This window comes from Bradyrhizobium sp. PMVTL-01 (assembly GCF_051861855.1).
Classification (GTDB): domain Bacteria; phylum Pseudomonadota; class Alphaproteobacteria; order Rhizobiales; family Xanthobacteraceae; genus Bradyrhizobium.
On sequence record NZ_CP193982.1, the window covers coordinates 5,587,889 to 6,502,155 of the forward strand.

800 protein-coding genes, 25 pseudogenes and 3 riboswitches (2 of these 828 running past the window's edge) are annotated in these 914,267 nt (G+C 64.0%); of the genes and pseudogenes, 348 read left to right on the forward strand and 477 right to left on the reverse strand.

Annotation, left to right across the window (positions count from 1 at the left end):
* The 4 genes from ACRQ5Q_RS27280 to ACRQ5Q_RS27295 form a co-directional block, all read left to right on the forward strand.
* A protein-coding gene (locus tag ACRQ5Q_RS27280) for a hypothetical protein (RefSeq protein WP_439392973.1) crosses the window boundary here: on the forward strand, nt 1-584 show its 3' portion. 13 nt of this gene lie to the left of the window's left edge; the window shows 584 of its 597 coding nt (coding positions 14-597); the start codon falls outside the window, past its left edge; it ends in the stop codon at nt 582-584.
* A 94-nt stretch (nt 585-678) separates the two neighbouring features.
* Nucleotides 679-1,326, forward strand: a complete 648-nt coding sequence (locus tag ACRQ5Q_RS27285; protein WP_130371794.1) for a CoA transferase subunit A — start codon at nt 679-681, stop codon at nt 1,324-1,326.
* 4 nt (nt 1,327-1,330) lie between these two features.
* On the forward strand, nt 1,331-1,981 hold the full coding sequence (locus tag ACRQ5Q_RS27290; protein ID WP_439374607.1) for a 3-oxoacid CoA-transferase subunit B: 651 nt from the start codon (nt 1,331-1,333) through the stop codon (nt 1,979-1,981).
* A 10-nt stretch (nt 1,982-1,991) separates the two neighbouring features.
* Complete coding sequence (locus ACRQ5Q_RS27295) at nt 1,992-2,450, forward strand: MaoC family dehydratase (RefSeq protein WP_439374606.1); 459 nt, start codon at nt 1,992-1,994, stop codon at nt 2,448-2,450.
* Between the two features lie 177 nt (nt 2,451-2,627).
* On the opposite strand, the gene fabI is transcribed toward ACRQ5Q_RS27295, so the two are convergent.
* From fabI to ACRQ5Q_RS27315, 4 genes are read right to left on the reverse strand one after another with little or no spacing between them, the layout of a single operon-like run.
* On the reverse strand, nt 2,628-3,416 hold the full coding sequence (gene fabI, locus ACRQ5Q_RS27300; protein WP_439374605.1) for an enoyl-ACP reductase FabI: 789 nt from the start codon (nt 3,414-3,416) through the stop codon (nt 2,628-2,630).
* Nucleotides 3,413-4,627 carry an acetate/propionate family kinase gene (locus ACRQ5Q_RS27305; protein ID WP_439374604.1) on the reverse strand — a complete coding sequence of 405 codons (1,215 nt, stop codon included), beginning with the start codon at nt 4,625-4,627 and terminating at the stop codon, nt 3,413-3,415. Before ACRQ5Q_RS27305 ends, fabI begins: the two co-directional genes overlap by 4 nt.
* Before the next feature lie 4 nt (nt 4,628-4,631).
* The gene (locus ACRQ5Q_RS27310; RefSeq protein WP_439375555.1) at nt 4,632-5,594 is read right to left on the reverse strand and encodes a phosphate acetyltransferase; all 963 of its coding nucleotides are present in this window, start codon (nt 5,592-5,594) and stop codon (nt 4,632-4,634) included.
* A 29-nt stretch (nt 5,595-5,623) separates the two neighbouring features.
* Nucleotides 5,624-7,852 (reverse strand): DUF3141 domain-containing protein, encoded by a 2,229-nt coding sequence (locus tag ACRQ5Q_RS27315; RefSeq protein ID WP_439374603.1) that lies wholly within the window; start codon nt 7,850-7,852, stop codon nt 5,624-5,626.
* Between the two features lie 276 nt (nt 7,853-8,128).
* On the opposite strand from ACRQ5Q_RS27315, the gene ACRQ5Q_RS27320 reads away from it, so the two are divergent.
* Nucleotides 8,129-8,557, forward strand: coding sequence for a GNAT family N-acetyltransferase (locus ACRQ5Q_RS27320; protein ID WP_439374602.1), 429 nt, complete (start codon nt 8,129-8,131; stop codon nt 8,555-8,557).
* Between the two features lie 101 nt (nt 8,558-8,658).
* Entirely contained in the window at nt 8,659-8,934 is a 276-nt protein-coding gene (locus ACRQ5Q_RS27325; protein ID WP_439374601.1) for a hypothetical protein, read from the forward strand.
* Nucleotides 8,935-9,030: 96 nt separating this feature from the next.
* Here the strand turns inward: ACRQ5Q_RS27325 and ACRQ5Q_RS27330 are convergent, their stop codons facing one another.
* Nucleotides 9,031-9,294 (reverse strand): hypothetical protein, encoded by a 264-nt coding sequence (locus tag ACRQ5Q_RS27330; protein WP_439392975.1) that lies wholly within the window; start codon nt 9,292-9,294, stop codon nt 9,031-9,033.
* 3 nt (nt 9,295-9,297) lie between these two features.
* On the reverse strand, nt 9,298-9,717 hold the full coding sequence (locus ACRQ5Q_RS27335) for a hypothetical protein (RefSeq protein ID WP_439374599.1): 420 nt from the start codon (nt 9,715-9,717) through the stop codon (nt 9,298-9,300).
* Nucleotides 9,718-10,656: 939 nt separating this feature from the next.
* On the opposite strand from ACRQ5Q_RS27335, the gene ACRQ5Q_RS27340 reads away from it, so the two are divergent.
* Nucleotides 10,657-10,854 carry a hypothetical protein gene (locus tag ACRQ5Q_RS27340; RefSeq protein ID WP_439392977.1) on the forward strand — a complete coding sequence of 66 codons (198 nt, stop codon included), beginning with the start codon at nt 10,657-10,659 and terminating at the stop codon, nt 10,852-10,854.
* On the opposite strand, the gene ACRQ5Q_RS27345 is transcribed toward ACRQ5Q_RS27340, so the two are convergent.
* A complete protein-coding gene (locus ACRQ5Q_RS27345; protein WP_439374597.1) occupies nt 10,851-11,033 on the reverse strand; it encodes a hypothetical protein in 183 nt (60 codons plus the stop codon). The genes ACRQ5Q_RS27340 and ACRQ5Q_RS27345 overlap by 4 nt on opposite strands.
* A 650-nt stretch (nt 11,034-11,683) precedes the next feature.
* On the opposite strand from ACRQ5Q_RS27345, the gene ACRQ5Q_RS27350 reads away from it, so the two are divergent.
* From ACRQ5Q_RS27350 to ACRQ5Q_RS27365, 4 genes are all read left to right on the forward strand, one after another.
* Nucleotides 11,684-13,378, forward strand: coding sequence for a TolC family outer membrane protein (locus ACRQ5Q_RS27350; RefSeq protein ID WP_439374596.1), 1,695 nt, complete (start codon nt 11,684-11,686; stop codon nt 13,376-13,378).
* Between the two features lie 282 nt (nt 13,379-13,660).
* Nucleotides 13,661-15,880 (forward strand): type I secretion system permease/ATPase, encoded by a 2,220-nt coding sequence (locus ACRQ5Q_RS27355; protein ID WP_439392979.1) that lies wholly within the window; start codon nt 13,661-13,663, stop codon nt 15,878-15,880.
* The gene (locus ACRQ5Q_RS27360; RefSeq protein ID WP_439374594.1) at nt 15,870-17,117 is read left to right on the forward strand and encodes an HlyD family type I secretion periplasmic adaptor subunit; all 1,248 of its coding nucleotides are present in this window, start codon (nt 15,870-15,872) and stop codon (nt 17,115-17,117) included. Before ACRQ5Q_RS27355 ends, ACRQ5Q_RS27360 begins: the two co-directional genes overlap by 11 nt.
* A gap of 220 nt (nt 17,118-17,337) precedes the next feature.
* Nucleotides 17,338-18,354, forward strand: coding sequence for a transglutaminase-like cysteine peptidase (locus ACRQ5Q_RS27365; protein WP_439392981.1), 1,017 nt, complete (start codon nt 17,338-17,340; stop codon nt 18,352-18,354).
* 249 nt (nt 18,355-18,603) lie between these two features.
* On the opposite strand, the gene ACRQ5Q_RS27370 is transcribed toward ACRQ5Q_RS27365, so the two are convergent.
* Nucleotides 18,604-26,952, reverse strand: coding sequence for a DUF5801 repeats-in-toxin domain-containing protein (locus tag ACRQ5Q_RS27370; RefSeq protein ID WP_439392983.1), 8,349 nt, complete (start codon nt 26,950-26,952; stop codon nt 18,604-18,606).
* A gap of 327 nt (nt 26,953-27,279) precedes the next feature.
* On the opposite strand from ACRQ5Q_RS27370, the gene ACRQ5Q_RS27375 reads away from it, so the two are divergent.
* Nucleotides 27,280-27,618, forward strand: coding sequence for a hypothetical protein (locus ACRQ5Q_RS27375; protein WP_283026134.1), 339 nt, complete (start codon nt 27,280-27,282; stop codon nt 27,616-27,618).
* 90 nt (nt 27,619-27,708) lie between these two features.
* Nucleotides 27,709-28,657, forward strand: a protein-coding gene (locus ACRQ5Q_RS27380) for an IS630 family transposase (protein WP_439368321.1) whose coding sequence is annotated in 2 segments (ribosomal slippage) — nt 27,709-28,044 and nt 28,046-28,657 — 948 coding nt in all. Because the reading frame shifts where the segments join, the coding sequence is not laid out codon by codon here.
* A gap of 66 nt (nt 28,658-28,723) precedes the next feature.
* Here the strand turns inward: ACRQ5Q_RS27380 and ACRQ5Q_RS27385 are convergent.
* Both ACRQ5Q_RS27385 and ACRQ5Q_RS27390 read right to left on the reverse strand, forming a co-directional pair.
* The gene (locus ACRQ5Q_RS27385; RefSeq protein WP_439392985.1) at nt 28,724-29,098 is read right to left on the reverse strand and encodes a hypothetical protein; all 375 of its coding nucleotides are present in this window, start codon (nt 29,096-29,098) and stop codon (nt 28,724-28,726) included.
* 96 nt (nt 29,099-29,194) lie between these two features.
* Nucleotides 29,195-29,695, reverse strand: a complete 501-nt coding sequence (locus tag ACRQ5Q_RS27390; protein ID WP_439392987.1) for a hypothetical protein — start codon at nt 29,693-29,695, stop codon at nt 29,195-29,197.
* A 445-nt stretch (nt 29,696-30,140) separates the two neighbouring features.
* On the opposite strand from ACRQ5Q_RS27390, the gene ACRQ5Q_RS27395 reads away from it, so the two are divergent.
* Nucleotides 30,141-30,569 carry a hypothetical protein gene (locus ACRQ5Q_RS27395; protein ID WP_439374588.1) on the forward strand — a complete coding sequence of 143 codons (429 nt, stop codon included), beginning with the start codon at nt 30,141-30,143 and terminating at the stop codon, nt 30,567-30,569.
* A gap of 24 nt (nt 30,570-30,593) precedes the next feature.
* Here ACRQ5Q_RS27395 and ACRQ5Q_RS27400 read toward each other — a convergent pair whose 3' ends face one another.
* Complete coding sequence (locus ACRQ5Q_RS27400) at nt 30,594-30,866, reverse strand: hypothetical protein (RefSeq protein ID WP_439374587.1); 273 nt, start codon at nt 30,864-30,866, stop codon at nt 30,594-30,596.
* A gap of 6 nt (nt 30,867-30,872) precedes the next feature.
* On the opposite strand from ACRQ5Q_RS27400, the gene ACRQ5Q_RS27405 reads away from it, so the two are divergent.
* Nucleotides 30,873-32,030 carry a hypothetical protein gene (locus tag ACRQ5Q_RS27405; protein WP_439392989.1) on the forward strand — a complete coding sequence of 386 codons (1,158 nt, stop codon included), beginning with the start codon at nt 30,873-30,875 and terminating at the stop codon, nt 32,028-32,030.
* Between the two features lie 10 nt (nt 32,031-32,040).
* Here ACRQ5Q_RS27405 and ACRQ5Q_RS27410 read toward each other — a convergent pair whose 3' ends face one another.
* Nucleotides 32,041-32,256 (reverse strand): hypothetical protein, encoded by a 216-nt coding sequence (locus ACRQ5Q_RS27410; protein ID WP_439374585.1) that lies wholly within the window; start codon nt 32,254-32,256, stop codon nt 32,041-32,043.
* A 200-nt stretch (nt 32,257-32,456) separates the two neighbouring features.
* On the opposite strand from ACRQ5Q_RS27410, the gene ACRQ5Q_RS27415 reads away from it, so the two are divergent.
* Nucleotides 32,457-32,816: a hypothetical protein gene (locus tag ACRQ5Q_RS27415; RefSeq protein ID WP_439392990.1), complete on the forward strand. Its 360-nt coding sequence runs from the start codon at nt 32,457-32,459 to the stop codon at nt 32,814-32,816.
* Between the two features lie 57 nt (nt 32,817-32,873).
* On the opposite strand, the gene ACRQ5Q_RS27420 is transcribed toward ACRQ5Q_RS27415, so the two are convergent.
* The 10 genes and pseudogenes from ACRQ5Q_RS27420 to ACRQ5Q_RS27465 all read right to left on the reverse strand — a co-directional run.
* The gene (locus ACRQ5Q_RS27420) at nt 32,874-33,458 is read right to left on the reverse strand and encodes a hypothetical protein (RefSeq protein WP_439392991.1); all 585 of its coding nucleotides are present in this window, start codon (nt 33,456-33,458) and stop codon (nt 32,874-32,876) included.
* 6 nt (nt 33,459-33,464) lie between these two features.
* Nucleotides 33,465-33,707 (reverse strand): PilZ domain-containing protein, encoded by a 243-nt coding sequence (locus ACRQ5Q_RS27425; RefSeq protein ID WP_260384772.1) that lies wholly within the window; start codon nt 33,705-33,707, stop codon nt 33,465-33,467.
* A gap of 6 nt (nt 33,708-33,713) precedes the next feature.
* Nucleotides 33,714-33,980, reverse strand: a complete 267-nt coding sequence (locus ACRQ5Q_RS27430) for a PilZ domain-containing protein (protein WP_439392993.1) — start codon at nt 33,978-33,980, stop codon at nt 33,714-33,716.
* A 744-nt stretch (nt 33,981-34,724) separates the two neighbouring features.
* Entirely contained in the window at nt 34,725-35,711 is a 987-nt protein-coding gene (locus ACRQ5Q_RS27435) for a hypothetical protein (RefSeq protein ID WP_439392995.1), read from the reverse strand.
* Between the two features lie 735 nt (nt 35,712-36,446).
* A complete protein-coding gene (locus ACRQ5Q_RS27440) occupies nt 36,447-36,779 on the reverse strand; it encodes a hypothetical protein (RefSeq protein WP_439392996.1) in 333 nt (110 codons plus the stop codon).
* Nucleotides 36,780-37,329: 550 nt separating this feature from the next.
* On the reverse strand, nt 37,330-38,529 hold the full coding sequence (locus ACRQ5Q_RS27445) for an IS256 family transposase (protein ID WP_439392260.1): 1,200 nt from the start codon (nt 38,527-38,529) through the stop codon (nt 37,330-37,332).
* 320 nt (nt 38,530-38,849) lie between these two features.
* A protein-coding gene (locus ACRQ5Q_RS27450; protein WP_439392998.1) for an IS630 family transposase occupies nt 38,850-39,798 on the reverse strand; the annotation gives its coding sequence in 2 pieces (ribosomal slippage) (nt 38,850-39,461 and nt 39,463-39,798; 948 coding nt in all).
* A gap of 35 nt (nt 39,799-39,833) precedes the next feature.
* Nucleotides 39,834-40,283 (reverse strand): hypothetical protein, encoded by a 450-nt coding sequence (locus ACRQ5Q_RS27455; protein ID WP_439399884.1) that lies wholly within the window; start codon nt 40,281-40,283, stop codon nt 39,834-39,836.
* Nucleotides 40,268-40,486, reverse strand: coding sequence for a hypothetical protein (locus tag ACRQ5Q_RS27460; RefSeq protein ID WP_439399976.1), 219 nt, complete (start codon nt 40,484-40,486; stop codon nt 40,268-40,270). The genes ACRQ5Q_RS27455 and ACRQ5Q_RS27460 overlap by 16 nt, the downstream gene beginning before the upstream one ends.
* A 358-nt stretch (nt 40,487-40,844) precedes the next feature.
* Nucleotides 40,845-40,925: pseudogene (locus tag ACRQ5Q_RS27465) on the reverse strand (hypothetical protein); the annotation flags it as partial.
* Between the two features lie 689 nt (nt 40,926-41,614).
* On the opposite strand from ACRQ5Q_RS27465, the pseudogene ACRQ5Q_RS27470 reads away from it, so the two are divergent.
* Nucleotides 41,615-42,269, forward strand: a pseudogene (locus tag ACRQ5Q_RS27470) (IS91 family transposase); the annotation flags it as partial.
* A 458-nt stretch (nt 42,270-42,727) separates the two neighbouring features.
* Here the strand turns inward: ACRQ5Q_RS27470 and ACRQ5Q_RS27475 are convergent.
* Complete coding sequence (locus ACRQ5Q_RS27475; RefSeq protein WP_439392999.1) at nt 42,728-43,834, reverse strand: transglycosylase SLT domain-containing protein; 1,107 nt, start codon at nt 43,832-43,834, stop codon at nt 42,728-42,730.
* 440 nt (nt 43,835-44,274) lie between these two features.
* A pseudogene (locus tag ACRQ5Q_RS27480) lies at nt 44,275-44,661 on the reverse strand (transposase); the annotation flags it as partial.
* 29 nt (nt 44,662-44,690) lie between these two features.
* Between ACRQ5Q_RS27480 and ACRQ5Q_RS27485 the strand changes: the two are divergent.
* Together ACRQ5Q_RS27485 and ACRQ5Q_RS27490 are read left to right on the forward strand one after the other, a co-directional pair.
* Nucleotides 44,691-45,083 (forward strand): hypothetical protein, encoded by a 393-nt coding sequence (locus tag ACRQ5Q_RS27485; RefSeq protein WP_439393001.1) that lies wholly within the window; start codon nt 44,691-44,693, stop codon nt 45,081-45,083.
* A 577-nt stretch (nt 45,084-45,660) separates the two neighbouring features.
* Nucleotides 45,661-45,813, forward strand: coding sequence for a hypothetical protein (locus ACRQ5Q_RS27490; RefSeq protein WP_439393002.1), 153 nt, complete (start codon nt 45,661-45,663; stop codon nt 45,811-45,813).
* Nucleotides 45,814-46,246: 433 nt separating this feature from the next.
* Here the strand turns inward: ACRQ5Q_RS27490 and ACRQ5Q_RS27495 are convergent, their stop codons facing one another.
* The 4 genes from ACRQ5Q_RS27495 to ACRQ5Q_RS27510 form a co-directional block, all read right to left on the reverse strand.
* Nucleotides 46,247-46,762, reverse strand: coding sequence for a DUF1269 domain-containing protein (locus tag ACRQ5Q_RS27495; RefSeq protein ID WP_439393004.1), 516 nt, complete (start codon nt 46,760-46,762; stop codon nt 46,247-46,249).
* A gap of 241 nt (nt 46,763-47,003) precedes the next feature.
* Nucleotides 47,004-47,897 carry a KPN_02809 family neutral zinc metallopeptidase gene (gene ypfJ, locus ACRQ5Q_RS27500; protein ID WP_439393006.1) on the reverse strand — a complete coding sequence of 298 codons (894 nt, stop codon included), beginning with the start codon at nt 47,895-47,897 and terminating at the stop codon, nt 47,004-47,006.
* A gap of 31 nt (nt 47,898-47,928) precedes the next feature.
* A complete protein-coding gene (locus ACRQ5Q_RS27505) occupies nt 47,929-48,414 on the reverse strand; it encodes a hypothetical protein (protein WP_439393008.1) in 486 nt (161 codons plus the stop codon).
* Between the two features lie 206 nt (nt 48,415-48,620).
* Nucleotides 48,621-48,821 (reverse strand): hypothetical protein, encoded by a 201-nt coding sequence (locus ACRQ5Q_RS27510; RefSeq protein WP_439393010.1) that lies wholly within the window; start codon nt 48,819-48,821, stop codon nt 48,621-48,623.
* Between the two features lie 307 nt (nt 48,822-49,128).
* Between ACRQ5Q_RS27510 and ACRQ5Q_RS27515 the strand changes: the two genes are divergently transcribed.
* On the forward strand, nt 49,129-49,542 hold the full coding sequence (locus ACRQ5Q_RS27515; protein WP_439393012.1) for a hypothetical protein: 414 nt from the start codon (nt 49,129-49,131) through the stop codon (nt 49,540-49,542).
* 364 nt (nt 49,543-49,906) lie between these two features.
* Here ACRQ5Q_RS27515 and istB read toward each other — a convergent pair whose 3' ends face one another.
* Complete coding sequence (gene istB / locus ACRQ5Q_RS27520; RefSeq protein WP_439392912.1) at nt 49,907-50,650, reverse strand: IS21-like element helper ATPase IstB; 744 nt, start codon at nt 50,648-50,650, stop codon at nt 49,907-49,909.
* Nucleotides 50,651-50,665: 15 nt separating this feature from the next.
* Nucleotides 50,666-52,204, reverse strand: a complete 1,539-nt coding sequence (gene istA / locus ACRQ5Q_RS27525; RefSeq protein ID WP_439392910.1) for an IS21 family transposase — start codon at nt 52,202-52,204, stop codon at nt 50,666-50,668.
* A 1,017-nt stretch (nt 52,205-53,221) separates the two neighbouring features.
* On the opposite strand from istA, the gene ACRQ5Q_RS27530 reads away from it, so the two are divergent.
* From ACRQ5Q_RS27530 to ACRQ5Q_RS27540, 3 genes are all read left to right on the forward strand, one after another.
* Complete coding sequence (locus tag ACRQ5Q_RS27530; RefSeq protein WP_439393013.1) at nt 53,222-53,515, forward strand: DUF718 domain-containing protein; 294 nt, start codon at nt 53,222-53,224, stop codon at nt 53,513-53,515.
* 1,002 nt (nt 53,516-54,517) lie between these two features.
* The gene (locus tag ACRQ5Q_RS27535; protein ID WP_439393015.1) at nt 54,518-55,339 is read left to right on the forward strand and encodes a YqaJ viral recombinase family protein; all 822 of its coding nucleotides are present in this window, start codon (nt 54,518-54,520) and stop codon (nt 55,337-55,339) included.
* Nucleotides 55,323-56,453: an ERF family protein gene (locus tag ACRQ5Q_RS27540; RefSeq protein WP_439393017.1), complete on the forward strand. Its 1,131-nt coding sequence runs from the start codon at nt 55,323-55,325 to the stop codon at nt 56,451-56,453. Before ACRQ5Q_RS27535 ends, ACRQ5Q_RS27540 begins: the two co-directional genes overlap by 17 nt.
* 196 nt (nt 56,454-56,649) lie before the next feature.
* Here ACRQ5Q_RS27540 and ACRQ5Q_RS27545 read toward each other — a convergent pair whose 3' ends face one another.
* A complete protein-coding gene (locus tag ACRQ5Q_RS27545) occupies nt 56,650-72,108 on the reverse strand; it encodes a VCBS domain-containing protein (protein ID WP_439393019.1) in 15,459 nt (5,152 codons plus the stop codon).
* Nucleotides 72,109-72,167: 59 nt separating this feature from the next.
* Between ACRQ5Q_RS27545 and ACRQ5Q_RS27550 the strand changes: the two genes are divergently transcribed.
* Both ACRQ5Q_RS27550 and ACRQ5Q_RS27555 read left to right on the forward strand, forming a co-directional pair.
* Nucleotides 72,168-72,347: a hypothetical protein gene (locus ACRQ5Q_RS27550; RefSeq protein ID WP_439393021.1), complete on the forward strand. Its 180-nt coding sequence runs from the start codon at nt 72,168-72,170 to the stop codon at nt 72,345-72,347.
* A 947-nt stretch (nt 72,348-73,294) separates the two neighbouring features.
* Nucleotides 73,295-74,508: pseudogene (locus ACRQ5Q_RS27555) on the forward strand (IS3 family transposase).
* Nucleotides 74,509-74,956: 448 nt separating this feature from the next.
* Here ACRQ5Q_RS27555 and ACRQ5Q_RS27560 read toward each other — a convergent pair.
* Together ACRQ5Q_RS27560 and soxC are read right to left on the reverse strand one after the other, a co-directional pair.
* Nucleotides 74,957-75,358, reverse strand: a complete 402-nt coding sequence (locus ACRQ5Q_RS27560) for a c-type cytochrome (RefSeq protein ID WP_439393023.1) — start codon at nt 75,356-75,358, stop codon at nt 74,957-74,959.
* Between the two features lie 121 nt (nt 75,359-75,479).
* Entirely contained in the window at nt 75,480-76,793 is a 1,314-nt protein-coding gene (gene soxC, locus ACRQ5Q_RS27565) for a sulfite dehydrogenase (protein WP_439393025.1), read from the reverse strand.
* 543 nt (nt 76,794-77,336) lie between these two features.
* On the opposite strand from soxC, the gene ACRQ5Q_RS27570 reads away from it, so the two are divergent.
* The 3 genes from ACRQ5Q_RS27570 to ACRQ5Q_RS27580 all read left to right on the forward strand — a co-directional run bounded on the left by ACRQ5Q_RS27570 (nt 77,337) and on the right by ACRQ5Q_RS27580 (nt 79,079).
* Nucleotides 77,337-77,645, forward strand: coding sequence for a hypothetical protein (locus ACRQ5Q_RS27570; protein WP_439393027.1), 309 nt, complete (start codon nt 77,337-77,339; stop codon nt 77,643-77,645).
* 76 nt (nt 77,646-77,721) lie between these two features.
* Complete coding sequence (locus ACRQ5Q_RS27575; RefSeq protein ID WP_439393029.1) at nt 77,722-77,898, forward strand: hypothetical protein; 177 nt, start codon at nt 77,722-77,724, stop codon at nt 77,896-77,898.
* Nucleotides 77,899-78,581: 683 nt separating this feature from the next.
* A complete protein-coding gene (locus tag ACRQ5Q_RS27580) occupies nt 78,582-79,079 on the forward strand; it encodes a cupin domain-containing protein (RefSeq protein WP_439393031.1) in 498 nt (165 codons plus the stop codon).
* Between the two features lie 941 nt (nt 79,080-80,020).
* On the opposite strand, the gene ACRQ5Q_RS27585 is transcribed toward ACRQ5Q_RS27580, so the two are convergent.
* On the reverse strand, nt 80,021-80,260 hold the full coding sequence (locus tag ACRQ5Q_RS27585; protein ID WP_439393033.1) for a hypothetical protein: 240 nt from the start codon (nt 80,258-80,260) through the stop codon (nt 80,021-80,023).
* A 423-nt stretch (nt 80,261-80,683) separates the two neighbouring features.
* Here ACRQ5Q_RS27585 and ACRQ5Q_RS27590 point away from each other — a divergent pair, with 423 nt between their 5' ends.
* Nucleotides 80,684-81,169, forward strand: a complete 486-nt coding sequence (locus ACRQ5Q_RS27590; protein WP_439393034.1) for a hypothetical protein — start codon at nt 80,684-80,686, stop codon at nt 81,167-81,169.
* 552 nt (nt 81,170-81,721) lie between these two features.
* On the opposite strand, the gene ACRQ5Q_RS27595 is transcribed toward ACRQ5Q_RS27590, so the two are convergent.
* A complete protein-coding gene (locus tag ACRQ5Q_RS27595) occupies nt 81,722-81,937 on the reverse strand; it encodes a hypothetical protein (protein ID WP_439393036.1) in 216 nt (71 codons plus the stop codon).
* 1,453 nt (nt 81,938-83,390) lie between these two features.
* On the opposite strand from ACRQ5Q_RS27595, the gene ACRQ5Q_RS27600 reads away from it, so the two are divergent.
* On the forward strand, nt 83,391-83,699 hold the full coding sequence (locus ACRQ5Q_RS27600) for a hypothetical protein (protein WP_439393038.1): 309 nt from the start codon (nt 83,391-83,393) through the stop codon (nt 83,697-83,699).
* Between the two features lie 275 nt (nt 83,700-83,974).
* On the opposite strand, the gene ACRQ5Q_RS27605 is transcribed toward ACRQ5Q_RS27600, so the two are convergent.
* On the reverse strand, nt 83,975-84,130 hold the full coding sequence (locus tag ACRQ5Q_RS27605; RefSeq protein ID WP_439399885.1) for a DUF2933 domain-containing protein: 156 nt from the start codon (nt 84,128-84,130) through the stop codon (nt 83,975-83,977).
* Between ACRQ5Q_RS27605 and ACRQ5Q_RS27610 the strand changes: the two genes are divergently transcribed.
* Both ACRQ5Q_RS27610 and ACRQ5Q_RS27615 read left to right on the forward strand, forming a co-directional pair.
* Complete coding sequence (locus ACRQ5Q_RS27610) at nt 84,071-84,196, forward strand: hypothetical protein (protein ID WP_439399977.1); 126 nt, start codon at nt 84,071-84,073, stop codon at nt 84,194-84,196. The two genes, ACRQ5Q_RS27605 and ACRQ5Q_RS27610, sit on opposite strands and share 60 nt — an antisense overlap.
* 393 nt (nt 84,197-84,589) lie before the next feature.
* A complete protein-coding gene (locus ACRQ5Q_RS27615) occupies nt 84,590-84,748 on the forward strand; it encodes a hypothetical protein (RefSeq protein ID WP_439393039.1) in 159 nt (52 codons plus the stop codon).
* A gap of 54 nt (nt 84,749-84,802) precedes the next feature.
* Here the strand turns inward: ACRQ5Q_RS27615 and ACRQ5Q_RS27620 are convergent, their stop codons facing one another.
* The 22 genes from ACRQ5Q_RS27620 to ACRQ5Q_RS27725 all read right to left on the reverse strand — a co-directional run bounded on the left by ACRQ5Q_RS27620 (nt 84,803) and on the right by ACRQ5Q_RS27725 (nt 108,026).
* A complete protein-coding gene (locus ACRQ5Q_RS27620; RefSeq protein WP_439393041.1) occupies nt 84,803-85,336 on the reverse strand; it encodes a hypothetical protein in 534 nt (177 codons plus the stop codon).
* A gap of 658 nt (nt 85,337-85,994) precedes the next feature.
* Nucleotides 85,995-86,579 carry a hypothetical protein gene (locus ACRQ5Q_RS27625; RefSeq protein WP_439393043.1) on the reverse strand — a complete coding sequence of 195 codons (585 nt, stop codon included), beginning with the start codon at nt 86,577-86,579 and terminating at the stop codon, nt 85,995-85,997.
* A gap of 2 nt (nt 86,580-86,581) precedes the next feature.
* Entirely contained in the window at nt 86,582-87,124 is a 543-nt protein-coding gene (locus tag ACRQ5Q_RS27630) for a hypothetical protein (protein WP_439393045.1), read from the reverse strand.
* 107 nt (nt 87,125-87,231) lie between these two features.
* A complete protein-coding gene (locus ACRQ5Q_RS27635; protein WP_439393047.1) occupies nt 87,232-87,924 on the reverse strand; it encodes a hypothetical protein in 693 nt (230 codons plus the stop codon).
* Between the two features lie 241 nt (nt 87,925-88,165).
* Complete coding sequence (locus ACRQ5Q_RS27640; RefSeq protein WP_439393049.1) at nt 88,166-88,633, reverse strand: tetratricopeptide repeat protein; 468 nt, start codon at nt 88,631-88,633, stop codon at nt 88,166-88,168.
* Between the two features lie 613 nt (nt 88,634-89,246).
* Complete coding sequence (locus ACRQ5Q_RS27645; protein ID WP_439393051.1) at nt 89,247-90,821, reverse strand: type II and III secretion system protein family protein; 1,575 nt, start codon at nt 90,819-90,821, stop codon at nt 89,247-89,249.
* Nucleotides 90,822-91,557: 736 nt separating this feature from the next.
* A complete protein-coding gene (locus ACRQ5Q_RS27650; protein WP_439393053.1) occupies nt 91,558-92,001 on the reverse strand; it encodes a TadE family protein in 444 nt (147 codons plus the stop codon).
* On the reverse strand, nt 91,982-92,419 hold the full coding sequence (locus ACRQ5Q_RS27655; RefSeq protein WP_439393054.1) for a TadE/TadG family type IV pilus assembly protein: 438 nt from the start codon (nt 92,417-92,419) through the stop codon (nt 91,982-91,984). The genes ACRQ5Q_RS27650 and ACRQ5Q_RS27655 overlap by 20 nt, the downstream gene beginning before the upstream one ends.
* 9 nt (nt 92,420-92,428) lie before the next feature.
* Complete coding sequence (locus ACRQ5Q_RS27660; protein WP_439393056.1) at nt 92,429-93,862, reverse strand: pilus assembly protein TadG-related protein; 1,434 nt, start codon at nt 93,860-93,862, stop codon at nt 92,429-92,431.
* 3 nt (nt 93,863-93,865) lie between these two features.
* Complete coding sequence (locus ACRQ5Q_RS27665) at nt 93,866-94,774, reverse strand: type II secretion system F family protein (RefSeq protein WP_439393058.1); 909 nt, start codon at nt 94,772-94,774, stop codon at nt 93,866-93,868.
* Nucleotides 94,771-95,700 (reverse strand): type II secretion system F family protein, encoded by a 930-nt coding sequence (locus tag ACRQ5Q_RS27670; protein WP_439393060.1) that lies wholly within the window; start codon nt 95,698-95,700, stop codon nt 94,771-94,773. Before ACRQ5Q_RS27670 ends, ACRQ5Q_RS27665 begins: the two co-directional genes overlap by 4 nt.
* On the reverse strand, nt 95,700-97,082 hold the full coding sequence (locus ACRQ5Q_RS27675) for a CpaF family protein (RefSeq protein ID WP_439399886.1): 1,383 nt from the start codon (nt 97,080-97,082) through the stop codon (nt 95,700-95,702). Before ACRQ5Q_RS27675 ends, ACRQ5Q_RS27670 begins: the two co-directional genes overlap by 1 nt.
* Before the next feature lie 56 nt (nt 97,083-97,138).
* Entirely contained in the window at nt 97,139-98,338 is a 1,200-nt protein-coding gene (locus ACRQ5Q_RS27680) for an AAA family ATPase (RefSeq protein ID WP_439393062.1), read from the reverse strand.
* Nucleotides 98,335-99,270: a Flp pilus assembly protein CpaB gene (cpaB, locus tag ACRQ5Q_RS27685; protein ID WP_439393064.1), complete on the reverse strand. Its 936-nt coding sequence runs from the start codon at nt 99,268-99,270 to the stop codon at nt 98,335-98,337. Before cpaB ends, ACRQ5Q_RS27680 begins: the two co-directional genes overlap by 4 nt.
* A 32-nt stretch (nt 99,271-99,302) precedes the next feature.
* Entirely contained in the window at nt 99,303-99,806 is a 504-nt protein-coding gene (locus tag ACRQ5Q_RS27690) for an A24 family peptidase (RefSeq protein WP_439393066.1), read from the reverse strand.
* Between the two features lie 101 nt (nt 99,807-99,907).
* Nucleotides 99,908-100,117, reverse strand: a complete 210-nt coding sequence (locus ACRQ5Q_RS27695) for a Flp family type IVb pilin (RefSeq protein ID WP_439393068.1) — start codon at nt 100,115-100,117, stop codon at nt 99,908-99,910.
* Between the two features lie 66 nt (nt 100,118-100,183).
* On the reverse strand, nt 100,184-100,393 hold the full coding sequence (locus ACRQ5Q_RS27700) for a Flp family type IVb pilin (RefSeq protein WP_439393070.1): 210 nt from the start codon (nt 100,391-100,393) through the stop codon (nt 100,184-100,186).
* A gap of 853 nt (nt 100,394-101,246) precedes the next feature.
* Nucleotides 101,247-101,981, reverse strand: a complete 735-nt coding sequence (locus ACRQ5Q_RS27705; RefSeq protein WP_439393071.1) for a methyltransferase — start codon at nt 101,979-101,981, stop codon at nt 101,247-101,249.
* Between the two features lie 105 nt (nt 101,982-102,086).
* Nucleotides 102,087-102,947, reverse strand: coding sequence for a sterol desaturase family protein (locus tag ACRQ5Q_RS27710; RefSeq protein WP_439393073.1), 861 nt, complete (start codon nt 102,945-102,947; stop codon nt 102,087-102,089).
* A 305-nt stretch (nt 102,948-103,252) separates the two neighbouring features.
* Nucleotides 103,253-104,830, reverse strand: coding sequence for a hypothetical protein (locus ACRQ5Q_RS27715; protein WP_439393075.1), 1,578 nt, complete (start codon nt 104,828-104,830; stop codon nt 103,253-103,255).
* A 142-nt stretch (nt 104,831-104,972) separates the two neighbouring features.
* On the reverse strand, nt 104,973-106,520 hold the full coding sequence (locus tag ACRQ5Q_RS27720) for a hypothetical protein (RefSeq protein WP_439393077.1): 1,548 nt from the start codon (nt 106,518-106,520) through the stop codon (nt 104,973-104,975).
* Nucleotides 106,521-106,718: 198 nt separating this feature from the next.
* Entirely contained in the window at nt 106,719-108,026 is a 1,308-nt protein-coding gene (locus ACRQ5Q_RS27725) for a glycosyltransferase family 87 protein (protein WP_439393079.1), read from the reverse strand.
* A gap of 782 nt (nt 108,027-108,808) precedes the next feature.
* Between ACRQ5Q_RS27725 and ACRQ5Q_RS27730 the strand changes: the two genes are divergently transcribed.
* The 3 genes from ACRQ5Q_RS27730 to ACRQ5Q_RS27740 all read left to right on the forward strand — a co-directional run bounded on the left by ACRQ5Q_RS27730 (nt 108,809) and on the right by ACRQ5Q_RS27740 (nt 113,608).
* Nucleotides 108,809-110,191 (forward strand): hypothetical protein, encoded by a 1,383-nt coding sequence (locus tag ACRQ5Q_RS27730; RefSeq protein WP_439393080.1) that lies wholly within the window; start codon nt 108,809-108,811, stop codon nt 110,189-110,191.
* Nucleotides 110,192-110,266: 75 nt separating this feature from the next.
* The gene (locus tag ACRQ5Q_RS27735; protein ID WP_439393082.1) at nt 110,267-111,784 is read left to right on the forward strand and encodes a hypothetical protein; all 1,518 of its coding nucleotides are present in this window, start codon (nt 110,267-110,269) and stop codon (nt 111,782-111,784) included.
* A 384-nt stretch (nt 111,785-112,168) separates the two neighbouring features.
* Nucleotides 112,169-113,608, forward strand: coding sequence for a hypothetical protein (locus tag ACRQ5Q_RS27740; protein ID WP_439393084.1), 1,440 nt, complete (start codon nt 112,169-112,171; stop codon nt 113,606-113,608).
* A gap of 323 nt (nt 113,609-113,931) precedes the next feature.
* Here ACRQ5Q_RS27740 and ACRQ5Q_RS27745 read toward each other — a convergent pair whose 3' ends face one another.
* The 5 genes from ACRQ5Q_RS27745 to rfbF form a co-directional block, all read right to left on the reverse strand.
* Nucleotides 113,932-114,852 carry a transketolase family protein gene (locus tag ACRQ5Q_RS27745; RefSeq protein ID WP_439393086.1) on the reverse strand — a complete coding sequence of 307 codons (921 nt, stop codon included), beginning with the start codon at nt 114,850-114,852 and terminating at the stop codon, nt 113,932-113,934.
* Nucleotides 114,849-115,661, reverse strand: a complete 813-nt coding sequence (locus ACRQ5Q_RS27750; protein WP_439393088.1) for a transketolase — start codon at nt 115,659-115,661, stop codon at nt 114,849-114,851. The genes ACRQ5Q_RS27745 and ACRQ5Q_RS27750 overlap by 4 nt, the downstream gene beginning before the upstream one ends.
* On the reverse strand, nt 115,642-116,511 hold the full coding sequence (locus ACRQ5Q_RS27755) for an NAD-dependent epimerase/dehydratase family protein (RefSeq protein ID WP_439393090.1): 870 nt from the start codon (nt 116,509-116,511) through the stop codon (nt 115,642-115,644). The genes ACRQ5Q_RS27750 and ACRQ5Q_RS27755 overlap by 20 nt, the downstream gene beginning before the upstream one ends.
* 75 nt (nt 116,512-116,586) lie before the next feature.
* Nucleotides 116,587-117,666, reverse strand: coding sequence for a CDP-glucose 4,6-dehydratase (rfbG, locus tag ACRQ5Q_RS27760; protein ID WP_439393092.1), 1,080 nt, complete (start codon nt 117,664-117,666; stop codon nt 116,587-116,589).
* Nucleotides 117,663-118,433, reverse strand: a complete 771-nt coding sequence (gene rfbF, locus ACRQ5Q_RS27765) for a glucose-1-phosphate cytidylyltransferase (protein WP_439393094.1) — start codon at nt 118,431-118,433, stop codon at nt 117,663-117,665. Before rfbF ends, rfbG begins: the two co-directional genes overlap by 4 nt.
* Before the next feature lie 283 nt (nt 118,434-118,716).
* Between rfbF and ACRQ5Q_RS27770 the strand changes: the two genes are divergently transcribed.
* Genes ACRQ5Q_RS27770 through ACRQ5Q_RS27780 form a run of 3 tightly spaced genes read left to right on the forward strand, consistent with a single transcriptional unit; the run spans nt 118,717 to nt 121,172 of the window.
* Nucleotides 118,717-119,475 (forward strand): class I SAM-dependent methyltransferase, encoded by a 759-nt coding sequence (locus ACRQ5Q_RS27770; protein ID WP_439393096.1) that lies wholly within the window; start codon nt 118,717-118,719, stop codon nt 119,473-119,475.
* A 5-nt stretch (nt 119,476-119,480) separates the two neighbouring features.
* Nucleotides 119,481-120,194 carry a class I SAM-dependent methyltransferase gene (locus ACRQ5Q_RS27775; RefSeq protein ID WP_439393098.1) on the forward strand — a complete coding sequence of 238 codons (714 nt, stop codon included), beginning with the start codon at nt 119,481-119,483 and terminating at the stop codon, nt 120,192-120,194.
* A 3-nt stretch (nt 120,195-120,197) separates the two neighbouring features.
* The gene (locus tag ACRQ5Q_RS27780) at nt 120,198-121,172 is read left to right on the forward strand and encodes a glycosyltransferase family 2 protein (RefSeq protein WP_439393100.1); all 975 of its coding nucleotides are present in this window, start codon (nt 120,198-120,200) and stop codon (nt 121,170-121,172) included.
* 154 nt (nt 121,173-121,326) lie between these two features.
* Here ACRQ5Q_RS27780 and ACRQ5Q_RS27785 read toward each other — a convergent pair whose 3' ends face one another.
* On the reverse strand, nt 121,327-122,328 hold the full coding sequence (locus tag ACRQ5Q_RS27785) for an isoaspartyl peptidase/L-asparaginase (RefSeq protein WP_439393102.1): 1,002 nt from the start codon (nt 122,326-122,328) through the stop codon (nt 121,327-121,329).
* 367 nt (nt 122,329-122,695) lie between these two features.
* Here ACRQ5Q_RS27785 and ACRQ5Q_RS27790 point away from each other — a divergent pair, with 367 nt between their 5' ends.
* Together ACRQ5Q_RS27790 and ACRQ5Q_RS27795 are read left to right on the forward strand one after the other, a co-directional pair.
* Nucleotides 122,696-124,585, forward strand: coding sequence for a hypothetical protein (locus ACRQ5Q_RS27790; RefSeq protein ID WP_439393104.1), 1,890 nt, complete (start codon nt 122,696-122,698; stop codon nt 124,583-124,585).
* A 94-nt stretch (nt 124,586-124,679) separates the two neighbouring features.
* Entirely contained in the window at nt 124,680-125,351 is a 672-nt protein-coding gene (locus ACRQ5Q_RS27795; protein WP_439393106.1) for a hypothetical protein, read from the forward strand.
* Nucleotides 125,352-126,361: 1,010 nt separating this feature from the next.
* On the opposite strand, the gene ACRQ5Q_RS27800 is transcribed toward ACRQ5Q_RS27795, so the two are convergent.
* The 6 genes from ACRQ5Q_RS27800 to ACRQ5Q_RS27825 all read right to left on the reverse strand — a co-directional run bounded on the left by ACRQ5Q_RS27800 (nt 126,362) and on the right by ACRQ5Q_RS27825 (nt 130,446).
* Complete coding sequence (locus ACRQ5Q_RS27800) at nt 126,362-126,718, reverse strand: TadE/TadG family type IV pilus assembly protein (RefSeq protein WP_439393108.1); 357 nt, start codon at nt 126,716-126,718, stop codon at nt 126,362-126,364.
* A gap of 20 nt (nt 126,719-126,738) precedes the next feature.
* Entirely contained in the window at nt 126,739-127,305 is a 567-nt protein-coding gene (locus ACRQ5Q_RS27805; protein ID WP_439393110.1) for a TadE/TadG family type IV pilus assembly protein, read from the reverse strand.
* Entirely contained in the window at nt 127,302-128,666 is a 1,365-nt protein-coding gene (locus tag ACRQ5Q_RS27810) for a TadE/TadG family type IV pilus assembly protein (RefSeq protein WP_439393112.1), read from the reverse strand. Before ACRQ5Q_RS27810 ends, ACRQ5Q_RS27805 begins: the two co-directional genes overlap by 4 nt.
* 383 nt (nt 128,667-129,049) lie before the next feature.
* Nucleotides 129,050-129,337: a hypothetical protein gene (locus ACRQ5Q_RS27815; RefSeq protein ID WP_439393114.1), complete on the reverse strand. Its 288-nt coding sequence runs from the start codon at nt 129,335-129,337 to the stop codon at nt 129,050-129,052.
* A 101-nt stretch (nt 129,338-129,438) separates the two neighbouring features.
* Nucleotides 129,439-129,687, reverse strand: coding sequence for a hypothetical protein (locus ACRQ5Q_RS27820; protein WP_439393116.1), 249 nt, complete (start codon nt 129,685-129,687; stop codon nt 129,439-129,441).
* 471 nt (nt 129,688-130,158) lie between these two features.
* The gene (locus tag ACRQ5Q_RS27825; RefSeq protein ID WP_439393118.1) at nt 130,159-130,446 is read right to left on the reverse strand and encodes a helix-turn-helix domain-containing protein; all 288 of its coding nucleotides are present in this window, start codon (nt 130,444-130,446) and stop codon (nt 130,159-130,161) included.
* Between the two features lie 568 nt (nt 130,447-131,014).
* Here ACRQ5Q_RS27825 and ACRQ5Q_RS27830 point away from each other — a divergent pair.
* Nucleotides 131,015-131,659: a hypothetical protein gene (locus ACRQ5Q_RS27830; RefSeq protein ID WP_439393119.1), complete on the forward strand. Its 645-nt coding sequence runs from the start codon at nt 131,015-131,017 to the stop codon at nt 131,657-131,659.
* A gap of 191 nt (nt 131,660-131,850) precedes the next feature.
* On the opposite strand, the gene ACRQ5Q_RS27835 is transcribed toward ACRQ5Q_RS27830, so the two are convergent.
* The 3 genes from ACRQ5Q_RS27835 to ACRQ5Q_RS27845 form a co-directional block, all read right to left on the reverse strand.
* Nucleotides 131,851-133,209 carry an HlyD family type I secretion periplasmic adaptor subunit gene (locus tag ACRQ5Q_RS27835; RefSeq protein ID WP_439374507.1) on the reverse strand — a complete coding sequence of 453 codons (1,359 nt, stop codon included), beginning with the start codon at nt 133,207-133,209 and terminating at the stop codon, nt 131,851-131,853.
* Nucleotides 133,210-133,218: 9 nt separating this feature from the next.
* Nucleotides 133,219-134,931 (reverse strand): type I secretion system permease/ATPase, encoded by a 1,713-nt coding sequence (locus ACRQ5Q_RS27840; protein ID WP_439393121.1) that lies wholly within the window; start codon nt 134,929-134,931, stop codon nt 133,219-133,221.
* 392 nt (nt 134,932-135,323) lie between these two features.
* A complete protein-coding gene (locus ACRQ5Q_RS27845; protein WP_439374505.1) occupies nt 135,324-135,824 on the reverse strand; it encodes a hypothetical protein in 501 nt (166 codons plus the stop codon).
* 210 nt (nt 135,825-136,034) lie between these two features.
* Between ACRQ5Q_RS27845 and ACRQ5Q_RS27850 the strand changes: the two genes are divergently transcribed.
* On the forward strand, nt 136,035-136,481 hold the full coding sequence (locus tag ACRQ5Q_RS27850) for a hypothetical protein (RefSeq protein WP_439393123.1): 447 nt from the start codon (nt 136,035-136,037) through the stop codon (nt 136,479-136,481).
* A gap of 27 nt (nt 136,482-136,508) precedes the next feature.
* Here the strand turns inward: ACRQ5Q_RS27850 and ACRQ5Q_RS27855 are convergent, their stop codons facing one another.
* The 3 genes from ACRQ5Q_RS27855 to ACRQ5Q_RS27865 are packed head-to-tail and all read right to left on the reverse strand — an operon-like array spanning nt 136,509 to nt 138,051.
* Nucleotides 136,509-136,748 carry a hypothetical protein gene (locus ACRQ5Q_RS27855; RefSeq protein ID WP_439393125.1) on the reverse strand — a complete coding sequence of 80 codons (240 nt, stop codon included), beginning with the start codon at nt 136,746-136,748 and terminating at the stop codon, nt 136,509-136,511.
* A 31-nt stretch (nt 136,749-136,779) separates the two neighbouring features.
* A complete protein-coding gene (locus ACRQ5Q_RS27860) occupies nt 136,780-137,055 on the reverse strand; it encodes a hypothetical protein (RefSeq protein ID WP_439374502.1) in 276 nt (91 codons plus the stop codon).
* A 30-nt stretch (nt 137,056-137,085) separates the two neighbouring features.
* The gene (locus tag ACRQ5Q_RS27865) at nt 137,086-138,051 is read right to left on the reverse strand and encodes a FecR family protein (protein WP_439393127.1); all 966 of its coding nucleotides are present in this window, start codon (nt 138,049-138,051) and stop codon (nt 137,086-137,088) included.
* A 532-nt stretch (nt 138,052-138,583) separates the two neighbouring features.
* Between ACRQ5Q_RS27865 and ACRQ5Q_RS27870 the strand changes: the two genes are divergently transcribed.
* Nucleotides 138,584-139,099 carry a ParB N-terminal domain-containing protein gene (locus ACRQ5Q_RS27870; protein WP_439374500.1) on the forward strand — a complete coding sequence of 172 codons (516 nt, stop codon included), beginning with the start codon at nt 138,584-138,586 and terminating at the stop codon, nt 139,097-139,099.
* Between the two features lie 155 nt (nt 139,100-139,254).
* Here ACRQ5Q_RS27870 and ACRQ5Q_RS27875 read toward each other — a convergent pair whose 3' ends face one another.
* The 3 genes from ACRQ5Q_RS27875 to ACRQ5Q_RS27885 all read right to left on the reverse strand — a co-directional run bounded on the left by ACRQ5Q_RS27875 (nt 139,255) and on the right by ACRQ5Q_RS27885 (nt 142,304).
* Complete coding sequence (locus ACRQ5Q_RS27875) at nt 139,255-139,530, reverse strand: DUF3303 domain-containing protein (RefSeq protein WP_439374499.1); 276 nt, start codon at nt 139,528-139,530, stop codon at nt 139,255-139,257.
* Between the two features lie 446 nt (nt 139,531-139,976).
* The gene (locus ACRQ5Q_RS27880) at nt 139,977-140,999 is read right to left on the reverse strand and encodes a glycoside hydrolase family 5 protein (RefSeq protein WP_439374498.1); all 1,023 of its coding nucleotides are present in this window, start codon (nt 140,997-140,999) and stop codon (nt 139,977-139,979) included.
* An 18-nt stretch (nt 141,000-141,017) separates the two neighbouring features.
* Nucleotides 141,018-142,304: an O-antigen ligase family protein gene (locus tag ACRQ5Q_RS27885; protein WP_439374497.1), complete on the reverse strand. Its 1,287-nt coding sequence runs from the start codon at nt 142,302-142,304 to the stop codon at nt 141,018-141,020.
* 285 nt (nt 142,305-142,589) lie between these two features.
* Between ACRQ5Q_RS27885 and ACRQ5Q_RS27890 the strand changes: the two genes are divergently transcribed.
* On the forward strand, nt 142,590-143,936 hold the full coding sequence (locus tag ACRQ5Q_RS27890) for a lipopolysaccharide biosynthesis protein (protein ID WP_439393129.1): 1,347 nt from the start codon (nt 142,590-142,592) through the stop codon (nt 143,934-143,936).
* Between the two features lie 7 nt (nt 143,937-143,943).
* Here the strand turns inward: ACRQ5Q_RS27890 and ACRQ5Q_RS27895 are convergent, their stop codons facing one another.
* Nucleotides 143,944-146,040 (reverse strand): GumC family protein, encoded by a 2,097-nt coding sequence (locus ACRQ5Q_RS27895; protein WP_439393130.1) that lies wholly within the window; start codon nt 146,038-146,040, stop codon nt 143,944-143,946.
* A 276-nt stretch (nt 146,041-146,316) separates the two neighbouring features.
* Between ACRQ5Q_RS27895 and ACRQ5Q_RS27900 the strand changes: the two genes are divergently transcribed.
* Nucleotides 146,317-147,507 (forward strand): glycosyltransferase family 4 protein, encoded by a 1,191-nt coding sequence (locus ACRQ5Q_RS27900; protein WP_439393131.1) that lies wholly within the window; start codon nt 146,317-146,319, stop codon nt 147,505-147,507.
* A gap of 29 nt (nt 147,508-147,536) precedes the next feature.
* Nucleotides 147,537-149,087: a glucosamine inositolphosphorylceramide transferase family protein gene (locus ACRQ5Q_RS27905; protein WP_439393132.1), complete on the forward strand. Its 1,551-nt coding sequence runs from the start codon at nt 147,537-147,539 to the stop codon at nt 149,085-149,087.
* Here ACRQ5Q_RS27905 and ACRQ5Q_RS27910 read toward each other — a convergent pair.
* Nucleotides 149,088-149,207, reverse strand: a pseudogene (locus tag ACRQ5Q_RS27910) (ABC transporter ATP-binding protein); the annotation flags it as partial.
* A 253-nt stretch (nt 149,208-149,460) separates the two neighbouring features.
* On the opposite strand from ACRQ5Q_RS27910, the gene ACRQ5Q_RS27915 reads away from it, so the two are divergent.
* Nucleotides 149,461-149,832 carry an aminotransferase class III-fold pyridoxal phosphate-dependent enzyme gene (locus tag ACRQ5Q_RS27915; RefSeq protein ID WP_439399887.1) on the forward strand — a complete coding sequence of 124 codons (372 nt, stop codon included), beginning with the start codon at nt 149,461-149,463 and terminating at the stop codon, nt 149,830-149,832.
* Here ACRQ5Q_RS27915 and ACRQ5Q_RS27920 read toward each other — a convergent pair.
* The 13 genes from ACRQ5Q_RS27920 to hydA (ACRQ5Q_RS27980) all read right to left on the reverse strand — a co-directional run bounded on the left by ACRQ5Q_RS27920 (nt 149,805) and on the right by hydA (ACRQ5Q_RS27980) (nt 165,383).
* Nucleotides 149,805-150,788, reverse strand: a complete 984-nt coding sequence (locus tag ACRQ5Q_RS27920) for an ABC transporter ATP-binding protein (RefSeq protein WP_439393133.1) — start codon at nt 150,786-150,788, stop codon at nt 149,805-149,807. The genes ACRQ5Q_RS27915 and ACRQ5Q_RS27920 overlap by 28 nt on opposite strands.
* Entirely contained in the window at nt 150,785-151,774 is a 990-nt protein-coding gene (locus ACRQ5Q_RS27925) for an ABC transporter ATP-binding protein (RefSeq protein ID WP_439374491.1), read from the reverse strand. The genes ACRQ5Q_RS27920 and ACRQ5Q_RS27925 overlap by 4 nt, the downstream gene beginning before the upstream one ends.
* 19 nt (nt 151,775-151,793) lie before the next feature.
* Nucleotides 151,794-152,717, reverse strand: coding sequence for an ABC transporter permease (locus tag ACRQ5Q_RS27930; RefSeq protein WP_439393135.1), 924 nt, complete (start codon nt 152,715-152,717; stop codon nt 151,794-151,796).
* The gene (locus tag ACRQ5Q_RS27935) at nt 152,714-153,655 is read right to left on the reverse strand and encodes an ABC transporter permease (RefSeq protein ID WP_439374489.1); all 942 of its coding nucleotides are present in this window, start codon (nt 153,653-153,655) and stop codon (nt 152,714-152,716) included. Before ACRQ5Q_RS27935 ends, ACRQ5Q_RS27930 begins: the two co-directional genes overlap by 4 nt.
* Nucleotides 153,656-153,672: 17 nt before the next feature.
* Nucleotides 153,673-155,277, reverse strand: a complete 1,605-nt coding sequence (locus ACRQ5Q_RS27940) for an ABC transporter substrate-binding protein (RefSeq protein ID WP_439374488.1) — start codon at nt 155,275-155,277, stop codon at nt 153,673-153,675.
* Between the two features lie 147 nt (nt 155,278-155,424).
* Complete coding sequence (gene nikE / locus ACRQ5Q_RS27945; protein ID WP_439393137.1) at nt 155,425-157,095, reverse strand: nickel ABC transporter ATP-binding protein NikE; 1,671 nt, start codon at nt 157,093-157,095, stop codon at nt 155,425-155,427.
* Entirely contained in the window at nt 157,092-157,940 is an 849-nt protein-coding gene (locus tag ACRQ5Q_RS27950) for an ABC transporter permease (protein WP_439393138.1), read from the reverse strand. Before ACRQ5Q_RS27950 ends, nikE begins: the two co-directional genes overlap by 4 nt.
* Complete coding sequence (locus tag ACRQ5Q_RS27955; protein WP_439374486.1) at nt 157,937-158,971, reverse strand: ABC transporter permease; 1,035 nt, start codon at nt 158,969-158,971, stop codon at nt 157,937-157,939. The genes ACRQ5Q_RS27950 and ACRQ5Q_RS27955 overlap by 4 nt, the downstream gene beginning before the upstream one ends.
* A 28-nt stretch (nt 158,972-158,999) precedes the next feature.
* Nucleotides 159,000-160,619, reverse strand: a complete 1,620-nt coding sequence (locus ACRQ5Q_RS27960; RefSeq protein ID WP_439393140.1) for an ABC transporter substrate-binding protein — start codon at nt 160,617-160,619, stop codon at nt 159,000-159,002.
* 119 nt (nt 160,620-160,738) lie between these two features.
* On the reverse strand, nt 160,739-162,175 hold the full coding sequence (locus ACRQ5Q_RS27965) for an NAD(P)-binding domain-containing protein (protein WP_439393141.1): 1,437 nt from the start codon (nt 162,173-162,175) through the stop codon (nt 160,739-160,741).
* A complete protein-coding gene (locus tag ACRQ5Q_RS27970) occupies nt 162,172-162,921 on the reverse strand; it encodes an SDR family oxidoreductase (protein ID WP_439393143.1) in 750 nt (249 codons plus the stop codon). The genes ACRQ5Q_RS27965 and ACRQ5Q_RS27970 overlap by 4 nt, the downstream gene beginning before the upstream one ends.
* A gap of 1 nt (nt 162,922) precedes the next feature.
* Complete coding sequence (locus ACRQ5Q_RS27975) at nt 162,923-163,897, reverse strand: NAD-dependent epimerase/dehydratase family protein (protein WP_439393145.1); 975 nt, start codon at nt 163,895-163,897, stop codon at nt 162,923-162,925.
* Between the two features lie 16 nt (nt 163,898-163,913).
* Entirely contained in the window at nt 163,914-165,383 is a 1,470-nt protein-coding gene (gene hydA / locus ACRQ5Q_RS27980) for a dihydropyrimidinase (RefSeq protein WP_439374481.1), read from the reverse strand.
* A 56-nt stretch (nt 165,384-165,439) separates the two neighbouring features.
* Between hydA (ACRQ5Q_RS27980) and ACRQ5Q_RS27985 the strand changes: the two genes are divergently transcribed.
* Entirely contained in the window at nt 165,440-166,102 is a 663-nt protein-coding gene (locus ACRQ5Q_RS27985) for an aspartate/glutamate racemase family protein (RefSeq protein ID WP_439399888.1), read from the forward strand.
* Here ACRQ5Q_RS27985 and ACRQ5Q_RS27990 read toward each other — a convergent pair.
* The 16 genes from ACRQ5Q_RS27990 to dapA form a co-directional block, all read right to left on the reverse strand.
* Nucleotides 166,099-166,758, reverse strand: a complete 660-nt coding sequence (locus ACRQ5Q_RS27990; RefSeq protein WP_439374480.1) for a flavin reductase family protein — start codon at nt 166,756-166,758, stop codon at nt 166,099-166,101. The genes ACRQ5Q_RS27985 and ACRQ5Q_RS27990 overlap by 4 nt on opposite strands.
* Nucleotides 166,759-166,763: 5 nt before the next feature.
* On the reverse strand, nt 166,764-167,696 hold the full coding sequence (locus ACRQ5Q_RS27995; RefSeq protein WP_439393147.1) for an N-carbamoyl-D-amino-acid hydrolase: 933 nt from the start codon (nt 167,694-167,696) through the stop codon (nt 166,764-166,766).
* 148 nt (nt 167,697-167,844) lie between these two features.
* Nucleotides 167,845-169,140 carry an aminotransferase class III-fold pyridoxal phosphate-dependent enzyme gene (locus ACRQ5Q_RS28000; protein ID WP_439374478.1) on the reverse strand — a complete coding sequence of 432 codons (1,296 nt, stop codon included), beginning with the start codon at nt 169,138-169,140 and terminating at the stop codon, nt 167,845-167,847.
* Between the two features lie 11 nt (nt 169,141-169,151).
* Complete coding sequence (locus ACRQ5Q_RS28005; RefSeq protein WP_439393149.1) at nt 169,152-170,732, reverse strand: hydantoinase B/oxoprolinase family protein; 1,581 nt, start codon at nt 170,730-170,732, stop codon at nt 169,152-169,154.
* Nucleotides 170,729-172,738: a hydantoinase/oxoprolinase family protein gene (locus ACRQ5Q_RS28010; RefSeq protein WP_439393151.1), complete on the reverse strand. Its 2,010-nt coding sequence runs from the start codon at nt 172,736-172,738 to the stop codon at nt 170,729-170,731. Before ACRQ5Q_RS28010 ends, ACRQ5Q_RS28005 begins: the two co-directional genes overlap by 4 nt.
* A 476-nt stretch (nt 172,739-173,214) precedes the next feature.
* The gene (locus ACRQ5Q_RS28015; protein WP_439393153.1) at nt 173,215-174,144 is read right to left on the reverse strand and encodes a dihydrodipicolinate synthase family protein; all 930 of its coding nucleotides are present in this window, start codon (nt 174,142-174,144) and stop codon (nt 173,215-173,217) included.
* Between the two features lie 18 nt (nt 174,145-174,162).
* Nucleotides 174,163-174,951, reverse strand: a complete 789-nt coding sequence (locus tag ACRQ5Q_RS28020; protein WP_439374475.1) for an amino acid ABC transporter ATP-binding protein — start codon at nt 174,949-174,951, stop codon at nt 174,163-174,165.
* Complete coding sequence (locus tag ACRQ5Q_RS28025) at nt 174,948-175,679, reverse strand: amino acid ABC transporter permease (RefSeq protein ID WP_439374474.1); 732 nt, start codon at nt 175,677-175,679, stop codon at nt 174,948-174,950. The genes ACRQ5Q_RS28020 and ACRQ5Q_RS28025 overlap by 4 nt, the downstream gene beginning before the upstream one ends.
* A gap of 19 nt (nt 175,680-175,698) precedes the next feature.
* Nucleotides 175,699-176,535 (reverse strand): ABC transporter substrate-binding protein, encoded by an 837-nt coding sequence (locus ACRQ5Q_RS28030; RefSeq protein WP_439374473.1) that lies wholly within the window; start codon nt 176,533-176,535, stop codon nt 175,699-175,701.
* 122 nt (nt 176,536-176,657) lie between these two features.
* The gene (locus tag ACRQ5Q_RS28035; RefSeq protein WP_439393155.1) at nt 176,658-176,960 is read right to left on the reverse strand and encodes a hypothetical protein; all 303 of its coding nucleotides are present in this window, start codon (nt 176,958-176,960) and stop codon (nt 176,658-176,660) included.
* 11 nt (nt 176,961-176,971) lie between these two features.
* Nucleotides 176,972-177,925: a dihydrodipicolinate synthase family protein gene (locus tag ACRQ5Q_RS28040; RefSeq protein ID WP_439393157.1), complete on the reverse strand. Its 954-nt coding sequence runs from the start codon at nt 177,923-177,925 to the stop codon at nt 176,972-176,974.
* The gene (locus ACRQ5Q_RS28045) at nt 177,922-178,353 is read right to left on the reverse strand and encodes a MaoC/PaaZ C-terminal domain-containing protein (RefSeq protein ID WP_439374470.1); all 432 of its coding nucleotides are present in this window, start codon (nt 178,351-178,353) and stop codon (nt 177,922-177,924) included. The genes ACRQ5Q_RS28040 and ACRQ5Q_RS28045 overlap by 4 nt, the downstream gene beginning before the upstream one ends.
* Before the next feature lie 3 nt (nt 178,354-178,356).
* Entirely contained in the window at nt 178,357-178,764 is a 408-nt protein-coding gene (locus ACRQ5Q_RS28050; RefSeq protein ID WP_439374469.1) for a MaoC/PaaZ C-terminal domain-containing protein, read from the reverse strand.
* Nucleotides 178,765-178,775: 11 nt separating this feature from the next.
* The gene (locus ACRQ5Q_RS28055) at nt 178,776-179,939 is read right to left on the reverse strand and encodes an acyl-CoA dehydrogenase family protein (protein ID WP_439374468.1); all 1,164 of its coding nucleotides are present in this window, start codon (nt 179,937-179,939) and stop codon (nt 178,776-178,778) included.
* Nucleotides 179,936-181,126, reverse strand: coding sequence for a CaiB/BaiF CoA transferase family protein (locus tag ACRQ5Q_RS28060; protein WP_439374467.1), 1,191 nt, complete (start codon nt 181,124-181,126; stop codon nt 179,936-179,938). The genes ACRQ5Q_RS28055 and ACRQ5Q_RS28060 overlap by 4 nt, the downstream gene beginning before the upstream one ends.
* 14 nt (nt 181,127-181,140) lie before the next feature.
* Nucleotides 181,141-182,049, reverse strand: a complete 909-nt coding sequence (dapA, locus tag ACRQ5Q_RS28065; protein ID WP_439399889.1) for a 4-hydroxy-tetrahydrodipicolinate synthase — start codon at nt 182,047-182,049, stop codon at nt 181,141-181,143.
* Nucleotides 182,050-182,233: 184 nt separating this feature from the next.
* Here dapA and ACRQ5Q_RS28070 point away from each other — a divergent pair, with 184 nt between their 5' ends.
* The 6 genes from ACRQ5Q_RS28070 to ACRQ5Q_RS28095 all read left to right on the forward strand — a co-directional run bounded on the left by ACRQ5Q_RS28070 (nt 182,234) and on the right by ACRQ5Q_RS28095 (nt 187,845).
* Complete coding sequence (locus tag ACRQ5Q_RS28070; protein WP_439374466.1) at nt 182,234-183,331, forward strand: LacI family DNA-binding transcriptional regulator; 1,098 nt, start codon at nt 182,234-182,236, stop codon at nt 183,329-183,331.
* A gap of 3 nt (nt 183,332-183,334) precedes the next feature.
* Entirely contained in the window at nt 183,335-183,703 is a 369-nt protein-coding gene (locus tag ACRQ5Q_RS28075) for a tautomerase family protein (protein ID WP_439393159.1), read from the forward strand.
* Nucleotides 183,704-183,715: 12 nt separating this feature from the next.
* Nucleotides 183,716-184,858, forward strand: coding sequence for an acyl-CoA dehydrogenase family protein (locus ACRQ5Q_RS28080; protein ID WP_439374464.1), 1,143 nt, complete (start codon nt 183,716-183,718; stop codon nt 184,856-184,858).
* Nucleotides 184,859-184,862: 4 nt separating this feature from the next.
* Nucleotides 184,863-186,446 carry an acyl CoA:acetate/3-ketoacid CoA transferase gene (locus ACRQ5Q_RS28085; RefSeq protein ID WP_439393160.1) on the forward strand — a complete coding sequence of 528 codons (1,584 nt, stop codon included), beginning with the start codon at nt 184,863-184,865 and terminating at the stop codon, nt 186,444-186,446.
* A gap of 9 nt (nt 186,447-186,455) precedes the next feature.
* Nucleotides 186,456-186,938 carry a MaoC family dehydratase gene (locus ACRQ5Q_RS28090; protein WP_439374462.1) on the forward strand — a complete coding sequence of 161 codons (483 nt, stop codon included), beginning with the start codon at nt 186,456-186,458 and terminating at the stop codon, nt 186,936-186,938.
* A 70-nt stretch (nt 186,939-187,008) separates the two neighbouring features.
* Nucleotides 187,009-187,845: an ABC transporter substrate-binding protein gene (locus ACRQ5Q_RS28095; RefSeq protein ID WP_439393162.1), complete on the forward strand. Its 837-nt coding sequence runs from the start codon at nt 187,009-187,011 to the stop codon at nt 187,843-187,845.
* Nucleotides 187,846-188,104: 259 nt separating this feature from the next.
* On the opposite strand, the pseudogene ACRQ5Q_RS28100 reads toward ACRQ5Q_RS28095, so the two are convergent.
* The 6 genes and pseudogenes from ACRQ5Q_RS28100 to ACRQ5Q_RS28125 all read right to left on the reverse strand — a co-directional run.
* Nucleotides 188,105-188,264 (reverse strand): annotated as a pseudogene (locus ACRQ5Q_RS28100) (aldehyde dehydrogenase family protein); the annotation flags it as partial.
* 99 nt (nt 188,265-188,363) lie between these two features.
* Entirely contained in the window at nt 188,364-189,773 is a 1,410-nt protein-coding gene (gene hydA / locus ACRQ5Q_RS28105; protein ID WP_439374460.1) for a dihydropyrimidinase, read from the reverse strand.
* Nucleotides 189,774-189,784: 11 nt separating this feature from the next.
* Entirely contained in the window at nt 189,785-190,516 is a 732-nt protein-coding gene (locus tag ACRQ5Q_RS28110) for a maleate cis-trans isomerase family protein (RefSeq protein ID WP_439393164.1), read from the reverse strand.
* A 9-nt stretch (nt 190,517-190,525) separates the two neighbouring features.
* Nucleotides 190,526-191,302, reverse strand: a complete 777-nt coding sequence (locus ACRQ5Q_RS28115; protein WP_439393166.1) for an ABC transporter ATP-binding protein — start codon at nt 191,300-191,302, stop codon at nt 190,526-190,528.
* On the reverse strand, nt 191,302-192,153 hold the full coding sequence (locus ACRQ5Q_RS28120; RefSeq protein WP_439393168.1) for an ABC transporter permease: 852 nt from the start codon (nt 192,151-192,153) through the stop codon (nt 191,302-191,304). Before ACRQ5Q_RS28120 ends, ACRQ5Q_RS28115 begins: the two co-directional genes overlap by 1 nt.
* On the reverse strand, nt 192,137-193,141 hold the full coding sequence (locus ACRQ5Q_RS28125) for an ABC transporter substrate-binding protein (protein WP_439393169.1): 1,005 nt from the start codon (nt 193,139-193,141) through the stop codon (nt 192,137-192,139). The genes ACRQ5Q_RS28120 and ACRQ5Q_RS28125 overlap by 17 nt, the downstream gene beginning before the upstream one ends.
* A gap of 128 nt (nt 193,142-193,269) precedes the next feature.
* Here ACRQ5Q_RS28125 and ACRQ5Q_RS28130 point away from each other — a divergent pair, with 128 nt between their 5' ends.
* Entirely contained in the window at nt 193,270-194,049 is a 780-nt protein-coding gene (locus ACRQ5Q_RS28130; RefSeq protein WP_439399890.1) for a GntR family transcriptional regulator, read from the forward strand.
* Nucleotides 194,050-194,051: 2 nt separating this feature from the next.
* Nucleotides 194,052-194,801: an aspartate/glutamate racemase family protein gene (locus ACRQ5Q_RS28135; protein ID WP_439375546.1), complete on the forward strand. Its 750-nt coding sequence runs from the start codon at nt 194,052-194,054 to the stop codon at nt 194,799-194,801.
* Here ACRQ5Q_RS28135 and ACRQ5Q_RS28140 read toward each other — a convergent pair.
* Nucleotides 194,798-196,189: an amidase gene (locus ACRQ5Q_RS28140; protein WP_439393171.1), complete on the reverse strand. Its 1,392-nt coding sequence runs from the start codon at nt 196,187-196,189 to the stop codon at nt 194,798-194,800. The two genes, ACRQ5Q_RS28135 and ACRQ5Q_RS28140, sit on opposite strands and share 4 nt — an antisense overlap.
* An 88-nt stretch (nt 196,190-196,277) precedes the next feature.
* Between ACRQ5Q_RS28140 and ACRQ5Q_RS28145 the strand changes: the two genes are divergently transcribed.
* The 5 genes from ACRQ5Q_RS28145 to ACRQ5Q_RS28165 all read left to right on the forward strand — a co-directional run bounded on the left by ACRQ5Q_RS28145 (nt 196,278) and on the right by ACRQ5Q_RS28165 (nt 201,170).
* Nucleotides 196,278-197,372, forward strand: a complete 1,095-nt coding sequence (locus tag ACRQ5Q_RS28145; RefSeq protein ID WP_439393173.1) for an ABC transporter ATP-binding protein — start codon at nt 196,278-196,280, stop codon at nt 197,370-197,372.
* 30 nt (nt 197,373-197,402) lie between these two features.
* Nucleotides 197,403-198,449: an ABC transporter substrate-binding protein gene (locus tag ACRQ5Q_RS28150; RefSeq protein ID WP_439393174.1), complete on the forward strand. Its 1,047-nt coding sequence runs from the start codon at nt 197,403-197,405 to the stop codon at nt 198,447-198,449.
* 3 nt (nt 198,450-198,452) lie between these two features.
* Nucleotides 198,453-199,316 carry an ABC transporter permease gene (locus ACRQ5Q_RS28155; RefSeq protein ID WP_439374452.1) on the forward strand — a complete coding sequence of 288 codons (864 nt, stop codon included), beginning with the start codon at nt 198,453-198,455 and terminating at the stop codon, nt 199,314-199,316.
* Nucleotides 199,316-200,131 (forward strand): ABC transporter permease, encoded by an 816-nt coding sequence (locus ACRQ5Q_RS28160; protein ID WP_439374451.1) that lies wholly within the window; start codon nt 199,316-199,318, stop codon nt 200,129-200,131. The genes ACRQ5Q_RS28155 and ACRQ5Q_RS28160 overlap by 1 nt, the downstream gene beginning before the upstream one ends.
* Nucleotides 200,132-200,221: 90 nt before the next feature.
* A protein-coding gene (locus tag ACRQ5Q_RS28165) for an IS630 family transposase (RefSeq protein ID WP_439368321.1) occupies nt 200,222-201,170 on the forward strand; the annotation gives its coding sequence in 2 pieces (ribosomal slippage) (nt 200,222-200,557 and nt 200,559-201,170; 948 coding nt in all).
* Nucleotides 201,171-201,420: 250 nt separating this feature from the next.
* Here ACRQ5Q_RS28165 and ACRQ5Q_RS28170 read toward each other — a convergent pair.
* Complete coding sequence (locus ACRQ5Q_RS28170) at nt 201,421-201,756, reverse strand: hydroxyisourate hydrolase (RefSeq protein ID WP_439374450.1); 336 nt, start codon at nt 201,754-201,756, stop codon at nt 201,421-201,423.
* Between the two features lie 26 nt (nt 201,757-201,782).
* Here ACRQ5Q_RS28170 and ACRQ5Q_RS28175 point away from each other — a divergent pair, with 26 nt between their 5' ends.
* Together ACRQ5Q_RS28175 and ACRQ5Q_RS28180 are read left to right on the forward strand one after the other, a co-directional pair.
* The gene (locus ACRQ5Q_RS28175; RefSeq protein WP_439393176.1) at nt 201,783-202,991 is read left to right on the forward strand and encodes an MFS transporter; all 1,209 of its coding nucleotides are present in this window, start codon (nt 201,783-201,785) and stop codon (nt 202,989-202,991) included.
* Nucleotides 202,972-204,339 (forward strand): amidase, encoded by a 1,368-nt coding sequence (locus ACRQ5Q_RS28180; RefSeq protein ID WP_439393178.1) that lies wholly within the window; start codon nt 202,972-202,974, stop codon nt 204,337-204,339. Before ACRQ5Q_RS28175 ends, ACRQ5Q_RS28180 begins: the two co-directional genes overlap by 20 nt.
* 156 nt (nt 204,340-204,495) lie before the next feature.
* Here ACRQ5Q_RS28180 and ACRQ5Q_RS28185 read toward each other — a convergent pair whose 3' ends face one another.
* Nucleotides 204,496-205,914 carry a PepSY domain-containing protein gene (locus ACRQ5Q_RS28185; protein ID WP_439393180.1) on the reverse strand — a complete coding sequence of 473 codons (1,419 nt, stop codon included), beginning with the start codon at nt 205,912-205,914 and terminating at the stop codon, nt 204,496-204,498.
* Between the two features lie 11 nt (nt 205,915-205,925).
* Nucleotides 205,926-208,280 (reverse strand): TonB-dependent receptor domain-containing protein, encoded by a 2,355-nt coding sequence (locus tag ACRQ5Q_RS28190; RefSeq protein ID WP_439393182.1) that lies wholly within the window; start codon nt 208,278-208,280, stop codon nt 205,926-205,928.
* Between the two features lie 114 nt (nt 208,281-208,394).
* Nucleotides 208,395-208,596, reverse strand: a riboswitch (cobalamin riboswitch).
* Between the two features lie 72 nt (nt 208,597-208,668).
* Between ACRQ5Q_RS28190 and ACRQ5Q_RS28195 the strand changes: the two genes are divergently transcribed.
* Complete coding sequence (locus ACRQ5Q_RS28195) at nt 208,669-209,241, forward strand: histidine phosphatase family protein (RefSeq protein ID WP_439393184.1); 573 nt, start codon at nt 208,669-208,671, stop codon at nt 209,239-209,241.
* Here ACRQ5Q_RS28195 and cobT read toward each other — a convergent pair.
* From cobT to cbiE, 8 genes are all read right to left on the reverse strand, one after another.
* The gene (gene cobT, locus ACRQ5Q_RS28200) at nt 209,234-210,286 is read right to left on the reverse strand and encodes a nicotinate-nucleotide--dimethylbenzimidazole phosphoribosyltransferase (protein WP_439393186.1); all 1,053 of its coding nucleotides are present in this window, start codon (nt 210,284-210,286) and stop codon (nt 209,234-209,236) included. The genes ACRQ5Q_RS28195 and cobT overlap by 8 nt on opposite strands.
* A 10-nt stretch (nt 210,287-210,296) precedes the next feature.
* Nucleotides 210,297-211,046: a precorrin-6A synthase (deacetylating) gene (gene cobF, locus ACRQ5Q_RS28205; protein ID WP_439374443.1), complete on the reverse strand. Its 750-nt coding sequence runs from the start codon at nt 211,044-211,046 to the stop codon at nt 210,297-210,299.
* A gap of 39 nt (nt 211,047-211,085) precedes the next feature.
* On the reverse strand, nt 211,086-211,763 hold the full coding sequence (locus ACRQ5Q_RS28210) for an energy-coupling factor ABC transporter permease (protein ID WP_439393188.1): 678 nt from the start codon (nt 211,761-211,763) through the stop codon (nt 211,086-211,088).
* A 37-nt stretch (nt 211,764-211,800) separates the two neighbouring features.
* Nucleotides 211,801-212,020, reverse strand: a riboswitch (cobalamin riboswitch).
* A gap of 45 nt (nt 212,021-212,065) precedes the next feature.
* Nucleotides 212,066-212,797 (reverse strand): uroporphyrinogen-III C-methyltransferase, encoded by a 732-nt coding sequence (cobA, locus tag ACRQ5Q_RS28215; protein ID WP_439393190.1) that lies wholly within the window; start codon nt 212,795-212,797, stop codon nt 212,066-212,068.
* Nucleotides 212,794-214,104, reverse strand: coding sequence for a cobyrinate a,c-diamide synthase (locus tag ACRQ5Q_RS28220; RefSeq protein WP_439393191.1), 1,311 nt, complete (start codon nt 214,102-214,104; stop codon nt 212,794-212,796). Before ACRQ5Q_RS28220 ends, cobA begins: the two co-directional genes overlap by 4 nt.
* On the reverse strand, nt 214,104-214,886 hold the full coding sequence (cobM, locus tag ACRQ5Q_RS28225; protein WP_439393193.1) for a precorrin-4 C(11)-methyltransferase: 783 nt from the start codon (nt 214,884-214,886) through the stop codon (nt 214,104-214,106). Before cobM ends, ACRQ5Q_RS28220 begins: the two co-directional genes overlap by 1 nt.
* Complete coding sequence (locus ACRQ5Q_RS28230; RefSeq protein WP_439393195.1) at nt 214,883-215,251, reverse strand: cobalamin biosynthesis protein; 369 nt, start codon at nt 215,249-215,251, stop codon at nt 214,883-214,885. Before ACRQ5Q_RS28230 ends, cobM begins: the two co-directional genes overlap by 4 nt.
* Nucleotides 215,248-216,429 carry a precorrin-6y C5,15-methyltransferase (decarboxylating) subunit CbiE gene (gene cbiE / locus ACRQ5Q_RS28235; RefSeq protein ID WP_439375545.1) on the reverse strand — a complete coding sequence of 394 codons (1,182 nt, stop codon included), beginning with the start codon at nt 216,427-216,429 and terminating at the stop codon, nt 215,248-215,250. The genes ACRQ5Q_RS28230 and cbiE overlap by 4 nt, the downstream gene beginning before the upstream one ends.
* Before the next feature lie 10 nt (nt 216,430-216,439).
* Between cbiE and ACRQ5Q_RS28240 the strand changes: the two genes are divergently transcribed.
* A complete protein-coding gene (locus ACRQ5Q_RS28240; protein ID WP_439393196.1) occupies nt 216,440-217,186 on the forward strand; it encodes a cobalt-precorrin-6A reductase in 747 nt (248 codons plus the stop codon).
* Here ACRQ5Q_RS28240 and cobJ read toward each other — a convergent pair.
* From cobJ to ACRQ5Q_RS28275, 7 genes are read right to left on the reverse strand one after another with little or no spacing between them, the layout of a single operon-like run.
* Nucleotides 217,162-217,896 (reverse strand): precorrin-3B C(17)-methyltransferase, encoded by a 735-nt coding sequence (gene cobJ, locus ACRQ5Q_RS28245; RefSeq protein ID WP_439374436.1) that lies wholly within the window; start codon nt 217,894-217,896, stop codon nt 217,162-217,164. The genes ACRQ5Q_RS28240 and cobJ overlap by 25 nt on opposite strands.
* The gene (locus ACRQ5Q_RS28250) at nt 217,893-218,624 is read right to left on the reverse strand and encodes a precorrin-2 C(20)-methyltransferase (protein WP_439374435.1); all 732 of its coding nucleotides are present in this window, start codon (nt 218,622-218,624) and stop codon (nt 217,893-217,895) included. Before ACRQ5Q_RS28250 ends, cobJ begins: the two co-directional genes overlap by 4 nt.
* A 2-nt stretch (nt 218,625-218,626) precedes the next feature.
* Entirely contained in the window at nt 218,627-219,256 is a 630-nt protein-coding gene (locus tag ACRQ5Q_RS28255; RefSeq protein ID WP_439393198.1) for a precorrin-8X methylmutase, read from the reverse strand.
* Nucleotides 219,256-220,419, reverse strand: a complete 1,164-nt coding sequence (gene cobG / locus ACRQ5Q_RS28260) for a precorrin-3B synthase (protein WP_439393200.1) — start codon at nt 220,417-220,419, stop codon at nt 219,256-219,258. Before cobG ends, ACRQ5Q_RS28255 begins: the two co-directional genes overlap by 1 nt.
* Entirely contained in the window at nt 220,416-223,664 is a 3,249-nt protein-coding gene (cobN, locus tag ACRQ5Q_RS28265) for a cobaltochelatase subunit CobN (protein ID WP_439393202.1), read from the reverse strand. Before cobN ends, cobG begins: the two co-directional genes overlap by 4 nt.
* Complete coding sequence (gene cobW, locus ACRQ5Q_RS28270; RefSeq protein WP_439374431.1) at nt 223,664-224,698, reverse strand: cobalamin biosynthesis protein CobW; 1,035 nt, start codon at nt 224,696-224,698, stop codon at nt 223,664-223,666. The genes cobN and cobW overlap by 1 nt, the downstream gene beginning before the upstream one ends.
* A complete protein-coding gene (locus tag ACRQ5Q_RS28275; RefSeq protein ID WP_018647636.1) occupies nt 224,695-225,069 on the reverse strand; it encodes a DUF1636 family protein in 375 nt (124 codons plus the stop codon). Before ACRQ5Q_RS28275 ends, cobW begins: the two co-directional genes overlap by 4 nt.
* A 96-nt stretch (nt 225,070-225,165) precedes the next feature.
* Nucleotides 225,166-225,386, reverse strand: a riboswitch (cobalamin riboswitch).
* A gap of 40 nt (nt 225,387-225,426) precedes the next feature.
* Between ACRQ5Q_RS28275 and cobO the strand changes: the two genes are divergently transcribed.
* The gene (cobO, locus tag ACRQ5Q_RS28280) at nt 225,427-226,062 is read left to right on the forward strand and encodes a cob(I)yrinic acid a,c-diamide adenosyltransferase (protein WP_439374429.1); all 636 of its coding nucleotides are present in this window, start codon (nt 225,427-225,429) and stop codon (nt 226,060-226,062) included.
* A 5-nt stretch (nt 226,063-226,067) separates the two neighbouring features.
* A complete protein-coding gene (locus ACRQ5Q_RS28285; RefSeq protein WP_439393204.1) occupies nt 226,068-227,516 on the forward strand; it encodes a cobyric acid synthase in 1,449 nt (482 codons plus the stop codon).
* Here the strand turns inward: ACRQ5Q_RS28285 and cobD are convergent.
* Both cobD and cbiB read right to left on the reverse strand, forming a co-directional pair.
* Nucleotides 227,505-228,470, reverse strand: a complete 966-nt coding sequence (gene cobD / locus ACRQ5Q_RS28290) for a threonine-phosphate decarboxylase CobD (RefSeq protein WP_439393206.1) — start codon at nt 228,468-228,470, stop codon at nt 227,505-227,507. The genes ACRQ5Q_RS28285 and cobD overlap by 12 nt on opposite strands.
* An 11-nt stretch (nt 228,471-228,481) precedes the next feature.
* Nucleotides 228,482-229,423 carry an adenosylcobinamide-phosphate synthase CbiB gene (gene cbiB / locus ACRQ5Q_RS28295; protein WP_439393208.1) on the reverse strand — a complete coding sequence of 314 codons (942 nt, stop codon included), beginning with the start codon at nt 229,421-229,423 and terminating at the stop codon, nt 228,482-228,484.
* Nucleotides 229,424-229,544: 121 nt separating this feature from the next.
* Here cbiB and cobU point away from each other — a divergent pair, with 121 nt between their 5' ends.
* The 7 genes from cobU (at nt 229,545) to ACRQ5Q_RS28330 (ending at nt 236,498) form a co-directional block, all read left to right on the forward strand.
* Complete coding sequence (gene cobU, locus ACRQ5Q_RS28300; protein WP_439393210.1) at nt 229,545-230,048, forward strand: bifunctional adenosylcobinamide kinase/adenosylcobinamide-phosphate guanylyltransferase; 504 nt, start codon at nt 229,545-229,547, stop codon at nt 230,046-230,048.
* Nucleotides 230,045-230,827, forward strand: coding sequence for an adenosylcobinamide-GDP ribazoletransferase (gene cobS / locus ACRQ5Q_RS28305; RefSeq protein WP_439393212.1), 783 nt, complete (start codon nt 230,045-230,047; stop codon nt 230,825-230,827). Before cobU ends, cobS begins: the two co-directional genes overlap by 4 nt.
* Nucleotides 230,828-230,831: 4 nt before the next feature.
* Nucleotides 230,832-231,464, forward strand: coding sequence for a 5,6-dimethylbenzimidazole synthase (gene bluB / locus ACRQ5Q_RS28310; protein WP_439374423.1), 633 nt, complete (start codon nt 230,832-230,834; stop codon nt 231,462-231,464).
* Between the two features lie 170 nt (nt 231,465-231,634).
* Nucleotides 231,635-231,817, forward strand: a complete 183-nt coding sequence (locus tag ACRQ5Q_RS28315) for a hypothetical protein (protein ID WP_439374422.1) — start codon at nt 231,635-231,637, stop codon at nt 231,815-231,817.
* On the forward strand, nt 231,810-232,850 hold the full coding sequence (locus ACRQ5Q_RS28320; protein WP_439393214.1) for an ABC transporter substrate-binding protein: 1,041 nt from the start codon (nt 231,810-231,812) through the stop codon (nt 232,848-232,850). Before ACRQ5Q_RS28315 ends, ACRQ5Q_RS28320 begins: the two co-directional genes overlap by 8 nt.
* Nucleotides 232,847-235,552 carry an ATP-binding protein gene (locus ACRQ5Q_RS28325; RefSeq protein WP_439393215.1) on the forward strand — a complete coding sequence of 902 codons (2,706 nt, stop codon included), beginning with the start codon at nt 232,847-232,849 and terminating at the stop codon, nt 235,550-235,552. Before ACRQ5Q_RS28320 ends, ACRQ5Q_RS28325 begins: the two co-directional genes overlap by 4 nt.
* A gap of 85 nt (nt 235,553-235,637) precedes the next feature.
* A complete protein-coding gene (locus tag ACRQ5Q_RS28330) occupies nt 235,638-236,498 on the forward strand; it encodes a L,D-transpeptidase family protein (protein ID WP_439393217.1) in 861 nt (286 codons plus the stop codon).
* A 54-nt stretch (nt 236,499-236,552) separates the two neighbouring features.
* Here ACRQ5Q_RS28330 and ACRQ5Q_RS28335 read toward each other — a convergent pair whose 3' ends face one another.
* Nucleotides 236,553-237,461, reverse strand: coding sequence for a LysR substrate-binding domain-containing protein (locus tag ACRQ5Q_RS28335; RefSeq protein WP_439393219.1), 909 nt, complete (start codon nt 237,459-237,461; stop codon nt 236,553-236,555).
* A 129-nt stretch (nt 237,462-237,590) separates the two neighbouring features.
* Between ACRQ5Q_RS28335 and ACRQ5Q_RS28340 the strand changes: the two genes are divergently transcribed.
* From ACRQ5Q_RS28340 to ACRQ5Q_RS28350, 3 genes are all read left to right on the forward strand, one after another.
* Nucleotides 237,591-238,529, forward strand: coding sequence for a ring-cleaving dioxygenase (locus ACRQ5Q_RS28340; protein WP_439374417.1), 939 nt, complete (start codon nt 237,591-237,593; stop codon nt 238,527-238,529).
* Nucleotides 238,526-239,152 carry an alpha/beta hydrolase gene (locus ACRQ5Q_RS28345; protein ID WP_439393221.1) on the forward strand — a complete coding sequence of 209 codons (627 nt, stop codon included), beginning with the start codon at nt 238,526-238,528 and terminating at the stop codon, nt 239,150-239,152. Before ACRQ5Q_RS28340 ends, ACRQ5Q_RS28345 begins: the two co-directional genes overlap by 4 nt.
* A gap of 109 nt (nt 239,153-239,261) precedes the next feature.
* Nucleotides 239,262-239,966, forward strand: a complete 705-nt coding sequence (locus ACRQ5Q_RS28350) for a hypothetical protein (RefSeq protein WP_439393222.1) — start codon at nt 239,262-239,264, stop codon at nt 239,964-239,966.
* A 466-nt stretch (nt 239,967-240,432) separates the two neighbouring features.
* On the opposite strand, the gene ACRQ5Q_RS28355 is transcribed toward ACRQ5Q_RS28350, so the two are convergent.
* Nucleotides 240,433-240,663, reverse strand: a complete 231-nt coding sequence (locus ACRQ5Q_RS28355; RefSeq protein ID WP_439374414.1) for a hypothetical protein — start codon at nt 240,661-240,663, stop codon at nt 240,433-240,435.
* Between the two features lie 340 nt (nt 240,664-241,003).
* Between ACRQ5Q_RS28355 and ACRQ5Q_RS28360 the strand changes: the two genes are divergently transcribed.
* Nucleotides 241,004-241,438 carry a hypothetical protein gene (locus tag ACRQ5Q_RS28360; protein ID WP_439399891.1) on the forward strand — a complete coding sequence of 145 codons (435 nt, stop codon included), beginning with the start codon at nt 241,004-241,006 and terminating at the stop codon, nt 241,436-241,438.
* Between the two features lie 363 nt (nt 241,439-241,801).
* Here ACRQ5Q_RS28360 and ACRQ5Q_RS28365 read toward each other — a convergent pair whose 3' ends face one another.
* The 34 genes and pseudogenes from ACRQ5Q_RS28365 to ACRQ5Q_RS28530 form a co-directional block, all read right to left on the reverse strand.
* Nucleotides 241,802-242,032: a hypothetical protein gene (locus ACRQ5Q_RS28365; protein WP_439393224.1), complete on the reverse strand. Its 231-nt coding sequence runs from the start codon at nt 242,030-242,032 to the stop codon at nt 241,802-241,804.
* A 35-nt stretch (nt 242,033-242,067) separates the two neighbouring features.
* Nucleotides 242,068-242,304: a hypothetical protein gene (locus ACRQ5Q_RS28370; protein WP_439374412.1), complete on the reverse strand. Its 237-nt coding sequence runs from the start codon at nt 242,302-242,304 to the stop codon at nt 242,068-242,070.
* Nucleotides 242,305-242,702: 398 nt separating this feature from the next.
* Nucleotides 242,703-244,196 (reverse strand): ABC transporter substrate-binding protein, encoded by a 1,494-nt coding sequence (locus ACRQ5Q_RS28375; RefSeq protein ID WP_439374411.1) that lies wholly within the window; start codon nt 244,194-244,196, stop codon nt 242,703-242,705.
* A gap of 56 nt (nt 244,197-244,252) precedes the next feature.
* Nucleotides 244,253-245,257: an ABC transporter ATP-binding protein gene (locus tag ACRQ5Q_RS28380; RefSeq protein WP_439393226.1), complete on the reverse strand. Its 1,005-nt coding sequence runs from the start codon at nt 245,255-245,257 to the stop codon at nt 244,253-244,255.
* Nucleotides 245,254-246,267 carry an ABC transporter ATP-binding protein gene (locus tag ACRQ5Q_RS28385; RefSeq protein ID WP_439374409.1) on the reverse strand — a complete coding sequence of 338 codons (1,014 nt, stop codon included), beginning with the start codon at nt 246,265-246,267 and terminating at the stop codon, nt 245,254-245,256. Before ACRQ5Q_RS28385 ends, ACRQ5Q_RS28380 begins: the two co-directional genes overlap by 4 nt.
* Before the next feature lie 2 nt (nt 246,268-246,269).
* A complete protein-coding gene (locus tag ACRQ5Q_RS28390) occupies nt 246,270-247,163 on the reverse strand; it encodes an ABC transporter permease (protein WP_439393228.1) in 894 nt (297 codons plus the stop codon).
* On the reverse strand, nt 247,160-248,110 hold the full coding sequence (locus tag ACRQ5Q_RS28395; RefSeq protein WP_439393230.1) for an ABC transporter permease: 951 nt from the start codon (nt 248,108-248,110) through the stop codon (nt 247,160-247,162). Before ACRQ5Q_RS28395 ends, ACRQ5Q_RS28390 begins: the two co-directional genes overlap by 4 nt.
* A gap of 84 nt (nt 248,111-248,194) precedes the next feature.
* The gene (locus tag ACRQ5Q_RS28400; protein ID WP_439393231.1) at nt 248,195-249,616 is read right to left on the reverse strand and encodes an amidase; all 1,422 of its coding nucleotides are present in this window, start codon (nt 249,614-249,616) and stop codon (nt 248,195-248,197) included.
* A 109-nt stretch (nt 249,617-249,725) separates the two neighbouring features.
* Nucleotides 249,726-250,661, reverse strand: coding sequence for a carbohydrate kinase family protein (locus ACRQ5Q_RS28405; protein ID WP_439393233.1), 936 nt, complete (start codon nt 250,659-250,661; stop codon nt 249,726-249,728).
* Between the two features lie 5 nt (nt 250,662-250,666).
* The gene (locus ACRQ5Q_RS28410; RefSeq protein ID WP_439393235.1) at nt 250,667-252,313 is read right to left on the reverse strand and encodes an FGGY-family carbohydrate kinase; all 1,647 of its coding nucleotides are present in this window, start codon (nt 252,311-252,313) and stop codon (nt 250,667-250,669) included.
* Between the two features lie 40 nt (nt 252,314-252,353).
* Entirely contained in the window at nt 252,354-253,127 is a 774-nt protein-coding gene (locus ACRQ5Q_RS28415) for an SDR family NAD(P)-dependent oxidoreductase (protein WP_439374403.1), read from the reverse strand.
* A 41-nt stretch (nt 253,128-253,168) separates the two neighbouring features.
* Nucleotides 253,169-254,176, reverse strand: coding sequence for an ABC transporter ATP-binding protein (locus ACRQ5Q_RS28420; RefSeq protein WP_439374402.1), 1,008 nt, complete (start codon nt 254,174-254,176; stop codon nt 253,169-253,171).
* Nucleotides 254,177-254,187: 11 nt separating this feature from the next.
* Entirely contained in the window at nt 254,188-255,018 is an 831-nt protein-coding gene (locus tag ACRQ5Q_RS28425; RefSeq protein ID WP_439374401.1) for a carbohydrate ABC transporter permease, read from the reverse strand.
* 3 nt (nt 255,019-255,021) lie between these two features.
* A complete protein-coding gene (locus tag ACRQ5Q_RS28430) occupies nt 255,022-255,894 on the reverse strand; it encodes a carbohydrate ABC transporter permease (RefSeq protein WP_439393237.1) in 873 nt (290 codons plus the stop codon).
* Between the two features lie 92 nt (nt 255,895-255,986).
* Nucleotides 255,987-257,300 (reverse strand): ABC transporter substrate-binding protein, encoded by a 1,314-nt coding sequence (locus ACRQ5Q_RS28435; RefSeq protein ID WP_439374399.1) that lies wholly within the window; start codon nt 257,298-257,300, stop codon nt 255,987-255,989.
* A gap of 354 nt (nt 257,301-257,654) precedes the next feature.
* Nucleotides 257,655-258,605, reverse strand: a complete 951-nt coding sequence (locus ACRQ5Q_RS28440) for a sugar-binding transcriptional regulator (RefSeq protein WP_439374398.1) — start codon at nt 258,603-258,605, stop codon at nt 257,655-257,657.
* Nucleotides 258,606-258,611: 6 nt separating this feature from the next.
* Entirely contained in the window at nt 258,612-259,274 is a 663-nt protein-coding gene (locus ACRQ5Q_RS28445) for an HAD family hydrolase (RefSeq protein WP_439393239.1), read from the reverse strand.
* A 131-nt stretch (nt 259,275-259,405) separates the two neighbouring features.
* Nucleotides 259,406-260,596, reverse strand: coding sequence for a multiple monosaccharide ABC transporter permease (gene mmsB / locus ACRQ5Q_RS28450; RefSeq protein WP_439374396.1), 1,191 nt, complete (start codon nt 260,594-260,596; stop codon nt 259,406-259,408).
* Nucleotides 260,593-262,164: a multiple monosaccharide ABC transporter ATP-binding protein gene (mmsA, locus tag ACRQ5Q_RS28455; RefSeq protein ID WP_439393241.1), complete on the reverse strand. Its 1,572-nt coding sequence runs from the start codon at nt 262,162-262,164 to the stop codon at nt 260,593-260,595. Before mmsA ends, mmsB begins: the two co-directional genes overlap by 4 nt.
* A 245-nt stretch (nt 262,165-262,409) precedes the next feature.
* Entirely contained in the window at nt 262,410-263,483 is a 1,074-nt protein-coding gene (gene chvE / locus ACRQ5Q_RS28460) for a multiple monosaccharide ABC transporter substrate-binding protein (protein ID WP_439393243.1), read from the reverse strand.
* 73 nt (nt 263,484-263,556) lie between these two features.
* Nucleotides 263,557-264,438: an SMP-30/gluconolactonase/LRE family protein gene (locus tag ACRQ5Q_RS28465; protein WP_439393245.1), complete on the reverse strand. Its 882-nt coding sequence runs from the start codon at nt 264,436-264,438 to the stop codon at nt 263,557-263,559.
* Complete coding sequence (locus ACRQ5Q_RS28470) at nt 264,435-265,514, reverse strand: aldose epimerase family protein (protein ID WP_439393247.1); 1,080 nt, start codon at nt 265,512-265,514, stop codon at nt 264,435-264,437. The genes ACRQ5Q_RS28465 and ACRQ5Q_RS28470 overlap by 4 nt, the downstream gene beginning before the upstream one ends.
* Before the next feature lie 2 nt (nt 265,515-265,516).
* Nucleotides 265,517-266,443 (reverse strand): Gfo/Idh/MocA family protein, encoded by a 927-nt coding sequence (locus tag ACRQ5Q_RS28475; protein ID WP_439393248.1) that lies wholly within the window; start codon nt 266,441-266,443, stop codon nt 265,517-265,519.
* Nucleotides 266,440-267,216, reverse strand: coding sequence for a FadR/GntR family transcriptional regulator (locus ACRQ5Q_RS28480; RefSeq protein WP_439374390.1), 777 nt, complete (start codon nt 267,214-267,216; stop codon nt 266,440-266,442). The genes ACRQ5Q_RS28475 and ACRQ5Q_RS28480 overlap by 4 nt, the downstream gene beginning before the upstream one ends.
* A gap of 44 nt (nt 267,217-267,260) precedes the next feature.
* A pseudogene (locus ACRQ5Q_RS28485) lies at nt 267,261-267,452 on the reverse strand (sugar ABC transporter permease YjfF); the annotation flags it as partial.
* Nucleotides 267,453-267,454: 2 nt separating this feature from the next.
* Nucleotides 267,455-267,748: pseudogene (locus ACRQ5Q_RS28490) on the reverse strand (sugar ABC transporter substrate-binding protein); the annotation flags it as partial.
* 511 nt (nt 267,749-268,259) lie between these two features.
* The gene (locus tag ACRQ5Q_RS28495) at nt 268,260-269,432 is read right to left on the reverse strand and encodes a fumarylacetoacetate hydrolase family protein (RefSeq protein ID WP_439393250.1); all 1,173 of its coding nucleotides are present in this window, start codon (nt 269,430-269,432) and stop codon (nt 268,260-268,262) included.
* A gap of 94 nt (nt 269,433-269,526) precedes the next feature.
* Nucleotides 269,527-270,585, reverse strand: coding sequence for a YeiH family protein (locus ACRQ5Q_RS28500; RefSeq protein WP_439374388.1), 1,059 nt, complete (start codon nt 270,583-270,585; stop codon nt 269,527-269,529).
* Between the two features lie 107 nt (nt 270,586-270,692).
* Nucleotides 270,693-270,911, reverse strand: a complete 219-nt coding sequence (locus ACRQ5Q_RS28505) for a hypothetical protein (protein WP_018647704.1) — start codon at nt 270,909-270,911, stop codon at nt 270,693-270,695.
* Between the two features lie 165 nt (nt 270,912-271,076).
* On the reverse strand, nt 271,077-271,790 hold the full coding sequence (locus ACRQ5Q_RS28510; protein ID WP_439374387.1) for an ABC transporter ATP-binding protein: 714 nt from the start codon (nt 271,788-271,790) through the stop codon (nt 271,077-271,079).
* Entirely contained in the window at nt 271,787-272,542 is a 756-nt protein-coding gene (locus ACRQ5Q_RS28515; protein WP_439374386.1) for an ABC transporter ATP-binding protein, read from the reverse strand. Before ACRQ5Q_RS28515 ends, ACRQ5Q_RS28510 begins: the two co-directional genes overlap by 4 nt.
* A gap of 2 nt (nt 272,543-272,544) precedes the next feature.
* Entirely contained in the window at nt 272,545-273,564 is a 1,020-nt protein-coding gene (locus ACRQ5Q_RS28520) for a branched-chain amino acid ABC transporter permease (RefSeq protein WP_439374385.1), read from the reverse strand.
* Complete coding sequence (locus tag ACRQ5Q_RS28525) at nt 273,561-274,463, reverse strand: branched-chain amino acid ABC transporter permease (RefSeq protein ID WP_439374384.1); 903 nt, start codon at nt 274,461-274,463, stop codon at nt 273,561-273,563. Before ACRQ5Q_RS28525 ends, ACRQ5Q_RS28520 begins: the two co-directional genes overlap by 4 nt.
* A gap of 83 nt (nt 274,464-274,546) precedes the next feature.
* On the reverse strand, nt 274,547-275,806 hold the full coding sequence (locus ACRQ5Q_RS28530) for an ABC transporter substrate-binding protein (RefSeq protein ID WP_439393252.1): 1,260 nt from the start codon (nt 275,804-275,806) through the stop codon (nt 274,547-274,549).
* Nucleotides 275,807-275,979: 173 nt separating this feature from the next.
* Here ACRQ5Q_RS28530 and ACRQ5Q_RS28535 point away from each other — a divergent pair, with 173 nt between their 5' ends.
* Genes ACRQ5Q_RS28535 through ACRQ5Q_RS28545 form a run of 3 tightly spaced genes read left to right on the forward strand, consistent with a single transcriptional unit; the run spans nt 275,980 to nt 280,018 of the window.
* Nucleotides 275,980-277,473, forward strand: a complete 1,494-nt coding sequence (locus tag ACRQ5Q_RS28535; protein WP_439393254.1) for an AMP-binding protein — start codon at nt 275,980-275,982, stop codon at nt 277,471-277,473.
* Entirely contained in the window at nt 277,470-278,111 is a 642-nt protein-coding gene (locus ACRQ5Q_RS28540) for a TetR/AcrR family transcriptional regulator (protein WP_439374381.1), read from the forward strand. Before ACRQ5Q_RS28535 ends, ACRQ5Q_RS28540 begins: the two co-directional genes overlap by 4 nt.
* Complete coding sequence (locus tag ACRQ5Q_RS28545) at nt 278,108-280,018, forward strand: flavin-containing monooxygenase (protein WP_439393256.1); 1,911 nt, start codon at nt 278,108-278,110, stop codon at nt 280,016-280,018. Before ACRQ5Q_RS28540 ends, ACRQ5Q_RS28545 begins: the two co-directional genes overlap by 4 nt.
* 140 nt (nt 280,019-280,158) lie before the next feature.
* Here ACRQ5Q_RS28545 and ald read toward each other — a convergent pair whose 3' ends face one another.
* Nucleotides 280,159-281,274 (reverse strand): alanine dehydrogenase, encoded by a 1,116-nt coding sequence (gene ald, locus ACRQ5Q_RS28550; RefSeq protein WP_439393258.1) that lies wholly within the window; start codon nt 281,272-281,274, stop codon nt 280,159-280,161.
* 139 nt (nt 281,275-281,413) lie between these two features.
* On the opposite strand from ald, the gene ACRQ5Q_RS28555 reads away from it, so the two are divergent.
* From ACRQ5Q_RS28555 to ACRQ5Q_RS28575, 5 genes and pseudogenes are all read left to right on the forward strand, one after another.
* Entirely contained in the window at nt 281,414-281,893 is a 480-nt protein-coding gene (locus tag ACRQ5Q_RS28555; RefSeq protein WP_439374378.1) for an Lrp/AsnC family transcriptional regulator, read from the forward strand.
* A gap of 134 nt (nt 281,894-282,027) precedes the next feature.
* Nucleotides 282,028-282,519 (forward strand): (2Fe-2S)-binding protein, encoded by a 492-nt coding sequence (locus ACRQ5Q_RS28560; protein ID WP_439374377.1) that lies wholly within the window; start codon nt 282,028-282,030, stop codon nt 282,517-282,519.
* Nucleotides 282,516-283,532 carry an FAD binding domain-containing protein gene (locus tag ACRQ5Q_RS28565; protein ID WP_439393259.1) on the forward strand — a complete coding sequence of 339 codons (1,017 nt, stop codon included), beginning with the start codon at nt 282,516-282,518 and terminating at the stop codon, nt 283,530-283,532. The genes ACRQ5Q_RS28560 and ACRQ5Q_RS28565 overlap by 4 nt, the downstream gene beginning before the upstream one ends.
* A gap of 7 nt (nt 283,533-283,539) precedes the next feature.
* On the forward strand, nt 283,540-285,744 hold the full coding sequence (locus ACRQ5Q_RS28570; protein ID WP_439393261.1) for a xanthine dehydrogenase family protein molybdopterin-binding subunit: 2,205 nt from the start codon (nt 283,540-283,542) through the stop codon (nt 285,742-285,744).
* 3 nt (nt 285,745-285,747) lie between these two features.
* Nucleotides 285,748-285,921: pseudogene (locus ACRQ5Q_RS28575) on the forward strand (GNAT family N-acetyltransferase); the annotation flags it as partial.
* Nucleotides 285,922-285,923: 2 nt separating this feature from the next.
* Here ACRQ5Q_RS28575 and ACRQ5Q_RS28580 read toward each other — a convergent pair.
* A complete protein-coding gene (locus tag ACRQ5Q_RS28580) occupies nt 285,924-286,136 on the reverse strand; it encodes a hypothetical protein (RefSeq protein ID WP_270169416.1) in 213 nt (70 codons plus the stop codon).
* A gap of 208 nt (nt 286,137-286,344) precedes the next feature.
* Here ACRQ5Q_RS28580 and ACRQ5Q_RS28585 point away from each other — a divergent pair, with 208 nt between their 5' ends.
* Nucleotides 286,345-286,593 carry a hypothetical protein gene (locus tag ACRQ5Q_RS28585; RefSeq protein WP_439393263.1) on the forward strand — a complete coding sequence of 83 codons (249 nt, stop codon included), beginning with the start codon at nt 286,345-286,347 and terminating at the stop codon, nt 286,591-286,593.
* A 67-nt stretch (nt 286,594-286,660) separates the two neighbouring features.
* Here the strand turns inward: ACRQ5Q_RS28585 and ACRQ5Q_RS28590 are convergent, their stop codons facing one another.
* Together ACRQ5Q_RS28590 and ACRQ5Q_RS28595 are read right to left on the reverse strand one after the other, a co-directional pair.
* A complete protein-coding gene (locus ACRQ5Q_RS28590) occupies nt 286,661-287,101 on the reverse strand; it encodes a flagellar basal body rod protein FlgC (RefSeq protein WP_439393265.1) in 441 nt (146 codons plus the stop codon).
* Nucleotides 287,102-287,211: 110 nt separating this feature from the next.
* Nucleotides 287,212-288,261: a hydroxyacid dehydrogenase gene (locus ACRQ5Q_RS28595; RefSeq protein WP_439374373.1), complete on the reverse strand. Its 1,050-nt coding sequence runs from the start codon at nt 288,259-288,261 to the stop codon at nt 287,212-287,214.
* A gap of 241 nt (nt 288,262-288,502) precedes the next feature.
* On the opposite strand from ACRQ5Q_RS28595, the gene ACRQ5Q_RS28600 reads away from it, so the two are divergent.
* From ACRQ5Q_RS28600 to ACRQ5Q_RS28610, 3 genes are all read left to right on the forward strand, one after another.
* Entirely contained in the window at nt 288,503-289,054 is a 552-nt protein-coding gene (locus ACRQ5Q_RS28600; protein WP_439374372.1) for a thiamine pyrophosphate-binding protein, read from the forward strand.
* An 8-nt stretch (nt 289,055-289,062) separates the two neighbouring features.
* Nucleotides 289,063-289,659, forward strand: coding sequence for a thiamine pyrophosphate-dependent enzyme (locus ACRQ5Q_RS28605; RefSeq protein ID WP_439374371.1), 597 nt, complete (start codon nt 289,063-289,065; stop codon nt 289,657-289,659).
* A gap of 77 nt (nt 289,660-289,736) precedes the next feature.
* Complete coding sequence (locus tag ACRQ5Q_RS28610) at nt 289,737-290,099, forward strand: VanZ family protein (protein ID WP_439393267.1); 363 nt, start codon at nt 289,737-289,739, stop codon at nt 290,097-290,099.
* A 57-nt stretch (nt 290,100-290,156) separates the two neighbouring features.
* Here ACRQ5Q_RS28610 and ACRQ5Q_RS28615 read toward each other — a convergent pair whose 3' ends face one another.
* From ACRQ5Q_RS28615 to ACRQ5Q_RS28660, 10 genes are all read right to left on the reverse strand, one after another.
* On the reverse strand, nt 290,157-290,540 hold the full coding sequence (locus ACRQ5Q_RS28615) for a DUF1236 domain-containing protein (protein WP_220009682.1): 384 nt from the start codon (nt 290,538-290,540) through the stop codon (nt 290,157-290,159).
* A 117-nt stretch (nt 290,541-290,657) separates the two neighbouring features.
* Nucleotides 290,658-291,545 (reverse strand): 2-hydroxy-3-oxopropionate reductase, encoded by an 888-nt coding sequence (locus ACRQ5Q_RS28620; protein ID WP_439374369.1) that lies wholly within the window; start codon nt 291,543-291,545, stop codon nt 290,658-290,660.
* 217 nt (nt 291,546-291,762) lie between these two features.
* Complete coding sequence (hyi, locus tag ACRQ5Q_RS28625; RefSeq protein WP_439374368.1) at nt 291,763-292,548, reverse strand: hydroxypyruvate isomerase; 786 nt, start codon at nt 292,546-292,548, stop codon at nt 291,763-291,765.
* 11 nt (nt 292,549-292,559) lie between these two features.
* Nucleotides 292,560-294,344, reverse strand: a complete 1,785-nt coding sequence (gcl, locus tag ACRQ5Q_RS28630; RefSeq protein WP_439393268.1) for a glyoxylate carboligase — start codon at nt 294,342-294,344, stop codon at nt 292,560-292,562.
* A gap of 155 nt (nt 294,345-294,499) precedes the next feature.
* Nucleotides 294,500-296,302, reverse strand: a complete 1,803-nt coding sequence (locus ACRQ5Q_RS28635) for an adenine deaminase C-terminal domain-containing protein (protein WP_439393270.1) — start codon at nt 296,300-296,302, stop codon at nt 294,500-294,502.
* A gap of 122 nt (nt 296,303-296,424) precedes the next feature.
* The gene (locus ACRQ5Q_RS28640) at nt 296,425-297,924 is read right to left on the reverse strand and encodes a tripartite tricarboxylate transporter permease (protein WP_439393272.1); all 1,500 of its coding nucleotides are present in this window, start codon (nt 297,922-297,924) and stop codon (nt 296,425-296,427) included.
* Nucleotides 297,924-298,409: a tripartite tricarboxylate transporter TctB family protein gene (locus tag ACRQ5Q_RS28645; protein ID WP_439374365.1), complete on the reverse strand. Its 486-nt coding sequence runs from the start codon at nt 298,407-298,409 to the stop codon at nt 297,924-297,926. The genes ACRQ5Q_RS28640 and ACRQ5Q_RS28645 overlap by 1 nt, the downstream gene beginning before the upstream one ends.
* Nucleotides 298,406-299,374: a Bug family tripartite tricarboxylate transporter substrate binding protein gene (locus ACRQ5Q_RS28650; RefSeq protein WP_439393274.1), complete on the reverse strand. Its 969-nt coding sequence runs from the start codon at nt 299,372-299,374 to the stop codon at nt 298,406-298,408. Before ACRQ5Q_RS28650 ends, ACRQ5Q_RS28645 begins: the two co-directional genes overlap by 4 nt.
* Nucleotides 299,375-299,487: 113 nt before the next feature.
* Nucleotides 299,488-300,330 carry an IclR family transcriptional regulator gene (locus ACRQ5Q_RS28655; RefSeq protein ID WP_439393276.1) on the reverse strand — a complete coding sequence of 281 codons (843 nt, stop codon included), beginning with the start codon at nt 300,328-300,330 and terminating at the stop codon, nt 299,488-299,490.
* Between the two features lie 175 nt (nt 300,331-300,505).
* Entirely contained in the window at nt 300,506-302,635 is a 2,130-nt protein-coding gene (locus tag ACRQ5Q_RS28660) for an acetate--CoA ligase family protein (RefSeq protein WP_439374362.1), read from the reverse strand.
* Between the two features lie 328 nt (nt 302,636-302,963).
* Between ACRQ5Q_RS28660 and ACRQ5Q_RS28665 the strand changes: the two genes are divergently transcribed.
* From ACRQ5Q_RS28665 to ACRQ5Q_RS28685, 5 genes are all read left to right on the forward strand, one after another.
* A complete protein-coding gene (locus tag ACRQ5Q_RS28665) occupies nt 302,964-303,659 on the forward strand; it encodes a GntR family transcriptional regulator (RefSeq protein ID WP_167380903.1) in 696 nt (231 codons plus the stop codon).
* Between the two features lie 73 nt (nt 303,660-303,732).
* Nucleotides 303,733-305,466, forward strand: coding sequence for an oxalyl-CoA decarboxylase (gene oxc / locus ACRQ5Q_RS28670; protein WP_439374361.1), 1,734 nt, complete (start codon nt 303,733-303,735; stop codon nt 305,464-305,466).
* Between the two features lie 63 nt (nt 305,467-305,529).
* Nucleotides 305,530-306,807 carry a formyl-CoA transferase gene (frc, locus tag ACRQ5Q_RS28675; protein WP_439374360.1) on the forward strand — a complete coding sequence of 426 codons (1,278 nt, stop codon included), beginning with the start codon at nt 305,530-305,532 and terminating at the stop codon, nt 306,805-306,807.
* A gap of 473 nt (nt 306,808-307,280) precedes the next feature.
* Nucleotides 307,281-307,460: a hypothetical protein gene (locus ACRQ5Q_RS28680; protein ID WP_130367864.1), complete on the forward strand. Its 180-nt coding sequence runs from the start codon at nt 307,281-307,283 to the stop codon at nt 307,458-307,460.
* Between the two features lie 4 nt (nt 307,461-307,464).
* Nucleotides 307,465-307,707 (forward strand): DUF6894 family protein, encoded by a 243-nt coding sequence (locus ACRQ5Q_RS28685; protein WP_439374359.1) that lies wholly within the window; start codon nt 307,465-307,467, stop codon nt 307,705-307,707.
* 30 nt (nt 307,708-307,737) lie between these two features.
* Here ACRQ5Q_RS28685 and ACRQ5Q_RS28690 read toward each other — a convergent pair whose 3' ends face one another.
* The 7 genes from ACRQ5Q_RS28690 to ACRQ5Q_RS28720 form a co-directional block, all read right to left on the reverse strand.
* Nucleotides 307,738-307,962: a hypothetical protein gene (locus ACRQ5Q_RS28690; protein ID WP_439374358.1), complete on the reverse strand. Its 225-nt coding sequence runs from the start codon at nt 307,960-307,962 to the stop codon at nt 307,738-307,740.
* 54 nt (nt 307,963-308,016) lie between these two features.
* Nucleotides 308,017-308,271, reverse strand: a complete 255-nt coding sequence (locus tag ACRQ5Q_RS28695) for a transcriptional regulator (protein WP_439374357.1) — start codon at nt 308,269-308,271, stop codon at nt 308,017-308,019.
* 99 nt (nt 308,272-308,370) lie between these two features.
* A complete protein-coding gene (locus tag ACRQ5Q_RS28700; protein ID WP_100181166.1) occupies nt 308,371-308,580 on the reverse strand; it encodes a cold-shock protein in 210 nt (69 codons plus the stop codon).
* A gap of 275 nt (nt 308,581-308,855) precedes the next feature.
* Nucleotides 308,856-311,279, reverse strand: a complete 2,424-nt coding sequence (locus ACRQ5Q_RS28705; RefSeq protein ID WP_439393278.1) for a cytochrome c3 family protein — start codon at nt 311,277-311,279, stop codon at nt 308,856-308,858.
* 27 nt (nt 311,280-311,306) lie between these two features.
* Nucleotides 311,307-311,759 (reverse strand): DUF2721 domain-containing protein, encoded by a 453-nt coding sequence (locus tag ACRQ5Q_RS28710; protein WP_439374355.1) that lies wholly within the window; start codon nt 311,757-311,759, stop codon nt 311,307-311,309.
* 30 nt (nt 311,760-311,789) lie between these two features.
* Complete coding sequence (locus tag ACRQ5Q_RS28715; RefSeq protein WP_439393280.1) at nt 311,790-312,068, reverse strand: hypothetical protein; 279 nt, start codon at nt 312,066-312,068, stop codon at nt 311,790-311,792.
* A gap of 76 nt (nt 312,069-312,144) precedes the next feature.
* Complete coding sequence (locus ACRQ5Q_RS28720) at nt 312,145-314,829, reverse strand: arylsulfatase (protein WP_439393282.1); 2,685 nt, start codon at nt 314,827-314,829, stop codon at nt 312,145-312,147.
* Nucleotides 314,830-315,402: 573 nt separating this feature from the next.
* On the opposite strand from ACRQ5Q_RS28720, the gene ACRQ5Q_RS28725 reads away from it, so the two are divergent.
* The gene (locus tag ACRQ5Q_RS28725; protein ID WP_439374352.1) at nt 315,403-315,846 is read left to right on the forward strand and encodes an SRPBCC family protein; all 444 of its coding nucleotides are present in this window, start codon (nt 315,403-315,405) and stop codon (nt 315,844-315,846) included.
* 228 nt (nt 315,847-316,074) lie between these two features.
* Here the strand turns inward: ACRQ5Q_RS28725 and ACRQ5Q_RS28730 are convergent, their stop codons facing one another.
* On the reverse strand, nt 316,075-317,406 hold the full coding sequence (locus ACRQ5Q_RS28730; RefSeq protein WP_439374351.1) for an Hsp70 family protein: 1,332 nt from the start codon (nt 317,404-317,406) through the stop codon (nt 316,075-316,077).
* Nucleotides 317,407-317,752: 346 nt separating this feature from the next.
* On the opposite strand from ACRQ5Q_RS28730, the gene ACRQ5Q_RS28735 reads away from it, so the two are divergent.
* The 13 genes from ACRQ5Q_RS28735 to ACRQ5Q_RS28795 all read left to right on the forward strand — a co-directional run bounded on the left by ACRQ5Q_RS28735 (nt 317,753) and on the right by ACRQ5Q_RS28795 (nt 332,656).
* Nucleotides 317,753-317,890 carry a hypothetical protein gene (locus tag ACRQ5Q_RS28735; RefSeq protein ID WP_165425083.1) on the forward strand — a complete coding sequence of 46 codons (138 nt, stop codon included), beginning with the start codon at nt 317,753-317,755 and terminating at the stop codon, nt 317,888-317,890.
* Between the two features lie 246 nt (nt 317,891-318,136).
* Nucleotides 318,137-319,423, forward strand: a complete 1,287-nt coding sequence (oxlT, locus tag ACRQ5Q_RS28740) for an oxalate/formate MFS antiporter (protein ID WP_439393283.1) — start codon at nt 318,137-318,139, stop codon at nt 319,421-319,423.
* Nucleotides 319,424-319,683: 260 nt separating this feature from the next.
* Nucleotides 319,684-321,000, forward strand: coding sequence for an oxalate/formate MFS antiporter (gene oxlT, locus ACRQ5Q_RS28745; RefSeq protein ID WP_439393285.1), 1,317 nt, complete (start codon nt 319,684-319,686; stop codon nt 320,998-321,000).
* A gap of 178 nt (nt 321,001-321,178) precedes the next feature.
* Nucleotides 321,179-321,607: a CBS domain-containing protein gene (locus ACRQ5Q_RS28750; RefSeq protein WP_439374348.1), complete on the forward strand. Its 429-nt coding sequence runs from the start codon at nt 321,179-321,181 to the stop codon at nt 321,605-321,607.
* 204 nt (nt 321,608-321,811) lie between these two features.
* A complete protein-coding gene (locus tag ACRQ5Q_RS28755; protein WP_439374347.1) occupies nt 321,812-322,828 on the forward strand; it encodes a 2-dehydropantoate 2-reductase in 1,017 nt (338 codons plus the stop codon).
* A complete protein-coding gene (locus tag ACRQ5Q_RS28760) occupies nt 322,828-323,613 on the forward strand; it encodes a fumarylacetoacetate hydrolase family protein (RefSeq protein ID WP_439374346.1) in 786 nt (261 codons plus the stop codon). The genes ACRQ5Q_RS28755 and ACRQ5Q_RS28760 overlap by 1 nt, the downstream gene beginning before the upstream one ends.
* A 517-nt stretch (nt 323,614-324,130) precedes the next feature.
* Nucleotides 324,131-324,334, forward strand: coding sequence for a hypothetical protein (locus ACRQ5Q_RS28765; RefSeq protein WP_080135944.1), 204 nt, complete (start codon nt 324,131-324,133; stop codon nt 324,332-324,334).
* 44 nt (nt 324,335-324,378) lie between these two features.
* The gene (locus ACRQ5Q_RS28770) at nt 324,379-325,029 is read left to right on the forward strand and encodes a hypothetical protein (protein ID WP_439393287.1); all 651 of its coding nucleotides are present in this window, start codon (nt 324,379-324,381) and stop codon (nt 325,027-325,029) included.
* 322 nt (nt 325,030-325,351) lie between these two features.
* Entirely contained in the window at nt 325,352-326,347 is a 996-nt protein-coding gene (locus tag ACRQ5Q_RS28775; protein ID WP_439374344.1) for an NAD(P)H-dependent flavin oxidoreductase, read from the forward strand.
* 124 nt (nt 326,348-326,471) lie between these two features.
* A complete protein-coding gene (locus ACRQ5Q_RS28780) occupies nt 326,472-327,440 on the forward strand; it encodes a zinc-binding dehydrogenase (protein WP_439374343.1) in 969 nt (322 codons plus the stop codon).
* A gap of 247 nt (nt 327,441-327,687) precedes the next feature.
* Nucleotides 327,688-329,061 carry a cation-efflux pump gene (locus ACRQ5Q_RS28785; protein WP_439393289.1) on the forward strand — a complete coding sequence of 458 codons (1,374 nt, stop codon included), beginning with the start codon at nt 327,688-327,690 and terminating at the stop codon, nt 329,059-329,061.
* Between the two features lie 225 nt (nt 329,062-329,286).
* A complete protein-coding gene (locus tag ACRQ5Q_RS28790; protein ID WP_439393291.1) occupies nt 329,287-331,617 on the forward strand; it encodes a PAS domain-containing sensor histidine kinase in 2,331 nt (776 codons plus the stop codon).
* Between the two features lie 90 nt (nt 331,618-331,707).
* Nucleotides 331,708-332,656, forward strand: a protein-coding gene (locus tag ACRQ5Q_RS28795; protein WP_439368321.1) for an IS630 family transposase whose coding sequence is annotated in 2 segments (ribosomal slippage) — nt 331,708-332,043 and nt 332,045-332,656 — 948 coding nt in all. Because the reading frame shifts where the segments join, the coding sequence is not laid out codon by codon here.
* A 198-nt stretch (nt 332,657-332,854) separates the two neighbouring features.
* Here ACRQ5Q_RS28795 and ACRQ5Q_RS28800 read toward each other — a convergent pair.
* Nucleotides 332,855-333,748 (reverse strand): LysR family transcriptional regulator, encoded by an 894-nt coding sequence (locus tag ACRQ5Q_RS28800; protein ID WP_439393293.1) that lies wholly within the window; start codon nt 333,746-333,748, stop codon nt 332,855-332,857.
* A 111-nt stretch (nt 333,749-333,859) separates the two neighbouring features.
* Between ACRQ5Q_RS28800 and ACRQ5Q_RS28805 the strand changes: the two are divergent.
* Nucleotides 333,860-333,980: pseudogene (locus ACRQ5Q_RS28805) on the forward strand (formate dehydrogenase subunit delta); the annotation flags it as partial.
* On the opposite strand, the gene ACRQ5Q_RS28810 reads toward ACRQ5Q_RS28805, so the two are convergent.
* Both ACRQ5Q_RS28810 and ACRQ5Q_RS28815 read right to left on the reverse strand, forming a co-directional pair.
* Nucleotides 333,937-336,924 (reverse strand): bifunctional [glutamine synthetase] adenylyltransferase/[glutamine synthetase]-adenylyl-L-tyrosine phosphorylase, encoded by a 2,988-nt coding sequence (locus ACRQ5Q_RS28810; RefSeq protein WP_439393295.1) that lies wholly within the window; start codon nt 336,922-336,924, stop codon nt 333,937-333,939. The pseudogene ACRQ5Q_RS28805 and the gene ACRQ5Q_RS28810 sit on opposite strands and share 44 nt — an antisense overlap.
* The gene (locus tag ACRQ5Q_RS28815) at nt 336,921-338,381 is read right to left on the reverse strand and encodes an ATP-binding protein (RefSeq protein ID WP_439374338.1); all 1,461 of its coding nucleotides are present in this window, start codon (nt 338,379-338,381) and stop codon (nt 336,921-336,923) included. Before ACRQ5Q_RS28815 ends, ACRQ5Q_RS28810 begins: the two co-directional genes overlap by 4 nt.
* A 380-nt stretch (nt 338,382-338,761) precedes the next feature.
* Here ACRQ5Q_RS28815 and ACRQ5Q_RS28820 point away from each other — a divergent pair, with 380 nt between their 5' ends.
* On the forward strand, nt 338,762-340,192 hold the full coding sequence (locus ACRQ5Q_RS28820) for a DUF1254 domain-containing protein (RefSeq protein WP_439393296.1): 1,431 nt from the start codon (nt 338,762-338,764) through the stop codon (nt 340,190-340,192).
* 9 nt (nt 340,193-340,201) lie between these two features.
* On the opposite strand, the gene ACRQ5Q_RS28825 is transcribed toward ACRQ5Q_RS28820, so the two are convergent.
* The 11 genes from ACRQ5Q_RS28825 to ACRQ5Q_RS28875 form a co-directional block, all read right to left on the reverse strand.
* Nucleotides 340,202-340,882, reverse strand: coding sequence for a response regulator transcription factor (locus tag ACRQ5Q_RS28825; RefSeq protein WP_439374336.1), 681 nt, complete (start codon nt 340,880-340,882; stop codon nt 340,202-340,204).
* Nucleotides 340,883-341,152: 270 nt separating this feature from the next.
* Entirely contained in the window at nt 341,153-342,733 is a 1,581-nt protein-coding gene (locus tag ACRQ5Q_RS28830) for a Do family serine endopeptidase (RefSeq protein WP_439393298.1), read from the reverse strand.
* Between the two features lie 290 nt (nt 342,734-343,023).
* Nucleotides 343,024-343,506, reverse strand: a complete 483-nt coding sequence (locus ACRQ5Q_RS28835; protein WP_439374334.1) for a cytochrome c-type biogenesis protein — start codon at nt 343,504-343,506, stop codon at nt 343,024-343,026.
* A 5-nt stretch (nt 343,507-343,511) separates the two neighbouring features.
* Nucleotides 343,512-345,494: a heme lyase CcmF/NrfE family subunit gene (locus tag ACRQ5Q_RS28840; RefSeq protein WP_439393299.1), complete on the reverse strand. Its 1,983-nt coding sequence runs from the start codon at nt 345,492-345,494 to the stop codon at nt 343,512-343,514.
* A complete protein-coding gene (gene ccmE, locus ACRQ5Q_RS28845; protein WP_439374332.1) occupies nt 345,491-346,000 on the reverse strand; it encodes a cytochrome c maturation protein CcmE in 510 nt (169 codons plus the stop codon). The genes ACRQ5Q_RS28840 and ccmE overlap by 4 nt, the downstream gene beginning before the upstream one ends.
* Before the next feature lie 37 nt (nt 346,001-346,037).
* Entirely contained in the window at nt 346,038-347,177 is a 1,140-nt protein-coding gene (gene ccmI, locus ACRQ5Q_RS28850) for a c-type cytochrome biogenesis protein CcmI (RefSeq protein ID WP_439393301.1), read from the reverse strand.
* A gap of 132 nt (nt 347,178-347,309) precedes the next feature.
* The gene (locus ACRQ5Q_RS28855; protein WP_439374330.1) at nt 347,310-347,579 is read right to left on the reverse strand and encodes a hypothetical protein; all 270 of its coding nucleotides are present in this window, start codon (nt 347,577-347,579) and stop codon (nt 347,310-347,312) included.
* A gap of 99 nt (nt 347,580-347,678) precedes the next feature.
* Entirely contained in the window at nt 347,679-349,079 is a 1,401-nt protein-coding gene (locus ACRQ5Q_RS28860; protein ID WP_439374329.1) for a hypothetical protein, read from the reverse strand.
* A gap of 160 nt (nt 349,080-349,239) precedes the next feature.
* Complete coding sequence (locus tag ACRQ5Q_RS28865; RefSeq protein ID WP_439374328.1) at nt 349,240-350,616, reverse strand: ATP-binding protein; 1,377 nt, start codon at nt 350,614-350,616, stop codon at nt 349,240-349,242.
* Between the two features lie 88 nt (nt 350,617-350,704).
* A complete protein-coding gene (locus ACRQ5Q_RS28870; RefSeq protein WP_014496705.1) occupies nt 350,705-351,379 on the reverse strand; it encodes a response regulator transcription factor in 675 nt (224 codons plus the stop codon).
* Between the two features lie 228 nt (nt 351,380-351,607).
* Nucleotides 351,608-351,763 (reverse strand): hypothetical protein, encoded by a 156-nt coding sequence (locus ACRQ5Q_RS28875; protein WP_439374327.1) that lies wholly within the window; start codon nt 351,761-351,763, stop codon nt 351,608-351,610.
* 246 nt (nt 351,764-352,009) lie between these two features.
* Between ACRQ5Q_RS28875 and ACRQ5Q_RS28880 the strand changes: the two genes are divergently transcribed.
* Together ACRQ5Q_RS28880 and ACRQ5Q_RS28885 are read left to right on the forward strand one after the other, a co-directional pair.
* The gene (locus ACRQ5Q_RS28880) at nt 352,010-352,993 is read left to right on the forward strand and encodes a Ku protein (RefSeq protein ID WP_439374326.1); all 984 of its coding nucleotides are present in this window, start codon (nt 352,010-352,012) and stop codon (nt 352,991-352,993) included.
* A gap of 58 nt (nt 352,994-353,051) precedes the next feature.
* On the forward strand, nt 353,052-353,288 hold the full coding sequence (locus ACRQ5Q_RS28885) for a hypothetical protein (protein WP_439374325.1): 237 nt from the start codon (nt 353,052-353,054) through the stop codon (nt 353,286-353,288).
* Nucleotides 353,289-353,354: 66 nt separating this feature from the next.
* Here the strand turns inward: ACRQ5Q_RS28885 and ACRQ5Q_RS28890 are convergent, their stop codons facing one another.
* On the reverse strand, nt 353,355-353,615 hold the full coding sequence (locus ACRQ5Q_RS28890) for a hypothetical protein (protein ID WP_439393303.1): 261 nt from the start codon (nt 353,613-353,615) through the stop codon (nt 353,355-353,357).
* Nucleotides 353,616-353,796: 181 nt separating this feature from the next.
* Here ACRQ5Q_RS28890 and ACRQ5Q_RS28895 point away from each other — a divergent pair, with 181 nt between their 5' ends.
* From ACRQ5Q_RS28895 to ACRQ5Q_RS28905, 3 genes are all read left to right on the forward strand, one after another.
* Complete coding sequence (locus ACRQ5Q_RS28895) at nt 353,797-353,961, forward strand: Flp family type IVb pilin (protein WP_018647793.1); 165 nt, start codon at nt 353,797-353,799, stop codon at nt 353,959-353,961.
* 133 nt (nt 353,962-354,094) lie between these two features.
* Entirely contained in the window at nt 354,095-354,403 is a 309-nt protein-coding gene (locus ACRQ5Q_RS28900; protein ID WP_439374323.1) for a hypothetical protein, read from the forward strand.
* A 233-nt stretch (nt 354,404-354,636) separates the two neighbouring features.
* Nucleotides 354,637-354,837: a hypothetical protein gene (locus ACRQ5Q_RS28905; RefSeq protein ID WP_439374322.1), complete on the forward strand. Its 201-nt coding sequence runs from the start codon at nt 354,637-354,639 to the stop codon at nt 354,835-354,837.
* A gap of 113 nt (nt 354,838-354,950) precedes the next feature.
* Here the strand turns inward: ACRQ5Q_RS28905 and ACRQ5Q_RS28910 are convergent, their stop codons facing one another.
* Together ACRQ5Q_RS28910 and ACRQ5Q_RS28915 are read right to left on the reverse strand one after the other, a co-directional pair.
* Nucleotides 354,951-355,628, reverse strand: coding sequence for a type 1 glutamine amidotransferase domain-containing protein (locus ACRQ5Q_RS28910; protein ID WP_439393305.1), 678 nt, complete (start codon nt 355,626-355,628; stop codon nt 354,951-354,953).
* 256 nt (nt 355,629-355,884) lie between these two features.
* Nucleotides 355,885-356,820 (reverse strand): helix-turn-helix domain-containing protein, encoded by a 936-nt coding sequence (locus ACRQ5Q_RS28915; RefSeq protein WP_439399892.1) that lies wholly within the window; start codon nt 356,818-356,820, stop codon nt 355,885-355,887.
* 341 nt (nt 356,821-357,161) lie between these two features.
* Between ACRQ5Q_RS28915 and ACRQ5Q_RS28920 the strand changes: the two genes are divergently transcribed.
* The 6 genes from ACRQ5Q_RS28920 (at nt 357,162) to ACRQ5Q_RS28945 (ending at nt 367,709) form a co-directional block, all read left to right on the forward strand.
* Nucleotides 357,162-357,917: an alpha/beta hydrolase gene (locus ACRQ5Q_RS28920; protein WP_439393306.1), complete on the forward strand. Its 756-nt coding sequence runs from the start codon at nt 357,162-357,164 to the stop codon at nt 357,915-357,917.
* Between the two features lie 56 nt (nt 357,918-357,973).
* A complete protein-coding gene (locus tag ACRQ5Q_RS28925) occupies nt 357,974-358,987 on the forward strand; it encodes an aldo/keto reductase (protein WP_439393308.1) in 1,014 nt (337 codons plus the stop codon).
* A 333-nt stretch (nt 358,988-359,320) separates the two neighbouring features.
* A complete protein-coding gene (locus ACRQ5Q_RS28930) occupies nt 359,321-362,161 on the forward strand; it encodes an ATP-binding protein (RefSeq protein WP_439374319.1) in 2,841 nt (946 codons plus the stop codon).
* Between the two features lie 22 nt (nt 362,162-362,183).
* Entirely contained in the window at nt 362,184-363,848 is a 1,665-nt protein-coding gene (locus ACRQ5Q_RS28935) for a thiamine pyrophosphate-requiring protein (RefSeq protein WP_439399893.1), read from the forward strand.
* A 123-nt stretch (nt 363,849-363,971) separates the two neighbouring features.
* On the forward strand, nt 363,972-365,981 hold the full coding sequence (locus ACRQ5Q_RS28940) for a GAF domain-containing protein (protein WP_439393310.1): 2,010 nt from the start codon (nt 363,972-363,974) through the stop codon (nt 365,979-365,981).
* Nucleotides 365,982-366,002: 21 nt separating this feature from the next.
* Complete coding sequence (locus ACRQ5Q_RS28945) at nt 366,003-367,709, forward strand: alpha/beta hydrolase (RefSeq protein ID WP_439393312.1); 1,707 nt, start codon at nt 366,003-366,005, stop codon at nt 367,707-367,709.
* Nucleotides 367,710-367,711: 2 nt separating this feature from the next.
* On the opposite strand, the gene ACRQ5Q_RS28950 is transcribed toward ACRQ5Q_RS28945, so the two are convergent.
* The gene (locus ACRQ5Q_RS28950; RefSeq protein ID WP_439375541.1) at nt 367,712-369,298 is read right to left on the reverse strand and encodes an MDR family MFS transporter; all 1,587 of its coding nucleotides are present in this window, start codon (nt 369,296-369,298) and stop codon (nt 367,712-367,714) included.
* Nucleotides 369,299-369,459: 161 nt separating this feature from the next.
* Nucleotides 369,460-369,975 (reverse strand): YcgN family cysteine cluster protein, encoded by a 516-nt coding sequence (locus ACRQ5Q_RS28955; RefSeq protein ID WP_439393314.1) that lies wholly within the window; start codon nt 369,973-369,975, stop codon nt 369,460-369,462.
* Nucleotides 369,976-370,267: 292 nt separating this feature from the next.
* On the opposite strand from ACRQ5Q_RS28955, the gene ACRQ5Q_RS28960 reads away from it, so the two are divergent.
* The 4 genes from ACRQ5Q_RS28960 (at nt 370,268) to ACRQ5Q_RS28975 (ending at nt 374,263) form a co-directional block, all read left to right on the forward strand.
* Nucleotides 370,268-372,559, forward strand: coding sequence for a transglycosylase domain-containing protein (locus ACRQ5Q_RS28960; RefSeq protein WP_439393316.1), 2,292 nt, complete (start codon nt 370,268-370,270; stop codon nt 372,557-372,559).
* Nucleotides 372,560-372,568: 9 nt separating this feature from the next.
* Complete coding sequence (locus ACRQ5Q_RS28965) at nt 372,569-373,147, forward strand: DUF1214 domain-containing protein (RefSeq protein ID WP_439374313.1); 579 nt, start codon at nt 372,569-372,571, stop codon at nt 373,145-373,147.
* The gene (locus ACRQ5Q_RS28970) at nt 373,144-373,728 is read left to right on the forward strand and encodes a DUF1254 domain-containing protein (RefSeq protein WP_439393318.1); all 585 of its coding nucleotides are present in this window, start codon (nt 373,144-373,146) and stop codon (nt 373,726-373,728) included. The genes ACRQ5Q_RS28965 and ACRQ5Q_RS28970 overlap by 4 nt, the downstream gene beginning before the upstream one ends.
* A 286-nt stretch (nt 373,729-374,014) precedes the next feature.
* The gene (locus ACRQ5Q_RS28975; protein WP_439374311.1) at nt 374,015-374,263 is read left to right on the forward strand and encodes a hypothetical protein; all 249 of its coding nucleotides are present in this window, start codon (nt 374,015-374,017) and stop codon (nt 374,261-374,263) included.
* Nucleotides 374,264-374,492: 229 nt separating this feature from the next.
* On the opposite strand, the gene ACRQ5Q_RS28980 is transcribed toward ACRQ5Q_RS28975, so the two are convergent.
* The 3 genes from ACRQ5Q_RS28980 to ACRQ5Q_RS28990 all read right to left on the reverse strand — a co-directional run bounded on the left by ACRQ5Q_RS28980 (nt 374,493) and on the right by ACRQ5Q_RS28990 (nt 377,478).
* Nucleotides 374,493-375,659: an MFS transporter gene (locus tag ACRQ5Q_RS28980; RefSeq protein WP_439374310.1), complete on the reverse strand. Its 1,167-nt coding sequence runs from the start codon at nt 375,657-375,659 to the stop codon at nt 374,493-374,495.
* Nucleotides 375,660-375,743: 84 nt separating this feature from the next.
* Complete coding sequence (locus ACRQ5Q_RS28985) at nt 375,744-377,108, reverse strand: NAD(P)-binding domain-containing protein (protein ID WP_439393319.1); 1,365 nt, start codon at nt 377,106-377,108, stop codon at nt 375,744-375,746.
* 52 nt (nt 377,109-377,160) lie between these two features.
* Nucleotides 377,161-377,478, reverse strand: coding sequence for an ArsR/SmtB family transcription factor (locus ACRQ5Q_RS28990; RefSeq protein WP_439374308.1), 318 nt, complete (start codon nt 377,476-377,478; stop codon nt 377,161-377,163).
* Between the two features lie 122 nt (nt 377,479-377,600).
* On the opposite strand from ACRQ5Q_RS28990, the gene ACRQ5Q_RS28995 reads away from it, so the two are divergent.
* The 3 genes from ACRQ5Q_RS28995 to arsC are packed head-to-tail and all read left to right on the forward strand — an operon-like array spanning nt 377,601 to nt 379,059.
* Nucleotides 377,601-377,960, forward strand: coding sequence for an ArsR/SmtB family transcription factor (locus tag ACRQ5Q_RS28995; RefSeq protein WP_439393321.1), 360 nt, complete (start codon nt 377,601-377,603; stop codon nt 377,958-377,960).
* Nucleotides 377,960-378,661, forward strand: coding sequence for an aquaporin (locus ACRQ5Q_RS29000; protein WP_439393323.1), 702 nt, complete (start codon nt 377,960-377,962; stop codon nt 378,659-378,661). Before ACRQ5Q_RS28995 ends, ACRQ5Q_RS29000 begins: the two co-directional genes overlap by 1 nt.
* Nucleotides 378,658-379,059 carry an arsenate reductase (glutaredoxin) gene (arsC, locus tag ACRQ5Q_RS29005; RefSeq protein ID WP_439374307.1) on the forward strand — a complete coding sequence of 134 codons (402 nt, stop codon included), beginning with the start codon at nt 378,658-378,660 and terminating at the stop codon, nt 379,057-379,059. The genes ACRQ5Q_RS29000 and arsC overlap by 4 nt, the downstream gene beginning before the upstream one ends.
* Nucleotides 379,060-379,127: 68 nt before the next feature.
* Here arsC and ACRQ5Q_RS29010 read toward each other — a convergent pair whose 3' ends face one another.
* Both ACRQ5Q_RS29010 and ACRQ5Q_RS29015 read right to left on the reverse strand, forming a co-directional pair.
* Complete coding sequence (locus tag ACRQ5Q_RS29010; RefSeq protein ID WP_439393325.1) at nt 379,128-380,015, reverse strand: DUF1259 domain-containing protein; 888 nt, start codon at nt 380,013-380,015, stop codon at nt 379,128-379,130.
* A 42-nt stretch (nt 380,016-380,057) separates the two neighbouring features.
* Complete coding sequence (locus ACRQ5Q_RS29015) at nt 380,058-380,291, reverse strand: hypothetical protein (RefSeq protein WP_439374305.1); 234 nt, start codon at nt 380,289-380,291, stop codon at nt 380,058-380,060.
* Between the two features lie 419 nt (nt 380,292-380,710).
* On the opposite strand from ACRQ5Q_RS29015, the gene ACRQ5Q_RS29020 reads away from it, so the two are divergent.
* A complete protein-coding gene (locus ACRQ5Q_RS29020; RefSeq protein WP_439393326.1) occupies nt 380,711-381,793 on the forward strand; it encodes a Cj0069 family protein in 1,083 nt (360 codons plus the stop codon).
* A 48-nt stretch (nt 381,794-381,841) separates the two neighbouring features.
* Here the strand turns inward: ACRQ5Q_RS29020 and ACRQ5Q_RS29025 are convergent, their stop codons facing one another.
* Complete coding sequence (locus tag ACRQ5Q_RS29025; RefSeq protein ID WP_439374303.1) at nt 381,842-382,603, reverse strand: hypothetical protein; 762 nt, start codon at nt 382,601-382,603, stop codon at nt 381,842-381,844.
* A 16-nt stretch (nt 382,604-382,619) separates the two neighbouring features.
* Nucleotides 382,620-382,808: a hypothetical protein gene (locus tag ACRQ5Q_RS29030; RefSeq protein ID WP_439374302.1), complete on the reverse strand. Its 189-nt coding sequence runs from the start codon at nt 382,806-382,808 to the stop codon at nt 382,620-382,622.
* Between the two features lie 248 nt (nt 382,809-383,056).
* On the opposite strand from ACRQ5Q_RS29030, the gene ACRQ5Q_RS29035 reads away from it, so the two are divergent.
* Nucleotides 383,057-383,341, forward strand: coding sequence for a hypothetical protein (locus tag ACRQ5Q_RS29035; RefSeq protein WP_439393328.1), 285 nt, complete (start codon nt 383,057-383,059; stop codon nt 383,339-383,341).
* Nucleotides 383,342-383,588: 247 nt separating this feature from the next.
* On the opposite strand, the gene ACRQ5Q_RS29040 is transcribed toward ACRQ5Q_RS29035, so the two are convergent.
* Nucleotides 383,589-383,711 carry a hypothetical protein gene (locus ACRQ5Q_RS29040; protein ID WP_439399978.1) on the reverse strand — a complete coding sequence of 41 codons (123 nt, stop codon included), beginning with the start codon at nt 383,709-383,711 and terminating at the stop codon, nt 383,589-383,591.
* Between the two features lie 57 nt (nt 383,712-383,768).
* Between ACRQ5Q_RS29040 and ACRQ5Q_RS29045 the strand changes: the two genes are divergently transcribed.
* Together ACRQ5Q_RS29045 and ACRQ5Q_RS29050 are read left to right on the forward strand one after the other, a co-directional pair.
* Nucleotides 383,769-384,758, forward strand: coding sequence for an AAA family ATPase (locus ACRQ5Q_RS29045; protein WP_439399894.1), 990 nt, complete (start codon nt 383,769-383,771; stop codon nt 384,756-384,758).
* A gap of 277 nt (nt 384,759-385,035) precedes the next feature.
* On the forward strand, nt 385,036-385,182 hold the full coding sequence (locus tag ACRQ5Q_RS29050; protein WP_439393329.1) for a DUF6471 domain-containing protein: 147 nt from the start codon (nt 385,036-385,038) through the stop codon (nt 385,180-385,182).
* 1,481 nt (nt 385,183-386,663) lie between these two features.
* Here the strand turns inward: ACRQ5Q_RS29050 and ACRQ5Q_RS29055 are convergent.
* Nucleotides 386,664-386,933, reverse strand: a pseudogene (locus tag ACRQ5Q_RS29055) (cupin domain-containing protein); the annotation flags it as partial.
* A 192-nt stretch (nt 386,934-387,125) separates the two neighbouring features.
* Between ACRQ5Q_RS29055 and ACRQ5Q_RS29060 the strand changes: the two are divergent.
* On the forward strand, nt 387,126-390,260 hold the full coding sequence (locus ACRQ5Q_RS29060; RefSeq protein WP_439393331.1) for an acetoacetate--CoA ligase: 3,135 nt from the start codon (nt 387,126-387,128) through the stop codon (nt 390,258-390,260).
* A 107-nt stretch (nt 390,261-390,367) separates the two neighbouring features.
* Here the strand turns inward: ACRQ5Q_RS29060 and ACRQ5Q_RS29065 are convergent, their stop codons facing one another.
* Nucleotides 390,368-390,652 (reverse strand): DUF5681 domain-containing protein, encoded by a 285-nt coding sequence (locus ACRQ5Q_RS29065; RefSeq protein ID WP_439393333.1) that lies wholly within the window; start codon nt 390,650-390,652, stop codon nt 390,368-390,370.
* A gap of 1,071 nt (nt 390,653-391,723) precedes the next feature.
* Nucleotides 391,724-391,906, reverse strand: a complete 183-nt coding sequence (locus ACRQ5Q_RS29070; protein WP_439393335.1) for a hypothetical protein — start codon at nt 391,904-391,906, stop codon at nt 391,724-391,726.
* A gap of 1,118 nt (nt 391,907-393,024) precedes the next feature.
* On the opposite strand from ACRQ5Q_RS29070, the gene ACRQ5Q_RS29075 reads away from it, so the two are divergent.
* On the forward strand, nt 393,025-393,288 hold the full coding sequence (locus ACRQ5Q_RS29075) for a hypothetical protein (protein WP_439393337.1): 264 nt from the start codon (nt 393,025-393,027) through the stop codon (nt 393,286-393,288).
* 559 nt (nt 393,289-393,847) lie between these two features.
* Here the strand turns inward: ACRQ5Q_RS29075 and ACRQ5Q_RS29080 are convergent.
* Together ACRQ5Q_RS29080 and ACRQ5Q_RS29085 are read right to left on the reverse strand one after the other, a co-directional pair.
* The gene (locus ACRQ5Q_RS29080; RefSeq protein WP_439393338.1) at nt 393,848-394,075 is read right to left on the reverse strand and encodes a hypothetical protein; all 228 of its coding nucleotides are present in this window, start codon (nt 394,073-394,075) and stop codon (nt 393,848-393,850) included.
* Nucleotides 394,076-394,626: 551 nt separating this feature from the next.
* A complete protein-coding gene (locus tag ACRQ5Q_RS29085) occupies nt 394,627-396,723 on the reverse strand; it encodes an adenylate/guanylate cyclase domain-containing protein (RefSeq protein WP_439393340.1) in 2,097 nt (698 codons plus the stop codon).
* A 296-nt stretch (nt 396,724-397,019) separates the two neighbouring features.
* Here ACRQ5Q_RS29085 and ACRQ5Q_RS29090 point away from each other — a divergent pair, with 296 nt between their 5' ends.
* From ACRQ5Q_RS29090 to ACRQ5Q_RS29125, 8 genes are all read left to right on the forward strand, one after another.
* Nucleotides 397,020-397,325, forward strand: a complete 306-nt coding sequence (locus tag ACRQ5Q_RS29090) for a BufA1 family periplasmic bufferin-type metallophore (RefSeq protein ID WP_439393342.1) — start codon at nt 397,020-397,022, stop codon at nt 397,323-397,325.
* A 37-nt stretch (nt 397,326-397,362) separates the two neighbouring features.
* Complete coding sequence (gene bufB, locus ACRQ5Q_RS29095) at nt 397,363-398,271, forward strand: MNIO family bufferin maturase (RefSeq protein WP_439393344.1); 909 nt, start codon at nt 397,363-397,365, stop codon at nt 398,269-398,271.
* Nucleotides 398,261-399,043 carry an HvfC/BufC family peptide modification chaperone gene (locus ACRQ5Q_RS29100; RefSeq protein WP_439393346.1) on the forward strand — a complete coding sequence of 261 codons (783 nt, stop codon included), beginning with the start codon at nt 398,261-398,263 and terminating at the stop codon, nt 399,041-399,043. Before bufB ends, ACRQ5Q_RS29100 begins: the two co-directional genes overlap by 11 nt.
* Nucleotides 399,040-399,552 (forward strand): DoxX family protein, encoded by a 513-nt coding sequence (locus ACRQ5Q_RS29105; RefSeq protein ID WP_439393348.1) that lies wholly within the window; start codon nt 399,040-399,042, stop codon nt 399,550-399,552. Before ACRQ5Q_RS29100 ends, ACRQ5Q_RS29105 begins: the two co-directional genes overlap by 4 nt.
* 255 nt (nt 399,553-399,807) lie before the next feature.
* Nucleotides 399,808-400,968: an OpgC domain-containing protein gene (locus ACRQ5Q_RS29110; RefSeq protein WP_439393350.1), complete on the forward strand. Its 1,161-nt coding sequence runs from the start codon at nt 399,808-399,810 to the stop codon at nt 400,966-400,968.
* A 32-nt stretch (nt 400,969-401,000) separates the two neighbouring features.
* Nucleotides 401,001-402,212, forward strand: a complete 1,212-nt coding sequence (locus ACRQ5Q_RS29115; RefSeq protein WP_439393352.1) for an OpgC domain-containing protein — start codon at nt 401,001-401,003, stop codon at nt 402,210-402,212.
* 20 nt (nt 402,213-402,232) lie between these two features.
* Entirely contained in the window at nt 402,233-402,724 is a 492-nt protein-coding gene (locus ACRQ5Q_RS29120) for a DUF2059 domain-containing protein (protein WP_439393354.1), read from the forward strand.
* Nucleotides 402,725-402,949: 225 nt separating this feature from the next.
* A complete protein-coding gene (locus tag ACRQ5Q_RS29125; protein WP_439393355.1) occupies nt 402,950-404,575 on the forward strand; it encodes a hypothetical protein in 1,626 nt (541 codons plus the stop codon).
* Nucleotides 404,576-404,647: 72 nt separating this feature from the next.
* Here ACRQ5Q_RS29125 and ACRQ5Q_RS29130 read toward each other — a convergent pair.
* A pseudogene (locus ACRQ5Q_RS29130) lies at nt 404,648-404,737 on the reverse strand (IS5/IS1182 family transposase); the annotation flags it as partial.
* 223 nt (nt 404,738-404,960) lie between these two features.
* Between ACRQ5Q_RS29130 and ACRQ5Q_RS29135 the strand changes: the two are divergent.
* From ACRQ5Q_RS29135 to ACRQ5Q_RS29155, 5 genes and pseudogenes are all read left to right on the forward strand, one after another.
* Nucleotides 404,961-406,400 (forward strand): IS1182 family transposase, encoded by a 1,440-nt coding sequence (locus ACRQ5Q_RS29135; RefSeq protein ID WP_439393357.1) that lies wholly within the window; start codon nt 404,961-404,963, stop codon nt 406,398-406,400.
* Nucleotides 406,401-406,884: 484 nt separating this feature from the next.
* Nucleotides 406,885-407,058, forward strand: a pseudogene (locus ACRQ5Q_RS29140) (hypothetical protein); the annotation flags it as partial.
* 86 nt (nt 407,059-407,144) lie between these two features.
* Nucleotides 407,145-407,693, forward strand: coding sequence for an ABC transporter substrate binding protein (locus ACRQ5Q_RS29145; protein ID WP_439393359.1), 549 nt, complete (start codon nt 407,145-407,147; stop codon nt 407,691-407,693).
* A gap of 407 nt (nt 407,694-408,100) precedes the next feature.
* Nucleotides 408,101-409,324, forward strand: a complete 1,224-nt coding sequence (locus ACRQ5Q_RS29150) for a vanadium-dependent haloperoxidase (RefSeq protein ID WP_439393361.1) — start codon at nt 408,101-408,103, stop codon at nt 409,322-409,324.
* A 4-nt stretch (nt 409,325-409,328) separates the two neighbouring features.
* Nucleotides 409,329-410,354, forward strand: a complete 1,026-nt coding sequence (locus tag ACRQ5Q_RS29155) for a hypothetical protein (RefSeq protein WP_439393363.1) — start codon at nt 409,329-409,331, stop codon at nt 410,352-410,354.
* A gap of 303 nt (nt 410,355-410,657) precedes the next feature.
* Here the strand turns inward: ACRQ5Q_RS29155 and ACRQ5Q_RS29160 are convergent.
* The 4 genes and pseudogenes from ACRQ5Q_RS29160 to ACRQ5Q_RS29175 form a co-directional block, all read right to left on the reverse strand.
* A pseudogene (locus ACRQ5Q_RS29160) lies at nt 410,658-410,923 on the reverse strand (hypothetical protein).
* 27 nt (nt 410,924-410,950) lie between these two features.
* Nucleotides 410,951-411,959: pseudogene (locus ACRQ5Q_RS29165) on the reverse strand (IS110 family transposase).
* Nucleotides 411,960-412,077: 118 nt separating this feature from the next.
* The gene (locus ACRQ5Q_RS29170) at nt 412,078-412,908 is read right to left on the reverse strand and encodes an alpha/beta fold hydrolase (protein WP_439393364.1); all 831 of its coding nucleotides are present in this window, start codon (nt 412,906-412,908) and stop codon (nt 412,078-412,080) included.
* Between the two features lie 1,013 nt (nt 412,909-413,921).
* On the reverse strand, nt 413,922-414,692 hold the full coding sequence (locus ACRQ5Q_RS29175) for a YsnF/AvaK domain-containing protein (RefSeq protein ID WP_439393365.1): 771 nt from the start codon (nt 414,690-414,692) through the stop codon (nt 413,922-413,924).
* Between the two features lie 955 nt (nt 414,693-415,647).
* On the opposite strand from ACRQ5Q_RS29175, the gene ACRQ5Q_RS29180 reads away from it, so the two are divergent.
* Nucleotides 415,648-415,965 carry a helix-turn-helix domain-containing protein gene (locus tag ACRQ5Q_RS29180; RefSeq protein WP_439399895.1) on the forward strand — a complete coding sequence of 106 codons (318 nt, stop codon included), beginning with the start codon at nt 415,648-415,650 and terminating at the stop codon, nt 415,963-415,965.
* Nucleotides 415,966-416,084: 119 nt separating this feature from the next.
* Here the strand turns inward: ACRQ5Q_RS29180 and ACRQ5Q_RS29185 are convergent, their stop codons facing one another.
* The 4 genes from ACRQ5Q_RS29185 to ACRQ5Q_RS29200 form a co-directional block, all read right to left on the reverse strand.
* Complete coding sequence (locus ACRQ5Q_RS29185) at nt 416,085-417,539, reverse strand: adenylate/guanylate cyclase domain-containing protein (protein ID WP_439393367.1); 1,455 nt, start codon at nt 417,537-417,539, stop codon at nt 416,085-416,087.
* Between the two features lie 412 nt (nt 417,540-417,951).
* Nucleotides 417,952-418,191 (reverse strand): DUF2798 domain-containing protein, encoded by a 240-nt coding sequence (locus ACRQ5Q_RS29190; RefSeq protein ID WP_439399896.1) that lies wholly within the window; start codon nt 418,189-418,191, stop codon nt 417,952-417,954.
* Nucleotides 418,192-418,283: 92 nt separating this feature from the next.
* Nucleotides 418,284-419,438 carry a patatin-like phospholipase family protein gene (locus ACRQ5Q_RS29195; protein WP_439399897.1) on the reverse strand — a complete coding sequence of 385 codons (1,155 nt, stop codon included), beginning with the start codon at nt 419,436-419,438 and terminating at the stop codon, nt 418,284-418,286.
* A gap of 70 nt (nt 419,439-419,508) precedes the next feature.
* Nucleotides 419,509-420,333 (reverse strand): 3-hydroxybutyrate dehydrogenase, encoded by an 825-nt coding sequence (locus ACRQ5Q_RS29200; protein ID WP_439393369.1) that lies wholly within the window; start codon nt 420,331-420,333, stop codon nt 419,509-419,511.
* A 192-nt stretch (nt 420,334-420,525) separates the two neighbouring features.
* Between ACRQ5Q_RS29200 and ACRQ5Q_RS29205 the strand changes: the two genes are divergently transcribed.
* Nucleotides 420,526-421,413, forward strand: coding sequence for a LysR family transcriptional regulator (locus tag ACRQ5Q_RS29205; protein WP_439399898.1), 888 nt, complete (start codon nt 420,526-420,528; stop codon nt 421,411-421,413).
* A 149-nt stretch (nt 421,414-421,562) separates the two neighbouring features.
* Here ACRQ5Q_RS29205 and ACRQ5Q_RS29210 read toward each other — a convergent pair whose 3' ends face one another.
* The 4 genes from ACRQ5Q_RS29210 to ACRQ5Q_RS29225 form a co-directional block, all read right to left on the reverse strand.
* The gene (locus tag ACRQ5Q_RS29210) at nt 421,563-422,027 is read right to left on the reverse strand and encodes a glutathione binding-like protein (RefSeq protein ID WP_439393371.1); all 465 of its coding nucleotides are present in this window, start codon (nt 422,025-422,027) and stop codon (nt 421,563-421,565) included.
* A 23-nt stretch (nt 422,028-422,050) separates the two neighbouring features.
* Entirely contained in the window at nt 422,051-422,206 is a 156-nt protein-coding gene (locus ACRQ5Q_RS29215) for a glutathione S-transferase family protein (protein ID WP_439393372.1), read from the reverse strand.
* 381 nt (nt 422,207-422,587) lie between these two features.
* A complete protein-coding gene (locus ACRQ5Q_RS29220) occupies nt 422,588-423,622 on the reverse strand; it encodes an IS110 family transposase (protein ID WP_439393374.1) in 1,035 nt (344 codons plus the stop codon).
* Between the two features lie 129 nt (nt 423,623-423,751).
* A complete protein-coding gene (locus tag ACRQ5Q_RS29225; protein ID WP_439399899.1) occupies nt 423,752-424,468 on the reverse strand; it encodes a peroxiredoxin-like family protein in 717 nt (238 codons plus the stop codon).
* Nucleotides 424,469-424,716: 248 nt separating this feature from the next.
* Between ACRQ5Q_RS29225 and ACRQ5Q_RS29230 the strand changes: the two genes are divergently transcribed.
* The 4 genes from ACRQ5Q_RS29230 to ACRQ5Q_RS29245 all read left to right on the forward strand — a co-directional run bounded on the left by ACRQ5Q_RS29230 (nt 424,717) and on the right by ACRQ5Q_RS29245 (nt 428,567).
* Nucleotides 424,717-425,211, forward strand: a complete 495-nt coding sequence (locus ACRQ5Q_RS29230; RefSeq protein ID WP_439393376.1) for a DUF302 domain-containing protein — start codon at nt 424,717-424,719, stop codon at nt 425,209-425,211.
* A gap of 99 nt (nt 425,212-425,310) precedes the next feature.
* Nucleotides 425,311-426,651 carry a dihydrolipoyl dehydrogenase family protein gene (locus ACRQ5Q_RS29235; protein ID WP_439393378.1) on the forward strand — a complete coding sequence of 447 codons (1,341 nt, stop codon included), beginning with the start codon at nt 425,311-425,313 and terminating at the stop codon, nt 426,649-426,651.
* Nucleotides 426,652-426,765: 114 nt separating this feature from the next.
* Nucleotides 426,766-427,248: a cupin domain-containing protein gene (locus ACRQ5Q_RS29240; protein ID WP_439393379.1), complete on the forward strand. Its 483-nt coding sequence runs from the start codon at nt 426,766-426,768 to the stop codon at nt 427,246-427,248.
* Between the two features lie 110 nt (nt 427,249-427,358).
* Complete coding sequence (locus ACRQ5Q_RS29245; protein WP_439393380.1) at nt 427,359-428,567, forward strand: MFS transporter; 1,209 nt, start codon at nt 427,359-427,361, stop codon at nt 428,565-428,567.
* A 180-nt stretch (nt 428,568-428,747) separates the two neighbouring features.
* Here the strand turns inward: ACRQ5Q_RS29245 and ACRQ5Q_RS29250 are convergent, their stop codons facing one another.
* The 5 genes from ACRQ5Q_RS29250 to ACRQ5Q_RS29270 form a co-directional block, all read right to left on the reverse strand.
* Nucleotides 428,748-429,956, reverse strand: coding sequence for an ABC transporter substrate-binding protein (locus ACRQ5Q_RS29250; RefSeq protein WP_439393381.1), 1,209 nt, complete (start codon nt 429,954-429,956; stop codon nt 428,748-428,750).
* An 87-nt stretch (nt 429,957-430,043) separates the two neighbouring features.
* Complete coding sequence (locus tag ACRQ5Q_RS29255; RefSeq protein WP_439393382.1) at nt 430,044-430,742, reverse strand: ABC transporter ATP-binding protein; 699 nt, start codon at nt 430,740-430,742, stop codon at nt 430,044-430,046.
* On the reverse strand, nt 430,739-432,580 hold the full coding sequence (locus ACRQ5Q_RS29260) for a branched-chain amino acid ABC transporter ATP-binding protein/permease (protein ID WP_439393383.1): 1,842 nt from the start codon (nt 432,578-432,580) through the stop codon (nt 430,739-430,741). The genes ACRQ5Q_RS29255 and ACRQ5Q_RS29260 overlap by 4 nt, the downstream gene beginning before the upstream one ends.
* Before the next feature lie 11 nt (nt 432,581-432,591).
* A complete protein-coding gene (locus ACRQ5Q_RS29265; RefSeq protein WP_439393384.1) occupies nt 432,592-433,467 on the reverse strand; it encodes a branched-chain amino acid ABC transporter permease in 876 nt (291 codons plus the stop codon).
* Nucleotides 433,468-433,561: 94 nt separating this feature from the next.
* Nucleotides 433,562-434,893: a substrate-binding protein gene (locus ACRQ5Q_RS29270; RefSeq protein ID WP_439393385.1), complete on the reverse strand. Its 1,332-nt coding sequence runs from the start codon at nt 434,891-434,893 to the stop codon at nt 433,562-433,564.
* A 231-nt stretch (nt 434,894-435,124) separates the two neighbouring features.
* On the opposite strand from ACRQ5Q_RS29270, the gene ACRQ5Q_RS29275 reads away from it, so the two are divergent.
* From ACRQ5Q_RS29275 to ACRQ5Q_RS29285, 3 genes are all read left to right on the forward strand, one after another.
* Nucleotides 435,125-435,727, forward strand: a complete 603-nt coding sequence (locus tag ACRQ5Q_RS29275) for a hypothetical protein (RefSeq protein ID WP_439393386.1) — start codon at nt 435,125-435,127, stop codon at nt 435,725-435,727.
* 107 nt (nt 435,728-435,834) lie between these two features.
* Nucleotides 435,835-436,320, forward strand: coding sequence for a MarR family winged helix-turn-helix transcriptional regulator (locus ACRQ5Q_RS29280; RefSeq protein WP_439393387.1), 486 nt, complete (start codon nt 435,835-435,837; stop codon nt 436,318-436,320).
* 813 nt (nt 436,321-437,133) lie between these two features.
* A complete protein-coding gene (locus ACRQ5Q_RS29285) occupies nt 437,134-438,384 on the forward strand; it encodes a cation:proton antiporter (RefSeq protein WP_439393389.1) in 1,251 nt (416 codons plus the stop codon).
* A 49-nt stretch (nt 438,385-438,433) separates the two neighbouring features.
* Here ACRQ5Q_RS29285 and ACRQ5Q_RS29290 read toward each other — a convergent pair whose 3' ends face one another.
* Nucleotides 438,434-440,248 (reverse strand): chloride channel protein, encoded by a 1,815-nt coding sequence (locus ACRQ5Q_RS29290; protein WP_439393391.1) that lies wholly within the window; start codon nt 440,246-440,248, stop codon nt 438,434-438,436.
* Nucleotides 440,249-440,328: 80 nt separating this feature from the next.
* The gene (locus tag ACRQ5Q_RS29295; RefSeq protein ID WP_439393393.1) at nt 440,329-441,540 is read right to left on the reverse strand and encodes an FAD-binding domain; all 1,212 of its coding nucleotides are present in this window, start codon (nt 441,538-441,540) and stop codon (nt 440,329-440,331) included.
* Nucleotides 441,541-441,811: 271 nt separating this feature from the next.
* On the opposite strand from ACRQ5Q_RS29295, the gene ACRQ5Q_RS29300 reads away from it, so the two are divergent.
* A complete protein-coding gene (locus ACRQ5Q_RS29300) occupies nt 441,812-442,852 on the forward strand; it encodes an AI-2E family transporter (RefSeq protein WP_439393395.1) in 1,041 nt (346 codons plus the stop codon).
* A gap of 570 nt (nt 442,853-443,422) precedes the next feature.
* Here ACRQ5Q_RS29300 and ACRQ5Q_RS29305 read toward each other — a convergent pair.
* The 13 genes from ACRQ5Q_RS29305 to fdhD form a co-directional block, all read right to left on the reverse strand.
* On the reverse strand, nt 443,423-444,142 hold the full coding sequence (locus ACRQ5Q_RS29305) for a DUF4396 domain-containing protein (protein ID WP_439393396.1): 720 nt from the start codon (nt 444,140-444,142) through the stop codon (nt 443,423-443,425).
* Nucleotides 444,143-444,248: 106 nt separating this feature from the next.
* Entirely contained in the window at nt 444,249-444,902 is a 654-nt protein-coding gene (locus ACRQ5Q_RS29310; RefSeq protein WP_439399900.1) for a Crp/Fnr family transcriptional regulator, read from the reverse strand.
* A gap of 211 nt (nt 444,903-445,113) precedes the next feature.
* Complete coding sequence (locus ACRQ5Q_RS29315; protein WP_439393398.1) at nt 445,114-446,895, reverse strand: glycoside hydrolase family 15 protein; 1,782 nt, start codon at nt 446,893-446,895, stop codon at nt 445,114-445,116.
* Nucleotides 446,896-446,905: 10 nt separating this feature from the next.
* Nucleotides 446,906-447,979: an SDR family oxidoreductase gene (locus tag ACRQ5Q_RS29320; protein ID WP_439393400.1), complete on the reverse strand. Its 1,074-nt coding sequence runs from the start codon at nt 447,977-447,979 to the stop codon at nt 446,906-446,908.
* Between the two features lie 12 nt (nt 447,980-447,991).
* On the reverse strand, nt 447,992-448,372 hold the full coding sequence (locus ACRQ5Q_RS29325; RefSeq protein ID WP_439393402.1) for a sensory rhodopsin transducer: 381 nt from the start codon (nt 448,370-448,372) through the stop codon (nt 447,992-447,994).
* A gap of 2 nt (nt 448,373-448,374) precedes the next feature.
* Nucleotides 448,375-448,815 carry a PPC domain-containing DNA-binding protein gene (locus tag ACRQ5Q_RS29330; RefSeq protein ID WP_439393404.1) on the reverse strand — a complete coding sequence of 147 codons (441 nt, stop codon included), beginning with the start codon at nt 448,813-448,815 and terminating at the stop codon, nt 448,375-448,377.
* 10 nt (nt 448,816-448,825) lie between these two features.
* Nucleotides 448,826-450,481 (reverse strand): GMC family oxidoreductase, encoded by a 1,656-nt coding sequence (locus ACRQ5Q_RS29335; protein ID WP_439393406.1) that lies wholly within the window; start codon nt 450,479-450,481, stop codon nt 448,826-448,828.
* On the reverse strand, nt 450,471-451,139 hold the full coding sequence (locus ACRQ5Q_RS29340; RefSeq protein WP_439393408.1) for a gluconate 2-dehydrogenase subunit 3 family protein: 669 nt from the start codon (nt 451,137-451,139) through the stop codon (nt 450,471-450,473). Before ACRQ5Q_RS29340 ends, ACRQ5Q_RS29335 begins: the two co-directional genes overlap by 11 nt.
* Nucleotides 451,132-452,076, reverse strand: a complete 945-nt coding sequence (locus ACRQ5Q_RS29345) for a hypothetical protein (protein WP_439393410.1) — start codon at nt 452,074-452,076, stop codon at nt 451,132-451,134. The genes ACRQ5Q_RS29340 and ACRQ5Q_RS29345 overlap by 8 nt, the downstream gene beginning before the upstream one ends.
* Nucleotides 452,066-453,163 (reverse strand): enolase C-terminal domain-like protein, encoded by a 1,098-nt coding sequence (locus tag ACRQ5Q_RS29350; protein WP_439393412.1) that lies wholly within the window; start codon nt 453,161-453,163, stop codon nt 452,066-452,068. The genes ACRQ5Q_RS29345 and ACRQ5Q_RS29350 overlap by 11 nt, the downstream gene beginning before the upstream one ends.
* A complete protein-coding gene (locus ACRQ5Q_RS29355; protein WP_439393414.1) occupies nt 453,160-454,935 on the reverse strand; it encodes a thiamine pyrophosphate-requiring protein in 1,776 nt (591 codons plus the stop codon). The genes ACRQ5Q_RS29350 and ACRQ5Q_RS29355 overlap by 4 nt, the downstream gene beginning before the upstream one ends.
* 190 nt (nt 454,936-455,125) lie before the next feature.
* Nucleotides 455,126-455,509: a hypothetical protein gene (locus ACRQ5Q_RS29360; protein ID WP_439393416.1), complete on the reverse strand. Its 384-nt coding sequence runs from the start codon at nt 455,507-455,509 to the stop codon at nt 455,126-455,128.
* Nucleotides 455,510-455,646: 137 nt separating this feature from the next.
* Nucleotides 455,647-456,504, reverse strand: coding sequence for a formate dehydrogenase accessory sulfurtransferase FdhD (gene fdhD, locus ACRQ5Q_RS29365; RefSeq protein WP_439393418.1), 858 nt, complete (start codon nt 456,502-456,504; stop codon nt 455,647-455,649).
* A gap of 300 nt (nt 456,505-456,804) precedes the next feature.
* Here fdhD and ACRQ5Q_RS29370 point away from each other — a divergent pair, with 300 nt between their 5' ends.
* The 14 genes from ACRQ5Q_RS29370 to ACRQ5Q_RS29435 are packed head-to-tail and all read left to right on the forward strand — an operon-like array spanning nt 456,805 to nt 471,147.
* On the forward strand, nt 456,805-459,099 hold the full coding sequence (locus tag ACRQ5Q_RS29370) for an FdhF/YdeP family oxidoreductase (RefSeq protein WP_439393420.1): 2,295 nt from the start codon (nt 456,805-456,807) through the stop codon (nt 459,097-459,099).
* Between the two features lie 26 nt (nt 459,100-459,125).
* A complete protein-coding gene (locus tag ACRQ5Q_RS29375) occupies nt 459,126-459,779 on the forward strand; it encodes a cytochrome c3 family protein (RefSeq protein ID WP_439393422.1) in 654 nt (217 codons plus the stop codon).
* A complete protein-coding gene (locus ACRQ5Q_RS29380; protein WP_439393423.1) occupies nt 459,767-462,619 on the forward strand; it encodes a 4Fe-4S dicluster domain-containing protein in 2,853 nt (950 codons plus the stop codon). Before ACRQ5Q_RS29375 ends, ACRQ5Q_RS29380 begins: the two co-directional genes overlap by 13 nt.
* Nucleotides 462,616-463,983 (forward strand): NrfD/PsrC family molybdoenzyme membrane anchor subunit, encoded by a 1,368-nt coding sequence (gene nrfD, locus ACRQ5Q_RS29385; protein WP_439393425.1) that lies wholly within the window; start codon nt 462,616-462,618, stop codon nt 463,981-463,983. The genes ACRQ5Q_RS29380 and nrfD overlap by 4 nt, the downstream gene beginning before the upstream one ends.
* Nucleotides 463,980-464,498: a DUF3341 domain-containing protein gene (locus ACRQ5Q_RS29390; RefSeq protein WP_439393427.1), complete on the forward strand. Its 519-nt coding sequence runs from the start codon at nt 463,980-463,982 to the stop codon at nt 464,496-464,498. The genes nrfD and ACRQ5Q_RS29390 overlap by 4 nt, the downstream gene beginning before the upstream one ends.
* A gap of 2 nt (nt 464,499-464,500) precedes the next feature.
* Nucleotides 464,501-465,025, forward strand: coding sequence for a c-type cytochrome (locus tag ACRQ5Q_RS29395; protein ID WP_439399901.1), 525 nt, complete (start codon nt 464,501-464,503; stop codon nt 465,023-465,025).
* Nucleotides 465,022-466,092 carry a hypothetical protein gene (locus ACRQ5Q_RS29400; RefSeq protein ID WP_439393429.1) on the forward strand — a complete coding sequence of 357 codons (1,071 nt, stop codon included), beginning with the start codon at nt 465,022-465,024 and terminating at the stop codon, nt 466,090-466,092. The genes ACRQ5Q_RS29395 and ACRQ5Q_RS29400 overlap by 4 nt, the downstream gene beginning before the upstream one ends.
* The gene (locus ACRQ5Q_RS29405) at nt 466,082-466,486 is read left to right on the forward strand and encodes a hypothetical protein (protein WP_439393431.1); all 405 of its coding nucleotides are present in this window, start codon (nt 466,082-466,084) and stop codon (nt 466,484-466,486) included. Before ACRQ5Q_RS29400 ends, ACRQ5Q_RS29405 begins: the two co-directional genes overlap by 11 nt.
* Complete coding sequence (locus ACRQ5Q_RS29410) at nt 466,483-467,256, forward strand: SCO family protein (RefSeq protein ID WP_439393433.1); 774 nt, start codon at nt 466,483-466,485, stop codon at nt 467,254-467,256. Before ACRQ5Q_RS29405 ends, ACRQ5Q_RS29410 begins: the two co-directional genes overlap by 4 nt.
* The gene (gene coxB, locus ACRQ5Q_RS29415; RefSeq protein WP_439393434.1) at nt 467,253-468,194 is read left to right on the forward strand and encodes a cytochrome c oxidase subunit II; all 942 of its coding nucleotides are present in this window, start codon (nt 467,253-467,255) and stop codon (nt 468,192-468,194) included. The genes ACRQ5Q_RS29410 and coxB overlap by 4 nt, the downstream gene beginning before the upstream one ends.
* Nucleotides 468,187-469,860 (forward strand): cytochrome c oxidase subunit I, encoded by a 1,674-nt coding sequence (locus ACRQ5Q_RS29420; RefSeq protein WP_439393436.1) that lies wholly within the window; start codon nt 468,187-468,189, stop codon nt 469,858-469,860. Before coxB ends, ACRQ5Q_RS29420 begins: the two co-directional genes overlap by 8 nt.
* The gene (locus ACRQ5Q_RS29425) at nt 469,857-470,501 is read left to right on the forward strand and encodes a cytochrome c oxidase subunit 3 family protein (RefSeq protein WP_439393438.1); all 645 of its coding nucleotides are present in this window, start codon (nt 469,857-469,859) and stop codon (nt 470,499-470,501) included. The genes ACRQ5Q_RS29420 and ACRQ5Q_RS29425 overlap by 4 nt, the downstream gene beginning before the upstream one ends.
* On the forward strand, nt 470,498-470,794 hold the full coding sequence (locus tag ACRQ5Q_RS29430) for a cytochrome C oxidase subunit IV family protein (RefSeq protein WP_439393440.1): 297 nt from the start codon (nt 470,498-470,500) through the stop codon (nt 470,792-470,794). Before ACRQ5Q_RS29425 ends, ACRQ5Q_RS29430 begins: the two co-directional genes overlap by 4 nt.
* 53 nt (nt 470,795-470,847) lie before the next feature.
* Nucleotides 470,848-471,147: a hypothetical protein gene (locus ACRQ5Q_RS29435; RefSeq protein WP_439393442.1), complete on the forward strand. Its 300-nt coding sequence runs from the start codon at nt 470,848-470,850 to the stop codon at nt 471,145-471,147.
* A gap of 186 nt (nt 471,148-471,333) precedes the next feature.
* Here ACRQ5Q_RS29435 and ACRQ5Q_RS29440 read toward each other — a convergent pair whose 3' ends face one another.
* Together ACRQ5Q_RS29440 and ACRQ5Q_RS29445 are read right to left on the reverse strand one after the other, a co-directional pair.
* The gene (locus ACRQ5Q_RS29440; protein WP_439393444.1) at nt 471,334-471,777 is read right to left on the reverse strand and encodes a peptidoglycan-binding domain-containing protein; all 444 of its coding nucleotides are present in this window, start codon (nt 471,775-471,777) and stop codon (nt 471,334-471,336) included.
* Between the two features lie 186 nt (nt 471,778-471,963).
* Nucleotides 471,964-473,229 carry an ABC transporter substrate-binding protein gene (locus ACRQ5Q_RS29445; RefSeq protein ID WP_439393446.1) on the reverse strand — a complete coding sequence of 422 codons (1,266 nt, stop codon included), beginning with the start codon at nt 473,227-473,229 and terminating at the stop codon, nt 471,964-471,966.
* An 815-nt stretch (nt 473,230-474,044) separates the two neighbouring features.
* Here ACRQ5Q_RS29445 and ACRQ5Q_RS29450 point away from each other — a divergent pair.
* Nucleotides 474,045-476,666, forward strand: coding sequence for an MMPL family transporter (locus ACRQ5Q_RS29450; protein ID WP_439393448.1), 2,622 nt, complete (start codon nt 474,045-474,047; stop codon nt 476,664-476,666).
* A gap of 5 nt (nt 476,667-476,671) precedes the next feature.
* Here the strand turns inward: ACRQ5Q_RS29450 and ACRQ5Q_RS29455 are convergent, their stop codons facing one another.
* From ACRQ5Q_RS29455 to ACRQ5Q_RS29465, 3 genes are all read right to left on the reverse strand, one after another.
* Nucleotides 476,672-477,775 carry a S1C family serine protease gene (locus tag ACRQ5Q_RS29455; RefSeq protein ID WP_439393450.1) on the reverse strand — a complete coding sequence of 368 codons (1,104 nt, stop codon included), beginning with the start codon at nt 477,773-477,775 and terminating at the stop codon, nt 476,672-476,674.
* A 208-nt stretch (nt 477,776-477,983) separates the two neighbouring features.
* The gene (locus tag ACRQ5Q_RS29460; RefSeq protein ID WP_439393452.1) at nt 477,984-478,151 is read right to left on the reverse strand and encodes a hypothetical protein; all 168 of its coding nucleotides are present in this window, start codon (nt 478,149-478,151) and stop codon (nt 477,984-477,986) included.
* 3,230 nt (nt 478,152-481,381) lie between these two features.
* On the reverse strand, nt 481,382-481,705 hold the full coding sequence (locus ACRQ5Q_RS29465; protein WP_439393454.1) for a hypothetical protein: 324 nt from the start codon (nt 481,703-481,705) through the stop codon (nt 481,382-481,384).
* Between the two features lie 170 nt (nt 481,706-481,875).
* Between ACRQ5Q_RS29465 and ACRQ5Q_RS29470 the strand changes: the two genes are divergently transcribed.
* From ACRQ5Q_RS29470 to ACRQ5Q_RS29485, 4 genes are all read left to right on the forward strand, one after another.
* Nucleotides 481,876-482,118 carry a helix-turn-helix domain-containing protein gene (locus tag ACRQ5Q_RS29470; protein WP_439399902.1) on the forward strand — a complete coding sequence of 81 codons (243 nt, stop codon included), beginning with the start codon at nt 481,876-481,878 and terminating at the stop codon, nt 482,116-482,118.
* 1,073 nt (nt 482,119-483,191) lie between these two features.
* Nucleotides 483,192-483,482 (forward strand): hypothetical protein, encoded by a 291-nt coding sequence (locus tag ACRQ5Q_RS29475; RefSeq protein ID WP_439393456.1) that lies wholly within the window; start codon nt 483,192-483,194, stop codon nt 483,480-483,482.
* Nucleotides 483,443-484,651 (forward strand): integrase, encoded by a 1,209-nt coding sequence (locus ACRQ5Q_RS29480; protein ID WP_439393458.1) that lies wholly within the window; start codon nt 483,443-483,445, stop codon nt 484,649-484,651. Before ACRQ5Q_RS29475 ends, ACRQ5Q_RS29480 begins: the two co-directional genes overlap by 40 nt.
* Before the next feature lie 142 nt (nt 484,652-484,793).
* Entirely contained in the window at nt 484,794-485,771 is a 978-nt protein-coding gene (locus tag ACRQ5Q_RS29485; protein ID WP_439393460.1) for a DUF2336 domain-containing protein, read from the forward strand.
* Between the two features lie 179 nt (nt 485,772-485,950).
* Here ACRQ5Q_RS29485 and ACRQ5Q_RS29490 read toward each other — a convergent pair whose 3' ends face one another.
* The 3 genes from ACRQ5Q_RS29490 to ACRQ5Q_RS29500 are packed head-to-tail and all read right to left on the reverse strand — an operon-like array spanning nt 485,951 to nt 488,931.
* Nucleotides 485,951-486,295 carry a DUF1491 family protein gene (locus tag ACRQ5Q_RS29490; protein ID WP_439374301.1) on the reverse strand — a complete coding sequence of 115 codons (345 nt, stop codon included), beginning with the start codon at nt 486,293-486,295 and terminating at the stop codon, nt 485,951-485,953.
* 58 nt (nt 486,296-486,353) lie between these two features.
* Nucleotides 486,354-487,064 (reverse strand): peptidoglycan-binding protein, encoded by a 711-nt coding sequence (locus tag ACRQ5Q_RS29495; protein WP_439374300.1) that lies wholly within the window; start codon nt 487,062-487,064, stop codon nt 486,354-486,356.
* Nucleotides 487,057-488,931 carry an ATP-binding protein gene (locus tag ACRQ5Q_RS29500; RefSeq protein WP_439393462.1) on the reverse strand — a complete coding sequence of 625 codons (1,875 nt, stop codon included), beginning with the start codon at nt 488,929-488,931 and terminating at the stop codon, nt 487,057-487,059. Before ACRQ5Q_RS29500 ends, ACRQ5Q_RS29495 begins: the two co-directional genes overlap by 8 nt.
* A 412-nt stretch (nt 488,932-489,343) precedes the next feature.
* On the opposite strand from ACRQ5Q_RS29500, the gene ACRQ5Q_RS29505 reads away from it, so the two are divergent.
* A complete protein-coding gene (locus tag ACRQ5Q_RS29505; protein WP_439374298.1) occupies nt 489,344-489,787 on the forward strand; it encodes a DUF5330 domain-containing protein in 444 nt (147 codons plus the stop codon).
* Between the two features lie 68 nt (nt 489,788-489,855).
* Nucleotides 489,856-490,284 carry a SufE family protein gene (locus tag ACRQ5Q_RS29510; protein WP_439393464.1) on the forward strand — a complete coding sequence of 143 codons (429 nt, stop codon included), beginning with the start codon at nt 489,856-489,858 and terminating at the stop codon, nt 490,282-490,284.
* Nucleotides 490,285-490,443: 159 nt separating this feature from the next.
* On the opposite strand, the gene ACRQ5Q_RS29515 is transcribed toward ACRQ5Q_RS29510, so the two are convergent.
* Entirely contained in the window at nt 490,444-490,863 is a 420-nt protein-coding gene (locus ACRQ5Q_RS29515; protein ID WP_063690921.1) for a MucR family transcriptional regulator, read from the reverse strand.
* A 184-nt stretch (nt 490,864-491,047) separates the two neighbouring features.
* Nucleotides 491,048-491,914, reverse strand: a complete 867-nt coding sequence (locus tag ACRQ5Q_RS29520; protein WP_439393466.1) for a DUF308 domain-containing protein — start codon at nt 491,912-491,914, stop codon at nt 491,048-491,050.
* Nucleotides 491,915-492,225: 311 nt separating this feature from the next.
* Between ACRQ5Q_RS29520 and ACRQ5Q_RS29525 the strand changes: the two genes are divergently transcribed.
* Complete coding sequence (locus tag ACRQ5Q_RS29525) at nt 492,226-493,875, forward strand: glycosyltransferase family 39 protein (RefSeq protein WP_439374295.1); 1,650 nt, start codon at nt 492,226-492,228, stop codon at nt 493,873-493,875.
* 192 nt (nt 493,876-494,067) lie between these two features.
* A complete protein-coding gene (locus ACRQ5Q_RS29530; RefSeq protein ID WP_439374294.1) occupies nt 494,068-494,847 on the forward strand; it encodes a class II aldolase/adducin family protein in 780 nt (259 codons plus the stop codon).
* Between the two features lie 289 nt (nt 494,848-495,136).
* Here the strand turns inward: ACRQ5Q_RS29530 and ACRQ5Q_RS29535 are convergent, their stop codons facing one another.
* The 3 genes from ACRQ5Q_RS29535 to ACRQ5Q_RS29545 form a co-directional block, all read right to left on the reverse strand.
* Nucleotides 495,137-496,531: a M20/M25/M40 family metallo-hydrolase gene (locus ACRQ5Q_RS29535; RefSeq protein ID WP_439393468.1), complete on the reverse strand. Its 1,395-nt coding sequence runs from the start codon at nt 496,529-496,531 to the stop codon at nt 495,137-495,139.
* 35 nt (nt 496,532-496,566) lie between these two features.
* A complete protein-coding gene (locus ACRQ5Q_RS29540) occupies nt 496,567-497,907 on the reverse strand; it encodes a glycosyltransferase family 87 protein (RefSeq protein WP_439393470.1) in 1,341 nt (446 codons plus the stop codon).
* 132 nt (nt 497,908-498,039) lie between these two features.
* Nucleotides 498,040-499,662 carry a helicase HerA-like domain-containing protein gene (locus ACRQ5Q_RS29545; protein ID WP_439393472.1) on the reverse strand — a complete coding sequence of 541 codons (1,623 nt, stop codon included), beginning with the start codon at nt 499,660-499,662 and terminating at the stop codon, nt 498,040-498,042.
* A 336-nt stretch (nt 499,663-499,998) separates the two neighbouring features.
* Here ACRQ5Q_RS29545 and ACRQ5Q_RS29550 point away from each other — a divergent pair.
* Nucleotides 499,999-500,364 (forward strand): annotated as a pseudogene (locus ACRQ5Q_RS29550) (DUF2267 domain-containing protein).
* 24 nt (nt 500,365-500,388) lie between these two features.
* Nucleotides 500,389-500,796 carry a DUF4332 domain-containing protein gene (locus ACRQ5Q_RS29555; RefSeq protein ID WP_439374290.1) on the forward strand — a complete coding sequence of 136 codons (408 nt, stop codon included), beginning with the start codon at nt 500,389-500,391 and terminating at the stop codon, nt 500,794-500,796.
* Between the two features lie 79 nt (nt 500,797-500,875).
* On the opposite strand, the gene ltrA is transcribed toward ACRQ5Q_RS29555, so the two are convergent.
* Nucleotides 500,876-502,255 (reverse strand): group II intron reverse transcriptase/maturase, encoded by a 1,380-nt coding sequence (ltrA, locus tag ACRQ5Q_RS29560; protein WP_439368145.1) that lies wholly within the window; start codon nt 502,253-502,255, stop codon nt 500,876-500,878.
* A gap of 685 nt (nt 502,256-502,940) precedes the next feature.
* Between ltrA and folP the strand changes: the two genes are divergently transcribed.
* The 14 genes and pseudogenes from folP to ACRQ5Q_RS29630 all read left to right on the forward strand — a co-directional run bounded on the left by folP (nt 502,941) and on the right by ACRQ5Q_RS29630 (nt 516,387).
* A complete protein-coding gene (gene folP, locus ACRQ5Q_RS29565) occupies nt 502,941-503,801 on the forward strand; it encodes a dihydropteroate synthase (RefSeq protein ID WP_439393474.1) in 861 nt (286 codons plus the stop codon).
* Nucleotides 503,798-504,166 (forward strand): dihydroneopterin aldolase, encoded by a 369-nt coding sequence (gene folB / locus ACRQ5Q_RS29570; protein WP_008132622.1) that lies wholly within the window; start codon nt 503,798-503,800, stop codon nt 504,164-504,166. The genes folP and folB overlap by 4 nt, the downstream gene beginning before the upstream one ends.
* Nucleotide 504,167: 1 nt before the next feature.
* On the forward strand, nt 504,168-504,659 hold the full coding sequence (gene folK, locus ACRQ5Q_RS29575) for a 2-amino-4-hydroxy-6-hydroxymethyldihydropteridine diphosphokinase (RefSeq protein ID WP_439374288.1): 492 nt from the start codon (nt 504,168-504,170) through the stop codon (nt 504,657-504,659).
* Nucleotides 504,660-504,740: 81 nt separating this feature from the next.
* Nucleotides 504,741-506,612, forward strand: a complete 1,872-nt coding sequence (locus ACRQ5Q_RS29580; protein ID WP_439374287.1) for a methylmalonyl-CoA mutase family protein — start codon at nt 504,741-504,743, stop codon at nt 506,610-506,612.
* Entirely contained in the window at nt 506,609-507,073 is a 465-nt protein-coding gene (locus tag ACRQ5Q_RS29585) for a GFA family protein (RefSeq protein WP_439374286.1), read from the forward strand. Before ACRQ5Q_RS29580 ends, ACRQ5Q_RS29585 begins: the two co-directional genes overlap by 4 nt.
* Before the next feature lie 23 nt (nt 507,074-507,096).
* Nucleotides 507,097-509,253: a methylmalonyl-CoA mutase gene (gene scpA, locus ACRQ5Q_RS29590; RefSeq protein WP_439393476.1), complete on the forward strand. Its 2,157-nt coding sequence runs from the start codon at nt 507,097-507,099 to the stop codon at nt 509,251-509,253.
* Between the two features lie 36 nt (nt 509,254-509,289).
* Nucleotides 509,290-509,586, forward strand: a complete 297-nt coding sequence (locus ACRQ5Q_RS29595; RefSeq protein WP_439374284.1) for a nucleotidyltransferase family protein — start codon at nt 509,290-509,292, stop codon at nt 509,584-509,586.
* Nucleotides 509,587-509,617: 31 nt separating this feature from the next.
* Nucleotides 509,618-509,830, forward strand: a pseudogene (locus ACRQ5Q_RS29600) (hypothetical protein); the annotation flags it as partial.
* A gap of 118 nt (nt 509,831-509,948) precedes the next feature.
* Entirely contained in the window at nt 509,949-510,941 is a 993-nt protein-coding gene (locus tag ACRQ5Q_RS29605; protein WP_439374283.1) for a tripartite tricarboxylate transporter substrate binding protein, read from the forward strand.
* A 159-nt stretch (nt 510,942-511,100) separates the two neighbouring features.
* Nucleotides 511,101-511,592 carry a tripartite tricarboxylate transporter TctB family protein gene (locus tag ACRQ5Q_RS29610; protein ID WP_439393478.1) on the forward strand — a complete coding sequence of 164 codons (492 nt, stop codon included), beginning with the start codon at nt 511,101-511,103 and terminating at the stop codon, nt 511,590-511,592.
* Between the two features lie 4 nt (nt 511,593-511,596).
* A complete protein-coding gene (locus tag ACRQ5Q_RS29615) occupies nt 511,597-513,108 on the forward strand; it encodes a tripartite tricarboxylate transporter permease (RefSeq protein ID WP_439374282.1) in 1,512 nt (503 codons plus the stop codon).
* Nucleotides 513,109-513,158: 50 nt separating this feature from the next.
* Nucleotides 513,159-514,148 carry a methylmalonyl Co-A mutase-associated GTPase MeaB gene (gene meaB / locus ACRQ5Q_RS29620; RefSeq protein ID WP_439374281.1) on the forward strand — a complete coding sequence of 330 codons (990 nt, stop codon included), beginning with the start codon at nt 513,159-513,161 and terminating at the stop codon, nt 514,146-514,148.
* On the forward strand, nt 514,145-514,792 hold the full coding sequence (locus ACRQ5Q_RS29625) for a pyroglutamyl-peptidase I family protein (protein ID WP_439374280.1): 648 nt from the start codon (nt 514,145-514,147) through the stop codon (nt 514,790-514,792). Before meaB ends, ACRQ5Q_RS29625 begins: the two co-directional genes overlap by 4 nt.
* A gap of 224 nt (nt 514,793-515,016) precedes the next feature.
* The gene (locus ACRQ5Q_RS29630; protein ID WP_439393480.1) at nt 515,017-516,387 is read left to right on the forward strand and encodes a TIGR03808 family TAT-translocated repetitive protein; all 1,371 of its coding nucleotides are present in this window, start codon (nt 515,017-515,019) and stop codon (nt 516,385-516,387) included.
* 120 nt (nt 516,388-516,507) lie between these two features.
* Here ACRQ5Q_RS29630 and ACRQ5Q_RS29635 read toward each other — a convergent pair whose 3' ends face one another.
* From ACRQ5Q_RS29635 to ACRQ5Q_RS29650, 4 genes are all read right to left on the reverse strand, one after another.
* Nucleotides 516,508-517,245 (reverse strand): TIGR03809 family protein, encoded by a 738-nt coding sequence (locus tag ACRQ5Q_RS29635; protein WP_439393482.1) that lies wholly within the window; start codon nt 517,243-517,245, stop codon nt 516,508-516,510.
* Nucleotides 517,246-517,729: 484 nt separating this feature from the next.
* Complete coding sequence (locus ACRQ5Q_RS29640; RefSeq protein ID WP_439393484.1) at nt 517,730-519,424, reverse strand: S8 family serine peptidase; 1,695 nt, start codon at nt 519,422-519,424, stop codon at nt 517,730-517,732.
* A 15-nt stretch (nt 519,425-519,439) separates the two neighbouring features.
* Entirely contained in the window at nt 519,440-520,135 is a 696-nt protein-coding gene (locus tag ACRQ5Q_RS29645; protein ID WP_439374276.1) for a hypothetical protein, read from the reverse strand.
* Nucleotides 520,132-520,701, reverse strand: a complete 570-nt coding sequence (locus tag ACRQ5Q_RS29650) for a sigma-70 family RNA polymerase sigma factor (RefSeq protein WP_439374275.1) — start codon at nt 520,699-520,701, stop codon at nt 520,132-520,134. The genes ACRQ5Q_RS29645 and ACRQ5Q_RS29650 overlap by 4 nt, the downstream gene beginning before the upstream one ends.
* A 512-nt stretch (nt 520,702-521,213) precedes the next feature.
* Here ACRQ5Q_RS29650 and ACRQ5Q_RS29655 point away from each other — a divergent pair.
* A pseudogene (locus ACRQ5Q_RS29655) lies at nt 521,214-521,483 on the forward strand (GGDEF domain-containing protein); the annotation flags it as partial.
* A 64-nt stretch (nt 521,484-521,547) separates the two neighbouring features.
* Nucleotides 521,548-522,648: a DUF2336 domain-containing protein gene (locus ACRQ5Q_RS29660; protein WP_439374274.1), complete on the forward strand. Its 1,101-nt coding sequence runs from the start codon at nt 521,548-521,550 to the stop codon at nt 522,646-522,648.
* A gap of 11 nt (nt 522,649-522,659) precedes the next feature.
* Here the strand turns inward: ACRQ5Q_RS29660 and ACRQ5Q_RS29665 are convergent, their stop codons facing one another.
* Entirely contained in the window at nt 522,660-523,298 is a 639-nt protein-coding gene (locus ACRQ5Q_RS29665) for an NrsF family protein (RefSeq protein WP_439374273.1), read from the reverse strand.
* A gap of 2 nt (nt 523,299-523,300) precedes the next feature.
* Complete coding sequence (locus ACRQ5Q_RS29670) at nt 523,301-523,846, reverse strand: sigma-70 family RNA polymerase sigma factor (protein WP_439374272.1); 546 nt, start codon at nt 523,844-523,846, stop codon at nt 523,301-523,303.
* Between the two features lie 290 nt (nt 523,847-524,136).
* On the opposite strand from ACRQ5Q_RS29670, the gene ACRQ5Q_RS29675 reads away from it, so the two are divergent.
* The 5 genes from ACRQ5Q_RS29675 (at nt 524,137) to ACRQ5Q_RS29695 (ending at nt 528,892) form a co-directional block, all read left to right on the forward strand.
* Nucleotides 524,137-524,754 (forward strand): hypothetical protein, encoded by a 618-nt coding sequence (locus ACRQ5Q_RS29675; protein WP_439393486.1) that lies wholly within the window; start codon nt 524,137-524,139, stop codon nt 524,752-524,754.
* A 157-nt stretch (nt 524,755-524,911) separates the two neighbouring features.
* Entirely contained in the window at nt 524,912-525,691 is a 780-nt protein-coding gene (locus tag ACRQ5Q_RS29680) for an enoyl-CoA hydratase (RefSeq protein WP_439374270.1), read from the forward strand.
* Between the two features lie 185 nt (nt 525,692-525,876).
* On the forward strand, nt 525,877-527,307 hold the full coding sequence (locus ACRQ5Q_RS29685; RefSeq protein ID WP_439393488.1) for a TolC family outer membrane protein: 1,431 nt from the start codon (nt 525,877-525,879) through the stop codon (nt 527,305-527,307).
* Entirely contained in the window at nt 527,274-527,882 is a 609-nt protein-coding gene (locus ACRQ5Q_RS29690; protein WP_439399903.1) for a hypothetical protein, read from the forward strand. The genes ACRQ5Q_RS29685 and ACRQ5Q_RS29690 overlap by 34 nt, the downstream gene beginning before the upstream one ends.
* A gap of 47 nt (nt 527,883-527,929) precedes the next feature.
* Nucleotides 527,930-528,892 (forward strand): amidohydrolase family protein, encoded by a 963-nt coding sequence (locus ACRQ5Q_RS29695; protein ID WP_439393490.1) that lies wholly within the window; start codon nt 527,930-527,932, stop codon nt 528,890-528,892.
* 15 nt (nt 528,893-528,907) lie between these two features.
* Here ACRQ5Q_RS29695 and ACRQ5Q_RS29700 read toward each other — a convergent pair whose 3' ends face one another.
* The 3 genes from ACRQ5Q_RS29700 to ACRQ5Q_RS29710 form a co-directional block, all read right to left on the reverse strand.
* Nucleotides 528,908-532,024, reverse strand: coding sequence for an efflux RND transporter permease subunit (locus tag ACRQ5Q_RS29700; RefSeq protein WP_439393492.1), 3,117 nt, complete (start codon nt 532,022-532,024; stop codon nt 528,908-528,910).
* 28 nt (nt 532,025-532,052) lie between these two features.
* On the reverse strand, nt 532,053-533,297 hold the full coding sequence (locus tag ACRQ5Q_RS29705; RefSeq protein ID WP_439393494.1) for an efflux RND transporter periplasmic adaptor subunit: 1,245 nt from the start codon (nt 533,295-533,297) through the stop codon (nt 532,053-532,055).
* Nucleotides 533,298-533,442: 145 nt separating this feature from the next.
* On the reverse strand, nt 533,443-534,843 hold the full coding sequence (locus ACRQ5Q_RS29710) for a CoA transferase (RefSeq protein WP_439393495.1): 1,401 nt from the start codon (nt 534,841-534,843) through the stop codon (nt 533,443-533,445).
* 56 nt (nt 534,844-534,899) lie between these two features.
* Here ACRQ5Q_RS29710 and ACRQ5Q_RS29715 point away from each other — a divergent pair, with 56 nt between their 5' ends.
* Complete coding sequence (locus ACRQ5Q_RS29715) at nt 534,900-535,187, forward strand: hypothetical protein (RefSeq protein ID WP_100230195.1); 288 nt, start codon at nt 534,900-534,902, stop codon at nt 535,185-535,187.
* Between the two features lie 169 nt (nt 535,188-535,356).
* Nucleotides 535,357-536,127, forward strand: a complete 771-nt coding sequence (locus tag ACRQ5Q_RS29720) for an SDR family NAD(P)-dependent oxidoreductase (protein ID WP_439393497.1) — start codon at nt 535,357-535,359, stop codon at nt 536,125-536,127.
* 255 nt (nt 536,128-536,382) lie between these two features.
* On the opposite strand, the gene ACRQ5Q_RS29725 is transcribed toward ACRQ5Q_RS29720, so the two are convergent.
* From ACRQ5Q_RS29725 to ACRQ5Q_RS29735, 3 genes are read right to left on the reverse strand one after another with little or no spacing between them, the layout of a single operon-like run.
* Nucleotides 536,383-539,841 carry an error-prone DNA polymerase gene (locus ACRQ5Q_RS29725; protein WP_439393498.1) on the reverse strand — a complete coding sequence of 1,153 codons (3,459 nt, stop codon included), beginning with the start codon at nt 539,839-539,841 and terminating at the stop codon, nt 536,383-536,385.
* Nucleotides 539,838-541,433 carry a Y-family DNA polymerase gene (locus ACRQ5Q_RS29730; protein ID WP_439393500.1) on the reverse strand — a complete coding sequence of 532 codons (1,596 nt, stop codon included), beginning with the start codon at nt 541,431-541,433 and terminating at the stop codon, nt 539,838-539,840. Before ACRQ5Q_RS29730 ends, ACRQ5Q_RS29725 begins: the two co-directional genes overlap by 4 nt.
* A complete protein-coding gene (locus ACRQ5Q_RS29735; protein ID WP_439374261.1) occupies nt 541,330-542,136 on the reverse strand; it encodes an ImuA family protein in 807 nt (268 codons plus the stop codon). The genes ACRQ5Q_RS29730 and ACRQ5Q_RS29735 overlap by 104 nt, the downstream gene beginning before the upstream one ends.
* A gap of 161 nt (nt 542,137-542,297) precedes the next feature.
* Here ACRQ5Q_RS29735 and ACRQ5Q_RS29740 point away from each other — a divergent pair, with 161 nt between their 5' ends.
* The 3 genes from ACRQ5Q_RS29740 to ACRQ5Q_RS29750 all read left to right on the forward strand — a co-directional run bounded on the left by ACRQ5Q_RS29740 (nt 542,298) and on the right by ACRQ5Q_RS29750 (nt 546,702).
* On the forward strand, nt 542,298-543,533 hold the full coding sequence (locus ACRQ5Q_RS29740; RefSeq protein WP_439393502.1) for a putative DNA modification/repair radical SAM protein: 1,236 nt from the start codon (nt 542,298-542,300) through the stop codon (nt 543,531-543,533).
* Nucleotides 543,533-544,975 (forward strand): UdgX family uracil-DNA binding protein, encoded by a 1,443-nt coding sequence (locus ACRQ5Q_RS29745; protein WP_439393504.1) that lies wholly within the window; start codon nt 543,533-543,535, stop codon nt 544,973-544,975. Before ACRQ5Q_RS29740 ends, ACRQ5Q_RS29745 begins: the two co-directional genes overlap by 1 nt.
* A gap of 98 nt (nt 544,976-545,073) precedes the next feature.
* A complete protein-coding gene (locus tag ACRQ5Q_RS29750) occupies nt 545,074-546,702 on the forward strand; it encodes an inorganic phosphate transporter (protein WP_439393506.1) in 1,629 nt (542 codons plus the stop codon).
* 148 nt (nt 546,703-546,850) lie between these two features.
* Here ACRQ5Q_RS29750 and ACRQ5Q_RS29755 read toward each other — a convergent pair whose 3' ends face one another.
* On the reverse strand, nt 546,851-548,023 hold the full coding sequence (locus tag ACRQ5Q_RS29755; RefSeq protein WP_439374257.1) for a M20 aminoacylase family protein: 1,173 nt from the start codon (nt 548,021-548,023) through the stop codon (nt 546,851-546,853).
* A gap of 169 nt (nt 548,024-548,192) precedes the next feature.
* On the opposite strand from ACRQ5Q_RS29755, the gene ACRQ5Q_RS29760 reads away from it, so the two are divergent.
* The 5 genes from ACRQ5Q_RS29760 to ACRQ5Q_RS29780 all read left to right on the forward strand — a co-directional run bounded on the left by ACRQ5Q_RS29760 (nt 548,193) and on the right by ACRQ5Q_RS29780 (nt 552,716).
* Complete coding sequence (locus tag ACRQ5Q_RS29760; protein ID WP_439393508.1) at nt 548,193-549,812, forward strand: GMC family oxidoreductase; 1,620 nt, start codon at nt 548,193-548,195, stop codon at nt 549,810-549,812.
* 182 nt (nt 549,813-549,994) lie between these two features.
* The gene (locus ACRQ5Q_RS29765; protein WP_439393510.1) at nt 549,995-550,939 is read left to right on the forward strand and encodes a metallophosphoesterase family protein; all 945 of its coding nucleotides are present in this window, start codon (nt 549,995-549,997) and stop codon (nt 550,937-550,939) included.
* Between the two features lie 19 nt (nt 550,940-550,958).
* Nucleotides 550,959-551,294, forward strand: coding sequence for a cupredoxin domain-containing protein (locus tag ACRQ5Q_RS29770; protein WP_439374254.1), 336 nt, complete (start codon nt 550,959-550,961; stop codon nt 551,292-551,294).
* A gap of 109 nt (nt 551,295-551,403) precedes the next feature.
* A complete protein-coding gene (locus ACRQ5Q_RS29775; protein WP_211410311.1) occupies nt 551,404-551,952 on the forward strand; it encodes a sigma-70 family RNA polymerase sigma factor in 549 nt (182 codons plus the stop codon).
* Nucleotides 551,949-552,716: an anti-sigma factor family protein gene (locus ACRQ5Q_RS29780; RefSeq protein WP_439393512.1), complete on the forward strand. Its 768-nt coding sequence runs from the start codon at nt 551,949-551,951 to the stop codon at nt 552,714-552,716. The genes ACRQ5Q_RS29775 and ACRQ5Q_RS29780 overlap by 4 nt, the downstream gene beginning before the upstream one ends.
* A gap of 116 nt (nt 552,717-552,832) precedes the next feature.
* On the opposite strand, the gene hpnO is transcribed toward ACRQ5Q_RS29780, so the two are convergent.
* A complete protein-coding gene (hpnO, locus tag ACRQ5Q_RS29785) occupies nt 552,833-554,224 on the reverse strand; it encodes an aminobacteriohopanetriol synthase HpnO (RefSeq protein WP_439374252.1) in 1,392 nt (463 codons plus the stop codon).
* Between the two features lie 143 nt (nt 554,225-554,367).
* Here hpnO and ACRQ5Q_RS29790 point away from each other — a divergent pair, with 143 nt between their 5' ends.
* Nucleotides 554,368-555,039, forward strand: coding sequence for a DUF2147 domain-containing protein (locus ACRQ5Q_RS29790; protein WP_439393513.1), 672 nt, complete (start codon nt 554,368-554,370; stop codon nt 555,037-555,039).
* Here the strand turns inward: ACRQ5Q_RS29790 and ACRQ5Q_RS29795 are convergent.
* On the reverse strand, nt 555,007-557,595 hold the full coding sequence (locus ACRQ5Q_RS29795) for an MMPL family transporter (protein WP_439393515.1): 2,589 nt from the start codon (nt 557,593-557,595) through the stop codon (nt 555,007-555,009). The genes ACRQ5Q_RS29790 and ACRQ5Q_RS29795 overlap by 33 nt on opposite strands.
* A gap of 457 nt (nt 557,596-558,052) precedes the next feature.
* On the opposite strand from ACRQ5Q_RS29795, the gene ispH reads away from it, so the two are divergent.
* Together ispH and hpnH are read left to right on the forward strand one after the other, a co-directional pair.
* A complete protein-coding gene (gene ispH / locus ACRQ5Q_RS29800) occupies nt 558,053-558,979 on the forward strand; it encodes a 4-hydroxy-3-methylbut-2-enyl diphosphate reductase (RefSeq protein ID WP_439374249.1) in 927 nt (308 codons plus the stop codon).
* Between the two features lie 37 nt (nt 558,980-559,016).
* A complete protein-coding gene (gene hpnH, locus ACRQ5Q_RS29805; RefSeq protein WP_439374248.1) occupies nt 559,017-560,177 on the forward strand; it encodes an adenosyl-hopene transferase HpnH in 1,161 nt (386 codons plus the stop codon).
* Nucleotides 560,178-560,629: 452 nt separating this feature from the next.
* Here hpnH and ACRQ5Q_RS29810 read toward each other — a convergent pair whose 3' ends face one another.
* The 6 genes from ACRQ5Q_RS29810 to ACRQ5Q_RS29835 form a co-directional block, all read right to left on the reverse strand.
* Nucleotides 560,630-561,379: a phosphorylase gene (locus ACRQ5Q_RS29810; RefSeq protein WP_439374247.1), complete on the reverse strand. Its 750-nt coding sequence runs from the start codon at nt 561,377-561,379 to the stop codon at nt 560,630-560,632.
* Nucleotides 561,376-563,328 carry a squalene--hopene cyclase gene (gene shc, locus ACRQ5Q_RS29815; protein ID WP_439374246.1) on the reverse strand — a complete coding sequence of 651 codons (1,953 nt, stop codon included), beginning with the start codon at nt 563,326-563,328 and terminating at the stop codon, nt 561,376-561,378. The genes ACRQ5Q_RS29810 and shc overlap by 4 nt, the downstream gene beginning before the upstream one ends.
* Before the next feature lie 65 nt (nt 563,329-563,393).
* Nucleotides 563,394-564,650 carry a hydroxysqualene dehydroxylase HpnE gene (gene hpnE, locus ACRQ5Q_RS29820; protein ID WP_439393517.1) on the reverse strand — a complete coding sequence of 419 codons (1,257 nt, stop codon included), beginning with the start codon at nt 564,648-564,650 and terminating at the stop codon, nt 563,394-563,396.
* Nucleotides 564,650-565,489 carry a presqualene diphosphate synthase HpnD gene (hpnD, locus tag ACRQ5Q_RS29825; RefSeq protein WP_439374244.1) on the reverse strand — a complete coding sequence of 280 codons (840 nt, stop codon included), beginning with the start codon at nt 565,487-565,489 and terminating at the stop codon, nt 564,650-564,652. Before hpnD ends, hpnE begins: the two co-directional genes overlap by 1 nt.
* Nucleotides 565,479-566,363 (reverse strand): squalene synthase HpnC, encoded by an 885-nt coding sequence (gene hpnC, locus ACRQ5Q_RS29830; protein WP_439393518.1) that lies wholly within the window; start codon nt 566,361-566,363, stop codon nt 565,479-565,481. Before hpnC ends, hpnD begins: the two co-directional genes overlap by 11 nt.
* A 191-nt stretch (nt 566,364-566,554) precedes the next feature.
* Nucleotides 566,555-566,791 (reverse strand): hypothetical protein, encoded by a 237-nt coding sequence (locus ACRQ5Q_RS29835; protein ID WP_439374242.1) that lies wholly within the window; start codon nt 566,789-566,791, stop codon nt 566,555-566,557.
* A gap of 457 nt (nt 566,792-567,248) precedes the next feature.
* On the opposite strand from ACRQ5Q_RS29835, the gene ACRQ5Q_RS29840 reads away from it, so the two are divergent.
* Nucleotides 567,249-567,743, forward strand: a complete 495-nt coding sequence (locus ACRQ5Q_RS29840) for a hypothetical protein (protein ID WP_439393520.1) — start codon at nt 567,249-567,251, stop codon at nt 567,741-567,743.
* 465 nt (nt 567,744-568,208) lie between these two features.
* Here the strand turns inward: ACRQ5Q_RS29840 and ACRQ5Q_RS29845 are convergent, their stop codons facing one another.
* From ACRQ5Q_RS29845 to ACRQ5Q_RS29860, 4 genes are all read right to left on the reverse strand, one after another.
* A complete protein-coding gene (locus tag ACRQ5Q_RS29845) occupies nt 568,209-570,575 on the reverse strand; it encodes an efflux RND transporter permease subunit (RefSeq protein ID WP_439393522.1) in 2,367 nt (788 codons plus the stop codon).
* 206 nt (nt 570,576-570,781) lie between these two features.
* Nucleotides 570,782-571,567, reverse strand: a complete 786-nt coding sequence (gene eutC / locus ACRQ5Q_RS29850) for an ethanolamine ammonia-lyase subunit EutC (protein WP_439374240.1) — start codon at nt 571,565-571,567, stop codon at nt 570,782-570,784.
* Entirely contained in the window at nt 571,564-573,150 is a 1,587-nt protein-coding gene (locus ACRQ5Q_RS29855; protein WP_439374239.1) for a B12-binding domain-containing radical SAM protein, read from the reverse strand. The genes eutC and ACRQ5Q_RS29855 overlap by 4 nt, the downstream gene beginning before the upstream one ends.
* Nucleotides 573,151-573,296: 146 nt before the next feature.
* A complete protein-coding gene (locus ACRQ5Q_RS29860) occupies nt 573,297-574,679 on the reverse strand; it encodes an ethanolamine ammonia-lyase subunit EutB (RefSeq protein ID WP_439374238.1) in 1,383 nt (460 codons plus the stop codon).
* A gap of 223 nt (nt 574,680-574,902) precedes the next feature.
* Between ACRQ5Q_RS29860 and ACRQ5Q_RS29865 the strand changes: the two genes are divergently transcribed.
* Nucleotides 574,903-576,642, forward strand: a complete 1,740-nt coding sequence (locus ACRQ5Q_RS29865) for a methyl-accepting chemotaxis protein (protein WP_439393524.1) — start codon at nt 574,903-574,905, stop codon at nt 576,640-576,642.
* 320 nt (nt 576,643-576,962) lie between these two features.
* Nucleotides 576,963-577,418, forward strand: coding sequence for a DoxX family protein (locus tag ACRQ5Q_RS29870; RefSeq protein WP_439374236.1), 456 nt, complete (start codon nt 576,963-576,965; stop codon nt 577,416-577,418).
* A 492-nt stretch (nt 577,419-577,910) separates the two neighbouring features.
* Here the strand turns inward: ACRQ5Q_RS29870 and ACRQ5Q_RS29875 are convergent.
* Nucleotides 577,911-578,173: pseudogene (locus tag ACRQ5Q_RS29875) on the reverse strand (acyl-CoA dehydrogenase family protein); the annotation flags it as partial.
* 269 nt (nt 578,174-578,442) lie between these two features.
* A complete protein-coding gene (locus ACRQ5Q_RS29880; protein WP_439374235.1) occupies nt 578,443-579,654 on the reverse strand; it encodes an ABC transporter substrate-binding protein in 1,212 nt (403 codons plus the stop codon).
* A gap of 198 nt (nt 579,655-579,852) precedes the next feature.
* Between ACRQ5Q_RS29880 and ACRQ5Q_RS29885 the strand changes: the two genes are divergently transcribed.
* On the forward strand, nt 579,853-581,370 hold the full coding sequence (locus ACRQ5Q_RS29885; RefSeq protein ID WP_439374234.1) for a M81 family metallopeptidase: 1,518 nt from the start codon (nt 579,853-579,855) through the stop codon (nt 581,368-581,370).
* Nucleotides 581,371-581,502: 132 nt separating this feature from the next.
* Here ACRQ5Q_RS29885 and ACRQ5Q_RS29890 read toward each other — a convergent pair whose 3' ends face one another.
* The 12 genes from ACRQ5Q_RS29890 to hpaR all read right to left on the reverse strand — a co-directional run bounded on the left by ACRQ5Q_RS29890 (nt 581,503) and on the right by hpaR (nt 598,183).
* The gene (locus ACRQ5Q_RS29890) at nt 581,503-582,078 is read right to left on the reverse strand and encodes an HdeD family acid-resistance protein (protein WP_439374233.1); all 576 of its coding nucleotides are present in this window, start codon (nt 582,076-582,078) and stop codon (nt 581,503-581,505) included.
* A 129-nt stretch (nt 582,079-582,207) separates the two neighbouring features.
* The gene (locus tag ACRQ5Q_RS29895; protein WP_439393526.1) at nt 582,208-583,731 is read right to left on the reverse strand and encodes an FAD-dependent oxidoreductase; all 1,524 of its coding nucleotides are present in this window, start codon (nt 583,729-583,731) and stop codon (nt 582,208-582,210) included.
* A 78-nt stretch (nt 583,732-583,809) separates the two neighbouring features.
* On the reverse strand, nt 583,810-584,700 hold the full coding sequence (locus ACRQ5Q_RS29900) for an alpha/beta fold hydrolase (RefSeq protein ID WP_439393527.1): 891 nt from the start codon (nt 584,698-584,700) through the stop codon (nt 583,810-583,812).
* Between the two features lie 113 nt (nt 584,701-584,813).
* Complete coding sequence (locus ACRQ5Q_RS29905) at nt 584,814-585,641, reverse strand: metal-dependent phosphohydrolase (RefSeq protein ID WP_439374230.1); 828 nt, start codon at nt 585,639-585,641, stop codon at nt 584,814-584,816.
* Nucleotides 585,642-585,967: 326 nt separating this feature from the next.
* Nucleotides 585,968-586,846 carry a transglutaminase family protein gene (locus ACRQ5Q_RS29910; protein ID WP_439374229.1) on the reverse strand — a complete coding sequence of 293 codons (879 nt, stop codon included), beginning with the start codon at nt 586,844-586,846 and terminating at the stop codon, nt 585,968-585,970.
* Entirely contained in the window at nt 586,843-589,356 is a 2,514-nt protein-coding gene (locus ACRQ5Q_RS29915) for a circularly permuted type 2 ATP-grasp protein (protein WP_439374228.1), read from the reverse strand. The genes ACRQ5Q_RS29910 and ACRQ5Q_RS29915 overlap by 4 nt, the downstream gene beginning before the upstream one ends.
* A 27-nt stretch (nt 589,357-589,383) precedes the next feature.
* Nucleotides 589,384-592,653, reverse strand: coding sequence for a DUF2126 domain-containing protein (locus tag ACRQ5Q_RS29920; RefSeq protein WP_439393529.1), 3,270 nt, complete (start codon nt 592,651-592,653; stop codon nt 589,384-589,386).
* 310 nt (nt 592,654-592,963) lie between these two features.
* Nucleotides 592,964-594,268 carry a methyl-accepting chemotaxis protein gene (locus ACRQ5Q_RS29925; protein WP_439374226.1) on the reverse strand — a complete coding sequence of 435 codons (1,305 nt, stop codon included), beginning with the start codon at nt 594,266-594,268 and terminating at the stop codon, nt 592,964-592,966.
* Nucleotides 594,246-594,767, reverse strand: a complete 522-nt coding sequence (locus tag ACRQ5Q_RS29930) for a PAS domain-containing protein (RefSeq protein ID WP_439399904.1) — start codon at nt 594,765-594,767, stop codon at nt 594,246-594,248. The genes ACRQ5Q_RS29925 and ACRQ5Q_RS29930 overlap by 23 nt, the downstream gene beginning before the upstream one ends.
* A gap of 179 nt (nt 594,768-594,946) precedes the next feature.
* Nucleotides 594,947-596,470, reverse strand: coding sequence for a UxaA family hydrolase (locus ACRQ5Q_RS29935; protein ID WP_439374225.1), 1,524 nt, complete (start codon nt 596,468-596,470; stop codon nt 594,947-594,949).
* 176 nt (nt 596,471-596,646) lie between these two features.
* Nucleotides 596,647-597,423: an HpcH/HpaI aldolase family protein gene (locus ACRQ5Q_RS29940; protein WP_439374224.1), complete on the reverse strand. Its 777-nt coding sequence runs from the start codon at nt 597,421-597,423 to the stop codon at nt 596,647-596,649.
* Between the two features lie 241 nt (nt 597,424-597,664).
* Nucleotides 597,665-598,183 (reverse strand): homoprotocatechuate degradation operon regulator HpaR, encoded by a 519-nt coding sequence (gene hpaR, locus ACRQ5Q_RS29945; protein WP_439393531.1) that lies wholly within the window; start codon nt 598,181-598,183, stop codon nt 597,665-597,667.
* A gap of 111 nt (nt 598,184-598,294) precedes the next feature.
* Between hpaR and hpaH the strand changes: the two genes are divergently transcribed.
* The 6 genes from hpaH (at nt 598,295) to ACRQ5Q_RS29975 (ending at nt 604,687) form a co-directional block, all read left to right on the forward strand.
* Nucleotides 598,295-599,101, forward strand: a complete 807-nt coding sequence (gene hpaH, locus ACRQ5Q_RS29950; RefSeq protein WP_439393533.1) for a 2-oxo-hept-4-ene-1,7-dioate hydratase — start codon at nt 598,295-598,297, stop codon at nt 599,099-599,101.
* Nucleotides 599,102-599,131: 30 nt separating this feature from the next.
* On the forward strand, nt 599,132-599,530 hold the full coding sequence (locus tag ACRQ5Q_RS29955) for a 5-carboxymethyl-2-hydroxymuconate Delta-isomerase (protein WP_439374221.1): 399 nt from the start codon (nt 599,132-599,134) through the stop codon (nt 599,528-599,530).
* Entirely contained in the window at nt 599,523-601,061 is a 1,539-nt protein-coding gene (hpaE, locus tag ACRQ5Q_RS29960; protein WP_439393534.1) for a 5-carboxymethyl-2-hydroxymuconate semialdehyde dehydrogenase, read from the forward strand. Before ACRQ5Q_RS29955 ends, hpaE begins: the two co-directional genes overlap by 8 nt.
* Before the next feature lie 128 nt (nt 601,062-601,189).
* Nucleotides 601,190-602,173 (forward strand): 3,4-dihydroxyphenylacetate 2,3-dioxygenase, encoded by a 984-nt coding sequence (gene hpaD, locus ACRQ5Q_RS29965; RefSeq protein WP_439393535.1) that lies wholly within the window; start codon nt 601,190-601,192, stop codon nt 602,171-602,173.
* Nucleotides 602,173-603,042 (forward strand): fumarylacetoacetate hydrolase family protein, encoded by an 870-nt coding sequence (locus ACRQ5Q_RS29970; protein WP_439374218.1) that lies wholly within the window; start codon nt 602,173-602,175, stop codon nt 603,040-603,042. Before hpaD ends, ACRQ5Q_RS29970 begins: the two co-directional genes overlap by 1 nt.
* Before the next feature lie 19 nt (nt 603,043-603,061).
* Entirely contained in the window at nt 603,062-604,687 is a 1,626-nt protein-coding gene (locus ACRQ5Q_RS29975) for a thiamine pyrophosphate-dependent enzyme (RefSeq protein WP_439393537.1), read from the forward strand.
* 100 nt (nt 604,688-604,787) lie between these two features.
* On the opposite strand, the gene alkB is transcribed toward ACRQ5Q_RS29975, so the two are convergent.
* The 4 genes from alkB to ACRQ5Q_RS29995 all read right to left on the reverse strand — a co-directional run bounded on the left by alkB (nt 604,788) and on the right by ACRQ5Q_RS29995 (nt 608,405).
* A complete protein-coding gene (gene alkB, locus ACRQ5Q_RS29980; RefSeq protein WP_439374216.1) occupies nt 604,788-605,441 on the reverse strand; it encodes a DNA oxidative demethylase AlkB in 654 nt (217 codons plus the stop codon).
* An 8-nt stretch (nt 605,442-605,449) separates the two neighbouring features.
* Nucleotides 605,450-606,190, reverse strand: a complete 741-nt coding sequence (locus tag ACRQ5Q_RS29985; protein ID WP_439393539.1) for a 2OG-Fe(II) oxygenase — start codon at nt 606,188-606,190, stop codon at nt 605,450-605,452.
* Nucleotides 606,191-606,370: 180 nt separating this feature from the next.
* Nucleotides 606,371-607,057 (reverse strand): DUF2848 domain-containing protein, encoded by a 687-nt coding sequence (locus ACRQ5Q_RS29990; protein ID WP_439374214.1) that lies wholly within the window; start codon nt 607,055-607,057, stop codon nt 606,371-606,373.
* Nucleotides 607,050-608,405 (reverse strand): amidase, encoded by a 1,356-nt coding sequence (locus ACRQ5Q_RS29995; protein ID WP_439393541.1) that lies wholly within the window; start codon nt 608,403-608,405, stop codon nt 607,050-607,052. The genes ACRQ5Q_RS29990 and ACRQ5Q_RS29995 overlap by 8 nt, the downstream gene beginning before the upstream one ends.
* 191 nt (nt 608,406-608,596) lie before the next feature.
* On the opposite strand from ACRQ5Q_RS29995, the gene ACRQ5Q_RS30000 reads away from it, so the two are divergent.
* The 4 genes from ACRQ5Q_RS30000 (at nt 608,597) to ACRQ5Q_RS30015 (ending at nt 612,486) form a co-directional block, all read left to right on the forward strand.
* Nucleotides 608,597-609,010: a Zn-ribbon domain-containing OB-fold protein gene (locus ACRQ5Q_RS30000; protein ID WP_439393543.1), complete on the forward strand. Its 414-nt coding sequence runs from the start codon at nt 608,597-608,599 to the stop codon at nt 609,008-609,010.
* A 3-nt stretch (nt 609,011-609,013) separates the two neighbouring features.
* The gene (locus ACRQ5Q_RS30005; RefSeq protein ID WP_439374211.1) at nt 609,014-610,153 is read left to right on the forward strand and encodes a thiolase C-terminal domain-containing protein; all 1,140 of its coding nucleotides are present in this window, start codon (nt 609,014-609,016) and stop codon (nt 610,151-610,153) included.
* Nucleotides 610,154-610,291: 138 nt separating this feature from the next.
* Nucleotides 610,292-611,206 (forward strand): SDR family NAD(P)-dependent oxidoreductase, encoded by a 915-nt coding sequence (locus ACRQ5Q_RS30010; RefSeq protein WP_439393545.1) that lies wholly within the window; start codon nt 610,292-610,294, stop codon nt 611,204-611,206.
* Nucleotides 611,207-611,319: 113 nt separating this feature from the next.
* On the forward strand, nt 611,320-612,486 hold the full coding sequence (locus tag ACRQ5Q_RS30015) for an SMP-30/gluconolactonase/LRE family protein (protein WP_439393546.1): 1,167 nt from the start codon (nt 611,320-611,322) through the stop codon (nt 612,484-612,486).
* A gap of 56 nt (nt 612,487-612,542) precedes the next feature.
* Here ACRQ5Q_RS30015 and ppc read toward each other — a convergent pair whose 3' ends face one another.
* From ppc to ACRQ5Q_RS30040, 5 genes are all read right to left on the reverse strand, one after another.
* On the reverse strand, nt 612,543-615,341 hold the full coding sequence (gene ppc / locus ACRQ5Q_RS30020) for a phosphoenolpyruvate carboxylase (protein ID WP_439393548.1): 2,799 nt from the start codon (nt 615,339-615,341) through the stop codon (nt 612,543-612,545).
* A 107-nt stretch (nt 615,342-615,448) separates the two neighbouring features.
* Nucleotides 615,449-615,853: a YccF domain-containing protein gene (locus tag ACRQ5Q_RS30025; RefSeq protein ID WP_439393550.1), complete on the reverse strand. Its 405-nt coding sequence runs from the start codon at nt 615,851-615,853 to the stop codon at nt 615,449-615,451.
* 47 nt (nt 615,854-615,900) lie between these two features.
* The gene (locus tag ACRQ5Q_RS30030; RefSeq protein WP_439393552.1) at nt 615,901-616,992 is read right to left on the reverse strand and encodes a rhomboid family intramembrane serine protease; all 1,092 of its coding nucleotides are present in this window, start codon (nt 616,990-616,992) and stop codon (nt 615,901-615,903) included.
* Nucleotides 616,993-617,103: 111 nt separating this feature from the next.
* Complete coding sequence (locus ACRQ5Q_RS30035) at nt 617,104-618,648, reverse strand: acyl-CoA synthetase (RefSeq protein ID WP_439393554.1); 1,545 nt, start codon at nt 618,646-618,648, stop codon at nt 617,104-617,106.
* Nucleotides 618,649-618,776: 128 nt separating this feature from the next.
* Nucleotides 618,777-619,586 (reverse strand): crotonase/enoyl-CoA hydratase family protein, encoded by an 810-nt coding sequence (locus tag ACRQ5Q_RS30040; protein WP_439374205.1) that lies wholly within the window; start codon nt 619,584-619,586, stop codon nt 618,777-618,779.
* Between the two features lie 105 nt (nt 619,587-619,691).
* Here ACRQ5Q_RS30040 and ACRQ5Q_RS30045 point away from each other — a divergent pair, with 105 nt between their 5' ends.
* Together ACRQ5Q_RS30045 and ACRQ5Q_RS30050 are read left to right on the forward strand one after the other, a co-directional pair.
* Nucleotides 619,692-620,564 carry an SDR family oxidoreductase gene (locus ACRQ5Q_RS30045; protein ID WP_439393556.1) on the forward strand — a complete coding sequence of 291 codons (873 nt, stop codon included), beginning with the start codon at nt 619,692-619,694 and terminating at the stop codon, nt 620,562-620,564.
* Nucleotides 620,565-620,798: 234 nt separating this feature from the next.
* Nucleotides 620,799-622,376: a fatty acid--CoA ligase gene (locus ACRQ5Q_RS30050; RefSeq protein ID WP_439393558.1), complete on the forward strand. Its 1,578-nt coding sequence runs from the start codon at nt 620,799-620,801 to the stop codon at nt 622,374-622,376.
* Between the two features lie 213 nt (nt 622,377-622,589).
* Here the strand turns inward: ACRQ5Q_RS30050 and ACRQ5Q_RS30055 are convergent, their stop codons facing one another.
* Nucleotides 622,590-623,864, reverse strand: a complete 1,275-nt coding sequence (locus tag ACRQ5Q_RS30055; protein ID WP_439393560.1) for an acyl-CoA dehydrogenase family protein — start codon at nt 623,862-623,864, stop codon at nt 622,590-622,592.
* Nucleotides 623,865-624,076: 212 nt separating this feature from the next.
* Here ACRQ5Q_RS30055 and ACRQ5Q_RS30060 point away from each other — a divergent pair, with 212 nt between their 5' ends.
* Entirely contained in the window at nt 624,077-624,856 is a 780-nt protein-coding gene (locus ACRQ5Q_RS30060; RefSeq protein ID WP_439374201.1) for an enoyl-CoA hydratase-related protein, read from the forward strand.
* Nucleotides 624,857-624,973: 117 nt separating this feature from the next.
* On the opposite strand, the gene ACRQ5Q_RS30065 is transcribed toward ACRQ5Q_RS30060, so the two are convergent.
* The 3 genes from ACRQ5Q_RS30065 to ACRQ5Q_RS30075 are packed head-to-tail and all read right to left on the reverse strand — an operon-like array spanning nt 624,974 to nt 627,126.
* Nucleotides 624,974-625,351: a DUF6285 domain-containing protein gene (locus ACRQ5Q_RS30065; RefSeq protein ID WP_439374200.1), complete on the reverse strand. Its 378-nt coding sequence runs from the start codon at nt 625,349-625,351 to the stop codon at nt 624,974-624,976.
* 3 nt (nt 625,352-625,354) lie between these two features.
* Nucleotides 625,355-626,341 (reverse strand): phosphotransferase family protein, encoded by a 987-nt coding sequence (locus ACRQ5Q_RS30070; RefSeq protein ID WP_439393562.1) that lies wholly within the window; start codon nt 626,339-626,341, stop codon nt 625,355-625,357.
* Nucleotides 626,338-627,126 (reverse strand): enoyl-CoA hydratase/isomerase, encoded by a 789-nt coding sequence (locus tag ACRQ5Q_RS30075; protein ID WP_439374198.1) that lies wholly within the window; start codon nt 627,124-627,126, stop codon nt 626,338-626,340. The genes ACRQ5Q_RS30070 and ACRQ5Q_RS30075 overlap by 4 nt, the downstream gene beginning before the upstream one ends.
* 167 nt (nt 627,127-627,293) lie before the next feature.
* Here ACRQ5Q_RS30075 and ACRQ5Q_RS30080 point away from each other — a divergent pair, with 167 nt between their 5' ends.
* From ACRQ5Q_RS30080 to ACRQ5Q_RS30090, 3 genes are all read left to right on the forward strand, one after another.
* On the forward strand, nt 627,294-628,073 hold the full coding sequence (locus ACRQ5Q_RS30080) for an SDR family NAD(P)-dependent oxidoreductase (RefSeq protein WP_439393564.1): 780 nt from the start codon (nt 627,294-627,296) through the stop codon (nt 628,071-628,073).
* A 110-nt stretch (nt 628,074-628,183) separates the two neighbouring features.
* Complete coding sequence (locus ACRQ5Q_RS30085) at nt 628,184-628,564, forward strand: VOC family protein (protein WP_439393566.1); 381 nt, start codon at nt 628,184-628,186, stop codon at nt 628,562-628,564.
* 289 nt (nt 628,565-628,853) lie between these two features.
* On the forward strand, nt 628,854-630,131 hold the full coding sequence (locus tag ACRQ5Q_RS30090) for an acyl-CoA dehydrogenase family protein (protein WP_439374195.1): 1,278 nt from the start codon (nt 628,854-628,856) through the stop codon (nt 630,129-630,131).
* Between the two features lie 170 nt (nt 630,132-630,301).
* On the opposite strand, the gene yghU is transcribed toward ACRQ5Q_RS30090, so the two are convergent.
* On the reverse strand, nt 630,302-631,177 hold the full coding sequence (gene yghU, locus ACRQ5Q_RS30095) for a glutathione-dependent disulfide-bond oxidoreductase (RefSeq protein WP_439374194.1): 876 nt from the start codon (nt 631,175-631,177) through the stop codon (nt 630,302-630,304).
* Nucleotides 631,178-631,560: 383 nt separating this feature from the next.
* Between yghU and ACRQ5Q_RS30100 the strand changes: the two genes are divergently transcribed.
* Both ACRQ5Q_RS30100 and ACRQ5Q_RS30105 read left to right on the forward strand, forming a co-directional pair.
* Nucleotides 631,561-632,694: a nitronate monooxygenase gene (locus ACRQ5Q_RS30100; RefSeq protein ID WP_439374193.1), complete on the forward strand. Its 1,134-nt coding sequence runs from the start codon at nt 631,561-631,563 to the stop codon at nt 632,692-632,694.
* Between the two features lie 123 nt (nt 632,695-632,817).
* Nucleotides 632,818-634,320 (forward strand): acetyl-CoA acetyltransferase, encoded by a 1,503-nt coding sequence (locus ACRQ5Q_RS30105; protein ID WP_439393568.1) that lies wholly within the window; start codon nt 632,818-632,820, stop codon nt 634,318-634,320.
* Nucleotides 634,321-634,442: 122 nt separating this feature from the next.
* Here the strand turns inward: ACRQ5Q_RS30105 and ACRQ5Q_RS30110 are convergent, their stop codons facing one another.
* From ACRQ5Q_RS30110 to ltnD, 6 genes are all read right to left on the reverse strand, one after another.
* On the reverse strand, nt 634,443-635,645 hold the full coding sequence (locus tag ACRQ5Q_RS30110; RefSeq protein ID WP_439393570.1) for an efflux RND transporter periplasmic adaptor subunit: 1,203 nt from the start codon (nt 635,643-635,645) through the stop codon (nt 634,443-634,445).
* Entirely contained in the window at nt 635,632-638,811 is a 3,180-nt protein-coding gene (locus ACRQ5Q_RS30115; protein ID WP_439393572.1) for an efflux RND transporter permease subunit, read from the reverse strand. Before ACRQ5Q_RS30115 ends, ACRQ5Q_RS30110 begins: the two co-directional genes overlap by 14 nt.
* Nucleotides 638,812-639,091: 280 nt before the next feature.
* Nucleotides 639,092-640,783, reverse strand: a complete 1,692-nt coding sequence (locus ACRQ5Q_RS30120) for a methyl-accepting chemotaxis protein (RefSeq protein ID WP_439374189.1) — start codon at nt 640,781-640,783, stop codon at nt 639,092-639,094.
* A gap of 166 nt (nt 640,784-640,949) precedes the next feature.
* Complete coding sequence (otnK, locus tag ACRQ5Q_RS30125) at nt 640,950-642,224, reverse strand: 3-oxo-tetronate kinase (RefSeq protein WP_439393574.1); 1,275 nt, start codon at nt 642,222-642,224, stop codon at nt 640,950-640,952.
* Complete coding sequence (gene otnI / locus ACRQ5Q_RS30130; protein ID WP_439374187.1) at nt 642,221-643,003, reverse strand: 2-oxo-tetronate isomerase; 783 nt, start codon at nt 643,001-643,003, stop codon at nt 642,221-642,223. Before otnI ends, otnK begins: the two co-directional genes overlap by 4 nt.
* 15 nt (nt 643,004-643,018) lie before the next feature.
* Complete coding sequence (gene ltnD, locus ACRQ5Q_RS30135) at nt 643,019-643,936, reverse strand: L-threonate dehydrogenase (protein ID WP_439374186.1); 918 nt, start codon at nt 643,934-643,936, stop codon at nt 643,019-643,021.
* A 106-nt stretch (nt 643,937-644,042) separates the two neighbouring features.
* On the opposite strand from ltnD, the gene otnC reads away from it, so the two are divergent.
* Both otnC and ACRQ5Q_RS30145 read left to right on the forward strand, forming a co-directional pair.
* Nucleotides 644,043-644,729: a 3-oxo-tetronate 4-phosphate decarboxylase gene (gene otnC / locus ACRQ5Q_RS30140; RefSeq protein ID WP_439393576.1), complete on the forward strand. Its 687-nt coding sequence runs from the start codon at nt 644,043-644,045 to the stop codon at nt 644,727-644,729.
* 289 nt (nt 644,730-645,018) lie between these two features.
* On the forward strand, nt 645,019-645,420 hold the full coding sequence (locus ACRQ5Q_RS30145) for a hypothetical protein (RefSeq protein ID WP_439374184.1): 402 nt from the start codon (nt 645,019-645,021) through the stop codon (nt 645,418-645,420).
* 16 nt (nt 645,421-645,436) lie between these two features.
* On the opposite strand, the gene ACRQ5Q_RS30150 is transcribed toward ACRQ5Q_RS30145, so the two are convergent.
* The 6 genes from ACRQ5Q_RS30150 to ACRQ5Q_RS30175 form a co-directional block, all read right to left on the reverse strand.
* Entirely contained in the window at nt 645,437-646,141 is a 705-nt protein-coding gene (locus ACRQ5Q_RS30150; RefSeq protein ID WP_439393578.1) for an ABC transporter ATP-binding protein, read from the reverse strand.
* A complete protein-coding gene (locus ACRQ5Q_RS30155) occupies nt 646,125-646,856 on the reverse strand; it encodes an ABC transporter ATP-binding protein (protein WP_439374182.1) in 732 nt (243 codons plus the stop codon). The genes ACRQ5Q_RS30150 and ACRQ5Q_RS30155 overlap by 17 nt, the downstream gene beginning before the upstream one ends.
* Entirely contained in the window at nt 646,853-647,833 is a 981-nt protein-coding gene (locus ACRQ5Q_RS30160) for a branched-chain amino acid ABC transporter permease (protein ID WP_439374181.1), read from the reverse strand. Before ACRQ5Q_RS30160 ends, ACRQ5Q_RS30155 begins: the two co-directional genes overlap by 4 nt.
* Nucleotides 647,833-648,666 (reverse strand): branched-chain amino acid ABC transporter permease, encoded by an 834-nt coding sequence (locus ACRQ5Q_RS30165; RefSeq protein WP_246583944.1) that lies wholly within the window; start codon nt 648,664-648,666, stop codon nt 647,833-647,835. The genes ACRQ5Q_RS30160 and ACRQ5Q_RS30165 overlap by 1 nt, the downstream gene beginning before the upstream one ends.
* 77 nt (nt 648,667-648,743) lie before the next feature.
* Nucleotides 648,744-649,988 (reverse strand): ABC transporter substrate-binding protein, encoded by a 1,245-nt coding sequence (locus tag ACRQ5Q_RS30170; RefSeq protein ID WP_439393580.1) that lies wholly within the window; start codon nt 649,986-649,988, stop codon nt 648,744-648,746.
* A gap of 92 nt (nt 649,989-650,080) precedes the next feature.
* A complete protein-coding gene (locus ACRQ5Q_RS30175; RefSeq protein ID WP_439374179.1) occupies nt 650,081-650,896 on the reverse strand; it encodes a putative hydro-lyase in 816 nt (271 codons plus the stop codon).
* 120 nt (nt 650,897-651,016) lie between these two features.
* Here ACRQ5Q_RS30175 and ACRQ5Q_RS30180 point away from each other — a divergent pair, with 120 nt between their 5' ends.
* From ACRQ5Q_RS30180 to ACRQ5Q_RS30195, 4 genes are read left to right on the forward strand one after another with little or no spacing between them, the layout of a single operon-like run.
* Nucleotides 651,017-651,934 (forward strand): LysR family transcriptional regulator, encoded by a 918-nt coding sequence (locus ACRQ5Q_RS30180; RefSeq protein ID WP_439393581.1) that lies wholly within the window; start codon nt 651,017-651,019, stop codon nt 651,932-651,934.
* Between the two features lie 31 nt (nt 651,935-651,965).
* Nucleotides 651,966-653,216, forward strand: a complete 1,251-nt coding sequence (locus ACRQ5Q_RS30185) for a Zn-dependent hydrolase (RefSeq protein WP_439374177.1) — start codon at nt 651,966-651,968, stop codon at nt 653,214-653,216.
* A gap of 12 nt (nt 653,217-653,228) precedes the next feature.
* Nucleotides 653,229-654,140: an NAD(P)-dependent oxidoreductase gene (locus ACRQ5Q_RS30190; protein WP_439393583.1), complete on the forward strand. Its 912-nt coding sequence runs from the start codon at nt 653,229-653,231 to the stop codon at nt 654,138-654,140.
* A gap of 12 nt (nt 654,141-654,152) precedes the next feature.
* Nucleotides 654,153-655,226 (forward strand): malate/lactate/ureidoglycolate dehydrogenase, encoded by a 1,074-nt coding sequence (locus tag ACRQ5Q_RS30195; RefSeq protein ID WP_439393585.1) that lies wholly within the window; start codon nt 654,153-654,155, stop codon nt 655,224-655,226.
* 81 nt (nt 655,227-655,307) lie between these two features.
* Here ACRQ5Q_RS30195 and ACRQ5Q_RS30200 read toward each other — a convergent pair whose 3' ends face one another.
* Entirely contained in the window at nt 655,308-656,381 is a 1,074-nt protein-coding gene (locus tag ACRQ5Q_RS30200) for a tartrate dehydrogenase (protein ID WP_439374174.1), read from the reverse strand.
* A 158-nt stretch (nt 656,382-656,539) separates the two neighbouring features.
* Between ACRQ5Q_RS30200 and ACRQ5Q_RS30205 the strand changes: the two genes are divergently transcribed.
* Complete coding sequence (locus ACRQ5Q_RS30205; RefSeq protein WP_439393586.1) at nt 656,540-657,316, forward strand: SDR family oxidoreductase; 777 nt, start codon at nt 656,540-656,542, stop codon at nt 657,314-657,316.
* Between the two features lie 116 nt (nt 657,317-657,432).
* Nucleotides 657,433-658,851, forward strand: coding sequence for an amidase (locus ACRQ5Q_RS30210; protein ID WP_439393588.1), 1,419 nt, complete (start codon nt 657,433-657,435; stop codon nt 658,849-658,851).
* Nucleotides 658,852-658,919: 68 nt separating this feature from the next.
* On the opposite strand, the gene ACRQ5Q_RS30215 is transcribed toward ACRQ5Q_RS30210, so the two are convergent.
* Both ACRQ5Q_RS30215 and ACRQ5Q_RS30220 read right to left on the reverse strand, forming a co-directional pair.
* Complete coding sequence (locus ACRQ5Q_RS30215) at nt 658,920-660,026, reverse strand: amino acid ABC transporter permease (protein ID WP_439393590.1); 1,107 nt, start codon at nt 660,024-660,026, stop codon at nt 658,920-658,922.
* 2 nt (nt 660,027-660,028) lie between these two features.
* Nucleotides 660,029-661,213: an amino acid ABC transporter permease gene (locus ACRQ5Q_RS30220; protein ID WP_439393592.1), complete on the reverse strand. Its 1,185-nt coding sequence runs from the start codon at nt 661,211-661,213 to the stop codon at nt 660,029-660,031.
* 87 nt (nt 661,214-661,300) lie between these two features.
* On the opposite strand from ACRQ5Q_RS30220, the gene ACRQ5Q_RS30225 reads away from it, so the two are divergent.
* The 4 genes from ACRQ5Q_RS30225 (at nt 661,301) to ACRQ5Q_RS30240 (ending at nt 665,357) form a co-directional block, all read left to right on the forward strand.
* Nucleotides 661,301-662,170 (forward strand): MurR/RpiR family transcriptional regulator, encoded by an 870-nt coding sequence (locus ACRQ5Q_RS30225; protein ID WP_439374169.1) that lies wholly within the window; start codon nt 661,301-661,303, stop codon nt 662,168-662,170.
* Between the two features lie 3 nt (nt 662,171-662,173).
* On the forward strand, nt 662,174-663,523 hold the full coding sequence (locus ACRQ5Q_RS30230) for an aspartate aminotransferase family protein (protein WP_439393594.1): 1,350 nt from the start codon (nt 662,174-662,176) through the stop codon (nt 663,521-663,523).
* Between the two features lie 12 nt (nt 663,524-663,535).
* Nucleotides 663,536-664,546, forward strand: coding sequence for an amino acid ABC transporter substrate-binding protein (locus ACRQ5Q_RS30235; RefSeq protein WP_439374167.1), 1,011 nt, complete (start codon nt 663,536-663,538; stop codon nt 664,544-664,546).
* A gap of 172 nt (nt 664,547-664,718) precedes the next feature.
* On the forward strand, nt 664,719-665,357 hold the full coding sequence (locus ACRQ5Q_RS30240) for an aspartate/glutamate racemase family protein (RefSeq protein ID WP_439393595.1): 639 nt from the start codon (nt 664,719-664,721) through the stop codon (nt 665,355-665,357).
* Here ACRQ5Q_RS30240 and ACRQ5Q_RS30245 read toward each other — a convergent pair.
* Nucleotides 665,354-666,001: a TetR/AcrR family transcriptional regulator gene (locus ACRQ5Q_RS30245; protein ID WP_439393596.1), complete on the reverse strand. Its 648-nt coding sequence runs from the start codon at nt 665,999-666,001 to the stop codon at nt 665,354-665,356. The genes ACRQ5Q_RS30240 and ACRQ5Q_RS30245 overlap by 4 nt on opposite strands.
* Nucleotides 666,002-666,155: 154 nt before the next feature.
* On the opposite strand from ACRQ5Q_RS30245, the gene ACRQ5Q_RS30250 reads away from it, so the two are divergent.
* From ACRQ5Q_RS30250 to ACRQ5Q_RS30270, 5 genes are read left to right on the forward strand one after another with little or no spacing between them, the layout of a single operon-like run.
* Entirely contained in the window at nt 666,156-666,365 is a 210-nt protein-coding gene (locus ACRQ5Q_RS30250; protein WP_063691226.1) for a ferredoxin, read from the forward strand.
* Nucleotides 666,366-666,422: 57 nt separating this feature from the next.
* On the forward strand, nt 666,423-667,643 hold the full coding sequence (locus ACRQ5Q_RS30255; protein WP_439393598.1) for a cytochrome P450: 1,221 nt from the start codon (nt 666,423-666,425) through the stop codon (nt 667,641-667,643).
* A 34-nt stretch (nt 667,644-667,677) separates the two neighbouring features.
* Nucleotides 667,678-669,000 (forward strand): MFS transporter, encoded by a 1,323-nt coding sequence (locus ACRQ5Q_RS30260; protein WP_439374163.1) that lies wholly within the window; start codon nt 667,678-667,680, stop codon nt 668,998-669,000.
* A 3-nt stretch (nt 669,001-669,003) separates the two neighbouring features.
* Entirely contained in the window at nt 669,004-669,663 is a 660-nt protein-coding gene (locus tag ACRQ5Q_RS30265) for a sulfite oxidase-like oxidoreductase (RefSeq protein WP_439393599.1), read from the forward strand.
* A gap of 25 nt (nt 669,664-669,688) precedes the next feature.
* Nucleotides 669,689-670,912, forward strand: a complete 1,224-nt coding sequence (locus ACRQ5Q_RS30270; RefSeq protein ID WP_439393601.1) for a bifunctional alpha/beta hydrolase/OsmC family protein — start codon at nt 669,689-669,691, stop codon at nt 670,910-670,912.
* Nucleotides 670,913-670,921: 9 nt separating this feature from the next.
* Here the strand turns inward: ACRQ5Q_RS30270 and ACRQ5Q_RS30275 are convergent, their stop codons facing one another.
* Nucleotides 670,922-672,352 carry a PLP-dependent aminotransferase family protein gene (locus tag ACRQ5Q_RS30275; protein ID WP_439399905.1) on the reverse strand — a complete coding sequence of 477 codons (1,431 nt, stop codon included), beginning with the start codon at nt 672,350-672,352 and terminating at the stop codon, nt 670,922-670,924.
* A gap of 101 nt (nt 672,353-672,453) precedes the next feature.
* Here ACRQ5Q_RS30275 and ACRQ5Q_RS30280 point away from each other — a divergent pair, with 101 nt between their 5' ends.
* Nucleotides 672,454-673,368 (forward strand): DMT family transporter, encoded by a 915-nt coding sequence (locus tag ACRQ5Q_RS30280; protein WP_439393603.1) that lies wholly within the window; start codon nt 672,454-672,456, stop codon nt 673,366-673,368.
* Here ACRQ5Q_RS30280 and ACRQ5Q_RS30285 read toward each other — a convergent pair.
* The 16 genes from ACRQ5Q_RS30285 to ACRQ5Q_RS30360 form a co-directional block, all read right to left on the reverse strand.
* Nucleotides 673,347-674,402 carry a YeeE/YedE family protein gene (locus ACRQ5Q_RS30285; RefSeq protein ID WP_439374159.1) on the reverse strand — a complete coding sequence of 352 codons (1,056 nt, stop codon included), beginning with the start codon at nt 674,400-674,402 and terminating at the stop codon, nt 673,347-673,349. The two genes, ACRQ5Q_RS30280 and ACRQ5Q_RS30285, sit on opposite strands and share 22 nt — an antisense overlap.
* A 114-nt stretch (nt 674,403-674,516) precedes the next feature.
* Entirely contained in the window at nt 674,517-675,521 is a 1,005-nt protein-coding gene (locus tag ACRQ5Q_RS30290; RefSeq protein ID WP_439393605.1) for a quinone oxidoreductase family protein, read from the reverse strand.
* 179 nt (nt 675,522-675,700) lie between these two features.
* On the reverse strand, nt 675,701-677,032 hold the full coding sequence (gene paaK / locus ACRQ5Q_RS30295) for a phenylacetate--CoA ligase PaaK (RefSeq protein ID WP_439374157.1): 1,332 nt from the start codon (nt 677,030-677,032) through the stop codon (nt 675,701-675,703).
* A gap of 41 nt (nt 677,033-677,073) precedes the next feature.
* A complete protein-coding gene (gene paaI, locus ACRQ5Q_RS30300; protein WP_439374156.1) occupies nt 677,074-677,523 on the reverse strand; it encodes a hydroxyphenylacetyl-CoA thioesterase PaaI in 450 nt (149 codons plus the stop codon).
* Nucleotides 677,524-677,574: 51 nt separating this feature from the next.
* A complete protein-coding gene (paaE, locus tag ACRQ5Q_RS30305; RefSeq protein ID WP_439393607.1) occupies nt 677,575-678,657 on the reverse strand; it encodes a 1,2-phenylacetyl-CoA epoxidase subunit PaaE in 1,083 nt (360 codons plus the stop codon).
* A 138-nt stretch (nt 678,658-678,795) separates the two neighbouring features.
* A complete protein-coding gene (paaD, locus tag ACRQ5Q_RS30310; protein ID WP_439393609.1) occupies nt 678,796-679,299 on the reverse strand; it encodes a 1,2-phenylacetyl-CoA epoxidase subunit PaaD in 504 nt (167 codons plus the stop codon).
* On the reverse strand, nt 679,293-680,069 hold the full coding sequence (paaC, locus tag ACRQ5Q_RS30315; protein WP_439374153.1) for a 1,2-phenylacetyl-CoA epoxidase subunit PaaC: 777 nt from the start codon (nt 680,067-680,069) through the stop codon (nt 679,293-679,295). Before paaC ends, paaD begins: the two co-directional genes overlap by 7 nt.
* The gene (paaB, locus tag ACRQ5Q_RS30320) at nt 680,069-680,356 is read right to left on the reverse strand and encodes a 1,2-phenylacetyl-CoA epoxidase subunit PaaB (RefSeq protein WP_008136594.1); all 288 of its coding nucleotides are present in this window, start codon (nt 680,354-680,356) and stop codon (nt 680,069-680,071) included. The genes paaC and paaB overlap by 1 nt, the downstream gene beginning before the upstream one ends.
* 10 nt (nt 680,357-680,366) lie before the next feature.
* The gene (gene paaA / locus ACRQ5Q_RS30325; protein WP_439393610.1) at nt 680,367-681,362 is read right to left on the reverse strand and encodes a 1,2-phenylacetyl-CoA epoxidase subunit PaaA; all 996 of its coding nucleotides are present in this window, start codon (nt 681,360-681,362) and stop codon (nt 680,367-680,369) included.
* A gap of 76 nt (nt 681,363-681,438) precedes the next feature.
* Complete coding sequence (gene paaX, locus ACRQ5Q_RS30330) at nt 681,439-682,305, reverse strand: phenylacetic acid degradation operon negative regulatory protein PaaX (protein ID WP_439393612.1); 867 nt, start codon at nt 682,303-682,305, stop codon at nt 681,439-681,441.
* A gap of 229 nt (nt 682,306-682,534) precedes the next feature.
* Nucleotides 682,535-683,305 (reverse strand): lipase family alpha/beta hydrolase, encoded by a 771-nt coding sequence (locus ACRQ5Q_RS30335; protein WP_439393614.1) that lies wholly within the window; start codon nt 683,303-683,305, stop codon nt 682,535-682,537.
* A 187-nt stretch (nt 683,306-683,492) separates the two neighbouring features.
* Nucleotides 683,493-684,779, reverse strand: a complete 1,287-nt coding sequence (locus ACRQ5Q_RS30340) for a DUF445 domain-containing protein (RefSeq protein WP_439393616.1) — start codon at nt 684,777-684,779, stop codon at nt 683,493-683,495.
* 202 nt (nt 684,780-684,981) lie between these two features.
* Nucleotides 684,982-685,437 (reverse strand): phasin, encoded by a 456-nt coding sequence (locus ACRQ5Q_RS30345; RefSeq protein WP_439393618.1) that lies wholly within the window; start codon nt 685,435-685,437, stop codon nt 684,982-684,984.
* Nucleotides 685,438-685,654: 217 nt separating this feature from the next.
* The gene (locus ACRQ5Q_RS30350; protein ID WP_439374148.1) at nt 685,655-686,248 is read right to left on the reverse strand and encodes a GNAT family N-acetyltransferase; all 594 of its coding nucleotides are present in this window, start codon (nt 686,246-686,248) and stop codon (nt 685,655-685,657) included.
* Nucleotides 686,245-687,327, reverse strand: a complete 1,083-nt coding sequence (locus ACRQ5Q_RS30355) for a PHA/PHB synthase family protein (RefSeq protein ID WP_439393620.1) — start codon at nt 687,325-687,327, stop codon at nt 686,245-686,247. Before ACRQ5Q_RS30355 ends, ACRQ5Q_RS30350 begins: the two co-directional genes overlap by 4 nt.
* Nucleotides 687,324-687,707: a hypothetical protein gene (locus tag ACRQ5Q_RS30360; RefSeq protein WP_439374146.1), complete on the reverse strand. Its 384-nt coding sequence runs from the start codon at nt 687,705-687,707 to the stop codon at nt 687,324-687,326. The genes ACRQ5Q_RS30355 and ACRQ5Q_RS30360 overlap by 4 nt, the downstream gene beginning before the upstream one ends.
* A gap of 161 nt (nt 687,708-687,868) precedes the next feature.
* On the opposite strand from ACRQ5Q_RS30360, the gene ACRQ5Q_RS30365 reads away from it, so the two are divergent.
* On the forward strand, nt 687,869-688,783 hold the full coding sequence (locus ACRQ5Q_RS30365; RefSeq protein WP_439393622.1) for an alpha/beta fold hydrolase: 915 nt from the start codon (nt 687,869-687,871) through the stop codon (nt 688,781-688,783).
* A 9-nt stretch (nt 688,784-688,792) separates the two neighbouring features.
* Here the strand turns inward: ACRQ5Q_RS30365 and ACRQ5Q_RS30370 are convergent, their stop codons facing one another.
* From ACRQ5Q_RS30370 to ACRQ5Q_RS30395, 6 genes are all read right to left on the reverse strand, one after another.
* Nucleotides 688,793-689,467 (reverse strand): spermidine synthase, encoded by a 675-nt coding sequence (locus ACRQ5Q_RS30370; protein ID WP_439375537.1) that lies wholly within the window; start codon nt 689,465-689,467, stop codon nt 688,793-688,795.
* A gap of 30 nt (nt 689,468-689,497) precedes the next feature.
* Nucleotides 689,498-692,731, reverse strand: a complete 3,234-nt coding sequence (locus tag ACRQ5Q_RS30375; RefSeq protein ID WP_439393624.1) for a bifunctional cytochrome P450/NADPH--P450 reductase — start codon at nt 692,729-692,731, stop codon at nt 689,498-689,500.
* Between the two features lie 130 nt (nt 692,732-692,861).
* The gene (locus ACRQ5Q_RS30380) at nt 692,862-693,857 is read right to left on the reverse strand and encodes an alpha/beta fold hydrolase (RefSeq protein WP_439374143.1); all 996 of its coding nucleotides are present in this window, start codon (nt 693,855-693,857) and stop codon (nt 692,862-692,864) included.
* A gap of 10 nt (nt 693,858-693,867) precedes the next feature.
* A complete protein-coding gene (locus tag ACRQ5Q_RS30385) occupies nt 693,868-695,418 on the reverse strand; it encodes a WS/DGAT/MGAT family O-acyltransferase (RefSeq protein ID WP_439393626.1) in 1,551 nt (516 codons plus the stop codon).
* A 45-nt stretch (nt 695,419-695,463) separates the two neighbouring features.
* A complete protein-coding gene (locus tag ACRQ5Q_RS30390; RefSeq protein WP_439374141.1) occupies nt 695,464-696,264 on the reverse strand; it encodes an esterase/lipase family protein in 801 nt (266 codons plus the stop codon).
* Entirely contained in the window at nt 696,264-696,521 is a 258-nt protein-coding gene (locus ACRQ5Q_RS30395; protein WP_018648137.1) for a DUF6489 family protein, read from the reverse strand. Before ACRQ5Q_RS30395 ends, ACRQ5Q_RS30390 begins: the two co-directional genes overlap by 1 nt.
* A 396-nt stretch (nt 696,522-696,917) precedes the next feature.
* Between ACRQ5Q_RS30395 and ACRQ5Q_RS30400 the strand changes: the two genes are divergently transcribed.
* From ACRQ5Q_RS30400 to ACRQ5Q_RS30455, 12 genes are all read left to right on the forward strand, one after another.
* A complete protein-coding gene (locus ACRQ5Q_RS30400) occupies nt 696,918-698,516 on the forward strand; it encodes an ABC transporter substrate-binding protein (protein ID WP_439393628.1) in 1,599 nt (532 codons plus the stop codon).
* A 100-nt stretch (nt 698,517-698,616) separates the two neighbouring features.
* Nucleotides 698,617-699,597 carry an ABC transporter permease gene (locus ACRQ5Q_RS30405; RefSeq protein WP_439393630.1) on the forward strand — a complete coding sequence of 327 codons (981 nt, stop codon included), beginning with the start codon at nt 698,617-698,619 and terminating at the stop codon, nt 699,595-699,597.
* Between the two features lies 1 nt (nt 699,598).
* Nucleotides 699,599-700,561, forward strand: a complete 963-nt coding sequence (locus ACRQ5Q_RS30410) for an ABC transporter permease (RefSeq protein ID WP_439393632.1) — start codon at nt 699,599-699,601, stop codon at nt 700,559-700,561.
* Between the two features lie 13 nt (nt 700,562-700,574).
* Nucleotides 700,575-701,561, forward strand: a complete 987-nt coding sequence (locus ACRQ5Q_RS30415; RefSeq protein ID WP_439393634.1) for an ABC transporter ATP-binding protein — start codon at nt 700,575-700,577, stop codon at nt 701,559-701,561.
* Nucleotides 701,558-702,547, forward strand: a complete 990-nt coding sequence (locus ACRQ5Q_RS30420) for an ABC transporter ATP-binding protein (protein ID WP_439393635.1) — start codon at nt 701,558-701,560, stop codon at nt 702,545-702,547. The genes ACRQ5Q_RS30415 and ACRQ5Q_RS30420 overlap by 4 nt, the downstream gene beginning before the upstream one ends.
* An 86-nt stretch (nt 702,548-702,633) precedes the next feature.
* Entirely contained in the window at nt 702,634-704,439 is a 1,806-nt protein-coding gene (locus ACRQ5Q_RS30425; RefSeq protein ID WP_439393637.1) for a gamma-glutamyltransferase family protein, read from the forward strand.
* A 9-nt stretch (nt 704,440-704,448) separates the two neighbouring features.
* On the forward strand, nt 704,449-705,159 hold the full coding sequence (locus tag ACRQ5Q_RS30430; RefSeq protein ID WP_439374135.1) for a DUF1028 domain-containing protein: 711 nt from the start codon (nt 704,449-704,451) through the stop codon (nt 705,157-705,159).
* Nucleotides 705,156-706,145, forward strand: coding sequence for an ABC transporter ATP-binding protein (locus ACRQ5Q_RS30435; protein WP_439374134.1), 990 nt, complete (start codon nt 705,156-705,158; stop codon nt 706,143-706,145). Before ACRQ5Q_RS30430 ends, ACRQ5Q_RS30435 begins: the two co-directional genes overlap by 4 nt.
* The gene (locus tag ACRQ5Q_RS30440; protein ID WP_439393639.1) at nt 706,145-707,251 is read left to right on the forward strand and encodes an ABC transporter ATP-binding protein; all 1,107 of its coding nucleotides are present in this window, start codon (nt 706,145-706,147) and stop codon (nt 707,249-707,251) included. Before ACRQ5Q_RS30435 ends, ACRQ5Q_RS30440 begins: the two co-directional genes overlap by 1 nt.
* 22 nt (nt 707,252-707,273) lie before the next feature.
* Nucleotides 707,274-708,785 (forward strand): ABC transporter substrate-binding protein, encoded by a 1,512-nt coding sequence (locus tag ACRQ5Q_RS30445; RefSeq protein ID WP_439393641.1) that lies wholly within the window; start codon nt 707,274-707,276, stop codon nt 708,783-708,785.
* A gap of 10 nt (nt 708,786-708,795) precedes the next feature.
* Nucleotides 708,796-709,737, forward strand: a complete 942-nt coding sequence (locus ACRQ5Q_RS30450; RefSeq protein ID WP_439374131.1) for an ABC transporter permease — start codon at nt 708,796-708,798, stop codon at nt 709,735-709,737.
* A gap of 3 nt (nt 709,738-709,740) precedes the next feature.
* Nucleotides 709,741-710,628 (forward strand): ABC transporter permease, encoded by an 888-nt coding sequence (locus ACRQ5Q_RS30455; protein WP_439393643.1) that lies wholly within the window; start codon nt 709,741-709,743, stop codon nt 710,626-710,628.
* 65 nt (nt 710,629-710,693) lie between these two features.
* Here the strand turns inward: ACRQ5Q_RS30455 and cnbZ are convergent, their stop codons facing one another.
* The 9 genes from cnbZ to ACRQ5Q_RS30500 all read right to left on the reverse strand — a co-directional run bounded on the left by cnbZ (nt 710,694) and on the right by ACRQ5Q_RS30500 (nt 722,170).
* On the reverse strand, nt 710,694-711,440 hold the full coding sequence (cnbZ, locus tag ACRQ5Q_RS30460; protein WP_439374129.1) for a 2-amino-5-chloromuconate deaminase CnbZ: 747 nt from the start codon (nt 711,438-711,440) through the stop codon (nt 710,694-710,696).
* 10 nt (nt 711,441-711,450) lie between these two features.
* The gene (locus ACRQ5Q_RS30465) at nt 711,451-712,701 is read right to left on the reverse strand and encodes an adenylate/guanylate cyclase domain-containing protein (RefSeq protein WP_439374128.1); all 1,251 of its coding nucleotides are present in this window, start codon (nt 712,699-712,701) and stop codon (nt 711,451-711,453) included.
* A complete protein-coding gene (locus tag ACRQ5Q_RS30470) occupies nt 712,698-713,087 on the reverse strand; it encodes a response regulator (RefSeq protein ID WP_439374127.1) in 390 nt (129 codons plus the stop codon). Before ACRQ5Q_RS30470 ends, ACRQ5Q_RS30465 begins: the two co-directional genes overlap by 4 nt.
* The gene (locus ACRQ5Q_RS30475) at nt 713,084-715,684 is read right to left on the reverse strand and encodes an ATP-binding protein (RefSeq protein ID WP_439393645.1); all 2,601 of its coding nucleotides are present in this window, start codon (nt 715,682-715,684) and stop codon (nt 713,084-713,086) included. Before ACRQ5Q_RS30475 ends, ACRQ5Q_RS30470 begins: the two co-directional genes overlap by 4 nt.
* Before the next feature lie 162 nt (nt 715,685-715,846).
* A complete protein-coding gene (locus ACRQ5Q_RS30480) occupies nt 715,847-718,942 on the reverse strand; it encodes a MexW/MexI family multidrug efflux RND transporter permease subunit (RefSeq protein WP_439374125.1) in 3,096 nt (1,031 codons plus the stop codon).
* Between the two features lie 70 nt (nt 718,943-719,012).
* Complete coding sequence (locus ACRQ5Q_RS30485; protein WP_439374124.1) at nt 719,013-720,206, reverse strand: efflux RND transporter periplasmic adaptor subunit; 1,194 nt, start codon at nt 720,204-720,206, stop codon at nt 719,013-719,015.
* A gap of 1 nt (nt 720,207) precedes the next feature.
* Nucleotides 720,208-720,909 (reverse strand): TetR/AcrR family transcriptional regulator, encoded by a 702-nt coding sequence (locus ACRQ5Q_RS30490; RefSeq protein WP_439375536.1) that lies wholly within the window; start codon nt 720,907-720,909, stop codon nt 720,208-720,210.
* Nucleotides 720,910-721,040: 131 nt separating this feature from the next.
* Complete coding sequence (locus ACRQ5Q_RS30495; RefSeq protein WP_439374123.1) at nt 721,041-721,631, reverse strand: thiamine pyrophosphate-dependent enzyme; 591 nt, start codon at nt 721,629-721,631, stop codon at nt 721,041-721,043.
* Nucleotides 721,628-722,170 (reverse strand): phosphonopyruvate decarboxylase, encoded by a 543-nt coding sequence (locus ACRQ5Q_RS30500; RefSeq protein WP_439393647.1) that lies wholly within the window; start codon nt 722,168-722,170, stop codon nt 721,628-721,630. The genes ACRQ5Q_RS30495 and ACRQ5Q_RS30500 overlap by 4 nt, the downstream gene beginning before the upstream one ends.
* Nucleotides 722,171-722,275: 105 nt before the next feature.
* Between ACRQ5Q_RS30500 and ACRQ5Q_RS30505 the strand changes: the two genes are divergently transcribed.
* The 3 genes from ACRQ5Q_RS30505 to ACRQ5Q_RS30515 all read left to right on the forward strand — a co-directional run bounded on the left by ACRQ5Q_RS30505 (nt 722,276) and on the right by ACRQ5Q_RS30515 (nt 726,868).
* On the forward strand, nt 722,276-723,496 hold the full coding sequence (locus tag ACRQ5Q_RS30505; protein WP_439393649.1) for a cytochrome P450: 1,221 nt from the start codon (nt 722,276-722,278) through the stop codon (nt 723,494-723,496).
* A 230-nt stretch (nt 723,497-723,726) separates the two neighbouring features.
* Nucleotides 723,727-724,941, forward strand: a complete 1,215-nt coding sequence (gene rocD, locus ACRQ5Q_RS30510; RefSeq protein WP_439393651.1) for an ornithine--oxo-acid transaminase — start codon at nt 723,727-723,729, stop codon at nt 724,939-724,941.
* Between the two features lie 289 nt (nt 724,942-725,230).
* Nucleotides 725,231-726,868, forward strand: a complete 1,638-nt coding sequence (locus ACRQ5Q_RS30515) for a Spy/CpxP family protein refolding chaperone (protein ID WP_439393653.1) — start codon at nt 725,231-725,233, stop codon at nt 726,866-726,868.
* A gap of 36 nt (nt 726,869-726,904) precedes the next feature.
* Here the strand turns inward: ACRQ5Q_RS30515 and ACRQ5Q_RS30520 are convergent, their stop codons facing one another.
* Both ACRQ5Q_RS30520 and ACRQ5Q_RS30525 read right to left on the reverse strand, forming a co-directional pair.
* Complete coding sequence (locus ACRQ5Q_RS30520) at nt 726,905-727,123, reverse strand: hypothetical protein (protein WP_439393655.1); 219 nt, start codon at nt 727,121-727,123, stop codon at nt 726,905-726,907.
* 241 nt (nt 727,124-727,364) lie between these two features.
* Nucleotides 727,365-729,062 (reverse strand): putative bifunctional diguanylate cyclase/phosphodiesterase, encoded by a 1,698-nt coding sequence (locus ACRQ5Q_RS30525; protein WP_439393657.1) that lies wholly within the window; start codon nt 729,060-729,062, stop codon nt 727,365-727,367.
* 531 nt (nt 729,063-729,593) lie between these two features.
* Between ACRQ5Q_RS30525 and ACRQ5Q_RS30530 the strand changes: the two genes are divergently transcribed.
* A complete protein-coding gene (locus ACRQ5Q_RS30530; protein WP_439393659.1) occupies nt 729,594-731,003 on the forward strand; it encodes a GGDEF domain-containing protein in 1,410 nt (469 codons plus the stop codon).
* 325 nt (nt 731,004-731,328) lie between these two features.
* Here the strand turns inward: ACRQ5Q_RS30530 and ACRQ5Q_RS30535 are convergent, their stop codons facing one another.
* From ACRQ5Q_RS30535 to ACRQ5Q_RS30545, 3 genes are all read right to left on the reverse strand, one after another.
* The gene (locus tag ACRQ5Q_RS30535) at nt 731,329-731,514 is read right to left on the reverse strand and encodes a hypothetical protein (protein ID WP_439393661.1); all 186 of its coding nucleotides are present in this window, start codon (nt 731,512-731,514) and stop codon (nt 731,329-731,331) included.
* Nucleotides 731,515-731,636: 122 nt separating this feature from the next.
* Complete coding sequence (locus ACRQ5Q_RS30540) at nt 731,637-731,825, reverse strand: hypothetical protein (protein ID WP_439374112.1); 189 nt, start codon at nt 731,823-731,825, stop codon at nt 731,637-731,639.
* Between the two features lie 255 nt (nt 731,826-732,080).
* A complete protein-coding gene (locus ACRQ5Q_RS30545; protein ID WP_439374111.1) occupies nt 732,081-732,647 on the reverse strand; it encodes a hypothetical protein in 567 nt (188 codons plus the stop codon).
* 711 nt (nt 732,648-733,358) lie between these two features.
* Between ACRQ5Q_RS30545 and ACRQ5Q_RS30550 the strand changes: the two genes are divergently transcribed.
* Nucleotides 733,359-733,880, forward strand: a complete 522-nt coding sequence (locus ACRQ5Q_RS30550; protein ID WP_439374110.1) for a Cache 3/Cache 2 fusion domain-containing protein — start codon at nt 733,359-733,361, stop codon at nt 733,878-733,880.
* Between the two features lie 183 nt (nt 733,881-734,063).
* Here the strand turns inward: ACRQ5Q_RS30550 and ACRQ5Q_RS30555 are convergent, their stop codons facing one another.
* The gene (locus ACRQ5Q_RS30555) at nt 734,064-734,921 is read right to left on the reverse strand and encodes an HD domain-containing protein (protein WP_439374109.1); all 858 of its coding nucleotides are present in this window, start codon (nt 734,919-734,921) and stop codon (nt 734,064-734,066) included.
* Nucleotides 734,922-735,347: 426 nt separating this feature from the next.
* On the opposite strand from ACRQ5Q_RS30555, the gene ACRQ5Q_RS30560 reads away from it, so the two are divergent.
* Complete coding sequence (locus tag ACRQ5Q_RS30560; RefSeq protein ID WP_439393663.1) at nt 735,348-736,946, forward strand: hypothetical protein; 1,599 nt, start codon at nt 735,348-735,350, stop codon at nt 736,944-736,946.
* 46 nt (nt 736,947-736,992) lie between these two features.
* Nucleotides 736,993-737,574: a tetratricopeptide repeat protein gene (locus tag ACRQ5Q_RS30565; RefSeq protein ID WP_439393665.1), complete on the forward strand. Its 582-nt coding sequence runs from the start codon at nt 736,993-736,995 to the stop codon at nt 737,572-737,574.
* Nucleotides 737,575-737,616: 42 nt separating this feature from the next.
* Here ACRQ5Q_RS30565 and ACRQ5Q_RS30570 read toward each other — a convergent pair whose 3' ends face one another.
* The 10 genes from ACRQ5Q_RS30570 to ACRQ5Q_RS30615 all read right to left on the reverse strand — a co-directional run bounded on the left by ACRQ5Q_RS30570 (nt 737,617) and on the right by ACRQ5Q_RS30615 (nt 748,052).
* The gene (locus ACRQ5Q_RS30570) at nt 737,617-737,826 is read right to left on the reverse strand and encodes a hypothetical protein (RefSeq protein ID WP_439374106.1); all 210 of its coding nucleotides are present in this window, start codon (nt 737,824-737,826) and stop codon (nt 737,617-737,619) included.
* A 530-nt stretch (nt 737,827-738,356) separates the two neighbouring features.
* A complete protein-coding gene (locus ACRQ5Q_RS30575; RefSeq protein WP_439393667.1) occupies nt 738,357-739,220 on the reverse strand; it encodes a sugar phosphate isomerase/epimerase family protein in 864 nt (287 codons plus the stop codon).
* Nucleotides 739,220-740,410 carry a dihydrodipicolinate synthase family protein gene (locus tag ACRQ5Q_RS30580; RefSeq protein ID WP_439393669.1) on the reverse strand — a complete coding sequence of 397 codons (1,191 nt, stop codon included), beginning with the start codon at nt 740,408-740,410 and terminating at the stop codon, nt 739,220-739,222. The genes ACRQ5Q_RS30575 and ACRQ5Q_RS30580 overlap by 1 nt, the downstream gene beginning before the upstream one ends.
* Nucleotides 740,411-740,538: 128 nt before the next feature.
* Nucleotides 740,539-741,690, reverse strand: a complete 1,152-nt coding sequence (locus tag ACRQ5Q_RS30585; protein ID WP_439393671.1) for a Gfo/Idh/MocA family protein — start codon at nt 741,688-741,690, stop codon at nt 740,539-740,541.
* Nucleotides 741,687-743,084, reverse strand: a complete 1,398-nt coding sequence (locus tag ACRQ5Q_RS30590; protein ID WP_439393673.1) for a hypothetical protein — start codon at nt 743,082-743,084, stop codon at nt 741,687-741,689. The genes ACRQ5Q_RS30585 and ACRQ5Q_RS30590 overlap by 4 nt, the downstream gene beginning before the upstream one ends.
* Nucleotides 743,085-743,319: 235 nt before the next feature.
* Nucleotides 743,320-744,165: an ABC transporter ATP-binding protein gene (locus ACRQ5Q_RS30595; RefSeq protein ID WP_439374101.1), complete on the reverse strand. Its 846-nt coding sequence runs from the start codon at nt 744,163-744,165 to the stop codon at nt 743,320-743,322.
* Nucleotides 744,162-745,154, reverse strand: a complete 993-nt coding sequence (locus tag ACRQ5Q_RS30600) for an ABC transporter substrate-binding protein (protein ID WP_439374100.1) — start codon at nt 745,152-745,154, stop codon at nt 744,162-744,164. Before ACRQ5Q_RS30600 ends, ACRQ5Q_RS30595 begins: the two co-directional genes overlap by 4 nt.
* A 57-nt stretch (nt 745,155-745,211) precedes the next feature.
* Nucleotides 745,212-746,021: an ABC transporter permease gene (locus tag ACRQ5Q_RS30605; protein WP_439393675.1), complete on the reverse strand. Its 810-nt coding sequence runs from the start codon at nt 746,019-746,021 to the stop codon at nt 745,212-745,214.
* Between the two features lie 279 nt (nt 746,022-746,300).
* Nucleotides 746,301-747,008, reverse strand: coding sequence for a TetR family transcriptional regulator (locus tag ACRQ5Q_RS30610; RefSeq protein ID WP_439393679.1), 708 nt, complete (start codon nt 747,006-747,008; stop codon nt 746,301-746,303).
* A 195-nt stretch (nt 747,009-747,203) separates the two neighbouring features.
* Complete coding sequence (locus ACRQ5Q_RS30615) at nt 747,204-748,052, reverse strand: VOC family protein (RefSeq protein WP_439393681.1); 849 nt, start codon at nt 748,050-748,052, stop codon at nt 747,204-747,206.
* A gap of 204 nt (nt 748,053-748,256) precedes the next feature.
* Between ACRQ5Q_RS30615 and ACRQ5Q_RS30620 the strand changes: the two genes are divergently transcribed.
* Nucleotides 748,257-749,150, forward strand: a complete 894-nt coding sequence (locus ACRQ5Q_RS30620; RefSeq protein WP_283020814.1) for a sugar kinase — start codon at nt 748,257-748,259, stop codon at nt 749,148-749,150.
* Nucleotides 749,151-750,059 (forward strand): ribokinase, encoded by a 909-nt coding sequence (gene rbsK, locus ACRQ5Q_RS30625; protein WP_439393683.1) that lies wholly within the window; start codon nt 749,151-749,153, stop codon nt 750,057-750,059.
* A gap of 152 nt (nt 750,060-750,211) precedes the next feature.
* Here the strand turns inward: rbsK and ACRQ5Q_RS30630 are convergent, their stop codons facing one another.
* Entirely contained in the window at nt 750,212-751,432 is a 1,221-nt protein-coding gene (locus ACRQ5Q_RS30630; RefSeq protein ID WP_439393685.1) for an NAD(P)/FAD-dependent oxidoreductase, read from the reverse strand.
* Between the two features lie 228 nt (nt 751,433-751,660).
* Here ACRQ5Q_RS30630 and ACRQ5Q_RS30635 point away from each other — a divergent pair, with 228 nt between their 5' ends.
* Both ACRQ5Q_RS30635 and ACRQ5Q_RS30640 read left to right on the forward strand, forming a co-directional pair.
* Nucleotides 751,661-752,455: an enoyl-CoA hydratase/isomerase family protein gene (locus tag ACRQ5Q_RS30635; protein ID WP_439374094.1), complete on the forward strand. Its 795-nt coding sequence runs from the start codon at nt 751,661-751,663 to the stop codon at nt 752,453-752,455.
* Nucleotides 752,452-753,060 (forward strand): histidine phosphatase family protein, encoded by a 609-nt coding sequence (locus ACRQ5Q_RS30640; protein ID WP_439374093.1) that lies wholly within the window; start codon nt 752,452-752,454, stop codon nt 753,058-753,060. Before ACRQ5Q_RS30635 ends, ACRQ5Q_RS30640 begins: the two co-directional genes overlap by 4 nt.
* Here ACRQ5Q_RS30640 and ACRQ5Q_RS30645 read toward each other — a convergent pair.
* The 4 genes from ACRQ5Q_RS30645 to ACRQ5Q_RS30660 form a co-directional block, all read right to left on the reverse strand.
* Nucleotides 753,020-754,360, reverse strand: coding sequence for a TRAP transporter large permease (locus ACRQ5Q_RS30645; protein WP_439374092.1), 1,341 nt, complete (start codon nt 754,358-754,360; stop codon nt 753,020-753,022). The genes ACRQ5Q_RS30640 and ACRQ5Q_RS30645 overlap by 41 nt on opposite strands.
* On the reverse strand, nt 754,357-754,935 hold the full coding sequence (locus ACRQ5Q_RS30650; RefSeq protein ID WP_439393687.1) for a TRAP transporter small permease: 579 nt from the start codon (nt 754,933-754,935) through the stop codon (nt 754,357-754,359). Before ACRQ5Q_RS30650 ends, ACRQ5Q_RS30645 begins: the two co-directional genes overlap by 4 nt.
* 193 nt (nt 754,936-755,128) lie before the next feature.
* Nucleotides 755,129-756,136: a TRAP transporter substrate-binding protein gene (locus ACRQ5Q_RS30655; protein WP_439374090.1), complete on the reverse strand. Its 1,008-nt coding sequence runs from the start codon at nt 756,134-756,136 to the stop codon at nt 755,129-755,131.
* Between the two features lie 55 nt (nt 756,137-756,191).
* A complete protein-coding gene (locus ACRQ5Q_RS30660; protein WP_439393689.1) occupies nt 756,192-757,907 on the reverse strand; it encodes an IlvD/Edd family dehydratase in 1,716 nt (571 codons plus the stop codon).
* 174 nt (nt 757,908-758,081) lie between these two features.
* Here ACRQ5Q_RS30660 and ACRQ5Q_RS30665 point away from each other — a divergent pair, with 174 nt between their 5' ends.
* Nucleotides 758,082-758,759, forward strand: coding sequence for a GntR family transcriptional regulator (locus ACRQ5Q_RS30665; protein ID WP_439374088.1), 678 nt, complete (start codon nt 758,082-758,084; stop codon nt 758,757-758,759).
* 542 nt (nt 758,760-759,301) lie between these two features.
* Nucleotides 759,302-760,264, forward strand: coding sequence for a hypothetical protein (locus tag ACRQ5Q_RS30670; protein ID WP_439393691.1), 963 nt, complete (start codon nt 759,302-759,304; stop codon nt 760,262-760,264).
* Between the two features lie 16 nt (nt 760,265-760,280).
* Here the strand turns inward: ACRQ5Q_RS30670 and ACRQ5Q_RS30675 are convergent, their stop codons facing one another.
* Nucleotides 760,281-760,694, reverse strand: a complete 414-nt coding sequence (locus tag ACRQ5Q_RS30675) for a hypothetical protein (protein WP_439393693.1) — start codon at nt 760,692-760,694, stop codon at nt 760,281-760,283.
* A gap of 23 nt (nt 760,695-760,717) precedes the next feature.
* Complete coding sequence (locus ACRQ5Q_RS30680) at nt 760,718-760,981, reverse strand: GlsB/YeaQ/YmgE family stress response membrane protein (RefSeq protein ID WP_439374085.1); 264 nt, start codon at nt 760,979-760,981, stop codon at nt 760,718-760,720.
* Nucleotides 760,982-761,450: 469 nt separating this feature from the next.
* On the opposite strand from ACRQ5Q_RS30680, the gene ACRQ5Q_RS30685 reads away from it, so the two are divergent.
* Nucleotides 761,451-762,452: a TAXI family TRAP transporter solute-binding subunit gene (locus ACRQ5Q_RS30685; protein ID WP_439399906.1), complete on the forward strand. Its 1,002-nt coding sequence runs from the start codon at nt 761,451-761,453 to the stop codon at nt 762,450-762,452.
* Between the two features lie 42 nt (nt 762,453-762,494).
* Entirely contained in the window at nt 762,495-763,055 is a 561-nt protein-coding gene (locus ACRQ5Q_RS30690) for a hypothetical protein (RefSeq protein ID WP_439393695.1), read from the forward strand.
* Between the two features lie 173 nt (nt 763,056-763,228).
* Here ACRQ5Q_RS30690 and ACRQ5Q_RS30695 read toward each other — a convergent pair whose 3' ends face one another.
* From ACRQ5Q_RS30695 to ACRQ5Q_RS30705, 3 genes are all read right to left on the reverse strand, one after another.
* A complete protein-coding gene (locus tag ACRQ5Q_RS30695; RefSeq protein WP_439374083.1) occupies nt 763,229-763,846 on the reverse strand; it encodes a hypothetical protein in 618 nt (205 codons plus the stop codon).
* Between the two features lie 180 nt (nt 763,847-764,026).
* Nucleotides 764,027-764,323, reverse strand: coding sequence for a hypothetical protein (locus ACRQ5Q_RS30700; protein WP_439393697.1), 297 nt, complete (start codon nt 764,321-764,323; stop codon nt 764,027-764,029).
* Nucleotides 764,324-764,564: 241 nt separating this feature from the next.
* Nucleotides 764,565-765,389, reverse strand: a complete 825-nt coding sequence (locus ACRQ5Q_RS30705) for an NAD-dependent epimerase/dehydratase family protein (protein ID WP_439393699.1) — start codon at nt 765,387-765,389, stop codon at nt 764,565-764,567.
* A gap of 89 nt (nt 765,390-765,478) precedes the next feature.
* Between ACRQ5Q_RS30705 and ACRQ5Q_RS30710 the strand changes: the two genes are divergently transcribed.
* Nucleotides 765,479-766,456 (forward strand): SMP-30/gluconolactonase/LRE family protein, encoded by a 978-nt coding sequence (locus tag ACRQ5Q_RS30710; RefSeq protein WP_439374080.1) that lies wholly within the window; start codon nt 765,479-765,481, stop codon nt 766,454-766,456.
* A gap of 185 nt (nt 766,457-766,641) precedes the next feature.
* Here the strand turns inward: ACRQ5Q_RS30710 and ACRQ5Q_RS30715 are convergent, their stop codons facing one another.
* Both ACRQ5Q_RS30715 and ACRQ5Q_RS30720 read right to left on the reverse strand, forming a co-directional pair.
* The gene (locus ACRQ5Q_RS30715) at nt 766,642-768,072 is read right to left on the reverse strand and encodes an aldehyde dehydrogenase family protein (protein ID WP_439374079.1); all 1,431 of its coding nucleotides are present in this window, start codon (nt 768,070-768,072) and stop codon (nt 766,642-766,644) included.
* Nucleotides 768,073-768,334: 262 nt separating this feature from the next.
* Nucleotides 768,335-770,698: a transketolase gene (locus ACRQ5Q_RS30720; RefSeq protein WP_439393701.1), complete on the reverse strand. Its 2,364-nt coding sequence runs from the start codon at nt 770,696-770,698 to the stop codon at nt 768,335-768,337.
* Between the two features lie 136 nt (nt 770,699-770,834).
* Between ACRQ5Q_RS30720 and ACRQ5Q_RS30725 the strand changes: the two genes are divergently transcribed.
* Nucleotides 770,835-771,296: an Lrp/AsnC family transcriptional regulator gene (locus tag ACRQ5Q_RS30725; RefSeq protein WP_439393703.1), complete on the forward strand. Its 462-nt coding sequence runs from the start codon at nt 770,835-770,837 to the stop codon at nt 771,294-771,296.
* Between the two features lie 193 nt (nt 771,297-771,489).
* Here the strand turns inward: ACRQ5Q_RS30725 and ACRQ5Q_RS30730 are convergent, their stop codons facing one another.
* The 12 genes from ACRQ5Q_RS30730 to ACRQ5Q_RS30785 form a co-directional block, all read right to left on the reverse strand.
* Nucleotides 771,490-772,569, reverse strand: a complete 1,080-nt coding sequence (locus ACRQ5Q_RS30730) for a zinc-binding dehydrogenase (RefSeq protein WP_439393705.1) — start codon at nt 772,567-772,569, stop codon at nt 771,490-771,492.
* A 55-nt stretch (nt 772,570-772,624) separates the two neighbouring features.
* Nucleotides 772,625-773,566, reverse strand: coding sequence for a DMT family transporter (locus ACRQ5Q_RS30735; protein WP_439399907.1), 942 nt, complete (start codon nt 773,564-773,566; stop codon nt 772,625-772,627).
* Nucleotides 773,567-773,753: 187 nt separating this feature from the next.
* Nucleotides 773,754-774,593, reverse strand: coding sequence for an aldo/keto reductase (locus tag ACRQ5Q_RS30740; RefSeq protein WP_439393707.1), 840 nt, complete (start codon nt 774,591-774,593; stop codon nt 773,754-773,756).
* Nucleotides 774,594-774,656: 63 nt separating this feature from the next.
* Nucleotides 774,657-775,553, reverse strand: a complete 897-nt coding sequence (locus ACRQ5Q_RS30745) for an SMP-30/gluconolactonase/LRE family protein (RefSeq protein WP_439399908.1) — start codon at nt 775,551-775,553, stop codon at nt 774,657-774,659.
* Between the two features lie 209 nt (nt 775,554-775,762).
* Nucleotides 775,763-778,465, reverse strand: a complete 2,703-nt coding sequence (locus ACRQ5Q_RS30750) for a molybdopterin-dependent oxidoreductase (protein WP_439393709.1) — start codon at nt 778,463-778,465, stop codon at nt 775,763-775,765.
* Between the two features lies 1 nt (nt 778,466).
* Nucleotides 778,467-779,684 (reverse strand): NAD(P)/FAD-dependent oxidoreductase, encoded by a 1,218-nt coding sequence (locus tag ACRQ5Q_RS30755; protein WP_439393711.1) that lies wholly within the window; start codon nt 779,682-779,684, stop codon nt 778,467-778,469.
* Between the two features lie 22 nt (nt 779,685-779,706).
* Nucleotides 779,707-780,123, reverse strand: coding sequence for a globin family protein (locus tag ACRQ5Q_RS30760; RefSeq protein WP_439374072.1), 417 nt, complete (start codon nt 780,121-780,123; stop codon nt 779,707-779,709).
* 178 nt (nt 780,124-780,301) lie between these two features.
* Nucleotides 780,302-781,693 carry an MFS transporter gene (locus ACRQ5Q_RS30765; RefSeq protein ID WP_439393712.1) on the reverse strand — a complete coding sequence of 464 codons (1,392 nt, stop codon included), beginning with the start codon at nt 781,691-781,693 and terminating at the stop codon, nt 780,302-780,304.
* Between the two features lie 337 nt (nt 781,694-782,030).
* Entirely contained in the window at nt 782,031-782,825 is a 795-nt protein-coding gene (locus ACRQ5Q_RS30770; RefSeq protein WP_439374070.1) for an ABC transporter ATP-binding protein, read from the reverse strand.
* A 13-nt stretch (nt 782,826-782,838) separates the two neighbouring features.
* A complete protein-coding gene (gene ntrB / locus ACRQ5Q_RS30775; protein WP_439393714.1) occupies nt 782,839-783,735 on the reverse strand; it encodes a nitrate ABC transporter permease in 897 nt (298 codons plus the stop codon).
* Nucleotides 783,736-783,796: 61 nt separating this feature from the next.
* Entirely contained in the window at nt 783,797-785,113 is a 1,317-nt protein-coding gene (locus ACRQ5Q_RS30780) for a CmpA/NrtA family ABC transporter substrate-binding protein (RefSeq protein WP_439374068.1), read from the reverse strand.
* A 465-nt stretch (nt 785,114-785,578) separates the two neighbouring features.
* Nucleotides 785,579-786,496 (reverse strand): intradiol ring-cleavage dioxygenase, encoded by a 918-nt coding sequence (locus ACRQ5Q_RS30785; protein WP_439393716.1) that lies wholly within the window; start codon nt 786,494-786,496, stop codon nt 785,579-785,581.
* Nucleotides 786,497-786,659: 163 nt separating this feature from the next.
* Here ACRQ5Q_RS30785 and ACRQ5Q_RS30790 point away from each other — a divergent pair, with 163 nt between their 5' ends.
* Nucleotides 786,660-787,934, forward strand: a complete 1,275-nt coding sequence (locus ACRQ5Q_RS30790; protein WP_439374067.1) for a serine hydrolase domain-containing protein — start codon at nt 786,660-786,662, stop codon at nt 787,932-787,934.
* A gap of 148 nt (nt 787,935-788,082) precedes the next feature.
* Here the strand turns inward: ACRQ5Q_RS30790 and ACRQ5Q_RS30795 are convergent, their stop codons facing one another.
* Entirely contained in the window at nt 788,083-788,316 is a 234-nt protein-coding gene (locus ACRQ5Q_RS30795; protein WP_439374066.1) for a hypothetical protein, read from the reverse strand.
* Between the two features lie 137 nt (nt 788,317-788,453).
* Here ACRQ5Q_RS30795 and ACRQ5Q_RS30800 point away from each other — a divergent pair, with 137 nt between their 5' ends.
* From ACRQ5Q_RS30800 to ACRQ5Q_RS30820, 5 genes and pseudogenes are all read left to right on the forward strand, one after another.
* Nucleotides 788,454-788,792, forward strand: coding sequence for a DUF1236 domain-containing protein (locus ACRQ5Q_RS30800; protein ID WP_439374065.1), 339 nt, complete (start codon nt 788,454-788,456; stop codon nt 788,790-788,792).
* Nucleotides 788,793-789,081: 289 nt separating this feature from the next.
* Nucleotides 789,082-790,590 carry a sensor histidine kinase gene (locus ACRQ5Q_RS30805; protein WP_439374064.1) on the forward strand — a complete coding sequence of 503 codons (1,509 nt, stop codon included), beginning with the start codon at nt 789,082-789,084 and terminating at the stop codon, nt 790,588-790,590.
* Nucleotides 790,591-791,414: 824 nt separating this feature from the next.
* A pseudogene (locus ACRQ5Q_RS30810) lies at nt 791,415-791,651 on the forward strand (NAD(P)/FAD-dependent oxidoreductase); the annotation flags it as partial.
* A 92-nt stretch (nt 791,652-791,743) separates the two neighbouring features.
* Entirely contained in the window at nt 791,744-792,661 is a 918-nt protein-coding gene (locus ACRQ5Q_RS30815; protein ID WP_439393718.1) for an MBL fold metallo-hydrolase, read from the forward strand.
* Nucleotides 792,662-792,890: 229 nt separating this feature from the next.
* Nucleotides 792,891-793,547 (forward strand): HAD family hydrolase, encoded by a 657-nt coding sequence (locus tag ACRQ5Q_RS30820; RefSeq protein ID WP_439374062.1) that lies wholly within the window; start codon nt 792,891-792,893, stop codon nt 793,545-793,547.
* Nucleotides 793,548-793,575: 28 nt separating this feature from the next.
* On the opposite strand, the gene ACRQ5Q_RS30825 is transcribed toward ACRQ5Q_RS30820, so the two are convergent.
* Both ACRQ5Q_RS30825 and ACRQ5Q_RS30830 read right to left on the reverse strand, forming a co-directional pair.
* Entirely contained in the window at nt 793,576-794,307 is a 732-nt protein-coding gene (locus ACRQ5Q_RS30825; protein WP_439374061.1) for a cytochrome c biogenesis CcdA family protein, read from the reverse strand.
* Nucleotides 794,308-794,510: 203 nt separating this feature from the next.
* On the reverse strand, nt 794,511-794,777 hold the full coding sequence (locus tag ACRQ5Q_RS30830; RefSeq protein WP_439374060.1) for a hypothetical protein: 267 nt from the start codon (nt 794,775-794,777) through the stop codon (nt 794,511-794,513).
* A 485-nt stretch (nt 794,778-795,262) separates the two neighbouring features.
* On the opposite strand from ACRQ5Q_RS30830, the gene ACRQ5Q_RS30835 reads away from it, so the two are divergent.
* Together ACRQ5Q_RS30835 and ACRQ5Q_RS30840 are read left to right on the forward strand one after the other, a co-directional pair.
* Nucleotides 795,263-796,321 (forward strand): LysR family transcriptional regulator, encoded by a 1,059-nt coding sequence (locus ACRQ5Q_RS30835; RefSeq protein WP_439374059.1) that lies wholly within the window; start codon nt 795,263-795,265, stop codon nt 796,319-796,321.
* Nucleotides 796,322-796,338: 17 nt separating this feature from the next.
* Nucleotides 796,339-796,710 carry a helix-turn-helix domain-containing protein gene (locus tag ACRQ5Q_RS30840; protein ID WP_020608151.1) on the forward strand — a complete coding sequence of 124 codons (372 nt, stop codon included), beginning with the start codon at nt 796,339-796,341 and terminating at the stop codon, nt 796,708-796,710.
* Nucleotides 796,711-796,743: 33 nt separating this feature from the next.
* Here ACRQ5Q_RS30840 and ACRQ5Q_RS30845 read toward each other — a convergent pair whose 3' ends face one another.
* Nucleotides 796,744-796,935: a hypothetical protein gene (locus tag ACRQ5Q_RS30845; protein ID WP_439393720.1), complete on the reverse strand. Its 192-nt coding sequence runs from the start codon at nt 796,933-796,935 to the stop codon at nt 796,744-796,746.
* Nucleotides 796,936-797,111: 176 nt separating this feature from the next.
* Between ACRQ5Q_RS30845 and ACRQ5Q_RS30850 the strand changes: the two genes are divergently transcribed.
* The 3 genes from ACRQ5Q_RS30850 to ACRQ5Q_RS30860 all read left to right on the forward strand — a co-directional run bounded on the left by ACRQ5Q_RS30850 (nt 797,112) and on the right by ACRQ5Q_RS30860 (nt 799,786).
* Entirely contained in the window at nt 797,112-798,461 is a 1,350-nt protein-coding gene (locus tag ACRQ5Q_RS30850; protein WP_439393722.1) for a L,D-transpeptidase family protein, read from the forward strand.
* A gap of 121 nt (nt 798,462-798,582) precedes the next feature.
* Nucleotides 798,583-799,398, forward strand: a complete 816-nt coding sequence (locus ACRQ5Q_RS30855; RefSeq protein WP_439393724.1) for an enoyl-CoA hydratase — start codon at nt 798,583-798,585, stop codon at nt 799,396-799,398.
* Nucleotides 799,399-799,501: 103 nt separating this feature from the next.
* The gene (locus ACRQ5Q_RS30860) at nt 799,502-799,786 is read left to right on the forward strand and encodes a hypothetical protein (RefSeq protein ID WP_439393726.1); all 285 of its coding nucleotides are present in this window, start codon (nt 799,502-799,504) and stop codon (nt 799,784-799,786) included.
* A gap of 125 nt (nt 799,787-799,911) precedes the next feature.
* Here the strand turns inward: ACRQ5Q_RS30860 and ACRQ5Q_RS30865 are convergent, their stop codons facing one another.
* The 4 genes from ACRQ5Q_RS30865 to ACRQ5Q_RS30880 all read right to left on the reverse strand — a co-directional run bounded on the left by ACRQ5Q_RS30865 (nt 799,912) and on the right by ACRQ5Q_RS30880 (nt 803,995).
* Complete coding sequence (locus ACRQ5Q_RS30865) at nt 799,912-800,328, reverse strand: ASCH domain-containing protein (RefSeq protein ID WP_439393728.1); 417 nt, start codon at nt 800,326-800,328, stop codon at nt 799,912-799,914.
* Between the two features lie 10 nt (nt 800,329-800,338).
* A complete protein-coding gene (locus tag ACRQ5Q_RS30870) occupies nt 800,339-801,418 on the reverse strand; it encodes an isocitrate/isopropylmalate dehydrogenase family protein (protein ID WP_439374054.1) in 1,080 nt (359 codons plus the stop codon).
* A gap of 165 nt (nt 801,419-801,583) precedes the next feature.
* Nucleotides 801,584-802,651, reverse strand: a complete 1,068-nt coding sequence (locus ACRQ5Q_RS30875; RefSeq protein WP_439393730.1) for an alcohol dehydrogenase — start codon at nt 802,649-802,651, stop codon at nt 801,584-801,586.
* Between the two features lie 147 nt (nt 802,652-802,798).
* Nucleotides 802,799-803,995 carry a CaiB/BaiF CoA transferase family protein gene (locus ACRQ5Q_RS30880; protein ID WP_439374052.1) on the reverse strand — a complete coding sequence of 399 codons (1,197 nt, stop codon included), beginning with the start codon at nt 803,993-803,995 and terminating at the stop codon, nt 802,799-802,801.
* Nucleotides 803,996-804,191: 196 nt separating this feature from the next.
* Here ACRQ5Q_RS30880 and glgA point away from each other — a divergent pair, with 196 nt between their 5' ends.
* A complete protein-coding gene (glgA, locus tag ACRQ5Q_RS30885) occupies nt 804,192-805,607 on the forward strand; it encodes a glycogen synthase GlgA (RefSeq protein ID WP_439374051.1) in 1,416 nt (471 codons plus the stop codon).
* Between the two features lie 136 nt (nt 805,608-805,743).
* On the opposite strand, the gene ACRQ5Q_RS30890 is transcribed toward glgA, so the two are convergent.
* Nucleotides 805,744-806,730, reverse strand: a complete 987-nt coding sequence (locus ACRQ5Q_RS30890) for an oxygenase MpaB family protein (protein WP_439393732.1) — start codon at nt 806,728-806,730, stop codon at nt 805,744-805,746.
* Between the two features lie 91 nt (nt 806,731-806,821).
* Nucleotides 806,822-807,970: a DUF3734 domain-containing protein gene (locus ACRQ5Q_RS30895; RefSeq protein WP_439374049.1), complete on the reverse strand. Its 1,149-nt coding sequence runs from the start codon at nt 807,968-807,970 to the stop codon at nt 806,822-806,824.
* A 197-nt stretch (nt 807,971-808,167) separates the two neighbouring features.
* Here ACRQ5Q_RS30895 and ACRQ5Q_RS30900 point away from each other — a divergent pair, with 197 nt between their 5' ends.
* Entirely contained in the window at nt 808,168-809,055 is an 888-nt protein-coding gene (locus tag ACRQ5Q_RS30900) for a LysR family transcriptional regulator (RefSeq protein WP_439393734.1), read from the forward strand.
* A 199-nt stretch (nt 809,056-809,254) separates the two neighbouring features.
* Here the strand turns inward: ACRQ5Q_RS30900 and ACRQ5Q_RS30905 are convergent, their stop codons facing one another.
* From ACRQ5Q_RS30905 to ACRQ5Q_RS30915, 3 genes are all read right to left on the reverse strand, one after another.
* A complete protein-coding gene (locus tag ACRQ5Q_RS30905; RefSeq protein ID WP_439374047.1) occupies nt 809,255-809,971 on the reverse strand; it encodes a peroxiredoxin-like family protein in 717 nt (238 codons plus the stop codon).
* Between the two features lie 79 nt (nt 809,972-810,050).
* Nucleotides 810,051-810,335 (reverse strand): hypothetical protein, encoded by a 285-nt coding sequence (locus ACRQ5Q_RS30910; RefSeq protein WP_439393736.1) that lies wholly within the window; start codon nt 810,333-810,335, stop codon nt 810,051-810,053.
* A gap of 48 nt (nt 810,336-810,383) precedes the next feature.
* The gene (locus tag ACRQ5Q_RS30915; RefSeq protein ID WP_439374045.1) at nt 810,384-810,557 is read right to left on the reverse strand and encodes a hypothetical protein; all 174 of its coding nucleotides are present in this window, start codon (nt 810,555-810,557) and stop codon (nt 810,384-810,386) included.
* Between the two features lie 15 nt (nt 810,558-810,572).
* Between ACRQ5Q_RS30915 and ACRQ5Q_RS30920 the strand changes: the two genes are divergently transcribed.
* Entirely contained in the window at nt 810,573-811,052 is a 480-nt protein-coding gene (locus tag ACRQ5Q_RS30920; protein ID WP_439393738.1) for a cupin, read from the forward strand.
* 248 nt (nt 811,053-811,300) lie between these two features.
* Entirely contained in the window at nt 811,301-812,500 is a 1,200-nt protein-coding gene (locus ACRQ5Q_RS30925; protein ID WP_439393740.1) for an MFS transporter, read from the forward strand.
* Between the two features lie 97 nt (nt 812,501-812,597).
* Here ACRQ5Q_RS30925 and ccoS read toward each other — a convergent pair whose 3' ends face one another.
* The 10 genes from ccoS to ACRQ5Q_RS30975 all read right to left on the reverse strand — a co-directional run bounded on the left by ccoS (nt 812,598) and on the right by ACRQ5Q_RS30975 (nt 822,168).
* Entirely contained in the window at nt 812,598-812,765 is a 168-nt protein-coding gene (ccoS, locus tag ACRQ5Q_RS30930) for a cbb3-type cytochrome oxidase assembly protein CcoS (RefSeq protein ID WP_439374042.1), read from the reverse strand.
* Nucleotides 812,765-814,957 (reverse strand): cation-translocating P-type ATPase, encoded by a 2,193-nt coding sequence (locus ACRQ5Q_RS30935; protein ID WP_439393742.1) that lies wholly within the window; start codon nt 814,955-814,957, stop codon nt 812,765-812,767. Before ACRQ5Q_RS30935 ends, ccoS begins: the two co-directional genes overlap by 1 nt.
* Before the next feature lie 10 nt (nt 814,958-814,967).
* Nucleotides 814,968-815,453: a FixH family protein gene (locus ACRQ5Q_RS30940; RefSeq protein ID WP_439393744.1), complete on the reverse strand. Its 486-nt coding sequence runs from the start codon at nt 815,451-815,453 to the stop codon at nt 814,968-814,970.
* A 15-nt stretch (nt 815,454-815,468) separates the two neighbouring features.
* Nucleotides 815,469-816,935: a cytochrome c oxidase accessory protein CcoG gene (gene ccoG / locus ACRQ5Q_RS30945; protein WP_439393746.1), complete on the reverse strand. Its 1,467-nt coding sequence runs from the start codon at nt 816,933-816,935 to the stop codon at nt 815,469-815,471.
* Nucleotides 816,936-817,156: 221 nt separating this feature from the next.
* A complete protein-coding gene (gene ccoP, locus ACRQ5Q_RS30950) occupies nt 817,157-818,029 on the reverse strand; it encodes a cytochrome-c oxidase, cbb3-type subunit III (protein ID WP_439374038.1) in 873 nt (290 codons plus the stop codon).
* A 6-nt stretch (nt 818,030-818,035) separates the two neighbouring features.
* Nucleotides 818,036-818,200: a cbb3-type cytochrome oxidase subunit 3 gene (locus tag ACRQ5Q_RS30955; protein WP_018646866.1), complete on the reverse strand. Its 165-nt coding sequence runs from the start codon at nt 818,198-818,200 to the stop codon at nt 818,036-818,038.
* Between the two features lie 13 nt (nt 818,201-818,213).
* The gene (gene ccoO / locus ACRQ5Q_RS30960) at nt 818,214-818,948 is read right to left on the reverse strand and encodes a cytochrome-c oxidase, cbb3-type subunit II (RefSeq protein WP_439393748.1); all 735 of its coding nucleotides are present in this window, start codon (nt 818,946-818,948) and stop codon (nt 818,214-818,216) included.
* Nucleotides 818,949-818,960: 12 nt separating this feature from the next.
* A complete protein-coding gene (ccoN, locus tag ACRQ5Q_RS30965; RefSeq protein WP_439374036.1) occupies nt 818,961-820,610 on the reverse strand; it encodes a cytochrome-c oxidase, cbb3-type subunit I in 1,650 nt (549 codons plus the stop codon).
* A 261-nt stretch (nt 820,611-820,871) separates the two neighbouring features.
* Nucleotides 820,872-821,297 carry a CBS domain-containing protein gene (locus ACRQ5Q_RS30970; protein ID WP_439374035.1) on the reverse strand — a complete coding sequence of 142 codons (426 nt, stop codon included), beginning with the start codon at nt 821,295-821,297 and terminating at the stop codon, nt 820,872-820,874.
* 37 nt (nt 821,298-821,334) lie between these two features.
* The gene (locus ACRQ5Q_RS30975; RefSeq protein ID WP_439393750.1) at nt 821,335-822,168 is read right to left on the reverse strand and encodes a universal stress protein; all 834 of its coding nucleotides are present in this window, start codon (nt 822,166-822,168) and stop codon (nt 821,335-821,337) included.
* 206 nt (nt 822,169-822,374) lie between these two features.
* Between ACRQ5Q_RS30975 and fixL the strand changes: the two genes are divergently transcribed.
* The 4 genes from fixL (at nt 822,375) to ACRQ5Q_RS30995 (ending at nt 825,778) form a co-directional block, all read left to right on the forward strand.
* Nucleotides 822,375-823,889: a sensor protein FixL gene (gene fixL, locus ACRQ5Q_RS30980; protein WP_439393752.1), complete on the forward strand. Its 1,515-nt coding sequence runs from the start codon at nt 822,375-822,377 to the stop codon at nt 823,887-823,889.
* A gap of 3 nt (nt 823,890-823,892) precedes the next feature.
* On the forward strand, nt 823,893-824,510 hold the full coding sequence (gene fixJ / locus ACRQ5Q_RS30985; RefSeq protein ID WP_439393754.1) for a response regulator FixJ: 618 nt from the start codon (nt 823,893-823,895) through the stop codon (nt 824,508-824,510).
* A gap of 43 nt (nt 824,511-824,553) precedes the next feature.
* Nucleotides 824,554-824,976, forward strand: coding sequence for a response regulator (locus tag ACRQ5Q_RS30990; RefSeq protein ID WP_439374031.1), 423 nt, complete (start codon nt 824,554-824,556; stop codon nt 824,974-824,976).
* A gap of 103 nt (nt 824,977-825,079) precedes the next feature.
* On the forward strand, nt 825,080-825,778 hold the full coding sequence (locus ACRQ5Q_RS30995; protein WP_439374030.1) for a helix-turn-helix domain-containing protein: 699 nt from the start codon (nt 825,080-825,082) through the stop codon (nt 825,776-825,778).
* A gap of 38 nt (nt 825,779-825,816) precedes the next feature.
* Here the strand turns inward: ACRQ5Q_RS30995 and ACRQ5Q_RS31000 are convergent, their stop codons facing one another.
* Genes ACRQ5Q_RS31000 through ACRQ5Q_RS31015 form a run of 4 tightly spaced genes read right to left on the reverse strand, consistent with a single transcriptional unit; the run spans nt 825,817 to nt 831,737 of the window.
* Nucleotides 825,817-827,130, reverse strand: coding sequence for an MFS transporter (locus ACRQ5Q_RS31000; protein WP_439374029.1), 1,314 nt, complete (start codon nt 827,128-827,130; stop codon nt 825,817-825,819).
* 24 nt (nt 827,131-827,154) lie between these two features.
* A complete protein-coding gene (locus ACRQ5Q_RS31005) occupies nt 827,155-827,688 on the reverse strand; it encodes a PRC-barrel domain-containing protein (RefSeq protein WP_439374028.1) in 534 nt (177 codons plus the stop codon).
* A gap of 23 nt (nt 827,689-827,711) precedes the next feature.
* A complete protein-coding gene (locus ACRQ5Q_RS31010; RefSeq protein ID WP_439374027.1) occupies nt 827,712-829,916 on the reverse strand; it encodes an amylo-alpha-1,6-glucosidase in 2,205 nt (734 codons plus the stop codon).
* Nucleotides 829,917-829,973: 57 nt separating this feature from the next.
* Nucleotides 829,974-831,737 (reverse strand): ABC transporter ATP-binding protein, encoded by a 1,764-nt coding sequence (locus tag ACRQ5Q_RS31015; RefSeq protein ID WP_439393755.1) that lies wholly within the window; start codon nt 831,735-831,737, stop codon nt 829,974-829,976.
* Nucleotides 831,738-832,012: 275 nt separating this feature from the next.
* Between ACRQ5Q_RS31015 and ACRQ5Q_RS31020 the strand changes: the two genes are divergently transcribed.
* Nucleotides 832,013-833,083, forward strand: coding sequence for a glycosyltransferase family 4 protein (locus tag ACRQ5Q_RS31020; RefSeq protein WP_439374025.1), 1,071 nt, complete (start codon nt 832,013-832,015; stop codon nt 833,081-833,083).
* Nucleotides 833,084-833,307: 224 nt separating this feature from the next.
* On the opposite strand, the gene ACRQ5Q_RS31025 is transcribed toward ACRQ5Q_RS31020, so the two are convergent.
* From ACRQ5Q_RS31025 to ACRQ5Q_RS31045, 5 genes and pseudogenes are all read right to left on the reverse strand, one after another.
* Nucleotides 833,308-835,236 (reverse strand): alkyl/aryl-sulfatase, encoded by a 1,929-nt coding sequence (locus ACRQ5Q_RS31025; protein WP_439393757.1) that lies wholly within the window; start codon nt 835,234-835,236, stop codon nt 833,308-833,310.
* Nucleotides 835,237-835,503: 267 nt separating this feature from the next.
* Nucleotides 835,504-836,787, reverse strand: a complete 1,284-nt coding sequence (locus ACRQ5Q_RS31030; RefSeq protein WP_439375532.1) for a TRAP transporter large permease — start codon at nt 836,785-836,787, stop codon at nt 835,504-835,506.
* Between the two features lie 291 nt (nt 836,788-837,078).
* Nucleotides 837,079-837,543: pseudogene (locus ACRQ5Q_RS31035) on the reverse strand (TRAP transporter small permease); the annotation flags it as partial.
* Nucleotides 837,544-837,631: 88 nt separating this feature from the next.
* Nucleotides 837,632-838,633, reverse strand: a complete 1,002-nt coding sequence (locus tag ACRQ5Q_RS31040; RefSeq protein WP_439374023.1) for a DctP family TRAP transporter solute-binding subunit — start codon at nt 838,631-838,633, stop codon at nt 837,632-837,634.
* Between the two features lie 210 nt (nt 838,634-838,843).
* Nucleotides 838,844-839,614 (reverse strand): methyltransferase domain-containing protein, encoded by a 771-nt coding sequence (locus tag ACRQ5Q_RS31045; protein WP_439393759.1) that lies wholly within the window; start codon nt 839,612-839,614, stop codon nt 838,844-838,846.
* A gap of 147 nt (nt 839,615-839,761) precedes the next feature.
* Between ACRQ5Q_RS31045 and ACRQ5Q_RS31050 the strand changes: the two genes are divergently transcribed.
* Nucleotides 839,762-840,505, forward strand: coding sequence for an SDR family NAD(P)-dependent oxidoreductase (locus ACRQ5Q_RS31050; protein ID WP_439393761.1), 744 nt, complete (start codon nt 839,762-839,764; stop codon nt 840,503-840,505).
* Between the two features lie 348 nt (nt 840,506-840,853).
* Here ACRQ5Q_RS31050 and ACRQ5Q_RS31055 read toward each other — a convergent pair.
* Nucleotides 840,854-841,123 (reverse strand): annotated as a pseudogene (locus ACRQ5Q_RS31055) (winged helix-turn-helix domain-containing protein); the annotation flags it as partial.
* Nucleotides 841,124-841,283: 160 nt separating this feature from the next.
* Here ACRQ5Q_RS31055 and ACRQ5Q_RS31060 point away from each other — a divergent pair.
* The gene (locus ACRQ5Q_RS31060; protein WP_439374020.1) at nt 841,284-841,538 is read left to right on the forward strand and encodes a DUF1127 domain-containing protein; all 255 of its coding nucleotides are present in this window, start codon (nt 841,284-841,286) and stop codon (nt 841,536-841,538) included.
* Between the two features lie 9 nt (nt 841,539-841,547).
* Here ACRQ5Q_RS31060 and ACRQ5Q_RS31065 read toward each other — a convergent pair whose 3' ends face one another.
* Together ACRQ5Q_RS31065 and ACRQ5Q_RS31070 are read right to left on the reverse strand one after the other, a co-directional pair.
* On the reverse strand, nt 841,548-843,113 hold the full coding sequence (locus ACRQ5Q_RS31065) for a winged helix-turn-helix domain-containing tetratricopeptide repeat protein (protein ID WP_439393763.1): 1,566 nt from the start codon (nt 843,111-843,113) through the stop codon (nt 841,548-841,550).
* 219 nt (nt 843,114-843,332) lie between these two features.
* Complete coding sequence (locus ACRQ5Q_RS31070; RefSeq protein WP_439374018.1) at nt 843,333-843,644, reverse strand: hypothetical protein; 312 nt, start codon at nt 843,642-843,644, stop codon at nt 843,333-843,335.
* A gap of 176 nt (nt 843,645-843,820) precedes the next feature.
* Here ACRQ5Q_RS31070 and ACRQ5Q_RS31075 point away from each other — a divergent pair, with 176 nt between their 5' ends.
* From ACRQ5Q_RS31075 to ACRQ5Q_RS31090, 4 genes are all read left to right on the forward strand, one after another.
* Nucleotides 843,821-844,864 (forward strand): medium chain dehydrogenase/reductase family protein, encoded by a 1,044-nt coding sequence (locus tag ACRQ5Q_RS31075; protein WP_439374017.1) that lies wholly within the window; start codon nt 843,821-843,823, stop codon nt 844,862-844,864.
* A 326-nt stretch (nt 844,865-845,190) separates the two neighbouring features.
* Nucleotides 845,191-845,670 carry a DUF2269 family protein gene (locus ACRQ5Q_RS31080; protein ID WP_439393765.1) on the forward strand — a complete coding sequence of 160 codons (480 nt, stop codon included), beginning with the start codon at nt 845,191-845,193 and terminating at the stop codon, nt 845,668-845,670.
* Between the two features lie 146 nt (nt 845,671-845,816).
* On the forward strand, nt 845,817-846,272 hold the full coding sequence (locus ACRQ5Q_RS31085) for a YidB family protein (RefSeq protein ID WP_439393767.1): 456 nt from the start codon (nt 845,817-845,819) through the stop codon (nt 846,270-846,272).
* Between the two features lie 41 nt (nt 846,273-846,313).
* Nucleotides 846,314-846,577: a GlsB/YeaQ/YmgE family stress response membrane protein gene (locus ACRQ5Q_RS31090; RefSeq protein WP_439374015.1), complete on the forward strand. Its 264-nt coding sequence runs from the start codon at nt 846,314-846,316 to the stop codon at nt 846,575-846,577.
* A gap of 165 nt (nt 846,578-846,742) precedes the next feature.
* On the opposite strand, the gene ACRQ5Q_RS31095 is transcribed toward ACRQ5Q_RS31090, so the two are convergent.
* Complete coding sequence (locus ACRQ5Q_RS31095) at nt 846,743-847,744, reverse strand: ABC transporter substrate-binding protein (protein WP_439374014.1); 1,002 nt, start codon at nt 847,742-847,744, stop codon at nt 846,743-846,745.
* 422 nt (nt 847,745-848,166) lie between these two features.
* Between ACRQ5Q_RS31095 and ACRQ5Q_RS31100 the strand changes: the two are divergent.
* Nucleotides 848,167-848,266 (forward strand): annotated as a pseudogene (locus tag ACRQ5Q_RS31100) (tyrosine-type recombinase/integrase); the annotation flags it as partial.
* A gap of 104 nt (nt 848,267-848,370) precedes the next feature.
* Here ACRQ5Q_RS31100 and ACRQ5Q_RS31105 read toward each other — a convergent pair.
* Entirely contained in the window at nt 848,371-850,026 is a 1,656-nt protein-coding gene (locus ACRQ5Q_RS31105) for a winged helix-turn-helix domain-containing tetratricopeptide repeat protein (RefSeq protein ID WP_439393769.1), read from the reverse strand.
* Nucleotides 850,027-850,267: 241 nt separating this feature from the next.
* On the opposite strand from ACRQ5Q_RS31105, the gene ACRQ5Q_RS31110 reads away from it, so the two are divergent.
* The 3 genes from ACRQ5Q_RS31110 (at nt 850,268) to ACRQ5Q_RS31120 (ending at nt 852,229) form a co-directional block, all read left to right on the forward strand.
* Nucleotides 850,268-851,218: a helix-turn-helix domain-containing protein gene (locus ACRQ5Q_RS31110; RefSeq protein ID WP_439374012.1), complete on the forward strand. Its 951-nt coding sequence runs from the start codon at nt 850,268-850,270 to the stop codon at nt 851,216-851,218.
* A gap of 443 nt (nt 851,219-851,661) precedes the next feature.
* A complete protein-coding gene (locus ACRQ5Q_RS31115) occupies nt 851,662-851,871 on the forward strand; it encodes a hypothetical protein (RefSeq protein WP_439393771.1) in 210 nt (69 codons plus the stop codon).
* A gap of 13 nt (nt 851,872-851,884) precedes the next feature.
* Complete coding sequence (locus ACRQ5Q_RS31120) at nt 851,885-852,229, forward strand: response regulator (RefSeq protein ID WP_439393772.1); 345 nt, start codon at nt 851,885-851,887, stop codon at nt 852,227-852,229.
* Nucleotides 852,230-852,493: 264 nt separating this feature from the next.
* Here ACRQ5Q_RS31120 and ACRQ5Q_RS31125 read toward each other — a convergent pair whose 3' ends face one another.
* The 3 genes from ACRQ5Q_RS31125 to ACRQ5Q_RS31135 form a co-directional block, all read right to left on the reverse strand.
* On the reverse strand, nt 852,494-852,685 hold the full coding sequence (locus ACRQ5Q_RS31125) for a hypothetical protein (protein ID WP_439393774.1): 192 nt from the start codon (nt 852,683-852,685) through the stop codon (nt 852,494-852,496).
* Nucleotides 852,686-852,965: 280 nt separating this feature from the next.
* On the reverse strand, nt 852,966-854,081 hold the full coding sequence (locus ACRQ5Q_RS31130) for an HWE histidine kinase domain-containing protein (RefSeq protein ID WP_439393776.1): 1,116 nt from the start codon (nt 854,079-854,081) through the stop codon (nt 852,966-852,968).
* A 117-nt stretch (nt 854,082-854,198) separates the two neighbouring features.
* Complete coding sequence (locus ACRQ5Q_RS31135) at nt 854,199-854,639, reverse strand: hypothetical protein (RefSeq protein ID WP_439374007.1); 441 nt, start codon at nt 854,637-854,639, stop codon at nt 854,199-854,201.
* A 375-nt stretch (nt 854,640-855,014) separates the two neighbouring features.
* On the opposite strand from ACRQ5Q_RS31135, the gene ACRQ5Q_RS31140 reads away from it, so the two are divergent.
* On the forward strand, nt 855,015-855,461 hold the full coding sequence (locus tag ACRQ5Q_RS31140) for a hypothetical protein (protein ID WP_439393777.1): 447 nt from the start codon (nt 855,015-855,017) through the stop codon (nt 855,459-855,461).
* 87 nt (nt 855,462-855,548) lie between these two features.
* Here ACRQ5Q_RS31140 and cax read toward each other — a convergent pair whose 3' ends face one another.
* Nucleotides 855,549-856,649: a calcium/proton exchanger gene (gene cax / locus ACRQ5Q_RS31145; RefSeq protein ID WP_439374005.1), complete on the reverse strand. Its 1,101-nt coding sequence runs from the start codon at nt 856,647-856,649 to the stop codon at nt 855,549-855,551.
* 260 nt (nt 856,650-856,909) lie between these two features.
* On the reverse strand, nt 856,910-857,971 hold the full coding sequence (locus tag ACRQ5Q_RS31150; RefSeq protein WP_439393779.1) for an isocitrate/isopropylmalate dehydrogenase family protein: 1,062 nt from the start codon (nt 857,969-857,971) through the stop codon (nt 856,910-856,912).
* A gap of 171 nt (nt 857,972-858,142) precedes the next feature.
* Between ACRQ5Q_RS31150 and ACRQ5Q_RS31155 the strand changes: the two genes are divergently transcribed.
* The gene (locus ACRQ5Q_RS31155) at nt 858,143-859,531 is read left to right on the forward strand and encodes an MFS transporter (RefSeq protein WP_439393781.1); all 1,389 of its coding nucleotides are present in this window, start codon (nt 858,143-858,145) and stop codon (nt 859,529-859,531) included.
* Between the two features lie 4 nt (nt 859,532-859,535).
* Here ACRQ5Q_RS31155 and ACRQ5Q_RS31160 read toward each other — a convergent pair whose 3' ends face one another.
* A complete protein-coding gene (locus ACRQ5Q_RS31160) occupies nt 859,536-861,155 on the reverse strand; it encodes a B12-binding domain-containing radical SAM protein (RefSeq protein ID WP_439375530.1) in 1,620 nt (539 codons plus the stop codon).
* Nucleotides 861,156-861,469: 314 nt separating this feature from the next.
* Between ACRQ5Q_RS31160 and ACRQ5Q_RS31165 the strand changes: the two genes are divergently transcribed.
* The 10 genes from ACRQ5Q_RS31165 to ACRQ5Q_RS31210 all read left to right on the forward strand — a co-directional run bounded on the left by ACRQ5Q_RS31165 (nt 861,470) and on the right by ACRQ5Q_RS31210 (nt 870,801).
* Nucleotides 861,470-861,919, forward strand: a complete 450-nt coding sequence (locus ACRQ5Q_RS31165) for a (2Fe-2S)-binding protein (RefSeq protein ID WP_439374003.1) — start codon at nt 861,470-861,472, stop codon at nt 861,917-861,919.
* 12 nt (nt 861,920-861,931) lie between these two features.
* Complete coding sequence (locus tag ACRQ5Q_RS31170) at nt 861,932-864,118, forward strand: molybdopterin cofactor-binding domain-containing protein (RefSeq protein ID WP_439393782.1); 2,187 nt, start codon at nt 861,932-861,934, stop codon at nt 864,116-864,118.
* 48 nt (nt 864,119-864,166) lie between these two features.
* Nucleotides 864,167-865,450 (forward strand): FCSD flavin-binding domain-containing protein, encoded by a 1,284-nt coding sequence (locus tag ACRQ5Q_RS31175; RefSeq protein WP_439399909.1) that lies wholly within the window; start codon nt 864,167-864,169, stop codon nt 865,448-865,450.
* Between the two features lie 226 nt (nt 865,451-865,676).
* The gene (gene soxX / locus ACRQ5Q_RS31180) at nt 865,677-866,078 is read left to right on the forward strand and encodes a sulfur oxidation c-type cytochrome SoxX (protein ID WP_439374001.1); all 402 of its coding nucleotides are present in this window, start codon (nt 865,677-865,679) and stop codon (nt 866,076-866,078) included.
* Between the two features lie 4 nt (nt 866,079-866,082).
* Complete coding sequence (locus tag ACRQ5Q_RS31185; protein ID WP_439393784.1) at nt 866,083-866,550, forward strand: SoxY-related AACIE arm protein; 468 nt, start codon at nt 866,083-866,085, stop codon at nt 866,548-866,550.
* Entirely contained in the window at nt 866,550-866,867 is a 318-nt protein-coding gene (gene soxZ, locus ACRQ5Q_RS31190; RefSeq protein ID WP_439373999.1) for a thiosulfate oxidation carrier complex protein SoxZ, read from the forward strand. The genes ACRQ5Q_RS31185 and soxZ overlap by 1 nt, the downstream gene beginning before the upstream one ends.
* Complete coding sequence (soxA, locus tag ACRQ5Q_RS31195; protein ID WP_439373998.1) at nt 866,864-867,640, forward strand: sulfur oxidation c-type cytochrome SoxA; 777 nt, start codon at nt 866,864-866,866, stop codon at nt 867,638-867,640. The genes soxZ and soxA overlap by 4 nt, the downstream gene beginning before the upstream one ends.
* Nucleotides 867,641-867,719: 79 nt before the next feature.
* A complete protein-coding gene (locus ACRQ5Q_RS31200) occupies nt 867,720-869,045 on the forward strand; it encodes an ABC transporter substrate-binding protein (protein ID WP_439373997.1) in 1,326 nt (441 codons plus the stop codon).
* Nucleotides 869,042-869,980, forward strand: a complete 939-nt coding sequence (locus tag ACRQ5Q_RS31205; RefSeq protein ID WP_439393786.1) for a carbohydrate ABC transporter permease — start codon at nt 869,042-869,044, stop codon at nt 869,978-869,980. Before ACRQ5Q_RS31200 ends, ACRQ5Q_RS31205 begins: the two co-directional genes overlap by 4 nt.
* Nucleotides 869,977-870,801 (forward strand): carbohydrate ABC transporter permease, encoded by an 825-nt coding sequence (locus tag ACRQ5Q_RS31210; protein ID WP_439373995.1) that lies wholly within the window; start codon nt 869,977-869,979, stop codon nt 870,799-870,801. Before ACRQ5Q_RS31205 ends, ACRQ5Q_RS31210 begins: the two co-directional genes overlap by 4 nt.
* Nucleotides 870,802-870,856: 55 nt before the next feature.
* Here the strand turns inward: ACRQ5Q_RS31210 and ACRQ5Q_RS31215 are convergent, their stop codons facing one another.
* The 3 genes from ACRQ5Q_RS31215 to ACRQ5Q_RS31225 form a co-directional block, all read right to left on the reverse strand.
* Nucleotides 870,857-872,524 (reverse strand): regulator, encoded by a 1,668-nt coding sequence (locus ACRQ5Q_RS31215; RefSeq protein WP_439393787.1) that lies wholly within the window; start codon nt 872,522-872,524, stop codon nt 870,857-870,859.
* Nucleotides 872,525-872,534: 10 nt separating this feature from the next.
* Nucleotides 872,535-873,233 (reverse strand): cysteine hydrolase family protein, encoded by a 699-nt coding sequence (locus ACRQ5Q_RS31220; RefSeq protein WP_439373993.1) that lies wholly within the window; start codon nt 873,231-873,233, stop codon nt 872,535-872,537.
* A 391-nt stretch (nt 873,234-873,624) separates the two neighbouring features.
* Nucleotides 873,625-874,590 (reverse strand): hypothetical protein, encoded by a 966-nt coding sequence (locus ACRQ5Q_RS31225; protein ID WP_439373992.1) that lies wholly within the window; start codon nt 874,588-874,590, stop codon nt 873,625-873,627.
* 167 nt (nt 874,591-874,757) lie between these two features.
* Between ACRQ5Q_RS31225 and ACRQ5Q_RS31230 the strand changes: the two genes are divergently transcribed.
* A complete protein-coding gene (locus tag ACRQ5Q_RS31230; RefSeq protein WP_439393789.1) occupies nt 874,758-878,234 on the forward strand; it encodes an indolepyruvate ferredoxin oxidoreductase family protein in 3,477 nt (1,158 codons plus the stop codon).
* A gap of 161 nt (nt 878,235-878,395) precedes the next feature.
* Here the strand turns inward: ACRQ5Q_RS31230 and ACRQ5Q_RS31235 are convergent, their stop codons facing one another.
* From ACRQ5Q_RS31235 to ACRQ5Q_RS31250, 4 genes are all read right to left on the reverse strand, one after another.
* Nucleotides 878,396-880,120, reverse strand: a complete 1,725-nt coding sequence (locus tag ACRQ5Q_RS31235; protein WP_439393791.1) for an FAD-dependent oxidoreductase — start codon at nt 880,118-880,120, stop codon at nt 878,396-878,398.
* 58 nt (nt 880,121-880,178) lie between these two features.
* Entirely contained in the window at nt 880,179-881,198 is a 1,020-nt protein-coding gene (locus ACRQ5Q_RS31240) for a S1C family serine protease (RefSeq protein ID WP_439393793.1), read from the reverse strand.
* Between the two features lie 102 nt (nt 881,199-881,300).
* On the reverse strand, nt 881,301-881,750 hold the full coding sequence (locus tag ACRQ5Q_RS31245; RefSeq protein ID WP_439393795.1) for a hypothetical protein: 450 nt from the start codon (nt 881,748-881,750) through the stop codon (nt 881,301-881,303).
* A gap of 197 nt (nt 881,751-881,947) precedes the next feature.
* Entirely contained in the window at nt 881,948-883,546 is a 1,599-nt protein-coding gene (locus tag ACRQ5Q_RS31250) for a GMC family oxidoreductase (protein WP_439373987.1), read from the reverse strand.
* A gap of 196 nt (nt 883,547-883,742) precedes the next feature.
* Here ACRQ5Q_RS31250 and ACRQ5Q_RS31255 point away from each other — a divergent pair, with 196 nt between their 5' ends.
* Nucleotides 883,743-884,531: a thermonuclease family protein gene (locus ACRQ5Q_RS31255; protein WP_439393796.1), complete on the forward strand. Its 789-nt coding sequence runs from the start codon at nt 883,743-883,745 to the stop codon at nt 884,529-884,531.
* Nucleotides 884,532-884,745: 214 nt separating this feature from the next.
* On the opposite strand, the gene cyoD is transcribed toward ACRQ5Q_RS31255, so the two are convergent.
* Genes cyoD through ACRQ5Q_RS31275 form a run of 4 tightly spaced genes read right to left on the reverse strand, consistent with a single transcriptional unit; the run spans nt 884,746 to nt 888,596 of the window.
* The gene (gene cyoD, locus ACRQ5Q_RS31260; RefSeq protein ID WP_018646144.1) at nt 884,746-885,135 is read right to left on the reverse strand and encodes a cytochrome o ubiquinol oxidase subunit IV; all 390 of its coding nucleotides are present in this window, start codon (nt 885,133-885,135) and stop codon (nt 884,746-884,748) included.
* Nucleotides 885,132-885,773, reverse strand: coding sequence for a cytochrome (ubi)quinol oxidase subunit III (locus ACRQ5Q_RS31265; protein ID WP_439373985.1), 642 nt, complete (start codon nt 885,771-885,773; stop codon nt 885,132-885,134). Before ACRQ5Q_RS31265 ends, cyoD begins: the two co-directional genes overlap by 4 nt.
* The gene (cyoB, locus tag ACRQ5Q_RS31270) at nt 885,773-887,773 is read right to left on the reverse strand and encodes a cytochrome o ubiquinol oxidase subunit I (RefSeq protein WP_439373984.1); all 2,001 of its coding nucleotides are present in this window, start codon (nt 887,771-887,773) and stop codon (nt 885,773-885,775) included. Before cyoB ends, ACRQ5Q_RS31265 begins: the two co-directional genes overlap by 1 nt.
* Nucleotides 887,763-888,596, reverse strand: a complete 834-nt coding sequence (locus ACRQ5Q_RS31275) for a cytochrome ubiquinol oxidase subunit II (protein ID WP_439373983.1) — start codon at nt 888,594-888,596, stop codon at nt 887,763-887,765. The genes cyoB and ACRQ5Q_RS31275 overlap by 11 nt, the downstream gene beginning before the upstream one ends.
* A gap of 249 nt (nt 888,597-888,845) precedes the next feature.
* On the opposite strand from ACRQ5Q_RS31275, the gene ACRQ5Q_RS31280 reads away from it, so the two are divergent.
* Complete coding sequence (locus ACRQ5Q_RS31280) at nt 888,846-889,646, forward strand: SDR family NAD(P)-dependent oxidoreductase (RefSeq protein WP_439373982.1); 801 nt, start codon at nt 888,846-888,848, stop codon at nt 889,644-889,646.
* Nucleotides 889,647-889,803: 157 nt separating this feature from the next.
* Here ACRQ5Q_RS31280 and ACRQ5Q_RS31285 read toward each other — a convergent pair whose 3' ends face one another.
* Nucleotides 889,804-891,135, reverse strand: a complete 1,332-nt coding sequence (locus tag ACRQ5Q_RS31285) for a PQQ-dependent sugar dehydrogenase (protein WP_439393798.1) — start codon at nt 891,133-891,135, stop codon at nt 889,804-889,806.
* Between the two features lie 239 nt (nt 891,136-891,374).
* Between ACRQ5Q_RS31285 and ACRQ5Q_RS31290 the strand changes: the two genes are divergently transcribed.
* The 4 genes from ACRQ5Q_RS31290 to ACRQ5Q_RS31305 all read left to right on the forward strand — a co-directional run bounded on the left by ACRQ5Q_RS31290 (nt 891,375) and on the right by ACRQ5Q_RS31305 (nt 894,898).
* The gene (locus ACRQ5Q_RS31290; protein ID WP_439393800.1) at nt 891,375-892,565 is read left to right on the forward strand and encodes a urate hydroxylase PuuD; all 1,191 of its coding nucleotides are present in this window, start codon (nt 891,375-891,377) and stop codon (nt 892,563-892,565) included.
* A gap of 147 nt (nt 892,566-892,712) precedes the next feature.
* The gene (locus ACRQ5Q_RS31295; RefSeq protein WP_439393802.1) at nt 892,713-893,570 is read left to right on the forward strand and encodes a VOC family protein; all 858 of its coding nucleotides are present in this window, start codon (nt 892,713-892,715) and stop codon (nt 893,568-893,570) included.
* 22 nt (nt 893,571-893,592) lie between these two features.
* Nucleotides 893,593-893,730 (forward strand): hypothetical protein, encoded by a 138-nt coding sequence (locus ACRQ5Q_RS31300; protein ID WP_439373979.1) that lies wholly within the window; start codon nt 893,593-893,595, stop codon nt 893,728-893,730.
* A 205-nt stretch (nt 893,731-893,935) separates the two neighbouring features.
* Nucleotides 893,936-894,898, forward strand: coding sequence for a lytic transglycosylase domain-containing protein (locus tag ACRQ5Q_RS31305; protein ID WP_439393804.1), 963 nt, complete (start codon nt 893,936-893,938; stop codon nt 894,896-894,898).
* Between the two features lie 48 nt (nt 894,899-894,946).
* On the opposite strand, the gene ACRQ5Q_RS31310 is transcribed toward ACRQ5Q_RS31305, so the two are convergent.
* Entirely contained in the window at nt 894,947-896,047 is a 1,101-nt protein-coding gene (locus tag ACRQ5Q_RS31310; protein WP_439373977.1) for a DUF1236 domain-containing protein, read from the reverse strand.
* Nucleotides 896,048-896,143: 96 nt separating this feature from the next.
* On the opposite strand from ACRQ5Q_RS31310, the pseudogene ACRQ5Q_RS31315 reads away from it, so the two are divergent.
* A pseudogene (locus tag ACRQ5Q_RS31315) lies at nt 896,144-896,605 on the forward strand (NUDIX domain-containing protein).
* Between the two features lie 78 nt (nt 896,606-896,683).
* Here ACRQ5Q_RS31315 and ACRQ5Q_RS31320 read toward each other — a convergent pair.
* The gene (locus ACRQ5Q_RS31320) at nt 896,684-897,667 is read right to left on the reverse strand and encodes a Bug family tripartite tricarboxylate transporter substrate binding protein (protein WP_439373975.1); all 984 of its coding nucleotides are present in this window, start codon (nt 897,665-897,667) and stop codon (nt 896,684-896,686) included.
* Between the two features lie 408 nt (nt 897,668-898,075).
* On the opposite strand from ACRQ5Q_RS31320, the gene ACRQ5Q_RS31325 reads away from it, so the two are divergent.
* From ACRQ5Q_RS31325 to ACRQ5Q_RS31340, 4 genes are all read left to right on the forward strand, one after another.
* Nucleotides 898,076-898,681, forward strand: coding sequence for a hypothetical protein (locus ACRQ5Q_RS31325; protein WP_439393806.1), 606 nt, complete (start codon nt 898,076-898,078; stop codon nt 898,679-898,681).
* Nucleotides 898,682-898,710: 29 nt separating this feature from the next.
* Nucleotides 898,711-898,947, forward strand: a complete 237-nt coding sequence (locus ACRQ5Q_RS31330; protein ID WP_439399910.1) for an HGGxSTG domain-containing protein — start codon at nt 898,711-898,713, stop codon at nt 898,945-898,947.
* A gap of 269 nt (nt 898,948-899,216) precedes the next feature.
* Nucleotides 899,217-900,731: a CYTH and CHAD domain-containing protein gene (locus ACRQ5Q_RS31335; RefSeq protein WP_439393808.1), complete on the forward strand. Its 1,515-nt coding sequence runs from the start codon at nt 899,217-899,219 to the stop codon at nt 900,729-900,731.
* A 149-nt stretch (nt 900,732-900,880) separates the two neighbouring features.
* Nucleotides 900,881-901,432: a hypothetical protein gene (locus ACRQ5Q_RS31340; RefSeq protein ID WP_439373971.1), complete on the forward strand. Its 552-nt coding sequence runs from the start codon at nt 900,881-900,883 to the stop codon at nt 901,430-901,432.
* A 119-nt stretch (nt 901,433-901,551) separates the two neighbouring features.
* On the opposite strand, the gene ACRQ5Q_RS31345 is transcribed toward ACRQ5Q_RS31340, so the two are convergent.
* On the reverse strand, nt 901,552-902,970 hold the full coding sequence (locus tag ACRQ5Q_RS31345) for a TAXI family TRAP transporter solute-binding subunit (RefSeq protein WP_439393810.1): 1,419 nt from the start codon (nt 902,968-902,970) through the stop codon (nt 901,552-901,554).
* Nucleotides 902,971-903,225: 255 nt separating this feature from the next.
* Between ACRQ5Q_RS31345 and ACRQ5Q_RS31350 the strand changes: the two genes are divergently transcribed.
* The 4 genes from ACRQ5Q_RS31350 (at nt 903,226) to ACRQ5Q_RS31365 (ending at nt 908,221) form a co-directional block, all read left to right on the forward strand.
* The gene (locus ACRQ5Q_RS31350; protein WP_439373969.1) at nt 903,226-904,467 is read left to right on the forward strand and encodes an MFS transporter; all 1,242 of its coding nucleotides are present in this window, start codon (nt 903,226-903,228) and stop codon (nt 904,465-904,467) included.
* Nucleotides 904,468-904,534: 67 nt separating this feature from the next.
* Nucleotides 904,535-905,728: a M20/M25/M40 family metallo-hydrolase gene (locus ACRQ5Q_RS31355; protein ID WP_439373968.1), complete on the forward strand. Its 1,194-nt coding sequence runs from the start codon at nt 904,535-904,537 to the stop codon at nt 905,726-905,728.
* A 148-nt stretch (nt 905,729-905,876) separates the two neighbouring features.
* On the forward strand, nt 905,877-906,965 hold the full coding sequence (locus ACRQ5Q_RS31360) for a mandelate racemase/muconate lactonizing enzyme family protein (RefSeq protein WP_439393812.1): 1,089 nt from the start codon (nt 905,877-905,879) through the stop codon (nt 906,963-906,965).
* 107 nt (nt 906,966-907,072) lie between these two features.
* On the forward strand, nt 907,073-908,221 hold the full coding sequence (locus ACRQ5Q_RS31365; protein ID WP_439373966.1) for an amidohydrolase: 1,149 nt from the start codon (nt 907,073-907,075) through the stop codon (nt 908,219-908,221).
* 122 nt (nt 908,222-908,343) lie between these two features.
* On the opposite strand, the gene ACRQ5Q_RS31370 is transcribed toward ACRQ5Q_RS31365, so the two are convergent.
* The 4 genes and pseudogenes from ACRQ5Q_RS31370 to ACRQ5Q_RS31385 all read right to left on the reverse strand — a co-directional run.
* Nucleotides 908,344-908,559, reverse strand: a complete 216-nt coding sequence (locus ACRQ5Q_RS31370; protein ID WP_439373965.1) for a hypothetical protein — start codon at nt 908,557-908,559, stop codon at nt 908,344-908,346.
* A 150-nt stretch (nt 908,560-908,709) separates the two neighbouring features.
* Nucleotides 908,710-909,894, reverse strand: a complete 1,185-nt coding sequence (locus ACRQ5Q_RS31375) for an MFS transporter (protein WP_439373964.1) — start codon at nt 909,892-909,894, stop codon at nt 908,710-908,712.
* 24 nt (nt 909,895-909,918) lie between these two features.
* On the reverse strand, nt 909,919-910,119 hold the full coding sequence (locus ACRQ5Q_RS31380; RefSeq protein ID WP_439393814.1) for a BBE domain-containing protein: 201 nt from the start codon (nt 910,117-910,119) through the stop codon (nt 909,919-909,921).
* A 689-nt stretch (nt 910,120-910,808) separates the two neighbouring features.
* A pseudogene (locus tag ACRQ5Q_RS31385) lies at nt 910,809-911,339 on the reverse strand (FAD-binding oxidoreductase); the annotation flags it as partial.
* Nucleotides 911,340-911,423: 84 nt separating this feature from the next.
* Here ACRQ5Q_RS31385 and ACRQ5Q_RS31390 point away from each other — a divergent pair.
* The 3 genes from ACRQ5Q_RS31390 to ACRQ5Q_RS31400 all read left to right on the forward strand — a co-directional run.
* On the forward strand, nt 911,424-913,007 hold the full coding sequence (locus ACRQ5Q_RS31390) for a winged helix-turn-helix domain-containing tetratricopeptide repeat protein (RefSeq protein ID WP_439393816.1): 1,584 nt from the start codon (nt 911,424-911,426) through the stop codon (nt 913,005-913,007).
* Between the two features lie 936 nt (nt 913,008-913,943).
* Nucleotides 913,944-914,162: a DUF3551 domain-containing protein gene (locus ACRQ5Q_RS31395; RefSeq protein WP_439399911.1), complete on the forward strand. Its 219-nt coding sequence runs from the start codon at nt 913,944-913,946 to the stop codon at nt 914,160-914,162.
* On the forward strand, nt 914,159-914,267 hold the 5' end (the start) of the coding sequence (locus ACRQ5Q_RS31400) for a patatin-like phospholipase family protein (RefSeq protein WP_439373962.1). It continues 926 nt past the right edge of the window; the window shows 109 of its 1,035 coding nt (coding positions 1-109); it begins with the start codon at nt 914,159-914,161; its stop codon lies off the right edge, out of view. Before ACRQ5Q_RS31395 ends, ACRQ5Q_RS31400 begins: the two co-directional genes overlap by 4 nt.

Sequence of the window (914,267 nt, forward strand, 5' to 3'; positions counted from 1 at the left end):
TCGGACCCCTGGAAGCCGACGGCCGCGTCCCACCGCGTCAGCAGTCGCGGGTCTCCGCATTCCTGCTCTCCGCCCATGGCGCGCTGGCGCGGCAATTCGCACTCGCCCTTCCCGCGAAGTTCGACGCCGCCTGGCAGACCGAGCTGAACGCCCAGCTCTACCGCGAGAGCGAGATCGTTTCGCTGCTGATGCGTGCGACGGCCTGGGTCCCGGATCTCGCGCTGGGCCCCATGGCCGCGTCCTGGGAGATGGCCTGGCTCCCGGCACCGATCGAAGGCATCGCCGATCACGCCCGCGCGCAGGCGGTCCAGCTCGCCGTCCTGGCGCACGCCGTTCACGCCGGGATCCGGCCCGCGGCCCTGCTGCCGACGGACGCCAATGTCAACGATGCTTTCGTGACGGCACTGCGCCGCATCGAGTTCGAGAGCGGCCGGCTATTGCAGGCGCAGATCCTGTTCCTGAAGAAGCCGGATCTGCTTCCTTTCAGGGATGCGTTAAGCACAGCGCTTGACCGGCGGCATGCCGAGGTACGCAGGCTCTGGAACGAGACGCTGGAAAGCATCGGCGTCGTCCCGCAGCAATGAGCCGGCAGCCTTGACGCAGATCAAAGCCGCGAGACCGCCCGCCGCCAACATCGACCCGCACTTCACCTTGCACTTGCCGACCGGAGGTCCGACCATGAAGGCCGTTTCCGTCGAAGAAGCCGTCGCGATGATCCCGTCCGGCGCGAGCGTCATGGTCGGCGGGTTCATGGGCGTCGGGACACCGGAACGTCTGCTGGACGAACTCGTCCGGCAGAACAAGGCAGGCCTGTCCCTGATCTGCAACGACGCGGCTACGCCCGGCAAGGGCGTCGGCAAGCTGTTCGATGCGACCCTGGTCTCGAAGCTGACGGCGACGCATATCGGCCTCAATCCCAAGGCCCAGCAGCAGATGCTCGGCAACCAGATCTCGGTCGATCTGGTCCCGCAAGGCACGTTCGTCGAACGCATCAGGGCGGGCGGCTGCGGATTGGGCGGCGTGCTCACGCCGACCGGCGTCGGCACCCTCGTTGCGGAGGGCAAGCGCCAGATCGAGGTCGACGGCAAGCCGTTTCTGCTGGAGACGGCCATTCGCGCCCAGTTCGCGCTGATCCACGCCTTCCTCGCCGACTATCTCGGCAATCTCGCCTACGCGCTGACCGCGCGCAATTTCAATCCGATCATGGCCATGGCGGCCGACACGGTCATCGTCGCAGCCGAGCACATCGTGCCCGTCGGCGTCATCGCACCCGATCACGTCGTCACGCCGGCGCCGCTGGTCGACTACATCATTGCGAACGGGTGACCCCATGGATCCGCAGATCATCATTGCCCGGCGCGTCGCCAAGGAGCTCCGCCAAGGAAATCTCGTCAATCTCGGCATCGGCATCCCGACGCTGGTCGCGAACTACGTGCCATCCGATCTCAAGGTCTTCTTCCAGTCCGAGAACGGGCTGATCGGCACCGGGCCGATACCGGAGCAGGGCCTGGCGCATCCCCTGCTCACCGATGCCGGCGGCCGCCCGATCAGCGCGCTTCCGGGCGCCGCGACCTTCGACAGCGCGATGTCGTTCGGCCTGATCCGCGGCGGCCATGTCGACGTCACCGTGCTGGGCGGCCTTCAGGTCGATGCGCACGGCCTGCTCGCCAACTGGATGATTCCCGGCAAGATGGTCCCCGGCATGGGCGGCGCGATGGATCTCGTCAGCGGTGCCAAGCGCGTCATTGTCGCGATGCAGCACGCGGCCAAGGGCAAGTCGAAGATCGTTGCCAAATGCACGCTGCCCCTGACCTCGGCACGACCGGTGAACCTCGTCGTCACCGACATGGCCGTGATCGGCTTTCCCGATGGCAAGGCGACGCTGCTGGAAACGGCACCGGGCATCAGCATCGGCGAGGTCCTGGCGGTGACGGAGGCCGAGCTCGCCATTCCCGACACCGTCCCGGAAATGAAGATCTGACGGGGTGACCATGCGCGTCTTCAGCGATTTCAACGAGATCAAATCCGCCGTCGGTACCGAGATCGGCGTCAGCGACTGGGTCGAGGTGTCGCAAGAGCGCATCAACCAGTTTGCTGAGGCGACCTGCGACGAGCAATGGATCCATGTCGACCAGGAGCGCGCTGCCAGGGAGATGCCCGGCGGCACCACCATCGCCCACGGCCTGCTGTCGCTGGCGCTCGCGCCGCTCTTCATCCGCTCGGTGATCGGCCTGAAGGGCCTGCGCAACACGCTGAACTACGGCGCCGACCGGATCAGATATTTGGCACCGGTGCCGGCGGGCTCCAGGCTGCGCGGCCGCGTCACCGTCGCCGAAGCCGAGGACGTGCCGCCGGACGGGCTGCGCGTCAACTATCACCTCGTGATCGAGATCGAAGGGGGCAACAAGCCCGCCTGCGTCGCCGAGCTGATCGCCCTGCACTATCGCTGAATCAAACAGGTCGAAAACAACCCCATGCACAGTAGCGGGGGCATTGACGACATTGCGCTTTTTTCTTCCGGCTCTTTTCTGCCGGCGAAAGCCGTTTGACCCGTCGGGCAAAACACTGGCATGATGCCAAGATCAGCCCACAGCCCACCAAGGCGGCGTGACGACCCGCGGCCGGGGTCAGTCGATGATGTGATAGCCGCCGTCGATGTAGAGCACGCCGCCGGTGATCAGCTTGGCGCCGTCGAGCGCCAGAAAGGCCGTGGCGTTGCCGACGTCGTCGATGCTGACGAGGCTGCGCGACGGCGCCTTCGACTGCGCCTTGTCCATGAGCTCGTCGAATTCGGGAATGCCTGAGGCGGCGCGCGTCGCCAGCGGGCCCGGCGAGATCGCGTGAACGCGGATGCCCTTCGGACCGAGTTCGGCCGCGATGTAGCGGACCGACGCCTCGAGCGCGGCCTTGGCCACGCCCATGACGTTGTAGTTCTCCACCACCATCTGGCTGCCGTAATAGGTCATGGTGAACAGAGTGCCGCCGTTCTTCATCAGCGGCTCGGCGAGATGGGCCATGCGCATGAACGACCAGCACGAAACGTCCATGGTCTTGAGGAAGCCGTCGCGGCCGACGTCGACGACGCGGCCGTGCAACGCCTCCTTGGGCGAGAAGGCGATCGAATGAAGCAGGAAGTCGAGCTGGCCCCACTCGGCCGCAATGCGCTCGAACACCGCTTCGATCTGGCCTTCGACCATCACGTCCAGCGGCATGAAGATCGGCGCCTGCAGCTCCTGCGCCAGGGGCTCGACATGCTTCTTGGCGCGATCGTTCAGGTAGGTGACGGCGAGATCGGCGCCGAGTGCACGAAACGCCCGCGCACAGCCCCAGGCGATGGACTGGTCGTTGGCGATGCCGACGATCAGGCCCCTCTTTCCCTTCAGGGCCACCTTGCTGTCCGGGAATACTGGGATCATGACGCCCTCTCAGATCGTGTGTTTTGCGACGAGCCGTTGACCAGCATCGCCAGCGTGTGCTGCGCAATCATCAGCTCCTCGTCGGTCGGGACGACATAGACGGGGATGCGACTGCCGGAATGCGAGATCAGCCGCGAATGACGGGCATTTTCGTCGGCATCGAGGGTCACACCGAGCCAGGCGAGCTGCTCTGCCACGCGCGCCCGGATCGATGCCGAGTTCTCGCCGATGCCGGCGGTGAAGACGAAGGCGTCCAAACCCTGCAAGGCCGCGGCCAACATGCCGGCGCTGAGCCCGATCCGGTAGACGAAGTAGTCGATCGCGAGCCTTGCATGGGCATCGGTGCTCGCCTCGAGCTCGCGCATGTCATTGCTGACGCCGGACAGGCCCTTCAGTCCGCACTCACGGTAGAGAAAGTCCTGCACCCTCGGAGCCGACATGCCCTTCTCCGAGATGAGATAGAGCACGACGCCGGGATCGACCTGCCCCGGCCGCGTTCCCATCGGCAGGCCATCGAGCGCGGTGAATCCCATGGTGCTTTCGACGCTGCGCCCGTCCTTCAATGCGCACATCGAGGCGCCACTGCCGAGATGCGCGACGATCACGCGTCCGCTGCTGATCTCGGGCGCGACATGGGGCAGCGTCCGGGCGATGTATTCGTAGGACAGGCCGTGAAAGCCATAGCGCCGCACGCCCTCGGCATGCAGCTGGTGCGGAATGGCATAGTGGTCTGCGACCGCGTCATGCGTGCGGTGGAAAGCGGTGTCGAAGCAGGCCACCTGGAACAACGTCGGGAAGTCCGCGAGGAGCGAGCGGATCGGCGCCAAATTATGCGGCTGATGCAGAGGCGCCAGACTGACGAAGCGCTCAAGGCGGGACACGACGCCGTGGTCGATCACGACCGGCCGCGAATAGTCCGGACCGCCATGCACGACACGGTGGCCGACCGCGACCGGCGCGACCCGGAACTCGTTCCGCAACCAGTCGCCGGCGACAGCCATCGCCGCCGGCACATCCGGCACGGTCTCGATCGGATAGGCGCGATCGACCAAGGGGCCGTTGCCCGTGCCGCCGGCCCGCAGACGCGGCCGGCTGCCGATGCCGTCGATCTGTCCCTTGATCTGCCGCCGAAGGGTCCCCTCGCCTTCGATCGAAAAGACTTGAAACTTGACGCTGGAGGAGCCGGCATTGACGACGAGGATCGTATCCATGGCATCACGCGGCCACTGTTGGCGCCTTCTGGCGCCGAGCGCGAGCATAGAGCGCGGCAACCGCGCAGGATGCCATGCGCGCGCGCGGAGAATCCGCCCGCGAGGTGAGCACCACCGGCACGCGGGCGCCGAGCACGATGCCCGCGCCGTCGGCCTTGGCGAAATAGGCGAGGTTCTTGGCCAGCATGTTCCCGGCCTCGAGGTCCGGAACGACCAGGATCTGTGCGCGGCCGGCAACCTCGGAGGTGATGCCCTTGATCCGCGCGGCCTCCATGTCGATGGCATTGTCGAACGCCAGGGGGCCGTCGAGGATGCCGCCGGTGATCTGGCCGCGATCGGCCATCTTGCAGAGGGCGGCGGCCTCGATGGTCGAGGGGATTTTCGAGGTCACGGTCTCGACCGCCGACAGGATCGCAACCCGCGGGGTCTTGCCGAAGCCGGCCTGGTTGTAGAGGTCGATCGCGTTCTGGATGATGTCGCGCTTGGCGTCGAGATCGGGGAAGATGTTGATGGCCGCATCCGTCACGAAGATGGTCTCGGCGTAGGCCGGCACGTCCATGACGAAGACGTGGCTGATCCGCCGGTCGGTGCGCAGGCCGCCGACCTTGGCTGTGACGGCGCGCATCAATTCGTCGGTGTGCAGACTGCCTTTCATCAGCAGATCGCCCCTGGCGGCGTGGATGAGCTCGACGCCCTTGGCCGCGGCTTCGTCGCTATGCGCGGCATCGACAATCTCGAACCCGGACACGTCGAGGCCGAATTTCGCGGCCGTGTCCCTGATCTTCCGCTCGGGTCCGACAAGCATCGGCCGGATGATGCCCGCGCTCGCGCTGTCGACCGCACCGCGCAACGAGGTCTCGTCGCAGGGGTGGACGACGATGGTCGGCAGGGGCGCCCCCGCCTTTGCCGCCGCGATCAGGCGGTCGTATTTGGTGCCGGAATGTGCCCCCGTCGTGTCGGCCGACATCATGTCACTCCCGCTTCCGCCAATCCTGATTACGACGCTTTTGCTTCTGCTTTCGAGTCGAAAGGGGTGACCGTCGAGGTCAGCTCCCCTTCTCCGTCCAGACCAAAAAGCCCGGCGATCTGCTTCAGACGATGGGCGCGCTCACCCGTGATATCTTCGCTCGCCGACAACACCTCGCGCATCGCGGCGAAGACCTGGCGCCGCAGGCCCATGTCGTCGGGCAGCAATTTCGGGATCGCGGCCAGCGCATATTCGCGATCGAGCAGCAGCATGAAGAACTGCTCGCGGACCAGCATCTTGAACTCGGGCAGCGTCATCCGGGCGCCGGAATGGTCCCGCCGTATCTGCCGCAGTGCCTCGATGCTGCGCTCGTCCACCATGCCGCGGGCTGAGCCGACATAGAGCAGCGATCGGATCGCCGCTTCGCGAAGCCCGCCCTCGCCGATGCGCGATTTCAGCTCGGAGATGCGCCTCTCGAGCATCGCGCGATGCTCGGCCGACATCTCGCGACGCTGCGAGGGCACGGAATTCGGATCGACCCCTACGGCCGCCTGAAGCAAGGGCGAGCCATAGACATTGAGGAAGATGGTCTCGCTCAGAGCCTCCTGCGCGTCGCGCCAGCTATCGAGCGCATGGACGATCTGCTTCGACATCTGCTCCTGGATTGCCAGAAACGGATTGTCCTTCGAGACCGGCCTGCGGTTGTCCTCGACGCGATCGGCGGCCGCCTGGATGGTGGACATCCAGGGATTCTTGCTGCTGAAGGCCTCATATTGCATTCGCAGCGGATGCATGTTGCGCGCCCAGTCCGCCATTTGCGGGGTCACCATCTTCTTGACCCAGGGTTGGACGAACTTCTGATAAGCCGCCAGATTGAGTTCCGAGACGCGCTTGGCGGCGGCAAACCGCCGCTCGTCCTCGGGCGAATTGCCTCCCATCGCGCGGATATCGTCGAGCGTGCGCGCCTCACAGCGCATCACCCACTGCCCGGTCGCGAGATCGGCATTGAGCGTCTCCTCGCCCCTCGCCTCGAACGTCGCCTCATAGAGGCCCGGCGGGAGTACGTCGATCAAGTCGATGTTGCTCGAAAACTCGGCATGCTCCTTCTTGGCGACACCGCCCGACACGAAGATGCCGAGATGGCCGATGCTGTCGTGAACCGTGTAGACGATGGTCTGGCCATACGCCCTGATCTCGTCGACGTCCGCGTAGCAGTCCAGGATCCAGTCAAGCGCCTGCTGAGGCGGCGTGACGTTATCGCCTTTGGAGCAGAACACCACGATCGGCGAACGGATGTTGCGCAGGTCGACCTTTTGTCCGTCCGACAGCTCGATGCGGCCGGCGGCGAGATTGTTGCCGATGAACAGCTCGTCGACGATGAACTGGATCTCTTCGGCATTTAGGTTGACGTGCCCGCCCCACCAGCGCTCGAAATCCAGGTAGCGTTCGGCTTCGGTGTCGACCTTGGAATAGACGTTGTACTGCTTGGTCCAGAGCGTGTTGGACGGGTTCTGGTTCTCGAAGTTCTGCACCAGCCAGGCGCCGTCGAACTTGCCGGCGCCGAGATCGCTGGTCAGCGCCGTCAGCCAGCTTCCGCCGAGCAGGCCGCCGGAATAGCGCATCGGATACTGGCCGTGCACGCCGGCCCAATACGCCAGCGGCGCGCCGGCGATGATCAGGGGCCCGAACAACTCCGGCCGCAGCGACGCCAGGATCATGACGGCCCAGCCCGCCTGGCAATTGCCGATCACGCAGGGCTTGCCGTCGGCCTCGGGATGACGGCTGATGACGGTCTCGATGAACTTCGCTTCCGCGCGCGCGATGCGCTCGATGGTCTGGCCCGGCATCGGCTCGGGCAGGAAGCCGATGAAGTAGCAGGGATGCCCCGCCTTCATCGCGACGCCGATCTCGCTGTCGGCCTTGAAGCCGCCGATGCCCGGGCCGTGGCCGGCCCGCGGATCGACCACCACGAATGGCCGGCGGCTCATGTCGATTTCGACATCCTTGGGCGGAATGATGCGCACGAGCGCGTAGTTGACCGGCTCCTCCAGCGTGCGGCCGTCGACGATCAATTCGGCAGCATATTGCAGCACATGCGGCGCGACCTGCGCGACATGCTCGCGGTACTGGTCGCCGCGCTGGCGCATGATGTCCAGAAACAGCACACTACGTTGCCCCGCATCGACCATGTATTCGACGGCGGAGGCCACAAGCCCCGACATCGGGCCGTCAGGCAGTTTCAGATTTTCCATCGTCATGTTCGACCTCGCCGTCGCGTCCGCCCATTCAAGGAGCGCGCGGATTGCCGACGTTGATTTAGGTCAACGGTCGGCGACGGAGCGCGAGGTTCCCTGCGCAGGGCTGGCGACGTGCATTTCGCAGGCTCGATCCGGGCCAGGGGGCACGATCGGCGAAACGGCTGAACGGGGAAAGGACGCCCGATGGGGACTCCAGCGAGTTTCACTTGCCGGGCGACGCTACGTGACGGAACCCCGGTGGAGATCCGGGCACTCCGGCCGGAGGATGAGGTCGGGATGCTCGATGCGCTGGAGCAGACCAGCATGCAAACACGCCAGCGTCGTTTCTTTGCACCGAAGCGACATTTCTCGGATAGCGAGCGCGCCTATTTCATGGAGATCGACTTCCAGACTCACGTGGCGCTGGTTGCCTGCGCGGACGATGCGGGCCGCAACGTCATCATAGGCGGAGGCCGTTACGTCGTCGCGGCGCCCGGCTGCGCAGAAATGGCCTTTGTCGTTGTCGATGCCTGGCAGGGCCGTGGCGTCGGCACGCTGCTGGCACAACATCTCATCGCGCTCGCGCGCGAGGCCGGGCTGACTGCGCTGACCGCGGAGGTCCTGTCGGACAATACCGCGATGCGCCGCGTCTTCGAGAGGCTCGGCTTCGGCCCTGCGGCGAAGCGGGATCCTCAGACGATTCATCTGGCGTTGAAGCTGACCTGATGACCTCGGTGGATTTCGGACCGTTCCCTTGATCTTGATCAACGGTTCACCCGCCGGCCCGTGGGTCAGTCGACACCATTGCCGCAAAGACGGAGGTCGTCATGACGTGTGGTATGTTCGGTAAGCTGCTTGTTGCGACCATCCTGGTCGGTGCAGGCATGTCCGTCTCGATCGATGGATCATCCAGCCAGGGACCATCGCTGTCCTTCAGCCAGGCAGATGCGCGGGTCGGACGTCCCCTGACTCCCGTGTCAGTCGCCGGCGTGGCACGCCGGACCACCAGGCGCGCGGTGGTCGGGACCGCGGCCGTTGGCGCCGCCGCCGCAGGCACGGCATGCGTTCGCGTGCTGGTCAACGGGACATATGTCTGCCGCTGAGGATCGTCGAAAGGAATACGAGATGAAGGGATGATACGAGATGAATCCTGCGGATGATCTGCATCCGCAGGACGGGGCTGCGCGGCCCATCGCGCTTTAATGGATGGTCGGGTTTTCGAAACGCTTTTCCGCCTGTGCGGTCACGATCTCGATGTGTGCTGTATTGTGCCTTGCTGCCAGCTCGCGAGCAGCGGCGTGATCCCGGTTCCATCCCGGCTCACCGCGCGCACGCCGCTCGCGAAAGTCGATCAGCCAGACAGTTTCTCCGTAAGTGAGGCCCACGAAAACGTCGCGCCCCTCGGAATCCGGTCCCAATTCAGTCAAGTAGGTGACGTGACTACGCAGCTTCTCAGCCGTCATTGCTCATCTTCTCGCCTGGCCGTCTGCCGGGGAGCGCGGTCGCAGAGGAATGATTTGCGCCGAGCTCACCGGCTCTGGAAGCTCGGCTGATGTCGATTTCGCTGCCTTCCTGGCCCTGAATTTCGTCCAACGAAGCCCGGGCGTGTAGCCGTAGAGCACATTGAGCCAGGTTTCAGACAGGGTCGCGCTCGTGAAAGGCAATTCGGGCAAGTTCCAGTCGGCATCTCTCTCGATGCCCGGGTTCATAGGCACCCGAACCGCAGCCTCCCCCCATACCAGGCCGCCGGCTGGCAATTCTACATATTCGCAACGGTCCCGCTCCGTCCATTCCTGGACTGAATGGGCAAGACTTCTGGGATGATCGGCGGAGAAAAGGCCAACGATCTGATGACTGTCGATTAAGCGGACGAGATAAGCTGGCATACGTCAAAGTCCAAAAATTGAATATTGCCTATTTTTCCCGACCCTGCCAAGCCCCTCCTGCCATCGAAGCGTGCACGCAGTGATAAGCGCCCGATGATCTCGCCGGATATTGCTGTGTGGAATCTCGAAAGAAGGCTTCATCAACGTTCTGGCGAACGCTTTTCCTTTTTTCCCGCAATCTCAACCGGCCGGTTGATGCGCTGCGGGGCTGGTTCATACACTCTGCGTGATTCACCAAGGATGCGGATTTGCTTTGACCTAGATCAACGAAATCGCAGACTCGGCCAACCGGTTTTTGCATTTCCCTCCCGGTGCTCATGAAGGAGGATCGGGCGATGCGTCTTTGTGATGAAGTGCAGCCTTCATGCTCCGGAGCCTCGCTATTCTCCACATGATCTGCTCGAGCGGGCCGTCATCGAAATCGGACAGCTGAACGAAGAGTTCCTTGAATCTTTGAATCTTCCTGTCGAAGATCGCGCAACGATCACACATCGTCTGCAATTGCCTTGGCGAAATGGCTGCTGACCCGGGCAAAACAAATCAAAAAATAGCGAAATGAAATTAATGATCTTAACGCCGGCCGTAAAGAACCCGCCCGCGCGATGCACATCCTTCGACACGGCAGTCGAGCACCGAAACCAGCGCGATGCGTCGTCGCGGACGAATCGCGCCGTCCTGCCGTGTGCGCTCCTGCGGAGAGCAGGGATCGAGCGGTTTTTTCCGGCTGGCCATGGCGCCCTTCGGACGAAGAGCAAGAGACTTGTGCATCTGCGCCAACGAGACGACAACACTGCTTCCGGCAGATCCTCATCGTCCTAAGGTCGATGAAGACGATCTGTTCCGGTTCACCTAATGCTCTATGATAAACGCTTTAATCGAAACATTTAATCGACAGGTATTGCATTGCCATCATCCATAGAATTGATCGTTGCCTCTCATGTGGTGCTGCAGGACCGGCGTGGGCTCGAAGAACTGCGCGAGCATCGGCGCCAGTTGCTCGAGCAACTCCGGACCGTGTCAGGCATCGATCCGAGCCGGAGCATCGAGCGGATGGAAGAGGACATTCGGGCGATCGACGACGGGCTCGAGCAACTCAAGCCGCCGCCGGGAGCCCTGCCTGAGAATGAATGGCGCTAGGCTCGGATCCGCGCCTTCAAGAGCAGGTTCGTCTGCCGCTCCATTTGAAGCGCAAGCTGCTTGCGTTCAAATCCGAGGGTGGCCTGTTGGTCGAGCGTGATGTGCCCGTCCCGCTCGAGAATGTTGATGAGAAACACTTGGTCCTCAATGTGCCGTTGGCGCTTCTGGATATCTTGCATGAGGCTCTCCACCTCGGCTCGAAGATCTGAATTCATAATTCATGCCTTTCAACCTCTTCGCTGAAATGCATTCACTATGTGTCTGACACCTTAAGCAAAGTTTGCATCGGGATGGCTGCTGTCGCTGCCCGCCCTTAACTTGAATGCGCGTGCCGGTAATTCCCGGGGGCGTACTGCCCGGGCCATGAGGATGGAACCGGGGACATCGCCCTGCCGGCAACCTGCGCGGGCGGATCAGGGCAACCGGATCCGAATCGACGAAAGCGGATGGTGCGGCCACCCGGCGCTTTCCAACTGCGGCGTGGAGGCCGCATCCAGCCAGCGGCGCATAACGTCGTGGCCCGCCTGCAACACCCGGAACGGACCAATTGAACGACAGCCACATTGCAGCACAGCAGCAGCGCGATTGATCAGGGAAATCAGGTTGCTACGGCGCAGATTAGATGCGGAATTTGTGCGCCGCAGAAGGCCTTGTTTCCTCGCCTGAGGCAGTTAATTGGGCCGCCGGGGCTGGGGACTGTGTCGTTCACGCAAGAGACGTCGGATCGATTGCCACAAGCTGTGACTGAAATGTCATAGGTGCGGCCGTAGCATTTTGCTAATTGTTCCCACGCAATAATATTTGTTAAAAGCCTTTTCTGGTGGGGACCATGAAGCCGGCGCATTTAGCCTTCGCAACGATCATCCTGGCCGTCGCCCCCGCGAAAGCCGAGCAATTTTCAATCAACGACGCCTTGAAACAGGCGATGCAGACCAACCCGGGGGTGGGCGAGGCTTCAGCCAACCGCCGCGCAACCGAAAGCGAGCTCCGCCAGACCCAGAGTACGCTGTTACCGCAGATCCGCATCGACGCCAGCTACGGCCCGGAGAAGTTCGATCAATCGCCCGGCTTCGTAGCTCCGAGCATTGCCGTTCCAACGACGGGGTCCGGGCCGTGGCGGAACGGAAGCCAGGAAGCCGTCGTCGTCCGGCAGCTCCTTTTTGATGGTTTCACCTCGATCCACGAGGTGTGGCGTCAGAATGCGCGGGTGAACGCCGCCGCGGCACGCGTCAAGGAACGCACCGAGCTCATCGCCCTCGACGCCGCCGAAGCTTACATCGACGTCGTGCGCTATATGCGCCTGGTGAGCCTGGCCCAGCAGAACGTCGCCAATCACGAGAAGATCTTCTCGAATGTAAACTCGCGGTTTTCGGGCGGCCGGGCCGGCGAAGGCGACCTCGAGCAGTCGAGGGAACGCGTCGAAAGCGCTCGCGCGGCGCTCGCCGAATTTCGCCGCAGCCTCGAGGACGCACGGGCGAAGTACCGCAAGGTCGTCGGCATAGAGCCGTACAACGTGCGTTTCCCGGGCCCGCTGCGGGGGCTCCCGGCCAGCCGGGATGAAGCGCTGGCGGTGACGTTGCGGTTCAACTCGACGATCAACGCGGCCCAGTCCGATGTCGATGCCGCCAAGCACGCCTTCAAGTCCACGGACGGCCTGTTTGCCCCGAAATTCTATCTCGAGGGTCGGGCGACTCATTACGACAATTCCTTCCCCTACGTCGCGGCCCCGGGCTCGCCTGCCGTCACCCATGAGGACTACAGCGGCAAGGTGGTGATGTCCTGGGACATCTTCCGGGGCGGCCAGGACGCCTGGAATCGCTCGGAAAAGGCCGAACGGTTCACGGAAGCGACCGCACGGCACGCCCGCCTGCAGCGAGATGCGTATGAGTCGATCGACAAGGCCTGGAATGCCCGTACGGTCACCCAGACCCGAATTGCGGCGCTGACCAGCGAGCTGGAGGCCGCCCGAAAGACCATTGCCGCCTTCCAGAAGGAGTATGAGCTCGGCCAGCGCTCGCTCATCGACCTCCTGAACGCCCAGAACCAGTTCTTCAATGCGCAGGTTTCGCTGACCTCGGCGCGAGGGGTCGTGGTGTTCGCCGATTACCAGCTGCTCGCTGCGACGGGAACCTTGATCGAGTATCTGAAGGCGCCGCCGCCCGTCGACGCAGCCCCGACCGATCTCAACCTGTTCGGCCTGCCGGATTACAAGGCGCCGACGTTCCGCTGGACGCTGCCGCAGAGCGGTCCGGAGCCGCTGCGGACTGCCGTCCCCGCGCCGACGGCAGCCCCCGTCCGCCTGTCCTATGCTGCGACCGGGCCTGCCACGTCAGCTTTCGGCGATCGCTGGTCCGGTGAGCCGTCGTCAGCCAAGGTTGCCGGCGTGTCGGCCTGGTTTGTGCAGCAGCGGCAAGGCTCCGGCGGGCCGATCATGCTCGACAGCGCGGCCGACCAGCGCAGCTCATATGCCGCGGCCGAGCGGCCCCACTGGCTGCTGACCGCATTCTCGCCGATTACAAAATAGCAACGTCGGCCGAATCACCATTGAGCAAGCCCGCACATTTGTGCGGGCTTTTCTATTTCATGCGCCCCCGATAACGCACGGATAGCCTTCCGGGCGCGCGGTTGTTAATCGTTAATCCCGACCGCCCAAATAAGTAAATGAATTAACTCGCCATTCGTCGTAGTCTCGCGACGACTTTGCCAAGTTCGCGTCATCGCTTTTCATTTAAGGCATATCAGCTTGTTGTTTCGTCAAACAAAGACGGCTTCGGCCCCAGGTGCGCGCCCGGACAACATCGGCGAAGTGTCCGCAGCGTCGGCGCGCGCCGCGCAAGTCACAGCGAAACAAAGCGATCCCCTGCTGGACTCGCTCATCTTTCTGGCCGGACATCACGGCAGAGCCGTGACACGCGACGGCCTGCTCGGCGGCCTGCCGATCCTCGACGGGCGCCTGTCGGTCGCGCTCTACGAACGCGCCGCGCGCCGCGCAGGCCTTGAGACCGAGGCCACCAAACGCAAGCTGCTGGACATCCCGCCGCTCGTCCTTCCGGTCGTGCTGATCATGAAGAACGGAACGACGCTGGTCTTGCTTAGCATCGACGAGGCCAAGCGTGCCGCAAGGGTGATCGACCCCAGCAACCGGCCGTATGTGCCTGAGATGCTGACCCTCGACGCCATTGCTGCGGGATATACGGGCTACGCGTTTCTGGTGCGGGCAGCCGCCGAGTCGGACCCGCGAGCCGTTGCGGCCGGCAGCCTTCCCCGGCAGCACTGGTTCTGGTCCGTGGTAAAGGCCCATTGGCGCAATTACGGACACATCGCGCTGGCGGCGCTGCTGATCAACATTCTGGCGCTGGCCATGCCGCTCTTCACGATGAGCGTCTATGACCGGGTCATCCCGAACGGAGCGATCCCCTCGCTCATCGCGCTCTCGATCGGCATGGGTCTTGCGATCGTCTTTGATCTGATCCTGCGGATGGTCCGGAGCAAGATGATCGACGTTACGGGCAAGACGATCGATGTCGTCCTTGCTGCCAACATTTTCGAACACGTCATGGCCGTGAAGATGTCGCAGCGGCCGACATCCGTCGGCATCGTTGCCAACCAGCTTCGCGATTTCGATTCCGTTCGCGAGTTCTTCACCTCGGGCAGCGTCGTCTCGGCAACCGATCTGCTGTTTGCGATCCTGTTTGTCGCCGTTCTCTTCGTGGTCGCGGGGCCGCTGGCCTGGGTGCCGCTCCTGATGCTGCCCGTCATGATCGGGATTGGCCTCGTGCTGCAACGTCCGCTCAATCGGGCGATGAAGCGCCTGCAAGCCGAGTCGGCGGCCCGCCACGGCGTGCTGGTGGAATCGCTCGCGGGCCTCGAAACCGTGCGCGCCTCGGGCGGTGAAGCAAGGATGCAGACGGCCTGGGAGCGTTCGGTCGCAGCAACGGCCCGCTCCGGCGAGGCCGTGCACTTCTGGTCGTCCCTGGCGCTGACTGCAGCCAACTCGGCGCAGACGCTGACCAGCCTGCTCATGATCGTGATCGGCGTCTTTCTGATCCAGAACGGCACCCTGACGGTCGGCGCACTGGTCGCGGCGAACATGCTCGCCGGCCGGGTTCTGGCGCCGATCGCGGGCATAGCCTCCGTGATCACCCGTGGCACTCAAACTTTCTCGGCGCTCAAATCCATCGATCGGCTCATGACCCTGGAGCGGGAACGTTCGCCGGAACGGACCTATGTCGCCAGAAAGATCGACCAGGGCACCATCAGCTTCGAGAACGTCTCGTTCACCTATCCCAATGCGCCTGCAAAGGCGCTGGACAAGGTCACCTTCAAGATCCAGAGCGGCGAGCGCGTTGGAATTATCGGCCGCGTCGGTTCGGGAAAGACGACCGTCGGGCGCCTACTGCTCTCGTTCTACGAGGCGCAAGATGGCCGCATCCTGGTCGATGGCGTCGACTCGCGCCAGTATGATCCCGCCGACCTGCGCGCCGGTATCGGCTTTGCCATGCAGGACACCGATCTGTTCTTCGGCAAGCTGCGCGACAACATCACCTTGGGCTATCCGGCCGCGACCGACGAGGAAGTGCTCGCGGCCTCGCGCCTGGCCGGCGTCGAAAGCTTCATCGCAGGTCATCCCATGGGCTACGACATGCCCATTGCGGAGGGCGGACGCAGCCTCTCGGGCGGCCAGAAGCAAGCCATCGGCCTCGCGCGCGTCTTGATCCGCAAGCCCAAGGTCCTGTTCCTGGACGAGCCGACCGCCCATTTCGACGTCCGCAGCGAAAGCGAGTTCCTCGAGCGGCTGAAGAAGCTCGACGACGCGCAGATGACCATCATCATCTCCACGCACCGTCTTTCATTGCTGACCATGGTCGACCGGCTGCTGCTGTTCGACAACGGCCGCCTGGTCGCCGACGGGCCGCGCGATCACGTCTTGAGCCTGTTGCAAGGCAAGACTCCGTCGGCCGAGCCGGCGGTCAATCCCCGAGTGGTTCAACACGTCTCGCCGGCGCAGAAGTCCAATGTCAGCTGATTTCGCCTACGCCAACGATATCCGCGCGGCCGTTCAGTTGAGAACGCCGCGGACCTCCCGCATGCTGCTGTGGGCGTTCCTCGCCCTCCTCTCCACATTCCTGATCTGGGCTCATTTCGCCGTGCTTGAAGAGGTCAAGCGCGGCAATGGCAAGGTCGTGCCCTCGCGGCAGATCCAGGTCGTGCAATCCCTGGAAGGCGGGATCGTCGGCGACATCCTCGTCCAGGAGGGCGCGGTGGTTCAGCAGGGGCAGTCCCTGATGCGGATCGAGGACACCAAGTTCGCTTCCGAGTTCGGCGAGATACGGGAGCGCCGTGCCTCGATGGCGGCCCGCCTCGCGCGGCTCGACGCCGAAGCGAAGGGCCGTAACGAGATCGTCTTTCCCGACCAGATCGAGGGCGTTGTCCCCGCTGCCGTGACGACAGAACGGAGCGTATTCAAGACGCGCGCGCTCAAGGTGGCGCAGGACGTCGACGTTCTCAATCAGCAGATCACGAGGCTGACTCAGACATCCGGCCTGCTCGATCGAGAGCTCGCGTTGACGCGCAAGCTGTACGAGCAGAAGGTCGTTCCCGAAATCGAGATGCTCCGGCTGGAGCGCCAATCCGCAGAAGCGAAAGGGCAGATCGCCGAAGCCAAGGCGAAGATTGCGACCACGATCTCGACCTTCCGGGCGCAGGCGGACGAAGACCTCGCCAAGGCAAGGGCCGATCTCGCGGTCCTCGACGAGAACATCAAGTCCGCTCAGGACCGGGTGCGCAGGACCGATCTGCGTTCGCCGGTTCGCGGCATCGTCAACAAGCTGAACGTCACCACGATCGGCGCCGTCGTTCAGCCGGGCGCGAACCTCATGGACATCGTTCCCCTCGACGATACCTTGCTGGTCGAAGGCAAGATAAGGCCGCAGGACATCGCGTTCATCCGCCCGGGCCAGGATGCCGTGGTCAAGATCTCCGCCTACGACTCCTCCGTTTACGGCCATCTTGCCGGGAAGGTCGAGCGGATCAGCGCCGACACGATCCTCGACGACAAAGGAGAGGCGGCGCAACGGCCGGAGACCTACTATCGCGTCATGGTTCGCACCGAGAGGAACCATCTCGGCACGGAGGAAACTCCGCTTCCGATCATTCCGGGCATGATCACGACGGTCGAGATCCTGACCGGCAAGAAGAGCGTTCTCGACTACATCCTGAAGCCGGCCCGCACCTTGCGGGACGAGGCCCTGCGCGAGCACTAGATCCAATCGCCTTGTTTAATGCGTCCTTAACGCACGATCGCAAGCTTTAGCATCGCCGGTGGGGCGCGGTTCATCCCACCGGCTCATTCCCGGCTGCATCCTCCCAGGTCTTAACCCGACTTAAGCGCGCCTACGCGCACGCTGGCTCCCGATAAACAGGTCGGGATGATGACCAGGCGCGTAAAGACGCCGGCGACGTCCCGAAATACGGGGACGGTCAATGAAGTCGCGTTGTGGACGGCGACGGCAGGACATTCTGGCGTTTGCGGCGGCCATGCTGGTTTCGCTCGGCGGTACTGCGACCTCGGTCGCATTTGCAGCCGAGGTCGAGCCGGCCGAGCCGCGCGAGATCGCGTCATCCGGGGCGGAAACCATCCGGGCACCCGCGACGTTCTTCACGATCAACGCGGTGCTGGCAAAGCTCGACCGCGAGCGTGGCCGCGGGCCGAATGCCGTCCGTCTGGCGGCACTGACGCCGTCCTCCCCCACGGCGACGGATGCCGCGCCGGAGACCGACGCTCCGGCCGGCGCGCCGCCGGTCGGCAATGAACCCTTCGGCCTGTTCGCGTTCCGGGCACCTGACAACGCCATCTGGCGCAAATGGCGCGCGGTTGAAGCAGAGATCGCGAGCGAGCAGGCCCTGCTCGAGCGCTGCCGCTCCGATGCCGCGACCTGCCCGCCTAACGCTGCGCAGTTCCTCAGGCTCGTCGGTGCGGTCAAGGCGAAGTCGGGGCGTGCTCAGCTCGAGGAGGTCAATCTCGGCGTCAACAGCGCGATCCGCTATGTCAGCGATCTCGTCCAGCATCGGGAGCTCGATCGCTGGAGTTCGCCATTGGCGAGCTTTGCCACCGGCAAGGGCGATTGCGAAGATTATGCGATCGCCAAATACGCCGCACTGCGCGAAGCGGGCTACCCGGATACGGACATGCGCCTGCTCCTCGTCCGCGACCGTGCCGTCCGGCAGGACCACGCGGTGCTTGCGGCTCGTCTCGGCGGCCGCTGGATGATCCTGGACAACCGCTGGGCGGGCCTGCGGGAGGACAACGGCGACCTCAACTTCGCGCCGCTGTTCGCGATCAATCACGACGGCGTGCATCTGTTCGCCAAGCCTTACGCGAAGGCTGCGCCCCTCACGGCCGAAGCGGCGCCGGCGGCGGCCGGCCCGGATTGGGCAGGCTCGGACCCGGCGGATACGGCTGGCGGCGGATCACTGAGCACCCTGCCGGTCGCTATGTGACAGTCTGGCACACCATCGCCGGCTCGGTCTGTAACGCACTCCATCACGGCAACGCAGCCGGCGCAGCTACCCAGCGCAAGATGCGCAACGAACGGGCGATCAACGCCCCCGATCTCGATCTGCACCTGCGGATGTTGCGACTTGCCGAACGCAAGGCGCGAGCGCCGACAAGGCGAACCATCGCCTTGCCGCCGCATGTCGCCTTGCCATCGTCAATCAGCCGAGAGCATGTCCGCCACGGCCGTCGCGTTAGAAGGTATGAACGTTCGCTGCAGCAGGAACCCCGGTCGAGATATGCGCCAGGTCGACCTTATCCGTACCGGTGCCGTTTGCAGAGTACCAAAGTTCGTGCGTGGTGTTGTTGAAGAAGAAGCTGTTCGCCGCTCCGTTCCACGCTCCGGCGGATGCTTCGTTCGGTACCGCCGCGCTCGATGAGACGAATTGAGCGGCCGTGATCGACGCTGCTGTGCCAATCGTCAAGGCCTGGCTGGCAACGTCTACAAAGATGCCGTCGGTGCTCTGCAGATCCGCGATCGTATCGTGACCGTTGAGGGCGGCCGTGGCTTCCAGCACAAACTTGTCGTTGCCCGCACCGCCGATCAGGATGTCATCGCCTGCCATTCCGCGGAGGGTGTCATCGCCCGGACCGCCAGACAAGACGTTGGCGGCTGAATTACCGGTCAACGTATCGTTGAAGTTGGATCCCTTGATGTTGGCTTGCGGATCGAGCGGATCGCCGACCGTAGCCGTAACACCCGTTCCGGACGCGGAGTAATCGTTAAACAGCGTTCCGGGCGATACCAACGTCATGCCCAGGCTACTCGTTGAGCTGTCGCCGTCCGCGTCCGTCAATGCCACGTCGAACGACATGCCAACTGACGGGATGGTTGTCGCCGTCGACACATAAGAGAACGTGCCGATGTCAAATGCCTCGCCATTGAGTGCGGGATTATTGAAAGTCGGCGTCTGCAGCGCGTTCTCGATTTCGATCCGGTTGTAACCGGTGCCCGACGCGTGCACCAGAACCGTATCGTGAAGGTCCAGCCCTGTGACCAGGTACCCCCCATTGCCGTCCGTGGTCAGCGAGGCCAGATTGACGCTGACCCCGTTCACTTCGATTGCCGTGATCGTGCTGATCTGAGGATCATCGGCGAGATGCTGGGAATCCGTGGCCGTCGTGTTGCCCGACGTGTCATCATTGGCGTTGTAGATCCGCACCCAGACTTCGATCGAGTCGGCGGGCGGACTGCCGTTCACCTGAACGATACCGAACTGGAAGTCATTGATGTTGTAGTGCGTCGAATAATTGTACTGGTTGTTATTCCCGCTCGTGACCGTTGCGCTGTTGACGAAATCAATTCGCAGATTGTCGCCGTCATTCATCGAATTGTTGGCGACGCCAATGCCCGTTGTACTCGCAGACACGGAACTTCCGCTCGACGCATTGGACGTTCCGTTGGGTTGCTGCACATAACCCGAGAACAGCAGATCCTGAGTCGTATTGGCGACATCCAACGCCTTGAACTGCTGCGTGTTCTGACCGAGCGACGAGAAGTCGTTGACGGTTCGGGTCTCCGTCGCACCGATCTGAGCGAAGAGTTGCACGGTGTACAAATCATTGCTGGTGGCAAGGCTGCCATCCGGGTTCAAGGTAACGGCGAACACTTCCGTGCCGCCGCCGCCAGGCGCGCTCCCGATCCAGCCCTGCAGTTGATCAGGAGTGGTCGGGTTGGAGTCGTTATCCACCAGGTAAAGATGAATGTTCTGCCCGCCGGAGGTGAGAGTAGCGTTATTCCCATTTACGACGCCGACCGCCAATTCGCCGTTCGTTATGTTTGCGAACGAAATCTTTCCAAGCTGATCAGCCCCGACGTTGTTGTCGATGTTATGGTCGAAGTCGAGGTATCCGGTAAAGCTCGCGCCGACACTGTTGTTCAGAATGGCGTGGTCGGGCGAGATCGTTGTCGGGCCGTCGTCGTGGAAGCTCAGCGCCTGGCCGATGTTGATGCTGGACGAGCTGGTAGCGGAATCGCCGTCCCTGTCCGTGATGGTGTCGGCCCGTGTCAGCGTGATCAGGTCCGCCGCCGACAGCGTCACCGTGTCGTCCGGACTGGTCGCATCCGGATGCTGCAGCGCGCGCATCTGGTCCAGCGTCACGACGCCGGCACCGCTCACGCTGACCGTAAAGGCCAGCGTCGCCGTCGCCCCGACATGGCCCTCGACCGTATTGCCGTTCAGCACCAGCAGGACGTGCTGTCCGGTCGCAACGTCGATCAGGCCGGAATCCACGCCCGCGCTCTTGACGCCGAGCGTATAGGCCGACGCGATCGTGCCGGCACCGTCCGCACCGTAACTGCTGACCACCGTGAAGTTGTCGGCAAAGTTCGCCGACGCGTTGATCGCAAGGTTGGTCTCGTCGACCACCAGCGCATCCGCCGGCGCCGTCGTCGTCACCGTGATGCTCGGGCCGTCGTCGTGGAAGCTCAGCGCCTGGCCGATGTTGATGCTGGACGAGCTGGTGGCGGAATCGCCGTCCCTGTCCGTGATGGTGTCGGCCCGTGTCAGCGTGATCAGGTCCGCCGCCGACAGCGTCACCGTGTCGTCCGGACTGGTCGCATCCGGATGCTGCAGCGCGCGCATCTGGTCCAGCGTCACGACGCCGGCACCGCTCACGCTGACCGTAAAGGCCAGCGTCGCCGTCGCCCCGACATGGCCCTCGACCGTATTGCCGTTCAGCACCAGCAGGACGTGCTGTCCGGTCGCAACGTCGATCAGGCCGGAATCCACGCCCGCGCTCTTGACGCCGAGCGTATAGGCCGACGCGATCGTGCCGGCACCGTCCGCACCGTAACTGCTGACCACCGTGAAGTTGTCGGCAAAGTTCGCCGACGCGTTGATCGCAAGGTTGGTCTCGTCGACCACCAGCGCATCCGCCGGCGCCGTCGTCGTCACCGTGATGCTCGGGCCGTCGTCGTGGAAGCTCAGCGCCTGGCCGATGTTGATGCTGGACGAGCTGGTGGCGGAATCGCCGTCCCTGTCCGTGATGGTGTCGGCCCGTGTCAGCGTGATCAGGTCCGCCGCCGACAGCGTCACCGTGTCGTCCGGACTGGTCGCATCCGGATGCTGCAGCGCGCGCATCTGGTCCAGCGTCACGACGCCGGCACCGCTCACGCTGACCGTAAAGGCCAGCGTCGCCGTCGCCCCGACATGGCCCTCGACCGTATTGCCGTTCAGCACCAGCAGGACGTGCTGTCCGGTCGCAACGTCGATCAGGCCGGAATCCACGCCCGCGCTCTTGACGCCGAGCGTATAGGCCGACGCGATCGTGCCGGCACCGTCCGCACCGTAACTGCTGACCACCGTGAAGTTGTCGGCAAAGTTCGCCGACGCGTTGATCGCAAGGTTGGTCTCGTCGACCACCAGCGCATCCGCCGGCGCCGTCGTCGTCACCGTGATGCTCGGGCCGTCGTCGTGGAAGCTCAGCGCCTGGCCGATGTTGATGCTGGACGAGCTGGTGGCGGAATCGCCGTCCCTGTCCGTGATGGTGTCGGCCCGTGTCAGCGTGATCAGGTCCGCCGCCGACAGCGTCACCGTGTCGTCCGGACTGGTCGCATCCGGATGCTGCAGCGCGCGCATCTGGTCCAGCGTCACGACGCCGGCACCGCTCACGCTGACCGTAAAGGCCAGCGTCGCCGTCGCCCCGACATGGCCCTCGACCGTATTGCCGTTCAGCACCAGCAGGACGTGCTGTCCGGTCGCAACGTCGATCAGGCCGGAATCCACGCCCGCGCTCTTGACGCCGAGCGTATAGGCCGACGCGATCGTGCCGGCACCGTCCGCACCGTAACTGCTGACCACCGTGAAGTTGTCGGCAAAGTTCGCCGACGCGTTGATCGCAAGGTTGGTCTCGTCGACCACCAGCGCATCCGCCGGCGCCGTCGTCGTCACCGTGATGCTCGGGCCGTCGTCGTGGAAGCTCAGCGCCTGGCCGATGTTGATGCTGGACGAGCTGGTGGCGGAATCGCCGTCCCTGTCCGTGATGGTGTCGGCCCGTGTCAGCGTGATCAGGTCCGCCGCCGACAGCGTCACCGTGTCGTCCGGACTGGTCGCATCCGGATGCTGCAGCGCGCGCATCTGGTCCAGCGTCACGACGCCGGCACCGCTCACGCTGACCGTAAAGGCCAGCGTCGCCGTCGCCCCGACATGGCCCTCGACCGTATTGCCGTTCAGCACCAGCAGGACGTGCTGTCCGGTCGCAACGTCGATCAGGCCGGAATCCACGCCCGCGCTCTTGACGCCGAGCGTATAGGCCGACGCGATCGTGCCGGCACCGTCCGCACCGTAACTGCTGACCACCGTGAAGTTGTCGGCAAAGTTCGCCGACGCGTTGATCGCAAGGTTGGTCTCGTCGACCACCAGCGCATCCGCCGGCGCCGTCGTCGTCACCGTGATGCTCGGGCCGTCGTCGTGGAAGCTCAGCGCCTGGCCGATGTTGATGCTGGACGAGCTGGTGGCGGAATCGCCGTCCCTGTCCGTGATGGTGTCGGCCCGTGTCAGCGTGATCAGGTCCGCCGCCGACAGCGTCACCGTGTCGTCCGGACTGGTCGCATCCGGATGCTGCAGCGCGCGCATCTGGTCCAGCGTCACGACGCCGGCACCGCTCACGCTGACCGTAAAGGCCAGCGTCGCCGTCGCCCCGACATGGCCCTCGACCGTATTGCCGTTCAGCACCAGCAGGACGTGCTGTCCGGTCGCAACGTCGATCAGGCCGGAATCCACGCCCGCGCTCTTGACGCCGAGCGTATAGGCCGACGCGATCGTGCCGGCACCGTCCGCACCGTAACTGCTGACCACCGTGAAGTTGTCGGCAAAGTTCGCCGACGCGTTGATCGCAAGGTTGGTCTCGTCGACCACCAGCGCATCCGCCGGCGCCGTCGTCGTCACCGTGATGCTCGGGCCGTCGTCGTGGAAGCTCAGCGCCTGGCCGATGTTGATGCTGGACGAGCTGGTGGCGGAATCGCCGTCCCTGTCCGTGATGGTGTCGGCCCGTGTCAGCGTGATCAGGTCCGCCGCCGACAGCGTCACCGTGTCGTCCGGACTGGTCGCATCCGGATGCTGCAGCGCGCGCATCTGGTCCAGCGTCACGACGCCGGCACCGCTCACGCTGACCGTAAAGGCCAGCGTCGCCGTCGCCCCGACATGGCCCTCGACCGTATTGCCGTTCAGCACCAGCAGGACGTGCTGTCCGGTCGCAACGTCGATCAGGCCGGAATCCACGCCCGCGCTCTTGACGCCGAGCGTATAGGCCGACGCGATCGTGCCGGCACCGTCCGCACCGTAACTGCTGACCACCGTGAAGTTGTCGGCAAAGTTCGCCGACGCGTTGATCGCAAGGTTGGTCTCGTCGACCACCAGCGCATCCGCCGGCGCCGTCGTCGTCACCGTGATGCTCGGGCCGTCGTCGTGGAAGCTCAGCGCCTGGCCGATGTTGATGCTGGACGAGCTGGTGGCGGAATCGCCGTCCCTGTCCGTGATGGTGTCGGCCCGTGTCAGCGTGATCAGGTCCGCCGCCGACAGCGTCACCGTGTCGTCCGGACTGGTCGCATCCGGATGCTGCAGCGCGCGCATCTGGTCCAGCGTCACGACGCCGGCACCGCTCACGCTGACCGTAAAGGCCAGCGTCGCCGTCGCCCCGACATGGCCCTCGACCGTATTGCCGTTCAGCACCAGCAGGACGTGCTGTCCGGTCGCGACGTCGATCAGGCCGGAATCCACGCTCGCGCTCTTGACGCCGAGCGTATAGGCCGACGCGATCGTGCCGGCACCGTCCGCACCGTAACTGCTGACCACCGTGAAGTTGTCGGCAAAGTTCGCCGACGCGTTGATCGCAAGGTTGGTCTCGTCGACCACCAGCGCATCCGCCGGCGCCGTCGTCGTCACCGTGATGCTCGGGCCGTCGTCCAGGAAAGTCAGCGACTGGCCGATGTCCAGCGACGCCTGGTTGGTGTCGTGGTCACCGTCGGTCACCGTCGCCGTCAGCGTGATCAGATTCGCTGCCGCCAGCGTCGTGCTGTCGTCCGGATTGCTGGGATCGGGGTGAACCACCGCACGCAGCTGATCCAGCGTCACATTGCCCGCCGCGTCCACGGCAACCGTGAACACCAGATCGTTGCCCAGCGCCGTGCGGCCTTCCACCTGGCCGCCCGCCAGCGACAGGATCACATCCTGGCCGGTCAAGGTGTCGACCAGACCGGACGGACCCGCCACCACGCCAAGCGTGTAGGTCACCGCACCCGCGTCGGCCACACCGTCATGGTTCGCATCCAGCGGGCCGTCCGCGCCGAACAGCGGCGTGAACGCACCCGCGAAGCTCGCCGTGGCGTTGGTCGCCAGCACGGTCTCGTCGACCGTCAGCGTCGGCGCCTCTCCACTTACCGTGATGCTCGGGCCGTCGTCCAGGAAAGTCACCTGCTTGCCGAGGTCGATGCTCGTGGCTGCCGTATCGCCGTCATTGTCGGTGATCGTCGCCGTCAGCGTCACCACGCCGCTGGCCAGGCTGATGCCTTCATTGCCGTCCGGATTGGTTCCGTCGGCTTCCTTCACCGCGCGGTTATCCGTGAACGTCACATTGCCGTCGCTGTCGACCTGGAGCGTGAACACCAGCAGGTTGCTCGACGCGGTGTGGCCTTCCACGATCGTGCCGTTCATCACCAGCACGACGCCTTCATTGGTCTGCGCGTCCACCAGGCCCGTCGACTTGGAGGCATCGATCGACAGCGCATAGCTGATCGGATGCTGCGGATCCGCCACACCGTCCGCGCCGCTCACCGCGGCGAACACGCTGCCGAACGATGCGCTTGCCGTGTTGTTGCCATTGTGGATCGAGCCATCGATGCCGTTGGTCGCAGCCGTCAGGTTGCTCTCGTCGACGATCAGATTCGGAAGCGTTCGCTCCTCACCCTCCACGACGACGTGAATCGACGGACCATCGTCAAGGAACGTCAGCTGCGGGCCGAGATCGATGCCAGCGCTCGCCGTGTCGCCGTCATTGTCGGTGATCGTCCCCGTCAGCTTCACCGCACCGCTGGCAAGGCTGATGCCCTCGTTGAGATCCGGGCTGGTGCCGTCGGCCTCCTTCACCGCGCGATAATCCGTGAACGTCACCATGCCAATGCTGTCGACCGACAGCGTGAACACCAGCAGGTCGCTTGCCGCAGTGTGGCCTTCCACCGTCGTGCCGTTCATCACCAGCACGACAGCTTCGCCGCTCTGCGCGTCGACGAGGCCGCTCGACTTGGACGCATCGATCGACAGCGCGTAGCTGATCGGGTGCTCGGAATCCGGCACGCCGTCCGCGCCGCTCACCGACTGGAAAAAGCCGCCGAAAAACGCGCTCGCCGTGTTGTTGCCGTTGTGGATCGAGCCGTCGATGCCGTTGGTCGCAGCCGTCAGGTTGCTCTCGTCGACGATCAAATTCGGAAGCGTTCGCTCCTCACCCTCCAGCACGACCTGAATCGACGGACCATCGTCCTGCAACGTCAGATGCGGGCCGACGTCGATGCTCGCGCTTGCGCTCTGGTTGATGTTGTCGGTCACGGTGACCGTGAGCGAGACCAGACCGGCAGGCACATGCGTGCCCTCGCTTATGTCGCCGTGTTCGCCCGTGCCTTCATGCACCGAGCGCAGATCCGTCAGCGTCAGCTTGCCGGTGGCGTCGACGGACAGCGTGAAATCCCGCGGGCCATTGACCGCTGCAGCCGCATCCTTGCCTTCGCGGCCGACCACGACTCCGTTCTCAACGAACAGAAACACATGATTCCCGGTCTGCGAATCGATCAGTCCGGTGTCCACACCCGGCGCACTGATCGACAGCGCGAAGGTCAGCGACTGCTGGCCGCCCGGCACATTGAGCGTGACGGGCAACAGACCCGAAACCGTCGTGCTCGCGAGACCAGGCATGGTGCCGTTGATGCCGTTCGTCGCGGCCGTCAGGAAGCTCTCGTCCACTGTCAGGTTCGGCAGCGTACCGAGCGTGATGGTCGGAGACTCAGGCAGGGGCGTCTGCGGAATGAAGCCAGTCGGAAGCTGGATCTGAAGGCCCGGCAGGTCCTCCTGGGGGGCCAACACGTTGGTCGGCACCGGCGGCAGAGGGTCGACCGTGAACGGGCTGAAGTTCGCCCCGCTCGCCTGCGCATTGTTCTGACCCAGCGAATCGCCGGCCGCGGGGAGAACGGCGGAAGCAGCGGACGGATCATTGATGATCGGGAAGGCGCTGGCAAATTCAGCGACGGTCAGATCGCGCCCCGGCGCAACCTGGATTGTGAGATTGCCGAGTTGATCGTGGCGCGAGTCGAAGAACGGCTCGATCGTCACCGTGGCGTGATTGTCGAAAAGAATGATCAGCTTTTCGCCGATATGAACGAGCGTGATCTTCTCGTTCGCAATAGCCGAAAAGTCGACTTGAACCTTCTGGTCATAACCGAGATTCAAAACGACCGCCTGATCGGCGAATGGCTTGGTCAACTTGAAGATGCGTGGCGGCGAGGCGTTGTTCGAATTTCCAGCAGTAGCCTGGGCAACTCGAAATTGCTCATTCATGAAATCTCTCCGCCAAAAGGCCGTGAAGTGAAAAATTGCAGGCAAATTTACGTCGAAGTGTATCTTTAAGCTATTGTTAACCCCGTTGGGGGTCAAGAAAACTATTTGGTTAATCAATGCTTTCGATCAGGATGTGGTAAAGGGATCGCGCGGCCGCGACATGTCGCAAAACGGGTCGGATTAACGCCGCCTCTGCGCTTGTCGCTCCAAGCCGGAGGGCGGCAGCTGGAGCAAAGGATGAGGAAATTACTGGTAACGGCCGTGCTGGCAGGATCTTTCGGATTGCATGCCGCCGCCGCTCAAAACCAGCCGGCGCCTGAGACACAGATGGTCGAACGCACGGTCAAGGCCCAGCCGAACAAGGACACTCAAATCGGGCTTTACATCAACGTCAGGCCCGATTGCACCTCCGGCCCGCTGCCGACCATCCGGTTGGCAACCTCCCCGACCTCGGGGAAGGTCGTCGTCAAGCCCGGCAAGGTGAAGGCGACCAACTACAAGGCCTGCCTGGCGCTGGAAGTGCCGGCTTACGTGGCCTTCTACAAATCGCCGCCGGACTTTGTCGGCGACGATACGCTGACCATCGAGGTCAAGTATCCCGGCGGACGGACCGAGATTCAAAAGATTACGGTCAACGTCGCGGGCCCCGGCGGCCAGAAGATCTAGAGCGGTTCACGGATTTATTGAATCGGAGGGGATTCCGGGTCTGGGACGAATATGATTCAAGATGCTGGCTGGGCTGGAGGCCAGCATCCGATGGTCCGACCAATTTCCAACGATTTGCGTAAGCGTGCGGTATCCGCTGTTGCCAAAGGTGAGAGCTGCCGATCTGTGGCGGAACGGTTTGGCGTTGCTGTCTCGTCAGTTGTGAAGTGGTCACAGCGTTATCGAACGACCGGCTCGGTAGCGCCTGGCAAGATGGGTGGTCACCGCAAGCCTGTGCTTGATCCGCACCGCGCCTTCATCGTCGAGCGGATCACTCAGACGCCGCACCTGACGCTGCATGGTCTGAAGGCGGAACTGGCAGCCCGTGGGGTCAAGGTCTCACACAATGCGGTCTGGCTGTTCCTGCGCCGGGAAGGGCTGCGGTTCAAAAAAAACACTGTTCGCCCTCGAACAGGCTCGCGCCGACGTCTCTCGTAGGCGCTTGCGTTGGCGAGCCTGGCAGGCCGGGCTCGATCCGGGCCGGCTCGTCTTCATCGATGAGACCTGGATCAAGACCAACATGGCCCCTTTGCGAGGCTGGGGACCCAAAGGGGCGCGCCTGCGCGGCTTCGCTCCGCACGGTCACTGGCGTACCCTCACATTCCTCGGCGCGCTCCGCCATGACCAACTCACGGCACCCTGCGTCTTCGATGGCCCGATCAACGGTGAATGCTTCCGTGGTTACGTAAAGCACATTCTCCTGCCAACCCTGCGTGAAGGCGACATCGTCATTCTCGACAATCTCGGAAGCCATAAGTCGAAAGCCGTCAGGCAAATGATCAAGGCTGCTGGCGCCAGACTCTGGTACCTGCCGCCATACTCGCCCGACCTCAACCCAATCGAACAGGCCTTCTCCAAGATCAAACACTGGATGCGGCAAGCTCAGAAGCGCTCAATCGAGGAGACTTGGCGCCATATCGGTCACCTCGTCCAAGACATCCAGCCTCGCGAATGCGCCAACTACTTCGCCAGCGCCGGTTATGCTTCAATCAAAATGTGAAACGCTCTAGGGCAAAATATCATTGCGGGTTCGGCGCCAACATTGCGCCTTCGACCGGGCTCGAATTCAGTCCACCCGCGTGACCTCGCATTGGCTGCGCGAGTTCGGTCCGACCACGCCGATATTGACGTTCTTGAACTGGTAGCTCGCATGCGCGGGGACGGGCTGGTTGGCCCACACCAGAACTGTCGTGGCGCGGTCTCGATCGTCATCCATCCAGCAGGTCAGCTCGACACTGTCGATCTTCTTGTCGGTGCCGTTGGACAGCACAAAGCTGGCGATTCCGTAATTGTCGGCCCGCCGCGTCGTCTGGAATGACTCGATCTTGACCAGCTCGGCTAGGCCGGGTCGTGCGGCGGTCGGTCGCGTGTCTTGGGCTGCCGCCGCGTCAATCAGGGCGCACAGCGACATGGAGCAGACGATTCCAGTCAACGGCCTCATGACGCGCCTCATCCCCGAACGCGCCGATATTTCCGCGTCTGCGGGGTCGACGCAAGGGCCCGCGCTGTTGCGGCTCGGAAACCGGAGATGCAGCCGTCAGTGCGACAGCGTCTTTGCGCCCGAGCTCTGCTCAGCACCTGCGCCACAATCGCCGATCCGATGTGCCACGACCAGCTCGACCCTCGGCATCTGCCCGTCGCTCAGTTCGTTCTGCTCAGTGTAGGACTCCTCGCTGTGAACCGTGATCACCGTGCTGACGGGCCCCATGAAATCGCAACGGTTCGCGAAAGTGTATTGATTGTTCTTCTTTTCGGGTCTCGCGGAGACGCAGCTGCCGACCGAGGGAGAGGAGAACGTCGCCTTCATGGAGACGGTCGGATCGACACAGGCCGTCAGCTCCCGCTCGAGCAACCGGTGCTTCGGCTTGCGATGAGCGACCATATCGAGCGTACGAACGAAGTGCCAAAGACCTTTACGGAAGGTCGGCCCCTGGAATTCATCCGCCTTGGCCACGGCGGTGGTCGAGGTGATCAGAAGCGCCAGAGCAGCACAACGCACGAAAGAGGTCGCAAGGATTGAACGCCGGCCTGTGGTCATGGTCTCCATACCTGCTCGCTTGCTCCCCCAAGGAATAGCCGCACGGCCAAAAAGCACCGCCTCAGGTTCAGGCACCGCCGTAAAGCAAACATTAACATCGCGAGCGCTCCGTCAAATTACGGAAGACCCGCTTGCCGGACCTGCTGTTTCGAATCGCGCGCGACTACGCCTGCTCCCCACGCGACTTCTTGTCACGGTGTCGGACGGTCGGTCAACCACGCGCCATTACGGACCATCAATGGCAGGGCTTAAACGCCAGTTCACGCAGATTAATTCCGGCGAGCGCGGCATTTCGGTAACAGGGAGCAGGTCGGATCACGGGTGAGTTCATCTGCCGAAAGGCCGGCCGCGAGGCACGCCGATAGTTAAATCGAGTCGGGCAGGCGCTAGACGAGCCGCACGCGCGGCGAAGGGTTCTGCGCGCTTCAAAACAAGCCCGCGCTGATTGACCTTCGAGGCCATTTTTGCTCTTTTAGTCGAATATTTCTCGCTTTTGGGGGCTGCGATGCAGAGCAGATTCAGTGGATTTTTTTGGGCAGCGGCCTTTCTGGGTCTGGCCATCGGTGCGCCCCAGGCCAGCGCGGCCGATCTGGGCCTGATGGCCTCACCCGCAGCGGTCGGAAGCTGCAGCGAACTGGTGTTTGTCTGCGAGAATGGCAAGCAATACCCGCTCTGCCCGATCGCGGTCTCGGTTGCCGGTGAGGTTGTGACGGCATCCCTGCACACCGGGCGAGGCGGGGCGCATGTCCGGCTGATTCCAATGGGCGTCGGTTATCGCTACGCCGGACGGGGCATCTGGCTCGACGGCTTCCGCGAAAATGCCCTGCTGAACTTCGGCAAGCACGGCCAGATCGCCTGCACCCTCGCCCACTAGGGCGAGGAGCAAAAGGCGAGTCGATCAGCCCTTGCTACGCAGCACGGCCCCCTGCGGCCTCGGATGCATATAGGCCTTGGGCTGAACGTAGACCGGGCAGTAATTATTCCATTGATACTGCTGCCAGTTCCACTTCCAGCAGCCTGCGTCGATCTGCGGCGCGGGACCGAAATCCAGACGATACGGCTCGTCGCCGAAGGGATAGGGATCGCTGTGAGCGGCGCTTGAAACGAACATAACTGTCAGGGAAATGGCGGTTGCGGCCAGCAATTTCGGCATGTTGCCCTCGATCTTCATGCGCTAATGCGCGACAGTGCCAAAGCGGGAGTTTCCAATCAAGGCCTTCGCGGGCGAATAGTTGAGCGCCGACCGGGTTGCTCGCTTGTTTCGCCGGCTTCGGCCTCCTGCCTGATCAACGTGGTCGCCGTGCAAGCCAATCTCGCCATCCTTGCTGCACTTGCGAGTCGTCCGAACGGACGGATTGCGTTTGCCGAGCTCGAGCAGCAACTCCAGGCGCACGACGAGAATGGGGACATCGAGGACCGGATAGAGCAGCAGGTCTCCGCCGGAATCGAGCTGATCGAGGCCGGGCTTGCCGTCGTGAATGGCGACAGCCTGGAGATCACGCAAGCGGGCCGCTCGGTCATCGAGGCCCTGCCCGATCGGTCGTCGCCTCAGTCGAAGTCGCTTGAAAACACCGATCATCTGATTGGCCCCGAAGTGCGCTCGAGGATGCTCAATCCTGATCTCCGCGAGGAGACCGAACCCCACTCCGGCCAAGGCTCGGACGCTCCCGGGACAGACGCAACGGCCCGCCGCCTCCCCTCACGCGAACCAGATCCTGCACCGGACAATGGCGACTGGCGAGCGCGCACGTTCGAAGCAATTGCCCGGCTGCTGCATCGGCTAGCCGCGCTGTGGCGGCGGCACATCGAGGAGGATCTGCCGAAAGCGCGGACGGTCAGCCGAGGAACGAGCGTCAATGGAATCGTCGTTGCGCTCATCAGCCTGCTGGTCGTCATCATCTGCGCCGGCGCCGTAATTGCTCTGCGACAGATCAGGTCGCTGCAGACGGAGATCTCCTCCCTGCAGCGAGAGCTGTCGCCGATGAAGGAGCGGCTTTCGCGGTTCGAGGCAGAAAAAGCACGGCAGGCCGACGAGAAGGCGCGGGAAGAACGCAGCAAACGGGCAGCAGACAATCCGCTGCAGCAAGCGCCTCTCACTCTGTCGCGGGAGGAGATTCAACTCATTCGCGACTATATCAAACCGGCACCAGCCGCCGGATCCTCCGCGGCGCCGGCGGTTGGCGATCCGCTTCCCGGAGCGACGATCCCCTTCCCTTCGCCGGTCACCGAAAAAGTGCCCAAACTGCTCGGCGCGAGATTCGCGATCCGCAACGGAACCATCATCATCGTCAGAAGGGACAGCCGTCAGATCGACGCTGTCCTTGGGCCGAACTGAGCGCGGTCCATCAGAGCGCGAGCGAGTAAGGAAATTGCCTCGTCAGATCGAGATCGAGGTAACCGCTGCCGTCGATCCATTGATGCGGGCAATAAGCAAGCGTGGATGGATCGATCAGCAGACCGTCTCGCAGAATTGCCTCGCGCGTTCCTATCCTTCCGGTCGCTATCTGGCCTTCTTGTGGATCGAAGCGCAACGCATCAAACACAGCGGTATCGTTTGTCACCCGAAGCCCCTGCTGAAATGAACATCTTTAAAGTGACAAAGACTATCGATCCGATTAACCGAGGCAAGCGTTATCGTTTTTGCAACTGCTAACTCAGGGCCAGGCACGCGCCCCTAATCGCTACCGTTATCATTCGAGAGCGGATAGCCTCAGCTGTGTCTAATCCTGTTTCCAACACCCAATTCGAGAGGAGAAACGCGATGCGAGGCACTTCTTACATCCTGGCGGCTGCCGCGCTTCTTGGGATCGGCACCCTCATGACATCAGGACCGGCCGCTGCTGGCGGAACGCGGATGGGAACGGGCGGCCTTCCCACCGTCGAAAATGCGTGGGGGTCTGGATACGGCCAGGGCCCGTCCTTCTATGGGCAATATGCGCCCGTTGCGGACGACGGCTACCTCTTCAGTTATGAGTATCCCGTTTTCGTGGGCCACGACGTGCGAGCGATCGCCGTCGACCTCTCCAATTCGCGCTTCCGACACCGACCCGTCGCTGGACCCGGAATCATCTACTATCGCGGCCAGTATCCGCGGCCATATCGCATCAACCCCTATTGGTGAGCTGATCGACCGAGCTGCCGCGCGGCCCGCCAGCGCCGCGCAGGCAGAGAAGGCATGTCAGCCCTCTCCCGCTTGCGCGTCCCCATCGGGTCCACCCCGGCTCACTTTCGATCCGGGCAGGCGCTTGCCGACCAATCCCTTGACTGCATCGTAGGCTTCGAGCAGCGGCGGCGTTAACGAGAAGAACGCGCCAAGCGCAATGGCGATGACGACATGGCGCAGCGAAACGCTCTCGTCCTGAGTTTCGGCCGCGCCATAGTTCATCCCGGCTGCGACAGGGGTGGCCCCGTGCGATCTGCCGGCGACGTTCGCGGTCCGCGGCTTACGCGGCGGGATCATCACGAGGACGAAGAGAACGTTGATCAGCAACCAAATGCCGAGGATGATGAACAGCGTTCTCATTCGTAAAATCCAAAAAAAGATGCGCCTAAATTCTCTCGCCATCCGAAGGGTAAAATGTGCCCATGGATCAGTCACACTTGTCCAGGCCATCCCCCGATGCAAGCCTAAATCTTGGTCGTTAAAGATAAATCTGCCGTAAAAAAACGCGGTTTGAGCAAGGGCGGCCCGGCCCACCCGGCACCCGGCATTGGTTCCGATTTTCTCCTGAACGGTTTTGGGGAACCCAAAGGCACCGACCATGTGATCCTAGTCCAGGAATTCAACTCCGATACGATTTCCGCTGGACCAGACGACACGGCAATCCCGGATGATGCGATCCTTCTCCAGCATCAGCTTGATGCGGGGTCTGACGTAGACCTTGTCCGCCATCTCGATGGCGGCGCCGAGATCGGAAAGACTGACCACGCGGCATCGCATGCTGGATCCGTCGCCGGCGATGTATGCGACCTCGTCAACTGTCGCGCGCTGCTGCCTGCGACGTTCCTCCACGACAACTCACCGCTTGCTCAGGTTCTTGCCGCGCAGGAAGTGAACTCCGACCTGGTCGCCGTTGATCCAGGCCAGCTCGCAGCGGCGGAAGGCCGCCCCGGTCGTCGAAAGCAGCAGGAAGAACTCCTTCAGCGCAAGACCTTCGATCGATCCTTCGATCTTGAGCTTCGCTCCGGCTTCGGCCACGTCGGTCATCTGACATTGCCGGCTCCACGTTCCGTCGATGGCCACCATGTGCACCTCGACGCCGCGCGAGAACTCGACCCGTGCCATTGCGCGTTTTTCGGGTGGTAGTGAATGAGACATATCAGGACGAAACCCGGATTTGAAAATTCAATCGAGTCGCAGCCCGCCGCCTGCCGGACCAATCAGCCCCGCCGACGCGAGACGCCCTTGCGAAATCAGGCACTCCTCGGCCGCCGGCCGAAGCACACGGCGCTGAAATTGCCGCGTCGTCCTGATAGTGCCGGACAAAAATTCAGGAAAGACTAATGAGCCTGTCCGATTTCGGCAAATCGCAACCGCAAGCCCCGGCTTGCTGCGGTTCGGGACGAAGCCCCCGACGGGACCGCTCGCAGCGCCCCCCCCCTCTTCGCATCGGATTCATGATCGTCCGGCGTCAGCCATCCGTAAAAGTGCTTAACTCGGTTTTAGGCCTCGGTATTCCTGCGGATTTCGACGCGGGGTTCCATGGTGCTAGGGTTCCACTCGCGCGCGACGGAACCCTCGCCAGCCCCGGGTGGACCGGCGCCGCAAAACGGACGTGGCCCGCCTCCACCGCTTTTTGCCGGAGGCGGGCTTCCTTTCCATTGACCTGGCCAAACTGAAAGGGGCCGCTCAGAGAGCGGCCCCTTGCCGGTTGAAATGCTTGTCCGTACTGAAATGCCAGCCCCGGCATCAACACCCTACCGGTACTGAAGTGCCATGTGGATTCCGTTCTACTACGGTGAACCATACTGCCATATTTTAACGTCGCCCAGGCGCCAGGACGGCCCGGCCCGCCAGTGGAACCTCTGGTCAGCGCGCAGGCGGTGCGGGCACGGCCGCTGGCGGAGCCGCCCGCGTCGGCATCGGCTTTGGTTTTGCGGCCGCCGGCTGCGTTGCAGCCTGCGGCGACGAGGCCGTTGGCGCGGGGGCCGGCGCAGCGGGAGCTGCCACGCGCGGCTGCGGAGGCGTGAGCTTCTTGGGCGCCGCATTCTGCTCCAGACGGATCAGTTGATCCCTGACAGCCTTGATCTGCTCGGCTGCGTTCGCATTGTCGCGCTCCGCCAACTCCTGACCAGCCTTCACTTGATCGGAAAGCCTGGCGACGGAGCGGCCCAACTGATCCTGGCTGGCCCTGAACTGCTCGCCGAAGTCGGCGCTGTCGCGGGCCATCTGTTCGCGACCACGCTTGAGCTGCTCGATATCGCCTCTCAGACTTGCGAGATCGTGCGACATCGACTGCAGCAATGCCGCCAACTCTGGCGGTAGAGCCGCTGACACGGCCGCGATCGCAGGCGAGGTTTGCGAATTCGCCTTCGCGGCGTCTCCGGACGGCCCCAACCAGACAACAGCCGTGACACCAAGTCCGGTAGCCAGCATGATCGCCGCCAGGACGAACGCACCCCAGCGGCGCAGCGAAGTCCGACGGCCCGAGACCGCCGGCCTAACCACGTCGACGCCCGGTGCCCGAGGGTTCCGCCGGAGGCTTGCGGCTTCCAGCTTCGATGGTTGTCCCGGGCCCGCCGCAACATCGACGTGGTCCGAAGCTCTGCGCTGGCTCTCAATTTGCGCTTCAGGCGCCGGATGTCCTGAAATGCCGGCTTCGCGGGAGCTCAGCTTTCCGAAGCTTCCCTTCGGAGCGTCAATGCCATGCGCAAGGTCGTCAAAACCCTTTGCTGCGCGTTCGCCGGCCGAGGCCTCGTCATGGGGCTCGGGATCAAAATAAGTGACCGGTGATGGCGGCTCGTTGAGTATGCCGGCAATGGTATCGCTCAACGCCTGTAATTTATCGGTACTCATTTGCCACCTTCGGCACAAACCCGAAACAAGCGCGGTCCGTCTGAACGCGACGGGCCGATCGTTATTTCTGCTTTAATGGTTGTCAAGATCGGGCGCCGCATGCGAGCGCCGTCGATCTCGACCATCTCCTCCGGGACAAGGTCGTGATTTACGACCCGCAGCTTCGATCAATGCTCAACGCGAGACGCAAAATGCCGTCATGCCAAAGGGTTCTGCGATCAATTGACCGGGCTCGTAAACGATGCGAGCTCTTCGCAACGTGCGAACCAGATCTCCGATTTCCTGATGACCGGCACGGAAATAGAGCAGATGCGTGATGGCAAAGGACAACATGCAGGTGCCAAGAATGGTCGCCTCTTTTGAAGCCGATTAAAAAAGAACTGGCGTTCGGGAGCAGGAAGGTAGAAACTTCGTTCGACCAGCATCACGTCAGCCGTAAATTCGAAAGTCGCGATTTCGCCAACGCGGGAGTAGCGTCATGCGATACGTTTTTGGGCAGACAGTCTCTCCTCAAGACCAGCTTTCGAAAGTCACGCAGGAGAGCCGTGAGCGCGCGAAAACAAAGCCTGCCGGCGAGGACAGAGAGGAGCTTCAGAGGAAGGCCAACCAAGCCGACACGGCGGCCCACATAGATGAGTGGGTCAATTCTCCCGGGCTCCGGCCCCCGACCTAGTCAGATCAGATCGCATCATGTCTGCTCGGCGCTGACGCCTACAAGGCGCTCGGCATCGTCCATCACGCTGATGTTGTGATCGGGCCAATCGAAAAGCTAATCAAGGAAAGCAAAACTATCGTTTCCCTGCCAACAGGAAAGTTTACAGGGAAAATGCCCGTCGCGGGGCCGGCTTCGCAACGAGAACTGGCAAAAAACACCTGAAAATCCGCGGAAATTCCAAAACGACGCGGCGCGATGCGCCCCACCGGAACAGGGAATTCGTTGGCGACATGGAATCTGTTCTCCGGAAGCACGGAAAAAGGAAAACGTATGCGACGCCATCGGATCTCGCCTCGCTGGTAAGCTTGAGCGACAACTCCTCTGGCTTCCGGTTCGGTCGTATCGCTCAGCACGAGCTTGGGATCTGTGCGTTGGAATAGATTTGATCTAGGCAAAAGCCGAAAACGGTCAAGCCGGCCAATTAAGACGATCGAATCACACTCTCCAACCTAAGGTCAAATAGGGAGAGTAACTGGGGCAGAAGACAAGTTCCGGTATTGAAACACCGTGTTATCCCGGACTCCACCGGGTGACTTGGATCAGTTGGAATACGAGGGCCGGGGCTGGTATTTCATCCCGAACAATTATTGCAACCGGCAAGGGGCTGCCGAGAGGTGGCCCCTTTGGATTCCGACACCGCTCGAGGCGGATGGGAGACGACGTTTCTTAAATGAAAGAGGCCGCCACTGAGGCGGCCTCTGTACTAAATGGCGACGTTTGGGGGCTGGCTCAAACGGCGACCACGGACTCACTGTATGGCTAGGTCTGTCCGTCAAGTGCATTCTCATCAGCTGACCAAGCGCATGGCGCTTGAGTCGTCGCGGGATGTTGGGACGATCGTGCCCCGTGGCGTGGTGTAACTGACAGCAGGCCACCGCCAATTTTCCGGCGGGTCGGAAGGCATCAGCCTGCCACGGCGGGCAAGCCGACGATGGGATCATCGCTCAAGGGAGCGATGGTTTCCAGCGTCATGTAGCGGGCGCGCTGGACGGCCCATTCGTCGTTCTGTTCGAGCAGGATCGCACCGACGAGGCGGACAATGGCGTCCTCGTTTGGGAAGATGCCGACCACCTCGGTCCGCCGCTTGATCTCACCGTTGAGGCGCTCGATCGGATTGGTCGAATGCAGTTTGGCACGGTGCGGAGCCGGGAAGCTCATATAGGCCAGCACGTCGGGCTCGGCGTCATCCATGAAGGCGGCGAGCTTTGGCAGTTTGGGACGGAGCTGATCTGCGACCTTGCGCCATTGCGTCCTGGCCGCTTCGGCATCGTCCTGGGCGAAGGCGGTGGCGATGAAGGCGGAGACGACGCGCCGGCCGCTCTTGCCAGCATGTGCCAGGACGTTGCGCATGAAGTGGACGCGGCAGCGCTGCCAAGCGGTATTGAGCACCTTACTGACGGCGGCCTTGATGCCCTCATGCGCATCGGAGATCACGAGCTTGACGCCGCGCAGCCCGCGGCGGGCGAGCTTGCGCAAGAACGCGGTCCAGAACGTCTCGGCCTCGGAGGGGCCGATATCCATGCCCAGGATCTCGCGCCGGCCATCGCTGTTGACACCCACTGCGACGATCACCGCGACCGAGACGATGCGCCCCTGCTGGCGCACCTTCACGTAGGTGGCGTCGATCCACAGATACAGCCAGTCGCCCTCGATCGGGCGGGCGAGGAAGGCCTTCACTTTGTCGTCGATCTCACCGCACAGCCGGCTCACCTGGCTCTTGGAGATCCCGCTCATGCCCATCGCCTGCACGAGGTCGTCGACCGAGCGGGTCGAGACGCCCTGCACATAAGCTTCCTGGATCACGGCGGTCAGCGCCTTCTCGGCCATCCGGCGCGGCTCCAGGAAACCCGGGAAGTAGCTCCCCTTGCGCAGCTTGGGAATGCGCAGCTCGACGGCCCCGGCGCGCGTCTCCCAGCTCCGATCGCGGTAGCCGTTGCGCTGGGCCAGGCGCTCGGCGTTCTTCTCGCCGTAGGCCGCGCCGGTCAGCCCGGCGACCTCCAACTCCATCAGCCGCTGGGCGGCAAAGCCAATCATCTCGCGCAGCAGGTCGGCGTCGGGGGCCTTCTCCACAAGCGCGCGAAGGTTCATCATCTCGTCGGTCATCGGTGGTTCCTCGAATCAGGTTGGTGTCAGCAACCCGACCCTACCGGCGAATTGCCGGTGACCACCGCAAAGCCGTCCACCCGCTACGGCGCTATTTGAGGGCGCGCGGGCGGACGGCTTTGCTCTACCGAGCTACACCATCACTGGGGACACGACCTGTTGGGACACGAACGGCCTTCACGCAACAATCGGGCCAATGCCGGACTCATACACTCTGCCAACAGCGTCTTCATTCAATCAGGTCGTCGGCAATCAGCAGAAACTCGCGGCTGATCGTCAGTTGCTGCTCTGATCGCCTCGCGGCTATGAGCTAGAGCGTTTCACATTTTGATTGAAGCATAACCGGCGCTGGCGAAGTAGTTGGCGCATTCGCGAGGCTGGATGTCTTGGACGAGGTGACCGATATGGCGCCAAGTCTCCTCGATTGAGCGCTTCTGAGCTTGCCGCATCCAGTGTTTGATCTTGGAGAAGGCCTGTTCGATTGGGTTGAGGTCGGGCGAGTATGGCGGCAGGTACCAGAGTCTGGCGCCAGCAGCCTTAATCATTTGCCTGACGGCTTTCGACTTATGGCTTCCGAGATTGTCGAGAATGACGATGTCGCCTTCACGCAGGGTTGGCAGGAGAATGTGCTTTACGTAACCACGGAAGCATTCACCGTTGATCGGGCCATCGAAGACGCAGGGTGCCGTGAGTTGGTCATGGCGGAGCGCGCCGAGGAATGTGAGGGTACGCCAGTGACCGTGCGGAGCGAAGCCGCGCAGGCGCGCCCCTTTGGGTCCCCAGCCTCGCAAAGGGGCCATGTTGGTCTTGATCCAGGTCTCATCGATGAAGACGAGCCGGCCCGGATCGAGCCCGGCCTGCCAGGCTCGCCAACGCAAGCGCCTACGAGAGACGTCGGCGCGAGCCTGTTCGAGGGCGAACAGTGTTTTTTTTGAACCGCAGCCCTTCCCGGCGCAGGAACAGCCAGACCGCATTGTGTGAGACCTTGACCCCACGGGCTGCCAGTTCCGCCTTCAGACCATGCAGCGTCAGGTGCGGCGTCTGAGTGATCCGCTCGACGATGAAGGCGCGGTGCGGATCAAGCACAGGCTTGCGGTGACCACCCATCTTGCCAGGCGCTACCGAGCCGGTCGTTCGATAACGCTGTGACCACTTCACAACTGACGAGACAGCAACGCCAAACCGTTCCGCCACAGATCGGCAGCTCTCACCTTTGACAACAGCGGATACCGCACGCTTACGCAAATCGTTGGAAATTGGTCGGACCATCGGATGCTGGCCTCCAGCCCAGCCAGCATCTTGAATCATATTCGTCCCAGACCCGGAATCCCCTCCGATTCAATAAATCCGTGAACCGCTCTAAGCCGCACGGACCTCGCTGAGGAATTGCGCGACTTCGGCCTGAAGCCTGCTGCTCTCGGCGGCCAGCGACTTGGCGGAGGCCAGCACCTGCGATGACGCCGCGCCGGTCTGCTGCGCGCCGGCATTGACCTTGGTGATGCTGCCTGAGACCTCGCGGGTCCCGTCGGATGCCTTCTGCACATTGCGGGCGATCTCGGTGGTCGCCGCGCCCTTTTGCTCGATCGCGGCCGCGATCGTGGTGGCAATGCCGGATATCTGGGCGATGGTATCGCCGATTTGCTTGATGGCGACCACGGAATCGTTGGTCGCGCTCTGGATTGACGTAATCTGACCCCCGATCTCCCCGTTGCCTTCGCGGTCTGGGCCGCGAGTTCCTTCACTTCCTGCGCCACGACGGCGAAGCCGCGACCCGCATCTCCCGCCCGGGCGGCCTGGTGGCGTTGAGCGCCAGAAGATTGGTCTGCTCGGCGATCGTCGTGATCAGCTTGATCACGTCGCCGATCCGGTTCGCCGCATCGGACAACGTGTTGATCCGGTCGTCGGTGGCGCGGGCCTGCTCGACGGCGGCGGCTGCGATCCGGGTCGATTCCTGCATCTGGCGACTGATCTCGTGGATCGAGGCGGTGAGTTCGTCTGTCGCAGATGCCCCGACTGGACATTGGTGAGGCATTCTCCGAAGCACGGGTCACGACGCCCGCCAGCTGCTGGGTGTGGTTGGCCGTCTTGGTCAAAGAGCTGGCGGTCGATTCCAGCTCCGATGAGGCGGTGCTGACGCTGCCGACGATCTGATGCATCGCCTGTTCAAAACGCTTTACGAGGCTGTCGAGCAGATTGGCGCGGCGTTCTTTCGCGGTGCGTTCGGCCTCCTCCGCGGCCTGCAAGGTCCTGGCGCGCTTCAGCCCGTCGCGGAACTCCACCATCGACTGCGCGATGATGCCGATTTCATCGTGACGTTCGGTCTCCTCGATCTCGACGTCAAGATTGCCGGCCGCCAACGTCCGGGTCGTCGTCTCGATTTTCGACAGGCTCTCCAAAATCAGAAACTTGGTCTACAGCCTTTGGACGTCGAATTCGCTCCAGAGAGCGGACGTCGAATTGAATGCTAGTCGAAATCGTTCTCCCAAGCCGATCTCTGGCCTCGGACGGTCAAATGCACGCAAGTGGCCGACCAGTGTGCAGCCGAAGAACTGATGGCTTGCGTGATCGTATAAACTCAGGGCATTCCTGTCAGCGCCACATGGACGGTCTCCTCGTCGCAAATTCCGGCTGCCGAGCTGGCAAAGCCCCTGCACGTTGGGTGCTTACGAGGGCGCACTCATCGCACCTAAACAGCCGGGAGCCGCCGTGCTCTCCCAAAAACTTCATTGGCTCCAGGCAGAGTTCGCACGGGCAAAACGGCGTAGCCACAGCAGCTTTGAAATTGATTTTCATCCTAGTCTCCGACCATTTGCTCTTCGTACGGCCGAACCAGTGCAGCGGGCCTCGGTCCGCGAGCGGATCTGCGATGTCCGTAATGTCGCTTGCGCAATCTCGATAGTGCTTGAGAACGTCTTCGCTCAGTATTGAATCGATCTCACACTAGACAGCAGCCTAGAACCTGCAGGGGCAAGCGCCTGTACCCGCCAAGACACGCCGAGGGCTATTCGTCTGTTTTCCCCAGAGAGGCTGGATTTTCCACACGGACCGCTCCGCCAATCCGGTACTGCCGCACCCGGCAGGCCTTATCGGCCCTCGACCAGCTCTGGAGCTCGCGGACATTCTCCGCGATCACGACCTGCGTGGCGCGAGGCCAATCGCGGGCATGTCAGCCTCAATCAGTTGAAGGTGATGAGTGCCATCGAGCGCTGCCGCACGGCGGCGCTCGGCGGGCATGTCGCACGCTGCGAGAACGTAGCATGCGGCCATACGGAGATCGCCTACAATTCCTGCCGCCACCGGCCTTGCCCGAAGTGCCAGGCTGCGGCGTCACGCCAAGGGCTGGCCGACCGCGAAGCCGAGCTGTTGCCGGTGCCGTACTTCCATGTCGTGTACACGCTGCCGAGCGAGTTGCGCGACATCGCCTACCAGAACAAGCGCGTGATCTACGACCTGCTGATGAAGGCGGCGGCCGAGACAACGCTCGCCATCGCCGCTGACCCAAACGTCTCGGTGCACGGATCGTTATCACGGCCGTGCTCCACACCTGGGGCTCGGCGCTCACCCATCACCCACACGTACACATGATCGTGCCGCGCGGAGGACTCTCGTTCGACGTCGCACGATGGATCGCCTCGCGCGCCAACTTCCTCGTCCACGTCAACGTGTTGGCGCGCCTGTTCCGCGGCAAGATGCTGGCGATGCTCATGGATGCGCACGACGCCAAACAGCTGACGTTCTTCAAGCGATCCCTCTCGATCCGATCACGGCCATCACTGGGTCCAGCCCCCGTTGATGTGCTGCGAGCTCTCGCCCGGATCCCTCGGACGCTCGCGACCTCGCCTCCACGTCTATCTCCAGGTCGCATTCTGCCTGCGTCAGTGCAGCGCCGCTTCAACGCACGGCGGGCCGCTCGTGGGCTAGGGGCAATGTCCCGCTTCGGGTCAACCTTTGCCGCGTGCCGAACAGCAGCCCCGGGCCAAAAGCCGGCGAGATTGCTTGTGAATAATCTAGGAGGCCGGGCCTCGGAGCGGCACTGTTCGAGGTGCTTGGATCAACGCCGGCCGCCGGAGCCGAACAACCACCCAGTCTTTACGTGGAACGCAAACCTGCCCGGCGCCGAAAAGTAGATTGCCGACTGGCCTTCTCGATGAAACGAATGTGGGCCAGGACGTGTGCGTGGGGGCGGTCGCAAGCTGTTCTATTTTGAGCGTTCGGCCGCCGCAGTTAGCACCGGGTAGCGGGCATAGAGCGTGTCGACGCGGTCCCGCCACATCGCCACGAACGCGCCCGAGGTGAGGCTATCGACCGACTTCCATTCGCGTTTGACCGCCGGCAGCGTGTTGCCCCAGATGGCGCGCTTGCACCATCGCTCGCCTTTTTCCGAGCCCTCCCGGGTTGCGCACATCGACTTCCAGGCAATCCGCTGCGGATGGCTGATGTGTTGTGCGGCTCCTTCCCAACCCTGCTGGTGGATCAGGTAGAGATCGGAAAAGGTCGGCTTCTTGTGCGTCATTATTTCGAATAACGCGGCCTCGCTGAGGAACTTGTAGGCGGCACCCATGGCGTTGTCGCGAGGATTGAGGATGTCGCCCGATCCGTATCTGCTGAACTCAAACTTGCTAAGCTGGAAGAGACCGATATAGGAGCCGGTGCGTTGCTTGGGATTGAAATCGGATTCGATTTTGGCGACCGCCTTCATGAAATTGACATCGACATCGAACGCTTCGGCGGCACGTTCGATCTCCTGGACGGGCGTTCCAAGCGGAACGCCGCTCAACGCCGACAAGGCGATCTTGGCGGGTTTCTCCGGCGGCGGAATCTCCGAGTAGACGTAGTACTTCAGAAAGGACGGCTTGCCTTCGCCCGGATTGAGCGAAGCCGCCGGCGGACGGTCCTGCTGTGGCCTTGTGTCCTTTTCTGGCAGCGCCGCCTCGAGGCTGGCGACTTGCAACATTGGCCCTTGCGAACTGGCCACATCGGACGGCAGCACCGAGTCCGGCGCGGCGGCGCTGAAGCCCGCCGCAACGATCGCATTAGCCGATAATCCTGTATCGAATTTCGCCTCGATGACCGGGGTAGGAAACGCCGCGCTGGCATTTGTCAGGACCATCGTCACATTCAGCGGGATGCCGCTGAATGCATCAGCAACTCTCGCGTTCGGCGTTGCGATGCTCGGGCGCGATACCGCGACCTGACCAATGGCGGCAAGCGAAGTCGCCGTCAGCGCGCCAGCAATACAGCCTGCTTGCCAAATCTTCAACGTCGCCAGCCGCGCGGCCGCGGCCTCCCATTCAAATCTAGCCACAGATCCCCGTGTTCAACCGGGAGCCCCAATCCCGCAGCGACTTAACCTTTTGGATTTGCCACAACGAAGGCGTGAGGATGGACGGCTCGAAGTTCTCACGGGCTGTTGCCGCCAAGACACATTAGACAGGGAAGCTGACTAATCGTTTGCTTGTGTGCGAACGCCATGTCAATTGAGCTGCAAGCCGCAGCGCTGTACCACAGTACCGATCATCGCGACGGCGCGCTCCGCTGTATCGGCGGCGTCCTGAGAGTCTGCTCTGGGTCTTGGCCGCATGAAAACGTTTCAATGCGGGGTGGCGCTTTGAACAGCCCCATGAGGCCCGGATTGGCGCCGAAATGGCATAATGAGGCCCCGGAAACCGGCTCAATGGCTTGCCCGAGCCGAGCCGCTGTGATTGACGATGAGGTGGGTGGCACGCACGCGACAGCGATCTTGGCTCAGGCCTGAATCGCCGCGATCAGCGCACCAGCACCCATGATGTTCATCACGCGCGTGAGATTGTAGGCGAGCACGGGGAGCGCCATCTCAGTGGCGACCTTCGGCAAGCGCTTCGTCAGGAAGTGCGTCGCGCCCATGCGCATCTTCAGTGTGCCGAACGGGTGCACGACTGTCTCGCGACGGCGGCGCATCGCCTGAGGATCAGCGTCGAGCCGCTTCTGGACATTCTCCACGACGTGCTCATGCTCCCAACGAGAGATGACGCGGTTTTTGCCCGTGGTGCAGCGCGCCTTCAGTAGGCAACTCCCACAGGCTTTCGTGACGTAGCGCCGAATGGTGCGTTCGCCATCCACTGTTGTGAGCCAATATGCCAGCAACTCGCCAGCGGATCCGGCCAATGCCATCGTTGAGAGCAATGAGCAACGCTTCGAACGTCGTGCCGGTCATCCTAGGTACGAATGGCGCCAACACGCTGACCGGCCTTTGGCAATGTCGTGATCTTCGGCTTCGACGACACGATACGATCACCGGCGGCGCCGGTAATGACATTTTGAGCGGCGGCGCGAGCGCCAATCATTTCCGCTTCACGTCGAAATCCGATGGTGTCGACACTATTCTCGATTTCACGGCTGGGTTGGATGTCCTCGATTTCTCGCGTTCGTCCTTTGGCAATCGCCTTGCCATTGGCGGCAACACCGGAACGCTCGCACCGAGACGCTTTGCCGCCGATCCGACTGGCACCGCCACGGGGGCAACCGCGCAATTCGTCTACAATACTAGCGAGGGAACGTTGTGGTTCGACTGCTGAGGAACCTCGGCGGCCGGCGCATCTCACCCAAGCGACCCGTGACCCTTGGCCATTCTTTGTTCGCGCGGGGCTTGTCTATACTCCTTCAAGCCCGACACGGCTAGAGTGGGACTTGAGGTGACGGGGGATCCGGCCTATTGTACTGCGTTGCTTTTGGACCGTCGCCGATTGAGGTGGTTCAGATGAAGATGCTCTTCACATCTCTGGTCGCCGTTTCGCTCCTCGGATCTGCGATGACGGCTCAGGCGGACACGATTTACCCGACGAAGCGATGCCGTGTGTACGAAGACACTTCGTTCATTCAAATTCCCGGCCAGTGCGGAACCATTCTGCCGTATTATCCCCGAAGGCTATTTGTCCGTTCCTGGAGCAGACGGTCCGCTGTTGAGCGGTGGTATTGAGCATTGGCGACTGACAGACGACGTGAAGATCCGGCCGCCGCGGCTTCAGTCCCACGCTCATACCCCTGGCTTCAGTCACCGGGTGGTCACCAGCGGTGACCGGGCGGACAAGCGACCTGAGGGGCAATATCCTTGACACCGAAAAACCGCCACCGGCCGGGAATACCCTTGGGGACATGAGAACCTCGATCACTCTCGATCCGGCAATCAGGTCCTTCACGGTGCTGGAGAGAAGAATCTCGCGGGGCAGCGCGGGCGGCTACGCGCGCACCTATGTGCACAGCGACCCCGGTGACGTGGTCGCCTTCGATTATGCACTCGTAGTGTGAATACCGCAACGGATCGCCAATCCCGGATTGCCAACCACATCCCTTAGATCGCCGGCTCATTCGATCGCACCCGCTGGCCCCTCAAAGGTTGCGAAGATGCCATCGCCCGCAGTGTTCACTACTCGGCCGCCGAGACGCGCGACTTCCCTCCGAACTTGCTGATGATGGGGTTAGACTAGGTCCGAGTCCCCATCGCTGTGACGCGTTGGGTTGACTGGACAATATCGATGAAAAGGAGGGTCGCGAGAACACGGTCCCCTCTTACAACAGCGACGCGGGAGATCTCTTTGTTTGCTGCAGCTCTGTGCAGATCAATCAGGGCAAAACCAGGCCGACGCCGAAGCGCGCCGGCCTCATGCCGAAGCCAGTCCCAGCGCTTGACGGCGCCCGTATCGTGCTCGGCGCGCGCGTTGGGGCGCTCGCGCGCAGCCATTCACGCTGGGGGAGCGGGAGGCGCGGCCGCCTGAGCGCCGGCCAGGGCTGCTTGCAGCGCGGCCTCCTTGGTGTGATCGAGCGATGTTTTCAGTACGGTGCCGCCTTCACCTCTGAGACCTTCGAGCACTTTATCCGCGGTCACTTTGCGCACCAGCACGAACAAGGCCGCGGTGCCAGGCTGGATGGCGGCCGCGGTTTCCTTCATCCATTTGTCATCAATGCCGACGTCGGTCAGATATCCGCCAAGAGTGCCGGACGCCGCACCAAGCGCGGCGCCGAGAAGCGGCGATAGGAAGATCAGTCCGATCAGACTGCCCCAAAACGCGCCAGATACCGCCCCGGCTGCCGTCGTATTGAGGAGTTGATTCAGCTTCACCGCGCCTTGAGCGTCTTTCACAGCAATCACCGCATCTCCGATCTCGATCAGGTACTCCTTCTGCATGGAGAGAAGTTTCTGCCGAACCTCTTCCGCCTTCGCCTCTGTCGGGAAAGCAATGACGACAAGTTCACTCATCCGATCGCTCCAATGTTAATTCGAATACCTCGAGGGCACGCAGTCAGCCAGGGGGAGAGGTTTGCGCGGTGACTTCATCTTACAATTGCTTGAGGTGCTCGTCCAAGTCATGGCCGTTCAACATATTGAGCGTGGCCTTGTCACCAGAGATACTGAGCACATCGTATGGCTCAAGTGAACCGTTGGTCGTCACAGTGCAAAGATCTGCTGGGCTGTAGCCTCCCTCGGCATAATACGTCACCTAAAGCCGCGAGGTCCGGAAGGTGTCACAGCTTCCGACTTCTCCAGACTTTAGACCAGCCATGAACCAGCGGGTGCGCTGCTCGGATGTGCCGTGCGTGAACGCGTCCGGCACGACGTAACCTTGCGACTGCCGCTGCAATCGATCATCGCCAATCGCCGAAGCGGTTTGCATCGCTGCCTCAACGTCGCCAGGCTCAATAAACTTCCACTTCTCTTCCGCGCGATTTGCCCAGATCCCGGCGAGGCAATCGGCCTGAAGTTCGACCCGGACCTGCAGGGCGTTGGACGCGGCTTTGTCCATCCCACGCTGCTGGTCCTGCACCCCGGACAAGACGCCGAGCTGGTTCTGAACGTGGTGCCCGATTTCATGGGCAATCACATAGGCCTGAGAAAACTGGCAGCTTTTGCTTCCTGCGTCGCAGCCTTTGAAACGCCGCTCCAGGTCCTGAAAGAAGCTGGTGTCAAGATACACCTTGTGATCGAGCGGGCAGTAGAATGGCCCCATCGAGGATTGTGCCGATCCACAGCCAGAGGTCGTTGCCCCCGAGAACATCACCAGCGTTGGCCGCTCGTACTGTTTGCCGGCTTGAGAGAAAATGGCGGTCCACTGCACTTCGGTGCTGCCGAGCACCGCAGAAACAAAGTGGCCCATTTCATCGGAAGGCGTGCCCGACTGGGCCGCACTGGTTTGCTGCTGGGCGCTATCGTTCCCCGATATTGTTTCCGCCCCTTGGATCAGCACGCGCGGATCAATGCCCAGAGCCCAACCGATCAGCCCGAGCACGACAATGGTGCCGATACCAAGCCCGCCGCCACCTCCGGGAAGGCCACGTAATCCCCCGCCGCGGCGGTCTTCAATGCGCTCGCTCTCGGGCAAGTCATCGATGCGCATCTTGGCCTCCCTCTTTCAACGACGGGGCGGGCTATCTCGCCATGACCCGCTTGATCAGCATCGTCGCAATTCCGGCGAGCACCGCTTTGGCCGCTGGGGAGGATAGAACCTCAATGATCGGGTTTGAACCTGATCCCTGCTGTTGGTCCTCAATGGCGTTGGCACCGAGCATGTCGCGCAGCTGGCCGGGCTTGCCGTGCAGATCGGTGATCACCTGGCCCAATTCCTTCGGCTCTGCAGGGACCTGTGTCGGCAAGGCAACCCCGCGAGCGGCGGCGCGTTCTTGCAGCATTTTCAGGATGTCCGCCCGTTCTTCCGGAGACAGTTTGCTCAAGGCCTCGTGTGCCGCCTGAGCGTATTGGTCGGCCGATGCGGCGTGTGCGACCTCCCCATATCGCGTCAGCACCTCCTGGTCCGAATACCCCTGTGAAGGATGGCCTTGTTCGTAGCGGTTGACGAAGTCGCTGTATTCCTTGAGGCGGCCCTCGCCGACCCCCAATTGATCCAATATTCCCATCCGCAAACTCCTTTGAGCAACTATGCGCTACAGAGATCGGACAGCGATGCTGTCGGGCGCGCAGCTCACATAGGCTGAGCTGGCGGCGGAGATAGACCTTGATCTTGATCAACGAAAATCGTGGCACTGCTAGCGTCACGGCGGCTAGCAGCTCTGTTCCGATCTTTTATCGGTGCCGTTAGATGTGGCGCCGCTGCAACATAGGGTCAGCGCGCGAGAGGCTGCTCATTTCGGCTGGAGTTCGCAGGCGTGTCCAAGAACTCCAACACGCTAATCGCGATCCGCTCTTCCGCGAGGCGCGTCTCCACGAACTGCCGCTCCTGATCGCTCAGCTGGGTCTTGAGCATGTTCTCATAGCGACGAATGTTGGTCTGGTGTACGCGCCAGCGCGAACTCAACGTGTTCATGACAGGAGCTACAATGTTCATGTAAGGGGCAACACGGCATCAAAGCAGACGAATGTTGCGCGCACAAGACAGGCCAAATTTAAGCGACCGCTTGCCTACCTCCGCCTCTGATCTGGCTTGCTCAGTCGTGCCTCCCGACCTGAATGGCGCGCCAGCCGCCCCGCTTAGTTTGGAGGCATGTGGTACAACGATAGGCACTTACCTGCATACCCTTGGCGTTTTCACGAAAATACGAACTGTGGGCCTCCCGCCGAAGATCTAGCCTCTGGAAGCTCATTCGGCATAGAATTTGATCAGGCTCGGGGGGATGCCGCTGGTGAGTTTTGCTTTGTCCATATTGAAGATATTGGACGGCCAACCCGACGGCCGCGCCAGCCTGGACACTGTCAAACAGTACCTTGCGATCTTCTACACCAGCGGGTCGGATTGGACATCTCGCATGAAGCGCCTCGCGGAGCGCGCGCCGGGTCTCGACATTTTCGGACAAAATCTGGTTGAGCGCGCCAACGGCGAATGGGTCATCACCGAAAAAGGCAAGAGTTTCCTTGCAGCCCTGGAAAGTATGAGCCGTGAGCTCGATCTCGTTAGGCCAGCGCAAGGAGTGGAGCAGCAAGCGCAGCCTGATGTGCCGCCAGTGATGCTGACGCCGCCCCGCAGGAGAAGCTCCCGTTACCGCCGCCGAAGACGCGATAAACAGGCGACGCTCACGCGGTCTGCGTAACACGCCTCTTGCTGCTCTCGGAGGATCAGGTCAGGACCGGCTGATAGCGCTGAAGTCTCATCAAGAGCCGGGCAATACGGGGCTGCCACGTTGAGGCTTGCGCATTCCAGGGATGGTGATCAGGTGTTCCAGGCGATGGTGATCACGGATTCCAGCGATCGTGATCAGATGCGGAGGCGAACACGACTGACGGGTTTATGTGTGCTGGAAATGGTCTCCTGGTCAAGGCTGGCGGGTTGGTTCGGAGATCGTTCCGGCGGTCCATGGGAGGGCCCCGTGCGCGGCGCGGAGTGCCCCCATGAGCGACGGAGCGACGCGCGCGGGAGGGGCCTGTGGGCCGGCGGGGCGATCGTGCGCGAGGTGCTCACGGTTTTTTCTTTTCGCCAGCCTGACGCCGTAGACTGTCGCCTTTGAGCTCGAGGCGGTGCGCATTGTGAATGATGCGGTCCAATATCGCATCGCCAAGGGTGGGATCGGCAATGACGTCGTGCCATTGCGACACGGGGACCTGACTTGTGATCAACAAGGATCCCTTGTCGTAGCGATCATCGACAATCTCGAGCAGATCGCGGCGCTGGTCGGCGGTGAGCGGTTCGGGTCCCCAGTCGTCAAGGATGAGGAGATTGACGCGCTCGAGCGCGGCGATCAGGCGCGCCAGACGGCCTTCGCCGCGCGCCTGGGCGAGATCGGCGAACAGGCGGGATGTTCGCTTGTAGAGGACGGAGAAGCCGTCGCGGCAGGCCTTGTTGCCGAGCGCACAGGCAAGCCAGGACTTGCCGGTGCCGGTTGGGCCGACGATGACCAGGTGGTTGGCCTCACGGATCCATTGGCAGGTGGCGAGGGTTTGGAAGAGCGAACGGTCAAGGCCGCGAGCGGTGCGATAGTCGACGTTCTCAATGGCGGCGGCTTGCCGGAGCTTGGCACTGGTCAAGCGGCGCGTGAGGCGGCGGTTGTCGCGGGCGGTGACCTCGCGATCGACGAGGAGGCCGAGCCAATCGGCGTGCGGCATCTCGGCCGCCTCGGGGTTGTTCTGCAGTTCAGTGAGGGTATCGGCCATGGCGGCGAGGCCGAGGGCGCGCAAGCGATCGACGGTGGGGTGAATAAGCATGCTGATCTCTCCTGATCAATTGTAGTAGCTGCGGCCACGGATGTTGGCGTGGAAGAGGATGGGCGCCTCCTCGGCGGGAGGCGCGGTTCTGTCGGTGCCGTTCTTGAGGATGGCGGCGACCGTTTTGTACGAGCGGGCGTTGAGCAGCAGGGCCCGGGCGCAGGCGGCGTCGACGCGTTCCTGGCCGTAGCGCTTGACCAGCCCGAGAATGCCGATCGCGGAGCGGAAGCCCTGTTCCGGATGCGGCCGCGACCGCAGGATGACGTCGATCAGGGTGTCGGCGTCGGGGCCGACCTTGGCGGCTTCGGAACGAATACGCTCATGGGTCCAGTCACGATAGCGGCGATGCGAACTCGGCATATGCTCGGCAATCGTGGTCGGGCGATGCGGCAAGGTGCTGCGCAGATGCGAGGCCACGCGCTTGCCACGGAGGAAGATCTCGACGGTCTTTTGGGTGATGCGAGCCTCGACCTCCTGATGCAAGAGGTTGTGAGGGACGCTGTAGTAATGCTTGGCGATCTCGACGTGATAATCGAGGTTGACCCGGCAGCGCTTCCACTCGGCATACTCGTACGGTTCATCCGGCAAGGGGGTGAGCGCCTGATGATCGAACTCTTCGAACAGATCGCGCCGACTTCGCCCCCAGCTCCGGAGAGGTCGATCGTTCAGCTCGACAAGGAGGCTGTGGATCGCCTCGTTGAGGGCGGCGAGCGAGAAGAAGCGGCGGTTGCGCAGACGCGCCAGAATCCATCGCCCGACGATTTGGACCCCGACCTCGACCTTGGCTTTGTCGCGCGGCCGATACGGCCGCGCCGGGACGATGGCGGTGCGGTAATGGCGGGCGAGATCGGCATAGGTCCGGTTGACCATCGGCTCGTGAAAGCAGGCCCGGGTGATGCCGGCCTTCAAATTGTCGCTCACCGTCTGCCGGGCCACACCGCCGAAAAAGGCAAAGGCCCGCACGTGCGAGGCGATCCAGTCCGGCAGGCTCTGGGTGAGGCTGGCCTCGGCGTAGGTGTAGTTCGAGGCGCCGAGCACGGCGACGAAGATCTGCGCGCTGCGCACCTCACCGGTGAGCCCGTCAACTACCTCCATGGTGTGGCCGGAATAGTCGACGAACAGCTTCTCGCCGGCGACATGGACCTGGCGCAGGGTCGGCTTGAGGCGGCCGGCCCATTCCTTATAGCGTTCGCAGAACCACGCATAGCTGAAGCTGTCGGAGTTTGCGTCGCAATACTCCTCCCACAACAGCATCAGCGTGACGTTCGGGCGCCGCAGCTCGCGATGCACGAGCGCCCAGTCCGGATGCGGACGCTCGTCGCTGGGCCGATCGGAAGGCGGCGGAAACAGGCGGTTCTCGAGCTGGACGTCGTCATCGAGCTCCGTTGGCAACGGCCAGGTCAGACCGGCGCGGCGGGCTCGGTTGACGTACTTACTGACCGTGCCCTGGGCCAGACCGAGGCTGCGGGCAACGGCGCGTTGCGACATGCCGACGCTGTAGTGCAGGCGTAGAACTTCGCGAATGTGGCGCATGGACAGTCTCTCTGTCGGCATCTCGATCCTCTGCGGTTGGGCAAAAGACCGAGCTACCCCGGTTGCAGACTGTCAGCGGTGGGCGCCTCCTGGTTGTCCCCGATCATGATCGCTGGAAATAGCGATCACGATCGGCTGGAAACGGTGATCACGATGCTCTGGAATGGGTGATCACGATGGCCTGGAATCGGTGATCACGATCGGCTGGAACGCGCAGAGGCTTGGGGCTATCAAAGCTCGTGCCGGCTCAGTGCCTAGGTTCCAGTATGCAAATTGAGCCCCATTGCGACGCGAAGTCACCAGGACCTGTTTCAGCAAGGGCCGTTCATCCCCATCGAAATCAGTTGCATGGAGTAAGCGCGCTAATATCAGTATGGCCCCAACTGCAACGCCTCGGCAGGCAAATTGAATTGTCGAACGGCAACGGCCAACGAGTTGGCAGCGCCGACAGGAGATGGCGGAGCATCAGCTCGAACACTTTAGCATCACAATTCGTTAGCCGCGCTGATCGTCGAGGAGTGCTGGATAACCAGGAACTTCACCGCAAGCTGTTCAGCCCGCAACGATCTTCTAACATCACGTAAGCTTGGTCACCTTGCCGGATTGTACCCCCCTTCTATCGGCGCTCCTGCTCAGAACGACGGTCTATGTAAACGACCGCGCCAAATGTGACCGCAAGAGCCACGATGCCCACGGCGACAGTAATCAGCAAGCCCGCGATCATAGCTTGAACAGTATGGCGAGGAGCGCCGGCACGGCAATTCACGAACCATCACGGATTACAACAGGACGGCTCAGGTGAGCCACCACCGCGAGCTGGACCGAAGACAACGAAGAAGAGTTGGTGGAAGCAGAAAGGCGTACAGCCCCTCGATCCAGCCCGCTCGTTATGCCTGTCAGCCATGTGTTCGCCTCAGCGCCCCTGACCGCCTGCAGCTGTCATCCTGCGGCACTGTTGCGATTGCGTTCCACGGATGCCGTCGCACATGATCGAACTCGGCCGAATAAGATGATCTTGTCACGAGCAAGGAGGAAGCAATGCAGGTCTATAACGTCGTCAAGTTCAAGATAAAGCCCGGCGAGGAAGCCGCATTCCTGAATGCGCACAGGGATGGCAAGGCAAAATGGCCCGGACTCGACGAGGGAGTGATCATCAAAACCGGCGAGCAAACCTTCTGTCTCATCGGCAAGTGGGCCAGTCAGGAGGCAATGGTCGCCGCTCGCCCCGCCATGATAAAGACACTCGATAGCTTCCGTGGCGTGCTTGAAGATCAAGGTGGTGGTCGCGGCGTAACGGATGCGGTCTCGGGCGTAGTGGTGCTCGAACTGTAGACCGAGGCGGACATAACGGGGCGGCTAGCTGACAGCGGAACGAGAAGTCACCCTACCCCACGCGACGGCTTTCTCCTCCTTTCAGGAAAACGGAGTAATTTAGCGCCGGTTTTCGAAGATGCATCGAGCGGGAGCCTTGATAACACTGTATTAATTGGGTTCGTTTTGCAGAGTTTGTCGCGCGCTCCCGATCTGCCGAGTTATGCTTCGGAGCGCCCGGTCGCGGCGGCCGATGGCTCGGGCTTCATAGCGGTCCAGCTGCAAGAGCTGGTCGAGCACACGCCGGGTGCCTTGGGCCATCCGCTCCGCCGGTTGGGTAGGCATGTCCTCGTCCGAATTGATCATCTTTGGCTGCCGTGGGCGCCGTCTTAGGTTCTTCAGCACCAAGTGGCGATACATGCGTTGGGTCCACTTCACCGCCGCCGCGGCGTGTGTGACACAGAATATTTGATCTGTGAGAAGAGAGAAGAGCGCGCCGCTATAATGTCGTACGTGGAGTAAGCACTGCGCGAGCAACTTTGCGATCGGGACGCTCGCTCCCCCACGGACCCGTCCGGCGTCGAGTCAGCTTGCGCGCAACAACCGCGCGCTGAGAAACTCCTCGCGGCAAACAAGCTTGGCAGCGCGTGCTTAAGACTCGAGCCCATCGTCTCTTGGTCGTCGCCGCGGTTCGCGTAGCCGCACGCCAGGTCCCCCGCCATTCTCGTCGATGAATTCAACACCACTCATCTCAAAACACCGCCGAACCACGGCAAGCGTGGCGCGCCTGGGCTGATTAAGACCCGCCTCTAGCTGCCGGACGGTAACGATGCCGACCTCGGCCCGGATGGCGAGGTCCTGCTGGCTCCAGTCCAGGAGCCCGCGGGCGGCGCGGCACTGCTCAGAGGTGATCATCGCGGCGAATCCATAGCAGATTCGACCGCTTCTATCGAAAAACGATTGATCCGACGTAAATAGCGTTAGTATCGTAAGTGTTTTAAAACGATATTTATGAGGTTTCAGATGGGTGAATTTAGGCTGGATCCCGCTCGGCGCGGCTTCATCGGCGGCTCGGATGCGCGGATCATCATGGGTGAGGACCAGGCGGCGCTGGTCCGGCTGTGGCAGCAGAGGCGCGGCGAGGTTGAACCAGAGGATCTGTCGGGCGACCTGGTTGTCCAGCTCGGGACCGTCACCGAAGGCCTGAACCGGCGTTGGTACGAGAAGAACACCGGGCAGCGTGTTGAGGACGTGCAGCGTCAGGTGCTTCATCCCGTGCACCGCTGGATGGCGGCGACCCTCGACGGACGGATCGAGGACGGCGCGGTGTTCGAGGCCAAGTTCATGCTGCCCTGGAACTTTTCCGAAGACGCCGCGGGAGAAAAGCATATGGCGCAGTTGCAGCACAACATGTGGGTCGTAACGGCCCGCAGCGCGGTGCTGTCGATCATCACCGGCGGCGGCAAATGGGTGAGCATCACCGTCGCAGCCGATCCACTCTACCAGCATCTGCTGCTGACAGCGGAGAAGAAGTTCTGGCGCTGTGTCGAAACCGGCGAGCCCCCTCACCTGTTCGGGATTGAGCCGCCGCGGCCGAAACTCGAGGCGGTCAAAACCGTCGACATGAGCGGCTCCAACGCCTGGGCCGAGTTCGCCAGCCTCTATCGCGTCACGCTGCCGGCAGCGAACCACCACAACCGCGCCAAGTCGGAGCTGAAGGCGCTGGTCCCGGGCGATGCCAAGGAGGCCGCAGGGCACGGTGTGCGCGCCCGACGTTCAAAATCCGGCGCCATCAGCTTTGAGCTCACCGACCATGACGAGCCGCCCCATGCAGCGCGCCAGTGAGACGACCGGCGCGATCGCCGCAGCCCTGGCCAAGGCTCAGGCCGAACTGGAGAACCCCGACAAGGAGCTGACGGCAACCCTGATCTCGCCATTTCCGCGCGAGGCGCCCCGCACCTTTCGCTATGCCTCGCTCGCGGCAGGACTGACAATCGTGAGGAAGTGCCTGTCCAAGCACGAGATCGCAACTGTGCAGGCAACCTTCGTTGAGTCCGAGACCGGGCTGATCCGGCTGACCACCACCCTGCTGCACAGCTCCGGCGAATGGATTGCGTCAGACTGGCCGGTGTGCCCGGTCAGCGAGACCGCAGCTCCGCACCGAATGGGAGCGGCTCTCACCTACGCGCGACGTTATGCCTTGTTCGCCCTGGTCGGGATTGCCGGCGAGGACGATTTGGATTCACCAGACGCCGTTATCCCCGGTCCTGAGCCGACAAATGCCGCGGGCGGAAAACCCCCGGCAAACCAGCCTACTCTCGAAGCCCTGTCGGTCTCTCGGACGAAGGGCAGTGGCACGAAGGCCTTCGCGCGAAAAGGTCAAGAAGATCGGGTATCCACACCATCCTTGAGTCCAGAAGCATCGAAGACCATTGCGGACCAGCTCTCGTCCGAAGCGAAAGCGCTGGAAACCGAGCAGCAGCTCAACCGATGGGCATTCCGGGTATGGCCACAGTTAAAAAGTCTTCACCTGAAGGATGCCGAGCGGATCCGCGAAAGTTTCGAGGCGCAGCTATCCATAATTCGATCACCCTCAGCCCAATCGATGCTTCCACATGACGCCAACAACACACCCGACCCAAATGTTGGCATTGAAAGCGCTCTCGGCATCCCCAAGCCCTTCCGCCGGCGCGATCGCCACCATCTGCGGTTTGTGGCGCAGCAGCCGTGCCTGGTCTGCGGCCGAACACCGAGCGACCCCCACCACTTGAGGTTTGCGCAGGCGCGCGGGCTGGGACAGAAGGTCAGTGACGAGTTTACGGTGCCTGTCTGCCGGGCGCATCACCGGGAACTGCATCGGGCCAGCAAAGAGATTGAATGGTGGGCACGACTCGGCATTGAGCCGACCATGATCGCTCATCAGCTGTGGACGGAAACTCACCCGCGTGCCCAGGGGTAATGGAATTCATCGATCCAGGTGCGCATTTCGAAACCCGCGTACTGGGTGTGAGCTTGTGGAAGGATCCGTCGAGCCCGCGCTCCCAGGATGGCAATCGGATCGTCCCGCCAACGATCCGGGATAGCGCGACATTACGATATACCGACGTGAGGCCGACCCATTTTTGTCGCGAGATGGCCCCACCCGGCATCTACGCTTAGACGTGCACCTTGATCAGTGTCCCACCTGCTCCATCGCTTGCGAGCTCGAAGTCATCCGAGGTGTACTGACCAAGAAGCCCGATATTTGCGGTATGGACACCGTCGGTCACGCTCAGTGTTCCGCCCGTTCCGGCGTTGTTGGCGGTGTACGAGGCCGATGCACCGGAAGCGGACAAGATGTCGTGGAGATCGATCTGATCGCCCGCGTTGAAGCCTGACACCAGGCCGGAGAAGTTGATAGCGTGATCGAGCTGCAGCAGTCCGTTGGCGGTCGCGTCGAACTTGACGTCGGTCGACGAGGTGCCGCCGAGCTCGAGGGTGGCAGATCCGCTGATCAGCGCGGACCCACCATTGACATCAGCATGGGCGATGATGTTGCCGCCATTGGCCCAGAGCAGTCCGGTGTTGGAAATCGCACTGTCGATAACCAAACCGCCCGTCCCGGTGGCCTCAAGCGTGCCGGAGTTGGTAATCGTATTACCGCCGGTGTCTATCTCCAGAGCATTGGTGACGGTTGCGATGATGTTGCCCTCGTTGATCAGCACCATGAACCCGTTGCCGAGGTGACCGGCGCCGCTGATGGTGTTGTCGACGTTGGTCAACGTGACATCGCTGGCCGTGCCCTCGATCACGTTTTCAGAGCTGTCGGACAGAACAACCGTGCCACCACCGTGCAGCGTGATGCCGTGCTGGATCAGCTGCAGATCCGTGGTGTCGCCGGTCGAGTTCAGCTCAATCGTACCGGTGTTGTCGATGTCTCCGGAGAGCGGCAGCAGGGCGCCGTTTCCGATGGTCATCGTGCCCGGGTTTTCCGTGACCGGCGTCTGATCGAACACGAAGTTACTCGCCGTCAGGTCAGCTGCGTGCACCCCGCTGAACGTGATGGTTTGACCATCCGCGAGTGTCAAGACGGCATTGCCGTTCGCGTCATCAACTGTGTTGGCCTGAACATCCGTAAAGTTGAGGATCGTCTTGTAACCAATAAGATCGATCTGATCCATCGACAGATCGAAGCTGTAGACCGTATCGTGGCCGATCGGCTGAGAGAACACCAGCAGATCGTGGCCGCCGGAAGCCGAGAGAAAATCATCACCGGACCAGGCGAAGATCGGGGCCCCCGAACCGTAGGTCTCCACGTTGTCCGCGACGACCTTAGCTCCAGAGTTGCCGTCTGCATCCGTCCAAGTCTCTGAAACGCTAAGTACCGTGGCACCGACCACACCGCTAGATGTAGTTACAGAGAGGGACTCAACACTGTTGGTCAGCACGGTCCAGGTGCCGTCTCCATTATCTGTACCCGCGTTCAACGTCCAGCCAGCTGGCACACCTCTCACAATGACTTCTATAGTTTGGTTGGGGTCTCCTGAGGGGTTAGCCAAACCCAAACTTATCGATTCGCCAGCCGCGCCCGCCGGCTTGACATGGGTGTTCGTAATAAGAGTTTGCAGGCTCGTCCCACCGCTCGTTAGCGTCACACCTTGCAAATCTACCAGTATGTCATTCGCGGAATTCGGCGTCGCCCCGACCTGTTCATACACATACGTGTGTGCTGCGCCATTGATTGTCGCAATGAATGCTACAGTCGTTCCCGCGTTACCAATGTCGTTGTTTTGCAGGTATTGAACGGCGGCTGCGACGGCCGAGGTATCCGTTCCGTTCAACGTGACCGCTGCTGCATAGGTGTTGGCATCATCAAAGGTGATCATACCGTTTGTTATCGCGTGCGATTTGATAGTTTGACCGGCAACGGTGAGAGTAGAATCGATGCCGTTCGTGCCGGACGTGTTGGCCGCGGCAGATGGCGTGCCCTGCAAGTCCAGGAAATCCGCGGTAGTCGAGAATAGACTTAGTACGTCGTAGGTTGCCGTGAGGGTGCCGCTGTTTCCGGTTCCGCCAACCGTCACTGGAGAGTCACCAGTACCGATCACAAAAGTATCTGCTCCCGCCCCTCCTACCAGCAGGTCGCCATTGCTCCGGCCAGTTAGAGTATTACCGCCCGAGCCTGCGACAAACACATCGTATCCACCAAGACCTGTCGAAGTGCCTCCGGCCATCGACTTACCGGCACCGCTCGGTGCGGTTAGGTAAGACGCGATGTAAGTGCCGCTGATGGCAGTAAAGTCTGTATTGATATCAGTACTATTTGAGGTGTTGTCGACAACAAGTTGCCAGACCAGCACCTTACCGCTGTTCAGCGTAATCGACAGGAAATCGTTCGCTGACTGATTGGGCGCGGTGAAGGAAATGTTGTCGCCGGTTATTGTGGCTGTTCCGATAAGTCCACCGTTCACGTCTTGAATTCGTGCGCTCGTCATCGTGTTGGAGTCGTTGGCGGCGTCGGTATCGCTTTTTAAGAGATGACTGACTGACCAGCTCACAGCCGCGTTCTTGCTGACTATCAAAGTACCAGAAGTTGTGGGTGGGGGCGCTGCAGTCACAGTCAAGTTCACTGTCGCGAGGTTCGAGCTCAGGGACCCGTCACTCGCCCGATAAGTGAACGAGTCGGCGCCCGTATAGCCCGCGTCTGGAGTGTAAGTTATCGAGCCGTCCGCGTTCACTGCGACGGTGCCGTGAGCTGCAGCGGATACGTTCGTGGGCGACAATATGAGACTGTCGACGTCGGTGTCGTTGTTCAAGACGAAGATCTGAACTGGGACGTTTTGCGTTGTTGTTGCCGCGTCGTTTGTGGCCACCGGCGCGTCGTTGGTACCGGTTACCGTGATCTTCAGCGTCGTGGGGTTGGACACCGCATTGCCCGGGTCCTTGACCGTGTAGGTGAAGGTGTCGATCGCAGTGACACCTGTGGCAAGGCTGTTGGCGGTGTCGGCAACGTAGCTGTACGAGCCGTCGGCGTTCAGCGTCAGATGTCCATAAGTGCCCGCGAGCGAGGTGCCTACGCCAGCGCCCTGCGCCACCGTTCCCGTACCGGCGACCGCGCCCGAGACCACCAGCGTGTTGGTGGCATTGTCGACATCGGTGTCGGCCACCGAGCCGCCCGTCGTGCCCCGGATCACGCCATTGGCCACCGTCACCGTCAGCATCGCATCCTCATTCACTGCTCCGGTATCGGCATTGGCCACCGGCGCGTCGTTGGTACCGGTTACCGTGATCTTCAGCGTCGTGGGGTTGGACACCGCATTGCCCGGGTCCTTGACCGTGTAGGTGAAGGTGTCGATCGCAGTGACACCTGTGGCAAGGCTGTTGGCGGTGTCGGCAACGTAGCTGTACGAGCCGTCGGCGTTCAGCGTCAGATGTCCATAAGTGCCCGCGAGCGAGGTGCCTACGCCAGCGCCCTGCGCCACCGTTCCCGTACCGGCGACCGCGCCCGAGACCACCAGCGTGTTGGTGGCATTGTCGACATCGGTGTCGGCCACCGAGCCGCCCGTCGTGCCCCGGATCACGCCATTGGCCACCGTCACCGTCAGCATCGCATCCTCATTCACTGCTCCGGTATCGGCATTGGCCACCGGCGCGTCGTTGGTACCGGTTACCGTGATCTTCAGCGTCGTGGGGTTGGACACCGCATTGCCCGGGTCCTTGACCGTGTAGGTGAAGGTGTCGATCGCAGTGACACCTGTGGCAAGGCTGTTGGCGGTGTCGGCAACGTAGCTGTACGAGCCGTCGGCGTTCAGCGTCAGATGTCCATAAGTGCCCGCGAGCGAGGTGCCTACGCCAGCGCCCTGCGCCACCGTTCCCGTACCGGCGACCGCGCCCGAGACCACCAGCGTGTTGGTGGTATTGTCGACATCGGTGTCGGCCACCGAGCCGCTCGTCGTGCCCCGGATCACGCCATTGGCCGCCGTCACCGTCAGCGTCGCATCCTCATTCACTGCTCCGGTATCGGCATTGGCCACCGGCGCATCGTTGGTGCCCTGCACGGTGATGGTGATGAGTTGGGTGGCGACGGCGCCCTTGTCGTCGGTGACGGTGGCGGTGAAGGTCTCGGTCTTGCTGTCGCCCTCGGCGAGCTTGTCGGCGGCCGAGCCGGCGGTCGCATCGACGGTGTAGGTCCACTTGCCGGTGGCCGGATCGATCGCGATCGAGCCATAGGTGCCGGAGGTGCTGTTGAGGCTCCAGGTTGCGGTGGCGCCCTGATCGATGTCGCTGGAGGTCAGCGTGCCGGACACCGACGGAGTCCCGGCGTCGATCGAGCCGTTGTCGAAATTGCCCGCCTCACGCACCGTGCCTGCGGCATCGGCGGCGACCGAGGTGATCACCGGCGCATCGTTGGTGCCCTGCACGGTGATGGTGATGAGTTGGGTGGCGACGGCGCCCTTGTCGTCGGTGACGGTGGCGGTGAAGGTCTCGGTCTTGCTGTCGCCCTCGGCGAGCTTGTCGGCGGCCGAGCCGGCGGTCGCATCGACGGTGTAGGTCCACTTGCCGGTGGCCGGATCGATCGCGATCGAGCCATAGGTGCCGGAGGTGCTGTTGAGGCTCCAGGTTGCGGTGGCGCCCTGATCGATGTCGCTGGAGGTCAGCGTGCCGGACACCGACGGAGTCCCGGCGTCGATCGAGCCGTTGTCGAAATTGCCCGCCTCACGCACCGTGCCTGCGGCATCGGCGGCGACCGAGGTGATCACCGGCGCATCGTTGGTGCCCTGCACGGTGATGGTGATGAGTTGGGTGGCGACGGCGCCCTTGTCGTCGGTGACGGTGGCGGTGAAGGTCTCGGTCTTGCTGTCGCCCTCGGCGAGCTTGTCGGCGGCCGAGCCGGCGGTCGCATCGACGGTGTAGGTCCACTTGCCGGTGGCCGGATCGATCGCGATCGAGCCATAGGTGCCGGAGGTGCTGTTGAGGCTCCAGGTTGCGGTGGCGCCCTGATCGATGTCGCTGGAGGTCAGCGTGCCGGACACCGACGGAGTCCCGGCGTCGATCGAGCCGTTGTCGAAATTGCCCGCCTCACGCACCGTGCCTGCGGCATCGGCGGCGACCGAGGTGATCACCGGCGCATCGTTGGTGCCCTGCACGGTGATGGTGATGAGTTGGGTGGCGACGGCGCCCTTGTCGTCGGTGACGGTGGCGGTGAAGGTCTCGGTCTTGCTGTCGCCCTCGGCGAGCTTGTCGGCGGCCGAGCCGGCGGTCGCATCGACGGTGTAGGTCCACTTGCCGGTGGCCGGATCGATCGCGATCGAGCCATAGGTGCCGGAGGTGCTGTTGAGGCTCCAGGTTGCCGTCGCATTGTGATCGATGTCGCTGGAGGTCAGCGTGCCGGACACCGACGGAGTCCCGGCGTCGATCGAGCCGTTGTCGAAATTGCCCGCCTCACGCACCGTGCCTGCGGCATCGGCGGCGACCGAGGTGATCACCGGCGCATCGTTGGTGCCCTGCACGGTGATGGTGATGAGTTGGGTGGCGACGGCGCCCTTGTCGTCGGTGACGGTGGCGGTGAAGGTCTCGGTCTTGCTGTCGCCCTCGGCGAGCTTGTCGGCGGCCGAGCCGGCGGTCGCATCGACGGTGTAGGTCCACTTGCCGGTGGCCGGATCGATCGCGATCGAGCCATAGGTGCCGGAGGTGCTGTTGAGGCTCCAGGTTGCGGTGGCGCCCTGATCGATGTCGCTGGAGGTCAGCGTGCCGGACACCGACGGAGTCCCGGCGTCGATCGAGCCGTTGTCGAAATTGCCCGCCTCACGCACCGTGCCTGCGGCATCGGCGGCGACCGAGGTGATCACCGGCGCATCGTTGGTGCCCTGCACGGTGATGGTGATGAGTTGGGTGGCGACGGCGCCCTTGTCGTCGGTGACGGTGGCGGTGAAGGTCTCGGTCTTGCTGTCGCCCTCGGCGAGCTTGTCGGCGGCCGAGCCGGCGGTCGCATCGACGGTGTAGGTCCACTTGCCGGTGGCCGGATCGATCGCGATCGAGCCATAGGTGCCGGAGGTGCTGTTGAGGCTCCAGGTTGCGGTGGCGCCCTGATCGATGTCGCTGGAGGTCAGCGTGCCGGACACCGACGGAGTCCCGGCGTCGATCGAGCCGTTGTCGAAATTGCCCGCCTCACGCACCGTGCCTGCGGCATCGGCGGCGACCGAGGTGATCACCGGCGCATCGTTGGTGCCCTGCACGGTGATGGTGATGAGTTGGGTGGCGACGGCGCCCTTGTCGTCGGTGACGGTGGCGGTGAAGGTCTCGGTCTTGCTGTCGCCCTCGGCGAGCTTGTCGGCGGCCGAGCCGGCGGTCGCATCGACGGTGTAGGTCCACTTGCCGGTGGCCGGATCGATCGCGATCGAGCCATAGGTGCCGGAGGTGCTGTTGAGGCTCCAGGTTGCCGTCGCATTGTGATCGATGTCGCTGGAGGTCAGCGTGCCGGACACCGACGGAGTCCCGGCGTCGATCGAGCCGTTGTCGAAATTGCCCGCCTCACGCACCGTGCCTGCGGCATCGGCGGCGACCGAGGTGATCACCGGCGCATCGTTGGTGCCCTGCACGGTGATGGTGATGAGTTGGGTGGCGACGGCGCCCTTGTCGTCGGTGACGGTGGCGGTGAAGGTCTCGGTCTTGCTGTCGCCCTCGGCGAGCTTGTCGGCGGCCGAGCCGGCGGTCGCATCGACGGTGTAGGTCCACTTGCCGGTGGCCGGATCGATCGCGATCGAGCCATAGGTGCCGGAGGTGCTGTTGAGGCTCCAGGTTGCGGTGGCGCCCTGATCGATGTCGCTGGAGGTCAGCGTGCCGGACACCGACGGAGTCCCGGCGTCGATCGAGCCGTTGTCGAAATTGCCCGCCTCACGCACCGTGCCTGCGGCATCGGCGGCGACCGAGGTGATCACCGGCGCATCGTTGGTGCCCTGCACGGTGATGGTGATGAGTTGGGTGGCGACGGCGCCCTTGTCGTCGGTGACGGTGGCGGTGAAGGTCTCGGTCTTGCTGTCGCCCTCGGCGAGCTTGTCGGCGGCCGAGCCGGCGGTCGCATCGACGGTGTAGGTCCACTTGCCGGTGGCCGGATCGATCGCGATCGAGCCATAGGTGCCGGAGGTGCTGTTGAGGCTCCAGGTTGCGGTGGCGCCCTGATCGATGTCGCTGGAGGTCAGCGTGCCGGACACCGACGGAGTCCCGGCGTCGATCGAGCCGTTGTCGAAATTGCCCGCCTCACGCACCGTGCCTGCGGCATCGGCGGCGACCGAGGTGATCACCGGCGCATCGTTGGTGCCCTGCACGGTGATGGTGATGAGTTGGGTGGCGACGGCGCCCTTGTCGTCGGTGACGGTGGCGGTGAAGGTCTCGGTCTTGCTGTCGCCCTCGGCGAGCTTGTCGGCGGCCGAGCCGGCGGTCGCATCGACGGTGTAGGTCCACTTGCCGGTGGCCGGATCGATCGCGATCGAGCCATAGGTGCCGGAGGTGCTGTTGAGGCTCCAGGTTGCGGTGGCGCCCTGATCGATGTCGCTGGAGGTCAGCGTGCCGGACACCGACGGAGTCCCGGCGTCGATCGAGCCGTTGTCGAAATTGCCCGCCTCACGCACCGTGCCTGCGGCATCGGCGGCGACCGAGGTGATCACCGGCGCATCGTTGGTGCCCTGCACGGTGATGGTGATGAGTTGGGTGGCGACGGCGCCCTTGTCGTCGGTGACGGTGGCGGTGAAGGTCTCGGTCTTGCTGTCGCCCTCGGCGAGCTTGTCGGCGGCCGAGCCGGCGGTCGCATCGACGGTGTAGGTCCACTTGCCGGTGGCCGGATCGATCGCGATCGAGCCATAGGTGCCGGAGGTGCTGTTGAGGCTCCAGGTTGCGGTGGCGCCCTGATCGATGTCGCTGGAGGTCAGCGTGCCGGACACCGACGGAGTCCCGGCGTCGATCGAGCCGTTGTCGAAATTGCCCGCCTCACGCACCGTGCCTGCGGCATCGGCGGCGACCGAGGTGATCACCGGCGCATCGTTGGTGCCCTGCACGGTGATGGTGATGAGTTGGGTGGCGACGGCGCCCTTGTCGTCGGTGACGGTGGCGGTGAAGGTCTCGGTCTTGCTGTCGCCCTCGGCGAGCTTGTCGGCGGCCGAGCCGGCGGTCGCATCGACGGTGTAGGTCCACTTGCCGGTGGCCGGATCGATCGCGATCGAGCCATAGGTGCCGGAGGTGCTGTTGAGGCTCCAGGTTGCGGTGGCGCCCTGATCGATGTCGCTGGAGGTCAGCGTGCCGGACACCGACGGAGTCCCGGCGTCGATCGAGCCGTTGTCGAAATTGCCCGCCTCACGCACCGTGCCTGCGGCATCGGCGGCGACCGAGGTGATCACCGGCGCATCGTTGGTGCCCTGCACGGTGATGGTGATGAGTTGGGTGGCGACGGCGCCCTTGTCGTCGGTGACGGTGGCGGTGAAGGTCTCGGTCTTGCTGTCGCCCTCGGCGAGCTTGTCGGCGGCCGAGCCGGCGGTCGCATCGACGGTGTAGGTCCACTTGCCGGTGGCCGGATCGATCGCGATCGAGCCATAGGTGCCGGAGGTGCTGTTGAGGCTCCAGGTTGCCGTCGCATTGTGATCGATGTCGCTGGAGGTCAGCGTGCCGGACACCGACGGAGTCCCGGCGTCGATCGAGCCGTTGTCGAAATTGCCCGCCTCACGCACCGTGCCTGCGGCATCGGCGGCGACCGAGGTGATCACCGGCGCATCGTTGGTGCCCTGCACGGTGATGGTGATGAGTTGGGTGGCGACGGCGCCCTTGTCGTCGGTGACGGTGGCGGTGAAGGTCTCGGTCTTGCTGTCGCCCTCGGCGAGCTTGTCGGCGGCCGAGCCGGCGGTCGCATCGACGGTGTAGGTCCACTTGCCGGTGGCCGGATCGATCGCGATCGAGCCATAGGTGCCGGAGGTGCTGTTGAGGCTCCAGGTTGCGGTGGCGCCCTGATCGATGTCGCTGGAGGTCAGCGTGCCGGACACCGACGGAGTCCCGGCGTCGATCGAGCCGTTGTCGAAATTGCCCGCCTCACGCACCGTGCCTGCGGCATCGGCGGCGACCGAGGTGATCACCGGCGCATCGTTGGTGCCCTGCACGGTGATGGTGATGAGTTGGGTGGCGACGGCGCCCTTGTCGTCGGTGACGGTGGCGGTGAAGGTCTCGGTCTTGCTGTCGCCCTCGGCGAGCTTGTCGGCGGCCGAGCCGGCGGTCGCATCGACGGTGTAGGTCCACTTGCCGGTGGCCGGATCGATCGCGATCGAGCCATAGGTGCCGGAGGTGCTGTTGAGGCTCCAGGTTGCGGTGGCGCCCTGATCGATGTCGCTGGAGGTCAGCGTGCCGGACACCGACGGAGTCCCGGCGTCGATCGAGCCGTTGTCGAAATTGCCCGCCTCACGCACCGTGCCTGCGGCATCGGCGGCGACCGAGGTGATCACCGGCGCATCGTTGGTGCCCTGCACGGTGATGGTGATGAGTTGGGTGGCGACGGCGCCCTTGTCGTCGGTGACGGTGGCGGTGAAGGTCTCGGTCTTGCTGTCGCCCTCGGCGAGCTTGTCGGCGGCCGAGCCGGCGGTCGCATCGACGGTGTAGGTCCACTTGCCGGTGGCCGGATCGATCGCGATCGAGCCATAGGTGCCGGAGGTGCTGTTGAGGCTCCAGGTTGCGGTGGCGCCCTGATCGATGTCGCTGGAGGTCAGCGTGCCGGACACCGACGGAGTCCCGGCGTCGATCGAGCCGTTGTCGAAATTGCCCGCCTCACGCACCGTGCCTGCGGCATCGGCGGCGACCGAGGTGATCACCGGCGCATCGTTGGTGCCCTGCACGGTGATGGTGATGAGTTGGGTGGCGACGGCGCCCTTGTCGTCGGTGACGGTGGCGGTGAAGGTCTCGGTCTTGCTGTCGCCCTCGGCGAGCTTGTCGGCGGCCGAGCCGGCGGTCGCATCGACGGTGTAGGTCCACTTGCCGGTGGCCGGATCGATCGCGATCGAGCCATAGGTGCCGGAGGTGCTGTTGAGGCTCCAGGTTGCGGTGGCGCCCTGATCGATGTCGCTGGAGGTCAGCGTGCCGGACACCGACGGAGTCCCGGCGTCGATCGAGCCGTTGTCGAAATTGCCCGCCTCACGCACCGTGCCTGCGGCATCGGCGGCGACCGAGGTGATCACCGGCGCATCGTTGGTGCCCTGCACGGTGATGGTGATGAGTTGGGTGGCGACGGCGCCCTTGTCGTCGGTGACGGTGGCGGTGAAGGTCTCGGTCTTGCTGTCGCCCTCGGCGAGCTTGTCGGCGGCCGAGCCGGCGGTCGCATCGACGGTGTAGGTCCACTTGCCGGTGGCCGGATCGATCGCGATCGAGCCATAGGTGCCGGAGGTGCTGTTGAGGCTCCAGGTTGCGGTGGCGCCCTGATCGATGTCGCTGGAGGTCAGCGTGCCGGACACCGACGGAGTCCCGGCGTCGATCGAGCCGTTGTCGAAATTGCCCGCCTCACGCACCGTGCCTGCGGCATCGGCGGCGACCGAGGTGATCACCGGCGCATCGTTGGTGCCCTGCACGGTGATGGTGATGAGTTGGGTGGCGACGGCGCCCTTGTCGTCGGTGACGGTGGCGGTGAAGGTCTCGGTCTTGCTGTCGCCCTCGGCGAGCTTGTCGGCGGCCGAGCCGGCGGTCGCATCGACGGTGTAGGTCCACTTGCCGGTGGCCGGATCGATCGCGATCGAGCCATAGGTGCCGGAGGTGCTGTTGAGGCTCCAGGTTGCGGTGGCGCCCTGATCGATGTCGCTGGAGGTCAGCGTGCCGGACACCGACGGAGTCCCGGCGTCGATCGAGCCGTTGTCGAAATTGCCCGCCTCACGCACCGTGCCTGCGGCATCGGCGGCGACCGAGGTGATCACCGGCGCATCGTTGGTGCCCTGCACGGTGATGGTGATGAGTTGGGTGGCGACGGCGCCCTTGTCGTCGGTGACGGTGGCGGTGAAGGTCTCGGTCTTGCTGTCGCCCTCGGCGAGCTTGTCGGCGGCCGAGCCGGCGGTCGCATCGACGGTGTAGGTCCACTTGCCGGTGGCCGGATCGATCGCGATCGAGCCATAGGTGCCGGAGGTGCTGTTGAGGCTCCAGGTTGCGGTGGCGCCCTGATCGATGTCGCTGGAGGTCAGCGTGCCGGACACCGACGGAGTCCCGGCGTCGATCGAGCCGTTGTCGAAATTGCCCGCCTCACGCACCGTGCCTGCGGCATCGGCGGCGACCGAGGTGATCACCGGCGCATCGTTGGTGCCCTGCACGGTGATGGTGATGAGTTGGGTGGCGACGGCGCCCTTGTCGTCGGTGACGGTGGCGGTGAAGGTCTCGGTCTTGCTGTCGCCCTCGGCGAGCTTGTCGGCGGCCGAGCCGGCGGTCGCATCGACGGTGTAGGTCCACTTGCCGGTGGCCGGATCGATCGCGATCGAGCCATAGGTGCCGGAGGTGCTGTTGAGGCTCCAGGTTGCGGTGGCGCCCTGATCGATGTCGCTGGAGGTCAGCGTGCCGGACACCGACGGAGTCCCGGCGTCGATCGAGCCGTTGTCGAAATTGCCCGCCTCACGCACCGTGCCTGCGGCATCGGCGGCGACCGAGGTGATCACCGGCGCATCGTTGGTGCCCTGCACGGTGATGGTGATGAGTTGGGTGGCGACGGCGCCCTTGTCGTCGGTGACGGTGGCGGTGAAGGTCTCGGTCTTGCTGTCGCCCTCGGCGAGCTTGTCGGCGGCCGAGCCGGCGGTCGCATCGACGGTGTAGGTCCACTTGCCGGTGGCCGGATCGATCGCGATCGAGCCATAGGTGCCGGAGGTGCTGTTGAGGCTCCAGGTTGCGGTGGCGCCCTGATCGATGTCGCTGGAGGTCAGCGTGCCGGACACCGACGGAGTCCCGGCGTCGATCGAGCCGTTGTCGAAATTGCCCGCCTCACGCACCGTGCCTGCGGCATCGGCGGCGACCGAGGTGATCACCGGCGCATCGTTGGTGCCCTGCACGGTGATGGTGATGAGTTGGGTGGCGACGGCGCCCTTGTCGTCGGTGACGGTGGCGGTGAAGGTCTCGGTCTTGCTGTCGCCCTCGGCGAGCTTGTCGGCGGCCGAGCCGGCGGTCGCATCGACGGTGTAGGTCCACTTGCCGGTGGCCGGATCGATCGCGATCGAGCCATAGGTGCCGGAGGTGCTGTTGAGGCTCCAGGTTGCGGTGGCGCCCTGATCGATGTCGCTGGAGGTCAGCGTGCCGGACACCGACGGAGTCCCGGCGTCGATCGAGCCGTTGTCGAAATTGCCCGCCTCACGCACCGTGCCTGCGGCATCGGCGGCGACCGAGGTGATCACCGGCGCATCGTTGGTGCCCTGCACGGTGATGGTGATGAGTTGGGTGGCGACGGCGCCCTTGTCGTCGGTGACGGTGGCGGTGAAGGTCTCGGTCTTGCTGTCGCCCTCGGCGAGCTTGTCGGCGGCCGAGCCGGCGGTCGCATCGACGGTGTAGGTCCACTTGCCGGTGGCCGGATCGATCGCGATCGAGCCATAGGTGCCGGAGGTGCTGTTGAGGCTCCAGGTTGCCGTCGCATTGTGATCGACGTCGCTGGAGGTCAGCGTGCCGGACACCGACGGAGTCCCGGCGTCGATCGAGCCGTTGTCGAAATTGCCCGCCTCACGCACCGTGCCTGCGGCATCGGCGGCGACCGAGGTGATCACCGGCGCATCGTTGGTGCCCTGCACGGTGATGGTGATGAGTTGGGTGGCGACGGCGCCCTTGTCGTCGGTGACGGTGGCGGTGAAGGTCTCGGTCTTGCTGTCGCCCTCGGCGAGCTTGTCGGCGGCCGAGCCGGCGGTCGCATCGACGGTGTAGGTCCACTTGCCGGTGGCCGGATCGATCGCGATCGAGCCATAGGTGCCGGAGGTGCTGTTGAGGCTCCAGGTTGCGGTGGCGCCCTGATCGATGTCGCTGGAGGTCAGCGTGCCGGACACCGACGGAGTCCCGGCGTCGATCGAGCCGTTGTCGAAATTGCCCGCCTCACGCACCGTGCCTGCGGCATCGGCGGCGACCGAGGTGATCACCGGCGCATCGTTGGTGCCCTGCACGGTGATGGTGATGAGTTGGGTGGCGACGGCGCCCTTGTCGTCGGTGACGGTGGCGGTGAAGGTCTCGGTCTTGCTGTCGCCCTCGGCGAGCTTGTCGGCGGCCGAGCCGGCGGTCGCATCGACGGTGTAGGTCCACTTGCCGGTGGCCGGATCGATCGCGATCGAGCCATAGGTGCCGGAGGTGCTGTTGAGGCTCCAGGTTGCGGTGGCGCCCTGATCGATGTCGCTGGAGGTCAGCGTGCCGGACACCGACGGAGTCCCGGCGTCGATCGAGCCGTTGTCGAAATTGCCCGCCTCACGCACCGTGCCTGCGGCATCGGCGGCGACCGAGGTGATCACCGGCGCATCGTTGGTGCCCTGCACGGTGATGGTGATGAGTTGGGTGGCGACGGCGCCCTTGTCGTCGGTGACGGTGGCGGTGAAGGTCTCGGTCTTGCTGTCGCCCTCGGCGAGCTTGTCGGCGGCCGAGCCGGCGGTCGCATCGACGGTGTAGGTCCACTTGCCGGTGGCCGGATCGATCGCGATCGAGCCATAGGTGCCGGAGGTGCTGTTGAGGCTCCAGGTTGCGGTGGCGCCCTGATCGATGTCGCTGGAGGTCAGCGTGCCGGACACCGACGGAGTCCCGGCGTCGATCGAGCCGTTGTCGAAATTGCCCGCCTCACGCACCGTGCCTGCGGCATCGGCGGCGACCGAGGTGATCACCGGCGCATCGTTGGTGCCCTGCACGGTGATGGTGATGAGTTGGGTGGCGACGGCGCCCTTGTCGTCGGTGACGGTGGCGGTGAAGGTCTCGGTCTTGCTGTCGCCCTCGGCGAGCTTGTCGGCGGCCGAGCCGGCGGTCGCATCGACGGTGTAGGTCCACTTGCCGGTGGCCGGATCGATCGCGATCGAGCCATAGGTGCCGGAGGTGCTGTTGAGGCTCCAGGTTGCGGTGGCGCCCTGATCGATGTCGCTGGAGGTCAGCGTGCCGGACACCGACGGAGTCCCGGCGTCGATCGAGCCGTTGTCGAAATTGCCCGCCTCACGCACCGTGCCTGCGGCATCGGCGGCGACCGAGGTGATCACCGGCGCATCGTTGGTGCCCTGCACGGTGATGGTGATGAGTTGGGTGGCGACGGCGCCCTTGTCGTCGGTGACGGTGGCGGTGAAGGTCTCGGTCTTGCTGTCGCCCTCGGCGAGCTTGTCGGCGGCCGAGCCGGCGGTCGCATCGACGGTGTAGGTCCACTTGCCGGTGGCCGGATCGATCGCGATCGAGCCATAGGTGCCGGAGGTGCTGTTGAGGCTCCAGGTTGCCGTCGCATTGTGATCGACGTCGCTGGAGGTCAGCGTGCCGGACACCGACGGAGTCCCGGCGTCGATCGAGCCGTTGTCGAAATTGCCCGCCTCACGCACCGTGCCCTGGGCCTGGGTCGCGCTCGAGGTGATCACCGGCGCGTCGTTGGTGCCGGTAATCGTTATCGTGAGGACGGCTTGCGCGCTCGCGCCAGTCCCATCACCGGCCGTATACTTGAAAACGTCGTTGCCCACTTCGCCTTGCGCGAGGTGATCCGCTGCACTGCCGGTCGACTGGTTGATGACATACGTGTAGCTGCCATCGCTCTTTATGTAGAGTGTTCCGTACTTGCCATCGACTGCTGTCGTCCCCGTCGTGCTCACGGTTACTGAAGCGCTCGCCCCCAAGACGGACTTCACGGTCAACGCAGCTGAAGAACTTACGGTTAGCGCAGCTGAGGGATTAAAGCCGACGTCGTTGGTGAGTACATTTCCTGCCCCAGGATCACTGCCTGATGTGCCGATGCCAGCCTCTACACCGGCCGCCGTGTCGTTGTGCAGGACCATCGGCAGATTGTTGCCGTTACTGTCCCTGACCTCGACCTTCTCAATCGCGCTGACCTGCAGATTGATCGTTTTGAACGTATAGACGCTCTGATCGGCTTGAGACGTGTTCTGTGACGTATGCGCCGGCACCCAAACGTTTTTGTAGTAGTAGATCTCGTTCAGGATCGCCTGATTGTTGAGCTGATCCGCGTTTAGCCAGATCTGGAGGGTGTCGACGTCTGGAGTTGAATTGACTTTTGATGATGAGGATCCAACTGCACCCGTCCCGCCGTCATACGAGTCATAGCCGGAGAATGAGGCCGTACCGTTCGCAACTGTCCCAGTTTGGCTGGCTGAGAGTCCATTGGAATTCACGCTAACCGTCTGATCGGTTCCGGTGTAGACCAGTCCGGTCCCACTCAACTGCTGAGTGGTTATATTGAACGCAAGATTTGTTCCAACGACCCACTGGTTCTCGTAGGCCTTGTATATGAGGATGTCAGATCCCGACCCGCCAAGAACGGTATCGATCCCACTTCCACCGTTGAGAATGTCGTCCCCAGCACCACCGTTCAGGCGATCATTTCCTGCGCCACCCAAGAGAATGTCGTTGCCGGAACCGCCAACGAGATTGTCGCTGCCGCTGGTTCCGGTGAGGGTGTTATCGCCGCTGGCACTGGCCATTAGAATACTCCTAGTCGTCTACGCGCAAATTGCTCGGAGCTGTTTTGCGAAGAATTTCAATGTTGATGTTGTTTGAATTGGAGCTCGGGCGTCAGCGACAGGTCCGCGTCACGGAGCCTGAGGGAAGTCTTATTCCCGATGATGTGTTCGATGGTCCCGAGCGCTTTGCGCCACTTGTGCCCGCGTACGCCGCGCGGCTCGATCGTTACACGCGCATGCCGATCGCGGTGGCGCGATAGATCGCCAAGCTCTGCTTGAAGATGGGACCAGTTGCGGGCGGGCTTTACGAAAATGCCCTTTGAGGATCCTTGCGGACCAAAACTAACGCGACCCAACGCTCAAACTCCCTTGCGTCAGCGACGCGAGGAGGGACGCAACAGTTCGGATCCAGTTCAGTTCACACCAGATGTTGCCGCGCCCGGTTGAAACCGGTTTGGGCGCTTGCAGCCAGGAGCAGTTCACCGCCTCCTAAAACCTGCTCGATGGCAATCAACGAATGCGAATTGAGTCCACTCTGTCTTCCCTGCCCGCTTCGTGTTCGACCCCACAAACCGTGGACACGTCGCAAATGACCTGTTGAAAATTTCGACGCTTAAAGACCTTCTTGGTGGGATTGCTTTCCGCCCGTGCCGATAGCCGATGAAACGTGATGCCGGCGCGGGCAGTTAACGATCCCTTAACTAGCTTGCGCGCAACCTGCCGCAAATTTGCGCGTTCGTCCAGACGGTAGGCAGCTACTTTTGTTTAATCATTAACTTGTTTTTAAGCTATCAACTTGCCTCGGAGGGCTTTCCAAAGGAACATCGGCTTCAAACGCCATCAGCCCCGGGCTTCTACGGGGTCCCGGTAATCGCTGTCCGCCACCAAAAAGGGGGGACTTAACCGGTCCAGACGCTTCTTTACGGCTTGGCATTCAGACTGCCACGAGCGCTCCGCGGTCCGGCTGACTGAAGCGTATCAGATCCGACAAAGCTCTCAGCCACTATCGGTGCGCCCGTCTAAAGGCGCGACTCCTCAATCTCTCGTGCGGCATGTACAAGCGAATGCAAAACCGGTTGCTTCACGCGCCCGCTCGCTCCACCTTGTTAGCGTCGGCCGGCTAGAAGGCCCGACTGAAATGGACCCCGATTGTGGGACCACGTGCTTAGTTGGAAGGGGCTGCTCCGTTTGATAGACGGAGCGCATGATGACAACGAAGACGAGACGCAAGATCGACGCGGCACTGAAGGCAAAGATCGCGCTGGAAGCCGTGCGGGAGCAGACGACGGTGGCCGATCTGGCCCAGCGCTATGAGGTTCACCCGAACCAGATCTATGCCTGGAAGAAGCAGCTGCTGGACCAGGCGGCCCGGGCCTTTGACGCGGGTGTCGGGCGGGAGAGCGAGGACGCTCGCGAACGAGAGATCGAGAAGCTGCACGCCAAGATTGGACAACTGACAGTCGAGCGCGATTTTTTAGCGCGGAGGTCCGGAAGATGAGCACGCCGGACCGTCGAGGAATGCTCGATCGCGCCGACATGGCGCTGTCGATTCGCCGGCAATGCATGTTGCTTGGTATCGCCCGCTCTGGGGTCTACCGGCCGCCACGGCCGGCCAACGACAACGACCTCGCCCTGATGCGGCGCCTCGACGAGCTGTTCACCGCCTGGCCGTTCCTGGGCTCGCGGCGAATGACCGCGATGCTGAAGGCTGAGGGGCTTCAGGTCAATCGCAAGCGTGTGCAGCGGTTGATGCGCAAGATGGGCATCGCGGCGCCGGGACCAAGGCCGAACACGACAAAGCCGGCGCCGGGCCACAAGATCTATCCCTATCTGCTGCGCAACATGACGATCGACCGGCCAAACCAGGTGTGGGCGGCCGACATCACGTATCTGCCCATCGGCCGCGGCTTTCTTTATCTCGTCGCCATCATCGACTGGGCGAGCCGTGCGGTTCTGGCGTGGCGGTTATCGAACACGATGGACGTCTCGTTCTGCGTGGCGGCTCTGGAAGAGGCGCTGGCGAAGTACGGCACGCCGGAGATTTTCAACACCGACTAGGGCAGCCAGTTCACCAGCGTGGCCTTCACCGGCGCGCTGGCGGCCGCAAAGATCAAGATCTCCATGGATGGCCGCGGTCGTTGGATGGACAACGTCTTCATCGAGCGGCTGTGGCGGTCTCTCAAGCATGAGGACATCTATCTCAAGAGCTATGCCGACGGCCGCGAGGCCAAGGCAGGGATCGCGAGCTGGATCGCCTTCTACAATGATCGTCGCCTTCATCAGTCCCTCGGCTATCGCACGCCGATGGCGGTCTGGCGCGAACGGATGCAGGCCGCGAAGGCTGTGGACATGGTGGACAACGCTGACGCGTTGACCACATGCCCACCGCAACAGCAGCAGACAGAGTCTCTGGCAGCGTGATAGAAAGGATCAGGAGCGGTCAGTTTCCAACTAACAAACCGGTTCAAGCGGTCCCGCTCCGCGGGTCCATTTCAGACCGCTATGCCGATGAGTCCGGTTCCGCGTGCGCTCTACGGATGGTGACGGCACCCACGTCAGAAGCAGCGCAACTCCGCAGATGGCCAGCAGCGAAGTCAACGTGGGGCTGAGTGAACGTTGATTTCCTCCAGAGAAAGCCGCAGCTCTGCAGCGCGCTCCTCTCGGTCTTTCTTTCGAAACTCGCGGTCTCGCCGCTCGAAATAAAGTACGTAAGGGGATCGTCGCGATCTTTGACGCAAAGGGCTATGGAGCGTTTGCGCGTAAACTCGAGTGATGCGGATGCCCCGCGAAATCGCCAGGAATCCTTTCGCGCGAATCACTTTAAACAGAGCGTTTTCACACACCCTGGCCAACAGCAGACATTCTGAACTTAAATTCTATCGGGGAAACGGATGATGAAGCCCCCGCGGTTCGGCATCCGCACCTTGGGCAGCGTCTCGGGGTTCATCGTGTCGGTCTCACCTATGAGTTTGTTTTTCGCCAAGATGAACGCGGTCAGAGCGTAGACCTCGTCGTCGGTGAGTGACCTAGGCTGCTGCCACGGCATCCCTCTACGGATAAAATCGAAGAGCGTCGTGGAATAAGGCCAAAAGTTCGCGATGGTCTTCATCCCGGCCGATATGTCGGTGATCTTGCCGCCTCCGAACAGTGGTGAAAAACCGAATTTGTTCTTGCCGTCCTTGTCGTGGCAAGCGACGCATTTTTCCGCGTAAATCCGCTCGCCTTGCGCCGGCGTACCGCTTCCCGCTGGCAGGCCAGCGCCGTCAGGCATAACGCTGATATCCCAAGCCGCGAGGTCGGCAGGGTCGATAGGCGTGCCAAGATTGGGCCCATCGGCGAACGCTACGCTGACACTCAGAGCGAGTACCAATGGAGCACTGTAGACGAAAATTCTATGTATAGACATGGCTGATCTGCCCTTTGGCATCGATCGCCCAACTAGTGACCGCGTTGAAGTGTTGGTTGGGAAACGCCCCGATCGGTGGGACATTCTTCAACTCGCCGCGCCGAGCCACGAACTCGGCGCGTGTGGGTTGGTTGTTCCCGGCTTCATCCCAAGCCCGGCTTTGAAGTATTGCGGGCCCGCCGTTCCAATGCCAAGCCATGCGGAAACGGGTGAAAGCCTTCGCTAAGACCGGCTCCTGCAGCGCCGCCTCGGCCCAACTCTGCCCGCCATCGGCCGAAACCAAAACCCTGGCAATGCGGCCGGTGCCGGAATATGCCACACCGGAAATCTGACAAAGGCCGGGCTGCTTTAGGATCATTCCGGGAGACGGCTGCGTGATGAACGATTTGACTTCCTGCAAGAAATAAAACTGGTATGCCTCGCCGTTCGGGAGAAGCTGCGTGTAGGTCTTGGTCTCCCAGAAGCCCATGGCTGGTTCCTCCACGAGCTTGATGCGCCGCAGATACTTGACGTTCATGTTGCCCTCGTAACCAGGCAGCAGCAGGCGCACCGGATACCCATTGCTCGGCGTGAGGCGCTCGCCATTTTGATAGAGGGCGATCATGGCGTCGTCCAAGGCCTTCGCCACGGGCACGCTGCGTGTCAGGTGAGGTGCGTCCGCGCCTTCGGCGATGAACCATTTCGCCTTCGGATCAATGCCGGTTTCTTCGAGCAGGGTGGAGAGCTTCACACCCGTCCATTCAGCACAAGACGCGAGGCCGTGCAGTGCCTGAACGTTGCCCTGCAGCGGCTGGGGAGAAAACAGCGGTGCGCTGTTGCCGCCGCACTCAAGGAAGGTGGTGCGCGACACCATCGGGTAGCGCGCGAGTGCCTCAAGCGTGAACATCAAAGGGTGTTTGACGAGGCCGTGGATCACGAGGCGATGCTTATCCGGATCGATGTCGGGCGGGCCGCCATAGGCGACCACGAAGTGCAGGCCATTCGGCGTGATCATTCCGTTTAGCATGTGGTGCGGGGTACGCGCAGTTTGAACGTATGGCAGGCCGTCGGGGTTGTTCAGCGTTCGCGCGACGTTTTTCTCGAACGAAGACGGTAGCTCATAGGGTTTGATGCTCGAACCGGGCTCGAGGCTCCATGGATCATCCTTGAGTGGCTCGGCCGCGGCGCTTGTCAGCGAGGCCCCGACGCCCGTGCTGAGCGCGCCTGCTATAGCGACGCCCTGCCCGAGCAGTGCGCGCCGGTCAATCAGACCGTTTCCAGCTACAGGGTCCCCCGAAGGATTACGGATTCCTTTGGGCATGACCGCCTCCTCAGCTGTCGGCGTCTTGACACTATAGCGCTGATTTTCTCTTGCGCGCAATGACCGGTTCGGGTCACGAGCGTCGATCGAGCTCCTCCCCGACCGGGTCAGGCGTCGATTTGGCCGCGCCTCTGTAGTGTCCGGTCTGGCCTCGACTGCTGACGCGCGGGGCGCTAGAGCCGACCTTCGCCTTCGGGCCAAACTGCGAAGAACTCAGCTTGCGCAATCTGGTCCGCTATGTTGCTTGGCTCTGTGAAAACGCCTGGACGCTTGACGGCGATAGAAGCAGTTATTTCGCTCAAGACCGTCTTAGCCTCGCAAGCGCATTCAACTTAGAGAACGAACTGGGAAATGCGATAGCCGACATCAGGGTCGGATCAGCGTGGTCCGGCTATCCGCTGGGGACATCGAGCCGCCGTGCCACGACGCCGGGTAATGCTTCGGGGACAGCCCCTGTACCTCGGAATTTCCGAGTGCCCCAGCTAAACAGGGAGCCAGGAACACGGTAAATTTTCCGTTCGTCTCCAGCGTGAGTTGCTGTGTATGCCTCGCTCGCCGTCCAACGTGCATCACGTCGATAACGACACCTATCTGGTGCTGAACGATTTTGGCAGGCTCGGGCGCGCCTGGTGCGAGGCCGACGAAGAAGGCGCCAATCGGGAGACGCTTCTCCGCCGGCTGTTGGACGACCAATACAGCCACCCGGTGCGGATAGTTGCGTTCAATACCGCCGAGGGCTGGTCCCGTGACGTGACGATGGATATTGCCGACGAGTTGCGCCGGCGTTTTGTCGAATACGATGAGGTGCCAAGTTCTGTGCAAGAGTTCTTGGAGACCGCAGTCCGGCGGTGATCACGCGAGTTTGGCCGTTGGCACCTCTATCTACTTCCGATTGATTTGCGAACATCCAACTCTTCGACGAGAGCGCATGAGCGTCAAAGCCTTGATGGCTAACATTCTGCAAGAGCAGATGCGATTGCGCGGCGTGAATTCGCTGTTGCCCGCAGACTATGAACAGATTGTCGAATTGCTGATCGAACAGATCAGAGAGCTGGAGCTTAGCTTGTCTGCGCGAGAGATCGCCGGCAGCCGCGAGCCGCAATAGATGATCAGCAATCGACGTGGCTTACTTGGATTTCGTCCGTGCCGCGATCTGCTTGACTTTCGTCAACGTTCGTTCGAATTCCGACAGGAGATACTGCTCTTGCGCAAGGTCTGCCGGCTCTACCAGAAATGCGACTTTCACGAAAAACCGGTTCAGTAGCGACGCAATCAAAAGATTGTTCGAGTGTTTTGAACGGAGTGCCGTAAGTTGGCGACGCATCTCCATGAGATCAAGCGTTTCGCGTTCTGGCTGTTCTCTCATGCGGGCGAGCCAAGCTGTGACGAACTGGCTGCATCGAGTAGGATGACGCGGCCAGTTGGCCGGTCGGGACCGGAAGGGCAGTCTCCCGGTGTGTGAGACACTAAGACTAGGGAGCGCGGCCGCAATCACGCTCTAGAATTAAGCTTGATGTCCTTGTTGCGAGTTAATTCTGGAACTGGTCCCACCGAACACCTTGACGTGCTCGCGTCGGCCGTGAAGCAGCTATGGACGACAGCGAGGCGAGCGACATCGCCCCCGATGTTGCAGTCGCAAGTGACCGTGCCGGGCAAACATAGTAGGGTGATAACGACCTCGATTTTCGCGTCATCGCTGCGTGGAGGCCATTTGAGGGCTCGAAGGTGGGGATGCCCGCCCCCTAGTTCTGAATTTAGTGAAGTGAGACGTAAGAAGGAGGGAAGGAAATGAAGCGATCGATCGTATCATTTACTGTTGCTTCTGGCCTTGCTGTCGTAGCAGCAGCACAAATCTTGCCCGCACTGCACGCCGCCGAGATGAAGATGATGCCTCCGGTGAATGTGGAAGACATCAAGTGGGGTCCCGCACCACCGACCATCCCGGCCGGTGCGCAGCTCGCCGTTGTCGCTGGTGATCCCAGCAAGGAGGGGCTGTTCACGATGCGGCTAAAGATGCCGGCCAATTATAAAGTCCCAGCCCATAATCATCCCACCGACGAGTTCGTGACGGTTATCTCAGGCGACTTCCGCGTCGGTCTCGGCGACAAGCTCGATATGGACAAAGGACAGTCCCTCAAGGCCGGAGCTTTTGCGGAAATGCCAGCAGGCATGAACCACTATGCCTGGACCACGGAGGAGACCGTGGTACAGATCGCCGGACCCGGGCCGTTCTCTATCACCTATGTCAATCCGGCCGATGACCCGAGCAAGCAGGCCGCGAAATAACGGGTGAACGCGACGAGCAAAAGGCCCCGACGATGTTGCACGTCGGGGCCCTTCAAGATCATCAGGCCGGGTTCCCCGGAAGAATGGTGCCATGTCTCCGAGCCCCCAGAGAGCAAAGCGGTTGCGAACAATGGACCTGTGGAGCACGCCAGATCGCACGCCTTGAAAGGCATTGTTGTAGCGCCGCCCAACTCTGGATCGCCGGGGTGGGAGGCCCCCTTATGGATCAGGACGGCATCTCGCAGGCGCCCGTGGAGCGGGCATCTTCGCCCTAGCAAGCAGTAGAAGCACGGACAATTCCGAATTCGGTTGGCCGACGGTCGGTCCGAAGTTTAATAGGAGTAGTTCTTCCGGTTTTGGCTCTCTTATGACGCGCTCCGACGACGACGATGTCCAGGGTCCAGTTTGTGAAAAGTGCTCGCGCCGAATGTCGCTTCTGGGCGAATTGCCCGACGTGTCGCATTGGCCCAGGATTCGGATTTACAAGTGCTCCCCGTGCGGCAGGATTATCTCAAGCAAGCTGCCGCGGACCAAACGAGGATAGAAGCTCCCCGCGGTTGGCTGATGGGCTGGGTGTCGACTGGATTTCCGATTTCGACGCGCCACACTCGCGCGAGCATGACCATGAGGGTCAGCTCTATGCCTTTGACATCCTAGGCCTAGGCGACGATCTTCGGCGGCTATCCGTGATGCGACAACACAACCTGGCGCAGCTCCTGCGCGGCCGGTCGGACGGCATCTTCGTGCGCCGCTCGAGCAGGACGTGGTCGGGCCGGACTTTCCGGACGTGCGGAGGTCCAAATATTTCTATTGCGACCTCCTTGCCGCCGCACGCGCCCTGAGCTGGCTGATAGCATCACGGCCAAGGAAGAGCCGAAGGCGCTCGCGCGGGCTGAGCAAGACAGGCTGCACAGCTCATAATAGTGCGGGCGGGCGAGCGGTTATTCCGACTTTTTGCCGACGACCCATCTCACGATTGGCCAACCCACTACGACGGACGACGCGACCGCGCCGATCATTCTTACGACGGCGTCACCCACATCCTGATCGAAAGAAAATGGCGCTCTCTGATAGAAGATAAGCACGAGGATGACGCTAAGCGCGCAGCAAAGAGCAACCAGCAACCGAGAGACCTGCCCTTCCAGATACGTGAGACGATCCTCGAGTTTGTCGTGATCCACGGTCCTTCCCCTCATCGCGCGTTAAGTCCTCAGCCGGCCATTAAAACTATGCAGGACGCCGATTCGGCAACCTCGACCAGGGAAGAATATAGCCGAGCCTCCCGTTCCTTCGCGCGAGTGAACCAGGGAGTACCTCCAACGCGCCGGATTTCAGAAGAGCAAAGTGGTCTGTAAGACAGGCGGCGCGAGCTTTTTGATTGGGACGACGCATCAAACTAGCCTTCGGCCCGGGAAATCCCTAGAGTGCCCGGCCAATTGGAGCTATCGTTAAGGTCCATCCGGCATCGTCGATCGTCCCACAACCAAGCAACTGGCCAAGGCGCTCGCGCGGGTTGAGCAGAACAGGCTGGACGAACTCGGCTGAATGCGAAACGATGGGGCAAGGGAGATCGCTGCACCGACCGTGCGGCCAGACGAGCCGGTATGATCTTAAGCACCCACGCAGTTGTCGGCGGCGCCATCGCTTGCCTGTTCCCGTCGCACCCGGTCCTCGTTGCGGTCGCGGCCTTCGCAAGCCACTTTGCGATGGATGCGATCCCGCATTGGGATTATCCTCTTCGAGCGATCACGTCAAAGTCCCGCGGCAACAATCACCGCCTGCTAGCAGATCAGAAGATTTTCCGCGATTTGGCTCTTATCGGCTGCGATGCTTGCGCGGGTCTATTAATAGCAATTTGGCTTTTCGCGACCCCGGCAACGATTGGAGTGATCGTGCTCGGCGCCCTCGCCGGCATGATGCCCGATCCCCTACAGATCCTGCACAGGTTGGTTCCGAAGCAGCCCCTGACGACCTTGCAACGTTTTCATAGATGGGCCCACACCAAGCGGAGGCTTAGTTGGCCGCTGGGGATCAGTTCGCAAGCACTCTTTGCCGCATCCGTCTCCTGGGTAGTTTTGACCGTGGGGTGAGGCACGATGTCGGGGAATTACTCTGGCCGCATCACAGTCCCGTAGGAATTCAGTGAAGGCGTGCACAAGCACGACCTTCAATGCTAGGGTGCTTGCATCAGAACTCCCCTTCGACGCCCGCCAGCAGGTGCGCTCGTGGAGTGACTTTGCTAATTTCGCGCGGCCCCCGCCGAGCACGAGGCGACGGCTTCGCCCATCCGGCAGCGACGTCGAACGGCATCGAAGGTGTCACCAGGTCCGAAGCGGCCATTGGAACAATGCATCCTCAGACGTCGTGGGTGGCATTTGCCGAGATTGATCCCACTCCCCTGTTCGACGCGCATTTCGGCAATTTGGCAGGTCGGCTCCTGAATATAGTGCCCATCACCCCAGCAGCGAAGGTGATCGCAACTCGGAAAGAACACTTCGGCTCAGGCCCATCGCGACAGTCTGCGCTGCCGCACGAAAGCAAGCCAGATCCGGTTACGGAGGTGCATGTTGACCAAGGAACGGCTCACTCAAGACGCAACAAGGGTATTTCTCTTGCCGCGAGCAATCTTCATTGCGACCTGTCTAACCGTCGCATCGCCCTCGGTTGCCCAGCAGGTGCGGGTCATCACGGGGGACGTCGAGCATATCTATGGACCTAGCGGTGAGGTCCTCGACGATGCCGAACTGCGGGCACGAAACGAGCGTGCCCTTGAAAGAGCACAGCTGGAACGACAGCGCGCGATCGAGAAGCAGCAAATCGAAGCCGAGAATGAGCGACTTAGGCTTCAGCGCGGGCAAGCTGCTCTCGCCTATGCAACCGATCCGACATGGGACTCAACATACGGCGGCTGGTTTTTCGTTGATCGCCGCCATCGGGGTCACGGAAGGATGGGCGTTTCGCCCAGGATGGGCAGTCCGAGACGATAAAACTCGGCGATTGTAACCTCACTTGCTCCCCGTAAAAGAGATCACGTCACCAACGCCGTAGCGCTTTCGACGGTCCCCCCCCCCCGCCTTCGAAGCACGTGGGAACCTCTTGGCTTGACCGCGGACTCGGCGTAGCATTGGGCCTTCTTGCTCGGGGATAGAACCAATGCATCGAGTGCTCCTGGTCGGCGTTGCCGTGACCTGCTTTGCGGCGGCCCTGCTTTTCCGTTCCTCTGACGCCAACGCGGTGTTTTGGCGCGGCATAACCGCACCGACGAACATCGACGTTCACGGCTGGCCGATCGTGAAAGAGCCTCCCCCGAGTCCATGCCAATGGATACGGGTGGGCGGTGGTTACTGGGTCCGTCAGTGCATTGACTAGGCCTACAGCGTGCGTCCCGTCGCGGTCTAACCCACAATGATCAGTGCGAGCAGACCGGAACTGAGCAGGATGACGCCCGCGAGCGTAACCGCCAAAAAGGCAAGAGACGTAAATTCTTCACGCATGTACGTTTCGCCAACGAACTCACCACGCCCCGACCATCACAAGAGTGGCGATGCTCAAAGCCGAGCAGCACAAGATGATGACTGGCGCGACTAAACTTCGGTGAGACCGCATTGCTGGCGCTCCGGGTTAGAACACCCCAACGGTAGGTCGGCCGTGTTTTGCCGTGACTTCGCGGTTGCCGGAAAGTGGTTTCAATCCGAGGCCTTTGTGTCGTGCTCGCGCGGGCGAACGAAGTCTCTTCACGGTTTCGCGAACGCTAAACAGAGCCAAAGTCCGCGGATCCTTTCGGATCAAGCCCCGAACCGAGGCCGGAGCAACTGCCTCCTCCGGTTGGTTTTGACAGACGCAGTTCATTACGAGGCTCCCCGACTCTCAGAGCATGGTATTTGCCGCTGACCCCAGCCCTCAATTGACATGGAGAGGCTCAGTTATCGGCACGGTTTACATTCAGGTCCATGCTGGACTGATTTGCGGATCCGGCGGCAACCACTTTAAGCCTGACCCTGTGGGCCTTATCATTCATGCTTGGCGGGCGTCGCCGGTGCCCGGAGACATGCCGGCGCAACCGGTTGCGAGTTTGCCTGTCGGCGGGGGAAACGAGCCTGGGCAAGCATCCAAGACGACGGGCCAGCACGGCCAGGGGGTCGAGAAGTGGACCCCAGCCGCGGCAGCGGCGCCGTTCGCGTTGGGCCTGATCGGTTCCTGTTCTTCCTGCAACGTCCGGAACAACAATGGCGATCACAACGGGCCTGACGGCGTTGCTCGCCTCCTGATCGTAATGATATATTTCAGGTATTTCGCACTGGGTGATTTTTCATGAAGTTTCTTCGCTCGGCGTCGTTTCTGGCCGCTTACCTCCTGTTTGCTGTCCCCGGCTCGGCCGAGAATACGCCGAACGGACCACCAACTTTGTCGGCGTCTCCAGCACCTGCAAAGGGGTATATGGGCTTCGAGAAGCCTTGCCCGGACCAAAATCCAAACATGCGCGAGCCGCGCAGGAATGAAACCTGCGATTATGTAACGATCATCAAGCGCTGCGAAGGCGATCTGGCGGAGCGCCTATTCCGACAGCCGCGTGAGATCGGGGTGGACCATCCGCGGCGTCTTGCCTGTCATTCAGACTGAGTTTTGCAGGCAAGCTTGCCGTCATTGTTCTTATCGAAATTATGAAGAAGCCCGCGCCAGCCGGGGTCGCATTGACCGACGATCAACCGTGGACGGCTACGCTCGGCTGATCGAGGACGCGAAAGCGAAGACGCTCGCAGCCACTTCCTGAAACTTCCGAATCTCCTCGGCTGTATTGCCATTCTTACCGAAGAAGTCGGCGAGCGAATTTCTGAGTTCGAGCTCACGAATGCAGAACTGCTCGGCGCTGACGCACTTATAGGGGCAGTCGCCAATTAGCCGTGGTCTCCGCCACCACGCTGTCTGCCGTGCATGAAGACGTGCATGAGTGGGCAAGCCAGTAGAGGCAGCCAAAGGAGGGCTCCGAGCACATGAGCCTGATGCTGGGTGAACAAGAGCGCACCCGCAATTGCCGCGATGACGGCGAGCACGAGAGCAATGCGGAAATTGCGCGACATACCCCGATGTGTGTCGTTTTGATGATGGGTCTCTTCTGACAAGGTCATGAGCAACCTGCGGGAGTGAAATCGTGGCTTGCTGATGGCACTAACGCTCTATCAGGATTAAAACCAAGCTCGCCGATTTCACCGGCGACCATGTTGATGCAAATCAAAAAGTGTGCACCCGCAGTTCATGGCGCCGGTCTTTTGACCAAGAACAAAATATGGCCGCGCCCGCCAAGGCGCCGGCATCATTGCCCCTGCAACCGCCTGATTGAAGCTTTCGATGGATCAAAGCTGATCGAACTCGGCTTACCCAGCTGGCGCGACCGCAGAGGATACCGTTGGACAAGCGGCCGAGCCGAACCTAAGCTTCGCTGATTGCGGAAATCGAAGCTGCCAGGCGCGGTTCTGACTATGGACTGGTCCTACTATCTCGCGGGAGCTGCAGTGATCCTGCTTCTCCTTGCCTATCACCTGCATGGCAGGCTGTTCAGGAGGGATACGCTGCGCGACGAGAAACTGAATCGACTGATCGATGAACGCATCGATCGCCTGGACCTGAAGCGCGACAAAAAAGACGATCAATCGTCCCGCACTCCGCCCTAGCGGTCACCTGTTCTGCCACACCAAAATGGCCCCTCTAGCGCGCGCTAGACGACATCATGCGGTTGTTGGACGAGAGGAAATAGTACGCAACCAACTTACCAAAGCGCTTATTTCCCTTCGCACGTGAAGCAAATAGAGAAAGTGCGTGATCGCAAAGGACAGAAGGCAAGTCCCCAAAATGGTCGCCATCACGTACAGACCGGCACCGGCCGGGACCGCCACGGGTAATAGCGATGCCTGCCTGACCGTGGGTACGAAAGCCTGCCAGGAAATGACCAAGAAGCCCGCATAGGCGGTGCTCAAGTGGGTCGCGACGGTAAACGGAAGCCTCGATTTGGCCAGCAACCCGTAGCAGGCCAGCAGGAAGATCGGAAGCGCGACCCCGAACAACTGAAACCCTTCAATCGGGACGATGTAGCTCAAGAGTGCGTCGCTTCGCTGAAAAATCCCGAACATTCTCAGGTTGATGAACCAGAGAAGTTCGGAGCTGGGGGCATATTGAAGAGCACGCGCAGCCAGTTCGGCGCAAAGCGTGGCGACAAACAGCGCCAACGGTCCGAGGAATTGCAACCTGAAAAGACGATTCATGAGACGAATGCCCAGTAGGTCAAAAGCTTGGTCGGGCTTACGTGAAAAACGTTTACGTTGCCTTAATTGTTCCGCCGTCCGGGGCACGCGTTTTTGCCCGCATTGGTATAGAATCAAGGGAGTGGGCGTCGTGACCTTAGTGAACGACGGAAGCGTGTCGGAAGCCCGCCCTGGAGGTCGAGCGCAGACCTGACTGCGGCGCGGGCGAAAGCTCCAGAGGGCCGTCGCTCGACCCGGGCAACCCGGCTGATCGCCAACAACCTAGAGGCGGTTCAAAGGCCGCCGAACAGTCCGCCATAAGTTTTCAATTATCAGTTTGATTCTTACTTACAAAGAAACATGGCTTCGTTCTGTCGAATTCAATCTTTAGGTAAACTTAATACCGATATCGATTATAAGTTGTGGAAGTCCTGGCGCGCCCCCAGACGATGATGCCGTCAGCATCATGGTTCGTCGGAGTCGGCATCGACGACGCAGCCTGGACCGTCAGCAATCGCCAACCCGATCCATGTGGGCGCTTCGGGTTACTCCAGGGCGCCGGCATCTTGCATGATGACTTCCCTCAGCAGCTTCTCCGGCGGGAGGCCTCCCAACCGGCGAATAGAGCGGGCAAACTCCGCCCCACTGCCGACAGCGCCTTTCTTGGAAAAAAGATTGCTTACATACCCGCGCTACGGTTTTCGGCTTTACTGGACATTCTCAAGGAGATTGCGCGCAGCGCGTCATCCTTGGCCACCCATGCTCGGAGCTCGTACCGATTTAATTTGCGCAATTCCGGTATGAGCCGCCGCACCGCCTCCGCGGTGCACTCCATCTCGTCCGAAGGCAACGAAGCCACAGCGGCCGGCTTCGGCCACTTTACTGGTTGGTCAAACGGCTGGCGCTTTAGATAACGCAATTCGGCTGCAAGCGAGCGAAAGCGAAAAGGCGGTGGTGCGTTGAGATCGCCAAATTCAATGACAAGGTTGATGATGGTCGCCTTGATTTGGCGCACGCGGAGAAGCTCGAGGTGAGCGCGCACCGCGGCTCGCGCCGCGTGCCGGACATATTCGTCTGTGCTGTCGCCGACAAGATGCCGGAGCAGCAATTTAGCTGCGTCGGAGTCGCACCAATCGTCAAACCCAACACTCAGGCCATGACGGTAGGCATTGCCTGATGCGCGCCGCTTGCCAGCGCTCGTTTTAGGTCCAGTGCTTCTGTGTGCATTTCGTCGATTTGCAGCGATTTGTCGCTCGGTCGTCATCGTCAAACCTCTTGCCGCGCGTCTCCCGAGTGAACGGTGCATGGCACGGCCAAGCCGGCGCGGTGTTCTTCGAGACGGCGCAAAATCTTGTCACGACGCGACGCCAACTCGGCCAACCGCCGATTGATATAATCCAATTCAGCCAGGGAGTGGCGGAATGCTTCAGCATCGATGCTGACTTTGGTGAGATGGTAGCTACTCAGGAGTTTTTCGACCTTACGTCGTACAGCCTTGTTGGTAATAGAGCGGTCAGCCAGCTTTTGAACCTCGTCGTCGTCTTGCCCTTGCAATATCAGGCCCAGTAGGTTGCGAAGAGCTGGGATACGAGCGCTGGTGACAATCTCCTTCCTGAAGCGTTGTAGCTGTAACGTCTCCCATTCGGCATTCGTGAGCTCGGCAACCCACATATGCTCTAGAAAGTCACTAGGGGCAAATTGTTGCTGAACCGCGCCTTTTACTAAATTGAACTCGCGCTGTGAGTCCGAAACGAGCAGGGGCATCTCATAAAGTACAGCCAGTTCCCGGCTGACGGCCAAATCACTCATTTTGAAGAATCCTTCGCTGTTGCGACACGTTCGATCCCGAGAAAGCACCGGGCTCGCGCGTCAACCTATGCGAAGGCTCAGAGAATAAAACCGGCGCAATCAAAAAGTTAGCGCGGTGATTCGTGCGATGATTTCTTGGGGGCGCCGGGCCGACCCCAATTGCAGTTCGTTTCGGTGATTGCCTGAGACCAGAGGCGGTCGAATTCTCGTCGCGATACGCGATACTTCTCCTTGGCCTCCGCGAACCAGGCATTCTTGCTTTTGCGTTTGTCGCGGGGGCTGGCGAGCATTTCCCCTGCGAGCCATTTGCAGCAGAGTCGCTCTTTCGACAGCGCGCTCCAATTCTTTACATCGGCAGATAACCAGTCATCGAATCTCACCGTCTCAAGAAGCACCGTTCGACCGCCGTGGCACTCAAACTCCCTGCCCGGGCCAAACGGAATGACGCCACCACGAATGATCTGTTCCCAGAATGGCTCGAAAGCCCAACCAGCAGGAGTCAGCCGAAATAACTGACCTGATTCAGGACAGCGGACGCTCGCCGAAATCGCGCCGGCCTGAAGCGCCACTTTCAACTTGGCGACGGCAAAATCACGCCTGCTCCAGTCGAACAGCGCTTCCCTCGATAGACGCGGATAACCGCCACCTTGGTTCTCGGAGCCGTCAGTTGCCCCTTCGTCACCGCGGGCGTTCGATAGGATTCTAATCGCGCTCTCTATGTGAGCTTCCGACACGCAACCTGTTATTCGTTGCACGGCTTCGGGAAGCGTGATGAATCCTGCGGGGATTGGATCGGTCATCGACACCCACCTAGTTGCGACGACGGCGCTTGCAAGAGCAAAAGCCGTTTTTGCAGAAGGATCGCCGTAACGAACTAGTCGCGGGCGCGACCTCTCTGCGCGCGTAGCATCACGCCGACCCCGCCCCCATTCTCATCGATGAAGTCGACGCCGGCAGCCTCAAGGGCATGTCGCACGACCACAAGAGTGGCCCGGCGAGGCTGGTTCAGCCCAGCCTCCCTCAGGCGAGTCGGCCCCTAATTTAAGGCTGATTGTTCGGCGGCCTCTCAATGAACCGCCGGCTGCCATTGAGAAGCTCGAGGTTGTTGGCGATCACAGGGTTGCCCGGATCGAGCGAATAGGCCCTGTCGAACTTTCGCCGCGCCGCCGTCAGATTGCCCCGCAGCATGTAGGAATATCCCTGATCGTTCAGGATTTGAACGGTTTCACCGCCGAGCCGAATCGCTTGTGCATAGGCCTGATCGGCAAGATCAAAGCGGCGCAGCCGATCGTAGCTCGCGGCGAGCCCAATCCAGGCGGTGACGTCCTTCGGAGCCTTTTCGACGGCCTCCTTGAAATAGCGCTGGGACAGTCCGAAATTGCCGCGATTGTAGTGCTCCAACCCCATCCGCACAGGTTCGTCGGACGGATAGTATTTGACGTCGGTCGGCTCCTGTACGGGGTCTGGGCCGGCTGGAGCACCCGGCGCGACGACAGCAGCGTCGCGCACGGTGTATTCTTGCACCGTGTCGCAAGCCGCAAGGGCTGTCGCTAGTAAGGCGCAAGCCAGCCATAGAAGAAGGCGCCGCATAACCGTTATCCTCGTCCCACAACTGTACGCTCCAATATTGTTCCCGCACTAACAGAGCCAGGTTGGAGCCGTATTACCGGTAGAAAAATGACTATCTCAAACTCGTTTACCGTTGGGGCGCAACGCCTACGCCAGCCAAGCCACTTCCGGTCCCGAGGTAAATGCTGCTACCGTTGTTCGCGTCCACAGCTGCTCCAATTGCGCCCGCAGCTCCCATCGGCGGGTGGCCCTGGCCCGGCGCGTCTCCACCAAAGGCTGGCAACGGATCGCGCGGCTGGTTACCGCTACGATAGCGTCTGATAGCGCCATCAGTCTTCGCCGCTTGGGACACGATCCGGCGATCACCGACGTAGCTCGGCCAGGGATTGATCGTGTGGATCGCGGCGTTAGTTTGCTTGGCGTCCCCGGCGCTCATGGTGATCGTGTCCGAACGCTGGTAGTATCGATCCGTCTCGTCATGACCGGAAAGGCCGTTACAGGCCCCCAACGTAAAGACCGCAAATAGCGCCGTACATCCCATCTTGGTCGTCCTTCAGTTAAGGGTCTTCACAACGGGCTGGTCGACTGCGACCGCGGGCGCCGGTAAGCGCACATCGGGCGCGATGATGTGCCCGTAAGGCCCTTTGAGGTCACCGCCGGAATTGACGTAGTCATTGTAGCGCTTCTTCACTTCCATCTGGCCATTGAGGAAGAAGTCGACATCATTAGCGGGCAGCCGCGAATCGAGAGGCGAGGCCAGTTGCTGGCCAGGCGCAGCCGGCGCGACCAGCCGCGGCGTCACGATGATCACAAGATCCGTTTCCCTCTGCTGATAGGATGCGCTTCGAAACAACGCACCCAGGACTGGTACCGAACCGATCCAGGGCAATTGCTGAACTTCTTGCGTGTTGCGGGTCTGGAGCAACCCGGCGATCGCGAAGCTCTGCCCGTCGCGTAACTCAACCGTGGTCCGCGCGTTACGGCTGGTCAATGCAGGGACGGTCGTTCCCTGGATCTGGACGGCATTGGTGAAATCAAGCTCGCTCACCGAGGGCTCAACCCGAAGGTTGATGACGCCACGCGAAAGGACCGTCGGCACAAACCCAAGCTCTACGCCGAACTTCTTGAATTCGATGGTGGTGGTAGGAAAGCCGTTCGTGGTGTTGGAGGCAACCGGCACCGGAAATTCGCCACCGGCCAGGAAGCGCGCAGCATCGCCTGACAGGGCCATCAGATTGGGCTCGGCCAGGCGACGCACCAACCCTTTCTCCTCCAGGGCCTGCACAAACAAATCCACCGAGGTCCCGTTATTCAGCTTTAAAACGTTTGTCAGCAGGTTGCCGAATGGTTGAGTTGCGGTACCTATAAGCCCCGAGGCCGCAGTGACAAGAGGAACACCTTGGGGGGTCCTGGCCGCGATGGGTGGGCCGGACGTTCCGCTCTGGCCAACCTGATTGAGACTGCCGTTCCCCGCGTGGAGGTTCACCCCCAGTTCGCGGCCAGCCGCCCTCGAGACCTCGAGGAAGCGAACCTCCAGCATGACCTGCTGCGGGCTCGCCACATTGAGGGCGTTGACGACCTTCCAGTCCTTCGGGACGGTGGAGCTAGCAATCGACGCGGCTCGCTCGGCGGCGACCGCGTCCGCGGCTGTTCCATTCAAGATCACCTGGCCCGGCGAAACCGTGACACGGATGCCGCTGGTGCCGGTTGAGAGAATGGTTTGCTGCAGAGTGCGCTGCAAATTCCCAGTATCTTCTACGACATCAACATCCAGGATGCCGATCTGCTTCATCGAACTATCGAACAGGATGACGTTCGTGGAGCCGGCCTGCTTGCCCTGGACGTAGATCACGTGATCGCTCAGTGACCTCACCTCGGCGATGTCGGGCGAACCCGATACAATCGTCGAAAAAGCCGTGTCGACCCTAAAGGTGCGTGACTTGTTCACGATCACCTTGACGCGCTGGACGTCGCCCATTTCGCTGACGAAGACGCCGCTGGAGGAGCCTCGCTCTGCCGCCCGCGCACCGTCCACCGTGCCCAATGCGGCAAGCACCGCGCCGAGAACGAATACGCCCAAGGCAGGAAGCCGCCCACCTTCCTTGCGGGCAATGCGTCGGCCGCTCATTCCACCCCCCATCGCCGTAATCCAGAGCCTGTCCCCGCAAATGGACGCCCTCGGCGCTAAAAAAACTCGCCTCCGCGCACGTCATAGAGATTACAATCGGTTCGGTGATAAACCGTTACCGTCGTATTTCCTTGACGGGCACGCACAAATCAATCCCGCTCGGCGGCGAAGTCTATCGCCCACTCCTGCAAGATCATCATCCGGCATATGGCTGGTTGGCAAGAAGCGAACTGCACCAGGTAGTCCCAACGCGAGAGAAAATTGCCCAATGTTGCCAACGAGCACCACTACCGGCTCGGGGGTGATAGGCAGCTTGGCTATGGCGCAACCGACGGCACCCCGACCAACCTCTAACTACAACCCCTCCTGCCCGGTACGCATCCGGCCAGCACCCCGGCAGGCGCGCTGGTTTGTCGCGGCGCCCGGCAGCGGCGGCTTTGGACCGTTGGCCGGTTTCCAGCTCCAGCGAAGCAGGTCGGCGACTTTGTTGGTGGGTCACACCCGCGGATCTGCATTCATGTGCCGGCGTACCAACATAGCCAGCCCCTCCATTCCCTTGCGGAGCCGACCGGCCTGCCATCACCGGCACAGTTCGGGCGGGCCGCTGGAAGCACGCGGAGCACTGAGACCCTTCCCGAAAGCAGCAACCACAGGTCGTGGCGCGCCCGCCACAGTACATCGGTCGTTTCGCGAATTCTTGGCTACGAAGCCGAAGTGCCCCGAGATACGATCTCGCTCAGTAGCTAAGCTGAGTATTCTGAGCGACCTGGGTTATGGTTCCTTGCCACACCGGCAGCATAAAGCCGAAATTGTAGCTCGCGCTCGCAGTAAGCGCCATCACCCCGGTGGTGGCATTGGCCGCCGACCGAGAAGCAGCCGGCGTCGTTGCAAAACCGCTCGCTGCGAGGAAGGGGACGGTCGCCTGCGCAGTGGCGACACTGTTTGCCCCGGTCGATGGCAGTGTACATTGTGTGAGCTGCGATTGCCCAGCGCAGTAGATCAGGGTTTGTCGCACCAGTTCGCTCGCCAGAGTGCGGACCGAGTTTTGCGTAACATAGAACCTGGCCACATCAGCTATCGCGATCAACATCGCAAAAAACGCCGTGAAGACGAGGACGAATTCAAGGGCGACAGCTCCCGAGCTGTCAAGCGCTCTGGTTCTACTTGATGCGGACTTCATAGCTTACACTATTGCTGAATGATTGCGACCACCAAGGGGTTGTTATGAAAGAAGCAGGCATACTGGCCGAGATTTGAATCAAGAACGGAGCAGCGCATGTGGTGCCCGTCGCAATCGCGCTGCACGAGGTCGCTGTCCGTGTCGGTGTGCAGTAGCAAGCAACCGTCGGTGTTCCACTCAAGCTCCATCCCGAGGGAAGAGCGTTCGTTACGGTATTTTGAATGCCATTCGAATCGGTGGGGAAGTAGCGGGCATATTCTCCGCCTGCTCTAACGGCTGATTGTAGGGCGGTCTGGCGTTGCGTTACATCGCCAACTTCCACGACAGCGAACAGCAGTGGGACCAGCACACAGACGGAGATGATGATGAACTCCAACGCCGCGGCCCCACGCTGATCCCGGAGGAAATTGTGGTACATAGCGTATTCCTACTGCACGAGGGCTATAGCCTGAACTTGGGCGGTCTTGGTGGTCGTGCCACACCCCGTCACGTTTTCCGTTGCGCTGCCGGTGAAGGTTAGCGACCAGCCGACGATCGACATGCAGGTCGTCGAAGAAGAGAATGTGTTGCCGGTTACACAGACGCTCGCGTTGGGGAAGTACATGCCGCCATTCAGCGTAATGGTCGAGCTGCCTTGTATTGAGACCGGCGCACTGCCGCAGGAACTGGTGTGCTGCGAATTCCGGTAGTCCGCGTAGAACAGCATGCCGTTATAATTCGTGTTGGGGTAGCTGGCGGTCGCTGGAGCACTCATGTTCACGGTTCCCCCGGTGATGTTCAAAATTGAGCTACCACCGTAATTCGGCGACGGACCGGTGAAAATGAAGGTGCAACCCGAGCAGCTGAGCGTTCCGCCCGAAACCGTGATGCCAGAATTAAAAAAGAAATAGGTTCCCGAAGGAAGCGCGGCACTGTCGCCGGCGTTATGGACGGTCAAGGTTTTTCCTACGCAGAACACGCCCGAGGAGATGACATACGGCGACTGGGCCGTTGTCGAGTTCGTGCAATTCGTGCTGTTGACCTCCGCGGGAATCGCGGACGGGTCCTGGAGAGCTGCATATGGATCGGTCGTGGGGGGCTGGTACATCAGATTGCCGCCCGCAGTGCATGGTGTAGCGGAGCCGGACTGCGTACAGCCGCCTGCTCCGACCAAAATGAGGTTGGTCTGTGTTTTGTTGGCACCGGCGCCGTTGAATGTGATGGAGTCTCCGCCGGTTCTATTCGAGGCCAAAGAGCAGTTTGTTCCGGTGACTGACCCGTTGCCACTAAACGCAAGCCCCCCGCCCAAGGCCAAAGCACATGCGGGTCCGGTCACTAACACCGCGGCAGTCGCCAGCTCGCGGACGTTCTGCGAGCCCGATCCTACGATAAAGGAACTGAAGCTACGCGGTTCTGCCCGAACCATTTGCGCCTGGACTGCGTTGCACGATGGTGAACAGGAGCCGCTCGAGTCGGCAGTAAAGCTGCCGCCGCTCCAGTTGCCCGGTTGGATGGTGACGGTTGTGTTCGATCCTGATGTATAGCCGTTGTCTGTCGCAACGCTGATACCTGCTGTCTGGGCGTTGGAAAAGCCCGTTGCGCCGGAGATGGTTGTGGTCGTGTAGTCGAGCCCCCCCAAAACACCTGCAATCGCCGCAGCATCGGCAGCATTCTGTCCGTGCCGCCGCTCCAGGTACCAGGCGCTGACCTCCATTCCGAAGCCGGCCAACCCAAAGAAGAAGGCGGAAGATGCCACGAACATCAAGGCGCTTACACCCCGCTTGTCCCGCAAGCAATCCAGGACAGGCACCAAGCTCCTCGCCATCGAGGGCCGCAACATCCGATCGTAAAACGAGCGTTTGAACAGGGTAACCGTGCTCATGGCTTACTTCCCTGCGTTGGTGAACGTCGCTATGAGGCGCAGATACGGGCTTCCGCCCAAAATGACGAACATGGCTGGAAGCATGAAAATCACCATCGGAGCCGTCAGCTTGGCGCCCAGCTTGTGTGCTCTTTCTTCCAGCTTGGTGATACGCTCTCGGCGGAGGTCGACCGCGACACTGCGCAGGGCCTGGCTCAACGGCGTTCCGTATTGCAGGCTTTGGCTGACGATGGTGCCGAATCGGCGAAGTCCCTCTGACGTAGATCCGAATTTCTCGAACGCCTCGGTCCGGTTTGGCAAGATCCTGAGGTTATCAAGAAGATCGTATAACACCCCGGCCATCGCGGGATTCGTCTCGTTCATTTCTTCCGCAACGCGTTGCACCGCGCTCTCCAGCCCCATTCCTGCTTCGGTGCACACCACCAGCAAATCGATGGCGTCCGGCGTGCCGAGCCGAATGGCCGCATCAAAGCGCCGTTTCAGCAGCAACAGGATCAATCGCGGCCCCATGATTCCGATCACCCCGCCAACCAGGGTGAAGATCAACGTATCCGTCAGTGGCTTCCCCAACAGCTGCGCAACAATGAGCGCACCGAGCGGGAACAAGCACATGCTGACGGTTTTGACACCGATCCAGATCGGCAAGACTCGAAAATGATTGAAGCCGGACGATTGAAGGACCGTTCGCAGTTGTTCCAGATTTTCCGGGGCGTAGAAGCGCTGATACCGCGCGCCGAGCGATGAGAACAGGCCCGTCATGCCCTGGATGGGGGCTGACTTGCCGGAAGCACCGATCACGGCGTTCGACACCCTTGTGTTCAATGCACGAAGGTGAATTTCGCGGATGATCAACAGCGCAGCCGCGGCCGCAACTAGAATGGCGGAGGCCGCAAAACCGAGAACAACACTCATAGTGCCGTGTCCCTTCTGATCATCCAACGTATCACAAAGTGCCCGACGAGCACCGAGCATACCGCGTACGCCAGCAGCTTGTTTCCGGTCGGATCCGTGAACAGCAGAGAAATCGATTCCGGACTGAGCCAGTAGAATATCCCACCTACAATGACGGGCATGCATGAAAGGGCTCGTGAAGAAAAGATCACCTCGGCTGCCAGCGCCTTGGCGCGAGCAGCCAGCGCAACGCGCTGACTCACGGTGTCTCCCAGTGTCTGCAAGGTTTCAGCCAAACTGCCACCAGACTTCATCTGGACTGCCAGTGTCACCGCAAACATCGCATACTCTGCCACTTGCGTTCGCCGATAGACCGCCTCTACGGCTTCCTCGGGAGGCCTCCCCAGACTCAATTCGCTGCATACAATCGCAAACTGTCCAGCCGTTGGTTGCGGCATCTCGCGGGCGATGGTGCGAAATGCTTCGTTCACAGGCAGCCCGGATCTAACAGTACTCGCCACGATCTGGATCGCATCGGGTAGCTGTCGAAAAAGTTGATCGGCGAGGCGACGTTGCTGCCACCCGAACAGACCGCGCACCACCATGATGGCCACAATTGCCGCCGCGAGATATGCGTAGAGGGTGGTGAAATCCAGCAAGCTAGTCACGTAAAGAACTGCCGCTGCTGCGATCACGCCGGCAAGGAACGGATACGCAGGGTGCCAACGGTAATTTGTCTCTGCGTTATAATTGACCAAGCGGTGGAAAAACCGCTGTCGGGATCCGGCCTGTAGCCGACGGATGGAGGGCAGGCTCGCCGAATGTGAGGTTGGTAGAGCTATCGCTACCTGACGAACGATGCGACTTTCTCGACCGTCGAGCCACAACGACACGACCGCTGCGCAGATCAGGAGCGCCAGGTTAATGATGATCAGAACCGGCAGCATTATAGTTGCCTCATAGCCTCAGCCCAAGCTCGATCAAGCCCAAAATAGGCAAGCCGGCTCTTGAATTTCGGGATTGAATGGGTGGACCGGTAGGCGCCCAAGATCCGCCCGTGAACATCGTCCTCTTGGTACTCAAACGCCGCGATGTCATTGGTGGTGATCACGTCGGTCTCGAGGCCGGTCACCTCGCTGATCTGGACAATGCGGCGTTGTCCATCTCGCATGCGTTCCACTTGCACGATGATATCCAACGCCGCAACGATCTGGGCTCGAATGGCCCGCAGCGGCAGATTTGGCTGTCCCATCTGCACCATGTTTTCAATACGGGTCAGTGCGTCGCGGGCGCTGTTGGCATGCACCGTGGAGATCGAACCATCATGGCCGGTGTTCATCGCTTGCAGCATGTCGAACGCTTCAGCGCCGCGCACTTCGCCTACCACGATCCGGTCAGGACGCATTCGCAGGGCGTTCCACACCAGATCGCGTTGTGTCACCTGCCCCGTGCCCTCGAGGCTGGGAGGCCGGGTCTCCAGGCTGATCACATGCGGCTGTTGCAGCTGCAACTCTGCGGCATCCTCGATGGTGACAATGCGCTCACTGTGATCAATGTGTTGGCTCAGGGCGTTCAACAGTGTGGTCTTGCCAGAACCGGTACCGCCAGAGACCAGAACATTGAGCCGAGATCGGGCGGCAATCTCCAGCAATTGCCTCATGGCAGCGGTCATTGTGCCGTTTTCGACCATTCCGGCCAAATTCAAACGGCGACTTGGAAATTTTCGGATCGAAATGCACGGACTATGGATCGCCAGCGGCGGGAAGATGATGTTGACCCGGCTGCCGTCCGGCAAGCGGCAATCCACCATCGGGCTGGATTCGTCGACCCGCCGGCCAACTCGCGCCGCGATCTTCTGCGCCACCGACGCGATGTGCTCATTGTCGCGGAATCGCAGCGCGACCCGTTCCAGCTTGCCGTATCGCTCGACATAAACGTTACTTGGTCCGTTGACCATGATATCGTTGATCGATTCATCCATCAGGAGCGAACGCAGCGGCCCGTAGCCGGTCATGTCGTCCGCAATCTCGTCCGCGAGCTGAAACTGCTCACGGCCGGACAGTTCGAGCCGTTCCTGGTTGGCGATTCCATGGATGATTTCCTCGATCTGCCGCCGCAGAACATCGCGGGAAACAGTCGCGGCCACCGATGGCTCTATCTGTTCAATGACCCTTTCGCGCAGCGAAGCCGCCACGTCAGTTCGTTCGTGCGGCGAAGCCGGCACAGCGCCTCGTTCGTGCGGTGATTGTATCACGGGATGGTCGGTCGAAGGTTCGTCGCGGCTTGGCGTCAACGTGGGCAAGCCGGTTGGCGTGCCCTCCCTTTCCACAGATTGAGGAAAACGGGTTGACGCGCCGTCGCGTTCGCGCGTGCCGAATTTTTTCGTCACCGGAACAGCCTCCTGAACCATCCCTGCCGCACGGCGCCGACACCAGTGATCTCCCGGACGATGGGCGCGAGGTGACGGCGCAGTTTTCGTACGTGCTTTAAAGCTGGAATTCCCAGATTGACAGCTTGGGTCATCCCCTTGCCGAGATCGGGAATCACCATGTCCGGCTCTGCGCCCAAGGCCTTGACAACCATTGCCCTGGGAAGGCCCCCCGGACGACCGGCACGATTGAGCAAAGTAAACACTCGGTCTTTACCGGCGATGCTGGTGACGGCAGCGCGGAGGGCATGCGCATTGCGAAGTCCAGTCACTTCAGCCTCCAGCAGCACCAGCACCTGGCGAGACAGCATGATCACCGGATGGAGCGATGGCGGAAACGGAACTGGTACGTCGACCACGATGTAGTTGAACCGTTGACGGAGCAGACCCAGTACGTGTCTCACTCCCGCTTCAGTGATGTCCAGCTGTGCATCCAGGTCTTCATCGGCGGAAATCAAACAAACACGCTCGTTGATATCAATGGCTGCGCGTTCGAGGAACAGTGTGTCCGCCCGCATCGGGTTTTCCAGAGCAATGCGCAGCCCTGGCCCAGGCCGAACCCCCAACATCACCGCGGTTTCGCCGTTCTGTAAATGAAGGTCGAGCAGCGCGACCTTGGCCTTCGTGGTCTCGGCCAGTTGCAGTGCGAGATTGATAGCGATGCTCGTTGCCCCGGCGCCCCCTTGCGCGCCGCAGATCGAGATCACATGCCCACCACGATCGGTCGCGGCGGGCGCCGTGTCGCCAAGCAGCTTCGGACGCAGCTGGTGCAGCACCATATCACGCGTGAGCGGCCTCGGAAGGTACTCGGTCAAGCCGATTTCCATCAGCTCGCGGTAGAAGGTAATCTCTCTGCTCTCACCGATGAGGGCGACCAGGACATCAGGTGGGCAGACGGCGGACAATCTCTCCAGCTCGGTGAAGGGATCATCGATCCCGCTGATGTCCGCCACCAGCGCGAATAGCTCGGTGTCGGTTTCGAGCATCCGTATGGCGTTGCGAATCGTGCCACGCCTGATCGATAGGTTGCTGCCTTCGAGCCCTTTGCGCAAAGCCGCTGCGCTCAGCTCGTCGTTTACGAAACAGACAATTCGGTCGCGCGTTGCAACAGATGGAGCTTCATCAAGCGGGTTGACTATAGCCATGTTAACGCTCATCGCCGTTTCTCCTGCGGCTTGACCGCCTCAAGCTCATCAACTGCATGAACCACCACCGTGTCACTCTCGCGGGCCATTTTCGGCAAGACGCCACAGCCCGCAGTTGAATCTTGCTTCCTGACCGAGTATTCCTGAACCTTACCGCCTCCATAAACCACCACCGCTGCAGTTTGGCCGGCAACAGCATTCTGGCGGGCTATTTCCGCCGACACGTCGCAGCTGGAAATAGTGCGACTGTCCGCTATGTCCCGTGGCTCGACGGCCGATCGCATGGCCAAGGAGAGCGATCCGAGATTTTTTGCCACCGCAATCTTCTTGACCTGCTCTGGCGCAAGCTGCAGGGACACAGTTTGTGCGACCTTCGCGGTCGCGGTGTTATTGGCTGCGCCGGTTTGCCCGGTTTGCACAATCTCCTGGTCGATCGCGATGATCCGGACATTTTGCAGAATGGTTTCGCTGAGGGCGCGACGCGCAACATCTGCGTTCGCGGCGACTTGGGTCAGGACCACATCCACATAGTCACCCGGCTTGATCAGCCCCGAGACACCCGATTCTGCATCAACCTTGATGCTGATGGCACGGGTACCCGGCTCCAAGACGCTGGCAAGGAAACCCCGATCTCCCCTCAGCAGGACGTTTTCTGATGTGATGGGACTGCCCGTGTCGAGGTTCTTGCGAACCAGGGAGCCGAGAAGTCTGCTCCTATCTTCGGTCGTATCGCGGATCGCCCCAGTTGGAACGCTATCCAACGGATCGGCGCGGAAATCTTCCTCGCGCGTCAAGGTACCAGCCTTCAGCGGACGTGCCGCGACAAGGTAGCGAGTGAGAGGCGCTGCCGGCGCCGCGGCCTGTGCAACAGGGGCCGGTGCATTCGGCAGGTTCATGCTGTAGGCAATAAGCCCGAGCGCGCCGGCCGCGAGCAGGAAAACCATTATGATCGAAAGACGCAGAGTAGATGACATGTTCAAAGCCTTTGACTGAAAATGGTCCAAATACCGCCGCACGCAATCGCAACCCCGTAAGGTAGCGGCGCGCGTCGCAAATGGCGCCAACGTTCTATCGCGTAAACGCGGCGCGCGAACGACGATCCCGCGGGCGCTAGCCTGGGATATGGCAAGAGACGCATCATCAGATGCACCACGGCAAGCACGCCGCCGGCCAGAGCGGTGATAGTCAACAACCGGAGCACACCCATCAACGGGAGGCCAACCGCCAATGCGACCAACAGCTTGACGTCGCCGCCGCCCATCCATCCCCGCTGGTAGACGACCAAGAGCAGCAGAAACAGGATTGCCGCGCCGATCAAGGATTCTACCAACTGCGTCGGGCTGGCAAAATGTCCGGCGATCCCGAGGAGCGCCAGCACCAGACAAATTTCATTTCGGATCAATCGTGTCGCAATATCGATCGTCGCGACATAGAGCAACAAAAGGATTTCAAGAAACGCGGTGGGAGCAATCCAATCCATGGGAGCAATCCAGTCCATGAAATGCATGCCTGAAACAGGCGTGGCATTGGGACATCCATTGCCACGCTTTGGAGAGACCCGTCATGAGACTCAGAGACGAGTCAGGGCAGTCCACTCATAGTAGAGGCGATCTTTTCGAATCCGGTATTCAGCGCTCCGCTGAGGGTGTTACTACCGGTACCAGTAAACAGGAGAAGCACGACGGCGCAGACACAAGCCCCGACGATCACGTACTCGAGCGACACCACGCCGTCCGTGTCCGTGCGCAGACGCTTCAACGCTTCCGTGGTCTCAACATAATATCTCAACATAGCAGAATCCTTCCTTCGAAAGGGTGACGCGGCATTGGGACATCCAAGCCGCGCACTGGACTCCGCTTATGGCAGACCAGACATAGTGCTGGCGATCTTGCCGAACCCGGTATTCAGCGCTCCGCTAAGGGTGTTCGTACCGGTACCGGTAAACAGAAGAAGCACGACGGCGCAAACACAAGCCCCGACGATGACGTACTCAAGCGAAACCACGCCGTCCTTGTCCGTGCGCAGACGCTTCAACGCTTCCGTAGCTTTGAAATAGTACTTCAACATGAGGAAATATCCTTCTTGCAAGATGAAACGCAACTACTACCGCTCACTGACAAAGCCGTGCCAGCTGGGGTAAACTTTCTGTTAAAGCGCGCGCTCAGTCAATGTTTACAGTGATTTAACCTTAACCGTGACAACCCGGTGTAGCCGGGAGGCAACAACGTAAATTGTTGAGCAATTTCTGCGTTTTCTCGTTCGAGCGCCTAGCGATGACTGAGTGGTACCCCCAAAGAGTGCTGGCGAAATGTACCGGATTGATACACGGCGTCCGCCGGCGGCGCAGCTGCAGAAAGTGATTGGGAGGAGAATGGCTGCGCAGACGTGGACGCTTGCCAATCTGAGCAAGCTGCCGGGGCGCTGACCCGGAGGAATTGCGGATCGAGCGATCGCCGCCGCATGGCCATGTCGCGGCGGCGCTGGGGAAGTCGGCTTCGCGCACCAGCGGATGGAAACGGGGAGCCTGGGCATGAAGGAGCGCGAGGCCTACCGAGGGGCTCGATCGGCTGCTCGAACGCCAGGCTAGCATCGAGAACGGCCCTGGCGCTGCGGCACCTCGCGGACGGCACGCCTTGATGATGCGCTGCCCGGCGCGGCAACCTGAGCGGCCTGATCCGGATTGCCACTGCGACTTCAGCCAAATCGTTATTCGAATTAGCGACGGCGGAACCGAATGCTTGTTTTGGCGGCAGATGCTGCAGCCCCCTAGCCCGGCCCGGGATGCACCCGCAACTATAGATCGTATTGCGCAACGGCTTGCATCGCCGCTGCCGTACGAAGCTGACTACGGTTCTCTCCGTCGCTGAACGGATGGCTCGGGGTCAACTGGGCCCGATCCATCAATCGCCAGGCGAACCACCTACTTGCTGGTTCGATCCTGTAAAAACTGGCCGATCTTGGGGATCAGAAAAGATGTATTCGCAGCGTAGACGCGATATTCGGGAAAAGCCGCCTGTAGAATCGCTTCTTCATTGATCATACGCCGACATTGAACCATCACGATCGCAATGGCCATCAGCACGGCAAGCGGGGAAAGCACCTGCAATGTAATACCGATCAAAGCGAGTCCTTCACAGAGGTAAAGCGGATGCCGGACGATTCGATAAGGTCCTTCTGTCACCAAGCGCCTTGCCTCGGCAAAAATGCTGAAAGATTTGCCCAACCAGCGGAGCACCACGAAGGAAAGCGAACTGCCCACCAGGATCAACGTCGTCGACACGACCGACCAAACAGGATCCAACTCTGCCTTCGGTAGCAAAGCAAGTAGCGTGCACAAGAACGTGCCCAGCAAGGCCGAGATCCGCGGCTCGATGCCCTTGGACTTCTGTATCGGTGCTAGCCGGGTAATCGTTGTCGCTGCAACCAGGCTGAGGAAAAGGACGTTGGCAATCCTGGCGGCGATGATCAGCAGCTTGTGGATGCCGTCCAACGGAAGCAGGCGAGGAATTCCTGCAATGCCGATCACAACAAGAGTGATAAAAACAATGACGACCGTCGCTCTCGCCGTCCAATCGAGCCAACGATTAACAGTCAACTCAACGGCCGCGCTTTCCGCCTGGGATCGATCGATTTCTTCGAATTTGACATTCGTCATCGTCTCAATCTCGTGCTTTCGTCGTCGGCCCAGCTGATCCACAAGCCCTTGAGTTTTGCCTCGTTCGCCGCCCAATCAGGATAGGTCATTGGTGAAGACTGCAGATTAACCGGACGAATGACCGAGGCTGGGCGAACGATTGGGCGCCTCCTCTGGGGCCCGCATCGTCTCTGCCAGCGCCGCTGCATCCGATCTGGACTGAAAGATCCGCTCGCCTATGAAGGGATAAAGCAACTGACGCACGTAGCGTTGCGGCATCGGCCGATCCAGACCGTAGGTCGTCGGTTTTTGCCCTCGCGGTAAATGAAGGCTTCCAAACAACGCGTCCAGGAAAGACAGCTGCCCGGCGAAATTCCGATCCCTGGCCTCGCGTTGGTTACTATGATGCCAATGATGAAACTCCGGCGAAGCAAACACGAAGCGCAACGGGCCAAACCCCAAGCGAACATTGGAGTGAATGAGAACCGCCTGCCACTGATAGAGCAAAGCATAGACTCCAATTGCCCATTCGGAGAAACCCAGTGCGAAGAGCGGGATCAGCGAGGCCCCTTTGGTCAAAATCTGATCGACCGGATGGACCCTGGCCGCGGCCAGCCAGTCAAGCTCCTCGATACTGTGGTGAATGGAGTGGAATCTCCAAAGCCAGGGAACGGCGTGGAACATGCGATGGGTCCAATAGAATCCCAAATCGGCAAGGACGATGACGGCCGGCAGTTGCACCCAATAGGGCAAGCCACCGACCGTGGCCTGAAAGGATGCAGGGACAATCCATGCGGCGGCAAAGATGATCGCCACGATAACGGCGAGCAGACCAAGCTTGATCAGCACACCATTTAAAAACAGGAAGATCAGATCGTTGGCCCAATTGCGACGAAAGACCTTCTGCGGATGCATGGCGAACAGCCGCTCGAGCGGTATGAACACAAGAATGGTGATAAAAATAACCTTAATGCCAAAAGGATCCATCGAGTTCCTCGCTGGACGTCACCCTATCGCTAATTGCCGATCGCATAAAGAGTAAAGGACGGCAGCGTACCATACTGGTTAAGGGGCCGGGGATGTTGCGGATCTGATTAACCGACATAATCGAGGTAATCCTACTCGGCGCACCTCCCGGAGAAAATACTCGGTGGCAGATCAGGCTCAATACCTTCGAAGGCGTCGTCGCCGAGCACTCACCGTCGCCTCTCGCCGAGACGATCGCCGATCCCAAACCCTACGTCTGGACCGCCGCGTCCTAACCACCCGGGCATCCAAGCATTGGAATGCAACTAATCGCGGCGGCGCTGGTCTAGCTGATTTCCCCTTACGAATAATTCGGAAATATCGTCGGAGTAAACAGGAATCCAATCCGATGAAGCTCGAAATTCATGGGCCTCCAGCGAGTCTGGCGCGACGAGACCAATAGAGACGCGGTACTTATCCAGGTATCGAATAAATTCACGCGGGCGTGCTGCGACAATTGTCCAATTTTCGTCCATAAAGCCGTCGTCGAAAACATTTCTGCCGTCGACAAAGGTAGGAAGTCCTCTAAAAATCAGATAGCCGCCGAAGTTGTACGAATTATAGATATTGCCATTTAAGTTATGCTCAAGAATGTAATCGACGGCCCCCTTTGGAGAAATCTCCCTGAATCGCGGGCGCTCAACAGGATCACCAAAGATGCCGACTCCAACGATCATGATCGCGATTATTCCATAAGCCCCGTACAGACCGCGCCTCCCTAGATGAGACGTTGTCGTGAAGAATTGTGGGCGAGTCGCAATTTGCTCAGAGAGGCGCAAAAATCGAAATTGCCTTGTCAACGGAGTTGCGAGCAGTAGGGGCGCAAGCAAATTGAATAAGAAGATGAATCTCACTGCGGTGAGCATATATGCTGTGATCGATATCAATATTGTTAGTCTACAAAACCGAATTTTGACCCCGTTCAGCAAAGCGAAAAATAGGAGCGCCAGAACAGCGAATAGTGTAATCGGCGCCGTCTCGAAGCTTACGGCTCGCCACTCGTTAATGTAAGGTTTGGCTTCATGTGCCCCGATGAGCTGAAAGTCCATCAGGAACGGGCGCGCGCCGTAGGGCGTCACGCACGCGGCGCCGACCGCGGCGACAAAGAAGACAGCCCATCGTCGGGCTGCTAACAGACGCTCACTCCCTGGAGATTCGAATAAGGCTTCCGCAGCGAGCGCGACCGTCAGGGCGAGCCCCGCCACAAAGCTGCCATGGACGTTCGCCCACAGCGTCATGACCGGGAGCAGCATCAAGCTCGGGTTGGTCTTGGTGTCGACTGCTCTCACCAGCGCCGCGACCCAGACCACCATCAGGCCATCGGCAAATATCTGCGGGCGAGCATGCAGGTGGTTGACCGACAACAAAAGCGCCACTGTTGCGACCACGATTGCAACCGTGAGCCGCATCGTGCGTGCTAGCATAAGGAAAAGCAGCGCGTAAGCGAGCGCCACAGCTCCGCCGGTAATCATCGCGACTCCGCGGAAGCCTGAAAGACTATACGCGCCGAAAAAGAGCAGATCGCTCAGCCAGTCTCTCGCTATCCAGGGATGCCCACGAAACGTATGCGAGAATTCGTCCACTTGAGGCAATGATCCGCTTTCCCAAATCTTGCGCCCAGTTGCTATGTGCCAATACAGGTCCGGATCTAATAGAAGCCGATCAGCAGGAAGAAGCACGATGTACAAGAGTAAAAGAAGCGCGACCAGCAGCACAAATATGAACTTTGTAGCCCGCTGAACGTCTTGATGGCTGGCGCGCGGCCTTTCGGGCTTCTCGCTGACCGTAACCGGAGCGACGGCATCTCCGGCGTCGGACCTAGCCAAATCATCGAGATGGCTCATGCTCTCCTCTGCTCCTTCGCATTCCCGGGGATCGGCGAGCATATTGTAGCAATCGTCAGAGAATTTAGAAGGTTCTAAGCGAAGCTAGTCAGAGCCTCCGTTGGTATCTGCGTCTGAATCCCCTTCGCCCCATTAGCTATCGCTATTTATCGATCGCATAAAGACTGAACCGTCGGCCGTGCATCATCCTGGTTAAGCGGTCCGGGATGCTGGCGGGCTGCTCTCCGACAATGTAGAGGTAATCGTAGTCGGTGCGCCAGGCGCGAACATGCGATGGCACCGTTCCGCCCGCCGAAGCGCTGTTCAACTGCGAAATCGTTGTTGGTAGGTAATCAAGCGCGTCTTCGATTTCGAAAGCCGATTTCGAAGTCGATTTCCTGACGGGTTGTTGACCAGACAGCGTGTATAGCGACGGCACGAACGCAGCTGCATAGTGTACTGCCAGGGTTGGGGCATAGAACATCGGCGCATTTATGCGGCCGACTTCGACATCGCTGCGCGCGACCAGGATTGTTGAATTGGCACGAAGTAGCCGAAACGACGCGATGATCTCGGCGTAGTCGGAACGGTAGGCGGACCAAATCGAGGCTACATTCGTTACATTAATGAGTATGATGCTGACAGCCAAGAGTGCGGCCACCGATCGAACAGCGGCTGACGGCCAGTGCACCGTCAAAAACGCCGGCAGGATTAGCATTATTGCAGGAATGAGGCGAACATCAGCGTAGGCGCCGCCGAACAGACGGGCCGGCATCAACAGGTACACAATGAGAAACCCGGATCCGATGAAAACGGCTGGTCGGGTCAAGCCCAATATGCGGTTGTACCCTAGGAACACCAACAGCCCGGCAATTGAAACCCCAAGTGCGATCGAAAGAGCTATATTGTAGCAGTTCATGACCAGCAACGGCCACATCAGCTTCAGCCCGAACCACCACGTCAGCACTGGCTGCTCAGGCGCGCCGCCCGACCCCATCAGAAACAGGTAAGCCGCGACCGCCGGAGACACCATCGCAACGAAGGTTCGCGCGGCCTGACGATAACCTCGAATTTGGCTCGCTTCGTAGCAGCCAATCGTCAACCCATAGATACCGAGCGCGAACAGATGAGCGAAGAACAACACGATGAAGAAGAAGGTATGTAATACGACCAGAAAAAGCCAAGGCCCTTCGCGAAAGTGAATCCAAAACACGATGGCCCAGAGTGCGACGCCACACCCGAACTCCCAGTTCATCAGCCCCCAAAGAAACGGCAAGCTGTAAAGCGCGATCAGTGCGGCGAAGCCCGACAGGTGATGTCGCCCACGAACCTTCAGTTCCAGCGCTATCGCGCCACTCACCACCAATGTTTGGCTTACCAGGAGGAAAAGGCGGGCGGCCGTCTCGACGCTGACGAACCGCGCCACCACCGGGACAATGAGGTCAACGGCGAGATTCGGATAAAGTCCCCAGTCTATTTCGTAAGCCGGATTCGGACGACCCGCAGCAGCGTCCACAAGAAGATGCATCCGGGCGAGGTGATTAACATAATCGATCATCGCAGGAGTTTCGACCGACAACACGGGAACCACCGAGGCTGCCAATAGCAAACCGACGAGGAGCAGACTTCGCTGAAATATGAATTCCCCTGGCATAAAGGGGCCGCCTCTCACCCCTACCCGGTTTTGGCTGTCGCCGTCGCTCGCCATCATCAGTTTCCTCAAAGGCTCTATCGGTAGTTTCCGAAGCTGGCTTTCAAGCGAGCGCGACGTTTGAAGGGCACGTGATTCGCAGCGTCCCCTTTGCCGTTCGATTGATTAAGCGCAGGCGACGTGCCTTCAAGGAAACAGCCAGCGTTGCGAATTCGGTCGGAAACCAGCGAAGGTGGGCTGCCTTCGAGAAAAATGGCATCAGCTGAAAACCTCAATTGCCAGTTTTTGCTGGGGACGCGGCGAGCGTAGCAGAACGAACAGCAGGCAAACCATTACTACTGGCACAGCAAATCCAAAGACGGACAGGCGAGGCACTTCTACGAGCGGTGCGGACCAGGGGAGCAGCAACAACGACGAACCTGGCATCATCACAAGTCCATCGAGCATGTCTCGATATAGCAGCAGCACAACACCGGCGAGCAAAACCAAGTCATAGGGCGAAACGTGCGGCGCCGCTATCAAGGTCGCAGTTAGCAGCACTGCGATGCGCCGATCGCGCTCGAAGGCACCACTGAAAACGATCCACGTGCAGATTATAGCCAGAACGATTGCCGCGCCCTGCGCCGCATTGGCGAGCCAGTCCGGGGCAGCCAGCGCGGTCACGCAGGCCCAAACACTGAGGCCCCATACCCGCCCTGCGTTCGACCATGCTAGATCGCCTGCTCCACCCATTAGGGCACCGGGCAGAGTATGGCCTAACCACTCCCGCCATGGGTCGAGGCCGAATGTGGCGGCACTGAGCAGGATTGCAACCGACGCGGAAACAATGGCACCTGTTAGCGCACGCCAGTGACGCGCCGCCAGCAAAGCCACCGCAACCATAATGGCGAATTGCGGCTTATAGCTTAACAATCCGAGGATGAGCCCTGCCACAAAATCGCGACGGCCGAGCAAGCCCATACCGCCCAACAGCAGCGCGAGCGTCAGAAACGCGTTTTGGCCGGCGATCACATTCATGGACGCGGCCGGCGACAGGGCGAGACCAACCGCCCACAGCCCCCATCGCCTCGCGGGGCCTGCCCAGAAACGACAACCGGCGGCGACCGCCAGGGCAAAGCTCGCCACCTGAAATAACGCGTAGGAGATCGCGAACGGCAGGACCGCGAATGGCATCAGAATGAGCAGATAATGCGGTGGATACATCCAAGGAAACAATGGAAGGGGACGGCTCAGCCAGGCGTGGAATTGCTGGCTGATCTGGGCCGTGAACGCGACCGGATCGGCCAGCAGCGCGAAGTCCCCCGCCATCGCCGCCCGAGCCGCGCGCCAATATACCATGTAGTCAATCCCGGGGGCGATGTAGCGCTGCCCAAACGGCCCGTTATGGTCAAACGCCATAACGAACATCAGCCAGCCGTATAAGCCGATTACGCCGCCTATAATTGAAATCAGCGCAAGAAGGCGGTGGCGTCCGGCAAGCTGATCGTAGCCTGCGGCACCTAAATGGGTCTCGCCAACGCGCGGCTTGATGGCATGTTCAAAATCTGCTTCGCGATCGGCTTTCATATCAGTCGTCCTGGCTGGTATTGCTCCGGCAATGCGGTACTCACGCGCCCAGCAGGCAAAGTCGTCGGCAAGCCCCATTGCTATAAGGAGGCGGATTGTATCTGTGCTCGATCCCGATGCTCATCATCTTGTCGGCCTGCGTGCCCGCGCCTTTCGAAGTATCTTTTGAACGGAGAAATCGTTTGCGTTGCCTGTTAGCGCTTGGCCCCTGCTCTTCGCCGGCGTAATCCTCCCGATCGGTTCTGCGACGAGCTCAATCCGGATCGAGCTTTCGGGTCTATATGGCAGGATCGGTGATTGGGGGCTCGTCGAACATTCTTGATGCACGGACTCGGCTTTCGGCATCTGACATCCTGGGGTCCTGCTTTTAATATTTTATCCGTGTGGACGGCTTAAATCCGCGCCAAGTCAACACAGAGGAATCCGAAACGCCAATCCGCGGCTGTAGTGGGCGTGGGCCTGCGGTCCGGACGCAAGTTGCCTAATCACTACTAGACTAAGGCGCGAAACCCGGCAGAATAATCTTGATTGTATAGCGAGTCGGATACTTACGATACTCCCCTTAACCTCACCGATTGTTCGGCGCCCGAGCCAATGTCACCGTATAGCGAAGTTATTTTACGAAAACGGCCTTCTCCTCGGGGACCGACGGAACATCACACGTATTGTTGGACATAGGCCCCGCTTGCAGGAGATAGGCCGCTATGATTGTCCGGAGGCCCCTATTCGCAGCGGCAAAGGCCGGCTTCGTCCTACCGGCCTGGTTTTGGCTGGGGGCCGGTGTGTACGCGCTGCTGTTGGTCAACGGCAACGCTCTTCTGAAGGATCCCGATACCCATTGGCACATCGCGGTGGGAAAATGGATCCTTGATCACAACACCTTTCCGCGCTTCGATACTTATTCCTTTACGAAAGCAGGCGAACCGTGGATCTCGACTGCCTGGCTGGCGCAAGTTCTCTATGCCGGTAGTTTCGAGATTGGCGGCTGGCCCGGGCCGATCATCCTCGCTGCGACCTGTATCGCCGGGACGTTCGCCTTTTTCGCCTTCATTCTCGGCCGACGCATTCGCTCGCCTTATGCAATCATGATTGCGCTGGCGGTTTTGGCAGTTTCGGCGTCTCACTTTCTCGCCCGCCCACATGTGGTTGCGTTGCCGCTCATGCTTGCTTGGGTAAACGGACTTGTGAATGCAAGCGAGAGACGCGAACCACCGTCGCTCTGGCTTTTGCCATTAATGGCGCTCTGGGCAAACCTTCATGGAGGATTTGTTTTCGGCCTCGCTTTGATTGTACCACTCGCGTTTGACGCCTGGTGGCATGCGGAGGTTTCGCAACGACGTTCATTGACGCTGCGTTGGGTCGTTTTCGGCGCCTGCGCATTTGTCGCTTGTTTCGCGACGCCCTACGGATGGGGGTCGATCCTCGCGGCCCGCAAAATTCTAGCACTCGGAGAGTTGCTGAATCTGATTTCCGAATGGAGCGCGGCGGATTTCAGCCAGTTCAGCATATTCGAAGGGGCTATATTGGCCTTGATAGCGTGTTCGCTTTATTTCGGCCTAAAACTTTCGCCGCCGCGAATTCTGTTGGTGCTGGGGTTGTTTCACATGGCGCTTTCCCACGTTCGAAACGCCGATATCTTCGCCTTTCTGGTGCCGCTTGTGGTGCTGACGCCTGTGGCTTCGCAATTCGGCCTCAAAGCGGATCGTACCGGCAAGATGATCCTCCCGACCGTGCCGGCCGCGATGCTGGTCGCCTCTTTGGGCGCGTCGACATGGGTCTTTGCGGCCAATCACAGGTTTTCGCCGCCGCTCGTCCATTCGCCTGCGGCCGCCGTCGACGTGCTCAAGCTCAAAGGTGCCAAGCGCGTTCTCAACGACTATCCGTTCGGCGGCTACCTGATCTCGCGGCAGATCCCGGTCTTCATCGATAGTCGTGCCGAGTTATATGGCGAACAATTCGTGATGGCGTATTTCCGAGCGCTGCAGCTTAGGGACGTGAATCAGTTCCTAGGCCTGCTCAAAGACTATGAGATTGATGCCGCGCTCTTGATGCCCGCAACACCAGCAGCCGGCCTGCTTGATCATCTCGACGGCTGGCAGCGCGTCTACTCAGACGAGACCGCTGTGGTGCATATCCGCAACCCGGAAAATGCTGGGAAGTGGTAAACACGACGGGGCTTTTAGATGTTTAAGTCAAGCCGTCAGCGGGTTCATTCTTGCTTCTAAAATCGAGGGCTAACTGTGGTTGCGCCTCACCAACAAAACTCTCTCGCGATTAGCTTCGCCGTCGCCGCAATTGTTGTTGTCGCGATCTGCCCAGTGCTGTTGGTTGCTCTTCCGGCGATGGTGGACTATCCGAACCACGTTGCGCGCATGTATGTGCTCGCTGCAGCGGGCACGCCGGATGCCAACCCTTTCTATGAGGTTAGTAAAACACTCTCCTCCAACCTCGCCATGGATCTTCTCGTTCTGCCGCTTGCGCGAATTCTCGGCGTCGAAGCGGCCTGCAAAGTTTTCCTGATTGCGTGCCAACTTCTGATCGTGAGCGGCCCGATCGCGCTCGAACTGGCAGTGAAGCGGCGTCACGAAATCTCAGGGCTCGCTGCGGTGATGTTGCTGTATTCCTTTCCCTTCGCGTGGGGATTTCTCAATTTCCAGTTTGGCCTTGGTGTCGCACTATGGGGGCTGGCTGTTTGGGAATTCATGCGTGGTCGCACGGTCGCTGTGCGACTGATCGCACATTCACTTTTCGTCATGGTGCTCTATGTTGCGCATCTGTTCACGCTGGGACTCTACGCGGCAACGCTCGGTTTCCTTGAACTCTCGCGGTTCAACTGGCGGCGCTCCGGCATCGCACAACTCGCCATGTTGGGCGCGCCAATGCTGGTTGTTTTTGCGGCCTTACTCGCGTCACCCGCTCCTGTGGGAAACGGCCCAACCGAGTGGAAGATTGCCTCAAAGTTCATGTCGATCTTCGGAAGCCTCAACGGCTACAGCACGGAACTAGCCATTGTTGAGACCACTGCGTTGATCGTACTTTGCTATGTTTTGTTTCGCTCCGGGAGGCTGTCCTTGTGCCGCTCGGGTCTCTGGCTTACAGGCGGCTTCGCGCTAATCTTCCTTGCGATGCCCTTCCGCCTGCTCGGGATCGCCTATATCGACATCCGCGTGCCGATCGCCGCCCTCCTGATCCTTCCAGCTTACACAAGAGTCTCGATGACTGGGCGTGCCGCGACCTTGGCGATCGCCGTTCCGATCGGCATCGCGCTCGTCAACGTCGCCGTCACTTCGGCCGTTTGGCTCAGCTATCAGGATGATTACGCAAAACTGAAAGCATCGTTCACATTGCTTGACCGTCCGTCTCGCGTGCTGGTCGGGCGCAGTACTGATGGACCAATAGGACTGCCGCTATGGCCGATGGATCACGCCCCAACCCTCGCCGTGTCGGCTAAGGCAATGGTGACGACACTATTCGCGCTGCCAGGAATGCAGCAGATCAACGTTGTCAAAGAACAGCGAAGCCAGGCCATCACCGACGTTATCCACTTCGAGCCTGTGCCGCTGCCGATACTTGCGGCCCTTGCAGCCGGCACGGATGACCCACGCGTGCCGCGATTCCTGCGCCACTGGACGAGCGAGTTTGACTATCTCTATCTGGTGGGACCGCGTATCGCGAACCCCCTGCCCGGGCGGATTGAGGAACTTACTGGCGGAACGTTATTCACCATGTACCGGATCAGTCCAATTCAAAAGCCCTGATGGCGTTCACCGATTCTGTGGTGCGGCGTCGCGCTCCTGAGCCCTTTGCGCTTGACCAAGTTGGCTACTCGGCTTCGTTAATCACTCAGGAGGACGTTGTCATCGGTCCCGGGAAAGCATCGTCGGCCTCACCCTTATTGTCTGGGCGTCGGGCCGTGACAACGGCGAGAAGAGATGCATCAGCTCGCTCGATTGCAACATTGATGCTGGGAATGGTAGACAGAAGCGGCTTTTAGATTATTGATTCAATCCGGGATCGGTCAGCGGATTGGGTTGCGCTTTTAGTCAAGCAAGTCCAGGCTAACTGTGGTTGCACCTCACCAACAGAACTCTCTCGCGATTAGCTTCGCCGTCGCCGCAATTGTTGTTGTCGCGATCTGCCCAGTGCTGTTGGTTGCTCTTCCAGCGCTGGTGGACTATCCGAACCACGTCGCACGGATGTATGTGCTCGCTGCAGCGGGCACGCCAGATGCCAACCCTTTCTATGAGGTTAGTAAAACACTCTCCTCCAACCTCGCCATGGATCTTCTCGTTCCGCCGCTTGCGCGAATTCTCGGTGTCGAAGCGGCCTGCAAAGTTTTCCTGATTGCGTGCCAACTTCTGATCGTGAGCGGCCCGATCGCGCTCGAACTGGCAGTGAAGCGGCGTCACGAAATCTCAGGGCTCGCTGCGGTGATGTTGCTGTATTCCTTCCCCTTCGCGTGGGGATTTCTCAATTTCCAGTTTGGCCTTGGTGTCGCACTATGGGGGCTGGCTGTTTGGGAATTCATGCGTGGTCGCACGGCCGCTGTGCAACTGATCGCACATTCACTTTTCGTCATGGTGCTCTATGTTGCGCATCTGTTCACGCTGGGACTCTACGCGGCAACGCTAGGTTTTCTTGAACTCTCGCGGTTCAACTGGCGGCGCTCCGGCATCGCACAACTCGCCATGTTGGGCGCGCCAATGCTGGTTGTTTTTGCGGCCTTACTCGCGTCACCCGCTCCTGTGGGAAACGGCCCTACCGAGTGGATCATTGGCTCGAAGTTCATGTCGATCTTCGGAAGCCTCAACGGCTACAGCACGGAACTACCCGTTATTGAGGCCGCCGCGCTGATCGTACTCTGCTATGTTTTGTTCCGCTCCGGGAGGCTGTCCTTGTGCCGCTCGGGTCTCTGGCTTACAGGCGGCTTCGCGCTGTTATTCCTTGTGACGCCGTACCGCCTGTTCGGGGTCGCCGGTGTCGATTTCCGGGTGCCGATTGCCGCCCTCCTGATCCTTCCAGCTTACACGAGAGTCTCGATGTCGGGGCGTGCCGCGACCTTGGCGGTCGCCGTTCCGATCGGTATCGCGCTCGTCAACGTCGCCGTTACTACGGCCGTTTGGCTCAGCTATCAGGATGATTACGCAAAACTGAAAGCATCGTTCACACTGCTTGACCGTCCGTCTCGCGTGCTGGTCGGGCGCAGTAGCGATGGACCAATAGGATTTCTCCAATGGCCGATAGTTAACGCCCCAGCCCTCGCCGTGTCGGCTAAGGCAATGGTGACGATACTATTCGCGCTGCCAGGAATGCAGCCGATCAATGTTGTCAAAGAACAGCGAAATCAGGCGATCACCGACGTTATCGACTACGGCCCCGTGCCGCTCCCTAAACTTGTGGCCCTTGCAGCCGGCACGGACGACCCACGCGTGCCACGATTCCTGCGCCATTGGACGAACGAGTTTGACTATCTCTATCTGGTGGGACCGCGTATCGCGAACCCCCTGCCCGGTCGGATTGAGGAACTTACCGGCGGAACGTTATTCACCATGTACCGGATCAGTCCAATTCAAAAGCCCTGATGGCGTTCATCGATTCTGTGGTGCGGCATCACGCTCCTGAGCCCTTTGCGCTTGACGAAGTTGGCCAGTCGGCTTCGTTAATTCACTCAGGGAGGACGTTGTCCGATCTTCAGCCGGGCGGCTCGTTTCGAGCGGAAGACGTAGAGCGCTCTCGTTGAAAGGATCGACACCACCATCGCGCACCAGCCATCAGCGATACCGGCCCCTTGCGGAAGTCGACCGGCGTGCGGGCAACATAAACTCGCGAATCGCACGGATGATATTGGCGACATGATCAGGCTCGACATCGCTTCCGTCGCGCACCGATATTGGATTTTCCGAAACTAGGCGAGAGCCGAGCGTACGCGCGTGGCAATAGTTTCTGCTGAAAGTCCAGCCGCCTCGAGGAGTGCCGCACGATCGCCCGCCTTGGTGATTGTGCCGGTTGGCTCCGGGATAGCAAGTCCGAGCACCGGAGGCTTGTGCCGAACGAGCGACAGTGACGCGAGCAGTCCTGCATGCAGACCGCCACGAAGAATATGTTCCTCGACGGTCACAATAAGCCGGGCCCCGTTTGCCACTTCTCGCACCAACGCGTCATCGAAGGGCTTGATGCAAGGTACGCTCAGAACGCCAACCGTAAGATCTTCAGTGGCGAGACAGTCGGCGGCAGTCAAACAAGCAGAAGCGATCGGCCCGCTCGCAAAGATAATAACGTCTCGGCCTTGCCGCAGCACGCCGGGTCTGCGCAAATCCTGTGGCGGACTTGAATGTAGCAGCGGCTCCCCAGCGCGCGAAAGCCGAAGGTAAGAGGGCCGACCACTTGCAGCGATGGCCTGCGTGGCGATGCGCGCCTCAATGGGATCACAGGGCACGAATATTTCCATGCCAGGCAAAGCCGACATGACAGCGACATCTTCAACAGCGTGATGCGTGTAGCCCTGGCTGCCGTAGGCAAAGCCGGCACCGACGGCGACGACCTTAACGTCTGCACCGTGATAGCAGATATCGTTCCGAATTTGCTCGAGGCAGCGCAAGGTCGGAAAGTTGCCAATCGAATAGATGAAGACCGTGTTTCCGCTCAGTGCGATTCCGGCAGCGACACCTGCCATGTTCTGCTCCGCGACCCCCATATTGACGTATCTATCAGGAAAACGCGCAGCAAATGGCTCCAGCACCGAGTACCCGAGGTCACCAGCGAGCAGCCAGATTTTCGGATTCTGCGCGGCCACGTCCGCCAGGGTGGAGATAAAATTGTTTCTCATGCACCAATCTCAGCCAAGGCAGCTTTCAGCTGTTCATCGGACGGGGATTTGTAGTGCCATTCAAGCTTATCCTCCATGAACGATACACCCCGGCCTTTGATAGTATGGGCAATCAGGACGCGCGGCTTTCCCGGAATCGGTGGCGCCGCGAAAGTCTTCTCCAGCGCAACAGTATCGTGGCCATCGACCTCCCATGTTTCCCAACCAAAAGCACGCCATTTGTCGGCGAACGGTTCGAGGTTCAGAACCTCAGATACTGTTCCGAAGCTTTGGATCTTATTGAAATCGACGATGGCGATCAGGTTATCGAGCTTGTGATGTGGCGAAAACAGGATCGCCTCCCAATTGGAGCCCTCGTCGCACTCCCCGTCGCTGAGTAGACAATATATGCGACTCTTCATTCCGGCAGACTTTGCCGCAACCGCCATGCCCACCGCTATAGGCAGACCATGGCCGAGCGAGCCCGTCGAAACTTCGACGCCTGGTACCGCATGGCTGACATGGCCCGTGAGAGCGGAGCCGTTTTCACAATAGCTATCCAAATCTGAAACCGGGATATAGCCGCGCTCGGCCAGCGCCGCGTAAATGATCGCCGCGGCATGGCCCTTGCTCAGGATGAAACGATCGCGCTCGGGCAGCAGTGGTTGCAGAGGATCGATACGCATGATGCGCGTATAGAGGACCGCCAGAATATCAGCCATCGAAAGGCAGCTGCCGATATGGGAAGATCGCGCTTTGAAGACCATGCGCAATGCATGGGCTCGAATGCGGCGAGCAAAATCATGCGGATCAATTTCGGTGGTGCGCATTGTACCACGTCACGGTTTCGGAAAGACCCTCCTGAAGTCCGATCTGCGGTCGCCAACCGAGGGCTTCGAGGCGACTGACGTCAGCCTGTAGTATCATGACCTGATCCGGACGATAGGGAATATCGCCAAAGCCAAGGTCCGCGTTCGGGTTGACAAGATCCCGAAGCGCCGTGACGGTTTCGCGCAAGGAGGGGGCATCGCAGCTCCCCAGGTTGAAAACTCCCTCGGCATCATCGCGGGTTATCGTCAGTCGAAAGGCCGAGGCAACATCGCGCACGTGCAGAAACCCCCAGCGCTGCTCGCACTGGGTCAGCGACATCCGCCTTCCCTCCCGGAGCGTCTTTATCATGCTCGGAATGAGCCAGTCCGGTGCGTCCTTCGGTCCGTAGGTCGAGAAGATTCGAAGCCAGGCGAACCGCGCGCCGCCCTCGGCACAGAGCTGCCCCGCCATCGCCCCTGCTGCGAGCTTGGCGCGTCCATAGAGGGTGGTGGGACCGGGAACGTCGCTCTCGCGGATGCTGCGCGAATAGGGGCCGTATTCTGCCTGCGACCCGGCGCCGACAAATATCATCGCGCCAGCCTTCATGCTGAGCGCGGCCAGATCGAGCGTGTCCGGAATATTGTGGGCCTGGATTGCGCTGTTACGATCGGCGTTGCCGACACCGCGCCAGGCCAGATGGGCGACTGCATCTGGCTGAAACGCGGTGAGCGGCCCGCGCAGGGTTTCAATGTCGTCGAGATCACCGGTGATCGTGGTCAGACGCGAGAGTTGCTCCGAAATACGCCATGGATCCCCGCTGGAGCGGAGCAGTACCGCGACCTGGTGGCCATGCTCGAGCAGTTCGGCCACCAGATAAGACCCAACAAACCCACTCGCGCCAGTCACAAATATTCGCATGGCCGCGCTCCGCTAAATCCCATCGGCTTAGCAGCGCACACTAGCTCTTGCTGCCGAGAGCACCGTGTGGATCTGATCCAGGCTTACCGCTTTCATGTCGGCGCCACGCTGCTCAGCCTTATACCACTCAACGGTCAAAGAGAGGGCCTGCTCCAGACGTAGCATTGCGGCCCACCCGAGCTCGTGCGTGGCTTTGGAACTGTCAAGCTTCAAGTAAGTAGCTTCATGCGGATGTTCACTGACATCGCGCGTCCAGCTCGCGCCCTCGCCCCAAGCCCGCACCAATTCCTGAACGATATTTTCGACGGGGACTTCGCTCGCCGCACAGGGCCCGAAATTCCATGCCCCCGCGAAGCGATCGCCTTCCTTTACCAGCCGTTCGGCGAGCAGAAGATACCCGAGAACCGGGTCAAGCACATGTTGCCAGGGGCGAACTGCACCCGGGTGACGAATAGCAAGGGGTAAGCCGGTTGAAAACGCCCTGATTGCATCGGGAACGAGTCGATCCTGAGCCCAATCGCCACCTCCGATCACATTGCCGGCCCGCCCCGTTGCCACAAGCGCCACCCGATCGCCGCAAAAGAAGCAGCGGCGGTACGAGTCAGCCACCAGCTCCGTACAAGCCTTACTATTGCTGTAGGGATCGTGGCCGCCGAGATGATCCCCCTCTCGATAACGCGACGACCAGTTCACGTTCTCATAGACCTTGTCGCTGGTAACGACGACCACCGCCTTGACGGTCGGTTGCTGGCGCACGGCCTCAAGCAGGTGGACCGTCCCCATCACATTGGTGGCGTAAGTTTCGACAGGCGCGACATAGGATCTTCGCACAAGCGCTTGAGCCGCCATGTGGATGACCACGGACGGCTCCGCCTCGCCCAGTGAGGTCCTCAAGCTGTCGTATTCCCGGATGTCTCCCAGATGATGGTGAACATCATCGGCGATCCTGGCCGCAACGAAGATCCCGCGGTCGTGCTCCGGCGGCAAAGAGAAGCCAGAGACCTCGGCGCCCATTGATTTCAGAACGAGGGCCATCCATGCGCCCTTGAAACCGGTGTGCCCGGTTAAAAATACGCGCCGATCTCGCCAAAAGCTGGGCTCAATCACCACGTTCTCCACTTCGCCCGACCGCTTTCCCACTCCTCCTCGAGGAAGGTCTTGTCGCGTAGGGTGTCCATCGGGTGCCAAAATCCGTGATGCGAAAACGCACGTAGTTGATCCTGCGAGGCCAGGGCTTCCATCGGCTCCCGCTCCCAAACGGTCTTGTCGTCAGCAATCAACTCGCCCACCGACGGGGACAACAAAAAGAAACCACCATTAATCCATCCACCATCGTCGTCCGGCTTTTCTCTGAAACTAGCGACCCGATCGCCCTCGATCGCAATCGCGCCGAAACGCTTGGCCGGCCTCACCGCTGTCACGGTCGCCTTGCGACCGTGACTCTTGTGAAACTCGAGTTCCGCAGCAATATTGATGTCCGCAACGCCGTCCCCATACGTCAAGGCGAACACGTCGTCATCACCGACATAAGGCAGCGCCCGTTTGAGCCGTCCTCCGGTCATGGTTTCTTGGCCCGTGTCAACCAACGTCACGCGCCATGACTCGGCGGTCTCGCGGTGCACCTCCATCCGATTTTCGGCTAAATGGAAAGTCACATCCGACATGTGAAGAAAGTAGTTAGCAAAATATTCCTTGATCACGTAGCCCTTGTAGCCCAGACAAACGACAAAATCCGTCAGTCCATAATGGCTGTAGATTTTCATGATATGCCATAGGATCGGACGGCCGCCGATTTCAACCATCGGCTTAGGCTTGATCGTGGTCTCTTCCGAAATGCGAGTACCCAATCCGCCCGCAAGAATGACGACCTTCATGATCTTCCCAAAAGAGGCAGGAGAGCGCAATCAGTCTGCAAAAGCTGGCATTCCACAGCTCTGAGCTCTAGACGACACAACGCTTTATTGCAACAGCGGCGCCATCGTTTGCACCGGAGTATCGCGCCCTGGCAACTGCCACGATTGCCGATACGGCGCCTTGAACAGAGGCGTCTATGCGCCGCGCTCGACCCGCTCGCGAGCACCGTCGAGGTTGCAGCGTGTTTGCGGCCATCGTACCATGGATCGACGACAAGCTAAACTTTCCCATTGAACTTTCCCCATGGGGATCGACATGAGCGCCACTCCTGTTGAGGAATTCAAGCCCATCCCGATCCGGCGGAACGCCGGCATGGTGGGCCGGTTGGCCTTCGCTGCGCGCATGGTGGTGGACCTGCAACTACTCACCTGCAAGCGATTCCTCATGCCGCATCTGATGGTGATGAAAGGCAGCGTGCTGGACGTCGGCTGTGGCGAGATGCCCTTTCGCAGCCTGCTACCGGAAGCCGCGCGTTACACGGGACTTGACGTGCCAGCCGCCAACGATTTCGGCATGGGCCCCCATCCCGAGATAGTGGAATTCAACGGCGTCACTATCCCTTTTCCGGACGCCAGTCAGGATCACATTCTCTGCACCGAGGTCCTGGAACATGTTGAGGATCCGCCGGCGTTGATCGCCGAAATGCATCGTGTGCTGCGGCCGGGCGGCACGCTTGTCGCCACGGTGCCCTTTGCGGCCCGCGTGCATCACGCACCCTATGACTATCACCGTTTCACCCGCTATCGCCTCGTGCAGATGTTTCCGGGCTTCGAAGGAGTAGCGGTCGAAGAGCGCGGCGACGATTTAGCGGTGATCGCGAACAAGCTCGTCGTCGTCTGCATGCGATTGGCAAAGCCCACCCGGCCATGGCTTCTGCCGTTGCTACTGGTGTTAGGGCCGGTCGCCATGCTGGCGGTTGGTTTGGCGCATCTTTCACTTCGCTTCGGGTGGGGATCGAAGAACGATCCGCTCGGCTACGGCATCTTCGCACGGAAAGTTTGATTCTCATGTCCCGAACGGCTCTGCAGGATGAGCGTGGCTTCAACCAGGTTTTTAAGCCGGTGGGCTCCACGCCGCTGCGGATGCGCCGACGGGGCGACTGGTTTGTAACGCAGATCGAGCGGCTCGGAGCTCGGCGCGTGCTTGAGATCGGCAGTGGCACGGGTGACACCGCGGCTTATCTGGCCACGCGCAGCAAAGCGGAGATCGTTGCGGTCGATATGAGCGAGAGATTCGTGGCCGAGGCACGTGCGCGTCACGCGGCTCCCAATCTTCGCTATGAACTGTTCGATGTATTAGGCGATACGCCGCTTGCCTTTGGCCATTTCGACATGGTTTGTGGTAACGGCATTTTGCATCACCTGATACGACGATTGCCCGACGTACTACGAGCGCTGCACGGCGTAACCAGCTCTAGCGGCGGCCTCGCCTTTATCGAGCCAAACTTTCTTAACCCTTATTGCGCCCTCATCTTCGGGACGAAGTTCGGCCGCCGCTGGGCCAAGCTAGAGCCGGACGAAATGGCCTTCACACCAGGCGAATTGCGTAGCGTGCTGCCGGCGGCGGGCTGGCGCGCGGTGGAGGTGATCACGCGCGATTTCCTGCTGCCCGGCCTACCCGAGATGTTCATCAGACCAAGCATTGCGATCGAGCCTGTGCTTGAGGCCTCGGCCGCCACGCGCTGGCTTGCACAGTCTCACTTCATCACCGCACAGGCCTGATTTATGGCACGCATCACAATCGTCTCTCCTTGTTACAACGAGGAGCAAAATGTCGAAACCTGTTACCAGGCTGTGTTGGCCCTCTTCGCGCCGGACGGACCACTCGCGCATCACGAGCGTGAACACATCTTCTCTGACAACGCGTCGGAGGACGCTACGGTCGAAATCCTTCGCCACATTGCGAGCACCGACCGCTCCGTGAAGGTGATCCTGAATGCACGAAATTTCGGGCCTTTCCGCTCGAATTTCAATGCGCTGCGGTATGCGACAGGTGATGCGATTCTCGTCTTTCTCCCGGTCGACCTACAGGACCCGCCGGAGGTCGTTCCCGAGATGGTGCGCCATTGGGAAAGTGGCATCGAGGTCGTAGCTGGCGCGCGCGTCAATCGCGAAGAGACCTGGATGCTGCGCACGTGCCGACGCATTTTCTACCGCATTGTCAACATGCTCTCTGATTTCGAAATTCCGGAGAACGTGGGTGAGTTCCAGCTTATCGATCGTAAGGTATGGGAGGTAGTGGTCAGCCATCGCGATCAATACCCTTATATCCGCGGCATCATCGCTTCCGCCGGTTTTCGGCGGCTGATCATCCCCTACACCTGGAAGGCACGGAAACTCGGCATCTCGAAAAACAATGCGGTGCGCCTGATTGATCAAGCGATGAATGGTATCTTCTCCTTTACCAATGCGCCGATGCGCTTTTGCAGTTTCCTAGGGTTCGGGGTTGCCACCCTCGCGCTCCTCTATGCGCTCTTCATCTTCCTGCTTGCATTGGTGACTCAGAAGGAGGCCCCTGCCGGCACGCAGACCATCATCATTGCTCTTTTCTTCTTCTCAGGTGTCCAACTGATGTTCATTGGCATGATGGGCGAGTACATTACCGCGATACATTCGCAGGTACGCCGCGGGCCGATGGTAGTTGAGCGCGAGCGCATCAATCTCGATGCGCCGGTACCGCCGACCGACGCCGCTCGATGACCGGAGGGAGCGAGAGCGAGATTCGGGGTCGAACATTCGTCGGCCGTCCTGGCCCGATCCGGTTCATTGTGGAAGGCGCCCCCGGGCTTCCGCCTCGCCGCAATTGTCGTGCCCTGTCAGCGTTCTTGGCGCCCTTCCGGTGCGATGAAGAAACTCAAATGCGTTCGGCGCTTCTACATTCGGGGCGAGTCATAGTTTCACGCCAATACCAATAATGAATGTCATCGGGGACGTTCGCTGCTACGACGCGCGCGTTACCGGTGCTGTCCACGGCATGTATCGTTACCCCGCCAATCAATCCCTCGTTTAGAGCGGCCAGGTCTTGGACAGCATTCTCAACCGCCTCATGCACGCCCTTTCCCAACGCCAACTGGGTCACAACGTAGCGCGCTATTCCCGTCCGCATGGCCATTTCGCCTGTGTGGGTGCATCCGCACCAGCCAAACCGGCTATCGACATAAAAGCCCGCGCCGGCAACTGGAGCATCACCCAGCCGTCCGGGATGCTTCCACGGCCAGCCAGACGTGCTACTGGCAGACGAGAGTCCCTGCCCGTCCGATGCAACCATGATGATCGTATCAAATGCTTCCTTTCGAGCAGCCGTGATGCGCGCGACTAAATCAAGGAGCCGAGAGTGGTGACTGTCCAGCAAAGGTTTGACGTCCTGTTCCCACTTTTTAAATTGGGCCGGGGCCAGCGTTGGTTCGGATGTCAAGCCGCAGTCAAATGCGAAGCGTTCGGCGCCAGATCCGACTAGCAACGTATGCAGTCGGGCGTCCATAAGACGGCGGGCAATTTTGATGGGAAGCAATTTCTGGACTGCCGCGACGGCGCCAACCGAGCGGTTGTTACCGTCCATGAACGAAGCATCGAGCTCCATTACGCCCAAAATGTTGGGAGCTCCACCATATCCTGCAGCGTCAATGCTTTCGTCCTCTTCGAGTTCCCGAAGGCAATTTTCGAGCACATCATGTCGGTGTTTCAGCGCCAACAGGTCCTGCGCTGCTTGCTCTATGCCATTAGGAATTTCGCAATTGCGCAACAAGAATTTCAATTGTGCCTCCGCTTGAGGTTCCGGTGCAATACTCATCAGCGTCGAGATCCACAGCCGGCAGCAAGCCTGCTTCGATTCTGATTCATCCTCCCATTTCAGCAATCATCCTTCGAACCACGAGGGCCTGCACCGGACCGGCTCGCCCGCGAGATTCGGTCTCGAACCCGTGCCCACAAATAAGTGGAGAGAAGCCCCCGGTTCAAGCCGCCCGCGTCAGCCGTTCCAAACCCTCGTCGTCCGCTCTCCACCCCCGCATAACCCATTCGAGTTAATCCATTCGAGTTTTTACCACAAAGCATCCGCGCTTTCCGCAGCGCCACGCGCGCTCAAATCTTCGAAGAACCTTTCGCGGGCGTGAGCGCTGTTAATCGCGGCATCTTGAGACCTTTGATGCGGTGGAGTAGGCTTTGTGCATTCACGAAGCTTTTTCTTGAGAATTGAATAGCTGCTCCAAATAGGCGTCTTTTACATGCGCCAGCCGATCGACACCGCTCCAAGGGATGGGGAATCCGTCATTCTTGAGGATGACGTAAGCGGACGCTTCGAGTTTGCCCAGTGGTCGGCTGAGGCGCGGGGGTGGGTTAGGGAAAATGGCGAGCCAAGCGAGATCACGCCGACGCATTGGCAAACAAGGCAGCTTCCCCAGGAAGGTGATGAATTTGTTCTGCAAGATGAATTGATTCCGCCAAAGGAAACTGGATCGATCGCCGCCCCCCCGGCGCAGCCAGGGCCCCGCTCCTTTTGTTTCCCCTCGGGCCTGGCCGAACGCGCGAGGGTGACGGAATTAACTCGTCTCGTAACGAACGCCGACCCGGTCACTGACGTCCTGGTTGCAGCGCGGGTCGCGCAGAGCAAACCGGAGCGCGGACGTACCGCGCGGCGCGCCACCTCCTCGATCGCCGCGGTGATGGTCGGGGCGTCGCTCATCGGCTGGTATTTCCGCGCTGAGCTCGTCGCCCATGTGACGCGATACATTGGTGAGCAGGATAACGTCAGACCTAACACAGCAGATGTGGAGCCCGTCAAGAAGGAGACCCAGATCCCAAGCCAAGACCAGCAAAAGGCCGATCGGGATCCAGCACTTCATCAGCAAGCCGACCGGGCGATCGCACAGGCACCGCGGGATACTGCGCAGGACAAACAAGCCGCGGGAGCACTGCAGCCGGAAGAGCAACAGTCTGCTGAAAAGGAGCGGCGCCGCGCAGAGGCCTTAGGAAATGAACTGGCGACCGCGCAGCAGATCATTGAGATGCAGGTAGCGCAGGCGAACAAGACGCGCGATCAGGCCACGCAGCTCAGTCAGGCCGCGGAGAACGGGATGGCGGAGCTGCGACAGTCGCTGAAGAAGGAACGCGACAGAGCCGAGACGCTGACCGCCGAACTTGCGAGAACGCGGCGCGACCTCGAGACCCAGCTCGCGCTGTCAAGCAAAGCCGGTGACGAGGCGGTGCAGGCGAAGAAGGCCGCCGAGAGCGCGACGGCGGAGCTTCGACAGTCGCTGCAGAAGGAACGGGACAAAGCCGAAACGCTGACTGCCGAGCTTTCGAGAACGCGGCGCGACCTCGAGACCCAGCTGGCGCTGTCAAGCAAGGCCGGTGACGAGGCGGTTCAGGCGAAGAAGGCTGCCGAGAGCGCGACGGCGGAGCTGCGACAGTCTCTGCAGACAGAACACGACAGGGCTGAGACGCTGACTGGCGAGCTTGCGCGGGCGCGGCGGGACCTCGAGACCCAGCTGGCGCCGTCAAGCAAGGCGGGCGACGAGGCGGCACAGGTGAAGAAGGCCGCCGAGAGCGCGACAGCAGAGTTGCGACAGTCTCTGCAGAAGGAGCACGACAGGGCCGAGGCACTGACGAGCGAGCTTGCGAGGGCGCGCCGGGACCTCGAGACCCAGCTGGCGCTGTCAGGCAAGGCCGGTGCCGAAGCGGCGCAGGTGAAGAAGGTCGCCGAGAGCGCGACGGCGGAGCTGCGACAGTCTCTGAAGATGGAACGCGACCAGGCCGAGGCGCCGGCACCGGGCCCCGAACCCACGCTGACTCAAGCCGCGGAGACCGCTGCGACAGAGCAGCCAGCGGTTGCTGAGGCGCAAGGCAGTCGGGAAGCGGCCCGGTTGCTGGCGCGCGCCAGCGCCCTGCTCGGCCAGGGAGATATCGGTGCAGCGCGGATCGTGCTCGAGCACGCTGTCGAGGCGGGCAGCGCACAGGCGAGCTTCATGCTCGCGGAGTCATATGATCCCTTCGTTCTTTCCACATGGAAGACCTACGGAACGCGCGGCGATGTGACGAAGGCGCGCGAACTATACGAAAAGGCTCTTGCCGGCGGCATCCAGCAGGCCAAGGATCGATCCGTCGCGTTGCATTAGGGGCAAGGATGGACCTCATCATTGTTTGAGCGCGGGTTCGCTGAACTCATCAGAAAAATCTGGTCTGCGGACGTGGTCGGTCGGGGTCGTTGTAATGCGCCTGCAAAAGCTCACTTTTGAGGAATGGCTTGAACACGCGTTTGGACGCGAAGTTCGATTTCAGCAGGCCCCCTGGTATTTCGATCCCGGCCACGATTGGTGGGACCCGACGCCGGCTGAGGCCCTTGCCTATTTCACCCGGCTATTTGAGAACCCGGAACCTGCGTTGGAAGGGTTCGCCGATCGCCAAATCGCTCAAGGCCTGATTTACCTCCTCAACACAATGGCATCCGGCGACAACGGATGGTTTTGCTCGACCGAAGTGCCGGTTCGGGAGCGCCTCCGCAGTGTCGAGGCGATCGTGCCGTTTTTTGAGCGACTGTTTAAACCGCGCTGCACCCCACATCTCTCACACCTGAGCGAGGTCGATGCCGGGACGCTCAACGGCGTCTGCTATATGTGGTGGGATGCCTTTCCATCTCTCGCGTTTGCCGGCGATCCAAACTTGCCAACCATCCAGGACTGCGCGCTGAGCACGATGGAGCGCACCCTTCACCTTGATTCTCTCGCCTGCCAGGAGAGCGCCCTGCACGGGCTAGGGCATTGGCAGTCAGGACACCAAGAAAGGGTGGCCAAGATCATCGACGAGTTCTGCACCCCCGATGCGAAAATCGATGCCAGGCTCTTGGCGTATGCCAAATCTGCCCGGTGCGGATGCGTTCTTTGATGTCTCGTGTATGTTGAGGCAGGAGGATCAAATGAGCGTTTTGTAGGGCCACCTCGGGTGACCTCTTTGGGCGGCATGTTGTGCAGCAAATCGATCTAGCTGCAAACCCCGAGATGGTGGAGCACCAGTGACTTGCTACGCGACAGCGCACGGCCTGCCGGTCGTTGACGTCGCACTATCAAAGAAAGTGAATTGCTTCTGGGTCAGTGGCCTGAACGGGGAATTGCAGATCCTTATCGAGATAGCCGTCGAAATGGCGCCCGGTTCATTCAAGCCGTCAAAGGTCCGGCGCTTTTCACGACGCGGGCTCCGGAAGCGCCGATAACTTCTCGATCAATTCAGCAACGGTCATTGCGCCCTCTCCAACAGGTAACGCCTGAACATGCCCATCATTTCGCATCCTTTCTAAGACCGCCAACGAGGCCGGGCAAAGCCTGGCGAGTGTCAGGTGCATGTAAGCTTGAACGGGTAAGTCAGCAGTTCTGCCATTTCATCGGTGCTGACCTGGAAAGCTTCCGTCGCTTTAATGTTATTTATCTCCGATCGGCCCGCTCACATAAGCTTGCCTTGAAATGGCCGGGCGCGTCGTCTTAGCGCGTCAGCTCCAGCTTCCGCATTTCGGTGATGCGTGCCAGGCAGTATTCGTACCGGCGCCGTAACAGAGGCAGCTGGTCCGGCATAAATGACCCTTAAAGGGAAGGAAGCCTTCCAGCCCCGCACATTAAAATGGCACGAATCCTGACGCCATTCACGGGCTGTGAAACCGAAACTCGTTTACCCGATTGCCGACATCACGCTAAAACGTTGCTGGACCATTCTGTCTCGGTTTCGAGCGATGGGGACTTATCAGGGCGGTGCAGGAGGTGCATTCGAACAGAACGCTGCGTGCATTTGTTTTATGGGGGTCATCAGGAAGCTCGCTCCAGATAGGATCGTGACGGCCCCGTGAAGACATCGGAAGCATACGAGCGCAGAACTGACGACGATGAACTATCGAAGGTGACAGCTGGTCAAGGAAAGCAGGCCGTCGCCGAAATCGGAACTACGAACGTTTTGAATCCCACGTCCATCGAGTAGCTGACGGACGCACTCACGGAGTTGCCGCAGGCGGCTGAGGTATAAGTGAAGGTCGGCGATACGTTCGGTCCCAGATAACGGCTTCGGGTATAAGCGATGGTCGACGCAGCATCCGCGCATATGGTTGTTTTTACGGAAGCGCAGCGCGCACCGTCTTCCACCGCAAAGTGAAGGCTTCCAACCAAAAAAAGAGCAAAACATAGCCCGATCGTGCCGATCACCAGCAGAATGAATACCGGTGCGACCATTGCGAATTCTACCGCTGTAGTGCCGTCCTGGTTCAGGTGCATGGACTTGAGATTCCGCACGATCAACCTAATCTCAACATAGCTGTTCGGTTAATGGGTGTAGGGAAAGTGCTCGCGACACTAAGGCTCGCAAACAATGATTTGTAGGTGAACGTCGTTTGTACCTGGATGTAATCGCCGGGCTGCAATGCAGGCGTGCCGGCGGCTGTGCAATCGGCGGGCTTCGAAGAGACATCACCCACATATTGCAGCGCACTGGATGCGTTGATGCAATAGTATCCCTCTGACGGTGAGCCGGTTACCAGTGTAACACTCGTACCCAGCGAAGTGCTCTGTAGCGCTTGTTGCATGGCGGCCAACAGGCCGGGACAGTTGGTCGTTGCAGGCAAATTGGAGCTGCAAGTCTTCAACGCGGCTTGTGCCGCAACCTGGGTTGCGTTCTCTACCTGCATTCGCTGGTAGATGTAAATCGAAACGTCTGCGACGTTCGCGAGCGTGGCCGACAGAAAGATGGCAAAGATGCCAAACTCGATGGCGGCCACACCACGCTGATCGGCGGATATTGCGTTCGTTTTACTGACGAGCTTGGAGACCAAGCCTTCCGACAGCCAGCGTGTTGCTTGCTTCATAGCACCAGCACTGCTCCGCCGGGGATCTTAGCCGTCGGCATCGTCAAGCCCGCTTGTCCGCATTGTCCGATGTCCGTCTTCAGAACCCCGCCCGTTCCGCTGATTTGAAAGTTATCGGCGACCATGACGAGGCATGATTTGCCGAACGTCGATTTATCGATGGCGCCCTTTAGCGTGAGGCTGGCGTGGGGCATATAAACCAGCCCGGTGACGTTCCACGTCGGACTGTTTCCCGCCGCAGAAACGTCGACGCCGGTCGTTAGGCTAGGGTCCTGATAAATTGCGACGCCCTTCCACGTGCCGGTGGTCGGAGGGGTGATATCGAGCACGCCGCCGGATCCATTCGTATTGTCTGTTGGAGCGTGCATGTAGCTGCCGTTAGTGCCGGAAAAAACCAGTGTGACCGCTGAGCCGCTCGACGTGGTGAGTGTGTGCCCATTGAGATCGAGCTGACCGTTTTCAATGATGAGGACGGCTGGCTGACCCACCGGCGTATTGATGGTCACATCGCCAGTGAGCAGCTGATCCCCGCACAGAAAATTATTGCCCGCCGACAGGTTTAGAGTGCCCGTTCGCTGATTGCTCGCGGCGACCGTGTAGCTATTCCCGTGCTTCGATTCCTGCGGGTAGTTTCCGGCACAACCACTGGAGCTAAGCGCTGGAATATTGCTCGCGAGATAATAGTAGGGATCCGTTAACGCCGGGCTCGACATCTGTTTGGCGCCGCAGCCATTGTTGGACCCGACGGCAAAGCTGATGCCCAGCCCCAGATTGGATCCGTTGCATTGGGCTGCCGTATTCGACATGGAGTCGCAGCCATTCATGTTGCCGGTGGGCGCCCCGTTGGTGCGGATACCCTGAGGGGCCCCACTGCTCGCGAGCGCCAACAGGCAAACCTCCTGCGGCACAGTGGTTTGCTTGGCGACGGCAGCAGCACTTAATTTCTTTTCGAGAGTGCCGTTAAAATTCGCGTCGCCTTGAAAGCCCACAATCTGAGACAACAGCAGCGGCGTATAGCCGGAAATTGTCACACTGTAACAGCTGTTGCCCCCGCCAGGGCAGGCTGCGGTATTGGTGACCGCGACGCTGACGTTACTAGCCCCATTCACGAAGCCATACTGTGCCGCCACCGCTCTGGCTTCGACATCATAGTTCGCCCCGTTGTTGATCGCGGCGGCAACCGTGGCCGCGTCGGCCGCGTTTTGCATGCTCCGAGTAATAAGATACCAGTTCGACACCTCGAAGCCGATGGCTAGGAAGCCGACCAGTGGGACGAGCAAAAAGCCCATCATCACACTCACCGCACCCTTTTCATCCGTGCGCAGGCGAAGCAATTGATTTACGACGGAACAAAGGATCATAAAATTCTCCCCAATCGTCCGCGGTAGAAAGTTGTTTGTTTACGTCGAAAGTTTCAAAGGTAGCCTAAGGAATATGGTCAACGTCTAATGAAGCCGGACTTCCATTCGCGCATAGAGAAGAGGCGCTCGTCCTTGCTCGCGACCTGACACGCCTCTCGACCCAAATCAGCTCGCACGACCGAATAAATGCGCCGCCTCGCTGCGCGTGGTCTCACTCAATGAGCGTATCGATCCTCGCAGAGGACCGTAGACATTTCGCAATGCTCTCCCGCATGTGGCAATCACTGCCGTTACGGCTCCGCTTTTTCGAAAGTGAATAGAGAAGAAAAAAGTCTTCGACAGAGTTATGCTCGGATAGGCCAACCTCGCAGCCTTGCCCGTAATTACCAAGGGGCTGCGCCAATCCACTGTGGAGTCTCCGCTTTAATGGGGCGCAAAGCGGAAGCTTCGCCTTTTGCCGCCGATGCACACGTGTCTGTAGCCTTGGCGTGCTTGCGTGTCTGTTTGGCCTCGGCGATCAGCAGGCAGCGCCTCAACTCCTGGCTGCAGCGCTTGGCCTGGGCGCGCATCTGGCACTTGTCATCAGCGGAGCTGGAGGATTTGGCGAGACTGCTCCACGTCGCTGCGAGCGACTTCTTGAGCAGCTCAATCTTGAGCTCCAGATTGTCCAAACGCTGCTCCGTCGGTCCTCTTCGGACACACGCTTCGAACGAGCTAAGCCGATTCTCCTGCTTCGCGGAACCCCGTAGGTTGCCGTCCCGGCGCGCCTCATTTATGAGGCGCCGAGCTTCGTCCAGACCGCATGGACAACGAGGAAGGTGGACAGCGCGCCCAGCAGCCACCGCAGTTCGCTACCGGTCCGGCGCTCATCAAATTCAAGATTGGGGTCGCGCTCGCGGCCGAACGGGACCTCTGGTGCCGGCCCTCGCGAGCGATCGGCTCGTGCGCCTGCGCGCCGCAACAGTCGACGAACGATCGTCTCCCGCTCGGCCATGCTGCTTCCGTCCGGTTGATCCGGCATCGTCAGTCTTGCCCGGCTTTACGAAGAGGTCGTCGTTGCATCAAGGATATCAGGCGCGCCAGGCGGTTCACGCGGCGGACGCTGTCGCTGAAGCGAGCTGCGGGACTGCGGTGTCGAATGTGGAAAACCATCTTTCGAAGGCGACCGAGCATGATGTCTCCGCAACAGGAAGAGCTTGCAACTGGCCGGCGAGTAATCGGCGCGGCCGAGTGGTGATCTCAAATGCTAACGGTGCCGAAATTTCCGTTCATTGCGTCGCCCCGAATGTTGAATTGCGGCTAAAACGAAATTTTAGCGGGATTTAACCGCGAAAAGATGTCACGGACGTAACTTGGCCACAAGCGCGGTGGCAGTCACGGCTCATCGACGAGGCGTAAAATCGATCCAGGTTAAAACACGACACAGGTGAAGGCGCTTGGCGTGGTTCGCCAATATTGCGCGCGGAGATGCGGTGCACCTCGCCTTCTAGAGTTACCGATCGCCAGCCGAAGAGATCCTGACGCGGAAGCCTTTTGCCTCAATGGCGCGGATCAGCTGCTCGAGGCTCATCTCGTCCGGCCGCAGCGAGAGCTGGTCCGAAGGGCCTTGATCCTGAGTCTTCACAAGGTGAACACCGTCCTCGAGAAACTCAGAGCTGACGTTAAGCGCCTTTGCCACGGCTTTTATCGTGTCGGGCTTGGGCACCCTGCCCCGCTTCTCCCAGTGCCAAATCGCGGGGGGAGTTACGTCAATCCGCCTGGCCAGCTCGGTGATGGTCATCGACCGCTCTTCCCGCAGCTGTTTCAAGCGCGAACCGAAGTTGGCAATCGTTTTGTTTTTAAATCTAGGCACCTGTAAATTCCATTGCATGTGTGAGAATCAGCGTTAACGACCACACTTCCGTAAGATTACGGTCTCGGTCGTTTTCAAGTCAATCACCGATTTAGGTTTTCGCCTGCGGAAGCCCGTGCGGTTCGTAACAATCCTGTGCAATCGGTCAGCCCACTGCCCTCTTCGATTCCGTTCAGCCGGCGAGGCCGGCAAGGCCTTAGCCAGAACTGGAAAGACAATTCGCTCAGCGTTACGCGTTCCCAACGCCATCGCTCGACGCTGGCGTGACAGGAGACCCCGGCTGCGGACGGCCGCTCCAGCGAGGGAAAGGGCGGCCGATTACGGCCCTGTAATGCGTCGGCGCCGTTAAGTAAACAGGCAAGCCTCTCCCCGTCGCTCCTTCACTCGATTGATCAGTGATCGCTCCAATGTCACTATGCGCCGGATTTGGCAGGATAAGGGTTTGGCCGGACGCGCTTTTCCTCGTCGCGGGACACGGCCGGGCAGAGGGGATCGCGTGACCATTTGGCGGCGTTTTGTATGTCGGCTGCGGCCCGGGCTGTTGCTGTCGGCCGCGGCGCTTTTTGCTCTTGCGGTCCCTGGCGTCGCGCAGACGGCCGGGCCACGTCCGGCAGCAGAGCAAGGTCCGGAGGCGCCCAAACGCATCGAGCATCGTCAGCCTTTAATCGACCTCCTCGCACACATGTCCGGCAAGTGCACGACGCTGAAGATCGCGGGTCGCAGCTATGCCTGCAAGGCCGTTGCCTACGCCCATAACGAAACCGGACGTGTGAGCTTCGCAGTGGCTATCGAGGACCCGGCGGACGACGGCCACGTCGTGTCTTTCTCCGGCGAAAGAGGAAAGCGCTTCGACGACAATTCCTACGAGCTTCCGATCGATCGGATGCTCCTGAATTCCAAGCACCGGCCGAGGCTCCATGGGCTGCCGGTGCCCGCGGAGGAGGCATCGACGGGCATTTGCCGCCAGGTCGGCAACTTTGCCGCGCGGCGGGTCTCGAGCGTCACCTGCACCGCGACGGACTCGCGGGGACAGAGCTACGAGCTGCTGTTCGTGTCGGACGGCTCTCCCGTCGGCGTTCGGCGCGTGAGGCAGTCGGCCGCCTCGATCGACGACCCGTTTAATAGTCCTACGGCCAAATAGTCCTGGAGCGACGCAGGCGGTTTTTCGCGCCGCCTTCCGCGCCAGAGTTTGGCCTCCGCCAGTCAGGCGCGTTCAGCAGCAATTCGAGGAATTGCCCCTGAGCCGGGCACACGCATCGGAATTGGAAGCCCGCCACTGAAACCACGGCTGACGGGCTGCGTCCCGTCCCTGCCCTTCCGAACGCGCGGCGCCTATTTCTGCCGGAAGGAGTGATTGAAGGACATGATCAGCGGCCCAACCAGATATTCAAACGCCGTGCGCTGGACGGTCGGGATCATGACGGTTGCCGGCATGCCGGGGTAGAGCTTGATGTTCGGCATGGCCGCAAGCTCACCCTGATCAATTCGCACGAAGGCCGTGTAGTATGGGTTGTTGCTCTTGGGATCGGTCAGACGATCTGCCGAGACCTGGATGACGTCACCATGAATGATCGGCACGATCCGCTGCTTGTAAGCCGTGAGGTGAACTTCCGCGCGCGTGTTGGGATGCACGTCGCTGATGTCCTCGACCGCCACCTGCGCTTCGATCGTCAGCCCGTCCTGCTCCGGGACGATGTCCAGGATCTTGTCGCCGCGCTGAATGACCCCGCCGACTGAAAAGACGTTGAGGCCGACCACCTGGCCGCTATAGGGCGCGCGGATCTCCATGCGCCCCAGGACCGCCTTGGCGTTCATGGCTTTCGGGATGACCTCCAGAATCTTGGCTTGCGTGTCCCGAAGGTCCCTGGTCACGTCGGTCATTCGATCATTGTCGAGTTGCGCCATTTGCTGCTCCTGCTCGGCAATGGCCTGGCGCGCTTTGGCAATGCTGGCGTTGGAATCCGCGATCTGACCTTCGAGGCCGTAGGCGGTACGCTGCAGCTGCAGAATACGCGGGCGCGCGATCAGGCCCCGCTCGACGAGAGGCGCGATATCCTTCGCCTCGCTGTGAACGGAATTGATCTGGTCGGTAAATGACTTCACTTGTGCCTGGGCGCCGACGATCTGCGAGCCGAGCTGGTTGATCTTCTCGCGGATGACGCTGCGCTGTCCCTCCAGCGCGGCTCGGCGGCTCTCGAACTGACTGACCTGCCCGTTCCAGACGCTCTTGAGATAGGGATCCTCGGAACGCGCCTTCAGATCCGATGGCATCACGAGCTCTGAGCCGTGATCAAGCTCGGTCAGGAGCCGAACCTCGGTGGCGCGAAGCACGGCCCATTGCTGCGTCAGCACTTCGTATTCGGCGCGCGCCTGGGTCTCATCCAGCACGATCAGCAGGTCACCTGAGCGGACCCTGTCGCCCTCCCTGACCCGCAGCTCCTTCACGATGCCACCGTCAAGGTGCTGGACGCTCTTGCGATTGCCCTCGACCTTGACGACCGCGGTTGCAACGACGGCGCCGTTGAGCGGCGCGGTCAGCGCCCACGCACCGATCCCGCCGAAGAATACGGCAACAATGATCCAGCCGGCGAGAGAGATGTGCCTGATCGAGTCGCTGGGCGGCCCGGCGAAAAGACCGGTCCGGCTGCCGGCAGCGGCGAGAGTCTTGGGTGTTCCGTCTAGAATGGCCATTGGGCGAGCCTAGCTGCTGGAGCCTTGCACGGCATGCACGGGGACAGGACGGGTCAGCCGTGCCATGATCTCGGCACGAGCCCCGAACATTTCGGCGACGCCATCTCTGAGGACGAGAATCTTGTCGACGACTCCGATGGTCGCCGGCCGATGCGAGACGATGACAACCGTCGTGCCGCCTTTTTTCAGCTGCACGATACAATCCGCCAGAGCGGCATCACCTTCGGCATCGAGGTTCGAGCTCGGCTCGTCGAGCACGACGAGGCTTGGGCGGCCATAGACGGCGCGGGCCAGAGCAATCCGCTGGCGGAAGCCGCCGGACAGAATAGCGCCGCCTTCTCCGACCTGGGTGTCATAACCGTACGGGAGTCTCAGGATCATTTCGTGCACGCCGGCGAGCTGGGCGGCGAGGATGACGTCCTTGTCGCTGCCCTCATCGAAGCGGCCGATATTGGCGGCGATCGTATCCGAGAACAGCTCGATGTCCTGCGGCAGGTAGCCGACATGGTCGCCGATCGCCCGCTTGACCCAGGTCGCGACATCGGCGCCGTCCAGCCGCACAGCGCCCGCCGAGGGCGTCAGCACGCCGACAAGCTGGCGCGCCAGGGTCGATTTTCCGGCCCCGGACGGCCCGATGACCCCGAGCACCTCTCCTGCCTCTACCGCGAAGGTGACGCCGCGCAGAATGGGCTTGGAGCCGCCCGAAGGAACGAAGCTGAGCGCCTCCACCGAAACATGCCCCCTGGGCCTGGGCAGCGTCAGGCCGGCCTCGACAAGAGGATGGGTCGTCAGCAGCTCGCGAATGCGCATGAACGCAGCACGCGCCGACACGAGACCGCGCCACGATCCAACGATCTGCTCGACCGGCTGCAGCGCGCGGCCGAGCAGAATGCTGGCCGCGAACATCGAACCGACGGTCGTGACTCGCTCGATCACGAGATATGCGCCCAAGCCCAGGATCAGCGATTGCATGGCGAGGCGCAGGAAACGGATCAGGCTCTGAATCGCGGCGGCACGGTCGCTTGCAGCGACCTGGCGCTCGAGCATCCGGTCGCGGTCGCGACTCCAGCGCCGCAGCAGGCCGCCTGTCATGCCCATGGCACGCACGACCTCGGTGTTGCGCAGGCTCATTTCGGTGAAGTTGTAGCTGCGCGCGGCGGCTTCGTTCGATTCCGTGAGCGGCAGCTTCACCAGCCACTCGCTCAACAGCGCCATCAGCACCAGGAGGACCGAACACCCCAGCGCAAATGCCCCCAGGAACGGATGCAGGGCGAAGATCACCGCGATGTAGATGGGAGCCCAGGGCAGATCGAAAATGGCGTGGATGCCGGTCCCGGTGACGAACTGGCGAAACGTATCGAAATCCCGGATCGCCTGACTGCGGGCGCCGCCCGCGTTGGCCGATCGATCGATGATCGCCGTCATCACCCGCGAGGCGATGTTGCGGTCGAGGCGGACGCTGGCGCGGGTCAGCACCCTCGCGCGAACCGCGTCCAGCCCGGCCAGCGCCATGAACGCCAGCAGCAGCGCGATCGTGAGCATCAGCAACGTGATCTCGCTGGCGCTCGAGATCACGCGGTCATAAACCTGCAGCATGTAGAGCGGGCCGGCGAGGTACAGCAGGTTAATGGCAAGGCTGAAGATGCCGGCCGTCACGAAATAGCCCTGGCATGTCTGCAGCAGGCGCCGGAGCTCGTCCGGCCTTTTGAAAGGCGCACTCACACAATCCGGCGGATACCCCGCCCCCCATCAAAAAATGACCGCCGCAGCGACAACGGCCGGCTGAATTAAAGATCTATTGATAGCCGTTACAATTCTTGTCCAATCGACAGCGTGTCTAGCACAGCCATCAGGCCCCGCGAAATGATCCTCGCTGGAAAGGTAAAGGTGCCCGTAGAGATACGGGCTTCCCGCGCGTTTATGACATTTATCTCGATTGGGCGCTGGCCTAAATGCGGCCGGACCGGCTCGGATTCCCGCAGCGCAACATGCTCGATCCCGAGCGGCGCTTCCCTTATTTATGCGCCTTTAGCGCCGTTGAAGAGATTGGGAAACCTGGACGGCCGTCGTCCCCGCTCTGGAACCGCTGATCCCGGTTTTACCGCTCAATTTACCTACCTTTGGTTTGGTCCCGTCATCCGATCGCTCTTGGGTACCGCCCCCTGCGCCAGCAATGCATCGGCGCTCTTGGTGAGTCCGCCAGCCAATTGTTTCGCTGCGTCCGGCGAGAACGCGTAACCGGCCTGGCCTTCCAGCCGGTGATTGAGGATGAAGAGCACAAGGCCGCGGCCGCTGGGGTCCGCGGAAATCGTGCAGTTCCTGGGGATTTCGAACCTCACCTCGTTGGCCTTGTCGGTCGCGCCCGGCGTGATCTGCGCCGCGGCTTCAGCGCTGGGGGCGACTGCTTCGGAGGCAAGCGCCGCTTCCCCGCCGTTTGACGCGGCCGGCTGCGCCCCGCCGCGCACATTTGTCAGCGCCGTGATCAGATCGTCGACGCAGTCACTGGCAAATCTCAGCTCCAGTGCGCCGGTATATTTGCCCGTGGTCTGGACAATGAATTCCTTCTTGTCGTCCGACATGGTGGCGGAACCCACCGCCGCAATCCTGATCGCCATGAGCTTAATGCCTCGAAATGTGGCTGGGGCCGAGTTGGCCCTCCTGCCGACTATGCGCCGACTATACTGCCCAGGGCGGCCTGGGACAGCATCTCTCCGCCGGTCGCCCGAAAATCGGGCGATGGATCAACCTTGGCGCATCCGCCTTGCTGCTTCCAGACGAGCGACCTAGGATAAAGCCATGTTACAGTCAATTCGCATTGCACCACTATGAGTATCAATCCCGCTTCCCGGATCATTGCAGAGTTGCGGCCGAAGTACGAGATCAAGATCGACCTCGACGAGCGATGCTTCCTCTTTCCGGCCGGCAAGTCGGTCAGCCAGCTGCTGTTGCTATCGGACGGCCACACCATCCTCATCGACGCCGTGTATCCGTTCAACCAGGCGCGCACGCCACCGCGGCTCGCATCGCTTGATCTCGACGATGCCAGGGAGTTCGGACGGCGGCTGGTCGAAGCGGTCCATACGGCGCGCACCCAGCTGGTGGGCACGAATGGCATCAGGATATCCATCAACGTGGTCGCCAATGGATATCACCTCCAGTTTGGCGACATGAACGCAGCGACCGAACTGTTTCTCGGCACCGGCTGCATCTGGCGTGTCTGCCAGGGCCTGCTCCGCATCGTCGACCTGATCGCGCCGATCGAATCCAACTGAAACGCTGGCGCCGCGGGCGGTGCCGCTTCACGACGCGGTCTCGACCAGCGGTTCCAGATAGCTGCGGTGCAGCGTTTGCGGATGCTTGTGTCCGTCCAGAAGGACCCGCAGCGCGTTCTTGGTCTGGGCAAAGCCGATGACCCGTCCCGTCCTCCCGTCCAAGCGCTTGCTGTGCTTGCCGAGGGACTTGACTCGGAAGCGGCTGCCGATCGCAAGATCCAGCACGAGGGCGTCGTTTTCATTCATGGCGGTCAACTCTTCATCCAAATGTCTTCCAGACAGGGTCACTCAGGTCAACTTACGCGCTACGCTTCTCCACGAGACTGCTGCAAAGCCGGCGATCGTCCTCCGACATGCCGGGCGGCGTCTCCCCATATTTGAAATAGGCCAGGATATGCGCGAGACGGGCAGCGTGCTCGATGGCGCTTCGCCTTTTCGCACGCTGCCAGGCAGTGCGCTGGTGCCCACTCATTGCGAGCTTTGTGGCAGTCTGCACCTCCATCGACAACACCGAGATCAGCATGCTGCGATCGACATCGACCAGCGAATTCAACAAGACCTCTACGTCACGCATTCCGTTCAGTCCACATCCTGCTTGTGCCGACTACACATGGAAGGTGAAGTCGGCCGCCTTGAGGTTCGACGCCACGGTGTTCTTGAGCAGAATCGAGTCGTTGGCATCGAGCGTCACCACCGTGTCGTTGAGGCTATCTGCCGCCGAAGCCCAGGTTACGTTCGTGAACTGACGAATGTCGAGCCTGTCGATCCCCTCCATGAAATCGGTGATCATACGAATCAGGACGCCGGTCGTGTTGAAGACCTGGATGGCATGCACCAGACCGTCGCGCTGATCGATGACGGAAACCGAAATCTTTCCGTCGGTCGCCGAAACATCGAGGATCACAGCCGTGCCGCGAATCCCGATCGTGGCGCTGGGTGTTGCGACCCGCATATCACCGGTCTTCGAAACTTGTCCCGTCACGAAGCTGGCGGCGCCCTGGACCAAGGTCATCAGCGAGCTGTTGGACGTGCTGTTGGCATCATAGGTCAGTTCGTTCACCATGAACCGCGCAGTGGCGGACAGATTGAACGTCGAGCCGTCGTCGAGCACGAGACCGAGGGTCGAGTCGCTCCCCGTCTGCACGACGTCGTTCTGGTAGACCGCATCACCGACGTTGGCGACGATCGTCACGCCGTTGCGGACAATGCTCGCGCTGCCGGTCATCTTGACGACATGGCCCACTACCTTGCCGCTCGCCGCGGGCGCGCCGGCTTGCGCCAAGTGGGGGTGTCCCGTCAGAGCATCGACGACGCCGGGGTCAAGGTGTGCGCCTTCGGGGAAAACGAGCAACGGGCGGGCGTGATCTCGGAAATGGTTTGGCGCGATGACACGATGGAGCTGATCCGAGAGGATCAGGTCGACGCCGCTGCGCAGGAAATCGCCGGAGAAGAGAAGGTGCGCGTTCGGGATCACAACTGCAGCGGACGGCATCTCCGCCAACGCGTCGTGCCCGAATTGAAGGGATTGGTGCCCCCAGCCGTTCGGCAAAACTCTGTCGGTGTGGTTCAAGACGCCACCGTAAATTGTTGAAAAAGAATAAAATTGTTTTTAAGTACCATTATGAAGTTCCAGAGAAAAGTGGCGACGAACCGCCTGCCCGAGTTTTCTGCACCGTAATTAATTCAGCCCGCGACGGCGTAAAAACCGCGACGCAAATCCGCGACAGGCATCTGAAAATATTACCCAATTCCAATACATGAAAGTTGGATTTGGCGTTTATCCGAAAGCAGTCTCCGGCTCGCGGAGCGCGGGGCCGGAAGACGGCCCGGAGCCCGATCGCGGCCCGCCGTCGAGGAGAAACGGGATTAAACCTGGTCAGCCGGTTTTGACGACCTGCCATCAGACTGCCGCGAGCACTCCAGAGAGAGCCTTCGGCCTGCGTCGGCACGCCGCCTGCCTCAAGGCGCTGTTCCCCAGTCTCCCGTCCGCCCTGTACAAGCGAAAGAAAACCGGTTGCTTCACGCGCCCGCTCGCTCCTAGGATAGCCGCATCCCTCGCCTCGCCGCGCGGCGACGGGATCGAGAGTGCCGGAGCAGAAGCTATGCCCAAGGCGGAAAGCTTGTCGATCGACAAAATTCGCGTTCCGACCAAGAGCAAAAAGACGCTCGACCCCGGGCTCGTTCAAAAGATCGCGGAAAGCATCCTGGAGATCGGACAGCGAGTTCCCATTTCCGTTCGCCCCGATGATGATCAGTTCGTCCTGGTCGACGGACTGCATCGGCTCGAGGCCTGCAAGGCCCTTGGCGAAATGTCCGTCATCGCTGTCGCGGTCGCGGCAGAGAGTTCTCAGCCCAGGAAGCTGCTGTCCGACAGCACCGAACTGGAAGCCGAGCGCAACAAGATGGCCCGGCTGAAGCAACTGCGCCTTGAAAGAGAGGCCGCGGCAGCAGCTGCACCGGCGAAACCCGGTTTGAATCGGCAACCGGAACGAAGCACTGGGGCGAAGCCGGCCGCATCATCGGCGCGAACCGCCCGGACGGCAGCAACTTTGGGACACAGAACGAAAACCCTGTCCCAATGGATCGCTCAACAGAAAAGCGACGGGGGCCGTTATTGACCCTTCGCCGCGCTGTCCGAGCGCCAATTGGCGAGCCTGTTGCTGCAACATGGGATTTGGCCCGGACAATCTCTGGCGCAGAAATGGGGCGCCGATCCCCGGGAACATCGGCGCCCCTCGACGCGCAGCTTTTGATTGCTCGCCCGAGCGCGCTATCAGTGCTTTGCCATCGCTGCCAGAATAGGGCCCGCTTCCGCGTCCTCGACGCAGGGAGTGACCGTGAGCTCCATGACATTCGCCCATTGTGCGTACCACTGGTACATGGCCTTGGGATCATTGCTTTCCGAGATGGCGAAACCTTCGCCATTCATTCCATGCCAACGCCCGAGCATCTTGACGCCCTCGGGCGGCGCTCCGCCGGTCTCCAGGAATTTCTTGATCGCTGCATCGATCGAGCTTGGCGGAATTTTCCAATGCGAGATGTACTTCATCAATGCTCTCCCATTTAAAAATGCGCTTCCTTGCCTGTACGGCAGTGCCCAGTCAAACACGAAGCGATGACGCTGCAAAGGCCCGCACCTTGCTCGAGCATGGGCCTCTGTCGGTCGACGCCATTTCCGGCGTGTTCTTGGACGTTTCCGGGGACTAGCTAATTCAAACGATTGGCTCTTCGCGCAACGGCGCATTTGGCGATGGCAGATCCGCGCAAACCGTGCCGCCCGGCGTCGGGCCGGATCTTCATCAGCCGGGCATTGAACCAACATCCTTACTGGATGAACCAGCCACCGCAGCGGCAGGCGCGACCGATAAGGCGTCCGAGGCTCGTGCCACGCAGGGTTGCCGACGCGGTCTTCGCGGTCATCCAACCGTCGCCCTACTCGAACGCGACGATCTTCCGACCAGGGACTTTCGAGGTTTGACCGCCCAGCATGCCTCTCTAACGCGAAGGCGGGATCAACGCTCGCAGGATGTCCGCCTTCCAGGCCTGGCGCGCGCTGTCGAAGGCGGCGAAATCATGGTCGAACTGCCAATAGGCCCATGACCAGCCGAGCCGGTCGGCGCTTCTCGCCACGTACGACAGGTATCTCGCGCGACTATCGGTTGGCGCGCGCTCGTACACGCCGAACTCACCGAGATAGACCGGGCGCTTCTCTTTCTCTGCCCAGAGGCTGATCTTCCCGAAATCGGCCGCGGCCCGCGCTTCGTCATCCTGTGAGCCCCAATCCAGCGGACCGATCCGCGAGAACGTCGGGGACCACGGTGCTCCCTGATGCGAGAACCGCAAGGGCGCGTAATAGTGAAAGGTGACGATGAGGTTCCGGTCGTCGGCCGGCAGAACCAGCTCTTCGACCGGATTGTCATCGACGTTGAGAACGGCGGCAACGATCGGCCGCACGGGGTTGGTGTGGCGGATGATTCCGAGGCATTCGTTGAGCAGCGAATTCCACTCGGCCGACGTCATCCGTCCGCCCGGCTCGTTCAAGACCTCGAAAACCAGTCTCGGATACTTGCCGGTATAACGCTCGGCGATCTGCCGCCAGAACGCCTTCAGCTTTTCCACGCATCCAGCCACGTCACTCTGGCAGACATGGGTATCGTGCTCGTCGAGAACGGGAACGAGATTGCGCGCGAGAACCTCCTCGATGACGGCATCAAGCCGCCTCAGGACGATCTCGTCCAGGACATTACCCGGCCCCATGAACTTGAAGCCGAAGAAATTGATCCTGACATGCGCGAACCCGGCCTTCTTGATGGCCGTCAGATTGTCGAGGCGGAACGGCGCATTCTGACCGCCTTCCCAGATCCCGTCGTAGCCGAGAACATTGATGCCGCGCCCCAGTTTCGGCACACCATTGGAAGCCTGCGCGGCACCGACAGATGGAGAGCAGAGCGCCGCGACGAAGAGAAAGCCCGCCGCAAGATTGAGACTCTTCGGCCAGCGAGCACGGATGAAGGTCATCTGCTTCCATTCCAGAGGCTAGAAATCTGTCTGTCGTACCGGTCTACACGTCGCAAAGAAGAACCCGACCAGCAGCACCGACGTGAACATCGTCGAGCGAAGGAATGTCGTCTCCGTGAAATTGGTCTGGAAGCTCAGAACGACAAATCCGATGATGAGGGCGCAGTGCGACCGATCGATCGACTGTGCGGAGATAAGATGGAGCATCTTGTTCGAGAACAGAAGGACGCTTCCTGCGAACAGCATATACCCGAGGAATCCCGTCTCGATCAGGATGGCGATGTAGCCGCTGTGATAATTGTCCAGCACCCAGCTGTGGTTCTGCTCGAAATAATCGTAGATCGACGGAATCGTCCAGAAGCCGTTGATCCCGAATCCGAGCAGCGGGGCATCGTCAAAATGGCTTATCGCGTAGTGCCAGATGAAGGTCCGCTCGGTAAAGTCGATGCTCGCGTCGCCGATGTGGATTGCATCGTATCCGGTCGTGTAGAAATAGAGGAACAGCGCGCCGGCCGCCAGGCACATGACCAACGGCAGCACCGCATAAAGCCGCATGCAGGTGACCGACCACATCGAGGTCACGAGCAGCGCGCAGGCGGCCAGCGCGACCGCACCGGCACCTCGCGATTCCGAGGCAAGGACGCATGTCGACGCCAGAAGGAATGCCGCGAGGAAGGCCGGCCACGCCTGCCCCCTCATCTTCAGATAGCACGCAAAGAACATCAGATAGGCGCCGACGAAACCAAGAGTCTGCTTCGATTCATAGATGCCCTGCCATTGACCGCTGTGCATCCAGCTGTGATCGATCCCGATGTCGGGAACAGCGACCGCAAAGAAGGCCGATGCGGCGACCAGGACGAAGAGTCCTAGGGCCGTGGCTCCTACAATCTCGTCCAGGTCGATGCGCGTGACGAGGCAGAAGGCGCCAAAGGTCGTCATCGCGAGCGCCGCACTCTTCATCAGCGCGGCAACATTCAGGCTGGACCAGAACACCGAGGTGACGGCGAAGCCGTAGAACGCGACCAGCACGATCATATCGGGGTTGAACTGCAGACGCAGGCGCGGCGGCACGAACGCGCTTGCATAGATCAAGACGCCCCACATCAGGATCGCGGCGGCCTGCTGCAGATAGGTCAACTCCGCCGGCAGCAGCCCCGGGTTGAGGGTGCCCATCGACGCCATGACATTGACGGTGATCGAACAGCGGATTGCGGCGCTGGCAATCCTCTGGATGCCAACGCTGCGCGTGTGCCAGATCGCGCTCTCGGGTACCCCGGAGTCGGCATCGCTCTGTAGGCTGGCCATGGGCCGACCTTGCTTCAACGCGGTTAATTGTTCGCTAGCGCGGGTCGGCCTCCACGTCCGAGTCCCCCACGCCCTGTTAAGAATTCGGTAACGATACGAACCAAGCTCTCTATCTGGGACAATCCGGACGAAGGTATTTCATCCTGGCGCAGCGGACGTTCCACGGGCATCGGTTGCGATCCACGGCTTCGGAGGGTCCATTAACCCTCGGGGTTTTTTCGACATGCTAGGCTGCCGCCGATATCGTAATGCGTTCCTTCAGGGGAAGTTGCCCCTTAGACCTCAATGATCGAAACAATCCTCCAGTTTCTGCGGCGTGATGTAACGCGCGGTGTCGTCGGGACCATCCTCCTCAAGGTTGGTAGCGGCACGCTTGCGTTTGCATTGTTCTCGCTGGCGGCGCGAACAATGTCGCCGGATGGATTCGGCATCTTTGCGACCTGGCTCTCGGTTTCCCAGATCGCGGCCGTCGTGGGGCTGGTCGGGCAGGAATCGCTTCTGGTGCGCTTCCTGAACGAGTACCGGGTGAAAGATCGGCCCGATCTGACCAAGGGCGTGTTGCTATCGAGCCTGGGGGTATCGGCCGTCGCGATGCTGGTTGCGATCGGCGCGATCGCGATCGTGGCGAGCATGAGAGGCGATGGATGGCTGCTGATCGTCGCGGTGTCCGCCTACACCGCGGTGAGCGCAGGACTGATGCTCGGCAGCCAGGTCGCACGCTCGCTGGTCAGCATTCTCATGGGGGAAGGAAACAGGGAATTCTTCTGGCGGGTCGCCGTCGTCCTGTTCCTGCTCGCCGTCTTGTTCGGCCACCGACAGCTCGATCCTGCCGAACTGATCGCCGTGATAACGATCGCGATGTCGATTGGTCTGGTCACGCAGATCGCTGCCGTTGCACAAGCCCTCCCGGATTTTCGGGGCACGGTGGCCCGGTCCGAGACGTCGCGCTGGAGATCGAGCGCACTTCATTTCTGGATCGCGTCCATCCTGGAGGCGGCAAACCAGTCTTTCGACGTCATTCTGGTCCACTGGATGCTCGATCCGGCAACGGCCGGAATCTATTTCGCCGCCTCCCGCCTCGCCAACATCTTCGCCATGCTGTCGGCTGCCCTGTACAGTTTTGGCGCACGCCGCCTTCCTTCGCTGTACTTCAGCAAGAACCATCGGGAGTTCGAGCGAACGTTGAAGCTCATGGCGGAAGTGACCGCGTTCTGCGTGGTCAGCGGACTGCTGCTGATCTGGGTCGGCGGTCCACATCTTCTCAATCTGTTCGGGCCTCATTTCGCGGCACAGCACTGGGTCCTGATCGTGCTCGCGATCGGAACGGCCGTTCAAGCAGCGGGCGGTCCTTCTGCGGCGATCCTGCAGCTGACCGGTCACGAGCGCATCTATGTCCCCGTCGTCGCCGCGAATGTCGCGCTGCGGCTGGTCGGATTCCTCGTCCTGATCCCCTGGCTGGGCGTGCTTGGCGCCGCGATCTCGGCGACCGCCTCGCTAGCGCTTGCGACCATCGCGCTCAACATCCTCTGCCGGCGGCGAACCGGCGTGGATCCATCCATTCTGGCGTTGTTGCGCTTCTCGGCATGGAAGCGCCGCGCCTATGCTGTCCGCGCTGCCGAGCCCGGCGAGTAGGCGCCGATCAACCGGCGAGGCCCAGCACTTCCCCCCGACGTCGCGCAGTCGCCGGATCGGCCGGCACATGATTGACGACGATCCCGGTCGGCACACCACCGAAGCCCGAGAGTGCGGCCGTTGTCCGGCGCATTGCGGCTGAATCGACCACGTCGTCGCGCGCAACCAGCATGACGAGATCGGCATGCGCGGCAAGCGCCGCCGCCTCCGGCTGCAGCGCCAGCGAGGTCGCATGAATGAGGATCAGATCGAACTCCGAGCGAATGTCATCCGCAGGCAGCGGCTCGGCGTTCCTGCTCGCGCCCAGAAGCGCATCGACGCTGCGGACGTTCGCGATGCTCACACCGTCGGCCTGTCCCTTGGCAAGACCGGTCCCGGCACCGCCGAGGTCAGGCTCCACTCGGATCAGGACGCTCAGCTTCCCCCTGTTCACCGCCCACCGGTTCAGCGATCGCGCGACGGTGTTGCCGCCGGCACGCTTGCCGACCGACATCACGAGCACGACCTTGCCCCTCGCTCCCGGGAGCCTCTCCAGCCTGTCGAACACCGGACGCAGATGCGGACCGAGATCGAGCTCGGCTGTCGCGGACACCGGGCTCTGCCAGATGTTTCTGGGCGCATCGCCGGGCAACAGGTCGGGAATGCGGGCCCACACCGGCGGGCGCGGCCAAGCCGCGGGCTGGCGCGGCGCCGGATCGGTGGCACGAACCTCTTCAGCGGGCTCGTCGGATCCGCGCGCGGTCGCGGCAACGACCGCCGTCGATGCCAGCAGCGAGCCGATCGCGAGAGCGGCGAGCAACAATGGCAGCGGCGGCAGGGTCGAGCGCAGCGGCGGAATGGCGGGCGAGGCCACCTTGGTCTGGGAGCTCTGCAAGAGGCGTTGCTCGTTCGTCGTCTTGGAGCGCGAAAGGAACTGCTCGTAGATATTCCTGTTGGCCTCGGCGTCGCGTTGCAGCTCCCGGAGCTTCACCAGGGCTTGGCCATCGACAAGGAGCTGCGATTCAGCCGCCTTCATCTGGCTTTCGAGGGCCTTTTGCTGATCGCGCTGGGACTCGTATTCCGACTTTGCGGTATCGACGCCCATGGCCCGCTCGACCTCGATCTGCCTGTTGAGATCGTTCAGCTGGCTATACGACATCACGAGATCGGGATGGCGATCGCCGAGCACCGCCCGCTTCTGCGCAATCTGGTCGTTGAGGGCCGATCGCTGGGCGCGCAGCGCGCTCAGGAGATCCTGCTTGGCGGGCGCCTCGACATTCGCCTTCACGTCGCGCTGCGCCTGCTCGTAGCGGGCCTTCGCCTCTTCGGTCCGGGCCCGGGCGGCGGCAACCTGCTGCGACAGCTCGGTCACGCGCAATTGCTGGGTCGTGGAATCCCTGCCGGCGTTGACGATCCTGTGCTCGAGCTTGAACGCGGCGACGGCGTCCTCCGATGCCTTCAGCCGGTCGCTCAATGTCTTGAGCCGTCCACTCAGCCAGTCGGCGGCTTCATCAGTCGCCTCGCTACGGATGCGGCTCTGGCTGGCGACGAACGCCTCGGCGATCGCGTTGGCATAATAGGCCGCCCGCTCCGACCGGTTGGAGGTGAAGCGGATGGCGATGACGTAGGTGAGCCCGCGCCGTGAAATATCGAGACGGTTGCGAAACCGCTCGAGCAAGCGCGCAGGGTCGGTGTGCCCCCCGGAAATATCCTCGTCGTCGCGAACCTTGAGCTGCTCGATCAGGGGCTTGAGGAAACCATCAGACTTCGCCACTTCGACGAGGCTCTGCAGTGCGGCGCTATCTTGCCCGATGCCGGGCAGAACGTCCTGGTCCGCAGTCACGCGCTGCTCGCGGGGATCGACGACGACCAGCGCGGTCGCGGCAAATCGAGCCGGGATCACCAGGAGAACGACGACGCCGAGGCCGAAGATCGCCAGCGCCAGCGTCAGGATGCGGCGAGCATTGTCGCGAAGGAAGGAGAACGCGCCTGCGGCCGTGAGCAGGCCGCCAAGACGCGCGGCCGTTCCGCGAGGCTTGTCGGTCGATGCGGTCCCAGACTGCCACGACGCGGCGACATCGGTCGATCCGGAACTTGTCGGGTCTGCGCGGCGACCGAACGTCATGGACTTTACTCGGATTCAACTGGCGAACACTGTTCAGTGGCCTGCTCCACCGTAAATATCTATGGTTAATCGGCGGTTACCCGCCCCTCGCGCGACCCTCACCATTGGTTAACGCGCGCGTCACGCCGTGACGAAACCGGTGGAAGTCCCGTTTGCTCGACGCCGTTCCTGCGCTGCGCGCATTAACTCCGTTTGTTGCTAGTCGGTGTCCGCGAGATGCTCGCATGATAGGTACGGGGTTAAGACGGTGAACGTTTCATTAGCAGGTCGGCCTTCGTGCTCCATTACCCACCAGGCGCAGAACTGGGCGATGCACCGAAGCTGCCGTCCACCGCAGCAGCACTCGCAAGTCCAGACAGCGGTGCAGCGATGCCGCACGTGCTTCTCGTCCAGACCCAGGCCGAGAACGCCGGTGCGCAGGAGATCTCCAGGCTGCTTGGCGCCGGTCTCGCCGCGCGCGGCTACCGCGTCAGCAACCTGTTCTTCTTCCGCAAATCGAAGTCCTTCGACGAACCGCCGGATACACTCTATTGCGCGGCGCGCCGGCCGGGAAACCCGCTGGCACTCTTGCGGATGCTGTGGACGCTCGGCCGTCATATCAGGACCACAAGGCCCGATGCGGTTCTGACCTTCCAGCATTTCGGCAACGTCATCGGTGCAGCCGTATCACGTCTCGTCAGTCGCGCACCCGTCGTCGCCAACCAGGTCTCGTCCGCGCTGTCGATGACGCGGCCGGTGCGCACGGCCGACATCGTCATGGGCAGCCTCGGCTTCTTCGACCGCATCACCCTCAATTCGCAGGACATGCAACGCGAATATTTGCGCTACCCCGCGGCATACCGCTCGCGCATGGTGCATGTCCCGCACGGCTTCGACGACAAGGCCCCCACCCTCTCCGGAGAGGCTGCGCGCGCGAACTTCAACCTGCCGCAAAACTGCACCCTGCTCGGCTGCGCCGCGCGGCTGCACCCGCACAAGCGGCTCGATGCGGCGATACGTCTGTTGCCGGAGCAGCCGTCCTGGCAGCTTGCGCTGGCCGGTCAGGGCGCCGACGAGGCCCGGTTGCGGCGGCTTGCGGATGATTTGAAAGTAGCGGACCGGTTGCATCTGCTCGGCGAAATCACGCCGCGCCGGATGGCGGACTTTCTCGCCTGTCTCGACGTCTTCGTGTTTCCGACGCAGGCCGAGACCTTCGGCCTCGCTGCGGTCGAGGCCGCGAGCGCCGGCGTTCCCTCCGTCGTCACCGATCTTCCGGTGCTGCGCGAGGTGCTGTCCTTCGAAGGAAAGCCGGCCGCACTGTTCGTCGATGCCGCCGATCATGCGAAGCTGTCGACGGCCGTCTCGAAACTGCTGACCGACCAACCCTTGCGCGATGAGCTGCGACAAAACGCCAAAGGCCTGAGGTCGCGCTATTCGGTAGACGCCATGGTGGAGGAATACGTTCGAATTCTCGGCCAAGTCATTTGACCTGACAGGTTGGACTAGATGGGCTCGACATGATCATCGAGTTTCGCTGTGAAATTGAGCATGCGCGGCGTTGGATGGACCGCGAGACGCTGTCGATCGACGGGCGCGACGTTCCCGTTCAAATCGCCTGGACGGCGACCGCAGAGCCGCGGTTCGCAGGTCTGGACATGCTGTTCGAGCTCGAACGCATCGTGCTGCACAAGGGCAAACACGGCGCCGCCTCCAGGCTGAAGATCATTCCGGAGCGAACACAGACTCGCACCGGCACGGCCGACGTGATCGTCGATTTCACGGGCGGAGTGCGAGACCCAAACTGTCCTGCCCGGCTATATCTCCGTCCGCGGTTCAACGGAGTCTCAGGCGAGAACGCCGCACTCGCCGCCATTCTCGCCGGCGACCTGCCCGTCATCGAGATCGTCAACGAGGTCGACGGAGCAATCCTCGATCGCGGTCACCCATCCGGCGAGATGGCGGCCGGTCTCAGCGGCGCGCTCGAAACCGTGATGGCGCGGACCATGACCATGGTGACCGCGATCCTGTCGGGACGGCCGCGAATCGTGCCGCAGCTTGCCCATCCCGCCACGACGACGAGCCAGCGCGGCCCGGCTGGTTACGTTGCCCGCGGCCTCGCCATGTCGATCGCCAAGGAGATCTATCGCCTCTGCTGCTACGCCCCACACTGGCACGTCGGGTGGCGCTTCAACGACGATGCAGGCGTCTGGCAGACGGGAGATCTCTCAGGGCCAGGCTGGAACGTGCTCGGCGATCCCGGAAATCATTTCTACGCCGATCCCTTCCCCATCACCTGGCGCGGACGAACATTCGTCTTCTTCGAGGATCTCGATCACCGCGTCGGCAAGGGAATCATCTCGGCCATCGAATTCGGCGACAGCGGGCCGATCGGTGAGGTCATGCCGGTGCTCGAAGAGCCCTGGCACCTCTCCTATCCCTTCCTGATCGAGGATGGTGGCGAGTTGTGGATGATCCCGGAGAGCTCGCTCAACGGTGACGTCGCCCTCTACAAATGCGTGCGGTTTCCGGACAAGTGGGAGCGGCACGCGACCCTGCTGTCAGGCCTCGAGCTCGCCGATGCGACGATCACACGGCACAACGGCCTCTCCTATCTGTTCGGCGCCTGGCGCGACGGCACCGGCGGCTATTCGGATTCGCTTGCGATCTACTACGCCGAGCACCTGCTCGGCCCCTGGCGGCCGCATGCCAGCAACCCTGTTATGATCGATCGCGCCAGCGCGCGACCGGCAGGGAACTTCGTCACCATCGATCGCAAATTGTGGCGCCCGGTGCAGGACTGCGCCGAAGCCTACGGCGCGGGGCTGGCGCTGGCGGAAATTATCGAACTATCACCGACGACGTTCAAACAGATCGTCCGCCGCTCCCTCAAGCCCGGACCGTTATGGCCCGGCCGGAAGCTGCACACGCTGAACCGCTGCGGCCGGCTCGAGGTGATCGACGGATCGCGCGTTCAGCCCAAGACGCGCGCTTTCGTCCCGTCACGGGCGCATTCCTCGCCTGAGCGCGAGCGACGTTCGATCCGCGCGGGATTCGTGGCAGACAGGTGAGAGCGACGCCGTGATGCCGCGGTCGCGAATGCTGCGGATCAATTCGACGAACCGGTGCGTTTCCGAGGCGTTCATGCCGGAGACGGGCTCGTCGAGCAGCAGCATCGACGGCTCCGCCGCGCTCGGCTTTAACACCGTTCCCGGACATGCGGAGGTGCTGGCAAGTGCCTTCCGTGGTCCGGGACCGCACACCTTCTCGCCGGGCCAATCCATCGAGGGCGCCGAGCCTGGCGACGTGCTGGAAGTGCGCGTCCGTCCTGGCTATCGAGCTGCGCTGCGGCGTGACGCAGCTGGCCGACGGCAACAAGGGCATTCACTGCGTGCTGGCGAAATCCCGCATGCCGCGGGGGGCATGACCAATGCCGCCGTGCCGATGGGCGGCGTCATCGTCAGCGGCAAGGTCCATGACGCGCTGATGCAGGGGCCGGACAACGCGATCGGGCTGTTCCACGGCTACACCTATTCGGCGCATCCGCTGGCCTGCGCGGCGAGTCTTGCCGCGCTCGATGTGTACCAGGATTCCGGCCTGTTCGAGCGCGCCTGCCGCCTCGCGCCGGTGTGGGAGAACCACGCGGATGGCCTGCGCGATCTCCCTCTCGTCGTCGACATCCGCAACATCGGGCCGCTCGCCGCGATCGACCTGAAGCCGCGAATCGAGTCCGGGGTGCGCATCGTTTCAACCAAGACTCATTCCAGCCTTGGTGGCGCCGCCGGGTCTCATCCCGCCGGCAACGCATCGAGGTGACACGCCACCCATTGCTCGTCTCCGGCGGCGCGGAGCATCGGCTCCTCGGTCCGGCAGCGGTCGAACACGAACGGGCAGCGGGTGTGGAAACGGCATCCCTTCGGCGGATTGATCGGGCTCGGCACGTCGCCGCCGAGGATGATCGGATTGCGCTGGGCGCCGGGCTCGGGCAGCGGCACCGCCGAGAGCAGCGCCTTGGTGTAGGGATGCCTCGGCGCGGCAAAGATCTCGCGACGCGGCGCCACCTCGACGATCTTGCCGAGATACATCACCGCGACGCGATGGGTCATGTGCTCGACGATGGCGAGGTCATGGCTGATGAACAGCAGCGCCAGGCCGAATTTCTGCTGCAGGTCCTGGAGCAGATTGACGACCTGCGCCTTGACCGAGACGTCGAGCGCCGAGACCGCCTCGTCGCACACGATCAGCTCTGGCTCGGCCGCGAGCGCCCGCGCGATGCCGATGCGCTGGCGCTGGCCGCCGGAGAATTCATGCGGCCGGCGGTTCAAGGCCTCGCGCGGCAGGCGCACGGTATCCATCAGCTCCGTGACGCGAACCTCGAGATCTTCCTTGGACTTGGCGAGGCCGAAATTGCGGATCGGCTCGGCCAGGATATCGCGCACGCGCATGCGCGGGTTGAGGCTGGAGAACGGGTCCTGGAACACCACCTGCACGCGGCGGCGCATCTGGCGCATCGTGCTCGGATGCGCATCGTCGATGCGCTGACCGTCGAGGATGACCTGGCCCGAGGTGATCTCGAACAGGCGCAGGATGGCGCGGCCGACCGTCGACTTGCCGCAGCCGGACTCGCCGACAAGCGACAAGGTCTCGCCGCGCGCGATCTCGAACGACACGCCGTCAACGGCATAGACGAATTCGGACTTGCGGTTGAACAGGCCCTTGTTGATCGGAAAATGCTTCTTGAGGTCGTTGACCTGGAGCAGCGGAGGACTCATGCCGCGATCGCTCCCTTGGCAGCGTAGTGACAGGCCGCGATGTGGCGCGGGCCCTTCTCTTCCAGCCCCGGCGCATGTTGGCGGCAGAGATCGGTCGCGAGCGCGCAGCGCCCGGCAAAGACGCAGCCGGTGATCGGCTTGCGCAGATCAGGCACCTGCCCCGGAATCTCGGCGAGGCGTGTCGCCGTGCCGGCGAGCGAGGAGCCGAGCTTGGGCACCGCGCCGAGCAGGCCCTGCGTATAGGGATGGCGCGGCGAGCGGAACAGCTCGGCGACCGGCGCCTCCTCGACCTTGCGGCCGGCATACATCACCATGACGCGCTCGGCGATCTCGGCGACGACGCCGAGATCGTGGGTGATCAGGATGATGGCGGCGCCGACCCGGCGCTTGAGATCCAGCATCAGCTTGAGGATCTGCGCCTGAATGGTCACGTCGAGCGCCGTGGTCGGCTCGTCCGCGATCAGGAGTTTTGGATTGCAGGCCAGCGCCACCGCGATCATCACGCGCTGGCGCATGCCGCCGGAGAGCTGGTGCGGATATTCGCGCACGCGCCGCTTCGGCTCGGGAATGCCGACCAGCGTCAGCATCTCGATCGCGTGCGCCTCGGCGGCCTGGTTGTCGAGGCCCTGATGGATCATCAAGGTCTCGCGGATCTGGCGGCCGACGGTCAGCACCGGATTGAGGCTGGTCATCGGCTCCTGGAAGATCATCGAGATGTCGTTGCCGCGGATCGCGCGCATCTCGCGGTCCGACAGCTTCAGGAGATCCTTGCCGGCAAAGCGGATGCTGCCTGCGATCCGGCCCGGCGGCTCCGGGACCAGCCGCATCAGCGACATCGAGGTCACCGACTTGCCGCAACCGGACTCGCCGACGATGGCGAGCGTCTCGCCCTCGTTGACATGGAAGGACACGCCGTCCACCGCGCGGTTGATGCCGCCGGGGGTGCGGAAATGGGTCTGGAGGTTCTCGACTTCGAGCAATGCCATTGTGATCAGCCCCGCACTCTCACAGGCTCTTGGCCATGCGCGGATCGAGCGCATCGCGAAGGCCGTCGCCGAGCAGATTCACGGCGAGCACGGTGACGGACAGGAACGCCGCCGGGAAGAACACGATGTAGGGCTTGACCTGCCACAGCGCGCGGCCTTCGGCCATGATGTTACCCCAGGACGGAATCGTGGGCGGCGTGCCGGCGCCGATGAAGGACAGGATGGCCTCGGTGATCATGGCGCTGGCGCAGATATAGGTCGCCTGCACCAGCATCGGCGCAACCGTGTTGGGCAGGATGTGGCGCAGGATGATCATCGGCGTGCGCGTGCCGCAGGCGACCGCCGCGTCCACATAGGGCTGCTCGCGCAGCGACAGCACGACGCTGCGCACGAGGCGCGAGACGCGCGGGATCTCGGCGATGGTGATCGCGAGGACCACGTTGCCGACGCTGCCGCGCGTCAAGGCCATCAGCGCGATCGCCAGCAGGATCGGCGGTATCGACATCAGGCCATCCATGAAGCGCATCAGGATGCCGTCGGCCCAGCGGATGAAACCCGAGATCATGCCGATCGCGAGCCCCGCCGCGGATGCGAAGATCGCGACCGACAGGCCGACCGTGAGCGAGACCCGCGCGCCAAACAGCACGCGTGAATAGATGTCGCGGCCGAGCACGTCGGTGCCGAACCAGAAATCGCCCGACGGCGCCCGCGTCCGCTTGGCGGGCGCAAGCGCGGTCGGGTCGACCGTGCCGAGATAGGACGCGAAGATCGCGATCAGCACCAGGGTCAGCAGCAGCGCGCCGCCGATCGCGACCGTCGGATGGCCGCGCAACAGGCCGATGAAGCCGCGCCGGATCTTGACCGGCCGTAGGATGTCCGGCAGTTGCGGTGCAAGGACGAGGCCGGCCGGAAGCGATTGCGGGTTGACGGTGGTGTCGGTCAATAGCGGATCCTCGGGTCAACGAGCGTATAGGTGACGTCGATCATCAGATTGACGAGGACGTAGACGAAGCTGAACAGCAGCACGATGCCCTGGATGACCGGATAGTCGCGTCGCAGGATCGCGTCGATCGTGAGCCGGCCGAGGCCGGGAATCGCGAACACGCTCTCGGTGACGACCGCGCCGCCGATCAGCAGCGCGATGCCGATCCCGATCACGGTCACGATCGGCACCGCAGCGTTCTTCAGCGCATGAATGAACAGGATGCCGCCCTGCCCGAGGCCCTTGGCCTTGGCAGTGCGGATGTAGTCCTGCTGAAGGACTTCGAGCATGGCGGCGCGGGTGATGCGCGCGACCAGCGCGATGTAGACGCAGCCGAGCGCGACCGCGGGCAGGATCAGGTTCTCCAGCCACGGCCAGAAGCCTTGTGTGAGCGGCGTATAGCCCTGCACCGGAAGCCATTCGAGTTCCAGCGCGAAGATGTAGGCGAGCATGTAGCCGACCACGAAGACGGGCAGCGAGAAGCCGAATACGGCAAAGCCCATGATGATCCGGTCGATCAGGCTGCCGGCCTTCCACGCAGCCACCACGCCGAGCGGCACCGCCACCACGATCGTGAGCAGCAGCGTGACGATCATCAGCGACAGCGTCGGTCCGAGACGCTGCCCGATCATCGCCGAGACCGGCAGATTGGTGAAAATCGAGGTGCCGAGATCGCCGTGCAGGATGCGCCAGACCCAGCTTCCGAACTGGATCAGGAAGGGCCGGTCGAGGCCGAGGCTCTGGCGGATGCGTTCCACATCCTCCGGGCTTGCCTGATCGCCCGCGATCACCACGGCCGGATCACCCGGCGCAATGTAAAGCAGGCTGAACACGAACAGCGCGACGATTGCCATGACCGGCAAGGTCGCGACGATGCGACGGAGGATGTAGGAGAGCATCTGGCCTCAGCGCACGATCAAGCGGACTTCGACACGCCCCAGAACCAGGGCAACGGCCCCTTGGTCACGCCGGAGACGTTCTTGCGCCACGCGGTGTAGCTCAGGAAGAAGCCGGTCGGCGCGTACACGACGTCATCCAGCGCCGCCTTGTTGAGACGGCCGATGGCGGCCTTCTCCTCGTCGAGGTTCTTGGCCTCGAACCACGACGTGACCTCCTTTTCGGTCGCCGCGCTGGTCGGCCAGCCGAACCAGGCCTTGTCGCCATTGGCGCGAATGGCGGTGTAGGGAGCCGGATTGACGCAATCGGCGCCCGCATGCCAGGTGTGGAACATGTTCCAGCCGCCCTGTCCGGGCGGTGTCTTCTGCGCGCGGCGGGAGCCGACCGTGCCCCAATCGGTCGCGACGAAGTCGACATTCATGCCGAGCTTCTTGAGCAGGTCGGCGGTCACGTCGCCCATCGCCTTCGTGATCGGCTGATCCTGTGCGACGAGACACGTCACCGGCTGGCCGGAATAGCCGCTCTCCGCGAGCAGCTTCTTGGCGGCGTCCAGATCGCGCTTGCCCTTCAGAATCTCGCCACCCACCTCGGTGTAGAGCGGCGTATCCGGCGTGAAGTAGCCGGGCAGCGGCTTCCACAGCGAATTGTCGTCGCCGACGATCGCGCGCATGTAGTCTTCCTGGCTCAGCGCCATCAGCACCGCACGCCGCGCCTTGACGTCGTTGAAGGGCGGATGGAGGAAGTTCATGCGGAACGAGCCGACATTGCCGAGCGGATCGCCGATATCGACGTTGATGTTCTTGTTCTTCTTCAGAACCGGAACGAGATCCGCGATCGGATTCTCCCACCAGTCGATCTCGCCGTTCTGCAACGCGGCTGCTGCGGTTGCCGGATCGGGCATGATCACCCACTCGATCCGATCGATCATCACCTGCTTGCCGCCGGCGAGCCAGGACGGCTTCTCCTGCCGCGGCGAATAGTCCGCGAATTTCTCGAACACGGCCTTGGCGCCGGGGACCCACTCGCTCTTGGCGAACTTCAGCGGACCGGAGCCGACATATTCAGAGATCTGCTTGAACGGATCGGTCTGCGCGATGCGCTCGGGCATGATGAAGGCGCATGGCGAATTGTTCTTGCCCAGCGCGTAGAGCATCTTCGGGTAAGGCTGCTTCAGCACCCATTTGAAGGTACGGTCGTCGACGGCCGTCAGCTCCTGCTGGAGGGCCTTGATCATCAGGCCCATCGGATCGCGCGCCGCCCAGCGGGTGAGGCTCGCCACGACGTCCTTGCTCAGCACCGGCTCGCCGTCGTGGAATTTGAGGCCCGGGCGCAGCTTGAACGTCCAGGTCGTACCGTCGTCCGTCACTTCCTCGGACTCGACCATCTGCCGCTGCGGCTGAAACGAGGAATCGATGCCGTAGAGCGTGTCCCAGACCATCGCGGCCGCGTTGCGCACGACGTATTGCGTGCCCCAGATCGGGTCGAAATTGGCGAGATTGGCCTGCGGCACGAATCGCAGGGTGCGGGCCGCCGCGCCCTGGGCGATCGCCGGGGCCGAGAGGCCGCCCGTCAATGCCAGACCGCCCGCGCCAGCCAGTCCCTTCAATACCGTCCTGCGATCCATGAAGTCCTCCCGATAGTGCCCGATGCCAGCTGTTCATTGGCCAAGGGCAAGTGAAACCGAGCCCAATTGCAAGCAAATGGTATGCCACTAAATGCGCCTTCGCCAGCGGGATCTCATCTTGACCGGCCCACGTTGACTTGGCCGGCCTTAAAGAGCAGCCGCCAGCACCGCGCCGGTCTCGATATGCGGGATCGCCTCGACCAGCTTGCGGGTGTAGTCGGTCTTCGGATTATCGAACAGCGCCCGGCTCTCCCCCTGCTCCACGATGCCGCCATTGCGCAGCACGATGGTGCGGTCGCACAGCATGCGCACGACGTTGAGATCGTGGCTGACGAACAGCAGCGCAATGTCGTTTTCGCGCCTGAGGCGATCGAGCAGCTGCAGCACAACCGCCTGCACCGAGACGTCGAGCGCAGCGGTCGGCTCGTCCAGCACGAGCAGGCGCGGCCTGCAGGCGATGGCACGGGCAATGCCGACGCGGGCCTTCTGACCGCCGGAGAGCTGGTGCGGAAAGCGCGCCAAGAGATCGAGCGGCAGCCCGACGCGCTCGGCGCATTCCTCGACCCGCCGCCGCAACGCATCGCCCGCCCGCAGGCCCTCGAGCCGCATCAAGGGATGGGCGATGCAATCGAAGGCAGTGAAGCGCGGATTGAGGCTCTCGTTCGGGTCCTGGAACACCATCTGGATGTCTTTGCGCAAGGGCGAACGGTGAAAGTCGCGCGAGGCGACATGCCCGATCGACTGTCCGTCGAACACGATGTCCCCATCGCTCGGATCGATCAGACGGCAGATCATGCGGGACGTCGTGCTCTTGCCGGAACCGGACTCGCCGACGAGACCGACACTCTCGCCGCCGGCCATCGTCATCGAGAAATCGGCAACCGCCGCGGAGCCCTGGTCGAAACGTTTTGCCAGCTTGCGCACTTCGAGCAGCGGCGGCGTGCCGGGTGCGGGCTCCCGCCTCGGCGCGCTGAGGACAGTCGCGTAACGCTCCCGCTCCTCCTCCGTCACGAGATCCTCGATCCGGGACGTCGCGGTCGGCGACGCCGCAACCAGGCGCTTCGTATAGGCGTGCTGCGGCGCGCTGAAGAGAGTCCTCGGGCTCGCCTCCTCGACGATGCGGCCGCGCTCCATCACGGCGATGCGGCGGCAATAGCGGGCCGCGAGGCCGAGGTCGTGCGTGATCAGGATCGTCGCCATGCCACGCGCGGCGGCGATGTCCGCGAGGAGATCCATCACCACCTTCTGGGTGGTGACGTCGAGGCCGGTGGTCGGCTCGTCCGCGATCAGGAGCGCGGGATTGCAGGAGATCGCGATCGCGATCATGACGCGCTGGCACATGCCCCCCGAAAGCTCGTGCGGATAGGCATTCATCCGCGCCTCGGGATCACGGATCTGGACGGCCCGCAACAATTCGAGCGCCTCGGCCCGCGCCGCGTCCTTCGATATCCGCTTGTGGGTGAGGATCGCGTCCGCGATCTGCAGGCCGATCGCGCGGATCGGGTTCAGCGCCGACCGCGGGTTCTGGAAGATCATCGACATCGCGGCGCCCTGGAGATGACGGAGGTCGTCTCCCCCAAGCTTCGTCACGTCCTGCCCGCGGAACAGGATTTTTCCGGCGGTGACGCGGCCGGCGGCATCGAGCAGCCGCGTCGTCGCAAAGCCGGTCACCGACTTGCCCGAGCCGCTCTCGCCGACGAGGCCGAGCATCTCGCCGGCCCCAAGGTTGAGCGAAACGCCGCGCACGGCCTCGACCATGCCACGCCGCGTCGAGAACGAGACGTGGAGGTCCTCGATCCTGAGCAGTTCCTCGCTCATGTGCGCATCCGGGGATCGAGAATGTCCCGCATCCCGTCCCCGAGCAGATTGAAGCACAGCACGGCCATCATCAGCGCAAGGCCCGGAAAGGCGACCAGCCACCACCGCCCGGTCGAGATGAAACGCGCGCCCTCCGCGACCATGATGCCCCATTCCGGCGTTGGCGGCTTGACGCCGAGGCCGATGAAGGACAGGCCTGCGGCATTGAGAATGGCCCAACCGAGATTGAGCGAGATCTGCACCGCCATCGCCGGCAGGATGTTCGGCAGCAGGAAGCGCAGCACCACCGAGAAATGGCTCTCGCCGCATGCGCGCGCGGCCTCGACCCACCCGACATTGCGACGCACATTCACCTCGGCGCGAGCGAAGCGGATGTAGAAGGGAAGATTGATGATCGCGGTTGCGACCACGATGTTCTCGATCCGGTTGCCCAGCGCTGCGACCATGGCCATCGCCAGCACGAACAGCGGAAAGGCCATCATCACGTCGACGAAGCGGCCGACGGCGCGGTCCAGCTTGCCGCCGGCATAACCGCAGAACGAGCCGACGACGGCGCCGATCAGGAAGGAGATCCCGACTGCGGAGACCGCAATGGCGAGATCGAGCCGTGCCGCGACGATGAGACGGCTGAACACGTCGCGGCCGAGCTGGTCGGTGCCGGCGAGATGCGCCGCGCTCGGCGGCTGCAGGGCCTCCGAAACGTTGGAGACCACGGGATCATAGGGCACGATCCAGGGGCCGAAGATCGCGAGCAGGACGAACACCGTCACCCCGGCCGCAGCCACCGCCGTGAGCGGGTTGCCGCGCAGGATCCAGACCGAGTGGCGAAGGGTTGCGCTGGTCATTCGATCGACACCCTGGGATCGGCGATGCCGTAGCAGATGTCGACCACGAGATTGACCAGCACGAACAGGCTCGCCATCAGCAGCACGAAACCCTGCACCGGCGCATAGTCGGACGACAGCAGCGCATCGAGCGCGTAGGAGGCCACGCCCGGCCAGGAGAACACCTTCTCCACCAGCACGTTGGCACCCAGCATGGTCGAGAACACGATGCCGGCGATGGTGATGACGGGCAGGATCGCATTCCGCAGCGCATAGGTGACGACAACCTTGCGCCAGGACAATCCGACCGAGCGCGCGGTGCGCACGAAATCGCTGCCGAGCGACACCAGCATCGAGGCGCGCGTGATCCGCGCCAGCGGCGCGATCACGAACAGCGCCATGCTCACCGCCGGCAGGATCAGCTGCTTGCAGGCCGCCCACCAGCCCTCGAAGTCGCCGGCAAGCAGGAAGTCGATGGAGAGAAAGCCGGTGCGCTGCGGCGGCAGCGAGGTGAAGACGTCGATCCGCCCCGTGGGATCAGGCGCCAGCCCGAGCAGATAGTAGAAGACGTAGATCAAGAGCAGGCCCGAGACGAAGGTCGGCACGCAGACGCCGAGCGCGCAGAACAGCCGCACGCCGTGATCGATGATCGACCCCGGCCGCAGCGCCGCGATGACGCCGAGCGGCACCGCCGCAATCAGCGCGATCAGCAGCGCGGTGAAGGTGAGCTCCAGGGAGGCCGGCAGGCGCTCGCGCAGATCCTTCAGCACCGGCTGGCCCGTCATCATGGAGCGGCCGAGATTGCCGTGACCGATGTCGGAGAGATAGAACACGAGTTGCTCCGGCACCGATTTATCGAGCCCCATCTGCTTGCGGATCAGCTCGATCTCCTCCTTGCCCGCATTGGGCCCCGAGGCGAAGAACACTGCGGGATCCCCCGGCAGGACGCGCATCAAAAGAAAGGTGAAGACGAGCACACCGAACAGCGCCGGCAGCGACGACAACAGCCGCCTGCCCGCCCGCACCATGGTTGCGCCAAGACCGGTCGTCACCTTTCAGAGCCTCCCTCGCTTTCCGATATCACTTGCGGCTGACGTCGCGATAGTCGACCTGGCGATGGAACTCATAGGTGTAGCCTTCGATCGACGGCGCCATGACGGCGTCCTGGTTCGGCTGCCACAGCATGATCTGCGGCATCAGGTCAAAGTGCATCGCGTTGAGCTTGCGGCCGGCTTCCTCGTACTTGGCCTTGTCAGGCTCGAAGCGGGCTTCCTGCGCAATCGCGGCAAGATCCGGGTTGTTGATCGAAGAGTAGTTCCAGCGCTGATTGCCGGTGTAGAAGTTGCGGTAGAAGTAATCGGTCGACGGCAGCCAGGCGACGATGCCTTCGGTGTAGAAGGGAAGCTTCTTCTCGTTGATCTGCGTCGACATCTGCGCATCCGGCAGCTTCTGGATATCGACCTTGATCCCGATCTTGCCGAGCGATTCCTTGACCAGAGCCGCCATCGGCTCCGCCGTCGAGGCCTGGCCGACGTTGAAGCTGAATGTGGTCGAGAAGCCCTCGGGGAGACCTGCGGCCTTCAGATATTCCCTCGCCTTGTCGAGGTCGAGCTTCACCGGCTGCTGGAAGGGGTAGATTCCGGTTGCCGGCTTGCCGTCTGGCCAGTTCGCGCCGAACAGCGGCGAACCGCGGCCGAACAAGGCGGCCTTGAACATATCGTCATAGGGCAGCGCGTAAGCGATGGCGCGCCGGACATTGACGTTGTCGAACGGCGGGATCTGGTTGTTCATCGAGACGAAGGTGATCGAATTGTACTGCGGCGTCGAGATCACCTTGAGCTTGCCCTTGGCTTCCAGCGACTGCACGTCGCTGGCCTGGAGATCGAGCACGAGATCGGCATCGCCGCGCTCGACCAGGTTGGCGCGGGTGGCCGGCTCCGGCACCGATTGCACGATGACGCGCTTGAAGAAGGCCGGCTTGCTGGCCGAGCCGCGGTTCCAGTCCTCGTTGCGCTTGACGATCACCTGCTCGCCCGGCTTGAAGCTCTCGATCACGTAAGCGCCGCTGCCGGCAGTGTGCTCCTTCAGCCAGGCCGTTGCCCAGGGATCGTCAGCGGTCGCGTGCTCCTTTGCCACTTTCGAGTTGATGATCATCGGGTAGACAGTGGCAAGGTTCGGCAGCGCGAGCTTGTCCGGTTTTGGCAGCGTCACCTCGATGGTGAGCGGATCGATCACCTTGAACTGATCGGCCGACGTCAACGAGCCCGTCAGCAGCTGCGCCTTGCCGAGGATCGGCGCGGTGACGCAGCGATCGAGCGACCATTTGACGTCATCGGCCGTGACGGGCGAGCCGTCCTGGAATTTTGCATCCTTGCGCAGGCGGAAGGTGAGCTTCAGGCCGTCGGGGCTGACCTCGTAGGATTCGGCGAGCTCGCCCGTGATCGTGTCGAGATCGAACACCCATTTGCCATTGAGCTGCTTGCGGCCGAACGCGACCAGGCGGTCATAGGTGCTCATGCTCAGCGCGAAGGACTCGCGGGTCGAACCGGGGATGTTGGGGTCGAGCGTGTTGACGGATGCGCCCGTCACATAGCGCAATGTCTCCGCCCTGGTTTGCGCCTGCGACGGCGCGGTGGCGATGAGCAACAGCGCAGTGGCAGCAAGGACTGAGGTCGCCGGCCTGAAAGACACAAAACGCATTGGTTTTTCCCTGAATTTCGAACGAGAACGCCAGCAAGGCAGGTTGAGAAAGAAGCAAGTTGCGCGCCAGTCTCATGGGGCGTTTTTGAGGACGCATCGTCGCGGCGGCGCATGGATGATCACAGCGTTTCCTCGGTTTTTCGCGCCGGCCGCGTGACCACGGCCTGCGGCACGTCATAGGCGCCGAGCGAGGCCCAGTGACGCGCGATATCGGAGCGGAACAGGCCGCGCGTCAGGCCGTGGATCATTTTCGGAACCGCCGTCGTCATCGCGTTGATCGATGATCCCGATGGACCGAAGCTCATGGTCGAGGCGATGGCAAAGAGATGGATGTCGGCGATCCAGGGCGTCTTTCCCGGCACGCGCTCGGTGAAGGCATAGTCGTCGGCGAGATAGGGAAAGCGCCCGAGCCGTTCGTTGCGTTCGTCCTCGGGCGGGTGGTAGCGGTCGGCCCAGGTGGCGATGTTGCCGGCGAAATTGGAGAGCTCGCCTCGGCCGGCAAAGTTCATGTCGATGCCGGTGCCGCAGATGACGAAATCGGTGGTAATGGTTCCGCGCGGCGTCTGCAATGCAATGCCGTGGTCGGTCTTCCGCGCCGCTTCGACCGGAGCGCCCTCATGCAATGTGAAGTTGGCATGACGCGCGCAGCGGTCGTAGGTCGGTTGCGGAAATCCCTCGCGCATTTCGAGGATTTTTCGCATGAAGCGCCAGCGCCAGGCGTCGTCGAGGTCGCTGAGATGACGCAGGAACCCGCGAAACGTCAGCCACCGATAGGGCTGGATCACCTGGATCTCTGCGCGGCGGCACAGCAGGTGCACCTCGGCGGCCCCCGCCTCCAGCGCGGTTGCCGCATTGTCGAAGGCGGATGCGCCGGCACCGATCACGGCGACGCGCTTGCCGCGCAGGCTTTCGAAAGCGATGTCGTCGGCAACGGTTGCGACCGAACCCGCTGGCAGATGCGCCAGCTGCTGCGGGATCATCCAGCCGCCCATGCCCTCCTGCCCTGTCGCCAGCACGATCTTGCGGGCGTAAAGGGTCTCGACTTCCCATGCCCGCTTCACGCGCGCGGCGAGCAGGCCGTCGGACCCCGGCGCGATCTCCAGAAGTTCGCAGGCGTTGCGCACCGGCAAGCCGATCGTGCGCCGCAGCCAGAGCAGATACTCGGCCCAATGCTCTCGCTCGATCAGGCCGAGCTGTTGCCAGCTGTCCTTGCCGAAGCGGGCCTCGTGCCAGGACTGGTAGGTCAGGCTGGGGATATCGAGATCCGGGCCGGTGTAGTCCTTCGGGCTGCGCAGCGTCGGCATGCGGGCATAGGTGAGCCACGGGCCCTCCTTCCCCTCCTCGGCCTTGTCGAGCAGCAGGATGTTGCTGACGCGGGAGCGCATCAGGCCGAAGCCGATGGCGATGCCGGACTGGCCGGCGCCGATGATGAGCACGTCCAGCGCGGGCTTGCCGTCCGGCCCCGTCTTCGGCTCGAGCCACGCGGCGCCGGGATGCGCGATCATCGCCAGATCTGCGCGGACGTCCGCTTCAAGCTTGGTCAGCCCGTCACTCATGACGCGAGCCAGCCTCCGTCGACCACCATGACGGTGCCGGTCGTGAACGAAGAGGCATCGCTTGCGAGATGCAGTGCCGTCTGCGCGATCTCTTCCGCAGCACCGAACCGCTTCATGGCGTGGCGGTTGCGGGAGGCTTCGCGCACTTCTTCTGAATTGGCGTGACGGGCAAAGCTGCGGCGAAGCATCGGCGTATCGATCGCGCCGGGCGCAATCGCATTGACGCGAATGCCGTCGGTGGCGAAGTCCACCGCCATCGTCCGCGTCAGGCTGATGATCGCGCCCTTGGCGGCGATGTAGGCGCTGCTACCCTTGCCGCCGGCCATCGCAAGCTGCGACGCCAGCGTGATGATCGAACCGCTGTTCTGCCGCTGCATGTGAGGCACGGCGGCCCGTGCCCACAGCCAGGTGCCGCCGACATTGGCGCGGAACACGGCGTCCCAGTCTTCCACGCTCGTGGTCAGCACCGTACCGCCGACGGAGAAGCCGGCAGCGGTCATGAGGATATCGAGCCGGCCATGCTGCGCCACGACGTCGCTAACAACGACTTCGGCGAAGGCGGCATCACCGACGTCGCCGACATGCGTCGTTGCCGCGCCGACCAGGCTCAGCGTTTCCTCAAGACCAGCAGCATCACGGTCGACCAGAGCAAGGCGCGCGCCCTCTTCCGCGAACAGCTTGGCACTGGCCCGGCCGATGCCCGAGCCCGCTCCGGTGATGATGGCGGTGCGCCCCTGCAGCCGCATGTCAGATCCCCTCCTTGTGCTGCATCCACCAGGCGCTCATCGCAGCGGCCGACTCCGCGCAGCCGAACCGGGCGCGCCAGCCGAACTCGTCGGCCATCCGCTTGATCGACATCGGTGCACGATCCCCGCCGTGAAGCTTGATGACAGTCTTCTCTCCGGGAGAGGCAAGCCGGCACTCCAGCCCGGGATGCAGGGCCGCAAACGCCTCGCCCCATTGCAGTGCAGACCAGGCCGTGCCGCTGGAGATGTTGTAGAGCCGGTGGCGCGGCCGCTCGGCCTCGATCAGCACCGCCACCGCTTCGGCAGCGTCCGGCGCGTAGGTCCAATCCTTGATGCCTGGTGCAGGGAGGAGCGCCGGTTCGCCGCGCGCGAACGCGGCCAGAATCTGGAACTCGACGCTCGGCGTATCGCGCACCGAGCCGGGCCGCTCCCATGGACCGAAGACGGCACTTAAGCGCACGCTCAGGAAATCACCGCCAAAAAGCTCGGCGTGCCGCGCCACCGATCGCTCCGAGGTGAACTTGCTGATGGCATAGAACGAGACGGGATCGCAGGGCGTTTCCTCTTCCAGGGCCGGGGCCCGCCGGCCCGCAGCGCCATAGGCCGATGCGGAGGACAGATTGACGACCCGGCGAACACCATGCCGGATCGCCGCTTGCAGGATCGGGATCTGGGCCATGACGTTGATCTCGAGAACGCGCGCTGGCGATGCCCGTTCGAGGTCATCGCCAGCGGTGACCGCGGCGCCTAGCACGATTGCGTCGGAGCCCCCGGCAATGAGGGTGTCGATGCCTTCCGCGTCGGTGATGTCGCCCTGAACGACCCTCAGCCGCTCGCGATACTCGCCCAGGGATCGATGCGCAGCTGCAGGCAGCGGCGCACGATCATACAGCGTCACCTCATGGCCGCGCGCAAGCAGCACCTCGGCAAGATTGAGGCCGACAAAGCCGGTGCCGCCGAAGACGACGATCTTCATCGCACGCGATCCAACATCACAGCAGTTTTGCCCCGAAATTCCGTTCCGGATCCATGTCCGCCACCAGCCGGCCCGTCGGCTTCGCCGCCTCGCCGCCGCTGCGCGCCAGGAATTTTCCGCTGCCCGCGCTTGCGAGACACTTGTTGCCCTCGACGATCACGCGGCCGCGCGAGAGCACCGACACCGGCCAGCCCTTCAGCTTGCGGCCCGCGAACGGCGTGTAGCCGGCGAGATCGTGCATCATCTCGTCGGCAATCACGGTCTCGCGGTCGGGATCCCAGATCGCGATGTCGGCGTCGGCACCGACGGCGATCGAGCCCTTGCGCGGATGCAGATTGTAGATCTTTGCGGGCGCTGTCGCGGTGAGCTCGACGAATTTCTCCAGGCCCAAGCGGCCCTTCGAGACCATCGCATCGAAGAGCAGCGGCAGCCGCAGCTCTAGTCCCGGCAGGCCGTTCGCGACCTGCTTGAAGTTCGGATTGGGGCCGGCGCGCAGCTTGCCGGTCTCGTCGTAGCGATAGGGGGCATGATCCGACGAGATGGTCTGGAGATCGCCCAGCGAGAGCGCCTGCCACAGCGCCTCCTGGTCGGCATGCGTCCGCGGCGGCGGGCTGCACATCCACTTGGCGCCTTCGGCGCCGGGCTTGTCGAGATCGTTGGCGGTCAGGAACAGATATTGCGGACAGGTTTCCGCAAAGACCTTCAAGCCCTGTCCGCGCGAGTCGCGGATCACCTTGGCGCCTTCGGCGGTCGAGACGTGGAAGATCATGATCGGCTGGTCGATCAGCGCCGCCATGCCGATCAGCCGCGTGAAGGCTTCCGCCTCCGACACGCGGGCGTGGCTGACGGCATGGTATTTCGGCAAGGTGTAGCCGCGTGACAGCAGCCGCTTCACCATCCAGGCGATGATGCCGTGGTTCTCGGCATGGGCGCACAGCATCGCGCCCGACTGGCGCGCGGCGAGCAGGATGTCGAGCAGCGGCTCGTCGTCGACCTTGAGCCGGTCGTAGGTCATGAAGATCTTGATCGAGGCATGGCCCTGCTTCACCAGCGCCGGAACGTGCTCCTCGACCGTCTCCCTGGTCGCATCCGCGATGATCATGTGAAAGGCGTAGTCGATCACCGCGCCCTTCTTCGCCAGCGCGTGATAGTCCTCCACCACCTGCGGCAGCTTCATGCCGACATGCTGGGCGGCGAACGGGATCACCGTGGTGGTGCCGCCGAACGCGGCAGAGACCGTCGCGCTCTCGAACGTGTCGGCGTTCATGATGCCGGCGGCCGATAGCTGCTCGATATGGGCGTGGCTGTCGACGCCGCCGGGCAGCACCAGCTTGCCGCGCGCGTCGATCTCGCGCTTGGCGGGGGGAAGCCCGCGGCCGATCGCTGCGATGGTCTCGCCTGATATGGCGACGTCGGCCTCGAAGACGTCGGTGGTGGTGGCGACGCGGCCGCCGCGGATGATCAGATCGTAAGCGGGTTCAGTCATGAGGCACTCCGTGATAGGCTCGAGGTACGTACTCGTAATTTCGCAGGAAGACCATGATGTCCCGGGCGCGCATTCTCGTCATCAATCCGAACTCCAATCCTGCGGTTACGCAGGGGCTGGAGGACGCGCTGAAGCCGCTCGGTCTCGAGGGCGGGCCGGAGGTGGTCTGCCAGACGCTGGCCGAGGGTCCGTTCGGCATCGAAAGCCAGGCGGACGTCGACAGCGTTGCGATGCCGCTGCGAAAGCTGGTCGAAAGCGACAACAGTTTTGCCGCCTTCGTGATCGCCTGCTACAGCGATCCCGGGCTTCAGGTCTGCCGCGAAGGCACCGACCGCCCCGTGTTCGGCATCGCCGAGTGCGGCGTGCTGACGGCGCTGGCCCGCGCGGAGACCTTCGGTGTTATCGCCATTGCCCAGCGCTCGATCCCGCGTCACATTCGCTATCTCAGGCAGATGGGCCTGACCGACCGCCTCGCCGGCGAGCGGCCGCTGAACATGAGCGTCGCCGAGACGGCGTCCGGCGAAGGCACGCTCGCCAGGATGATCGAAATCGGCCGCGCGCTGCGCGACGAGGACGGCGCCCGCGCCATCGTGATGGGCTGTGCCGGCATGGCGCGCCACCGCCGCCCGCTCGAAGAGGCGCTGCGCATTCCCGTGATCGACCCGACACAGGCGGCCGTCACCATGGCGCTGGGTACGGTGCAGTTCTCGGCCCACTAGGCGTCCTTCAGCTCTTTGGCGTCCTGGCGCGCGAGCCATTGCGCATGGCTCTCGCGGACAAGCGCAAACGTGTCCCGCTGCGTGGTGTAGAGGTTGCCGAACATGCGGCCGATCGGACGGTAGGCGTCGAGATCGACGTACATATTGGCTTCATCGACGAGACCCTCGCGGGCGTGCACCCGGAGCACCTCGCCGACCAGGAGCTCGCGGTCCGGCGAGAAGTTCAGCACGACATGACGCCGGCACTCCAGCGCAAAGGGCGCAGCAGCAAGGCGCGGCACCTTTACATCGACCGAGGGAAGCGTCGCCAGCCCGGTCGCGGCGACCTCGCTGTCGCCGGAGGGAAAATCGACGGCGCAGTCGTTCATCGCGACCGACAGCGCCTCGTCCACCATGTGCACCACGAACTCGCCGTCGCGACGGATGTTGCGGGTCGTGTCCTTCGGCGAGTGATCCGGCTTGTGCTGGAGCCCGAGCACGATCAACGCCGGGCTTTCCGAGAACACGTTGAAGAAGCTGAACGGTGCGGCATTGACGGCACCATTCTCGTCCAGCGTCGTCACCAGCGCGATCGGCCGCGGCACCACCACGCCGCAGAGCAGCTTGTAGCGATCGCGTGGGTCGAGCTCACGCAGGGAGATGCCTTTGTCCGCCATCGGCGTCACTTCTCCGGCGGCGGCACCGCGCCGGTCTGACTGGTGATCAGGCCGTAATGCTCGATGCGGCGGTGCCGGGCGAAATCGAAGATCGTGGTCTTGCCGAAGGTGGTCGCATCGAGGTCGCAGGCGTGAACCAGAACCTCGTCGTCCTCGGTCCTGGCTTCGGCGACGATCTCGCCATCGGGATCGACGATCAGGCTGCCGCCGAACAGCGGGTGACCATCCTCGACGCCGGCCTTGGCGACCGCGACGACCCAGGTCGCGTTCTGATAGGCGCCGGCCTGCACCGAGAGGCGGTTGTGGAACAGGCGCTTCTCGACGCCCTCCTCGCTCTTCTCCGCATTCACGGACGGCGTGTTGTAGCCGATCAGCACCATCTCGACGCCCTGCAGGCCCATCACGCGATAGGTCTCGGGCCAGCGGCGATCGTTGCAGATCGCCATGCCGATGATGCCGCCGAGCTCGCGCCAGACCTTGAAGCCGAGATCGCCCGGCTCGAAATAGCGCTTCTCCAGGTGCTGGTGCGAGCGCCTGGTATCGTAGTCGACATGGCCCGGGAGATGGACCTTGCGGTATTTGCCGACGATCTTGCCGGCCTTGTTGGTCAGGATCGCGGTGTTGAAATGGTGGCCGTCCGGCGTCAGCTCGGCATAGCCGAAATTCATCGCCATCCCGTGCTGCGCCGCGCGTTCGAACAACGGCCTCGTCGCCGCGTACGGCATCTCGCGCTCGAACCAGATGTCGAACTCGGCGCGATCCTCGACATACCAGCGCGGGAAGAACGTCGTCAGCGCCAGCTCGGGATAGACGATGAGGTCGGCACTCTTGCTCTTGGCCTCGTCCATCAGCGCAATCATGCGCTTGACCACGGCCTCGCGGCTGTCGGCTTTCTGGATCGGGCCCATCTGGGCGGCGGCGACATTGACGATACGCATCAGCGAGTTCCTGATTTCTTGAGTTTCTTGACGAGATTGGGGATCGCAGTTTCAGGAGCGTGTCGGCGCACGCAGCTTAACGCAGCATGGCCCGGAATTTCCAGCCGGGCACCAGCGAGGCGGCATGGTGTGCATTGCATAGCGCGCATCAGCCGTGCTCCGCATCGGCAATGTCGAGGCCATGGTCGAGCGCATCCAGAAGAAGGTCCGCCTCGCACTCGGAGATCACCAGCGGCGGTGCCAGGAAAAGCGAAGTCTGCTCGCCGCTGGTGCCGATCACCGCGCCGGCCTCCAGCGCCCGCTCCGCGACGCGCGAGGCGATCGGCACCTCGGTGGTGTCGGCATGCCAGGTACGCCAGTCCGGACCGTGCAGCTCCACCGTCCAGTGCAGCCCCTGCCCGGCCACGCGCTGCACGCTCGGATGCTTTTGCGCGATCGCCAGCAGGCGGCGGGCGAACAGCTTCTCCACGTTTTGCACGTGCTCCAGAATCCCGTCGTCACTAACGACCTTCAAGTATGCGCTGACGGCGGCCATGCTGATGGGATGACCGCGCAGAGTGCCGTAGTTCTGCCAGCTCGTGCCCTTGAGCCGCTCGACGATGTCCTTGGATACCACGACCGCGGCCACCGCCGCCGCGCCGCCGCCGAGCGACTTTCCCAGCGTCACGATATCGGGGCGGCTCTGCGCGCCCTGGAAGGCGAACCAGCGGCCCGCGCGACCTGCGCCGGTGACGACCTCGTCCGCGATCCAGTACGAGCCGGCTTGCCGCGCACAGCGCGCCACCTCGTCCTGATAGACGGCGTCGTAGTAGATGCCGCCTTGCGTGTAGTCGATGATGGTTGCCGCGGTGTCCGACAGCAGCCGCGTGGCATCGGCGAGATATTCGCTCGGCGGGGTGTTGTTGGCCGGCCCGCCATAGATCGCGCCATCCGGCGCCGGCAGGATCCGCACCGGCGCCATCGGCGCCGGCAGTTTTGAGCCGCCCGCGTGCACCGCAAGGCCACCGTGCCATTGCGGCTGCACCGTCATGCTGCGCGACAGGCCGGTGATGCCGTGATAGGCGCGCTCGCGCGTCGCCAGCGCGGAACGCTGCGTCAGCGCCTGGCAGAGCGACAGCGCCATGTCGTTGGCTTCGCTGCCGCTGATGCAGAAGCGCACCGCGCCGACCCAGTCCTCTTCGCCCTTGAAGGCCGTCGCCATCAGATCGTCGGCGGCCTGTTCGCGGCCGACCCAGGTCCACCCCTCGTTGACGACGGGCGTGTCGGCTGCACGGCGGATCGCCTCGACCATCGCGGGGTGACGATGGCCGAGACCGCCGCCGGTGTTGCTGCCGTCGATCAGCTTGCGGCCATCGGACAGGTGAAAGTAGACGCCCTCGCCGCCGACCACGGCCATCGGCGCGCTATCGCCCGCATTCAAACCGGTTCGCAACAATCTGCTCATCGCGGATCCCCTCACTTCGCCGCCGCGGGGCCGTAACCGCCGCCGCCGCACATCTCGATCGTGACGAGATCGCCTTGCTGCAACACCAGGTTCGACTTGCCGTCGATCGCGACGTTCGCGCCTTGCCTGACCAGCGAGATGCGGCAGGCCTTGCCGGACTCGCCGCCCTGCATGCCCCAGGGCGCCATCACCATACGCTCGATGCAGGTGGTGAGATGCATCGAGGGCGCGAGGATGCGGTAGGTGCGGACCGAGCCGTCACCGCCGCGATGCGCGCCCGCGCCGCCGGAATTCCGGCGAATGGCCTGCTGCTCGAGCCGGATCGCGTAATTCGCCTCGATCACCTCGACCGGCGTGTTCGAGGTGTTGGACAGATGCACCCGCGTCGCCGAGGTGCCGGCGCGATCGTGCCGCGCGCCTTCGCCGCCGCCATGGACCTCGTACAGCATCTTCCAGGACCCGTTCGGCCGCGGCTCGGCGAAGAACAGCACGCCCGCGGTGGTCGCGCCGCCCGCGGACAGGCGCTCCGGAATCGTGTCCTGCATCGCGCGAAAGATCGCATCGACGATGCGCATCGACGTCTCGTGGTTGCCGGCGGCAACGGAAGCGTTCCAGCCCGGCTCCAGGATCGAGCCCGGGCGCGTGATGATGGTCAGAGGCCGGAGCGCGCCGGCGTTCTGGTTCATGTCGCGCCCGCTCATGATGCGTGCGGCGTAGGCGACCGCCGAGCGCGCCATGAACGGCGTCGTGTTGCAGAAATTCGAGACGCGGTCGCAGCTTCCGGACAGATCGAACGTCGCCTCGTCGCCGCGAATCGTGATCTTGACGTGGATCCGCGCCGGCGCGTTGTTCGCGCTGCCGTCGTCGAGATGGTCTTCGCCCTCGTAGACGCCATCAGGCAGCGCGCGAAGCGCTTCCCGCATCTCGATCTCCGAGAGATCGTGCAGGCGCGACTGCGTCGCCATGAAGACTGCCTTGCCGTGCTCGCGGCAGAGCTCGACGATGCGCTTCTCACCGGCCTTGGTCGCCGCGATCTGCGCCAGGAGATCGCCCTCGCAGGACTCGGGGTCGCGGACGTTGGCCTTGAGCAGCTGCACGATCGGGGTGTTGACGCCGGCCGAGGTTGCGATCAGCACCGGCGGAATTCGCATCGCCTCCTGGAAGGTGTCGACGGCTTTTGCGAAATAGCTGCCGGGCCAGGTGCCACCGATGTCGGGCCAGTGCGCGAGGCTGATCGCGAACGCGACGATCTCACCCTCGACGAAGACTGGCCGCACGACCTTGACGTCGTTGAGATGGTTGCCGCCGAGCGCACCGACATTGTAGATCACAACGTCGCCGTCGTTCAGGTTTTCGCGCGGCATCACCTTCAGCAATTCAGGGATGGTGTAAGCCATCGCACCGAGATGGATCGGAATGTCGCGGCCCTGCCCGACCAGCCCGCCATGGCCGTCGGTGATCGCGGACGAGAGATCGCCCGCTTCGCGCAGCAGCGGCGAGCGCGCCGAGCGCGTCATCACCAGGCTCATCTCTTCGGCCGCGGCGGAGAGCCCATGCCTGATGACTTCGACGACGAACGGATCGAGCTTCATGCCGCCCTCCGTGTCAGGAACAGATTGCCGGCCTCGTCTGGCTTCGCCTGCCAGCCCGGCGGCACCACCACCGTCGACCACGCGTCTTCGATGATGGCCGGGCCGCTGACGGTCTCCACCAGCGAGGCGCGGTCGACGATCGCTGTCGCGATCTCGTGGAAACCATCGAACGCGCAGGTCCGCTTGCCGGACGAGGCCGCCCTCGCCGCCGTCGCCGGCCGGCTGACGACGGTCGTCGACGGGCGGCGGGCCTGCACCCGCACGGACTCGATGACGCATGGCTCGCCGGTCGCATAGCCGAACAGCTCATGGTGCCGCGCCAGGAAGTCCTTCTTCAACTGTGCGACGTCGAGCGGCAGCGTGAAGGATACCGGGATGGCATCGTTCTGCGCGGCGTAGCGCATCAAGGCTACCAGCTCGACCTGGATCTCCGCCGCCGCAACGCCATTGGCGATCAGCGGCGCGGAGGCATCGTCAATCAGCGCGGTGATCCGCTCCGACACGCGCGCGAGATCGATGCCGTCGAGGGCGGCGCGCAGCGTCTGCTGCTGGAGGAAACTGAAATCGGCCGTGAGGCAGCCCAGCGCGGAGAACGCACTCGACGCGCTCGGGACCACCACCTGCGCAATCCCGTAGAGATCGGCGAGACCCGCGGCATGCATCGGGCCGCCGCCGCCGAAAGCGAGCAGCGTGCAGTCGCGCCCGTCGATGCCGCGTTCGACCGTGACGCGGCGGAGCGCGCGGGCCATGGTCGCGTTGGCGACCTTGATGATGCCGAGCGCCGTTTCGGTCAGGCTGAGGCTCAGCGCCTGCGCGATCGGCTCAATGACGCGCTTGGCGGATTCGACGTCGATCCCGATACGGTCGCCAAGCTTCGTTTCGGGATTGAGATAGCCGAGCACGGCGTTGGCATCGGTGATGGTCGGCTCCGTGCCGCCGCGGCCGTAGCAGGCCGGCCCCGGCTCGGAGCCGGCACTCTCGGGCCCGACTGTGAGGCCGCCGGGACCGTTGCGGACGATCGAGCCGCCGCCGGCGCCGATGGAATGAACCGCCAGCATCGGCTGGCGCAGCGGCTTGTCGCCGAGCATGCGGCCGTCCGCCATCTCGGCCTGGCCGTCCACGATCAGGCAGACGTCCGTCGTGGTGCCGCCCATGTCGAAGGTCAGCATGCGCGAGGCGCCGAGCTGGCGCGCGATGCTCACCGATGCCGAGACGCCGGCTGCCGGCCCCGACATCGCCATCACCAGCGGCCGCCGCTTCACGGCGGAAATCGGGATCATGGCGCCGGCGGAATGAAACACCTGCAGGCCGGGCCCGATCGGCAGCCGCTGTTCGAGCTCGCTGAGATACTCCACGGCGATCGGCATCGCCGCCGCATTGAACACCGTGGCCGAGGTCCGCTCGTATTCGCGCGCCTCGGGATCGACCTCGTGGGAGAGCGAGACGTGGGCGACGACACCCCTGAGACGCTCGCCCAGCATCTTTTCATGCACAGGATTGGCATAGGCGTGAAGCAAGGCCACGGCCACGCTTTGCACGCCGGTCTCTTTCAGCCAAGCCACCAGACGCTCGATCTCCGCTTCGTCCAGCGCCTTCAGCACCCCGCCTTCGTGATCGATGCGCTCGGCGAGCCCAAAGCATCGTTCGGGCGGCACCAGCGGCGGCGATTTCGGCGGAATGTCGAGCCGGTAGAGATCGCGGCGGCGATAGCGCGCGATCTCCAGCACATCGGCAAAGCCCTCGGTCGCGACCAGCGCCACTTTCGGCAACCGCCCCTCGACAATGGCGTTGGTGACGCGCGTGGTGCCGTGGACGAAGCGCTTGACCTCGCTCTTGCGCAAGCCCACCGCCTCGATGGCCTCCAGCATCGCCTGCGCGGGCGCGTCGGGGCGCGACGGCACCTTGGCGATCCGCGCCTCGGCGGAGTCGCGCCGGATCGCGATGATATCGGTGAAGGTACCACCGATATCGGTGCCGACCTCCCAGTGATGTTCGGAAGAGCTCATGTGCAGGGGTCAGCTACGCGTGACGTCCGAGCCGGACGCCGAGTCCTTGCCGTCCATCGCAGACCAATACCAAACCGAGATCGCTCATCATGCATCCCCTGTGATGCCACCGACCGGGAGCGTGCGACAGAGTGATGGGCGCGGGATAGGCCCAGCGTTGTCGCAAACCACAGGACTTACGCACGAGCGACGCCGCGCGCCGCGCCACCAGGTGCACGATTTGGTGCAGCTCTGCTTGCGCGGAGAGCACGCAAGCGCGGACGGCTCCACGCGGGAAAAGTGCAGCGCACCACGGATTTCTCCGCGCAAATCGTAGCATCTGCTGCACTGCAATGGGAGCAACTCGACATCCTCTGTCTAATTTGCAGGCGATCGACCGGCGCTGCCGGAGACCTCCGTGCCTATGAGCTATGCACCGCGGTCGGCTCAGCCTCGCTTTATTGTACGAACAGTAAGCGCTGGCTGAAGCCGAAGCGTTACCCATAGCCGGCGGTTCGCAAGGCCAGTTCGAGCCCGTGAAGCTCTGCTGGCGTCGCCGCCGGCTGCGGCGGTCGCGCCGCGTCGCATGACAGACGCCCGAGCAGCTTCAGGCAGGCTTTCAGACGCACGGTCGCGCGTCCTCCCGGCGCATCGCGGTAGATCGCGACCGCCAGCGGATAGAGCTTTTCGTGCGCGGCGCGCGCCCGCTCCCAATCGCCGGCTTCCGCCGCAGTCCAGAGGCTGACGACAAGCTCCGGCGCGACGCAGGCAAGGCTGACCTGGCTGCCGGCCGAGCCGATGAGATAGCTGGTCAGCAGATGTTCGTCGCCGGAGCCGAGCACGACGAAGTCCGGCCGCACCTTGCGGATCAACCTGAGATTCTGTTCGTACGTCGCAACCTCCCAGCTGCCCTCCTTGATCGCAACGAAGCGAGGATCGGCCAGGAGCAGTTCAAGCTGCGGTGGCGCATAAGCCATGGCTCCGGCGCCGACGGGCGCAGCGTAGAGCATCAGCGGCACCGTCGTGGCATCGCGAATGCGGCCGTGATGCTCGATCACGCACTCATCGGCATGGCCGAGCGCCCAGCTGTTGGGCGGAAACACCAGCAGCCCGTCCGCGCCGGCCTGCTCCGATGCGGCAGCCTCGCGCGCGGCTTCCAGGCTCGATTCATGGTTGACCCCGGAGACGATCAGGCAGTCCTTCGGGGCGTGCCGGCGCGCCAGTTCCACCACCCGCCGCTTCTCGGCCAGCGACAGCACAAAATTCTCACCGGCGTGACCGTTGACCAACAGCCCCTTGATGCCGGGCGTGGACGCGACCGAAGCGATATGCGCCGCGAGCTGCGCCTCATCCACCGCGAAATCGGCCGTCATCGGCACGATCGTGGCGGCGTGAATGCCACGCAGGCGGTCGCTGAATGTCCGCATCGCCGCCGACATCGCCAGCTAGTGAATGATCTGGTCGAGGAACGTTCGCGCCCGCTCCGACTTCGGATGCTTGAAGAACTCCTCCGGCGCGGCCTGCTCGACCACCTTGCCCTCGTTCATGAACACGATTCGGTCGGCGACCTCACGGGCAAAGCCCATCTCATGGGTCACGCACAGCATGGTCATGCCCTCTTCCGCGAGCTTCTTCATGGTTTCCAGCACCTCCTTGACCATTTCGGGGTCGAGCGCCGAGGTCGGCTCGTCGAACAGCATGATCTTGGGCCGCATGCACAGCGCCCGCGCGATGGCGACGCGCTGCTGCTGGCCGCCGGACAGCTGCCCGGGGAATTTCCCGGCCTGATCCGGAATCCGGACTTTTGTCAGGAAATGCATGGCGAGGTCCTTGGCCTCCATCTCGCTCATGCCGTTCGCCGTCATCGGCGCCAGCGTGCAGTTCTCCAGCACCGTCATGTGCGGAAACAGATTGAAGCTCTGGAACACCATGCCGGTGTCGCGCCTGACGGCATCGATGCTCTTGCGCTGATGGTCGAGCTCGACGCCGTTCACGTAGATCAGGCCCTCGTCGTGCTTCTCGATGTGGTTGATGCAGCGGATCAGCGTCGACTTGCCCGAGCCGGAGGGACCGCAGACCACGATCTTCTCGCCCTTGGCAACCTTGAGGTCGATCTGGTCGAGCGCGGTGAAATCGCCATAGTGCTTGTAGACTGCTTCCATGCGAACCGCGGGAACCTCGCGCAACTGCGGCTGCATCGTCGCGCCCTCCATATTCATCGGCGTCTCGCTCATGCCCGGGCCTCCGCGCTCGCCTGCGCGATCGGCGCCCTCGCCGCAATCTTCCTGGATTTCGCAACGCTCGATCGGCCGAAATGCTTCTCGAGCCGGCGCTGCACCGCGTCCCAGACCGAGGTGAGGATCAGGTAATACGCCGTTGCAGCCGCATAGACTTCGAGGATCTGGAAATGCTCCTGCATCAGCATGTCGCTGCGGCGCATCAGCTCTTCGACCGAGATCACGGACGCAAGCGAGGTCGCCTTCAGCAGCGAATTGATGGAGTTGCCGAGCGGCGGGATCATCAGCCGGAACGCCTGCGGCAGGGTCACGCGGCGGAACGTGACCCAGGGTGACAGGCTGAGCGCCCAGGCGGCTTCGCGCTGACCCGCCGACACCGCCATGAAGCCGCTGCGCACGATCTCGGCGAGATAAGCGGCCTCATTGAGGATCAGCCCGACAAGCGCGCAGGCGATCACGCTGAACTTGATGCCGAGCTGCGGCAGGCCGCTGTAGATCACGACGAGCTGGATCAGCAGCGGCGTGCCGCGGAAGAACCAGATGTAGAAGCGCGCGACACCCGCGAGCACCGGATTCGACGACATGCGCAATAGCGCGATGCCCATCCCGAGGATCAATCCGCCGACGACTGCCGCCACCGTCAAGCCGATGGTGACGAGCACTCCCTTCATCAGGAAGTAGTTGAAGAAGTAGCTGACGGCGGCCGTCGGACTGAAATGGCTCATCGGCTCGTCTCCGTTGGTATCAGGCCGGACCGGGGCCGGCGATGGCAAGCGGCTGGTCGGCCGGCATGCTGGTCAGGCCGAACTTGTCGAACAGCGCCTGGTAGCTGCCGTCGGCGCGCATCGCATTGAGCGCCTTGACGACGGCATCGACCACCGTCTTGTTGCGGAAGCCGAGCGTGGTGCGCGCGGTGCCGAGGCCGCTCAGCACTTCCTTGACGCGGCCGCGGCCGGCGAGATCGCGCGCGACGCTGTCGACCAGGAGCGCGTTGTCTACCTGTCCGGCGAGAAGCGCGCTGACGACGTTGGTGGCGGTCGGGAACGTTCGCATCTCGACGGCGGTGCCGCCCTTCGCAACGCTGGCATCGCTGAGCTTCTTGAGCCAGTTCATCTGGTAGGTCGAGACCTCGACGGCGGATGTTTTTCCGATCAGGTCATTCTCGGTAGCAATTTTTGTGCCGCTGTCGGGCGCAACCACGACCGAAATGGCCTGAATGGCGTAAGGCACCATGTACATCAGCTTGGAGCGTTCCTCGGTCCAGAACATGCCGGTGTCGATGCCGTCGATGCGGCCCGCGCTCATCGCGGGGATCATGGCCGGAAAATCCATCCGGACGAGTTCGACCGGAAGACACAATCTCTTGCCGAGCTCGGCGGCGAGCTCGACATTGAGGCCCTGCAGCTGACCGTCCTTGTCGACGAATTGCTGCGGCGGATTGGTCGGGTTGATGGAGAGCTGCAATTTGCCAGGCGCGATCAGATTATCGTCGGTGATCGCGGGCGTACACGCGGCATGCGCGTTCGCGGATGCAAGAACGAGTGCCGCAGCAACACCCAAGCTAAGCAGTGTCGAGACCATGAATACCTCCAGTAAGACGCCAATGACCGATGCAGTCCCTCGTCCGGGATTCTCCCTCAACGTTTCTTGGATGCGGCCGGCCGGATTTCGCGACGTGGCAGACAGCATCGTCCTTGATCCACTCAGGCCGGTCCCGACATCGGCCTGAGCTGGATCCGCATGAAATTCTTCACCAGGGATTCGAACGGACCGAAGCCTTTCACCTTCAGGAACTCCGGCGTCTCGAACGCCCAGCGGCCCGCGACTTCGTACATCGCGGCGTATTTCGGTCCGTCACCGATGGAGACGAAGCGCTGGGCCGAGAGCCAGCCCGGACAGGCGAGCAGATCGGGGAAATGGGTCTGCTCGTACCAGGCGTTGAACGCAGCCTCGTGCTCGGGCTCGATGTCGACCCGCACGATATGGATGAAGGCTTCGTCCGGCATCTTCTCGCCCCTCATCGCACGCGGATGTCGCCGGCCGCGCGCGCCGCGTCTACTGTCGTTGCAATGGTCTCGCACAGCGCAGGCAGAACCGGCAGCAGCGGCGGCCGCGGATCGGCGTTGCGGATCAGGCCGAGCGCCTTCAGCCCGACCTTCATGCGCGTGTGCATGTCCATGATCGGCGCAGGCCCGTAGATGGCGCGAACGATCGGATAGAGCCGCTCGTTGACGGCACGCATTGCCTTGAGGTCGTCGGCGAGGGAGGCCTGCCACAGCTCCGCGAACAGATGCGGCGCGAGGCTGACGAGGCCGGAGAGAATGCCGTCACCGCCGGCGGCAAGCTGCGGCAGGAACCAGTTGAAGTTCGACGGGAGGATCGCGACGGAAGCGTCGGCCTGCTTCACCGCCCGCCGGTTCTCGTCGTAGGCCAGCATGGTATCGCTGCCTTCCTTGACGGCGATGACGCTGTCGAGCGCTGCGATCTTGGCCAGCGTCTCCGGCGAATAGCCGCAGCCGGACGCCAGCGGATACTGGAAGATCGACACCGGAATTCCGATCGCGGAGCTGACTGCCTGCACGAAAGCCACCGGCGCGCGCGAGGTCGCCGAGGCGCCGCCGCCGAGCGGCGCGGGCGGGAACAGCACAGCGCAATCGGCTCCGGCAGCTTCCGCGAGCTGGGCCTGATGGATCGCTTCCGCGGTGGAATGTGCGATGATGCCTGAGAGCAGCGGCTTGCCGCCGATCTGCTTGCGCGTCCGTTCGATCACGGCCTGACGTTCGTCGTCCGTGAGTGACCCGCCCTCGCCGGCATGACCATTGACGAACACGGCTGCGATCCCGTCCGGACAGGCGCAATAGTCTAGCAGGCGGGCGTAGCCGTCCCAGTCGATCGAGCCGTCATCCCTGAAGGGCAGCACGGTCGCGACCGTGACACCGCGCAAATCCGGTCTCGTCATCGTCCTGCTCATGACGGTTTCCGACGTGGGAATTTCAGGCTCGCCCGCGCCTTCAGCACTTCGAGGCCGCCCTCGTTGCGCGCGCTCGCCTCCCAGATGATGGTTCGCGCCTCCTCGTGCTGCTCAGCGATCCAGACGTCGAAAGTGAGCGTGTCGCCATAGAACACGGGACCGGTGAACCAGAAGCGGTCCTCCACCGAGACGCCGATGGTGCCGACCAGCTCAGAGGTGAGGATGCTGGTGCAGAGGCCCGCGACCATGATCCCCGGCGCCAGCCTGCGGCCGAAGCGCGTTGCACCGGCATAGACCTCGTCGACATGGACGGGGCCGAAATCGCCGGTCGCCGCGATATAGAGCGCGCCATCCGCCTCGGTGATGGTCTTGCTCAGGCTGACCCTGTCGTTGACCTTGAGATCGTCGAAGGATTTCGGCTCGTACATGGCTCAGCCCTTGGCAAAGGGTACCAGCGTCGCGGTGCCGTCGACCACGGTGGCGCCTGAGGGGGACAGCGTGCAGGTGACCCGGCAGACCGCGTCGTCGCCGTCAAGGGAGACGATCTCGGCCCTGGCTTCGACGGACTCGCCGACGATCACGGGCGCGGCAAAATTCAGCGCGATGCTGCCGATCCGCCGCGTCGGACCGCCGAGTTGGCTGAGGCACGTCGTCGCGAGACCACCGACCGCGAGTTCGAAGGCCACCATGTTCGACGCGCCGGCTTTCTTCGCGCGGACGGCGTCGACATAGAGACCGCCGAGATTGCCGCTGATGCCGGTGAACATCGCCTGCTCGGCCACCGTCATGGTCTTGCGGAAGGCGAAGGCGGCGCCGGGCTTGAGAGGTGCGTGAGACATCGATCGCTTCCCTAGAGCTGCAAACCGTTCTTGATGGTGCTGCGCGCAACCAGCATGCGATGGATTTCGGAGGTGCCGTCGTAGATGCGGGTGACGCGGGCGTCGCGATACATCCGCTCCAGCGGCAGGTCCTTGCTGAACCCCATGCCGCCGAACACCTGGATGGCGCGGTCGACGACGCGGCCCTGCATCTCGGACGCCGCAACCTTGATCATCGAGACCTTGTCGCGCGCATCCTTGCCCTGATCGATGTCCCAGGCCGCGTTCATCACCATCATCTTCACGCCGAAAATCTCGGTGGCGGAATCGGCGATCAGCTTCTGCACCATCTGGAAGTCGCCGATGAGCTGGCCGAACTGGCGCCGTTCGCCGGCATGCCTGCGCATCATCTCCAGCGCACGCTGCGCCATGCCGACGGCGCGGGCGCCGATATGGGCGAGCCGGATCTGGAGCACGCTCTGCATGATCAGCTTGAAGCCGCCGCCGACCTCGCCGAGCACGGCCGCTTTCGGAATGCGGCAGTCCTCGAAGGTCAGCTCGGCATGGCCGTAGCCGCGATGGCCCATCATCGGCTGGGTGCGCGCGACCTTGAAGCCGGGTGTGCCGCGGTCGACCAGGAACAGGGTGATGCCCCCGCGCGCCCGCTTCTCCTTGTCGGTCAGCGCCATCAGGATCACGTAGTCGGCGATGTCGCCGTCGCTGATGAAGTGCTTGGTGCCGTTGAGGACCCACTGGTCGCCATCGAGATGCGCGGTCGTGCTGATCGATGCCGCGTCGGAACCGGCGCCCGGCTCGGTAATCGCCATGGCGCAGATCTTGTCACCCTTGACCGTCGGCAGCAAATAGCGCCCGACCTGGTCGCCCTTGCAGGCCATCAGCATCGGATAGACCTGGCCGAACACGCGGCGGATCAGCGCATCGGAGGTCTTGCCGAATTCTTCCTCGACCAGGCAATGCTCGACGCAGGTTAGACCACCGCCGCCGACATCCGCCGGCATGTTCATGGCGTACAGGCCGAGCTTCTGCGCTTTGGCTTTGGTCACGGCCAGCACGTCGGCCGGCACCCTGGCCGTCTGCTCCACGACGTCTTCGAGCGGCTGCACCTCCGTCTCGACGAAGCGGCGTACGGTGTCGACCAGCAGGCGCGTCTCCTCGGGGAGCGAAAAGTCGATCATCGCGCCACCCCGACGGCCTTGCCCGCGACCATCGCGTCGATCTCCGCGGCGCCATAGCCGATCTCGCCGAGCACCTCGCGCGTCTGCGCGCCCAGCCGCTGCGGCACCAGCCGCACCTCCGGCGTCCGGCCGTCATAGCGCGCGGGATGCGCGACCATCCGGATCGGCGCGCCCCCTGCACTCTCGGCGCTCTTGAACACGCAGAGGTGCTTGAGCTGGGGATCGGTTTCGAGGTCGCGATAATCCTGCACCGGCGCATGCCAGACTCGCGCGGCCTCAAGCGAGGGCAGCCATTCCGCCGTCGGCTTCTGCTTCAGCCTGACAGCAACGATCCGCGTGATCTCCTCGCGCTTGGAAAAACTGTCGGTGTCGCCGAACTGCTTGAGCGCTTCGCTCTCGAGCGCGACGGCAAGCGCCTTGGGCGATGCCATGGAAATCGCGAGATGGCCGTCGGCCGTGGCGTGAATGCCGTAGGGACCGGGGCTGAACCATGCCGCGATGCCGGCCGGACCGCGCGACGTCGGCGACGGCGCGCCATTGAGCCAGGCGGTCAGCGGCTCGACCTGGAGATCGAGCGCAGCCTGGTAGAGGTTCACTTCGACGAGCTGCCCCTTGCCCGTCTTCGTTCGGGCAAACAGCGCCGCGAGGATGCTCATCGCATAGAGCGAGGCGGCATGCTGATCGACGATGACAGCGCCGACCGCCGTCGGCTCGCCATCGGCACGCCCGGTCCGCATCGCAAGACCCGACATCGCCTGGAGCAGGAGATCCTGGCCGGGACGATCCTTGTACGGCCCGTCCGATCCGAAGCCGGTCGCCACCGCATAGATCAGGCCGGGGTTGATCTCCTTGAGGGTGTCGTAGCCGAGGCCGAGCTTGGCCATGGTGCCCGGCCGAAAGTTCTCCATCACGACATCTGAGGTCGCAACCAGCTTCTTCACCGCGGCAATGCCGTCGGGATGCTTGAGATCGACGGAGAGGCTGCGCTTGTTGCGGCCCGTGGCCAGATGATTGACGCTGTCGCCTGCGACGAAGTGGTTGGCGACCGCCCAGTTGCGCTGGAACGCCCCCTCGATCGGCTCGACCGCGATGACGTCGGCGCCGAGATCGGCGAGCGTCTGCGCGGCCAACGGGCCCGCGAGATAGTGATTGAAGCTGAGGATCTTGACGCCGTCGAGCAGGTTCATCCGTTCACCTCGATTCAAGCAGCCGCACCCGGCGCGCCGCGCCAGGCGAGATCGAACGTCTTGACCAGGGCACGTGCGGCCGCATCCTGTGCAGCCGGCAATGGCAGCCGCGGCGGGCGCGGGTGGCCTGCTGCAAAACCCATGTGGCTGAGCAAGGCCTTGCTGCCGGCGACGTAGGCCTGGCCGCCGACGAATTCGATCACCGGCAGATATTTCAGGTAGAGCTCGCGCGCTTCCTTGATCGCGCCGTGGTCGGCGACGAGGCTGAAGATGCGGGCCATTTCCGCCGGGACCACGTTGGAGGCCACGGCCACCCAGCCCTGCGCGCCCTCGACAAAGGATTCGAATCCGAGGATGCCGCCGAACACCGTCATCCTGTCGCCGCAGAGGCGGATGATGTCGCGCACGCGCGTCACCTCCAGCGTCGACTCCTTGATATAGAGGCAGTTGTCGATCTCGGCGATCCGCGCCACGAGCGGCGGCTTGAGATCGACATTGGCGGTTGCCGGATTGTTGTAGACCATGATCGGCAGCGCGATCGCGTCGGCCACCGTCTTGTAGTGATGCACGAGCTCGTCGTCGGTCGGCGTCGAATAGAACGGCGGGATGATCATCACGCCGTCAGCGCCCAGTTTTTCGGCACGGCGGCTGAGGCGCACCACCTCGCGCGTATCCTCCGCACCGGTGCCGATCAGCACGGGGACGCGGCCCGCCGCCTGACGAACGACGACCTCGGCAACCAGCGCCTTCTCGTCATCGTCCATGGACAGAAACTCGCCGGTCGAGCCAAGCGGGATAAGCCCGTGGATGCCCTCCGCGATCTGCCAGTCGACGAAGGCGCGCAAGGCCGCGACATCGACCTCGCCCCCGGCCGTGAACGGGGTGATCATGACGGTATAGGTGCCGCGGAACGTCTTCATCAGGGCATCGCCGGGTGCTCGGGTGACTTCAGGCGATGGATGCGGCCTTCGGAATATCCGCACAGCGTGTGCAATCGTTTCCATCGCTGGCTCTGCATTGGGCAACACCATCCATTTTTTGAGCTTGATCCGCGTGGAATTCGCCCATAGCGTTTCTGCAATCGTTTCCAGTGTATCGGCAGGTTTGATGAGCGTCACGCTCAAAGATGTGGCACAGGCGGCCCGTGTTTCAGTCAGCACCGCTTCCCGGGCGCTGACGGGAACCGGCCCGACCAGCGAGCGCACGCAGCAGCGCCTTGCGCGCATCGCGCGCGAGCTCGGCTATCGGCCGAACCCGATCGCGCGCGGCCTCAAGACCGGACAGTCGCGGCTGGTGGCGCTGCTCGTCCACAATCTCACCAACGCCTCGTTCCAGGTGATGGCCGAAGTGGTGCAGGCGCGCCTGAAGGCGCTGGGTTATCAGATGCTTCTGTGCATCGGCGGCGACGATCCGCAGCAGGAGAGCGACACACTCACCACGCTGGTCGATCACCGCATCGACGGACTGATCGTGGTGCCGACCGGCAAGAACGGCGCGCAGCTCAAGGCGCTCGCCAAGGACGTACCCATCGTCTGCCTGGTGCGACGCGACGACGCGACCGATCTCGAGACCGTGCTCGCCGACGATCCGCAAGGCGCTTATCTGGGCACGCGTCACCTGATCGAGCTCGGGCACAAGCGCATCGGGCTGATCGTCGGCCGCCAGGACACCACGTCCGGCCGCGAACGCTTGTCCGGCTATGTCCGCGCGCTGCGCGAGGCGGGGATCGCCAGGGACGACACATTGATCCACGCCGGCCATTTCGAGCCCGAGACCGGCGCGACCTGCGCGCGCAAGCTGCTCGACCTCCCCCGGCCACCGAGCGCGATCTTCGTCGCCAATCACGAGGCAACGCTGGGCGTGCTGCGCGTGACGGCGGAGCGGAACATCGCGATTCCCGATGATCTCTCGCTGCTCTGCTACGAGGACATGCCGTGGTTCGAATGGCATCGCCCGGCGATCAGCATCGTCGACAACGGCGCACGCGATCTTGCCGATCTCGCCGTCGACCGGCTGCTGCATCGCATGGACGCCAGGGGAAATAGCAAGGGCAATGGCGCTGACGGCGTGCGCGAATATCGCGTCGGCGCCAAGCTGATCAAGCGCGACTCCTGCCGCCAGTTCGACGCGCTGCCGCCTGCGAAATCCGGCAAGTCCAAATCGTCTTCATCCAAATCGTCTGCGGCCAAGTCCGCGAAGGTCTGATCGATGCCCTATGTCGAAGTGCTCGCCCCGCAAGCTTCATCCCAGCGCAAGGCCGCGCTGGCGCGGTCCGTGACCGACGGCCTGATGTCGGCGTTCGGCGTGACCGCTGATACGGTCACGCTCTATTTCCTGAACATTGCGGCCGATGACTACGCCCACGCCGGCACGTTCGGCGCTCCGGCTACCGGCCAGCGCATCCTGCTCAAGGTCCACGCCTTCCGCCGCCGCGAGGCCGAGCGCCGCGCCGCCGCCATCGCACTGACCCGCGCCGTATGCAGCGCCTATGGCGTGCCGGGCGACGACGTCGCGGTCTACTTCTGCGATCGCGACCGCAGCGAAGTGTCCCACGATTCCAAGCTCGCCAGCGACTGACGGGAGCACACCATGGATCGCTTCTATAGCCAAGACCAGAAAGCCCTGCGCGAGACTTCCCGCCGCTTCGCGGAAGCAGAGATCCTGCCGCGCGCCGCCGCGATCGATCGCGAGGACCGTTTCGACCGCATCCTTTACAAGGGCATGGCCGATCTCGGCCTGTTCGGCATCTGCCTGCGCGAAGGCGCGGGTGGCGCCGGGCTCGATGCGGTCGCAGCCTGCATCGCGATGGAGGAGCTGGCGCGCTGCTCAGGCGCGGTTGCCAATGCCTTCGCGATCCCCGTCGAAGCGGTGCTGTTCTTCGACCATCACGGCACCGAGGCACACAAGGCGCTGATCCCAAAAATCCTGAGCGGCGACATCATTCCCGCCACCGCCGTCTCCGAGCCCGATCACGGCTCCGATGTTGCCAGCATCCGCACCAACGCGGTGCGCGAAGGCAATGGCTGGCGGCTCAACGGCACCAAGGCCTGGGTGACGCTCGGCGGCGTGGCCGACCGCATCATGGTGTTCGCGCGCACCGGCGCAGACGCGGGCCATCGCGCCATCTCCTGCCTGCTCGTCGACGGCGCCCTGCCCGGCATCGCCCGCGGGAAGAACGAGGAGCTGCTCGGCATGCACGGCCTCGACGACTGCCAGATCACCTTCTCCGACGTGCGCCTGCCCGCCGACAGCGTGATGGGGCCGGAGAACCAGGCTTTCAAGATGGCCATGAGCAACTTCAACTTCAGCCGGCTGATGATGGCCTCGATGGCACTCGGCATGGCGCAGGCCGCGTTCGAGGACGCGACCGCCTATGCCAGGGACCGCAAGCAGTTCGGCCAGGCCATCATCGGCTACCAGGCGGTGCAGTTCATGCTCGCGGACATGTCGACCGACATCGCCGCTGCGCGCCTCTTGATCCATCACGCCGCGCGCCTGCACGATGCCGGCGAGCCGATCGCGAAGGAGGCGGCGCAGGCCAAGCTGTTCACCACCGACATGGCGATGAAGCACGTCTCCAACGCGCTGCAGATCCACGGCGGCAACGGCTATTCGCGCGAATACCGCATCGAGCGGATTTTCCGCGACGTTCGCCTTGCCCAGATCTACGAGGGCACCAACCAGATCCAGCGGCTGATCATCGCCCGCCAGGTCGAGAGGGAGGCGGCGTGAGGGCATGCTGAGCATCATCACGGCGAAAGAGGCCGCAGGCCTGATCCGCGACGCGGACACGCTGATCGTCGGCGGCAATGGCGGCACCGGCGCTGCCGAAGCCATCCTCGACGCACTGGAGCAGCGCTTCCTCGGCGGCCAGGGCCCGCACGATCTGACGCTGATCAACATCACCGGCGTCGGCGCCGTGACCGAGAAGGGCCTCTGCCATCTCGCCCATGAAGGCCTGATCGCGCGCGTGATCGGCGGCAATTTCGGCCTGCAGGTGCCGTTCATGCGGCTCGTCCGCGACGAGCTCATCGACGCCTATAACTTCCCGCAAGGCGTGATGAGCCAGCTCTGCCGCGCGATGGCGGCAAAGCATCCCGGCGTGCTCACCCATGTCGGCCTCAACACCTACATGGACCCGCGCCAGGACGGCGGCCGCATGAACAAGCGCACCACCGCGCCGCTGGTGGAGCTGCTCGAATTGCACGGCCAGTCCTGGCTGCTCTACCGCGTCCCCGCTCCGCCCGATGCCGCCATCATTCGGGGCACCTCCGCTGATGAAGACGGCTATATCAGCATGGAGCACGAGGGCACGACGCGCGAGGATCTCTCGATCGCGCAGGCCGTGCACAATGCCGGCGGCACCGTGATCTGCCAGGTCAAGCGCATCGTCAAGCGCGGCTCGATCCATCCGCAGATGGTGAAGATCCCGGGCTTCCTGATCGACCATGTCGTGCTCGAGCCCGAGCAGATGCAGACCTACGGCACCGCCTACGATCCCGCGCGCTCCGGCGAGACGCGGGTGCCGGTGGCGATGATCACGCCTGATCCGCTGACCGAGCGCCGGGTGATCGCCCGCCGCGCCGCGTTCGAATTGCGCCCGCGCGACGTCGTCAATCTCGGCGTCGGCATCTCCGCGATGATCCCCAATGTCGCGGCCGAGGAAGGCATCTCCGACCTGATCACGCTGACCGTGGAATCCGGCGTGGTCGGCGGCGTGCCCGGCCACGCCCGCGAGTTCGGCACCGCGATCAACCCGCGTGTCATTCTCGACCAGGCCTATCAGTTCGACTTCTACGACGGCGGCGGCCTCTCCTGCGCCTTCCTCTCCTTCGCGCAGGTGGATGAAGCCGGCAACGTCAACGTCACCCGCTTCGGCGAGCGCCGCGATGGCTCCGGCGGGTTCATCGACATCACCCAGAACGCCAAGCGGCTGATCTTCAGCGGCACCATGACCGGCGGCAAGTTCGACATCGGCGTCGAGAATGGCCGTCTCGCGATCCGGCGCGACGGTGCCTTCCGCAAATTCGTGCCTGAGGTCGGCCAGATCAGCTTCAGCGCCTCGCTCGCCGCGCAACGCGGCCAGCACGTCAGCTACGTCACCGAGCGCGCAGTGTTCGAGCTGGAGAACGGCCACGTGACCCTGACCGAGATCGCGCCGGGCGTGCGGCTGGAGGAGGACATCCTCGCCCATACGGGCTTTCGACCACGCATCAGCCCGCAACTGAAGGACATGGACCCGCGCATCTTCCGCTCCGGGCCGATGGGCATCGCGCAAAGCTTCAAGGCGCTGCCGGCGCGGCCGCGCAAGGTCGCCTGAGGGATCAGCATGGACACGAGCGCCCCGATCAATCTCCGTTACGAGGACATCGCGCTCGGTGCCGAGTTCGAGACTGCCGCGCACACCGTGACCGAGGCCGACATTGCGGCCTTCGCCGACGTCACCCGCGATCACCACCCGCTCCACGTCGACGGCGCCTATGCGCGCTCGCGCGGCTTTCCCGCCGTGATCGGCCACGGCCTGTTCGGCCTGTCGCTGATGGAGGGGCTGAAGTCGGAATTGAAGCTGTACGAGGAGACCTCTGTCGCCTCGCTCGGCTGGGAGGACGTCAAGTTCAAAGGACCCATCGTCGCCGGAGACAGCTTGCGCGTCCGCTTCCGCTTCGTCGAGAAGCGTCCGACCAGGAATCCCGGACGCGGCATCGTCGTGGAGACGCTCGACCTGCTCAACCAGCGCGACGAGATCGTGACGGCCGCCCGCCACATCTCGCTGATCCTGACCCGGAAAGCCGACGCTGCGGCGGCCACGTGACGAGACAATGAAGAAGACGCGTACCGGAGAACGGCTCCTCTGCCACCCACGACTTGATCGGAGTATTCAGATGCGATTTCCAAAAACCTTCTCGGCCCTCGCCCTGCTGGTCGGCCTGACGCAGGCCGCTGGTGCCCAGACCTGCACGCCGAAGGTTCCGGCCTCGAGCCTGATCGAGGCGCCGAAATGGCAGATGTCGATCAACCCGACGCTGCCGCCGCAGCAATTCGTCGACGACAAGGGCGAGTTGCAGGGCCTCAATGTCGAGCTCGCCCGCGAGATCGCCAAGCGCATCTGCGTCGAGGCGGTGTTTTTGCGCATGGACTTTCCGCCGATGATTCCGGCGCTGCGCTCGGGACGGTTCGACGCCATCAACACCGGCCTGTTCTGGACCGAGGAGCGCTCGAAGATGCTCTACCTCGTGCCTTATGCGCAGCAGGCGATCAGCATCTACACCGATCCCTCCTCCAGCCTGAAGCTCGAAAAGTTCGAGGATCTCGCCGGCCGCGTGGTGGGCGTGGAATCGGCGACCTACACGGAGCGCAAGGCACGTGAGTTCAGCACCGCGATGGAGGCCAAGGGCCTCAAGCCGATCGAGCTGCGCACCTTCACCACCGTCACCGCCACCTCCGCGGCGCTGCGCGCCGGCCAGCTCGAGGCCGCGCTCAACATCAACGAGACCGCCAACTCGCTGGAGCAGAAGGGCATCGCAAAGATCTGGGTCCGCGACATCGCCGGCACCGACATCACCTTCGCTTTCCGCGACAAGCTGCTCGCCCAAGCCGTCGCCGATGCTCTCACCGCGATCCGGGCCGACGGCACCTATGACAAGTTGTTCGACAAGTTCGGCATGACCAAGCTGAAGGCCACGACGTTCGCCATTCGCGGGGATGGACCGACGAACTGAGCAGGCTCCACCGGCGCTCCGATCTCGTCATTGCGAGCGCAGCGAAGCCATCCAGCATCTTTCCGCGGCGGACAGTCGGGATTGCTTCGCTACGCTCGCAATGACGCAGTGTGGGCAACGGCACGGACACAAGTGTCGGACGCTGGGTTATAGCACAAGCGTAACCCACCTCTTGCTGTCGGCGCGAAGAGAAATGGTGGGTTGCGCCCGGCGCACGCGCTTCGCGCATCCACCAGGCTAACCCACTAGGCTGCTTGTCTTACGCGCTCGCCTGGGTCACGAACTTCGTGTTCAGGTACCCTTCGATTGCCTCCAGGCCGCCTTCCGAGCCGTAGCCGGAATCCTTGATGCCCCCCGAACGGCACTTCCGGCAGCGCGAGGCCGTGGTGGTTGATCGAGACCATGCCGCTTCCGACGTCGGCCAAGCCTTGAACGAGTCCGGCCAAGGCCCGCAAGTCTCCGAACCATCGCAGGTCCCGCAAGGCCGCGTCACAAGAATGTTGCTGCGATCTGACCGATCACACCAGGCTCGACTTGCCGCGGCTCAGCACCTCGCCCGCGCCCTTGTCGCCGACGATCCTGCCCTGTTCGTACACGACGCGGCCTCGCGCGATCGTGGTGACGGGCCAGCCGGTGACGTCAAAACCTTCCCACGGCGTATAGTCCGCCCCATGGTGCAGATCGGCCTGTTGAATCTTCTTCTTCAGCTTCGGGTCCCACAGCGCAATGTCCGCATCGAAGCCGACACCGATCGAGCCCTTGCGCGGATAGAGGCCGTAGATACGGGCGTGGTTGGTCGCGGTCAGCTCGACGAATTTTTGCAAGGTGATGCGGCCCTTCGAAACACCTTCGGAGAACAGGATCGGCAGCCGGGTCTCGACGCCGGGAATGCCGTTCGGCACCCAGCGGAACGAGGTACGGGCGTTCGGCGTCAGCTTGCCCTTGGGATCGTCGTAGCGAAACGGGCAGTGGTCGGACGAGAAGGTCTGGAACACGCCTGAGGTGATGCCCTCCCAGATCGCCTGCTGGCTCTCGACATCGCGCGGCGGCGGCGAGCAGACATATTTTGCGCCGGTGATGTCCATGTTGAGGCCCTTCATGTCGTCGGCCGTCAGCGTGATGTATTGCGGACAGGTCTCCGCATGAACAGGCAGGCCGCGCTGCTGGGCCCAGCGCACCTGCTCCATCGCCTCGCGACCCGAGACATGCACGATCATGATGGGAACGCCGATCACCTCGGCATGGCTGATGGCGCGATGCGTCGCCTCGCGCTCCACCGCCTGCGGCCGCGACACCCCGTGATAATAAGGCGCGATGTGGCCTTCGCGTTCCAGCTTGCTGGTGAGGAAGCGGATGGCGTCGTAGCCCTCGCAATGGACCATCACCAGCGCCTCCTCGCGGCGCGCGACCTCGAACACCTCGAGCAGTTGCTTGTCGCTGAGCACGAGGTCGTCATAGGTCATGAACACCTTGAACGAGGTGTAGCCGTCCTTGACCAGCGCCGGCAGCTCCTGCCCGAGCACGACCGCGGTCGGGTCGGAGATGATGAGGTGGAAGGCCGTATCGATATAGCATTCGCCTTCGGCGAGCTTGCGATAGTTCTCGACGCAGGTCCGCAGCGACGTGCCCTTCTCCTGCAGCGCGAAGGGCAGCACCATGGTGTTGCCGCCGGCCGCCGCCGCGCGCGTCGCCGAGGCGAAGTCGTCGGCCATGACCACGTCGGGACCGGAGGGTTGCGAGATGTGGACATGGCTGTCGATGCCGCCCGGCAGCGCCAGCAGCCCCGTCGCGTCGATCTCGCGCGCCGCGCCCTCGATGCGCTCGGCGATGCTGACGATGCGGCCGTCGCGAATGCCGATATCGGCGCGAAACTCGTCGCTGGCCGTCACGATGGTGCCGCCGCGAATGGCGAGATCGAGCTGGGTCACTGATGTCTCCGTCACTTGATGACCGCTGATGTCTGAAAGATCCGGCCCCACTGCGCAAGGGCCGAGATGTCGCCGCCAGCGAGTTCGAGTGTCCGCCACAGCGTGACCGCGACCGAATCGAGCACGGCGATGTCAAGCTCCCGCTCCAGCGGGGCCGCCAAGGCGGCGCCATCGAGATTGGTGCAGAGGATCACGATCGCATCCGCCCCCTCCGCGGCCACGGCGCGGATCATGTCCGCAATCGTCGAGGGCTCGACCTCGGCAAAGGAGAAATTGTCGCGCAGGCCAAGATGCCGCTCGGCATGCGGGGCGATCCCCTCAGCGGCCCAGACGTCGCCGATCCGCCGCTGCACGTCGTCGGTGTAGGGCGAGACGAGGCCGACACGTTTGGCGCCGACAGCGCGGGCAGCATCGATGCAGGCAAGCGTCGATGTCGTCGCGGGCACACCCGTGCGTTCCGTGATCGCCTCGCACAGGCTCCGGTCGCGACTGACGCCGAGCCAGCTTGCGGAGGTGCCGTTCCAGGCGATCGCGTCGACCTTGGCATCGGCCAGCAGATCCGCGGCGGGAAGCATCACGGAGGCGTCGAACTGGCTCAGCGCGGCGGCATCGAGTGCGATCTCGGTGACGCGGAAGCGCGAGAAATGCGAGGTGACGCCGGAGACGCCCGCCAGCATGGTGCTGGTGACGGGCTCGAGCACCGAGTTGGAGGACGGCGTGATCATGCCGAGACGCTTGCGCATGGCGATACCTTACGACGCCTGCGCAAGCCGCGTCGACTCCTCGCGGATCAGAGCCATGATGTGGCGCTTGGCGTCGTTAAATTCCGGGCTGGTGATGTCGCGCGGCCGCGGCAGGTCGAAATTGACGGCCTCGCGGATCCGGCCGGGGCGCCTCGTCATCACCACGATCCTGTTGCCGAGCACCAGCGCCTCGTCGACGCTATGGGTGACGAACACGATGGTGGAGCGGCGCTTCTGCCAGATCGCGACCAGTTCCTCCTGCATTTCGAGCTTGGTCTGGGCGTCCAGCGCCGCGAACGGCTCGTCCATCAGGATGACGCTGGGGTTCATCAGCAGCGCACGGGCGATGCCGACGCGCTGGTTCATGCCGCCGGACATCTCGGAGGGATGATGGTGCTCGAAGCCACGCAGGCCCACGAGATCGATGAACTCCATGGCGCGATGTTGCCGCTCCGCCTTGGCGATGCCCTTGAGCTTGAGGTGGAAGGCGATGTTGTCGATCGCCGTCAGCCACGGCATCAGGGTCGGCTGCTGGAACACCACGCCGCGGTCGGAGCCCGGCCGCTCCACCTGCTTGCCGTCGACCAGCGTGCGGCCGCTCGTCGCCTGCTCGAAGCCGGCGATGATGTTCAGGAGGGTCGACTTGCCGCAGCCGGACGGGCCGAGCAGGCAGACGAAGTCGTTGGCCTCGATGTCGAGATTGATGTTGTCCAAGGTCAGCAGGTCGCGGCCGCGCCGCTTGTCGGAAAACACCTTGACGATGTTGCGAAGCTCGATTGCCGCCATCAGCCCGCCCTGCCCTGCACGGTGGTCGTCCGCTGCCAGCGCAGCGTGCGCGCCATGATCGCTTTCAGGCCGAGGTCGGAGAGATAGCCGAGCAGCCCGATGGAGATCATCGCCGCGAGCACGATGTCGTAGCGCAGGAAGTAATAGGAATCCCACAAGACGTAGCCGAGGCCGCTCTTCACCGCGACCATCTCGGCGGTGACCGTCAGCATCCAGGCCGAGCCGACCGCGATGCGCAAACCGGCAAAGATCGAGGGCAGCGCCGCCGGCAGCACGATGTCGGTCAGCATCTGCCGGCCGTTGGCGCCCATCATCGCGCCGGCGCGCACGAGATTGTGGTCCACGGTCTTGACGCCGTGGATGCTGTTCATCAGGACGGGGAAGAAGGCGCCGAGGAAGACCAGGAAGATCGCCGGCTTGTCGGCGATGCCGAACCAGATGATCGCGAGCGGAATCCAGGACACCGGCGGGATCGGGCGCAACATCTGCAGCGTCGGCTCCAGCGTCTTCTCGAACAGGCGCGACCAGCCGATCGCGACGCCGGCGAGGATGCCGAACAAACTTGCCAGCGCAAAGCCGCCGAACACGCGCAAGGCGCTGGCGAGCGCATCGCGCAGCCAGTGGCCGGAATAGGTTTGCGTGGTCTCGTCGAAGCCGAACACCCAGTCGCCGAGCGCATGCAGCACCGCGCTCGGCGCCGGCAGCAGCGCCGGCGGCAGCATGCCGCTGCGGGCAAAGGCTTCCCAGCCCGCGATCAGCAGCGCAGGCACGACGAGGCGTTCGAGCCCCTGGAACGCCCGCGTCAGCCGAAACGCCGGCCTTGCGGGCGAGACGTCAGTAACCGAGGTCATTCTTGGCCTTTCCGGTGGCCTGCTCCAGGAACGAATAGTCCATGTTCTTCTCCGCTTCCGCGGAGACGTCCTTCGAGATGTATTTGAGGTCGCGCATCATCGCGGCGATCGCCAGCGTCCGGGAGCGATGGATCGCGGGATCGGGCGAGGCATTCTTCAGCGCTTCCGTCGCCACATTCTTGTCGAGGCCGGTGAGCTTGTTGATGACGTCGATCCATGGCGCCTTGTCGGCGATCAGCCTGTTGTCGAGCTCGACCACTGCGCTGACGACACCCTGGACGCCGGCGCGCTGGCTCGCGATCACGTCGGAACGGGTGACGATGAGGTTGGTGAGATTTCCGGCAGCCTGCTCATACGGCAGCACGAAATGCTTGCCCGCACCGGCGAGCCGGATCTGCGAGGCGAACGGCTCGACCGAGCAGATCATGTCGACCTCGCCGCGCTGGAGCGCTGCGAGATGATCGGACGGATTGGGGATGTTGATGAACTGGACGTCCTTGTTGGGATCGACACCCTGCTTGAGGAACGCGCCGCGCATGTGGATGTCCTGCGCATTGCCGCGGGACGCCGCGACCTTGAGCGGCTGACCGTCGCTCTTGGCCTTCGCAACGGTGGTCTTGAACGTGGCCCAGTCGTCAGGGGGAAGATTCAGCTTCGCCGAGGAGAGACATTCCGAGCCACCGTTGATCTGGCCAGAGACGGCGACGACGTCGAAACCTTTGTCGAGCGCGGTGATGTAGTGCAGATAGGTCACCTGCGCGACGTCGATGCTCTTCGATACCAGGGCCGTGAGCACGTCATTGCCCGAGTTGAAGCCGGTGGCCTCGACCTCGACGCCCTTGGCCATGCTCGGGATCAGCGACATCGGCAGGCAGTGCGCACATTTGGCGTAGCCGAGCTTGATCTTCGCGGTCTGCGCAGAGGCGAGATCGCTTCCGCCGAACATCGCCGCCATCACCACGAGGCCCAGTCGCAAACCCGTCCGCATCGCTCACTCCGTTTCGAAGGCGCGGGATCTCGCCGCGTCGCCGGATCATCCGCCGCCCTCGGCCGCAGCGCAATCGGGTTTTTGCATGCTGCATACAATTTACGCGCTATGCCATTGTTTTCAGCGATATACGTCGATATTTTGGGCAAGCAAAAGAGCCGAAAACGCCTAGGATCAACGTGAGAAATGAGGCACGCGTGCAGCCAAAACCGGAAGCGACGAAGGGACGAAGGTCGCCCAAACTCAAGCGGATGGGTCTGCATGAGCGCGCCGCCGCGCGGATGCGGACGATGATCATTCGCGGCGAGCTGCCGCCCGGCTCGCAGACCCAGGAGACAAAATTGTCGAAGGAGCTCGGCGTATCGCGCACCCCGTTGCGCGAGGCGATGAAGGTGCTGGCGGCGGAAGGGCTGATCGAGCTCCGCCCAAACCGCAGCCCGCGCATTGCCGATATCGCGGTCGACGGCATCGCGGAATTGTTCGAGGCCCTCGCCGGCATCGAGCGGCTCGCCGCCGAGCTCGCCGCGGTGCGCGCTACCGAGCGGGACCTCGCCCGCCTCCGCACGCTGCAGACTCGCATGGAGGGTCATCACCGCAACGGCAAGCTCGACGACTATTTCGCCATCAACGGCGAGATCCACAACGCCATCGTCCGCATGGCCCGCAACACGCCGCTGCGCGAGGCGCACGAGACGCTGATCTCCCGCGCCGAGCGCGCGCGTTATCTCGCGCTCGGTGCCGACAGGCGCTGGAGCAACTCGGTCGACGAGCACGCCGATATCCTGGCGGCATTGGAAGCACGCGACGGCGAAGCGGCCGGCCGCCTGCTCGGCGCCCACGTTGGGCGCACCGGCACGGCGCTGCTCGAAGTGCTCGCGACATCGCAGCCGAAGCAGACGGCGGCGTGACCATGAAGCTGCTGCTGCTCAACCCGAACACCAGCATCGAGGTCACGCAGCTGATGCTGGATGTTGGGCAGCGCGCGGCCGCATCAGGAACCGAGCTGATCCCCTGCACCGCGACCCGCGGCGTGCCCTATATCGCAACGCGCACCGAGGCGCAGATCGGCGGCGCGATCGCGCTTGAGATGCTGGCCGAGCAGCACATGAAGGTGGATGCCGCCATCATAGGGGCCTTCGGCGATCCCGGCCTGTTCGCCGCGCGCGAGACCTTCGACATTCCCGTGATCGGCATGGCGGAAGCGGCGATGCTGACGGCGTGCATGGCCGGACGCCGCTTTGCCATCGTCACCTTCGCCCAGGCGCTCGGCCCCTGGTACGAAGAATGCGTCCGCGCCCACGGGCTGTGGGAGCGCTGCGCCGGCATCCGCATGCTCGATACGCCCTTTCAGGCGATCTCCGAGGTCGGCACCGAGAAGGAAGACGTGCTGGTCGAGCTCGCCCGGCGCGCCATCGTCGAGGACGAGGCCGATGTGCTGATCTTTGCGGGCGCTCCGCTCTCGGGCCTTGCCGAGCGCGTCGCGGACCGCATCCCCGTCCCCGTGGTCGATCAGGTCGTTGCCGCGGTGAAGCAGGCCGAAGCGCTTGTCGCGCTGCGCCTGCGCAAGGCAACGGCAGGCACGTTCCGCCGCCCCGCCGCCAAGCCGACCATCGGTCTTGCCGGCGCGCTTGCCGCCCGGCTCGAGCATCGCGACAGCTAGGGGAGCTTCGGCGGCCGATGCGAAAAATCCAGTTCGTTCTGGAGGATACGGCCGAGGGCAAACAAACGGGATTCGCGGCCCGGTGGCGCGATGATCTGGATGCCGAAGGGCAGCTCATTCTCCCCTCCGGGTACTGGCAAAGTCAGCACCGGGAAACCGACCAGCGACACGATGAAAGTGACCGCGAGATAATCGATCGGCGTGTCCAGCGCCGCGCCATCGATCGCAGTGACGTCGGCGACCTCGTTCGGCCAGGGAAACACGGATGCGGCCGGCGCGACCAGGAAATCGGCGCCGGTGAACAGCGCGCGAAAGCTGCGGAAGATCGCAGTGCGACGCCGTTCGGCGTTGAGATAGTCCTGCGCGGACAGGTTGGCGCCGGCCTCGATGTTCCAGATCACCGTCGGCGTGAGCTCTGCACGCCGAGTCCTCAGCAGCTCGCCATAGCTGTTCGCGATGTGTGCGGCGCGCAAGGTGCGGAAGGTTTCGATCGCCCCGCCGCAATCGGGCGAGGACGGCACCACATCGGCAACACGCGCGAGCGCCTCCCATGCCGCAGCGAAGCGCGCACGGACCTCGCGTGCAACCGTCGCAACGCCGAAATCGGGCGTGAAGGCAATCCGGGGACGATCGACGATGGGTCGATCATCACTGGCGCCGCCGAGCGAAATGGGATCATCCGCATCGCTCCCGGCGCAGACGGCCAGAGCAAGCTCGAGATCGTCGACGCCACGCGCGAGGAAACCGTGCGTCGCGAGCATGTCCCAGCCGAGCGGCCGTCGCGGCGACGGGATGCGGCCGGGCGTCGGCCGGATCGAGGCGACGTCGCAGAAGCTGGCGGGCGTGCGCACCGAGCCGCCGAAATCGGTGCCGTGGGCCAGCGGCACCATCCCCGCCGCGACCGCGACGGCGGAGCCGCCGGACGATCCGCCGGAGGTCAGCGCGGGATCGAACGGATTGCGCGTCGGCCCGCGCAATCTGTTGGTGCAGACCGCGCCAAAGCCAAACTCCGGCGTGTTGGTCTTGCCGAGAATGATCGCGCCGGCGCGCCGCAGCCGCGCCACGACGAGATCGTCCTCGGCCGGGACGTGATCACGGAACAGCACCGAGCCGTAGGTCGTCGTAAGCCCCGCGGTGTCGGTGAGGTCCTTGATGGCGATCGGCACGCCATGCAGCGGGCCGATGGGCGCAGGCGCCGAATCGCAGATCTGCGCGGCCCGGCGGGCGCCGTCCGCATCGACCGTCACGAAGGCCGCCAATCGGGCGTCGAGGCTCGCAATCCGCGCAAGATGCGCGTCGACGGCCTCACGGGAGGACACTTTGCCGCTTGCAACGCCGCGCGCAAGCCCCGTGGCGGTGAGCTCGCATATCGATCGATCCGATGTCATCGGGCCACCATGCCAAAACGCCGGCCGAAAAGCGACCGGCACGGGCACGAGACTTGCTTTCTCCTCTGGGGCAACGGGAGGCAACACCATGGTTGATGCGCCAAGCGGCCGATCGCTCGTCGTCGACGCGGTCACCCACCGCTATCCGAGCGGCGCGCTTGCGGTCGAGAACATCAATCTCGACATCAAGGGCGGCGAGATCATCGCCCTGCTCGGCCCGTCCGGCTGCGGCAAGACGACTCTCTTGCGCATCATCGCCGGCTTCATCGCGCAGACGCAGGGGCGGATCATCATCGGCGACGACATCGTCGATACGCTGCCGCCGTACAGGCGCGCGGTCGGCATCGTGTTCCAGAACTACGCGCTGTTTCCACATCTCAGCATCAGCGAGAACGTCGCCTACGGCCTCGCCGCCCGCGGCATCGACAAGGCGATGCGCCAGCGCGAGGCGCAGCGCCTGCTGGAGCTCGTGCAGCTCCCGACCATGGCCGAGCGGCTGCCGCGGCAGCTCTCCGGCGGCCAGCAACAGCGCGTTGCGCTCGCCCGCGCGCTCGCGATCAAGCCGTCGATCCTGCTGCTCGACGAGCCCTTCGCCGCGCTCGACAAGAATTTGCGGCTGGACATGCAGATCGAGGTCAAGCGGCTGCAGCGCGTCTCCGGCATCACCACGCTGATCGTGACGCACGACCAGGAAGAAGCCCTCTCGATGGCCGATCGCGTCGCCGTGCTGAGCCATGGCAAGCTCGAGCAGTTCGGCTCGCCGTCCGACGTCTACGATCGGCCGCAGACGCTGTTCGTCAACACCTTCGTCGGCTCCACCAACCGCATGCCCGGTGTCGTGGTCTCGGCGGATCGTACGGCGGCGAAGGTGCGGCTCGATGCCGGCGCGGAGATCATCGCAAGGCCGGCGGGCGGTACGCTCAGCGAAGGCGGCCGCGTCACGGTCTGCATCCGCCCCGAGCATCTGCAATTCGTCGGCGACGAGACCGGCTTTGCCGGCGTCGTCGGCATGTCGCTGCCGCTGGGCGCAACCGTCGTGCACGAGGTCACCACCGCCGACGGCTCCGGCGTCAAGGTTGCGCAGGCGCGCATCGGCGAGACGCGTGCGCTGGAGAACGGCGCCGCGGTGCGCCTTGCTCCGCTTGGCCCGTCGCTCGCCAACGCCTTTCCCGCAACGCTTTAGATCCAATTCTTGTCCAGAGGGGAGTTCGACATGATCATGAACCGCAGAAGCCTGCTGACCACGGCGCTCACACTCGGGGCCATGAAGGCATTTCCAGGCCTGAGCTTTGCCCAGGCCCGCCCGCTGGTGTTTGCCACCTTCACCGGAAGCTGGGAGGAAGCGCACAAGGCCGTGCTGGTGCCGGCGTTCCGCAAAGCCAACGCGGACGCCGCGATGGTGCTCGATCCCATGCTCTCGGTCGACCAGATCGCGAAGGTCAATGCCGCCAAGGCCAATCCGCCGATCGACGTCATGCTGCACGATCCCGGCCCCGCCCTCGTCGCCATCGGCCAGGACCTGGTCGAGCCCTATCCGGTCGAGAAGAGCACGTACTACAAGGATCTGATCACTGAAGCGCAGGAGCCGATGGGTCCTGCCCCGTTCTTCCAGGTCGTCGGCCTCACCTACAATCCGGAAGCCGTCAAGACGCCGCCGACCTCCTGGGCCGATCTCTGGAAACCGGAGTTCAAGGGCCGCGTCGGCATCACCAATCTCAACTCGACGCTCGGCACCGGCTGGCTGGTCGAGATCGCCAAGATGCGCGGCGGCTCCGAGGCCAATGTCGATCCCGGCTTCAAGGCGCTGGAGGAGCTGAAGCCCAATCTCGCCGCCGTCGCCGCCAATCCCGGCGCGCTCGCGACCCTGTTCCAGCAGGGCCAGATCGACATCTCGCCGGGCAATTTCAACGCCATCCAGATCCTGAAAGCGCGCGGCGTGCCGGTCGAGTTCGTGGCACCGAAGGAAGGCGCCATCGCGTTCAAGACCACGATCCACATCGTCAAGAACTCGCCGAACCGCGAGCTCGCCTTCAAGCTGATCGAAGCGGCGCTGACGCCGGAGGTGCAGACCACCCTGATGAACCCGCCCTATCTGATCGTGCCGACCAATTCCAAGGTGACGATGGGCGGCGAGATCGCGCGCGTGCTGGCCAAGGACACCGCCGAGCTGAAGCAGAAATTCGTGTTCCAGGACTGGAAGAAGATCAACGAGCAGCGCTCGGCCTGGATCGAGCGCTTCAACCGCGAGATCAAGATCTAAGCTATGGGCGCAGCACCGGCATCACGGGACGTCACGTCCTACGGAATGGGATTGGCAGCGCCGCTGGCGCTGTTCTTCCTGGTCTTCTTCGTCGCGCCCCTGCTGCAACTGTTCTGGCTCTCGCTGCACAACGACACGGCCGGGCTCCATTGGGGGCTCGGCCAGTACCTGCACTTCCTCACCGATCCGTTCAGCCTGGGCGTGCTCGGCTCGACCCTGCTGCTGGGCGCCGAGGTGACCGCCGTCTGCCTCGTGCTCGGCTTTCCCATCGCCTGGCTGTACCAGCGGGTCGGGCCGAAGCTCCAGACCATCATCATCCTGATCGTGCTGCTGCCGCTTTTGACCAGCGTCGTGGTCCGCACCTTCGCCTGGATCGTCATCCTCGGACGCCAGGGCATCATCAATGCCACACTGCAATCCCTCGGCATCATCGATACGCCGCTGAAACTGCTCTACACCCAGTTCGGCGTCGTGATCGCGCTGGCGCAGGTGCAGATGCCCTTGATGACGCTGCCGCTGATCACCGCGCTCGGCCGCATCGATCCCAACCTCGACGATGCCTCCTGCTCGCTTGGCGCCGGAAGCTGGCGTACCTTCTTCCGGATCGTGCTGCCGCTGTCGCTGCCCGGCGTCATCGCCGGCTGCACCCTGACCTATGCCGCGGCGATCACTGCCTTCATCACCCAGTCGCTGATCGGCGGCGGGCAGATGCTGTTCATGCCGATGTATCTCTACCAGCAGGCCTCGACGCTGCAGAACTGGCCGTTCGCGGCCGCGATCTCGATCATCTTCCTGCTCGCCGTGCTCGCGGTCGTCTCGGTCTTCACCACGCTCGGCCGCCTGTCGCGCGGCTATGGAGGCGCATGATGAGCGGCCGCAGGCGCACCCTGGAAGCCCTGAGCTTCGAGCTCGTGATGACCATCATCGCGGTGCTTGCTCTGGCCATCATCATCGCGCCCTCGCTCGTGGTGCTCATTGTCTCCTTCACCAGCGGCTTCTCGCTGCGCTTCCCGCCGCCCGGCTATTCGCTGCGCTGGTACGCCGAGCTGTGGAATGCGTGGCAGCTGCACTTTGCCGCCAAGAACAGCCTGATCGTGGCGCTGTGGGCGACCGGCCTATCCGTCGCCCTCGGCGTCGCCGCCGCGCTCGCGATCTCCAGGTCGCAGGCCTTGTCGGCGCGGCTGCTCGATTCCCTCTTCATGTCGCCGCTGGTGCTGCCCGCGCTCGCCTTCGGCCTCGCCGCCCTGATGCTGTTCTCGCTGGTCGGCCTGCCGGTGTCGCCGCTGACGCTGGTGATCGGCCACACCGTGGTCTGCGTGCCCTATGTCGTGCGCAACACGGTCGCAGCGCTCGCCCAGCTCGAGCCGACCCTGCTCGAAAGCTCGGCGGTGCTGGGCGCGAGCCGCCTCTACACGTTCCGCCGCATCGTGCTGCCGCTGATCCGGCCCGGGATCATCGCGGGCGCCTTCATCGCCTTCATGTCCTCCTTCGACAACGTGCCGGTCTCGCTGTTCCTGCGCGATGCCGCGACCGACATGCTGCCGATCCGAATGTGGCAGGATCTCGAAGGCAAGCTGGATGTCACCATCGCGGCGCTGTCGGGCGTACTGATCATTGCCACCGTCGCGCTGGTCGCGGTCATGGAGCGCGTCACCGGCCTGTCGCGACGGCTGACCAACTAGAGCGGTTCACGGATTTATTGAATCGGAGGGGATTCCGGGTCTGGGACGAATATGATTCAAGATGCTGGCTGGGCTGGAGGCCAGCATCCGATGGTCCGACCAATTTCCAACGATTTGCGTAAGCGTGCGGTATCCGCTGTTGCCAAAGGTGAGAGCTGCCGATCTGTGGCGGAACGGTTTGGCGTTGCTGTCTCGTCAGTTGTGAAGTGGTCACAGCGTTATCGAACGACCGGCTCGGTAGCGCCTGGCAAGATGGGTGGTCACCGCAAGCCTGTGCTTGATCCGCACCGCGCCTTCATCGTCGAGCGGATCACTCAGACGCCGCACCTGACGCTGCATGGTCTGAAGGCGGAACTGGCAGCCCGTGGGGTCAAGGTCTCACACAATGCGGTCTGGCTGTTCCTGCGCCGGGAAGGGCTGCGGTTCAAAAAAAACACTGTTCGCCCTCGAACAGGCTCGCGCCGACGTCTCTCGTAGGCGCTTGCGTTGGCGAGCCTGGCAGGCCGGGCTCGATCCGGGCCGGCTCGTCTTCATCGATGAGACCTGGATCAAGACCAACATGGCCCCTTTGCGAGGCTGGGGACCCAAAGGGGCGCGCCTGCGCGGCTTCGCTCCGCACGGTCACTGGCGTACCCTCACATTCCTCGGCGCGCTCCGCCATGACCAACTCACGGCACCCTGCGTCTTCGATGGCCCGATCAACGGTGAATGCTTCCGTGGTTACGTAAAGCACATTCTCCTGCCAACCCTGCGTGAAGGCGACATCGTCATTCTCGACAATCTCGGAAGCCATAAGTCGAAAGCCGTCAGGCAAATGATCAAGGCTGCTGGCGCCAGACTCTGGTACCTGCCGCCATACTCGCCCGACCTCAACCCAATCGAACAGGCCTTCTCCAAGATCAAACACTGGATGCGGCAAGCTCAGAAGCGCTCAATCGAGGAGACTTGGCGCCATATCGGTCACCTCGTCCAAGACATCCAGCCTCGCGAATGCGCCAACTACTTCGCCAGCGCCGGTTATGCTTCAATCAAAATGTGAAACGCTCTAAGGCGAGAGGATGAGCCTCGCCCAGCTCCGCAATGAAGGTGCGTTCCCTCCCCCTTGTGGGGGAGGGTTAGGGAGAGGGGTGGCTCAGCAAAAGGTGCCGATTGGTGCATCGCGTGTGGGTGAGCAACCAAAAGAGTCCCCGTGTGGCACCCCCCTGCCTGCCCTTCCTCCACAAGGGGGGGAGGGAACGGAGAGACACCGCCCAGCAGCCAAACTCCGTTCGACTTGAGACCATCACGCTTCAGGCGCCGCGGAACAGCGAATAGCCCCAGCGCGTGAATTTCAGCGGCAGATGAAAATGCTCGTCAACGTTCTTGATGCGGAAGCGGAACGGCGTCACGGTCAGGAAGCCGTCGCGCTCGCCAAAGAACTCCCCGAGATGAAACAGCACCTCATACTCGCCTGCCGTCACGCCCGCGCCTTGCGCGACGGAATGATCGAGCACGCCATTGGCGCCGAGCCGCCCGTCGGCGATACGCTGGGAATCCGGATCGATCCGCCAGATCTCGACGCGAAGGCCCTGCGCGGGCCGTCCGCTCGCCACATCGACCGCGTGAATGGAAATGCCGCCTGCCACAATGTTCCTCCCATGAGCGCAGCGCCATGGTAGACGGAAACACCACCGTTCGGCCAGCGCCCGCATTGCTGCCGGCCTTGTTGCCTGCTTTGGGGGCGATGACCACGCTTCAGGCCCTCGTCGCGCTCGCCTTGTTCGCGCCCGGCGTGGTCGCGCCCCGCGCCCATATCGAGGTCTGGCAGCTCTCGATGTTCTCCTGCGCGGTGTTCGCGGTCGGCATTCCCGCCTCGTTCTGGGGCGGCGGCTTCATTGCGCGCGTCGGCTCGCTGCGGATCGCGAGCCTGTGCGCGGCGACCATCGTCGTCGGCATGGCGCTGGCCTCGCTCGGATCGAGCGCCGCCCTGCTTGCGGCGGGCCTCTGCCTCGGCCTTGCCATGGGCCCGGAGACGCCGGCGAGCGCGGCGCTGCTGGCGCGGCTCGTCACCGCCGAGCGGCGCGCCTTCGTGTTCTCGGTACGCCAGACCGGCAACCAGATCGGCGCGGTCTGCGGCTCGCTGGCCCTGCCCGCGATCGCCATCGCGTTCGGGCCGGCCTGGTGCTATGCGGCCGTGGGCCTCTGCGCGCTGCTCGCGATCGCGCTGTTCGAATGGTTGCGGCCGGCCTACGCCGGCAAGCTCGCCCCGCCCCCAAAGCTCGATCTCCGTGCGCGGCTGGCACTGATGACGGCGAACCGGCGCATCGCGATGCTGGCGCTGGCCTCGATGCCGTTCAGCGCGATGCAGGTCTCGCTCAACACGGTATTCGTCACGCTCGGCACGCGCGAGCTCGGCCTCAGCCATATCGAGGCCGGCATGGCGCTCGCCTGCGCTCAAGCCGGCGGCCTGGTCGGCCGGCTCGGCTGGGGCTATGTCGCCATGCGCCTCGATGCCTCGCGCGCCGTGCTCATCGTCATCGGCCTCGGCATGGCCTTCTGCGCCGCGCTGCTGGGCCTCGATGGCGCCTCCCTCGGCCGCAACGGGCAATTCGTCGTGGCCGCATTGTTCGGCCTGACGGCATCGGGCTGGAACGGCGTTTTCATCGCCGAGATCGCGCGCCTGGCGCCACAGGACCGGATCGGCGAGACCACCGGCGCGGTGCTGACCGCATCCTATGCCGGGCTGCTGGCGGCGCCGGTCGTGGTGTCGATCCTTGACGGCGTGGCCGGGCTTGGCGCGGCGTTCTTCGCCTTGGCCTGCCTGGCTCTCTGCGGCACAGTGGCTCTGATCTGGGGAGGCCATGACAAAGCCGACAAATAGCGCGCGCGAGATTGCTGCCGACGTCATCGCGGGGCGGACGACCGCTGTCGAGACCGCCAGGGCCGCCCTCGCCCGTATCGAAGCCGCGAAGGCCTTGAACGCAGTCGTCGCTGTCGACCCCGGACGCACGCTCGCCGATGCCGCCGCGGTCGATGTTCGCCTGCGTGTCGGCGAGACCATGCCGCTCGCCGGAGTGCCCGTCATCATCAAGGACAACATCTGGGTCGGCGGCTGGCGTGTGACGCAGGGCTCGCGCCTGTTTGCCGATTTCATCGCGCCGCGCGATGCCGTCGCGGTCGAGCGCCTGCGCAACGCCGGTGCCGTCATCGTCGGCATCGGCGCGACGTCCGAGTTCGCCAGCAAGGGCGTCACCACCTCGCAGCTGTTCGGGCCGACGCGGCATCCGCTCGATCCCGCGTTGACGCCAGGCGGCTCATCAGGCGGCCCGGCCGCGGCCGTCGCCGCCGGTCTCGTGCCGCTCGCGATCGGCACCGATGCGGGCGGCTCCAGCCGCAGGCCGCCGGCCCATGTCGGCGTGGCCGGCTTCAAGCCGTCCTATGGCGCGATCCCCTACGGGCCCGGCTTCGCCGAACCGTTCTTCGGCCTCTCCGTCATCGCACCGATCGCCGCCGATGTCGCCGATATCGCATTGGCGTTCGAGACCATGGCCGGCATCGATCCGCGCGACCCGGATGCGGCCGGCATCGCGCAAGCGGCCGAGGACATCGTCGGCCTCCGTATCGCCTTCTCGCCGCGGCTCGGGCTCGACGCCGCCGTCGATGATGTCGTCGCCAACGGGCTCGTTTCCGCCATCGCACGTCTCTCCGCCGCGGGCCTCGGCATCACGCAGCGCGATCCCGTCTGGCCGGCCGGTGCGAGGGAAGAGGCCATCATGCCGCTCCAGCATGCCGGCCTCGCCGCGCTCTATGGCGATACCTTCCGCAAAGATCCGGCGATCTTCGATCCTGACATCGCGAGGCAGATCGAACGAGGGCTGTCGTGGTCGGGCAGCGACGTTGCGGGCGCGCTGATCGCGAGCGCCGCGATCGCCAATGCCTTCGCGGCCTTCTTCACCGAGGTCGATCTGCTGCTGGCGCCGACCGTCCCCTGCGTCGCCTGGCCGTTCACGCACGCGGGACCCGAGACGATCGGCGGCCGCGCCGCGAGCCCGCGCGCGCATGCCGTGTTCACACCGTTCGTCAATCATGCTCGTCTGCCGGCGATCTCGCTTCCGTGCGGGGCCGACGCAAACGGGCTTCCGTTCGGCCTCCAGATCATCGCCCGGCGCGGCCAGGACCGCACGCTGCTGCGCGCCGCGCGGCAGATCGAGGCGCAGTTGCGGGCGTAGCTTTGGGCAATGCGACGGTTTCGGAATAATCGCAATATACCCCTGTTTTGCCCGACGGGTCAAATTCCGGCGATGTCTGCGTAAGTCGTTGATTCCATTATCACCGGCTACTGTGCATGGGGTTGTTTTCGCACTTCTTGTTTCTCGGGCTTCAATCTAGCCGGCGAACGAGAAACGCAACCGCCGCCAGCCGATGACAATTCCGGTGATCGAGAACACCAGTCCGAGCGCACACAGGCCGACGATCAGGACATCGCGCAGGCGCGGGTGCGCGATGAGGATTGGAAAATCGAGCGTGTGGAGCGCGCCGTAGGCCCAGCGATAGGCCCGTCGCGACGCATCCAGCCTTTGCAGCACACGGCCGTCGGCCGCGTCGATGTCGAACCAGGCATCGCCGCAGCGGGAGCGGTAGACGGAAGCACCGGGGACGATGGACTGTGCGGGATAATCGTCATTACCCGCGAGGACAGAGGGCGCGGCGCAGCCCGTCGCAAGCTTCGTCATCATGCTCGCGATCGCTTGCGCACCGAGGCCTTCCGACTCTCGACCGTCCGGCCGCACCACGACCTGCTTATCGAGATCAATCCGCTCACGTCGGTGGACGGTGCCGTCAAACGCAAACCATTCCACTTCACGGGCAGGGAGCGATAGCGGCTTGCGATCCGGCGATGGAGCCGCCGTCCAGTCCGGCGAAGCATCGATCACGCCGGCTTCGGCCGACGTCAGCTGCCCGCGCGAGAACAGCCGGCCGTGATCCATGGAAAGCCATCCGCTGAAGATCCAGGTCAGCACGAAAACCGTCGCCACGAGACCGATGACGTGATGCAGGGCGTGCCAGCCGCGATATGGCGAGGCGAGCCGGCGTCCCCGCGTCTTCACGCGCAGGATCCCGAGCACCGCACCCAGCAGGGCTGCGATCAGCGCCAGCAGCGACAGCGTCCAGACCACGCCGTCCCACAGCGCCCAATTGCTCCTGAGGACCGTCGGATAGATCCAGTGCAAGACGCTGCCGGCGAGATTCCAGCCACGCTCGCGTCGCGTCGTATCCAGCACGACCTCGCCGGTGCGCGACGAGACGTAGACCTCCGTGCCGGCCGCATCGCCGAGGTCGACGCGAAGCAAGGGCCGGTGCCGGTCAAAGCCGTTCGGGACGCTCCATTGGTCGTGGTCCGCGTATGCAACGACAGTTGCTCGCGTTGCATCGAGCCCACGTTGACGCGCGTGAGCCAATACGATGGCGAGCGCGACCTCGGGTGACCGCACCGAGCCATCCTGCGCATCGGTCGCACGAAGCGCGCGCAGGTGCGAGGGTCCCGACACGATGTAGACCGGCCCGTCGCTGCGTTGAATCAGCCGTAGGCGCGTAGCGTCCGTGATTCCGCTCGCGGCGACCGCATCGGCAACGCTGATGCGCACCTCGCCGCGGTCGACCAGCGAAAGCCCGGCCATCCGTTCGGCTTCCGTCAGCGACGGAAACGGAACGAAGTGCATCACGATCCCGCTCGCGAACCACATCGCGAACAGCAGGCAGAACGCGATTCCGAGCCAGCGATGCAGGAGGACGATCGCGCCCATGCGTTCAGCGCCTACCATTTGAGCGCGGCCGAGAGCTCGTAGGTGCGCGGGGCGCCCAAGAGGATCTGGTCGGGATAGAACGGATCGCCCCAGATCGCGTAGCGCTTGTCGGTGAAGTTGCGCACCCGGAAGGTCAGGCGGGCCTGGTCGACGCCATTGAAGACCGTCTTCGGGATATCGACGAAGGCATAGACGTCGCCCACCGTGTAGGCGTTCATCGTCACCGTGTTGGCATCGGTGTTGTAGCGGTCGCCGACGTGCCGGCCGACGATGCCGAGCTCCACCGGCCACGGCGTGAAGAACCGGTACGACGCACCGGCATCGGCGACGATGCGCGGCACGTTCGGCGGCGTGTTGCCCGAGAACGACCCGCCGGCGAAATTGTAGTCGGCATAGCGGGCATCGACATAGGCGATGTTGCCCCACAGCCGCAGCGGCTCGATTGGCCGTACCGAGGCAGCAAGCTCGACGCCCTTGGACTCCTGCCGTCCGGCGATGTTGAGCGTTTGCCCGCCGGCCGCCGCATAGACGTTCTTGCGCTGGATATCATAGGCCGAGAACGACCACTCCGCCCGGTTGTCCCAGAACAGATGCTTGACGCCGGTCTCGTAGATGCGCGACGTCGTCAGGTCCAGAGGCTGGGTCGGTGACAGCAGGAAGATGTTGTTGGCGGACACGTCGGCGCCGGTCGCGTACTGGCTGAAGAAGGTCAGGCCAGGCACGGCCTCCCAGGTGTAGCCGATGCGTCCCGTGACCGGCGCCCAGTCGTTGGTGAACGGGAAGCCCGCGTTCACCAGCCCGTTGACGTCGGTCGAGTTGCGGTCGAGGCCGATATGCTCGACGCGCAGGCCGCCGACCAGCGCGAAAGTCCGCGTCAGCTTCAGCCGGTCCTCGAACGACAGCGCCTCGTTGTCGATGCGCGCGGTCTGCTGCTTGGTCGTGAGCGTGCCGTAGAAGCCTCGGTCTGGATTGACCAGCGACACGGAGTCGCCCGGGAAATTCGCGGCACCCGGCCGAACGAAATCGAGGTAGCTCGACGACAGCGTCGTGACCAGCCGGTTGTCGAAGCCGGCGATGTCAGTATCCCAGATCAGGTCGGTGATGTTGCCGACCAGCCGCTGGCTGTGCGCGACATAGAAGCGTTCGCGATCGACCAGGTTCGTACCGGAGTTGAATGCCTCGACCTCGTTGTTGAACCAGCTGCGCTCCGCGCCATAACCATAGGCCTGGCTCTTCAAGGTCAGGTCCGGCGCGAGCTTCAGTTCAAAACCGCCGCGCAACCAGACTTCCTGCGCCACGTTGCGGTTGTCGAGGACGTTGTAATTGGTGTTGAAGGTGCGGTCGTCGATGGTGACCGCACCGAGATTGGCTTTATTGTAGTTCGAGACGTAATTGCCCGAGACTATCCCCGCCGTCGCATGTGGGCCGCTGAAGGCGACCGGCACCAGCGGCGCGCCCCAATAGGCCTTTCCGCGGTCCTCGCGATATTCGATCGCGCCCCAAACCTTCAGACTGTCGGAGACGCGGTAGTTGAGCTGGCCGGAGACATCGAACGTCCTGGTATAGGTGTCGTCGACAAAACCGTTGAGCGAGGACCGGCTGATGTCGAAGCGGTAATCGAGGCCTTGAACGTTGGTGCTGCCGCCGGAGCCGTAATGGGCGCGGAACGAGTTCAGGGAGTCGTACGAGAAGTCCGCCTCGTTGCGGACGGCTCCGGTGTGCGGCTGCTTGGTGACGAGGTTGATCGCGCCGCCGGCGGCGCCCTCGCCCGAGATCAGCGAAGCCGGGCCTTTCAGGAATTCCACGGCCTCCAGATTGGCCGTGTCCATGATCCGCGAGGTCATGTTCTGCGGGCCGATCTTGATGCCGTTGTAAAGCGTATTGATCTGGCTGTTGGTGAAGCCGCGCATCGAGAAGCCCGCCGGCTCCGCCGGCGCATCGCCGGAGGTCACGCCGACCGCGCCCTGCGCCACCTCGGACACGGTGCGATAGCCTTGCTCGCGCATGGTCTCGGCCGAGATGACCTCGACGGTCGCGGGTATTTCGCGCACGGTCAGCCCAAGGCGTGAGGCGCTTTCGGCGACCGCATTGGTGTTGAGCGGCGTCTGCGCCCCCCCAGCCGGCACAACGGGCTTTGGTGCTGCGGATGCGGCAGGTCTGCGCGGCGCCGCGCGGCGCGTGCTCTGAGGCTCCCGGGCAGCCGGCTTGGCCGGCTTGCGGGATTGGGCGGGCGACACCTCGACGGGCGGCAGCGGTTCGCTTGCCTGTTGCGCGAGCGCAGCAGGCACATCGAGAACGGCAACGGATGTGAGCGCGGCGGAGGCGAGCAGGACGCTGCGCCGTCGTACGATACGAATGGAAGACACGGGTCAGACCTCGGTATGACGTCAGTGGCACGTCACAGCGAACGAGGTCTCACCCCGGGCCTGTCAGCCCTCTGATGAAGCCGAATGTCTGTACTCCCCGACCGACATCTTCGCGTGTGACCACGGCTGACGGCAGGTCTCCTGGCTCGCGGGTCACGACCGCTTCGTCGCCTTCCCGGGACCGAGGACCCAGTGGCTTCTGACGAAGGATTATCCACTCACAGTTGCGGGGGCAGCCACGGCATTGGGGACAACGTCCCCGCACCGCATTCCCTTTTCATCCCCTTGCGGGGAAACCGTCGCGAGCATCTAGGATTACGATCAGGACGGAGTCAATGTGCAAGCTGCGGCGATAGTGCCACAGCCACCAACTTCCGCGGAGATTTGCATGGAAGGCGCAACCTTCCTCTGGCTGATCCGACATGCGCCCGTCGACGGCGTTAAAGGGACGATCCATGCCGCCAATGCACCGGCGGACCTGGCCGACCGCGCGCAGCTGGAGGCGCTGCGGTTGCGCCTGCCGCAGGATGCTGCGAGCTATGCGAGCCCTGCGCGGCGCACGATCGAGACGGCGCGGGCGCTGGGGCTCGAACCTATTCTGGTGGACGAATTCGGCGAGCAGGATTTCGGTGACTGGACCGGCCGGCGACATGACGAGCTCGCAGCGGGCGGCGGCGATGCCTACGTACAATTCTGGAGCGATCCGGCGCACCTGAGACCACCGGGCGGCGAGAGCTTTGAGGATCAGGTCGCGCGTGTCCGGCTGGGCCTGTCGCGGATCGGAGCCGGATCAGCAACGCTCGTCGTGCATTCCGGCACGATCCGCGCCGCGCTGTGCACCGCGCTCGATCTCCTACCGGAGGCGGCGTTACGCTTCGTCATCGACCCGCTGTCGCTGACCCGGATCGACCGGCTCGCGAGCGGCTGGCGGGTGGTCTCGGTCAATCAGCGGGTCAGCTAGGCCTGTCAGGCACATTGGCCTCCGCAAAGGTCGCCATGCCATTGTGGAGCGCGCAGGCCGACCTCACCAGCGGCAGCGCGATGGCGGCGCCCGATCCCTCGCCGAGCCTGAGATCGAGGCTGATCAGCGGCTGCACGTTCAGCGCGCGCAGCACCAGCCGATGTCCCTGCTCCGCCGATTGATGCGAAGGCAGCAGGAATGGCTGACACGACGGGTTGAGCCGCACGGCCGCCAGCGCCGCGACCGATACGATGAAGCCGTCGATCAGCACAGGGATGCGGCGCTGCGCGGCCGCAATGATGGCGCCCGCGATCGCCGCGATCTCGAGTCCGCCGACAGCACACAGGATCTTTTCGGCCGAGGCGCCCGCAACGCCATGACGCGCAATCGCGGCATCGATCACGCGCGCCTTGTGCGCACGGCCCGCCGCATCGACGCCGGTGCCGCTGCCCGCGATCTCCTCGGCGCTGACGCCGAGCAGGCTCGCGGCGATCGCCGCTGATGTCGTGGTGTTGCCGATGCCCATCTCGCCGAAGAGCAGGAGATCAGGCTGGCTGGCCTCGGCACGCGCGACCGCGCGCTGGCCGGCTTCGAAGGCGAAGACCAGCTCTGCTGGCGTGAGCGCAGCCTCGACACTGAAATCACGGGTGCCACTGCGCGGCTTGTCGGTGACGATGCCAGGGATCGCCCCCTCCGTCAGCGTGCCGGCGTCAACGACTTCCAGGTTTGAGCCGAGCTCGCGCGCCAGCACCGAGATCGCTGCGCCGCCTGAGGCAAAATTCGCCATCATCGCGATGGTGACCGCCTGCGGATAGGCCGACACCCCCTGCGCGACGATGCCGTGATCGCCGGCGAAGATGATGATGGGTACGCACGCGGCACGCGGTTGCTCGGTCGCTTGGAGGCCGGCAAGCTCGATCGCAAGCTGCTCGAGCCGGCCGAGCGCGCCGGTCGGTTTTGTCAGTTGCGCCTGACGTGCGATCGCCGCATCGCGATGGGTCGCGGAGGCATCGGGACATTTCTGGGTGACCCAGCCGGGGAGCATGCTGCCTCGCTTACGGCCTGCGCTTGAGAATGTAGCTGTCCATGATCCAGCCGTGGCGCTCGCGCGCCTCCTGCCGGAGCGCGACGATGCGCGGGCCCGCGTCAGTGAGCGCGCCGGACATGATGATCTGGTCGGGCATGCCGAGATAAGCGCCCCACCAGATATGGAGCCCTTCCGGATCGAGCGACTGGAATGCCGTGCCGCCGTCGAGCATCACCACCACCGTGTCGACGCCCTGCGGCCAGCCGCCCTCTCGCAAGCGACGGCCTGTCGTGACCAGAAACGGTTCGCCGATGTCGTTGAGCGGCAGCGCGTGCGCCGCGCACAGCGCCTGGATCGAGGTGATGCCGGGCACGACTTGGAGTGCAGGCAAGGGATCGAGCCGGCGCGCAATCCGCAGCGAGGAATCGTAGAGCGAAGGATCGCCCCAGATCAGCAGTGCGACCTTGCCGTCGCCGCCCAGATGGTTCGCGATTGTCTGCGACCATGCGGCGGCGACCGCATCATGCCAATCGTCCACGCCCTTGCGGTAATCGGCCTCCGTCGCGTCGCGCACCGGCAGGTCGAACTCGGCAATGCGCGTCGTGTTGCTGGTAAGCACGTCAGTGCAGATCGTCCGCCTGAGATCGGCGAGATCGGATTTCGCGCTTCCCTTGCGCGGGATCAGGACCAGATCGGCCGCGTTGATGGCGCAGATCGCGGCGCGCGTGAGCTGCTCGGGATCGCCGCAACCGATGCCTATCAGGGAGAGCGTGAGCATCGGGCGTACAGGGGGGCCATGACGGCCGCCCCTTGTCTCTTAAGCCGCGTTGTGCAGGCGCGGGGTGACGAGGCCCGGCGCCGTAACACCGCGCAGCGACTTCGCCAGCGCCAGCACGGCGAGATCGGCCAGCGGCTCGATCACGATGACGAGCGCGTAGGAGGCCGCGAAGGCCGCGATGTTGGCGAGGTTGCTCATGGCAAAGCCGGAGCCATAGAGCGCCCAGAACGCCACCCAGGCGATCACGCCGGCTTGGTAGGTGGTCGAGAGCGCCAGCGCCTGGCGATACCTGAGGTCGACATAGGCGGTGTTGCGGGAAACGAGCCGCGCGGCAATCGCCTGGATCGCGAACAGCGGCACCAGCAGCGTGGTGACGTTCATGCCGTATTGCGGCAGGTCGGCCGGCTCGAAGAGCACGCCTTGAAGCAGCAGGCCCAATGCGAGGCCGAAGGCTGCGGGCGCGGCGCCGAACAGCAGGAACAGGGTCGAACCGAGGATGAAGTGCACCTCGGAGACGCCGACGGGGAAGTGCGGCAGGATCTCGAAGAAGGTGAAGACGAGGCCCGTGGTGGCGAGCGTCCGCGCCGCGAATGACGTGATCCCCTGCTCGCGTACGGTCTCAGCGGCGAGCTTCAGGGCAACGCCGCCTGCGGCGATGCCGGTTGCGTAACTCAACACGAGCTTGGCGCCCGTCACGACGCCCGGTTCGATATGCATGGCTCAGTTCCTTCCTGCCGTCACACCCGACGGCCTTGGCCTCAAAACATGCACGGCCGGTCTCCTGGCTCGCGGTTCACTGGGGTTCTCCGGCCTTCCCGAACCTTGCGGTCCAGTGGCTGATCGGAGCCCCTCACCGCTTACAGTCGCGGGGGCGGCTGGGGTTTTGGGCGCCGCAACTGGGTCCGCCCATCCCCATTCCCGATTATGCTCCGGCGCTTTGCGCCGCGTCGAGCACCATGCCCCTCTTGTGTGCCTCTTTCGCATCGCAGGCGTCAAGGGGCGAACGGCGGCAGTGGCCCTCATGACGGATATTCCCCTGCCAGCGCACCGAACAGGATGACCGCGGCCGTCGAAGCCGCCCCGCCTCGTGCAAGCTGCTCGGCAAGCTCGGCAATCGTGGTGCGGACCAGCCGTTCCTCGGGTCGCCCGAGGGATTCGGCGAACAGCGCCGGGGTATCAGCGGCGAGGCCGTGGGCGATCAATTTTGCGGCAAGCGCCGGAAACGTGCGCCGGCCCATATAGACGACGGTGGTCGCCTCAGGGTCGGCCAGCGCCGCCCAGTTCAGGTTTGGCGGCAGCTCGCCAGTGACATCGGCCCCGGTGACGAACTGCACGCGGCGCGAGGTGTGCCGCCGGGTCAGCGGGATTCCCGCCTGCGCCGCGGCGACACAGGCCGAGGTGACCCCGGGAACGATCTCATAGCCGATGCCGGCTTCGCGCAGCGTCTCGATCTCCTCTTCGAGCCGGCCGAAAATGCCGGCATCGCCGGACTTCAACCGCACCACGCGCGCGCCGGTTGCCGCATAGTCGACCAGGAGGCGGTTGACATGGTGCTGCTTCGTGGAGGGCCGCCCGGCCCGCTTTCCCACCGCGACGAGATTGGTACCAGGCCGGGCGAGATCGAGGATCGCGCCGGAGGCAAGATCGTCATAGAGCACGACATCGGCCTCGCGCAGCCGCGCGGCGCCCTTCACGGTGAGGAGCTCGGGATCACCGGGGCCGGCGGAGACGAAGGAGACAAAACCGCTCACCGGTCCTCCGCGATCAGATGGAAGAACGTGCCGGTGGCGCGGCCGCGCTGCGAGCCGGTCTCGGCGATGACCGCGCCCGTTGCATCATGCACGACCGCCAGCGGCGTATCGGGCTGGGCAAGGATGGTCGAATAGTGGAACTCGTGGCCGCGCAGGCGCGCGCCCGCCCGATGTCCCGGCATCGGCGTTGCAAGTGTGGCGAGACGATAGCCCAGATGCATGCGGCGCTTGGCAAAGCTGGTCTCCAGGCCAAGCAGACCCGTCATCTCATGACGGACCCCGTCGGCATCTTTGAGGCCTGCGCCCAGCACCATATAGCCTCCGCACTCCCCGTGCACCGGCCGCGTCTCGACGAAGGCGCGCAGGCTGCTGCGAAACCGCGCATTGGCTGCGATCTTTCCTGCGTGAAGCTCGGGATAGCCGCCCGGTAGCCAGCAGACGTCGGCGCTCGCGTCGGGCACCTCATCAGCGAGCGGCGAGAATGTCGAGATCTCGGCGCCCGCCGCGCGCCAGGCCTCCAGCATATGCGGATAGACGAAGGAGAACGCCGCATCACGGGCGAGCGCGATGCGTTGCCCGGGCGGCGTCACGTTCCACCCATTCGCCGTAGGTCGCGGCGACCAGCGGGCAGCGAAGCGCAGCACCGCATCAAGATCGACATGCGCGGCGACGAAGCGCGCGGCCTCGTCGATCAGCTTGCCGATGTCGGCCTGCTCCTCCGCCTGCACGAGGCCGAGATGTCGTTTCGGCAGGCTGACCTCGGCGTGACGCGGCAGCGCGCCGAACACGGCGATGCCGATGTCCGCAAGCGCGCGCCGCACCAGGTCTTCGTGGCGCGGGCTGGCGACGCGATTGAGCACCACACCGGCAAGTCGCACGCCGGGCCGATAGTCGCGCAAGCCGGCAGCGATCGCCGCCGCCGTCTGCGCCTGCCCGGAGGGATCGATCACAAGGACCACCGGCCAGCCCAGCATCTCCGCGATGTCGGCCGAAGCACCGGTGCCGGAAACACCGCGCGCTGCAACGCCATCGAACAGGCCCATCGAGCCTTCGGCGAGAACAATGTCGGCATCCGTGCCGCGGCTGACGAGATGGTCGATGGTCGCGCGGTCCATCGCCCAGCTATCGACGTTGACGGAGGCGCGGCCCGTGGCGGCAGCGTGGAAAGCGGGATCGATATAGTCCGGCCCGCTCTTGAAGCACTGCACCTCGAGGCCACGATTGCGCCAGGCGCGCGCGAGCGCCAGCGTCAGCGTGGTCTTGCCGACGCCGGAGGCCGGAGCCGAGATGACGAGCGCAGCCGGCATCAGGAGACCTCCGGAAAGCGCGGTTCGGCACCGACAGGCCGATAGCGGCGATCGTAATCGGCGGCATAGAGGCGGCTGTCGTCGAAATCCGCCGCACCCAGCGTCCTGCCGACAAAGATCAGCGCGGAGCGCTCCATCTCGCCACCCACGGCAGAATCGAGTGTCGCCAACGTCGCACGGACGATGCGCTGCTCCGGCCAGCTCGCGCGCCACACGATCGCGACCGGGCAATCCGCGCCGTAATACGGCGTGAGCTCGGCGACGACGTGATCGAGCAGATGGATCGAGAGATGAATCGCAAGCACTGCACCGGTCGCAGCGAAGGCGGCAAGCTTCTCGCCCTCGGGCATCGCGCTGGCGCGGCCAGGTGTGCGCGTCAGTACTACGGTCTGGGCAAGACCGGGCAGCGTCAGCTCGGCTTCCAGCGCCGCCGCAGCGGCAGAAAAGGACGGCACTCCAGGCGTCACAGTGAAGGGAATGCCGAGCGCGCGCAGGCGGCGGAGTTGCTCGCCCATCGCCGACCAGATCGAGAGATCGCCGGAATGCAGGCGCGCGACATCCTTCCCTTCGGCGTGCGCGGCTGCGATCTCGGTGATGATCTCATCGAGCGACAGCGGCGCGGTATTTACGATGCGCGCACCGGGCGGGCAATGCGCCAGGACGCCTTCGGGCACCAGCGAGCCGGCATAGAGACAGACCGGACAGGCCGCAATCAGGTCGCGGCCGCGCAAGGTGAGAAGATCGGCAGCGCCCGGCCCGGCACCGATGAAATGCACGGTCATGGACCGTCTCCTTGCGCGATTGCGGCGGTGGCCGTGCGATCCTGCGAGACCACGCGCGTTGCAATCAGTCGCGCGCGCGGGCCGGCAGCCGCGAGCGCCGCTGCTTCGGCAACCGATCCCGTCCCGAACTTCTCTGCGATGAGCTTCGATTGCGTGAGCGTGTCGATGCCTGCCAGCGTCTCGGCCGGAACGGCCCTGATCGGCACACCGCACTCACGTGCGAGCTGCTTCAGCGCCTCTGCGTCGGCCTTGTCGCTGACAGTTGCCATCGCCGTAAGCCCTTCGGGGCCGCCGGCGGCCAGCAGCGCCTCGCGGAGCGAAGTCAGTGTGACATCCTTTCTGAATCCGAGCCCGGCGACCTTCATCGGACGACACTCCACTGCACGACCGGGCGCGCCGCTTCCCAGGAGCGATAGCGGCCAAGCGGCGCGGCATGTGCGATCTCGGCCCGCATCAGTTCGCCGCCATGGCGCTGATGCAATTCGCTGAGCAGCGCCTCCGTCTCCAGCGTCACGGAATGTGCGACCAGCCGCGCCCCCGACACGAGCCGCGACCAGATGGCGCCGAACATCGCGTTATCGAGTCCGCCACCGATGAAGACGGCGTCCGGCACGTCAAGCGCCGCGAGCGCTTCGGGCGCGGTCTCCGTAACGACGGTGATCCGGTGCGTCAGCCCGAACGCAGCCGCATTCTTGCGGATATTCGCGGCGCGATCCTCTCGACCCTCGACTGCGATCGCCGTTCCACCGCATAGCGCCCATTCAACCGAAATAGAGCCCGAGCCGGCGCCGATGTCCCACAGCCGCTCGCCGCGACGCGGCGCCAGCGCCGAGAGTGCCAGCGCGCGCACCGGACGCTTGGTGATCTGGCCGTCATGGACGAAGAGATCGTCTGACAGTCCCGTGCTGCGGGGCATGCCTTGTGTGCCCTTCGCCTCGATGGCTACTGTAACCAGGTTTTCAGCAAGATCACCGGCAAAACTGTCCGCGCGATATTCCCTGATGCTTTCGCGCGGCCCGCCTAGCGCAGCGAGTATCCAGAAGGCCGAGGCCCCCCATCCGCGCTCGCTCAACCATTTTGCGAAATCACCTGCCGCTTTCCCATCGCGCACGAGGCAGATGATGCGCGCGCCTCGCGCAAGGTGCGGCACGAGGCGCTCGAACGGCGCGGCGTGAAGCCCGAGGCAGACCGTGGATTCGAGACGCCAGCCCAGGCGCGCCGCGGCGAGCGAGAACGTCGATGGCGCGGAGTGCGCGATCCACTCGCGGGCCTGCAGCTTCTCGGCAAGGCTCGTGCCGGCGCCATGCCAGAACGGATCGCCGGAGGCCAGCACCACCGTCGGCCTGCCGCGGCAGCTCAGCACGACATCCGCATCGAACGGCACCGGCCACGAACGGCCGCGGCCACCCACGTCCGCCAGCGCGAGATGGCGCTCACCACCGAACACGGTTTCAGCCCTCGCAAGCGCCTTTCGACTTGCGTCCGACAGCCCGGCAAGGCCATCTTCGCCGATACCGACGATGGTCAGCCAGGGATCAGCCAAGGAATTAGCCATGACGCGCGCCCTCATTCTGGGCGGAACGGCCGATGCGAGCCTGCTCGCTGCGGAGATCGCGCGTGCAGATATTGACGCCGTGTATTCGTACGGCGGCCGCACCCGCGCGCCCGCCGACCAGCCACTGCCGACCCGCATCGGCGGTTTTGGCGGTGTGAGCGGGCTCGCCGACTACATCCGCAGTGAAGGCATCACGCATGTGATCGACGCAACGCATCCCTTCGCTGCCGAGATGAGCCGCAATGCCGTTGCAGCGTGCGCCGAAACCGGCACCCCGCTGATTGCGCTGGAGCGGACGCCCTGGACGCGGGCGACCGGCGACAACTGGATCGAGGTGCGCGATGTCGGCGCCGCGGTCGCCGCGCTGCCCGAGACGCCCGCGCGCGTCTTTCTTGCCATTGGCCGCCAGCATATCGCTCCATTCGCGACCAGACCGCAGCACGTCTACACGCTGCGGTTCGTCGATCCGCACGAAACGTCGCTGCCCTTCGCGGCAGACGTGATCGTGTCGCGCGGGCCGTTCACGCTCGACGCCGAGATCGAGATGATGCGCACGCGCGGGATCGCCTGGATCGTCGCCCGCAATTCCGGCGGCGACGGCGCGCGCGCCAAGATCGACGCAGCGCGTGTGATTGGCCTTCCCGTGGTCATGATCTCGCGACCAAACCTGCCCGAGCGTCCTCGGGTCGAGAGCGTCGCCGACGTGATGCAGTGGCTCGGTCATCGCACCCGCCTCGGCGCATAGACCCAGCGGCCGACGCGGCGCGTCTGCGAATTGCCGACGATCACCAGCGTCCGCATGTCGGCCATCTCGGGGCGCGCCTCGTTCAGCGAGACGATCTCGATTGTCTCGTCGGCGGCGCTGACCGCGCGCGCGAAGATCACGAGGCGCTCGCCGCAACCGGACTCTTTCAACACCGCGAGCGCGCGGCCAAAGCCCTCCGGCCGGCTTGCCGAACGGGGGTTGTACATCGCAATCGCAAAATCGGCTTCCGCCGCGAGCTGCAGTCGTTTCTCGATCACCGCCCAGGGCTTGAGATTGTCGGAGAGGTTGATCGCGCAGAAGTCGTGCCCGAGCGGCGCACCGGCGCGCGCGGCTGCCGCGAGCATCGCGGTGATGCCGGGCATCACGCAGATCGGCAGCCCCTGATATTGCGGCGCCTGTTCGAGCGCTTCGAACACGGCGGACGCCATCGCGAAGACGCCGGGGTCGCCTGAGGAGACGACGACGACCTGCGCGCCTTCCGCGGCCAGGCGCAACGCTTCGCTGGCGCGTTGCAGCTCTTCGCGATTGTCCGAGGGATGCAGGTTAAGCCCCGGTCGCTGCGGCACGCGCGAGACGTAAGGTGCATAGCCTAAGATGTCCGTCGCGGAGGCGAGCGCGGCCGAGACCTCGGGCGTCACCAGCGCATCGCTGCCAGGGCCGAGACCCGCGATGGTCAGCGTGCCCGTCATTCGGCCGCGTCCAGATGGCGGCCCTTGCCGTGTACCAGCACGATCGCGAAATAGGGACAGTCGGCCGCATCGATCTCGGCAAGCCTTGCCACCCGCTCACCCGGCATGGTGCCGCGCTCGACCAGCCAGGCGTCATTCAGCCGGCCAGCGGACGCAAGCGCGCGGCGCACTTTCGCGAGATTGCGGCCGGTCTTCATGACGACCAGCGCATCGGTATCGCGCATGCGGCGTTCGAGTTCGTCTTCGGGAAGCGTTCCCATCAGCACCGTCGTCACGTCGTCACCGAGCGCGATCGGCTGGCCGACGCCGTTCCAGCAGCCGACCATGCCCGGAATGCCGGCAATCACCTCGATCTCGACACGCCCCTGCAAGCGCAGGTGGAGATGCATGAAGGAGCCGTAGAAATAGGGATCGCCCTCGCAGAGCACGACGACATCGACCGCACGCGAAAGCCGCGCCAAGCGCTCCGCCCATTCATCGTAAAAGCCGGCGAGCAGCTGGATATAGTCCGGGCTGTCGAAAGCGATCTCGGTCGTGACCGGATATTCCATCGGGTATTCGGTGACGTTGCGTGCGAGCATACCCTCGACAATGCGGCGCGCCTGTCCGGGCCGCCCCTTCTTGCGGAAATAGGCGACGTGCTGCGCGGCGCGCACGGTGCGATCGGCGCGCACGCTCATCAGATCGGGATCACCAGGGCCGAGACCGCAGCAGATGATGCGTCCCATCGCTATTCGCTCCGGCTCGCCAGCGCGTTGACGGCGGCAACGCTGATCGCGGAACCGCCGAGGCGGCCCTCGACCGTCAGCGCCGGTACGGGTGGATCGGCCATCAGCGCGGCCTTGGACTCGGCGGCACCGACGAAGCCGACCGGACAGCCGATGATCGCCGCCGGCCGCGGGCAGTCGCGATCCTCGAGCATGTTGAGAAGATGGAACAGCGCGGTCGGCGCATTGCCGATCGCGACGATCGCGCCGTCGAGATGCGGCCGCCACAGCTCCAGCGCCGCCGCCGAACGGGTGTTGCGCATGGACTGGGCGAGTGCGGGGACGCGTTCATCGCCGAGCGTGCAGATCACGGCATTGTCCGCCCGCAATCTCGCGCGCGTGATTCCTTCCGAGACCATGCGCGCATCGCACAGGATCGGCGCGCCCTTCTGCAGGGCGGCGCGCGCGGCGGTCGCCATGCCTGGCGTAAAGCGAATATGCGCTTCGAGGCCTACCATGCCGGCGGCATGTATCATCCGCACGACGACCTGCTCCTCATCGGGTGTGAAGCGGGCAAGATCGGCCTCCGCGCGGATGGTCGCAAAGGACTGCCGGTAGATCGCCGCGCCATCGGTCTCGTAAACGTGCGGCATCAATGCCCTCCGATCAGGATGGAGGGATTGCCGACGATGTCCTCGTGGTTCAATCCACGCAGGACGGGCTCGTCGCGCGTCGACCCGCCACGCACGAGATCGAAGCCCGCGCCGGTCGCGACCAGCGTGATCGCAGCGTCACCGGAATGCGCGCAGCCCTTGGCGCAGCCGGAGACATGAAGCCGTGCGGCAGAGCCAATGTTCGGCGCAAGCGCGGCTGCCAGCGCGCGGGTATCGGCGTGGGCCTCGCGGCAGCTCGGCGCACCGCTGCACGCAATGACTCGCAGCGCCGGGTCACGGGCCTCGGTGATGAGGCCGGCGGCGGACGGCATGGTCCGCTTGCCTTCGCTCAAGACCATCCGCCAGGGCGTCATGCGCAGCGCGTGTCCGCAACCGGCGAACTGGTTGAGCGTCGCATGCGGCATCTGTCCGAAGGCGACCCCGACCAACGCGCCATACGGATAGAGGCCGGGACGCGCCGCGGCCACGACCGGTGCGGGTTCAGCCTCGCCTCGCAAAGCCTCGGGCAATACCGCACCAGCTGCGAGATGCGCGGCCATGCGGCCTCGCCCACCCCTGGCACCGCCCGATGTCACGAACCAGCTTGCGAGCGCGAGCGCAGCGGCTACGGCCTCGCCGCGTGCGACAGAACGGCCGTGCTTGGCGCCATCGGCCCGCACCAGCAGCCCGCCGGTGCGATCGCGCTCGATCCGCACGTCAGCGGAATCGCCGGCGAGCACGCGCGAGGTACCGTCATCGACGGCGAAGCCGAATTTGGTCGGGAGCCCCAGCGAGCACGCCTCGAGCGCCTCTTCGAGCTCGGCGACAAGCGCCTGGGTCTCGTCGCCCGCGCGCCAGAACGGTGTCACCAGGATGTTGCGCCGGGATTCGGCGTCGGGGTCCGGATCGAGCAGCGCAAGTTGCGCGAGGCCCTCGACCAGCAGCCGGTGGCTGCTTTCGCTGACGCCCCTGATCTGGAGATTGGCGCGGCTGGTGACGTCGATCAGGCCGTTGCCGTGGCGTTCGGCCAGATGGGCAAGTCCGGAGATTTGCGCGGTATCCAGCCGCCCGCCGAACGGGCGCACGCGGACGACGAGCCCGTCGCCCGATTGCATCGGCCGCAGCGCCCCCGGGCACCAGCCCTTGACCATGGCCGCGCTCATGAGGCCTCCTTGAGCGCCGCCGCGATCGAATTGCGGCGGGTCCGCCAGAGTGAGGCCTCGTGCAGGCGCGCGAAGCAGGTCTCCATCGCCGCGAGCCCCGCCGGATTTTCGCGGGCCATGAACGCGCTGACGTCCTCGTTGCCGAGCGTTGCGTCGTAGTAGAGATCGAACAGATGCGGTGGCACGGCGCCCGCCAGATGCGCGAAGGCGGCCATGTGCTCCAGCGTCGCGGTGATCTCGGCGGCGCCACGAAAGCCGTGGCGCATCATGCCGGCGATCCAGGCCGGATTGGCCGCGCGCGCACGGACCACGCGCGAAATCTCCTCGGTCAGTGTGCGCGCATGCGGCTGGTCGGGGCGCGTTGCGTCGAGATGATAGAGCGATGGCGCGGTCCCGCCGAGCTGCGCTGCGGCGGCCGCGATCCCCGCTTCATGCGCGGCGTAATCGGCGGCCAGCAGGAGATCGGTTTCCGGCAAGTCCTGGACGTGGACGAAAGCATCGGCCGATGCGAGCCGTTGTTCGATACCGGCACGATCGGGCCTGATCTCGCCGTCGGCGGAGAATGCCCAGCACGATGCCGACAGCCAGGCTTCGCCGGCGGCCTCGCGCGTCTCGGACGTGAAGGCATCCGGGATCGCCGACAGGCCGACGCCATATTGGCCGGGGCGCGGTGCGAAGACGCGGGAGGTGCGGTGGCGATACGGATTCTCATCGCCCTCGTCCTCGCGCCCCGCGAGCGCCTCGGCGGCGGCTTCGAACAATTGCGCAAGGCCTGCGAAGACATCGCGGAACAGGCCCGACACGCGCAGGGTGACGTCGATGCGGGGGCGGCCGAGCTCGGCCGGCGCGATGATGTCGTAACCCGTGACGCGGCCGGAGGCGTGATCCCAGCGCGGCGCAAGACCGGCCAGATGCAGCGCCATGGCAAATTCCTCGCCCGCTGTGCGCATCGTCGCCGAGCCCCAGAGATCGACGACGAGGCCCTTCGGCCAGTCGCCGTGATCCTGCAGATGGCGCCGCAGCAGCTCCTCGGCAAGTCTTGTCCCCTGCGCATGCGCCGACGGCGTCGGCACCGCGCGCGGGTCGACGGCAAAGAGATTGCGCCCGGTGGGCAAGACGTCCTGACGGCCGCGATAGGGCGAGCCCGACGGCCCCGGCGCAACGCGATGCCCTGCAACCGCAGCACGCAGCGCATCCCGCTCCGCCCCGCCGCAGGCGCCGCGGCCGAACACGTGCAGGCCGTCGCCGAACTGGCTTTCCTTGAGATCGCAGACGAAGCGGTCGATGCGCGGGATGGCTTCGGCCGGTGCGGCCGATGCATCTATGCCGAGATCGTTCTCCAGTCCTGCTCCGCGCGCCTCGTCACGGATTGCCGCGATCAGGCGCTGGCGGCGTGCGGGATCGAGGCCGTCGGCGGTCGAATATTCGTCGAGGAGCCGTTCGAGCCGGCGCAGGCCTTCCGGCACTGCGGATGCTGCGAGCGGCGGCGGCAGATGGCCGATCGTCACCGCGCCGATGCGCCGCTTGGCCTGTGCGGCCTCGCCGGGGTCGTTGACGATGAAGGGATAGATGACGGGGAGATCGCCGATCAGGGCTTCCGGCCAGCAGCCCGACGACAGCGCAACGGATTTTCCGGGCAGCCATTCCAGCGTGCCATGCGCGCCCATGTGCACGACGGCATCAATCCCCTGTCCGTGGAGCCAGAGATAGAACGCGACATAGGCATGGCGCGGCGTGCGGGCGAGATCGTGATAGTCGGCATCGCGCGTGGTTGTATCGCCGCGCTCCGGCTGAACCGCGATGATCGACTTTCCGCACACGATGCCAGCGAAGTGAAACGCGCCGTCGCGGCAGCTCGGATCACTTTCCGGCGCGCCCCAGGCTCGCGCGAGATCATCCTGCAGCGATTGCGGCAGGCGCGCGACCGCGTCGCGATAGTCGGCGAGGCTCCAGGTCAATTGCTGCTCGAGCAGCGTCTCGCCGAGCGCATGGACCGGCGCGACGTCGAATCCGGCTTCCGCGAGATCGAATACCATGGCTTCGACCGACGCCAGCGCATCGAGACCGACCGCATGCGCGATCTGGTGGGGACGGCCCGGATAGTTCGAGAGCACGATCGCAATGCGCTTCTCGACGGCCGGTGTCACCGCCAGCCGCCGCGAGGCCGCGACGCGCGCGGCAACGGCCGTCACGCGCTCCTCATCGGCCCTGTGGGCCAGATGCGAAAATTGCAGATCGGGATCGCGCTCCGCCGCTGATTTGAAGCTCACCACGCCGGTGAACACGCGGCCGTCGACCTCCGGCAGCACCACATGCATCGCGAGATCGCCGGGCGAGAGGCCACGGAGCGATTCCGCCCAGTCCTCACGCCGCGCCGTCGAGAGCGCGACCTGGAATACCGGACAGATTGCGGCCTCGAACGGCGTCGTGCCATCCTCGCCAACCGCAGAAAACGCCGTCGCATTGACGATGGCAGCCGCCGGATTTTGCGCGAGATACGCGCGCAGCCAATCGGCAACGCCCGCGGCCTTCAGCGAGGTGACGAACACGCCATGCGCGTCAAAGCCCTTTTCGCGCAACGCCGCGATCAGGGCATCGACGGGTCCGGTGTCCGCTGCGGTGAGATAGGAGCGATAGAACGTCACCAGCGCGTGCGGCTTTCCTTCCTCCGCGACCGGCGCCGGGATGACGCCGCGCGAGGGATCGTAAAAGCCCATCTCAGGAACGGTCATCTCGCCGACGACCGGACCCGCATAAAGCCCCGAGGCGAGCGCGAGCTGTGCAATCGCCGCTTGCGCCGCGACGGGCCCGCCGTTGTCGCAGAGCACCTTGAGCCGCCGCAGCGTCGACACCGGCAAGGTCGAGTACACATCGAGCCGGGAGTCGTCGCGGCCGTCGGCGGGCAGCACGGCCAGAACGATGCCGCGATCTTTGGCCAGTTGCTGGAGCGCCGCGAGGCCATACGGCCAATAGGATTCGCCGCCGATCAGGCGCACCAGGATGCCGCGGGCCTGCGACAGCGTGCGCTCGATATAGGTATCGACCGAGAGCGGATGACGGAGTTCGGCGAGATTGGCGAGCCGCAGCGACGGCAGGCTGTCACGGCCACGCCGCCAGCCGGCCGCAAACGCGGCAAGGTCGGAATCCGAATACGAGAGCACCACGAGATCGGCCGGATCCTGGCCGATGTCTCTTGGCGTCGCGGTCTCCTCGAGACCGCGGCTCTCGCGGAAGACGACGTGCATCAGATACCTAGTCCTGACCTGATCGCGGTCTCGTCGATATCGCCATGCTCGCCGATCACGACGAGCTTTGACTGCCTGAGACCCGCGCCCCAGGGTCGGTCGAACTGGTGGCGCACGCGCTCGCCGACCGCCTGCAGCAGCAGGCGCATTGGCTTGCCGGCGACGGCGATGTAGCCCTTGGCGCGCAGCACGTTCTGCTCGCGCGCGAGACGCTGGACGGAAGCGACCAGCGCATCGACATCCGAAACCTCCGGAAGATCGATCACGACCGAGGCGAAATCATCGTGCTCGTGCTCCTCCTCGCCATCGTGATGCGACGGACGCGCGGCGAGATCGTTCTCGGCAGCCGCGCCGAGACCGAGGATGACGCGGGCATCGATCGCGCCGTCGGTGACGGGCAGCATCGGCACGCGGCGCGGCATCTCGGCGGTGATCGCCGCCTTGGCGGCTTCGATGCCGGCACTACCGGCGAGATCGGCCTTGGTCAGCAGCACGATGTCGGCGCAGGCGATCTGGTCCTCGAACACTTCCGACAGCGGCGTCTCGTGATCGAGATTCTCGTCTGCTGCGCGCTGCGCCTCTACCGCATCCGGATCCGGCGCGAAGCGGCCCGCGGCCACCGCCTCGGCATCGGCGAGCGCGATGACGCCGTCGACCGTGATCCGCGAGCGGATCTCCGGCCAGTCGAACGCCTTCAGCAGCGGCTTGGGCAGCGCCAGACCCGAGGTCTCGATCAGGATGTGATCAGGCCGCACCGGCCGCGCCAGCAGTTGCTCCATGGTCGGAATGAAATCGTCGGCAACGGTGCAGCAGATGCAGCCATTGGCGAGCTCGACGATGTTCTCTTCCGGACAATTGGCATCTGCGCAGGACTTCAATATTTCACCGTCGACTCCCGCGCTGCCGAACTCGTTGACGAGCACCGCGAGCTTCTTGCCGCCCGCATTGCTGAGCAGATGCTGGATCAGCGTCGTCTTGCCGGAGCCGAGGAAACCGGTGACCACCGTGACAGGGACTTTTGCGAGCGAGTTCATTCGGCGGCCTCCGGCACGACGGCAATGGGGGGAATGCGGGCAAGCGACTGCTTGCGGAAGATCTCGGGACGGCTGCGCCAAGGCACGAGGCCATCTGGCGCGGCCGCATAGGCCGCAGCGCCAGCGACGACGTCCTGCGCGTTCGCATCGGACAGGCGGCCATAGACATAGGACCAACGGCCGGGCGCGCTGAGCGCGACAGAGCAGCCCTGGCTGCAGGCCGACAGGCATTCGACGGGAACCACATTGACGCCCTCGGGCACGCCCGCCTCGAGGATCGCACCATGCAGGCGCTTGCCGGGCGTGGTCTCGCCCTCACCAAGCGTTTGGCCGGCGCGGCAGGTGATGCAGACGTGAAGTGTGACGGTCATCGCCTCTTCCAGGATAATCAGCGGGAGGCGATGAGGCGCGCGGACCATACTCCTGAAGGCCCGCTTCCCCGTCGCGGAACACCCCGTCCGCCGGTCCAAAACTCGTCCGCGCTGGCAGGTCTCCCGGCTTGCGGAGCAGGGTTTTGGCCCTTCGATCCCCGCCTTCCCGATCCCCGCGGGAATCAGTGGCTTTGGGCATCTCTCCGATCACGGTCGCGGGGGCGGCTGCATTTTGGACCCAAATCTTGCCGATTCGGACCCTATCGCATTCCCTCTTCGCCTGTCATAGGACAGGAACCAACGCCGGGCCACCATTTGCCCCCGGCCGCCTCTTGTCAAGCCGAAGGACCCGATCCGATGACGCCTGAACCGGATACCCAGACGGCCGATGAAACCGACGCCCGGCACGCCCAGAAGATGGCGAAGAAGAAGGCCGCCCGCGACAAGATCATGGCGACCAAGAGCGGCGAAAAGGGCCTCATCATCGTCCACACCGGCGCGGGCAAGGGCAAGTCCTCCTCCGCCTTCGGCATGATCGTCCGCTGCGTCGCCCATGGCTTTCCCTGCGCGGTCGTGCAGTTCATCAAGGGCGCCTGGGATACCGGCGAGCGGCGCCTGCTCACCGGCCATTTCGGCGAGCTCTGCCAGTTCCACGCCATGGGCGAAGGTTTCACCTGGGAGACGCAGGATCGCGCCCGCGACATTGCCGCCGCGCGCGCCGGCTGGGACAAGGCCAAGGAGCTGATCCTCGATCCGAACCTGCGCATGGTGGTGCTCGACGAGATCAACATCGCGCTGCGCTACGACTATCTCGACATCGCGGAGGTCGTGGAATTCCTGACGACGCAGAAGCCTCCGATGACGCATGTCGTGCTCACCGGGCGCAACGCCAAGGACGAGCTGATCGAGATCGCCGACCTCGTCACCGAGATGACGCTGGTGAAACATCCGTTCCGCTCCGGCATCAAGGCGCAGGCCGGCGTCGAGTTCTGAATTCGATGGCGCGCGCATTGATGATCCAGGGAGCCGGCTCGGACGTGGGCAAGTCGCTCATCGTCGCCGGCCTTGCGCGCGCCTTCGCGCGGCGCGGCCTGCGTGTGCTCCCGTTCAAGCCGCAGAACATGTCGAACAACGCGGCCGTCACCGTAGATGGCGGCGAAATCGGTCGCGCCCAGGCGCTGCAGGCCCTCGCGGCCGGCGTCGAGCCACACACCGACATGAACCCGGTGCTGCTCAAACCCGAGACGGATGTCGGTGCGCAGGTCGTTGTCCACGGCACGCGCATTGCGACTGCACGTGCGCGGGAATATGCGGCGATGAAGCCCTCGCTGATGGGCGCCGTGCTGGAGAGCTTTGAGCGGCTGAAAGCGCGGGCCGACCTCGTGCTGGTCGAAGGCGCCGGCAGCCCCGCCGAGGTCAACCTGCGCAAAGCCGACATCGCCAATATGGGCTTTGCGCGCAAGGCCGACGTGCCCGTCGTGCTGGTCGGCGACATCGACCGTGGCGGCGTCATCGCCCAGCTCGTCGGCATCAGGACGGTGATCGACCCCGACGATGCCGCGATGATCCAGGGTTTTGTCATCAACAAGTTCCGCGGCGATCCCACACTGTTCGACGACGGCTACAAGCTGATCGCGCAGAAGACCGCCTGGCGCGGCCTCGGCGTGCTGCCCTGGTTCGCGCGTGCCGGCGAGCTTCCGGCCGAGGACGCGCTGGGCCTGAGCGATGCGCGCAAGCCGGGCCAATGCAAGATCGCCTGCCTCGCGCTGTCGCGGATCGCCAATTTCGACGATCTCGACCCGCTCAAGCTCGAGCCCGGTGTCGATCTCGTGATGGTGCGCCCGGGGGACGCGATCCCCGGCGATGTCCGTCTCGTCATCATCCCTGGCTCAAAATCCACCCGCGGCGATCTCGCCTTCCTGCGCGCGCAGGGCTGGGACATCGATCTGCTCGCGCATCACCGCCGGGGCGGCCATGTGCTTGGCCTCTGCGGCGGCTATCAGATGCTCGGGCGCGGCGTCGCCGACCCTGAAGGCATCGAAGGCCCCGCAGGAGACACCCCAGGCCTCGGGCTTCTCGACGTCGCGACGGCGATGAGCTCGCAGAAGACGCTGACGCGCGTCTCCGCGGTGCACGCGGCGACCGATCAGCCGATCGAGGCCTACGAAATCCACATCGGCCGCACCGACGGGCCCGATCGCGTGCGGCCCTTCGCGAAGCTGAATGGCGAGCCGGAAGGCGCGATCTCCAGGGATGGCCGCGTGCAGGGCAGCTATCTGCACGGTCTCTTCACGTCCGATGCTTTCCGCAAGGCGTATCTGGCGAGGCTCGACATCCCCGCGGGCGAAGAGCCCTACCACGTCAGGGTCGAGAGCGCGCTCGATGCCCTTGCCGACCACGTCGAAAAGCATCTCGACGTCGAAGGCCTGCTCGGGCTAGCGCGCTAGAACCTCGCCAAGGCGCGTCCATTCCGATTCGCTACCGGCAAGCCCGAGCCGCAACCATGTCGGCTTCTGCGCGAACACGCGCGACCAGATGTAAGCCCGCGCCAGCTTGTCCTGCGCGGCCAGCGCGTCAGACGTCTCGTAAAGGCGAAACAGCGGCGTGCCGCCAATCAGCGCCCAGCCTTGCGACTGCACCATCGCGTCGAGCCTTATGCTGTCGCGCACGAGCCGCGCCGAGGTGGTCTCGGCCCAGGGATCGTCACGCAATGCGCGGCAGCCGATTTCGATCGCCGCTCCCGAGACCGGCCACGGGCCCGATGCTGCCGCGAGCCTGGCGACATCGGCGGCATTCCCGATCGCGAATCCAAGCCGGAGGCCGGCAAGACCATAGAATTTGCCGAAGGAGCGCAAGATCAGCAGTCCCGGCCGATCTGCGTCCGACGCGAGCGACACATGCGGAACGGCATCGGCAAAACTCTCGTCGATGACGAGACGGCCAACGCGCGGCAGCAGTGCCAGCAAATCCCTTGCCGCATAGTTTCGGCCATCGGGATTGTTGGGATTGACGACGATGGCGAGATCCGCGCTGACCAGCGCGCCAAGTTCGCTGACCTCCTGCACATCCCAGCCGGCTGCCGAGAGCACCCCGGCATATTCATTGTAGGTCGGCGCGAGGATGCGCGCGCGGCCAGGTGACGCGAGTTGCGGCAGCAATTGAATGGCGGCTTGCGCGCCGCCTATCGCAACGAGCGGTGCACTCGTGCGGTAAGCGTGCCGCGCCGCCTGATTCAACGCCTCGATCTCAGCCCGCGACGGCAGCGCAGTCCACGCCCGCGCGCTCACCTCGCCGACGGGATAGGGCACCCGGTTGATCCCGGTCGACAGGTCGATCCAGGCCTCCGCGCGGCCGCCAAACCGCTGCTGGGCCAGATCCAGATTTCCACCGTGCTCGCGCATGCCCCGTTGTTTCACGCGAAGGCCAGGATCGCAAGGACGCCGGCGAGCAGCAGCATGGCGCGGCGGTAGACCGCGAGCCCCCCGCCGATGTCGGCGGGATTCGGATCGCGCGCGCCTTCGTTGAGCCAGGGCTCCTTCGTGACGCTGCCATGATAGATGCGGGGGCCGCTGAGCCGGACGCCAAGCGCGCCTGCCATCGCTGCTTCCGGCCAGCCGGCATTGGGCGAGCGATGGCGACGCGCATCGCGCGTCATGCACGACAATGCTTCGGACGGTCTTGGTGCCAGCAGCACGAACAGAAACCCGGTCAGCCGTGCCGGAATGAAGTTGGCGACGTCGTCGATACGCGCCGCGGCCCAACCGAAGGCCTCGTGCCGTTCGCTGCGATGGCCGATCATGGAGTCCAGCGTGTTGATGGCCTTGTAGCCGAGAATGCCGGGCAGTCCAAACAGCGCGCCCCAAAACACCGGCGCCACGATACCGTCGGAGGCATTCTCGGCGAGGCTCTCGATCGCGGCGCGCGCGATGCCGGCTTCGTCGAGCGCCGCGGGATCGCGGCCGACGATGCGCGACACGGCCTCGCGTGCAGCGGCGATGTCGCCGGCCTGCAAGGGCCTCGCGACGGCGGCAACGTGATCATGCAGCGAGCGCAGCGCGACCAGTGGCCAGGCGAGCACACCCACCAGCACGACCTGGATCCAGCCCGAAGCAAGCAAGAACTGCAGCATCCAGCCAAGTGCGATGGAGAGCGCAATCGCCAAAAGCGCTCCCACGACACCCGCAGCGCGTCGAAGTGCCGGCGGATCGGAGGCGCGATTCCAGCCGGTATCGATCGCGCCAATCAGGCTACCTAGCCAGGTCACGGGATGGCCGATCCGCGCGAACAGCCACGACGGCCAGCCCAAAAGGGCATCCACCGCCATCGCCACCACCATCGCGCCCGCCAAACCCACATAGACCTCCTGTCCTGCCCCTGTTGCGCAAAGCGAGGGGCGAGCGCAAGCCCCTGGCGGCCCGATTTCGGCTTTGTCTTTGGCCTCGTTTGGTGATTAGTGCTGCCGGCAGGAGACTTTCATGGCCGTCATTCTGATCACCGGCGGAGCGCGATCGGGCAAGAGCACGCGGGCGGAAGCGCGTGCGCGCGCCTTTCCGGGACAGCCCGTCTATGTCGCGACGGCTGAGGCGCTCGATGGCGAAATGCAAGCGCGCATCACCAGGCACCGCGCGCGGCGCGGAACCGACTGGATCGAGCGCGAGGTGCCGCTGGATCTCGTGCCCGCTCTGCTCGCAACCGATGGCGGCGGCGCAAGGCTCGTGGACTGCCTGACACTGTGGCTTTCCAACCTGATGCATGCGACGCGCGACTGGGAGCGCGACGTGAGAGAGCTTGCCGGCGCCCTGCCCCGCCTGAGCAGCCCCGTTGTCTTCGTGACCAACGAAGTCGGCCTCGGCATCGTGCCCGACAATGCGCTGGCGCGCAGCTTCCGCGACGCCGCCGGGATCATGAACCAGATCATCGCTGGCGTCGCCGACGAGGTCGAGTTCATCGTCGCCGGCCTGCCGATGAAATTGAAATGATCCCGCGCGCCGAACTTTTTAAAGACCTCGTTGCCGATCTCAGGATGGCGGCGTCGTTCGTGACGATCCTCCCCGTGGCATCGTCGAAGCCTGCCGCTGACGGCACCGTCGCGCGCGCGACCTGGGCGCTCCCCGTGGCCGGACTGATGGTGGGCCTTGCCGGCGCTATGGTCTACGAGATCGCCATCCGCCTCGGGCTGACACCGAACCTTGCCGCCCTGCTTGCGCTCGCCACGACCGCGCTCATCACCGGCGCGCTGCACGAGGACGGCCTCGCTGACACCGCCGACGGGCTCGGTGGCGGCCGCACGCGCGAGCGCAAGCTGGAGATCATGCGCGACAGCCGGATCGGGACTTACGGTATTTGCGCGCTCATCCTGTCGTTCAGCCTGCGCTGGAGCGCGCTCGCGGCGATCTCCGGTCCCTTCGCCGTCACGCTGGCGCTGTGCGCTGCGCATGCTGCGGCGCGCGCGGGCGTCCCGGCTTTCATGTCGCTGGTGCCGCCGGCGCGACCTGATGGCCTCTCCGCCAGCGCCGGATCACCGCCGGGCCGCAGCGTCGCCATTGCCTTCGCGATTGGAACGCTCGTGCTCGCCCTGGCGTTGGGGCCGGGCAAGGCACTGGTCGGCCTGATCCTGCTCTCTCTCGCCGGGCTGCTGCTGGCGCGGCTCGCCATCCGCCAGATCGGCGGGCAGACCGGCGACATTCTCGGCGCATTCGAGCAGATTGGCGAGATCCTGATCCTGCTGGTCGCCGCGGCCTTGCAGACGGGACGCTGATCTCATGGTCGAGTTCGACGACACCTTCCGCCGGCACCTGCGCGAGTTGTTCGTGTGGCGACGCGACGTGCGCCGCTTTCGCGGCGATCCGCTGCCCGAGGGCGCCATCGATCACCTGATCGAGACCGCTTGCCTTTCGCCCTCGGTCGGCCTGAGCCAGCCCTGGCGCTTCGTCATCGTCGACGATCCCGCACGGCGCCGCGACATCATCGACGATTTCAAGGCATGCAACGCGGATGCACTCAATTGCTATTCCGGAGAACGCGCTGCACGCTATGCTACGCTGAAACTGTCGGGTCTCGAACAGGCGCCGGGCCACCTCGCCGTGTTCGCGGACAAGGCCAGCGACATCGGCCACGGCCTCGGCCGCGCCACGATGCCGGAGACGACGGAATATTCCGTGGTCGCGGCGATCACCGCAATGTGGCTCGCCGCGCGCGCGGAAGCCATCGGCCTTGGCTGGGTGTCGATCCTGAACCCGGATCGCATTCACGCCATTCTCGACGTGCCTGAGGCCTGGAAGTTCATCGCCTATCTCTGCATCGGCTATCCCGAAGTCGAATGCGACCAGCCCGAGCTGGAGCAGGCGAAGTGGGAACACCGGCGCGGCGCGGACGAATTTACGCTGCGGCGTTAAGACCGCACTCTCCTCCGTCATTGCGAGCGGCTTGTCCGCCGAAGCTCGAAGAGCGAAGGCGGAAGCGAAGCATTCCAGAGTCTTTCCACAGAGGGATTCTGGATTGCTTCGTCGCAAGGGCGCCTCGCAATGACAGTGGAGAGGCACTCGCCGGACGCCGAATTGGAGCGATGACCGCGCTGGTGGTCGGCCGTTATCCAACCAGCGACTCTTTCGGCGCGCGGGAATACGGTATCGGGCTGCGCATGGCTGCGAATGAGCATTCACAAGCGCTTTTTCATCAATTGTGGTCGCTAGCCTTTCGGGATATGCACAGCGTCAGGGACAACTTCTGCGAAACATTTCATGACTGAGCGGCCCGCTCCTGCCCGCGTGCCGGCGGTCGGCCGCCGCGATCTCCTTCGCCTGGCGGGCGCAACTGCTGCGGGATGGCTCGGGCTCGGCGCAAGGCGGGATCGCATGCGGATCGTCGCAACGCTGACGGCATTGCCGCTCGACGACGAGCTGACCAAAAGAAGCATGACTGAAGCTGCGACCACGCGGCTTGGCGGGCTCATCGCGGGCCTCAGGCAACGAGGCTGGGTCGAAGGGGTCAATTTCCGTTTCGAGATCCGGTCGAGCTTCGGCGGACCGGACAGGTTGAAGACCGCCGTGCGGGAGCTCATCGATCTCGGGCCGGATGTCATCCTGACCGGCTCGACCGGGGCAACCGCGGCAGTGCTGGCGGCCACAAAGACCATGCCGATCGTTTTCGCGACCTCCAACGATCCCGTCGGCAACGGCTTCGTCGAGAGCCTCGCCCATCCCGGCGGCAACGTCACGGGCTTCACCAGCAGCACCGCCGAGATGGGCGGCAAATGGCTTCAGCTCATCAAGGAGGCCGTGCCGGACATGACGCGTGCCGGGGTCCTGTTCAATCCGGCGAGCACGGCTCGCGCCGGGCGCTTCTTTCTCGACTCCCTCGAGCAGGAAGCCGCGACAACAGGGATTGACGTGGTCCTCGCCCCCGTCGGTCAGGCAGCGGAGATCGATGCGGCGATAAGCCGCTTTGCCGAGCCGCCAAAGGCCGCGATGATCTCGCTCGTCGACAGCTTCCTGGTGGTCAACCGCCAGGCGATCGTCGCGGCAACGGCGAAGTACCGCGTCCCGATGATCTATCCGTTTCACTACTTCATGGATGCGGGCGGACTGTTGAGCTACGGTCCGACGCTGGAGGTGCGCTCGGCCGACTATGTCGACCTGATCCTGCGCGGCACCAAGGCTGGGGACCTGCCAGTGCAATCGCCGCGCAAATACGAGCTCCTGATCAATCGCACGGTCGCCCTCACGCTGGGATTGACGATACCATTCACGCTGCTCGCGCGCGCCGACGAGATCCGCGAGTGAACGAGCAGGTCGGCCAGGGACATTTGCCCACGCCTCGCGGCCGGCTGTTCCGGAAATATCTCTACTCGATCGTCGCGCTCGCCTTTGCCTCGCTCGCCATCAACACCGGTTTCGACGTCTGGTTCTCCTATCGCGAGCAGAAGCAACTCCTCGCGGCGACCCAGCGCGAGCAGGCCGCAAGCGCCGCCATCCAGATCGGCCAGTTCATCGGTCAGATCGAGAACCAGATCAGATGGCTCTCGCGCCTGCCTCCGGAGCTGTCGACCAACGAAGACGATCGCCTGAACGCCATCCGCCTGCTGCGCCTCTCGCCCGCGATCGCGGAAATTGCCGAGCTCGATGCGCAGGGCCGCGAGCAGGTGCGGGTCTCGCGCCGCGTCGCGGACAGGGTCGGCAGCAAGGCCGACCTCTCCACCTCGCCGGCCTTCCGCGGCGCCAATGAAAGTCGCGCCTATTACGGGCCCGTGTACTTCTTCGGCGACACCGAGCCGTTCATGACGCTCGCCACACGCGGGACCGGCCGCCAGCCCAATGTGGTCGTCGCCGAAGTCAATCTGCGCTTCATCTGGGACCTCGTCGCCGGAATCAGGGTCGGCAACACCGGCAAGGCCTATGTGGTCGACCGCACCGGGGTCTTGATCGCGCATCCGGATCTGTGGCCGGCACTGCGCCGCAGCGATCTCTCGGGACACGCTGACGTGCGCGCCGCGCTCGACGGTGTGGGCCCGCCCTCCAGCGGCTTGGTCAAGGAGGATCCGTCGGGCCAACGCGTTCTCTCGACTTACGCGACGGTGCCCTCGCTCGGCTGGCTGGTGTTCGTCGAGCTTCCGCTCAGCGAGGCCTATGCCCCGATCTATGCGTCGATCGGACGTTCCACGTTTCTTCTGGTCGCCCTGCTTGCCATTGCGGTGCTGGTGTCCCTCTGGCTCAGCAGGCGCATGACGGTGCCGATCCAGATGCTGACGCAGGGCGCGCGGCGGATCGGAAGCGGCGATCTCGGCCTGCGGCTCGCGATCAGGACCGGCGACGAGCTGGAGGCGCTCGGTGAGCAGTTCAACCGGATGGCGGCTCACTTGCGCGATTCCTATGCCACGCTCGAGGGCAAGGTGATCGAGCGGACCTCCGAGTTGGAGAGGGCGCGTGATCAGGCCCTGGCCGAGCACGATGCTGCCGAGCGCGCGCGCAGCATTGCCGTGCAGGCCAACGAGACCAAATCGCGCTTCCTTGCCGTCGTCAGCCACGAGCTGCGCACGCCGCTGAACGGCGTGATGGGCGTGCTGCAACTGCTCGACGACGGCAGCCTTGGCGAAGTGCAGCGGCGCCACCTCGCCACCGCCGCCGCATCGGGCGAAACACTGATCGCACTGGTCGATGCGATCCTGGAATATGCGCGCCTCGAGGCCAGCACCGAGACGCTGGAGACGCGCGACTTCCGCCTCGACCAGCTGATTGAGGCCGCCGCCGACCTGATGCGCCCGCAGGCCTTCGACAAGGGACTGACCTTCGATCTCGCCAGCGACGCGACGGTCAACATCTCCGTGCACGCCGATCCCGTCAGACTCAACCGCATCCTGCTCAACCTGATCGGCAACGCAATCAAGTTCACCCCGCGCGGTGGGATCGTTTTGACGGCGGCCGCCGAACAGCTCGATGATCACGTCCTGCTGCACATCACCGTTCGCGATACCGGCATCGGCATCGCGCCCGACATGCATGAGCGGATTTTCGAGGACTTCGTCCAGGCCGACGACAGCATTGCACGGCGGTTCGGCGGCACCGGTCTCGGACTTGCGATCGCGCGCCGCCTCACGCGCCTGATGCGGGGCGAGTTGACGGTGGAGAGCACGCCGGGCGCCGGCAGCACCTTCACGCTTGACGTGCCGCTCGGCCGCGCCGCGAGCGGCATCGCGCAAGGCGCGCTTCCGACTCCATCACGGCAGCTCAGCGTGCTGCTGGTCGACGACGATGCTGTCAATCGCGAGGTCGGCGAAGCCATTCTGAACCGGCTCGGCCATCGCCCTACCCTTGCCGGGAATGGCGCCTCCGCGGTCGCACTCGCCCGCGAGCAGGCGTTCGATATCATCCTGATGGACCTGCACATGCCTGACGTGAACGGTGTCGAGGCGGCCTTGAAGATCGGCAAGCTCGGCTTGCCGAAGGTGCCACGCATCATCGGCGTGACCGCCGACGTCTCCACCCTCGCCCGCGAACGACTCGCCGGGGCCGGCATCGCCAAGGTCATCAGCAAGCCGATCCTGATCAATGCGCTGCGTGAGGCGATCGAAGACACTCAGGACGAGCCGGCCGCCGCGCAACTCGCCGCGGGCGCATTGATCGACCGGCAGTTCCTCGACGACCAGAAAGCGCTGCTGGGCGCGGCACAGATCGCAAGGCTCCATCATCTGCTGCAGGAGACCAGCGACAGGCTGATCGAGGACATCAACAGCGCCGCCGCTGCCGGCGATCGCAAGCAGCTCGCGCGCTCCACGCACCAGCTCGGCAGCGCCGCCAGTGCGCTCGGCCTCGTCCGCCTGTTCGAACGCTGCCGCGAGGTCGAGCTGGCGGCGCCCTCGATGATCCCGCCGGAGTGGCAAAGCGTCGCGCGCGAGCTCGCCGCACTTCGGAAGGCCTCGATCAGCGCGCTGGACGATCTCCTTGCGCCGGCCAGGCGGCGCGCGGAGATCGGCGTTAACCATCGCTGACGGTTCCAGCCTGAGCGACATCGCTTCGAAGTTTCTTAAAGTTTTGCTGGGTACCTCTTCCATGCATGGTGACCGGGGGAAAGACATGAGTAAGCGGGCCAAACGTGGAAAGGCGGAGACGCTCGCACTGCCAATGGCCGCGAGAGTTGCGGTTGGCGTCGTGGCCGTCGCCGCATTGGGGTACGGTTTGCTGGCGCGCCCGACGAGCGTGCAGCCGGCACGGAAGCCGTCCGCATCCGAAGCCCAGGCGTCGTCAACCCCGGTCTACGTGGCACCTCCAGTTCATGCATCCGCGCCGGCGCCGGCCCCGATTCCAGCCCCGGCGCCTCTGGTCGAGCCGCCAAGAGCCGACGCTGACGTTCCCGGAGCATTGGTTCGGCAGGTGGTTGACTACGCCAGCCGCCAGACACCGGGCACCGTGATCATCGATACCAAGAACACATTCCTTTATTTCGTTCTGAACGACACGCAAGCACTGCGCTACGGCATCGGTGTTGGCCGCGAGGGTTTCACATGGTCCGGTGAGCAGACTGTGGCCCGTAAGGCAGAATGGCCGGATTGGCATCCGCCTGCGGAGATGGTCTCGCGTCAGCCCTATCTGCCGCGGTTTATGGCAGGCGGCCCCGGCAATCCGCTCGGCGCACGGGCGATGTATCTGGGCGAGACCGAATATAGAATTCACGGCACCAACAAGCCCGATACGATCGGGAAGCGGGTTTCGTCCGGTTGTATCCGGCTGACCAATGAGGATGTCGTGGACCTTTATGAGCGGGTGAAAGTCGGAGCGAAAGTGATCGTGCTTCCGGCGACCGCTGCCCCTCGACCATCCCAGGGAGCGCCCGACGCCGCTTCCCGATCGCCGGATCCGGCATCGCCGTCGAACCGGCCCTCCGCAACGAACGCGCTGAAGCCGTCATCCGGACCGAAGATCGCCGAGGCCCAATGACTCGGTCCTCGGTCTGCAACTGATGACAAGGCGGTTCAAGCCGCCGCTTTCAAGTCAGCGCGTGGCCACGGCTCCATCCTCCCGACCAAAACGCTCGACCAGAAAATCGATAAACAGGCGCACCTTCACGGACAAATGCCGTGTCGGCGGATACACCGCATAAAGCGCGAGCGGCGGCGCCGAATAATTGTCCAGCACCGTCCGCAGCTCGCCTTTCCTTAAAGCGTCCGCCGCGATGAACTCGGGCAGCAGGGCCAGCCCCCTGCCCTTGATCGCGACGTCGCGCAGCACTTCGGCATTGTTGACGCAGAGCGACCACGCCGGCTGGATCCAGTGATCGCCGTCGCGGCCTGTGAGCTTCCACTGATTGCCCGTGAGCAGGAAGCCGTAGGTCAGCGAAGCATGCTCGCGCAGATCCTGCGGATGTCTTGGCGTGCCGCGACGCGCGAGATAATCCGGTGAGGCGCAGATCATCCGCGGCACGGGCACGATCCTGCGCGCGATCAGGCTGGAGGATTCCAGCTCCGCGATCCGCAACGTCACGTCAAAGCCGTCCTGGACAGGATCGAGCAGATCGTCGCTGAGCACGATCTGGAGCTGAAGCTCGCCATAGCGCGTCATGAAATCGGCAAGCACCGGCCCGAGCCGCATGGTGCCGAACGACATCGGCGCATTGACGCGGAGCAGCCCTCGCGGCGCTGATTGGGCCTGCGTCACCACCTGATCGGCGGCCTCGATCTCCGAGAGGATCACCACCGCACGCTCGAAATAGCGCTGGCCGCTCTCGGTCGGGCTGGCATGGCGGGTGGTCCGGTTCAGGAGCTGGACGCCGAGGCTCTCCTCGAGGTCGGCGATGTATTTGCTGATCGCCGAGCGCGATAGCCGCAGCTGCCGGCCCGCCTCGGCAAAACTGCCGCTTTCGACCACTTTGACGAAGGCCCGGAGGCTGGCGACCTTATCCAAGACCGGGCCCCGGCGATTGTTTCCAAATCGTAGACATAGCCGTCATAATTGCATGGATTGTCTCCAATCCAAAGCGGAACAATATTTCCGGCCAGAGCAAGACCGCTCCCCGAGCTTTGGAGGACGACAATGTCTGGACTGCACCACGTGACCGCGATCGCCGGCGACCCCATCCGCAATTTCGGCTTTTACACCCGGGATCTCGGCCTGCGCTTCGTCAAGAAGACGGTCAACTTCGACGATCCCGGCACGTATCACTTCTATTATGGCGACGAGACCGGCCGCCCCGGCACCATCCTCACCTTCTTCCCCTGGGCCGGCGTTCCCGCCGGACGCCGCGGCGTCGGCGAGACCCATCAGACCGCCTTCCGCGTGCCGCAGCGTTCGCTCGGATACTGGACGCAGCGCTTCACCGAGAAGGGCATCGCGTACCAGGCACTGGAGAAGCGATTTGGCGAATCCGTCCTGCCCTTCACCGATCCTGACGGCATGGCGCTCGCCCTCGTCGGCGTCCCCGGCGCCGAGAACGAGCCCGGCTGGAGCAATGGCGACGTGCCGGCCGAGCACGCGATCCGCGGTTTCCACGGCGTGACGCTGCTGCTCGACAGTGCCGCGAAGACGGCGGCGGTTCTCACCGACGTGTTCGGCTTCAAGGAGACCGGACGCGAAGGTTCTGTGATCCGCTTCAAGGCCTCCGGCGATGTCGAAGGCAGCGTCGTCGACATCTATGAGGCCAAGGGCTTTCTGCGCGGGCACCAGGGCGGCGGCTCGGTGCATCACATCGCCTTCCGCGCGGCTGACGATACCGAGCAGGGCAAGATGGCGCAGAAGCTCGTGAGCAATCACGGACTGCACCCGACCGAGCAGAGGGACCGCAACTACTTCCGGTCGATCTATTTCCGTGAGCCCGGCGGCGTGCTGTTCGAGATCGCGACCGACATCCCTGGCTTCGCCGTGGACGAGCCGGTCGCGACGCTGGGACGTGACCTGAAGCTGCCAAGCTTCCTCGAGCAGCATCGCAAGCAAATCGAGGACGTGCTGCCGAGCCTGGAAGAAAGCGTGTCATGACCGAGACTTCATTCATCCATCGCTTCGAGCCCGCGACCAGCGCGGGCTCACCCCCGCTCCTGCTGCTGCACGGCACAGGCGGTGACGAGAACGACCTGCTCGGACTCGGCAAGATGATCTCGCCCGGCTCCGCCCTGCTCTCGCCGCGGGGCCGCGTGCTCGAGCACGGCATGCCGCGCTTCTTCCGCCGCCTCGCGGAAGGCGTGTTCGACGAGGAGGACGTGCGCCGGCGCGCGCTCGAGCTCGGCGACTTCGTCGCGGACGCGCGGCAACGCTACGGCATCGCCGCGCCTGTCGCGGTCGGCTTCTCCAACGGCGCCAACATCGCAGCCGCGCTGTTGCTGCTGAAGCCGGACGCGCTTGCAGGCGCGGTCCTGCTGCGCGCAATGGTACCGCTGTCGAATCCGCCCAAAGCGCAGCTCGATGTTAAACCTGTCCTCCTCCTGTCCGGGCAGGCTGATCCGATCGTGCCAGCGAGCAACTCGGCGCAGCTCGCCGCGCTGCTGTCGCAAGCCGGCGCCAGCGTGACGCACAAGGTCCTGCCGGCCGGCCATCAATTGTCGCAGGCCGACGTGACGCTCGCTCGCGACTGGATCGGCAGGGTCGCCGCCGAAGCAGCCTGACATTCTGCGAACGGCGCACCGTTGGTCGCGGTGCGCCGGATCGCGATCCCCACGAGCGACCTTCCCTCGCGCCTGCGCAATCGGGCACCACTCTGCCGGTAATTTCCGCTTGCCCACTTCCATGCTGGCGCGTCTCTCCGACGACGACATCCGCGCACGCGTGCCCGCGACCTATCCAAAGCTGCCGCGGAACTCGCCGCAGAATTTCAAGCAGGTGATCGCCCGCCTCGACGAGATCCGCCGCACCGGCGTGTCGGAGGCGGCCGATGAATCCATCGAGGGCGTCGGCTCGCAAGGCTTTGCGCTCAAGAGCGGCGAGACCGGCGAGATGATCGGCATCGCGGTCTCCTATTCCGTCCAGGCGACCACCGCCGCCGAACGCGCCAATGTCCGCCGTGAGCTCGCGGCGATGGCCGCGAAACTGCGACGACTGACCGGCGATCCGCTCGATCAAAACACAGCCCGCATCCAAACGGGGGCGCGTCGCAGGGGCGATCGCCGATCCGCATCTGCCCGAGGCGGCGTAGTTGAACATCAAAATGGAAAAACAACCCCATGCACAGTAGCCGGGGACAGCGAGATCAACGGCTTGCACGGGCAGCCCAAGAGGAGGTTTGACTCGTCGGGCAAAACGGCGGTATATTGCTATTATTCCGAAACCTCTGCCCTTCTTTCTCCCCTTTTGTGGGAGAACGTAACGCGTGATGCATCGGGCACCCGCGCCGGTCCTTACGAGCCGGCTCGCCCTGAGCGAACCCGTTCGTGCCGACCAAAGAGTGGCTCACTTCGGGGGCTCAACGACTGTTTTTGTTGATCCGTCCGGCGCTGCCTGCATCCCCGGTGGGCTTTGACCTTGCGGGCTTTCCGGCTGCGCACCACCTGATCTTGTTTCAAGAGGTCCGGTCCAACCTTGCGGCTGGAGTTGACCTTTTTCTTCCGGCGCCGAGCGCCCGGTTGGCGTGTTCAAGTCTTGCTTCGGCTCGACTTGCGCTGTCGCAAATCCGCACGACAAGGCCCAGCAAATCGTCGTTATCAGAACGGTCCGCACGGCGACCTCCGCTTGGCTGAATGCAATAAACGGGCTGAGCCATCCTTCAGTTCCTTATTGCCACGCGGGCGAACGACCGCAGCAAACGGTGTCCGCGTTCCGCGTCAATCACGTCGTTCCACCTCCGCCAACCCTTCAGATCTACCCCGACGAACGCACGATTCCGGAGGCGCCTGCACCACTGACAGGCGGCATTGGACGAGGCACGGAAGAGGCCGCCAGCTGGGAGGCGTCACCCCTCGTCTTTGCGGACGGGTTCTTTGGCTTTGCGGCCCGGGAAAGTACCGCGAGCCGGCGGCATTCCCGCGATTGCTCGCTCCAACTCCAGGGCGATCGCCCGGTAGCGAGCCAGCAATCTCGTGAATGTGTCGCGCTTGACCTGGTTCTTGGCAGTCTTCTGAAGCCGCTCGCATTCGGCGATTTGCGCGCGGAGCAGCTCTAGCTGGGTCTGCATTTCCTTCATTGCTTACTCCCCGCGAGACCGCAAAGCTGACAAATCAACCCACCCGAATTTAATCTAGATTCGGGTTCGACGGCACCAAGTCGAGGCCGCGAGCCAATTGGGACAATCTCTCTGACAAATCGCCTCCCGGGCGTGGAGGTTGCCGGAGCGACCAGAAGTGGCGTCAATCGCCGCCGGAGGCGCGAGCTCTGTTCGACGCGCCAACCATGAGGCCACGGCGCGCCATTCCAGCTCGGCCACCTCGGGCCGATGTCGGCGCATTTTCGCGTTGGTTGATCTGGATCAAGCCAACCAAAACCTGATTCAGGAGGATCGATCAGGCAACGCGCAGGGGCCCGGGATGAGACGTTGGGCGGGGCTTGTCATCGCAGCACTCGTGATCGCCGGATCGCGGTCGAGCGATGCCGCCGTGCGGATCACGCACGATCGAGGCGGATCGATCGGGAAGTACATAGACAAGTATGAGCGGCTGCGCGCTTCAGGCCAGCGTGTCGTCATCGATGGATTCTGCGCGTCGGCTTGCACGATCGTCCTGGCGACCCTGCCTTCCGAAAGGATCTGCGTCACGTCGCGGGCCGAACTGGCGTTCCACGCCGCATGGGATGTTGGTCCTCGCGGACGGGCTGTCACGAACGCCGGCGCGACGCGTATGATGTATCTCATGTATCCCGCGCCGGTGCGACGCTGGATCGCCCATCGCGGCGGCTTGACGCCACGAACCATATTCCTCCGCGGAAACCCGCTGCAGGCGATGTATCGCTCGTGCCGATCCTGAGCCGCGGGACAACAGCTCGAGGCGCCGGCCCAAGCGTTCGCCTCTTATCGGGAACAATCGGCGGCGAGAAAGCTGAGAGGAGGCGGAACCATGAGCTTCCTCCTGACGGTGAGGCGCCATCGATCCGCTGGCTTACGCGCGTGATGCCCGCGCCAACGGCGACGGCACCAGCGCATGCATTTGACGTTTCGTTGTCTGGTGCTTGATCTAGATCAACCCAGCGCGCAGCGATGATCGAGCACGCAAGCTCCCGACAGGAACCGGAAGCAACTGGCCGGAAAAATTCGCGGACGGCGCGGCGTCGTCAGACCAGGGGTTGTCTTTGCGAATTCACCTCGCGGGATTTGGGCCTGAAACGCTGCTTCATTTGTCCTTGGGGCGCTGCGGCTTCTCCCTTTTCGCCGCCTGCGAGGTTCGGCGTGCCGGGGCCTCGAACACCGCAATACGGCGATCGAGTTGCCATAGCTCGACGTCGTTGACATCAACCAGTTGCGCAGCACGTTCACGTGCTTCCTGCTCGTCGGCACACTGCAATTTCGCCACGCTTATGACGTGATGGTGCTGATCCACAAGGTAAGCCCGGTAGTGAGCCATCCCCACACCTCCCTACGCCCGCCACTATCGGATCATCACCTCAATCCTTCAATCAGCGTTTTCCAGCCGGACGCATCGTTCGCCGTCAGCAGCAAAGCGCCAAGGGCTGCCAGATAGCACGGCAGTTCGCAATCGGGACGCGCGTTCATATTGCCGACAAGCGAGGCGACCGCGTTCTTGAGATCGCCTCGGTCCAGATGATCGAGGGCCCGTTGCTTGCAACGCTCGACGTATTTGTCGCGCGGCATGTCGACTAACAGGGAACGTTCCATTTCACTTCCCCCACCGATGACTGTTGTCGATCGTTGGGGAATTGGAACGAAACGGGCCTTTTCCGTCTGTTCGAAAAGCGACAAACGGATCTTTTTTGCTCGCAGGTGTGGGAATTGGGATACAGGCGCGCGGGGCTATCGCATATGAAAAGTAGAGTTGCGGATAGCTCGTCCACGACACATCCTTCGAGACGCCTGGCGCTGGCGGGCCCTCAGGATCAGGGCGGAGCGCGCGGCAGCAGTCTCAACGGGCACTGACGCTGATTAGCCTCATCCTGAGGAGGCGCGTAAGCGCCGTCTCGAAGGACGAGGCGTGCGCGCAGGCCGCCGCAACGAGTCATACGCGATAGCCTTCCCCCCGATGGGAAAGGACACTGGGCACCGCGCTGTCGCCGCCCCTACTCCCAATACCAGGTCGAGAAATCGTTCTCGAACTGCGGGACTTCCTTCCAGACGCCCTTCAGCTTCTTGTTGGTGACGGTCGGCCATTGCGGCTGAAACAGGTAGGCGGAGACGGCGTCGGTGGCCAGCATGCGCTGGGCGTCGCCGAGCAGCTTGGCGCGGGCGGCCTCGTCCGGCGTCGAGACGATCTGCTTGTAGAGCGTGTTGAACGCCTCGTTGTTGTAGCCGAGATAGTAGTCCGGCTCGGTGATCTTGACGAGGTCGAACGGCTCGACATGGCTGACGATGGTGAGATCGAAATTATGCGGGCTGTTCGGCGCGAACACCTGCGACAGCCATTGCGCCCATTCGACATTCTCGATCTTGGCGACGATGCCGACCTTGGCGAGCTGGGCCGCGACGATCTCGCCGCCCTGCCGCGCATAGGGCGGCGGCGGCAGCTTCAGCGACAGCTCGAGCGGCGTGGTGACGCCGGCTTCAGTGAGCAGCTTCTTGGCTTTTTCAGGATCGTAGGGATTGATGCCGGTAGTGTCGACGTAACCTAGCGATCCCGGCGTGTAGAAGCTGCCGATCGGCGTGCCGTAACCCTCGACCGCGCCGTCGATCAAGGCCTTGCGGTCGATCGCAGCGAGGATGGCGCGGCGAACACGGACGTCATCGAGCGGCTTCTTGCGGTGGTTGATCGCCACGATGGTCTTGGCCTTCGAACCGCCGATCAGCACCGTGAAGCGCGGATCAGACTTGAATTGAGCAACAACGCGGGTCGCGATCCGCGGAAATGCGTCCACGTCATTCGAGAGCAGCGCCGCGGCCTGGGCGGCCGGATCGGAGATGAAACGGATCGTCACCTTCGACAGCTTGATCGCCGCGGCGTTACGGTAGTCCGCCCATTTGTTCAGCGTGATCGAGGAGCCCTTGGCCCAGGCCCCCAGCTGGTAAGGCCCGGTCCCGACCGGCTGCGTGACATTGGTCGCCGCGCTCTTCGGCTCGACGATCGAGCCGCTTGCCTGCCCGAGGAGGAACGGCAGGTTGGGTTCGGAATACTTCACCGTGATCACGACGGTGTCGGCATCGGGCGTCTCGACCTTCTCGAACGCCTGGAACAGGCTCTTGTCCTTGTTGGTGCTGGTCGCCGCCGCGTTGCGCTCGAACGAGAACTTCACCGCCGCGGAATCGAACGGCTCACCATTGTGGAATTTGACGCCCTTGCGCAGCTTGAAGGTGTAGGTCTTCAGGTCGGGCGAGGCGGTCCAGCTCTCCGCCAGCAGCGGCGAGACCGAGCCGTCCTCGCTGATCTTGGTGAGCGTCTCGTAGATGTTGTAGAGCGTGACCTCGGCGATTGCGGCCGCCGCCGCGTTGGTCGGATCGAGCCCCGGCGGCTCCAGCGTCATTGCCATGACGACGCTGTCCTTCTTGCTCTGCGCCAGCACCGGCAGCGGCGCCGCGGCGAACGCGGCGGCAAATGCGACGATGGATAGTTTCCTGAACATCTCGTAACTCCCCGGCCTGCTGTTTTCGTAAGCCTACGCCAATCCTGCTCCGGACATTAGCCTTCCATGGCGGCTGGCGGCAACGCCATCACGGCCTGCGCCTTGTGGCAGGCGGCAAGGTGGCCCTCGCCCAACTTGCGTAGCTCAGGCAGGGCCTCGCGGCAATGCTGGTCGGCGAGTGCACAGCGCGCGACATAAGGACACCCGCTGGCAGCCGCCGATTGCGAAGCGATCGCCTGGGCGCCGCGCCGGCGCCGACCGCCCCCGGCGCGCGCCCGCGGCACGGCGTCCAGCAGCGCCCGCGTATAGGGATGGGCACATTGCTCGAACAGATCTTCGGGGCGCCCCTGCTCGACGATGCGGCCGAGATACATCACCGCGACCTCGTCGCAGAGATAGTCGACGACGGCGAGGTCGTGGCTGATCAGGATGTAGCTGAGGCCGAACTGCTCCTGGAGGTCCTGCATCAGATTGAGCACCTGGGCCTGCACGGAGACGTCGAGGGCGGAGACCGGCTCGTCGGCGACGATCAGCTTCGGCTGGGTGATCAGCGCCCGCGCGATGGCGATACGCTGGCGCTGGCCGCCGGAGAACTCGTGCGGATATTTGTCCATGTCGGCTTCGCGCAAGCCGACTTGCTTCAGCACCGCGGCGACGCGGTCGCGAAAGGTGGTGCGGTCGGCGCCCTCAAGCACGGTCAGCGGCTCGGCCACGATGCGCGAGATGGTCTGGCGCGGATCGAGCGAGCCGTACGGGTCCTGGAACACCATCTGGAAATCGCGCCGGGCGCGGCGCAGCTCGTCGGGCGGGATACGGTTGAGATCGCGGCCGAGCAGGACGACCTGCCCTGCCGTCGGCCGCTCCAGCGCCATCACCACCCGCGCAAAGGTGGATTTGCCCGAGCCGGATTCGCCGACGATGCCGAGGCTCCTGCCGGCCTGCACCTGCACGCTGACGCCGTTGAGCGCACGCACCTGTCCGGGCTGACGAAACAGGCTCTCGCGCGGCAGCGTGTAGCGCTGCTCGAGATCCCTGACATCGAGAAGAGGCGCGGTGCTCATGCGGACAGCGCTCCGACATTCGCAGCCATGGAGACGTCCGTGCGGATGCAGCGCACCCCGTGCCCGGGACCGACCTCCACCATCGGCGGCAGCGCGGCGCGGCACGCATCGATCACCAGCGGACACCGCTCGGAGAAGGTGCAGCCGGCCGGAAGGTCCGCTAGCTCTGGCACCGTGCCCGAGATCGTCTTCAGCCGCGTCCCCTTGCGCGCGCCGAGCTTCGGCCGGGCGCGGAACAGGCCTTGCGTGTAGGGATGGCCCATGCGGCGGAACACCTCGTCGGTCGGGCCGCTCTCGACCACGGTGCCGCCATACATCACCATCATGCGCTGCACGTTCTCGGCGATGACGCCGAGATCGTGCGAGATCAGGATCATCGACATGCCGCGCTCCTCGACGAGATCGGCGATGAGGTCGAGGATCTGGCCCTGGATGGTGACGTCGAGCGCGGTGGTCGGCTCGTCCGCGATCAATAGGTCGGGCTCGCAGGCGAGCGCCATGGCGATGGTGATGCGCTGGCGCTGGCCGCCGGAGAACTGGTGCGGATAGGCATCGACGCGCCGCGCCGGGTCGGGCAGCCCGACGCGGTCGAGCAAGGCGATCACTTCTTTACGCGCCTGCGCCGCCGAATATTTCCTGTGACGCCGCAGCGGCTCGGCGACCTGGTTGCCGATCGTGTGCATCGGGTTGAGCGCGGTCATCGGCTCCTGGAAGATCATGCTGATGCGGTTGCCGCGCAGGCGGCAGTAATCCGCATCCGGTAAGCCGGCGAGCTCGTTGCCGTCGAGCTTGATGCTGCCGGTGACGCGTGCGCTGTCGGGCAACAGGCCCATCAGGGACATCGCGGTGACCGACTTGCCGCAGCCGGACTCGCCGACGAGCCCGAGCGTCTCGCCGCGCTTGAGAGAGAAGCTGACGCCGCGCACGGCCTGCGCGGGGCCGCGGCTGGTATTGAGGCGGACGCCGAGATTGTCGACCTCGATCAGCGGCATGGCGGAGCGCTCGGCCATCGTCATCGCTCCCGCGCCAGGCGGGGATCCAGCAGGTCGCGCAGTCCGTCGCCGAGGAGATTGAGGCCGAGCACGGCGATCGCGATCGCCGCGCCCGGATAGACCGCGAGCATCGGCGACTGGAACAGCAGCGTCTGCGCATCGTTCAGCATCCGCCCCCAGGACGGCTGCGGCGGCTGGGTGCCGAGACCGAGATAGGACAGCGCGGCCTCCGCGAGAATGGCGAGCGCGAACTGGATGGTCACCTGCACGATCAGGATCGACAGGATATTCGGCAGCACGTGCTCGATGGTGATGCGGAATTTGCCCTTCCCCGAAGCGCGCGCGGCCAGCACGAATTCGCGGGCCCAGATCGCGTTGGCCGAGCCGCGCGTCAGCCGGGTCAAGGTCGGGATCTGGAAAATGCCGATGGCGACGATCGAGGTCACCATGCCGGGGCCGACGACCGCGGCCAGCATGATCGCCGAGAGCACGGCCGGAAAGGCGAAGGTGAAGTCGGAGAAGCGCATGATGATCTCTTCGGTCCAGCCGCGCTTGGCCGAGGCGATCAGGCCGAGGCAGACGCCGAAGGTGAGACCGATGCTGACCGCGATGATGCCGACTGCTATCGTGGAGCGCGCCCCGGCGAGCAGCAGCGAGACGATGTCGCGCCCGAAGGAATCGGTGCCGAGCCAGTGCGCGGCCGAGGGCGGCCGGAGCTTCGAGGCGATGTCGATCTCGTAGGGCGACCACGGCGTCCACACCAGCGACAGCAGCGCCGAGACGAGAACGAGCAGGCTCAGCGTGCCGCCGAGGACAAAACTGCGATGGCGCAGCGCGCGGCCCCAGAAGGTCCTGGCCGGCAGACGTCGCCTCGCGACGGGTGCGTCAATGGAAGTGGTCACGGGCGCGCTCACAGGTCGTGCACCTTGATGCGGGGATCGATCAGGGCGTAGAGCACGTCGACCACGAAATTGACGATGACGACCATGGTCGCGAGCAGCATCACGCAATTGCGCACCACGATCAGGTCGCGGTTGGCGATCGACTGGAAGATCAGCCGGCCGAGGCCCGGCAAATAGAACACGTTCTCGATCACGATGGTGCCGGCGAGCAGATTGGCGAATTGCAGCCCCATCACCGTCATCACGGGGATCATGGCGTTGCGCAGCACGTGGCTCCACAGCACCTCGCGCCTGCCGAGCCCTTTCGCGCGGGCGGTGCGGACGAAGTCTTCGCGCAGCACTTCGAGCACGGCCGACCGCGTGACGCGGGCGAGGATCGCAGCCTGGACCACCGCCAGAGAGACTGCCGGGAGGAGCAGCGACTTGACGCCTGGCCAGACGCCGTCCTCCCAGCCGGCGAAGCCGCCCGCCGAAAGCCATTGCAGCCGCACCGCGAACAAGAGCACCAGCAGGATCGCGAACCAGAAATTCGGCAGCGCGATGCCCACCTGCGTCAGCGCCATCACGCCGACGTCGCCGAGCTTGTTGTGGTTGGCGGCGGTGTAGACGCCGGCCGAGAGCGCCAGCGTCACCGTGATCGCCATCGACATGATCGCGAGCGGAATGGTCAGCACCAGCCGCTCCGCGATCAGGCCGGCGACCGGCGTGCCATAGACGTAGGAATTGCCGAGATCGGCAATGAGGAGGCCCTTGATCCATTGCAGGTAGCGAACGGGCAGCGGCTGGTCGAGCCCGAGCTTGACGGCGAGCGCGCGCACCGCGTCCGGCGAGGCGTCGGCGCCCATCAGCATCTGCGCGGCATTGCCGGGCAGCGCGTCCAGCACCAGGAAAATGATCAGCGATGCGCCGACCAGCGTCGCCAGCAGGGTCAACAGACGTCGAAGGACAAAGACGCTCATGTGCGCTCGGTTTCAGGGCTCATCCGCGGCACGATCAACATGTCCGGACGACCGATGCAAGGGCTTTGCTGGGTACGCACGACCTCATTCCGGCCAGCGGGAGAGCAGGTCACCGGAGGCCTCGAACAGCGCGCCAACGCGCAACAGGTCGGCGTCATGCCGGAAGCGGCCGACCAGCTGAAGCCCGATCGGCAGGCCGTCGCGGGCAAAGCCTGCGGGCAGGCTGACGGCGGGATGGCCCGTCATGTTGAACGGCATGGTCCAGGGGAACCAGTTCGGGCGGACGCTGTCGTAATGCGCCCCGTCGATCTCGATGCTGCCGAACAGGTCCTGCTTGATCGGCAACGCGGTGCGCGTGAGCGTCGGCATCGCCAGAAAGTGTCCATCCGCAAGCAAGGATTGCACCCGGCGGAACAGCGCGGTGCGCGCGAACATCGCCTCCTGATAGTCGACGCCGCTGACCTCGGTGGCGAGCGCGAGCTGCTTGAGGAACGCCTCGCTCAGCTCGTCGCCGTGCTCGGCCGCGAGCTTTGCAAAGCGCGTGCGCCAGACGGTGTGGTTGATGGCGCGCCAGATCGGCTCGATGTCAAAGCCTTCGCCGGAGAATTCCTCGAGCTCGGCCCCTAGCCCGGCCAGCCGGTCGAGACTCGCCCTGAAATTGGCGGCGACCTCGGCGGAGACCGGCCGGCCCGGCGGCGTGAGACAGTACAAGATCCTCTGGCCGCGCAAATCGCCGCGCGGGACGGCGGTGCCGACGAAGTCAGGCACGGGCAAGCCGATCGACCAGGGATCGCAAGAATCCTCGCCCGCCATCGCCTGCATCATCAGCGCGGTGTCGGCGACGGTGCGGGTGGTCGGCGTGACATAGGTCTGGTTGCCGAACACATCCAGCGCCTGGCTGTGCGGGATCACGCCGTTGCTCTGCTTCAGGCCGACCACGCCGTTGCAGGCGGCGGGAATGCGCGTCGAGCCGCCGCCGTCGGTCGCGATCGCCAGCGGCCCGATGCCGCTCGCCACCGCCACCGCGGCGCCGCCGCTGGAGCCGCCGGAGGAGCGGAAGGCGTCCCATGCATTGCGGGTGCGGCCGAACAGCGGCGAATCCGTCAGGCACTTGCTGCCGAATTCCGGCGTCGTGGTCTTGCCGATCAGGATTGCGCCCTCAGCTCGCAGCCGCGCCACCGCGACGGCATCCTCGGTCGGCACGTTGTCCCTGTAGGGAATGGCGCCGAAGGTGGTCTTGACGCCGCGGGTGTTGACGATGTCCTTGACGGTGACGGGGATGCCGTGGAGCAGGCCGAGCTGTTTGCCCGCCATCACCTTGCGCTCGGCCGCGCGCGCGGCCGCCAGCGCCTCGTCGCCACAGATCGTGATGAAGCAGTTCAGCTCGCCCTGTAACGCCTCGGCGCGGGCGAGCACGGCGCTGACGATCTCGACAGGGGAAATTTGCTTTGTCGCGACGAGATCGCGCAGCTCGGTTGCGGATAGGAAACAGAGGTCGTTGCTCATACGGAAGGCTCGCACCAGGATGCGCGGACCTTGCCAGCGCGCACCTCACCTGTCCATTGGGCCGGTGCATGGCCATGGTCCGTCAGGACATCGCGAGACCTGACCCGAACTACCAGCTCCAGGTGATCTCGTGGCTCCACGGCGGATCGGCGCCCGGGCGGGTGCAGGTCAGGCCGGCACAATTGGCGGCAAAGGACAGCGCGCGGCGGAGCTCCTCAGTGCTGATGTCCCTGAGCCGCTCGCGGGCGAGGCGGCCCTGCTTGTGCAGGGCGAACAGCAGGGCGGCCTGAAAGCTGTCGCCCGCGCCGATGGTGTCGGCGACCTCGACCTTTGGTGCTTGCACTTCGATCTGCCCCGCGGCTGCGTGCCAGGCGATCGCACCGTTGTTGCCGCGGGTGATGACGACGAGGCGCGTGCCCTGCCCGAGCAATGCGCTCGCGCGCGGCTGATGGGGCTCGTCGCCGAAGAGGTAGGCGAAATCGACGTCCGACATCTTGATGAGATCGGCTTGGTTCGCAAACTCGGCCATGCGCGCGAGATAGGCCGGCTTGTCCTTGACGAGGTTGGGGCGGCAGTTCGGATCGAAGGAGATTGTGGAGGATGCGCGCGCGTCCGCGACTAGCGCCTTGGTTTCGGCCGCGCCCTGGTCATTGACGAGCGTGGTCGAGCCGACATGGACGGCCTCGACCGTATCGAAGGCAATGGATCCGCGCCGGTACGTCCAGTTCCGCGTCGCGGTCTCGGCGTCATAGAAGGCATAATGCGACTCGCCCGCGACGATGCGGACGAAAGCGAGCGTGGTCTGGTGATCGCTGCGGGTGGCGAGATCGAGCGCGACATGCGAGGCCGTTGCGTGGTCCGCGATCATCCGCCCGAACAGGTCGGTCGAGATGCCGCCGACGAAGCCGGTCGGCGCGCCCAGACGCGCCATGCCGATCGCAACGTTGAGGCAGGAGCCGCCGACCGCGGGCATCACCGCCTCGCGTCCTTCCGTGTTTCCGGTCGGCACGAAATCGATCAGCGCATCGCCGCAGGATAACAACATCTCTTTCAACCTCTGGCGACGTCGGCCATCGCGGCACGGCTGCCGCGATCGACCTCGCGCAGCAGCTTGTAGACCTCGCGCTTGCGCGTGTGAAATGCGGCCATGTCGGACGCGGTCGGCTCGCTCTTGCGTCCCAGCGCCGACATCTTGGCCATGGTCTCGCCGATCGAGGAATAGGCGCCGCCGGCCACGGCACCGAGCATCGCGGCGCCCAGCAGCACCGGCTCCTTTGTTTGCGGCAGTGCGACGGTGAGGCCGGTGGTGTCGGCCATGATCTGCCGCACCAGCGGGCTGCGGCTGGCGCCGCCGCCCATGATCATTAGGCTGGAACGGACGCCACGCGCGGCAAAGGCCTCGATCACCTCGGCGAGACCATAGGCGAGACCGCAGAGGCCCGCGACGAACAGCCGCTCCATCGAGGCGATGTCGGTGTCGAGATCGAGACCGGCGATCACCGCGCGCGTATCGGGGTCGGCATAGGGTGAGCGGTTGCCGATGAATTCGGGCAGCACATGGACGTCACGCGCAAGCCGCGCGGCGCGGCTGGCATCGCCGGCGCGCGCGATCACGCGGCGCTCGAGCAACTCGATGAGGTCGAGACCCTCGCTGCGCGCTGCCGCGTTCGCATCACCGTGGCCGGGGTGCGACTTGAGCAGGTGGTCGATCGCCGCGCCCGCGGCCGACTGGCCGCCTTCATTGAGCCAGAACTCCGGCACCATGCCGGAATAATAAGGCCCCCACACGCCCGGCACGAAGCACGGCTCCTTGGTCGTCGCCATGATGCAGGCCGACGTTCCCATGATGTAGGCGAGACGGTCGCTGACATCGCTCTCACCGCCCGAGCCGTCGCGGCCGCCGATGGCCCCGATGCCGCCGGCATGGGCGTCGATCAGGGAGGCGCCGACCGGGGTGCCCGGCGTAAGGCCGAGCTCGGCTGCGGCTGCGGGCGTCAGACCTGCGCCGAGGCGCGTGCCGGGCGCAACGATCTTCGTGCCGATGCGGGCGTATTTTTCGTTGACGAAGTCGGACAGGCCGATGCGCTCGAAGAACGGCGCGCTCCAGCCGCCGCCCTCATGCGCGAGATAGTTCCACTTGCAGGTGACGGTGCAGGTCGAGCGCTGCAGCGAACCGGTCGCGCGCCAGGTCAGATAGTCGGCCAGATCGAAGAAGTGACCTGCGGCGTCAAAGCTTGCACGCAGATGCCGCTTCAGCCAGAGCAGCTTCGGCATCTCCATCTCCGGCGAGATCGAGCCGCCGACATAGCGCAGCACGGGATCCCCGGTCTCGTTGATCAGCCGCGCCTCGCACGTGGCGCGATGGTCCATCCAGACGATGACGTTGCGCTGCGCCTCGCCGGAGGCGCTGACGGTGAGCGGCTGGCCCTGTGAATCAAGCACCACAAGGGAACAGGTGGCGTCAAAACCGACGCCGCCGACGCCGCCGGGCGCAATCGCGGCTTCCGCCATCGCCGCCCGCACCGATTTGACGCAGGCCTGCCAGATGTCCTCCGAGGACTGCTCGACGATGTCGCCGGCCTCGTGCCAGATCCTGATCGGATGCCGGGCGGTCGCGAGCAAGGTGCCGGCCTCGTCAAACACCCCTGCCCGCGTGCTCGTGGTCCCCACGTCGACGCCGATATACGCTCGCGGCATTGTCGCTCCCGGTCGCTTTCCGTCAGTTTTGACGACAAGCCTACCAGCAAGTGTAGCCGCCATCCACCAGCACGATGCTGCCGGTCATCAGGCTCGCGGCCTCGGAGGAGAGGAACAGCACGACGGAGGCGATCTCCTCGACCTGCCCCATCCGCGCCATCGGGGTTCCGCCGATCCAGGCGTCGTACATCTTCGGATTGCTCTTCACGAAGGCGTTGAGCGGCGTCTCGATATAGGTCGGAGCCACCGCATTGACGCGGATGCCGCGCGCGCCCCATTCGGCAGCCAGCGACTTGGTCAAATGGTGCACGGCGGCCTTGGAGGCGTTGTAGAAGCACTGCTCCTGCGGCTTGTTGACGATGAAGCCCGACATCGAGCCGACATTGACGATGGCGCCGCTCTTGGCGTTCAGCATGTGCTTGCCGAACTCGCGACAGCACCAGAAGGTGCCGTTGAGATTGACGTCGATGACGTTGAGCCAGTGCTCGTCGGTGACGGTCTCGGCCGGCGTCTCGCTGCGGGCAATGCCGGCATTGTTGACGAGGATGTCGACCTTGCCGTGGCGGGCGACCAGGGCATTCGCGACCTCCGCCACGCGTTTGGTATCGGTGACATCCATGATCGCGGTCTCGACGTCAAAACCCTTTGCCTTCAGGCTGGCTTCGGCGCTGTCGGCGACCTTGCTGTCGCGGTCGCCGATGATGACCCGGGCGCCGGCTTCGGCCAGCGCCTCCGCGCAGCCAAGGCCGATGCCCTGCCCGCCCCCGGTGATGAACGCGGTCTTGCCGTTCAATCTGAATTTTTCCAGGTACATGGTGGTCTTTCCGTTTCTTGCCGTTGTCTTGCCGTTTCTTGTTAGCCTCGAAGGGCGTTGCCGCCCTCATCGAAGCGGTGAATGCGCTGGGGGTCCGGCACCAGCGAAACACGGTCGCCGGCGTGAAGGCTCAATTCGCCGATGTAGCGCGCGGTCAGCATGCCGAGCGGACCCGCATCGACATACAGGAAGGTGTCGCTGCCGAGATGCTCGGCGACCGAAATCGTGCCCTGCCAGCCGCCGGCGCCGTCGCGCTCGATCTTCAGATGCTCGGGACGCACGCCGATCGTAGCGGCTCCGTGTCGCAAGGCGGACTCACCGGTGACGAAATTCATCTTGGGCGAGCCGATGAAGCCGGCAACGAACAGATTGGCGGGCCGCTCATAGAGCTCCAGCGGCGAGCCGTATTGCTCGATCTTGCCGCCATTGAGCACGACGATCTTGTCGGCCATGGTCATGGCCTCGACCTGATCGTGGGTGACGTAGATCGCGGTGGTGCCGAGCTGCTTCTGCAGCCGCGTCACCTCGATGCGCATCTGCACGCGCAGGGCGGCGTCGAGGTTGGACAGCGGCTCGTCGAACAGGAACGCCTTGGGCTCGCGGACGATGGCGCGGCCGATCGCGACGCGCTGGCGCTGGCCGCCGGAGAGCTCGCGCGGCTTGCGATCGAGATAGGGCGTGAGGTTCAGCGTCGCGGCGGCGGCCTCGACCTTGCGGTTGATCTCATCCTTCGGCAGGCCGGCCATCTTCAGGCCGAAGCCGATATTGCCGCGCACGCTCATATGCGGATAGAGCGCGTAGGACTGGAACACCATGGACAGCCCACGCTTGGCCGGGGGCGTATCGACGACGTTCTTGCCGTCGATCAGGATCTTGCCGCCGCTGACGTCCTCCAGCCCCGCGATCAGGCGCAATAGCGTGGTCTTGCCACAGCCGGAGGGACCGACGAACACCACGAAGGAGCCGTCGGCGATGTCGAGGTCGGCGCCCTTGATGATGTGCACGGGGCCGAAGGATTTCTGCACGCCCTGAAGTGTGATCTGACCCATGGCAGCCCCTCTCATTTCACCGCGCCAAAGGTGAGCCCGCGCACGAGCTGCTTCTGGCTGAACCAACCGAGGACGAGAATGGGCGCGATCGCCAGCGTGGACGCCGCCGACAGTTTGGCCCAGAACAGCCCTTCCGGGCTCGAATAGGACGCGATGAACGTGGTCAGCGGCGCGGCGTTCGAGGTGGTCAGGTTCAGCGTCCAGAACGCCTCGTTCCAGGCGAGGATCAAATTGAGCAGCAGAGTCGAGGCGAGCCCCGGGATCGCCATCGGCGTCAGCACATAGACGAGCTCGCGGCCGATGGTGGCGCCGTCCATGCGCGCGGCCTCCAGGATGTCGCGCGGGATCTCCTTGAAATAGGTGAAGAGCATCCAGATCACGATCGGCAAGTTCCCGAGGCACAGGATGAAGACGAGGCCCACGCGGGAATCGAGCAAGCCGAACGTCTTGTAGATCAGGTAGATCGGCACCAGGACGCCGACCGGTGGCATCATCTTGGTCGAGAGCATCCAGAGCAGGATGTCCTTGGTGCGCTTGGTCGGCGAGAACGCCATCGACCAGGCCGCCGGGATCGCAATCAGCAGCGCGATCAGCGTCGAGCCGCCGGCGATGATGATCGAGTTCATTGCGTGGTGGAAATAGTCGCTGCGCTCCTGCACCGTGGCATAGTTCTCGGTGGTCCATTGGAAGAACAGGAAGGACGGCGGGATGGCAAATGCTTCCAGCTCGGTCTTGAAGCTCGCCAGCACCATCCAAAGGATCGGGAAGAAGATCAGGAAGCCGAACAACCACGCCCCGATCGTCGAGATCACGACCCGCTGTCTCGTCGCCATCCGCGCCATGCTTCAAGCCTCCAGGTTGCGGCCAACGATGCGGACGAGGAAGAAGGCGACGATGTTGGCAATCACCACCGCGACGAGACCGCCCGCGGAGGCACTGCCGACGTCGAACTGGATCAGCGCCTGCGCATAGATCAGGAAGGCGATGTTGGTGGTCTGCAGGCCCGGCCCGCCGCCGGTGGTGACGAAGATCTCGGCGAACACGGTGAGCAGGAAGATGGTCTCGATCAGGATCACCACGGTGATCGGGCGCGCCAGATGCGGCAGCGTGATGTATATGAAGGTCGAGATCGCGCTGGCGCCGTCCATCTCGGCGGCCTCCTTCTGCTCCTCGTCGAGCGATTGCAGGGCGGTCAGCAGGATCAGCGTCGCGAACGGCAGCCACTGCCAGGCGACGATCAGGATCACCGAAAGCAGCGGCACATCGTTGAACCAGTCCACCGGCGTCAGCCCGACCAGCTTGGCGAGCCAGGCGAACAGGCCGGACACCGGGTGCATCAAGAGGTTCTTCCAGACCAGCGCGCTCACCGTCGGCATGACGAAGAACGGGGCGATCACCATCAGTCGCACGACATTGCGACCGATCACGGGCTGGTCGAGCAGCAGCGCCAGGGGAATGCCGAGCAGGATGGTCAGCGCCAGCACCGAGCCGACCAGCACCAGCGTGTTCTGGAGCGAGGCGAGAAAGGCGGGATCGGTGAGGAAGTAGCGGAAGTTTTCCAGCCCGATGAATTCTTCCGAGCCGGGATCGAGCAGGCTGTAATGCAGCGTCGAAAAGTAGATCGTCAGCGCCAGCGGGACGATCATCCAGATGAACAGCAGCCCGACGGCCGGGGTCAGGAGCGACCGTGCAAGGAATTGCGTCTGCCGGGTTGCCACTGGCTTCTCCTCTGCCGGGAAGAAGAAGGCGGCCATCCATCCGGGAATGGGTGGATGGCCGCAAGTTTGAGCTCAGGAGGGAGAGCTCGGGTTCACTTGATGTAGCCGGCGCGCTTCATCTCGCGCTCGGTTGTGGATTGGGCGGCCGAGAGCGCCGCCTCGACGCTGGTCGATCCCGCCAGCGCCGCCGAGAATTGCTGGCCCACCTGGGTGCCGATGCCCTGGAATTCGGGGATTGCGGCGTATTGCACACCGACGTAAGGCACCGGCTTCACCGTCGGCTTGTTGGGATCGGCGGCGTCGATCGACGCCAGCGTCAGCTTGGCGAACGGCGCGACCTTCAGGTACTCATCGTTCTGGTAGAGCGAGGTGCGCGTGCCCGGCGGCACGTTGGCCCAGCCTTCCTTCGACGCCACCAGCTTGGTGTAGTCCTTGCTCGTCGCCCAGGCGATGAATTTCTCGGCCGCTTCCGTCTTCTTGGAACCGGCCGGGATTGCGAGATTCCAGGCCCACAGCCAGTTTGCGTTCTTGCCGAGGCCGGTGTTGGGCGCGAGCGCGAAGCCGACCTTGTCGGCGACCTTGGAGTCCTTCGGGTTGGTGACGAAGGACGCCGCGACCGTGGCGTCGATCCACATCGCGCATTTGCCGGCGTTGAACAGCGCCAGGTTCTCGTTGAAGCCGTTGGAGCTCGCCCCGGGCGGGCCGGCTTCCTTCATCAGGTTCACATAGGTGGTGAGCGTCGTCTTCCATTCCGGCGTGTTGAACTGCGGCTCCCACTTCTCGTCGAACCAGCGCGCGCCGTAGGAATTGGCCATCGCCGAGAGAAAGGCCATGTTCTCGCCCCAGCCGGCCTTGCCGCGCAGGCAAATGCCGTAAGTGCCGGCGTTCTTGTCGGTCAGCTTCTTGGCGGCGTCGATCACGAAGTCCCAGGTGGGCTTCTCCGGCATCTTCAGGCCGGCTTTCTCGAACAGGTCGGTGCGATACATCACCATCGAGCTCTCACCGTAGAACGGCGCGGCGTAGAGCTTTCCGTCGACGGAGACGGCGTCCTTGATCTTCGGCAAGAGGTCGGCGACGTCGTAGTCGGCGCCGAGATTGGCAAGCGGCACCAGCCAGCCCTTCTTGGCCCAGATCGGCACCTCATAGGTGCCGATAGTGAGGACGTCGAACTGGCCGCCCTTGGTGGCGATGTCGGTGGTGACGCGCTGGCGCAGCACATTCTCCTCCAGCGTCACCCATTTCACGGCGATGTCAGGATATTTCTTGGTGAATTCACCCGTCAGCCCCTGCATGCGGATCATGTCGCCATTGTTGACGGTGGCGATCGTCAGGGTCGTTTCGGCCATCGCGGGGACGGCCAGCAGCAGAACGGACGCGCCGCAAACGGCGCCCAGGACATGTTTCACGGTGACCTCCCTTGATTCGCGCTTTTGAGCATATGCCCACGCGTTGGGCGTATGTTCACCGTAGGAACCTTGCTTGTCAAGCAGGCGCGCTGGCATTCCAGCAACTTATGAGTGCTGCGGTGCGGGAAGAATGGAAGGTCGCGCGGGTGCGGACGCGATGGCAGTTGTTCGGAACGAGCCCCGCGGCTTGCTCCACCTCTCCCGCTTGCGGGAGAGGTCGGATCGCATCGACAGATGCGATCCGGGTGAAGGCTTTTTCCTCTTGGGGAGTCTTGCCAGCGGAGAGACCCTCTCCCCGGCCCTCTCCCGCAGGCGGGAGAGGGAGCGGAGTCCCGCTGCTGCGCTGCTCCGTCTCTACCGCTCCAGGATCGCCCTTGCCGTCGTCTCGTCCGTGATCAGGCCGTTGATCAGGCCGCCGCTCAGCGCCGCAGAGATCGCCGCCACCTTGGCTGCGCCAACCGCAGCGCCGATGGTCGTAGTCTTTGCCGGCACTTCCGGCGGGATGCTCGTGAGGCGCTTGTTGGTGCCGGCCTTGAGCAGGCGGCCCTTCGCGTCATAGGCCCAGCCGGTGATCTCGCCGATGGCTCCCAGGCGCATCATCTCGAACAACTCGTCGCGGGTGACGAAACCGTCGATGTGCACCTGCGCCTTCTGGTCCATCTGGCCGATGCCGACGAGGCGCAAGTCGGCCCTGGCGGCGACCGCCTTGACCTTGGCGATCGGCTCGATGCGCACCATCCTGTTGCGCTCGTCCTCCGACGACATCAGGAAGGGCAGCGGCATTGGATAGTGCCGCGCGCCGGTGCGATCGGCGAGCCGGCCGACGGTGTCGTAGAAGCTCGCCGAGCCGTCGGCGGAGATGTTGCCGACCAGCGAGACGATCTGGTGGTTGGGCCGCTCGATCGGCGTGACGCGCTCGACCGCGGCACGCACCGCCCTCCCCGTGCCGAGCGCAACGATGACGGGCGTCTCCGAGCGCAGCGTGGAGTCGAGCAGATTGGCGCAGCGCTCGGCAATGCCCGCAGTCGCCTGCGGCGCAGCAGGATCGGCCGGCACCACCTCGCAGTGGACGAGGTCGAACCGGTCCTTCAGGCGCGCGGCCAGCTCCATGCAGGCGGCGATGGGATGTTCGAGCCGGAAGGTGATGAGCCGCTCAGCGAGGCACAGCGAGACCAGCCGCTGCGCCGAGGCGCGCGAGACCTGGAGCATCTTTGCGATCTCGTCCTGGGTGTGACCGGCAATGAAGTAGAGCCAGCCGGCACGCGCGGCGTCGTCGAGTCTCGACTTGTCGTTCTCGGCGGCCATGCGAGCTCACACCTCCCAGAAATCGCTCATGCGGGCGAAGACCCGATCGGCTCCGGCGGCGGACAATATAGTCCGGCCGTCGCGGCTGCGATAATGGCCGCCGCCGACAAATCCCCAGACTGTCATGCCTGCCGCCTTGGCGGCCTGCACGCCGCTGACGCTGTCCTCGATCACCAGCGTGCGCGACGGATCGACACGCATCTTTTCGGCGGCGTGGATAAAGAGATCCGGCGCCGGCTTGCCGTGCCTGACCATCTGCGCGGTGTAGAGCCGATCGCCGAAATGCGCCCGAAGGCCGGTAACGTCGAGAGAGAGCGAGACGCGATCGATGTCGCTGGATGACGCCACGCAGAACGGTACGGCGAGCCCCGAGATCACCGCCTCCACCCCCGGGATCGGCTCGAGCGAGGCGGCAAACGTCTCCAGCACGCGGGACTTCAATCGGGGCAGGAAGCTGTCCGGCACGACCCGACCGAGATCGCGGTAGTACTGCTCGATCGCCTTGGTGCTGCGTCCGAGAAACAGCTCGAGCGCCTGTTCCTCGCTGAGCACGAGACCGAATTCGGCGAGCACCTCGGACAGGCAGCGGCAGCTCAGGAGCTCGCTGTCGACGAGCACGCCGTCGCAGTCGAAGATGATCAGATCAGGCTCTGGCCGGCGCTGGTCCATCCGGGCATTCGATCATATACCCAACACCTGGGCAATAGCTCAGTCTGCTTCGGGGTTGAAGGACAAGCTGCCGCGACTCCCGGGTGGGCGCGGCGCGTTGCGCGTCGCCCCCTACGGCACCGCCGGTGCCGCTACCGCCGCTGGTTATACACGTCGATGCACACCGCCCCCAGCAGCACCAGGCCCTTGATGACCTGCTGATAGTCGATGCCGATGCCGAGGATGGACATGCCGTTGTTCATCACGCCCATGATCATGGCGCCGACCACGGCGCCGCCGACGCGCCCGACGCCGCCGTAGGCCGATGCGCCCCCGATGAAGCAGGCGGCGATGACGTCGAGCTCGAAGCCGAGTCCCGCCTTCGGGGTTGCGGTGTTCAGCCGCGCGGCGAAGACGAGTCCGGCAAGCGCGGCCAGCACGCCCATGTTGACGAAGGTGAGGAAGGTCAGCCGCTCCGTCTTGATGCCCGACAGGCTCGCCGCCTTGGCGTTGCCGCCGACCGCGTAGATCTGCCGGCCGATCACGGTGCGGCGGGTGACGAAGCCATAGAGCGCGATCAGCGCGGTCATGATCACCAGCACGTTGGGCAGGCCGCGATGCGAGGCGATCAGATAGGTGAAATAGAGCACCGCGCAGGCCAGCAGAATGCTCTTGCCGAGGAAGAACGCGTAGGGCTCGACCTCGATGCCGTGCGACTGCTCGCGCGACCTCCCCTTGGCGCCGGCATAGACGAGGCCGAGCGCGAGCACGGCGCCGATCAGCATGGATGTCGGATGCAGCGTGCCGGCCTCGGGCAGCAGTTCCGGAATGAAGCCGGACGACAGCTTCTGAAACGTCGGCGGAAACGGGCCGAGCGACTGGCCCTGCAGCACCGCGAGCGCAAGACCCTTGAACACCAGCATGCCCGCCAGCGTGACGATGAAGGACGGGATCTTGAAATAGGCCACCCAATAGCCCTGCGCGGCGCCGATGGCGGCACCGAGCGCGAGACAGGCGACGAAGGCGAGCGTGTAGTCGACCTTGTAGGTCACCATGAGAAGCGCGGCCACCGCGCCGATGAAGCCCGCGACCGAGCCGACCGAAAGGTCGATATGGCCGGTGACGATCACCAGCAGCATGCCCAGCGCCATGATGACGATGTAGCTGTTCTGCAGCACCAGGTTGGTGAGGTTGAGCGGCTGCAGCAGCGTGCCGCCGGTCACGACCTGGAAGAACAGCATGATCGCGATCAGCGAGATCAGCATGCCGTAATTGCGCAAATTGTTCTTGATGAAGCTGCCGTGCCGGCGCTCCTCGGGCAGCGACACCGTCTTGTCGGTCATGGCTGCGATCCTCCCATTTCCGCGGCCTCAGGCACGCTGTTGCTTCGTTCGTTGCGCATGATGGCGCGCATGATCTTTTCCTGCGTTGCTTCCGCGCCCTTGAACTCGCCGACGAAGGCGCCGTCGTTCATGACGCAGATGCGGTCGCAGATGCCAAGCAGCTCGGGCATCTCCGAGGAGATCACCACGACGCCGCGGCCAGCCTCCGCGAGCTCGTTGATGATACAGTAAATCTCGTATTTGGCACCGACGTCGATGCCCCTCGTCGGCTCGTCCAGGATCAGGACCTTGGGGTCGGTCATCAGCCATTTCGACAGAACCACCTTCTGCTGGTTGCCGCCGGAGAGCTGGCCGGTCTCCTGGTAGACGTCGGAGCAGCGGATGCGCATGCGGTTGCGGTAGTCGCTGGCGACCTTCAGCTCGGCGATGTCGTCGATCACCCGCCCGGGCGCGACCTGGTCGAGGCTCGCGAGCGTGATGTTCTTGCGGACGTCGTCGGCGAGGATCAGGCCGAGCTGCTTGCGATCCTCGGTGACATAGGCAAGCCCGGCATCGATCGCGGCGGCGACGCTCGGCAGCGCGATCTCGCGGCCTTCGAGCTTGATGCTGCCGCTGATATTGGTGCCCCAGGAGCGGCCGAACAGGCTCATGGCGAATTCGGTGCGCCCCGCTCCCATCAGGCCGGCAATGCCGACGACCTCGCCGCGCCTGACGCCGAAATTGACGTTCTTGATCACCTGCCGCTCGGGGTGGATCGGATGATAGACCGACCAGTTCGCGACGTCGAGCACGGGCTCGCCGATCCTCACGCTGCGCTCGGGGAAACGGTGCGCCATGTCGCGGTTGACCATGCTGCGGATGATGCGGTCTTCCTGGATCGGCTCGGCATGGCAGTCGATGCTGTCGACCGTGCGGCCGTCGCGCAGCACGGTGATGTGGTCGGCGACCTTGGCAACCTCGTTGAGCTTGTGCGAGATCAGGATCGAGCCGATGCCCTGCTCGCGGAACGCCATCAGTCGTTCGAGCAGCGCGGCGCTGTCGGCCTCGTTGAGGCTCGCAGTCGGCTCGTCCAGGATCAGCATCCGCACCCGCTTGGAGAGCGCCTTGGCGATCTCGACGAGCTGCTGCTTGCCGACGCCGAGATCGGTGATCAGGGTATCCGGCGATTCCCTCAGGCCGACCTGCGCCAGCAGCTCGCGCGTGCGCCGGTACACCTCGTCGCGATCGATGACGCCGAGCTTCGACGGCGGATGCGACAGGAAGATGTTTTCGGCGATCGACATCAGCGGGATCAGCGCCAGCTCCTGATGAATGATGATGATGCCGAGCGCCTCGGAATCGTTGATGTCGCGGAAGCGGCGCTCCTCGCCCTCGAAGACGATGGTGCCCTCGTAGGTGCCATGCGGATAGACCCCGCTGAGCACCTTCATCAGGGTGGACTTGCCGGCGCCGTTCTCGCCGACGAGGGCGTGGATCTGCCCGGCGCGAACCGAGAAATTGACGTCGCGCAGCGCCTGCACACCGGCAAAGCTCTTGCTGACGTTCCGCATCTCCAGCATGGCGGTCATTGGCTTGGGTGTCCCTTGCTTTACTTCGCCTCTCCCCGCCTGCGGGGAGAGATTGCGCGATATCGCTGCATCCAGATCGTCATTGCGAGCGCAGCGAAGCAATCCAGACTATTTCCGCGGCGGCAGACTGGATTGCTTCGCTGCGCTCGCAATGACGGAGTGCATAGCAACCACTGTCCGCGTGAAGAGAGCCCCTCACCCCGACCCTCTCCCCGTAAGAACGGGGAGAGGGAGAAGAAAGAAGCTTACTGGAACTGCGACTTCTTGTAGTACCCGCTGTCGACCAGCACCTTCTCCCAATTGTCCTTGTAGACGACCACCGGCTTGAGCAGATAGGACGGCACGGTCTTGACGCCGTTCTCGTAGGTCTTGGTGTCGTTGACCGTCACCTGCTTGCCGGCGAGCGCGGCGTCGACCATGTCGGCGGTCACCTTGGCGAGGTCGCGGGTGTCCTTGAAAATGGTCGAGTACTGGTCGCCCCGCAGCATCGCCTTGATCGAGGGCACCTCGGCATCCTGACCGGAGATGATCGGCATCGGCTGGTCGGCGCTGCCGTACCCGACGCCCTTCAGCGAGGAGATGATGCCGATCGAGAGACCGTCATAGGGCGACAGCACGGCGTTGACCTTCTTGTTGCCGTAGTAGGCGCTGAGCAGATTGTCCATGCGGGCCTGGGCGGTGGCGCCGTCCCAGCGCAGGGTCGCGACCTTGTCCATGCCCATCTGGCCGGACACGACGACGAGCTTGCCGCTGTCGATATAAGGCTTCAGCACGCTCATCGCGCCGTTGTAGAAGAAGTAGGCGTTGTTGTCGTCGGGCGAGCCGCCAAACAGCTCGATATTGAAGGGACCCTTGCCGTCCTTCAGGCCAAGCTCCTGCACGATCGACTCGGCCTGGAGCACACCGACCTGGAAATTGTCGAAGGTCGCATAATAGTCGACGTTCGGCGTGCCGCGGATCAGGCGGTCGTAGGCGATCACGGTGATGCCTTTTGCCTTGGCCTGCTTGAGCACGTCGGACAACGTGGTGCCGTCGATCGCGGCGATCACCAGCGCCTTGGCGCCCTTGGTCACCATGTTCTCGACCTGCGAGAGCTGGTTCGGAATGTCGTCCTCGGCATATTGCAGGTCGGTGTTATAGCCGCGCTCCTTCAGCACCTTGACCATGTTGTTGCCGTCGTCGATCCAGCGCGCCGAGGATTTGGTCGGCATGGCGATGCCGACGGTCGCCTTGTCCTGGGCGGAGGCAGGCGATCCGGCGATCAGCGCGGCGGCGCTTGCGACAGCCAGCGCGAGAAGGGTCGTCTTCAGTTTCAGCATGTTTCACTCCCTTTGGGTGTCGGACTGTTTTTCGTGTCGTCGAGAACGTCGGTCGTGTGCGGCTTCCAGCCTCCTATGCGAGCTTGACGTCGGGCTCCGCGCGACCGCGCGCGGATGGTTCGAGCAGAAAGGTGCAGCCGGCCTGCGGATCGGCGGCGCGTGCCGCCACATCCATGTCCTGCCACGCGGATGTGACGAGCAGGCGCGACAGGTCGGGGCCGACGAAGGCGGGGCAACTCGCCTGCTTTGCCGGCACGCTGAGCGAGCGCAGGCGCTCGCCTTGCGGCGAGTAGACGTCGACGCGGCTCGCGCCCCAGCAGGCATTCCAGATCTGCCCGTCGGCGTCGCAGACCGAGCCGTCGAGGCCGCCGATGCCAGAGTGGCGCAGCAGCACCTCGGGCTCGCCGCGCGGCAAGCCGGTCGCGGGATTGAGCGGCACGGCATAGAGCACCGCGCGCGGCGTGTCGGTGAAATAGCCCGTGGCGCCATCCGGCGAGAAGCAGATCGAATTGGGGATGCTGATGCCGGGAAACAGCGTCGAGATCTTGCCGCGATGGAGCGCGTAGATCGCCCCCGCCTTCGGCTCGGCCTTCTTGCCCATGGTGCCGATCCAGAACGTGCCGGACTGATGGACGCGGCAATCATTGGAGCGCGTCGCCGGGTTGTCCGCCTCGAGCGGACAGAACAGCGTCATCGCACCGTCGGCGAGCTTGCGGATGTAGAGCCCGTCCTCGGCGACGATCAACTGCCGCCCGGCATCGATGCGCGCGAGCGCGCTCGCCATCCGGCCGAGCGCGTGGCTGCGGATCGCGCCGCTGCCGAGATGCGCCTCGAACAGCTTGCCCTCGCGGATGTCGAACCACCAGGCCGTGTCGGTGGTCACATCATAGGTCGGCCCTTCGCCGAGATGACACTGCTCAGCGGAAAGAACCGAGGTCGGCACCTGCTCCGTCATGATGCCCTCACCCCAAAGCGATAGACGGTGTGGTGCCGGTAGACCTGGCCCGGATCGAGGCGCGGACTCGGAAAGTCCGGCCGGTTCGGCGCATCCGGCCAGATGTGGGGCTCGAGACACATGGCGTCAGATTGCCGGATCAGCTTGCCGCCCTTGCCCGAGATCGTGCCGTCGAGATAGTTGCCGGAATATACCTGGAGCCCGGGCTGATTGGTGAGCAACTCCATGATACGCCCGGAGCGCGGTGCCTCCAGCCGCGCCGCGAACGCAAGCATGCCATCGCGGCCGAGACAATAGGTGTGGTCGTAGCCCCTGCCGTTTCGCAATTGTGGATCGCTTTCGCGGATGCGCTCGCCCACCGACCGTGGTTCGCGGAAGTCGAACGGCGTTCCCGCCACCGCGCGCGGCGGCTCCGGCAGCGGAATGGCGGTGGGATCGATAGCGAGGAAATGTCCGGCGGCGATCGTGAGTTTGTGGTCAAGGATCGGCGTGCCGGACGCGGCGCCTTCCAGGTTGAAGAAACTGTGGTTGGTCAGGTTGACGATGGTCGGCCGGTCGGTCCGCGCTTCCATCGTCAGCGACAGCTCGGTCGGGCCCGTGATGCGATAGATCAGGCGGACGTCGAGCTTGCCGGGATAATTCTCCTCGCCATGCGGGCTCGAATAGGTGAGCGTCACCGCGGGCTCGGCGCCCTCGTCGATTGCGGCAATGTCCCAAAGCTTGCGATCGAAGCCGTCGAGGCCGCCGTGCAGGGCGTTTGGCCCATTGTTGACGGCAAGCTGCACCGTCTCGCCATCGAGCGGGAATTGTCCTCTGGCGATACGGTTGGCGTAGCGGCCGACGGTGGCGCCGAGAAATTTACGTTCGGCGAGATAGCCGGCGAAGCGATCATGGCCGAGCACGACGTCGTCGTGACGGCCTTTGGCGTCCGGCGCGATCAGCGCCTGGATCACCGCGCCATGGGTGATGATGCGAGCCTCGAAGCCGCCCTCCCCGCGCAGCACGACGCGCTCGACCTTGCGGCCGTCGGGCAGCGTTCCGAAGACGTCCTTTTCTATTTTCCTCGAGCCGGCCATGGTCAGTCCACAAAGGGTTCGACGATCGTGCGCTTGCCGAGCAGGAAAGAGTCGGCGACGAGACGCAACGGCACCAGATCGACATCGCTTGCGCCTGACGCCGCCAGCCTGACGAAGCGCTGGTACAACTCGCGATATTCCCGATCGGGCGCATCCGCAATGGCCTTGCCGTCGACGGCCATCCGCCGGCCGCCATCAGACAATGTCATCCGGCCCCGGTCTGTTTCCACGAGGATATCCCAGCTCTGCGGGCCGGTCTGCCGGAAGTCGAACTCGGCGGTGATGGGCAGGCCGTTGATATCAGTCAGGTTCAGGTTCGCGGCGATCGGCGCCTGGCAATTGGCCGGGAAGGCAAGCTCGGCCGCGGTGACGAACACCGGCTGCGGCAGGATCCGGGTCAGGATCGACAGCGCGTTGATGCCGGGATCGAACACGCCGAGCCCGCCTGGTTCCCAGATCCAGGCCTGGCCGGGATGCCAGACACGGACATCCTCCTTCCAGTTGATGTGCGCGGATTTGATCCGGCGGCTCGCCAGCCATTCGCGCGCCGGCTCGACCGCCGGCGCGTAGCGCGAATGCCAGGTCGCAAACAGCGTTCGCTTCGCATCAGTCGCCATCGCGATCAGCGGATCGAGCTCGGCCACACCGGTGCCCGGCGGCTTTTCCAGCATGACGTGCTTGCCGGCGGCGAGCGCCGCGGCGGCCTGGGCGCGGCGCACCTGCGGCGGGGTGCAGAGCGAGACCGCGTCGATCGGCGGACCTCTTTCCAACAGGTCCTCGATGGTGGCGAAATGCGGCAGGTCCGGCAGCGAAGCGTTGCGGCTGGCAACGGCTGCGAGCGTCGCGCCCGGTGTCGCCGCGATCGCACCCAAATGCTGGTCGCGCGCGATCTTGCCGAAGCCGACGATGGCGATGCGTAGGTCTGTCACGCTTGTTCTCCAGTATCCGCTGACGGCAGCGGCTCGGCCGGGGCGGTCTCGATCACAGTGCCGTCGTGGCGGCGCATGCCGTTGCGAATGACATAGACCATGGCCTCGGATGCGGCGTCCGCATCGCCGGCCGCGATGGCATCGACGATCTTCTGGTGCCAGAGCAGCACGGTCTCGCGGTCCTCGGTCTCGACCGGAGCGCTGAGCAGGAACGAGGCGCGCAAGGCCGCCTCGATGACGTGCCCGATCGAGCGCATGAACAGATTGCCGGAGGCACGCGCCACGCCGACGTGAAGCGCGAGATCGGCATCGGCGAAACCGACCGAGTCGGAGGCTTCGCGCCGCATGCGGTCCATGCTGCGGCGGAGCGCGGCGATGTCTTCCTCGGACCGCTGCGCGGCCGCGAGCATGGCCGCGCGTGGCTCGACCGCGAGGCGGATCTCGGCGAGGTCGTTGAGGAAGCGCTTGTCGATGCCGGCGTCGAGGTGCCAGGCCAGCACGTCGGCGTCGAACATGTTCCAGGCGCCGCGCTCGCGCACGACGGTGCCGACCCGCGCCTTGGTGGTGAGCAGGCCCTTGGCGACCAGCGTCTTCACGCTCTCGCGCAGCACCGGCCGCGACACGCCGAACATCGCGATCATCTCGGCATCGCCGGGCAGGCGCGTGCCTTCCGCATAGCGGCCGGCGATGATGTCGACGCCGATCGAACGAGCGACCTCCGCGTGGTTGGAGTGGGCCCGCCGTGTCGGGATGACGACGATGCGCGAAGTCATGTGGCTGCTCCCGCCCTCCTGGCCACCGGCCGTCGCGCCAGCGGCGCCGCGCCATAGGCGGCCGACAGCGCGAGAATGGCGACGAAGGCGACCAGCGGGGGCACGCCCCAGCGCTCGATCGCCAGCGCGACGAACACGGTGGTGAAGCCGATCACCGAGCCGACCGAGAGATCAATGCCGCCGGAGATGCTGACGAAGGTCATGCCGGTCGCGACGATGCCGCGAAAGGCATTGTCTGCACCGAATCCCACCCCGTCGAGACGACGGGCGCAAGGAAGATCGCATCGACGTTCTGCGCGATGAAAGAGCGGATCGCCTTGATCTGGTTCTCCTGCTTCTGCTGGGCGTCGGCGATCTTGAGATCGACCTGGCGCCTGGCGGCCTCCTGCTTGGAGACCGACGTCTCCGCCGCCTGCCAACCGGATTCCGATCCGATCTGCGAGAAGCCCATGGTGAGCTGGCCGGCACTGGCCGGCAGCGCGAGCAGCGAGGCCGCGATGGCGCTGGCCGCAAAGAGGGCTTTAGGGGTCATCAGGCGTATCTCCCAAGATGTTATCCGGGCGCCGATTGGTAGCATCGCACCCACAGGCCAGCCTTCTAGGGCGGCTGGAGACACTATTTCACGGAAGACGGACTTCGACTAGTCATATTATTTGACTATTTCGAGAAATTGCATGTGGGCTGCGGCGCGCAATTTTACGACACGCTAAGCGCGATTTTGTCCCGGCGATGCAACGGGGAGATGAAGGAGAAATTGCGAGGCAGCGGCAACGCCGCTCCCACGCCCCGTTCTTACGGGAAGAGAAGTGTCTCCGCGAAAACAGCGAGAGACGAGCCCGCGACCTCTCCTCCTCGTCATTGCGAGCGCAGCGAAGCAATCCAGAATCTTTCCGCGGAGGGACTCTGGGCTGCTTCGCTGCGCTCGCAATGACGGTGTGGGTGGAGCTCTGCGTCCCTCGAGCAGATCGACTCGTGGTGAGTCCCCCTCACCCGCCACGCGTCGCGTGTCGGCCTCTCCCCGCACGCGGGGAGAGGCGAAGAAACTAGATCAGCTTCCGCTGCGCCAGGTTCTTCATCAGCGCGCCGATGCCAAAGGTCCACGGCTCGCACTCGTCGCTCGTGCGCATGCGGTTGACGAGCTTGCCGAGCTGGGGCGCGGCGATCGTGACGATGTCGTCGCGCTTGTGGGTGAACCCCTGGCCCGGCGCGTCGCGATCCTTCACGGGTGCGAACATCGTGCCGAGGAAGAGAACGAAGCCATCGGGATATTGATGGATCTTGCCGATGGTCTGCGCGACGAGATCGGTCGGATCACGGCTGATCTTACTGATCGAGGAATGGCCGTCGAGAACGAAGCCGTCCGTGCCCATGACATTCAAGCTGATGTCGAGCTTGCGGGCGTCGTCGAGCGTGAAGCTGTCGTCGAACAGGCGTAGCAGCGGGCCGATGGAGCAAGAGGCGTTGTTGTCCTTGGCCTTCGACAGCAGCAGTGCCGACCGGCCCTCGAAATCGCGCAAATTGACGTCGTTGCCGAGCGCGCCGCCGACGATCTTGCCGCGACTCGAGACGAACAGCACGAGCTCGGGCTCGGGATTGTTCCAGGTCGATTTCGGATGCAGCCCGGCATCCATGCCGGTGCCGACCGAGGACATGGTCGGCGCCTTGGTGAAGACCTCCGCATCGGGGCCGATGCCGACCTCGAGATACTGGCTCCAGGCGTTCTGGTCGATCAGCACCTGCTTCAGGTGCATCGCCTGGTCCGAGCCCGGCTTGAGCTTCGACAGGTCGTCGCCGATCAGCCGCGTCACCTCTTTGCGGATCGCCTCCGCCGACGCCGGATTGCCCTTGGCCCGCTCTTCGATGACGCGTTCCAGCATCGAGATCGCGAAGGTAACGCCGGCCGCTTTCAGCGTCTGGAGATCGACCGGCGCAAGCAGCCACGGCTTCTTGGGATCGCGCCCGTCCGGGGCCGTGTTGGCGACGATGGCGTCGAGATCGCCGATGCGCTCACCCTTGACCACGGCGAGCGCCTTGGCCGGATTGTCCTCCTCGCACAGCGCGCTGACTGTCGGAAATTTCGCGGTGACGTCGAACACGCCATCGCCGCGCACGGCGACCACCGCCGGGCCATTCACCTGCGGCAGCCAGACCCGGCCGACCAGTGTTCCCCGCGTGCCGTCCTCGGGGAGAAGGTCTTCTACAGTCAATGTCGTCATGGCCGGCGTCCTCGCTGTTTCTAAGGATCGGCCGCGGCCGATCACATTGGCGACGACCAATAAACGTCTGGCGGGGGAAGTCCAGAGAGCGCCCCTACTTGAACCAGTGCACCAGCGCGATGCTGATCCCCAGCAGCAGCATCAGCGACAGTGTCACGGCTGCCGTCACGCGGCCGCCGACATTGGCGAGCACGCGGACGTCGACGCCGAGACCCAGCGCGGCCATCGACACCACCGTGAGGAAACTCGTGATCCTCGTCACCGGCCCTACCACCGTGGCCGGCACGATCTCGAGCGAGCGCAGCGTCGCCAGCGCAAGGAAACCGAGGATGAACCAGGGGACCAGGCGGAAGAAGCCGACGCTGGTCTTCTTGGCTTCGCTCTGCCAGCGCGAGGCGACCAGCGAGAGGCCGACGACGACCGGCCCCAGCATCAAGACGCGCATCAGCTTCACTAGCGTGCCGATCTGCGTCGAGACGAGGCCGGCCGGCACCGTCGCCGCAAGCACCTGTGGCACCGCGTAGACGGTGAGGCCCGCGAGAATTCCGTATTGCGTGGCGGACAGCTGCAGCAGCGGGATCAGCAGCGGCAGGCCGAGCACCATCATCACGCCGAGGATCGCGGTGAAGGAGATCGAGGATGCGATCTCGTCGTTATTGGCGCCGATGATCGGCGCCACCGCCGCAATCGCCGAATTGCCGCAGATCGAGTTGCCGCACGCGATCAGGATCGACAGCCGCGTCGACAGGCCGAGCAGCCGGCTGAGGCCGAAGGAAACGCTGAGCGCTGTGACGACGACCGCGGCGATTGATGCGAGCAGCGCGATGCCGGACGCCGCGATGGCAGCAAAGCTGATGGAGGCGCCCAACAGCATGACCGCGACCTCGAGCAGCTGCTTGGCGCTGAAGGCGATGCCGGCCTGCCATCGCGCGGCCGGCTTCCAGAAGCTGCGCAGCGCCATGCCGAGCAGGATCGCCATCACCAGCGCCTCGACATAGGGGTGCTCGAACACGCCCAGTTCCGCCCGCTCAAGCAGGGCCGAAACGCCGGCAACGAGAATGCAGAGAAGGATGCCCGGAATCAGCGCCGCGATGCGGCCGACGGCGGTGGCCGGCTTGGACTCGGCCGGATTGGAGGCTTGATTCTGCGACACAAATTTCTCCCGGAGGAGAAGGATTTATACGCAGCGATGGCGGATTGGGAAATATGTTTTCGACATATCAGTGCCGAGAGAAGTTCTCTCCTCGGCCCGGAAGCGAGTCAGAAGATCAGGCTTTTCGCCAACGAGGCAACCCGGCTGAAGCCGTCATAGATGCCAGGCTCGAAGAAAGCCGCACGCGCCAGCACAATGCCGGCAACCAGCGACCAGAACAGCGTGGTCCCAGCCCGCAGCAGGAGCTTCGAGGCGCGCGATTTCGGCTGGGCGTCCGTTGCGGACACCAGCTGCTCGCCGAAGGGCTCAAATGCGGTGCGTTCCATAGCTGCCAATCCATCAATTTCTCGCAGAAATGTCGTCGTTTCGGCCCGAAACAGCAATGGAAGCGATTGGCGTTTTTTGCCTCCGGAGGGGAAACTCCTTCCTCCGCGCCGCTCCTGGGCAACAGTTTTCTTCTTCCGGCCTATTTGGACATCGGTGCCCCGTGGCTACAGCGCCAGATAACGCCGCCGGATCGCGTCATTGGCCTTCAGCTCGTCGATCGCTGCCACATAGACGATCTGGCCCTTGTCGATGACGGTGGCGTGGCTGGCGAGGCCCAGGCAGAAATGCATGTTCTGCTCGGCGATCAGCACGGTCGACCCGAGCTGGCGGAGCTGCCGCAACAGCTCACCGATCCGCTGCACGATGATCGGCGCCAGTCCCTCGCTCGGCTCGTCCAGCAGCAGAAGCGCCGGATTGCCCATCAGCGTGCGCGCGATCGCCAGCATCTGCTGCTCGCCGCCCGACAGGCGTCCGGCGATACGATGGCGCAGCGGCTCCAGCAGCGGGAAGACCTCATAGATGCGCTTGATCGGCCATTCGTCCTGGCCCTCCGGCCCCTTCTTGCGGCCAATGACGAGATTGTCCTCCACCGTGTGCTCCGGAAAGATCTGGCGATCCTCCGGCACGAAGCCGAGACCGGCGCGCGCGATCGTATGCGGCTTCTGGCCCGAGATCACCGCGCCCCGCAGGCTGACCGTGCCGCGTCGCGGCGGCGCGAGGCCCATGATCGCCTTCATGGTCGTCGACTTGCCGGCGCCATTGCGGCCGAGCAGCGCCATGGTCTCGCCCTGCCGCACCGAGAGGCCGACGCCGAACAGGATCTGGCTCGTGCCGTAGTAGACGTCGAGATCGGCGACTTCGATCACGGGCGTGCTCATGCGGCGGCTCCCGCATGCTCGGTGCCGAGATAGGCCTCGATGACCGCGGAGTTGTTGCGGATCTCGTCCGGCGTGCCGGTCGCGAGGATGCGGCCGTAGCAGAGCACGACGATCTTGGGCGCGATCTTGAACACGATGTCCATGTCGTGCTCGATGAAGACGACGGTGATCTTCTGGCTTTCCCAGAGCTCGCGCACCTTGTCGATCATGCGCCAGCGTTCCTCCGGACCCATGCCGGCGGTCGGCTCGTCCAGCAGCAGCACCTTCGGTTCCAGCACCAGCGCCAGCGCAATGTCGAGCAGCTTCTGATCGCCATGCGAGAGGGTCGCCGCGGTGCGATGGCGCTTGCTCGCCAATCCCAGCAGCTCCATCACATGCTCGGCGCGGTCCCGCGTCTCCGGCAGCGGAAAGCGCTTGTGCAGCACCGCGGAGGTGCGCTGGTCCGCGCTGACCGCGGCCAGCATGGTCTCCTGCACCGTCAGCGATCTGAAGATGCTGGCGACCTGGAAGGCGCGTCCGATGCCATGACGCACGATCTCCGGCGGCGAGCGGCCGGCGAGATCGACGCCATCGAGCAGCACCTGGCCGGAATCCGGCCTCAAGGCGCCGGTGATCAGGTTGAAGAACGTGCTCTTGCCCGCGCCGTTCGGGCCGATCACCGCCGTGAGCGAGCCGTCGGCGAAGTCGAGCGTGACGTCGTTGGTCGCCTTCACGCCGCCGAAGGATTTTGCGAGGTTGCGGATCTCGAGCATCGCTAGCGCCCCTCGCCCCGCTCGCGTCGGTGCGCGTACCATTCGGCGACGAAATCCAAAAGGCCTTTGCGCAAGCCCAGCGCGAAGAACAGGATGACGATGCCGAGCACGATGCCGTGGTACTCGGTGAACCGCGTCACGGTGTCGTTGAGCAGCAGCAGCAGCACGGTGCCGACCATCGGGCCGAGGAAGGTCGAGACGCCGCCGAGCATGTTGATGAAGATGCCCTCGCCCGAGATGGTCCAATAAGCGAACTCCGGATAGGCGCCGGACACGAACAGCGCCATCACCATGCCGCCCATCGAGGCGAACAGCGCCGCCAGCACGAAGACGGTGAGTTTGGCGCGCCAGACCTCGATGCCGAGGAAGCTCGCGCGCGCGGCATTGTCACGGATCATGCGCAACGTGTAGCCGAACGGCGATTGCGCGATCTGGCGCATCGCCAGCAGGCCGAGGATGAGCAGCGCACAGCTCGCGACATAGAGATGGACGTGGTTGGAGAGATCGATGCCGAGGAACGCGGGCCTGGGAATGCCGCCGCGCAGGCCCTGGTCGCCGCCGGTGAAGGAGGCCCAGGACAGGATGGTCGAGTGGATCAGCATCTGGAAGGCGAGCGTGACGAAGGCGAAATAGATTTCCTTCAGCCGCACGCAGATTGCGCCGATGATGGCCGCGACGGCCGCCGTGATCGCCAGCGTCGCGACGAAGGCCACGGGAATCGGCACGCCGAGCTTCTGCATGATCAGGCCGAAGCTGTAGGCGCCAAGGCCGAAGAACATGCCGTGGCCGAACGAGGTCAGGCCGGTGTAGCCGACCAGCAGATTAAGCGAGGTCGCAAACAGGCCGTAGGCCGAACAGCGGATGACGAAATCGAGCAGCGCCTTGCTGCCCGTGAACAGCGGCAGGCTCGCCAGCACAGCGAAGGCGATGAGCGCGATCAGCACGTCGCGATAGCGTCGCAGCGCCGCGCCGCTGCGCGCCGGCACCAGCGTTTGGGCGCGTCCGGCCTCGAGCTCGGTCATGCCGCCTCCTTGCCGAACAGGCCGGTGGGTTTGGAGACCAGCACGATCACCATGAAGAGGTACATCAGGCCTTCCGTGAACAAGGGAAAGCCGAGCGAGCCGAACGAGCGGATGAGGCCGAGCAGCAGCGCACCGATCAGCGCGCCCAGGATGGACCCCATGCCGCCGATCACGGTGACGATGAAGGACTCGATCAGCACGGAAAATCCCATGCCTGGCGTCAGCGAGCGCACCGGCGCGGCCAGCGCACCGGCGAGGCCTGCCAGCATGCCGCCGAGCGCGAACACGCCGCCATAGATCAGGCCGGTGTTGATGCCGAGCGCCGAGACCATGCCGGGATTATGCGCGGCGGCGCGGATCACCTTGCCGATGCGGCTGCGCGAAAGCCCGATGCCGAGCACGATGGCCGCGAGGAGCGCGACGCCGATCAGCAGCAGGTAATAAGGCGGCACCACGCCGCCGGCGATGAACAGCGGCATCACCTGGAACGCGGACGGCATGCCCATCGCCTTGAACTCCGGCCCCCAGATGATGCGCACGACATCGTCGAAGATCAGCACGAAAGCGTAGCAGACGAGCAGCTGCATCAGGACGTCGGCACCGTAGACGCGGCTCATGAAGACGCGCTCGAAGATCAGGCCGAGGATCGCCGTGCCGGCCGCACCGGCCAGCATCGCCAGCGCAAAACTGCCGGTGAGCTGGTAGGCCGTCATCGCGAAATAGGCGCCGAACATGTAGAAGGCGCCGTGGCTGAAATTGACCACCTTGAGCACGCCGAAGATCAGCGTCAGCCCCACCGCGACCAGGAACAGCAGCATGCCGATGATGAGGCCGCTGGTGGTTTGCGTCACCAGGCAGGCGGAGCTGGAGAGGCAGCCGGCAAGCGCATCGAGATCCACGGGAGCACTTTCATTGCTGCGCGCCCGATGTGGCGCGGAAAACAACAGGCTGAGACGGTCGCCCGCCTCCGCCGCGCTTCAGATCAGGTGTAGCCCTTGCTCTTCTTCCACTCGGCCTCGAGCTCGAAGATGGTCTTCCAGTCACCGGCCTTGACCTCGGGCACGTAGGGTTCCTGCGGGATCGTGGTGCCCCAGCCGATGGCGTAACCGACCAGCGTGTGGTCGTCGCCGCGCATGGTCACGGTGCCGTCGGCGCCGAACGGGCATTTGATGGTGAGGCTCTTCATCGCCTCCGCGATCTTCTTGCCGTCGGCAGAATTCGCCTTCTTCGCAGCTTCCGCCATCAGCATGATGGCGGTGGCGTTCTCCCACGACCAGTTGGTCGGATATTCGTTGTACTTGGCCTTGTAGGCATCGCCCCAGGCGGCATTCTCCGGCGTGGCCGGGAACGTCTTGATGTAGCGGTTGCCGGAGTGGATGCCCTTGGGCAGGTTCTTCACCACGGTGAGCGCGGTGTAGTCGGCCATGTTGACCGCGAACACCTCCATCTGGCCGAACATCGCGTAGATGTTGGCCTGGTCGATGTAGGAGGTGAGATCGCCGCCCCACAGGCAGGAATACAGCGCCTGCGGCTTGGCCTGCAGGATCTTGGTGACCACCTCGGTATAGTCGGGCTGAAACAGCTTGGGCCAGGACTCGCTGATGATCTCGACCTCGGGCGCGAAGCGCTTCAGGTACAGCGTGAACTCCGCCGTGGTGTCGCGGCCGTAGGCATAATCCGGCGAGCAGGTCGCCCACTTCCTCAGGCCCTTCGCCTTGGCGATCGCCGCGGCATAGCTGCCGCCGACGATGGAATCGTGCACGCCTTGTCGCGCGGTGCGGAAGGCATTGGGGATGTGCTGCTTGGGATCCGCAGTCAGGGACGAGGTTTCCGAATTGGTGTGGATGCAGAACACGCCGAGGTCGCGCGCGACCTCATGCACCGCGAAGGCGCCGGAGGAGGCTTCGGCGTCGATCAGCAATTCGCAGCCATCGGTGTTGACGAGCTCGCGCGCGACGCGGGCCGCTTCCTGCGGCTGGCCCTTGGAATCGCGGATCACCATCTCGATCTGCCGGCCGGCGAGACCGCCGCCGGCGTTGACCTTCTCGACCTCGAGCATCACCGCATTGCGCGAGGACGTGCCGAGCTGCGCGACGCGCCCCGACAGGATCGTCGGCATGCCGATCTTGATGGTCTTGGCCTGGGCGCGGGCCACCCAGGGCGCGGCAAATGTCATCGCACCGGCGCCCATCAGCGCCAGCGTTGAACGACGGCTGATGCCCGGCGTGCGGGTTCTCGTCATTTTCCCCTCCCTCTTTCGGGTCGGCGTTTTCCTGGTCCCTTGCCGGAGATCGTTTCGTCTCCGTATTCCCAAGGATTTCAGAGGGAGGGGGTGACGTCAAGCCAAACATGAATTATGAGTCAGAATTCATAGAAGAGGAAACGAGGCCGGCAATCGGCTCGAAACCAGCCAGAATGATCAACCTGTCGAGCTTCATCGCCTTCCATGCCCGGCGCACACCGGCGCGGTCTGCGCTGAAATATCGCTGCGAGGAGATTTCCTACGCGGCCCTTGATGCACGCGTCCGCAAGGTCGCCGGCTGGCTCGCCGCACAGGGCATCGGCGCCGGCGATGTCGTGGCTGTACTGATGAAGAACAGTGCGGCGTTCCTGGAGATCGTCTTCGCCACCAGCCATCTCGGCGCGGTGTTCCTGCCGATCAATTTTCGTCTTTCGCGCGACGAGGTCGGTTACATCGCCGGCAATGCCGGCACGCGGCTGTTGATCGTCGATGAGGAATTGGCGGCGAACGCCGCGGGCGCGACGATCGTCGTGCTCAATGAGGCCGCGCAGCAGAGCGTCACGCATCTGGTGGGCGATGCGCCACCCGCCTCCATGCATGTCCGTCAGCCATCCGACCTGATGCGGCTGATGTACACGTCGGGCACGACCGACCGCCCCAAGGGCGTGATGCTGTCTTACGATAATTTCTACTGGAAGTCGGCCGCCCAGACCATCGCGCTCGGCCTCCGTGCCGAGACGCGACTTCTCGTCGTCGGCCCGCTCTATCATGTCGGCGCACTCGACCTGCCCGGCATCGCCGTGCTCTGGCATGGCGGCTTCATCCGCATCGAGCGCAATTTCGAGCCCGAGACCGCGCTTGCCGCAATCGCGGAGGACAGACTCAACGCCGCCTGGTTTGCGCCGGTGATGACCACGGCGATGCTCACCTGCCCGACCCGCGATCGCTACGACGTCTCCAGCCTGAGATGGGCGATCGGCGGCGGCGAGAAGACGCCGGAGGTTCGCATCCGCGCTTTCTCGGAGCTCTTCCGCAACGCGCGCTACATCGACGCCTATGGCCTCACCGAAACCGTCGGCGGCGACACTTTCATGGAGGCCGGCCGCGAGATCGAGAAGATCGGCTCGACGGGCCGCGCCATCGCCCATGTCGAGATCGAAATCCGCGACGAGGACGGCAAGGCGCTGCCGCCGAACGTCAATGGCGAGATCTGCCTGCGTGGTCCCAAGATCACGCGCGGCTATTGGAAGGATCCGGAAAAGACCACGTCCGCCTTCTTCGGCGACTGGTTCCGCAGCGGCGACGTCGGCTATCTCGACGACGACGGCTTTCTGTACCTGACCGACCGCAAGAAGGACATGATCATCTCCGGCGGCGAGAACATCGCCTCCTCCGAGGTCGAGCGCGTCATCTACGATCTGCCCGAGGTGCGCGAGGTCGCCGTGATCGGCCTCCGCGATGCGCGCTGGGGCGAATGTCCCGTGGCCATCGTCGTGCTGACCGAAGGCGCCAGCCTCGAGCTCCCCGCCCTCACCGAACACTGCCGGGCGCGGCTGGCGAGCTTCAAGGTGCCGAAACAGCTGATCATCCGCGACAGCCTGCCGCGCAACCCGAGTGGAAAGATCCTCAAGCGCGTGCTGCGCGCCGAGTTGGAGACGTCGGAATGACGCAAGCGAATGCCAAGGTGACAAAGCTCAACCGCATCGAGCGCAACGCCTGGACCAAGCAGAAGATCTTCGACGCTGCGACGAAAATCGTCGGCAAATATGGCTATGCCGAAGCCTCCGTCGCCCGCATCACCGAACAGGCCGGCGTCGCGCAGGGCACCTTCTACAATCATTTCGAGAACCGGCAGGAGCTCCTCGACCAGCTGCTGCCCAAGATCGGCCTCGACATGGTCGCGTTCATCCGCGCCCGCACCGGCAATGCGCATGCGGCGCGGCAGGAGATCGAACGCTTCTCCGCCTTCTTCGACTTCATCCGCGAGGTCCCGGAATTTTTGCGCATCCTCAACGAGGCCGAGTTCTTTGCACCTCACGGCTACCAGAAGCATCTCGACAACATCTCGGTCGCCTATGTCCGCATCCTGCGCCGCGCCCGCCTTGCCGGGGCGATCGAGGATTACAGCGATGAAGAATTCGAGGCGATCGTTCACATGCTGATGGGCGCGCGCGGCTATCTCAGCCGGCGTTATTCTTACTCGGAAGGCGGCGTCACCGCCGTCCCCGATCACGTCATCTCCGCCTATCGCAAGCTGATGACGCGCGGCCTCTTCATTGCCTCTGGAGATCAGGACACGCCATGAACATCGCATCTCCGCACAAGCCGCTCGACCTCACTTCCGCGATTGCCGAGGGCGACATCCGCTGCCTGCTGATGGTGCTGGTGCACATGACCGGCGACGAGAAATGGCTCGCGCCGCCGTACCTGCCCAAGCGTGACATCCGCCTCATTCCCGATCCCGATGCCGGCGTGCGCCGGGAGATCCAGGACGAGATCCGCGCCGCCGTGCTCAAGCTGTTCGCCGGCGGCACGCCAAAACCCGTCATCACCGACCCCGGCGACGGCCTGCTGCTGAGGATGATGCGCGCCTGCCTCGGCGAGAACGTCGCGCCGGAATATGCGCCCCTGATGCGTGAGGAGATGGGCTTTGTGCCGCGCGAGGTGCGCTGGACGACGCGCCCTTCCGGCGACAAGCTCGCCAGGCAGCATGTGCTCATCGTCGGCGCCGGCGTCTGCGCCATCGCGCTTGGCGTGGCGCTCGGCCATCTCGGCATCCCCTACACCATCGTCGAGAAGAACGCCGAGCTCGGCGGCACCTGGTGGATCAACCGCTATCCCGGCTGCGGCGTCGATACGCCGAACCACTCCTATTCCTACTCGTTCGGCTCGCGCAATGCGTGGACGCGCTATTTCTGCCAGCGCGAGGAGCTGCTCGGTTATCTCCAGAAGGTCGCGGACGAATACGGCATCCGGCAACATCTGCGCGTCAACACCGAGCTGACCTCGTCGCGCTGGGATGAGGGCAAGAAGCGCTGGATTTCCACGCTGAAGACCAGGGACGGCGAAGAAATTTTCGAATCCACCGCGCTGGTCTCGGCCATCGGCCAGCTCAACGATCCCTCCCGCGCCCACTTCACAGGAGAGGAGAATTTCAAGGGAACGATCCTGCATTCGGCGCTCTGGTCCGGCGATATCGACATCGACGGCAAGCATGTCGCCGTGATCGGGACAGGCGCGACCTCGATGCAGTTGGTGCCGTCGATCGCCGGCCGCGTCGCCTCGGTCAGGGTCTATCAGCGCAGCGCGCAATGGGCCCGGCCGGTGAAGGGCTATTCCGATCCGATTACGGAGGGCGCGCGCTGGCTGCTCGCGCACCTGCCGTTCTATGTGCAATGGTACCGCTTCAACATGTTCTGGCGCTACGGCGACGGCCTGCTGCCGTTCCTGCGCAAGGACCCGGCCTGGCCGCACCCCGAGCGCGCCGTCAACAAGGGCAATGACCGGCACCGGCAGGAGCTGACCGACTTCATCCTCACCGAGCTGAAGGACCGGCCGGACCTGATTGAGAAATGCGTGCCGACCTATCCGCCCTACGGCAAGCGCATCCTGCTGGACAACAACTGGTTCAAGACATTGACGCGGCCGAACGTCGAGCTCGTCACTGATCCGATCGACCGTTTCGACGAAGGCGGCATCGTCACGAACGACGGCAAGCACCGCCCCGCCGACATCATCGTGGTCGCCACCGGCTTCAAGGTGACGGAGATGGCGGCGCGCCTCAATATCACCGGCCGCGATGGCAAGAATTTGCGCGAGGCCTGGGGCAACGACAATCCGACCGCTTTCCTCGGCCTCACCGTGCCTGATTTCCCGAACTTCTTCTGCATGCTCGGGCCGAACTCCGGTCCCGCCCACGGCGGCAGCGTCATCTTCCAGTCGGAATGCCAGAGCCGCTACATCTCGGCCTGTCTTACCAGCATGATCGAGCAGAACGTGGCCGCGATCGACGTCCGGAAGGACGTGCTCGACGACTACGTCCGCAAGGTCGACGCCGAGCACGAGGCCATGATCTGGACCCATCCGGGCATGACGACCTACTACCGCAATTCGAGCGGCCGCGTGTTCTCGGCCATGCCTTGGCGGTTCGTGGATTACTGGCGTATGACGCATGATCCGGATCTGCGCCAATACAGGCTGACAAAGGGGTGACGTAGCACTGACTCTGGCCGAAGTTTGGGTCGCGCTCGCCGCACATCGTCAGTGCGAGCGCAGCGAAGCAATCCAGAATCCCTCCTCGGAAAGACACTGGATTGCTTCGCTGCGCTCGCAATGACGGAGGTTGCGGCTACTCAGGCCGCCAGCCCGCTCTCCACCGGCGCAAACTCCAGCCCGAGGCTTTCCGCCACCGCCTTGTTCGTGATCCGCCCGCGATGCACGTTGAGCCCGTTGCGCAAATGGGGATTTTCCAGCACCGCGGCAAAGCCCTTGCTCGCGAGCATCAGCCCGAACGGCAGGGTTGCGTTGTTCAGCGCCTGGCTCGAGGTCACCGGCACCGCGCCCGGCATATTGGCGACGCAATAATGCACGACGCCGTCGACCTCGTAGGTCGGATCGGTATGCGTGGTCGGGTGCGAGGTCTCGAAGCAGCCGCCCTGGTCGATCGCGACGTCGACCAGCACCGCGCCCGGCCGCATCGAATTGAGCATCGCGCGCGTGACGAGCTTTGGCGCACTGGCGCCCGGCACCAGCACCGCGCCGATCACGACGTCGGCGGCGAACACCTCCTCCTCGACCGACTCGATCGTCGAAAAGCGCGTTCGGACGCGTCCCATGAAGAGATCATCGAGCTGCCGAAGCCGGGGTATGGAGCGATCGATCACGGTGACTTCGGCGCCAAGGCCCGCGGCCATGCGCGCGGCCTGCGTTCCGACCACGCCGCCGCCCAGAACGACGACGCGCGCCGGCTGCACACCGGGAACGCCGCCAAGCAGCAGACCACGGCCGCCGGCCGACCGCCTGAGCGCGGCGCCGGCAGCCTCGATGGCGAGGCGGCCGGCGACTTCGCTCATCGGCGCGAGCAGGGGGAGGTTGCCGGCCGCGTCGGTGACGGTTTCATAGGCGATCGCCGTGCAGCCGGACGCGAGCAGGCCCTTGGCCTGTTCGGGATCCGGCGCAAGATGGAGGTAAGTAAAAAGAATCTGGCCGTCGCGGAGCTGGGCCCATTCGCTTCGTTGCGGCTCCTTCACCTTCACGATCATGTCGGATTTGGCGAAGATATCGCGGGCGCTGTCGGCGATCGCAGCCCCTGCCCGCCGATAGACCTCGTCGGACGCGCCGATGCCGCTTCCGGCGCCGGTCTCGACCGTCACCTGATGCCCGGCGGCGACATACTCGCGAACCGCGCCCGGCGTGAGCCCGACGCGATATTCCTGCACCTTGATCTCCCTGGGAACACCGACGTGCATCTTCCGCTCCTTCGCCAACTGATTCCGCTGTTGATCGTAGCGAGAGGGCCGGTTTGGTTTCATGCAAATATCCGCTAGTTTGGCGATCCGCGCGCCGGTTTCCGGCGCGTAAACATCCTTTTACGCCGGAAACGAAACTTTGGCCCTGGACCGGAAAGACCTCGCCATCCTCGCGGAACTCACGACAAACGCGCGGGCCAGCCACACCGAGCTCGCCAACAAGGTCGGGCTGTCGAGCACGGCGCTGGCGCGGCGGCAGAAGGCGCTGGAGGACGATGGCTACATCCAGGCCTACCAGGCCGCGCTCGACCTGACGCGGTTCGGCCTCACGACGACGGTGCTGGTCCGCATCGCGCTGGAGAGCCAGAGCGACGAGGCGCTGAAGGCGTTCGAGGCGGAGGTGGGAAAATGCCCCTCCGTCGTGCGCTGCTTCCTGATGTCGGGCACCGACGACTACATCCTGATCGTGCTCGCCCGCGACATCCAGGATTTCGAGCGCATTCACCGCACCGAACTGTCGCGCCTGCCGCGCGTCGCGCGGGTGCAATCGAGTTTTGCATTGCGCGAGGTCGTCAATCGCGCCGTGCCGACGGTGGTGTTCGGCGAAGGGAAGCACTGATCTCGTCCGGGCGACCGGGAGAACCGGCCAGGAACCAAGCATCGCATCATCCGTTGGGCGCTATCGGCCAGCGCGGCAACGCATCTTCGCGTCAGTATCCTTGCCCCGCTCGGCCCATCCGCAGGGAACAGAACATGGCGGACACCACGGATCAGATCCCCGAACGCATTCCGATCAATCTTGTCGTCAACGGCGCGAGGCGCACACTCGAGATCGCGCCGTGGACCACGCTGCTGGATGCCCTGCGTGACCGCTTGGAGTTGACCGGCACCAAGAAAGGCTGCGATCACGGTCAATGCGGCGCCTGCACCGTGCTGGTCGATGGGCGGCGCGTCAATTCCTGCCTAACGCTCGCGATCATGAAGGACGGCGCCGAGATCACGACGATCGAAGGCCTGGCCAAGAACGGCGCGCTGCATCCCCTGCAGCAGGCCTTTGTCGATCACGACGCATTCCAGTGCGGCTATTGCACGCCGGGACAGATCTGCTCGGCGGCCGGTCTTCTGGCCGAGGGCCGCGCCCGCGACGCCGACGAGATTCGGGAACTGATGAGCGGGAATCTTTGCCGCTGCGGTGCCTATCCCAACATCGTGGCTGCGATCGAGCAGGCAATGGGTCGGTCATGAACAACTTCCAGTATTCCCGCGCGAGCGACGTCACCGATGCCATTCGCCTGCTCGCTGCAGATCCGAGCGCGAAGCTGATTGCCGGCGGCACCAATCTGATCGACTTGATGAAGGAGAATGTCGAACGACCCTCCCGACTGGTCGACATCTCCCGCTTGCCGCTCCGCGACATCGAGGAGACCGCGGACGGGGGCCTGCGCATCGGCGCCTTGGTACCAAATTCAGACCTCGCCTACCATCCGCTGATCGAGCAGCGCTATCCCCTGCTGGCCAGCGCAATCCTGGCCGGCGCCTCCGCACAACTGCGCAACATGGCTTCGGTCGGCGGCAACCTGATGCAACGAACGCGCTGCGCGTACTTCTATGACACTGCAACGCCCTGCAACAAGCGAAGCCCAGGCACCGGCTGCTCGGCCGTCGATGGCCTCAACCGTAACCATGCCATCCTCGGCACCAGCAGTTCCTGCATCGCGACGAACCCATCCGACATGAGCGTAGCGCTGGCCGCACTGGGCGCGCTGGTACACACCGCAGGCATTACCGGTCAGCGTACCATCGCGCTGACCGATTTCCATCGACTGCCGGACGACAAACCTCATGTCGATACAAATCTCGGCAGCGGCGAGATCATCACCGCAATCGAGCTGCCGCCGCACGGTTTCGCCCGGAACTACAGCTATTTGAAGGTCCGGGACCGGCTGTCCTACGCCTTTGCATTGGTCTCGGTCGCGGCCGCGCTCGAACTCGAGGGCAGTGCGATCGGAGAAGCGCGCCTGGCGCTGGGCGGCGTGGCCCACAAGCCTTGGCGGAACCTCGATGCGGAGGCGGCGTTGCGCGGCCAGGCGGCAACGCCGGATCATTTTGGTCGCGCCGCCGACCTGTTGCTGCAGGGAGCAACCGCTCGTTCGCAGAACGGCTTCAAGATCGAGCTCGCGCGGCGAGCCGTCGTGCGTACGCTGATTCAGGCCGCAAACGCCACACCGCAATCGCAAGCTCACAAGAAGATCGCATGAGGGGCCGATGAACGCCTATGTCGGAACGCCAACGTCGCGCGTCGACGGCCGGGCCAAGGTCACCGGAGCCGCCAAATACGCCGGCGAATTCGCGGCAGACCGCCTCCTCCATGGCTTCGTCGTCGCGGCCACCATTCCGCGCGGGCGCATCGCCCGCCTCGACACCAGCAAGGCCCTGAAGGTGAAGGGCGTGGTCGACGTGCTCACCCACGCGCATCGCCCGCCCCTCGCCGAGCAGGACGAAGCCTGGAAGGACGAGGTGGCTCCGGAGCAGGGCTCGCCGTTCCGACCGCTCTATGACAACAGCGTCAAGTTCGACGGCCAGCCGATCGCGCTGGTCGTAGCCGAGGACTGGGAAACCGCCAAGTTCGCCGCAACCCGCATTCGAGTTGAATACGAGGAGGAGGCGTTTGCGACCGATCTCGAGTCCGAACGCACCAGGGCTGCCAAGGTCGATCAGCCGCACAAGCCGCGCGGTGACGCCTCGGCGGCGCTGACGCGAGCGGCCGTCCATCACGAGGCCGACTATGTCATTCCGAGCGAGCATCACAACCCGATGGAGCTATATGCGACAACGGCCGTCTGGGACGGCAACGGCAAGCTTACCGTCTATGACAAGACTCAAGGCGTCCAGAACGTTCAGAAGTTTCTCTGCAGCGTTTTCGACAGGAAGCCGGACGAAATCCGCGTGATCTCGCCCTATGTCGGCGGCGCCTTCGGCTCGGGCCTGCGGCCGCAGCACCAGGTCGTGCTGGCAACGCTTGGCGCGCTTGCACTGAAACGATCTGTCCGTGTCGTGCTGACGCGGCACCAGATGTACGGCTTGGGCTACCGGCCGATGACGATCGAGCACGTTGCGCTCGGCGCAAACCGCGACGGCACGCTCGAAGCCGTCATGCACGAAGCCATAGCCGTCACCTCGCGGTTTGAGAATTTCGCCCGCAACGATGCCGGCTGGGGGGAACAGCTCTACAAGAGCCCCAACAGCCGCCTCTCCCACATGCTCGTCCACCTCGACGTCGCCACTCCCTGCGACATGCGCGCGCCGGGTGCAGCATCGGGCGTCTGCGCGCTCGAATGCGCCATGGACGAGCTGGCCGTCGCGCTCAAGCTCGACCCGATCGAGTTGCGGCTGAGGTGTTACTCGGATCGCGACCAGAGCGAAGACCTGCCATACACCAGCAAGCAATTACGCGCATGCTATGCCAGGGGCGCAGAAGCCTTCGGCTGGAGCCGACGCGACCCCGGGCCGCGCTCCATGCGCGACGGCACGGAACTGGTCGGCTGGGGCATGGCGACCGGGGTGTGGGAGGCGCTTCAGATGCCGGTCGCCGTCCGCATCGTGCTCACAGCCAACGGCCATGCCGAGGTCTCCTGCGCCGCGTCCGATATCGGCACCGGCACGTACACCATCGTGGCGCAGGTCGCGGCCGATGCCCTCGGGCTGCCGATCGAGAACATCAGCGTCCGGCTCGCCGACTCGAGCCTGCCGCAGGCGCCGGTGGAAGGCGGCTCGTGGATGGCCGCCTCGAGCGCGCACGCCGTGTTAGGAGCAGCCGAGGAGATTCGCCAGGAGCTCGTCCGTCACGTCAAGGCGATGCCCGCCTCGCCGCTCGGCGGCGTCGATGCGCCAGACATCATTCTCGTTGACGGAACCGTCGCCAAGGCGGGCGATAGGAGCCGCGCCGTCTCGATTGCCGATATCATGCGCCACAGCAAGCTCGAGCGGATCGAAAAGGAGAAGCTCAACCAGTTCGCGGAAGACAAGTCGTACGCGCGCAACACCCATTCGGCCGTCTTCGTCGAAGTGAAAGTAGACGAGCAACTCGGCGTCATTCGCGTCACGCGGGTGGTGAGCGCGGTCGCGGCCGGACGCATCCTGAACCCCAAGACTGGCCGCAGCCAGGTCGTGGGCGGCGTGGTCTGGGGGATCGGGATGGCGCTGCACGAGGAAACGTTGATGGATCACCGCTTCGGCCGGATCATGAACGCGAACATTGCCGAGTACCACATTCCCGTGAATGCGGACGTTCACGACATCGACGTCATTTTCGTCGATGAGGCCGACGACCGGATCAACAGGCTAGGTGTCAAGGGTCTTGGCGAAATCGGCATCGTCGGCGTGCCTGCAGCGATTGCGAACGCGGTCTATCACGCCACCGGCAAGCGCATCCGGCGCTTCCCGATTACGCTGGACAAGCTGCTCGATTGAGCCGACGCCGACAATGCCCCGTCGCTGGCGCTGCACGAGAAGTTCGGCTTCGCGCGCGCAGGCCTGCTCAGCCGCGTCGCCTCTCGCCACGGCCGCTAGTCCGACACCGTCATGGTGCAACGCTTGCTCGGCGCGGGGACGACGGCGCCCCCGCCGGTCGCGGCGCCCGGGCGTTAGCCCTACGAGGGAAAATCAGCCGGTCTGACGTGGATGCGATCGGCATGCAGCGACCAATGATGCAACGCCTGGTCCTTGCAGAACTTTGCCTTCGCCCGTTCCCTGGCCTCGTCCTCGTCGGCGGCATCGATCTCGAGCGTGCCCTGGCACACCTCGATCTCGCGGCCGTACTGGCCGAGCACGTCCTTCATGAACTTGACCACAAAAGTTGACATGGGACCTCCCTGCTGCCCCGGCGGCACTCTAATCCCATTTAGGACGGACGGGGGAAGAAGATTTTGACGCGGATCAAGGCCTGGCGAGTCCCGGCCGAAGACTCGTTGCGGAACCGCCGCCCGGGTTTATGGGCAAGTGCCGGTCGCCCATTGGGATTTCGGTGGCTGCACGCCGCAAACGCGCTAGGCTGATGACGAGGCCGCAAAGATGTCGAGCGTCTTCGTGGACCGGCGGGAATCTGCCTTTCCTCGCGTCGGCGACATCCCGCAGCCGATCGCGAGCGGCGCGATCAGTGAGGCCGATGTTCTTCGCGATCTCTATGACCGCGACGGCGGCCGGGTGCAGGGGCGAACGTCACTGGCCGACATCACGTTCTTCAAGAACGCCGGCGGCGGCCATCTCGACCCCATGACCTGCGAGGCCGTGTTCGAGCAGTTCGGCGCAAAGCTGGGGTAGGACGGCCCTACCCCGGCGTTATGCCGGTGGAGGCGGACGGACCGGATGCCGGCAAGAGAGGCCGGCATCAGCCATCACGCTTTGATATCGAGGAGTGGTCTTCGGTCTCGGCGTCGGCTTGAATGACCTTCGCGTTGGCAATGAAGCTGTACTTTGCGGTCGCCAGCTGAACGAATTCGCTGGCGAGATCGACGTTCGGCGCCGCGACCAGGCCGTCCTGGTTTGCGAAGGGAGAGCCTGGGTCCGATTGCGCGGTATAGCTCGGCGACACCGTCGACACGGTCGCAGCCGTACCGCCCGGCGTCGAGCCGCTCGATTGAGAGACCTGATCGACCCGCAGCGGCACATAGGGAAACGTCGGAGCGATGCCCGCACCGGCCGATGTGCTCGATCCGCCGGATGCTGGCAGCGGGCCCGTCGCACTGATGTTGGCAATGTTGCTCGCGGCCACGCTCACGCGCAGGCTCGCCGCAGAAAGTCCGGATGTCGCAATCGAAAGTATGCTCATGAACGCTGATGTACGGGACAAATCATACGCGTTCATTCACCCCATCAGTAAAATCCGCCGCTTTCTGTTTTCGTCCGCGTAACCAACGATCGGCACGGACTTCGCGCGCCCTACCCCGGCATCACGCCAAACGCCCGGTTGAAGCGCTCGGCATAGACCGGCCAGACCTCGGGATTGATGATACGCGGCGGGCGCTTGCCGTCGAGCGTCTCCAGCACCTGCTCGGCGGCGATGCGGCCCATGTTCTGACGCGCCTCGATGGTGACGCCGGCGGTGTGCGGGCTCGCCAGCACGTTGTCGAACTGGAGCAGCGGATGCTCCGGCGGCGGAGGCTCCTTGGACCAGACGTCGAGGCCGGCGCCGGCGATGCGCTTGTCGCGCAGCGCCTGCAGCAGCGCGTCCTCATCGTGGATGAAGCCGCGCGCCGTCGTGATGAAGTACGCGTGCGGCTGCATCAGCGCGAATTCGCGCGTGCTGATCATGTTGCGGCTCTTCTTGTCGAGCGGACAGGAGATCGAGACGAAATCGGCGCGGCGCAAGAGCTCGTCGAGCTCGACCTTCTCGCCGCCCCGTTCGGCCATCACCTCGGCGGTGAGATAGGGATCATAGGCCAGCACCTTCATGCCGAGCAGGCCCTTGCACAGGGCGGCGATGCGACGGCCGACATTGCCGAGGCCGATGATGCCGACGGTCTTGCGCTGGACCTCGTTGCCGACGAGCTCGTTGCGGTTGACGTCCCGCTCGCGGCGCAGGCGGCGATCGGACTGGATGATCCGCTTGGACAGCGTCAGCATCATCGCCAGCGCGTGCTCGGCGACGGAATGGGCATTGCCGCCGGACTGGTTGACGACGACGACGCCCGCGGCCGTGCAGGCCTCGACATCGACGGGGTCGAAGCCCGCGCCGTTGCTGGACACGAGCAGGAGGTTTGGCGTGCGCTTCAGGAAGGCGGCATCGACATGGAAATGCGGGGCGAGCTCATCGCGGGCGGCGCCGATCTGGTAGACATGGGCCGCACTCAGGATCGGTGCGTAAAAGTCCTCGGGGCTTTCATTCTCGATCCGGTCGAGCCGGACGTCGGGCCGCGCCTTCAGGATGTCGACATAGATCGGATTGGCCAGGTATTTGACGTAGAAGACGCGCTTGCTGTTGGCGGACATCAGGACCCTTCCGACTCTCTCGTGGGAGATCCGCAAGGTCAGCGCGATGCGCGCGCGTCCGTGCCCCTCCGCTTTCTGGTTATAGCCGCTTATGCCATGGCGGTGCCGGCCACGGCAGCCCGTCCGGCGCAGATCACGGTGCCGGCCCGGACATGTTGACAATCCGGCCGCCTGCGTCAAGTTCGGCAGACTGCCGCGACGACCAGAACCAATAAGCATGCGCGGCCGCAGGGAGAACGCAATGGCGATTGCGGAACAACAGGCACAGGGGACCGGCGACAGAAGCTGGCATGGCATCGTCCTGCAAGCCCTGAAGCGGAACGAGATCAGCCTGATCCCTTACGTGCCCGACCGCGTGCTGACGCCGCTGATCAAGAGCTTGCACGCCGATCCCTTCTTCACCACCTTCGCCACCGCCCGCGAGGAAGAGGCCGTCGGCATCGTCTCCGGCGCCTGGATGGGCGGACGGCGCGGCGCGGTGCTGATGCAGACCTCGGGCTTTGCCACGCTCGCCAACGTGCTGGCCTCGCTCGCTGTGCCCTACCAGATCCCGCTGATCATGTTCGTCTCCGAGCGCGGCACGCTCGGCGAATTCAACTACGGCCAGTCGCTTGTCTGCCGTACCATGCGCCCGGTGCTGGATTCGCTCGCGCTGGAGCACCACACCATCACCCGGCTCGACGAGCTCGAATTCATCGCCGACCGCTCGATAAAGCAGGCCGTAACCACGCAGGCGCCGGTGGCGCTGATCCTCAACCCGCTGCTCACGGGCGGCAAGGTTTTCGACAAGTGAGGCGGGCCATGGATAATCGCAACACCAAGGTGATGAACCGCTTCGACGTCACCTCGCGCCTGATCGCGAAGCTCAAGCACGAGGAAGCCGTGATCGGCGGCATCGGCAACACCAATTTCGACCTCTGGGCCGCCGGCCACCGCTCCCAGAACTTCTACATGCTGGGCAGCATGGGCCTCGCCTTCCCGATCGCGCTCGGCGTAGCGCTGGCGCAGCCCGAGCGCCGCGTGTTTGCGCTCGAAGGCGACGGCTCGCTCCTGATGCAGCTCGGCGCGCTCTCGACGATCGCGATGTTGAAGCCGAAGAACCTGATCATGATCGTGATGGACAACGGCATCTACCAGATCACCGGCGCGCAGCCGACGCCGGCAGCCGGCGTCGCCGACATCGTCGCGATCGCGACCGGCTCAGGGCTCGCCAACAGCGGCTGGGCCGCGGACGAGGAGGATTTCGAGCGCCTGGTCGAGGAGGCGATGTCGGCCTCAGAGCCGAGTCTGATCGCGGTTCGCATCGACGACAAGCCGGGCGTCGGCACCCCAAGGCGCGATCCCGTGCAGATCCGGGAACGCTTCATGCACGGCCTCGGCGTCCGCGAGCCGCTTTAACATTCCGTCATTAACTACACGGCGATCTGATCCGAATCCCGCGCCAGTCCCCGACTATTCCGTGCTAAGCGGCGCGGATGTCCATTTTTGTTCGCGCCTTTGCCTGGCTGCTTGCTGCCGCCGTGACCCTCGCAACACTCGGGCCCCCGGGCCTGCGGCCCCATTCCGACCTCGGCCAGGACGGCGAGCATGCGCTGGCCTTCATTCTCGTCGGGCTGGCCTTCGGCCTCGCCTATCGGCAGCGGCGCCTGGCAGTCGCGGCCGCATCGGTGGTCCTGATCGGCCTGCTCGAGCTGATGCAATTCTGGGCCCCGGGGCGCCATGCGCGACTGGAGGATTTTCTGGTCGATGCCGGCACCGCCTGCATCGGGTTTGCGCTCGCCGCCGTCGCCGACTGGGTCATGACCCGATTTCGGGAAAACTCGGCCCTGACAGGCTGAGGCCCCGCGGAGCGATGCTCCGCAGGGCCCGGCTCTTCGAAGCCTTTACTGCGCCGATCAGTCGATGATCTTGACGACCCGGCGCGTACGCGGCTCGACGATCACGCGGCGATCGTTCACGACCGCATAGCGATATTCGGTGTAGTTCGGCACCGGCCGAAGCACCACGGTCGGAGGCAGCGGCTCACCGACCACGACGCGCTCGTGGACCACGACGGAGTCATCGCGCGGGATTCCTCCGAGCACCGCATTCGGAATTTCGAGGCCCGCGCCGACGGCCGCACCGACGGTGCCGCCGACCATCGCGCCGATCGGGCCGCCGATGTCGCCACCCGCGCGCGCGCCGTCCCTGGCGCCCTGTTCGGTGGTCGACTGGGCAAAGGCCGCACTCGACGCCAGCAGCGACGCGGCGGCCAACGTAATCGCAAGACGGGTTTTCATGTCCTGATGTCTCCAGTGATTGTTGTGCAGCTTCAACCCGCGGACACCCGGCATTGTTCCGGTTCCCCTGCGACCAAAGATGCATCACACATCCGGAGAGTGTTACCGCGTAACAGTTCAGGCTGCGGCGATCTCGTGGCCCGCCATCAGTTCCAGCGCCCGCACCAGGGCCGAGTGATCCCAGCCCTTGCAGCCATGCGCGGTGCAGGACGAGAACAATTGCTGCGCCACCGCCGTGCTCGGCAACGACAGGCCGAGCGCACGCGCGCCTTCGAGCGCGAGGTTGAGATCCTTCTGGTGCAGCTCGATGCGGAAGCCCGGATCGAAATTGCGCTTCACCATGCGCTCGCCATGCACCTCGAGGATTCGCGACGAGGCAAAGCCGCCCATCAGCGCCTTGCGCACCAGCGCGGGATTCGCACCGGCTTTCGATGCAAACAGCAGCGCTTCGCTCACAGCCTCGATGGTCAGGGCAACGATGATCTGGTTGGCGACCTTCGTGGTCTGGCCGTCGCCATTGGCGCCGACATGGGTGACGTTCTTGCCCATCTTGTCGAAGATCGGCTTCATGGTGCCGAAGGCCCGCTCGGGACCGCCGACCATGATGGTGAGGCTGGCGGCTTTCGCCCCGACCTCCCCGCCGGACACCGGCGCATCGAGATAGTCCGCACCCAGCGCCTCGATCTTCTTCGCAAACTCCTTCGTGGCCAGCGGCGAGATCGAGCTCATGTCGACGACGATCTTGCCCTTGGAGATGCCGCTCGCGACGCCGTCCTTGCCGAACAGCACTGCTTCCACATGCGGCGTATCCGGCACCATGATGATGACGGCGTCTGCCTCCTCCGCGACCTCCTTCGCCGACTTGCAGGCGAGGCCGCCCGAAGAGATCAGCTCAGCCGCAACAGGCGCGACGTCATGCAGGAACACCCGATGGCCTGCGGCCAGGAGGTGGCCGGCCATCGGCCGTCCCATGGTGCCAAGTCCGATGAAGCCGATGTCGATCATGGTTTAGCTCTCTCTCAGTTGCATAAGCGGAATCTATCCGCGTACTCGCTGCACGTCTCCCGCTTGCGGGAGAGATCGGCACGCAGCGCCGGGTGAGGGTTCTATCCGACCGGGGAATTTCTCGGCGCATCTCGGAAAGCCCCACCGCGGAGACACCCTCTCCCCAGCCCTCTCCCGCAAGCGGGAGAGGGAGCGCACCGGCACCGTGGCTGCGCTCTCACGTCTCGAATGTCTGTGCCGCGTGCCAGGAGAGGCCTTCCAGCGTCGTCGTGCGCGGCTTGTATTCGCAACCGATCCAGCCGCGATAGCCGATCGCGTCGAGATGGCGAAACAGGAACGGATAGTTGATCTCGCCGGTGCCGGGCTCGTGGCGGCCGGGATTGTCGGCGAGCTGGATGTGGGCGATCTCGGGCAGGTATGCCTGCACGGTGCGGGCGAGATCGCCCTCCATGATCTGCATGTGATAGACGTCGTACTGAACGAACAGATTGTTCGAGCGCACCTCGGAGATCAGCTGCACTGCCTGCTCGGTGCCGTTGAGATAGAAGCTGGGAATGTCGAGCGTGTTGATCGGCTCGACCAGCAGCTTGATGTTCTCCCGCGCCAGCGTCGACGCGGCGAAGCGCAGGTTGCCGACCAGCGTCTCCTGAAGCGCGCGCGGATCGGCGCCATCCGGCGCGATGCCGACGAGGCAGTTGAGCTGGTCGCAATCGAGCGCCTTGGCATAGTCGATGGCACGGAAGACGCCGTCACGGAATTCGGCGGTTCGGTCGGGCAGGATCGCGATGCCGCGCTCGCCTCCGGCCCAGTTTCCGGCCGGCAGATTGTGCAGCACCTGCGTGAGGCCATGGGCCTCCAGCTGCTCGCGCAGCTGCGCCTTGTCGAAATCATAGGGAAAGAGATACTCGACCCCGGCAAAGCCTGCCGCCTTCGCCGCGGCGAAGCGGTCGAGAAACGGCATCTCGTTGAAGAGCATGGTGAGGTTGGCGGCGAATTTCGGCATGATGCTCTCCCCTATTCCGCCGGCTGCAGCACGCGCGTGGTTTCGACTTCTTCGAGCGGCAGATCCAGCACCTCCTCGAACTCGACGACGTTGTCGATCTCCGTGCCCATCGCGATGTTGGTGACGCGTTCGAGGATGAACTCGACAACGACAGGCACGCGGTGCTTCGCCATCAATTCGCGCGCGGTGGCGAATGCGGCCTGCGTGTCCTTGGGGTCGGTGACGCGGACCGCCTTGCAGCCGAGGCCTTCGGCCACCGTGACATGGTCGACGCCGTAGACGCCGATCTCGGGCGCGTTGATGTTCTCGAAGGAGAGCTGGACATGATAGTCCATGTCGAAGCCGCGCTGGGCCTGGCGGATCAGGCCGAGATAGGAATTGTTCACGACGACGTGGATGTAGGGCAGTTTGAACTGCGCGCCGACCGCGAGCTCCTCGATCAGGAACTGGAAGTCGTAGTCGCCCGACAGCGCCACGATCTCCCGCTCAGGGCACGCCGCGCGCACGCCGAGCGCGGCGGGCAGCGTCCAGCCGAGCGGGCCCGCCTGCCCCGCGTTGATCCAGTTGCGCGGCTTGTAGACGCCGAGGAATTGCGCGCCGGCGATCTGCGACAGGCCGATCACCGTGACATAGGTGGTGTCGCGGCCGAACGCCTTGTTCATCTCCTCATAGACGCGCTGCGGCTTGATCGGAACGTCGTCGAAATGGCTCTTGCGCAGCATGGTCTTCTTGCGATCGCGGCAGGCAGCGGGCCAGGCCTGGCGCTCGCGAAGCCTGCCTGACCGCCGCCATTCCCTGGCGACGGTGACGAAGAGCTCGAGCGCCGCCTTCGCGTCCGAGACGATGCCGAGATCGGGGTTGAACACGCGCCCGATCTGGGTCGGCTCGATATCGACGTGAACGAATTTGCGGCCCTTGATGTAGGTCTCGACCGAGCCGGTATGGCGATTGGCCCAGCGATTGCCGATGCCGAGCACGAAATCGGATTCGAGCAGCGTCGCATTGCCGTAGCGATGGCTGGTCTGAAGGCCGACCATGCCGGCCATCAGCACGTGATCGTCGGGGATCGCGCCCCATCCCATCAGCGTCGGCACGACAGGAACGTTGGCGATCTCGGCGAACTCGACCAAAAGGTCCGAGGCATCGGCGTTGATGATGCCGCCGCCGGCGACGATCAGCGGCCGCTCGGCGGCATTGAGCATCTCCAGCGCCTTCTCGACCTGCTTGCGGGTCGCCGCGGGCTTGTAGACCTGCAGCGGCTCATAGGTCTCGTCGTCGAACTCGATCTCGGCGAGTTGCACGTCGAGCGGCATGTCGATCAGCACCGGTCCCGGCCTTCCCGAGCGCATGATGTGAAATGCCTGGCTGAACACGCGCGGCACCAGCGCCGGCTCGCGCACCGTCACCGACCATTTGGTCACGGGCTTGGCGATCGATTCGATGTCGACGGCCTGGAAATCCTCCTTGTAGAGCCGCGCCCGCGGCGCCTGACCGGTGATGCAGAGGATCGGAATGGAATCGGCGATCGCCGAATAAAGCCCGGTGATCATGTCGGTGCCGGCCGGCCCCGAGGTGCCAATGCAGACGCCGATATTGCCGGCCTTCGCCCTTGTGTAGCCCTCCGCCATGTGCGATGCGCCCTCGACATGGCGCGCCAGGATGTGGCGGATCGACCCGCGCTTCTTCAGCGCCGAGTACAGCGGATTGATCGCGGCGCCGGGAACACCGAAGGCGGTCGAGATGCCCTCTTTCTCCAGGATACGCACGGCCGCATCGACAGCTCGCATCTTCGCCATATCGGACCTCGCTTGGGTTTAAGTCAGCGAGCGAGATCATCAGATGCGCGGGATGCGATCTCAACGAGATCGATTTTATTTTCCACGATGCGGCAGCCGTGGAAAAATCGTTGGTGGTCTCAATCAGTTAGATCGTGAAACGCGTGAAAGCCGCTTCACTCGAACAGCGGCGCAAGCTCCATTTGCGGGACCAGCACGAGGCCCTTGTCGGTAATGCGGATTTCCGGAATGACCGATAGGGGAATCAAATTGAAGCCCATGTAGGGGATGGTGCACCCCGCTTCAGCCCATTCCTTCTTCAGGACCTTGACCTCTTCAGCCACCTCGGTCACGCGTTTGTCGGACAGGAGTCCCGCGATCGGCAGCGGAACCAGCGCACTCACCTTGCTGTCGGCGACGACGCAGACGCCGCCCTGCTCTTCCCTGATCGCGGCGATCGCGACCTGCATGTCAGCTTCGTTGGTGCCGGCGACGATGATGTTGTGGCTGTCGTGGCCGACGCTGGAGGCGACCGCACCGCGCTTCAGGCCGAAGTCCTTCAGCAGGCCGTAGGCGACATTGCCGGCCGATTTGCCGTGGCGCTCGACCACCGTGACGAAGCAGAGGCCGTAGCGCGCGAACAGCGACGGCCAATTCTTTGCCGGCTCGATCGCGACCTTCTCGTGGATCAAGGTGATGCCGGGCAATGCGGTCTTGATGGCGTTGACGGTGCAGGCCTTCGCCGGGAGTTCCGGCGTCAGCTTGATCTTCTCCGGCAGCTTGACGGTGGCATAGGCCGCCTTGGGATATTGGTAGCGCTGCGACAGCGCCTGATCGAGGCTATCCGTAATCTTGCCCTGCTCAACCACGAGCTCGCCGCCATACCAGGTGCATTGCGGCTTGAGCTGATCGTCCATCAGCACGAGATCGGCGCGGCGGCCGCCGCCGAGACCGCCAATGTCGCCCTCCATGCCGAAGCGCGTCGCGCCGTGCAGCGAGCCCATCGACCAGGCCTGCTCCGGCGACATCCCCGCCTTCACGGCTTCGCGCACCACCCAATCGAGGCCGAACAGCAGCAGATCGTCGGCATCACGGTCGTCGGTGCACACCGCCGTGCGCTTGTGCGAGGCGCCGAGCTCGGTGATCGTCCGGATCGCCTGGGGCAGCGAATGCCAGGGCGTCGTCGGCGGGCCGCCACGAAGGAAGATCCAGACGCCGGCATCGAGCAGATCGTCGGCGATGTCGCGGTCGATCGCCTCATGGGTGTCGGTAACGCCGGATGCCGCATAGGCCGCGACGAATTCACGGCCGTAGACATGGCCGGACACCGGCCGCCCGCGCTTCAGCGCGGCGGCGAGGATGGCGTGGCTGCGCTCGTCGCCCATCGTGACAGGCACGAAATCCATCTTCTCGCCAAGCGCGACCGCTTCCGGCCAGCGGTCGAACAGGCCGGCGATCTTGTCCGGCGTGAGATCGCCGCCGGCCGTCTCCAGTTCCGCCGAAGTGGCCGGTACCGTGCTCGGCACCGTCAGGAAGATCGAGAGCGGCGCCGCGCGCGCGTCCTCCAGCATCGCCTCGACCCCGGCGACGTCCATGACGTTGCCGATCTCGTGGCTGTCGCAGAAGATCGTCGTGGTGCCGTTGAGCAGCGCGGCCTCGGCATAGGCGCAGGCCGTCACCATCGAGGATTCGATGTGAATGTGCGGATCGACGAGGCCTGGAGCGATGATGCCGCCTGCGGCGTCGTAAGTCATGACGTCACTCCACGCCTTCTTTGCCGTGCCGGCCGCCTTCACTGCCGCGATGCGGCCGCCGGTGATCCAGACCTCACGCTTCGAATGGATACGTTCCGAATAGGTCGAGAGCACCCGCGCCCCCGTGATGACGAGATCGGGCGCGACGCGCGCCGAGGCGACGTCGGCGAGGCGCCTCGTCATGCTGTGCAGCGGCGCGACGGAAAAACGGGTGAGTTTGGTCATCGGGGGCTCTCGCGGAGATTGGACAGCCCAGCGATGGTTGCCCCCGACAGCGGCAGGGGCAACTCAAATAAAACGGCACCTCTGCTTACGCATTGGGCAAAGGTGCCGTTTGATGAGTTCCGCTAATCCTCGTTCGCCTTGAACCGGCCGAGCCCCTTCAGCACGAAGGGTGCGAGCAGCGCGATCAGAGCGACGCCGAGCAGCGTCGCCGAGATCGGGCTCTGCAGCAGCGTCATGGGGTCGCCTAGGCTGATGGCGAGCGCGCGGCGGAGCTGGCTCTCGGCGATCGGGCCGAGGATCAGGCCGACCACGACGGGTGCGATCGGAAAATCGAACCGGCGCATCAGGAAGCCGAGCACGCCGAAGCCGGCCAGCATCGACAATTCGACCACCGACGGCTTTGCCGCGATGGTGCCCATGGTCGCGAACACGAGGATGCCGGCATAGAGCCAGGGCTGCGGGATCGCGAGCAGCCGCACCCAGAGGCCGACCAGCGGCAGGTTGAGCACCAGCAGCATCATATTGGCGATGAACAGGCTCGCGATCAGGCCCCAGACCAGATCGGGCCGTTCGGCGAACAGCAGCGGGCCCGGGTTGAGCCCGTATTGCTGGAAGCCAGCCAGCATCATCGCGGCCGTTGCCGAGGTCGGCAGTCCCAGCGTCAGGAGCGGCACCAGCGTGCCGGCGGCAGACGCATTGTTGGCGGCTTCGGGTCCGGCCACGCCTTCGATCGCGCCCTTGCCGAATTCCTCGGGATGCTTCGTCAGCCGCTTCTCGGTCGAATAGGACAGGAATGTCGGGATCTCAGCACCGCCCGCGGGCAGTGCGCCGATCGGGAAGCCAAACAGGGTGCCGCGCAGCCACGGCTTCCACGACCGCTTCCAGTCTTCCCTCGTCATCCACAGCGAGCCGCGCACCGGCTCGAGCTTCTCCTCGGTGTGGTGACGGCGCGAGGCGACGTAGAGCGCCTCGCCCACCGCGAACAGGCCGACCGCCAGCGTCGTCACCTCGACGCCGTCGAGCAATTCAGGCACACCGAACGCAAGCCGGGCCTGGCCGGTCAACTTGTCGATACCGACGAGACCCAGCGTCAGGCCGATGAACAGGCTGGTCAAGCCGCGGATCGGGGAATCGCCGAAGGTCGCCGACACCGTGACGAAGGCGACGCACATCAGCGCGAAATAATCCTCGGGGCCGAAGCGCACGGCGACATCGACCAGCCATGGCGCGAGGAACGCAAGGCCGATCGTGGCGATGGTGCCGGCGACGAAGGAGCCGATCGCGGAGGTCGCCAGCGCCGGCCCGCCGCGGCCGGCCTTGGCCATCTTGTTGCCTTCGAGCGCAGTTGCCATCGAGGCGCTCTCGCCGGGCGTATTGATCAGGATCGCGGTGGTCGAGCCGCCATACATGCCGCCGTAATAGATGCCGGCGAACATGATCAGCGAGCCGCCGGGGTCGAGCTTGTAGGTCACCGGCAGCAGCAGCGCGACCGTCAGCGCGGGGCCGATGCCGGGCAACACGCCCACAGCCGTGCCGAGGAACACGCCGATCAGCGCATAGAGCAGGTTCATCGGCTGGACGGCAACGGCCATGCCGTGCGCCAGCGCGGCAAAGGTGTCCATCACAGCAGTCGCTCCAGGGGGCCGGCCGGAAGGCTCAGCGTCAACAGCCGGTCAAAGGCGAGATAGATGACGGTCGACATCACGAGGGCAATGATGCTGTCGACGAGGACGGCGCGGCGGCCGAACGCCGCCGACGTCGTGACGAACAACGCAGATGTCGCGAGGATGAAGCCGCCGCCAAAGCCAACGATGGCGATCAGCAGCGCTAGGCCGACGAGGATCAGGACAACAGGCACGGGATCGGCGCTCTCGCGCGCCGGCAGATTGCCGCGCAGCGCATCGATGAAATTGCCGATCGCGAGCAGCGCAATGCCGCTGGCGACGACGACCGGCATCGCCTCCGGCCCCATGCCGTACATCGCGGCGGATTGCAGGCCGCGCGCGTCCCAGACCAGCACCGCTGCAAGCGCGGCGAGCAGCGCGGCGATGACGATGCCGGCGCGATCGACGCGCCGCGGCGGCTGGGCAGGATCGCCTGAGGTCATGATTTGACGAGGCCGACCGATTTCAGCACGTCGGTGACACGCACGGTCTCCTTCTTCAGGAAGTCGGCGAAGGCGTCGCCGCCGAGATAGGCGTCCTCCCAGCCCTTCTGCTTGAGAATCTCCTTCCAGGCGTCCGACTTCACCATCTTCTCGACGGCATCGCTCAGGATCTTGCGCTGCTCCGGCGTGATGCCGGGAGGCGCGACCACCGAGCGCCAATTGGCGATCACGAGATCGATGCCCTGCTCCTTGAAGGTCGGGATATCGCTGCCTGCGATGCGCTTCTCCGAGGTCACGCCGATCGCGCGCAGCTTGCCGGACTTGATCTGCCCTTCATATTCGCTGAGGCCCGAAATGCCCGCGGTGACCTTGCCGCCGAGGATCGCCGCGAGCGACTCGCCGCCACCGGAGAACGGGATGTAGTTGACCTTCTTGGCGTCGGCGCCGACAGCGCCGGCGAACAGCGCGGCCATCACATGATCGACGCCCCCGGCCGAGCCGCCGGCGAAGGTCACCTTGGCGATATCGGCCTTCACCGCGGCGGCGAGATCCTGCGCGTGCTTGATCGGCGAATTCGCGGGCACCACGATCACCTGGATTTCCTCGGTGAGGCGCGCGATCGGCGTTACCTGCTCCAGCGTCACCGGCGACTTGTTCATGGCGAGCGCGCCGACCATGACGAAGCCGTTGACCATCATCTGGTTGCCGTCGCCCTTGGCGCCGTTGACGAACTGCGCGATGCCCACGCTGCCGCCGGCGCCCGGAACGTTGGTAACCTGCACGCTGCGCGCGACGCCGGAAGCAACCAGCGCCTGCTGCATCGAGCGCGCGGTCTGGTCCCAGCCCCCGCCCGGGGCTGCCGGCGCCATCAGCTTGAGCTCGAGCTGCTGGGCAAAGGCAGGCGTCGCCGCCGCGAGCATCAGCGCGACGGCTGCGCCGACAAGGCGCGCAGGAAATCGAAACATGGGGGCATTCTCCAGGCTCGTGCGAACGTGTTGATTGTTTGCCGCATTGTGTCGTTTGGCCGCATATCAGCCAAAACGGCCGATGCTGTCCAGCGAGAGGCCTGGGTTCCAGGTTAGCTGGAGGCCGGCATCACACCGCCCAGTGCGACGGTCAGCTCACCGGCGACATCACGCACGATTTGCCCGATTTCCGGCAGCCTGTCGTCGGTCAGGCGGCTGGTCATGCCCGAGACGGAGATCGCCGCCAGCGGCTCGGCGCAGTCGTTATAGACAACTGCGGCAATACAGCGCAGGCCCATACAGGCCTCCTCGTCGTCGATCGCAAAGCCCTGCTTGCGGATCTTTTCGAGCTCCCTGAACAGGTCGCTCGGTCGCACGATCGACTTTTCGGTCAGCCGCGGCATGCCGTGATGGCGGATGACGGCTCCGACGTCCTCGTCCGAATAGGTCGCGAGCACCGCCTTGCCGACGCCTGATGTCACCATGGGGACGCGTCCGCCCATCTGGGTCAGCGAGCGCATGATCTCGCGGCTCTCCATGCGGGTCAGCACGATGATGAACTCGTCGTCGACGACGGCGAGATTGGCGGTTTCGCGGGTGAGATCGCGCAGCTTGCGCAAGTAGGGAACGGCCTGCGCCGAGAAATTGCGCCGCCGGGCAAAGCTCGCACCTACGGTGAAGCTGCGAGCGCTGACATGCCACTTGGATTCGGCGCGATCGAACTGCACGAAGCGGCGGCTTTCAAGCGTCGCCAGCAGGCGGTGCACGGTCGAGGCGGACAGGCCGGTGCGCACGGCAAGATCGCTGAGGCGATAGCCTTCGTCGTCCTCGGCCAGCGTTTCGAGGATCGATAGCGCGCGGTCGACCGACTGCACGCCGCCGTCGCGCGCTTCGTGCTCGGCCTCCGATGACGACCGGGCTTCGTGCGGTTTGCGCCGGATCACGTTCTTGTTCATCGCGACCTGTATTCGTTCTTTTCCCCTCTCTCCGCTCGCGGGGAGAAGGTCAGGGTGAGGGGAAGGCTCCGCAAGGACGGTAGCGGTTAGCCTTGCGGAAGCTCCCCCTCACCCGGAATTTGCGACGCAAATTCCGGCCTCTCCCCGCAAGCGGGGAGAGGCGAACATCAACGGCTCAGAGCAGCCCTGCCCCGCGCGCCCACTTGTACTTGGCGCCGAGGACCTCGACGGGAAGCTCGGTCGAGTAGGCGTAGGCCGGGATGCCGTGCTGGTAGAGATATTCGGCGGCTTCCTCGACCTCGACGTCGCCGGCGAGCGAGGCGACCATGGGCTTCACAAAACCCTTGGCCTCCATCTCCTTCTTCACCTCGACCATGTTGCGGGCGAACACCATCGGCGGAGTGACGATGGTGTGCCAGTAGCCGAGGATCAGCGCGTGGATGCGCTCATCCGACAGGCCGAGCTTCACGGTGTTGACGTAGGTGATCGGCGGCTCGCCGCCGGTGATATCCACAGGATTTCCGGCCGCACCGAACGGCGGAATGAACTTGCGGAACGCCGCGTCGAGATCCGGCGGCATCGACATCAGCGACAGGCCGTTGTCGACGCAGGAATCCGACAGCAGCACGCCCGAGCCGCCGGCGCCGGTGATGATCAGCACGTTCTCGCCCTTCGGCGTGGGCAGCACCGGCACGCCGCGGGCGAATTCGAGCAGCTGGCGCAGGCTGCGGGCGCGGATCACGCCGGACTGCTTGAACACGTCTTCATAGATGCGGTCGTTGCCGGCGAGCGCGCCGGTGTGCGAGGACGCCGCCTTCGCACCGGCCGAGGTGCGGCCGGCCTTGAGCACGACGACCGGCTTCTTCTTGGAGACGCGCTTGGCGGCTTCCGCGAAGGCGCGGCCGTCCTTGAGGTCTTCGCAGTGCTGCGCGATCAGATTGGTGTTCGGATCCTGCTCGAAGAAGGCGAGCAGATCGTCCTCGTCGATGTCGGACTTGTTGCCGAGGCCGACGATGGCGGAGACGCCCATCTTGGCCGAGCGCGAGAAGCCGATGATGGCCATGCCGATGCCGCCCGACTGCGACGACAGCGCCGCGTGGCCCTTGACGTCATAGGCGGTGCAGAAGGTCGCACAGAGATTGGCGGGCGTGTAATAGAAGCCGTAGATGTTCGGTCCCATCAGCCGGATGTCGTATTTCTTGCCGACCTCGACGATCTCGGCCTGCAGCTCCGGCGCGCCGGCTTCAGCGAAGCCGGACGGAATCAGGACTGCGCCCGGGATTTTCTTCTCGCCGCACTCGGTCAGCGCCGCCGCCACGAACTTGGCGGGAATCGCGAACACCGCGACGTCGATCACGCCAGGCACGTCCTTGACGCTCTTGTAGGCCTTGTAGCCGAGGATCTCGGCAGCCTTGGGATGGATCGGATAGATGTCGCCCTTGTAACCGCCGTTGATGAGGTTCTTCATCACGGAGTTGCCGATCTTGCCGTCCTCCGCGGAGGCGCCGACCACGGCGACCGCCTTGGGCTGCATGATGCGGTTCATCGCCGCGACGATCTCTTCGGTCGGGCGCGGCTTCGGCTTCGGCTTGTAGGCGAAATCGACGACGATGCGGACGTCGGCGGCGGTCGCGCCCTTCGGGGTCGCGAACACAGGGTTGAGGTCGAGCTCGACGATCTCGGGGAAATCGGTGACGAGCTGCGAGACCTTGACGATGACGTCGGCGAGCGCCGTGCGATTCACCGGCTCGCCGCCGCGAACACCCTTCAGGATCTCATGCGCCTGGATGCTGTCGAGCATCGAGAGCGCGTCTTCCTTGGTCGCGGGCGCGAGGCGGAAGGTGATGTCCTTCAGGACTTCGACGAGCACGCCGCCAAGGCCGAAGGCCACCAGCTTACCGAACGAGCCGTCGGTGATCGAGCCGACGATGACCTCGGTGCCGCCGGCCAGCATCTGCTGCACCTGGACGCCCTCGATCTTGGCATCGGCCTTGTACTTCTTGGCGTTACCGAGAATGGTCTCGTAGGCCTTCTCGGCCTCTTCAGTCGTCTTGAGGCCGACGATGACGCCGCCGGCTTCGGTCTTGTGGAGAATGTCCGGCGAGACGATCTTCATCACGACGGGGAAGCCCATGGAGGAAGCCATCTTGCCAGCCTCGCCCGCCGACTTGGCCACTCCCTCCTTCGGCACCGGAATGCCGTAGGCGTCGCAAACCAGCTTGCCTTCCGGCGCCGTCAGGCTGGTGCGGTTGTCCGCCTTGACCTGGTCAAGCACCTTGAGGACGGCATCTTTGGAATTGGACATGTGGCTTCTCCCTTGACCTGAGTTCGTTCTTTGCAAAGCGCGCGTGTTGCGGCCGCCCATGATGCTTGCCATTCGCCGCGCTTTGTTCCATGCCGCGGAACGGATACTCCGCCGGCATGGATCAAAAATGGCTGGCGATGGCATTTGGTATGCCAGAAGCCAACTTGTCAAGTCGCGGCGCACCTTAGAACGCCGCAAAAAATAGGCAGCTTGACATTCTGGCATGTGGTATGCCAAAAACTTTCCCGCTAATATTCCTGTAAAAGACGACTCCCACTGGAGGAGATTCGTCGTGTCACTACGGAAACCAACCAAGGCGTTGCCGAACATGGCCGAGGCAGACATCGCAATCGTTCGTATTGCCCCGGAGAGCAGCTTCAAGAACAAGGCGTATGACGCCTTGAAGGAAGCCATCCTCAAGATGGACATCTACTCGACGCCCGAGCCGGTGATGCTCGACGAGCGGGCCCTGTCCGAACGTCTCGGCGTGAGCCGCACGCCGATCCGCGAAGCCATCGCGATGCTCGAGCAGGACGGCTTCGTGAAGACCGTGCCGCGCCGCGGCATCATGGTGGTGCGCAGGACCAAGAGCGAGATCGTCGACATGATCCGCGCCTGGGCGGCGCTGGAGAGCATGGCCGCGCGCCTCATCACCACCACCGCGCGCAAGAAGGACATCACGGCGCTGCGCGACTTCTTCAAGGATTTCGGCAAGGACCGCCTGCCCGAGGATCACGTGGAGGAATATTCCAGGGCCAACATCGCCTTCCACCAGGCGCTGATCTCGCTGTCGGAGTCGCCGGTGCTGGTCGATCTCACCAACGACCTGCTGCTGCACGTGCGCGGCTACCGGCAACTGACGATCGGACGCAAGGACCGCACCGCGACCTCGCTGCCCGAGCATCTCGCCATGATCGAAGCGCTCGAGGCGCGCGACACCGAGCTCGCCGAGAAGCGCGCCCGCGATCACACCCTCGGCCTTGCCGCTTACGTCGAAGCGCACGGCCAGGAACTGTTCACATAACTCTTTACCTAGCAACGTTCACCAGAAGGGCGAGAAATTCGCCCCGTTACTTGAGACCAGGGAGACAAGGCCCATGCTGAATACCGCGACCAAGTCCGAGGCACCGGGCACCGAGCAGGAACTGACGGATGGCTTCCATCTCGTCATCGACGCGCTCAAGCTGAACGGCATCAACACCATCTATAATGTGCCGGGCATCCCGATCACGGATTTGGGCCGCATGGCGCAGGCCGCCGGCATTCGCGTGATCTCCTTCCGCCACGAGCAGAACGCCGGCTATGCCGCAGGCATCGCCGGCTATCTCACCAAGAAGCCCGGCGTCTGCCTCACGGTGTCGGCGCCCGGCTTCCTCAACGGCCTCACCGCGCTCGCGCACGCCACCACCAACTGCTATCCGATGATCCTGGTCTCGGGTTCCTCCGAGCGCGAGATCGTCGACCTGCAGCAGGGCGACTACGAGGAAATGGACCAGCTCGCGATCGCAAAGCCGCTGTGCAAGGCGGCCTATCGCGTGCTGCACGCCCAGGACATCGGCATCGGCTTTGCCCGCGCCATCCGCGCTGCCGTCTCCGGCCGTCCGGGCGGCGTCTATCTCGACCTGCCGGCAAAACTGTTTGGCCAGGTCATGAACGCCGAGGCCGGCCAGAAGTCGCTGGTCAAGGTAATCGACGCGGCTCCCGCGCAGATCCCCTCGCCCGCTTCGGTCAAGCGCGCGCTCGACGTGCTCAAGAGCGCAAAACGTCCGCTCATCATCCTCGGCAAGGGCGCGGCCTACGCGCAGGCTGATGAGGAGATCAAGGCTTTCGTCGAGAGGAGCGGCGTGCCGTTCCTGCCCATGAGCATGGCCAAGGGCCTGCTGCCCGACACCCATCCGCAGTGCGCCGGCGCGGCCCGGTCGACCGTGCTGAAGGATTCCGACGTCGTCATGCTGATCGGCGCGCGGCTGAACTGGCTGCTCTCGCACGGCAAGGGCAAGAGCTGGGGCGAGACGCCGAAGAAGTTCATCCAGGTCGACATCGAGCCGAAGGAAATGGACTCCAACGTCGAGATCGTCGCGCCCGTCGTCGGCGACATCGGCTCGGTGGTCTCCGCCTTCAACCAGGCGATGGGCACCGGCTGGACCGCGCCGCCGGCCGAATGGGCCAAGGCCGTCTCGACCAAGCGCGAAGAGAACGTCGCCAAGATGGCGCCGAAGCTCATGAACAACAAGTCGCCGATGGATTATCACGGCGCGCTCGGCGTCTTGAAGAACGTCATCAAGGAGTACCCAGAGGCGATCCTCGTCAACGAAGGCGCCAACACGCTCGACCTCGCCCGCGGCGTCATCGACATGTACAAGCCGCGCAAGCGTCTCGACGTCGGCACCTGGGGCGTGATGGGCATCGGCATGGGCCAGGCGATCGCAGCCGCGCTCGAGACCGGCCATCCCGTGCTCGCGGTGGAAGGCGACTCGGCGTTCGGCTTCTCCGGCATGGAGGTCGAGACCATCTGCCGTTACAACCTGCCGATCTGCGTCGTCATCTTCAACAATGACGGCATCTATCGCGGCACCGACGTCAACGGCGCCAACTCCGATCCGGCGACCACCGTGTTCGTCAAGGGCGCGCGTTACGACAAGATGATGGAAGCCTTCGGCGGCGTCGGCGTGAACGCGACCTCGCCCGACGAGCTCAAGCGCGCCGTGAACGAGGCGATGAAGTCCGGCAAGCCGACGCTCATCAACGCGGTGATCGATCCGGCCGCGGGCTCGGAGAGCGGCCGCATCGGCAACCTCAATCCGCAGAGCGTTCTGCAGAAGAAGAAGTAAGTCCACCCCTCAACCCTTTATTCCCTGCCGGGTGCAGGGGCAGACAGAGTACGGAGCAACATAATGACCAAAGCGCTCGAGGGCGTTCGCATTCTCGACTTCACCCACGTCCAGTCCGGACCGACCTGCACGCAGCTGCTGGCCTGGTTCGGCGCCGACGTGATCAAGGTGGAACGCCCGGGCGTGGGTGACATCACCCGCGGCCAGCTGCAGGACATCCCGAACGTGGACAGCCTGTATTTCACCATGCTCAACCACAACAAGCGCTCGATCACGCTCGACACCAAGAACCCCAAGGGCAAGGAAGTCCTAACCGAGCTGATCAAGAAGTGCGACGTGCTGGTCGAGAATTTCGGCCCCGGCGTGCTCGACCGCATGGGCTTCCCCTGGGAGAAGATCCAGGCGATCAACCCGAAGATGATCGTCGCCTCGATCAAGGGCTTTGGTCCCGGTCCCTACGAAGACTGCAAGGTCTATGAGAACGTCGCGCAGTGCACCGGCGGCTCCGCCTCCACCACCGGGTTCCGCGACGGCCTGCCGCTCGTGACCGGCGCGCAGATCGGCGACAGCGGCACCGGCCTGCACCTCGCGCTCGGCATCGTCACCGCGCTCTATCAGCGCACGCATTCGGGCAAAGGCCAGCGCGTCACCGCCGCCATGCAGGACGGCGTGCTCAACCTCTGCCGCGTGAAGCTGCGCGACCAGCAGCGCCTCGCCCATGGCCCGCTCAAGGAATACAGCCAGTTCGGCGAGGGCGTCCCGTTCGGCGATGCCGTGCCGCGTGCCGGCAACGATTCCGGCGGCGGCCAGCCCGGCCGCATCCTGAAGTGCAAGGGCTGGGAGACCGATCCGAACGCGTACATCTACTTCATCACCCAGGCCCCGGTCTGGGAGAAGATCTGCGACGTGATCGGCGAGCCCACGTGGAAGACCGATCCGAACTACGCCAAGCCGGCGGCCCGCCTGCCGCGGCTCAACGAGATCTTCGCCCGCATCGAGCAGTGGACGATGACCAAGACCAAATTCGAGGCGATGGAGATCCTCAACAAGGACGACATCCCCTGCGGGCCGATCCTGTCGATGAAGGAGATCGCCGAGGACCAGTCGCTGCGCGCCACCGGTACCGTGGTCGAGGTCGACCACCCCACCCGCGGCAAGTACATCTCGGTCGGCAACCCGATCAAGCTGTCGGAGAGCCCGAGCGAGGTCACCCGCTCTCCCCTGCTCGGCGAGCACACCGACGAGATCCTGCGCTCGGTGCTCGGCTTCTCGGACCACCAGGTCGCCGACATCCACAAGTCCGGCGCGCTCGATCCGCCGCAAAAGCAGGCCGCCGAGTAAGCGGACTGATTTGAACCAACACGAAAGGGCCGCCCGAACGGACGGCCCTTTTGCTTGCGCACGCGTGCCGTCGCAGGGCTCAAACCAAAAGTGGAAAAACAACCCCATGCACAGTAGCCAGCGCATTGGCACCAGAGGAATTTCTGATTCAACGAAATAACTTTGACCCGTCGGGCAAAACAGGGTTATTATGCCGTCGTCGAAAAGAGTGAATGTCCCGGACGGCACCTGCCCTACGGCGTCCGGTCTCCAGCTTCTTTCGTGTCGCCAGAGGTGAGATCCTCGGGACCGATCGATCGCAAATTAACTCCGCCCCAAGAGGAACAGGCGGGGGTTCCGCCCCGTTATCTCTGCGCGGGCGCGCTCGTGGGAGCGCAGGCGGGCCAGTCCGACGACAAGTCGACCGCGGCCAGCCCGCGAGCCGAGGAACACGCCGTTTCCGCGCGCTGTGCACCCAAATCGAGGTCAAGACGATGAGAGATCATCCCGCGTCCCGGGCTCTGCGGGAGGCCAACAGAGCGTTCAAGCCGGTCGAAACGAAGAAGCCGATGACCGACTATGCGAAGGCGCAACAGTCTCTTCATGAAAATCGCGAGCGCCTGAAAGCAGAACGACTGGCGCGAGAGGCCAAGCAGGGACATCGTCCCAGATAAGGCAGTGCCGGTGCCGCATTATTACTTCGACATCAGGGACGGCAAAGCACTCGCTGTGGACGAAGAGGGACTGAGTCTGACGAACCAGAGAGTCGGCGAGATCGAAGCTGCGCTGTCTCTTGCCGATACCGCCAAGGACCTTGCGCCATCCGCGAGCGGCCGCGGTCTGGCCATCGAGGTTCGCGATGACGATGGCCCGATCTTTCGGGCAGCATTTCTGTTCGGGACCGGCCGGCCGACCGGTTGAGGTTGAGATCGGCCCCGGACTTCGGCCTACCTAGAGCATCGAGAGGACCACGACCCCGTCCTCGAGCTCACCTGACGCGAGGCGCGCCCGCGCGATACGCTCGAACTCCGTTCGATACTTCTGGAGATAACTGAAGGCCTGCCTCTGCGTCTGAAACGTTGTTGCAAGACGGCATAGCTGTCGGCCCGCGCCGAGCGCGAGAAAGAAGGTGATTGTACCGCCGTCATCCGGCTTGACCCTAGGCACGACCCGCACTCATTCGCATGTGAACGGCCCTCTTCAGCTTCTCGGCGGCTCCGTTGAATTCGGCTATCGCGGCGACTTCCTCGTGCGCTTCTTCGGTGAGGGCGCCGGTAACGATGCGCGAAGACTTGCCTCGGCTGCTTGCTCAGCCGCTTCCTTGGCCTCACGAAGCTCGCGAAGCCGCGCCATGTTCTTGCGGATATCGACAGCGCGCCTTTCGACATCCGCGACCGCCTGCGCACCCTCTTGGGCGGCCAGGCGTTGACGCTCGGCCCGCGCTACGGATTCGGGTGACGGTTCGGCCGATTTCCTGGCGCTCATCTCTCACCCTGCTCGGCTACGGGCAAAACCCGCTCAATCCTTACGATCGAGCGGGTCGCGTGGCCGTTTCAGTACATCCGTGAAACGGCGCTTGGGAGATCAGGCCAGCGAGAGATTCTCAGCGCTGACCTTGCCCCGCATCTTGTCGGTCTTGGCCTCGAAGTTGACCTTCTGGCCCTCGGCGAGACCCGCGAGACCAGCCCGCTCGACCGCGCTGACGTGAACGAACACGTCATTCCCGCCGTCGTCGGGTTGAATAAACCCAAAGCCCTTCTGGCCGTTGAACCACTTCACAGTACCTGTCGTCATTCTTCTTCTCCAAAGCGCAAAGGCGCGCATTCCGCGTGACGCTCACGCAGATCGATTCAATTCGTCGATGTCTCTGGAAAAGGAGCCCGCAGGCGCATTCAACAAGCACAGCGGCTGAACGAACAGAAGTGACCGTATACCTCGCTATCGACATTAGCAAGGCTCTCAGCGGATTTAATCGCAGTCGCAGCCGGGGGGTCCGGCACGCACGCTCAAACGCCGGGTGGGGGCCGTGGCGAGCCACGGCCGCGGCGAGACCTCGCTCGTCACCGCAGCTATCGCTTGAGCTCTCTGATGAGCTTCGCCAACCCTGGATCGTCAGGCCGGAACAGCGCCAGTCGCTCGGCGTAACCAAGCGCTGCGGCGATGTCTCCCTTCTCCCTGCTGAAGTTCAAAGCGGCTGAAAGCAGCTCCAGATCATTCGGATGTCTGCGCAGGCTTTGGTTCAGCACCGAGAGTGCATCGTCGCGCCGGCCCGTTCCATTCAGGCCTATAGCATAGACGTAGGCGTACCGCATCTGGCCGGGGTCGAGAGAGGCGGCCTGGCGCAGTTCGTCGAGAGCCTCCTCGCTTCGCTTCTGGCGCACGAGTGTCAACCCGAGCGCATGATGGAGAGACGCGTCCCGCGCCGACGTGGAGAGTGAGTCACGCAGGATCTTCTCCCCGTCACTGTCGCGTCCGAGCTGCCGGTACAGGTCGGACAGGTTGACGGCGGCCGCCGCAAACGAGGGGTCGAGCCTCAGGGCGGCGCGGTATTCGACTTCCGCCGCGCCGGAATTGGCCTGGCGTACGAAGAAGTTGCCAAGCGCCGTTCGCGAATCCGGCCGATCCGCATTCAACTTGTGCGCAGCGACGAATTCGGCAGCGGCCCGCGTGAACTTGTCGCGATCGGCGGCTGGCTGGCGCGCCGGAGGCACGGCGGCCAGAAGCTCGGCGGCGCGAATGCGCACACCACGCACGGGATCGTCCAACTGCGGCGAGGCGAGTGGCCAGAGCTGATCGGCGGGCGCTCCTTCGAGTCGATCGAGCGCGCCGAGCCTCACGAGCGGATCGGAATCGGACAGCCCTTGCGTGATCAGATTGAGAATCGGTGCCGGAAGCTCCGCCAGCGCGCTGGCGCGGACGAGGCCGGGAACGTCAGTCGACTCCGCGATGGCAGCGAGTTGCGCTTGCGCGTCGGCAGCCTCGCTCCAGGCGGCATGGAACGCAGCTGCATAGGTCTGATGACCGCGCCGCTCCGGCCCGAACCAGCCCTCGATCTGATCCGCCGCCCAGGCCGCTGGCCTGTCGCGATGGCAATCGTTGCACGCATTCGGTACGCCCGTCTGCACCGAGAGATCGGGACGCGGAACGCGCAAGCCGTGGTCGTGGCGGCGGTCGACGACCATGTAACGACGTTCCGGCATGTGGCAGGCCGGACAGCCCAGCGGCGACGAGACACCGGCGTGGTGCCGATGCGCCACGGTTTCATATTTGGCGGGCGCATGGCACTGCGAACAAACGCCGTCTCCGGGCGCCTTCAACGTTGCGCTGTGCGGGTCGTGGCAGTCGCTGCAGGTCACGCCCTTGGCGTACATCCTGCTCTGCTTGAACGGCGCGTAATTGTAGGTCTCCTCGTCGTCGCGCATCTGGCCGTCGGCATGAAAGCGTTGGCGGTCGAGCAGCGATACGTGGTGTGTATCAGAGAGCGGTCGGCCCGGTATCCAGTCTTCGGAAAGCTGCCCGCGGCGCGCGTGGCAGCGCCCGCAGGTCTCGACCTCCTTGCGCAGGGCCGGCGCCGGCGCGCTGCGTGCCGGCGCCAACGTGCCCGCGGAGGCGGACCAGGTGATCCCGGTGCGCTCGTCGAAGCGGACCAGCAGGCCGTTATCGGCCTCGCGTGCCGCCGGCTTGGTGTGCGCCCAGGCGACATGTCGCGAGCCCGCCCCGTGGCACGCCTCGCAGCCGACGCTGATCTCGGAGAAGGTAGTGGCGAAGCGATTCTTCTCGGCGTCATAGCCCTTGTGCACGTTCGTCGAATGGCACTCCGCACACATGAAATTCCAGTTCTGGCTCAGCTTCGTCCAGTGCAGGGAATCGCTGCTGGTGATGGCGCTGTCCGGGTAGAGATGAAACCAGCGCTGACCGCCCTGCTCTTTCGGCCGCGTGTCCCAGGCGATGGACAGAGCCTGGACGCGCCCATCCGGAAATTCAACCAGATATTGCTGCAGCGGGTCGATGCCAAAGGTGTATTTCACCTCGAAGGTCGCGAGCTTGCCGTCAGGCCCATCGGTCTCGACCAGGAACTTGTTGTCCTTGCGGAAGAAGCGCGAGCGCGTACCGGCGTGGTCAAAGGTCGCGTCGTTGAAATCGCCGCGCACGGACTGCGCCGTCGCGTGATCCATGGCGCGGCGGTGCTGGGAGGTCCGCCAGAGGCTTGCTTCCGCATCGTGACAGCCGGCACAGGATTCACTGCCGACGAAAGCCAATTCGGCAGGCGCTGACGTCTGAACGGGAGTCTTCGATGGTTCGAACCATTGCAGTCCGACGACGATCGCGGCAGCAACGACGATCGCGGCAACCACTGCGCTCGCGGTGATGATCCAGCGCCTCGTGGCGCGGCGAGGGACATGCAGCGGCTGCGGCGGGGACTGCACCGGTTCGGGCGTTATCGCCTTGCGGACCTTGTCGCTCTTGCGGTTCTTTCGCGAGCCTCGTGCCACGTCCGCTTACCGCCCCCGCCGTTCCGCCTACAAGTGAAGGTCATTGTCGTGAAGGGCAATTCTGGTTTCGCGCGCCAGATCGATAAGGGCGAGGCTGAACATCAGCATGGCCGCCATGAACAGGATCGCCGCGCCGTATTCGTGTGCGACTTGCAGGAGCGCGCTGACGAATGCGACGAAGATGATGAGGGCCGTGAGGATCGCTGCGATGACGGAGCAGAACAGCGACCGGTTCAGCAGCCTCGCCCTTTTCCGGAGCCGCGGCAGGTCGGCTTTCAGAAACGCCTTTGTAGCGTCGCTTGCGGGAATGCCGTGAATGAACTGCGAGCGGTCGATCACCCGGTTGATCCGCGAGATCACGACCGAGATGAAAGCAGCAACCGCGCCGAGCAGAAAGGCGGGAGCTGCGACATTGGCGATGATGCGGCCAAGTTCGTCGATCGAAGGTGTGATTGGGATCAGATCGGTCACGCTTTGCATGTTACCGCCGTTCCGTGCTGGCGCGCTTCGTCACCGCAACGGCTCGACCTTGGCGGCCATGTCTGGCACGCGGCTCACCCGATAGCTCGCGTTGCTGCATCTGAGCACCCAGACCCCATGATCGGCCCTCGAGCGCCGGGCATCCTTGGTCGCACCCAGCGGCTTGTCGCAAGTAAAACCCTGCGAACGGATCTGTGCGGCAAGCAGGCCCTGAAGCGTCTCCGTCACGGCCTGCGCCGCTGCGCGGCCGACGAGCAAGACGTCGATCAGTACAAACGCTGAAAGGAAGATCCAACGACTGCTTTTCATGAGCTTCTCCGATCCCGCATCGCCTGCATTCGGGCCCGCGGGAGGCCGATTGGCTTCCCGGCGGTCTCGCGCCGAGCTATCGGCGGACACATTCCTGAACGAACTTGACCCGGTCCACCATACCGAGACCCTTCGCCTCGGCCTGCTTGCGACAGCCTTCGCGCTTGTCCATTCCGAGCTGGATCTTCTCGACAAGGCTCACGCCAACGGTGCCCACTTGTGTCCCGGACGAAGCAGTCTGTCCGTCGTCGGCAGATGGCCCATCACCGGCGGCACGGGCGGCCTCCTGCAGCCGCTTGACATCATCCGGGCTCAACTTGGGCCGCTCGATGTCAAGCGTGAGCTTGTTGATTTTGCCGGTGAAGGCGAACGGCGCCTGATAGTCGTTGTCGTCGACCGGCGTGCCGGTATCGGACCCGATGTCGAACGCCTCGTCCCACTGCAAGATGAAAGGAAGCGTATGCTCCATCTTCTCGGTGGCCACCACGTTGCCGTCGACCTTGAGCGTCCCGGTACCGCCTTGTCCGATCCCGGTGTAGTTGCCGAACACCATGGTGCCCGCTCCAAGACCATCGTACTTGAAGTCAAACTCGATGAGGTGCTTGCCCGGCGTGAGCTCCGGCCCCTCCCAACGCACGCGCTTGAGGTCGACGAGGTTCCAGGTGAAAACGGGCTTGCTCTTCAGGACATAGAGGCCATAGCCGCCGAAACGTCCGCCTTGCGTCACCAGCACACCTTCGGCGCCGCCATCGGGAATGTCGACGTCGACCTTGAAGCTGTAGGAGGAGTTGAGCAAGCTCGGCGCGTCACCATTCGGTGTTCCGGTCATCGGTCGCGTCCAGGCAAAACTCGTGCGGCCGGCGCTGAGACTCGGACGCGGAGTGATGATCCGGGTCGCGACGGATGAATCGAGCGGCAGCACCTGGTATTTTTCCGCCTCCTTCCAGAACAGCGCCTGGAGTTCTTTCAGCTTGTCCGGATTCTTGGCGGCAACGTCCTCGGCCTGCGTCCAGTCGTTACGCAGGTCATAGAGCTCCCACGGATAATCGAGCGGGCTTGGCAGCTTCGCGACCGTCACCCACGGCGGACGCAAGACCTTGGTGCTGGCGATCCAGCCGTCGTTATAGATGGCGCGATCAGCAAACATCTCGAAATACTGAGTCGTGTGCGTCGAAGGCGCATTCGCGCTCTTCGCATCGAACGTATACATCATGCTGACGCCCTCGATCGGGCTTTGCTTGATGCCGTCAACGATTTCCGGCTGCTTGATCTGCGCGGCCTCGAGAATGGTCGGCACGACGTCGATGACGTGATGGAACTGGGTGCGGATGCCCCCCTTGTCCTTGATCACTTCCGGCCAGGAGATCGCCATGCCCTGGCGCGTCCCGCCGAAGTGGGAGACGATCTGCTTGGTCCAGGAGAATGGGGTGTCGAACGCCCAGGCCCAGCCGATCGACATGTGATTATAGGTGCGGTCGGTTCCCCAGACGTCGTAGAAATACTTGAGCTGGTCCTCGACCGACGGGTTGATCTGGTTGAACATCGCCACTTCGTTCGGCGTGCCGTTGGGTTGCCCCTCAGCGCTCGTCCCGTTGTCGCCCTCGATATAGATGATGAGCGTGTTGTCGAGCTTGCCCATATCCTGGATGGACTGGATCACGCGGCCGATTTCATTGTCCGCGTATGCGACATAGGCGGCGAATACGTCAGCTTGACGGATGAACAGCTTCTTCTCATCGGCCGAAAGCTGATCCCAATCCTTGATCAGGTCCTTCGGCCATGGGGTCATCTTCGCATTCCCCGGAATGACGCCGAGCCGCTTCTGGTTCTCGAAGATCGTGTCGCGCAGCTTGTTCCAACCCTGGTCGAACAGGTGCATGTCGCCGATCTTCTTGACCCACTCCGGCGTCGGGTGATGCGGGGCATGGGTTGCGCCGGGCGCGAATTTCACGAAGAACGGCGTATCCGGCGAGAGCGCGTTCATGCGATTGACATAGTCGATGGCGTCGTCCGCCATCGCCGTCACCAGATTCCAGCCGGGCTTTCCTTCATAGGGATAGATCGGCGTGGTATTGCGGACGAGATTGCCGGGCTGCCATTGGTTGGTGTCGCCGCCCATGAAGCCGTAGAAATATTCAAAGCCCATGCCGGTCGGCCACTGGTCGAACGGACCTGCCTGGCTCGCCTGGTATTCCGGCGTATTGTGGTTCTTGCCGAACCACGCGGTGTGATAGCCGTTATCGGAAAGGATCCGGCCGATCGTCGCCTTGTCCTTGGTGATGATGCTGTCGTAGCCGGGGAAGCCGGTGGCCTGTTCGGCGATCACGCCGTAGCCCACCGAGTGATGGTTACGCCCGGTGATGAGTGCTGCGCGCGTCGGCGAGCACAATGCGGTCGAATGGAAGTTGGTGTAGCGCAATCCGCTTTGCGCGATACGGTCGAGCGCCGGCGTCGGGATAACGCCTCCGAAGGTGCTGGGGACGCCGTAGCCGGCATCATCGGTGATGATGAGCAGCACGTTCGGTGCGCCCTTGGGCGGCACCACGCGCGCGGGCCAGAAAGGTGTCGAATTGCGCGCGTCGCGCTCGATCTTGCCACCGAATTTCTGCGGCGGTGGCGGCAGCTGATCACCGGGAATGGTGATGGTTGCGGCGGGCGAGCCCGGAGGTGGTGCGGCTTGTTGGGCTTGCTGTGCGAATGCTGGCGAGAGCGCAAGGGTCAGTGAAAATGCGACAAGATGAAAGGATCGCGCAGGGCTCATTGGCAATCACTCCCTTCAAATGAGGCGCCATCATTGTACCGGACCCCGGAAATGGGCTTGATATGGATCAACAGATCAGGATGCCGGATCGGAAGCGGAGATGCTGGAGACAGCGGCGCTTTTCCGTAAGCTCCCGGGGGCCTTATCTCCGTGGGCAGGTATCATGGCGCGGTAGTGTTGTTCTCTTGCTACACCTGACTGCCCGCCCGGCTGGGTCATATGATCCGCAACATATCAGGCGCTCCCACTGAGCGAAGCTCGTGCTCCGGGAGGGGGCACCATGCGATTGACGAAAGCGGCTGCCGTCTTGCATTTGCGGCCTTGGCATCGGTGCCGAGACCTTGGCCGACGAAAGCGGCATCAGCTTCTGGATACCAGGCATGTCATCACGAAGTGACGTCATGAACGACGGCAAGGGCGACGCCGACGAGGCGCATGGAGCAGCCTGATGCTCCCAACAATAAGTAAAAAAACGAGATGCCCTGTCGGATCGGCGCGATCCCGGTCGTCCTCGTGACATGAATGGGCCATAGACGCCAAACTCGGGCCCATCAATTCGTGAGGATAACAACCATGCCCAGTACTGTTCGCCTGCACCGCGTTCTCGCCACCAGTCCGGAGAAAGTCTATCGCGCCTTCCTGGAGGCGGATGCGATGGCGAAATGGCTGCCGCCGAACGGCTTCACCTGCACGGTGCATCATTTCGAGCCCAGGGTCGGCGGCACGTTCAAGATGTCGTTCCGGAATTTTACGACGGGCAACAGCCACTCCTTTGGCGGCGAGTATCTCGAGCTCGTCCCCGGCGAACGCCTGCGCTACACCGACAGGTTCGACGATCCCAATCTGCCGGGTGAAATCCAGGTCACGGTGATCCTTAAGAAGGTCTCGGTCGGCACCGAGATCGACATCACGCAGGCCGGCATCCCCGACGTCATCCCGCCGGAGGCCTGTTACCTCGGCTGGCAGGAGTCGCTGCGGAATCTGGCGCGGCTGGTGGAGCCCGAGATCAACCAGTAGCCGTAACATGAGTATTCGTCGGCAAAGCGCAGCGTGCCCACCCATCTCTCTCAAGCTCGGAAAGATGGTGGGGGCGCTCCGCGCCTTTGCCCACTCTACGGCACTCTTCGATTGCATGCGCCGATCGACCCACATCGTCATTGCGAGCGCAGCGAAGCAATCCAGAGTCCCTCCGCGGAACGATCCTGGATTGCTTCGCTCCGCTCGCAATGACGGCTTGCTACCGGGCTACGTGCCTGCCTTCGACGCAAGCCCGCCGCTTGCGGTCCAGCGGTCCGGGTCCGGACTTTGTCCGATCAGCGCGAGGCCGTAGGCGATCGACTCGAACTGGTCGCCCGACATCAGCCGCTCGTTGCCGAACCGATCGGCGAACAGCTTGCGGACGGCGGGCACGAAGGAGGTCCCGCCGGTCAAAAACACCTTCTCCACGTCCCGCGCGGCGATGCCGGCTTCGGCCAGCACCTTGTCGACGGTCGCACCCAGGCGGGCGATATCGTCGGCGATCCAGGATTCAAAATTCTTGCGGCTGATGGTTGCGCCGATGTCGACGCCGCCGCCCTTGAAACGGAAGTCGGTCTGGTCCTGCGCCGACAGCGCGACCTTGGCGTCGGACACTGCGCGGTAGAGCGAGAAGCCGAGGTCGAGATCGACGATGGTAATGAAATGCTCGAGCAGCTCCGGCTTCAGCGCGGTGCGCTGGAGCTCGCGCAGCTCGCGCAGATCGCCGTTGCTCTTCATCATCGCGAGCTGATGCCAGCGCGCGAGGTTGGTGTAGTGGCCGCTCGGGACCGGCAGCACCTTGTCGAACGAGCGGAAGCTCGAGCCCTTGCCGAGCCGCGGCGAGACGACGTGGTCGACGATGCGATAGTCGAACGTGTCGCCGGCGATGCCGATACCGGCGTGTCCGAGCGGCTCGGCGCGCAGCGTGCCGCCCGCGCGGGAAAACCGCATCACCGAGAAGTCGCTGGTGCCGCCGCCGAAATCCGCAACCAGCACGGTGGCATCGCGCTCGAGCCTGCGGGCAAAGGAGAACGCCGCCCCCACGGGCTCATAGACGTAGCGCGCGTGGCCGGCACCCAAGCGCTCGAACGCGGCCCGGTAGCGCTGCATCGCCAGCGCCTCGTCGGGATTGCCGCCGGCGAAGCGCACCGGGCGGCCGACCGTGATGTTGGAGGTCTCGAAGCCGAACTTCTCGCCGCCATGGCGCGCCAGCGTGCGCAGGAACGCCGCCAGAATATCCTCGAACTTGAAGCGCTGCCGGAACACTTGCGTGGTGTTGAAGCTGCTGCTTGCCGCAAAAGTCTTGAACGATTGCAGGAAACGGTAGACGTGGCGCCCCTCGAGGAACGTCTCGATCGCCCAAGGCCCGCCTTCGGCCTGCGCGCCGGCGCCCGGCCGGTCCTCCCAGAAGCAGAGCGCCGACACATAGGTGCTGTGGCGCTGTCCGCCGTGATCGAAGCGGATGGCCTCGACCCGGCGGTCGTCCGCGGCAAGCGCGACGACCGTATTGCTGGTCCCAAAATCGATGCCGATCGACACGGCGGGCGAGGCGCTCGACATGAACCACTCTGACAGTTGACTGGAAAAGGGGGCAGAGCACTAACGGCTTTGACCCACCCTGCCAAGAGCCGCTTGCTGCACCGCGGTCGGAATTCGAGGCGCATCCGGCCCCTGTCCGCGACGGGCGACACAAGGTTTTCCTGCTCCCGACGCCTGAATCCCTGCTTCGACGGTCCATACCTGCAATTTTAGGTCCGGAACGGCCGCTTCAGCGGGGCATTATGCTGCAATGCGGTGGAGCGCATGCTGCTATGCGATAGCATCCATGGACTTTGGCATCTGGTATACATAGTTTGCCTCTCGAAGTGAGACAGCATCACTGACCGTCTCAAGAAAGGGAATTCCGATGTCCAAGACCGCTACCGTCGCTCTCGCCCCCTCCTCCTCGCTGTTCGCCCGCTTCCTGGCTGCGGTCGACCGCTTCCTGATGGCGAGCGCGGAGATCTCGAATCACAACGGCGACCTGCCGCGCTTCGGCCTCTAAGCCCGTGCTTTTGCGCTGCCGAAGGCAGCGCGCGGGCTTCAGTCCCGTCAACATTCGACTTTTGAAGAATGGCCCCGCAGGACGGGGCCATTTCTACTTGTGCTGTCCTGAGTCACAGCCGCCCCCGGACAAGGGTCCTGCGGCATTTGCGCACGGTGGCCGGACCGGCGCTTGAAGCTTGGCATAATGCATACAAGAATGTCCCTCCAGCGCTCGCAGAAAATGAGAGGCGCCACGGGAGGCTTTATGACGGACATGGTGCAGGCAACGGCCCCTACAGCCGCGCGCGTTAGCGACACGTATCGCTGGGCGCAACTGGCGATCGGTGTAGCGGCCATGGTGATGATCGCGAACTATCAGTACGGCTGGACGTTCTTCGTCCCTGACATCCAGAAGAAGTTCGGCTGGGATCGCGCCTCGATCCAGTGGGCGTTCACGCTGTTCGTGCTGTTCGAGACATGGCTCGTGCCGGTCGAAGGATGGTTCGTCGACAAATACGGTCCGCGCATCGTGGTTCTCGTCGGCGGCCTGCTCTGCGCCATGGGCTGGGCGATCAACGCACAGGCCACCTCGCTCAACGGCTACTATCTCGGCATGATCATCGCGGGCATCGGTGCCGGTGGCGTCTACGGCACCTGCGTCGGCAACGCGCTGAAGTGGTTTCCGGACAAGCGCGGTCTTGCTGCAGGCATCACGGCGGCAGGCTTCGGCGCAGGCTCCGCGCTCACCGTCGCGCCGATCCAGGCCATGATCAAGGACAGTGGATTCCAGACCACCTTCCTCTATTTCGGCCTTGGACAAGGCATCATCATCTGCATCCTCGCCTTCTTCCTGCTCGCACCGAAAGCGGGCCAGGTGCCGAGCGTGGTGGCGAATGCCAATATCATCCAGACCCGGCGCAACTATCAGCCGACCGAAGTGCTGCGCCAGCCGATCTTCTGGCTGATGTACTTCATGTTCGTGATCGTCGGCGCGGGTGGACTGATGGTCACCGCGAACCTGAAGCCGATCGCGGTCGACTGGAAGGTCGACAGCGTGCCGGTGACGCTGATGGCGGTGACGATGACCGCGGTGACCTTTGCCGCGACCATCGACCGCGTGCTCAACGGCCTGACGCGTCCGTTCTTCGGCTGGATCTCCGACATGATCGGCCGCGAGAACACGATGTTCATCGCCTTCGGCATGGAAGGCCTCGGCATCTGGATGCTCTACCTCTGGGGCCACGATCCGGTCTGGTTCGTGCTGCTCTCGGGCTTCGTGTTCTTCGCCTGGGGCGAGATCTACTCGCTGTTCCCCTCGACCTGCACCGACACGTTCGGCGCCAAGTTCGCGACCACCAATGCCGGCCTGCTCTACACCGCGAAGGGCACCGCCGCGCTGCTCGTCCCGGTCGCAAACCTGATGCAGCAGTCGTCGGGCACCTGGGACAGCGTGTTCATGATCGCGGCCGGCGCCAACATCCTGGCTTCGCTGCTGGCGATCGCGGTGCTGAAACCCTGGCGCAAGGTCGTGGTCGCGAAATCGACCCTCTGACGCGGTTCGCACAGCAACTCCATGCAACAACGCCCGGCCTCGCGGCCGGGCCTTTTCGTTTTTGGCAGGCTTTCCGCACCCCGTAAAATCCGAAGGGAACTCGTAATTTCTTGATGGAGGAACCAAGTTAAGACTTGCATTCTGGAATATGGTATACCAAGCTGCCCGCCGCGCTTGCGACGATAAGCCACAACATTTGCGACACCTGGTCATCTTGCAATCCAAGGTCGCAATCAATCAGGCGCGTTGGGAGGTTCTTGATGATTTCCAGCACGGACGGCGCCGTCACGGCCGCCCCTCTTCGCACCGGTTTCCGTTGGCTTCAGCTCGTCATGGGCATCGTCTGCATGGCGATGATCGCCAACCTGCAATATGGGTGGACGCTGTTCGTCGATCCGATCGATGCCGCGCACCATTGGGGACGCGCCGCGATCCAGCTCGCCTTCACCATCTTCGTGGTCACCGAGACCTGGCTGGTGCCGGTCGAGGCCTGGTTCGTCGACAAATACGGCCCGCGCATCGTCATCATGTTCGGCGGCGTGATGATCGCGCTGTCCTGGGTGCTCAACTCCTACGCCAACTCGCTAACCCTGCTCTACGTGGCCGCAGTCGTCGGCGGCATGGGCGCCGGCGCCGTGTACGGCACCTGCGTCGGCAACGCGCTGAAATGGTTTCCCGACCGCCGCGGCCTTGCCGCCGGCGCGACAGCCGCGGGCTTCGGCGCGGGCGCTGCGCTCACCATCGTGCCGATCGCGACCATGATCGCATCGAGCGGCTACCAGCAGGCGTTCCTCACCTTCGGCATCGGCCAGGGCCTGATCGTGTTCGTGCTCGCCTTCTTCATCCAGCCGCCGCGGATTTCGATTCCGCCGCGCAAGAAGCAACTGAATTTGCCGCAGACCAGGATCGACTTCACCCCGCCGCAAGTGCTGCGCAGCCCGATTTTCTGGGTGATGTACCTCGTCTTCGTCATGGTCGCCTCCGGTGGCCTGATGACCGCAGCGCAGATCGGCCCGATCGCGCACGACTACAAGATCGCCGACACGCCGGTGACGCTCGCCGGCTTCCAGATGGCGGCGCTGACCTTCGCGATATCGCTCGACCGCATCTTCGACGGCTTCGGACGTCCCTTCTTCGGCTGGGTCTCCGACACCATCGGCCGCGAGCCCACCATGTTCATCGCCTTCGGCACCGCCGCGGTGATGCTCCTGACGCTGTCGGCCTATGGCCAGAATCCTGTTGTCTTCGTGCTCGCGACCGCGGTGTATTTCGGCGTGTTCGGCGAAATCTACTCGCTGTTCCCCGCGACCTGCGGCGACACCTTCGGCTCCAAGTTCGCAACGACCAACAACGGCATGCTCTACACCGCAAAGGGCACCGCCTCGCTGCTCGTTCCGCTCGCAAGCGTGATCTCGGCAGCGTATGGCTGGAAGGCCGTGTTCGTGGTGGCGGTGGCGCTGAACGCAACGGCCGCGCTGATGGCGCTGTTCGTGATCAAGCCGCTGCGCCGCTCCTTCATTCTCGGCAAGGAAGCCGAGAGCGCCAGCACCGAAGCCTGCAACGCCAAGACCGCGTAAACCGCCACACACGAGAAGGCTTTAAAAAGGGGCGCAGCGATGCGCCCCTTTTCGTTTGGGCTGACGCCAAATGTCAGTATTGCTGCCGCAAGATTTTTCGGATGGGCCAAATCGAGCGCTTGACGATTGGCATTATGTATACCACACTTCCTCCTGTCATTCACCCAGGGAGGTCGCAATGCTGGTCGGAGACATTCTGCGCAAGAAGACGCCGCGCGTCGTTACGGTGCGAATGAACGAAACGGTGGGTATCGCCGCCAAGCTGATGCGCGCCAACAATATCAGCGCGCTGGTAGTCAAGGACGTGGTCCGCTCCGAGGGCAACACCGCGGTCGGCATGTTCACCGAGCGCGACGTCGTGCGCGCCGTCGCCGAGCACGGCGCCAATGCCATCAACGTCAAGGTCTCGCAGCTCGTATCGGTGCAGCAGCTCGTCTCCTGCACCTCCACCGATACGATCGAGCATGTGCGTCATCTGATGAACCGGCATCACATCCGTCACCTGCCGGTCATCGACGACTACAGCCTCGTCTCCGTCATCAGCATGCGCGACATCGCCGCTGCCGTTGACGAGGCCATCAACGGTACGCCGCAAGCGGCAGCCTAGACTTCCAGCCACGGAAGGGCTGCCCTCCTCCCGCTTGCGGGACAGGGTTGGGGAGGGTTTCTCCGCTGGAGAGGCTCCCCAGGAGGACAAAGCCCTCACCCGCCGCGCTTTGCGCGTCGACTTCTCCCGCAAGCGGGAGAGGTGCAGCGAACCTGTGTCACGATCGACCGAACCACTTGCCAATCTTGGTCCCGCGAGGATTTCATGAAGATCTGCATCTACGGCGCCGGCGCGATCGGCGGATATCTCGGGGTTCAGCTCGCGCGCGCGGGCGCCGACGTCAGCCTGGTCGCACGCGGCGCGCATCTCGCCGCGATGCGCGAGCGCGGCCTGACGCTGCTCGCCGGCGAGGAGACGCACACCGTGCATCCGCGCTGCACCGACGATCCCGCCGAGCTCGGCGTGCAGGACTACATCATCATCACGCTGAAGGCGCATTCGATCACCGGCGTGATCGAGACGATGCAGCCGCTGCTCGGGCCCCACACCCGCATCGTCACCGCCGTCAATGGCATCCCCTATTGGTATTTCTACAAGCACGGCGGCCCATACGAGAACTCGACGCTGGAGAGCATCGACCCCGGCGGCCGGCAATGGCGCGAGATCGGCGCCGAGCGCGCCATCGGCTGCATCGTCTATCCCGCCACCGAGATCGAGGCGCCCGGCGTGATCCGCCACGTCTACGGCAACAATTTCCCGCTCGGCGAGCCCTCGGGCGAGATCACGTCCGACGTGCAGCGCCTCGCCGATCTCTTCGTCGCCGCCGGCCTGAAGGCGCCGGTGCTCGACCGAATCCGCGACGAGATCTGGCTCAAGCTGTGGGGCAATGTCTGCTTCAACCCGATCAGCGCGCTGACCCATGCCACGCTCGACGTGATCTGCACCGATCCCGCCACGCGCGCGCTGTCGCGCGCAATCATGGTGGAGACGCAAGCCATCGCCGAGACGTTCGGCGTCAAATTCCGCGTCGACGTCGAGCGCCGCATCGAAGGCGCGCGCAAGGTCGGCGCGCACAAGACTTCGATGCTGCAGGATCTCGAGCGCGGCCGCCCGATGGAAATCGACCCGCTCGTCACGGTGGTGCAGGAGATGGGCCGCCTCACCGGCATTCCGACGCCCGCGCTCGACTCGGTGCTGGCGATGGTGAGCCAGCGCGCCCGCATCGCCGGCCTCTATGACCGCGTCTCGACAACCGATCCGCGCGCACTGGCGGTGGCGTGATGGCGGGCGAGGTCAAGCACTGGCTGCGCTTCCGCCATGCCGGCACGACCGGCTTCGGCACGCTGACGTCCTCGGGCATCAGCGTGCATGAGGGCGAGTTGTTCGGCCGCAATGCCGCGACCGGCAGGACGCTGGCGCTGTCGGAGGTCGAGCTGCTCGCTCCCTGCGTCCCCAGCAAGATCGTCGCGCTCTGGAATAATTTCCACGCCCTCGCCGCGAAACTCAACCAGCCCGAGCCGCCGGAGCCGCTGTATCTGCTGAAGGCCACCACCAGCATCGCAGCACCGGGCGCCGTGATCCGCCGTCCTTCCTATTACGACGGCAAGACCACCTATGAGGGCGAGCTCGGCATCGTCATCGGCAAGACCTGCGCGCGGGTGCCGCCTGCGCAAGCCGACGGCTTCATCTTCGGCTACACCTGCGTCAACGACATCACCGCCAACGACATCCTGACCAGCAACCCCACCTTCCCGCAATGGGCGCGTGCCAAGGGTATCGACGATTACGGTCCGTTCGGTCCCGTCATCGCGACCGGCCTCGATCCCGCAAAACTCAACGTGCGCACCATCCTCAACGGCGCCGAGCGGCAGAACTATCCGATCTCGGACATGATCTTCACCGCGCAGGAGCTGGTGAGCAGGATCTCTCACGACATGACCCTGCTGCCCGGCGACCTCATCGCCGTCGGCACCTCGGTCGGCGTCGGCGTGATGAAGGAGCCGGTGAACACGGTCACCGTCGCGATCGACGGTATCGGCGAGCTCACCAACGAGTTTCGCCTGTAGCGGCAGCCGCAGTGGCGTAGCGTGAATAAAGGCTCGCCGGCCATGTTCACCGCAGCGCGGCAAAATTGATCCTGCGCAAATCGCGCCGTCGCCGCTGCCTTATCCTTCCCAGCAATTCTGATGCAGGGAGGACGCCATGACGAACGCAAGCAATGCACTCTTGTGGACGGCTATATACTTTGCTCTCTCGTTCGCCGCGATCTTCGTGGTCTGGTTTGCCGACAAGATGCGCTCGAACTTCCTCGGCAAGCGATAGCGAGCGCGACGCCGTAGCCCGGCTGAACGGAGCGAGATCCGGAACGAACGATCCGCAAAGCACCCGGATATCGCTGCGCTCATCCGGGCTGCGACACCGCCCGCCGGACCGAAACATCCAGACACATCACATCTGCGCGCGTCCGATCAATGCCGCCAACATGTCCCGCAAGTGCCGCAACTTGGACGCAAACGGCCGCCCTTCTGTGAGGCGTGTCTGGGGGCACGGCATGGCCGTGTTTGGACCAAACCTTCTAGGGGTATGACTGTGAAGAAGATTGCATTTGTTCTCGGTGCCACGCTTGCTCTGGTGACGGCCGCCAATGCCGCGGATCTGCCGCGCCGGCAGCCCGTGCCGGTCTATCCGGCGGAGCAGGCCCCGATCGGCAAGATGCCGATTGGCAAGAGCCCGGTCGGCAAGGCCCCGATCGGCAAGGCACCCGGCCCGGTCGCGGCGCGCTACTGACGCGCAGACTTTAGCGCAAGCGGCGGACAGTCGAGGGGCTCAACGTGACGAACAAAGCTGATCAATCGGGATCCTGCATCCTCGCGGGGCTCGCCCTCGCGGCGATGATCGCATGCACGACGCCGACGGCCTCGGCCCACGAAGCCAGCAAGCGCCTTGCCGATGCCAACGCGGTTGCACCGGCCGAGACCGCATCGCAACCCCAGCCGCAAGCGACGCGGCGCCCGGTCGCGCGCCCGGAGAAAGGCCCCTACTATGTCGACTTCCGCGCGCGGACGGCGGCGAGCTGGGGCCATGCCTTCGTCTGGTACGGCAAAACCAGCGAGAAGGCGGTCGAGGTCGCGGGCCTGACGCCGGCCGGCGACACGCTCGCTTACGTGCTCGGTCACATCACCTTCGTGCCGTCGGAGACCGGCGCAAGCTACGGCGATCTCGATCCGGAATATCTGACCGCGAGCTATCGGGTCTACCTGAACGAAGCCGACGCCAAGCGCGTGTTCGCCTACATCAAGGAATTGCAGGCGAACTCGCCGGCGTGGAACGCGGAGACCGCCAACTGCACCGGCTTCATCGGCGATATCGCCGAATTCATGGGCCTGGAAGTGCCGAACCGCTGGCAGCGCCCGGAAAACTTCGTCAACCGCCTCAAGGAAATGAACGGCGGCCGGCAAATGGTGCGGCTGTCGGCGGAGTAGCTCTGCCGTCATTGCGAGCGCAGCGAAGCAATCCAGAATCCAGCCGCGGAGGGACTCTGGATTGCTTCGCTGCGCTCGCAATGACGAGGTTGAAGCAGCGGGGCATCCATTTCCAACGTGGTCCTCAAGAAAGCCAGGACGACAGCGGTGACTGTAGCAAACGCCGCGCCCCAATTATCCGCGTCGCGGAATCTCGGACATCCCCCGCATACCACCACGCCTCCACCGCACACCCCGGCAATAGACTTTTCCTCACCCCGGCGGCATCCTCCCTGCCATCAACCGATAACAGAGCGCCACACGGGCGCGGGGGAAACAGATCATGTTGCAGACACGGTTCACCAGGCTCGTCGGCGTCGAGCACCCGATCGTCCAGGGCGGCATGCAATGGGTCGGACGGGCCGAGCTGGTCGCGGCCGTTGCCAATGCCGGCGCGCTCGGCTTCATCACCGCGCTGACGCAGCCGACGCCGGAGAACCTCACCAAGGAGATCGCGCGCTGCCGCGACCTCACCGACAAGCCCTTCGGCGTCAACCTCACCATCCTGCCCGCGATCAAGCCGCCTCCCTACGCGGAGTACCGTGCCGCCATCATCGAGGCCGGGATCAAAGTGGTCGAGACCGCCGGCAACAAGCCGCAGGAGCACGTCGACGAGTTCAAGAAGAACGGCGTCAAGGTCGTGCATAAATGCACCAGCGTCCGCCACGCCCTCTCGGCCGAGCGCATGGGCGTCGACGCCATCTCGATCGACGGTTTTGAATGCGCCGGGCATCCCGGCGAGGACGACACCCCCGGCCTGATCCTGATCCCGGCCGCCGCCAACAAGGTCAAGATCCCGATGATCGCCTCCGGCGGCTTCGCCGATGCGCGCGGCCTCGTCGCGGCGCTGGCGCTCGGCGCGGAAGGGATCAACATGGGCACCCGCTTCATGGCCACCAAGGAGAGCCCGATCCACCAGTCCATCAAGGAGAAGATCGTCGCCAATGACGAGCGCGAGACCGAGCTGATTTTCCGCACCATGCGCAACACCTCGCGCGTCGCCAGGAACGCGGTCTCGACCAAGGTCGTCGCGATGGAGAAGGAGGGCGCCAAGTTCGAGGACATCCGCGAGCTCGTTGCGGGCGCCCGCGGCAAGATGGTCTATGCCACCGGCAACTCCGACGAAGGCATCTGGTCGGCCGGCCAGGTCCAGGGCCTGATCCAGGACATTCCGAGCTGCGCCGAGCTGATCTCCCGCATCGTGCGCGAGGCCGAGGCGATCATCCGCAGCCGGCTGGAAGGGATGATTGCAGGCCCTAAGGCGCAAGCTGCTGAGTGATCGCCGATGTGATTGAACACGGCGCTGGCCGCGCCGAAGGTATGCTCCCTCGCCCCGCTTGCGGGGAGAGGCGAAGAAGGGCACCCCGCTTCATCTAAAAACTCAATCGAGTCCGAGGTAATTCATGAAGGCTTACGTCTACGGCCCTGACGGCGCTCGCATTTCCGACGTCGTTCAACCAAAGCCGAAAGGCACGCAGGTGCTGGTAAAGGTCCGCGCCTGCGGGCTGAACCGCGCCGACACCGGCATGCGCAAGGGGCACGCCCATGGCGCCGCCGGCGGCGTCGGCACCGTGCTCGGGATGGAATGGGCCGGTGAGGTTGCCGAGCTCGGGCCGGATGCGAAGGGCTTAGCGGTCGGCGACCGCGTCATGGGATCGGGCGGCGCGGCGTTCGCCGAATACACGCTCGCCGATCACGGCCGGCTGTTCCGCGCGCCCTCGAACATGAATTTCGAGGAGGCCGCCACCCTCCCCGTCGCGCTCGCGACCATGCACAACGCGGTGGTCACTGTCGGCGGGCTGCAGCCCGGGCAAGCCGTGCTGATCCAGGGCGCCAGCTCCGGCGTCGGCCTGATGGCGATGCAGATCGCAAAGCTCAAGGGCGCCAGACTCGTGATCGGCTCGTCGACCGACGCCTACCGGCGCGGCCGGCTCCGGGAATACGGCGCCGACCTCGCGGTCGACTCGTCCGCCCCCAAATGGGTGGACGAGGTGCTGAAAGCGACGAACGGCGAAGGCGTCGACCTCATCGTCGATCAGGTCTCTGGCAAGGTCGCCAACCAGAACCTCGCCGCGACCAAGGTCCTGGGCCGCATCGTCAATGTCGGCCGGCTCGGCGGCACCCATGCCGATTTCAACTTCGACCTGCATGCCGCCCGCCGCATCAGCTATATCGGCGTCACCTTCCGCACCCGCACCATCGAGGAGGTCCGCGAGATCTTCGACGAGGTCCGCAAGGACATCTGGGGCGCGGTCGAGTCGCGCAAGCTGCAGCTGCCCATCGACAAGGTGTTTGCGTTCGACGACATCGACAGGGCGTTCGAGCACATGGAGGCGAACAAGCATTTGGGGAAGATCGTGGTGACGCTTTAAGGGGCAGGCTCGACAAAGCGACGGTCCCGCAGGTGGGCAAAGCGCGCAGCGCCGTGCCCACATTCTTCCATCATCACTGACCTAAGGAGGGCACGCCGCGCTTTGCCCAGCCTACGAGACCGAATTCGCGGCGTCAGCGGGCATCCAATTCAGAAGCAGTCGCAATGCCTTCGCTCCTGCAACTCACTCGCGACTAGAGCTGTGGATCACGGCTTGATGTTCACCGGCGGGCTGCTAAATCCTCGCCATGAGCGCACAGCACAACAAAACCTCGGTCGCGGCGATCTCGATCTTCGCCAGCGGCGGCATGGCGGCGGCCAAGTTCGTGGTCGGCATCGCGATCGGCTCGCTGGCGCTGATCTCCGAGGCCCTGCATTCCACGATCGACCTGGTCGCCACCATTATCACCTGGGCGGTGGTGCGGGTGTCCGACAAGCCGGCGGACGAGGAGCATCATTACGGCCACGGCAAGCTGGAAAGCATCTCGGCGCTGGGCGTCACCGCCCTGCTCTACGTGCTCGCCGGCGGCATCCTGGTCGAAGCCTATAGCCGGCTGCGCGAGGGAACGCCGCCGCCGACCATCTCGGCCGTGCCGTTCGTGGTGCTGGTGGTCGACATTGCCGTCAATCTCTGGCGCGCCCGCGCCCTGCACCGCGCCGCTCGCGAGACCCGAAGCCAGGCGCTCGCCGCCGATGCGCTGCACTTCGCCTCCGACGTGATGGGCTCCTGCGCCGTGATCGTCGGCCTGCTTCTCGCCGCCCTCGGCTTCTGGTGGGGCGACGCCGCGGCCGCCGCCGCGGTTGCCGTGATGATCGCGCTGCTCGGTCTGCGCATGGCCGGCTCGACCGTGCAGACGCTGGTCGACCGTGCGCCGGAGGGTGCCCACGAGAAGGCCACGGCCGTGATCCGCAGTGTGCCCGGCGTGATCGACGTCGAGCGCCTGCGCGTGCGCATGGTCGGGGCGACCACCTTCATCGATACCATCGCGAAAGTGCCGCGGACCTACCCGATCGACCGCATCGAGGAGATCAAGCGCAAAGCGCAGGCCGCTCTCGACAAGGCGTTCGGCGATGCCGACCTCACCTTCACCCCGGTCCCGGTCGCGCGCAACAACGAGACCGTCCGCGACCGCATCATGGTGATCGCGCGCAATTCGAGCCTCGCCATCCACCACGTGACGGTGCACGATCTCGGCGCCAAGCTGATCGTCAGCATCGATCTCGAGGTGGACGCCGGAATGCGGCTCGACGCCGCGCATGACATTGCCAACACGCTGGAGCGCAACATCCAGGAGGAGTTCGGCGAGGATGTCGAGGTCGACGTCCATATCGAGCCACTGGAACCGGAACTGCCGTTCGGCGTCGACGCCGTGCCCGAGAGGGTGCAGACCATCGCCGCGGCGCTGGCCGAATTCGCCGGCGAAGGCGAGATCCACGACATCCATAATGTGCGCGTCCGCAATACCGATGCCGGCGAGATCGTCAACTTTCACTGCCGCGCTGCGCCGTCGATGAGCGTCATCAAGGTGCACGAGCATGTCGATGCGATCGAGCGCGCGTTGCGCCGCGCATTCCCGAGCGTGAAGCGCGTCATCAGTCACGCCGAGCCGCCACGCGCGTGACGCAAGCGTGCGCGGAGTCACACGTTCCCGTTTCGGACTCCTCGCGCCGGTGAGTTTGCGGACGCGCGATGCGCAAACTGCGCATTGGATAAGAATAATTCCGCGTTAACGATTCGTTGACTCTCGACAGCCCGGCAAAACTGGATTCAAATCGGTCTGATTCGGAAGCGACGTGGGGCTGCCTCCGAACTCAAGTTGCAGGCTGGTTTTCAGGGGGCCGAAGGCATGTCGCGCGCAGACGCCGCGAACGCGTGCGTCCAATCCGATTCGATCAAGGGATTGGCGCAATCGATCGCGAAACCTGCCTATCATCGGCTCCTGGTTGCGGAGCCGGCGCTGCGCCGTGCCGTGCCGACCCTCATCATCGCGTTCCTGATCACGATCTGCCTCGGCGCGTTCGTGCAGGTCGTCGACCAGACGCGACAGAAGCGGCTGGTGATCCGGCATGACATCTCCGCGCTGTCCGATCTGCTCGCAGAGCGCATCGACGGCCTCACTTCGTTGCGGATCGAGCGGCAGAAGAACATCGAGCGTCTGCCGACGCTGCTGCCCGATCTGATCCCGTCCTGGGGCTCGGCCGCCGGTCGCCACGTCATCGTCACATCGGCCGGGATCGACCGCCGCCTCCTCGCCCGCATTCCCATCGACAGCGATCCTTCCGGCAACGACCGCCTGCTCGATGCCATCACCACGGCGCAGCTGCTCGCATCACCACCGCGCGACGGCAACATCTCCGACATGACGCTGCCGAGCGGCAACGCAGCCATGGCGACCGCGCGGCAGATCAAGTCGCTGCCCGGCTTCGTCACCGTGATCCAGGAGCGCAACGAGCCGATCTGGGGCTCGGATGCCGCGCTCTCGGTGACGCTGTCGGCGACCACCGGCTTCGTCGTCCTGATCCTCGGCTTCGCCTTCCACTGGCAGTCCACCCGCGCCCGCGAGGGCGATCTCATCAACGACGCCGTGCGCGGCCGGATCGATACTGCGCTCAACCGCGGCCGCTGCGGATTGTGGGACTGGGACCTGTCGCGCGGCCGGATCTTCTGGTCGCAGTCGATGTTCTCGATGCTCGGGCTCGACGGCCGCCACGAGCTCCTCACCTTCGGCGAGGTCAACGCGCTGGTGAAATCGGACGACATCGACCTGTTCGAGATCGCCGACCAGCTCATCTCCGAGAAGATCGACCACATCGACCAGACCTTCCGCATGCAGCACGTCGACGGCCACTGGATCTGGCTCCGCGTCCGCTGCGAGAAGACGCGCGGCGCGATCGACTCCAGCGTGCACCTGATCGGCATCGCCGTCGACATCACCGAGCAGAAGAGCCTTGCCGAGCGGACCGTCGAAGCGGACCTGAGGCTGCGCGACGCGATCGAGACCATTCCGGAAGCCTTCGTGCTGTGGGACGCGAGCGACCGCCTCGTGCTCTGCAACTCGCACTTCCAGCGGCTGCACAAGCTGCCCGACAGCGCCGTCATCCCCGGCACCTCCTACGAGACAGTGCTCGAGGTCGGCCGCATGCCGGAGGTGCGCACCCGTCACAATGAGACCGCTGCCAAAGGCCCGGGCGCGCGCACCTTCGAGGCGCAGCTCGACGACGGCAGCTGGCTCCACATCAGCGAGCGCCGCACCAAGGACGGCGGCTACGTCTCGGTCGGCACCGACATCACCCGCATCAAGGAGCACGAGCAGAAGCTGGTCGACAACGATCTGCGTCTGCGCGCCACCGTCATCGACCTCAAGCGCTCGCAGGCCGCCCTCGAGCGCCAGACCAACGAGCTCGCCGACCTCGCCGAAAAGTATCAGCGCGAGAAGACCCGCGCCGAGGAAGCCAACCAGACCAAGTCGAAATTCCTCGCCAATATGAGCCACGAGCTGCGCACGCCACTCAACGCCATCATCGGCTTCTCCGAGATCATGGGAAGCGGCATGTTCGGCGAACTCGGCAGCGAGAAGTACCAGGAATATTGCCAGGACATCCTGACCAGCGGCCACTATCTGCTCGAAGTCATCAACGACATCCTCGACATGTCCAAGATCGAGGCCGGCCGCATGAAGCTCGACATGGAAGAGCTCGACCTCGCCCGGACGCTCGCCGAATCCCTGCGCGTCGTCTCCGGGCGCGCGCAGGACAAGCAACTGACGCTCGATGCCGACATCGAGACATCGATCTCGGTCGTCGCCGACCGCCGCGCCACCAAGCAGATCATCGTCAACCTGCTCTCCAACGCGGTGAAGTTCACACCCGACGGCGGGCGGATCGTGGTGCGCAGCCGGCAGCTCGACGACAGGATCGTGCTGATGATCGCCGACACCGGCATCGGCATCGCGCCGCACTCGCTGGCGCGGCTCGGCCGCCCGTTCGAGCAGGTCGAGAGCCAGCTCACCAAGACCTATCACGGCTCGGGCCTGGGCCTCGCCATCGCCCGCTCGCTGGCCCAGCTCCACGGCGGCTCGATGCGGCTGCGCTCGAAGATCGATGTCGGCACCGTCGTCCGCGTGACGCTGCCGCGCGACGCCGTCAAGACTGCGCCCGGGATATCGGCGGCGGCCTAGAGCGGTTCACGGATTTATTGAATCGGAAGGGATTCCGGGTCTGGGACGAATATGATTCAAGATGCTGGCTGGGCTGGAGGCCAGCATCCGATGGTCCGACCAATTTCCAACGATTTGCGTAAGCGTGCGGTATCCGCTGTTGCCAAAGGTGAGAGCTGCCGATCTGTGGCGGAACGGTTTGGCGTTGCTGTCTCGTCAGTTGTGAAGTGGTCACAGCGTTATCGAACGACCGGCTCGGTAGCGCCTGGCAAGATGGGTGGTCACCGCAAGCCTGTGCTTGATCCGCACCGCGCCTTCATCGTCGAGCGGATCACTCAGACGCCGCACCTGACGCTGCATGGTCTGAAGGCGGAACTGGCAGCCCGTGGGGTCAAGGTCTCACACAATGCGGTCTGGCTGTTCCTGCGCCGGGAAGGGCTGCGGTTCAAAAAAAACACTGTTCGCCCTCGAACAGGCTCGCGCCGACGTCTCTCGTAGGCGCTTGCGTTGGCGAGCCTGGCAGGCCGGGCTCGATCCGGGCCGGCTCGTCTTCATCGATGAGACCTGGATCAAGACCAACATGGCCCCTTTGCGAGGCTGGGGACCCAAAGGGGCGCGCCTGCGCGGCTTCGCTCCGCACGGTCACTGGCGTACCCTCACATTCCTCGGCGCGCTCCGCCATGACCAACTCACGGCACCCTGCGTCTTCGATGGCCCGATCAACGGTGAATGCTTCCGTGGTTACGTAAAGCACATTCTCCTGCCAACCCTGCGTGAAGGCGACATCGTCATTCTCGACAATCTCGGAAGCCATAAGTCGAAAGCCGTCAGGCAAATGATCAAGGCTGCTGGCGCCAGACTCTGGTACCTGCCGCCATACTCGCCCGACCTCAACCCAATCGAACAGGCCTTCTCCAAGATCAAACACTGGATGCGGCAAGCTCAGAAGCGCTCAATCGAGGAGACTTGGCGCCATATCGGTCACCTCGTCCAAGACATCCAGCCTCGCGAATGCGCCAACTACTTCGCCAGCGCCGGTTATGCTTCAATCAAAATGTGAAACGCTCTAGCCGCACGACGGGAAGCTCGCCTGCGGCCATCCTTCGTGACGCCCGCCTCCGGCGGGCCCTCAGGATGAGGCCGGAATACACGGCAGCCGTTTCAACGAACACCGATTCAACGGAGCCTCATCCCGAGGAGCCCGTGACGCGGGCGTCTCGAAGGACGAGGCGCTTGCTCACGCCTTCCCGCCCTGCCCCTAGATCTGCAGCGACGGCGCGACTTCCCTGGCGACATTGACCAGCGCCGCGATCAGCGGAGTCATCGGATCACGCTGCGGGATCACCATGCCGATGCTGTAATTGACCTCGGGGTCGACGATCGGGATCGACCGCACCGTATCGGACAGGCCGAGCGTCTCGGCGAGCTTGGCCGGCATCACGCTGGCCCAGCGTCCCGTCTTCACATGCGTGAACAGCACCAGGAGCGAGTTCGAGGTCAGTGTCGGCGTCGCCTCCGCGCCGACCGAACGCAGCGCGCGGTCGATGATGCGGCGGTTCTGCATGTCGGGCGTCAAGAGGCACAGCGGCACCTGCCCCACTTCCTTCCAGGTCACCGTCTCGCGGTCACCGAACATTCCGTCCGGCGCAGTCAGCAGGCGATAGCTTTCATTGTAGAGCGGAATGGTGCGTACTTTCCCGATCGGCTCGTTCTCGATATAGGTCAGCCCCGCATCAACCTCGAGATTTTCGAGCAGCCCGAGCACCTCCGACGAGGTCGTCGAGCGGATGCTGAAACGCACCTCGGGATGCCGGGCGCGGAACGGGGTCGTCAGCGAAGCGACCATGCCGAGCACGGTGGGGATCGCGGCGATGCGGATCTCGCCGGAGAGCTGGTGCTTCAGCCCGTTGATCTCCTCACGCATGGCGCGGGCATCGCCCACGATCCGGCGCGCCCAGTCCAGCGCCCGCTCGCCTTCGGGCGTAAAGCCCTGGAAGCGGGAGCCGCGCTGGACCAGCATCACGCCGAGGATCTCCTCGAGCTGCTTCAGCCCGGTCGACATGGTCGGCTGTGTGACCCCGCAGGCCTCTGCCGCGCGTCCAAAATGCCGCTCCTTCGCCAGCGCCAGCAGAAGTTCAAGCTTGTCGATCAACCGGTCGTCCCCTCGGATTCTGTGTTGGCATGCAAGCTAGCATGCCGGGCCTGCACCAACACGCAAAAACCGGCAGCCCGTTCAATCTTCATTACCCTTTCGTATCGGCGGGATCCCCGGATGAAGCGCGCGATCTTCGCCCATTTCGGTGCCGGCGGCGGGCCTGCAGCCTGACGTGCGCGAGGCCCTCACCGCGCTGAAGCAGACGACGGCCCTTCCAGCAGCGCCCTGAACACGCGCCGCACCTCGCCCTGCGTTTCCTTCACCCGCGCCTCAAGCGAAGAGAAGTCCGGCGCATCGCCGGCGCGCGCCATGACGCGCAACAGATCAGTGCCCGCGGTGTCCGGCTTGAAGCGGTCGCTGACGCAGAGGCGCAGGATCTGTGTCAAGTCGTGATAGAGCCGCACCGCCGCGCGCAGGATCTCGGTCTCCGATTGGCCGAGCACGCCGAGCCTGCAGGCATTGTCCAGCACCTGCATCGTGCTGACGTCGAGGATCCCGGGCTTGTCGTAGGCATGCACGAGCTGGAGATATTGCGCGATGAAGTCGATGTCGATCATGCCGCCGGCGGCATATTTGAGATCCCAATAGTCGGTCTCGCCCTTCTCCTGGCCGATCGCGCCACGCATGTCGGCGACGTCGTTGGCGATGATCGCAGGGTCGCGGCGGCGGGTCAGGACATCGCAAATGACGCGCTCGATCCGTTCCCGGAATGCAGGCGAAGCCGAAACCACGCGTGCGCGCGTCAGCGCCATGTGCTCCCAGGTCCATGCCTCGTTGGCCTGGTAGTCCGCGAAGGAGGCAAGGCTCGAGGCCACCGGGCCGGCGCGCCCCGACGGACGGAGCCGCATGTCGATCTCGTAGAGCACGCCGTAATTGGTGCGCGTCGTGAAGGCGCTGATCAGGCGCTGGGTGAAGCGGGCGAAATAATGCGCGCCCTGCAGCGACTTCGGCCCATCGGAGTCCGGGTTCTCGGCGTCGAAATCGTAGAGCAGGATCAGGTCGAGATCGGAGGACGCCGTCATCTCGCGGCTACCGAGCCGCCCCATCGCGATGATCGCGGTCTCCTGACCCTCGATCCGGCCGTGCTGGGCGGCAAAGCGGTCGGCAACGAGGCCATGCACGGTGTGAACGATTCCCTCCGCGACATCGGCAAAAGCCGTGCTCGCCTGCTGCGCCGAGACGGTGCCGGAGAGGATGCGCGTGCCGATCAGGAACAGGCTTTCCTGCCCGAACAGGCGCAGGCGATCGAGGAACTCCTCGTAAGAGCCGGCATCCTGCACGGTGGCAGCGAGCCGTCCCGACAGTTCCTGCCTGTCCGGCATCGCGCCGAAGAAGCGGGGATCGATCAGCCCGTCCATGAGTTGCGGCTGGCGCGCCAGCATTTCCCCGAGCCGGGGCGCTGCGCCCAGTACCAGCGCCACCAGCGCGACGAGATCGCGGTTCTGGCCGAGCAGCGTGATCAGCCGGCCGCCACGATGGAGCGCCCCGAGGAACTGATCGAACGCCACGACGGCGCGGTCCGGTTCCTCGGCATGCGCGAGTCCGTCGATCAGGGCCGGCACGAACTCGATGAAGGCGCTGCGCGTTGCCTTATTGCGGAACACGCGATAGTCGCCGGTGATCCAGTCGCGCACGGTCTGCGCCACGGCGGCGGGCTTCTTGAAGCCGAGCGTCGCCAGGTGCTGGAGCAGGCGCGCATCATCGGGACCTGCCCTGTAGTCCAGCGCCGGCAGCCTGGCGGTGCCGGTCGGGTCATCACCCTCGAATAGTTTTTCGTAGTGACCCTGGACGATCTCGAGCTGTTGCAGCAGGTCACGCGCAAAGGCTTCGCGATCCGGATAGCCGAAGAAGCGGGCAAAGCGCTCGACCGCCTCCTTGTCGTCGGGCAGCGCATGGGTCTGCTCGTCCGCGACCATCTGGAGGCGGTGCTCGACCCGTCGCAGGAATTCGTAGGCGGTGGTCAACTCGTCGCGCGCTTCGATCGTGATCCAGTTGCTGGTGGCGAGCACGTCGAGCGCCCTGAGCGTCGGCCGAACCCGCAATTCCGGATGACGGCCGCCGGCGATCAGTTGCTGGGTCTGCGCGAAGAACTCGATCTCGCGGATGCCGCCGCGGCCGACCTTGACGTTGTGGCCCTCGACCGCGACCTCGCTCTGGCCGCGATAGGTCTGCATTTGCCGCTTCATGTCGTGGACGTCGGCAAGCGCGGCGAAATCGAGATGCTTGCGCCAGACGAACGGCGCGATCTCGGCGAGCAGCGCCTCGCCCGCCCTGACGTCGCCGGCACAGGCGCGCGCCTTGATCATCGCGGCGCGCTCCCAGGTCCGCCCTTCCCGCTCGTAATAATGCAGCGCGGCGTCGCGCGAGATCGCCACCTGCGTCGAGGACGGATCGGGGCGCAGGCGCAAATCGACGCGGAAGACATAACCGTCGTAGGTGCGCTGCTGCAGGATGCGCGCCATACCCTGCGTCACGCGGACGAAGAAAGGCTGCGGCTCGATGTCGGGTGCGAGCGTCGTCGCATCGGGATCGAAGAACACGATGAGATCGATGTCGCTGGAATAGTTCAGCTCGCCCGCCCCCATCTTGCCCATCGCGAGCACGATCAGGCCGCAGCCTTCTTCCGGTGCCTCCGGATTGGGCGGCACGATCTTTCCCCGTGCGGCTTCCTGCCGCAGCTGATAATGCAGCGCCGCCTGCACCGAGGAAATCGCGACGTCGGTGAGCGCCGCCGTCACCTGCATCACCGGCCAGACCCCGCCGATGTCGCACAGCGCGGTCAGCAGCGCCGCCTCCGCCTTCATGCGGCGAAGCAGTCGCATCACCTCGGCCTCGTCGGGTGCCGCGAACACCGCGCCCCTTGCCTCGGCGATCAGTGCGGCGAGATGCGCCTCCGGATCGCATTCGAGCAGCCGGATGAGGCGCGGCGCATCGGCGCGCACCAGGTCGAACAGATAGGGCGAGAATTCCGCGATGCCGGCCAGGATGTTCCGGGCGAATGGATGAACCAGCAACGCTTCAAGACGGGCCGATTGTGCCGGCTCGAGGTCGGCCAGCCAGTTTTCAAGAGGGCGTTCGTCGGTTGTGGAAGCGACAATATGGGGAGCCTCCGCGAAGCGTGCGGCGAGGCTCACACCATGCTTGTCCGCGTTTCCCGGCGCGGAGTGGTTCATGCCACCTTCTGTGGCACATCCGGTATTGGCGGAGCAACCCTGTCGCCCGCGCCCGTGCGCGCCGGCAGCACCAGCGTGGCGACGAGGCCAGGATGGGCATCGCCCAGCCGCAATTCGCCTCCATGCAGCGTGGCAACAGCCGCGGCGAGGCTGAGGCCGAGGCCGGAGCCCGGCAGCGTGCGGCTCGCCTCCAGCCGGACGAATCGTTCGACGGCATGTTTGCGGTCGGCTTCGGGAATGCCGGGGCCACGATCGGTGACGCTGAGCAGCACCTGGTCAGCCTCGCGCTTCGCCTCGATCATGATCTGCCGGCTGTCCATGCTGACCACGGTTCCGCCGGCCTGCGCGACCGGCTTGCCGTATTTGATCGCATTCTCGACCAGGTTGGCGAGCGCCTGGCTGATCAATTCGCGGTTGGCGCGGACCGGCGTCGGATCGGCCTTGACCTTCAAGGTCATGCCGTCGTCCTCGGCGAGCGGCTCATAGAGCTCGTGGATGCCAGCCGCGACCTCGGCCGCGTCGAAATCATCCATGTTGCCGCGCGCCTGCCCGGACTCGGCACGTGCGATCATCAGCAATGCGTTGAAGGTGCGGATCAGGCCGTCGGATTCCTCGATGGTCCGCTCCAGCGCCGCACGGTAGTCGGCTTCGCAGCCCGACCTCGCCAACGCCTCCTCGGCGCGGTTGCGCAGGCGCGTCAGCGGCGTCTTGAGATCGTGGGCGATGTTGTCGGAGACTTCCTTGAGCCCCGCCATCAGCGCCTCGATCCGCTCCAGCATGGCGTTGAGGTTCTCGGCGAGACGGTCGAGTTCGTCGCCGCTGCGCCCGACCGGCAGGCGTTCGCTGAGATCGCCGGTCATGATGCGCTGCGCCGTTCCCGTCATGGCGTCGATACGTCGGAGCACGCGGCGCGCGACGAAGACGCCTCCGCCGAGGCCGAGCACGACGACGATCAGCACCGACCATTGCGCGGCCTTGGCGACGATGCCGAACAGCCGCCGTCGCTCGGCAAGGTCGCGGCCGATCAGGAGGCGAAAGCCGTTCTCCAGTTCGGTGACTCGCACCAGCGCCCGATGATCGCGGTCATCGGCATCCTCGATCCGGCGGTAGGCGGTCTCAGACCAGCCGCGCGTCGCCATCACGCCGGGCGCGAGCGAGCCGACATTGCCGGCGATCGCCTGCCCTGTCGGCGTGGTCACGAGATAGAGGTTGGCACCCGGCCGCAGCGCCCGATACTCGATCGCCAGCACGAGGCCGCGCAGCCCCCGGCGGCCGTAGATCTCGCTGATCTCCGAGGTCTCGGCGTTGACCGTCTGCGTGATCTCCTCGGTGATCAGCCGCCGCGTATTCCAGGCGAAATAGGCCAGCAGCGAGGCCGCGAACATCGCGAACAGCAGCAGATAGACCAGCGTGAGCCGGAACGCCGTGGTGCGGACGAGTTTACCGAATGCCGTCACGGATCATTTACGGCACTGGCAGAACGGTAAATTCAAAACCATTTTCCTTGCCGTCCTCTCAGGGGGTGGTCCTTTTGGCAAGCGGCCACAATGCCTTATCGAGCTATCGCGAACCGCACGGTCCAGTCATGATAAAGGCAGAAGGGCCCCCTCTCTACTTAATTCTGTGCAATCTCGCGGGCGCCTCGGTCTGCTTCCGGAGCTGGAGCGGACCTTGGGACGGCGGATTGCTCGATCTTCCGTTTTCGACCCTTCGCGGGCGTCCATTGATGTAGATCAAGCAGACCGCGGCGCTTCGCTTCTTGGCTGGCTCCTCCACTGTCCATTCCCCGCCCCCTGGATCATTGCTCGCCACTGCAGGGATAACCGGAAGGAAGATCATGACGAAGTATTTGTCATCGCTGGCTGCGGTCCTGTCGGGTCTGGTCTTCATGGTCCCGACATCGGTGCCGAGCGCGGCTCAATCAATTTCTCCCGACGAGGCACAGACCATCGCCGCGGAGGCATATGTCTACTTCTATCCGCTCGTGACGATGGACGTGACACGCAAGCAGCTCATCAATTCCGATCCCAGAACCGGCGGAATAGGCGGTCCGCCCAACACGTTCGACAATATCCAGGCCTACCCGACCGCGGACATGCGGGCGGTGGTGCGGCCCAATTTCGACACGTTGTATTCGAGCGCCTGGCTGGACCTGACACAGGAGCCCATGATCGTTTCGGTTCCTGATACCGGTGGCCGCTACTACCTGCTGCCGATGCTCGACATGTGGTCCGATGTGTTTGCATCGCCGGGAATGCGCACGACAGGCACCAAAGCGGCCAATTTCCTGGTCGTGCCGCCGGGCTGGAATGCAGACGTGCCGGCGGGCTTCACGCGCATCGATGCGCCGACGCCTCATGTCTGGGTCATCGGTCGCACCAAGACCGATGGACCCGCCGACTATGCCGCGGTTCACGAGGTGCAGAAGGGCTACAGGATCACGCCGCTGTCAGGATGGGGCAAGCCCCCGGTCGCCGTTACACAAACCATCGATCCCAGCGTCGACGTCAAAACGCCGCCAAAGACGCAAGTCGATACGATGGCGGGGGATAAGTTCTTCGCTTATGCCGCGGAGTTGCTCAAGGTCAACCCGCCACACATCACCGATGAGCCGATCCTCGCGCGCATGAAGCGGATTGGTTTCGACCAGGGCAAGAGCTTCGACGTCACAAAGGTTGACGCGACGGTACGGCAGGCCATCGACGATGCGCCGGCGCAAGCGCGAAAGCTGATGGCGTGGAAAGTCCCGACCTTGGCGCGCGTCGTCAACAACTGGTCCATGAATACAGATACGATGGGCGTTTACGGGACCTATTATCTGAAGCGCGCGATTGTCGCCCAGGTCGGACTCGGCGCCAATCTGCCCGAGGATGCGATCTACCCGGGCAGCATTGGCGATGAAAGCGGCAAGCCGCTCGACGGCGCAAACAAATACATCGTCCGCTTTGCCAAAGACGGACTTCCACCGGTCGATGCATTCTGGTCGATCACCCTGTACGACAACGAAGGCTTCCAGGTCGCCAATCCGCTCAACCGCTTTGCTGTGAGCAGCTGGATGCCGTTCAAGCGCGATGCCGACGGCTCGCTGACTCTCTATTTCCAGAATGAAAATCCCGGCAGCGATCGTGAAGCCAACTGGCTGCCCGCACCCAAAGGTCCGTTCAATCTCACCATGCGCCTCTATGCGCCGAAGTCGGAGGCGCTGACCGGCGTGTGGAATCCCCCGGCTATCCAGCGGATCGACAGCGACACCATTGGCCGGAATTAACCCGCGTCTCTACCGAATGCCGTCACGGATCATGTACCCGGCGCCGCGGATCGTGTGCAGCAGGGGCCGCTCGAAGCCCTTGTCGATCTTCGAGCGCAGGCGCGAAATGTGCACGTCGATCACGTTGGTCTGCGGATCGAAATGATAGTCCCAGACGTTCTCCAGGAGCATGGTGCGCGTCACCACCTGGCCGGCATGCTTCATGAGGTATTCGAGCAGGCGGAACTCGCGCGGCTGCAGCGTCAGCTCGTCCTTGCCGCGGGCGACGCGGTGGGAGAGCCGGTCGAGCTCGAGATCGCCGACGCGATAGAGCGTGTCCTCGGCAGGTCCGCCGCGGCGGCGCGACAGCACCTCGACCCGGGCGAGCAACTCAGCGAAGGAATAGGGCTTCGGCAGATAATCGTCGCCGCCGGCGCGCAGGCCCTTGATGCGGTCGTCGACCTGCCCGAGCGCGGAGAGAATCAGCACCGGCGTCGTATTGCCCTTGTCGCGCAACGCGCCGATCAGCGACAGGCCGTCGCGCTTGGGCAGCATGCGGTCGACCACCAGAACGTCGTAGTCGCCGTTCTCGGCCATGGCGAGGCCTTCGTCGCCGTCGGCGGCGTGGTCGGCAATGTGTCCGACCTCCCGAAACGCCTTCACGAGGTAGTCGGCGGATTCGCGATCGTCTTCAATGATGAGGAGGCGCATCGTGCGTTCGGCGGCGGTCAAGGAGGTCAACCTTCTCTAAACATGGCGCGAGCGGCAATCGCATGCAAGCCGAGCGGGAGAGTGTCGAAGCGAGAAAAAGGCGGGCGGTGAAGCTGGGGGGACCTCACCGCCCTATGCCTTCCGACGGAGGGGGGCGTAATTCCACCGGAAGGTAGGCGGGGAAGCGAAAATTACGCTGCTCCCCCGAAGGGCGCCGACGGCGGGGCGACTGATGCCGGCGACACCCTTCATCTCGTAGGCTCCTGAGGCTTACCCCTTGGCGATGGGGATCGCGACGAAGCGCGACTGGCCGCCGCTCTTCACGCGCATCAGGACGCTGTTCTTGTTGTCGGTCCGCGCCGCGTTGATGGCGTCGCGGACTTCGCCGGCGGTGGCCACGCTCTTGCCGCCGACTTCGAGAATCACGTCGCCTTCCTTGAAGCCGCGTTCGGCCGCGGCGCTCTTCGGATCGACTTCGGTAACCACGACGCCTTCCTTGCCGGCGCCGGCCACGGAGTTCGCGGGCGCAACGGTCATGCCGAGCTTCGGCACGTCAGTGCCCTTGCTGGCACCCTTGCCGCTGTCCTGATCGACGTCGGCCTTGGCCTCGACCGTGTTCGGCAGCTGGCCGAGGGTGAGGTTCACGACCTTGTCCTGGCCCTTGTGCAGCACGTTGAGCTTCACGGTCGCGCCGGGCGCCATGCCGCCGATGGTGCGGGCCAGCTCGCGGGCGTCCTTGACGGGCTCACCGTTGACGGCGGTGATCACGTCGCCGGATTCGATGCCGGCCTTCGCCGCCGGACCGTTCGCCTGCGGCTCGGCCACCAGCGCGCCTTCGGCCTTCTTCATGCCGAGGCTGTCGGCGATGTCGGACGTGACGGGCTGGATCTGCACACCGATCCAGCCGCGGCTGACCGAGCCCTTGTCCTTGAGCTGGGCCACCACGCTCTTGACGGTGTTGGCCGGGATCGAGAACGCGATGCCGACGCTGCCGCCGGAGGGCGAGTAGATCGCGGTGTTGACGCCCATCACCTCGCCGTTGGTGTCGAAGGCCGGACCGCCGGAATTGCCCTTGTTCACGGGCGCGTCGATCTGGATGAAATCGTCATAGGGACCGTTGCCGATGTCGCGGCCGCTGGCCGAGACGATGCCGGCGGTCACGGTGCCGCCGAGACCGAAGGGGTTGCCGACTGCGAGCACCCAGTCGCCGATCCGCGGCTTGGCGTCGGCGAGCTTGGCGAACGGGAAGTTCGAGCCGCCCTCGACCTTGATCAGGGCGAGGTCGGTGCGCTGGTCGGTGCCGATCACCTTGGCGGTGTAGGTCTTGCCGTCGTCGGTGGTGACCTCGACCTTGTCGGCGCCGTCGACCACGTGGTTGTTGGTCACGGCATAGCCGTCAGCCGAGATGAAGAAGCCGGAGCCCTGGCCCTGCACGACGCGGCCACGGCCGCCACCCTTCAGCCCGGGAATGCCGTCCGGACCGCCGAAGCGGCGGAAGAAGCGCTCCATCGGCGAGCCCGGCTGGAACGGCGATTGAGCGTCGTCGCCATCGTCGTTGCTCGCGGTCTTCTCCTTGATGTTGACCTTCACCGAGATCACCGAGGGCTTCACGCGCTCGACGATGTCGGCGAAACCGATCGGACGCTCGACCTTGCGGACCTCGTTGTTGACCTGCGCATGCGCCGGGCTCGAGAACAGGTCGGCCGGCGACACCGACGGGCTGAAGCCGTAGACGGCGGCGCCGAGGCCGGCGACGACCGAGGCCATCAGCGCGAGCTTGCGTGCAGAAAAGACCGACCGGCGCGGCTGCCGGTAGGACGGGAGGTTCGAGAGGTCGATACGTTCGGTCATGCAGAAATCTCCAGGGCCTTGAATTCCTTTTGGTGCCGGATGTCGGCACCTTGCGAACCTGAAGATGGGGGCTTCCGCCTTACCGTGCGCTGGCGGCGAGGTTAAACTTTTGTAATGATGGCACGCTATGGATGCGGCAGTTTAGCGCAGGCCGAAAATGCTGGTTCCACAGGAACTTAGTCGGGTTAGGGGAGCGGCACCGAACGAGCCTTCTGGCTGGCCTTACTAGCCCCGATTCGTCCACTTCGCGCTTCAACCTGCGCCGAAAACCTGCCGGTTACTACGTAAGGTCAGGGCGACTTCGCGTCATCCGACATCAAGGCGGCGAGCCGGGCCTCTTCCTCCGCAGTGAGCGGCGGAGCTGGTACGTCTGCACCGCTCCGCGCGCGACGGCGGATTTGCAGCCAGAGCGCCGTGCCGCCGCCGATCAGCAGCAGCGGCGCGAGCAGCCACAACAGGACCGTCTGGCGCTCGAAGCGGGGCTTGAGCAGCACGAACTCGCCATAGCGCGCGACCAGGAAATCGAGCACCTGCGAATTGCTGTCGCCCGCTGCGATGCGTTCGCGCACCAGGAGGCGCAGGTCGCGCGCCAGCGGCGCATCGGAATCATCGATCGACTGGTTCTGACAGACCATGCAGCGCAGCTCGCGCGACAATTCGCGCGCGCGGCCCTCCTTCACCGGATCCGACATGATCTCGTCGGGCTGCACGGCGTACGCCGCAGGCAAGGCCAGCAGCATCAGCGCGACGAACGCGGCCATCATCCGGCGCATCAAAATCACTCCGCCGGTTGCAGGCGTTGCTTGGCCCGCGCCGGCTTCGGCGCGCCGACCCGCAGACGCCGGTCGGACAACGACAGCACGCCGCCGAACGCCATCAGCACCGGCCCCCACCAGATCAGCAGCACCAGCGGCTTGTGATAGATGCGCACGGCAATGGCGCCCTCGGCGGTGGCATCGCCCAGCGAGATATAGAGCTGGCTTGCGCCGCGCGTCAGCAGCGCAGCCTCGGTGGTCGAGGAGCCGCGCGTCGTAAAACTGCGCTTGGACGGGGTCATGACGCTCAGCGCCTCGCCGTCGCGGCTGACGTTGAACTCGGCGATCATCTCGCGGTAATTCGGGCCCTGGCGCTGAAACAGTCCGTTGAGCTTCACGTCGTAGCCCGCGATATGGGCAACCTCGTTCTGCTTCATGGTCGCGATATATTCGCTGTTCCAGGTGGTCTCGCAGACGATGCCGATCAGCGCGACGCCGAGGCCGGCATGCGCGAACGCCGTGCCCCAGGCCGAACGCGGCAGGCCGCGCGCCCGGTGCAATACCGTTGCAAACGGCAACCGCAGCAGGCCGGTCCGTTCGGCGAGATCGGTGACGGCGCCGGCAATGACGAAGACGCCAAGTCCGATCGCGAGCGGCGCGAGCGTAGCGCCGCCGCTCGCCCAGCCCCAGGCAATGGCGACGCCGACGAGGCCAGCGATACCGGCCGCGAGCAGGCGCTGCGTCACGCCGAGCAGATCGCCGCGCTTCCACGCCAGCATCGGACCGAACGGCACGGCGAGCAGCAGCAGGGCAAACAGCGGGGCGAAGGTGAGGTTGTAGAAGGGTGCGCCGACCGACATCTTGAAGTCGGCGAGCATCTCCATCGCCAGCGGATAGAGCGTGCCGAACAGCACCACCGCGCAGGCGACCGTGAGCAATAGATTGTTCAGCACCAGCGCGCCCTCGCGCGAGATCGGCGCGAACAGGCCGCCCTGCTTCAGCGACGTGGCGCGGCCCGCGAACAGCGACAGGCTGCCGCCGATGAACAGGCACAGGATCAGCAGGATGAAGACGCCGCGCGTGGGATCGGTGGCAAAGGCATGCACGGAGGTGATGACGCCGGACCGGACCAGGAAGGTGCCGAGCAGCGACAGCGAGAAGGTCAGGATCGACAGCAGGATGGTCCAGACCTTCAGCGCGTTGCGCTTCTCCATCACCAGCGCCGAATGCAGCAGGGCGGTGCCGGCGAGCCACGGCATCAGCGAGGCGTTCTCGACCGGATCCCAGAACCACCAGCCACCCCAGCCGAGCTCGTAATAGGCCCAGTAGGAGCCCATGGCGATGCCGAGCGTCAGGAAGATCCACGCGACCAGCGTCCACGGCCGCACCCAGCGCGCCCAGGCCGCGTCGATCCGCCCCTCCACCAGCGCCGCGATGGCGAAGGAGAACGAGATCGAGAAGCCGACATAGCCGAGATAGAGCATCGGGGGATGCACGGCGAGGCCGATATCCTGAAGCACCGGATTGAGATCGCGGCCCTCGATCGGCGGATTGGCGATGCGAAGGAACGGGTTCGAGGTCACCAGGATGAAGAGATAGAAGGCGCTGGCGATCCAGGCCTGCACGGCGAGCACATGCGCGCGCAGCGACAGCGGCAGGTTATTGCCGAAGGCGGCCACGAGCCCACCGAACAGCGCGAGGATCGACACCCACAGCAGCATCGAGCCTTCATGGTTTCCCCACACGCCGGTGATCTTGTAGAGCAGCGGCTTCATGGACTGGGAATTCTCGTAGACATTGGCGACGGAGAAGTCCGAGTTGACATGCAGCATCACCAGCGCCACGAACGACGCGCCGACGAACAAGAGCTGCGCCAGCGCGGTGGAACGCGCCACGTTCATCAGCGCGGCATCGCGAAGGCGCGCGCCGATCAGCGGTACGATGGACTGGATCAGCGCCAGCCCGAGCGCCAGCACCAGCGCGTAATGTCCGGATTCAGCGATCAACGTACCGCTCCCTGCGGATTGCCCTGCGCGGTCGTCGCCGCGGGCTTTTCACCACCAGAAGGCTTGGCGCCGTAATCGTCCTTCCAGTGTCCCTGCTGCTTCAGGGCATCGGCGACGTCCTTGGGCATGTAGGTCTCGTCGTGCTTGGCGAGGACCGTATCGGCCTTGAACACGCCACTGGCATCGAGCGCGCCTTCGGCGACGACGCCCTGCCCTTCGCGGAACAGGTCGGGCAGGATGCCCTTGTAGGCGACGGGAAGCTTGGCGTTGCCGTCGGCGACCTCGAAGGTCACTGCCAGATTGTCGCCGCGCTGGAGCGAGCCGGGCTGCACCAGGCCGCCGAGACGAAACCGCTTGCCAGGCGCGACGTGCTTCTCGGCCACCATGGTCGGGGTCGAGAAGAACACGATGGAATCGCGCAACGCGTTGAGCACCAGCGCGGCTGCGAGCGCGAGCACGGCGAGCGAGCCGCCGATGATGGTCATACGTCGCTGCTTGCGCGTCATGGCGTATCCGTTCTCGGCTCGTCGCGTCCCGAAATCATCATCCGTCGAGCCCGAGAGTCCTGAGGCCTTCGTTGAGCTGGCGGAGCCGCTCGGCATCGTTGGCGACCGCCTGGCGGGCGTCGGTCGACGCGCCCATCGCCTTGTCGCGATCACCCATCACAAGATAAGCGCGCACCAGGCGCAGCCAGCCCTCGACGTCGTCGCCGTTCTGCTTCAAGCGCGTCGCAAGACGCTCGACCATGCCGCGCACCATCGCGTTGCGATCGCCTTCGGCCATGTCCTTGGACGCCGCGATGGTCTCGTCCGACAGCGCCGGCACCGTGCCGCCGCCCCCGACCCGCGCCAGCGACGATTGCACCAGGGGCCGCCACGGCGCATCCGCCGGGGCCTTGGCCAGCAACGCGCGCCAGATATTGGCGGCATCGTCCTTGCGGCCGTCCTGCTCGGCCGCGAGCCCGAGGAAGTAGTTCGCCTTGGGATCATCGGCGTCGAGCGCATGCGCACGCTCGAACTCGGACTTGGCCTCGGCAGTCACCACGCCGCCGGCGGCGGCGGAGATCGCTTCGCCAAGATCGGAGCGGCGCTCTGCGCTCTCGCCATTGTAGGTGAGCGAGTTGCGATAGGCCCGCACCGCGTCGTCGAAGCGGCCGAGCCGCTGCAGCACCGGCGCGAGCACGTTCCAGCCGCGTCCGTCGGTCGGGTTCTTTTCCAGATGTTGCTCGACCTGCACGACGAGATTCTCGAGCGATCGTGCCATGCCGGACCCGGCCCCGCGCTCCCGCTGCGCCAGCGGAAAGTCATGAAGCCGGGGCGAGCCGAGCGGCATGTAGACGCCGATCGCGACGAGCGGCAGGCCGACGAGCGCCAGCACCGCGGCCGCGCGGCGCCATTTGAGGCTCGGTGCGAGATCCGACTTGAGTTCAGGCGGTGACTCGGTTCCGGCCGCGGCGAGCAGCCTGCGACTGATCTCGACACGCGCCGCCTCGGCTTCGGGTGCCGCGATCAGGCCCGCGGCAAGATCGCGCTCGATCTCAGCCAGCTGGTCCTTGTAGACCGCGACCTCACTGCCCTGATCTTGGCTGCCCTGATCCTGCGCGCGTCCGCTGCGGCCGAGCGGCCAGAGCACGGCGAAAATCGCCGCGACCGTCATCAGCGCGAACACGAACCATAACGTCATCTGGCAAGCTTCCGGCAGCGCGCCACCCGCGCCCATAGGTGGCTTTACACCACGGCCAGACGATGCGGCAATTGACAATTGTCAATTCGACGCGACCGCGCACTGTCCTGAAACGGTCGATGTCCCAACGGCTTAGCCGATCTCGAAATCGGCACTACGAGCGGCAGCCTCGCCGTGACCGTTGAAGGCCTTCACGAAGTACGTTCCCGGCGGAATCGCATCCGGCAACTTGATGCGCACCGCCCCGACCGGAACCCGAGAAGCAACCCTGATGGCTGTCTCAGGCAGTTGCCGGCCGCTTGCCTTCTCGACCAGCACGACTTTCGCACCGACCATCAGTCTTTGATACTTGGCAACGATGACGCGATTCTCGATCTCGATGGAGCTGATAATGGGTTTCATGCGCCCACAGGTAGAAATTCCAAAGCTTGCGCATCGACCGTAGGGCTCGCCCCGGGCAGCGTCAACTACAAATTGTGATTACGAAACCATGCGATTGAATCAGCTTGCGCGCGACGATTTGCGCTCGCCGGTTGCAGCGTTCTCCGCTGCGCGACTCATCAGCGACGCATAGTCATCGCCGAACAGCACCTGGCAGAAGCGAATCGCAGCCTGCACCTGCTGCTGGCGATAAACGCGGACCTTGTGATCGGCCGCGCGCAGCGACTGCACCAGCTGCTCGGTCGAGCGTTCGACATATTGCTGCAGGTCGGAATAGGTGCGCAGCGTCACTTCGTTGATCGCGAGCTCGCTCGCATAGTTGCGGCAGGTCGCGACGAAATCGATCAGCGCCGCGGTTTCCTCCACCTCGGTGCTGTCGATCCGCGCCCCCGGCGGAATGTCCTTCTCGGGCCGCTGGCGCAGGATGCGGCGCACGCGGCCGGGAACGCTGTCGATCTCCGATTGCAGCGCATTGGAGATGTCGGCCCGGATCGAAGTCAGCTGCTTGCCCCAGACGGAATCGTTGCGCAGGTCGAGCTCGGTGCGCAGGCCCCGCACGCCGTCGTGCAGCGCCTTGAGGTTGTCGGCGACATTGTCGAAATGGCCGCGCTTGATATCCGCGCGCAGGATCGCGGCCACGCAGGACAGATCGTGCAGGGCGATCGTGACGGCGACGCCATAGGGGGTTGCCGCGACACGGATCTCGTCGTCGGAGGCGGCGATCTTGATGGCGAGGCGGATGACCTGCCACGGCGCGGTCATGCGCTGCACGACGATCGACAGCGCGAAGGGCAGCATCTGCGGCGTCTGGAGAATGGGAATGTTGAGCGCCGCGGTCACCGAGGCGATCTGGGAATCGCCGAAGGCGCGCAAGGTGCGCGGCAGCTTGTCGTTCAGCGTCGCGATGGCCTCGCGGACCCCAAGCACCGCTCCGATCGAATAGAGGTCCTCGATCACGTTGGGCGGGCCGACCCGGGCGAGCGCGCGCGACTTGTCGCCACCGCCCGGCCCCGTGAGCGCGAAGATCGCGTCCGCGGCGACCGCCTGCAGCTTCTGGGCGAGAGCCTCGACCTGCCCCGCACTGTCCGACGGCATGCGCGCTAGCGCCGCCTTGAACTCGTTCACCTTGTCCGGGGCGCCGTCCCGGCCAAGCCATTGCCAGATCGGCTGGAGCGAGGAACGCCGGATCTGTCCGACCCGGATCGGAGCGCCCGCCTCGACCAGGAACGGTTCCAGCGACTGGAACAGCAGTCGCGACAGATCGTCGGTGCGCGGCGGCGGGACCTCCTCGGCTTCGCTCTTGCGGACGATCTTGCGCAGCTGCTCGAGCACGAGGGTGGCCACGGCCGTGTCCTGGCCGCGTTCGAGCGCGCGCTCGAACTCCCGCATCAGCAGCGCCTGCGACTGCGGCGGGAGCTGCGCGAGATATTCCCTCAGCCGCTCGATCGATGTCTGGCTCATGCGCCGGGTAATGCACGGTAAAATGTCGGACATGGGATGCGTCCGGGCGCGATCATAGGTGGCTGCGCCTTAAGAAGCCGTTGAGGACGTTGGCCTGAATGCCACCGTTTTGCTCCGGATCGGCGCCCGGCAGATCGAGTAACCCCTTGGGAACAGAGGATTATATTCCCGGAAGCACCAGCTCGGCCCGCAAGCCTCCGATCGGCGCGCCACTAAGCGAGAGATTGCCGCCATAGAGGGCGGCAAGGTCGGTTACGATGGATAGCCCGAGCCCCGAGCCGGGCTTGGATTCGTCGAGCCGCTGGCCGCGCCGGGAGACCTGGACGCGCTCGGTCTCCGACAGGCCCCGGCCGTCGTCGTCGACGAGGATCCGCAGCCGCGGACCTGCGCCCGCCTGCTGCGGTGCTTCCACCAAGACCTCGATGAAAACGCGCGATGCCGCCCATTTGCAGGCATTGTCGACGAGATTGCCGACCATCTCCTCCAGATCCTGCCGCTCGCCGCGGAACTTGGCCGAGGGATCGGACTCGGCTTCGACGATGATGCCGCGGTCGCGGTGGATCTTCTCCATGGTCCGCCGCAGCGCCTCGATCGCAGGCGCAACCTCCGTCACGGTCGCGACCACCGAGACGCGCGCCGCGATGCGCGCGCGCTCCAGATGATGGGCGACCTGGTCGCGCATCACGTCCGCCTGCTCCATCACCTTGGCCGCGAACGGCTCCGCGGCATGGGCGCCGGCCTCGTTGACGATGACCGACAGCGGCGTCTTGATCGCGTGGGCGAGATTGCCGACATGGGTGCGGGCGCGCTCGACGATCTCGCGATTGGCTTCGATCAGCGCATTGGTCTCGCGTGCCAGCGGCGCAATCTCGACCGGGAATTCACCCTCGAGCCGCTCGGCCCGCCCGGAGCGGATGTCGGCGATCGATTCCGAGATGCGCTTGAGCGGCGCGAGGCCGAAGCGGACCTGGAACACCGTGGTCAGGAGCAGCACGATGCCGAGCGCGGTGAAGGTGCCGCCGAGATAGTAGTCGAAGCTTCGCGTCTCGTCGAAGATCTCGGTGTCGTCGCCGGCGACGCTGACCAGATATTTGCCGTCGGCGCCGAGATCGACCGGCCGCTCCACCATCCGCAAATTCTGCCCTTCGGGCCCGTCGACATAGCCGAGCCGGATGCCCGCGGAGGTGAGCTCGGCGCCCTGCTCCTCCAGCTTCGGCAGCTTCTTGTCCCACAGCGAGCGCGAGGAGCGCACCTCCGGCTTCTCGGTGTCGGTGCGTGTGATCTGCCAGTACCAACCCGACAGCGGCAGCTCGAACAGCGGCTCGCCGAGCGACTGAAACTGGCGGTCCGGCGGCTCGTCGGGGGTCGCGACTTCGGCGATGAGCGTGCGCAGATAGAGATTGAGCCGGCGGTCGAAGGCGCGCTCGGTCGCGTTCTTGTAGACCGACGACAGCACCACGCCGGTGATGGCCAGGATCACCACGAGCCAGGCGGTCGCCGACAGGAACAGCCGATTGGCAAGTGAGCTAGTAGCCATCGGCAGGGTCCCGGCGGGCGCAGGATATCAGGGCGTCGGAGGTCATGACCGGACCAAGGGCCCTGTTCGGCCTCCCGTCAAGCCCGCTTCAGGCGCCCGGCGCCGGCGGCGGGGTCAGGAGATAGCCGAGGCCGCGGACGGTCTGGATGATGTCGACGTCGAGCTTCTTGCGGATGCGGCCGACGAACACCTCGATGGTGTTGGAGTCGCGGTCGAAGTCCTGGTCGTAGAGGTGCTCGACCAGCTCGGTGCGCGAAACGACGCGTCCGGAATGGTGCATCAGGTAGGCCAGAAGGCGATATTCGTGCGAGGTCATCTTGACCGGATTGCCCGAAACACTGACCCGGCCGGTCCTGGTGTCGAGGGTAACAGGGCCGCAGCTCAGCTCGCTCTGGGCGTGGCCGGTGGAGCGGCGCAGCAGCGCGCGGATGCGGGCCAGCACCTCCTCCAGATGGAACGGCTTTGGGACATAATCGTCGGCGCCGGCGTCGAAGCCCTGCACCTTGTCGCTCCAGCGGTCGCGTGCAGTGAGGATCAGGACCGGCATGGTGCGGCCGTTGCGGCGCCAGGCCTCCAGCACCGAGATGCCGTCCTTCTTCGGCAGGCCGATGTCGAGGACGACGGCATCGTAGGGCTCGTTGTCGCCCAGATAGTGCCCCTCCTCCCCGTCGAAGGCGCGGTCGACGACATAGCCGGCGTCCGTCAGCGCCTTGGTGAGCTGGCGATTGAGATCGGGGTCGTCCTCAACAACGAGCAGGCGCACGCTTCTCTCCAGAAATAGACCGCATGAACACCGCTCCAGATGAGCAATTCCGGCGTGAACTGAATATGAACGCGGGGAACCGCCGACGTTACTTTTTGGTCATATACGAGCTGTTGTCCGCCAACGCGACTGCGCCCGCCGGTCAGCCGGACGAGCCGGCTGCCTGGCGGGCGCAATGTGCCGCGTTGCGCGGCGATTAGGAAGGGCCGGAGCGTCCCGGTCCGGCCGTCAGGTCCGGAAGAACACGAACCAGATGACGGCGAGGATCAGGATCGCCAGGCCGGTCGAGATGGCGAGCAACGCCGCCACGGACGGTCCAGGTTCGCCCTGGCGCGCCTCGGTCGGAGTTTCGACGATTCGACGCTGCTCTCGCGTGGTTGCCATGGGTGACCTCGATCTGTGGCTGTCGCCTCCGATGGCTACGAACTTCCTCGCGGCCGGACAGGTCCGGGGCAACGCGTGATCATCCGCGATGTTCCGGACGCCGGGCCGCTCTGCGCGCCGCACAGGTAACGCAAGCCCCGCCCGGCGGTTAACGCCGTTGCAAGATTGCACGCCGAGCCGTGTATGATTCGGTGTTCCTCGATGGTATTCTCATAAGTCCGTCCCCTGTTGCGTTTGGAGTAGCCCATGGCCCCCCGCGCCAATTGGAAGGGTTTTCTGCGTTTGTCGCTCGTGACCTGCCCGGTCGCGCTCTATCCGGCCACTTCGGATACCGAGAAGGTTTCCTTCAACCAGATCAATCGCAAGACCGGTCACCGGATCAAGTACCTCAAGGTCGACGCCGAGACCGGTGACGAGGTCACGTCAGAGGACATCGTCAAGGGCTACAAGGTCGACACCGACACCTATATCGAGGTGACCAAGGACGAACTCGACGAGATTGCGCTCGACTCCACGCACACGATCGAAATCGACGAGTTCGTGCCCAAGGCCGACATCGACAACCGCTATCTGATCCGCCCCTACTACCTCGTGCCGGACGGCAAGGTCGGCCATGACGCCTATGCCGTGATCCGCGAGACCATCCGCAGCATGGACAAGGTCGCGATCGGTCGCGTGGTGCTGACCAACCGCGAGCACATCATCGCGCTGGAGCCGCTCGAGAGCGGTCTGATGGGCACGCTGCTGCGCTACCCCTACGAGGTGCGCAGCGAGAAGGAATATTTCGACGACATCCAGGACGTGAAGCTGACCAAGGACATGCTCGACCTTGCCAAGCACATCGTCGAGAAGAAGTCCGGCGCGTTCGAACCCGAGCTGTTCGAGGATCACTACGAGACCGCGCTGATCGATCTCATCAACAAGAAGCGCAGCGGGGTGCCCATTACCGCGAAGGCCGCGCCGAAGACGGGCGGCAACGTCATCAACCTGATGGACGCGCTGAAGAAGAGCCTCGCGAGCGAGAAGGAGGCGGCGCCTGCGGCGAAGGTCGCCAAGGAGGCCGCCAAGGGCAAGAAGCCGAAGAAGCGCGTCGAGGGCCAGCGCGAGATGCTGCTGCCGATATCGGGCAAGGGCGGCAAGGACGCCGCGGCGAAGGCGGCGAAGGAGCCTGCGAAGAAGGCCGCCGACAAGCCGGTGCGCGCGCCGGCGCGGGCGAAGAAGGCCAGCTAGCGCACCAGACCTTTCGATCGCGCCGTGATGTCCCTCCCCTCCGGTCGGCCGGCCTGACATGCCCTGGTCGGCGCCGTTCGACGATCCGATTCCGCTCTCCGATGGGCGCAGGCTGCGGACGCTCCAGGAAGCGGCCGATCACATCATGCAGTTGCCCGAGGATGCCCAGCACGCGAGCCACTGGCAGACCGCGATCGAGACTCTGCTTAACGCGGCCGAATCGGGTGGCGGCTGGATGATGTTCGCGCGCATCGCGATGTTGCGGGCGCTGAACGCGGACGCACGCCGCAAATAGCCTCAACAATCCGTTAAGCCGCCTCCAGCACCCGCAAGGCGCCACGTAGTCCTGCGGAAGAGAAAATTAACCGTCGATTCGCTTTGCGTAGGACATGGTCGCGTCGTCGATGGAACCCAAGGTTTGCGCGCGATGCAGCGGCCGGACGCCCGAAAGAATTATATCGGCCTCGTGAACGACACGACCGAGGACAAGCGCCTTGCCGACAGCTCGGCGCGGTTGCAACCCCGCGTCATGGGCAACCTGTCGGTCGCCTCGCAGCCGCCCTGCGACGCTCGGCAAGGCCGCGACCGGAGCCGCGATCAAATCCTGAGCCAGCGGCGACACGGCCGAACGCACCTTCGGGCGACGAAACCTTAAATCAAGGAATGGCAGCGCATAAAGCTGGAGGTTGGGACCATCCGACCTTGCGGTTTGGCGTGCGCGCACCGCGAAAAAACTTAATGAAGCAATTTACCATTCCGAAAATGGCACCAGCCTAAACTCGACGGATGAACAGGAGTTGACGATGGCCTTGCTCAGGTCCTTTCTCGCCGATGAAAGTGCAGCGACCGCTATCGAGTACTGCCTGATCGCCGCCGGTATCGCGCTCGCGATCGTCGCTGTCGTGAACAACACCGGCAGCGCGCTGCTGAACAACAAGTTCAATTCGATCGACGCAGCCACGAAGTAGGCGGCACACCCGTCGCTCCGATTTGTGCGATAGCGTCGCAAGCACGGCGCCTCCATAACTCGTCATTGCGAGCGCAGCGAAGCAACCAGAGTCCCCCTGCGACGACAGTCTGGATTGCTTCGCTGCGCTCGCAATGACGGAGCAAGCTGCAGCACCACTCGGCCGCAACGCAGCCGGAACGATCGTCGTCAACGGCTGCGCAGCCTCGATCAAGGGCGGCCCCGCGACGGTCGCCAACACCAAGTTGATTCAGGCCTTCGGCCAGGACGGCAACGGCATCATCACCATCGACGAGAGCAACGGCGCAATGCCGGCGGCGAACCTTTTCGGCGCAATCCGGGCTACGCGCTTTGACGGCTACGGGAGTCCTGATACTCTGCACGTTGTGGTTCGGCGAGCCATGCTGCCAACAGACGAACCAGAGCCCTTCGAAGGATTTTGATGAGACGCGTGACGCTCCTGGCTCTCAGCCTCATGTTCGCCGGCGGATGGTCGCACGACAGCGTGCGAGGCCAGACTTCGGTAAGCCCGCCGGTTTCGCTTGCTCCGCCCGACGCATCTCTACCACTCCCGGGCGACCGGCATTCCAAGCCCAAAGGCGGGCCCGCCCGAGCGACGACTGATAGAACTGCGCCGGCGGCGTCAGGCAGAGAGACTTCACCGGCCGTGATCGGCATGCCTCAGCCGAACCCGGCCGCCGACTACGACGGCTTCAGCGTCGGCACCGTCGATGACAATGCCAGCCCGAGCCGGGTGACGCGGCCTGCGAGGTCACGCGCCGCAAAGGACACAAGGTCCAACCCTGATGCAAATGACCTCGATCAGGAAGATCGGGCGTTGAAGCGAAAGCTGATGATCTGCCAGAACTGCAAATAGGACGTTGTCAGCAGCTCCGGACGGCTGTCGCCGCTGGCAAGCCCGTAGTCCCGATGGAGAAGCCGAGCCCGCCCTCGCGAATTGCGTCCGCTCCGACATTTCAGAGGTTCGTATCAGCGGTCCTGTCGCTTGAGGGCGGACAGCAACTCTTTTCCGAGCGGTCCGGCCGAAGCGGGGTTCTGCCCCGTGATGAGCCGGCCATCGACGACGACGTGAGGCTGCCAGTTGGCTGTCGACGAGTACTCGGCACCCTCTGCCCTCAGCGCGTCCTCGAGCTCGTAAGGCACATCATCGCGGGCGTAGTCGTACTCTTCCTTCTTCGAGAAGGACGTGAGCTTCTTGCCGCGCACGAAAGGGGTGCCATCACCAAGGTTGACGCCAAGCAGCGCGCACGGCCCGTGACAAACAGCGGCGACGAGCTTGCCGGTGCTCCAGGCGCGCACGATGGCATTCTGGACCGTTGCATTGCGCTGAATGTCCACCATGGGCCCAAGACCGCCGGGCACCAGGATGGCATCGTAGTCGGCGGCGTCCACCTCGGACAATTTGCGACTGTGATTTAGGCGACGAAAGGCCTTACTCGCAAGAAAATCCCTCTGGGCGGGATCTTTCTCGTCGTACGCATCGTAAGGCGTCCATCCCCCGGCCGGGGACGCGAACTCCACCGCGACTCCAGCCTTGTCGAGCACCTCGAAAGGATGGGCGACCTCGGCGAAAAAGAAACCGGTCTTGCGATTGCGCGGACCGAGCACGGCTGCGTTGGTGACGATGAAGAGGACATGTTGGGTCAAGGTTTTCTCCTTCCGATAACGCTGTTCATTCAGGCGGCCAGTTGGCGCGACGCGGAGTACACATCAATTCGGACAGGGTTGCCCGGCCGCACCCCACATCGCCATGTCGACGAGCGGCACCTCGGGAACGACGTCGACCCGGCGTTTGATCCCGTTCACCGTGAACTCGATCAGGTCGGTACATCCTATTGCGGATCTGGTCGGCACAACAGCACTGCCTGATGGAGGCCGAGCCGTATTTCCGATTCCTGCGGGATCATGCGCAATCCCTGCGCAACGCCGGATCGGCGCGATCCGTTTTCACGTCGGCCTGGCCGCAGCACAATTCGCGATACTGCCCCGGCGTGAGACTTGCGGCCTTGCGGAACACGCGCGTGAAATTCGCTTGCGAGCCGAACCCGAACTCAAGGGCGATTTCGACCAGTGACAAGCGGTCGCGCGCGAGTTCGTGCCGCGCAGCCTGGACGCGGCGATCGGTCACGTAACGGTGCGGCGACAATCCGGTCGCCTCGCGAAACAGCCGTGAGAAATGATAGGGGCTGAGGCAGGCCTGGGCCGCCAAATCCTCGAGCCTGATGTCGCTGCCAAGAGAGGCCTCGATATAGTCCAGCACGCGCTGCACACGCCGCGGATCGAGCGACGGCGACCTGTCCGGCGCGCGCCAGCGGTCGATGGTATAATTTCCCAGAATATGCGCCGCGAGCGCAACCTGGATTCCCTCCACGAACAGCGCGTCGGTCGGCTGGCGCGGACGATGGAGCAGATCGCGCAGCGGCGAGCAGATATGGAAGAGCACCAGGTCGGCCAGGCCGTGGGCGTAGGCGATCTCGGCTTTCGCCGGATCGATATCGAAGTCGGCAAGCGCGCTGTGGTCCAGCAGCGCCGGCGGAAGATAGAGGTGAAGACACTCCATCCGGTCGGACAGTTCGAGATGGCTCTCCTGCGTCCCCACGGGAACGAGGTAGCTCATGCCCGGCCGGGCAAAGCTCTTCTGGACTTCGCCGTTGCCGACCCGGCACACCATGCCGCCGCCTGACAGCACCATGACGATTTCGGTGCAGATAGGAACGGGCGTTGCCTGCCGCCCCGCCTCGAACCTGCGATGCTCGATGCTCAGCCCCGGCCAGTCGCTGGCCGCCGCGAGCTTCTCGCTGTTTTTGTATTTCAGATCGCCATGCGTCACGAGCGTCATCATGACCTTCCGCTTCAGTTGCGGCGAATCCCGGCCCCGTATCGCGAGCGAGCGATCATTCCATCCGGTGGCGAGTTGCAGCCCCGGCCGCTGCCACGCCGATCTTCGAATTTCTCACAAGCGGCGATCGCGAAGTCCAGAGGCGGCGCGGTTAAAAGAGGTAAAAGGCAGGCAATGCAAAGGCTTGGAGCGCAGCGTGCTCGGCTTGGAAAAGCCGGTCCCGCGGCGGATGAGCAAGATGCGTCCGTCATCGCGCAGGAAATGGAAATACCGCAGTGCTCGCGAACGCTAGTGAAGCGCGCATCAACGGCAATGCCGCCGTATCGAGAATGGAGTCTGGTATGAAGCTGCTTATCTCTGCGCTTGCCGCAATGTCGATAGCAACGGCCTCCGCCGCGGTCGCGGCCGAGAGGGCCGTTTCCATCGTCCTTGTCCATGGCGCCTTCGTCGACGGATCGGGCTGGAAGGATACCTACGACATCCTCTCGAACGCGGGCTATGAGGTACTCGTCGTGCAGCAGCCGACGATCACGCTGCGAGACGATGTCGCGGAGACCGAACGCGTGATCGCCAAGGCGCGGCATCCGGTCATTCTCGTCGGGCATTCCTATGGTGGAATGATCATCACCGAAGCCGGCGATAATCCGAAGGTTCGCAGCCTCGTCTATCTCGCGGCATATGCCCCCGATGCCGGCGAGTCGGTCAGCTCGCTGGGGGAAGCACCCGTGCCACCCAGCGAGCACAAGGCTCCGGTGGTCACTGAGGGCAACTATCTCCTCGTCGACCGCGACAAATTCCCGACCTCGTTCGCGGCCGATGTCGATGCGGCCACGACCAGGTTCATGAATGCGGCACAGCTGCCCTGGGGATTGCAGGCGGTGCAGACCAAGGTCGATCGAGTGGCCTGGAAGACGAAGCCGACCCATTACATGGTGACGAGCGAAGATCACATGATCCCTCCGACCCTACAGCGCACCATGGCCAAGCGATCGGGCGCGAAGGTGACGGAGATGAAAAGCAGCCACGCGGTGATGCTGTCGCATCCGCGCGAGGTCGCGGCCTTCATCAGAAGCGCGGATACGTCCGCGACCGAGTGAGACCGGCGGCGCCGCGCACGGACGGACTTGCCTGTCGCAAACTAAGGATTCGCAACATGGCCCTCAAGGATATTCTGCCCGGAAGATTGGGCTTCGGCGCGGCGCCGCTCGGCAACATGTTTCGCGACATCCCGGAGCAGGAAGCACTCGCGACGGTCAATGCAGCCTGGGAGGACGGCATCCGCTATTTCGACACCGCGCCGTTCTACGGCGCTGGCCTCGCCGAGATCCGCATGGGGGCCGCGCTCGCCGGCCGGCCAAGGGGCGACTATGTCGTCAGCACCAAGGTCGGAAGATTGATCCTGGACGAGATCGAGGATGCCAGCGCCCGCGACCTCGGCGAGAAGGGCGGCGTCTTCCAATACGGACGTCCGAACAGGATCGTGAACGACTATTCCCGGGACGCGACACTGCGCTCGATCGAGGACAGCCTGAAGCGGCTTGGCATCTCTCACATCGACATCGCGTTTGTGCATGACGTCGCGCAGGATTTTTACGGCGACGAGTGGCTTTCGGTGTTCGAAAGCGCACGCAAGGGCGCGTTCAAGGCGCTCGATCGGCTGCGCGACGAAGGCGTGATCAAGGCGTGGGGCCTCGGCGTCAACCGGGTCGAGCCGATCGAGCTGCTGCTCGCGCTCGAACAGCCGCGCCCCGACGGCTTCCTGCTCGCGGGCCGCTACACGCTGCTCGACCACGCGAGAGCGCTTCAACGGGTGATGCCGATGGTGGCGGAACACGAGCTCGCGATCGTCGTCGGCGGCCCCTACAGTTCGGGCGCGCTCGTCGGCGGCCCGAACTTCGAGTATGCGCCGGCGCCGCCGGAAATCCTGAGCAAGGTGGCGCGCATCAAGGCGATCGCCGGCCGCTACGGCATCAGCATGAAGGCGGCCGGCTTGCAGTTCGCGCTTGCCAATCCGGTGGTGGCGGCCGTCATTCCCGGTGCGAGTCGCCCAGGCCGGATCGCCGAGGATCGCACCGCGCTCGAGGAACCCATCCCCGCCGACTTCTGGCGCGAGCTCCGTTCGGAGGGGCTCGTCAACCCCGCAGCTCCACTTCCCGCCACTGCTTGAGCGGCCCAGGCCGATGGCGGCATCGAGGTCATGCACATGGCGGTTCTTGGCGTGCCCAAGAAATAGCCGGCCTGCGCGCGAGCGGTTTTGTCGCAGCCCTTCGGCCGGCAAATGCCGGCGGCAATCGTGCGAATTCAGAACGGCTCACTTCAATAAGTTTGCAGCGCATGATAATTGCAAGCGATCTTTTCGATCGATTGGCAATGGTCAATGCGGGCTGCCACGCAGACACGACAACGGGGCACACGCCGGCAGGAACTCACATTCTGCTTCGGCCCGTTTCGACTGGTTCCCAGCCGCCAACTCCTGCTTCTCGACGGGCGCCCCGTCAAGTTGGGCGGGCGCGCATTCGAGCTGTTGCAGCTGCTGGTGCAGCGCCGCGGCGAGTTGGTCAGCAAGAATGAGCTCATGGCGGCGGCCTGGCCAGGCACATTCGTCCACGACAGCAATCTCAAGGTCAACATGTGGAGCTTGCGGCGTTCGCTGGGAGATACCCAGATCGAGCCCGTCTACGTCGCGACAGTGGCGCGCCGCGGCTACAAGTTCATCGCGGATGTCCAGGCCAGCATCGGCGAGATCGAGGACGATCCGGCGCTAGCCGAACCGGTCCCCTTGTCCAGGCCACCCTTGTTGCGCGGCATCGTCGGTCGCGAGGCGGACATCGTCGATATCGCCGATCTGCTGGCCGACAACAGGCACGTGACCCTGGCCGGCGCGGGAGGCATCGGCAAGACGACGGTTGCCGTGGCCGTCGCCCAGGCGCTCGCGCCGCGGTGCCGCGACGGCGTCTGCTTCGTCGATCTCGCGACGATCTCCGATCCGACGCTGTTCGGCTCAGCGCTGGTGACGGCACTCGGCATCAGAGGCAATACGGACAACGGTCTGGCTGCAGTGCTCGACTATCTGAGGCCGCGGCAGATGCTGCTCATCCTCGATAATTGCGAGCATGTGCTGCCCGCCGCCACGATCTTCGCCGGCAAGTTGCTGACGGACACATCGCCGTCCAGGCTGCTGGCGACGAGCCGCGAAGCGCTCGGCACCGCCACCGAGCACGTCGTACGGCTTGGCTCGCTTGCCTCGCCGAAGTCTGGCCTCGACCTGTCGATCGATCAGGCCGTGAGGTTTCCAGCGGTGCAGCTGTTCGTCCGCCGCGCCGCCGAATGGTCGGACTACCAGTTCATCGATGACGATTCCGAGGCGGTCGCCTCGATCTGCCACTCGCTTGACGGCCTTCCGCTGGCCATCGAGCTGGCGGCAGCCCAGATCGGCAGGTTCAGTCCTCGCGAATTGGTGACGCTGCTCGACCAGAAGCTGGGCTTTCGCGCCCCCGGTGCCGAGAGTGCGCCGCCGCGCCACGAGACGCTGATGGCGACGATCGACTGGAGCTTTCGGCTGCTGTCGCAGAAGGAAGCCAGACTGTTCGGCCTGCTGTCGGTATTCAGCGACGCCTTTGACGCCGAGGATGCGGTTTTCGTCGCAGAAGCGTCAGGGCTCACGCCGATCGAGGTCGTCACCGGCCTCGGCAGCCTCGTCGCCAAATCGCTCCTCAGCGCGCAGGCCCGCGGAGCGCACCTTCGCTATCGGCTGCTCGACAGCACTCGCCGCTATGCAGCCGAGCGCCGCCAGGCCGATCCCGCCTGCGGCCAGGCGCTTCGCCGCCATGCGCAGCGCGTGCTTGAGCTGTTCGAGCAGTCCGAGGAAGAGTGGAACTGGCGCGAGCCGGCCGATTGGACGGAGCGCTATCTCGGCCGCATCGCCGATCTGCGCGCTGCGCTATCATGGGCGTTCGGCGAACAAGGAGATGCTGTCGTCGGCATCAGGCTCGCGGTTGCGGCGATCACCTTGTGGTCGGAAACCTCCATCCTGTCGGAAGCACAGGCGCGATTGGAAGATGCGCTCGCCTTGGCCAAGACCGTCGCGTGCGACGATCTGTCGAAGGCAAAGCTCGCCTGCGCCCTTGGATGGAGCCTGTTCTACGCCCGCAAGATGTCGAACGAGAACGAGGTTGCCTGGCTCGATGCGATCGCCTTTTCAAGGCGCGCCGGCAGTATCGAGTATCAGCAGCGAGCACTGGTGGGTTTTGCCTTTTACCTGCTGCAGATCGGTCAGGTCCCGCGCGCCATAACCTATCTCGAGGAGGCCACCGCGCTCGCCGACCGCGGCCGCGACCTGACGGCGACGTCCGAAGCCGATCGGGCACTGGCCTGGGCGCGCGCCTTTGCCGGCGAGTTGAGCAAGAGCCGCCCGGTTCTGGATCGTCTCGCGGCGACCTATTCGCTGGCCGAGGGCCGTTCGCACAAGGATGCGAATGAGGTCTACCGGTTCATCACCGTCCGCTTCAACCTTCCGTTCGTGGCGTGGATGGAAGGGCAAGCCGACTATGCGGCAAGGCTCGCCCGCGACGCCGTCGACGCCGCGGACCGCGGCGGCCATTGGGTGTCGCAGTCGAACGCACTGGGGCTCGCCGCACTTCCTGTCGCGCTCGAAACCGGCAATCTCGACGCGCTCGAGAGTTACACGATGCGGCTGCGTCGCAACCTTGAACGCGAGCGCATCTCGCGCTGGGTTCCGGTCGAGCGCTATTTCTCCGCCTGCCTTCGCGACCTGCGTGGCGATCCGCGCGCGGTTCAGGATATTCGGGCCGCAATCGACGAGCTGATCGAATGTCGCTTTCTGATGCGGATCGGCAGCTATCTCGCGGTCCTCGCCCGCGCCTATCTGCGACAGGAACGGATCGCGGAGGCGCGCGAAGCGATCGCGCGGGCGATCGACCATCAGGAACGCCAGGGCGAGCGCTGGTGCCGCTCGGAGCTCCAGCGGGTCGATGCAGCGATCCTGCTCCGCGCCGGCGAGCCGCTGCGCGCCGAAAAGCGGTTGCAGCAGGCGCTCGCCGAAGCCCGCGCCATCGGTGCGACGACATTCCAGTTGCGGATCGCCATCGATCTCGCAGCACACTGGATCGCGACCGGCCGCAGGGCCAAGGCCATCCGACTGCTCGCCCCGATTTATGACGAATTCACCGAGGGCTTCGAAACGCCGGATCTCGTTGCTGCCAGGCGCCTGCTGCAGTGCGTGCGGCCGCTCTCGCCAGCCGGAGCCGATGCACGCTCGCGGTGCATAGCTGGCCTACCGCCGCGCTCACCGCGCGCGCTTTACGCTTCCCGGAATTCCTGATCCTCTCTCTTCAACCGACCGGATCACCGGCCTTGCCAGGGAGAGAGACGCCATGAAGCTCGGCACCGCCATTGCGGAAATCATGCGGCGCGAGGGGATCGAGATCCTCTGCGGCTATCCGGTCAATCACCTGATCGAGCACGCGGCCAGGGCCGAGATCCGCCCCGTCATGGTGCGGCAGGAGCGCGTCGGCATCCACATGGCGGATGCGATCTCGCGCGTGACCTCGGGGCGGAGCATCGGCGCGTTCTGCATGCAGCACGGGCCGGGCGCGGAGAATGCGATGGGCGGCGTCGCCCAGTGCTTCGGCGAATCCGTCCCCGTGCTGGTGCTACCGATGGGTTACCAGCGCAGGCTGGCGCATATCGAGCCGAACTTCAATTCCAGCGAGGCGATGAAGCCATTTGCGAAATCGTCCGAGCCGATCATCCTGGCCGCGGAGGTCGCCAACATCTTCCGCCGCGCTTTCACCAAGCTGAAGAACGGCCGCGGCGGGCCCGTGATCGTCGAGATCCCCTCCGACATGTGGAATGAGGAGGTGCCGGAGCCACTGAACTACACGCCGGTGCTGCGCACGCGCTGCGGCGCGGACCCTGTTCATGTGAAGGAAGCCGCCAGCCTGCTCGTCAATGCAAAGAGGCCCGTCATCTACGCCGGGCAGGGCGTTCATTACGCGCAGGCCTGGCCGCAGCTGAAACGCCTCGCCGAGCGGCTCGCGATCCCTGTCACCACCAGCCTCGGGGGCAAATCGTCGTTCCCGGAAACCCATCCGCTCTCGCTCGGCTCCGGCGGCCTCGCGGTGCCGCGCGCCGTCCCGAAATTCCTCGCCGAGGCCGACGTCATCTTCGGCATCGGCTGCTCGCTTACCGAGACCAATTTCGGCATCGCGATGCCCAAGGGCAAGACCATCATCCATTCGACGCTCGATCCGAACCATCTCAACAAGGATGTCGAAGCCAGCATCGGCCTCGTGGGCGATGCCGGCCTCGTGCTCGACGCGCTGCTGGAGGAGATCGGCAAGACAGTCACCGCCGATCGCGACGCCTCAGCCGTCGCGGCCGAGATCGCGGCTTCGCACGAGGAGTGGCTGGCGAAGTGGATGCCGAAGCTCACCAGCAATGACGCACCCTTGAGCCCCTATCGCGTGCTGTGGGACCTGCAGCACACCGTCGACATCAAGAACACCATCATCACGCATGATGCCGGCAGCCCGCGCGACCAGCTCTCGCCGTTCTGGAAGGCGGTCGAGCCCCTCACCTATCTCGGCTGGGGCAAGACGACGCAGCTCGGCTACGGCCTCGGGCTCGCGATGGGCGCCAAGCTGGCAAAACCCGACAAGCTCTGCATCAATGTCTGGGGCGATGCGGCCATTGGTTTTACTGGCATGGATTTCGAGACCGCCGTGCGCGAGCGCATCCCGATCATGTCGATCCTGCTCAACAATTTCTCGATGGCGATCGAGCTGAAGGTGATGCCGGTTTCGACTGAAAAATATCGCTCGACCGATATCTCTGGCGACTATGCCGCGATGGCACGCGCCTTCGGCGGCTATGGCGAGCGGGTGACGAAGCCGGAGGACATCGTGCCCGCGATCAGGCGCGGCATTCGGAAGACCCGCGAAGGCGTGCCGGTTCTGCTGGAGTTCATCACCAGCAAGGAGACCGAAGTCTCGCGGCCGGGCACTTGACTTGAGTCTTGTTGACGCCGGTCTTGTTGACTTCAGTCTTTTTGACTTCAGTCTTGGCCGGCCGGGCGTTTGGCGCTAAAGGCGCAGGCTGAGGGGCTTGCTCCCGGCCGCACCGGACGAACAATGACCGCGCTTACCGAGGATATGGCCGACGCGCTGAGGCGCAGGATCGACGAGCTCGAGCAGCAGCTGACATCGAGCGCGGCGGAGAACGCGCGCCTCGCCGATGAAAGGCGGGAAGCCCTCGAGCGGCAGGCCGCGACGGCCGAGATCCTGAAGGTGATGGCGGCCTCGCCGTCCGACGTACAACCGGTGTTCGAGGCCATCGCCGCCAATGCCAACCGGCTGATCGGCGGATTCTCCACCGCGGTGCTGCGCTACATCGACGGCGCCGCGCATCTTGCGGCCTTCACGCCGACCGATCCGGCCGGCGACCGCGTGCTCCAGGCCTCGTTCCCAGTGCCGTTCGCGCAGTTCCCGGCCTACCAGCTCGTGGCCAATGGAGCCGCGGCACAACTGCCCGACACCGAGCTCGAGCCGGCCGCGCGCGAGATCGCGCGCGCCCGCGGCTTTCGCAGCATGCTGTTCGTCCCCTTGATGAGCGAGGGCGCGGCGATCGGCGTCATCATCGCCACGCGCCGGACGACCGGCGCCTTCGGCGAGCACCATGTGCGCCTGCTCCAAACCTTCGCGGACCAGGCGGTGATCGCGCTCAGCAATGTCAGCCTGTTCAACACGACCAGGGAAGCGCTGGAGCGTCAGACCGCGACCGCTGATATCCTGAAGGTGATCGCGGCTTCGCCGGCCGATGTCACCCCGGTGTTCCAGGCGATCTCCGACAGCGCCAAGGCGCTGATCGTCGGGCATTCCTCCACCGTCACCCGCGTCATCGACGGCATGCTGCACCTGGCGGCCTTCACCACCGACAATGAAGCCGGCAACGCGGACCTGCTCAGCTCCTTCCCGGCGCCGCTATCCTCGTCGGGCATTCACAGCCGGGTGGCGATGCGCGGAGAATATGCCTTCCGCAGCGACATGCAGAACGAGCCCGATCTCACCGACGCCATGAAGGAGCTGGCGCGGACCCGTGGCTATCGCAGCATTCTCGTGGTGCCGATGCTGCGCGACGGCGTCGCGATCGGCACCATCGCGGTGACGCGACGGGAAGCCGGTCAGTTCCCGGACAAGGCGATCAATCTGCTCAAGACCTTCGCCGACCAGGCCGTGATCGCCGTCGAGAACACGCGCCTGTTCAACGAGGTGCAGGACCGCACGCGTGAGCTCGCCAGATCGCTCGATGATCTCAGGGCCGCGCAGGACCGGCTGATCCAGACCGAGAAGCTGGCCTCCCTCGGCCAGCTCACCGCCGGCATCGCGCATGAGATCAAGAACCCGCTCAACTTCGTCAACAATTTTGCCGCGCTCTCCGCCGAGCTGACGAGCGAATTGAACGAGGTGCTGGCGCGTCTCCCGCTCGCGAGCGACGTCCGCAGCGAGGTCGAGGAGCTGACGGGACTTCTGAAGGACAATCTGGAGAAGGTCGTGCAGCACGGCAGGCGCGCCGATTCCATCGTCAAGAACATGCTGCTGCATTCGCGTGAGGGCGGCGGCGAGCATCGCTTGAGCGACATCAACACGCTGGTCGAGGAGAGCCTCAACCTCGCCTATCACGGCGCGCGCGCCGAGACACCGCAGTTCGACGTGACGCTGAAGCACGAGTTCGATTCCGCGGCCGGCCAAGCCGAAGTCTTTCCGCAGGAGATCACGCGGGTGCTGCTGAACCTGATCTCGAACGGATTTTACGCGGTGACCAGGCGCAAGGCGGAGGACGGCGGCGCGGGCTACGAGCCGATCGTGACCGCTACGACGCGCGATCGCGGCGACCGCATCGAGATCCGGATCCGCGACAACGGCACCGGCATTGCGGACGAGGTGAAGGAGAAGATGTTCAATCCGTTCTTCACCACCAAGCCGGCCGGCGAAGGCACCGGCCTCGGGCTGTCGATGAGCCATGACATCGTGGTCAAGCAGCACGGCGGCACGATCGACGTCGCGACCAAGCCGGGCGAGTTCACCGAATTCACGATTCTGCTGCCGCGAAAGAGCGGCTTCCCGAACAAGGACAAACTTTAGCTTCGTTCTTAAGGTGCTTTCATGTATCTGACCCGGCTCATTCGGCGACAACTGGTCTCGCTGTCCGGCGTCGGCCTCATGCTGGGCGCCCTGTTCTTCGCGGCCGCGCTGACACCGACGCTGGTGCCGCGGAGTTATCTCACCCAAGGTGCCCTCGCCGGCGCCTGCTTCGCGATCGGCTACCTTGCCGGCAATCTTTGGCGCTGGCTGTGGCACTATCTTGAGCTGCCAGAGCCATCGGCGCGCCTGCGCTCGCAGGCCAATGCGCTGGTCGCGGCCGGCTGCCTGCTCGTCGTCCTCATCTATCTCTGGCGCGCCGCCGAATGGCAGAACTCGGTCCGCGCCGTGATGAAGATGGCGCCGGTCGAGACCGCGCATCCCTTCAAGGTCTGCGCCATCGCCCTCGTCACGTTCGCCGCATTGCTGCTGCTGGGGCGGCTATTCGCGCTTGTGTCGCGATTCCTCATTTGGCACGCGAAGCGCATCATTCCCCGCAAGATCGCGAACGTCATAGGCATCGTGGCTGCAGGCCTGCTGTTCTGGTCCATTGCCAGCAACGTCCTGATCAGCACGGCATTTCGCGCACTCGATTCGTCTTTCCGTGAGCTCGACGCCCTACACGAGCCCGAACGGCCGCAGCCGACCGCGCCGGATCGCACGGGAAGTCCGGCGTCGCTGCTGAAGTGGACGGAGCTGGGGCGCACCGGCCGCCGCTTCATTGCCTCGGGTCCGACCGCCGCGGACATAGGCGCCGTCACGGGCCGGGCCGCACATGACCCCGTGCGCGTCTATGTGGGCCTCGCCGGTGGAGGCACGGCGCAGGCGCGCGCGAAGCTCGCGCTCGAGGAGCTCAAGCGCCAGCACGGCTTTGAACGCAAGATCCTGATCGTGATCACGCCGACCGGGACCGGCTGGATCGATCCGTCCGCGATGGATACGGTCGAATATCTGCACCACGGCGATGTCTCGAGCGTCGCGATGCAGTACTCCTACCTCAACAGCCCGCTGTCGCTGCTGTTTCAGCCCGAGTACGGCGCGGAGGCGGCGCGCGCCCTGTTCGCGGAAATCTACGGCTACTGGACGAGCTTGCCGAAGGACAAGCGGCCGAAGCTGTACCTGCACGGCCTCAGCCTCGGCGCCATGAACTCGGAGCAATCCGCGGAGCTGTTCGAGACGATCGGCGATCCCATCGCCGGCGCACTATGGAGCGGACCTCCCTTCGAGAGCCGCATCTGGCGCTCGGTCACCGCGAACCGCAATCCGGGCTCGCCGGCGTGGCTGCCGGAATTCCGCGACAGCCGCTTCGTGCGCTTCATGAACCAGAACGGGCCGACGGTACCGCCGGATACGCCCTGGGGCCCGATGCGCGTCGTCTACCTGCAATATGCCAGCGACGCGATCACGTTCTTCGCCTACCGCGATGCCTTTCAGCCCCCGGCCTGGATGAGCGCACCGCGCGGGCCGGATGTCTCACCGGAGCTGCGATGGTATCCGGTCGTGACGATGCTGCAGCTCGCACTCGACATGGCGGTCGCGACCCATACCCCGATGGGCTTTGGCCATGTCTACGCGCCCGAACATTACGTCGACGCCTGGGTCGCGGTCACCGATATCAGTGATTGGTCTGCCGACGCGCTGGCGCGGCTGAAGAGCCATCTTGCGACGAGGGCACGGCAGGAGGCCGGTAGCCCCGCCGGCGAAGATGCTTACGCCGATCGCGGCGGCTAATTTTACTCCGCCATCTCCACCTGCGGCGTAACGGAGGGGCCGGCGAGCGGCCGCTCCTCCATCATGATCAGGCAGAGCGCGGCGCCCGTCATCAGCGCGGTGGCGGCGCCGAAGACGTAGCGGAATGCGTGCCGCATGTCCTCGGTGGGGATCGCAGGGATGCTGCCCGCGACATGATGTTCGCCGGCGAGCGGAATGTCGGCGCCGAGCGCGATCAGCAGGATCGCCGCGAAGGCCGCGACCGTGAACGAGGACATCAGCGAGCGGAAGAAGTTCAGCGCGCCGGTTATGGTGCCGACTTGCGGCCGCGAGACCGAATTCTGGATCGAGACCACGCAGACCGGGAAGGTCGTGCCGAGGCCCAGCGCAAACGCCGCCATCAGCAGCAGCAGCCCCCACAGCGGCAAGGTGGTGAACGTGAGACCGAGGCCGCAGAGCGCCGCCCAGGACGTGCCGACGATGGCGACGCGCTTGTAGTGCTTGGCGCGCGCCATGGTGCGGCCGGCGATCGCCGCACCGCAGGTCGAGACCGCCGCGAGCGGAATCAGCGCAAGCCCCGCCTCGCTGGCGCTGAGATGGTAGACCGACTCGTAATAGAGCGGGAGCTGCACGGTGAGGCCGGTGATCGCGCCGAGCGCACAGCCGCCGGCGGTCAGGCCGAATGGTACGACCGATCCGCCGAGCAGAGGCAGGGGCAGGAACGGCTCGTCCGCACGGCGTGCATGCCAGACGAAGGTGACGGCGAGCGCGACGGCACCGCCCACCATCGCGAGCACGGTCGGCGACAGCCAGGGATAGCGCGTGCCGCCCCAGGTCAGCACCAGCATGAACACGACTGCGGAGGCCATCAGCAGCACGCCGCCGAGCCAGTCGACTTTGCGCTTGCGGTGGAAGACCGGGATCTTCTTCATCTTCGGCAGCAGCAGCGCCAGCGCTGCGGCCGTGAGCGGAAGGTTGATCCAGAAGATCATCGACCAGTGCAGATGCTCGGCGAACACGCCGCCGATCACAGGGCCGAGGATGCCGCCGACCATCCAGACGCTGGAGAAATAGGCCTGGTACTGGCCGCGTTCGCGTGGGCTCACGACGTCGGAGATCACCGTCTGCACGACCGGCATGATGCCGCCGCCGCCGAGACCCTGGAGGCCGCGCGCGAGGATCAGCATCGGCATGTTCGGTGCGATCGCGCAAAGGATCGAGCCAGTCACGAACAAACTGAGCGACGTGATGATCATGGCCTTGCGGCCATAGATGTCACTCAGCGTGCCGAACACCGGCGCGACCGCGGTCGAGGCGAGCAGGTAGGCCGTGATCACCCAGGACAGGTTGGAAACGTCCTGGAACTGGCGCCCGATGGTCGGCAGTGCGGTCGCCACGATGGTCTGATCGAGGGCGGCCAGGAACATCGTCAGCATCAGGCTGATGACGATGGTGCGGACCTCGTCGGAACTCAGCGGGGCCGGCGGCGCGATGGACGGCGCGTCATCGACGCTGATCACCTCGCTCGGAAGTCGGGAGAGCTCCTCGGCGATGTCGTCGGGCAATGCCTGGATGTCGGCAGAACTGCTCTGCCGGTCGAACTTGTTCATCTCGATCGGACGCATGGGAGCGGCGCAACGCCGCGAAGGATTCGTTCTATGAAGCCAATGTAGACAGCAAAGTTCTTCTCGGGCAGGCACCGCGGCGCATGGGTGCATCCCACCCCCGGGTCATCCCGAAGACGTGATGGCCGAAAGAGCCAAACGACGGATCAGTCCTTCGGGCGTCGCTTCAGACGTGCCCGTTTCGGCAGCACGGCGGGCCATTGCACGATGTGGTCCTCGAGTTCCTCGTCCGGGACCTCCTCCTCGCTGCCCTCGACCCGGCCGCGCACGGAGACGCCGGCTTCATGAACAGTGTTGGGATCGCCCGAGACCAGCGGATGCCACCAATAGAGGTCGCGTCCCTCCGCGACGAGCTTGTAGCCGCAGCTTGGCGGCAGCCAGTTCAGGGTGCGGACATTGGCCGGGGTCAGGCGGACGCAGTCCGGAACCTTATCGGAGCGATTCGGGTAATCCTTGCAGGCGCAGGTCGACCCATCGAGCAGCTTGCAGCCGATATGGGTGAAATAGATCTGGCCGGTGTCCTCGTCCTCGAGCTTGTTCAGGCAGCAGCGGCCGCAGCCGTCGCACAGGCTCTCCCACTCCTCCCCAGACATCTCTTCCAACGTCTTGGTTTTCCAGAAGAATCCTTCCTGTCCGGAAGGTCGTTTGGGAGCTGCGGTCATGCGCCTCAACAAGATTCGAAAGAGCTACGGCTAACCCATCTAGGCCGCGCGGCCGTGACGCTGCAAGCAACGTCCCCGGAACGCCCGTAATGAACCGGGGTTCAATTAGGCCTGTTCAAAATCGCGAGCCTGACCATTGGTTTATGGGCCCTGCTCGGCTAGAAGGAACACAGAGTCCCCAGAGGACGCGAACCGGGCGCCTTGGGTTTGCCGCAACATTCCCTCAAGACGTCTCGATGCCGCCCCCGGCCGGGTGCTTGAACGCTTTCGAACCAAGCCTCAAGGGTTCTAGGTGCGCCAGATCATACCACCGCAATGGAAGCACAAGGTCGGGAATTTCTTCCTGGACCTCGATGCCCGCATCGATTCCTCCCTGTTCTCCTCGGCCAAGGGCATCCGCGAGCTCTACGAGCGTTACTCGACCTTCATGGACCGCTTCTATGTCGGGCGGTGGAAGCGCTGGGTATTCATCGAGCCGCTGTCGGAGGCGGCCACCCTGGGGCTTGGCGGCCTCGTCGTGATGCTCACGCTCGCCATCCCCGCCTTCCGCGAGACTGCGGATGAGGACTGGCTGAAGAAGTCCGATCTCGCGGTGAGCTTCCTCGACCGCTACGGCAATCCGATCGGCAGCCGCGGCATCAAGCACAACGACTCCATTCCGTTGGAAGACTTTCCGGATGTCCTGATCAAGGCGACGCTGGCGACCGAAGACCGCCGCTTCTACGAGCATTTCGGCATCGACATCGCCGGCACCGCGCGCGCGCTCGTCACCAACGCGCAAGCCGGCGGCGTGCGGCAGGGCGGCTCCTCGATCACCCAGCAGCTCGCGAAAAACCTGTTCCTGAGCAACGAGCGCACCATCGAGCGCAAGGTCAACGAGGCCTTCCTCGCGATCTGGCTGGAATGGCGCCTGACCAAGAACGAGATCCTCAAACTGTATCTCGACCGCGCCTATATGGGCGGCGGCACTTTCGGCGTCGACGGCGCGGCGCATTTCTATTTCAACAAGTCCGCGCGCGACGTCACGCTGTCGGAGGCGGCGATGCTCGCCGGCCTGTTCAAGGCGCCGACCAAATACGCGCCGCACATCAACCTGCCCGCAGCACGTGCCCGCGCCAACGTCGTGCTCGACAACCTCGTCGATGCCGGCTTCATGACCGAGGGCCAGGTGTTCGGCGCCCGCCGCAACCCGGCCTTCGCCGTCGACCGCCGCGACGAGGCATCGCCGAACTACTATCTCGACTACGCCTTCGACGAGATGCGCAAGCTGGTCGACACCTTCCCGAAATCATACGTCGAGCGCGTGTTCGTGGTGCGCCTCGCCATCGACACCAACGTGCAGAAGGCGGCGGAGGACGCGATCGAGAACCAGCTCCGCCAGTTCGGCCGCGACTATCACGCAACGCAGGCCGCGACCGTCGTCGCCGATCTCGACGGCGGCATCCGCGCCATGGTCGGCGGCCGCGACTATGGCGCCAGCCAGTTCAACCGCGCCACCGACGCCTATCGCCAGCCCGGCTCCTCGTTCAAGCCCTATGTCTACACCACGGCCCTGCTCAACGGCTTCACGCCGAACTCGGTCGTGGTCGACGGCCCGGTCTGCATCGGCAATTGGTGCCCGCAGAACTATGGCCATTCCTATTCCGGCTCGGTGACGCTGACGCAGGCGATCACGCGCTCGATCAACGTCGTGCCGGTGAAGCTGTCCATCGCGATCGGCCAGAAGGAACAGCCGAAGGCGCCGAACCCGGCCAAGATCGGCCGCGCCAAGATCGTCGAGGTCGCGCGCCGCTTCGGCCTCAAGGCGCCGCTGCCCGACACGCCCTCGCTGCCGATCGGCTCGGACGAAGTCACCGTGCTCGAGCATGCCGTCGCCTATGCGACGTTCCCGAACCGCGGCAAGGCGGTGACGCCGCATTCGGTGCTGGAGGTACGCACCGGCGGCGGCGATCTGGTCTGGCGCTGGGACCGCGACGGCCCGAAGCCGAAGCAGGCGATTCCGCCGAACACCGCCGCCGACATGGCGGGCATGATGAGCCACGTCGTCAGCGAAGGCACCGCGCGTCGCGCAGCCCTCGATGGCATTCCGACGGCGGGCAAGACCGGCACGACCAACGCGTATCGCGACGCCTGGTTCGTCGGCTACACCGGCAATTTCACCTGCGCGGTCTGGTACGGCAACGACGACTACTCGCCGACCAACCGCATGACCGGCGGCTCGCTGCCGGCGCAGACCTGGCACGACATCATGGTCGCCGCGCATCAGGGTGTCGAGGTCCGGGAGATCCCCGGCATCGGCATGGGCCAGAAGCTGCCGCCGCAGCCGAAGGACGCGAACGCGCAGGCCAGCGCGGCGCCGAAGGTGCTGGAGACCAAGCCCGGTCCGCCGCCCGTGCTGACCAAGCGCGGCGCCGACATCCTGGTGCGCGTCGAGAAGCTGCTCGATGACGCCGCCAGGACCGTGAACAAATCGACGGCTGACGACAGCAATCCGGCCAAGCCGTCCTCGGCATCGAGTGCACTCGCCTTCCCGCAGAATTATGCGGAAGAGAATGCGAATACATCCGCCCCGCGCAAGAACTGATCGAAACCCGTGCGGCTGATCCTGATCACATTGACGGCCCTTCTGCTCGCGACCGTGGTGGGCGTCGGCGCCACCTGGATGACGACGACGCGCGGCACCGAGATCGGCGCGCTCACCATCGGCGCCTGGACGGCGCGGCCGCGCACCGGCACCGCCGACGTCGATCCCTATTCGCGCGCCACCATCGTGCGCAACGGCGAGCTGCCGATCGGCACCGGCGACGGCGTCGCCTTCACCGCGACCACTGATGACAAGAAGAAGGCGCTCGACGGCCGCTGCGACGTGATCGTGTCCGGCGTGACGCCGCCGGCGCGGTTCTGGACGCTGACGCTGTACGACCGCAAGGGCCACCTCGTCGCCAATTCGCTGCAGCGCTACGGCTTCACCAGCCAGGAGATCGTGCGCTCGTCCGACGGCTCGTTCGAGATCCGCATCGCCTCGCGCTCGCGCGCCGGCAACTGGCTGCCGACCGGCGGCATCGAGCGCTACGCCCTGATGCTGCGCCTCTACGACACCCCGGTCGGGGTTGCCACGCGCACCCAGCGCGATGCGCCGATGCCCACCATCTCGACGGTGGGCTGCTCATGATCCGCCTCGCCTTCACCATCGTTGCCGGCGTGGTGCTGGGCCTCGTGGTCCATCTCGTCAGCGTGCTGGCGCTGCCGCGGATCGCGACGCAGGATGCCTATTCGCGGCTGACGCCGATGACCAAGCTCAACGGCGTGACGCAGCTTCCCCTCGCCGATCCGCAGACCTCGCCGATGCCGTTCATGGACCCGGCCTTTGCGCTGGCGATCTGCCGCTACGACCTCTCGGGCGGCCCGATCAAGCTGACCGTGCCGGTAAGCCAGGCCTACACCTCGGTGTCGTTCTACACCCGCAACGAGATCGCCTATTACGCCATCAACGACCGCTCGGCCGGCAAGAAGGTGATCGAGCTCGACCTGATGACCGAAGCGCAGCACGAGGAGCTGCCGGAGGACGAAGAGGTCACCGCGGCAGACCGCCTGATCATCGACTCGCCCAGCACCACCGGCCTGATCGTGATGAAGGCGCTCGCCCCCGAGCCCGGCCTGATGCCGCAGGCGCAGGCGACGCTCCAGGCGGCGACCTGCGGCCCGCAGACCGAACCGCAGGCCAAGGCCGAGGCGCCGCGCGGACGGCGCTGAGCGGCGGTTTCGGCGATGCCAAACAAAACTGCGAAAACAACCCCATGCACGGTAGCGGGGCATTGAAATCACGAGACGACCTCCTTTCGATCGGGTGCACCCGTTTGTAGGGCGTGATGCTTCGGCCCGCCGTCAGCTTGACCATGTGGACAGGGGGTGCGGAACGTCCCGTCGACGTGACCGACGCTTGAGAAACGCTTAAGAGACGCTTCCAGTGTGACGATCGGCGTAGCCTTGGAACAAGTTGCTTGCCCATGCAGTTTCCTCAATTGGAGAGGAAACCCAGATGAAAACAGCAACGCTTGCTTTAGCGATCTTACTCGCCTGCTCGACCGGCTATGCCTCGGCCCACGGCGCCAAACGCCATCACCATCACGGGTGGTTCAATTCAATGAACATGATGCACGGCCCCGGCCGGACCGCGGCCAGGACCGACCCGAACGGGACGGCCGGCGGGCCGACGAGCGTCAGTGGCACCGGCCCCTCAAAATTCGGGGGACAGATCCCCGGAGCCAGCGGCGCGGCACGACAGTAGTTCTGCAAACTGCAGTCTCAACACATGCTCGGGCTGCCCCGGGCACACGCCGGACGTTTAACGTTCACCGATCCGCGAACACCGTGCATGTCGCCCTATCGGCGACCTGCGAGCAGGTTTGACTCGTCGGGCAAAACAGGGGCATATTGGGATCATCGAGAGTTCGTCACACCCGCGCGGAGCAGTCCGTCGCGGGTGTTTTGTTTGGGAGCACGTGCTCTCACGATCGTTACTTTGCCTGCGTCATGCGCGCCCATAGCAGCGCCACCGGCCCCAGTGCGATTCCGCCGGCAAGAACGACGAACGCCAGCAGCCAGCCGCTCGCGCTCTGCGGACCGCCGGCAATGTCGAGTGCGGCGCCGGTTCCCCATGCTCCAAGTGCGGACAGGCCGAAGCCCACCGTCGAGTGCAGCGCGAGCGTCGCGCCGCGATGCTCGGATGCCGCCGCGGCCGACATGCCGGCGGTCAATGCGCCGGAATCGGCGGGCACGGTCAGTCCATAGATGAACAGCAACAGTGCGAGCAGCCATGCCGGCGCCGTCGCATTGAGCCCGATCACCAGCGCCACGCAGGCCGACGCGATCATCACAAGCGTGATCGCACGATGGCGGCCGAATTTCAGCGCGGCCTCGTTGCCGAGGATGCTGGCGGGCATCGAGATCACCGCGAAGCAGAAGCTCAGCACCACGGGGCTCAGCCACGATGGCGCGCCTTGATGCGCGACGACGAATGTCCAGAACCCGACCAGCCAGGTGCGGATGCCGTAGAGCTCGAAGCAATGGGCGCCATAGCCCAGGATGTATCCGAGTGCTTCGCGGTTGGCGAAGACGGGCGCGAAGTTCAGCAGCCGCCCGGCCTTCGGCGCGGGTTGCCGCCGGTCGATCAGGAGGCACGCGACCACCATGGCGATCGGGCCGCAGCCGGTGACAAGGAAAGCGGACCGCCATCCCCAGCCGTCGGCGATCAATTGCGCGACGAGAAACGAGAGGCCGACGCCGACCGAGAAGCTCGACGTGTACAGCGTGACCGCCCGCGACGTGTCGCCGGCGGGAAGCCGATCCGTCAGCGCCTTCAGGCCCGGCATGTAGGCGCCGGCAAAGCCAAGTCCCGCGAGCGACCAGATCGCGGTCCCCGACCAAAACCCTTGCGCGAAGAGACCGAACGCTGCGGTCGCGAGGCCGCTGATGATCGAGCCCCAGAGCAGGACGAGGCGCGCATCGATGCGGTCGGTCAAGGTCGTGAGCACGGGCACTGCGAGCATGTAACCGAAGGCATAGCCGCTCGCCATCAAGCCGCCTTCGGCGGCGGAGAGCCCCCACGCCGGCATCAGGTGCTGCGCCAGGTTTGCGGACAGCGTGACATGCGGCAGCAGATTGCCGACCTGGCCGATGCACATCACCGCAATCAGGGACCGACCGCTCAGCTTAGGAATGGAGCCCTCCATCGCGAGCAAGACAGCGCGATCGCCGGCAGGAGCGCCTCATGAACCGCCACACCCGGAAGCGCCCGACGTCTTCGCCGTTTCGTCGGCAGCGCAGCAGGCCGACAAGTCCTGCTTTGCCGGCCCGCCGCAGCATTCCGACGCGGCAGCGGTCTCGAGGCCGCCGCGCGTGCAGACGCCGGTCTCGGGCAGCACGAGCTCGACTCTCGCCGCCGCCGCCTTGTCGCCGGCAAGATCGGCTGCAATCGAGCGGACCTGCTCATAGCCCGTCATCATCAGGAAAGTTGGCGCACGACCGTAGGATTTCATGCCGGCGAGATAGAAGCCCGGCTCGTCATGCGCGAGCTCCCGCGCGCCATGCGGGCGCACCGTCCCGCAGCTATGCTCGTTGGGGTCGATCAGCGGCGCGAGCGCGGCGGGCGCCTCGATGGCGGGATCGAGCCGCAGGCGCAGCTCGGACAAGAAGGAGAAGTCGGGACGAAAGCCGGTCGATACGATCAATTCGTCTGCGATCACGTTGCGCGCACCGCAACACGAGCCAGCCGCGATCTCGAGGCGACCGTCGGATTCCGAGAGGTGCGTGACGCCGAATTCGGTCTCGACCTTTATGTTGCCGGAGGCGACAAGCGCGGCGAAAGCGGCGCCCAGCTCGCCGCGTGCAGCGAGCTTGTCGTTCCGGCCGCCACCGAATGCCTTCGCAGGATCGGCGCCGCGCAACAGCCAGACGGGTTGCGTGCCCGGCTCATCGTCGGCGAGATGCACGAGATCGATGAGCGTACCGATCGCGGAATGGCCCGCGCCCAGGACAGCAACGGTCTTGCCGGCATATCGGGCGCGGCGCGCACCCTGCACATCCGGCATGCCGTAAGCGATACGAGCGCTGCACTCCGGCTCGCCGATCGCAGGCAAGCCGTTGCGGCCGGCCGGATTGGGAGAGAGCCATGTGCCTGATGTGTCGATCACGGCATTCGCATGCAGCACCTCGGGCCCCTTGCCGTTCTGGTAACGGATTTCGAACGGCGCCTGCTCCCTGCCCCTGGTCTTCGCCTTGTCGAAGCCGGCGCGGCTGATGGCCGTGACGCGGCTGGAGGTCCGGATCGCCTCGCGCAGCGGCGTTCGCGTGGCGAGCGGCGTCAGGTACCCGTCAAGCAGCTCGCCGCCGGTCGGATAGGACTGTGGGTCCGGCGAATTCCATCCCGTCGGCGCCAGCATGCGCGCGGCAGCCTTGTCGACGTTGTACTCCCACGGCGAGAACAGCTGGACATGCTGCCACTGGCGGATGGCGTGCCCAGCCTCGGGGCCGGCCTCCAGCACAACGGGCGACATGCCGCGTTCGAGCATATGGGCTGCTGCAGCCAAGCCGACAGGTCCTGCCCCGATGATGGCGACCATCCTGGCGTTCATTCGTTCTCCTCCCATATTTCTAGAATCATCGAACAACATAGGCCAAAAAACATCACGCGGCCGTCTGCGTATTCCTGCACCCGACCTCGTCAGCGCAGCACTCCGCCGCCAGGAAATCGACCAGACCCTGCATGGCCTCGAAGTTCGCGTGACAGACGAGCGTTGTCGATTCCCTGATCTGACTGACGAGCCCCACCGAGACCAGAGTCTTGATGTGGTGCGACAGCGTCGAGGCTGGAATCTTCAGCTTTTCCTGCAAGCGACCGACGGGCATGCCCGCGTGTCCAGCCCTGACTAATGCGCGATAGATCTGAAGCCGGGTCTGATTACCCAGGGCTTCCAAACGTGCTGCTGCGTCGGCAATCTTCATGGCGCAACGATGCGCCCGATCGTCCGCGCCGTCAACCGTATTTCTAGAATATTCGAAATACGGCCTGGGGATGCTTCGGATTCGGATTGACCGGGCTCTAATATTTCCATAACTCTAGATATATGGAAACCGAAGAGGCCGTCCTCGCGCTTGCCGCCCTGTCCCAATCGACCCGTCTGGAGGCCTTCCGGATGCTGGTCAGGCACGAGCCCGACGGCCTTGCGGCCGGCGACCTCGCTCGCTTGCTGGAAGTGCCTCAAAACACGCTCTCCGCGCATCTATCGATCTTGAGCCGCGCACGCCTCGTCTCCTCCGAGCGGCACAGCCGCTCGATCGTCTACCGCGCCAACCTCGGCGAATTCCGCGACGTGGCCGTTTTCCTGCTGCGCGATTGCTGTGGCGGGCGGCCGGAGGTTTGCGAGCCGGTCGCCAAAACCCTGCAGTCCCGCTGCGCGCCAAAACGAAAGGAGCGATCACGCTAATGGAGACATTCGATCTTTCGCGGCGCCTCGCAGCCGAAGCGCTCGGCACCGGCATCCTCGTTGCCACTGTCGTCGGCTCCGGCATCATGGCGGCGACGCTGACCAGGGACGTCGCGCTTGCCCTGCTCTGCAATACCCTGCCGACCGGAGCCATTCTGGTGGTCCTGATCACGGTGCTAGGCCCGATCTCCGGCGCGCATTTCAATCCGGCGGTCACGCTGGTCTTCACCGGCAGGCGCGAGCTGCGGGTGAATGAAGCCGCGCTCTACATCGTCGCGCAGATCGCCGGCGGCATCGCCGGGACGATCGCGGCGCATCTGATGTTCGGCCTGCCCGTGCTCGATCCGTCGACCAAGGTCAGGACCGGCGGGCCACAATGGTTTGCCGAAGCCGTCGCCGCTTTCGGGTTGGTCGCCACCATTCTCGCCGGCATCCGCTTCCAGCGCGCGGCCGTTCCCTGGCTGATCGGCCTCTACATCACGGCCGCGTACTGGTTCACCGCCTCGACGTCGTTTGCCAATCCGGCCGTGGCGATCGCACGTTCGCTCACGAATACCTTTTCCGGCATTCGGCCCGTCGACCTTCCCGGGTTCATCCTCGCGGAACTCTGCGGGGCTGTCGCCGGCATGGTATTGATGAACTGGCTGCTCGGGCACGCCACGACGCGCGGCCCAGTCCCTGTTGCGGAGACCCGATCATGAGTGTCACGATCTATCACAACCCCGGCTGCGGCACTTCGCGCAACACGCTTGCGATGATCCGGCAGAGCGGCACCGAGCCAGTCGTCATCGAGTATCTGAAGACGCCGCCGTCGCGCGACAGGCTCAAGGAGCTGATCGCGGCGATGGGAATTCCGGTCCGGGCGCTGCTTCGCGAAAAGGGAACGCCCTACAAGGAGCTCGGCCTCGCCGATCCCAAATGGACGGACGACGAATTGCTCGACTTCATGATGGCGCATCCGATTCTCATCAACCGTCCGATCGTGGTGACGGCGAAGGGCACGCGGCTGTGCCGGCCCTCGGAGGCCGTCATCGATCTGCTGGACAATCCGGTCGGGCGGTTCGTGAAAGAGGATGGTGAAGTGGTCGAGGCCAGGTAGGCTCGAACGCCACGAACGCATTTCACTCAGACGGCCCGATCGGAGACCGATTCAGATCGGGCACCGCTTCAGGTCTTCGTGCTCGCGGTCTTGTCGAGCGCGGCCCGCAAGCCATTGGCGAGCTTGATCGCGTCGTCGTTGGCCCAGAAATGCATGAAGAACAGGCGCGGCTGCTCATCCAGCATGTGGCTGTGCAGCGCCGTCACGGCGATGCCGTGCGACCGCAACGCCTTGATGACGGGGTTCACCTCGTCGCCGGTCAGCACGAAGTCGCCGGTGATGGCCGCCTTGCCGCCGCCGGTGGGCTGGAAGTTGATGGCGGTTGCAACGCCCAGCGGCCCGACCGGGCTCAGCTGCATGCCCTGCTCGGTGACGGGTTCGCGGCGGGGCACGTTGAACTGGTAGACGCCGCCATTGGCCTGTCCCTTGACGCCGATGATCTGGTCGAGCTGCGCGGTGTCGAGATCGACGGCCGGCGGCGGGGCCGCAGGAGCCGGCACGGAAAGCGGCGTCTTGCTTTCGGCGAGCGCCTCCTTGAGGGCGGTTGCGACCTTGAGCGGATCGCCGTGACCGGCGACGTGCATGTAGAACGTCGCCGGGCTCGCGCCGAGCAGATGATTGTGCACGGCCGTGATCTCCAGCCCGCTCGCGATCATCTTCAGCATGACCGGGTTGATCTCGGACTCGAGCAGCACCAGATCGCCCATCGCCATGACGCCGCCATGGGCGGGCTTGAACGCAACCCAGCCCCCGAGCGCCAGCGCCGGCTTGATCGTGACGCCATCGAGCGTCACCGTGAGGTCGGTGCGCGGAAAGCCGTAGCGATGCACGTCGCCGGTCACCGCCGGCTTGCGGCCGAGCGCATCATCGACCTTTTGCCAGTCGACATCCTGCGCGCGGGCGGTCGTGATGAAGCAGGCGCCGATGGCCATGAGCGCCGAGATTGTCTTGCGCATTGTTTCGCTCCCTTGAGCTTGAATTCGGATTCCGGAGCTGCCTTAGTTTCGCTCCTTGATTTGGCCGCTGCTGTCGACAACGAGCTGCACCGGCTTGCCGTCCTTGATCGCCCTGGCGGTCGTTCCCTCTGCGGTCGACTTGATGTCGCTGACCTCGGTGTAGCCAGCCGCCTTGATCCTGGCGACGAGCTCGTCCTGGGTCAGCGCGCGTGCGGCCGATGCGCCGCCCGCCAGCGCCAGAATGAGGAAAGCCCGAAGGATTGTCCGTGTGCGCATGGTCGTTCTCCTGGTCGTGTCCCCGCCCCAGGTGAAGTCCGTTTCGCAAGGTGACGCGCATCGGCAAGGCCGGCGCGCCGCGCCGGAACAATGAGCCGAAATGATGTGTCGGATAATATCGGGGTGTCAGATGACATGTGGCGTCCTTGGCGAAAAATCAGGACGAGATTCTTGGGCATGTCGCCTCACGGGGAGATCGCATGTCCCCGGGCGGCCGAGTAGAAGCCGGGGTGGGCGGGCTGTCAACTCACCGCTCCCCAAGGGTCCTCACAAAGAATTTTACGATTCGTTGGAACCACGCCAACACTCTTGAACCCTGAAGACCATCTCACGTAAGCTGGTCCTCACGGGGACAATGCAGACTCCCCTTGAGACCCCGGTCCAAGCTCTGCGCAGCACGCAATACGTGGAGCTTGCGCATGGACACCGAACGTCACTCCTCTCCCCGCCACACCGTAGCCATCCTCTCACGCGGCGACGCTGCCGTGCGCCGCGAGGCCACGGCGCAGAACAGCCGCTTCGTCCGCGTCTTCGAAGCCCTCGCCGCCGTCGGCATCGAAGCCTACCCGGTGATCTACGACGAGAGCTTCGCGGGCGCCGTCCGCGATCAATTGCTCGGAGCCGACGGCGTGCTGGTCTGGGTCGATCCGATCCACCAGGGCAAGACGCGCGCCGGGCTCGACGCCCTGCTGCGCGACGTCGCCGCGCATGGGCCATGGGTGAGCGCGCATCCCGACGCTATCCTGAAAATGGGCGTCAAGGAGGTGCTCTACCGGACGCGTCATCTCGGCTGGGGCGCGGACACGCATCGCTATGACACCGCCGCAGGCTTCCGCAGCCAGTTTCCCGCGCGCCTTCGCGCGAAGGGGCCGCGCGTGCTGAAGCAGAACCGCGGCAATGGCGGCCAGGGCGTCTGGAAGGTGGAAGCGCTGCCCGACAGCGACGGCATGGTTCGCGTGCTGCATGCGCAGCGCGGCAGCACGCCCGAGGACATGCCGCTCGATGCTCTCTTCGCGCGGTGCGAGCCCTATTTCGGCTGGGGCGGCTGCATCATCGACCAGGCGTTTCAGCCGCGCCTGCCCGACGGCATGATTCGTTGCTACATGAGTGGCGCCAGGGTTGCAGGCTTTGGACACCAGAAGATCAAGGCCCTGATCCCGCCGCCGCCGGAGGGGCCGGATTCCCCCGAAGCTCAGCCTGGGCCGCGCATCATGCACGGTCCTGACGCACCGCAATTCCAGGCGCTGCGGCGAGCGATGGAGGACGAGTGGACGCCGCAGATGATGGCGACGCTCGGTATCGACGAGCCGTCATTGCCCGTGATCTGGGATGCGGACTTCCTGTACGGGCCGAAAGATGCGGCCGGCGCCGATAGCTACGTGCTGTGCGAGATCAACGCGAGCTCCTGCTTTGCGATCCCCGATGAGGCTCCGGCCGCGATCGCGCGGACGGTGAAGCAGCGCATGCTGCGAAGCCTCGGCGTGCACGACGGGCAGCGCTGACGCGCCGCCCGTCTCTGCGTCACAGGAAACCGGTCGCTCGCAAACCGCTCAGCCCTTCACCACGACGGCGCGGCCGTAAGGCGGCTGGCTCATGACCGGCGGATTGGCGGTCTGCGCGGCGAGCTCGCCGATCAGGCGGTCGGCATCGGCGGCCATGCCGTCGGGCGCCTGGATCACCAGGCGCTCCAGGGCCCAGCGATAGGAGGAGACGCGCTGCTCCAGGCACTGTTGCACCCACTGCACGATCAGCGAGTTCTCCTGCATGCGCGCGACCGCATCGTCCCTCTCCCACGGCGAAAGCGCGGAGACGCGCGCCATGCTGGCATCGCGCTTCCTGTCGAGATCGATGACCCGGATCGCGCTGGCGAAGAACGGCTCGAAACGGGTGATGTCGTTGCGGACGTCCTCGATCAGCTGCGCATAGCGCGAGGAGTGCGAGCGGTGCGGCTCGTCGATCAGGGTGCGGCCGTACATGGTGCGGTCGAACACGATCTTCTGCCGCCACGGCGAGGGCAGCGGCTTGTAGTCGCCGAATACGCTCTTCCAGGCCGGGCGCGACAGCGGCGGCTCGATCATGGGATAGGCGAGGTCGCGAAGCTGGCGCTCCTCGTCGGTGAGCTGGAATTGCGAAGGCCTCAGGCCGACGCTGCCGGTAGCCTCGGCGCCCAGCCAGCGATGCATGTCGTCGCTGCGCATGTCGGCGCGGGTGCGGCCGAAATCGCCGCCGCTGCAAGCGCCCAACGTCGCGCCGAGCAGCGCGAGCAGGACGGCCGATACGAAAGGCCGGATATGGCGGATGGGGTCCGGCATTGCAAAGAAGCCGGTCCTAGCGGCGGCGACGACGGCGCCCCGGCGCTGTGCCCTGCTCCGGCCCGCGATCGCCGCTGGTTTCGTCGCTCTCGCGCTCGATACGGATCACCGGGAGAATCAGAATCATCCCCGTGTCCGCGCGCGGTGTGACGTCCCCCGACGAGCCTGCCCGGCGACCGGCCGGAAATTCGATGATGGTCCCCATGTCAGCTCTCTCAATTGCCGCGCGATCAAAATACGCCCCTGCAACATCGCGATCATTAAGATCAGCTCATGGTTAACGGGGTGTAAACATGCGCTTTGGACCGTAACCGCACGGACCGGCGGCGCCGTCCCGACGCGGCACGAGAAGGCCTCAATTTAAGCGTCGGCTTCACGCCTCGTTTTCCTTAACGAGGCTTTACCGTGAAGGCTTTGATTTCATTTGCGTCCGGTCCCCCGAAGGAGCAGCACATGACCGACGCACCAGCCACGAACAGGAAGCCCGCCGATCGCCTCGCTGATCTCCGCGGGCAGATCAAGGTGTTGGAAGCCGAGGAGGCGAAGTTGCGCGCCGGCTTCATTGCCGGCGAGCATGCGCTCGAAGGTGACGAGCACGCGGTGACCGTCGAGACCAAGACCAATCAGCGCATCGACGCGCGCCGCATGCGCGCGGCCGTCGAGGCGTCGATCTGGTCGCCGTACGTGATCGAGACCGCGTCGACCTACGTCACCGTCGTCCGCAAAGGAGAGAGGTGAAAAGTTGGCGCAACGCCGAATCGTAACTACATGATCGAAACCGCCGCGTCGTGACGACGCCGCATCCTCTGAACGGATCTGCCAAAGTGCACTCAACCCCCACCTGAATAACCGAAAAGCCCCCGCTCGTCAAAGCGGAGGCCCTTCCGGGAAGTTGTGTGAGAGACGGCTACCACCCCGTCGCTCGGGCACCAAGGCTCACAGTGGAGAAAGCACCGTGAACCACATATCTAAGAATCCGGCCGCATCAGGTCAATACTTTGACGATGTCGACGCTGAAGAAATCGAGCTCGAAGACTACTGCGACCTGCTTCGTCGGTGCGGTGTCGGGCCGGCTGACGATGCCGCCGAGCAGCAGCACAATAAACACGCTATCAACCTCAATGAGGCGCACTCCAAGCCGCTGATCGGCTCCAGCGCGGACTTCGTGCAGGGCTTCATCCCTCCCGACTACCTGCTAGACGGCATCCTGCAACGCCGCTTTTGCTACAGCTTCACCGCTAAGACCGGCACCGGCAAGACCGCGATCATGCTGCGGCTCGCCGCGCATGTCGCGCTCGGCAGGCCGCTCGGCAACCGTGATGTAGAGCGTGGCAAGGTGCTCTACTTTGCCGGCGAGAACCCCGACGACATCCGCATGCGCTGGATCATCATGGCCGTCGAGATGGGCTTCGATCCATCGGCGATCGATGTCTATTTCATCGCCGGCACCTTCAAGATTTCCGAGATGATGGGCCGCATCAGGGAGGAGATGGTATGGCACGGCGACTTCGCGATGATCGTAGTCGACACATCGGCGGCCTATTTCGAGGGCGAGGACGAGAACAGCAACGCCCAGGCCGCGGCACATGCTCGCCGTCTGCGCGCCCTCTGCACGATGCCCGGCGGCCCCTGTGTCGTGGTCGCCTGTCACCCTCCGAAGAACGTGGGTGACGACAACCTGCAACCCCGTGGCGGCGGTGCCTTCCTCGCCGAGGTGGACGGCAACCTGATCGCTCGCAAGGATGACTCCGCTGTCGAGATGCATTGGCAGGGCAAGTATCGCGGCCCCGACTTTGCGCCGCTGATGTTCCGGCTATTGACCGTCGCCCACCATCACCTGAAAGACAGCAAGGGCCGGCTGATCCCGACCGTGCTCGCCGAGCCGCTGAGCGAGGAAGGCCGGCAGGAGATGGCCGCCACCGGACGGTCGCAAGAAGACCAACTCCTGCAGGCGATCGCCGAGAAGCCCGCGGCGTCATTGACGGAGCTGGCAACCTTGCTCGGTTGGAAGACCCGGGATGGCATGCCGAACAAGTCCATGGCGCAGCGCAAGGTTGGCGCCCTCATCAGGGCCCAGCTGATTACCAAGGGCCGCGATGGCTTCGCCCTGACCCCCGCCGGCCAGAAGGGCCTCGACAAGATCCCCCCGAAATAGGTCGGCCAGGCGTATCGCGGGGCACAACCGTATCGCCGGGGGGCCCTCTAAGAGGGGCCCCCGATACGATACGGCTTGCGCCGGTCCCCGAAGGGGTGAACCGTATGGCCGCATCGCATCGCGTGATACGGTTCATATTGCAGGACTTTTCACCCGTCCGTATCGCGAATCATATCGCCGCCGATACGGTCGGACTCTATTTAAGATTGTAGCGTAACCGTATCGGCCAACCGGTACAACGGGAACCCGGTCTGGAGGAGCGCGGCGCCTCAAGCAGTTGGCGACACGGCTCAAAACACATGGGCTGAAAGAAACCGGGGCCTCGATTGCCAATAAGCTGCCTAGGGGAACCTTCCCGGCCACCTTCTTCCTCGCGTGTATTGCAGCCCTAGAACTCGACGGAGTAGCATTGGAGGAAATCTAGCGGCGGGGGCCGATGCTGAAACCAAGCCCTTTCTTTGCGGCGATCATTATTTCGCTGCTTATTCTCGTTGCGGGCCTCGTCCACGCGTTAAAACAGCTCCACAGGTCAATGCCGAGCAGCAGGCCGACGGTGCTAAGGGGGGTGCTGTCCTAATTAGGGCACCGGCGATTTGAAATTAGGACTTGGGCCGTTGCCAAGTTTTCCGGATGCCCTTCGCCCCAAGGGTACCGGCCCCAGCTCCATACAAGTCCCCGATAGCCCCGCGAGCTGGGGCCGCTTTTATACGTAGGTATAGCTGATTCAGCCGACCCGGAGCGCGGGCGGCCTCGTCATGTGTAACAGCGTTGGCGGGGCCGCTGCCACTTGTGCGGCATTCCAGGCCGCACAGGCTATTCTCACCGATGGCGGAGAGCCGTTGGCTGCGCTCGAAGAAGGTGCCGACTGTTTGGGCGAACTACTGCCAGATTTTAGACAATGGGCCCGCCGGTTCACGCTGGCGGGCCTTCACCTAGTCGCGTTCATAATATCTTGGCGCGTACCGATCCCGGCGATCTCGGTAATAGTCGTCGCGGTAGCCGTAGCGAGGCTGGACGTAACGTTGTCGAGCGTAGGCGCCCGGGGCGTGATAGTCGTTCGGAAAGCAGCGACCGTTCGAATAGTTGAAGTCGTAGCCATCCGGACACGCGCCGTCTCTTCCTCGGAATTGCACCTGTTGAACTTGGGCTTCCTGCGCAGGGGCGGCCGGCAACGGCCCAAGCGCAGCTAACGACAGAATTGCAGCTTCAATAAGCACCGTTTTTCTCCCTCTCGGTCGATCTGTAACGAAGGGCACGGAAGCGAGTTCCTGCGACAATGCTTATAGGACGCTCACGCAGAACGGCCATTGAACGAAACATTCACTTGCGGTTCACACGCGCGACACCGGCGGGCATACTAAGCGACCAGAACAGTGGAGCTTGGCGCCACGTACAAGGCTTTCGTTTTGGAAACGCAGCCTCTCAACTTCCTTGTTCAGCAAGTAGACTGTAGTCCAACCCTTCAAGAGTAGAGCCAGTCCAACAAGTAAGGCGAGATATGGAAGTGCGCTGCGAATTTGCGCTCGCCGGTTCCATTAGACCAATGTACGTTCCATTGTGCTTTGCTTATCCATGGCAGTCATAAGTCTTTTGATTTTTATGATGCTTTGGCGGGAATGGGTGTCCGCCGCGGGGCCTCTCTAAGAATCTGATTTTACGAAGATTCTATCGTGACTCGCGGAGCCCCACATTTTGCCCCACGACTATGCGTCGCTGTCACTCTCCGTCCGCTGAAAACCATCGTCCGAACCCACGGAGGAAAAGCTGGTCACGCTCCTTAAGAAACCGGCCGCTCTTGACCGGATCGATGCGATCGGCTTCGGCAAGAGCCCAACGCGCCCAGCGCTCGACCTCGTCCGCCGGTGTATTCATCCCCGCTCCGGCAGCTGCCCTCCTGACCTCATGGTCTCCGACACCATAGCGCGCCGGCGGTGCACCACCGACCTCAAGCATGATCGACCCTTCGAGGATCACGACGGTCTCGTCGAAATCGTAATGCCAGTTGAACTTGCCCTCGGTGCAGGACCAGATCATGGTCTAGGCGGTCTTGCACGCGCTCTTCGACACAAGGTGCGAACGAGCTTCCGGATGGCCTTCAATGATCCATGACGGCTCGATTGGGGAAGGTTTGAGATTAACCGTTTCGCAATATGCAGCTTCAATAAGTTCGCGCATCAAAGCCTCGCATGCATCATTTCTCGGCATACTCAAGTGTCCATCGGAGCCCGTGAAGAGGTCAGCGAAGTACCTCGGGTTGCCTCTTTTTCCCACTGCGATTCACATAGTTTATTGCAGGCAGAAGGATAGCGGTGTCCCCTTACGGCTTGGTTGTCACGTGCCTTACGTAAAGCGGGGTTGGAGGAAGTAGTGTTCCGTCCCGATGCGCATGGCGTCGCACAGTCTCAGCTCACTGCCTTCCGCCAATGGTGCGAGGCCCGCACGGGGCGACAGCTGCGCGATCACGCTGCGATGGACCGCTTCTCGGTCGAGGACTACCACAGCTTCTGGCGCCTCTTCCTCGAGTGGTCGGACTTGCCGCGGGAAGGTGCAGCCGAGCCCGTCTGCGTCGGTTATGCCTGCGAGACCGCGCGCTTCTTCCCGGATCTCCGTCTCAACTACGTTGAGTGTCTCCTCACCGGCACTGCCGACCAGCCGGCGCTGACCGCCTGCCACGCTAACGGCAGCCGCGACCGGTTCACGCGTGGCGCGTTGCGCCTCACGGTTGCTCGACTGGCGAAGTCGTTGCAGCGGCTCGGGGTGCGCCCTGGCGACCACGTCGTGGCCATCGCACGGAACAATGCCGAGGCGGTCATTGCCTGTCTGGCGACCGCCGCCATTGGCGCGACTTTCGCCAGCTGCGCGCCAGACATGGGCGTGCCCGCCATCCTGGCACGCTTCGCCCCTCTCGAGCCCGTGGTGCTCTTCGGGTGCCTTCGCGCGGAGCCATGGGATGCGGGAGTCCCCGTCGCCGATCGCGTCCGCGAAGCGGCGGCCGGCCTGCCGAGCCTCGCGGCGATCATTGCGCTGGATGATGGCTCGCTCGACCTCGACGAGGAGACACCGCTGCACAGGCTTACCGACCTGCTCTGTGATGAAGATGGCGGCAATGATGAGCCGGGCTGGCACCGTCATCCATTCAACCATCCGTTGTTCACGATGTTCTCTTCGGGCACCACGGGCCCGCCGAAATGCATCCAGCACGGCGCCGGCGGCACCTTGCTGGAGCATCTGAAGGAGCACCGGCTGCACTGTGATCTCAGGCCTGGCGATAAGCTGTTCTTCCAGACATCCTGTGGTTGGATGATGTGGAAGTGGCAGCTGTCCGCGTTGGCTTCGGGCGCCGAGATTGTCCTTTATGACGGACCGCTCGCGGCGGCAGACACGTTCTGGCGGATCGTTGCCGAGGAGCACGTGACCGTTTTCGGCACCAATCCTGCCTATCTGCACTTTTGCGAGCAGAAGGGGTTCTGCCCCGGCCAAGTGTTCGACCTTTCTGCCCTGCGCGCCATGCTCTCGACCGGCTCCATCCTGTATCCGCGCCAGTACGACTGGGTCAGCAGCAAAGTGAAGACGTCAATCCCGCTGCAGTCGATCTCGGGTGGCACCGACATCATCGGCTGCTTCGTCCTCGGCAATCCGGATCTGCCGGTCCATCGCGGCGAGGTACAGTGCCGCAGCCTCGGCCTCGATGTCCGCTCGCTGCCGCCCCCTGACGATCCGCAGGCAAGCATAGGCGAGCTGGTCTGCGCCAATCCTTTCCCCTCGCGCCCACTCGGCTTTCACGGCGATGCCGACGGCACGCGCTTCCACGCCGCCTACTTTGCTCAGAACCCCGGCTTTTGGACACATGGCGATCTGATCGAGGCTATGCCTCAGGGGGGCTGGCGCTTGCACGGTCGTTCAGACGGCGTCCTCAATGTGCGCGGCATCCGCATCGGAACCGCGGAGATCTACCGCATCCTCGATGACGTCGAGCAGATCGTCGAGGCGATGGCGGTCGAGCAACAAGCCGAAGACGAGCCAGGCGGCACGCGCATGGTTCTGTTGCTCGTACTGCGTAAAGACGTGGTGCTCGACAGGGCGCTGGCCGGGCACATCCGCGCGAAGCTTGCACGCTGCGGCTCGCCGGCCTTCGTGCCGGCGCGTATCGCGCAGGTCGAGGCGCTTCCCGTCACTTTTAACGGCAAGCGTTCCGAACTCGCAGCGCGGGATGCGGTGAATGGCCGCCCTGTACGGAATCGCGATGCCCTGCAGAACGCGGAGTGCCTTGATGCCATTCGCAACCATCCGGTTCTCCGGGGGCCTCGAACCGTCAGCGCGTCGCCGGAGCCGGCCGCCGTCAGTCGGATGATCCCCGACGCCGAGCGGCTGCCGAAAGACCTGCAGGCAATCTGCGAGCGCGTGCTGGACATCGCTCCCATCGGCTGGTCCGACAATCTTCTGGACTCCGGCGCCGACTCGCTGGCGGTGGTGAGCCTGCTCCTCGAGATCGAGAGCTATGCGGGTCATCCGGTGCCGCTTTCGGCCTTTTCGGGCGCGCCGTCGATCGAAGGGCTGTCCGCGGTCCTCTCCGGCGCGGAGGCTCTGACGGACCGGCAGCTTGGTCGATCGGGCCTGCATGTCCGTGCCGTGGGCCCGGAGGACGTGGAGCCGGTCTGCCACTTTCTCGAGGAAACGTTTTGCGCCTCGCGCATCGAGGCGACGACATGGCGCCGCCTGTTCAATCATGGCTGGTCGGATCACGGGCGCGGCTTCATGCTTTTCGACGGCAACGCCCTGGTCGGGTTCATCGGGGCCATTGCGGCCCCGCGGCAGGTGAACGACGCGGTAGTCCTCGTCCGTAATTTGTCCTCCTGGGTTGTAAACGCGCAGTACCGCGGCTGGGGCATGGCACTGCTCGCCTCGATCCTGGATGACGCGAACGCCACATATACGTGCTTCACCCCACAGCCGTCATCCTGGGCTGCCCTCATGACGCAGGGATTCAAACCGCTGGACTCGCAGCGCATCGCCATGCCGCCATTGCTGCAGGCCGAGACCTTGTTCGCCTCGACCCGGCCGCTGATCAGCTTCGATCCGGCGCTGGTCCGCGAGAAACTGACCAGCCACCAAAAGCAAATCTTCGACGATCACGCGCCCTACGATTGCCTGCAACTCGTCATCATCGACGGGCCCGATCATGCCTATCTCGTGGTGAAACGCCGCGAACATCGTCTTGCAGCGAGCCGGCTGGGAGGGTTAGGACGGTTTCTGCCGCGGCCAATCCCCTATTCGGATATTCTGCATTGTAGTGCACCGGCTCTGCTGGTGCGTCATCTCGAGCGCGTCAAGCTGGCGATCCTGCGCCGGCAGCGCACGGCAGCACTCGTCGCGGAGGCGCGGCTCTTTCCCGTCCGGCCACGAGGCGTGGTACTTCCGATGAGCACGTGCTTCCGCTCCCCACTGACCGTCGCCAGCGAGCTCGACAGGCTTTATTCGGAAATCGTGCTCCTGCCCATCTGAAGGCGGATATTCGCCTCTGCACCATCGATGCCCGCCTTTGAGCCGACGCGGACCTCGCCTCCTGCACGCGCTCCAGGATGACGCGTCCACCCTATCCCGCCCGCGCGTCATTCGATCTGCCCAGTGTTTGAGCGATCATTTAACCCAGCATGAGCACCGTGCTTCTCCCACGTCGCGCGCAGGTCTTCGAGGAAGGATTCTGACATCCTGTTGCGCGAACCTAGCGCCCGACCTTTGGGATTACCGGATTGCCCGGGTTGCCACGGCGGCGCCCGATGCTCCATGCTTCTTTTTGCGCTCACCCGCGAAATCCGCCATCCCGATTCCCCGTCGAGGAGGGCTGAACAGATTCTCCATCCTACCCTGATTTGCCGGAGTTCAGCGTCAGGCATAATGGATCATATGGTGCAGGCACACTGGCAAGATGGAGGTGGGCTTGGGTTCTTTCCCAAGCAGCTGGAACGCTCGGAATTGTTCTTCGTGGGCACCTGGACCGCCTCGATGTTCTTCGCGAGGTGACTCTAAGGCGGAAATGGCCGCAGGACGGGGAGCGGTCCTGCGGACTATCCAGGAAAATTGACTGTCCGGGAAAATTGACTGTTTATGGAATGGGCACTTCCAGCCCGGTTGATCGGATTGATTCCAGAATTTGCTGCGCGGTTTGAGTCGAGAAATCCTGTTCCAGAAAGGAAAACCGCTATTGTTGCGGCGGCGCCACGTTAAAGGTCAGGAAGGCGAACCCAAGTTGAGGCCGCCGCGCGCAAGCTGGAGCCTCTAAATCTTTCCGTTCCCCTCGCGCCCTGGTCACCTAGAGGCCCTTCGGCTCCGCTGGCCCGACGTCTGACTTCAACAATTCGTCCAAGCATCACACGTGGCGCCCCACGCGCTTAACGGCGGCTGCTGGGGCACCTCTGCCCACCAGCTCCTAGGCGTTTGCCTCCGACCGGCCCCAACAGTGGAGCCGCTTTGTCCAGACGGATCGGCTCCGTTCCACTGAGCTTGCGCGTCGCGCCACTGCTCCGAATTTGATTGGCGCCATATCTGCTCATTTTTTGCGCGAAGCTCTGGCGAGTCGAGGAGCCGTCCGCCCGGGCCATAAACGTGTTCGAGCGGACCGTTGAACACTCTCACGTCTTGTGCATAGCAAGGCACGGCGGCGATCATGGCGGCTGAAATGATGAGTACCCTGATCATGACACCCTCCTCGAAGGTGTGAGCTGGCGAAAGCGAGAGGCATCCTCGCAACGCGTGCCGAGCTATTTAAAGTGAACTTGGCGAGCTGCGGCTTCAAGCTTTGGGGAGCTTCCGTTTGGTCACATCGACGGCATTAGCCATGGTGCTACTCACCGAATGAGCCGCGCCCGGATAAAGATGCCAGAAGCTGTCGCCGGGCTCTGCGCTCGGCGGCCCGGACTACCCGCGCCTGGAACGAGCGTTCCTGCGCGTTGGGCCTAGATCGGCCCTTACTCTGCGGCTTCTTGAGCGGTGCGGACCATCTCCGCTCGCCGGGCCAGTTCGTCGTAACTCGCCGCCACCCTGCGAAGCGTTTTCTTCGTCTCGTCGTGCTCGCAATTGCCAGCCTTCGCCCGGAACTCCTCCGCGCGGTCTCGGAAGTATCTGGTGGTGTAGATGCGCTCGATGCCCATGACGCCAATGGCCGTTTGTCGTTCATGTCGATTAATGGACCTATGGTCTAAGTGTTCCTCCGCACGCCTAGCTAGAAGGCATCCGGATTAATTCTCGCAGCTCATGGAGGTGTTGGCTCCCAGACCAACGGCGGCTGCCCCCAGGCCAGCGCAAAGTGGGTCAGGGAGTCGGCCCCTCTGCCCACGAACGCGCGGCGAGACGAGCAGCTGTCTGCTATCTCGAGCGTCATCGGCGGGTGTGGCTTCGCCGGATCGTCTATCTTGATGGTGCGACCCTGCGCTCTTCGATGGCGACTTCCACTGAGCCTCGATAGGGTCGAGGAGAGATCACGCGGTAATCCGTCAACCAGCATCTACCGAGAAGGCCGCCCACCGGCTCACGCTGGCGGGCGGCCCTTCTTCTCGTTTGCGGAATGTTCGTGTCCCGGATCAGATACGTGCGTGTTTGACCCTCAGTGTTCTAATTTGTTCTGGTTAGTGTCCTAAGTTCACTTTTGAACAAAACCACCCCGAGGTAGTTTTAACCGCATCACCGGCCGAGACTCTGTCCGTAGGCGTCGGTGGCTGAGAGACCGAGAGCGCTCCCGCCTGCATAGCGACGGGACCGCTTGATGGATCAGCGCACGTGGTCTCGCATTTCAAATGAACAGTATTTGCGCCAAACGATCCAGCAGACCCACGAGATCCTGCAACAGTCGTATGAGCTGCTCCAACAGCCGATACCCGACACTTTCCTTGGCCGCATAACGCAAGAGCCGTTTCCAAAGGAGACAGATCGCGCCATCGGATGAGATGGCCCGAAGCCATCTTTGGGATCATCGCGTCCTAATTCGAAATTTTGAATGTCCCTGGCTTAATTTGGAACGGCTGCGGTGGTTCAGCGTCTAGCTTTTTTCAGGATCACCGCCATGCCAGAGCATCACACCAATACCCTGATCCGGTGTCCCAAGTGTCAGAAGCCAGTCAAGCTCTTCGAGCGGCTTTGGAACATACGAACTGCCAGCTACGTCCACATATTCAAGTGCGAGTGCGGGGAACTGATCTGGGACGACTAGGTCGGAACCAAGGAACCTTAACATGAGTTAAGTCCCCGGCTTGACCGGGAGGCGCTCATACTCATGGCAACAGGCGACTTGGAATGGCTTGCCGAGCAGATCGAAATCAAGCTGGAGCGGATGCGCGCCAAGACTGAGCGCGAGCAGAAGATGATTCAGCGATCAGCTGAACTGATCGCCAGGGCCAAAGAGCTGCTTAGCAAGCCTGCCCCGAAAGTCTGGCCGTCGAAACGGCACAGCCTTTCCAGCGCAAAAAGAAGGCCCAAGCCGGTGGAGGGAGCGCCCGGCTCGGGCCTTGCTGGGGGTCCGCCGATCGAGCCCCCGTAGACACCTGCTGCTGCTGGACAGCGGCCCCTCACGCTGCCGGGCTCACTTCCGAAATGAAACGCCTCTCTGCCAGCCCCGGCGCGCTAGCCCAGACCAAAAACCTGCATCGGAACTAACTGTTGGGCAACCGGCGTACCTCGGACAAACGATAGGCCCCGCTGTCCTCTTGCCGAGTTCGGCGGAGCTGTTCCAGCCCATCTTCGATCGATCGGAGATCATCCAGAACGTACTTGGCTGCGGGCCCGGATATGGATTGAAGCAATTCGCGCCTAAGATCTCTCATGTCTTCAAGGGCCCGCTGGTGCCTCAAGCGGACGTAAAGCGAGACGACTGCTTTACACGACATGGCATTTCCACTTGCGAAATGAAGGCGCGCAAGATGGATAGTTGAACTGACCGAAGAGGCCCTGGTTCCTAACAGAGGACGGCCATCTCATCGAGGCCAGCTCGGCCACCGCGTGGGGATTCAGATCCCGTTGCCGCTCTGAAGACTCTTGCCGACGGGCTTGTCCCTTGATAGCTGCGCCAGCTCTATGCCCGGAAGTAGTAGGTATTGATCTCACCACCGGCCCCTCAGCTCCAGGCACTGGCGGACCCAATATCCATTTACATGTATCCATTGGCAGGGGTGCGGAGGCTCCTTGATGATTGGCCACCCGTGAACATCGATGTTCGTCGGGGCGGTGATGCCGCGCCAGTAGACTGCATTCGCGCCAGAAGAATTGAAGATCATCGCCGCAACAAAGGCGGCGATGCCAAAAGGCAGTATGCGCATGATCCGCTTCACCTCTTTGCTCCGGCCTCGTTAGCGACATCGACCCCATGGAAAAAGGCCGCAGGCCCTGCCCCTATCCTGCGGCCCATCCGGGAAATTGATTGTCTAAGTATGACTTCCAGCCCCGGTTAGTTGGATGATTCCAGAGTTCTGCTTGCGTGTTGAGACTCTAAAAGCCGTTTCGGAACGAAACTTCTACCCTGTTGCGGCGATGCGACGGTAACGTCAGGAAGGCAGACCAAGTCGGGGACTGGATGGCGAACTTGCCGTCAGCTCAATGCCGGGGAGGCGGCTCACGCAGGCCTTTCTCTTCAACCATGATGCCTTCCCCACTTCAAGAACGGCACCGATCATATTGAGATCAGACTCGGCAACATGTCCGTCATTGACAACGATCTGGTTGTTGCCGACGGCGAGACCGACATCTTCGGTAAGGACCCTAAGAGCGGCGACGCCACCAAGGTCACAGTGTTCTGGGGCGCCATCGACATATTTGAAGGCGGCGCTTTAAAAATCCGCCAGTTAACCGTCGGCATGAAGCCGCCGCCATCCACCGCCGGGCGCTACTTTGACTTCAGCACGGCGATAGGCTGCCATTCCCTCGGCGGATCCTCTTGTTGCAACTGCCTGCACCGCTCCAGCATTACCTCGGCAGGCCGATCCCGGGGTCGCTCTCGCCGCACCTCCGCGAAGTCGATCGCGGCGCCGGGGAAATCGCGCCTGCGATACCGGTTGAGTCCCTGCTCATAGCACGCGATCCAGGAAGCGGCCTGACGTTCCGCGTCGGCCTCGCCGACCAGCCCGACCAATTCGTGGACCGCGATCCCTTCTTCGCGGCCGTAGACAGCGATGCTGTCGACCTCGCGGGTGACGATCGCGCCGCGCGCCAGCCGCTCGGTCTCCTCGCCAATCAGCACGCGCGTTCCGTAGGTCTTGTTGGCGCTCTCAAGGCGGCTCGCCACGTTCACGGCATCGCCGATCACCGTGTAGTTCAAACGCAACTCCGAGCCGATATTGCCGACCAGCATGCGACCAGAATTGATGCCGATCCGGATCTGGAGCGGCTGACCCTGGTCGTCGACGAGTCTGGAGTCCTCGATCGCCCGGCGGCAGGCCAGCGCAGCCCGACAACACCGCGCCGCATGGTCGGGCTGCGGCTGCGGCGCACCCCAGAACGCCATGACGGCATCGCCGATGAACTTGTCGATCGTCCCGCCCTGAGCGACGATGGCTTCCGAGGCCAAATCAAGATACCGCGACAACAAGGGCACGACGCGATCGCCCATACGTTCGGACAGGCTGGTGAAGCCCGCGATGTCGATGAACATCACGCTCAACTCCTGAACGGCACCGCCCGCTTTCGCCTCGACGCCCTGGCGCAGCAGCGCGCGAACGAGGTCGGCCGGGATGAATTTGCGAAAGGCCGAGAGCCCGGCGGCCATTTCCGCAATCGCGCCCGACAGGCTCGCGATCTCCTTCAGGCGCGAGGGGTGCCGGCGCACCAGCTCCAGCGCAAAGGTCTCGACATGGCGGATCTCGCCGACGACGCGGGACAGCGGTGCTGCGATCACCGTACGCGCCAGAAAGGCCGAGGCTAGCGCCGCAAGCACCGCGCCGACGGCGAGGCCCAGGATCAGGCGCCGCAACGTGGTCTCGACGGGACCGAGAAACTCGGCTTCGGGAATGACGGTTGCGAGCCGCCAGCCGGGAAACGGCAGCGGCGTGAGCGCGACCTCAAAGGCGGCGCCGTCGGGAGTGAGGCGGCTGCGCCACGTATCCTTGTCGGTCCCCGCGTTGGCTAACGCCTTCTGCGCCAGCGGCAGCAATGCCTGCCCGCCGCGCGCCGGATGCAGCTCGTCGGCGTCCTTGTCGGGCGCGGCCACGAGCTCGCCGCTGCCGTCGAAAATGAAGGCCGTCCCGGTGTGCCCGACCTCGAGCTGGGCGAGGAAGCGCGCGAGGCGCGTATATTCGATGATGATGGCGAGGACGCCCTGCCGCTCCTGATAGACGTCGATCGGACCAGCGAGGGCGATCGACGGGCGCTCTCCGATGGGATGGTCGGTCACCTTGAACCAGCTGGGGTCCTCGGCCTTGATGCCGGTCTTGAACCAGGTGCGATCGGCGACGCGAAAATCGGTCGGCTCGAAGCGGCGGTTGGCGAATTCGATGTCGCCGGGCACCACGTCATATTCGTCGATCCGCCGCTGCCCGGCATGATCGGTGAGCGAGATCTCCATCATCTCCAGCCGGCCGTCACCGAGCTTGTGGGCGGCGAAGAACGCCCCGTCAGGCCAGCCGAAGGCGACCCAGGAGATCGTGGCCTGCGATTGTAGCTGTGACAGGAAGACGAATTCACGCTTGTCGGCCTCGCGGGTGTCGAGCACGTTTTGCAGGAACAGCGTGCGGATCGCGGTGTGTGCCGCGCGCGCTTCGTCGACGATGGCCGCGACCTCCTTGCGAACGGCGGCCACGATCTGCTCGTTGATGGTCGCAGCCAATTGCCGGCTGGTCGCCTCAGCCGTGCGCCACCACAGAAGGCTGGACAGGGCGGCCGTCAGGAGGATCGCGGTCAGGACCAGCGCCGAGACGGCAAGACGGATGCTGACCGTCAGCCGCCTGACCGCTTGGCCTGATGCAATGCGTCCGGAGCTGGCGATCATGACGGGGTCCGACGGGTTGACGAGGCTGCCTGGTATCTTTGTACGCAGGACCTCAGCCGTTCGTTACGTCTCGCAAATGTCGAGCCCTCAGGCCAATGCCTGCCGGCTAACGAGTCCATACGGACAAAGCATTGGCGTTATCGCGCCGGCGCGCCGCTAATCAGCCCAAGCGCACAGCGTCGTGCGCGTCACCCAACGGTCTCACCAACTCGTGAGCGGCTCCTCCGGTAACGGCGTCCGCGGCGGGAACGAACGAGACGGCGGGCCCATCGCCGAACTCCAGAGGAGAAATCTAAATGTCTGCCAAAACTACCATCAGCTCGCTGGTCCTTGCCGGCGCCGTCTCCACCGCGCTCGCGACGCTGGCCGTCGCCGGCCCCCTGACCAAGGCTGAAGCCGATGCGGCCGTCGCCGCCAAGAAAGAGAAGTGCTTTGGCGTCGCGCTGAAAGGCCAGAACGACTGCGCCGCCGGCCCGGGAACGACCTGCCAGGGCACCTCGACCGTCGACTTCCAGGGCAACGCATGGAAGTTCGTCCAGGGCGGCACCTGCGCCAACATCGAGCTGCCCGGCGGCAAGCACGGTTCGCTGAAGCCGATCTGAAGCCGACGATCGTCACGACACAATGCGGAGGAGCGATATGGACGCAGCGATCAGGCCCCGGACGTCTGCGGCCATTCCCCTCCGCTTTTCCTATGCCCCCGGCGGCGTCGCCGGGACGAGCTTCAAGCGCGAGCATCTTGCCGCCATCCTCGACGAGGGCCCGCAACGCGGCTTCTTCGAGGTCCATGCCGAGAACTACATGGGCGCGGGCGGACCGCCGCATCGCATGCTGGAACAGCTGCGTCGCGATCACACGCTGTCGCTGCATGGCGTCTGCATGTCGATCGGCGGTCCCGCGCCGCTCGACCGAGCCCATCTGGCGCGCTTCCGGGCCCTCGTCGCGCGGTACCAGCCCGCATTGGTGTCCGAACATCTCGCCTGGTCGACGCACGAGACCAGCTTCTTCAACGATCTCTTGCCGCTGCCCTACAGCGAAGCGACGCTCGATCGCGTCTGCGACCACATCGACGAGGTGCAGGAGGCGATCCGGCGTCCGTTGCTGCTGGAAAATCCCTCGACCTATGTGGCGTTCCGCTCTTCCACCATGAGCGAGACCGATTTCATGCGCATTGTTACCGAGCGCACCGGCTGCGGCCTGCTGCTTGACGTCAACAACGTCTTCGTCTCCGCAACCAATCACGGGTTCTCGGCGCTGCAATACCTCGCCGACTTCCCGCTGTCGCGCGTTGGCGAGATCCATCTGGCAGGGCACACCGATCAGAGCGACGACGAGGGCGAGCTGCTGCTGATCGACAGCCATGACGGTCCGGTCACGGATGCCGTGTGGAAGCTGTTCGAGATGGTCGTCGCGCGCTGCGGCCCCACACCGACGCTGATCGAATGGGACAGCAACATCCCGGACTGGCCGGTGCTGAAGGCGGAAGCCGCAGCCGCGCAAGCGATCCTCGATCGCGCTCACACCGTGTGTGAGCGCCATGCAGCCTGAAACGCACGCTTCCTATGCGGCCGCGTTCGCGCCGGCGCTGCTCGATCCCGACAGCGACGTGCCCGCCGTCGTCACCGGCCCGCGCGGCAAGTCGGCGGTGAAGCGCTACAACGTCTATCGCAACAACGTCACCGTCAGCCTGATCGACGCGCTCGGGGCGATCTATCCGGCGGTGCAGCGCCTCACAGGAGCGGATTTCTTCCGCGCCATGGCGCGCTTCCATGTCCGCGAGACGCCGCCGACCTCGCCACTGCTGTTCGACTATGGCCGCGATTTTCCCGCCTTCATCGCCCGCTATGAGCACGCCCGGTCGCTGCCGTGGCTCGCTGACGTCGCGCGGATCGAGCGGGCCTGGCTCGACGCCTATCACGCCGCTGACGCGGCGCCCTTGTCGGCAAATGAGCTTGCGGGGGTCGCACCGGATCGTCTGGCCAGCCTTGTCTTCACCGTGCATCCGGCGACGCGCGTGGTTCGATCGGCATTCGCTGCGGTGACGATTTTTGCTGCCAACCGCACTGGCCGCTCCGCTGACCGCGTCGATGCATCGACGCCCGAGGACGCGCTGATCACGCGGCCGGAACTCGACGTCATCGTGCAGCAGCTCCCGCCCGGCGGCGCGGTCTTCCTGACCTGCCTGATGTCGGGATGCATGCTCGCCGAGGCCGCTGCTGCGGCGCTCGAGGATTCGCCCGCCTTCGACCTCGCCATCAACATCGCCGGTCTCTTCGAGGCTGGCGCCTTCACCTCGCTGACGTCTGGAGACGCAAGATGATCACGGAACAACGCATCGCGGCAGCAGGGCCCCTGCCCTCGCTCGGCGCTCTCGCAGACAAGGCCAATGATCTGGTCCGTGCGATTGCGGCGCCATCTCTGGTGCAGCTAGTTCTTCGCGTGGCACTAGCCGTGCCGTTTTGGCGCTCAGGCATCCTTAAATGGAATGGCTTCCTCAAACTGAGCGATACCGCCGTCGCATTATTCAGCGACGAATTCATGCTCCATCTCCCAGGCGGGCCATACCATTTCCCGGTCCCGACTGTGATGGCCTTCCTCTCCGGGTTGGGCGAGGTCTGCTTTCCTGTCCTGCTGATCCTGGGTCTAGGCACCCGTTTCGCTGGTCTTGGCTTGTTGTTCATGACCGTGATCGTCGAGCTTACGGTGCCGGACGGCTGGCCAATTCACCTCACGTGGGCGGCTATGGCGCTGAGCATTATGTGCTGGGGCCCGGGGCGATTCTCTATCGACCATTTGGCCGGTCGGCTCGTCCAAACGTCAGACGAGTAGTGCCGAGCCAATGGAGGTTTCGTTTTTTCGATTTTCTTGTTCCACAGCTCAAGCTAAGCTTCTGGTCGGACCAGGGGGCAAGCAATGAAGCATTTGCCGATTTTCGGTAGTCATAGCGCGCGAGCCAAGGTCGGGACGAAAGGCCGCCCCCAATACCGCCGATTGGTCTGGCTCGCTGCCTGGTTCGCGAGAGGATACCCGAAACCTAGCGGCCATCTCGCTGCGAGCCCTGTGTCGCCGTCTGTCCCGACACCGATGTTCGTGCTCGCAAAAGGCCAGCGAGAACTGCGGCTCGACCTTTTCCGCGGCCTCGCGCTCTGGCTGATCTATATCGATCACGTTTCACCCGACCTCCTCACGTGGGCGACGATTCGCAATTACGGGTTCAGCGATGCCGCCGAAGTGTTCATTTTCATCTCCGGTTTCACCGCAGCTCTGGTCTATGGTCGCGCGACCTTCGAGGCCGGCTTCGTCATCGGGACAGCACGTGTGCTGCGGCGGGTCTGGCAAATCTATACCGCCCATCTTCTGCTCTTCCTGGTCCTGATGGCGGAAATCGCCTTTGTTACGAGCGTCTCCGAGAAGCCGGCGTTCTACATCCAGGAGATGGAGGTGGGAGAATTCTTCAGGCAACCTGGGTCTGAAATCATCCAGGCGCTCTTCCTGCGTTTTCGTCCGCTGAACATGGATGTCCTGCCGCTCTATGTGGTGCTGATGGCGTTTCTGCCCTTGGTCTTGCTGGTCGCACGTTTGCACAGGGATTTGCCGCTGGCTTGCTCGGTCGCACTTTACATACTGACGCTCCGGTACGATCTGCATCTGTCGACCTATCCGGACGGCTTCTGGTCGTTCAATCCCTACGCATGGCAGTTGCTGTTCGTCTTCGGCGCCTGGTGTGCGCTTGGAGGTCGAAAACGATTATCCCCGCTCCTCGAGTCTCGAGCAGTCTTCTGGCTCGCCGTCGCTTATCTGTGCGCCGCGTTCTTCGTCACCATGACCTGGTATTTTCCGCCCCTGGAGGCGCTGATCCCGAGCTGGTTGGCGCGGCTGATCTATCCCATCAACAAGACCGATTTTGACGTCCTGCGCTTTGCGCATTTCCTCGCGCTGGCGGTCGTCGTGCTCCGCTTCGTACCTGCCGGCTGGGCGGAGCTGCGATCCGCCTGGGCGCGGCCTCTAATCCTTTGCGGGCAGTATTCACTGCAGATCTTTGCACTTGGAGTTGCCCTGTCATTCGCAGGGTATGCGCTGCTGATGGAGATTGATGCCGGTGTCGTGCTGCACGTCTTGGTCGGCGCCGCCGGCATCTTGATGCTGTACAGCGTCGCCTTGGTGTTCAGTTGGTACAAATGGGCAATGTCCGGGCGCGAGCGCGCCAAAACGAATACGTCAGAGCTAATCACGCAAAGTGCTTAGTGATATTCACCCTAATTAATGGACCGACGGCCATGGGAAAAGAGAGCACAGATCGGTTTGTCGTCGAGCGAGATTTGAGGCTCGACCTTTTGCGCGGACTTGGTCTCTGGATGATCTTTCTCGATCACATTCCGGATGACGTCGTGGCTTGGCTTACGCTGCGCAATTACGGCTTCAGCGACGCGGCCGAGTTCTTCGTTTTCATTTCCGGCTACCTTCTTGGGTTCATCTACGTTCCCATCGTCGCCTCGGGCCAGTTCCTTGCCGCCTTGAAGCGCCTGTGGCTGCGGGCCTGGCAAATGTATGTCGCCCACATCCTGCTGTTCCTCGCCTTCACGGCGCAGATCGCCCGCGCCGCGCGGAAGTGGGACAATCCGATGTATAAGGACGAGTTCAATGTCGCTAACTTTCTTGCCCATCCTGACGAATTGATCGGCAAGGCGCTCACGCTGCAATACAAACCCGTCGATCTCGACGTTCTGCCGCTTTACATTTCCCTGGTTGTGGTTGCTCCCTTTGTGGTGTGGTGCCTCGTGCGCCGCCCGAACCTGACCCTGGCCGGTTCGATCGTGCTGTACCTGCTGGCGCGCTATTTCGATTGGAACTTGCCGTCCTATCCGAAGGGGGCAACCTGGTATTTCAACCCGTTTGCCTGGCAGTTGATGTTCTTCTTTGGTGCCTGGTGCGGCTGCGGTGCTGTCGCCCAGATCAGCAAATTCCTCCGCTCGCGCATCGTGTTCGCAGTCGCGATCGCCTGGATCCTCTTTGCCCTGGTGATCGTGATGAGCTGGCACAGCGCGTTCCTGGAGTCGCTGATCCCGAAGTGGATGATCAAGCTGATCTATCCGATCGACAAGACCGATCTCGATATGCTGCGGTTCACGCATTTCCTCGCGCTTGCCGTAATCGTCTCACGCTATCTCAACCGAGATTGGGCCGGGCTTAAGTCGAAGTGGCTCCGCCCTCTCGTGCTGTGCGGTCAGCATTCGCTGCCGCTGTTCTGCCTCGGCGTATTCCTGTCCTTTGGCGTACATTGGATGCTTGTTCAATGGAAACACCAAGTCATCGAGCAAATTCTGCTCAGCATCGGCGGAATGGCCATCATGACGGCAGCCGCGTGGGTTTTGGATCGAGCACAAAGGGTGCCGAACCTCTTCGTCGACGCGGGGATCAAGGAGGAACAAAACCTGGTCACTCAACCCGCCCCATTGGCTGGGATGCAAACACAGCCAAGCGCGGCCTGAGAAAAGGCGAGGAGTCCAGCATGTACAAGAGCCTGATGATTGCCATTGGCATAGCGTTGCTCGCAATAGGAGTTGCAAGAGCCGAGACCTCATCGCCGGCCGCAATAGACGCAGCAAGAAGCCTGGCCGTGACCTTGAAGATCGCCGATAAATACAAGTCTCTCCTTCCAGGTATCTTGCTCAGGCTCCGGCCGACCTTGTCTCAGGACCGGCCGGAGATCGAGCGTGACTTCGACGCCGCAATGCCGGCGATCTTGGAAGCCAACCAATCGAAATACACTAACTCGATGATCGAGGGTGCCGCGCCGCTCTACGCGAAGATCTTCTCGGCGGACGAACTTCGTGCCATCGACGCGTTCTATCGTAGCGCGGCCGGCCAGAAATATATTGAAAAATCGCACGAACTCTCGGAGATCAACCAAAAACTCAGCGATGACATCTCGCGCGAAGCTGCGGACGAGATGAAAGAGCGGATCACCCAGTCACTAAGAGACAAGGGACACAAACTTTAGCAGATTCGTCGTGACGGAAGGACCGCCACGCAGCGCGCCCAGAGAACGCCTTCCTAACAAGATTTTGCGGCTCGCCTTTTTTAATCGAACGGGTCACGCATGACATGCGAAAATGTACTGTTGCGAGTTGCGGACGATCTGATTTCCGCTGCGGACGCACGGGAGCCTCCTGTCGCGAGCAAGCGATGGCCCAGCGCCCCTTCGAAGATCTTTGATTGTCTGACCTTGGCATTTCTTGCCACGGTCGTGTTTGTCGCGTGCTTTACGGTCAAGGATTACGCCATCTCGAATGATGAGGGCGTGCAGCACCACTACGGGGAACTGATCATCGCGTATTATCAAAGCGGATTCCGGGTGCGCGATGTGTTCACCTTCGAAAACCTGTATCTCTACGGAGGCCTGTTCGACGTCGTCGCAATCTGGCTCGGCCACGTCGTCGCCCTCGACGTCTACGAAGTGCGCCATATCCTCTGCGCCATGACAGGTGTCGCTGGCATTGCCGTCAGTGGCGCCACGGCGCGTTCAATCGCCGGACCGCGCGCCGGCCTAATTGCCACCGCCGCGCTTACACTCTGTGGAGCGTGGTATGGCGCCATGTTCAATCACACAAAGGACATCCCGTTTGCCGCCGCCATGGCCGGGGCGACACTGTTCCTACTCCGCTTGGCTCGCCAATTGCCGTCGCCTCGCACCTTCGATGTTGTTGTCTTCGGCTGTTTTGCCGGCGTAGCGCTCGGGCTGCGGAGCTATGGCTTGCTGCTGTTTGTCTATCTCGGGCTTGCAATTCTGATCTATCTGCCCCGGGCGGAAAGCGGCAGGGCGCGCCTGTCCTTTGCGGGCAGATCCCTGTTGAAGATGTCCCCCGCCGCGGTAGTCGCCTATCCGTTGATGATGCTGGCCTGGCCTTGGGCTGCGCTGTCGCCCCTCAATCCGATCCGTGGCCTGTTTGCCTTCTCGGAATTTCAGTATGCGATCCGCACGATGTTTGTCGGGCGCGTCTACGAGATGGCCAACGTGCCGCGCGTCTATGTTCCCGGTTATCTCCTCATTCGCATACCGCTGATCACTCAGGCGGGTGCTGCGCTGGCGATGACTTCCCTCGTTTGGAACCCCGTTAAGCAGGGCGTAGTGCGGCGTCGGGAAGTTGCACTGCTATCGATTATGGTCCTGCTGCCGTTGGCCTGCCAGGCGCTCATTCATGGCCCTGCGTTCAGTGGCATGCGCCATTTCCTATTCGTGCTTCCTCCGCTCGCGATGCTCGCCGGCGTGGGCCTCAGCCATCTCCTCGATGCGCTCGCTTTACCTGGGCGCCGGCTGGCCTCAGTGGCGCTTGCGGTGGTATGCGCGTCCTTTCTGTCGGAGGGGATCACGCTGGTAAGGCTTCACCCCTACGAGAACCTGTCCTACAACGCCTTGGTCGGAGGCCTTCCGGGAGCTTTCCGCCGCTACGATCTGGACTACTGGTTCAACAGCATGCCAGAGGCGATCAGTAAGCTCGAGGCGTTCGTCAGGGACAAGGTCCCCGTCGATCGAACCAAACCGGCGGTCTATTCCGTCGCCGTTTGCGGAGAACGTCCGGCCTTTGATCATTCGGTCACGCTTCCGGAGTTGCGCTGGGACTTCCGGTCGGAATGGGACGAGTCGGAGTTCTTCATCGCTCCCACGCAGATGAACTGCGATCGCGACCTCGACGGAGAGATCGTTGGCCGTGTGGAAAGGCTAGGCGTCCCCATCGCTTATGTGAAGGATCGTCGAGCGATTGTGAAACGGCCGCCCGCAGATTCGCCGCCGCCGGTTGCCCGGCAGGAGCCCGCCGGAAAAAATATCGCGCAAGCCGTTCCGTTTGATTAACGCTCCTCGCCCGCCAAAAACTGCGGAATACTTCGCTGAGACTGCGCGGCTCGAGCGGACTGACTATGATCGGACCCAGAAGATGCCGTTCAGGACCCGTCTGTCCTTTGCCCGAGGAGCGCCAGGCGGCTTGTTCGGCAGCATCGGCTTGATGGCGCTCATGGTCGGCGAGTTCGTAGCGCACGATTCGAGCCCCAGTTCGGAGTTTGAATCACGGCAGTCTGGCCAAAGGCAACGCTCCTGGCCCGCTCTTGGTACGGCGCTTACGGACAGGAGCGAACATCAACCAGTCCTCAATCTCTGCCAAATGCGTCGCAAATGACCCTGGCTGCGTGAAAACAACGAGTCAGATAGAGATCGTCTGTGGGTTTTTCGGAGACGGTCGATGCGACGGTTCATTGAAGGCGCGGATCGCAATCAATCGACGTTGTTGCCGGAATGCCTCGATGATTGGGTCGCTGAGAGCAATCCTGTTCGTGTTGTCGATGCGTTTGTCGAAGCACTTGATCTTGACGAGATGGGTTTTGAGGACATCGAACCGTTGCCGACAGGGCGACCCGGCTATCATCCAGCGGTGCTGCTCAAGCTGTACATCTACGGCTATCTCAACCGCATCCAGTCGAGCCGCCGGCTGGAGCGCGAGGCAAGACGCAATCTCGAGGTGATCTGGCTGTTACAACGGCTTTCGCCGGACGACAAGACGATCGCCGACTTTCGTCGCGACAACGGCCTCGGTATCAGGAAGGTGTGCGCGAAGTTCGTTGAGCTTTGCCGGCGCATGGGATTGCTGACGCAGGCGAGCGTCGCCATCGACGGTTCGAAGTTCAAGGCGGTCAACACGCGTGACAAGAACTTCACAAAGGGCAAGGTCGAGCGCCGTCGCCAGCAACTGGAGGAGAGCGTCTCGCGTTATCTCGCACAGCTCGACACGGCAGATCTGCAGGAGCCATCTGAGACTCTCGCTGCGAAGACAGCGCATCTAAAGGAAAAGCTCACCAAGCTCAAGAGCGAGATGCACAAGCTCGAAGCCTACGAAGAGGCGATGCTGGCATCACCAGATCAACAGATCTCGCTGACCGATCCCGACAGTCGGTCCATGGCAACGAGTGGCCGTGGCTCGGGCGTCGTTGGCTACAATGTGCAGGTTGCCGTAGATACCGAGCATCATCTCATCATCGCGCACGAAGTAACGAATAGCGGCTCGGATCGCGCTCAACTGGCAAATATGGGCAAACAGGCCAAGGCCGTGCTCGGCGTGGACAAACTCGAGGCGGTGGCCGATCGCGGCTATTACGCAGGCGAGGAGATCAAGGCTTGCGCCGACGCTGATATCCTAGTGACTCTACCGAAGCCAAACACGACCGGCATGGAGGCGAAGGGCAAGTTTGGAAAGCACGACTTCGCATATCTGGCCAAGCAGGATGTGTATCGCTGCCCGGCTGGCGAGTTGCTGGCATATTGGCTTACAACAGTGGATGGCGAACGCACCATTCGGCGCTACGTCACGAAAGCCTGTGGCAGTTGCCTACTGAAGGCGCGCTGCACCACGGCCAAAAACCGCGTCATCTCTCGTTGGGAGCATGAGCACGTCATGGAGGATGTCCAGAAGCGGCTCGACGCTGATCCTCGGGCGATGCGTCGCCGCCGCGAGACGGTCGAGCACCCGTTCGGCACACTGAAGATGCGCATGGGCGCGACGCACTTCCTGACAAAGCGCTTGCCGAAGGTCGCCACTGAGATGGCGCTGCACGTGCTCGCCTACAATCTCACGCGCGTGATGAACATCATGGGTGCTGGTGCGCTGATCGCGGCGATTCAGGCCTGAGCCAGGATCGCTGTCGCGCGCGTGCCACCAACCTCATCATCGATCAAAGCGGCTCGGGAAAGCCATTGGGCCGCCTTCCGGGGCCTCATTATGCCATTTCGGCGCCAATCCGGGCCCCATGGGGCTGTTCAAAGCGCCGCCCCGCATTGAAACGTTTTCACGCGGCCAAGACCCTGAGCGGTCATCGGAACGCTTGGTTTGAGATAGCGTCCACGGTCAAACTCTCTTTAATGTTCGCCTTAGTTCAATATGCTCCCACCCACCTGGAGCATTGAGCCGACGACATGAGGCGGCGCGATTTCATCACAACGATGGCCATCGAACGGCCGCTTGGCCGCTATCCATTCGGGCGGGCCAGCCAGCGCAAGGTCCTCTGATCGGGGTGTTGTTCGCCGATAAGGCCGAAGGTCTTTTTCCTAAGTTGTTTATGTCCGCGTTCCCGAAGTTGTTGCAGGACAAGCGTGGCTCGGCGTCCGGCACCAAGATGGAAATCCAATATTGTTTTTCGGGTGGCGATACCGATCCAACGCGGGCCAGCGCGCGAGAGCTGATTGGGATGCGGCCGGCTGTCATTGTAGCAATTTCGAATACAGCAATGGCAGCGTTGCATCATGAGGCTACGAGTATTCCAGTCGTATTCATCAATGTCAGCGATCCTGTTGGAGTGGGATATGTAGATAGTTTGGCGCGCCCCGGCCGCAGTGTCACTGGCCTTACGCCGTTTGAACCGTCGCTAGGCAGCAAGTGGCTGTCCTTTTTGAAGCAACTCGCGCGCCATCAATTCAAGACGCGGGCGTCATCTTTAATCCTGAGCCGGGTAATAACTCTGGGTCGTTCTTGCGGGCCATCGAAAACGCTGCACCATCCCTGGCCGTCAAGACAATCGTCACGCCGCAGACAAACAGCGCGGACATTGAGCGCACCATTGTCGGTCTAGGAAACACGTCAGGGAAGAGCGGTTTGGTGTTTCTCCCAGACGCCCTCACTTACGCACGCCGAAATCAAATCGTTCAGCTCATAGCTCAGCAGCATATCCCGACCATCTATCCCTGGCGCGACTTTGTCCTCGCTGGTGGTCTCATGTCTTACGGCCCGCATGAGGCGTATGCAGATGAAATGTTTCGACAGGCTGCGAACTACGTCAATCGCATCCTCAACGGTGAGAGGCCGGCCGAAATGCCGGTGCAGGCGCCCACAAAACTGGTACTAAGTATCAACGCGAGGACGGCGAAAGCGCTCGGTCTCGAAATCCCAGCAAGCCTGATGGCGCTCGCTGACGAGATGATTGAATAAATCCATTTCGGGCGGTGGGTCGCTACGGGCCCATCGGCGAAGTTGCGACGCGCCTGACGGAGGTCAGCTCATGGCCGGCAGAGCGGACCAGATTTGCTCAACCCGAGTTCTTCGCGTTTTGGACCCATCGCGGTCCTTCGACAGAGCAGTCATGGAGGCCCGTTTTGTGGTACTTTTGGTTCCGCGCCCGGAACTGTCTGTTTTAACTCTCATTTGTCGCGCAATCATTTTTCCATTTTGAACCTCTCACCGATTTTAAATATCCAGGTGTGTTTCAACTGCTGCACCTCCCTCAGTTCCGCGCGAGAGAGCGACGTCATGTCGCGGAAGTGTTGGATGTCTCTGCGCGTAGGATTCACACCGATCGGCCATCGTCTGAAGAGTTCTTTCCAGAAGGGGAGGCATCGATGAAAGTGCTGAAAGCTGTAATCGTCGTCTTCGCACTGATTTCAGGCAATACGTCGGTCCGCGCCGACGTCGTCACGGACTGGAACGTCACGGCCATCAACGTCATGAAGGCGGTCAATGTGGCAGGCAATCCGTGGACGCGCAGCATGGCACTGGTCAATGTGTCCATGTCCGACGCGATCAACTCGGTGCAAAATCGGTATTCCCGCTACTCGACGGCCGAGCTGACGATTGATCCGAACGCCTCCGCGGAGGCAGCCGCAGCAGCGGCGGCGCGGGAAATTCTGATGCGTCAATATCCGGGACAGAAAGCGCAGATCGATGCAGCCTTCGCCGAGACGATGCGAACCATTCCGGACAACCCCGCACGGGCTGCAGGTATTGCTCTAGGCGAAAAGGCTGCCGCCGCGATTTTCACCGAACGGCAGAGCGATGCAACGAATGCGCCCGACACCTACCGCCCGCTCACGACGCCTGGCGTGTGGGTGCCGACCACGCCGCCGCTCTTCCCACAATATGCCACGGCCAAGCCGTGGGGCATGGAGAGCGCGAGTCAGTTTCGCCCGGGTCCACCACCGGCTCTTAGCAGTGCGCTCTACGCGCGCGATTACAACGAAACCAAAGAAATGGGCGGAGTGAAAAGTACCAAGCGTACTGATGCGCAGTCCGACGCCGTGCGTTTCTGGACACAGGCCAACCTTGGACCCGCATGGTTCCAGGCGGCTTCGCAGGTTTCTGATCGTCGAGGCCTTTCTTTAGCCGAAAGCGCCCGGGTGTTTGCGCTGATGTCGATGGCGCTGGCAAACTGCTTCGTCGTCGATTGGGACGCCAAATTCCAATACAACTTCTGGCGGCCGATCACCGCGATCCGCAATGGCGACCAGGACGGCAACGACGCGACCGAACGCGATGCAGGCTGGCAGCCTCTGAATACGACGCCGATGCACCCGGAATACCCGTCGCAGGCAGGGATCAACGCGGGTGCGGCACGCGGCGTTCTGGAAGCTGTTTTCGGCAGCGCGCCGGAAGGCTTTGTGGTGACCGATATTTCGGACGCGCGCCTGTCACGCCGCTTCGCCAGCTTTGCGGAGATGGCCGAAGAGCACAAGGAGGTACGCATCTGGGGCGGCATTCATTTCCGCAACTCGCTGGAGGTCGGAGCGGAAATGGGTAGCAAAATTGCCGACCATCTCGTCGCAAATTATGTGAAGCCGGCGCGATAGAACGATGTTCGGTGCCGTCGCAAGGTTGGTGGTAATCGGCGGCGCGTTGCTGCTCGCTGGCTCGCTTGACATAGACGCCGCAGAGGTCGAGGACGATCTCCCCAATCTTGCTGACCAAATCGAGCGAATGGCTTCCGAAGTCGCAATTGAGTTACAGCAAGTCTGTCCGCCTGCTTCACCCTCCGACCAGGTCGCCTTCGACCGATGTCGAAGCAGTCTGTTCGGTGACTCGATGCTAAGGCGCAACCTTGCGCCGAGGCTTCTGTGGGGTCGTCGGAATCAGGACGCTGCGGCATCACTCAAGGAGACCAATTTGACGCAGTTTGCGCCCGACGTGATCGCGGGACTCTATCTCTCGCTCTTTATGTACAGCGGCGAGTATAGCACCGAGTATGTCGAGCGAGAACGATTGTATCTGATCCGGCTCGGAGCGGGGTTCCGTAACCTGTTGCCGCCAGGAGATTTTCCGTATCCGTTCTGGCATGAAGAGGCGAAGTGGGGCGTTTACCAAGCCACCAATTCGGTCCTGCTCTGGGTCAATCCAAAGACAGCGAAGATCGTTATCGGCCAATTCACTGAGCGGGGCAAAGACAGCCCTCTTGTCTCCACCCAACCAATACAGCCTAAATTTGACGGCAACTGGACGTGGATCGACAAGGAGGGACATATTCAGCCGCGCGTGACGCTCTTTGACGGCTTGTTCCGGCAAGACAATCCTTATCTGCCAGAACTTGACTCCAGATACAGGACGCTGGCGCTGCGGATGCGCGACGCGCAGTGCAATAACTGTCACATGCCGAACAATCCCTGGAAAATGCGCCGGTTGGTGCTGATGCACACGCCAGCCCATGCGGCAGGCGAAATCACCAGGCTCATGGCGGCGGTGCGCGAGGACCGCATGCCTCTCGACGAGAGTGGTGTCGAGGATCCGCTCGAACCTACGCTCAAGCGTGCGCTGCTGGAAAGCGGAGGCGCCTTCGAAGAGTCGGTGAAGGCTGCAAAGGATTGGGAAGCGGCGCACCCGCATTAACGACGTCGATGGTCTGTATGGGCTTCGGAATCCGGGCTGTACTCAGCGGAAACCAGTCGAATCTGTTCGAGGCGCGCGGTGATCCGGACGATCTTGCTGTTTACCGCGGACGAGGTTTATCGAATAGGCGAGGCCAGCCCACGTACTGGTCATGTCGGTCGAGGGTCCGCTCAACCTGAGTTCTTCGCATTTTGCCCCGAAGGCGACATGCGCGCCCTTTCGGAGCGCTTGGTCGTGCGGACATGCGGTAGAGCCTGCAAAGATAATGGATACTCGAGATCACCTTAAAAACGGGCGGCTTTCCTAGTCGCCTGGCGAGCACTCAGGGCAGGTGTCGCCAACTGACTCCAGCACTTCGCGCAATTCTGCGACAGCTGCGTCTGGAGATACTCCGGGAGAAGGTTCGTGCCTGGCCAATTCGAGAGCACCCCGCGGGCGTGCGGGTCGGCCCGGTCCTTCGCCCAGCCATGCTCCTCTCATTCGTGGATAGCGCCCGCCTCCTGAAGCACGCTAGTTGCCCAGCCTCTCAGTGTTCGTATTGCACTCCATCTTTGCGTGGTCATCAGCATCGCGTTGGCTCCTACCAGAGCGAATCCTTACGGACCCGTGCTCGTTCCGCGGGGCATGGATTCGCAATCGGCAGAGCTAGCGATTGAGCCCGCTTCGGCCCATCGGTAAGTCGTGCCATCGACCCAGATAGATGGTCGGCACGCCAACGCCACTCGCGGCTGAAGCCGCCAACGTTCTGTTATCGCGCATCACGCGGTTCAAGGCCGTCCGCACCGTCTCATCGCCGGCCAGCGTGATTCCGCCCGTGACGTCCTTTTCTCCCGATTGATATTTCTTTGGCGTGAGCCCGAACAGCGCGCCTGCTGCCTTTGACTTTACAATGCGATGAGGATCATCAAGCGCCGATTTGTAGGTGATGGCCACCAGGGGGCCAACGCCTGGTACTGTCATAAGCCGGCGGCAGACTGCATCATCACGCACAATTGCCAGCACAGCCTTGTGTAGTCTTCCGTATTCTGCCTTCAGGGCCGATCGTGCCGAAAGCATCGCACCAGCAATGCGCTCCAATGTCGCCTGGCCTGCAACCAACTCTCGAATCCGCGCTTCAAAATTCCTTCGCGTCACCGGGCCAACCTTCAGACCGAAGTCGCGCAAAATCCCTCGGATACTTAATTCTACATCGATCAGCCGCCCGAGAAGCTGTTTGCGTGCGATCAGGAGTGCCCGGATCTCTTGCGCATCAACCGACTTTGCGTGTACCTGCCGAAACCATCCCATCCGGATCAACTGGGCGATCCCGCGGGCATCCTTGCGATCCGTCTTGACCGTCATTGCAGATAATGCGGCCTTCACGTGCCGCGTTTCCAGCAGAACTGTTTCAAATCCTGCACCTTTCAGGCCTGCATGCAGCCATTGCGACAGCGGCCCAGCCTCCAGCCCGATCCGCTTCACTGCAAAGCCGAGCGTCTCAAAAAAGTCAACTAAGGCGTCGGGTTCGCTTGCGACCTTCGCTTCCTTCAGGATCTTACCCTGGGCGTCCACAACACACACGCTCGACAGTTCCAATGACACGTCGATTCCGGCATAATTCTCCACGGCTGTCCTCCGTCTCCAGATGCTTGGGGCCGACTCAAGTCGTGACCCCGTTTCATCATCTATCGGGGGACAGCCACCATCATGACCCCTTGCTCCGGAGCCGGGCCCATTACCGCATCTAGTAGTCAGCGGGGTTCATTATCATCGGGCTTGTCGTATCGGCCGGCGCGAGCGCGCTGATGGCGCTGTCGCGCAGGAAGTGGTCAAGCGTCGCCTGGATATGCTCCTTGACCGAGTCGGGCCCGCGATCGCTCATATCGGTGTGCCGCGCCCCGGTATTGACGATGTCGATGCCGCGCGCCTTGGCCTCTTCCGGAGTCGGCAGTACTCCCGGGTCGGTCAGAAAATGCGGATCTTTCGAGCGGAACGACAGGATCTTCATGTGGTCGCTCCGGACGAAGGGCACCCTGAGATTGTCGAGCGTGATGACCTTCGACACGAGCTCGGGATGCTGCCGGGCAACGTACATGGAGACGTCGCCGCCATTGGAGTGGCCGACCAGCGTGATGTGGTCGTAGTCGGCATTCTGCTGCCGGCCCTTCAAGGTGTTCAGCACGAAGAGAATGTTGGCTTCGCAGCGCATATAGACCTCGCGGCGGCCGACATATTGCTGGCCGACATGGGTCATAAGGGGCGGATCGCTCGGCAGGTCCTGCTGGATGCTGGCGACGAGATAGCCCCGCGCGGCAAGCACGTTGGCGAGGAAGGAGTACTCGGTGGCTTTGACCGTGTTGCCGTTGCTGATGATGGCGATCGGAAGCTTCCAGAGACCGAGATTTGCCTTGGTCTCGTAGTCGCGCCGGACGGCGATGTCGACTGAGATCGGCCGCTGCCGTGAGGCGTCAAACAAGGACAGCGTCTCGTGGCGGATCGCGAATTTGGCGACGATCATGTACTGGCCTGCCGCGAGGATGCACAGCAAAGCCACAACGGCAAAAACCCTCTTCATGGTTTCGTCTCAATCAATTTTGACTGAACATGGCTACGGGAAACGCCCAGATCGAGCGATCGTGAGCAGGTTACGGGATTAAATTTAGGCAACTCTGTGAGGCTGGCCCCAAGGGCCGCATCGCAGCAACGGCTTGATGGCGGTCCATTCATGGTCGGCGAGTTCGTAGCGCATGATTCGAGCCCCCAAGTTCGGAAATTTGGATCACGGCAGTCCGGCCAAACGCAACGCTCCTTGCGCGCTCTTGGTACGGCGCTTGCGGAGCGGACATCAACCAGCCCTAAATCTCTGCCAAATGCGTCGAAGATGACCCACAAGAGACATGCGGGGTTGCGAATTGCTGTGGTGCAGACGACTGCCGCTCGTATTGCGGGCGCGGGGGTACTGTCCGTATTTAACCCACTGTCCTAAGTTGAATTTGGGGTGTCCTAATTCGTTTGTTTACCATTTTGGGGTGCGCTGGTCGCCCCTGCCCTCCGGCGCGCGTATACTATTGGAATGAGCAGGAAGCCCGCGACCACGGGCGGCGTTCATATCGTTGCCGTGACCCACAAGGGAAAGCTGGAGTACTGGGCAGCTGCCACTCGCAGATGGGAGGCCGTTGAAGTGGTGCGGAAGCAAGTGCCAGCGGGCGCAACGGCAAAGTTGTCCAAGCGCTTTTTGACGCGAGAGCGGATTGCAAAATTACGACTGCGCCCCAATCACGCTTGCCGGTTGAAGGATTTCTAGGAGGGCGCCTCAGTTGGCCCGAGGAACTATCAGCCTAGCAGCGCATCTTCATAATGCCCCCAGCCGAAAGGCGGCCCCCCACTGCTGGAGGAAAACCCCATCAGCGGGTTGGCGGCCCCCAGTTGGGGCCGTTTACAATTCAAAGATAAGGCCGCCATTTTCTTTGGTGGCTCAGGCTGGCGGCCTCTTTCGTTCACAACGCGTGTCCGCTGGTGCCGCCTCCTTGGGGAGCGAGCAACAGGACCTCACTGCCCGAAGTAGGCAGCGGCACCCTCGCGAAACACTCACCGCTTTTGGGTATTCACGTCCGCCTTGGTCTTCTTCACTGTGTCACTGACACGCTCGGTGCGCTCCGTCGCTTCCTTACGGACGACGAGTTCCTCGCCAGCCTTGACCGTCTTCTGCGCGATCGGTTCCTCGTGGACTTCGCGAACTTCAACCTCGCGCTCGCCTGGCATGGCTTGCGGGCTGCCGGTGGCAGGCCGCCTTTCGACGACGGTGCGCTCGTCGCGGAGCCGAACGTCCTTCTGAACAGGCTCCTCGACGACGTAAGTTCGAATCCGCTGGACGCGCTCCGTGGCGCGCTTGCCAACCTTCAGTTCCTCTTCCGGCAAAGGTATCACCTGCTCGCCCTGCGCTGCTCTTGAGCTCGTCGGCGCTGCGGCTCCGATGGCACCAGCATTTGAGCGACTCATCGTCCCGGAGCCGCCTGGGGCAGCCGCAGCTCGGGCATCCGCATCGTTCATTTCGAGCGGGTGGTACTTGTCCAAGATGATCTCGATCTCATCGAGCCTTGCAACCGAAGGCGAGTCCACCAGCACCGATAGCACCGCGCCTCCACCGGCCATCCGCTCGTCATAGCTGCGTCGATCGTCTTCCGGCATCCCGCTCCCGAACAGCCAATCCCAGATACTCCCTCCATCCGCGGTCGTGTGCGCGCGGTCCTTGCTGTTCAGCCTCACGCGTTCAGCAGGAACTCCAGCGCTGACTATTTCGCTGTATGCTTGTTCGGCTTCTCCGCGTGATTTGTAGACTGCTACGACGTGGCCTTGCATGTATATGTCCTCCATTGATGTGCTCGACCAACGCGAGCCCCATGCGGTAGTTCTCGACGCGACAGAATTGTTTTTGACGGCGGGGTTGGAAGCCGCCCGTTACAGCTTGCGCGGGCGCTACAAAGGGAACTGGGGAGCGCTAAGTTGCCTATTGACGGAACGAGAGCCTCGAACAGTCGCCAAGAAATTGAGATAGCGCTGCCTCTTTCACATTAGAGCCAATGTCGCTCCCATTGCGGGCTTTTCCGCGCTACCCGCCGACCGTGAGGTTTAGACCCTAAGCTGATCTCGGCGGTGCTCGGCTGCGGATCATTCTAAGCAGACCTAGAGTGCGCTAGTTCCAAGGCTCGTCCGAGTTGGCCAATTCGGGAGAGGACCAAAAACAAAGGGCACCGCTGCAGGGCGGAAGCGGTGGCGCGCCGTGGGGTTGTCGAGAAAGTTTGGAACATGCCCTCGAATACTGGTTTGAGGCTCTGGGTGCTTCTGCCTGCTCTAGGGACTTCCGCGATGGCGCTCCAGATTAGCCTCGGGAATGGACTTTTAGCGGCTTTGCCCCCAGCGGATCTCAACCTGCTTGAGCCTCACTTCAGAAGATATCGTTCGAGTCTCACGCTGTGTTGGTGCGAACCGGTGATGAGCTCAAACAGGTCTATTTTCCTATTAGCGGGATCTTAGCGTTCCTGGTTGAGATGTCGGACGGACACATCGTGGCGTCAACTCTCATGGGCTCGGAAGGCGCGGTCGGGGCTCTCTCTGTTCTTATCCCTCGCACTCGCCCGTCACAGCAACTGCCTATGTGGCCGGTGCTGCGCTCCAGGTTCCTGTTTTACGATTGCAACAAGCTTTTGAGCAAAGCGGCGCCATTAAGCGTGTTCTGCGCCTCCATCTCCGCACTCAATTGCTGCAGCTTCAGAATGTGGCTGCCTGCAACGCTGTGCACTCGGCGGAGTGCCGTATGGCTCGATGGTTGCTCGAGATTCATGATCGTGTCGCGAACGGGGAGATTCGATTGACGCAAGAGGCGCTCGCACAACTTATCGGGGTGCGGCGAACGACCGTTACTCTAACGATGCGTAAACTTCGGGAAATCGGCTGCATCATATCGGAGCGACGCGGCGTATTGGAGGTCCACCGAACGCGGCTCGACGCCTCCGCAATACTACCCTTTCTCATGAGATCGAGAAAAGGCTTGAACGTTTCCCTGTCGCGAGGGCTTAGTCATTCGGACGCGGGCGACTGCTTGCACCGGTCCCACTCGTGCTTCTCGCGTTAGATAGCTCGTCGATGGGATGGCGCCGCTTCTGGCCCATCGCGACATATTGCGCTGCCGCCCGAAGTCGGTCGCTATAGGGGCAAAGCAGACATCGCTTTGGTCGCCTCGCGCCGCGGGGTTTATGGGTAGCTAGTGATGCGATAAACTCGTGCGTTGCCCTCAACACCACGCAACGGCGCGTCGAACTCTTGGACATTCCGGCCTGTCAACAATTCGCGAACGCCGGGAGCCGTGTAGAGCGCTTCAGTGAGACAGATTTCCCCGGCGTCCGCAAATGACTGCACCCGTGCGGCTATATTCACAGTTTGGCCGAAGTAGTCGAGATTTTCATTGAGGGTCACCGCGATGGAGGGCCCGCAGTGAGCGCCCATCTTGAGGATAATGGCAGGCTGATCCCGCTCGAAGTTGAATTGGCCGATCCGCCGGAGCATTTCGAGCGCCGCTGCGACCGCGTCAACGGGCCGGGAGAACGCTGCCATGACGGCATCACCAATGGTCTTCACAATTGCACCGGCATTCTGTTGAGCGACTGCGTCCAGCAGCGCAAAATGTTCTCTGACCAACGCATAGGCATTGAGATCTCCCAGATGCTCGTAAAGGGCGGTCGACCCCTTCAAATCGGTGAAGAGGAGGGTCACCTGGCGGACGCCGAGGCCTTCCTGCTCGTCGACACGCTCGGAGCGGAACAGCTTGCGGAAAGTCTGCCGCGTCAGCAGCATGCCGCCGGACACGTAGGGATCGAACTCGAGTGTCGGCTTCTCCGGCATCGCTACGATCTCGGGCGGCCAATTAATCAGGAGCACTGAGCCGCGCTTTGCGCCAGTATTGCTGATCTCAAAGACGGTCGGCCCCGACGGCACGGTCGACATTGCGGATGTAAATCGCTGCCCATCATAAGTGATGCGAAGGATTCCCGGCGTGCGGGGCGCGGGGCCTGAGGAGTCCGCCACGGGAAGCGTGAAGCCAGCCTGCGTCTGAACGTTGACGCCCGAGAGCGCGCCGGGCTTGATGTCGGCCTGCAGGGGCGTGGTCACGCCTGGCGGCAGATATGTCATGCCGCATACAAGCGTGCGCAGAACATCGACAAACCTGGCCCCGCCCGGCAGCCGCCCGCTGTCGGCAAACTTCAGCTTCCAATGCAGGTCTTGGATTGAGAGGCTGTCAACGTCGTGCAATGCGAGACGACGTACCTGCGGCGAGACTGAGAAAGAAGCCTGGATAAAGTCATCGAGATCCGTCTCACCGTCGATATCGCATAGCCCGCAGACGAAATGGCTCCGGAGTGCGCGCAGTTTGCCGAAGCTTTCTAGGACCAGGCCGGAATGGGGGCACAGAATGTCCCAATGCAGGTCGACCAGTCCGGCGCGGGCAGCGTGGAGAAACAAATCGATGGCTTCCGGTTCGGCCACGCCGCGATCTCGAGCGAATGCCAAAGGATTGGCGCGGAAGATACTGACCTCGTCGCCGCTGCGGATCAGGGTTTCGAACTTCGAAATGACCCGAGGGCTCCAGGCCCTGGCCTGCTCGATCTGGATCATTTTGCTTTCGAGAAGCCGTTCGTCAATCGACGTCATCGACAGCTCCTGACGGTGTCAATAATAGCAAAAGTAGCACATTCGAAGGTGCACGGGTCATTCGGTCCCCGATCCAAACATAACGCACTGCAGCACGTCGCAGTAAACCGATGTGGCGCCATTGGGAGAAACCTCCTAGCTGAGATTCGAATGGCTACCGAGCCACCCGCGTCGCCGCGCCTAGTTGCTTGGCCGAACGCGCAAGCGGGTCCGGCAGTGGCTGGGTCAACGATCAGCCCACACGACCGGGCGGCCGAACGTCTGACGCGGTGTATCCGTTACTCTGCTACGGGCTTCAGCCATGCGCCGGATCGGGTCCCTCCGAAATACGCACAAGGCGAATCCCCATCCGGTCGCCTTCGGTCCGCAGACGCTGCATGTCATCTAGTTCAGCTGGACGTATCGCCTCTTATTAATCCAAGGACTCCTCTCGCGTAAGCAACATTGACAGCGACCGAATTGTCGGTGCGGCAAGCAGCACAATGGGTGACATGACGGCCCAGGAGACGAGCCAAGAGGCCAGCCAATTCGACAAGAATTGCCCGGTTGCCATCGCGGGAAAGCTGGCGATGCCGGCGGCAATCAGGGAGGTCAATCCCGACTGGATGACGCCGAAGACGAAGTGACTGTAGCGGCGCGGAATTGCGAACATAGAGCCCTCAAAATCGATCAAGCGGCCGCTATGCTACTCGTGCGTATCACCATTTCAATGCGTGTGGATGCTCAAAGGGAAGCCCTGCGTGCCTATTCTGCCGCCATCGGCATCATTTCCTGTTGCTCATGGAGGACTACACCCGCGAGGGGATCGAACTCACCTTTCCATGGTGCACTCTCAAGCACAGCCTTGGTATGGGCGTAGCCCGCATCCCACCGTCGCATGATTCCTTTCGGGCTGAAATCGATATCCTTGGTATGGGTCTCGCGATCGAGCTGAGGCGCAAGAAGACGAACGACATGCATGCGGGTCCGGCACCCATAACCGGTCAGCTCGCGGACGGCAGGATCGGCACGCTCGCTCTCAGGCAGGCGAGCGGCGAGCTCATTGATAATGTGGCGCAACCGATGCGCCTGCTGTTGCCGTGCGATCTGACTTGCAATTCGGCTCGAATACTGCACGTCCTTATGCCGGTTGAAGACCTCTGCCATGGTCGTGGGCTCGTGACCCATTGGATTCCACAGATGAACTGCAAAGATCAGCGAATCGTTGCGCGGGTTATCGTCAAAGACCGCTTCCGTGGGCGTGTTCGAGAGAATGCCTCCGTCCCAATACAGTTCGCCGTCAATCCGTATCGCGGGGAACGCCGGCGGCAGCGCGCCCGACGCCATGATGTGCTTCACCGTCAGCTCGCCGTCGCGGGTATCGAAGTAGCGCATCTGACTGGTCCGAACGTGAGCCGCGCCAACGGTCAGCCGCGGCTTGCAGCGATTCACCAGGTCGAAGTCCACAAGCTCGCTCAGTGTCTTCTCAAGTGGAGTCGTCGAATAGAACCCCGCGTGATCGGCGCCGAGCGGATAAGAATCCCCGGCGTGAGCCAGTGGATTGGGCCGAAAAAAGCCCGGAATTCCGTTGGTAACCGTCGCCCAGTACGAAAGCTTGTCATCGAAATCTGGAAAGGCCGTGCGCAGATTCCAGATCGGATTCTGCTCCATGCGCTTCCAGAAGGCCTTGAGCCTCGCCAATCTGTTCTGAGGCTCATTGCCCGCGATCAGGCTGGCGTTGATCGCCCCAATCGAGGTCCCGATGATCCAATCAGGCTCGATGCCCGCCTCGTGGATCGCCTGGTAGACCCCGGCCTGATACGAGCCGAGCGCTCCCCCGCCCTGCAGCACAAGCACGACTTGGCCGGGCAAATCCCGGACCTTGGCGGCCTCGACCGCATTTCCCTGCATCGCATTCATCTTTCGCTCGCCTGAACGCTTGCTCTCGTCATTCTTCGCAGAGCCGCGGAGTTTGTTACGGTTGCTCATCTCAGTGAGCAGTCCAACCGCCATCGACCGGGAGGGCAATGCCCGTGATCGAAGCCGCCGCATCGGTCGATAGAAAGACCGCCAACGAGCCGATCTCCTCCACCGTGGCGAAGCGCTTGTTGGGCTGCTGGGCGAGAAGTACATCGCGAATGACTTGATCCCGTGAAATGCCGTGAGCCTTGGCTTGACCGTCGATTTGCGCCTCCACGAGGGGCGTATAGACATAGCCTGGGCAGATCGCGTTGCAGGTGATGCCCTCTTCCGCGGTCTCGAGAGCCGTCGCCTTGGTCAGGCCGACGATCCCATGTTTGGCGGCGACATAGGCCGCCTTGAAGGGGGATGCGACCAGCGCGTGGGCAGACGCAATGTTGATGACTCTGCCGAACCCATTCATCCGCATTGCGGGCAGCGCAAGGCGGGTCGTATGAAAGGCGGAAGACAGGTTGATAGCGAGGATTTGATCCCACTTTTCGACCGGAAACTGCTCCAGCGGCGCGACATGCTGGATGCCAGCGTTGTTGACGAGGATATCCAGCCGGCCGGACTGGGCCACCGTCGCCGCAATCATTTCAGCGATCGATTTCGGCTTGCTCATGTCGGCGGGCGAATAGCTCGCCCCTACCCCGAAATCCGCAACGATCTGCTCGCGCGTCCGTCCAATCTCCTCCGGAGCTCCAAGACCGTTGAGCACCACGTCGGCACCGGCAGCCGCTAAAGCTCGCGCAATCCCGAGCCCAATGCCGCTGGTCGAGCCGGTAACCAGCGCTACCTTGCCGACCAGCGTCCGCGCGGCGGTTTGATCCTGCAACTTGATGGGAATGTTCATAATCCGAGCCTCTCTTCGAGCGATGGCGGGTCTGGTGGCCGGACCTGGCCTTTGCGAACTTTGAGAGGTTTTCCCAGTCTCCGGAAATGCCCTTTAGCTTCCGAAACCATGCACGCTCGCTATCGGGGTCGGGATGTCATTTCTGCCCTCGGTCGGCTAGAGTTCCCACCGATCTCGCTGGGGAGCCGATCCATGGAAATGCACCAGGTCAGATATTTTCTCGCGGTGGCGCAGCAGCTCAATTTCACGCGCGCAGCGGAGGAATGCAATGTGACGCAGCCATCGCTCACCCGGGCGATCAAGCAGCTCGAAGCCGAGCTGGGCGGCGACCTGTTCCGCCGCGAGCGGCCCGCAGCGCAACTGACGGAGCTCGGGCAGCGCATGCATCCACTGCTCAAGCAATGCTACGAGGCGGCGGCGGGCGCTCGTTCGTTGGCGTCTTCGTTCAAGAGCGGTGAAATCGGGGCGCTGCGCATCGCGTTAACGCATTCCATCGATCTTGCACTGCTCATTCCCCACCTGAGCCAGATCATGCGTCAGTTCAATCGCCTCGAATTCTGTTTCCTGCGCGGCACCGGTCGGGAAGTCGGCGAACTCCTCAAGAAAGGTGAAGCGGAGCTCGGGATTGCGTCCGAGATCGATGAAGCCTGGGACCGGCTCGACACCTGGCCACTGTTCACGGAGAGATTCGAACTCGTCGTCAGCAAGGACCATCGGTTCGCCGAGCGCGCTGAGATCGAGTTCGATGATCTGCGTACGGAGCAGCTCTTGAGCCGAAGTTATTGCGAGCATTCCAAACGCATTGCGGCCTCACTGCGCGAGCACGGCATCAACGTCAACCACAGCCACGAAATCTCCAGTGAGCGCGATTTGATCGAGCTGGTCGAAGCGGATATTGGTGTCGCCTTGGTCCCGCACACGTCTCCTCTCCCGACCAATCTCAAGCGCGCGGGCGTGGTGGGATTGGACGCCCGCCGCACGGTCAATCTCTATGGCGTCGCGGGACGCCAGCGCACCGCGGTAGCCTCCGCCGTCATGCGGATGCTAAGAGGGGCCGATTGGCGAGAGATCGCGGGGTAGCTGGCCCAGCTTCTTTTCCCGCAGTCACGCGAGTAGGACGTGTGCTCATTGAGGCAATTTCGGCTGCTGGCGGCGAAGCGGAATCATCTGTTCGGGATGAGTTCTACTGGTTTCGATCCACAACGGGCCAAAGTTTGACAACGGCCCAGCTAGATCCACGGCTCTGACAGATGTTCCGCCCTAAGCGCCCGCAAAACCGCAGGGCGTTCGGCAATCCTGTTGGCGTAGCGTCCAAAGTGAGGCCAGCTCGCACCCGGCCGCGCCATGCCTCGAGACCACCTGCAGAGAACAAAGGCATAGGCATCCAGTATCGAATAGTCCTCCCCGAGCAGCCAAGGTCTCGCATCAATAGCCAACTCAGCATCAATGATGTCGAACAACTCTACAACACGCGCCTCAGCGCCAGAACGCAGCTTGATCTGCGCAGCTTCGTCAGCCGTCCACTTGCTCGGGTGTAGGTAATTTGACAATGCGGGGTGCAGGCTCGTGGCCAACCACATGAGCGACTTATAGAAATGGGCTCTGCCATCCGTTCCGACCTCAGGTGCCAATCTTGATCCCGGATGTTTGTCTGCAAGATATAGCGAGATCGCGGCGGCCTCGTAGAGGATCAAATCACGTTCTTTGAGAACCGGAATTAGCCATTTGGATTGAGCTTCAAATACGCTTCGCGCTTGTGGATGCTTGCATATCGATCGACGAAGACCAGCCGATGCTCGATGCCAATTTCGTGGAGCAGGATATGGGGAAGAAGGCTGATATAGCTGGGGTAGTAGTAGTAAAGCTCGATCATAATGCTGGCTCGGTGCAGGGACTCAATGGGGTCCTAGAAAAGTCAAATAATGCGCCACACAGGCGTCGCCGCGGCAACGTCCCTTAGCTCCGAGAAGCGGTTGGGAGCTGTTCGTCATTGCGCCGGAGTAGTGGGCCCGATGATGTCAAGCCTCCCGAGTGAACGCCACGCCGCCGAGCTCATGCTTCTGTTCGTGGTCGACGCCTGGCCGCCACATCATGCTGTCAGAGGGAGCGGTGGGCCTATCTAGATGCGCGTGGTTCGTCGGACGACGGCCACTTTGCGTGTAACGGCTTCACCGCATCCACCGTCCCGGCGACGGGACTTCGGGCACCGGGCTTCAGTTCATCCCGGTTGCGTTCTCGATCTCCTCCACGTCTTCTATGCTGCGATTGAGCCCGCTTCGGCCCATCGGTAAGTCGTGCCATCGACCCAGATCCGATGCAGGATCACTGCGAGCTTGCGTGCCAAGGCGACCTTTGCGCGCTTCGAGCCCCTCCGCTTGGCGACGTCCATCCCCCAGCGTTTGAGTTTTGAGAACCGCGTGATGCGCGATAACAGAACGTTGGCGGCTTCATACAAGGCCGTCCGCACCGTCTCATCGCCGGCCAGCGTGATTCCGCCCGTGACGTCCTTTTCTCCCGATTGATATTTCTTTGGCGTGAGCCCGAACAGCGCGCCTGCTGCCTTTGACTTTACAATGCGATGAGGATCATCAAGCGCCGATTTGTAGGTGATGGCCACCAGGGGGCCAACGCCTGGTACTGTCATAAGCCGGCGGCAGACTGCATCATCACGCACAATTGCCAGCACAGCCTTGTGTAGTCTTCCGTATTCTGCCTTCAGGGCCGATCGTGCCGAAAGCATCGCACCAGCAATGCGCTCCAATGTCGCCTGGCCTGCAACCAACTCTCGAATCCGCGCTTCAAAATTCCTTCGCGTCACCGGGCCAACCTTCAGACCGAAGTCGCGCAAAATCCCTCGGATACTTAATTCTACATCGATCAGCCGCCCGAGAAGCTGTTTGCGTGCGATCAGGAGTGCCCGGATCTCTTGCGCATCAACCGACTTTGCGTGTACCTGCCGAAACCATCCCATCCGGATCAACTGGGCGATCCCGCGGGCATCCTTGCGATCCGTCTTGACCGTCATTGCAGATAATGCGGCCTTCACGTGCCGCGTTTCCAGCAGAACTGTTTCAAATCCTGCACCTTTCAGGCCTGCATGCAGCCATTGCGACAGCGGCCCAGCCTCCAGCCCGATCCGCTTCACTGCAAAGCCGAGCGTCTCAAAAAAGTCAACTAAGGCGTCGGGTTCGCTTGCGACCTTCGCTTCCTTCAGGATCTTACCCTGGGCGTCCACAACACACACGCTCGACAGTTCCAATGACACGTCGATTCCGGCATAATTCTCCACGGCTGTCCTCCGTCTCCAGATGCTTGGGGCCGACTCAAGTCGTGACCCCGTTTCATCATCTATCGGGGGACAGCCACCATCATGACCCCTTGCTCCGGAGCCGGGCCCATTACCGCATCTAGTCGAAGATCAATGCTCGCGGCTCGCGCTCTCCAAGGCCTTGAGCAGGTCGTCGATTTCCATTCGCTTGCGGAAATCGGGATCTACGAAGCGAGCCTTCACGACGCCATCTCGTCCGACGACGAAAACTGCCGGGATCGGCAGCATCCAGCCGTCATTGCCGTGAAACCGCGCCATATCCTGATAGGACAGCAGTCCCTGGATCTCCGTACCCAGCCAGATCGCCAGATTGAGGGAGAGCGCATAACCGTTGTCGAGATCGGTTAATACTGGGAAGGGCGCCGCGGAGTCGGCCTTGAATTGCTCGGTATATTCCTGCGTCTCCGGCATGATGGCAACGATCTGCGCGCCCATAGCCTCGATACGATCCTGCGCCTGGATGACCGCTCGGACGTTCAGCCGGCAATAAGGGCACCAATGACCTCGAAAGAACATGACCGCTACGGGGCCGCGCGCGATCAGCGAATCCAGCGCAACTAGGCGTCCTTTCTCGTCGGGCAACACGAAGGCCGGCATCACCTCGCCCGGGCGAGGCGCGTTCTCTCCGCCACCATTCTCGGCTAGTCGCGCGACGAGACGGTCGACCGCCTCGCCATAGGCGGGAAAGATCTCCCGGCCAGCTTTCGCGTAAGCCCGAAGCTGCTCATTCAGCGTCCCCTCCATGTCACGGCAGCGCTGGAAGGCGAGCTTGAGCCGTTCTGCGTCGGCTGGGGAAAGGGATGTCATTTTCCGCTCCGGCAAGAGTGAGGTCTATTATTGGGCACTTCGTTCGCCTCGCAAGGGGCGCCCGTCCATCGAATGCCCGATCCCTGTCAAACGGAAATGCCGATCCCCAATCGGTTCGATAGCCGCCGCCTATCGCGCGCCGCGATAGCGCCGAGCTATCAGCTCCAGAGCCAGACGGCATTTCACCTCTTTGAGGGGCCCGTCCATCCTCGTGTGGCCCAAAGTTTCCCATCCATGGAGGAAAACCCATGAAACGTCAGATCATCCTGCGTGTTGCGAATGTCGTCACCTCCCTTCTGCTATGCTGCCTCGTCCTTGCCGCTGCGACTTCGCTCGCGCGGGCCGACAGCGACGACGGCATCGTCCGAGTGAAGAGCGCGGTGTCGATGCCCGAAGCGATCAGCCGCATAAAGGCGGACATTTCCACGAAGGGCATCAAATTCTTCCTTGAGGTCGATCAGTCGAAACTTGCCGCGGATGCCGGCATCAAGCTTCGGCCTTCGACATTGCTGATCTTCGGCAATCCTCCGCTTGGTACCCAGTTCATTACCGCCAATCCCAATGCCGGCCTCGATTGGCCTGTTCGCCTGCTCCTCACGCAGGATGAGAATGGCGACGTCTGGGCCGTGTGGACCGACTTCGACTGGATCGCCAGGCGGCACAACATCCACAATCGCGAGGCGCAGTTCAAAATGGCCACTATGGTCGTGAAGTCGATTACCTCGACGATCACAACGAAGTAGCCGCCGGTCGCTCCGTCGCGGCTCGAAGGCGAGCCGTCCGGATGCCTAAGCTACTGATGAGGCAGCGGAGGACGTTCCATGACGAGCGAGAGATTCGATGTGGTGATCCTGGGCGGCGGAAACGCCGGCATCGGCGTGACCGGTCCGGTCCGGCGCGCCGGCCTCTCGGTGGCGATGATCGAGCCGCGTGAACTAGGAGGCACCTGTCCGAACCGCGGCTGCACGCCGAAGAAGATCTTGGTCGCTGCGGGCCAGGCCCTGCACGATATTGATCGCGCGACCGTTCATCACATTGCAGTGGGTAAGCCCCAGCTCAATTGGGGGGCGCTGATCGATCGAGAGAAGGCGATGATCAAGGACATTCCGTCCAATCTCGCCCGCGTAATGGCGCGCCGAGAAGTCGAGGTCATCAGAGATAAGGGTGTCTTCGTTGCCCCCGACACCATCGGGGTCGGCAACCGCCTGCTCCAGGCCAAGCACATCGTAGTGGCCACGGGGTCCAAGGTGCGGCCGTTGCCGATTCCTGGTGCCGAGCACATGATCACCTCGGACGAGTTGCTGAGCGAACGTGAGCTGCCGAGCTCGGTGATATTCATCGGCGGCGGCGTAATCTCGCTGGAATTCGGGCATGTCTACGCCCGGGCTGGCACCGCGGTCGCGGTTCTGGAGGCCCTGCCGCAGCTCCTTCCCGCCATGGACCCCGATGCCGTCGCGCAACTGCAGGCCGAAAGCGAGCGCATCGGGATCAACGTCAGAACAGACGTCAAGGTCGAGCGGATCGAGCAGGCCGGCCGCCTGTTCCGGGTGGTCTTCACGCACAAGGGAATCGAAAGGGCGCTGGAAGCGGATCGCGTCGTGAACGGCGCCGGTCGGATAGCCAACGTCGAAGCGCTCGACTTGGCGAAAGGCCGGGTCGAGCAAGTAGACGGCCGGATCCTCATTGATCCCTATTTGCGTTCGGTTTCGAACCCTCAGGTCCACGTCTGCGGCGACGCCGCTCCCGTCTCGCCGCAACTTTCCCCGCTCGCGACCTACGAAGGTGAGATAGTGGGCCGCAACATCGTCGATGGGCCGCTTCACACGCCCGAGTACGACGCCGTCGCGACCTCAGTCTACACCGTGCCATCGCTGGCTGCTGTCGGTCTCACCGAAAACGCGGCGCGGCAGACCGGTTCGGCCATCGATGTTCACGTCAACGACATGCGCGACTGGTTCTCGTCGCAATCATATGCCGAGACCGTCGCCTGGTCGAAAATAATCGTCGACCGTGCCACCGATCTGATCCTCGGCGCGCACTTCGTTGGGCATTCCGGTCAGGAGCTCATCAACGTCTTTGGTCTCGCGATCAAGTTCGCCATCACCGCGGCACAACTGCGCAACAACGTCTACGCCTACCCGACCTTTTCGGCCGACATCAAGCACATGCTCGGGCACGCATAGCGACGCGCTATCGTTTCGAGAGACAGACGGCATTTCAAGGTGCTGTCAACCTCAGCCAAGCTCTACCCATAGCCGGCAACCACCGAGGTTACGGCCAACACAGGAGACCTCCCGATGTTCAAGAACTTCAAGCTATCGCATGCGATCTGGACCGGTGCTGCCCTCGTCGGCGCGCTCACACTCACGACGCAGCCGGTGTTCGCGGGCGAATGTCCGGCCGGCAAGATCAAGCCGGATGCTCAGCCGATGGTCGACTACAAGCCCGTTGGCGTGACCGACGTCACGCTCGGCTCAATCGACCTCGGCAAACAGCCGGCGCACATCGAGGGTCGTGAGCTGCGTTTCCGCAAGCTGACCATTGAGCCTGGCGGCATTGTCCCCTGGCACAGCCACGACGACCGGCCGGCACTGATCTTTGTGCAGCAGGGCGAAATCGTCGAATACGCTTCCAATTGCATCGACCCGATCGTGCACAAGGCCGGCGACCTCCGCCCCGAAGTGTTCGGGACCTCACACTGGTGGAAGAACCTCGGGAAGGAAACGGTCATCCTGTATGTCGGCGACGTCCGCAAGGATCCGGCCGACCACAACATGTAACGAGCGCTACCAGCCCCAGCCTCGTTACCGGATGTGACGACCCGGGATCCCCCGTGCTCCCCAGCACGCCGGGCGTCACATCCTCTTTCGAAATGAGGAGACGTCACGCAATGACCGATCTGTCCACGAGCATGGAGCCGGTTGCGGCCGAGATGCACGAGCATTCGCCGGGCGTTGCGCTCCGATCACTCGTGATCGGGCTGACCGCATTCCTGACCGTCGTCGACCTGTTCGCAACCCAGGCGATTCTCCCGTCTCTTACGCGGCACTATGGTGTGACCCCCGCCGCGATGGGATTTGCGGTCAACGCCAGCACGTTTGGAATGGCAATCTCAAGCCTCGTCGTAGGCTTCTTGAGTCCGCATATCGATCGACGACTCGGCATCCTTCTCAGCCTCTCCCTGCTGGCGATACCGACAAGTCTGCTTGCGATAGCGCCTGACATCACAGTCTTCACCATGCTGCGCGTCGCGCAGGGTCTTTTTATGGCTTCCGCCTTCACCCTGACGCTTGCCTACCTCGGTGAGCAGTGCAGCGCGATGGATGCCGGCGGAGCATTCGCCGCCTACATCACGGGTAACGTGGCCAGCAATTTGATTGGCCGATTGATCTCCGCCGCGCTTGCCGACAATCTTGGCCTTGCATGGAACTTCTATTTCTTCGCTGCCCTAAACCTCGCCGGCGCCGCGTTGGTCTACTTCTCCATACACCGCGTGCGACCGATGCAGTCGGTTACCACGAACGCCTCACCCGTTCACGCCTTGCTCGAGCATTGGCGGACGCCACGGCTGCGCGCTGCGTTCGGCATCGGTTTCTGCATTCTGTTCGCCTTTATCGGCACCTTCACGTTCGTGAATTTCGTTCTGGTGCGACCGCCGCTGTCCCTCGGCATGATGGACCTCGGTTTTGTCTATTTCGTCTTTCTGCCGTCGATTCTGACGACACTACTCGCCGGGAAGGTCGCCGTTTGGCTCGGCAGTCGTTTGACTGTCTGGATCGGCCTCGGCGTCGCCGCCGTAGGCCTTCCCCTGCTGCTGACGTCTCATCTGCCTCAGGTTCTGACTGGAATGGTCCTGGTCGGCGTCGGGACCTTCTTTGCGCAGGCCGCTGCGACCGGTTTCGTCGGTCAAGCTGCGGCTAAAAACCGGGGGATCGCGAGCGGCACCTATCTCGCCTGCTATTTCCTTGGAGGCATGGTGGGCACCGCCGTTCTAGGCCGACTGTTCGACTCATTCGGGTGGACGGCCTGTGTGTTCGGCGTAACCGGCGCATTAGTAATAGCCGCGCTGCTCACGGTGAGGCTGTCCGCAAGGCTATAGCCTGGCCCGAGTGATCAAGGCTGCCCTGGAGATATTGCTGGCAGCCAAGGATAAAGCAGTTCGTGACGAAGTGATTGTGCTGAAGGATCTTCGATGATCGGGTCCATAAGGCAGTTCGCTTATCGATTTGGCGCATTGTGGGTGCTAATGTTTGAGCAAGCATATTTTCAGCCGCGACCATCAGTGCGTAACCAGGGGGCACGCCGATTCGGACAACTTCCCAAATGCCTCTTCGCCCGACATAGTCTGCACCAGCTTGTAATAATCCCAGGGCTGTTTGGACTCCTCGGGCTTCTTTACTTGCATGATATACATCTCATGCTCCATCAGGCCATCGGCGCGGATCTTGCCGTTGCCGGTGAACACGTCATCAATCTTCATCTTCTTGAGCTCGGCCATCACCTTCTCTGAATTCGTCGAGCCGGCGGCCTTGACGGCGTTGAGGTAGGTCACAGTCGCCGAATAATAACCCGCCTGATTCATTGTCGGCTCGCGCTTAGTCTTTTCATAATAGCGCTTGGCGAAGGTGCGGGTCTTGTCGTTGAGATCCCAATACCAGGCAGTAGTGAGATAGAGGCCCTGCGCAGTCTTGAGGCCGAGGCTGTGAATGTCGCTGATGAAGGCGAGCAATGCGGCCGGCTTCATCGTCTTGGCGATGCCAAACTCGTCGGCAGCCTTGATCGAATTGGTGAAATCGTTGCCGGCATTGGCGAGTCCAAGCACCTGTGCACCGGCATTTTGCGCCTGGAGCAGGTAGCTCGAAAAATCCGACGTGGAGAGCGGAACGCGCACGGCGCCGATCACCTTGCCGCCATTGGCCTCGACTACTTTCGAGGCGGAGTCCTGCAACTGGCTGCCGAAGGCGTAGTCGGCCGTGAGGAAGAACCAGGTCTTGCCGCCCTGTTTCACCATGGTCTTAGCGGTACCGTTGCCGAGCGCCGTCGTGTCGTAGACGTAATGCACGGTATAGGGTGTGCAGTCCTTGCCGGTCAGCGACGCGCCGGCCGCGCCGATGGCAATGAAAGGAATCTTCTTTTCCATAGCGACATTGTTCATCGCCAGGCTGACTCCCGTGTTTGATCCGCCAAGAATCATCGTAACGCCGTCGCGATCCGCCCATTCACGGAATTTTTGGGCACCTACGTCGGGCTTGTTCTGGTGATCGGATACCATGAACTCGATCTTGTTGCCGAGCACGCTGCCGCCGAAATCATCAATTGCCATCTTCGCAGCCTCGACGCCACCGGGGCCGATCACGTCCGCATAGAGTCCCGACATGTCGTCGATATCGCCGATCACGACCTTGTTTTCTGCAGCGTGTGCTGCTGTCGTCGCTGCCATGGACGCAGTGAGCAACCAGGTGATGGTCCTTGTCGCGATGTACCTCATTTGAAGATTCCTTTATTTTTGGACATTTGGTCCGACGTTGCTTCAGCTCTAGATAGCGTCTGGTTCAGTCATCGCCGATGGGAGCAACTAGACGCCCAAGTAGCGCTGGAGCAGCTCAGGATGGGCCTTGAGCTCCTGCGCCGGGCCCTCGTGCACGATGTGGCCGTTGTTGATGATGTAGATCCTGCTCGCCAGCGCCAGCGTCGCCGCCAGGTTCTGCTCGACCAGGACGATGGTCTGGCCGGCAGCCGCGAGCTCGCGGCAGGCCTTGACGAGGTCGTGGACGATGACGGGCGCGAGGCCCTCGAACGGCTCGTCCAGCAGCACGATCTTGGGATCGCGCACCAGGGCGCGAGCGATCGCCAGCATCTGCTGCTCGCCGCCGGAAAGCTCCGTGCCGCGGTTGCTGCGCCGCTCCTTTAGCCGCGGGAACATCTCATAGATGCGCCCGAGCGGCCAGCGTTTTGGCGCGGTGATGCCGGCAAGAAGGATGTTCTCCTCCACGGACAGGCTACCGAAGATGCGACGCTCCTCGTGCACCAGCTGCATGCCGGCTTGCGCGATCTTGTGGCTCCGGCGGCCTGAGATATCGATGCCGTCGAATTTCACGCTGCCGCTGCGCGGGGTCACCACGCCCATCAGGCTCTTCAGTGTCGTGCTCTTGCCGGCGCCGTTGCGGCCGAGCAAGGCCACGACCTCGTGACGTTCGACATGCATGGCGACGTCGAACAGGATGTGCGAGTCCCCGTAATAGCTGTTCAGGCCATCGACCTCGATCAGGCTCATGCGGCGATCTCTCCGTGCACGCCGCCGAGATAGGCTTCCTGCACCGTGGTGTTTGCCTTGATTTCCTCGGGCGTGCCGGAGACCAGCGCGCGGCCCTCCTGCAGCACGGTCACGCGCTCGACCAGCTCGAACAGCGAATCCATGTCGTGGTCGATGATGATCATGGTTCGGCCGCGCCCGATCGATTTGAGCAGCTTGACGGTGTCGACCCGCTCGCGCGGGCTCATGCCGGCGAGCGGCTCGTCGAGCAGCAGGAGGCGCGGGGACGTCGCGAGCGCAAGCCCGATCTCCAGCCTGCGCTTCTCGCCATAGGCGAGCTCGGATACGGGCGTGTCGGCGCGGCGGGTCAAATTGACCAGCGCGAGCGTGTGCTCCACCTGCTCCGTCAGGCCCTTGACGCCGGCGAGCGTCCGAAACAGGTCGAGCCGAAATTTTCCGCGCAGCTCGGCGAGGGCTGCGATCGTCAGATTCTGCCGCACGGTCAGCCCGGTGAAGAGCTGGTTGACCTGGTAGCTCTTGGTCAGCCCGAGCTGGCAGACGTCGGTGACCTTCAATCCCGTGATGTCGCGCCCTTCGAACACGATTTGCCCCGACGTCGGCGCGATTTCGCAGGTCAGCATCTTGAAGAAGGTCGACTTGCCCGCTCCGTTGGGACCAATGATGCCGCGCAGCTCGCCTTGATTCACGCTGAAATCGATGTCGCTGTTGGCGACGAGGCCGCCATAGCGCTTGGTGAGAGCGGTCGCCTTCAAAATAGGGCCGGAATAGACGGGATGTTCGACCTCCTTGGCCCGCATCGGCGCGGGCGGAGCTTGCAGTGGCGCCTCGACGTCAGCCGCCTCCGTCTCCGAGGCCTTCCGGGCTCGCTTGCCCGAGACGAGGCCGTAGAGATCGACTACGCCGCCGATGATGCCGCCGCGCAGGAAGCAGACCAGCAGCACGAACACGACGCCGAGCACGAGCTTCCAGGCCGCGCCGAGGCCCAGTGCCGACTGGAGGAAGTCCTGCAGGAACAGCCAGACCGTTGCACCGACCAGCGGGCCGAACAGCGTGCCGCGGCCGCCAATCGCTGTCTGCATCACCAACTGACCTGATGTGTCGAAGGTGAAAGCGTCGGGCGGCATAAAAGCCTGGAGCACGCCGAGCAGGCCGCCGGCGAAGCCCGCATAGGCGGCTGCGATCACGAAGGCTGTCAGCTTATAGCCGTGGATATTATGGCCGACGGCGGTGGCGCGTAGCGGATTGTCCCTGATGGCGCTGAGGATTGCGCCGACCGGCGAGCGCACTATACGAAGCGCGATGATGACGCCGATGAAATAGCACAGTGCGATGAATTGATAGAGAGACCAGCCATCGGTGAAATGGACGGTAGTGAAGCCGAGATTGAAGCTCGGCATCGGCACGCCCGGCAGGCCGTTCTCGCCGCCGGTGAAATCCGAGAGCGGATTGAACTCGATGAAGTAGAACACTTCCGCGATGGCCACCGTGATCATGGCGAAGTAGATACCGGTGCGTCGCAGCGCGATCAGGCCAATTAGATAGCCGGTCGCCGCCGCCGCGATCATGCCGATGACCAGCGCGCCCAGCACGTTGCTAAAGCCGGCGCGGGTCAGCAGATAGGCGGCGACGAAGCCACCGGTGCCGTAGAAGGCGGACTGGCCGAACGACAGCAGGCCGGTGAAGCCGAACAGGATGTCGAAGCCGAGGCCGAACAGGCTCCAGACCAGGATCCGGTTCACTGTGTTCGGCGCGAAGCCGAGATGCGGCAGCACGAAGGGAGCCACGATCAGGCCGACGGCCGTCAGTGTCTCGATCAGGAGCGGGCGTTGCTTGAGCATCAGCGGATCACTTATTCGCGGCCCTGCACGCCGAGCAGGCCATGCGGTCGCACCACGAGCACGAGCGTCATCGCCGCAAACAGCATCACATAGGCATAGCCGGGGTTGAACATGGAGGTGACGCTGATGATCTCGCCGGCGATCAGGCCACCGAGAATCGCGCCAGGGAACGAGCCGACTCCGCCGATCACCACCACCACGAAGGTCTGGACCAGGATGTCGTCACCGATGCCAGGGGTCAGCGACACCACCGGCGCATTGACGATGCCGGCAAAGCCCGCCGCCATCGCGCCGATGCCGAACACGATCATGAAGACGCGGTATACATTGATACCGAGCGAATCGACCATCACCGAATCTTCGATGCCGGCGCGCACGATCATGCCGAGCCGGGTGCGGTAGAGAATGATGAACAATGCGCCGAGCGCGATCGCGACGATGCCGACCACGGCGAGGCGATAAGTCGGATAGAACATGAAGCCGAGATTGGTGATGCCCTGGAACAACGCCGGCGGAGGCACGATCTGCGACTGGCTCGAAAAGATCAGGCGCACGAGCTCGACGAAACAGATGCCGAGCCCGAACGTCACCAGCAGCTGATCCTCATGCGGGCGATGATAGAAGTGCCTGATAATGACGCGCTCCATCGCGACGCCGAGCAGCATCACGAAAAGCGAGCCGGCGATGACGGCGAGGATGAACGATTCCGTGTATTGATAGGCGACGAAGCCGGCATAGCCGCCGATCATGAACATCGCGCCATGCGCGAGGTTGAGCACGCCGAGCGTGCCGTAAATGATGGTCAAGCCGGAGCTGATCAGCGCGAGCAGGGCGCCGAGCGCGAGCCCGTTGAAAAGCTGAGAAATCAGATTGGGCCAACTGATCATGCGACGATCGCTGTTGTGACGCGGCGTCGCGTCAAAAAAGGCGATGCCGCAGGTCCGGAGGTCGGCCTACGGCGTCGCAGGGGTTAGTTCGGGATCAGGTGTAGTCTCCGAGATGGCAGCCGAAGGCGTCTGGCTTCTGCATCAGGCCTTCACCCGGGACGATCTCGACGACGTCGTACCAGTCTTCCTTGTTCTTCATGTCCTTCTGCTGCTTGCCCTTGACGATGATCACGGGGCGGACGCACTGATGATCTTCGGGGCGGTAGTGCACTTCGCCGACCAGCGAGGGGATGGTCTCGCCCTTCTCATAGGCCTTGATTACATCCGGCGGATCGAAGCTGCCGGCTTCCTCGCACATGCGGGCCCAGTGCGCGAAGCTGACATAGGCGTTCTCGGCGCCCCATTCGGGCTTGTAGCCGTATTTCTTCTCGAAGGCTTCGTTGAACATCTTGGCGAGCGGGAACTTGTCCTCGATCGTCCACCAATAATCGGTCGCGGCATAAACCCCCTGCATCAGGCCGCCGGTCTCGCGTGCGATGAAGGGCACCTGGTAGGGCACAACCAGCTTCATCTTGTCGAGCACGCCGAATTGCTTGGCCTGCTGGGTCGACAGCACCGCGTCGTGGCCCCAATTGACATTGATCAGCACGTCGGCGCCGGAATTGGCGACATTGAGCAGATAGGACGAGTAGTCGGGCGCGCCGAGTGGCGCAACCTGGTTGGTCGCAGTGGTCCAGCCGGCGCCCGCCAAGAAATCCTGCATCGACTTCGTCACGGTGTGGCCATAGGTGTAGTCGGGCGTCAGGTACGCAGCCTTCTTACCCTTGCCGAACTCCTTCACCATCACCGGTCCGATCGCGGCAGCTGCGGTCTGGCCGAAGAAATTTTGGCGGAAGCCGTAGCGAACGCAATCCTTGCCGGTGGTGTCGTTCGAGCCGGAGATACCGCAGACGAAGATCACATGCTCGCGCTGGGCGAGCTTGTTGAGCGCGACCGCGACGGCGCTCGAAGTGCCACCGGTGATCATGATCGCCTTGTTTTCGCTGATGAAGCGCTGCTGAGCCTGAACAGCCTCGTTCGGCTTGGCCGCGGAATCCGCGACGCCGAACTTCAGTTCCTTGCCGAGCACGCCCTTGCTCGTCTTGGGCGAGATCTTCTTAATCAGCTCGTGTCCTTCATTGATGTGCTCGATCGCGAGCTGATAGCCCTTGAGTTCGTCCTCACCCTGCACGGCATAGGTGCCGGTGCGCGGCACCGAAATTCCTATAAAGGCGGTGGAACCCGAGACACCGGCGGGAAATGTGCCGATCGGTTTATCCTCGGCAAAGGCCGGCATCGCCGGCAGCATCGAGCCGCCAATGAGACCGGCCGTGCTGTGGAGCAGGCTACGGCGCGAGAGACCGCGACGGATGATATCGTCAGTCATGATCATTTCCTCCGAATGTCGTTCTTGCTTCCTGGCAAGACACGCGTTGTCCGGTGGGAACCCACCCTGAGGGGACCGCCCGCGCCAGGCTCGTCACGTCCGCGTGTAGCTCTTGGACATAACCATTGCCTGGGAACGCCGTCTGTCAATTTGGCCTTTGGTCGAACGAAAGAAATTATCGTGTGAAAACATATCGTGTCACGATATATATTAGTCTTTGTGAGTAGGAGCTTGGCGGTCGAGAGCGAGATGATGCGGCAGACAACGACGGCAAGCGCGGTCAAGCAACGGTCCTGGTCGCGGCGGCCGGAGCAGCGGGACGCTTCGTTGTCTGCCGGTGCCGCAGGCGACCAGCATGTGCCGACGCGGTCCGGCAAAGCCTCCCACGAGCCGCGTGAACGGCCCGCGCGCGAACGAGAACCCTCGCCGACGTCGACGAAGCGATTGAGCGTGCGCGCCCAGAATGTGCTCAAGGAACTCGCCGTCGAGGTCATCGGCGAACAGCCACCGAAGGGGGATTGGTCACCGTCATGCGAATTGCTGCTCGCGCTGACGGCCGACCGCCTTGCAACCACCCGCAATTGCGGTCCGCATACTCTGCGGGAGATCGTCGACTGGGCCGAGGGCCACGGGGTAACAATCAAGCGGGGGATCCCGGCCGGCGGGTCGTTGTCGCAGATGTGGAGCGAGCTGATCGCCAACGCCTGCGCCGGAGCCCTGACCAGCGCCGAGGTCGTCGGAGCGCTCCAGCGATCGATCCGGCGGAAGAGTGTCCGGATTCCGATCGCCTTTCAGATCGTCTTGGTCAAAATCCTGCTGTCCAGCATCGAATAGACCGCCGTTTGTTGTGTATCGCCTCCCCGACCAATGGTCGAAGGGACCGCCCTCTGCTACTTTCGACTAACGTTGTCTCATGGGCGGCGAGATCGGAACTCTACGGGATGGTTCGAGGGAAGAAGGCGCAGCGGGTCAAGGAGACGCTCCCTCGGCGGACGACTGGCCGGACCATGCGCGACTCGGACTACGCGGCCCTGGCGCAGTTCCGATTTCAGATCAGGAGTTTTCTCGCGTTCAGCGAAGCGGCCGCTGCGCAGCAGGGATTGACCCCGAGGCAGCATCAGGCACTGCTCGGAATCAAGGGGTTTGTTCCTGCAGGGCCGGCGACGGTCGGGGACGTCGCACGGTTTCTCCTGATCCGACATCACTCAGCTGTCGAGTTGATCGATCGGCTCGCCAAACTTCGACTTGTTAGCCGCGTTGCGGACCCGGAGGATGCTCGACGGGTGCACCTCAAGCTGACTAAAACAGGTGAGCAGAAGCTTCGGGCCCTGTCGCAGAAGAACCTTGAGGAGCTTCGCCGCGCCGCCAGCCCGGCCTTGAGCCGCCTGCTGAAGTCGTTTCGAAACCCGAGTAGTTCGAATTCATGATCGCACAAGGCTTCAGCAACAAGGAGATTGCCAGTCAGCTCAACATCAACATCAAGGCCGTCGCAGGCGACCTCCGTGGAAAAGCTCGGACTATTCAAGCGCGTCGAGAAATTAAGGAGACGCGGAGTGTTGCGGTACACTCCTGTCCACACCCTGCTACGGGGCAAAACGTTCCGAACATCACTGTCCCACGGTCGGTCATAGGCGGCACTAGACATCTTCAGGAAGGCGGCCGAAGGCCAGGTGAGCTGATCCACGCCTCAAGCTGTGAAGTGATCTCAGCCTCGCGAGCCTTGCGCAGCAAGACATTGCGTTCCGGCCCGCGCGGCATTTTGTCAGCCTTTGACCTTGCCAATTCTGCAACCGCTAGGAGACGCTCAGAAAGCGATCTGACTTGCTTTGTTCGGCGACGCTTTTTCTTTGGAGTGGTTTCCATCATTGACATTCTCAGGACGCTAGAGCGGCGTGTTCCTGCATCCACGGTAATGAGCAGCAGGAGTCGGCGTCGCGGTTGTCCAAACGCCCGTCGACCACTACTCCGCAAACAGGCCCGTCGGCTTTGTAAGATGATATCTTGCCGAGGAGTATTGGTGCGCCATCGTACCATGTTCCGGAAATGGAAGCTTCGCGTAACCGCTCAGACCCTTAGAGACGACAGAGATTATGAAACGGCTACGGGCTCGACTTTTTTGCAGCTCGGCGGCCAAGATCGACTACACTTGGCAATATGACTATCCTGTTTGATTGCCGTCGTATGCGCATGATGCGGCAAGTCCGCTCCTCGATTGCATCGTTCGCTAAAACGGAATGCCCATGCTCTCGCTGATGGATATTGCCGCCGTTCTGCTTACCCTCTCGGCCGTGTTCAGCTGGCTCAATCACAAATACCTGCCGCTATCCCGCACTGTTGGATTGCTCGTAATGAGTATCCTCGCCTCATTGCTTTTGATCGCCGTTGATGCGGCTTACCCTGCTGCTCGGCTCCTCCACCAACTCACCGATTGGCTTCGGCAGATCGACTTTGCAGAAGTCGTTGTCAACGGAATGCTTGCATTTCTGCTGTTCGCTGGCGCGCTGAACGTAGATCTCGCGACACTCAGGACCCGCGCATTTCCGGTGCTTCTTCTGGCTGTCTTCGGCACTTCGATCTCGACGGCACTCGTCGGCCTGATGTTTTGGATCGTCTGCGGCCTCATGAACCTACCCGTTTCGCTCGCGTGGGGGTTCGTGTTTGGCGCATTGATCAGCCCGACGGATCCTGTGGCTGTCCTCAGCACCCTCCGCAACACCAACATACCAAAGGAGCTGCAGATCGAGACCGAGGGCGAAGCATTATTCAACGACGGGGTGGGGATTGTTCTGTTCACGATCATGCTCCGCTTTGCCACCACGAGTGGTGGCGCTCAGGTGACCGCTGGAGATGTTGTGGAGTTGTTGATCCGAGAAGCTGGAGGCGGACTCGTGCTCGGCTCGTTGACCGGCTATCTGGCATATCGCGCGATGCGGCTCATCGACGATTACGCAATCGAGGTCCTGATCTCTCTTGCGCTGGTTACCGGCACTTATGCACTTGCGGTGCATCTGCAGGTCAGCGGACCTCTATCCATGGTCGCCGCCGGCCTTCTTATCGGAGACCGCGGACCACGATATGCGATGAGCGAGCGGACACAAGGATATCTGTTTGCGCTCTGGACCCTCATCGACGAGATCCTCAACTCGGTCCTTTTTCTGCTTATCGGGCTGGAAACCCTGATATTGCGCTTTGACCTTCGCAGCCTCGGTCTCGCGGCAGTCACGGTTCCCATCGTTCTTTTCGGCCGGTTTGTCGCTGTTTCAGTCCAGCCGTTTTTGTTTGGATGGACGAAGCTGCTGTCCCTGCGCAATGCACCGTTTCTCACTTGGGCCGGCGTTCGAGGCGGTATCTCTGTTGCATTGGCCCTGTCGGTACCGGATAGCCCGGCCAAGGCCGCCATGCTTGCTTCGACCTATGCAATCGTCCTGTTCAGCATCATCGTTCAAGGCTCGACCCTGGGTTGGGTGGCGAAGAAGACGGTAGAACGATAGATCTCGTCTCAATTATGAACCGACGGAGAAGCGCCTCATTTCGCTTGGCTCAGTCCTCATAGCTGTCGATGACGGCATCCGCGATCACCCGCTTCGTGAGGACCCCGACAATATCGCTCACGCGCGGCCGTGAGGCGAAGTGGACAACGATCGCTGCGCCGGCCTGATGGCGTTTCAGCCTGGCGAAGACCACGCTCAAAAGGTCCTGATCGCGGCAAATGACCATTCGACGTTCGACGAAATGCTCGACGACGAGGGTCGGATTGGATTGCGACTCCGCCCATAAACCGGAGCGCGGCGGGATCAGGCCGACAATTCGGCCTTCGCGTTCGACAACGATCGGAAGCGCATCATCGATGTCTTCTGCCGCCATGGCCTGCTTAAGCGTCGTTCCCACCTTGGCGATCAAGAAGCGCCTTTCCATGATGTCCCGGGCTTGCTTCACCAGATAGAGATTGATGTGCCGTTCCTTGGGAATGCGGCGTCCGCGATGGCGCAGCTTGACCGTGTAGATCGTTTCGTTGATCAGTGCGCGCCTTATGCCTGCTGCCAAAGCCACCGCGACGATCACCGGAACAATGATGGCGTAGTCCCGTGTCATCTCGAAAACCATGACGATTGCAGTCATGACGCCGCCAGTTCCCGCCCCGACGATGGCCGCCATCCCCACAATAGCTGCGGAAGATGGCGTGAGGCCTGAATGAGGCAGGATAGAACTACTGGCGGCGGCGAAAGCGGCCCCCAGGGTTGCGCCAAGGTAAAGCGAGGGCGAAAAGATCCCGCCCGACGCGCCGCAGCCCAGACACACCGTGGTGGCAATCAGCTTCAGGGCGAACAGCAGGGCCAGCAAACCCGCCGCCGTCATTTTGTGGTCCAGTATCTCCTGGATGACCGAGTAGCCCACTCCGTCGATGTAGGAGTGACCAAAGAGATCGGCGAGAAGCACCATCAACAGGCCGATCGACGTCATGCCGATCAAGTTCTGAACGTACTCGTTGCTGGACAGCTTTGGAAAACCGTCTTCCATGAACACCAGCAGACGGATGAACGCCCAGGCTGCAGCGCCAGACAGCACACCGAGCAGGACGAATGCCATCGCTTCCTGCCCGTTGAATGACGCGACCATGCTGAACTGAATATCCGGCACCGCAAAGGCTGGATCCGGACCGATCAGGATGCGCCCAATTGTGGTCGCGGCTCCCGTCGCCACGACGACCGGAAGGAACGTCCGGTTCGATACTTCAGGCAGTAGAATTTCCAGAGCAAACAACACGCCGCCGAGCGGTGTGTTGAAGGTTGCGGCAATGCCCGCGCCGGCGCCGGCGGAGAGAAGAGTAATCCTTTGCCGAGTCGACAGCCCGATGAATTGGGCAAAGGCCGAACCGAGGGCTGATCCTATCTGAATGATAGGACCCTCCCGTCCCACGGCGGCGCCACTTCCAATTGAAACCGCTGAGGCCAGAGCCTTGACCAAGGCGACTGATCCGCGAATTTTCCCGCGCTTGTAGAATATGGCATCCATCACTTCCGGCACGCCGTGGCCTTTGGCCTCCGGAGCGAAGCGTTTGACGAGAAAGACGACGATGAGGCCGCCGATCACGGGAGCAAATAGAATGAAGGGGCCGAAAGGACTGGGTCCCTCCGTGACGTTCGCATCATAAGCGAAGCTCAGAGCGCCCTTGTAGAACAAGTTGTGCACGAGGCCGATCAAGGCGCGAAAAGCAACGGCGCCAAGTCCAGTCATCACGCCAATTGCAAGGGCAAGAGCGCAAAGCACCAGAAGGCTGACCTTCCGCTCCTCTGCAAGCTTAACCTGTTTCCCGATCAGGGACTTTCTTGTCCCGTAAGTCAGAACTGAAGGCATCTCGTCACTCTGGCGCACGACAGAACATCAACTGCGGGCTCCGAAAGACGGTTCCTTGCGGCGCGTCCACTTAGCGGTCGTCAGGCGCGCTTACAGGGCTCGCGCCCCACGCCCGGCCAATGGTAATCAGGAAGCTCGAGTTCGTCGGCGATGTCTCTGCCGATTGCGAGCCTCGCCAAGCCAGGTACTGAAAAACTCCTGGCCACGAGGTTGCGGAAGATCATTCCGGAGCGTGTCCGCGGTGCCAGCGCTCCGGCAAAGCGTTGGGCTCCCTGCTGCTTTCGTCGTATGTAATGCGCCAGCCGAGCCTCGTATCGGGCAAACGCCTCCCTATGATCGTCGCCGCCGGCCGCAAGTTCGCCGGCCAGCACATAGGCGGAGGTCATGGCCAGCGCCGAGCCCTGGCCTGCCAGGAGCGAGACGCAGAAGGCGGCGTCACCGACAAGAGCCACCCGCCCTCTCGACCAATTCGGCATCCTGATCTGACTGACCGCGTCGAAATAGAATTCTTCCGTGCGGTCCAGTTCATCAAGCATCTGCTCGCATTCCCAGCCGTGCCCGCTATAGATTGCGCGCAAGAGCCTCTTCTGCGCTCCAGGGGTCTCCGGCAACACTGCGCCGTGGGCGAACACCAGGAGAAACAGAGTACGATCGTCTCGCAGGGTAAAGCGGCCAACCATCCGGCCCGGCTGGCCATAGATCAAATAGACGTCTTCGTCGCGTGGTCGATAGCCACGGGCTTCAAATGCCGCTACGGCATAGCCCAGATACCGCTCAAACTGCACCTGCTGCCCAAAAACCAGCTTGCGGACAGCCGAATGCAGTCCGTCCGCGCCGACGAGAAGATCGAATCTTCGTTTGCCGCCATGCTTCAGTGAGACCTCGACGCAATCGACTTTTTCTTCAACGAGCACGACCTCGTCGCCGAAAACGGCTTCAATGCGCCCGTTGATCCGCTCGTACAGCAGCCGCGAGAGGTGACTACGCTGAAGGGTAACGTATCGCCCGCTGGTCAACTCGGCGAAGACGCCGGTCCCAAAGCCGGTCAGTCGCTGGCCGGCCTGGTCTACGATTCTGAATTCTTGCACGTGGTAGCCGTCGCGATTGATCTCCGAGAGCAATCCCATCTGCTCGGCGATGGTATAGCCCAGTCCCCAGAAGTCGATGACATAGCCGCCGCTACGCAGAAGAGGCGCCCGCTCGACGAGTATCGGCTCGAATCCCGCGGCCCTCACCCAATAGGCAAGTGTGGGCCCGGCAATTCCAGCTCCGGAGATCAGAACTCTTCTCATGCCCCCTGCTCCAGATCTCATCAGCCATCTAACGCGTCGCTCCATCCTCCATGTGGCCTGACGCTCCCTGGACTTAGGGCCACATTTTGCGCCGGCGGCAAGAACAAGTGAGGGAGCGGCGGAGTAATAAGATCGAACCTTGCGACGTACGGGTCCTTTGCCGAACCATTCAGCCGCGGCGGCGGTTCTCCTGAATCATCCGACTAGCCGCGTCCAAGACCAAGGAAGATGCCGTTTTTGAGTCAGGACCCTTCACGGTGAAGGAGAGCAATTGGAAGACAAGTTGACAGCTCATGTTCGACATATAGAGCGTACCCTCCGGGTAAGCGCGATCGGTCTCTTTCTCGCCGCGTCGGTCTGGTTGCTTCGCGACATTTTGTTACTCACGTTCAGCGCCGTGGTCATTGCCTGCGTTTTGCGCGGTGCAAGCAATGCGGTGCAGCGCGTATTGCGCTCAGGTCCTTCCATCTCGCTAGTTTGCGTCATCGTCCTGACCTGCCTCGTGTTAGGTGCGCTGCTATGGTGGCGCGGTAGCGCTATCTTCAATCAAGCCGATGAAATCAGTCAGCAACTGAGAACCCAGCTGGAAAGAATCTGGACCGAATTGGCAAATAGCTCGTGGGGCTCGGTTTTCGCTCAACAGCTGCAGATCGCCGGAAAGTCTCTCCGCGCCGGCCTGACGGGCTACGTCCCGGGCGTCATTGGCTCGGTTCTCGGCATCGGTGGCACCCTGATCGTTGTGGGGGCGACAGCAATATTCCTGGCCGCATCACCGCAATTGTATCTGGAAGGAGCGCTGCGTCTGTTTCCAACGACTTGGCGACCTCGCGGCCGGGAAGTTGCCGGAGAACTTGCTTCTACCCTCAGACTCTGGTTTCTCGGACAGTTCATCGACATGGTGATCGTGGGGTTTCTCCTCGGCCTGGGGCTTTTTCTGATCGGCTCACCTTTGGCGCTTTCACTGGCTCTGCTGGCTGGCCTGCTGAACTTCGTGCCCTACATCGGAGCGCTCGCGGGCGCCGTGCCCGCCATCCTCGTGGCTCTGGCTCAGTCTCCTGCGCTTGCCGCCTGGGTCGCACTCTTGTTTTTGTCGATCCAGTTGTTGGAAGGAAACGTCATCGCTCCTTGGATACAAAAGAGGACGATCTCCTTGCCGCCGGCGCTCACGATACTTTCGCAGACGGTTCTGGGGACGCTGTTCGGGTTGATCGGACTAATCGTCGCCACTCCATTGATCGCCGTCCTGCTCGTTGCTGTCCGCATGATCTATGTCGAGGACTTCTTGGAGCGCGAGCGTAAGCAAGCCGCCTAGTTGAACAAACCTCCAAACTGCGCGGACCGCAACATAGTCAGTACGGTCTCGTACACTCGCGAATCTGGGCCGGTTTTCAGCGCGACATAGTCTGGAGCGGATATGGCTGGAGACCGCACCAGTACGCCTGGGGGACCGCGCCTTGGCGCTATAGCTGCGGCTGGGCCCCAAGATACTATAGGCGTCATCATCACGGCGTGGTCCGCGCGCATCATCATTGGTAACCTCAAGCTCACGGCAAGGTGCCCGGCGCTCGACACCAGCGGACGCACGCCGGGCCAAGATACGAACTCTGCCGGAGGCAGGAACAACATGTCTGACGCATTCATTCACAGTGCAGCGGCCGCTAGATCTTATATCTGCTGCTTATTATTTTGATCCGCGGCTGCGGCACCAGACCTTGATCGTGACGCTGTAACGACGTCCACGAAGGTGCTGGGTTCTAAAGGCTTCCGCGGATTGAGTGAGCAACGGAGAGTCACATGCGGTGCGCCTGAAAGAGATCATTAGATGACACCTGGCTCGCGATCGATACGGCATTCGCTTATCGCCAAGGAACGCACCGTAGGCCTACATTCGTTCTTTGACGCCGGCCTGTATCAACCACCAATTGACTGGATAGCTCGTGAAAAAACCCGCGATCATGGCGATTTGCATCGCGAACCAAAATTCCGGCATTGACGGCTCGAGCCTCACTCCGAAGACATGCCTGAAGATTGCGAACTGCGCGATGGCCATGAAGCCGTACATCCCAACTTGCCAGGCGGTGAGCGATAGCATGTCAGCCTTTACGGCCTGAACGAAGCCCGCGCCCGGTGACAAGTCGCGCATGGGTCTGATCGTGAAGTACTGAAATGCCACGCCAATCACGAATGCGAACAGGTAGTCCACCACCCAGATCGCAAACATCTTCTCCGAGAAGAGGCTTTTCCATCCAGCCCAGATCGCAATCACTGGAAAGGCAAGCGCAACACTTTCAGCGATAATGTCCCCCAGCGCGCATCCCGCCCCGCAATGCATGGCACCTTTTGCGACCATGACCGGAAACGGTGTCTTCTTGCTGTTAGACTCCTTATTCCGCGCGGCCAAATCGCGAGCCGCCAGGCGCCCGAACCGGTAGTACAGCCATAAGGTCAGTACGGTACCGAACAGACCATTGACTGGCCAGACCACTTTCATGATCCACATACGCTGAGGATGCCGGATCAGGTCGAGCGCGATGATGATTGCGCAGACAAATCCCAAGGCCAGACAGGCCAGTGCAAGGTCGCGAACCCAAATGGGGATCATGACGCTTCTCCCTTTCGGGAAGAAGAACGCCCCTGCGAGCGCCTTCGTTCAATCGAATGAATTACGGTCCCGATGCTTCAGGATGCAATCAGCCCGCGACGCAGGACTACAAACAACGTCCGATCTGCCGATCGTACTCGCGCTGTATCAACGCAGAGCACGAACACGCCGAATGCTCTAGTTGGGCCCGATCAGCCAACGTTATCGCGGCGCGCGTATTACGGATTACGCCCGCCTTTTCGAATGTCTCGAGACACTCGCTAACGCTCGCACGGCGAATCCCGAGCAGCTGAGCTAAAACGGCATGCGTGATGGGCAGCTCGTTCGAGTCCATTGCGTTTGCCGCGACGAGGAGCCAGCGGCCCAGCCGCTGCCGAACCGAATGCAACGAGTTGCAAGCTCCCACTTGAGAAGTCTGAAATAGCACAAGATTAATGTAACGAAGAATAATTCCGCGAAGAGCGACGAGGTCGTCGAGCGCCGCAACAAACGCCGTTGTCGGAACTCGCAAAGCCGTTCCGCCGACCTGAACAACACGACGGTGCGGGGGCATCGGATCTTCCGGTGCCAAAACGCAAGGGGCTCCGATCATTCCCTCGGAGCCGACCAGCCAGGCCTCGACGAAGCGACCCGCCTCGACCTTGGCGGAGACCGATATGAGCCCGTCATCGAGAAAATAGACGTAGTCCATCGGCAAGCGCCAATGGTGCAGCACCTGACGCGGCTTTATATCGACCTGTGTCCCGATCGACCGGAGCACCGCCAACTCTGTCTCCGGGATGCATCGCAGCAGCCTGTTTCGAGTCGGCCTGCCAAGTTTGCCTTCAGGTTGGATTGGCTCCGGAACCAGGCCCGTTATTGGACCTTCCTGCATTTTCCTCTGCTCCCCGCATCGCACAACAGTAGGAACCGTTTCCGGGAACTAGGAAAGTACGCAGTCGGGTGCCCAAGGTTCCATCACTACTCTACGACTAGTTTCCGTGTCCCTCGCCCCTATCAGAGGATTTGTTCTCGAATCGCAGAGCCGCGCGAACCAAGGCAAGATGGCTCAAAGCCTGCGGAAAATTACCGGCAAGACGCCGGTCTTGAACGCTGAACTCCTCAGCCAACAGCCCCAGATCGTTTTGCGCTCCCAAGAGATGCGCGAAAGTTCGCTCCGCTTCGGCCCGCTTTCCCTGCATCAGCTGACATTCCGCGAGCCAACCAGTGCATGCAAGGAACGCACCCTGCCGAATTTCGCCCGACAGCTCGCGATGGACATACCCCTGGCGGACGAGATCGCGCTCGACCGCCGCAATGGTCTTTTCGATGCGCGCGTCCGTCACAGGCAAGAATCCCAGCAGAGGAAGCTTCAGCAGACTTGGATCGACCCTGTCGGAGCCGTAATAGTCCACAAACGTACCACGTCCCGGATCAAACGCCTTCTCGCATATCTCGCGATGCATCCGGTTCCGCAGACTGATCATCCGATGAAGGAAGTTACCGTCGGCGGCGCGATGGAGATCTTCGCGCCGTATGAATCGATCCACTGCGGCCCATGCCGAGACCTTGGAATAAGTGTAGTGGCGCGGATCTCCGCGCGATTCCCAAAGCCCATGGTCTGGCTCTTGCCAGATCCGTTCGACATGGCTGATCACGGACGTAATCAGATGAGCTTCGCGTTCACTCGGAAGGATGCCGGCCCTTGCCGCGGCGGCTACGGAATCCAGGAGTTCGCCGAAGACGTCGAGCTGCCGTTGCGCGGCTGCGGCGTTGCCAATTCGCACCGGCTTTGCCCCTCCGAACCCGGACAGCCATGATGCGGTCCACTCTTCCAACCTGCGCGAGCCGTCGACCCGGTACATGATCCTGATCTTGTCGGGTTCGTCCCCGGCGGCCCGGAGAAGCCAGTCCCGAAATGCCTTAGCTTCCTGGTGAAACCCGGCGTCGAGCAGAGCCGTCGTGGTAAACGCTGCATCCCGCAGCCAGCAATACCGGTAGTCCCAGTTCAGGTCCTCGGCCGGCGCCTCTGGTAATGAGGTTGTCGGAGCGGCAATGATGCCGCCCGTCGAGCGAAAGATCATCGCCTTCAGCGTCAGGAGAGAGCGCTTTACGGCCTCGGGCCATCGCGTTTCGATAGCGAACTTCGCGATCCAATTGCGCCAATAATCCTCCGTCTCCCGCAGCGCCGCGCCCGCTGCGATAGGCGGCGGTGGCCTCGCCGTTGCGCTGCCGTACCGAAGGCAGAATGCAACCTCATCGCCCTGGCTCACTTCTGCTTCCGTGACGATGCACGAGCCCAGCAGTGAAAGCTGCTCTGGCGCATGTAAGACAACGAGATCCGGTCCAACGTCAGCGACGGCTCGATCGCGATCGATCTCCAGTGCTGGTCTCAAGGATCCATAGTCGAATCGAAGGTCGAGTTCGCTGCGCAACCTGACCTTCCCGGCAAGGCCCCGAACGATCCGGAGCACAGTCGGAGCGCCATTTGCGATCGGCATGAAGTCGGTCAGCCGGACATGGCCCGTGGCCACCTCGAATTGTGTCTCGAGCACGAGCGTGTCATTGCGGTAGCGGCGGCACGATGAAGTGCAGGTCTCGACGGGTGCGAGCTTCCAGCGGCCGTTCGCGTTCGTGCCGAGCAGGGCAGCAAAGCAGGCATCCGAATCGAAGCGTGGCCAGCACAGCCAATCGATCGAACCATTGCGATGAACCAGAGCAGCGGTCCGCCCGTCTCCGATCAAGCCATAATCTTCGATTGCCTTTATCGACATGAGAAAGCACTCATCCAAGTTGCGAATGGCGCTCTCGACGCACTTGTCTGCTCCTCGTACTGCGGGTCGCGCGTCCTGCCGCCAGCGCCAGTGCTACAGTCCCCAAAAGTGCCGCTATGGGCGCAAGCCGCAGCATGCTCGCTGGAGCCGCAAAGGCGCTGTCGACTGCCTCGGAATCGAAGCTGCCTCTGGTGCGATGAAGGCCACGCACGGGTTGCTCAAGGTTGTCCGGCCGCATCTCATCAATTGGTCGCTTCGTCTGTTGCCCGCTGATGCAAGTTTGGGCGAGATAGCGATCTAGCAGTCCCGGCGCAATCATGTTTCCGAAGATGACCTTGAGAGTGCTGAAGCCGATCCAGTACTCCCTCGCGGGCCGTCGAACCGCTTCATAGACGGCATTCGCAATGACTTCGGGTTCGACCACGGGCGCAACCGGTCTGGGCGACCGTGGCATATGGGCCCTTGCCCAATCAAATTGCGGCGTATTGACCGCCGGGAGCTGAAGCATCGTCAGCTTGATCCGACTCTGCTCGTGCCTAAGCTCGCTTCGCAGGGAATCCGTGAAGCCGCGGATCGCGTGCTTGGCTCCGCAATAGGCCGACTGCAAGGGTATGCCGCGGTAGGCCAGCGCCGACCCGATCTGGATGATCGTGCCCCTGTTCGCCGGGCGCATATGGCGCAGGGCCGCCATGGTTCCGTGCACGAAGCCAAGATAGGTCACCTCGGTGACGCGGCGAAATTCATCGGGCGTCATGCGCCAAACCGGCGAGAAGACCGTCACCATGGCATCGTTGATCCAGATGTCGATCGGACCAAGGGTCGATGCGATGCGATCCGCGGCCGCGAAGACCGCGCCGGCATCCGCAACGTCAAGAGGCATCACGACGGCCCGTCTGCCCGTCTCCTCGACCTCCCGCCGCACCTCCTCGAGGGCGTCCGCATCACGGGCGATCAAGCCGATGGAATACCCCGCACGGCCGAAACGATGGGCGATGGCGCGGCCAACCCCGGCCGACGCTCCGGTGATCACGACAACCGGGCGCGACCGGGCCGGTAGCTCCGGCGCGCTCACTTGATTTTGCATTGGCACACCTCTTCACTGCGGCACGGCGGGGTAGGCAATGGTGGAGAGCAAAGCCATCGCGGGCTGGCGCGAATCCAGCCTGGTATGCTGGACGATAACCGGAGCACTTGCCTCGATCAGCGAAGCATAGCTGGTGTCGCGCGGCACCGGCGCCGGATCGCTCAAGTCGTTGAAGCGGAGATGCAGGGTGCGTTGCGCCGGCACCTTCACGTGGTACGGGCCGACCGGCTCTCTGTCCTCGAAGTAGAGCGTGATCCGAACATCCGCGTCGTGGTCGCCTGCGTTCAGGAAGCAGGCCGCTTCGTGAGAGACGAGGTCGTGGGCATCGCTGACGCTGCCGCTTGGGATGTAGCCCTCCGGGATGGCCCACACCGTTTGGCCGATATGCTGCATGGTCATCGCTCCAGTTTGATCAGCGCCAGGCCGCTGACCGGGTCGCACGCTTTCTGAAGGTGCGTGGGGTTTTCGGTCAAGATCACCTCGAGGGTAGGACGTACCCGGCCGGATCCCAAGTGGCCGGCGAGAGCCGTGCCGTCACGCCGACCGACGACGAGATGAACGTGCACGGAAGGCTCGCCCGACGGCGAAACCGCGATGTCGCCGACGAGCGATGCGACCTCGACCTGTTCGTCCACGCGGTTTTCGAGGTAGGACTTCTTCTCCCAGTCGAAGTACTTCAGAACGAGTTGGCTGAAGGCTCCGATGCCGGTGACCTGAGCTCCAGAGATCCGTTGCTGAGCTGCAAACGATGTCAGGCTTTCGATCGCTTCGTCGCCGCCGTCGAGGACGACTGCAAAGGTCCGCTGCGCGCCGTCATTGAGAAGCTTGTGCTTCATCGATCGTCTCCTAGTTCAATCTGATCTCTCCCAGTCGAGACAGGGCCCGGATCCGGTCCGCGGTGCGGCAAGCAATCGCCTGAATGGTGAGGGACGGATTCGCGCCTCCCACCGTCGGAAAGACGGAGCCGTCGCAAATCCACAGATTGGGAATATCCCAGCTGCGGCAATCTGCGTTGACGACGCTGTTGTCCGGTCGATCGCCCATCCGCGCCGTTCCGTTGAGGTGGCAGGTGTCATCCTCCTGGACCCAAATGTTCTTGGTACCGACCGCGCTCAAAGCCCGCTTCATGAAAGCGATCGAATGGTCGATGAGGCGCTTGTCGTTATCGCACCACGAGTACGTCACGCGCGGAATTCGAAGCCCGTACTGATCGAGCTCGTCGGCCAGAGTGACCCGGTTGCTTTCCTGGGGCAGCATTTCCCCGACGATCTTCAGGCCCACCACATGGTTGTAGCGCTTCATCTCCTCGACAAGGCGCTCTCCCCACAGACCGTGCGCCGTCGCTTGCGTTTTGGCCCACAGCTGGGGCAGAGGGCCCTGGCTCATGTAGGCGTAACCGCCGAAGAAGTCCTTCCCTTGGTCCTCGTAATTCCAGTGCTCCGTGATGGCGAGGGACGGCGGCCCCTTGTATGAGCGAACCTCCTCGTCCATCTCGCCCCACACGGCCTGGTTGGCCTGCGCCATGAGGTTCTTGCCGACGAGCCCGGAGCTGTTCGCCAGCCCGTCACGAAACTTGTCGGTTGCCGAGTTGAGCAGGAGCCTCGGCGTTTCGATCGCATAGCCAGCCACGACGACGTTCCGCGCCTTTTGAAAGCGCCACTTGTTGTCGCGATGATAGTGAACGCCGACAGCGAGCCCATTCGCGTCGGTCTCGATGCGGCCCACCATGGCGAGGTCCCGGATTTCGGCGCCGGCGGACAGCGCGCGCGGAATCCAAGTCACCAGGGCACTTTGCTTGGCATTGGTGGAGCAACCCGTCGTGCAGAAGCCGCGATAGACGCAGGGGTGCGCGAGACCACGCGGCGCCGAAAGCGTTGCGAGCGGCGTCTCCGTCCAGGCGATGCCGAGCGCCTCACAGCCGCGCGCGAGTGCGCGGGCCGCAGCATTGAGCGGATGCGCGCGATAGGGATAGCGCGGACGCGGCGGCCCCCAGGGGTAATTGACAGGTCCGGATATCTTGAGCGCCTGCTCAACTTCCGTGTAGTAAGCCCACATCTCGCGCCAGTCGATCGGCCAGTCCGCGCCATAGCCGAGTTTGGTCCTGGCCTTGAACCATTCCGGCCGGAACCGAAGCGACACCATTGCAAAATGCACCGTCGAGCCCCCGACGGACTTGCCACTGTTGTTACTTCCGAGCTGGAGCGGATTGTCGCCATCGACGATCCGGTCATCGGTCCAGTACAGCTTGGTCTGCTCGGACTCGTCCGAGGCAAAGTCTTCCAACGGCCGGAAGTACGGCCCCGCATCCAACGCAACCACCGAGAACCCGTATTCGGCCAGCTTGCAGGCCAGGGTCCCACCACCGGCACCGGTCCCGACGATCACGAAATCGACGGCCTCGCTGTCGACGTATTGTCTCATGCTGACCCAGCCGCCCGGCCGGAAGACGTCCGGCGCGCGGCCGTTGATCGCGCGCGGACCGAGCCGTGGATCATCGGACATTGCGATTGATCCTCAGAGCGTCGGCCTCCCGACCCGGCTTGGCTTCGGCCGCCTCCCAGGGATCGCGGTCGTTGAAATCAAGTCGGACGTAGCCGCGCGGGCTGGCCGGTCCGCCCCACCCGACCTCGCTCCATGCGGCCGGATGCGAGTAGTAGGCAAGAACGATGTCCCGCAGCAGCCGGTGCTTGAAGAACGTCTGTGGCGGCATGCCCTCCCACGCGGGCGAGCGCAGTTCGCCTGCCTCGCAGCTTCTGAGCAGGTCGTCTCGATCGGACACTGCAATTGCCGCAAAGCCACAGCCGTGGCGAGCTCGCGCCTCCGCATCGAGGGCTTTGATCCCCCTCCGCCACGCGTCATCCTCGCGCGGCAGGCCTGCTGGCCGATAACCGTCCGTAGCGCCGGTCCGCAGCTTGCTATCAAGCAGCGCAGCGACGGGAATAGGCAACCTAGACGCTGCTTGCGGCACAATGCACTCGGCGATTGCGGTGAGGATGTCAAACTCGTCCATCGTGAAGAATTCCGGCTTGTCCGCTGCCTTCAGGCGAGCCGCGATCACTTCCCGAGTCTTGGCGTTCCAGGACGGTCCCTGCCATTTCGCGAGGACGTCGTAGCCGGGGTAAGGGTCCGCGACTCCCAGCTGCCTCTTCCGATCAAGCATCTCGCGCCTCTCTCATCAGTTCGAGCGCGGCGAGCCCTGCCAGCGCGAGGCCTGTGAAGCTTGGTGGAGCAGGCAAAGGCGGTCCCGCGAGGATGTTCTGGCTCCAGTTGCGCCAGCCTCCCATGTTGCGTGAGACCCCATAGGCGTGGAAACCGACGCCGGCAAAACCCATGGCGGTCAGCAAGCGCATCCACCATCGCGCGAGGCCGCGGGACCGCGCGCCACCCTTCAACGCAGCACGCGCAAGCAAACCGGCCCCGATTGGCGGAAGCGTCACGGGAAGCGCCATGAAGGGGTTGTGAAAGGCTCCGCGAAAATGCAGCAGCCCCGCCTCCCCCGTCGTGCCAAGCAGTCCCAGTGCAGTCACGGCCGCGATCGTCTCACCAGCCGGAAGATTGAACACCCGATGAGGGCGCCGACCTCCATTGTCACGCACCCTTTCCGAGCAAAAGCCCAGCAATCCCGAAAGCAGGATCGCCATGGGCGCTCCGAGAGGAGCACCGTAAAAGACGTTCTGCCAGCTCAGCCCGCCAACCTTCTTCGTCACATTGTAGATGTGAAAGCCCGTCCCGAGCGCGCCGGTGGCAGCCGCCAACAGATATGACCCGTCGCGTGCTCGATGCGCATCGGGGCGCTTGTCCGCCGTGCCGTGGATGCTCATCGCCAGTGTCAGCCCGGCAACGATAAGCGGGGTGAACATCGCCTTGTTCTTGAACGAGCCGCGGTAGTGCTCAAGGGCGCTGTCGGCAAGAACCGAGCCTGCCAGCATGCCGGCCGCCCGGTTCAACCGGCGCGCCGCCACAACCGTCTCGGCCTCGCGTTGTCGCGCGAGCGGGCGCGCCGCCGAGCGACGGGCCGCCCGACCATATGTTGAATCGCCGACTTCACCTTCGAAAGCGCGGCATGCCGCTTCCGATTTCGCCTTCTTAGACTGCATAACGTGCGGCATCCGTGTCCCTGAAAATCAAGCCATTGCCCGGCCGCGACAGATCGGGATGAATTGCGCCATTGCGCGGCACCGGCGCCCCGTCGAACAACATCCGTTCGATGCGAACGTGGTCGTGAAACCATTCCAGATGCCGCAGCCGCGGCGCGGCGCAGGCGGGGTGAAGATGCAGAGCCGGTGCGCAATGGCCCGACAAATCGATGTGGTGCGCCTCGCAAAGCGAGGCGATCTGCAGGAATCCGGTCACGCCGCCGCAGCGCGTGATGTCCGCCTGCTGAACGTCGACCGCACCCGATCCGAGCATCGTGCGGACATAGTCGGTCGTATACGCATACTCGCCCGCGGCAACGTCCATCCCCGCCGGCGCATGGTCGCGAACCATGCGCAGCCCCTCGAGATCGTCCGAGGACACCGGCTCTTCAAACCATGTGACGCCTTCGCCGGCGAAGACATCGGCAAGCTGCAGCGCCTGCTTCGCCGAGTAGGCGCCGTTCGCGTCCACGAACAGCGTGGCGCGATCGCCGATCGCGCGGCTTGCGACCTGCACACGATGCGGATCGAGAGCCGGTTCGGAGCCCACTTTCATCTTGACGTTCACGCAGCCGTCATCGGCAACCCATTTGCTTAGCTGGTCGCCCAGCTCGCCATCTGAGTAGGTGGTGAAGCCTCCGCTTCCGTAGATCGGAACTGACGTGCGGTAGCTTCCGAGCAACTGAACCAGCGGCAGGTCCAACAGCCGCGCCTTGAGGTCGCAAAGAGCGCAGTCCACGGCGGAAATCGCATTCGCAGCAAGTCCTTCGCGGCCCATGTTACGGACCGCCCGCTGCATCGCCCTCCAGGCGGCCTCGGGCGCCAGGGCATCGCGGCCACGCACGACCGAGGCGAGCTTGCCGGCGATCAGCGCGACAATGCTTCGATCCGAATACGTGTAACCGAGTCCGGACTTGCCGCCGGCGGCGATCTCGACCAGCACCAGCGTCGTGGACTTCCAACTCATGGTTCCATCTGCTTCGGGGCGATCGGTCGGGACCTCGAAGGCGCGCGCACTCAACGCCTCAATTGCGACCTTGACCATCATTCTTTCCCGGGCAGTACGCTCGTCAGCAATTCCTTGGCGCTGTTCTTGAGAACGCTCCCAAGCTCGGGCTCGGAAGGAATCATGCTGACGAAGTTCTTGGCATCCTTCAGCGTAATGTGAGGCGGCAGGGGCGGCACGTTTGGATCCGTGTACGCCTCGAGCACGACGGGACGATCCGCCGCAAGCGCTTCATCCCAGGCGGCACCCACACGATCCGGATTGTCGACAAAGATGCCCTTGAGGCCGAGCAATTCGGCATAGCGGTGATACGGAAAGTCGGGAATGCTCTGGGTCGATAGGGTCTTTCCGGCGCCGAGCTGGATCCGCTCCTCCCACGTGACCTGATTGAGATCGCGGTTGTTGAGGACGAGGACGATCAGCCGCGGATTTGACCAGGTCTGCCAATATTTCGAGATGGTGATCAGGACATTGAGCCCGTTCATTTGCATGGCGCCGTCCCCCATGCACGCGATCACCGTCCTATCCGGGTAGGCCATCTTGCCAGCCATCGCGTAGGGAGTGCCGGCTCCCAGAGACGCCAGACCTCCGGAAAGCGAAGCCTTCATGCCCCGGCGCATTTTCAGGTCGCGGGCGTACCAGTTGGCCACCGATCCCGAATCCGCCGTGATGATTGCATTCTCAGGCAGACGGGGGGACAGCTCCCAGAACACGCGTTGCGGATTGAGGGGCTCCGCCGAATCCATCGCGCGCTTTTCCAGCGTCTGCCACCAGTCCTGCACGCCTTCCTCGATCTCACGCCGCCAGGATGATTTTTCCTTTTGCTGCAGATGCGGCAGCAGCGCCTGCAAGGCTGCCGAGCTGTCACCGACGATGTTGACCTCCATCGGATAACGCAGGCTCAACCGGGCCCCGTCGATATCGATCTGAACGCCGCGTGCCGAACCGGGCTTCGGCAGAAATTCGCTGTAGGGGAACGCCGAACCGACCATCAGGAAGGTGTCGCAATTCTTCATGAGGTCCCAGCTGGGCTTTGTGCCGAGCAGTCCGATGGAGCCGGTTACAAACGGCAGCTCGTCCGGAACGACCGCCTTTCCAAGCAGCGCTTTGGCGACCCCGGCCTGAAGTCGCTCAGCCACCGCGATGACCTCATCGGTGGCGTCCAGAGCGCCAGCGCCGACCAGCATCGCGACTTTAGTACCATTGTTCAGGATATCGGCGGCCGCACGCACCAAATGGTCGTCCGGACGCTTTGCAGGCTCGGCATATCCAATCCCGGTGTGGGTCGCACCGTGCGCCAAAGGCGGATCCTGGTAATCCAGTTCCTGCACGTCGTTCGGAAGAATGACGCAAGTCACGGCGCGTTTGTTGTGAGCAATTCGTACGGCGCGATCGATCAGATGGCGTACCTGCTCGGGCACGCTGGCCTGGCCGACATATTCGGCGACGTCCTGAAACAGCACCTGCAGATCGACTTCCTGCTGGTAGCTCGCCCCGATTGCGCTCCTCGCCTGCTGGCCCACGAGAGCGACCACCGGGACGTGGTCCATCTTGGCGTCGTAAAGCCCGTTGAGGAGGTGAATCGCCCCCGGGCCCGAGGTCGCATAGCAGAGACCGACCTGGCCGGTGAACTTGGCATGAGCCGAGGCCATGAAGGCCGCCATCTCTTCGTGCCTGACCTGCACGTATTCGATCTTGTCTTTCGCGCGTTCGAGCGCGACATCCAGCCCGCCGACGCCGTCCCCGGGGTAGCCATAGACCCGGCTCAAGCCCCATTCGGACAGCCGTTGCCAAACAAATTCGCTGACATTCATTGGATTTTCTCGATCGTTCTGGCGCGGAGGATGCTTGGCAACGTTTGAAGATGGTCGGACGTTTCGGCCCTGCCGGCGCAACGTTCGTACGCTCGCGTACGTCTGCTAACCTTCTTTTGAGCTCCCCAATTTAAGCGAACATCGCGCCCCCAGCTCAGAGGGAGCGCGATGTCCGCGAAACCGCGAGGGCCTATTTCGATGCCGGGTGGTTGTTCGAAGAACTGGATCCGGTCGTTCCTTGCGAGCTTGTCGTGCCGCCAGACCCACTCGTGCTCGTGTTCATCGCTTCAAAGACCGACATCCCGTGGGGCCCGATCGTCATCACCATCGGATTGCCATCCTTGGTCTTGGCTTGGACCACGAATGATTCGGCCACGACTTTGATGTCGGTGAAGCCCGCCTTCTGCAGATCGTCCCTGATTTGCTGCGCGGCCGCGGTTTGCCCGGAGTTGGACGGGCTTTGCGAGGTTGTCGTCGACTGCGAGTTGTTTGCGGAGCTGGTGCCGCTTTGGGCGAGCGCAGGACTGGAAAGCGTTGCTGTGAGCAACAAAGCGGTCAAAACCTTGGTCTTCATTGGCTGTCTCCTTTGCTGTTGGGATGGAGTATCGCTACAGCGCAGGCCGGCTCCAGACGTTCCTTCCGGCGCAGTCAGGGCCGCACAAATGTTGGTACGAGACCGAACGAAGCCGCCACGCTTCACCAGTGATCGAATTAGAATGACAGGGATTCGAAAGCGGCCGGCTCGGCCGGGGCCGAAGCTCGCTCTTCCTGTGCGAACATCAATCGGCGGGCGTGGCTGAAGATCTCGTATCCATCGTCGCGTGCGACCGCGACCAGCGTGACGCCGGCCCGCTCGGCGGTTTCGATCGCCAATGAAGTCGGTGCCGACACGGCAACGAGCAGCGGCGTGCCAGTCCGTGCAACCTTCTGCACCAATTCGACGGAGACCCGACTGGTCATGAGGACAGCGCCTTGCCCCGTCTCCAGACCGGCTCTGGCGATGGCACCGGCGAGTTTGTCGAGCGCGTTGTGGCGTCCGACATCTTCTCTGACCAGCCGGATGTCACCGCCATCCCAGAAGGCCGCAGCGTGCATTGCCCCCGTCGCCTGATGATGCGGCTGAAGCGAACGTAACGAGCGCATCGCGTTCAGAATTTGGAAGGGGTGAAATTCGGCTCGGCCAGTTATACGCGGCGGCTGCGCACACGCCGCCTCAAGACTCTCGATCCCGCACAGGCCGCAGCCGACCGGCCCGGCCATCGCCCTCCGCCTCTTGGCAACGCGATCAGCATATGCCTCGTCTAGCCAGATCCGCACTTCGCAACCAAGCTCAAGCTCGATGACGTCGATGCTGCGGATGGCACCGGGATCGGCCACGATGCCCTCGCTCAGGCTAAAGCCGATCCCGAAGTCTTCGAGATCGGCGGGCGAGGCCATCATCACCGCGTAGGTCGAGCCGTTATAAGTCAGCGCTATCGGCCGCTCCTCTGCGACCCTGCGCGACGACGGCACTGGTTCACGCCCACGCCAGACCAGCTCCGGCTTGTCGAGTGTGCAGCGATCTTCCATGGCCGCTCCGGGATTTGCGTCTGGCAACACCTGCCGGGTCGTCCGCGTTCCCCGCTCGTTGGCTGGCGCGGCGCTGAACCAATGCCAGCACCCGGTTCTTTGTACGGCAGCGAGCAAAGTTTCGCTTCGCGCCACTCGAACACCCTGATACTCAGAATGTAACGCTTTGATGCCACTATCTATTTCTAGCGCGAGCCGCCGTCTCACCACAAAGGCGCGGAAGATCCCGTCCAGGAACCCTTGTCGCCAACATACGTTGGCGACGCAACAATCCGTCTGGTTCCGGAAGAGAACGACATCATGGTGCAACCGAGCAAAGTTGGCGACGAAACTCCCGATACGGTTCGATACGACGGTCCGGCTGGCGGATGGGGCTCCCTTCAAGGAATTGCGCGGATCTTCGGCAAGGAGTGGGATTCGCCGGCGGCGCTGAATACGCTTCGCCGGCAAAACAAGCCGAAAGGCTTCATGTGCGTTTCTTGCTCATGGGCCAAGCCGGCGGATTACCACACGTTCGAATTCTGCGAGAACGGCGCCAAGGCGACGCTGTGGGAATTGACCTCACGCCGTTGCACGCCGGAGTTCTTCAACGAGCACACGCTGACCGAGCTGCTCTCCTGGAGCGACTATGATCTCGAGCAGCAGGGCCGCCTGACGCATCCGTTGCGCTACGACAGTGCGACCGACAAATACGTGCCCTGCTCCTGGGACGAGGCCTTCCAAGCCATCGGCGCGCAATTGAAGACGTTCGATCCGAAGTCAGTCGTTTTCTATTCGTCCGGGCGCGCCAGCCTGGAGACGTCCTACCTCTACGCCCTGTTCGCGCGGGTGTATGGCAATAACAACCTGCCGGACAGTTCGAACATGTGCCACGAAACGACATCTGTGGCGCTCAAGAAGCTGATCGGCGCGGGCGTCGGAACGGTCGTCTTCGACGACCTCAGCAACTGCGATGCAATGTTCTTCTTCGGGCAGAACACTGGCTCCAACAGCCCCCGCTTCCTGCATCCCCTGCAGGACGCCGCCAAACGCGGCGTCCAGATCATCACCTTCAATCCCGTACGCGAAAAGGGGCTCGAATTCTTTGTAAATCCTCAGAACCCGGCGGAGATGCTGACCGGAAAGTCCACGCAGATCAGCAGCCAGTACCACCAGGTCAAGGTCGGCGGCGATATCGCCGTCATCGTCGGCATCTGCAAGCATGTCTTTGCCGCGGACGAAGCGGCCAAGCAGCAAGGCAAGCGTGTCATCGATGCTCCCTTCATCAAGCAGCACACGAATGGGTTCGAAGACTTCGAGGCCAAAGTTCGGGCGACCTCCTGGGAGGAGATCGAAGCCGCCTCCGGTCTCAGCCGAGCGACCATCGAGGGCGCGGCGCAGGTTTATGTCGAGGCTGACCGCGTGATCGGCATCTATGGCATGGGGCTCACCCAGCACGTGCACGGCTTCCAGAACGTCGCCATGCTCGTCAACATGCTGCTCCTGAAAGGAAACATTGGCAGGGACGGCACCGGAATTTCGCCGGTGCGCGGGCATTCGAACGTGCAGGGTCAACGCACCGTCGGCATCTCGGAAAAACCCGAACTGGTGCCGCTCGACAAATACGCCAAGCAATTCGGGTTCGAGCCGCCGCGCGACAAGGGCATGAATACGGTTGAAACATGCGAGGGCGTTCTCGCGGGCAAGGTCAAGGCATTCTTCGGGCTTGGCGGCAATTTCGTGCGGGCCATTCCCGAGAGAGCAAAGATGGAAGAGGCCTGGCGCGGATTGGAGTTGACCGTTCAGATCGCTACCAAGCTGAACCGGAGCCACCTCATCCACGGCAAGGCCGCCTATCTGCTGCCGTGCCTCGGCCGCACCGAAGAAGATATTCAGGCAAGCGGACAGCAAGCCGTCACCATGGAGGACACGTTCAGCTGTATCCAGGGCTCGATCGGGCTGCGTAAGCCGGCCAGCGAACACCTCAAATCCGAGGTTGCGATCGTCGCGGGTCTCGCCAAGGCGACCCTACCGCCCAATCCGAACTTGAAGTGGGATGAATGGGTCGGCAACTACGATCTGATCCGCAACGAGATCGCCGAGACCTACCCCGACGCATTCCACGACTTCAACGCGCGGATGTTCACTCCCGGCGGGTTCTATCGCGGCAATTCGGCCCGCGAACGAATCTGGAAGACCGAGAGCGGGAAAGCCGAGTTCACTGCGCCGGAGACCCTTACCTCGACCGGCTTCTCGGATGCGCCTGGACGCTTCAGGCTCCTCACGATGCGCAGCAATGACCAGTTCAACACCACCATCTACGGCTACAGTGATCGGTTGCGCGGAATTGAAGGGACAAGGGACGTATTGCTGATCAATCCGGAGGAGATGGCCCGCGCCGGACTTCAGGAAGGGCAAATGGTGACCCTCGTGAGCGACGCCGAGGACGGCATCACACGCGAAGTCGGTCCTCTCAAGGTGACCCCCTTCAAACTGCCGGACGGCTGCGTCGGCGCCTATTACCCCGAGATGAATCCGTTGATCCCGCTGTCGCACCACGACATCAAATCGAAGACGCCTGCCGCGAAATCAGTGCCTGTCCGAATTCGGGCCTGAAGGCGGCGCGGCTTGGGGGCCGGTGAATGCAACTCTTTCGTCCCGGGGCGAATACAATTGCGACCTTGGTGATGGCGGCGATCGGAGCGGCGCCGGTGCTGGCAGTTGGGCTGTCCTATCAGGTGATGAGATCCTCCTACGTTACCAACCAGAACATCACCTGGAACCAGCCGGTGCCGTTCAGTCACGAGCACCATGTTTCAGGTCTCGGTCTCGATTGCCGGTATTGCCACACGTCGGTTGAGAAGGCGCGCTTTGCGGGAATCCCTCCGACAGAGACCTGCATGACATGCCATTCGCAAATCTGGACCAATGCGAAGATGCTGGCGCCGGTGCGGGAGAGCCTTGCCAGAAACAAGCCGTTGGCCTGGACGCGCGTCAACAGGCTTCCGGACTACGTATATTTTGATCATTCGGTCCACGTCGCAAAGGGGGTCGGATGCACCACGTGCCATGGCGATGTCGGGCAGATGCGGCTGATGCGCCAGGCGGCACCCCTGACGATGCAATGGTGCCTCGACTGCCATCGCAACCCCGCCCCAAACTTGCGCCCTGGCGAGGCGATTTTCGATCCGAAATGGCAGCCGCCCAAGGACCAGGCCGAGGTCGGGTCTAAGCTTGTTGCAGCCTATCACATCAACACCGGCCATTTGACGGACTGCACCATATGCCACCGCTGAAGGAATTGCCGACGCGGCCAGAACCAGCTCGGCGCAGCAAGCTCAACCGACGCCAAGCGCTCAGCCTGCTCGCGACCGGCATGGCGAGTAGCCTGGCGGCCTGCAGCAAGCCGGACGAGCACATCCTGCCCTATGTCAAAATGCCGGAGCGCATCGTTCCCGGCGAACCGCTGAAATTTGCCACCACGCTCGGGCTTGCCGGAATCGGGCGCGGCGTCATCGTGACGGCGATCGACGGCCGTCCGATCAAGGTGGAAGGCAATCCGCGTCATCCCGGCAGTCTCGGCGCCACCGACGTTTTCGCCGAGGCCGCCGTGCTGTCCCTCTACGATCCGGACCGTTCGCGCACCATTCTGCGCGACGGCGCAATCGCCTCGCGCGAAGCGCTGCAAGGGGCACTGGTGAACCAGCTCGCCGACGCCCGGAACCGCCAGGGCGACGGCCTTCGCCTGTTGACCAGCCGCACCACGTCGCCGACCGTTCTCCGCCAGATCGACGCCCTGCTGCAGACGTTCCCCGCCGCGGCGTGGCACGCTTACGAGCCGACCGACGACGATAACGCGCGCGGAGGCAGCCAACTTGCTTACGGGCGGCCCCTTGATGCAGTGGCCGATCTCGCCAAGGCGCGCGTGATTGTCGCGCTCGATGCCGATCCTATCGGACACGGGCCGGACCAGATACGTCACGGCCGCGGCTTCGCCATGGGCCGAAGCGAGGCCAACAGCTTTTCGCGTCTCTATTGCCTCGAAAGCGCTTTCACGCTGACAGGTGCTAAGGCCGACGAGCGGCTTGCACTGACCCCAGACGCGATCGAGCGTTTCGCGATGAGCCTCGCGGGACAGCTTGGTGCAGCTCGAGGTGCGAGCGAACTTCCCGATCGCCAACGCGAGCTGCTCCGCAAGATTTCGGCGGACCTCAGCGCACACAGAGGCGAAGCGGTCGTCATGGTGGGACCGACCATGTCGGCGGAGGTGCATGCGCTGGCCCATTGGATCAACGCGCAGATCAATGCGCCGGTTCGTCTCATCGAGCCGATCGACCGCACGCCGTCCGGCAAGCAGGCCGCCACGCTCGAACAGCTCGCGGGCGATCTCGTGGCGGGGCGTGTGCGCCAGCTCATCATCATCGGCGCGAACCCGGTCTACGACGCGCCCGCAGATCTGCAGTTCGCGGCGCGGGTACAGCGAGCGCCGTTCCGGCTGCATATGGGGGAGTATGTCGACGAGACCGCGGCCCTCGCAACCTGGCACGTGCCGCAGCACCATCCGCTTGAGGCCTGGTCGGACCTGCGCGCCAGCGACGGCACCGCGAGCATCGTCCAGCCCTTGATCAGGCCGCTCTACGGCAGCTACGGCGTCCACGAGCTGCTGGCCTGGCTCACCGGGGAGCAGGATGCGAGCGCGTATGATCTGGTACGGCAGACTTGGCAAGGCACGGCTTCCGGCGATTTCGAGACGTGGTGGCAGCGCGCGCTGCACGACGGCCTCATTGCCGACACCAGCGCCGCAGCCATCGCGCCGGCTGCACCCCCGCTGCCAGCGATGCCAAGCGCCGAAGCGCAGGACGCTCCCGCCGGCGACATCACCCTTGTCTTGCGCCCCGATCCCAGCCTGTGGGACGGCTCATTCGCCAACAATGCGTGGCTGCAGGAATGCCCGAAACCGCTGACCAAGCAGGTCTGGGGCAATGCGCTCGCGCTGCATCCCGAAGACGCGGCCAAGCTCGGGGTTGCCTCCGGCGATATCGTCACGATCGGTGCCGGCGACCGTAGGCTCGAGGTGCCCGTTCTGACTGAACCCGGATCCGCCATCGGGGTCGGCATGCTCACGCTCGGCGCAGGTCGGCACAAGGCGGGCGCGATCGGTGACGGCGTCGGCGCCAACGCCTATGCGCTGCGAAGCGCCGAGCATCGCTGGCGCATCGCGGGCGTCTCGGTCAAGCCAACCAGACGCCGGGAGCCGATCCTCACCACGCAGAACGTGGTGCGAACGCCTGACGATGTCCGCGAACTCTATCCGCTGTACCAGCTCGGCCATACGCCGGCCGCGGCGGCCTCAGACGACACGCCGAGCCTGATGCCGCGCACCGTCCGATCAAGCGATGGCCACGCCTGGGCGATGGTGATCGATACGTCGGTTTGCATCGGATGCAACGCCTGCGTGGTGTCTTGCCAGTCCGAAAACAATGTTCCCGTCGTGGGGCCCGAGCAGATCGCGATGGGGCGCGACATGCACTGGATGCGGATTGATGTCTACGATCACGGCGCGGCGACCGGATTACCCCTCGGCTTTCAACCGGTGCCCTGCATGCATTGCGAGCATGCGCCGTGCGAGCCGGTCTGCCCGGTCGCGGCCTCCGTCCACGATCACGAAGGCCTCAACGGACAAGTCTACAATCGCTGCATCGGGACCCGCTTCTGCGAGGCGAACTGCCCTTACAAGGTCCGGCGCTTCAACTTCTTCGGCTATGCCGACGGCGAGGAGTACGCCAATCTCGGCGCGGACTCCTATCGCGGGCAGAAGAATCCGGAGGTGAGCGTTCGCGCCCGCGGCGTCATGGAGAAGTGCACGTATTGCGTCCAGCGGATCAGCGCGGCGCGGCGCAGTGCGGAGCGCGACAATCGCCCGCTGGGCCCGGACGAAGTGCGCACCGCGTGCCAGAATGCTTGTCCGACGCGCGCCATCAGCTTCGGGGATTTGAACCAACCCGCGGCGGCGATCAATCACGGCAAGGCAGACCCGCGCCACTATGCCCTGCTCGGCCACCTCGGTACGCGGCCTCGGACCACTTATCTGGCCGATCTGCGCAACCCCGCCCCCTCCCCGGAGGAGCGGACATGAGCGACGTCCTTGCGCCGCGTCAGCCGCCCGCGCATCGCTGGATTTCGGCGGAGCGTGCCGACGACGTCGCGATTACCCAAGCCGTCGCCGACCCGCTATTCACCGGGTTCGGCAAACGATGGTGGCTCGCGCTCCTCGCCACCGTTCCGTTCGTGCTCTGGCTGGTCATCGCAATCGTCTGGCTGTTCTATCGCGGCATAGGCATATGGGGCATCAACTCCACCATCGTGTGGGGCGTCGCCATCGCCAACTATGTCTGGTGGATCGGTATCGGCAACGCCGGCACGCTGATTTCGGCGATGCTGCTGCTGACCCGGCAGAAATGGCGCGCTTCCATTAACCGCTTCGCAGAGGCAATGACGCTGTTCGCGGTCGCGATCGCCGGGCTGATGCCGATCCTTCATCTCGGCCGACCGATCTATGCCTACTGGCTCGCCCCCTATCCGAACACGATGGCCCTGTGGCCGCAATGGCGCAGTGCGCTGGTCTGGGACTTCTGGGCCATCGTCAGCTATCTGCTGTTCTCCATCCTGTTCTGGTACGTCAGCCTCATCCCCGACCTCGCCACCATGCGCGACCGCGCGCCGCGGCCGGGAGCCCAGCTTGTCTACGGCGCGTTCGCGCTGGGCTGGCGCGGCTCGGCGCGCGAGTGGTCGCGCCTCGAGACGCTCCACACGACGATGGCGGCGCTCGGCGTGCCGCTGGTCTGTTCGGTTCATTCGATCGTCGGCCTCGACTTCGCGGCCAGCCTCATGCCCGGCTGGCAGGAGAGCATCTTCCCGCCCTATTTCGTCGTCGGCGCGATGTATTCGGGCTTCGCGATGGTCGTCGTGCTCGCAGCCGCGATCCGATGGGGGCTCGGCCTCCAGGCCATCATCACGCCTCGGCATTTCGACGCGATGGCCCGCATCCTGCTGATGGCCTCCATCGTCATGTTCTATTCCTATGCGACCGAGTGGTTCATGGGCTGGTATGGCGGCGAGCATGCCGACCGCGCCGTGGTGCGGTTCGATTTCACCGGCACCTACGCGCCGCTGTACTGGGCGCTGCTGGCCTGCAACTGCCTGGTGCCGCAGCTGCTCTGGTGGCCGTTCGCACGACGGTCGCTGCCGATACTCATTCTTGTCGCCATCGCAATCAACATCGGAATGTGCCTCGAGCGCATCCTGATTGTCTGGAACACGCTGTCGCACGGCTACATGCCTTCGCTGTGGCGCAGCTTCCATTTCACGTTCTGGGACTGGAGCTTCCTGATCGCGCCACTCGGCCTCTTTGCCTTCCTGTTCCTGCTCTTCATGCGGCTGATCCCGAGTGTCTCGATGTTCGACATGCGCGAACTTGCTCATGAGGAGGCCGCCGGATGACCGCGACCCTGATGGCGCAGTTCGCTGACGCCGAAACGCTGCAAGCGGCGCTGCAGCGCGTGAAGAGCACGGGTCATGCCGCATTGGACGCCTTCACCCCCTACCCGATCGACGGGCTGGCCGAACAGCTCGGCGTCGCGCACTCGCGGATCCGACTTGCGATGCTGATCGGCGGGCTCGCGACCGCGGCTTTCGCGTTCGGCCTGCAATGGTACAGCGCTGTGATCGATTATCCGATCGACAGCGGTGGGCGGCCGCTCAATTCCTGGCAGGTCTTCCTGCTCGTGCCGTTCGAGGTCGGCGTCTTCGCCGCCGCCCTTGCCGGCGTGATCGCCTTTCTCCGATCGTGCCGACTGCCGCGGCTGCACGATGCGCTGTTCGAGATTCCGGGCTTCGAGCGCGCAACGCAGGATCGCTACGTCCTCGTTGCCGCGTCCGAGGCTGATCCCAACGACTTGCGGACGGTGCTCACCGAAGCCGGCGCCGTCCTGGTGACGGAGCTGCGCACACCATGACGATCCGCCGGCTGCTCTGTGTGATGTTGCTCGCGGCTGCGCTTTGCGGCTGCGGCGATCACTCGATGACGCAGCAGAACCGCTACGGCACGTTCACCAAGGCGGCGCTGTTCAGGGACGGGACCGAAGCCCAGGTCCCGCCGAAGGGCGCGGTCGCGCAGGGCGAGCTCGATCGGGCGCGGCAGACCACGGCGCCGCCCGCCGTTGACATGGCGCTGCTGGCGCGCGGCCGCGAACGTTTCGGCATCTACTGCTCGCCCTGTCACGGGCTTTCCGGCTACGGCGACGGCATGATCGTGCAGCGCGGCTTTCCCGCCCCGCCCTCGTTTCACTCGAGCCGGCTCCGGGAGGCCGACGCCCGGCACTTCTTGGACGTGATCACCGACGGGTACGGCGCGATGTATTCCTATGCGGCCCGCGTCGAGCCGCACGACCGCTGGGCCATCATCGCCTATATTCGCGCGCTTCAGCAGTCGCAGCAGACCGATGTGGCCGATGTCCCGCAGCTGAGGAGCAAGCTGCCATGACCGCGGCGCTGCATCGGCAGGCCCTCTCCGGAGCGGGCAACCGACATACGGCGGCTGGGCTTGCGCTCCTGACACTCGCGGCCGCCTTGGTGCTCGTTCTGGGGCGGCTCGGTGTTTATGCGCCTCTGCTGCAGGGCTGGTTGCTGGCTTTCGCCATCTGGAGCTGCGTCCCGGTCGGAAGCATGACTCTGCTGCTCATCCACCGGCTGACCGGCGGGGTCTGGGGCATCGCCGCTGCGCCGGCCCTGCGTCCGCTCGCCGCCATGATGCCCCTCGTCGCCATTGCGTTCGTCCCCGTCCTCGGCGCTCTGCCGTCGATCTATTCGTGGGCCGCGAATCCCGGCGAGATCAAGCCGGACGTCGCGGTCTGGTATCTGAGCCAGACCTCATTCGTCCTCCGGGCGGTGGTCACCCTGGCGGGATGGTCGGTTCTGGCGGTGATCTTTGCATCCGGTCTCGGCGGGCGGCTGCTGGCCGGGCTCGGCCTCGCCTTTTTCGGGCTCACCATCAGCATGGTCGCGGTGGACTGGTTTCTGTCGATCGAACCTCATTACGTGTCCACCGCTTTCGCGTCGATGATCGCGATCCAGCAATTGCTTGCGGCTCTCGCCGTGCTGGGCGTTGTCGGAATCGGGAATGTGGGAGGCCGGGCGAGGAGTGACATTGGCAAGCTGCTGATGGCGACGCTGCTGGGCGTCGTCTATCTCGCCTACATGACTTTCGTCGTGGCCTGGTATGGCGATCTGCCCCACAAGGCCGCGTGGTTCCTCAAGCGCGGCACCGACGCATGGGCTTCAGTTCTGATCGCGACCTTCCTCATTGGCGCGGTTCTGCCGTTCACGATGCTTCTGTTCGCGGGCGTGCGCGCCAGCCGGGCCGGCCTGCGTGCAGTTGGTGTTCTCCTGCTGCTCGGGACCGGCCTGCACTTCGCCTGGCTGATCCTGCCTGCGTTCGCCCGGCAGCCCGCCGTTGCCCTGGCCGGCCTTGGTTCGCTCGTCATCCTGACCGCTTGTTCCGTGCTGTTCATTCGAGGCGTCACATCCACAGGGGGGCGCCATGCCGGCTGAGGAGATGGGACATCGCGCGCTGCCGCAACCGGCCGATGTCGACAACCGCGTCGTCCTGGCCGTGGTCTGCGGCTTCCTGCTGTTCGTGGCGGCGGCGATCGCAGGACTCCTGCTATTTCTCAACGCGCAGGTGCCAAGCGCCTTCTTTCCGCGCGTCGAACGGCGGTTTCCGGCGCCGGCGCTGCAGACGTCCCCGCAGGCCGACCTGGCGCGGTTCGAGGCCGAGCAGCAGGCCCGGCTTTCCGGCTATGCCTGGGTGGATCGCGACCATGGCCAGGCGCGCATCCCGATCGAGGAGGCGATGCAGCTCGTCGCGGGCCGCGGGGCGCATGCCTATGACGTGATCGAGGTCCATCCCGATCAGCCGCCCACTTTGAGCGGAGGCAAGCCATGAGGCGGGCTCTCCTCCTTCTCGCGCTGGTGCTATGGCCGGCGCTCGCGAGCGCCGGACTGACCGAGCAGGAGATCGGGCGCGTCGCCTTCGATCCGCCAGCCGATGCGCATGTCCCGCTCGCCTTGCCATTCACCAATCTTGACGGCCATGCCGTTTCGGTTCGCGATGCGATCGACGGCCGCCCGACGCTGCTGATCCCGGCCGACTTCACCTGCCGGCAGATCTGCGGGCCGGCGCTGACGATCGCCAGCTCTGCCTTGCAGCAGACCGGCCTTGCCGCGGGACGCGACTACAGCCTCGTCATCGTCGGGATCGATCCGCGCGACAGCCGCGAACACGCGCGCCGCTTCACGGAGGGACAGATCGGCCAGGCCGGGACAGCGGTCCTGACCGGAACGCCAGACACGGTCCGCACGCTGCTCAACAGCATCGGTTATCATACCGCGTTTGACGGCAGCCGGGACGCCCTCGCGCATCCGGCGGCGTTCGTCACGCTGGCACCGGACGGCCGGGTCGTTCGGGCGCTCTCCAGCCTGGCGCTGCAGCCGGGCGATCTGCGCCTCGCGCTGCTCGAGGCCGGCAACGGCCGCATCGGCGGGCTCCCCGGCCGGATCGCTTTGCTGTGCTACGGCTTCGATGCGGTGCACGGCATCTACACCAGTAGGATCGCCGCGATCCTGCGGCTTCTCGGCGCCACAACGGTCGCCACCATGGCGGGGCTGATCGGCCTGTCGCTGGTGCGCGGCAAACGACGCGGAGCTTCGGCATGAACTCGCTGTTCAGCCTGCCGGAGGCCAGCACCCACGCCGTCACGGTCGATCACATCTTCTATCTCCTGCTGGCGCTGTCCGGCGCAACTGTCGTGCTCGTGTTCGGGCTGATTCTGCTGTTCGCCGTGCGCTACCGGCGCGGATCAAAGGCCAAGCGCGGTCCGATGCCCGAAATTCTCAGCCGCGAGTTCGAGATCGGCTGGACGCTCGCAACCCTCCTCACCTTCGCCTTCCTGTTCTGGTGGGCCTCCTCCGCTGATCTCAGCAGCCTTGCTGCGCCCTCGAATGCATTGGAGATTCACGTGGTCGCGAAGCAGTGGATGTGGAAGACGCAGCATCCGGGCGGCGCCCGCGAGATCAACGCCCTGCATGTGCCGCTGGATCGGCCGGTCCATCTCATGATGAGTTCGCAGGACGTGATCCATTCCTTCTTCGTGCCGGCGTTCCGGGTCAAGAAGGACGTGCTGCCTGGTCGCGACACCGATATCTGGTTCCAGGCGAGCAAGATCGGCACGTTCCCGCTTCTGTGCGCCGAATATTGCGGCACCAACCATTCGATGATGCGAGGCGAGATCGTGGTCATGCGCCAGCATGACTATGCCCGGTGGTTGACCCAGCAACCCGAAGGCGACGACCTCGCGCACGAGGGCGCCAGGCTGTTCGTGTCGCAGGGATGCGCGGGTTGTCACGCGACCTCATCCAACGTTCACGCGCCGCGCCTGGCGGGCCTCTATGGCCGCGCAGTGCAACTGGCCGATGGTCGCACCGTTTCCGCCGACGACAACTATATCCGCGATTCGATCCTGCAGCCGAAGCGCGACATCGTGGCCGGCTTCGAGCCGATCATGCCGAGCTTCAAGGGGCTGCTCGATGACGGCGAGATCCAGAGCCTGACCGCCTATATCCGCTCGCTCGGAGAGGAGCAGCAAAATGACTGATGCCCTGCTCGCCGGAGAGCTGCCGCTGCCGCCGCGCCCGGATTATCTCCGCCACGGTTCCACGCTCCGGTCCTGGCTTGCCACCACTGACCACAAGCGCATCGCGATCCTCTACGCGGTGACGATCACGGTCTTCTTCTTCCTGGGCGGCGCTGCGATCACGGCCGTGCGTCTCGAACTGTTTCAGCCGAACGGCTGGCTGATGACTTCAGACAGCTACAACAAGCTGTTCTCGTTCCACGGCATCATCATGGTCTGGTTCTTCCTGGTGCCGTCAATCCCCAACACGCTCGGCAACTTCCTGCTGCCGCTAATGATCGGAGCCCCCGACGTCGCCTTTCCGCGCCTTAATCTTTTCAGTTGGTATTTGACCATCGCAGCCGGCGCATTCACCGTCTATGCCCTCGTCGCCGGCGGCGTCGACACCGGCTGGACCTTCTACACGCCTTACTCGTCGATGTTCTCCAACACCCACGTCTTCGCGGCCGCGGCGGGCGTGTTCGTGGTCGGCTTCGCCAGCATCGCGACGGGAGTGAATTTCATCGCGACCACCCACATGCTCCGCGCTCCAGGCATGACCTGGTTCCGGCTTCCGCTGTTCGTATGGGCCATCTACGCGACCTCGCTGATCATGGTGCTCGCAACGCCTGTTCTCGCGATCTCGCTTTTGCTCGTGATCGCCGAACGCGTGCTGGGCCTGCCGATCTTCGATCCCGCACGCGGCGGCGATCCGATCCTGTTCGAGCACCTGTTCTGGTTCTACTCGCACCCAGCCGTTTACATCATGGTCTTGCCAGCCATGGGCGTTGTGTCGGAGATCATTCCCTGTTTCGCAAGACGGCGGATCTTCGGATACGACTTCATGGTCTACGCCATGCTTGCGATCGCCGGCGTCGGCTTCTTCGTCTGGGGGCACCACATGTTCGTATCCGGGCAGTCGGCCTTGGCGAACCTGGTGTTCTCCTTCCTCTCCTTCATCATCGCCGTGCCCTCCGCCATCAAGGTCTTCAACTGGACGGCCTCGCTCTATCGCGGCCAGATCAGCTTCGAATCCCCGATGCTCTATGCGCTCGGCTTCGTCGGGCTGTTTACGACCGGCGGGCTCTCGGGACTTTTCCTCGCCTCGATCCCGGTCGACGTCCACGTCACCGACACCTATTTCGTGGTCGCGCATTTCCACTACATCATGGTCGGCGGCTCGGTCTCCGCCTTCTTCGCCGGCCTGCACTTCTGGTGGCCGAAGGTGACGGGCCGGCTCTATCCGGAGAGTTGGGCGAAGTTCGCCGCCATTCTCATGTATGCCGGGTTCAATATGACATTCCTGCCGCAATTCTTCGCCGGCTATCTCGGCATGCCCAGGCGCTATCACACCTATCCGGCGGAGTTTCAGATCTACAACGTGATGTCGTCGGCCGGCGCGGCGGTGCTCGCCCTCGCCTATTTGCTACCGCTCGGCTATTTGACCTGGTCGCTCTTCTACGGCGGAAAGGCCGCCAGGAACCCGTGGGGCGCCACCGGCCTCGAATGGACCACGAGTTCGCCGCCGCCGCCGAAGAATTTCGACCGGCAGCCTCGCGTCGACCGCGCGCCCTATGACTACCACGCCGAAGGCATGTCCGCCGGGACGGATCCACCGGAACTGCAGAATGCGAGAGAAACGCGATGAGCGATGAAAGTGCGCTGCTGAGAGAACCCTGGTTCGACTTCGGCCGCCAGCGCGAAGCTGGCAAGTTCGGCATCTGGGTGTTCCTGGCCAGCGAGACGCTGTTCTTTGGCGCCTTGTTGCTGACTTACACCGTGTGCCGAATCGAGCACCCGGCCGCGTTCGCGGCCGCAGGCCGCGAAACCAATGTCTGGTACGGTACGATCAATACCGCCGTGCTGTTGACCAGCAGCCTGACGATGGCGGTCGCCGCGCAGGCGGCCGAGGAGTCTGCGCGATTGCGACGGCTTGTCCTCGCCTGCCTCATGCTCACGGCGATGCTCGGTCTCGCGTTCATCGTCATCAAGGGCTTCGAATACAAGGAGGACATTGACAAGCACCTCGTACCGGGAGCCGGGTTTGCATTGCCTCAGCCGGGCGCACAACTGTTTTACGGATTCTATTGGCTGGTCACGGGTGTGCACGCGATCCATCTTTTTATCGGCATTGGGCTGGTCAGCCGTTTGGTTGGGGTGCTCTACCGCCGCGAACTCCCCGCGAAAGACAATCCCGAGATCGAGGTCACGGCCTTGTATTGGCACCTGGTCGACATCGTATGGATTTTCCTCTACCCGCTCATCTACTTGCCGGGACGCGCGTCATGAGCAGGCGAGGCGCATCAGGTGACGTCCGCCGCCTATGGGGGAGAAACCTGCTGATCTGGGCCGCCCTACTCGTACTTCTGCTGCTCAGCCTCATCGCGGCTTACATCCCCATGGGCCGCATCACGACAGCAAGCGGCATCGTCATTGCCATGGCAAAATCGACATTGGTCGTCCTGCTCTTTATGGAACTTGCCTCAGCGAAGGCTTTGATTCGCCTTGCGGCAATTTCCGGGCTTGTCTTTCTGATCGCGATGTTCGCATTGACCTTCGCTGACGTCCTCGTACGACCCTGAGCGCATGACCCACTCGGTGAGCAACTATACCGGTCGTAACCAAGACGCTTCTGTTGGCCCGCCGGCGCGTCGAAGGCGCATTGCTTTATCTTCTGCTCTTTCTGCTCACCCTCGCATGGGCGTTCTGGGAAGTTGGCGCCAATGGTTGGGCGCTGGTCCCGCGGACGGTCGGTCCGGGCGTGTTGCTGATCTTCGTTCTGGCGCTCACCCCGAAGCTCCACCCGATCCGTCACCAATATGAACCTGCGGCGACCATCGTGGTCGGATTGCTTCTGTTGGTGGCTACCACTTTGTTGATGACGGGGGCTTTCAGGCCGGCAAGCACGAGAAGCCTTTTTCCCCTCGTCGACTAGATTGAGGGTTGAAGTCTCCGTTTCTGAAGTCCGAACCGACAATTAACTTCGCGCGCAGACATTATGGAAAAGGCGCCGATCGTCGGCACTCCGGCCGGAGCAACGTGCGCAAGCCCCCGCATAGACGCGCAGAGACTGCCTGCAACGCGGCGCTAGGCGGCACGGAGCCGCCTAGCGAAGGGGCCGCTAACGAGAGGTCGTCTGATTTGTGTCGTGTCGCGCTACTTGCGTGCTATTCACCCCGAGGTCCTTCAACGTCTGCTGATCAAGCTGGCCGTTGGCTTGCAGATGGTTCATCTCCTGCATGTGCCGAATGGCCTCCCGGGTTTTGTGGCCCCAATGTCCGTCGACTGAGCCGGCATCAAACCCGTCCTTGTTGAGCGCCATCTGTACGTTCTTGATCTGAGCTTTGGATAGGCTGCGCGGAGCGATCGGTCCGTTGTTCATCGCCTGCTGTGGGCCCGCCCTGTCCTGCTGAGAGTTGTTGGTCTGCGGCGCTTTCTGGTTCTGCTGACTGACCGTCGCATTCTGCTGAGCCGGCGCTGGCTTCTGAGGCGGTGAGTTCGTGGCGGCGAAAGCGGGCACTGTCATCGCAGCACTAGCGAGAAGAGCTATTGCGAACTTGTTCATGAGACACTTTCCTTTTGGCTTGAGAGAGTTCTAGCACTCTCCAGAACCAATGCACTTCCATTCGGGACGTTTCCGCCGTACGGCCTATCTGCGGATTAATTCGTGGCAAGGATCAGAGCGTCGACTTCGTGGGCCCATCGCGCTCTGAAGGCTGGTCAAGCAAAGACCCGGTCAGCTCTGGTCGGATCAACCTTCCAATTGGCCGCTCATGACGTCACCGAAGAGTTTCCAGGTTTGGCCCTCGAACTTCATCAACTGAAGCTGTTCTATGGGCGCAAAATCGGTTGGCGAAGTGTTGATCGCGATACCGGGAAGCAAGAGCCCCGGCTCATAGTTCGTCAGATGGGCTGCCTGCGTCATGACATTTTCACGCGTAAGGTCATCGCCGCATTGTTGCAGGACCTGTATCATCGTGCGCACTACAGCGTATCCGTAGATGAAGTTTGCGTCGGTCTTGTCGCTTCCTGGCATGTGTTTGTCCATAAACTCGTTCCAGGCGACCATGTCTGGTGCACTCTTCCACTGAGCATCGCTCGGGTCTTTCGCGTAATTGGCGGAAACGATGCCCTGTGCGTGGTCGAAGCCGGCGGGTTTAAGCACGCTCCCAACGGATGCCGAGACATTGTTGAGAATATGGAGCGGCTTCCACCCGATGTCGGACACTTTCACGATGGCTTGCGCTGCGAATTTCGGCGTCGCAACATTGAAGAAGACGTCTGCTCCGGTAGCTTGCAGCCGGACGATCTCTGAATCAACGACCGGCTCCGTTGTTTGATAGGCCTGCTCTCCGACGACCATTGCACCGGCCTTCGAGCCCAGGCCGTCCTTTAGGCCCTTGACGTAGTCCTTGCCATAGTCATCGTCCTGATAAAGGATTGCAATCTTTCCGGTCGGTTTCTCCTTCAGAACGTACTTGGCGTAGATCCGGCCCTCGGCTTGGTAACTAGGCTGCCAACCCATCGTCCATGGAAAGTGTTTTGGATCATTCCATTTGGTTGCGCCGGTTGCGACGAACAATTGCGGCACTTTCTTTTGGTTCATGTAGCTGTGAATTGCGCTGTTGGTCGGCGTTCCTAAAGAGTTGAATAGCAGTAGAACGTTGTCGTCTTCGACCAGTTTTCGTGCCTGCTCAAAGGTCTTTGGCGGACTGTACCCATCGTCATAAGAAATGAAAGAGATCCTTCTGCCATTCACCCCACCCTGATCGTTGATCATCTTGAAGTAGGCATCTTCGATCTTGCCGATCGCTGCGTAAGCGGACACCGGGCCACTATAGGGCATGATGTTGCCGATCTTAATCTCAGAATCGGAGGCTCCTGGACCATATTGCTTTTTCGATGTTCCTGCGGCTCTTGCTCCGGTTGAAGCTGTAAGGGAAAGCAGTCCAAGTGCCCCACCGATCTTTAGGATTTCCCGTCGTTCGAAGCCTCTCCTAGTCCGATCTCCAGGCATTTGCATTCTCCCTTGAATGACGAAACGCTCCAGTCGTGAGATCCGCTACGGTCAAACCCTCTTGTTGATGAAGCGGCGCACGCACTCAGCCAGATAGTCATTGTGCACCTAGCAAGGTCCGGAGAAAGGGCCTGAAGTCGCTGCTCATGAGACAAATATGGTGCGGCACCGTACCGGCTAAATCCCTGTGATGTGCCACCTGCTTCAGCCGCGCAAGCGCGCGGTCTGATTGGGTGCCAGTGCTCGCAACTGAGCGATGCCTCTCCCAGAAACCCGGCACGTCCTTCGTTCTGACATGCTCAAGGAGATGCTCAAGATGCTCGGAGAATGGATTGGTGACCATGCAAGAATCATCTTTCGTGGCAGGTTGCTATTCGCGCCTTTGATCTTCTTATTCGGCCTAGCGATCATTCGTCTCTTCGGACGCAAGGCGTTTTGGGAAGCAAACCTCTGTCAATATCGTATTCGCGATTGTCGTCGACTCGAACCAGATGCTCAAAGCTAGATAACCCAATCGGAGCGAAATGGGACAAGCCCTGCGCGACGCGCTCTAATCTGATCTATGCGTTTTCCTGATGCTGAAGAAGCAGCACGCCACCCGTTTCCGTCAATTGTCGAACGCCCGGGAATTCAGGATTGGGCGCTCAAGGGCCGGCGCTCGCGCCAGCAAGTCGGTCTGTGCTGGAGCCCGAGTTCCTCGGCTCACATATTGCAACCGACAGAACTTTCAGACGTTGGGCACCTGATTTGCCGGAGACCCCGACTCGTCGCTGACTCCGCAGGCGCCCCGCTCACTAGCAGAATACCACGAGGCAATGACTCGAGCGATCGTCAACATTGTCGATCTTTGCGTCCGTCGCTGGCGAACCACCGTCATTTTAGGCGCGCTGCTGTTAATTGCATGCACCCTTTACGCGATGGCGCGGTTCTCCATAAACACCGACGTCCAAACCCTGGTGTCGCAAAGCCTCCCATGGCATCAGCGCCAGCTGAAGCTTTCGAAGGCCTTTCCGCAAAGGGGCATATCGGTCGTCGTGACAGCCTCTACGCCCGAAAGCGCTGAAGTCGCCACCGACGAGCTTGCACAAAGGCTGCAGAAAAATCCGGAGTTGTTTTACCGCGTCTCGCAGCCCGACAGCGGCGAGTTCTTCGAGCGCAATGGCCTGTTGCTCGACTCGACTGCAGATGCGCAACGGACAGCGAGCGGACTGGCTCGTGCAAGGCCGTTCCTGCAGGCGCTCGCGACCGATCCAACCGTGCGCGGCGCAGCGAGCCTGCTCGGGTCAGCCGCTCAAGCCGTCGCAGCTGGTCGGCTGAATATCGATCAACTCGGCTGGCCGCTTGCGCTCACGAGGAAGCTTCTTGACGACATCATTGCCGGCAAGCCAGCCTTCTTCTCGTGGAAACAGCTGCTGCAAGGCCACGCGTTTGCTGATCACCAACCACGACATTTCGTCGAGGTCGCTGCGAAGCTCGATTTCAATGCGCTTCAACCCGGGCGTTCCGCGACTGACGGAATCCGGAAGGCGGCCTCGGATCTCGGATTGAAGGAACGCTTTGGGGCCGAGATAAGCCTCACGGGCGAGGTTCCGATGAATGATGACCAGTTCTCGGTGATCCGCTCAAGCGCGGTGCGCGACACCCTTACAGCTCTGTTTGGCGTATTGGTCATCCTTTGGCTTGCGCTCCGTTCCTTCAGGCTCATTGCCGCGGTGTTCTTCAGCTTGGCGGTCGGGCTCGCCGCAACCGCCGCCCTCGGCCTCCTCATGGTCGGCTCATTCAACCTGATCTCGATTGCGTTCTTCGTGCTTTTCGTTGGGCTTGGCGTCGACTTCGGCATTCAGTTCAGCGTACGCTATCGGACCGAGCGGCACGAGGTCGACAACCTTCGCCATGCGCTGCGGTGCGCCGCCCACAAGGCCGGAGCGCCGCTGGCGCTCGCGGCAGCAGCCACGGCGATCGGTTTTTTCGCTTTCCTGCCGACCGACTATCGAGGGCTATCCGAGCTTGGCCTGATCGCCGGATGTGGCATGTTGATCGCGTTTGTGTGCAGCATCACCTTGGTGCCTGCTATGCTCAGCGCCATGAATCCGGCTGGCGAGCCTGAACCGGTGGGGTTCAAATGGCTCGCGCCCGTCGATATCTTTCTACAACGCCACCGCTTCGTCGTCATTGCCGGCACCATGCTTGTCGTCCTGGCTGGAACGCCGCTGCTGTTTCATCTCCCATTTGATTTCAACCCAGTCGATCTTCAGAATCCGAGTTCTCCGTCGGTCGCGACGTATCGAAAATTGCAATCGGAGCCGGAGACCAACGGCAATGATGCAGAGGTGCTGGCGCCATCGCAACAGCAGGCTGAGGCGATTGCGAAGCGGCTCTCGTCCCTGCCGGAGGTCGGCCGCGTGGTGAGCCTCACGAGCCTCGTTCCCTCAGATCAGGAGCAGAAGCTGGCTTCGCTTCGCTTGGCCGACCGCTCGATTGGGCCCGTACTTAGCCCGCCCGGCAAGAAATCTGCACCGACGGACGATGAGATCATCGAGGCGCTGCGCAACACCGCCAGGGCGCTCTCGAAGGCAACGGCCGGCGCGGACGGCGATGTCGCGAACGATGCACGCACCGTTGCCTCGCAGCTGAACCAGCTGGCAAGTGCCTCGCCAGACGTTCGTCAGAAGGCGAAATCCGCCTTAATCCCGTCGTTGAGTTTCGATCTGGAGCGCCTGCGCAAGAGCCTCTCATCGCAACCAATCACGCTGGAAAGCCTGCCTGCCGGGCTGGTCCGCGACTGGCAGTTGCCGGACGGGCGCGCCCGCGTCCAGGCTCTCGCCAAAGGGGATGCCAACGACGTCAACGTCCTGCGAAGATTTGCCGAGGCGGTGCTCGCAGCCGAACCAACCGCCGCGGGAGCGGCAATCAGCTACTACGAGTCGGCCCGGACGGTGACGAGGGCTTTCGTGGAGGCAGGTATCATGGCGCTCGTCGCAATCGCCATCCTGCTCGCGATTGCCTTGCGTCGCGTTACGGACGTCCTGCTGACGCTCATCCCGCTGCTTGTGGCCGGCGCGCTCACCCTGGAGCTTTCGGTGCTGCTTGGTCCGCAGCTCAATTTTGCCGACATCGTCGCACTTCCGCTGCTACTCGGCGTGGGAGTGGCTTTCAAAATCTACTACATCATGGCTTGGCGCGCCGGCAAAACCGGCCTGCTGCAGTCGACGTTGACGCGAGCCGTGGTGTTCAGCGCCCTGACGAATGCGGCTGCGTTCGGCAGCATGTGGGCTTCCAACTACCCCGGCATGTCGAGCATGGGCAAATTGATGGCGCTGGCGCTCGCGTGCACCATGGGCGCGGCGGTGCTGTTTCAGCCCGTACTTATGGGGCAGCCACGCCAGATCAAGCCTCATACTGAGGTGCCGCCTGCGCGAGGCGGCCGAATAGCTTAAGCATCTCATCGCCGGGCGAGCTGAGAGATGTCGGCAATGGATAACTTGACCCTGCGGGTTTGACCTGCGCGGTCGACGGTCAACTCGATCTGTTCGCCAATCCCCTCATCGTCAAGCATTGAGGTCAATTCCTCCATGCTGTGGACCGGCTTGCCGTTCGCTTCGGTGATGACGTCCCTGACCAGTCCGTCCTCGCTCACACCTTCAATTCCGGCCTGAGCGGCCGGAGAGCCGGGTAGTGTTCGGAGGATGATCACTCCGTCAATTCCGAGGCTTGTGGTTTCCTCCTGCTTTGCCGCCACGATACCGATCCCCGCCAGCGGGACATGTCCGTTGCGAATCAACTCGGCTGCAACCTGGTTCACGACGTCAACGGGGATGGCGAACCCAATTCCAGCCGAGGCACCTGAGCCGGAGAGAATCGCACTGTTCACTCCGATCAGCCGACCCGCACTGTCGAGCAGCGCACCGCCGGAATTTCCCGGATTTATGGGTGCGTCGGTCTGTATCATCCCCTTGACCTCGCGCGCAGTGACCGACGGCAGTCTGCGACCGAGCGCACTCACGATCCCGGAGGTCAAAGTCTGGTCGAGACCATACGGGTTCCCGATCGCGAACGTGCTCTGACCGACCTGCAGATCGGCCGAACGGCCAACTGCGATGGGATGCAGGGGCGAACTAGGCCGCTCCAGTTGAAGAACGGCGAGATCGTAATTTGGCGCCGCACCCACCACATGCGCTGCGACGAATTCGCCGGAGGTCAGACGAACTCCGATCTGTGCGGTGCCATTGATGACGTGATTGTTCGTGATCACGTGTCCGGCAACGTCCCATATAACGCCCGAACCAGACTGGACTACGCTTTCCTGTTCGTCGGAGAGCACCGATGCGCTGGGCGTGCCACGCGCGAACACATGTACGACGGACGGGGACACGGCTTTAAACAGGCGGACCGTCGTCTGCTCGCTTGCAGCGAGGTCGGCCCGAGGTGTGACAGCACGCGGAGCTGAAGCGGAAAACCACAACGCCGACACATAGGGCTGCAACACCCAGAGGGTTGCCAAGGCCAGCAACCAGACGATAGCGAAACGCAGGAAACGAACGGGCACCCTGACGCCTCCTTTGCCGGCATCTTAATCTCAGGGCACCATGATCGTTCCTCGCGGACGTTCAGAACGGGCGCCGCCTCGGCCTCGCCGGAAGCGGGTTACTTCTGCGTGCCGGAATTGTTGGAAGTCGATGTCCCAGAACCCGAATTGCCAGGCGTCGCGCCATTCGCGCCCGATCCCACGGTCCCCGTGTTTGAACTGCCTGTCGTCATGCTTCGAAGACGGACATACCATGCGGACCGATGGTCATGACCACCGGATTTCCATCCTTCGATTTCGCCTGCACCACGAAGGACTCGGCCACGACCTTAACATCACTAAAACCTGCACTTTGCAGATCCTTCCTGATGCTCTCGATCGCCGCTTTGTTCTGCATACTGCCATTGCTCCGATCGGTGTCGCTCGGGCTCTTCTGGTCGTTGGCGGCCGAAGCCGCATCGAACTGTGAGCTATTGGCCGGCGCCGCGGTTTGAGCAGACGCTGGGATCGCAAGGCAAGTGAACAGCGCCTGCAGCGAAGAGTGTTCTCATCAGACTTCTCCTGGATTGTTCTTGGGCCCTTAGGGCCACAGAAGAAAGAAGCGTGCTGGAGGACCGATCGTTCCTGCGACGTCCAAAGGAGATCTCGCTCGCCCCGTCAAATTGCGGCCCTGCTGATAGGAACGCTTGCTTGCTCCGCGGCTTCTTGCTCCGAGGAGAACTGGACATGACTTATCCAAACGACAACCGGCCCGTGACCAACATAAACCGACGGAGCAACTGGGGAGGCTGGGCAGCCTTGGCCGTCTGCGTGATCTTGGTCGTTGCGGCAGCGGTCTATTATTCCGGCCGGCACAATACGACCGCATCGAGCCAAAGCACTTCGCCGGCAACGACGACCACCGGATCGGCCACGGGCAGTCCGGCGGCACCCAAAAAATAACAGGTCGAGCCCATAAATCAGTTGCGTTGCTGCGCCGCGTCGGGGTCGCAACGGCGATTACAGTCTGTTATTCGGCGAACGGTATGACCCCCAATGAGGGCGGAAGGTTGACCCCGGCGAGCAATGGCGAAGCCTTTGACCCGATCGCCATAAGTACATCGGACGTGGGGTCAATGTTGTCAGCCGAGGTCGAACTTTCGCGCTTATTCACAGACCAAGTCCGCAGACCAGAGCTTGGATCTGTCAAAGACTTCTGCCACAAAGCCCAGAAGACTTTATGTGCGAACTTTAGATTCACGTGACTAGAACCCCTCAGCCTTCCGCCGGGCTCGGTATTTTCGCTTGTCCTCGGCCCCCTTCGACACCTTCTTCCCATGGGCCTCCCGGATGTAAGCGTTGACCCGCTTCAGGCCCAGTTCGGCGATTTTGGCTTCGAAGTCTGATTTGTCACAGCTGCCCGAATCAAGGCGTAGGGACCATCTTCAGAGGTGCTGCATCAGGCCACAGGGCGGGAAGACGCCGCTTTTGACGGAGGTAGGCCTGATCTCCACCAATGTCATCGCTCGGCGCGATCACTTGACCAGCGAGCGAGAGAGTTCTCTCACTTCCGGGCTGCACGAAAGTCATCTAGGTGCTGGATATTGGAGCCGTAGGCAGCCTCGTTCTTCAGAGGATTGTAGATCCGACCTTGGCACCAGTTGCAGATATTTCATCCTGCCCCGCGGCATGGAACTCGCCTTGCAAAGAGCCTGGACAGCGTAGGCTCGGAAGCAGCCGAATCGTCTGAAATGATTCGGTAAGAGCGTCATCGATAATCACGCTTCGTGAGCTGCTGTGTAAAGGCCCCCACAATTTGCCCCAGCAATTGAGCAGGATCCAAGGGAGCCGCGTCGAACGTTTCATCTACGACGCGGAGCCTTCCGTTCACGATATACGCGAACTTCCCACCAGAGTGGGGGTCACGCTTGCTTAGATCTACGAAAAGGCGGTCTCCTGCTTCAAAACCTCGGTGACTGTAATCTAAGGGAATGACGACAAGCGCACCAACCTCGGAACCGATCAGACTACTTGCAAGGCCCTTTGGCAGCTGCCAGATACGTTGGGCCTCGGAAGGCTGATAATTCGATTCTGTAGCAAGATGCCGGGCGCTCACCTCGGGAATGTTGTCGCCCTCGATACCTCAGCCCCGCCCATTGTCGCTCGCGAAGAAGCCGCCGCAGCCCGACCGTATCCTGTTCACCATCGTCGTCTGCGAGTCTCCGCAGTTCACGGATATCGAGGCTTTCCCAATCTTGCGAAGACGCCAAAGATTCGTCGACAAGCGGACCAAGCCCAGAATGAGCGCGGCCACTCAATAACCACTCCGGCGACACGCCATATGCGGCCGCGTAAACAAGCGCATTTCGCATACTAACGAGATTCGAGCCTGTCTCATGTGCAATCAAAGTCGACTGAACGAACCCGAAGTAGTCCGCCGCCGCTCGCACTGATTCGAATCCCCTAACCAGGCGAGCTACACGCCCATCACCCTGTCCGAGACCTCGAAGATCGGTTACGGGCGCCGCTACAATCAGTTCGTCCGAGCTGTCAAGCGTCGGATCGCGATCAGGACCGGACAGGACAAAGCCGAGGTTCAGATCACGCCAGCCGACCTCGTTGACTTCGTGATCGCGAAGAAAGGAGATTACGCGCCGAATTCCTGGCGTTTGGTCCGCGCCAGCCTCGTTTGGTCGCTCGAAGAGATGGCTCTGCGTAGCCGCGGCCCACGCCTTCGGCCTCATCTAGTCTGGCGCGCTCGGCAGGATCGAAGCTAAACAGAACTCCAATCACTCTATCGTTATTGCCGCAGGCAAATGCGTTGCACTTCCCGGACTTGTCCGTGCTGCGCCTATGGAAGCGAAGCGCATGACCCGGCAAGGTAGCAATGCCCGAGCGGCTTGCAGCTCGGCATGCGCTCGCGCAGCCCGGCGGTTGACATGTTGGACCTGTAGGCAAAATAGACATGGCTCCGGAGCCCCGGTTTCTGTTTCCTTCAGCGGCTCGATTGGCGGATCACCCGGCTTTAGGATAGTGCGCAGCGGAACTGTATTCGGATTTTCCGCCTTCGCGAGTGATGATGGGCTCGTAGCACTTTATCTACCGCCAATAAAAAAAGAGGTCGTTCATGCTTCGACCGTGCTGGTGCGATCGCCGTCGCAAAGTGTGTCGGGCGCACTTGGCAACATGATCGGGATCAGTGAAAGGGGGGCGACTACTCTCCGGGCCCGCTTCCGTTTGCCTCGGCGCAAAGAGCGTACAGAACTGCGGCCAAGGCGGCGGCAACTTCACGAGAAGGCACAGAGCCCGTTGCCAGCATCTTTCTCCTGACAAGGTCGATGCACGCGACAGCGTTAGCTACCTCCGTCTGCTCTGCGACCTCCCGTAATCGGTCCATTTCTGCAGGGTCGATCCGTCTTGCGTTGCCATACCAAATATCCTTTGCTCGATTGAAGGACAATCCCAGCCGTCTTGAAGCGCGTAGGATCGCCGCCTTGACGCTGTCGCCGACAGGCCTTGGCTCGGCGCAGCGATGCACTAAATTCCGTGCTTCATCGATAGGTGAATCGCAAGACGAGCGAGATAACGACGGGGGCGACGGTTTAATCGCCCCATGGTGAGTCGAGTGCATCTGTTCATACATGTTCCTTATTCTTCTCTTTCCTGCGGGGCCCCTGCTTCGGCATTGGTCTCCTCGGCTGTTTCTTTAATCCACTCGCCGGCTCCGACGTGGGCTTCGGCGGCATGCTGTGCCATAAAGCCGTAAAGGCGGCGATCGCGGATCGCGCTAACGACTTTTTCCAGATACTCAGCCGCTTCCGCAGCTGACAGGGCGTATTCAATGGCAGCAGTCGTATCGAAAGGTGGTGGGTCGCTCGATTTGGGGTTGGGTTTCGCTCGAAACTCAAGTGAAACGGTTACGATCATAAAATCGTCTGGATGGGGCATGGGCCGTTTTTTTCTTTCAGCCATGTTGTCTCCTTGAGGTTGTTGACCGCGAAGGTCGTCAGGAGCGGAGCGGGCATAGCTCCCCCGTTCCCCGGCAAGGTGCATTGGGTTGCTCACGGATTGATTATTTGATAGAAAAAATATTAACTCGGCTGAAGATGAAAATCAATAGAAATTCTATCAATGAGGCAGAAATGATTTCCGTTCGTCAGCTGAAGGCCGCACGCGTACTACTGGCGTGGTCGCAGGGGGATTTGGCTCAAGCCTCGGGAATATCCGAGCCGACAATTGCTCGTCTTGAATCGACTGATGGACCTGTTCGGGGGAGGCCAGATACGGCCGCGGCCTTGGTCGGCGCCCTCGTGAAGGCCGGCGTCGAGTTCATCCCGGAGAACGGGGGAGGAGCTGGGGTGAGACTACGAAAAAGGAAGCGTTAGGCTCGGCGCCTCCTCATGGCGCTTAACGCGCTGAAAGCAGCGCGAAAGCAGGCATCTCCAGAGGTCCAAGACGGGCCACGAGCAGTCGTTCCAGCGGGTATGTGCGTCCTTGTCGTCGAACGGCTTCCTCCGTTTCTAGCCTTAGCGGCGAGACAAGCTCTCAAGCCGACCGGAGGATAGACTGGATCGCCCGCATCGCGGGCAGATACGTGCCCCAGGAGCGCGAGATCCGGATGCTGCAGCGGGCCGGCGTGTCGACGGCGTCCGTGGACCTCCTGTTGACCAGGATGCGGGCGAAGGTCTGGCTTCTATCCCCGAATTTACCGCCATAAAAAAGAGGGGTTCCCCCTCAAACAAAACTTGTGCGACCTTACGCGAGAGCAAGCGCACGACCCCGCGTGGATCAACCCGCTGGCGATCGCGCACCCGGTGATAGGAAAGCGATATCGGCGTCTATGTCGATGAACTTGCCGAGAGCCTGGCTAATGTGCAGGACCCGGGACCCGAGCGCCAGCTGTGGGCTCTGGACGTGCCGCTTGGATCAAGCTTCGCCGTCATCGCTCCTTCGCCGTCATCGCTAGATTGATGAGGGTGTTGATGAACGCGCAGCGCATGGAGACGCCGGAGGCGAAAGCGGAGCTGGATCGAGATGTCGCCGTTCTGGGGTTCCTTCTTAATGACGACACCGCCGGGCGCGCCTGATCCGCACCAACATTGCAAACAGCAATGCCCGCCATCTGGCGGGCCTTTGTTTCCTTGGGGAGGAGCGCGATTGCGCTTTGCCGCTTTTCCCCACGCCCAAAACCTTGAAACCGGCATAAATTCGCGTAGATTCATCGCTGCGGATCCGTCATTCAATATGAGAAGAAAGAGTCTGACGAATGAGCCAAGGAACTTGGCGCGTCCGACCGAGCGAGATCACGCGCGCAATCCGATCCGTTCGGTCTTCCGGTCTTCCGGTCCGCAATATTGAGATTACTGCTGACGGCACCGTCCGCATCTACGTTGGCGACCTGCCTGGTGATGACCGGCACCAGCACGCCGACGACGCGCAGGCGGAGACGGCCTGATCCATGTCCCGCCGCCCCCTTACCCTTGCCGATCTGCACCTGTTCGAGACAGACGAACGGATCGGTGAGGCTGTGTTGGGACCTGAAAGAAAGGGCGAATTTCCGAAACTCGCTACCTTGCTCGAGCGGGACGGAATGCCGAAGATCAACCCGCTTTGGGGCGGGCGTTATGTGCCGGCGGTTAAGGCCTTCCTCGACGCGGACAACGGCTTGTCCACTTTGGCACCCACAAAACCCGACGGCTTAGAGGGAACATGGACACCAGGCAGAAGCGCCCGCAAAGTCCGGGCCTGAAATGGCGCGTCCGAAAGGACGGCGACATACCCTATTGGTTTGCAGATGCCGCCGCAGTCAAGGCGGGCTATCCTGTCAAGAGTGCGAACCTCGCGAACCTTGCTGAGAACCCGGAGCAGCTGATCGCCCGCGCGCAGCGGCTCCAGGCGGAGATGCTGCGCTGGATGTCAGGCGATCGCGGGCCGGCTACGCGGTTCGACGGCACATTCAAGTCGCTGTTGGAGATCTACGAAACCGACTCCGAGAGCACTTTCCGGAAGGTGAAGCCACACACGGCGATAAGTTACGGTACCTATCTTCGGAAGATGACCGCCCACATCGGTCCCCGCCGCATCGATGAATGCGACGGAAGGGACGTCAATCGATGGTTCAAGCAGTGGAAGGAATCCTCCGGGCTCGGCGCTGCTCGCATGGCGCTTGCCGTGCTCAAGGCAGCGATCGCGTTCGGGGTCGTTTGCCGAACGAAGGGTTGTGCCGACTTTCAGACCATCCTTAGGGCGATGGAGTTTGAGGCCCTTCCCAGCCGTACCTGGGCGCCTACTGCCGGCCAGGTGCTTGCCATCAGGAAGGCAGCGCACGCCGCTGGCAGGCCGCTTGCGGCCCTCTGTTATGCCATCCAGTTCGAGACAACGCTGAGGCAGTGGGATGTGATCGGCCAATGGGTCGAGCTAGACGACGCGCGGCCGTCCGCCGTGCTTGCTTACGGTAAGAAGTGGGTCGGGCCGACCTGGGCGGCGATCGACAACAACCTGATCATGGCGAAGGTCAAACCGACCAAGACCGAGCAGACGACCGAGGTCACGGTTTCTTTCGATCTGTCGGTCTGCCCGATGGTCTGCGACGAATTGGACCAGATCCCAACGGAGAAGCGCGTCGGGCCGCTTGTGATCAATACCGCCACCGGCCTGCCCTATATCAGGCAAAGCTGGCGCAATGCCTGGGCGGCGGACTTCAAGGCAGCGGGGCTTCCGAAGGGTATGTGGAATCGGGACCTGCGAGCGGGCGGCATCACCGAGGGCGGCAAGGCTGGAGCGTCTAAGGATGACCGCCGGAAGCTGGCAGGCCACGCCAAGGAAGAGACGACGGAAATCTACGATCGCGACCAGGTCGAAGCGCACCGGCGGGTGATGCTGGCACGCAAGACCTACCGCGAAAAGAACGTGCAGTAAACAGACGGTCCCGAGAGCTGGGACCGACCAGGACCGGATGCATTTGAGATCAATTGGTTAGGACTCGTTATTATTAACGAGGCTTTAAAGGAACCTGCGCTAGGCTCGCCCCAAGTATCTTCTCCGAGTTGCGTACGCCTCCATGACCAAGTCGCTGTTTCCCGGATTCGACGGGCTGATGAGCCTCTCCCGTCGCGAAGGCGTCGATGTTCGGCCGACGCTGCTGCGCGTGCTGACCGACCTCTATGTCCAGACCCGCGTCCATAGCGATGACGAACAGCGTCAGTTCATCGAGCTTGCGACGCGGCTGATCGACCAGGTCGACGATGCGACGCGCGCGGCCATCAAGGCGAAGCTCGCCATCTATCCGCAGACGCCCGTCCCGGTGCTGCAGAAGCTCGGGCTGGTCGCGGCCCAGGAAGGCCGCAGGGTGCCGCTGGCGCGCGAAATCCCCGCGACCGCGCCGGCCCCGTCCCAGGCCAGCACGCCGACCGAGGCCGAGCAGCGCATGGCCGCGAACATGGCGATGCAGCCGAAGGACGCCGCCGAGATCCACGACATGTTCTTCCGCGCGACCGCCTCCGAGCGCGCGCTGATCCTGCACAATCTGGCGCAGACGCCGCTGAAGGCAGCACCGCGGATTCCGACCGTGCGCGCCAAGCGCGCGATCCAGATCCTGGAGATGGCGGCGATCGCAGGCGACGTCGATAGTTTCACGCTCGAGCTCGGCGACAGCCTGATCCTGCCCTCGCGCGTCGCGGCACAGATCGTCGACGATGCCGGCGGCGAAGCGCTTGCGGTCGCCGCGCGCGCGCTCGACATGCCGAGCCCGAACTTCCAGCGCATCCTCTTGTTCTTCAAGCCGGAGATCGGAAATTCCGTGAACGAGGTGTACCGGCTGTCGCGGCTCTACGATCGCCTCGACGACCGCTCGGCGCTGGTGATGCTGGCGGCCTGGCGCGGCTCGACGCTCGCCGTCACGCGAGCCAAGCACCAGTCCTCGCTGCATGACGGCGAACGCCATCGCGCCCGCGCCGGCGCCAGCCAGACGCGGCCGGGCGTGCAGCCGGGCTCCGCGCCTGCGATGCGGACGGGTACCGGCGGATCGTCGGAGGGCTGATTTGCCCGCACCTGCCTCGGGGCGGCCGACGCTGGGTATTGGGCACGCAACGTGCCCAAGCTCGTCATTGCGAGCGCAGCGAAGCAATCCAGAGCCCCTCCCCGGAAAGATTCTGGATTGCTTCCGCCTTCGCGCAAGCTTCGGCGGACAAGCCGCTGCGCTCGCAATGACCGTTGGCGTTACGTCTTCGCCAATTCCAGGAAATGCCGCCCCGCGCGGTCCTCGGTCTCGACGATCCATGCATCCGGATCGAAGCGGAGCTCCTTGGTCAGGCGCTCCTCGATCGCGTGCTCCGGCAGCGGCTGCGGCGCGACCGGCACGAAGAAGCGGTCAACCGGGCGGCCGTCGTCATAAGATGTCTGCGGCGCCGGCACGTAGAGCATCGCGTTGCCGTCGAGCAGCGACACCTTCACGAACACCGCGCCCGCCTCCTCGGCGCCGCGGCGGCGCACCGCCCCGAACACGCCCTCGGTCTGACACCGGCGCAAATACGCCGCGACCCATATGTTGGATTTCAAACGCATGGAAAGGACGATAGGCCAGTGCCGCCAACAGCACCAGCCTTGCGCGCTGCCGTGACGACTATTCGACGGGATGGCCGATTGCGGCGGCGAGCTCGCGCAGCAGGCGGTCGGAGACCTGGCCGGTGACCGGCATCTTGTGCTCCCGCTCGAATTTCTGGATCGCGGACTGGGTTTCGCCGCCCAGCGTGCCCGTGATCTTCAGATTGCCGTAGCCGTATTCGGACAGGGCGCGCTGCACGCCGGCGATGCGCCGCGCGGCCGGGCTCTGCTGCACCGGAATCGGTGCCGGCGGACGGATCGCGGACGGCGGCGTCGAGGTCGTCGCCTTGACCAGACTGGTCATGGGATCATTGCCCGCGCGCGGCGTCGATGCGGTCGCTTCGACCGGTTTCTCCGCCGGCTTCTCGGCGACGCGCTCGGCCGGCTTGGGCTCGACGCGAAACTCGGTCGCCCTCGGCTCGAGCGGCGAGGTATCGGCGCCGACGGGGCGCGGACGCGGCATTGGATTCGACAGCGGCACCGGGGACGGCGCGGGAAGATTGATCACGGTGCCGAACATCGGCGCCGGATGCCGGCCGGTCTGCAGGAACAGCGCATTGGCGACGATCGCACCGATGGCGGCGACGGCAACGAGGCCGGCCATCGTGTCCTTAGGGCTGTGCAGCAGCACGCGCATCACGAGGTTGCGCTCGGTCTCGACATCGATGACCGCAGCCTTGCCGCCGCGGCGACGCGGAGCAGCTTCGTCCTTCGCAGACTTCCTAGGCACTTTTTTTCACCGGAGCGGGTTGGTCGTGACGTTGATCGTTGAGTTCTTCGTGAAGCTCGCGAATTTCTTTGTGAAGCTCCTGGCGCGGCACCGGCGTCAAGGTCGTGACCTTGCTCTCGGCCGGTTTGGTTTGCGGCGGCGTATAGTCGAGCGGCAGCTTGACGGTGACGGCGGTGCCCTCACCCAACCTGCTTTGTACCGTCAATTCGCCGAGATGCAATGCCACCAGACTCTTGACGATGGAAAGACCGAGGCCGGTGCCTTCGTGACGGCGCTGATAGGTCTTGCCGGCCTGGAAGAACGGCGCGCCGATGCGCTTGAGATCGTCGGGCGCGATGCCGACGCCGGTGTCGCTGATGCGTAGCGTGAGCTGCGATCCGGTCACCGCGGCTGATACGGACACTTGCCCGCCGCGCTCGGTGAACTTGATGGCGTTGGCGACGAGGTTGAGCACGATCTGCTTGAAGGCCCTGGGATCGGCGGTCATGACCGGCAGGTCCTGCGGCGCGTCGGTGATAAGGTCGATGCCGTTCTCCCGCGCCTTCAATGCCAGCAGGTTGCAGCAATGCAGCAGCGCGGCGCGCGGCGCGAACGGCTCCGACGCGATCTCGAAATTTCCCGATTCCATCTTGGACATGTCGAGGATGCCGTTGACGACCGAGAGCAGATGCTGGCCGGAATCGTTGATGAGCTGGGCATATTCCTTGCGCTGGGCCGCACCCAGCATCAGCGTCTGCTCCTGCGCGATCATCTCGGAGAAGCCGATGATCGCATTGAGCGGCGTGCGCAGCTCGTGGCTCATGGTGGCGAGGAAGCGCGTCTTGGCGGCATCGGCGGCTTCCGCCGCGCTGCGGGCCTGATCGAGCGCCTGCTCGGAATGCTTGCGGTCGGTGACGTCGCGCATCACGGCGACGACCTCGACCTCGCGCGCGGGATCGCGGCCGCCATTCTGGTCGAGCGGCCGGCAGCGCATCTCGACCCAGATGAAATCAACCTGGCCGCGCTCCGAGCCGGCAGGCTCGCGCCGCAACCGGAACTCGACGCTGCGCACGTCGCCGCGCGCGGCATCGGACAACGCGGTCAGATAGGCCGGACGGTCGGCGACATGGACGCGGTCGAACAGGCCGTGGCCGTGCAGTTGCGCGACAGGTATGCCGAGCATGGCCTCGGCTGCCGGCGAGATGAACTGCACAGCCCCGTTGCGCTGATGCCGGGAGATGACGTCGCTCATGTTGCGCGCGAGCAGGCGATAGCGCTCCTCCTCGCGCGACAACAGGACGACGCTGGTGCGCGCCAGCGATTCCGCGCCGAAGGCAAGGCCCGCAGCATAGAGAGTAGCCGAGGCGATACCGAAGGCCATCAGCACGCCGCGCTGCGCAGCGCTCGGCTCCTCCACCGGCAGCCAGCCGAGCTGGCTGACGATGATCAGCACTCCGGCGCAGGACAGCGCGAGCAGCGACGCAAAGGCTGCGACGCGCCGCGAGGCCGAGAGCGCAGCTTCGAGGGGAACAACCACCAGCCAGACCGCGGCGAATGACGCGATGCCGCCCGTGGTGACCGCGACCGCCATGATCAGGCCGGAGAGCGCCAGCGACGACAGCACATGCGCGCCCTCGTAGCGGCCGGTTCGCGACAGGAACCAGGACAGCATGATGGGCGCGATCAGCCAGGCAAAGGCCGCGACCTCGAGCGCGCTCGGCGCGCCACGCATGGCGAGATAAACAGGGAATGCGGCAAAGGCTGCCAGGCTGCCGAGCAGCCGCGGCGCCATGAAGGCACGATGGCGCGCTCGCGTCAGCGCATCGTAACGCGCGGAGGGATGCAGCAGCGCATCGAGACAATCGCGGATGATACTCAAAACTGTCACGGGTCTCGCGCTTCGGCTCAATCGTCTTGAGAAGACGCGCCGGAACGCCTCCTTGTCGTTGAGCCAACCTGTCAGAGCGACCTTAAACGAGTGCTAAGGCGGCAACGCGCGCGGCCGGACACCCGTGTCGTCGCGCGGCTTTTTAGACGATTTGACGACGTCTTCCGTGGGGATGGTGAACACAGGGTTTCAGCGTCCTCCGCATGGTTTCGAAATGGTGGATGCGCGGATCCCCGAGGGCCACGGCCACAGCATCAATGGAAAATTTACGAGACCGGGGCCTCGCGAAGATTTTTGCGGCGATTTTCCGCGAATTAAGCTCAAGGCAATCACTTGCGATTTATCGAGGGTTGCCAGGTCCGACGCGCTCTGCGGACATCGCCGCGGCGGTCTAACGTACAGGTTCCTCAAGATGCGCTTTCTGCTCCGCATCACATTCTGGCTCGGGCTGGTGCTGGTGCTCCTGCCCAGGGACAAGACGCCCGAATCGGAGAAGCTGCCGCAGATCGGCGCGGCCGATGCGGTGCAGGCTGCGACCGCGGCCGTCTCCGACATGACGCAATTCTGCAAGCGCCAGCCGGCGGCCTGCGAGGTCGGAGGCCAGGCCGCGACCATCATCGGCCAGCGCGCCCAGGACGGCGCGAAGAAGATCTATCAGATGATCAACGACAAGAAAGAGCAGATCACCAACGACAAGAACGAGAACAACAAGAACGACAACAAGAAGGCACCCGACCATACCGGCTCGATCGCAATGGCCGGCGAAGGCGACGCCGCCGCGAACGAGGCGCCGCGCGACACCCTGACCCAGGACGACCTCGCGCTGGAATGGCGCGGTCCTCAGGCAGCGAATTAGGAGCCAAACCCTATCGATTTCACGGCGTCGCGTCCCTATATTGGCCCTAACGGGAACTGTGGGCCGATATGACGACGATCGACGAAATCAGGGACAATTTCGAGATTCTGGACGAGTGGGACGACCGATACCGGTACGTCATCGAGCTCGGCCGCACCCTGGAACCGCTGCCCGAGGCCGAGCACTCCGCCGAGAACAAGGTGCAGGGCTGCGTCAGCCAGGTCTGGTTGCAGAAGCTGGTCGACCGCAGCAACGGCGTGCCGATCCTCAGATATCGCGGCGACAGCGACGCCCATATCGTGCGCGGGCTCGTCGCGATCGTGCTCGCGCTCTATTCCGGCCGCACGCCGCAAGAAATCCTCGATACCGACGCGATCGCCGTGTTCAACGAGTTCGGCTTCCGCGATCATCTGACGCCGCAGCGGTCCAACGGCCTGCGCTCGATGGTCGAGCGCATCAAAACGGATGCGAAAGAGGCGCTCGCGGAAGCGTCGTAAAGATGCCCCCTCGAGTGAGCAGCGCACGTAGCGAACCACACAGCAAACTTCCGTGGGATGGGGAAAGCGGCGCCTGCCCCCCTTTGCGTGTGACCTGGTGAGAATTCGTGGGCACGGCGCAAGAGCCCCTTTGCCCGACCCCACGGAATATCGGCTGAACTACTTCCCCTTCTTCCGCTGTTGCTGTCCCAGTCCCATCTGCTTGGCCAGCTGCGAGCGCGCAACCGCGTAATTCGGCGCGACCATGGGATAGTCGGCCGGCAGGCCCCATTTCTCGCGATACTGCTCTGGCGTCATGTTGTACTGGGTGCGCAGATGGCGCTTCAGCGACTTGAAGCGCTTGCCGTCTTCCAGGCAGACGAGATAGTCGGGCGCGATCGACTTCTTCAGCGAGACGGCAGGCTTTGCCGGCTCGAGCGGCGCCGCCTCGGTGCGGCCCGTCGAGACCCGCACCAGGGCGCCATGCACCTGGCTGATCAAGTTCGGAATCTCGGCAGCCGGCGTCGGATTGTTGCCGAGATAGGCCGACACGATGCTCGCCGTCAGCTCGATGAAATTCTTGGCCCCGGCATCCGACATGGGCTTGCCCCTTCCCTGTTGCGCCGCGCGGGATTGACGACGCCAAAGTATTCCGTGTCAACAATACGTTCGGCGAAAATACGACAACTGGCGAATATGAGCTGACGACTGACGACGTGACAAGAACGGTCGCGCTTTACTTGCAAAGCCCAGACTTGCGTACCCGGACTTGCGTTCCCAGGTCTCAGGACCGCTGGTCGAGATGCGTGCGCAACTCGTCGATCGAGGCAAAGCGCATCATGCCTTCCGGCATCTGCGCCTCGATCGAACCGTCGGAGTAGAGCGAATAGGCCATGCCGTCGACGATGCCGGATTTGAGCACCGTCACCGGCGGCTGCTCGGCCGCCGGCTCCGGCTCGGCTGAAGCCGGCGGCGGGGGAGCCTCGGTGAAGGACGAGGGCGGGCGCGGTGGCGGGAACGGACGGCGTGCGGCGGCCAGCGGTTCCGGCGGACGCATGCGATCCGGCGTCGGCCACGCATCGTCGAAACTCGCAGGAGGGGTGTCAGGCGCGGCAGGTGTTGCGGGCTCAGCAGCCGGCAGCGTGCCCTCGGCGGCCTTGGCCTGCGTGCGCTCGCGCTCCTTGCGTGAGCTCGAGGCGAACAGCAGGTTGCGACGGCGCGGCGGTTCCGGTGCCGAAGGAGGCGTCGGGGCGACCGGCTCCGGCGGCGTCTCGACGCGCGGACGCTCGCGCACCGGTGCTTCGCCCAGCCATGGCGGCGCCGTTGCCGGCGAGGGCGGAGATGTCGGCTCGGCTCGCATGGCGGGACCAGGCAGCGGCTCGGGCACAGGCGCGCCCGGCACCGCGAGGCCCGGCAGCACGGGCCTGACCCGAACCTCGGACGGTGCACCGGCGAGCCGGCGAGCGATGCCCTTCAGCTCCAGCAGCACCAAGTGCAGGCCGGCCAGTAACATCCCGGAGCAGACGCCGATCGTGCCGGAGATTATGAGAGTGCTGCCGAGGCTGAATTCCCTGACGGTGAAGCCGAACAGGATCGCAAGGAGGCCCGCCACCACAGCGACAATCCCCACGATCAACAATGCCAAGCTCATCGAACTCACCCCCGGCCGCGCATCCACACGCGACACCCGTTGCGCCACGATAGCGTCATACGGCGTTGCACGCCAACCGTGAATTGTGGTCCGCGTTCCTAAAGAGAAGGAAATCAGGGACTTATTCACATTCCCTTCAGCTACGGCTCGCTACTGATGGGATGCCCCGGTTGCAAGGATTTGCTGCGCCGCATCAGGAATTTAGCCATAATGCCCAATTACTTGGTCATGGAACTGCGCTATACGGAGTCCGGGGAAGTGGCCCGCGCGCACCAGCTGGGCCAAGAGGGGATTCCGGGTCACCAATAGCCATGACATCCATCACGACTTCGGCGATCGACACGCCTCTGCGGCGCTCGGTCGAACGGACTTGCGACGATCTCGCCATGCTGGTGCTGGCCGCGGTCGCCGTGATTGCAGGCCTGACCTTCCGCGACTACGGGCTCGGCTGGGACGATTACACCCACGCTGAATATGCCGACCTGCTGCTGCGCATGTACGGTTCCGGCTTCAAGGACACCGCGGCGCTCTCCTTTGCCAATCTCTATATGTATGGCGGCGGCTTCGACATGGTCGCGGCATTGCTGCACAAGGTGCTCCCGCTCGAGCTGTTCGAGACGCGCCGTCTGGTCGGCGCCATCGTCGGCGTGACCGGACTCGCCGTGACCTGGCGGCTCGGCCGCCGCGTCGGCGGGCCCCTTGCGGGTCTTGCCGCGCTGTTGCTGCTCGCGCTGTGCCCGATCTTCTACGGCCACATGTTCATGAACCCGAAGGATGCGCCCTTCGCGGTGGCCATGATCATCCTGATGCTGGGGCTGGTCCGGCTCGCCGAGGAATATCCGCAACCTTCGCCGCGCACGATCCTCATCGTCGGCTTGGGGGCGGGCCTCGCGCTCGGCACGCGCATCCTCGGCGGCCTTTCGCTGGTCTACGCCATGATCGGCTTCATCCCGCTGTTCCTCGAGGAACTGCGCAACGAGGGCCCGCGCGAGTCGGTCCGGCGCTTCGCCCACGTGGTCTACGTGCTGCTGCCCGGCCTCGTGGTCGGCTACCTGGTGATGGGCCTGATCTGGCCGTGGTCGATCATGGAGCCCGGCAATCCGTTCGAGGCGCTGACCTACTTCTCGCACTTCTTCGAGAAGCCGTGGAAGGAGATGTTCGACGGCGCGATCGTGTCCGTGCCCGACATGCCCTGGTCCTATCTGCCGACGCTGTTCGCGCTGCAGCTGCCGGAGGTGATGCTGGTGCTGATGGGCGGCGCCGTGGTCAGCACCTTCGCGCTGCTGCCGCGCGACGACGTTGCGGCCCGCCGCAAGACCATCCTGCTGATGCTGACGCTCGCTGCGACCCTGCCGCTCGCGATCGCGATGGTGAAGCGGCCGGCGCTCTACAACGGCATCCGCCATTTCGTCTTCGTGATCCCGCCGATGGCGGTGCTGGGCGGCGTCGCCTTCGCCTGGAGCATGGAGCGCCTGCGCGTCAACCACCGCACCTGGCAGCCGGTCGTGCTCGCGACTTTCTGTTTTGGCCTCGCGCTCTCGCTCGCCGAGATGATCCGGCTGCACCCCTACCAGTACACCCACTTCAACCACATCGCCGGCACCGTGCGCGCCGCCGACGACCGCTTCATGCTGGACTATTGGGGCCTCGCGCTGAAGCAGGCCTCGGACGAACTGCGCGAGCAGCTGGTCGAGCGCCAGGAAGTGCCGCCCGTCAATCGCAAGTGGAAGGTCGCGGTGTGCGGTCCGCAACGCCCGGCGCAGGTCGCGCTCGGGCCCGACTTCACCATCGGCTGGGATTCCAATGCGGCCGATTTCGCCATGACGCTCGGCGAGTTCTACTGCAAGGGCCTCACCGCGCCCGTCATGGTCGAGATCAAGCGCGACGACGTGGTGTTCGCCCGCGTCTACGACATCCGCGGCCGCAGCATTTCCAGCCTGCTCTCGATCCCGGCGCCGTAAGATCATTGTCCGATCGGACGGTGGCGGAGACGAAACCTCGCGTCGCCCTGCAATCAGCGGTTCTGGAATCCGGAACCTGCAGGCGCACTCCATGCGGGCTGCGCTTGGCTGCTGCGATTTGACCGCCTTGCCGCCAACCCGGCTCAAGTCTAGGCTCTCGCTCCGCAACAACGAGGTTCGGAGAGAATTGCCATGTCACCAGCAGAAGCCCGCCTGAGGGAAGTGCCATCCAACATGACGGAGGCCGAGTGGCAGCAACGGGTCAACCTCGCCGCCTGCTATCGCCTCGTCGCGCTGTACGGCTGGGACGATCTGGTCGACACCCACATCTCCGCGCGCGTCCCCGGTCCCGACCATCACTTTCTGATCAATCCCTACGGGCTGATGTTCGAGGAGATCACGGCCTCGAGCCTCGTCAAGGTCGATTTGCACGGCAACCAGCTCTCCGAGAGCGAGTACAGCATCAACCCGGCCGGCTTCACCATCCATTCGGCGATCCACGAGGTGCGCGAGGACGCGATCTGCGTGCTGCATCTTCACACCCTCGACGGCACCGCGGTGTCGAGCAGCGCGGAGGGCCTGCTGCCGCTGAACCAGACCGCCCAGCTCGTCACCCACGACCTCGCCTATCACGACTATGAAGGCATCGCGCTCGATCACGAGGAGCGGCCGCGGCTGCAGAAGGACCTCGGCAACCACAACCACATGCTCCTGCGCAACCACGGCACGCTGACCGTCGGCCGCTCGGTCGCCTCCGCTTTCGAGCGCATGTACCACCTCGAGCGCGCCTGCTCGATGCAGGTGCGCACGCGGGCGCTGGGCACGCCGGTCTATCCGGTCGAGGAGATCGCGATCGAGAAGAACACCGAGCTGTTGTCGAACCGCGACCGCGCCGAGTTGCGCGCGACCAACCTCGTGTGGCCGCCGCTGCTGCGCAAGCTCGACCGCGTCAATCCCGGCTACCGCTCTTGAGATTCGGCGATTTTCGTGTAGGATAGTTCTCAACTACCTCTGCACGTTTGGAATGAAACGCCGCCCAATTCCGGGCGGCGTTTTTATTTGGCCCGTTCGTCATTGCGAGGAGCCAAAGCGACGAAGCAATCCAGACTGCACCCGCGGAGGGATTCTGGATTGCTTCGCTGCGCTCGCAACGACGAGGATGGAGTCTTCGTAGAGTGGGCAAAGCGTAGCATGCACACGTCCTCTCTCGCGATCCAGGATGGATGGTGGACACGCTGCGCCCGGCCCGCGGCGCCGTGCGTTATTTGACCTCCGCGAGCGCCGCGAGAATGCGGGCCCAGGAGCGGATGCCTTTCTGGAAGCTGCGGAGGTCGTACTTCTCGTTCGGCGAGTGGATATTGTCGTCGTCGAGGCCGAAGCCGACCAGCAGCGAATCGAGCCCGAGCGTGCGCTTGAAGTCGGCGACGATCGGGATCGAGGCGCCGGAGCCCATCAGCACGGTCTCCTTGCCCCATTCCTCCGCCAGCGCCTTGCGGGCCGCGGCGAGCGGCTTCATGTTCCAGTCGAGCGCCACCGCCGGCGCGGCGGAGTGGTCGCCGAACTCCACCTTGCAGTCGCCGGGAAGGCGCGCTGTCACGTAGTCGCGGAAGGCCTTGCGAATCCTTGCGGGATCCTGCCCTTCGACAAGGCGGAACGAGACCTTGGCGGAAGCGTGCGAGGGGATCACGGTCTTGGAGCCCTCGCCGATATAGCCGCCCCAGATGCCGTTGACGTCACAGGTCGGACGCGAGGAGGCCTGCTCGATCAGGAGCCGGCCCTTCTCGCCGGCCGGGATCGACAGGCCGATCGGCTTCAGGAACGTCTCCGGCGTCAGGTTGAGCTTCTTCCACTGCTCCAGGATGTCGGGCGGCAGATCCTTCACCCCGTCATAGAAGCCGGGAATGGTGATGCGATTGTCGTCGTCGAACAGGCCGCCGAGAATCTTGGTGAGCACGCGGATCGGGTTCATCGCGCTGCCACCGAACACGCCGGAATGCAGATCGCGATTGGCGGCGGTGATCTTCAGCTCCTCATAGAGCAGGCCGCGCAGCGAGGTCGTGATCGCCGGCGTGTTGCGGTCCCACATGCCGGTGTCGCAGACCAGCACGTAGTCCGCCTTGAACTCGTCCTTGTTGGCCTCGATGAACGGCACGAAATTCTTCGATCCGACCTCCTCCTCGCCTTCGATCAGGAAGGTGACGTCGATCGGCAGCGAGCCCGTCACCTTCTTCCAGGCGCGGCAGGCCTCGACGAAGGTCATCACCTGGCCCTTGTCGTCCTCGGCGCCGCGCGCGACGATGATCTTGCGGCCGTCGGCGTGGTCGGTGACCACGGGCTCGAACGGCGGACGGTGCCAGAGATCGAGCGGATCGACCGGCTGCACGTCGTAATGGCCATAGAAGATCACATGCGGCCGCCCGCCTGCCTGGGTCTTACCGACGATGGCGGGATGGCCGGCGGTGGGGCGCACTTCGGTCGCCGCACCAAGGCTTGCGATGTCCTTGGCGAGATGCTCGGCCGCCGCCTTGCAATCGGCGGCAAAGGCCGGATCGGCGGAGATGGACTTGATCCGCAACAGCGAGAACAGACGCTCCAGGCTGTTGTCGAAATCATTGTCGATGTGGTCGAGCACGGATTGAAGCTGCGCATTGGCCATGGTCGGATTCCCGATTTTGATCTCAAGATGTCTTCTTAGGATGTCCCGTTAGATGTCTTGGCTTTTAGCGCCGTCGCGGGCTCGGAGCCAGCCGCAACCGGCGGATGCCGGATGTGCCATGCAAGGCTCCCGGCAAGAACGGCCGTGGCGGCGAGGTTGTTGCCCCAGGCCTGGAGGGCGTTGGGAAACCACGGCAGCGCCAGCAGCATGAGAATGCCGGCCGCGCCGAGCGCGAGCCAGGTTCCCAGCCGCACATTCGCGCGCTCGTCGAAGGCGGCACGATGCATCAGCACCGTCATCGGGAAGAACAGCCACATGAAGTAGTATTGCCGCGCGAGCGGCGATGCCACCGTCATCAGGCAGAACAGGATGCCGAGCTCCTCGGCATCCGAGCGCGCCGTCCGCCGCGATTGCCGTGGCATCACCGCGACGAAGCCGAGCCCGAGCAACACTGCCAGCGCCAGCACGATCCAGTTCGCCGTTTTGTAATCGACGTCGATGAGGTTCATCGTGCGTGGCGGCTTGTTCGGATCCTCCTGATTATAGTTGATCGGGCGGACCAGGCGGTGCGTGACGGCGATGAGGGACTGATTGACCCATGACCAGTTCTGCTCGTCGCGCTGGCCAAAGCCTTTTTCCGAGCTCGAGCCGACCATGCCTTGATACCAGGTCTTGAGTTCAGCCGCGTTGCGCTCGAAGCCGCGGATCGGCGCCGGCACGACATAGAGAAGGATGCCGGTGAAGGCGACCGTCGCTGCGACGGTGGCCCACCTCCTCCGCCACATCAGATAGGGCAGCACCGCGATCGGAAACACCTTGATGGCGGTGGCGAGCGCGAACATGAAGCCTGCGAGCCACGATCGCTGATGCTGCAGGCTCCAGAAACCGTAGAGCATCATCGCCAGCAGCAGAAGGTTCGGCTGGCCGAGGTCGAACATGTCGAACACGAAGGTCACGGTAACGAATGCCGGCAGCGCCTCGAGCCAGGGGCCCGCCGTGCGGCCCGAGCCGGTCATCGCATTGGACAGTGTCCCGGTGTACCACCACGCCAGCACGTTCAGGATCGACAGCACGATGTAGAGCGGGATCTTGCCGAACCAGCTCGGGATCGCGAGCAGGATCGCGGGAAGCGGCGGATAGATGAATTCGAAATACGAGTGGATGTCGGCGGGATAGAGCGGCCGGCCGTTCAGAACCTGCTGCCCGGCCCAGTACCACAGCCCGTAATCCTTGGTCTTGCCGTGGCCGAAGATCTCCGGAACGAGAACGTCGGCGGTCAGGATGACGCAGCAGAGCAGGAAGAGCAGGTCCAGCGGCGCACGCAGCGACAGGCGTCTCGGCGCATCAGGCTTGGGGAGTGGGTCGGTCAAGGTCACAATATGGTCCGGTCCGGCAAGGCACAGGACGTAGCAGACCGCGGAAGACTTGGAGAGTCCCCTCACCTGAAATTGTGCTCGCTGTGAGGCGACCGCGCTCGACTACGAATGGCTTCCAATCGGGCTTGCTGCCTATCTCCGCAGCAACCCGCCGAGCGCACCGCGGACCAGGGTGCGGCCGATCGAGCCGCCGAGCTGGCCGCCGATCGACTTGCCGACATTGGCGGCCAGCCCGCCGATCACCTGGTTGGTGACCGATCGCGTCACGTCGCGTGCAATGACCTGGCCGGTCGAGAGGCGGCCGCGCTTGACGTTGGTGCCGAAAATAGTGCCGACCATCGAACCGATCTGGCCGAGGATGCCGCCGCCACTTTCACCGGCCGGACCGTCGGCCGTGGCCGCGGTGCCGGCAATGCGCTTCTGAAGCATCTCATAGGCGGATTCCGCATCGACGGCGGTGTCATATTTGCCCTTCAGCGGGCTTGCATCCATGATCGCCTTGCGCTCTTCCGGCGTGATCGGCCCGATCCGGGCCGATGGCGGCCGGATCATTACACGCTCGACCATGGTCGGCGTGCCGTTGCCTTCGAGGAAGGACACCAGCGCCTCGCCCTTGCCGAGCTCCGTGATCACCTTGGCGGTGTCGAGCTTCGGGTTGGGGCGGAAGGTCTGGGCCGCGGCCGCAACCGCCTTCTGGTCACGCGGGGTGAAGGCGCGCAGCGCATGCTGCACGCGGTTGCCGAGCTGACCGAGCACGCGGTCCGGCACGTCGATCGGGTTCTGCGTCACGAAGTAGACGCCCACACCCTTGGAACGGATCAGCCGCACCACCTGCTCGATCTTGTCCATCAGCGCCTTGGGCGCGTCGTTGAACAACAGATGCGCCTCGTCGAAGAAGAACACCAGCTTGGGCTTCGGGAGGTCGCCGGCCTCGGGCAACTCCTCGAACAGCTCGGACAGCATCCACAGCAGGAATGTCGCGTAAATCCGCGGGCTCTGCAGCAGCTTGTCCGCGACCAGGATGTTGACCATGCCGCGGCCGTCACGATCGGTCTTCATGAAATCCTTCAGCGCCAGCGCCGGCTCGCCGAAGAACTTGGCGCCGCCCTGGTTCTCCAGCACCAGGAGCTGGCGCTGGATGGTGCCGACGGTGGCCTTGGTCACGTTGCCGAAGCCCTGCGCCTCCTTCTTGATGTCGGCCAGCGGGCTTTCCTCGGCATCCGCCCCCTTGTTGCCGGGCTCCGGCACGATGGCGTCGAGCAGCGCGCGCAGATCCTTCATGTCGATGAGGGTGAGCCCGTTATCGTCGGCCACGCGGAAGGCGACGTTGAGAACGCCTTCCTGCACATCGTTGAGGTCGAGCATGCGCGCGAGCAGCAGCGGCCCCATCTCGGTGACTGTCGCCCGCACCGGGTGGCCCTGCTCGCCGAACACGTCCCAGAACACCGTCGAGAACTGATCGGGCTGGAATTCCAGCCCCATCTCGGCGGCGCGCTTGACGATGAAGTCCTTAGGCACCCCGAGCTCGGAGATGCCGGAGAGGTCGCCCTTGATGTCGGCGGCGAAGACCGGGACACCGGCGCGCGCAAATCCTTCCGCCATGACTTGCAGCGACACCGTCTTTCCGGTTCCGGTTGCACCGGTGACGAGGCCATGGCGATTGGCGAGCGCCAGCGTCAGCCATGCCTGCTCGTCTCCTTTCCCGACGAAGATCTGGTCGTCAGTGTCGCCGAGCTTGCTGTCCTGTGCCGTCATTATTCTCTCTGATCTCTGCCGTGTTTCGCGTATTGAAACCAAAATGCGCCAGTTCCGTAGTTTAACGCATGTCGCGCGCCGATTAAAACCGTTCAACGCGGCCTAACCATGCGACATTGTCGGAAACAAGCGGGCGACATCAGCCGAAAGTTGGAACGAGGCGTACGCACCGCGGTAATTTCTTGCTGATTCCATCTCCGCTCTTGCATCGCTGCAACACTTTTCGCGCGTTCGGGAGGTCGGCCGCGTTCATCACTTGTATTTCACATCGCACCGGCTCAAGATCATTTTCGAAAACAATACTCCGGCATGTGAACCGGCTGAGGGGCAGGCCATATGGACGAGCTGATCGGACGGCTGGCGGCGAACGCCAGCATAGATAGTGCTGTCGCCGAAAAGACCGTCGGCATTATCCTGGGCTTTCTGCGCAACGAAGGCCCCTCCGAAAACGTCGAAGCCCTGATCAACGAGATTCCCGGCGCGGAAGCGGCGATCGAGGCGTCCAGAAGCGGCGGCGGACTGTCGCGGCTGATGGGCGACGGCCTGATGGCCGTCGGCACACGGCTGGATGGGGCTGGGCCTTGGCATGTCCGAGATTCAGTCCATTGCCCGCGAACTTTCCGCTACGGCCGAGATAAAATCGGAGCGGATCAGATGGGCAAGATGATCGCGGGGACGCCGGGCCTCAGCCAGTTCGCCTGAGCAACGCTTTTCATATCGAGCATCATGACATATCCGATCTCAGAGATTGAGGGCCTGCCCGCTTTTGCCGCCAACAAGCTGAAGGCGCAGGGCATCCGCACCACCGACGCGCTGCTCGAGGCCGCCTCGACCGTGAAGGGCCGCAAAGCGCTCTCCGCCAAGACCGGCATCAGCGAGCAACTGCTGCTGGAATGGGCCAACGTCTCCGACTACATGCGCATCCCCGGCATGGGCCGGGCCAAGGTCGGCCTGGTCCGCGCCGCCGGCGTCACCACCGTGCGCGAGCTTGCCTTCCGAAATCCGGCCAGGCTGGCGCAAAGCATGCGCGAGGCCAACGAGAAGAAGAAGCTGGTCCGCATCCTGCCGTCGGAGAAGTCGGTCGGCGACATCATCGCCAAGGCGAAGAAGCTGCCGCCGAAGATCACGTATTAGGCTGCGGACCAAGCTGGAGAAATGGGGTACCACTGATCCGAGGTCGTCCTTGCGAGCGCAGCGGTCGCGGTAGGGACGCTCATTGCTGGGCGCCCCCCGCACAGATCCGTACGTGCGGCTTTCCCGCATACGGCTCCCACCTCGGGTGAGTAGCGGTGAAGCGTGTTCGGGGCCAAGGATGGAGGATTTGTGGCTTGGGGAGCAAGTCGGAGGCAAGCCGCGCGACCCGCTGCCACGTGGTCCCGTCAATCTGGCTGCGGCGCCGAAGCATCCGCCTCCATTGTTCGGTGACGAAGTAGCGGAAGGCGCTGAGCGCTCGGCTGTTGGTCGGTACCGCGTGGTAGTTGAAGTACCCGGTAACGACCTGCCGCAGCCATTTGCCCTGTTCGAGCACCGACTGGTGCATACGCCGTCGCATTCCCTGCTTCACGGCTTGCAGTTTCGCCCGCATGCGGTCTTTGCGAGACTTGCGCCTGATCTGGAACTTGCCTTGCTTGGATCGGCTGCAGATGAAGGTGAAGCCGAGGAAGTTGAAGGTCTCCGGCTTGCCGAGCCCGCGCCGCCTGCGGTTGTCCTCCGCATGACGTCCGAACTCGATCAGCCGGGTTTTCTCAGGGTGCAGTGACAGCGCGAACTCCTGCAGCCGTTTGCGCAATTCTTCGAGGAAGTGCCGGGCCTCATTCTCATGCTCGAAGCCGACGATGAAGTCGTCAGCGTAGCGCACGATGATCATGTCACCCGCGGCCTCGCGCCGTCTGAAGCGTTCGGCCCACAGATCGAGGGCATAGTGCAGGTAGATGTTGGCAAGCAGCGGCGAGATCACCGCCCCTTGTGCCGTCCCCTGTTCGCTGACCCTGACCGTTCCTTCTTCGAGAACACCCGCCTTGAGCCATTTGCGGATCAGACGGATGATACGCTGGTCGCCGGTCCGATGTTCGACGAAGCGGATGAGCCATTCCTGGTCCACCATGTCGAAGAACGAGCGGATATCGGCGTCAACAATGAAGTTCACCCGCCGGCTCTCGATTCCGACCAGCAGCGCATCCATCGCATCGTGCGCGCTGCGCCCGGGCCGGAACCCATACGAGAACCCGAGGAAGTCCTCCTCGTAGATCGCGTTGAGCACCGTAGCGGTTGCCCGCTGAACGATCTTGTCCTCGAGGGACGCAATCGCCAGCGGTCGCTGCCGCCCATCCTGCTTCGGGATATGGACCCGCCGCGACGGCTGCGGCCGGTACGCTCCCCGGTGAACACGAGCATGCAGGTCCTCAAGATTGGCCTTGAGGTCTTGCTCGTAGTCCCGCCACATCATTCCGTCCACACCCGGCGCGGCATGCTTCTTCAGCGCGAAGAACTCCGCCTCGAGCAGTTCAGGCGTGATGTGGTGAAGCAGCGCAGTGAACCTCTCCTTCTTCCTTTCCCTTGCAGTTCGCCGTATGCGTTCCAACGCCTGTGTCACGCTTGTCCGGCTCGGCGTCCGGGGCGTGCTTTGCTGGTCCGCATTCCCCTTGGTCGCGGCCCTTCGCTCCACCAACTCCTCCGCGGATCGCTCCGCTTCGTTCGCAGGCTTCGACGCTACTACGGCCGCGTCCGACTTCCCGCATCCGTTCGTCATCGGCTTTGGCTCCTCGCCTTCCCGATGCGGACCTTGGGGGCATGTTGCCATCGGTCAGATGCGGGACCTCCCAGGTTCCGACGCGGTCCTTTGCTGCGTGATGGGGTCTTCGACCACGGCAGAGCGTCAGCGCCTCGCATAACGGCGCCGCACATGTTGCCTTCGACGTTGCTTACCGGCTCGGCCTCTGCGAGTTTCTGTCTTTCGCGGCTCAATAGCCCACCCCACAGCATCGTTGTGTACGCTTCGCAGCCGCCGTTGCCGACGGCCACGCAACACTCACTACCGGGCGCTCGCTACCGCTTACCCGGACCGGACTTCCACCGGTTGGACCACGCCAGCTTGCCTGGCGCACAAGCAATCCAGAATCTTTCCGCGGTGACGGTCTGGATTGTTTCGCTCGCTCGCAATAACGGAGTGTAGGCAAGAACATCGCTTCCTCTCGGCCGTCTGTGCGCATCGGAATGGCCGCGAATCGTCCCCAATCCCGGCTTGACTCCCCCCCCCACGACAGCGCAATGCCACGCGCATGAATGCCTCGCCCTCCCCATCCGTCCCGCCGGCCGGCTCGGCCGGGCCTGATGCGCTGCGGACGCTCGTGGGCCGACCGATCCCGGCGGTGATGGGCGTGCTCAACGTCACCCCGGATTCCTTCTCCGACGGCGGCAAGTTCATCGCGCCCGAGCAGGCGCTGGTGCGGGCGCGGGCGATGATCGAGGCCGGCGTCGACATCATCGACATCGGCGCCGAGTCCACCCGGCCCTACACCGGCGCCAAGGCGGTCACCGCCGAGGACGAGCTGGCCCGGCTGAAACCGGTGCTGCCAGCCGTCGTCGCGCTCGGCGTGCCCGTGTCGATCGACAGCATGAAGGCGGAGGTGGTGAAATTCGCGCTGGACCAGGGCGCGGTGATCGCCAACGACGTGTGGGGCCTGCAACGCGACGCCGACATGGCGCAGCTGATCGCCGCAAGGGGCGTCCCCGTCATCGTCATGCACAACCGCGACAGCGTCGACCCCGCCATCGACATCGTCGCAGACATGAAAGCATTCTTCCTGCGCTCGCTGGATATCGCCGCAAAAGCCGGCATCGCGCGCGAAAAAATCGTGCTCGATCCCGGCATCGGCTTCGGCAAGACAGCCGAGCAGAGCATGATCGCGCTGGCGCGCTTACGCGAGCTCGACAGGTTCGGCCTGCCGATCCTCGTTGGCGCCTCGCGAAAACGCTTCATCGCCTCGGTGTCGCCGTCGGAGCCATCGGAGCGGCTCGCCGGCTCGATCGCCGCGCACCTGATCGCCGCGCAGCGCGGCGCCAGGATCATCCGGACCCACGACGTCGCCGAGACCTTGCAGGCCCTGCGGGTCGCACACGCAATCGAGAGCAAGCAATGACCGATACGATCTTCGTGACCGGCCTGTCGATCCATGCGCGCCATGGCGTGATGGATCACGAAACCGAAGTCGGCCAGCGCTTCGTCATCGACCTCGAGCTCTACACCGACTTGTCGGAACCTGCGCGCACCGACCGGCTCGCCGACACCGTGTCCTACGCCGAAGTCGTGGCGACCACGACGGCGGCCTTCAAGAACACCAATTACAAGCTGCTGGAAGGCGCGGCCGGCGCGGTCGCCGATGCCATCCTGTCGCACTTCCCGCGCATCCGCGCGGTCAAGATCACCGTGCACAAGCCGCACGCGCCGATCGCCGCGATCTTCGACGACGTCGGCATCATGCTGACGCGCTCGCGGCATCCGTGACATGGGAAACGTGCTGATCGCACTCGGCGGCAATGTCGGCGATGTCCGCGCGACGTTCAAAAAGGCGATCTCGCACATCTGCGGCATGGCGCAGGCCGCACTGATCGGGCGCTCCTCGGACTACGCAACGCCGCCCTGGGGCGACGAGGACCAGGCCCCCTTCATCAACGCCTGCGTCGAGATCGAGACCAGCCTCGATCCGCATGCGCTGCTGTTCGTACTGCAGAAGGTCGAGCAGAAATTCGGCCGCACGCGGGACAAGGAGCGGCGCTGGGGCCCGCGCACGCTCGATCTCGACATGATCGCCTATGACGATCTGTCCTTGCAGAAGCCCGACCTGACGCTGCCGCATCCGCGCCTGTTCGAGCGCGCCTTCGTGCTGGTGCCGCTGGCCGAAATCGCGCCGGACCGCGTGATCTCGGGCATTCGTGTGCGTGACGGGCTTGCCGGCGTCTCGACGCAAGGCATTGAGCGGCTTCCGGATACCGGTTAACCAAAAACAACCGTTTGCAGGGACGGTCCGCCGTGGCAATTTCGCCTGCGAATAAGAAGATTTTCGGGAGCCCTTGGCCGTATGACCTCCGTGACTGACGACCTGCCGCTGGCGGCGGATTTTCCCAAGGCTACCGTCGAGGACTGGCGCAAGCTGGTCGACGGCGTGCTGAAGGGGGCGCCGTTCGAGAAGCTGGTCGGCAAGACCTATGACGGAATCAAGATCGAGCCGCTCTATCCGCGCGCCAAGGGCGTCGCGCCCGTGGCGGGCCGGCCGGCGGCCGCACCGTGGCAGATCGTGCAGCGGATCGACCATCCCGACGCTGCGCTCGCGAATGCGCAGGCCTTGCAGGACCTGGAGAACGGCGCGACCGGGCTCGCGCTGGTGTTCGCCGGCGCCAACGGCGCGCGCGGTTTCGGCCTGGAACCTTCGGCCGAGGCAGTCGCGAAAGTCCTGAAGGACGTTCATCTCGATGCCGGCATCGGCGTCGAGCTCGAGATCGGTCCGCAATCACGGATGGCCGCGATCCATGTCGCGGAATATGTCAAGAGCAACGGCCTCGATCCCGCGGCCTGCAACATCCGCTTCGGGCTCGATCCGCTTGCGGCCGGCGCCGTGTGGGGCCACAGCCCTTACACTTGGGACGAGATCGTTCCGGCCGTCACCGGCGCCATCAAGGGTCTCGCCGCGCTCGGCTTCAAGGGGCCGTTTGCCTCGGCCGACGGACGCGTGATCCACGATGCCGGTGGATCGGAAGCGCAGGAGCTGGCTTTCGTGCTCGCCTGCGGCGTCGCCTATCTGCGCGCGATCGAAGGTGCCGGCATTCCGCTCGAGCAGGCACAGGGTATGATCTATGCGCGGCTCTCTGCCGATGCCGACCAGTTCCTGACCATGGCCAAATTCCGCGCGCTGCGGCTGTTGTGGGCTCGCATCGAGACCGCGTGCGGGCTGACGCCGAAACCGCTGTTCATTGCCGCCGATACGGCCTGGCGCATGCTGACGCGGCGCGACCCCTACGTGAACATGCTGCGCGCGACCATGGCGACGTTCGCGGCGGGGCTCGCCGGCGCCAGTGCCATCACCGTGCTGCCGCACACGCTGGCGCTCGGCCTGCCTGATCCGTTCGCGCGACGGGTGGCGCGCAACACGCAACTTCTGCTGCTGGAGGAAAGCAACCTCGCCAAGGTCAGCGATCCCGCAGCAGGCGCCGGCGGCATCGAGACACTGACCGCCCAGCTTTGCGAACCGGCCTGGGCGCTGTTCCAGGAGAGCGAGAAAGCCGGCGGTGCCTTTGCCGCACTCCAGCAGGGTCTGTTCCAGAGCAAGGTCGCGACCGCGCGCAAAGCCCGCGAGGCCAACATCGCCAAGCGCCGCGACGTTCTGACCGGCGCCAGCGAGTTTCCGAACCTGCAGGAGAGCGAGACGGCGGTGCTGAAGGCAACGCCTGTTACGCTCGCGCCTTACGGGGAACGGAAATACAAGTTCGATGCGCTGCCGCCGATCCGTCTGGCAGAGCCGTTCGAGGCGCTGCGCGACAAATCCGATGCGGCACTCAAGGCGCACGGAGCGCGGCCAAAGGTCTTCCTGGCCAATCTCGGCACGCCCGCCGATTTCACGGCGCGCGCGTCCTTCGCGAAAAGCTTCTTCGAGGCCGGCGGCATCCAGGCCGTCGAGAGCGAGGGTCTTACCGATCCGGCCAAGCTCGCCGCCGCCTTCAGGGCCTCCGGCGCCGCTCTTGCCTGCCTTTGTTCCAGCGACAAGGTCTACGCGGAACACGCCGAAGCTGCGGCAAAGGCCCTGCAATCGGCCGGCGGGCGACATATCTATCTGGCAGGCCGCCCGACCGATGCCGAGGCGGCGCTGCGGGCCGCCGGCGTCACGGGTTTTGTGTTCGCCGGAGGCGATGCGCTTGCCACGTTGCAAGACGCCTATCGACGGATGGAAATGGCATGACCGAGACCAGCAAACCCGTTCTCACCGGCGGCTGCCAATGCGGGGCGGTGCGCTTTGCGGTCTCAGCACCGCCTGGCAAAGTCAGCATCTGTCATTGCCGGATGTGCCAAAAGGCGACCGGCGCACCGTTCGCCTCCTTCGCCGACATCGAGAAGACGGACTTTGCCTGGACCAAGGGCACGCCATCGGCGTTCCAATCCTCCTCGATCGCGATGCGCGATTTCTGCGCCGCCTGCGGCACGCCCCTGAGCTTCCGCCGCATCGATGGGCCGCGCATCGAGATCATGACCGGCGCGTTCGACCGTCCGGACCACGTGGTGCCGACACGGCAATACGGCACCGAATCCCGCCTCGGCTGGGTCGTCGGCATCGCCAATCTGCCGAGCCAGACCACGCAGCAGAATTACGGGCCGGAGAAGATGGCGACCATCGTCAGCCATCAACATCCGGACCATGATTGAGCGCCTTTGATATGGTTGAAACCATGAGCCGCATTCCCAATTTTGCCGATGTTGCCTTCGAGCGCATCGCAACCGAAGCGCCTGCCGGCAGCGCCGAGCCGTGGCTGACGCCCGAGGGCATTCTGGTGAAATCAGCCTATGGCGAGGCGGATCTCGCCGGGCTCGATTTCCTCGAGACCTATCCGGGCATCGCGCCTTATCTGCGCGGCCCCTACCCGACCATGTATGTCAACCAGCCCTGGACCATCAGGCAATATGCGGGCTTCTCCACGGCGGAGGATTCCAACGCGTTCTACCGCCGCAACCTCGCGGCCGGGCAGAAAGGCCTGTCGGTCGCCTTCGATCTCGCCACCCATCGCGGCTATGACTCTGACCATCCGCGCGTCGGCGGCGATGTCGGCATGGCCGGCGTCGCCATCGATTCCATCTACGACATGCGCACGCTGTTCGCAGGCATTCCGCTCGACCAGATGAGCGTGTCCATGACCATGAACGGGGCGGTGCTGCCGATCCTCGCGCTCTACGTCGCGGCCGCCGAGGAACAGGGCGTGCCGCCGGAAAAGCTCTCGGGCACCATTCAGAACGACATTCTGAAAGAGTTCATGGTGCGCAACACCTACATCTATCCGCCGGCGCCCTCGATGCGGATCATCTCGGACATCTTCGCCTACACCTCGCAAAAGATGCCGAAGTACAATTCGATCTCGATCTCCGGCTATCACATGCAGGAGGCCGGCGCGACGCAGGATCTCGAGCTCGCCTATACGCTCGCGGACGGCGTCGAATATCTGCGTGCCGGCCTTGCCGCCGGCTTAGACGTCGACCGCTTCGCGCCGCGGCTGTCGTTCTTCTGGGCGATCGGCATGAACTTCTTCATGGAAGTCGCCAAGCTGCGCGCGGCGCGCCTGCTCTGGGCGAAGCTGCTGAAACCGTTCAATCCGAAAGACCCGCGCTCGCTGTCGCTGCGCACGCACAGCCAGACCTCGGGCTGGTCGCTGACCGCGCAGGACGTCTTCAACAACGTGATGCGCACGACGGTGGAGGCGATGGCGGCGACGCAAGGCCACACCCAGTCGCTGCACACCAACGCGCTCGACGAGGCGCTGGCCTTGCCGACCGATTTCTCGGCGCGCATCGCCCGCAACACCCAGCTGTTCCTGCAGCAGGAGAGTGGCACCACCCGCATCATCGATCCCTGGGGCGGCTCGTACTACGTCGAGCGGCTCACGCGCGATCTCGCGGTCAAGGCCTGGGGCCACATCCAGGAGGTCGAGGAGCTCGGCGGCATGGCGAAGGCGATCGAGGCCGGCGTGCCAAAACTGCGCATCGAGGAGGCCTCGGCCAAGACCCAGGCCCGTATCGATGCCGGCAAGCAGGCGGTGATCGGCGTCAACAAGTACAAGCCGACCGACGAGGTCCCGATCGAGATCCTGAAGGTCGACAACACCAACGTTCGCCGGCTCCAGATCGACAAGCTGACGCGGCTGAAGTCCGAGCGCAACCAGAAGGATGTCGATGCCGCGCTCGCCGCGCTGACGCGTTCGGCCGGCGAAGGCAACGGCAATTTGCTCGCGCTCGCGATCGACGCAGCGCGCGCCAAGGCGACCGTCGGCGAAATCTCGGACGCGATGGAGAAGGTGTTCGGCCGGCACCGCGCCGAGATCAAATCCATCACCGGCGTCTACAAGCGGGAGGCGTCCAGCATGGGCAACCAGGTCGAGAAGGTTCAGGCGCTGATCGACGCCTTCGAGGAGGCGGAAGGCCGCCGCCCGCGCATCCTGGTCGCCAAGATCGGCCAGGACGGCCACGACCGCGGCCAGAAGGTGATCGCCTCGGCGTTTGCCGATATCGGCTTCGACGTCGACATCGGACCGCTGTTCGCGACCGCCGATGAGGCCGCGCGCCAGGCGGTCGAGAACGACGTGCACATCCTCGGCGTCTCTTCGCTCGCCGCCGCCCACCTCACCGCGGTGCCCGAGCTGAAGGCCGCGCTGAAGAAGCAGGGCCGCGACGACATCATGATCATCGTCGGCGGCGTGGTGCCGCCGCAGGATTACGATGCCCTCCACGCGGCCGGCGCCGAGGCGATCTTCCCGCCGGGCACCGTGATCGCGGATGCGGCCGAGGAGCTGATCCGCAAGCTGAATGCCCGGCTCGGCCATAGCGAGGCGGCGGAGTAGATGATAGGCTGGCCGCGCAACCGGCCAGATCTGTCCATGACACGTGACGAAATCATCGCGGCGATCCGCAAGAACGCGGATGCCATCAAGGGCAAGGGCGTGTCGAAGCTCGCCATCCTCGGCGCGCGGGCCGACGAAGACTACAGCGCCGACAGCGATATCGACATTCTGGTCGAGGTTGAACCGGACACCAGCTTCTCGCTACTCAACCTGATCGATGTCGAGCACATCATCGAGGATGCGACCGGCCTGCAGACGCAGGCAACCGTTCGCAGCTCGATGGCGCCCCGCTTTGCGGCGCACAGCGCGGACGACATTGTCGAAATATTCTGACGCTCACGCAGGAGCACTATCCTTGAGGTTCATGACCGGTTTGAGCGTCGCCTTGGCGCTGAGCGCAACTTGCGTGTTTTCCGCCCTCGCCGCCGACCCCAAGCCCGACGCCGTCGTCAAGACCAGGAGCATCGAGGCACGCATCTTCCTCGATGAGGCGATCAAGGCGGATGCGGCGCTCGCTGCCGACTGCCTCACGGAGGGCAAAAGGTGGCTCGACAAGAACGCGACTGAAGCTGCTGCCTGCGCCGCGTTGCTCACAGCACTGTGGTAGCGCTACCTTGCAGCCGCGCCGCAAAGCCGACTAGAATGCCGCCATTGACAAGAGCGCCCGGTGTGACGGGCGCCGCTGGGAGGCATCCATGTCCAAGATTTCGCGCCGCACCTTTGCGGCTTCAACCGCCGCCGCGGCGGTTTCCGCCGCATTCGGCCTCAAGCCCGCACGCGCGCAAGCCTATCCGGCCCGGCCGGTCACCGTCATCGTGCCCTGGGGCGCGGGCGGCGGCACCGATGCGACGGCGCGCATCGTCGCAGCGCTGCTGGAAAAGGACCTCGGCCAGCCCTTCAACGTCGTCAACCGCACCGGCGGCTCCGGCGTGGTCGGCCACAGCGCGATCGCGACCGCGCAGCCCGATGGCTACACCATCGGCATGCTCACGGTCGAGATCTCGATGATGCATTGGCAAGGCCTCACCGATCTGACGCCGAAGAGCTACACGCCACTGGCGCTGATGAACGAGGATCCGCCCGGCATCCAGGTCTCCTCCTCCTCGCCCTACAAGACGGTCAAGGAGCTCTCCGAGGCGATCAAGGCGGCGCCTCCCGGCAAGTTCAAGGCCTCCGGCACCGGCCAGGGCGGCATCTGGCATCTGGCGCTGGTCGGCTGGATGCAGGCGATGGGCCTGCCCGCCAACCAGGTCGCCTGGGTGCCCTCGAACGGCGCGGCACCGGCGATGCAGGATCTCGCCGCCGGCGGCCTCGACCTCACCACCTGCTCGGTGCCGGAAGCGCGCGCCATCATCGAGGCCGGCAAGGCCAGGAGCCTCGCCATCATGGCGCCGGCGCGCAATCCGATCTTCAAGGACGTGCCGACGCTGAAGGAGGCGATGGGCATCGACTACGCCACCGGTGCCTGGCGCGGCATCGGCGCGCCCAAGAACCTGCCGCCGGAGATCGCAACCAAGCTCACTGCAGCGCTGAAGAAGGTCTACGACTCCGCCGAGTTCAAGGACTTCATGAGCAATCGCGGCTTCGGCACCGTGTGGGGCGACGCCGCCCATTTCGCCGGCTTCATGGACAAGGGCGATGCCCAGATGGGCGAGGCGATGAAGGCGGCGGGATTGAGCAAGGCGTGATTGTTCACCTCTCCCCGCCTGCGGGGAGAGGTCGAAGTCGAGCTTGCTCGAATTCGGGTGAGGGGGAGTCTCCGCGAGTCCAACTCTCACCGTCCCCGCAGAGACTCCCCCTCACCCCGACCCTCTCCCCGCAAGCGGGGCGCTCACAGGACCCCTCCCATGCGTCTTCCCGACTCCGTCACGGGATCGTTTCTCGTCGTGCTCGGCGCGGCTGCCGCCTATGGCGGCTACATCCTGCCGCCAGTGCCGGGGCAGCCGGTCGGCCCCAACGTGTTTCCGCTGGTGATCGGCACGGGCCTCGCACTGTGCGGCCTCGCGATCGTGTTCGGCATCGGGCATTCCTTCGAGGAGGAGGAAGAGCTGGTCCCGCTCGAGGACGGCCAGGCGGCCGGCCCGCCGCCGCAAAGCAAGCTCTACGGCCTGCGCGCGCTGCTGCCCCCGGCGCTGCTGCTGTTCTACGTCCTCGCCGCCGACCGGCTCGGCTTCATCATCACCGCGGCGATCATGGTCTACGTCACCTCGACCGCGCTCGGCGCGAAGTGGAAGCTGGCGCTGCCGCTCGCCGCGCTGTCGCCGTTCGCCATTCACCTCATCTTCGGCAAGCTCCTGCGGGTGCCGCTGCCCGCCGGCCTGTTGCCGACGCCCTGGTAACCCCATGCTGAAAACGCTGCTTGACGCTCTTGCGCTGATCTCCACCTGGGAGGTCATCATCTCGATGTTCGCGGCCTCCGTGTACGGCCTCGTCATCGGCTCGCTGCCGGGCCTGTCGGCGACGATGGCGACCGCCCTGCTCGTCCCAGTCACCTTCTACCTGTCGCCGATCGCGGCGATCGCGACCATCGTCGCGGCGTCGTCGATGGCGATCTTCTCCGGTGACATCCCCGGCGCGCTGCTGCGCATTCCCGGCACGCCCGCCTCCGCGGCCTATGCCGACGAAGCCTATGCCATGACGCGCAAGGGCCAGGCGGAGCTCGCATTGGGCGCGGGCGTCTGGTTCTCCGCGGTCGGCGGCATCGCCGGCGTGCTGTCGCTGATGATCCTGGCGCCGCCGCTCGCCGAGATCGCGCTGTCGTTCTCGACCTTCGAATATTTCTGGCTGGCGCTGCTCGGCCTGATGTGCGCCACCCTGGTGGCGCGTTCCTCGCCAGTGAAGGCGATCGCCGGCATGTTCATCGGCCTCCTGGTCTCCTGCATCGGCATCGAGAATCCCGGCGGCGTGCCGCGCTTCACCTTCGGCATTACCGATCTGTTCGGCGGCATCGAGCCGATCCCGGCCCTCGTCGGCGTGTTCGCGGTGGCGCAGGTGATGCGCGCGATGCTGACGCCGGAGCCGCCGCCGCTGCCGCGCCGAAAATTCGGAAGCATCATGGCCGGCCAGTGGAAGCTGACCCGGAAATACCACTGGCAGATGACGCGCGGGAACATCGTCGGCATCATCATCGGCGTGCTGCCCGGCGCCGGCGCCGACATGGCCGCATGGGTGTCCTACGCGATGTCGAAGCGCTTCTCCAAGGAGAAGGAAAAGTTCGGCACCGGCCATGTCGAGGGCCTGGTCGAGGCCGGCGCCAGCAACAATGCCAGCATCGCCTCCGGCTGGGTGCCCTCGCTGCTGTTCGGCATCCCCGGCGACACCATCGCCGCGATCGCCATCGGCGTGCTCTACATGAAGGGCCTCAATCCCGGCCCGACGCTGTTCACCGAGAAGGCGTCGAGCATGTACGCGATCTACCTGATGTTCATCATCGCGAACATCCTGATGATCCCGCTCGGCATCGCGATGATCCGCGTCGCCGCCTATATCCTGCTGGCGCCACGCTCGACCGTGATGCCGATCATCATGCTGTGCTGCGCGGTCGGCTCGTTCGCGATCGGCAACAACATGTTCGGCGTCGTCACCGTCGCCGCCTTCGGCGTGATCGGCTACGTCATGGAGGCCAACGGCTATCCCGTGGCCGCGATGGTGCTCGGCATCGTCATGGGCACCATGGTCGAGCAGGCCTTCGTCACCTCCCTGATCAAGTCCGACGGCAGCATCCTGCCGTTCTTCGAGCGCCCGGTCGCCGCCATCCTCGCTGCCATGGCGATCGGCGCCCTGCTCTGGCCGGTGATGGTGTGGATCTGGCGTAAGGTGAAACCGATGCAGACGGCCGCGGCAACGACCCGGTGATATCGGCGGGCGGCCCTCGCCTGCCTCCCCGCGGCGTTGTAAAGCAGGGCATGACTGAGAGGAAGACCTCGCTCGACATCAAGACCCTCGCCCGCGACCTCCGCGCCGGTAGTCGCGCGGCCCTCGCCCGCGCCATCACGCTGGTGGAGAGCCGTCGCGGCGACCATCAGGCCCTGGCGCGCGAGCTGGTGCAGAAGCTCCTGCCCGACACCGGCAAGGCTTTTCGCGTCGGCATCACCGGCTCGCCCGGAGTCGGCAAATCCACCACCATCGACGCGCTCGGGACCTATCTGATCGAGCAGGGACACAAGGTCGCCGTGCTCGCGGTCGATCCGTCCTCGGCGCGCAGCGGCGGCTCCATTCTCGGCGACAAGACGCGGATGGCGCGCCTCGCGGCCTCCGACGATGCCTTCATCCGCCCCTCGCCGTCCTCGGGCACGCTCGGCGGCGTCGCGGCCAAGACGCGCGAGGCGATGCTGCTTTGCGAGGCCGCCGGCTTCGGTGTCGTGCTGGTCGAGACCGTCGGCATCGGCCAGTCCGAGACCGCAGTCTGCGACATGACCGATTTCTTCCTCGCGCTGATGCTGCCCGGCGGCGGCGACGAGTTGCAAGGCATCAAGAAGGGCCTGGTCGAGCTCGCCGACATGATCGCGATCAACAAGGCCGACGGCGACAACCTCAAGCGCGCCAAGATCACCGCCGCGGATTATCGCGGCGCGCTGCACATTCTGGCGCCGCGGTCCGAGCATTGGCATCCGCCGGTCGAGACCTATTCGGCCCTGACCGGTGCAGGCATCGCAAAGATCTGGCAGAAGGTTCTGGATCACCGCAAGGCGATGAATGCCTCCGGCGATTTCGCCGCGCGGCGGCGCGAGCAGCAGGTGAAATGGATGTGGTCGATGCTGGAGCAGCGCATGCTGGCGCGGCTGCGCAGCGAGGCCTCGGTGCGGACCAAGGTCCGCAAGATCGAGACAGAAGTCGCCGATGGCCATCTCACGCCGGCGCTCGCCGCCGAGCAGATCCTGGAGTTGCTGCAATGAGCGACAGGCTCCGCATTCTCCTCACCGGCTTCGGAGCGTTCCCCGGCGCGCCCTATAATCCGACCCGGCCGCTGGTGGCACGGCTGGCGCAATTGCGCCGTCCGGCGCTCGACGATGTGGCGATCGCAAGCCACATCTTCCCGGTCACTTATGCCGCGGTCGACCGGCAATTGGCTGAGGTGCTCGCGAAGGAAAAGCCGGACGCGCTCCTGATGTTCGGCCTGGCCGCGCGCACGCCGTATCTGCGCATCGAGACCCGGGCACGCAATGCGATCACCATGCTCTGGCCCGATGCCGCCAACACCCGCTCCACCAAGCGCGGCATCGCCGGCCATGCCGACGCGATGATGTTCGGCCCGCACACGGCACGGCTGCTGCGCGCCGCGCGCCGCACCGGCATCGATGCGCGCGCCTCGCGCGATGCCGGCGCCTATCTCTGCAACTATCTGAGCTGGCGCGCGATCGAGAACGTCAGGGCCGGCGGACCGAGGCTCGCCGCGTTCATCCATATTCCCCTGCTCGCGCGCAGCGGCGCGGTGCGGCGCAAGGGCGCGCCGCGCATCACGCTGGAGGAGCTTGTGGATGCGGGGGAAGCGATGCTGATGGAGATGGTGGCGTTGGCAAGGAAACGGCGCGCTTCATAAGGATGGATTAGCGAAGTGTAATCCACCTCTTCTCCATCAACGGTTCCGTACTCGCGGTGACATGGTGGGTTACACCAGCGGACTGCGCTTCGCGCGGCCGCGGCCCAACCCTAAGGCACCGTCTTTGCGTAAACATTTAACCCTACCGCGAACAATCCCCACGGGCCTCGTCGCCCTGCGCTACCTAGTCGGCGCGGACCCCCGCGTCCGCCGGAGGACGCATCATGGACCTCAATCGCCGCCACCTCATCGGAGCCTCGACCGCGGGCATTGCGGGCGCGCTGGCCATGTCAGCCGACGTCGCGCGTGCGGCGCCGCTGACGTCGCTGCTCGGCCGCGATGCCACCCAATATGGCGTGCGGCCAGGTAGCAGCGAGGACCAGACCCGCCCGCTCCAGCGCGCGATCGACGAGGCAGCGCGGGCGCAAACTCCGCTCGCCCTGCCACCCGGCATCTACCGCAGCGGATTGCTGCGGCTGCCGAACGGCGCGCAACTGATCGGCGTACGCGGCGCGACCAAATTCATCTTCACCGGCGGCGCCTCGGCGATCCAGAGCGACGGCTCGGATGCCATCGGCCTCACGGGCATCACCTTCGACGGCGCCGGCATTCCGCTGCCGGCCCGGCGCGGATCGATTCACGTCCTCGGCGGGCGGGATGTGCGTATCAGCGATTGCGAGATCGCGAACGCGGGCGGCAGCGGCATCTGGCTGGAGCAGGTCGCCGGCGACATCTCCGGCAATATCTTCACGAATATAGCGGTGACCGCAGTCGTCTCTTTCGACGCCAGGGGCCTCAACGTCTCCCACAACACGATTCTCGGCACCAATGACAACGGCATCGAGATCCTGCGCACGGCGACCGGCGACGACGGCACGCTGGTGACCGACAACCGCATCGAAAACATCAAGGCCGGGCCCGGTGGCTCCGGCCAGTACGGCAACGCCATCAACGCCTTCCGCGCCGGCAACGTGATCGTGCGCGGCAACCGCATCAAGAACTGCGATTATTCCGCGGTGCGCGGCAATTCGGCTTCGAACATCCACATCACAGGCAACAGCGTCAGCGACGTGCGCGAGGTCGCGCTCTATTCCGAGTTCGCGTTCGAGGCCGCCGTGATCGCCAACAACATTGTGGACGGCGCCGCCGTCGGCATCTCCGTCTGCAATTTCAACGAGGGCGGCCGCATAGCGGTGGTCCAGGGCAACGTCATCCGCAACCTGATCCCGAAGCGCCCCATAGGCACCGCGCCCGACGACGGCGCCGGCGTCGGCATCTACATCGAGGCTGACACATCGGTGACCGGCAACGTGATCGAGAACGCGCCGTCCTACGGCATCGTCGCCGGCTGGGGCAAATATCTGCGCGACGTCGCGATCACGGGCAACGTGATCCGCAAGGCACTCGCCGGCATCGGCGTCTCCGTGGTGCCCGGCGCCGGCACCGCGCTCGTCAACAACAACATGATCTCGGAAACCCCGCGCGGCGCCGTGGTCGGCCTCGACCATGCCCGCGCGGTGACCGCGGACCTGTCGGCGGACGACGCCCAGCGGTTTGCGCAGGTCATGGTGGGCGGGAATGCGGTGCGGCGGTAGGTGCGCGGCTGGCAGCCGGGCCGTTCCTTCGAGGCTCGGTCCGCGGTGCTCTGCACCGCGAAACTCGCACCTCAGGATGACCCGCCAAATTAGGACGCCGCTGATCTCTTCGCACGTCCCTTAGAACGCATTCCTGAGCAGCGGGTACTTCGCTTCGATGCCGTCGAGGCTGAGGGTGAATTCGGCGACGCGCTCGGGAGCCGCGACGATTTCGGCGGCCGGCGCAGGCGTAGCAACCGACGGCTTCACAGCGGGCGCTGTGAAGGGCGCCATCGCAGCAGGCGTCGCGACCGCCGGCATCACGGCGGGTGCGGTTGACGGGGCCCGCGCAGTGGGAGCCCTGAGCGGCGGCGACATCTCGGCGGGCGCGGTGAACGAGGCTATCGCCACGGGCGCAGCCAGCGGCACCAGCGGGGCTTCGGGGACTTTGGCTCGAACATCCGGCTTGGGATCGAGATTGATCGGCAGGGCGGTCTCGGGGGCGATGTGGACGGCCTTTGGCTGCAAGGTCTTGGGCTGCAAGGTCTTGGGCTGCACGGTCTGCACCTGCTGCTCGCGCGGAAACACGCGCGGCATCGTCGCCGGCGACCAGCCGAATGCGGAGGTGACGCTCGCCGCTGCCGCTGCGACGTCCCCGCCCGTGGCGATGGCGCGCCAGGTCTGGACGGCGCGCTTGGCTTCCTGGATGTTTTCGAGAAAGCCGAGCTCGGAGTGATAGCGGCGCCAGCGTCCGGTCTCGAACATTTCGGACAGATGCTCCAGCCGCTGCTCGGCGAGAGCGCACCAGCGTGCCGCGACTTCGCGGCTGCAACCCTCCGCGCGGAAGGGCGCGTAACCAGACTCTTGGCGATGTGTCATGAACCAGCCCGTTGGGAGAAGAGACGGACGCGGGGGACGCAACGCACACGAATCAATTTAGACGCGACATGAATATTTTGTGGAAAAGTTTTGACTTGTCCAGCAACGACACACGGTGGGTCGTGAAACACCGTAGTCGCGCGGACAATTGCTGTGATTTCCAGTCAAGCTTTGCACAAGCATGACGGACGCGCGCTGCACTTGATGAACGCTGGCGCTCGGCGCCGCCGCGATCGCTCAACCTGAAGCTGATCCCAAATATCGCTTGGAGGGTTCGGATGCCAAAAAAGAAAAGACCCGTCCGGGGGGACAACCGGACGGGTCGAGCCATATGGGCGCTTGGGGTGGATGGGCGCTCGCGCCTGATATGACTGATGGGGAGGGATGACCGCTCCCACATAATTTGGTCGTGCTACCCGGCTGAACGTTCAAATGCGCCGTTTGATTTTTTGACTTTTGGCGTGCGCGCAATCTGTCGCAGCGACTATCGCGTCGCGGCCCTATCCGCCTGAGAAATCGCGGCTTTATCGCCTGCGCTCGACAGCGAGGGCTGCTCGATCGCGCGGATCCCCGGCTCCTCGCGACGCTTGTCGGCGTCTTCACGTTTTGTTGTACCGGGCGCAGCCGCGACCGGCGTCGTACTGTCGGCGGGAATAGCCATCACCGCGGCATACGCATCGGGCTCGCCATCGCCGAACAGATCATCACGCCCGGGTGAGCCGAGATCGCGCGCGGTCTTCGCCAGCGTCATGCGCAGCGCTTCCGGCTTGAGTGTGTAGTTGCGCTCGAGCAGCAGCGCCGCGACGCCGGAAACATAGGCCGCCGAGAACGAGGTTCCCGAGGTCATCTGGTATTTGCCGTCCGGCGCCGGCAGGAAGATGTCGACGCCGGGCGCCGCCAGCGCGATGTAATTGCCGCGGTTGGACGCGGAAAACAGCTTGTCCTGCTGGTCGGTCGCGCTGACCGCGATCACGTTGGGATTGGCGGCGGGATAAAGCGGCGGCGATTTCGCGCCGGCATTGCCGGCCGCCGCGATCAGCACGAGGCCGCGCGCGGCCGTCGCCGCGATGGCGCGCTCGATCACGGCGTCTTTGGGACCTGCAAAGCTCATATTGATGATCTGCGCGCCGTGCTCGGCGGCATAGTTCAGCGAGCGCAGGATGATATAGGACGAGCTCTCGGCGCCGCCCGTGGTGCCGCCGAAGGCGCGGATGGCGATGATGCGCGCCTCGGGCGCGCCGCCCATCAGCTTGGCATGCGCCACGATGGCGCCGGCGATGCCGGTACCGTGAACGTGCGGGCCATCGGCGCTGCCGAGCGCGTCGAAATTATCGGAGATGGAATTGGCGAGCTCGGGATGCTTGGCATCGATCCCGGAGTCGATCACCGCAACCCTCACATTGGCGCCATGCGCCAGCGTGTGCGCCTGTGGAAGGCGAAGCTTTGCCAGCGCGTATTGCGCAGGGTCGCCCTCGACCGGCACGGCGGATTTCTGGTCCTGCAGCGCGTAGCGGAAGTTCGGCTGGACCGAGCGCACACTGCCGTCGGCGGCGAATTCGCGCCGCACCGTCTCGGTGGGCCGGCCGTCGGTGATGCGGAACAGGCCGAACGTCGCCCCGATCAGCGGAAAATTCTCGGATGCGAGGCGCGCGAGGCCATGGCGGCGCGCGAGCGCGTCGGCCGCCGTTACCGAGAGGCCGCCGTCGATCTCGGCGACGAATTCGCCCGGGAAGATGCGCTGGTTCACCACAACCCGCGTGTTGTTCCCGCGCCCCTTGCCGGCAGTCTTCTTGCCCGATTTTCCACCGCCCTCGCCGCCTGCGTTCGGCTGCGCCAGGCATTCGCCGTCAGCATCGCGATAGGGCGCCGTGCAGCTCGAATACAGGTTGGGCGAATAGCGCACGTAGGGCAGCACCGGCATCGGCCCGATCCGAGCCGACGGGATCCGTGCGACCGTCGTCGTGGTGATCGTGCGTGGGCCGGGACCAACGCTCACCGCCCGCGCAGTGACGGTGGGAGTGATGGTCGGCGTGCGCGAGGGAACGCTGATCGTCGGCGTGCGCATGATCGCCTGCGCCTGCGCGACCTCGACGCCGAGGCAGGCGGCGAGCAGCAGCGCGGCCCCGACCGACGAGGCGTAGGCCGCGGTTCGCAACTTACTCTCGGACTTGCGCGTCATAGATTCAGAGGCGCCCTACGGCGCCGCAACGGCGAGGTTGACGAACTTCTCGCGCTGCATCCTGGCGAGCAGCGCGGCGAGCGCGTCCTGGCTCATTGCCTTGTCGAACTGCAGGCGGAACATGCCGCCCTTGGCATCACCGATGATCGACGCCTGGTAGCTGTCGAGCAATGCGGTGATGTCGGCAACACGCGCCTCGGGCGTGAAGCGCACCAGCGCGCGAGCCGGTGCTGCGGACGCACCGAGTTCGCGCGTGATCGGCGCGCCGGTCGAAAGCGAGGCGGTCTGGAAGGTCGCGGTCTGGGTCTTCATCAGCACCGCGCCGATGATGCCGGCCTGCAGCAGCAGCGCGATGGCGCCGAGACCCGCCGACCAGGCCAGCGTTCGCGGCGACAGGCTCGCGAAGAAGGTCGCGATGCGCGCCGACAGCGGCAGCGAACCGACGGCACGCGCCGGCTCGGCATCGATCGCGGTGAACAGCTTCTGCATCGCGCGCGCCGACGGAGCGCCCAGGCTCTCGTTCAGATGGATTGTCTCTTCGTACTCGCCGCGGATCGCGGCATATTGCCTGGCGAGCTCCGGATCGCGCGCCAGCGCGTCCTCGACGCGGCGGGCATCGCGCGCGTTCAGCGTGCCGGCGGCGTGCCACGGCAGCAGCAGTTCAATTTCACTGGGCTCTTGCTGCAGCATCGTCTTGCTCAAAGCCATCATGGCCAGCCTCGCTCAACACCGGCTGCTTTCAGCAGTTCGGCCAGTTTCCTGCGCGCATAGAACAAGCGCGTCTTAACAGTGTTCTCCGGTATCCCGACAATTTCGGCGACTTCTTCCACGGACTTCTCGTGGTAGTAGACGAGATCGACGATCTCCCGATGTTCCGGCGAGAGGCCCGTGAGGCACTCCCGCAACGCCGCACTGGTATCCTTCTTCTGCACCACCGTTTCCGGATCGTCGGACTGGTCCTCGATCGCGTTCGCGGCATCTTCGTCCAGCTCAAAATCCTTCCTGCGCCGGAGCGCCGAGAGGGCCTTGAATCGGGTGATTGCCAGCAGCCAGGTGGATACGGCGGATCGGCCTTCGAACTTGCCGGCTTGACGCCAAACGTCGAGAAACACCTCGCTGATGAGGTCTTCCGCCGCCTGCTCGTCCCGCACGAGCCTCAGCCCGAACCTGTAGACCCTGACATGGTGCCGCCCGTACAGCACCTGCATGGCGAGCCGGTCGCCTTGAGCGATCCTGGCGATCAGGACCTCGTCCGAAGCCGCCTGTGTCACGCTCAAAGCTCGTCTCGCAAGGTTGGTCGGGTCGATGCGGCAGAGGGTTCGACGGGCGGTGCAAAATTGTTCAACCTGCCACGATCGTACGGGGACCGGTGTGATCTGCCCCACATACATGCGCTTTTCTTGCCCCACCCTCGCCGGGCGACCTCCTCAGTGCAGATCGGTAACATAATACTGAAACACTTTCCTGCGGATGCCTGCCCGCACAGGCGGGCCGATCAAGTCCGGTTCCATAGCAGTCCTGCACGACGTATGTCTCACGAACTCCCGCTTTGGCTCGACCGCATCGCAGACGATGCCTAACCGCGGGCAAATTCCCCCTCCGGCCAATGCCATCCTGTTCCGCTGCAGGCTTCGGATTCCGTTTCAAAGGATACCAAACCTAAAGGCTTGCCACGTAGATTTTTGGGCTGACATCCACCATTGGCGGGACCATGAACACGGCCGCGACGTCGCTTCCCGAGAGGAATGCCGCTGAGATCGCGGCTCTCGTCCTGACGCCCGAGGCGGTGGCCGACAGCTTCTGCCGCTACGGCGGCGAGGAGTTCCTGCTACTGCTGCCGGACACCGAAGGCGACGCCGCCTCGCGCACACTCGAGCGCTTTCGCCGCGTCGTCGCCGAACTCGACTGGAACGAATTCTCTGCGGGCATGCACGTGACGATTTCAGCGGGCGTCGTGACGCTTCGCGACAATGATACTGCCGACACGTTTCTCGCGCGCGCCGACAGCGCGCTCTATTCCGCCAGGGCGCAAGGGCGCAACCGCATCGTAACGAACTGACCAATCCATTTTTTCTCCCGGGGGGCCAGAGGCTCCGCCGGACCTAACGCTCCAGGACAGGGCAATGAGATCCAGACCCGAAAAATCATCCGAGAATTTGCTTGAAGAATTGCAGGCCGCGCTCTCGCACGGCACCGTTGCGCGCCGGGTCGAGACGCTGCGCCGTGTCACCGATCTCTTCGTGGGCAACGCGGTGGACTATTCCGACGACCACATCCGCGTGTTCGACGACGTGTTCGAGTGCCTGATCCAGCAGATCGAGACGTCGGCCAGGGCGCTGCTCGCCGATCGCCTCGCACCGATCGCGGCCGCGCCGCCGAAGATCATCCGCACGCTGGCGCTCGACGAGGTCATCGAGGTCGCAGGACCCGTGCTGACGAAATCGGAACGGCTGGACGAGGCCACCCTGATCGAGATCGCGCGCACGCGGGGCCAGGCCCATCTGAAGGCGATCTCGCTGCGGCGGGTTCTGTCGGAAGCGCTGACCGACGTGCTGGTGACGCGCGGCAACGAGGACGTGGTGCAATCGACCGTCAGCAATCCGGGCGCGCAGTTCTCCGAGCAAAGTCTCACCGACCTCGTCACGCGCGCCGAACGCGACGACGGCCTCGCGACCTGCATCGGCCTGCGGCCCAGCCTGCCGCGCCATCACTACCTGAAGCTGGTCGCGAAGGCGTCCCTGAGCGTGCGCAGGAAGCTGGAGGCGGCGCATCCCGGGCTCGCTGACGAGGTATCGAGCGTGGTGCAGCAGGCGGCCCAGCGGGTCCGCGCCGCCGCCATGACCCGGCAGACCGAGATGGCGCGCGCGCTGGTGAAGTCGCTGCACGAGGACGGCCGCCTCAACGAATTCCAGGTCACCACCTTCGCCGAGCAGGGCAAGTTCGACGAGACCAATGCGGGGCTCGCCGCGCTCGCTGGCGTTGCGGTCGAGACCGCCGAGACCATGATGATCGAAAGCCGCACCGAGGGCGTGATGATCCTCGCCAAGGTCGCGGGCATGCAATGGTCGAGCGTGCGCGCGATCATCGCCATGCGCGAGAAGCTCTCAGGCGGCACGACGGCCGACATGCTGGCGCTACGCGACAGCTACGAGGCGCTCCGCAGCTCGACCGCGCAGCAGGTGCTGCGCTTCCATCGCATGCAGAACGCGACGCCGGCGGCTTGAAGCCGCCGGATTTAGTACCGCAAAACCCTCGATCCCACCGCCGCGCCGATCACGGTCACCACCGCGGTCGCGATCGTGTACCAGGTCGCGACGAACAGCGGTGAATCGTCGGTGCAGTGCGAGGCATAGAGCGTCGCGGCAAGTCCGGCCGACACGAGGCCTGCGAGCGCACCGGCAAGCGCAGGCCGCGACGGCGCGCCGTGGCGAAGGCCAATCAGCGCCCCCGCAAGCAGCGGCAGCGACATAGCGGGGATCGCCATCAGGCAAGTCCTGGAGTTCTTGCCCATCAGGCGCATCGTCATCGGCATCGCAGGCGCCATCATCGCCTCGCTGCCGATCGCAACTGCAAGCAGGCCGACGGGGAGCAGCAGCAGCCAGCCCCAGCCGCGCAGCAGGGCTTCCGGCCGCGACAGATGCAGGCTGACGATGATCGCGGGAATCGCGAGCGACAGCGTCACCGCGAACTTCATGTCGAAGAACGGATTGCCCATCGCGCTCATCACGTCGGCGCGCACGCCGAGGAAGGTCGCGAAGATCAGGATCGACAGCGGCGCGGCCACCAGCAGCGCCATGGTCAGCACGGCGCCGACGCGGGGCGCGCGGTGGGCGTTGTCGGCCGCGAGCGAGCGAATGAGTTGATCGGTATCCATGCCTAGTGGTCCCGCAGTTTGGCCGTCAGTGCGGCAAGTCCGCGGTGCAGTGCGACCCGCACCGCACCTTCGCTCATCGAAAACTTCGCCGCCGTGTCCTTGATCGAGGCGGCCTCGACCGCGATCGACTGCAGCACGTCGCGCTGGCGCTGCGGCAGCGTGCCGAGTTGCGCCGCAACCTCTCCGGCCGAAGCCGTCTCGTGCGGCGCCTCGCCCGGCAGCGTCTCGGCGAAATCGTCGATGTTGACGAAGACGCGCCTGCCGCGGCGCCTGAGCGCATCGATCAGCTTGTTGCGGGCGATCGCGAACAGCCAGGGCGCGAAGGGCGCTTCGCTGTCCCAGGTGTGCCGTTTCAGGTGCACCGCCAACAAAATCTCCTGCACGATATCCTCGGCCTGGTCGGGAGGCTGCCCGGCCCGCGCCAGGCCGCGCCTCGCGGCAACGCGCAGCACCGGCGTGACCGCCTTCAACAGGCGATGATACGCCGCATCATCGCCTGCCATGGCCGACCGCATCAGGCCGGTCCATTCGTCCTCACGTCCGCGCACGCGCGCCCCTCACCATGCAATTCGGCCGCTCTTTCAATTTGTTACGCCGGTCCCGCGCGATCACGAACTCGTGATCGATGCTGAGAGCCGATGCGCCGATGCGACCGCAAAAACCCGCGACGGCTCATAACACCGATCGTTCCCGTCCGCACCCGGCGGCTGGCGGCACCGGAGGACCTGCCCCGCTTTTGCCCAGTGTGGCCCGAAGATTCCCCTTTTCTGCCCCGCTGTCGTCACCTCGCGGCGTCTCTGTTCGGTCCGGGGATGGGCGAATTGGGGAGATCGTCAACATGATGAAAGCCAGCGGGCGCGCTGCCCTGATTCTTCTTGCCGGGTTTTTCCTGCTGTTCGGAGGCGCTGCACAGGCGGCGCCAGCCTCGACCACGAGCAGCCAATCGGACAGCGCGGGCAAAGAGGCCGATGCAATCAAACCGGGCAAGCACCGGCACCAGTCTTCTCGCCGCACCAGCAACAAGACGGCGCAGAACTCGTCCGGCGACAAGGCCGCCGGCGGCCCGACCGCCTCGAGCCAGATGCCGCCCGGGGTCGCCAACGCCAATGCGCAGCTTGCCGCTGCCGATACGCCCGCGGCTGCGGCCTCCGCCATGACCGGCCGCGCCAACGACAACGTTCAGGCGGCGGCCGACAATACCGCGGCCCCGAATGCCGAGAGCCAGATCGTCGCCCCCGACCAGCCGAACGATCTCGACGGCGCCGCGCAACAGGACAGCCCACCCGCCCAGAAGGCGGTGCCTGCCGCAAGCGAGGCGCAGCCGCGTCCCGCGCCGGTGATGGCCAGCAGCCATCAGAGCTCGGCCTGGGACCAGAGCTCCATGATCGGCAAGATCTTCATCGCCGTCGGCACGCTGCTGACCTTGGCGTCCGCCGCGCGCATGTTCATGGCCTGAATTTCCTGGCCTGAGTTGCCCCGCCTAAGTTTCCAGGCCTGGAACGCGCGACTTGCAGCGTGTTCCGGGCCGCTTTGTTCCGAAGGCTTCCTTGGGCTCTTGAAGCCCATCGCGCCAGCAGGCACATTGCCCACCCAATCAAAAGCGTGGGTGGAGCATGAGCACGTTCGAACACATCATCGTCGAAAGCAAAGGCGCGGTCGGCATCATCAAGCTGAACCGGCCGAAGATGCTCAACGCGCTCTCCTTCGGCGTCTTCCGCGAGATCGCGGCGGCGGTCGACGATCTCGAGGCCGATGATGCCATCGGCTGCATCGTCGTGACCGGCAGCGAGAAGGCCTTTGCCGCCGGCGCCGACATCAAGGAGATGCAGCCGAAGGGCTTCATCGACATGTTCTCCGAAGACTTCGCCGCGATCGGCGGCGACCGCGTCGCGCGCTGCCGCAAACCGACCATCGCCGCGGTCGCGGGTTACGCGCTCGGCGGCGGCTGTGAACTGGCCATGATGTGCGACTTCATCATCGCCGCCGACACCGCCAAGTTCGGCCAGCCCGAAATCACCCTCGGCACCATTCCCGGCATCGGCGGCACCCAGCGCCTGACCCGCGCCATCGGCAAGTCCAAGGCGATGGACCTCTGCCTCACCGGGCGGATGATGGATGCGGCCGAGGCCGAGCGCTCGGGCCTGGTCAGCCGCATCGTGCCTGCCGACAAGCTGATGGACGAGGTCATGGCCGCCGCCGAGAAGATCGCCTCGATGTCGCGCCCGGCAGCCGCGATGGCCAAGGAGGCGGTGAACCGTGCCTTCGAGACGACGCTTGCCGAGGGCATGAGCGTCGAGCGCAACCTGTTCCACGCGACCTTCGCACTCGAAGACCGCTCCGAAGGCATGGCGGCGTTCATCGAGAAGCGCCAGCCGGTGAACAAGAACCGGTAACGCGCGGAAGCGTCAGGCTGGTGTAAGGCTCCGGCGTCTTTTCGCAAAATGCTGTGACGCACCTGCAACAAGCACGGAATAGATGGGGGTTTTCCCCGCGGCAGTTTGCCTGCGGGACCTCGGCTGGTTAAACAGTTAAGAGGCCACCGTCGCGGGGGCGGACAGCCGGGGTTTAGCGGGATTACATGAGTGGGCGTACCGCCAGAGCTGGTCGCGTGATGGCGCGACGTCGATCGGGCGTGGGTCCTGTGCTTGCGATATGGACCACGCTGGCGTTCTCGTGCGCCCTGCCCTCGGCTGCATGGGCCGAAGCCTTGCCCGAGGCGCTCGCAAAAGCCTACCAGACCAACCCACAACTCAATGCCGAGCGCGCGCGCCAGCGCGCCACCGACGAGAGCGTGCCGCAGGCGCTCGCCGGCTACCGTCCGCAGCTCGTGGCGAGCCTCAGCGCCGGCCTGCAATCGGTGCGCAACCTTTTGCCCAACAACACCATCCAGACCGCTGATCTGAAGCCGTGGATCATCGGCGTCACCGTGACGCAGACCCTGTTCAACGGCTTCCGCACCGCCAACAACGTGCGGGCCGCCGAGCTCCAGGTGCAGTCGGGCCGCGAGGCGCTGCGCAATGTCGGCCAGGGCGTGCTGCTCGACGCGGTCACCGCCTATACCAACGTGCTGGCGAACCAGTCGCTTGTCGAGGCGCAGCGCTCCAACGTGGCCTTCCTCCGGGAGACCCTCGCGGTCACCCAGCGCCGCCTCAATGCCGGCGACGTGACGCCGACCGACAGCGCCCAGGCCGAAGCCCGCCTCAACCGTGGCCTTTCCGATCTCAACGCCGCCGAGGTCGCGCTTGCGGTGAGCCAGGCGACTTACACGCAGGTGATCGGCAACGCACCGTCGCAGCTCAAGCCCGCCGAGGTGGTCGATCGCTATCTGCCGAAGAGCCGCGAGGATGCGCTCTCGCTGGCGATCCGTCAGCACCCGGCGGTGATGGCGGCAGGTTTCGACGTCGACGTCGCCTCGACCAACATCCGCGTCGCCGAGGGCGCGCTGCTGCCGAGCGCCAGCGTCCAGGGCAGCGCCAGCAAGAGCCGCAACAACGACCCGACGCTCGGAACCTTCGCCGAGGACCAGGCCTCGATCGTCGCCAATGTCACCGTGCCGATCTATGACGGCGGCCAGGCCGCCGCGCAAACCCGGCAGGCCAAGGAGGTCACTGCACAGAGCCGGCTGGTGCTCGATCAGGTGCGGAACCAGGCGCGCACGGCGGCGGTCAGCGCCTGGGTCGCCAATGAAGGCGCCAAGATCGCGGTCTCGGCCTCGGAATCCGAGGTGAAGGCGGCAACCGTCGCGCTGCAGGGCGTGCAGCGCGAGGCGGCCGGCGGCCAGCGCACCACGGTGGACGTGCTGAACTCGCAGGCCGACCTGATCCAGGCCAAGGCCCGCCTGATCGGTGCGATGCGCGACCGCGTGATCGCCTCCTACACGCTGCTCAGCGCCGTTGGCCATCTCGACGTCAAGACCTTGAACCTGAACACACCGGACTATCTGCCCGAAGTGCACTACCAGCAGGTCCGCGACGCCTGGCACGGCCTGCGCACGCCGTCGGGGCAGTAGCCTCAGAATCTCCTGGGTCCCGCCGCATCCATCTGATGGGAGCTTCGGGCTCCGGGGTGACGACGCTCGGACGCGCGCTGGCGGGCCGGCTTGCGCTGTCGCATCAAGACACCGACGATTATTTCTGGCTGCCAACCGTGCCGCCCTACCAGACGACCCGCCCCGTCGCCGACCGCCTGCGCCTGATGCGCGAGATGTTTCTGCCGCGTCTCGATTGGGTGCTGAGCGGAACCGTCACCGGCTGGGGCAACGAACTCGTCCCGTTGTTCGATCTCGTCGTCTTTGTGACGACGCCGCGCGAGCTTCGGTTGCAGCGCCTGCGTGATCGCGAGGCCGCGCATTTCGGAGCCGATGCTGTCGCACAGGGCGGCTGGCGTCATGAGGAGACGGAGTCGTTCGTGGAATGGGCCTCGCGCTACGAAGCCGGCGATCGCGAGGGCCGTAGTCTCGCAAAAGATGAAGCATGGCTCTCGGAGCTGCCCTGCCCGGTCGTGCGCGTTGACGGCTCACGCGCGCTTGCGGAGCTTGTCGAGCAGCTATGCAACGAGGCGCAGGGGCTGCCCCGGCTGATGTGATAGTGTCCCGGCACCAGTGCCAAATAACAACAACAGGAAGAGAAACCGTGCTCAACCGACGCAGCGTCCTGCTTGCCTCCCTTGCCGCCGGAGTAGCCATGACCAACAGAGCCCACGCCCGCGCGGCGCAGCCTACGACGCCGGTCAATTTCGACGTCCCCGCGCATGCCTGCGACTGCCACACTCACATTCATGGTGATGTCGAGAAGTTTCCGTTCTTCGCCGGGCGCGTCTACACGCCGGAGCCGGCAAGCCCTGAAGAAATGGCTGCACTGCACAAGGCGCTGCATATGGAACGCGTGGTGATCGTCACCCCCAGCGTCTACGGCACCGACAATTCGTCGACCTTGTTCGGCATGAAGGCGCGCGGTGCCAATGCGCGCGGCGTCGCCGTGATCGACGACAAGACGACCGAGGCACAGCTCGATGCGATGCAGGCGGACGGTTTCCGCGGCATGCGCCTCAATCTCGCAACCGGCGGCGTCAACGACCCCACTGTCGGAAGGTCACGCTTCACCGCCGCCGTCGAGCGCATGAAGGCGCGCGGCTGGCACGTGCAGCTCTACACCACGCTGGCCATGATCTCCGCGATCAAGGACCTGGTCGAGACGGCGCCGGTGCCGGTCGTGTTCGACCATTTCGGCGGCCTGGAGGCCTCGCTCGGCCTGGAGCAGCCGGGCTTCTCCGATCTCGTCGCGCTGGTGAAGTCCGGCAAGGCCTATGTGAAGATCTCCGGCGCCTATCGCTCCTCGAAGCTCGCGCCGGATTATCAGGACATGGTGCCGTTCGCGCGGGCCCTGATCGCGGCGAATCCGGATCGCATCGTCTGGGGCACCGACTGGCCGCATCCGGATTCGAGCCGGGTCGAAGGACGCAAAGCCACCGACATCGCCCCGCTCTACCAGATCGACGACGGACGCCTGCTCAACCAGCTGCCGGTATGGGCGCCGGACGCGGATGTGCGCAAGAAGATCCTTGTCGACAATCCGGCGCGGCTCTACGGATTTTGACGTCCGCGCCGGGCGTTAGCGCGCGCGGCGGGAGAAGAAGGAGATCAGCACTGGCAGCGTCACCAGGATCACGACCGGCGCCAGCATCATGCCGGTGACGACGACGACCGCGAGCGGCTTCTGCACCTGCGAGCCGATGCCTTCGGACAGCGCTGCCGGCAACAGGCCAACGCCCGCGACGACGCAGGTCATCAGCACGGGCCGGAGCTGCAGCTCGCCGGTGCGGATCACCGCGCTCATGCGGTCCATGCCCTCTTCGATCAGCTGGTTGAACTGCGACAGGATGATGATGCCGTCCATCACGGCGATGCCGAACAGCGCGATGAAGCCGATCGCCGCGGACACGCTGAACGCAGTGCCGGAGATCAATAGCCCCAGCACGCCGCCGAAGATCGCCATCGGGATCACGCTCATCGCGAGCAGCGTGTCGGTCATCGAGCCGAAATTGAACCAGAGCAGCACACCGATCAGCGCCAGCGAGATCGGCACCACGATGGACAGCCGCCGGATCGCGTCCTGGAGATTGCCGAACTCGCCGACCCATTCCATGTGCGAGCCCGGCGGCAGCTGCACCTGGTCGGCGATCTTCTGCTGCGCCTCGCGGATCGCGCTGCCGAGGTCGCGCTCGCGCACCGAGAACTTGATCGGCAGATAGCGTTCCTGCTGCTCGCGATAGATGTAGGCCGCGCCCGAGACGAGGCTGATGGTGGCGACCTCGCTGAGCGGGATCTGCGTGACGGTCCCGTTCGGCCCGGGCGCGCCGATGCGCAGATTCTGGATCGCCTCGGCGCTCCTGCGGAATTCCGGCGCAAGGCGAACGATGATCGGGAAGTGGCGGTCGCTTCCGGGCTCGTAGAGATCGCCGGCGGTGTCACCGCCGATCGCGACCTTGATGGTGGCGTTGATGTCGCCGGGAGCGAGTCCGTAGCGCGCCGCCTTGGCGCGGTCGATGTCGATCTGGACGGTCGGCTGGCCGAGCGAGGTGAACACCGCAAGGTCGGTGACGCCCTGCACGGTCGACAGCACCTGCTTGATCTTGTTGGCGGTGTCGGTGAGCGCCTGCAGGTCGCTGCCGAACAGCTTGATCGAGTTCTCGCCCTTCACACCGGAGACGGCTTCGGAGACGTTGTCCTGCAGATATTGCGAGAAGTTGAACTCGACGCCGGGGAAGCGGTCGTCGAGCTGCTTGAGCAGTTCCGCGGTCAGCTCCTCCTTGTCGCGCGTGCCGGGCCATTGGCTGACGGGCTTGAGCGGAGCGAAGAATTCGGCATTGAAGAAGCCGGCGGCGTCGGTGCCGTCGTCCGGACGGCCGTGCTGCGACACCACGGATTCGACCTCGGGCCGGGCCCGGATCACCTTGCGCATCTCGTTGACGTAGCTGTTGCCTTCCTGGAGCGAGATGGTCGGCGGCAGCGTGGCGCGGATCCAGAGATTGCCCTCTTCCAGCTTGGGCAGGAATTCGAGGCCGAGCAGCCGGCCCAGCGCCACCGTCATCACCACGAGGCCGACCGCGCCGCCGAGCACGATGCTGCGGTTGGCCACGGCCCAGTTCAGCACCGGCATGTAGAGCCGCTGCAGGATCAGCATCACGCGGGTCTCGGTCTCCTCGACATGCGCGGGCAGGATGATGGCGGAGAGCGCCGGGGTGACGGTGAAGGTGGCAAGGAGGCCGCCGGCCAGCGCGTAGGCATAGGTGCGCGCCATCGGCCCGAAGATGTTGCCCTCGACGCCGGAGAGCGTGAACAGCGGCAGGAAGGCCGCGATGATGATCGCGGCGGCAAAGAAGATCGAGCGCGAGACGTCGGCGGCGGCGCTGAGGATGGCGTGGCTCTTCATGCCGAACAGCGTCTCGTTCGACATATGCTCGTGTTCCGACACCGGCGTCGTCTGCGTCAGGCGGCGGAAGATCGCCTCGACCATGATGACCGTGGCGTCGACGATCAGGCCGAAATCGATCGCGCCGACAGACAACAGGTTCGCCGATTCCCCGCGCAGCACCAGGATGATCACCGCGAAGAACAGCGCGAACGGAATCGTGGCGCCGACGATCAGCGCGCTGCGGAGGTCGCCGAGGAAGATCCATTGCAACAGCACGATCAGCAGGATGCCGACCACCATGTTGTGCAGCACGGTGTGAGTGGTGAGCTCGATCAGGTCGCCGCGGTCGTAGATGCGCTCGATGCGTACGCCGGGCGGCAGGATGCTGGAGTTGTTGATGGTCTGAACGAGCTGGTGCACGCGCTTGATGGTCGGCGAGCTCTGCTCGCCGCGGCGCATCAGCACGATGCCCTGCACGATGTCGTCGGAATCGTCGATGCCGGCGATGCCGAGACGGGGCCGTTGCCCCACGGTGACCGTGGCGACGTCCTTGACCAGCACCGGGTTGCCGTTGGTCTGCGAGACCATGGTGTTGGCGAGATCGTCGATCGAGCGGATCAGGCCGACGCCGCGCACCACCGCGGATTGCTGGCCGATATTGACGGTGTTGCCGCCGACATTGACGTTGGAATTGCCGACCGCCTGGAGCAGTTGCGGCAGCGTCAGGCCGTTGGCGACCAGCTTGTTGAAATCGACCTGAAGCTCGTAGGTCTTGCTCTTGCCGCCCCATCCGGTGACGTCGATCACGCCGGGCACGGCGCGGAAGCGGCGCTGCAGGATCCAGTCCTGGATGGTCTTGAGATCGAGCACGCTGTAGTTCGGCGGGCCGACCAGGCGGTAGCGGAAGATTTCGCCGATCGGGCTGAGCGGCGAGATCTGCGGCTGCACGTTGCCCGGCAGCGGCGCAAGCTGCGCCAGGCGGTTCAGGACCTGCTGCAGCGCCTCGTCATAGGTGTAGGCGAAGGAGAACTGCAGCTTGATGTCGGAGAGGCCGTAGAGCGAGATGGTGCGGATGGTGGTGAGGTTCTTCAGGCCCGCAACCTGGGTCTCGATCGGGATCGTGATGTAGCGCTCGATTTCCTCGGCCGACAGGCCCGGGCTCTGCGTCACGATGTCGACCATCGGCGGGGTCGGGTCGGGATAAGCCTCGATGTTGAGCTGGTTGAACGCGATCAGGCCGCCGATCAGCACGGCCACGAACATGCCGACCATCAGGAAGCGCCGGTTGACGGCAAGGGCGACGAGGCGATCCATTCAGGTCTTCAGTTTCTTGAGTCGTCGATCAGCTGCCGGACGCCGCGCGGTCGATGAACAGGCTGCCCTTGACGACGATCTGCTCGCCGGGTTTCAGGTTGCTGGTGACTTCGACGAGGTTGCCGTTGATGAGGCCGATCTTGATCTCGCGCAGCTCGACCGACTTGTCCTCGCGCGCGACCCAGAGACGGACCTTGTCGGCTTCGTAGATCAGGGCCTGCTTGGGCACCGCCGGCGCGGCACGGTCACCGGCCGAATAGATCGTGACGTTTGCGAACATCTCCGGCTTGAGCAGGCCGTCCTTGTTGTCGATGGTGGCGCGGACCAGAAGGCGACGGGTGGTCGGATCGATCGCCGCGGCCACGTAGTTGATCTTGGCGGTGAGCGGGCGGCCCGGCAGCGCCATCACGTTGACGCTGATGTCCTGGCCGATGCACACCGCGGCCGCATCGCTCTCGCGCACGAAGGCGGTGAGCCAGACCGTCGAGAGATCGCCGATCACGAACACCGGATCGCTGGCGCCGGAATTGACGTACTGACCCGGGCCGATCTTGCGCTGCACGACCGTGCCTGAGATCGGCGAGTAGATCGTGATCTCCCGGTTGATCGTGCCCTTGTCCTGGAACGCCTTGATGGCCTCGTCGGTGAAGCCGAGGATGCGCAGCTTGCTGCGTGCGGCCTCCAGCGCCGTCACCGAGGAGCGCATGTCGTTCTGCGCCTGGACCTGGTTCGCCTCCGCTTGCTGATAGTCCTTCAGCGGAATGGCGTGGCCCTCATAGAGATCCTTCGCGCGCTTGAACTGGATGTCGGCGAGATCGATCGCCGACTTCGCCTTGTTCTGCGCGGTCATCGCGGCGATGAAATCGTTCTGGGCCTGCACGGTGTCGGCGGCCTCGATTGTGAACAGCGGTTGACCTTGCGTCAGGGTCTCGCCGGGCTTTGCGAGCAGCTTGGTGACCCTGCCCGCATAAGGCGAGAACACCGGCGTCGAGCGATCCTCGTCGACCGCGACCTTGCCCTCGGTGACATATTCGGCCCGGAAGGTCTTGGCCTTGACCGGCTCGATCGTCAGCGTCGCCCATTCGGACGGCGTCGGCGTGAAAGTCTGCGCATTCCTGCGCGACTGGCTGGAAATCTCGGAGTGGCTCTTCTCCTTGGCGCCTACATGGAGAAAGCCGTAGGCCCCGCCGCCGGCAAGAGCTAGTAAAACTACGGATGTGATCACCCGCTGTTTTGTAAGCACCTGCAATCGCTTGGTATTTTCGAGTACCATGGGGCCCGGTCGTATCTGCGACGGTCTCGGCAGACGCCTGCCTTATCGGTCGCGCTAATAGTGCCGAATTGGGATTTCAAACAACCTAAAAAACGCTTCGCTCCTTTCCGTTTGCGTTAAAATTTTGCGACGCGTCAGCCCCACGTCAGGTTCGAACCGGCCACCGTGCCGGATGACTGCCGAGTGGCATCGCCGGACGGCTCCATTGCGCCGGCGTCTTCGACAGCAGGGCCGAATGCTGCACCGCCTTCAACGTACCGAAGCCAGATGGCATGCTCTCGATGAACGCCGCATGTACGGCCTCCCCCGTAATATCCGGGGTGTTCAGTCCGCCGTCGAGCCGGCCGAGATTCCACAGCCAGCGGCCGGTCTGCGCCAGCGACACGCGGACGTGCCAGCTGCCGCCTTCGCGCGTCTGGCGCGCCCTGGCCATCATCGCGCCGAACGCCATCAGATAGCCAGTAGCGTGATCGAGCATCTGTGCCGGCAATTCCTTGGGAGCCTCGATGCCCGCTGCCTCTCCCTCGGCATGGTTGAAGCCGGTCGTGGTCTGCACCAGCGAGTCGAAGCCGCGCCGCTCGGCCCAGGGGCCGGCATGGCCATAGGCCGACAGCGTGACATAGACGATGCCGGGACTGATCGTGGCAACCTCTTCAGGCGCAAAGCCGAGGGCGGCGAGCGCGCGCGGGCGATAGCCCTGCGAGAAGATGTCGGCGTCCTTGAGCAGCGCGCGCAATTGCGCCCTGCCCGCTTCGCTCTTCAGCTCGATGAAGGTGGTGAGCTTGCCGCGGCCGGTGTCGATGGTGAGCCAGGGAATGGCGGGCAGCTCGGGCCCGGATACCAAGAGCACATCGGCACCATGAGCGGCGAGCGTGCGGCCCGCGACAGGGCCTGCGATGACGCGGGAGAGATCGAGCACGCGAATGCCGGCAAGCGGACGATCGCCTTTGGGCCATGGTTTCGGCGGGGCCTCACCGACCTTCTCGATCGAGAGCAGCGGCAATTCGGCGAGCGCACGCGCCTGCGGTAGCGCCGACCATTCGTCGTACGAGCGCATCAAGGCAACGACGCCGCCCGCAGCATAGGCCGCGGTTTCAAAATCCTCGCCCTTCCACTGCATCAACGCAGCCTGCACCTTCTCGCGCTCCGCTTCGCAACCGAGCACCTTGCAGACGGCGTCGCGGTGATGCGGGAAATTGGTGTGGCAGCGGACGAAGCGGCCATCGCCCGTCCTGTAGACGCCGGCGATCGCGTCCCAGGCCGGTGGCGGCGGCTTGTCGTCGAGGCGCAAATAGCGCTCGGAGCGGCATTCGGCCACGGCGTGGCGCATGTCGACGGTGACGTCCTGCATCTGCCCGCTGCGCAGCCGCCAGATCTCCGCGGCGGCGAGACCAACGGCGGCGATCGTGGCCTGGCCGGCGACAGCGACGCGAAACGAGGACGGGATCTGCGGCTCTGTGCCGGTCAGCCGCACGCGATCGAGCGCGGCCGCCTCGCCGCCCGCGGTGGTCCAGATGTCCTTGAGAATATCGGCGGGGCTTTGCATGGCCGCTTCGCTCCCTTAATTTTCACGACCATCTCATTAGCACATAAGGAAATGCAATGGCCGCCATCGATCCCCTCACCGCGGGCGCCGTGTTCGTCGCAACGGCGGCCACCGACGCGGTCTATGTGATGTTCACCTCCGCCGTGGTCGCGCGCAAGCGCGTCCCGGCGGCGACGTGGAGCGCGATCTGGTACCTGCTCTCCTCCTACGCCGTGATCAGCTATACCGAAAACGCCTTCTATGTCGCCTTCGCCGCGATCGGCTCCTGGGTCGGCGCCTATGCATCGCTGACCTTCCTCCACCGCCCGCCCGGCGGCCCGCCGGTGGGGGCTGCGCCGGAGTGAGGCGGCCCGACCTCTCTCGACGTCATTGCGCGCGCAGCAATCCAGAATCGTTCCGCGGCGTCAGTCTGGATTGCTTCGTGGCAAGAGCTCCTCGCAATGACGACGTGGAGGCTTCTGGGCGTCTGTCGAAACAGCTACAGTCCCTGCGACCAACAAAAAGGAGCCAACAATGGATCTCGGTCTCAATGGCAAGAACGCCGTCGTGCTTGGCGGCACGCGCGGCATCGGGCGGGCGATTGCGGCGACGCTGGCAGGTGAAGGCAGCAATGTCGCGGTCTGCGCGCGCAACGCGGACCAGGTCGCGGCAACCGTCGCGGAGTTGAAGGCGAGCGGAATCCGCGCCACCGGCAGCCCGGTCGATGTGACCGACGGCGCGGCACTGAAAAGCTGGATCGAGGGTGCTGCAAAAGAGCTCGGCGGCATCGACATGCTGTTCTCCAACGCCGGCGCAATGGCACAAGGAGGCGATCCGGCGTCCTGGGAGCAGAACTTCCGGCTCGACGTGCTCGGTGCCGTGCACGCCTTCGACGCCGCGCAGCCGTTCCTCGAAGCCAGCGGCGCCAGCAGCGGCGATGCGGCCTTCGTGATCATCTCGTCGGTCTCCGCGGCGCAGGCGGACACGGCCAGCTCCTACGGCCCGATCAAGGCCGCGCTGATCCACATGGCCAAGGGACTGGCGCGGCAATACGCGAAGAAGAAGATCCGGGTCAACGTGGTCTCGCCCGGCACCGTCTATTTCAAGGGCGGCGTCTGGGAGATGATCGAGCAGAACATGCCCGAGCGTTACCAGGACGCGATGAAGCGCAATCCGACCGGCCGCATGGCGACGCCGCAGGAAATCGCGAGCGCCGCGGTGTTTCTGGCGAGCCCGGTGTCGGGGTTCACCACGGGATCCAATCTCGTGGTGGATGGCGCGATCTCGAACCGGGTGAATTTTTAGGCGGTGTGCTGACATCGCCCGGCTTTGACCGGGCGATCCCGTATTCCAGAGGCGGCTGTGATTGAGTCGAGAAGCCGCGGCGTACTGGATACCCGCTTTCGCGGGGTATGACGACGGAGAGTGTGGCGCGCGATCGTTCGGCAAACTCGTCATTGCGTACGCAGCGAAGCAATCCAGACTGCCTCCGCGGAAAGACTCTGGATTGCTTCGCTGCGCTCGCAATGACGGCGTGGTGGGCAGCCCGCCTTACGACGCTCAACGAAAATCCCGCGACGGCGGCAGGATGCGGACGTTGCGTGGGTGGCGGATTTTTTGCGCGGGCATGTCCGCAAGCGCGCGGGGGTCTTCGTTGAGCGGCTCGACCACGGTTGCGCCTGCCGGCACCGGATGCTTGCCGCTTAGCGCATCGTTGGCGAGGCCGACCAGATCGTGCGAGCGGTCGATCAGGCGCTGGGCGATGAGATGCGTCACCTTTTCGGGGCTGCTCTGGATGTAGCCCTGAACCTCGATGAGACGCGCGCCCATCACTTCTTTGCGGTACTGCTCCATGATCTTGGGCCAGACGACGACATTGGCGATGCCGGTTTCGTCCTCCAGCGTCATGAACACGACACCGCTGGCGCTGCCCGGCCGCTGCCGCACCAGGACCACGCCGGCGCAGCGGACGCGCCGCCGCTCGTTCTCGTGGCTGATCTCCTTGCAGGCGACGACACGCTCACGCGTAAACATCTCGCGCAGGAATTCCATCGGATGCCCCTTCAGCGACAGCCGGATGGTCTGGTAATCCGCGACCACCTGCTCCGAGCGCGGCATCGCCGGCAGCGGCTTTGCGCCTTCGTCCGGCTGCTCGCGCGCGGTCGCCGCCTCGAACAGCGGCAGTGGCACGTCGTCGGGCAACCGCCGCACCTGCCACAGCGCCTCGCGGCGGTCGAGCCCGAGCGAGCGGAACGCGTCGGCATCGGCCAGCAGGATCAGCGCGCGCTTGGGCAGGCCGGTGTCGCGGGCGAAATCCTCCAGCGAGGTGAAGGGGCGGCGGTTGCGGGCCGCGATGATGCGGTCGGCCCAGTCTTCTTTCTTGTCATTCCGGCGCGTCGGGTCAGCGAGGAGCCCGGAATACATTTCTCCAGGCGTATGCGGCTCGATAGATTCCGGGTTCGCGCTTTGCGCGCCCCCGAATGACAGCTGGAAGCGTTTCAGCCTCTCCTCATCTTCATCCAGCCAATGGAAGCCGTCGATCTGGCGGAAGCCGAGACGCACGGCGCAATATTTTCCGTCAGTGTTCTCCAGCGTGTTCTGCGCAAAGCTGAAGGACACGTCGATGTCACGGACCTCGACACCGTTCTTGCGGGCATCGCCGACGATCTGCGCCGGGGCATAAAAGCCCATCGGCTGCGAGTTCAGCAGGCCGCAGCAGAAGGCGTCGGGATGGTAATGCTTCAGCCATGAGGAAATGTAGACCAGTTGCGCGAAGCTCGCGGCATGGCTCTCCGGAAAGCCGTAGGAACCAAAGCCCTTGATCTGGTCAAAGCAGCTTTTGGCGAAGCTGGGGTCGTAGCCGCGCGCGACCATGTTGCCGATCAGTTTCTCCTCGTATTGGCCGATGGTGCCGACATTGCGGAAGGTCGCCATCGAGCGGCGCAGGCCGTTGGCTTCCTCGGAGGTGAATTTTGCCGCTTCGATCGCGATGCGCATCGCCTGTTCCTGGAACAGGGGAACGCCCTTCGTCTTGTGCAGCACCTTGTAGAGCTCGTCCGCGGGACCGTGCTCCGGCGAGGGCGAGGGATAGCTCACCTTCTCGAGCCCGTTTCGCCGCCGCAAGTAAGGATGCACCATATCGCCCTGGATCGGACCCGGCCGCACGATCGCGACTTCGATGACGAGATCGTAGAAGGTCCGCGGCTTGAGGCGCGGCAGCATATTCATCTGGGCACGGCTCTCGACCTGGAATACGCCAAGCGACTCCCCGGCGCACAGCATGTCGTAAACTTTGGGATCATCCTGCGGGACAGTCGCCAGAACCCAGCGCTTGCCCTTGTGCTGATCGATCAGATCAAAGCACTTGCGGATGCAGGTCAGCATGCCCAGTGCGAGCACGTCGACCTTCATCATGCTGAGTGCGTCGACGTCGTCCTTGTCCCATTCGATGAAGGTGCGGTCGTCCATCGCGGCGTTGCCGATCGGCACATAAGTGTCGAGCCGGTCCTGCGTCAGCACATACCCGCCGACATGCTGGGAGAGATGGCGCGGGAACTCGATCAACTCGGTCGCAAGCTCGACCGCGAGGTTGATCATGGGATTTTGCGGATCGAGCCCGGCCTGCCGCACCTGCATGTCGTTGAGGCCCTTGCCCCAGCTGCCCCAGACGGTATCGGCGAGCGCAGCAGTGACGTCCTCGGTCAGGCCTAGCGCCTTGCCAACGTCGCGGATGGCACTGCGCGGGCGGTAGTGGATGACGGTGGCGATGATCGCGGCACGGTGGCGGCCGTAGCGGCGATAGACATATTGCATCACCTCCTCGCGCCGCGAATGTTCGAAATCGACGTCGATGTCGGGCGGCTCCAGCCGCTCCTTGGAGATGAAGCGCTCGAACAAGAGGTCGACCTTGGTCGGGTCGACCGAGGTGATGCCGAGCACGTAGCACACGGCCGAATTCGCCGCCGATCCCCGCCCCTGGCACAGGATGTTCTGGCTGCGGGCGTAGTGGACGATGTCGTGCACGGTGAGGAAATAATGCGCGTATTTCAGCTCGGCGATCAGCGCGAGCTCTTTCTTGAGAGTGGCGCGCAGCTTGTCGTCGATGTTTTCGATACCGCCAAAATATTTATCGACGCCCGCCCAGGTCAGGTCCTCCAGATGCCCCTGCGCGGTCTTGCCCGGCGGAACCGGCTCGTCCGGGTACTGGTATTTGAGCTGGTCGAGCGAAAAGTCGATCCTGTTCGCAAAGCGCATGGTCTCCGCGATCGCCTCGGGGAAATCGCGGAACAGCCGCGCCATCTCGCGGGGCGTCTTCAAAAAGCGTTCGGCATTGGCCTCGAGCTTCCGCCCGACCGCCTCGATCGTAGTCTTCTCCCGGATGCAGGTGAGCACGTCCTGAAGCGGACGGCGGCCGGGATCGTGATAGAGCACCTCGTTGGTTGCGAGTAGCGGCACCTTCGCCTTTGCGGCGAGATCGTCGAGCCGCGCCAGGCGCCGCCGGTCGTCGCCGCGATAGATCAGGCTGGCCGCCAGCCACACGCCCTCGGCGCGGCTGCCTTTGAGCTGGGCAAGGACATCCAGGGCCTGTACTGGCTCGAAGCGATGCGGCAGCGTCAGGATCAGGAGTTGACCTTCAGAAAACTCCAGGAGATCGGCGAAGGTGAGACGACACTCGCCCTTCTCGATCCGCGTGATGTCGTCGCCGCGCTTGCCCCGGGTGAGAAGCTGACACAGCCGGCCATAGGCCGCGCGATCGCGCGGATAGACCAGAATGTCCGGCGTGCCGTCGATGAAGACGATGCGGGCGCCGATCAGCAGTTTCGGCTTGTGCAGCACCTTGTCATTGTCGAGCTCCTTGTAGGCCCGCACCACGCCGGCGAGCGTGTTGTGATCGGCGATGCCGATCGCGGGAATGCCGAGGAGGCTCGCTTGATGCACATAAGCGCGCGGATCGGAGCCGCCGCGCAGGAAGGAGAAGTTGGTGGTGATGCCGATCTCGGCATAGGCTGATGTATTCATGCGAAGAGACCGTGCACATACCAGCCGGGAGACGCGGGCTTGCCGTCGCCGTCGAACACCTCTCCTTCGTAGAGACCATCACGGAAGATCCAGAAGCGCAGGCCCTCGGCATCCTCGATGCGGAAATAGTCCCGCGTCAGCTGCTTGCCGTCCTGCCGCCACCATTCCATGGCGATGCGCTCGGGCCCTTCCACCCGCACCACCGCGTGCAGCGCGCGACGCCAGGTGAATTGGTGTGGCGGGCCATCGGGCACGGTCGCGAACGGCACCTTGATCGGCTCCGGCTTGTCGAACAGCCGCAAGGGGCGTAGCGGCGGCTCGCTCTCGGTGCGAACAGGCCATTCGGCCTGCATGGCGGCGGCGAGATGATGCTGCGCGGGCGCGGCCAGCACCGCGTTTTCGGGGATATGGGTATCCTCAGGCAGGTGCACGACGACGCGCTTGCCTCCAATGCGCGCGGCGATGCGGTCGATCAAAGCGGCGAGCTCGTCATTGTCGTGGACATGGGCGTCGAGGTCGCGCTGCTCCTGCACCACGATCTCGGTGCGGCTCGCCGACAGCCGCACCATGTCGAAGCCGAAGCCGGGATCCAAGGGATCGGCGAGCGCATCGAGATGCTCCCGGAACAGGCGGTCGACCACCGCGCTGCGCGTCACAGGACGCCCGGTCTCGACCATGATCGCGCGCACCACGCCGTCGGTGCGGAAGAAGGCGGCCTCCAGCCGCCGCGCGCCCTTGCCCTGCTTCTCCATGGAGGCAATCAAAGTGTCGGCCAGCCGCGACAGCGTCATCGCAATCATCGTGTCGGTCGCGATCGGCTCGGCAAAGCGCTTCTCGACGATGTAGTCGGGCAGCGGCTTGCGCGGATTGATCGGCGCATCGCCCTGCCCCAGCGCGTGCGCAAGCAGGGTCGAGAACCGCGCACCGAACCGCGCCGTGATCTCGGGGGCGCTGCGCGAGGCGACATCGCCGATCGTCTTCAGGCCGGCACGGCGCAGGCCGGTGGTGATGGCCTCGCCCGCACCGAGCGTGGAGACCGGAAACCGGTCGATCGCCGCCGCCTCCTCGCCATCGGCCACGATGGTGCCAGATGCCTGCCGTGTCAGCGTACGCGCGCAAATCGAGGTACCGGCAATCGCCGCGCTGACGGCAAAACCCTGTCGACCGAGCGCCCGGACCAGCGTCTGCAACAGCGCAGCCTCGCCGCCGAACAGGTGCGCACAACCGGTGATATCCAGGAACAGGCCATGCGGCGGATCGAGCGCCACCAGCGGCGTGAAGCGGTCGCACCAGTCGGCGATGTCGCTGAGCGTCTTGGCATCGGCCACGACATCGGCGTCGAACACTCTCAGGTCCGGGCACATCGCTCGTGCATTCGCGAGCGGCTGGCCGATGTGCAGGCCCAAACGCGACGCCGCATCGTCCAGCGCATGGATCACCAGCGCGTTGTTGTCCTTGATGACGACAATGCTCGGCTCATGATCGGCCTTATGCAGTCCGGCGCTGCCAAGGAACCGCTGGATCCGGTCGATGGGCAGGCGCGGCAGCCACAGGCTGAGAATACGTCGACGGTTCACTGAACTGGCACTCATCACAATTCCATTCCATGATCCACCGGCCGCAGGGGCCATGACGATTGCGCAAGAGCGCGGCATCGAAGCGCGGCGCGCCCCAGGCGCTCCAAGGCACCGCAGGCATTGAAGCTGAGCCCGGCGGCGAATGCGCCGCGCGCAGCATCCATCGTGTCTCCGCAGTCGAAGGCAACGGCTGCGCCGCCATCCGCAGCAGGAGGCCGGTGACGCCAGAGCCTTGTGCGGCCAGCGTCAGCTTGCGGCTCGCCACGAGATCGAACTGCCTGATCTCGCCCCAGAGCTCTAGGACGACGGCACCGAGCGCATCGCAAGCGAGCGCATCGGCCGAAGTGCGCAGCGCGCTCTCGACATCGGCGGCGCGCACCATCACCACGCGGCGCGGGTCGAGGCCGAGCTCGGCAAGCCCGCTCATCGACAGCGCGCCTGTTTCGATTTCCGAAAAATCCTGCCGCACCCACAGCAGCGGCCGGCGCGCTGAGACACGCCCCGCAAGTCCCATGACAAAACCCGTCGCGGCCGCGCCCTGGCGCCCCTCGCAAAACACCTCGTGGATCGCCGCACGCGCGAGCCCGCCCTTCAGCGCGCGATCGATTTCGCCGTGGCCGAGCGCGACACGCTCGTGCTGATGCACGACTTCCGCCGTCTCGATGCGCTCGATCTGGCTGCGCAAGATCGCAAGCGCGCTTGTTCGTGCGCCGCTCATGCTCGCCGCTCCTCAGGAATTGGTGCCGTCGTCTTCAAAAGAAGAACCAACGGCTGGCTCATTTGTTCATGATATGTTCTAATATAAAGCTAACGGCGGCCGAAGAGTCAAATCGAATTGGCGCGCCAGGGATTCATGAGCTGAATCAAAGGGATTCCGGGATGGACGTACAACGCAAGCTTGAGATTCTGGCGGATGCCGCCAAGTACGACGCGTCCTGCGCCTCCAGCGGCACCGAGAAGCGGGATTCCAGCGACGGCAAGGGCATGGGCTCGACCGCGCCGGGCATGGGCATCTGCCATTCCTACGCGCCGGACGGACGCTGCATCTCGCTGCTCAAGGTGCTGCTGACCAACGCCTGCAATTACGATTGCCTCTATTGCGTCAACCGCGCCTCCTCCAATGTGCCGCGCGCCCGCTTCACCATCGAGGAGTTGGTCAAGCTGACGCTCGACTTCTACCGGCGCAATTACATCGAGGGCCTGTTCCTCTCCTCCGGCATCATCCGCAGCCCTGATTACACCATGGAGCAGGTCGTGAGCGTCGCGCGCAAGCTGCGCGAGGAGCATCACTTCCGCGGCTATATCCACCTCAAGACCATTCCCGAGGCCGACGACGCCCTGATCGCGGAAGCCGGCAAATATGCCGATCGTCTCTCGATCAACATCGAGATGCCGCAGGAAACGAGCCTTAAGCAATTCGCGCCCGAGAAGGACGTCCGTGCGATCCGCCGCACCATGGGCCGGCTGCGGCTGAAACTCGACGAAGCCGAGGAAAATCGCAGCGCGAAGACGAAAGCAAAACCGCAGCGCTTCGCGCCGGCAGGCCAAAGCACGCAGATGATCGTCGGCGCCGATCGCGCCTCCGATCACACCATTCTCCACACCAGCGCCAATCTCTACGGCTCATACAAACTGCGGCGCGTTTACTACTCCGCCTTCAGCCCGATCCCCGACGCGAGCCGTGCCTTGCCTCTGGTCCAGCCACCGCTGCTGCGCGAACACCGGCTCTACCAGGCCGACTGGCTGATGCGGTTCTACGGTTTTGAGGTCGGCGAGATCGTCGACGACAGCGCGATGCTGCCGCTCGACATCGATCCCAAGCTCGCCTGGGCGCTGCGCCACCGCGACCGCTTCCCGCTCGACGTCAACCGCGCCAGCCGCGAGGAGTTGCTGCGCGTGCCCGGCTTCGGCACCAAGGCGGTCGAACGCATCATCGCAACGCGGCGCACCACCACGATCCGCCTCGCCGATCTCGCGCGGCTGCACGTGCCCCGCAACAAGGCGCTGCCGTTCATCGTCCTCAGCGATCACCATCCCTCACCGCATCGGCTCGACGCTGCCGGGCTGATCGAACGGTTCAAGCCGAAAGCAACGCAACTGGGATTTGGCTTCTGATGCAATACATCACTTTCGACACCGAAACGGATTTCGACGGCTGGCGCAAAGCCGCGCGTAGCCTCGTGCTTCACCAGGTGCAGCCCAGCGATGTCACCTGGACGGTGAAAGGCGGCGAAGCGGAGTTGTTTGCACCGCCGGGGCCGTCTCCGATCCTCGAGGTGAACGAGGGCAGCTTCAACGTATCGGCAAAATTCGTCGAGCTCGCCAAGGCAGCGATCCTGCACCGCGATCCCCAACGCTTTGCCATCCTCTATCGCCTGCTGTTCCGGCTGAAGGACAACCACGACCTCATCGAGGTCGCGACCGATCGTGACGTCGCCCAGGTCACGGCGATGGCAAGAGCCGTCCATCGCGACGAGCACAAGATGCATGCCTTCGTGCGCTTCCGCGAGATCGGCCGGGAACGCGCGGCGCATTACGTCGCCTGGTTCGAGCCGGAACATCACATCGTCGAGCTCGCAGCCCCGTTCTTCGCCAAGCGCTTTGCCGACATGCCCTGGTCGATCCTGACACCGGATCTGTGCGCGCATTGGGACGGCCATGCGCTCTCGTTCACGTCAGGCGTCAGCAAGAGCGAGGCACCCGGCGAAGACCGGCTGGAGGAAACCTGGCGGCGCTATTACGCCAGCATCTTCAATCCGGCCCGGCTCAAGGTGAAGGCGATGCAGGCCGAGATGCCGAAGAAATACTGGAGGAACCTGCCTGAGGCTTCGATCATTAAGCCTTTGATCGAGGACGCCGAGCGCATGACCGGCGCCATGCTCGCCAATGCCGCAACCGACCCGCACAAGCCTCAGAAGCGGCCGGAGGCTCCGATGAAACGCAAGACCTCAGCCGACGATCTCGAAGCTCTCCGCGAGGAAGCCGCCCATTGCCGCGCCTGCCATCTCTACAAGGACGCGACCCAGACCGTGTTCGGCGAAGGCCCGAGAAACGCCAACATCATGCTGGTGGGCGAGCAGCCCGGCGACAAGGAAGACCTCGCCGGCCATCCCTTCGTCGGTCCGGCCGGCCAGATGCTCGACCGCGCGCTGGAGGAGGCCGGAGTCGACCGCAAGAAGGTCTATGTCACCAACGCCGTGAAGCACTTCAAATTCGTGCCGCGCGGAAAGATCCGCCTGCACCAGAAGCCGAATACGCCGGAGATCCGGGCGTGCCGGCAATGGTATGAGCGGGAAGTTTCGGCAATCCAGCCCGATCTCATCGTGGCGATGGGCGCAACCGCCGCGCAGAGCGTGTTCGGGAAGATCACGCCCATCGGCAAGAACCGCGGCCGGTTGATCGACCTTCCCGACGGCCGCAAGGCGCTGGTGACGGTGCACCCGTCCTATCTGCTGCGGTTGCCCGATCCCGAGGCCAAGGTGCTGGAATATCAGCGCTTTGTCGAAGACCTGAAGATCGCCGCCGGCCTGCAGAGGAAATCCGCGCGCGCCGCCTGAATACCGGCGGGAAAGCGCTTTTCAACCAGCGCTTGTCATCCAGCCTTCGTATCCGTCGCGGACAATACCCTTACTTGAAAGTTAAGGGGCGTCCTGACATGACCGATGTAGCATTTGACCGCGCGGTAGCCGATCCCGCGCCGATCCAGCCGGCCTCCCGGCCCAATCTCGACAAGGGCTTCAACCCGCTGACCATGATCCTGTTCTTCGGCATCCTCGCCGCGGGCCTGCTGTTCGTCGCCTACAGCATCTATGTCGACGTCAACGCGACCGGCACGCGCGTGACGACCTTCCTGCCCTACATCCTCTTGTTCGTCGCGCTGCTGATCGCGCTCGGCTTCGAGTTCGTCAATGGCTTCCACGACACCGCCAATGCGGTGGCGACCGTGATCTACACCCATTCGCTGCCGGCTGAAGTCGCCGTGATGTGGTCCGGCTTCTTCAACTTCCTCGGCGTGCTGCTCTCCTCGGGCGCCGTCGCCTTCGGCATCGTCTCGCTGCTGCCGGTCGAGCTGATCCTGCAGGTCGGCTCCAGCGCCGGCTTCGCCATGGTGTTCGCGCTGCTGATCGCGGCGATCCTGTGGAATCTCGGCACCTGGTTCTTCGGCCTGCCCGCCTCCTCCTCGCACACGTTGATCGGCTCGATCATCGGCGTCGGCATCGCCAATGCCGTCATGCGCGGCCGCGACGGCACCTCGGGCGTGGACTGGAGCAAGGCCACCGAGATCGGCTACGCGCTGCTGCTGTCGCCGCTGGTCGGCTTCCTCTGCGCCGCCGTGCTGCTGCTCGTGCTCAAGTTCGCCGTGCGCAACCCGGCCCTCTATGCCGCGCCCGAAGGCAACAAGGCTCCGCCGCTCTGGATCCGCGGCCTCTTGATCCTCACTTGCACCGGCGTCAGCTTCGCGCACGGCTCCAACGATGGTCAGAAGGGCATGGGCCTGATCATGCTGATCCTGATCGGCACCGTGCCGACCGCCTACGCGCTCAACCGCGCGCTGCCGGAATCCCAGGTCACCCAGTTCCAGAAGACTTCGGAGGCAGCCGCCAGGGTGATCTCGGCCAAGGGTGCCGGCCACAGCATCATCGGCGATCCCCGCCCGGCAGTGACGCAGTACATCACCTCGCACCACATCAGCGAAGGCACCTATCCCGCGCTCGCCGTGCTGGTGAAGGATGTCGGCGACCAGGTTGCCAAATACGGCACGCTGAACAAGGTGCCCGCGGAAGCCGTCGGCAACACCCGCAACGACATGTACCTGACGTCGGAGGCAATCCGCTTCCTGATGAAGGACAAGGAGAACGATCTCAACAAGGAGGAGATCGCGACCCTCAACGCCTACAAGGGCTCGCTCGATGCTGCCACGAAGTTCATCCCGAACTGGGTAAAGATCGCCGTCGCCATCGCGCTCGGCCTCGGCACCATGATCGGCTGGAAGCGCATCGTCATCACCGTCGGTGAGAAGATCGGCAAGAGCCATCTCACCTACGCGCAGGGCGCCTCCGCCGAGCTCGTGGCCGCCGCCACCATCGGCGCCGCCGACGTGTTCGGCCTGCCGGTATCGACCACGCATGTGCTGTCGTCCGGCGTAGCCGGCACCATGGCCGCGAACGGTTCGGGGCTGCAGTGGTCCACCATCCGCAATCTGCTGATGGCCTGGGTGCTGACGCTGCCCTGCGCGATCATGCTGTCGGCCACGCTCTACGTGATCTTCTCGCGGATGTTCTGAGAGCCTCTCTCTCTCCCCGTTCTTACGGGGAGAGGGTTAGGGTGAGGGGCTCCATGCGCGAAAATGGTGACAGATGGACTCGCGGAGAGTCCCCTCACCCGGCGCTTCGCGCCGACCTCTCCCGCAAGCGGGGCAAGGTGACGAAAAGCTACGACGCCGCGAGCGATTCCTCGACCAGCTTCACCCAATAGGACGTGCCGTAGACGATCGCCTCGTCGTTGAAATTGTAGGCGGGGTGATGCAGGCCGGCGCTGTCGCCGTTGCCGCAGAAGATGAAGGCGCCGGGGCGCGCTTCCAGCATGTAGGCGAAATCCTCGCCGCCCATCAGCGGCGGCATCTCGTGCACATTGGCTTCGCCCGCGACCTGCCTGGCGATACGCCGCGCCACCTCGGTCTCCGCGGCGTGGTTGTTCACGACGGGATAGTTGCGCTTGTAGTGCAGATCGATCTTGGCGCCGGTGATCTGCGCCACGCCCGCCACCACCTCGTGCACGCGCTTCTCGACCAGCTTGCGCACCTCCGGCGACAGCGTGCGGATGGTGCCGCGCAAGGTCGCGGTCTGCGGAATGACGTTGCGGGCGTTGCCGGCGTGGAATTCGCAGATCGAGATCACGGCCGATTCCAGCGGATCGACGCTGCGCGCGACGATCGACTGCAGCGCCGTGATCACCTGCGCGCCGACCAGCACGGAATCGATGCATTTGTGCGGACGCGCGGCATGGCCGCCGACGCCCTCGATCATGATATCGACCTCGTCGGTCGCCGCCATGATCGGTCCCTGCCGGATCGCGAACGAGCCGATCGGGATGCCCGGGCCGTTGTGCATGCCGTAGACCTGCTCGATGCCGAAGCGCTCCATCAGGCCGTCCTTGACCATGGCTGCGCCGCCGGCACCGCCCTCCTCGGCCGGCTGGAAGATCACGATCGCGTCGCCTGCGAAGTTGCGGGTCTCGGCGAGATAGCGGGCCGCCCCGAGCAGCATCGCGGTGTGGCCGTCATGACCGCAGGCGTGCATCTTGCCCGGATTCTTGGAGGCGTAAGGCAGGTTGGTCTGCTCCTCGACCGGCAGCGCATCCATGTCGGCACGCAATCCGATCACCTTGAGACCCTCGCCGGCGGGCTTGCTGCCCTTGATCACGCCGACCACGCCGGTCTGGCCGAGGCCGGTCACGACCTCGTCGCAGCCGAACTCGCGCAGCCGGTCCGCCACGAATGCTGCGGTGCGGTGGACGTCGTAAAGCAGCTCCGGATGCTCATGGATGTCCCGGCGCCAGGCCTGAATATCGGGTTGGAGGTCGGCGACACGGTTCACGATGGGCATGGCGGGTCTCAAGCTTTGTTGGGAATACAGGACTGTCTACCATGCAACCGTCAGTCCACCCAACTCCCTGGGAACGGGGTCTGGCCCTGACGAACGGACATGGCCGGGCTTGTCCGGTCCGGCAGGTCTGCCTATTAGGACGGAAAGTTAAGCGACGGGTGGAAACAGAATGCCGAGACGGCTCGAGGATGAATTCGACTACATTGTCGTCGGAGCCGGCACGGCCGGCTGCATCATCGCCAACCGGCTGTCGGCAGACTCGCGCAACCGGGTGCTCGTTCTCGAAGCCGGCGGCGACGACAACTGGATCTGGTTCCACATTCCGGTCGGCTATCTCTTCGCGATCGGCAATCCGCGCTCGGACTGGATGTTCAAGACCGAGGCCGAGCCGGGCCTGAACGGCCGCGCGCTGGCCTATCCCCGCGGCAAGGTAATCGGCGGCTGCTCGGCAATCAACGCAATGATCTCGATGCGCGGCCAGGCCGCCGACTACGATCACTGGCGTCAGCTCGGCATGACCGGCTGGGGCTATGACGACGTGCTGCCGCTGTTCAAGCGGCTCGAAGACCACTTCCTCGGCGCGAGCGAGCATCACGGTGTCGGCGGCGGCTGGCGCATCGAGGCACCGCGGCTGTCATGGGCCGTTCTCGACGCCGTCGGGGACGCCGCCGAGGAGATGGGCATCAAGCGCATCCCGGACTTCAACACCGGCGACAACGAAGGCATCAGCTATTTCCACGTCAACCAGAAGCGCGGACGGCGCTGGTCCTCGGCGCGCGGCTTCCTCAAGCCCGCGCTGAAGCGCCCGAACCTGCGGCTCGAGAAGCACGTGCTGGTCGACCGCCTGATCATCGAGCAGGGCCGCGCCGTCGGCGTGCGCTTCATCCAGAACGGCGAGATCATCGAGGCGCGTGCGAAGCGCGAGGTGGTTCTCTCGGCAGGCTCCATCGGCTCGGTGCAGGTGCTGCACCGCTCCGGCATCGGCCCTGCCGACTGGCTATCGCCATTGGGCATCGACATCGTCATGGACAAGCCCGGCGTCGGCCGCAACCTGCAGGATCATCTGCAGCAGCGGGCGATCTACAAGGTCGAGCGCGTACGCACTTTGAACGAGACCTATTACAATCTGTTCCGCCGCGGACTGATGGGGCTGGACTACGCCTTCCGCCGCCGCGGGCCCCTGACGATGGCACCGTCACAACTCGGCATCTTCACGCGCTCCGATGCGACGCGCGCCCGTGCCAACATCCAGTTCCACGTGCAGCCGCTGTCGCTCGACAAGTTCGGCGATCCCCTGCACCGCTTCCCCGCCATCACGGTCAGCGCCTGCAATCTGCAGCCGACCTCCCGCGGCACCGTGCGGCTGCGCGCGGCAACGCCTGACGAGAAGCCGATCATCGCGCCAAACTACCTGTCGACCGACGACGACCGCCAGGTCGCCGCCGACGCCATCCGCACCACGCGGCGCCTGATGCAGCAGAAGGCGCTGGCAAAATATCGCCCCAGCGAATATCTGCCCGGCCCCTCCGTCGGCGACGACGACGCCTCGCTCGCGAAGGCCGCCGGCGATATCGGTACGACGATCTTCCATCCCGTCGGCACAGCCAAGATGGGTACCGCGAACGACCCGATGGCCGTGGTCGATGAACGCCTGCGCTTCTACGGCCTTGGCAATTTGCGCATCGTCGATGCCTCGATCATGCCGACCATCACCTCGGGCAACACCAACACACCGACAGCGATGATTGCCGAGAAAGGCGCAACGATGATCCTCGAGGATGCGAAGTAATCCTACGCCGCCCGGATGGAGCGAAGCGCATTCCGGGTCGTCGCCACAACACTGACCCGATTACGCTTCGCTCCCTCCGGGTTACAACTCGCTCACGAAATCGTCATCGCATTCGGGAATAACTCCCCCGCTTCCGCAATCACCTCCCCGAAGCCCAATTCCGGGCGACCTGGAGAGGCGCGATGAGCGGACAAGATCACGGGGATGACGGCGTCAGCCGCCGCAAGGTGCTGGAATGCATGACCTGGGCCGGCACCGGGGTGCTCTGGACCGTCACGGGCGGCGTGCCGCGCTCGCTCGGCATCATCGATTCCGCCGAGGCCGCGACCCCGGCCGCGCCCGGCATGAGCTTCCTCCAGATCAGCGACAGCCATGTCGGCTTCGACAAGCCGGCCAATCCGAACGCGCTCGGCACGCTGGAGGAGGCCGTGAACAAGATCAACGCGATGCCGGCCAAGCCAGCGTTCATGATCCACACCGGCGACATCACGCATCTGTCGAAGGCCGCCGAGTTCGACAATGCCGAGCGCATCATCTCGCAGACCAAGCTCGACGTGCACTACGTCCCCGGCGAGCATGACTTCATCGACGAGGAGGTGAAACTCTATCGCGAGCGTTACGGCCGCGGCACCAAGGGGCACGGCTGGTATTCGTTCGACGCCGGCGGCGTGCACTTCGTCGGCCTCGTCAACGTCGTCGACCTCAAGGCCGGCGGTCTCGGCAATCTCGGCGCCGAACAACTCGCCTGGCTCGAGGACGATCTGCGCGGCAAGTCGAAATCGACGCCGATCGTGCTGTTCGCCCACATCCCGCTCTGGACCGTCTATCCCGAATGGGGCTGGGGCACCGAGGACGGCGGCCGCGCGCTCGAATACGTCAAGGGTTTTGGCTCGGTCACCGTACTGAATGGCCACATCCACCAGGTCATGCAGAAGGTCGAAGGCAACGTCACGTTCCACACTGCGCGCTCGACCGCCTTCCCGCAGCCGGCGCCGGGAGCTGCCCCCTCACCCGGCCCGATGAAGGTCGAGGACGCAAGGCTGCGCTCCATGCTGGGGGTAGCCAGCATCAACTTCAAGCAGAACGAGCAGCGGCTCGCGATCATCGACACGCCGCTGCAGGGTTAACGCTGAACGGAAGCTGACAATGAAGACTCTCAATCGCCGCGACTTCGGTGTCGACCTCGGTCTCGCTCTGGTCGCGGCCATCCTGCTGCCCGCGACAAAAGCCCGTGCCGACGACACGGAGGTGCATATCGACAATTTCGTGTTCCAGCCGGCCGAGCTCAAGATCAAGGTCGGGACCACGGTGACCTGGACCAACCGGGACGACATCCCGCACACCATCGTGTCCGCCGGCAAGTTCAGGTCCAAGACCCTGGACACCGACGACAAGTTCTCCTTCACCTTCACCAACGCCGGCGACTACAAATATTTTTGTTCGCTGCACCCGCACATGACGGGGATGATCAAGGTTGAGTAACGTCTTCAACCAAGGCATCAACGTCTTGCCCGGCCGGTGGTCCCACGCCGGCCGGGCTCGTGTGCCTGGGGTCACGGCAAGAGAAGAAGCAGAGGCAAAGCGAGGAGCGATGCCCGCCACCGACGATGTGCAGAAGGCACAGCGCTTCCGCGAGGCGGCGCTGCCCTATCTCGACGACGTCTACACGCTCGCACGCTACCTGCTGCGCGATGCGTCCGACGCCGAGGATGCGGTGCAGGAGTGCTATCTGCGCGCGCTGAAGCATTTCGACAGCTATCGCGGCCCGGCGATGAAGCCCTGGCTGTTCGCCATCCTGCGCAACGTCTGCAACGCCGAATATGCACGGCGCGCGCACCGGCCCAGCGCGATCGAGGACACGCCCGGCGCCGACGAACAGACGCCGCTCTGGCAGGAGACCGAGGCGAGCCCCGAGACCGAAGTGCTGCGCAGCCGCGATGCCGGCGCGATCCGCAAGCTGATCGACGCACTCGCCGAGCCGTTCAAGGAAACATTCGTGCTGCGTGAGATCAACAATCTGTCCTATCGCGAGATCGCCGAGGCCGTCGGCGTTCCCGTCGGCACCGTGATGTCCCGCCTCGCCCGCGCCCGCGCCATGCTGCGCGCGGCCTGGACGGCGGAAGAGGAGCAAGCGAAATGACCTGCGACGAAGCAAGGATCCTGCTTCACGCGCTGCTCGACAGCGAGCTCGACGCCAGCCATGCGCGCGAGGTCGAAGCGCATATCGCGGGCTGCCCGGCCTGTGCTGCCGAGCTCGCCGCGCAGCGCGACATGCAGCGCGTGCTCGCGGCCACCGATCTGCGCTACACCGCGCCGGCGAGCCTGCGTACCCGCATCGAAGCGTCGCTGCCGCAGCCGCAGCGCCAGCAACCGAGCCGCCGCTCCGTGCTGCGCGGCTTTGCGATGGGCTCGGCCGTCTCCGCGCTCGCCGCCTCCGCCGTCGTCGCCGTGGTGCTGCGCCAGGACGACCAGCAGCGTATCCTGTCGGAGGTCGTCTCCGCGCATCTGCGCTCGCTCCAGGCCGGCCACCTCACCGACGTGGTCTCGACCGACCAGCACACCGTCAAGCCCTGGTTCAACGGCAAGCTCGACGTCGCCCCGCCGGTGATCGACCTCACCGCGCAAGGGTTTACGCTGGTCGGGGGCCGGCTCGACTATATCGACGCCCGCGCCATCGGCGCCGTGGTCTACCGGCGCCGGCAACACGTGATCAACCTGTTCGTGTCGCAAACCGCCAGCACGGAGCACCGGGCGCCGAAGACCCAGACCATGCAGGGCTTCAACTGCCGCCGCTGGGGCGGCCGCGGCCTGAACTTCTGGGCCGTCAGCGATCTCGGCGCCGACGAGCTCGCCGAATTCGTCGACAAGTTCGAGGCGGCGATGAAGGCGAATGTGGAGGGGTAGCCTTGAACACGTCGTCATTGCGAGCCAAGCGAAGCAATCCAGACCGTCTCCGCGAGCGGGATACTGGATTGCTTCGCTTCGCTCGCAATGACGATTGCTGAGACAGATCGGCGAACTTAAGCCGAGCGCCGCACCGCGTTGTCCACCAGCGTCTTGCCCAGCGACCAGATCGCACCGGGGACCTTGTGGCTGCCCGCGATGACGTCATCGAACGCCTTCTCGATCCAGCTGCAGTCTTCCTCGGTGATGGTGAGCGGCGGCAGCAGCTTGATGGTGTGGCTGCCGTGGCCGGCGACCTGCGTCAGGATCTTGTGATCCTTGAACAGCGGCACGGTGATGAGCTGGCAGAACAGGCCCTTGTTGGCGGTCTCCAGCACGTTCCATGAGGCCCGCAGGCGCAGCGATTTCGGCGGGCCGAACTCGATGCCGATCATCAGGCCCTTGCCGCGAACTTCCTTCAACAGCTCGTAGCCGGGCACCATGCGCGTCAGCGCCAGACGCAGCTCGGCGCCGCGCTTGGCGGCCGCATCGATGAGCTTCTCCGATTCCATCACGTCCAGCGTGGCAATGCCCGCGGCCATGGCGAGGTCGTTCTTGGAGAAGGTGGAGCCGTGCACGACCGCGCGGTCCATCTGATTGAAGATCTTGTCGAAGATCGCCTTGCGGGTCAGCACCGCGCCGACCGGCACGTGGCCGCCCGACAGTGACTTCGACAGCAGCACCATGTCGGGCTCGACGTTCCAGTGCTCGACCGCGAGGAAGCGGCCGGTGCGGCCCATGCCGGTCTGGATCTCGTCGGCAACGAACAGCGTGCCGTATTTCTTGCAGAGCGCGGCCGCGCCGGGCAGGAACTCGTCCGTGGGCATGTTGACGCCCTTGCCCTGGATCGGCTCGACGATGAACGCGGCGACCTCGCGCGAGGCCAGCGCCTTTTCGAGCGCGGCCAGATCGTTGAACGGAACCGGGGTGCAGCCTGGCAGCAGCGGTTCGAAACCGGTGCGGAAGTTCGAATCACCGGTCAGCGACAGCGCGCCATAGGTCAGGCCGTGATAGCCATGGGCGCAATAGACGATGCCGGGACGCCCCGTCGCGCCGCGCGCGAACTTGATCGCGGCCTCGACGCATTCGGCGCCGGAATTGGCAAAGAACGCCTTGTCGAGATAGGGAACATATTTCAGGAGGCGCTCGGCCAGCACGCCGGCGAGCGTCGAGACGTCGAACTGGACGAGGTTGGGCAGGTCGGCATCGAGCACGCTCTTGAGCGCCTCGCGCATGACCGGATGATTGCGTCCGATAGCAAACACGCCAAAGCCGGACAGCAGGTCGAGATAGCGCGCGCCCTCGCGGTCGTAGAGGTACTGCCCCTGCCCCTTCTGGAAGCCGACATCGTAGCCGATGGTCTTGAGCACCCGGACGAACTGCTCGTTCAGATACCGATTATGCAAGGCGCTGCGCTGGGCCTGCCGGTCCGCGAACAGCTGAGACATGTCTGGATTTGGACTGGGCATCCGCTACATACTTCGATTGAGGGCCGTCTCGTCAACTGGAAAACGGACCGTTACTGCAAACGGTCTGTGCGGCCTTTTGCCCTTTTTCGGACCATCTTCGCAAGCACAGCTTTTAGATCATGTTGCACTGCCAAGGAACACTCATGCGTTTGGCCCTTTACACCGGAATTATACTGGCTGGCGGTTACGCCTGCCTGACGCCAGCCCTCGCGGCCGATCCCACCGGCGACTGGCGGGTCGCCGACGGCGTCGCCAACATCCGTGTCGCCCAGTGCAATGGCAGCATGTGGGGCGCCGTTTCCTGGGAAAAGAAGCCCGGCGGTCGCGACGAGAACAACCCTGATGTCTCGAAAAAGAACAGGCCGACCCTGGGCATGCCCACCCTGCTCGACATGAAGAAGAAGCCCGGCGCCGATCAGTGGGAGGGACAGGTCTATAACGCGCAAGACGGCCAGACCTACAGCGCGACGATCACACCTGTCGGCACCGACCAGCTCGAGATCAAGGGCTGCGTGATGGGCTTCCTCTGTGGCGGCGAGACCTGGACCCGGGTCGGACCGCCGATCCCCGTGAGCCCTGCCAATGCCATGGCCAAGGGCGCGCCGAAGTCCGGTGGGGCGCCGAAAGCCCAGGGAACACAACAGGGAGCCCAACAGGCAGCGCAACAACCAGCCCAGCCCCCCCAAGCCACGACGGGCGCTACAGCGTCTGCGCCGGCTGCGAAGACCGCCGCTGCCAAGCCCGCTCAGAAGGGCGCCGCCGATCCCGTCGGCGACATCTGCCTACTCCCTGAGATTGCGGGGCTTGCCCATTAGGGCCGGCTGGAACAGCAGCACGGCGGCGAGCGTCGTCACCAGCGAGAGCGCCAGCAGCTTGCCCATGCTGGACGTGCCGGGATGGCTCGACAGCCACAGGCTCCCGAACGCGGTCGCCGTCGTCAGCGCACTGAAGAAGATCGCGCGCGTCAGGCTGGTCTGAAGCAGGTTTGTTCTGCCGGAGCGCCAGGCCACGACATAATAGATCTTGAACGCGACGCCGACGCCGAGCAGCAGCGGGAACGCGACGATGTTTGCGAAGTTGAGCGGCAGGCCGATCAACACGCAGATTTCGAGCGTCACGGCGCCGGCAACCAGAAGCGGCACCAGCGTCATCAGCACGTCCACGAACCGCCGCAACGTGATCCATAGCAGCAGGCCGATCACGAGCAGCGCGTAGATGCCGGCGTGGATGAACGCCTTCACCACGGTGTCGCCGGATTTCAGGATCGAGACCGGCCCGCCGATCGCGGTCGGCTCGGCCTTGAGCACCGCCGCCGCAAATCTGCGCAGGGTGTCGTTGTCGTTGGGATCGCCCTTGGGCAGCGCCTCGACGCGGATGATGCCGTCCTTGCTCTTCCAGGCGCTGACGAGGTCGGGCGGCAGTGAGCTCAGGGTGACGGGCCCTACCTGCATCGCGTTCCTGAGCTGGTCGAACACGATCTTCATCGGCGTGACGAAGACGTCCTGCGCCTTGTTGCGCGTGGCCTCGTCGCCATTGGCGAGCTTCTCGAGCGCATCCGCGAGCCGGCGCGAGGCGACGGCGCCCGGGCCCTTGGCGTCCCCGGCGGTCCGACGCAGATTATCGGCCGAGGATTTCAGCGATTCCACGTTCTCCTGGTCCGTCGGGGCCGCATCGATCTGATCAGGATTGAGCGCGGGGTTCAGCACCTTGGCGCCCTGCGCGATCAACTTCAGCTTCGGCTGCTGGTCCTGCGGCACGAAGCTGTCGAGCGACATCACCCGGAGCACCTCCGGCACCTGCTCCAGCTTCGCCTGGACCTGCCTTGCCTGCTCCTCCGACGTGGTCATCACGTTGATGGCGTTGGCGCCGGTGTTGGGATCCTTGCGCAGGTCGAGGAAGGTCGCGATCGACTCGGCGTGCGGATTGCGCAGGTTCATCGGGTTGAAGTCGAACTTCATGAAGTAGAGCAGCGGCAGGCCGGCGAGCGCGAGCAGCAGCGTGCCCCCGACGACCAGGAAACGATGCCTCTCCAGGAAGCGGTCGAGCGGCGCCAGGAAGGCATAGCCGACCGGCTCCATCTCACCGGGCGGGTTCAGAAGCTTCAGCAGGGCCGGCAGAATGGTGATCGAGGAGAGGAAGGCCACCAGCATGCCGACGCCGGCGATCTGGCCGAGTTCCGCGATGCCCTGGTAGTCCGTCGGCATGAAGCAAAGGAAGCCAGCCGCGGTCGCCATCGCGGCGAGCGACAACGGCACCGCCGAGCGTTTCGCAGCCAGCACCAGCGCACCGGAGAGATCGTTGTGCTTGTAGCGCTCCGAGCGATAGCGGACGCTGTACTGGATGCCAAAATCGACGCCGAGGCCGACGAACAGCACCGCGAATGCGATCGACAGCAGATTGAATGATCCGACCATCATCAGGCCGGCCGCCGTCGTGATCGCGAGGCCGACGAAGAGATTGACGAACACGGCGAAGATGATCTTCGCCGAATGCAGCGCCAGCCAAAGGATGAGCAGCACGACGAGGATGGTGCCGACGCCGTTGACCACGGCGCCTTCCTGAACGGTCGCGTATTCCTCGTTCGCGATCGGGACGGGACCGGTCAGGCGCACCCGCGCCTGGTACTTGGTCGGGAAATCCAGATCGGCTGCCGCCTTGCGGATTGCGTCGGTGGCGTCCTTGCCGGGCTCCAGCGCGTTGTAGTCGAGGATCGGCTTGAACTCGATGAAGGCGCGCTTGTCAGAATCCGACAGCGGCTCGTCGCTGACGAGCTCGCGCCAGGAGAAGCTCGCGTTGCCCTTGTTGAGCACGGTCTCGACGGTCTGAGCGATCTGGTTGAACGGCCGCGCGGTGCCGTCGAGCTTCACCTGCCCCCGCTTGACGCCGGCAAGCCCTGTCTCGAGCGCACCGGTCAGGCCGCGGATCGAGGGATCGCCCGCCATGATCTCGATCAGGGGCGCTGCGGATTCGAATTGACTGGTCGCCTTCGCAACCTCTTCGGTCGGCAGGAACAACAGGCCATTCCGCTCGAAGAACTCGCCGGTGCCGAGCTGCTGCATCGACACGAAATTGGTCTTGTCGTCTTTCAGCTTCGCGTAGAGCGCATCCGCCGCGGCGGTCGCCATCTCCGGCGTCCTCGCCTCGACGACCGCCAGAATCGTCGCATCGCGGTCGAAGGCGCGGTCGAATTGCTGGTCGCGCTGCCGCCAGTCGAGATTTTTGGCAATCAGCGAATTGATGTCGGTGTTGATGGCGAAATGGCGCGCAGCGTAATAGCCCGCGGCCACCGCCAGCAGGAGCCCGAGAACGACGACGAGGGAGGCAAGCCGGGTACAGGCCCTGACGATGGCAACGACTACGCTTTGCAGCACTTCTTTTCTTTCTGCGTTTAAACAGCTTGCCGGAAACGCCCGCTGTTTATCGGAGTTCCCGGGCGAAACCTATTGCTGTTTTGAGTGGTTCTCGCCGCAAGAAGGTTCGGGGTAAACGGCGGAGGACCGTGGCAAAATCATGCGGGGCGGTCGGTATAGCCGTGCAGTTGAGGCGGGAACGTGACGAAGGGGTGAGCACAAATGTGCCCATTTTGCTGGCGGAAATCGCTATACTATAGTACCGCGATCTTCACCCGCCCGGAACCATAGTTTCATCCGCGCTTTCCTTTCTGCCGATTTTTTGACACAAAGTGCTGTGCCTCCATGCGCCGGGCCTGGTTGGGGTGGGCGGTTACCGCGGGCGCGAGCTAATGGTGCGTTTATTGCAACCCATTGGTGGATCGGGTGCCGCTGGGACAAGGAAGCGGATTGGTACAACTTGCGTGATGGGCGTCCTATGGAAGTTTATCTGGCGCAGCCGCGCGGCTTCTGTGCGGGTGTGGTGCGTGCAATCGAGATCGTGGAACGGGCCCTGGAGAAATACGGCCCGCCCGTCTACGTGCGCCACGAGATCGTGCATAACAAATACGTGGTCGAGAGCCTGAAGAACAAAGGGGCCATTTTCGTCGAGGAGCTGTCCGAGGTTCCGCCGAAATCCGTCACGGTCTTCAGCGCCCATGGCGTCGCCCGCAGCGTCGAGGAAGAGGCCGCCGCGCGCAACCTTCCGGTGCTCAATGCCACCTGCCCGCTGGTCACGAAAGTTCACAATCAGGGGAAGCGGTACATCTCCAAGGGCCGCACCCTGATCCTGATCGGCCATGCCGGCCACCCCGAGGTCGAGGGCACCATGGGCCAGGTCCCCGGGCCGGTGCTACTTGTTCAGAGCGTTGAAGAGGTTAACGCCCTGACGCTGCCGACGGATAGCCCAGTGGCCTACATCACCCAGACCACTTTGTCGGTCGACGACACAAGGGACATCATTGCGGCGCTCCAGGCCCGCTTTACAGATATTCAAGGCCCGGATATCCGGGATATCTGCTATGCGACACAGAACCGCCAATCTGCGGTAAGGAACTTGAGCAAGCTGGTCGACGTGATCTTGGTGGTGGGCGCTGCCAACAGCTCGAACTCGAACCGGCTCCGCGAAATCGGCACCGAAGCCGGCGTCGCGAGTTATTTGATTGCCGACGGCAGCGAGCTCAATCCGGAGTGGTTGAAAGATGCTAGGACTGTCGGCGTCACGGCCGGCGCTTCGGCGCCCGAGGTACTCGTGGATGACGTGATCGAAGCGATGCGGCGGATCGGACCGGTCAAGGTCCAGGTGCTCCCCGGTCGCGAGGAAAACATCGAATTCCGGCTTCCAGCCCAACTGGCTGCGAGCTGACCCCACCCGAATTGAAAAGCCCAGAAAGAAACGTGTAATGGCAATCCCCTTCTTCAAGGAAATGCGTATCGGCGGCTATTTGCTCAAGCAGAAACTGCTTGGCCGCAAGCGCTATCCGCTCGTGCTGATGCTGGAGCCGCTGTTCCGCTGCAACCTCGCCTGCGTCGGCTGCGGCAAGATCGACTATCCCGACGCGATCCTCAACCGCCGCATGACCGCGCAGGAGTGCTGGGACGCCGCCGACGAGTGCGGCGCGCCGATGGTCGCGATTCCCGGCGGCGAGCCGCTGATCCACAAGGAGATCGGCGAGATCGTGCGCGGCCTCGTGGCGCGCAAGAAGTTCGTTTCGCTCTGCACCAACGCCCTGCTGCTCGAGAAGAAGCTCGATCTCTTCGAGCCCTCGCCGTACCTGTTCTTCTCGGTGCATCTCGATGGCCTGCGCGATCACCACGACAAGGCGGTGTCGCAGAAGGGCGTGTTCGACCGCGCCGTCTCCGCGATCAAGGCGGCCAAAGCGCGCGGCTTCACCGTCAACGTCAATGCCACCATCTTCGACGGCCACCCGGCCGAGGAGATCGCGAAGTTCCTGGACCTCACCGTCGAGCTCGGTGTCGGCGTCTCGATGTCGCCGGGCTACGCCTACGAGCGCGCGCCGGACCAGGAGCACTTCCTGAACCGCACCAAGACCAAGAAGCTGTTCCGCGACGTCTTCGCCATGGGCAAGGGCAAGAAGTGGAACTTCATGCATTCCGGCCTGTTCCTGGACTTCCTTGCCGGCAACCAGGAATACGAGTGCACGCCCTGGGGCATGCCCGCGCGCAACATTTTCGGCTGGCAAAAGCCCTGCTACCTGCTCGGTGAAGGCTACGCAAAAACCTTCAAGGAGCTGATGGAGACCACCGACTGGGATTCCTACGGCACCGGCCGTTACGAGAAGTGCGCCGACTGTATGGCCCATTGCGGCTACGAGCCGACCGCGGCGACCGCAGCGCTCAACAACCCGCTGAAGGCGATGTGGGTGTCGCTACGCGGCATCAAGACCTCTGGCCCCATGGCGCCGGAGATCGACCTCTCCAAGCAGCGCCCGGCGCAGTACATCTTCTCGGAGCAGGTCCAGAAGAAGCTCTCCGAGATCCGCAAGGACGAGGCCGCCGCCGCGCAGGCGAAGGCCGCGCAGAAGGCCTCGACGGCCGCGTAGGGCGGCTACGAACATCGATACACAAAGGGCCCGGTCGACCGGGCCTTTTGCTTGCTCGGCGCAAGCTGAGGAGACCGGAGGCGGTCGGGCAGCTGGTTCGGGAATCTTTTTGATGCTTTCCGGCGCCCACCGGCGGCTGGCAACCGCGTCACATTGGACGTGCCAAGTCGCTCCAAGGCGATGACGTTCCGACAGAGCGGCCACATTCGCCGTGACGAAGCCGCGTCGCGCATGATGCGCCGCGCCTATGAGGAGCGGCTCGAGCAACCGGTGTGGCCATGGCTGCTCAAGTCGTCCAAGCGAATCGGCGGCCATCGTCGAGGGCATGATGCGACAGACGCTCTGGGTCGCGGACCGAAACCGCATGGAGGCGACCGAGCGAGCATGCACCAAAACGCAAAAGACCCGGTCACCAATGGCGACCGGGCCTTTTGTTTTATCGCATCAAGAGGTCAGGCCGCCTTGGAGACCAAAGCCTCGCTGTCGACGAGCTCGGTCCCGATCAGGTAGTCGCGGCAGCCGCGCAGGGAGCGCAGGGCGCGGTTGAAGTCGATGCCGGTCGAGACCAGCGCATGCAGGGTCGCCGGATTGCGCACAATGCCGCGCAGCACGGCTCCGAGGTCGATCTGGCCGTTCGGCTTGATGGCGGCGCGGGCGAGCGCCGGCAGCGCGCGATGGGCGGGATCGCTGATGACGCGGACCGCGGCGAACGGCAGCCCGGCCGCGGCCGCATACGCGGCCGCGATGTGGCTTTCCATGTCGACGGCGGCAGCGCCCGTCTCCGAATGCAGCGCCGCCTTGCAGGACCGCTTCGTAACCACTTCCTCGGCGCCGGCGAGGCTGCCGCGCACCACGCGGCGGCGGTCCGAGGTCAGGCGCTCGATCAGATCGTCGCCGAGCGTCAGGCCGGCGGCCCACCGGGTGTCGCCGGCGAGCACCTCGGTCGCCAGCACGACGTCGCCGGAGCGCAGCGTCGGGTCAAGCCCGCCGGCCACGCCGAACGAGATCACGCCGCGAATCGTCTCAGGGTCCACCACCGTCAGCAGCGCCCGCAACTGGGCCGGGCTGCTGGATGAACAGATGACCGCCATTCCAGGCCCGGCCGCAATGCGGGCCTCCTGCACCAGTCCGGTCACGATCAGTATCGGCCGCGGGTCGATAGCATTACCCGCGGTAACATAGTCCCCCGTCCCCAAAGTCACATTCCGACCCCTACCACCCTGCTGTTGGTGTTCCGCAAGTTCCGGTACCGCGCCAACGCCCACAACGGAAAGAACTTCGGGTAACCATGATACCGTAAATAGAACACGCGGGGGAAGCCTGTGGCGGTGTAGCGCTGCTCGTCCCACAGTCCTTTTTTGTTTTGTGTTGCAATCAGGTACTCCACCCCGCGGGCCACGGCCGGGTGATCAACCTCGCCAGCCGCCATCAGAGCAAGCAAGGCCCATGCCGTTTGCGAGGCGGTCGAGGGGGCGGCCTCCCAGCCCTTGTAATCCAGCCGGTAGCTGACCGCGTCCTCCCCCCAGCCGCCGTCGTCGTTCTGGATCGAGGCCAGCCAGGCGGCGGCCTTTCGGATCATAGGGTCCTTGTGGTCGACGCCGGCCATGTTGAGGGCGCAGAGCACCGACCAGGTTCCATAGATGAAGTTCATGCCCCAGCGGCCGTACCAGGACCCCTCGGGGTGCTGGGTCTTGCGCAAATAGGCGACGCCGGCGGCGAGATGCTTGCTGGTCTTCCGGGTCTCGCCGAGCTGGGCCAGCATCGAGATGCAGCGCGCAGTGACGTCCTCGGTCGGCGGATCGAGCAGCGCGCCGTGGTCCGAGAACGGGATGTTGTTGAGGTAGTATTCGAGGTTGTTGACGTCGAAGGCGGCCCAGCCGCCGTCGTCGCTCTGCATGCCCTCGATCCACTCCCGGCCCCGGGCGATCGCGGCATCATAGCCGGTGGCACCGTGCTCCCGGCGCATCCGGTCCATCGACATCACCACGACGGCGGTGTCGTCGAGATCGGGGTAATGCGCGTTGTTGTACTGGAAGGCCCAGCCGCCCGGACGCACGTCGGGCCGCTTCACCGCCCAGTCGCCCTTCACCTCGAGTTCCTGCCGCGGGATCAGCCAGTCGAGGCCCTGCTTGGCCGCAGGCACCGCCTTGTCGCCGCCGGCTTCCAGCAGCGCATGCGCGGCCAGCGTCGTGTCCCACACCGGGGAGACGCAGGGCTGGCAATAGGCCTCGTCCTCGCCGATCACCAGCAGCTTGTCGATGCCCCGGCGCGTCGTCGCGCGCGGCGGATAATTCTCGTCCTTGCCGAGCGCGTCGTACATCATGACGATGTTGGCCATGGGCGGATAGATCGCGCCCATGCCGTCTTCACCGTTCAGCCGCTCCTCGATGAAGGTGAGCGCGGCGTCGATCGCGCGCTTGCGCAGGCGCTTCGGAAACAGCGGCTCGATCACGCGCAGGATCGCATCGAGCGAACGGAACAGCAGGAACCAGGCCATGCTCTGATGTGGCGCCTTTGAGGTCATGCCGATCGAACGCGGATCCTGCAGGAACAATTCGTCGATGCCGACGCCCTTCGGATTCTTCGCGCGCGGCTTCAGCGCGGCGATCACCATCAACGGCACCATGGTGGTGCGCGCCCAGTAGGAGATCTTGTTGAGATGGAACGGCGACCAGAACGGCAGCAGCACGATCTCGATCGGCAGCACCGGCACCGCGCGCCAGCTCACGACGCCGAACGTCGCCAGCAGGAAGCGGGTGAAGACGTTGCTGTTGATCGCGCCGCCGCGGGCGTGGATCGCCTCGCGCGCCCGCACCATGTGGGGGGCGTCGACGGAGTCGCCGATCATCTTCAGCGCGAAGTAAGCCTTCACGCTGGCGCTCATGTCGAACTCGCCGTCATGCACCAGCGGCCAGCCGCCATGGGCGCCCTGCACGCGGCGGAGATAGTTCGCGATCTTGGCCTCGAGCACGCTGTCGACCGGCTCGGCGAGATAGTGCCGCAGCAGGATGTACTCGGCCGGAATCGTGCAGTCGGCCTCGAGTTCGAACACCCAGTGGCCGTCCGATTGCTGGAAGCCGAGAACGCCTTGCGTCGCCGACGCAATGCTCGATTCCAAAGCTTCGCGGCTGGTCGCGTTCACGGAATCCATGTCGCTCGATTGCTCCGATAGTCGATTGAAAGTTGACCGGGACATTTGCCCGTCAGGGCCGCTTGTCAGGATCCTTTTGCGGCCAGAACCAGATCGGCGGCCCGGTCACCCGACCGGACCGATCCCTCGATGGTTGCCGGCAATCCCGTAGCAGTCCAGTCGCCGGCGAGGAACAGGTTTTTCAGCGCGGTGACCGGCCCCGGACGCAGGGCATTCTGGGCGGGCGTTGCCGCGAATGTGGCACGGCGCTCACGCACGATCTGCCAAGGAGGCAGCTCGCCGGCGACACCGCCCGCCTTGCAGACATCGTTCCAGATCGCCTGCGCAAGTTCCTCGCGCGGCACATCGACGAGACGGTCGCCGTTGCTGATGGTTACCGAGAGCCGGTTCGGAAACGCGAACAGCCATTCCACGACGCCGCCGATCACACCGAGGATCGGTGCCGAGCCTGGCGGCGGCTCAAAGCGGAAATGCGCGTTCACGATGGCGCGGAATTCGGTCGGCGTCTTCAGACCGGGCAACAGGTTAGCTGCCGCGCGCGGCGGCACCGCCATCACGATGACGTCACCTGCACCGAGCTGGATCACATCCTCGCCGCCGAAGTCCAGCGCGGTCACCTTGCCGTCTGCGCTGACGAACGAACGCAGCTCATGGCCGAGCTGAACGGTGTGGCCACGCTCAGACAAGAACTTCACCGCCGGCTCGATCAACACGGCGCTGAGACCGTCGCGCGCGATCAGGGGACGGCAGGCCTTCCCGCCCGCGAGCAGCGTCTCGCGCACGATCGCGCCGGCGAGCCCGGCCGACCCCTCGGGCGGATCGACGTTGAGTGCCGCCAGCAGCAGCGGCTGCACCAGGCGCTGATAGAGGATGCCCTCGGTCGGAATCGACTTGCCGACCAGCGTCTCTTCCGACGCCCAGACCAGCGGCGCCAGCCTGAGATAATCGGTGAGGCCGGTGTCGGGCACGCGGCGGCCTTCGTCGAGCACCCAGGTCGGCCAGCGGCCATCGCCTAGATCGATCTGCCAGCGCTGACCGGTCTTGATGTCGACGAACGGAAATCGTGCGCGATCCGGCCCGACGAGGCCGGCCTCGGTGCCGATCGCGCGCGCATAGGCCCGCGCGTGGCTGTTGCCCGACAGCAGCAGGTGGTTGCCGTTGTCGATGGTGAGATTGGTGGCGCCGTCGAAATAGGACCGGCAGCGGCCGCCGGCCTGGTGCGTCGCCTCGTGCACGGCGACCTTGAAGCCGGCATTCGCGAGCCGCACGGCGGCGGAGAGGCCGGAAATTCCGGCACCGATGATGTGAGCTGTGTTTTGCATCAGATGAAAGCGTAACGGAGCAGGATCAGAATGCGTGCGATCTTCGACACGCGCACGGGCTCGCGCGGCGCGTCGAAACCGCGCGCGATCAGGAGGTCCAGAATGGAATGATAGTATTTCGACATGATCCGCGGCGCGCGCACGGCGCGGCGCTTGTTGCGGTTCATGATCTCGTCCGACTTCTCGAAATGCGCCTTGGCACGCTGCGTCAGCGGCAGGCAGACCTTCGGCAAGGCACGCTCGGCGATCACGCGGTTCGGATCATTGGAGGTGATGCCGGCATGCAGCAGCGCCTCGCGCGGCAGATAGAGCCGGCCAAGGCCGGCGTCCTCGTCGATGTCGCGCAGGATGTTGGTGAGCTGAAGCGCGCGGCCGAGATGATGGGCGAGCAGGATGCCGTCTTCCTCCGGCATGCCGAACACCCGCACCGACAACCGCCCCACGGCGCTGGCGACGCGGTCGCAATAGAGGTCCAGCGTCGCCATGTCGGGCGCGCGGATGTCCTGCGGCACGTCCATCTCCATGCCGTCGACGATGGCCAGGAAATCCTCGCGCTTGAGCCCGAAGGTCTTCACCGAGGCGACGTAGTCCTTCAGCCGCGGCGGCGGATTGCCCTGATATAGCGCGTCGATGTCGTTGCGCCATTGCTGGAGCGCAGCGAGCCGCTCCTCGCGCGGACCGTCGGAATCGGCGATGTCGTCGACCTGTCGGCAGAAGCTGTAGATCTGGAACATCGCTTCGCGCTGGTCGTGCGGCAGGATGCGCATCGCGGCATAGAACGAGCTGCCGGATGCGGTCGAGCCATAACTGGCGCCGGGCGAGGTCGCCTCAAGCGTCATGTGCAGTCCCCGGTCTGGAGATGGCCTTGCGTCCGATGGCGCGGCGGCCGACTTCGCCGATCATGCCGGTGAGGCTGAATGTGAGAAGCTCGAACTTGTTCAGGTGCACGCGCTCGCGCAGGGGATCGCGCACCTTCAAGAGGCGCACGATGCGGTCGGCATAGGCCTGGATCACCGCGACGTCGACGCCGAGGCGGAAATCGCGGATCTCGGCGCTGAGCGACCTGGCCTCGTCGAGCAGCGCCTCGTTGCGCGCGGCGAGCGACTGCAGGCAGGCGAGCATCGCCGGCGGCGATTGCGCGAGCCCAAGCTGCTCGACCGAGGCGCCGCTCGCGGCCAGCGCATCGCGCGGGAGATAGACGCGGTTGAGCTCGCGGAAATCCTTGCCGCAGTCCTGCAGGTGATTGTTGATTTGGAGGCCCGCGCAGAGCGCATCCGATGCGGCCCAGGTCGAGGTGCTCTCGCCATGGACGTCGAGCATGAAGCGGCCGACCGGCATCGCCGAATAGCGGCAATAATGGATGACCTCGTCCCAGGTCTCGTAGCGCAGCTTGGTCACGTCCATGCGGAAGGCGATCAGCACGTCGAGCGCGTGGCGCGGCGGCATGCCACGCTCGGCCAGCGCCCGGCGCAGCGTGACGGCCTCGGCCTGGGTGTCGCCGTTGCCGAGCAGTTCCGCCTCGAGCAGGTCGAGATAGGCAAGCTTCTGGTCGGGCGGCAGCGTCGCGTGATCGGCGATGTCGTCGGCGGTGCGGACGAAATTGTAATAGGCCAGGATCAGGGCGCGATGACGCGGATGAATGATCCAGGACGCGACGGGAAAATTCTCGTCGCGGTCACCCTTGCCGGATCGCAATTCGCTCGCAGAGGTCATCGAGGGCTGGTTAACAATCGTTTGGACAGGAAGGGCTTTTTGGCTCGCGCGGGCTCATGCCGGCGATGCCGCCGCGGCCCCCATATAGGGGAATACGGCCGCAAAACCAATCCTGCTCTCGATGGCTGCCCCGTGCGGACCCGGCCCGAAAAGGCGGCCCGGGGCCGCCTCGGGTGGGCCGGTGGCCGAGCTTACTGGTTGTGGTTCTTCAGGACCTGGTCGCAGGCCTGGGAGATCTTGGCCCTGTTCTCCTTCAGGCAGGCCAGGATGGTGAAATCGCCCTGATCGATGACCGGGCGGCAGAACTTCTGCACATCGCGCGTGCAGGCCTTCTGCTCGGCGTCCGTGCCGCGCCCTCCTTGCTGGGCGAATGCGGCCGTCGAGAGGGATGCCGACAGCATGGTGAGAGCGACGAGAAGCTTACGCATTGTATTCCTTCATTCTGACGGCAGAATCGCACCGATCCCGGACAGCACTGGGCGGACGACCGGAACGGATTGTTCTGATGGCAAGTCGCCGCGGGGTAGCGGCCTCGGAGAAGGCACAAGCACTGGCAAATGCGGCCAAATTGGCGCCGCCCCACCAAATCAGGTCTTCCCTGCGCCTTCATTGGCAGATGTAAGAGTTTGATACTACATCATAATTCAGAAGGTCCGCATTTTACTGCACAGCTGTTGCAGAGCTGCATCTCTCCGCCCTGCCCTTAAGGCCAGAAACGCACCGAAACACAGCAAATCGCATGGTCCAGGCCCTCGCCGGCGCCGCATGAACCACTATCTCTGGTGCCTGCGCGTTGAACCTGACACAGGCTCGAAGCACTAAACCTTCGATGTGGCGAGACGTCCTGGACCTCAGCGGACGTCGTTCCAAAACGGGATATTTGTGATGAAATTCTGTGGGCGATCTGGACTGGCAATCACCGCGGCCGGCGTTGGCGCTGCGCTGCTCTTCTCGGTTTCGGCGAGCCACGCACAGTCCGGACCGTTTACCGGCTTCGACGGCGCGTGGACCGGCACCGGCACGGTCTCGCTGTCCGACGGGTCCACCGAACGCATCCGCTGCAACGCCGACTACAAGGTCGCCGGCAGCGGCCTCAACCTCAAGCAGGCCCTGCACTGCGCCTCCGACAGCTACAAGTTCGACCTCACCAGCGACGTGACCAGCCAGGGCGACCGCATCTCCGGCAATTGGAGCGAGGCGAGCCGCAACATCTTCGGCAATCTGCAGGGCACCGCCGGCGGCGGCCAGATCGACGTGTTCGTCGAGGCCAACGGCTTTGCCGCCAATCTGTCGCTGCGCACCAACGGCACCAAGCAGACGGTGCAGATCTCCTCCAAGGGCGAGATCCGCGGCGTCAACATCACGATGACGAAGGGCTGATCGCCCTTCTGGGCCGATGAGGAACACGCCCCCGGTTCTCAAGAGCCGGGGGCTTTTTGCTGACATGAACCATCTCCGCAGAAAGCTGCTCAAAGCCACTGGGCTCTTCGCCGCGAGCAGCGCATGGCCCAATGATCAACCGTCGATCCAGCGGGAGAGGGACATGCAGCCTTCTGCTAAAGCCGCGCCAGGATGACGCTGCACCCGCCGGAAGCGGTGGCCAGAACGATTGCGGATTTCAACTTCGAGATCGATCGAAATCGCGCGGCAACGAATGGTCCGCGGCGATGCTGAAGGAGGAGATCGCCAACGCCATGGCCGAGCACGGCATCGACGCGACGCTGCGCGATCGCAAGCTCACGCTGCCGCGGGCAGCAGGACCACCCCGAGGACGACTTCAAGTTTAATCCGGACGGGAGCGTCCGGATCGAGACGTGATTGCGGGGCGGCCTCGCCGCCCCACGCTCAGATCGCCGGCTTGTCCGTGCCCTGCAACTTGCCGTGCAGGTTGATCAACCACATCGCCGTCGGCCTGAGGATGAAGAGGTCCGCGACGAGCGCCATGACCATCGAGAAGGCGCTGAGCCAGCCGAACAGCCGCAGTGACGGCAGGTCGGAAAACACCGTGACGACGAGGCCGCAGGCGAGCACCACCGTGGTCAGGATCAGCGCAGGTCCAACCAGCACGGTCGCCCGCTCCACTGCGAGTGCCGAGCCGACGCCCGGCTTGCTCTCGAGCCTCAAGCGGTTGAGGAAGTGGATGGTCGCGCTGAGGCCGAGGCCGAACGAGACGGTCAGCGCGACGACGCTGGCGAATTGCAGCCCCTCCCCCATCGCCCACAGCACCGTGCCGGACATCACCACGGGGAAGATGCCCGGCAGAATGCAGGCGAGCATCACGACCCAGGAGCGGAAGGCGAGGCCGATGAAGATCGCGACCAGCGCGAATTCCACGGTCAGGCCGCGGTTCAGCTTCTCGATCATGCTGGCCGAGTTGCGCGCGGCAATCGCGGCAAGACCGGTCACCGCGATCTCGTAGCCGGGATGCTTCTTGCGGACGGTGTCGAGCTCTGTATCGAGCTTGTCGACGATCGGCAGGAGCTGACTGGAATCCTTGTCCGGCACGCGGCCCGCGACCACGACGGCATCCTGCTCGGCGTCGATGAAACGCCGCACCAGATGCTCGGGGATGACGCTGACATATTCCTTCAGCGTCGCCACGTCGGCGCTGCCGGCCTTTTCCGCGAGCCAGCGGCGCAGGGTCTCGAGCGACCAGACATTGCCGACGCCGGCTGCCTTTTCCACCGTCGCATGCACATCCGCGATGGTCTGCAGCGTCTCCGGGGAATAGAGCGATTCATCCTTGGGGAACGCGATCAGCACGTTGACCGGGTTGGCGCCGGTGAGCTTGGCATCGAGCCGGTCGCTGGCGGCGACCGCCTGGCGCTTGTCCGGCACCTGGTCGGCGAGCCGGTAGCGCGGCTCCAGATTGGCATAGATGACGCCGAGGCCGCCGACGAACAGCACCGCGATCAAGCTGAACAGGCCGGGCCGGCCGACCATGCGCACCGCGATCCAGTAGCAGAAATTGCGCAGCGCCTGGACGCCGGCGTCCGCGCCCTGGAACTTGACCGCAAAGATCTTCTCGTTGCGCACGAACAGCACGCCGAAAACCGGCACCAGCGACAGCACCGCGACCAGCGCGATGATGGTGGCGGCAAGGCCCGCCTCGCCGAACTTGCGGATCAGGTCGGAATTGGAGAATTGGAGCGCGATGAAGGAAATGCCGGCGGTGCCATGCGTCAGCACGCAGGCCGGCCCCACCACCAGCACCGCGTTCTTGAACGCGGTGAACTTGTCCTGGCCGGCGATCAGCCGGTCGCGCGCGGCGAAAGTCAGCTGCATCGAGTCCGAGAAGCTGATCACCATGATGAGCGGCGTCATCACGTTCAGGAACATGTTGAGATTGAAATTGGCCCAGCCGAGCGCGCCGAGCGCCAGCAGGATCGCGATCATCGGCGGGAACGCCGCCGCGATCATGAATGAGATCTTGCGGAAGAAGATGATGGCGATGACACAGCCGGCAAGAATGCCGAGGATATTGTAGGTGAGTCCGTCGCGCTCGACCGCGTTGCGGATCTCGAGCTGCATCACCGGCACGCCGGAGAGCTGCACGTTGAGCCCGGTGTCGCTGAGGTCTTCCTTCATCAGCGTACGGATGTCGCCGACGGTCTTGGTCAGCTTGCTGGAGGCGACCACCTCCGGATCGAGCGAGAGCACGATCAGCGCCAGCGTGCCATCCTCCGACAGCAGTTTGCCGCGGATGATCTCGTTGTTCTTCACCGTCTCGATGAACTTGTCATAGGCCGCGCCCTCGGGCAGCTCGGGCGGGAACAGCGCCGCCGGCAGCTTGCCCGGGGCCGGTGCCTGGCGCGCCGAGAACAGCGAGACGAGGCCACGCGTGCCCTCGACCAGCTGCATATCGGTGATGAAGTCACGCAGCTTCTCGAGGTTGTTCCGCGCCAGCAGATTCTTGCCTTCGACCACGACCAGGACGTCGAACTCCTCGGCCGGGAACTTCTTGGTCACCTCTTCATACTGCTTGAATTCGCGTGTGTCGGAACGGAACAGCTGCGACAGCGAATCGTCGATCTTGATCCGCTGGATGCCGAATACGGCGCCGACGATCAGGGCCAGCAGGACGATGCAGGAGACGATCGGGGCGCGGATGGCGATCAGCCCGAGCCGCTCCAGCCCGAAGGCGATGGAGGACGCCGGTCTCTGCTCGACCTTGTCGACATGAACCTCACTCTCGCTGTGCTTTTCGAGCATGCCTTGTCCAGTTCCTAAATCGGCTCGGTCTTGTGAGCTTATTGCGCCCCGCGAACGGCTTGAAAACGCCATACCAATGGGAGGCTTGCCCGTTGAAAATGCGCGGAAAATCGCCGGCAGCGGTTTAGCAGGTCAAAAGGCCTGTTCGCAAGCGCGCGGAGGGTGGCCGAATCGATCAAGATGCGGCGATTTTGCCGGAATGCCCGTCATTCCGGCAATGCCGTGCCGATTCGACGCGGCGCCCGGTCCGCGCTCTCGTCCTTCAGCGCCACGCCGGTCACCTCCCTGGCCAGGCCCTCGCGGACGAGCCAGGCGATCTTGAAGGCGGCCTCGCCATGACTCAACCCGGCCTTGTGGATGTTGGACACGCAATTGCGCTCGGCATCGGTGCGGCCCGGCTTCGGGGCGAAGGTGAGATAGGCGCCGAGACTGTCCGGCGCGGACAGTCCGGGCCGCTCGCCGATCAGCATGACGACCATGCGCGCGCCGAGAATCGCGCCGATCTCGTCGCCGAGTGCGACGCGCGCGCCCGAGGCGACGACGACATGGCCGAGCGCGACAGCATCGCCTTCCGCGAGCAGCGGCAGCAGGCGCGCCACCAGCGCCACCGCATGGGCGTGGACCGCCGCCGCCGAGAGGCCATCGCCAATCACGAGCGCGAGCGGGCATGGCCCGGCAGCGCTTCGCGCGAGAGCTTCGGCGGCCGCTGGATCGAGCTGTCGTCCGAGATCCGGCCGCCGCAGATAGTCCCCGCGGTCGACGGCCTGGCTCCTCACCGCGCTGACCGCGAGACCGAGTGCGCCGAGATCGGCGAGCAGACGCGGCGCTTCGAAGACGGCATGCACGGCGTCACGGGCGCGGGCATGATCAAGCGTGAAATCGAGCAGCGGCTTTGTCGGCACGCTCGCACCGCTGCGCCCGAGCGCAACGCGCGCGGGCGTGAACGACCTGAGATCGATGGTCGGACGGGCCGGAACAGATTTGTCGCTCATTCTGCGGGAACGGCGGCCTCGCGCAGCCGGATCGAGTAGTTCGAGGCGTTCTGCTTGCCGCTGGAGGCCGCGCGCGCAAAGGTGATGAGATGGTGCGCAATCAGAGTGCAGCCGATCAGGCCTTCGAGGTCGCCGCGCTTCAGGCGTCCGAGCGCGAAGTTCCAGAACACGCGCTTGTAGTCGCCGAGTACGCCGACCTTCCAGAAGATGTTGCGCAGCATGACGAGAGCCCGCCTGATATTGGGCCAGGTCTTCATCTCCTCCGGCACCGGCACCTTGAGGCGGTGCACATAGACGTGGTCGCATTGATACTGGAAGCGCGCGTAGACCTTCTCGGGCTCGTAAGCGACCGCCATGGCGTGCTTCCACGATGCGACGACGTCGTCATACGGTAACAGGAAGTCGACGTTTGAATCGCGCCCGTCGTCCTCGATCAGGCGCCCCTCGCGCTCCAGACGGTCCCATAGCGGCGTCTTCGGCAGCGCCTGAAGCAGGTTGATGGTGAGCAGCGGAATCCGGGACTCCTCGACGAAGGCGAGCAGCGCCTCCGAAGTGTTCGGCTTGTCGGTGTCGAGCCCCATGATGATCCCCGAGACGACCTCCATGCCGTAGGAGTTGATGGTGTGCACGCCCTCCAGGATCGGGACCATCATGTTGTGGTCCTTGTGCATCGCCTTGAGGGCATCGGGGTCGGGCGTCTCGATGCCGCAGAAGATGGTGATGAAATAGGCCTCGCGCATCTTCTCGAGGATCTCGGGGCGCTTGGCGATGTTGAGCGTCGCCTCGCAGGCGAGCCGCACCACGTAGCCGGTCTTCTTCTGCCATTCGATCAGATGCGGCAGCAGATCCATGGCCGCCTTGCGGTTGCCGATGAAATTGTCGTCGACGAAATAGACCGTGTCGGTCATTCCGCATTCGCGCAGGCGGTCGAGCTCGGCGATGATCTGCTCCGGCGTCTTGATGCGCGGATTGCGGCCGTAGAGGCCGGGGATATCGCAGAACTCGCACTGATAGGGACAGCCGCTGGAATACTGGATGCTGCCGAGGAAGTATTTCTTCACGTCGGCGAGTTCGTAAGCCGGGATCGGGAATTCCGTCATCGGCACCCGGTCCTTGGTAGTGAGGACCACCTGTTCGTCAGGACGCGAGGTGTCGCGCGACAGAATCTCGATCAGCTGGTTGGTGGCGTCGCCGAGCTCGCCGACATGGAGATAGTCGAACGACGGATAATAGTCCGGGCAGGCGCTGACGGAGGGACCGCCGAGCGCGACCGGCAGATCGAACTCGTGGGCGCGGCGGCAGATGTCGTTCATCTGCTGGCGCTGGATGTGCATGCCGCTGACGAATACGGCCTCTGCCCATTCGAACTCTTCCTTGGTCGTGCGGCGGAGGTTCTCGTCGACGAATTTGACCTGCCAGTCCTTCGGAAGATAGGCGGAGATCAGCAGCAGGCCCTGCGGCGGCATGAAGGCGCGGACGCCATCGGTCAGTGGGTAGGAATGCTCGAAGGTACCGAACGAGGACGTGTAGCGCGGAAACACACAGAGAATCCGCCGGGACGTACCGTTGCTTTCAGCTCGCATCTAAGCTCCCCCGCCACACTCGACCTGGTTGCGGAAATTGCCAGCCAGGCACATAGCGTAATGCTGTCGCCGGAATTTCTCAATATTGTGGCATGAGCATAATTCCACGGGGGACCAATGGTTTCTCGGGCGACTCCCGGTCCACCTCACGCGATCAGCCGCGAGGCGAAATCGGGTAGCAGGCCTGCATCGCCGGCCAGGCGGAAATCGGCGCCCGCGATCCCCGACTGCACCAACCATTCATCGAATTCCGGCGCGCGGCGCAAGCCGAAGACGTCGCGGACATAGAGCGCGTCGTGAAAAGACGTCGACTGGTAGTTCAGCATGACGTCGTCGGCGCCGGGCACGCCCATGATGAAGGTGACGCCGGCAGCGGCTAGCAGCGTCAGCAGATTGTCCATGTCGTCCTGGTCCGCCTCGGCATGGTTGGTGTAGCAGATGTCGATCCCGAGCGGCAGGCCGAGCAGCTTGCCGCAAAAGTGATCCTCCAGCCCGGCGCGGATGATTTCCTTGCCGTCATAGAGATATTCCGGGCCGATGAAGCCGACCACGCTGTTGACGAGGAGCGGCGCAAAGGCGCGCGCGACCGCATAGGCGCGGGCCTCGCAGGTCTGCTGGTCGACGCCGTGATTGGCGCCCGCCGACAGCGCGGAGCCTTGGCCGGTCTCGAAATACATCACGTTCTGCCCGACCGTGCCGCGCTTCTGTGACAGGCCTGCCTCCTGCCCCTCCCTCAGCAGCGCGAGGTCGATGCCAAAACTGCGGTTGGCGGCCTCGGTGCCGGCAACCGACTGGAAGACGAGATCGACCGGCACGCCCTGCCCGATCAGCGACAGCGTCGTGGTGACATGGGTGAGCACGCAAGCTTGCGTCGGGATCTTCAGCCGCGCGATGATCTCGTCGAGCAGCCGCAGCAATTGCGCGATGACGGCGGGGTCGTCGCTGGCCGGATTGATGCCGATGCAGGCATCGCCGGCCCCCAGCAGGATGCCGTCGAGGATCGAGGCGGTGATGCCCCTGGCATCGTCGAACGGATGGTTGGGCTGCAGCCGCGTGCTCATGCGACCCTTCAGGCCGATGGTGTTGCGGAAGGCGGTGGTGACCTCGCATTTCCGCGCCGCCAGGATCAGGTCCTGGTTGCGCATCAGTTTTGACACCGCGGCCGCCATTTCGGGCGTGATGCCGGGCGCCAGCCCGTTCAACACCTCCGACGTTGCAGCGTCCGACAGCAACCAGTCACGGAAGGCGCCGACGGTCAGCGATGCCACCGGCGCAAAGGCCCTGGCATCGTGGCTGTCGATGACGAGACGGGTGACCTCGTCGGTCTCGTAGGGAATGACGGCTTCCTGCAGGAACTCGACGAGCGGCACGTCCGCGAGCGCCATCCGCGCCGCGATCATCTGCTCGGAACTGGCAGCGGCAATTCCGGCCAGCCGGTCGCCGGAGCGCGGCGGGGTCGCCTTGGCGAGCAGGTCGCGCAGATCAGGGAATGTGTAGGTCGTGGCGTCGATGGTGTGGCGGTAGACCAAGGGCCTCTCCGGGGCTCGTCGGCCAACGGCCGGCCCAGCACTATCCTGGAACTATACCTTCGGTTCAAGACGCTGAAATAGCTTGCCTTCCTTTCGACAAAGCACGAAGGGAGCCAAGCAGCGCGTTAACGCCGCGTCCATCTTCATTTCGCATAGTTTTGCATCAATTCCGCACGACCGTCGCTCACCGGCCGCTTCAGGCCATTCCGGGCTCCTGAACACCATGACATCCGACCGATCTGGGAATGCCGCCACCCTGGCGGGCCGCTTTACGCTGGCCACCAAGCTTTATGCGGTCTTCGCGCTGTTCGCGCTGCTGACGGCGGCGATCGCGATGCTGTCCGACTACAACAGCCGCCGCAGCGCCGACCTGACCAGCGCGATCGAGACCGCGAACGCGGCCGCGCTGAACGTCGAGCGCGTCAACTCGCTGGTCTATGCGGTGGTGATGGAATCGCGCGGCGTCTACATGTCGACCGAGCCGGCCGTGGTGAAGAAATACGGCGAAGGCCTGCTCAAGTTCAACACCCAGATCCTCGATGTCGTGAAGCGCTGGGAGACAATCGTCAAGGCCGACGATGCCGAGCAGTTCGCGACCTTCAAGAAGCGCATCGAGCAGTTCGTCGAGTTCCGCAAGGAGCTGGTGCGCCGCGGCGTCGAGATCAACGCGGCCGCCGGCCGCGAATGGGGCGACAACGACGCCAACCGCGCGGTGCGCTCGGCGCTGAACAAGGATCTCGAGGCGCTGTCCAAGGTCTATGCCGAGCGCGCCAGGCAGGTCGCGCACGAGACCGAGACCAACCGCACCCTCTCCTTCGTCCTGACCTGCCTCGGCGGCCTGGCGCTGGCCCTGGTCGTGATCGGCATCGTCATCATCGCCCGCTCGATCGCCCGGCCCCTCGCCGCGATCACCGCCACCATCGAGCAGGTCGCCGACGGCGCCGAGAACGTCGTGGTGCCGCACTCCGGCCGCGCCGACGAGATCGGCGCGCTCGCCCGCGCGATCCAGGTGTTCCAGCACGCGATGGCGCGGAATCGCAACCTGGCCTCGCAGGTCTCGCAGGATTCCGCCGCGCGCGAGGCGCGCGCCCGCCATATCGAGCAATCCGTCGAGGCGTTTCGCGAGGCGATCGGCGCGATCATGCGCGGCCTCAGCGACAACGCCTCCGTGATGCGCGAGACCGCGCAGACCATCACCCGCGTCACCGCGGATGCATCCAGCCGCGCCGGCACCGCGGCGAAGGCCACGGAGCAGGCCTCGCACAACGTCACGGCGGTCGCGGGCGCGGCCGAGGAGCTGTCGGCTTCGGTCGAGGAGATCGGCCGCCAGGTGCGCCAGAGCGCTGGCGCTGTCGAGCAGACCGGCCAGCGCACCGAGAAATCGATCGCGGAGATCGAGAGCCTTGCGGCCGCCACGCAGCGCATCGACGGCGTGCTCAATCTCATTCAGGCGATCGCCGAGCAGACCAATCTGCTCGCCCTCAACGCCAGGATCGAGGCCGCGCGTGCCGGCGATGCCGGCCGCGGCTTTGCCGTCGTCGCGCATGAGGTGAAGGCGCTGGCGGGACAGACCGCGAAGGCGACCGCCGACATCAGCGAGAACGTCGCGATGATCCAGGCCTCCACCCGCAACGCGGTCGACGCCGTGCGCGAGATCGGCGGCGCGGTGTGCGAGATCAACGAGGTCACGTCAGCCATTGCCGGTGCCGTCGGCCAGCAGGACCAGGCGACGCGCGAGATCTCGTCCAACGCGCAAAGCGCCGCGCAAGGCAACGCGACGCTCGTCGCCAACATCAGCTCGCTGCGCGACGCCATCGGCGAGACCGACACGGCCGCAGCCTCCGTGCTGACGGCCGCGAGCAGCCTGACCGAGACGGCGGCGACGCTGTCGCGGGAGGTGGAGACGTTCTTCCAGAACCTGCGCGCGGGGGCGACGGAGGGCCGCATCGCCAGGGCGGGATAGCGGCGCGCGAAGCCGTCGGCGGCCCGCGCTCACCCAAAAGTTCGGAAAACAACCCCATGCACAGTAGCCGGGGTCGGCTTTATAAATGCTTGGCCGCCGGCGCGAGAAACTGCTGATTTTACGAAATTCGTTTGACCCGTCGGGCAAAACACTGGCATAGTGTCAGCATGGCGATTGGGCGCTACTCTTGAATTGACTTGCGGCATTTGCGGCGCCTGCTTGCAGCGCATCATGCGCCGCCAGGCGCCCTTCATGCGCTTCGCCGATCGTGATACCATCATCGTCATTCAGGTGCCGTCCTCAGCGATAAGGCAGCCACCATGCTATCGCGCTCTTCCTGGTCCACATCTGCGATCGACAAGTTCGCAAGCGGCAATGCCGACCTGCTGATCCTGGTCGGCCGCATCCTGCTGGCCTGGGTCTTCATCGGCAGCGCGTACGGCGCGCTTACCAACTTCAGCGGCTCGGTCGGCTATTTCCGGTCGCTGAACGTACCGGCGCCCGTGCTGTTCACGACCTTCACCGTCGCGCTGGAAATCGTGATGTCGGCTTGTCTGGTCCTCGGCATCGGCACGCGCTACTGCGCAATCGTGATGTTCCTGTTCGTACTCTCGGCGACTGCAGTCGGACATCGCTACTGGGAATATCCGGCCGGCGCGCAGCAGATCGGGCAGTACAATCATTTCCTGAAGAACATCACGATCATGGGGGGCGCCCTGTTGATCTTCGTCACCGGAGCGGGCCGGCTCTCGCTCGATCGGAGACTGACCGGCTAGCAGCGCCGTTCGTTTCAGCTTCTTCCGCGGTGTGCAGCCGGTGACCTGCAGAACTTTGCTCCAAATCGTGGCGCAAGCGTCTTCGCCACTCGCAGAGCTGCGAATGCGCAAGATACTACGAAGGGCAACGCGACGTGGCCTTGAAGGAAGGCCGTTACCGCATCACTTCGCCCTTGGCCCGAAAGCGACCTCGATCAGATGGCTGAAGCGTTTCGAGAGCGGCTTCAAGCGCTCACCCAAGATCCTGAAGAGAAGCATCAGCCACGTCGCCAGCGCGGCACACCACAACAGGCTTTCCAATGTTTCGGGCATCCAAGGCCCCCGTTAAAACAACTACTTGAAATACGAGCAGTGTCGCCGAATGGACCCGGCGCGGCAAGCCCTCCAAAAAGTGGCAAGTCGCTGAAACACTCGGAACGGCCGTCGCGATGAAAAATACGGCAGCGGTGCGCACCGCCGAGGCAATGAGCGAGCGGCAGTCAGCTACCGCTTTCAGCCCGCCATCACTCCGTCGCGCCTGGTCAGTTCCTTGCCCAGGGCCGCCAGATGCACCTGTCCGGCCGTCACCGATGCGGATGAAGCGGGCGCAGACGTAAGCGCGGGCGAGGAACGTGTCCTGCGAGACGCCGGCGGCGGCGTGGATCTGGATGGCGCGGTGATGACGCGGGCGGCCGTGCTGGGGACCACGATGTTGGCCGCCACGATCAGATCGCGCGCGGCCTGTTGCCTTTGCGGTCCATCTTGTCGGCGGCCTGGCGAACGCGCTCCTGCAGCTCCAGCGAACGGGCGGAGTGTTGAAAGTCCATGGGGTCCTCCTGTTCGCCAAGAATTCTGCGCTCGATGAGGGCGCTTCTTCCCTTCTCCCCTTGCGGGAGAAGGTGGCGCGAAGCGCCGGATGAGGGGTTCTCTCTGCTCGCACAACCCGTCGTGAGGAGAGAGACCCCTCACCCGGCTGCGCTTCGCGCATTCACCCTCTCCCGCAAGGGGAGAGGGTGCACCGTCGCCGCGGCCGCTGTTTCGCGCCTCACGTCCCGCGCAGGAGCTCGCTGGCAACGATCCAATCGTTGCCGTCGAACTGGAGCATGTAGCCGTCCTTGATCGGGCGGAAATCCTGCGGGGTGGTGTTCAGCGTGATGCCGGGCATCAGGAGCGACAGCGGCACGTTCTTGAGGTTCGCCGCCTGTGCCATGATGTTCTCGCGCGTCAGATTGTCCTTGCACTGCTTCAGCAGTACCACCAGGGCCTCGGCGACGGTGTAGCCGTAGAGGCCGGCGACGTTGTTGATGTCGGCGTTGGGCAGGCGCTTCTTCATGAAGTCGATATAGGTCGTCATCGCCTGGTCGTCCTTCGGCGCCTCGACGAAAGGTTTGAGCGCGCCGAGCGACAGCACGCCCTTGCCGGCCTCAAGCCCGGCCGGCACCATCACGGTCGCCTTGTTGGCGCAGCCCGAGGCGAGGAAGCGCGTCGGCTGCCAGCCGACCTCGTGGGCCTTGCGGATCGCCTGCGCGCAGGCACGCGGCGTCACCGAATAGATCATGAAGACGTCGGCCTTGGTGTTGGCGAGCGTCAGCACCTGGGAATCGACCGTAGGATCGGCGACCTCGAAGCTCGAGGCCATCGCGATCGCCTTGTCGGCATCGGCCCCCAGCGCTTCCCTGACGCCGCGCAGATATTCCTTGCCGGCGTCGTCGTTCTGGTAGAGCACGGCGAACCGCGCATTCGGGTTCTTGGCGCGGGCATAGGCGACGTCGATCGCGGCCTCGCTGGTGTAGTTGGGCGCCCAGGGCAGCGCCATCGACCAGGGCATGTTGGCGGGATCGTTCCACTTCGACGCCGAGCTGATCAGGAAGATCTGCGGCACCTTGTTGCTGTTGAGATATTTGGCGATCGCCGAGCTCGGCGCGGTGCCCATGGTGGCGAAGATGAAGGCGACGCCCTCGCCTTCGACGAGGCGCCGCGCCGCTTCCATGGTCTTGGGCGGCGAGAACGCGTCATCCAGCGAGATCAGATTGAGCTTGCGGCCATTGACGCCGCCCTTCTCGTTGACCTCGTCGAAATAGGCCGCAATCACCCGGCCGGTGATGCTGAGCGGCGAAGCCGGGCCGCTATAGGGCATGGTGTTGCCGATCTTGATCTCGGTGTCGCTGACGCCGGGACCATAGGATTTTTGTGCAGGCGCAGGCGTGGACAGGCAGGCGGCAGCCAAAGCTGCGGCCAGGGCCAAAGCGGCTCTCATGGTGTCTCCCCGATGATCATCGCCGCCAGCGAAGCAGCCGCGCGGCGGGCTGCTCTTGTCAGGGCGCCAGATCAGCGGAGTTCCGCCAGATGGTCTTGCGTCGAGTTGCTGGTGGGGAAGCCCGATTCGATGCTAGCGAAGCGCCTTGTGAGGACGCGAGATCAGGCCCGCGGCTTCCATGAACAAGAAGGTGCCCCTATGAGCCAGACGCGACGTGTGCTCTCCGCGCAGATCGCCCACGAGACCAACACGTTCTCGATCGTTCCGACCACGCTCGATGATTTTCGCAAGCGGCTGTTTCTGCTGGGAGCCGAGATCGCCCCCGCGCTCGGCGCCACCAAGATGGAGATCGCCGGGCATCTGGATGCGGCCAAACGCTACGGCTGGACCCTGGTGCAGCCGATCGCAGCCTCGGCGACGCCCTCCGGCAAGGTGACGGCCGAGTGCTGGGCCGAGCTGCAACGTCTGGTCTACGAGGCCTGCGAGACGGGCCCGCTCGACGGCGTCATCCTCGCATTGCACGGCGCGATGGTGACCGAGACCGACGAGGATGCCGAGGGCGCGCTGCTGGAAGGATTGCGCAAGCGGCTCGGCGAGACGATCCCGATCGCGGTGACGCTCGACCTGCATGCCAACGTCACCAAGCGCATGGGCCGCCTGGCCAACATCATGCTGCCCTACCGGACCTATCCCCATATCGACCAATACGAGACGGCACTTCGCGCGGCCGATCTGCTGCAATCGGCGATGGACGGCAACATCCGTCCGAAGGTCGTCCACCTGCAAGGACCGCTGCTCGACGGATGCAATCACGGGCGAACCCAGGGCGGCGTGATGAGCGATCTCCTGACCCGCGCTGCAGACATGGAGGCGCGAACGCCCGGCCTGTTGTCGGTCGACCTCTGCGCGGGTTTCAGCCGCTCGGACATTGCCGAGGTCGGCCCCAGCGTGCAGGTGACCTACGATGCCTCGCATAACGCCGCCGAGACGGCGGCGCGGCAGGCTGCGGCCGCGCTCTATGACGAGATCTACCGTCGCCGCGCCGAGGTCACTGTTGCGGTATATGATTTGGCGGCCGCGACCAGGCTTGCCGCGGTGGCGGCAGCCGATGTCGCCGATGCCCGTCCCTTTGTGATTTCCGATTACAGCGACAACCCGGGTTCAGGCGCCTATGGCGACGGCGTCCGCCTGTTGGAGGCGCTGCTGAAGGCCAACGTCAAGGGCGTGCTCCTCGGTGTGCTCGGCGATCCCGAAGCCGCCGCCCGCTGTCATGCTGCAGGTCTCGGGGCCGACCTCGACGTCGTTGTCGGCGCCAAGCGCGATCCCGCAAGCTACGGGCCACCACTCACGCTGGCCGGACGCGTCGCCGCGCTGTCGGACGGTGCCTTCGTCTGCGAGGGACCGATGAATGCCGGTCAGCCCATGACACTCGGCCGCTCCGCCCTGCTCGAGGTGAACGGCATCTCGATCGCGCTGTCGACAAACACGCTGCAAACCTATGATCAGGAAATGTTCCGAATTCTCGGAGCGGAGCCGGCGCAGTTTCGGGTCGTCGCGGTCAAGTCCGCCCACCACTTCCGCGCCGCTTTCGAGCCGATCGCCAAGGAAGTGATCCTGGCCGACAGCGGCGGCCTTGCCACGAATGACTACACGACCCTCACCTATCGCAAGGTTCGCCGCCCGATCTGGCCGCTCGACGAGATGCCACTGGATTGATCAGCCCAAGCATGATCCGGAAAGGTACGAAGCGGCTGAGCGGAAAACTCATGCGCAAACGTCAACCCGAAGCGCGATGACCATCCATCCAAATCTGATCGCGCTTCGGCACCGCGCACCTGGCCGGAGGTTTCAGCCGCGCCGCTTCAGGCTGAGGCCGACGCTGATCCAGCCGGCGCCGGCCATGATCAGGTCGATGCCGAGGAACAGGCCGAGGATATAGACGCTGTTCACCGGCCAGCGTGCCACGATCAAGAGGCCAAGCAGCAGCGTGATGACGGCCGACAGCGCCACCCACACCCACGGGCTCTCGCGCTTCATGCTGAAGGCGAGAAACAGCCTGACGGCGCCCGAGGCGATCAGCGAGACACCGAGAAACAGCGTCAGCAGGACGGCTGCGAACAGCGGATTCTCGAAGGTCAGGAAGCCAGCGATCACGTAGAGCACGCCGAGCAAGGCCCAGATCAAGAACTTGCCCCAGCTCTTCATCTGGAACGCACCGATGATCTCGGTCACGCCGGCGACGATCATCATGGCGCCGACCACGATGACGCTCGCCACCGTAGCCATCACCATGCTGCCGAGCGCAATGAAGCCCGCGATGAGGTAGACGACGCCGAGCGCGACGATCCAGCCCCATTTGGCATGCAGCGCCGCGATGCCGGAGCCGAGGCTGGGATGATGAGACGTATCGGAAGCACTGGTCATGGCGGCCACTCCTGCTTGCGAAGCCCGGGAGCACGCGCCAGAATAGCACATGCCGTGCCGGGGCGACAGCCACCAAAGCAGTCCACAGCGGCAGCAACATTGACGCAAATCAACTTCGAATGCGGTGCGTCAGCCGCGCGAGCGCTCCATCTCGAGCTCGGCCTTGAGATTGTCGAGATCGCGATAAATTGAAGCGACGGCAAGCACGTGGCCGCCCTTGAGGTACTTCAGCAGGCAATCCTTGCCGGAAATGCTGCCGTCGATGGCGACCTCGTCGAAGCTCTCGGCGTGACCGACATAATTGATCGGGACGTCGTAATGCTGGGACCAGAAGAACGGCACGGCATCGAAGCGCTCGCGCCTGCCGAGCATGTTGCGTGCCGCGGTCTGGCCCTGGCGCTCCGCCACCACCCAATGCTCGACGCGGATAGTGTGCCGAGAATGCGGATCGGGCCAGCGCGCGATGTCGCCGGCGGCGAAGATGCCGGCAACGCTGGTTTCGAGATATTCAGTCACGCTGACGCCGCGATCGGCGGCAAGGCCCGCCTGCTCGGCCAGCGCAAGGCGCGGCCTGACGCCGATGCCGACCACCACGAGGTCCGCCTCGATGACGGCGCCGCTCTTCAGCGTGGCGCGGGCGCCCTCGAGCCTCTCCACGATGTCCTCGAGGTGAAAGTTGACGCCGTTCTCTTCATGCAGCGCGCGAATGAAGTCGCCCATCTCGGACCCGAGCACCTTCTGCATCGGTCGCCGCTCGGGCGCGACCACATGCACATCGAGCTTGCGCGCCCGCAAGGACGCCGCAACTTCCAGGCCGATGAAGCTGGCGCCGATCACCAGCGCGCGCCGGGCGCTGCCGGCGGCCTTGATGATGGCGCGGCTGTCGGCGACGGAGCGCAAGGTGTGGACGTGCGGCTGCTCCGCACCCGGGATCTGCAGCTTGATGGGCTCGGCGCCGGTCGCGAGCAGCAAGCGGTCGAACGGCAGCCTGTCGCCATTGCCGAGGGTCAGGCTGCGTGCTCTTGGATCGATCCCCGTAACCCTGGTGTTGAGCCTGAGATCGATGCCGGCGCTCCGATAGTCGTCCTCGTTCCACAATGGCAGCCAATCCTCCGGCGCGTTGCCGGCGAGATAATCCTTGGAGAGATTCGGGCGGTCGACCGGCATCGCGCCGTCATTGCTCAGCATGGTGATGGCGCCGGCAAAGCCTTCGCGCCGGAGCGTCTCGGCTGCGGCAAAGCCGGCCGCGCCACCGCCGACGATGACGAATTTTTCGGGTGTCGGCGCGCTGCGATGCACGGCCGAGGGCTTCGGCGCCTCACGCTTGCGCTGAACCCGAATCCTGCCCCCGTCCTGCGTCACCTCCCACACCGCCAGCGCATTCAATGCGGGCGGACGCGTGGCCTCGCCTGTGCGCAGGGAGAAGCAGGCGTGATGCCAGGGGCAACGGATGGTGTCGCCGACCACGAGGCCCTCGGCGAGCGGACCGTGATAATGACTGCAGGCGGGCTCGATCGCAAAAATCTCGCCGCCGGCCTGCACCAGCAGGACGTCTTCGTCCCCGACATGGCCGAGCAGCTTGCCGTCCTTGAACGCAGTGAGCGATACGCCCGTGGTCAGATCCGGCCCGCTCGGCTTCTTGTCCTCGCTCATGCTCACCTCCTGACAGCTTGACGCGCAACTCAGGAATTGGACGGCGGGATGAGTGAAAAGTTCCCGCGGTCGCGAAAATCAGGACCCGGCTGCGCGCACGTCGAGCACGGCCTTCGCCCATTCGGCCGGCCGCTCCTGCGGCAGATTATGGCCGGCGCCGGTGAACACGCGGTGCTCGAAGAAGCCCTCGAACTTGCGCGCATGGTGCGCGGTGCCGGGATTGACGCCGTCGCTGTCGCCGTCGATTGCGATGGTCGGGACCCGGATCGCGGGTTGCGCGGCGAGCCTGGCCTCGATCCCGGCATAGGCGGGATCGCCTTCGACCAACGCGTAGCGGTGGCGATAGGAGTGGATCACGACATCGACGAAGTCGGGGTTGTCGAAGGACACCGCGCTGGTCTCGAACGTCGCGTCGTCGAAGTCCCATGTCGGCGACCACATCGACCAGAGCTGGCGGGCGAAGCCGCGCCGGTTGCGCTCCAGCGCGCGGCGGCCGCGCTCGTTGTGGAAGAGATATTGATACCAGAGCGCCGCCTCCTCCGGCGGCGAGGCCGGCTCCAGGGACCGGGCGATGTTCTGGATGTTGTAGGAATTGCCGGAGACGAGCCCGACGACGCGCTCGGGATACAATGCGGAAACCACGCAGGCCGCGCGTCCGCCCCAATCGTAGCCGCCGACGATCGCGCGTTCGATGTGAAGCGCGTCCATGAAGGCGAGCAGGTCGGCGCCCAGCGCGGCCTGCTCGCCGGAGCGCAGCGTTGCAGGAAAGCGAAACCGCGTCGGACCGTAGCCGCGCAGCCAGGGCACCAGCACCCGCGCGCCGGCGTGTGCGAGCAACGGCGCGGCCTCGGCATAGGCGTTCACGTCATAGGGAAAGCCGTGGCCCACGATGCAGGGCCAGCCATCAGGTGCGCCGTATTCAAGATAGGCGATGTCGAGGACATCCGTGGTGATGGTTTTTCGTTGCATGGCTTTCTCACGGAGTTGCGCGGTCGTAGCCGGGATGGAGCGCAGCGCAATCCGGGATTCGCGGATACAGGCGTTCCCGCATTCCGCTTCGCTCCATGCGGGCTACAACGGCCTTACTTCTGCGGCCCGGACAGCGTGATGTCGCGTTCGGCGCGGAACACGTTGCTGTAGAGATTGGCGATCCACTGCCGGCCGATCTCGGTCTTGTTGAGATAGCCGATCTCGGTCTGGATGTGCGGTGCGACGCTGTTCCAGTAGAATTGCGGATAACGGTTCACGATGTCGGCGGGCGAGTCGTAGCCGAGCTGCCGGTTCATGCCCACTTCCTCGAACTCGTAATAGAGCGCGTTCGCTTTGCGCAGATAGTTGGGATCACCGAGCTGGCCGATGAAATCGGCAGCGCGCAGGATCGAGGCTTCGTCGTCATATTCCTGCCCCTCACGGGCCGGGAAGCGCGTCCCCTCGATGGCGCGGACGATGCGCTCAGAGTCGAGGCCGCGGATCGGCGGCAGCCGCCGCCGCACAAACAGTTGCGAGCGATCGACGTGATACATCATCAGACTGGCATCCGAAGCGCCGCGCGGCAGCGACACCTTGGTCCCGGCGTCGTCGATGATGAAGCCATCTTCGTCATCCTCCGGAAACAGGCCGCGGACATAGCCGATGTCGTGCGCAAGGCAGGCGATCAGGACATGAACGTAGTCGTCCGCCTCCAGGTGAGTGTGAAGGTACCGCCCGCTGAGAATGGAATGGCCGGCCAAAGTCACCAGCATCGTATGCTCGATGTTGTGGTAGAGCGCATCGCTGTTGCCGATGCATTCCATGGTGGTGCGCGTGGCGCTCTCGATGACGTTCGCCGACTCTTCGCCGTACCTGCGCCGCATGAACGAGCCCAGCAACTTCTCCAGGGATTCCGCCGCCAGTCTCGGTAACGTCATCATGGATGCAGCCCCGCTTGTCGGTGGTGTCCCACGCCAGCTCCCGACGTCCCATAGTTGTCCTCGGCGCGAGGATCAGCATAGCCCAAGTTGGGCCGAGGGACCAAATCCCGCACCCCAAATACGTAAATTAAGCTGCTCTTGTGCCCTGCGAGATCGTGGTTGCGGTCACGGCGCGATGCAGCCGGGCCGACCAGTCGGAAGGCTCCGGCCGAGGCGCGGAAATCAAATTTCGCTTTATCGGAGGTCAGCGCAAGGCTCGCGCGATGCGCGGCAGCCTGGCGCATGCGTCTTCATCGTCTTCGCGGCGGTGACGGCGGAGCGCGCCGTCACTCCACCAGCAGCACGTCGACGGCGACGCCGAGCTTCTGCTTGGGTGAGCCGAGGATGATGCCGTCGACCGGCGAGACGTCGGAGAAGTCGCGGGCCACCGCGAGCACGATATGGTCGTTCCCGACCAGGAGATCGTTGGTGGGATCGAAATCGACCCAGCCGAGCTCCTCCCCGCACCACAGCGACACCCAGGCGTGGGTGGCGTCCGCGCCCTGCAGGCGCGGCTGGCCCGGCGGCGGAATGGTCCGCAAGTACCCGCTGACATAGGCGGCTGGCAGACCGAGCCCGCGCAGCCCCGCGATCATCACATGGGCAAAATCCTGGCAGACGCCGTGACGTTTGTCGAAGACCTCGTTGAGCGGGGTCGAGATCACCGTCGCCTTGGGGTCGTAGCGAAACTGGTTGCGAATGCGATGCATGAGATCGACCGCGCCTTTGAGGATGCCCTCGCCGGCTGGAAAGCTTTCCGCCGCATAGGCGCTGACCGGGCGCAGCACCGGCACCAGCGGACTGGCAAAGACGTAGCCTACCGGCGAAGACGGCCCGAGGCTGGTCGCTTCGAAGGCGACGTCGCGGATGCTCTCCCAGGGCGGACTGACCGCATCGCGCGCCGGCGGCCGGCGCGTGACGGAGACGCGCGAGCGCGAGTCGATGCGCAGATTGCGATGCGCGGCCTCGATGACGACGCTCTCGGTCAGCGTGCCGAAGAAGTCGCGCCGGACATTGCGCTCGGACGGGCGCGGACGGATCTCCACCTGATGCGAGATCAGCTCCTGGCCGCCGCCGCTTCTGGGCTCCAGCCGCAGCGTGCAGCGGGCGAAGCTGACCGGACTTTCGTATTCGTAGGTCGTGACGTGACGGATGTCGTAGATCACGCCAGCCCCGTCAGCTTTTCCGGCCGGCTGGCATTGGGTCCGTGCGGGAAATAGTGCAGCCCGATCGCCTCGGCGAGGCTGAGCAGATCCTGCTCCAGCGCGAACAGCGTCTTCACGTCGAGCTTCTCGGCCTCGGCCGTCGCCAGCATCGCCTGCACCGCCACGGCAAGCCGCTGCGGCTGCTCGATCAGGCCGTGCTCCTTCAGGCTCGGCAGCGCCGCGATGTGCTCGTTCAGAGTCGCCACCTGGAACGCCACCGAACGCGGATTGTAGCAGTCGAGCACGGCGAGGTCGCGCACCGGGGCCAGGATCGGCGCCAGCAGATAGCGCGAGCGGTAGGTGATCTGGGAATCCACCAGCGTCAGCAGGATGTCGAGATCCTCGTCGCCGGCCTCGTCATAGGCAAATTGACGTGCAAAGCGCGTGGTGTTGATGGCGCGTTCGGTGCGGCGTCCGATGTCGAGGAAGCGCCAGCCGGCGGCGCGGTTCATGTTCTCCTGCGCAAGGCCCGCGAAGCTCGCCAGCTCCTGCAGGGTCAGCTCGGCGGCGCTGAGCACGCTGTCGTCGTCCTCGACCTCATGGGCGAGACGCTCGGCCATCTCGGTGATGACCTGCCAGGCGTCCGGCGACAGCCGCTCGCGCAACGACGTCGCGGTGCGCAGGGCCGCGCGCACCAGCGACAGCGCCGAGCCGAAGCGCTCCGCGCTCTGCAGCGCCTCGGCGACGATGCGCCCGGGCGCCGCGCGCGAGGTCTGCGAGATCGCGCCCCAGGCAACCAGCATGCGCTGGATGCGTTCGGACGATTGCAGCGAGGCCGCGGTACCCTTGTTGGGTCCGCTCGGCGAGCCCAGCGCGCGCACCAGGCGCAGCGTCGCCTCGGCGCGCTCGAGATAGCGGCCGAGCCAGAACAGATTGTCGGCGGCCCGGCTCGGCAGCACGCCGGCGATGCGGCGGATGCGGACCTTGTCGGTCGCGGGCAAGAGCGTCGCGGTCGAGACCTGCTTGTCGGAGACGACCCAGACGTCGGCGGCGCGGGCGCCGTCGCCCATCGACACCGCGCGCGCATCGGGCTGCTCGGCGATCCGGCAGAAGCCGCCGGGCATGATGGCCCAGCCGTCGGCCGTGGCGGCTGCGAACACGCGCAGCACGAAGGGGCGCGGCGTGAGCTGGCCCTGCTCCCACACCGGCATGGTCGAGAGCCGCACCACTTCCTGGCCGACATAGTCCATGCCGCGCGCGGCGATGGCGTCGATCAGGCGCTGGTGCCCGGCAGCATCGAGCTCGCTCGCGAGCACCGGGCCGCTCGAGTCGAAGCCGGGAACGCCGCGCCGGTAGGCGCCCTCGATCGCGACCTCGTCGAGCCGCGACAAAACTTCATCACGCGCGCTGCGCTGGCCGCACCACCAGGTCGCGATGTGCGGCATCTTCAGCTCTTCGCCGAGCAGGCGGCGGCTCAGCGCCGGCAGGAAGCCGAGCAGCGCGCGCGCCTCCAGCACGCCCGAGCCCGGCATGTTGGCGACGACGACGCCGTCCTTGCGCAGCACGTCGATCAGGCCGGGCACCCCTAACCGAGACGAGGCATCGAGCTCGAGCGGATCGAGCGAGTTGGAATCGACGCGGCGGAGCAGCACGTCGAGGCGCTTCAGGCCGGCGACGGTGCGGATGTGGATGCGGTTGTCGCTGACGGCGAGATCGTCGCCCTCGACCAGCAGGAAACCGAGATAGCGCGCCAGCGTGGCGTGCTCGAAATAGGTCTCGCTGAAGCTGCCGGGGGTGAGCACGCCGATGCGCGGCTCGTCGCGATCGGCGCGTGCGCGCAGACTGTCGCGGAACGCCTCGAAGAACGGCGCGACGCGCGGCACGTTCATCGACTTGTAGAGATCGGAAAAGGCGCGCGAGAGCACCAGGCGATTTTCCAGCGCGTAGCCCGCACCCGAGGGCGCCTGCGTGCGGTCGCCGAGCACCCACCAGCGGCCGTCGGGGCCGCGGCCGACGTCGGCGGCATAGATCGAGAGACAGCGCCCGCCGGGCGGCGGCACGCCGCAGACGGGGCGGAGATATTCGGGGCTGCCGGCGATCGCGGCGGCCGGCAGCGCGCCTTCGGCGACCAGACGGCCCTCGCCATAGATGTCGCGCAGCACGAGCTCGAGCAGCTCCGCACGCTGGGTGATGCCGGCGCAGAGCTGCTGCCAGTCGGCCTCGTCGATCAGCAGCGGCAGGTGGCTCAGCGACCAGGGCCGGTCGGCGCTGTCACCGGGGGCGCGGTAGGTGACGCCGGCCTCGCGCAGGTGACGGTCGGCCATGCCGAAGCGCCGCTCGACCTCGTCGGGCGCCAGCGCGCCGAAGGCGTCGAAGAAGCGGCTCCAGACCGCGCGGGGCGCCCCGTCGGGCCCCAGGAACTCGTCGGGGATGCCGGGCAGGCGGCTATAGTCGCGGACCCATTGCGCGATCCGCTGCTGGGCCTTCGCCCTGCCCGCCTGGTCGTTGTCTTCCGCTGCGCCCTCGCCCATGGGCCTTTCCCTTTCCCACCCTCATACTCATTGCAGGAGCGGGGTCCGCAAGTCGAGGGTCAGCGGAAATTCATTTGTGCGTTCCTCGGGCGGCGGCTGCATCGGCCCCGGGGTGTGACCGTGGTCCTGGAAGCGCGCCAGCCGCCGCGCCTCGGCCTCGTAGGTGTTGACCGGCTTGGTGTCGTAGTTGCGTCCGCCGGGATGGGCGACGTGGTAGACGCAGCCGCCGAGCGAGCGGCCGTTCCAGGTGTCGATGAGATCAAAGGTCAGCGGCGCATGGACAGGAATGGTCGGGTGCAGGCCGGAGGCCGGCTGCCAGGCCTTGAAGCGGACGCCGGCCACGGCCTCGGCCGAGCGGCCGGTCGAGGTCATCGGCAGGCGACGGCCGTTGCAGGTGACGACATGGCGGCCCTCGACGAAGCCTTCCGCCTTGACCTGGAGCCGCTCGACCGAGGAGTCCACATAGCGCACGGTGCCGCCGGCCGAGCCCTCCTCGCCGAGCACGTGCCAGGGCTCCAGCGCCTGGCGCAATTCCAGCGTCACCCCGCCATGATGGACGCGGCCGAAGGCGGGGAAGCGGAATTCGAGCTGGGCCAGATACCATTCCGGCTCGAACGGATAGCCGAACTGCTTGAGCTCGGAGAGCACGTCCTGAAAATCTTCCCAGATGAAATGCGGCAGCATGAAGCGGTCGTGCAGCGCGGTGCCCCAGCGCACGAACTTGCCCTGTTGCGGCTCGCGCCAGAATTTGGCGATCAGTGCGCGGATCAGGAGCTGCTGCGCCAACGACATGCGCGGATCCGGCGGCATCTCTAGCGCGCGGAATTCGACCAGTCCGAGCCGCCCCGTAGGCCCTTCCGGCGAATAGAGCTTGTCGATGCAGATCTCGGCGCGGTGGGTGTTGCCGGTGATGTCGACGAGCAGATGCCGGAACAGCCGGTCCACCAGCCACAGCGGCGTCTGATAGCCGGGCGGCGGCACGTGCGAGAGCGCGATCTCGAGCTCGTAGATGCTGTCGTGACGCGCTTCGTCGATGCGCGGCGCCTGGCTGGTCGGGCCGATGAAGAGGCCGGAGAAGAAGTACGACAGCGACGGATGGCGCTGCCAGTACAGGACCAGACTCTTCAATAGATCCGGCCGGCGCAGGAACGGCGAGTCCTGCGGGCTCGAGCCGCCGACCACGACGTGGTTGCCGCCGCCGGTGCCGGTGTGGCGGCCGTCGACCAGGAAGCGGTTGGCGCCGAGGCGCACCTTGGCGGCGTCCTCGTAGAGGCCGGAGGTGATTTCGACCGCATCGCGCCAGCTCTTGGCCGGCTGGATGTTGATCTCGATGACACCAGGATCGGGCGTGACCTTGATGACCTCGATGCGCGGATCGAACGGCGGCGGATAGCCTTCGACATGAACGGAGAGCTGCATCTCCTCCGCGGTGTCTTCCAGCGCCGAGATCAGCTCGAGATAATCCTCGATGCGCTCGACAGGCGGCATGAAGGCGCAGATCACGCCGTCGCGGATTTCCACCGCCATCGCGGTGCGGACGGGAATCGCCGTGTTGAGATATTCAGGGGACGTGCGCGGCGGCGACGGCGGACGCGCCATGCGGGTGAACACCGGCAGCTTGCCGCGCGGCTCCATTGGATCCTGCTCGACGATGTAGGGATACTGGTTCGGCGGGACGTGGCCGAGCGAGCCCATCGGCAGGCGCAGGCCGAGCGGTGAATCGCCCGGCGTCAGGAACAGATGATTGCGCCGGAGCGGCCAGCGCTCGCTGCGCCAGCGCGGCGGCGCATTCCAGCGCTGGATCGGCAGCACGAAGCCGCGCGGCGTGGTCAGGCCCTGGTCGAACACCCGCGCCATCCGCGCGCGCGCTTCGGGGTCAGACAGCTTCGAGTCCGTCGGATCGACATTGATCGGAAGGTCGGCTTCCTTCTGCAGCCAATAGACTGGATCCTCATAGGCCGGCATGATGTAGCCGAGATCGAGCCCAAGCCGCGCGGCGGTGCCCTCCATGAAGGCCTCGGCGTCCCTGACCTCGGGCCGCCGCGGGTTGGCGATCTTGGCGATGAGATCGGCGTTCTTCCAGATCGGCACGCCGTCCTTGCGCCAGTAGAGTCCGAAGGCCCAGCGCGGCAGGCTCTCGCCCGGATACCATTTGCCCTGGCCGTAATGCACCAGGCCGCCGGGTGCAAAGCGCGCGCGCAGGCGGCGGATCAGGTCGTCGGCGAGCGTGCGCTTGGTGGGGCCGACGGCTTCCGTATTCCACTCGCCCGCTTCGAGATCGTCGACCGAGACGAAGGTCGGCTCGCCGCCCATGGTGAGCCGCACGTCCTGCGCGGCGAGATCGCCGTCGACCTGCTCGCCGAGATCGTTGAGCCGGGCCCAGGATTCATCGGAGAACGGTTTTGTGATGCGCGGCGCCTCGCGGATGCGCTTCACGCTCATGTCGAAGGCGAACTCGACCTCGGCAAACCCGGCGCCGCCGGAGATCGGCGCGGCCGAGCGATAATGCGGCGTGGCGGCGACCGGGATGTGCCCCTCGCCGGCGAGCATGCCGGAGGTGGCGTCGAACCCGATCCAGCCCGCGCCGGGCAGATAGACCTCGGCCCAGGCATGCAGATCGGTGAAGTCGTTCTCGACTTCCGGCGGCCCCTCGATCGGATCGATGTCGGGACGGATCTGGATCAGGTAGCCGGAGACGAAGCGCGCGGCGAGCCCGAGATGACGCAGCGTCTGGATCAGCAGCCAGGCGGAGTCGCGGCATGAACCGGCGCAGGAGGTCAGCGTCTCCTCCGGCGTCTGCACGCCCGGCTCCATGCGGATGATGTAGCGGATCTTCTTCTGCAGTTCGCGATTGAGCTCGACCAGGAAGTTGACGGTGTTCGGCGCTTCGCGCGGGATCGAGGCGAGGTATCTCGCGAATTCGGGCTCGGGCTTGAGGGTTTCGAGATACGGCGCGAGCTCGGTCTTCAGGTCCTTCGGATAGTCGAACGGAAAGCTGTCGGCATAGGGCTCGACGAAGAAGTCGAACGGGTTGACCACGGTCATCTGCGCCGTGAAGTCGACCTCGAATTTCAGCTCGGTGGTCTTCTCCGGAAAGACGTAGCGCGCGAGCCAGTTGCCTTGCGGGTCCTGCTGCCAGTTCACGAAGTGGTTGGCCGGGGTGACCTTGAGCGAATAGCTCAGGATCGGCGTACGCGTGTGCGGCGCCGGCCGCAGGCGGATGGTCTGCGGTCCCAGATCGATCGGGCGGTCGTATTTGTAGTGCGTGACGTGGTGTAATGCGACGTAGATCGACACGGGGTGCGGTGCTCCAGCAGCTTTTTTGAGCAGAACACCTGACGTCAATGCGATCAAGCACTAACAACGGGCAGAGGGTGCCTATGCAAGGTGCGGGCCGGGTGCTGGTGGGTTGTCATCCGGCCGCGCCGGCGAGGCTGCTCTTCCCTTCTCCCCTTGTGGGAGAAGGTGGCGCGAAGCGCCGGATGAGGGGTTCTCTCCGGCCGCAAGACTATTCGAAAGGATCGAGACCTCTCACCCGGCTTCGCTTCGCCAAGCCACCCTCTCCCACAAGGGGAGAGGGTTCGCAGCGTACTCTTGGCAAAAATCCCTACGCCGCCGAGGTCAGCCGCTGCAAGAACTGCGTCACTTCGCGCCTTAGCGTCTCGACTTCGCCGTGGACGCGCTCGGAGGCGCTGTTGACGCGGGTGGCGACGCGGCCGGTGTCGGCGGCGGCTTCGCTGATGCCTGTGACGTTGGAGGACACCTCGGAGGTGCCGGCCGAGGCTTCCTGGACGTTGCGCGCGATCTCGCGGGTGGCAAGGCCTTGCTGCTCGATCGAAGTCGCGATCGAGGCGGTGATGCCGTTGATCTCGGTGATGGTCTGCGCGATGGCCTCCACGGCCGCGACCGAATTGGTGGTCGATTGCTGCATCTCGCCGACCTTGGCGCTGATCTCCTCAGTGGCCCTCGCGGTCTGGTTGGCGAGGCTCTTGACTTCGGAGGCCACCACCGCAAAGCCGCGGCCGGCCTCGCCCGCGCGCGCCGCCTCGATGGTGGCGTTGAGCGCGAGCAGGTTGGTCTGCGAGGCGATCTCGCTGATCAGCTTGACGACGTCGCCGATCCGCATCGCCGCGTCTGCCAGGTTACGGATCTCGCTGCCGGCGCGATTGGCTTCGTTCACCGCCCGCCCCGTGCTCGTGGTCGAGCCGGCCACCTGGCGGCCGATCTCGGCGATCGAGGATGCCAACTGCTCCGCCGCGCTGGCGACGGTGGCAACGTTGCGCGAAGCCTGGTCGGACGCGCTGAGCACGCCGGAGGTCTGCCGGCTGGTCTTGTCGGCTGCCGCTGCCATCTGGTGGGCGTCGGATTCGAGATCGGTCGCGGCGCCCATCAGCGTCCCGGCGACGCCGTCGAGATGCGTGCCGAACTGCTTTGCGAGGCCGGCGATCTCGACGACTCTGCGGCCGAGGCTGTCGGTGCCGGAATTGATGACGTTGGCTGAACGGCGGAACGAGCCCGGCAATCCGCGTGCAAGGATCTTGCGGAAATGCTTGCCGCGGCTGGCATAGTCCATCGATGCCGAGGCTTCGCGCTGGAAGGCATCGGTGATGTCGAGCATATCGTTGACGGATTTCTGGATGGACCCGATCCGCCCGGCCTGCAGCTCGCTGAGAATGCGCGCCTCGAGATCGCCATGCGCGGCCTTGCGGCAGACATCGGCGACCTCATCGACGGCCGCGGCCATGCGATGCTGGCACCAGACCGCATAGCCGAGCAGCACGACCGTCGTGCCGAGCAAGACGGCATTGGCTATACCGGTCACACCGAGCAGCGAAAGTCCGAACGCAACGACGGCAAGAACACACGCGAGCGCGGTCGCTCCCTGCGCCTTAGAGAGAGAGCACAAATTCATCGTAAGCGACACCCTGTTGCTCGAGCAGTCCGACCATGGCCTCGAAGCTGGCATGCATGCCGTCCTTGGCATTGGCATGTCGCGCCTCTTCCGCACACAGCGTCTTGTAGATCGGCTTGATGCGGTCGACCTGCGCCGGATCGGGCTTGCGGCGGTTGGAGTGATAGCCGACGATGTTGCCGCGCTCGTCGAAGGTCGGCGTGACGTGGGCGAACACCCAGTAATGGCTGCCGTCCTTCGCCAGATTGACGACGTAGGCGAATATCTCCTGCTTGGACTGCAGCGTATCCCAGAGCAGCTTGAACACCGCGCGCGGCATGTCGGGATGGCGGATCAGGCTGTGGGGCGCGCCCATCAGCTCGGCGTAAGAGTATTTCGCCATGCGCATGAAGACGTCGTTGGCGTAGGTGATGCGGCCCTTGAGATCGGTCTTGGACACGATCAGCTCCTCCTCACCGAGGAGATTTTCCACGCCACTCGGCCGTATCGCACGCGTCATCATTGACGAATCCTGTCGAAGGGCAGCGCCCTCGAAGGAGTCGCCCGCATCGCCTCACGATTACGGCGCGAAATCTTAATCCCGAGTGACCGCAGGAACTCCTGCGATCATATGACACCTACGTATGACTACGTAGGTGTCCGCGTCTGTCATTTCGGCAGCGAGGTGCATCAGCACCGTCACATCGTCGCGCCCAGCACCCAGGGTGCGAACTCGGCGCCGCCGAAGTCGAAGCTTTCGCTCTTGGTCGGCTGGCCCGAGGCGGTCTTGAGGATGAGTTCGAAGATGCGCTGGCCGCATTGCTCGACGCTCTCTTCGCCTTCGAGGATGGTGCCGCAATTGACGTCCATGTCCTCTTCCATGCGCTTGTACATGGGCGTGTTGGTGGCGAGCTTGATCGAGGGCGCGGGCTTGCAGCCGAACACGCTGCCGCGGCCGGTGGTGAAGCAGACGAGGTTGGCGCCGCCGGCGACCTGCCCGGTTGCGGCGACGGGATCGTAGCCGGGCGTGTCCATGAAGACGAAGCCGCGCTTGCTCACCGGCTCGGCGTAGCGCAGCACCTCGACGAGATTGGTGGTGCCGGCCTTGGCCATCGCGCCGAGCGACTTTTCCAGGATGGTGGTGAGGCCGCCGGCCTTGTTGCCGGGGCTCGGATTGGCGTTCATCTCGGCGCCTTCGCGCCTCGTGTACTCGTCCCACCAGCGCATGAGGTCGACCAGCTTCTCACCGACCTCGCGGCTGACGGCGCGACGCGTCAAGAGATGCTCGGCGCCATAGGTCTCCGGCGTCTCCGACAGGATCACGGTGCCGCCGTGGCGGACGACGAGATCGCTGGCGGCTCCAAGTGCCGGATTGGCCGACACGCCGGAATAGCCGTCCGAGCCGCCGCATTGCAGCGCTACGGTGAGCTCGCTCGCCGGCACCGTCTCGCGCTTGACCTTGTTGGCGTCAGTGAGCGCCTCGCGCACGAAGGCGATGCCTGCTTCCACCGTCTTGCGGGTGCCGCCGACCTCCTGGATGTCCATCGCGCGCAGGCGTCCCGCGAGCTTCTGCTCTTCCATCAGCCCGCCGATCTGGTTCACCTCGCAGCCGAGGCCGAGCACGATGACGTGGGAGAAATTGACGTGCCGCGCATAGCCGCCGAGGGTGCGGCGGAGCAATGCCAGCGGCTCGTTCTGCGTCATGCCACAGCCGGTCTTGTGGGTCAGCGCGACCACGCCGTCGACGTTGGGGAAATCGGCCAGCGGATTGTCGCCGGTAAAGGGATTCTTCTTGAAGACGTCGGCGACGAGGCTTGCGACATGCGCGCTGCAATTCACCGAGGTGAGGATGCCGATATAGTTGCGCGTGGCGACGCGGCCGTCCGGGCGGCGGATGCCTTCGAAGGTCGCCGGCAGATCGAAATTCGGCGTCGGCTTGACGTCGGCGCAATAGGCGTAGTCCTTGGCGAAGTCGCCCATGCCGCAGTTCTGCACGTGCACGTGCTGGCCCGGCGCGATCGGAATGGTCGCAAAGCCGATGATCTGGCCGTAGCGGATCACGGGCTCGCCGACGGCGATCGGCTTGATCGCCACCTTGTGGCCGGAAGGAATGCGATCGACCGTGGTCACGCCGTTGGCCACCACCGTTCCCGGCGGCAGGCTCGCGCGCGCGATCACCACGCCATCATCGGGATGCAGGCGGATGACGGGGCTGATGGTCATGGGTATCTCCTTGGGTCTCTTACTTCACCTCTGCCCGTTCTTGCGGGGAGAGGGCGGATGGCTGGCGATGCGAAGCATCGTCGGGTGCGATCCACATGCGAGTTCGATTCGTGTTGAGAGAGGCCCCTCACCCTTTCCCTCTCCCAGCAAGAGCAGGGAGAGGGAAAGGAGAGAGCTCAGGCCTTGCCGGCCGAATCCTTGCGGGTCGCGTTGACCTGCATCTTGGCATAGGTCGTCATCAAGCCGACCTCGTTCGAGAGCGTCACCAGCTTGAAGCCCATGTTGATGGCACGTGCGGCGCCCTCGGCGCCGCTGCAATGAATGCCGGGATTGAGGCCGCGCTTGCCGCATTCCTTGATGATCTTCTCGTAAATGGCGAGGATCTCGGGCTCGCTACGGTCGAGCTTGGGCTCGAGTCCGTAGGAGAAGCCGAGATCGGACGGCCCGATATAGACGCCGTCGATGCCTTCGACGTCGAGGATCGCTTCCATGTTCTCGACCGCGGTCTTCGTCTCCATCATCGGCAGCAGCACGATCTCGTCGTTGGCCGTCTTCTGATAGGAGCCGGCGGTGCCGTACATGCCGGCGCGGATCGGGCCGTTGGAGCGCACGCCCTTCGGCGGATATTTCGCATAGGAGACGAGGTTGCTGGCTTCCTGCGGCGTGTTGACCATCGGGCAGATCACGCCATAGGCGCCGCCGTCGAGCACCTTGCCGATGATGCCGGGCTCGTTCCAGGGCACGCGGACCATCGGGGTCACGGGGTGCTTGTCCATGGCCTGAAAGCACTGCACCATCGAGAGATAGTCCTGCACGCCGTGCTGCATGTCGACCGTGACGCTGTCGAAGCCGCATTGCGCGACCATCTCGGCCGAGAAGCCGGAGGGAATTGCCAGCCACGCATTGACCACGGCCTTGCCCGACTTCCAGATCTCTTTGACTTTGTTCGCCACGTTGCCTTCCTTCTTTGTTGTTTGACCGTCGTCACCATGACGAGCGCCGCGACAAGGCGATGCCGTTATTACCGCGAAGTCGATCCCCGCGCTACGTTCGCAATGACGCAAGATGTCATCCGGCAGGGGGGGCGTCATCCGTCCCGGCGCCGACTTTCGAGCGATCGGCCTGGGCGGCACTTTGAGCGAAAAAATGCGGCCATGTCCATGACAGTTGCCTCGCCGGAGCGCATATCTGCTGTCACTCCTCGGCACTTGCCTCGTTGGCGGCGCCGAGCTCCGCAAGACTCTGTTCGAGCTCGCCGAGCATCTCCTGCAATTCGGCGAGTTTGCGGGCGCCGAACCGGCTGGTGATTTCCGCGTAGATCGCCTCCGACGTCGGCGCCACGGCGGCCATCAGCTTCACGCCCTCCTTCGAGATCGAGACCATGCTACGGCGCTGGTCCGCCTTCGCCGTCTTGCGCTCGATCAGATTGCGCGCCTCGAGATCGCGCAGGATACGCGACAGGCTCGGTCCGAGCAGAAACGCAGTGCGCGCGAGTTCCGTGACCTCGGCGGCCTCGATGGCGGCGAGCGCGCGCAGGATGCGCCATTGTTGCTCGGTCAGGCCGTGCTCGCGCAGCGAGGGACGGAACTGCCGCATCACTGCCTCGCGCGCCCTGAGCAGCGACATCGGCAGCGAGCGCGAGAAGTCGCGCATCGGCACTTGCCGCGCAGCAGGCGCGCTTCCGTTCGCAGGATCGGCCGGTCTCTTGCTCATGGCGCCCTTTCAAGCCGCATAACGTTTGCAGTGCAGCAAACCCAGATTCTGTTTGACGCATTCACTTAACATGTTAAGCATCTCCGGGCACCACGATTTGTAAGATCACGGATGGCGCTTTCCAACGACGATATCCAGGCTTGCGCGAGGCGTCTGCACCAGGCGGAGAAGACCCGCACGCAGATCCGCCAGCTCTCGCAGGATTTCCCAGAGATCAGCATCGCCGATGCCTACGCGATTCAGAAGGCCTGGGTCGACGTCAAGATCGCGGAGGGGCGCATCGTCAAGGGCCACAAGATCGGGCTGACCTCCAAGGCGATGCAGAGCGCGCTCAGTATCGACGAGCCGGACTCCGGCGTTCTGCTCGACGACATGTTCTTCGCCGATGGCGGCCTCGTTCCGACCGGGCGCTTCATTGCGACGCGCGTCGAGGCCGAGCTCGCCTTCGTCATGAGCAAGCGGCTCGCCGGCCCCGACTGCACCATGTTCGACGTGCTCAATGCCACCGACTTCGTGGTGCCGGCGCTGGAGATTTTGGATACGCGGATCGAGCGCGTCGATCCCAAAACCAAGGCGACGCGCAAGATTTTCGACACCATCGCCGACAATGCGGCGAATGCCGGCATCGTGCTTGGCGGCCGGCCGATCCGTCCGCTGGACGCCGATCTGCGCTGGATCGGTGCGCTCTGCTTCAAGAACGGCCAGCTCGAAGAGACCGGCCTTGCAGCCGGCGTGCTCAATCATCCCGCGACCGCCGTGGCGTGGCTTGCCAACAAGATCGCGCCGCTTGGGCTGGCGCTGGAGCCGGGCCAGGTCGTGCTCGCCGGCTCCTTCATCCGTCCAATCGAGACCCGCAAGGGCGACACAATCCAGGCTGACTATGGCGCCTATGGCTCGGTGAGCTGCTACTTCGCTTAAGACGACAAGAAGACAGGGAGTGAAACCGCGATGCCGCATTTCACGATCGAATATTCGGCCAATCTCGATGGCCGCCTCGACATCGGCACTGTGTGCGAGGTCGTGCGCAAGGCGGCCGTGGAGACCGGCATCTTCCCGCTCGGCGGCATCCGCGTCCGCGCCGTGAGGTGCGAGCATTACGCGATTGCAGATGCGCGGCAGGACTACGGCTTTCTCGACATGGTCTTGCGCATCGGCGAGGGCCGCGACCTTGCTACGCGCCAGAAGGCCGGCGAGCACGTCTTCCAGGCGCTTTCAAGACATCTCGATCCCGTCTTCGCCGCCAGCAAGTTCGCTCTGTCGTTCGACATGCAGATCAACGACAAGGACACGAGCTGGAAGCGCAACAACATCCACGACGCCCTGAAAGTGGAGGCCGCCCATGGATAAGCCCACTCCGAAAGCCGACGTATTCCAGGCCAACCGCGACCGCGTCGCGCCGCTGCTGAAGACTATGCGTGCCGACGGCATCGGCCACATGATCGACGGCAAGACCGTCGCCTCGATCTCCGGCGAGACCTTCGAGACCAGGTCGCCGGTCGATGGCGCGGTGCTCGCCAGCGTCGCCCGCGGCAATGCCGAGGATATCGACGCGGCGGCAACGGCCGCGGCGCTCGCCTTCAAATCCTGGCGCGACATGGGCCCGGCGATGCGGCGCAAGCTGCTGCATCGTGTGGCTGACGCGATCGAGGACAACGCCGACGACATCGCCGTGCTCGAATGCATCGACACGGGACAAGCCTATCGCTTCATGGCCAAGGCCGCGATCCGCGCCGCCGAGAACTTCCGCTTCTTCGCCGACAAATGCGCCGAGGCGCGCGACGGCCTCAACACGCCGAGCGACGAGCACTGGAACATCTCGACACGCGTGCCGATCGGCCCGGTCGGCGTGATCACGCCTTGGAACACGCCGTTCATGCTCTCGACCTGGAAGATCGCCCCTGCCCTCGCGGCCGGCTGCACGGTCGTGCACAAGCCGGCCGAATGGTCGCCGGTGACGGCGTCCATTCTGGCAAGGCTGGTCAAGGAAGCGGGCGTGCCCGACGGCGTGCTCAACACCGTGCACGGCTTTGGCGAAGAGGCCGGAAAGGCGCTGACCGAGCATCCCGCCATCAAGGCGATCGGCTTCGTCGGCGAGAGCGCGACGGGCTCGGCGATCATGGTTCAGGGTGCGCCGACCCTGAAGCGCGTGCATTTCGAGCTCGGCGGCAAGAACCCCGTGATCGTGTTCGACGATGCCGATCTCGACCGCGCGCTCGATGCCGTCGTGTTCATGATCTACTCGCTCAACGGCGAGCGCTGCACCTCGTCGAGCCGCCTGCTGGTCCAGCAGAGCATCGCGGAGAAATTCGTGGAGAAGCTGACCGCGCGGGTGAAGACGCTGAAGGTCGGCCATCCCCTCGATCCCGCCACCGAGATCGGCCCGCTAATCCACGAGCGGCACCTGGCAAAAGTCTGCTCCTATTTCGACGTCGCCCGGCAGGACGGCGCCGTGATTGCGGTCGGCGGCAAGGCCCATGACGGTCCCGGCGGCGGACACTATGTCGAGCCGACGCTGGTGACCGGCGCGCACGGCAAGATGCGCGTGGCGCAGGAGGAGGTGTTCGGCCCCTTCCTCACCGTGCTGCCGTTCAAGGACGAGAACGACGCGATCGAGATCGCCAACGACATCCGCTATGGCCTCACCGGCTATGTCTGGACCAACGACGTCGGCCGCGCGCTGCGCGTCGCCGATGCGCTGGAGGCCGGCATGATCTGGGTGAATTCGGAAAATGTCCGCCATCTGCCGACGCCGTTCGGCGGCATGAAGGCCTCCGGCATCGGCCGCGACGGCGGCGACTACTCGTTCGACTTCTACATGGAAACCAAGCACGTCTCGCTGGCGCGGGGCACGCACAAGATTCAGAAGCTGGGAACTTAGGAAATGGTCATTCCGGGGCGTGCGCAGCACGAGCCCGGAATCCGTTCATCCACCAACTTTGCTGCGCGATAGATTCCGGGCTCGGCTCTTCGAGCCACCCCGGAATGACAGGACCGAGGGGAAAGCCAATGCCCGTACCGCAACACGTCTTCGAGCCGCCGTTCAACATCATCCGTTCCAGCCACGTCGTGCTCGACGTCACCGATCTGAAGCTGAGCCGCGAGTTCTACGAGACCACCGTCGGCCTGCATGTCGAGGACGCCCACGACAGCGTCGTGTACCTGCGCGCGGCGGAGGAGCACCAGCATCACTCGCTGGTGCTGCGGAAAGCAGCCGCACCGGCCTGCGCCCGGCTCGGCTTCAAGGTCGGCAACGAGAAGGATCTCGACAAGGCCGCCGCCTTCCTCTCGGAGAACGGCCTCCCTTACGCCTTCGCCGACCAGCCCTTCCAGGGCCGCACCCTTCAGTTCACCGATCCCTTCGGCTTCCAGATCGAGCTCTATGCGTCGATGGAGCGGCGGCCGCATCTGCTCCGCCGCTACGACCTCTACCGCGGCTGCCACCCGCAGCGGCTCGACCATTTCAACGTCTTCGCCGCCGAGGTGCAGGACACCGTCGATTTCTACGCACGGCTCGGCTTCCGCCTCACCGAATATGCCGAGGAGGACGGGCCCAACGGCCGCATCGCCGCGGCCTGGATGCATCGCAAGGGCAACGTCCACGATTTCGCGATGACCAACGGCAAGGGCCCTCGCCTGCACCATTTCGCCTACTGGACGCCGACGGCGATGAACATCATCCATCTCTGCGACGTCATGGCCTCGCAAGGTTTTGTGAAGAACATCGAGCGCGGCCCGGGACGCCACGGCATCTCGAACGCGTTCTTCCTCTACGTGCGCGATCCTGACGGCCACCGCCTCGAGCTCTACACCAGCGATTATTTCACCGGCGATCACGACCACGAGCCGCTGCGCTGGTCGCTGCGCGACCCGCGCCGCCAGACGCTGTGGGGCGCACCGGCGCCGCGGTCATGGTTCGAGCAGGGCTCGCCGTTCACCGGCCAGGCCGTGCGCGAGCCGAAATTCGTGGCCGACGTGCTGGTGGCTGACTGATGAAACTCCCTCGCCTCGCCACCTATTCCGTCAAGGGTGAAACGCGCTATGGCGCCGTCCTCGAGGGCGGCATCGTCGATCTCTCCGCGCGCTATGCCAAGGATTATCCGACGCTCCGCGAGGTGATCGCGGCCGGGAAGCTCGTGAGCCTCGCCGAAGAAGCCGCTGGCCGCACGCCGGTTCACGCGCTCAACGAGATCACCTGGCTGCCGCCCGTCCCCGCGCCGGAAAAGATCATCTGCATCGGCGTCAACTATCCCGACCGCAACGCCGAGTACAAGGACGGCCAGGAGGCGCCGAAATATCCGAGCATGTTCATGCGGAGCCCACGCTCCTTCGTCGGCCATGAAACGCCGCTGGTGCGCCCGCGCGCCTCGCACCAGCTCGACTATGAGGGCGAAATCGTGCTGGTGATCGGCAAGCAAGGCCGGCACATCGCCGAGAGCGCCGCGCTCGATCACATTGCGGCACTGACGCTCTGCAACGAAGGCTCGGTGCGCGACTGGCTGCGCCACGCGAAATTCAACGTCACGCAAGGCAAGAACTTTGATTCCAGCGGCAGTCTCGGCCCGTGGCTGGTGCCTTACACCAGGGAAGCACAGATCGCGGACATCCGCCTCACCACGCATGTCAATGGCGAGCTCAGGCAGGACGACCGTACCAGCCGGCTGATGTTTCCGTTCCGCTATCTCATCAGCTATATCTCGACCTTCGCAACGCTCGTCCCCGGCGACGTCATCGTCACGGGAACGCCGACCGGGGCCGGCGCGCGGTTCGAACCGCCGCGCTACCTCAAACCGGGCGACGTCATCGAGGTCGCGGCCGAAGGCATCGGCTCCTTGCGCAACGGCGTCGTCGACGAAGCTTGAACAAGATTGGAATGATGCAATGACCACCCTCACCGGCGGCGAAGCGATCGTAAGCGGGCTTGTCGCCCATGGCGTGGACACCGTGTTCGGCCTGCCCGGCGCGCAGATCTACGGGCTGTTCGACGCCTTCCATCAGGCCCAGCTCAAGGTGATCGGCGCGCGGCACGAGCAGGCCTGCGGCTACATGGCCTTCGGCTATGCGCGCGCCAGCGGCCGGCCCGGCGTGTTCAGCGTGGTGCCCGGCCCCGGCGTGCTCAACGCCAGCGCGGCGCTGCTCACCGCCTATGGCTGCAACGAGCCCGTGCTGTGCGTGACCGGTCAGGTGCCGACGCAATTCCTCGGGAAGGGGCGCGGCCATCTGCACGAGATGCCGGACCAGCTCGCCACCTTGCGCACCTACGTGAAATGGGCCGACCGGATCGAAACGCCCGGCAATGCACCGACCACGGTGGCGCGAGCCTTCCAGGAGATGACCTCGGGGCGGCGCGGCCCCGCCTCGATCGAGATGCCCTGGGACATCTTCACCCAGCGCGCGGATACCGCCACAGCGCAGGTGCTGGAGCCGCTGCCTGCGCCGCTTCCCGATCCCGACCTGATCAAGCAGGCGGCCGCGCTGATCAAGGCGAGCAAGGCGCCGATGATCTTCGTCGGCAGCGGCGCCATCGAGGCAGGCGAGGAGATCCTCGAGCTCGCCGAGATGATCGATGCGCCGGTGGTCGCCTTCCGCAGCGGCCGCGGCATCGTCTCCAACGCGCATGAGCTCGGCCTCACCACGGCCGCCGCTTACAAGCTGTGGCCCAACACCGATCTCATGATCGGCATCGGCACGCGGCTGGAGCTGCCGACGATGTCGCGCTGGCCGTATCGGCCCGCCGGCCTGAAGAGCATCCGCATCGACATCGATCCGGTCGAGATGCGGCGGTTCATCTCGGATACGGCCATCGTTGCCGATGCCAAAATCGCAACCGCCGATCTCGCTGCCGCCGTGCGCAAGGCCGGCTACAGCAAGACCGCCGGCCGGCGCGGCGCGATCCGCGAAGCGACCGCGGCCGCGCAACAAGAGATCCAGCGCGTCCAGCCGCAAATGGCGTATCTCGACATCCTGCGGGAGCTGCTGCCGGCGAACGCTATCGTGACCGATGAGCTGTCCCAGGTCGGCTTCGCCTCCTGGTACGGCTTTCCGATCTACCGGCCGCGCACCTTCATCACGTCAGGCTACCAGGGCACGCTCGGATCGGGTTTCCCGACCGCGCTAGGCGCCAAGGTGGCGAACCCCGACAAGCCTGTGGTCGCCATCACCGGCGACGGCGGCTTCATGTTCGGCGTGCAGGAGCTCGCCACCGCCGTCCAGTTCAACATCGGCGTGGTGACGCTGGTGTTCAACAACAACGCCTATGGCAACGTCCGCCGCGACCAGCGCGAACGCTTCGATGGCCGCGTGGTGGCGTCCGACCTCGTCAATCCGGATTTCGTCAAGCTCGCGGAGTCCTTTGGCGTGGCAGCTGCGCGCGTCACCGCGCCGGACCAGTTCAAGGCGGCGATGGAGAAGGCGCTTAGCCACGGCGGGCCGTATCTGATCTCGGTCGAGGTGACGCGCGACTCCGAGGTGAGTCCGTGGGCGTTCATTCATCCGCCGAAGCCGTAAACGAAGCATCGTCTTTCCGGGACTCGTCCCTTCTCCCCTTGCGGGAGAAGGTGCCTTCCCGAAGGGCGATCCACCTTCTCCCACAAGGGGAGAAGGAAGATCACCGCGTCCTGCGAAACGTCAGATTGATCCGTTTCCGTCCCAGCAGCGCATGCTCACCCTCGGCGAGCGGCGCAACGCCGTGATAGGCGAGCCTGGACGGGCCGCCCCAGACCACGACGTCGCCATGGACGAGGCGAAAGCGGCGCGGCTTGTCGGCGCGCGCGAGGCCGCCGAACAGGAAGGTCGCGGGCAGGCCGAGCGAGGCCGAGACGATCGGGGCCGAATAATCCAGCTCGTCCTTGTCCTGATGCAGCGACAGTCGGGTGCCGGGCTCGTAGCGATTGACGAGGCAGGCATCGGGCGAAAAGCCTTCAAAACCGCCCTGCTCTGCCGCGCGGCGAGCGAGATCGCAAAACACCGGCGGCATCGCCGGCCATGGCGCGCCGGTTCGCGGATCGATGGGATCATAGCGATAGCCGGTGTGATCGGTGATCCAGCCGCGCTCGCCGCAATTGGTCATCGCGACCGACATCTGATAGCCGCCGGGCGTGGTCATGCGCCGGAACGGCGATTGCGCCACGATCGCACGCACGGCTTCGATCAGCTCGCTTTCGATCGGCTTGATGAAGCCGCGCAGCAGCACGGCGCCGTCCGCGATCTCCTCGCGCGAGGGCTGCGCCTCGGCAACACTGTCGAACAAATCAGCCGTCAATGACTCACTCATTTCGCATCATGGAAGATCACGCCAAGCGTGTGGCGCTTGCCGGACCTGATCCGGCTGACGCCATGGCGGAGATTAACGCGGTAGGCGCCGCGCGTCCCCTGCATCGGGCGGTGATGCACGGCGAAGGCGACCGCATCGCCCTGCATCAGCGGAACCACCTCGGCGCGGGACTGCATGCGCGGGCGCTGCTCGGTCAGCACGAACTCGCCGCCGGTGAAATCGCGCCCGGGCTCGGACAAGAGGATCGCGACCTGGAGCGGGAACACGTGCTCGCCATAGAGGTCCTGATGCAGGCAATTGTAGTCGCCGGCCTCGTATTGCAACAGCAGCGGCGTCGGCCGCGCCTGGCCGGCCTCATGGCAACGCTTGAGGAATGCCGCGTGCGCTGTGGGATAGCGGATGACGATCCCCATCGCTTCGTTCCAGCGATTGGCGACGACTTGAAGATGCGCATAGAGCGCCGGGCGGAGCTGTGCGATCGGATCGGGCAGCGGATAGGAGAAGTACTTGTACTCGCCGCGGCCAAAGCCGTGGCGGCCCATGACGATGCGGCTGCGGAAGTGGGTGTCGTCGGGATAGAGGGCGGCGATCGCGCGGCATTGGTCGGGCGTCAGCAGGTTCTTCAGGACGGCGCTGCCCTGGGAGTCGAGCTCGGCGGTGATCTGCGGCCAGTCGAGTGCGTCGACGTGGGCGGCGAAGTGGGAGGGGTGGGCTGATTTTCGTGCGGTCATTGTCATAGCAATCACCCTCGCAGCCGGACGTTCACCCCGCCACCCGATTTCCGATGATTATCTCCCCGTCATTGCGAGCTCCGCGAAGCAATCCAGAATCCCTCCGCGGAACCAGTCTGGATCGTCGCAAGGGCTCCTCGCAATGAGGGAGGAGAGAGTTGCGCTCTCAATATCGGGGGAGGCGCCTCAGCCCCTCACCGGCAGCGTCGTCACGTCATACCCGTGCCTGATCGTCCGCTTCAGCACGGGGTCCTCGAGCTCGAAGTCGAAGCGGTCGGCCGGGCGAATGCCGCCCTTGGCCGCAAACGTCCCGCCGAACATGGCGCAGCCATCGGGGAACTTGCCGCCTTCGAAGCCGCGCGCGATCAGATCAGTGACCGGCAGCATCGCATCCAGCGTGCCCTCCTGGTAGAGCACGCGCTCGCCCTTGATGGTGGCATAAGAGCGCAGGATCATCTTGTCCCAGTGGCCGATGACGTCCTCGAGCTCCCACAGCGTCGACGCGATCGGCTTGTCACACATCTGCTTGGAGACCGTGACGTTATAGGCCTCGACCTTGCGATCGGTGTGGTCGGAGCCGCAGCCGACGAAGATGCGGCCCTGCCAGCCGATCAGCACGAACTCGACCTCGCCACTGGAATCGCCACCGGTGCATTCGATGCTGTCTTCCTGGGTCAGCCGCCGCGCCGATGCACGGTAGTAGATCGGCGTCGAGGCAGGGGGGGCGATGCCCATCTCCTGCAGCTCGGCGATGTGCTTGTCGCGCGCGACCGGGTCGCGGCCGGTCCAGCCGGCAATGACCATCTGGTCGATCGCCAAGGTCAGCGGCGTGGTGGTGTCCTGGGCGTCGACGATGAAAGTGAGATCAAACACGAATGACGGCCTCCATGCCGGCAGCAAGTTCAAAGATGCGGCGGTCCGAGCCGCCGGCGCCCGCCAGCATCAGGCCGACCGGGACGTCACCCTCGCGATGGCAGGGCAGCGAGATGGCGCAGCCGTCGATCATGTTGATGAGGGTGCAGTTGCGCAGCGCGCGCAGGTTCTGGGTGGTGAACGCCTTGTCGTCGGCAAGGTCCGCGATCTTCGGCGGCGTATTGGCGGTGGTCGGCAGCACCAGGGCGTCATAGGGCGCGATGCGGGCGTTGACGCGGGCGATCAGCGAGCGGCGCTCGTTGAGCAGATCGATGTAGTCGGCCGCGCTCTGCGCCTCGCCGCGCATGATGCGGACGAAGACGCGGGGATCGTAGACGTCGCCCTTGGCCGTGATGAGATAGCGGTGCCAGGCATAGCTCTCGGAGGCAGCGAAGCCGCCCTTGGCGTTCATCGGGCCGATGTCGTGGAATTCGGCCATCTCGATCCGCTCGATGGCTGCGCCGTGGTCGGCCAACGTCTTCAGCGCGCGCTCGAAAGTCTCGGAGACCGCCGCGTCGAGATCGTCGAGCGCGATCGTGGTCGGCACCGCGAGCCGCATGCCCTTCAGGGGACGCGGCTTCAGCGCGACGATCGGCTCGCCCGCGAGCACGGCGTCGAGTATGGCACAGCAGCTGACCGATCGCGCCAGTGGCCCGATGCTGTCGAGCGAGAAGGACAGCGGCACGGAGCCATCGAGCGGAACGCGGCACTGCGTCGGCTTGTAGCCGACGATGCCGTTGAAGGCTGCCGGAATCCGGCAGGAGCCACCGGTGTCGGTGCCGAGCGCGCCATGCGCCATGCCGTCGAGCACGGAGACCGCGGCGCCCGAGGAGGAGCCGCCGGGCACATGGCCCCGACCATCGGCCCGGTTCCAGGCACCCTTCGGCGTGCCGTAATGCGGATTGATGCCGATCCCGGAATAGGCAAACTCGGTCATGTTGGTGCGCCCGATCAGCACGAAGCCGGCATTGCGCAGCCGGGCGACCGCCACCGCATCGTGCTCGGCCGGATCGGAATCATCGAGCGCACGGGAGCCGGCGCGCGTCGTCTGCCCCTTGACGTCGAACAGATCCTTGATCGAGATGGGAATGCCGGCGTAGCGCGAGGGCGCCGCCTTGACCTTGCGCAGGGCATCCATGGCGTCGGCGGTCGCCAGCGCGGCATCCTTGTCGACATGGATGAAGGTGCGCTGCCCCTCGCCGGCGGGATCGGCGATCCTGGCGATGCACGCCTCGACCAGCTTGCGGGAGGTGGTGCGGCCGCTTTCGAGGTCGTCGGCGAGCTTGGCCAGTGTCGGAAAATCGGGCATGTCTGTCTCACGGAATATTGGCGCGCGCAATCTATAGCGCTGGCTCAGTTCGACACAAGCATTGTGCGCATGATGGCATGCATGCGCATTGCTGGACCGTTGACGCACGATGGTCGATTGTCGCATCAATCGAAACAGGCAGGCGTAGCGCCTGCCCATCGTCGAAAGAAGTCCTGGGAGGGCGTTCCGAGATGGCCGAACCGCAGCGCGCGCGACCGAAACCGACGCCGGAAACCCAGCATTTCTGGGACGGCACCAAGGCCGGCGAGCTGCGCCTGCAACGCTGCGACGCCTGCGCGCATGTCTACTTCCCGCCTCGCCCGTTCTGCCCATCCTGCGCCTCGCGCAAGGTCAGCATCTTCAAGGCGAGCGGCAGGGGTTTCCTCTACAGTTACGTGATCAACCACCGCCCCGCCGCGCCCGGCTTCACGCCGCCCTACGCGATCGCGGTGGTCGAGCTCGCCGAGGGCCCGCGGATGATGAGCAACATCATCGACTGCCCGCAAACCCCGGAGGCGCTCGAGCTCGACATGAAGCTCGAGGTCGCTTTCCAGGAGCTCGACGACAAGTTCACCCTCCCCGTGTTTCGTCCGGTGAAGGGGTAGAGCATGCGCAGGAACCAGGTTGCCGTCGTCGGCGCGGCCGAGACCACCGAGCTCGGTGTCATCCCCAACGCCTCGCAGCTCCAGCTCCACGCGGATGCGGCGCTCAATGCCATTGCCGATGCCGGGCTGAAGCTGTCCGACATCGACGGCTTTGCCACCGCGGTCGAAACGCCGCAGCAGGTCTGCCACTATCTCGGCATCAAGCCGACCTGGGTGGACGGCACCTCGGTCGGCGGCTGCTCGTTCATGCTGCACGTCCGCCACGCGGCGGCTGCGATCGAGGCCGGCCTGTGCAAGACCGTCCTGATCACCCACGCCGAGAGTGGCAAGTCGATGATCGGCAAGCTGCCGCGCTCGATCCCTGCCGACAGCCTGCAAGGCCAGTTCGAGGCGCCCTATGGCGTCTACGGCCCGCCCAGCATGTTCCCCATCCCGGTGCTGCGCTTCATGAAGACCTACGGCATCACCCACGAGCAGCTGGCTTCGGTTGCGGTGGTGCAGCGGGAATGGGCCGCGAAGAATCCGCGCGCGATGATGAAGGACCCGATCACGGTCGCCGACGTGCTCAACTCGCGCATGATCGCCTATCCGTTCCGCCTTCTGCAATGCTGCCTCGTCACCGACGGCGGCGGCGCGCTGATCCTGACCTCGGCCGACCGCGCCAGGGATTTTCCTCGCAAACCGGTCTACATCATGGGCACCGGCGAAAGCGTGGAGACGCCGATGGTCAGCCAGATGGAGACGTTCAACTCCTCGCGCGCCTTCAAGGTTGCCGGCCCCCTCGCCTTCAAGGAGGCCGGCATCGCCCACAAGGACGTCGATCATCTCATGATCTACGATGCGTTTGCTCATCTGCCGCTGTTCGGGCTCGGCGATCTCGGCTTCATGCCGTATGAAGAGACCGGCCAATTCATCGCGGACGGCAATACGCGCCCCGGGGCCAAGCTGCCGCTCAACACCAATGGCGGCGGATTGAGCTACATGCATTCCGGCATGTACGGCATGTACGCGCTTCAGGAGAGCGTGCGCCAGATGCGCGGCATCGCACCGGCGCAGGTCCCGAATGCGAAGATTTCAGTGTGCCACGGCGTCGGCGGCATGTTCGCGGCGTCAGGCACGATCGTGTTTACGAACGAGAGGTAACAGCCCGTCATTCCGGGATGCGCCGAAGGCGCAGGCCCGGAATCCATACTCCCGATGGTGGTTATGGATTTCGGGCTCGCGCCAAGAGGCGCGCCCCGGAATGACGGTGGAATTTGGAACGGCTGGCGGAGAACCCACATGAGCAAATCACTGCAAGACAAGGTCATCATCGTCACCGGCGCAGGCCGCGGCATCGGGCGCGAGATCGCTCTCTTGTGCGCCGGCGAAGGCGCCAAGGTCGTCGTCAACGATCCCGGCGGGGCCGCCGACGGCGCCGGCTCGAACGCTGCTCCGGCCGAAGAAGTGGTCGAGGAGATCAGGAAGCGCGGCGGCACCGCGGTCGCCAATTTCGAGTCGGTCGCCGAAGCGATCCCCGCCAGCAAGATCGTGAAGACCGCGACCGATCATTTCGGCCGGCTCGACGGCGTCGTCAACAATGCCGGCATTCTGCGCGACATGATCTTCCACAAGATGAGCGTGGAAGCGTTCGAGGCCGTCATCAAGGTGCACCTGATGGGCTCGTTCTACGTCAGCCACGCCGCAGCGCGGATCTTCCGCGAGCAGGAGTCGGGCTCGTTCGTCCACTTCACCTCGACCTCGGGCCTGATCGGCAACTTTGGCCAGGCCAACTACGCCGCCGCCAAGCTCGGCATCGTCGGGCTGTCGAAGTCGATCGCGCTCGACATGGGCCGCTTCAACGTCCGCTCCAACTGCGTCTCGCCGTTCGCCTGGACCCGCATGATCGGCACCATCCCGACCGAGACCGATGCCGAGAAGGCGCGCGTCGAGAAGATCAAGCAGATGGGACCGGAGAAGATCGCACCGCTCTGCGGCTATCTGCTCGGCGATTCCGCCAAGGACGTCACGGGGCAGATCTTCGGCGTGCGCATGAACGAGATCTTCCTGTTCAGCCAGAACCGGCCGATCCGCTCGGTGCAGCGGAGCGAAGGCTGGACCCCGCAATCGATCGCGGAACACGGCATGCCGGCGCTAAAGGGCTCGTTCTACAAGCTAGACCGCTCGGCCGACATCTTCACCTGGGACCCCGTCTAGCCGGTCCCAGCTTTGCTGCATTGCGATCTCCGGTTGCCCGGCCGGGGATCGCCCGCTTTACGCCCGATTGCCGGCGGATGGTTTCCTCCCAAACAAAAATATGGGAGGCGACTATGACGAAACCACTGACCATTTCTGTCGAACCCAGCGAGCCCTTTCTTGCGCGCCGCACCCTGTTGAAGGGCGCGGCGGCCGCCGTTGCGGCGACGGGCGTTTCCGTGAATGCCGCCCTGGCAGCCTCCGTGGCGCCCTTGGGCCAGACGGGCGCGCCGACGAGATCAACGGCGCCATTGCCCCTGGGTCCACTGCCGGGGAGCCGCTACCCCGACTCCCACCTGGAATCCGCCAAGAAGGGACCGCCGACATTCGGGCCCCCCGGTTTTCCAGCCTTCGCCGGCACCATGGCCGTCGAGCGCGTCGCCACCGGCTTTCGCTGGGCTGAGGGCCCGGTGTACTTCGCAGCCGGGCGATACCTGTTGTTCAGCGATATTCCGAACAACCGCATCATGCGCTTCTCGGAGGATGACGGTCACCTCAGCGTCTACCGCCAGCCCTCGATGAACTCGAACGGCAACACCATCGATCGCGAAGGACGCCTGATCACATGCGAGCATAGCGGCCGGCGCGTGACGCGGACCGAACTCGACGGCTCGATCACCATCATTGCGGACAAATTCAACGGCAAGCGACTGAATTCGCCCAACGATGCGGTGGTCACGGCCGATGGCGCGATCTGGTTTACCGATCCTGCCTACGGCATCGGCGGCTTCTATGAGGGTATCAAAGCCGAACCCGAGCAGGAGAAAAAGAATGTCTATCGGGTCGACCCCAAGTCCGGAGAGGTCAAGGTCGTGGTCGACGATTTTGTGGAGCCCAACGGGCTCGCCATCTCACCCGACGAGAAGAAGCTCTACATCTGCGACACCGGCTTCACCGATGGGCCGGACAACCCATCCCATATCCGCGTGTTCGACCTCGATGTGGCTGGGGGGAAGGTATCGAACAGCAAGGTCTTCGCCGAGATGCCCAAACCGAGCATCACCGACGGCGTCCGCTGCGACACCGAAGGCCGGGTCTGGTGTTCGGTCGGCTGGGGTGATCCGAACGAAGACGGCGTGCGCTGCTACACGGCATCGGGCGAGTTGCTCGGCAAGATCCATATTCCGGAGACCGTGGCAAACCTGTGCTTCGGCGGCCAGCAGCGAAACAGGCTGTATATTTGCGGCTCGACATCGCTCTATGCCGTCTACACCAGTGTGCAGGGCGCGATGAAGCCTTGACCGAATAGCGGGTGGGGTAGCGAAGAGCGGGCGGCGCGCCCGTCTGTTCGCTATCCCTACCCCGTATTCCTCAGCCCCGCCGAGATCCCGTTGATCGTCAGCTGAATCCCGCGCAGCACCTGCTCGTCGGGATTCTGCGCGCGATGCTCTTTCAACAGCTGGACCTGCACGTGGTTGAGCGGATCGAGGTAAGGGAAGCGGTGGCGCACGGAGCGCTCCAGCAGCGGGTTGCCCTGCAGCAGCCGGTCCTGGCCCATGATGTCGAGCAGCGTCTCGATGCAGGAATGCCATTCCCGGCGGATGCGGCCGAAGATCTTTTCGCGCAAGGCCTCATCCGGCACGAGCTCGGCATAGCGCGAGGCGATCGCGATCGAGCTTTTTGCCAGCACCATGTCCATGTTCGACAGCAGCATGCGGAAGAACGGCCATTCCTTGTAGAGCTCTTTCAGGAACGGCATGCCCTGTTGCGGATGCTCCGCGATCCACTGCTCGACCGCGCTGCCAAAGCCGTACCAGCCCGGCAGCATCAGGCGGCATTGCGCCCAGGAGAACACCCAGGGAATCGCGCGCAGATCCTCGATCGCGCGGGTCTTCTTGCGCGAGGCCGGGCGGCTGCCGATGTTCAACGTCGCGATCTCGTTGATGACAGTGGACGCCCAGAAGTAATCGACGAAGCCTTCGGTCTCGTAGACGAGGCCGCGATAGGCCTTGAAGGCGAGATTCGAAAGCTCGTCCATCGCGACCAGATACTCGCGGCGAGGCGCGCTCTGGCGCGGATGCAATAAGCTTGCTTCGAGCGTCGCGGCTGCCAGGATCTCCAGATTGTTGCGGCCGACTTCGGCGTTGGAATATTTCGATGAGATGATCTCGCCCTGCTCGGTGATGCGGATCTGGCCGTTCACCGCGCCGCCGGGCTGCGCGATGATGGCATCATAGCTCGGCCCGCCGCCGCGGCCGACCGAGCCGCCGCGGCCGTGGAACAGGCGCAACCGGACGTGGTGGCGCTCGAACACCTCGACGAGGCCGATCTCGGCCTTGTAGAGCTCCCAGCCCGAGGTAACGAAACCGCCGTCCTTGTTCGAGTCGGAATAGCCGAGCATCACCTCCTGCACGCTGCCCCGACTGTCGACGAGGCGACGGTAATCGTGCAGCGACAGCATGCGGTCCATGATGCCGGATGAGGCCTGCAGATCCTCGATGGTCTCGAACAGCGGCACGATGTTGATGGCGCTGCGCCCGGAGGGATGGACGAGGCCGACCTCCTTCAGGAGCACCGCGACCTCGAGCATGTCGGACATGCCCTTGCACATCGAGATGATGCATTGGGGAATCGCGTCCGAGCCGAACTTCGCATGCGCTTCGGCTGCAGCATGGAACACGTTGAGCTCGCCCATGGTCTCGTCACTGTATTTGACGAATGGCGAGACCAGCGAGCGTGTCGAGCGCAGCTCGTTCGTCAGCAGCGAGATGCGCGCCTCTTCGCCGAGCGCGAGATAGGACATGCCGGGATTGGCTGCGTCGATCAGCTCGGCAATGGTGCGCTCGTGCACCGCCGAGTTCTGGCGGATGTCGAGCCGCGCCAGATGGAAGCCGAAGCAGTCCACTGCGCGGCGCAGCAGCCGGAGCCGGCCGCGGGCGATGACGCGGGCGTTGTTGGAGATCAGCGAACGGTGCAGCACGTCGAGATCGGCCTGCAACTCCCTGACGCTCTCGTAAGGCGCACCCTTGCCGACCGGCCGGCGCGTGATCTCGACCTCGAGCTTTTCGGCCGTCGCTGTCAGGCGCGCGTAGATGCCCGACACCGCGAGGCGATAGGGCTCGCCGCTCCGGTGCGGCGAGGTGTCCGGCGAGCGCTCCGCCAGGGTGCGCAGCTCCTCGGAGACATCGGCGAGATGTGCTGCGATCGACAGCTCGGAGCCGAGCACGTGCAGCTCGTTCAGATAGAACTGCATGACCCGGCTCGACTGCAGCCGCAGCGTGCCGCGCATGACGTCGGCAGTGACGAAGGGATTGCCGTCGCGGTCGCCGCCGATCCAGCTGCCCATGCGCAGGAACGAGGCGAGCTCGCTCGTCGCAGCCTCGCCGCCCTCCTCCAGCCGGTCCTCCAGCACGTTCACCAGCCGCGGCACCTCGCGCAGGAAGGTATAATCGTAGAACGACAGGCCATTGGCGACCTCGTCGAGCACGGTGAGCTTGGTCCGGCGCAACAGGTTGGTCTGCCACAGCGTCAGCACCTCGCGGCGAAGCTGCTCGTCGCTGGCGGCCGCCTCGTCCGCGGTGAGCGCGACGCGCTCGCGGCGATCGAGCAGGCTTGCCACCTCCATCTCGCGGTCCATGGTGCTCTTGCGGCGCACCTCGGTCGGGTGCGCGGTCAGGACCGGGCTGACGAGGGCGGTCTTGAAGAAGCTGCGGAGCTGGTCGGCGCCGATGCCCGCCGCCTTGGCGTGCGCCAGCGTCTCCGCCAGCACGCCGGAGCCGCCGGTTTTGGCGGCGCTGCGGGCGCGCATCTGGCGAATGTTGTTCTGGTCCTCGGCGATGTTGGCCAGGTGGGAGAAATAGCTGAAGGCGCGGACGATCCGCACCGTCTCGGAGGTCGACATGCTGTCGAGGATCTGCTCGAGCTCGCGGCGGGCGAGCCGGTCCTCGTCGCGGTGGAACCGGATCGAGGTCTGCCGGATGCGCTCGACCAGGTCGAACACATCGGCTCCCTCCTGGTCGCGCACCGTGTCGCCCAGGATGCGCCCGAGCAGGCGGATGTCGTCGCGCAGCCGGGCATCCGCTTCCAGCGCCTGCGCGTCCTCGGGGCGGTTCGGGCGATGCTCGGTGGCGTCGGATGTTACGGTCTGGAGGGACATCGGCTCGCTCCCCTTCTAGAGCTCCCTATGGCTCCCCGGCCTTCCGAGTGTGCAAGTTTTTTGCCGCAGCGCAAGGTGAAGTTGGGGGCGGCGCACACTCCGGGATATCAGGCCGGCACGATCACCTTTCCGATCGGCCACAGCGCGATGCCCGCGAGCTTCAGATGGGCCCAGGCGAAGGGAATGCCGATCATGGTGACGGCCAGGACCAGCGCGGTCACGAGGTGGCCGAGCGCCAGCCACCAGCCGGCGAGCACGAACCAGATAATGTTGCCGATCACCCCGAGCGGCCCGGTGCCGATATCCTCGACACCGGTGACCTCGTAACGGTTGACCGCCCGCGAGCCGAACGGCAGCAGCGTGTAGACGGCGATATTGAAGGCCGCCCGCGCCCAGGGCAGGCCGATGATGGTGATGGCCATGATGACGGCGGCCACGAGCCAGCCGAACGCCATCCAGGCGCCGCCAATGAGAATCCAGAGGATGTTGAGCAGGATGGAAACGGGGGTCATGGGATGATCCGCGGTCGATGAGCCCTCTTATAGCACGACCGCTGCGGTCATAGTCCATGACGCCGGCTGCGTTCGGCACGCAGCGAGGCGCTGACAAATCCGACATCCTCCATCCCGCGCGAGATCTCTTTCGAGCAGAGCCAAAGCGTCAACGCGGCGGCCCCAATCGCGCCTAACCCCGAAATGAGAACAGGATTGGGACAGAACGTGACGAGGAAACTGTCGAGCGGAACGGACCCGGTCGGCCAGGGCGGGCTGCAGGACGATGCCAGAGCCCAGCCGGACAGCATCACGGCGGCAGCGTTCGCTCCGGCCAGGGCCGTTACGACGATCGCGAGGCCCTTCTTGATGGAGAGTGCGAGATCAATCGTCTTCACGACGGCACAACATGCGATCACGACAACGATGGCCGGGCCCCGTCCAGAACCCGCCGCTGCGATCGCCTGAGCCTGACCGCTCCAGGCCCAAAGCGCAGCGACACAGCCAAGCAGGGTGAGATTGACCTTCACGGTTTCGGGAAACTTGCAACGAAGCAGCCAGACGTTCGCCTTCTCGATCAGGTCCAGCACTGCGCAGGCGATCAGCCCGGCCGCAAAACCACCGAGATGGACGCCCCAGTCGATCCGCGAATTGCCGAGCGCAAACGCGATGTTCAATCCGATATTGATCGCGAAGAAGTCGAACCTGACATCGAGCTTGCCGAGGATCCACAGGCACAGCAGCGCGCCCAGAATGCCCGACGTGGCACCGGACGCGCCGACCGTCAAATAGGGCGTGGAATGGATGCCATTACCGATGACGGCGCCGAACACCATGGCGCAGAGATAGATGATGAGGAAATAGGCCGCTCCGACCCGCCGCTCGAGATGTCCGCCCCACAGCACGAGACACAACATGTTCATGGTAAGGTGGACGAAATTGACATGCAGGAAGCCATATGCAACGAGGCGCCAGTACTCGTGTCGCGCGATCGCGGTCGCATACATGCCGCCGTAGCGATACAGCAGCTCCGCCGGCGCCGCCGCGCCGCCTGCCTGTATGAAGCAGAAGCCTGATGCGAGGACCGTGACCGTCATCAGCGCGAAGACGGCGGCATGGGGAACTTCGAAGAAGCCGGGACTGGCACGGTAAGATGGCATGGAAGATCACAAGCTGCAGGAAGCGATAACCGCAACCTAGCCGAGCCGCCCGATGATTGCTACTCCACTCGTGCCCCCGGGCCTCCGATTTGCCACCCGACGGGTTCATTCTCAGATCTTCCGTCCCGCCTGCTCCCAATAGGGATCTCGGAGCCGGCGTTTGAAGATCTTTCCGGAATCTTCGCGCGGCAGCGCGGTGCGGATCTCGATGTGTTTCGGCACCTTGTAGTCGGCAAGCGAGGTCTTCAACCGCGCGCGGACCTCGCCAGCGTGGAGCGTAACGCCGGCTTGCGGCTCGACGACCGCCATCAGCGCCTCGCCGAACTCGGCATCGGGAATGCCGAACACGGCGCAATCATGCACGCCGGGCACGGCGTGCAGCACGGATTCGATCTCGGCCGGATAGATGTTGACGCCGCCCGAGATCACCATGTCGCGCTTGCGGTCGCAGATGAAGACGTAGCCGTCCTCGTCGATATAGCCGACATCGCCGGAGGTGATGAAGCCGTCGCGGTCGATCTCGGCGCGCTTCTCCGGCTTGTTGTGGTAGGTGAAGTCGGCGAGCCCCGCCATGCGAGAATAGATCTCGCCGATCTCGCCGACGCCCAGCACGCTTCCGTCCTCGCCGATGAAGCGCAGCTCGGCGCCGGGTGATGTCTTGCCGACAGTGCCGGGCTTCTTCAGGGCATCCTCGGAGGTCGCGAAGGTGACGGCGCTGGATTCGGTCGAGCCGTAGAATTCGTAGATCACCGGCCCCCACCATTCGATCATGGCGCGCTTGACGTCGGCCGGACACGGCGCGGCGGCGTGGATGACATGGCGCAGCGAAGAGACGTCGTACTTCCTGCGCACCTCTTCCGGCAGCTTCATCAGGCGGATGAACATGGTCGGCACCATGAAGATGGTGTCGACCTTGAACCGCTCGATCAGGTCCAGAAATTCTTCGGCCTCGAAGCGCGGCATCAGCACCAAGGCGCCGCCGAGCTTGCCGGCGCGGATGCCGAACGAGTTGGGCGCGGAATGATAGAGCGGGCCCGGCAGCAACGCGCGGGCGCCGGGCTTGAGGCCATAGATCATCGCGCGCATGCGCTCGCCGGCGGCCTGCTGCTCCGGCGTCGGTGCGTTGCGCCGCACCCCCTTGGGATGGCCCGTCGTGCCCGAGGTGTAGATCATGTTCATGGGCTGCGGCACGATTGGACCGTCATAGGGCTGGAATTGCGCGAGCCAGGCTTCGAAATCGATCGCGAAGTCCGGCGTCTTCAACTGATCCGGGTCGATCTTGTAGTTGGACAGGATCTCCGGCGGCGTCGGCACACTGAGGACGGTGACGCCTTTCGGGATCGCGTCGCGCAGGACGTGCAGCATGTCGGCATGCCCGATCAGCACGGACGTGCCGGTGTCGCCAAGGATGTAGTTGATCTCCTCCGGCTTGAAGTGCCAGTTGATCGGCACGCCGTAAGCGCCGAGCCGCATTGCGGCGTAAGCAGCCTCGAGGAAGGCGATGTCGTTGCGCATCAGCATGCAGACGCAATCGCCCTGGCGGACCCCGATCCTGGCGAGGCCGCTTGCGATGCGGTCGGCGCGATTGGCAACCTCGGCATGGGAGCGGCGGCGCTCGCCGGAGATGATGCCGAGAAATGGGGACGTTTGGTTCATTGTTGTTTTCTTTGTTGTTGGAACTCGACCCTCATGGTGAGGAGGCGCGCAGCGCCGTCTCGAACCATGGGAGCCCGTGGCCCATCCCTCGAGACGCCGCTTCGCGGCTCCTCGGGATGAGGTCTGTGCTAGTCCGCAAACTTCGGCGCGCGCTTCTCGAGGTTGGCGCGCACCGCCTCGGTCTGGTTCGCACTGCCGATCAGCTTCTGCTGCTCGACGGATTCGGCAAGCAGTGCGCGGCCGGGATCGACCGCGAGGTTGTTGAGCAGACGCTTGGCCGCGCGGATCGCATCGGGGCTCTTGCCCGCGATCTCGCGCGCGACTTCGAGGGCGGCCGCGCGTGGATCATCGCAGATGCGCGTCGCGAGACCGTAAGTCATCGCCTCCTGTGCGGAAAAGATGCGCCCCGTGTATGTGAGTTCGCGCAGGATGTCGTCGCGGACCAGCTGGGCCAGGATCGGCGTGCCCGCCATGTCAGGGACGAGGCCCCATTTGATCTCCATCACCGACATCCGGGCATCGGGGCTGAGGAACCGCATGTCCGCCCCGAGCGAGAGCTGGAAGCCGCCGCCGAACGCGACGCCATGCACGGCCGCGATCACGGGAACCGGAAGCTGACGCCATCCCCATACCGCCTGTTGCGGAAAGTTCGCCTGGCCATGGGTGCGCTTGGTGAGATCGCGATTTTCGCCACCCGGAATTCCGTTGCCGCCTTTCTCCTTCATGGCGGCAAAACGTCCCATGTCGAGACCGGCGCAGAAGGCGCGGCCCTCGCCGGAAAGAACGACGACGCGCACGCTCTTGTCCTTCGAAAGCCGGTCGGTTGCGGCAACAAGGGCCTCGAACATGGCCTGATCGAGCGCGTTCATCTTGTCCGCGCGCACCAGGCGCACGTCGGCGACACCTTCCGAGATCGAGATCGAGACGCGCTCTTCCATGGATGAATTCTCCCCTGTTCTTGTTAGGTGCCGCTTTACAGAAAGCTGACGGCCGGATTTAGTCAATCGACCAATTAACTGACAATCCGTACGGGAGAAACGACGATGTTCAAGGAAAATCTTCTGGCCGGACGGCGCATTCTCGTGACCGGCGGCGGCACCGGGCTCGGCAAGTCGATGGCGGCGCGCTTCCTGCAACTCGGGGCCGAGGTGCACATCTGCGGCCGGCGCAAGATCGTGTGCGACGAGACCGCGACCGAGCTGATGGACCAATATGGCGGCCGTGTCGCCAGCCACGGCGTCGACATCCGCAACGCGCTCGCGGTCGACGAGATGATCGAGAACATTTTTCGCGAAGCACCCCTCACCGACCTCATCAACAATGCCGCCGGCAATTTCATCTCGCGGAGCGAGGATTTGTCACCGCGCGGCTTCGACGCGGTCGCCAATATCGTCATGCACGGCACGTTCTACGTCACGCACGCGATCGGCAAGCGCTGGATCGCCCTGAAGCAGCCCGGCAACGTCGTCTCCATCACAGTGACGTGGGTCCGCAACGGCTCGCCCTATGTCGTGCCGTCGGCGATGAGCAAATCGGCGATCCACGCCATGACGATGTCGCTCGCGACCGAATGGGGCCGCTACGGCATCCGCCTCAACACCATCGCGCCGGGCGAGATCCCGACCGAGGGCATGAGCAAGCGTATCAAGCCTGGCGACGAGGCCGGCGCGCGCACCAGGGCGATGAACCCGATGGGCCGCGTCGGCACCATGGAGGAGTTGCAGAACCTCGCGGTGTTCCTGATCTCCGGCGGCTGCGACTGGATCAACGGCGAGACCATCGCCATGGACGGCGGCCAGGCGCTCGCGATGGGCGGCAATTTCTACCAGCTCCGCGACTGGAGCGACGAAGACTGGAAGACCGCGCGCGAGAGCATCATGGCGCAGAACGAGAAGGACCGGGCGAAGCGGGGGTGAGGCCCCCGCTGTCGTCCCGGGGCGCGCGTAGCGCGAGCCGGGGACCCATAAGCACAGGGAGAAGTCGTAGCGAGACTGGTAACTCCGAGTCTTCGCAAAACCTCTCCGTGTGGTTATGGGTCCCCGATCTGCGCGCGCTTGAGGCGCCCTTGTCCGGGATGACAGCGGGGGACCATCTTGTCTTCACCCGCGGATGACGCCACACTCCCCAAAACGAAACGCCACGGGAGAGACATGTCCACACAGCCATTGGCGAATCTCGCCGACATGGTGCGCGAGCGCGCGAAGAGCCGCGGCAGCGCCATCGCCTATGAGTTCGAGGGCCGCGCCACCAGCTTTGCCGAATTCGACGTCAAGACCAACAAGGTCGCGAACGCGCTGATCGCCATGGGCGTGAACAAGGGCGATCGCATCGCCTATCTCGGCAAGAACAGCGATCTCTATTTCGAGCTGCTGATGGGCGCGATGAAGGCCGGCGTGGTGATGGCGCCGGTGAACTGGCGGCTCGCGGGGCCCGAGGTCGCCTTCATCGTTTCGGATTGCAAGGCGCCGGTGCTGTTCGTCGGGCCGGAGTTCGTCACACAGGTGCGCCAGATCAGGGACCAGATTCCGGGCGTGCGCACGATCATCACTACCGAGGGCGGCGCGCCGGAGTGGCAGGACTTTGCGGCCTGGCGCGATGCGCAGAGTGGAGATGATCCCAGGGTGCCCATCGACACCAAGGACATCGCGATCCAGCTCTACACGTCGGGCACGACGGGCAAGCCGAAGGGCGCGATGCTGTCGCACGCGAACTTCCTGAACCTCGTGCAGACGGGCAATGCCGAGGACAAGCCGGAGTGGAACCGGTGGTCGACCGACGACGTCTCGCTGGTTGCGATGCCGATCTTCCACATCGGCGGCTCGGGCTGGGGCGTGATGGGGCTCTATCACGGCGCCCGCGGCGTGATCGCGCGCGAGTTCGATCCGACCAAGGTGCTGGATTTCTTCGAGCAGTCGGGCATCACCAAACTGTTCATGGTGCCGGCGGCGATGCAGTTCGTGGTGCGGCAGCCGCGCGCCAAAACGGTGGATTTCTCGCGGCTGAAATACATGCTGTATGGCGCCTCGCCTATTCCCGCCGCGCTGCTGAAGGAGTGCATCGAGGTCTTCAAGTGCGGCTTCGTGCAGATGTACGGCATGACCGAGACGACAGGCACCATCGTCGCGCTGCCGCCGGAAGATCACGTCGAGGGGCTGGAGCGGATGCGCTCGGCCGGAAAGGCGCTGCCGGGTGTCGAGATCGCCATCCTGGATGCCGACGGCAAACCGCTGCCGCCGCGGCAGGTCGGCGAGATCGCAACGCGCTCGGGCTCCAACATGGCGGGCTACTGGAATTTGCCGGAGGCGACCGCCGCGACCCTGCGCGGTGACGGCTGGCTGCGCACCGGCGATGCCGGCTACATGGACGAGGACGGCTACCTCTACATCCACGACCGCATCAAGGACATGATCATCTCCGGCGGCGAGAACATCTACCCGGCCGAGGTCGAGAGCGCGCTGTGCGATCATCCAGACGTCGCCGAGGCCGCCGTGATCGGCGTGCCCGACGACAAATGGGGCGAAGCGGTGAAGGCCGTGGTGGTGATGAAGCCCGGCAAGCAGGCGACCGCCACCGACATCATCAACTTCACCCGGACGCGCATCGCCGGCTACAAGACGCCGAAGAGCGTGGAGTTCCTGCCGGCGTTGCCGCGGAATCCAAGCGGCAAGATTTTGCGGCGACAGTTGCGCGAGCCGTATTGGGCGGGGAAGGATCGACGGGTGAATTGACGGCAGAACGACGCAACAATCCATAGTCCCTCAACGGTGACATTTCTGGATTGCTTCGCTTCGCTCGCAATGACGGTGTGGAGACAGTGCGCATCCTCTCTCCCCGTCATTGCGAGGAGCTCGCGGCAAAATTGCATAGCAATTTTGCGCTGATGCGACGAAGCAATCCAGACTGCCGCCGCAGCAAGACGCTTCGTCGCATTCGCACGGCCATCAATGCTTCCCCGGCCCCATATAGCCGAACAGGAACCCCGCCACCTTGCGCATCTGAATCTCCTCGCTGCCCTCTGTAATGCGATAGCGACGGTGGTGGCGGTAGATGTGCTCGAACGGCTTGTGGCGCGAGTAGCCCATGCCGCCGTGAACCTGCATGGCGCGGTCGGCGGCTTCGCAGCAGAGGCGGTTTGCCCAGTAATTGCACATTGAGACGCGGTCGGAGAGCGTGCGCTCGATCTGCTCCTCGGTGAGCTGGTCCATCTCCCATGCGGTCTTGCGGATCAACAATCGCAGCATCTCGGCCTGGGTCGCGAGCTCGACCAGCGGGAACTGGATCGCCTGGTTCTCGGCCAGCGCCCTGCCGAATGGCTTTCGCTCCCGCGCGTACTTCACGCTCTCGTTGATGCAGTGGACCGCCGCGCCGAGCGAGCTCGCCGCCTGGCGGATGCGGTTCTGGTGCACGAAGCACTGCGCCAAGGAGAGGCCGCGGCCGACCTCGCCGAACTGCGCATCCTCGGGCACGAACACGTCGGTGAAGCTGACGCGGGGATGGTCCGTCGGCATGTTGAAGGTCCACATGTATTCTTCGACCTTCACGCCGTGGCTCTTTGCCGGCACCAGGAAGCAGGTGATGCCGCGGGCATCGCCGTCATTGCCGCTGGTGCGCGCGAACAGCGCGCAGTGCGTTGCGACGTGCATGCCGGTGGTCCACATCTTCTCGCCGTTGATGATCCAGCCCTTGACGTTGTCGCGCGTCGCGGGCACCGCGCGCGTCTCCATGTGGGTGGCGTCCGAGCCGTGATGCGGCTCCGTCAATCCAAACGTGATGCGGTACTTGCCCCTGATCGAGCCGTCGATCATCGCCTTCTGGTCGTCGCGGCCGTAGCGGTCGAGCATGGTGACGACGGGGAAATTGCCGACGATGGAATGCTCGTTCTGGAGATCGTTGTGGAGGCCGAGGCCTTTTGCGGCAAAGTGCTCGCGGATCACGGCCATCCACAGATTGGAGCCGTCCTTGCCGCCATATTGCTTCGGCACCGGAAAGCGCAGATGGCCGGCGGCGTCGGCGAGATCCTTGGCCTTGCGCAGCAGCGCTTCCCATTCATGACGCGGCAGGCCGCCATTCTCGAAATCGGTGCGCGCCCATTCGCGGCGATGGTCGAAGAAGCGGATGTTGTCGTCGGCCTCCTCCAGCGGCTTGATCTCGCGTTCGATGAAACGATCGAGCTCTCCGAGATAGGCGACGAGGTCGGCAGGCAATGAGAAATCCACGGCTCTCTCCCGGATTGATTTTGTCGTTTTGCGTTAAGGCGCTACGCAGATTTGTGCTTCGCTCGATTAAGGTGAGAAGAGCCTCGCCAAGTCAAGCAAGCCGAGACGTGTGAGGTGCGCAAAGCGTACCAGCGCAATTCGATGGTGCTCTGGCGCGAACGCGCGGTAGTATGGCGCCAATATTCCTTCACGAGAAAATGCGGGAGCGCGCGATGGAGCTGAGATTTTCCAAGGTGGAACGCAAGGGGCCGATCACGATCGTCACGCTGTCGCGGCCCGAGGTCTACAATGCGCTGCACACCGACGCGCATTTCGAGCTTCAGAAAGTGTTCGACGAGTTCTCGGCCGATCCCGAGCAGTGGATCGCGGTCGTCACCGGCGCCGGCGACAAGGCATTCTGCGCCGGCAATGACCTGAAGTGGCAGGCCGCCGGCGGCAAGCGCGGCTGGGACAAGGGCGGCTTTGCCGGCCTGACTTCGCGCTTCGACTGCGACAAGCCGATCATCGCTGCCGTGAACGGCGTCGCCATGGGCGGCGGTTTCGAGATCGCGCTCGCCTGCGACCTGATCATCGCCGCGGAGAACGCGACCTTCGCCCTGCCGGAACCGCGTGTTGGCCTCGCCGCGCTCGCCGGCGGCCTGCATCGGCTGCCGCGGCAGATCGGGCTGAAGCGCGCCATGGGCATGATCCTCACCGCGCGCCACGTCAGCGCCAAGGAAGGTCTTGAGCTCGGCTTCGTCAACGAGGTGGTGCCGCAGGGCGAGGCGCTCAACGCCGCGCTGCGTTGGGCGGAGATGATCAGCAAGAACTCGCCAATGTCGATCCGCGCATCCAAGCAGGCCATCCAACGGGGGCTTGGCGTATCACTGGAGCAAGCGATCGCGGAGCAGCGCGACTATCCGGCCGTGCAGGCGATGGCGGCCTCGCAGGACTACATCGAGGGCCCGAAAGCCTTCTCGGAGAAGCGGCCGCCGAAATGGGTGGGGAGGTAACAAGTCTCTCCGCTGGTCATTTGCGAGGAGCGCTTGCGACGAAGCAATCCAGACTGCCTCCGCGGATCGATTCTGGATTGCTTCGCTACGCTCGCAATGACGGTGGATGAGCGTTGCCTACCCGCCCCGCTCCAGCTCCCGCTTGTAGGACGCGTAATTCGGCTGATCCACCGCGAGCTTGTCCATCGTGGTCGCCCACAGATGCTCGGCGAGACCCGGGGTCGCCAAATCGACCTCGCCGCTCGCGATGCGCTCGGCGAGTACGCGGTTGAGCTCGCTCACCGAACCATCGATGCCGAGCAGCGCGCGCAGGCGTTCGACTTCCACGGCATCACTTCCCTCCTCCTGCGTCAGTTGCCGCGTGACGAGATCGAGGATGTTGATGGCGACACGCAGCTTGAAGGCCGGGTGGCCGGAGATCAGCGGCGCTATGTCGTTGCGGAGGAAATCGGCGACTGACTTGGTCAGCTCGATCGGCGTTGGCTCATCCTGCATGCGTCAGCTCCCGCGCGGCGCCAGCAGCCGCAACAGATCGATCTCGGTCTCGGAGGCGCGGCGGCCGATCATGGCGCGCTCCATGGAATGGTCGGGCCCCTCGCGAAAACGCTGCATCATGCCGCCGCACATGATGCCCCAGCGCAGCGTGCCCATCACTTCCCAGAATTTTACGCGCGCGGGGTCGACCTTTCGGCCTGCCGCTTCATAGCCGGCGAACAGCTCCTCGCGTGAGCCAAAACCGCCGACGGGCTTGTCGATCTCGCCGAAACGCCAGGAGTTCACGCAGACCCAGCCGAGATCTTCCATGGGATCGCCGAGATGGGCGAGCTCCCAATCCAGCACGGCGCGGACACCGTCGGGGCCGATGATGAGATTGCCATTGCGGAAATCGCCGTGCACCAGCGTGGTCTCGACGGAGGGGCCGGGATCGTGGTCGCGCAGCCAGCGCAGCGCCAGCTCGAATACCGGCTTCGGCCAGTTCAGGCTGCGATAGTCGCGCTCGAACTCGGAGATCTCCTGGGTGGAGCCGCGGCTGCGCAGCGCGGGCAATTTGTCCTGCGGCAGCCTGTGCAGGCCCGCGAGAATGCCGCCGATCTGTCCCGCAAGCAGCGGCCGCGCGGCCGCATACTCTTCATCGCGAAGAATCTTGCGGGCGATGGTCTCGCCCTCGACCCGCTGCATGATGAAGCCGGTGCCGAGATCATCCTCGGCCGTCAGCACATGCATCACGCGCGGCGACGGCACGCCCGCCTCGAACGCGAGCTGCATCAGCTGCGCTTCGGCGGCAAGTCCCGCCGCACGCGTTGGAGCGGCGCCATAGCCCTTCGGTGAGCGGCGCAGGATCGCGCCGATCGGCCCATTGGGATGCACGATGTCGAAGCGCCAGGTCTCCTGGCTGGCGCCGCCGGACAATTTTGCCGCACCGGTGACGCCGGTCGCGCCCGGGTACCAGCGCCGGACGCTGCGCGAAAGCTCCGTCTCGATCATTTGCCCTTGAACTGCGCGGCACGCTTCTCCAGGAACGCGCCGACACCCTCGCGAAAATCCTGGGTGTCGCCGGCGCGGAGCTGGCACTGGAATTCGAGATTGAGCTGGTCCTCGAAGGAATTCTCCGGGCTGTCCCAGTAGAGCTTGCGGATCAGCGACAGCGCCACGGTCGGGCCGCTGGCAAGCTCGCGCGCGAGCTTCATCGCCTCCTCCATCAGCACGCCATCGTCATAGACACGGTTGACGAGGCCCCATTCCAGCGCCTTCTCGGCCGGCAGCCGCTCGCCCATCAGCGACAATTCGATCGAACGCGCGCGGCCGACGAGGCGCGGCAGCAGCCAGGTCGAGCCGCAATCCGGCACGAGGCCGATGCGGCGGAAGGCTTGCAGAAAGTAAGAGGACCGCGCGCACAGGATCATGTCGCCGAGCAGCGCGAAGCTCATGCCGGCGCCAGCCGCCGGCCCGTTGACCGCGGTGACGATGGGGCAGTGCAGATTGCGGATGCGGCGCAGGAAGGGATGAAAGCCGGTCTCCAGCGTCAGGCCCGCCTTGGTCTTCTTCGACTGGTTGTTGCGGCCCTGGAGATTGGCGCCGGTGCAGAAGGCGCGGCCCGCGCCGGTCAGCACGACGCAGCGCACCTCATCCTTCTTCTCCTCGATCGTATCGAGCGCCTCGGCAAGGCCGCCGAGCATGTCGATGGAGACCGCGTTCATCACCTCCTGATGGTCGAGCCTGAGGATCGCGACCGAGCCATCGAAATCGAGCGTGACGTGTTTGAACTGCATGGTTTCCTCATCAGTTGCGGCCTGCGTCAGTTTCGCAGACCGGAATTACTTTTTGCCGGGGCTCATATTTGATTTTTGGCGCGGTCTTGTCCATGGTGATCGGAGCATAGCAAGCAATCTTGTGCGCAGCTGCTGACGCGCTTTATGCCAAGAACAGGAAACGCGCCATGAACATTTTCGACCTCTCGGGCCGCGTCGCCGTGATCACCGGCGGCAATGGCGGCATCGGGCTCGGCATCGCGCAGGCGCTTGCCGGCCAGGGCTGCAACGTCTCGATCTGGGGCCGCAATGCTGACAAGAACAAGGCTGCTGCCGCGAGCATGGCGGGGCTGTCAGGCAAGGTGGATACCCGCGTTTGCGACGTCACCGATCCAGCTTCCGTGAATGCCGCGATGAAGGCGACGCTCGACAGCTTCGGCAGGGTCGACGGTTGCTTCGCTAACGCCGGCATCGGCGGCGGCGGCCGCCGCGCCTTCATCGAGCGCACCGAAGAGGAATGGAGCTCGATGTTTGCGACCAATCTCGACGGCGTATTTCATTCATTCCAGGCCTCCGCCCGCCATATGGTCGACCGCGCCAGTGCCGGCGATCCCTTCGGCCGGCTGGTCGCGACCTCGAGCCTCGCCTCGATCTTCGGCACCGCGCGCAACGAGCACTATGCGGCGACCAAGGCCGCGATCAACGCGGTGGTCCGCGCGCTCGGCGTCGAGCTCGCGCGCCACGGCGTCACCGCGAACGCGATCCTGCCCGGCTGGATCAAGAGCGACATGACCGCGGGCATCATGGCGAACGAAAAATTCGTCGCCAACGTGATGCCGCGCATTCCGCAGCGCCGCTTCGGAGAGCCTTCTGATTTCGGCGGCATTGCGGTGTACCTGATGAGCAAGGCGTCATCCTATCACACCGCGGACACGTTCGTGATCGACGGCGGCTATACGGCGTTCTGAGTCTCGTAGCCCGGATGGAGCGAAGCGCAATCCGGGATTTCCAAGAAGCAAACAAGACCCGGATCTCGCTACGCTCCATTCGGGCTACAAACACTGAGGGGAATGGGCAAATGTTCTCGCACGTGATGATCGGCACCAACGATCTCGACAAGGCCAAGGCGTTCTACGACAGCCTACTGAGCACGCTCGAGGTGCGCCCCGCCAAGATCGACGGTCACCGCATCTTCTACTTCACCAAGACCGGCGTGTTCTCCGTGACGAAGCCGATCAACGGCGAGCCGGCGACCTGCGCGAACGGCGGCACCATCGGCTTTGCCGCCAACTCGCCCGAGCAGGTCGACAGATGGCACGCCGCCGGCGTCGCGGCCGGCGGAACGCCGATCGAAAATCCGCCCGGCATCCGCGAGGGCGCGGGCAACAAGCTCTATCTCGCTTACTTGCGCGACCTGGACGGCAACAAGATCTGCGCGATGCACCGGATGCCGGCTTGAGGCCGACCGGACTGTCCTCGTCATTGCGAGGAGCTCTTGCGACGAAGCAATCCGGACTGCCGCCGCGGTAAGATTCCGGATTGCTTCTCTGCGCCCGCAATGACGGAGTCCCGGGATCGGACGGCGCTCCAGCCCACTTGCGCGCCGCCCCATTCAAACAACATTTCAAACGTCGTCGCGATATTCCATCGCGTGGCATGGCCTCGCGTGAGAAAATACGCGCTCGCACTTTGGCATCGCTGCGACTATTCTCCCGGCCAACATGATCTCAGCGCTCCCGGGAGGACCAATGACAAAACACACCTACATTCCCCGCACCACCAACTACACGCTCAATCCGGGCGATGAGCTCAACGACCTCAGGATGTCGGACCAGGTCCGGCCGCTTTACGATCACGTCAAGAAGTTCATCCGCGACACCGTCGAGCCGATGTCGATCGAGTTCGCCAAGGCCGGCGAAGGCAAGGAGGATCGCTGGAGCTTCACGCCGAAGCAGCTCGAGCTGCTGGAGAAGGCCAAGAACAAGGCCAAGCAGGAAGGCCTCTGGAACTTCTTCCTCCCCGATGACGAGACCGGCCAGGGCCTGAAGAATCTCGACTACGCCTATATCGCCGCCGAGCTCGGCAAGAGCCCGCTCGCCTCGGAGACCATGAACTGCTCGGCGCCGGATACCGGCAACATGGAGGTGCTGGAGCGCGTCGGCACCCAGGAGCAGAAGGAGAAATGGCTGAAGCCGCTGCTCAACGGCGAGATCCGCTCGGCCTATGTCATGACCGAGCCGAACGTCGCTTCCTCCGACGCCAAGAACATCTCGACCACCGCCAAGCTCGTCGGCGACGAATGGGTCATCAACGGTGAGAAGTACTACATCTCCGGCCTCGGCGATCCCCGCTGCAAGATCCTCATCGTGATGGTGAAGACCAACCCGGACGCGGCGCCGAGCAAGCAGCAGTCGCAGATCCTGGTACCGCGCGACACGCCCGGCGTCGAGGTGCTCGGCCCCATGTACGTGTTCGGCCAGGACCACGCGCCGCGCGGCCACATGCACATGCGCTTCAACAATGTGCGCGTGCCGAAGGAGAACATGCTGCTCGGCGAGGGCCGCGGCTTCGAGATCTCGCAGCTGCGCCTCGGCCCGGGCCGTATCCATCACTGCATGCGCACCATCGGCAAGGCCGAGAAGGCGCTCGACCTCATGGTGCAGCGTGGCCTCACCCGCGAAGCCTTCGGCAAGAAGATCGCCCATCTCGGCGGCAACATGCAGATCATCGCGCAGGCGCGCTGCGAGATCGAGGCGATGCGGCTGATGGTGCTGAAGGCCGCCAAGGCGATGGACGTGCTCGGCAACAAGGAGGCCCGCGTCTGGGTTTCCATGGTCAAGGCCATGGTGCCCGAGCGCGCCTGCAAGATCATTGACCAGGCCATCCAGATGCACGGCGCCACCGGCATCTCGCATTGGACACCACTCGCCGAAATGTACCAGGACGTGCGGCACCTGCGGTTTGCCGACGGCCCGGACGAGGTGCACTGGATGGTGGTGGGACGGCACGAGCTCAGCATGGCGTAAAGCTCCGCTCTCTCTTTCCCCTCTCCCGCTTGCGGGGAGAGGGTCAGGGCGAGGGGAGCTTCCGCAAAGATGTGACAGTCGAACTCGCGGAGACTCCCCTCACCCGAATTCGATCTGCGATCGAATTCGACCTCTTCCCGCAAGCGGGGCGAGGTGAAGAAGCAACCGCCCTACGTGGCGGGCGCGAGCTTGTCCTGGGTCTTCGTCTCGAAATCGCTGGCGTCGTGGCGCTCGTGCAGCTGGCTGGCGGGATCGCCGGAGACGCGGTTGACCATGCGGCCGCGCTTCACGGCCGGGCGCTTTGCGATCTGGTCGGTCCAGCGTTGCACGTGCTTGTAGTCCTGCACCGACAAGAATTCGCCGGCGCCGTAGACCAGCCCCTTGGCGAGCGCGCCGTACCAGGGCCACACCGCGATATCGGCGATGGTGTACTCCTTGCCCGCGAGGTACTCGTTGTCGGCAAGGCGGCGGTCGAGCACGTCGAGCTGGCGCTTGGTCTCCATCGCGAAGCGGTCGATGGCATATTCGATCTTGAACGGCGCATAGGCGTAGAAATGGCCGAAGCCACCACCGAGATAGGGCGCGCTGCCCATCTGCCAGAACAGCCAGGACATGGCCTCGGTACGGGTCTTGATGTCCTTGGGCAGAAAAGCGTCGAACTTCTCGGCGAGGTAGAACAGGATCGAGCCCGACTCGAACACCCGGATCGGCTCCGGCCCGGAGCGATCCATCAGCGCGGGGATCTTCGAATTCGGGTTGATGTCGACAAAGCCGCTGCCGAACTGATCGCCATTGCCGATCCTGATCAGCCAGGCATCGTATTCGGCCCCCTTGTGGCCGAGCGACAGAAGCTCCTCCAGCATCACCGTGACCTTCACCCCGTTCGGCGTCGCCAGCGAATAGAGCTGGAGCGGATGCTTGCCGACCGGCAGCTCCTTGTCGTGGGTGGGGCCGGCGATCGGGCGGTTGATGCTGGCGAACTGCCCGCCATTCTCCTTGTTCCAGGTCCAGACTTTGGGCGGCACGTAGGCGGGGGCGTCGGTCATGGGGGCTCCGGCAAAAAAGATGCGTCTGCATTAATTAGCCCGCAATTGGCCGATGACAAGGGCGCCGAAATGCAGTGCCGGACGGGACAACTCCGCGTTTTGTCATGGCAGCCCCTCCCCGCCGTCATTCCGGGGCACCCGCAGGGCCAGCCCGGAATCCATCCCGCCGAGAATGCGCTGAGAAATGGCTTCCGGGTTCTCGCTCGCGCGAGCCCCGGAATGACGGCATCACTTGGGACGCTGCGGCCTACGGCCCGCGGATAGCGCGCGACGTCTACACACAAGATGCCTCGCCGAATCCGGCATGTCATCGATCGGCTAGCGTCACTTTGCTTTGCCAGCGAAAGCAACGAGAATGCGTAGCCTGCCGCCGGGAGAGAACCATGAAATCGCCGATCTGCGACATGCTGGGCATCGAGTTCCCGCTGCTCGCCTTCAGCCATTGCCGCGACGTCGTCGCCGCCGTCAGCCGCGCCGGCGGCTTCGGCGTGTTAGGTGCCACCGTGCACACACCCGACACGCTCGAACGCGAGCTGAAATGGATCGACGACCACATCGACGGCAAGCCCTACGGCATCGACGTTCTGATCCCCGAGAATATTTCGACGGCGGGCGAGAAGGACGTCACCTGGAAGAGCCTGGAAGCGCGCGTGCCGCAGGCGCACCGCGACTACACGCGCCATCTTCTGAAGAAATACGATATCGAGCTGACCGCCACCGAAGTGGCGGACAATCAGCCACAGCCATTCGACGGGAAGACCGCGCTTCAATTGCTCCAGGTGTCTTTCAATCATCCGATCCGTCTGATCGCAAATGCGCTGGGCGTGCCGCCGAAGGCGATGATCGAGATGGGCAAGAAACATGGCGTGCCGGTCGCAGCGCTCGTCGGCGCCAAGGAGCACGCGCTGCGCCAGGTCGCGGCGGGGGTCGACATCCTCGTGGTGCAGGGCACCGAAGCCGGCGGCCATTGCGGCGAGGTCTCGACCATGGTGCTGGTGCCGGAGGTGATCAAGGCGATCAAGCGCATCCGCGACGTGCCGGTGCTGGCGGCAGGCGGCATCATGACGGGACGGCAGATGGCGGCCTGCATGGCAATGGGCGCCGCCGGTGCCTGGACCGGTTCGGTTTGGCTCGCGACCGTCGAGGCCGAGACCACGGCAATCTTCCGCGAGAAGATGATCGCGGCGTCCTCGCGCGACGCGGTGCGCTCGAAGGGGCGCACCGGCAAGCCGGCGCGGCAGCTCCGCTCGGTCTGGACCGATGCCTGGGACCGTGCGCCGGAGAGCCCCGGCGCGCTGCCGATGCCGCTGCAAAGCATCGTCAGCCGCGACGCCTTCAACGCAATCGACCGCGCAGCCGCAAGCGGGAATGCCAGGGCGCGCGACCTCGTCAGCTATTTTGTCGGCCAAGGCGTCGGCCTGATCGACAGCGTGAAGTCGGCGGGCGCGGTGGTGCAGGAGTTCAAGGAAGATTTCGCCGAAGCCGTCGAGCACATGAATGCGCTGGTGGCGGAGTAGCATCCACACCGTCATTGCGAGCGAGGCGAAGCAATCCAGGCTGCCGCCACGGAAAGATTCGGGATTGCTTCGCTGCGCTCGCAATGACGAAACAGCTGACATCGTGAATTGAAGCAAGATGAAATGACCAACATTCCCGAAGACCGCATCCCCGTCATCGTCGGCATCGGCGAGATCGTCGACCGCCCCAAGGAGCTCACCGAGGGCCTCGAGCCGCTCGACCTGCTCGAGCGGGCGCTGCGGCGCGCAGAGGCGGATGCCGGTGCGCAGCTGCTCGGCGAGTTGCAGTCGCTCGACGTCGTCAACTTCCTGAGCTGGCGCTATCGCGATCCGGAGAAGCAGCTGGCGCAGCGCCTCGGCGTCACGCCGGCGCATTGCTATTACGGCCCGGTCGGCGGCGAGAGCCCGATCCGCTACATCCACGAGGCGGCCAAGCGCATCGCGCGCGGCGAATGCACCGTCGCCGCAGTGTGCGGCGCGGAGGCGCAGTCGACCGCGACCAAGGCGGAGCGTGCCGGGGCGCAATTGCCATGGACGCCGTTCGCGCATGACGTCGAGGAGCCCAAGCGCGGCGCGGCGTTCCAGAAGCCGCTGGCGGTGAAGCTCGGCGTGTTCCGGCCCGTCACGGTCTATCCGTTCTATGAAGCCGCCTCCTCCGCGCATTGGGGCCAGACGCCGCGCGAGGCGATGGCGGAGTCAGGCACGTTGTGGTCGCGCTATTCGGAAGCCGCCGCGCAGAATCCCAACGCCTGGCTGAAGCGACGCTATGCGCCCGAGGAGATCACGACGCCGACGGCGGACAACCGGCTGATCGCCTGGCCCTACAACAAGCTGATGGTCGCCAACCCAAGCGTCAACATGGGCGGCGCCGTGCTGCTCACAAGCCTTGCCAAGTCGCGCGCGGCAGGCATCGCGGAACACAAGCTGGTCTATCCGCTCGGCGGCGCCTCGGCCGAGGAGCCACGCGACTATCTGCTGCGCGACCAGTTCTACGAGAGCCATCCGCAGAACGCGGTGCTGAAGGCGGTGATGGATCTTGCCGGAGGCAAAAAATTCGACGCGATCGAGCTCTACAGCTGCTTCCCTTGCGTCCCCAAGATGGCGCGGCGGACGCTGGGCCTTTCGGCCGACGTGCAGCCGACCGTGACCGGTGGTCTCACCTTCTTCGGCGCGCCGCTCAACACCTACATGACGCACGCGGCCTGCGCCATGGTGCGGCGCGTGCGCGATGGCGCAAAACTCGGCATGCTCTACGGCCAGGGCGGTTTCGTCACCAAGCATCATGCGCTGGTGGTCTCGAAGGCGCCGCCGCGCGAGGCGATGGCGCAGGAGACGAGTGTGCAAGGCGAGGCCGACCGCAACAGGCGCGCGGTGCCGGAGTTCGTGACGGAGGCGTCAGGCGAGGGCAAGGTCGAGAGCTTCACGGTGCTCTACGGCCGTGGGGGCGGTGTCGAGCATGGCGTGGTGATGCTGCGCACTGCGGATGATCGGCGCACGTTGGCGCGGATTCCGGCGAGCGACAGCGCGACGCTGGGGCATTTGCTGGACATGAATCGCACGCCGGTGGGCTCACTCGGCGAGGTCACGATGGCCGCCGATGGCGTGCCGGAGTGGCGGGTGGGGTAGTATCCCTCTCCCCGCTTGCGACGAGGACGATGAGAATTGGACTCGCGGAGAGTCCCCCTCACGCGGATCGCATCCACGATACGATCCGACCTCTCCCCGCAAGCGGGGCGAGGTGAAGAGAGCTAGCTCTTCGGCGGCTGCTTCTCCGACGCTGTCGTCGGCTTGCCATTGGCGCCGGCGCCGACGACGCGGACCTGATCGCCGTCCGCAAGACCATCCGGCGGCGCTGTGATGACGCGATCGTCCGGCCCGATGCCCGAGGCGAGCTCGATCTCGCGACCGAGATCGCGGGAGATGGTCACGGTCTTGAACAGCACCTTGTCGTCCGCCCCAACCGTCGCAACGCGCAGGCCGCTGCCGTTGAAGATCAGCGCGCTGGCGGGAATGCTGAGCGGGGCGGAATCGCGCTGCAGGTTCAGCTTCACGCTGGCATAGCCGCCGGGCATCAGCTCGCCGCTGGAATTGTCGAGCCCGAGCTGCATGCGCGTAGTGCCCGAGGCGACGTCGACGGCCTGCGAGGAAGCCTCCACCGTCGCCTGAAAAGTCCGGTTCGGGTACTCCGGCAGCGTGATGGTGGCCTTGGCGCCGATCCTGATCGCCGGCACGTAGTTCTGGGGCACGTTGACGTAGACGCGCAGCTTGGTGATGTCGGAGACCACGAACATCGCCGGGCCCGAGCCGCCGCCGGCGTTGATCAGCGCGCCGACATCGGTATCGCGCGCCGTCACCACGCCGTCGAACGGCGCGGTGATCTTCTTGTAGCCGGCGAGCGCTTCCAGCCGCTCGACATTGGCCTTGCCCGAATTCACGGCGGCGTTCTTGTTGGAGAGATCGGCGGTGCGTTCGTCGATCTCCTGCGCGGAGACGAAGTTGGAGGCGACCAGCGTCTTGCGCCGGTTCAGCGTTGCTTCCGACAGCCTGGCGCTGGCCTGCTGGCTGGCGAGGTCGGCGCGGGCCTGAAGCAGCTGCTGGTCAAGGTCCGGCGCCTCGATCTCGGCGATCACCTGCCCGGCCCTGACGCGGGCGCCGATGTCGGCGCTCCAGCTTTTGAGGTAGCCGCTCACGCGGGCGAAGATCGGCGCACGATAATAGGCCTCCAGCCGTCCCGGCAGATCGATGGTGGCGTTGAGGGCCTTGGCACTCGGCTGGGTCACAGCGACGCTGGGAACCGCCTGATCATCGGTCCATTCCTTCAGCTTGGAGCCCTGCTCCTCGCGGGCGCGGATGCCGGTGCCGACGACAAGGCCCGCCGCAATCAGCGCAACCACGCCGAAAATGCCCAGTTTCCGGTGCGACACCGCCGAGCGGGGTTCAGTGGGCGACATGCGGGGTCTCCGTTGAGGCGGCGGCTTTGGCGCCTTGTTTCTTGTGGACCATGCTGAATACCACGGGAACGAACATCAGTGTGGCGAAGGTCGCAAAGATCAGGCCGCCGATCACGGCGCGGCCGAGCGGCGCATTCTGCTCGCCGCCCTCGCCCAGACCCAGCGCCATCGGCGCCATGCCGATGATCATGGCGAGCGCAGTCATCAGGACGGGGCGGAACCGGACGAAGCCGGCCTCAAGCGCCGCTGCGATGGGATCGCCCAGCTCCTCGTAGCGCTCGCGCGCGAAGGAGATCACGAGCACGCTGTTGGCCGTGGCAACGCCCATGCACATGATCGCGCCGGTGAGCGCCGGGACCGACAGCGTTGTCTCCGTCGCGAACAGCATCCAGACGATGCCGGCGAGCGCGGCCGGCAGCGCCGTGATGATCACGAACGGATCGGACCAGGACTGGAAGTTCACGACGATCAGGAAGTAGATCAGCACGACGGCCCCGAGCAAGCCGAACAAGAGACCAGTGAAGGCGCTGTTCATGGTCTGCACCTGGCCGAGCAACACCACGGACGAGCCCTTCGGCACCTCTTTCGCGGTGTCGGCGATCAATTTTCGGATCTCGGCGGCGACCGCGCCGAGATCGCGACCCGAGGTCGTTGCAAAGATCTGCACCATCGACTGGATGTCGTATTGCGAGACCACCGCGCTGGAGGTCGAACGCTTGATATCGGCGATGCCACCGAGAATCGGCGACTGCGCATTGCCCGCGGCCGTGATCGGCAGCGTCTGCAGCGCGCTGAGCGAGTCGATCTGGTATTGCGGCGTCTGCATGACGATCGAGTAGGACACGCCGTTGTCGGGGTTCAGGTAGTAGGTCGGTGCGACCTGCGAGGAGCCGGCGAGGTTGACGACGAGGCTGTTGGTGACGTCGCGCTCGGTCAGACCGACATATTGGGCGCGGGTGCGGTCGACATCGATGTTGAAGGTCGGGTTGCTCGGCGATTGCTGGATGCGCGCATCGGCCACGCCCGGAATCCGCCGGACCTTCGCCAGCAGGTGGTTGGCGTAGGCGAAGTTGGCGCTGAGATTGGCGCCGCGGATCTGCAGGTCGATCGGCGCGGGCGCACCGAAATTCAGGATCTGGCTGACGATGTCGGCCGGCAGGAAGGCGAAGCTGACGCCTGGGAACAGCCGCGGCAATTGCTCACGCAGCACCTTCACATGCTCCTCGGTCGGCTTGTGGCCTTCCTTCAGCTTGATCTGGATGTCGCCGTCCTGCGGACCGATCACGCCGGTGTTGTTGTAGGTCATGTTGATGCCGGAGATCGGCATGCCGATGTTGTCGGTCATGGTCTCGATCTCGCCCGGGATCAGCTTGCGGACTGCTTTCTGCACGTCGGCGAGCTGGTTGGCAGTCTCCTCGACGCGGGTGCCGACTTGCGTGCGGACATGCATCAGGATGTTGCCGGCATCGACCGCGGGGAAGAAGTTGCGCCCGAGGAACGGCACCAGCGCGAAGGACGCGCCGACAACGCAGATGAAGCCGATCACGAACATGGCGCGATGCGCCAAAGCGAGGCCGAGCAGGCCGCGGTAGCCGCCCCGGATGCGCTCGAACCGCGCCTCGAAGCCGCGCTGGAACCAGACGAATGGATTGCGCGACTTCGGTGGGGCACCCTCGTGATGGACGTGCACTTTAAGGAGGTAGTTCGCCATCGTCGGCACCAGCGTGCGCGACAGGATGAACGACCAGATCATCGCGAACATCACGGCCTCCGCCATCGGCACGAACAGGAAGCGTGCGACCCCGGTGAGGAAGAACATCGGCACGAACACGATGCAAATACAGAGCAGCGAGACGAAGGCCGGCGTCACGATCTGGTTGGCGCCGTCGAGGATCGATTGCTCGACCGGCTTGCCCTGCTCCAGATGGTAGTTGATGTTCTCGATGGTGACGGTGGCGTCGTCGACAAGGATGCCGACCGCGAGCGCAAGGCCGCCGAGCGTCATGATGTTCAGCGTCTCGCCGATCGCGGCCAGCATGATGATGGCGCCGAGAACGGAGAGCGGGATCGACACCGCGATGATGATGGTCGAGCGCCAGCTGCCGAGGAACAAGAGGATCATGATGCTGGTCAGCAGCGCCGCGATCACGCCCTCGAAGGCGACGCCTTGAATGGCGCCGCGGACGAATACCGACTGATCGCCGATGAAGCCGATCTTCAGGGCATCCGGGAGCTGGTCCTTGACCTCGATCACCTTCTGCTTGATGCCGGCGATGATGTCGAGCGTCGAGGTCGCGCCCGCCTTCAGCACCATCATCAGCACCGAGCGGTTGCCGTCGACATGGACGATGTTGGTCTGCGGCGGATTGCCGTCGCGCACGGTGGCGACGTCGCGCACATAGACCATGGCGCCGTTGACGGTCTTGATCGGGAGGTTGCCCAGCTCGTCGATCTTCAGCGGCGAGTTGTTGAGCTGGATGTTGTATTCGAACTGGCCGATCTTCTGGGTGCCGACCGGCGTGATCAGGTTCTGGGCGGCCAGCGCGTTGGCGACGTCCTGGCCGGATAGCCCGCGGGCCTGAAGCGCGGTCGGATCGAGATCGATCTGGACCTGGCGCTGCTTGCCGCCGAACGGATACGGGATCGCCGCGCCGGGCACGGTGACCAGCGGCGTGCGCAGCTGGTTGATGCCGATGTCGGCGAGGTTCTGCTCAGTGAGGCCGTCGCCCGACAGCGCCACCTGGATGATCGGCACGGTCGAGGCGGAGTAGTTCAGGATCAGGGGCGGCGTCGCGCCCGGCGGCATCTGCTTCAGCAGCGTCTGCGAGATCGCCGTGACCTGCGCGTTGGCGGTGCGGATGTCGACGTTCGGCTGGAAGAAGATCTTGATGATGCCGAAGCCGTTATAGGAATTGGCCGTGATGTGCTCGATGTCGTTGACGGTCGTCGTCAGCGCGCGCTGGAACGGCGTGGTGATGCGGCCGGACATCTGGTCCGGCGGCAGGCCGGTATACTGCCAGACCACGCCGATCACGGGGATGCGGATGTCCGGGAAGATGTCGGTCGGCGTCCGCAATGCGGCGAGCGGTCCGATGATCAGGAGCAGGAGCGCCAGCACGACAAACGTATAGGGCCGGCTCAGGGCAATACGGACCAGAGCAATCATGCGCCAGGCAAATCCAGGTCAGGCAGGGATACGGAATCCGCCCCCACGGGAATCCTGTTTTCCCTTTACCTGAGCACTGCATGAAACGCTAATGACCAGGCACTATCCTGCATTCACTTCCCTGCTACCGCACTGCGAAATCGACATCGCAGCTATGCGGCCGGACGATGCGGGGCCGACCCAGTTCAGGCACATGCCGACTGGCTGGTGCTACAGGTGAAACAAAACGAGCGGCGCCTTTGGCCCCGCTCGTCGTTCGATCAACAGGTCGCCCGACGAACTACGCGGCGCGGACGTTGGTCAGAAACTTGCTGACCTCAATCTTGAGCCGGCTCGAGTCGTTGGACAGCATCTGCGCCGCCGACAGCACTTGCGAGGAGGCCGTGCCGGTCTCGGTCGCACCCCGCTGCACGTCGGTGATGCTGGAGGAAACCTGCTGAGTGCCGTGCGCTGCCTGCTGCACATTGCGGGCGATCTCCTGCGTCGCCGCGCCCTGCTCTTCCACAGCCGCTGCGATCGCCGAGGAGATTTCGGACAGGCGCTCGATGGTCGAGGAGATCTCCTTGATCGCGCCGACCGAATCGTTGGTCGCGGCCTGGATCCCGGAGATCTGCTGGCCGATCTCGCCGGTCGCCTTCGCGGTCTGCTCGGCGAGCGCCTTCACCTCGGAGGCGACGACGGCGAAGCCGCGGCCGGCTTCGCCCGCGCGCGCCGCCTCGATGGTCGCGTTCAGCGCCAGGAGGTTGGTCTGGCCGGCAATGGTGTTGATGAGCTCGACGACGTCGCCGATGCGGGACGCCGCCTTGGAGAGCTCGCTGACGCGCTCGGTGGTGGCGCGGGCCTGGCCGACGGCATCGCCCGCCATCCGCGCCGATTCCTGCACCTGTCGGCTGATCTCGCCAACGGAGGAGGCCATCTCCTCGGTGGCCGAGGCCACCGACTGCACGTTGGTCGAAGCTTCTTCCGAGGCGCCGGCAACCGTGGTCGCCAGCCGCTGGGAGCGGTCGGCAGTCGAGGTCAGCGTCGAGGCGGACGCCTCTAACTGGGTCGAGGCCGACGACACCGTCTGGACGATCTCGCCGATCATGGTCTCGAATTCGCGGGTGATGTTGTCGACACGGCGGCCGCGCTCGATCTTGGCTTCGGCGTCGGCCGCGGCGGCCTCGTCGGCGGCCTTCTTGGCGATCAGCGCTTCCTTGAAGACCTGGAGCACGTCAGCCATGGCGCCGATCTCCGTCTTCTCGCCGCGGTGCGGGACCTCGGCGGAGAGGTCGCCCCTGCCCAGTGCCTGCATCGGCTCGATGATTGAACTGATGCCGCTGGAGACGTCATGGACGAGGTAGAAGCCGACGCCGAAGCCGACGATGACGGCGGCGCCGAGAATGATCGCAACCAGCAGGAACGCGTAATAAAACGTGTCGGCGGCATCTGCAGCAGCCTGATCGCCGCCCTTCGTGTTGAGCTCGATGTCCTTGGTCAGGATGGCATCGGCCTCAAGCCCGATCTTGTTGACTGTCTTGGTGTTCAGCTCGTGCGCGTCATGCGCGATCTTGTTGGCGTCCCGGCGCGACAGCGCCATGACTTCCTGAGTGCCCTTCCTGTACTCTTCCCACTTATTAGACCACTCGCTGTACAGAGCTCGCTCTTCGGGCGAGGTGATCATACCCTCATAAGACTTGCGGAACTTTGTGTTCGCCTCGATCACTGTCGCCAGGGTCTTCTCGGCCGCAAGCTTTTCCTCCAGTGTCTCCGACAGCATGTGCTCGCGGATCACGTTGCGGTAGGTAATGACGCCCGCACGGAGGTCGCCGATCACGCGGACGCTGGGCATCCAGTTTGTGGTGATATCGACCGTGCTGGCGTTGATCGTCCGCATCTTCATGACGGCGAGCAGGCCCATGCCGGCCATCGCGACCAGCAGGAATGCCACGACACTGATGATCTTGGCGCGGATGGAAATGGTGGAGAGCATAATCGGGTCTCTTTGTGTTGGCGCGGCGGCGCGTCCGGAACTATGTATCAACCAAAAGTTGCGGCGACGACATCCAACAACAAAACGACCGAGCAGTTGAGAACCGCGACTCCGCACAAGCACGGAAGCCGAAAGAAATGAACGAGCGCCTAAGAAGGCTCTGCTCTCAGCGCATGAGCCTAAGCGCGTCCGAGAAAAACTCCGCACCGCCGAAATTTCCGGACTTCAGAGCGAGCAACATCTCGCCTCCAGCACCGACCGCGCGCAGCACCGGAACGCCCGCCGCGATCTCCACTCCTACGAGAAATCCGGGAATCTTCAACCGGTCGACCACGGCGCCGGAAGTCTCGCCACCGGCTACCACGAGGCGTCGCACACCCGATTTTACGAGGCCTTCAGCGATGTCGGCCATCGTCTGCTCGATGGCATGCCCGGCCGCGTCGCGGCCGTGACGCGCCTGCAGCGCGGCGACCTGATCGGGTGTCGAGCTCGATGCGATCAGCACCGGACCTTCAGCCAGTCGCGGCCTCGCCCAGTCCAGCGCACGCTGCGCTTCGCCTGTTCCCGTAAGAATACGGTCCGGATCGAGATGCAACACCGGCATGACACGCTCGGCATTCGCGATCTGCTGAAGTGTGGCCTGCGAGCAGCTTCCGGCAAGACATGCTGCCGGTCCGCCGACGGCGGCGCCGCTCTCTCCGCTCCCCGCAGCCGACTTGACCTTGCCCGTCGAAACCAGCGCCCGCGCCAGTCCGAGGCCTATGCCGGAGGCGCCGACCGAAAGCCGATGTTCGGCCGCGACGAGACCGATGGTCTCGAGGTCGCGGTCGAACACGGCATCGATGATCGCAGCACCGATGCCCTTGCCCGCGAGCTCGGTCAGCCTTGCCCGCACGGCATCCGCGCCGCGCGTGACGGTGGCGAGATCGACGAGGCCTACTTGCGTCCTGCTCTGGCGCGCCAGCACGCGCACCAGGTTGGAATCGTGCATCGGGTTGAGCGGATGATCCTTCAACGGGCTCTCATTCAGCGGCACGGGGCCGACGAACAGATTGCCCTGGTAGACGGTGCGGCCGGTCTCCGGAAACGCCGGGGTCACCAGCACTGCGCTCTCGCCGCAATCTGAACGGAGCGCATCCATGACGGGGCCGATATTGCCGGCGTCGGTGGAATCGAAGGTCGAGCAAATCTTGAACAGCACATGGCTCGCGCCGCGGCCGCGCAGCCATTTGTCCGCTGCGCGCGAGCGCGATACGGCAAGGCCCGCCTCGATCGATCGGCTCTTCAAGGACACCACGACGGCGTCGACCTCGGGCAGCGCCAGATCGTCCGAGGGCACGCCGATGGTCTGCACCGTGCGCAGGCCCGCGCGCGTCAGCGTGTTGGCGAGATCAGAGGCGCCGGTGTAGTCGTCGGCGATGCAGCCAAGCGCAAGAGTCACGGCTTCACTCCCGCATAGGGCTTGAACCAGGCAAGGCCATCGGTGGTCTTGCCGCGTGGATTGTATTCGCAGCCGACGAAGCCGGCATAGCCGAGCCGATCGAGTTCTTCGAACAGGAACGGATAGTTCAGCTCCTCGCCGTCGGGCTCGTTGCGCGAGGGGATGCTGGCGATCTGGATGTGTCCGATGATCGGCATCATCTCGCGCAGGCGCATGGTGACGTCGCCGTGGATGATCTGGCAGTGATAGATGTCGAACTGGAGCTTCAGGTTCGGCAGCCGAAGCTCCTGGATCAGGTCGCGGGCGAAGCCGAAATCGTTGAGGAAGTACCCGGGCACGTTGCGGGCATTGATCGGCTCGAGCACGATGTCGATGCCGTGCGGTGCGAAGAATTCGGCGGCCCACGCCACCGACTTGTAAAAGGCCTCGATCGCGACGCGCTCGCCGCGATTGGCAATGCCGGCCATCAAATGCAGCCGCTTGACGCCGGTCGCCTTGGCGTAAGGCAGCGCGGTTTCCAGGCTCGCCTTGAGATCATTGAAGCGCGCCGGCAGCGCCGCAAAGCCCTTCTCGCCGGCATTCCAGTCGCCCGGCGGCAGATTGAACAGCGCCTGGGTCAGGCCGTTGCGCTTGAGACGCTCGCCGACGGCCGCCACCGGATGCTCGTAGGGAAAGAGAAACTCGACGGCGGTGAATCCCGCCTGGGCGGCGGCATCGAAGCGGTCGAGGAACGGCACCTCGGTGAACATCATCGAGAGGTTGGCGGCGAAACGGGGCATTGCAGATCCTCTTGCTTACTTGTCGCCCGGCAGCTTCACGCCGGTGACCTGCGCATACATGCGCGCGACCGAGGCGTCGTCATCGCGGCCCATGCCGGCGGCAGCCGTCATCAGGAACATCTGGAGCGCGGCGGCCGAAACCGGCACCGGGAATCGGGCGCTGCGCGCCATATCCTGGATGATGCCGAGGTCCTTGACGAAGATCTCGACGGCGCTGCGCGGCGTGTAGTCGCCGTCAAGCACGTGCGGCATGCGATTCTCGAACATCCAGGAATTGCCGGCGGAAGCCGTGATCACCTCATAGACCTTGCGGATGTCGAGGCCCTGCTTGGCCGCGAACGCCATTGCTTCGCTCGCGGCGGCGATGTGCACGCCGGCCAGCAATTGGTTGATCATCTTGAAGGCGGCGCCTTGGCCAGCGGCATCGCCAAGCTCGTAGAGCTTTGCCGCCATGGCATCGAGCGCCGGCCGTGCCTTTGCAAAGGCCGCCGGACTGCCGGAGGCGAGGATCGTCAGCTCGCCCTGCGCGGCGCGCTGCGCGCCACCGGAAATCGGTGCATCCAGGTAGTGCCGGCCGGTCGCCTCGAGCTGTTTTGCGAGGCGCCGCGCCACGTCCGGATCCATGGTGGCGGAGGATATGAAGACACTGTCATTCGGCATGGTCTCGGCCGCGCCATCCTTGCCGAACAGGATCGCCTCGGTCTGGGCGGCATTGACGACGACGCTGACGACGATGTCGGCATCCCTGGCCGCCTCCGCCGGCGTTTTGGCGCCTGCGCCGCCGTCCTTCGCGAACCGCGCCACCGCGTCAGCCGAGACGTCGCAGCCGGTGACGGCATGGCCGGCGCGCTTCAGCGAGGTCGCCATGCCGAATCCCATCGAGCCGAGCCCGACGACGGCGATACGCCGATTTGGTGAGGTGGAGGCGGACATATGCAACCGATCCTTACGAACGTTTCCCAAGTAGCCGCCCTTTGCGGCAGCTTGGCAACCAAATAACACGGCTTGGCCGCGCTGCCAAAGCGTGAGACAAGCAGGCATGACGGCCATGAGAACTGAACCCAGCAACGAGATCCGGCTGCGTGAGGATATCTGCCGCTTCGGACGGTCCCTGTTCGAGCGCGGCTTGACGCCGGGATCCTCCGGCAATATCAGCGTCAGGCTGGAGGGCGGCGGCTGGCTGGTGACGCCGACCAACGCCTCGCTCGGCTTCCTCGATCCCGCAAAGCTGTCGCGGCTGGACGAAACCGGCCGGCTGATCTCGGGCGATGCGCCGACCAAGGAAGTCCCGCTGCACACCGCGCTCTACGACACGCGCGGCAGCGCACGTGCCATCGTGCACCTGCACTCGACCCATTCGGTTGCGCTCTCGATGCTGCCCGAGATCGACCCGCGCGCCGCGCTGCCGCCGATGACGGCCTATTATCTGATGAAGTGCGGCGCCACCGCGCTCGTGCCCTATTACCGCCCGGGCGATCCGGCGGTGGCGGATGCGATCAAAGGCCTAGCGGGAAAGTATTCATCGGTGCTGCTCGCCAATCACGGCCCGGTCGTCGCCGGCGACACGCTGGAGGCCGCGGTGTTCGCGACGGAAGAGTTGGAGGAGACGGCGAAGCTGTACCTGCTGCTCCGCGGGATGAACCCGCGGTATCTGTCTCCGGAGCAGGTGAAGGATCTGGTGAAGGTGTTCGGGGTGACGTTGCCGGAGCATGGGCACGAGCATTAGGCCCGGCCCCATCCTCGTCATTGCGAGCGCAGCGAAGCAATCCAGAATCCCGCCGCTGAAAGACTCTGGATTGCTTCGCTGCGCTCGCAATGACTGAGGATGTGGCGACGGAGTAGCCCGCATGAGCGGCGCGACATGCGGGACCAGCGGTCCCGGATATCGCTTTGCTCATCCGGGCTACGACACCTTCTGGCACTGCCGGAATTGATTTGCATCAGCGGGATCGCAAGCACATGATCCCCTGTAATTGACTGAAGGAGTTGTTTCATCGATCGCCAGGAGAATTGTCATGGATTTCAAAGTATCCTGCGCCCTCCTCTCTGTAGCCTGCTTTGTTGTCTTGTCCCTTTCCGCAAACGCCCAGACGTCCGCGCGCGGCGGCGTCCCCGATCTCAAGGTCGAGGCCAACTGCAAGGCAACTCAGGAGATCGACAAGTCGCTGACCGAGCCGCAGTCCTACGAGGCCTGCATGAACGACGAGCAAACCGCACAGCAACAACTCGGGTCCATCTGGACGACGACGCCGGAGACGATTCGCACCCAATGCTCCGCCGAGGCCTCCGCCGGTGGCATCGAAAGCTATGTCGACCTGCTCTCTTGCATCCAGATGAATGGCTTCGGGCAAGCTTCCGCGCCCGCGTCAACGCTGCGCGGCGCAAGCAAGAACCGGAACAAGAAGCAATCGGGATAGGGATCCTAGCGAGCGGCTACAATCCCAGATACGCCTTCCTGACGTCCGGATTGCCCTTGATCTCCGCGGACGGGCCCTGCATCAGCACGCGGCCGGTCTGCAGGATGTAGGCGCGGTCGGCGATCTCCAAGCACTCGGCCATGCGCTGCTCGACGATCAGCACGGTCATGCCGGCGTCGCGGATGCGCTTCACTGCCTGGAAGATTTCATCCACCAGCTTCGGCATGATGCCTTGCGAGGGCTCGTCCAGCATCAACAGCCGCGGGCGGGTCATCAGCGCGCGGCCAATGGCGAGCATCTGCTGCTCGCCGCCGGAGAGCGTCTCGGCGCGCTGGTCCAAACGCTCCTGGAGACGCGGAAACAGGTTGAAGACGAGATCGAGCGGCCCCTCGCGGTTCGCATCACCGCGGTAGAGATAGCTGCCGAGGCGAAGATTGTCGCGCACCGACAGGCGCGGAAACAGGCGGCGGTTCTCCGGCACATAGGCGATGCCTGTTGCGGTGATGAGATGCTGCGCCATGCCGTCGAGGCGCTTGCCGTCGAACGTCACCGTGCCCGAGCGCGGACGCTCGGCGCCGGCAATGGATTTCAGCAGCGTCGACTTGCCCGCGCCATTGGCGCCGGCCACGCAGACGATCTCGCCCTTCTGTACCTCGATCGAGACCGCGGAGATCGCAACCAGGCCCTGATAGGCGGTGGTGACTTCACGCACCGACAGCATGACGATCTCCCAGATACGCGCTGATCACCTTGGGATCGCGGACGACGTCGGAAGGCTTGCCCTCGGCCAGCACCTTGCCGAGGTCGAGCACGATGGCACGGTCGACCAGCGGCATCACGATCTCCATGACGTGTTCGACCATCAGCACGGTGACGCCGGTCTCGCGGACCTTGCGCACCAGCGCGACGCCGGTCTGCGCCTCGGTGGGCGTCAGGCCGGTGAGAACCTCGTCGAGCAGCAACAGCTTCGGCTCGGTCGCGACCGCACGCGCGACTTCGAGGCGGCGCTTCTCCGCCGGCACGAGGTCGCTCGCGAGCACGTCGGCGCGCGCGGCAAGGCCGGTGAATTCCAGCACCTCATGCGCCTTGCGGCGGGCCTCGCGCATCACGGTGTTGCGCACGAGCGCGCCAACGATGACGTTGTCGATGACCGTCATGGTCTCGAAGCTCTTCACGACCTGGAAGGTGCGACCGATCCCGCGCTGGCAGCGCGCGGCCGCCGGCAGATTGGTGACGTCCTCGCCATCGAAGATGATCGAGCCCTGGGTTGGCGGCAACACGCCGGCGATCAAATTGAACAGCGTCGACTTGCCGGCGCCGTTCGGGCCGATCAGGCCGACGATCTCGCCGCGGCCAACCGAGATCGAGACGTCGCTGTTGGCTATCAGGCCGCCGAAGCGCTGCCAGACGCCGCGCGTTTCCAGGAGCGTCGTCATCGCGTGGCCTCCTTGCGCCGGCGCGAGAACAGGCCAACCAGCCCTTCCGGCCGCGCGAGTGCGATCAGGACGATCAGCGCGCCGTAGACGATGAGGTCGACGCCGCGGCCGGAGCCGCCGATGTAGGACCGCGTCAGCTCGGTGATCGGGATCAGGATGACGGCGCCGAGCATCGGCCCCCACAGCGTGCCGATGCCGCCGAGCACTGCCGGCAACGCCATCAAGAGCGAGAACTGGAAGCCCATGACGCTTCCGGGATCGATGTAGGAAACGAACTGCGCATAGAAGCTGCCGCCGACCGCGACCAGGAAGGCGGAGACCGCCGCCGCGCCCATCTTCGAGTTGAATACGACGACGCCGAGGCTCTCGGCCGCCTGCGGATTGTCCTTCACCGCGCGCCACCAATAACCCCATTTCGAATCTTCCAGCCACCAGGTGACGAACCAGGCGACGCAGGCGAGCGCCAGCGCGAAGTAGAAGTATGGCAGCTTCGAGCGCGTGAACTGGAATTTCAGCCAGCTGTCGCCGCGCACGGGAATGTCGATGCCAAGGGCCGCGCCTGCCCAATCCCAGTTCTGGATCAGCAGCAATCCGATCTCGGCGATCACGATGGTGGCGATCGCAAAGTAGTGGCCGCCGAGCCGGAAGCAGGGATAGCCCAGCGCCATTGCGATTGCGGCCGAGATCAGCCCGCCGGCGATCATGCCGAACCAGGGCAGCACGCCGAACTTGGTGAACAGCAGCGCGGTGGTGTAGGCACCGAGCCCGAAATACAGCGCGTGTCCGAGCGATATCTGCCCGCAATAGCCGGACAGGATGTTCCAGCTCTGCGACAACGCCGCGTACATCAGCGTCAGCACCATGATGTTCTGGACGTACACGTCCTTGACGAAGAGCGGCACGATCGCGGCGACGGCGGCAAGACCGGCGGCGGTGATGAGGTCGCGGCGGCGCCGCTCGACGAATTGCTTGTCCATCACATCGACCCGAACAGGCCACGCGGCCGGATGAACACGACGAGAAGATAGACCGCGTAGATGCCGACCGATTTCAACGATGGCGGCAGGATCAGCGCAGTGGTGGCTTCGACAAGGCCGACGACGATACCGCCGGCAAAGGCGCCGAACACGCTACCGAACCCGCCGAGCGCCACCGTGACATAGGCGATCAGCGCAAAGGACGCGCCGACGTCGGGATAGATGTAGAAGAAGGTCGCCATGATGGCGCCTGCAAGCCCGACCAGCGCACCGCCGAGACCCCAGCCGAGCGCGAACACGCGGTTCTTGTCGATGCCGACGAGGGCCACCGCACCGGGATCCTCGCGCGTCGCTTCCAGCGCGCGGCCGAAATCGGTGCGGTTGATGAAGAGATAGAGCCCGCCGAACGCCGCGATCGCGACCAGCGCGCCGAACAGCTGCGGCTGCGGCAGGTAGATCCCGGCCACCGATACCGTCTTGCCGCCGAGCCATGAGTTGGGAACGCTGCGGTAGTCGGCCGTGAAGAACAGTTGCGCGAGGCCCCGCATCACGATCGCGAGGCCGAAGGTCGCGAAAATCTGCACCATGCCGACATTGGCCTTGGCACGCATCGCAAACCGCACGATCACGAGATAGACCGCCGCCCCCAGGACAAACAGGGCGGCGGCAGCCAGCGGCGCCGACAGCAGTGGATCGATCGCGAAGAACGTGAACAGGAAGAACGTCACGTACATGGCCAGCATCAGGAATTCGCCATGGGCGAAGTTGACGACGTCCATCAGGCCAAAGATCAACGCCAAGCCGACGGCGATCAGTCCGTAAAGCAGCCCCATCAGCAGGCCGCTCGCAAGACTCTGGATAATCGTTTCAGCTGTCACGTCGCTTCGTCCCCCGCCCGCAACCTGATCGCTTACTTCATCGGCCAGATTGCGTCGGCCACCGCCGCCTGCGCCGGGAAGATGGTGACGAACTTGCCACCGACATACTGCAGCAGGACCGGATCGGCATCGTTGTTCTGGCCCGACTCGTCGAACTTGACGCGCTTCCAGGGCATGATGGTCTGCTCCCCGGGCATTTCCGTCGCGGCCAGCGCATCACGGATCTTCTCGCCGTCGGTCGATTTGGCGCGGTTGATGGCGTCCGCCATGATGATCATGGCCATGAACTGTCGCGACGTGTTGTCGTTGAGGTCCTTGCCCGACTTCGCCTTGAACAGGTCGTTGATCTTGCCGACCATCGGCCGCTTGGCGGCGAGATCGAGCGAGAAGCTGCCGCGGGTGATCGCGCCCTCGAGTTTGTCGCCGACGGCGTCGTAGAGCGCTTTCTCGGAGAAGCCGGCCGCCTGGGCCACGATCGCGTTCGGCTTGTAACCGAGCTCGGCCATGGTCTTGACCAGCAGGATGCCGTCCGTGGTGTAGCTCGACGGCATCAGCACGTCGGCATTGGCCGCCTTGAGCTGCTGCACCTCGGCCGACAGCGACGGCGAGTTGGCGCGGTACTTGATGTCGGCGACGATCTTGTAGCCGCGCTCGGTCGCGAGCCTGGTCTGGGCGTTGGCGGAATCGGTGCCGAAGATGGTGTCTTCGTGGAACAGCGCCAGGGTCTGGGCCTTGGCGCCCTTCTTCCTCATCGCATCGAGGAAGTCGAACATCCCGGCCGAAAACATCTCGTCATGCGGCGAGGCGCGGAAATAATACTTCAGACCGCGACGATGCAGGCTCGGCGAGGAGTTGTCCGCCGACATGAACGGAATCTGGTAGCGTTCGCAAATCTGGCTGATCGTCACCGCGACCGCGCTTTGATAGGAACCGAGGATGGCGCAGACCTTCTCCTGCGTGATCAGTCGCTCGGCTTCGGCGCGTCCCTTCTGCGGATCGCCCTGGGTGTCGGCGTAGACAATACGGATCTTGGCACCGCCAAGCCCCGGCAAGCCCACGCCCTTTGCCAGCGGAAGCTCGAAGTCCTGATCGTTGTTGATGATGTCGATCGCGGTCTCGAACGCACGCTGCGCATCGACGCCCACCTGGGCGCCGGAGCCCGACAGCGGATAGGTTGCGCCGATCACCACTTCAGAAGTTTGCGCACGCGCAGCCAGCGGCAGCAGCGCTGCGGCGGCGGTAGCTCCGAGCAAAACGTCGCGGCGAGTGATCGTCATTGGCAAAGTCCCCTGTTATCCGAATTTTGCGCGTATCGAATGAAGCGATTGGCAGATAGCGTAAAGCCTGAAGAAGCAGCAAACGCTGCCCATTAAATCACGGCCATGGTCCTGTTCTTCAGATCCGTCACCAGCATCAGGCCGGGCGAATGCGTGATCGCGAACGGCAGCTTCGCGGCGTTGATCACCGATTGCGGCGTCACGCCGCAGGCCCAGAATACCGGAATCTCGTCGTCGGCGACAGGTACGGGATCGCCGTAGTCGGGCTTGGCGATGTCCTTGATGCCGATCAGGTGCGGATGGCCGAGATGCACGGGCGCACCATGCACTGCGGGATAGCGCGAGGTGATCTGCACCGCGCGGATCGCATCGGCCGGCTTGAACGGGCGCATCGACACCACCATGGGGCCGGCGAACGGACCAGCCTCGCCGCAGGCGATGTTGGTGCGGTACATCGGCACGCGCACGTTCTGCTCGATGTGGCGGATCGGCATGCCCTCGTCGAGCAGCGCCTCTTCGAACGAGAACGAGCAGCCCAGCACGAAAGTCACGAGATCGTCGCGCCAGTAGCTCTTGACGTCGGTCGGCTCGGCGACGACTTCGCCGTCGCGCCAGACGCGGTAGCGGGGAACGTCGGTGCGGATGTCGAGATCGGCGCCCAGCGCGGGGATATACGGGCTGCCGACGTCGGACATGCCGATGATCGGGCACGGTTTCGGATTGAGCTGGCAGAAGCGGTGAAAGGCGCCGGCATATTCGGCCGGCAGGATCGCCAGATTGCCCTGGACGAAGCCGGGGGCGACCCCTGCGGTCGACCCCACCTCGCCGGCGCGATACGCGAGCCGCGCCTGGCGGCTCGGAAGGGTGTCGGGTGTTTCAGTTTGCTGCGCTGCCACCAAAACAGTCATGAGATCGACCTGCCTATAAACTCGACAAAGACAAGCCAACACCAAGCGTGCTATAAAGTCTAATCTTCCTTTCTAATCAATATCGATAAATCTAATTTATCGATTGGGAAAATCCTTCCAATGCTGGACTTCAGGTCGCTCGAGACGTTCCTCTGGGTTGTGAAGCTCGGCAGCTTTCGAGGCGCCGCCGCACGGCTCAACACCACCCAGCCGGCGATCTCCCAGCGTATCGCCCAGCTCGAGCGCGAGATGGGCGTGAAGCTCCTGAACCGCGACCATCGCGTGGCCTCGCCGACCCCGAGCGGCCGGCAGATGATGGTCTACGCGGAGAAACTGATCGGCCTGCGCGCGGAGATGATGGCAGAGATCGGCGATCGTTCCGCAATGCGCGGCGTGATGCGGCTCGGCGTCGCCGAAACCATCGTGCACACCTGGCTGCCGCGCCTCGTGAAGAGCGTGAACGAGATCTATCCGAATCTGTCGCTGGAGATCGAGGTCGACATCACGCCGAACCTTACCGCGCGCCTGCTCGCGCAGGAGATCGAGCTCGCCTTCGTGGTGGGGCCGCTGTCGGCCTCCGGCGTGCACAACCGCGTGCTCGCCGACTACCCGATCGGATTTCTCGCAAGCCCCTCGCTCGGGCTCGGCAAGGGCCCAGTCACGCCGGCGGAGCTCGCGCGGTTTCCGATCATCACCTTCCCGCGCAAGACCAAGCCTTACGAGGTCGTGCGGGAGGTGTTCGACCGGCCGGAGCTGCCGCCGATCCGCCTGCACGCGTCCGCTTCGCTGGCGACCGTGATCCACATGGCGGTCGAGGGGCTCGGCATCGCCGTGATCCCCGATGCCATCGTCGAGAACGAGCTCGCCGACGGCCGCCTGCAGCTGCTCGACACCGATCTCGCGATCGCACCGCTGACCTTCACCGCAAGCTGGCTCGCCTCTCCCGACGTCGTTGCCGTGGAGCGCGTCGCCGAGCTTGCACGGCAGATCGCGCAGAGCAGCCTCGCGGTTGACGCGCCCGCGCTGGCGGGCCATTGAAAAGGCGCCGGACAAAAGAGAGAACGACCGCATGAGCCGAGCCGCCACGAACCTGCAAATCGATTCCGCCCGCCTCTGGGGCTCCATTCACGAGACCGCGCAGTTCGGCGCGACGGCCAAGGGCGGCGTGCGGCGGCTGACGCTGAGCGGCGAAGACAAGCAGGTGCGCGACTGGTTCCGCAAGGCCTGCGAGGATGCCGGTCTCGAGGTGCATGTCGATGCACTCGGCTCGATGTTCGGCCTGCGCAAGGGCCGCGACATGTCGAAGCTGCCCGTCGGCATCGGCTCGCATCTCGACACCCAGCCGACCGGCGGCAAGTATGATGGCATTTTGGGAACGCTTGGCGCGCTGGAAGTGATCCGCACGCTGAACGACGCCGGCATCGAGACCGAGGCGCCGATCTGCGTCGTCAACTGGACCAACGAGGAAGGCTCGCGCTTCGCACCTGCGATGATGGCCTCCGCCGCCTATGTCGGCGATTTCACCACCGATGACATCCTGTCGCGCAAGGACATCGATGGCACGACCGTCGGCGAGGCGCTCGACAGCATCGGCTATCGCGGCAACAAGCCGGTCGGCTTCCAGAAGCTCGGCTGCTTCGTCGAGCTGCATATCGAACAGGGTCCGATTTTGGAGGCCGAGGGCAAGACCATCGGCGTGGTCGATTCCGGCCAGGGCGTGCTCTGGTTCGACGGCAAGATATCCGGCTTCGAGAGCCATGCGGGTTCGACCCCGATGCCGCTGCGGCGCGATGCGCTGGCGACATTGTCGGAGATCGTGCTGGCAATGGAGGCGATCGCGAACAAGCATGGGCCGAACGCAGTCGGCACCATCGGCGAGGCCGTGATCGCAAACCCCTCGCGCAACGTCATTCCCGGCGAGATTGCCTTCACCATGGACTGCCGTAGCGCCGACAGCGCCATCATGGATGCGCTCGATCGCGATCTGCGTGCCACGATCGCCGAGATCGCCGCGCGCCGCAAGGTCGAGGTCAAGATCGATCTGGTGTGGCGCAAGGCGCCGACGCATTTCGATCCGAGGCTGATTGCGGCGGTCGAGAACGCGGCCAAGACGCTCGGCTATTCCTCCCGTCGCATCACCTCCGGCGCTGGCCACGATGCGTGCAATCTCAACACCGTGATGCCGGCGGCAATGGTGTTCGTGCCCTGCAAGGACGGCATCAGCCACAACGAGCTGGAGGACGCCACGCAATCCGACTGCGCCGCGGGCACCAACGTTCTGATGCATACCGTGCTGGCGATCGCCGGCGTCGCGTCCTGACCGGAGAGAACCATGCGCGGAGTTTTCGTCGACGCCAACGAAGCCCTCGCCCTGGTCATGGAGCGGCTGACGAGGCCCGGTGATCCCAAGGTGCGGATCCACAGGGATCCCGATATCAAGCCCGAGCAATATCCTGAGATCCTTGACGGCGCCGAGATCGCGATCGTCGACCACACGGCGCTGCCGACCGAGGTGGCGAAGAAGTGCACCGGCCTCAAGCACGTCGTGTTCCTCGGCACCGGCGCGCGCAGCTACATGAACCCGGAGGAGCTCGCCGAGCTCGGCATCTCCGTGCACCTGATCAAAGGCTATGGCGACACCGCTGTGGCAGAATCCGCGATCGCGCTGATGTGGGCCTCGGCGCGCGTCATCGCGATGATGGACCGCGAGATGCGCGCCGGAACCTGGCTGCGCGAGGACGGCATGCAGCTCACCGGCAAGACACTCGGTCTGATCGGCTTCGGCGGCATCGCCGCGGAGGTCGCGCGCATCGCTTCCGGCTCCGGCATGAAGGTGATCGCCTGGAACCGCTCGCCGAAGAGCTATCCCGGCGTCGAATTCACCGATCTCGATACGGTGCTGGCGAAGAGCGACGTCATGTCGCTGCATCTGCTGCTCAACGACGAGACGCGCGGCATGATCAACCGCGAGAAGATCCTTGCGATGAAACCCGGCGTCATCCTCGTCAACACCGCCCGCGCCGCGATCGTCGACGAAGCCGCGATGATCGATGCACTGAAGTCCGGCCATATCCGCCATGCCGGCCTCGATGTCTTCAATGTCGAGCCGCTGCCGGCGGATCATCCGCTGACGAGGATTCCGAACGTGACGCTGTCTGCGCATTCGGCGTTCCGGACGCCTGAGGCCAGCGAGAACCTGATTGAAGCGGCATGGGTCCACTGCCGCCGGATCGTGAAGGGATAAGAGCAACGACAAATGGCTGACTATCGCACCATCAAGGCCGAAGCGCTCACCAAGGCCGTCCGCGCCATCGTCAAGGCCGGCGGCTCCTCGGACCGCGAGGCCGAGCTCGTCTCCACCAATCTCGTCGAGGCCAATCTCAGGGGGCATGACTCGCACGGCGTCGGCATGATCCCGCGCTATGTCCAGAGCGTCACCAATGGCGGCCTCGCCGTGAACCAGCACGTCAAGATCGTGCTCGACACCGGTCCACTGCTCACCCTCGACGGCCTCACCGGCTATGGCCAGGTGATCGGCCATGAAGCGATGGAGCTGGCGGCCGAGCGCGCCAAGCGCAACGGCGTGTGTCTCGTCGGCCTCTCCAACTCGCACCACATCGGCCGCATCGGACACTGGGCCGAGCAGTGCATCGACCATGGGCTGGTCTCGATCCACTTCGTCAACGTGATCTCGCGTCCGATCGTGGCGCCCTGGGGCGGCAGCGATGCGCGCCACGGCACCAACCCGTTCTGCGTCGGCATCCCGCGCAGGAGCAAGGACCCGATCGTGCTCGACTTCGCCACCAGCAGGATCGCGCAGGGCAAGACCCGCGTCGCCCACAACACGGGCGTCGAGCTGGAGCCCGGCACCATCATCGACAATGAAGGCAAGCCCACAGTTAATCCGCGCTACACCGTGATCCCGCCGTACGGCGCGATCCTGCCGTTCGGCGAGCACAAGGGCTCGGGGCTCGCGCTCGTGTGCGAAATCCTCGGCGGCGCGCTCTCCGGCGGGCAGGTCGTCAAGGGCCCGTCCGACGGCAAGTACAACGTCCTCAACGGCATGCTCTCGATCGTCATCGACCCGGGCAAGCTCGGCACCGCCGAAAATCTCGCACGCGAAGTCGAGAGTTTTGTGGCCTGGCACACCGGCTCACCGCCCGGCCCCGGCGTCGACAAGGTCAAGATCGCCGGCGATCCCGAGCGCGAGACCAAGAAGAAGCGCCTCGCCGAGGGCATTCCGGTCGATCCGACCACCTGGCAGGAGATTCTGGAGGCCGGGAAGAAGTTCGGGCTGGTTCAGGCGGCGATCGAGAAGCTCGTGGGTTAGTCGACGACAGCAACGATGTCGTTCCGGCCTGGTGCGCAATTGCGCACCGGGCTCGGACGACCCCTTGGTTAGCAGCGCGCCTCAATCCACCATATCCGCAACCGCCTTGCCGCACGCGGTGGTGTCGGCGTTGCCGCCGAGGTCCTTGGTGCGGAGCGTGCGCTCGGCGAGCGTGCGCTCGATCGCCTCGACGATCGATTTGCCGGCTTCCTTCTCGCCGAGATGCTCGAACATCATCGCGCCCGACCAGATCATGCCGATCGGATTGGCGATGCCCTGACCTGCGATGTCGGGCGCCGAGCCGTGCACCGGCTCGAACACCGAGGGGAAATCGCGCTCGGGGTTGATGTTGCCTGACGGCGCGATGCCGATCGTGCCGGTGCAGGCGGGGCCGAGATCGGAGAGGATGTCACCGAACAGGTTCGAGCCGACCACGACGTCGAACCAGTCCGGATGCAGCACGAAGTTCGCCGTGAGAATGTCGATGTGGTACTTGTCCCACTTCACGCCCGGAAACTTCTTGGCCATCGCCTCCACGCGCTCGTCCCAATAGGGCATGGTGATGGAGATGCCGTTGGACTTGGTCGCCGAGGTCAGGTGCTTCTTCGGCCGCGACTGGGCGAGCTCGAAGGCGAACTTGAGAATGCGATCGACGCCGGTGCGGGTCATCACCGTCTGCTGGGTGACGAATTCGCGGTCCGTATCGGGGAACATGCGGCCACCTACGGAGGAATATTCGCCTTCGGTGTTCTCGCGCACCACCCAGAAATCGATGTCGCCGGGCTTGCGACCCGTCAGCGGCGACGGCACGCCGGGCATCAGCCGCACCGGTCGCAGGTTCACGTACTGATCGAACTCGCGGCGGAACTTGATCAGCGAGCCCCACAGCGAGACGTGATCCGGAATCTTCGCCGGCCAGCCGACCGCGCCGAAATAGATCGCATCGTGCTTGCCGATCTTCTCCTTCCAGTCATCGGGCATCATCTGGCCGTGCTTCTCGTAATAGTCGTAGGACGAGAAGTCGAAATGGTCGAACTGCACGGAGACGCCATGCTTTTTCGCGGCCGCCTCCAGGACGCGCAGGCCTTCCGGCATCACTTCCTTGCCGATGCCGTCGCCGGGAATGACCGCGATCCGGTATTGTTTCTTGCTCATCGAAAACGTCCTTGGTTGGTCCGGCAGCCGCCGTCTTTTTGACCGCACTGCAATGGACCAAAGTCGGCGGCAGTGCAACGCTGCACTGCAATGTTGACCATGGTGCAGCGAGGCGCCTACTGATTTCATCCTGTTCCCATCCTCGCGAGTCACTCCCCATGGATCTGCACCTGCGCGGCAAGCGCGTCCTGATCACCGGCGCGTCCAAGGGCATCGGCGCCGCCGCCGCCGAGGCTTTTGCCGAGGAAGGCGCGCATCTCCTGCTGGCAGCCCGCAGCGGCGACCAGCTCAAGGCGTTGGCGGATCGCCTGCGGGCCGCGCACCAGATCGACGCCACGACGAGCATTGTCGACCTGCGCAAGGAAGAGGACGTGGCGCGGCTCGCCAAGGAAGCCGCCCACATCGACGTGCTCGTCAACAACGCCGGCGACATTCCCGGCGGCTCGATCGACAAGATCGACGAGGCGGCCTGGCGGCACGCCTGGGAATTGAAGGTGTTCGGCTATATCAACCTGACGCGGCACATCTACGCCCAAATGAAGGCGAAGGGCGGCGGGGTCATTGTCAACGACATCGGCGCGGCCGGCGAGAAGTTCGACGCCAACTACATCTGCGGCAGCGCCGGGAACGCCGCGCTGATGGCTTTCACCCGCGCGCTCGGCGGCAAGAGCCTCGCCGACAACATCCGCGTGGTCGGCATCAATCCCGGCCCGGTCGGCACCGACCGCCACGTCACCCTGCTCAAGACACGGGCAAAGCACCAGTTCGGCGACGAGAGACGCTACAAGGAATTCCAGAAGAGCCTGCCGCTCGGCCGCCCCGCGCATGCGCGCGAGATCGGCGATCTCATGGCATTCCTGGCGTCGGATCGCGCCGGCTACACCTCAGGCGTGATCTACACGGTCGACGGCGGCATCAGCGCCGGGTGGAGCTGACTCTATCCTCGTCATTGCGAGCGCAGCGAAGCAATCCCAGACTGTCTCCGTGGTAAGATTCTGGATTGCTTCGCTGCGCTCGCAACGGCGAATGAACAAGCACAGGAGTAAAATAGTTGTCTCAAGACCTGATCCGCGAATCCGCCTGCACCGTCGTCGACAAGCTGCGCTCCGGCGACGTCTCGCCACTCGAGCTGCTGGAAGTGCTGGAGAAGCGCATCGGTGATGTCGACGGCGAGGTGAACGCGCTGCCGATCCTGTGCTTCGATCGCGCGCGGACCAATGCCAAAGCCATGATGCAGAAGCCGGCCGGTGCGCGTGGGCTGCTCGCGGGCCTGCCAGTGCCGATCAAGGACCTGACCGACGTCGCGGGCGTGCTGAACACGCAGGGCTCACCAATCTTCAGGGACAACATCCCCGCGAAGTCCGACCTCATGGTCGAAAATCTCGAAGCCAACGGCGCGGTGGTCTACGCCAAATCGAACACGCCGGAGTTCGGCGCCGGCGCCAACACCTTCAACGAGGTCTTCGGCGCGACGCTCAATCCCTGGGATACAACGAAATCGGCAGCGGGCTCGTCGGGCGGCGCGGCCGTGGCGCTTGCGACCGGCATGGCCTGGCTCGCGCAGGGCTCCGACATGGGCGGCAGCTTGCGCAGCCCCGCGGCGTTCTGCGGCGTCGTCGGCATGCGGCCGAGCATCGGCCGTGTCGCGCATACCCCCAAATCGGGCATCGACCGCAATCTCGGCGTGGTCGGCCCGATGGCGCGCAACGTCGAGGATCTCGCGCTGCTGCTGGATGCCATGAGCGGCGACTATGCGGACGATCCGCTGTCGCTGCCAGCCCCGGCAACCTCGTTCCTGTCGGCGGCCCAGGGGGGCAAGAGGCCGAAGCGCATCGCCTATTCGCCCGATCTCGGCATCACCCCCGTCGATCCCGAAGTGAAGGCGATCACGCGCAAGGCCGCCGAACGTTTTGCGGAAGCCGGCGCCATCGTCGAGGAGGCGCATCCGGACTGGCGCGAGGCGCATGAATGCTTCCACGTGCTGCGCGCCTTCGATTTCGCGATCACCAAGGCCAATCTGCTCCGCACCAAGCGCGACCTGCTCAAGCCCGAGGTGATCTGGAATATCGAGGAAGGCCTCAAGCTCACGGTCGAGCAGCTCGCGCGCGCCGAGGCGCAGCGCGTCGACATGACCGCCCGTGCGGTCGAGTTCTTCAAGACCTATGATCTGCTGCTGACACCGACGACGATCGTGCCGCCCTTCCCGATCGAAAACCGCTACGTCGCGGAGTGCGCGGGCAAGAAGTTCGAGAACTACATCGAATGGCTCGGCATCGTCTACGCCATCACGCTCGCCTGCTGCCCGTCGCTGTCGCTGCCCTGCGGCTTCACGGCGTCGGGCCTGCCGGTCGGCGTGCAGGTCGTTGGCACCCCGCGCGCCGACGCGCAGGTGATTGCCGGCGCCAAGGTGCTGGAGGATATTTTGGGCCTGCGCGGGACGACGCCGATCGATCCGAAGGGGAAGAAGTAACTTCCATCGCGCCCCCCCGGACACGACGCAGCGCCAAGGAGTTGCTTCTTGTCCAGGGTACGAGCCCCTCACCTTCCGCTCGTCGCCTCGAGACCGCGGCTGTAGCGCGACATCGCAAAGCAGAACATGAAGTAGATCGCGGCGACGAAGATGTAGACCTCGACCGAAAATTGCTGCCAGGCCGGATCGATGATCGCGGTCTTGGCCGTCGTCAGCAGATCGAAGATGCCGATGATCAGCACGAGGCTGGTGTCCTTGAAGAAGGCGATGAAGGTGTTGACCAGCGGCGGGATGACGTGGCGGATCGCCTGCGGCAACACGATCAGCCGGTGCTTACGCCAGTAGGACAATCCCAGCGCATCCGCCGCTTCATACTGTCCGCGCGGTACCGCCTGGAGACCGCCACGGATGACTTCGGCAAGATAGGCACCGGCGAACAGGATGATCGCGATCTGGGCGCGCAAGAGCTTGTCGATGTTGAATCCGGCGGGCATGAACAGCGGAAACATCACGCTTGCCATGAACAGCAGGCTGACCAGCGGCACGCCGCGGATCAGCTCGACATAGAGCACGCTGAGCGATCGGATCGCCGGCAGTTTCGAGCGGCGGCCGAGCGCGACCAGGATACCGAGCGGAAAGCCGAAGGCGAGACCGAACGTCGCTAGGATCAGCGTCACCGGCAGTCCGCCCCAGCGGTCCTGGGAGACGAAGGACAGCCCGAACACGCCGCCCCACATCAGCACGCTGATCATCGCCAGCGCGCCGATCCAGAGATAGACCAGCTCACGCCGCCATAGGGCGCGGCGGGTGGAGAGGTAATAGAGCGCGATGAATAGCACGACCGACAGCGCCGGCCGCCACTGCTGGTCGAAAGGATAGGTGCCGAACAGGATGAAGCGGTACTTTTCCGGGATGATCGCCCAGCAGGCACCGACGCCACGCACGGCGCGGCAGGCGCTGGAATCGTTCGCGGGCGTCAGCCACACCGCCTTGGCGATGCCCCATTGCACGATGCTGAAAATGGCCTTGGCGAGGATCGCCAGCAGCACGACCGTGATAATCCCATTCGGGATCGACGAGAACAGATTCTTGCGCAGCCAACGCAGCACCGGATTGCCCATCTGCGGCCGGCGAGCGGCGCGGGGGGTATCGGGGGTGTCGGTGATCGCGGTCATGCTCAACGCTCAACCAGCGCGATGCGCGCGTTGTACCAGTTCATGAAGAAACTGATGGAAAGGCTGATGGTCAGGAACACTGCCATGATCAGCGCGATGGCCTCGATCGCCTGCCCGGTCTGGTTCAGCGTGGTGTTGGCAACCGAGACCACGTCCTGATAACCGATCGCGACCGCGAGCGAGGAGTTCTTGGTCAGGTTGAGATACTGGCTCGTCATCGGCGGCACGATCACGCGCAGCGCTTGCGGCAGGATAATCTGCCGCAGCATGAAGCTGCGGCGCAGGCCGAGCGCGTTGGCGGCGTCCCACTGGCCGCGCGGCACGGACTGGATGCCGCTGCGCACGATCTCGGCGATGAAGGCCGAGGTGTAGGTCACGAGCGCGATCAGCAGCGCGAAATATTCCGGTGCGAGCGTCATCCCGCCGACGAAGTTGAAGCCGCGCAATTGCGGCCATTCGATCGTCCAGGGCACGCCGAGCACCAGCGAGACGACCGCCGGCAGCGCGACAATGAGGCCGAGCGCAAAGGGCCAGCCCGGCCGGGGCCTGCCGTCGCGCATCTGCTTGGCGATCAGCCGTCGCCGGATGACATAGAACACGATCAAGCCCAGCACCGCCGTGCCGAGCACCCAGAGCTGAGGCGAGCCGATCGGGATCGCCGGCAGGATCAGGCCGCGATTGGAGAGGAACACGCCCTCGACGGGCCGCCACGCCGCGCGCGCGGCCGGCAACGCCTGCATCAGCACGTACCAGAACAGCAGTTGCAGCAGCAGCGGGATGTCGCGGAGGGTTTCGACATAGACCGCGGCGAGCCGCGACAGCAGCCAATTGGCCGACAGCCTGGAGATGCCGATCAGTGCGCCGAGGACGGTCGCGAGCACGATGCCGATCACCGCGACCCGCAGCGTGTTGGCGATCCCGACGACGAAGGCCCAGAGGTAGGTATCCCTCGGATTGTAGGCGAGCAGGCTGTCGGCAATGGGCATGCCTGCCTCGCGGCCGAGGAAGGCGAAGCCCGTGGTGATACGGCGGGCCGACAGGTTGGCGACGGTGTTGGACCAGAGGAAGGCGATCACCCCGACCGCCATCCCGACCACCAGCACCTGCCAGAACAGGCCCTTCAATTCGTTGCGCCCGAGCGCGAAGAAGCGGCGCGGCGGGGGCGGTCTGGGATCATCGGCGGTCACAGCGCAAAATTCCTTCTCAAGTGCAGCGATTTCCGGCGACGCACGTCAACTGTTGCACCAAACCTCGTTTCATGCAACAAATGTTTCATGGCCGAGCCCACGAAATCCTCGCCCCTGAGCGAACTGCGCATCGCATTGCCATCGCTCCCCCTGCGGTTGCAGGAGGTCGGCCGTTTCGTGGCGGCCAATGATTACGATGCCACCACCCGTTCGATGCGCGATCTCGCGGCCAAAGCCGGCGCCGATCCCGCGGCGTTCACCCGGCTCGCCAAGGCCATCGGCTATTCAGGCTGGGACGAGCTGCGCGCGGCGTTGACCGAGGCGCGGCGGCCGTCGCAGACCTCGCCCTTCTCTGGCCGGGCGAAGAGCCGCCACGGCCCCAAAGCCGATGTCGCGCTCGTCATCCACAAGCTCGAAGCCGAGGCCGCCGGCCTTCCACGCATTCCGGCACATCCCATTGCAGAAGCCGCCCGCGCGCTGCACGATGCGAAGCGGATATGGATCGCAGGCTATCGCAGCTGCCGCAGCGTGGCGGAGCTCTTGAATTACGAGCTGCGCCTGTTCCGCCCCGAGCAGGTGCAGCTCGTCGGTGCATCCGGTCCCGACGATCTCGATCTCGGCGCGTTCCGTCCCGGCGGAGCCGTCATCGTCATCGGCTTCCTGCCTTACACGCATGCGAGCGTTCGTGTCGCGCAGGCCGCTCATCGCAGCGGCGCAACGCTGATCGCGATCGCCGACAGCCTCGCGGCGCCGATGGCCGAGGGCGCCGACCACGTGCTGCTGTTCGAGGCGGCCTCCTCGCCCGGCTTCTTCCCGAGCCTGACGGGCGCCATCGCGATCGCGCAATCGCTCGCGGCGGTGACATTCTCGCTCGGCGGCGTCGCCGCCAAGAAACGTCTGGAAAATACCGAGGCACGGCTTGCCGCGACCTCCACCTACGTCTCGGAGAAAGGTTGACCCATGACCACTTGCACCAGCCGCGTGCTGCATCGCTCGCTGCGCGAAAAGCCCCCCACGGCGATCGGCGGCGAAGGCGTCTATCTGTTTGCGGAGGACGGCCGCCGCGTGATCGACGCCTCCGGCGGGGCCGCAGTCTCCTGCCTCGGCCACCAGCATCCGCGCGTGATCGCGGCGATGGCGAAACAGGCCTCGACGCTCGCCTATGCCCACACCGCCTTCTTCTCCTCCGGCCCGGCCGAGGCGCTGGCCGAGAGGCTGGTCGGGCACGAGCCGGGTGGCCTCGCCTACGCCTATTTCGTCAGCGGCGGGTCGGAAGCGATCGAGGCCAGCATCAAGCTGGCGCGGCAATATTTCATCGAGTGCGGCGAGCCGCAACGGCAGCATTTCATCGCCCGGCGGCAGAGCTACCACGGCAATACGCTCGGCGCGCTCGCCGCCGGCGGCAATGCCTGGCGCCGTGCGCCCTACGCGCCGCTGCTCTCGGCCGCGTTCAGCCATGTGACGCCGGCCTTCGCCTATCACGAGAAGCACGAGCATGAATCCGACGCGCAGTTCGTGGCGCGGCTGGCCGCGGACCTCGAAGCCGAGTTCCAGCGGCTTGGTCCTGATACCGTTGCGGCGTTCCTCGCCGAGCCCGTCGTCGGCGCCACGGCCGGCGCGGTGACCGCACCGGACGGTTACTTCAAAGCGATACGCGAGATCTGCGACCGCCATGGCGCGCTGCTGATCCTCGACGAGGTCATGAGCGGCATGGGCCGCACCGGCACGACGCACGCCTGGGAACAGGAAGGCGTCGCGCCGGACATCCAGGCGATCGCAAAGGGGCTCGGCGGCGGCTACCAGCCGATCGGCGCGATGCTCGCGAGCGGCAAGATCATCGACATCATCCGCTCCGGCTCGGGCGCATTCCAGCACGGCCATACTTACCTCGCCCACCCGCTAGCCTGCGCCGCCGCACTCGCAGTGCAGGATGTGATCCGCGAGGACGGCCTGCTCGACCGCGTCAAGGAACGCGGCCGGCAGCTCGAGCAGCGCCTGACTGAGCGCTTCGGCAACCACCGCCATGTCGGCGACATCAGGGGCCGCGGGCTGTTCTGGGCGATCGAGCTGGTCGCCGATCGTGCGAGCCGCGCTTCGTTCGATCCCGCGCTCAAGCTGCATCAGAAGATCAAGGCCGAAGCCTTCGCCAACGGGCTCGGGTGTTATCCTGGCGGCGGCACCGTGGATGGCATCCGCGGCGATCACGTGCTGCTGGCACCACCCTATATCGCCTCGGCGGATGAGATCGACCAGATCGTCGACAAGCTCGGCACGGCCGTCGACAACGTGTTGCGTAGTGTCAATCATTGAGGGGAGAGTAGTATGAGGAACGTGGTTATCGCAGCGGGCGTGCTCGCAGCATCGACGGTTGTTGCACACGCGGCGACGCTCGACACGGTGAAGAGCCGCGGCATGCTGGTGTGCGGCGTCAGCGCCGGCTTTGCCGGCTTTTCCGCGCCGGACTCGCAGGGCAACTACAAAGGCCTCGACGTCGACTATTGTCGCGCACTCGCAGCCGGCGTGCTCGGCGATCCCAGCAAGGTGCGCTACGTCTCGCTGACGGCGCAGAACCGCTTCACCGCGCTGCAATCGGGCGAGATCGACGTGCTCTACCGCAACTCGACGCAGACATACTTGCGCGGCGTGACGCTGGGCCTGCGGCAGGGCCCGATCAACTTCTACGACGGCCAGGGCTTCGTCGTGAAGAAAGACCTCGGCGTGAAGGAGCTGAAGGACCTCAAGGGCGCCACCGTCTGCGTCGCGCAGGGCACCACGCACGAGGTCACGCTCGGCGATTACGGCCGCGCCAACGGCATCGACTGGAAGCCGCTGGTGTTCGACCGCGTCGACACCATGTACCAGACCTTCTTCGGCGGCCGCTGCGATGCCATGACCCAGGACGCCTCCGCGCTCGCCGGCGCGGTTACGACCGCGGCGCCGAACCCGGCCGACTACGTCGTGCTGCCGCAAACCATCAGCAAGGAGCCGCTCGGGCCCTTCACCCGCAACGGCGACGAGGTCTGGAGCGACATCATCACCTGGCTTCATTACGGCCTGATCGAGGCCGAGGAGCTTGGCGTCACGCAAGCCAATGTCGAGGAGATGACGAAGTCGCAGACGCCGGCGATCCAGCGCCTCTTGGGCGCCACCGGCGACCTCGGCTCGCGGCTCGGGCTCGACAACAAATGGCTGGTCACGGCGATCAAGGCCACCGGCAATTACGGCGAGATCTACGAGCGCAACGTCGGCAAGGCGAGCCCGCTCAAGCTCGACCGTGGGCTCAACGGCCTCTGGAACAAGGGCGGCTTGATGTACGCGGTGCCGTTCAAGTAGACGGTGCTTCACCTCTCCCCGCTCGCGGGCCGCTCGCGGGGAGAGGTCGACCCCGCAGCGGTCGGGTGAGAGGTACTCTCCGCGAGTCCAATTCTCACCTTTTGTGCGGATAGAGCCCCTCACCCCGACCCTCCCCGTAAGAACGGGGAGTGGGAGAAGAAGCATCGAACACATGCGCATCGCCCTCATCCACGCCCTCAAGCACTCCATCGCCCCGATCGAGGCGGCATTCGCGACGGCGTGGCCCGAGGTGCGGCTGATGAACCTGCTCGACGACAGCCTGTCTGCGGATCTCGCGCGCGACGGCCAGCTCACCGATGCCATGACCGAGCGTTTCCTCGCGCTCGGCGACTACGCTGCGGCAACGGGAGCCAATGGGATCCTGTTCACCTGCTCTGCGTTCGGTCCTTGCATCGAGGCGGTGGCGCGCGCGCATGCGCCGATGCCGGTCCTGAAGCCGAACGAAGCCATGATCGAGCGCGCGGTGACGATGGGCAAGCGGATCGGCCTGCTCTCGACCTTCCGGCCGACGCTGGTCTCGATGCCGCCGGAATTCCCCGCCTCGGTCCAGGTCGTGCCGAAACTCGCCGAAGGCGCGCTGGCCGCGCTCGACCGCGGCGATCGCGCCACCCACGACCGGCTGATCGCGGAAGCCGCGCGCGACTTACGCGATTGCGACGTCGTCGCCCTGGCGCAGTTCAGCATCGCGGCGACGGCGCCGCTGGTCGCGGAAGCCACCGGTCGCCCCGTCGTGACCACGCCCGATAGCGCTGTCGACAAGCTGATCAAACTGCTGCAGGCGAAGGCTTAAGCGCCGGCCTTTTTTTGCCGCCGCGCGTCCTTGATCGCAGCGGTCAGTGCCGTCTTCGTCTCATTGACAAAATCCTCGACCAGCTCCTCGCGCGTGGCATGCGCGGCTTCGCCGGTGAACAGGCCCTGCTCGGCCAGCATCACCACGCCATGCAGCGCCGCCCAGATCTTGAGTGCCTGCCGTTCGCGCAAATAGCCGACCGCCGGCGCCTCCAGGGCCTCGATCACGAGCCCAAACGTCTCGCGCGTCGCCGCGTGCAACTCGCTGCCCTTGGCCGCGCGGGAGAGGGTGCGGGATGCGAACATCAGGCGGTAGATGCCGTTGCGGCGCAGGCCGAAATCGAGCATTGCCTTCGCCAGCCGCGACAGCTTTGATTGCTTCGACGGCTTTGCCATCGCCTCGCGCAGGATCGCACTGAGCTGCCGGAACGCCTCCGCCGTCACCGCCGCAAGCAAGGCCTCACGGTCGGCAAAGTGCCGATACGGCGCCGGCTGCGAGACGCCGAGCTGTTTCGCCAATGCCTTGATGCTGATCGCTTCCGCACCGCCCAGTTCCGCCTCGCGCAACGCGGCCTTTATCAGGGCGTCGCGGAGGTCGCCATGGTGGTAGGTCTTCTCCGGTTTACGAACGAGTTGGGAACGCATCCTGCGCCAAACCTATAAGTTTGCGCTTGACAGGGGAAGCCTGCCGCGAATGTAATAGCGTATAACTTAAGGCGAGCAGCTAGTGCCGCCGATAAAATTGACATGAGGAACGCGGGCCGCCTTCGCGCTCGCGCAAACGACCGAGGACGCCGCGATGGCAGAGCGACTGAAGGTTCACGTCGATCCCGACAAATGCCAGGGCCACGCCCGCTGCAAGGCGCTGGCGCCGGAGCTGTTCGAGCTCGACGAATACGGCAATGCCCGCGAAGCCGGCGACGGCACGGTCCCGCCCGGCCTCGAAGACAAGGCGTGGCTTGCCAAATCCAACTGCCCGGAAATCGCAATCGATGTGATCGAGGAATAGGGCGGCATCCGGTTGCACCTGCATTCAGCGAACACGAACCCCAAGGGATCTTTCGAGATGTCCGACGTCAGCCAGCCTGTCGCCCATCCCCCCGTCACCGACTGGGTCAATGATTTCGACCATACCGACCCGCAATGGACGGACGATCCGTTTCCGATCTGGGATGAGCTCCGCGCCGCAAGCCCGGTCGTGCACACCGAGCGATTCCTCGGCTGCTACATGCCGACGACCTACGAGGCGGTGCGCGAGATTGCCAACGACACCGAGCATTTCTCCTCGCGCCGCATCATCGTCCGCGACGTGCGGCCGGAGATTGCCAGGAACGCCGCCCCTCCGATCACCTCCGATCCGCCCGTGCACAAGCCGGCCAAGCAGCTCCTGCTGCCGCCGTTCACGCCGGATGCGATGAAGAAGCTGGAACCACGGATGCGCGCGATCTGCAACGAGCTGATCGACGGGTTCATCGCCGACGGCAAGGTCGACGCCGCCGCGCGCTACAGCAAATACATCCCGGTCCAGGCCATCGCGCACATGCTCGGCATTCCAGAGAGCGACAGCGAACTCTTCATCAACTGGATCCACATGATCCTCGAGCTCGGCATCAAGGACGAAAATATGCTGCTCCAGGCTGTGCACGAGATGAGTGACTACTTCAGGACGCATGTCGAGGAGCGCAGATCCAGGCCAACCGACGATCTCATCTCCTATCTGATGAACGCCAAGGACAAGGAAGGCCAGCCGCTGGAGGAGGCCCACGTGCTGGGATCGTTGCGCCTGCTGCTGATCGCCGGCATCGACACCACCTGGAGCGCGATCGGCTCCTCGCTCTGGCACCTCGCCCGGACACCGGCCGACCGCGAGCGCTTGATCGCAGAGCCCGCCCTGATCCCCACCGCCGTGGAGGAGCTACTGCGCGCCTATTCGCCGGTGACCATGGCCCGCGAGGTGGTCAAGGAAACCACGATCTCGGGCTGCCCGGTCAAGGCGGGCAACATGGTGCTGCTGTCCTTCCCGGCCGCCAACCGCGATCCCAAAATGTTTCCCGACGCTGACAAAGTCGTGATCGACCGCCGGGAGAACCGCCACGCCGCCTTCGGCCTCGGCATCCACCGCTGCGTCGGTTCCAATCTTGCGCGAATGGAGATGCAGGTTGCGCTGGAGGAGTGGCTGAAGCGGATTCCCGATTTCCGCCTCGATCCGGCAGGCACCGTGACCTGGTCGCAAGGCACGGTCAGAGGCCCCCGGCAGTTGCCATTTCTGCTGGGAAAGGCGATGTAGCCTGCAGACAAGCAAATGTCCCGGGAGGCTGGCGATGACAGACCAAGCAATCAAGCCGGCCTCCGAGCACTTCGACATTGCCGACGCCGAACGCCGCATCAAGGCGATCTTCATCGGCTCGATCGGCAATCTCGTCGAATGGTATGATTTCTACGCCTACACCGCGTTCGCGCTGTACTTCGCCCCCGCCTTCTTCCCCGGCAACGATCCCGTCGTCCAGCAACTGAACGTCGCCGTGGTGTTCGCGGCGACCTTCCTGATGCGTCCGCTGGGCGGCTGGTTCTTCGGCTATCTCGCCGACCATTTCGGGCGCCGGATCTCGCTGACGCTGTCCGTCGTCTTCATGTGCTTCGGTTCACTGATCATCGCGGTGACGCCGACCTATGCCTCGATCGGTCTTGCCGCCCCGGCCATCCTGGCGGTCGCGCGCGTGATCGAGGGCTTAAGCCTTGGCGGCGAATACGGAGCCAGCGCCACTTACTTGAGTGAAGTTGCCGATCCCCGGCATCGCGGCTTCTATTCCAGCTTCCAGTACGTCACGTTGATCGGGGGCCAGCTCACCGCGATCATTGTGCTGCTGCTCCTGCAGAAGGTGTTCCTGACGCCGGAGGAGCTGAAGGCCTGGGGCTGGCGCATCCCATTCGCGATCGGTGCGGCGCTCGCGATCTTTGCCGCGGTGATGCGGCGCGGCCTGCACGAGACAGAGGCGTTCGAGGAAGCCAAGAAGGTGGTGAAGCCGACCGGCTCGATCACCAATTTGCTGCGCTATCCACGCGAGCTGCTGCTGGTGGTCGGCCTCACCGCCGGCGGCACCGCGGCGTTCTACACCTTCACCACCTACATGCAGACCTTCGTAAAACTCTCGGTCGGGCTGACCGAGGACCAGACCACGCTCGTGATCTTCGGCACGCTGATCTTCGCCACCATCCTGCAGCCGATCTACGGGGCGATCTCGGACAGGATCGGGCGCAAGCCGCTGCTGATCTTCTTCGGTGTCGCCGGCACGCTCGCAACCGTTCCGCTGTTGACGGCGCTGAAGGAGACCAAATCGCCCTTCATGGTGTTCATCCTGATCTGCTGCGCCTGGCTGTTCGTCGCCGGCTATACCTCGATCAACGCCGTGGTGAAGGCCGAGCTATTCCCGACCAATGTCCGCGCGCTCGGCGTCGGCCTGCCCTATGCGATCACGGTCTCGATCTTCGGCGGCACAGCGCCGGCGATCGCGCTCTACTTCAAGAGCATCGGGCACGAGGACTGGTTCTATTACTATCTTGCCGGCATCATCTGCCTGTCCCTGATCATCTATTCCACCATGCGCGACACCAAGCACGCTTCCGCAATGCATCGCCACGAGTAGCCCATGACCGACGACGAGCCGCCCGACAGCAAGCTGACGCGCACCAAGGAGAAATGGGCGCGCGAAGGCCGCTTCCTCACCGGCAAGGTGACGCGGCCGGAAGACCAGCGCCTGCCGCCTGGCCAGCACCTCACCAAGGACTGGCCGGTGCTCGATCTCGGGGTCATGCCGCCGGTATCACGCGAGCGCTGGCGGCTGGACGTCTACGGCGCGGTCGACGCTCCCGTGTTCTGGTCCTTCGCCGAGTTCACGGCGCAGAAGCAGGTCCAGTTCACCTCCGACATCCACTGCGTGACGACCTGGTCCCGCTACGACAATGAATGGGAAGGCCTCGCCACGCGCGAGCTGCTCGCCCTCTGCCGGCCGCGCGAGGATGCCCGCTTCGTGGTGCTGCATTCCTACGACGGCTACACGACCAACCTCGCGCTGGAAGACTTCGCCGCCGAAGATGCCCTGCTCGCGCATCGCTGGTCCGGTCAGCCGCTGACGGAGGAGCATGGCGGCCCGGTGCGGCTGGTGGTGCCGCATCTTTATTTTTGGAAGAGCGCCAAATGGCTCCAGGCCATCGAATTCCTGACCGAGGACGCGCCGGGCTTCTGGGAAGTCCGCGGTTATCATAACCGCGGCGATCCTTGGGCCGAGCAGCGCTATTCGGGCGACTAGACTTCGAACAGAACGGGGGAAACCCATGCCCACGGAACGCTTTCAGTTCACCGGCGAAGGCGGCCATCAGCTTGCGGCCGCGCTCGAGCTGCCCGACGGCGAGCCCGCCGCCTACGCGCTGTTCGCGCACTGTTTCACCTGCGGCAAGGATACGCTTGCGGCCAAGCGCATCTCGGTCGCCCTCGCGGCCAGGGGCATCGCGGTGCTGCGCTTCGATTTCACCGGGCTCGGCTCCAGCGAGGGTGATTTCGCCAATTCGACCTTTTCCTCCAACGTAGCCGATCTCGTGCACGCGGCCGATCATCTGCGGAGCGTGCGCAAGGCGCCGTCGCTCCTGATCGGCCACAGCCTCGGCGGCGCCGCTGTCCTTGCCGCTGCCGGAATGATTGCCGAGGCAAGAGCGGTGGCCACCATCGCGGCGCCCTCTGATCCCGCCCACGTCACCGGCCTGTTCAAGGAGCACATCGACAACCTCCGCACGCAGGGCGAGGTCGAAGTCTCGCTCGCAGGGCGTCCGTTCCGGATCAGGCGCGAATTCCTCGACGACATCGTCGAGCACCAGCTGATGAAGGATATCGCGGGCCTGCACAGGGCGCTGCTGGTGATGCACTCGCCTGTCGACGACACCGTCGGCATCGACAACGCGACCAAGATTTTCGTTGCGGCCAAGCACCCCAAGAGCTTCGTCTCGCTCGACCACGCCGATCATCTCCTGACCAGGCCAGCCGATGCGCTCTACGCGGCCGACGTGATGGCGGCCTGGGCGAGCCGCTACATCGACACCGCAAAACCCGCAAGAGCGATGGATCTCCCCGAGGAACCGCGGAAGGTCCTGGTGCAGGAGACCCGCAAGAGCAAATTCAACCAGCTTGTCACCGTCGGCCCGCATCATCTGGTGGCGGACGAGCCGAAGGCGGCCGGCGGCGAGGATGCCGGCCCCGGCCCCTATGACTTCCTGCTTGCTGGCCTCGGGGCCTGCACCTCGATGACCATGCGCCTCTATGCCGACCGCAAGTCGCTGCCGCTCGACCGCGTCACGGTCACGCTGAAGCACTCGAAGATCTACGCCAAGGACTGCGCGGAGTGCGAAACCCGCGAGGGCATGCTCGACCAGATCGAGCGCGACATCGCGATCGACGGCGCACTCGATGCCGAGCAGCGCAAGAAGCTGATGGAGATCGCCGACAAGTGCCCGGTGCACCGGACACTGACATCGGAGATCCGCATCGTGACCAACGCGGTGGACTGAAGAGGCGGCCTAGAAACACGATGCCATCGTCCGCACCGCCGCGCTGATCTCGCTCTCGCGCCACGCGGCAAAGCCGAGCAGCAGGCCGTGATCGCGCGGCTTGCCGACCGCCAGGCTGGACAGGGCTCGCGTGACAACGCCCGCCTCGACCAGCCGTTTGACCGCCGCCTGATCGGCACGACCGCGCTTGAGGCGCGCCACGAGCTGGATGCCGCCGGAGGGTACCTCGACCGAGAGCACTTCGCCGAGATGGCGCTCCAGCCCCTCCACGAGATGATCGCGGCGCGCGTGATAGAGCCGGCGCATCCGGCGCAGATGCGCGAGGAAATGGCCATCCGCGATGAACTCGGCCAGCGCCTCCTGGATATGGCTGGACGCGATCAGCCCGATATGGCGCTGTGCGATCTCCAAAATACTGACCAATGCCGGCGGCGCGACGAGATAGCCGAGCCGGATATCCGACGTCATCGCCTTCGAGAAGGTGCCGACATAGAGCACGCGGCCGTGGGAATCGAGGCCCTGCAACGCCGGCACCGGCCGGCTGTCGTAGTGGAACTCGCCATCGTAGTCGTCTTCCACGATCCAGGTCCTGCCGGGCATGCTTGCCCTGAGAAACTCGGTGCGGCGGGCCAGCGACATCAGCCGCCCAGTCGGATGCTGGTGCGATGGCGTCATGAAGATCAGTTTTGGCGCTGCGGGCTCCGGCATCCCCTGCATTCCCTGCTCGTCCAGCCTGATGCCGCTCACGCGCGCGCCTGACGCGCGGTAGGCGGCCGCGGCACCGGGATAGCCGGGATCCTCGACCCAGACCTCGTCGCCGGGCGTGAGGACGACAGCCGCGATCAACATGAGCGCGGCCTGCGCGCTCGGCAGGATCAGGATCTGCTCCGCCGCGGCGCGAACGCCTCGGCTGGTCGCGAGGTAATGCGCCAGCGCCTCGCGCAGGCGCGGCCGGTTGACCGGTCCGAGCTCGCGCCTGGCTGCCCCTATGGCGCTGCGGCGCAGGCAGCGTCCCCAGATTTCGTTCGGAAACTCCCTCGCATCGCCATGCCCCGGACGCAAGGGCTTTAGCGGTGCCTGATAGGACATCGGCCAGTCGGTCTGCCGGAGCTTTGAGGCCCAGGGCGAGAGCCGCGGCATGGCGGAGCGTGGGCTCGATGTGACTGCGCCCGCCCCTTCGATGCGGTCGCCGCCGTCGATCGTCACCACAGGGCGCCGCCCGTGCGACGCTTCGAGATATCCCTCTGCGGCAAGTTGCTCGAAGGCATAAGTAACAGTGTTGCGGGACACGCCGAGATCGCTCGCGAGCCGGCGGCTCGACGGCAGCGCACGGCCTCTGCCGAGGCGACCGCTCGCAATCAGCCGTCGGAGCTGCGCTGTCAGCTGCGCCGCCAGCCCCTCCTCGTCGGCCCGCTTCAGTTCGATCAGGCCCGCGAGCATGGCCTCGGAAACTGGCACCTTGTTCTTTTCCGATCTGGCACTTTTTCAGGTGCCAGGCGGGATGCTATCCGCCGCACCGAACTGCTTCAAGGACCTCCGCGATGAACTCCCTGTCCCCCCGCGCGGCCGTCGGCCTGTTCCTCATCGTCGTGCTGGCCTGGGGTGTGAACTGGTCGGTGACGAAGCAGATCGTCCAGTTCCTTCCGCCATTGTGGACGTCAGCGATCCGGAGCTGGATCGCGCTGGCCGGATTGTTCGTGATCCTCGGACTCAGCAAGAACCTGGTGATCCCGGAGCGGCGCGACATTCCCGTGGTCCTGAGCGTGGCGCTGCTGCACATGACGATATTCTCGGTCCTGGTCGCGGCTGGTGTGCGCTTCCTGCCCGCGAGCAAGGCGATCGTGCTCGGCTACACCACGCCGCTCTGGGTCGCGATCGCCGCGCCCCTGCTGGGGAAGGATACGCTGACCTCACCAAAGCTCGGCGGCGCCTTGCTCGGGCTGATCGGCCTTTTCGTGATCCTGAACCCTGCGTCCATCGACTGGACCAATGCGAACGTCGTGCTCGGCGCCGGAATGGTCATCCTCGCCGCGATCTCCTGGGCCGCCAACATCATCTACATCCGCGCGCACCGCTGGATCGGCTCCCCGCTCCAGCTCCTGATCTGGCAGGTGCTCGTCGCCACGGTCGTGCTGACAGGATTGGCGGTGGTCACGGACGGCCTGCCGCAGGCAGAATGGTCGTGGAGCCTCGCGCTGCTGTTCCTGTACTCCGGCCTGATCGGGACAGCGCTGGCCTATTGGGCGATGTCGATGGTGAACAAGAGCATCTCGGCCCTGACGACCTCGCTCGGCACCACCGGAACCCCGCTCATCGGCATCGCCAGCGCGGCGATCCTGCTCGGCGAGCCGATCGACATGAGCCTCGCCGTCGCGGCCGGGCTGATCGTCACCGGCATCGGTCTTGCGACGCTCGGCGACCGGTTGCTGCGCGGTCAGGCCACTGCGAGCGGCTGAACCCGCAACGCACCGCGCAGACCCGCCGCCGTGCCGAGCAGGATACCGGCGAGCGCAACGAACGAACCAAGCGCGAGCGTCGACACGCCGGTGAGCCCCTGCCCGATCGAGCAGCCGAACGCCATCACGCCGCCGATCCCCATCAGCGCAGCCCCGATGCCCGAGCGCAGCATGTGGCGTGGCGATGAATAACCTTCGAGCTTGAAGCGGCCCGTCGCAAGCGCCGTCACCAGACTGCCGGCGAAGACACCGGCAACGGTCGCAATGCCGAAATTCAGCGTCAGGCCGGTCGAGAGCATGGCGTATTGCAGCGCGTCCGCGATCGGCGCGATGAACGTAAGTGAGGTCACCGGGACCGGGTTGAAGTCGTCGGCACCGAGACAGCCGGTGACGTACCAGCCGCCGGCGACGAGGAGGCCCACGATGATGCCCGCTGCGATCTGGCCGGGCGAGCGGCGGAACGCCGGATGGGCGAAAGCGAACAGGACGAGCGCGACGACAATCGCCGCAGCGGCAAGCGCGCGCGAAAGCACGTCCGTCAGACCGAGTGTCGCCAGGACGGACGGCAGCGAATTTCCGCTGAGGGTGGTTTGCGAGGCCTGGACCAGCGCAATGCGCGCCGGTGCGATCAGGCCCTTGAGCGTCATCTGCGCAGCAATCGCCAGCACGATCACGACGACGAACGAGCGAAGATTGCCGCGCCCGAGCAGCACCAGCGCGCGCGAGCCGCAGCCGTTCGACAGCACCATGCCGTAGCCGAACAGCAGGCCGCCGAGGAACAGCACCGCCGGCGAAAACGACGGCTGCAGGTAGATCGACTTGCCGAGATCGACCATGCCAATGCCGGCAAGCAACTGGCTCGCGGCGATCGCGACCGCGATTGCCAGCGCATAGGTGCGCACCAGCCGCCCGTCGCCCTCCGCCAGAAAGCCGCGCATGCTGCTCATCAGGCAGAAGCCGCTGAGCAGCCCCACGGCGCCGTAGACGAGGCCGATGGCGAGACCCGCGAGAATGACGAGCTGGGTGGATTCCATCGGTTGTTCTCAGACCTCTCGCCATTCTCCGTCATTGCGAGCGCAGCGAAGCAAATCCGGTCTGCCTCCGCGGAAAGACTCTGGATTGGTTCGCTGCGCTCGCAATGACGAGCTTCATGGTTTCAGGATCACCCTGTCGCGCGAGGAGCCAGCGACGGCGACGTACGCCTGCTTGGCGCGCTCGAGCGGATAGACGGCATTCGCCTTGATCGGAAACGGCTCGAGATGCCCGCTCGCAAAGCCCGGCCCGAGGTCGCGCAGCACCGCGCCCGTCGCGGCGGAGGACAGGCCGAGCGTATCGATGCCGACATAGGTGTGCTGGCCCCGGTAGAATTCGAGGATGTTGAACTGCACGATGCGGTCGATCGCGGCGATCAGGATCTGGCGGCCGCGCAAGGCGAGCGACTTGTGCGCAGCCTGGAAATAGGGATCGCCGACAGTGTTGAAAACGATGTCGGCGCCCTTGCCGCCGGTCAATTCGCGCACGCGCGTCGCGACGTCGACGTCGGACGCGTCGATCACCTCAATGGGAGCATTGGCGTGGCCTTCATAAGCTTCCGCTTTGCGCACCACGCCGATGACGCGCGCGCCCTGCCAGGTCGCGATCTGCACCGCGGCCTGGCCAACCTTGCCATTGACGCCGAACACCAGCACGGTCTGGCCGCTCTCCGGCACGCCGGCGCGGCGAAAGCCTTCCATCGCGGTGACGAAGGGCACGCCGATACCGGCAGCCTCCTCCCAGGAGACCGTGTTGGGCTTCTCCACGACCGCATCGGCTTCGACGACGAGATGGGTTGCGTGGGTGCCGTCGCGGCGTATGCCGAGATCGCCCGAGGAGCCGAACACTTCGCGCCCTATTGTGCCCGCGGGCCCGTCGATCACCACGCCGGCGTAGTCGCGGCCGGGGGTCCGGGGGAACACGGCATAGGGCATCAGGCCGGTCGCGGCCTTGACGTCGGAGGGATTGACGGCGGCCGCCTTCACCTCGATCAGGAGATCGTTCGGACCGCGCGTGAGCGTCTGGCGCTCGACGCCAGGTGCAAGCGCCGCGGCGTTTTCAGCCTTAGCGTTGAGGCGCACACAGCGCGCTTCGACGGTTTTGGCATCGGCTGGCGACATGAAAAGACCCGCGATTTCTCGCGGGCCTTGTCGCCTTTGGGGCCGGCCAAGTCAACCTCCCCTCATCCTGAGGAGCCGCGGAAGCGGCGTCTCGAAGGATGAAGGCTCCCACTGCAACATCCTGGCCCTTCATGGTTCGAGACGCGCCTTCGGCGCTCCTCACCATGAGGGGGTGAGAGCTAATCCTTTGGCCGCTTGTCGTAGAGCCGCTTGGCCTTGCCGAGCGAGCGCTCCAGCGTGGCCGGCGCAACCACCTGAACCTTCGAACTGACACCGATCGTGTTCTTGATGTGGGTCGCGATCCGGTCCGCATGATCGACGAGCCCACGGCCATCCCAGCTCTCGGGCCGCGCCTCGGCGATGATGGTCAGCTCGTCCATCCGGCCCTCGCGAGTGAGTTCCAGAATGAAGTGCCCGCCGCACCAATCGGTCGCGAGCAGCACCTCCTCGATCTGGGTCGGGAACAGGTTGACGCCGCGAAGGATGATCATGTCGTCCGAGCGTCCAGTGACCTTCTCCATGCGCCGCATGCCCGGCCGCGCCGTGCCCGGCAGCAGCCGCGTCAGGTCGCGGGTGCGATAGCGGATCACCGGAAAGGCTTCCTTGGTGAGCGAGGTGAAGACCAGCTCGCCCTTCTCACCGTCCGGCAGCACCGCACCCGTCTGCGGATCGATCACTTCGGGGTAGAAATGATCCTCCCAGATGTGCAGGCCGTCCTTGCCCTCGATGCACTCCTGCGCGACACCGGGTCCGATCACCTCGGAGAGGCCATAGATGTCGGTCGCGTCCATGTCGAAGGCGTCCTCGATCTCGCCGCGCATCGCATTGGTCCAGGGCTCGGCGCCGAAAATGCCGACCTTGAGCGAGCACTGGCGCGGATCCAGCTTCTGGCGCTTGAATTCGTCGAGAATCGCGAGCATGTAGCTCGGCGTCACCGTGATGATGTCGGGCCGGAAATCGTTGATCAGCTGGACCTGCCGCTCGGTCATGCCGCCGGAGATCGGCACCACCGTACAGCCGAGTCTTTCGGCACCGTAGTGCACCCCTAACCCGCCGGTGAAGAGCCCGTAGCCGTAGGCATTGTGGATGATCATGCCGGTGCGGCCGCCGGCGGCGCGGATCGAGCGCGCCATCACCTCGGACCAGGTGTCGATGTCGCGTTGCGTGTAGCCGACCACGATCGGCTTGCCGGTCGTGCCGGAGGAGGCATGCACCCGCACCAGCTTCTCGCGCGGCACGGCGAACATGTTGAAGGGATAGTTGTCGCGCAGGTCCGTCTTCACCGTGAAGGGAAATTTTGCGAGATCGGAGAGCTCGCGAAAGTCGGACGGATGAACGCCGGCTTTGTCGAACGCCTTGCGGTAATGCGCGACGTTGTCGTAGGCGTGCTTCAGCGACCAGGCCAGCCGCTGCGTCTGCAGCGCCATGATCTCGTCGCGCGATGCGCGCTCATGCGCATCCATCTCGGCACTATAGCTGCTGGCACCTTCCTTGCGCCTCGTCAGAGCCATCTTCGTTTCCCCACATTGGTTTGATCTTTTCTTTTTTGGTCTTATTGATCTTGCGCCGGCAGCCACGTGCCGGGAATGACGCGCGAGTGCCCGCGGAATTCGGCGATGACGGCGTCGCCCGCCGTGACACGCACGTCGTAGATGCCTGAGCGGCCACCACGGGTGATCTCCCGCGCCTTCGCTACGAGGAGGTCGCCGAGCCTGCCTGGCTTGATGAAGGTGATCTGCCCCTGCGCCGCCACCACGCGTTCATTGTGCGAGTTGCAGGCAAAGGCGAAGGCGGAATCGGCGAGGGTGAAGATGAAGCCGCCATGGGCGATGCGCTGGCCGTTGACCATGTCCGGCCGCACCGTCATCGCGAGCGTCGCAAAGCCCGGGCCGATCTCGACGATCTCCATGCCGAGACCTTTGGAGGCATCGTCCTCGGCCCACATCGCGTCGGCGCAGGCCCGGGCGATATCCTCAGGCGACAGGGCGGCTTTGACGTTCACGCGCTTCTCCCGGCTGTTTGCACGCAATGTTCTGCTGGTTGGACAACACTGTCAAACATGGTCGTAATCGACGACGACCCGCTCCGTGGACGGCTTGGCCTGGCAGGTCAGGACGAAGCCGGCCCTCAGCTCCCAGGGTTCCAGCGAATAGTTGATGTCCATCGGCGCCTCGCCCGCGACCAGCTTGGCGCGGCAGGTCGAGCACATGCCGCCCTTGCAGGCGAAGGGCAGATCGACCCCCGCCCGCAGTGCGGCATCGAGGATGGCCTCGTCCTCGGCGACCGGCACGTCGCGGCGCTTGCCGTCAATGATCAGCGAAGCGATCGCCTTTGGCGGCGCGTCGGGCGCAACGGCCTTCTTCGGCCGCGGCTTGCCGCCGAACTCCGAGACGAAACGCTCGACGTGAATGCGCTCGTCCGCGATGTCGAGATCGCGGCAGGTCGCCTCGATCTCCTCGCTCATGCCTGATGGACCGCAGATGAAGACGTGATCGACGCTTCCCGCCGGCACCAGCGAGCGGAGCAGCACCCTCACCTTCTCGCCATCGAGCCGGCCATGCAGGATCGGGATGTCCTGGTGCTCGCCGGAGATGACGTGGAAGATCGAGAGGCGATCGATGAAGCGGTCCTTCAGCTCCTCGAGCGCTTCGAGGAACATGATGTTGTCGGTGGTGCGGTTGCCGTAGAACAGGAAGAAGCGGCTCTCCGGCTCGCGCGCGAGCACACCCTTCACGATCGACAAGATCGGCGTGATGCCGGAGCCTGCGGCGAAGCCGACATGAATGCGGCCGGCGTTGGCGGGCGGGACCACACCAAAGCGCCCGGTCGGCGTCATCACATCGAGCTCGTCGCCGCATTTGAGATCTTCGGCCGCCCAGTTCGAAAACGCGCCGCCATCGACCTTCTTCACGGCGATGCGGATCTCGCCATCGTCGGGACCGGAACAGATGGAGTAGGAGCGGCGCACCTCTTCGCCGTCCAGCATGGTGCGGAGCGTCAGGTACTGGCCGGGCGTGAAGGCGTAGTCGTCGGCGAGTTCGCCGGGAATGGCAAACGTCATCGAGACGGCGTCGGAGGCCTCGCGGCGGAGATCGCTGACGACGAGGCGATGGAAGCGCGGTGCGGCTGCTGACATTACAGGCGTCCTACATTGGTCTCACCGCCGTCATTGCGAGGAGCCCCTGCGACGAAGCAATCCAGACTGTCGCTGCGGAGACGGTCTGGATTGCTTCGCTGCGCTCGCAATGACGATGGCGTTGGCATCGTGCGTCTCTCAATGGCACTTGAAATAGTCAAAAGGTTCGCGGCAGGCCTTGCAGCGCCACAGCGCCTTGCAGGAGGTCGAGCCGAATTCGGACAGCAGCTCGGTCTTGTCCGAGCCGCATTGCGGGCACGCGACCGCCTGTTCGCCGAACAGGGCGCGGCGCGAGCTCGAGCCTTGCGGCGGGGCGATGCCGTAGGCGCGCAGCTTCTCGCGGCCCTCCTCGCTCATCCAGTCGGTGGTCCAGGCCGGCGACAGCACGGTGCGCACTTTCGGATGATGGAAACCGGCGCGCTCCAGCGCGACCTCGATTTCGAGCGCGATCATGTTCATGGCCGGGCAGCCCGAGTAGGTCGGCGTGATCGCGACTTCGACATGATCGCCGTCGAGAACGACATCACGCAGCACACCGAGATCGGCAATGCTCAACACCGGGATTTCCGGATCGACCACGCTCGCGGCGGCATCCCAGGCGCGCCGGCGCAGCGCCGCGTTGTCATCGACCGCCGTCACCATGTCAGCCCCGGAAAAGTCCGCTGCATCGACTGCAGCTCCGACAGGAGATGGCCGAGATGCTCGCTGTGGCGGCCGGAGCGGCCGCCCTGCTGCATCCAGTCGTTCTGCGGCAGCGCGAGCGTTGCCTCGCGGGCGACGTCCGAGAGCGTCGTCAGCCAGCGACCGCGCAAGCTCCCGGGATCGACGACAATGCCCGCATGGATCAGCGCGCGCTCGCCGTCATCGACGGCAAACATCTCGCCGGTAAAGGCCCAGAGATGATCGATCGCGGCCTGCGCCCGTCGGTGGCTCTCGGCGGTGCCGTCGCCGAGCCGGATGATCCATTCCGCGGCGTGACGCAGGTGATAGGCGCTCTCCTTCTCCGACTTGGCGGCAATCGCCGCCAGCGTCGCATCGCGCGATGTCATCATCGCGCGCCAATAGAGGTCAGCGAAAGCGGAATAGAAGAATTGCCGCACCACGGTCTGCGCGAAGTCGCCATTGGGCTGCTCGACCAGCAACAGGTTGCGGTACTGGCGCACGTCGCGCAAGTAAGCGAGCTTGTCCTCGTCGTTCTCCTTGCCTTCGGCCGTGGCGGCATAGGTGTAGAGCTCGCGCGCCTGGCCGATGAGGTCGAGCGCGATGTTGGAAAGAGCCATGTCCTCCTCCAGCATCGGCGCATGCCCGCACCATTCCGACAGCCTGTGACCGAGGATCAGCGCATCGTCGGCGCGACGCAGCGCGTAGAGGACCAGCGGCGTTTCGGAGACCTGGATGTTGGCAGTCGGCATCACATGTGCCCCACTTCTTCCGGCACTTCGTAGAACGTCGGGTGCCGGTAGATCTTCGATTCGGCCGGCTCGAACATCATGCCCTTTTCGGCGGGATCGCTCGCTGTGATCGCGGTAGACGGCACGACCCAGATCGACAGGCCCTCGCCACGGCGGGTGTAGATGTCGCGGGCAGCCTGCAGCGCCATCGTCGCGTCGCTCGCATGCAGCGATCCCACATGCTTGTGCGCGAGCCCGTTGCGGCTGCGAATGAAGACTTCCCACAGCGGCGTGTTCGGCGTGGCCATATCGATCTCCCTATTCGGCGGCTTGCGCGGTCCGGCGGTGCTGACGCTTCGCCGCATAAGCGGCGGCGGCCTCGCGCACCCAGGCGCCGTCCTCGTGTGCCTTGCGACGGGCCGCGATGCGGTCGCGATTGCAGGGGCCATTGCCGGCGAGCACTTGCTTGAATTCCGCCCAGTCGATCTCGCTATAGCGCCAGTGTCCGTCGGCATCCCGCATCATGCCGGGATCGGGAATGGTGAGACCGAGATATTGCGCCTGCGGCACGGTGGCATCGACGAACTTCTGGCGCAGCTCGTCATTGGAGAAGCGCTTGATCTTCCACTTGGTCGAGGTGTCGCTATGCTGGCTGGTGGCGTCGGGCGGACCGAACATCATCAGCACCGGCCACCACCAGCGGTTCAGCGCATCCTGCGCCATCGCCTTCTGTTCGTCCGAGCCGCGGCACAGCGTCAGCATGATCTCGTATCCCTGGCGTTGGTGGAAGGACTCCTCCTTGCAGACGCGGATCATCGCGCGGGCGTAGGGCCCGTAGGAGCAGCGGCACAGGGGGATCTGATTCATGATCGCGGCGCCATCGACCAGCCAGCCGATCGTGCCGATGTCGGCCCAGGTCAGCGTCGGATAGTTGAAGATCGAGGAATACTTGGCCTTGCCTGCGAGCATCGCGTCGACCAGTTCCTCGCGCGAGGAGCCGAGTGTCTCGGCGGCGGCATAGAGATAGAGCCCGTGGCCGCACTCGTCCTGCACCTTGGCGAGCAGCGCGGCCTTGCGGCGCAAGGTCGGGGCGCGCGTGATCCAGTTGCCCTCGGGCAGCATGCCGACGATTTCGGAATGGGCGTGCTGGGAGATCTGGCGGGTGAGCGTCTTGCGATAGGCCGTCGGCATCCAGTCGTTCGGCTCGATGCGCTCCTCGGCATCGATGCGGGCCTGGAATTGCGCAGCTCGGCCTGCGTCCTCGAGACCGCGATCGTCGGTCTCGGCCGCCGTGTTCAGCGCCTGGGTGTACATGCGCGTCCTCCCGTTTTATTGGGAGGCAATATATAACAAAAATTACGCCATGCAAGATATTTCTGTAACATAATGATCAGGCGCCGAACCGTCGTTCCAGGAGTTTTCGGGCTGCGGGCAACGGCCCTTTTTCATTGGTTCCATGGCCGTCAAGCCATTGCTCGGACGGCGCAAGCAGCGCGCGATAGATCTCGCCGCAAAGCGCGCGCGCCGCCCTGCCCGGCCAATCCGCCGGCAGCAGGCTTTCGGGCAGCAGCGGATCGCGCAGCACGACGCGGCGGTAATAATGGATCAGCAGGATGCGCGCGGTGAAGGCCTCGGCCTCGGACAGATCGGTGCCGCGCCCGATCGCGGCGCGCAGCGGCTCGAACGTCTTCATGAATTTCAGATAGGCATCCGCGGTGCGGTCCAGCGGCCAGCTCGCGCTGAGCAGGCGGCGGCCACTGTCGTCCTCCGCGGAGACTTCGAGGCGGATCGCACCCGCGGCCTCCTCCGGCACCGGCACGCCTGATGGTGCAACCCAGACGCCCGGTAGCGGACTGCCGAAGCCGGCATTGCGCAGCGCCTCGCGCGAGACGTCGCGGTCCTCGCCATTGCCGATCAGGAGCAGTTCGAAGCGGCCGGTCCAGTCGGATGGCGGCGGATCGTAGATGTGGCGCGTGGCAGCTTCGAACGTCTGCCGGCCCTTGCCGGCCAAGCGATAGAAACTGTTGCGGCCAACCTTTTCGCGCGTCAGCCAGCCGTCGGCCGCAAGGCGCGACATCGCGGTGCGCACGACGCCACTGTCGATATCGAGGCTTTCGAAGAACTCCAACAGCGTGCCGAGCCACACCGAGCCGCCGCGCGGCACGATGGCGTCGCCAAACACGGTGATGACGATGGAGCCTGTGCGCGAAGGTTCGCGCTTGAGCTGGTCGATGATGCGGGAGAGCGGATGCGCCATGCGCGAGGCATAGCGCGTTTGGTGCGGCTGCGACAATGGACGGGAGCGACGGTGTCCTACTCTCCCTTTCCCCGTTCTTACGGGCGCCGCGACGAGCTTCGCTCGCGCCGAGAGGGTTGGGGAGGGGCTTCTCCCGCGAATGAGATGAACGTGAGACCTGTCCCCCTCACCCGGATCGGAAGTGCGATCCGACCTCTCCCCGCAGGCGGGGAGAGGTGAAGAAAGAACATCACCTGTGCGGATCGGGATAAACCAGGCTGCGCCAGCCGCTACGGTCGAAGGGCCGCCATTGGCCTTCCTTCTGGGCAAGCCGATCGGCGACCGCGTACACCGCCGCCGGATGATGGCCCATGCCGCAATGGCTGCTCTCGATCTCGATGCTCTCAGCCTGCGCGCCCGACTTCTCCATACAGCCCTGCCAGGCACAGACGCCGTCGGTACGGCTGAAGATGGCGGTGGTCGGCACCGGCGGCGGGACGGCGAGCTCGCCGCCAAAGCGCGGATCGACCTCGTCGGCCTTGCGGCCGCTCGCCCATTCATAGACACGCCAAGCATTGGTCGAACGAGGATTACCGGCGAAGGGGCTGCCGAGGGTGATGACCTGGCGCACGCGCTCGGGCATCATCTTGGCGAGCTGGCGCGCATAGACGCCGCCGAGGCTCCAGCCGACCAGGCTGATCTTGCGGCCGTGGGTGTCGCTGAGCTCCTCGACCAGATCGACCATCGCATGCTGTACGCCCGGGCGCAGGCCGTAATTGCGGCCCTGACGCCAGCCGCTCACCGCATAGCCCTTGCTGGTCAGGAACGAGCGCAGCGCGCGCGTGGAGGCATCGGAAGCGACGAGGCCGGGCAGCACCAGCACCGGATGCCCGTCCCCGCGCGGCGCGAGGCTCAGCAGCGGCAGTGCGCCGAGGAATGCGCCGAACTCGTGGATCGCGCGCCCTTCCAGAAACATCAGGGTACGGGACGGCGGACGCAGCGTCTGGGCAGTAGTGGTCATGAACATTTCCCCTGAGAAGGCCCCGGCCGCGATGCCGGCAAATGGGCATGAATTCCAATACGCCGGCTTCGCAAACGTTCCGCAGCGCAACATGAATCAGCTAGGCGGCCGGTTCCGCATATTCAAGCGGTAGGGACGAAGGCCGGCAATAGGCTCGCGCGTTAATGCTACCGGCGTGACGCAAAAGTCACAGCCATCGAAGCAGGAATTCTACGGAGTAGAGCGCGAGCCCGGCGAGCCCGCCGATCAACGACCCGTTGAAACGGATGTATTGCAGGTCACGCCCGATGTTGATTTCGATCAGCGAAATCAGCTGCGACATATTCCACGCCTTGACCTGGTCGGAGATGAAGGTCGAGACGCCGCTCTTCTGGTCGGCGACGAAGCTGCGCAGCACCGTCACCAGGCCCTTGTTGATCTCGCCCCGCAGCTCGGCATCGCCGGCAAGCGCCTCGCCTGCCGAGACGAACATGGCGGCGAGATGATGCTGCAGGACCTGCGTCTCGCCGCTCGCGCTGCGCTCGATGAAGGCGCGCGTGTTGGCCCAGACGGTGCGGGCGAGATCGGCAAGCTCCGGCCGCGCCAGCAGATCGCGCTTCAAGCCGTCGATGCGGTCGATATAGACCTGGTCGGTGCCGAGCCGGTCGACGAAGCTCAGCACCATGCGGTCGAACTCGCCGCGGAACGGATGCCTGGGATCGCTGCGGACCTCGTTGAAGAAAGCCGTGGCCGAGGCCACGATCTTGTTCACCAGAAACATGTCGGCGCGATAGAGATTGAGCAGCGTCGGCAACTCTGCGCGCACCTTCTCGCGGATCATCGCCATCGTCTCTTTCTGGTTCAGCGTCTCGTGCATCACGCGCAGGAGATCGTCGAACAGGATCTGATGCCGCCCCTCCGCAACGAAGCCGCGCAGCGTACCGGCCGCGAGCGGGGCGAGGTCGATCGCCTCGAGCTGCGAGGACATGCGGCGGATGATGAAGGTCATCAGGCCGGAGCTTTCCGTCGCGGAGACGGCCTCCGGCAACAGACGCAGCGCGAAGCGCGCCAGGTCATCGCTGCGCTTGCGGTCGCGCAGCCAGTCGGCGACGAAGGAGCCGAAATCGATCTCCTTCAGCTTGGCCTCGACGGGACCGGCCTCGAGGAAATGCACCTGGATGAATTCGCCGAGCTTGTCGGCGATGCGGGCCTGGTTGCTCTGGATGATCGCGGTGTGCGGGATCGGCAGGCCGAGCGGACGTTTGAACAGCGCGACGACCGCATACCAGTCGGCGAGGCCACCGATGGTCGCGGCTTCCGCGAAGGCCGCGATGAAGCCGAACACGGGATGCACGGGAAGCAGCCATTTCGCGACGATGAAGAGCAGAAGCGTCGAGGCCAGCACCAGCGTCGCCAGCGCCTTCACGCGGCGCAGCTCGGCCGCACGTTCGGCGTCGCCGGGGGTGTCGAAGGAGAAGGTCGCGGGTGCGTTCATGGCTGCGTCACAGTACTCGTCATTGCGAGCGAAGCGAAGCAATCCAGACTGCCTCCGTCAAAAGACTCTGGTTGCTTCGTCGGCAGCAAAAAAATTGCTCCGCAATTTTGTCGCGCGCTCGTCGCAATGACGGCGGCGCAAAACAAAAAACAAAGGCCCGCCGAAGCGGGCCTCAAATTCAGTTTCTACTCAGGGCGCCGGATCAGGCGGTCTTGTTGTAGACCTTGGCGAAGTTGTCCTGAGCGGACTTCGCGCCGTTGGCGGCGAGCTTGCCGAGATAGTCGGCGGTCGCCTTGGCGCGCGAGACGAAAGCTTCGCCCCGGGCGCGGAGCAGGCTCGACTGGATCTCGACGGCTTCGCTGACCGACTTGGCGGACGCGAGCTTGTCGATGCCCGAGAAGAACGCCTCGGCGTCCTCGTAGATCGCCTGCTGGATGTTGCGGCTGATCTTGCCGGCTTCAGTGACGGACTCGGTCACCGCGTTCTCGACGGCGGCGGTCACGCGCTCGGAGCCAGCGAACACCTCGGCCGCACGGTCCTTGGCGGTGTTGGCAGACTTCTTGACGAATTCGCGGGCGGCCTCGGGAACTTCCAGGTTCTGGATGTTCTTGAAAGCGTCCTTGAAGCCCTCGAAAGCGGTGTTGGTTTCAGTGGTCATGGGGTTCTCTCCATCCTCATTGGTCTGAGCTATGGGCTCACCCCGTCCGCATGGCCCGGGGCACGGCTTATATGGCACCGCTAATTGTGCAACGCAATATTCTCATTGCACTGCGATATCACGAAATCGTGAACAGCCTCAGCGGAAGGCATCGTGGTGCCTCTCTAGCCAACCAGCCCCGCGATCAGCCCGTTCCGGACCTAATGCGGACGCGCTCTTAATCCTGGACGGCGCCTGGTAGCCCATAGGCCTCCATCTGGGCCTGGACCTGCGCGATGTTGTGGCCGAGCACGACCATGTCATGGGTCTTTCCGTCGACGTCCCGGACATGGTCCCGCAGCAGCGCCTCCGCCTTGAAGCCGAGGCTTTCGAACAGGGCGATCGCCGCCTGCTGATCAACGGTCATCTGAACCGAGAGCTTTTCCAGGCCCGCCCCAAGCGCGAGGGCAAAGGTCTCCTGCGAGAGCGCCTTGCCCACGCCCTGGCCGCGGACCTCGGGCGAAATGACCATCCGGATCTCGCCGACATGGGGCGACCAGGAGTGCGGATCGCGGACCAGCGTGCCGCAGCCGACGACCTTGCCGTCCCTGACCGCGAGCAGGCTCGTGATCGCCCCCCTCTCGATCTCCTTGACCCAGGCCGACAGCACCTTGGGCTCGCTGATGTTGCGCGGCAGGAACAGCAGGTCGTGGGTCGGCAGGCCCTTGCCGAACGCCAGCACCGCGGCCTCGTCCGCTGGCGACATCAAACGGATCTCGATATCGCCGGCGTCGGTCTTGACGTGGCGCGGATAGAAACGCTGCTCGCTCATGTCGATCTCTTCCCCAGCCAGGAATCCAGTTTCGGCCACAGCCGCTTCACGGCGTTGGCGCCGGCGACCAGCGAGACGTGACCGCCCTTCAGCATCACTTCTTCCTTGTCCGCCGAGCCGATCTTGGCGATCAGGTGCTTGGCGGCGTCATAGGGCACGATGTGGTCGTGCTCTGCGACGGCATGCAGGATCGGCACCTTGATGTTCTCGAGCTTCGCCTCGCGGCCACCGACTGACATGTGGTCGTTGAACAGCTTGTTGTCCCACATCAGGTCCTTGGTGATGGTGCGGAAATATTCGCCGGCCAGCGGCAGCGTGTCGGTCGCCCAGCGGTCGAACATCCGATACGACTTCACGAACTCGTCGTTCCAGATGTTCTCCCAGAGCTGGATCTGGCTCACCGTGCGTGAGGCCGGCCGCAGCATCTCGAACGAGGACAGGATCATCTCCGGCGGCACGTTGCCGACGCTGTCGACGAGGTGGTCGACGTCGAAATAGCGGCGGTCGGAGAAATTCGAGAACAGCTTCATCTCGCGAAAATCGATCGGCGTGGTGAAGCAGATCAAGTTCTTCATCGGCCCGTCCTTGTGGATCGAGCCGTAGAGCAGCGACAGCACGCCGCCGAAGCAATAGCCGATGACGGAGACATCCTTCTCGCCCGAATCCTGCTGCACGCGGCGGATGCAATCCGGGATGAAGTCGAGGACATAGTCCTCCATCCGCAGGCTCTTCTCCTCCGGCCGCGGCGCGCTCCAGTCCAGCATGTAGACGTCGTAGCCACGCTTCAGCAAGAACTCGATGAAGCTCTGGCCGGGCACGAGGTCGAGGATGTAGCCGCGGTTGGTGGTCGCCATCACGATCAGCACCGGCACGCGGTAGATCTCGTCGGACATCGGCCGGTAGTGATAGAGACTCATGGTGCCGCGCGAATGCAGCACGTCCTTGGGCGTCGAGCCGAGCGAAGGGCCAGAGGTCGAGAAATATTCGACGCCCTTGATGCTGCGCTGGATCGCGCGCTGCACCTCGGACTGGATGCGCTCCGGGATGGACGCGAAATCAAGTCCCGCCTGCGCGTTCATGTCTGTCCTCCGTTTTCGTCGGGCGGACGCTTGGTGCGCGGCGGCCGCGGCGCAGCATCGAAGCTTTGCGAGATTCCGGAACTTGCCGCGATCTGGCTCAGCATCGACTTCATCTCGCTGACCTGGGCCTCGATCGACTGCAGCCGCTCCGCAAGCCCCGTCACCTGCTCGCGGCTCGGCAGATTCATCGCAACGAGATATTTCTCCATAAGCTCGCCGACCTGTTTCTGAGCACCTGCAGCAACGCCGCCCGCGCGGTTCAGGGCTTGAGAAAACTCCGGCGAGGACATGGCCTGGTTGGCGAAGGAGTTGAACCCCTTCTCCATCTCACCCATCATCTTCTGCCACATGGCGACCGGGTCGTTGGTCTTGTCGGTCATCGGCGTCCTCCTGGTATCGAGAGCTGCGATGCTCTTCTTTTTCGCCATACCACACCGTTGCGCGGGGCCGGTCAACCGGCAAGCGGCGGCCCCGTCGTCGCGCAGGCGCTTCTTTGCGGCGGCAAACCGTGCGATACAGCAGCGATCAGCAGGAGGGACCCGTGACCGCCCATCAGCCGCCCCAGACCGTCCGCGCCAACGGCATCGACATCTGTTACGAGATCTTCGGGAACGACAATGCCGAGCCGCTGCTGCTGATCATGGGTCTGGGCGCCCAGATGATCCATTGGGACGATGCGTTCTGCGAGCAGCTCGCCGCGCGCGGCTTCCGCGTGATCCGCTTCGACAATCGCGACATCGGCAAGTCCAGCCATCTGACGGGCGGCAAGCGGCTGACGCCGCTCGAGCTGCTGAAGCTGCGCTTCCTCCGGATTCCCGTGGCCGCAACCTACAAGCTGATCGACATGGCCAAGGACACGGTCGGCCTGATGGATGCGCTCGGCATCAAGTCGGCGCATCTGGTCGGGGCCTCCATGGGCGGCATGATCGCGCAGGAGGTGACGCTGTCGTTTCCGCAGCGCGTGCGCTCGCTGACCTCGATCATGTCGACCACGGGGAATCCGCGCATACCGCCGCCGACCCGCGAGGCCGCGGCGATGCTGATGGCGCCGCCGCCACGCAGCAAGGAGGAGTTCATGGTCCGCTTCGGCCAGACCTGGAAGGTGCTGCGCGCCGGGTCGTTTCCGGAAGAGGAAGCGCTCGATCCCGGCCGCGCCGAGCGCGTGTTCGCGCGCGGGCTCAATCCGGCCGGCGTCGGCCGCCAGCTTCGCGCCGTGCTTGCCTCCGGCAGCCGCAAGGAGCGGCTGCACGCCGTGAGGACTCCGACGCTCGTCATCCACGGCACCGTCGATCCGCTGGTCCATCCTGACGGCGGCAAGGACACCGCGGCGTCAATTCCGAACGCGAAGCTGCTGATGATCCCGGGCATGGGCCACGCGCTGCCGATGCGTTTCTGGCCGGAGATCATCGGCGCCATCGACAAGCACGCGCATGGCGCAGCCGCGCGGGCGGCTTAAAACGGTGGCCTAAGCTTTCTTCGCGATCCAGATCACGTGGCGCGCGCCGCCGCCTCTGCCGGTCGCGCGGACGTTGACTTCGTTCACATCGAATCCGGCGGTGCGAAGGCGCCTGGTGAATGTCGGGTTCGGTCCTGACGACCACACACCGAGCACGCCGCCCGGCCGCAGCGCAGCCATGGCCGCCGTCAACCCGCTCGCATTGTAGAGCGCATCGTTGCCCTTGCGTGTCAGTCCTTCCGGCCCGTTGTCGACGTCGAGCAGAATGGCGTCGAACGCTGACCGGTGCGCGCGGATGATTTCGCCAACATCGATCTCCCGGATGCTGACCCTGGCATCATCGAGGCTGCCGCCGAAGACCTCTGCCATCGGGCCCCGCGCCCAGGCGACGACCGACGGGACGAGCTCGGAGACCACGATCTTCGCCTTATCCCCGAGCACGGCGAGCGCCGCACGCAACGTAAAGCCCATGCCGAGGCCGCCGATGAGGACGACCGGCTTTGCGACCTTCTCGATCTGCTTTGCCGCGAGCGTTGCCAGCGCGGCCTCCGAGCCCGACAGACGGCTGTTCATCAGCTCGTTGCTGCCGAGCTTGATGGAAAACTCCTTGCCGCGCCGCATCAGGCGGAGCTCTTCGTCGGAGCCGGGGATTTCGGCGGTGTCGATCTTTTCCCAGGGAATCATGCGCAAGCTGTAGCACGATCGGACGAACAATCACCCATCCGCCCAGACGTCGAGCACATAACGGTTCTTCGCGCCCATCTCCTCGATCCAGCGGGCGCTGGCGGCGGCCTCGCTGCCGCTTTTCTCACGATGGATCGCAACCAGCGCGGCCTTCACGTCTGGCTCCATTTTCCCGCCATCGCCGCAGACATAGATGATCGCGCCCCGCTCGATCAGCGGCCAGACCCTGTCCTGTTGTGCGGCGAGTACATTCTGCACATAGGTCTTTGGTCCATCCGCACGCGAGAATGCAGTGAACAGCTCGGTGATGCCAGCCGACGCCAGCGCTTTCAGCTCGTCCGCGTAGAGAAAATCCTGATCGGGATGGCGGCAGCCGAAGAACAGCATGGCCGGGCCGAGCGTGGCCCCCTTCGCCTTGCGCGCCGCGCGCTCCTGGAGGAAGCCGCGGAATGGCGCAAGTCCCGTGCCCGGGCCGATCATGATGATCGGCACGGACGGATCGTCCGGCAAGCGGAAGCCGGCCTTGGTCTCGCGCACGGTGGCGTAGATCGTATCGCCCGCGCGGCGATTGGCGAGATAGTTCGAGCAGATGCCTTTGTAGATGCCGCGGCCGGAGGCGGCCGGACCCTCGACCACGCCGACCGTGACGCTGCATCGTGCCGGGTCGACCGACGGCGAGGACGAGATCGAGTAATATCGCGGTGCCAGCAGAGAGAGCATTTCCAGATAAGCGTGGAACGGCAGTTCGCAGGCGGGATATTCCAGCAGCAGGTCGAACACCGATTTGCGTCTCGCCAGGATCTCGCTACGGTAGCGCTCGAGCGTCTCAGGCTCCTCGCCGACGAAGCCCAGCAGCTTCGGCTTGGTCATCGGGCAGCGGGTGTGATCGGCCATGATCTGCATCTGCTTGCGGGTCGCGACCTGCTGCAGCTCGACGAACTCGCTGAGCAGGCGGCCGACCGACACCGCCTCGCCGACCGGCAATTGCGCACGGCGGCCCTCGGCGACCTGAAGCCTGATCTGGTCGGCCGGCAGGAAGCCGAAACGGCGGGCGACCGAGTCCACCAGCGTAGGATCGTTGCGCGGGACGACGCTTAAGTGATCGCCGACACGGTAGGTCACGTTGGACGGTAGCTGCACCTCGATGTGACGCGTCGAACGCTCCGACGGGTTGGGACCGCTCTTGTTCTGGAGCTCGTCATTGACCAGCACCTTCATCGCCACCGCACCACCCTGGGCGACGATGGTGTTGACGGCGGTCACCGCGACAGGCTCGATCGCGTAAAGGGGATCGTCCTCCGCCGTGCGGGTAAAATTCCAGTCGATGCCGAACTCCTTGGTCGCGACTTGCGCGGCCGCCGGGAACCATTTCTGGAACTGGCCATCGAGATCGCTGCGCGCATCGCCCTCGCCGCGCGGATAGACCGCGCGGGCGCCGTGCTTCGACAATTGCTCGTCGATGAAGCGCGGCACCGATTGATAGGTCGCCGCCCAGTCGCTGTTGCCGCAGCCGAACACCGCGTAGCGCACGCCGGCGAAAGCATCCTTCGGCAGATCCTCGCCGAGCCATTTGACGAACTGCGTGGCATTGTCGGGCGGCGCGCCGTTGTAGGACGCGCAGATGATCAGCACGCCGCCCTCCTGCGGCAGCTTGCCGACATACTCGTCGAGCGGGCCGAGATGCACGGCAAAGCCGTTGATCTCGGCGAGGTCCGCCATGCGCGTCGCGAGCTCCTCGGCGGTACCGAGATTGGAGCCGTAGAGCACCAGCATCGGCGTGTTGTGGCCAGGTCGCGTGGTGGACAGGCGCTGCGCCTTCGGCGCCGAAAGAGCCGCGACAGGCCCGCCATAGGCGCCGCGCTCGCGATCGGCGCGCGGACGCACCTTGATCTTGAAGCCTTCCGGCTTGATCGTCAGGGTTTCCTTCAGGTGCATCTGGTAGCGCTGGTGGTCGATCAGCTTGAAGCGCTGCAGGATCATGCCGAGCGCAAGCGCCGCCTCGTGCATGGCAAAGCCGCGGCCTATGCAGGCGCGCTGACCGTTGCCGAACGGCTTCCAGGCATTGATAGGCCGTTTCGCTTCCGCCTCGCGGGTGAAATTCTCGGGATCGAAGGCATCGGGATTGGGTCCCCACACCGAGGGATCGCGATGCAGCGCTGTCACCAGGATGGTGACGAACGTGCCCTTCCTGAGCTTGTACCTGCCGCCGCCGATGGTCTCGTCCGCGAGCGGCGAGATGCCATAGGCCGGCGCCGGCGGCCACAGCCGCAGCGCCTCTTTCAGGATCTGCGTGATGTAGGTGAGCTGCGTCACCTGCTGGTAGGTCGGCTTCGCATTGAGGTCGGGACCGAAGACGCGGTCGACCTCGTCATAGGCCTTCTTGAGGATGTCCGGATGCTTGAGCAGCGCGTAGAGCGTGTAGGACAGCAGGCCACTGGTGGTCTCGTGGCCCGCGATCAGGAAGGTGTTGATCTGGTAGCGGATGTTGACGTCGTCGAGCTGCTCGCCGGTCGAGCGGTCGACGCCGGTCATCATCGCCGCGAGCATGTCCTTCTTGTCGTCGATCCCCTCCGCGCTCTTGCGGCGCTCGGCGATGATCTCGTCGACCATCCTGTTCATGAAGGCGACGTCCTCAGTGAGCGTCTTGCGGCGTTTCTGCATCCAGAGCTGCTCGAACGGCAGGCCGCGCGTCATCATGATGGTTTCGAGCGAACGCACCAGCGACTCGACGAAAGGGTGGTAATCGCGCCGGTAGAACGAATTGAAGCGGTAGTCGAAGCCGCACAGGCCGATCGTGTCCAGCGTGAGCGCCGTCATGTCATGGACGACGTCGATCTCGTCGTCGGCGTTGAGCCGCTCCCATTTCTGGACGAGCTGCTCGGCGATGTCGACCATGCTCGGATGATAGGACTGCATGGCGCGGTTGCCGAACGGCTGCAGCAGGATGTTGTGCGCCTTGCTCCAGTTCGGCTCCCTGGTATCCGCGGTGAACAGGCCGTCGCCACCGACTGCACGCACGCGCCGCAGCGCGCCGCGCACCGTCTTGTCGAAACGCTTCTCGTCGGAGAGCTCGTCGACGAGATCATGGCCGGAGACGACGACGATCGGCGAGCCCATCATGTCGAGCCAGAAGATCGGGCCGAGCTCCTTGGCCAGCCGGGTCAAATGCTGCACGGGCGCCGCCGAATCCAGCGACAGCATGTTGCCGACCACCGGCTTTGTCGGCGGCTGCGGGATCGGGTCCAGACGGTTCTTCGATGACATCGAAATGTAGCCCCCCTGCCTCAATGTCGTCATTGCGAGCGAAGCGAAGCAATCCGGAAATATATCCGCGGCGACAGTCTGAATCGCTTCGTCGCTTCGCTCCTCGCAATGACGAGTTCGCAATGACGAGCTAGCCAAACCGCCGTCTACGCCATTCGATCAGCTTGGCGCTGACCTCTTCCGGCTTCTCCTGCTGCGTCCAATGGCCGCTGTCCTTCACGAGATACTTCTCGAGGTCGGCGATCAGCTTCTCCATGCCGTCGGCCGCCGACGGCGGCAGCACGGCGTCGTTCTCGGCCATGATCATGAGTGACGGAACGTGGATGTGATGGTCGAGCCCCTTCGAGCGTTCCCAATTGCGCGTGAAATTGCGATACCAGTTGATGCCGCCGGTGAAGCCGGTCTTCGTAAACGTGTCGACGAACACCTTCTTCTCCTCCGCCGACAGGATCGGCGTGCGCGGATCATGTCTGGCGTCGTAATTCGCGATCATCTGCGGGAACGCCAGGTTGATGCGTGGCGAAGCACCGATGCCGGCAATCGGCTGCTCCTCGGGCGCGCCCGGAGGGCGCGCGGCCGGCTTGCGCATGAAGGCATCGAAGGTCTCTTCGACGCGGCTGCCGAAAATCCTGTCCGGCTCGCGCGCGGGATCCTGGAACTGGACGATGTACATGTGGTCGCCGAAGCGCTGGCGGAACAGCGCGATCGGGTCGACCGGCGCGCGGTCCCAATGTGGGGTGTTGACCCCGACGACGCCGGCGACGCGCGAAGGATGGCGCAGCGGCATCTGCCAGACGACGAAGCCGCCCCAATCGTGGCCGACGAAGATCGCCTTGTCGATGCTGAGGTGATCGAGCAGCCCGACGAGGTCACCGGTCAGATGCTCCATGTCGTAGTCCTCGACCGGCTCGGGCCCGTCGGTCGCGCCATAGCCGCGCTGGTCCGGTGCGATCACGCGGATGCCGGCTTCGCTCAGCGCCTTGATCTGGTGGCGCCAGGAGAAGGCGAGCTCGGGCCAGCCGTGGCACAGCACGACCGGCGGCTTGTCGTCGGCCGGGCCAGCCTCGTAATAGCCCATGCGGATTCCGTTCGTCGTCGCGAACTTGAGCGGAGGCATTTCAATCATCGCACTATTCCTACTCAGCAGCGCCCTTGATGTCCGCCGACGGCGGCATGTAGGCCGCCTCCAGCACGGCAAACTCCTCCGGGAGCATGTCGCACATCACCTGCACGTGCGGAATGATGTTGGCGCCGACGATGAAGCCGAAGTCGAGCTGGTCGCGATAGCTCTGCACGGTGATGTTGAGCGCCTGCCCATGCGTCGAGATCGACACCGGAAAGATGTGCAAGAGCTCGGCACCGGCGGCGTAGAGCGTCTGCCGCGGCCCGGGCACGTTGGAGACCGTGATGTTCGCGGCCGGCGGCAGCACGTCGGAGAGATTCGAGCGGCTGTAGAGCAGCGCCAGGATCTGCACCATGATCGGCGCGCCCAACATCGAGATGTTGGAGACCTGGGGCATCAGCGCGCGCAGCGGATGCGACATTTCCTTGGACTTGGTCGATTGCGCGATGATCGCCTCGAGCCGCGCCTTGGGATCCTCGATGTTGGTCGCGATCGAGCAGATCATGCCGAACACCTGGTTGTTGGCCTCGGTGTTGCCCTCCTCGCGGAGCGAGATCGGCACCGCAGCAGTCAGGGATTTCGCCGGCAAGGTGCCATATTGCAGGAGATAACGCCGGACCACGCCGGAGGCGAGCGCGAGCACGACGTCGTTGAGCTTACCGCCGGCCTGCTTGGCCAGCGTCTTCGCCCGCGACAGCGGGATCGACACGCCGGCAAAGCTCCGCTCCGACGAGATCGTCTTGTTCAGCATGGTCGGCGGCGACACCATGCTGGCAAGGCTCTCGCGCGACTTCGGATCGGCGATCTTGCCGAGCACGTCTGACACGCTCTTGAGCACGGTCGGGATGTTGCCGGCGAAACGGACCGCGCTCTCGATCTGGTACATCGCATTGTCGAACAGGATCGAGCCGATGTCGCTCTTGCCGGTGCGCGGCAGCTGCAGGTTCTTCGCCGCCTGCGAAGCATCGAGCGGCTGGCTGAACAGCTGCTGATAGGAATCTAGCAGGTTCGCGGCGATGTCGCGCGGCTCCTGGCCGGGCCTGGTTCCTCCCGTCGGCGGCTCGACTTTCCGCGGGATCGGAGAGATGTCGTAGATCATGTTGGTCAGCGCCGCGCCAGCGCCGCCGTCGATCGCGGCATGGTGCATCTTGGAATAGAGCCCGACCTCGTTGTCCTTCATGCCCTCGAACACGTAGAACTCCCAGAGCGGGCGGGCGCGGTTCAAGAGCTTGGCATGCATCCAGCCGACGATGCGCTCCAGCGTGGCGCGGTCGCGCGGCTGCGGCAGGCTGGCGCGGAAGATGTGACGATCGATGTCGAACTGGTCGTCCTCGACCCAGGAGGGATGGTCGATGTCGAGCGGCGCCTTCTCCAGCCGTGCCTTCAGGATCGGCGCGATGTGCAGGCGCGAGACGATCATCGCCTTGAAGTCTTCGAAGAAGTCGCCCTTGTAATCGTCGGGCAGGCGGAAGATCGCCATGCTCCCGACATGCATCGGCATTTCCGGCGTTTCCAGATAGAGAAACGACGCGTCAAGCGACGACAGCTTCTTACCGTCAGCCATGGTTCCCTCCCGAGTATTCGACGGGCGCCTTGGCGGCACTTCTCGTCAGGCCGATACTGCCCGCTCCGGCGGGGCATATGCAATGGCAAAGGGCCCCACGCGGTCAAATGGCCAGAACTCTCCCTCCGGTTGCGCCAGGCGGTCCGCCACGGCCCACAGCACCGCGGGGTTCACACCGAGCCCGATATGGCTCGCCAGGTGCACCTCGATGTTCTCGGCACGGTCGGAGGGGCGGAGCAGGCATGTCCGCCAGTTCACGATACCGTCGGCACGCGAATAGATCGACGTCGCCGGCACCGGCAGGTCGCCGGCGATCGCTTGGCGCGCTTCCGCCAGGTCCTCGACCCGCTCGCCGGACAGCGCCTCGTAAAGCCGCGTGGCATTGGTCGCGCGCACATCGTTGGCAAAAGGACTGCCGAGCGTGACGACGTATCGAACCATGTCGGGCGCCCGGAGCGCGAGATCGCGGGCATAGACGCCGCCGAGGCTCCATCCGACCAGACTGACCTTGCGCCCGCTCGCGGCATGGATTTCGGCGAGACGGGCGCGCAGCGAATCCCGCATCCGCTCCAGCCCGCCGAGATTGCGCCCCATCCGCAAGGCCTGCGCCTCATAGCCGAGCTCGTTGAGATACCGCCGCAGCGGCACCATCGAAAGGTCGCTGGCGAGGAAGCCCGGCAATGCCAGCACCGGATGGCCGTCGCCCCTCGGCGCCCGCATCAGGAGCGGCGAGAGCAACAGGCTCGCATTGAGCTCGAACAGTCCGCGGCCTTCGGCCAGCAGCAGGCCGAGAGCCGGCGGACGAAGCCGGCCTGGATCCTCCTCGCCGTCCCGCCCGGACTGCACTATTTCTTCTTGTCGCTGCTGCGCGGGCTGCCGAGACCAGCCATGGTGACGAACATGTCCTGAAACCGCTCGGCGATCTTGGGATCGAAGGTGAACCAGCTCTGGATCAGCGATTCCGGGGAGACCTTCTCGATATTGCTGAGGACCTGCTGCTGCAGCTTGTCCATCACCGCCGTCTGCATCGGCGCCACATCGGGCAATCCGAAGAACTGGCGGGCCTCGAGGGGCGTGCAGTCGATTTCGATGTTAACCTTCATGTCCCCTCCGATGAGATTCGAGCAGCCTGCCGGCAGTATCACCGCGACACGGCGTGCAACGCAAGCGACCTGAGGGGAAGCCGCTAGGACCTGCTTCCGCAATCGACGGGTATGGTCAATCAAATCGCCCGGCCGCGACCGTAGCGGACGGGCTGAAATGCCGTGGAACGGCAGGGCCAATCTCCCTTCGTCCGGCGACTTCACAGGTCGAAAGTCGAATGTCGTTCGCACCAGCCTCCCCTAGATTGCCGGGCAGCATTGCTGCACAGCGGTGCAACTTGGCGCGTTCCTTGCTGGAATGGCGCTTGCACGGGTCGTGAACTCTGGGCAACATGGATCGATCAGCCCCGCCGAACAATCAAAAATGACGGTCGGGGCGTGTGAAGAGGGTCAAGAATGTCAGTCGGACGAAGTCTATATGCGGCGACGCTCGCCGGTGCGCTTGCGTTGGCGGTGTCGCCGGCGTCGAGCCAGACGCTGCGCTACGCCAACCAGGGTGAGCTCAAGTCGCTCGATCCCTACACGCTGAACGAGTCGACCACCAGTGCGCATCTCGGCCACGTCTATGAGGGCCTTGTCGCCCGCGGCAAGGACCTGAAGATCATCCCGGCGCTCGCCGAAAGCTGGGAGACGCCAGAGCCGACGCGCTGGCGCTTTCACCTGCGCAAAGGCGTGAAATTTCACAACGGTGACCCCTTCACCGCTGATGACGTGGTGTTCTCGGCCGAGCGCGTGCGAGCAAAAGGTTCAAACTTCCTCAGCCGCGTCCCGGCCGATGCCAAGGTCGTCAAGATCGACGATTACACCGTCGATTTCATCCTGACTTCGCCCAATCCCATCCTGACGGCGTTGTGGGCGACCTGGTACATCATGGACAAGAAATGGGCAGAGGCGAACGATGCGGTGGCACCGACGCCGGCCGCCGCTACGACCCCGAGCTATGCCTCGCTCCATGAAAACGGCACCGGGCCTTTCATCATCGAGAGCCATCAGCCGGGCGTGAAGACCGTCTTCAAGCCCAATCCGGAGTGGTGGCGCAAGCCGGAGCATAATCTGAAGGAGATCGTCTTCACGCCGATTGCGAACCCGGCCACGCGTGTCGCAGCGCTGTTGTCGGGCGAGGTCGACGTGATCGAGCCGGTTCCGGTCCAGGACATCGAGCGTGTCAAAGCAAGCCCCAACGCCACGGTGCTGACGGGACCCGAGCTCCGCACCCTCTTCGTCGGCATGGATCAAGCGCGTGATGAGCTGCTGTACTCCAACGTCAAGGGCAAGAACCCGTTCAAGGACGTTCGCGTCCGCGAAGCCGTCTACCGGGCGATCGACATCGACCTGATCAAGAATCGCGTTATGCGCGGATTGTCCACGCCGTCCGCATTGATGGTCGCACCAGAGATCTTTCCCTCGAAAGACTTCACCCGACCGAAGTTCGATCCCGACGCCGCCAAGAAGCTTCTGGCCGATGCCGGCTATGCTGATGGTTTCGAGGTGACGATGGACTGCCCGAACGATCGCTACGTCAATGACGCCGCGATCTGCCAGGCCATCGTCGGGATGCTCGCCCGCATCAACATCAAGGTGGATCTGCTGGCGCAGCCCAAGGCCCAGTATTTCGCCAAGGTGCTCAAGCCTGGCGGCTACAAGACCTCGCTGTTCATGCTGGGCTGGACCCCGGATACGCTCGATTCCCAGAATGTGCTGCACGACATCCTGGGCTGCCGGGATGACCCGAAGGATCCCAACCGCGGTGAGGCCAATCTCGCAGGCTATTGCAACAAGCAGTTCGACGATCTCGCCGACAAGATTCTCGTGGAATCCGATGCGACCAAACGCGATCAGCTGATCAAGCAGGCTTTCGAGATCTCGATGAAGGACTGGGCCTATGTCCCGCTGCACCAGCAGGCGCTCGCCTGGGGCGTGTCCAAGAAGGTGAAGCTGACCCAGGGTGCGGACAACATGGTCAGGCTCTACTGGGCGACCAAGCAGGAAGAGTAAGTGTCGACAACTTGTGAAGTCCCGGAAGCCTTGGCTTCCGGGACTTGCTATTCGAGCTAACGCAATGATGCGTGCTGCTGTAGAGATGTGAAAGGACCAGATGCTCGCTTTCACACTACGCCGGGCAATCCAAGCCATCGGCGTCATGATCGCCGTCGGAATCATCGCGTTCTCGATGTTCCGCTTCGCCGGCGATCCCGTGAACCAGATGGTCGGGATGGATACTTCCGGCGCCGAACGCGCCGCGATCCGCAAATCGCTCGGCCTCGACGATCCCGTGCTCGTGCAGTTCGGCCGCTATATCGGCAACGCCGCACAATTCAAGTTCGGGGTGTCCTACCAGTTCCGCCTGCCCGTCACCAATCTGCTGATTGAGCGGATGCCGGCGACACTCGAGCTGGCCATCGTTGCTACGATCTTCGCGATGCTCAGTGGCATCCTTATGGGCGTCTATTCCGCGCTGCGACGCGACAGCTGGCTCGCGCATGTCTTCCAGGCCGTCTCGCTGATCGGTATCTCGCTGCCGACCTTCCTGATCGGCGTCCTCATGATCTACCTGTTCTCGGTGACGCTCGGCTGGCTACCCTCGTTCGGGCGGGGTGACGTCGTGCATATCGGCTGGTGGACCACGGGCCTGCTGACGCTATCAGGATTGAAGGCGCTGATCATGCCCGCGATCACGCTTGGCCTGTTTCAGATGACGCTGATCATGCGGCTCGTCCGCGCCGAAATGATGGAAGTGATGCGGACTGATTACATCCGTTTCGCCCGCGCCCGTGGCCTGACCACACGTGCGATCCATTTCGGTCACGCCCTGCGCAACACGCTGGTTCCCGTGATCACGGTGGCCGGCCTGCAATTTGGCTCGGTCATTGCTTTCGCGATCATCACCGAGACCGTGTTCCAGTGGCCGGGCATGGGGCTGCTGTTCGTGCAAGCCGTTCAGAACGTCGACATCCCGATCATGGCAGCCTATTTGATGATGGTGTCCCTGATCTTCGTCACCATCAATCTCGTGGTTGATATCCTCTACACCATCGTCGATCCGCGGCTGCGCTCGACGGTCAGCCGGGCACACTGACATGAGCGAAGCCGTCGTTCCGCACACACCCGAGAAGCGCCCTGCGGCGCCGCCTGGCTGGTTCAGGCGCGCGCTCGACAGCGACCTGTTCTACTCGTTCCGCCGCTCCAGGATCACGATGATCGCGGCGGGGGTGACGTTGCTGTTCTTCCTGGTCGCGATCTTCGCTTCGGTACTGTCAGTGCAGAATCCGTTCGACCCCGCGCAGCTCCAGCTGATGAATTCGCGCATCTCGCCGCTCTGGACCGCCGACGGTCAAAGCCCGTTCCTGCTCGGTACCGACGAGCAGGGCCGCGATGTGCTGTCCGCGATCCTCTACGGCCTGCGCATCTCGCTGCTGGTCGGCGTGCTCGGCGTGGTCTTGTCAGGCGCGATCGGCATTCTGCTTGGGCTGACGGCCGGCTATTTCGGCGGCGCAGTCGATGGATTGATCATGCGGATCGCCGACGTGCAGCTTTCGTTTCCGGCGATCCTGATCGCGCTTCTGATCAACGGCATCGCCAAATCGGTCTTCGGTAACAAGCTCGACGAGATGAGCATGCTGGCGGTGCTGGTCTTCGCGATCGGCCTGAGCTTTTGGGTGCAGTATGCGCGCACGGTGCGAGGTTCGGTCCTGGTCGAGAAGAACAAGGATTATGTCGCCGCCGCGCAACTGATCGGCCTGCCCGCGCCCGTGATCATGCTGCGCCATGTGCTGCCGAACACCACGGGGCCGATCCTCGTGATCGCCACCATCAACCTCGCGCTCGCCATCATCACCGAGGCGACGCTGTCGTTCCTCGGCTCGGGCATGCCCGAGACCATGCCGTCGCTTGGCACGCTGATCCGCATCGGCAACGGCTATCTGTTCGCAGGCGAATGGTGGATCGTCGCCTTTCCCGGAATCGCACTCGCGGCGTTGATCCTGTCGATCAACCTGCTCGGCGACTGGCTGCGCGACGCGCTCAACCCCAAACTTCGATGAGTATGCAGCGTTTATGACCGAAGCCGTTCTCTCCGTCCGCAATCTCAAGGTCGAGTTCGCCTCCCGCCGCGGCACGCTGCGCGCCATCGACGACGTGTCCTTCGACATTGCCAAGGGCGAGGTGCTCGGGGTGGTCGGCGAATCCGGCGCCGGCAAGTCCGTCACCGGCCTCGCGGTGATCGGCCTGATCGATCCCCCCGGCCGCATCGCCGGCGGCGAAATCCGCCTCGCCGGAATGCGGATCGACAATCTGCCCCCGGAGGGGATGCGCCGCGTCCGCGGCAAGCGCATCGGCATGATCTTCCAGGATCCCCTGACATCGCTCAATCCGCTGTACAAGGTCGGCGACCAGATCGTCGAGACGATCCGGACCCACCTTAATCTCTCCGAGTCCGCTGCCCGCCGCCGCGCCATCGACCTGCTCGCGGAGGTCGGCATCCCTGCGCCGGAAAAGCGCATCGACGGCTATCCCCACGAATTCTCCGGCGGCATGCGCCAGCGCGTGGTGATCGCGCTCGCAATCTGCGCCGAGCCGGAGCTGATCATCGCGGACGAGCCGACCACCGCGCTCGACGTCTCGGTGCAGGCCCAGATCATCTCGCTGATCAAGCGGCTCGGCCGCGACCACGGCACCGCCGTGATGCTGGTGACGCACGACATGGGCGTGATCGCCGAGACCTCGGACCGCGTCGCGGTGATGTATGCCGGCCGCGTCGCCGAGATCGGACCGGTGCAGGACGTCGTGAAGAACCCGTTGCACCCCTACGCCAAGGGCCTGATGGGCGCGATCCCGACGCTTGCCGGCGAGGACAAGCGCCTGGTGCAGATCCCGGGCTCGATGCCGCGCCTGTCGGCGATTCCGCGCGGCTGCTCGTTCAACCCTCGCTGCGCTTTCGCCTTCGATCGTTGCCGTGTCGAGCGGCCGGAGCCGCTGCCCCGCGGCGCACAATCGGTCGCCTGCCATCTCTATGACACTGTGCCGGCGGAGAGCGCGGCATGAGCACACCCTTCGTCCAGGCGACAAATCTGCGCCGCGTCTTCGACGTCTCAAAACCCTGGCTCAACCGCGTGCTCGAAGGCGGCCATCTCGAATACCTCAAGGCCGTCGATGGCGTCACCTTCGACATCCGGAAGGGCGAGACCTTTGCGCTGGTCGGCGAGTCCGGTTCGGGCAAGACGACGGTCGCTCGCATGGTGGTCGGCCTTCTGCCACCGAGCTCCGGCGACGTGCTGATCGACGGCGTCTCGATGGGCGACCCCAGGCAGGCGCCGGCACGGCGCAAGCTGCGCCGCCGCGTCCAGATGATCTTCCAGGACCCCTATGCGAGCCTGAACCCGCGATTCCGCGTCGATGCCATCATCTCCGAGCCGATCCGCGCCTTCGACCTGATCCAGGGCGAGCGCGACATCCAGGCCCGCGTCGGCGAGCTGCTCAGCCTCGTCGGCCTGCATCCGGATGACCGGCTGAAATTTCCACACGAGTTCTCCGGCGGCCAGCGCCAACGTATCGCAATTGCGCGCGCGCTCGCATCCGACGCCGAATTCATCGTCTGCGACGAGCCGACCTCGGCGCTCGACGTCTCCGTGCAGGCCCAGATCCTCAATTTGATGCGCGACCTCCAGGACAAGTTCGGCCTGACCTACATGTTCATCAGCCACAACCTCGCCGTGGTGCGCCACATGGCGAGCCGCGTCGGCGTGATGTATCTCGGCCGCATCGTCGAGATCGCGGAGGGACGCGAGCTGTTTTCCCGCCCGCGCATGCCCTACACCAAGATGCTGCTTGGGGCCGTGCCTGACCTCGCGATGAGCGGCCGCCAGCGCATCCCGGTCAAGGGCGAGATCCCGAACCCGATCAATCCGCCCGCCGGCTGCGCCTTCAATCCGCGCTGCCCGCTGGCGTTCGATCTCTGCCGCAAGAAAACTCCGGAACTTATCGACGGCGTCGCCTGCCACGCAGTCAACACCGCGCCGGTCCCGGCGTGATGCGCGCGTGCATGCAGCCTGCGCATTGGCGGCGCGGCATCGCCTGTGATCAATTGCGCGCGCCGGAACTAAGGTGGTGAAGTCCCATGGGCAGCAATATCAATCCCGATCCGTTCACGACGAGGCCCGAGATCGAGGGCACGTTCGGCGTCGTCGCCACCACGCACTGGATCGCGACCGCGGTCGGCATGGGCATATTGGAGAAGGGCGGCAACGCCTTTGATGCCGGCGTTGCGACGGCCTTCACGCTTCAGGTGGTCGAGCCGCATCTGAACGGCCCCGGCGGCGACGTCCCGATCATCGTGCACGACGTCAAGCGCGGCCGCACCGAGGTGATCTGCGGCCAAGGCCCGGCGCCGGCACGCGCCACCATCGCGCATTACAAGAGCGAAGGGCTCGACATGGTGCCGGGCACCGGCCTGCTCGCCGCCTGCGTCCCCGGCACGTTCGAATCCTGGATGATGCTGCTGCGCGACTACGGCACGATGCGCGTGCGCGACGTGCTGGAGCCCGCGATCTCCTACGCCCGCGCCGGCTATCCGCTGGTCGAGCGCGCCTGCGCGACGATCAAGACCGTCGAGCAGCTGTTCCGCAAGCACTGGCCGACCTCGGCCGCGGTCTATCTTCCCAACGGCGAGGTGCCGAAACCCGGCACGCTCTTTACCAACACGACGCTGGCTGCGACCTACACGCGGATCCTGAGCGAAGCCGAAAGCGGCGGCGGTGGCCGCGATGCCGAAATCGAGCGCGCGCGAAAGGCGTGGTCGCAAGGCTTCGTCGCGGAAGCCATCGACAAATTCTGCCGCACCCAGGAGGTGATGGACGTCAGCGGCTCGCCACATCGCGGCGTGCTCTCCGCCGATGACATGGCACGCTGGCTGCCGACGGTCGAGGCGCCTCTTACCTACGATTACGGGCGCTACACCGTCTGCAAGGCCGGCGTCTGGAGCCAGGGGCCGGTGACGCTGCAGCAGCTCGCACTCTTGAAGGGCTTTGCGCTCGACGGGCTCGATCCGACCGGGCCGGAGTTCATCCATCTCCAGATCGAATGCGCCAAGCTCGCCTTCGCCGACCGCGAAAAATTCTACGGTGATCCCAAATTTAGCGAGATCCCGATCGCGACGCTGCTGTCGGACGCCTATAACGATGAGCGCCGCAAGCTGGTCACCGAGAAGGCTTCGCTCGATCTCCGGCCCGGCGCGGTCGAGGGCTTCGGCGGCGTGGTCAAGCTGCGCCGCGCCGAGGGCCAACGCGAAGCCGTTGGCGCGTTCGGCGCCGGTGAACCAACCGTAGGGCGCTTCGGCGAGGTGCGCGGCGACACCGTGCATTTCGACATCATCGACAAGGCTGGCAACATGGTGTCTTCGACACCTTCAGGGGGCTGGCTGCAATCCTCGCCTGTCATTCCCGAGCTAGGCTTCTGCCTCGGCAGCCGCGCACAAATGTTCGATTTGGAGGAGAATCAGCCGGGCTCGCTCGCCCCGGGCAAGCGCCCGCGCACGACGCTGTCGCCGACCATGGCGCTGCGCGACGGCGAGCCGTACCTCTCCTGGGGCTCGCCCGGCGGCGACCAGCAGGACCAGTGGATCACGCAGTTCTTCCTGCGCCACGTCCATTGCAATCTCAATCTCCAGGAAGCGATCGACGCGCCGGCCTGGCATTCCGAGCATTTCCCGATCTCGTTCTGGCCGCGCACCGCGCGGCCCGGCGTCCTCGTGGTCGAGAACCGCGTGCCGAAGGCGACGATCGAGAACCTGCGCGAGCGCGGGCATATCGTCGAGGTCGGCCCCGACTGGTCGGAAGGACGCCTCACCGCGGCCTCGCGCGTCGGGGTACGCCGCCGCGCCGCCGCCAATCCGCGCGGCATGCAGGGCTACGCCGCGGGACGCTGAAGGCAGCACATGACCTGGTCGATCATCGCGCGCGATCCTGCTACCGGCCAGTTCGGCATTGCGGTTGCGACCCGCTTCTTCGCCGTGGGCGCGCGGGTGCCCTATATCGCCGCCGGCATCGGCGCGATCGCGACGCAGGCCTTCGTCAATCCCTATTACGGCATCGACGGCGTCAGGCTGCTGCGCGAAGGTTTGAATGTCCACGACGTGCTCGCCACCCTGCTCGCGACCGATGACGGCCGCGAGAGCCGCCAGGTCCACATCATGGATGCCAGCGGCGAGATCGCGGCGCACACCGGGCGCGACTGCGTCGACTGGTGCGGCCACATTGCCGGCAGCGGCTTCTCGATCGCCGGCAACATGCTCGCCGGCGCCGACGTGCTCGACGAGACCGCCAAGACCTACATCGCCAATGACAGCCTGCCCTTCCCGCGTCGCCTGCTCGCGGCGATGCGCGCCGGCGAAGCCGCCGGCGGCGACAAGCGCGGCAAGCAATCCGCCGCGCTGCTGATCCACGGTGAGGAGGAATGGCCGGCGCTCGACATCCGCGCGGACGACCATGCCGATCCGCTCGGCGAGCTCGAACGGCTCGAGCGCGTCAGCCAGGAGCTGTGGGTGCACTTCCGCCCCTCCATGCCGACGCGGCAGAATCCGGCCGGCAACACCGATCGCAACGTCATTGACGCCAGCATCGCAGCAGCGCGCGCAAGGCAATCATGAGCGCCAGCCCCCTCATCGAGATCAGCGATCTCCGTATCCGCTTTCACGGCGACGACGGCCGCGTCACCCACGCCGTCGACAGCGTCGATCTCAGCGTTGCCAATGGTGCGACGCTCGGCCTCGTCGGCGAATCCGGCTGCGGCAAGAGCGTGACGTCGCTGGCGATCATGGGCCTGCTGCCAAAGCAGAGCGCGGAGATCACTGGCGCGATCCGCTTCGACGGCTTCGACCTGCTGAAGACCCCGGACCAGACGCTACGCGATTTGCGCGGCAACCGGCTGGCGATGATCTTCCAGGAGCCGATGACGTCGCTCAACCCGAGTTTTACGATCGGCGACCAGGTCACCGAGACGATTTTGCGTCACCGTGGCGGCTCGCGGAAGAGCGCGCGCGAGCGGGCGATCGAGCTCCTGCGCCGCGTCCACATCCCCTCGCCCGAGCGCCGCATCGACGAATATCCGCACAAGCTCTCCGGCGGCATGCGCCAGCGCGTGATGATCGCGATGGCGCTCGCCTGCGACCCGCGGCTCCTGATCGCGGACGAGCCGACCACCGCCCTCGACGTCACCCTGCAGGCGCAGATCCTGGAGCTGATGCGAGAGCTGAAGGCGGCGAGCGGGGCTGCGATCATCCTGATCACCCACGATCTCGGCGTCGTCGCCGAAGTCTGCGACGAGGTCGCGGTGATGTATGCCGGCGAGATCGTCGAGCGCGCGCCGGTGGACGAATTGTTCGCCACGCCGCAGCATCCCTACACCGTGGGCCTGCTCGGCTCGATCCCGCGGCTCGACCACCGCGCCGAGCAGCTCGCAACGATCGAAGGCATGGTCCCGAACATGGCGCAGCCGCCCGCCGGCTGCCGCTTCGCCGCGCGCTGCCCCTTCGTGCTGGACGCCTGCACCAACGCGCCGCCGCCGCTGATCGAAGTCAGCGCCGGCCACCTCTCGCGCTGCATCCGCGCGCCGCTCGAATTGCTGGTGGCGTGATGGCGCTGCTCGAGGTCGAAGGCCTGGTCAAGCATTTCGTCGCCGAGCGCTCGCTGTTCGGCCGGGCGCTGGCCCATGTCAAAGCCGTCGATGGCGTGTCCTTCTCGCTGGAGGCCGGCAAGACGCTGGCGCTGGTCGGCGAATCCGGTTGCGGCAAGTCCACGGTCAGCCGCCTGGTGCTGCGGCTGATCGAGCCGGATGCCGGCACGGTGCGCTTCGACGGCCGCGACCTGCTCTCGCTCGATGCCAGCGGCTTGCGCGCCTTCCGCCGCGAGGCGCAGATCGTTTTCCAGGATCCCTACGCCTCGCTCAATCCGCGCATGACGGTCGGCCAGATCCTGACCGAACCGCTGGCGCTGCACGATCTCGTTCCGGCGGCGCGGCGACCCGAGCGCGTCGCGGAGATCGTGCGGCTGGTCGGGCTGGAGCCGCGCCTCGCCCGGCGCTATCCGCACGAGTTCTCCGGTGGCCAGCGCCAGCGCATCGCCATTGCCCGCGCGCTCGCGGTCGAACCGAAGCTCATCATCTGCGACGAACCCGTCTCGGCGCTCGACGTCTCGATACGCTCGCAGATCCTCAATCTGCTGCGCGAGCTGCAGGATCGGCTTGGCCTCGCCTACATCTTCGTGTCGCACGACCTCGCCGTAGTCAAGCACATCGCGGACCGCGTCGCGGTGATGAATCTCGGGTGCATCGTCGAAGAGGCCGACGCGGACGAGTTGTTCGCCGAGCCCCGCCACCCCTATAGCCGCGCGTTGCTGTCGGCCATCCCGCTGCCGCAGCCTCATGCCAGGCGGACGAAGGTCGTGCTGCAGGACGAGATCCCGAGCGCACTCAATCCGCCGGCCGGTTGCCGCTTCCACACCCGCTGCCCCTTCGTGATCGACCGCTGCCGCACCTCAGCGCCGGCGCTGGTGGCTGACGGCACGGGCCACGCCGCCGCCTGCCATCGCGTTAGCGAGCTGCCCGCGGCCGACGCGATCCTGCCCGCAGCGGCCGGATTCTCGCCGGCCCTGGCAAAATTAGTCGCGGCTTTCAGCCGAAAGACGGAAGGCGTGAACCCGGCCGGTGTTGGTATACAAGATGCATGGCCAACAACGACCTAGCCGATACAACGGGGATTGTCCGATGAAAATGTTTCGCCCGGCCGCCATGGCGACCGCATTGCTGATGTGGCTCGGGGCTGCCGCGCAGGCCCAGACCACGCTGCGCGTCGGGCTTGCCGAAGACCCCGATGTCCTCGATCCGACCATGGCACGCACCTATGTCGGCCGCATCGTCTTCGCATCGTTCTGCGACAAGCTGTTCGACATCGACGAGAAGCTGAACATCGTGCCGCAGCTCGCGCTGTCGTACGAGACGTCGGCGGATGGCAAGGAAGTCACGATCAAGCTGCGGCCGGGCGTCAAGTTTCATGATGGCGAAGCCCTCGATGCCGAAGCGGCGAAATTCTCCCTGGAGCGACATCTCACCTTTCCGGGATCGTTCAGGAAACCGGAACTCGCATCGCTCGATCACGTCGATGTCGTTGATCCCCTGACCATCAAGCTCGTCCTGAAGGCTCCGTTCTCGCCGCTGATCCCGCAACTCTCAGACCGCGCCGGGATGATGGTCTCTCCCAAGGCCGCAAAAGCAGCCGGCGACAAATTCGGCCTGCACCCCGTCTGCGCCGGCCCCTATAAATTCGTCGAGCGCGTGCAGCAGGACCGCATGGTTTTCGAGAAATTCGCCGCTTACTGGAACAAGGACAACGTCTTCATCGACCGCATCGTGTTTCAGCCGATCGTCGATGCGACGGTGCGGCTTGCCAATCTGAAATCCGGGGCCCTCGACCTGATCGAGCGTGTGCTCGCCACCGACATCAAGGACGTGCGCTCCGATTCCCGCCTCAAGCTCGCGACCGCCATCGAGCTCGGCTATCAGGGCATCACACTCAACATCGGCAAGGACAAGGCGAAGGGACCGCTCAGCCAGTCGGCGAAGGTCCATCAGGCGCTGGATCTGTCGATCGACCGAGAAGCGATCAATCAAGTCGCCTTCAACGGCGAGTTCAAGCCGGGCAATCAATGGGTCAACCCGGACCATCCCTACTACCAGCAGAACTTTCCGGTCCGGGCGCGCGACATCGCCAAGGCGAAGGCGCTGCTGAAGGAGGCCGGCGTGACACCGCCGATCAGCGTCGACTACATGGTGCCCCGGGGCACCGAGTTCGAGGCCGTCGCCCAGGTCGTCCAGTCGATGGCCGCAGAAGCCGGCTTCGACATGAAGATCAGGGTGACCGAGCTTGCGACGTCGCTGAAGCAGGCCGAGGCCGGCGAATATCAGGCCTTCCACCTGCAATGGAGCGGCCGTATCGATCCCGACGGCAACTCCTTCATCTTCCTGCACACTGACGCGCCACAGAATTACAGTTTCTGGACCAACGCGGAGGCCGACAAGGCGCTCGACGACGCCCGGCTCGCGACCGAGCTGGCGCAGCGCAAGGCGATCTACGAGAAGCTCACCAAGCTCGTGATGGAGGATGAACCGATCATCTATGTCTACCATCGCCGCATCCTGATCGCTCACACCTCCAAGCTCGAAGGCTACAAGCAGGTGCCTGACGGGCTGGTACGCGTCGTCGGGTTGAAGCTGAAGTGAAGCCAAAAGGATGTTGAACTTCCTCGCCCGCCGCATCGTGCAGATCGTACCGACACTGTTCTTCGTGTCGGTGCTGATCTTCTCGCTCCAGCAACTCTTGCCGGGCGATCCGGCGCTGGTGATGGCGGGCGAAGAGCGTGATCCCGCAGTCATCGAGCAGATCCGCCATCAATACCGGCTCGACCAGCCGCTGCCCATGCAATATGCCTATTGGGCCAAAGGCGTGCTGTCCGGCGATTTCGGAGAGTCGCTGCGCATCAAGGTACCGGTGCGCCAGCTGATTGCGCAAAAGCTGCCGGTGACGCTGCAGCTCGGCGCCATGGCGATCATCATCGCCTTCCTGATCGGCATCCCTGCCGGCATCGTCGCAGCCGTAAAGAAGGGGACGGCCTGGGACTACGGCGCCAATTTCTTCGCGCTGTGGGGCATCTCGACGCCGAACTTCTGGCTCGGCATCATGCTGATCTTCCTGTTCTCGATCGAGCTCGGCTGGCTGCCGGCCTCGGGCTATGTGCCGCTGACCGAGAACTGGCGCGCGAGTCTCGCCGCCACCATCATGCCGGCTTTCGTGCTCGGCAATGCGATCGCCGCGATCCTGATGCGGCATACCCGCAGCGCCATGCTCCAGGTTCTGGAGAGCGATTATGTCCGCACGGCGCGCGCGAAAGGCCTTTCCGAGCGCTCGGTGATCCTCAAGCATGCGATGCGCAATGCGCTCACGCCCATCATCACGCTCGGCGCGCTCGAACTCGGCACGCTGTTGTCCGGTGCGGTGCTGACCGAGCAGATCTTCTCCATTCCCGGCTTCGGCAAGCTGATCGTGGACGCCGTCTTCAACCGCGATTACGCCGTCGTGCAGGGCGTCGTGCTGGTGACCGCCACAGTCTACATCACGCTCAACCTGGTCGCCGATGTCGCCTATATCCTCGTCAATCCGCGGCTGAGGAGCTAGGCCATGACCGACGCTGTGGTCGCGGCCACCCCCGTCACCGATGCCGGCGAGCTGGACAGTCCGGCGCGCCGGGCACGGCGTCGCCTGTTCAAGCGCAAGGCGGCGGTCGCGGGCCTCGTGGTCCTCGTCGTTTTCATCCTGCTCGCGCTGCTTTCGCCCCTGATGGTGCCCTACGATCCCCTCGCGACAAGCTGGAGCCTGGTGCGCAAGCCGCCTACAGCCGCGCACTGGTTCGGCACCGACGAGCTCGGCCGCGACATTCTGAGCCGCGTCATCTATGGCGCGCGCGCCTCGCTGCTGGCAGGCCTGATTTCGGTGGCGATCGCGCTTGGCATCGGCGTGCCTCTTGGCCTTCTCGCAGGCTATCGCGGCGGATTCGTCGATGCGCTGATCAGCCGGATCACCGATGCGATGCTCGCCTGTCCGTTCCTGATCCTGGCCATTGCGCTGGCGGCGTTCCTCGGTCCGAGCCTCGGCAATGCCATGATCGCAATCGGCATCACGGCGACGCCGGTTTTTATCCGGCTTACCCGCGGTCAGGTGTTGAGCGTCAAGGCCGAGGACTATGTCGAGGCGGCGCGCGCGCTCGGCAATCCGCCCTGGCGGATCGCGGTCTCGCACATCCTGCCGAACATTCTGCCCGCGCTGCTGGTCCAGGCGACGCTGTCGATCGCCGCAGCCATCATCGCGGAAGCCGCGCTGTCGTTCCTTGGGCTCGGCCAGCAGCCGCCGTCACCGTCCTGGGGCAGCATGCTCAATGCGGCGCAACGCTTCCTGACCCAGGCGCCATGGATGGCGATCTGGCCGGGGCTGGCAATCTTCCTGGTGGTGCTGTCACTGAACCTGCTCGGCGACGGCCTGCGCGATGCCCTGGACCCGCGGCAGCGCTGAGGTAGTGTCGAGGTCACTCCACCTCTCCCCGACGGGGAGAGGTAAGGATCACAAGCCGATGGATATCAAATCACAACTTCCCGCATCACGCGCCGGCAATCCATCTCATATTCGAGGTCGATCACCGGCGGGCGCGCAAAATGCCAGGTGAGACCCGAGCGCAGCGCGCCGCGCCGAACGAGCTCGTCGACCAGCGCGTGATGGAAGTCGTGCACCGAGTAGGCCTGCACGCCGGTGGTGTCCTTCCAGCCGAAACCGAACGCCGCCATCCGGTTCTCCATCTGGGAGGTCGTCGTGAAGCGCACCTTCTCGCGAAGGCCTTCCGGACTGAGGTCGCGGTAGCGCACGGTACGTTCGACGTAGGTGCCGCTGCCTTCGCGTGCCTCCGCGCCACCGGCAATCACGAAGGACGGCGCTTTCGAATTCGCCGGCCGCGTGAAGGAGAACGCGTAGAACGACGGCTCGGACGGCGGATCGATCTCCGGACAGACATTGCTGCGGGCCACCGGATTGGTGGTGCCGTCGAAGATGCCCCATTCCGCCAGCGTCTTCACATAATGCAGGTTGAACGCGCGAAAGCCTTCCTCGCTGAAGGCGGCCGGCGAACGCAGCTCGCAGGCACAGAATGCCGTCAGCGGGCGCCCCGCCGCCTCGATGAATTTTGCGGCCAGCGCAAATCCTTCGGCGAGCGGCACCAGGCGGTCGAAGCGAACGCGCTCGATCTCGTAGCCCTCATCCGCGGCAGCACCGGCCGAATACTGGAACACGGAGGGGATGAAACGATAGTTGCCGGCGGAGAATTCACGCGTCATTGACGAACTCCTATTCCAGTTGCATGCGAATGCCCTTGGCGCCGTTGAGAAGGCGCTTCAGGTGAAATCCGGCCAGGGAATCGCCGGCATGCATGCCGACCAGCGCGGCGAAGGCCGGCATGGCTGCGGCGTCGCCGGCCTCCATCTTGGCGAAAGCCTCGGCGTAGAGCGCCGTCTGCGGCGCTTCGAATTGCCCGGGCAGCAGTGGTTCGAACGCACGTAGCGGCTCGCTGCGTCCGCGCAGCATCAGCTCGCCGACGGGACGTCCTTGAAAACTCTCGGCCGCCTTCGCGACGCCGGCGCTGACGCAGATGCGCGTGCCCAGGTGTTTGTTGGCGGCTTCCAGCCGCGCCGCGATGTTGATGGTATCGCCATACGCGGTGTAGTCGAAGAAACGATTGCCGCCGAAGTTTCCGACCAATGCCGGCCCGGCGTGAATGCCGATACGGGTGACGCCGAAGCTTACGCCCTTGGCCTTCTGCCGTGCGCAAAAGTCCTGCGCCCAGGCGTCGAGATCATGAGCGCAGGCGATCGCACGTGTCGCATAATCGGGTTGATCGCCGGGCGCGTTGAACAGCACCTGGAGTGCGTCGCCGATGATTTTTGCGACCGTCCCCTCATGCGCGAAGACAACCTCGGTCATGCCTCCGACATATTCGTTGAGGAGCTGGCCCAGCGTCTCGGGCGGCGCCGTCTCGACCAGTGACGTGAAGCCGGTGATGTCGGTAAAGATGGTCGCGACGTCGCGCCACTGCACCTCGATCCCCTCACCCTCGCCGCTGGCCGCCAGACGCTTGGCAAGCTCCGGCGAGAAATGGCGCGACAGCGCGGCATGGGCCCGCTCCGCCTCCATCTGCCGGCGGCGCACCTCGCGCAGCATATCGATATGGCGGATGGTCTTCTGGATCGTGGTTTCCAGGTCGGCGAAATCGATCGGCTTGGTCAGGAAGTCGAACGCGCCACGGTTCATGGCCGTGCGGATATTGCTCATGTCGCCGTAGGCCGAGACGATGATGGTCGACTTCTTCTCCTCGACCTGCTGGAGCTTCGCCAGCAGCGACAAGCCGTCCATCCGTGGCATGTTGATATCGGAGACCACCATGTCGACATGCGGGTTCTGCTCCAGCGCCTCAAGCGCCTCGAGGCCGTCGCGGGCGAACATCAGGGCGAACTGCCCATCGCGGATCTGCCTGCGGAACTTCTGCAGGATCAGCGCCTCGAGGTCCGGCTCGTCGTCGACGAAGAGGATGGTCGCAGTCATGCGGCTTGCTCGAGCCTCGTATCGATCTCCTGGCGCAGCAGCGCAAAGTCGATCGGCTTGGTCAAAAGCCCGTGGGCGCCTCGCTCGATCGCTTTCCGGCGCGTCTCGGCGTCGCCATAGGCCGTGATCATGATGACGGGGACATGCGGATAGTCGGCGCGCACCTTCGGCAGCATGTCGAGCCCACTCATGCCAGGCATGTTGATGTCTGACAGGATCAGGATCAGCGAAGGATCCCGAACCTCGGCGGCACGCCTCAGCGCGTCGGCTGCAGAGGGCGCAAACTCCATCTGGAAACGGCCGGCGCGCAGGTCGCGCCGGAAGTGCTGCCTGAACAGCGGCTCGACGTCGGGCTCGTCGTCGACGACCAGAATGTAAACGTTCAAGTCTTGCCTCCGGGGGTGTCGCCAGCTGCCATCGTCCGCGGCAGCGTGATGATGAATTCGGTGAATACACCGGGATCGGTCTTCACGTCGATCGTGCCGCCATGCTGCTTGACGACGATGTCATGGCTCATGGACAGGCCGAGCCCGGTGCCTTCGCCGGCCGGCTTGGTCGTGAAGAACGGGTTGAACAGCTTCTCCTGCACCTCGGGCGGAATTCCGGTGCCGTTGTCGCGGATCCGGATCTCGACCTTGTCACCGAGGTTCCGCGTTGCAGCGCGCAGGGTGGGCTCAAAACCTTCCGCCGCGCTCGCCTTGCGCTTGGCAGCGGCGTAGAAGCCGTTCGAGATCAGGTTGAGGAAGACGCGCGTGATCTCCTGCGGATAGATGTCCACCATGCCGGCGGCGGGGTCGAACGCGCGTTCGAGTGTGATGTTGAAGGCGGGCCTTTCGGCGCGCGCACCGTGATAGGCGAGATTGAGGCTCTCCTCCACGACCGCATTGATGTCGACGGGGCGATGTTCGCCAGACCCCTGGCGCGAATGCAGCAGCATGTTCCTGACGATGGAGTCGGCACGCTTGCCGTGCTGCACCACCTTCTCGAGATTGCTCTTGAGCATAGCAGTCAGCTCGTCGATCTCCTCCTTGGTCTTGTCGTCGAGCGAGACCGATTGCAGGACTTCGTTGAGCTCGTCGATCAGCTCGGTCGAGACCGAGGAGAAGTTATTGACGAAGTTGAGCGGGTTCTTGATCTCGTGCGCGATGCCGGCGGTGAGCTGGCCGAGCGAGGCGAGCTTCTCGGTCTGCACCAGACGATCCTGGGCGGCGCGCAAATTGTCGAGAGATTGGGAAAGCTCGCTCGTGCGTTCGCGAAGCTGCTTGAGCAGTCGCGCGTTCTCAATGGCAATAACCGCCTGGTTGCCAAAATTCTCTACCAGGGCGATTTGCTTGTCTGTGAACGCACGAACCTCGCGACGAAAGATAGTTATCACGCCGACGAGCTCGTTATCCCGCAACAGCGGGACCATAAGCGTCGTGCGGGCGCCGCCGACGTCAGCAATCAAGACCGCCATCTCGGCTCCAGCACGATAGGCAGGGGCTTCACGGACATCGAGAACATGGGCGACCCGATGTGTTCTGACAACTTCAGCAAGGCCGCTCTCGGGATGTGGAGCAAGCATTCCGACATGCCGTCGCCTGGCCGCAAATTCTGGGGGCAGATTGTAGTCCGATACGAGATTGTATCGTTCCCCGTCCCAGAGATCCATGACGCCAAAGCTCGCACCGCAGACCCGCGTTGCATTGGCCAACATCTTGTTGAAGACCGGCTGGAGTTCGCCCGCGGACGAACTGATGGTCTCCAACACCTCAGAGGTCGCTGTCTGCTGCTGCAGCAACTCGCTCAATTCGGCGGTCCGCTGCTCGACCTTGTTCTCCAGGTCGGCATAGGATTGCTGCAAGCGCTCGCCCATGTGGTTGAATTGGTCCGCCAGCCCCTCCAGCTCATCCCCGGTCTTGATCGAGATGCGCTGGGCGAAATCGCCCCCGCCGATCCGCTCGGCACCGCTGCGCAGCGCCTGGATCGGCCCGACCATGCGACGCGCCAGGAAGATCCCGGCCAGCACCGCGAAGACCGAGGCCGCGAGCAGCACGAATGCGAGCCGTTCCAGCGCGGCATAGAGCGCCGCATAGGCCTCCTCGACCGGCAGCTCGACGAACATGGTCCAGTGCATCGGCTCGATCGGGGCCCATGCGGTCAGCACCTTCTGGCCCTGGATGTTGCGCGCCTCGGAGAGCGCGTCAGCAGTCCCCCCGCCCCCGGCCAGCGCGGCGCGCACCTGCGCAAGGTTCGACATGTCGGTGTTGCGCAGAACGAGGCTGATATCCGGATGCGCAATCAGCCGCCCCTCCGGGCCGACGACGTAAGCGTGCCCGTGCTGGCCCACCTTGATCTGGGACACGACGTCCCAGATCAGCTTCAGGTTGACTTCCGCGATGCTGACGCCAGCGTCCTTGCGCGACCCCGCCTGCGCCAGCGTCATGTAGGGCTCGGAGTCCCTGCGAAAGTAGACCGGCCCGTAGAACACCTTGTGCGCGACGGCCTGGGTGAACTTGGGGTCATCGGACAAGTCGATCCCGCTGTCGATCGCGTCCATCGCGAGCCGCGACACGCGCAGCCGCTCCCTGCCGGTCGCATCGACCTGGGCGAGCTCGGTGATCGCCGGCACCTGGCGCAAGAGCCGCAGCGCGTCGAACCGGCGCTGCTCGATCGAGCCCGCCGACCAGGGCAATTGCGTCGTCCAGCCGAGCTGGTTCTCGATCTCCTTGACGAACTGGCCGATCTTGGCCGAGGCCGCCTCGGCCTGCTCATGCTGAACCCGGATCAGCGAGGCCTTGTGCTCGCGATAGTAAAAGAAGACCTCGAACAGCCCGTTGGCGAGCAGCGCGACCGCGACGACCGCCACGAACAGTGCGACGTATTTGGCAAACAGCCGGGTCCTGATCCCCCGCCCCGCTCCCTCACCCGGCACGACGCGATCCGTGGCCGTGCTCGGCGACCTCGTGGCTTGCGGGGTGTCGGGATGGAGGGAGAGGGTCATTTCCGCGGAATCTAGCAAGAAGACCCGACCTTGTCTCTCGCCCGCGCGGCCAAGGGCCCGCCTTATGGCTTCGGCTGTCGCATCAGAACCGGCGCCGGGAACAACGAAAAAGGCGGCAGCGGACCCGCCGTTGCCGCCCTCCGATTGGCTTGCTTCCGCGACTCAGGTCGGACGCAGCGCCTTGGTGCCGAGGTCGAGCTCGTTGACCTGCTTGTTCCGCTCGGAATCGGCCGCCGCACGATGGTCGGTCGCCAGCACCACGTAGACCGCGGGCAGCACGAACAGCGTGAACAGCGTGCCGATCGACATGCCGGCGACGACGACCAGACCGATCGAGAAGCGGCTGGCCGCACCTGCGCCGGTCGCGGTCAGCAGCGGGATCAGGCCGGTCACCATCGCGGCCGTGGTCATCAGGATCGGCCGCAAACGGATGCGGGCCGACATCTCGATGGCCGAGCGGCGGTCGAGCCGCTCCTTGACCTGGAGCTCATTGGCGAACTCCACCATCAGGATGCCGTGCTTGGTGATCAGACCGACCAGGGTGAGCAGACCGACCTGGGTGTAGATGTTCATGGTCGCCACGCCGAAGAACAGCGGGATCAGAGCGCCGACGATCGCCATCGGCACCGAGATCATGATCACGAACGGGTCACGCAGGCTCTCGAACTGCGCCGCCAGCACCAGGAAGATGATGATCAGCGCGAAGCCGAAGGTGATCGCGAGCTGGTTGCCCTCCTGCACATACTGCCGGGAGTCGGCCAGATAGTCGTGGCTGAAACCCTGCGGCAGCTTCTTAGCCTCGCCTTCGAGGAAGTCGACCGCGGCACCGACTGTCACACCGGGCATCGGCACGGCCGAGAACGTCGCCGAGTTGAGCTGGTTGTAATGGGTCAGCGAATTCGGGTCGGTCCTGGTCTCGATCGACACCACGGTCGACAGCGGCAGCTGCTGGCCGGTGTTGGTGGTCACATAGTAGCCGCCGAGCGATTCCGGCGAGAGCCGCTTGCCGCGCGGCACCTGCGGGATCACCTGGTAGGAGCGGCCCTCGAGATTGAAGCGGTTGATGTAATTCCCGCCGAGCAGCACCGCGAGCGTCGAGCCGAGGTTCTGCATGTTGATGCCGAGATCCTGCGCCTTGGTGCGGTCGATCGTCACCTTCACGTTCGGCTGGTTGTAGGCGAGGTCGCTGTCGGAGACGATGAACATGCCGCTCTTGCGCGCAGCGGCCTTCAGCTTCTCCATCTGTTCATAGACCGTCTGGAAACCGGCCGTGGAATTGATCACCATCTGGATCGGCAGGCCGCCCGGTCCGCCCGGCAGCGGCGGCAGGTTGAACGCGAAGGCCTGCACGCCCTCGATCTTGGAGAGCTCGGCCTGCACCAGCGGCTTCAGCTGGATCGACGAACGCTTGCGCTCGTCCCAGGGCTTCAAGAGCATGCCGGCGATGCCGCCCTGCGGGCCGTTGATGCCGTTCAGCACGAAGCGCAGATCGGTCTCGGGGAATTTCTGGAATTCCTTGTCGAGCTTGTCGCCGTAGAAATCGACATAGTCGATGTTGGCGTATTTCGGCGCCTTCGTCACCGCGAACACGATGCCCTGGTCTTCCTCAGGCGCCAGCTCCTTCGAGGTGTGCATGTAGAGGAAGCCGACGAGGCCGAGGATCGTGATCGCGAACAGGCCGGTGATCGCCTTGTAGTCGAGCGAGCGGTCGAGCTTGCGGCCATACCAGCGCGTTATCGCGCCGAACACCCGGTTGACCAGCTTGGCGAAGCGGCTCTCTTCGGTGTTCTTCAGCAGCACCGAGCACATCATCGGCGACAGTGTCAGCGCGATCACGCCCGACACGATCACCGAGCCGGCAAGTGTGAAGGCGAATTCGCGGAACAGTGAACCGGTGAGACCGCCGAGGAAGCCGATCGGCGCATACACCGCCGCGAGGGTGATGGTCATCGAGATGACGGGCCCGACGATCTCGCGCGCGCCCTGCAGCGACGCCTGGACCGGCGTCTTGCCCTCCTCCAGATGGCGATGGATGTTCTCGACCACGACGATGGCGTCGTCGACCACGAGGCCGATCGCGAGCACCATCGCGAGCAGCGTCAGCAGGTTGAAGCTGAAGCCGAGCGCCAGCATCAGGGTGCAGACGCCGATCATCGACAGCGGGATGGTGACGACGGGAATGATGACCGAGCGCAGCGAGGCCAGGAACAGGAAGATCACCACGATCACGATGATCACCGCTTCGCCCAGCGTCTTCTCCACCTCGTCGATCGAGGACTGGATGAATTTGGTCGAGTCGTAGGCGACCTTCATCTTCATCGACGGCGGCAGATTGCGCTCGAGTTCGGGGAACAGCGCGCGCACGCCCTTGACCAGGGTCAGCGGATTGCCTTGCGGCGTTGCCTGCACGCCGATGAAGATAGCGTGCTCGCCGTTGAAGGCGACGCTGGCGTCCGTGCTCTGGGCCGCAAGCTCGACGGTGGCGATGTCCTCCATCCGGACGAAGCCGCCGTCCTTGGCCTTGACGATCATCTTCTTGAACTGGTTGACGTCGGTCAGGCCGGTATTCGTCGACACGTTCGAGACGATGAGGTAGCCCTTGGTCTGGCCCGCCGCGGACTGGAAGTTGTTGGCCTGGATGGCAGCGGCAACGTCGGCCGGCGACACGTTGCGGCCGGCCATCTTCACGGGATCAAGCCAGAGCCGCATCGCGAAGGTCTGGCCGCCCAGGATGTCCGCCGAGGCGACGCCGTCGACCGTCGACAGCACCGGCTGCACCACGCGCGTCAGATAGTCGGAGATCGCCGAACCCGACAGCTCCTCCGAGGAGAAGCCGAGATACATCACGGCCGTGGTCTGGCCCGTGGTCTTGGTGACGATCGGATCGTTCGATTCCTTCGGGATCAGGTACTTCACCGAGTTCGTCTTCGCCAGCACCTCGGTGAGCGCCTGGTTCGGATCGAAGTTGAGCTTGATGTAGACCTGGATGGTCGAGGTGCCGAGCACCGAGGAGGAGGTGATGTAGTCGACGCCCTCGGCGGAGGCGACCGCCTGCTCGATCGGCGTGGTGATGAAGCCCTGGATCAGGTCCGCGGACGCGCCGGGGTAGACGGTCGTGATGTTGATGACCGTGTTCGACAGCTTCGGATATTGCCGGATCGGCAGCACCATGGCCGCGCGCAGGCCGATCAGCAGGATCAGCAGGCTGACGACGACCGACAGAACCGGGCGCTTGATGAAAATATCGGTAAAGGCCATCGCGGGCGATCTCGATTTCTTTTGTCTCAAGATGCGTGATCCGGCCGGGCCGGATCACGCGAGGAGGTTGTCAGTAGCGCGGCGGCTGCGCGGGGATCTGCGGAGCCGGGTCGGTCGAAATCGCGACCGGCGCGCCCGATTGCAGCTTCAGCTGGCCGACGGCGACGACCTTGTCGCCCGCCTTCAAGCCCTTGACGATCTCGACGCGGCCTTCGACCCGGTTGCCGGTCTGCACGAAGGTGCGCACCGCCGAGAGGCTGGTCTTGCCGTCCTCTTCCTTCTTCTCGGTGATCACGAATACCGAGTCGCCGTACAGCGTGTAGTCGACAGCCGTTTCCGGGACGGTGATCACCGCCGGCTTGTCCGGCAGCACCACCGTCGTGGTCACGAACATGCCCGGCTTCAGGATCTTCTCGGGATTGGCGATCGTGGCCTGCACGCGGATGTTGCGGGTGTCGGTCGCGATCTGCGGCTCGATCGTGGTGATCTTGCCCTCGAAGGTGCGGCCCGGATAGGCGTCGACCTTCAGCCGAACGGTCTGGCCGACCTTGAGGCTGCCGGAATCCTTTTCGGTGACGGTGAAGTTGGCCCACAGTTCCGACAGGTCGGTCAACGACACGATCGGGGTGCCGGCCGTCAGATACTGGCCGACCTCCACCTTGCGCATGCCGAGATCACCCGAGAACGGCGCGCGCACGAGCTTCTGCGAAATGAGCGCCTCGGTCTTTGCGATCCCCGCCTGTGCCTGGTCGTAGGCAGCCTGCGCAGTATCGACGGTTGCCTGAGGGCCGAACTGGCGCGAGGCCAGCTGCTTGGCGCGGTCCAGCGAGAGCTGCGCGACGGTCGCCTGCGCCTTGTAGTTGGCGAGATCACCCTGATCCGGCGCGTCGAACAGCTGCACCAGCGGCGTGCCGGCTTCGACACGCGTTCCCGGCTCGAACTTGATCTCGGTGACGCGGCCGTTGACGTCGGCGCTGACGTCGACCTGGTGCACGGCGACGAGGCTGCCGACCGCCGTGAGCAGGTTCGGCACCACCTCCGACTTCGCCTCGGCTGCGCTGACGGCCGTCGGCGGCGGCTTGTTGTTGGCGAAGAACTGCTTGATCATCTGGCCGCGGAAATTGTTGAACCAGACGAGGCCACCGACGAGCACGGCTAGCAGCGTGCCGACGATGATGAACCAGAGCACCGGCCGGACCGGACGCTTGGGAGCCTTGTTGTCGATCGGTTCGCCCGAAATCTTGTGTTCGGCTACGATGTTCATGTCATGCACTTTCTGCAATCGCCGTCTTGCCCGCATCCGCGGCCTGATCGCGGCCCAAATGCGAAGCAATTGCGGCGTCGTTAAATCCGATACCCCTCAGGAGAAACTCACAGAGCTGCCGCTCCAGCTCGTTCGCCTTGCCGTAAGCGAGACAGGGCGCAGCCGGCAGCCTGGTGAGCGCAGCCATCATCACCGCGTGATGCGCAAACCAGAACAGGTTGAGCGGATCGCCGCTGAAAGGCCGCGCGTCACCGCTGGCAACCGCACGCTCGAGCGAGGCGACGAAGACCGCCCCGATCAACTTCTCGATTTTGGCATATAGCAGACGGGCGAATTCGCCATCATCCAAATGACTCGTGGCCATCAGTCGCAGGCGCTGCGCTTCTTCCTGATCGGGACCGTCGGCGATGTTGAGGAAGTGCTGGACCATGCCACGGATCAGCTCGACCAGGGCCGCCGTCGACGGCTCGCGCTCGAGCAGCTCCATCAAGGCCGGATCCGCCTCGCACTCGTCGCTGAGGATTTCGGCGTACAGCGCCGCCTTGGACGGGAAATGCTTGAACAGCAGCGCCTCGGAAATGGCAGCAGCGGCCGCCACGCTCTTCGTCGTGGTGCCGTTGTATCCGTGGCGGGCAAAGCAGCGTTTCGCGGCACCGAGGATCAACTGACGCCTCAGGTCGCTCGTCATACGCAATGAGCTCATGATTAGTGAGTAAGCACTCACCCACGCAAAAGTCAAGCACTATGCTGCATCGCAACCTGTACGCGGTGCAAAATCAGTGGAAATTGATCCAGTCCGCACGGAGCGCGTGCAGGGACCCGATCCGCGACGACTTAAATCGGGTGGAAGCCGAGGTCCCCGCGGATCCGGTTGACGATGTAGGTCCCGTCCCGGACAGGCAGAATTCGATCCAGATTGGCGCTGTCGATCTTCACATTGGCAAATCGCGGGCCCGCCGATACGTCATGGACCGCTTTGGCGAAGGCCTCCACCTCGGCAATGGTCGAGATCGACTGGCTGTCCTTGATGCCGCACGCCCTGGCGACGCCGACGAGGTCGGCGGCGGCGGAGGTGTGGCTGGTCTGGCCGCCGGTCTCGCCATAGGCCTCGTTGTCGAGGACGACGATCGAGAGGTTGGCCGGCCGCTGCAGACCGATGGTGGCAAGGCTGCCCAGGCCCATCAGCATCTCGCCGTCACCGGTAATGACCAGCACTGGCAGCTTTGGCTGTGCCAGTGCCAGACCCAGCCCGATCATTGCGGCGCCACCCATGCCGCCCCAGAGATAGAAGTTGCGGGCGTGGTCGCCGGCCGCGCACATGTCGTTGGTCGAGGCACCGAGGCCGCCGATCGCAACCACGTCCTTGCGGTTCGCAAGCAGGGTGGAGACCACCTGACGGCGGTCGAGGAGATTGGCCTTGCTCATTTGGTGAAAACCTTGGCGCCGATCAGGCGCTGCGACAGCAGGACGGCGGTGGGCGTGAGCGCGTTGAAGGCTTGCGATGCAGCCGCCTCGAGTACGGCGGGCACCTCGGCCGCGTGCGAGGCGCGCAGCACCTGAATGCGCGACAATTCGAACACGCCCTGGGTGGTCGACCCCATCGGCACCTGCCACGGATTGAACTCGCCCCACTCGCCGCGCATGGTGACGAGGGTGAGGAACGGGAAGCGCAGGATCGGGATCAGCGACAGCATGTTGATGCAATTGCCGACGCCGCTCGACTGCATCAGCAGGACGCCGCGCTGGCCACCTGCCCAGGCGCCGGCGAGCAGCGCCACGCCCTCCTCCTCCGTCGTCAGCGCAATGCCGCGCATGGTGGAGGAGTCCAGCACGCGCTGGATCAGTTTCGAATGACCTGCATCGGGCACGTATGGCACCTGCCGCACGTCGAAGCGTTGCAGGATAGCGAAAATATCGTCGGGCCAGTTCGGCGCCGTGTCGGCAGCGTCAGCGCGTGCGTGCATTTTCCTGTCCGGTCGGCTAGCAAGGTGCAAAGACTGTAGACGCATGCACGCGCCGACCAGAACAACAAAAACGGCATAACGGCTTTAACCGGCGAGTATAACGGGATGAACGCAGATGCGAAGACGCTGGCGGCCAGCTTCGACCTCGAGAAGCTGACGCCTGAATTCTACGACAACCCCTATCCGACTTATCGTGCACTGCGGGAGAACGAGCCGGTCAAGCGCCTGCCGAACGGCACCGTGTTCCTGACCCGCTATGACGACCTCGTCACCACCTACAAGAACACGAAATCGTTCAGCTCGGACAAGAAGCGCGAGTTCGCGCCGAAATACGGCGAGACGCCGCTCTACGAGCACCACACCACCAGCCTCGTCTTCAACGATCCGCCTTCGCACACGCGTGTGCGCCGCCTGATCATGGGCGCGCTGTCGCCGCGCGCGATCGCGGGGATGGAGGGCGATCTCGTCAAGCTGGTCGACGGCCTGCTCGACGCCATCGCCGCCAAGGGCGCGTGTGAGCTGATCGAGGATTTCGCCGCCTCGATTCCCATTGAGGTGATCGGCAATCTGCTCGACGTGCCCCATGACGAGCGCGGACCGCTGCGCGACTGGTCGCTGGCGATCCTCGGCGCGCTCGAACCCGTGGTCTCACCCGACGTCGCCGCGCGCGGCAACAAGGCGGTGACGGACTTTCTCGCCTATCTTGAAACGCTGGTCGCGCGGCGGCGCGAAAAGCCGGGCAGTCCCGAGCGCGACGTGCTGACGCGGCTGATCCAGGGAGAAGAGAGCGGCGAGCGGCTGACCGAGAAGGAGCTGCTGCACAATTGCATCTTCCTGCTCAATGCCGGCCACGAGACCACGACCAATTTGATCGGCAACGGCCTGGTCGCGCTCGACCGCCATCCGGACCAGAAGCAGCGGCTCATCACCAACCCTGGCATGATCAAGACCGCTGTGGAGGAGATGCTGCGCTACGAGAGCTCGAACCAGCTCGGCAACCGCATGACCACCGAAAAGGTCGAGCTCGGGGGCGTCGTGCTCGAGGCCGGGACATCGGTCACACTGTGCATCGGGGCCGCCAACCGCGACCCCGCGCAGTTTCCCGACCCAGAGCGTTTCGACGTCGCGCGGACGCCGAACCGGCATCTCGCCTTCGCCACCGGCGCACATCAATGCGCCGGCATGGCGCTGGCGCGGCTGGAAGGGGCGATTGCGATCTCGCGCTTCCTGGCGCGCTTTCCGGATTACGCCGTGAGCGGCCAGCCGGTAAGGGGCGGTCGGGTGCGGTTCCGCGGGTTTTTGAGCGTGGCTTGCTCGATCGGGTGAAGGCCTCCAAACAAAAACGTCTAAAACAACCCCATGCACAGTAGAGGCCGAGTCGACGAGCGACACCTGGTGGTTCGGCAGAACCATCTGACGTATCGGGCAAATCGGGCTGCGCCGCGCATCGGGGGGCATGTAAGGCTTCCAAGGCGGCGGGCTGATACCCAAATCAGACTGAAGGCCGCCGGTGCAGTCGATTGACACATCCGCGCGCAGCAATGGAGTGACGACAGATGAGCTCGTCGGTCATTGATTTCATCGCAACGGAAGCACGCTTTGGCGCCCAAAACTACGCGCCGATCGGGGTCGTCCTGTCGCGCGGAGAAGGTGTCTGGGTCTGGGATACCGAAGGCAACCGCTATCTCGATTGCCTCTCGGCCTATTCCGCGGTCAGCCAGGGCCACTGCCACCCCAAGATCCTGGCGGCGATGGTCGAACAGGCGCACAGGTTGACGCTCACCTCGCGCGCCTTCCACAACGACCAGCTCGCCTTGTTCTACGAGGAGATCGCGGCGCTCACCGGTTCCCACAAGGTGCTGCCGATGAACAGCGGCGCGGAGGCGGTCGAAACCGCGATCAAGTCGGTCCGCAAATGGGGCTACGAGGTGAAGGGCGTGCCGGACGGTCAGGCCGAGATCATCGTCTGCGCCAACAATTTCCACGGACGCACGCTCGGCATCGTCGGCTTTTCGACCGATCCCGAGACACACGGACACTTCGGGCCGTTCGCGCCGGGCTTCAAGATCATCCCGTTTGGCGACGCCGCGGCGCTCAAGGAGGCGATCACTCCAAACACCGTCGCCTTCCTGGTCGAGCCGATCCAGGGCGAAGCCGGTGTCGTCATTCCTCCCGCCGGCTATTTCACAGAGGTCCGCCAGCTCTGCACCGCCAACAACGTGATGCTGGTGCTCGACGAGATCCAGACCGGGCTCGGCCGCACCGGCAAGCTGCTCGCCGAGCAGCACGAGGGGATAGAGGCGGACGTGACGCTGCTCGGCAAGGCCTTGTCCGGCGGCTTCTATCCGGTATCGGCCGTGCTCTCGAACAACGACGTGCTCGGGACCTTGCGACCGGGGCAGCATGGTTCGACCTTCGGCGGCAACCCGCTTGCCTGCGCGGTGGCGCGCGCGGCGATGCGCGTGCTGGTCGAGGAAGGCATGATCGAGAACGCGGCGAGGCAAGGCGCCCGCTTTCTGGAAGGCTTGAAAGACATTCGCGCCAATACGATCCGCGAGGTGCGCGGGCGCGGCCTGATGCTGGCGGTCGAGTTGCATCCCGAGGCCGGCCGCGCGCGCCGCTACTGCGAGGCGCTCCAGGGCAAGGGCATCCTCGCCAAGGATACCCATGAGCAAACGATCCGCATTGCTCCGCCGCTGGTGATCACCAGCGATCAGGTCGACTGGGCGCTGGAGCGGCTCGCCAGCACCCTGACGCAGGATTTCTCCTGAGGCGGCCTGCGTCGGAAGATCGCAATGCCGGCCGCAACCGCCCACGAACGATTCCGCCGGCTGAGCGTTGAAGGTCGTGGGCGATTACGAGCTGGGAGCGACGATCATGCTTCCGCAGGGCGTTTGCCTGACGAGTGTTTTAGTTGGTCTCTGGATGCTGACGGCGAGCGTCAGTGCGTTCGCGCAAGGCCAGGGACATGGACGAGGCGGGCCACCCGGGGCCGCCGCAGCGCCCTCGGCACGGCCAGCAGCACCACCGGCCATGGCCCGTCCGGCGGCGCCGCCAGTCATGGCACGTCCCGCCGCACCGGCCTTCCATCCCCCGGCCATGCCGCAGCGACCGGCCATGGCGCCACATATCGCCGCACCGCCGCCGCGGGCGGCCCCGCACGTGGCGGCGCCGCGGCCTGAATTCCATCGGGCGCCGGCAGCACCGCAACGCCCGGCCGTGGCACCCCGGCCGACGCCGCACATCGCCGCTCCCTCGGCCGCTCCCTCGCGGCCCGGCGGAACGCCGGCCGCGAGCGAGCGGCTGTCGGGGCGGGATCAGATCGAACAGCGCGCGCAGCAGCGCCAGCAGCGCCAGGAAATGGTGCAGCAGCGGCAGCGCGAGATGCTGTCGCGCCAGACCACGGAGCGTCAGACCCGGATCGATCGCCTGCAACAGCGCGTGCAGCAGCTGCAGTCGCAGAAACCGGAAGGCGCGCGGGCGCTGCGCGAGCAGCAACGGACGCTCCAGGCGCAGAACCGCCTGCTGCAGCGTGAGCAGCGCGCGCAGCAAAGCGACCTTGCGCGCCAGCAGCGGCTTGGCCTCCAGGCTCCGGCCGGGCGGGCGGCAGCGACTACAGCCGCGGCCGCAGCCGCTGCGCAGGCTGCCCAGCGCGGACGGTTCGCCGAGCGCTTCCGCGAACAGACCCCTGCGCAACAAGCCCAGGCGGCGCTCACCACGCGCCAGAGCGGCTGGGCCCCCCGGCAGGCCTGGCGACACCGCCATCCCGCGGTGTTCGTGGCCTGGCTTGGACCGGTGTTCTGGCCTTACGCCTATTCCGACATTTTCGACTACACGTTCTGGTCCTACGCCTACGAGCCCGGCTATTGGGCGTACGCGTATGACGATTTCGTCGACACCGTGTTCTGGGGCGGTGACAGCCCCTATTCCGCCTATGCCAGCATCAACCCATACGACTATCCGCAAGCCGGCGGCGGCCGCGTTCGCCAGCGCGGCAGCGTCGGCCCGCAAACGCTGCGGCAATTGTGCGGCACGCCGGACAAGGGCGTGACCGCCTGGCCGCTTGCCGACATCGCGCGGGCCGTGCGGCCGACACCGGAGCAACGCGCGCTGCTCGACGAGCTGAAGACCGCGGCGGCCAACGCTGCCGGTGTGTTCAAGGACTCCTGCGCGGAAAGCTATGCGCTGACTCCGCCTGGCCGCCTGCGCGCGATGATGAACCGCCTCAGCGCGACGCTTGAAGCCGTCAAGATCGTGCGGCCGGCACTGGAGAATTTCTACAACTCGCTCAGTGACGAGCAGCAGGCCCGCTTCAACGCGCTCGGTCCCAATGTCGGCGAGCGCTCGCCGCAGCAGCAGCAAGCCAGCGCCGAGGGTTGTGGCGATCCGAAATCCGGCCTGACCCAGTTGCCAATTCAAAGGATCGAGGCTGCGCTCCAGCCCGCCGGCAAGCAGAAGGAGGCGCTCGACCGCCTCGGTGATGCAACAGCCAGGGGCGTTGAGGCCCTGCAGGCGGCTTGCCCGAACGATGTCCCGCTGACCCCGGTCGGACGGCTGGAGGCGATGCAGTACCGGCTCGAGGCGATGCTGACGGTCGCCAAGCTGGTCGAGCCTGCGCTGGACGAGTTCTACGCCACGCTCAGCAGCGAGCAGAAGGCGCGCTTCAACACGCTGCAACAGGTCGTCGCGAGCCCGTAAAGGCGACGTCGCGTTCTGATCTCATGCGGAGCTCGTCTACCGCCCGGCATCATTCGCGGTTTCGATCGCTTGAGGATGCGCGATCTCACTCGAGCCAATGGCGTTGCATTGTTGGAAATGGGAAGACACTTCGAGGTCGGCCAGATGATCCCAGTATTCTGCTTTTGCGAGCAGCTTCCATTTGTTCATGCTGTTGTACGCCGCCTGTTGACGGCACAGTGAGCTCATCGCACGCAAGCGTCGCACTTTCTCCACCGCGAACCTCCCTCCGCGCTGCTTGTTCGTAAGCGCGTTTGTGTTGTCAGAGCTTCGCAGATTGAATTGACGAGTCATAGTCCGGGATTCGACGGTGAAATGGATGATAGCGCAATCGTCTGACTTTTCACGAGACAGCACTCAAGGCAACGACACCACGGTCCTCTGCCGCGCGATGCAGGTGCGCAGCGCCTCGTCGATCGGCTTGCCCCACCAATCGTTGGCGTAAGCGCACATCGGCTCACGCATGCAGACTTCTTTGGCCATCATCAGCAAACGCCGTGCGGCCGAATTCGCGATCAAGCAACGCGGGAATACCCGCGGCCGGGACGGCATCACTGAACAGGTAGCCTTGTCCTTCTGTGCAGCCATTGGCCACCAGATAGGCCAGTTGGCCTGCGTCTTCGACGCCCTCGGCCGTGGTCGTCAAGCCAAATCCTTTTGCGAGGCCGAGGATAGCACGAACGATCACCCGGCTGTCGGTACTGTCGTCGAGACGCGACACGAAGCTGCGGTCTATCTTGATCTTGTCGAGGCGAAAGGAAAGCAGCTGGCTAAGCGTCGCATAACCTGTTCCGAAGTCATCGAGCGCGATGCGGACGCCGGCCTGACGGAGTTCATCAATCACGGCCTTCGCAACCCCGGTCTTTTCTACGAACGCGCTCTCGGTAATTTCAATCTCCAGGCGGCGCGGACTGACGCCGGTTTGCCTAAGGATCGATAAAATGCGCTGTCCAAGCGCGGGATCACGCAATTGAATGGGCGAGATATTGAAGGCAAGCATAGACGCCTCCGGCCACGCATTGGCATCGAAACAGGCGCGGCGAAAAAGCTGATCTCCAAGCGCGTTGATGAGGCCCGTTTCCTCTGCAATCGGAATGAACACGTCGGGTGGAATACGCCCCAACGTCCTGTTTTCCCAACGCGCCAGGGCCTCGAACCCGATGATGCACTGACCTTTGAGTGAAACCAGCGGCTGGTAGTGCGGCTCGATAATATCGGCCATGATGGCGCTGCGAAGCTCTCGCTCGATCTGGATGCGCCGCTCGACGTGCATGTCCATCTCTGGTTCGAAAAAGCGAACACACGACCTTCCTTCGCCTTGTGCGCGATAAAGTGCACGATCGGCGCGCCGGACCAATTCGTCGATATTGACGCCGTTGATCGGAGCGATGGCGATGCCAATCCCAACACCAAGCTCGGCTGCCCCGGTCTCGATCGCGAAAGTGCCGGCGGCGGACGCCACAATACGGCGCGCCAGATTGGTGGGAACGTCGAGGGAGCTGATGTCTGGCAGGACAATCCCGAATTCCTCGCCCCCAATCCTCGCCAGCACGCCATCCTTGCGCAAGATGTCGGCGACCCTGTTGGCAAATTCGCATAGCGCCTTGTCCCCCGCTGCGTGGCCATGCGTGTCCTTGATCCTCTTGAAGCCATCAAGGCCAAGCATCAGAACGGCCACCTGGTGCGTGTCGCTGGCGAGGCCAAGGCACGCATCAAGTTTTTCATCAAACAGGCGACGGTTAGGCAGGCCGGTCAAGGGATCGTGTCGCGCCAGATCGCGCGCTTCTCCTTCTGCAATGGTCCGTGCTTTGGTTTCGCAGACGAGCTCCCGATAGCGGCGAACACTAAAGATTGTCAGCGCAAGGCTCAGGAAGAACGCGACGAATATGATGAAAACGATTTCGTCGGGTGCCGAATCCGCATAGCCCAGTCCCAGCTGAAACAGACGAGGGCCAAGCCCATAGACATGCGCCAAGATCGAAGCGAGAACGACGCCCCCAAAGAGAGCAATGAAATCCCTTGTGGCAGAACTACGCCAATCGAACCAATCGGCGTGCAGGACGCCCGATCGTGGAGTTGACTTCATCACAGTCGAACCTTCACTGAGGCCGGTGGTTGTTCCAGTGATGTTCTTACAGGTAGCATAGATGTCCACTTAATACCAGATGTTGTGCTGTGCGCCGATCGTTGGAACTCGAGTAACGCTTCGCAAAGCTGCTACGGTAAACGCGCCGTCAGATCGCATCGTCGTTCCGGCAAAAGTGGTTTGCGATCGACCCGGCCGGTCGCACATCGTTAACGCGGCCAAAGCGACGACTTGCGCCCGCAAGGTGCCGCTTCAAGACTTCGAAGGCGCGCGACTGCCAAGCCAACCAATGGCAGAAGCATCGCAGCTGTCCCAAGCGGCTTCTACCGGCCATGTCGATCGGTAGATTGACGTGATCTGGCGGCTCCACCGGCACGCCTCAACCACGACGCCGTGGCCCCGGGCAATCGCTGCAAATCATCCCGGGGAGGTTGCATGCCCTGGAATTTACGGTCTTGGCGTGTTACGATCGATGTCCTGAATCTTTCTCGACCGGCTGCGCGACTCCCGAAAATCGTCTCGGTTTAACCGCGCTCTCGCGGCCGGCGAGCCGCCGACGGTCCATGAAACGACTGCAGGTATCACCATGGGAGACGGTCTATGCATATGAGCACCGATCTTGCGGTATCTGAGCCGCCCAACGCGCTCCGGCTGATCACACAGGCGTATATGAGCCTTCTCCTCATCGCCTTCGCCCTGATGCCCGCCCTGTTCATCGCCTACCTGTATTTCCAGCAGGATCACACGCTAAAATTCGAAAATCACCTGTTCCACGAATTCGCGATCGCCGTTGCCACCCTCGAAGGGCTGTTCGTCACCTATGTGACATGGCGTTGCTACCGGTCTTCAGGCGAACCTCTATTGCGCTGGTTGACGCTGGGTTTTCTCGGCTTCGTGCTGATCTATGCGCCGCACGGCGCCTTCACCGGGATGGCACACCGCAACATATGGCTGTTTCTGCTCTATGGACCGGCGTCGCGTCTCGCGATGTCGATTCTGCTCCTCGTTGGGCTGCTCAGCTACAACCAGCCGTCAGACAAGGTCGAGAAGCGTTCGGATGCGCGCGCATGGCTGATGTGGATTGGCCTGTTCCTGATGATGGACATAGCCGTCGCCGTGATCGCCTACTCCCCCTTTGCCGGACACCCGGCGGTACGCTTGTCCATGGAGGGCGGCGCGCTGGTGTTCAGTACGCTGAACGTCGCGGCCATGCTCATGCGACGGATTCATTCGCCGCTCATGCTTGTTTTCGGCATTTCGGTCGCGTGGTTTGCGCTATCGTCGCTTGCATTCATTCTGGCGGGGCCGTGGAATCATATGTGGTGGCTCGCCCACGCGATCTTTGCTGGCGGCTTCTTCCTGCTCAGCTATGGCGTTGTCCAGGCTTTCCGAACGACGCAATCATTCTCGACCATCTATAGCCAGGAAGAAATGGCGGCCCGCCTGGCCGCGTCGATGGCAGACACTCAAAGGGCACTACAGCAAGTGCAGCTGAGCAATCAAAGGTTGGAACGCCTAGCTGCCACCGACCCGCTGACCGGTGTCGGAAATCGGCGCCACTTCATCGAACATATCGGCGCCGAGATCGCGCGCGCCAAGCGAACCGGTGCTCCACTATCCCTGCTGTCGCTCGACCTCGACCATTTCAAGGATATCAATGATTCGCGTGGTCACAGTGTCGGCGATGAGGTCCTGCGCGTATTCGTGCGCAAGTGCCTGGAGGCGATCCGCCCTTACGACTCCGTCGCGCGCGTGGGCGGCGAAGAGTTCATGGTGTTGCTGCCGGGGGCAACGCTCGACACGGCTTGCACTGTAGCGGAGCGCCTTCGATCGGCCATCGAAGGCGCTGCATTCGACGTTGGAGCCCAACCGTCGGTCGGCGTCACCATCAGTGTCGGGGTATCGGAGTTCGGGCGCGATGGAGACACGCTTGACGGATTCCTGAGCGTCGCCGATCAGCGGCTCTATCGCGCAAAACATGAAGGTCGCAATCGTGTGATTGTCGCGTAGGTGCCATCGTTCATCCGGGCGCTTTGGTGGTCCCGCGTTCGAGAGGGCGCACCATTCGGGTTTGACTCGGCCAGCGACGGCATCTCCAACGCATCGGCCATGGAACTGGCGAACGTCCGCCTTGTGGTTCGAGACGGCACGCGGTGCGCCATGAGGGGTCTGGCATGGGCCGACGACCTCATCCCAAGGGGCAGCCACGCAGGCGCCGCGTCTTTGGCGTTGCTCGAGTCATGATCCTAAACCACGCTTCGGTGCCGCGCGATACAGGTGCGAAGCACCTCATCGATCGGCTTGTCCCACCAATCGTTGGAGAGACGGCCCCGGATTACGGCAGCTGATCGAATGTCAGGGTGTTGTCGAGGGTATCACCTTGAGCGATTGACCCCGGCACATGGAGTTTTGGGCCCTGATAATTCGGGAGCTTGGTTACGATCGAGATCTGGTTTCCGCCGCACGCGCCTTCGAGTTCGTCGTTGCTCAACTCACACATTTCGTTGTTCGACTTCGTCATGATCACTCTCCTCTTTGCAATTGCCGAAGATTCCATCCTCAAGCCTTGCTACACTTCAGTGTGCAATGTTCAATTTGACCGTGTCCGGCCGATATCGTGCGAGCGCAAGAGGGAGATTTTCGCTATGCCAATCGCAACTGAAAGTGGAACTGCCCACCCTCATCCGGATCACCAGTCCTGAACTGGGCTGTGCCGTCCGGCTTCTGCGGCGTGTAAACGATCTCGGGTTTACCGTACGAAAGGCTGGCTCCGCCGCTCACTTGGTGCAACTGGCTGATCTCGATCTCACGCGCATTGTCGAGCTCCCGCATGATCATTCCCCTGTAGCCTCTCGGTGAGGACCATTCCTCAACGGTAGAAAAGGGGGTACGCCAACCCAAACCCGAATTTCTGTGACTGACGTCACGATCGGTTTAGTTGGCCGTGTCATGTCGAGAATTCCGATCACCGGGGCTTCGACGCTGATGAGCATCTGCGGAAAAAAGAGCCCGGCTGTTGGCCAGGCTGTCTTTCAGTGATTGACGCCGCTATCGATAACCAGCGTTAAGGCGACATCGAGGTCAGGATCATTTGATCTCCCACGACGTGTTGTGCGGGATGTCCATTGCAAAATAGTCGCCGGAGCCAGCCAGCGCAGGCATAGTAATACACGCAAATGGCTCGCTCCCAGTGATCCCCTTATACTTGCCGGTACCGCCGGTGATGATATGGGTTCCACAGTCCATCTTTGGCTGGGATTTGTCGAGGTCCCGAGTATCGAAGGTCGAGAAAATCTTGTCACCGTCGCTGTCGGCCAGCACGCAGGCTCCATCAATGTATTTCTTCTCACCGGATGAGACGTTCAGCGCCACGCAACGCGCGGACATCTTGTCCAGCATCTTCTCTCCCTTCATGTTTTGGGTTGTTCCGATCGCCTCCAGCGTGGTGGCCTTGCCAAGTTCGGCAGTATCAATCGTCATCAACGGCCTAAATATGAAGTGCGTTACATAGGGGGTTGTACCCTTCTTCTCAATCGGTTCACTCTGAACAGCCGCCGGGGCGATGGCCACGAGCGCTGTGACAAATGCCGTTGTTTTCGCAAACCTCCAGGCTGCGGCGGGTGTATCGACTATGCTCGGGTAAATACACTTCATGGATCCCTCCCTGGAATCAAAAGGCGGCTTCAAGGCTCTGCGGTGAGCTGCCGCCAAGTTGGAAATGTTTCCTTGCTAGAGTCGAGTTGTGCGTCGGCTGAACGCCAACGCGACAAGCCCTAACGATGCTCCGTCTCAAACCGACGAAGTATGCAGCGATTGTCGCTTCGATCGTTGGTTCATGCGGTTCTTGGTGAACCGGCTCAGCCAATGCTGATAAACGGTCAACACCAAGGCATGACCGCATGATCCGAAGCGAGCCGCATCGTAGCATGGAGCGTGGCGGATGTCAGCCGTCAGGCCCGCAACGCACGGCGCTTATCGTCAGCTGTGCTGACCGACCACGCATGCGCAATCTGACTCTTGTCGATCGTCTACCCTGGCAAGCGGACCTTTCTTGGAGGCCCTACCGAACTTCGCAGTCGGGCCAACGGCTGCCCTTCGCGTTAGAAGCGCTGACTCATCTCCAACCGCCTTTACCTCGGGCGCGACTTTTTGCCTCATCGCCTGAACTTTGCGATCCGTGCGCTGAACAAACGGAGATATCTGAAGGGAGTTGAGATTCCCGCAAGGTTCACATCGGTAGCGGATACGTTTGTATGAGTCGCAATGCGGCTCGCAATGCGAACTGACGACGCACTTTGTGCGCAAGAGCCCCAGATCCGAGTCATCCAGAGGTATCGCTGCCTGTCCAGGGAAGGAGGAGACCTCATGCAACTCAAGCAAACCGCAATCCGCATGTTTGCCGCCGCGTGTCTCACCTGGACCACGTCAGTTTTCGCTCAGCCAAGCGAACCTCAAGACCCGAGAATCAAGGCGGCGATGGACCTCTTGGTGTCGATCGCGGCCCAGCTTGGTCCGCCAAGGGTCGAGGGTACTGAACCCGTTGCAGGCAAGGAGGTACCCGTCATTTATTTTGGTTCGGCAAAGATGAACAATAGTTTCGACCTGGTCGACGAGGTCGTGAGGAAAGCGCAGGGCACGGCCACAATATTCGTCAGAAGCGGTGACGAGTATGTTCGGGTCGCGACTAACGTGAAGAAAGATGATGGCTCCCGAGCGATCGGAACCATTTTGGATCCCAAGGGCAAGGCGATCGAGTCCATCAGGAAGGGCGAAGCGTTCTATGGCGAGGTCGACATCCTCGGCAAGCCCTATGTCACGGGCTACAAGCCTATCCGGGATGCCTCGCAAAACGTGGTCGGCATCTACTACGTTGGCTATTTGAAGTAGATGCCGTCCGTCGCGCCGCCACTGCCTCAACGTCCATGCCAATCGCGCTTGGCGCGGGGTGAGGGCACGAAACGATTGGATCGGTGACTACAATTCTGGGTTCGCGCTTCCCGGGACTTGCGGAATGTCTGCCTCGGGTCGTCGGAGAATTGAACGGGATCAACCTGAAGTCACGGTATTCGCCTATAGCTCCGGACCAGAAAGTCCGACCTCTCGCTCAGCGCGAAGGACATTGCCATAGAGACTGCTGATCCATTGTCTTCCGCTGGAGGTTACATTCAAATAGCGGATGGCAGTTTGGATGTGCGGTGCGACCTTCGTCCAGTAAAACTGAGGGTATTTATACACCACGTCCGCGGGCGTGGTGTATCCGAGCGATTTGTTGAGTCCTATCTCCTGGAACTCGTAGAACAGCGCATTTGATTTCTTCATGTAGTTCGGATCGCCGAGCTGACCGATCAGGTCGGCGGCGCGAAGCAACAAACCTTCCTCTTCGTCAAGATCATCCTTGAGTTCGTTTGCTGATGCGTCTGCATAGGGAAAACGAGTGTATTCGATGGTTTGTGCAACGCGAGCGGCGTCAATTTCGTCAACTGGGTCAAGGCGCTCCACGGCGAATAATTTTGAGCGGTCGACATGATAGGGCGCAAGCGCTGCATCGGAGGAGCCGATCGGTAACTCGACCGTTCGCCCGGTACCATCGACCACATAGGCACCGTCCTGGTCTCCGTGAACTATTCCCCGAACGTAGCCAATGTCGTGAAGCAGGCACGCCAGGATGAAGTGAGCATAGTCGCTAGCCGTCGTTGGCCTAAGAAGGGAGCGCCCGATCAGGATGTCGTGCCCCACCAGCGTGACCAACAGGGTGTGCTCGACGTTGTGGTAGAGTGCATCGCTGTTACCAATACATTCCAAGGCCAGCTTTGCTGCATAGGGCAGCAATTCCGGCAAGCTGGCGTGGGACGAGCCGAAGCGACCTCTTGTCTCCGAGATCAGGAACGCACCGAGCGCCTGGGACGTCAGTTCCGGGATTGTTATCATGAGCAATCTCTCACTTTGGTCGCCGAACCTTCAGGAGGCCTTCTGCAGGATCGGGACGGAGAGGACGATCGTAGTGGTGTGAAGCCAAAGGATGGGTAACAATTGAGTTAGATCAACAGCAGCGACGCCGGACTACGCGTGTGCGCAGTGGCGACTTCCGCTTGGTGCCCAACGGCTGCCCTCGGTACCTCCACGAGGCTATTCCGCCTAACCTTCGGAAGTGGACAGTGCGAGCACAAGAGCACAAGTCAGCCACGCGTCCGATAACGGAAATTTCCCTGTCCTATTAAGGAGCTGGCGCGTGTAGTAAGCTCCGAGCGAGTTCAACCAATTCAGCAATACGCCTCCCTGGGCTTGGTCTTTGTCGCAACTTTGCACGCGGCGGGTCACGCACGTCACCGCGTGCATTCTGGAGCGGAGAGTTAGATGAGGACTCACTCGATAAAGATATCTTTTGCGATAACCCTGCTGGGTGCTGCCATCACGAGCGGCGCAATTGGTCAGCAAGACCAGCACCTCGGTAAGGTGACATTCCCCACCTCCTGCGATCCCGCCGTACAAGGCGAGTTCGACCGCGGCGTCGCCATGCTGCATTCATATTGGTTCCTGATCGCGCGCCGGAAATTCGAAGCGATCCTGCAACAAGATCCCGGCTGCGCCATGGCATATTGGGGTGTGGCGATGGACCTCCTTGGCAACACGCTTGCGACCACGCCATCAAATGTCGAGGCACAAGCGGCCTGGGATGCACTTGAAAAGGCACGGTCGGTCGGAGCGAAGACTCCGCGCGAGCGGGACTGGATCGAGGCGTTGAGCGCCTATTTCCGCGACTACAACAAGGTTCCCGTTGATGCCCGTCTGACGGCCTACAATGCTGCGATGGAGCGCCTGGTGCAAACCTATCCAGACGACTACGAGGCGAAGGCGTACTACGCGCTCACGCTACAAGCTTCAGCGAAGAAGAACGACCTCTCGTACAGCAACCAGCTGAAATCCGCGGCACTTCTGGAAAGCCTGTTCGAAGACAACCCTCAACATCCGGGTGTGACGCATTACCTCATTCACGCCTACGATTTTGCTCCGCTTGCCGAAAAGGGCATTGCGTCGGCCCGTCGCTACGCCGGCATCGCTCCGGCGGTCCCGCATGCGCGGCACATGCCGTCTCACATCTATTCCATGGTCGGGCTCTGGGAGGAATCCATCGCCTCAAACGCCTCAGCGCTTGAGATTCAGCCCGACTACTATCACGCATCGGACTTCACGGTGTATGCGCATCTGCAGCTCGCGCAAGACGCCAAAGCCGACGCGATGATCAAAAGGTCGCTGGCCACCGCCGATCGCGGCGACCGACCGATCAACTTCGTCAATTTCACTGCCAAGGCCGCCATGCCGGCGCGCTATGTCTTGGAGCGTGCCGACTGGGCCGGCGCTGCCGCCTTGGCGATGACGCCGACCAAATATCCGATGGCGGATTCGTTGATCCGCTTCACGCGCGGCCTCGGCATGGCGCGTGTCGGCGATATCGCCGGCGCCAATAAAGAGATCGAGGAGATGAAGGTGTTGCGCACGACGCTGCAGGGGGCGGACCAGTCCTACTGGGCCGAACGCACCGAAGAGCAAATGCTTGCGGTTTCCGCGTGGGTCGCACTGAAGGAAGGCGACCACGAGCGGGCCCTCAAGTTGATGCGGGCAGCCGCCGACAGCGAAGACGGCAGTGTCAAACACGTGGCCATGGAGAACCGCCTCTTTCCGTTGCGCGAACTGTTGGCGGAACTGCTCCTCGAGGTGGGACAGTCGACAGCCGCACTGAACGAGTATGAGACCGCACTCAAGCAAACTCCCAATCGCTTCCGCGCATTCTGGGGCGCCGCGCGCGCTGCCGACCGCTCCGGCGACCGTCGGAAGTCGACCGAGTATTACAGCAAGCTGATGGAGCTCGCCAGGAACGCCGACACGGAGCGGCAGGAAATCCGCGAAGCCAAAGCACAACTGCGGAACGACACCGTGGGCACTTCACGACAATGATGCTTCGGCAGTCCGCCCCATGCCAAAGAGCGCCGTCAATGTAGGGATGACAACGCTGATCCCGGCAATCGCTGCGGCGACGGTGCTCGGTGGGCTTCTCGCCTGTTTCGCCGTCTACGGGAATGCCCGGACGGAATGGGGGATTATACAGCTGTTCAGCGAGACCACCGGCAAAGGCACGAACGCAGTCACGCCCGAAGCCTGGCCGATCTGCACCACGATGGCACCGGTGGCGGCGGATGCTGAATGGGTGGAGCTCGATCCCGATTTCAAGGCGGGCAAGAGGGCGCTCGCCGCTGCGGACTGGAACGGGGCCATTGCATCGTTCATGCGCGCCGCCCTGCGTGACCCGCTCAATGCCGATATCCAGAACTACCTTGGTTATTCCTATCGACGCTTGCGCCAACTCGGGCCGGCTATTGGACACTATCAGCGGGCGCTCATGCTGAATCCGCGTCACCGCAGCGCGCACGAGCATCTTGGCGAGGCTTATCTGGTGCTAGGCGAGCCCACCAAAGCTGAGCAACATCTGGCTGCATTGGAAAATCTCTGCCTCCTTCTTCCTTGCCAGGAATATGACGATCTCAAGCGCGCCATCGGGGCATACAGAACGCTCGCTGCACATTGAGGGCAGATCGGCCGCGTCGGAATTTGGGCGCACGGCTTCCGCTCAGCACTTCGCGTCTGTGATCGGTTGAGGCTGCTCTACCTCATTCGAGACAATGGCGTTGCATTGCTGGAAGTGAGAGGACAACGCAAGTTCGGCCAGATGATCCCAGTATTCGGCTTCTGCGAGCAGCTGCCACTTGTTCATGCTGTTGTACGCGGCCTGCTGACGGCACAGTGAGCTCATCGCACGCAAGCGTCGCACTTTATCCACTGCGAACCTCCCCTCACGCTTGCTTGTTTGCAAGCGCATTTGTGTCGTGCACAGCTTCGCAGATCGAATTGACGAGTGATAGCCCGGTGTTTGACGGAGGATCGATGATAGCGCAATCGTCTGACTTTTCACCGAACAGCCGAGCCCGACAGAATTCGACCTCGAACCAGTGTGGCCCGGCGCATCGAATTGCAGGATCGTCCCTGGCGATCTTTCGCCGCAACAAAGCACGCCGGTGCCTTCGGTAAAGCTGGCAGCCTCGTCACGCCGATCACAGCAATGGCCCCGACGGTTGCACGTCGGGGCCATTCAAGATCAACATGCATGGGTACATCCGCCGAGCGTGCTGATCGTTGATGCCACTGATTACCACATCCGATCTGGCACAGACTGTGGCGAGGCTGCGGCATCGGAATGATGATATTCTGCCTGAAAGCTGATGGCCGTCCACCTCATCATTGGTGGTACTCCCACCAGCTTGCTGCTTCGCAAGCGTCATCGACCGGCCACGGGCTGCACGCGCGGTAGCTCTACACCACCGTCCGGTGGCGCGCGATGCAGGTGCGCAGCACCTCGTCGATCGGCTTGCCCCACCACTCGTTGGAAAAGATCTCGATCTCCGAATAGCCGGCAAAGCCCTGCGCTTCGACGGCTTGACGCACCGACTTGATGTCGATGACGCCGTCACCCATCATGCCGCGGTCGTTGAGGATGTCCCTGGTCGGCACCAGCCAGTCGCAGACATGGAAGGCGAGCAGGCGATCGTTGCCGGCACGCGCGATCTGGCCCATCAGCTCCGGATCCCACCAGATGTGATAGACGTCGAGCGCGACGCCGAGCACGCCGGTGCGGCCGGGGTCGAGCCGATCGCAGATGTCGAGCGCCTGTTTTGTGGTGTTCACGCAGGCACGGTCCGCCGCATAGGCCGGATGCAAGGGTTCGATGGCCAGCGGCAGCTTTGCCTGTTTGGCGTAGTCGAGCATGTCGGCGAGAGCCTCCTCGACCTGCCCGCGCGCCGCCGCGATATCCTTTGAGGCCCCACTGCCGGGCCGCGAATATTGCGGCAGGCCGCCGACGACGAGGACGATGCACGGCGCGCCCAGCGCCTTGGCTTCATCGACGCAGCGGCGGTTATCGTCGCGCACCTCGGCCCGGCGCGTGGCGTCGGAGGTGAACATGCCGCCGCGGCAATAGCCGGAGAGATCGAGGGCGGCATCGCGCACCGCACGTGCAGCGCGGTCGAGACCGACGGCGGCGACTTGGTCGCGCCAGGGATCGATGGCGCGGATGCCGTGCCTCGCGCAGGCATCGATGATCTCGACGAGGTTACCCTGCTGGCGGACGGTCGCCGTGTTCAGCGACAGCCAGCGGTGGTCGGACGAGAAATCGCGCATCAGGATTCGATCCCGTGGGTGGCGAGCACGGTCTTCATCCGCTGCGTCGCGAACTCGGGATCGGCGAGCAGGCCGGCCCTGTCGGCGAGACGGAACAGCTCGGCCAGATGCAACGTGGAGCGCGTGCTCTCCTGTCCCCCGACCATGGTGAAATGGTCCTGGTGGCCGTTGAGATACGCCATGAAGACGACGCCGGTCTTGTAGAACCTCGTCGGTGCCTTGAAGATGTGACGCGACAGCGGCACCGTCGGCCCGAGCACGTCGTGGAAGCCGGCCTCGTCGCCGACCGCAAGCCGCGACAGTGCGTAGGACGCTGCCGGCGCTATGGCGTCGAAGATGCCGAGCAGCGCGTGCGAGAAACCCTGCTCGTCACCGGCAATCAGTTCCGCGTAGTTGAAGTCGTCGCCGGTGTACATCCTGATGCGCTTGTCGAGACGCCTGCGCATGTCGATCTCGCGCTGCTTGTCGAGCAGCGAGACTTTGACGCCGTCGACCTTGCCGGCGTTACCGTTGATGATGGCGACGGCCGCGTCCATCGCCTTGTCGAGATCTTTCGTGCCCCAATAGCCCGTCAGCGCCGGGTCGAACATGTCGCCGAGCCAGTGGATGATGACGGGCTCGCGGACCTGCGAGAGCACGCGGTCATAGACTTTCGCGTAGTCGTCGGCGTTGCGGCCGAGTTTGGCGAGGGCGCGCGAAGCCATCAGGATGATACGGCCGCCGACCTTCTCGACGGCCGAGATCTGCTCCTCATAGGCGCGGATCACGTCGTCGAGGTTTTTGGCGTCCTCGACCGCGAGATGGTCCGTGCCGGCGCCCGAGAACACCAGCGCATTGCGCCGCCTGGCGGCGCTGACCGAACGCGTGATCAGTTCCAGCGAGGTCGGCCAGTCCAGCCCCATGCCCCGCTGCGCGGTGTCCATGGCTTCGGCAACGCCGAGGCCGAGGTCCCAGACGTGCTCGCGAAAGGCGATGGTCTTGTCCCAGTCGACGGCGACCGAGAGCCAGGGATCGTTGTCCGCGAAGGGATCGGCCACGGTGTGCACGGCCGAGAAGGCGATGCGGTTCAACGATCCCTCGAGCCTTGCCGGGAACGTGCGCGAGGCCGCGAGCCGGTAGGTCTCGATCGAGCGATCGGCCTTCGGCAGCTTCAGGGATAACGACGACATGGTTTGGACGGGCTTGTTCATGACTTCAGACCTCTCCTCGTCATTGCGAGGAGCAAAGCGACGAAGCAATCCAGCCTTCCCCAGCGGAAGACTCTATGCTTCGCTTCGCTCGCAATGACGGCTCAACTGACATTCGGGCTCTCTCGACCTCAGACCTTGATCGGGGCGACGTCGATCCAGCGCCGCTCCTTCCAGCTCTTCAGCGCGCATTCGGCGAGCTGCACGCCCTTGGCGCCTTCGAGCAGCGTGAACTTGTAGGGCGCATCCTCGTAGACGTGACGGATGAACATCTCCCACTGTTCCTTGAAGCCGTTGTCGTAGGTGACGTTGTCGGGCAGCTTATGCCAGTCGCCGTAGAAATCGTGCAGCCGCTTCTCGTCGGGATTCCACACCGGCCTCGGGGTCGCCTGTCGCGCCTGGATCATGCAGTCGGAAAGGCCCGCGACCGCCGAGCCGAGCGTGCCGTCGACCTGGAAGGTGACGAGGTCATCGCGGTAGACGCGCGTCACCCAGGACATGTTGATGTGGGCGATGATGCCGCCCTCGAGTTGGAACGTCGCGTAAGCCGAGTCATCGGCGGTCGCCTTGTACCTCTTGCCTTGCTCGTCGAACCGCTCGGGAATGTCGGTGTTGCCGATGCAGACCACGCTCTGGACATTGCCGAAGAGATTGTCGAGCACGTAGCGCCAGTGGCAGACCATGTCGAGGATGATGCCGCCGCCGTCCTCGTCGCGATAGTTCCAGGACGGCCGCTGCGCCTCCTGCCAGCCGCCTTCGAACACCCAATAGCCGAATTCGCCGCGCACCGACAGGATGCGGCCGAAGAAGCCGGAGTCGCGCAGGAAGGCGATCTTCTTCAACCCCGGCAGGAACAGCTTGTCCTGCACGGTGCCGTGCTTGACGCCTTTGGCATTGGCGAGCTTCACGACCTCGACGGCGTCCTCGAAATTGGTCGCGATCGGCTTCTCGCAATAGACGTGCTTGCCCGCATTGATGGCCTGGGTCAGCAGACCGGGGCGCGCCTGCGTGGTCGCGGCGTCGAAGAACATGGTGTCGTTCCTGTCGGCGAGCGCGGCATCGAGATCGGTGGTCCAGCGCGTGATGTTGTAGCGCTTCGCCAGCGCTTCGACCTTCTCGGCGCTGCGGCCGACCAGCATCGGATCGGGCATGACGCGGTCGCCGTTCTTGAGGCGAACGCCGCCCTGGTCGCGGATCGCGACGATCGAGCGGATCAGATGCTGGTTGAGCCCCATGCGGCCGGTGACGCCGTTCATGATGAGACCGAGACGTTGGGTGGTCATGTCAATTGCTCCTGAAGTGAATTTGGCTGTTCCAGCGGACGAAGCGCCGACCAGTCCGGATGGACCGACGTCGCAAAGCCCACTGTGTTGAGCGATCCCGTCAGGAGATCGCCGTTGTGAATGTTGAGGCGAACGCCCTGCCCGGCATCGGCGTAGAGGTCGGGATGCGCGGCGGCGAAGGCTCGGGCCTCGGCGACCGGCGTCTCGCCGAAGCCGTCGACATAGTGGTGGCCGTTGCGCTCGGCGTGCGTGACGCCGATGAAGGCGCCGAGCGCGAGATCCTGCTGCACGGCAAGGCCGGCCTGGCAGGTCAGGTCCTCGCCCGCGACGAAGTACCGCGCGCCGTCGGCGCGCCATTTGGCTGCGCGCGTCGCGTTGACGATGGACTTGTAGAGGCCCTTGCAGGATTTTGACGAGATGCCGCGATAGCCGAGCGCACGCGCTGCGGGGAATGCATCGTAGGAATCGTCGGCCTCGTCGATGATGAAGCCGTGCGCCGCCAGCGACCCCAGCGGCGATTGCCGCGTGATATCGCGCGGCATCGGCTGTTCGACGTAGAGCAGGCGAGAGGCGATCGGACGCAATGCGGCATCACGCGCGATCCGGTCCATCAGCGCCTGCAGCGCAGCGAGATCGGCGTACTGCTCGTTGGCGTCGAGCGTCACCTTGTAGTCGCGCCCGAGCGCATCGAGTTCCTTGCCGATCCGTGCCAGCCGCGCCGCATCGGCTGCGGGTTCGCCCGCCAGCTTCAGCTTGAAATAACGTGCCCCGGCATTCTCATGTGGGTCGGCGACGCCGCCCTTGCCTTCGACGATGTCGTCGAGGCCGACGGTATGCCGGATCGCGACGCGCGACAGCGGCTTGCGGCCCGCCAGGAACGCCGGGGGATCCGCGTCCTTCAGATCGGGCGACAGCCGCGCATCGATCCCGGCGATGTTGCCGGCCATCCCATCAAAGAAACTGGTCCCGGCGGCGCGCAGCAGCGCATCGAGGATCGCCTTGTCGATCTCGGCAGGGCCATAGGCTGCGGCAAGCGCCGGAATGTTCTTCTTGCCACATGTCGCGATCTGGGCACCGATGCACGAGGCATGCAGATCGAACGCCGCCAGAAATCCGGTCCGCGCCAGATAAAGCCCGCGCGCAATCTCCAGCGACCGCCGCAGGCCATCGACCGTCTGCGCCGGCGACAGCTCCGGCCGCTTGTCGAACCATTTCGGCACCAGCAGTTCGGCGCTGGCGCCGATCGCGGTCCCCCTGCCCTCGACCTCGATCTCGACCCGCACGAACAGCTGCGGCGTCGCGTTGATCGTGATCGCGCCAAAGCGGAACGGCCGCGCGAACTGCACGGCTCGTTCGAAGAAGGCGACGTCTCGCAGCTTCAGGCGCGGGGGCATGATGCACCCGAATGATCGTTAGTAACGCTGGTGCAGCGGCGCAGGCAGTGCACCTCTCCCGCTTGCGGGAGAGGTCGGCGCGTTCCGGGCGATGCGAAGCATCGTCCCGCGCCCGGTGAGGGTTTTCTCCTCTGGGGGGTCCTCGCGAGTGGAGTTACTCTCTCTCCAGCCCTCCCCCGCAAGCGGGGAAGGGAGCGCACCGTTCGTGCGGTTGCCAAGGTGACTCTCATCAACTCTAATCCAATGCACCTTGCGAGAAGAAGTGCTTGCGGATGCGCTGCACGAGCTCGGTGAAGACAGGATCGGCCATCACGTCGAGCGAACGCGGGCGCGGCAGCGGCACGTCGTAGATCGCGGCGACCGCGCCGGGCCGCTCGGTCATGACCAGCACGCGGTCGGCGAGGAACACGGCCTCGGGAATCGAGTGCGTGATCAGCAGCACCGTCTTCTTGGTCTCGCGCTGGATCCGCATCAATTCGACATTCATGCGCTCGCGCGTCAACGCATCGAGTGCGCCGAACGGCTCGTCCATCAGCATGATCCTGGGATCGTGTACCAAGGCGCGGCAGATCGAGGCACGCTGCTGCATGCCGCCGGAGAGCTGCCAGGGCAGCTTCTTCTCGAATCCTTCGAGCCCGACCAGCTTCAACAGCGACCTGGCGCGATCGAGATATTCCTGCCGCGGCAGCCGCTTCATGTCGATCGGCAGCATCACGTTGTTGAGGATATTGCGCCAGGGCAGCAGCAGCGCGTTCTGGAACACGATGCCGACATTGCCGTGCGGCGTCGTCACCTTCTCGCCCTCGACCAGGATTTCGCCCGACGTCGGCGGCAACAGGCCCGAGATCAGCTTGAGCAGCGTGGACTTGCCGCAGCCGGAAGGGCCGACCACGACGAAGAACTCGCCGTCATTGATGTGGAAGTCGAGCGGCCGCAGCGAGGGCACGTCGCCGTCGCGCGTCCGGTAGGTCTTCGACACGCCGGACAGCTTGATGCCCGACGCGCCGCCGGCCCGGTCGCGCACCAGTCTCAGATGCGCGGCCGGCTGTACGGTTTCGCTCACGATCGCCGGCAGCTTCACGAGCCACTCTTCGGCAGATAGTCGTTGGTGTAGAAGGCCTTCGGGTTCTCCTTGGCCTTGGCGTCGAGCCCGCCATATTCGACCAGCAGATTGACCGTCTCGCTCATGTTCTGGTCGGTGACCTGGAACGGCCGCTTGGCCTTCGTCTCCGCGGTCCGGTAGAGCGGAATCGTCAGCTCAAAGCCCTGGGTCAGCGTGTCGATCTTGCCGCCCTTGGGGTTGGCATCGAGAATCGATTGCGCCGCCGCCTTGGGCTCCTTCTCGGCGGCCTCGACCGCCTTGGTCGTCGCCGACATGAAGCGGCGGACGAGATCGGCATTGGCCTTCACATAGTCGGCGTTGGCGATGATGCCCGAGGAGACCATGTTGATCCCGTAGTCGGCAAACTTGATCGGATAGACGTCTTTGCCGGTGGCATCCTTGATCTTCATCGACTGGTCCATGACGTAGCCGAGCAGGAGATCGGCCTGGCCGTTGATGACGGCGTTGAGCTTGGTCTGACCGTCGCCGGCCACCGTCTGGAAATCGCTCTCCTTCAGGCCGGTCTTCTTCAGGAACAGCGGCCAGATCTGGGTCATGGAGTCCGCGGGCGTGATCGCCACCGTCTTGCCCTTGATGTCCTCGGGTTTCCTGATGTTCTTGTCGACGAAGCCCATCGCGGACATCGGTGAAGTCTGCAGCAGCACCCCGGTCGCAACCACCGGCGCGCCCTTGATGGCGGCGCGCATCATGGTGGGCACGTCGACATAGCCGAAATCGGCGGTCTTGGCGGCCACCGCCTGGGTGGTCGCGGCCGAGCCGCGGCCTTCCTGGATCTCGAGGTCGATGCCTTCGGCCGCGTAGATGCCCTTGGCCTTGCCATAATAGAACGGCGCGTGCTCGCCGTAGACGTACCAGTTCAGCATCAGCACGACCTTGTCGGCAGCCTGCGCCGGCACGGCGGCAAACGCCATCAGCACCACGGATGCAGCCCCAATCCACTTCCTCATCGTCACTCTCCCTGTTCGTTGTTGCGTCGGCCGTTGGTGGCCGATCGATGCCTGAGCTCAAGAGGCGAAAGTCACGTCTTCGCGCTGGCTGACATGCCAGGGAATGACCAGCTTCTCGATCCGGTCCACGATCCAGAACAGGATCACGCCCAGCAGCGCCAGGATCACGAGGGCCGCGAACATCGTCGGCAGGTCGAAGGTGCCGATCGAGCGCTGCATGACGTAGCCGATGCCGGAATTGGAGCCCACGAACTCGCCAACGACGGCGCCGACGACGGCGAGCGTCACCGAGACTTTGAGGCCTGAGAAGATCGCCGGCAGCGCATGCGGCAGGTTCACGGCGCGGAACACCTGCAGGCGGCTGCCCTGCATGGCGCGGGCGAGATCGACCATGTCGGGGTCGACCGATTTGAAGCCCTGCACGGCCGAGACGACCACCGGGAAGAAGCCGAGCAGGAAGGCTGAAATGACTTTGGGAATGATGCCGAAGCCGAACCACACCACGAACAGCGGCGCGATCGCGATCTTCGGCACGGATTGGGAAAACACCAGCAGCGGATAGATGTAGCTCTCGACCGTCTTCGAGCCCGCGATCAGCATCGCGACGGGAATGCCGAACAGCGCCGACAGCAGGAAGCCGCAGACGGTCGCATAGGTGGTCAGCCAGGACTGACGCAGCAGTTCCGGCCATTCGGTGCGCAGCACGGCGAGAACATCGCCCGGCGACGGGATCTGGTAGGCGGGGATCCTGAACAGCCGGATCGCGAGATCCCAGGCCACGACGATGAAGACGAGGAACAAGAAGGGCCGAACCCAGGCCGCATTCAGCAATTTGGAGATCGCATTCTGTGGCTTCGGCTCGGCCAATTTTCACTCCCGGCAGTCTTCTTCGTTGTGTGGAGAAATTAACCCGTTGGATAAATACTGTCCAGAGAATTCCCTGTGACGTTTTGGGCGGTTCCCGGGCGTTTGTGGCGGCGAGGCTGCGTCGGGGGCGCGCGCCACCTCGTCATTGCGAGCGCAGCGAAGCAAATCCAGACTGCCGCTGCGGAAAGATTCTGGATTGCTTCGCTACGCTCGCAATGACGGAGCAAGATGCGGGATCAGCGCGTCGTAACCCGGATTGTGTTCCATCCGGGCCGTGGGCTACACCGTCTGCACCACCGCGCTACGCGACGTCGGAGCCTTGGCGATCTCGAACAGCTCGGCCGAGCGCCCGGTCAGCGCGGCGAGCACGAGGCCGGACATGTGCGCCAACCGCTCGTTTTTCGCCTTCTTGTCCAGCAGATCGCGGCCGAAGATCACGCTCAGCGTCGCCGAGTTGGAGAGATAGAAGAAGCTGAGCGCCGCGATGGATATGTAGAGCTGCACAGGATCGACCGCGACCTGGAAGTCGCCGCTGTCGACGCCGCGCCGCACCACGGTTCGGATCATCTCGACGAAGGGCGAATGCATCGACTTGACCTTGGTCGATTTCTTCAGGTGCTTTGCGCGCGCGAGGTTCTCGGTCTGCAGCAGCGACAGGAATTCCGGATTGCGCAGGAAGTAATTCCAGGTGAACTCGATCAGGCGGCGGATCGCCTCGGGCGGATCGAGATGCTCGAGATCGAGCCCGCGCTCCTCGCTCCGAATCTTGTCATAGGCGCCTTCGAGCACCGCCAGATAGAGCTCGTCCTTGTTGCCGACGTGGTAGTACAGCATGCGCTTGTTGGCGCCGGCCTTGGCCGCGATGCGGTCGACGCGGGCGCCGGCGAGCCCGTGGGCGGAAAACTCCTGCTTGGCGGCTTCGAGAATGCGCAGCCGCATCCCCTCGGGGTCGCGCTGCCATTTCAGAGTTCGCTTTGCCTGTGCCAAACCGGGTGCTCGCTGGGTGGCCGCCTAGCTCGCCTTTATCATGCGAGCGGCCCGCCGCATAGGAGAGAGGCAGGCACCTGCTTCAAGACCGTCATTGCGAGCGCCGCAAAGCAATCCAGACTGCTACCGCGGAAACAGTCTGGATTGCCTCGTCGCAAGGGCTTCTCGCAATGACGAGGAGAGAACGGTGCCCCCTCACTCCACCGGCTTCGGCGAGCGCTCCAGCAGCACGGTCTGTATCCCGCACGTACCGTTCCTGACCGTCATGATCCGCGTGCCCGGCTTGCGGCCGTTGCGCACCTCGCTGACGTCGAGCCCGGCAGCAATCAGGCGGGCGCGGGTGGCATCGATGTCGGCGATGCGCCAGCTCAGCCCCCAGAGCCGGTCGTGCGCCGCGTCGCCCCCGGCGACGGGGCGGCGCACCACCTCGACGATGAGGTCGCCGCAGCGGAAGAACATCAGCTGGCCCCAATCCTGGTGCGAGCGATCGAGCGCGAGATCGAGCCCGAGCCGCGCGCCATAGAGCGCGGCGGCGCGCTCGGAATCCTCGGTGGTGATCACGACATGGTCGAGCCCGTCGATCGGCGCGAAATCGGTCGCGATCGATTTGGGCCGCTCCTCGGCAAGCTCGAGGAAGAACATGCGCACGCCGCGCGTGAGCTCGGTGGCGGCCCGCGTGCGCTTCCAGTGCAGGACGGCATCGGTCGCGGCATCGCTGCTTTCGACCTCGGCGACCGGATCGGGCCTCAAGGCCACCCGCTCCAACCGGCGGTGCGTCCTGGCCATGTCAGCGACACGAAAGCACAGGCTGGCGAGCACACCCTCCTGGTCGTCGAGCAGCGCGCGCATGCGGTCGGCGGTGACGCTGAAGCCGCTCGGCGCCATCAACTCGATCGTCATGTTCTCGAGAGTGAACAGCACGCGGTCGGCGCCCTCGCCCGAGTTGCGCCAGGCCGGCGCACGGGCGAGCAGCGTCTGATAGGCCGCCGTCGCCGCACCGATATCCCTGACCAGAACGACGATGTGATCGAGGCCGGTGATCATGTTCCCCCTCCGCAACGGGCCGGAACCGAAATGCCGGCGAGGTCGTTGGCTCTGCCCGGGCAGCTCGCCCAGCCACGGTCGTATTCCGCCCCCAGGCCGACCTCAAGCCTCTATCGCCATGACTTTGCGAATATTTTGGCTCCCGCCGAAGCGGTGCTAAGGTAAACCGCCGGTCGGGACCACCCAGCGCATCACGGACAACCAATGCAGGCTCTCTTTATCGGACAGACCTATATCGACGTCGTTTTCATCACCGACCACATGCCGACCGGCGACGAGAAGCACGTCGCCTCGGACTACGCGGTGTCCTTCGGCGGCAATGCGGTGACCGCGGCGTTCTGCTGCGCCAAGCTCGGCATCGTGCCGGATCTGATCGCCACCGCCGCCAATGACTGGCTGGGACGCATGTTCCAGGACATGTGCGCGAAATACGCGATCTCGCTGCATGCGCGCAAGGTGAACCAGTCCTCGCTGTCCTTCATCATGCCCAAGGACGGCAAGCGCGCCATCGTCCGCTGCCGCGACGACCACCACATTCACCCCTTCCCGATGCTCAATCTGGGCGGCTGCCGCGCGCTGCATGTCGACGGGCACCAGCCCGATGCGGCGATCCACTACGCCAAGGTGTGCCGCGAGGCCGGCATCCTGACCTCGCTCGACGGCGGGGGCTTGCGCACCAACACGCATGAGCTGCTCGAGTTCATCGACGTCGCCATCGTCGCCGAGCGGCTGTGCGAGCAGATGGACCTCACGCCGGAGAAGATGCTGGACTATTTGAAGAGCCGCGGCTGCAAGATCGGCGGCGTCACCATGGGTGAGAAGGGCCTGCTCTGGTACAACGAGACCGGGGCGGTCGAGACCATGCCGGCCATGCCGATCCCGCGCGAGCGCGTGATCGACACCAACGGCGCCGGCGACGTCTTCCACGGCGCCTATGTCTATTCCTACCTCGCCCATCCCGGCAAAAGCTGGCGCGAGCATTTCGATTTCGCCCGCGCCGCCTCGACCTTCAAGATCCAGCGCCTCGGCAACGAGGCGGGTCTGCCGACGCTTGTCGACATCGCCAAGGTCAGGCACGAGTTCGAGGTCAGGGTCTAGATGGGGCGCGTCTTCGTCGCCGGCAGCATCAACATGGACGTGGTGGCGACGGCCGATCGCCACCCGCGCGTCGGCGAAACCGTCGCCGGGCGGCAGGTGCTTTATTTTCCGGGCGGCAAGGGCGCGAACCAGGCGGTGGCGGCATCGCGGCTCGGCGCGCCGACGACGCTGATCGGACGGCTGGGCAAGGATCCCTTCGGGGCCGAGCTGAAGGCATTCCTCGGCGCCCAGGGCATCGACCTCGGCTATGTCCAGCAGACGGCGGAGGCCCACACCGGCACCGCCATCATCACGGTGGCGGACGCCGACAACACCATCGTCGTCATTCCCGGCAGCAATGCGCTGGTCGGCAAGGATGACGTCAGCGTCGTGCCGCTGCTCAAAGGCGACGTCGCGGTCAGCCAGTTCGAGATCCCGCTGCCGACGATCGCCGCGTTCTTTCGTCGCGCGCGCGAGGCGGGCGCCGTGACCGTGCTCAACCCGGCGCCGGCGCAGAAGATGTCGAGCGAGCTGCTCGCACTGGTCGACATCCTCGTTTTGAACGAGACCGAGCTCGGCTTCCTCGCCGGCGTGGAGCTGTCCGAGAGCGACGAGGCCGCGCCCATCATCGGTGTCGCGCGACAACTCCAGGCGCGCGCGGACCAGACCATCTGCATCACGCTCGGCAAGCGCGGCGTGCTGGCGCTGGCGGGGCGCGAGGAGATTTCCGTGCCCGGCCGCGCTGTGAAGGTGGTCGACACCACCGGCGCCGGCGACTGTTTCGTGGGCGCGCTGGCGGCGCAGCTCGCCGAGGGCACGCAATTGCGTGACGCGCTGACCTTCGCCAACGCCGCAGCCTCGATCAGCGTGCAGCGCATGGGCGCCGGGCCGTCGATGCCGACGGCCGCCGAGGTGGCGGCGGCGATGTAGACGCCTCTCCCCGCGTGCGGCGAGAGGCCGGAATTTGCGGACGCAAATTCCGGCCGAGGGGGGAGTCTCCAGGCATTCGACTTTCACCGACCCCGTGGAGAGTCCCCCTCACCCCGACCCGGCGTCCGCAAGCGGGGCGAGGGAGAAGAGACTCACGCCAGCGCGCTCTTCAAATCGAAGCTCTCGTCCGCCGCCTGCTCCGGCGTGATCGAACGGTCCATGGCCTGCAGCCGGCGTCCGAACATGTGATCGCCGGCACGGTTGATGGATTCGATGCCGAGCAGCCTGTCGCCGTGATAGCAGAACGCGGAAAACGCCTTCTTGGCGGGATCGCCGCGCAGCACGACGCGGTCGTAGCCGGTGGTGAGGCCGGCGATCTGGAGCTTGTCGTCGCCCTGGTCGCTCCAGAACCAGGGATGGCTGTCGTACGGCTTCTTGTCGCCGGTCAGCCGCGCCGCGAGGCAGCGGGCATGGTCGGTGGCGTTCTGCACCGATTCCAGCCGCAGCGAGCCGCCGAAGCGGGGGCTCGCGAACAGCGCGCAATCGCCGATCGCCGAGATGTCAGGATCAGCCGTCGACAGATATTCGTCGACGACGATGCCGGCTGCGACAGGGAGCCCCGCCTCCGCCGCGAGCTCGATATTCGGCAGCACGCCGACACCGACCACGACGAGGTCGGCCGGCAGATGCCTTCCGTCGCTCAAGGAGACGCCGGTGACCCTGCCGCCTTCCGCTTCGATGGAGGTTGCCTGCACGCCGAGATGGATCCGGATGCCGGCCTCGCGATGGCGCGCCTGGAAATACTCGGAGACCTCAGCCGTCACCGCGCGCGCCATCACGCGCGGGGCGAGCTCGAGCACGTCGACCTCGAGCCCCTTGATCCGCGCCGTGGAGGCGAATTCGAGGCCGATGAAGCCGGCGCCGATGATCACGGCACGCTTCTTCGACGGCATGATGTGCCTGAGCGACTCGCTGTCGTCGAGGATGCGCAGATATTTCACGTCGGGCAGATTGGCGTTGGGCAGATCGAGCAGCCGGTTGCGCGCGCCGGTGGCCAGCACGAGGTGGCCGTAAGGCAGCGTCTCGCCGGACGCGAGAAGCACCTTGTGCCCGGCGCGTTCGATCGATACGGCGCGCCCCGAGATCAGCTCGATCTTCTGGTCCTGGTAGAATTTTTCGGGGCGGAACATCAGGCTCTCCGGGCCGGCCGAGCCCTTGATGTAGCCCTTGGACAGCGGCGGCCGCTGATAGGGCAGATGCGCCTCGTCATTGATCAGGCAGACGCGGTCGGAGAAACCCGCCTGGCGCAGGGATGCTGCGACCTGGTAACCGCCATGGCCGGCACCGACGATGATCACCGGACCGCCCGTCATTGGAGCAGCCCACTTCCGGAGACACGAGCGTGACCCATGTCGTCTCCTCTCTCGCTGATTTTGGTTTGCTGGCCTTCGAGGAGCCGGCGCTCGTGTCCGTCCCTTGGCGAAGGCGGGTCCATTTGAGCCTATCGTTCCGCCCGGCGCAAGAGCGGCGGCCGGGGATTGTCACCCCTCGCCTTCTGCGATTTAGTTGCAGCAACGAACCTCACGCCGGGGATATTCCAGATGCCAGCTCCCGTCTCAAAGCCCGACGATCCCGCCCTGCTGCGGATCGATGGCCCGATTGCAACCATCACGCTCAACCGCCCCACAGCGTTCAACTCGATCAACCTTCCGATCGCGCAGAAGCTCGAGCAGCTCGCGGCCTATATCGAAGACGACGATTCCATCAGGGTCTTGGTGCTCGAGGGCGAAGGCCGGGCCTTCTCCGCCGGCGGCGATCTGCAGACGATTGGCGCAGCGGCCGAAGCAGGCACGGTGACGCCCGTCGTCGGCGAGCTGCTCAAGCACTATCACGCCTTCATCGAGATCATCAGGCGCATGCCGAAGATCTCGCTGTCCAGCGTGCACGGCTCGGCCGCCGGCGCCGGCATGGGCCTCGCCTTCGTCACCGATCTCTGCATCGCCGCTGACGATGCCAAGTTCACGCCGGCCTATGCCAAGATCGGGGTGTCGCCGGACGGCGGCTCCACGGTCGGCATCGTCGGCACGGTCGGCTCGCGCCGCGCGCTGCAGGTCTTTCTCGCCGAGGACAATTTCACCGCGCAGCAGGCCCATGAATGGGGCCTCGTCGCCAGGATCGTTCCCGCGACCGAGCTGAAGGCGGCGACGCGGCAACTTGCCGAGCGGCTGGCGCAGAACCCGCCGGCGGCGATCGCCGGCACCAAGCAGCTGGTCTACCAGGCCGCCACCACGCCCGTAAAACAGCAGCTCGACGCCGAGGAGCACAAGATCATCATGGCGATGAACACGGAGGCGTTCCGCACCGCCGTGAAGAAGTTCACGAGCAAGTCGAAGTGACGACGCCCGCACGCACGTTCTACGGCCTGCGTCACGGCGCGACCGACTGGAATCGCGAGGGGCGATTCCAGGGCCGCACCGACAATCCGCTGAACGAGGACGGCCTGCGGCAGGCGCACGAAGCCGTGGAGATGCTGCGCGGCGCCGGCATCAGCCGCATCGTCGCAAGCCCCCTGGTGCGCGCGGCGCGAACGGCCGAGATCATCGCGGACGCGATCTCGGTGCCGCTCGCGATCGACGAAGGCATCATCGAATTCGACTTCGGCAGCTTCGAGGGCCTGCCCGTCCGCGACCTCATGATCAAGCACGGCGTCAGCTCGGCGACCGGCCTCGTCTCGATCCTGCCGGCCGACGGCGAGAGCTGGGACGCCATGACGAAACGGTCGCTCGTCTGCGTTTCCGCCTGGCTCGACCGTCATCCCGACGATGAGCTCCTGTTCGTCTGCCACGACGCCGTGATGCAGGGCATGGCGAACGCGTTGTGCGGCAGCTATTTCAAGAACAGCCATGGCATGCCGTTCCGTTACGTGCGCGAGCAGCCGCAATGGCGTGTCGAGCAGGTCGCTATTGCGGACAGATATAGCCCGTCCCCGCCGGCGACTTGAAGCAGCCGACCGATTCGGGGAGCACGTGCCGCGGCAGCCACAGCACCACGCTCGGGAAATAGATCGCGAACGCGATGGTGGTGAAGAAGACCACGTAGATCGGCAGTGCCGCTCGTAGCGCCCTGGCAAAGCTGATGCCGACGAATTTCGAGGCCATCAGCAGGACGAGCCCGTAGGGCGGCGTGATCAGGCCGAAGGCGAGCGTTGCGATCAGCACCACGCCCATATGGACACCGTTGATGTCGCCGGCCTCCGTCAGCGCGTTGACCAGCGGCATGAAGATGATGATGGTCGGGACCGGCTCGATGAAGTCGCCGACCACGGTGAACAGCAGCACCATCAGCAGCATGATCAGATGCGGATCGTTGCCGGCAATGGACGTGATCCACTCGGCGATATAGGTCGCGCCCCGCAAATAGGCGAGCATCCAGCCGAAGGCATTGGCGGCGCCGATCGTGATCAGCGGCAGCGAGAAGATCAGGCCGGCGAGGCAGAAATCGTACGGGATCTTCCTGATGTGGCCGCGGTTGAGCGCGGGGATCACGACCAGGATGATCCAGGCCACGGCAACGACGCCGGCCTCTGTCGGCGTGAACCAGCCGGTGAGGATGCCCCCCAGCAGGATCACCGGGATCATCAGCGGCAGGGCCGCGTCGCCCGCCGCGAACACCACCTGCCGCAGCGGTGCGCGCGGCTTGCGCAGGCCGGACGGGCCAAAGAAATAGCAGTAGATCATCAGGCCGAAGCCGATCATCAGGCCGGGCACGACGCCCGCCATGAACAGGCCGGCGATCGAGACGTTGCCGACCGCGCCGTACACCACGGCCGTGATGCTCGGCGGCACCAGCGCCGCGATGGTCGAGGCGGAGGCGATGATCGCGGCGATGAAGGCGGGCTCATAGCCCTCCCGCTTCATCGGGCCACCGAGCGCGCGGCTCATCACTGCGACGTCGGCGGTGGTCGAACCCGACATTTCCGAGAAGAACATGCTGAAGACGACCACGACCTGCGACAGCCCGCCCCTGATATGCCCGACCAGCGACACCGAAAGATTGGCTATTCGTACCACCACGTTGGCCGAGCTCATGAGTTCTCCAACCAGGAGGAAGAACGGAATGGCCAGCAGCGCCTCGGAATCGACGCCGTCGAAAATCTTCTGGATGATGGCGGCGAGCGACACATCGGACAGGATCGCGCCGATGAAGACTCCCGCCATCAGCGAGAACGGCACGGGCACGCCGAGATAGCCGAACGACAGGAAGCAGATCGACATCAACGCCAGGACGACAGGTGCGCTCACGGCTGCGCCCTCATCTGCGCCTCGGTGACAACGGGTGCTCCGTCCTCCTCAGGCGGCTCGGGATGGTCAAAGCCTTTGCGCAGGCCATTGACGAGCTGCTCGATGGTGAACAGACAGATCAGCACGCCCGAGAGCGGGATGATTGCGTAGAGCGACGCGATCGGTGTTCCCGACGGCAGACGGAAGCTGCCGAAACCGCGCAGATAGTTCTGGTAGCCGTACCAGATCAGGCAGAAAGCGACGCCGAGCACGACGAGGCGGATGATCACCTCAACGATCAGCCGTGGCGTGCCGTGCATCGCCTCGGAGATCGCGGTGAGATAGAGGTGGTCGTTGCGCCGGGTCGCGGCCGCCGTGCCGATGAAGATCGCGTAGATGAACAGCGTCGAGGTGACCTCCTGGAGCCACAGCCAGGGATGGCCGATGGTGCGCGTCACGATGTCGGCGGTCACCGACAGCGAGAAGCCGAAGCAGAGCAGGCCGCAAAGGATCATCAACGCAAGCTCGAGCCAATCGAACGCGCGCCATTTCAGGTGGCGCTGGCGTTGAACGAGCAGTTTGTCGGCGATGGCCATCAATATCCCCATCGTTCCAAAGCTATCGGGATGCGACAGCTGGGAAGCTGCCGATCGTACTCGGCCTGCATGGTTCGAGACGCCCGCTTTGGCGGGCTCCTCACCATGAGGTTCTAAAATCTCGCCGCGAAACGCGACCTCATCCTGAGGGCCCGCCGCAAGGCGGGCGTCTCGAAGGATGGCCGCGGGCGCTCTAGTTGATCGACCGGATCAAATTCTTGATCTTCTCGGCGTGCGGGCCGAGATCCTTGGCGAGCTTGTCGAGATAGGGATCGGCGATCGCCGTGAAGCTCTTCTTGTCGACGTTGTCGACGATCTTCACGCCCATCTTCTTCAGCTTGTCGGCCGCGGTGCGCTCCAGCTCGAACGCCTTGGCCGGCTCCTTGGAGCTGATCTCGTTGGCCGCGGTCTGCACCCAGCCCTTCTGCTCGGCCGAGAGGCTCTGCCAGAGCTTGTCGGAGATGAACACCAGCGCGTTGTTGGCTTCGTGCTCGGTGATGTTGAGGACGGGGGCGACCTCGTAATGCTTGTTGACGAGGTAGACGTTGATGCTGTTCTCGGCGACGTCGACCACGCCGGTCTGCAGGCTGGTGTAGACGCTGCCGAACGGCATATGCACGGTCTGGGCGCCGTAAGCCGGGAACATGGTGTCCTCGGTCGCGGTCGCCTGCACGCGGACCTTCAGGCCCTTGATGTCGCCGACATTATGGATCTCCTTCTTGGAGTACATGTGGCGCACCCCCTGCGAGCCGGTCGCGATGACGTGCAGGCCCTGCGTGGTCTCGTCGATCATGGTCTTGAGCGCCTCGAACACGCGCGGGTCGGCGAGGCCCTTGATGACGTGGTTCTCGTCGCGGAACAGGAAATGCAGCGACATCACGCCGGCCTGCGGCGAGATCGTCGCGGTGTTGGCGGAGGAGATGATGGCGAACTCGACGTCACCGGCCTTCACCAGCTGGAGCACCTGCGGCTCCTGGCCGAGCTGCGCGCCGGGATACTGGTCGATGATCATGGTGCCTTTGCTCAGTTCCTTGAGCTTCTCGGCGAACAGGTCACCCGCGATGGAATAGCCGGTGTTGCGCGGCTGGTCATAGGCGAAGCGATAATGCTTCACCTCCTGCGCCCCCGCTCCCGTGACGAACAGCACGGCGGCCGCAGCCGCCAACCCATGTAGGAATCTTGGCGTGGATCGCGCAATCATCGTTTCCCCCTGTTTTATCGCCCGCCGCTTGTGCGGTCTGAGCGTTCGCTTGCTATCAGCCCTTCTCGGTCTTCCCAGTCCTCTGCATGAAGTCGAAATCGCAGCCCTCATCGGCCTGCATGATGGTCTCGTTGAACAGCCAGGCGTAGCCTCGCCGCGTCTCCTCGGGGGCGGCGGCCGGCTTCAAGGCGGCGCGCCGACGCTCCAGCTCGGCGGGGCCGACCAGCAGCTCGATGCTGCGCTTGGCAACATCGAGGCTGATCATGTCGCCGTTCCTCACCAGCGCCAGCGGCCCGCCGACGGCGGATTCCGGGGTGATGTGCAGCACGATGGTGCCGAAGGCGGTCCCGCTCATGCGCGCGTCGGAAATGCGCACCATGTCCTTGGTGCCGCCGCGCGCGAGCTTCTTCGGGATCGGCAGATAGCCCGCCTCGGGCATGCCGGGCGCGCCCTTCGGGCCGGCATTGCGCAGCACCAGCACGTCGTCGGCGGTGACGTCGAGATCGGGATCGTCGACCCGCAACGTCATGTCCTCGACGGATTCGAACACCACCGCGCGCCCGGTATGCTGCAACAGCTTCGGGCTCGCGGCCGACTGCTTGATGACCGCGCCGCGCGGGGCGAGATTGCCGTGGAGGATGGCGAGGCCGCCTTCCTTCTTGATCGGATTGTCGCGCGGACGGATGGCGTCCTGGCCGGGCACGTCCTCGGCATTTGCCGCGACGTCGCGCAGCGTCTGGCCGGTGATGGTCTTCGCATCGAGATCGATGAGATCGCCGAGCTGCGCCAGCAATTTCGGCACGCCACCGGCGTGATGGAAATGCTCCATGTAGTGCTCGCCTGATGGCTTGAGGTCGACCAGCACCGGCACCTCGCGGCCGATCCGGTCGAACGCTTCGAGGTCGAGCCGATGCGGCGAGCGATGCGCCATCGCGGTCAGATGGATCAGGCCGTTGGTCGAGCCGCCGATGGCCTGGAGCACGACTTGTGCGTTCCTGAAGGACGCCGGCGTCAGGAGCTCGCTCGGCTTCGGACCATTGGTCTTGGCCATCTCGGCGGCAACCTTGCCGCTGGCCTCCGCAAGTCGGAACCGCTCGGCATGCGGCGCAGGGATCGTCGCACTCATGGGCAGCGACAGTCCCATGGCCTCGATCATGCAGGCCATGGTCGAGGCCGTGCCCATCACCATGCAGGTGCCGACGGACGGCGCGAGACGCCCATTCACCGCCTCGATCTCGGCATCGTCCATGTCGCCGGCGCGATATTTTGCCCACAGCCTGCGGCAGTCGGTGCAGGCGCCCAGCACCTCACCCTTGTGATGGCCGACCACCATGGGTCCGACGGGGATGACCACGGTCGGCAGGTCTGCGCTGATCGCAGCCATCACCTGTGCGGGAAGAGTCTTGTCGCAGCCGCCGATCACGATCACCGCATCCATCGGCTGGGCGCGGATCATCTCCTCGGTGTCCATCGCCATCAGATTGCGCAGATACATCGAGGTCGGATGCGCAAAGCTCTCGGCAATCGAGATGGTCGGGAACACGAACGGCATGGCGCCCGACAGCATCACGCCGCGCTTGGCGGCTTCGATGATCTCAGGGACGTTGCCGTGGCAGGGATTGTAGTCGCTATAGGTATTGGTGATGCCGACGATCGGGCGCTCCAGCGCGTCGTCGGAATAGCCCATCGCCTTGATGAACGCCTTGCGCAGGAACAGCGAGAAGCCGGCATCGCCGTAGCTGGTCAGACCCTTGCGCAAGCCACTCGTCATCACGTCACTCCTGAAGTTGCCATTGTGGTACAGCCTGCGCCCTGATTGTCAATAAGACAGGCAAAAGCCCAGCAGTTTTCTGGATCGCTGCCCTTCCAAACTGCCAGATTATTGACAATCCTCACCTTCCCTGCTCCACAGTCGGGACCGGCTGGAAGCCGGGAGGCCGAGGGCATGTCCGACATCCGCACCGCAGACGCCATGACGGTCCGGCGCGACGATCCGGACGACGTCGTCGCGCGACTGGAGGAGGACATCATCTTCGGCCGCCTCGCGCCCGGCGCGCGCCTTACCGAGGACGCGCTGATGTCGCGCTACGGCACCTCCAGGCACTTCGTGCGGCAGGCGCTGGTGGATGCGGAGCGGCGTGGCATCGTCCGGCGCGAGAAGAATGTCGGCGCCACCGTGCGGTTCTACTCGGCCGAGGAGGTGCGGCAGATCTACGAGGTCAGGGAGATGCTGACCCGGCAGGCCGCGCTGATGATCCCCCTGCCTGCCCCGCAAGGCCTGATCGACGAGCTGAGCGCGCTGCAACGGCAATATTGCGCCAGGGCTGACGTGCAGGATCTGCGCGGCATCCATGAGGCCAACGACGCCTTCCACCTCGCGCTGTTCTCGGCCTGCGGCAATCCCTACCTGGTGCGCTCGCTGCAGGACTACATGAACCTGACGCTGCCGATGCGCGCAAAAAACCTCGCCGACCGTGAGGGCCTCGCGCAATCGCGGCGCCAGCACGAGCTGATGATCGAGCTGTTGAAGGGCCGCGACAGCTGGGCGCTGGCGCAGCTCTGCGTCGATCACATGCAGTTCAGCAAGTCGGATTATCTGGCGAGGATTGCAGGCGACAGCTAGGGCGCGGCCACTCCTTCGCCTCTCCCCGCTTGCGGCAGGGCTATCGCATATGAATCGTTGCGGCGGCCTGCGCGCACGCCGCGCCCTTCGAGACGGCGCTCATGCGCCTCCTCAGGATGAGCCTAATCGGCGTCAGTGCCCGTTGAAACCCCTGCCGCGCAACTCCGTCCCCATCCTGGGGAGCCCGCCTGAAGCGGGCGTCTCGAAGGATGGCCGCGGGAAAAGTCTTCAAATGCGATAGCCCTGCCGCTTGCGGGGAGAGGCCGGAATTTGCGAGAGCAAATTCCGGGTGAGCGGGACTCTCCGCGAGTCCAACTCTCACCGTCGCTGCGGAAACTTCCCCTCACCCCAACCCTCTCCCCGCAAGCGGGGCGAGGGAGCGTACCTGCGTTGCCGCCCCGCCGGTGCAGCAACAGGGCAACGTTGGCGGAATTCATCCAAGCAGACGAATATTCTTCTGGTAGATGACGCTCAATCACTCAACCGATTAACCGGTTGTTAGACGACTCTATCCCAAATGGCTTTTGAAAAACATAACAACCATGCCGGGTTCCATTGCCCGGAGCAATCACATGAATGTACCCGGTTTCCTGATCGCAGTGGCCTTTGGCGGAGCATTCTTCGCCGCGGAGTATGCGTGGTACTACCAACCCGCTTTCCTCGACCCGGACGTCCTGTTCAGCACGTTCTCCTCGGAACATTCGAAAGCGCGCGCAGCCGTCAAACATGTGCTGATCGACCCGGCCTCGGCCAAATTCAGCGCATTGCATTCAGTCGAGGCCGGCGCGGCGAGGTATGTTTGCGGCGGCGTCAAAGCCAGGGACACGTCCGGCCAGTTCATCGATGTCGCTTTCGTCTACACCGTGGCCATTGATTTTGCCCGCATCGATGACGATGGACGGATCACGCATCAGCGCTCGGGATACCGACCTTGCCCCACCGAGGAGGACAAGGTCGCGCAGCAGCGGCCGGGCGTGTCACCCGGCGTGGCGGCGGTCGTCAAAACCGTTCAGAAAGTCGCGCCCGACGTGCAGACGTCGGTTGCCGCCGGCCTGACGATGCCTGGAGGCTCGGCGGGCGGATCGTCGTCCGGTGGCACGATAAAGCAGCAGGTCCGCGAACTCGCCGCAAAGACCTCGCCTGATGCCGCAAATGGACGGAGGTCAAATCCGGCCGCGGCCCGCGGGGCTGCCAGGGTGAAGGAGAGTGAGTGGCAAGCCGATCGGCCTCCGGCCGCCTGGCCCACATTCCCTCCGGATCACGCATTGGCGCGATCAACCCTGAAACGAACTCCGTCCGAAGCACTGGCCCTGGCGAAGGACGTCGAGGACCGCTGGAAGAAGGCGGAGTCATCGGCGGGCAGCTCGATGCGTCCTTCGCCGGAAGAGATCAACGAGGCCTGCCGCGCGCTGCTCACGATCGATTCCAGGGACGCCGACTATCCAAAAGCGTGGGCCGCCTTCACGCGACTGCAAAAGATAAGTCAGGACATGGCCCGCGGCTGATGTCGCGCAAGTCCGTTCAGTACCGTCTCAGCAGGCCGCGCGCCACGCTGGTCTCGCCATGATCGGCGCAGGCCCGTGTCGGGTTCCTGATCAAGTCCGTCCGGACCTGCCGGAATGTTCTTCTGGCTGCCTCGGCCACCTCGGGGCGGTATTTTCCGGGATCGTAGCTCTCGCCATCAAAGGCCTTGATGGCCGCAGCATAGGCGTCGATCATCGCCATCGCCGCATCGGGGCTGCCCAGAAGCCGGGCGCCGAGTTGAACGCTGCCGCTGCCGTCGACCTGATAGCCCGTGCATCGCTGCTCCAGCACCGCGGATGCGGTGACGAGCTGGTCGAGAAACGTCGCTTCGGCCTCGCTGAGAGCTGCGGCTTGCGCCGGCCCTGGCACGATCATCGCGAGCAGTGCGACAGCGGGCAACTTGATTTTCATGCTCAGCCGATCATGTGGACCGATCAGGCGCGCCCCTGACGGCCTATGACAAGGCCGTACACAAACAGGAGGATGATGGCGCCGACCACGCTTCCGATGAAGCCGGCGCCCTCTCCGAACCGGTACCATCCCACGGCCTGACCGAGCCATGTCGCGACGAAGGCGCCGACAATGCCCAGGACCGTGGTCAAGATGAAGCCCTTGGGCTCGGACTTGTCGCCGGGCATGATGAACTTCGCGACCAGTCCGACGAGAAATCCGATGATGATCGTCCAAAGGATGCCCATGTCCATGCTCCATCCGGTCAATTCGCACAATAAGGTCTGAACGAATACGTGATCGTTTGGATGGGCCAGACGATCCCCCGAACGACGTTGATCTAGATCAATGGGAAGACGCGGCCGGCTAGCTGCCACGAAACGAGCCGCATATATCCGAGACGGAACGCCGCTTGCCCCAGCGCGTTGGAAGCCTCGAGATTCGTCCATCGTCTTTCGGACGCACGGTGAGGATTCATCGGGCATGTCAGCCCGAGAAGGGTTGGCTGCCGCGCCGGTTTGAACAATGAGGGTCTGCGGAGCAATGCGGGCCGGTTTGTTCATCGCATTGATTGCAGCGGCCTGGCTCGGCGGACAGGCCCGGGAGTCACTCGCACAAGCGCAATCTTCCGCTTCTCCGAGCGAATCCGGGAAAGCGTCTCCGCGAAAAGAAAGCGCCCCCAGGAAAGAAACGAGACGGCCGGCGGACCCGTTTACGGTGGGATTCTTGACCGGTACCCCGCAATGCACTGAATTCGCAATAGCTCAGGACATTGCGACCACACTCGCCAGCGGCCAAGAGACGGGCCCCCATGGCGAGGTCGCATTGCGAGTCCTGCCCATTGTGGGAAACGGCGGAGTCCGCAACGTCCTTGATGTGCTCACCCTCGCAGGTGCCGACGTGGCGATCGCGCCCGTCGTCCTGGCCGACCGGCTCCGGGAGACAAGAACCTTCGGAGATATCTCCGACAGGCTTACCTACATTGCCCCGCTCCATATCGAGGAGTTCCATCTTCTGGCGCGGCCGGAGATCGGAAGCCTGACGGAACTGACGGGAAAGAGAGTCAATCTCGGGGAGGACGGCAGTGCCAGCGCCGTTCTTGGCCGCGAAGTGCTGAACCGTCTGGGCGTCAAGATCAGCGAGTCGAACTTGGGACCCGAGGCCGCGCTGGAAGGCCTGAGAAAGGGAGATATCTCCGCCGCTCTGCTGGTCTCGGGAAAACCGATCAGCTTCCTGACGCAGGTCTCGCAACTCGATCGAATTCACCTGCTCCCCATCCCCTACTTCAAGGAGCTGCTGGAAAAAGATTATCTGCCATCGACGCTCCGTCATAACGACTACCCGAATATCATCGCCGCCGAAACAAGCGTCGACACGATCGCGATCAAATCCGCGCTTTTCGCCTACAATTGGCCGGGCGGCAGTGAGCGATTTCGGTTGCTGGAATTATTCGTCCGGACATTGTTCACGCGCTTTCCTGAATTTCTCGGCGATGCACATCATCCCAAATGGCACGAGGTGAACCTGGCCGCGCTGCTCCCCGGATGGCGACGGTTCGCACCGGCAGAGCGCTGGCTCCAGCAACAATCCGGCGGCGAAGCCGCGCTTCGCAAGGCGTTCGGCCGGTTTCTGGAGGGAAAGCCAACGGCCAATCCGCCAGACCGGGAAGAATTGTTCCGGGATTTCCTGCGCTGGCGAGAACGCAACCCGGGCAGGTGAGCTTGGCAAGCAAATCCGGCAGGAAAACCTCGGGAGATGTCGATGCGCAATGGTGTGGGGACAGCCCTGGTTGCGTTGCTCGCCTTGATCGGCGATGTGAGGCATCCCGCCGCCCAATTTGCTCCCTTCTTGCCGCCAGCGCCGCAGACGCTTGCACCGACCGCCACGCCACCGGCCGAGAAGGCCGAGCAAACCAGGGCAGCCCCTCACCGACGCAGCAAGGCGCACCGGAAGCGCGAAGTCGTTCGTCCACCGGCAAACCAACGGAAGGTCGCCGAAACGAACGGATATCGTCGGGTCAGCGATCTCGTGAACTTCCCGAAGTTCTTTCCGGGCCTCGGCATCATCTTCGTCAAGCCGGACACTTTGCCGCTGGGGCCCTTCCTGTGCTTCGATCGCAGGGATCGTCTGGTGGCGACCGTGTACATGGTCCCGATCAAGGACATTGACGACCACAAGTCATTGGATGGGGCGGGGTCAGCGACACCAGTTGATCACGTCAGCCTCTACTTCAACCCGGGTCACCCTGGCGTGGACGTGCCGCATTACCACGTGGTGCTCTGGCATGTGACCAGGAAACAGGAAGCGCGCGTTGCGAAATGAGGTGCGACAGCAAATGCGATCACGGGCCCCTAGCTTGTCCGACGAGTCACGGACGATCCGCGCCGGCGCTCGCGGAAATGCCTTGATACACGACAATTGCCAGCCTTGAGCCGCAAGCCGGCCGAGAAGGATCGGCCGCCACCCCCCTTGCGAAGTCTGAGGACGTCTCCGCCTCAGTGAGAGAAGACGCGCGTGCCGGAAATCCATGCCCGCGGGTTTCTGATGGGACTGGCCCCGATTTCCCAGCCCGCGCCACCCCACAGGGCGTCAACCACGCCGAGATCGCCCATGCCGTCACGGACAAAGAAGAGGTTTGGAACGGAGCCGGTCTGCAGCGCCCCGCTCTCGCCGTTGGCCTGCAGCTTCAACAGACACCAGACATCGGCAAGCTTGCTCTCGGCGCGAGCGCCCAGCTCATCGACGATCTGCGCGGCATTTGCGGGATTGTTCAAGACATGCGTCTGCAGGGACGTGTCGTCCGTGGTTTCGACCTTGACGGCGAACCGGCGCGCGAAGGTCGCGCCGAGCCACGAAATTTTCACGCGCGCGGTCGGCGTAATGTCCTCCCTGAAATACTCGCTGGCAACGAAGGATTCGGTCCGGGGGATGGCGGCCGTCGACGGGGGATCGAGCGGTTCACCAGGCTTGTGCTTGAGCGAGCATTCGATCTTCGTACGCGGAGCGAGCGTGCCCGAGCTGGCGCCATCGGACTTCCTCTCGTCGGCGTACGCGCTGAGAACCGATGCCGCCAGAACAATTATGAGACATGAGTTGAGCGCTAAGCGCCGCATTGCTGGCGTCCTTGAATGACCGATTCAAGAACAAGGTAAACCGTAGATTGCAGCTGTAAATCGACGATTAGGTTTCTGGTTAAGCTTAAAGCAAGGAACTCATTTGAGAGAAATGCGAGCCATCTCCGGAACCATGTGCGCCCTTCCGGCACAGGGCGTGATAAAGCGATTCAAGCCGCTTTACTTGGCTGCCAGACGCGCGATCGCTTGACCGGCCGGAGGAACCTGCGAGCCCGGTTCGGATATCGGCTGCGGCGTGGCGCGGCAGCATCTTGCCTGTGCGCGCAGCGGATCGTTCCACATCCAGCGCACACTCCAGGCCGAATTGTGGGCGTACGCCGGGATGCGCCAGAACCAGATGGTTTCGTAGACACTGTCCCCGAAACGCTCCACGTCCGGGCGCGGCGTAGGCCAGGATACCGCCGCGACGAGAGCGACCGTCAACACCGCGGCCCCTGAGAGAACCATCTTGCGCATTTTGCTTTTCCGCAATCGCTAGAATGAAAAGGCAGTCACGTCCGCGCGTAGCAATGGATAGAAGAAACGCTCACGTGTTCCGACAATAGAACGCCTATTTCCGAAAACGGAAATCCGGAACTCTACGGTGTGAATTCAGTCGTTAGGCGGAGGGGCGGTTCAAACCTCCACCGTCGTAGCGATCATGCCCCTCTCCCGGCTCCGCAAGCTGAGCCGGAGGGCATTCCTTTAAACGTCGACGCTACCGCTTATTCCAGTCGATGATGCGGCTCGGGTCGGCGTCGAACTCCATGCTGCAGAACGTACCGCCCTGGAAATAATCGCCGACCGGATCCGGCTTCAGCTTGGCCTGCTCCGCCATCGCGTGCTCGCGGAAATCCTCGGCGCGCCCCGTTGGACGATAGCCGAACTCGTAGGCGCGGTGGTTGTCCCACCAGGCGCGCTCGTTGAGGGAAGCGCCGTAGAAGATTTCGAAATGGATGTCGGGATGCTCTAGCCCGATGCGGCAGAGCTGCACGAGGTCGTCCGGCTTGAGCCAGATCGAGAGCCGGCGCTGGTCGAGCGGCATGTCACCGAAATTGCCGATGCGCAGGCAAGTCACCTTCAGCCCGTGCTTGTCGGCGTAGAGCGCTCCGACGGCCTCGCCGAACACCTTGCTCACGCCGTAGCGCCCGTCCGGGCGCGGCGTGACGTCGGTGCCGATCTTGTGGTGACGCGGATAGAAGCCGACGGCATGGTTCGACGAGGCGAACACCACGCGCTTGACGCCCTTGCGGTACGCGGCCTCGAACAGATTGTAGCCGCCGATGATGTTGGCCTGGAGGATCTGCTCCCAGGTACCTTCAACCGAATAGCCGCCGAAATGGATGATACCATCGACCCCCTCGCAGATCGCCTCGCATTGCGCGAGATCGGCGAGGTCCGCCGCCTTGAATTTCTCGTTCGCGCCGAGATCGGCCGGCGGCTTGATGTCGGAGAGCAGGAGATCCGGGTAGATCGGCGGCAGCAGTCTTCGCAGGCTCGTGCCGATCCCACCCGAAGCTCCCGTCATCAAGATACGCGGCATGTCGTCCCTCGCCGTTGGTGACCGATTTGCGGTGACGTGTCTCTAATGATAGCAGGTTTGTCCAGAGGGAACGAAACGAGAGAACCGGCATGAATGAGGCATCGTCCCACACCCAGCAGCGGCCGGGCTGGCGGCCCGCGGGCTATTATCCCGATCCGGCGGTCCGTGCGCTCGATCCCCGTTTCGAAAAATACTGGCTGAAACTGTCGGCGGTGGAGCGGCTGGCGACTGGCCTGCGCTGGGCCGAGGGTCCGGTGTGGTTCGGCGACGGGCGCTATCTGCTCTGCAGCGACATTCCGAACCAGCGCATCATCAAATGGGAGGAGGAGACCGGCGCCGTCAGCGTATTCCGCAAGCCCTCCAACTTCGCCAACGGCAACACCAGGGATCGCCACGGCCGGCTGATCACCTGCGAGCATGGCGGGCGGCGCGTGGTGCGCACTGAATATGACGGCAGCATCACCGTGCTGATGGATCAATTCAACGGCAAGCGGTTGAACTCGCCGAACGATGTCGTTGTTAAATCGGACGGCTCGATCTGGTTCACCGATCCGACCTTCGGCCTGCTCGGCAATTACGAGGGCTACAAGGCCGAGCCCGAGATCGAGCCGAACGTCTACCGGCTCGATCCCCAGACGGGCAAGGCGACGATCGTCGCCGAGGGCGTGCTCGGCCCGAACGGGCTGTGCTTCTCGCCTGACGAGAAGATCCTCTACGTCGTTGAATCACGTGGCGTGCCGAACCGAAAAATCCTCGCCTATGACGTCTCGCCTGAGGGCACCACGATCTCGAACAAGCGCGTTCACATCGATGCCGGCCCCGGCACGCCCGACGGCATGCGCTGCGACATCGACGGCAATCTCTGGTGCGGCTGGGGCATGGGCGATCCCGAGCTTGACGGCGTCGTGGTGTTCGCGCCCGACGGCGTCATGATCGGCCGCATCGCGCTGCCCGAGCGCTGCGCGAATGTCTGCTTCGGCGGCGTCAAGCGCAACCGCCTGTTCATGGCGGCGAGCCAGTCGATCTACGCGCTGTATGTGAATACGCAGGGCGCGGTGGGAGGATAGGCGGTGGTCTCTCCTCCCGTCATTGCGAGGAACTCTTGCGACGAAGCAAAGAGACTCTGGATTGCTTCGCTTCGCTCGCAATGACGGCGGACACGTCGCTCACGCTCCTTTGCTTCCGCACGATGACGACAAAAACGCCGGAGCAGTTGCCCGCTCCGGCGCTTCGTTCGTTCAACCGCTAAGACTTACGCCGCGTTGAAGCCGGCGACCGCCTTCACCTCGAGAAAATCCTCGAGGCCGAACTTGCCCCACTCGCGGCCGTTGCCCGACTGCTTGTAGCCGCCGAACGGCGCGCTGCGGTCGTTGGGCACGCCCTGCAGGTTGACGTTGCCGGCACGGATCTGGCGGCCGACGCGCTTGGCGTCCTCGACCGTCGGGCCCGTGACATAACCGGCGAGACCATACGGCGTATCGTTGGCGATGCGCACGGCGTCCGCTTCGTCCTTGGCGCCGATGATGGTCAGCACCGGCCCAAAGATCTCCTCGCGAGCGATCGTCATGTCAGGGGTGACGTCGGCGAAGATGGTCGGACGGACATAGAAGCCCTTGTTGACGCCTTCGGGCAGGCCCGGGCCGCCGGCGACGAGGGTAGCGCCCTCGTCGATGCCCTTCTTGATCAGGCCCTGGATCTTGTCCCACTGGCCGCGGTTCACCACGGGGCCGATGGTGGTGCCTTCGGCGCGCGGATCGCCGGCCTTGGTCTTGTCGGCGACGGCCTTCGCGATCGCGGCGACTTCCTTCATCTTCGAGGCCGGCACGATCATGCGCGAGGGCGCATTGCAGGACTGGCCGGAGTTGTTGAACATGTGCATCACGCCGCCGGTCACCGCCTTGGTGAGGTCGGCGCCCTCGAGGATGACGTTCGGCGACTTGCCGCCGAGCTCCTGGCTGACGCGCTTCACGGTCGGCGCCGCGCGCTTGGCCACGTCGATGCCGGCGCGGGTCGAGCCGGTGAAGGAGATCATGTCGATATCAGGGTGCTCGCTCATGGCGGCGCCGACCTCGGGGCCGAGGCCGTTGACGAGGTTGAACACGCCCTTCGGCACGCCGGCTTCATGCAGGATTTCCGCGAAGATGAGCGCCGAGGTGGGCGTGAACTCCGACGGCTTCAGGATCATGGTGCAGCCGGCGGCGAGCGCAGGCGCGACCTTGCAGGCGATCTGGTTGAGCGGCCAGTTCCAGGGCGTGATCATGCCGACCACGCCGATCGGCTCGCGCAGCACCATGGCGGTGCCGACCGGCTCCTCGAAATGATAGTTCTTGAGCACGTCGAGCGTGGTCATGAGATGACCGAGGCCGGCACCGGCCTGCAGCTTTTCCGCCATCGGCAGCGGCGCGCCCATCTCGTCGGAGACGGCGGCGCCGATCTCCTTGATGCGGGTCTTGTAGACCTCGATGATCTTGGTGAGCAGCGCGACGCGCTCCTCGCGGCTGCTCTGGGAGAACGTTGCAAAGGCGCGCTTGGCGGCGGCAACGGCCTTGTCGACATCGGCCTTTGAGCCGAGCGCAACCTCGTACATCGCCTCTTCCGTCGCGGGATTGACCACGGCGGTGGACTTCTTGACGGCGGGATCGACCCAGGCGCCGTCGATGTAGAATTGCATGCGATTGACCATCGTTAACCTCTTCTTGGGGCTTGGAGGGGGCGTTTCGGCAGGCATCCTTGCACGAAAGCGCCGGCAATTGAACCCGCCATATGCGGGGCCAGCGTTGCGGCGGACGGAGGTTATATGAGCCGGTGGCGGGAACGAGGCAAGGTGGCGCCACAACCACAAGGCGGAGTTGGTTTGCCAAGGTGGCTACCAGCTGCGGTCCCAACACCCGCCGCGGGGTATGGGCCCCGGCCTTCGCCAGGGCGAACGAGGAGGTTACTTCCCACTACACCGCCATCTTCCGATGCAGCACCGGGGCGCCGGTGGTGAGGCTTTCGGCCGCATCGATGATGGCGTTGGCGTCGATGCCGTAGTGGCGATAGAGGTCCGCGATGCTGCCGGTCTGGCCGAACTGCTCGACGCCGAGCGCCTCGACGCGATGGCCGCGGACGCTGCCGAGCCAGCCGAGCGCGGATGGATGGCCGTCGATCACGGTCACGATGCCGCAGTCGCGCGGCAGCGGCGCCAGCAGCTTCTCGATGTGGCTGAGATGCTGCACGCCGCGGCGGTCCCGCCGCAATGTCCGTGCGGCGGTCCAGCCCGCATGCAGGCGATCCGCCGAGGTGATCGCGAGCAGGCCGACATCGCGGCGGCTTTCGCCGATGAAGCCGGTGGCTTCGATCGCTTCGGGCGCGACCGCGCCGGTATAGGCGATCACGACCTCGGCATTCGGGCCCGGCTTGCGCAGCCAGTAGGCGCCGTCGGTGATGCCCTGCTGCAGTTCGCCCGTCATGATCCGCTGCGCCTGCTCGATGCTGCGTGTGGACAGGCGCAGGTAAACGGAGCCGCCCTCGCCCGGCTCGCGCTGCATGTGCTGGAACCCCCAGCCCATGATCACGGCGAGTTCGTCGACGAAGGCCGGCTCGAACGAGGCGAGCCCATCCTGCGCCATGCCGATCAGGGGCGTTGCGATCGACTGGTGCGCGCCGCCCTCGGGCGCGAGCGTGATGCCGGACGGCGTCGCCGCCACCATGAAGCGCGCATCCTGGTAGCAGGCATAGTTCAGCGCATCGAGACCGCGCTCGATGAAGGGATCGTAGAGCGTGCCGACCGGCAGCAGCCGCGCGCCGTTGATCTGGTGCGACAGGCCGAGCGCCGAGAGCATGATGAACAGGTTCATCTCGGCGATGCCGAGCTCGAGATGCTGTCCCTTGGGCGAGGCGTCCCAGTTATAGGTGGAAGGAATTTTCTCGCTGCGGAATAAGTCCGCCTTCTCCGCGTTGGCGAACAGGCCGCGCCGGTTCACCCAGGGACCGAGATTCGTCGAGACGGTGACGTCGGGCGAGGTCGTGACGATGCGCTTTGCGAGTTCGCTCTCGCCGCGCGCGATCTCGTTCAGCACGAGGCCAAAACCCTGCTGGGTCGACATCTGCGGCGACGGCTTGAAGCTGAGCTGCGCGGGCACCTCGATGACAGGCGCGGTGAGACGGCGACCGTCCTGGTTGAACGGCACGCTTGCGAGAAAGGCATCGAGCTCGGCGGCGGATTGCGCGAGGCCCTCGTACTTGTCCCATTCGTGCCCGGGGCGGATGTTCTGGCTGTCGCGATATTTCTCCATCTGCGCGACCGTCATCAGGCCGGCATGGTTGTCCTTGTGACCCTGGAACGGCAGGCCGATGCCCTTGATGGTGTAGGCGATGAAGCAGACCGGGCGATCGTGGTCGATGGACCCGAACGCCTCCAGCATGCTCGCCATGTCGTGGCCGCCGAGATTCGACATCAGCGCCAGCAGCTCCTCGTCGCTGCGCTTGTCGATCAGCTTCGTGATCGGCCCCTGATCGCCGATCTCGTCATGCAGATGCTTGCGGAAGGCCGCGCCGCCCTGGAAGCACAGCGCCGCATAGAGCGCGTTCGGACAATTGTCGATCCAGCGCTTCAGCGCCTCGCCGCCGGGCTCCGCAAAGGCTTCACGCATCAGGCGGCCGTATTTCACGATGACGACGTCCCAGCCGAAATTGCGGAACATGGTCTCGAACTTTTCCCAGAGACCTTCGCGCACGACGGCATCGAGCGACTGGCGGTTGTAGTCGACCACCCACCAGGTGTTGCGCAGCCCGTGCTTCCAGCCTTCGGCCAGGGCTTCGAAGATGTTGCCCTCGTCCATCTCGGCGTCGCCGACGAGTGCGATCATCCGCCCCTCGCGGCGGTCCTTCATCCAGCCATGCGCCTTGACGTAGTCCTGCACCAGCGAGGCGAACAGCGTCTGCGCGACGCCGAGGCCGACCGAGCCGGTGGAGAAATCGACGTCGTCGACGTCCTTGGTGCGCGAGGGATAGGACTGCGCCCCCTTGAAGCCACGGAAATTCTCCAGCTTCTCGCGGCTCTGCCGGCCGAACAGATACTGGATGGCGTGGAACACCGGGCTCGCATGCGGCTTCACCGCGACGCGATCCTCGGGCCGCAGCACATGGAAATACAGCGCCGACATGATGGTCGCGAGCGAGGCGGACGAGGCCTGGTGGCCGCCGACCTTGAGTCCGTCCGCATTCGCGCGGATATGGTTGGCGTGGTGGATGGTCCAGGACGACAGCCACAGCGCCTTGCGGCTGAGGGCGGTCAATATGTCGAGGCGGGCGGAATCAACGGGCATGGCAATGCGCTCCCGGAAACAGGTTCTGGCGATGATACGCCGACCGCCGGCACCAAACTTCTCAATTTTTCGCGCCATACCTCCAATTATTGGGATACTTTACTAACTTGATCCGCCAAAGACAGGTTTCATTCCAATGCCCGAGCTCGACCCCATTGACCGCAAGATCCTCAGCCACCTCCAGAACGATAGCCGCCTGACCATGCAGGAGCTCGCCGACAAGGTCGGGCTCTCGGTCTCGCCCTGCCATCGCCGGGTCAAGCTGCTGGAGGAATGCGGCGTCATCTCGCGCTATGTCGCAACCGTCGACCAGAAGGCGCTCGGCCTGCACGTCAGCGTGTTCATCTCGATCAAGCTGGCACGGCAAAAGGAAGAGGACCTCAACCGCTTCGCCCGCGCCATCTCGAAATGGGACGAGGTGCTGGAATGTTACCTGATGACGGGCAACCGCGACTACCTGCTGCGCGTGGTGGCGGCCGATCTCGCCTCCTACGAGACCTTCCTCAAGACCAAGCTGACCCGGCTCGACGGCATCGCCTCGATCGAATCGAGCTTCGCGCTGAGCCAGGTGAAGTATTCAATCGCGCTGCCGGTGTGATGGATTGTCATTGCGAGGAGCCCTTCGCGACGAGGCAATCCAGACTGCCTCGATGGGTTAGCCGGGCAGATGCGCGAAGCGCGCCTGATCGGCGTAACCCACCTCTTCTGCCATCGCGGCAAGAGAAATGGTGGGTTACGCCGCGCGGACTGCGCTTCGCGCGGCCGCAGGGCAAACCCGCCCAACGAAGCGATCACCGCCACGGCTGCACGATGATCTTGGTGTGGACTTCCGGATTGGCCAAATCCGCGAACGCCTTGGCGACGCCGTCGATACCGACCTCCGCCGTCACCATGGCGGCCGCATCCACCTGCCCGTCCGCAATCAGGCGCAGCGACGCTGCAAGCTCCTCCGGCGTGTAGCCGAGCACGTACTGGACGTTGAGCTCCTTCATGATGCCGAGCATCGGCTCGCTCTCGTCGGTCTCCATGCAGACGCCGACCACGACAATGCGCGCATCGCGCGGGGCGCCCTCGAACACCTGCTGCAACAGGCCGGGCACGCCGACACACTCGAAGATGATCGCCGGTTTCAGCGCCGGCAGCATGGCCTGGAACGGCGGCCGTGCCGCCTTCTCGGCCTCCGACATCTGCGCATGCTCGGCCCAGGTCGCGTAGGGCTGCGACACCCTGGGATCGACGACGATGTCGGCGCCGAGTTTTTCGGCGAGCGCGCGCCGCGCCGGCGAGTAGTCCGCGGCAACGATCGGATGCAGACCCCTGATCCTCAGCGCAGCGATCACCGCGAGCCCGACCGGGCCGCAGCCTATCACCAGCGGCACCTCGCCGCCCTGAATATTCGCCTTCGCCACGGCATGGACGCCGACCGCGAGCGGCTCGGTCAGCGCGGCGTGCTCCGGCGGAAGACCATTGGGGACTTCGAGCAACAACGGTTCGCTCAGCAGCATCTGCTCCGCATAGCCGCCGACGAATTCGTTGGAATAACCGATGCCCTTGATGCCCTCCGGCGTCAGCAGCGCGGGCAGCGAGCAGACATGCGTCCCCGGCTTGAGCCGACGTTCGGTGCCCGGGCCGTAATCGACGATCTCGCAGCAGAACTCGTGACCGAACACGACGTCGCGCGACAGATCCATCGGCGTGCGACCGGTCTTCCGTGCCATCTCCACCATGCGCGGAGCGTGCTGACGGGCATGCAGGTCGGAGCCGCAGATGCCGCAGGCGAGCGTCCTGACCAGAACCTGACCGGCACTGGGCTTCGGCTCGGCCATCTCCCCAACGACAATCTCGCCATCCCTGAAAATCGCGGCGCGCATCCGGCTCCTCCCGTGTTGTTGGAGCCGTTGATAGCACGAAGCGCGAGAACTTGCGTCAGGCGTTCGGGGAACGCTCGGCTTGCACCAGCAGCTGGGCGCGACGGACGCGCTCGCGATGGGCGATGTAGAGACCGCTTGCGACGATGAAGGTCGCGCCGACGATGGTCCAGATGCTCGGCACCTCGCCGAAGATGAAGAAGCCGAGAATGCTGACCCACAACAACTGAGAGTAGGAGAACGGCGCCAGCACCGAGGCATCGCCGTAGCGATAGGCCAGCACGACGATCCACTGGCCGGCGGTCGAGGCGACCCCGATGAAGATGCCAAGCGCGATTGCGGTCCAGGACGGCGTCACCCAAACGAATGGCACGATTGCGGTGAGGATCGCAAGACCGGTCAGTGAGGAATAGGCCATGGTGGTGACGACGGCCTCGCGGCCGCTCATCATCCGCGTCAGGATCAGCGTGCCGGCCCAGCAGGCCGCCGAGACGACGGGGAAGAAAGCAGCCGGATGGAACGCGCTGGTGCCCGGGCGCAGGATGATCAGCACGCCGACGAGGCCGAGCGCGGTGGCGAACCAGCGGCGCATGCCGACCTTCTCGCCGAGGAACACGATCGAGAGCGCCGTCACGAACAGCGGTGCGACGAAGCCGGTGGCGGACGCCTCCGCGATCGGGAGGAAGCCGAGGCCCGTGATGAAGAACAGCGAGGAGCCGAGCAGCACCGCGCCGCGCATCACGTGCAATCCGGAACGCTCGGTACGCATCGCGTAATACGGCGAGGACCGCAGCATCACCGGCGTGAAGATCAGCGCGAAGGTGAGAAAGCGGATCCAGGTGATCTCGATCGACGGCAGGCTGGTCGAGAGATATTTCGCGGCGGTGTCGGAGCAGCCGAGGAATACCGTCGACAGCAGGATCAGCGCGATGCCCTTGAAGGGATGATCGACGCGCGCGGGTGCGCGGCGGCGAACATGCTTCTTCTCGGGCATGGGCACGGAAATACTGTCGAGCCTTGCGGCTGCGGCTGGCGGCGGGGTCACGGCTGGAACTCGGGAAGAATGTGAATCGAGTGTGCTGTAAAAAACGACAAATGCGCCGCTTTCACAACTTCCGAAAACAGGATGCCGATATGCGCTGATCGCCGCGCGCGTCAATACTCCATTAACAATGCGCGTTTGTGCACTACAGCATGGGCAGGCTACGCGGCTTCGGACCGCGCGGTAACGCCGCATCGAGCGCCGAAATCTCCTCTTTCGTCAGCACGAGATTACCCGCTGCCGCATTTTCGCCGGCGTGTTCCGCGGACGAAGCCTTCGGGATCGCGAAGACCGTAGTCGCACGAGTGAGGAAGCTCAGCGCGACCTGGCGCGGTGTCGCGCGTCGCGCCTCGGCGATACGCGCGAGCACGGCGCCGCCCTTGCTGTTGCTCGCCGGGAAATCATCGTGGCCGAACGGCGAATAAGCGACGACGGCAACGCCATGCTGCTCGCACCACGGGATCACCGCATGCTCGATGGCGCGTTCCTTCAGATGATAGAGCACCTGATTGCAGGCGATCCGCCCTTCGCCCGAGACATCGAGAATCTCGTCGAGATCGTCAGCATCGAAGTTGGAGACGCCCCACGATCTGATCTTGCCTGATGTCACCAGGTCCTCGAACGCGGCGACGGTGTCTTCGAGCGGATAGGAACCGCGCCAGTGCAGGAGATAGCAGTCGAGCCGATCGGTCTTCAGCCGCTTCAACGAGCGCTCGCACGCCGTGATGGTGCCACGGCGCGAGGCGTTGCTCGGCAGCACTTTGGAGACGAGGAACACTTCATCGCGCCGGCGCGCGATCGCATCGGCAATGACGAGTTCGGCATCGCCATACATCTCGGCGGTATCGATGTGGGTCATGCCGAGATCGAGCCCGCGCTGCAGCGCCGCGATCGCGTGCTTGCGGTCGCCGTGGTCGAGGTACCAGGTGCCCTGCCCAATGACGGAGACCTTGGCGTTTGTTTTGCCGAAGGGGCGTGTGTTCATGTTGGGTCCGATCTCGCTGTTTCTTCACCCTCTCCCCGTTCTTACGGGGGAGAGGCGAAGAGCTCACAGTCCACCGATATCCGCCATCAGAACGCTGCCGGTCGCAGACTCCGTGATGTAGAGCCGATCCCGGTTTTCGCCACCGATGGCGACATTGGTGCAGTTGGGCCCGGCGCACGACTTGATCCGCGCGATCAGTTCCCCGTTCGGCGCGAACACGAAAACGTGTCCGAGCGAGGCATGGCCGACGAACAAGCGCCCTTTCGCATCCATGGTCATGCCGTCAGGGCCGCTGGTGCCGAACAGCGAGCAGAAGCGGCCGACCTTCGACACGCTACCGTCCTTCATGAACGGCAGCCGCCACACCGCGTTGTCGCGCGTCATCGCAACGAACAACACGGTCTCGGTCGGATCGAGCACGAGACCGTTCGGGCTGATGCCGGTGTCGAGCAGGCAATCAAGCCGGCCATTCGATGCGAGACGATAGACCCGTCCGCTCGGATCATGCAGACCGGTCTGGCCCTGATCGGTGAAATAGATGTCGCCATTGGACGCCAGATGCAGGTCGTTGCAGCCGCGGAACGACTCCGAATTGCGCGCGGTCAGGATGGACTTGATGCGCCCCGTCTTGGGGTCGAGCTCCATGATGCCATGCATGTAGTCGGCGACCAGGATGCGGCCGTCGGCGGCGATCTTCAGCCCGTTCGGCCAGCCCTCATATTCGATCAGCAGCGACCATTCGCCCTCCGGCGCGACCCGGAAGATGCGGCCGAACGGAATGTCGACGACATAGAGATGGCCGTCCCTGTCGATTGACGGACCTTCGATGAAGGAGTCCGTCGGCACGCCCGGGCGATTGGCGTCAGCCCAATCGGTCCGCTCGCCTTTGCGGCGGAATTTTTCGGGCATCGCGGAGAACAGCCTGGTCTCGATCAGGCGCGGCGGCGTTTCCAGATACATCATTGTTGTTATCGTTGTTGGGCTGGCGGGATGCGCGACAGCATAGGGCAGAATGGAGGACGCGTCGACAGGACGACGATGGGGAGACGGGTGTGCCCCGCCTCCGCAAAGCCGTCATTGCGAGCGCAGCGAAGCAAATCCAGAATCCCTGCGCTGAAAGACTCTGGATTGCTTCGCTGCGCTCGCAATGACGACGGAGAGAGCCAGCCCTACCCGCCCGCGCTTGCGACCTTCTGCTGCGCCGGCGCGATGTCCGTCGTCGCGATCAGGCGCTTCAACTCGGGGATGCAGGAGCCGCAATTGGTGCCGGCCTTGAGTTTTGCGCCGATCTCGGCCGCGGTGCGCGCGCCGCTGGCGATGGTGTCGCAGATGGTGCCGCGCCCGACGCCGAAGCAGGCGCAGACGATCGGGCCGGTCGAGGCGACGCCTTCGCTGGATTTGCCCGACAGCAGCATGCGCCGCTGGTCGTCGGTGACCTGGTCGGCCACGAACAGGCTCTTCACCACCTCCCAATCGCCGGCGTCGTGGGCGGGGCCGACGAACAGGCAGGTCTCGATGCGATCGTCCGCGAACGAGGCGGCACGATAGACGCCGCCACCGAAGTCGCGATACTCGGCAACGTCCTCGCCGGCGACGCTCACGAGCCAGGCTGGCCAGCGCGCGAGGTCCGCATTGTCGGCGAACAGATAGCCGAAGCCGCCAGCCACGGTGACGCGGGTCCACAACAGGTTCTGCGGCAGCTCGAGCTGTTTTCGCGAGAGCGCGAAGCCGCGGAAGACGAATTCATAGGGCGCGATCGCGGCCGGTGTCGCCTTGGACTCGGGCTGGCCCGAGAACGGGTCGGTGAAGGACTGCACCAGCGCACCGACGCGGCCGTGCGAGGCGTTCATCGCGCTCCAGTGGATGGGCACGAACAGGGTCCCGCGCTGCTGCCCATCGTTGACGACGGCCTTCAGGATGCACTGGCCGTAGTCGGTGGTGATGCGGGCATAGCCGTCATGGGCGATGCCGTATTTGCCGGCGTCATCGGGATGGATCTCGACGAACGGCTCGGGCAGATGCGCGCCGAGGCGCTGGCTGAGGCCCGTGCGCGTCATGGTGTGCCACTGGTCGCGGATGCGCCCGGTGTTGAGCCGCAAGGGACGCGACGGACCGGTCTCGCCGCGCAGCGTCGGCACCTCCGGCGCAATGAAGCGGCCCTTGCCGTCATTGGTGAAGAAGCCGCCCTGTGCGAAGAAGCGCTCACCCGGCTCAGCGCCTGCGCGCGCCGGCCATTGCACCGGCTTCAGCGCGTCGAAGGCTTCGTCCGACAGCGAGCTCAGCGCGCCGATGTCGAAATCGCGCCTGCCGTCGTTTTCGAAAGCCGAGAGCGCGGCATGCTCACGAAAGATATCGGCGGCGGATTTGTAATTGAAACTGTCGCCGAAGCCGAGGCGCTTTGCGGTCTCGCTCAGGATCCACCAATCGGGGCGCGCCTCGCCCGGGGCCGGCAGAAACGAGCGCTGGCGCGAGATGCGCCGCTCGGAATTGGTCACCGTGCCCGACTTCTCGCCCCAGGCGAGCGCCGGCAGCAGCACATGCGGGCCGGCCTCGACGGTGTCGTTGGAGAGCACGTTCTCGGACACCACGAACAGCTCGAGCTTCTTCAGCGCCGCACGCACGAAGTCCGCATCGGGCAGCGACACCGCGGGGTTGGTGCCCATCACCCAGAGCGCCTTGACCTCGCCGCGGTTGATCGCCTCGAACAGCTGCACCGCCTTCAGGCCCTCATGCGTGGCGATGCGCGGCGCCTTCCAGAACCGCCTGACGCGGTCGATATCGGGCGGCGTAAAGCCCATATGCGCGGCGAGCATATTGGCGAGGCCGCCGACCTCGCGGCCGCCCATCGCGTTGGGCTGGCCGGTCAGCGAGAACGGCGAGGCCCCGGGCTTGCCGATGCGCCCCGTGGCAAGATGGCAGTTCAGGATCGCGTTGACCTTGTCGGTGCCCTGCGCCGACTGGTTCACCCCTTGCGAATAGAGCGTGACGACCTTCTCGGTGTCACGGAACATCTTGAAGAAGGAGCCGACGTCCTGCTCGGAGAGGCCCGTGGCGAGAGCGGTCGCAGTGACGCTGCCGGCGATGTTGCGCGCGCGCGCCAGCGCCTCGTCGAAACCGCTGGTATTCGCAGCGATATAGTCCTGGTCCAGCGCGCCATTATCGGCGAGATGGACGAACAGGCCCGAGAACAGCGCAGCGTCGGTGCCGGGCTTGAGGCCGAGGAACAGATCGACGTCGCTCGCTGTGTCGGTGCGGCGCGGATCGATCACGATTATGCGCGCGCCGCGCTCCCCGCGGTTCTTCAGCATGCGCTGGAACAGCACGGGATGGCACCAGGCCGCGTTCGAGCCGACGAAGACCAGGAGATCGGCCTGGTCGAGATCGTCGTAGCAGCCGGGCACGGTGTCGGCGCCGAAGGCGCGGCGATGGCCAGCGACCGAGGACGACATGCAGAGCCGCGAATTGGTGTCGACATTCGCCGTGCCGACGAAGCCCTTCATCAGCTTGTTGGCGACGTAATAGTCCTCGGTGAGGAGCTGGCCGGAGAGATAGAACGCGACCGCGTCGGCGCCGTCGCGGGCCACGATATGGTGCATGCGGTGGGCGACGTGGTCGAGCGCATCGCTCCAGGCGACGCGCTCCAAAACGCCCTTGCAGCGGATCATCGGGTAGAGCAGCCGGCTCTCCAGCCCGACGGTCTCGCCGAGCGCCGAGCCCTTCGAGCACAATCGGCCGAAATTGGCGGGATGATCCGGATCGCCCGCGATCGCCGCGCCGCCCTTGCCGTCCGGCGTTGCCAGCACGCCGCAGCCGACGCCGCAATACGGGCAGGTCGTTTTGGTGGTGCGGAGATTTGGGTCGATCGCCGTCATCTCAAGCTGCTTTCGAAGGCTGCGCGAGCACGCGGCCGAACATCATGTCGGTGCGGATCGCCGCCACCTTGTCGCGATTGCGGATCAGCTCGAGATACCAGAGCGCATCGAGCGTATCGCCGATCAGCACCGCGCCGGTGAGCCGGCCGTCGGCGATGACGAGCTTCTTGTAGGTGCCGCGCCTGCGGTCCGACAGCACGAGGCTCTCGCTGCCCTCCCCGCCCATGAAGTCGCCGGCCGAGAACACGCTGACGCCGGAGACCTTGAGGTTGGTCGAGACCACGCTGCCCTGATAGGCGGCGGGACGGCCGGCAAGATGCCGCGCCAGCACGCGCGCTTGCTCGTAGGCGGGCTCGACCAGGCCATAGCAGGTGCCGCGATGCTCGGCGCATTCGCCGAGCGCGAAAATGTCGGAGGAGGAGGTCTGCATCACGTCGTTGACCACGACGCCACGATTGACCGCAATCCCCGCCTCTTTCGCCAGCGCGACGTTCGGCTTGATGCCGGCGGCGAAGATCACCGCATCTGCCTCGATGCGGCTGCCGTCGGCAAGCTCGACGGCCTCGACGTGGCCTTCGCCATGGATGCGGGCGGTCGAGGCGCTGAGCAGGATGCGGATGCCCTTGCGCTCGACCAGCGTCTTGAGCAGGTCGGCCGCGGGCGCATCGAGCTGGCGCTCCATCAGTCGGTCCATCAGATGCAGCAGAGTCACCGACGCCCCGGCCTTGGCGAGACCATAGGCCGCTTCCAGGCCGAGCAGCCCGCCGCCGACCACGACGACCCGCTTCTTCGCCGCGGCGAGCGTCAGCAGCAGGTCGACATCGCGCGTATCGCGGAACGTGTGCACGCCGGCAAGATCCGCGCCGGGCACGTTCAGCCGTAGCGGCGTCGATCCCGTGGCGAGCACGAGCCTGGAATATTCCATGCTCTCTTCGCCCGCGATCTTGAGCTCGCGACGGCCGGTGTCGACCTCGGTGACGCGGTAGCCGCAGCGCACCGTGATACCGCGTTCACGCCACCAGTCCGCCGGCCTGAGCTCGATCTCGTGCGAACCGGTCTCGCCGGCCAGCACGGAGGAGAGCAGCACGCGATTGTAAGCGAGCCGAGGCTCATCTCCGATGACGGCAACCGCGTAACGGCCGAGTGCGGTCCTGGCGAGTTCATCGACAAGCCGCGCGGCCGCCATACCGTTACCGACGATGACCAGCGGTTCACTCACAAGGCATCTCCTATTCGGCGGCCTACGCTTGTGCGCCGTAGGCCTCGGAAATCATGTAGCCGGACAGCACGCGGTAGGCGTCGGTCCAGGACTTTGCCAGTTCGGGCGTCCAGGCTTCGCCGAGGCCCTTCTCCAGGGTCCACAGCAAGGTCGCACCGACCACGGGGTAGTGCTCGGCCTTGGCGCCGTAGGCGACGTGACGCTTGGCGAGCGCCGAGGCCGCAGGAAGAATCGACTCCAGGTTCGACAGGCCGCCGACCACGGCGGCGAGCATGCTCATCAGCTTCTTGCGCTGCTCGGTCATGTCCTCGGGAAACATCGCGCGCACGGACGGCGCCACCTCGAACAGGCGATCGTAGAACAGCACCGCGGCGGCTTCCGAGATCGGAGCGACCTTGGCGAAGCTCTGCTGGATGAGGGTAATCTGTTCGGGCGTCATGATGTTCTCCGGTCTGTTTCGGTCTGCCTTTGTCCGCGCCGTTGCGGAGAAGGTTCATGGGTCAAACGTCATCAGAGAGTCTTCTCCCCGCGTCCGGGGAGAAGCGAGATTCGTACCAAGTCTTATTTTTTGAGCATGATCTGGTCGGAAAACCGCTTCACACTTTTCCGGATCATGCTCAGACGCGCGCTTCGGCGAGGCCTGGCGCGCCTTCGCCCTGCGGGCTGCGACGCAGATAGAACCACCAGGTCAGGCCGAGGCAGGAGGCGTAGAAGGCGAGATAGACCGCGAGCGCGAGCTGCGGACCGCCGGTCAGGGCGATCGACTTGCCGAAGCCGCTCGGGATCAGATAGCCGCCGACGGCACCGATCGCGCCGATGAAGCCGACCGCCGCACCGCTCTCGATGCTCGCCGTCTTCAGGGCCGCGCTGCGTGCCGCATCGCCCTTGCCGCGCACCTTGGACAGGTTCTGCTCGCGGAAGATCGAGGGGATCATGCGGTAGGTCGAGCCGTTGCCGATGCCCGTCGTCACGAACAGGATCAGAAACATCGACAGGAAGCCGATGAAGTCCTTGTGCCCGACGAAGTAGAGCGCACCGACCGTCGCCGCCGCCATCACGATGAAATTCCAGAAGGTGATGACCGAGCCGCCGATCCTGTCGGCGAGCCAGCCGCCGAACGGGCGCGACAGCGAACCGACCAGAGGCCCGAGGAAGGCGATCGAGATCGTCACCGACGGAAACTGCGTCTTGAGCAGCAGCGGGAACGCCGCGGAATAGCCGATGAAGGATCCAAACGTACCGATATAGAGATACGCCATGATCCAGGTGTGCTTGCGCTTGACCACCGCGAGCTGGTTCCTGATCGACGACTTGGCCGTGGTCAGGTTGTTCATGAAGAACACCGCACCGAACACCGCGATCGCGATCGGCAGCACCCACATCAGACCGGCATTCTGCAGGAACATGCCGTCAACCGGGCTAGCCTGGAACAGGTTGATCACGGCGAGAGTCATCAGGATCGGGGTCAACAGCTGCACGCTGGAGACGCCGATATTGCCGCCGGCCGCATTGAGACCGAGCGCCCAGCCCTTCATCCGGTCGGGGAAGAAGAACGAGATATTGGTCATGCTGGAGGCGAAATTGCCGCCGCCGAGGCCTGCGGTCGAGGCGACCAGCAGCATCAGCCAGAACGGGGTATCGGGATGGCTGACGAAATAGGCGAGCGACAGCGTCGGGATGAACAGGATCGCCGCGCTGAAAATGGTCCAGTTGCGGCCGCCGAAGGTCGTGACCGCAAAGGTGTAGGGAAAGCGCATGAAGGCGCCGATCAGCCCCGGCACCGCGACGAGCTGGAACAGCTGGTCCGTGGTGTAGTGGAAGCCCGCCTGCGGCAGCTTGGTGGCGACGATGCTCCAGATCAGCCACACCGAGAAGCCGATGTGTTCGGCGACGATCGACCAGATCAGGTTACGCCGCGCGATGGTCTTGCCGCCCGCATTCCAGAACGCCTCATCTTCGGGGCGCCAGTCAGAAATCCAAGTCTGACTTAGAGTCGAATTCTTGGTCATACATTTTCCCTTCCAGGCTCACCGCTGCGTCGTTGCAGGCCCTGCCTCCGGTCACGGAGGCGCGCTCCGGGGCTTCACCCCGGTGGCGAGTTCACGATGCTGATTGATGATGTTGAGGGACGTCGTCGTTGGCGTCGCGCAAGGACGCTTCAATTTCCGTGCCAGTTGCGCGCGTGCTGGAAATACAGGGATTTCAGCACGTTATTCGTATTGCCCGAAGTTTTTGCAGTGATCTTTCGCACGTTGAATTTGCGGTTCGCTCAATCCTTATGCGACGCACAAGGATTGAGCTTGATGTCGATTTATTAGGCGCGGACGTCTCGCGTCTTAACTTTGGTTATGCGGCCTCAACGAAGCGATGACGCTCGTAGAGGAATTCGAGCACGCGCTGCCGGCACTTCAGATACGTGGTGTTGGTCGCGAGCTCGAGCCGCTTGCGGGGGCGCGCCAGCGGCACCTCCAGCACCTCGCCGATGCGCGCGCTCGGCCCGTTCGTCATCATCACGATTCGGTCGGACAAGAGCACGGCCTCATCGACGTCGTGAGTGATCATCAGGATGGTGTTGCCGAGCTTCTGGTGCAGCGCCATCACCGAGTCCTGCAGATGCGCGCGGGTCAGCGCGTCGAGCGCACCGAACGGCTCGTCCAGCAGCAGCACCTTCGGCTCCATCGCCAGCGCCCGTGCGATGCCGACGCGCTGCTTCATGCCGCCGGAGATCTCCGAGGGACGCTTGTCCCTGGCATGCGCCATCTGCACCAGGTTGAGATTGTGCATCACCCAGGTGTCCCGCTCGGCCTTCGTCTTGGTCCGGGCGAAGACCTTGTCGACGCCGAGCCTGACGTTTTCGTAGACGGTGAGCCACGGCAGCAGGCTGTGGTTCTGGAACACCACGGCGCGATCGGGGCCCGGCGAGTTGACCTCGCGGTTCTCCAGCAGCACGCCGCCGGTGGTGGCGGTCGTGAGCCCGGCAATGATGTTGAGCAGGGTCGACTTGCCGCAGCCGGAATGGCCGATGATCGAGACATACTGGCCTTTCTCGATGGTCAGGTTGATGTCCTTCAGCACCTCGGTCGTGGCAGCGCCGCGGGTAAAGATCTTGTCGATGTGGTCGAGCTTCAGATAGGCGGTCATGTGTCCCTTCCCCTTAGCTTGTCGCGGTGCCCCGGGTGACGATCTTGCCGAGGCCCGCGATCAGGCGGTCCAGCACGAAGCCGACGATGCCGACATAGAACAGCGCCAGAATGATCTCGCTGATATGCGAGGAGTTCCAGGCGTCCCAGATGAAGAAGCCGATGCCAACGCCGCCGATCAGCATTTCCGCGGCGACGATCGCGAGCCAGGACAGGCCGATGCCGATGCGCAGGCCGGTGAAGATGTAGGGCGCGGCCGCCGGGATCATGATCTTGGAGAAGAACTCGAGCGGATTGAGCTGCACCACCGCGGCGACGTTGCGATAGTCCTGCGGGATGTTGCGGATGCCGACCGCGGTATTGATGATGATCGGCCAGATCGAGGTGATGAAGATGACGAAGATCGCCGAGGGCTGGCCGTCGCGGAACGCGGCGAGCGAGAGCGGCAGCCAGGCCAGCGGCGGAATGGTGCGCAGCACCTGGAACAGCGGATCGAGCCCGCGCATCGCCCACACCGACTGCCCGACCAGCACGCCGAGCGCGATGCCGGCGATCGCCGAGAGCGAATAGCCGAGCGCGACGCGCTGCAGACTGGCGGAGAGATGCCAGAACAGGCCCTTGTCGATGCCGCCATGGTCGAAGAACGGATCGAGGATCAGCTCCTTGGTGTCCTTCATGACTTTTGACGGCGGCGGCAGCGCCGAGCCGGCGCGCCGGCAGACCAGCTCCCACACCAGCGTCAGCAGCGCGAGCACGACCAGCGGCGGGACGACGCGCACAGCGGTTTCCCTTGCCATCCGTGCGTAGGCTTCACTGCGCGGCGGCCGCTTCGGCGTCATCGCGACGACAGACGCGGCGGCGGCCGCCGGCGTCGCGGTCTCGACCTCGATCTTGGTGGCAGGCATGTTCATCGCAATATCTCTCCGGCTGCAAAAGACGATGCGGCCGCCCATGGGCGACCGCGAGGCTGCATCAGACTTCGACCCGCTTGATCGCGAGCGACTTCAGATAAGCAGCCGGATTTTCGGGATCGAACACCTTGCCGTCGAAGAAGGTCTCCTTGCCCCGCGAGGTGGAGGTGGGAATCTCGGAGGCCGCGACGCCGAGCGTCTTGGCTGCATCGCGCCACATGTCCTCGCGGTTGACCTTGGCGATCAGCGCCTTGGTGTCGAAGTTCGCCTCATACTTGCCCCAGCGGATGTCCTCGGTGAGGAACCAGAGATCGTGGCTCTGGAACGGATAGGAGGCGAAGTCGCGCCAGTACTTCATGATGTGCGGCGAGTTCTCGACCACCTTGCCGTTGCCGTAGTCGAACTTGCCGGCAGTGCGGTCGTAGACGTCCTCGACCGGGCAGTTGATCCACTGCCGCTTGGCCATGATGGTGGCGAGTTCCTGCTTGTTCTCGGCCTTGTCGGCCCATTGCTGGGCCTCCAGCACCGCCATCAGGATCGCCTTGGTCGCCTTGGGATATTTGTCGACGAAGGCTGCGCGCATGCCGAAGGATTTCTCCGGATGCTTGCTCCAGATCTCGCCGGTATTGACCGCGGTGTAGCCGATGTCCTGGTGGACGAGCTGCAGATTCCAGGGCTCGCCGACGCAGAAGCAGTCCATGGTGCCGACCTTCATATTGGCCACCATCTGCGGCGGCGGCACCACGATGGTCTCGATGTCCTTGTCCGGATCGATGCCGCCGGCGGCGAGCCAGTAGCGGATCCAGAGATCATGGGTACCGCCGGGGAAGGTCATCGCGGCCTTCACGGCCTTGCCGGAGGCCTTCTTCTTCTCCAGCGCCGCCTTGAACGGCGCCGCATCGGTGCCGAGCTTGAGGTCGGCATATTCCTTGGCGACCGAGATGCACTGCGCGTCGAGATTGAGCCGCGCCAGGATGTACATCGGCGTCGGCTGGTTGTTCTGCGTCACCTTGCCGGCCGAGATCAGGTACGGCATCGGGGTGAGGATATGCGCGCCGTCGATGCCGTTGCCTTCGGAGCCGAGCACGAGGTTGTCGCGCGTGGTGCCCCAGGACGCCTGCTTCTGCACGTCGACGTCAGGCACGCCGTGCTTGGCGAACAGGCCCTTGTCCTTGGCGACGAAGAGCGGGCCAGCATCGGAGAGCGCGATGAAGCCGAGCTTGGCGCCCTTGACCTCAGGGCCTGAATCCTGCGCGAAGGCGCCGGCGGGACAATTGAGTTTGGCGGCGGCGAGAAGGGCAGCAGTCGAGCCGGCGGCTTTCAACAATTGACGGCGGCTGAAGCCAGTCTCGGAGGGCCGGCGAATGCGCTTGGTCATGTGTAGTGTCGTCCTTTGCCTCGTTGCGGAATGATTGCGTCAGTGCGCACGAGCAGCCCGTCCGTCCGTGACGCCAGAAAAGGGCGCATGCGAACGCGCGACGGGGAGACCCCCGTTCGGGTGGCGTCGGCAAATCGGATGAGAAGTCTCGCGGGACGGCTTCAATGGCGTCGGCATGGAACTATTCAAGCTTCATGCCAAGCACGCAACAACAAAAAATCAATATAAATCAGCCACTTATATATGACGCGCCAGACTGCCGCAGGCCGGCTCCGCACGCGAAATTTGCGATTTGCTCAATGCTTGTGCGCCGCACAAACGTTGTGCAGACGCCCAAGCACAAGGCGGCAAGGCGGGCCAAAGCCGGACCGAAGCCGGCCTGCCCTGCGCCGTGCCGCATCGTTGCAGCCTCTGGCGGCTGCATCAGGAAGCTCAATGCTTCGCAGCCCGGTTACGATAGCCGGATCACGCCGGCTCCGCGGCCTTCGTCCCCAGCGGCTTCGGCGCCACGCCGCCGCCAGGCTTGAGGTGGAATTCGTAGCTCATCAGGTGCCAGCGCCCGTTCGCCTTGGTACCATCGGGCATCATGGGATCGTTGCGCGGCTCGACCTTGGCGACGAGGTCGTTCTTCACACCGAACACCACGTCGGAATCGAGATATTTGTCGCCGTCCATGAAGACGTGAGTGATGAGCGGCTCGTAGCCCTTGGCATTGACCAGGAAGTGCACATGTGCGGGGCGCATCGGATGACGATTGGTCTGCAGGATCATCTCGCCGACGGGACCATCGGTCGGGATCGGATAGCTGCACGGCAAAATGGTGCGGAAGAAGAAGCGGCCATCATCATCGGTGATGAAGCGCGCCCGCGCGGAGGCGCCGACCTCGTCATAATTCGCCTTCTGTGAATCATAGAAGCCGTCGTCGTCGGCATGCCAGACGTCGACGGGGACGTTCGCAAGCGGCTTGCCGTTGAGGTCGGTGACGCGGCTCTGCACGAACATCCGCTCGCCGGTCTTATTGTTCGGCGAGATGTCGGTGCCGTGCGCGGTCACCTTGTGCTCGCCGACATAGAACGGCCCGAGCACTGTGGTCTGGGTAGCGCCCTCGCGATCCCGGTGATTGACGGCGTCGACCAGCATGGAGACGCCGAGCACGTCGGACAGCAGGATGAATTCCTGGCGGGTGTCGGTGCACTTCTGCCCGGTCCGGGTCAGGAAATCGATGGCGTATTCCCATTCCTCGAAGGTGAGACCGGTCTTGCTCACGTAATCGTGCAGCGACTTCACCAATTCCTGGAGCAGGAATTTCGCCCGCGTATCAGGCGTCTGCTCGAAGCTCTTGACGACGGCTTCGGTGAGATCGGTCTCGTTGAACTGGGTCATGGTGCGCTTGCCCTCGCGTTTTTTCGTTGGCCCAAGCGGGCTGTCTGGAGGTGTTCCAGGCTGGAGCCTACACCAGTCGGCGGCCCCGCGTTAAGCGCGACCGGCTTGGAATGGGCCCGCCATTTGGCTATCACGGTCCCCTAGAAACTGCCCGGAGGAACTGATGCTCGCCCCCACCCCCGCCTCGCCCGAATCCGTCGGCATGTCCAAGGCCGCGCTCGACCGCGTCGATGCGCATCTGAAGAAGCGATACATCGATGCCGGCCGTTTCCCGGGCACGCAGCTCCTGGTCTATCGCCGCGGCAAGATCGCCCACAGCTCCGTGCAGGGCCTTGCGGATATCGAACGCAAGGTGCCGGTGAAGGACGACACCATCTACCGCATCTATTCCATGACCAAGCCGCTCACCAGCGTCGCCTTCATGATGCTGGTCGAGGAAGGCCTCGTCGCGATCGACGAGCCCGTCGCCAAATACATTCCGGAATGGAAGGATCTCGGCGTGTTCGTCGCCGGCACCGCGCCGGCGTTCCTGACCCGGCCGCCGTCGCGGCCGATGCTGATCGTCGACCTCTTGCGCCACACCTCCGGCCTCACCTACGGCTTCCAGCAGCGCTCCAACGTCGATGCGGCCTATCGCGCCGAGAAGCTCGGCGAGGTCGAGAAGTCGGGCACGCTGCAGACCATGATCGAGGGGCTGGCGAAAATCCCGCTGGAATTCTCGCCGGGCGAGTCCTGGAACTATTCGGTGGCGACCGACGTGATCGGCTACCTCATCGGCAAGATCTCAGGGGTGCCGTTCGAGCAGTTCCTCAAGACACGCGTTCTCGATCCGCTCGGCATGAGCGACACCGATTTCCACGTCCCAGCCTCGAAGGCGCACCGCTTCGCGGCCTGCTATTCGGCCGACCCGGGCGGCGGCATGACCTTCCACGCCGGCCAGCGCCGCGAGGGGCTGACGCTCCAGGACGACCCGACGACGAGCTCGTTCCTGTCACCGCCCTCCTTCATCTCCGGCGGCGGCGGATTGTGCTCGACGGCTGCCGACTATCTCACCTTCTGCCGCGCGCTGCTCAACGGCGGCGAGCTCGGCGGCGTCAGGCTGATCGGACCGAAGACGCTGGCGCTGATGACGACCAACCACATTCCCGGCGGCCGTGCGCTGCCGGAGGTGTCGCGCTCGCTGTTCTCGGAAGCGACCTATAACGGCATCGGCTTCGGCCTCGGCTTCGCCGTGACCATGCGCCCGGCCGAGACGCTGATCGCCGGCAGCCCCGGCGAATACAATTGGGGCGGCGCGGCGACGACCTCGTTCTGGATCGATCCGGCAGAGGAGCTGATCACGATCTTCATGACGCAGGTCCTGCCGTCGAGCGCCTATCCGCTCCGCCGCGAGCTGCGCAGCATGGTCTATGCCGCGATCACCGAGAGCAATCTTTAAATTTATGACATTTGCTGCAAGGGGCTCCACGACATCGGGGGGCCCATTGCTGTTCCGCTAGTGCATGTGACCAATCAGATAGACGCCGCCGCCGATCACGATGATCGCCGGTACGGCCCAGAGAATGAACACTGGCATCACATGCTCCTTAATTGGATGTGCAGATCTTGACGCTCTTCATGCCGGTCTCAGCCTCTGTGCGCGTCTTGTAGACCGTGCCCGACGGGCTGACGACCGTCATGGAGGCGTCGGTCGGCTTCTTGTCCACGATGGTGCACTTCTTGGTCTTGACATCCTGGACCACGTAGAACTCGTCGGCCGCGAACGCCGGCAGGGAAAACGCAGCAACCATCAGCGCTGCAGTCGCAATCTTCAGTTTCATCTCGTCTCCTCCTCCAGTTGCCGGACCTCGGCCCGGTCGGCCCATCAACGGGAATAAATGGTAATTTGTTCCTATCCGCGGGGAACGTCGCGCGCGGCGAAAGGTTGTTGCGGCGCTTATTCAACGAGGAGGAGAACATGAAGAGACTGTTCCTGCTAACCGCGGCGGCCGTTCTGATCTCGACCGGCGCATTCGCGCAATCCACCGTGACCACGACCGGAACCGGTCACGCGGTCGTTCAGATCGAGCCGGAATATCGCACCAGAATCAAATCCTACGTCACCGAGCACCGGGTGCGTCCGGTCACGACGAAGGAGAAGATCATCGTCGGCGCAAAGGTGCCGAGCGACGTCGAGCTCGAAGCGGTTCCGGCCGATTGGGGCGCGTCCCTCACCAAATATCGCTACGTCTATTCCGGCGAACGCGTGATGCTGGTGGATCCGGGCACACGGACGGTCGTTCAGGAAATCGATTGATCTTGACGGGCGAGCGGCCGCCGCGAAGGCGGTCGCCTGCCGGAATTGATCGCATGAAACCGCATCGAGAGGCGCGGATCGCCGGGGTCATTCTGGCGGCCATCTACGCCGTGTGTCTGTTGCTGACCGCAATCAGCATGAGCTGAGGCGCGGAGATCGGCGCGCGCTGCAAAATCCTTCTGGACCGCTCGTCGCATGCGAAAACCATGGCGCCGTGCCAGTCCTGCCCGTATGGTTCTCGCCAAAATCATAAGCCGGCGCCGCCGCGCCGGAAGCGGGACAAGCGCGTTTGTCAAAGCTCACCCTGCCGGTCCGGCTCGCTCTCCTGGTCGCGGGAACGACGCTGCCGATGATCGTCTTCGCGGTCGGCATTGCCTTCTACCATTACAAGCAGGACCGCAGCGACGCGGCGCGCCGCGTGCTGGAGAACGTGCGCAGCATGCGCCTCGTGCTGGATTCGGAGGTGCAGCGCATGACCGGCAGTTTGCAGGTGCTGGCGCTGACGAACTCACTGAGCAACGACGACTTCCCGAACTTCCGTCGCATCGCGCTCGGCTTCCTCAATCAGTACGGCAAGGACGGCCTGTTGCTGATCTCCGACCGCAAGGGCAGGCTGTTGTTCTCCAGCACCTCGGAGAATACTGCGAGCCTGCCGCTGCATGGCAATCTGGAGATCGTCGAGAAGGTGTTCGCGACCGGGACGCCGCAATATTCCGATCTGTTCACGGGCGCGATCAATGGACGGCAGGTATTGACCGTCGAGGTGCCAGTGCTTCGGAATGGCGAGGTGATCTACGCCCTCAGCTTCAGCCCGCCGATCGGCGTCTTCCAGGAGCTGATCGAGAAGCAGCGGCCGGACCAGCAATGGACGGTGTCCCTGCTCGACACCTCAGGCACGGTATTCGCCCGCGTGCCAAATCCCGGCGAGACCTTCGGCAAGCGCGCATCGCCTTCGCTATACGCGGAAATGTTTCGCGCGCCCGAGGCAACGCTGTCGTCGGTCTCGCTCGACGGCGTTGCGCTCGCCTCCGCCTACACGCGATCCCGGCTCACCGGCTGGACGGTGGCGGCGGGCGTCCCCGAGAGCTCATTGATCGCCCCGCTCTGGCGCAACATCGCGATCACCGGCCTGATCGGCGGCATCCTGCTGCTGATCGGCCTCACCTTCGCGGTCCGGATGGCAACCGCGATCGCGCGCGGCGAGATGCTGCACGATCTCCTGATCGAGGAGCTCAACCACCGCGTCAAGAACACGCTGGCCCTGATGCAGGCAATCGCGGTGCAGACCTTCCGCAGCGCAAGCCGTGACGAGCGGGCCAAGTTCGAGGGTCGGCTCGGCGCGCTGGCGGAGGCGCATAATCTGCTCAGCCAGGAGAAATGGGCGGGCTCGGAGCTGAGGGACGTCATCGCCCGTGCGCTTCAGCCGTTCCTGCTGAACAGTCCCGACCGCATCCGCATGGCCGGCCCCGCCGTGCCGCTGTCGCCGCGACTCGCCGTGGTGCTGTCGATGATCGTGCACGAGATCGCCACCAATGCGGCGAAATACGGCGCGCTGTCGAACGAGACCGGCCGGGTGACGCTCGACTGGGAGATCATCGCCGAGACGCCGAAGCCGCGGTTGCGCCTGATCTGGACCGAGATGGGCGGACCGCCGGTAACCGCGCCGGTGCGGCGCGGTTTCGGCTCGCGCCTGATCGAGCGCAGCGCCCGCGACCAGCTCGGCGGCGAGGCAACCGTCGACTTCCTGCCGCGCGGCGTCGTCTGCACGGTGACTTGCACGCTGGACGAGACACGCTGAACAGGGACCATCGACGGCATCTAACCGTCTCTCGCGCGTTCAACGCCGCGACAGCTCGGCGCGGCCCGGCGTGCGTTTGCGATAACGCGCACCCGCCCGGAGCAGGATCGGGCAAAGCATGGCCGCTTCAGGAAAGACGCTGTGCCGTCACGCCCATAGAACACGCGCCGACCCGTGCAAATACGGACGGCTGATGTGCAGCCTGAGACGATCAGGAGGAGCCGCACAATGATCGGGAGCACCGCACCCATGAGCAATCCCTCGCCAAAGAAGCTGACGGGCGAAACGCCGAGCGATTGGCTCAGACGGACGCGTTAGCAGCAATCCCGCGACAGGGACGGCAATCGCGCTGGGGCAGTCGAACATCCGGTTCGCTAGATATCGCAGGAACGGACCATGCCGACGGAGACAACAATGGACTGGAAATGCCTTGCAATTGCTCCACGCCGCAAAGCCATCGCAACGGCGCTCCTGTACGGGTTCTCACTCACCGTGCGTCTCACCTCACCGACCGCCGAGGAGACACCGGCACTGGGCGCCACTCCGCTAACGTCAATCCTGATCAATGATGATTGGCCGAGGAAAGCTGCCGTGCCGGTGGCGCTGCGCGGCTGGGCATCAAGCCCGAGAAGCTGCCGGGCCGCCTGTGGAAGCCCCGCGCTGCTGTCGTCGCTGCCAGCCTGCACTGCCCCGTAAGGCCGCAGCGTCCACCGTTTCACCACTTGGCGTCATCGCCGCCCGCAGCAGGCTCCGCCGATTTTGAGCGGCGGCGACGACGCACTTCTGTCCCGAAACCGAACTCAGGAGTGAATCACATGCGACTGAACGCGGCCGCGGAGCTGCTGGGCGTTCCGACCAGGCCCTACCACCAGAAGGCCTGTCTCGACCTCGGCGAAGCCGGCGCGCTGTTCACGCGCGGCTGGGAACGCAAGGTCGAGATGGTCGGCGACGTCGCCAAGAAGCCGAAGCGGGAGATCAACACCATCTGGATCTACCCGCCGAAGCCCGAGCGCGCCGCCGCGCCAGCCTCAGCCGATCCGGAGTGTGTGACCGATCTCTAGACGGGCGAAGCGATGACGGCCACGCGTCCTGGCTGCGTGGCCCGTTCAACCAGGACCAGCCAGAAGCCGTCCATGAGACAGGAGCCACACATATGAACCTGCACAACACCTCATATCCCCAGGCATCGGGTCCCGAAGAGCTGGTGCCGTCGCGCTACGCGCTGAAGATCAGCGATATCGACGTGCTGGTGGTCAGCGACGGCGTGCTGCCGCTGCCGACCACGATGCTGGCGCACAACGCCAGCCCCGCCGAGCGGGCGGCCTGGCTGCACGACATGTTCCTGCCGCAGGACGCTTTCGACTGGGCGTTGAACGCGGTCATGGTGCGCAGCGGCGACAAGACCATCCTGATCGACGCGGGCCTGGGCTCCGACCCGGACTTGCAGCTGCCGCGGGCCGGGCAGTTGATCAGGCGCCTGGAGGCCGCCGGCATCGATCTTTCGGCCGTGACCGATCTGGTGCTGACCCATTTGCACATGGACCACGTCGGCGGGCTGCTCGTCGACGGCGTGAAGCAGCGGCTGCGCAAGGACCTGCGCATCCACGTGGCGGCCGCCGAGGTCAGGTTCTGGGAGGCGCCCGATTTCTCCCACACCAACATGCCGCAGGGATTCCCGGACGCGCTTCGGGCCACCGCCAAGCGGTTCGTGAAGGAGTACGGCAGCCAGTTGCGGACGTTCGATGAGACGCAGGAGATCGCGCCCGGCGTCATCGCTCGTCGCACCGGCGGTCACACCCCCGGACACAGCGTGGTTCGCGTGGCGTCCGGCGGCGACGCACTGACCTTCGCGGGCGATGCCGTGTTTGCGGTCGGGTTCGAACAGCCCGACTGGCACAACGGCTTCGAGCACGACCCCCAGGAGGCAGCGCGCGTTCGTATCCGTCTGCTGCGCGAGATTGCCGAGACCGGCGAGATGCTGGTGGCCACGCATTTGCCGTTCCCGTCGGTGGGCCGCGTGGCGATTGATGGCGAGGCGTTCCGCTGGGTGCCGGTGTTCTGGGATTACTGACGGCGTGTCAGCCGAGGCCAAACCGGGGCGCGTGCTCATGACCTTCGTGAGTCCGCGCCCTGGTTCAAATCACCAGTGATGCGCTCGGCATCCGCGGCACATGCGAGGACCCGCCTCGGGCCCTCACGATCCCGCCTGCGACAATTCCAGACGGCCAGTATGGCCTCCGTCCATCGTCCCGGATATAGCGAGACATTCCGTTGAACGATGTGCTTGGAGCCTCGCAGGAATGACCTCTGCAAATCCCGAACTTGTCATTTTCGATTCGGACGGCGTCCTGGTCGATAGCGAGATCATTGCACTGACCGTGCTGGTTCAAACGGCATCCCAGGAAGGCATATCGATCAGCGTCAAAGACGCCATCCGTTCTTTCCGCGGGGTCAAGATGGCCGATTGCGTGCGTGAAATCGAGCACCGGCTAGGCCGCAGCGTCCGGGACAGTTTCATCGACGACGTTCGGCGAGCAACCGCGCTGGCGTTTGATGCCGAACTGAAGCCCGTCGATGGAATCCATGCGGCATTGGCCGAAATCGACGTTCCGGTTTGCGTAGCATCCAACGGCCCCATGTCGAAGCTGACGCATGCCCTCGGATTGACCAAACTGCTGGAGCATTTCGAAGGACGCATCTTCAGTGCGTATGAGGTTGGTTCGTGGAAGCCGGACCCCGGCCTGTTCCTGCATGCCGCACAAACGTTGAGCGTTCACCCCTCACGTTGCATCGTTGTTGAGGACTCGTTGTCCGGAGTTCGCGCGGCAAAGGCCGCAGGAATGAAAGTCCTCGGTTTTACCGGAGGGGATATCGGAGCTGAGCGAGAATTGTCGGAGGCCTGTGACGACCTCTTTCATCGAATGAGCGACCTGCCGGCTTTGCTACGCATGGAATGATCGCGGCACTCCCGCCATGGCACACGACCTACCCGATCGTCTGCAGCGCCGGGAACGTCTCGAGCAGCCAGATGCTCACATTGGAGACCGCGCCGGTGAGAAAGCCGATGCCCGTGATCACCATCAACACGCCCATGGCGCGCTCGACGTTGACGAGCTGACCCTTCATGCGCGCGAACAGCGTGGAGAACTGCTCGATCATCAGCGCGGCGATCAGGAAGGGAATGCCGAGGCCCGCCGAATAGACCGCGAGCAGGCCCGCGCCCTTCGTCACCGTGGCTTCGGCCGCGGCGATCGAGAGGATCGCCGCCAGGATCGGGCCGATGCAGGGCGTCCAGCCGAAGGCGAAGGCGAGACCCATGATGTAGGCACCCCAGAGGCCGACGGGTCTTGGGATCGGCAGCCGGCCCTCGCGCATCAACAGGCCGATGCGCGTCAGCCCGAGGAAGTGCAGGCCCATGATGATGATGACGATGCCGGCGAGGATCGACAGCTCGGCCGACCAGGCCCGGATCAGCCCGCCGATCAGCGAGGCGCTGGCGCCGAGCGCCACGAACACTGTGGAGAAGCCGAGCACGAACAGCAGCGCCGACATCATGATCGCGCGCTTGGAAGCCGAGGCCGGCTCCTCGCTCTCGACATGCTCGATCGTCGCGCCCGTGAGATAGATCAGGTACGGCGGAACCAGTGGCAGGACGCAAGGGGAGAGGAAGCTGACGAGGCCGGCAATCAGCGCCGCCGGGATCGAAACATTTTGCATGATGCAGTCGGAGCCATCTCAGGCCCCCGTGCGGCGCGCAGGAAACGCACGCGGCCCGGAGCGCCGGCTCTGGTGTAGCCGATGCCGGGAAATGCGCAACACGGGCGCACAAAACCAGGGCTCCTCCCGATGCCGTCCGTGATCACAGATGCGGCATCGGGACGCACACAAACCTCGCCAAAAAGCGAGACCAGGCGGCGTGGCTACTTCACCACGCGGAGCAGCGGACGCCGGGGCTGGTCCTGCGTCTGCTTGGAACGGGGCGGCGGTTCGCTTCCGGCGTTCCGCAGCATTTCGTCGCACAGCGCCTTGAGATCGGCGCTGTCAATTCCTTTGAGTTTCATCCGCACGTCGAGGATGACAATCGACAGCAGCTCGGCCGACTCGCGACTGTTCATCTCGCTGAGCGCCCTGCGGCACTCCTCGAGCGTTTCCAGCACCGACTGCAACTGTTCGTCTGAATGCGACACCGGGCGTTCTTTCCGTTAATTCGGCCTGCGAGACGTATTTGCGACGACCCCTTTGGCCCCCATGGGAGACCAAGGATAACACGAGGGCGCGACGCCTCTGAACATGATTTCAATGTGTTTCTGCGCTGATTCGGCGGTTCCGGCGCACATCGGCCCGCCGCAACGTTGGCCATCGTCGAGAGAGCCAAGGAGAGAACGCCTGTTGCGTTGGGATTGATCCATGCACGGAGTTGGAAGCGCCGCTAGCACAAGGATGTCCATTGCGGACAGCGCCGACAATCCCGCAGCCATCTGAAGGCTCGCAACGGAACTCACGCGACACCCCTCAATTCAGGCGATCGTCTGCCTGATTCCCAGCCCTTGGCCGCACCATGATACCAACCGCGCGGCAGTAAGGATGGCGTTCAAAACTCGTCACCCCCGCAACCCGCCGTGGTTGTGGTTTGCGCCAGATTCTGCCAGTTTAGCCGCCTGAAGGGACTTGTATGCACTCCTTGGCGGAAAGGGGCGTTCCTCCAGAGGAACGCCCAAAAACAAATCTCAGCGGCCTCTCCGATTGGGATGCGGCGCGCATCTTCCTGGAAGTCGTCCGCTGCCGAAGTTTCCGTTCGGCGGCCGAACGGCTGTCCTTGTCGATCAACGCTGTCCGGCGCCGCATTGACGATTTCGAGCGCCAGACCGGCACCACTCTGTTCACCCGCGACGTCCACGGCACTCATCTGACCGACGAGGGCGCGCTCGTCGTCTCCGCCGTCGAGCGGATGGAAGCAGCCGCATTCGACGTGTTGCGCACCAGCGATTCGACCGGCAACGTCCTGTCCGGCGAGGTCCGCGTCGCCGTCACCGAGGGTCTCGGCACGTTCTGGCTCGCTCCGCGCCTGGTCGAATTCCAGCAGACCTATCCGAAGATCCTGGTCGACTTGCATTGCGCGATGCGCTCGGCCGACGTCTCGCGCCACGAGGCCGACGTCGCCATCCACCTGTCGCGGCCTTCTGCGCTCGACGTCAAGCTGGTGCGGCTCGGCCGCATGCATCTGATGTTCTGGGCTTCGGAGAAGTACCTCGAGAAATACGGCACGCCGCGCTCGGCCCATGAATTGATCAAGCATCGCCTGGTGCTCCAATTCGCCGACCAACTCGCGGCCAAGGAGACTTTTGAGAGCTTCTTCCCGGGCGTTCAGGAACGTGATCTTCTGGTCATGAAGACGAACGTCTCAAGCGCCAATTACTGGGCGGTCGCGAATGGCGCCGGAATCGGCGTATTCCCGAGTTACGCCATTGCGCTTGGCGGGAAGCTGATTCCACTGGAGGTCGAATTGAACCGGCCGTTGGATATCTGGTTGTCCTACCATCCCGGTAGCGGCCGCATCCCGCGCGTTCGGCACATGATTGACTGGCTGATCGAGGCTTTCGATCCGGCTCGCTTCCCGTGGTTTAAGGAAGAGTTCGTGCACCCGCATGAATTCAAGGACTCGTACATGGGCGAACCCCTGACCCAGCTCTTCGGGGGATTTTCAACCGAAGAACGTGAGAAACGACTATGAAAACAGCGGCGAAAAGAATGAAGCAGCGCAGTGCCGGCAAGCCGGACATCGAGCTTGGCAAGCGGATCCGTCTGCGGCGCGTCGAGATGAAGATCTCGCAGGCCGAGCTCGGCGAAAAGCTCGGCGTGAGCTTCCAGCAGGTCCAGAAGTACGAGAAGGGCGTCAATCGCGTCGGTGCGGCCCGCCTGCAGCAGATCGCCTCCGCCCTCGACGTGCCCGTGACGTTCTTCTATGACGGCGACAACAAGGCACGCGAAGTCGAAAGCCTGCTCTTCCTCGATTCGGCTTTCAGCCTCCGCCTGCTGCGCGCCTACAGCAAGATCAAGGACCAAACGGTACAGCGTCAGCTCGTCTCGCTGATGGAATCGATCGCGGCCAACGAAAGCTGAGCCGATCGACGGTCTGGCCTTGACGGCCAACGTTCAATCCGCCGCGTCGCGGGGGCGCGGCCGGATTGACGAGATCGGCTGGATCAGATCTTCTGAACCGGGTTCGGCGTGCGCCATCCGCGCGCGGCCTTCGTATTTCAGGGCGGCCTGGCCGCCCCTTTTCTTGCCCTTTTCCCCTCCCCCATCGCTTTTTCGCGAACCCATTCCGCCCTTGCCGCGATCCAATCGAGAGACGCCGCGGGCGGACGCGCGGAGCTTTCGACTGCCGCGCTTAATGGGACCTCAACACCGGTGCCCTAATTTTCCGTCGATTTCGCGAATCGGCGTACGCAGCGCGGCGGCCGAAAATTGCCCATGCGAGCGCCCGTCCCGGCCTCGCTCTCTTGGGGAAGATGAAACACATGTCGAAATGCCATGCGATGATCATCGCCGTCGGCGTGCTCGCCAGCGCTTCTGCGCTGGCACAAACCGAGACCGTCGGACAGGCCCCCCCCAAGCCGGCGACGGCCGGGACAGTGTCGGCCGCGGCCAATCCGGCCCACGCAGCTGCGCCGAAAGCCGCAACGACGCCCGCCTCGACGCCGGAAAGCCGCTCGGCCGCGGCGCTCGCGTTGACGCACGAGCCGACCTTTGACGAAGGCTCCGCCCAGCGCATCAAGGAGGCCGCGTTCAGCTATTCCGCACTCGCCGTGCGCGGCGGCTGGCCGACGATCCCTGCGGATGCCAAATTCGCACTCGGCGTCCAGGGCACCAGCGACGATCTCCTGCGCGAGCGATTGATCCTCTCCGGCGATCTGTCCGCCGACAAAACCACCGGCGCCTTCGACCAGGATCTCGTCGACGCGGTGAAGCGCTTCCAGGCACGTCACGGCCTCGCGCCCACCGGCACGGTGACGCCGCGCACGCTCGCGGCGATGAACGTCTCCGTGCAGAAGCGCATCCGCCAGCTCGAGGCCTCGCTCGAACGGCTCGAGAACTTGAATTTCGGCTTCGGCGAGCGCTATGTCGTGGTCAACATCCCCGCCGCCTTTGCCGAAGCGGTCGAGAACGACGTCGTGGTGCGGCGCTATCGCGTCATCGTCGGCAAGACCGAAAAGCCCTCGCCGACGCTCACGGCCCAGATCACCAGCGTTGTCCTCAACCCGACCTGGACGGTGCCGGCCTCGATCGCCAGGACCGAGATATCCGCGCATATGCGGAAAGATCCGACCTATCTGTCGCGCATGCACATGGAGGTGCTCGACGCCCACGACAATCCGATCGATCCGCATTCGGTCGACTGGTCCGGCACGCACACGCCGAACTTCACGGTGCGCCAGCAAAACGGCACCTTCAACGCGCTCGGCGCGGTCAAGATCGACATGCCGAATTCCTATTCGGTCTACATGCATGACACCAACCAGCGCAATTTGTTCAGCGACGACTACCGCTTCGATTCCCACGGCTGCTCGCGCGTCGACAATGTGCGCGATCTCGCCGCCTGGCTGCTCAAGGATCAGCCGAAATGGAGCCGCGCCGCGATCGACGCGGAAATCGCCAGCGGCCAGCACCTGGAGGTCGCCATGGCGAAGAAGGTGCCGGTGGCCTGGATCTATCTCACGGCGTGGATGACCAAGGACCAGACCATCCAGTTCCGCAACGACGTCTATAATCAGGACGAGCAGCTGCTGGAGGCGACCGCCGAAGAGGCGGCGTTCTTCGGTAAGGCGGCCGACCATCCGCTGACCGCGCACATGCATGTGACGCAGTAGGCGCTTCTCGGCCCATGCAATTGCCGCACAGGCGGGTGCGAAGCCCCTCGCCTGGCCGCGGTTGACCCCGGCCTCGGCCCGGCCGCACATTGCGCCTCGCCAACAACACGCGAGCGCCGCGATGCCCGAGATTTCCGACGAAAAGTCATATGCCGACGGCAAGATCCTGCAGCACGCCACCGATGGCGTCGGCGTGATCACCTTCAACAATCCCTACAAGCGCAACGCGATGTCGCTGGAGATGTGGGAGGGATTTGGCGAGGCGCTGACGGCCTTGCGCGACGACGACGCAGTGCGCGTCGTGATCCTGCGCGGTGCCGGCGGCAAGGCCTTCGTCTCAGGGGCCGACATCAGCCAGTTCGAGAAAACCCGTCACAACGCCGCCGCGTCCGAGGAATACGCCAGGCGCAGCGTCGCCCAGCGCGCGCTGCTTGCCGACTATCCGAAGCCGACCATCGCCTGCATCCAGGGTTTTTGCCTCGGCGGCGGCATGCAGGTCGCGATGCTCGCCGACATCCGCATCGCCTCGCGGGACAGCCAGTTCGGCATTCCTGCGGCGAGGCTCGGCATCGCCTATGGCTATGACGGGTTGAAGCACTTGGTGTCGCTGGTCGGCCCGTCCTGGGCGCGGCTTCTGATGTACACGGGCATGCGCATCGATTCCGCCGAGGCGCTGCGCATCGGCCTCGTCGAGCGCGTGTTCCCGGAGGGCGAACTCTGGGGCGAGACCATGGCGATCGCCGAGACGATCTCCCAGAACGCCCCGCTCGCGATCAAGGCGGCCAAGATCACCATCGCGCAGGTCTTGAAGGACGAGGGCGCGCGCGACATGGACGCGATCAAGGCGATCGGCACCGCATGCATGGATTCGGCGGATTTCCGCGAGGGCCGTCAGGCCTTCATGGAGAAGCGCAAGCCGAAGTTTCAGGGGCGGTGAATGAACCCGCATTCAGGAAGATTAAATTCCTCTCCCGCCTGCGCTGCGGGAGCAACCAATTGATCTGTCGCAAGTTCTCCGGCTACCAACGAGGGAGATTGCGATGAAACTCAAACTTGCTGTTCTTGGTCTGGCTGCCATGGGCGGTATGGCGGTCGCTTCGGGACCGGCCCTTGCGGCAATGCCGAACGGCATTCCGCAGGCGGACCAGATGGCAAAAGGCCCGGCCGCCGACGTCGACCAGGTGCGTTGGGTCTGTAACCCCTGGGGCCGTTGCTTCTGGCGCCCGAACTATTACGGCGCCTACGGCTACTATGGCGGCCCGCGCCGGTTCTACGGACCGCGCCCGTGGGGCTGGGGCCACCGCCACTGGCGGCACCACTGGTGACTTGAAGGGGGCCGCAAGGCCCCCTTTCGTCGGAGGCGTTTGATCAGCCGAAACCAGCGCTCGGTCCGGATAGCCAGCACGTACTTCTGGAAACGAGGAAGGGATCATCGCCGAGCTAAAGTCAGCTATGGTTCCGTTGGCGGCCGCGCCCCAAACACCTCGATCAGGTGAAAGCGCTCGCATATGAGCATCATGTCTTCGCTGAATCGTCCGAGCCGGCCGAAATAGGCGCGATGAGCGCTGCGCCAATAGGCCAGGCTTCGGTCGCCTTCGCCCTCGTCATAGGCAAACGCGCAGTCGACGTCATGGAAGCGCCGATATGTGATCTCGGTGCTTTCGATGACGCAGCGCGGCCCTCCCCGTCCATCGAGCACGACCCAGCGCTCGCCGGGCGTAGACGTGTTCGGCTCGTCTTCCGTGCTGCAAGTTGCGGTCTTGATGCCCCTGACGACGAGATCGAGCAATTCGTCTGCGAGCCCAGGACTGTCGCCGAAAGCAAACGTCCGGAGGTGTTGATAGCGTTCGGGGACCTGCCTGCTCATCCGCTTCCTTTCAGAGTGCGGCGATCACTGCTTTCGTGATGTCGGCGGTGCCGTTGCTGCCGCCAAATTCCATCGGCTTGATGCCGCCGGCATAGACCCGGTCCACGGCACGCTCGATGGTCTCGCCGGCTTCCGCCGCACTCTCCACGCCATGCTTCTCGGCGAGCCAGTCCAGCATCATCGCGGCCGACAGGATCATGCCGGTGGGGTTGGCTTTGCCCTGCCCCATGATGTCGGGCGCCGTGCCGTGGCAAGGCTGGAACACGGCGTATTTGTCACCGATGTCGGCGGACGGGGCCATGCCGAGACCACCGATCAGGCTCGCCGTGATGTCGGAAACGATGTCGCCGAACATGTTCTCCATCACCATCACGTCGAAATCCCAGGGACGCTTGACCAGCATCGCCGAGCAGGCATCGACATAGAGCCGGTCGGTCTTCACGTCGGGATGCTTCTTCTCGATCTCGTCGAAGATGCTACGGAAGAACGCGAACGCCTTGAACACGTTCGCCTTGTCGACGCAGGTGAGCATCCCGGGCTTGCCGCGCGCTTTGCGCCGTTCCGCGAGGCGGAACGAGAACTCGAACAGGCGCTCGGAGGTCTTTCGCGTGATCACCATGGTCTCGCGCGCATCCTCGTGAGTGACGACGCCCTTGCCCATCGAGGCGAACAGGCCCTCGGTGGATTCGCGGATCACGACGAGATCGATGCCGCGCCTGTCCGCGCCGACGATCGGGCTCGGCACGCCGGGGATGAGGCGCGCCGGGCGCACGCCGGCATAGAGATCGAAGATGAAGCGCAGCTCGATCTGCGGCGCGATCTCGGTGTTATCAGGATAGCGCACCGACGGCAGGCCGCAGGCACCGAGCAGGATCGCATCGGCCTCGTCGCACAGCTTGATCGTGCTGTCCGGCATCGACTTGCCGGTGGCCAGATAATTGTTCGCGCCGGCCGGCGCCTCGGTGAAGCGGAAGCCGAGACCGGATTTCTCGCCGACCTTGCGCAGCACCTCGAGCGCCGGCGCCATGACTTCGGGACCAATGCCGTCTCCGGCGAGCACGGCAATGTGGAAGGCGTTGTTTGCGGACATGGGGGTTCCTGCGCGATGGTCGGAGTAATCTCGTCATTGCGAGGAGCCCGCGACAAAATTGCGTAGCGATTTTGCGCTGGTGCGACGAAGCAATCCCGACTGTTTCCGCGGAGGGATTTCTGGATTGCTTCGCTGCGCTCGCAATGACGGTGGACAGACTTGTGACTACGGCGTCAGCACCGTGCGGCCGACCACCGCGCCCTGCTGCAATTGCACCAGCGCGTCGTTGGCCTTGGCGAGCGGGGCCGTCGTCACCGGGATCGGCGGCACTTTCTTGGTGCGGACGAGATCGAGCAGTTCCTGCGTTTCGCGCAGGTTTCCGACATAGCTGCCCTGGATCGTCACCGCCTTGATCGGAATCAGCGGCAGCGCCCAGGTCGCGCCGCCGCCGAACAGGCCGACGATGACGAGCTTGCCGCCCTTGGTCAGGCAGTCGAAGCCGAGCTGGGTCGTGGCGGAGTTGCCGACGAGGTCGATCACGGCGCGGATCGGCCCGCCCGCCTTCTTCGCAAGCTGCTCCAGCGCATCCGGCGCCCTGGGATCGACGGTCGAGAGCGCACCGGCCTTCTCGGCGGCTTCGCGCTTCCTGGCGTCGATATCGACCATGATCGCGCCCTTGCCGCCCATCGCCTTCAGCAGCGACAGCGCCATCAGGCCGAGGCCGCCGGCGCCGAACATCACGATCGGCGTGTCGAAATGCTGCTCGACCTTCTTCAGCGCGCTGTAGGTGGTGACGCCCGAGCAGGCATAGGGCGCGGTCGTCGCGGGATCGAGCCCCTTGAGGTTGAGCAGATAGCGCGGATGCGGCACCAGCATGTGGTCGGAGTAGCCGCCATCGCAATAAACGCCGAGCGAGCGCGGCGTCAGGCACATGTTCTCGTCACCGCCGAGACACGTGGCGCACTTGCCGCAGCCGATCCAAGGATAGACTAGGCCGACATCGCCGAGCTTGAGATCGCCCTGGTCGGTCGGCTTCACATCGGGGCCGAAGGCCAGCACTTCGCCGACGGTCTCGTGCCCCATCGTCAGCGGCAGGTTGATGCCGCGATCCTTCAGCGACAGGGGCTTGCGGCCGTGGCCGAGATCGTAGCCACCTTCCCAGATGTGGAGGTCGCTGTGGCAGACGCCGGCGGCCTTCACCTTGATCAGCACCTGCGTGCCCGAGGGCTGCGGCGTCGCCTCGTCGAACTCCTGCAGCGGCGCCTTGAAATCGGCAACCTTGAAACTCTTCATCGGAATCCTCCCGGCATCCTTGTCGTTCTCGCCCTCACCATGCCATGACCGGCGAGACGAGACAAATTCGCTCCTGTCTAGTTTACGGCGATCGAGAATAGCAACCCGACGGCGTGCAAGGCCGCATTGCTTGCGGCACGAAGCCGTTCAGCCTGTCTCGGCCGTTTTGCCTGACGGAATTAGCGCACCGCTCGCAAGGCCGATCTCATGTCGCAATGCATCAGTGTGCGCGCCGAGCGCGGACACCGTCTTGGCCGGCGTCGTGTCGGCCCCCGACATCCGGAATGGCAGGTTGAGCACCTGGAACGAGCCGCCCTCGTCCCGCACTTCCGAGAGCGCCTGGCGATGGGCAAGCTGCGGATCGGCCAACGCCTCCGACACGGTGCGATAAGCGGAGGCCGGGACGCCGGCCGCGCCAAGCGCGAGCAGGCATGCATCGGTCGAAAGCTGCCGCGACCAGACCTCGACGCCGTCCATCAGCGCCGCCCAGTTCTCGCGGCGCGGGGCGTAGCTGGCGAAGCGTGGATCGGAGACCCATTCGGGGCGGCCGATCACTCCCATCAGGGCCTGGAATGTCTTCTCGCTCGCGACCGTGATCATCACATAGCCGCTTGCCGTCTCGGTCGGTCCGAACATCGGGCGCGGCGGCGGCGCCACCTCGAATTGCGAGCTCTGCAACTCGGTCAGGGTCAAGGACAGCATCGATTCCAGCATGGAGACGTCAATGTGCTGGCCGAGCCCGGTCACGGTGCGTTGATAGAGCGCGGACGCGATCGCGCCAAAACCGTAGGTGCCGGTGACGACGTCGGCGTGATAGATACCGCAATAGTCGGGCCTGTGACGGCCCGGCTGATAGGCGAGATGCGCCATGTCGTAGCCCGACGCGGCGTGGATCACCGGCGCATAGGCCGGCAGCTCCGCCGAGGGGCCGGTCTGGCCATAGCCGGAGATCGAGCAGTAGATCAGCCTCGGGTTGACCGCACGCAGCCTGTCATAGTCGAGCCGTAGCCGGTGCATCACGCCGGGGCGGAAGTTCTCGACCAGGATGTCGGCGGTCGCGGCCAGCCGGTAGACGGCGTCCCTGCCGTCCTCGGATTTGAGATCGAGCACCAGGCTCTTCTTGCCGACATTGAGCTGGCCGAACGCGGTGCTGCAGCCCTTGCGCAGGGGCGGCCGGGTCCGCATCGTCTCCCCGCCATAGGTCTCGATCTTGATGACCTCGGCGCCCATGTCGGCTAGCATGCGCGCGCAGTGCGGACCGGCGATCGTTGTCGAAAAATCCAGCACCCGCAGGCCCGCGAAAGCCTTTGTCGTCGTCCCCTTACGCTGATCTTGTAGCTGCATGCGTGCCGCGTCTCCCTGGGGCCCCCTCAGGAACCATGGATGTTCTCTCTTGTTGGTGCGGCGACCCTAGAGGGCGGCGGCCGAGTAGGAAAGTCTTTACCGAACAGACGCGTCTTGCGGCGGACTTGAGAATTTCCGGGGCAACTGGACCCGTTCTTGCATAGCAGCAAACGGGATCGGATGAAGGCAGCAGTTCTTGAGGGTCTTGTTCGTTACGACAGAGATGGACGACTTCGTCCGCGTCGGCGGACTTGGAGCCGTTTCCGCTGCCCTGCCCCGGGCGCTGCGCCCCTTCGCCGATATCCGGATCATGCTGCCCGGCTATCGCGACATCATCGAGCAACTCACGCACATCCAGATCGTCGGCCGCTGCCCGGCGTTCGCGGAGCTGCCGGCCTGCTCGCTCGGCCGTGCCGCGACCAAGGACGGCCTGCCGGTCTATGTGCTGCTGTGCTCGCAGCTCTATGATCGGCCCGGCAATCCCTATGGCGATGAGGCCGGCCACGACTGGCCCGACAACGACATCCGCTTCGCGCGCTTCGCCTCGGCAGCCGCTGAGCTGGCCATGGGCAAGCTGGACAAGAATTGGGCAGCGGACCTGGTCCATGCCAACGACTGGCAGGCCTCGCTCGTGCCGGCCTATCTCGCCTGGCGCGGCGCGAGGCTGCCGTCGATCCTGACCATTCACAACCTCGCCTATCAGGGCCTCTTCCCGAAGGAGTCGCTGCGACGGATCGGCGCACCGGAGAGCTCCTTCCACATCGACGGCGTCGAGTTCTACGATCAGGTCTCCTTCCTCAAGGCGGGCCTCGTCTACGCTTCGCACCTCACCACCGTCAGCGGCACCTATGCGCGGGAGATCACCACGGCCGAATTCGGCTGCGGGCTGGAAGGCCTGCTCCGCCTGCGCTCGGACGCGGCCGAACTCACCGGCATCCTCAACGGCATCGACGAGAGCTGGGACCCGCGCTATTGCGCACAGCTCGCCCAGCAGTTCGGCGCCGGCGACTGGGTCGGCAAGAAGGCCAATGCGGATTACGTGCGCAAGCAGTTCGGGCTTGCGGTATCGCGCGGACCGATGTTCGGCATCGTCGCCCGCCTCGTGCACCAGAAGGGCATCGACCTCGTGCTGGCTGCGGCCGACGAGATCATCGATGCCGGCGGGCAGATCGTGGTCACGGGCTCCGGCGAGCCGGCGCTCGAGCAGGCACTGATCAACGCCCACCGCCGCCGTCCCGACGCCATCGGGGTCGCGATCGGCTTCAACGACGCCCAGGCGCGGCGCATCTTTGCCGGCAGCGACTTCACCTTGATGCCATCGCGGTTCGAGCCCTGCGGCCTCAGCCAGATGTACGCACAGCGCTTCGGCTCGTTGCCGATCGGTCACCAGACCGGCGGCCTTGCCGAAACCATCAGCGACGGCGAGACCGGCTTCCTGTTCTCGAAACCGTCACATGAATCCTTCCTCGGCGGCGTGCGACGGGCCTTCGCGGCCTTCATGGCCCACGACCAGCTCGACACCATGCGCCGCAGCGCCATGGGACGATCGTTCTCCTGGCGCATCTCGGCCGGCAGCTACAGCGCGCTGTATAGGAAGCTGGCGTCGGTGTGAGGCTGAGCCGTTTCCGCGCACTCCTTCATTGCGAGCGCAGCGAAGCAATCCAGAATCTTTCCGCGGCAGCAGTCTGGATTACTTCGCTGCGCTCGCAATCACGAGGAGGAGAGCAGCGCGCACGCATCCATCACCGTCACCCTGAGGACGACGGGGCTGATGATGGACCAGCCGACCTCCCGCCGCGCACGTCCATCTGCGGCCGGCCGATCCAGGCGCGGTTGAGGCAGCGGGTCATCCAGTCGGGCCGCAACTCGCCCCGCAGCCGCGCCTGGGCCTCCTGATAGGGACCGACATAGCGCAGCCTTTCGGGAAGTCTAGGATAGACGCGCCTGATCCATCGCAGTGCATTGTCGGCGGATCTGGCGTCGCCCTCGTCGAGCTCAAAACCAAAACCGGCACGCAAGCGCTCCGGCAGCATCCTCGCCGTGAGCGCGCGATACCACCGTGGCGGACGCAGCCACGGGCGCGCGCCCGTGAAGATCTGCGTCGCGATCTCGCGTGCCGCGGCGCTGACCGTCAGCGTGTCCGACTGTACCATCGCTGCGGTGTAAGCGGCGAAGCCGGACCAATCCGCCGGCAGCTCGTCCGCCCTCAGTCCGAACAGAGCACCGAACGTCCGGCTATCGGCCCAGTAACGCTCGCGCTCCTCCGCCGAGAGCGGTGGCAGCACGAGATCATGCGCGATCAGCGCGGTGTCGACCAGCGTGGCGTGAACCCAGCGCAGCGACGGAATGTCGTTGGCATAGTAGCGCGAGCCTGCCGCGAATGGACCGACCGTCTCGGGCATCTGCCCGACGATCATGCCGTGGCGCCGGTGCAATTGCCGCGACGACAGCAGCGCCCTGTCGAGCGAGCCGAACACCATGGCGAAGACGATGTCGAAGGTGCGGTGGAAGCGGCCGATCGGATCGGCAAAGGTTGTGGAATGCTCGGCGATGGCGGCGGCGACCCAGGGATGCGACAGTTGCAGCAGCAGCGCGCGACCGGCGCCGAGGAAGTTCACGGCCTCCCGGTCGATCTGCCAGGTCACCGTGTCGGGACCGAACACGCCGGCAACCGGGCCCGCCGCATTCGCGCGGACCTTGTCGAGTGCCGCTTCCAGATCTTTCTCACCGACCACTTGCGAGTCTCGCGCCGAAGACGCCGCGATCATAGCCCAGACCGCACGCTCTTGACATCGTCATCGCCGAAACAAATGACGGACAGGACCGTCACTCCGCCGCAATCGGCATCTCGTCCGTATGCTCATGCAGCACCACGCCGGCGAGCGGATCGAACTCGCCGATCCAAGGCCTGCGCGCCAGCACCGATCGCGTGTGAGCGTAGCCGGCATGCCAGCGCCGCGTGATCCCGGACGGGCTGAAGTCGATATCCTTGGTATGGGTCTCGTGCTCGAGCTGCGGCGCCAGCAGCCGCACCACATGCATGCGGGTTGGACAGCCGTAGCTCGTCAGCTCCCGCACCGCGGGATCGTTGCGCTCGCTCTCGGGCAGCCGCGCCGCGAGCTGGTTGATGACATGGCGCAGACGATGGGCCTGCTGCTGTCGGACGATCTGGCTGGCGATGCGGCTGGAATATTGCACGTCCTTGTGCCGGTTCAGCACCTCCGCCATCGTGGTCGGCTCCGGTCCGACGGGATTCCAAAGATGCACGGAGAAGATCAGCGAATCCCTGCGTGGATTGTCGTCGAACACCGCCTCCGTCGGCGTGTTCGACAGGATGCCTCCGTCCCAATAGAGCTCGCCGTCGATGCGCACCGCCGGAAAAGCCGGCGGCAGTGCACCTGAAGCCATCACATGCTTCACCGTCAGCTCGCCGTCGCGGCTGTCGAAATAGCGCATCTCGCTGGTGCCGACATGAGCCGCACCGACCGTCAGGCGCGGCGTACAACGATTGGCCAGATCGAAGTCGACCAGCTCGCTCAGCGTCTTCTCCAGCGGCACTGTCGAATAGAAGCCGGCGTGATCGGGACCCAGCGGATAGGAATCGCCGGCATGCGCCAGCGGATTGGGCCGGAAGAAACCTGGAATGCCGTGGGTGACCGTCGACCAATAAGCCAGCTTCTCGTTGAAGCCGGGAAACGCGGTGCGCCAGTCCCAGACCGGCTGCTGCTCCATTCGCTTCCAGAACTCGCGCAAGCGCGCGAGGCGGTGCTCCCTTGCGTTGCCGGCAATCAGGCTCGCATTGATCGCGCCGATCGACGTGCCGATGATCCAGTCCGGCTCGATGCCGGCTTCCTGCAAGGCCTGGTAGACCCCGGCCTGGTAGGACCCGAGTGCGCCGCCGCCCTGGAGCACGAGAACCACCTGCCCCGGCAGGTCCATACCCTTGCGCTGCGCATTGTCCCGGATCCCGCTCATGTCTCGCTCCTGTCGAGCCTATGGTTATCATTCGTCGGGCGTAAGGCCATTGTTACATCCTGCCGTTCTCGGCGATTGTCGGGCCTTTTGGAAATGCCAGCTGGCTTCCATAACCATACGCAGGCGCTATCGAGCCCGGGATGTCATTCCCTGTCCGGATCGGCTAGATTCCGCTCGATCCAGCTGGGAGCCGATCCATGGAAATGCACCAGGTCCGCTATTTCCTCGCGGTGGCGCAGCTGTTGAATTTTACCCGCGCCGCCGAGGAATGCAACGTGACGCAGCCCTCGCTGACGCGCGCGATCAAGCAGCTCGAGGCCGAGCTCGGCGGCGACCTGTTCCGCCGCGAACGGCCGGCCGCACAACTGACAGAGCTCGGCCAGCGCATGCATCCGCTGCTGAAGCAATGCTTCGACGCCGCCAGCGGCGCGCGCTCGCTCGCTTCCTCGTTCCGGAGCGGCGAGATCGGCGCGCTGCGCATTGCGCTGACGCATTCGATCGACCTGGCCCTGCTCATTCCGCATCTCAACGAAATCAGGCGGCAGTTCAACCGGCTCGAGCTGCGTTTCCTGCGCGGGACCAGCCGCGAGGTCGGTGAAATCCTGAAGAAGGGCGAAGCCGAACTCGGCATCGCCGCCGAGATCGACGAAACCTGGGAGCGGCTCGACGTGTGGCCGCTGTTCACGGAAGGCTTCGATCTCGTCGTCAGCAGGAAGCACCGTCTTGCCGGGCACGACACGGTCGAGCCGGATGATTTGCGCGCGGAGCAATTGCTCGGCCGGAATTACTGCGAGCATTCCCGCCGTATCTCCGCCAGCCTGCGCGAGCACGGCATCGACGTCGATCACGGCCACGAGATTTCGAGCGAGCGCGATCTGATCGAGCTGGTCGAGGCCGATATCGGCATCGCCATGATGCCGCACACCTCGCCGGTGCCGGAGAGCGTCAAACGCGCGGCAGTCGCCGGGCTCGACGCACGCCGCACCGTCAGCCTCTACGGCGTCGCCGGCCGGCAGCGAACGGCCGTCGCCAATGCGATGATGCGGATGCTGCGCGGCGCGGACTGGCGGGAGATCGCGGGATAGCAGATGAGCGCTCTTGCACCACGCGAGGTGCGCATTGCTGTGCCCTCGCCCCTTGTGGGAGGGGGCAGCGACGCTGGCAGACGCAGACTCGCTTGGGTGAGGGTATGTCTCCGCGAGCATCAGTGCACGCGGATAGATACCCCTCATCCGGCGCTTCGCGCCACCTTCTCCCACGAGGGGAGAAGGGAAGAAAGCGGGCTCAATTCTCCCGGCTCGCACGCTCCAGCGCTTCGATCAGATCGTCGATTTCCATGCGCTTGCGGAAATCCGGATCGACGAAGCGCGCCTTGACGATCCCGTCGCGGCCGACGACGAACACGGCGGGGATCGGCAGCATCCAGCCGTCATTGCCGTGAAACTTCGCCATGTCCTGATACGACAACAGGCCCTGGATCTCGCTGCCGAGCCAGATCGCGAGATTGAGCGACAGCGCATAGCCGTTGTCGAGATCGGTCAGGATCGGAAACGGCGCGCCGGAGTCGGCCTTGACCTGCCGCGTGTATTCCTGCGTCTCCGGCATGATCGCGACGACCTGCGCGCCGATCGACTTGATGCGCTCCTGCGCCTGCACCACGGCGCGGACATTGAGCCGGCAATAAGGGCACCAGTGTCCGCGGAAGAACATCACCGCGACGGGACCTTGCTCCAGGAGCGCGGGCAGCGCGACCAGACTTCCACTTTCATCCGGCAGCATGAATGGTGGCATGGCATCGCCCGGACGCGGGGCGGTCTCGCCTCCGCCGTTGCCGTTCAGTCTCGCCACCAGGCGATCCACCGCCTCGCCATAGGCCGGAAACACCTGACGGCTCGCATCCGCATAGGCCCGGAGCTGATCGTTCAGCGTCCCCTCCATGTCGCGGCAACGCTGGAAGGCGAGCCTCAGTCGATCGGTGTCGGCTGGTGAGAGAGACGTCATCTTCCGCTCCGGCGTTCCTGATGCGAATAGTAGGTGAGATCGGGCCGCCCGCAAGGGCGGCCGTCGCGCGTGGACCGGTTCAGTTCACGTAAAAATTGCCGGTGGGATCAAGCCGCCCCGACGTGGAATACAGCGTGCCGTTGTCCATGAAGAAGACGGTGTTGGCGGGCACCTTCTTGGCGTTCCTCATCATGGCTTCGTGGTTCTTCTCGGCCGGGGCCATGGCCATCGCCGACATCTTGCCCGGCCCGCCATAGACATAGGCCATGCCGGCCTTCAAATCCCAGGCCGCTTCCGAGAAGGCCGATGTGGCGATCACCGCGAAGGCGGCGGAAAAGATCAGGGTTTTTGACACTTTCGTCATGAGATGCTTCTCCGGATTGACGTGAACGCCCGCCAATCGGGCGCCCTGTCATCGGACGCCAGATCCCCCGGAAGCGGAAATGCCGATGCCCAATCGGTTCGATAGCCGCCGCGCATCAAGATAGCGCAGGGCTATCGCATCAAAAGCAAGCCGGCATTTCAACATCGGCGCGGTCTCGACGAAGCTCCTGCCATAGCCGGCGACCAGCGAGGTTGCGGCCAACAGAGGAGACTTCCCATGTTCAAGCAACGCATGTTGTCGCGCCTGGTCTGGTCGGGCGCAGCCGTTCTCGGTGCACTGACATTCGCGACGCCGATCCTGGCGGGCGAATGTCCCGCCGACAAGATCAAGCCGAACGCACAGCAGATGGTCGACTTCAAGCCGGTCGGCGTCACCGACGTGACGCTCGGCACGATCGACCTCGGCAAGCAGCCCGCCCATATCGAGCGCCGGGAGCTGCGCTTCCGCAAGCTGACCATCGCCCCCGGCGGCATCGTGCCCTGGCACAGCCATGACGACCGCCCCGCCCTGATCTTCGTGCAGCAGGGCCAGATCGTGGAATACGCGTCCAACTGCGTCGACCCGATCATGCACAAGGCCGGCGACATCCGCCCCGAGGTCTACGGCACCTCGCATTGGTGGAAGAACCTCGGCGAGGAGACCGTCATTCTCTATGTCGGCGACGTCCGCAAGGATCCCAACGATCATCACATGTAATTCGCTGTGGCCATCCTTCGAGACGCCCGCTTCAGGCGGGCTCCTCAGGATGAGGACGGTGTGTGCGCGGCAGCAGCCTAAGGGCACCGATGTCGCTCAGCCTCATCCTGAGGAGACCGGGAAGCGGTCGTCTCGAAGGACGAGGCGCACCCTCGGGGCTGACAAAACGAGAAGTGCGATAGCCCTACGTCATTCCGGCTCGCGAAGCCGCACCCGGAATGACATCCGGCATGAGGAGACGCAACGACATGACCGATCTTTCCGCGCCGATCAGACCGGCCGCAATAACGATCGCGGCGCACTCGCCGGGCCTTGCGCTGCGCTCGCTCGTGATCGGCCTCACCGCATTCCTGACCGTCGTCGACCTCTTCGCAACGCAGGCGATCCTGCCCTCGCTGACGCGACACTACGGCGTCACCCCCGCAGCGATGGGCTTTGCCGTCAACGCCAGCACCTTCGGCATGGCGATAGCCAGCCTCGTCGTCGGCTTCTTCAGCCCGCACATCAACCGGCGGACGGGCATCCTGCTCAGCCTGACGCTGCTGGCGATCCCCACCAGTCTGCTCGCGTCCGCGCCCAACCTTGCCGTCTTCACCGCGTTGCGGGTCGCGCAGGGCCTGTGCATGGCCTCCGCGTTCGCGCTCACCCTCGCTTATCTCGGCGAGCAATGCAGCGCGATGGACGCCGGCAGCGCCTTTGCCGCCTACATCACCGGCAACGTCGCGAGCAACCTCGTCGGCCGGCTGATCTCGGCGGCGGTCGTCGATGGCCTCGGCCTCGCCTGGAATTTCTATTTGTTCGCAGCGCTCAATCTCACCGGCGCGGTGCTGGTCTATTTCACGATCCGACGCATGCAGCCGATGCCCGCGATGATGCCAACTTCGCCGCTCGCCGCCGCCATCGCGCACTGGCGCAATCCGCGGCTCCGTGCGGCCTTCGGCATCGGCTTCTGCATCCTGTTCGCCTTCATCGGCACTTTCACGTTCGTGAATTTCGTGCTCGTGCGGCCGCCGTTGGCGCTGGGCATGATGGACCTCGGCCTCGTCTATTTCGTCTTCCTACCCTCGGTCGTCACGACGCTTCTGGCCGGCAAGGCCGTCGCTCGGCTCGGAACGCGGCCGACGATCTGGGGCGCGCTCGCCGTCGCCGGGCTCGGCCTGCCCTTGATGATGGCGCCGCATCTCGGCGAAGTGCTCGCCGGCATGGTCCTGGTCGGCGTCGGCACGTTCTTCGCGCAGGCCGCTGCGACAGGCTTCGTCGGGCAGGCGGCAAGCGAGAATCGCGGCATCGCCAGCGGCACTTATCTCGCGTGTTACTTCTGCGGCGGCCTGGTCGGTACGGCCGTGCTCGGCCGGTTGTTCGACAGCTTCGGCTGGCACGCCTGCGTCGCCGGCGTCGGCGCAGCCCTTGCGCTGGCGGCCCTGCTCGCCCTCGCGCTGAGGCCCTGAAGCGCGATGAGATTTGGATGAATCGTCATCGCGCCTTAGATCGTTGCTTACGCATGATCTTTCCGGAAAACCGCTTCGCACTGTTCCGGATCATGCTTTAGCGCTTGACCGGTGCGTCCTGCGGCGGCTCGTCGTCGGCAATGGCGCGCCAGGCGGCGCCGTCGAGATCGTCGTACTGGCCGCTTTTCAGTGACCAGAGGAAGGCGACGAGACCGGCACCTCCGAGCATCAAGGCCAGCGGCACCAGGATGACCAGGATCTCCATCACACCATCTCCCGCGAGGCGCTGCGGGCGCGCAGCGAGTTCAGCATCACCAGGATCGAGGATCCGCTCATGGCGGCCGCCGCAATCAGGGGCGTCACCACGCCGCTGATCGCGACCGGCACGGCGAGCACGTTGTAGCCGATCGCGAGCCAGAGGTTCTGCCGCATCAGATGCAGCGCCTTGCGCGAGGCGTCGATGGCGGCGACCACGGGGGCCAGCGGCCGGCCGAGGAAGACGAGGTCGGCGGTGGCCTGGCTGAGATGCGCGGCCGAGATCGGCGACATCGAGACATGAGCGGCCGCCAGCGAGGGCGCATCGTTCATGCCGTCGCCGACCATCAGCACCTTCATGCCTCGCCGTTTCAGCTCCTCGATCCGCGCGATCTTGTCGGCCGGCGTGACGCCGGCGCGCCATTCGGGAATGGACAGCGCGTGCGCCGCCGCCGTCACCGCCGGCTCGCGGTCGCCGGAGAGGATCTCCATGCCGATGCCGCGCGCCCTCAGCGCCGTGATCACGGCCTGCGCGTCCGGACGCAGGCCCTGGCGCACCGAAAGGATGAATTTTGCGGTGCCCTTGCTGAACGCAACGATGGAAGCTTCGGGATCGAGATCGTCGGTCAGCCCGGCGAGACCCTCGGCACCACAGAAGGACGGACGGCCGAGGCGGATCTCGACGCCATCCACGGTCGCATGCACCCCCTGCCCGGCATCCTCGACCGCGCCGATGACAGGTGACCTGGCGCCCGCGGCCTGCGCCACCGCGGCGGCGACGGGATGATGGCTCGACAGCGCCAGGCGTCCGGCGAGCTCGAAGATGTCGGCGGGGATATCGGCTGCGTTCATCACTTCGAGATCAGGCAGCGTCAGCGTGCCGGTCTTGTCGAAGATGACATGGTCGGCTTCCGCCAGCCGCTCGATGGCATCGCCCGCATTGAGCAGCACACCCGCCCTGAACATCGCGCCCGAGGCCACCGTCTGCACGGTCGGGATCGCGAGACCCAGCGCGCAGGGACAGGTGATGATCAGCACGGCGACGCCGGTCACGATCGCATCATGCCAGGACGCACCGGCGATGACCCAGGCGAGAATGGTCAGAAGCGCTGTCGCATGCACCACCGGGGCGTAGAGCCGCGAGGCACGGTCGGCGAGGCGCATGTAGCGTGAGCGCGCCTGGAGCGCGTTGTCGAGCAGCCGCGTGATCTCGGCGAGCAGCGTCGCCTCGGAGGCCGCCGAGACCCGCACCCGCAGCGTGCCGGAGATGTTCATCGATCCCGCATAGACCGGCGTGCCATGCTCCGCGGTAACATAGAGCGTCTCGCCGGTGATCAGGCTCTGGTCGATCTCGGAGCGGCCCTCGATCACGGTGCCATCGACCGCACAGCGCTCGCCGGGCCGCAGCAGCACGATGTCGCCGGGATGGATCGCCGCCACCGGCACCTGCAAGATCTCGTCGGGCCCGACGAACTTGGCCGCGGTCTCCGCCTTCAGCGCTGCGAGATTGCCTGCGACCGCGCGGGTCCGCCGCCGCATGTTCTGGTCGAGGAAGCGGCCGACCAGCAGGAAGGTCAGCAGCATGATCGCCGCGTCGAAATAGGCGTGCTCGGCGTGGTGGATGGTCTCCACCACGGACATGCCGAGCGCCAGGATCACGCCGATCGAGATCGGCACGTCCATGTTGGTCGTCTTGGCCGAAAGCGCCCGCCAAGCCGAGCGGAAAAACGGCTGGCCGGCATACGCCGCGGCCGGCAGCGCGATCAGCGCCGACAGCCAGTGAAAGAAATCGCGCTGCTCCGGCAGCATGTCCGAGACGTTGCCGGACCATACCGGGATCGACAGCATCATCACGTTCATGGTGGCGAATGCCGCGACGCCGAGACAGCGCAGCAGGAAGCCGGATTCGGCGACCTCGGCGGCTTCCGCGCTCTCTGTCTCGAACGGATAGGCCTTGTAGCCGAGCTCCTCCAGCCGGTCGATGAAGCGGCCGGGATCGAGGGTGCCGGCCTTCCATTCCAGTGCGACACGGCGATCGGTCAGGTTCACGCGCGCCAGCGTGACATCAGGAATGGCAGAAAGGCCGCGCTCGATCTTGGCCATGCAGCCGGCGCAATGAACGCCCTCGACCGCGAGGTCGATATGCCGGAGGCCCGCGCCGGCGTCGCGAACATAGTGAGAGAAATCGCGTGTGACCTGCATGGCGGCATCCTCAGTTCAGGATCACGCGGTTGCGCGACAGGAACACGCGCGCTCCGCGCGCCTCGCCCTCGATCACCAGATCCCACTGTCCCGGCGCGACGGACGCGGCATTGCCGCGATAGATGCCGATGCCGGCTTCCGCCAGCTCGACCTTGAGATCGCCGCGCTTGTCAGTCGGCCGCTCCAGGCGTCCGCCGAACTTCAGTCCGGAGATCGGCTGTCCGCTCGCATCACGCGCCTCGACCTGGATCGCAGCGCCGCCATCGTTTCGACGCTCGATATGGGCGCTGACCTGCCATTTGCGCGCGGCCTGTTCCTGCGCCGCCGAGATCTCGCGGTCATAGGTGAGGCCCGCGGCATAGGGGCTGTCGACGTCCGTGCCCGGCAGCGTCGCGATCGCGAGCTTCATCATGGTCACGTTGACGCCGATCACGAGGCCGAAGAAGGCGACCAGCATCAGGAGCACCTTGGTTCCGGTCAGCGGCTTGGATGCCATGGCAGTCTCCTCATGCTACGGCGCGACGAAATTGTCGGTGGCGGAGGCGACTTCGCCGAGGCCGATATCGGTGACGTGGAAGCGAACCGGGACCGACTTCTCCGGATTGCTTTCCGCCGGCGCCGTCACGAGCAGGCGCAGCTCGCTGGTGGCATCGCGGGGAACCACGACCATCGGCCGGTCGGGCGTCACGGAATCCACGCCGACGACATGGACGGTCAGATTGGCCGGGCCGTCCGCGTCGATCGCGATGACGCGGTCGTAACCGCTCTTGTTCAACAACCGCACGGTATAGGCGTTGCGAATCGAGCCGTCGCTGAGCTTGACCGCCACCGGATTGCGGTCGTGCAGCACGTTGACGTCGAGCAGGCTGCGCGTCGCCAGCGTATAGATCATGATGCCACCGACCGCGGCGATGATCGCGCTGTAGACGATCGTGCGGGGCCGAACGATCCGGTAGATCGGCGCCTTGCCTTCCTGGCGGCGATGGATGTTGATGTCGTTGTCGTAGCCGATCAGCCGCTTCGGCCGGCCGATCTTGGCCATCACGTTGTCGCAGGCATCGATGCAGAGGCCGCACTGGATGCATTCCATCTGCGGCCCGTTGCGGATGTCGATGCCGGTCGGGCAGACCGCAACGCACTGGTAGCAATCGACGCAGTCGCCGACCTGCTGACCGAGCGCGCGCAGCTCGGCCGCCTTCTTCACCGAGGTGCGCTTCTCGCCGCGGTCGTAGCGATAGGTGACGTTGAGCGCCCATTCGTCGGTGAGCGCCGCCTGGATGCGCGGCCACGGGCACATATAGGTGCAGACCTGCTCGCGCATGTAGCCGGCGAGCAGATAGGTCGTCGCGGTGAGGATGCCGATCCAGATATAGGCGATCATCGGCGCCTGGAAGGTGACGAGCTGCTTCACCAGGGTCGGCGCGTCGTTGAAGTAGAGCACCCAGGCGCCGCCGGTCCACCAGGCGATCAGCAGCCAGATCGAATGCTTGAGCACGATCTCGGAGATGCGCTCGAGCTTCATCGGATCGGCCGACGCGTCCTTCTTCATCCGCTCGCGCCGGTCGCCCTCGATCAGGCGCTCGACGGCATAGAACAGGTCGGTCCAGACCGTCTGCGGACACAGATAGCCGCACCAGATGCGGCCGCCGATGGAGTTCATCAGGAACAGCGCGACGGCAGCCACGATCAACAGGCCGGTGAAGTAGTAAACCTCCTGCGGCCACAACTCGATGAAGAAGAAATAGAAGCGACTGTTGGGAAGGTCGATCAGCACCGCCTGGCTGGGCGCGCCGAGGCCGCGGTTCCAGCGCACGAAGGGCAGGAAGTAGTAGACGCCGAGGCAGAACGCCATCAGGCCCCATTTGATCCGTCGGAACGTGCCCTGGACGCTCTGGGGATAGACCTTCTTCCGGGCCGCGTAGAGCGGCCCATAGTCGTCTTCCGATGTGAGGTCTTTGGGGTTCACGGTCTTGTTCATCGCCTGGAGCTTCTCGAAGGTGCGATTGAACCTAGACCCGACACCGCCGCGTCAGTTGATCCAGCTCAAACGGGGGCGTTTTTGTTCGCCCCCGTCTGGACCGAGGCCAGCGCATAGGGAAGCGGCTTCCCTGCGGCGCGGTCGTCTCGAAGGACGACGCCACGCGCTCAGGCCGTGCCAAATGCCACATGCGATTGCTGCGTTCCGTCGCTCCGGATCTGCTACTTTCCGCCACCCAGCGAATGCACGTAAACCGCCATAGCCTTGATGGTGGCGGGGTCGAGCCGCCCTTCCCAAGCCGGCATGACGCCGGCACGGCCCTGGCTGATGGTCTCGATCAGGGCGGCCTCGTCCGAGCCATAGAGCCAGATCTTGTCGGTCAGGTTCGGGGCGCCCAGTTCCTGGTTGCCCTTGCCGCCGTCACCGTGGCAGGCGACGCAGTTCTCGGTGAAGATCTTCTCGCCCTTCACCGCATCAAAGCCCTTGCGGGTCGAAAGGCCTGACAGCGAGCGCACGTAGTTGGCGACCGTGACGATCTCGTCGGCCTTCAGCACGCCGTCCTTGCCGAAGGCGAGCATCTGTCCCTCATGCGTCTTGGCATGCCCCGAACGCGCGCCGAACTGGATGGTCTGCATGATCTGGTCGAGCGTGCCGCCCCACAGCCAGTCGTCGTCGTTCAGGTTCGGGTAGCCCTTGGCGCCGGCACCGCCGGAGCCGTGGCACGGCGCGCAGTTGTCGCCGAACACGGTCCTGCCCTTGGCGCGGGCGAGCGCCAGCAAGGCCGGGTCCTTCTCGATGTCGGCGAGCGGCGCCGCCGCCAACGCCGCCATCTTCTCGCCGCGCAACGCCTCGAGATTGGCGAGTTCCACCGCGAGGCTGGCGCGCGTCGAGTAGCCGAGCAGCCCGGTCGTATGGCTCGAGATCAGCGGCCAGGCCGGATACACGATCCAGTAGCCGATCGACCAGAGGATGGTGAGGTAGAAGCTGATCACCCACCAGCGCGGCAGCGGCGTGTTGAGCTCCTTGATGCCGTCCCATTCATGTCCGGTGGTGGACTTGCCGGTGACGGTATCGACTTCGCTATGATCGGTCATGGTCTTTCACTCCTCCCGCAACGGCAGGCGTGCCGCTTCGTCGAACGCGGCCTTGTTACGGGGCCAAAATGCGTAGGCGATGATCGCGAGAAAGATCGCGACGAACACCGGCGTCCAGATCGTCGTCACCAGTTCGGACGCAAGATTGTGGGCTGTCAGGATGGCTTTCATCGTTGATGCCTTCTCAGCGAAGATTGGCTTTCTCGTTGTAGATCTTGAAGTCGACGAGCGTGCCGAGCATCTGCAGGTACGCGATCAGCGCGTCCATCTCGGTCGGCGTACCGGTCTTGCCGTCGAAGTTGCGCACCACCGCCTTGGCGTATCGCTTGCTGAAGGCGTCGGAGCCCGCATTGTCCGGATCGGCCTGGGCCTTCATATCGGCGCCCGCGTTGGCGATCTGGTCGTCGGTGTAGGGCACGCCGACGGCCCGCAGCGTGCGCATGTGGTCGGCGATCGTGTCCGGATCCACCTCGTTCTGGCTGAGGAACGGATAGCCCGGCATCACCGACTGCGGCACGATCGCGCGCGGGTTGATCAGGTGGGTGACGTGCCAGTCGTCGGAATATTTGGCGCCGACGCGCGCAAGGTCCGGACCGGTGCGCTTGGACCCCCACTGGAACGGGTGGTCGAACATGCTTTCGGCGGCGAGCGAGAAGTGGCCGTAGCGCTCGACCTCGTCACGCAGCGGCCGGATCATCTGCGAATGGCAGAGATAGCAGCCCTCGCGGACGTAGACGTTGCGCCCCGCAAGCTCGAGCGGCGTGTAGGGCCTGACCCCGTCGACCTTCTCGATCGTGCTCTTGAGGTAGAACAGCGGCGTGATCTCGACGAGACCGCCGATCGAGATCACCAGGAGGATGCCCACGATCAGGATGATCGAGTTCTTTTCGAAGATTTGGTGGCGTGTCCAGAACGACATTGCTTGAGCTCCTCATTCCGCCGGCTGAAGAGCGACGGGCATCTGGACCTCCGCCTCGCCGACGCGAACGGTCATCCAGAGATTGTAGGCCATGATCAGCGAGCCGATCAGGAACAGGCCGCCGCCTGCGGCGCGGATGATGTAGAAGGGATGCATCGCCTCGACGGTTTCGATGAAGGAATATTCGAGGAAGCCGAGCGAGGTGTAGGCGCGCCACATCAGGCCCTGGAGGATGCCGGACACCCACATCGCCGAGATGTAGAGGACGATGCCGAGGGTCGCGACCCAGAAGTGCCAGTTGACGAGCTTCAGGCTGTAGAGGCCCTTGCGATTCCAGGCCCACGGCACCAGGCAGTACAGCGCGCCGAAGGAGACGAAGCCGACCCAGCCGAGCGCGCCGGAGTGGACGTGGCCGATGGTCCAGTCGGTGTAGTGGCTGAGCGAGTTGACCACCTTGATCGACATCATCGGGCCTTCAAAGGTCGACATGCCGTAGAAGGCGACGGAGACCACCAGCATGCGCAGCACGGGATCGGTGCGCAGCTTGTCCCAGGCACCCGACAGCGTCATCAGGCCGTTGATCATGCCGCCCCAGGACGGCATCCACAGCATGATGGAGAAGGTCATGCCGAGCGTCTGCGTCCAATCAGGCAGCGCCGTGTAGTGCAGGTGGTGGGGACCTGCCCAGATGTAGAGGAAGATCAGCGCCCAGAAGTGGATGATCGACAGGCGGTAGGAATAGATCGGCCGGTCGGCGCGCTTCGGAATGAAGTAGTACATGATGGCGAGGAAGCCGGCGGTCAGGAAGAAGCCGACCGCGTTATGGCCGTACCACCACTGGAACATCGCATCCTGGATGCCGCCCCAGGCGACGTAGGACTTCGAGCCGAACGCCGAGACGGGAAGCGCCGGATTGTTGCCGAGATGCAGCACCGCGATCGTGACGATGAAGGCGAGATAGAACCAGTTCGCGACGAAGATGTGCGGTTCCTTGCGCTTGATGATCGTGACGAGGAAGACGAGCAGATAGACCACCCAGACGATGGTCAGCCACAGGTCCGCGTACCATTCCGGCTCGGCATATTCCTTCGACTGGGTGACGCCGAGCAGATAGCCGGTGCCCGCGACCAGGATGAAGAAGTTGTAGCCGATCACGACGAACCAGGGCGCGAGGTCGCCGGCGAGGCGAACGCGGCAGGACTTCTGCACGACGTAGAAGGACGTTGCGATCAGCACGTTGCCGCCGAACGCGAAGATCACGGCCGAGGTGTGCAGCGGCCGCAACCGGCCGAACTGGATCCACGGCAGATCGAAGTTCAACGCGGGCCAGGCCAGCTGCGAGGCGATGATGAGACCGACGAGGAAGCCGGCGATGCCCCAGAACATCGCCATGAAGGAGCTGAACTTGATCGGCCCCATGTTGTAATTGGGACGGCCGTTGATCTCCGCCGGCGGCAGCGCCGCCGGGCGCTCGAAGTAGCGGTTGATGATGCAGAACACCGCCGCCACGCTCGCCGCCGCGCTGAGCGCGGCATGGAAGGCGAACGGCGCGTCGAGCGCCTTGGCCGCGGCGACCACGCAGAGGAAGGCGGTGGCTGCAAACACGACAGCCAGGCCGCTTTCACCGATGGTCATGGATTTGGAGATGGAGGGCTGGCTCATGTGGATTCTCTCTGAAAGAACACGGAGCCAGAAACCACATTCACCCTCGCGGGGAATTGATTGAAATCAACACAAATGGATTTCCGCTCATGGGAGACGGCGGCCGGTTGATGCGCCCTCTCCCCCTGCGGGAGAGGGCACGTCTCCGTGGAGACAGACCCCTCATCCGGCGCCATAGCCGAAGCTTCGCTTCGGCGTTCTCAAGAACGGCCGACGTAGGCGGCCTATGCCACCTTCTCCCACAGGGGGAGAAGGAAGAAGTCAGTCGCTTGCCGTGGCCTTGAGCGCCTTGATGACGTCCTCGCGGGCGATGATTCCGACCAGCTTCTGCGCGCCGTCGAGCACGATGATGCTCCTGATGCGGTGCTCGACCATGATCTGGAGCACGCGCGTCAGGCGCGTATCGGGGCTGACATAGATGAATTCCGGTGTCATGACGTCGCCGATCTTGCGGCTCATCAGGTCATGGTAGCGCGGCAGCATCTGGTTTGGGCTGAAGGCGAAGCACTTCAGGATGTCGAACTTGGTGACGATGCCGACCACCTGTCCGTCGTCCTCGACCGGATAGGAGTTGAAATCGTCGCGCTCGAACATCTCGCTGAGCTCGAGCATGTTGCGGTCGCGCTGCACCGTCTTGACCTTGCGCGTCATGTAGCCACCGGCAGTCTGCTCGAGAAATCTGTACACGGCGCGTCCTCCTCAACTCGCTATGGCCGACCGGCCGTCAGTGCGACAGCAGCACGCAACGCGTGGATTGCGTGAGCAGGTGCCGGGTGACGCCGCCCAGGATCAGCTCACGGAACCTCGAATGCCCGTAGGCACCCGCCACGATCAGGCCGGCGCCGACGTCGGCGGCGGCCTTCTCCAATTGCACGGCGGCGGGTTCGTTCCGCGCAGCCTCCGAGACACGCGCCGTCGCGGTGGCTCCGTGACGGGCGAGCCAGGCGGCGACGTCAGTGACGCCGGCCATCACGCTCGAGCGGTCGTCGCCCTGCTCCGGAATCCCGACGACGGTGACGTCCCTCGCCTTGCGCAGCATGGGCAGCGCGTCCGCCACCGCCCGCCGCGCCTCCGCCGTATCCTTCCACGCCACCAGCACGCTGCGCAGATCGAGCCAGTTGACGCGGTCGGGCACGACGAGAAGCGGACGGCCGAGCTGCATCACCAGATCCGTGGGGCTTGCCAGCGCGAAGGCGTCGGAGACTGCCGGGCTCTGCCCGCCGCTGACGACGACGTCGGCGCAGCGCGCGTGCGCCAGCACGAAGCGCGCCGGAAAGTCCAGGGCGCTGCGCCACTCCCCGTGCCCGCCACGATTCTTCGTCGCGGCGCGGAATTGCGCCTCGAGACCCGCCAGGCGCCGCTTGACGGACGCTTCGCCCTCCTCGATCAGCCGTTGGCCCTCGGCGCCGTCGGTGAAGTAGAGCGGCGGCGCAAACTGCGCCGCGGCAACCCCGACGATGGCCGCTTCGAATCGCTCGGCGAGCTCGCCCGCGACCTGAAGACACGCCTCATTGGATCGATCGAGCGCCAGGCTGACCATCACGGTCGCGTATGTCATCGGGATTCTCCGCACGGCATGAACTGGCGCGAAATCTAGCCTCGCCGGTGCAAGGCAGGATGAGCTAGATCAAATCGCCGGCCGCCCGGTCGCGGGGAATCCGGCAATGGAATCAGACATCCGAACTTGCCTCCGGCCCGCCCATGGGTGAAATTGCCCTCAGTCTCGCGGCACCTTGCCCGCCGCATCAAGATGGGAGCCGTCGATTGTCGCCGACCCGCGTAACGCATCCGCCAGACGATGGTCGCGGCGAGCATTTCCGAGTCCGGATCGAGGGATTCGGCGTCGGCACCTGGGATCTCGACCTCGCAACGCGGGAACTGGACTGGTCGGACACCGCCAGGACGCTGCTTGGCATCGCGCAGGGCCAGCCCGCGAGCTACGGCCTCTTCCTGTCGCGTCTCGAGCCCAGGGATCGCGACCGCGTGGAAAGCGCGATCAAGCACGTCAGCGAACGCGGCGGCGGCTTCGACGTGTCCTTCAAGGTCGCGGGCGCCAACGGAGGACAGTGGATTCGCGCCCGCGCCGGCGTCATCCGGGACGAAGCCGGCTCGGCCCGGCATCTCAGCGGCATCTTCCTCGATATCGACGAGGAGAAGCAGGTCGAGGAAGCGCTGCGGACCCGCGAGACCCACCTCCGCTCCATCCTCCACACGATCCCCGACGCCATGATCGTCATCGACGGCCACGGCATCATCCAGCTTTTCAGCACCGCCGCCGAGCGCCTGTTCGGCTGGTCCGAGCACGAGGGGATCGGCCAGAACGTCAGCATCCTGATGCCGGAGCCCGACCGCTCCCGGCATGACAGCTACATCGCCCGCTACCGCACCACCCACGATCCCCACATCATCGGCATCGGCCGCATCGTCACCGGCAGGCGCCGCGACGGCACCACCTTCCCGATGCACCTGTCGATCGGCGAGATGCAGTCCGGCGGCGAGCCCTATTTCACCGGCTTCGTCCGCGACCTCACCGAGCACCAGCAGACTCAGGCGCGGCTCCAGGAGCTGCAATCCGAGCTCATCCACGTCTCCAGGTTGAGCGCCATGGGCGAAATGGCCTCCGCCCTCGCGCACGAGCTCAACCAGCCGCTGGCGGCGATCAGCAACTACATGAAGGGCTCGCGGCGGCTGCTGGCCGGCAGCGTCGACCCGAACGCGGCGAAGGTCGAGAGCGCGCTGGATCGTGCCGCCGAGCAGGCGCTGCGCGCCGGCCAGATCATCCGGCGCCTGCGCGACTTCGTCTCCCGCGGCGAATCGGAGAAGCGGGTCGAGAGCCTGTCCAAGCTGATCGAGGAGGCCGGCGCGCTCGGGCTCGCCGGCGCGCGCGAGCAGAACGTGCAGCTCCGCTTCAGCCTCGATCCGGAAGCCGACCTCGTTCTCGCCGACCGGGTGCAGATCCAGCAGGTCCTGGTCAATTTGTTCCGCAACGCGCTGGAGGCGATGGCGCCGTCGCCGCGGCGCGAGCTGGTCGTCACCAACACGCCCGTTGCCGACGACATGATCGAGATCGAGGTGTCGGACACCGGCTCCGGCTTCGAGGACGACGTCATTCCAAACCTGTTTCAGACTTTCTTCACCACCAAGGACACCGGCATGGGCGTGGGACTGTCGATCAGCCGCTCGATCATCGAGGCTCACGGCGGACGCATGTGGGCCGAGAGCAACGCATCGGGCGGGGCGACATTCCGCTTCACCCTCCCGGCAGCCGACGAGAATTGATGCATGACGACCAAGGGACATGTCTACGTCATCGATGACGACGAGGCGATGCGGGACTCGCTGAACTTTCTGCTGGATTCCTCCGGCTTCGGCGTCACGCTGTTCGACAACGCGCAGAGCTTCATCGACGCCCTGCCCGGCCTCGCCTTCGGCTGCGTCGTCTCCGACGTGCGCATGCCGGGCCTCGACGGCATCGAGCTTCTGAAGCGCATGAAGGCGCAGCAAAGCCCGTTTCCTATCCTGATAATGACCGGGCACGGCGACGTGCCGCTCGCGGTCGAGGCGATGAAGCTCGGGGCGGTCGACTTCCTGGAGAAACCGTTCGAGGACGATCGTCTCACCGCCATGATCGAAACTGCGATCCGCCAGGCCGAGCCGGCCGCCAAGAACGAGGCCGTCGCGCAGGACATCGCCGCCCGCGTCGCATCCTTGAGTCCCCGGGAGCGCCAGGTGATGGAGGGACTGATCGCAGGTCTTTCCAACAAGCTGATCGCGCGCGAATACGACATCAGCCCGCGCACGATCGAAGTGTACCGGGCCAACGTCATGACCAAGATGCAGGCCAACTCTCTCTCGGAGCTGGTTCGCCTCGCGATGCGCGCCGGCATGCTCAAGGATTGAGGCAAGTCAAGGCGGTTGTGGCCGCCTGTGCTAGCCAGTCAAGATGATCGAGATTGGCTCGCACCCTCAGCATGTCCGGATGGTGTCATCGGCAAAGCCCACCGTCTACGTGGTCGACGACGATGCCGCCGTGCTGGGCTCCCTGCGCTTCCTGCTCGAAACCGACGGCTTCGCCGTGCGGACGTTCAGGAGCGCGACGGCGCTGCTTAACGCCTCCGGCGCGCCGGGCGCGGACTGCTATGTCATCGACTACAAGATGCCCGATATCAACGGGATCGACCTTGCCGGTCGCCTGCGCAAATCCGACAGCGACACGCCCGTGATCCTGATCACCGGCTATCCGGACGAGAACATCTCGACCCGGGCGGCCGCGGCGGGCGTCAGGGACGTCGTTTTGAAGCCGCTTCTCGATGAAAACCTGGTCAAGTGCATCCGGGGAGCCATCCAGGACCGCCGCGGTAATTGACCTACGGGTTTCTACGTAGGTAAACGTCCTTAAGATAACGCGCGAAATTTCCGGATTGCGCAAACGCGGGTAGCAGTGTTCCATCACAACGGAGATGGCGCAGATGCTGACCCAGACACTCAAGACCCACGCGATCAACACGCAAGTTCGTGGCAAGATTGCCCCTGCCCACCCCGTTTCCGACCAGTTCGGCGCGATCACCGGCCATGTCGGTCTCGTCGCCACCGAGTTCTCCTACCGCAAGGACGAGGAGATCTATGGCGAGGACGAGCCGGCCGAATATGTCTACCAGGTCGTCTCAGGCGCGGTGCGCAGCTACAAGCTTCTCTCCGACGGTCGTCGCCAGATCGGCGCCTTCCATCTTCCCGGCGACGTGTTCGGCCTCGAATCCGGCGCTACCCACCGCCTCGCTGCCGAAGCCATCATCGACACCAATGTGCGCCTCGCGAAGCGCGCCAGCCTCGAGAAGGCCGCCGGCACCGACGTGCAGGTCGCCCGCAAGCTCTGGGCCATGACGGCGTCCGAGCTGCGTCACGCCGAAGATCACATGCTGCTGCTCGGCCGCAAGACCGCGATGGAGCGCGTTGCGACCTTCCTGCTCGAGATGGACCGCCGTCTCGCGGTTGCCGGCATGATGGCGCTGCCGATGTGCCGCCGCGACATCGGCGACTATCTCGGCCTCACGCTCGAAACCGTGTCGCGTGCGCTGTCCCAGCTGCACACCCAGGGCATTCTCGGCTTCTCCGGCGCCCGCCAGATCGTGCTGCGCAACCGCCAGCGCCTGCACAATCTCGACGCCTGACTCTCTTCCTCCCTGCCTACTTTGGCCGGCTGAAGTCCTCAGCCGGCCATTTCTTTCGTCACGGTCATACCGGCGCGCCGGGTCTCCGGCATGACCAACAGGATCAGCAGCAGCCCGGTCGCAGCGACGCCGGACAGCCCGATGAAGGCGGTGGCGTTGCCGAACTTGTCGCTGACATAGCCGCCGAGCGCCGTGCTCAGCGACGCGCCGATGCCGCTCGCGGTGCCGACGATGCCCTGCGCCAGGTTGAAATGGCCGCTGCCGAAGGCGACGTCGGCGACGATCAGCGGAATCATCACTGCGAACACCGCCGCGGTCAGCCCATCGAACACCTGCACCGCGACCAGCAGGTAGGGATCGCGCACGGTCGCGAACAGCAGACCGCGAATCGTCAAGGCGCCGAATCCGATCAACAGCAGCGGCCGGCGGCCCCAGGCTTGCGCCTTGCGCCCGACGCTCGGCGACAGCAGCGCCACGATCGCCTGCGGCACGATGATGCAGGCTGCGACCAGCACGGTCGCCCACTGGCTCGACCGCGCCGTCACCGCGCTCGCCATCAGCGGCATCATCGCCGCGTTCGCGAGCTGCAACAGCAGCATGCTGAGCGCGAACACGATGAGCGGACGTTGCCGGATCAAATGCCAGACATTGGTGTCGCCGAGGTCGGCGGCTTCCGGCGGCATCTCGCCGTGACAGCGCCTGATGTCGACCTCCTCCTCGCGGATCCGCGACAGCGCGATCAGGGTCGGGATCGCGAGCAGGAAGGTGACGAGGAACACCGAGCGGCTCGACAAGAGATATCCCGCCGTGCCCATCACGGCGGCGGCGACGCCGTTGCCGAGCGAGGCGAAGCGCGCGTTGCGGCCGAGCCGCTCGCCGATCGCGAGCGGACCGACGAGGCCGAGGCTGATCGCCGCGATCGCCGGCCCGAGCACGCAGCTCGCCATGGCGTGCAGGGTGGCGGCCGTCACCACTACGGGGAAGACCGGCATCGCGGCATAGGCGAGCGCGCAGGCGCCGATGGTCGCGATCGCGAGCGCTGCGACCAGCCGTTCGGACTTCGCGGCATCGATGATCGCGCCGCCCGGCACCTGTCCGATCAGGGCGACGATGCCGCCGATCGACAGCACGAGGCCGATCTCGACCTGCGTCCATTTCTGCGTCGTCAGGTAGACCGCGATGAAGGGACCGAACCCGGTCTGCACGTCGGCGAGGAAGAAGATGAACCAGTCGAGGCCGCGCAGGCTCTGACGCGACGGCGCCGGAATGCCCGCAGGCGGCAGCGCGGCGACGTTGTCCGGTTCAACGTGGCCATCGCGATCTGCATGCTTCGGCTTCCTGGACAACAGCACAGGCGGTCAGCCCTCCCCGGGACCTCACTGGATCGCTTGCAGCGGTTGAAGGCTGCCGGACGCGCCGAGCACGACCATCGGCGTGTCTTCCTTGTATTCCGGCGCGGCCGCAACCTGCGCCTTGGTCAGTTCCAGCGTGATGCTGTCCTTCTTGTTGGCGATCTTGCCGAACCGCATCGCGTTCCAGTCCACCACGATCTTGCGGCTGCCGACGCCGAGGAAGCCGCCGAAATCGATCACCGCCGCGCGCACGTGCCCGTCCCGGTCGACGATGACATCGACGATGCGGCCCATGTCCTCGTCGGCGGCGCTGCGCACGTCCCGGCCGAGCACGCCATGGGCATCGCTCGCGCCGATGATGGTCACCGACGGCGGGGGCGCGGCGTCTTTTGGCGTCACAGGCACGGTGGAAGCCGGCGGCTGGGCCGGCGCCGGCGCATTCGCTTCACTGGGCGGAGCAGTCGGAGCGCCTGCAGGCAACTCCTCCGCAGCGCGGGATACCGCGGCCGTCAGGCCTGCGACGATCGCGCTCAGGACCAACCATCCGGCCGCACGCATAACACCCTCCTCACCGCGCGCCGCTAGCGCGCCAGCACGATCGAGACCTGGATCTGGCCGCGGGTGCGCAACACCTCCAGCGCGACGTCGTCGCCGTGGCGGCTGACGCGCAGATCCACGCTGGAATCGCCGAGGCGCAGATCGCGCAGGATGACTTCGTTCAGGAACGCCGGCAGATGCGGATTGCGCAAACGAATCTCGCCGCGCGCCACGTCGAACTCGAGGCCCAGCGCCGCCTCCAGCAGCGTGAACGGCGTCGCGCTGGCCCAGGCCTGCGGCGCGCAGGCGACCGGATACAGCGTCGGCCCGCGCCGCTTCTCGCGCCGGAAGCCGCAGAACAATTCGGGCAGCCGGCGCAGGTCCATATAGGTGGCGGCGTCGAACAGCCCCTTGAAGACATGCGCCACCGAATGCTTGAGGCCGTAGCGCGCGAGCCCGAGCGCGATCAACGCGTTGTCGTGCGGCCAGATCGATCCGTCGTGGTAGGACATCGGGTTGTAACGCACCTCGCCGACGGCGACGGTGCGGATGCCCCAGCCCGAGAAGAAATGCGGCCGCATCAGGTCGGCCGCGACGAAACGGGCGCGGTCCTCCCGGATCATGCCGCTGAACAGCACCTGCCCGGCATTGGAGGTCCGGACCTTGCAGGGCCGCTTCTTGCCGTCGAGCGCCAGCGCGTAGGTACCGAGCTCCTCGCACCAGAACGCCTGCTCGAAGCGCTCGGCCAGCGCGGTGGCCTCGGCCTCGAACTTGCGCACGAGGTCCGGCTTGCCGAGGCGCAGCGCGCAGCGCGCAGCCAGCTGCTTCGCCATATAGACGTAGCCCTGGACCTCCGCGAGCGCGATATTGCCTTCCGCGAGCTGGCCGTCGGCATGGAAGATGGCGTCGTAGGAATCCTTCCAGCCCTGGTTCGCCAGCCCCTTCTCCGTCGCGCGCTGATATTCGACGAAGCCGTCCTGGTCGGGATCGCCGGGACCGTCGATCCAGGCGAGCCCCGCCTCGATCGCGGGCCACAGCTCGACCAGGGTCTTCACGTCGCCGGTGCGCTCGAAATAGCTTCCGGCGAGCACCACGAACAGCGCGGTCGAATCGACGCTGCCGTAATATTGCGCGAACGGCACCTCGCGCAGCGCCGCCATCTCGCCGCCGCGCATCTCGTGCAGGATCTTTCCCGGCGCGGCATCGGCCAGCGGATCGATCGCCCTGGCCTGGAAATGCGCGAGCCGCCTCAGCACGCCCTTGGCGATCCGCGGATCGATCCACAGCATCTGCAGCGCGGTGATCAGTCCGTCGCGCCCGAACGTCGTCGAGTACCAGGGAATGCCGGCATAGGGATAGCGGCCCTGTGGCGTCTCCGTCATCAGCATGTTGAGGTCGGCCATGGCCTGGCACAGCACCTCGTTGAAGATGTTGTTGGAGGTCTCGATGCTGGTCGCGCCCATCGTCGACTGCCGCATCTCGCGGCGGTGGGCGAGCAGGCCCCTGAAGAAGCGCGCCGGCTTCTCCGCGACCGGCCGGTTGCAGGACGCTGCCACGAACAACGATTTCGACTGGTGCGGATCCAGCTCGAGCTGCCAGGTGGCGGCATTGACGGAGAGCCGCGTCGGACGCGGATCGAAATGCAGGCCGGTGGTGCGCTCGCGATCGTCGAGACCGCGATATTCGAACAGCACGTCGGTCGGCCCGAGCAGCTTGCTCGTGCCCGTCCCGCGGCGCGGCCGTCGCTCGCCGCGGACCTCGAACAGATCGGCGAAGTCGTTGTCGAACAGCAGCGTCAGCTCGAAGCTGGCCGGCCTGTCACCGTGGTTCTGCACGCCGATGCGCTGATAGGCGGTGCCGCGCCACAGGAAGACCGTGCGCACGATGTGCAGCAGGTCCTTTTGCAGCACGAGGCTGCCGTCGCGGTAGATGTCGGGGTTGGTGAGATCGACCGTCAGCGCCGAATTGTCGTCGCGCAGGTTGGAGCCGAGCAGCAGCGGCTGGAGATCGTCGAGCACGAGCTCCAGCCGCGCGAGATAGCGCGTGTCGTGGTGAAACAGCCCGTCCGGCCCGCCGGCCGATGCGCCGATGTCGCCATGGCTGTCGAGCACGATGAAGGTGTCATCGTGCTTGAGCGAGCGTCGCGGGCGCGCCGACGGCCCCGTCATCGGGATATAGAAGGGCTGCTCCACGACCTGCTCCGCGGTCCGCGCCACGGAGACGAACTTGGTGACGACTTCGGCTGCCATGAGCTGCTCCCCTGCGCTTGTTTCGAGACGCAACCAACGCGAACGCGACTGTCGAGCTTACGCGGCGACTTTCGCGAGCCGGCTCATCTCCTGCGTCACCAGCTCACGGTAGGGCCCGTGGCCCTGCATCAGCCGGTCGGGCGCGCCGTCCTCGATGATCCTGCCGGCCTTCAGCACCACGACGCGATCGAAATTACGCAGCGTCGCAAGGCGATGCGCGATCGCAATCACGGTGCGGCCGCGCATCAGTCGCGTCAGCGCCTCGCGGATCGCCTCCTCGGACTCGCTGTCGAGCGCGGCCGTGGCCTCGTCGAGCAGCAGGATCGGCGCGTCCTTTAGGAAGGCCCGCGCGATCGCGATGCGCTGGCGCTGGCCGCCGGACATCTTGACGCCGCGGTCACCGACCATGGTGTCGAGGCCCTCGGGCAGGCTCTCGACGAAGTCGCAGCGCGCCGCAATCGCCGCGCGCAGCACCTCGTCGTCGGTCGCGTTCGGCCGCCCATAGCGGATATTCTCGCGGATCGAGCGATGAAACAAGGAAATATCCTGCGGCACCACCGAGATCGCCTCGCGCAGGCTCAGCTGGGTCACCTTTGAGATGTCCTGACCGTCGATGGTGATGCTGCCCTCGTCGACGTCGTAGAAGCGCTGCAGCAGCGTGAACAGGGTCGACTTGCCGCCGCCGGAATGGCCGACCAGACCGACGCGCTGGCCGGGCTGCAGCCGCAGGCTGAAGCGCTCGAAGATCTTTTCAGCCCCGGGATAGCCGAAGGTGACGTTGTTGAATGCGATCGCGGCGCCGCTCTTGACCAGGGGTTCGGCCTCGGGATGGTCGCGCAATTCGTGCGGCACCAGCAGTGTCGCAATCGCCTCGGTCAGCCGCGCGACGTGCTGGGTGACGTCGACCAGCGCCACCGCCAAATCTCGCGTCGCATTGAGAATGGAAAGGCCGAGCGTGCAGACCAGCACGACGTCGCCGGTGGTCGCCGTGCCGCGCTCCCAGAGCATGATGGCCCAGGCCATCAGCGCCACGGTCAACAGAACGGTCACGCCGGCATGGATCAGCCGAAGCTTCTCGAGATAACGCAGGCTGCGGCCGCGCGCGGTGAGCTCGCGATTGACGGTCGCATCGAACCGCTCGTGCTCATGGCTGATGCCGCAGAAAGCGCGAACCAGCGGCATGTTGCTGATGACGTCGATCATTTCGCCGTCGACGACCGCCGCCTTGTCGGCGAAGTCGTCGTGCAGCGGCTTGCCGGCGGCGGCCAGATGGAACATCGCGATCACCATGCCGCCGGCGACCACGACAAGGCCGAGCGCCATGTAGGGGCTGACGGTTCCAATCAGCACGATTGCCGCAATTGTGGCAATGCACGGTGGCAAGACGTTCCAGACGAACATGTTCTCGACCGTGAACACCGCGTTCGACGTCGCCGTGATGCGGCTCGTCAGCATGCCGGGCATGCGATCTGAGAAATAGCTCGGCGCATGCCCGGTCAGATGGCGAAAGATATCACGCCTGAGATCACCGGTGACCCGAACGAAGGTAAAGCTCGCTGTCCAGCTCGCGATCCGCCACAGGAAGTTGTCGGCGGCGATCAGCGACATGAGCAGAACGAATGCCAGCCATACGCTGCCGCCATGCGACGTTCCGGCCGACAGACTGTCGACCAGGAATTTGACGCCGTACTGAGTGCCCACGGAGCAGGCAACGGCAGCCACGACCGCCGTCAGGATCACCAGATGTGATGCGAGGCGACGTCGAAGATAGCGCAAGACGAAGGCAAATGGCCGGCGCGCGTACCCAGAAAGCTGATCCATATGGCTGTCGCCCCGTCGAGAAGATTTTGGATTTTGGTTCTGATCGACTGAACATCGACCGCTTCGTCCCGGTTCCCGGGCTCGCTGATCACGACATGCGGATGCGGACGATCTGCGAAGATGTGATGGCAGCATCGCGACCATTCCAGAGGGTGTCGAATAAGTAACGTTCGCAAGAAGGAACTTCGCAACTGCGGGAACGTTCCTTTGGCTGGCATTGCCAGTGCCGCATAGGTGGGGGTTTCAACATCCATGATCGCAGAGGAGAAGGTGAGATGCGCATCGCGCAGGTAGCTCCGTTGACGGAGGCTGTTCCACCCAAGCTGTATGGCGGCACTGAGCGGGTGGTGCATTGGTTGACGGAAGAGTTGGTAGCCCTGGGGCATGACGTGACGCTGTTCGCCAGTGGCGACTCGCAGACATCCGCAAAGCTCGATGCATTATGGCCGCGGGCGCTTCGCCTCGACGGTTCCGTACGAGACCCGAACGCACTGCACATGGTGCTCCTGGAGCGCGTGCGGCAGAAATGTGACGACGAGGAGTTCGACTTCCTCCACTTCCACCTCGATTACTATCCATGGTCGCTGTTCTACCGCCAGCCGACGCCGTTCTTGACCACGCTGCACGGCCGGCTCGACCTGCCGGAGCATCAACCGGTCTTCAACACCTTCTCCAAGATGCCGGTGATCTCGATTTCGAACGCGCAGCGGCGGCCGGTGCCGCAGGCGAACTGGGTGACGACGATCCACCACGGCCTGCCCGAAAACCTGCTGACGCCGAAACCGGTGAAGCAGGAATATCTCGCCGTGCTCGGCCGCATCGCGCCGGAGAAAGGCGTCGACCGCGCCATCAAGATCGCGACCCATTGCGGCATCCCGCTGAAGATCGCGGCCAAGGTCGATCGTGCCGACCAGGACTACTATGACGAGCTGATCAAGCCGATGATCGAGAACAATCCGCTGGTGGAGTTCATCGGTGAGATCGGTGATCACGAGAAGTCCGACTTCCTGAGCAGCGCCCTCGCGCTTCTGCTGCCGATCGATTGGCCAGAGCCGTTCGGCCTCGTGATGATCGAGGCCATGGCCTGCGGAACGCCGGTGATCGCCTTCAACCGCGGCTCGGTGCCGGAAATCATCGACGAGGGCCTCACCGGCTTCGTGGTCGAGGACGTCATCAGCGCCGCTGGCGTGGTCAAGCGGCTTCCGCAACTGAACCGCGCCGCGATCCGCAAACAGTTCGAAACACGCTTCACCGCGCGGCGGATGGCGCTGGACTACCTCGCCGCCTATCGCAGCCTGACCGAGGAACAGGCGCCGCGGATCAAGCTGGTGAGCAGCGCAGAGTAGGAAGTGACGATCCTCTGTCGTCGTCCCGGCCTGCGCCGGGACGACACCGAGTATGTTGCGCCCCTACTCCATCAACTCGTCATTGCGAGCGCAGCGAAGCAATCCAGACTATCTCCGCCAACTCGTCATTGCGAGCGCAGCGAAGCAATCCAGACTATCTCCGCGGAAAGATTCTGGCTTGCTTCGCTGCGCTCGCAACGACGAGTGTGACGCAGCAGCGATGGCTACCCCACCACCGCCCGCTTCGGCTCCACAATTTCGAACATTCTTGGAAACTCGTCCATCAGGCCCATCAGCTCGGCGAGCTTCAACGGATTGCCCGACAGCTTGACCTTGCCGGCCGCCACCGCCTCCGGAAAGCTCGTCAGCTTCGCGATCACCTCGTCCAGCGTCGCGCGCGCCAGCGTGAAGCTGGCATCCGCGTTCTCTGCCTGCACGCCCTCGCTATAGGTCAGCGCGCAGTTCTCCAGATTGAGCACGAAGGTCTCGCCGGTGTCGGAGAAACTCCAGTTCAGCACGATGTGCTTGCCTTCCGCCTTGGGGCCGTTGAGGCGGATGCCGAGCACGTCCCAGAGCTGCGAGGTGCGCAGTGCCGCCAGCGTCTCGCGCGGCATCGGGGGGCGCGGCGGCGTCTTCGGCATGCCCTGGCGCAGCTCCTGCGCGCCGAACAGATAGGCGTTGCGCCAGGTCGAGCTCTCGGCGGCATAGCCGAGCTGCTCCAGCGTATCGGCCAGCAGGCTCCGCGCCGCCGCATTGTCGGGCTCGGCGAAGACGAGATGGCCCAGCGCCTGCGCCACGAAGCGGAATTCACCCTTGTCAAAATCCGCGCGCGCCCGCCCGAGGATGGCGTCCGCGCCGCCCATATACTCCACGTATTTCTTGCCCGACGCCACCGGCGGCAGCGGATCGAGATTGACCGGATTGGCATCGTACCAGCCGAGATACTTTTGGTAGATCGCCTTCACATTGTGCCGGATGTGCCCGTAATAGCCGCGGCCGTGCCAGGCGCCCTCGAGGCTGTTCGGCAGCTGGATCGTTTCGGCGATCTCGGCGGCGTTGAGGCCATGGTTCATCAGCCGGATGGTCTGGTCGTGCGCGAACTTGTAGAGGTCGCGCTGCTGGCGGATCATCGTGCCGATGCGCGCGCGTCCCCACACCGGCCAGTGATGCTGGCCGCACATCGCCTCCGCCTTGCCGTCCCACAGCCGCAAGGCTTCGCCCAGGTACTTCGACCACGCCAGCGCATCGCGCACGTCGGCACCGCGGAACGGCAGCAGATTGTGGAAATTGTGGGTGCAGTTCTCGGCCAGGTTCAAGAGCTTGTAGCGCGGGATGAAGAAGTGCATCTCCGCCGGGGCCTCGCTGTTCGGCGCCATCTGGAATTCGAATTCGACGCCGTCGATCAGGCGCTTGTCGCCGGTCGCCATGATCAAATCGGTCGGGCGCAGCAGCGCAACGCCGCCTGCCGCCATCGACTTGCCGAGCCCGTTGTCGACCTGCCCCCGCGCCCCCTTGGCGAGGAACGGGCCGAACTGGTATTGCGCGCGCCGCAGCATCGCGGGTCCCGCGATGATGTTCTCGGAGACGGCGTGCTCCATGAACAGGTTCGGCGCGATGATCGGCACCGCGCCGGTCGCGAGCGCGTCCTCCTCCAGCACGCCGCGCGCGCCGCCCCAGTGATCGGTGTGGGTGTGCGTGAAGATGACGGCCGCAACCGGCTTCAGGCCCCGATGCCTGAAGTAAAGATCCAGCGCGGCGCGCGCGCCTTCGATCGAGGTCAGCGTGTCCACGACGATGACACCGCTGTCGCCCTCGATCAGCGTCATGTTGGCGATGTCGAGCCCGCGCACCTGGTAGACGCCGGGCACCACCTCGAACAAGCCGTGATGCATGTTGAGCCGCGCCTGCCGCCACAGGCTGGGATTGACCGTGGGCGGCGTCGCTTCATCCGACAGGAAGCCATAGGGCTTCAGGGTCCAGACCGTCCGCCCCTGCGCGTTCGTGATCTCCGCGTTGTCGATCGTACCGAGAAAGCCGCGCGCGGCATCATCGAAATCCCGCGTGTCGGAAAACGGCAGCGCGTTGAGCATGGCCTCATGCTGCGCGATGACGGACGGCGTTGCGTCCTTCGGCTCGTTGCTGCTGTCTGTCATGTTGATGTCCTCCCGGCCCGTCGCGGGCATTTAACCGCATCTCGCAGTTGATTGCTATTGGCAGGCTATCGAAGTTGGACGCGATGCCCTCTTCCTTCCCCCTTGTGGGAGCAGGTGGCGCGAAGCGCCGGATCAAGGGTGTGTCTCCACTCGCAAGACTGGTCGTGAGGAGAGAACCACTTACCCGGCTTCGCTTTCGCGAAGCCACCCTCTCCCACAAGGGGTCCCACAAGGCGAGAGGGTGCACCGTCTATGCGGCCCGTGGCCTCAGTGCATCCCCAGCACCCGCGGCAGCCACAATGTCAGGTCTGGCCAGTAGGTCACGATGACGAGGAAGCCGAGCATGGTGATCAGCCACGGCATCACCGCAACCGCCAGATCCGTGATGCGCATGCGCGCGATCATGGACGCGACATAGAGGTTGAGGCCGACAGGCGGATGGCAGAGGCCGACTTCCATGTTGACGTCCATGACGATGCCGAAATGCACGAGATCGATGCCGAGCTTCTTGGCCGCCGGCGCCAGGATCGGCGCCATGATCAGGATGATGGAGTTCGGCTCCATGAAGTTGCCGGCGAGCAGCAGGAGGATGTTGACCACCAGCAGGAAGCCGACCCAGCCGAGGTTCTGCGCCGCGATCCAGTCCGCCAGCGTCGCCGGGAGGTTCTCGTTGGACAGCACGAAGGAGAACAGCACCGCGTTTGTGACGATGTAGAGCAGCATCGCACTGGTGTTGGCGGCCCGCAGCAGCACCCGCGGCACGTCGGCCATCTTGATGGCCTTGTAGACGAACACGGCGATGATGAAGGAGTAGACCGCGGCCATCGCGGCCGCCTCGGTAGCGGTGAACAGGCCGCTGTAGATGCCGCCGATGATGATGACCACCAGCATCAAGCCCCAGATGCTCTCGCGGAAGGTACGGACCGTCTCGCCCCAGCTCGCCTTGGCCAGGCGCGGATAATCGCGCCGGCGCGCGATCCACCAGGTGACGATGCAGAGCATCGTCGTCAGCATGATGCCGGGCACGAGCCCGGCGACGAACAGCGCGCCGATCGAGGTGTTGGTGGAGACCGCGTAGACGATCTTCGGGATCGAGGGCAGCATCAGGATGCCGAGCGAGCCCGCCACCGTGATGATGCCGGCGCCGAAGCGCATGGGATAGCCGTGCCGCACCATCTCCGGCAGCACGATGGCGCCGATCGCGGCCACCGTCGCGACGCTCGAGCCGCACACCAGCGCGAACATGGCGCAGGCGACGATGCCGGCGAGCCCGAGGCCGCCATACCAGTGACCGATCAGCGAGGTCGCGAAATTGATCATGCGGCGCGCGACGCCACCATGGGTGAGGAAGTTGCCGGCAAGGATGAAGAACGGGATCGCCATGATCTCGAAGCCCTCGATGCCCGTGAACAGCTTCATCGAGACCGCCTCGATCGGCACCGCGGTCAGCGTGAACAGGAACGTCATCACGGTGAGGCCGAGCGCGATCGAGACCGGGATGCCGGTCAGCATCAGCGCGATCAGCAGCGCGAACACGGTCGCCGCGCGCATCCAGTGCGGCAGCACCACCACGCCGAACTTCTCGGCGAGGCACATCGCGAAGATCAGCACCGGCGCCATGATCAGGATGACGCCGAGCGGCGATACCTTTCTCGCGGCGGCTTTCGTCGCGGCGCCGGCCGGCTGCGGATGCAGCGCGGGCGAGCCGTCCGCCTCGACGCCCTCGACATGGGTCTCGTCATGGTGCGGCAGATCGCCGGTCCAGTAGTAGAACCAGGAGACCTGGAGGAAGCGGAAGCACATCAGCCCGGAGCCGAGCGGGATCGCGAGATAGACGAACCACATCGGCGCTTCCAGATCGTTGGACTGCTGCCCGGTGTGGAACATCTCGCGCACGAAGGAGCTGCCGAAGGCCGCGATCATGCCGGTGAACAGCGCCCCGCACAGCAGCGCGAACAGGATCACGTGCTTGCGCGAATGCTCGGGCAGGCGGTTCACCAGCAGGTCGACGCCGACATGGATGCCGGTGCGCACGCCATAGGCCGCGCCGAACTTCGCCATCCAGATGAACATGTAGATGCAGAGCTCCTGCGCCCAGGACAGGTCGAGCTCGGACAGGAAGGTGAACACCGCCATCGACAGCGACGCCAGCCAGGTCATCCCGTGCGCGGCCGCCCACCTGGAGAGCGCGATGGATTCGCCCGCGCCGTAGCGGTGCACGACAGCGATGAAGATCAGGCCGGTGGCAGCCGCAATCAGCGTCGCGATCAACCACTCTTCGAGATGGTTGAGCGCCTGGTTGAGCATGCGAAGCAAATCAAGTCCCCCTATCGACACGAAACGGCCGGAAGTGCCTGCACTCCCGACCGTTGGTATTGTTCTTGCGAAAACCGCGTCAGTTCATCTTGACGTCGAGTTCCTTGGCAACGAGATCGAGCGCTTCCTGCCCGACACGTCCCTTTGCCCATTTGTAAGTCGGCTGCATCGCGTCCTGCCACGCCTTGCGGTCGGCGTCGGTCAGGTAATGCAGCGTGGTCTTGCCCGTCTTCTTGATCTCGGCCAGCGCGTCCTCGTTCTCCTGATGGGCGATTAAATTGGTGTAGTCGGTCGCCTCGACCATCGCCTTGTCGAGCTGGGCGCGGATGTCAGGCGGCAGGCCGGACCAGAACTTCGAGTTGACGATCACGGCATATTGCAGATGCGCGTGGTAGGACACGGTGATGTCCTTCTGCACCTCGTAGAACTTCTGTGTCAGGTAGTTGGAGGCGGTGTTCTCGCAGCCGTCGACGACGCCGGTCTGCAGCGCCTGGTAGACCTCGGAGAACGCCATGATCTGCGGGATCGAACCCATCAGACGGAAATACTGGTCGGCGATTTTCGATCCGGAGATCCGGAACTTCAGCCCCTTGAAATCCTCCGGCTTCGTCAGCGGCCGGTTCGATGACACCATGTGGAAGCCGTTGTCCCAGTAGGCGAGCCCGGTGATGCCCTTGGCTTCGAGCTTCTGGAACAGCCACTTGCCGACAGTGCCCTTCATCGCGTTGGAATAGGTCGCATCGTCCTTGAACAGCCAGGGCAGATCGAGCGCCTCGAATTCCTTGATGCCGAGCGGCGCGAATTTCGCGGTCGAAGGCGCCAGCATCTGCACCGAGCCGAGCTGAAGCGCCTCGATCTCCTCCTTGTCCTTGTAGAGCGAGGAGTTCGGATAGACTTCGATCTTGACCTTGCCGTCGGTGTATTTGTCGGCGAGCTCCTTGAACTTCAGCGCGCCCTTGCCCTTCGGCGTGTCGTTGGCGACGACATGGCTGAACTTGATGACGATAGGGCTCTGGGCGCTGGCGATCGCGGGCGCCATGAGAACAGCCGCGGCGGCGACCGCAAGGAGCAGCTTGCGCATGAAGGACCTCCCAACAACCTCTAGAACCGGATCTTTTTTGTTTTGCAGTCCGGTTTGGCACGTCAGTAGTGGCAGCAATCCGCCACCCGAACAACTAGACCTAAGCCCAATTTTCCGCAGCCAAGCTATCTTGACGACTGCTGCATGCGCAACCCGGCCGCCTCTCCGCTCCAACGGCGCGAGCATTCATGCCGCATTGCGGCAATGTCATCAGCCTCGGCGCTGAGCAACGATGAACAGACGCCGGAACGGGAACAGCGTCTGCCCCGCGGCATTCTTCGGATACGCCTTCGCGACCCGCCTCCCGTAAGCCGCTTCAAACGCGGCCTTCTCGTCGCCCTGCAAGATGTCCAGATAGCGCCTCAGCCAGGTCCCCTTGGTCCATTCCTTCACGGGGTTCTCGCCTTCGAGGACCTGCAGATATTCGGTCTCCCAGATGTCGATATTGGCGGACATCGGAGCGAGAAGATCATGATAGAACGCCGGCGCCTCGACCGGCGGCGGGGTAACGAGATGCTCGACCTTGGAGCGCCAGGGACCATCAAGCGCGGTCTCGCCGATCAGCACGTGTGACGGCGCGAGAAAATTGCGCGGCATCTGCACCGCAAGCATGCCGCCGGGCTTCACCTTCTCCATCACCGATGGAAACAGTGCCGCATGATTGGGCAGCCAGTGCAGTGCGGCATTGGAATAGATCAAGTTATACTGCTTCGCCGGGCGCCAATGGCCGAGGTCTTCATGCGACCATTCCACGTCAGGTGCGGCCTTGCGGCCGGCGGCGACCATCTCTGCCGAGCCCTCGACGCCGGTGACCGTCGCCTCGGGCCAGCGCTCCCCGATCAGTTTCGTCACGTTGCCGGCGCCAGCCCCGAGATCGGCGATCGCACGCGGAGCGAAGTCCGGAATCCGCATCAACAGGTCGACGGCGGGTCGGAGCCGGTGGCCCGAGAATTTCAGATATTGCTGCGGATCCCAGACCATCGCTCAGGCGCCTTTTTGTTTTTCGTGTTTCCTTCAACGTCGCTCTTGGTTACCACTGCTGGTCCCGCTCAGGCAATTCGCAAGGCCTGCGGGACGGGCAGGAAGCGACGAGCAGCAAGCAAGAACCAGGCAAGAGAGCGTGCGACCATGGACCTCGGGCTCACATCGAAAACCGCTGTCGTGACAGGCGCGAGCATCGGCATCGGCCGCGCCATCGCCAAGGGCCTCGCTGCCGAAGGCGTGCGCGTCGTCGGCGTGGCGCGACGCACCGACCTGCTCAACGAACTGGTGAGGGAAGAAGGCTCCGGGCTGATCACGCCACTCGAGCAGGACGTCATGGCCGGAGACGCCGCGGAGAGAATCGCCGCCTTCGCTTTGAAGGAGCTCGGCCATGTCGACATCCTCGTCAACAATGCCGGCGGCAGCCGTCCCCTGCCCGTCGATGCGCCCGACAGCAAATGGGATGAGGCGATCGCGCTGAACTTCACCAGCTACCGCCGCATCGCGCACGCGCTGCTGCCGCAGATGATCGCGCGCAAATGGGGCCGCATCGTCAACATCACCGGCAAGTCCGAGCCGGAAGGCCTCAACGCCGCTTTCGCCGCGAAGGCCGCCGTGCACGCCTGGGCGAAAGGCTTGTCGCGCGAGGTCGGCGAGCACGGCATCACCATCAACTGCATTCCGCCCGGCCGCATCATGAGCGAGCAGATCCGCCGCAACTATCCGCCGGATTATCGCGAGCGCTTTGCGGAAGAGGAGATCCCGGTCGGCTATTGGGGCGAGCCGGAAGACCTCGCCGCACTCGCGGTGTTCCTGGCCTCGCCGGTGGCGCGGTACATCACGGGCACGGTGATCCCGGTGGATGGCGGCTTGCGGCGCTATCAGTTCTAAAGCGCGATCCGGAAAAGTGAGAGGCCGCCAACCGGACGGCCTCTTCTCGATTGGGATTCGTCAGCGGCAGGGTTTGCCGGACATCTGAGCCGCCCTGCCGTGGCAGCCGTCGTGCATCCTCGGCTTGGCCTTCGCAGCACTCGATGTTTTGGCAGGAGGCTGCGTTTGTGCGTAGGCGGAGATCGGAGAGGCGATGATGAGCAATGCCAATGCGATTTTCAAAATTGACGTCATGACTTTCCCCGGATTGGTTCAAGCTGAGATCCGCTCACCGAGCGGCAGACAGTCTAACGTTGAGTTCAATTCGTGTCAGCTCCGAATGAGGGGGTTTTCGTCGTCCTTGCGTTCGATGAAGCGATAGGCCTTCCTCGGCAGCCTCTTGATTAGTCGCTGTTGCTCCCCGGAATCGCCGATTGCGGATCGGGCGGCATTGAGCCGGGTCGTCAGCGCGACATCCGACACGCACCGCCCCTTCCAGACGGCGGTGATGAGCGCGTCCTTGTTGCGGATGAGATAGTCGAGCAGGTCAAAGTCCTGTGGCGTCAGGGCGACGAGGTTTGTGTCTCGGCAAAGCTCGCGGCCGGAATCCAGTTCGTAGTCTTCGAAGAGATAGCGCAAGACGCGGAATCCCTTTTGGGCGGCCCCCGGGTCGGGCCCGGCAACACTGGCAGGTTAAGAATAAGCCGCCGGTAAGGAAAATGTAAGCAGCAGGTCAAGCGTGCCGGGCCGGACCTTGGCAACCTGTCCGGGGTGGAAACAGGCACGCGAGGATGCTGCCATGAGCACGATTTACCCGACAACGGGCTTGGTCCAGACCGCCGTATCGCAGCGGCGCAGTTTCGGCGCCCTCACGAATTGCTGGGCCGCCTTTCAGGAGTGGCGGAAATGGGAGCGGCTGCGGCGCGACCTCTGCAGCCTGAGCGATCGGGAGCTGATGGATATCGGGATTTCCTTTGGCGAGATCGACTACGTGGCCTCGCACCGGGATACCGACCCGCGAGGCATACGGTCGTCCGGCCCGCAGCATGGTTAGCGCGTAGCGTTACGCCGGAAGTCCCGCGTCGCGAAGTGCCCTGGCGAAGATCGCGAAGTCCTCCGTCCGGCGAAACGGCGCCAAATCGCTTAGATTGGAGAGGCGCAAATCGGGGTTGAATTCGAGCGCTCGCAGCATGGCTCTCTCTGCTGGCTCGAGCCGTCCGGCGACCGCATTGCTGGCTGCGGAGATGCAGATCGACAGCAAAAAACCCGGATTGTCGCGCACGGCCTGTTCGGCGCATCCCAACGCGAGATCGTAGCGGCTCGCCAGGAAATGGGCATAGGCCATGGCTCCGTGCGTGGTGTAGTACATGGACGGATCGCGCGGGCTCAGGCGCATGGCATGCGCGGCGTGCTCGAGTGCGAGGTCCGGCTCGCCCATCCAGACTCGCAACCAGGCACTGAGCATCCAGGCTCTGGCCAGGTTTGGATTGACGGCCAGCGCCCGGTCCATGAAGGCCGCGGCGTCATCGAACTCATGGGACAGAAAGGCCAGTGCGTATGCACCCATACATAGCGCGAATGGATCGTCCGCCCCGAGATCCACGGCCCTCCGGGCCAGCCGCGTGCCTTCCGCACTTTCAAGCGCTTGATCGTTCATGCAACTGAGCGCTTTGCGTCGAACATGGCACCAGGCGGCCATGCCATAGGCACAGGCCAGATGAGGGTCGAGCTCGATCGCCTTGTAGAACAGTCCGAGCGCCTCGCTGTTCGCGTCCTTGGTCCAACGCGCTTTCGCCAGTCCACGCAGGTAATAGTCGTACGCGTCCAGATTTGCGGTTGGTTTGCGCCTGGCTCGCTTGATCTCCTCATGCTGCAGCTTCGGGGCGATCGCGCCCACGACGCTGGACGTCACTTCGTCCTGCAGATCGAACATGTCCTCGATCGGCCCCTCGAAGCGGTCCGCCCAGAGATGCGCTCCAGTTTCGGCATCGATGAGCTGACCCGCGATACGAACGCGGTTTCCGGCCTTGCGCACGCTGCCTTCGAGCACGTAGCGCACGCCAAGCTCGCGGCCGACCTGCTTCACGTCCGCGGCCCGGCCCTTGTAGGTGAAGCTCGAATTGCGTGCGATCACAAACAGCCAGCGAAACAGGGACAGGGCCATCGTGATGTCTTCCACGACGCCGTCTGCAAAATACTCCTGCTCCGGATCGGAGCTCAGATTGGCGAACGGGAGGACGGCGATCGAAGGTTTGTCGGGGACGGCCAGCGCAGGTGTTTCTGGTTCTCTGTTGCCGGCGATCACCGCGCCATCGCGCCCTTCTTCCCGCACTGGTCCGATGAACCGGAAGCCCTTCCGCGGCAACGTCTTGATCAGACGCTGCACGTCGCCGCTGTCGCCAACCGCGCTCCGGGCAACGTTCAGGCGCGTCGTCAGCGCTGCGTCCGAGACGCTGCGCCCGTGCCAGATGGTATTGATGAGATCGTCCTTGCTGACGACCCGCTCCCGGTTGCGGATGAGGTAGTCCAGGAGGTCGAAGACTTGCGGCGCCACGGGGACCACGTTCGCGCCGCGATACAGCTCGCGACGGTCGGGATCCAATGCGTAGTCCTCGAAGAGATACCGCAAGCTGCGAAACTCCCTGAAATCAGAGGGCTCGGTCACCGGCGGCGCTTTGGTCCGGTGGAAATCGCAAGGCTAAGCTGCCGGTGAAGAAACGTAAGTTGAGCGCCACAAATTGCGCTCCGCGTCGTCCGACCTGAGTGACGGGAAGCTGATCGACCTCGGCACGACGCGTGGCAGCAAGAGACCGCCCGAAGGCGGTCTCGCGGCTGAGAAGGCGCGCCGTCAAAGATCGACCTGGATGGCTACGTTGGAGCGTACCCAATCCGATTGCCCGGCCTTCAACCGCTTGGCTTGAAATTCAACGAAAGCCGGATCGGCGCCCAGTGACGCCAGGGTGCGCCCATAAGCTTCCACGCTGTCGAAGCGAGCGGCGAAGGCGTAGTTCCCGACCTCGCCGCCGATCACCGACCAGAAGCTGACATCGGCCCCGTGCTTCCTCCAGAGTGTCGCGCCTTCTTTTGCCAGCTGTAGGACGGTCGCAAGATCGCTACCGGGTCTTGGATGCGAAACGAACTGCATAACCACTGCAGGCATCTTCCCCTCCAATAAACAATAAAAATGATGGCACCAAATGACCCCGCTGGTCATTCGGCCCGAGGAGAATTCCAGACAATGCGGCCTCGAGCTTGATCTGGATCAATTCCATCTTTCCAGCTTGACCGCAGGTTGCCGCCCTTGCGCTGGTTGACGGCATTGCGTGGAGATCGCCCATGATGCAGCAGCGCAATCGGGTTGTTCAGGTCAGCCGCTTCGGTGATCCCGAGGCACTGGAGATCGTCGACGCTCGCCTGCCGACCGCTGGCCGGGGCGAGGTGCGCGTTCGCGTCCTTGCGTCGAGCCTCAACTACACCGAGGTGTTGATCAGGCGCCATCTCTACCCGCAAACGATGCGCCTCCGCCCCCCTTTCGTGATGGGATACGACGTGGTGGGCGTCATCGATCAGCTCGGCGAAGGCGTGCACGACTTTCAGATCGGCGACCGCGTGGCCGACATGACGGTGGTCGGATCGAACGCCGCGTATCGCACGCTTCGGGCCACCGACCTGACCCGCGTGCCGGTGGGCGTGGACGCCGCTGAAGCGGCCGCGCTGATCCTGAGCTGGACCACCGCGTACCAACTTCTGCACCGCGCGGCCAAGGTCCAGCAGGGCCAGCGCGTCCTCGTTCACGGGGCTGCCGGCGCGGTCGGCCAGGCGCTGCTCGTGCTCGGGAGACTGGCCGGCCTCGAACTGTGGGGCACCGTACGCAGCGAGCACATGGCGCTCGTCCAAAACCTGGGGGCAGCGCCGATCGACTACCAGCACGAGGACTTCACGCGGATTCTGCCGGGCGGGTTCGACGTCATCGTCGATGGCGTCGGCGAAGACGGCTATCGCCGCTCATACGCGGCGCTCAAGCCAGGTGGCCTGCTCTGTGCCATCGGCTTCTCGGCAAGCGTGCAGGCACAGCGTCGGATGCTCCCGATCGTGATGGAGATCGCGCGCCTCTACCTCTGGAGATGGCTGCCCGGCGGAAAGCGAGCCCGCTTTTACTCGGTCAACGCCATGCGGGCGCGTCATCCCGCCTGGTTCAAGGAGGACCTGGAGCAACTGTTCGAGCTGCTGGCAAGTGGTGCCATCCGGCCGCGCATCGCCGGGCGGATCTCCTTCGAGGAGGTCGCCGATGCTCACCGCCGCCTCGAGGGTGGCGGTCTTGAGGGCAAGCTCGTACTTTGCCCTGATCTCTCCCCGCGACGCAGCCAGCGCGCCGCCTGACGCGGCCCGCCGGCACGATACGTCCGCTTCCCGGCTCAGGAGCCGCCAAGGAAGGTGGCACCGGTGCAGCAGCGAGACCCGCGAGTTAGCCAAGCGGAGGACGCTGCTTTGCAGCCCACGAGTTCCGCCATGAGGAACGATTGCATCAGCCCCGCCTTATTCGTTCGCACCTCCGGAGTCCTGATCAGCGGTTCGCGGTCTGGGCCGCGAGCGGAAGGACGACCCGTTCATGCGCATCCTTCTCGTTGGGGGTACGGGGCTTATTGGATCGGCAATCCACGCCAGGCTGTCCGCCTCTCGTCGCCACGGCGATTCGAGGATCGCTGATGTTCTATTTCCTCGTGAAGATGGTGCACATCATCGGTGCTGCCGTCCTGCTCGGCGCGGGCGCCGGCATTGCCTTCTTCATGCTGGTGGCTCATCTTCGCGGCGACCCCCGCGAGATCGCGGCGGTCGCGCGGACGGTGGTGCTGGCCGATTTCCTGTTCACGGCGAGCGCGGTCATCCTGCAGCCGATCACGGGCACATGGCTCGCCTGGTCCAGCGGGTATTCCCTTGGCGACGGATGGGTTGCGGCGTCCATCGCACTCTATGTGGTGACAGGCGCCTTCTGGCTGCCCGTGGTGTGGATGCAAATGCGAATGCGCGACCTTGCCGTTCGCGCGATCGAGACCGACGCCAAGCTGCCTGCCGCATATTACCGTCTATTCCGCTGGTGGTTCGCGTTCGGATTCCCGGCGTTCGCAGCCGTGCTGGCGATCTTCTGGTTGATGATCTCCCGCCCGGCTATTCCGTACTGGGACTGATTGACGCATCTTTCGCGCGCTCCGCCGCTCATCACACCCCTCTTCCATCTGGCCTGCGCCGGATCAGGCAAGCCTAGAATGCACGGCCAGGAACAGAACCGGACTGACCGAGTTCGAGCTGTCTAACCTTTTCACGGAGAGACGAAATGAGCCGCGGAATGCCGTCCATGACTGCACTGCTCGGATTGCTCGCCATCGCGGGTTATCAGAATCGGGACAAGCTGGCGGAGTTTCTCAAAGGCCCGGGCTCTGGATCTCTCGCGCCCGCCAATGCCCAACAGCCGCTCGGCGGCCTGCTCGGCAACCTCGCGGGCATGCTGAGCGGGGCAGGTGTCGGAGGACTGCTCCAGGGAGGGATCGGCGAGTTGCTGGACAAATTCAACCAAAACGGCCACGGCGACGCGGCTCGGTCTTGGGTCGGCTCGGGGCCTAACAAGGAGATCTCGCCTCCGCAGCTGCGGGAAGCAATCGGCCCAGACGTGTTGGACAAACTCGAGAAGGAGACCGGGCTTTCTCAGGAAGAGATTCTCGCAAGGTTATCGCGCGAGCTTCCCCAGGCAATCGACAAGTACACGCCTGAGGGGCGTGTGCCGAGTTCATAGTCATCGAACTGTCGTCGTTGTTTATTCAGGAGGAGCGCAGCATGGGCATTATCTGGACGATCATCATCGGCTTTGTCGCGGGGGTGATCGCAAAATTCATCATGCCGGGTGACAACGAACCCTCGGGATTCATCCTTACGACCATCCTCGGGATCGTTGGCGCCTTCGTTGCTACATATCTCGGCCAGGCGCTGGGCTGGTACCGTCCTGGAGAGGGCGCCGGACTCATCGGTGCCGTGGTCGGCGCCATCATCGTGCTCTTTGTGTATGGCCTCTTCGCCGGAAGACAACGGCGCGCGATTTGAAGAGCTGAAGAGCGGACTTTTGCGCAGTGACCCGCGCACGAAGCGTTCCTGCCTGGTTCACGCAAAGGGGCGCCGGTTGCGCGCGCCCCCCGCCCTTTCTCACCTCGTCAAGGAAGCTTCAGAGCGCGCAGGATCAGAACCTGGGCGGCTGTGACATTCGGCCGCTCATTCGATCACCTCGTCCGCGACCAGGAGAAGGTCTCGACCAATCGACAAGCCAAGCGTCCTGGCGGTTGCAAGATTTATGACCAGCTCGAACTTGGTTGGCTGCTGTATCGGCAAGTCGGCCGGCTTTGCGCCTTTGAGAATTCTCGCCAGATAGCTGGCGGTGGCACGCGACAAGTCAGGCAGGTTGACGCCATAGGAGACCAGGCCCCCGAGATCCACTGCCTCTCTGGCGGCATAGATCGCCGGCAGGCGGTTCTTCTCGGCAAATGGCACAATCCGCGCGTACTGGCTGTACAGCATCGGGCTGGGAAACAGGACGAGGCCATCGGCGCGCGCGTTGGCCAGGTCAGCGAACGCGCCTTCAAGATCGGCAGGACTCTCCGCCGGCACAAATTGAAGGTTAGTTCCGAGAGATCGAGCCGCACTCTCGATCTCGTTCAGCATCCCCTTCATCGTGCGCTCACCGTATGCCCGGGGGTGCCACAGCACGACGACGCGCGAAAGGCTGGGAACGATCAGCTTGAGCAATTGAAGTCGTTTGGACACCAGCTCCGGGCCAAGAAATGTCGTCCCGGTCACATTGCCGCCCGGCCGCGCCAGGCTGGAAGCGAGTTCGTCCTCGACGGGGTCGGCCATGCCGATGCCGACGATAGGAACGGTGGAAGTCGCATTCCTGGCGGCGCGGACAGCCGGTGTAGCCAAAGCAACGATTGCGTGGACCCGTCCCGCCACGAATTCCTGCGCGAGTTCGTTGAGCTTGTCGGCATCGCCGTCCGCGAATTTGCGGTGAAATGCGACATCCTTTCCTTCGGCAAAGCCGAGCTCACGCAATGCCGGCACAAACGCATCGAGTGTCTTCAGACTTGCGTCGGACTTGTCGCCGCGGCCGAGTGAAAGCACGCCAATCTGGCGAGGCCCGGTCGATTGCTGAGCATGCGCTGCGAACGGCCACGTGGCAGCCACACCCCCGACGAGAGTAATGAACTTGCGCCGTTTCATGAGGCCCTCAACCAGGCACGAACCATCGTACAGACAAAAGCCGGCGCCATGGAAGAGCAATCGGGCCGGTGAGAGCCTGCTTCGGGTCCAGCCCGTCCGGTTGGGTGGGGGCAGCGAAACCCATGAAGTGCCCTACCCATCCTGTACCTTTGTGGAGGTGGGACTGGTCCTGCGGCCCTGAATTGGGAGGAGTTATCTTCGCCGCGGCTCTCGCCTGTGCGTTTGGACGAAGGCGAGAGCGATTGGCTGATCGGCCGCGCAACTCAGCAAAAGCACGATCGACTACGGGACATCGCTCGCCTTTCGAGGTGATAGCCTCCTCGCGCCGCCACTCCGGCCCAAGCACGTCTGGTCAATCCGAACCAAGCTGTTCAACCTCGCCATCGACAACAAGCTGCGCCGTTGCGACGACGTAGCCTTGAAAGCTTCTGCTGGGGCATACCAGGGTCGAGAGCACGGTTGCGCTAGCTCGGCATTGAAGTGCACGATGCGCTTGCGATAGCAGAGCAAGTGGACGTCTGAACTAGGCGGGAAGAGCCGACATGCTCTGCCCAACATTTTAGATTGGCGGAAGCGGCGATTATTCGATCACCTCGTTGCCAAGGCGAGTACCTTGGCCGAGATGGTCATTCGGGCAGCCCTGCTTTCCGCAATCCTTCTTCATATCGCGCGACGTCCTCAGCACGTCGATAAGGGCCGAACACGTCTTTGAGATTGGAAAGGCGCAGCGTGGGGCTCAGTTCCCGCAGCCGAGCCATTGCCTTCCGTGCCTGCTCCGGCCGATCGGCCATTGCGTTGCTTGCGGCAGCGATACGTAATCCAGGTCGATAGTCCGGAGAGCACTGCAATGCCATTGCCGCCCATGATGCCGCTTCGGCATAGCGGTCCAAAAAGAAATGCGCGTACGCGGTGCCAGCTCGCATTCCCATCAGCCATGGATCAAGCGGGCTCAGGCGAATGGCACGAGCAAAGCGTTCGATTGCGGATTCCGGCTCGCCGAGCCAGATCTTCACCCAGCCGCCGAAATGCCATGCCTCAGCCAAATTGGAATTGAGCGCAAGCGCGCGATCGACCAGGCCGGCGCCCACCCCGACATCCCCAACAACGAACGCTAAGGCGTTTCCGCCGGCGGAGAGCGCGATCGCGTCATCCTTGCCCAACTCAACTGCCCGCTGGGTGAGCTTCTTCACTTCGGCAATCGCGTTCGCCGTGTCTGAAATCCAGCCATTGATCCTGGCAGAGAGGTAGCAAGAGGCTGCACGACCGTAGGCAGTGGCAAATTCCGGGTCGAGCTCGATCGCGCAGTTGAACAGGCGCAATGCCTCGTCGTTTGCTTGCCGGTTACCAAACTGATGAAGCCGGGCCAGACCGCGCAAATAGAGGGCATAGGCGTCGAGACTGGCGGTCGGCTTGCGCTTGGCACGCTCGATCTCGGCTTTTTCCACTGCAGGCGCGATCGCCCCGACAACGCTCTCGGTCACCTGGTCCTGCAAATCGAAGATGTCGCCGAGCTCGCCATCAAACCGATCGGCCCAAATATGTGCTCCAGTGGCGGCATCGACGAGTTGTCCCGTAATGCGCACTCGGTTTGCTGCCTTGCGAACGCTGCCTTCCAATACGTAGCGCACCCCAAGCTCCCGCCCCACCTGCTTCACGTCGACGGCACGCGCCTTGTAGGTGAAGCTGGAGTTTCGGGCGATGACAAATGGCGCCTTGAAACGGGACAGCGCCGTGATGATGTCCTCGGCCATTCCATCGGCGAAGTATTCCTGTTCGACATCGCCAGACATATTCTGGAACGGAAGCACCGCAATGGAAGGTCTGTCGGGCAGCGGAGGCGGGCTCTCGGCCTCGGCAGCAAAAACTGGCGCAGCCTCTCGCGTTTCAGTCAGCGCACCGTCCCCAAAGGCCCTGACACGTCGAACGCCACGATCCGCACCCGGGTCTGTGACCGGGGCTCGCGCGGGCATTTCTTCCTCGATGACCTTGCCAACGAACCGGAGGCCTCTGCGAGAAACCGTTCTGATCAGGCGTTGCTCCTTGCCGGTGTCCCCGATTGCCTTGCGCACGGCATTGACGTGGCTAGTCAGCGTGGATTCGGACACGATCCGTCCTTCCCACACCGCGTTCAGAAGATCGTCCCTTGTGACGACCCGTTGCCGGTTCTGGACCAGGAAGAGCAGCAGATCGAACACCTTGGGTCCAACGGGGATGAGCTCGGAGCCTCGCTTGAGCTCGCGCCGGTCAGCATCGAGGCGATAATCTTCGAACAGAAACGGCACTTCTGATCCTTCTTGGACAAGAAGCCACGGAAAACCCAATCGCAATTCAGGCCGGCTGCAAGGCTTTTTCCGCTCGGAACAGTACACATTTTCTCACCCTTCGGGAACAAGCCCGGTTCGAGAAGTGGCTGGCCCGGTCCGCAACTGACGCACATTGAGCTTCGCTATTGACGCAAAAAATCAGGCCGCCCGGCATTTCTTCCCGCCACCTGCATCGCATCCCCGATGCGAGGATAGGTTCATGAACAAGCATGTCTTGCGCGATTCCTTGGAGGAGGCGTCAGTTGCGCCTGAGGCGTGCCAAGTCAGTCCGGCCAATGCCGAGCGCCCTCACGCCGGGGCGGAAATGGCGCGGGTGCTCGGGACCACGGCATTTCGCATGGCTTTGGATACCTCCGGCGCCGCGATCGCCCGCCGGAAATATGAACGAGTGCACGACACCTGCGGGCCTAAGACCCACCACGTCATCATGGCTTACAACGGCTCGGTGCAGCGCATGGAACGGCGGTCGGGACGATCAGTTGCGACCGGAACGTTCCGTCCCGGGGCTGTGATAATCATTCCGGAAGGATCAAGCTCCCGATGGGACATTCCAAAACCTGTTGATGTCGTTGAGTTCTATCTTCCGCACGCGACGCTCGAGCGTGTGGCCGAAGAAGCCGACACCGCCGGACCGATCAATCTCCTGGAACGAACGGCGCATCCCGACCCCGTTACATCCGGATTGCTCTTGACCGCGGCAGATACCTTGGAGGGCAATGCGGCCCTGGATACGCTGTTCAGGCGTCAACTGACAAGCCTTCTGGCCACGCGCCTCCTGGCTGCGCACACCGGCTCGCCAGCCGCGATCCAGCCGACCATGGGTGGTCTTTCGCCGAAGGTGCTGAGCCGCGCCATCGAACGCCTGCGACTGGACAGCGATGCGGACGTCTCCCTAGCCGCGCTCGCCTCGGATGCCGGTCTGTCGCGCTTCCACTTCTGCCGCGCTTTCAAGAAAAGCACCGGGCTGTCGCCGCATGCCTGGCTGCGTCAGCACCGGCTCGAGGAGGCCAAAAACATGCTGCGCGATACCGACGCGTCGGTCATCTCGGTCGCAGTCGCGCTTGGCTATTCCTCCCAGACCGCGTTCGCCGCCGCCTTCAGGAAGCTGACCGGCGAGACCCCGAGCAATTGGCGACGGCGTGCATGTTGACGCCTGTGCCGGGAACAGCATCATTGCGAGCTCCGGATGCAAGCGGGCAAGCCCGCAACCAAGAAGCCGTCCACCACACCCGCGTCGCACTCGAGGCGTTGCGCAAGAGCAGTGCCTCGATCGGATCGGGAGCCTAACGAGCACATTGGCGTGGCCCCAGATGCCTAATCGGCAGAAAGCCATGTGCCTGACGATCGCTGAGGGAATGGAACTGGCGCTGCAGGCTTGGCATTGGCCCAAAGGCTGCCTCGGCAACTCCGGGACAGTGGTCCGCTCGGCTCTCGAAGAGCGGAAGTCAGGGATCACAAGCGCAGATGAAGAGCCGCTTGATACAGCAACGGTTACATGTTTTGCGGCGCGCGACGGCCGTCTTGACGAGCCCTTCGGGTGGTTCCATATTACCATCACTTCCACTTCCGGACATCGGAGCCGGAGAAAGTTCGATGACTCTGTCCGACCGCGTGAAGTCGAACATGGAATTTGGGGAAGAGACTTGCCGGGAGCTTCCGCACGGCGGGGATCAGGAGAGCCGACGACTGATCGCCGAACAGCTTTTGCAAGCCGCCGAAGCAGGCCAAGGCACTTTGGGCGAGCTTCGCAGGGTGGCTCTGCGGGCGTTCGCGAACGCAACCAAGCTACACGATAGTAACTGAGCGGGGGCAGCCCATGGCTTCGGTGTTTTTGGTAGAGGATGAGGCGCTCATTCGGATGATGGTGGCGGACATGGTGACCGAGCTTGGCCATACGATTGCGGCCGAAGCTGGGGACTTGCCGTCGGCGTTGGAGTACGCCAACAGCGCTGTCTTCGACATGGCCGTGCTGGATGTATGGCTAGGTCGCGACAGCATTGAGCCAGTCGCGACCGCTCTCGCAAATCGCGACATCCCATTCGCATTCGCAAGCGGCGTTGGAGCAGAGGGAGTGCCAGAACGATTCCGCGAACGGCCACGGCTCCAAAAGCCGTTCCCGATAGAGCAGCTTGAACGCTGTTTCACTCAACTGTTAGCCTAAGCACCAAACACATTGCCGCCTGAATCCTGCCAGCTGCTTCTCCCGCAGTCACACCTCAAAATGCGAACGGTTAGGCCGGAGCGAGGATCTAACATCGCCAGCACGCGGACCGACGAGCCCCCACAGGCGGTGCACTTTTGCGAGTAGGAGGTGGAAACCTGTTCAGAATTGGATGTCTGATGATCGCTCATGGGCAGTGTTGCGGGAAAACGAACTACGATCCCTCGCTTGAAATAGATCAGTCGGCGAAGCTAAACGGTGCGCTCAATTGGCTGCACGCGCCAGTTCCGACGGGCTCGGAGCAGGCAACCCATAGTCCTTCGCTCGTTTTGCGGCGAGTTTCCGATAGGCTTGCGCCTGTGTAAGTAATTGCTCCTTGAAACCCGCATCGCGTTCACTCGCCGCCAGCCGTTCAAGTTGAACAGCTCGCTCTAAATACTCGACCAACAGCCTCATGGCGCCTCCACGCATCACATAACCGGCGAAGCGCGAGGTTGTTCCTATGCTGGAACGGGGCGGTCGTTCCAAGCTGGTCAGGAGTTCGGGTGACTGTCTATTGCGTGGTATTGTCGATGCGCGATCAGGCCTTGTTTACCTCGACCATCCGACTTGATCATCCGACAGGCGGACGATGCCGGATTTCGTAGGCGGACAAGCAGACCTTTCCTCCCATCTTCGGAACTTCGCGGTCAGGCCATGTAACCGTTGCCACCGAGTCTGAACACAGCAGAGAGCCTCAGCGCTTTTGAGTTGAGATGTCCAGACGCCTCTGCGCCGTTGCATATGCCGGGTCCGTCGCCGACACGGGGGGCTTCGACGCGGGGAAGAACCCTTCAATGTTCTTCCAGAATCTGTGACTTTGACTCGATTGCGGCGGCGCCAGGACCGAGTGAAGCGGCACCTGCAGTTCGTAGACCAGCCCTTCGGGGCGAAAGTCCGCTTCGACACCGCAGGCGAATCGCTTTGCCATCGTATTCAGGATGGAGCTACCGAAGCCTTTGCGCCCTGGAGCCGAGACAGCCGGTCCTCCGCTTTCTGTCCACACAAACCGCAACACTTCCCCGTTCTCGTTCGATAGGATCGAGCCGTTTATCGCGACCCGGCCTCCCTGTCGCGATAGCGCGCCATGCTTGACGGCGTTAGTCGCAAGTTCGTGAATAATAAGCGAGAAGCTTTGAGCTGCCGGCGTATCCAGAATGAGTTCGCATCCAGCGCAGTCGACCTGGTTTGCGAAGCTTGTTAGCTCTTCCGATACGATCTGGTCGAGCGGAGCTCCGGTCCAGCCGTTATCCGCCAGCATGGCGTGAGTCCGCGCCAGCGAGGCCAATCGCGTTTCGAGGGCTTGCCTCGCATCGCGAAGCGACGCGCTTTCCATCAGCGTTCGGGAAACCATGCCCTGCACGACGGCGAACAGGTTTCGCGAGCGATGTCGCAGTTCGCCAAATAGAAACTGCTGATGCTCGTCATGAAGCAGGATGCTGGCCATCATTCCGGAAATCAAGACGACGTAAATAATTCCTAACGCGGCAAACATCAGGAGCGGCCACGCCGCCCCCTCGGCGAGGGCAAAGCTGAAAGCCGGTGGAAGGAAGAGGATCGAGCCCGTAATCAGCGATGCGGCCAGGGTCACCATCCCCGGCCAAAAACCACCGACCAGAGAGACACAGAGCACCGGTACGCCATAGGCCGTAAAGGGCGATGCGGTCGAGAGCTGCTGATGCAGGCCCAGACGCAAAAGAGTGGCGCACGTGAGCAAGCCGAGCGCCAAGCCATAGACCCGCAGCGGGCTTTTGCGATGGCGGCGGATCCAGGCGAGCAGGTTGGGTCTGTCGAACGCATGCGCAAACAGCATCGGCCGGCTCCGTTCTGCCGTCGATCTGCGACGACGTCCAAAAAATCAAGTGAAGAGAATTGGGCCAGCCGCTCGCCCTGCTGGACCAACACGTCATCGACTTAGGCTCGCCTCGGGTCAATCCGGCAAAGTGTCCAAAACGGTCAACTCCGCTTGTGCCTTCTCGAGAAGTCCTCGGATCAGCCGATAGCTTTTCAAGCCAAAGAGAGAGTTGAGCGCCAACTCGTCCATGTAGTACTTCTTGCCATTCCGCTGAACGAGGCCCCAGCTTTGTAGCTGGTCCAGCCTTCGGATGACGGTCGTGCGGGGAACGTGCATGAAGGCGGCGATCTTGGTGACCGAAAAGGGTTTCTGCTCGAACTGTCCAAGCGCAACGCAAAGACCTATGAAGAAGGTCTCCAATCTGGTCCCAAAAGGCTCGTTTTTCGGCGCGTAAGTCCCATGAAGGTTTCGCATGATCTCGATCATGAGGCGGCAGAGCACCAGCCGCTGTCGCGCCACCTTGATTGCGTGCGGGCGACTACCCGATCTGGCTCGTTCAAATCTGATTTCGTTCAACCCGCGCCTCCACGGGGACCGCTCTGAGCATTCATCGACCCGGCACGATCGCCCTTATACTATGGACCTGAACCCGGCCGAAGCGGCGCGGCTGAGCAGCGCCGCAAGGGGCTAGATGGCGCTTCCGCTCTGGGGGCAAAGGCGGTCTTCGATCAGAAGCGCTTGACGGGGCCGCTGTTGGTCGAAACCCGTAAGACTGCCGAACCGAAAAACGTCGCTCTTCTCTGAAGCGGCCTGCGCCTGTCCGGCAGCCCGAGCGCCCCGCTACCATGTCCCAGATGCTTGATCCAGATCAAGGCCGCCACGGCAGCGCCACAACGGAATGGATCGATGGCCGCGCAGAATGCGCCGCCCTAGCCAAGGAGATGATCGATCATGACCTCCTCGAATTCCCTGCGCAGCCTCGTTTTAGCTGCAGCCGGCGCCGTGCTGCTCGGCACGGGCGCCCAGGCCGGGCCGATCCCGACGCATCTTTCGACGATGAAATCGATGGTCGACCAGACCACGACCGAAGTGCGCTGGGTTGGCGGCTGGCGTGGCGGCTACGGCTATCGCGGCGTAGGATGGGGCTATCGCGGCGGGTACGGCTATCGTGGGGGCTGGGGCTATCGTGGCTATGGTTATCGCGGCCTCGGTTATGGCCTGGCCGGCGCCGTCGTCGGCGGCGCGATCGCGCGAAGCGCCTATTATGGAAGTTATGGCGGTTATCCCGCTTACGGCTACGGCTACCCGGCCGCGTCATATTATGGCTATGGCGGCGACTATGGCTACGACTACGGCGGCGATTATTGCGCGCCCTCCGGCAGCTACTGGGCTTACTAGCGGGAACGTATTCGCCGCTTCGGAGGATGGCTTGCCGCGGGCCACCATTCTCCGACCACCCGATTCATACCGGCGGGCCAGCGAAGCTCATCCCTGGCCGGCCGGCGGGACGACATACAGCGTCAGCGCAAAGACCGCATAGATGAAGATCATCAGCGCGCCGACGAACCAAGCCGAGCGCCCGCTGGCGGTGACGAAGGCCGACGTGACCGTTGCAATCATCATCATGGTGACGGCGCCCGGCCAGAACTGCAGGTCCATCGGCTTCGGCCCGACGACGTAGCTGAGCAGCACCAGCGCGGGTGCGACGAACAGCGCGATCTGCGAGGCGCTGCCGAGCGCGATGCTCACGACCATGTCGAGCCGGTCCTTGCGCGCCGCGCCGAAGGCCACGGCAAACTCTGCGGCGGCGCCGACCAGCGAGACGACGATGAAGCCGACAAAGGCCGGGCTCATCCCGAAGGTCTCCGCCGCCTTCTGCACCGATTCCACGAAGATTTCGCTGACCAGCGCGACCAGCACCGTGACGGCCAGCAGCGTGCCGACGGCTATTCCGATCGGCCAGTGCGCCTCCTTGTCGTCGCCGTGATCTGAGCTTGCGAATAATTCCTTGTGCGTTCGAAGCGAGAACAAGAGGCCGAGCCCGTAAGCGATGATGAGCAGGACGGAAATGCCGAGGCTGAGCTTGTCCAGGACACCCCCGCCCTGCGGCAGGTGCTCGAGATCGGCGACTGCCGACGGCGCAAGCAGGGCGACGGTTGCCATCAGCAGCAGGCCGGACGAGAGCCGCGCGCCCGCGCGGTTATACTCCTGCACGTGGTAGCGCAGGCCGCCGAGCAGCAGGCAGGCTCCCAGCATGAACACCGCGTTGGTGACGATCGCCCCCGCAATCGAGGCCTTCACCAGCATGTACTGGCCGGCGCGCAGCGCCGTGATGGCGATGATCAGCTCCGTCAGATTGCCGAGCGTTGCATTGAGCAGTCCGCCCACGGCATCGCCGGTCTTGGCGGCAACCGCTTCGGTGGCGTGGCTGAGCAGCGCTGCCAGCGGCACGATGGCCAGCACGGCCAGCACGAACAGCAGCGTATGGGAATGCGGGGCCACCGCCTCGGCCACGAGCACGATGGGCACGAAAGCCAGCATCCAGAGCAAAGGGGTGTCCCGGATTTCCCTGAGCAGGGTCTGCATATGGGCCGTCCCTTCCATCGCTGCGCTGACGGGAAGGTCCGGCGGCGTCGCTGAGGGAGTATTGATCTGGCTCAACCTGGGCGGGGCCCATGTCGCCGGGGGTACCGCCAGTGTTTTGCCGGACGGGTCAGCTTGATCGCAGCTGCGGGTGCCGTCGCGACGCGTCGCCAAAATCCCTGGTCGATCAAGGGGCCGTCTACTGTGCATGGGGTTGTTTTTCGACTTTTGTTTCGAGCCCGAGGAGAAAGCGAAGAAGGCCCTCACTCGGCCTGCAGGATCTCCGCGATCGCAGCCCCCGCCGCGATCGTGCCGAGCTTGCCGCCGACGTCGCGCGTCGCCCTGCCCTCGCGAAGCGCCTTCGCCACCGCCGCCTCGATCGCACGCGCGGCCTCCTCATAACGCACGGCACCCGTCTTCTCGCCGTGCCAGGCCAGCAGCAGCGCCGCCGACAGGATCAGCGAGATCGGATTGGCGACGTCCTGCCCTGCAATGTCAGGCGCCGAGCCGTGCGCGGCCTGCGCCATGGCGTAGCGGTCGCCGACATTGAGCGAGCCGCCCAGTCCGAGGCTGCCCGAGAGCTCCGCCGTGAGATCGGACAGGATGTCGCCGAACATGTTGGTCGAGACGATCACGTCGAAGCGATCGGGGTTGCGCACCACATGCGCCATCATGGCATCGACCAGGACGTCGTCCACCTCGAGGCCGTGATAGCCCTTCGCCGCCGCGCGGCAGATGTCGAGGAACATGCCGTCGCCGATCTTGAGCACATTGGCCTTGTGCACGATGGTGAGATGCCTGCGCCGCTTCATCGCCAGACGGCAGGCGGCGTGCGCGATGCGCTCGCAGCACAGACGCGTGATCCGGCGCAGCGAGATCGCGACGTCGGGCGTGACCAGCATCTCGCCACTGCCCTGCTCCATGTTGCGGTCGGCGTAGAATCCCTCGGTGTTCTCTCGGACCACCACGAGGTCGAAATCACCGATGTGGCCGGGCCGCCCCTCATAGGTGCGCGCGGGCCGGACATTGGCATAGAGATCGAGGTTCTTGCGAAAATACCTGGACGGGTTGATCTCGCCATGCGCCTCGTCCTTGAAGTCGAACGTCGCGGTCGGCCCCAGGATCAGGCCGTCGGCGGGGCGGACGATGTCGAGCAGCTCGGGCCGCACCGTCGTGCCTGATAGCTTCAGGCTGGCATGCCCGACCGCGTGTTCCTCCAGGCGCAGGTTGAGCTGGAAGCGTTCGGACACCGCGCGCAGCACGCCCGATGTCGCGGTCGTGATCTCGGGCCCGATGCCGTCGCCGGGCAGAACGACGAGTTGCATGGCGTTTCCCTGTCATTGCAGCACCCGGCGCGATCATACGCCGGCGCGAGGCGACATCGCCTCACCTTCGCGCATACACAGCATGCAAGCATATGCCTGTGGAAGCGGCCTTGGGCGTAGTACATGCCAAAAGTCCATTTAGCCTCGGTGCCGGAGCCACGCGCTAACGCAATGACAATCACGTTACCTGCCGCAGCGCGCGCACCCGACCACGTCAGCGCCGACGGCCTTCCGGCCACGCAGCGGCGCTGGGCGATTGCCGCGATCTTCACCGCGCTGGCGATGGCCTCGCTCGACACCGCGATCGCCAACATCGCCCTGCCCGCCATTGCCGCCGATCTGCACGTCACGCCGGAGCAGTCGGTCTGGGTTGTCAATGTCTACCAGATCGCGCTGGTGGCGACGCTGTTGCCACTTGGCGCGCTGGGCGAGATCGTCGGGCACCAGCGCATCTATCTCGGTGGCCTGATCCTGTTCACCATCGCCTCGCTGTTCTGCGCGGTGGCATGGTCGCTGGAGAGCCTCCTCGTCGCGCGCACGCTGCAGGGCCTCGGCGCCAGCGGCATCATGAGCGTCAACACCGCGCTGGTGCGCTTCGTCTATCCCGGGAGGATGCTGGGCCGCGGTTTTGGTCACAACGCGCTCGTTGTCGCGACCGCCTTCACCTTCGGACCGTCGATCGCCTCCGCCATCCTCACGCTCGGCCCGTGGCCGTGGCTGTTCGCGGTCAACATTCCGTTCGGCCTCATCGCGACTGGCATCGGCTTTGCGATGCTGCCGAAGACGCCGCGCGCCGATCACGGTTTTGACTTCCTCGGCGCGATCCTGGCCTCGGCCTGCCTCGGCCTGTTCATCACCGGCATCGGCAGCGCCGCACACAACTTGTCGCCGGTTGTCGTGGGCATCGAGCTGGTCGCGGCCATCGCGTTCGGCTTCATCCTGACGCGCCGCCATGCCGACCATCCCGCGCCGATGCTGCCGATCGACCTGTTCGCCCGGCCGATGTTCGCGCTGTCGGCCGCGACCGCGGTGTGCTCCTTCGCCGTGCAGGGCCTCGCCTTCGTCTCGCTGCCATTCTATTTCGAGGACGTGCTCGGGCGCTCCCAGGTCGAGACCGGCTTCTTCATGACGCCATGGCCGCTGGTGGTCGGCATCATGGCACCGATCGCAGGCCGCCTGTCCGACCGCCACGCGGTCGGCCTGCTCGGCGGCATCGGCCTCGTGCTGCTCGGCCTCGGCATGGCGCTGCTCGCGATGCTCCCGTCCAATCCCGCCATCCCCGACATCATCTGGCGGATGGTGATCTGCGGCATGGGCTTCGGCTTCTTCCAGGCGCCGAACATGAAAGCGGTGATGTCGAGCGCGCCGCCTCATCGCAGCGGCAGCGCCTCCGGCATCGTCGCCACCGCGCGCCTGACGGGCCAGACCACGGGCGCGGCGCTCGCCGCGCTGTGCTTTGCGCTTGCCGGCCACGACGGCGCAACCGTCGCGCTGGCCCTCGGCGCGGGTTTTGCCGCGCTCGGCAGCGTGATGAGCTTCTTGCGGCTGGCGGTGAAGTAAGGCTTCAGGCCAGATGCCCGGCTGCGGTCGCGTCGATCGTCGGCGCCGGGATGACCGGCTCGTCATCGAGCGCAGCGAGGCGTGTGTCGATGGCTTCGATGACCTTGCGCGAGAACGGCCCGAGATGCGCATAGGCGGCAATCATCTGCACGGCAATGCGCGCCGACGACGTGTCGCGCTTGGCGCAGTTCATGAAGGTCTGCCACAGCGGCCCGCGCGCCTCCGGAAGGGCGGAGACCACACGATGCACCGTCTCCATCGCCCCGATCCTGGCGCGGATATCGCCCTCCGCGAGCTCATGGCGCTGCCTCGAACGGTCGAGCAGCGTCATCAGGCGGTCGACACGCCGCGCATACGCCGCGGGGCTATAGATGTGCTCCAGCACCCGCTTGTAGTCCGTCAGGATGTCGCGCAGCGGGCGGACCGGATCGAAGTTGATCCCGCTCGTGCATTGATCGGCGCCGATGGTCGGCGCCACGTCGTGACCCGGATGCAGCCGCCCTTCGCGCTCGAGGCGCCGCGTCAGCTGCGTGTTCGGCAAGGCATAGAGCAGGCCGACCATGGCGACCGGGATCGCGGCCTCCTCGATGAAATCGATCATCGCCTCGGCCATCGAGACCTTCTCGTTGTCGAAGCCGACGATGAAACCCGCGGTGACCAGGATGCCGGCGGCGTAGATCTTGTGGATGCTCTCGGCGATGTTGCGCCGCGTGTTCTGCTTCTTGCGCATCGCGACCAGCGTCGCCGGGTCCGGGCTTTCGATGCCGACGAAGATCCCGAAGAAATTGGCCGCCCCCATCAACTCCAAGAGTTCGGGATCGTCGGCGAGATTGACCGAGGCCTCGGTCGAAAGTTCGAAGGGATAGTTGTGCGCGCGCTGCCATTCGGCGAGCTGCGGCAGGAACTGCCGCAGCGATTTCTTGTTGCCGATGAAATTGTCGTCGACGAAGTCGAGATGGCCGCGGTAGCCCATCTTGTAGAGCGTCTCGAGTTCGACGAACATCTGCTCGGTCGTCTTGGTCCTGGGCACGCGCCCGTAGAGCTCGATGATGTCGCAGAACTCGCAGGTGAACGGGCAGCCGCGCGAATACTGCACACCGATATAGAGATAGTCCTCGAACTTGAGCAGGTCGAAGCGCGGCACCGGCGTCTTGGTGACGTCGGCCTGGAATTTCGGCGCGGTGAAGACACCGGAGCGGGCCCCGCTTTCCCAGGCCGCGATGAATTCGTCGATGACACCCTCGGCCTCGCCGAGCACCCGGAAGTCGGCCTTCTCGTAGATGTGGGGGCTGGAGGTGGGATCGGGACCGCCGACCACCACGGGCTTGCGCGCGGCGCGGCAGAGCTCGATCAGCCGCAGCGTATCGGCCTGTTGCGGCAACATGCCGCCGGTGAAGACGACATCCGCCCAGGCGAGGTCGTCGTCACCGAACGGCTGCGTATTGCAGTCGATCAGCCGGACCGTCCAGTCCTTCGGCAACATCGCGGCGACCGTGATCAGGCCCAAAGGGGCGGCAGGGCGCTTGACGCCCATCACTTTGCAGGATTCGCCAAAGCTCCAGAAGGACTCTGCCGAGAACAGCGGATAGAGCATTAGCACATTGCAAGGGCTTGCCACGTCGATGGAACTCCTTTTGACTCGGATGCAGTGTAGCAAAGCGCGGTCGTCTTGCACCCTGTTAAACGGGAAAAACTGTCGCCCGGCCTGGCCCGCGGGAACCGCAGGACGTCGCGCGAGGCCGGTGCCGGCGCCTTGGAAAAGGCCTCGCCTGCCGAAAGCCCGGCAAGGCGCAACACCGCGCCCCCAACATTCTTCCCGGCGCATGCCAGCTTCTTCGGCGGGCCACCCCGCAGACTCTTGATTTGAAGAGTTCCAATTTGCCGGACAGATTGCGCCCCTGAGTCCAATCGGTGGATTGGTCCAATCAGGGGACTGCGATGGCAAACCTAACAATAAACGGAAAAACCCTCTCACTCGACGTCGAGCCGGACACCCCGCTGCTCTGGGCGATCCGCGAGAATGCCGGCCTGACCGGCACCAAATATGGCTGCGGCATCGCACAATGCGGCGCCTGCACGGTTCACATCGACGGCGTCGCCACCCGCTCCTGCGGCGTCTCGGTCGCCGAGGCCGAGGGCAAGAAGATCACCACGATCGAGGGGCTCGCCTCCGGCGCCACGCTGCACAAGGTGCAGGAAGCCTGGATCGCGAAGGACGTTCCGCAATGCGGCTATTGCCAGAGCGGCATGATCATGGCGGTCGCGGCGCTGCTGAACGAGAAGCCGAAGCCGACCGATGCCGACATCGACGAGGCCATCACCAACATCTGCCGCTGCGGCACCTTCCAGCAGGTGCGCGAGGCGATCCACACGATCGCAGCCGCGTAAGGAGCCGCCCCCATGAACAAGCACGTCTCTCCCAAGATCAACCGTCGTGCCTTCGTCATCGGCACCGCCGCTGTCGGCGCCGGCCTCGCGATCGGCTTCGACCTCCCCTTCGGCGGCCCCACTGTTGTGCGCGCCGCCGACGGATCGCCCGAGGTCAACGCCTGGGTCGTGGTCAGGCCCGACGACACCGTCGTGATCCGCATCGCCCGCTCCGAGATGGGCCAGGGCTCGCTCACCGGCCTTGCCCAGCTCGTCGCAGAGGAGCTCGAATGCGACTGGTCGAAGGTCACCACCGAATATCCGACTCCCGGCCAGAGCGTCGCCCGCAAGCGCGTCTGGGGCGATTTCTCCACCGGCGGCAGTCGGGGCATCCGCTCCTCGCAGGACTACGTCCGCAAGGGCGGCGCCACCGCGCGCGTGATGCTGATCGAAGCCGCCGCCAATGAGTGGAAGGTGCCGGCGTCCGAATGCACCGTGGCCAGGGGCGTCATCACCCATAAGGCATCGGGCCGGACCACGACCTATGGCAAGGTCGCCGAGGCCGCCGCCAAGCTGACCCCGCCCGCCGAAGTCAAGCTCAAGGATCCCAAGGACTGGACCATCGTCGGCAAAGGCCTGCTGCGCCTCGACACCGCCGACAAGACCACCGGCGCGATGATCTACGGCATCGACGTCAAGCTTCCGGGCATGCTGAACGCCGCGATCAAGGACTGCCCGGTGTTCGGCGGCAAGCTGAAGAGCTATGACGAGGCCAAGATCACCGGCATGAAAGGCGTCAAGAAGGTCGTCAAGGTCGGCGATACCGCGGTCGCGGTCGTGGCCGACACCTGGTGGCACGCCAAGACCGCGCTTGAAGCGCTGCCGATCGTCTGGGACGAGGGCGACAATGCCAAAGTGTCCAGCGAGTCGATCGCGAAGTGGCTGGCCGAGGGTCTCGACGACGGGCAGCCCGCCTATGTCGGCAACAAGAACGGCGATGCGAAAGCCGCGATCGCCGGCGCCGCCAAGAAGGTCGAGGCCGTCTACAACTATCCCTACCAGAACCACGCCACCATGGAGCCGATGAACGCCACCGCGCTCTACACGGCGGACAAGTGCGAGGTCTGGTGCGGCACGCAGAACGGCGAAGCGGCCTTCGCGGCCGTGCTTGAGGCCTCGGGCCTGCCAGCGGAGAAGTGCGACGTCCACAAGGTGATGCTCGGCGGCGGCTTCGGCCGGCGCGGCCAGACCGACTATGTCCGCCAGGGGGTCATGATCGCCAAGCAAATGCCGGGCACGCCGGTCAAGCTGTTGTGGTCGCGCGAAGAGGACATGGCGCACGGCCGGTATCACCCGATCACCCAGTGCAAGATGACCGGCGCGTTCGATGCCGACAACAATCTGGTCGCGTTGCACTACCGCCTGTCCGGACAGTCGATCCTGTTCTCGCTGCGTCCCGAAGCGCTGCAGAACGGCATGGATCCGGCCGCATTCCAGGGCGTCGCCCAATCCGGCGAAGCCGCGTTCGGCTACTCGGTGCCGAACCTGCTGGTCGAGCATGCGATGCGCAACCCGCATGTCCCGCCCGGCTTCTGGCGCGGCGTCAACGTCAATCACAACGCGATCTACATGGAATGCTTCATGGACGAGCTCGCCCATGCCGCAGGCCAGGACCCCCTCGAGTTCCGCCGCAAGCTGATGGGCAACCATCCCAAGCACCTGGCGGTGCTCAATGCGGTTGCCGAGAAGATCGGCTGGACCACGCCGGCGCCACAGGGCGTCTATCGCGGCATCGCGCAGGTGATGGGCTATGGCAGCTATGTCGCCGGCGCCGCCGAGATCTCGGTCACCGACGGCAGCAAGATCAAGGTGCATCGCATCGTCGCCTCCACCGATCCCGGCTACGTCGTCAACCCGGCGCAGGTGGAGCGGCAGATTGCCGGCTCCTTCGTCTATGGCCTCTCCGCGCTGTTCTATGGCGGCTGCACCGTCAAGGACGGCAAGATCGAGCAGAGCAACTTCGACACCTACAACTCGATGCGCATCAACGAGATGCCGAAAGTGGAGTCCGTGATGGTGCCGAGCGGCGGATTCTGGGGCGGCGTCGGAGAGCCGACCATCGGCGTCGCGGCGCCGGCGGTGCTCAACGCGTACTTCGCGGCAACCGGAAAGCGCATCCGTTCGGTGCCACTGCGCGACCAGAACATCACCTTCGCTTAGAGCAACATGCTGCGGCGGCGAGAGATTGCCGCCGCGGCCCTTTTCCAGATGTCCCTGATGACCACGCGCCCGGTGACACGGCGCGATGCCGTGTTCGGCATCACCATGGCGGCCGCAGCGTTGGCGCGGCCATCGATTTCGCGCGCGCAATCCACCGGACGTGTCGTCGTGGTCGGCGGCGGCTTCGGCGGCGCGGCTTGCGCTCGCGCGCTGAAGCGCGCGCAGGGAGATTTGCAGGTCATCCTGATCGAACCCAATACGGTCTTCATCTCCTGTCCCCTCAGCAACGAGGTGATCGCGGGCCTGCGCGACATCGACGCACAGCAGTTCGGCTACGACAAGCTCGCAGCCGAGGGCGTCACTGTGATCGGCCAGGCCGTGACCACGATCGAGCCGGACCGGCGCAGCGTGATGACGACCGACGGCGTCGCGCTGCCCTACGACCGCCTCGTGCTCTCCCCCGGCATCGACTTCCATGTCGAGGCCCTGCCCGGCTACGACGCCGCTGCATTGGAAAACATGCCGCATGCCTGGAAGGCCGGCGCGCAGACGCTGTTGCTCCGCCGGCAGTTGCAGGCGATGGAAGACGGCGGCACGGTCGCCATTGCAGTTCCCGCCAATCCGTCGCGCTGCCCGCCGGCGCCTTACGAGCGCGCCAGCCTGATCGCCCATTATCTGAAGACGAAGAAACCGCGCTCGAAAGTGCTGGTCCTCGACGCCAAGGACAGTTTCTCCCAGCAGCGACTGTTCGAGAAGGCGTGGAAGGAGCTCTACGGCGACATGATCGAGCGGATCGGGCTGTCGCAAGGCGGCCGCGTGACTTCGGTCGATGCCACGACCAGGACCATCGTCACCGAATTCGGCAACTACACCCCCGACGTCGCCAACGTCATCCCGCCGCAGCGCGCCGGACGCATCGCCGAGATCGCGGGCGCGGCGGACCACACCGGCTGGTGCCCGATCGATCCCGTCACCTTCGAGTCGAAACTCGTGCCGAACATCCATGTCATCGGCGACGCCTGTCTCGGCGGCGGCATCCCCAAATCAGCCTCGGCCGCGAGCGCTCAGGGCAAGGCCTGCGCCGCAGTGATCATCAACCTGCTCGCGGGCCGCGCGCCCGAGGCGCCGCGATTGACTGGCGTCTGCTACAACACCGTCGCGCCCGGCTACGGCTTTTCGCTCGCCGGCAACTACCGGCCGAGGGGCGATATCTTTGCCGAGGTCGAGGGCGGCACGACGAGCCCGGTCGATGCGCCGCGGGAGCTGCGCGCTCGCGAAGCAGCCGAGGCCGAGCGCTGGTTTCAAACCATCACGGCGGACACTTTTGGCTAGGACATGCTGAGACGAAGCCGCTGCCACGACCACAGTACGCTCCCTCCCCCGCTTGCGGGGGAGGGCTGGGAAGAGGGTGTCTCCGCTCGCGAGCCACCCCAGGAGGAGAAAGCCCTCACCCGCCGCTGCGCGGCGACCTCTCCCGCAAGCTGGAGAGGTCAGAGGAGTGCGTAACTCATTCAATCCAATACCTGCGATCGCAGCATTCATCGTAGCGAGCCTTGCCTTGGCCTTGCCCGCCCGAGCGGACGAGCTTGTGCCCTACAAGATCGTCGGCGATGGCATTCCGCAATCGCTTACGGGCGCGCCCGGCGACGCCGCGCGCGGGCGGGAGCTCGTGCTGGCGCGCACGACGACCTGCATCCTCTGCCATTCCGGCCCGTTTCCGGAAACGCGGTTCCAGGGCGACCTCGCGCCTGATCTCACGGGTGCCGGGAACCGGTGGATGGCGAGCCAGTTGCGGCTTCGTCTCGTCGACGCCGCACGCTTCAACCCGGAAACCATCATGCCGTCCTATTATCGCAATGATGGCTTCGTCCGCGTCGGGCGCAATTTTGCCGGCAAGCCGATCTTGTCGGCTGCGGAGATCGAGGACATCGTAACCTTTCTTGCAACGCTTCGGGACTAGGCTCATGCCGACCACGCGACGACAATTTTTGAGCCTTGCCGGAGGTGCCACGGTTGCCGGGACGGTCCCCATCGTCACGCTGCGGCCGCTCGAGGCGACGCCTGCGATGCTTACCGCCGCGATCCGCAACGTCGTCGGCGAGGCACCGATTCGTACCGGCAAGGTGAAGCTCGACATCCCGCCGCTGGTTGAGAACGGCAACACCGTGCCGATGACGGTGAGCGTCACGAGCCCGATGAGGGCAAGCGACTACGTCAAGAGCATCCACGTTTTCAACGAGAAGAACCCGCAACCGAGCATCGGCAACTTCTATCTCAATCCCTCCTCCGGTCGCGCCCAGGTCTCGACCCGGATCCGGCTCGCCGACACCCAGAAGGTCGTGGCGATCGCGCGCCTCTCCGACGATACCTTCTGGCAGGTGATGGCCGACGTGGTCGTGACGCTGGCCGCCTGCACCGAGGAGATGAACTGATGGCCGCACTCATCAACGTCCCGGCCAGGGCCAAACGGGGCGACGTCATCGAGATCCGGACCCTGACCTCGCACATCATGGAGACCGGCTTCCGCCACACCGCGGCCGGCGAACTTGTGCCGCGCGACATCATCACGAGCTTCACCTGCCGCTACAACGGCGCAGAGATCTTCCGCGCCGACCTGTTTCCGGCGATCGCCGCGAATCCCTATCTGTCGTTCTTCACCGTCGCGAAGGAGAGCGGCAAGTTCGAGTTCGAATGGATCGGCGACAACGGCTATTCATCCACCGCCTTCGCATCGATCACGGTCGAATGATTGTTTGGCGCGCGATAGCGGCGATGCTGCTCGTCACGGGCCCCGCCCTGCTCGCCGGAGAGATTCCGCCCGATGCGCGCCGCTCCGGCTATTCGTTCATGGGGCCAGAAACGCGCGCGATGCAGGACGACGACACCTCCAATCCAGGCATGCTGTTCGTGCTCGACGGCGAGGCGCTCTGGGGCAAGAGGATGGGTGACGCCGGCAAAGCCTGCGCTGATTGCCATGGCGATGCGCGCAGCAGCATGAAGGGCGTCGCGGCGCGTTACCCCGCCTTCGACAAGCAGCTCGGCCGCCCGGTCACGCTCGACCAGCGGATCAATACCTGCCGAGCCAACCACCAGCAGGCAACGCCGCTACCTTACGAGGGCCGCGACCTGCTCGCTTTATCGGCCTATGTCGCGCACCAGTCGCGTGGCGTTCCGATCGCGGCCGGCGACGATCCGCAACTGACACCCTTCGTCGACCAGGGTCGCGACCTCTTTATGAAGCGTGAAGGCCAGCTCAACCTCGCTTGCACCAATTGCCACGACGACAACTTCGACAAGAAGCTCGCGGGCGCACCGATCACGCAGGGACAAGCGACGGGCTATCCTCTCTATCGGCTGGAATGGCAGACCCTGGGATCGCTGGAGCGGCGGCTGCGCAGCTGCATGAGCGGCGTCCGCGCCCAGGCCTATGATTACGGCTCGCCCGAACTGGTCGCGCTCGAACTGTACCTGATGTCGCGGGCGCGCGGCATGCCGATGGAGACGCCGGCCGTACGTCCCTGATGCTAGATTAGGGCTAGGCAGGCGTGGTACGGCCGCTAGTATCCCTTCCAAAGTAGATGAATCAGAGGGAGGGACTGCATTGGCCAACCACAATATCTCGCGCCGCACGCTGCTGAAAGGCACCGCCGCGGCCGGTGCGCTCAGCCTGACCGGCCTGCCGGCACGCGCCGAGGTCAACTGGAAGAAATACGCCGGCACCAAGCTGGAGGTGATCCTCGCCAAGGGCCCGCGCGGCGACAACCTGCAAAAGAACATCAAGGAGTTCACCGAGCTCACCGGCATCCAGGTCGAGTCCGAGCAGATTCCCGAGCAGCAGCAGCGGCAGAAGGTCGTGATCGAGCTCACCTCGGGCCGGCCGAGCTTCGACGTGGTGCATCTCAGCTATCACGTGCAGAAGCGCCAGTTCGAGAAGGCCGGCTGGCTCGCCGACATGACGCCCTACATGAAGGATCCGACGCTGACCGCGCCGGATCTCGTCGAGAGCGACTTCTCGGCCGCCGGCCTGCAATATGCCAAGAACGCCAAGGGGCAGATGCTGTCGCTGCCGTGGTCGGTGGACTATTTCATCCTGTACTACAACAAGGAGCTGTTCGAGAAGAAGGGCGTCGCGGTGCCCAAGACGTTCGACGAGATGGTCGCGGCTGCCGAAAAACTCACCGACCCCAAGGACGGCACCTACGGCTTCGTCGGACGGGGCCTGCGCAACGCCAACATGACGTTGTGGACCAACTTCTTCCTCAACTATGGCGGCGAATTCCTGGATGCCACGGGCAACATCCTGACTGACGGCCCGGAAGCGATCGCGGCGACGAAGCTCTATCAGACGCTGCTGACCAAGGTCGCCCCGCCCGGCGTCGCCGGCTTCAACTGGATGGAGTCGATGGCTTCGTTCACGCAGGGCCGCTCCGCGATGTGGATCGACGGCGTCGGCTGGGCGCCGCCGCTGGAGGATCCCGCGGCGTCACGCGTGGTCGGCAAGGTCGGCTACACTGTCGTGCCGGCCGGGCCGAAGGGGCAATATTCGGCCACCTACGGCGACGGTATCGGCATCGCGGCAGCGAGCAAGAACAAGGAAGCCGCCTATCTGCTCTGCCAATGGGTGGTCTCGAAGAAGCAGGGCGCGCGGCTGCTGCAGGCTGGCGGCGGCGTGCCGTTCCGCAACTCGATCCTGAACGATCCCGAGATCCAGAGCGGCGTGAAGATGCCCAAGGAGTGGCTGCAATCGGTGATCGACTCCGCCAAGATCAGCAAGCTCGGCCTGCCCGTCGTGATTCCGGTCGCCGAGTTCCGCGATCTCGTGGGCGCGGCGCTCACCTCGACCCTGTCAGGCGCCGATCCCGCAGCCGAGTTGAAGAAGGCTCACGAGCAGTATCGGCCGATCCTGGAGCGCAGCGAAAAGGCGTGAGTGCGTTGACACAATCGACTCCGGCCGCGGCACGGTCAGATGCCGCGCCGGAGAGGGAGCTGCGGCCGCCATCCTACTGGCCGTTCGTGGTGCCGGCGCTGGTCGTCGTGCTCGCCATCATCATCTTCCCGTGGGTCTTCACCATCTGGATGAGCCTGAACGAGTGGAAGGTCGGCTCGCCGACGACCTTCGTCGGGTTCTCCAACTATCTGCGGCTCACCAGCGATCCGCGCTTTCTCGAGGCGGTCGGCCACACGCTGGTCTACACCGTGCTGTCGGTGGTGCTGCCGCTGATTCTCGGCACGCTCTCGGCCGTGGTGTTTCACCAGAACTTCGCCGGCCGCGGCTTTCTGCGCGGCGTCTTCATCATGCCGATGATGGCGACGCCGGTGGCGATCGCGCTGGTGTGGACCATGATGTTCCACCCGCAGCTCGGCGTGCTGAACTATCTGCTCTCGCTGGTCGGGATTCCCGCACAGCTCTGGGTCTTCCACCCCGCAACCGTGATCCCCTCCCTTGTGCTGGTCGAGACCTGGCAATGGACGCCGCTGGTGATGCTGATCGTGCTCGGCGGCCTCGCCGCGATCCCGACCGAGCCTTACGAGAGCGCGCAGATCGACGGCGCCAGCTTCTGGCAGGTGTTCCGCTTCATCACGCTGCCGTTGATCATGCCATTCCTGTTCATCGCCGGCATGATCCGCATGATCGACGCGGTGAAGAGCTTCGACATCATCTTTGCGATCACGCAGGGCGGACCTGGCTCGGCGTCGGAGACCATCAACATCTATCTCTACAGCGTCGCCTTCACCTATTACGACCTCGGCTACGGCTCGGCGATCGCAGTCGTTTTCTTCCTGCTGATTGTCCTGCTTGCGGCGGTGATGCTCTACGCCCGCCAGCGCATGCTGTGGACCGAAATCGCGAGCGGCGCATGACACCCCGTCAGATCATCGGCAGAATCGGCCTGTGGCTCTCCGTGTTCGTCATCGTCTCGCCGGCAATCCTGTTCTTCCTCTGGATGATCTCGCTGTCGCTCAAGTTCGAGGTCGACAACGCCGCCTACCCGCCGGTGTTCTTTCCGGATCGCATCGCCTGGAAGAACTATGCCGACGTACTCGCCTCCAACCGCTTCCTGACCTATTTCATGAACAGCCTGATCGTCACCGGCAGTGCGACCGTGCTGGCGCTGCTCGTCGGCGTCCCCGCCGGTTACGGCATCGCGCGCATGGCCGCGCATAAATCCGCGATCGTGATCCTGATCGCCCGCATCACGCCGGGCCTGTCCTACCTGATCCCGCTGTTCCTGCTGTTCCAGTGGCTCGGCCTGCTCGGCACGTTGGTGCCGCAGATCATCATCCATCTCGTCGTCACCGTGCCGATCGTGATCTGGATCATGATCGGCTATTTCGAAACGACGCCGATGGAGCTGGAAGAAGCCGCACTCATCGACGGCGCCGGCCGCTGGCAGGTGTTTCGGCACGTCGCGCTGCCCATCGCGAGGCCCGGCATCGCCGTCGCCTTCATCCTCGCCGTGATCTTCTCCTGGAACAATTTCGTGTTCGGCATCGTGCTGGCGGGGCGCGAGACGCGCACGCTGCCCGTTGCGGTCTACAACATGATCTCGTTCGACCAGTTGAGCTGGGGTCCGCTGGCCGCCGCCGCGCTCATCGTCACCTTCCCGGTGCTGCTTCTAACGGTCATGGCCCAGCGGCAGATCGTGGCCGGGCTGACGGCGGGGGCCGTGAAGGGCGGATAACAAGTGAGGCGGCCGGGCAGCTCTCGCCGCCCGGCCCAATCGATATGTCGCTTCCCTACTCCGCTGGCGCCGCGTGCATCTCCGGATGCGCGGCGTAGTTCTCGGTGGTGCCGAGTTTGCTGGCTGCGAACAGGCCTGCGGCCATCACGGCATAGGCTAACGCCACCGCGGGCGTGACGCCGAAGCCGCCGCCGATGCCGACGGCTTCGCCATGCATGAAGCCGAAATAGGTGAGCACAGCACCGACCAGAGCAAACGCCGAGGCCTTCTCGAAGTCGCGCTCGATGATGAAGACGCCGATCGCGCCTAAGATGAGGCCGCCGAGGATGGAGCCGCCGCCCATCACCTCGAGGCCGTGATAGAACACGCCCTGCTGCGGCAGCGCGGCCACCGCAGCCGTCTTGACCGCGTCGGCCTTGTCGGCCGCCATGCCGCCGACGGTTGCCGCCGCCGTCATGGTCGAGGCCAGCATGGTGTCGATCTGGAGCTTGGCCCAGGCGGCCAGATGCGGCGTCAGCGCCAGCACGATCGCGGGCGCGTGCTTGACCGGCGTGGTCTGGAACGCCTGCGCGCCGATCAGCATGCCGATATAGAGCAGGATCGGCGAGATCGCGACGACAGGCACCAGCGCCAGCAGCACCGAGATGATGCCGAACCAGGCCAGCACCACCACCATGATGCCGGTCGCAGCCGAGTAACCGATACGGCCGCCCATCGCCTTCCAGCCGGGATGGCCGATATAGACGGCGTTGATGAAGGGGTTGCCCATCAGGCAGCCGATCAGGCTGACGACGCCGTCGGCCGTCAGCACCCGCGTGGTCGGGTATTCGTCGCCCGCGGCTTCCGCGCTCTCGACATTGTCCATGGCCTCGACGAGGTCGTAGATGCCGAAAGGAATGGCGGTGACCAGGATGATGCCGAGGAACTCGAAGCCCGAGAAGACGTAGCCCACGGCGGGAATCGGCACCGAGAAGCCGAAATTGGCGAAAGCCGCGCCAACACCGGCGATGCTCAGGCCGCCGAGGCCGAGCCCGAACAAATTGGAGCCCCAGGCGATGATCATGCCGGCGGCGATGGCGACGAGGCCTGCGGGAATGCCGCGCCAGTACTTCACGCCGCCGAACCAGCTAAGCAGGATGATGGCGAAGCAGACGAGGCCGATCTGCGGCGTCATGTACATCTCGAGCGCAGGCCGCATCGAGATGAAGGTGACGGAGACGCCGGCGAGCGTGCCGAGCAGCGCCGCGCGCGGCGTGATCTTGCGGATGAAGGGCGCAATGAAGCCGCCGATCATCAGGATGAAGCTCTGGAAGAACACCCAGACGAGGCCGGCCGACCAGCCCTTGAGCGGATCGCCGGTCTTCAGCGTGATCGGCAGCATGATCACGAAGGTGACGATGAACATGTGCGGAACGCTGACGCCCGAGGGCAGCGCGCAGACGTCGTTGCGGCCGGTCTTCTGCGCGAGACGGTAGGCGAGATACGCATAATAGAAGGTGGAGAGGCACATCATCAGCCCGAGCGCGGGCAGGATGCGGCCGAACACGAGGCTGTCGGGCATCTTCAAGACGAAGCGCAACAGGCCCGTGAGCACGAGCATGTTGACGAGGATGTTGGTGCCGAAGCCGAAGAACGCGTTCCAGTCGCCCGATGTCCACAACGCCGGCTTGAACTCGGACTTGCTCAGATCAGATTTACCGGCCGTCCCCGTCAATGCGCTCATGATAATACCCCTATGTGGTCGAAACTTTCATTGCCTCCAGAACTGCGGCTGAGTCCGCGACCCAACCGAAGATGCCGCCCTGGGCCTTGATCATCTTCAGGCCCATCTCGTGAAACTCCGGGAAGTAGGATGCGCAGCCGTCCGAGATGACGACGCAGCGGTAGCCGCGGTCATTGGCCTCGCGCACCGTGGTGTTGACGCACACTTCCGTCGTGACGCCGCACACCAGAAGATTCTCGATGCCGTATTTCTCCAGCACGTCCGTGAGCTCGGTGGCGTAGAACGCGCCCTTGCCGGGCTTGTCGATCACGACCTCGCTGTCGAGGGGATAGAGCTCGGGGATGATGTCGTGGCCGGCCTCGCCGCGAATGAGGATGCGGCCCATCGGGCCGGGATCGCCGATGCGAAGGCTCGGCGCGCCGCGCTCGAGCTTTGCCGACGGCGCATCGGAAAGGTCAGGCAGGTGGCCCTCGCGGGTGTGGATCACCAGCATGCCGTTGTCGCGCGCCGCCTTCAGCACCGCGCCGATCGGCTTCACCGCGCGCGCGAGCTGGCTGACGTCGTTGCCGAGCGTCTCGCCGAAGCCACCGGGCTCCATGAAATCGCGCTGCATGTCGATGATGAGGAGCGCGGTGGCGGGCCAGTCGAGCTTGATCGGCTCGGGCTCGGCGCTGATGACGCCCGGCATCGGCTTGGCTGAGTTCAACATGACGCAGGCCCCCGCGAGAACTCTCTTTGCGGAGAGTTCTGCAAGCGCCGTGCCATTGTGTACAATAGTGGGGGAGCGCGGGCGGCGAACGAATTTGCTGTTTAGTCAGACGGTTACGTCGGCGATCATCGTCTGCTTATTCCCTGTGCGACGACTTTGCGACGTGCATTTGCCTAGATGATGAGCGGGGAGGCTGCGCCCTCATTGCTCCGGGCGACGCTCTCTCTTCTCCCTCTCAACGTTCTTACGGGGAGAGGGTTGGGGTGAGGGGCTGCTTCCGCAATGACAGTGACAAATGGACTCGCGGAGGGTCCCCCCTCACCCGGATGGCATCTTCGATGCAATCCGGCCTCGCAAAAGCGGGGAGAGGCGAAGAAACTCCGGCTCGTGCCTACCGCCCCGCCCCATACAGCCGCCGATGCTCCTCATCATACGGCGCATAGGAATCCTTCAGCGTCGCCATGTTCAGCAGCATGGTCGCGACCATCGAGCCGGCCTTGTCGAACACGCGTGTCTTCACCCAGGCGCTTTCGGTGCGACGGCTGCCGGAGAGCGCGACCACTTCGCGCTCGACTTCGTACTCCTCGTCGACGAAGAGCGGGCCCTTCACCAGCCGGATCTCCTGGTCCGCGAACAGGCCAACGGCCGGTCCCTTGGCCCGCAACGGATCCTCCTTGGAGCGGTACTGGAACAGCACGCTCAGCATCTCCATCGGGATGATCGGCTTGCGCCAAGGATTTGAAGAAGGATTGTCGGCGCCCGAATAGTACGGCGAGCTCTCGGTGATGACGGCGAGCTTCTGCCTGAGGGAGAACGGATAGAGGTCGCCCATGTTCTGGTCGAACGCCATCCGCACCGTCTGCCGCCTGCCGGTCTGCGCCACCTTGACGTCGCGCAGAATGACGGGATCGGCAAGCGGCTTGAGTTCGGTGAGACGCGCTTCGAGCGCGGTCTGGACATGCGGTTCACCAACCGAGGCCGTCCCGCGCAGCACCTCGGTGCCGTCCCGCTTGATCATCTGAATTTGGCTCTGGCTTGTGCCCGGCAATGGCTTGGACAGGATCGCCTGCACCTCCTCGCCTTCGTAGCAGACGCTGCGGTAATGCGCGGACAGGCAGCCGCTCTCGAACCAGGCCTGGCCCCAGAGCCGTGCGCCGAGCGGGGCGAACTGGCTGAAATGCGTCGGGCCTTCGATGGTGCCGCCCTTGAAGCCCAGCTTCTGCGCGGTGGCATCGTCATGGATGGAGGCGTGCGCATCGTAAGTTTGCGCCTGCAGCATCTGACGCGGCTTGCGCCACGGACCGATCAGCGCCTCCGCTGTCTCGGTGATCTCGGTCTCGAACGCGTTTGCAGTCATGGCTTTTTCTCCACAGCCAGCCATGACTAACAGGACCGCCACGGATGCGGCCAGCGATATTGACTTCGGTGGTCCATGCTTTTGACTGGCAAGTCCCGCTTCGCACGCCCGCACCTTTTTCCGCGGCGCAAAATCCCCGCCGAGCCACGACGACAAGGACTCCTGAGATGACGCTGATGCAGGTCGAGCTGAACGACAAATACCGGCTCGAATCAAAGCGGATATTCCTGTCCGGCACGCAGGCCCTGGTCCGCCTGCCCATGTTGCAGCGCGAACGCGACCGGCTCCAGGGTCTCAACACCGGCGGCTTCATCTCCGGCTATCGCGGTTCCCCGCTCGGCATGTACGACCACGCGCTGTGGCGCGCGAAGTCTTTCCTGCAACAGCAGGACATCGCCTTCGTCCCGGGACTGAACGAGGACCTCGCGGCAACCGCGGTCTGGGGCAGCCAGCAGGTCGGCCTGTTCCCCGGCGCCAAGGTCGATGGCGTGTTCGGCATCTGGTACGGCAAGGGCCCCGGGGTCGACCGCTCGGTCGATGCGCTCAAGCATGCCAACGCGGCCGGCACCTCGCTCAATGGCGGCGTGCTGGCGCTCGCCGGCGACGACCATGGCTGCCAGTCCTCTACGCTGGCGCATCAGAGCGAGCAGGTGTTTGCAGCGGCGCTGATTCCCGTGATCAATCCGGCCACGCTCCAGGATTATCTCGATCTTGGGCTCTACGGTTTCGCGCTGTCGCGCTTCTCCGGCTGCTGGGTCGGCTTCAAGGCGATCAGCGAGACCGTCGAGAGCTCGGCCTCGATTGACAGCGACCCCGAGCGCATCCAGATCAAGCTGCCCGATGATTTCGAGATGCCGCCCGGCGGCCTCAACACCCGCTGGCCCGATCCGCCGCTGGAAGCCGAAAGACGCCTGTTCGGGCCGAAGATGGAGGCGGTGCAGGCCTTCGCCCGCGCCAACCAGCTCGACCGCATCGTGCTCGATTCCAAGCCCGCAAGGCTCGGCATCGTCGCGACCGGCAAGGCCTATCTCGATCTGCGCCAGGCCCTCGCTGATCTCGGCATTACCGACAAGGACGCGCAGGATCTCGGCCTTCGCATCTACAAGGTCGCGCTGACTTGGCCGCTGGAGGAAAGCGGCGCGAAGCGTTTCGCCGAAGGTCTGCAGGACGTGCTGGTGGTCGAGGAGAAGCGCGGCTTCATCGAAGACCAGCTGATGCGCATCCTCTACAACACCGATGCTTCAAAGCGCCCGACCGTCACCGGCAAGCGCGACGAGCGCGGCGCGCCGCTCTTGCCAAGCGAAGGCGAGCTGACGCCGACGATCGTTGCCTCCGCCCTCGTCGCGCGGCTGCGCAAGCTCGGCCATCACAGCCCGGTGCTGGAGCAGCGCCTCGCCCGGCTCGAGGCGTTCGACAATCCGGTCACCGCGAGCACGCCGATCAAGCTGGCGCGCACGCCGTTCTTCTGCTCGGGCTGCCCGCACAATTCCTCGACGCGCGTGCCGGAAGGAAGCCGCGCCATGGCCGGCATCGGCTGCCACGGCATGGCCCTGAGCATGCCGACCCGCCGAACCGACCTGATCTCGCATATGGGCGCCGAGGGCGTGAACTGGATCGGCCAGTCGCCTTTCACCACCGAGAAGCACATTTTCCAGAATCTCGGTGACGGCACCTACACTCATTCCGGCCTGCTGGCGCTCCGTGCTGCCTCCGCTGCCGGCATCAACATCACCTACAAGATCCTCTACAACGACGCCGTCGCGATGACCGGCGGACAGCCGGCCGAGGGCAGCTTCAACGTCGCGCAGATCGCGCATCAGGTCTGGGCCGAAGGCGTCAAGCGGCTTGCGATCGTCTCCGACGATCCCTCGAAATACCCCGAGGGCAACTACTTCCCGCAAGGTGCGACCATCCATCACCGCCGCGAGCTCGATGCCGTGCAGCGCGAGCTGCGCGACATCAAGGGCCTCACGATCATCATCTACGACCAGACCTGCGCCGCTGAAAAGCGCCGCCGCCGCAAGCGCGGCCTCTATCCCGATCCCGCCAAGCGCGCTTTCATCAACGAGCTGGTCTGCGAAGGCTGCGGCGACTGCTCGCAGGCTTCCAACTGCGTCTCGGTGCAGCCGCTGGAGACCGAGTTCGGCCGCAAGCGGCAAATCGACCAGTCGAACTGCAACAAGGACTTTTCCTGCGTCGAGGGTTTTTGCCCGAGCTTCGTCACCGTGCATGGCGGCACGCTGAAGCGGATGAAGACCTCGGCCGTAGATTCGGGCCAGCTGTTCGCCGATCTGCCGCTGCCGCAGGCGCGCGAGCTGGACGGACCCTACAACATCCTCGTCACCGGCATCGGCGGCACCGGCGTCATCACCATCGGCGCGCTGCTCGGCATGGCCGCCCATGTCGATGGTCGCGGCTGCACGGCCCTCGATTTCACCGGCCTCTCGCAGAAGAACGGCGCGGTGATGAGCCATGTGCGCATCGCGCCGAAGCCGGAGGACATCTCGGCGGTGCGCATCACCGCCGGCGGCGCCGATGTCATCCTGGGCTGCGACATGATCGTCTCGGCCGGCCCGACTGCGCTCAGCCGCGCCGAGCGCGGCGTGACCAAGGCCTATATCAACGCCGATCTGCAGCCGACCGCCAGCTTCGTGCAGAATCCCGATCTCGACTTCGAGATGGGCACGATGCAGACCGTGCTGCGCGACGCTGTCGGCGACAAGAACCTCGACATCATCGACGCCACGGGAATTGCCGCCGCGCTGATGGGCGACAGCATCGCCACCAACCCCTTCATGCTCGGCTTCGCCTTCCAGAAGGGCGCGATCCCGCTGTCGCAGGAGGCCCTGCTCCGCGCCATCGAGATCAACGGCGCCGCGATCGAGATGAACAAACTCGCCTTCACCTGGGGCCGCCTTGCGGCCCACGACATGTCGCGGGTCCGCAGCGTGCTGCAGTTCAAGGCCCGGGCGTCCGCGCCGGCGAAATCACTCGAGGACATCATCGCGACGCGCGCTGAGTTTTTGACCGGCTATCAGGACAAAGCCTACGCCGACCGCTACCTCGCTGCGGTCGCCAAGGTGCGCAAGGCGGAGAGCGCTGCCTCTCCCGCGTCCACCGAGTTGACGGAAGCCGTGGCGAAGAACCTGTTCAAGCTGATGTCCTACAAGGACGAGTACGAAGTCGCGCGGCTCTACACCGATGGCAGCTTTGCAAACAAGGTGTCCGAAAAATTCGACGGCGACTTCACGCTGAAATACCACCTTGCACCTCCGATCTTCGCCAAGCGCGACAAGGCGACCGGGCGTCTGCAGAAGCAGGAGTTCGGCGGCTGGATGATCCTCGCTTTCCGCGTGCTGGCCCGGCTCAAATTCCTGCGCGGCGGCGCGTTCGATCCGTTCGGCCGCACCCGGGAGCGGCGGACCGAGCGGAAGCTGATGGAGGATTATTTTGCCATGATCGATCAGCGGGTCGCCGGGCTGAAGGCGGAACAGATCCCGCTGCTGGCACGGCTCGCGCGCGCGCCGGAAACGATCCGCGGTTTCGGGCACGTCAAGGAAGCCAATATCAAGCTGGCGGCGGCCGAGAAGGCGCGGCTCGAGGCGGAACTGGAGAACAGCCGCTTTGCGGCCGCGGCGGAGTAGCCGTTAGGCGCGAGCCTCTCCCCGTCATTGCGAGGAGCTCGCGACAAATTGCGCAGAAATTTTACGCTCATGCGACGAAGCAATCCAGACTGCCTCCGCGGAAGGATTCTGGATTGCTTCGCTGGCAATGACGGAGGTGGTGGATACGGCGGAGACAACTATCAGACAGACGCTTTCGCGCCACTCGACGCCATCGCCGCCCCCTCCGCCAGATGCCGTCCCGCGATATACCCGAACGTCAGCGCCGGGCCGAGCATGATGCCCGGCCCCGGACAATTGCCGTTCATGATCGAGCCCATGTCGTTGCCGCAGGCATAGAGGCCCGTGATCGGCGTGCCGTCCTCGCGCAGCACGCGGGCCTGCGCGTCGACCCTCATGCCGATCGCGGTGCCGAGGTCGGCGGGATAGATCCGCATCGCGAAGAACGGCTCGCGGACGATCGGCGCAACGCAGGGATTGGGCTTGTGAGCGGCGTCGCCGAGGTGGCGCTGATAGATGGTGCTGCCGCGGCCGAATTCGGGATCGCGCCCCTCCTTCGCACCTTCGTTATAGGCCGCAATCGTTGCCGAAAGCGTGGATGGCTTGATGCCGATCTTCCCCGCCAGTTGCGCGATGTCAGGCGCTTCGACCAGTTCACTGCCCGCCAGATACCGCCGGATCTTGCGCGTGAACGGCTTGATGCGACCAAGACCATAAGCCCAGAGGAACGCGCGGTCGCAGACGAGGTAAAATGGCCGGTCCACCTCGCCCTGGCCATCGCGCAGCATGCCGAGCACGAACTCGTGGTAGGACAGCGCCTCGTTGACGAAGCGTCGACCCGCGGCGTTGACGGCGATCACGCCGGGCTTGGCGAGGTCGGTCACCATGTGCGGGAACGCGCCGCGGCTGCCGTCGGCGCGGCGGAACAGCGAGGCCGGCACCCAATAGGCTGGACTGGTCGCGTCCGTGTTGAGCGCGGCGCCGGCCGTGACTGCAAGCCGAAGCCCATCACCGGTGGCTGCTCTATTGGCCGCCGAGACCAATCCGGCGGCCGACGGGAAAAAGCGTTTGCGCAAAACAGCGTCGTGCGAGAAGCCGCCGGTCGCCAGCACCACGCCACGTCGCGCGGCGATCAGGCGATCACGGGCGCCATGGCGGATCACTACGCCCGCGACGCGATCGCCCTGCATCGACAGATCCTCGACATCTGCGCTGAAGAGGATCTCAACCGGCCGCGCCAGGAGCGAGGCGTAAAGCCGCGCGGCGAGCGCGTTGCCGAGATGCAGGGTGGTGCCGCGCGGCGATCGCAGCCGCTGCAACGCGTATGCGGAAACCAGCCGCGCCGCGCGCAAGGTCGAACGGAGAGATTTTCCGACGTGTCGCAGATGCGGAATGTCGAGCCGGTTGACCATCATCCCGCCGAACAGCATGAACTCCGGCAGCGGCGGCCGCAGCCGTGCGAGAGCCCGGCCCAGCCGCCTGCCGTCGAAAGCCACCGGCTCGAGCACACGGCCGCCCGATGTCGCGCCCAGCCGCTCGGGATAATAGTCCGGATAGACCGTCACGGGCTGGAGCCGCACTTCGGTGTTGGCTTCGAGCCAGGCGACGGCCTCCGGCCCGCGGGCGAGAAAGGCCGCGCGCAGGCCGGCATTGGCGGGCTCGGGCACCGTGTTCGACAAATACCGGACGGCTTCGGTGATGCTGTCGGAGAGCCCCGCCTCTTTCATCTTGGGATTGGCGGGGATCCAGACCATGCCGCCGGACCAGGCGGTGGTGCCGCCGACAAAGGCGGTCTTCTCGATCACCAGTACGCGCAGACCTTCGGCGGCGGCGACCGCAGCGGCCGTCATGCCACCGGCTCCAGCGCCGATGACAATGACGTCGTAGGTCTCGTGCGCCGGCATCATGCGGCAGGTGTCCGGAGTCTAGGCATGACACCGTCATAGCTCGCCCGAAAGCTTGCAGCTAGCGCTGCGGTTTGCGCTCGATCGGGTCGATATCGAAGGCCCGCAGGCGGCCTAGCCGTAGCACGTCCATGACAAGCCGCCGGCCGATCCGGTCGCGGTCGAGCACGCGGATCAGGTCGTCGACGCCGTTGATCTCCACGCCGTCGAGCCTGATCACGACGTCGCCGGGCAACAGACCCGCCTTCGCCGCGGGGCCGTCAGGCTCGACCTGCATCAGCAGCGCGCCCATCTTGTTCTCGACGCCGGCGACAACCGCGTGGCGCCGTGGCACCGGCGCGGTCTGCCCGGCGACGCCGATATAGGCGCGGCGGACATAGCCGTGGCGAATGATCTCCGACAGCACGAATTGCGCGGTGTTGCTGGCGACCGCAAAGCAGATGCCCTGCGCACCGTTGATGATGGCCGTGTTGATGCCGATCACCTCGGCATTCGACGACACCAGCGGCCCGCCGGAATTGCCGGGGTTGAGCGCGGCATCGGTCTGGATCACGTCCTCGATGGTGCGGCCGCTGACCGAGCGGATCGAGCGGCCGAGCGCCGAGACCACGCCGGCCGTCACGGTCGATTCGAAGCCGAGCGGGTTGCCGATCGCGATCACGAGCTGGCCACGCCGCAGGCTCTTGGAGTTGCCGAGCGCGGCGTAGGGCAAGTCGCGCACCCCATTGGCGCGCAGCAGCGCAAGGTCGGTGTCGGGGTCGACGCCGAGCACCCGGGCATCGCCGACATGGCCCGCGACGTCGCGCAGCCGGATCTCCTTCGACGAGCCGACCACGTGGCTGTTGGTGAGGACGAGCCCGTCCGGCGAGATCACGATGCCCGAGCCGAGCCCGCCGCGCTCGCGGCCGTTCGGCACCTTGGGCCCGGTCTCGACGCGCACGACCGCTGGGCCGACGCGGTCGGTGACGTCGATCACGGCATTGGAATAGGCGTCCAGCAGCGCCCCGTCGTCAGCCGGGGCGGCCGCTGTCGTTCGCGATGACGGTGCGTCACCGGCGACATCTGATGTGAAATCCAGCATGGCAAGAGTCCTTGAGGCTCACACAGATGGTGGCCTGTTCCCTCCACCGCAAGGACCCGCCTGGAGCGCAAGGCTGGACTGCCCAGTGGACTGCCCAAGTGGCTAGGGCGCCCGCCGCAGCGTGCCTGCCCTTGCCTTGACCGGATCGAGCAGCGACCAGTCGCCGTCCGGAAGCACATGGCCCTTCGGGAACGGCGCGCGCAGCTCCAGCCCGAGCGAACGCAGCACGCGGTCGTCGCGGTAGTAGCATTGCAGGACGACGCGAACGAGGGTCGCGGCGGCGACTCCGCCAGCGCTGCGGAACTGCTGGGCAACGCCGTCGCGCGCGTCGGGCGCGAGGTCAGCGAGCGGCAGCCCCGCGAGCCGCGCCAGATGGTCGAGCGCAGCCACGACCGGCCTGGTATCCCGGCCGAGGGTTGCGAGGATGTCGGCCTGGATGATCTCGTCATCGGCGCCAGGGACGCGATATTCCTCGCTCGGTGGAATGATCATCGCAGCGATGGCGCGCAAGTCCTGGCGCTGCCGCGGCGTGAGGGTGGGCTGATCAGTCATGGCATCCTCGCGTCGAAACGTTGCGGCTAAGGTGACGGTGGGCTCCCTCCCCCGCTTGCGGGGGAGGGCTGGGGAGAGGGTGTCTCACGGAGGGATTCCCCCAGAGGAGAGAACCCTCACCCGGCGCTTCGCGCCGACCGCTCCCGCAAGCGGGAGAGGTGCGCCGAGATCGGAGCTCGCTTGGATCCACATCATGATCAGTCGAACAAATTGGCGAGGCGCTGCTTCATCTGGTCGGCGATGTAGAGCGCGAGGGCCTGGATGGTGGAGGTCGGGTTCACGCCGCCGGAGGTGACGAAGATGCTCCCGTCGACGATGAAGAGGTTCTTCACGTCGTGCGAGCGGCCCCATTCGTTGACGACGGAGCGCTCGGGGTCGGTACCCATCCGCGCCGTGCCGAGCAGGTGCCAGCCGCCCCAGGGAATCGGCGAGTTGACGCAGATGTCGCTCGCACCCGCCGTCTCGAGAAACTCGCGGCCGCGCGCCAGCGCATGCTCCATCATCTTCCGGCTGTTCTCAGAGATCGTGTAGTCGATCTTCGGCGCGGGAATGCCGTGGCTGTCCTTCAGCACGGGATCGAGCGTGACGCGATTGTGCTCCTCCGGCAGGTCCTCGCAAATGGCGGAGAAACCCAGGCGGTGGCCGTTGAGCTTGCGGAAGACGCGATGATGATCCTCGCCCCAGGGCAGAATGCCCTTCTGCTCGCTGACGACGGCCTCGAACACCGGCCCTGCCCCGCGCACGAACTGGACGCCGTAGCCGCGCACGAAACCGCGCGACAGGTCGGTGTCATACCATTCCTTGCTCCACAGGCAGGTCGGCGGTGCGCGATTGCTGTCGGTCGGCTCGTTCACGTAGCCGTAGATCTGCGCATACGGATGGAACATCAGGTTCTTGCCGACGAGCCCCGACGAATTGGCAAGTCCGTTCGGGAAGCGCGAGGACGCCGAGTTCAGCAGCAGTCGCGGCGTACCGACGCCGTTGCAGGCGATGATGACGACATGCGCGGGCTGAAACTGCTCGACACCGTCCTTGTCGTAATAGACCACGCCCGAAGCCATGCCGTTCTCGTCGGTGGTGATCTCGCGCACGCGGCAATGGGTGCGCAGCTCGACGCCGGCGCGGATCGCGTGCGGCCAATAGGTGATGTCGGTGGAGGATTTTGCGCCTTGCGCGCAGGCCGGCGTGCAATGGCCGAGATTGATGCAGCGCGCCCGGCCCTCATAATCCATGGTCGCGACCGTGGTGTCCGACGGCCACCAGTGCCAGCCGAGCTTGTTCATGGCCTTGCCGATGATCGCGCCGGACAATCCCATCGGCTGCTGCGGCATCGGCGGATGCGTCAACGGCGACAGCGGATCGCCTGAGAGCCCCGACGTGCCCATCATGCGGTCGTTCTCCTCGAAGAACGGGGTCAGCGCGTCGTAATCGACCGGCCAGTCGTCTGCGACGCCGTCGAGCGTCTTCACCTTGAAATCGGACGGATGCAGCCGCGGCCAGTGCGCGGTGTACATCACGGTCGAACCGCCGACGGCATTGTAATTCACGACCTTGATCGGCGAATTGTCATCGTTGATCGGGTAGTCCTCGGGCCGGCCCCGGACGTTGGGGCTCGACGACCACTCGCCGTAGAACTTGGCCTCCCAGTCCCGGCCCGTGCTGGGATATTCCGCCGGGTTCATCCAGCCGCCCTGCTCGAGGCAGAGAATATGCATCCTGGTCTCGGCCAGTGACCACGCCACCGCCGCGCCCGATGCGCCGGCGCCGATGATCAGGACGTCCACGGGGTCTTTCATCGCAGCCTTTTCCTCCCCTCGCCGCTTACCGGGCGATTCGGCCTTTCGCCCGCGAGGCCGGCGAACGATAGGGGGAGAGCCTCGGCCGAGTAAAGCTGCGCGGCCGGAATGTCGCACTTCGCAGGGCGCAGACCATTGGTATCGCCACGTCCGGATGCTAGGAACAGGGCGCACGAGCCATCGATAGCGAGACCTTATGTCGTTCCGAATTTTCTTTGCCGCCGCCCGCGCTTTTACGCTCGTTTTGTTTTGCGCCTTGTCCGGCTTTGCGGGCACTTCGAGCCCCGCCTCCGCCCTGACCGCCGCTGCGACGGTCCGCGACGGCAACTCGATCCAGCTCGGCGACGTCACCTACCGGCTCGACGGTGTCGACGCGCCCGAGCTGGACCAGGTCTGCATCGACGATCACGCCGATCCCTGGAGCTGCGGCATCGAGGCCCGCGACCAGCTGACGAAGCTGATCAACAAGCGCTCCGTGCGCTGCGACGATGTCGGGCCGGAAAAGAGCTTTGGCAAGCGCCACCGCGCCATCTGCACGGCCGAGGGTGACAAGGCGACCTTGAACGAGCAATTGGTCAAGCTCGGCTATGCCATCGCCCGCGAACCGATCAAGGCCAACGTCAAGCCGGCGGCGACCGAGGCGAAGACGGCCTCGACCGGGATCTGGAAAGGCTGCTTTGTTGCACCGCAAGAATTCCGCAGCGGCAAGAGAGACGGTGCGCTGCTGGGCGCCGCCTGCCGCGCCGACCGCGACAAGGAGATCCGCGCCGTGCTGTTTCCGGACGAGCTGACGATGCCGCCGAGCTGCAGCATCAAGGGCAAGCTCGCGGTGCGTGCGCACGTCACCGGCAATATCGGCATCTATCATTTGCGGGGATGCCCGAGCTATCCGGCGACCACCAAGCCAGACCGCTGGTTCTGCTCCGAGGACGACGCCCAGGCCGCAGGCTTCCGCAAGGCCTACAATTGCCGCCGGCCAAAGTGAATCATTGGCTTCACGCACGCGTGAGTGGTAGTCCGAGACCGTATTGCTCCGGAATTGAACTTCGGCGGGAGTTGCTGCACTTATCAAAGTGCGCACGCGCTTTGCGCGAGCGCTTCCTTGGCAGACGATCCTCATCGGATTGTCTTTGCTCGGGCGTTTCCTCCCTAGACTTGGGCCGCTTGTCACAACAAGCGGCTCTTCTTTTTGGGGGTCCCTACGTTCGCATCCGCATGATCTGGTCCATCGGCGGCATGTTGCCGTTCAGATGGGACATGATCCAGACCGTGCCGCCGACCACCAGGAAGACGACCAGCAGCCCGAAGGCCAGCGCCAGCACGTTGTTGGTGTTATCAGGCCCCGTGGTGATGTGCAGGAAAAACACCAGATGCACGCCCATCTGCGCGATCGCCAGAACGATCAGCGCGACCGGGATCGAAGGCTGCCAGACCAGATCGGTGCCGGCAATGAAGAACGACGTCGCCGTGAGCAACAGCGCGAGCACAAGGCCGACGACGTAACCCAGGATCCGCTCACCGACGCTATGCTGCTCTTCCTCGCCCGGCGCCAGATCGTGCCCGGTCGGAATATGGGTCTGATCGCTCATGCGGCACCCCCAAGCAGGTAGACGACGGAGAATACTCCGACCCAGATGATGTCTAGCGCGTGCCAGAACAGCGCAAAGCACATCATCCGCCGCAACACGTCGGCGCGAAAACCCTTTGCGAAGACCTGGGCCATCATGGTGAGCAGCCAGAGCACGCCGGCCGAGACGTGCAGGCCGTGGCAGCCGACCAGCGAGAAGAACGACGTCAGGAAGGCGCTGCGCGAGGGGCCATAGCCGCGCGCGACGAGATCGGCGAATTCGCGGAATTCGATGACGAGGAAGATCACGCCGAGCACGCAGGTCACGGCCATGCCGAGATAGAACCAGAACCGGTTGCGCACGTCGGCGGCGATGCTGGCCATCCCGCAGGTGAAGCTCGAGAGTAGCAGGCAGACTGTCTCGATCGCGACGTTCCGCTGCTCGAAGATTTCCGAGCCCTTCGGGCCATCCGCGGTCTGGCCGGAAAGCACGGCATAAGCCGCGAAGAAGCAGGAGAACATCACGATGTCGGAAAGCAGGAAGACCCAGAAACCGTAGGCAGTGACGATCCGCTTCGATGCGGGCCCGGGATGCTCGATGACGATGCCGATGTGATGGGGATCGGCGTGCGCATGACCGACGGCTGCTGTCATCGACATCAGACCGCTCCCGCCATGCTGACGAGGCTGCGCCGCTCCTCGAGATTGACGCGATCGATCCGGGCGACCTCCTCGGCGGGAATGACGTATTCGTCATGGTCGCGCCAGGCGAACACGACGAAGGTCGCGAACGCGCCGAGGCCGCCCAGGATCACCATCCACCAGATGTGCCAGATCAGCGCAAAGCCCATGATGGTGGCAAAGAACGCACAGACGAACCCGGTCGGCGAGTTCCGGGGCATCTCGATGTCCTGGTACTCGGGCACGTCATGCTCGAGCGATTGCTGCTGGGCGCGGGTCTTCATATCCCAATAGGCATCCTCACCGCGAACATCGGGATGGAAGGCAAAATTGAACACCGGCGGCGGCGAGGACGTCGCCCATTCCAGCGAGCGGCCGTCCCAGGGATCGCCGGTGCGATCGCGCAGCGCCTCGCGATTGCGGATGCTGACCACGAGTTGCATGATCTGGCAGATCACCCCGATGCTCAGCACGGCCATGCCGATTGCCGCGACGATCATCCAGGGCCGCCAGGCCGCGACGTCATAATGCTGCAGGCGCCGGGTCATGCCGAGCATGCCGGCGATGTAGAGCGGCATGAAGGTGATGTAGAAGCCTGTGAAGGTGAGCCAGAACGCGGCCTTGCCCCAGCGCTCGTCGAGGCGGAAACCGAACGCCTTCGGAAACCAGTATTCGAAGCCGGCGAAGGCCCCGAACAGCACGCCGCCGATGATGACGTTGTGGAAGTGCGCTACCAGGAACATGCTGTTGTGGAGCATGAAGTCCGCCGGCGGCACGGCGACCAGCACGCCCGTCAAGCCGCCGATGATGAACGTGACCATGAAGCCAACCGACCACAGCATCGGCGTCGCGAAGCGGATTCGGCCCCCATACATCGTGAACAGCCAGTTGTAGATCTTCACGCCGGTCGGTATCGCGATGATCATGCTGGCGATGCCGAAGATGGCATTCACGTCCGGCCCGGCCCCCATCGTGAAGAAATGGTGCAGCCAGACCATGAAGGAGACGACGCAGATCGCCATGGTCGCAAGCACCATCGAGCGGTAGCCGAACAGCGCCTTGCCCGAGAAGGTCGAGACTACCTCGGAGAAGATGCCGAAGGCCGGCAGCACGAGGATGTAGACCTCCGGATGCCCCCAGGCCCAGATCAAATTCATGAACATCATGACGTTGCCGCCGGCTTCGTTGGTGAAGAAGTGGAAGCCGAGGTAACGATCGAGCAGCAGCATCGCGAGCGTCGCGGTGAGGATCGGAAACGCGGCGACGATCAGGAGGTTCGAGGCCAGCGTGGTCCAGCAGAACATCGGCATGCGCAGATAGTTCATGCCCCTTGTGCGCAGCTTCAGCACAGTCGTGACGAGGTTGATGCCGGCGACCAGCGTGCCGACGCCCGAGATCTGCAGCGACCAGGCGTAATAGTCGACGCCGACGCCGGGTGAATAGGACAGCCCGGAGAGCGGCGGAAAGGCGAGCCAGCCGGTGCGCGCGAACTCGCCGACCACCAGCGAGACATTGACCAGCAGCGCGCCGGTCGCGGTCAGCCAGAAGCCGACCGAATTGAGAGTCGGGAACGCGACGTCGCGGACGCCGAGCTGGAGCGGCACGACGAGGTTCATCAGCCCGATCACGAACGGCATCGCCACGAAGAAGATCATGATGGTGCCGTGCGCGGAAAAGATCTGGTTGTAGTGCTCCGGCGGCAGATAGCCTTGCGACTGGAAGGCGACCGCCTGCTGGATCCGCATCATGATGGCGTCGCTGCCGCCGCGCAGCAGCATCACCGAGGCCAGCAGGATGTACATGACGCCGATGCGCTTGTGATCGACGCTGGTGATCCATTCATGCCAGAGATAGGGCAGATGCCCCTTCACCACGACCCAGATCAGCACGGCGAGGATCGCAACCAGCACCACCGCGCCGGCGACGAGCGGAATGGGCTGATCGAACGGAATGGCCGACCAGTCGAGCTTACCGAGCATCGTGGCCTCCACTGTGCGGCCGGCCGGCCCCGGATGCGAGCTCCGGTCCAGGACCTGGGGGAATGTGCTGGGTCGCGATCAGGTCGAACAGGCGGGGATCTTCCAGGCGATAGGTCGGCCGGGCCCGCTCGATGCCCTGCTGCATCAATGTCTTGTAGCTAGCCTCGTTCAGCACGGCATCGCTCTTCGCCGTGGTCGCGACCCAGTCGGGAAACGCCAGCGGCGAGATCACGTTGACGTCGAACATCATGTGGGGAAAACCGTCGCCGGAGAAATGCGCCGACAGGCCCTGCAACTTGCCTTCATTGTCCGCGCGCAGGTTCAGCCGCGTCACCATCCCGTTCATGGTGTAGATCATGCTGCCGAGCTGCGGGATGAAGAACGTGTTCATCACGCTCGACGACGTCAGCTGAAAATTCAGCTCCGCGCCGGCCGGCACCGTCAGCGTGTTGACGGTCGCGATGCGCTGGTCCGGGTAGATGAACAGCCATTTCCAGTCGAGCGAGACGGCCTGGATACGCACCGGACTGCCGGTCCCCGGCACGGGCGCAGCGGGATCGAGCTGGTGCGAGCCGATCCAGGCGACACCGCCGAGCAGGATGACGGTCAGCGCAGGTATGGACCACACCACCATTTCGACGCGGCCGGAATAGACGAAGTCCGGCTGGAAGCGCGCTTTTGTATTGGATGCGCGAAACCAGAACGCAAAGGCCAGGATCGCGACGATGGTCGGGACCACGATCACGAGCATGATGAAGACGGAATCGACCAGGATGGTGCTGTTGGCCGCAGCCACGGGCCCTTGTGGGTCGAGCAGATTCATCGGCAAGCCACTGGCGATTGGGAAGCCCCAGGAGGGAGCCTAGCGCGGAAAAGGCTCCGCAACAAACGCCGCGACTTCGGAACGGTTCCTGAAGCGCAAGGGCAGCCATGCCCGTTGAGCCCGCCGCAGCATGCAATTGCATGTGATGTCAATGACATGAACCCGGGAGCGGCGCCCTTCTCGCCGGTCGGGGCCATTGCTAATCTGCACGAAAATAATGAGATGGACCGATCCAGGGAGGGAGCTGAGATGCGCTTGAAGGACAAGGTTGCCATCGTCGTCGGCGCCGGCCAGAGCCCCGGCGAAGGCATGGGCAATGGCCGCGCCACCGCGCTGACCTTCGCGCGCGAAGGCGCCAGGGTGCTGTGCGTCGATCACCACCTGGACTCGGCGCAGGAAACTGTTGCGATGATAACCGCAAAAGGCGGTACCGCCGCCGCCTTCAAGGCCGACGTGACGAAGGCCGCCGACATCAAGGCGATGATTAATGACGCGCAAACGCGCTGGGGCAGGATCGACGTGCTGCACAACAATGTCGGCGTGAGTCTCTCCGGCGGCGATGCCGAATTGCTGCAGCTGACCGAGGAGGCATTCGACCGCGTCGTGGCCATCAATCTGAAGAGCTGCATCCTGGCGGCGAAAGAGGTGATCCCGATCATGCGCGCGCAAAAGAGTGGCGCCATCATCAACATCTCCTCCATGGCGGCGATCACCACCTATCCTTACGTCGCCTACAAGGCGACCAAATCGGCGATGATCGCCTTCACCGAACAGCTCGCCTACCAGAACGCCGAATACGGCATCCGCGCCAACGTCATCCTGCCCGGCCTGATGAACACACCGATGGCGGTCGATACCCGCGCCCGCGAATGGCACAAGACCCGCGCGGAGGTCGAGGCCGAACGCGACAGCAAGGTGCCGCTGCGCAGGAAGATGGGCACGGGATGGGACGTCGCGAACGCCGCGCTGTTCTTGGCGTCGGATGAGGCGAACTTCATAACGGGCGTGACGCTGCCGGTGGATGGTGGCGCGAGTGTGAGGCGAGGGTAGTTCGTTACTCTCCCTCTCCCCGCCTGCGGGGAGAGGGTTGGGGCGGGGGGAGTCTCCGCGAGGACGGTGGCAGATGGACTCGTGGAGAGTCCCCCTCACCCGCCGCGCTGCGCGCGTCGGCCTCTCCCCGCACGCGGGGAGAGGCGAGCAGGCGCGCTCAGCGTGAATATGTCACTCGCCAGATCGTGCCGTTGCCATCCTCCGACACCAGCAGCGATCCATCCTTTGCAATGGCTACGCCCACCGGCCTCCCCCACACCTCCGTGTCGCTCACCACAAACCCCGTGACGAAATCCTCATACTCGCCGGTCGGCTTGCCGTCCTTGATCCGGATGCGGATCACCTTGTAGCCGGTGCGCTTCGACCTGTTCCAGGAGCCGTGCTCGGCGGCGAAAGCGTCACCCTGGTACTCGCTCGGAAACTGCGTGCCCTGGTAGAACGCCATGCCGAGCGAGGCCGAGTGCGGCTGGATCAGCACGTCGGGCACCGTCACCTTGTCCTTGAGGTCCGGGCGCGCGCCCGCGTGGCGCGGGTCTTGGTTGCCGCCGAGATAGAACCACGGCCAGCCGTAGAACGCGCCCTCCTTCACGCTGGTCACGTAATCGGGCACGAGATCGTCGCCGAGACCGTCGCGCTCGTTGGTCGAGCACCAGGGCAGACCTGTCTGCGGCTGGATCGCAAGGCCGACGCAGTTGCGGATGCCGCTGGCATAGATCTTCCGCTCCTTGCCATCAGGCGTGAAGGCCAGCACCGCGGCGCGCTCCGTTTCGCTCGCCCACGTCGCGCCAAGCGGCTGCGTCTTCGACCACGCGCCCATCCCTCCCGGCGGGGTGCCCATGCCTTCGGCAACATTGCTGAGCGACCCCACCGACACCAGCATGCGCTTGCCATCCGGCGTGAAGACGATGTCGCGGGTAGAATGGCCGCCGTCATGCGGCAGGCTTGCAACGACCGTCTCGACTTTGCCGCGCGGCTTGAGATCGCCCGGCTGATAGGGAAAGCGGACGACGCTGTCGGTGTTGGCGATGTAGACCCATTGCGGATTGTCGCCGTTCGGGAAGAAGGCGATGCCAAATGGCTGTCGCAAGCCGCTGGCATAGACCTCACTAGTCGCAACCTTGCCGCCCTCTCCTGCACGAAGCACGCGGATGGTGCCAGCCCGCGTCTCCGCGACGAAGATATCGCCATTCGGCGCCACACGTATGATGCGCGGCGCACGCAGGCTTTCAGCGAACAGCTCGATCTTGAAACCCGGAGGCACTTGCGGCGAGGCATCCGGCGGCCGCGGCACCACGCGCGCGGAGCTCGCAACCGAGCGCGTGGCGCCGGGCCTGACCAGATCCTGCGGCCGGATCAACCTGACCGTACCCGGCTTGTCGGCCCGCCAATCGCCATAGGCGTCCTTGCCCTGCAATACCGGCTCAGCCCCTGCGCCAGCGGCAACCAGTATCGCCGCAGACATCACCGCGGTCGAAGTCCTGTTTTTCACGTCGTCTTCCTCCCGGCCAGCACGTCGCACGCATCAACGCGGTTGCTCACCCCGCAATGGGTCTGCGACAGGCAAAGCGCCTGCCGCATCCCACATCAGCTCATGCCCGCACGATGTGCATCCGTCCCGGCCTATCGTACTGGAAAACACCACGGATAGGTGCAACACATTGCAAGGGAGCGGCCGCCGGTTGCAGTCATCAAAGCAGCGGCGTCCAGGTCGCACCTGGTGGGGTGATCATGTGGGGATCCATCATATCGGAATGGGCGAGCCTGCTGCTGCGCTGGCTGCACGTGGTGGCGGCGATCGCCTGGATAGGCAGTTCCTTCTATTTCATCGCCCTCGACCTCAGCCTGAAGCCGAAGGCCGACCTGCCTGACGGCGTGCAGGGCGAGGCGTGGCAGGTCCATGGCGGCGGCTTCTACCGGATCATGAAATATCTGGTGGCCCCCAGCCAGATGCCGGACGAACTGACCTGGTTCAAATGGGAGGCCTACACCACCTGGCTGTCCGGCTTCGCGCTGATGGTGGTGGTATATTATCTCGAGGCCGATTTGTTCCTGGTCGACAAGTCGATCCTCGATCTCACGCCGTTCCAGGCCGGCCTCTTCAGCTTCTTCAGCCTCGCGCTGGCGTGGCTGCTCTATGAGGCTGCCTGTCGCACCGGGCTCGCCCAGCGCGAGCTGCCCTTCGCCATCGGCGGCTATCTGCTCCTGGTCGCACTCACCTATGCCTTCACCCATGTGCTGAGCGGCCGCGGCGCCTTCAACCAGATCGGCGCGATCATCGGCACCATCATGGTCGCCAACGTCTTCACGCTGATCATCCCGAACCAGAAGAAGATCGTGGCGGCGCTGATTGCGGGACAGGCGCCCGATCCGAAGCTCGGCAAGGCCAGCAAGGAGCGCTCGGTCCACAACAACTATTTGACGTTGCCCGTGGTCGTCCTGATGATCAGCAACCACTATCCCCTGCTTTACGCGACAAAATTCAACTGGATCATCGTCGCGATCATCCTGGCGCTGGGACCGGTGATCCGCCACTTCTTCAACGAGGGTCATGCCGGGCGCAAATCGCCATGGTGGGTGTGGGGCGTGGCCACCATCGGCGTGATCGCGATCCTCTTCCTCTCCGCCGCCGGCCCGCGCGAGGTGAAGACCGGTGCATTGTCGACGCCGGTCACGGTTGCCACTGTCGAGGAGATCGTGATGTCCCGCTGCAGCATGTGCCACGCGGCCGAGCCGGTCTGGGCCGGCATCGTCACCGCACCGAAGGGCATCCTGCTCGACGCGCCCGAGCACATCCATCGCAACATCCGCCTGATCGGCCGCGTCGCCGCACGGTCCAATGCGATGCCGCCCGGCAACATCACGGAAATGACCAGCGAGGAGCGTGCCATCCTCGCCGCCTATATCGAGCAGGCCCGCTGAGGCCGTCGCGCGCCGATGCCGCATTTCGCGGAATGAAATTCCGCTTCTCGCACCGAATTGAAAATGACTTGACCCCCCATCCGGCGTAGACAGGAACGGCGGCCGCTGACGCAGCGGTCGATCGGCTTGCACCCGGGGATAAGGACAGTGGCCCTCAAAAACGTCATCGGTATCGACCACGCCGTGGTCATGGTGAAAGACCTCGACAAGGCCGCCGAGAACTATCGGCAGCTCGGCTTCACCATCTCCCCGCGCGGCACGCACAGCGCACATATGGGCACCGGCAACTACACCATCATGTTCGACCCCGACTATATGGAGCTGCTCGGCGTGCTCGTGGCAACCGAGCACAACGCGCCGGCCCGCGCCTTCGTCGAGCGGCACGGCGAAGGCATCGAGCGCATCGCTTTCACCGCGATCGACAGCGCCGCCGGCGCGGAGGAGATCCGCGCGCGCGGACTGACGCCGATCGGCCCCACCGATTTCGAGCGACCCGTGACGCTGCCTGACGGTACGATCTCGGCAGCAAAATTCCGCACCTTCATGTGGCCGACCGCGGAGGCGCCGGGTGGCGTGCGCATCTTCGCCTGCCAGCACAAGACCCGCGAGACGGTGTGGATCCCCGAGCTGATGAAACACGCCAATGCGGCCAAGCGGATCAAGCAGACGCTGATCGCAACGCGCGAGCCGGCGACGGACGCCGCGCACCTCGCGCGTCTGATCGACCGCGAGCCGAAGGCCGAAGCCGATGGCGCGGTGACCGTGCCCTCGGGGGGCGACCGCGCCGACTTCGTCTATCTGACGCTGGACCAGCTGGCCAAGCGGTATCCCGGCGTCCCGCTTGCCGGCCTCTCCGAGCGCGGAGGCGCGGCGCTGGCGCTCGTCAGTGGCGATCTCGCAGCGACCGAGAAGGCGCTGGGGTCAGCCGCGGTGCGGAGCGGGGCAGCGCTCTGCGTGCCGCCGGCCAAGGCCCACGGCACCCTGCTCGCCTTCATTGCCGGCTGAGCTTAACGCCGGGACCAGACGCATGTTCAAAGAGGTATCGCCGATCGCCTACGACGCGCCGGCAATCATGACGAAGCCGCGGGCCGCCTTCGACGAGGCCGTGCTGTCGCCCGGCGATGCTGCCGAGATCGCGATGCGGAAGGATGTCCCCAAGGCGTAAGCGCTGCAGTCTGCGCACACGACGCGTGACAGCGCTACGGTTCCCGTAGATCCGCGGGACAACCGCACATGTTCAGCCGTGGGAACACCGTATTAACACCGGGCGCCCTTCGGAATCGCAGCTTCGCCGCAATTGCGGTTAATGAAGTCCTCGTCACCGGCACAGACGCCGGTCGTTCCCCCACAGTTCGAGGACTCTTACCGAGATGCGATTTCTCGTCGCGGCTTGCGCTGCGTTCCTGATTCTGATGTGCGACGTCGGCTCACCACCCTCCTGGCAGCCATCAAGCTTCGACAATTCCACTCCGAAGTCCGACCGCGCCCCTTCGCTGGTTCCGCTGGTCGATCTCTTCCTCGCGAGCGTGCAGGCCATCGAGCTCGCGAATGCGCGCGCGGCTTACGAGGAGACGATCGAGTCGCCACGCGCGATCGAAACCGTCGTGCAGGCACCGGCTTCGCCGACCGACCAATTCTGCCGCGCGCTGAGGGAAGCGGCTGAGGCCAGCGGCATTCCCGTGCCGTTCTTCGCGCGCCTGCTCTGGCAGGAGAGCCGCTTTCGTTCCAACGAGGTCAGCCAGGCCGGCGCGCAGGGTGTCGCGCAGTTCATGCCGGAGACAGCCGCCGAAGTCGGGCTCGATGATCCCTTCGATGCCATGAAGGCCTTGCCGGCGTCGGCAAAGTTCCTGCGCAAGCTCCGCGACGATTTCGGCAATCTCGGTCTCGCCGCCGCCGCCTACAACGCAGGGCCCGGCCGCATCCAGAAATGGCTCGCCAGGGAAAGCGAGCTGCCGCGCGAGACACGTGACTATGTCCGCATCATCACCGGCACCAGGGCTGAGGACTGGACCGAGCGTTCGGAGGCCCTCGCAATCAGGATCGACCTGCCGCGCGAGGCCCCCTGCGAAGGCATCGGCAGCCTGTCCAAGTCGAAGGACGTCGCCTGGGTTCCGGTCAACCTGGCGCCGTCGGTCATCACCATCATGCGCAAGGCCGAGCAGCTGGCGGCGCGCCTTTCGGCCAACCGCGCGCGCAAGCGGTTCGCCTCGCTGTTGCGCAAGAGCGGTTCGGCTCACGGCAAGGCGCGCAGCATGATTGCGGCGCGCGCGGCCGGCAAGAGCGCGAAGGCGCGTGCCATCCGTGTGGCATCGCGCGATCGTTCCTCCAGCTGATGCGGATGAAGAAGCCGCTCGGTTGAGCGGCTTCAACTGCCATCGCGGCTAGTCGATCTCCTCGATCACGCGACGTTCGCGTGGCTCGACGACATAGGTCCGCGTATCGCGATGGATGTAGCGATATTCCCGCAGGTCCGGCGCATCCCGGTACACCGTGCTCGGGAATTCCTCGACGTCGACAGTGTCGGGGACGCGGTCACCGACATGAATCTCGGTGCGTGCGGTGCTGCCGGTGGTCCGCGCTTCGCTCCGTCCCTCGGTGCGGGACCTCGCATGCTTGCGGATCACTTCCCGATCGCGATCAGAGAACTTGCTGGCGCTGCGCTCGCGCGTGGTCGTGGTGGCGGTGGACTGCCCGGAATACGGAAGGACCGTCACGATCTTGTAGGTCGCAGGATCGACCACGACGATCTGATCCTTCACCAGCGCGAAGCTGTAGCCGCGGTATTGCGGCACGATCTCGACGACGTCGGGCGGCAGCGTCGATAGCTGGATGTCGCGCGGCACCACCGTGCCGACATTCAGCGAGAAATTGACGTTGGTCAGCGGCCGGACGTTCAGGTGCGAGATCGAGGCGCTGATCCTGGTTTCCTGCTGGCGGTTGAGATTGACGTCACCTTGGGCGGCGGCCTGCGAACCGGTTCCCGTCCGCTCACCCTGCGCCTGATTGGTAGCGGGCGCATTGGGCGCCTGCTGAGCCTGATTGGCTCCGGTCGCGCTGGGGGCCTGCTGCGCCTGGTTGCTGTTGTTCGGCGGCGGATTGGACCGATCCTGCGCCTGGTTCGTTGCCGGTGAATTGGCACTCTGTTGCGTCGCCGGCTGGTTCCCGGTCGTGCTCGAGTTCGCCGTCCCGCTTTGCGGCCGCGAGGAGGTGTCCGTGCTGTTGGCAGCATTGGACGTGCCGGAGCCGGCGTTGGCTCCTGACGACGGCGTGGTGGTCTGCGTGTTCTGCGCTGACGTCGGTGATTGCTGCGGTTGCGACTGCTGCGTGCTGGCCGCGCCCGACGGCGAGGTGGTGGACGGCGCTGCCGAACTCGATTGGGATTGCGGCGTCTGCTCGGACTTCGTGTTCGTGCCGGGCGATTGCGCAAAGGCGGCGCTTGCCAAGACCAGTCCCAATGCGGTTGATGCTAACAGTCGGATCATGCTTGTCTCCCTTTGGCCGGTTCAACTTTGGTTACTAACCGGCGTTGGGAAGCTCGGTTCCAGGATTTCCCGACCCTAGGCTGCAGGGAACTTGCAATGCCATCCAAGAGCGCCGGGATCATCGCCTATCGCAAGCGCCACGCTATCGAGGTTCTGCTCGTGCATCCGGGAGGGCCGTTCTAGCGCAACAAGGATCTCGGCGCATGGTCGATCCCGAAGGGCGAATACGCGGACGGAGAGGACGCAGAGATCACCGCACGGCGCGAGTTTGCCGAGGAGCTGGGACTTGCGGTGACGATGCCGCTGATCGCGCTTGGTCAGATCAGGCAGCGCGGCGGCAAGATCGTCACCGCGTTCGCGGCCGAGCTCGATATCGACGTCGGCAGCATTCGCAGCAACACGTTCGAGATCGAATGGCCACCGGGAAGCGGGAAGCGACAAATGTTTCCCGAGGTCGACCGCGCCGAATGGTTCACGGTCGAAGAGGCGAACCAGAAGATCAATGCAGGACAACGCCCGCTGCTCGACCGCCTCGCTCAGGTCGCGGGCGGCGGATAGGCGCCGCGTACATCGAGATCCCGCGCCGCTGCTGAACGATCTCGGCTATCGCAAGCAGATCCTGTGGCTCCAGCTCCCCTACTCCGCCTTGATGTTCGCGGCAGCGACGACCTCTGCAAGCTCCTTCGTCTCCTTCGCGATCTTGGCGGCATAGTCGGCCGGGCTCAGCACGCTGACGACGCCCTGCGAGCCGAGCTTGTCCGCGACCGCCGGGTCCTTCGCAGCAGTAACGATCTCCTGGTGCAGTGTTTGGAGGATCGGCGCGGGTGTCGCCCTCGGCATGAAGAAGCCGACCCAGAACGAGATGTCGAAGCCGGGATAGCCGGCCTCCGCGACGGTCGGCACGTCGGGCAGCGCCGGCAGCCGCTCGGCCGAGGACACCGCGAGCGCGCGCAGCTTGCCGGCCTTCACCAGCGGGACGGCGGAGAGCGGATCGAACACCGCCAGGACCTCCTGCGCGAGGATGCCGACCTCGGAAGCCGCGCCGCCGCGATAGGGCACGTGGATCAGCTTGATGCCGGCCTTCTGGGCGAGCAGCTCCATGGCGAGATGGGCGAGGTTGCCGTTGCCGCCCGAGCCGTAGGCGAGCGCGCCGGGGGCCGCCTTCGCCGCCGCGACGAGATCGGCGACGGTCTTGATGTCGGCGGTCTTGGGATTCTCCGGATTGACCACCAGCACCAGCGGAGCCGAGACGACGGTGGTGAGCGGCGCGAAGTCTTTTTCCGGATCGTAGCGGATGTCCTTGAACAGCGTCTTGTTCAGCGTGATGGTGGATGAGTTGCAGGCGAGCATGGTGTAGCCGTCCGCGTCCGCACGCGCGACGCCTTCGGCGGCGATCATGCCGTTGGCGCCGGCGCGGTTCTCGACCACGAAGGGCTGCCCGAGCTTGTTGCCGAGCCGGTCGCCGACGATGCGCGCGACGACGTCGACGGGGCCACCCGCGCTGAAGCCGACCATGATTTTCACCGGCCGGGACGGATATTTCTGCGCGAGCGCCTCAGTCGCCAGCGCCGCGGCGGATAGTCCGGCGATGAGCGCCAGCAGGCGGGCCATCCGTTGCATTCGTTCTCTCCCCAACCTCGCGCGCCGCTCGTGCATCTTTCTTGGTGCGGCGCCTGCAGCCATGATGAGCGGCCGCGCCGGATTCCGCAATCGTGTTTGCGCGGCCGCATTCCGCCGCGCGGCAGGCAAAGGCCGCTTGCAAACAGAACGTGCGAAAACAACCCCATGCACAGTAGCCGGCTCGCGAAAGAACGGGGACTTGCACGCTCCGCAACGACGTTTGACCCGTCGGGCAAAACAGGGGCATAATGTCACCATCGCAACCATCGTCAGCATCCCCGCCGACCCGGCCACGGATGTCACGACCTGGCTGCGCATAAACCCTTCATCGACATTCCGAAATCCGCATCCGCGCGCGACGGGCGAACGCTCGCGCGTGCGCGCCTGCGTCAGCAAAGGACACGGCCCATGACGACAGCTCTCGAACGCCACATCGCCTCGCCGCTTGCGGCAAACCATCGCAGCGGCGATGCCGCGAACCCTCGGGTCAAGCTCTACAAGCGCCGCATTGCGATCAGCCACCCGGACCCGCAAGCCGGGGAGCGGTTGCTGGCCGAGGCGCTCGGTGCTGTCGACCGCGACGCGCTGCACGGAATGCTCCGGCAATTGGTCAAGGCGAGCGCGATCGGACAGAAGCCCGATGAGGCCAATCTCGCCTTCATGATCTCGACGATCAGGAGCATCGCGCCGAAGGATTCCATCGAGGCCATGCTGGTGTCCCAGATGGTCTCGGTTCATATGGCGGCGATGCGTTGCGCCTGCCGGCTCGCCTGCATCGACGACCTTCCGCAGCAGGAAAGCGTCACCCGCGCATTGACCCGGCTCTCCCGCACCTTCGCTGCCCAGGTCGAGGCGCTGAGCCGCCACCGCAACAGCGACGAACGCGCGATCACGGTGCAAAACCTGTCCGTGCAGGACGGCGGACGCGCGATCGTCGGCAACGTGACCCAGCATGGGAACATGCTCGTCGCGGAGACAGGCGCGGGCGAGGCAAGGCAATGGGCAAACCCATGACCGGCGCCCACGCCCGCAACACGGCCCCGATGCAGTCGAGCCCTCGCTGCGGCGCGAGGACGCGCGATGGCGGCACGTGCCGCGCCCCGGCCCGGCACGGGAAGGAGCGATGTCGCATGCATGGAGGCGCGCAGCGAAGCGGCGCCCGGAAGGGAAACGAGAATGCGCTGAAGCATGGACTGTTCACGCGAGCGGCCAGAGCCGAGGCGGGACAGGTGCGACTGCTGCTCGACGGGGCGCAAAGACTGCTGGAGGAGTTGAAGTGATGTGTACCAGGCGCTGCTGCCACTCTCGCGGGCGGGCCGGCTGCGCTTCGCCGTCGCCATCAAAGCCATCGCATATGGGGGCAATTTGTCTTTGGCCATCCTTCGAGACGCCCGCCATTGGCGGCCAACGACCTTTCTCGGGGCAAGTTCCGTGAATTTTCCATGACGGGCCGACGTGAATCACCGCCAGACGCATCGCGATCCAAAATGCCTTTGCACCGGAACTTCTCGAGCTGGCACCACTTGAATGGGCAACGGAAGCATGCCCGATGAATGCCGAAACTGAACTGAAATTCCGCCTTGCGCCGCGAAAGTTGTCATCCGTCTTGCGGGCCGCAGCTTCAAACGGACGGCACGGCGACCGGTCGGAGCAGGATCTGGTGTCGACCTATTACGACACCAGCAAGCAGAAGCTCAGGCGACACGGTCTCACGCTCCGCATCCGCAAGGTTGGCGATCGCTACGTGCAGACCGTGAAGGCGGGCGGCTCCGGAACCGTGACGCGCGGCGAATGGGAACATGAGGTCGCGGGCGCAACGCCCGACTTCAAGAAGATCAAGAACACGCCTCTTGCGGACCTCGCGTCCAAGAAGCTTCCACGCAAGCTGCGACCGGTTTTTCAGACCGAGATCCATCGCACCACCGAGGCAAGGCGGGTGCGAAAGAGCCAGATCGAGCTCGCCATCGACCGTGGCCGCATCGGCGCCGGGGAGCGCTCGCGGCCGGTCGCCGAGCTCGAGCTGGAATTGAAGTCAGGACAGGTCGCCGATCTGTTCCGCCTGGCGCGCAATCTCGAACGCAGGACGGGCGCCGAGCTCGATCTGCGCTCCAAAGCGGAGCGAGGCTTTCAGCTCGTGACGGGAAACGGCGCAGGCGCGCAGCACGCCGAGCCGATCGCACTCAAATGCGAGCTCTCGCCGCGCATTGCCTTCGGCGTGATCGCGCATTCGACGCTTCGCCAGATTACGGCGAATGCCGATCCGGTGCGGGACATGGATTCGGAAGGCGTCCACCAGATGCGCGTCGGCCTACGGCGCTTGCGAGCCGCGATCTCGCTGTTCTCGGACGTCCTGCCGAGCGCCAGCACGGAACGGATCAAGGCCGAGCTCAAATGGCTCACAAGCGAGCTGGCGCCCGCGCGCGAGATCGACGTCTTCCTCAATGAAAGCATTCGGCCGATCGCCGATCAGGGCGTGCCGAAACGCGGCGCTCGCGCGATCGCCAGGAAGTTTTCCGCGGAGCGAAGGGCCGCCTTCGCGCGCGCCCGCGAGGCGGTCGAATCGCCCCGCTACCGCCGCCTGCTGATCGACCTGATCGAGTGGATCGAGACCGCCCAGTCCCACACCGACGACGAGCGGTCGATTGCTGCTTACGCCGCCGCGGTGCTGGACCGCCGGATCAGGAAGGCGCGCAAGCAGGGCAAGCATCTTGACGATCTCGACCCGAGGCAGCGTCACAAGCTGCGGATCAGGATCAAGAAGATCCGTTACGCCGTCGACTTCTTTCGGAGTCTCTACAGCGATCACGACCAGGGGCAGCTCGCTAGCCTCTCCGGCCAACTCAAAGCGACTCAATCCGCGCTGGGATCGCTCAACGACTTCATGACGCATCGCGAGCTGGCGACGGAGACGGCGCTGACAGCGCCGCCGGCCAACCGACGCGCGCAGGCTTTTGCATCGGGCTTCATCGTCGGCCGGGAGCATGAGGCGGCGCACAGGCTGATGGAGGACGCCGCCGGCGAGCTGCGCCGATTGCACCGGCTGCGCGTCGCACCGGGCGAGTGACCGTTAGAGAAGCGGAGCCGGCGAAATCAGTTCGGCTCCGCCCTTCGCCACAAAAGCGCCTCATTTTCCTCCGGGTTCGCCGTCGTATTTTGGTCCAGGATTGTTCCTTCTCTGCGGCGGGGCAGGCTTCATGAACCTGGAGACCTGCGATGTACCGTCGTTTTACGTTTGCGTTTGCGTTTTCCTTTTCCTTTATTTGCATTGTTGCGATTTCATCGGTCGCTGCCGACGCACGCCCCGCTCGATCCCTCCGCGCGGCGTCGCCGCCCGAGTGCAACGTCGTCATGCCCTGCGACTTCTCCGGCTCGAACATGCGCACGACGGCATCGCGTGTTCGCGCGCCGCAAGAGATGACGGGACGCGTTGCCATCATGCGGGTTGCAACAGCGGACGGCGCAGGCCAGGTCGTCGGCGGCCGTCCATCCGGCTGCCCGCGCTCCTTCTGCGGTTGCGCGGCGTCGATCCGCGTGTTTGGCCACATCGTGCCGGGATTGAATCTGGCTGCGAACTGGCTGCGCTTTCCGCGGACCTCGCCTGCGCCCGGGATGGTCGCTGCGCGGCACGGGCACGTCTTCGTTCTGGAGCAGCATGTCGGCGGAGACGTGTGGATGGCGTATGACGGCAATTCAGGAGGCCGGGCCACCCGCATTCACGCGCGATCGCTGCGGGGCTATGCGGTGGTGAATCCGCGCGTCGGGTGAGCCGGCGCTACAGGCCCGGCGCGTTCACCTTGTCGCGCAGGCGATGACGGTGGTCATCCAGGAGCAGTAGCGCGCTCCAGGTGCCGCGGGGATCGCCGACGGCATGCTAGCCCGACACCTCACCCTCGCGGCGCTGTTGCGGCGCCTCGAACGGTTTCGAAACTGGCGCGCTGCAGCGCGGCTCGTCTCTCCGCGATGGCATTGCTCAACAGCTCGAGCACCAGCCCAAATGCCGCGAGTTCTTCTTCCTCGATAGCGCCATCATCGTAGCATTCGAGCGTTTCATGGATGATGGCGTCGGCCTCGCGCTGCAGGGACAGAAGCTCCTGGTTGGACTCCGCGGTTCGCGCACTGGAAACCATGGCCAGGATTCGCTTGCGATGGCTGGTGTTTTCCTCCCTTTCGTCGCGATTCAAGTAGCGACGCAACCAGGCGACGGCCGAACCGATCCCGGAGAGAAGGAGGAGCCCGAACCAGAAGTAGTCGCCGTACCGGTCGAGGAAGGTGCGTTCATTACCGTCGATCACCGCCGCCGCCCCCCGGTGGACCGGCAGCTCGCTGTCCTTCTCGACGTCCGGCTTGGTGATGTGGGCGGCACCGGGCACCTGCCTCGCGACCGCCTGACGAACGGCAAAGAGCTGCCGAAAAAACGCGGCCACCGTCGTTTCCGACAAGGTCTTTTTTGCCACGATGAGGTGACTGACGCTGACCGTCTCGACCTTGTCGTCCGGCCAGGCGGGATCCGCATTGAAGACGCTCGGCGGAATCTCCTCCGATTCATACCGAGGGTGCTTCAGGGCGATCGCTTCCGACGTCTCGATGGCGAGAAATTTCGGCTCGCCGCGCGTGCGCGCGGTGGCAGCGACGGCGTCCGAAGTGATCTTGCTGTCGAGCGGCCCGACCGCCATGAAAGCATCGAGGCTCGCATCGCGCGCCAGTTCCTCGATGTTGTCCGTGCCAAAGTGCGTTACCGCGACCTTGTCCGCCGCTACGCCGGAGCTGCTCAGGATCAGCCGCAGCAAGGCGGCGTTCGCCGCGGTCCGCCCGATGATACCGACATGGCGTCCGGCGAGATCGGCGACCTCCTTGATTTTCGGCGAGTGCTTCCTTTTCGAGTTCTTGCCCGCAGGTCCGGATGGCGCCCACAGCACAACGAAGTTCTTGCGCACGACCGCGACGGCCTGTGCCTCGGCGGGCATGTCGAGGTCGCCGCGGCCGATGGCCAGGTCGGCCTTGCCGGCGGCAAGCAGGGCAAGAGACTCTGCCGCGCCCTCGGTTTTGATCGGGGACAGCCGGACCGTTCGGCTCTCGCTGCCGAAGGCGTCGGCCATCGCCTGAACGACCTTGTCATCGTCGCTGCCCGGCGGCCCGACGGCAATCCGGAGCGTGTCCGGCCGCAACGCGTAATACAGCGCACCCGTTGCGGCCCCAAAAACAAGAAACCCGACTGCGAGGGCCAGCAGCAGGGAATTGCTCCTTCTCCGCTCTCGGCGGGCCGCGTCACCGGTCGTCTGACTTGTACTCTCGGACGAAGACATTGCCGCTGCCGCAGATCAGGGCGCTTGCCGCTTCCAAGCATACCGCGTTTTCCCCGGAACAACGTCTTGGCGGCCCACTTGGTTCATATTGGCTGAAGCCTGCAATCGCCGCGCAGGCCCCTGCCAGAACGCCCCCGGCCGGTTTCTGGACTGCTCTGCCCTCACGTCTCGTCGGCTGACACGCACCTCCCGCTGTTGGCACGCGCCCTCCGATCGTGTAACGGCACCAAAAAGCTTTGTCGGGACGGATGCTCAATGGGTGCTGCCGGTGATAACGTGGGCGATGCCAGCCGCGTATTGATTTTCGCGCTGGTCGCGCTCGCCTGCGGGCACATGCTCTCGACCTTGCTGCGCACGATTCCGGCCGTCAGTCTCGATCTGATGGCGGCGGATTTCCGCATCGAGCCGCAGGCGCTGGCGAGCCTGACCTCGCTCTATCATTTCGCCTTCGCGGCCTCGCAGGTCCCCGTCGGCGCGGCGATGGACCGGTTCGGCGTGCGGCCGGTGTCGCTCGGCCTGCTGGCAGGAACCGTGTTCGGCGCGGTGGCCTCGGGCTTTGCGACGGGACCTGCGAGCTTTGCCGTCGGGCAGTTCATGCTCGGCGTCGCGACCTCGGGCATGCTGATGTGCCCGATGACGCTTGCGGCCAAGCAATTGTCCGCCGCGCGGTTCGGATTATGGTCGGGCGCCATCCTGTCGATCGGCAACATCGGGATGCTGCTGTCGTCGAGCCCGCTCGCCTTCGTGATCGACCAATATGGCTGGCGGGCCGGGTTCTGGATCTCCGCGATCGGCGGCATCCTCGTCGCACTCGCAGTGTTCATGCTGGTGCCGAGCCAGCCGGCCGAGCACAAGGACGATTCCTCGCCGTTGTCGCAGATGATCGAGGTGCTAAGGCTCGGCCTGTCGCGGCCGCTGCGCGGCGTGATCGCGCTGGCGCTGGTGTCGCTGGCAAGCACGCTGGTGCTGCGCGGCCTGTGGGGCGGGCCATGGCTGATGGAGATCAAGGGACTGACGCGGGTCGAGGCCGGCAACCAGCTCGGTGCGTTCACGCTGGCGATGATCGCAGGTCCCCTGCTGGTCGGCATGATCGATCGCAGGCTCGGCCGCCGCCGCGAGCTGGTTGCCGGCACGCACGCGGTCGCGGCGCTGCTGCTCGCGCTGATGGCACTGGGCGCGCCGCACTTTCCCGTTGCATGGCTGTTCGGCGTGAACGTCATGCCGCCATGCTACGACCTGGCACTGTTCGTGCTGATCGGCCTCTTCACCTCGGCGCAGCCGCTGCTGTTCGGCATGTCCAGGCAACTCGTCGACGCGCAGGTCGCGGGAAAAGCACTCGCGGCCGTCAATCTCGCGTTCTTTCTCGGCACCGCACTGATGCAATCCGTCACCGGCGCGGTGGCCGCGCTCGCGGGGCTGCCGGCCGTGCTGCTGTTCATGGCGGCCGCGCTGGCGTTCGGCGTGCTGATCTTTTTGATCTACACGCGGCCGGTCTGAGCCCCTTGCGAAATGCCAAGCCGCAGTGGATGCTGCGCCGCTATCTGCCTCAAGGGAATTCCAGTCCATGCCTGTCGACCACAAAGCCGCTACCGATCGTCTCATGCGCTTCCTCGCCGTCGAGGGCGTCACCGGACAGGAGGCGGCGATCGGGCGAGAGCTCACGGCTGCGCTGAAGGAGGCCGGCGTTCCGGCGAAGGCGATCCGGTTCGACGATGCCAACACGCGCATCCCCGTGCCGACCGAGACCGGCAATCTCATCGTCGACCTGCCCGGCCGCGGCGCGCTGCACAACCAGCCGCGCATCATGTTCATGACCCACATGGACACCGTGCCGCTCTGCGCCGGCGCCAAGCCGAAGAAGGCCGGGCGCAAGATCGTCAACGAGGCAAAAACCGCGCTCGGCGGCGACAATCGCTGCGGCTGCGGCGTGCTGGTGACGCTCGCGGCCGAGCTCGCCAAGCAGAAGCTGGATCATCCCCCGATCACGCTATTGTTCTGCGTGCGCGAGGAGAGCGGGCTCTATGGCGCGCGCCACGTCAAGCTCGACGAGCTCGGCAAGCCGGTGATGGCGTTCAACTATGACGGCGGCTCCGCGTCCAACGTCGTGATCGGCGCCGTTGGCGCCGACCGCTGGACCGTCGAGATCTTCGGCCGCGCCTCGCATGCGGGCGTCGCGCCCGAGCGCGGCATCTCCTCGACCATGATCATGGCGCTCGCGCTCGCCGACGTGAAGGCCGGCGGCTGGTTCGGCAAGGTGGTGAAGGGCAAGCAGCAGGGCACCAGCAATGTCGGCCCCGTCACCGGCGGCGAAGGTCGCCCCGCGGGCGATGCCACCAACGTCGTCACCGACTACGTCCATGTGCGCGGCGAATGCCGCAGCCATGACGGAAAATTCTTCAAGGAGATCACGAAAGCCTACAAGGCCGCGTTCGAGAAGGCGGCCAGGAAGGTGACGAACGCGCAAGGCAAATCCGGCAAGGTCAAGTTCAAGGCCGAGACCGACTATCATCCGTTCCGCATGAAGGAGAACCTTCCCGTGGTGAAGCGCGCGATCGAGGCGGTGGCTGCCGTGGGCGGCACCCCGAACGTGCGCGCCGCCAATGGCGGCCTCGATGCCAACTGGATGGTCCGCCACGGCATTCCGACCGTGACCTTCGGCGCCGGCCAGAACGAGGCGCACACGGTCGACGAATGGATCAATCTCGATGAATACGACCGCGCCTGTGCGCTGGCCGTGCAGATTGCGACGATGCGGTGAGTCCGTATTGTGGGTTAGCGTCAGCGTGACCCACCACGGCATCTATCCGCGGCGACAAAAGTGGTGGGTCAGGCCAGCGGACTGCGCTTCGCGCAGCCGCCAGCTAAGCCTACGAAGAAGAAGAAGAAAGAATCATCAGGGAGGCCACATGGTACGCATCGCAGGCATCGACACCGGACTCTACCGGATCCCCCTCCCCGTCACGCTGTCCGACTCCACGCATGGCGAGATCGCGGCGTTCGAACTGATCACCTGCCGCATCCGCGATGCCGAGGGCGCCGAGGGCGTCGGCTACACCTATACCGTGGGCCGAAATGGCGGGGCGATTGCCGACATCCTCGGACGCGAGATCCCGCCGCTGCTCGAGGGACGAGAGGCCGACGACACCGAGGCGATCTGGCATCATATCTGGTGGGGCCTGCATTACGGGGGACGTGGCGGGCCGACGGTGCTGGCGCTCTCCGCGCTCGACATCGCGCTGTGGGATTTGAAGGCGCGGCGCGCGAAGCTGCCGCTGTACCAATTGCTCGGCGGCTTCGATGCACGCGTGCCCTGCTATGCCGGCGGCATCGACCTCGATCTCTCGGTCGAGGCGCTGCTGAAGCAGACCGAGGGCAATCTCGCCAAAGGTTTTCGGGCCATCAAGATGAAGGTCGGCCGACCCGACCTTGCCTCCGACGTCGCGCGCGTCGCCGCCATGCGGCAGCATCTCGGTGACGGCTTTCCGCTGATGGCGGACGCCAACATGAAGTGGACGGTCGAGGAAGCCATCCGCGCCGCCCGCGCATTCCAGCACTACGATCTCACCTGGCTGGAGGAGCCCGTCATTCCCGATGACGTCGCGGGCCATGCCCGCATCATGCAGGCCGCCGGCGTGCCGATCGCGGCGGGTGAGAATTTGCGTTCGCTGTGGGAGTTCAAGAACTACATCGTTGCGGGCGCGGTGTCCTATCCCGAGCCCGACGTCACCAATTGCGGCGGCGTCACCGCCTTCATGAAGATCGCGCGGTTGGCGGAGGCCTTCAACCTGCCCGTCACGAGCCACGGCGCGCACGACATCACCGTGCATCTGCTCGCGGCGTGCCCGAACCGGTCGTATCTGGAGGCGCATGGTTTTGGCCTCGACAAATATATCGAGCATCCGCTGGTGCTCGAGGACGGCAAGGCGCTGGCACCGGACCGTCCGGGCCACGGCATCGGCTTCGACTGGAAGGGCCTGGCGAAGCTGGCGGCGTAGGCAACGCGCATTGCTGCACCCGGGGCATTCGCCGGCGCCTGATGCTTCGGCCCGGTATTCGGCTATGCTGGCTGCAAGCCGGCCCTCCCAGTGGAAGATTCCCTGCCTTGACACCCGAGCTGCACCAGAAACTGACCGCGTGGCGCCGGCATCTGCATGCCCACCCCGAACTGTCCCTCCAGGAGAAGGCCACCGCCGCCTTCGTGCAGAACAAGCTCACCGAGCTCGGCATTCCCTTCGAAGCCGGCGTCGGCGGCCATGGCATCGTGGCAACGTTGACGCGCGGGTCTGCGCAGGGCCGCGTCGGCCTGCGCGCCGACATGGATGCGCTGCCGATCACCGAGGACACCGGCCTGCCCTACGCCTCGACCAGTCCCGGCGTGATGCATGCCTGCGGCCATGACGGACACACCGCCTCGCTGCTCGGCGCGGCCGCGCTGCTCGCCGCCGATACCGACTGGAGCGGCACGGTCCATTTCATCTTCCAGCCGGCCGAGGAAGGTTATGGCGGCGCGCGCATGATGGTCGCGGACGGGCTGCTCGAGCGCTTTCCGATGCAGCGGGTGTTCGGCTTTCACAACTGGCCCGGTCTGCAGGCCGGCAGCATCGCGGTCCATGACGGCGTCGTCATGGCCTCCGGCGGCCGCGTCACCATCACCATCGAGGGCCATGCCGGACATGCCGGCATGCCGCATCTGACGCGCGATCCGGTGATGGCGGCCGGCCATCTGATCGTGGCGCTGCAGTCGATCGTGTCACGCAGCGTCGATCCGCTCGACACCGCGGTGCTGTCGCTGTGCACGATCGATGGCGGCACCGCGCCGAACCAGATCGCGGGCAAAGTGGTGATCCGCGGCACGCTGCGGTTTCACCGCGAGGAGATCAAGGACACCATCCTGGGCGCGATCGAACGGACCTGCGCCGGCATCGCCACGAGCTTCGGCGTCAAGGTCACGCCCGAGATCGTCATGGGCGTCGGCGTGGTGATCAACACTCCGGCCGAGGCGGGCCTGGCGCGCCTCGCCGCCGAGAAGGTGCAGGCTCCCGTTCGCCGCGACCTCGCACCGAGCATGGCCGGCGAGGACTTCGCCTTCTACCTCAAGCATCGGCCCGGCGCCTTCGTCTGGATCGGCAACGGCGAATTGCGCGACGGCGCCGAGCTGCACGGCCCGCGCTACGATTTCAACGACGCCATCCTTCCCGTCACCTCCAGCTGGATGGCCGAGGTCGCCAAGTCGGCGCTGAGCGCGAACTAAAGCGGATGAGATTTGGTTGAATCGATGCGCGCCCAGGGCTCGATTCACCTCTTCCTCCGGGAGAGGTGAATCATCAACGGCCCGCCCAATTTCATCCTGCGTTAGACTAGAACGAGCCCTGCTTACGAGATTTCGCGCGGCAGCTTCCAGTCCGGTCTCGGCGTGCAGGTCTCGTCGACCCGCGCGACGTGATATCCTGCGGGAAGAAGTCGGCCGCCCTCCTCGTCGGCGACCGGAACATCGGTCACCAATCCCTCGATCAATGCGGCTTCCCACACCTCCTTCTCGGTCGGAAAGGGATTGCCGATCTGCTTATTACCCTCGAACAGCGCGTACATCGGTTCCGGTCCTGCGTTGGCCATGCTCGCCAGCAACGTATCTGCCGCACCGACGTTCCCCTTGCGGCGAGCGCGGCCTTTGCCCGGAAGGCATTGAAACAACGGCTGTCACGGGCGGCGCCTGCGCCGCTCGCGGCAGCTCGCTCTAGTCTAAGTGGGAGCTCGAACGCTCCGGGCCGATCCAGAGCGGCCGGCAACGATACGGCGGAACAGCCACAGCACGACGGGACAGGCCAGGAGCGCGCCGGCGCCGAAGTCGAGCGCAGCGCTCGCGGAGCCGAACGAGGTGGAGAGCTTGCCTCCGATCGCCGGTCCGGCCAGCATGCCGGCGTAGAAGACCGTGTAGAACAGTCCCATTCCGATCGGCCGCATTGTCTGGTCGAGCACACGCGCCGGCAAGCTCATGATCGGCCCAGCAGGCAAGCCGCAGAGGATTCCGAGAGCAACGACGATGGGAACCACCATGCCGCTCCGCGACAGAAGAAGCGTCAGACCGGCGAAGGCGATGCAACCTGTCACGAGGATGGCCTCGCCGCGTTTGGTCCGATCGGCCAGGAATCCGCCGAGCGGAACCGAGAGGGCGGCGAGCCAGAGCACGACACTGACTGTCGATCCCGCTGCGGCACCGGACCAGCCCTGCTCCACAAGCATCGATGGGCCGAAACTGAAGATCATCGCGAAGCCGATATTGTAGAGGCACCAGATCAAGCCGGCGGCAATCACGGCGCAGATCGTGTAGGCGGTCAGGCTCCCGCGCTGGCCGTCCGCCCCGACGGTCGCATCAGGCGCGCGATAAACCAAGGCGATGACGCCAAGCCCGATCAGGATCAGCCCTGCGACGGCGAAATTAACGGCATGGAGCCCGAGGGCGTCGCCGATGGCTGGCAGAAGCATCAGAGAGAGCGCGATGCCAGCCGGCCACGAATTGATGAAAATGGCCATCGCGGTGGCGATTTCCCGACCGGCAAACCAGTCCGCGACCATTTTGGTCATCAGAACGTTCAGGAGAACACCGCCGATGCCGGCAGTCAGCCGGCCCGCGATCTGCGCGCTCCATGACGTTGACGTGGTCATCAGCAGTTCACCGGCCAGCATCATCACGAGTCCGGTGAGGACCGTCACCTTGTCGCCATAGCGGCCGCCGATCGCACCACCCGGCAGGGCAAGCGCGGTGCCCGGAGCAAAATAGAGTCCGATCAGAACCCCGATATCGGCGAGGCTCGCACCCAGACTCTGGCTCAGCTGCGGCGCGACGGCGGCGACGCTCTGAAACTGAAAGGCGATGGCGGCCCGCGCGACGAACAGAGCAACAAGTATGGTCCAGCGGCTTCGCATTTGGCGGATCTCGAATGTTATGAACTATGGCGCCGGCTTGATATTCTGGTTCAGGCGGAAGAAATTGGTCGGATCATACTTCGTTTTGAGCGCGGCCAAACGCTGATAATTCTCGCCATAGGCGTCGCGAATGCGATCCTCGCCCTCGTCGCCGAGATTGTTCGCGTACACGCCGCCCGTCGAATAGGGCCTGACGGCGCTCCACAGCTCGCGCGCCCAGCGCATGTTTGCGTCGTCGTCGGCCGGATCATCCCAGATCGCGACCGGGAAGCAGTCGAACGCTGCATCGCGATTTGCGTAAGGCGTGTCGAACGCCGGAACCCGCGCGATTGCGCCGCCGACGTGCTGGAAGACCAATAGCGACGACGTGTTGGGCCTCTCGCATAGGCGTCGAGCAGCGTGTCGATTGCCCCCGCACCGATTTCGCGCAGGAACTGCGCCTTCCAATAATAGCGACGTCCCCGCGGAAACAGGGCATCGCCGCCCGACTGTATATCGAGATAGGGAATGGTTGCGAGCCGCGTCTCGACGGGGGAGCCGAACTTGACGATCGGCGAAAGCGCTTGCTCGCCGTCGTGAAGCGGGCCGACATAGCAGCCAGTGATACCGAAATATCGCTCTCCCGACGGCAGCGTCACAAGGGCGGCATCGACATTGACCTCGTCGGCAGCGTTTCGGGCGAATTCACCGTAGAACCGCATGGCCTCGCGTGCCTGATCGTAGGAATGAAGCGCCGACGCGACGAGCAATGACGTGCCGATGGAATGCAGTTGGTATTCGAACGCAGTCACGATGCCGAAATTGCCGCCGCCGCCTCGTAGGCCCCAGAACAGGTCGGGATGTTCGGTCGCGCTGGCCCTCAAGATCTTTCCCTCGGCCGTCACCACCTCGGCGGCGATCAGGTTGTCGCAGGTCAGTCCGTATTTTCGCCCGAGCTTGCCGAAGCCGCCGCCAAGCGTGAGCCCGGCGATGCCGGTGTCGCTGTTGACCCCCATGGTGGTCGCCAGACCGTACGCCTGCGTGGCACGATCGAACTCGCCGAGGTACAGACCTGCCTCTGCGCATGCGGTGCGACGGACCGGATCGACGTCAATGCGTTTCATCCGCGACAAGTCGATGACCATGCCACCGTCGCAGACCGAGAGGCCAGCGACATTGTGGCCTCCGCTGCGAACGGCCACCGGGAAGAGGCGGGATCTCGCGAACGTCACGGCCTCGACCACATCCTGCGCATCCGCGCAGTAGGCGATCACGGCCGGGTTCCTGTCGATGGCGCCATTCCAGACCTTGCGCGCCTCGTCGTAGCCGGCGTCCCCCTCGAGGACCACCTTGCCCTTCAGCCGCAGTTGTGGCGCGGACAAGGGTCCCGCGTGCAGTTTTCCCATCAAGTTGTCGTCTGGCTGCCGCTGCTCCATCCCATTTGCTCCTCGCCGCCAATGCCCCATCCATCGTCTCACGGAACGCCGGGTCGTTTCCTGAATCGAACCGGAAAAAGTTGCAAATTTCGCCAAAAATGGTGTCTCTAGGCCATGGCGACGATCTACGAGTTTGGTCCCTTTCGTCTCGAGACAGCGGCCGGCACGCTGTTTCGCGACGCCGAGCCGCTGGGTGTCGGCGGGCGGGCGGTCGCACTGCTTCGGCTGCTGCTGGAGCAGGCTGGAAAGCCGGTTGCCAAGGACGCGCTGATGGAGGCGGCCTGGCCGGGGCTCGCAATCGAGGAAAGCAATCTGACCGTACAGATCGCGGCGCTGCGGCGGACGTTTGCAGACGTCGAAGGCGGCAGCAGCTGGATCGAGACCCTGCCGCGCCGCGGTTACCGCTACGTCGGCCCGCCAGCCGCGGCCCTGTTCGATCGCGGACGGCAGACATTGCTCCCGTTCGCTCCGTCCGACAAACCATCGATGGCCGTGCTGCCTTTTGCCAACTTGAGCGGCGATCCGGCACAGGACTACTTTTCCGACGGAGTCACGGAAGACGTCATCACGGAATTGTCGCGTTTCCGGTCGCACTTCGTCGTGGCCCGCCATTCCAGCTTCCTCTACCGCGCAAGGTCGTCCGACATCAGAGAGGTCGGCCGCCAGCTCGGCGTACGATATGTGGTGGAAGGAAGTGCGCGCCGGATCGGGAAACGGGTGCGGGTGACGGTCCAGCTTCTGGATGCCGTGAGCGGCTTCACCCTTTGGACGGAGCGCTACGACCGCGTGATCGAAGACATATTCGCCATCCAGGACCAAATCGTCGGCAGAATCGTCTCAGCGCTGCCCGGCCGGGTTGAGGACGCGGGCCGCGAGATCGCAAGAGGCAAGCAGACTTCCAACATCACGGCCTACGATCTCGTCCTGCTGGGGAACGAGCGATGGCGTCAGTTGACCGTGACAAGCATGGATGAGGCGAGAGGTTGCTTCACAAGAGCCGTGGAGCTCGATCCAGCCTATGCCCGCGCTCACGCCAATATCGCCTGGACCATCGTCTGCGCCGCGTTTCTGGAATCACCCGCCGCGCCCTCGCTGGACGATGCGCGTCGCGAGATCGAGATCGCACTCGATCTCGATGAGAATGATGCCTGGTCGCACGGCGTCTTCGCCCAGCTTCTTTTCCTGCAAAACCGTCACCAGGAGGCCGAAACCCACTTCAAGCGGGCTCTGACGCTCAACCCGAACGATGCGGACGTCGCCGCAGCATTTGCCAACATCCTAGTCTATTGGGGGCATTGGCGGGACGCGCTGACATGGATCAGATCGGCCAAACAGCTCAACCCGTTTCCTCCCAACATCTACCATTGGTATCACGCGCTGGCGCTCTATTCGGCGCGCGACTACGAACAGGCGATCAAGGTGCTCAGGGAAGCGCGATCGAGTGATCGCTGGTCCCACGCGCTCCTTGCGGCGTGCTACGCGCAAATCGATCGACCGAGTGAGGCGGACGTCGAGGTGCGTGCATTCATTCGAGAGCGAGGTCTGGAATTGAGCGGGCGTGGCGAGGCGCTGCCGGTCAACACACTCGAGCTCGCCCGGATACGCGCCGCTAGGTACAGGGATCCCGTCGACCGCGACCATTTCCTCGACGGCTTGCGCAAGGCCGGCCTGAGCGGCGAACTCGCCGATTTCGCATAGCGATCGGTCAGCAGGAACCAGCGCGCCGGCTGGCAATGACCGCGCCGCGCATTCACTGCGCGAGGGCCGGAGCCCGCTCGGAGCTCTCCCGCTCTGCCGCTAAGTGCGGCGAGCCCACCGAGCAATGCTCGGAAGAATCGAGCCCCGCATCATGAGCCAGGTGCTCCCAATACTCAGCTTCCGCGAGCAGTTTCCAGCTTCGATCTGGATTATGCGCGGCGGTCTGACGGCACAATGATGCCATGGCGCGCAGGCGACTCGCAGTGTCCATCCATTCCTCCCATTCTTTTCTTTTTAAGCACACTATTTTCTTTTTTTACGTTGGAGTCATTATGATTATGACGCAGAAGCAATTTTCACCTGCCGGTTGCGATTCGCGCTCTGTTGCGTTTCGCTCTTCCGGCACGGTCTATCGTTGCAGCAGCGATAAAAGTTGCTGTCGGCCCTGCTGAAGCTGCCGCTGGGGCGGGCGAGCCGTGGCTCCCCTTCAACAACGTCGCTTTCCAGCTTCCTCAACTGATCGAAAATTGCATCGTTGATGACAAGCAACCTCCGCATGGTCGCCGAGGAGAAACCGGTCCACATAAGTCCAAATGCGGGGAGCTGTTGAAGCTCGCGAGGCGCAAGACACCAAACACGGCAATGGGACGTTCACGTTCCGCGGCGGGTGCGAGCCCCTGGGCCAAGGGCCGGTGCTCGGGCCGTCGCGGCCCGACAGCGCAGTCAGGTGGCGCAGATGAACGAGCCGCCCGTGACGAATGCGCTGAGCTGTAGTCAAATAGCGGGCCGCCGAGGGCGGCCGGCGGGCGAGCGATGTGAGACATTTTCGCTTTCAACTTAAACACTGAGCGCGATGAGAGTGCGGCTTTGGAACGCCGGCCTGAAGGCAACGTTCATTGTCTAGATTGGAGATTTGTAATGAAACATCGTTTGCTCATGGCTGCCGCAGCGCTCTCGCTGATGGCAAGCCTTGGTGCGTCGACCGCTGCCCTCGCGCAGGATCGCTATTGCCTGCAGGGCCGGATCTGGGGCTATCCCGGCAATTGTCAGTTCGCCAGCTACGCGCAGTGCATGGCCAGCGCGTCGGGAACCAATGCCTATTGCGGCATCAATCCGCGTTATGCCTATGCGCGCCGCTACCGGGGATATCGGTGAGCGGTTTCCATGCCTCGGCTGAGCGCGGCCGTGTCCGGCCGAACGACGTGACGGCATCGAACAGGCCCATCAATGCGGTCGTGTTTTCCGGTGGCCTCGGGCTCG

Coding starts and splice junctions, on each gene's coding strand:
- ACRQ5Q_RS27285 (WP_130371794.1), top strand. CDS start 679: ATGAAGGCCGTTTCCGTCGAAGAAGCCGTCGCGATGATCCCGTCCGGC.
- ACRQ5Q_RS27290 (WP_439374607.1), top strand. CDS start 1,331: ATGGATCCGCAGATCATCATTGCCCGGCGCGTCGCCAAGGAGCTCCGC.
- ACRQ5Q_RS27295 (WP_439374606.1), top strand. CDS start 1,992: ATGCGCGTCTTCAGCGATTTCAACGAGATCAAATCCGCCGTCGGTACC.
- fabI (WP_439374605.1), bottom strand. CDS start 3,416: ATGATCCCAGTATTCCCGGACAGCAAGGTGGCCCTGAAGGGAAAGAGG.
- ACRQ5Q_RS27305 (WP_439374604.1), bottom strand. CDS start 4,627: ATGGATACGATCCTCGTCGTCAATGCCGGCTCCTCCAGCGTCAAGTTT.
- ACRQ5Q_RS27310 (WP_439375555.1), bottom strand. CDS start 5,594: ATGTCGGCCGACACGACGGGGGCACATTCCGGCACCAAATACGACCGC.
- ACRQ5Q_RS27315 (WP_439374603.1), bottom strand. CDS start 7,852: ATGACGATGGAAAATCTGAAACTGCCTGACGGCCCGATGTCGGGGCTT.
- ACRQ5Q_RS27320 (WP_439374602.1), top strand. CDS start 8,129: ATGCTCGATGCGCTGGAGCAGACCAGCATGCAAACACGCCAGCGTCGT.
- ACRQ5Q_RS27325 (WP_439374601.1), top strand. CDS start 8,659: ATGACGTGTGGTATGTTCGGTAAGCTGCTTGTTGCGACCATCCTGGTC.
- ACRQ5Q_RS27330 (WP_439392975.1), bottom strand. CDS start 9,294: ATGACGGCTGAGAAGCTGCGTAGTCACGTCACCTACTTGACTGAATTG.
- ACRQ5Q_RS27335 (WP_439374599.1), bottom strand. CDS start 9,717: ATGCCAGCTTATCTCGTCCGCTTAATCGACAGTCATCAGATCGTTGGC.
- ACRQ5Q_RS27345 (WP_439374597.1), bottom strand. CDS start 11,033: ATGCAAGATATCCAGAAGCGCCAACGGCACATTGAGGACCAAGTGTTT.
- ACRQ5Q_RS27350 (WP_439374596.1), top strand. CDS start 11,684: ATGAAGCCGGCGCATTTAGCCTTCGCAACGATCATCCTGGCCGTCGCC.
- ACRQ5Q_RS27360 (WP_439374594.1), top strand. CDS start 15,870: ATGTCAGCTGATTTCGCCTACGCCAACGATATCCGCGCGGCCGTTCAG.
- ACRQ5Q_RS27365 (WP_439392981.1), top strand. CDS start 17,338: ATGAAGTCGCGTTGTGGACGGCGACGGCAGGACATTCTGGCGTTTGCG.
- ACRQ5Q_RS27370 (WP_439392983.1), bottom strand. CDS start 26,952: ATGAATGAGCAATTTCGAGTTGCCCAGGCTACTGCTGGAAATTCGAAC.
- ACRQ5Q_RS27375 (WP_283026134.1), top strand. CDS start 27,280: ATGGTCGAACGCACGGTCAAGGCCCAGCCGAACAAGGACACTCAAATC.
- ACRQ5Q_RS27385 (WP_439392985.1), bottom strand. CDS start 29,098: ATGAGGCCGTTGACTGGAATCGTCTGCTCCATGTCGCTGTGCGCCCTG.
- ACRQ5Q_RS27390 (WP_439392987.1), bottom strand. CDS start 29,695: ATGACCACAGGCCGGCGTTCAATCCTTGCGACCTCTTTCGTGCGTTGT.
- ACRQ5Q_RS27400 (WP_439374587.1), bottom strand. CDS start 30,866: ATGAAGATCGAGGGCAACATGCCGAAATTGCTGGCCGCAACCGCCATT.
- ACRQ5Q_RS27405 (WP_439392989.1), top strand. CDS start 30,873: ATGCGCGACAGTGCCAAAGCGGGAGTTTCCAATCAAGGCCTTCGCGGG.
- ACRQ5Q_RS27415 (WP_439392990.1), top strand. CDS start 32,457: ATGCGAGGCACTTCTTACATCCTGGCGGCTGCCGCGCTTCTTGGGATC.
- ACRQ5Q_RS27420 (WP_439392991.1), bottom strand. CDS start 33,458: ATGGTCGGTGCCTTTGGGTTCCCCAAAACCGTTCAGGAGAAAATCGGA.
- ACRQ5Q_RS27430 (WP_439392993.1), bottom strand. CDS start 33,980: ATGGCACGGGTCGAGTTCTCGCGCGGCGTCGAGGTGCACATGGTGGCC.
- ACRQ5Q_RS27435 (WP_439392995.1), bottom strand. CDS start 35,711: ATGAGTACCGATAAATTACAGGCGTTGAGCGATACCATTGCCGGCATA.
- ACRQ5Q_RS27445 (WP_439392260.1), bottom strand. CDS start 38,529: ATGACCGACGAGATGATGAACCTTCGCGCGCTTGTGGAGAAGGCCCCC.
- ACRQ5Q_RS27460 (WP_439399976.1), bottom strand. CDS start 40,486: ATGCAGGAATCGACCCGGATCGCAGCCGCCGCCGTCGAGCAGGCCCGC.
- ACRQ5Q_RS27485 (WP_439393001.1), top strand. CDS start 44,691: ATGAGCAACGCTTCGAACGTCGTGCCGGTCATCCTAGGTACGAATGGC.
- ACRQ5Q_RS27490 (WP_439393002.1), top strand. CDS start 45,661: ATGAGAACCTCGATCACTCTCGATCCGGCAATCAGGTCCTTCACGGTG.
- ACRQ5Q_RS27495 (WP_439393004.1), bottom strand. CDS start 46,762: ATGAGTGAACTTGTCGTCATTGCTTTCCCGACAGAGGCGAAGGCGGAA.
- ypfJ (WP_439393006.1), bottom strand. CDS start 47,897: ATGCGCATCGATGACTTGCCCGAGAGCGAGCGCATTGAAGACCGCCGC.
- ACRQ5Q_RS27505 (WP_439393008.1), bottom strand. CDS start 48,414: ATGGGAATATTGGATCAATTGGGGGTCGGCGAGGGCCGCCTCAAGGAA.
- ACRQ5Q_RS27510 (WP_439393010.1), bottom strand. CDS start 48,821: ATGAACACGTTGAGTTCGCGCTGGCGCGTACACCAGACCAACATTCGT.
- ACRQ5Q_RS27515 (WP_439393012.1), top strand. CDS start 49,129: ATGCCGCTGGTGAGTTTTGCTTTGTCCATATTGAAGATATTGGACGGC.
- istB (WP_439392912.1), bottom strand. CDS start 50,650: ATGCTTATTCACCCCACCGTCGATCGCTTGCGCGCCCTCGGCCTCGCC.
- istA (WP_439392910.1), bottom strand. CDS start 52,204: ATGCCGACAGAGAGACTGTCCATGCGCCACATTCGCGAAGTTCTACGC.
- ACRQ5Q_RS27530 (WP_439393013.1), top strand. CDS start 53,222: ATGCAGGTCTATAACGTCGTCAAGTTCAAGATAAAGCCCGGCGAGGAA.
- ACRQ5Q_RS27535 (WP_439393015.1), top strand. CDS start 54,518: ATGGGTGAATTTAGGCTGGATCCCGCTCGGCGCGGCTTCATCGGCGGC.
- ACRQ5Q_RS27540 (WP_439393017.1), top strand. CDS start 55,323: ATGCAGCGCGCCAGTGAGACGACCGGCGCGATCGCCGCAGCCCTGGCC.
- ACRQ5Q_RS27545 (WP_439393019.1), bottom strand. CDS start 72,108: ATGGCCAGTGCCAGCGGCGATAACACCCTCACCGGAACCAGCGGCAGC.
- ACRQ5Q_RS27550 (WP_439393021.1), top strand. CDS start 72,168: ATGTTGATGTTGTTTGAATTGGAGCTCGGGCGTCAGCGACAGGTCCGC.
- ACRQ5Q_RS27560 (WP_439393023.1), bottom strand. CDS start 75,358: ATGCCTGACGGCGCTGGCCTGCCAGCGGGAAGCGGTACGCCGGCGCAA.
- soxC (WP_439393025.1), bottom strand. CDS start 76,793: ATGCCCAAAGGAATCCGTAATCCTTCGGGGGACCCTGTAGCTGGAAAC.
- ACRQ5Q_RS27570 (WP_439393027.1), top strand. CDS start 77,337: ATGCCTCGCTCGCCGTCCAACGTGCATCACGTCGATAACGACACCTAT.
- ACRQ5Q_RS27575 (WP_439393029.1), top strand. CDS start 77,722: ATGAGCGTCAAAGCCTTGATGGCTAACATTCTGCAAGAGCAGATGCGA.
- ACRQ5Q_RS27580 (WP_439393031.1), top strand. CDS start 78,582: ATGAAGCGATCGATCGTATCATTTACTGTTGCTTCTGGCCTTGCTGTC.
- ACRQ5Q_RS27590 (WP_439393034.1), top strand. CDS start 80,684: ATGATCTTAAGCACCCACGCAGTTGTCGGCGGCGCCATCGCTTGCCTG.
- ACRQ5Q_RS27600 (WP_439393038.1), top strand. CDS start 83,391: ATGAAGTTTCTTCGCTCGGCGTCGTTTCTGGCCGCTTACCTCCTGTTT.
- ACRQ5Q_RS27610 (WP_439399977.1), top strand. CDS start 84,071: ATGAGCCTGATGCTGGGTGAACAAGAGCGCACCCGCAATTGCCGCGAT.
- ACRQ5Q_RS27620 (WP_439393041.1), bottom strand. CDS start 85,336: ATGAATCGTCTTTTCAGGTTGCAATTCCTCGGACCGTTGGCGCTGTTT.
- ACRQ5Q_RS27625 (WP_439393043.1), bottom strand. CDS start 86,579: ATGACGACCGAGCGACAAATCGCTGCAAATCGACGAAATGCACACAGA.
- ACRQ5Q_RS27630 (WP_439393045.1), bottom strand. CDS start 87,124: ATGAGTGATTTGGCCGTCAGCCGGGAACTGGCTGTACTTTATGAGATG.
- ACRQ5Q_RS27635 (WP_439393047.1), bottom strand. CDS start 87,924: ATGACCGATCCAATCCCCGCAGGATTCATCACGCTTCCCGAAGCCGTG.
- ACRQ5Q_RS27645 (WP_439393051.1), bottom strand. CDS start 90,821: ATGAGCGGCCGACGCATTGCCCGCAAGGAAGGTGGGCGGCTTCCTGCC.
- ACRQ5Q_RS27650 (WP_439393053.1), bottom strand. CDS start 92,001: ATGAAGTCCGCATCAAGTAGAACCAGAGCGCTTGACAGCTCGGGAGCT.
- ACRQ5Q_RS27655 (WP_439393054.1), bottom strand. CDS start 92,419: ATGTACCACAATTTCCTCCGGGATCAGCGTGGGGCCGCGGCGTTGGAG.
- ACRQ5Q_RS27660 (WP_439393056.1), bottom strand. CDS start 93,862: ATGAGCACGGTTACCCTGTTCAAACGCTCGTTTTACGATCGGATGTTG.
- ACRQ5Q_RS27665 (WP_439393058.1), bottom strand. CDS start 94,774: ATGAGTGTTGTTCTCGGTTTTGCGGCCTCCGCCATTCTAGTTGCGGCC.
- ACRQ5Q_RS27670 (WP_439393060.1), bottom strand. CDS start 95,700: ATGCTGCCGGTTCTGATCATCATTAACCTGGCGCTCCTGATCTGCGCA.
- ACRQ5Q_RS27680 (WP_439393062.1), bottom strand. CDS start 98,338: ATGAGCGTTAACATGGCTATAGTCAACCCGCTTGATGAAGCTCCATCT.
- cpaB (WP_439393064.1), bottom strand. CDS start 99,270: ATGGTTTTCCTGCTCGCGGCCGGCGCGCTCGGGCTTATTGCCTACAGC.
- ACRQ5Q_RS27690 (WP_439393066.1), bottom strand. CDS start 99,806: ATGGATTGGATTGCTCCCACCGCGTTTCTTGAAATCCTTTTGTTGCTC.
- ACRQ5Q_RS27695 (WP_439393068.1), bottom strand. CDS start 100,117: ATGTTGAGATATTATGTTGAGACCACGGAAGCGTTGAAGCGTCTGCGC.
- ACRQ5Q_RS27700 (WP_439393070.1), bottom strand. CDS start 100,393: ATGTTGAAGTACTATTTCAAAGCTACGGAAGCGTTGAAGCGTCTGCGC.
- ACRQ5Q_RS27705 (WP_439393071.1), bottom strand. CDS start 101,981: ATGACGAATGTCAAATTCGAAGAAATCGATCGATCCCAGGCGGAAAGC.
- ACRQ5Q_RS27710 (WP_439393073.1), bottom strand. CDS start 102,947: ATGGATCCTTTTGGCATTAAGGTTATTTTTATCACCATTCTTGTGTTC.
- ACRQ5Q_RS27715 (WP_439393075.1), bottom strand. CDS start 104,830: ATGAGCCATCTCGATGATTTGGCTAGGTCCGACGCCGGAGATGCCGTC.
- ACRQ5Q_RS27720 (WP_439393077.1), bottom strand. CDS start 106,520: ATGATGGCGAGCGACGGCGACAGCCAAAACCGGGTAGGGGTGAGAGGC.
- ACRQ5Q_RS27725 (WP_439393079.1), bottom strand. CDS start 108,026: ATGAAAGCCGATCGCGAAGCAGATTTTGAACATGCCATCAAGCCGCGC.
- ACRQ5Q_RS27745 (WP_439393086.1), bottom strand. CDS start 114,852: ATGAGAAACAATTTTATCTCCACCCTGGCGGACGTGGCCGCGCAGAAT.
- ACRQ5Q_RS27750 (WP_439393088.1), bottom strand. CDS start 115,661: ATGCGCACCACCGAAATTGATCCGCATGATTTTGCTCGCCGCATTCGA.
- rfbF (WP_439393094.1), bottom strand. CDS start 118,433: ATGAAGGTCGTCATTCTTGCGGGCGGATTGGGTACTCGCATTTCGGAA.
- ACRQ5Q_RS27770 (WP_439393096.1), top strand. CDS start 118,717: ATGGGGATCGACATGAGCGCCACTCCTGTTGAGGAATTCAAGCCCATC.
- ACRQ5Q_RS27775 (WP_439393098.1), top strand. CDS start 119,481: ATGTCCCGAACGGCTCTGCAGGATGAGCGTGGCTTCAACCAGGTTTTT.
- ACRQ5Q_RS27780 (WP_439393100.1), top strand. CDS start 120,198: ATGGCACGCATCACAATCGTCTCTCCTTGTTACAACGAGGAGCAAAAT.
- ACRQ5Q_RS27790 (WP_439393104.1), top strand. CDS start 122,696: ATGCGCCAGCCGATCGACACCGCTCCAAGGGATGGGGAATCCGTCATT.
- ACRQ5Q_RS27795 (WP_439393106.1), top strand. CDS start 124,680: ATGCGCCTGCAAAAGCTCACTTTTGAGGAATGGCTTGAACACGCGTTT.
- ACRQ5Q_RS27800 (WP_439393108.1), bottom strand. CDS start 126,718: ATGCACCTGAACCAGGACGGCACTACAGCGGTAGAATTCGCAATGGTC.
- ACRQ5Q_RS27805 (WP_439393110.1), bottom strand. CDS start 127,305: ATGAAGCAAGCAACACGCTGGCTGTCGGAAGGCTTGGTCTCCAAGCTC.
- ACRQ5Q_RS27810 (WP_439393112.1), bottom strand. CDS start 128,666: ATGATCCTTTGTTCCGTCGTAAATCAATTGCTTCGCCTGCGCACGGAT.
- ACRQ5Q_RS27820 (WP_439393116.1), bottom strand. CDS start 129,687: ATGCCGGATCAACCGGACGGAAGCAGCATGGCCGAGCGGGAGACGATC.
- ACRQ5Q_RS27825 (WP_439393118.1), bottom strand. CDS start 130,446: ATGACCATCACCGAGCTGGCCAGGCGGATTGACGTAACTCCCCCCGCG.
- ACRQ5Q_RS27835 (WP_439374507.1), bottom strand. CDS start 133,209: ATGGCCATTCTAGACGGAACACCCAAGACTCTCGCCGCTGCCGGCAGC.
- ACRQ5Q_RS27845 (WP_439374505.1), bottom strand. CDS start 135,824: ATGGCGATCAGGATTGCGGCGGTGGGTTCCGCCACCATGTCGGACGAC.
- ACRQ5Q_RS27850 (WP_439393123.1), top strand. CDS start 136,035: ATGAGTATCAATCCCGCTTCCCGGATCATTGCAGAGTTGCGGCCGAAG.
- ACRQ5Q_RS27860 (WP_439374502.1), bottom strand. CDS start 137,055: ATGCGTGACGTAGAGGTCTTGTTGAATTCGCTGGTCGATGTCGATCGC.
- ACRQ5Q_RS27870 (WP_439374500.1), top strand. CDS start 138,584: ATGCCCAAGGCGGAAAGCTTGTCGATCGACAAAATTCGCGTTCCGACC.
- ACRQ5Q_RS27875 (WP_439374499.1), bottom strand. CDS start 139,530: ATGAAGTACATCTCGCATTGGAAAATTCCGCCAAGCTCGATCGATGCA.
- ACRQ5Q_RS27880 (WP_439374498.1), bottom strand. CDS start 140,999: ATGACCTTCATCCGTGCTCGCTGGCCGAAGAGTCTCAATCTTGCGGCG.
- ACRQ5Q_RS27885 (WP_439374497.1), bottom strand. CDS start 142,304: ATGGCCAGCCTACAGAGCGATGCCGACTCCGGGGTACCCGAGAGCGCG.
- ACRQ5Q_RS27890 (WP_439393129.1), top strand. CDS start 142,590: ATGATCGAAACAATCCTCCAGTTTCTGCGGCGTGATGTAACGCGCGGT.
- ACRQ5Q_RS27895 (WP_439393130.1), bottom strand. CDS start 146,040: ATGACGTTCGGTCGCCGCGCAGACCCGACAAGTTCCGGATCGACCGAT.
- ACRQ5Q_RS27905 (WP_439393132.1), top strand. CDS start 147,537: ATGATCATCGAGTTTCGCTGTGAAATTGAGCATGCGCGGCGTTGGATG.
- ACRQ5Q_RS27915 (WP_439399887.1), top strand. CDS start 149,461: ATGGGCGGCGTCATCGTCAGCGGCAAGGTCCATGACGCGCTGATGCAG.
- ACRQ5Q_RS27920 (WP_439393133.1), bottom strand. CDS start 150,788: ATGAGTCCTCCGCTGCTCCAGGTCAACGACCTCAAGAAGCATTTTCCG.
- ACRQ5Q_RS27925 (WP_439374491.1), bottom strand. CDS start 151,774: ATGGCATTGCTCGAAGTCGAGAACCTCCAGACCCATTTCCGCACCCCC.
- ACRQ5Q_RS27935 (WP_439374489.1), bottom strand. CDS start 153,655: ATGCTCTCCTACATCCTCCGTCGCATCGTCGCGACCTTGCCGGTCATG.
- ACRQ5Q_RS27940 (WP_439374488.1), bottom strand. CDS start 155,277: ATGGATCGCAGGACGGTATTGAAGGGACTGGCTGGCGCGGGCGGTCTG.
- nikE (WP_439393137.1), bottom strand. CDS start 157,095: ATGAGCGAGGAACTGCTCAGGATCGAGGACCTCCACGTCTCGTTCTCG.
- ACRQ5Q_RS27950 (WP_439393138.1), bottom strand. CDS start 157,940: ATGACCAGCGCAACCCTTCGCCACTCGGTCTGGATCCTGCGCGGCAAC.
- ACRQ5Q_RS27960 (WP_439393140.1), bottom strand. CDS start 160,619: ATGCGTTTTGTGTCTTTCAGGCCGGCGACCTCAGTCCTTGCTGCCACT.
- ACRQ5Q_RS27965 (WP_439393141.1), bottom strand. CDS start 162,175: ATGAGTGACGGGCTGACCAAGCTTGAAGCGGACGTCCGCGCAGATCTG.
- ACRQ5Q_RS27970 (WP_439393143.1), bottom strand. CDS start 162,921: ATGCGGCTGCAGGGGCGCACCGCCATCATCACCGGAGCGGGCTCGGGC.
- ACRQ5Q_RS27975 (WP_439393145.1), bottom strand. CDS start 163,897: ATGAAGATCGTCGTCTTCGGCGGCACCGGCTTTGTCGGCCTCAATCTT.
- hydA (WP_439374481.1), bottom strand. CDS start 165,383: ATGACTGAACCCGCTTACGATCTGATCATCCGCGGCGGCCGCGTCGCC.
- ACRQ5Q_RS27985 (WP_439399888.1), top strand. CDS start 165,440: ATGTCCCGGGCGCGCATTCTCGTCATCAATCCGAACTCCAATCCTGCG.
- ACRQ5Q_RS27990 (WP_439374480.1), bottom strand. CDS start 166,758: ATGGCGGACAAAGGCATCTCCCTGCGTGAGCTCGACCCACGCGATCGC.
- ACRQ5Q_RS27995 (WP_439393147.1), bottom strand. CDS start 167,696: ATGCGTATCGTCAATGTCGCCGCCGCCCAGATGGGCCCGATCCAGAAA.
- ACRQ5Q_RS28000 (WP_439374478.1), bottom strand. CDS start 169,140: ATGAGCAGATTGTTGCGAACCGGTTTGAATGCGGGCGATAGCGCGCCG.
- ACRQ5Q_RS28005 (WP_439393149.1), bottom strand. CDS start 170,732: ATGAAGCTCGATCCGTTCGTCGTCGAAGTCATCAGGCATGGGCTCTCC.
- ACRQ5Q_RS28010 (WP_439393151.1), bottom strand. CDS start 172,738: ATGAGCTCTTCCGAACATCACTGGGAGGTCGGCACCGATATCGGTGGT.
- ACRQ5Q_RS28015 (WP_439393153.1), bottom strand. CDS start 174,144: ATGCGGACATTCAGCGACCGCCTGCGTGGCATTCACGCCGCCACGATC.
- ACRQ5Q_RS28020 (WP_439374475.1), bottom strand. CDS start 174,951: ATGAGCGAGACGCCGATGAATATGGAGGGCGCGACGATGCAGCCGCAG.
- ACRQ5Q_RS28025 (WP_439374474.1), bottom strand. CDS start 175,679: ATGAGCCATTTCAGTCCGACGGCCGCCGTCAGCTACTTCTTCAACTAC.
- ACRQ5Q_RS28030 (WP_439374473.1), bottom strand. CDS start 176,535: ATGGTCTCGACACTGCTTAGCTTGGGTGTTGCTGCGGCACTCGTTCTT.
- ACRQ5Q_RS28035 (WP_439393155.1), bottom strand. CDS start 176,960: ATGCCGGACGAAGCCTTCATCCATATCGTGCGGGTCGACATCGAGCCC.
- ACRQ5Q_RS28040 (WP_439393157.1), bottom strand. CDS start 177,925: ATGAGCAGGACGATGACGAGACCGGATTTGCGCGGTGTCACGGTCGCG.
- ACRQ5Q_RS28045 (WP_439374470.1), bottom strand. CDS start 178,353: ATGTACGAGCCGAAATCCTTCGACGATCTCAAGGTCAACGACAGGGTC.
- ACRQ5Q_RS28050 (WP_439374469.1), bottom strand. CDS start 178,764: ATGTCTCACGCACCTCTCAAGCCCGGCGCCGCCTTCGCCTTCCGCAAG.
- ACRQ5Q_RS28055 (WP_439374468.1), bottom strand. CDS start 179,939: ATGATCGACTTTTCGCTCCCCGAGGAGACGCGCCTGCTGGTCGACACC.
- ACRQ5Q_RS28060 (WP_439374467.1), bottom strand. CDS start 181,126: ATGAACCTGCTCGACGGCGTCAAGATCCTCAGCTTCAATCACTATCTC.
- ACRQ5Q_RS28070 (WP_439374466.1), top strand. CDS start 182,234: ATGAGCGTCACGCTCAAAGATGTGGCACAGGCGGCCCGTGTTTCAGTC.
- ACRQ5Q_RS28075 (WP_439393159.1), top strand. CDS start 183,335: ATGCCCTATGTCGAAGTGCTCGCCCCGCAAGCTTCATCCCAGCGCAAG.
- ACRQ5Q_RS28080 (WP_439374464.1), top strand. CDS start 183,716: ATGGATCGCTTCTATAGCCAAGACCAGAAAGCCCTGCGCGAGACTTCC.
- ACRQ5Q_RS28085 (WP_439393160.1), top strand. CDS start 184,863: ATGCTGAGCATCATCACGGCGAAAGAGGCCGCAGGCCTGATCCGCGAC.
- ACRQ5Q_RS28090 (WP_439374462.1), top strand. CDS start 186,456: ATGGACACGAGCGCCCCGATCAATCTCCGTTACGAGGACATCGCGCTC.
- ACRQ5Q_RS28095 (WP_439393162.1), top strand. CDS start 187,009: ATGCGATTTCCAAAAACCTTCTCGGCCCTCGCCCTGCTGGTCGGCCTG.
- ACRQ5Q_RS28110 (WP_439393164.1), bottom strand. CDS start 190,516: ATGCGCAAGCGTCTCGGCATGATCACGCCGTCCTCCAACTCGGTGCTC.
- ACRQ5Q_RS28115 (WP_439393166.1), bottom strand. CDS start 191,302: ATGGCGGCAATCGAGCTTCGCAACATCGTCAAGGTGTTTTCCGACAAG.
- ACRQ5Q_RS28120 (WP_439393168.1), bottom strand. CDS start 192,153: ATGACCTCGGTTACTGACGTCTCGCCCGCAAGGCCGGCGTTTCGGCTG.
- ACRQ5Q_RS28125 (WP_439393169.1), bottom strand. CDS start 193,141: ATGCGGACGGGTTTGCGACTGGGCCTCGTGGTGATGGCGGCGATGTTC.
- ACRQ5Q_RS28135 (WP_439375546.1), top strand. CDS start 194,052: ATGAAGCTGCTGCTGCTCAACCCGAACACCAGCATCGAGGTCACGCAG.
- ACRQ5Q_RS28140 (WP_439393171.1), bottom strand. CDS start 196,189: ATGACATCGGATCGATCGATATGCGAGCTCACCGCCACGGGGCTTGCG.
- ACRQ5Q_RS28145 (WP_439393173.1), top strand. CDS start 196,278: ATGGTTGATGCGCCAAGCGGCCGATCGCTCGTCGTCGACGCGGTCACC.
- ACRQ5Q_RS28150 (WP_439393174.1), top strand. CDS start 197,403: ATGATCATGAACCGCAGAAGCCTGCTGACCACGGCGCTCACACTCGGG.
- ACRQ5Q_RS28155 (WP_439374452.1), top strand. CDS start 198,453: ATGGGCGCAGCACCGGCATCACGGGACGTCACGTCCTACGGAATGGGA.
- ACRQ5Q_RS28160 (WP_439374451.1), top strand. CDS start 199,316: ATGAGCGGCCGCAGGCGCACCCTGGAAGCCCTGAGCTTCGAGCTCGTG.
- ACRQ5Q_RS28175 (WP_439393176.1), top strand. CDS start 201,783: ATGGTAGACGGAAACACCACCGTTCGGCCAGCGCCCGCATTGCTGCCG.
- ACRQ5Q_RS28180 (WP_439393178.1), top strand. CDS start 202,972: ATGACAAAGCCGACAAATAGCGCGCGCGAGATTGCTGCCGACGTCATC.
- ACRQ5Q_RS28185 (WP_439393180.1), bottom strand. CDS start 205,914: ATGGGCGCGATCGTCCTCCTGCATCGCTGGCTCGGAATCGCGTTCTGC.
- ACRQ5Q_RS28195 (WP_439393184.1), top strand. CDS start 208,669: ATGGAAGGCGCAACCTTCCTCTGGCTGATCCGACATGCGCCCGTCGAC.
- cobT (WP_439393186.1), bottom strand. CDS start 210,286: ATGCTCCCCGGCTGGGTCACCCAGAAATGTCCCGATGCCTCCGCGACC.
- cobF (WP_439374443.1), bottom strand. CDS start 211,046: ATGCTCACGCTCTCCCTGATAGGCATCGGTTGCGGCGATCCCGAGCAG.
- ACRQ5Q_RS28210 (WP_439393188.1), bottom strand. CDS start 211,763: ATGCATATCGAACCGGGCGTCGTGACGGGCGCCAAGCTCGTGTTGAGT.
- ACRQ5Q_RS28220 (WP_439393191.1), bottom strand. CDS start 214,104: ATGCCGGCTGCGCTCGTCATCTCGGCTCCGGCCTCCGGCGTCGGCAAG.
- cobM (WP_439393193.1), bottom strand. CDS start 214,886: ATGACCGTGCATTTCATCGGTGCCGGGCCGGGCGCTGCCGATCTTCTC.
- ACRQ5Q_RS28230 (WP_439393195.1), bottom strand. CDS start 215,251: ATGAAGGTCGCCGGGCTCGGATTCAGAAAGGATGTCACACTGACTTCG.
- ACRQ5Q_RS28240 (WP_439393196.1), top strand. CDS start 216,440: ATGACGCGCGCCCTCATTCTGGGCGGAACGGCCGATGCGAGCCTGCTC.
- cobJ (WP_439374436.1), bottom strand. CDS start 217,896: ATGACGGGCACGCTGACCATCGCGGGTCTCGGCCCTGGCAGCGATGCG.
- ACRQ5Q_RS28250 (WP_439374435.1), bottom strand. CDS start 218,624: ATGGGACGCATCATCTGCTGCGGTCTCGGCCCTGGTGATCCCGATCTG.
- ACRQ5Q_RS28255 (WP_439393198.1), bottom strand. CDS start 219,256: ATGCCGCACGTTTACGAGACCGATGGCGCGGCGATCTACCGGCAGTCC.
- cobG (WP_439393200.1), bottom strand. CDS start 220,419: ATGAGCGCGGCCATGGTCAAGGGCTGGTGCCCGGGGGCGCTGCGGCCG.
- cobN (WP_439393202.1), bottom strand. CDS start 223,664: ATGCACGTCGTCTTCCGCGAGAGCCGCGGTCTCGAGGAGACCGCGACG.
- cobW (WP_439374431.1), bottom strand. CDS start 224,698: ATGAACTCGCTCGCAAAAGTCCCTGTCACGGTGGTCACCGGTTTCCTC.
- ACRQ5Q_RS28275 (WP_018647636.1), bottom strand. CDS start 225,069: ATGACCGTCACACTTCACGTCTGCATCACCTGCCGCGCCGGCCAAACG.
- cobO (WP_439374429.1), top strand. CDS start 225,427: ATGACGCCTGAACCGGATACCCAGACGGCCGATGAAACCGACGCCCGG.
- ACRQ5Q_RS28285 (WP_439393204.1), top strand. CDS start 226,068: ATGGCGCGCGCATTGATGATCCAGGGAGCCGGCTCGGACGTGGGCAAG.
- cobD (WP_439393206.1), bottom strand. CDS start 228,470: ATGCGCGAGCACGGTGGAAATCTGGATCTGGCCCAGCAGCGGTTTGGC.
- cobU (WP_439393210.1), top strand. CDS start 229,545: ATGGCCGTCATTCTGATCACCGGCGGAGCGCGATCGGGCAAGAGCACG.
- cobS (WP_439393212.1), top strand. CDS start 230,045: ATGATCCCGCGCGCCGAACTTTTTAAAGACCTCGTTGCCGATCTCAGG.
- bluB (WP_439374423.1), top strand. CDS start 230,832: ATGGTCGAGTTCGACGACACCTTCCGCCGGCACCTGCGCGAGTTGTTC.
- ACRQ5Q_RS28315 (WP_439374422.1), top strand. CDS start 231,635: ATGACCGCGCTGGTGGTCGGCCGTTATCCAACCAGCGACTCTTTCGGC.
- ACRQ5Q_RS28320 (WP_439393214.1), top strand. CDS start 231,810: ATGACTGAGCGGCCCGCTCCTGCCCGCGTGCCGGCGGTCGGCCGCCGC.
- ACRQ5Q_RS28330 (WP_439393217.1), top strand. CDS start 235,638: ATGAGTAAGCGGGCCAAACGTGGAAAGGCGGAGACGCTCGCACTGCCA.
- ACRQ5Q_RS28340 (WP_439374417.1), top strand. CDS start 237,591: ATGTCTGGACTGCACCACGTGACCGCGATCGCCGGCGACCCCATCCGC.
- ACRQ5Q_RS28345 (WP_439393221.1), top strand. CDS start 238,526: ATGACCGAGACTTCATTCATCCATCGCTTCGAGCCCGCGACCAGCGCG.
- ACRQ5Q_RS28355 (WP_439374414.1), bottom strand. CDS start 240,663: ATGAAGGAAATGCAGACCCAGCTAGAGCTGCTCCGCGCGCAAATCGCC.
- ACRQ5Q_RS28360 (WP_439399891.1), top strand. CDS start 241,004: ATGAGACGTTGGGCGGGGCTTGTCATCGCAGCACTCGTGATCGCCGGA.
- ACRQ5Q_RS28365 (WP_439393224.1), bottom strand. CDS start 242,032: ATGGCTCACTACCGGGCTTACCTTGTGGATCAGCACCATCACGTCATA.
- ACRQ5Q_RS28370 (WP_439374412.1), bottom strand. CDS start 242,304: ATGGAACGTTCCCTGTTAGTCGACATGCCGCGCGACAAATACGTCGAG.
- ACRQ5Q_RS28375 (WP_439374411.1), bottom strand. CDS start 244,196: ATGTTCAGGAAACTATCCATCGTCGCATTTGCCGCCGCGTTCGCCGCG.
- ACRQ5Q_RS28380 (WP_439393226.1), bottom strand. CDS start 245,257: ATGAGCACCGCGCCTCTTCTCGATGTCAGGGATCTCGAGCAGCGCTAC.
- ACRQ5Q_RS28385 (WP_439374409.1), bottom strand. CDS start 246,267: ATGGCCGAGCGCTCCGCCATGCCGCTGATCGAGGTCGACAATCTCGGC.
- ACRQ5Q_RS28395 (WP_439393230.1), bottom strand. CDS start 248,110: ATGAGCGTCTTTGTCCTTCGACGTCTGTTGACCCTGCTGGCGACGCTG.
- ACRQ5Q_RS28400 (WP_439393231.1), bottom strand. CDS start 249,616: ATGAGCAACGACCTCTGTTTCCTATCCGCAACCGAGCTGCGCGATCTC.
- ACRQ5Q_RS28405 (WP_439393233.1), bottom strand. CDS start 250,661: ATGTTGTTATCCTGCGGCGATGCGCTGATCGATTTCGTGCCGACCGGA.
- ACRQ5Q_RS28410 (WP_439393235.1), bottom strand. CDS start 252,313: ATGCCGCGAGCGTATATCGGCGTCGACGTGGGGACCACGAGCACGCGG.
- ACRQ5Q_RS28415 (WP_439374403.1), bottom strand. CDS start 253,127: ATGTACCTGGAAAAATTCAGATTGAACGGCAAGACCGCGTTCATCACC.
- ACRQ5Q_RS28420 (WP_439374402.1), bottom strand. CDS start 254,176: ATGGGTCAGATCACACTTCAGGGCGTGCAGAAATCCTTCGGCCCCGTG.
- ACRQ5Q_RS28425 (WP_439374401.1), bottom strand. CDS start 255,018: ATGGCGCGGATGGCGACGAGACAGCGGGTCGTGATCTCGACGATCGGG.
- ACRQ5Q_RS28440 (WP_439374398.1), bottom strand. CDS start 258,605: ATGGCCGCCGAGAACGACAAGTCGAGACTCGACGACGCCGCGCGTGCC.
- ACRQ5Q_RS28445 (WP_439393239.1), bottom strand. CDS start 259,274: ATGGACCAGCGCCGGCCAGAGCCTGATCTGATCATCTTCGACTGCGAC.
- mmsB (WP_439374396.1), bottom strand. CDS start 260,596: ATGACCGACAAGACGGTGTCGCTGCCCGAGGAGCGCCGGCACGGCAGC.
- mmsA (WP_439393241.1), bottom strand. CDS start 262,164: ATGACCGCCATGCTGGAGATGCGGAACGTCAGCAAGAGCTTTGCCGGT.
- chvE (WP_439393243.1), bottom strand. CDS start 263,483: ATGCTGAAACTGAAGACGACCCTTCTCGCGCTGGCTGTCGCAAGCGCC.
- ACRQ5Q_RS28465 (WP_439393245.1), bottom strand. CDS start 264,438: ATGACGGAGCAGGTGCCGACCTCGGTTCTTTCCGCTGAGCAGTGTCAT.
- ACRQ5Q_RS28470 (WP_439393247.1), bottom strand. CDS start 265,514: ATGGCCGGCTCGAGGAAAATAGAAAAGGACGTCTTCGGAACGCTGCCC.
- ACRQ5Q_RS28480 (WP_439374390.1), bottom strand. CDS start 267,216: ATGACTTCGCGCATCGTCGTCATCCCGACACGGCGGGCCCACTCCAAC.
- ACRQ5Q_RS28495 (WP_439393250.1), bottom strand. CDS start 269,432: ATGACGACATTGACTGTAGAAGACCTTCTCCCCGAGGACGGCACGCGG.
- ACRQ5Q_RS28505 (WP_018647704.1), bottom strand. CDS start 270,911: ATGGAACGCACCGCATTTGAGCCCTTCGGCGAGCAGCTGGTGTCCGCA.
- ACRQ5Q_RS28510 (WP_439374387.1), bottom strand. CDS start 271,790: ATGAGCACGCCCGTGATCGAAGTCGCCGATCTCGACGTCTACTACGGC.
- ACRQ5Q_RS28515 (WP_439374386.1), bottom strand. CDS start 272,542: ATGCTCGAGATCCGCAACCTCGCAAAATCCTTCGGCGGCGTGAAGGCG.
- ACRQ5Q_RS28520 (WP_439374385.1), bottom strand. CDS start 273,564: ATGACCGAGCTCGAGGCCGGACGCGCCCAAACGCTGGTGCCGGCGCGC.
- ACRQ5Q_RS28530 (WP_439393252.1), bottom strand. CDS start 275,806: ATGACGAGAACCCGCACGCCGGGCATCAGCCGTCGTTCAACGCTGGCG.
- ACRQ5Q_RS28535 (WP_439393254.1), top strand. CDS start 275,980: ATGATCAACCTGTCGAGCTTCATCGCCTTCCATGCCCGGCGCACACCG.
- ACRQ5Q_RS28540 (WP_439374381.1), top strand. CDS start 277,470: ATGACGCAAGCGAATGCCAAGGTGACAAAGCTCAACCGCATCGAGCGC.
- ACRQ5Q_RS28545 (WP_439393256.1), top strand. CDS start 278,108: ATGAACATCGCATCTCCGCACAAGCCGCTCGACCTCACTTCCGCGATT.
- ald (WP_439393258.1), bottom strand. CDS start 281,274: ATGCACGTCGGTGTTCCCAGGGAGATCAAGGTGCAGGAATATCGCGTC.
- ACRQ5Q_RS28560 (WP_439374377.1), top strand. CDS start 282,028: ATGGCGGACACCACGGATCAGATCCCCGAACGCATTCCGATCAATCTT.
- ACRQ5Q_RS28565 (WP_439393259.1), top strand. CDS start 282,516: ATGAACAACTTCCAGTATTCCCGCGCGAGCGACGTCACCGATGCCATT.
- ACRQ5Q_RS28570 (WP_439393261.1), top strand. CDS start 283,540: ATGAACGCCTATGTCGGAACGCCAACGTCGCGCGTCGACGGCCGGGCC.
- ACRQ5Q_RS28580 (WP_270169416.1), bottom strand. CDS start 286,136: ATGTCAACTTTTGTGGTCAAGTTCATGAAGGACGTGCTCGGCCAGTAC.
- ACRQ5Q_RS28585 (WP_439393263.1), top strand. CDS start 286,345: ATGTCGAGCGTCTTCGTGGACCGGCGGGAATCTGCCTTTCCTCGCGTC.
- ACRQ5Q_RS28590 (WP_439393265.1), bottom strand. CDS start 287,101: ATGAGCATACTTTCGATTGCGACATCCGGACTTTCTGCGGCGAGCCTG.
- ACRQ5Q_RS28595 (WP_439374373.1), bottom strand. CDS start 288,261: ATGTCCGCCAACAGCAAGCGCGTCTTCTACGTCAAATACCTGGCCAAT.
- ACRQ5Q_RS28600 (WP_439374372.1), top strand. CDS start 288,503: ATGGCGATTGCGGAACAACAGGCACAGGGGACCGGCGACAGAAGCTGG.
- ACRQ5Q_RS28605 (WP_439374371.1), top strand. CDS start 289,063: ATGGATAATCGCAACACCAAGGTGATGAACCGCTTCGACGTCACCTCG.
- ACRQ5Q_RS28610 (WP_439393267.1), top strand. CDS start 289,737: ATGTCCATTTTTGTTCGCGCCTTTGCCTGGCTGCTTGCTGCCGCCGTG.
- ACRQ5Q_RS28615 (WP_220009682.1), bottom strand. CDS start 290,540: ATGAAAACCCGTCTTGCGATTACGTTGGCCGCCGCGTCGCTGCTGGCG.
- ACRQ5Q_RS28620 (WP_439374369.1), bottom strand. CDS start 291,545: ATGATCGACATCGGCTTCATCGGACTTGGCACCATGGGACGGCCGATG.
- hyi (WP_439374368.1), bottom strand. CDS start 292,548: ATGCCGAAATTCGCCGCCAACCTCACCATGCTCTTCAACGAGATGCCG.
- gcl (WP_439393268.1), bottom strand. CDS start 294,344: ATGGCGAAGATGCGAGCTGTCGATGCGGCCGTGCGTATCCTGGAGAAA.
- ACRQ5Q_RS28635 (WP_439393270.1), bottom strand. CDS start 296,302: ATGACCAAACTCACCCGTTTTTCCGTCGCGCCGCTGCACAGCATGACG.
- ACRQ5Q_RS28640 (WP_439393272.1), bottom strand. CDS start 297,924: ATGGACACCTTTGCCGCGCTGGCGCACGGCATGGCCGTTGCCGTCCAG.
- ACRQ5Q_RS28645 (WP_439374365.1), bottom strand. CDS start 298,409: ATGACCTCAGGCGATCCTGCCCAGCCGCCGCGGCGCGTCGATCGCGCC.
- ACRQ5Q_RS28650 (WP_439393274.1), bottom strand. CDS start 299,374: ATGTTTCGATTTCCTGCGCGCCTTGTCGGCGCAGCCGTCGCGCTGATG.
- ACRQ5Q_RS28655 (WP_439393276.1), bottom strand. CDS start 300,330: ATGAACAAGAACGTGATCCGGCGCAAACCGCACGAAGCCCGGTCGTCA.
- ACRQ5Q_RS28660 (WP_439374362.1), bottom strand. CDS start 302,635: ATGTCCAATTCCAAAGATGCCGTCCTCAAGGTGCTTGACCAGGTCAAG.
- ACRQ5Q_RS28665 (WP_167380903.1), top strand. CDS start 302,964: ATGGCCGAGGCAGACATCGCAATCGTTCGTATTGCCCCGGAGAGCAGC.
- oxc (WP_439374361.1), top strand. CDS start 303,733: ATGCTGAATACCGCGACCAAGTCCGAGGCACCGGGCACCGAGCAGGAA.
- frc (WP_439374360.1), top strand. CDS start 305,530: ATGACCAAAGCGCTCGAGGGCGTTCGCATTCTCGACTTCACCCACGTC.
- ACRQ5Q_RS28680 (WP_130367864.1), top strand. CDS start 307,281: ATGAGAGATCATCCCGCGTCCCGGGCTCTGCGGGAGGCCAACAGAGCG.
- ACRQ5Q_RS28695 (WP_439374357.1), bottom strand. CDS start 308,271: ATGAGCGCCAGGAAATCGGCCGAACCGTCACCCGAATCCGTAGCGCGG.
- ACRQ5Q_RS28700 (WP_100181166.1), bottom strand. CDS start 308,580: ATGACGACAGGTACTGTGAAGTGGTTCAACGGCCAGAAGGGCTTTGGG.
- ACRQ5Q_RS28710 (WP_439374355.1), bottom strand. CDS start 311,759: ATGCAAAGCGTGACCGATCTGATCCCAATCACACCTTCGATCGACGAA.
- ACRQ5Q_RS28715 (WP_439393280.1), bottom strand. CDS start 312,068: ATGAAAAGCAGTCGTTGGATCTTCCTTTCAGCGTTTGTACTGATCGAC.
- ACRQ5Q_RS28720 (WP_439393282.1), bottom strand. CDS start 314,829: ATGAGCCCTGCGCGATCCTTTCATCTTGTCGCATTTTCACTGACCCTT.
- ACRQ5Q_RS28725 (WP_439374352.1), top strand. CDS start 315,403: ATGCCCAGTACTGTTCGCCTGCACCGCGTTCTCGCCACCAGTCCGGAG.
- ACRQ5Q_RS28730 (WP_439374351.1), bottom strand. CDS start 317,406: ATGTCGAGCGCCTCGCCCGCCGTGTCGATCGGCATCGATTTTGGGACC.
- ACRQ5Q_RS28735 (WP_165425083.1), top strand. CDS start 317,753: ATGTCCAAGACCGCTACCGTCGCTCTCGCCCCCTCCTCCTCGCTGTTC.
- oxlT (WP_439393283.1), top strand. CDS start 318,137: ATGACGGACATGGTGCAGGCAACGGCCCCTACAGCCGCGCGCGTTAGC.
- oxlT (WP_439393285.1), top strand. CDS start 319,684: ATGATTTCCAGCACGGACGGCGCCGTCACGGCCGCCCCTCTTCGCACC.
- ACRQ5Q_RS28750 (WP_439374348.1), top strand. CDS start 321,179: ATGCTGGTCGGAGACATTCTGCGCAAGAAGACGCCGCGCGTCGTTACG.
- ACRQ5Q_RS28755 (WP_439374347.1), top strand. CDS start 321,812: ATGAAGATCTGCATCTACGGCGCCGGCGCGATCGGCGGATATCTCGGG.
- ACRQ5Q_RS28760 (WP_439374346.1), top strand. CDS start 322,828: ATGGCGGGCGAGGTCAAGCACTGGCTGCGCTTCCGCCATGCCGGCACG.
- ACRQ5Q_RS28765 (WP_080135944.1), top strand. CDS start 324,131: ATGACTGTGAAGAAGATTGCATTTGTTCTCGGTGCCACGCTTGCTCTG.
- ACRQ5Q_RS28775 (WP_439374344.1), top strand. CDS start 325,352: ATGTTGCAGACACGGTTCACCAGGCTCGTCGGCGTCGAGCACCCGATC.
- ACRQ5Q_RS28780 (WP_439374343.1), top strand. CDS start 326,472: ATGAAGGCTTACGTCTACGGCCCTGACGGCGCTCGCATTTCCGACGTC.
- ACRQ5Q_RS28785 (WP_439393289.1), top strand. CDS start 327,688: ATGAGCGCACAGCACAACAAAACCTCGGTCGCGGCGATCTCGATCTTC.
- ACRQ5Q_RS28790 (WP_439393291.1), top strand. CDS start 329,287: ATGTCGCGCGCAGACGCCGCGAACGCGTGCGTCCAATCCGATTCGATC.
- ACRQ5Q_RS28810 (WP_439393295.1), bottom strand. CDS start 336,924: ATGAACCACTCCGCGCCGGGAAACGCGGACAAGCATGGTGTGAGCCTC.
- ACRQ5Q_RS28820 (WP_439393296.1), top strand. CDS start 338,762: ATGACGAAGTATTTGTCATCGCTGGCTGCGGTCCTGTCGGGTCTGGTC.
- ACRQ5Q_RS28825 (WP_439374336.1), bottom strand. CDS start 340,882: ATGCGCCTCCTCATCATTGAAGACGATCGCGAATCCGCCGACTACCTC.
- ACRQ5Q_RS28830 (WP_439393298.1), bottom strand. CDS start 342,733: ATGACCGAACGTATCGACCTCTCGAACCTCCCGTCCTACCGGCAGCCG.
- ACRQ5Q_RS28835 (WP_439374334.1), bottom strand. CDS start 343,506: ATGCGCCGGATGATGGCCGCGTTCGTCGCGCTGATGCTGCTGGCCTTG.
- ccmE (WP_439374332.1), bottom strand. CDS start 346,000: ATGACGCGCAAGCAGCGACGTATGACCATCATCGGCGGCTCGCTCGCC.
- ccmI (WP_439393301.1), bottom strand. CDS start 347,177: ATGACGTTATGGTTCGTGTTCGCGCTGATGACGGTCGCGGCGATTTTC.
- ACRQ5Q_RS28855 (WP_439374330.1), bottom strand. CDS start 347,579: ATGAAACCCATTATCAGCTCCATCGAGATCGAGAATCGCGTCATCGTT.
- ACRQ5Q_RS28860 (WP_439374329.1), bottom strand. CDS start 349,079: ATGAGCCAGACATCGATCGAGCGGCTGAGGGAATATCTCGCGCAGCTC.
- ACRQ5Q_RS28865 (WP_439374328.1), bottom strand. CDS start 350,616: ATGGCTACTAGCTCACTTGCCAATCGGCTGTTCCTGTCGGCGACCGCC.
- ACRQ5Q_RS28875 (WP_439374327.1), bottom strand. CDS start 351,763: ATGGCAACCACGCGAGAGCAGCGTCGAATCGTCGAAACTCCGACCGAG.
- ACRQ5Q_RS28880 (WP_439374326.1), top strand. CDS start 352,010: ATGGCCCCCCGCGCCAATTGGAAGGGTTTTCTGCGTTTGTCGCTCGTG.
- ACRQ5Q_RS28885 (WP_439374325.1), top strand. CDS start 353,052: ATGCCCTGGTCGGCGCCGTTCGACGATCCGATTCCGCTCTCCGATGGG.
- ACRQ5Q_RS28895 (WP_018647793.1), top strand. CDS start 353,797: ATGGCCTTGCTCAGGTCCTTTCTCGCCGATGAAAGTGCAGCGACCGCT.
- ACRQ5Q_RS28900 (WP_439374323.1), top strand. CDS start 354,095: ATGACGGAGCAAGCTGCAGCACCACTCGGCCGCAACGCAGCCGGAACG.
- ACRQ5Q_RS28905 (WP_439374322.1), top strand. CDS start 354,637: ATGCCTCAGCCGAACCCGGCCGCCGACTACGACGGCTTCAGCGTCGGC.
- ACRQ5Q_RS28915 (WP_439399892.1), bottom strand. CDS start 356,820: ATGACGCTCGTGACGCATGGCGATCTGAAATACAAAAACAGCGAGAAG.
- ACRQ5Q_RS28920 (WP_439393306.1), top strand. CDS start 357,162: ATGAAGCTGCTTATCTCTGCGCTTGCCGCAATGTCGATAGCAACGGCC.
- ACRQ5Q_RS28925 (WP_439393308.1), top strand. CDS start 357,974: ATGGCCCTCAAGGATATTCTGCCCGGAAGATTGGGCTTCGGCGCGGCG.
- ACRQ5Q_RS28940 (WP_439393310.1), top strand. CDS start 363,972: ATGACCGCGCTTACCGAGGATATGGCCGACGCGCTGAGGCGCAGGATC.
- ACRQ5Q_RS28945 (WP_439393312.1), top strand. CDS start 366,003: ATGTATCTGACCCGGCTCATTCGGCGACAACTGGTCTCGCTGTCCGGC.
- ACRQ5Q_RS28950 (WP_439375541.1), bottom strand. CDS start 369,298: ATGAACAAGTTCGACCGGCAGAGCAGTTCTGCCGACATCCAGGCATTG.
- ACRQ5Q_RS28955 (WP_439393314.1), bottom strand. CDS start 369,975: ATGACCGCAGCTCCCAAACGACCTTCCGGACAGGAAGGATTCTTCTGG.
- ACRQ5Q_RS28970 (WP_439393318.1), top strand. CDS start 373,144: ATGATCCGCCTCGCCTTCACCATCGTTGCCGGCGTGGTGCTGGGCCTC.
- ACRQ5Q_RS28975 (WP_439374311.1), top strand. CDS start 374,015: ATGAAAACAGCAACGCTTGCTTTAGCGATCTTACTCGCCTGCTCGACC.
- ACRQ5Q_RS28980 (WP_439374310.1), bottom strand. CDS start 375,659: ATGTGCATCGGCCAGGTCGGCAATCTGCTGCCGCATGTCACGCTGTCC.
- ACRQ5Q_RS28985 (WP_439393319.1), bottom strand. CDS start 377,108: ATGAACGCCAGGATGGTCGCCATCATCGGGGCAGGACCTGTCGGCTTG.
- ACRQ5Q_RS28990 (WP_439374308.1), bottom strand. CDS start 377,478: ATGAAGATTGCCGACGCAGCAGCACGTTTGGAAGCCCTGGGTAATCAG.
- ACRQ5Q_RS28995 (WP_439393321.1), top strand. CDS start 377,601: ATGGAAACCGAAGAGGCCGTCCTCGCGCTTGCCGCCCTGTCCCAATCG.
- ACRQ5Q_RS29000 (WP_439393323.1), top strand. CDS start 377,960: ATGGAGACATTCGATCTTTCGCGGCGCCTCGCAGCCGAAGCGCTCGGC.
- arsC (WP_439374307.1), top strand. CDS start 378,658: ATGAGTGTCACGATCTATCACAACCCCGGCTGCGGCACTTCGCGCAAC.
- ACRQ5Q_RS29010 (WP_439393325.1), bottom strand. CDS start 380,015: ATGCGCAAGACAATCTCGGCGCTCATGGCCATCGGCGCCTGCTTCATC.
- ACRQ5Q_RS29015 (WP_439374305.1), bottom strand. CDS start 380,291: ATGCGCACACGGACAATCCTTCGGGCTTTCCTCATTCTGGCGCTGGCG.
- ACRQ5Q_RS29020 (WP_439393326.1), top strand. CDS start 380,711: ATGGACACCGAACGTCACTCCTCTCCCCGCCACACCGTAGCCATCCTC.
- ACRQ5Q_RS29025 (WP_439374303.1), bottom strand. CDS start 382,603: ATGCCGGACCCCATCCGCCATATCCGGCCTTTCGTATCGGCCGTCCTG.
- ACRQ5Q_RS29030 (WP_439374302.1), bottom strand. CDS start 382,808: ATGGGGACCATCATCGAATTTCCGGCCGGTCGCCGGGCAGGCTCGTCG.
- ACRQ5Q_RS29035 (WP_439393328.1), top strand. CDS start 383,057: ATGACCGACGCACCAGCCACGAACAGGAAGCCCGCCGATCGCCTCGCT.
- ACRQ5Q_RS29065 (WP_439393333.1), bottom strand. CDS start 390,652: ATGCCTGACGCTGAACTCCGGCAAATCAGGGTAGGATGGAGAATCTGT.
- ACRQ5Q_RS29070 (WP_439393335.1), bottom strand. CDS start 391,906: ATGGGCATCGAGCGCATCTACACCACCAGATACTTCCGAGACCGCGCG.
- ACRQ5Q_RS29075 (WP_439393337.1), top strand. CDS start 393,025: ATGGCAACAGGCGACTTGGAATGGCTTGCCGAGCAGATCGAAATCAAG.
- ACRQ5Q_RS29085 (WP_439393340.1), bottom strand. CDS start 396,723: ATGATCGCCAGCTCCGGACGCATTGCATCAGGCCAAGCGGTCAGGCGG.
- ACRQ5Q_RS29090 (WP_439393342.1), top strand. CDS start 397,020: ATGTCTGCCAAAACTACCATCAGCTCGCTGGTCCTTGCCGGCGCCGTC.
- bufB (WP_439393344.1), top strand. CDS start 397,363: ATGGACGCAGCGATCAGGCCCCGGACGTCTGCGGCCATTCCCCTCCGC.
- ACRQ5Q_RS29100 (WP_439393346.1), top strand. CDS start 398,261: ATGCAGCCTGAAACGCACGCTTCCTATGCGGCCGCGTTCGCGCCGGCG.
- ACRQ5Q_RS29105 (WP_439393348.1), top strand. CDS start 399,040: ATGATCACGGAACAACGCATCGCGGCAGCAGGGCCCCTGCCCTCGCTC.
- ACRQ5Q_RS29110 (WP_439393350.1), top strand. CDS start 399,808: ATGTTCGTGCTCGCAAAAGGCCAGCGAGAACTGCGGCTCGACCTTTTC.
- ACRQ5Q_RS29115 (WP_439393352.1), top strand. CDS start 401,001: ATGGGAAAAGAGAGCACAGATCGGTTTGTCGTCGAGCGAGATTTGAGG.
- ACRQ5Q_RS29120 (WP_439393354.1), top strand. CDS start 402,233: ATGTACAAGAGCCTGATGATTGCCATTGGCATAGCGTTGCTCGCAATA.
- ACRQ5Q_RS29135 (WP_439393357.1), top strand. CDS start 404,961: ATGCGACGGTTCATTGAAGGCGCGGATCGCAATCAATCGACGTTGTTG.
- ACRQ5Q_RS29150 (WP_439393361.1), top strand. CDS start 408,101: ATGAAAGTGCTGAAAGCTGTAATCGTCGTCTTCGCACTGATTTCAGGC.
- ACRQ5Q_RS29155 (WP_439393363.1), top strand. CDS start 409,329: ATGTTCGGTGCCGTCGCAAGGTTGGTGGTAATCGGCGGCGCGTTGCTG.
- ACRQ5Q_RS29170 (WP_439393364.1), bottom strand. CDS start 412,908: ATGAAGAGGGTTTTTGCCGTTGTGGCTTTGCTGTGCATCCTCGCGGCA.
- ACRQ5Q_RS29175 (WP_439393365.1), bottom strand. CDS start 414,692: ATGCAAGGCCACGTCGTAGCAGTCTACAAATCACGCGGAGAAGCCGAA.
- ACRQ5Q_RS29180 (WP_439399895.1), top strand. CDS start 415,648: ATGGCTCGATGGTTGCTCGAGATTCATGATCGTGTCGCGAACGGGGAG.
- ACRQ5Q_RS29185 (WP_439393367.1), bottom strand. CDS start 417,539: ATGACGTCGATTGACGAACGGCTTCTCGAAAGCAAAATGATCCAGATC.
- ACRQ5Q_RS29190 (WP_439399896.1), bottom strand. CDS start 418,191: ATGTTCGCAATTCCGCGCCGCTACAGTCACTTCGTCTTCGGCGTCATC.
- ACRQ5Q_RS29195 (WP_439399897.1), bottom strand. CDS start 419,438: ATGAATGCGATGCAGGGAAATGCGGTCGAGGCCGCCAAGGTCCGGGAT.
- ACRQ5Q_RS29200 (WP_439393369.1), bottom strand. CDS start 420,333: ATGAACATTCCCATCAAGTTGCAGGATCAAACCGCCGCGCGGACGCTG.
- ACRQ5Q_RS29205 (WP_439399898.1), top strand. CDS start 420,526: ATGGAAATGCACCAGGTCAGATATTTTCTCGCGGTGGCGCAGCAGCTC.
- ACRQ5Q_RS29215 (WP_439393372.1), bottom strand. CDS start 422,206: ATGATCGAGCTTTACTACTACTACCCCAGCTATATCAGCCTTCTTCCC.
- ACRQ5Q_RS29225 (WP_439399899.1), bottom strand. CDS start 424,468: ATGACATCCCTTTCCCCAGCCGACGCAGAACGGCTCAAGCTCGCCTTC.
- ACRQ5Q_RS29230 (WP_439393376.1), top strand. CDS start 424,717: ATGAAACGTCAGATCATCCTGCGTGTTGCGAATGTCGTCACCTCCCTT.
- ACRQ5Q_RS29240 (WP_439393379.1), top strand. CDS start 426,766: ATGTTCAAGAACTTCAAGCTATCGCATGCGATCTGGACCGGTGCTGCC.
- ACRQ5Q_RS29245 (WP_439393380.1), top strand. CDS start 427,359: ATGACCGATCTGTCCACGAGCATGGAGCCGGTTGCGGCCGAGATGCAC.
- ACRQ5Q_RS29250 (WP_439393381.1), bottom strand. CDS start 429,956: ATGAGGTACATCGCGACAAGGACCATCACCTGGTTGCTCACTGCGTCC.
- ACRQ5Q_RS29255 (WP_439393382.1), bottom strand. CDS start 430,742: ATGAGCCTGATCGAGGTCGATGGCCTGAACAGCTATTACGGGGACTCG.
- ACRQ5Q_RS29260 (WP_439393383.1), bottom strand. CDS start 432,580: ATGCTCAAGCAACGCCCGCTCCTGATCGAGACACTGACGGCCGTCGGC.
- ACRQ5Q_RS29265 (WP_439393384.1), bottom strand. CDS start 433,467: ATGATCAGTTGGCCCAATCTGATTTCTCAGCTTTTCAACGGGCTCGCG.
- ACRQ5Q_RS29270 (WP_439393385.1), bottom strand. CDS start 434,893: ATGACTGACGATATCATCCGTCGCGGTCTCTCGCGCCGTAGCCTGCTC.
- ACRQ5Q_RS29280 (WP_439393387.1), top strand. CDS start 435,835: ATGGTTCGAGGGAAGAAGGCGCAGCGGGTCAAGGAGACGCTCCCTCGG.
- ACRQ5Q_RS29285 (WP_439393389.1), top strand. CDS start 437,134: ATGCTCTCGCTGATGGATATTGCCGCCGTTCTGCTTACCCTCTCGGCC.
- ACRQ5Q_RS29290 (WP_439393391.1), bottom strand. CDS start 440,248: ATGCCTTCAGTTCTGACTTACGGGACAAGAAAGTCCCTGATCGGGAAA.
- ACRQ5Q_RS29295 (WP_439393393.1), bottom strand. CDS start 441,540: ATGAGAAGAGTTCTGATCTCCGGAGCTGGAATTGCCGGGCCCACACTT.
- ACRQ5Q_RS29305 (WP_439393396.1), bottom strand. CDS start 444,142: ATGATCCCCATTTGGGTTCGCGACCTTGCACTGGCCTGTCTGGCCTTG.
- ACRQ5Q_RS29315 (WP_439393398.1), bottom strand. CDS start 446,895: ATGTCGATAAAGGCAATCGAAGATTATGGCTTGATCGGAGACGGGCGG.
- ACRQ5Q_RS29320 (WP_439393400.1), bottom strand. CDS start 447,979: ATGCAAAATCAAGTGAGCGCGCCGGAGCTACCGGCCCGGTCGCGCCCG.
- ACRQ5Q_RS29325 (WP_439393402.1), bottom strand. CDS start 448,372: ATGCAGCATATCGGCCAAACGGTGTGGGCCATCCCGGAGGGCTACATC.
- ACRQ5Q_RS29330 (WP_439393404.1), bottom strand. CDS start 448,815: ATGAAGCACAAGCTTCTCAATGACGGCGCGCAGCGGACCTTTGCAGTC.
- ACRQ5Q_RS29335 (WP_439393406.1), bottom strand. CDS start 450,481: ATGTCCGATGATCCACGGCTCGGTCCGCGCGCGATCAACGGCCGCGCG.
- ACRQ5Q_RS29340 (WP_439393408.1), bottom strand. CDS start 451,139: ATGCTTGATCGGAAGAGGCAGCTGGGAGTCGCGGACCCTTACCCCGGC.
- ACRQ5Q_RS29345 (WP_439393410.1), bottom strand. CDS start 452,076: ATGCAGTCTAAGAAGGCGAAATCGGAAGCGGCATGCCGCGCTTTCGAA.
- ACRQ5Q_RS29350 (WP_439393412.1), bottom strand. CDS start 453,163: ATGATGGTCAAGGTCGCAATTGAGGCGTTGAGTGCGCGCGCCTTCGAG.
- ACRQ5Q_RS29355 (WP_439393414.1), bottom strand. CDS start 454,935: ATGAATGTCAGCGAATTTGTTTGGCAACGGCTGTCCGAATGGGGCTTG.
- ACRQ5Q_RS29360 (WP_439393416.1), bottom strand. CDS start 455,509: ATGAAGACCAAGGTTTTGACCGCTTTGTTGCTCACAGCAACGCTTTCC.
- fdhD (WP_439393418.1), bottom strand. CDS start 456,504: ATGGAAGATCGCTGCACACTCGACAAGCCGGAGCTGGTCTGGCGTGGG.
- ACRQ5Q_RS29370 (WP_439393420.1), top strand. CDS start 456,805: ATGGTGCAACCGAGCAAAGTTGGCGACGAAACTCCCGATACGGTTCGA.
- ACRQ5Q_RS29375 (WP_439393422.1), top strand. CDS start 459,126: ATGCAACTCTTTCGTCCCGGGGCGAATACAATTGCGACCTTGGTGATG.
- ACRQ5Q_RS29380 (WP_439393423.1), top strand. CDS start 459,767: ATGCCACCGCTGAAGGAATTGCCGACGCGGCCAGAACCAGCTCGGCGC.
- nrfD (WP_439393425.1), top strand. CDS start 462,616: ATGAGCGACGTCCTTGCGCCGCGTCAGCCGCCCGCGCATCGCTGGATT.
- ACRQ5Q_RS29390 (WP_439393427.1), top strand. CDS start 463,980: ATGACCGCGACCCTGATGGCGCAGTTCGCTGACGCCGAAACGCTGCAA.
- ACRQ5Q_RS29400 (WP_439393429.1), top strand. CDS start 465,022: ATGACCGCGGCGCTGCATCGGCAGGCCCTCTCCGGAGCGGGCAACCGA.
- ACRQ5Q_RS29405 (WP_439393431.1), top strand. CDS start 466,082: ATGCCGGCTGAGGAGATGGGACATCGCGCGCTGCCGCAACCGGCCGAT.
- ACRQ5Q_RS29410 (WP_439393433.1), top strand. CDS start 466,483: ATGAGGCGGGCTCTCCTCCTTCTCGCGCTGGTGCTATGGCCGGCGCTC.
- coxB (WP_439393434.1), top strand. CDS start 467,253: ATGAACTCGCTGTTCAGCCTGCCGGAGGCCAGCACCCACGCCGTCACG.
- ACRQ5Q_RS29420 (WP_439393436.1), top strand. CDS start 468,187: ATGACTGATGCCCTGCTCGCCGGAGAGCTGCCGCTGCCGCCGCGCCCG.
- ACRQ5Q_RS29425 (WP_439393438.1), top strand. CDS start 469,857: ATGAGCGATGAAAGTGCGCTGCTGAGAGAACCCTGGTTCGACTTCGGC.
- ACRQ5Q_RS29430 (WP_439393440.1), top strand. CDS start 470,498: ATGAGCAGGCGAGGCGCATCAGGTGACGTCCGCCGCCTATGGGGGAGA.
- ACRQ5Q_RS29440 (WP_439393444.1), bottom strand. CDS start 471,777: ATGAACAAGTTCGCAATAGCTCTTCTCGCTAGTGCTGCGATGACAGTG.
- ACRQ5Q_RS29445 (WP_439393446.1), bottom strand. CDS start 473,229: ATGCCTGGAGATCGGACTAGGAGAGGCTTCGAACGACGGGAAATCCTA.
- ACRQ5Q_RS29450 (WP_439393448.1), top strand. CDS start 474,045: ATGACTCGAGCGATCGTCAACATTGTCGATCTTTGCGTCCGTCGCTGG.
- ACRQ5Q_RS29460 (WP_439393452.1), bottom strand. CDS start 478,151: ATGCAGAACAAAGCGGCGATCGAGAGCATCAGGAAGGATCTGCAAAGT.
- ACRQ5Q_RS29465 (WP_439393454.1), bottom strand. CDS start 481,705: ATGGCTGAAAGAAAAAAACGGCCCATGCCCCATCCAGACGATTTTATG.
- ACRQ5Q_RS29470 (WP_439399902.1), top strand. CDS start 481,876: ATGATTTCCGTTCGTCAGCTGAAGGCCGCACGCGTACTACTGGCGTGG.
- ACRQ5Q_RS29475 (WP_439393456.1), top strand. CDS start 483,192: ATGTCCCGCCGCCCCCTTACCCTTGCCGATCTGCACCTGTTCGAGACA.
- ACRQ5Q_RS29480 (WP_439393458.1), top strand. CDS start 483,443: ATGGACACCAGGCAGAAGCGCCCGCAAAGTCCGGGCCTGAAATGGCGC.
- ACRQ5Q_RS29485 (WP_439393460.1), top strand. CDS start 484,794: ATGACCAAGTCGCTGTTTCCCGGATTCGACGGGCTGATGAGCCTCTCC.
- ACRQ5Q_RS29490 (WP_439374301.1), bottom strand. CDS start 486,295: ATGCGTTTGAAATCCAACATATGGGTCGCGGCGTATTTGCGCCGGTGT.
- ACRQ5Q_RS29505 (WP_439374298.1), top strand. CDS start 489,344: ATGCGCTTTCTGCTCCGCATCACATTCTGGCTCGGGCTGGTGCTGGTG.
- ACRQ5Q_RS29510 (WP_439393464.1), top strand. CDS start 489,856: ATGACGACGATCGACGAAATCAGGGACAATTTCGAGATTCTGGACGAG.
- ACRQ5Q_RS29515 (WP_063690921.1), bottom strand. CDS start 490,863: ATGTCGGATGCCGGGGCCAAGAATTTCATCGAGCTGACGGCGAGCATC.
- ACRQ5Q_RS29520 (WP_439393466.1), bottom strand. CDS start 491,914: ATGAGCTTGGCATTGTTGATCGTGGGGATTGTCGCTGTGGTGGCGGGC.
- ACRQ5Q_RS29525 (WP_439374295.1), top strand. CDS start 492,226: ATGACATCCATCACGACTTCGGCGATCGACACGCCTCTGCGGCGCTCG.
- ACRQ5Q_RS29530 (WP_439374294.1), top strand. CDS start 494,068: ATGTCACCAGCAGAAGCCCGCCTGAGGGAAGTGCCATCCAACATGACG.
- ACRQ5Q_RS29535 (WP_439393468.1), bottom strand. CDS start 496,531: ATGGCCAATGCGCAGCTTCAATCCGTGCTCGACCACATCGACAATGAT.
- ACRQ5Q_RS29545 (WP_439393472.1), bottom strand. CDS start 499,662: ATGACGGCACAGGACAGCAAGCTCGGCGACACTGACGACCAGATCTTC.
- ACRQ5Q_RS29555 (WP_439374290.1), top strand. CDS start 500,389: ATGACATATCCGATCTCAGAGATTGAGGGCCTGCCCGCTTTTGCCGCC.
- folP (WP_439393474.1), top strand. CDS start 502,941: ATGAATGCCTCGCCCTCCCCATCCGTCCCGCCGGCCGGCTCGGCCGGG.
- folB (WP_008132622.1), top strand. CDS start 503,798: ATGACCGATACGATCTTCGTGACCGGCCTGTCGATCCATGCGCGCCAT.
- folK (WP_439374288.1), top strand. CDS start 504,168: ATGGGAAACGTGCTGATCGCACTCGGCGGCAATGTCGGCGATGTCCGC.
- ACRQ5Q_RS29580 (WP_439374287.1), top strand. CDS start 504,741: ATGACCTCCGTGACTGACGACCTGCCGCTGGCGGCGGATTTTCCCAAG.
- ACRQ5Q_RS29585 (WP_439374286.1), top strand. CDS start 506,609: ATGACCGAGACCAGCAAACCCGTTCTCACCGGCGGCTGCCAATGCGGG.
- scpA (WP_439393476.1), top strand. CDS start 507,097: ATGAGCCGCATTCCCAATTTTGCCGATGTTGCCTTCGAGCGCATCGCA.
- ACRQ5Q_RS29595 (WP_439374284.1), top strand. CDS start 509,290: ATGACACGTGACGAAATCATCGCGGCGATCCGCAAGAACGCGGATGCC.
- ACRQ5Q_RS29605 (WP_439374283.1), top strand. CDS start 509,949: ATGTCCAAGATTTCGCGCCGCACCTTTGCGGCTTCAACCGCCGCCGCG.
- ACRQ5Q_RS29610 (WP_439393478.1), top strand. CDS start 511,101: ATGCGTCTTCCCGACTCCGTCACGGGATCGTTTCTCGTCGTGCTCGGC.
- ACRQ5Q_RS29615 (WP_439374282.1), top strand. CDS start 511,597: ATGCTGAAAACGCTGCTTGACGCTCTTGCGCTGATCTCCACCTGGGAG.
- meaB (WP_439374281.1), top strand. CDS start 513,159: ATGACTGAGAGGAAGACCTCGCTCGACATCAAGACCCTCGCCCGCGAC.
- ACRQ5Q_RS29625 (WP_439374280.1), top strand. CDS start 514,145: ATGAGCGACAGGCTCCGCATTCTCCTCACCGGCTTCGGAGCGTTCCCC.
- ACRQ5Q_RS29630 (WP_439393480.1), top strand. CDS start 515,017: ATGGACCTCAATCGCCGCCACCTCATCGGAGCCTCGACCGCGGGCATT.
- ACRQ5Q_RS29635 (WP_439393482.1), bottom strand. CDS start 517,245: ATGACACATCGCCAAGAGTCTGGTTACGCGCCCTTCCGCGCGGAGGGT.
- ACRQ5Q_RS29640 (WP_439393484.1), bottom strand. CDS start 519,424: ATGACGCGCAAGTCCGAGAGTAAGTTGCGAACCGCGGCCTACGCCTCG.
- ACRQ5Q_RS29645 (WP_439374276.1), bottom strand. CDS start 520,135: ATGATGGCTTTGAGCAAGACGATGCTGCAGCAAGAGCCCAGTGAAATT.
- ACRQ5Q_RS29660 (WP_439374274.1), top strand. CDS start 521,548: ATGAGATCCAGACCCGAAAAATCATCCGAGAATTTGCTTGAAGAATTG.
- ACRQ5Q_RS29665 (WP_439374273.1), bottom strand. CDS start 523,298: ATGGATACCGATCAACTCATTCGCTCGCTCGCGGCCGACAACGCCCAC.
- ACRQ5Q_RS29675 (WP_439393486.1), top strand. CDS start 524,137: ATGATGAAAGCCAGCGGGCGCGCTGCCCTGATTCTTCTTGCCGGGTTT.
- ACRQ5Q_RS29680 (WP_439374270.1), top strand. CDS start 524,912: ATGAGCACGTTCGAACACATCATCGTCGAAAGCAAAGGCGCGGTCGGC.
- ACRQ5Q_RS29685 (WP_439393488.1), top strand. CDS start 525,877: ATGAGTGGGCGTACCGCCAGAGCTGGTCGCGTGATGGCGCGACGTCGA.
- ACRQ5Q_RS29700 (WP_439393492.1), bottom strand. CDS start 532,024: ATGGATCGCCTCGTCGCCCTTGCCGTCAACCGGCGCTTCCTGATGGTC.
- ACRQ5Q_RS29705 (WP_439393494.1), bottom strand. CDS start 533,297: ATGGTACTCGAAAATACCAAGCGATTGCAGGTGCTTACAAAACAGCGG.
- ACRQ5Q_RS29710 (WP_439393495.1), bottom strand. CDS start 534,843: ATGCAAAGCCCCGCCGATATTCTCAAGGACATCTGGACCACCGCGGGC.
- ACRQ5Q_RS29715 (WP_100230195.1), top strand. CDS start 534,900: ATGGCCGCCATCGATCCCCTCACCGCGGGCGCCGTGTTCGTCGCAACG.
- ACRQ5Q_RS29720 (WP_439393497.1), top strand. CDS start 535,357: ATGGATCTCGGTCTCAATGGCAAGAACGCCGTCGTGCTTGGCGGCACG.
- ACRQ5Q_RS29725 (WP_439393498.1), bottom strand. CDS start 539,841: ATGAATACATCAGCCTATGCCGAGATCGGCATCACCACCAACTTCTCC.
- ACRQ5Q_RS29730 (WP_439393500.1), bottom strand. CDS start 541,433: ATGAGTGCCAGTTCAGTGAACCGTCGACGTATTCTCAGCCTGTGGCTG.
- ACRQ5Q_RS29735 (WP_439374261.1), bottom strand. CDS start 542,136: ATGAGCGGCGCACGAACAAGCGCGCTTGCGATCTTGCGCAGCCAGATC.
- ACRQ5Q_RS29740 (WP_439393502.1), top strand. CDS start 542,298: ATGGACGTACAACGCAAGCTTGAGATTCTGGCGGATGCCGCCAAGTAC.
- ACRQ5Q_RS29745 (WP_439393504.1), top strand. CDS start 543,533: ATGCAATACATCACTTTCGACACCGAAACGGATTTCGACGGCTGGCGC.
- ACRQ5Q_RS29750 (WP_439393506.1), top strand. CDS start 545,074: ATGACCGATGTAGCATTTGACCGCGCGGTAGCCGATCCCGCGCCGATC.
- ACRQ5Q_RS29755 (WP_439374257.1), bottom strand. CDS start 548,023: ATGCCCATCGTGAACCGTGTCGCCGACCTCCAACCCGATATTCAGGCC.
- ACRQ5Q_RS29760 (WP_439393508.1), top strand. CDS start 548,193: ATGCCGAGACGGCTCGAGGATGAATTCGACTACATTGTCGTCGGAGCC.
- ACRQ5Q_RS29765 (WP_439393510.1), top strand. CDS start 549,995: ATGAGCGGACAAGATCACGGGGATGACGGCGTCAGCCGCCGCAAGGTG.
- ACRQ5Q_RS29770 (WP_439374254.1), top strand. CDS start 550,959: ATGAAGACTCTCAATCGCCGCGACTTCGGTGTCGACCTCGGTCTCGCT.
- ACRQ5Q_RS29775 (WP_211410311.1), top strand. CDS start 551,404: ATGCCCGCCACCGACGATGTGCAGAAGGCACAGCGCTTCCGCGAGGCG.
- ACRQ5Q_RS29780 (WP_439393512.1), top strand. CDS start 551,949: ATGACCTGCGACGAAGCAAGGATCCTGCTTCACGCGCTGCTCGACAGC.
- hpnO (WP_439374252.1), bottom strand. CDS start 554,224: ATGCCCAGTCCAAATCCAGACATGTCTCAGCTGTTCGCGGACCGGCAG.
- ACRQ5Q_RS29790 (WP_439393513.1), top strand. CDS start 554,368: ATGCGTTTGGCCCTTTACACCGGAATTATACTGGCTGGCGGTTACGCC.
- ispH (WP_439374249.1), top strand. CDS start 558,053: ATGGAAGTTTATCTGGCGCAGCCGCGCGGCTTCTGTGCGGGTGTGGTG.
- hpnH (WP_439374248.1), top strand. CDS start 559,017: ATGGCAATCCCCTTCTTCAAGGAAATGCGTATCGGCGGCTATTTGCTC.
- shc (WP_439374246.1), bottom strand. CDS start 563,328: ATGGATTCCGTGAACGCGACCAGCCGCGAAGCTTTGGAATCGAGCATT.
- hpnE (WP_439393517.1), bottom strand. CDS start 564,650: ATGCAAAACACAGCTCACATCATCGGTGCCGGAATTTCCGGCCTCTCC.
- hpnD (WP_439374244.1), bottom strand. CDS start 565,489: ATGACGCTTGAGGCGACCTCGCCCGGCGCCAGTTATGGCTCGACCGCA.
- hpnC (WP_439393518.1), bottom strand. CDS start 566,363: ATGACCTCTGCGAGCGAATTGCGATCCGGCAAGGGTGACCGCGACGAG.
- ACRQ5Q_RS29835 (WP_439374242.1), bottom strand. CDS start 566,791: ATGCGTAAGCTTCTCGTCGCTCTCACCATGCTGTCGGCATCCCTCTCG.
- ACRQ5Q_RS29840 (WP_439393520.1), top strand. CDS start 567,249: ATGAAATTCTGTGGGCGATCTGGACTGGCAATCACCGCGGCCGGCGTT.
- ACRQ5Q_RS29845 (WP_439393522.1), bottom strand. CDS start 570,575: ATGCTCGAAAAGCACAGCGAGAGTGAGGTTCATGTCGACAAGGTCGAG.
- eutC (WP_439374240.1), bottom strand. CDS start 571,567: ATGAGCGACAAATCTGTTCCGGCCCGTCCGACCATCGATCTCAGGTCG.
- ACRQ5Q_RS29855 (WP_439374239.1), bottom strand. CDS start 573,150: ATGCGAGCTGAAAGCAACGGTACGTCCCGGCGGATTCTCTGTGTGTTT.
- ACRQ5Q_RS29865 (WP_439393524.1), top strand. CDS start 574,903: ATGACATCCGACCGATCTGGGAATGCCGCCACCCTGGCGGGCCGCTTT.
- ACRQ5Q_RS29870 (WP_439374236.1), top strand. CDS start 576,963: ATGCTATCGCGCTCTTCCTGGTCCACATCTGCGATCGACAAGTTCGCA.
- ACRQ5Q_RS29880 (WP_439374235.1), bottom strand. CDS start 579,654: ATGAGAGCCGCTTTGGCCCTGGCCGCAGCTTTGGCTGCCGCCTGCCTG.
- ACRQ5Q_RS29885 (WP_439374234.1), top strand. CDS start 579,853: ATGAGCCAGACGCGACGTGTGCTCTCCGCGCAGATCGCCCACGAGACC.
- ACRQ5Q_RS29890 (WP_439374233.1), bottom strand. CDS start 582,078: ATGACCAGTGCTTCCGATACGTCTCATCATCCCAGCCTCGGCTCCGGC.
- ACRQ5Q_RS29895 (WP_439393526.1), bottom strand. CDS start 583,731: ATGAGCGAGGACAAGAAGCCGAGCGGGCCGGATCTGACCACGGGCGTA.
- ACRQ5Q_RS29900 (WP_439393527.1), bottom strand. CDS start 584,700: ATGCAACGAAAAACCATCACCACGGATGTCCTCGACATCGCCTATCTT.
- ACRQ5Q_RS29905 (WP_439374230.1), bottom strand. CDS start 585,641: ATGATGACGTTACCGAGACTGGCGGCGGAATCCCTGGAGAAGTTGCTG.
- ACRQ5Q_RS29915 (WP_439374228.1), bottom strand. CDS start 589,356: ATGGGCGAGGGCGCAGCGGAAGACAACGACCAGGCGGGCAGGGCGAAG.
- ACRQ5Q_RS29925 (WP_439374226.1), bottom strand. CDS start 594,268: ATGAATTTGTGCTCTCTCTCTAAGGCGCAGGGAGCGACCGCGCTCGCG.
- ACRQ5Q_RS29930 (WP_439399904.1), bottom strand. CDS start 594,767: ATGACGCGTGCGATACGGCCGAGTGGCGTGGAAAATCTCCTCGGTGAG.
- ACRQ5Q_RS29935 (WP_439374225.1), bottom strand. CDS start 596,470: ATGACCATCAGCCCCGTCATCCGCCTGCATCCCGATGATGGCGTGGTG.
- hpaR (WP_439393531.1), bottom strand. CDS start 598,183: ATGAGCAAGAGACCGGCCGATCCTGCGAACGGAAGCGCGCCTGCTGCG.
- hpaH (WP_439393533.1), top strand. CDS start 598,295: ATGGCGCTTTCCAACGACGATATCCAGGCTTGCGCGAGGCGTCTGCAC.
- ACRQ5Q_RS29955 (WP_439374221.1), top strand. CDS start 599,132: ATGCCGCATTTCACGATCGAATATTCGGCCAATCTCGATGGCCGCCTC.
- hpaE (WP_439393534.1), top strand. CDS start 599,523: ATGGATAAGCCCACTCCGAAAGCCGACGTATTCCAGGCCAACCGCGAC.
- hpaD (WP_439393535.1), top strand. CDS start 601,190: ATGCCCGTACCGCAACACGTCTTCGAGCCGCCGTTCAACATCATCCGT.
- ACRQ5Q_RS29970 (WP_439374218.1), top strand. CDS start 602,173: ATGAAACTCCCTCGCCTCGCCACCTATTCCGTCAAGGGTGAAACGCGC.
- ACRQ5Q_RS29975 (WP_439393537.1), top strand. CDS start 603,062: ATGACCACCCTCACCGGCGGCGAAGCGATCGTAAGCGGGCTTGTCGCC.
- ACRQ5Q_RS29985 (WP_439393539.1), bottom strand. CDS start 606,190: ATGACAATGACCGCACGAAAATCAGCCCACCCCTCCCACTTCGCCGCC.
- ACRQ5Q_RS29995 (WP_439393541.1), bottom strand. CDS start 608,405: ATGCCCGATTTTCCGACACTGGCCAAGCTCGCCGACGACCTCGAAAGC.
- ACRQ5Q_RS30000 (WP_439393543.1), top strand. CDS start 608,597: ATGGCCGAACCGCAGCGCGCGCGACCGAAACCGACGCCGGAAACCCAG.
- ACRQ5Q_RS30005 (WP_439374211.1), top strand. CDS start 609,014: ATGCGCAGGAACCAGGTTGCCGTCGTCGGCGCGGCCGAGACCACCGAG.
- ACRQ5Q_RS30010 (WP_439393545.1), top strand. CDS start 610,292: ATGAGCAAATCACTGCAAGACAAGGTCATCATCGTCACCGGCGCAGGC.
- ACRQ5Q_RS30015 (WP_439393546.1), top strand. CDS start 611,320: ATGACGAAACCACTGACCATTTCTGTCGAACCCAGCGAGCCCTTTCTT.
- ppc (WP_439393548.1), bottom strand. CDS start 615,341: ATGTCCCTCCAGACCGTAACATCCGACGCCACCGAGCATCGCCCGAAC.
- ACRQ5Q_RS30025 (WP_439393550.1), bottom strand. CDS start 615,853: ATGACCCCCGTTTCCATCCTGCTCAACATCCTCTGGATTCTCATTGGC.
- ACRQ5Q_RS30030 (WP_439393552.1), bottom strand. CDS start 616,992: ATGCCATCTTACCGTGCCAGTCCCGGCTTCTTCGAAGTTCCCCATGCC.
- ACRQ5Q_RS30035 (WP_439393554.1), bottom strand. CDS start 618,648: ATGAACCAAACGTCCCCATTTCTCGGCATCATCTCCGGCGAGCGCCGC.
- ACRQ5Q_RS30040 (WP_439374205.1), bottom strand. CDS start 619,586: ATGGAAGAGCGCGTCTCGATCTCGATCTCGGAAGGTGTCGCCGACGTG.
- ACRQ5Q_RS30045 (WP_439393556.1), top strand. CDS start 619,692: ATGTTCAAGGAAAATCTTCTGGCCGGACGGCGCATTCTCGTGACCGGC.
- ACRQ5Q_RS30050 (WP_439393558.1), top strand. CDS start 620,799: ATGTCCACACAGCCATTGGCGAATCTCGCCGACATGGTGCGCGAGCGC.
- ACRQ5Q_RS30060 (WP_439374201.1), top strand. CDS start 624,077: ATGGAGCTGAGATTTTCCAAGGTGGAACGCAAGGGGCCGATCACGATC.
- ACRQ5Q_RS30065 (WP_439374200.1), bottom strand. CDS start 625,351: ATGCAGGATGAGCCAACGCCGATCGAGCTGACCAAGTCAGTCGCCGAT.
- ACRQ5Q_RS30070 (WP_439393562.1), bottom strand. CDS start 626,341: ATGATCGAGACGGAGCTTTCGCGCAGCGTCCGGCGCTGGTACCCGGGC.
- ACRQ5Q_RS30075 (WP_439374198.1), bottom strand. CDS start 627,126: ATGCAGTTCAAACACGTCACGCTCGATTTCGATGGCTCGGTCGCGATC.
- ACRQ5Q_RS30080 (WP_439393564.1), top strand. CDS start 627,294: ATGAACATTTTCGACCTCTCGGGCCGCGTCGCCGTGATCACCGGCGGC.
- ACRQ5Q_RS30085 (WP_439393566.1), top strand. CDS start 628,184: ATGTTCTCGCACGTGATGATCGGCACCAACGATCTCGACAAGGCCAAG.
- ACRQ5Q_RS30090 (WP_439374195.1), top strand. CDS start 628,854: ATGACAAAACACACCTACATTCCCCGCACCACCAACTACACGCTCAAT.
- yghU (WP_439374194.1), bottom strand. CDS start 631,177: ATGACCGACGCCCCCGCCTACGTGCCGCCCAAAGTCTGGACCTGGAAC.
- ACRQ5Q_RS30100 (WP_439374193.1), top strand. CDS start 631,561: ATGAAATCGCCGATCTGCGACATGCTGGGCATCGAGTTCCCGCTGCTC.
- ACRQ5Q_RS30105 (WP_439393568.1), top strand. CDS start 632,818: ATGACCAACATTCCCGAAGACCGCATCCCCGTCATCGTCGGCATCGGC.
- ACRQ5Q_RS30110 (WP_439393570.1), bottom strand. CDS start 635,645: ATGTCGCCCACTGAACCCCGCTCGGCGGTGTCGCACCGGAAACTGGGC.
- ACRQ5Q_RS30115 (WP_439393572.1), bottom strand. CDS start 638,811: ATGATTGCTCTGGTCCGTATTGCCCTGAGCCGGCCCTATACGTTTGTC.
- ACRQ5Q_RS30120 (WP_439374189.1), bottom strand. CDS start 640,783: ATGCTCTCCACCATTTCCATCCGCGCCAAGATCATCAGTGTCGTGGCA.
- otnI (WP_439374187.1), bottom strand. CDS start 643,003: ATGCCCCGTTTCGCCGCCAACCTCTCGATGATGTTCACCGAGGTGCCG.
- ltnD (WP_439374186.1), bottom strand. CDS start 643,936: ATGTCCGCCTCCACCTCACCAAATCGGCGTATCGCCGTCGTCGGGCTC.
- otnC (WP_439393576.1), top strand. CDS start 644,043: ATGACGGCCATGAGAACTGAACCCAGCAACGAGATCCGGCTGCGTGAG.
- ACRQ5Q_RS30145 (WP_439374184.1), top strand. CDS start 645,019: ATGGATTTCAAAGTATCCTGCGCCCTCCTCTCTGTAGCCTGCTTTGTT.
- ACRQ5Q_RS30150 (WP_439393578.1), bottom strand. CDS start 646,141: ATGCTGTCGGTGCGTGAAGTCACCACCGCCTATCAGGGCCTGGTTGCG.
- ACRQ5Q_RS30155 (WP_439374182.1), bottom strand. CDS start 646,856: ATGACGACGCTCCTGGAAACGCGCGGCGTCTGGCAGCGCTTCGGCGGC.
- ACRQ5Q_RS30160 (WP_439374181.1), bottom strand. CDS start 647,833: ATGGACAAGCAATTCGTCGAGCGGCGCCGCCGCGACCTCATCACCGCC.
- ACRQ5Q_RS30165 (WP_246583944.1), bottom strand. CDS start 648,666: ATGGGGCTGCTTTACGGACTGATCGCCGTCGGCTTGGCGTTGATCTTT.
- ACRQ5Q_RS30170 (WP_439393580.1), bottom strand. CDS start 649,988: ATGACGATCACTCGCCGCGACGTTTTGCTCGGAGCTACCGCCGCCGCA.
- ACRQ5Q_RS30175 (WP_439374179.1), bottom strand. CDS start 650,896: ATGACTGTTTTGGTGGCAGCGCAGCAAACTGAAACACCCGACACCCTT.
- ACRQ5Q_RS30180 (WP_439393581.1), top strand. CDS start 651,017: ATGCTGGACTTCAGGTCGCTCGAGACGTTCCTCTGGGTTGTGAAGCTC.
- ACRQ5Q_RS30185 (WP_439374177.1), top strand. CDS start 651,966: ATGAGCCGAGCCGCCACGAACCTGCAAATCGATTCCGCCCGCCTCTGG.
- ACRQ5Q_RS30190 (WP_439393583.1), top strand. CDS start 653,229: ATGCGCGGAGTTTTCGTCGACGCCAACGAAGCCCTCGCCCTGGTCATG.
- ACRQ5Q_RS30195 (WP_439393585.1), top strand. CDS start 654,153: ATGGCTGACTATCGCACCATCAAGGCCGAAGCGCTCACCAAGGCCGTC.
- ACRQ5Q_RS30200 (WP_439374174.1), bottom strand. CDS start 656,381: ATGAGCAAGAAACAATACCGGATCGCGGTCATTCCCGGCGACGGCATC.
- ACRQ5Q_RS30205 (WP_439393586.1), top strand. CDS start 656,540: ATGGATCTGCACCTGCGCGGCAAGCGCGTCCTGATCACCGGCGCGTCC.
- ACRQ5Q_RS30215 (WP_439393590.1), bottom strand. CDS start 660,026: ATGACCGCGATCACCGACACCCCCGATACCCCCCGCGCCGCTCGCCGG.
- ACRQ5Q_RS30225 (WP_439374169.1), top strand. CDS start 661,301: ATGGCCGAGCCCACGAAATCCTCGCCCCTGAGCGAACTGCGCATCGCA.
- ACRQ5Q_RS30230 (WP_439393594.1), top strand. CDS start 662,174: ATGACCACTTGCACCAGCCGCGTGCTGCATCGCTCGCTGCGCGAAAAG.
- ACRQ5Q_RS30235 (WP_439374167.1), top strand. CDS start 663,536: ATGAGGAACGTGGTTATCGCAGCGGGCGTGCTCGCAGCATCGACGGTT.
- ACRQ5Q_RS30240 (WP_439393595.1), top strand. CDS start 664,719: ATGCGCATCGCCCTCATCCACGCCCTCAAGCACTCCATCGCCCCGATC.
- ACRQ5Q_RS30245 (WP_439393596.1), bottom strand. CDS start 666,001: ATGCGTTCCCAACTCGTTCGTAAACCGGAGAAGACCTACCACCATGGC.
- ACRQ5Q_RS30250 (WP_063691226.1), top strand. CDS start 666,156: ATGGCAGAGCGACTGAAGGTTCACGTCGATCCCGACAAATGCCAGGGC.
- ACRQ5Q_RS30255 (WP_439393598.1), top strand. CDS start 666,423: ATGTCCGACGTCAGCCAGCCTGTCGCCCATCCCCCCGTCACCGACTGG.
- ACRQ5Q_RS30260 (WP_439374163.1), top strand. CDS start 667,678: ATGACAGACCAAGCAATCAAGCCGGCCTCCGAGCACTTCGACATTGCC.
- ACRQ5Q_RS30265 (WP_439393599.1), top strand. CDS start 669,004: ATGACCGACGACGAGCCGCCCGACAGCAAGCTGACGCGCACCAAGGAG.
- ACRQ5Q_RS30270 (WP_439393601.1), top strand. CDS start 669,689: ATGCCCACGGAACGCTTTCAGTTCACCGGCGAAGGCGGCCATCAGCTT.
- ACRQ5Q_RS30275 (WP_439399905.1), bottom strand. CDS start 672,352: ATGCTCGCGGGCCTGATCGAACTGAAGCGGGCCGACGAGGAGGGGCTG.
- ACRQ5Q_RS30280 (WP_439393603.1), top strand. CDS start 672,454: ATGAACTCCCTGTCCCCCCGCGCGGCCGTCGGCCTGTTCCTCATCGTC.
- ACRQ5Q_RS30285 (WP_439374159.1), bottom strand. CDS start 674,402: ATGGAATCCACCCAGCTCGTCATTCTCGCGGGTCTCGCCATCGGCCTC.
- ACRQ5Q_RS30290 (WP_439393605.1), bottom strand. CDS start 675,521: ATGTCGCCAGCCGATGCCAAAACCGTCGAAGCGCGCTGTGTGCGCCTC.
- paaK (WP_439374157.1), bottom strand. CDS start 677,032: ATGGCTCTGACGAGGCGCAAGGAAGGTGCCAGCAGCTATAGTGCCGAG.
- paaE (WP_439393607.1), bottom strand. CDS start 678,657: ATGTCAGCAGCCGCACCGCGCTTCCATCGCCTCGTCGTCAGCGATCTC.
- paaD (WP_439393609.1), bottom strand. CDS start 679,299: ATGGTGACGGCGGTCGATGACAACGCGGCGCTGCGCCGGCGCGCCTGG.
- paaC (WP_439374153.1), bottom strand. CDS start 680,069: ATGCCGACTGCCAACATCCAGGTCTCCGAAACGCCGCTGGTCCTCTAC.
- paaB (WP_008136594.1), bottom strand. CDS start 680,356: ATGGCCACGCCGAACACGCCGCTGTGGGAAGTCTTCATTCGCAGCCGC.
- paaA (WP_439393610.1), bottom strand. CDS start 681,362: ATGTACACCCAGGCGCTGAACACGGCGGCCGAGACCGACGATCGCGGT.
- paaX (WP_439393612.1), bottom strand. CDS start 682,305: ATGGCGCATCCGCTCTCCCGCATCATCGACCAGCTCAAGCGCGAACCT.
- ACRQ5Q_RS30335 (WP_439393614.1), bottom strand. CDS start 683,305: ATGACCACTACTGCCCAGACGCTGCGTCCGCCGTCCCGTACCCTGATG.
- ACRQ5Q_RS30340 (WP_439393616.1), bottom strand. CDS start 684,779: ATGAACGCACCCGCGACCTTCTCCTTCGACACCCCCGGCGACGCCGAA.
- ACRQ5Q_RS30345 (WP_439393618.1), bottom strand. CDS start 685,437: ATGACCACTGAAACCAACACCGCTTTCGAGGGCTTCAAGGACGCTTTC.
- ACRQ5Q_RS30350 (WP_439374148.1), bottom strand. CDS start 686,248: ATGAGCGAGCAGCGTTTCTATCCGCGCCACGTCAAGACCGACGCCGGC.
- ACRQ5Q_RS30355 (WP_439393620.1), bottom strand. CDS start 687,327: ATGAACGCGCAGGCGGGACTTGATTTCGCGTCCATCCCGGAGCGCATC.
- ACRQ5Q_RS30360 (WP_439374146.1), bottom strand. CDS start 687,707: ATGACCGACAAGACCAACGACCCGGTCGCCATGTGGCAGAAGATGATG.
- ACRQ5Q_RS30370 (WP_439375537.1), bottom strand. CDS start 689,467: ATGATTCCCTGGGAAAAGATCGACACCGCCGAAATCCCCGGCTCCGAC.
- ACRQ5Q_RS30375 (WP_439393624.1), bottom strand. CDS start 692,731: ATGTCATCGAAGAACCGTCTGGACCCGATCCCGCAGCCGCCGACAAAG.
- ACRQ5Q_RS30380 (WP_439374143.1), bottom strand. CDS start 693,857: ATGATTGAAATGCCTCCGCTCAAGTTCGCGACGACGAACGGAATCCGC.
- ACRQ5Q_RS30385 (WP_439393626.1), bottom strand. CDS start 695,418: ATGGCTGACGGTAAGAAGCTGTCGTCGCTTGACGCGTCGTTTCTCTAT.
- ACRQ5Q_RS30395 (WP_018648137.1), bottom strand. CDS start 696,521: ATGAAGGTTAACATCGAAATCGACTGCACGCCCCTCGAGGCCCGCCAG.
- ACRQ5Q_RS30400 (WP_439393628.1), top strand. CDS start 696,918: ATGTCAGTCGGACGAAGTCTATATGCGGCGACGCTCGCCGGTGCGCTT.
- ACRQ5Q_RS30405 (WP_439393630.1), top strand. CDS start 698,617: ATGCTCGCTTTCACACTACGCCGGGCAATCCAAGCCATCGGCGTCATG.
- ACRQ5Q_RS30410 (WP_439393632.1), top strand. CDS start 699,599: ATGAGCGAAGCCGTCGTTCCGCACACACCCGAGAAGCGCCCTGCGGCG.
- ACRQ5Q_RS30415 (WP_439393634.1), top strand. CDS start 700,575: ATGACCGAAGCCGTTCTCTCCGTCCGCAATCTCAAGGTCGAGTTCGCC.
- ACRQ5Q_RS30420 (WP_439393635.1), top strand. CDS start 701,558: ATGAGCACACCCTTCGTCCAGGCGACAAATCTGCGCCGCGTCTTCGAC.
- ACRQ5Q_RS30425 (WP_439393637.1), top strand. CDS start 702,634: ATGGGCAGCAATATCAATCCCGATCCGTTCACGACGAGGCCCGAGATC.
- ACRQ5Q_RS30430 (WP_439374135.1), top strand. CDS start 704,449: ATGACCTGGTCGATCATCGCGCGCGATCCTGCTACCGGCCAGTTCGGC.
- ACRQ5Q_RS30435 (WP_439374134.1), top strand. CDS start 705,156: ATGAGCGCCAGCCCCCTCATCGAGATCAGCGATCTCCGTATCCGCTTT.
- ACRQ5Q_RS30440 (WP_439393639.1), top strand. CDS start 706,145: ATGGCGCTGCTCGAGGTCGAAGGCCTGGTCAAGCATTTCGTCGCCGAG.
- ACRQ5Q_RS30445 (WP_439393641.1), top strand. CDS start 707,274: ATGAAAATGTTTCGCCCGGCCGCCATGGCGACCGCATTGCTGATGTGG.
- ACRQ5Q_RS30450 (WP_439374131.1), top strand. CDS start 708,796: ATGTTGAACTTCCTCGCCCGCCGCATCGTGCAGATCGTACCGACACTG.
- ACRQ5Q_RS30455 (WP_439393643.1), top strand. CDS start 709,741: ATGACCGACGCTGTGGTCGCGGCCACCCCCGTCACCGATGCCGGCGAG.
- cnbZ (WP_439374129.1), bottom strand. CDS start 711,440: ATGACGCGTGAATTCTCCGCCGGCAACTATCGTTTCATCCCCTCCGTG.
- ACRQ5Q_RS30465 (WP_439374128.1), bottom strand. CDS start 712,701: ATGACTGCGACCATCCTCTTCGTCGACGACGAGCCGGACCTCGAGGCG.
- ACRQ5Q_RS30475 (WP_439393645.1), bottom strand. CDS start 715,684: ATGACCCTCTCCCTCCATCCCGACACCCCGCAAGCCACGAGGTCGCCG.
- ACRQ5Q_RS30480 (WP_439374125.1), bottom strand. CDS start 718,942: ATGGCCTTTACCGATATTTTCATCAAGCGCCCGGTTCTGTCGGTCGTC.
- ACRQ5Q_RS30485 (WP_439374124.1), bottom strand. CDS start 720,206: ATGAACATCGTAGCCGAACACAAGATTTCGGGCGAACCGATCGACAAC.
- ACRQ5Q_RS30490 (WP_439375536.1), bottom strand. CDS start 720,909: ATGAGCTCATTGCGTATGACGAGCGACCTGAGGCGTCAGTTGATCCTC.
- ACRQ5Q_RS30495 (WP_439374123.1), bottom strand. CDS start 721,631: ATGAGCAAGGCCAATCTCCTCGACCGCCGTCAGGTGGTCTCCACCCTG.
- ACRQ5Q_RS30500 (WP_439393647.1), bottom strand. CDS start 722,170: ATGCACGCACGCGCTGACGCTGCCGACACGGCGCCGAACTGGCCCGAC.
- ACRQ5Q_RS30505 (WP_439393649.1), top strand. CDS start 722,276: ATGAACGCAGATGCGAAGACGCTGGCGGCCAGCTTCGACCTCGAGAAG.
- rocD (WP_439393651.1), top strand. CDS start 723,727: ATGAGCTCGTCGGTCATTGATTTCATCGCAACGGAAGCACGCTTTGGC.
- ACRQ5Q_RS30515 (WP_439393653.1), top strand. CDS start 725,231: ATGGCACGTCCCGCCGCACCGGCCTTCCATCCCCCGGCCATGCCGCAG.
- ACRQ5Q_RS30530 (WP_439393659.1), top strand. CDS start 729,594: ATGCATATGAGCACCGATCTTGCGGTATCTGAGCCGCCCAACGCGCTC.
- ACRQ5Q_RS30535 (WP_439393661.1), bottom strand. CDS start 731,514: ATGACGAAGTCGAACAACGAAATGTGTGAGTTGAGCAACGACGAACTC.
- ACRQ5Q_RS30540 (WP_439374112.1), bottom strand. CDS start 731,825: ATGCGGGAGCTCGACAATGCGCGTGAGATCGAGATCAGCCAGTTGCAC.
- ACRQ5Q_RS30545 (WP_439374111.1), bottom strand. CDS start 732,647: ATGAAGTGTATTTACCCGAGCATAGTCGATACACCCGCCGCAGCCTGG.
- ACRQ5Q_RS30550 (WP_439374110.1), top strand. CDS start 733,359: ATGCAACTCAAGCAAACCGCAATCCGCATGTTTGCCGCCGCGTGTCTC.
- ACRQ5Q_RS30555 (WP_439374109.1), bottom strand. CDS start 734,921: ATGATAACAATCCCGGAACTGACGTCCCAGGCGCTCGGTGCGTTCCTG.
- ACRQ5Q_RS30560 (WP_439393663.1), top strand. CDS start 735,348: ATGAGGACTCACTCGATAAAGATATCTTTTGCGATAACCCTGCTGGGT.
- ACRQ5Q_RS30565 (WP_439393665.1), top strand. CDS start 736,993: ATGACAACGCTGATCCCGGCAATCGCTGCGGCGACGGTGCTCGGTGGG.
- ACRQ5Q_RS30575 (WP_439393667.1), bottom strand. CDS start 739,220: ATGCGCGATTTCTCGTCCGACCACCGCTGGCTGTCGCTGAACACGGCG.
- ACRQ5Q_RS30580 (WP_439393669.1), bottom strand. CDS start 740,410: ATGAACAAGCCCGTCCAAACCATGTCGTCGTTATCCCTGAAGCTGCCG.
- ACRQ5Q_RS30585 (WP_439393671.1), bottom strand. CDS start 741,690: ATGACCACCCAACGTCTCGGTCTCATCATGAACGGCGTCACCGGCCGC.
- ACRQ5Q_RS30590 (WP_439393673.1), bottom strand. CDS start 743,084: ATGCCCCCGCGCCTGAAGCTGCGAGACGTCGCCTTCTTCGAACGAGCC.
- ACRQ5Q_RS30600 (WP_439374100.1), bottom strand. CDS start 745,154: ATGAGGAAGTGGATTGGGGCTGCATCCGTGGTGCTGATGGCGTTTGCC.
- ACRQ5Q_RS30615 (WP_439393681.1), bottom strand. CDS start 748,052: ATGATCACCGGCCTCGATCACATCGTCGTTCTGGTCAGGGATATCGGT.
- ACRQ5Q_RS30620 (WP_283020814.1), top strand. CDS start 748,257: ATGCAGGCTCTCTTTATCGGACAGACCTATATCGACGTCGTTTTCATC.
- rbsK (WP_439393683.1), top strand. CDS start 749,151: ATGGGGCGCGTCTTCGTCGCCGGCAGCATCAACATGGACGTGGTGGCG.
- ACRQ5Q_RS30630 (WP_439393685.1), bottom strand. CDS start 751,432: ATGACGGGCGGTCCGGTGATCATCGTCGGTGCCGGCCATGGCGGTTAC.
- ACRQ5Q_RS30635 (WP_439374094.1), top strand. CDS start 751,661: ATGCCAGCTCCCGTCTCAAAGCCCGACGATCCCGCCCTGCTGCGGATC.
- ACRQ5Q_RS30650 (WP_439393687.1), bottom strand. CDS start 754,935: ATGGCCATCGCCGACAAACTGCTCGTTCAACGCCAGCGCCACCTGAAA.
- ACRQ5Q_RS30655 (WP_439374090.1), bottom strand. CDS start 756,136: ATGATTGCGCGATCCACGCCAAGATTCCTACATGGGTTGGCGGCTGCG.
- ACRQ5Q_RS30660 (WP_439393689.1), bottom strand. CDS start 757,907: ATGACGAGTGGCTTGCGCAAGGGTCTGACCAGCTACGGCGATGCCGGC.
- ACRQ5Q_RS30665 (WP_439374088.1), top strand. CDS start 758,082: ATGTCCGACATCCGCACCGCAGACGCCATGACGGTCCGGCGCGACGAT.
- ACRQ5Q_RS30670 (WP_439393691.1), top strand. CDS start 759,302: ATGCCGGGTTCCATTGCCCGGAGCAATCACATGAATGTACCCGGTTTC.
- ACRQ5Q_RS30675 (WP_439393693.1), bottom strand. CDS start 760,694: ATGAAAATCAAGTTGCCCGCTGTCGCACTGCTCGCGATGATCGTGCCA.
- ACRQ5Q_RS30680 (WP_439374085.1), bottom strand. CDS start 760,981: ATGGGCATCCTTTGGACGATCATCATCGGATTTCTCGTCGGACTGGTC.
- ACRQ5Q_RS30690 (WP_439393695.1), top strand. CDS start 762,495: ATGCGCAATGGTGTGGGGACAGCCCTGGTTGCGTTGCTCGCCTTGATC.
- ACRQ5Q_RS30695 (WP_439374083.1), bottom strand. CDS start 763,846: ATGCGGCGCTTAGCGCTCAACTCATGTCTCATAATTGTTCTGGCGGCA.
- ACRQ5Q_RS30700 (WP_439393697.1), bottom strand. CDS start 764,323: ATGCGCAAGATGGTTCTCTCAGGGGCCGCGGTGTTGACGGTCGCTCTC.
- ACRQ5Q_RS30705 (WP_439393699.1), bottom strand. CDS start 765,389: ATGCCGCGTATCTTGATGACGGGAGCTTCGGGTGGGATCGGCACGAGC.
- ACRQ5Q_RS30710 (WP_439374080.1), top strand. CDS start 765,479: ATGAATGAGGCATCGTCCCACACCCAGCAGCGGCCGGGCTGGCGGCCC.
- ACRQ5Q_RS30715 (WP_439374079.1), bottom strand. CDS start 768,072: ATGGTCAATCGCATGCAATTCTACATCGACGGCGCCTGGGTCGATCCC.
- ACRQ5Q_RS30720 (WP_439393701.1), bottom strand. CDS start 770,698: ATGCCCGTTGATTCCGCCCGCCTCGACATATTGACCGCCCTCAGCCGC.
- ACRQ5Q_RS30725 (WP_439393703.1), top strand. CDS start 770,835: ATGCCCGAGCTCGACCCCATTGACCGCAAGATCCTCAGCCACCTCCAG.
- ACRQ5Q_RS30730 (WP_439393705.1), bottom strand. CDS start 772,569: ATGCGCGCCGCGATTTTCAGGGATGGCGAGATTGTCGTTGGGGAGATG.
- ACRQ5Q_RS30740 (WP_439393707.1), bottom strand. CDS start 774,593: ATGAACACACGCCCCTTCGGCAAAACAAACGCCAAGGTCTCCGTCATT.
- ACRQ5Q_RS30745 (WP_439399908.1), bottom strand. CDS start 775,553: ATGTATCTGGAAACGCCGCCGCGCCTGATCGAGACCAGGCTGTTCTCC.
- ACRQ5Q_RS30750 (WP_439393709.1), bottom strand. CDS start 778,465: ATGACGGCGATCGACCCAAATCTCCGCACCACCAAAACGACCTGCCCG.
- ACRQ5Q_RS30760 (WP_439374072.1), bottom strand. CDS start 780,123: ATGACGCCCGAACAGATTACCCTCATCCAGCAGAGCTTCGCCAAGGTC.
- ACRQ5Q_RS30765 (WP_439393712.1), bottom strand. CDS start 781,693: ATGACCAAGAATTCGACTCTAAGTCAGACTTGGATTTCTGACTGGCGC.
- ACRQ5Q_RS30770 (WP_439374070.1), bottom strand. CDS start 782,825: ATGACCGCCTATCTGAAGCTCGACCACATCGACAAGATCTTTACCCGC.
- ntrB (WP_439393714.1), bottom strand. CDS start 783,735: ATGAACATGCCTGCCACCAAGATCGAGGTCGAGACCGCGACGCCGGCG.
- ACRQ5Q_RS30780 (WP_439374068.1), bottom strand. CDS start 785,113: ATGACCAAGCGCATTCGCCGGCCCTCCGAGACTGGCTTCAGCCGCCGT.
- ACRQ5Q_RS30785 (WP_439393716.1), bottom strand. CDS start 786,496: ATGACCCAGTTCAACGAGACCGATCTCACCGAAGCCGTCGTCAAGAGC.
- ACRQ5Q_RS30790 (WP_439374067.1), top strand. CDS start 786,660: ATGCTCGCCCCCACCCCCGCCTCGCCCGAATCCGTCGGCATGTCCAAG.
- ACRQ5Q_RS30795 (WP_439374066.1), bottom strand. CDS start 788,316: ATGAAACTGAAGATTGCGACTGCAGCGCTGATGGTTGCTGCGTTTTCC.
- ACRQ5Q_RS30800 (WP_439374065.1), top strand. CDS start 788,454: ATGAAGAGACTGTTCCTGCTAACCGCGGCGGCCGTTCTGATCTCGACC.
- ACRQ5Q_RS30815 (WP_439393718.1), top strand. CDS start 791,744: ATGAACCTGCACAACACCTCATATCCCCAGGCATCGGGTCCCGAAGAG.
- ACRQ5Q_RS30820 (WP_439374062.1), top strand. CDS start 792,891: ATGACCTCTGCAAATCCCGAACTTGTCATTTTCGATTCGGACGGCGTC.
- ACRQ5Q_RS30825 (WP_439374061.1), bottom strand. CDS start 794,307: ATGCAAAATGTTTCGATCCCGGCGGCGCTGATTGCCGGCCTCGTCAGC.
- ACRQ5Q_RS30835 (WP_439374059.1), top strand. CDS start 795,263: ATGCACTCCTTGGCGGAAAGGGGCGTTCCTCCAGAGGAACGCCCAAAA.
- ACRQ5Q_RS30840 (WP_020608151.1), top strand. CDS start 796,339: ATGAAGCAGCGCAGTGCCGGCAAGCCGGACATCGAGCTTGGCAAGCGG.
- ACRQ5Q_RS30850 (WP_439393722.1), top strand. CDS start 797,112: ATGTCGAAATGCCATGCGATGATCATCGCCGTCGGCGTGCTCGCCAGC.
- ACRQ5Q_RS30855 (WP_439393724.1), top strand. CDS start 798,583: ATGCCCGAGATTTCCGACGAAAAGTCATATGCCGACGGCAAGATCCTG.
- ACRQ5Q_RS30860 (WP_439393726.1), top strand. CDS start 799,502: ATGAAACTCAAACTTGCTGTTCTTGGTCTGGCTGCCATGGGCGGTATG.
- ACRQ5Q_RS30865 (WP_439393728.1), bottom strand. CDS start 800,328: ATGAGCAGGCAGGTCCCCGAACGCTATCAACACCTCCGGACGTTTGCT.
- ACRQ5Q_RS30870 (WP_439374054.1), bottom strand. CDS start 801,418: ATGTCCGCAAACAACGCCTTCCACATTGCCGTGCTCGCCGGAGACGGC.
- ACRQ5Q_RS30875 (WP_439393730.1), bottom strand. CDS start 802,651: ATGAAGAGTTTCAAGGTTGCCGATTTCAAGGCGCCGCTGCAGGAGTTC.
- ACRQ5Q_RS30880 (WP_439374052.1), bottom strand. CDS start 803,995: ATGCAGCTACAAGATCAGCGTAAGGGGACGACGACAAAGGCTTTCGCG.
- ACRQ5Q_RS30895 (WP_439374049.1), bottom strand. CDS start 807,970: ATGAGCGGGATCCGGGACAATGCGCAGCGCAAGGGTATGGACCTGCCG.
- ACRQ5Q_RS30900 (WP_439393734.1), top strand. CDS start 808,168: ATGGAAATGCACCAGGTCCGCTATTTCCTCGCGGTGGCGCAGCTGTTG.
- ACRQ5Q_RS30905 (WP_439374047.1), bottom strand. CDS start 809,971: ATGACGTCTCTCTCACCAGCCGACACCGATCGACTGAGGCTCGCCTTC.
- ACRQ5Q_RS30910 (WP_439393736.1), bottom strand. CDS start 810,335: ATGACGAAAGTGTCAAAAACCCTGATCTTTTCCGCCGCCTTCGCGGTG.
- ACRQ5Q_RS30920 (WP_439393738.1), top strand. CDS start 810,573: ATGTTCAAGCAACGCATGTTGTCGCGCCTGGTCTGGTCGGGCGCAGCC.
- ACRQ5Q_RS30925 (WP_439393740.1), top strand. CDS start 811,301: ATGACCGATCTTTCCGCGCCGATCAGACCGGCCGCAATAACGATCGCG.
- ccoS (WP_439374042.1), bottom strand. CDS start 812,765: ATGGAGATCCTGGTCATCCTGGTGCCGCTGGCCTTGATGCTCGGAGGT.
- ACRQ5Q_RS30935 (WP_439393742.1), bottom strand. CDS start 814,957: ATGCAGGTCACACGCGATTTCTCTCACTATGTTCGCGACGCCGGCGCG.
- ACRQ5Q_RS30940 (WP_439393744.1), bottom strand. CDS start 815,453: ATGGCATCCAAGCCGCTGACCGGAACCAAGGTGCTCCTGATGCTGGTC.
- ccoG (WP_439393746.1), bottom strand. CDS start 816,935: ATGAACAAGACCGTGAACCCCAAAGACCTCACATCGGAAGACGACTAT.
- ccoP (WP_439374038.1), bottom strand. CDS start 818,029: ATGACCGATCATAGCGAAGTCGATACCGTCACCGGCAAGTCCACCACC.
- ACRQ5Q_RS30955 (WP_018646866.1), bottom strand. CDS start 818,200: ATGAAAGCCATCCTGACAGCCCACAATCTTGCGTCCGAACTGGTGACG.
- ccoO (WP_439393748.1), bottom strand. CDS start 818,948: ATGTCGTTCTGGACACGCCACCAAATCTTCGAAAAGAACTCGATCATC.
- ccoN (WP_439374036.1), bottom strand. CDS start 820,610: ATGAGCCAGCCCTCCATCTCCAAATCCATGACCATCGGTGAAAGCGGC.
- ACRQ5Q_RS30975 (WP_439393750.1), bottom strand. CDS start 822,168: ATGACATACGCGACCGTGATGGTCAGCCTGGCGCTCGATCGATCCAAT.
- fixJ (WP_439393754.1), top strand. CDS start 823,893: ATGACGACCAAGGGACATGTCTACGTCATCGATGACGACGAGGCGATG.
- ACRQ5Q_RS30990 (WP_439374031.1), top strand. CDS start 824,554: ATGATCGAGATTGGCTCGCACCCTCAGCATGTCCGGATGGTGTCATCG.
- ACRQ5Q_RS30995 (WP_439374030.1), top strand. CDS start 825,080: ATGCTGACCCAGACACTCAAGACCCACGCGATCAACACGCAAGTTCGT.
- ACRQ5Q_RS31005 (WP_439374028.1), bottom strand. CDS start 827,688: ATGCGTGCGGCCGGATGGTTGGTCCTGAGCGCGATCGTCGCAGGCCTG.
- ACRQ5Q_RS31010 (WP_439374027.1), bottom strand. CDS start 829,916: ATGGCAGCCGAAGTCGTCACCAAGTTCGTCTCCGTGGCGCGGACCGCG.
- ACRQ5Q_RS31015 (WP_439393755.1), bottom strand. CDS start 831,737: ATGGATCAGCTTTCTGGGTACGCGCGCCGGCCATTTGCCTTCGTCTTG.
- ACRQ5Q_RS31020 (WP_439374025.1), top strand. CDS start 832,013: ATGCGCATCGCGCAGGTAGCTCCGTTGACGGAGGCTGTTCCACCCAAG.
- ACRQ5Q_RS31025 (WP_439393757.1), bottom strand. CDS start 835,236: ATGACAGACAGCAGCAACGAGCCGAAGGACGCAACGCCGTCCGTCATC.
- ACRQ5Q_RS31030 (WP_439375532.1), bottom strand. CDS start 836,787: ATGCGCGCGGCGACCGTGTTCGCGCTGCTGATCGCGCTGATGCTGACC.
- ACRQ5Q_RS31040 (WP_439374023.1), bottom strand. CDS start 838,633: ATGCGCAAGCTGCTCCTTGCGGTCGCCGCCGCGGCTGTTCTCATGGCG.
- ACRQ5Q_RS31045 (WP_439393759.1), bottom strand. CDS start 839,614: ATGGTCTGGGATCCGCAGCAATATCTGAAATTCTCGGGCCACCGGCTC.
- ACRQ5Q_RS31050 (WP_439393761.1), top strand. CDS start 839,762: ATGGACCTCGGGCTCACATCGAAAACCGCTGTCGTGACAGGCGCGAGC.
- ACRQ5Q_RS31060 (WP_439374020.1), top strand. CDS start 841,284: ATGAGCACGATTTACCCGACAACGGGCTTGGTCCAGACCGCCGTATCG.
- ACRQ5Q_RS31070 (WP_439374018.1), bottom strand. CDS start 843,644: ATGCCTGCAGTGGTTATGCAGTTCGTTTCGCATCCAAGACCCGGTAGC.
- ACRQ5Q_RS31075 (WP_439374017.1), top strand. CDS start 843,821: ATGATGCAGCAGCGCAATCGGGTTGTTCAGGTCAGCCGCTTCGGTGAT.
- ACRQ5Q_RS31080 (WP_439393765.1), top strand. CDS start 845,191: ATGTTCTATTTCCTCGTGAAGATGGTGCACATCATCGGTGCTGCCGTC.
- ACRQ5Q_RS31085 (WP_439393767.1), top strand. CDS start 845,817: ATGAGCCGCGGAATGCCGTCCATGACTGCACTGCTCGGATTGCTCGCC.
- ACRQ5Q_RS31090 (WP_439374015.1), top strand. CDS start 846,314: ATGGGCATTATCTGGACGATCATCATCGGCTTTGTCGCGGGGGTGATC.
- ACRQ5Q_RS31095 (WP_439374014.1), bottom strand. CDS start 847,744: ATGAAACGGCGCAAGTTCATTACTCTCGTCGGGGGTGTGGCTGCCACG.
- ACRQ5Q_RS31110 (WP_439374012.1), top strand. CDS start 850,268: ATGAACAAGCATGTCTTGCGCGATTCCTTGGAGGAGGCGTCAGTTGCG.
- ACRQ5Q_RS31115 (WP_439393771.1), top strand. CDS start 851,662: ATGACTCTGTCCGACCGCGTGAAGTCGAACATGGAATTTGGGGAAGAG.
- ACRQ5Q_RS31120 (WP_439393772.1), top strand. CDS start 851,885: ATGGCTTCGGTGTTTTTGGTAGAGGATGAGGCGCTCATTCGGATGATG.
- ACRQ5Q_RS31125 (WP_439393774.1), bottom strand. CDS start 852,685: ATGAGGCTGTTGGTCGAGTATTTAGAGCGAGCTGTTCAACTTGAACGG.
- ACRQ5Q_RS31130 (WP_439393776.1), bottom strand. CDS start 854,081: ATGCTGTTTGCGCATGCGTTCGACAGACCCAACCTGCTCGCCTGGATC.
- ACRQ5Q_RS31140 (WP_439393777.1), top strand. CDS start 855,015: ATGACCTCCTCGAATTCCCTGCGCAGCCTCGTTTTAGCTGCAGCCGGC.
- cax (WP_439374005.1), bottom strand. CDS start 856,649: ATGCAGACCCTGCTCAGGGAAATCCGGGACACCCCTTTGCTCTGGATG.
- ACRQ5Q_RS31150 (WP_439393779.1), bottom strand. CDS start 857,971: ATGCAACTCGTCGTTCTGCCCGGCGACGGCATCGGGCCCGAGATCACG.
- ACRQ5Q_RS31155 (WP_439393781.1), top strand. CDS start 858,143: ATGACAATCACGTTACCTGCCGCAGCGCGCGCACCCGACCACGTCAGC.
- ACRQ5Q_RS31165 (WP_439374003.1), top strand. CDS start 861,470: ATGGCAAACCTAACAATAAACGGAAAAACCCTCTCACTCGACGTCGAG.
- ACRQ5Q_RS31170 (WP_439393782.1), top strand. CDS start 861,932: ATGAACAAGCACGTCTCTCCCAAGATCAACCGTCGTGCCTTCGTCATC.
- ACRQ5Q_RS31175 (WP_439399909.1), top strand. CDS start 864,167: ATGTCCCTGATGACCACGCGCCCGGTGACACGGCGCGATGCCGTGTTC.
- ACRQ5Q_RS31185 (WP_439393784.1), top strand. CDS start 866,083: ATGCCGACCACGCGACGACAATTTTTGAGCCTTGCCGGAGGTGCCACG.
- soxZ (WP_439373999.1), top strand. CDS start 866,550: ATGGCCGCACTCATCAACGTCCCGGCCAGGGCCAAACGGGGCGACGTC.
- soxA (WP_439373998.1), top strand. CDS start 866,864: ATGATTGTTTGGCGCGCGATAGCGGCGATGCTGCTCGTCACGGGCCCC.
- ACRQ5Q_RS31210 (WP_439373995.1), top strand. CDS start 869,977: ATGACACCCCGTCAGATCATCGGCAGAATCGGCCTGTGGCTCTCCGTG.
- ACRQ5Q_RS31215 (WP_439393787.1), bottom strand. CDS start 872,524: ATGAGCGCATTGACGGGGACGGCCGGTAAATCTGATCTGAGCAAGTCC.
- ACRQ5Q_RS31220 (WP_439373993.1), bottom strand. CDS start 873,233: ATGTTGAACTCAGCCAAGCCGATGCCGGGCGTCATCAGCGCCGAGCCC.
- ACRQ5Q_RS31225 (WP_439373992.1), bottom strand. CDS start 874,590: ATGACTGCAAACGCGTTCGAGACCGAGATCACCGAGACAGCGGAGGCG.
- ACRQ5Q_RS31230 (WP_439393789.1), top strand. CDS start 874,758: ATGACGCTGATGCAGGTCGAGCTGAACGACAAATACCGGCTCGAATCA.
- ACRQ5Q_RS31235 (WP_439393791.1), bottom strand. CDS start 880,120: ATGATGCCGGCGCACGAGACCTACGACGTCATTGTCATCGGCGCTGGA.
- ACRQ5Q_RS31240 (WP_439393793.1), bottom strand. CDS start 881,198: ATGCTGGATTTCACATCAGATGTCGCCGGTGACGCACCGTCATCGCGA.
- ACRQ5Q_RS31245 (WP_439393795.1), bottom strand. CDS start 881,750: ATGACTGATCAGCCCACCCTCACGCCGCGGCAGCGCCAGGACTTGCGC.
- ACRQ5Q_RS31250 (WP_439373987.1), bottom strand. CDS start 883,546: ATGAAAGACCCCGTGGACGTCCTGATCATCGGCGCCGGCGCATCGGGC.
- ACRQ5Q_RS31255 (WP_439393796.1), top strand. CDS start 883,743: ATGTCGTTCCGAATTTTCTTTGCCGCCGCCCGCGCTTTTACGCTCGTT.
- cyoD (WP_018646144.1), bottom strand. CDS start 885,135: ATGAGCGATCAGACCCATATTCCGACCGGGCACGATCTGGCGCCGGGC.
- ACRQ5Q_RS31265 (WP_439373985.1), bottom strand. CDS start 885,773: ATGTCGATGACAGCAGCCGTCGGTCATGCGCACGCCGATCCCCATCAC.
- cyoB (WP_439373984.1), bottom strand. CDS start 887,773: ATGCTCGGTAAGCTCGACTGGTCGGCCATTCCGTTCGATCAGCCCATT.
- ACRQ5Q_RS31275 (WP_439373983.1), bottom strand. CDS start 888,596: ATGAATCTGCTCGACCCACAAGGGCCCGTGGCTGCGGCCAACAGCACC.
- ACRQ5Q_RS31280 (WP_439373982.1), top strand. CDS start 888,846: ATGCGCTTGAAGGACAAGGTTGCCATCGTCGTCGGCGCCGGCCAGAGC.
- ACRQ5Q_RS31290 (WP_439393800.1), top strand. CDS start 891,375: ATGTGGGGATCCATCATATCGGAATGGGCGAGCCTGCTGCTGCGCTGG.
- ACRQ5Q_RS31300 (WP_439373979.1), top strand. CDS start 893,593: ATGTTCAAAGAGGTATCGCCGATCGCCTACGACGCGCCGGCAATCATG.
- ACRQ5Q_RS31305 (WP_439393804.1), top strand. CDS start 893,936: ATGCGATTTCTCGTCGCGGCTTGCGCTGCGTTCCTGATTCTGATGTGC.
- ACRQ5Q_RS31310 (WP_439373977.1), bottom strand. CDS start 896,047: ATGATCCGACTGTTAGCATCAACCGCATTGGGACTGGTCTTGGCAAGC.
- ACRQ5Q_RS31320 (WP_439373975.1), bottom strand. CDS start 897,667: ATGCAACGGATGGCCCGCCTGCTGGCGCTCATCGCCGGACTATCCGCC.
- ACRQ5Q_RS31325 (WP_439393806.1), top strand. CDS start 898,076: ATGACGACAGCTCTCGAACGCCACATCGCCTCGCCGCTTGCGGCAAAC.
- ACRQ5Q_RS31330 (WP_439399910.1), top strand. CDS start 898,711: ATGCAGTCGAGCCCTCGCTGCGGCGCGAGGACGCGCGATGGCGGCACG.
- ACRQ5Q_RS31335 (WP_439393808.1), top strand. CDS start 899,217: ATGAATGCCGAAACTGAACTGAAATTCCGCCTTGCGCCGCGAAAGTTG.
- ACRQ5Q_RS31340 (WP_439373971.1), top strand. CDS start 900,881: ATGTACCGTCGTTTTACGTTTGCGTTTGCGTTTTCCTTTTCCTTTATT.
- ACRQ5Q_RS31345 (WP_439393810.1), bottom strand. CDS start 902,970: ATGTCTTCGTCCGAGAGTACAAGTCAGACGACCGGTGACGCGGCCCGC.
- ACRQ5Q_RS31350 (WP_439373969.1), top strand. CDS start 903,226: ATGGGTGCTGCCGGTGATAACGTGGGCGATGCCAGCCGCGTATTGATT.
- ACRQ5Q_RS31355 (WP_439373968.1), top strand. CDS start 904,535: ATGCCTGTCGACCACAAAGCCGCTACCGATCGTCTCATGCGCTTCCTC.
- ACRQ5Q_RS31360 (WP_439393812.1), top strand. CDS start 905,877: ATGGTACGCATCGCAGGCATCGACACCGGACTCTACCGGATCCCCCTC.
- ACRQ5Q_RS31370 (WP_439373965.1), bottom strand. CDS start 908,559: ATGTACGCGCTGTTCGAGGGTAATAAGCAGATCGGCAATCCCTTTCCG.
- ACRQ5Q_RS31375 (WP_439373964.1), bottom strand. CDS start 909,894: ATGCGAAGCCGCTGGACCATACTTGTTGCTCTGTTCGTCGCGCGGGCC.
- ACRQ5Q_RS31380 (WP_439393814.1), bottom strand. CDS start 910,119: ATGCGCTGGGCGCGCGAGCTGTGGAGCGCCGTCAGGCCCTATTCGACG.
- ACRQ5Q_RS31390 (WP_439393816.1), top strand. CDS start 911,424: ATGGCGACGATCTACGAGTTTGGTCCCTTTCGTCTCGAGACAGCGGCC.
- ACRQ5Q_RS31395 (WP_439399911.1), top strand. CDS start 913,944: ATGGCTGCCGCAGCGCTCTCGCTGATGGCAAGCCTTGGTGCGTCGACC.